Raw genomic sequence first — 922746 nt, forward strand, 5'->3', positions numbered from 1 at the left:
ATTCTTGGCATGTTTTCCGGTTAATGAGTTTTTCTCTTCCTTCACTTTCCTGGAGACCTCATCCCGTCTAACGCGGCTATCCTTAATCCGAAGAAGCCAGTCAGCAACGAGAGACTCGCAGCTTTCTCTTACACTCAGCATTAATTCTTCTGGCACAGTCCGTAGATTGACCCGTTCCTCAATATGTGCATTCATGATTTTGATTTGATTGGATAACGTCTGAATGAGTGCATCCATTCGTTCCAAAGATCGCTTACACTGATTAAGAATGTGCTCATTCTCTTGGAAACGCTCTTGAATGTCAGTCTCTTTTTGCTCGAGTGGCTCATTCCAAATCTCCACAGCACGCTCGTGTTTCTCTTTGATTCCTTTTTCTACCTTGCGCAGTTCCTTCTGCAAATTGTCCAACTCGGTCTGGCAACGGATGAAAGAGTCGTGAACCATCTGATAGTCTTCTTCTAACGAAGAGGTTTCCGACTTTTGACGGTTTCTTGCAGCCATAATGGATTCGGTAGATTCAGCAGGTTCTGCTACCTTCCGCCAATCCACATCAACTTGATTCAGGCTGACTTCAAGCTCCGTTAGATTCTCGCTGGCCGCTTTGATCTGGGCGGCTCTTGTTCGAATTTCAAGCTCATTCTCCGTCAACGATTGCTGCAGACTTTCAACGGTACTGAGCTGCTGCAACAGAAGATTTTGTTCTACTGGATCAATTGGTGTGGTTTCGATATCATCTGAAAGCTGGTGATATGCCGGAAATACAATCTCAGGAAACCAATGCTGCAGTCTAGGAAATAGAGCATACTTAGCATCTCCCATCCACTTCTCACGCTCTCCGCCAAGGCTTACCATTTGCGCTTCAAGATGCTCGAGCTGTTGATCTTTATTCGCCATTTCCTTGCTAACCAGACCCTTACGATCTGTATAATTTTTCTTCTCTTTTTGAGCCTGCTCATGCTTCTTCGTACGTTCAATCCAGGCTTGTAACGCTATAGCCCTCTGCTCATGCTCAGCACTAAGTGACTTATACTCGGAGATTTCCCGACCGATCCGAGTAAGCGTGCCCTCGTTCTCATCCATCTCGTTGCTCAGACTTATAATGCGCTGCTGAAGTTCACTCTGCAGTTTCAAAAGGGCATTGCGTTTAACTGTAATCGTCACGGTGTTCTCTGTTTGGTATAACCGCTCGTATTCCTGACGCACAGATTTCAACTTCGATAAATAAGCCTCTGCATCCTGAAGCACCTGTTCTTGTTCCTTAAGCTTCGCCTGGATCCCGCTCTTAAAGTTTAAGAAACGATCTGGCTCAAGTACCATCTGTGGTCCTTGGTTAGCTAAAAGCTTAAAAGAAACTTGATCTAGAGCTGCCATTTCTTCACGAATAAAGATAGGCACCGCTGATTTTAGCAGTGTGTCCTTCAGCAAATCCGGTTTAATTTTATCAGCTTCACGCCGGGTTACAATCAGACTATAAGGTAAAAGCGGATGACGCTCTAGCTCTTCCTCACGTTCAAGATATGGACGATCGTTTAAATAGGAACTGCCCGGTGTGGATTGAATTTTAAGCGAATCGAGTGTATCCTTAACCGCCAAAATATCTGAATTCGGCAGCCAGTAGGATTGATTTTGAAGTTCCACATCCATGAGCTGATTGTAGTAATCCCGTCTAGAACGTTTAGTCTGCTGCTCCACCTCATCTATTTTGCGGATAAATCGTAGTTGAATCGTATCCTTCTCTTCAAAAAGACCAGTAGCTCCCAAACGATTATGTTCATCAAACATTTCCAGCAGCACAACGATTTGTGACCATAACTGTGATTCTTTATAGGTCTGAGAATCGAGCTGTACCCCAAGCTCATCAATCTCTCGTTCATAAGAGCGATGTTTCTCACTGAGCTCGGCATGATTCTTATGCTGTACCAGCTTTCGGTTCTCAGCCTCTTTATGCTGTTCCTCTAACGCTTCCATATCCAGAAGTATCGTTTTGGCAGCAGAAATCGTACGTTGAAGCGCCGCCACCGGAGTATGGGCAGCTTCTTGACCATGCTGGGCTGCGAATGTGCCAAGCTCTTCTGTATATTGCCGGATAGATAACGTCAATTCATTAATCTGAATATCCAGACCTGCTAACTCCAGCAGAAAGCTCTCCCGCTCCTTGCGCAGACCTTTTTCTTCACTCGTCAGAGCCCGCTCCGCGGTTCCAAACCCACTGATCGTTTGTTGCCAGAGGTTAAACACCACATCCCACTGTTTCCGAAGCTTTTCTTTAGCCGCCAGAATGACCTCTTGACGTTCTTTCATCTCTAAGGAACCTTCGATGGCTTGAATTTCTTTCTGCCACTGCTCTATTTGTCGTGTGTGGAGCATACGTTTGGCCAAGAAATGAGCCACTTCTAGCTTTTTCTCCTGAGCCTTGGAATGGTCCAGCCGCCCACGTGCACGTCCCTGATCATCACTGAGCTTTTTGAACTCTTCCTGTTTTAGCTCCAGTTCTTCCTTGCTGCGCAAATACTTGAGATTGTCTGTCTCAAATCGCAATTGCTTCGCTTCCTGATAACGCCCAGCCAGCTCATTAGCAACCTTACTTCGCTCTTCTTCTGCATTTTTCTGCTCTTCATAGATAACCGTATAGATCTGACGTCCACGCAGTTCAGTTTCTTGAACAGCGCTCTCTGCTTCAACTCCTAGCTTCACCAGCTCATATAATGGCGCAGCCATTCCAAGAAACTCTGTGTAGACTTGTTCCCGTTGTTCAAGCATCGGTAGGCGTTGAGCAACTGTCGCCGTGTCAATAAACATCCGCTGCAGCGTATTGTCTTCTTCTTTTGGTCCCTCATTCAGACTGGAGCCGATCTCAGGGATAATTAGCTTTTCGAATAAGTTATGGTTGGTAAAGGCATCATTCTTTTTAAAATAACCTTTAATACCGCCCTCTTCCCCATTGATTCGCCGCATATTACGCCACTCGACGATATGAATATCCCGAGTAGCCAGGAAATCATAATATCTTTTTAAATCCGAGCTATGGCTACCGAAAGGTACAATTTCTCCCCGCCGATCTCGTATAAATTGCTGTATCGTTTCAAAACTCGTAGGTTCAGCAGACTCTTCATCAAAGAGCGGCAACGTAGAAAGGGTAAGTTCAGACGCTTCACCGTAATCTGTAAGTGCGTACAGTAAGTAATCTACTTTTATGTCCTGCTGATCCAGCGAATTATGTGCTGTCATAGCAATACCAGTCGTCATGTACTCATTACGCTCACTGTTGTCGAGATGCCATTCGATAGCTACGTGAAAGGTATAAGGTTTAAGTTGTTTTTTATGGTTATGAAAAAATGCTTCAACCTGGTTCTCACTGTCTTTTCCCCATGGCGTTTTGGGCATTAATAACTGAAATATGGATTGCAGCAGTACGCCCTTCCCGCCGCCGTTCATAAGCGTTATAAGGGTATTGGCCGGCCCCTCTTCGTTGCAGAGGTCCAGAATCATATCATCATATTTCTTGAGCATTTTCTCGTATTTAAGTCCTGTAATCCGTATGCGTTCAATCCGCGGCATTAGTAGCACCGTCTTTCTCAGCTAAAGTTCGTCCAATGAGTTTCTTTAATTCCTGATATCGGTCAACATCATGATATAAATACCGCATTCTCTCATAAAGCTCTTCCCGCGGGAATATGCGCTTCTCTGACTCTGAGATGAACACGAGCTTCTCCTCTTCCAGGAGTTTCATGCCTTCATGAATCAGCCCAATTCGTGAGCCTGCGCCTCTTGTCAGAAGATCGCTCTCTTCCTGACTCTTAGTTTGCATATAGAGGTTAGCCCACACCTTCGACATCGCTTGGATATCCAACCGCCACTGCTGGCTAAACTGACCTTCATCATCCATCTGTATCCAAGCTTGAAAAAGTGAAGACACCTGATCGGATATCTGTATATAGGATATACTGTCCTGTCCGGACTTAAAATGAGTCTCGTCCTGGTCCATCTCGGCCAAAAAAACAAGGATGATAATATTAATGATATGTAAATGAGTTTTGCGCTCAATTCGTGAGTATTTATTCTTCAACTGGGTGAAGTTGGTGGCGAACACTGACCCGAGTGGATTGACGAGCAGATGGAGACGTTGTCCGGAATTCATCACTCGGCAGCCTGCCTCCTTGGCAACATATTGAAGCGCATCATATGTTCCAGCGTCCTGCAGGCATTCTGCCGCCGCAGGATCATCAAGAGGAATTACTTTTTTACGAAGTAATTCAAAAAATAGCCGTGAAGCTTGCTGTACCTGTTCTAATGTATAACTCATGCTTGTAACCTCTCACCTCTCCACGATCTTAATAATATATGGACTCATGTCCAGACCAGACCAGCGTACCCTTGGGTATGGTTCTGGAGCAATGCTCGTCCGCAGCAGCTTGCCGCGCAAGCTCTCCAGTTGAGGATCATCCTCTAGTACATACCGGATTAGCAACTGGCATTCATCGGATCCGTTGCTGTTACCTGGAGCTTGTTCTTGTACTGTAATTTCAGAATGAAAAAACTGCACCCATAGATCTATAGCATCCGGTGTACGTGCCCAACGTGTTAATTCCTCCGAGGTAAAAGCTTCCTCAGTAAACGTAAAGCTTCCACACTCGGCTAGAGCATTGAACACAGGCTTCCACAGTTCAACGACTTCCGTCCAAGGAATCCCCTTAGGTATATATTGAACGGTCTCCGCATCTATCTCATCATCAAGTTCATCCATCACAAATTCGGGAATAAAACCAACCTCTTGCTCCTCCCAAGCCCAGGGAAGCGGATAAACAAAATCCTGATTCGGAGCAAACAAACCGCCAAGAAGCAGTTCAAGGCTGTCGCCGCTTGGCAGCCCCTCTTCTTTAACCCATTCCTCCCAGATATGAGTACGGAAGTTAAATCCGGCTGCTCCCCAGAATAATTCAGGGAAGTTCAATCTTAAATTAGTCTCCACCTCAAAAATGTTCAAGACTATCTCGGCCAGTTCATCGTGTACTCGCCTAGAGAGCTCCACTCGTTCTGAAAGAATACGTATCTCGTTAAAGTCGATCACATCTTTCTCGTCATTGGCAAGCCGGGCCAGAGAACGATGAATATTATCAAAATGCTTGCGTTCTTCCTCGAACTGCTGATGAATTTCTTCGAGTCGCTGATGCCGAGCCACTCCAAATTCACTGAAAATATGCTTCGGGTTACGGCGCAATGCATTCCTGTATTCCTGCTGCTCATGGGTCATCTTCCGGACCCGGGAGATAAGCTCATTCACATCCTGAAGTGCCCTTGTTACACGTCCATGCTTAATATGCATTTGAATCTCAAGCAGCTTGATGCTGATCTGGAACTCTTCAATAATCTCATGACTCATAAAAATAAGCTCCATTGCGTATTCGGAGAGTCGATAGATTGTTCTGCCGTTCTCTTCCCAGCTACTGCGGGTCGCATCCTCGTCCACCATGAAATACTTATATTTCTGCACAGCCATTTGCCGAGCGGCATCATCATAATAGTAGGATTCGAAATCTCCGCCATTTCCGCTCCAGAGCAGGCCGTCCACTAAACGTTCTACGGATTCGGTAGTCCCGAGATTCGCAATATTAAAGCGTTCCAGTGCAGTCCAAGCCAGCGCTATAATATCTTCCTTGGATCTTCTCTCATTGGACTCTAGCTCCAAATAATAGACCTGCAACAAGATGCTTAAAGACACCATTTCTTTGTAAGGTTGGATTTCGCCAAGGTTCATCCCAGCCCCCAGATTCCATAGGGGATTTAATCGTTTGTTTCGTTCGCCAAAATCCGACCAATTCATCTTTCTGCCAACCTCGCCATCAGTTCTAGTATGCTACTAAACAAAAATAAAACCCGTATACATCCGTATAGGGTTCTGAAGTACGCGAATATATGTTTCTATTATATCAATCCTTCGAAGGTTATGCTATTTATTGTTAAACAAAATCTAATAAGGACGGAGACAATTAAATGCCCCCGTCCCTACTATATCATTTTGTTGCTACTTCACAGATCCGAGCATCCCTTGTACAAATTGTTTCTGCAGCAAGAAGAAGATTAATACTGTCGGCAATGTAGTGATAACTATGGAAACCATAATCATGCCATAATCTGGATTATAAGACGAAGCTAACGATGACACGATCAAAGGCAGTGTTTTCTTATCCTGACTTTGGAGTGCAATCAACGGCCACAGGAAGTTATTCCAATTACTCATGAATGTAATAATCGCTGCTGCCGCATAGGTTGGTTTCATGGTTGGCATATACACTTTTGTGAATAATCTCAATTCACCCAGCCCATCCACACGACCTGCTTGCAGCAATTCTCGCGGGAAGGATTTGGTATTCTGCATAAAAAAGAAAATCATAAACGCGGTTGTAATGGTAGGCAGAATAACGGCTACAGGCGTGTTTAAAATTCCAAATTTACTGAACATCCGGAACAGTGGAATCATGATCGCTGCAAACGGCATCATCATGGAGAGCATTAGAATACCAAACAGGCGATCTTTACCTTTCGTCCGATAAATCTCAAATCCATACCCTGCGATCGAGCTAAGCAGCAATGTTAGGAGGGTACCCACGACCGCGATCAGAGCAGAATTCCAGAACGCCTGGCCAAGGTTGGTCGAGCCGAATAAATGATTTACATTATCGGAAAGGCTTGAGCCAAACGAGAATTTTCCTTTTACTATATCCGAAGAAGTATTCGTCATCCCAATAAGCATCCATACAAAAGGAAATAGAGAAATGACAGACGCTATGATTAAAAAGAAATGAATGACTGATTTATTTAGCTTGCTCAATCTTTTTCGCCTCCCACCTTAAGTTGAAGAAATGCCAACACAGCTACCATGATTACAATGGCATAGGAGACTGTAGCCGCATAACCAAAGTTAGGAGTATATACGAACGATAGGTTATAGATATAATTCGATATCGTCATTGTCGAGTTACCCGGTCCACCATTGGTAATATTAACGACCTCATCAAATAATTGCAGCGTACCATTCGTTGAGATAATTGCTGTAAACAAAATAATTGGTTTCAACATTGGTGTAGTGATACTGAAGAACTGCCGAGTCTTAGAAGCTCCATCAATAGAAGCCGCCTCATACACACTAGGATCAATATTTTGCATAGCAGATAAATAGAAAATCATGTTGTAACCCGTCCAACGCCATGTGATTGCTAGAATAATAACAATACGTGCCCAAAGGGGATCAGTGAGCCATCCAACAGGCTCACTCACTAAATGAATGGACATAAGCATACGGTTGAGAATACCGTCTACAGAGAATATGCTTTTGAACAAGACTGCATAAGACACCAATGAGGTTACACACGGGAGAAAAATCGCCGTACGATAAAACCCCTTAAAGCGCAAACCAGGCATATTAAGAAAATAAGCAATGATTAAGCCCAAGAACAACATAATCGGCACCTGAATAACCAGGTATAATAAAGTGTTCGAGACCGCTTGTCTAAACATAGGGTCGGAGAATAGACGCACATAGTTTTTGAGCCCTACAAAACTGTACACAGTCCCTTTCCCTGATTGAAATGATAACAGTAATGATTGAATCATGGGATAGAAGCTAAACAGCATTATGATCAGTGAAGGCCATAATACGAACTGCCATCCCGCGATAGTAGATTTATTCCACTTTTTCTCCATATCCTATCCCCACCTGCTAACTTTATATTTATTGCACCTGTTGTTCGAACAATTTTTGGATGTTAGCTAAGCTTTGCGTCAAATCCGCGCCATTCAGAATGTTTGGCAATTCATTTTTAAGTGCATCTTTTGCTTCCTGTGTATACATTCCCAGAGAAATCCCCGGAACTTCTGTAGACCATTTCGTGAAATCGCTGTAGATAGCTTGACCACCAAAGAACTCTGAGGTTTGACCATAAGCCTCACTGGAGAATGCCGGAATAAAGGAACCCACACCGCCATTTTCCGTCAAGAATCGCTCGTAGAATTCACTGCTGGAGCCCACTGTTTTGGACAGGAAATCAATCGCAAGATCTTTATTAGCTGAGCCATCAAGCACGAACCAGCTGGAACCGCCTTCATTCGATGCATTAACACCACCATCAATTCCTAATCTTGGCGTTGGCGCTACTTTCCATTTACCACTTTGATCTTTAGCGTCCATGATAGATGATACCTGCCACACTCCCGATACTACTGTAGCTACATCACCAGCATTAAAGCTGCCTACAAATTCACTCCAGCCTGTAACAGGCTTAGCAATCCCGGAATCAGAAATCGCTTTGTATACACGAAGGGTCTCTGTCATTACAGGGTTATTAACAAAGTTTCCTTTATTGTCAGGTGTAATGTACCACGATCCACCCGATTGCAGAAGAATGGAGGTTAAGGCTTCATCATTGGGATTAATGGTCGCCATGTATTTGCCCGTCTTTTCTTTTACAATTTTACCGATCTCAATATAACGATCCCAAGTGATATTCTGTAAGTCTGCATCCGTAAAACCTGCTTCCTCCAGATAATCCGAGCGGTAGAACATACCTGTTGAACCAATATCAAAAGGAACACCATACATTTTACCGTCTACCTTAAGTGCATCGACCTTGTATGGAGAGAATTGAGTGTAATCAATCTTGTCACCAAAATCTGCGAAGGTATTTGGATATGAGTTTACATATTTTTGAATATTAGGATCATTTACCAGAATAATATCTGGAAGACCGTCTTTAACATCTGCTGCCAGATTAGTATTCAGCTTTTGTTCCAAGTCCGTTTTGGCCATTTCAACAACCTCTAGCTCAAAATCAGGATTTTCTTTTTTGTAAAGATCTTCAGCGATCTTTAAAGCTGCACCATTAAAGGAAGGGTCCCAGGCCCAAGCGATCACTTTTTTCTTAGTAGTACCGCTTTCATTTTTCTCCGCTGAATTTGATGACCCGCAAGCAGCGAGTACTGTTGCTGTCAATGATACTAAGAGCAATACTGATAACCATTTTTTCAATTTCTGCAACCCCTTTTGACTTTGAATGTAAGCGGTTCATTATTTAACGCTTGAACCTAATTTTAGAGAATTCAAAATGATAAGTATAATAATCATTCGTTCTTTCTTAGTATTAATTATTGTTTATTTAATAAATGTTATTTTTTTCCTAGTAAAAATTATGGTCGATAGCACTTTTTATTTGTATATAGCTTTTCAAACCAGATTCCTACCGTAATATGAAAGATTGTTATATGATGAGAAAAATACAACAAGAGAAATAACGGGGTGTCCTACTATGAACAATAACGTTTCAACCTATCGGGTGATGATCGTAGACGATGAAGCCATCCTTCGGACGGGGATTATGCATTTATGTAACTGGAGCAATTATGGAATTGAAATCGTTTCCCAGGTCTCAAATGGCCAAGAAGCGCTCGACCATATCGAATCCACTCGTCCACATGTCGTCATCACCGATATTGTGATGCCAGTTATGGATGGAATAGAATTCTCAAAAATCATGAAAGTGAAATATCCGGAAATTAAAATTATCGTATTAAGCAGCTACAGTGAATACGATTATGTTCGGGAAGTCTTTAAATACGGCGTTACTGATTATTTACTCAAACCGAAAGTCTCTTCTGCTGAGCTTATAACTTTAATCCAGACATTGTGTGGTTCAGTGAACTTACATACATCCGGTAATATTCGTCCTAATCTGGACATTTCGTTGATCCTTGCCCAATGGTTTGAACATGATGCGTTACCAAATGAAGAATCTAAAGACTTGCTCACAAAATATTTCCGAGGAAATTGCTTTATGCTGGCAAAAGTCAGCAACAGCTTACTTCTGTCCAGAACAGAGTGGAGTCAAAACCAAATGGAGGAGCTCCTTCTTTCATTGGCGAAGCAACATTTATCTAACAACTTAACCTATTCTTTTATATTCCTTAAGACTGAATTTCTAATTCTCTTAAACTATGAAGAGACTGCAGCTCAAAATATAACGACATCCATTCAATCATTAGCTGAGGCCGTGAAAGAAAAGCTTCTGTATATCTCATTTATTCTTTCCAATCCATTTTCCGGTTTAGAACAGATTAAGGAAGCCCATTTGCGATTAACACCATACCTTGGCAAACTGATCTATTTCCCAACACAAGTAGTAGTTCCGGAAAATGCAATTCTCATTCCTAGCGAAAAGGTATCTTTCGACCTGAACCAGTTTACTTCATTCTTACGGATTTTGGCTATAGATGACGCCAGAGAACAATTGAAAGCGTTTTTCCTGAAAATCTTATCTACACAGGACTATGACGAATATAGCTTGAAACGTTTATGTCAAAATCTCATCTATACGGCAATGAGTACACTTGAGCATATTAAGCAGCCCATTTCTGAGCTTGGTTCGTCCAGACTAAAGTTATTTAAAACCATTGATTTAGCCTATAGCATCAGTGAATTAGAGAGTATTTTGATACAATTCCTAGATGCACTGAAATCCAGTATGAAACAATCAGATCAACAATCGATGATTCTGCACCAGATTTATGAATACGTCAACAAACATTATGCTAATGAAATCTCATTATCAGAAATGGCAAATACCTTGCATCTTAACTATAGTTACCTCTCCTCTTATTTCAAACAGCGAACGCAAGAGAATTTAACTACTTATATCAGCAGGGTGCGAATAGATAAAGCGAAAGAACTGCTGCTGGACCCTAATTTAACCGTATCAGAAATCAGCCGTTTAACCGGATTCTCAGAACATAATTATTTCTCGAAGGTATTCAAAAAAATGACTGGAAAGACTCCTGTGGAGTTCCGTACTCAAATCTCCCAGTAAAGACAGGTGAACGGCTTGCTTCGTAAGAATAGTATCTTTATCAAAATTCTAACCCTTATGTTAATGGGGATTCTTGTAATCTCCTTCATCCTTACCATGGCCTCCTCGAAAATTTCAGAGCGGATTCTACTAAATCAAGTCGTGCAGAATTCATCCGCCAATATGAATTTGGTAAAGAATGATCTACTGCGATACAATGACCAGGTTGTGAATACGATGCTGCAGATAAACAGTAGTGTTGAATTTAAAAATTATATTACCAAGCCGGCTCTGACCTCACTTGAGCATACCAATCTGGTCATGAGTCTTGGAAGATATATTGATATCTACAAAGATTACCTCAGTCCCGATAACTCCCATATCATTGTTTCGGCAATGCCGGGAAAAGGAGGACGCCATTATTCAAGCAATAACTTGAAATGGGATAAAATACCGGATGAAATCGTATCGGATTATATGACGATTAATGGAGTTATCCCCAATCGAATTCAATATCATAGCAGTTCAGATCTTTTCAAAGAAACTGTACCCTATAAAAACTATATTTTTGCTACGAAACCTTTGGTAGATAGTGCTTCCGGTTCAATGTACGGATATACAGCCGTTGTTATGGACGAGCTTAACATCTATCTTAAATACAGCCCCTACATTTCGGAAGGCATTCATATCTCGCTTATCTCAGCAGAGGGTACGATTCTCTCCAGCAGCAATAAGGATTCCATAAGCACGTATAATTCCGTTCTTCTATTGAATGCCATGAACGCTGTGGAGCAAGGAGGTATCGTCACAAATTCAGAAAATAAACAAACCTATATTTCGTATTTCCTTCCGGAGTTTAATGCCTACATTATGGAGGAGGTTGATCAATTAACTGCATTTGCGCCGCTATATACAATCTCAAACGAAATCATCAAGGTAGTTAGCATTGTACTGGTGATTAGCATGTTGTTTGTCTATTGGCTTAGTAAACGAATCATTAAGCCCCTGAATCAGTTAGTCAATACGATGAAAACATCCAAAGGGGACAGTCTGAAATTGCATCCCTTGCAGGAAGATGGCAGCTATGAGACTAATGTATTAACCAAAGCCTACAATCATCTGATTAGAGAAATTGACCGGTATACCGAAAGAGTTGTCTACGAACAGCAGGAACGCCGGAAGGCAGATCTCAATGCTCTGCAAATGCAAATCAACCCTCACTTCCTGTATAATACGCTGAGTTCGATCAAATATTTAGCCAACATGCATCGGACCCAACAGGTGGATCAAACGATCGATAGCCTCATCTCCATGCTTCAGAATACCTTAGGATCTACTGAGGATATGATTACTGTAAAACAGGAGATGGAGACTTTAAAGCATTATGTATTTATCAATCAGATCAGATACGGTGATCAAATCGGTGTCCACTTTGAGATTTCTGAAGACAGTACGGAGCTGTTGGTCCCCAAGCTGATCATCCAGCCTTTTGTGGAAAACGCGTTTTTCCATGCTTTCCCTGGATACGTTAGCGGCAATATTCAAATCTTCATCTCCCAGCGGGATGAGCATTTAATCATCGAAATTATGGACGATGGTATAGGGATGCCGAACGCTCTTGAGCAGGTGAATGTACGCAAAAAACATCATTTATCAGGGATTGGCATCCAGAATGTTCATGATCGAATTCAGCTGCTCTTTGGATCACCTTATGGTATCCACATTGAAAGCGAGCCAGGTTATGGCACAGCCATAAAAATAATCATCCCTGCTGCGCAATATAGTTCATGATCAAAAAAAGTCAGCTAAATTATAGGGAGGTTTTCCCTCTTCCCATTGTAGAGTACGCAAAAAAGGGCTGCCCCAAAAGCCATGAAATGGCTGAATGGGACGCCCCGTTTTAATAACTACTCAGTAACACTTGGAGTATACGCCATACAATACTGCTCTAATGTACTGTTGGGTAAAGGGATAACCTTAACCGTGCGGAATTGATAATGCTCATAGATGGGAAGATTACTTAGCGTCTGTGTCTCTAACGTACATAATGCGTTCTTCTCAAGGCATTCGGCGAGCAGCGGCTTCATGATCTTTGATACATAGCCTTGTCCACGGTAACGTTCTTGCACTGCAAGCATATCTAAATGCAAATACTTCTGATCCCCAAACATAGATAACCATAAGGAACTCATACTGCGCAATATGGATAACCCTCGAAAAAACCCTCGTACACCAATCATTCGGCAAATCGGTAAACACTTAATAATCGCAAGCCCAATTTGTTTCGTATAGTTAAGGTTCGCAATCAACGTCCCCGTTTGACGCTCCGAATGAAACACTAAGGCGACAGCTTCATAATTAGTTGACGTCGTTAATAAATCCGAATATGGATACAGCATTTCAATATAACGATGAAAAAAAATATTTAATACGCGGAGCCTGGTTGTTTCATCTGGCAAAATATGCTGATACAACGGATCATCCTTTGCGAAGGCTTCTGCCAGCACACTGGCGGCTTTCGGAATGTCCTGCCGATGAATTTTGAGTAATGTACTACAAATAATTCCACCTCATTTAATAGTCTTATGAATTAGTATAACTCCTTCAACTGAATATGGCACGATGGTTCTATTGTCATTTCTTTTTAGAATGCGATATGATGAGTAAGATTACAAAAATACTGGGAGGTAAAATGGAAGATATTATACTGTGGCTTAAATACTTGTTACTAGGGTTTGTTCAAGGGGCAACTGAGCCAATCCCCGTCTCCTCGAGCGGCCATTTGATCATTGCACAGAAATTGCTAGGTTTAAAACAGAATGGGCTATCCTTTGAAATCTTAACAAATACGGCTTCACTAATTGCGATTTGTTTTATTTTCCGAAAAGATATTGGAAGATTGATCACTGGATTCATTCAATTTATTCTGACCCGCAAAGAGGAATATAAGTCGGATTTTCTATTCTCTTTGTACATCATCATTGGCACTTTGCCTGCTGTAATTGTTGCACTACTCTTTAAGGATCAGATTGAGGATATCTTCTCATCAGTTCATACCGTATCCATTGCCTTGCTTGTTACAGGGGTAGCTTTATGGTTGATCCGTAACCTGCGTGGCCGTAAACAAGATGGTGACTTAAAGGCGAAGGATGCAGTTATCGTCGGACTTGCCCAAGCAGTCGCTCTTATTCCCGGAATAAGTCGCTCTGGTGCAACTGTCATCTCTTCCATCGCTGTGGGAATGAAACAAGAAACTGCTTTACGCTTTTCTTTTATGCTTTATATCCCTGTCAGTTTGGGCGGACTTGTCATGGGCGTATCTGATATTGCCCACGATCCTAACCGCTCGCAGCTGGCGATTCCATACTTGATTGCGTTTATTACTACACTAATCGTCACCTATTTCTCTATGCGCTGGTTTATGGGGATTATGGCTAAGGGTAATTTGAAGTATTTTTCTTATTACTGCTTCTTGGCGGGAATCCTACTCCTCATCTTTATGTAAGTATACAATTCCCACAAAAAACCCTCATGATTACTCTGTTATCGCAGAGATTGTCATGAGGGTTATTTATACTATTTTAACATGGAAATCACTTCATCGCTCGACCGAATCTTACCCATGCGGGGAAAAATAGTTTTACACACATACTCATGCTCCTCTTTAGTAGAGGCAGTCATAGCATCCTCCACAAAAAATTGATTGTAACCAAGCTGATAAGCTTCTCTAGCTGTCGTATCCACACCGATGGATGTAGATATACCACACAATACGATCGTATCTATACCGCGGCGACGTAACTGCAAATCAAGATCTGTTCCGAAGAATGCACCCCACTGACGTTTAGATATCACATGTGCATTTTTGAAACTGGCTAATTCAGGCACAAGAGTATCCCAGCCTTCCGGAAACGGAAAGGCTGCTGCACTCATCTTTAAATCTGTTTGAGGCCTTAACATATCATATCCATCTAGCGATGATACTCTAACAAGTACAACAAATGCCCCCTTTTCAGTGAAGGCTTGAACTAAACTACAGCCTTTCTGAACCACCTGCTCACCTGTATGCGGTGCCTTATTAGGCATGTTAACAATTCCATTTTGCAAGTCGATTACGACCAGTGCCGTTTTCTTTGCATCCATACATTCAGTTTCTGAGCTCTTTAATTCTTCCATTGTTTTCTCTCCTATTTATACTAAGTTTTTTATACACATTAAAATATACCCAACCTGCATTTATCAACAACAACGCACTCGTAATAAAGAATACATCCCGGATCTCCAACCAGGCTGCCACTTGCCCACCTAATACCGAGCCCGCAAATGTGCCTAGATAACCTGCCGACATGTTAAGTCCAAATACTCTGCCAGTAAGAGCATCCGGCGTGATTTTCTTAACAAGGATATTAACAGAAGGCACTAAACCACCTGCCGCTAAACCTAGTAGAAAACGAAGACCCATTAACTGCCAAGGATTCTGCACAAACGCTTGTGGAATAAACAGAAGCCCTGCAGCTATAAGCGCAACTAGAATGACCTTTTGAGCACCTATTCGATCAGACAGCTTACCAAGTCTTGGAGCAGCTATGATGTTAGCCAGTCCTGAAGCGGAGAAGGTCATCCCTGCAAGCAGAGCCACATGGTTAGCACTCTTGGATAGCTGACTCACATATACCGTAATAATCGGCTCTACAGAGTATAAAGCAACCGTTAGAATAAAGAAGGTTACGAACAAAGTGAGCGTTAGACTCTTCTCTGGAACACTGCTCCAGACTTCCTTGATACTAAGCGTTCTTTTATCTTCACGATGAAAAGACTCCTTCACAAACAAAGCAGTTGTAATGAAGGCAACGAGCATCAGTCCACCCGTAACAAAAAATGAACTTTGTAAACCCATGTTCTCTGCAATAAAACCGCCAATCGTAGGACCTAGCAAAGCACCTGCAATACTAGCCGTTGAAAGTGTTCCTAAAGCATAACCTGCATGTTCCTTATCCGTCTGAGTAGCGATTAATGTAGTACAAGCCGTACTATACCCTGTAATTGTGCCCTGAAGTAATCGAAGAGCAATTAATACATACACATTAGGCGCAAAACCCATACAGCTTATAACGATCGCCATCCCAAGACTCGCACGTAAAAGCATGGGTTTACGCCCGAACCTATCTGCCGCCTGCCCCCAAATGGGTGAGAATATAGCTGAAACAATAAAGGTAATCCCAAACGCAAGGCCAGAAAACTGAGTAATGGAATCAGCATTTTCTACGCCAAGATGCTTAATGTAAAGTGGCAAGACTGGCGCAATCTGACTCATTCCCACACCTGTTACAAACATACCGAACCAGCAAACAATTAAATTCCTTTTCCACATGGGCATACAAAAAAGCCTTCTTTCTGCTAACAATAACAACCTCATATTAACAGTCAGATTGGCTATATACCATGCATTATTCTAAACTCCATGGACATTTTTGCTGTGAAATTCCGAGGGGCTGATGCCTGTCATTCTTTTGAAAATTCTGCTGAAATAAAATTCATCCGTAAAACCAAGGGTTTGCGCAACCTCTTTGATTTTCATGTCTCCTTCGAGAATCAGCTCTTTCGCTTTATCAATTTTCATTTTATTAAAGAACTCTATGATCGAATAACCTGTGATTTCTTTGAACGCTCTCGACAAATAAGCAGGTGACAGCTGTACTAATTCTGACAATTCACTCAAGCTCACTTTATGATTGAGCTTTTGATGCATATAGTTAATGATTTTTTCCACCTTTAAGGAAGTGGAATAATTTTGACTTTGTTTTTGTGTATTTTGAGCAATCGCGATGATAAGCTGCTGTAACAAAGTCTTCGCTACAAATTCATATCCCGGCAGCTTGGTATTCCAGCTTTGAATCATTGTTCCGAAGATATCTTCTACCTGATAATAATCCTTCAATTCATTTACCGCTTGAAGATGGAGCGTTCTTACATGACCATTAATTCCCCATTCCTCTTCATTCATGCTTACCTTCGCATAGTTGAAATGAACGGACAGAAAGCATAAGGGATCTTCAGCATCGATCTCTATTGAATGCTTAACCCCTGGAGAAATGTAGAATAACATACCCGCTTTAAACGAATACCTTTTGTGTTCGATCATAAAACTGCCCTTCCCACCAGTCACTAAGAGGAGTTCATGATGCTGAAGGGTTCTGACAAGCTTGCTCCAATTTCTCTTGGGATCATTGAAGTATCTATAATTACAATACAGAATGTGAAAAAAAAGATCACTTAGATTCATAAAATCCCCCATATGTATCGTCTTGGAGTAACCCGCTTTAATCATTGTATTATTTAGTTCCAGAAATCGCAAAAAGAGTTTTACTAAGATCCTACACATAAAAGAACCCACCCTGTAATTGAACTTCACCTCTATAGTAGAACACCGTTCGAGGCGCATTTCATTAAAGAGCGGATTCTCAGAACAATCCTTATGGTTTCTGGATAAACAATTGTGTCCAATAATGTTGATATTGGCTAGTAGCTGTTCCCCCTACATAACCAACCCCAATATCCGTAAAGCGAGGATCCAAAATATTTGCTCTATGACCAGCACTATTCATCCACGATCTCATTACTGCCTCAGGCGTTGCTTGTCCCTCCGCAATATTTTCTCCATAAGCACGCCAAGCCACTCCAAATCGATCTAACATCTGAGAAGGAGTACCGTAAGTTGGAGAAGTATGACTAAAATAATTATTATCCCTCATATCTCTTGATTTCAAAACTGCAAGATCGGTGAGCCGAGAATTAAGAGTTAATGCAGCAATTCCTCTACTCGTCCGTTCTTCGTTAACTAATCGAAAGACTTGAAGTTCAAATGCATTGGCTTGTCTGATATGAATCCTTGATTGCCCTACTCTTTTCGTTGTTTTACTCGAAGTACGTTTCACTGTTGAGCCTTTGGAAATAGAACTTTTTACTCTTCTTATTGATGATATTCTTTTTCTCATAATTTCCCCTCCAGCAATGTATTTATAACAATATATTGTGGAAGAGGTTTTCACGCTTGTACTTAAGTCTATAATACTACTATAAATTTACTTGACTTGTATTAGTTACTTTATGTTAATATAAACAAAACCATAACGTTGATATATCATCTATATTTGAATTAGGAGAGATCATATGGATTCCAAAGACCCGCTTGGTTTAGTTATTCGAGATTTGCATTTAGAAATAGCCCATTATTTGACCAAATTGCTTGCCCCTGTTCGACTTGCTCCTGAACAACATTTACTTATGGCTTTGCTGCTGGAGAAAGAAGGTTTATCTCAGAACGAGATTGCTTATAAACTTGGGAAGGACAAAGCCAGTGTTGCCCGAATGATCGCTAGCTTAGAGAACAAGGGTTACATTCATAAAGTAACAAGTACGCAAGATCGTCGTTCGGTAAATGTTTTTGTAACAGACGAAGGTAGACAATTAGAAACTAAGATAAATGAGGTGACTATCCAATTAAACGAAATTATTGCAACAGGATTATCTCCTGCGGAATATTCAACACTAAAAACTTTATTAACGCGTGTACAGAATAATGTAAGAGATGCGTAAATGATTTTCTCTGTCCTATAGTTGACATATCATCTATTCTATATAAAAAATGAATCTATTTCTGAAAAGAGGTTTCTTCCTATCATGGAATCAACAGCAGCTGTTCAAGTTAAACGTCCCGCCCTTATGGCCTTCTCACTTATGCTAGGTGCATTCGTCGGGCTATTTAGTGAAACCGCCTTAAATATGGCTTTTACCAACTTAATGGATGAATTCTCAATCAGTGCCTCAACGGTTCAATGGCTAACCACCGGATATTTACTTGTATTGGGAATACTCGTTCCAATATCCGCCCTATTAATGCAGTGGTTTACCACTAGACAATTATTCACAGCTTCTTTGCTATTATCTATCGTAGGTACATTAATTGCTGCCCTCTCCCCAAATTTCACCTCGTTATTAATTGCGCGTTTAGTGCAGGCCTTGGGAACTGGTTTATTACTCCCCCTAATGACGAACATTATTCTAATTATTTTCCCTGCACATAAACGCGGAACCGTCATGGGGATGATGGGACTAGTGATTATGTGTGCACCAGCCATCGGCCCAACTTTATCCGGTTTGATCGTGGATCATTTGGGTTGGGCGTTTATCTTTTGGATAAGCTTACCTTTATTATTATTTACATTTGGATTTGGATTAACCTTCATCAAGAATGTAGCCAATATTACTAAGCCAAAAATAGATAGTTTATCCATCCTGCTTTCTACTTTCGGATTTGGTGGCATCGTATTTGGATTTAGCAACATCGCTGATCATGCTTTAAATGAAATCATTGTCTATCTGCCTCTTATCGTGGGTGTCATCAGCTTAATCCTGTTTGTATTCAGACAGTTTAAGGTGGAAACGCCGATGCTGAATTTACGAGTATTTAAATATCCAATGTTTACAATAGGTCTGGTGATGGTCTTTTTAGGAATGATGATCATTTTATCCTCTGCCATTTTATTGCCCTTATATTTAAAAGGAGGGTTATTGTTATCAGCTACAGCTGCAGGAGTTCTACTCCTTCCTGGCAGTGTGATTAACGGAGCTATGGCTCCAGTTACTGGAAGAGTATTTGATAAGTTCGGTCCGAAATTATTGCTGCCGCTTGGGTTTTCCATTGCAACAATTGCTGGTTTTCTATTTACAGGCAACTCTACTGAAACTAGTAGCCTAACCTTTATTCTCATACATTGCGCAATGTTTATCGGATTAGCCATGGTCATTATGCCCGCTCAAACCAATGGTTTAAATCAATTACCTGTGAAATACTATCCGGATGGGGCTGCGGTTATGAATACACTTCAGCAAATCGCAGGAGCCCTCGGTACAACGTTTGCTGTTACGCTAATGTCTAGCGGACAAACTCGGTTTGCAAACACAAATCCAACAGCAGCACAGCCTGAAATTTTAACCGCTGGAATTACACATGCTTACTTATTTATCGCAGCAATTGCAGGAATCGGATTGATTTTATCGTTTTTTGTGAAGCGTATTAGAGTTTACTAATTGTAATCAAAAAAGACAGTGGACATAAGATGTCCGCTGTCTTTTTTGTTAATCCATAAGTTTCTCATAAAATACTAAAGTTAATTTACCGTTTATTACCTTTGTTTCTTCCGTTCGTTTATACTCTACCTTTTCATATAAATAGCAGTTCCTCTGCTCTTGTTCTATACTATCCAGCTCCCACTTTTTTGCATCGCTATATCTCTGTTCAATGTTTGCAAAAACCTGCTGGGCAATCCCCATTCCCTGGTATTCTGGCATAATAAATATGGGGCTGACACGGTAAGTATTGTTTTCCTTTTTAACGATTCGGACCCCACCCACAGCAATATCAGAATTCTTAATCATAAAATAATCTGTAAAAGGCTGATTAATTCGATCTATCATTTTTTCTACGGACTCATTGGCAGGGCTCGTTTCATAGTCCTTATATTTCTCCAGCAATGGCATAAAGGCTTTGACTTGCATTTGATGAATAAATTCCGCATCACTTACTTCTGCTTTACATAAAGAAATTCCCATGAAATTTGTCCCCTCCGAATGTTGCCTAATATAAAGACTATCAGATATTCTTTTTATCACCCGATCTAGAGGAATCTCTAAAAGAGCCCGAAATGCCCGTAAAAAGTCCAATTATACCAATAAACATTCCTATCCCGCGACCGTCCTCATAGGCTAATATCACAACTGCTCCAAATAATGTGGTGTGAAGGCCAAAAAGTTGAGTTTGTAGCACGCTAGGTCGGATAAAATCTAATAATGCTCCTGCGTGAAACATTACCGTAACTAACACAACTAGAGCGGTTAAAATCAATAATCCTAAATTTAGCATGATAACCTCCGTTAGAATATTATTAACAACAAGGTTTATCGTTTGTTTTTAGGTATGATATAGAGCGATCCGTCTTCCTTGTATTCAGCATAAGCAATATCTTCAATGCGTTTATAACCTTGCTCCTCGATCCATTCGTGGATCAGTATCTTATTCATCGGTCTGCCACGCATGGAATCTTCCAGTAGCCTGCCCTTATCTATAATTGTAATGGAAAAATCAGAAGACTGCTCCGGCTGCCCATCTTCAGACTTGCGTATAACCGACAAAGAACCGTTCGTTTCAAGCAAAGCATACTTTACTTCACTTAGAGAAAATATATTTTGCTGCCGCAGCATAAACAGCAGTTGGGTAAACTCGATATCATATTTCTCCATCAAATCCTGATTTACATTACCATCGTCGATTAGCAACACTGTCCGACCTTCCGCCATGTTCCCGAACTTCACAAAATGGGTAGTCGCCTTTTCAAACAAATAAGACAAAGCGGTCCAGACGAATAGAGCAAACAGCAGCTGCCAGATCTTCACCTCATCATCGTATATCGTATTACCAACAATCTCACTTAAAATCAATGATGACAGGAAATCGAGTGGTGTCAATTGGCTAAGCGTCTTGCGGCCAGTAATAAAGGTAATAATCCACAAACCAAAGAAGCTGATGATCAGTTTGACACCTATAGTTATAAAAACCTCCATAGCTGCACCTCCTGATGGATTCATACAGGCTCGTAGCCTTTTTACACAAAATCCATTCATGAGAGGTATTACACTTTCCTAATAAAGGATAAACAGTCCGATTAAGTTGGGATAGTGATCAGAAACGTTGTTCCTTTGCCTTTTTCACTATCGACTTCAATATTTCCTTTTACCTTATCAATGGTACTGTAGACCATTAGCATTCCCAGTCCTGTTCCTTCTGCTTTGGTAGAATAATACGGCTTACCTAGACGTGATATTTCTTCCTTAGTCATTCCAATGCCAGTATCTCGAATACTGATGATAATATTTTGTTTTTTTTCCGAAATATCAATGAACAGGGTGCCGCCCTCTTTTTCTTTCATGGCTTCAATTCCGTTTTTATAAAGATTAATTAAACATTGCTGTATTTGGTTCCGATCATAGTTTTTTTTTAACGAATTATTAAAACTAAATTTGACCTCTACTTTGTGCATAGTGGCATAAGGCATGATGATATTTTTAGTATATTCAGACTCCGCCTTCATATTAGAATAAACCATATTTTCGGACTGTGGCTTGGCAAAAGAGAGATAATCACTCACGATTTTTTCAGCCCTTTGTAGTTCTAGCAGAGATAGTTCTACGTATTGTTTTTCCTCTCGGGTGATCGAATTAGATTTATTCAACAGTTGTAAAAAACCGCTGGTCACTGTAAGTGGATTTCTTATTTCATGTGATACACTAGCCGCTAGCTCGCTGACGACATTTAATCTTTCAGAATGCATAATTCGGTCGCGATTCTTAATATTAGTAATTATCTTTTCTATTAGAATCATATTGATACTCATCACCCCGGCATGCGTCGTAAAGGCATTTAAGGTGAGAATCCAGAATTCCCTATCTAAACTCCCCTGTGTTAAACCTAATGTAATTAGGTAAAATCCCATCGTCAGAAAAGAGATGCTCGTTGCCGCGATGATCCGACCTTTCGACTCTAATTTTAAGAACCTTTTACTATATAGTGGGACCAGGATCAGGATTGTGGTGGCAAAAAGAAAGGATTGTAACGTCCCCTCTCCCCCCACATAGAATCGATAGATATTTAAAAGGATATATAGCGGCAGAACGTTCTTGTACCCGCCAAAAAGAGCCACAATAATAAATGGGACATATCTCAAATCAAAAATAAAGCCAATATCGAGTTTAAACGGTTTAGCAATACAAAGACACATGGTCACTGCCGACAATAGAACTAGAATCTTACTATTATAAGCAAAAGCTCGATTCTCAAAGAATATTAGAAACATTAAGATTGGAAACAATAAAAACAAGAAATTCAAAAGCAAAGTCTCAAACAAGGGATAACTTCCTTTCAGGCTAGTGTTGCTTAAAATAAAGGATTAGACAGCGTGCTGGAAAAATACGCTAAAGTAATATTATAAGTTAAAGTTCCTCTTATTAACTATGTATTTCTCAACCATTTTTAAAATAATAAAAAAAACACCTGACGGCGTCCTTAGAGGTAAAGTTACAAGCTGAGTACATCCGTAATTCCATACTCGTATCCGTGTGAGGTTCTGCTTACTAACCGCATAGCCTTTATTTCGATGAAAAAAGCACATATATTAGGGACGGACCATATTGCACTACTTATTCCCTAATAACAAGCCCATTCCGGGTGAATCAGGGCGAATAACGGCGCTGGCTCCGTTTACGATACTGTCAGCACATTTGTATTCGGTTTTTCGCATACATTTGGCTCGTTTACGATACTGTCGGCACATTTTATTCGATTTCTCGCATACATTTGGCTCGTTTACGTTACCGGCGGCACATTGTATTCGATTTTTCGCATACATTTGGCTCGTTTACGTTACCGGTGGCACATTGTATTGTTTTTTCGCATACATTTAGATCGTTTACGTTACCGGCGGCACATTGTATTCGGTTTTTCGCATACATTTGGCTCGTTTACGATACTGTCGGCACATTTTATTCGATTTTTCGCATACATTTAGATCGTTTACGTTACCGGTGGCACATTGTATTTGGTTTTTCGCATACATTTAGCTCGTTTACGATACTGTCAGCACATTGTATTCGATTTTTCGCATACATTTGGCTCGTTTACGATACTGTCGGTACATTGTATTCGATTTTTCGCATACATTTGGCTCGTTTACGTTACCGGCGGCACATTGTACTCGTTTTTTCGCATACATTTGGCTCGTTTACGATACTGTCGGCACATTGTATTCGATTTTTCGCATACATTTATCCGTAAGCTCGACTAAAACATGCATTTCTGGAGGATATAAGGTCCACTCGGTCCGTTATACATCCCAAAAGAGGCGTGTACTTAATAAAAAACAGGGCTCCCCATGGCCAGCAGTTGAATATAGGACCATCCATTGAATTTATTTCACATTTCTCCGCAGTCTCAAAATTTCACAAATTCTTTTATTGCAAAAAACATTCAATGGATACTTTAATGATGCGATGATATTCTTACTCGTAATTTATTTAACGAATCGAATTATGATTATTTTGTCTTTTGTAAACCTCTTATTATGATCGATACAAGCAATATTCCTAAACATCCCCCTGTAATAGGCGAAACCACAAGAATACCAATTATATTCCTGCTCGAACTAAAAAGTAACTTTATACTGGTTACTGCTATCGCTACAACAACTACTGATGTCCAGAAAATATTTTTTTGTCTTGTTGTTATTGTTGGTATCATGGTTACCGTTTCATTATGGCGATACAACGACCTAACTATGATCCAAGTTACCATGAGTAATCCGAATATGGAAAACGAATGCTGCAATATTTTATAAAAAGTGAAATTATAAATCACTATATCCCTTAATGGGGGAAATTGTTCTACAAAGTAACCATTGAAATGTGTAAATCCATCGATGAACACATGAGTTAAAAAACCGATAATCACAGATAAGATAAACGCTGTCCAGCCTGTAGAATTCAATCCCCGCTTGCTCAAGATATTGTATGCTCGTTGATCTATATTATAGTATGAAGGAAGATGCAATACTAAACTCTCCTTAACTATTCTATGGAAAATCACTGCAAGGATCACACAAAGAGGAATCGCCTGCAATATTAATCCTTTTATAGAATGCCCTATACTTTGATAAGGCTCCAGCATAATAAAATATTCAAAATCAGGTGACATACTTCCTAGAATCAAGCCGGTAGCACTAAAGTATTTTGGTTTCACATTTTTAAAAGGAAGTGCAAAAATAGGATGAGCAAAAGTGAAAGGCATAACAATCTCCTAGTCTTTATTATATTTTTTTAGCAACAAAGGTTATACAATCTGTTGTCAGTTTTACGGGTTGTCCATTTCTATCAATTTTATATTCTAATGATTTTACAAATCGTTGTTTAACTTCCCATCCAGTGTACTGCTGAACTAATAAATCCATCATTCTTTCTGTAGATATATTCACTTCGAACATCGGGTCTAGTTCTTGTCCATTTTCAAGGATTACCTCTTGTATGTTCGATCCGATAATAATGCAATTGATTCCATTTCTTTTAGTTCCAATAATCATTTCGTTAAGCTTACTTTCCAGAGCTTTTTCCGAACTTATATGTTCCAAGGCAGATACAGCTAAGATAATGTCATATTCCTCTTGATCGATAATGAAATATTCAATGTCAGATAGTCTTGTTACAATAAATGGTTCAACTCCAAATTTTCGACTATAACCTTCCAATTTTTCTATGGCCGACTCCAATAAATCAACACAAACTACCTTTCCATTTCTATTTTTCATGGATTCCGCTATGGGGATACTATTTCTACCAATCCCAGTTCCTAAATCTAATACACTTAAGTATTCTTGATCTTTGTATTCTTCTAATAGATCGATTACCGTCTTTACGGGTCTATGTAGCCAGGAACCTGGCTCGAACAAATTATAACTATCGTAACACAAGTCATGATATTTCTTCTCTTCAGTTCTTATATTCGCTACTCTGTCCATATCACACCTCGAGCTTTCCTTATTACATATTTTCAACTAAGCATTGTACTGCGTTCAAATAAAACCTAAAATACTACATATATAGGTTTTTTTGATATTACACACTATGAACCCCCTATGATAATGAAGGAGATGGTTAACGTAGAGCCTACTCATCTACCACATCATAGCTATATCCACGCGACGGAGCTAGCTATTCAATACATGAAGGTGCATCTTGATGAAGAAGTAACCTCAGAGCAACTCGCTCATCTAGTCGGTTATAGCGCCTATCACTTCACTAGAATATTTAAGAAGGCAACAGGAATTTCACCACGCCAATACTTGTCCGCCTTGCGGATAGAATCTGGTAAACAAGCGCTGCTGAAACAACCTTCGTTACTAACGAAGATTATGCTCTCGATAGGCTTCCGAAGTGCCGGCTCCTTCCATCATCGGTTCAAGCAATTCGTCGGCCTATCACCTAAGAAGTTTGCAGCCACTTCATCTGAATTATTCTCCCATATGAATCAATATGAACACACACCCTTATCATCTGATATATTGCCATCCTCACCACAAATGTGCATTCACTGTCAGCTAGAGACACCACCGGATTTTCGCGGTCTATTATTTATAGGTTTATTTCCACGCCCCATTCCCGATCAGAAACCCATCGTCGGTACTGCGCTCAATATGCGCAATCGCCAATGCATATTTACTGATATCTCACCTGGTACGTATTACATACTTGCAGCAGGTATTCCATGGAGTCGGAATCCTGTTGACTATTTTAAGTTAGATACTTGTTTGCGAGGAAAATTTGATGAACCTGTTGAAGTGACTATTACAACGAAGTTACACGTACAAATCCTATTAAGAGATCCGCTCCCGTATGATCCACCAATCGTCGTTAATTTGCCGCTGTTATTGTTTGAGAAATTTAACCGAAAGCGAGCAAACTAGAAGACTTTACAAGCTGATTAATCACATATACTTAATCAAATTGACAGAAATCTTCCTGATAAGAGGTGACCAGATGAGTCTAGTATCACAAATCGTCGTAAACAGTAATCTAGATTTGGTCTGGAAGGCATGGACTGAAGCGGATCGTCTATCGGAATGGTTTGCACCAGAAGCATTAGTCGAATTGAAGGAAGGCGGGAAATACGAACTTTACTTCGATCCTAGCAACAAGCAATCGATGAGTACCGCTGGCTGTAAAATACTTCAGATAGAAGCACCTCATACACTCGTCTTTGAATGGAAAGGTCCTGATCCGTTCTCTGAAGTCATGAATAAGCCCGCAAATCTAACACAGATTGAGATGAAATTGAAAGCTCTTTCCGATGGTACACTTGTTACGATATGTCATTCGGGATGGACAGAATCTGAACCGTCACAAACCGCTAGAAGCTGGCATGAGCAGGCTTGGGCACAGATGCTTTCAAGTCTTAAGAACAAGTTAGAGGCAGGTCAAGGAATATTGTGCTGTCAATAAATGATCCTATCCCTTATTTGTGCACGTATTCTAACCTATTGGAGGAATAATTATATGCCTAATATCAGTGTTATTTCTATTAACATAGCAGATATGACTGCTGCCATTGATTTCTATTGTAATAAATTAGGATTCGAAATCTCCACCCAATATGATGATTGCCTTGTTAGCTTGAAGCACGAACCTATCCCGATTGTACTCTGTCAAGTGGAGCTCAATACTCAAGTTCAGTATCCAAGAGAATCACAAGTTGTAATTGGACTCCAAGTCGAGGACCTAGTCGCTTCTATTCAGCAATATAAGCTGCTTGGTATCAAAGTGCTATACGATGAACCTCGCGAGTGTCCTCCAGGCATCTATAGCGCCATTGAAGATCCGTTTGGCAATGTAATTGAACTGTTGGAATATAGATAATTAGTATAAACCGTTACTAGCATTTTCGAGTAGCGGTTTCTCTCATTGCTTTCAGACATCAATGCCAGTTCCATCTCCGAACGTGAATTGTGATTTAATACTGCTTCAAAGTAACGATGATTTCACGAAACGGTTCGAGATCTCCAAGTGGAAAGCAAATCAAAGTCGCAATAGGGTCGTTAGCTCGCCTTCAATAATTTCGCCGCTGTCACGGAAGCCGAAGCTTTCATAGAGTCTTTTAGCGGGCAAGTTATCAGCCTTATAAGAAATCCAGCAATATTGTGCGGGGCCTGCTGGTAAAGTGCGGATAAATTCCAAAATTCTTGTCATGGCTTCTCGACCGTAGCCCTGATTCTGGTATCGTTTATCAATCATTAGTCGCAGGATACAATAGCTATCGTTCACGAATGATGGAACTTCATATCCAGTGATCCCATAAGTCAACATCACAAAACCAACCGGCTCTTCATCCGCGTAAATCGCAAACGGAATTGGATGACCACCATTGGTTACAAGGACATAACATGAAGCCATACTTGATAAATTGGACGCAACGAAGCGACGTTGATCATCTGAAACTTCCAGGTTAAAAATGGCACGTCGGTTTTCTAGTGTAATCTTTCTGAGAGTAATCATGCAGGTCTTCCCCCTTCTTAAGTTTGGATATTATATCATCATTTCCCATGTTTTGTAGCGACATTCTGCCTACTAGCTGAAAAAGGCTACCCATCAATCGGCAGCCAAGTTGAAGTATTTATTTGATCTCAAACCTTATGGAAATTTCCCATTGTAATGCATGTCTTTTTATTTCCCTAGAAATCCACCTTCAGATTTTATCACTTGCCCCGTAATCCATTGCGAATCATCACTCGCTAAGAAACTAATACCTCTAGCTGCATCTTCTGGCAACCCAATTCTCCCCATAGGAAACATAGGCAAAAAATGAGCTTTCATCTCATCTGTTATCCAGCCGGAATCCGTAGGACCCGGATCAAAACCATTGACTGTGATATGTAGTGGGGCTAAACCAACCGATAGAGGTTCGATCAACCCTATTAATGCACCCTTTGTCATTATATACGCCAGATTATTAGGATCAGGTCCTTTTGAGACCATAAAGATAATTCTACCTGGAGTCCCCTTTGGATGATTTTTTTCGAATCTCTTGGCAAACTCAGTGCTGAGTAAAACCGTGCCTCGATTGTTCACTACATAATGTTGATCTAATGAGGTGATATTCAGATTCTGATAATTCGTCGGCACACAGTAAGCCGCATTGTTAATCAAAATCGAAGCCTTTCCTAATGACTCTTCCACCTGATCCATAATCTTTATCGAGATTTCAGGATTGGCAAAATCTGCTTCCATATGTCTTGCCCTGACTCCCAAACTTTTCAGTTCTGCACATAGTTGATCCGGCCATTCTTTTTCTCCACCATTCCCTTCTGTTTCATCAAAGGGATGCCAATGCGTAAAGAAAATATCCACCCCCTGGCTTGCAAGTGAACGGCATATGGCTGTACCGATCCCTGTGGATCTGCTTGCTCCAGTAACGATTGCTATTTTATTTTTTAATGAGTTCAGCTATACCATCTCCAATCATTTCAGCTTCGTTCCTCTACAAGTTCAAACGCTCTGTTCTTTTCATCAAAATTGCCGTTATGCGAGGAAACCTGCACTCTTGTTGGCGCATCCGGCTCGATATACATCTTAGCACTATTCACGGCTAAAGCCGCGTCCGTGAAAGCTCCAGCAATAAGATACAGCTTACTGCCGTAATTTGCAATATCACCAGCCACAAATACACCCGGAAGATTGGTTGCCAGCTTCTCGTCCGCATTAAAATTCCAATCTGTTCTCGCTAACCCCCAATGTAACACTGGACCGAGATCACCGCTGAGCCCATGATTAATTAAGACGGCGTCCACCGCGATACGATCCGGTTCTGTTTCATCCGTCCATTCCCCGTCTTCATTTAATTGTGCAATCGAAACAGCATCAAGGAGCGTGCCATCCCCGTATAAATCCGTAATGGAATAAGGCGTGAGGACTTGAACACCAGATGCCATCATCCGCCTCACATTCCGCTCCAGACCGCTGAAGCGGTCCCGGCGGTGCACGAGCGTAACCGATGAAGCGATACCCACTAGTTCATTAGCCCAATCAACAGCTGAATCACCGCCTCCGGAGATTAACACTCTTTTACCGCGAAAGCTCTCCAATTCCGTAACGGTATAATGGAGATTTCCCTTCTCGTAATTCTCCGCTCCATACAGGCTAAGCTTAGCAAGCTTTAACGCACCATGACCTACGGCCAAGATCAGCGTCCGGCTCCAATGCTGTTCTCCGGTTGCAGACGTTATGCGTGTCGTGCCATCAACCAATCTCTCCAACCCTGTAATTTGTTGCCCTAGCACAATGGTCGGATCAAAGGTTTGAGCTTGCTGAATCATGAGCTTTGTAAGTTGAGCGCCACGAGTAGGCCCCATGCCACCGACATCCCAGACGATCTTTTCCGGATATATTAACGTCCTTCCTCCGAGCTCCTCTCTCGCCTCAATCAGCTTCGTCTTCATGTCGCGCATGCCGCTGTAAAAGGCAGCATACAAGCCCGCCGGCCCTCCACCGATAATGGTTACGTCAAAAAGCTCCAATCCCTGAGTCATTCTTTGCCTCCCTCTGTTCTCAATCCCCACGAAAGGGGATCTAGATCTTCTTGCGCTTAAACAGCAGATACATGAAAAAAGGAGCACCAATGCCTGCTGTGAATACACCGGCCGGAACATCTAGCGGCTGAAAAAGCATTCTTCCTGCCAAATCCGCCAACAGTAGAATAATCGCACCTATCAACGCGGATACCGGGATGATCAGCTTGTAAGAATTTCCGACAAACATTCTGGCTATATGCGGTGCCATCAATCCGATAAACGATATCGTCCCGGCTACGCCAACTGCAGCTCCGGCAAGTGCAACACTATAAAACAAGAGAATCATCCGGCTTAGCTGAACCCTGCTTCCAAGCCCAATAGCGACATCCTCACCTAAGGATTGCACATTTAATTCCTTTGCGAGCAGAAACGATAAAGGAATGAATACTGCTACCCACGGCCACAGCACTTCAATGTAACTCCAATTGGTACCGTAGATGCTTCCCGTCATCCAATTCAGCACTTGAGCGGCCAAATAAGCCGGCCCGCTAATTAGCAGGAATGTAGTGAGCGCACCCATTGCTGTAGAAATGCCAATGCCGATCAGCACCAGCCGAAACGGTGACACACCTTTTTTCCAGGCAAATACATAATTAATGGTGGTCGCAACCAACGCGCCGCCGATGGCAATGAACGGTACCCAGTGGATACTGTAGCCGGTCACGAAAGTCATAAAGGCAACCACAGCTACCGATGCTCCCCCGGTTACACCCAGAAGATCAGGTGAAGCGAGCGGATTGCGAATGACACCCTGTAATAGCGCACCTGCTACTGCCAATGCTGCGCCAATGAGTATAGCGGCTGCTATTCGAGGCAAACGGAACTGCATAATGATCAGGTTACTGGCTTCTGCGTTTCGCCCCGTAAGAGAAGCAAGTACCTCTTTTAATGGTACGCTAACTCCCCCAACGGATAAACTAAGGAGCGATAAGGCGGCAACGAGACAAGTTAAACCTAAAAACAACAAGAACGAATGCTTTGCTATACGCGATTTAAGCATGCTGTTTCCTCCTAGCCACATGGATCAGAAAAGGAACGCCGATAATCGCCGTTGCGACACCAACCGGAACTTCTCTGGATTCCAGAATAAAGCGCGATGCTAAATCCGCAGTCACCAAAAGAATCGCCCCAACTAATGCGGTATAAGGAAGCAGCCATCTGAAATCATGCCCAACGATGTATCTGCATAAGTGAGGGACAATAAGTCCTATGAAAGCAATCGGACCAGCTGCTGCTACCGAGCTTCCCGCCAATAGTACAATTGCCGTAGCCGACAGCACGCGGACCAGCGTTAGACGCTGTCCCAAGCTCTTCGCGCTATCGTCTCCAATCGCCATAATATTTAACGAGCCTGATAGTAATAATGAGATCGTCATTCCTATTGCCATATAAGGTAGAACCATCAGTAAATGCTCCAGATTTCTTCCTTCTACAGAGCCGATCATCCAGAATAGGGCGGATTCCAACGACTGCTTATTAATTAAAATAATGCCGGATGTAATAGAGGAAGCGAAAGCTGCCATACAAGCGCCGGCCAAGGTCAGCTTTATCGGCTCGAAACCGCCTCCTTGCAATCCAAGCGTATAGACAACCACCGAGGTTGCGACCGCACCTGCAAAAGCAAGCCAGACCATGCCGCTCATCGTTAACGAGGAACCGAATACGAGTAGCCCGATGACAATAAATAGCACAGCGCCCGCATTTACACCGAAAACAGAGGGCGAAGCCAGCGGATTTTTGGTCAGAACCTGCATAATCGCCCCGGCTACTGCTAAACTTGCCCCCACCAGTGCCGCAATCAGTGTTCGGGGAACACGAACCCTCGTCAGAATAAGATGTTCATTGGAACCGTTGAATTGACTGTAAGCCAGCCATAGATCTTTCAAGCTGAATTGATGAAGACCGTACAATACACTGCATAACATACTAAATAGAAGCAAAATCGCGCCGACAATCAGGCCGGCGAGCTTTCGCTTGCTTAGGAAAGAACCATTCACGTCTACACCGAGCCTCCTATTCACTGGCAGTCTTAACAACTTAACTGCCGGAATCGTCAACAAGCTGACGCGAATACAGCGTCAGCTTGTTGATTCGATACGCCTTTATTATTTCACATCAAAGTATTTAACGAGTTCGTCCAGCAACAGATTGGCTGCTTCATATCCGCCTGCTGAGTTCCAGATCGCTTCATCGACTTGAATCACCTTGTTGTTCTTTGAAACGCTCAAATTTTGGAACAACGGATCTTTCTTCCATTCCTCCACGACCTTCGATGCATCGTCCTTGCCCGGAGTCTCCGACACGAAATAGAAGAGCACATCACCATCCATGCTAGGGATCGTCTCTTTGGTCATAACTTCGATAAAGGAATCTTTATCCTGCGACTCAGGCCGTGCAATTCCTAATTGGCTCAAGAGCACGCCAGAGAATGTTTGCTTCTGATAGATACGCACTTGTTTCGCGGAGAAGCGGACTACAGATACTTTCGTGTCTGCTTTGCTACCAAGCTTCGCCTTGACTTCTGCAACTCGTTTATCGAAGACCGCCATCGCCCGCTCTCCTTCTTCCTGCTTGTTTAAAGCTTCGGAGTAGAGCTTGAAATTGATTTTCCAATCTCCCGCCAGGTCATCGGAGAATATCGTCGGAGCTATCTGCTTTAATTGGTCGTAGATTTTCTCTTGTCTGACCTTATTACCGATAATCAGATCCGGCTTGAGGCTCGCGATCAATTCAATATTCGGCTGAAGCTCGTCTCCCACAACCGTAACACCTTCCATGTCTTTCTTGATATGGTCGTACCAAGGGTCACCAATCCAAGACTGAACGGCTCCGACCGGTTTGATGCCCAGTGCCAAAAGTGCCTCTGTTCCTTCATTGGTCAATATGACAACACGTTCAGGGACGCCGGTAAGCGTTTCTTCCCCCATCGCATGCTTAATCACTCTTGTGTCATTGCTTACATCCGTCGAAGGACTTGCAGCTGGACTTGCGGAAGTAGCAACATTATTAGTAGACGTGCTGTTGCTTGTTGGTGTGACATTCGTTCCCCCTGTCGAGCATGCACTCAAAAAGAGAACGAAACAAAATAATAAGGTTGCTGCCATTGTTGTTCTTGACTTACGATACATCGGTATTTCCCCTTCTCTTCTATATTGATAATGATTCTCAAACTCATTACCAATATAACGTTGCTGCCTTCTAGCAACAATGGGAGATCTGAACACGAAGGATGGATTATTTCGACGTTGCTCCTGTTGTAACGCAGCTTCTTTAAAGCTAGTGGGAGAAACACCCTCGTATTTCTTGAAGATACGGCTGAAATAATAACTGTCGGTATAGCCTACACTCTCGGCAATTTCCTTCAACGTGAAATCTGTGGAAAGAAGCAGATTCTTCGCTTTGCTCATCCGCAATTGAATCAAATAATCGATTGGGCTCGTTCTCACTTGCTTCTTAAAGGCGTGCAGTAGCTGTCTGGAGCTGCAACTAAGGTGTTCAAGCAGCCTCTCAAGCGTTATCGGCTCCCGATAACGTTCATGAATATAACGAACTGCTTGGGCCACCAAGTCAGGCTTAACGGCTATGATATTCTGGCGTTCCATCTGCTCTAGAATTTCATAAACCATTTGATAAAATATCGCTTTAACTTGAAGCTTATTTAGTAGATCTGAACGATGCCACTCCTTGCTCATGGAGGTGACATGATGGAAAACGGAAATCGGATAATGGGGCTTAAAAACATATTGCATTTGAAACGGATTGTGCTTCTCCATCAGCTTGATCGTTTCTTGACGGGATGGTAGCGCTAGTACCGCTTTATACAAAATAATATAGTATTCCAGCAGCTCATCTGCCGTAATATCAAGGTAGAGACCCTTGCCCCCATGGAGCAAGGAAAACCGGCTGACGCGGTGTGCTATGCCGTCCAATTGGAGATGTGCGCTACCTCTACTCACATATAAGAAGACGCTTGAGGGCATTCTGTACGCATGCAGCTCCTCGCCTTGTTCCATTCTTGTATGCCGTATATCTATGATCTTGATGAATGCCTGATTCCATAGTAAAGCTTGATCATTCAATGTCACCGTCTTGCGCTCCCCCTTCTCTATCACTCCATGTTGAGAGATTTATACCCCCCATCATATATGATAATGATTATCATTTACAATGATATTAGCAGAACTATTTTCCAGCGTTGTTACTGACAGTGGAACGTAAAAAAGACGAGCAACCCTTGATTGGTTCGCTCGTCTTTTCTATCAAATTTAATAAATGTTTTATTTCCTTCGCATAGCTGATGTGTAGTGAAGGATCTTCGACACGCATTCCTCTAAAGAAATCTTGTCTGTCTCTACGATCACATCCGGGCAAATAGGCTCTTCATATGGAGAGTCAATACCTGTAAAATGCTTGATTTGTCCGGCTCTTGCTTGTTTATATAGACCTTTCGGATCTCTCCCCTCACATACTTCCAGAGGGCATTGCACATAGACTTCCTTGTAGGAATCCCCAATGAGAGAACGGACCTTTTCACGTGTGGAGCGGTAAGGTGAGATCGAGGCAACGATCACATTCAGGTTCGCATCAAGCAGAATTTTTCCAATCTCACCAATTCTCCTGCCGACTTCCAATCGATCCTCTTCGCTGAATTGTAAATCCTGATTAATTCCTTTCCTCAATGTATCACCGTCCAGAATGTAGCAGTTCTCAATGTGCTTTTTCAGTTCCTCAGCAAGTGTTGATTTACCTGAACCAGATAACCCAGTCAGCCATATCATTTGATTCATTAATACGTACCTCTTCCTGCTTAATTCTATTGTTAAAAATCCCTTGTATAGTTACTCTAGCTTAAAAACAATCTCAGTGCCTGTCCCATCCTTCTTTAAGGGTACACTAAATTCCTTAAACACTAATGTAATACCGGAGATATCATCTGGGAGAGGTGGAGATACTACGTAGTTATAGGCTGCATGTCCTGATGAACTTCCACCATTCGTCATTCGACTATCATAAGATTTATCTATATATAACTCAAAGTGATTAGGTTTATTAGCATATAATTCAGAGGTAATATCCCAATCCATACTAAGCGTGATAACACTTGCATTACTGTATTGTCGTATAGAGGTCAGTGTATAGAAGAACTCATCTGCCTCAATAGATTGTAGAACAGCAACATGTTTTCTAAAATCAGTTGGCTCGACCATCGGCTTAAAATGTTCTTCATTATATAATGTCCCAAATACCGATTTCAAAAAATCCTCGTAAAGTTCAAACTTGCCCGCCCAATCAGAAATATACTCAAATGGTGGGAATCCTGGATTATTATCTGAGCATTCTTTACGTTGTTTTATCAATGCACAAATCTGCTCATCGATCTCAATAATTTGTTGATCATAATGCTCAGTGGGGCGTATATATGGCATTCGTTTCATCGTAGACCTCCTCTTTTCATTCATATGCTCATTAGACTAGCGTTACTTCAACAAACTATTTTATACATTTAAACACGAGAAAAAGTGGGATCCTCATCCTTCTCTTATACTCGCCTTCACTATCAAAAAACTGAGGATTTGGTTTACATTCTCTAATATCCTCTATTTTAAATCCTACATTTTTCAGTGACTGAAAATACTCTTCAAAAGTTCTGTGGTATTTAACTACACTTTCTCCAATCCAAGGCTCCATTCTCTTACCCATTTCAAAATAATTATCGACGATCCAGTCCGACTTTCTTTCTGAAGTTGTTGCACTTTTCATGGATGATGTTAGAACCGGATGCTGTACACTAAAAATAAACTGACCATTAGGGATAAGCGCACTACGGATACTATCAAAGATTGGTTCTAGGTCTTGTAAATAATGAATAGCTAACCGAGAGATTACCAAATCATATTTCTCTTTTGGGTAATTCCAACTCTCCATAGTAGCATGGTGAATCTCACTTTTAGATGTATTTAACAGTTCTTTTGCCGCTTTGAACATATTACTTGAACCTTCCACACCTTCGTAAAAGTTACATCCCTGCTCAAGCAACTCATATCCGAACTTAGCATCCCCGCATCCTAAATCGAGCAACTTTTTCCCAAATACATCGCCCATTAGATCATATATAACCGGCTTTTCAATAATGTTATTTGGGCTATCCGCTCTGTTTCTTCTCAATAAATAGTTATAGAAAAAATCCACATTGTCATACACCGATGACCCTTTGTAATCCAAAAAAATACCTCCTTGCTGTATAGAGTATACTTTTGGGTAATTTTAGCATTTAAAACAACCTTATACTACCGATAATTTCATTTGCTCTAAACCTATCATTTAAAAAAACACCCCAAAGAGTCTCTCTGAGGTGTCCAATTTTTAGTGTTTGATTGGCAACGTATAATATCCAAAAGCAAGATCAAGTAATGCACTCGCTTCTTGGCGAAGCAAGGACTTTTTAGAACGAAAATCGACAGACCCATCATCATTCACTTTTGTATCAGGATCTACAATGCCTTGTGACACTAATGCTTTGATCGAATCAGTGGCCCATGAGTCTGTATCACCTTTAAGCGTAATTTCTGAAGCTTGCTTAGCTTGTTTTAGATTTTGGATCATAACGGCCGCTTCTTGTCTTGTGATGACAGCATTACGATCAATACTAGGAATACCTTTTTTCGTTAATTCTTTATTCCCCTCAATTAAATGAGGAAACCCGTACCATCCATGGGCAAGAATTAAAGCATCCATAAACTCACCTTGTGTCATGGTTCCCTGTGGTTCGAAATGGTTGCCAGATTTAGCACTTATCACATCAAGCGAATACATGTTGTAGATGTAAGATTTATAAGCGTTGTCCTCAGATACATCAGCAAATGCTGGCTTCGTGTGAACCTTACGAGCATCTGAAACAAAGTCTGGGCTATTAGGATTCGTATAATAAAAGTATTCGATCTGATCTTTATGATCTTTTTTAAAGGCCAATTTGTTACCTAATTCATCTTCGAACAATAACGGATTAATCATTCGTAACGTATGTGTACCGCTAGTTCCAGTTTCCATAATCAGATTGCCATCTGCATAGGTGAAGTTCGATTTCAAGAAATAGAATCTGGTATTCAAATAAGTTCCAGTATATTTAGCAGCTTCTGATGCAGGCAATGGGAGATACGTTGGCGCCTCTGGTGCTTTCTTTTCAGGGAAATAGTGATCCATCAAGGCTTCATAAATATCTAAGCTCATCATTGTGTCATTGTTATAAGACATGTAGAAAGCGGTATTCTCCTCTGGTAATAATACGATTAGGGATTGATGACCAGGCATATTTCCACCTTTGAGAACTACATGATAGCCATTCATCAGATCATTACGATACCCTTCAAATCCTCCAACCGTCGTCATCGGAAGCAATTCATTCGCAAATACAGAGTAGGTTTGCATCATCTTTGTGGTTTCTTTACTAATGATTTGCTTTCCATTCACACTACCTTGTTGTTGAAAAAGAGTTAAATACTTAGCCATATCTTCACCAGTTGAAAGGATGCTGCCCTGTGGCCCATCAGTAGGAGCATGCCCATAAGTTGGATGAGGTTTGCCATCTGGAGCATAATGTGTAGCCATTCTATTTAATAGTTCTGGGGTAAAACGTGCACTAGTAGAATTCATTCCTAACGGTTTGAACACATGGTTCTCCATATACTTATAAAACGGGGTACCACTTACGTTCTCAATCGCATAGCCCGCAAGTAAAAAGGCAAAATTATCATAGGTATACGCTTCACCAGGCGTCCGAACGACCGTCGGCATATGCTCCGTCATAAACTTTTTCATGGGGATGTCTTGATCTACATATTCCGGTGCAACAAAGTTAGCTTTATCCGGGTAATCAAAGCCCGTAGTGTATGACAACATACTTCTTAAGGTTAACGGAGTTTCCGTTTCATTAGGTACTTTCATTCCTCCAAGATACGCATTGATATCGTGATCAAGATCCATCTTTCCTTGTTCCACTAGCTGCAAAGCTGCTAAAGCAGTAAATGTCTTCGACACGGATGCGATCTGAAAGACGGTATTCTTATCTACAAGTGTTTTCTTTTCTTTGTCCGCATATCCGTACCCTTTATTCACGAGCACCTTTCCGTCTTTAACCACTACAAAATTGGATCCGTTCACGTTGTATTCCTTCATTTTTTGAGCAAATATAGGGTCCACGAAAGCTTCGATTTCTTTTCCATTAAAAGATCCTTCCGAACTTGTTGCGTTGTTGGAGACTGGTACTGAACATGCTGTAAATACTGCTGTTGATAATAATAGTGCGATGACGCTGAGCTTGCGTATCTTTTTCTTCATAATCTATTCTCCTCTAAAATGTTATTTGTGAATGGTTAACCTGTTATGAGTATCACAAAGGGAATGCTATTCCAGCTAGAAACGTTCTGTCACCAATTAGCTTTGTTAGATGTCATATGACGTGTCGGTTAAACATAAAAAGACACCAACAAGGAGTCAGTGTCTTTCATTTCACCTATTAGATTAGAAGAGATTATAGCCATCTCGAAAAACTCTTATGCGACACATTGATCTGATTTCGTTCAGCCCAAGCTTTTAACTGTTTCATCACTTCATCTTCATCTTTTTGTGACAGAAAATTAAAACATAATTTATAAGGAACAAATTTATTCACTTTAGGTCTAATCCCAACTACAGGACTAAAATATCCTTTTATATAAATATCATTAATCCGATCTGCTTCTATTCTTAGATCTTCTATTAATATAGATTCCGGTTGAATCTGAATTTCAACAACCCTTCTGATGGTAAATATTCTGTAGACTAACACGATTTCGACTATCAGACAAAAAATAGCCTGACCATAAAGTAAACAAGAAAGCACTAAATCGTCGCTAGCTGTATAGCGATGGTTCAGGTTATAAATTTGAAATAATTGAATACCCAATAGCACACTGATGCTTATCAGCAGTGGTATTAACGACGGACGCCTTACTCTATAAACCCCTATATGATCCATGTGCCCCTCCTTTTCTCACGTCCATATAGATTACCATATGTTATAAAAAATGGATATTACATCTTGGTGCTTGGAGAAAAAATACAGGGCGCCCCATCAGCCATTTTAAGGCTCTTGGAACACCCCTTGTATTGCCAAAGCCCCTTAGAGCCATCTCATAAATCTTTTGGGAGACAGTTTAACTTGATTACGTTCAGCCCATTTGGTTAGTTCTTTCATTCCCCTGTATTCCTGTTCAAGAAAACTAAAACATAATCTATAGGGAGCAAATTTATGATCAACAGGTTTAATCCCTATTACCGGCTTGAAATAGCCCTTTACATAAATATTCTCAATTCGGTTTGCTTCAATTTCTTTATTTCCAACTATTATCGAGTCCGGAAGAATCTTGATTTCAATGAACCTTCTAATCGTAATGATCCTATAGAGCAATACGATTACAACTATCAGACAAAAGATTACCCAAAAATATCCGATATACGAAAGTACTTTACCGTTCGAATTTTTTATGACGCTTGTCAATAGTAAGCCACTTGAAATAATCATTGATAGCAGAAGTGACATTAAAGAAGGACGACTCACCTCATAAACTCCTGTATTATCCATGTGCCCCTCCTTTTCTCACGTCCATATAGATTACCATATGTTATAAAAAATGGATATCGCACTTCTTTTCACTTTACAGGTATCTCAATCACTTTGTTGTATGCCTTTAAGTAGTGCATTCCTTCTATAAGAAGTGATTCAGGCTCCGTTTGTGTATCAAATAATAAAGTTCGTTCTTTCATTAGTTTACCGTCCGCTTGCTTGATCTCTTTTTGATTGATCGTTGTTTTTAAAGGCGTACTCTCGTTGTTCGTTTCTATAGACACACCATCCAGCATTACATCATCGTCAGAAGCAATCGTTATTTCAATGCCTTGAGAGGTTTTGGATACATCCTTTAACCATAGTTCTTTATCACCCAGCTTTAATGGCTTGTCACTTATGGAAGTCTGGAGGACATACTTTTCGTCCAGCTTCTGATATCCAGCAAAATCTTTAACGATTATCTGCATGGAATGCAGCTCTTTTGGCAACGTATCGAAGCGAATATCAAAGTTTCTTCCACCTAAAGAAGATTGACTGCCACTCCCCAAGATCTCTACAGGCGCTCCATTCACAATTAATTGTATCCCATGTAATGCTAAATTCACCCGATCAAAATTCTCGACATCCAGCTTCCCTTTAATTACAGTCATCGTTGGTGTAGCTGTTATCGATTTAAACGTAATCGTACCTTTGTCCACTTTAACCTTCTTGTTGATCGATTGTTTAATCTGAGCTTGCATGGCCTCGTTCGGGTTATAAGGAAACGTAACAGTCCCTTCGCTCATCTGACCGTTCACTTCTAGCTGCTGCCAAAAGTGTAGTGTTAATTTTTTCGAAAATGGATTTACGCTGTCAAACGACATCGTTCCTTTAATCTCCGTATGTTCTTCATTGATTAATGAGGTCCCACTTACTACGTTAGAATCAGTTAAAAAACCACTTATTTTAGAAGGTCTAAAAGCGTCAACAGACATATCCTCTAATCCATTTGGGTTAGTTAACGTGTAATACATAATGAATTGATTGGCGTCCGCCATAATTCCGTTAATGGTAAGCTCCGTCCCATCTAATAACATTGTCTTCTTGTTGATGTTTTGTCCCATCCCTTTTTCATTTAGCTGTTGTAACGTTGTGCCTTGAAGCAATTCATCAAAACCAAAAAGCTGCTTCCCATAATAAGCAAAAGCATTGTAGTTCTGTCCAGATATCACTGTCACTAATACAACAACCGCCGCGACCTTCCAAATCGGTGCTATTCTTTTCGTTCTTTTTGCGGGAGCCGAATTCAATGCCTTTCTTAATCTCATTTCTAATTCTTCAGGTGCGGTAATGGACGCTATGCGCGTCTTCTCATCAGCTAATCGTTGCTCGATGTTATTCATTAACATCACCTCCGAAATGATTTCTGAGCGTTTGTATTCCATGGTAAATTCTTGATTTAACAGTTCCTATCGAAACCTTTGTAAGGTCAGCTATCGTTTGATAATCGAGATCATGAAAATACTTTAATTGAATCGCTTCTCTTTGATGCTCATTTACTTGTAGCAACAAGGTCTCAATATCCATTTGCTGCTCACTTCTGCGAAAAGGATCACTACTCACAGCTTGGACTAAATCCCTATCGTCAACGGTACTCCAATCCTCTAAAAGCACCTGTTTCCCGCGCTTATGAAGTAGTTTTTTACACACATTCACCAAAATCGTCTTACTCCAGCTATAAAAAGCTTCTTCTTTCTTTAGTTGATCGATCTTTTCGTACAGTGTGACGATCATTTCCTCCATGGCATCCATGGCATCATGTGTATTCCTCATATAGCTGAATGCTAGCCTATAATAAACGTCTTTTTCAGACATGATTAAGTGGAGCAACGCTTCTTTATTCCCCTTTTTGGCTTTTTTCACCCACCGTGCGACATCCATACCTTCACCTCTCTCCTTTATAAGAGTTAGGAGTACCTTAAAAAGTTCATTTCGCATAAAAATAATTTTTATATAATATGTACGGTTTCATTCACCCAAATGTAATATTAAGGAAAATAAGTCTCTCCCATACCCCAATCTAGTTGATTTTAAACACTTCAATGTAATAGAATGAACTAATCTAAAAGAAAAGAAAAGGATGGGCATAAGAGATGCCGTTTAAAGAACCTCGTACACTTAGTAAAAGATCTCTATTATTTTTCTCTCTCATTATGCTGGTTAAAAGTTATTTTGCTTGGTATTTTTTATTCGAAGATGGGCCTACTTGGACCACATGGCTTAAAGAAATCCCTTTTGTGCTTCTAGTCTTTTGCTTGATTGAATGGTTCGCAACAAAACGGAAAATTGCCATTTACATGCTGGTCAATGTGTTGATCACTACACTATTTTTCTCACTCATTGTATATCATAATCATTTTGGCATCATTGCTACTTCGCAAGTATTAGATCAAGTCAAACAAGTTGGAGCTGTTAAGAAAAGTATTTTTTCGGTTCTGCGTCCGCAATATATGCTTATTTTCGTAGATATCATTGTCATTAGCTTGGTCATGTTTAGAAAACAAAAGGCACTTGATTGGAAAAAAGCCATGTCGCGTAAAAGTAACCGGAAAGCGGTTGCGATCTTATTCTGTATTTCCATCATCATTTGCGCAATGAATATTTTCCCTAACCGGGCCAGTATGAACGAAACTGTAAAAGCAGAGCAGATGGGCATTCTCAATTATGAAGCTTACTCTCTGTTAGCCAATCAAGAGGAAGAACAAATTGACGTCTCTAAGATTACACAAGCAGCAATTGACGAAACTAAAGGAATTCAAGCCTCCACTGATCCAGTTTTATTTGGAGCCGCCAAAGGAAAGAACCTGATCATTCTGCAGATGGAATCTTTCCAGAACTTCTTAATCAATCTTAAGATTGACGGCGTAGAAATCACACCGAATATGAACAAGCTTGCGGCTAGCAGCTACTACTTTCCACGTTTCTACCAGCAGGTAGGACAAGGAAATACTTCTGACGCCGAATTCATTGTAAATACTTCTTTCTATGTTCCACCTGATGGTCCAGCCACTCAAATGTATGCACCAAAAGAACTTCCAAGCTTACCTAAGTTACTTCAAGCGCAAGGTTATGATACGGCAACCTTTCATACGAATGAAGTCGATTTTTGGAACCGTGGAGAGCTTTATAGTGCCTTAGGATTTAATCGATATTACGATAAGGAATACTATGGTGAAGAGGACACGGTATTTTACGGAGCATCTGATGAAGTATTGTATGAGAAAACTGCTGCAGAGCTAGCAAGGATGGATCAGAATGATCAGCCTTTCTACTCTCATGTCATTTCAATGTCAGCGCATAATCCATTCTCAATTCCTGAGGATAAATACAAAATGGCCCTACCAGAACGGTTCGAAGGAACGTTAGTCGGAGATTATATTCGTGCTCAGAATTATGCTGACTATGCGCTTGGACTTTTTATTGACGAACTCAAACAAAATGGGGTTTGGGATAACAGCTTGATTGCATTGTACGGAGATCACCGCGGACTTCCTATCTTCTCTTTGAAAGAGGATGATCACGTCCTACTACAGGAGATCCTGGGTCATGAATATACAGAACGCGAATTAATTAATATTCCATTTATCCTATCTGCGACAGGAATTACAACGCCAAGTGTAAAAGAACAGCTAGGCGGACAAGTGGATATTTTGCCTACTGTATCTAATTTATTGGGTGTATCTCTAGCGGATCATATTCATTTTGGTCAAGATTTACTAAATCAATCGACTTACAACCTACTACCTCAGCGATATTATCTGCCAACAGGCTCTTTCGTAAATAATGAAGAGCTCTTCCTATCTGGCAGTGGCTTCGAGGACGGTCAGCATTATACCTTATCTGGGGATGGTAACCACACGCAACAAACTACAGAGGATGAGTTCGAATGCGCTTTAGAGCTTCTCCATCTGTCAGATAGTTATGTGACACAGTTACCGGATAGAGTAATTGAGGAAAAATAAGCTTATGTATACCAAAAACACTGCACTCACCAAATTGGCGAATGCAGTGTTTTTCTATAACCGTTTATTTATTCTTTTACAACCAGTTTAAGAGGTGCGGCAATCAGTTGTTCAACCGTCTTGCCATCTAACACATCTTTCGCTGCTTGAATCGCTAACTGTCCAATTAATGCAGGCTGTTGAGCAACAGTACCTGTCAGTTTACCCGCCTCTATGGATTTGAGTGCATCTTCATTACCATCAAAACCAATGACAGGGATATTCTTACCTGAACTTTGAATCGCTTCAATAGCTCCCAGAGCCATTTCATCATTATGAGCGAAGACCGCTTGTACATCTGGGTTTCCTTGGAGCAGGTTCTCCATAACGGTCAACCCTTTCGTACGGTCAAAGTCTGCGGTTTGCTTCGCAATCACATCAAGCTCAGTGTCGGCGATTTCATGGAATCCTTTCCCACGTTCACGAGTGGCTGAAGCTCCCGGTGATCCCTCAAGCTCAATAACCTTTGCACCTTTTCCAAGCTGCTCAACAATATATTCTGCCGCCATTGATCCACCTTTTACATTATCAGAGGCAACAAGGGCTTTTATATCTCCCTTATCTGCAGAACGGTCCAACGTAATGACTGGAATACTTAAACTGTTCGCCGTTTGAACAACCGTCGAGATCGCTGAAGAGTCAACTGGATTGATTAACAGCGCATTTACACCTTTTTGCATTAAATCTTCTACGTCATTACTTTGCTTGGCCGAATCATTCTGCGCATCGATAACGAGAACTTCCATGCCTAACTTCTTAGCTTCTGCCAAAACTCCATCTTTAACGGATACAAAGAACGGATTATTCAGGGTAGATATGGATAATCCAATCTTCATATTCCCCGGACCCCCGCCGCTGCTAGGCTTAGCCCACTCTGGAGGCTCTAAGGAACAACCCGTCATAAGAATCAATAGTAAGGAAGTAAAAATTAATGTGAGCTTTTTCATGTCGAATCCCCCTTATACGGCTTTCTTGCGGTCTATGAGCACAGCAATCGCAATAACGATCCCTTTAACTACCATTTGGTAAAATGATGATACGCCGAGCAAGTTCAAGCCATTGTTCAGAATCCCGATAATAAGGGCACCAATCAATGTACCTACGATACGTCCACGACCACCTGTTAAGCTCGTCCCCCCTAATACTACAGCCGCGATCGCATCTAACTCATAGGATGTTCCTGCTGTTGGTTGTGCTGAGTTCAATCTAGAGGTCAAGATAGCCCCTGCCAATGCGGATAACATACCGGTTAAGGAATAGATCATTATTTTGATGCGGTCTACTTTAATCCCTGAAATAATGGATGCCTTCTCATTCCCCCCAATGGCATACGTTTTACGGCCAAATGGCGTTTTATGAAGTACAATCCACAGGACAGCGAATACGATAATCATCGTGATAGCAGGTACAGGTATTCCTAGTAAATATCCACGACCAAACAACTGGAACGTCATGCTGTCACCAAGACCTGTGATCGGATTACCATCCGTATATACAAGTGTTAATCCGCGGAAAATAGTCATGGTCGCCAGCGTAGCGATAAAAGGCGCCATTCTGCCTTTCGTAATCATCAGTCCGTTGACCATCCCCATCAGTCCACCCGCTAAACAGCCGACAATTATAGCTAAGATTGGATCCCAACCTGACAACATCAAGTTGGCCGTGAAGGCACTGGATAAAGCTAGAATAGACCCTACTGATAAATCGATACCACCCGTTAGAATAACAAAGGTCATCCCAAAAGCGATAAGCGCATTAATTGCGACTTGTCTAAGCAAGTTCAGTATATTAAGGGGTTCCATAAAACTTGGGTTCAGCACGGTTACGATAATAATTAGAATGATTAACCCTAGTAATGGCCCTAATTTCTGCGTGATTTGCCCGATTTGGAAACCTTTCTTTACACTCTCATCTTTGATAGTAGTCATTACTATTGCCCCCCTGTAGCTAACGTCATGATTTTTTCTTGCGTAGCTTCTTGTTGTGAAAGTTCTCCACTGATTTCCCCTTCATGAACAACTACGATGCGGTCACTCATCCCTAAGACTTCAGGAAGTTCTGAGGATACCATAATAATGGCGACACCACGTTCAGTTAATTCGTTCATAAGCTGATAAATTTCCCTTTTTGCCCCAACATCGACGCCGCGTGTAGGCTCATCAAGGATAAGAACACTGAGGCCAATACCAATCCATTTGGCGATAACTACTTTTTGTTGATTACCCCCAGATAAATTCCGGACCAAAGTGGATGATGATTGTGTCTTTATTTGCAGTCGTTTAATAAGCATATCCACGAATTCTTGTTCCTTCTTAGCATTGATTACACCCTTAGGGGCGAAGTCGTATAAATTCGTCAGCACCATATTATCTCGAATCGAGAAATCAAGGACTAACCCCTCATCTTTGCGGTCCTCTGTAACGAAGCCGATTCCAGCCTGCATAGCATCATTGGGATTTCGAATGGTAACCTTCTGTCCCTTCACCCAGATTTCACCCTGATCTAGTGATTCCAATCCGAATAATGTTCTCATCATTTCTGTACGTCCTGATCCCATTAATCCGGAGAATCCTATGATTTCACCAGCTCGCACAGTGAAATTAGCATTTTTAAATTGCCCTTTCTTGGATGCATTCTTAACTTCAAGAACCACTTCTCCAGGTTTAGAAGTACGCTCAGGGAATCGGTCTGTTAATTCACGACCTACCATCTTCCGAACTACATCGTCAAAATTAGTCTCAGGAATGGGCTTCGTGTCTACGGTTTTCCCGTCCCGCATAACGGTGATTCGATCACATATCGTAAAAATCTCTTCCATCCGGTGCGAAATATAGACGATAGAGACGCCTTCTTTCTTCAGTGAGGCAATGACTTCGAATAGTTTCTGTATTTCTCTCTCGGTTAATGCAGCGGTGGGCTCGTCCATGACAATAACTTTTGCATGTGTCATAAGCGCTTTAGCTATCTCAATCATTTGTTTTTCACCTACCGAACATTCCCCCGCCTCTTGGTTCAAAGGAATGGTCACAGAGAGCTTAGCAAACTGTTCATTTGCTAACGCTTTCATCTCTTTCCTATTTAACAGGCCGAATTTGGATGTTCGTTCCTTGCCAATAAACAGATTATCCAGAACCGTCATATCCGGCCACACATTTAGCTCCTGATGGATAAATGCAATTCCATATTGTTCTGCCTCTTTGGGATTCGTAAAGTATTTCTCCTGATCATCTATACGAATGGTGCCTTGGTCACGTTGGTGCAGACCGATCAGAATATTCATCAGCGTAGACTTACCTGCGCCATTCTCACCCATCAGGGCATGAACTTCACCATCCTTTAGTTCAAAATCCACACCGATCAATACACGGTTAGCGCCAAAAGACTTATGAATATCTTTCATCGTAATGTGCATACACTTAGAACCCCCTTTTTATCCAAAATAGACCCCAGCTTGTAAAATACAGTTTGCATATGGCTTAGCTTCACCCGTGCGAATAATAACCTTAGCCTGCTTAGTCAGCTGCTTAAATTGCTCATGTGAATACGCTTCTATCGGTATTTCCTTAAATTTATTATTTAAGTATTGAGAAGTAGCTTTATTGTCCGTAGCTAATTCTTCTGCCACAATTACCTTTTCGATGACCATATCCTCTGAAATGATATCAACGATATCTTGGAAACTAGGAACCCCTAGTTTAATCGCGAGATCAATCTTCGGAACACCAGGTGGAACCGGAAGCCCAACGTCTGCGATAACAATTGTATCGGTGTGACCTAAATCCGTAAGCACTTTGGAAATATGGCTGTTTAATATCCCGTGTTTCTTCATAGCTACATATTCGCCTCCACCTCTGCTCTTGTTGGCATACCACCTTGAGCACCAAATTTAGTAACGGATAAAGATGCCGCTCGATTGGCAAACTTTACACTATCCAGAATGGAGCTGCCTTCAGCTAACGCAACTGCAAATGCCGCATTAAAAGTATCTCCAGCTCCAGTCGTATCTATAGCATTCACTTTGTAAGTAGGAACCAAAACTTCTTGTTCACCATCATAAAATCGCACGCCATTGCTTCCCTCTGTGATAAACAGCTTGTTGGGATATTTCCGTAAGGCATCAGCAGTACTCATCTCAGGGAATAAAATTGTACATTCATGTTCGTTAGGTGTTAGATAAGCAGCATTTTCTATAATCGTGTCACTGATAGGACGAGCAGGTGCAGGATTTAGCAGCATAGGTACATTAAATTTATGGCAAAGCTCACTTACATAAGATACTGTTTCTTCAGGTATTTCTTGTTGGATTAGCACCATATCAGAGCCTTTAATAACATCAAGCGCTCGTTCAACTAAAGCAGGAGTAACGAAATCATTTGCTCCCTTTACAACGATAATGCTATTATCACCTTCTGCTAAAATGATGTGAGCTGTCCCGCTTTCGGTATGTGTAACCGGTTCCATATTTGTGATAAGAACCCGATTTCTCTCTAGATTATCCATGATCTCCTTACCATAGAAATCTTCACCTACACAACCAACCATCGTAACTTCGGCCCCTAGACGCGAAGCTGCTACAGCCTGATTGGCCCCCTTACCCCCTGGAACGGTAGCGAAGCTCTCACCTAGAACGGTCTCCCCTGCATGAGGCCGCTTGGATGAAGTCACCACCAAATCCATTGAACAGCTTCCAATGACACAAATCTTAGCCATGTTCATCAACCTTTCTTATGTCGTCATCTATGCTTTACTTCTTGTTGTTTCCCGCTCCACAAAGCTGACGGGTAATTGAATGATTTTATCTTCTACCTTATCTTGCTCAATTAACTTAATAAGTAAACCCGCCGCTTCTCGGCCCATGTCATGTGCTGGCTGACGAATAGTGGATAACGAAGGTGACAAAAGACTGCTAAGCGGGATATCATCAAATCCAATAATTTGGAGATCCTGTGGCACTCTTTTACCTAAGCGATGTGCTTCATGAATCACTGCCGTCGCTACGATGTCATTACTGGCAATTACACCGTCTGTATCTATATATTTATCAAATAACTCTACAGCCCATTGTTCTGCTTCTGTGTGGGAGAAAGATGATGTCTGGATCACATGATAAGTGATTCCCATTTCATCAAGCACTTCTATCGCACCCTGAAATCGATCCTGCGCCGGTTTAATATGTGCCGGTCCTTGCATCACTGTAATCTTGGTGCTTCCCCGTGCAATGATTTCTTGAGCAGCAAGGCGTCCGCCCTTTCTGCCATCTGCGTATACGGAGGGACTGTCATTAGAAGTACGGTCAAGAAATACAACCGGGATTTTCAAGTTAGAGTAGATATCTTTCTCAGGAAAATTAGTGGATGAGATCATGCCAATGACATTATTTTGGATAAAGGTTTGAATATAATCCAATTCCTTTTCTTCGTTCTCATCGCTATTCCCAAAGATAATGCGATAACCATGCTCCTGCATCCGATCTTCTATCCCACGTGCTAATTGCGGGAAGAATGGGTTCGTAATGTCAGGTAATAGAAGTCCGATTAATTTGGATTTCCGTTTATACAAAGATCTTGCAACCTCATTAGGGGTATAATTCATTTCTTTGATCGCTGCTTCAACCTTTTTTCGAGTATCGATATTAACATAACCAGATTCATTTATAACCCTTGAAACGGTTGCTACCGACACCCCAGCTATTTTTGCAACATCTTTAATCGTCATCATTCATTTCATCCCCCAATGTGTAACCGGTTACATGTATTACATAAATTAGAGTATCATAAAACCGTTTTCATTACAAATCTTTTTCTGTTCCAATATATAACAAAGGATATCGACAAGACATCGATATCCTTAAAAAAGCTAATAAACCAGCTCACAATCATGGTGTTCCCATACATCAAATAAATTACCATCCAAATCTTCAAAGACAAAAAACTTCCCATATTCTCCTTCATCGCTAATGTTTCCGACTTTCACATCTTCTGAAACTAAATACTGATGAAGGGTTAAGACATCATTTGTAAAGAAAGTGATCACCCATCTTTTTTTATCCCTTACCTCGAACACAGCTCTCGAATCATGATCACTTTGAGTTAAACATAGGATCGGTCTATTATCCCTAAATAAGCTTAAGTTGCCTTCTCTCCGATCCCTTATATTAAAGCCAAAATGTTTCACAAACCAAGCTGCAGACTTCTCTAAATCTTCTACAGGAATCACATTATAAGCAATCCCTAGGATTCTTCCTACTCCCATTGAATCCCCCCCAAGTTGCTGATCCCACTAGTGTTGATCCGATTTAATGACTTCAATCTGCAAATCGATTTAATAGTTTTATAGTATTGAAATGCATCCCTTCATGGTAAAGCGTGAAATTTATGAATTCTCCGATAGTATTTAATGTTAATCCACTACCGGTTGTAAGAGGGGTCACTTGCTCACTTAAGCGATTGTTCATAGCTTCCCTGATACGTTTGGGTTGCTCCGAAAGCATCTCAATTAACACTTCAAGTGTTGGTGGCTTCTCGCTCCACTCTGCAGGTTTTGTCCCTTTCGCAAATAATCGTTCAAAGCTTTCCGGCAATTGCATAAGCTCCCTAGCGGAATGAAAAGCAAACTTCTCTTGCACTAAATAAATATGTCCCAAGTTCCATCTGATGTTGTTATTGAAACCTTCTGGAATGCTATCTAGCGTTGCCTCGGAAAGCTCTTCAACTGCACGAACAGTAACACTACGCACAAATTCAATTTGTTTGAACACGATTGTATCCATCATAACCCCTCCCCATTTTTCATCCATAGTTTACCATAAGATTATCTTCATTTCCTAAAATGATTATATATTTATTGATATTTGCTTCATGACGAGCTTAATAAATGACTGAATATAACTCACCTGAAGCTCCTTCTTTCTGTAGCCCATCCATATCGAATGCTTAGAGACTACATTTTCCACTTCAACCTTGGCTAACGTCCCCTGTTCAAGATAAGGCTTAGCTAACAAAGCGGATACAAAACTAACCCCATAACCGGCAATCACAGCTTGAATAACCTCATTCACTCCATTAAATTGAAGCTCAACCCTTGGCTGTTGTACCTTTTTTTCTTCACATATTCGAACAAGTCTCTCTCTAGCTGCGCTGCCTTCCTCTCTCATAATAAATGCTTCAGACATCACTTCTTCAAAGCTAACCTGCTGCTTAGCAAAAGGGTGCTTAGAAGCGACCACGAACACATACTCGTCCTTGTATAACTCCCGATATTCAAATATGTCTGTATGATGCGAAGGGAACTCCATATCACTGTAAATCGCCACGTCCGCTTCAAAGTTTTTTAATTGTTCCATCACTTCCTGAGAATTAGTAGTGGTGATTTGAATTTTTACTTCCGGAAAAGATTGCTTGAATAATGACGCCCATCTGGGAATGAGGATACTTGTAGCCAGATAATTACCTGCGATCCGAATTTGACCCTCAGGAAATTTATGATAATTCTCAATGATCTGCTGTACTTGTTCACCCATGGCAAATAACTTCTCAAGGGGATCGATCAGTCTTTTTCCAATAGGTGTAAGTACCATCCTCTTTCCTTTGACTTCTAATAATAAAATTTGATTCTCCCGTTCAAACTTACGGATCTGCGCGGATATAGCGGGTTGACTGATATGTAAACGTTCAGAAGCTTTGGTCACACTGCCTGTTATCGCCACGTAGTAAAACAATTTTAATACATGAAAGTTCATCGTGATATCTTCCTAACTCTATAAAATAAAATCATTATTCAAGAAGCTTCGTTTCTCACTATAACCATACATTATGGATCCTAAATATTATATATTGTTTATTTATATTTATTTATCCTATACTTACAACTTAATAAGGGAGGTTTCGTTAATGAAGGAGACAGTTTTATTCTTAACCCGGCATGGACAAACCGAATGGAATTTGCAACAACGGATGCAGGGGCATCAAAATTCGGCACTTACAGCGTTAGGTGAGCAGCAGGCTGAATGGTTGAGAGATCGTTTGGAAGGCGAAAATTTAAGTGCAATTTATTCTAGTACTAGCCCAAGAGCATTGCATACTGCGCAGATTTTACGGGGGAAGCGGAGTTTATCCATTCAACAGGATGCTTCTTTAATGGAAATTAACATGAGCATCTGGGAAGGAATGAACACGGATCAGATTGAACAAGATTATCCTTTACAATACTCTCATTTTTTCACCAGACCTGATCTATATCTCCCTCTAGCTTCAGGGGAAACCTACAGTCAGCTTGAACAAAGAGTAACACCGACTATAGAGCGTATCATTAACGATAACAAAGGACTTGAGGTGCTTATTGTCACTCATCGGATAACGTTAAAAGTTATAATGGCTCATTTTCTCAATAAATCATTGCAAGAGTTAGGGGAAATGCCGGATATTCTCTCCACAGCCTTATGTAAAGTAACGCTAACGGACCATCATACTACCATTGATCTCTACGGCGATACTTCACATTATCTTTGAAAAAAGCCCCACGAAACGTCCACAGTATTAGGTAACTGCAAAAAAAGGTAACTCCGATATAAACGGAATCACCCTTTTAGACTTGAAAATTACATCTCTACACTTTTGATTACAAAGCTACGGACCTTCATCCATTTTCCTGAAATGAATTCGTCAATCGTTTTCGTCTTCGGTCTAACACAAAAACGATGCTTGCTCCCTTTATCAAATCCCACCGCTTCAAAAATCAAAGCGTCACCTATTTGCTCCTTAAAGAACACTTGCTTCAATCCCAATCTATTTAACATTTCAAGCTTTACACTCTCAATATACGTACGTGAATATTCCTTAGACATATGTGTTCCTCCTAGTAGTGGTAGTAATATTATAAGATCAATATTAAGAAAATCAACCAAAGATCACATAATCATTATCCAGAACCGTCTAATCCGGGATACATCTCATCACCTTAATAACAAAAAACCAACCCATAGTCTATGGGTTGGTTTCTACGTATGAGATGATTACAAAATTATTTAACTTCTGTTGTTCCAGTCACTTTTCCGTCAATCTTTGCAGATGCTTTCAGATCCTCGCTTGTGAAGTATAGGTTACCGTCAATTGTTGCGGTTTCAGGCAGAGTAAAACCTTTCGCTTCTACATAAACATCGCCTTTAATCGTTCCGCCTTCAACTTTCAAATTTTCACTTTGTACAGTAAACTTAGGTACGGTAAGTGTATAACTTGCAGTGATCTTATGATCAGCGTCTTGTGAGTAAAGGGCAATCTTACGATAGATGTCGCCATCAGCGGCTCCTTTATCATGGAATTCTCCAGCTACAACAACCTCTTCAGGAATCGTTACATCATTTAGAATAGCTACAATCCAGTTTCCATCTTTGCTTACAGCTTTAGTAAATGCATCTGCTTGATTCACAATCGAGGCAGTAGTGACTGCATCTGTCTGCTCAGCAGCCGGAGCTGAAGTTGCCGCCGAGTTAGTTGCTTTATCCTCGTTTGCTCCACAACCAGCCAATACCGCTACCGAAACCCCGGCCACCAAAATCATTTTAAATAGTTTCATTTCGATTCCCCCTAATTTTGATTATAAATTAATTATATATTAAAATTCTTAATAATTAAGTGAATGGTTTCACAAATTTGTGTCAGTATATAAAGCGATTTCATTGTTCTGTCTCGTCTGGATTAAAATTTGTTTTCATGAGAACACCTCTTCTCGCTGACTTATTTAGGTTCTTAAATCTATTTACCCAAAATATAAAAATCATCACAAGGAAGAGTATGTTCATAGAAAAGGATACAGTTTATCAACTAGTTAAATGAAATAAAAAAAGCTAGAGCACACACAGCGCTCCGCTCTAGCTTGGTAGCTCCACCTTAGATACGTTGTCTTTAATCTCGTCACTGCAAAATTTCAATCTCAGCAAATTGAGACAGATCATTCAGAAACTCAGGATAAGAAACAGCGATACAACCACAATTCCGAATAATAGAAGGCTCTTCCATACTACTAGCTAGAACGGCGGCAGTCATAGCAATTCGGTGATCACCATAACTATCCACGACTGCAGGCGAAGGACTACGACCACCAAAGATAATAAGTTCATCTTCATTATAAGAAGTCTCGAGTCCAAACGCCGCTAATAGCTTGGCAGTTGTCTCCAATCGGTTTGTATCCTTATCCTTCAGTTCCCTACAGTTCCTAATGACGGTAGTCCCCTCAGCGAATGCTGATACTACAGCTAACAATGGAACCTCATCGATCAGACTCTGTACTTTTTCGTTACCTTCCACATGTACGGAAGTTAGTGTTTTTCCTGTAGTGCAGTAAAGATCCGCTATTGGCTCACCCGATATTAGCTGCCTTTCCCGATGTAGCTTCAGATCCAACCCCATCTCTCGTAGCACGCTGACGAATCCAAACCGAGTTGGATTCACACCTACATCTCTGATCCAAAGTTCCTTTTTACGATCCATACTACGAATCGTAAAAGCTGCTAGCAAAAATGCTGCGGAAGACAAATCGCCTGGAACAATCACATCCTTGGCTGCAAAGTTATAACCACCTCGGATAGAGGTAACGTTATTCTGGATTTCAATATCAATTCCAAAATATTTCATCAATCGTTCCGTGTGATCGCGACTCTGGCACATTTGTCGATAGCTACTTGTTCCATCTGTATAGAGACCCGCAAATAGAAAGGCTGATTTCTCCTGTGCGCTAGCTACTGTTGCCTCGATATTGATAGGGCTCAATGGGAACCTACCGTTAATCACAAGCGGAAGGTAGCCTTCGCTTTCGAGATAGGTGATCGACGATCCCATTTCTATCAGCGGTTGTGCCACCCAATCCATAGGCCTAGTAGATAGAAGTCGATTGCCGGCTAGCTCGACTGCAAATGGATGACCGGCCAGAACAGACATGATAAGTCTCGCAGATGTAGCAGTATTCCCGATTTCAAGTCTGGCATCAGGAATTCTTAATGATTGTAGCCCCAATCCATAGACAGTTAATGCATTACCATTCCATGCAAACGTTACACCTAATTGGCGCAAAATAGCGATACAACTCTCAATGTCACGAGATCGCAGTACATTATGAATAACTCCCTTCCCTTCGGCAATGGCGTTCATCATAATTGCCCTTTGAGAAATAGATTTATCCCCGGGAACCGATGCATATTTGAATGAGTGCTCGTCCAACTTCGCGCTTACCCTCAAGTCAAATTTTGTTGGCAGTTCGGTTTTGTTCCGTACCAATTCCATTCCTAATCACCTCGTCATCCGAGAGTATTTGCGAATATTTCATATCTCTTCCAGGAGCAAGCGGGATTTTCCTGTCACCTTGCGCAGCGTAGCTACGGTAACGCTGGCGCTTACGCTCTAAGCCAAGGTTGTTATCGAATGTGTAATCAACCAGCTCGATCGCATTCCTGCGCCTCGCTAGTTCAATCAGCTTTGCCCCCATCGCAGTTCTTACCATCACCGTAGAGGAGGCTTTTACTGACACTCCAGTTTTGCTGGAATCAAAAATATTCGGGTCCCCATCTGAAATGGAAATATCAGCTATTCCAGACCACCAATCGGGGCAGGATAAGCAGCGGAATGTCTTGAATTTCTTGAACTCTTCTACCAACCTGTAAAACGGCAGCGAATGTTCTTTGCCATCCCGTGTTCTGACCACAAACTGTCCCGGATATTCTCCTTCTCGGTAGCGCATAAAGAGAACGTCCTCTAGCTGAACTCCCAGAATTCCAGCAATCAGATGTTCGGTTCCAGCCAAAGATGTATTCGAAGCGCAACCCAGTTCAATCGTAAAGGCTACCTTACTAGCCAGGAAAGAGGCAGGTGTGTCCTCTGGTAAGTTGAGTAATTTATTAATGCCTTGAATTTGACATGGAACACCGATAATTCCAATTCGCTCATACCGGGAATCATTCAACAAGTGAAGATTGGGGGTGATGCAATAACTCGTTTGCGCACATTCGATAATTTTATCCACTGAATCTGCAATAAACGCCTTCGGAACCCAAGGCTTTTCTTCATCTCTGCCTACAACGATAACCGCATCCGCGACTTTCTCTTCCAGGGCCGTGATAGCCAAAATAGTGCCCGCTCCCCCTGCTGCTGCTCTTCCGAGAATATCCGGATCTGCTGCCGATAACTGATGAGTAGAAATATATACACCTGTCCAGCGTTCCGACTCGGAGCGGTTACGACCAAAGATTCGGAGCTCAGATTCCATAACGCCGGTATCATAACCCGGACAGACCTCGGTACAAAGCGTACAGCTTCCGCAGCTATCTATGGCTAGCTCCTCGATATCTTGAAATATAGGCAGAGGAACCGAGTCACTACTCATCGATAGAAGACCCTTAGGACATACGGCGGCACATAAACCACAGGATGTGCAGAGATTATGATCAAGAATCTCTTCCTTCAAGGTGATAAAAGACGTCATAACGGTGCCCTCTTTTCTATAAAGTTTAGAAAATTCGACCTTAAAGTTCGTCACTGAATCCAGTGTCTTGGAAATATCCCCGTCACAGTTTAACGCCGTTGAGCTTGGAATAGACTTCCTTTGTCCGCAAAGCTATGCTTCTCCAGTCAAAGTGCAACACAGTTTCCGTTCTGCCGGCTTCAGCAATACGGCTGGCCAGGGAAGAATCTTGAAGAATCCGCAGGATATTCTCCGCAAGTATATATGAGTCCCCCGGCACGCTAGTGAGCCCCGTTCGTCCATCCTCTACAATCTCCGCTAAACCTCCAACGTCAGAAACAACTATAGGTGTTCCACTCCCCATCGCTTCAATTGCCACAATACCAAAAGGCTCATATAAACTCGGAAACACACACAAGTCCGCAATTTCAAGCAAGAAATTTTTCTCCTGATTCTTGATGAAACCAGTAAAGAGCACCTGGGAGTTGATCTCGGAAGCCATACCTTCCAGCTCGGATAACATTGGACCACGCCCAGCAATGATAAATTTACAATCTGGAATCACTGAGAGGACCTCTCGGGCACTTTCTAAGAGCACCTGAACCCCCTTTTCTTTCACTAATCTTCCAATAAACAGCACAATCTTTTCTTCTGCCTGCGCATAAAGTTCTCTTTGAAAAGTGTGAGGCTCCTTAAGTTGCAGCGAGCTGAGGTCAATGCCATTAGGTATCACTTCCATTTTCTGTTCATCAATCGCATGCACATTGCAAACTTCGTGCTTCATATAGGAACTGCAAACAATAACCTTGTCTGAAAGAGATACGAGTTCATTCTCAATAGAATGGATACCCTGCTGCTGTGGCGTGAATAACCCTTGATTCCTACCATATTCCGTGGCATGAATCGTCGTAACTAATGGTAGGTTAAGCTGATGTCGTAAAAGAATAGCTGCATACCCTACTAACCAATCATGCGCATGAATGAAGTCAAATCTGACATTACCAAGAAGCTGGGTCTTCACATAATCCACAATCGCTAGATTAAATTGGAGGACCCAATCTTCAAAATCAGTCAGATTCTCGTACGAATTCACCCGATGTACGAACACACCTTTTTCCGTCTCGAAAATAGGACTTTGGGGCGCGGAATTGGTCACTACATGAATCTCTGTCCACTTATCCTTCAAGTGCCTGGACAATTCATAAACATGTGGTGCGATCCCTCCAATAATCAGAGGTGGATATTCCCATGACAAAATTAAGACGGACACGGGTTTTGGCATACATGCTTCCTCCCAATCTCTCAGTTTTTAGATAGAGAATAACCCGTAAAATATTCCCACCATGTGTTCAGTTCCAACAACGGAGGAGAGGCATGATCTCTTTGAAAGGAGAGCCAATCCGAATAATGCGTTTCACCATCCTCCAGAACATGCAAAACTTTAGATCTCGAAATGGATACAAACGTTTGCGCATTTTTAATAATCCCTAAATCGGCATAAAAATAACGGTTTTCCACACGGGGGAGTCGCATTTCTATTGTTTCTCCAAGAGGCTGTTTCACCGGAAAGAGAAAACGTGAGAATTTATTATCTACTGAAAGTGTGGTTAAACGAACAGCCTGCTGTAATTCATACCATGATGCATTAAAATGCCTGGAAATAAGATTTCTCATGCCTTCGTCTAGAGCTGTCTGAAATGTCAATCGCTCCCCATCATACTGCAATCTTTCTTCCATACTTGGCATCTCCTAATACAGATTAGATACCTCCAGTCGAACATTTACATTAACTCTGCCATTCTACCGTAATTTCAGATACACCTTCTCGCGGGGTCGTAAACCTATGTGGCAATCCCTTTTCCCTGTCCACCGATCCGGATTTATTTTTCTTAAAAAGTATAAATTCCACAGTACAGTCTGCCGGCAAGCTGATATCACAGTACCAGGAAGGATAGCGGTATACGATATGGTTATAAAATGGCCCGCTTGCGCGATCTATCTCCCACTCTCCAAGCTCATACACATTTCCTGACACATATATCTGCGAAGCATAATCTGTGAACGCATTCGTTACTACGAAGCGCACTGTTACTAATGGAGCTGTCCAGACTGTTAAACGGCCGGGCAACAGAAATTCACTTTCTTGACCCGTTGTCCCCATAATCTGGTGGCTACCTGCCGACAAATACGGAATACGTGCAACAATCTCATCAGCTTTCCAAGAAATAACGTTTGCACACTGACCGCCAACAAATAAACTTCCTCTATCCCCCAGATGTCTTCCATGAATAATAATCTCATTGCCTGGTACGCCTGCTTTAGGATAATAATGTACGGCTACTGGCTCTTCTTGCTCAGATTCATATGCGTACACATAAGCAGATTGTGGCGCCAGTACCTTATAAGACAATCTTCCTCCACTATTAATACGGATATCATTGCCTGCAAATACTTGTTCCAACAAGCTGGAGTACTCCCCTTTTGGTAGTGAAGTCACCATCTCAGGGATCTCATGTGTAGATTCTTCTACATTCAGCATGATTAAAGCCACATCCCGCTTATAGCTCCGTTCAAACACCAGTACTCTAGTAGTCATGTAAAGTACCTTTATTCCCCCGTAAGCAATGGCGAAGTTCCGTTCTCTTAAACGATTAAGCTGTGACAATATTCGATACGCTGAAGTTTCTCTGTTGAATGCACTCATCATAGCGCGATTATTTGGATCATCCCCACCGCACATATACTGTTCGGTTCCATAGTATACCAAGGGAATTCCAATTGAAGTGAGAAGCAAAGACAACGCTAGATCCGTAAGTGAGGGATTCTCATGAACAGTAAAACGAGTCATATCATGATTATCCAAAAATATAAGTTGATCATATAAATGTTCGTAGCTATTGGCAGATCCGCTTAACATATCGATGTACTGTTCAAATCCACCTCCCCCATGAAAAATACTCCGTAAAGTATGGCTGAACATAAAATGAAGCAGGCTTATTCCGCTATCATTGGCTAAGGCGGCATTATCACTCGGGCTTTCATGGGCATGCAGAAACCACTCGCCGAATACAAATGCTGGCTTGTAGGCATGAATACATCCTGAAAATGATTTCAGCCAGCCCGGCGGAATATGTTTAGCCGCATCAATTCGTACTCCGTCAACCCCATACTCCAACCAGAATCCAATACCTTCACGTAAAATAGCATCCACTTGCGGATTCATTTGATCCAATCCAGCAAGATCATACAAATTACGATAGAGAGAGTCTTCTGCATCCAAAAAATCCGTTCCACCATTATGGAGAAAGACCCTCTCCATATCTCCCGAGTAAGATGCGATAAACTGTCCTCTACGGTACAAAGCACCGTTCTCCATATAACCGGGATTAAGCTCCAGTGCCGGAGAAGTATGATTAGGTGTGAAATCAATAATCACCTTTAGACCCTTCTCATGAGCGACGTCTACCAGCTCCTTGAATTTATCCAGTGATCCAAAGTAAGCATTCGCCTTTAGGAAGTCTCGAGGCCAATAACCGTGATACGATGTCGTACCTCCTTCATCCCCCATACAAGTGTAGACATTCTCTACTGGCTGAGAAATCAGGATCGCCTTAAACCCCATTTCCGTGATATAACCGTCCTTAATTTTGCGAATAATCCCTTCCCAGTCCCCACCTAAGTACTTTCGGAGATTGGATGGATCTGAGCTAAACAGTTCTGCTGAGGGGCGAATTCCGGGATCACCTTCAAAGAAACGATCCGTAATCATCTGATAAACAGAGTGTCCGGGATTTAACATATCACTTTCCTCTACCGGCAATAGAGGAGGCATTCTCTGCTTCCAATAACAAGTTCATCACATCTGCTGCTTCTTCGATTAGGTATACATGAATTAGAAACTTTTGTTGTAACTCTACTTTACGGGCTATACGCCGCTCATAGGGATAAGCTTCGTACTGTCCATAGGAGGACTCTATTTTATCAGGTAACAGCAGCGAGATTGGACGCTTGGAATAGATTCGCAATATTTCTATAGCATCACGAATTTGCTCATCATCATTAAATCCAACGATTAATAACACATGATCCGGATTAAAAGACTTTAACATAGCAAAGCGGAGTGAATTGAATGCAATATTAGAGGTAGGAAGGATGGAGCTTTGCCCGGCCATGATAATCCATTCATTGCCGTTACGTTCAGAATGGTCAACAACAGTATCGATATAATAAGGATATTGTTCCAACGGCCGTTGTGCCAGAAATTTGAAGATATCGCCTTCCGGTTGACCAAACAGAAAGCCTGTAGGTTCAGTGATGAACGCCGTTACTGGAATGTCATTCTTTTTGAATTCTTTGAATAGCTTCATTTGTAAGGTAAACTTGCCGATGCAGCCTCGAGTGGCGAAGATTCCGATTCTTTTAATTTTTTTTGGGATAGAGAACATGAGGGCTTCATTCTCAAATTGCTTTAGGTAGCGTTCCGTGTTAGAACCTTCCGTACCATAACGTGCGTCCATGTCTTTAAACAGGTTGTCACGAGAGCCGTGGATTACCTCGATCTTAATCTGATTCTCTTTCATCCAGCTCAGTGTATCCTGCTCATAGATATCATGAACGCTGATAACACGTATACCTCTCAAAACTGCATAGGTTACTAATTTCCGCCACAATCCAGTCAAATCATTTTCGTCAAAAATGCCCTTATTTCCACCGAAGGAGGTCCCTGGATCATTTAAGATTAACGTATCTACACCCGCTAGACCCTCTTCTTGGGAAGCATAAATAAAGATATCAGATAGAGTCCCATCAACAAGTTCACCGGCATCACAGCCTGCCTGAAAAACGAAGTCAATGACTGAAACAATTTCTACATCCAGCAGATCGCGAAAACGGATAAGACCCTGTGTAATTTTATTGAATGGATAAACAGCTACCTTCTTCATATTCACAGCCCCCCGCAGTTTATTGACTGATGGATTTCCTATGCTTAATCAGTTCACTGGTTAATTTGCCGATATCCAGTACGCATTCCACATGGTCTACGTCAAAACGACTTCGGATTTCTTGTTTTCGCCGCTCCATTTCTTCATGTGTTTTGAATTCGTATTGTCCAAAATCAACCTCATATTTATCTGGAATAAGGATTGCAAAAGAGCGACTTCCATTTCCATAAATTCTTAGAATATCAAGACTATCTCTGATTTGCTCATCATCGTCGTAGCCAGCTATGAGCACTGTCAAATCAGGACTGAAAGCCCGCAAATAAGAAATTTTTGTAGCAGCAATAATGAAATTCTCATTCGGAAGCAAAGAACCTTGCCCTGACAAAATAATAAAATCACAGCCGTCATTCTCCGCATCCCGAACAGCAGCATTAATATAGTACGGGTATTGATTTAGAGGTCTACGAGCGATGAACTTCATAATATCTCCGCCTGGCTGATTAAACAGGGATGCGGTAGGCTCGGTGATAATCGTCCTTACCTTCTCTCCTGCTTTCTTGAGCTCTCTAAACAAAGACATTTGTGCCGTAAATTTACCTAGACATCCACGTGTCGCAAATATGCCCACCTTGCAAATCCTTTGATTATAAGTTTTGATTTTGGTATCCAATTCAAAATAATTTAAATAGGTAGTTATTTCATCAGTAGGAGATGGAAATGCATACTCATCAACCATTCTACTCACCAATCGATCTGGGATTTGCTCATCAATATCGATTATAATTTGGTTCTCTTCCAACCATTGAAGTGTGTTTTGATCTAAAATCTCGTGGACACTAATTATTCGTATGTTATGCTCATGCGCCGCGAGTACTAGCACTCTCCAAAGCTCTTTAAGATTAAATTCTCCGTATACGCCTTCGTTGTTACCAAACGAGGTTCCCGGGTCATTGAGGATCAGCGTATTCGCTGACCGAAACGCTTCTTCGATATTGTCCGTGATTGGGATACCCGCAGCTGCGCCTTCGATTAACTCTCCTACATCGCAACCCTTATGAAGGACAAAATCAACCACTGCCGTCACATTAAAATCCGTCAAATCTCTGAATCTGAATATCCCTTGAGTGATCTTGTTAAAGGGATATAACACTACATTCTCCATTCGCAACCGCCTCCCATATTAGATTCTGATGGACAAAAAACCGATAAGCTTAATCGGTTAAGCCAATCCTACAATAATTTCCCAATTATTTCAATATAGAGAAATTTGACACTTTAGTCTCGGCTCCTTCCAGGGATTGACGCTTTGGAATCGGAATGTTAATCTTTAGAAATATCATACAAAAAGGGAGTCGTTTACTGGTGAAAAAGACTACAATGAAGGACATCGCGCTACGAGCTAATGTCTCCGTTGCAACTGTGAGCTATGTTCTGAACCGCGTCGATAACCAAACCATTCCTGAGAAAACCCGTAATCAAATTCTACTCCTCGCGGAAGAACTTCATTACATTCCTAATCTAGCAGCCCGTTCACTTGCCAATAAAAAAACGGGATTGATAGGCGTGCTTGTCAATAATTCTACCCAGTTACCTCCTTGGAAGCTCTACGCGCAATTCACATTTATTCGTGCTTTGGAACAGCGATTAACAGATGCCGGATATCATACGCTTTTATACTCTCTTGGTACTGATCACCCTTCACTCGATATCATCGTCGAAAGAAAACTCGAAGCCGTCTTTCTGATCGATGTCCAAGATGAATCCTTCTACTCGATTTCCAAGCATTTTGTAGAAGGTGTTCCCTTGATTTTGATCGACAGTATGGTTGAAGATAAGCTGTTTAAGCAAGTTCTTTTCAATTATCGTTTAGCGCTACAAAAGGTAATGCCGGAGGATCCTTCAGAGGTGTGTTTAATTATGGAGAGCTTCAATAACTCCCTCCTCACTCGCTTTATTCAAGACAGTCTTCCTTTATCTGAAAAAGCCATATTCAAAGTTCAAAATCTGGAGGAATTGAATACAATTTTATCCAAGGGGATCTTCAAAGAAGCCATCGTTATTAATGAGTTTATTGGGAGTTATGTTGAAAAATCCGGGGTATTCTCACGTCTTTCTGTTCTTTGTACCTGTAATTGCCCAGAAATGCTTGGTGAAAATGTGCAGAAATTTGTATTCACAGGGGATAAGGCAGCCACCGCTTTTGAACTGATGCAAGAGTTATTAGATCGCTCTGACTACCCCGCACAAGAGAATAATCGTTATTTTGTGGATTAATTTTTTTTGGATATTGACTTAAACGCTTAAGTTGAGAGGAGAGTAACCAATGACAGATCCCGCTTTAGCAAAACATGCATCCACCGCCGTTCAATCCCATCCTACCCTTTGGGGAAACCGGAGATTTATGCTACTACTTAGTTCTTATTCCATTTCCCTGTTTGGAAATACCTTTCACAGCATTGCTTTAAGTTTATGGGTGCTTCAGACAACCGGTAGCGCTAAAATGATAGCTATTATTACGATCATCAATTTATTGCTCAGTTCTTTCCTCGGATCGATAGGAGGTACACTGGCAGACAGGATCAACCGCAGAACCATTATGTTGGTCACAGATCTGATAAGCTGTGGTTTAGTAGTTACGCTTGCTTTAGCTATATCTATGTCTTCAACATCATTCGTTATCGTGGCCATATTGACGGGTCTTACAACTGTCTCTGCATTATTCCAATCCCCTGCTTATCAAGCTTCTATCACTACTGTTGTTGGCAAGGAGCATGTTCAAAAAGCAGTCGGAATTCTGAACTTGTCGGAGAACATCTGTCGAACGATTGGGTTTTCAGCTGGAGGTATTTTTGTAGCAAGTTTTGGTGCGGCCGATGCCATCCTATTTGATGGAGCTACATTTTTTGTTTCCTTTCTACTGGTTCTTGCTGTCCGCTCCCTTCCACTGCCAAACCGAGTGAATAACGGACCTAAGGAAGAAAGAAAATTCACGCAGGATCTTGCGGATGGCGTTCGTTATATTTGGAGATACCCCTTCGCACGAGCAATTATCATCATGCTCCCCACGCTCACTTTGTTCTTTATGCCTTCCCTGATGCTAACGCAAGTTATGGCCGTCAAAGTATGGAATTCTAGTCCCTTTCAGTTTGGTCTGATGGAAGCCTGTATTCCACTAGGTTATATGATTGGCTCAAGCATGATCTTGTTTCTCGGCTCCAAATTAAAGAATCGAGGCTTCCTCATTATGACTGGACTGTTATGTCTGGGTCCCATGTACCTCCTATTATCGTTCGTTACTACCGCTGCGTTAGCCATTCCCATCATTCTACTAATTGGCTTCATGTTCTCATTCTGTACATTGCTGATCAATACCATTCTCAGACTGGAGGTTTCGGAGGACATCCAAGGCAGAGTTTTCGGTGTACTTGGCTCCATTATGAGTGTAGCGCCCTCTATTGGCCTTACAGCCGTCTCAGCCTTGTCTGATCATTTCAGTCCAGCCCCTGTCATGGGTTCCATCGGTGTATTGCTACTACTGTTTGCTTTATCGACGTTGACTAAGTTAAAGGTGATTCGTGATTACAGGTAAATTCACAACCTCTTATGAACATTAGCGCCCATTTTTCCTTATTACGCGCCTATGTTGAAGCTCAATCAGTAATTGAACAACTGTAATGATCAATAAGAAAATTCCCAACACACCTGTTAAAAATGGATAAATCAGAGGAAAAATTACACTTGGATAACTTTTAGCAATATCTGAATAGTAACCCATACCCATTAGTGCAGTACCCGAAAATTCGATAAGCTTGACACCTAGAGGATTATCACTTCTTTGAGCATAACTCAGTGATTTTTCTTCTATGCTGCCATCATGCGAAATCGTGATTATTTTCCATTTTTGCTTTTCCATCGGCTGACTATCATCTGTAAGCCTTTGGACTATATTGATTTCTTTTTCGCCAGTCTTTCGATCCTTTACAGTAAGGATATCTATCCATGAGAAATATCTGCTTCCTCTTTCCCGATTAGACAGCCATATTTCATCAGGGGTTGAGATTTTTTGATCATTTAATAGAAACTGCACTTTGATAATATCACCAGGCGGGACATTCTCCTCTTTATCCCAGAGCGTCAATTCTGCAATCCTGCCTGTATTTTCTTCCTCAATTTTAATATGATTATCGTCAACCACTAGTTCTTGAACGTTTAACGTGTTATACCCTTTTTCAGCATGGTCTATCTTATAACGCTGTTGGATCTGATCTGAAATTATATACTCACGGATATAGTTGAACAACGGGCTAAAAGAAATCGCTAACAAGAAAAATGAAATCGTCGATAAATACATTATTTTCTTCATACTGAATCCTCGTGAGCGATCGTCAGCTTGAAATTTTGTCTTGAACCCCCTTCGGGGCCATTTGGAACTCTATTCTGCATAGGAACGAAACCAAACTTCTGATAAAATCTTCTAGCAGGTTGACCCTCTGGATGATCCTCTCCAAAAGTAGTAACCGATATCTCTGAAGGAGTTTCAACACTTTGTAGAATATGGTTAAGTAGGGCTGTCGCTACTCCTCTATTTCTTGCTTGCTTTGAAACTGACAACCAACCAATCTTATAATTTGGGGCGTTGGACGAAGAAAATAACACTCCACCCAGTAATCGAGAACCTGATGAACCACTATTCTCTCGTACGCAAAAAGCACTTTGTCGACTGATATTTTTCTCTAAGGCTAGCGCGAAATTCGGATCATCTACCATGGGTCCAAAAAGACACTCTACCTCTGCCGCCAGCTCCAGCCACCCTCTTATATCTTCCATAGTAGCGTTTACTACATTCATATATAAGTTCTCCTTTAGTAGACTTGATTACACCATTCAATACACTCTGGAATAAAATCAGCGTAGTCCTTTAACCCTAATATGCTTCTGGTTACTTCAAGGGTTCCAAGTTCTCGCTCCGTATCATCCGTACTCTCTAATCCAAGTGATCGTCTGATATTATAAGCTAACCATTCTAGCTTCCCATGAAAACCATAGTTGAGAACATCGGACCAGTTAGCATAAATCCCGCCACCATGACCCAGGTAGGTACTAATAAGTGTGCAGAAGGCATCTTTGCTTACACTTCCCGATTCAAAACCTGACCAATAAAGAGCTACATCAATTAACTCTTGTGTTGGATGGATAGGCCCTGCTGCTTCCCAGTCAATAATAATGGGTACGCGATGCTCATCCCATAGTACATTTTTTTGATCTAAATCTCTATGGCTGATTATCATATGATTCGATAATTGTTCCGCTGAAGAATCTACTAGTTGTTCCCAATGATTTATTTGGCTCAAGTGATCTAATAGCAAGGCAGACCATTCCACACCCACCTCTTTTGCTTGTAGAGCATACTTATTCCAACGAACGGTGGAGGTATTTACTGGCTCAAGATTCACATTAGGATGATGATCAAGAAGTGTAGAGAAATCGATCTTATGAAGTTTTGCAAGGAGTTCGCCAATCACTTTGCAACACTCCATATCAATTTCTCCTGATGACAAAGCTTTACCTTCGACCCATGGAAATAATAAATAGAATTGACCCTCTATTTCATGCATAAAACAATCATTGGATACAATCGCCGGTACTGCATTTATTCCTTTTTGATAAGCCATATTCGCAACTTTTTCAGAAAGAGTATAGTTGTACATAGCAGTATCTCGCTGCATAATTTGAGGGTTTAGAGCTTTCACTGCATAAAGCGCTTTGTCCGTTTGTAGACGATACATTCTGTGCAGAAGGCCGCCTGTTACCTGTTCAGGTTCATTTTTCAGATTACCTAACTTGTATTTTGCACATAGCATTTCAAAATTTAAGTTATAGTTCAGATTTCCCATGTTATGTATTCCTTTCCTGACAGAGTAAAACATATAAAGTATATCTCTATAACTCTGAGCCGTAAACTAAAGAAGCAATTGCTTTGATCCGGAGATCCGGGGTAAGCAATCGCTTAAATGGATAAGGCTATATTAGCATTCACTCCGTTGGTTACAGCTGCAGATCCCATTTCCGCGAACATAGTTTGCGCTATTTTCTCGAACCTCTTCATATACTGAGATCGTTCGAAATCTGTATTTGTCAGCATTCTGCATTTACACTGAATAGCTTGCATATTGGAGATACTTTTAGTTTGTGCTGAAATGATATTTGTAGCGATGCTCTGCAGCTCCAGATTTGTCGTGTACCTAAGAATATTCCGAGACATCTCAATGGCTGCTAGATGATGTGGAATCATCTGCCGAATAAAGGTATCGGAAATGCTACACAAGAGGGGGACACTTGTCATCCTTCTAATCATGGTTTGGAGTATCTTGCAGAATTCATTCAGATAAGCTTGGGTCACGTTGCTTAGTTTAGGGTTTCTATCCATAAAGAGCATAACTCCTTTTTGGATAGTGTATGAAAAGCATTATAGGTATGATCCTAGAACAATCAGAATCCTAATTTAAACAACCAGGCAGCCAGCTTCACTTCCCGTTCTTTTAAGTCACCATTTAATCGATTAAATTTTCCAAGCATGTGCTCAGAAGCTATACTGCCATCAAGCATATATAGGACACGCTCTGCCTGAGCAGCGACTTTCGCATCATGCGTAGCCAGTAGAATCGTTGTACCTGTCTGATTAATATCTATTAATATCTCCATAATTTCACTAGCAGCTTTAGAGTTCAGTGCACCTGTCGGCTCATCACCAAAGAGAATATCAGGCTCATTGATGATTGACCTGCAGATCGCTGCTCTTTGCAGTTGTCCACCCGACACTTGTGTAATATCACGCTCAGCGAGTGCGGAGATCCCGGTTTTTCTCATTAACTCAGCGGCTCTGTTATTGATGGTTCTACGACTAACAATTTTAGCTCGATAAGCGGATAAGATGATATTGTCGCGAATAGTCAGGTTTTTTAAAAGATGCATCTGCTGAAAAATAAATCCCATTTGATTTAAACGCAGCTCAGCTAATTCACGCTCAGAAAGACCACTGATGTCCTGCCCTTTAAAAACAACACTTCCTGAAGTCATCCGATCCATACCGCTGATCGTATAGAGCAATGTTGATTTTCCTGAGCCAGAAGGCCCCATTACAGCTACGAATTCTCCCTTTGATACCTGTAGATGAACATCTTTTAATACCGTTTGCGGGGTTCCTTGCCCGGTTACAAAAGTTTTATTTAAACCCTTCGTCTCTAATATGAACATACTACCACCTCCCCCTCATTCGACAATCAGTTTAGATACATTGGATTTCTTCATCGATATCGTGCTTACTACGGTTGTGAGTGCCACAATGAGCATGAAAAAAAGAGGAAGAACAAGATAAGCTACCACCGGATTAACTACAAACTGTATTTTGGATGCTCCCATAAAAGACCCGAGTAATTGAGTGAATTTTTGACCGATGGTATTAGCTGCAAAGGTTCCAAGAATGATCCCAAGTCCTGAAACCAATAGTAGCCTTACCTGATATTGCTTTCGAATATCTTCCAACGTAAAGCCAACGCTTCTCAAAATCGCAATTTGCGAGGCGTCCTTCGCTAGCAGCATTTTTAGAAATAAAGCTGTAATCAATACTGAAATTGATATCGAGATGGCAATGGATAAGCCAGTGACCAGCTTTAATTGGCGAATCGTATTCCCGAGCGTCTGAGATAAATAGCCTTCTAGATGAGTGACTTTGGCTGGATAAAATAACTTTGCATATTGATCCATTTTCTCCTGAACCGAAACATTCGGATTCACATCTAAAGCTACGATATACCATAGAACGGTCTTTGGATCATATGGTAATCGGGCTTTTGCAGTTCGGCCACCGTTTGTTATATCTTGGTAGATCCCGCTAACGGTCATTTTTTCCGAAGCGTCATCCACCTTCAGAATAACGGTATCCCCTACCGTTTTGTTCCATTCCTTGGCATTCAGATCAGAAAGAGCAATCTCATCTCCACTTTCAGGGGGTCCTCCGTTAACATAGGTGAGCGGAAAAATAGAGAAATCTCCTGTTTCAACATTGATGTTCTCCCATACCCCATCACTGCCTAGAACTTTAAATCGAGAAGTAATTAATGGTGAGAACTTAAGTATGTCAGGATCCTTATGTAGCGTCGTTATCAGTTCATTAAATCGCTTCTCTATTTGATCAGATGGCTGCAAATCTATTCTCATGTCACTCTGCCCTACACCCATATAAGAAATAAACCGCGGGGACTGAAGAGTATTCAATAGATTCACTGGCACAAGAATGATAAACAAACAGATCACAAATACGAAGAATAACAATCCGAACATCGTGAAACGTCCATAAACATCCTTAAGGCCAAGAAAAAGATTCACATTTAGATGCTTGCGCTTACTCAGATCCATTCTACGTGTATTGCCTTTTATCTCTCCCACAGTCCCTGACCTTAAAGCTTCTACTACTGTTATACGATTAAACCTTCTAAGAATAACTCTGCAAAAGAACACAATCATCCCGAAGATCAGACCGACCGCTAAGACGGGAACAATAGGCTGAAGGATCGTTTTCGGAGCAATCCCCAAGTACAAGGTGATATTCGCTGTAAACAATCGCACCACACCCAAAGATAATAAATATCCTAGCAGTGAGGCGCATGCTGCCATCACCATATATTTTGCCAAATAGATCCTTCTAATATCTCGCTGCGAGATTCCTATTGCTTTCATGACGCCAATCTCTCTGTAATCCTCCTCTAAGGTCGCGATCATCGTAAACCTTAAACACAGGGTGGCAATCATCATAAGAAGGATGCTTACTAAAATAATGACAACTGCAATAATCCCATCTGTCAGCGCATTCAGCGTCTTAAACAAAGGATAGTCTATCATTGGTCCTTTACCGGGCATATCTGAGGATTGATAGGTATTCCGGAACTCGCCAAGTCTACTTAAATCGGTGATTTGAAATTCAATTAGATATTCAACTTCTCCTTGGTTCTTCTTAAGTGCATTATAATCCGTGTCATTTACGACAAAGCGCTTAGAGCTAACAATTGCTGGATTCATTTGAATGTCACGGACAAAATCCGTAACAATAAATTTTTGATCTAACTGTCCATTGGAAAGGGTAACCTGATCACCAATGTTCAGATCATTCTGCTTTTTATAATAAATAGGAACTGCGATTTCTCCTTCAGATACCCTAATCACTTTATTCTCTAAATTCAGCAGCAAATCAAATGATGGGTTCTGCTTAACAAAACCTATATCCATTACGCTGTTCTCTTCCGACTTATTGCTGTTACCCAAGACAATCTTCGAGCCATCTATCCTTAGCATTTCTACTGTCTGTTGATTCTTAACAAGTGGATTTGTAGAGGCGAATTGTTGAACAACTGCGTTATCTATTGGACCAGTATGCATTTGAACAAAATGGGGAGCTTTTGATTTATCCAGCAAATTACTTAAAGAACCGGACAATTCCATAATGACTTGAGAAGCACAGGCAGCAAGCAACGCCGATAACATCATAAAAATAAATAAGACGATCGTTATGATTTTATTTCTTTGAAAATCTTTTTTCACAATTTGTAGCAGCATTGACGATCTCTCCCCTGCGTCACATTCATCCTCCTTGTTCGAACCTTACTCAAACATTTGCGTTACGTAAGAAAAGCTTCCTTTTTCAGCGCCTAATGTAGTCTCCATAATATAAATAAAGCTCTGAATTTTAAGAATGATCTCTTCCGGTTCCCATTTGAATATCCCTTCGTCAAACAGAAATTGTGAGGCGACCAACAGAAATTCCATCGTTTCTTTAGGATAGGGACAGTGGAACAAGTTTTCCTCGATTCCCTGCTCAATCACCTCTGTTAATACAGGCGTTAGCTTCAAAATAGTTTCAGCCAAGCTTTTCTGATGGATTAGTGCATTCTCAGCTTGATGAAACTGTTCAATCATCTGACCTTTTCTCTCCGAATCAGGCTTCTGCGCCATTATGATTTGAAGCAGCTTTTCATGTACGGAGAGCTTTGAATCAGCAGCAATGATCTTGGCAGCGTCCACTCCAGCATCGATGAATCGCATGACCACCGCATCCATAACCTCCTCCTTCGACTTGAAATAATAATAGAACGTACCTTTGGCAATCCCGATCTCCTGCAAGATGTCGTTCACTGTAGTTCTCGCATAGCCTTTAGTAAAAAAAAGCATTTCTGCTACATCTAATATTTCATTTCTGCGTTCTTCCGGTTCTTTTGAAATCCTCATATATTTCGAGTCCTCCTCTTCGTAGACCGACCGTCGGTCTATTCCAATTATATACAATTAATTTATCGTGTCAATACTGCTTTTCTTGAATAACAACATAAAAAAAGAGAATTGTTCTAAGTGAACAACTCTCCACAGCTCAACGATTCTCTTGAGTTCCCAATATTTCATCAATCTTCTCTTTTGCACCTTCCCATGAGGTCAATAACGGAAATCCGTATTGTTCACGAGCTCTCAAATTCCATGGATGTGGAATACAAAGTACTTTCCTTCCGTCCTGCAATGCAGGAACCAAATTGTGAACCCCATCATCAATCAGAAGATCATAATTAATAAGATTCTTTCGCTTACAAGGGAAGAAATTTTCTAGGGGAATAAACGGCATATGCTTCTGCAGCCAGTTCCATTTTTCAACAACTGCCTGGGGCTGGGCCGCCGTAACGATAATAACATCATAAGCGTTGTGAAGCTTCTCCATTTCACCTACAACATGTTCGTCGAACAATTCAAGCTCCTCATATAAACCAGGCCGCCCATAGAATACCTCTTGTGTACAATCTGGATGACGTAAATGGTCCGTATTCCAATCAAGCATCTCCTCGTACTTCAGTACATGAGTGGGGAAATCATTGTTGTTATGGTATATAGCTCGTTTGACTAGATGGCATATCGTGTCATCCATATCAACTGCAATTATAGGCTTTCTCATCTGTGTCCCCCATATGTTTTTTATATTACTATTTAAGTATACACAATATAATTACTGTTTTCGTCTTGAGTTAGTTAAATTTCCGGTTGATGTTTTTTAAACGCCTCTACGCATCTTTGACAAATACAAGCTTTGCCTCTCAGTTCTAAAGGTACCCGTTCTAGTAGTTCTGCAGGAATTTCCGTATGAAAACACCAACAACCACCACTGTCAGCACCACAATAATTTAATTCTTTACATAATGGACAATACCGTTGTTCAACTTGTTTATTCTTTATATCCAAAGCCTATACTCCCCCATAGATCATTTAAATAGCGCTCTTTATATTGAAAAAACTCACTCTCTGCAATACCTCTACACTTATCTGAGTATACTTCAAAAATAAACGACTCCGGAACATCTGCCCTGTTCACGCTTGTGAACTCGCATTTCTTGCATTAAGATAGTGAGCATTAGGAGTTTCAATGGGACTCAACCGGGAGATTTGAACAGATGAGACTTAAGAAACAAAGCTCTTCAGATATTATTCATAGTGATCTAGTTGCTACCCAGGAACTTGTATATAACCCTTGCAATCTTGATTGCTCTGATCTCATTCATGAACCACACAATGCTGAATATGGTGCGTATATGTTTAATTTAAACGCGCTATCCATTAGATTCCGTGTTGCAAAAATCACACCTACAAAGATCGGGCAGTTTGTGACGTTATGGGAGAGAACTGGAGATGGGCCGATTCAACCTTATGAAATATCTGATCCTGCCGATCTCTTCGTTATAAGTACACGCAAGGAAAATCACTTTGGTCAATTTGTATTTCCAAAAGCAGCCCTAGGTAACCAAGATATATTATCTAATAAAGGCGAAGGTGGAAAAAGAGCAATACGTGTGTACCCGCCATGGGATACTCCCACAAGTCGTCAGGCTCAAAAGACACAAAAATGGCAGTTGGAATATTTCTTAGAGATCCCAACAGATAAACCACTGGACTTTCTTCGTATGCAAATGCTTTACGGTTTCCCATTAAATCGTACAGTCTGACCTATATCCTCCACATGCTTTATATCCGCCCATAAAATAAAATAGTTGTACAAGGCGTCTCCTATATTCACAGCTTCTGGATATTTCATGATAATAGCGGCCTGATGGTTCCATTCCTCTTCCTGATCAGCAGAAGGCACAATCAAACGCGCCTCTATTTCCTTTTCTTTCTGCCCCTGCATTTTCATCTCAATGATTTGTGGATCGGAGCCATAAGGCTTCAGTTGATGAAATGCATCCATGTTTGCTACATCATCAATGGATAACCTCTCACCAGAAAAAGCGGATAATTGAAAGAATCCGTTTTCCCCCTGATATTTTTCATCATATTCTGGATTCTTTACCCAATCGGAAGGATACTTCAAAGTGACCTTATACTCTTTTGAAGTATATGTTGAAACCCCCGCTCGCTTGACAAGCATTCCGATTCCAGTACTTCCTAATGCAATAACCGCTATAACCAACACCCATAACCACCATTTCTTATACACTGTTCTTAACACGTTATCCTCCTGAAGTAATATTGGGTTGACACGCACAGCATGAAGAAATAAGATATAGATAAACATATGAGCAATCATTCATATGTATTAGTTAGGAGGAAATACAATGAATAATCTAAAAAATATCCTATCTCTCATTCTTTTTTGCATTTTCCTTATTTCTTACCTTATGAAGCTCGTTATCCTGTACAAGAAGAACCATATTAAAGGAAATGTATTAGCAAAAGGTAAAAAACTAGCCAAGATTCATTATACCGAGCTATTCGTTAAGATTACCACTTTTGTGTGGGGTGCAACGTGGTTTGCATTCTCCTTAGCTGAGTCATACATAGTTACACTAGTCGGTGAGCAGTTTGATAATCCCGTCATTCACTTTTTCGGGGTTGGAGTAGCGGCCCTCGGATGTTTCATTTTTATTCAAGCAATGATTGCTATGCGCACTTCATGGAGAGTTGGGATAGATAAGACTACTGTAACAAAACTCATCACGCATGGTATATATAAATTTAGCAGAAACGCCGCATTTGTCGGTTTTGATCTCATGTTTCTGGGATTATATCTTATGTACCCAAATCTATTAACACTAATTATATTCCTACTTAACATTGTCGACATACATTTACTTATTCTTCAGGAAGAACAGCACTTAAAGTCCGTATTCGGAGCTGAATATACTAAATATTGTAATCGTACACCTAGATATATTTTATTTTGAAACCATACCTACTGCAAAATCAAATGTTCAACAGCACTTTTTACATTTTTTACAAGTTACGAAAACATTCTCTTAATGTAATTACTATAGTATGAGGTTGTAAACATACATTAGGAGGGAAATTATGAAATCACCGAAAAAGCACGGCGTTAAGACGGCCATTGTAGCAACTGCAGCAACTGCTCTCTTCGTTTCCAACGTAGTCATTACGCAAGCACCTAATCAAGCCAATGCAGCTTCATCAAACACACGAAATGTGATTCTGTTTGTCGGAGACGGGATGGGAACTGCCCAGCGCAATGCCATCCGCCTAGCTACAGTAGGTGAAAAAGGAAATCTAGCGATGGATTCTATGCCATATGCCGGACTCATTCATACAAGCTCCACTGTCCCTGTTACAGATTCAGCTGCTTCAGCCACAGCTTATGCCAGTGGAGTCAAGACTTATAACGGAGCCATCGGAATGGATGCAGATAAAAAGTCCGTCCAAACCATTATGGAATATGCAAAATCAGCAGGAAAATCTACAGGTGTTGTAACTACCAGTCAAATTACAGATGCTACAGGCGCTGCCTTCGGCGCTCATGTCGAAGATCGCTCCAAACAAAGTGATATCGCTTTGCAGCTCCTAACCAAGAGCAAAGTTGACGTTCTTCTCGGTGGAGGCGAAGATTTCTGGTATCCGGCAGGTAATCCAGGAACGTTCGCGGATGCGCCTACTGAAGATCCTTCAGAGAAGAGTAAGGGTACGCAAGGTAACCTTGTAGAAAAAGCTAAGCAGCTTGGATATTCCTATGTAACGAACAAAACAGATATGCAAAAGGCGAAAAGCGGCAAGCTTCTCGGGTTGTTTGCAAACGAGGAAATGTTCCAGCAAAAGCCAGAGGGTGAAGGAGATATTTATAATCCGGTTGTATCCTTGCCTGAAATGACGAAAAAAGAGATAGACACGCTTGCAGCAAATAAAAATGGATTTTTCCTGTTGGTTGAAGAAGAAGGTACTGACGAATTTGCACACCAAAACAACGCCAAGATGACAATTAAAGCGGGGCAAGAGTTGGATAAATCCGTACAGGTCGCCAAAAATTTTGCTAAAAAAAATCCCGATACCCTTGTCTTAGTTCTCGCTGACCATGAAACAGGCGGGTTCTCTATTGAAGCTGTGGATGCTGAAGATGAGTCAGGCGACGGTATTTCCAAAGAGGATGGTCCGTTTGCCATCGCTAATTCCAAACAGAATTTTGTGGTGGACTGGACGACCTCGGGTCATACAGCAGTAGATATTCCTATTACAGCCATGAGTAAAAATGCTCAGTTGTTTACTGGAATCTACGAAAACACTGAAGTATTTACTAAGGTCGCCCAAGCCATGGGCCTTAAAGTGAAATAAAAAGATCGGACAGAATAAAAGACTAGCCAGACTTTTAAACTGTACCCTATCGAGTAGACACTTTTAAAAAGTCTCTCGGTAGGTACAGTTTACTTTCTGGTTAGTCTTTTTTCATTGATGAACCACAATCCTGGGTTCTCCCTTACACTCTATGATCTCCACAACTACTTAGCATCTGTCCGAACAACAAACGTGATTTCCTTGGTCTTGTCTACCCACTCACCTGTCAGTCGAAATCCCCGTATAGTTGCCCCTGCTTCATAATCCTTACTATCTGAACTAAGAAAAGCCGCCATATTCGAATCGAGCTTAAAAGTAGCTATCTTATCCTCAAATTCAACATTTACCGGCGTTGCTGTTTCTTTTTTATACTTAAAAGTGCCATCATCTCTCAAAATATAATCTGTCAAATTGTAGCTGTCTGGAGCTGTATCGCTAAATTCGATTTGTATGATTTCTCCAAGCTTCACATAGGGAATTGAAACATCCGGGTCAGCCGTAAGGCTTTGGAAAGATGCACTAACTTCTTCTAAATCAGTGTTCTTTTCAAGTGGCATCACGATAGATTGAATGACTCTCCCTTTAGATGTAACCGTTACTTCCTTAATTACAGTATCGCTGACCTGTTCTCGATCGCAAGCTGGGAAAATAAACAGGAGTACAAGACTAAGGGTTAATAAGTATACTTTTCTCATGGAAAGCCCCCTTCTATCCCAATATCAAATGTACCATTCATTCACATTGTTATCGAGGTTTGTATGTAAGATATCTGTCATACGGATCAATGCTTATCCAAGGAATCCAGTTTATGGGAAAGCATATGAATTAACTCTAGCTCATGTAATACCATACTACGGGTATAAAAATATAGCTCTTCAGAGTAAACCAAATCTTCACCGTTCCCAAGCACTAGGGATAGCTGTTGTAAATGTTCCAGCTTCTCTTTCATATAAGTCTCTCTGTAATCAAGTAATCTTCGGCGGGCCTCCTGATCCAGTAGCTCATAATAAGCAAGACGAATAGACCATTCATTATCAATACAAATAGTCTCCAGCGTAAATTCGTTCAAGCAGATATGAAACCGCTCCTCACCCTCGGCTGTGATCGAATACACATACCGTTTAGGCCGGTTTTCCTGCATTTCCGTTTTCTTAATTACCCAACCTCGCTTTTCAAACAATTTCAGCTTCGGATACAGCGAATTATTATTAACGATTTTATCGTTACCCATTACGAAAATAATATTTTTTTTAATCTCATAACCATGCTTTGACCCTTTCATTAATTGAGCCAGAATCAAGACTTCAATATCCATGTTCATCCTCCGAACTACCGGACTTCATTTCCGGTCATTTTCTTATCTTACCTCAAGGACTGCATTTGTGCCAAATACTTCGTGATTTTGTGCACATACTTTTATCATTCCATTCGATAATATAGGTTAAAATAACCTAGTTATTTTTAACCTAAGTGTAGAGAGGAAGTTATTTCATGGAATTCGCACATTTGTTCAGCAAAGGTACGATCGGAAATATGGAGCTCAAGAACCGGGTCATTTTACCTGCCATGGGAACAAAAATGAACGCTCCGGGTGGTTATGTCAGCGAGCGCTTGATTGATTATCATGTTGCACGCGCAAAAGGCGGTAACGGCTTAAATACAGTTGAAGTAACAACTATTCACCCAACGGCTGCTTCTGATGATGCTCCAGCCATTTATGATGATAAATTTATTCCTGGCATGACTCTATTAGCTGAAGCTATTCGTGATGCAGGCGGCAAAAGCTGTCTTCAGTTATGGCATGGAGGGAAAGTAACTCCTAACCTGATTCAAGTCTCCTCCTCTCCTGTTCCTTTCGAGGGTGTCACTCATATTCCCCGAGAGCTGGAGCTTCACGAAGTTAGCGAGATGGTTCAAGCTTACGCAGAGGCTGCTTCACGTGCGAAAAAAGCTGGTTTTGACAGTGTGGAATTCCATGCCGGTCATGGTTATTTGCCGCAACAATTTCTAAGCCCAGCTATGAACTTCCGTCAGGATGAGTACGGGGGTTCTTGGGAGAATCGCTGTCGCTTTCCGCTCGCGTGTATCCGTGCCATTCGAGAAGCGGTTGGACCCGGGTTCCCTATCTTGATGAGAATCTCAGCGATCGAGGATCTACCGGGCGGACTAACACTGGAAGATATGAAGCTCTTCTCGAAGCTGGCTGAGGAAGCTGGTATTGATGCGATTAATGTATCGCGCGGCGTTCCAGCAGGCGCAGCTATTAAATATGAAGTACCTCCAATCGATCTACCCGTAGGCTTCAATGTAGATAATGCCGCACAAATTAAATCCGTGGTTAGCATCCCAGTTATCGCCGTAGGACGTATTAATGATCCAGCGATTGCGGATCGGATTATTGCCGAAGGACTGGCTGATTTCGTAGCCATAGGCCGCGCTCAATTGGCAGATCCTGAATTCTGTAATAAAGCATTAGCTGGACGTGCGGACACGATTGTTAAATGTGTAGGCTGTGATCAAGGCTGCTTCGATGGATTTGTGAATCCGAAAGTGCCTTTCATCAGCTGTGTATTTAATCCTGCAACCGGACGGGAAAGTGAATATGAATTGCAACGGGCGGGCACGCCTAAGAAAGTGCTTATTGCCGGTGGTGGACCAGCCGGTTTAGAAGCAGCAGTCACCCTGAAACGGCGGGGGCATTCTCCGATATTATGCGAAAAGAATGACATTCTTGGCGGACAGCTTTATATCGCCGGTGCCGCACCGCGTAAAGAAGAAATGGCCGCCGCCGCTTTAAATATGGGAGAAGCCGCTAAACGTGAAGGTGTGGAAATTCGAATGAATACAGAGGTTACTCCAGCACTTATCCAAGAAATTAGTCCGGATGAAGTCATTCTTGCAATCGGCTCCGCCCCTGTTATTCCTCCAGTAGAAGGCGTTCTGAGTAGTCATGTTGTGAATTCACATGATGTATTATGGGGAACAGCCCATCCTGAAGGTCGAGTCGTTATTATTGGAGGGGGATTAGTCGGTCTTGAGGTCGCTGAGCTGCTGGTTGAACGTGGAAATCAAATCACTGTTGTTGAAATGCAAGCCGATGTAGCAAATGATCTGGGAATCCTTCGTAAAATCTGTGTAATGGAAAGTCTCTATGGCCATGGCGTTACATTAATGACTAACAGTAAGTGTATGGCGATCCACAAGGATAGTGTACTGGTTGAAAAAGATGGGGAGCTTCACAGCTTGCCAGCCGATTATGTAGTAATCGCAGTAGGTTCACGTGCCCTCAACAAGCAAACCCTTCAGGACTTCTTGGAGGAAAGTGCCATTCCTTATCATGTGATTGGTGACGCTGTGCAAGCTCGCAGAGCGCTTAATGCAATTTGGGAGGGTGCAGAATTAGCTAGACGAATCTAGTTCATATGATCAAATAGATTTATGTAAAATAAACCCGGCAGGCCACGCCCGCCGGGTTACATTATTAATTGTTCATTTCTGTGATGCGACGGTCCCTTATGGCATATGTATTCGTCTTCACTTGATCAATAAAGCTTATTAACACGTCCTCATTCATGAACATGATATTCATCCCTGAACGATATTTGAATTTGCTCAAGTTTATTCCATAGAACAATTGTCCTCATGTCAATGGAGAGTACACACTTATATTGAGTATCGGCAGGTCAATAAATGAGGCATATTTTTCAGCAGCTTTAAACACCGCTTCTTTAGCATTCCCAAGCTCTCCAAAAGGATGGATGACAATCTCAACCCCTTTTTTCTTCATTGTTCGTTTCCATGTACCTACAACTTGGCCACCTACAACAATCATCGGCAGGAAAACACCGTTATTTCCAGGGACAATCAAAGGAGCCGTCTCTGGCTCAAGTACAGCGCTCCGGTCTTTATATCCAAGGATGTACTCATCAAAACCCGGTAGTAAATAGACTCCAGAATCTTCATCCGCAGGAGCTGGTCGATGGGAAGTCAGCCAATACTCGCCGCCGTTTATATCCTCCGATTGAAGTTCATTATTCACAGATTCTAACCCACGTCTAGCATCTGTAAGAGTTATACCTGCCCACCAAGCGAAGTCTTGAACGGTCGCCAATCCACGGGCAGTAAAATACCGTAAGGCGAGTTCTTGCAATGCTCCTTCGTAAGATAGCTCTCTGCAATCCGGCACCCACTCCTCTAATAACACAATCGTTTGCTGTTTACCATTCATCGGTCCAAAACAAATTAACCCTTGATAGGCGCAATTCCAGAGCATATGATAACCGCGTTGATTCCCAGTGTGGATACCTTCCTCTTCTATTAGCTGAAGTAGGACCGAACGATCCATTTGCTTCCCGCCCTTTAAAGCATCGACAATAATTTTCCTACAGCTCTCAAGTGTTCGATCATCAAGTCCGAGCTCCACCATTCGCCGCTTTGTCTGTGATGCTAAACGCGGTGCGGATAGCTGAAGCATCCACTTCACATCTTCTGCTGGGACGAAATGAAGCGTACCCCGCAGCGTCCAAGTAAGAATAATCTTCCGCTCAGCAATTGCACGCTCAACATCTGCTAATTTCGAAGCTGGAGAACGTAATCCGATAGCCCAAACCGCCTGCATATAATCTTGCGCTTGCATAGCTCCCATTTTTTTCACAACCTGCTCTGGTGTGTGATGTAAAGACCCTGAAATCATTTGATTATACAACCTGCTATTGGCAATACGGTTATTAGTCACATCGTTCCTCCTGTTCAGAAATGAACCCTTAATTATATACTTCCAGTTATTCAACAAAATGGTTAAGTTCATGCCTCTTGCCTATGTTCGATATTACTATTGATTCTATTGAATGACGAGATTAAAAAGAGTTTCAAGCTACATTTATGTAAAAAATGCAACAGAATTTAGATCCGCCGCTTTTTTCGGATCCATTCTGTTGCACGAAGTACAACGTAAAGGTTGAATTGCTCTTTTATATTACACATTTTTAAAAGAAAAACGCTGCTTCTTCCTCTTTCTTCACAACCTGCATCGCCTTAGTAGTATTCACCAATTCGTTAGCTAGTCGATTCAGTCTAAAAAGAATATCATCATCCACAATTATTTTCCGATCATATTGCTTCTCTTCAATATAAACATACATAGGAACCACCACCGCTCTCATATAAGAGAGAATCGGTTTCAACTGCTGTTCTGCTACTAAATAATGTTTGGAAGAACCGGCTGTAACTACAATTCCGATAACTTTATCCTTGAACCCATTAACCGGGAGTAAATCAAATAAGTTCTTAAGTGTTCCCGGGATCGAAGCTTGAAAAACAGGGGTTCCGATGATATACGCATCAGCCTCCATGATTTTCTCCAAAACGACTTTTGTATCACTTTTATAGTCCATGTAGCTTCGTCCATCACTAAACTCAAGCTTATAATCGCCTAGATCAATGAGTTCTATTTGCTTATTTCTTAGCTGTAGCGCGTCTTACGGCTGGTGCTACTTCAGATGCGAACAAGTCAATAATTTGTTCCACTTGAGGATAAGGTAACCCACCAACATCAATTTGAGCTAGAAAACGGTTATGCCCGTACATCTCATGCTGATAGAGGATCTTCTCTACAATTTGTTGTGGACTACCCACAAGTAGTGCATTTCTCACACTTATCGCTTCCGCAAATTGATCCTTCGGATAGCTCGATCCGCGAAGCTCTTTCATCAAGTGATTGAGATAAGGATAGTAATTGCGGAATGCTTTTTGTGAGTCCGGATCAATATACATTAATGAAGTAGTGCTGACTGGAAGCTCTGCTGGATTAAATCCTGATTGCGCTGCAACCATACGATACGCGTCCACCGAACCCTTAAAAGCAGATGACGGGCCGCCAAGGGTGGTCAGCATCATCGGAAGCCCCATTCTTCCTGCTTTAATTGCACTTGCTGGGGGACCTCCAACGGCTCGCCAGATTGGCAATTTGCCATTCAAAGGTTTAGGAAAGATTACCATATCATTTAAAGCAGGGCGGTATTTCCCTTCCCACGTGATACGATCAGACTCATTTATTTTCATAAGTAATTCAATTTTCTCTTCAAATAATTCTTCGTAATCTCTTACGTCATAACCAAAGAGTTCATAAGCACCAAGACGCGATCCGCGTCAAGCAACAATCTCTGCTCTACCCCCGGATAACAAATCCAAAGTTGCGAAGTCCTCATACACGTACAGGATCTGCAGTACTTAGCACAGTGGCTGAACTTACAAGCTTTATACGCTCGGTAGCATTTGCTATGGCCCCAAGGACAACCGAGGCTGCAGAGGTAATGAATTCGATTCTATATTGTTCCATCATGATAATGTCCTCTTTTCATAGCTGTATTAAGTTTAACGGATAGGATGAAGCTTCGATTCAATCTCTTCACGACGTTCTTCCAGAAATGAAGGTAAGGTCAAATTCTCTCCTAGTGCATCAAAAGCTTCATCAATCTCAAATCCTGGGCCATCTGTAGCAAGCTCAAAGAGAATATGGTTCGGATCCCGGAAATACAAGGAATGGAAGTAATAACGATCAATGACCCCCGTATTTTTAAACCCTGCAGCAGTGATTTTGGAGGCCCATTCGGTTAATTCTTCAACATCCTTCACTCTAATAGCCACATGATGAATACTGCCTCTACCTGGTCTCTCCCGATCTTTGTCATTAATTTCTTTGAGCTGAAGTTCAGTGTACAAGCCACCCTTATCTGTTTCATAAATATCCACCATAACCTTCGGATCACCCATGGAAGGCACTGTCCGAACTTGTGTATAGCCTAAAATATCTTCCAAAACCGCTTTTGTTCGGCTAGCCTCACGTACAGTCAATTCAACGGGTCCTAACCCCACGATGGCATACTTTGGAGGGATATCTTCTGTAATCCACGGTTCAACGAGCTCGATTCCGTTATCTTTTTCAGCAGATACTAGATGGACCATCAATTCATCCCTATCATAAAAAGTAAGCGACTTGCGCTCCCCTATACTTACAATAGCTTCATGAGGTACTTCAAAAGAATCTAATCGACTAGCCCAATATGACAAGGCTTCATCACTAGGAACAAGAAGGGAGAAAGAACTAATACTGTTCGTCCCTTTGCGAGTCCGACCTGCATTTGGCATTTCAAAGAAAGATACCTCAGTGCCTGGAGCGCCATTGCGATTGCCGTAAAATAGATGGTACATGGAAGGATCGTCCTGATTGACTGTTTTCTTTACAAGTCTGAGGCCCAGTACCTCTGTATAAAACCACAAGTTTTGTTTAGCGTCTTTAGTAATCATGGACACATGATGTTGTCCATTTATGGGTTGTTGTTTCATTTTAAAAACCTCCTAGTTGAATTGTATTGAATTTAAGTTTACTAGTATACTGATGAGGAAAAAAGTAAGCTTTATGATTAATAAAGCTTGTCATTACTACTGGACCCCTCGCGGGAGCCGATTCACATCTTGACTATGCCGATGAATTTTCTTAAGCATGCTGTAAAATACTTTCTTCTCCTCGTCAGTCAATGGATCGAATAACGAAGCTTGGAAGTCTGATTGCAAAGGCAACACCTTCTCGATAAGTGTTTGACCCTTTTCCGTTAAAGTAATGTACTTCACTTTCCAATCCTGTTTGCGTTCAATGAACTCTTCCTTCTCTAATCGGCCTAACATATGTGATACTCCGCCTTTAGTAATGGTTAGATGCTCGGCGATTTCCATCTGCGTCACAGGTTGATGTATTAATATTTGTACCAATGTATCGAACTGATTGACAGTTAAGCCAAATTGTTTCAAGAACTCATTAGAAAGATCGTTACTATTCTCATATACCCTTACCAGCCGTAACCAGATTAATAAGCTTAACTGGTTATCTTCAGTGAATCCATTATTCCTCATTTGGTCACGCCCATCGTTTGTTTATTTTGTTTGTGATTTGATTTGTTAATATGAGTATACTAGTAAACTGATAAGGAGTCAAGCATAGCAGGAATCCTACTTGCTTGCCAAATACCAACTTGGAATATAGGTTTGAAAATCATCATACCACTTCAGAACACTTTCCGCCCTGCTCAGCATATCAGCAACGTCCTCTTTCCCAAATGGAATGGCCCAATAAATGCTTGATAACTGGTTGCTAGCAATATATAAAGCCATCATTTTAAAGAACAAGTCCGGGACATTGTTATTAAAATATCCATGAATACGACCCGAAGCGAACTCTGCACTTATCATCGCACAAAATGGAATTCGATTAAATTCCTCCCACGGATCACCATTATCAAACCTGTTGAAATCAATAATCCCCAAATCCCCCGACTTCGTAACGATCATATTTCCCACATGGTAGTCACCATGCTGAAAAGTTTGAGGGCGTCCGTCAAGTAAGTATCGATTCGCCTCTATAAATTGAATGACTTGATCTTCTCCCTTTAGAACAATGCCGCATGTTTTATAGTTGGTAATGTATTTGTCGATCTTCCGATTATAATAATCAGCCCACGGCACTTGATCTTTCCCCGCAGGCATTTGATGTATAGATTGTAAGTATTGTCCCGCTTTCACACCCAATTGATATTGTTCTTCTACACTTAGCGTAGGGATAATCTTTTCCGCATCCTCCCCATCAATCCAAGTCAATAAGGAATATACACTCTGACCACCATTGCATACCCCAAACTGTAGCGGCCTTGACATCAAAATATCTTGATCTACCAGCCGTAGAATTGCTTCGTATTCCCGCTTTTTCTGATCATATTGAGAAATATCTGATGTTCTCAGCAAAAGTTCGCTGCCACTAATGGTCTTTATGTAGTATTTCTTATCCTTTGACCAACCTTTATGAACAGGCTCAACACTTACCCATGTAGCGGCTTCCGGTATGTCTTTATAGAAAGAATCCATTTCATTTCACCCTCCTTTTACTTTTTTTGATTGATTAGTAAAATTTCCTTGTTATTTCCTAGAAGAATATTCTAATTCAATTGATACTGTAGCAACAATAGTGTATGATACATAGTATAAAACATATACTGTATGACATACATTAATATCATTTTTAGTATCCTTACAATGGCGGCAAGTATTTAAATGAGAAATATAATGAGGTGGGTGAATGAGTACTTTATTAAACTCCTTAATTACAGAGCTTAGGAGAGGTACGTTAACACTAGCTGTTTTAAGTCAATTACGAACACCACAGTATGGATACTCGCTCGTTCAATTACTGGAGGAATCCAGCATCGCTATTGATCAAAGCACCTTGTATCCATTGCTTCGCCGATTAGAGAAACAGGAACTAGTGACGAGTAGCTGGGACACATCCGAGAGCAGACCCCGTAAGTATTATGTCTTAAGTGACTATGGCGTAGAAATTTTTTTGCAGCTAAAGGAAGAATGGCTTAAGAATTCGAAAGAACTCTACGGCCTATTACAAGGGGAGGATGACCATGAAGCTGATTGAGATTTACATCCATGAAGTGACTCGGAGGCTACCAGAACAAACTCGGGAGGATATCGCTCTCGAATTACGATCAACCATTGAGGATATGTTACCGAATGATCCTGATGAACAAGAGGTCAAGGCTGTACTTGCTAAGTTGGGGAATCCTGCAGTATTAGCCAGTGAATATCGCGACCAGCTCATGCATCTCATCGGACCACGTTATTATGAGTTATATCTTACCTTATTAAAAATGATAATACCGATTGCTGTAGTGGTTTCTTTAATCGCGATGACTGCCGAATATTTGATCGGGTATAGCGGTGATCAATCAGTGGCGGGGATTGTTACGACCGTTATAAGCAAAGGTATTGCTAGTATCCTTGAGGTAGGAATCCAAGTATTTTTTTGGATAACTATAGTTTTTGCTATCATCGAACGAACGGATAACGGAAAAGAGAAACACCCCTTCACAACAAAAATGAGCAAATGGACACCTGATGATTTGAAGGACATCACTCCTATTCATAAGAAAAAAGCGATTAAGAATTTTGAAGTATTCAGTAGTTTTTTCTGGATTGCGATATGGGCTACCTTATATTTTAATGCTGAGCATTTGATCGGTGTATATAAAGGGGGGACAGGTGTACTTGATTTTGTCGCACCCGTTTTTAATCAGGATGTATTGCTTCAGTATTGGCCTATTGTTCTTGTAGTGATCGGATTTGAAGCCGCATTAGCTATTTATAAATTAATTAAGAAACAATGGACAAAGGGACTGGCATTATGTGCTACAGCTCTCGAGCTCCTTGTGATCATTGTATTCGCTATCATCCTACGGAATCCAAATGTATTCAACCAAGAATTCATAACGTATATGTCTGATCTATTTAACATTACGACGAATCAATTTAAAACCGGGCTAGTCGGCGGTGGAATTTCCTTGTTCATTTTAGTTGCAGCTCTCAATATATACGAAGGCTTCCGTAAGGCTAGAATTTAATATTTTATTTATTAATGCAATATCACTGCTCGGTGATTGTAGACATTAGAATCCTTTTTTAACAGTATCATCCTCCACTAATAGTTTTGGACTTAAATAACGTTATTGGGGTCTATCAGGTCCGTTAACGAAAAACAATAGAGTGCCCCAGCAGCCATTCATGACTTTTGGGACACTCTATCTGTATTAATTAAAAAGTTCTAGCTCAATAACCGTATCCATTTCGTCGGGCAGTTTGGCCCCTTTTAATGTAATAAACGCTCCACCGTTCACATCCGAATATTCTTCTGCCATCCAAGGTGCTTCTACCTTCAATTCGGTGCCATCTCGTAATAATCTAGCCTTCTTAATCTTCCCCTTCAAGCCTTGGAAATAGATCGGACCAATTCCACGATCGTAGACATGTGCATACAACTTATTCCCTTTTTGCGTATAACGGCCCCACTCCGGCTTAGCAAGCAAAGAACTACCGCAGCCATAAATACTATCACCATTCAGACGCATCCACTCGCCCACTTCATCAAGGATGACAAGCGATTCCCTTGTCATTTCACCTTTGGCATCTGGACCAATGTTAAGGAGCAGGTTACCGTTCTTACTGATACATTCGACCATCGAGCGAATGACCTGCTGGGTTGATTTATAATTTTTATCTTCGGAATGATAACCCCAGTTATCGTTTAGCGTAATACATGCTTCCCAAGGGATCGATTGACCATTCACGTCAACGATGCCGCCAGGAGGAATGATTTGCTCTGGAGAGAAGAAATCCCCAGCATATTCTTCTGGCTCGGCCGCGCGGATATTCCCACCCAAACGATTGTCGATAATAATATCCGGCTGGATAGAGCGAATCATACGGATTAGCTCCGTTGCTTTCCATTTCTCTCCGGTCATATTATCATAGGAGAAGTCAAACCACATGATGTCGATTTTGCCGTAATTCGTCAATAGTTCCTTCACTTGTCCATGCATATACTCCAAATATCTATCAAAATCAATCGGCTTGTCTTTAGCCGCTACATTGTCCCGATCCGGATGCGCTTTATCACCATATCCAGGGTAATCATCATGATGCCAATCAATGATAGAGTAGTACAAACCTACAGCAATACCCTCAGCCCGGAAAGCGTCTACATATTCTCGTACAAGATCACGTCCAGCGGGCGTGTTAGTCGCCTTGAAATCTGTTAGCTTACTATCAAACAAGCAGAATCCGTCGTGATGCTTGGTCGTAAGAACCGCATACTTCTGCCCCGCTGCTTTTGCTGCGCTGGCCCACTTCTTCGGGTCATATCGAGATGCGTCAAATTCATCGAAATACGTCATGTAGTGCTCTCTACTCATTCGCTCGTTCCCACGTATCCACTCACCGCGTGCAGGAATTGAATATAATCCCCAATGAATGAACATGCCGAATCTATCCTGCAAGAACCATCTCGTTCTTTCTTCTCTTGTACCCATCTCTCTTCAGTCCCTCCGTTTTCGATAGCTTTGATAAACAGTTACCATCATCTAGACGGTATGAAATAATGCTGCAGCGCCTATAAGACCTACATCATCCCTCAGACCTGCTGACTCCATAGTATAAGTTCCTTTATACGGCTTCATGACAAGTTCCTCTGTTTTCTCTCTCAGCGCCGGAAACAGTAGTTCACCAGCTTTGCTTACGCCTCCACCAATTACAATGCGATCTGGATTAAACGTATGTACCGCGTTAGCTAATCCAATCGCCATATAATGAATCGTTCGCTCAATCACCTCGACAGCTACCGGATCTTTTAGTGCCATCGCTTCGAAGACGTGTCGAGAATTAATCTTTTCACCACTTCTACTAGCCAGCTCTGTAATCATCGACGTTCTGCTCTCCATCCTCCGCAGTGCCATGTCCCGAATCGCTGTACCCGAAGCAAATACTTCCCAGCATCCATATCTTCCACAGCTACATTCCGTTCCGCTCGGGTCAATAATATTATGACCGAGTTCTCCTGCAAATGAGTTCGTTCCGAGCAATAGCTCACCATCCATGACAATGCCAGCTCCAATTCCTGTGCTGAAGGTGACATATACCATGTTGTTTGAACCTTTTCCAGCTCCTCTTACATACTCGCCCCAAGCTGCAGCATTCGCATCGTTTACCACTTTCACTTCAACGCCAAGTTCTGACTCCATCCAACGCTTCAGTGGAACATTGTCCCATTCAGGAAGATTGGTACCGTGAATAACAATTCCAGCCTGGCTGTTCACTGCTCCGGGAGAAGCAAGTCCGACCCCCATTAGCGGTCGTCCTTCGGATACGGAACGTATCATTCCGATCATTCGCTGTACTACCTCTTCCGCAGTGCGTGCCCCGGCCGTCTCCATCAACTCTCGATTCAACAAAACACCTTTTGAATCAAATAATGCTGCGGCAATTTTTGTCCCACCTAAATCAATTCCCACTACGTAACTATCTACCTTATGCATAACCATTCACCTTTTCACCATCAAATATTAGCCGTTAGAATGAATATTCTCAGCTAACGCCCGCAGGGCTACTGGATCGATTGGCGACAAAGCGTCTTTGCCATAACGAACAGCCGATCCAAAATGTACTTCCGTGACTCCAGTCTGTTGAATAAAGGATGTAATACCTTCTGGCTTCAGACCGCTACCAGCCAATATACTAATCGAACTACCTCTAGATTCCTCTACTAGCCTACGCATAGCGGGAATGGCATCAGGTGCTGGACCAGGTCCAGCAGAGGTAAGAATACGTGTGATTTGCGGATAATTACAAAGCGTTTGATAACCTGCAATTTGATCCTCCAGCTCATCAAAAGCACGATGGAAGGTTACTTGTAAGCCATCTGTCAACGGCAATAATGTTTCAAGCGCTCGCTCATCGATCGTTCCTTCCGCTGTTAATGCGCCGAGAACAACACCCGACGCACCGCTGGCTGCAATCCGTCTGATTTCTGAGGCCATGGTCAAAATATCATACTTGGAATAATTAAATGATCTACTGTGTGGACGGACCATAACAAAGACAGGAATACGAACTGATTTGGCTACTTGCTCCACCAATCCTATTCCCGGTGTTAATCCACCTTCTGTAATAGCAGTAATGAGCTCAAGGCGATCTGCCCCATTCGCCTCAGCCGTCAGAGCATCATCCATACAAGTAGCGATGACTTCCAATTTCATAACTTCCCCCCACTCTTCCAGTTGTTATTGATGTACTTGCTTCATGACATAATCTGCGAGCAGGCGTGCGCCATATCCCGTCGCTCCAGCTTCTGAATACCACACATCCTGCTTGTACTGTACCGTCCCTGCCATATCAATATGAACCCAGCTCATCGACTCTGCTACAAAGCGCCGAATAAATAGGGCCGCTGTTATCGCACCTGCAAAGGGGGACGTACTAACATTGCGCAGATCAGCGTAATTACTCCGCAAATCTGCTTCATATTCATCCATTAGCGGCATGGGCCACAAGCGTTCCCCATTTCGCTCACCAATCTCTACCAGGCTCTGCGTTATGTCAGCATCGCCCCATATACCTGCGATACCTAATCCCAGCGCCGCACCGACATTTCCAGTTAAGGTAGCGATATCGATCGCTTGGTTCGCTCCGATATTCGCGGCATGAATAAGCGCATCTGCTATGATAAGTCGACCCTCACCATCTGTATTTGCAACCTGAACGGTTAACCCGTTAGGGTAGCGGATAACAGATGAAGGCAACATCGCCTCAGCATCCGGCACATTATCAACAACCGGAATAAGTGCGGTCACATTTACATTGGCACGCTTCCGTATCAAAATATCCATAGCCCCAATTACAGCAGCCGCACCGCCCATATCCATGCGTGCATCGCTAATATCACTGGCTGTCTTCACATTCATGCCGCCTAAGTCAAAGGTCACACCTTTACCCACCAGGGCTAACATCGGTAATTCAGAGTTGCTCTCGTAACAGATTTCAACCAGAGCTGGAGCATGCTTGCTCCCTGCTCCAACAGAGATCAATCCATTCATCTGAAGATCCACAAGCTCCTGCCCTCGATAGATATGAACTTTTAATGCAGCATCATCACGGTCAAAAAATTCAGCCATCCATTCCGCGAAACGATCAGGGTTTAGTGTCCCGGGCACCTCATTCACAAGATCACGAGCAACGATTGCTCCTTCAGCACGTATTTGTGCAGAAACCCGTACAGCTTCTATTTCAACAGAAGACAGTTCAGGCCAATCTAAGGATTGAAGCTGTAAATCAACAGAGCCCTCAACCTTGGTCGTTCCGCGATAAGTCTGGAAACGGTACAACCCGAGAATCCAGCCTTCCATCCAAGCTTGTAATTCATCAGCAGCAGAAATATCACTGTTCCTATTTACAGCCTCAGAGGCTAATCGCACTAGTGAGGCACTGCTGCGACCTTCTTTCAGGATGGAACGAGCAGCAGATCCACTTGCTCGGCGAATCTTCTCAAGCGTAATATCCTTGCGCTTTCCCATGCCTACCGCTAATACATCAGACTCTTCCTCAGTGCGGGCATGTAACCAAGTCACACTGCTGCACTGTTTGTGAGCCGCTCCCAGTTTAAAAGGAAATGACTCCTCGTCATAAGCTAAATAGACAAGAGTATCCGCCACGTTAGCGGAATCGAATAAGATATTCATCGCTGTCCCTTCTTTTCCGTAAAGTTATCTCACAATTTCCGTTATCGCTCTAATTTCAGTATTTCTTCATCAAATAAATGGCACGCAACCTCATGACCCGGTTCAACCTCTCGGAATATTGGTACATGCTGCTTACAGATTTCCATACAGGAAGGACATCTTGTATGAAAACGGCATCCCGACGGTGGATCAACCGGACTTGGGAGATCTCCCTTCAGAATAATGCGTTCCTTCTTTAAGGTAGGATCGGGTACAGGTACAGAAGATAGCAGCGCTTGCGTGTAAGGATGCATTGGACGATCATACAAAGTATCTTTATCCGCCGTCTCTACGAGAGAACCAAGATACATGACACCGATTCGATCACTGATATGTTCAACAACACTTAGATCATGAGAAATGAATAAATAAGTCAGACCGTACTCTTCCTGCAGATCCTGCAATAGATTCAACACTTGTGACTGAATCGATACATCCAGTGCAGACACGGGCTCATCCGCCACGATTAAGCTTGGTCGAACAGACAATGCTCGGGCGATTCCAATCCGTTGGCGCTGTCCACCGCTGAATTCAAAAGCGAAGCGCTCGGCATGGAAACTGTTCAGTCCTACTGTCTCTAGCAGCTCACATGCTAATTTATCCCGTTCTTTGGAGGATAGCTTTGTATGAATGAGCAGCGGTTCAGCGACAAGATCCTTTACCTTCATCCGTGGATTAAGAGAAGCATAGGGATCTTGGAACACCATCTGCATATCTTTACGAATAGGCCGCATTTGATTGTCTGAGATATGGCTAATATTTTGACCCTTAAACCACACTTCACCGTCATTTGGTTCCAGCAAGCGAGTCACAAGTCTACCCGTAGTGGATTTACCACAGCCACTCTCACCCACAAGGCTGAACGTTTCTCCTTTACGTATAGCGAATGAGATCCCATCAACTGCGTGCAAATATCTTGTAGTTCCGAAAAAGCCCTTCTTCACTGAAAAAAACTTCTTCAGGCTTTTAACTTCAATTAGTGGAGTCTCCTTCACAAACGTTCCCCTCCTTCCGTGTTCTCCTGCTGTGTAAGCCAACAGCGACTCTTTCGCTCAAGTCCCTCAATCGGAAGTAACTCAGGCTCCTGCGTGAGACAACGCTCTGTGACAAACTCGCAGCGTGGGGCAAATTTACAACCTGCTGGCATTTGTGAAAGGTCAGGTACATTTCCTTTAATAGAGTCCAAACGGCGTACATTCTGGCGCAGCTTCGGAACGGATTGAATTAATCCCTTCGTATATGGATGCTGCGGTCTTGCAAAGAGTTCTTGTACGGAAGCTTCTTCTACTACACGACCAGCATACATAACAACTACACGGTCGCATAGTTCGGCTACTACCCCAAGGTCATGGGTAATGAGCAGCATTCCCATATCCTGTTCTTCTTTCAGATGCTTCATTAGATCAAGGATCTGTGCTTGAATCGTTACGTCCAGTGCCGTTGTCGGTTCATCTGCAATCAGCAGCTTCGGGTGACAAGACATCGCCATCGCAATCATGACACGCTGCCTCATACCACCAGAGAGCTGATGCGGATAATCATCCACCAATTCTTCCGCACGTGGGATACCCACAAGACGTAACATATGAATGGCATGCTCACGTGCTTTCTTCCGGCCATAGCCCAAATGCAGCATGATCGGCTCCATCAATTGCAAACCAATCTTCAGCACAGGATTAAGCGAAGTCATCGGCTCCTGAAAAATCATCGCCATATCATTTCCACGGATCTGACGCATCTCTTTATCCGTTACTTTCGTCAGATCAGTCCCCTCAAAGCGAACAGAGCCACCGGAGATTCTGCCTGGCGTATCCTTAAGCAGCCGCATAATGGACAGTGAGGTTACACTTTTGCCACAGCCGGATTCTCCAACTAGACCCAGCACTTCACCTTTCTTAATCACAAAGTCAACACCTGCAACGGCCGTTATACTTCCATCGCCGCGTTTGAACTCCGTTTTCAGCCCTTGTACTTCCAGCAAATTTTGAGTCATGTCTTGTCCCTCCTTAGTTTTTCATTTTGGGATCAAGAGCATCGCGCAGTCCGTCCCCGACCAGGTTAAATGCAAGTACAGTCAAAAAGATAGCGATCCCCGGAAAATACACGATATGCGGAGCGATACTTAAATAATCACGGCCCATACTTAGCATCGCGCCCCAATCGGGCTCTGTTGGCTTCGCGCCCATGCCTAGAAAGCTCAGTGACGCAGCGGCCAAGATTGCCCCGCCAATCTTCATAGATAGATTAACAATAATGCTAGGAACAGTTTCCGGAAAAATATGTCTCCAAATAATTCGGCGATTCTTCGCACCCATAGAACGGGCGGCTTCAACAAACAATGTTTCCTTCGCAGACAATGTAACGCTCCGAATAATTCGGGCAAACGATGGTGTGCCGAAGACTGCAACGGCAATGACAACGTTAGATAAACCAGGCCCGAGTATGGCGACAATCCCAATGGCAAGCAGTAAATCCGGGAATGAGAACAGTACATCACTTCCCCGCATAATAATCCGATCCAGCCAACCGCCATAATATCCACTGACAAGACCAAGAATAGTTCCAAGTACACCCGCAATTAATACGGAACTTAGACTGACCGCTAAAGTCAACCTTGTTCCATCAATTAAACGGCTTAGAATATCACGGCCATATTCATCCGTTCCTGCCCAGTGCGCGGCAGAGGGGCCCTCCATTAGTGCATCGTAATTCGTAGCTTCAGGATTATACGGGGTCAGAAAAGGCCCGAATATTGCAATCAAAAAAAGCAATATGACAAAAAAAGCAGCCAATAGGGGCATCTTTTGTTTGCTGAACTTGCGAATAAAAACACCCGCGCGGCCTTTCGTTTTCTCCGGGGCTATTACCTCTCCGGGTATAGGAGAATTAGTTCCCATAACTGCAGAATTGTCGCTCATGATATCCCTCCTAATCCTAAATTCTCCCTAAATAAAACTATCGTATTGTTTCTCTGTAGCAATCTAGCTACTGAGAAAACCTGATTTTCGGATTGAGTACGCCATACAATAAATCTACAATTAAATTGATAAGAATAAATTGTGTTGAAAACAACAGCAGCAAAGCTTGAATAACCGTATAATCCCGGAACAAAATGGAATCTACCAGCAATCTACCAAGACCAGGAATACTGAATACTGTCTCAACCATTACCGAGCCACCAAGCAAGAACCCAAATTGAAGTCCAGCTACAGTAACGACCTGAATAAGAGAATTGCGCAGCGCATGTCTACTGATAACAACATACTCGCGTAAGCCTTTCGCACGTCCAGTACGGATATAATCCTCCCGTAACGTTTCTAGCATCGATGACCGTGAGTAACGGGCCAACATCGACATAATCCCCATTCCAAGTGTAATGGAAGGAAGAATATAGGATTTCCAGGAATCTACACCGCCGGTCGGAAACCAGCCCAGCTCTACCGAGAAAATTTGAATGAGTACTAAACCTAACCAGAATCCAGGAACAGACATCCCTGAAATAGCTGTCAATGTACCTAAATGATCCGGCCATTTATTGCGGTAAACCGCCGAAATAACACCGATTAGAAGACCAATGACAAGCGCCCAAGCCATACTTAGAAATGTTAGCCATAAAGTAGGCATGATTCTGCTCTCCAGCATATCAGTGACCGGAATCCCTGAACGGATCGAATTACCTAGATTACCACTTAGTAGATCACCCATGTAGTTTATGTATTGTTTCCACAAGGGCAGATTGAGACCCAGTTGCTCTTGAATGCCATGAATCTCTTCAAGTGTGGCGTCCTTACCCGCAATAAGTCGGGCCGGATCACCCGGAATTAAGTGAATAAACAAAAAGACTAGTACCGATACAATGAACAACAGCGGAATAACCCCGAGGAGTCTTTGTAAAGCATATCTACCCAACTCATAAGCCCCCTTCAGTATCGACAAATGATTTAGTGAGGCCGCTTCCTACCATTCTATAGAAGCGGCCTCGTTCAATTCTTGGGATATTAAACTTACTTTTTTTACATCATTATTTTACTTCTGCATTGAGAACATTTATGGAACCGTCCGGGAAGACTTTTACACCTTCCAAATACGATCTTTTGCCAGAAATAATTTGGTCAACGCCCATGAAGGCCCACGGAGCATCTTCCCATACTGTTTTTTGAATATTGGCATAAATGGATTTAGCCGCTTCAGGATCAACCGCTTTATTCGCCTCAGCAATCCATTTATCTACATTTTCATTTTTGTAATAAGCTGTATTCGAGCCTGCAGGCGGGAACATTTCACTACTGAACAAACCTCTAGTTGCGCCATCTGCATCACCGGAGGATGGAGACCAGCTGACATACCACATTTGAATTTTTGCTTCTTCAGGCGTTTTGGCAGAGTTAATTTGGTCGGACAATGTACCGCCCTCCATAGACTTCACTTCTACCTTAATGCCTACAAGCGCTAGCTGTTGTTGAATAAATTGCATACCCTTCATCGTTTCGGATTCGTTCTCTCCCCAGATTTCGGTTTCGAATCCGTCAGGATATCCCGCTTCAGCAAGCAATTGTTTAGCTTTTTCAATATCATAGTCATAACCTGTTTGTTGGGAGTAATATTGTGTTTTGGAAGACATTGTGGAATCAAGCTTAGCGCCGAGACCCGATTTCACGACCTTGATATAAGCATCTTTGTTGATAGCATAGTTAATGGCTTGACGTACTTTTACATCATCGAAAGGTTTCTTCATCGTATTCAAAGTTACATAACGAACAATGGTTGAATCGATCGTATCTACAGTAATTCCTTCAAGACCTTCAACCTCGGATACTTGCTCCGTTGGCATAGGATAAATGAAGTCAGCCTCACCAGTTTTTAGCATCGCAATCCGTGATCCATTCTCTGGTACGGGTCTGAAGGTTATGCTATCCACTTTCGGCAAGTCTTTTTGCCAGTAATCCGGATTCTTCTCAACAACTAGACGATCACCTTGTACCCACTCTTTGAACTTAAATGGACCAGTACCTACAGGCATTTTTGAAATATCGGCACCGTTTTCTGTCAGAGCTTTCGGGCTAATGATCGGCGCCATGGCAACCTTATTTAAAAAGGCGTTGTACGGCTCACTAAGTGTAATAACCACGGTTTTAGCATCAGGAGTCTCTACTTTAGCTACCTTTGCGAAGCTTTTGCGCAGTCTCAGATTGTTCTTCTCATCTTGAATACGGGCGATGTTTACTTTAACCGCTTCAGCATTAAAGTCAGTGCCGTCTTGGAATTTAACATTCTCTTGCAAATTGAACGTGTAGACCAAACCGTCATCACTTATGGAATGGCTTGCGGCAAGAACAGGAACTACATTCATATTCTCATCAAAACCCATTAGACCTTCGTACATCGTTCTGGCAGCGCTGATTGAATGTGTATCGCTTGCGTTATGAGGGTCCAGCGTAATAAAGTTAGAATTGATGGCAATTACAATGTCTTTATCATTTTTTGTAGTTGGGGTGCTAGTTTCCGTGCCACCAGCTGTATTGCCACCTTGTCCCTCGTTGTTCGCTTTGTTGCCGCACCCTGCAGTCACTACTACTGTAATAAGCAGCAGCATGAACATTGACCATACTTTTCCTTTTGCTTTCATGTTAAACACTCCCCTTTAGAAACGATGTATTAGAAAAGCTCCCAGTCCGATTATTCATGAGACTTGAAGATTATTCTCGATCCTGATAATCAGACTTCCCATTGGAATACAGCTCGGCGTTCGCCTACAATAGTACCGCCATCATTAACGATGGTATTTGGTACGAGCGCATATAAACGATCAATTGTAGCTTGATTGCTATAGCCTAAACGTTCCAGAATCGATGCAATGATACAAGGCCAGACTTGCTCAGAGCCATCGGATACTTTTAGTGATATACCGATTCGTTCCTTACGAAGACCAATACCATATACACCTTTAGCCCCGCCCTTGGCCGTCAGATTATCATCCTTTAAAAGCTCTGAGCAGACGAATTTCGTATCTGCTATCATCACCGGATTATCATTCATAAGCTTTGCAGTCACAGCAGCTGCGTTGCGTATTTCAATATCCTCGATCAAATCAGGACAGGCTAGCTTTAAATATGAATAAGCGATTTTGTGCAGCGGAAGTGCGAAAATGGGTAGACCACAACCATCAATTCCTTGAGGAATGGATTCCTTCGGTACTTCAGCTATATAGGCCATGGTCTCAAGGATCTCCTGTTGTACAGGATGGTTAGGTTCATAATAAGTACCTATATCCCAACCCATATATTTGCTGAGACCCATTAACCCGGCATGCTTACCCGAGCAATTATGAAAGATTTTGCGAGTAGGCTCATTCGCCCGATGACGCTCCGCTTTGGCTTCCTCATTCAATGGATATGTAGAACAGCAATGAAGTCCCTCTTCTTTTAATCCCATTTTTTGAAAAAGAGATTCAAGTGCTTCAATGTGGAAGGCCTCTCCCCGATGCGAAGCAGTAAAGAGTGAGGCTTCCTTACTTGTCAAACCATATACTTCGTCGATCCGTCGCTTCATAACCGGTAAAGCTTGGAACGGCTTAGCGGCTGACCGAAGATAGGTCATATGCTCCGGGTTTCCTGTTTTGTACAAGATGTTACCCTTCTCATCGACTACGCTAACTGCACCATAATGCACATTCTCTAGTAAGCCACCACGATATTCTTCTACCAGTGTTGTAAATCCCATCTGTACAACCTCCCTCGATGTAATTCTATTAATCCAATGCGAAAAAACGATTCTGCGATAGTAGGCCCGATCCGATAATTACACCGTTCTCATTCAGCATCGAACGATGAATGGAGAAAGATCCACGAAGCGGTTCCCAAGTGAAGCGCGAGAGATAGAGCTTCTCGACTTCCTCATAAACGTCTGGGAATTTGTCGACGAGTTCTCCACTCATGATCACACTATCCGGGTTATACATGCATACGACATTGTTGATCGTAATCGCCATATACATGAGTGCACGTTCGATCAAATGAACCGCCCAATGCTCTCCTGCATCCTTTGCTTCAAATAACTCCTCGATCGTGCGAATCGGACGAATCCGATTGGCTTCAGACAACAATGAGCTAATATTTATATAGGTCTGTAAGCAACCCGCTTTCCCGCACTCGCACATCATTCCGTTAGGATCCACTGTTGTATGCCCAATTTCACCAGCACTGTTCATCACTCCGCGATAAATCTCTCCCTCGAGGATCATTGCCGAGCCAACACCTTGACCGAAGCCCAATAGTGCGGTACGGATGGAACCCACTGCAGCACCTTTAAGGTGTTCTGCAAGAGCTCTTACTTTCAGCTCATTATCTACAGCAATTTCAAAACCGGTAAGTTCCTTTAGGCGTTTAGCTAAGGGCACATTCTTCCATCCAAGCTGAACCGAGAAGACGACGATACCTTCTTCGTTATTTACAATGCCAGGAAGTCCAACTCCAATACCGACGATACGTGTTCTGTCAATCACATGCTGCTGTGTCAGATGTTCAATCGCTTCATTAATTCGTTCCAGCGTCTTGTCAGGACTCTCGTCCGGTGTACGCGGGTATTGCCTGCTGCAGAGCAGCTTGCCTTGCAAATCTACGATCCCTACAATCATAAGACTACGATCCAATTCAACCCCAACTGACAACACAGAAGCGTCAACCATAGCTAGCAACGTTGATTTTCGACCTAATCCTGACGATACCTGATCCGAGTCGAGTAGAAATCCTTGTTCAGTTAATTCCCCAACAATTCGACTTACAGTCGTAGGACTCATACCCGTTTGTTTGGCGATGGAAGCCCGAGAAATCGGCTGTTGATTTTTAATGATTTCGAAGACCGTTAATCGGTTTTGTCGCTTCATAAAATCCTGATCGTGCTTTTTCACAGACATTCTCCTAATTATTTTCTCCAGTGCATTAATCAAGCTGATAAAAGTATAAAAATAAGAAAAAATTTGCCAATAAAGCTACGATAATGTATTATTTAATTTATTTTTAGTTTAGTTTCTCCAGTGATGGGATTAATAATAAAGGCTCATTGAATGTATGTCAATATAAATGACATATTTTTTATTCGAAATAAATGAAAGCGGTTAATATGTGAAATATTTAACAATATTATTCAATACATAACATAAACATAACACAAAAAACCAAAACTTATCTCGTAATAGACCGTGCGAAAACTATAAATAGGAAGAACCTGATCTCAAAGAGAAAATAAATTAGAATAGCAAGAGGTTTGAGATAAACAATCTTAGCAGATGGTTTGTATATCTGAATATAAAAAAAGGGTAGGATCATGCGCGGATTGATAGTGAAATGGAAATTGCCCCGCATCAAAAGTAAGTTTTTTATAGCAACCAACCTTTGATACGGAGCATCTTGAGCCGTTATTGAAAATCTACTGCCTTAACAGATGCATCTTCTTGTATTAGGGATAACAAATTCACAGAATTAAAGGATTCAGGATATTTTACGATAATTTCTAAATTCAACTCAGAGGCAAGACTATTATTTTCAGCGTGAAAGCTTAGTATAGTAATGTTCTTTTCTTCAAGTATCTTTTGGATTCGACTGACGGCTCCTTCTGTATTAGACAGACAGATCACAATCTGTTGGGTTTTCGGTGAGGCCAGCCAACTGTATCGACCGTGCAAAATCTTTTGCCCGAGTAAGATAATAACCGTTGCTCCTCCGCCAAGGATATAAAGCCCTGAACCAATTGCCAGACCTAGCCCCGCCGTTGCCCAAATCCCCGCAGCAGTTGTCAGCCCCTTAACGGTGTGTCTATGCATGAAAATCATTCCTGCGCCAAGGAACCCCACTCCACTTACTACCTGCGCTGCAATACGTGCGGGATCGAGTTTAACATAGGACCAAGAAGCTTGATCCTGAAATCCATATTTGGAGATGATCATCATAAGTGCAGCACCTAAAGCTACAATAAAATGCGTCCTAACTCCCGCTTCTTTCATTCGGCTTTTACGTTCAAATCCAACTAATACTCCACAAATTCCAGCTCCAACTACACGAAGTAAATATTCAAACTCCATACATTGTCCTTCTCTCCTTATGATATTGCTATTTATTGTATCATAAACGGATTTCTATATTTCCCCTTCCAATAAGGTGGACATGATATTTAACATAGTTTGAGCATGCGCACAGTCACATCTGCAATGATTTAACTGTGATACCTTTATAGCTGTTACTCCAGTAGACATTGTATAACGATTTACAACTTGTGAAAGAGGTGCGTATATGAACCTGCCAACAATCCAATTTGGGCATATTAAATCCAAGGTTCCTGTGATTCAAGGTGGTATGGGCGTAGGTATATCCTTAAGTGGATTAGCTGCTGCTGTAGCCAATGCAGGCGGGATCGGCACCATTTCCGGTACAGGAATCACCACTGATGAACTGAGAATGCATATTCGCAAAACAAGAGAGCTCTCTAAAGGGATTGGATATATCGGTGTGAACGTACTATTCGCAATGAAGGATTTTGCCGATAAAATGAAGGCTGCTTTGGAAGAAAAAGTGGACTTTATTATTTCCGGAGCCGGAATTTCCAGAGATATTTATGCTTGGGGGAAAGAATATGGCACCCCTGTGGTGTCTATTGTTTCTTCCGCTAAATTGGCCAGAATATCCGAAAGACTTGGCGCCTCTGCAGTCGTTGTGGAAGGATTTGAAGCTGGGGGCCATTTAGGCACTGAAAGATCCATGTTTGATATCCTCCCAGAAGTTGTAGAAGCCGTTTCCATACCGGTTATTGCTGCAGGCGGGATTCTGACCGGAGATGATATCGCAAAAGCCCTTCGAATGGGCGCTTCCGGCGTTCAGATGGGGACTCGTTTCGTAGCAAGCCATGAATGTGATGCTCCTTTGTCATTTAAGCAAAAGTATGTAGATGCTCGACAAGGTGATACTATTCTAATTAAGTCTACAGTGGGGCTAGATGGCAGAGCGATTCGCAATGAATTCACAGATCGTATCAGTGATGATGCCAAATTAAAAATAGCCAAATGCTCTAATTGTCTAAAGGTATGTTCGCACCGTTTCTGTACCATGGAATCCCTCTTAACTTCCCTTAGAGGAGATGTTAAGAACGGATTGGTTTTTGCCGGGTCCAGGGTTCATGAGATTAAAGAGATATTGTCCGTACAGCAAATTATCGATAATTTAATGTATGAGTATCAAGGGGCATTAAACCCCGTAACTTAAGATAAACAAGAACCCTTTGTTGTATGCAACAAAGGGTTCTTGTTAAAAAACGTTCATTATAGTTGATTTACTTCAACATTGCCTCACATCATTCCACGAGTATTATAAACGCCCTCTTGTTGATGGCAGCTCTTATACATTTGCTCTAGCTCGGAATCACCTAAGTTAGGGTGTCTTTCTTTCATAAATGGCAACATTTCTTTAAAAGTGCTAGGACCTACTCCGGCAGCATACACCGCTGTCCCAATTCCAAATGACAGAATAACTACACAGATTACTGCAAATACTCCTCTTTTCAAAAAAACCATCTCCTACTTAATAATACGGAAAAAATCAATACGAAAAAAATTTGCTGAAACCAACATGCACATCAGACCCATTCCCATAACTAGAATGGCTATGATCCAATCCGCTTTTCTCATATTCATCCTCCCGTGCTATCGAACACCCTGACTCCAATGAACAGTGGGTTCAATCATATTAATTATTATAGATAAATATTGTGTAGAAACTATGTGGGTCATGTTAGAAATTCATTTTTGACAATTTCGTGAAATTAATCACTATGTCATCATTCGTTCATATTGCGTTCTTATTTCCATGATATTATTTCGATATAACAATAAACACAAAGGAGTCATGATCATGAAAAAATTGTATTACACGTCATTTTTCTATGCAATTCTTGGGTTGATAGCTGGTGTTGCTTATCGTGAAATTACCAAAATGAATGATTTCGAAGGAAACACCATCTTAGTTGCACTTCATACTCATATCCTTATACTGGGCTTCTTTTTCTTCATTATTGCTTTGATTCTAGCCAAGTTATTTAATATCCATGAGGCCAAATCATTTAATGCATGGTACATTGTCTATAACATTGGTCTCCTGATCACAATCGGTGCTATGGCTACTCGCGGGATGCTGCAAATTAACGGAACTGATATTAGCTTCTTACCGCATATCGCCGGTCTCGGTCATGCTATACTAGGAGCCGGTATCATATGGCTGCTAATTCTATTGGGGAAACGAATTAAATAATACAGAAAGAGCCGCTAGGATTATTCCAGCGGCTCTTTTCATTACATCCAGCTTCGGTTATGGAGCAATGCCCCAAGCGAGGCTATCAATTTGATAAAGCGTTACTTTATCCCAGTTAGCAAAAGCCGTTGTAGTAGCATCAAAGGAGTAGTCATTAGTTTCGTTAAAATTAGTCCAATCCGATTTGTAAATTCTGAGTTGAATATCTCCCGATTGGCCTCCAGCTGGAATGGAACCGGCTGAAGCAGTAAACGAAAGTTCAACGTACGTATCTGCGTTCGTACCTGTGTAATTAGCAAATGCGACCTGAACGTTATTATTCCCGACTTGCGCCCAGTCAATTACTCCATTCAACGTTTGATTACTATCTTTGGTGAAATAATAACGAATTTTAAGATCGCTTAAATTCACAGCGGTTGTTCCGTTATTTTTAATATTGAAATAAGGCTTAATCTGATTGTCGGTCACATTCGTATCTCCAGCACGATACTGCAACGTTAGATTAACCGCTGCGGGTGCTTGCGGACTGGCACTCGCTGGTGTAGAATTCGCGCTCTCTCCCACGCTATTGGTTGCGCTTACAACATAATAATAGGTTGTTCCGTTTGTTAAGCCCGTATTACTGTAGCTCGTCGTTGTTAATCCCGTTGCTACTGTTGCATACGGCCCTCCGTTTGTAGTCGCTCGTTTCACTGTATAGCTAGTCGCACCTGTCGATGCGCTCCAGCTCAGGTTTACTTTGACATCTCCCGCTGTCGCCACCAAGCTGGCCGGAGCTGCTGGAACAGTTGCTACCGCTACAGGGACCGCACTCGCTGGTGTAGAATTCGTGCTCTCTCCCACGCTATTGGTTGCGCTTACAACATAATAATAGGTTGTTCCGTTTGTTAAGCCCGTATTGCTGTAGCTCGTCGTTGTTAATCCCGTTACTACTGTTGCATACGGCCCTCCGTTTGTAGTCGCTCGTTTCACTGTATAGCTAGTCGCACCTGTCGATGCGCTCCAGCTCAGGTTTACTTTGGCATCTCCCGCTGTCGCCACCAAGCTGGCCGGAGCTGCTGGAACTACAGTTCCTCCTCCATTACTCAAAGGAATCACAGGGTAAGCATTCTGCACCAGTTGAACGAACTGCTCATGGAACCAGTGACCTGATACAGGTGCATTAGCCAATGCTCCGGTCAGTGTGCCGCTTGAGCTTGTATAAGTCGGATCACACATTCTGTCAAAGCCCTTACCTTCATTATTTGGAATTGCACTGCTGGAGCCATCAGATTCTCCCGGAGGCTTCACCCACACAAAAGCATCCAGATGCGAAGCTGCATAACCTGCTGGTGCTGCTTGAGGAACTTCTCCAATGCCAGCACCGCTGGCATTACACCAATTGCCGCGATGAAGGCGTTTATCTATCCGACCGGAATCCGCATATACATTAACGGTTGTTCCGCTCGCACTATCAGGGCGATTAGATCCACCCCACCCATTACGGGAAGTATCTATCAGGAAGCCGATCGTGGAAGGCCAGCCTTTTGCTACAAAACCAGAATACAAAGCTGCTGTGAAATCGGCTTCATCAAAATACGGATTCCATTCATAATAACTTGCTGAACGGAGCTGTTGACCGCCTATCGTAAAATTTGGATCAGGAAGATTAGGCTCTTCAAGCGGAGTGGTGTTCGCTGTGTTCGTAATAAATCCATCGACACTAGCAAGTCCAGCTGTAGTGCCAGACACAACCGAAGTGAAAAGGTCAATTGCGGGGCCACGATTAGTATCCCATCCGAGCCAACCAGAGTGTCCAATATCCATGTAAGTATATACATTCGGAATGGCATGGAGTGCATTTAATGTGTATCGTGTAGCATCACGGTAAATATTCGTTGAGTTAGCCTGAGCACATTGTGGCGTACTGAGGTTGGTCACCAAATTCGGCAGCGAGTCCGGTTCAACAATGGTTACTATACGGATATCACTATATTTTGGCTTTGCAAAAATACTTGCGATTACATCAACATAATCAGATTTATAAGTGGTCAAGCCAGCCGCTGTCAGTGGCAGCTCACCATTAGAGGCCAGAGCATGGCAATCCCGTCCAGGCATATCGTAAATGACGAATGTAGCTGTTATCGGCGTGTTAGGTTGCTTTTGCGCAAGGATGGCATCTAAAGTTTCCTCTAGACTTTTTCTGCCTCCGTTCTCAGCCCCGCCATAAATGGCAGCAATTCGGTCCAGCCAGACGGCCGTTGGATATTTCTTAACAGTCTCCATTCTGGAAATTAAACTGCTGTCAGTAACTTGGGCAATAGAGGTATCTATCAGTGCGGCATAATCAGGATTAACATAAGCAGTAGCCCCTACAAATGGATTATCAACATGTACTTCACTGGCATACGTGGTAGAAGGAGCATATCCGGTGATAACTAAAGCCATAATCGTAAGCAATAATAACATTTGCTTGCTTAGTGCCTTTGTCATTATTATTCTCCTCTCGGCAATTAAATAAATTCGCAAATAATTTATTAATAGCCACGCGATGCTACAATTGCGGGTATTACTCCTTTAGAGTGCTCGTCACCTCCTTTATGCCTCACCTGAACTCCCCCTCACCTCCTCTCAAGTTCCTTATCTCTCATGGTCACGAAAAACTCTAATTATTTTACATAAATATAATAATATTTAATTTATAGAAAATTATCCCTTTTATTGAATACTACCATATCCAATTTGTTATTAGAAGATAGTAGATAAATAAAAAATCATTCAAAAGACTATCAGAATATTTGTTTATAAACTGGTAAATGATACAATGTGGATGTGACAAAATATCTCAAATTTTAAGGAGTGAAAAAATGTCTATTGATGTTTATCTTAATTTCAATGGGAATTGTCGTGAAGCAGCAGAGTTTTACGCAGAGGTCTTTGGCACTGAACGTCCACAAATCATGACCTTTGGTGAAACACCACCCGATCCCAATTTCACTCTTCCTGAAGAAGCCAAAGATTTAGTTATGCACACTCGCTTGAAAATCGAAGGCAGTAATGTAATGTTCTCAGATGTTTTTCCGGGCATGCCCTTTAGCCAGGGTAGCAATATTAGTCTTTCGGTAGTTAGTAAGGATCTAGATAGCATAAAGAACTATTTTCACAAGCTACAAGAAGGTGGTACAGTAGGCATGGAATTGCAAGAAACCTTCTGGAGCAAGTGTTATGGTAATCTAAAAGATAAATTCGGCATTGATTGGCAATTCAATTATGATGATGGTGAAGTATATAAATAAGTAATGCAAAAAAAACAATGAGCATGGAAAAGCTGCCAACCCCGTAAGCACAGGCCAGCCCTTCCAGCTCGTTGTTTTTTTGCTCAAGCACTTAGTCCATAATCAAATCATATACACTGACCTTTCGAATTCGCCTTGCAACTAACATAGACACCACATAAGAGACCACTAGAATGACCGCACACAGTAGAAGCACTTGAGGCAAACTAACCGCCAATTGAACATTATAAATGCCAAGACTTGAAAGCAATAACACAAATGCTGAATCTGAGTAAAAATAACCCGCTAAACACCCCAAGACTACTCCAACTACAATCACCGGAAAAAGACTGAACGTAATTTGTGTCATCAGATTAAAGGTGGTGTATCCGATACCCTTAAGAATACCGAACTCTCGCTTGCGCTTCATAATCAAAGTCTTAATCACCAAGTACAAGATTAAGCTGACTACTATAATTGTGACTGCCGTAATGACTGCTGTCATAGAAGATACTGCTGCTGTGAATGTACTAAGTGTGCTTTCTAACATGTCTAAAATGTTCGTTACGTTCCATTGTCCAGGGAAACGTTCTTCGAGCTTTTGAATGAACGCTTGAGGATCTTCCCATTCCTTTAAATACACATTAATGGACTGAACGGAATAATTCGGCTGTAATTTCCTCATTCCATCTTCTGTTATGGTAGCAACCATACCTAACTGATTAATCTGCTGGCTAAGACCAGTTACCAAATAATTTTTGGTTACCCCATTAAACGTAACTGGAATCTCGTCTCCAATCGATTTATTTTTCATTTTCGCAATTACGCCGGATATCGCAATTTCATTATCATAAATGGGCTGTCTACCTTTGTAGACCGTCTGCGTTTCCAGCTTGGCATAATCATCTGATACACGGAGCATAAAGCTGGAATCATCTGTAGAGGCTACTCTACCTTCCAATATGGAAATCTTTTGAACCTCAGACATAGCTTCAACTTCAGCAATTATTCCCGGAGCATGGTCAGTTTTTTTTAGATCAAGTTGCAAATTGGTACGTTCTAAACCCACTAAATCTAAAACGGCTGAAGTATCCCCTTTAAAGTTAAAATTAAGGATGGAGCAAAATATACTAGAAAAGGTCAAGCCTGCAACGATCAGCACAATCATAAAATTCTGTTTGGTCTGTCTAAATAAAGATTTCAGACTTAAGGCAAATTGCAAATTCAATGAAGTACTTGCTAATGGAAAATGGTTTTTCTTGAAATTGTGGGTAAGAAGTCCGCTCTGAAGCGCTGCTATCGGAGTAATCCTACGAATCTTTCTACTGGACAGGTAGGCAACAAATAGAATGAGTACCGTAACGATAAGCAAACTATACAAAGCACTTAATACTTCAAAGGTTGTCGGCCACAACAGTCCAACCGAAGACGAGATCATATTGCCTACTAAGGGCATGACTAGAACGGAAATCAAACTCCCCGGTATGGAAGCCATTATAGACACTGAGACGAACTGTAACAGAAATGAGGATATGATCTGCCTTGACGTATAACCGTTCGCTTTCAAAACTCCGATGTTAGTTAGGTTATCCTCAATATTTCCGAAGATTTGAAACCTGATCACAATCAGTGAGATGACAACCATAATCAGTGCAAACACAATCAGGATGGCGGCTAAAATATTCACAAAAACGCGGTTGCCCTCCAGACCCACATCGGTACGCATGACTAAAAATGAACTAGAGATTCCAGAGCCAAATATCTGTTCACTCAGCTTTTGCTCTAGCTTGAGCTCTTTCGCCCGTTCGTTAAGTTGCACAGACAAAAAATTAAATTGAACCTCTTCCCCAAGCTGTGCCTCCAATTGCTTATAACCTTCATCGTTTAAAAATATTTTTAAAGCCCCATTCGTCAATGTCCCAAACAGGGGTTCCTCCGTAAAGCCACCGATGGTGTAAGTGAATTTGTTGTTGTCGTATTCAAACGAAATCGTATCCCCAAGGTTATACCCTGAGCCCCCGTGGAAAATATACGGTAGGTAAATTGTATTTTGATCTGCAGTTTCCAACCGAGAGGTTGTATTAAAAAGTCCCATGGATCGCTGCAAATCCATATTAAGAATCAAGAACGCGATAGCTGTATTGTTTCCCCCGTAGTTTATCTTTACGTCAGGAAGTAGAAGTGCCGCCTCATTCTCCCATGCTCCAGTATAAGGATAACTATCCACCAGAGACTCATATTCCTTCACATGCTCGTTTACAGGAAAATAAGCGGTGATATCAGGTGTATTTAGCTTGGAGATTTTCTCTTGCTGAAAAGAATTAAGCTTCAAACTGACCGTTAGGCCTATATTCAGCAGCAGCACAGCTATCATAATCAGAAGGAAGAGTGTAATCGTTGCACTCTTTCTTTTGCGAATATTGGACCAAGCAAGCTTTCCTATTAAGCTTCTCATCCCTACCACCCCAATTCGGTTAGAAAGGACTGTAGTTGCTGCTGCCGTTCTGGTCCAACATCTTCACTATACGGGGAAAGGCGCAAATCTCCAACAATTATTCCATCCCGCAGGTACAAGATCCGATTACCACGCAGTGCAGTCTTGAGATCATGAGTTACCATAATTATGCTCTGCCCTTGCTCGTTCACCTCTGTCAGGACACGAAGTACCCCGATTCCTGCTGAGCTATTAAGCGCTCCAGTCGGCTCATCAGCGAATACCGCCTTTGGGCTGTTGATCAGGGCCCGGATAATTCCCGCCCGCTGAGCTTCGCCCCCAGAAATTTGAGCAGGAAACTTGCCCCAGACTGAATCATCCAGACCCACATCAGAGAGAAGTTTTTTGGCTTTCTTCACCGCCCCCGCCCTATCCTTTTGCACAAGAAAAGCACTTGATAATACATTGTCGAGGACACTCATCGAATCGAGCAGATGGATCTGCTGAAACACAAATCCACAATTCTTTCGCCGAAATATCGCCAGCTGATCATTACTCATCGCTGTTATCTCTTGATCTTCAAACAAAACCTCTCCGAGCGTCGGCTTATCCATTCCTGAAATGGCATACAGCAGTGTTGATTTACCAGATCCAGAGCTGCCCATAATAATCGTGAAATCACCATGATATAAGGTCAGATCTAGATTTTTTAGAACATGCTGCTGAGTCCCTCCATGGGAAAAGGTTTTTCCAAGCTTATGGGTCTGCATCAGCACTTTATGATTCACTTCACTCATCTTGAACACTCCATTTACATTCATGCTCATTAATTACGCTAACTACTAACAGAAATTAAAGACCTAAGCGAAATTTAATGGCTGCAATCACAGGCTCATTCGTAATTGCAACCTTATCGTACGTTAAATGTTCTTAACATGTCTTTGCGCAATCCTTAGCGAATTCTTAATTCTATCCAGCTAAAGGAATCAACAGCTTTACAGTAAATCCATTCTGCCGGTTGGAACACACAATTTCGCCTTGCATTTTTTGCATCATATAACGAGAAATGTACAGACCTAGACCCGCACCGTTCTTGCTCATTGCCAGACTGCCCCGAAAAAATTTATTGAATATTAAAGGCAGCTCCTCCTCAGGAACACCCGGACCATAATCCTGAATATCAACCTCCAGATAATGATCCCTAATCTCGAATTTAATATCGATGGGGGTCTCGGAATTGGCGTATTTATAGGAATTGTTCACCACATTATCAATAACCTGCTGCAGACGCAGGGGATCCACCGTCAGGATACAGTCTGGCACTGCTGCTGCTGAAATCCGCTCATAGAAATTTACATTATTTATAATTTGGGTCAGTAGGTGACTATGCTCCTCCGTTAAGCTGACTTTTAGTTCATTCAGTTCTTCCAAGGTGGAATGGAACATATCTGTGACCAGACGATCAATCTGATCTGCTTTGGAATATAAGGTGTTCAGTTGTCTGCTTGTCTTCTCATCCCTAGCACTTAATAGCATCAGTTCCGTAATCGCCTTTAGCGAAGCGACAGGTGTCTTAATATCATGACTTAGGCTAGCAACCAGTTCCTTCTTACTCTTGTTCGCCAGATATTCGCTGTGCCTAGCCGCCGCAAGCTCTTCCCGCATCATATCGAAGCTTTCGGTAAAAGCACCAAATAGATGATTACGATCCATCGCAAGCGGAACTTCAAGATCACCTCTTGCGATATGCTTCGCGAATAGCTGCATTTTGCGAAACGGACGAAGAATGGATCTATTCAGGAACCAAATATAGAGGATGCCTAGAATTGTAAGCAGAAGCAACATCACAACAGAAATTTGTATAAATTGTTGTTTCATATGTATAAAAACCGTACGATAATCATTATTAACAATCACTTTACCTACTATCTTATCCTGCTCAACAACATCGACTAAGGTGTCCCGATTATTGATGGCTTCGTTAATCGTAACGGAAACCGCATTTTCAGTTTGATATTTAAGTGCTCCTGAAGTATCGATGATGGCGAAATCATAAGGACTTTCCTTGTACAGTTTCGGATCAAGCTTGTCCCAATTCTGCTCCGTAATCTTAACGATGGTATTGATAGCTACTCGATCCGTTGATGTCTCCACCTTCAAGTTAACAATCAGGAATAAGAGAGTTATACTTGCAGCGAGAATAATGAGGAGTAGCGTTATCAGCAATTTTTTAGTCATAGCTATTTATCCTCGAAAGCATAACCGATACCCCATACGGTACGGATGAACTGTGGGTCATTAGGATTCTGCTCGATCTTCTCACGAAGATGACGTATGTGTACATTTAAGGTGCCATCTCCCGCAAAAACATCTCCCCAAACCCCTGTAAATAACTCCTCTTTGGGGATTACCCGATTTTTATGCTGAATCAAATATTTAAGTAATTTATATTCCATTGTTTTCAGCTTGAGGGGTACACCGTTAAGTGTAGCCCTTCGGAGTTCAGGATCAATTTGAACGGGTCCGGATTCAAGAAGAGAAGCCTCCGCTACAACGCCGTTGTTGTACCGCTTTAGCATCGCCTTCACTTTAGCGAGCAGCACTCTAAGGGTATACGGCTTATGAATATAATCATCTCCCCCAATATCCAGCGCAATCAATACATCACCCTCACTGGAGCGGGCACTAATAAATAGAATGGGGATTCCAGTCGTTTGACGAAGCTCTTTGCATAACTGGAAGCCGGATTCACCACCTAGATTAATATCTAGGAGTAACATCGACACCTGATGCTCACTTAAAAATCTCCGACAAGCATCAGCGCTTGTAACAAACACGGTTTGAACATCAAACAAATTAAAATATTCGCAGGTGGTCTCCGCAAGCTCAATTTCATCATCAATAATCAAACAATCATATTTCATGGATTTCTCTCCGCTTCAACAGAATTTATTATTATGTTAGAATATGCCTTTAAGGAGGGGTTACCTGTGGATATACAATTCCAGCGTCTGGAGCACTATTTAGATAAATACGGACAAAGCTGGCCATTAAGCGGCACAGTCTTAATAGCTCAGCGTGGAGAAATCAAGCTACATAAAGCCTACGGATATGCAAATCTTGAACATCAGGTCCCGAACACATTAGATACCAAATTCCGGATCTGGTCACTTACCAAATCTTTCACTGGCATGGCTATCCTGATGTTAAAAGAACAAAAACGTCTGAGACTGGATGATCCCATCCTAAAGTATCTTCCTGAGCACCATGCACTAGAGGGGATTACCATCCTTCATCTGCTGGGACATACCTCTGGTATAGCCAACTACACTTCCATACCCGAATATAATCAAAAATTAAATAAGCTAAAGCTGACTCCACAGGAAATGTTACAGCTATTTGTGAGTCAGCCGCCTGCCTTTATGCCTGGCACTTCATTTGCCTATAACAACTCAGGTTATTATTTACTTGGGATGATTATTGAGAAGATTACAGGGATGACCTTTGAAGATTATATCACTACTTTTATATTACAGCCTTTGGGTATGGTTAATACAGGAGTTTATAACAATTATCAAATCATTTCAAAATTAGCCTCACCTTATCATTCCTCTTGGGGAGAGTACACTCAAGGAGAATACATAGATATGAGCTCTATCCAGTCTGCTGGTGCGATGTATTCGACGGCTGCAGATCTTTTTCTGTGGGACCAAGCCTTGTACTCCGATCAATTAGTATCTCATGACACCTTGGAAATGGCCTTTCATTCCAGTAATCTTAAATATCGATTTGGTTGGTTCTTGGACGAACGCCTTGATCGAAAAAGAATGTATCACGGCGGTGCCTATCGCGGCTTTCGAAGTGAACTGCATCGATACCCGGAAGATCAAACGAGCGTCATCATGTTGACCAATTATGATTGCGTCCCTGTCACTAAGTTAACGGAATCGCTAGCTGGATTAGTATTTGGCGAACCTGTATGGGTGCCGACCTCTCCGCAAGCCTTTCCGCTTGAGGAGAGCTTTTATGCAGAATATATGGGAACCTACGAGGGTTTTGGCTGCAAAGCGAGTGTAGAGCGTAGTGGCCAAGATTACTATTTTATCTGGAATGATGTAGAAGTCACTCCGTTTTATCCAATCTCGGAAACAAGATTCCATCATACCAAGCATGATACCGAATATGAATTTAAACGAAATGCTCAGGGTGAGCTTTCATTCCTGGGGATGCATAAAAAACAAGACAAGTCTTAATTAGACCTGTCTTGTTTCTCTTTTTTATAAGTAATAAAGACTCAGGTTCATGTTCATGCTAGGCCTTGGCTATCATGATAAACTCAGCGAGAAGAACAAGTAAGGCGGTAGTTACACCAAGCGAATTAATTACAGTTAAGGCATCTGGGTAGCTTTCTTTCTTAAATTGTGAGAATAAAGACACCATCCATAATACACTGAAGAATAACGCGACCAATCCGGAAATAGCCTCACTGTCCACTTTTCTACTCTTCATAAAAAATCCTACTAGGCCAACGACTGTAAAAATCATATATATAGCAAGCTCTATGGATGTGATGACAATCGCCTCGCCTGCAGAGAACAAATGCATTAACGTGTATTGAATCCCCAAACAAATAAACACTAGCTGGTTAAAAGAAACTTTGCTCACCCTCATAGCGTATCTCCTTTTAATTTAAGTGAACTGCCATAAAAGATAACGCTTACATTATATCGATAATTACAGTAATCCTCTGTGACTTTCAGTACTCTTGCAAATCTACGCATGAATATCTCTTTTTCCAAACGAAATATAGGTGACAGACAAACTGATAGCTATGATAATCACAGGGATCAGCAACACTTCCATAAAATCCTTTGCTCCGGTCAAAACTATATGTTGTGAGTTAACGACGTAGATTCCGGAAAACTTCATAACCTGCGTCGTTAAAGCATGGTCTGAAACCGCCCTTAGCCATGTTGAGGGAGCATCACGGAAATAACCGGATATCATGAAGTCTCCGAATATAATTAGAAAGGTTGCAACTACCGCAGAGGCTGTTCTTTTAATAATAAGGCCCACCATAATAATTAGAGTGGCATAAGCTGATAAATAAAGGATATTTAATCCCAGTACACGGAAAACCTGAATCAAGTCAGCATTTAAATTCCGATTACCGATGTCATTCCCAATTATCAAGGCAGCTATCATATACGTGAGATAAAACACTCCTGTAAATTGCAACATCCACCATACTATAATTTTTAAGGCAGAAAGATATTTCCCTGTGATGTAAATAAATCTACTTTGTCCTGAAGCAAGGATAACTTTGATAGACCCATATTCAAATCCTTCGGTTGAAAAAAAACATGTGTATATTGGAATAATAAAATAAAAAAATATGGATAAAGGCATCACAATCGTTAAGGGTTCCGCGAGATTAGCGACTTCAAAACCACCTTTACTGCCAATCCAGAACGCTAATACCAGACTCGCTATAAGAAACAGCAGAGATATCCCCTTAAACATGGTATCCCTTTTTATAAAGTAAGACTCAGCTCTCAGTAAATTCCTCATCGCTCATTCTCCTATCAGATCCATGTAATAGTGCTCAAGATTCGCAGTAGACAGGCTGATTCCTTCAAGCGGGACACCCTGTCTAATTAACGTTGACATTAACTGTTCAAGATCTATCAAATCCCTGGGAATCAATATTTCTCCAGAAGCTGATAATGTGCTCGAATGAATATTAAGATCGTTCTTAAGTACGTTTATGGCTGCTTCTACTTCAACCGTTTTAATACAAATTTGCGTTTCAGCTGATTGCATGAGCTCTTCCACAGAGACTTCCTTAATGAACTGCCCTTTATGAATAAATCCGAATTTGGTAGCGAGCAATTGGAGTTCACTCAAAATATGGCTGGAAATCAAGATGGTAACCCCTTTTTCATGCACCAGCTTAGCCAATAATTTTCTCATCTCTACAATTCCCGTAGGATCAAGTCCATTAATCGGTTCATCCAAAACAATAAATTCCGGTTCGTTGAGAAGGGCGATTGCCAGTCCTAAGCGTTGACGCATGCCCAGAGAATAATCCGATGTATTTTTGTGCTCAGCATCCGTAAGTCCCACCAGATTCAGTACATTTTTAATTCTGTCGGAATCCGTAATCCCATAAATCTTGCAATAAAAACGTAAACTCTCTGCGGCATTCATATGGGGGTAGAGAGCAGGGTGCTCTATTAAAATCCCCATTTTTCTCCTAACCCTTGCGATGTCCTTCTCACTACTTTTGCCCAGCAATTGAAAGCTCCCTTTTGTTGGATACACTAATCCACTGATTATTTTCATGAGTGTGGTTTTGCCTGCCCCATTCTCTCCTACTAGGCCATAGATATCTCCCTTTTGAATCTGCATATTAATATTTTGAAGCGCAGCTGCCCTACCATACTGTTTACTTAATCCCTCAGCTTCAAAGATTATTGTATTCATTGTTCAACTCCTCCATAGCATATTTGCTCCTACTAATTGATATCAAATTAGCACGTTTACTAGAATTAATAATTAGGATCGTAAAAAACACTGAAATAAATGTAACTTTCAACACTTCCAAGTGATTCCTAAAAGGATAACAGTTGATTCTAATCCCATATAATGTATTATTGCTTTATGTACAGGAGGGGAAAATCGCATGATATATATTGCCATTTGTGATGATGATTTCAAGACAACAGAATGTATTGAGAGATTGATCATTAACCATCCAGTTTATCGATCTGAAAACATAGAGGTATCCATATTCTATTCTGGTGAAAGCTTCACGAAAGCCATTCAGCCTGGCTGTCCATTTGATCTTGTTTTTATGGACATAGAAATGAAAGGAATAAGCGGAATAACAGCAGGCCATGTGCTACGGGGGGATTGTGATAACGATAGGGTTCGGCTGATTTATGTTTCGAGCCACGAAGAGTATCATGTTCAGCTATTTGATGTTCAGCCTTCGGGATTTATAAAGAAACCTATACATAACGAATCTTTTGAAAAAAAACTATTCTCCATGATTCAGCAAATAAAGGTTAAGCGTCAACAAAACCAACCAAAATTACTGCCTGTACACCAATGTGGAACTAAAATACTTATTCCAATCCGTAATATTATGTACTTGGCAAGTGACCGTCGAAAAATTATTCTGCAAACAACGGAAGATCAAACGGAATATTACAGTACTCTATCAATAGAAGAAGAAAAGCTCCCTTCGAAGCAGTTTGTGCGGATTCATCAATCCTATCTTGTGAATTTCGATTACATCAAACAAATTCAGGGAAAAAGAATTGTGTTAACAAGCGGGGAAGAACTTCCTATCAGTGATGAGCAAAGCATTGTAGTGAAAAAGAGTTATTTGCAATTCAGGGGGAGTCTACTTGAATAATATTGTTCTGGATGAGTTGTTCTACGCTTTTACGCTAACTGCTCTCCCATTTATCATCCATTATTTCTATACTCATTGTTTCTCACGACTTTGGGAATCCCAAATGATCCTTTATTCCGTTTACACTGCCTATTATATTTTCGTACTCCTACTGCATTATAGTCCACTCCCCGGATTATGGATGCTTGGGCTCAATATAGCGGGGGTCGTACTTTTGTCCTTTTTGTACAAGGGGACAATACAATGGCGTTTTGGCGCCGCTTTATTCATCGTCGCACTCATTATGCTATCAGAAGCAGCTACTGCCCCTGTTTATACGACCAGCGGATACATCTTTACCTTGTTTTTGTCTAAGCTTCTGATGTTTTTACTGGTGAAGATCACACTTCGTTTCACTAAGGCTTTTGGCGAGGGGAATTTAGGGAGCTGGTATTGGATCGGGCTGTTCTGTTTTCCATTTCTCAGCATTTTCAGTATTGCAAAATTATCGGGCGAGCTATCCTTACGGGAATATCCGATCTTGTATCCGATTTTGTCCGGTGGAATGCTGTTGATCAACTTCCTGATCATTCTTTTATGCGATCGTGTACTAACCATACATTCGGCACAGAATAAAAACCACTTGCTGGAACAACAAAACACCTACTATATGAACCAGTATCTGCACACACAAGAAAGGCAGCAAGAAGTCTTTACGCTTCAACATGATTTCAGGAATATCTTGCTGGGCCTGAGGTCACAATTACAAGCCGGGGAAAAAGAAGCTGGACTGAACGATGTGGATAAGCTGCTTGGAGTACTCGAACTCTCATCAGGGGGTTGTAATACCGGCTCTATCCTTATCGACTCCATCATTAATGACAAGCAGAAATTCGCTAAAAGGCTGGGGATTTCCTTTCAAACAGACATTAAGATTCCACCTCAGCTTAACCTGGATACTTATGCATTTAGCATTATTCTAGGGAACATTCTCGATAATGCCATCGAAGCGTGCAGACATCCAGCTGTGACTCAGCCCTATATTAATTTCCAACTGCATTATCATAAGGGTACGTTATTTATTAGAATACAGAATCCATATCAACATTCAATACGTACCAATCATTTCGGAGAACTAGCCACAACAAAACGAGACAAGCATTTTCATGGTATCGGTCTGCAAAGCGTAAAAAAGGCGGTTGAGGAAACCGGCGGAATATGGGATATCACCTATGAAAACCATATTTTCCAAGTGGAAATTTGTCTCTTTAACATTGAGATCTTATCAGTTGCAGAAAGTGAGCAAAAATGCACCTCATAGAAAGACATCGGACCCAGAGGGTTTTCCAATGTTTATTCTAAGGGATGCATTTCAGTCACAAGTATACTTCTATTATTTTACTTACGGTTCGATTGCAAATTTAGACGAAAACGAAATACTGCATCTTCACCGTACCACATAGGGAATTTCGTGCCCCAGATATTGTTGTGCAAATTAAAATGCCATCCTTTATCTAAGGAGACAAAAGAATTATCGAATTGCAGCAGTCTTTTTTGACCCGGTGCAGCCAAAGCCGCATCCTTGGTTTCGATAAAGGCGCTCCCATCTGCACCCTGATAACTAACGCCACGTCCAATGGCATGAAGATTACGATTCCCGTCCTTCACTACACGCAAAGGTGAGACTGGCAAGCCCATCTTCTCCATCATCCAAAGATTAGGATTATCGACATTCAATGCACATCCGAACCAACTTGCTTCCGGAAGACGGTTGGCATCTTTCCCAAACCATTGCAGTGATACGTCAACCATACCTTCATGCTCAAAATCATACATTATTTCGAGTTCCTTCGGAGCGCCATACCCTTCATGCGCTTGTGTTGGCATGCGTAAACGAAGCAGGAATTGGTTACTGTTTATTCGCTTCATATCAGTCACGAAGGGCTCATAAAGTTGATGACTAGGCAATGGTCGAACGAATTCAAATCCAGGCTTGTTAAAGTCAGCATCGGACCATTGGTGGGTCAAGCCTAAATTTTGCATATAGGTGCGGAAGTATCTGGCGTAGTCCTCCGTTCCAAATGTCTCATAGGTATAAACGCCGAAGGGATGGCTTTCATCAATCCATACTTTTCCATTGGCATCCGATAAATGAATAAGTGCGCCGTTCACACCAAAGGACAATTTATAACCTTCAACCGCATATACTTCTTGGACACCAGCCTGCTTAGCATCAGCGGATAAATCTCTCCTAGCAGGTTCTAATCTACCGAATGCTTCCTTTGCCTCCGCTTGTTTATCTTCATTCAGGCATGCGACGGCCTGATCCAGATAGCCCCGTTGCTCAGCCCAAGAACGTTCGATCATCGAATATGTTCGGACGCTCTGCTCAGATGCAAATAAGCCACTAGAATGCTTATCGAATTCATCCATAGCAAAGGCACCTATATAATTGAATTTCGCCGGGATCTCATCTACATCAATTACGTCTTTGATTCTAGCCGCATTAAAATCTGTTTTCGCATAGTTCCGAAAGTCAGGAAGCCACTTCTTTACGTCTAATCCCCATGTATGCTCTACTACCAACAACATAGCATCGCTCATCCCTTTATAGGCATCACTATGCTCGTCTAAGCTTCCTTCGGACAGCCATTTACTTCTTAAACGCTGAAGCTCCCGAAGCTTGGCAAGCTTTCGCGGATCCGTACCTGCACCATGAATCCAAGTATCACCGATTTCTTCACATACTACCGGAAGTTGTTCGCGAACCTTCAAAAGACTTCTCGCGAATGCATCCAGTGAAGATGCTATAATCTCAGCGTCAGGGTATCGTTCTTGGATTTCACGGAATTGCTCCTCGATTTCCTCAGCGCTTGGCGGACCACAATTGTCACCCGTATGCGCAAATAGCAATATATCGTCGATCCCTTCGACCTCTACCGGCTCACCGTAGCTTCCGGCATAGTTCACAATCAGTTCACTGCCATCCTCCGCCTGCCATCGAAACAGCTTGGGTACATCAGGACGCATAGAAGCTGGATTTACTCCGAGATGCATATACTGAATACCTGCTTTGTACATGTATGGAACCATGGATAGTGTGTGACCAGGCACATCTGTCATTTTGGCGGCTATCGTTTGTTTTCCAAAATGTTGGTCAAGCGCTTGGCTAATCGATAGTCCATATCGGAAAAGCTCCATATCCATCAGTTCAGTATGGGTTGTGAACGGTAATCCATGCCACACAATATGTCCCTTACGGATCGCCTGCTCCATCGCTTCTTTTTCCGAAGCAGGTGCATGATCTAAATAATAACGAATCAGCCAGGAGCCGGTTGTCCATACAAATTGTGTGCGGCCCCCTTCAGCTACAAGTATATCAGCCAAAGCAATCGCTTTCGGTATATATTCCTCCATGTATTGTCTTAACACATGCGCAGCCATATTCGTGAATCCGATATCCAAATGTGTTTTAAATACAACATGGACCTTCTTAGTGTTATTCATTTTCCCACCCTGCCTCCGTTAGGTTATCGCTTATTGAAAACTGAAATTCGGAATAATCTATTTTCAGACTAATATATGTCACTGATCTATACAATCGAACAAGCTAGAATTATATGATAATTTCATTGAATAATATCTATATCACTGATATAAAAAAGCTCTTTCCTCCACCGAAATAGTGGAGGAAAGAGCTTCAATGGTAATTAACACCTAAATCAATCAACGCCGTAGGCTCGAACGGAGCTCCGCTCGACGATGGTGGTATCGATTTTAATCGTTAGTGCACCTTCACGTGAATTCTGCATTCGTTTAACAACTCGTTGTACAGCAGCTTGTCCGAGTTTCTCTGTCGCTTGTCTCGCGGTAGTTAATGGAACCGGCAGCAAGCTCGCCAATTGAATATCTGTGAATCCCATGATGGATAATTGATCCGGAACCCATAATTGCATGGAAATAGCCGTGTACAAGCACGATGTAGCGATATAGTCGTCTGCGCATACCACTGCCGATAGCATCGAATTTTTACCTAAGAACGACGCTAACTGCACATTTGGTGTATTCAACTGATGCATATACTCTTCTAAGCAATTCAAATATAAACTACGGCTGTTTACCGGCAGATCATGATCCAGCATCGCTTGAAGATAACCTCTATACCGATCTTCTCTACTCGTCACACCGTCAAATGGCATTGAAATATATCCGATTTCCTGATGACCTTTTTCAATCAAATACTGGGTGGTCTTATAAGCCCCATGGTAATGATCATGGTAAACACAATCAAGCTGCACCTCTCGAAAGATACGATCGATAATCACTAGAGGGTAGTTAAGTAGACTAAGCTCTAACACTTTCTCACTGCACTGCGCACTCCCACGCGGATAAAAAATAATACCCTCTACTTGATCATCGTACAGTTCTTGCAAGCATATACTTTCGTCTTCCTTATCCGCAGTCATTCGAATGAGTAAATGACAATCCGCTTCACGCGCTTCTTTTTCAACGGAAGCAATGATTCTCCCGATATAATCGTCTATGTTAGGAATTACCAATGCAATCCTTCGCATCGGTTTCTTCTCCTCGATTGCCTTTAGCACCAGTTCCTCAGAATGTGCTTGATAATCAGCAGATACGAATGTGCCACGACGGGCATGGCGATAAACGATCCCTTTTTTCTCCAAGATCTGCAGAGCTAGCTTCGCCGTCATGCGGCTGACCCCGTACAACTTGGCAATCTCCCCTTCAGATGGGACGAGATCATGTGGCTGAAGCTTTCTCTTCCGGATTTCTTCCATCACATGATTTGCAGTCTGTATATACAATAGCGGTTTCCGCTCTTTTTGATGATCCTGATTGTCCATTCGAGCCTTCACCCTTTACGCTTCTATGCCGTTATTACTGTATGTAGTTCCTCATTGAGCTTGTCGATTAGCTCTATCAATTCAATCGGCTCACTGATCGTATAGTCTGGTTGTTCGGATTCATCGGCAGGGGTGTGTGGATAACGCGTCGTCCAGCTTTGAAAAATACTCGTAATGCCGAGCGCATTCGCCCCCTTCATATCACGACTTAAGTTATTTCCTACCATGACAGTGCGTGAAAAGTCTGCTTCAGATAAATCAAGAGCGCCGATAGCGGCTTTGAACATTCGAGAGCTAGGCTTAACCGCCTTAATATTCTCTGAGATAATCATGGCCGTAAAATATTCATGAAGCCCATGCTGAGTAAATACGTTCTTGAATGATTGCGTGTCCCCGTCAGCGACCAACGCCAATGTATAGCCCTTCTCATGCAAAGATCTGATCATGACATCCGCACCTGGAATAAGATCCGCTGTAAGCACGATTCCGTCCTCGTCTCTAATCTCCGTGGATTCATCCACGATCGTATCTCCACTATCCAAAAAAACAATGATTTTCTTCTGCTCCATCCCTCACATCACATCTCCATCCCCAAATATTCACATTGCAAATCCCGCTCTAAATTTTTCGAATGGGACATCTTGTTCTCAAAATAGAATGAACAGTGGATTTATAAGCTGCATTATCAATAGGAGGTCACCACTTGAGAAACAAGCAATCTGTTATAATCGTAACGATTCCATTATCTGATATCAAGAAATATATCATTTTTGATTTTGTCGCCGGATCGGTCTTTTACTTTGCGATTAAATTCCCTTTCCATTCTTTCATAGCCGCATACGCTGGCAGCATGTTCGGCCCAATGCTCATTCGCCAATCCATGAAAATCGTTCGAAACCGTGCTAAAGCTTAAGCCATGTATGACAAGCGTTTAACCTTGCTGTATGTATTTAAGAAATTGTTCAATCTGTTTTTTATGATGCTTATCGTGTGGAATAAAACTTCTTAAATACTTACGAACACTGAATTTTTTCCGGTCTCCATCCTTATATTCCATATCGCATTCTTCATCAGTTAATCCTGATACTGCATCTATAATCCTAGTTCTGTAGAGCAGAAATTGTTCAATCAATGTTTGTTTAGATAACATTTTGGCATACTCCATAGCGTTAGCATTAAACTCGTTAAAATCCAGATGTTTCGTTGTTAACGGTTCCTTCAAAAGAATCTTCTTTATAGCACCTTCATAGAAATACTTATCCCAAAGCATAAGATGACATAAAATATCCTTTACGGTCCATTTCCCAGTCGCTATAGGCATATTCCAATGTTTATCTGGCACCTCTTCTAAAGATTCTACGAATGGAATAAGGGATTTAAATTCGAATAGCATCTGCTCTTTTGTTCTTACTGCCATAGAAGCTAACCTCCATGTGAATATAAAATAGTCTGACAAAAAGATTATGCAGCTTCATCCTTTGAAGCAGTTATGAGATCAGCCTCAGTAGATTCTGGATTCAGCCAAATCTCGATCATCTCATGGGTACGCTTTACATCATTTTCATCGAGTATATAATACCATTGATCCGTATGTTTTCCTTCCCCTTGCAGCATATGACTCGTTATTTCAGGGGTTCCACCTTCTAGAATTACCTTCTTAGCCAAATCCAGAATAAAATCTGACTTCATATTGGTTTTAAAGTTACTGCCAGCAATTTCGATAATGTTCTGGATATTAAGAATATTATCGATTCTCTTCATCCGATCAAGCGCAGCTTTTAGGAAAATCCGTTGTCGCTCTGTTCGCTTAAAGTCAGAGTCTTCTCGATATCTTACATACATTAAAGCTTCCTTACCGGAATAGATCGGTTTGTTCGGCTCAATTCTTAATTTCTCATGATCAGGGCTCTTATTCTCGATCACCTTAGTGATTGGAAGCACCACGCCCCCTAACGCATCCGTCACGCCAACAAGCCCGTTAAAATTAATAGTAGCATAATAATCAATTGGCGCATTCAACAGATTCTTAACAGTATCTACACTCATCTGAGGACCACCGTAGGAATGTGCCGCATTGATCTTGGTTTCTTTTCTTGCACCTTTGATATTTTCCGCTCCAATTATTTCTGCATATGAATCACGGGGAATAGAGACGAGCAGTGCTTTATGGTCCTCAGGTCGAATGACAGTATAAATAATGGAGTCAGAAAGTCCATTCTCTTTACCACGCTGATCGGTGCCTAGCAGCAGGATAGAAAAAGGACGATTTTTATTTTCTGTCATTGCCTGAATTCCATCGTCTTCTGTTTCTTTTAACGGTACATAAGATCCATCAAGAGTGTGCTCTATAGTTGGTGCTACAACATTATCAAACCCAAAAATCATTAATTCTTTTCGGAAAATAAAAGCTCCCAACCCAACAATAAGTACGATCGCAAGCGAAGAATACCATATCTTCATTTTCTTGCTGATTTTATTCTTCTTTACCTTCTTTTTCTCGATTCTACTTAAAGCATATGAAGCAGGTGGAGGCGTACTCTGATTATTTTTCATTGGATGAATTACCCTTTCTGTACATGCGACTTCTCACCATTAATGAACATCACTTTTTATTTTTGCCTACCCTCCATTACCTAAATATCCCATTATTATAGACGATCATTGGATCGATAAGTTTCTTTTTATAAGAAATTTCTTAGACAAAAAAAAGACCTCATCCTAGCAAGGATGGGTCTACCATGTTTATTGAGGTCATTAGATTTTGTTCAGAATCGTATCGATTTCACTTTTCAGTAAAAGATACCTGACAACACTTCTCATGATCGGAACTTTAGTTAACTTATGCTGATCTACATAGCTTTTCATTTGATCTTTAGACAGACCGAGCAAGTTACCTGCTTCAGACACCGTCAATACTTCCTTGTTACTTGTAGCGTTAAAGGTCTTCTTCACTTTTAAATTCCAGTCTTCAAACACTTGCATTTACATCCGCCACCTTTCTACTAAGCGAGAAATATAAGACATAAAGTATTGTGTGAAACTTATAATTTCTTATATATAAAAAAATCCCCAAACTATAAGTTTGGGGATTTTTCTCACAACTTTAGAGTTTTACAACATTCTCAGCTTGTTGACCACGATTGCCTTGAACTACGTTAAATTCTACACGTTGTCCTTCATCCAAAGATTTGAATCCGTCGCCAGTGATTGCGCTGAAATGTACGAATACGTCTTCTCCGCCTTCAACCTCGATAAAACCAAAGCCTTTGTCTGCGTTAAACCATTTCACTGTTCCTGTTTGCATAATATAATTACCACCTTTTTTTAATTTACATGTTATTCTTATCCCAAAAAAATCTCTTACAAAATCTCTAAAAAAATAAAAATTCACATATGGTACAAGGTTATTGTCATCTAAAGAATAACCCTCTACGCTATGTGAATTCGCTAGGTAACTGCTTTCGATAAATTGATTATAGCACATCTGAAGTCATGTAGATACACTTTTGTATGATGTAATAAATGGAAGAACCCTGTTCCTTTAGAAAAGGACAGGGTTTCCCGATTGTAATCACGACATCACATGCATTCTAAATTTTAAAATAAGACAATTTGTCCAGCAAATCTTGCACCATCGAGCTAAGGGATTCCGTCGAAGCAGAGATCTCTTCCATAGAAGCAAGCTGCTCCTCAGAGGCTGCGGCTACACTTTGTGAATCCGCGGACGCTTCTGAGGCAAGTTCGGCTAATACTTTGACACTAGCTGAAATTTGCTCTGTACCAGCGGTCATCTGCTGTGCGGCTGCAGATACCTCCTGAATTTGATCTGTAACCTGTGTCATTTCAGCAAGAATCGATGTAAACAAAAGATCACTATCAGACACACTCTGCACACCAATACGTACTTGCTCATTACCAACGGCCATAGCCTGTGAGGCTTGATTTGTATCTTTGACCACATGTTCGACTAATTCAGTAACTTGCTCGGCAGCTTGTTTCGTCTGATCCGCCAACATCCGTATTTCCGATGCCACTACAGCAAATCCACGACCATGCTCACCCACTCTGGAGGCTTCAATCGCTGCGTTTAATGCCAATAGATTAGTTTGTTTACTAATGCTCGAGATCAAACCAATAATCCCGCTAATCTGGACAGATCTTTCACCTAATCGTTCGATCGCCAGACTGGTCTCGTCAACAGATTGCTTGAGCTCTGTCATCTGGCTCACCGCCAGTTGCAGCTGCGCACTGCCTCTCTGCGTTTGATCGGTTACTTCATCTGCTGAAGCAGACACCGCTGATGAAGAGTCAGCAATACGTTGCACTCCAACGCTAAGATCGCTCATGGCCAGAGAAGATTCTCCCGAATAATCATTCTGTAACTGTGCTCCCTCGGCTACTCGCCCAATAGACACAGCGATCTGTTCAGCAGCTTTCCCTGTCTGTTCAGCGTTAGCTGTTAATTCTTCGGAAGTAGCTCCCACTGACATCGATAAATCAGCCACAAGTCCAAACATTTCTCGAAGCTTATGTGTCATCTGATTAAAGTGTGTGGACATCTTACCGAATTCATCATTATTTCGAATCTGCAAGGTTTGTGTTAAATCGCCTTGAGCCATAAGCTGCAATTTCTCAGATAACACTCGAAGTGGCTTGATCACCATAAACCATAATTGAACGACTATAACTATTCCTAGAATCGACATCCCAACAAGCATGATAATAAAAGATTCTGTTTTAGCTTGTTCGTAGTCCGCCATGATTGTAGTTTTAGGAATCGCTGTCTGCGTATACCATACCTGATCACTTTCCGGCATAGGAATCGGAACAAAAATTCGGAGTACATTTTCTCCTTTGGAATTATGGGTGTACCCCTGAACCGTCTCTCCATTCTTCACTTGTTTCCAGAGTGCCGCTTTCTGCTCCGTATCACCAAAATCTTTAAGTACACTTTCTGGATCATTAGGATTAGCTGCATATTTACCGTTACCCGTGATTAGAGAAACGTATCCTCCCATAGGTTTATATTTAACAGCATCCTCCTGGAGCTTTGATAATGATACATCAAATCCTACCGTCCCAAGAAAAGTACCCGATTTGTCTAAAATGGGCAGCATTACCGAAATCATCTCTATGGCCCCACCGCTCGTCTCATAGGAATAGGGTTCAATGTAGACCGGTCTTTTCTCTTTTTTAGGTAAAAGGTAATAATCACCCGCCCCTTCTACATCGTAATTCTTTAAGGCTTCAACCGTTATTGAACCTTGATTTCTAAGAACATAAGGAATAAAACGCCCCGAAGCATCATCATATGGCGTCTTATTGATATTAGCCTGATCGTTTTGATCGAAGGCATTGGGTTCCCACAGTGTACTAATTGCAAAAAGCTCAGGTCTATTCTCAAGCATCGATTTCATTGTAGAAACAACTTCTTCACGACTCAAGCTTTGACCTTCTCTTGATTCAACCAGTACTTCTGTGAATACCTTGGCTGCCGACTCTATGTCTATCAGAGTATTCTGAATAGTTTCCGCATAACTTCGCCCAGCAACTTCCGCCTCTAGTTCACCGTTCGATATGCTCACACTTCGCAAATTCAGCAAATTTGCAACCAAACTAAAGAAAAAGATCACGATGATAACTAAACTTACTACCAGAACAAATTTAACCGTTAAAGAAAGCCTTCGATATAATGCCATCTAAACAACTCCACTCTAGGATAATATACCTTATCTTTAATCGACAAAATGCGACTAACCCTAAATAGGTCTTATTTCCTATAATTTTAGTGATAAAAATTTAGAATGCATATCTTTTCAAAAAGTATGTTTAAATAAAAGGAGCTTAACTAAAAAATCTCAATACAAAGGAGTTCATGCCGATGGAAATATCCTCTTTTTTGTTGCCTAAAGATCAAGTTGCCTATATCACTAATTCAATATCCATGCTGGAAGCCTTAGAACAATTAGAGCAGCACCATTATACGGCTATCCCTATTATTGATAATGAAGGAAAATATGTAGGAACACTTTCGGAAGGTGATCTATTGTGGAAGTTGAAAAACACAGCCGGTCTAACCTTTGACAATATAGGGGAAGTTCCAGTAAGCACAATCCAGAAGCATGTCCATAACGAAAGCGTCCTCATTCATGCCGAAATGGAGGATATGCTAACGCTCGCTGCAGATCAGAATTTCGTCCCTGTTATTGATAATGAGGGCGTGTTTATCGGAATTATTCGTCGAAAAGATATCATTGAATATTATACTCGTAACATTACAGATTAATTGAACAACAACAAAAAGACCTGATCAGTAGCATCCTGTGAAGATGGGGGACTAATCAGGTCTTTTTTTAACTCAAAATTATAATTCAGTCAGGATAATGGTCCCTTGTGGGGTGATAGCTAACGTATGTTCATATTGTGCTGACAGACCGCCGTCGATGGTACGCGCAGTCCAACCATCCGCATCAATCTTTGTTCTGTAGCTGCCTGTGTTCAGCATCGGTTCAATGGTAAATACCATCCCCTCTTTAAGTCGAGGCCCTCTGCCAGCCGGACCATAGTGTGGTACCTCTGGAGCTTCATGCATTTCTGAACCAATTCCGTGGCCAATAAAATCACGCACAACAGAAAAACCGTTAGACTCTGCGTAAACTTGAATAGCATGAGCGACATCCCCGATCCGGTTGCCTGCAACTGCCTGCTCGATACCGCGGAATAAAGATTCTTTTGTGGTGTCTAATAATTTCGTCGCCTGTTCACTGATATTGCCAATCCCGTACGACCAAGCGGAATCTGCCAACCAGCCATCTAAATTCACTACCATGTCTATTGTTACTATATCCCCATCTTTAAGCGGCTCTTTTTTCGGAAATCCGTGGCAGATTACATCATTTACAGATGCACAGGTTGCATATGGATAACCGTTATATCCCTTTTGCTCAGGAGTCGCTCCTTGAGACAATATAAATTTTTCAGCAAATTCATCAATCTCCCAGGTAGTAATTCCAGGCTGTAAGATTTGCGCAATTTGACGATGACATTCAGCCAGAATTTTTCCCGCCGCACGCATTTTTTCGATTTCTTCCATCGTTTTCATGATAATCATAATATCGCCTCTTCTGTACAGAACACATCACTCTCGGGCAATGGCTCTTCTTTTGTATTTAGTTTCCCCTTTATATTATGAAAGAAAAACACGAGAAATCCAAATCATTATGCAAAAAAAATATAAATTCATTAATAATTCTATAAAAAGACTCCCTTTTTACTTGAAAGTTAGATATGGTATGGGTTTGAGTAATGCCAACTAACAAAAAGGCATCCCAGCAGCCATAATGCAGGCTCCGGGACACCCCTTCAATCTAGATTGAATTAGTCGTGAAAATTAAGGCCTGACGTAACCGCTTTGACGTAACCTGCTCGGATCACGAAATCTCCAAAATGCTCACGATGCAGACGTTCTTTGGCATAACGATGAAGAATAGGCTCCAGCGTCTCCAGGATTTCTTTTTCATCTATGTTTTCTTTATACATCTTATTTAAGCGATCTCCTGTAAAACCAGCTCCCAAGTACATATTATATCTGCCTGGTCCTTTACCAATAAACGAAATTTCGCCCAGTGCCGGTCTTGCACATCCATTAGGACAGCCCGTCATCCGGATCACAATTTCCTCATCACGTAGGCCTGCTTCGTCAATGACAAGCTCAAGCTTATCAATCAATGAAGGCAAATAACGTTCCGCTTCCGCCATCGCAAGCCCACAGGTTGGCAGCGCCACACAGGACATGGAGCTGCGTCGTAATGCAGAAAGATGTGCTCCATCCGTAAGTCCATGCTGTTTAGCCAGCTCAGTAACTTTTCGTTTTTTGGCAGAGGTTACGTTAGCAATTGTTAGATTCTGATTCGGAGTAAGCCGGAAATCTCCGGTATGAATTTTGGCGATTTCCCGCAGTCCGGTCATCAATGTGTACCCTTCTTGGTCATGAATCCGTCCGCTTTGGATATAAAGTGTTAAATTCCATTTTCCATTGGTACCCTTCACCCAGCCGTAACGGTCTCCATTATGATCGAAATGGTACTCCCGCGCCGCCTCAAGCTGCCATCCTAATCTTTCATGCAGCTCATCGACGAACCATTCCAGACCGTGGCGGTCGATCGTATACTTGAACCGTGCATTTTTACGGACAGAACGATTTCCATAGTCCCGCTGAATCGTTACTGTCTTCTCTGCTACATCAATCAATTGATCAGGACGGCAAAATCCAATGATACGGCCAAGCTGAGGATACGTACTTGTATCGCCATGTGTCATCCCCATACCGCCGCCTGCCGATACGTTGAACCCTACCAGCTTATCGTTCTCAAGAATAGCGATGAAGCCCAAATCCTGCGAGAATACATCTACGTCATTTGAAGGGGGAACCGCAAGACCAATCTTGAATTTACGTGGTAAATATACCGGACCATAGATCGGCTCAACTTCTGCCCGATCACCTAAACTATCCACTACCTTTTCACCGTCTAGCCAAATTTCATGGTAAGCAGGTGTGCGAGGTGACAGATGATCACTGACTTTTCGCGCCCATTCATAGACTTCAGCGTGCACCTCAGATTGATAAGGATTTGGATTGCTCATTACGTTACGGTTGACATCCCCACAGGCTGCAAGAGTCGTCATTAGCGTATCATTGATGCTTCGGATGGTCTTCTTCAAGTTCCATTTAAGAACACCATGCATTTGAAATGCCTGTCTTGTAGTCAGACGTAAGGTTCCGTTACCATACTTCTGTGCCAGATCATCCATCACCAGCCATTGCTCCGGTGTAGCTACTCCACCTGGGGCTACTACGCGAAGCATAAACTGGAATGCAGGCTCCAGCTTCTGACGTTCCCGTTCATTGCGTAGATCTCTGTCATCCTGCATATAGCTTCCATGAAATTTCAGCAGACGATTATCATCTTCAGGCAGACCGCCCGTAATCGGATTGCTTAGTGTCTCAACTAACGCACCGCGCAGGTAGTTACTCTCCGACTTAATATGCTCAACATCACTTGGAGGCCCGCCGATCGGCTTAACCTTCTCATTGTTTGCCATTGTTGTTATCTCCCCCCGAAGTCATTCGATAACTTCCCATCTATCCATTAGTAGACATCACGCTGGTAACGCTGTGTCTGTTGCATATCTTCCAGATAAGCCGCTGCCGCTTCAGGGCTAAGTCCGCCCTCACTCTGAATCACAGTAAGCAAAGCAGTATGAACATCATGTGCCATATACTTCTCGTCTCCGCAAACGTAGACATGAGCACCTTCTTGCAGCCATTCATAAACCTCACGACTCTTTTGCAAGATACGATGCTGTACGTATACTTTCTCTTCGGTATCACGTGAGAAGGCCACATCCAGCTTGCTTAGAACGCCATCCTTTAGCATTCTCTGCCAATCTGTCTGATACAGGAAATCTGTCACGAAATGCCGATCCCCATAGAACAGCCATGATTTCCCTTCCGCTCCAAGCTCTCCGCGTTCTTCTAGGAAAGAGCGGAATGGGGCAACGCCTGTGCCCGGTCCGATCATAATGATCGGTGCATCCGGATTAGTCGGAAGCTTAAAGTTAGGATTATGCTGAATGTAAATAGGCAATGTATCTCCCGGCTCTACTCTTTCGGCGCAATGCACTGAGCAGACACCGTAGCGTTCCCGGCCGTGAGCCTCATAACGTACAGCTCTGACGGTGAGATGAACCTCATCCGGGTTAGCCTTGTAACTGCTAGCAATAGAATATAGACGTGCAGGAAGCTTCCGTAAAATAGTCACAAAACTGCTAGCTGAGCCTTCCCATGGTGAGAAGTCCTGGATCAAATCGAGCAGATCGCGTCCTTGAATATACTCTTTTAGCTCCGAAGCACGGTCTGGAGCAACTAACTCACTCAGCTTGCTTGAGGCAGATAGCTTTGCTGCTTGCTCAAGTAATGGTTTTGTCAAAACGGTGATTTCATAATGATGCAGAAGGGCCTCACGTAAAGCTCCTTCATCACCTTTCTTATTAAACGGAACCTTATCACTAGAACTCCAACCCATAGTATGAATAATGGCGTCCACCAATTCAGGATGATTCTCAGGATATACACCCAATGCATCCCCTGGTTCAAACTGTATATCAGACCCTTCAAGCGATAGCTCCAGATGACGAGTCTCCCGATCAGAACCGCGCCCGTTCAAATTTAAATTCTCCAACACCTCTGCCTTAAATGGGTGATTCCGGGTATATAAAGGTTCTTGCGATTCTGCGTCCTCAGCGGCTTGAACCGCTTTTGCAGCAATACCCGGAGCATTCAAATTAACATTTAATGCACCAATTACACCTTCAAACCATTGGGCTACGGAATCATCATAATCGAGATCACAATCTACTCGCGGACTTAACCGCTGACCGCCAAGTTCCTCTAAGCGCTGATCAAAATCCTTACCGGTTTGACAGAAAAATTCATAGGAGGTATCTCCCAAAGCCAGAACAGAAAACCGCAGGTTCTCTAATTGAGGAGCTCTTTTACTATAAAGAAATTCATGAAAAATCCGTGCATTATCTGGTGGTTCACCTTCTCCATGAGTACTCACCAGTAAAAGCAGATTCTCAACCTTTTTAAGCGCAGTAGGTTTAAAGCTGTTCATCGCGGAGAGTGTGACCTGAAATCCTTGCTCTTCCAGCTTGCGGGACAAGCTCCCTGCCAGTCTCTGGCAATTCCCAGTTTGCGAACCAAATAATATGGTTACCTCCCGTGATGCTGCTGGTTGACTCGTCACAGCCGCGCCAACCTCCGCGTTCCCAATCGAATTCGATTGCACTTGAAGTTCGGCACCCGCCGGCGCCGCTGCCGCAGTACGGGCAATCGCAGACAAATATCCGCTGAGCCATATTTGCTGTGTCTCCGTTAAGGATGGTAGAAGACGATTGAGAAGCTCGACTTGGTTCTCGTTAAAAGGACTATTCGTTACCTGTAGTTGCAACAATATCCACCTCTCCTAAACATGAAATCTGGTTATGATCCGTACCTCATTTGAATCGATCTGAGCCTTTTTTAGAACCTCATAAAATCAGGCTATCACAATAATTGTAAACGATCAATGAAGTCGTTTTTACATAAAAAATGTTATTTATTGAAAATATATCAATAAAGTACGGAAAAACCGATCAAAACAGTATGATTTACTCTGATTTGATCGGTTTCATTATAAAAAGTGATACTATTTATAAAATATTGTGATAAATAAAAACTATAAATCCTTCTTACTTTCGGGAAATAATACCTCGCCTACCCCCAGCTTTATCTTCACAATCTCTTCAAGCGTATTCGATAACTCGCCAGGCGGATAAGGTTTCGTTAAATACTTCTGAATCACATCATTCAATTGGTTCTTATCCGATTGATCTAGCGCAGAGGATATAACTATAGGAATATTCTCTGTTCTCGAATCATCTTTCAGCATTCGGATCAAATCCCAACCGTCCAAATCTTCCCCAAGCATCAAATCAACCACGATCGCAACAAATGGTGTTTTTAAGGCTTGATCAAAGGCTTGCTGTGGATGATAGTGATGGGTGACACGGAAGCCCTTTCCTTTAAGCTCTTCTGATAAGAGTAACGAAAGACTATAGTCATCCTCAACAATCATTACATTTGGCTTACTCTCTTTATCTGCATTCCATTTATTTAGCTCATCTTGCTGTTGGATTGTATCCTCATGGTGGATTGGGAGGCTAAACCAAACTGTAGTCCCTTCTCCCTCCACCGATTCTATCCCTATGGTTCCTTTTTGTTTCTCAATAATTTCTTTACAGATGGCAAGACCAAGTCCGGTTCCGCCAATTCTTTTGGAAGCACTGTTATCCACTCTTCTGAACTTTTGGAATAACTGTCCTATCTGATCCTTAGGAATACCAAGACCATTATCCTGGATGCGCACAATAACTTGACCCGGCTCATTGTGCAGCAGCACCTTCACTTCATTGGTAGAAGGCGAGAACTTGATCGCGTTACTTAACAGATTCGTTAGAACTTGGACGATCTTATCCTTGTCCACATCCACGTCTGCATTAAGAGCCTCATCCACGAGCAGCACATGATGTGTGCTGCTAAGTTTATATTGATCGATAACGCCAAGCACAATTTCGCTGAGATTCACATGCTCCGTGATATACTGCTGCTTACCTGATTCCATTCTTTGCAGATCCAGGAAATCATTAATCAGCTCAGTCAACCGCTTCGCTTCCTTATGAATCGTCTCCAAATACTTCAGCTGCTTCTCAGGCTTCATGGTTTTGGACAATAGCAATTCCGTGAATCCTAGAACACTCGACAATGGCGTTCTCAGCTCATGACTTACCGTACTGACAAGATCAGATTTCATAAGATCCAGCTCGTACTCCCTAGTAATATCTCTATACACGAAAAGTGTACCAATTCTAAGCTCCCGTCGGAAAACGGGAATCGCATAAACATCAATATGCTTTTTGGATTCAGTTCCGATAGAATATTGCATACTGTTGGACTCCAGAGCATGCTCGGCGATTGCCTTCTCAAAGAACAACCGTAGTTCATCATTCTCATTCGAGCGTTCGATGAAATAATCCATCCATTCTTTTCTAGGAATCAATGTACCTTCTGTCCATTCATAGTTCACAATGCTGCACAGTGCCTTATTCATCTGAAGCATCTTGCCTTCTGTATTCACGAACTGAATGCCTTCGTTAACGTTATTCACAATATCACGGTTCAGCTTTCGGCCATGTTCAATCTCTTCATACATGAATAAACGCTCAATCGCCAGAGCTACGCGATTCATCATCCCTTGAACCTCATTAATCTCTTCTTTGCTGAAGGAATGTCCAATCCGGGTCCCGCAGAATACAGCTAAAATCTCATCTTCTGCATTCACAACAGTCGTATAGAAGTCATAACAGTAGACTTCATTCGAAGAGATTCCTTGTTCCGATTGCGTAGCTAGACGCTTAACAAGATAGGTTTTTTCTGTCTTCAGACGATATAACATTTCATTGTTCTCATTATCGAGGTAACGCTCTACATTTTTCTGCGGAATCCCTTTAACAGCAGCGATCTTATCTTTTACTAGCAGGAAGAAACTTGAATCAAATGAATACAGATGATGCATAAATTGAATGAACTTATCTGCAAATTCATGTTTATCTAACGTGTAGGTAATATCATGATTCAGCTGATTATTTAGCTCAAGCATCTTTTTGGTCTGTTCCGTATTTTTCAGCGTCTCTGCAAGCTCTTGCTGCACGCTCTTCATAGAGTTGATATCGTTCGCAATAAGGATGTACTGATAAATCACACCCTCTTCATTCAGATAAGGCACAATCGTCAGATGCAGCCAGACCGGCAATCCGTCTTTGGCTATAATCTGAAGCTCATTGCTCCATACTCCACCTGTACTTAATTTGTTGATGATTTTTTGGAATTCATCATGAGACACATTATAAAGTTCAAAGAGTCTGTATGTGTAGCCGATAATCTCCGACTTTTTATAGCGGGTATATTCACTTAAGTTCTCATTTGCGTAAGTAAACACACCTTTAGCGGTAAGGATACCGACAGCAGATGACTGATCGAGCGCTTTCATCATGCTCTCAATTTCACTAAGCGACCGTTGCAGCCTATACTGCTGATCCTGAAGCTCATCCTGCTGAGCGTGCAACTCTTCATTCTGCATCATCAATTCTTCTTCTTTATCTTGAATACTTCTGGCCATATTTAGAAATGCATTATAAAGCCGGCCAATTTCATCTTGATGCTTAAGCTTGCCCAGAAGGATTTCCTCACCGGCAGCCAGTGAATGCGTTGCTCCTTCCAGCTTCAAAATAGGGTCAATCAGGTTCTTCAGAATCCGCCAGATCATAAAGGTAAAGAACAACAGAATGATGGCACTAATAAAAAATGCGATAAATGTAAATTCATTTGCCTGTTTGATATAATCTATAGCCATAGTATTTAATGCTTCATCAGAGCGTTTTTTGTACTCTTCCGTATAGGAGAGAAAATCATTTACAGATTTAGTGGTACCATCTGCGGACAGCGCACGCAAAGCTACATAATCATCTGCCTCGACCAGCCGAATCGCTTCGGGCAGCGTTTTATTTTTATACTGAACATAAAAGGCCTTTAAGCCATCCCTGAAAAGAGCCTCTTCGGGAGATAAATTGAGATTGGAATAGGTATCCAGAATCTTATCAAAGTTAACTAGTCCTAAATTTAGAAGTTTTAATTCATTATCACTCTTAAGAGCGCTAAATCCCCTGGCACGGAAAAAAACCTCATTTAAGGCACTCGCCAAATCAGTTATCGTGTCCGCCTTATTTTGCAGAATTTCCCGGTCTCTGCTTAATTTGTTCTGTTCATCATTGATGAAAAAGAAAAATATCGATCCCATAATGATAATTAAAGCAAAGACCAGCGCAATGATACGAAAATACCTATTTTTGATACTGTGATTAGCGTTACTTCTCTTCGTCACTTAGGATCCCCTCCACAATCTGCAAGAGTTCCATTGGACTAAAGGGTTTGGGCATAAAATAACGTGCTCCTGCTTCCACTGCTCGAAGTCGATCTACATCTTGAGCTTTGGCCGTTAACATTAATATCGCTGTAGTTTTCTTTTTCTCCTCGTCCAGCTGCTGGAGCACTTCAATCCCTGTCATTTCCGGCATCATATAATCCAGAATCACCAAATCAAAATGATCCGCGGACAGCTTATTCAGTGCTTCCAATCCATTCTCCGCCGTGTGAATCTCAACATTCTCTAAATCTTCCAGCGTATCCTCGATTAACATCCGTAATACTTCTTCATCATCCACTACCATTATCTTTTGCATATTCGTACAATCCCCTTCGTTTTAGAACAAGAATCTATGAGCCAAGCGTTCCATCCGGGACAACAGCTCAGGCATATGGACTGGCTTTACTACATAATCATCGGCGCCCATCTGCAGGGCATGTACAATATCCGCCTGATTATTTCTGCCTGTCAGCATAATCACTAATATATTCACTTCCGGATATGTCTTGCGAATTCTTTCCAGCACCTCAACACCATCAAGATCCGGCATCACACCGTCCAGCAGGATAATATACTTCTCATCCACGGAATACCAATCCGATTGTAAAAAATCCAGTCCATTCGCAAAACTGCTGATATTGACCTCAGCAATATCCTCCGGCTCCCAAGTGTCAATCTGATGAGTCACGATTCTACGAATTAACGCATCATCATCCACAATAATTACATTAAGAACCGAATGCTTTTTAGTCGACAATAAATGGTCGTTATAAAGCGTTGTCTGATTCCTTCCAGCATCCTTGCTGGCATAGAGCGCCTGATCTGCTTCCTCTACAATTTTATCGGCAATATTCTCAGCTTCTGATACCTCAGATATCCCGCTAGAAAAGGTCACATGAAAGATTTCATTCTTCGCAAAAAAATCGGTTGCAGCAAATCGCTCCTGTATACGTTGTATCACTGTCAATGCAGAGCTCGCATCCGTATTTGGCAGGAACACAGCAAACTCTTCTCCACCAAAACGGCAAAAGGTATCTTCCATACGGATCGAACTTTGTACAAGCTCAGATAAGGACTGTAATACCTCGTCTCCGATTAGATGACCATATGTATCATTAATTTTTTTGAAATAGTCCAGATCAATCAGTGCTAGAGAAAATACTCGCTCCGTACGCTTAAAATCGCAAATTAGCTGCTTCATCACTTGATTAAAGTGTTTTCGATTGAATGCACCCGTTAATTCATCCACAATGATGGAGTCCTGCCATTCCCTTTTCAGCTCAAAACGGTTTTTGATCAGAGCCATGAATATATCAATATCTACAGGCTTCGATAAAAAGTCCATCACGCCCAGCTTATAGGCATGCAATTGCGTCGCTTTGGAGTATTCCCCGCTTATAATGATGATTGGAATACGTTCCTTTTTGGCTTTGCCGATAATTTGATTCAAGACCTCAATTCCACTGATATCTGGTAAAAGAATATCCAGCAGGATCAGATCGGGTTTGCTTTCATAAAAAATCTTAAGACCCCGTTCAGCAGATAAAGCAATGCTTACATAATAATTCTGCTTCTCCAATGATTCTTTTAAATAAGCAACTAATTCAACATCATCATCAATAAGCAATATATCATTATGCGGGAGTATTTCATCATTCCCTCTTTTGTCTAACTGCTTAACTGAACTTAGAGAAACCGATTCATCTTGGTCAAACAGAGAAATAAGCGGATACAAATAATCCCCCCACTCTTCAATAGACCAGCACTTTAGACTGCTTTCCATGAAATAGGGCAATGTTGCATCGGCAAATTGTTCAACTTCTTTTAACCCAACAGTACCAGCCGTACCCTTCAAATTATGCAAAAAACGATAAATGTCCTTCTCTTTAACTTCCGGCAGGTCCGACCATTCCTGGAGGGTTTGTTTGGTCCGCTCTTCAACCATATCTTTATATTTTTGTGTAGTCATATTTACTCCTTCAGAGTATCGTATCAATCTCTCACTTCATCATATTTTTCATATACTGTCAATCGAATTTTCTTTAATTTCATAGGTCTACATAAAAAAATGATCAAACTGACAAAAAACCTTTGGTTGAAGCTTGCTTCAGCTTTTGTAATAATGATTGGAATGGTTCATTCCGTTTACACGGCGTAATCACCATATACAAAGGGAGGCTGTAAGCATGAAGGGGATTATTACTGTATTAGGGAAAGACAAAGTAGGGATTATTGCTAAGGTATGTACATATCTTGCCGAGCACAATTTGAACATTCTGGATATTTCTCAGACGATTGTACAAGATTATTTTAACATGATGATGATTGTAGACATTTCTAGCGCGAACAAAGCATTTGAGGATATTGTTGAGGATTTACATTCAATCGGAGAATCAATCGGCGTGGAAATCAAGCTTCAGCATGAGGATATTTTTAATATTATGCACCGCATCTAGGAGGATGACCATGATATCATTAGTGGAAGTACAAGAGACGAATAAGATGATCCGTGAAATGAATCTGGATGTGCGTACCATAACAATGGGGATCAGCCTCATGGATTGTGCTCATACAGATATGAGAACTTTTAACCAAAATGTATACGACAAGATTACTAGATCCGCCGAAAAGCTTGTCAAAACAGGGGAAGATTTAGAAAGACAATTCGGTGTACCCATTGTTAATAAGCGGATTTCTGTCACCCCTATCGCTATCGCTGCTGGAGCTGTGAAGACGGATACGTATGTGCCTGTTGCTGAAATTTTAGACAAGGCTGCAAAAGAAGTTGGCGTTAACTTTATTGGCGGCTTCTCTGCGCTTGTGCAAAAAGGCTGCACCAAAGGTGATCGCATTCTGATCGACAGCATCCCAGAAGCACTGGCAGTCACTGAAAGAGTCTGCTCCTCCGTTAACGTTGGGTCCTCTAGAAGTGGAATCAATATGGACGCTGTGAAATTAATGGGTGATATCATCATTCAAACAGCGGAACGCACCAAGGATCGGGATTCCATCGGCTGTGCTAAGCTGGTGGTCTTCTGCAATGCCGTCGAGGACAATCCTTTTATGGCAGGAGCCTTCCATGGTGTTGGAGAACGGGAATGTGTCATCAATGTGGGGGTCAGCGGACCAGGTGTAATTAAGCGTGCGTTAGAAGAAGTTAAAGGTCAGGACTTTGAAACCTTGTGTGAAACGATTAAACGGACTGCCTTTAAAGTTACGCGTGTGGGACAACTAGTTGCTCAGGAAGCTTCCAAACGGTTGAACGTACCTTTTGGGATTATCGATCTATCTCTGGCTCCAACACCAGAAATTGGGGACTCCATTGCAGAGATCTTTCAAGTCATGGGTCTGGAGGAAGCGGGCGCACCAGGCACAACAGCCGCTCTAGCCATTCTAAATGACAATGTTAAAAAAGGTGGCGTTATGGCCTCCTCCTATGTCGGTGGACTCAGTGGCGCCTTCATTCCGGTCAGCGAAGACCATGGAATGATTCAAGCCGTTCAACGTGGTGCTCTTACCCTTGAGAAGCTAGAAGCCATGACCTGTGTATGTTCAGTAGGCTTGGACATGATTGCTATACCGGGAAGTACCACCAAAGAGACGATCTCTGGTATCATCGCCGATGAAGCTGCTATCGGAATGGTCAATAACAAAACAACCGCTGTTCGCGTCATTCCTGTCATCGGCAAGGATGTAGGTGAAATCGTAGAATTTGGCGGTCTCCTTGGATATGCGCCTGTTATGGCAGTTAACGGCTTCAATTGCGCCAACTTTATTAACCGGGGCGGACGGATTCCTGCTCCAATTCACAGCTTTAAGAACTAATAGAAACATCAAACAGCAAGTCCCTATTTGCACCTAGGCGACTTGCTGTTTTTTTTTTGTTCAGAGCTTGAAGATATTCATGTGATCAGATTTATGCTCGCTGGATCCCGATATTAGGTGTTCCACCGGTTAGATCGATAAATAATACATAGTCATTTCCATCCGTGCCCTTTAGTACAAGTCCTGTCTGTCCTGCAACTCCCACAGCGAAATATCTGACCTGTTGAAGGCTTGTGGGTGCTGCTACTGGTGTCAACGCCTGATTCACAGCAATCAAACGTGTAGCAGTTTTAATGGTGCCAGCACCGCTAATTTCACCGGTTACCCCCAAATGACCAAGTATAGACTCACTACCGTTCACATTAAGGCTACCCATTATAGTCTGACTACCATTCAAATGTAGATTTGAATCGATAGTCTCATTCCCGTTAACATGCAGATCATTTTGAATGGTCTGACTTCCTGTAACTAGAACATTATCAAAGGTTGGCAAGGCGATCATCCCTTTCAGTTTATATAGTATATCTTATGTTAAACAAGCCAACTCAGTCATAGATAGATATACATCTTTCACTAAATCCGCTTTTTCCTACGAGATTCTTATTAATGGTCTTATACCTAAAGTCAAATGATCCCCCTACACATATAATGTTTAGCAAGACTAGGTGCTAGAGCGAATAACTGGCTCCAAGGAATACAGGAGGAATTATGAAGAAGACAGCTAATAGGCTCACTCCTCAAAGGCCCTCAACTCACAACGTCACCATCAGCCATGTTCATCCATCGCAACAGCCTAATCTCATTCTTGAGATGAACTCTTATAGAGCGGAACCCCTAAAACGGGAACTAAAGCAATTAAGAGTATTGCTTCTGGTCCCTTCAGAGATAAGTAATAAAATGCCTAACGTACAACTTTTTAAAGATCAGCTAAGGCATCTGGTTAAAGAAGTGCTTGCCATTAAGTTACATCATAATCTAGAAGAATATTTAGCCCAATATCAGCCTGATCTGATACTTGCCTTGGGATCAGAGGCCCTGTTCCCTGAGGAGAACATCCCTGCCCTTAAGGCTTCTAAAGCTCCAAAGGCCGTATGGATGGCAGACGCGACCTGCCTTACCCGAACAGAACGTAATCTGGCACTGTTATTCGATTATATTTTTACACAGAACATAGCTAATCTAATCTATTATCAGGGTTTACGTGAAAAACATTCGAGCTATCTCCCTTATGCTCCAGACACGGATCTCTATTATCCAAGACGTGTGGAGAACCAATACCACAGTGACGTACTCATCCTCGGCCATTTTCAAATGAATAGTGTTCTGCACACCTTAGCTCATTCTGAACTATTTCATGGCCTCAAGGTATTAACCGTCGGGAGCGGGTGGGAGCCCATCAAAAATTTCATAGACATAAGCCATGAGAAAGATATGTCTAACTATTATAATGGCGCACGGATCATCATCAATTGCACAGGTTCTGTTCAGAAGATTATGGAGGTTTCTGCTTGCGGTGTATTTCAGTTAGTGGAAGATCATCCCCATCTTCAGGGTTACCAAATCACAGAAGAAGATCTCATTTGTTTCCAGAGCTTTAAAGAGCTCTCTGAGAGCTTCAATTACTATATTACTCATAGCGATGAAAGAAGAATTTCTGCCTCACGTGCGTTAAAGGAGGTGAAGTACAACTATTCTTATCTTCAACAAGGAAAGCTGCTGCTCAAAAAAATATTCACGGAGCCATAGGGGGTGACCTGACTTGAAATGCATTGCTTTTGTATTACCTCAGTTTCATCAGATATCAGAGAATGATTCCTGGTGGGGGGAGGGATTTACAGAATGGACAAATGTCAGGAAGGCTACAGCCCTTTATCCTGAACATCATCAGCCGAAAAAACCTTTAAATAATAACTACTACGATTTAACAGACCCTAAAGTGAAACAATGGCAGGCTGAGACTGCAAGGGCCCATGGGATTTACGGTTTTTGTTATTATCACTATTGGTTCAATGGCAGGCGACTATTGGAACAACCGGTTCAGCAGATTCTTACCAGCAAAGAGCCAGACTTCCCCTTTTGCCTGTCTTGGGCTAACGAACCTTGGACGCGAAGCTGGGATGGTACCGAAGAAGATGTCTTAATGCCACAGGAATATGGAGAAGAACGGGATTGGCGGATGCATTTTTATGCTCTGTTGGAGGCGTTCAAAGATGAACGCTATATTTGCGTAGATGGCAAACCAGTATTTATTATCTACAGATCCTCCAGCATCCCTCGCTGCGATGAAATGCTTCAATGCTGGCGTGATTTAGCTCAGCAAAACGGTCTTAAGGGTCTTCATCTGATCAGGACACTGGGCGGATTCCCTCTAAAGACAGAGCACGGGTTCGATGCCAGTCTAGAATTTGAACCTCACTACACATTCGCACATGGCGGTGTAAAGCATTTGTGGAGCTCCAAGCAAGTGGAGGATCAAAAGCATATCGTGATTGATTACGATGAATTATGGGAATCCATGTTAGAGCGGACACCTCACAGAGACGGAGAAATTATATATCCGGGAGCATTTGTGAACTGGGATAATACACCACGCAAAGGTGCCGCCGGACAAAGTACTTTGGGTGCAAATCCTCACAAATTCGGCCAATACCTGTCACGACAAATTGAGAGGACCAAAAAGATGTTCAAAAGTGATTTTATTTATATAAACGCCTGGAACGAGTGGGCTGAGGGTGCCTATTTAGAGCCGGATGATCATTATCGGTATCAATACTTACAAGCCGTTAAGAATGCTCTTCAATATCATCACAAAGAAGATCCTTCCACGCCGTAGCGTCAGAAGGATCTTCTTCTTTATTCCTTATGATCTTTCCGAAGTCTGCATTCTGGCGCTTCTTGCACTCATCATTCTCCACCCCGTTAGCAATGCAGCCACAAAGCATATGGATGCTGAAGTCATGAACACTACATGCATGCCACTGATAAACAACTCTGGTCGACCCGGAACTAGACCTGTTACCCGATAACCTGCTTCGCTGCTCATCACATGAAAGAGTATCGTCGTAGCGATCGTAATACCGACAACCATACCCACATTACGAACCAGCGAATTGACGCTGCCCGCGGAACCAAGCTGAGTTCTAGGCACCTTAGACATAACAAGTGAATTATTCGGCGATTGAAATAGACCACTACCTATCCCCAGCATAGCGATCCACACACCTACCAGCACAACAGAGCTTCCTTCATGAAGCTCTGCTAATCCAAACTGAGCAATAACCATGACCACCAGCCCTGCAAAAGTTAGGAATTCAGAACCGATTTTATCCGATAAAGCACCGCTTATTGGTGCAACGACTACCATACATATCGGTAACAGCATCAACAGGAATCCCGCTTCAAAGGGCGATAGATTCAGCATATTCTGTGCATAAAATGGTGCGATAATGTTAAAGCAGAAGTTCGCTGTAAATACGAGAAACCCACACAAAATACTTAATGAAAACAATGGATTCTTAAATAATGACAGTTGCAGCAGCGGTTCTTTTCTTCGAAGCTCCGTCCACAAGAACGCAATAAAGCTGATTACAGCTACGATTAGTGAAGTCACAATTAAACTGTCGCCATAACCGAGCTGCTGTCCCAATAATAATCCCGCGAACAAACTTATAATAAAAATTGCGAAGAGCAAACTGCCAGGAACGTCAATTGTAGATTTCGTTCTAGTTAAATCCTTAGGCAGTACCTTCCATCCTAACAGGATAGCAATCACTCCAATTGGAATGTTCACCCAAAAGATATACTCCCAGCCTAATGTCGAGACCATAATCCCACCTAAACTAGGGCCAGCTATACTTCCCAGTGACACGAATGTACCTATGAAACCAAGAGCTTTCCCCCGCTCATTAGCAGGAAAAATATCCGTAACTATTCCTTGGCTGTTCGCCATTGTCATCGAAGCTCCGACAGCCTGAATAACGCGCGAAGCAAGCAAAGCAGGTAAACTTAAACTGAATCCACACAGCATAGAACCAATAACAAAAACAACCGTCCCAATCTTAAAGATTCGAATCTTCCCAACAATATCTCCAAGCTTCCCGAAGAAAAGAATCGCTGCACAGATCGCCATCAAATAACCTGTGGTTACCCATTCGATTTGTGCCATAGGCAGCTTCAATTGTTTCGATAATTCAGGTAAAGCGATGTTGACAATACTGCCATCAAGCGTGGACATAAAGGTGAAAATATTCAGGACAATTAATATCATCCAACGTTTCTTCTGAATATCCTTGTCTTCCTGATAGGTTGCGCTAATAGAACTCATTACTAACACCTCATTGAATGTATAATCACCGTTTAGTTGCGCACGCAACAAAACTTGCATACCCAGTGTACATCAAATTAGTTGCGCACGCAACGACTTTATTGTACACTTTGTCTCAGAGTAGTAAATACGCGAACTAAACCCAAAGAGGTGTCTATATCTTGGAAAAAGAGCCTATAGGTAAATTAATTTCCTATTTTCATCGTCAAAATCAAAAGCAATTGGTAAAAAAATTCATGCCCTATGGAATAGGTAGCGGCGGGCAACACAGCTTTCTCAAATTGATTCTTGCCAAACCAGGGATTACACAAGATCAATTAACATCTGAATTGAAATTCGATAAAGCGACCACCGCTCGTTCCGTAAAGCAATTAGAGAACTCGGGATACATTGAACGTAAACCAGATCCTAATGATCGACGCTCTCACCTATTATATCCAACTCCTAAGGCAAATAATTTCTCACCTATCCTTCAGTCTATTTTAGATGATTATAATAAAAGTCTCGTTGGCAAATTAACAAGTGAGGAAGTAGAACAGCTTCGTTACTTACTTCAAAAGATCAGCACTGACGAAGAGTAGGAACAAGAAAAGCAGCTGTCTCAAAAGTAGTGAATGCTACTAATGGGATAGCTGCTTCTTTTTCGGTACTCACTTCACCTTTACAGTCTCAGTAACTTCTTTCGTAATCTCTTCCCCACCGAGGCTCTTCCATTTCTCTACAAAAACATCAAAGTCACTAAGGGGTGAGTCGCCCACAATAATATTCAAAAAGGTCTCACTTTCCAGATTTTGAAGTTCCGCCCACTTGCTCTTCATTAGTTGTGTGTTTCCATAAAAGACCCCTCGCACTCCCTCAATAGCAGTGGAGGTTAAGACGGCAACTCCGTATTTATACGCGTTCGCTGCTTTCCAGCCTTCTAGATCTTTTTTAGGTTGTTCAGTGTCCTCCACCCATTGATCATAGATGAGACGGGTATCTGGATTTAATGTATCCGGGTCTATTTTTCCATGTAGAGCTTGCTGAATATCTGCATAATGTTTTTCTATCGCATCCGAATAATCAATTAGAAGGTCAAACGGATAATAAGCACGCAGCTGAATTCCTGTTTGTGCAGAGAAATCATCCAGCTTCTTAACTTCTTCTGTATTTGGGTCTTGCCTTCTCTCAAGTCTTGTAAACACATTCAACTGCTTCATAATGGCTTCTGGGTGTTCAAATCCTTTACGTACAACTAGATAACGATCCGTAACTGGAGCCAAGTGAGCAACAAACTTGCCGGAATCATCAAGTGGAGCTGCATGCGCTCTCCATTCTGCCTTCGTGTCCAAAGCTACGGCCTCTGACAATGGATAATAAGGCATCCACCATGGGCCAAAAAACATGCCTGATTTCCCAGTGATTATAGGCTCCTGAGTTTCTTTATACAGAGCAAAATCCGGGTCCAGCAACCCACGTTTATACCAATCCGCCAGTTTAGCAAGTGCTTGTTTGGTCTCTGGTGTAATAGAGCCGTACACAATTTTACCGTTGCTATCCTTGATCCAATTCGTCGGGTAAGCATGAAATGCACTAAAAACAGCATCCAGACCATTAACTAATGGCTTAGTTCCATATACGATATTTTTGTAGCCGCTTAATCCTACAGTATCTCTTTTCCCGTTCCCGTCAGGATCTTTTTCAATAAAAGCCTGAGCAATTTTCTCGATGTCCTCAAAGCTCTGCGGGGGTTGCAGCTCCAGCTTCTCCAGCCAATCCTGACGTACCCAGAGCAGAACAGGAGAATCCGCATCAATCGCTACATTCGGTAATCCGTATAATTTACCATCGCGGGAAGCATCCTCTAACGCTTCTCCCTTCGTAGAATTGTACATATCTTTAATTAACTCAGAGCCGTATACTTTGTAGGTCTCTGTAAGGTCCTCTATCATGTCATTATCAATGAGCTTCTTCAATTGATCTCGATCTACAACCATCGCATCTGGCAAATCATTGCTATCGATCGCAAGCTGTGCTTTTTGATTAAAAGCATCTTCACCCTTTGCCTCCCAAGAGTGAACTACCTTGATATTCGTAATGCTCTCCAAATAACGGGTGATTGGATTGTTATCATTGCTGTCACCTGTATTTAACCTGGAATCAGGAACCTTAAATCCTACCCGGATCACGATCGGATCTTCATATTTGCTATATGCGATAGAAGTATCTTCGACCTCTCCCTGAGGACTTCTGCCAGAATCCACTGGTATGCTCTGGTCACGGCAGGATGTCAGTCCGATGATCACTATAAGAAGGAGGATGGATCTCCAAAATTTCATCATTGGCCTTTCCCCTCCGCACGATATTCGCTCGGTAGTTTACCAATGCGTTCCCTGAACAGCCTACTGAAATAACGGTCATCCTCAAAGCCAGACCTTGAAGCAACCTCACAGACGGGTAGCGAGGTCTCCAGCAGCAATGATTTAGCCAACTCAAGCCGCATTCCCCGTAAACATTCACCAAATGTCTCTCCGGCAAAACGAGCGAAACATTGACTGAAATAACCACGACTCATATTAATTTTAGCCGCTACGTCGCTCTGATTGATTTTGTCACCTGCATGGCTCTGCATATAACGAACTGCGCGAATTAGGCAGGACATCACCTCTTTAGTCAATCCTAGCTCGAGCATTCTCCGTCCCACATGATCAGAGAATCGCCGCAGCCAGATCTTCCAATGGCACCAGTTCAAGTTAAGTGAAATGTCCCGTTCCAATTGAACAGCATCTTCAGGCTTCAAGAGTAAAGCACTCCATCTTTGCAAAAGAGAATGTGCGAACGTTAGATATCTATCAGGTCGCGGCTTCTGCAAGCGTATGTTCGATACAAAATGGTCCCATTCGTTTCCATCAATCGTCCACTTGAGATTTTGGGCTTGCTCGAATAGATCCGCTTCATCATGTATTAAATTGGTGCCCGATATTTCCTTCTTTAGTTCCTCATAATTCAGAGAGGTCAGTTCCTCAGCTCCAGAATGATAAAATAGCATATGCCGTAGCTGCGTTGTAAGTTGCTCCTCCAATTCCTGTAACGACTGATCTCTTATCCCGCTGATAAGCGCGAACTGCCATCTCCCAGAAAGCTGGCTTTTAAGCTCCCGCCTACCTTCTTCTTCCGAGAAACGTTGAAGCAGAGGTGACATCCACATCTCATGAAAGGTGATCAACGGATTATTCTTCACGAAGGATAGGTGAAATAACTCTTCTTCATTACAGTGATTGTTTAATGGTAAATAGAGCAGCGCCTTGTCTGCGGCCATCCGTTTACCTTCACCATGAACCAAGGCATCCCGTGTATTGTCCTCCCATTTGATCCGATCAACGAGCCGACGTATAGTCTCATCCGCATTTTCCATCTCTAACAGAGTTTTGACAATATAATCAACAGCTCCTAAACGCATGGCCTCCTGCACATAGTCAAACTCATGATGGCAAGTAAGCACAACACAGCGAATGCCTGCGAAACGCTTCCTCACTAGTTTAATTAGCTCGAATCCAGAAATACCAGGCATAGTCAAATCTACAAATAGCAGATCCACATCCTGCTGCTGAAGTAGCTCCAGGGCAGATTTGGCATCTCCCGCCTCCCCGACAATAACAACCCCTAAGGACGACCAATCGATTAGAGATATGAAGCCTTTCCGCACAAGTCTCTCGTCATCAACCACTACAGCCTTAATCATCGAAGTCCTCCTTACCTTTCCTCGGAATCACGATAGATACAACCGTACCTTCCCCTAGCTTGCTGTACATCTCTAGTTTCATCTGCTCTCCATAGTAGGTTCTAAGCATCCGGTTCACGTACGAGAATCCGATTCCGAGTCCCCGTTTCTTGGCTCCGTCCTCTGACAGCAGCTGGTCTAACGTATCCGCATCCATACCAGCCCCGTTGTCTCTTACACATAGCTTAACTTCTCCTTCGCCATGCTCTGTAATTAAGACATCTACCCTGCCATTATCGCTTAGTCCATGATAAATCGAGTTCTCTACGAGAGGTTGAAGTAAGAATCTGGGGACTGCCACAGACAATACATCCTCATCTGCCTCCACGTTAAATTCGAATTCATAGTCATAACGGATGCGCTGCAGCTCCATGTAATTTCGGATCGCTTCAATTTCCTCTCCCAGGGTAACAATGATGCTTTGCTTGCCCAGATTATAATGCAGCACCTTTACAAGGAGAGTAACCAGCTTGTCGATCTCCTTTTGACCGTTGAGTCTTGCCATCCACTGCACCGTATTCAATGTGTTGTGCAAAAAGTGCGGATTGATCTGGCTGAGCAGCTTTTCAATCTCGAATTGGCTTTTCTGCTTCTCATTATGGGCTACCGCAACAATCAGCTCATTCACCTGTTTCTTCATCTGCTGGAAGTTACTAAGTACGAAATCAAACTCTTCCACGTTCGTGTAGGCAACCGGAGAGGTAACATTTTCTGCCATTCGATTAATTTCAAGGTTAACCTTGCGCAAGGGGCCATAAATCTTTTTCCAAATCATCCAAGCCAGAACTCCGGCAAAGAGTAGCGTCGAGAACGCGAGCAGGATCATTTTATAGAACCAGGAATAAATTTCACTGTTGAATTCAGACTTTTTAACTACGGCAATAAGCTTCCAGCCCTGCGGACTAGCATATCGAAACAGATGATATCCGGTAAGCGTCTCATGTGAGAGATTGGAGCTGCTTCCTGCAGCTTTGATAATTCCTTGGGGTAATTTCCCGTCAATTTCATAGGTGTTAGTGCCCTGTTGATTCACAAGGATATGATTTACCTTCATCCCGTAAGATTCCTGATTAAATATTTTGCGAAGAAGACTGTAATTCGTCTCTAAATAAATATATAACTTATGTTCACCTGGTACGCGTACAATGCGCTGCTCCGAGAATACGAGATTATCTCCGACGGCATACATCGTAGAATGCGGCCCGTAGTAATCCGCCCCGTTATATCGCATAAAAGAAGGTAAAGTACTGATATCGAAATTTCTGCGCGCACTCATATTGGTGAACAGAACCGGATCATCACTGCTAGGCATAATGTAAGCTGTAAGTCCAATATAGGGATTCGTAAAATTGACGAGGTTGATTTTCTGATTGATGGAGTTCATCATTTGCGATTTGCGATAAATTTGCTTTTCTTGAATAAAAGAGGACATTTCCTCTACAATCTGACCATCCAGCGCAAACTGTTTAGAAGCAAAATCCATATTGTCGATGGCATTCTCCAAACTTGAGGCTTCCTGTTTCAGGCTTGCACTTATACCATTGCCAATTTTCCCTGAAAGGATAGAGTAAATAGAGGTGTAGGTTACGAATCCTACTAAGAGAAGCGGAAGTAGCGTTCCGATTACGAGATAGATGAATAGAGTATTACGTAAGGATTTGACAGCTGGGGTATGATTACGCTGGAGTACTCTTACCATCCGAATGATCCTCTTCTTTCTTCCTGTAAGCGTTTTATATATTAATGTGAGAATACCACATTTATCCTTAATTGAATAGAATAGGGCAGAACAGCCTCCACGCCGCCCCGCCCTATTTATAATAGAACCTTATTTCACGCTTTTGCGAGCCTCGAATAGTTCCTCAGCTTTTTTAATAGAGAAATCCATCACCTCGGAATAGCCAAGACCATTCACCTTATCATGCATCTCTTTATTCAATTTGTCATATTCAGCTTGATCTTTAGCAAAAACCATTTTCCAAGAAATTTGTTGAATGACCGTACCGATTTGTTTGTTCTTTTGCTCCAGTGTTTTATCCATCATCAATGGCTCTTTGCCAGTGAAGCCTTGTGGAGCTACAGCCAGCAGATTATTTTTCTCAAAATACTCCTTAGGTGTCAGAACGCCCATCTTCGCTCTCCAATCACTATCAAGCTTAGACGGATTACGTTGCAGGGTTGTCGTCCATAGATTGTGATCATATGGCTCTTTGTTCTCTGGATTCACCATCGCTGGTACCACAAAAGAGAAGTTCATTTGATTGGAGCCGTAGTAGTAGTCACCGCCGCCATATTCTGCAGGCACTTGCGTATTCTGTTGATCCGCGTAAGCCTTCCAACCAAAATCAGTCACGACAGGTTTACCGCTTCCATCTATATCCCAAGTCAGCCCCTTAGGTCCGTTTGGTACCGCAGTCCCGCTTCCTGCAGAGATCATTGCGCCTTCCGGGGTGTACATCCAGTTAATGAATTCCATAATTCTTGCTGGTTCCTTAGCTTTTGCGCCGATTGCTATAATACCGTTACCACCGTAAACATTGAAGCCTGTAGAGTACATCAGCTCATCCTTAAATGGAACTAATGCAAAACCTTTACCTTCAGCTGTTCTTTCCGGTGTATTGTAGTTAGCGGCTCCAAGCCATGGGAACCAGGAGAACAACAGACGGCCATCTTTGTATTTCGCTACAACATCGTCGAATTTTTGAGTCATAGAATCTGGATCCACCAGACCCATTTGGTTAGCTTCAAAATACAGCTTGAGCGATTTCATATACCAGCTATCTTCGGATAAGAAGTCATAATACTTTTCTTCGTCTGCTTTAACATACACAGCAGTGTCAGGAATTTCATCATAGCCCATCATGTTTGCAAACTGTTTAGCCAGTGTCATTTTATAGTTGCCATCCCAGTCAGACCACATCGAGAAGGCATAGGTTTTCTTACCTTGCTCATTCTTTGGCTCAAGCTCTTGCATTTTTTTCAGGACTGGAAGATAATCTTCAATCTTTGAAATTTCAGGTGCTCCGATTTGTTGATAAAGATCCCAGCGCAGGTCTGGACCCCAAGTCATATCTTTTCCTTCAGAAGGCCCGGATGGGTTAGAAGCTACGTTGTTTCCCATGCCAAAGACTGATGATCCACCGCCAAAAGCTACCTTTGCTTTCTCAATAGCTTTTGGGAAAGTGCTAGAAATATCTTTTCCGTATTTGTCCAGAAGTCCGTCTTGTGTCCAGTCTAAGAGCAGCTTTCCTTTGATCGCATTTGGATAATGGTTCTTGTCATCACCGAAAATGATGATATCTCCAAGATCACCAGATGCCATCATTGCAGAAATTTTGGTATCTCCACCTGTAAGATTTGAAGCTACAATGTCCATCTCAATGTTGAACTTATCTTTGATGATTTTGGCGAACCATCCAGTTTGTGGCCCCGCATAGTTAGCCGTTGTAGAGAATACGGTCAGCTTCAGCGGCTTGGAATGATCAAGTGCTCCGTCATCTGGTGCTGCTGTTTCTTCCGCCGGCGCATTTGTGGCAGCGGACGTGGGCTTCTCTGTACTAGTGTTTTTGCCCGAGTTAGCCGTATTATTCCCCCCGCCACATGCTGCCAGAACGAAGACCAGGATTACGGATAGCATGACAAGCGATGCTCTTCTTAGTCTCATTGCTTTATACCCTCCCTTTCGTATCTTCACTTATAGTTCAACTCTGCTTGTAGCAGAGGAAAACCCCAATCCAATCCAATCCAATCCAATCCAATCCCTAATCGCAATTGAGTTAACCTTTAACAGCACCGATCATAATGCCCTTAACGAAGAAGCGCTGAAAGAACGGATACACGATTAGAATCGGCATTACGACAATCATGGTCACGGTCATCCGTACCGAGGTCGGTGTCTGCATATTCGCTACACCAGCGGCCATATCAGGTGAACTGCGGATTAGAGCAGCGAGCGAGCTGGACTCGTTCAAATAACGCCATAACAAGAACTGGAGCGTATAGTACTTCGTATCTGTCATCAAAAACGCCGTATCAATGAAGGAGTTCCACTGATTCACTGCGGAGAAAATCGTAATCGTAGCTAGAATTGGCGTCGTAAGCGGTACAATAATACTCCAGAACACTCGCATGTAACCCGCACCATCCATAGATGCCGACTCCTCAAGCGAAGGTGGAATGGCTTCAACGAAGGTTTTGACTAGAATAATATTGAATGGCGTAATAATCGTAGGCAAAATATAAGCCAGATAATTATTGGTCAGATGCAAATTGTGCATTGTGATGTACCAAGGAATTAGACCTGCGCTAAAATACATCGTAACTACAACACTGCGGTACCAAATACTCCGGCCCCACATTTCCTTTTTAGTGAACAAGTAACCTAAAAAAGCTGACGACCCTACAGTAAGTAGCGTCCCGACAACTGTTCTATATACAGAGACTGTTGCCGCATGTCCTAGACCGCTAATTTTTAGAACCTTGCTATAGTTATCGAAATGAATCTGTCTTGGATAAAATTTGATATACCCTGCTGCGCTAAGATCGTTCGAGCTGATCGTGTTGATAAACAAGTAGTAGAATGGATAGATGCATGAGAGGGTGAACAATCCAAAGAGCGTATAGATAATTATCTGGAAGATAAGTTCTCCAGTTGTTAGTTTTTTCTTTCTCAAATGGGATCACCCCTGACTTAAATGATAGATTCGTCACGCACCATCTTAGATAATGTGTTGGCTGCGAACAGTAGAATTACACTGACAACCGATTTCAACATGCTGACGGCTGTGGCAAAAGGAAAGTTGTTAGCAAACGCGATATTGTATACATAAAGATCCAGCACCTCAATGGAATCTTTATTCATAGCATTTTGAAAGGCAAAATATTGCTCCATACCGTTATTGACTAGGTTACCTATGGATAACAGCAGCAGTACAAAAAAGGTTGGGATCAGACCTGGAATGGTAATATGCCAGATTTTGCGGAACCGACTTGCACCATCCACCTCAACAGCTTCATACAATTCCTGATCAATGCCAGCAATTGCAGCAAGATAAAGAATGGCTCCCCAGCCTAACGATTTCCACCAGTACCATAGGATCATAGTGACCCAGATATTTGAGCTGGAAGCTAGTAAATTATAGCCTTCATCCACTATTCCAAGCTGCACCAGAATGTGAGTGATGACACCGTTATCTACTGAGAACAACGAGAATGCCAATGCATATACCAGAATCCAGCTGATAAAGTTCGGGATCGTGGTTAGCGTCTGCACCATCTTGCGATACCAGCCTGACTTAATCTCGGTCAACATAATGGCAAAGAACACTGGAAATATGGACGTAATTAATCCAAGTGAACTCATGGCAAGTGTGTTCTTCAGCACGCGTAGAACCTCTGCGGTTTGTGTCGGATTGGATACAATCGTCTTAAACCATTTCAGCCCGACATACGGCGTGTCTGACAAGGGTATTCCGGGAATGAAATCATAAAAGGCATAAATCCATCCGCTGATCGGCAGATAATAGAAAATAAAGGTGACAACAAGAAATGGAAAAGCCATGAAGAACAATTTATGTTTGTTCTTCATCTTCCAGCGGGATCGATGAACCGGATCTACGCCGGGAAGCAGTTCGCCAGCAGGTACCCCCATATCGGAATCTCCTATATCCAGATTTTGATTACGCTTTCAGAATATCAGAACCTGAGCTTCTGGCGAGATAGAGCACAGAACGTCCTCTCTGGAGAACCGTCAGATGCTAGTGAACCAAATTCGCAGCACAATCGACCATTTTCTACCTGCCCTGTGGGACAAAATACGAGCCAATTCATACCAATAAGAGCCATATCGTGATTTCATCAGCACCTTCCTTGCCTCAGACTCCCCCTCTTTCAGCATTTCCACCATGTTCGCTCTCCGTGTCAACAAAAAAAGCAGCCCCCGATAGGTTGCTGCTGCATTACTTTAAAACCCTAGTTTGTTAACACCAAATACCCACTGTACGCATACTGAAGTCCGTACTGCATCACGATAGCCTAATGCCCAGACGTCCGGACATCCCCCTCCGCAGAGGCATCCATCTTCTGACGTCCCATATAAAACGAAGCCAATAATGCTAACGCTGCGGGAATCACCGCCCAAACAAAAGTATTTACAATGGAAGAGGATAACCCAGCTGTAATCTTACCCAGAATCTCAGGTGGAATTAGCGCCCTAGTCTCCGGTGAAAGCAAGGCATGCGGGTCTTTAAAATCCATAGCTCCCGCAGGAGCCGCTCCTCCTCCATTAGCCGAGAGTAGCTTGGTAAGACTGCCGGAGAAATAATGACTTTGAATGATACCGAAGGTGGTAATGCCTATGGTCATGCCCAGTGAACGAATGAAATTCAGCGTTGCGCTGGCTGAGCCACGTTGCTGTGCGGTCAATCCATGAATAGATGCCGTACTTAGCACTGAGAATGAAGCACCAATCCCAAGTCCAATTAAGATCATATACAATGTAACCAGCAATCGCGAAGCCTCCGGCGTAAGTGTCGCTACAAGACCAGTACCGATCACCAGAAGTGCGAATGTAGGAATGAGCAGGCTGCGGTAACTGGTTTTTGACATCAGAAATCCGCCCATCGTAGCTGTAACCACGGAGCCAACCATCATTGGCAGCAATACAAGTCCTGAATTTGTAGCTGATCCGCCCAATACCCCTTGAATAAAGATCGGAATATACACAGAAGCCACAATAAAGGCTGCACCGCTAAATAGTGCACAGATAATGCTCACCGCGTATAATCTTTTTTTGAACAAAGCAAAGGAAATAATCGGTTCTTTCGCTCTAGTCTCTACAACAAGAAACACAGCTGCAAGGATGGCAAAGGCTGCAAATAAACCTAGAATCATGGACGAATTCCAAGCATACTCTTTCCCGCCTAGCTCCAGCGCAAACATTAAGCAAATGACTGAACCAAGCAGCGTACCCGCGCCCAACCAGTCAATAGGCTGTTTAGAATGTTCATGCGATTCTTTATAAAAGAATACGACCATCGCAAAAGCCAACAGTCCAAGGGGTAAGTTAATATAAAATATCCACTGCCAAGCAATATGATCGGTAATATACGCCCCCAGTAATGGACCAAATATACTCGACAATCCAAATACTGCACCGAATGCCCCGCCCAGCTTACCCCGGGTCTCCAGAGGTACAGCATCAAACATGATTGCAAAGGCGATTGGCACCAGCGCACCACCACCAATGCCTTGAATAGCCCGGTATGCAGCTAACTGAGTTATTGTGTCAGCCGTTCCACAGAGAGCCGAACCTACCATAAATACGATAATTCCAAAAATAAAAAACTTCTTGCGGCCATACATATCGGAGAGCTTGCCGAAAATGGGCATACCCGCCATCTCGGCTACGAGATAAGCTGATGTGACCCAGACAAATTTGTCCATTCCGCCAAGCTCTCCAACAATATTCCCCATCGCTGTAGCAACAATAGTGCTGTCCATGGAAGCCATCAGAATTCCTAATAGGAGACCTGCGATAACAATGCCCAGATTGGGCGATTTGGCAGCACTCATATGTTCCACTCCTCTTTTTCTCAAAAAATAACTATAAAATTATCTTTAAATCTTCACTTGATGCTTCACTGTTGCGTGCTTATGAACTTCTAGTGTATCTCGGAACTCCACCGTTTCTATTTCACAGTCCGGGCCAATGATTACCTTTTCTCCCCTTACCATACTAGCCCTTGTATTGACCAGATCAATAGCATCGCCCTCGATTAGCCCTGCTTCAAACAGTATTTTCGAAGTTGGCTTCATCATATGAAGCAGTCTCCCAGTTTTACTCTTCTTAATGGTTAAGATACTGCCCCCAACCTCCTTCGCACTACTTGGACCAAACAATTTAATCTCCAAATGCTCAGCACTAAGTAATCCAGCTACGCTTAAGGCACCGGAAATTTGCAATTTTCCCCCTTCACAATCACCCTTCACATCCAGATTTCCGTAGAGATGAAGCTTATCGATTTTTACAGAGGCTGCTTTTATTTCCCCCTGTCCACGCAAGGAATCTCCTTCAAGACCACCCTCTAGCGCAATTTCACCAGTGATTTTCATTTGCTTCATATGCAGATTTCCAGCAATATTGGCATTTCCAGTCAGACTCATCTTCTCGCAATTCACATCTCCGGCGAATTTGCATTCTCCAGTGATCTTAACATCTTTGAAAGAACCCCCGGCTGAAGACGTCGTTCCAATTATTTTCAGATTATCATTCACAGGACCTTCTCCACCTTTCCAACCTTCGCTTCAGGATGCACCGTAATTTGTTCGCGATACTCTACCCTTCCGAGTGTACAGCCTGGGCCAATAATGACAATATTCCCTCTGATGATATCCGCAGTTGTAAATTCTATATCTATAAAATCTCCCTCGATCGTTCGTGTACATAGCTCCGGTCGAAGTTTAGGGATGATTCCACTGAACATCTTACTCCAAAACCCATTATTTACTTGCCGTATCATTAAGCTCTCCACACCAATTTCATTAGCTTTCGCCTGACTCTGCAGTTTGAAGTCCACATGACCGGCACTGAGTAAACCACCAACATTAAAGCTTCCTTCACCTACGAAATCCTCAAGATCACAATCCCCTTTGATTGTCATCATTCCGTTAAGGGTGCAGCTTTCACCTCGAAAACTCTTACCTACAGTAAGAACCCCATCCACCTTTAGGGTGCCAAATTGCAAATTGCCTATCACTTTAATGACCCCGTTGCATTCTGCTTCTTCTGCTGTGAGATCATCATTCAAATTCATATGCCCATTTCCTTTAAACATTCGTGCCACAACCGGCCCCACTACTTTACCTACACCATCCATGTTTACGTTGTTGTAAGTACCTCCGGCCCCACCACTAACCCCGTTTATAATCAAATCAGGCAGCTGATGTTTGTCCATTACTCTTCCTCCTATTCAACAAGCTTGTAGGCAAGCTTACCTTTCAATTGTTCGATCAAATCTGCATATGTCATTTTACTGACCAATCTAACCCCTTCATCAAACCATAACTCCGCAGGTGCTTGAGCGATTATGAAGGATGAAACCCCCATTTTACGGACAAAAAACAACTCCCAGCTTCCACTGTCGACCCTTGAAACTTTTTCCTCTAAAGTGCGAAACAGAAGCTCTGCCTCCTCCATACTCATCTCCCCAGCACTAAGAAGGCGGTCTACAGCGAATAAATGAACGAGCCCCTCAAAAGTATATTTGCTTTCATCGCCGAGATTGTCTCCAAATTTCCTCAGCGTCGTTGTCGAAACAATGTTACGTTCTACAATTTCCTTAGCAGTTATACTCACCTTTTCAAAGGATGCCTTATCCGATAGCTTATCAGCCATTTCATCCAAGGACAGCCCATCTTTCATATTCACAATGTTGTGAATCCGCGACAAGATCATCTCTTTAGGAAAAAAAGTCTCTTGCCCAGTGAAGGTAGATTTACGGATAAACCATTCCTCGGGAATTAACTGCTTCCTTTTCCAGCGGTACAATTGCCCATATGAAATACCGGTTAAATCCAGCAGTTGCTTCTTCGAAATCAAATCATCTTCCATATGCGATCACTCCTTGAAAGCATCGTAACATAACACTGTTACGTTGTAAACAAAACACTCCCCCTAAACTTCTCTACCGCAACAAATCATTGCATTAAAGTTTCCCTCCAAGATTTTACGACACAGGCAAAAAGTAAACCTCCGTCTAGAGAAGGATTTCCACTCTTTTACCCGCACTATATTCTTTGATTTAAGCTAGGCTGTTGCTTCACTCCTCATTTAAAACAAAGAAAAGAAAGCCTCCCTAGCCAATACTATGGCATCTTGGAAAGCCTTTCTTTATTTTACTTGCTCTATCTACGAATTTTATTGTTCAAGTCTTTCATAATCTCACTACTGAACAAAAGTATAATGAGCTGAATCATATTGTGGCCCGGATTTCTCATAAGTGAACCAATACTCAATGCTGCTGCCAGCACTTAACCCACTCACCGTCTGTTTCCATGTACCTGAGCTATTGATCATCCGGTAATTAAGCTGTGGCCCCCCGTTAACCTTATAATGCACATCTACATAAAGAGCACTGGTTACAGGTGTAATATAAATGCTCGCTTCTGTTGAAGAAAGTCTCGTTACCCCTGCTGTAAAGTCAGCCGTCACATGATCACCGCCTCCACTGCCTCCAGATGGATTAGTAGTAACCGTTGCGGCATTACTGGCGGATGATAGATTACCCGCTGCATCCGTAGCTTTTACTGTAAACGTATAGGCAGTGCTTGGAGTTAGTCCACTAACAGAAGCTGTAGTTCCCGCCACAGAGGCTACCTGCTGTGTTCCACGATATACGAGATATCCCGTAACACCAACATTGTCAGTTGAAGCAGACCAGCTCAGGTTAACTGCTGTATCCGTCTTGCTGGTTACTGTCAGATTAGTGGGTGCAGTGGGTGCTGTTGTATCTCCAGTATTACCACCACCCGTTAAATATTGACCTGTGAATGGATTAAACCGATGTAGAGATAGAATTAACCAACCCGTGCTGGACACGCAGTTTTGCTGTGCCATAACCCAGTAGCTGTTGCTGGTCCCTTTCAGCGAGTAGGGGATTCCCCCAAGCGAAGGGCCGCTTGTGCCTTGCTTTTTAATAATTTCAGTGTTAATGGCATCTGCTTTGGATACATTGCCTTGCAGATAATAAGCGAGCGACATAAATGCGCTTCCTTCAAACCATACATCAGCACCTGTATTACCAATTTGATTCCCGTTATCGTCATATGCCGGCAAAACTTCGTCTGTCCAATCAAAATCATAGCCGGTGAGCGTATTTCCAGCATCATTGTAAGTAAGCGTCTGCTTGTAACGCGGATTCGCAAGTGTTCCTGGAGTGCCGGAAGCAATTTCCACATAAGTTAAACTTGCACCGTAGTTATGGGTGCCGGATACTCCTAAGGCCAATACTCCCCATGGATTCACGTCTAAAGGAATTTTAGGGTCGATCAGATTCGTATCGTTTTTCCAGCCTCCCTTGAAGCGTTTGACACTGGCATCCCACACATAATCATCCAGGAAGGTTTTAACTCCAGAAGCTGCACTGTTATACGTGGCTGCCTTGGAGGAATCCACCGAAGCATAATACTGCAGCACCCGGTAAATATCGATATTGTGCTCGGTAGAGCTCCAAGGCTCATCAGAGTTACTCCAAGCACTCCATCCTCCAGCAATACTGCCATTTGCCTTTTTATAGGACAAGCTCCAATCGAGCGCTTTGAGCGCCATCGGACGATACCGCGTGTCATTATATTCCTTCTCATAAGCCATAGCAGCCATTGCCATCCATACAACCGGCCCCACATGTTTACGAATTTCTTCTCCGAAGCCATTGTTATACCAATAAGAGTTCAGCCAGAAGCCCGAAGGGTCCTGAATGTCCCGCATTTTGTTCAACACCTGCTCTGCCCGTGTCCGCTCACCTTTTACAATAAAGGCAATGGCTGCAACAGCTTGATCATACGTGTATACAATCTGTTTGGGGTTGTTTGGTCCCCAGAAATCTTCAAAGCTATCTACCAGTCCCTCAAAAGCATACCCCGCTGTTGCATCCTGCTGGGCCTTCAACCAGATTAAAGCACGATTTGAAGCGTCACTTGCAGGATCTGCACTCACTTTTCCACCCATAGGTAGAGCTACTCCAATAACCAGCAGACTTGTCATTAAGATCGAAAACAGCTTCCTCATCTTCATAACTTTCCTCCTCATATTCATGATGAACTGGGCAATGAGAGTTCTTTGAAGCATAATAACTAAAGCGTTTTCAAACAGCAACAGCAGGAACTTTTGAATTCTTTACCATGGTAATTGTCCTCATTTTCAGCCTTTGGGGCCTATTCGTCAACGATTTTCTGTAAAATTTTAACTAAATGAGGCGAAACAACCATAAAGCCCATTTTAGAAACTATACGAAAGACCGCAATTATTTTATTAGTTCGTGTTCACGAAGACAAAACAAAAAGAGCAGACAGCTCCTTGGGTAGGATTCTATCTGCTCTTTATGATTTAATCACTATTCTATTCCGCTTTATCTTCATTAGAAGCTTCGACTGCAGCTGGTTCAGCAGCATCTTCATCGGTTGGCTCTTGAGCTGCTGGAGGTGCGATCCGGACAATCAAAGTGTCCTCAGGCGTCAATACTTCCCAGCCTTCATGCTTCGGAAGATCAGACACCAGCAATTGATCACCAACATCTAGTCCACTGAGATCCACCTCAAAGGATGCCGTTAATTTATCTGGAAGTGTGCGAATATCCAGCTCATGCAATTCAATTTGCTGCACGCCGCCACTCTTCACACCTACTGGATCACCTGTAAAGTGGAATGCCACTTTTGTATCCAATTTAGCCTTCATATCAATTTGTTGAAAATCAATATGCAGCAGTTGTTTGGATACTGGCTGGCGCTGGATTTCTTGGATGACAACGTTCTTTTTACCCGAGTCTGGTAATTCCAAGGTTAATACTGCCCGAGGGTTATTAGCCAAAATCCCGGTAATTGTCTTAGCATCCGCTGTAAAGGACTGGCTATCTGAACCTGCACCGTACACGACTACCGGTACAAAGCCTTTTCTGCGCTGTGAAGAAGTCGAGCCGGATCTTTCTGTCAAACGTACTGTTGTATTCACGATGATTCCTCCTAAGTAGGGATTTTATACTAGACCGATTAGATATGTACGTCTAACCTAACCACTCTCTAATTACCCCATTAACCTGGCTTTGAAACCCTTTAAGACTTTTTGTGCACAGGCAAAAATAAGGTCAAATTGTATTATTATACAATTCAACTTTAATTATTCAAGACTTAGGAGCGAATCGTCATTATGTCTTTGACAGCTATCAGACCAAATGACAAGCTACAAAGTGGTTATTGCCAGCATCCCGGAATTCTGGGATTTCAGACCTGCAAAACTCTTGTGCATAGGGACACCGGGTATGAAATTTACAGCCAGAAGGAGGATTCACTGGGCTCGGAATATCCCCCTTAAGGACAATTCTTTCCCTTTTCAGCTTGGGAATAGGTATTGGAACAGCTGATAGCAATGCCTTGGTATACGGGTGGAGCGGATTCTTAAATAATTCATCTCTAGAAGCCGTCTCCATCATAGATCCCAGATACATAACACCGATTCTTGAACATAAATGCTCAACCACACTCAAATCATGAGAGATAAACAAATAGGTGAGCCCACGGCTCTGCTGCAGCTTACTGAATAAATTAATAATCTGTGCTTGGATGGACACATCCAAGGCCGAGACTGGCTCGTCTGCAATGATTAGCTCAGGATTCAGCACAAGCGCACGCGCGATTCCGATCCGTTGTCGCTGTCCTCCTGAGAATTCATGCGGAAAGCGATCAATATGATAAGAGGATAAACCACATGCCTCAAGCGCCTCAAGCACCCGATCACGAACCTCTGATTTTGAGCATAAGCCATGATCCAGTAAAGCTTCTCCGATAGCATCCCCTATGCGGACCCGAGGGTTAAGTGAGCTATACGGGTCTTGAAAGATTAGCTGCATTTGGGGTCTGATATTTCGCAATTCAGCGGGAGACAAAGAATGAATGTCTATCCCTTTGAATTTGATCTCGCCTGCCGTTTTATCCGTTAGCCGTAATATCGTCCGTCCGACCGTACTCTTTCCGCTCCCGGATTCCCCTACAAGCCCAAACGTCTCCCCTGGCTGAAGCGTGATGCTAATATCATCAACAGCCTTTACATGCCCAACCGTTCGGTTAAGCAATCCCTTAGTGACAGGGAAGTATTTCTTCAGATGATTGACCTCAAGCAGTGCCTCAGGCATGAACAACCGCCTCCTCATACAACCAGCAAGCTACCTTTTGTCTGCTGGCCACTTCTTTAAGCTGGGGCTGCTGGCTGACACATATAGACATGCAATGCTCACAGCGGTCATGAAAATAACAAGAAGGTACCAGTTCAAGCGGATTTGGCACTTGGCCTGGTATGGAATACAGCTCATCCTGCCGCTGATTGATCACGGGCTTCGATTTCAGCAGCCCTTTTGTATACGGGTGTTTAGGATTGTTGAACAATTCAACAACCTCCCCCTCCTCCACAATTTTTCCGGAGTACATAACAATCACGTAATCGGCCATCTCTGCGACTACACCCAGATCATGGGTGATTAATAGAATAGACATACCGGAGTTGTCTTTAATTTCACGAAGCATATCCAGAATTTGTGCTTGAATCGTTACATCCAGCGCCGTTGTCGGTTCATCTGCAATCAATAATTTTGGACTGCAGGCGATAGCAATAGCGATCATAATCCGCTGCAGCATCCCTCCGCTTAATTCATGTGGATAACTATCAGCAATTTGCTCAGGTCGTGATATGCCTACCTGTTTTATTAGTTCAATCGCCCGGACACGCGCCTGCTTCTTATTCATCTTCAAATGCACAATCAACGGCTCCATAATTTGTTCACCGATCTTGATTACAGGATTAAGAGAGGACATAGGTTCCTGAAAAATCATCGCGATCTCATTGCCACGGATGGCTCGCAGTGTGTTTTTGTCCATTTGCAACAAATCTTCACCCTGAAAATCAATTTTGCCATGGGCAACCTTGCCCCCTGGTTCCTCGACAAGACCCATAATGGACATCGCAGTCACGCTTTTACCACAGCCCGACTCTCCGACGATACAGACCGTCTCTCCTTCACGGACACGGAAACTTACATCATCAACGGCTTTCACTTTTCCTTCTTCCGTGAAGAAGTATGTACTTAGACCGTCTATATTCATTAAATCACTCATGTGAGGGTCACCTACCTCTTCTGTTTAGGATCAAGTACGTCTCGGAGTCCGTCACCAAAAATATTGATCGCGATTACTGTCGCGAAGATGGATAGCCCAGGCGGAATCCACAGCCACGGCCGATCCTTGAAGTCGATCATATTATTCGCTGCATCAATCATATTGCCCCAGGTAGGCGTTGGCGGCATAACACCTAGCCCAAAAAAGCTAAGAACCGATTCACTCAGAATAGCGCCACCAATGTTGAGCGTTGCCATAACGATCAGCAGCGGGATAATATTCGGCAGCAAATGGTTAAATAATTTACGCCGATCCCGAAGGCCTAATACTACAGCTGCTTGCATAAACTCACGTTCTCGCAGACTAAGCATTTGCCCCCGTACCATACGCGCCATACCTGGCCAGCTCACAATGCTGAGCATAAGCATAACGATATACATCCGGTAGTCCGTTGGAATCTTCCACTCTGATAATAATGCTCCAAAAATAAAGAGCAGCGGCAAACTCGGAACCGTCAATAAAAGATCCGCAATCCGCATTATGATTTGATCGGCGATTCCGCGGTAATACCCAGCTATGGCTCCCAAAAGAGCCCCGATAAACACCGAAAGAACCATTGATGCCAGTCCTACTGTTAGTGAAATGCGTCCTGCCTGCATCACCCGGGTTAAAATATCTCTGCCCAGCGCGTCAGTGCCAAGCCAATGCTTCATATCAGGTGCCTTGTTCATCAATGCCATATTAATTTTGTTATCCGTATAGGGTGAGAACAGCGGGCCAATAAAACAAAGCGCAAACATAAAGATCACTACCACAAACCCGGATACCGCCAGCTTGTTCTTCAGCAACCTCCGAAGGGATTGCCGGAATAAAGAGGATTTTCCTTTGGTGGTCTGGGGTTTCGAGATACCCGCTACATTACTTTGAACTGCCACGTCAGCTTCCTCCTCTCTATAGCCGAACTCTAGGATCGGCAATCCGGTACAAAACATCCGAAAGCAACGTTCCTATGACGGTAAGTATGGCAATAAACATCGTAAAGCCCATCAGCAAAGGATAATCCCTAAGTCCGAAGGACTGCATATACAGCTGGCCAATCCCAGGCCAATTGAATATTTTTTCAATAATAAGTGATCCGCCAAATAGTGCTGGAAGCTCGAAACCAACCAGTGTAATTGCGGGAAGCAAGGCATTACGTAAGGCGTGTGTAAATAGCACCTTGCGTTCTTTTAAGCCTTTGGCACGGGCGGTACGAATATAATCCTGCTTTAAGACATCGATCATATTGCTTCGAAAATAACGGGTAAGCGATCCTAATCCAAGGAGGGTCATAACAACAACCGGAAGGGTCATATGCGTTACAATCTCCTTAAAATACGCCAGACCCGTAGCATTACTGCCCGTAGTGATTATTCCACCCGGAGGCAGCCACTTCAGATCGACGGCCAGAATTTTAATCAGGAATAAGCCTATAAAAAATGACGGCAGTGACATTGCTGCGAATATAGCGATCATCACGAGAGTATCGAACCATGAATATTGCTTATAAGCTGAAATCACACCAATAATAACTGCAATCACCCACGTCAGAAACGTGGAAACGGCAGCCAGTAGAAAGGAATTCCAAATATAATCATTAAAAAGCTGCAGCACAGGCTTCTGTTGAGCTAAGGAATAACCGAAATCGCCATGCAGCGCATTCTTCATCCAGATTCCATACCGTTCAAGCATCGGCTTGTTCAAGCCGTAGATCTCACGCAGCTCAGCTTTACGTTCTGCAGTCAATTTGATATTTCCAGTTATGAAATCGCCGGGGGTTGATGCATACAGGCAGAAGATCAATAATGATGCCGCAAATAAGATAATGACCATGTACAACAGTCTTTTCGATAAATAAGCGCTCATGACAGACTCCTTATGATTTGTCCCCTGCTCATCAGAGCAGGGGACACTGGATTATTTATTTTAGGCTCCAAGTTGGCAGACTGCCAGCAAGACCGATGAACGGGCTGACCGATAGATTCTCAATACGTCCGTTATAGGCGTATACAGTCTTTTTGTAACTTGTGAAAATAATAGGCAGTTCATCATTGAAGAGCTGGTACAGCTCTTTGTATACTGCTTTGCGTGCTTCAATATCAGTAGTAGCCAAGGCCTTATTGTACAGTTCCAGGAATTTCGGATTGTCATAATCCGTGATTTCTCCATCGAAGAATTGCATAAACCCGTCAGCCGGATCAGTCAACATACTAGTGGAGAAGGATACGAGATCGTAGTCCCCGCCTTCTACCTTAGATACCAAAGAGTTAAAGTCTGCAAAAACCTCAGGCTGGAAATCGATACCCAGTGCTTCAAAATTCTCTTTAGCTACAGCAATGAAAATATCTGTATTTTTGCTCTTAGAGCCGAGGTAGTGAATGGTAAGCGGTTTGCCATCTTTTTCACGGATACCACCCGCGCCTACTGTCCAGCCTGCTTCATCCAGCAATTGTTTTGCTTTTTCCGGATCATATTTGTAAGGATTAATACCTTCCTCCGTGTAAGACCAAGAGATAGGGGATGCCGGGATGTTGGCAATTGAGCCTGCACCTTGCGCTGCATCTACATAAATACTCTGACGATCCAGACCATACACAATGGCTTGACGTACAAGCTTATCCTTGAGCTGTTCATGCTTCAGATTGACTTGCAAATAACCATAGGTACTTGGAGTGTAAGGAATAATATTCACAAAACCGAGCGCTTTCAGCTTCTCGATATTCTCGTCTGTCGCACTAAAAGAAGCGTAGTCTACCTCACCTGTTTCTACGAATTGCCATACATCGCCTTCCGTAGTTTTATAAATGAAATGTTCGGTTTTGGGTTTACCTTTGAAATAATTCTCATTCGCCACAAAACGTACTTCTTGCCCCGGAATAAATTTCTCCAGCTTGTAAGGTCCATCTCCAAGTGGCTTCTCATGCAGCTTCTTGATGTATTCAAGATCTCCAAATTTATAGTCCTTGCCATAGTAAGCTTTCGACAGAACATTCGAGCCGAGCTGTACCAGCGCTGTTGCATTTGGTTGCTCAAGCGTCACTGAGATCGTCTGTAGATCAATCACTTTAATCCCTTCTATTGCTGTAGAAGAACCATCTTTATAGGCTTTGCCGCCTTTAACATTTAGTGATGGGAGCTGTGAGCTACCGTCATACGATTTGTCGTATTGTATCGTCCAAGTAAACGCTACGTCATCCGCTGTCAATGGTGAACCGTCGCTGAATTTCAGATCTTTTCTCAAGTGGAACGTGTATGTAAGCTGATCATCCGAAACATCCCAGCTCTCTGCAAGCTCCGGTGTTGGAACGCCTTTATCGTCTACAGTTACGAGAGAAGCGTATAGCAGTGAAGATACATTGCCATCATAACCACTTTGCTGAAAATACGGAGTAAAAGCTCCGCTTGGGTCCGTTAACCCTACGATAATGGTGTCTGTACGTTTTTGTGCTACTGCTGGAAGTTTGGACAAATCGGTTGCGGTAAAAGGCTCGCTTAGCGCACCCGCAGGAACAGTCTCTGCCGGAGTTGTTGCTTCCACATTGGTTGAATTGGACCCTGCAGCCGCGTTGTTACCAGACGAGGATTCGTTATTACTGTTGTTAGCGCAAGCAGAAAGTAACAGTGAACCCGTAAGCAGTAATGAAGTGATTACAATCGCATTTTTTCTCATGTACCTATCTCCCTTTTCTCTCTAATAGAATAATAACTATAATTCCTACCTGTTAAGTATGAATAACTTCTGATGTTCATTATAGAAAGGTTTTTGAGTTCTGTAAAGAGAGAACTTTAAAAAAATTCTCTATAAACAGAATTAAATGAAAATTAAGACAACTAAAAAAAGCCAAAACCCTCTCTGCATAAGAGAATTCTGACTTTTAGATCGTTATATTTTTTTTGTGAAATGATTATTTTAAATAATCAAATAGCTGCTCATTCATCCGATGAATGCCTTCCAGACGCAGACTGTACCCGGTGACATTCTCCCCTTCAATATAGGCATGAAGCAAACCTGCACAACGAAGATTAAAAATATGATCATGCACAATCCCCTTCGAGATTCCCGCATGCTTAACAATTTCGGTGAATGTTTTGCGACCACCGCTAAGAGCATGGAGAATTTTCAGGCGGCTTTTTTCACCCAGACTACGAATGGCTCTATACATAAAAGGTGAAATTTCCTCGTTCTCCATCGAAATCCAGGCCGCATAATGACAGATTGTTAATTCACCGTAGCAATAGATGATATTAGCAGGCTGAAAATGATACTGTGGAATTAATACAAGCTTCTTAAGCCCATCAGTAGGCATGAAATAGAATCCGTTGGTCGTTTTGTTCACAAAATCAGCAGTATCCAGTTCATTAAGCTCCTTGTTCTTCAAATCCGTATGCTGCTGTAATTTGCTTAGAATCGCAGGATTGCATTGACTAAAGTACTGGCGGTTCCATTCGGAGAGTAAAAATACTACGCGATTACGGTAATCCTCCATATGGCTTGGAAATACCTTTACATATTTTGATAAGGTCTCATATAACTCGCCAACTGTTAACCCTTCAATCCAGTTCAGCACACTGTCTACATCATCCTTGAATGGACAACAGTAAATGAGCAGATTCAACATTTTCCATTCATTGTTTAGTTCAGTTTCCTTCAGACGGGATAATAGTTCCTCACTCAGGGTGCTTTCAATTTCAGTAACCCACGCTACCCCTAGGTCAATCTTCTTATAGGATTTTTTGCAGAGATAAGTATGTAAGCTATTCAATAACTCGTAAATCGATCCAAATTCAACCTCAACTTTGTATTCCACAATGATTCCTCCTGCTAGCGGTTCTTTTCAGTAGTGAGATATTCTCTTAATCTTATTGTATTATCCTGAGAATACGCAAGCTACTTTATAAACGGGAGTGTATAAAAATTCATTGACTGCAGCTTGACTTACTGCTTGAATGAAGAATTTATTTGCATCTCACTTTGATTTTGAGATTGCGAGAGTCTAAAAGGGGATTGCTACTAATATGCGGCAGGACATTACAGTTCGGCTCCATCGGTGAACACATACCCTCACGAAGTTGCTATCGGGCACAGTGGACCTTATAAGCAGTATTCCCCCCAATTTGGGGTTCTATCGGACTCCATAGGCGCAATTGGCATAGAAATCGACTAATTTGTGCTTTTTCCTAAGGAATAGCTGAAATGGAGTCTGAAACTTTACTCAAACGGCTAAAAATTTGCAAATAACGTCATCTGAGTCCGAAAGCTCCAGTGGATGATTATGATAACAGGAATTTTGGGCACGCTGAGGTCTCAAGGATTCCCATGAGTCCGGCTGTCCTGGATATTCCTACCTCAGAGTGCTGGGAATGTCTGGGCCGGCTTGCGTATCCAGCACACTAGGTTGTCCAGATATTCAACCCCTTCCACCTTCTCGGCTCGCCAAAAGTCACTCGATCACGTCTGCCTCCTATCCCCATTCCGCAAAGCCAGACTACTCGCAGAACAAACATTACAAAGCAACTGCCTTTAGTAACATGAGCGCATCATTCACACCAATAATCCTAACTTCCTCGATAAATCCATCTATGGAACGCCATCAAACGTCCAGGGCGAGCAATCAATCTGCTTCGTCCCTCGCTTTTTACAAATCGCAGTAGTAAAATATAGGCAATAACAATATAGGAGTGAAGCCATAAGATGCAAATTCAAAATGGGACAGATCGTTTTTTTGTTGCGAATGACGGTAAGGACCTTGCCGAGATCACATACAGTTTGGATAAAGAGGCTGGGGAATTGGTCATTGACCACACCCGTGTCTCTGAAGAACTGCGCGGGCAAGGTACCGGTGAAGAACTTGTACGGGCTGTTGTAGATAAGGCCCGAAATGAAAATTTAAAAATTGTTCCTGTGTGCTCCTATGCAGCTCATCAATTCGAGAAGCATCCGGAGTATAAGGACGTGCTGAGCGGGAATACAGGCGGACGAGACTGATCTCTCTACCCGTTTCCGTAAAGCTTTATCAACCTATTCGAACTTATTCACTTAGTTCAAATACACTTTAGGAGGAAACGGGTTTGACTACTACTGATACTTTGAGAAATATAGAGGAGTTACAAGAACGCTGTGAGCAATATGACGGAATTTCACTAAAATTGAATTGGGATATGCTTCGCGGCCCATCAAATGTTGGTGATACTGAATGGCTTGTGACCTATGATGACGAACTACTGGTCGGATTCCTAGGTTTGTATGGATTCGGAAGCGAAATGGAAGTTTGCGGTATGGTTCGACCAGGTTACCGTCGACGTGGAATCTTCACCTCCCTGTGGAACCGGGCACAGACGATTATCAAACGGGGCAATGTTGATAGCCTGCTTCTAAATGCTCCCGCCTCCTCAGCTTCCGGAGCTGCGTTCCTGCAAACACTACCTCTTCAGTTCAACCACGCGGAATATCAAATGAAATGGAGCGGAGATTCGGTTGCTTCTTCTGAAGCAAGCTCAGCGACAGGAACTGTGATCTTACGACCTGCTCGTGCAGACGAAGCACCTATCCTCGTAGAGCTGGATTGTGGAGGCTTTGACATGAAGACAGCAGATGCCGCCGAACTTTATGACCTGCAGAAGCAAGAAGATCTGCAAGAGCATATTATGATCGAAATGGACGGACAACCTGTTGGTAAAATGCGACTGTGGACCGAAGATAATGAAACTTGGATATATGGGTTTACCGTCAACAAGAAGCTACGAGGGCTTGGTATTGGTCGAAGCGCACTTCTTCAAACGATCGAACGAGAACGTAAAAACTATAATGGCATTAATCTGGAGGTTGCTCTAGATAATCCTAATGCGCTTAAGCTATATGAAAGCTGTGGCTTTGTCATTCAGAATAAACAGGATTATTACCGCTATATCAGCTAATCCATAGAATTAAAGCCTCCTGTCTAATGGGCGTTCTCGCCTGTAGAGCAGGAGGCTTTCTTATCATCACATGAGTCCAAAGCCTCCAACATTAGCTTCGCCTCTATCACTTTTACGGTTACTGCAGCTTAACGAGCCGTCAGCGAGCACTTCCTGCTCCAGAAATACAGATAACAATCGCACGTAATCCAAAGACTCCTTATACGGGACTGCATTTCCCTTGTAAGTGTATTTACACCCCTCTAGTAAAGAGTAAATTTCCACGGTCTCTGCAGGCTCTCCGTAGGCCGCATAACAAAAGACATTAGTCATATGCAAAAAGCCCGTAACGATATCCTCATTGCCATTCACCATAAATTTCTGAATGTTCAAACTTCGACCATGCTGAGAAGAATTCCAAGCCAATTGAGTAATCATAGAAAGTTCCAGATTCAACTCCGGTACGGGCACATACCACTGCTCGTATAGCATTACCGGAATTTCCTCTAGATGATTGATCGAAACGATACGCATAAGTTCATCAGCTATACTCGTCTTGATATCCCAATATTGAAGTAATGAAGGAAATGCGTCCCCTCTAGGAGGCCATCGACGCTCTAACAGAAATTGAATCGGTGTTTCCCTTCGAACTTCAGGCAACAAACTATAGAAGTCGTTAAGTGTATGCCCTACAGCATATTGAACCTGCTGGCGCCAGCGTGGGAGCCCTGTAGCTGGAGCACCGCTTGATAAATTCTCGGCTCCACCAAGCATAATGTGCTCCACTCGATAATCATGCAACCGTTTATACGATGGCGTATGTAAATTCACTGATTTCTTCATCCAACTTTCCGCTGGCCCGCCCATCCTATGAAGCCACCGTACAAGCTTCGATAAATTGACGACCGAATTGGCGGCAAGCTTCTTTTTCAGCAGCGTTCGGTCCATATTCAATCTTTAGGCTATTCTGTAATATAACAGCCCCGCGTTCCTTTAACTTCTCCACGAATAAGTCCACGGCTCCACAATAAATCGCGTAACCTGTGTCTCCACTGCCAAAAACTGCTGACTTCATAGCGGTCAAATCAAGCTCATCCATCTCCTCATAGAAATCAAGAGCTTCATCCGGCAGCTCTCCATCTCCCCAAGTGTATGCTCCTAACAGAACGCCTTCATATGAATTTATCTCAACCGCATTACATTCAGTGACCGATTTCAAAACGGCTTCACCGCCTGCTTGGCGTATTCCCTCTACAATCAATTCAGCCATTTCCTCAGTGTTCCCAGTTAAACTGGCATACGCCACTAGCACTTTAGTCATCTTTCTGTTCCTCCCATTACTAAACTTAAAATTTAAATGATGTGTGCTTCACCCTCATTCTATTTGATAATGATTATCATTGTCAAATGCTAATAATAAAAGAACGCAAACTCCCGGTTATTCACACGGTTAAGCATGCGTTCGATCCTTATCTTTGCTCAATACTAAATTAGTATGCTCCTTCGAGCAAGGTAATGTGATTACCATCTGGATCGCGGAAATTCATTTCTTTCCCGCCATACGCCATCGTAACCGGTGGCTGACAATCCAGTCCCTTAGCCTTTAACTGCTCGTACGTCTCATCGAGATTATCACAGCTGAATACTAAATTAACAAAGCCAGTCGTGAGCTTTTCCCATTTCGTCTCATCCCAAATGATGATTCCAGGCTGCTTCTTGTCGAATCCAATCTTTGCGCCATCAAAATTGCCGTAGCCTTCGAACGGAATTGGAATCCCTAGCACCTCCGAATAAAATGCAGCCAACGCAGCAGTATCCTTAGTGTAAATGTTAGTACCTTCAAAAGACGAAATCATAATTTGTCCCCTTTCATTCTCAGCATCATAGTGTCAATTTTAACTTGAATTTAGTTTAACAAGGCTAACAGCTCTTGTATTGCAAAATTGCGACATTTTATCTGCCAGCATAGACTAAAGCTTCAAGTGGTGTTCTTCCTGCATATTTCTTGAAACTATTTATGAAATGCGGCTGATGGCTGAATCCATACGAAAAAATAAGATCCTGCATATTCTTCGTCTGCACAGGCTGATGATACATTTCCCGCCATACATTCTGAAATCGCACAAGATCAGCTGTTTTTTTAGGTGATACACCTATGTATTCTTGAAACAGTCTTTCGAGTTGACGTCTGCTTAGATTAGAGCTGGCTTCCAAATCCTCAGCGGTTACGACACCCTTTTGTTTAATTAGGGTATAAACGGCATTCATCATCCGATCGTTAGTCCGGCCTCCACGCTCAAGACGCTGAAACAGATAAGCCTCAGCTGCCGCTATTCTTTCATCCATAGAGTTTGCTTGTTCCAGCAATAGTCCAAGCTCTCTTTTAAACGTACTAAAGTAATGGTCTACATCCACAAATGCATTCAAGACATCCCGCAGATGGTCATCCGCAAAAAAATGAACAGCCCAGAAATGAAATCGGATACCGAAACGTGAAATCAACCCTTCCCCCCTGTCTGAAGGCACCTCAAATGGAGCATCATTGATGCCAGAAAAAACGGATGTTGTTATCCCTGTTGATTCATCTAAATCCCAAATAATGTCCATGCATGTATCCGGAATAATCGTTTCATTTCGAGGTTCGTAACAAGATATCTTGTCCACTAAGGGAACTGATACATCCGTACGAATACGTGGTGCAACAGAGCCCCAGAAACAGCGAATATACGGCTGCAAAGCTTGGTTGGGTAGATATTCACTGGTTTGGGCTGGATTTGCAGTTATCGGGAAATATAGAGGTGCGAGATTGAACATAAGCTGCTGTTCTCCGATCGGTAAAATTGAAAGCACTCTGGATTCTGATCATACACAATCGCTGCTTGATCTGCCAGAATAACAGCAGTCAGCATGGAAATATTATACACATTATCTTCATTGAATAAAATAAACAGTGCATTAGACCTGTACGTATTTTGTTTGTAGCTATATGGTGAAATGTTGTACAATAAAGGCTAAATGAATTTTTGAAGGATGGATTAAAAAATGTATATAGCTAGCGACTGGAAAGACTATGAAGTAATTGACACTGGCGGTGGAGAAAAGCTTGAACGTTGGGGTGACATTATCCTGCGCCGTCCTGATCCGCAAATTATATGGCCACTCTCCAATGAGACCGCGAAATGGCGTGATGTACATGGTCATTATCACCGTTCCTCGGCTGGTGGTGGACAATGGGAAATGAAAAAAACGATTCCGGACGATTGGAAGATTAGTTACGGAAAATTAAAATTCCACCTGCGTCCTACGAATTTCAAGCATACAGGGCTATTCCCTGAACAAGCGGCCAACTGGAGCTGGATGATGGACAAGATTGCGGCTGCTAACCGTCCGATCTCAGTACTGAATCTATTTGCTTACACTGGTGGAGCTACTGTAGCCGCAGCAAGTGCCGGCGCTTCTGTTGTGCACGTGGATGCAGCTAAAGGAATGGTGCAATGGGCCAAAGAAAATGTCCAGCTGTCCGGCCTGGGTGATCGTCCAGTTCGCTACATCACGGATGACGTATTCAAATTCGTACAACGTGAACAACGTCGTGGTAGTAAGTATGATGCGATTATAATGGACCCGCCTTCCTATGGAAGAGGACCTGGCGGAGAAATGTGGAAACTGGAATCCAGCTTATATCCTTTCCTTGAGAGCTGTATGCAAATCATGAGCGACAAACCTTTGTTTATGCTAATCAATTCATACACCACTGGGATTTCTCCAACTGTCCTACGTAATATGTTGTCGATGACCATGGGTAAACGTTATGGTGGGAAGCTCACCTCCGGTGAAATCGGTCTTCCGATCACTTCCTCCGGCATGAACCTGCCATGCGGTATTCTGGGACGCTGGGAGGCGTAAGCCATGACACAGCATTTGACCGGCAGCAACGAGCCGCTGGACGGCATGTCGAAGCGCTTTGAAGTGTTATACGAAGATAATCATCTTCTAGGCATAGTGAAGCCCGTGAATATTCCTGTTCAGGAGGATGCTACTGGAGATCCTGATCTGCTCAACCTGCTCAAAGAAGATGTGAAGGAACGCTTTAACAAACCTGGCAATGTCTATATGGGGCTAGTCCACCGCCTGGATCGTCCGGTTGGGGGTGCAATGATCTTTGCCAAGACATCAAAAGCAGCATCAAGACTATCCGAGTGTGTCAGAACTCACAGCTTTCATAAGGTGTACTTAACGGTCGTGCACGGTAAACCACCAGCATCTCATGGCCGTCTTACCGATACGCTGCTTAAAGACGCCAAGAGCAATACCGTCACCGTAGTCCGGAAAGGAACACCCGGCGGTAAGGAAGCCATTCTGGATTACACGCTGCTTGGCAGCGCAGAGGGCTACAGCTTGCTCAAGATCGATTTACTAACTGGTCGTTCTCACCAAATTCGAGTACAGCTCAGCTCCATCGGCTGCCCGTTATACGGTGATCAGAAGTATGGTGCTTCAGTGAACAGACCTGGACAGCAAATTGCACTGTGGTCTGCACTTGTAGGCTTTCCCCACCCTGTTACTAAAGAAGAAGTAGAACTCATTTCTCTTCCGCCACAAACCTATCCTTGGGATCTGTGGTCGCGGGAAATACTAAAAAAAGAGCTTTCTTAAAACAGCCCTTTCTTGCAATTTAAAACAGGCAGTGATTGTCCATTAACCGGAGAATCGCTGCCTGTTTTTTTTAGATCTACGGTGGGTTGATTGAACCCAGTAGCTGCATTCTGTACACTTATTCACAATAAAAAAGCAGTCAATCGAATTTAAGTGTATACTTTACAATTAAAAACTGGATAAACCTCCCAAAAGTAAAGGTAACCTTGCGTTTAGATGTATAAAATACAGTTATATCTATTAGGCAGAATGAATAGCGAATTATAGCTGTACGAAATACAACTAAGTATTTCTAAATGCCTACTTCGTGCCTCTAAACGCTACTTCCTTCATTTCTCTAAATACTCTAATAAGATATTTATAGGTTTGTCATCCCATATCTGGACCTCAATATATCGTTCAGGTCCCTTGTCACCGCTGGTATTCCATTCCTGCGGCATACCAAATTGTTCTATTACACGGACGATCTCGTCCTTGGTATACACTTGATTGCGATAAGGTTTACCATCTTTATATCTCATTGTAGGAAACAAATCCCCGTAGGTGAAGCTGATACCCTCAGCATTAAATTGATCAACGGAAAGCTGCAGGCTTTTAGCTTCTGGATACCAGTCTAATAACCACGGGCACTCTCCTAGTGTCATATAATGTGGGCAAGCTCGCGATGGCTTTCCACCTTTTTGAATAAATAATTCTCTAGCTTTTGCTTCAAGGCTCCGTCGAATATCAAGATAATCTTGCGAACGTTTACTTGCAAAGCTTCTATTCTGGTGTCGTAGATCATTCAGAATTTGTTCTGCTTCTTGTGGTGGTAAATCAGATAAATTCTGAAATGGACCGGTAGCTTCATCGTAATAATGATACAACAAAGCTAGCTTATTCACGGCGTAGAACCTTCCGGCGTAGCTGTAACTACCATTTTTCCCATTAAATAAAGTAGTAACTGTTGGTTATGAGAGGAAATCGGATCAAGCGCTTCTGCAAAAAAATCACTGCGGATCTTCAAACCACGTACAGTCTCTTGCGTTCCAATCTCGGTTATACTCACCCATACAATACGGCGGTCCGCAGCATCTCTCTCCCGAATGATAAGCCCATTTTTCTCCATCCGATCAAGTAACATAGTAACCGCTGCAGGACTGGTCGCCAGATGTGGAGCCAGATCAGAAGGCTTCATGGCATCACGTTCCTGAAGCAGTTCAAGTACTGTGAGCTGGGCATCCGTTAGCGATGGGGCAAGATTACTGTCCATATGTAGTTTGTAATCTTTCAAAATTTTATGCCATATTTTACTGAATTCAGAAGCGTGCACACTTATTCCTTCCTTTCCTCGCGGTTCTATCCGGTATAACTACATTTTCGCGAAACAAATTCCATTTCCTGCAAGTGAAGAAAAATAAATCTTCTGCACGATTGAGCAAGAACATTAAAAAAAGGCGCTTAGTCAGTTCTCAAAAAAAGAATTGACTAAACACCTTAATCTGTTAATTACTGATTAGTTTTACTTAACTGCCGGAAAAAGATTAACAATCTCATCTTTTTTCTCTACAGGGACAATCTGTTTACCTGTAGAACGACGCTCTCCAAGTGGTGCAGATTCAGAAGAGAATGTGTGATGTGCATTCTCCTTTGTAATAGCATTCAGTTCCAGCGGTTCTCTGCAATAGAAGGCCCCTGCCAATCTACTGCCATTTGGTCGTACTCGTTTGCCTTCCTTAAATTCAAAGGTTGGCATCCCTTTTCCGCCACGGCTTTGAGATGGATAATCTACTAGTAATGAACGTTTCGCATATCCAATATCAGAGATGGAGAGAATCTCACCTTCATCTTCGCTGACCCAGAAGCAAGAAATCACCTCATCGCCCTCACGAAGCTGAATCCCTCTTACACCGGATGCAACACGGCCCATAGGATTAACTTCATTCTCATGGAATCTAATACTCATTCCTTCACGAGTCACGAGTACAATATCCTTATCATTCGTACTAGTAGCCACTGTAATGATCTCATCACCGTCTGCTACCTTACAGGCTGCTACAGCTCCGGAACGGCTTGTAGAGTATTCCTTGAGCTCTGTACGCTTAACCTGACCTCTACGGGTGATAAACACAAGACTTTGCTGCGGATCATCAAGATTATTGACCGGAATCACACTTATGATTCCATCCCCTTTAGACAATCCGATAACGTTAACGATCGCTGTGCCAGGTTCTTTCCATTTAAACTCCGGTATCTGGTGAACTGGAAGCAAGAAGTATTGTCCTTTTCGCGTAAATACCAGCAAACTGTCACGGGTATTCACGTCAAGCAGCTTGACGATATGATCGCCTTCTTTAACACCCGATGTATGGCGTTCACCACCAGAACGGGTAAAGGAAAGCATACTTGTACGCTTAATATAACCGTCTGCGGAAAGTGCTACTAGCACATCCTCTGCGTTGACCAGCGCTTCAAGGCTAACCTTAATCTCCTCAACCTCGCCTTGGATCAGAGAACGGCGATCGATCCCGTACTTGTCGCGGATCTCCAGTAATTCCTTACGGATTACAGCTACGAGCTTCTTGTCACTTTCCAATATGCCGCGCAGATGTGTAATCTTTGCCATCATTTCGTCCAATTCTTTTTGGAGTGAAGTAATCTCCAGATTAGTCAGACGATACAATTGCAAGGTAAGAATGGAGTCCGCTTGACGTTCGCTGAACCCGAACATCCACACGAGATTGTTCTGAGCGTCCTGTCGGTTCTTCGATGCCTTGATGGCAGCGATAACCTCATCTAGAATATTCAGCGCTTTAACCAAGCCCTCTAAGACATGAGCACGGTCTTCTGCGCGTTCCAGATCAAATTGGGTGCGATGAGTCACAACTTCACGCTGATGAGCAATATAAGCCTCCAGGATGGCTTTAAGACCAAGCTGTTGCGGAGCTTTGTTAACGATAGCTACCATATTGAAGTTATAAGTGATTTGAAGATCCGTTTTTTTGAGCAGATACGCCAAAACGCTTTGGGCATCAGCCTCTTTTTTAAGTTCAACTACTATCCGAAGACCTTCTCGTCCACTCTCATCACGAACCTCGGCAATGCCATCGATCTTCTTCTCTAACCGAATGTTCTCCATGGAGGTAACTAGTCGTGATTTTACAATCTGGAAGGGAACTTCAGTAATCACGATTTGTTGCCTGCCGCCACGCATATTCTCAATCTCAGTCTTGGAGCGCAAGTAAATACGGCCTTTACCTGTGCGGTATGCATCCATGATGCCATCGCCACCCATGATAGTGCCGCCAGTAGGAAAATCCGGACCTTTCATGAAGGTCATGATATCTTCAAGTTCAATATCCGGCTTTTGCATCACTGCGATACAAGCATCAATAACCTCACGCAGATTATGCGGCGGAATTTCAGTGGCAAAACCTGCGGAAATCCCACTCGTACCATTCACGAGTAAGTTCGGATACCGAGAGGGAACAACAACAGGCTCTTTAGCTGTATTGTCAAAGTTATCCTTAAACAATACTGTCCGCTTCTCGATATCACGCATCATCTCCATTGCAATCGGTGATAACCGTGCTTCCGTATAACGCATCGCTGCAGCTGGGTCATCATCCATCGAGCCCCAGTTGCCGTGACCGTCAACAAGTACATGCCCCATCTTCCATGGCTGTGCCATACGAACCATACCATCGTAAATCGAGGAGTCACCGTGTGGATGGTAATTACCCATTACATCCCCGACGGTTTTGGCGGACTTGCGATACGGCTTGTCAGGGGTATTGCCAGAATCGTACATCGCATAAAGAATCCGACGCTGTACAGGCTTAAGTCCATCGCGGACATCGGGAATAGCCCGGTCCTGAATAATGTATTTGGAATACCGACCAAAGCGGTCACCGACGACCTCTTCCAGAAAAGCCGGCAAAAATTGTTCTGATAAACTACTCACTTTGCTCACCTTCTGTTCCTCAATCTGTCCACTTTCTTAAAGATTGGTGATATTCTTTCACTTCGCTTTGCCGATCATTCTTCCGGTCGCTGTTGTTTCCAGATTTTTTGATTATACCGCTATTAGCGGATAAAATCCGGAAACAAAGACGAACACTAACGCTCCTCCAGAACGATTCCGCCACTCCGTTTGCCTATCACCAAAAAATTAAAAACAGTGGAAGTATTCGTCACTTGCAGCAATACAAGCTGCAACTACTCTACAATTTCAGTGAAATCGACATTTTCAACAATCCAGCGTTTACGAGGATCGACTTTATCACCCATTAGTGTAGAAACGCGGCGCTCCGCTTTAGCAGCATCCTCAATCTGCACCTGAAGCAGTGTACGCGACTCCGGATTCATCGTCGTTTCCCACAGCTGATCCGGATTCATCTCACCCAATCCTTTATAACGCTGAAGCTCGAAGTTTTTGCCGAATTCCTTTAAGTAATTTTGCAGTTCTTCATCACTCCAAGCATATCTTACGGTCTCCAGCTTGCCCGTTTTACGGGTCAGCTTATATAGCGGAGGCTGAGCGATAAAGACCTTTCCAGCATCTAGTAACGGCTTCATATAACGATAGAAAAATGTCAGCAGCAGCACCTGAATATGCGCTCCATCTGTATCCGCATCGGTCATAATAATAATTTTGGAATAATTGCTGTCTTCGACGGTAAAGTCTGGACCAATTCCTGCACCAATCGTGGAAATGATCGCTTTATATTCATCGTTCTTCAGGATATCCAACAGCTTGGCTTTTTCCGGATTCATCGGTTTTCCTTTTAGCGGCAGGATCGCCTGAATCTTAGAATCACGGCCTTGCTTCGCCGAGCCTCCGGCCGAATCACCTTCTACGATGAACAGCTCGGTTCGTGTAACGTCCTTAGACTGTGCAGGTGATAATTTACCGCCAAGATTCGAGCTCTCGCTGCGTTTCTTACCTGTACGAATCTCATCACGGGCTTTGCGAGCCGCCTCCCGAGCCTTCGAAGCTTGAATCGACTTTTTCAGAAGACTTTGTGCAACCTGTGGGTTTTCTTCCAGGAAACGAGCCATATTCTCAGATACGATATAGTCTACTGCACTACGGGCAGAAGCACTACCGAGCTGATCCTTCGTCTGTCCAACAAATTCAACCTCGGACATTTTGACACTAATGACAGCCATCATACCTTCGCGTAAATCATTTCCTTCTAAATTCTTATCCTTTTCTTTAAGCAACTGTGTACGCCGGGCATAGTCATTTAGCACACGAGTATACGCAGTCTTAAAGCCAGTCTCATGAGTACCACCGCTACGAGTAGGAATGGAGTTAACGAAGGAAGCCAAGGTTTCTGTATAGCCTCCATTGTACTGAAGGGCTACTTCCACTTCGATATCATCTTTTTCTGCGCTGAAATGAATGACATCATGCAGAACATCCTTACCCTCGTTCAGGAATTGAACAAATTGGCTTGCTCCACCCTCGTAAAAGAACTCGTCCTGACGATTATTGCGCTCATCATGCAGCGTAATACGCAGACCGGAATTCAGAAAGGCAATCTCCTGCACCCGCTCTGCCAGTGTGTCATAATTCAGGGCTATTCCATTTGGAAAGACGCGAATGTCCGGTTTAAAAGTGATTTTCGAACCGGTTTTGTTGGTGTTGCCCAGAATTTCAAGGCCTGTTACAGGTTCGCCAACATGCTCTTTCCCCTTCTTGTCCACCCAATATTCAAAACGTTGACGATGGATTTTGCCTTCACGATAGATCTCTACTTCAAGCCATTCAGACAAAGCATTCGTCACTGAGGCTCCGACGCCATGCAAACCGCCTGATTTCTTGTAACCAGATCCACCGAATTTACCGCCTGCATGCAAAATTGTAAATACAACCTGCGGCGTTGGCACTCCTGTCTTATGCATTCCAGTAGGAATTCCACGACCGTTGTCAGTTACTGTTACTGAGCCATCTTTGCGAAGTAGTAAATCAATCTTCGTACAATACTTGGCTAAATGCTCATCCACTGCGTTATCTACAATTTCCCATACTAGATGATGTAGTCCCGAAGAACTTGTACTGCCGATATACATGCCAGGTCGTTTGCGAACTGCAACTAGACCTTCGAGCACTTGAATGTCGTCAGCATCGTATCCAGTACGGCCATTCTCGCCGTTATTAGAAACTTCAGCAAACATATCGATCTGTTCGAGCATTCATGCTCCTCCTTCTTTTCTCTATACTCAAGCATTAGCGCCTTCGGCGTCCTTTTAAAGACGGTAAGCCTTTAAGCGAGAAATATAAGATATTAAGTATAGATACAAATCTTATACTTCTTATATTTCAAGAAATGCAAACAAACGTTTTGGTCACTTTGTACATTCTAATTCAAAATATCCCTTTTCGTAAAGACGGCGAATGAAATGATCACCGAAGCGGCCCCCCATACAGCCAGCACAGCCATAGAAAATGACAAGGACATCCCCTCTATGGGTGCAGGCGTTCCTGACAAATAACCGGTCAGTCCAAGATTTACCATAAATAAATATTTTGCTGTTGTCCACGCTGAAGCCATATTGGTCAAAATATTCCCGGCGATCAGCGCTGCCATCATGACCACTATACTAGCAGCAGTGCTCCTTACAAGTACAGAGATCATAAAAGCAAGCAAGGCAACTACGACACTAACGAACCAGACCAATCCACCTTGCATAAGCATATACTTCCACTGTGGCACTGCATGTACGGTAGACATATCCACCGAGTCCCCACTGATCTTAAAGCCTGTAAATACTGGGATATTAAAACCCTTGTATCCAAAAGCCAGACCGGAGATTAGGTAGCTGATCACAAATGTGGAGAGTACGATAAGCGAGACAAACATAAGCAGCGCCGCCATTTTACTAAATAAGACTTTCCAGCGCTTAACTGGCCTTGTCAGCAGCATTTTGATTGTTCCTGTGGTTCGCTCCGCAGAGACTAAATCCGATGCTACCGCCATTATGAGCAGTGGAATAAACAAAGTAACCGAATTATCCAAAAACTCTCGGGTAAACGTAACGCCACTTGGCTCGTTCGGATTCACATCATGATGTAGGTAATATTGAAGCTGCTGTACAAATATTCGCCGATAAGTCTTCCATTCCTCTGGTATTCGATCACTGCCCAAAGAATTTTGATTATCAATGATCTGCTGCTGGATCTCCAGACGCCAATCGGAATTGAATTTATCTCGGCTACGCTCCGCTGATCGCATCTGAGCGTAGGTAAACATAGGCACCAATACAATCAGAATCAGCAGTATAACATAAAACCGTTTCTTTTTAATGATTTTTAAACACTCATTACGGATTAACGGAAGCATATTATTCAACGTTCTCACCCTCCGTTAGTTTCAAGAATAGCTGTTCCAGTGTCGGATTGATTTTATGCACAGCCCTAACTTCGATTTCAGAAGTCACCATTACTGCCACAATCTCGGGGATTAAATCCTGCTCCATAATAGTGATTAAAGAATTCGGACCCATCCCTGCAATAATAGAATCATCCAAGGTAACGTCTTCCAGCTTCTGAATCTGAATGCCCGGGCGATCAGCCAGTAGTGCCCGAGCTTCAGCAAAAGGCTCCAGCTCCCAAAGAACGTAAGGCGAATTTCGAGCGATCAGCTCATCTACCGCACCTACCGCCAGCACACGTCCTTTGCTAATAATCGCAACACGGTCACAAAGAAGCTGAATTTCGCTGAGTAAATGACTCGATACAAATACCGCTAAGCCTTCATCAGCCAGCTTGCGTATAAATTCTCGTAACTCCTTAATTCCCTTTGGATCTAAACCATTTGTAGGCTCGTCCAGAATAAGCAGACGCGGACGTCCCAGCAGCGCTTGCGCTATGCCTAAACGCTGTCTCATCCCAAGCGAATATGTACTTACCTTATCATGGATTCGTTGATCCAGCCGAACGATATCTACGACTTCGCTAATACGAGCATTATCAATACCAGGCTGCATGCGGGCAAAATGCTGTAAATTCTCCCATCCGGTCAAATAGGTATATACCTCAGGGTTCTCAACGATAGAGCCAACAAATTGCAACGCTTTTTCCGGATTTCGATTCACATTGTAACCACATACCGTAATCTTGCCCTCGCTAGGACGAATCAAATCGACAAGCATTCGAATTGTAGTCGTCTTCCCAGCACCATTGGGTCCTAGGAAGCCAAATATTTCTCCTTCTCTCACATCAAACGTAACATCATCAATAATCCACTTTCGTCCTATTTTTTTCCGCACCCCGTCCACAGACAAGACGACCGGGCTGGATTCTCCACTGTTCGCTTTTGTCATATTCTGCTTATCTCCTTGTTACTGTCATTTCCTCGACTAGTACTTGTTCAAAGGATATGTTATCTAATACAGCTATCTTTCTTAGAAAGCTGGCTCTCACTTATGATCTAGTGTATAGCCTGAATGAATCGCTCTCCGATTCGCTGATATCCATCCCCATTCGGATGAAAATGATCTGTTGATAAATATTTGTCCAAGTGCTTGTTAAACAAATCAAAGGTAGGAACCAAGGTCATATTGCTGTGCTTATTAATAATTTCCATAGCTGCATTATTCCACTTCGTAACCGCCTGATTACCTGGTACAAGTAGATCTGGGATATCTCCAAAAGGGTTATATAACCCCATATAATAAATTTGAGCGTTCGGATTGATCTCCATGATCTTCTCAAGAACCTTACCCAATCTGGCTGCTGCTTCGGGAAGGGCTGCGAGCAATGACTCTGGCGTTAGCTCTTGATCCGTTGTGGATTCACTCTGAAGCGCGCCGCTATTCTGCAAAATGTTCGAGTCCTTGAATAAATCATTCCCTCCGATCGAGAGCAGAATGACATTCGCCATGTGCAGTGCGTAATCCACTCCATCTTCTTCCAGCTTGCTTTGCAATCCTGCAGTAGTCAAACCATTGATCCCCATGTTCCCTAAAAAATCAACTTCGATACCTTTAGCGGATAAACCACTAACCGTGCGCTTAACAAATCCTTCTCCGGTGTTATCACCAGTTCCCTTGGCTAGCGAATCTCCGAGAGCAACAACCTTTAGCTTCTTAGTCGTCTCCGTCACTGGAGCGGCTGTTTGCTGTGGCAAGTTTGTCTCTGACGCTTCTCCAACCGGATAAATGATGTCTTTGACCGCATAAACTAAACCTACAATTAGAATTATTGTTGTTATTATGGAAATCAGGCTGATCGTGCGCCATGTCCAATTTGAATCATTCAAAGCCATCCCTCCGTGTGCCGTTCTATTATGTATTGTTCCACATTTTACAAAGATCTTAACTATGTACATAAACATAAATCTTCCATACCGCTTTTGCAAATGTCTAAAATAGAAATAAATCCTGCTGCTCCGCATTCTTAATCCAAATAAAGACTTGAAAATCCTCGAAAAAATTTGGTGATTAGAGCTCCGACACAAAAAAACGTTCCCCGATTTTCTTCGGAGAACGTTTGATTACAGTAATGGTTAATTTACTTATTTACCGATAAATTCTTGAACCCAGTAGTTATTGTCATAACCTACACCGATATAATTGAAGTTAGCATTCAAAATATTAGCGCGGTGACCCGGACTATTCATCCATGCTTTCATTACTTCTTCTGGTGTTTTTTGACCCATAGCGATGTTCTCACCTGCAGCGTTATAAGTGATCCCAAAGGATTTCATCATGTCAAAAGGTGAACCATACGTAGGTGAAGTGTGTGAGAAATAGTTGTTCGTGCGCATATCCGTAGCTTTTGTAGCAGCTACTTTATGAAGGCTGTCCAATCCAGAAACGGGCTTCAGACCAGCTGCCGCACGTTCTTTATTTACCAACGTTACGATCTGCTGAACATAAGTTTCTTTATTGCTCACAGCACCGGTACTTGGTGTAGTCTCTGTCGGTTTAGTCACAGGTTTAGTTACAGTAGTTGTATCCGAAGGCTTAGTTACAGGCTTAGTCACAGTAGTTGTATCCGAAGGCTTAGTAACCGGAGTTCCGGTGGATGTATCTTTATTTGGAACCGTTCCAGTTTGAGGCTTGGACACCACGATTGTGCTATTAAAAATAGGGAGTCCCTGTAGGTTAGCTTGTTTTAAATATTGTAAAACTTGCTCATAGCTAGTTCCTGATTTAATGACTGTTACTTCAGTTGAGGCTGCATTCGCTTCGAGTGGAAGAGAAATACTAAGTGCCATAACAGCTGCTACACTACCACCAATAATTGCTCTTAATCTCTTATTCTTCATTCTGCCATCTCCTCTTTCTTGTGTGTAATATATGTTCCTGCTTAGAGTGACCAGCTACAAATGTTACAAAGTTGTAATTTGTTCCTCAGTCATTGTAGCATAAATCTATCAGCTGTGCTCTTCTAATTTTTAACATTTAATAGTCTTATCTGTAAGTTTTCCGAGCCTGAATTCATTCGATATCGGCATTAAAAAGCAAAAAAAGTCGCCATTCTCGAGAGAATAGCGACTTCTGTATGCTTAAGTGTATCAGGTACCTAGTGAAACGACTGCCAAAATTCACCCTCCGTAGAGATAAGTCCCATAATTTCTGCATATGGAATTCGGAAAGTAGGAAAACCTGCAGAATAAGGAGCTATCTCATATGGTGCGAAGTAAAGATACAAAGCCTCATTATCTACAAAGAAAGGCTGATCTGAGGTAATTCCTTTATACGTATCCGGAAAAACATAAGAGTACTGAGGATCGTTTTCAATCTGCTTCCCTACGATTTTACTTAGCTTCTCCACGTATCTACTTCCTGGCTTGAACAGATCACCCAGCTTATAGAACCTTCCGTTACGTAGATTAGTATGTGTATAGATTTTGGTAGGCATGCCATGGGCTGCTCCAAAAGGATAACGGTAACCCGTTAACTCCAGCACTAGTAGGTTTTTGCGGAAAAAGGATACTGAAAAATCACCATTATAACTGAAATCCTGTGCTGCTCCACCATTACCAGCATCTTCAGCAAGTGACAGCTTGCGCAGCTTATCATTTACCTCTCTTGAAACTTCCGCACTGGCAATTCCCTCAACAACCGGATAGTAGACCAGATAATCTCTGTTCGGTTTGTATTTCTTCTCCACAACGGAATAAGGAGGTCTCAGTGGAATGACGCCATTTTGCCTCCAAATTTGCTTGCCTTGACGGTCATAATAAGCTGTACGTTGATCTATATCTGCTCTAATTAAGCGTCCGCTAAGGGTAAGCGTTCCGGTTCCTTGGATGACTGGAGGCTGAGCTGCTCTTTTTCCGGTTCGATCTATAAAAAAAGTCTCCTTAGCATCATACACAGACGCCAGTCCGTCCTGATAATTATTCACACCAAGCAGGGTATGATTGCTCAGAATCGCTCCTGTCTCTGCATCGGCGATAATGTAGCGTGAGCCTCGATAAGGTTGACTAGGGAATATTGGTGTTCCTATGGCTGCTCTGCCTTCACCAAGCTGCAGGACTTCATAATATTTTGCGGGGATGATCATTCTTCCTTGTTTATCAATCAGCCCGTAGGCGTTACCATAGTTCTCAGCGGTATTCACCACTGCACGCCCCTCCGAGAAAGGTAACGCGGAAGTGAATTGTGGCTGAATTGCTACCGTACCATCCGTGTTCAAATATCCGTACCTACCGTTCACAGTTGCTTGATAAGCGAGTAGCCCATCACCAGGACTCCCTACGAAAGGATGATTGTACGTATACAGAATATTGCCTTCAGGGTCGATGAGTGCATACTCTCCCTCTTTTATCTTAACCAAAGCCATACCATTCATAAAATCATTGGCGTCCACATAAATGGCAGGCAATACCTCTTTGCCTTGCGCATCTACGTACCCATATAGCGATTGACCGCCGGTCGTATTTTGTTTTGAAAATAATGCCAATCCCTCATGCAATGAGTTCAGATAATCATAACGGGCTGGAGTCACTTCTTTACCTTTTTCATCGATAAATGTGTACCCCTTCGCATCAGACACCACTGCGCGTCCTTCTGAAAAAGGGGCTATAAACGAGTAAATGGGCTTTACCCGCTCCCGTCCAGAGCTATCAATCAGTCCGCTACTGTTTTTTCGCTGCACTATTGCTAACCCATTCTTCTGAAACTCCTCAGCATATTCGTATCTAGGTTCAATCTGGGCGCGACCTTCGTCATTAATATATCCCCAGAGCGTACCCTCTTTAAGATTAAAAGGCGCCGGATGTAGCCCAGTATTCCTTAAATCGTCGTCAACCCACTCCGGTAATACGTAAGGCGTCTCATATGGCTTATTGGAGTAGTCAACACGATATAATCCCGCCTCTGCTGGGATTGTGACGAATAGCTCCTCTTCCGTGCGTATGAAATCTTCATCTTGCTGTGTAATATATTCGTTCCAGCCAATACCGTCCCATCTCCATACATCCGCCTGTAACGGTCCATTTTCATTCCCTTTCCCCAGCTCATTTAACCTTATTCTTAACATCCAGTCGCTCCCCTTTAACAAAGGCATTTGCCTATAGAATATGGGAGAATGTTGGTTTATGTGCTTTTGATATTGGTGATATGGGGTGAGTGTGCGAGACTGGTTCGCCGAGGTGGGGTGATGCGTGGTACCGGATGATCAAGTTGCGAGAATGGCATGAGGAGGGCCGTGTAGTAATGTAAGAGACATTAGGTTAGTATAGAAGCGCGATTGAGGTTCTGAGTCATGGAGAAGACTAGCACTAGTTAGCAATGAAATAGACATGCCAAAAAGCATTTGCCTATTACTAGCAAACGCTTCTTCAGCCCTTTATAAGAGTAATGAAATGATCGATTTAGTTCACAGACTTCTACACGATCATCAAACCAAGCTACTTCTTCGAAGAGTACTTCCGCATATCAAATGCGACCGCGGCTATGATGATCAAACCTTTGATAATCAATTGATAGTACGGGCTAATACCGATAAAGGTCAGACCGTAGTTAATGAGAGTAAAGATGATAACCCCCACTAGAACACCCGGTACAGTACCGATACCCCCGGTTGTAGATACACCACCCACTACGCAAGCTGCAATGGCATCAAGCTCATACATGTTACCGTAGTTATTTGTTGCTCCACCTGTTCTAGCAGCTTCCAGAACACCTGCCAGACCATAAAGGGCACCAGCAATTGCATAGATATAAATCAGATTCTTAGAAACATCGATACCGGATACTTTAGCTGCCTGCATGTTTCCGCCAATCGCATACATGTTCTTGCCCAGCTTGGTTTTATTGAATACCACCCACACAATGGCGGCGACACCCAAGGCTATCAGCACGATATACGGAATTGAGTATTGGCCGCTTCCTATAAAGCCAGAACCGATTTTAGTGAAATCAGGACGCAGACCGCCAATCGGCTGAGATTGGTTAGGATCCATATCGAAGTACAGTGAGTTTAAACCATAAACAATAACCATCGTGCCCAGTGTTGCTATAAACGGCGGAACATGCAGTTTGGAAACGACAATACCGTTTATGAGTCCGCAGAGAAGACCAGCTATAATAGCTATAAGGATTGGAAGCCATACTTGCACCTGCGGCAGATCAGGGAAAAAGCGCCGGGAATAGTCCGGAATTTGCAGCATGGAGGCAGAGATAACTGCCGTGAAACCAACCACACGCCCAGCGGACAAGTCAGTACCTGCCGTAATAAGGATAAAGGCAACACCAAGCGCGATAATAATCCGCGTGGACGATTGGATTAATATGTCTCGTAAAGTATTTACAGAGATAAAGGCCGGTTCGTATAAAGCAATACCCATAATCAGAAGTACCAATACAATATAAATGGCATTTTGCGTAATAAAGGTTTGAGTTCTTTTAACGTTCATTAGTAGTGTTCCTCCTTAAAGTTACGCGAAGAGTAGCTCTCTTCGTAAACCAAATCTAGTTTCGCCTAGCAAAACTATCAGTACATTCCTATCCTAATGCTGTGCAGCGAGACGCATAACTTCGGTTTCCGTAGCTTGCTCGCCTTCTAGTATACCGGTGAGTCTACCTTCCGACATGACCATTACGCGGTCAGACATTCCGAGCAGCTCCGGCATTTCAGAGGAGATCATTATGATACTCTTCCCTTGCTGGGCCAAGTCGGTAATAATGGAGTAAATCTCGAATTTAGCCCCTACGTCGATACCACGAGTCGGCTCGTCCAGAAGCAGGATTTCGGGCTCAGTCAGCAGCCATCTGGCAAGTAACACCTTTTGCTGATTCCCACCGGAAAGATTCATGATTAGCGTTTTGGTTGTTGGCGTTTTGGTACGTAATTTTTCAATCATTTTATCGACTTCCACTTTCTTCTTTTTTCCATCTAGTAGAAGAAGAAGCTTCTGGTAACGATGTAGATTAGCGATTGCACCATTCTCGTGAACAGACAAAACTGGAAATATGCCTGTTACACGACGCTCTTCGGTAAGCAGAGCCATTCCGTGTTTCTTCGCATCCTTCGGAGAATTGATATTAACCTTCTTGCCTTTAATAGAGATCGTTCCGGATTTCAAGGCTCGCAGACCGAACAATGCCTCAATAACCTCGGTTCTCTGGGCACCGACCAGACCACCAATCCCTAGGACCTCACCTCGTCTTAATTCAAAAGATACATCTTTAAAGGATCTTTCCTCCGGAGAGGTTAACCCTTCCACCTTCATGTATACTTCGCCAGGTACGTTAGAACGTTCTGGGAATCGATTCGTTAAATCACGACCCACCATTTTGGAAATGATGAGATCTGTAGTTAATTCCTCCGCTGGCCAAGTACCAATTTTTTTACCGTCACGCATAATAGTAACTTCGTCAGAGATTGCAAGAATCTCTTCCATTTTGTGAGATATATAGATAATAGCTACGCCTCTACTTCTGAGGTCCCGTATGATCCGGAATAAATGTTCCACCTCCACACTGGTTAAGGAAGAAGTGGGTTCATCCATTACAATAACTCGGGAGTGAAAAGAGACAGCCTTCGCAATTTCAATGGATTGGATTTTGGATACAGACAGCTTACCCACTAAAGTCTCAGGATTCAGATCAATATCCAGATCTTTAAACAAATTTTCCGTGTCAGTGTACATTTTCTTATGGTCGATAAACTGAATCGGTCCGATTCCCTTCGTAGGAAAACGTCCTAGCCAGATATTCTCCATAACACTTCGGAACGGCACGGGGTGCAGCTCCTGGTGAATCATTGAGATACCGCTTTTTAACGCATCATTGGAACTGTTGATGGAAGCCTTCTCACCATCCAAAAAAATCTCACCGGCATCCGGTGAATAAATACCAAAAAGGCATTTCATGAGTGTGGACTTACCTGCACCGTTCTCGCCCATAAGTGCATGAACCGAACCCGGTCTGACCTTTAAACTAACATCATCCAGCGCTTTGACGCCGGGGAATTCTTTAGTAATATTGTTCATTTCCAGCAAAAACTCAGCTTTTTCCATGTTGTTACGCCCCCTACGCTTTTTTTCTTTTTTATGAGAGGCACAGCGGTTCCATCCTGTTCCCTGCCTAAAAGAAATACCGAGGAGCGGTTATCCGCTCCCCGTGCTGCCATATAATCATGAATAACGCTGTAGCCGAGGTAATTACTTAGCGTCAGCTATGTTGTCTTTCGTAATCTTTTTGTAGGAAATCCATACGTATTGGTTATCAGTGATATCAAAACCTACATTGTCTTTCGTAGGTGTTTCACCTTTAGCAAGCAAAGCAGCAACTGTGATAGCAGCTTTACCTTGGTTATTCGCATCGTTCAGCACCGTACCGAGCATTGTTCCATCTTCCAGCGCTTGAATCGCAGGAGCAGTTGCGTCTACACCTACTACCGGCATAAATTTGTCACCCGTGAAGTAGCCTGAAGCTTTTAGAGCTTCGATTGCACCGAGGGCCATATCGTCGTTATTAGCAAGAACAGCTTCGATTTTATCGCCGTGGGAGCCAAGGAATGCAGCCATTTTTTCTTGTCCTTTTACGCGATCCCACATGGCTGTATCTTCAGCCAGTTTCTCCACCTTGATTCCTGCATCTTCGATAGCTTGGATAGAGTAAGTAGTACGAAGCTCAGCATCTTGGTGTCCTGGTTCACCTTTTAGCATTACATATTGGAGAACACCGTCGCCGTTCTTATCTGCTTCAGGATGTGCTTTCCAGTAGTCAACAATCAGTTGGCCGGACATTGTGCCGGATTCTTCTGCTTTAGCACCTACATAATAAACTTTATCCCATTTCTTCATATCTTCAGGAAGCGGTTCACGGTTCAGGAATACTACCGGAATGTTAGCTGTTTTAGCTTTTTCGATAATGACGCCAGCAGCTGTACGGTCAACTGGGTTAATCAGCATCCCGTTATATTTTTTAGTGATGAATAAATCAACCTTGTCATTTTGTGTTGGCTGTGAATTTTGGCTATCTACGATATCTACTGTAGCAATGCCTTTAGCAGCACTATCGATGGCGTTACGAACACCTGTCATAAAGGTATCGTCAAATTTGTATATGGCGACCCCAACTTTAGGAGTTTCTGTTGCAGTACCTGAGTTCTCAGTCTTTGGAGCATTAGTAGCCTTATCATTGCCTGCAGCACTATTAGTAGTATTGTTGTTGCCACCACAGCCTGTCAGAGCAGCACCCAGTAAAGCACTAGCTAATAGCACGGAAGTGATTTTTTTCATTATTCATTGACCTCCTATTTATACTTCTTTTTTGTTTGCCCCTGATCGTCTCGGGTACATCCATATTATGCCTCACCTGAAAACGCTTGCGAATATAAAATCCTACTCATTAATATAAAAATTCTAATGAACCCGTAAAGAAATATAAGGATGATTTTCATTAAAAATTTATACTTTCTTATATTCTAAAAAAAACGAATACCGCCCCATTCAAGGATGGTATCCGTTTCACAAATCGTATATGCTCAAAATAGCTCCTATCTAACGAACGGAAATAACAGCTTTTGATTCTCAGGCCACAACATATTGTCCAAATCAATTAGTTTTGTTCCTGTATCTACACGTTCTGGCACATCGATTCCTTCGATCACTTCAACGGCATGTTTTACAGCTAAATACCCGTTACTAAAAGGGTTTTGGATGACGGTTGCTTGAACAGTACCATCCTGCAGCAATTCCATCATGGAGGGGGAGCTATCAAAGGCAACCATTTTAATATTTTGCAGCCCCCGGCTCTGGATCGCCATTGCCGCACCCTGTGAAGCAGTTTCATTCAGACTCGCAATTCCCCGTAAATTCGGGTGCTTCAGCAGCATTAGCTGCGTAAGTTCTTCTGCATCCTTAATGCTAGAGGTCGTGTATGAAATCTCAACCACCTGTATGTTTGGATAACGGGCCGTATAATTTAAGAATCCCTTCTCCCGTTCCTCTGCATCTCTAGCACCATATTCAATTCCGCTGGAAGAATCCTGTTTCTCACTCTGAGTTGAATTGGTGAAATTAATAATGCCCACCTCGCCGTATCCTTTCAACAGCTTGATCAATCTTTCTGCAGATTTTTGACCCGCTTCATAGCCGTTCGAGCCAATATATGTCCTTACTCTTGCTGAACCTACTTCCGCATCTACGGATATGACAGGGATTTTGGAATAAGCCGCCTGATCTACAACCTGTGCAAGCCCCATATAACTACTTGCAGCTAAAATAATCACATCTGCTTTTTCATTAATAGAATCCTGCACCATTTTCACCTGTTCTGTGATATCACTCTCAGAGTCCGGAGCTTTGAAGGTTAATTTCACGTTAAATTCCTGCGCTGCAGCTTCTGCCCCCAATTTAACCGTATTCCAGTAGTCACCCCTGTTCATTTTCACAATAAGATGAATATTACGGGTCTTATTTGTATTGATGTAATTGGGCGCTGAATTAAAACAAGAAGAAACCGTAGTCCATAACACCGCACACATTAACAAGGTTAGCCAAAAACGAAAGGTTTTCATGACGATGTCTCATCCTCCTTAAGCCCTTCATTGCCTTCGCCTTTTGCGAGTGCCGGAAAGATAAGGGTAACCGTAGTGCCTTCTTCAATTTCACTTTCAAAAGAAAGACCATATTCTCGGCCATAGTACAGCTCAATCCGCTCGTTCACATTTCTTACGCCTACCCCGGAACCGCTCATACTTTTACTGCCACCTGTCAAAATAACCTTCATAGTCTCCTTGGACATTCCTAGTCCATTATCACTAATCCGTATGATGACAAGATTGTCCTTCAGTTCCGCTTGGATAGAGATAAAACCTTCATCAGGCATCATTTCTATTCCGTGATACAAGGCATTCTCTACAATCGGCTGCAAAATCAGCTTAATCGTCTGACACTGCAGCACTTCATCCTGCGCAATGATCTCATAACGGAACTTATTTTTAAAACGGAAGCTTTGTATGACGAGATAATGACGAATATGATCCAGCTCTTCCTGCACGGTAATCATATTATTGCCTTTGCTTAGGCTTATACGGAAAAACTTCGATAAGGACTGAATCATTGTGACGACCTCCTCCGTCTTACCACGCTCAGCAAGCCGGATCACAGAGTTCAAGGTATTGTACAAGAAGTGTGGATTAATCTGGGATTGCAGGACTTCAAGCTCACCCTTGCGTTTCGTTTCTTGTTCATAAATAATTTGATCCATCAATTGACGGATTCGCTGCAGCATGAGGTTAAACCGTTTGGACAACTGCTCTACCTCATACGCACCGCTCACATCGATTCGAGTATTAAGATCCCCTTCGCCTACCTGCTGAAGTGTCCGTTCCAGCTTACGGATCGGGCGGGCAATTCGCGCAGATAAAAAGACAGATACGATAATTACACATAAAATAACTACCGCTAGGAACCAGGATAAGAAGGTGTTCAGATCTCGCTTGGTGGTTACTATCTCGTCATAATAAGCAACTCCGACTATTTTCCATCCGGTCTGTTCCAGCGTACGCACTGTGATAAAACGTTTTTCACCGGTAGACTCATCCAAATAGCTACGGTAAGCATATTCCAGTACCGGCTCCACATTCTCATACTTTAAGCCAGCATAAATAAGCTGCTGCTGCGGATGATACACAATGTTGCCTAATTGATCGAGGATGTAAGCGTATCCTCTTTTACCAAGCTTAACCTGCTTGCTCAGCTCATCTATGGTGCGAAAGTTAAAATCCATCAGCAGGATACCCGTTTTTAATACTCCCTTTTCCTGATATTGAATGAGTTTACTGATCGACACGACCCATATGTATTGACCTTTAAACAAGTTCTGAATATGGGGCGCTGAATAAGAGATCTCAGACGTTCTTTTGGCCGTAGTAAACCAACTCTGGGTTTCTAACTGTGTGTTGCTGCGCAACTTCTGTCCTGCTGTGCCCACAACGTATTTCCCCTGTGGGGTAAAAACTGCTGCAGAAACAAGATCCTCTCTACTTCCCATTAACATAGCCATTCTTTCCATCAGTAAAGCGGAGTCCACGGAGGGACTATTCGTTATTTGATCTTCTGCGGTTTCAAAAATATTCCGCATCCCTTTAACATAAAGCTCCAAATTGTAGTTCACTTGCTCAATAATCTGCTGCATATTCATATTGGCATTCTCTTCAGCTGTCTTCGCAAACTTGTTATACAGCATAAGACTGACAACGACGGCTACAAGTACGGCGACAGATGTAAAAGTGAGCGTAATCGTCACTTGAATGCTCCGCAGCTTGGAGGACAATCGACGTTTCCCCCCTTTTGGATGCTGCGGCCGCAGTCGAAAAGAATAGGACTTTTCTTGCCGCATGGCTACCCTCCTCTGGAGCTGTTTTTATACTCTTTGGGAGACTGGCCATATTTTTTACGAAAGCAAAAGCTGAAATAGTTAGGATCAGCAAAGCCAATTTTCTCGGCGATTTCAAAAGCCTTCAGTTCCGTGGAGCGTAAAAGTTCCTTTGCTGCCTCTAATCGGATTTGCAAGAGATAACTAACGAAAGTCATCTTCATTTCCTTCTTAAAAATACTGCTAAAATAACCCGTACTGATATGTAAATGCTGACAGACCTTTCCGATAGAAATATCCGATTCCTCATAATGGCTACGGATGTATTCTTTAGCTTCATCAATAAGCAGCTTATAGCTAGATTGGCGTTCTAAGGCAATGGAGTCCATTAGCCGGCTGCAGATCGTAATAATCCATTGTTTGGCTTCACTCATACTATTAAATTTATTCATCTCAGTTAATGAGGAAATGCCAGATCCAACGAACTTAGCAGCATCACTACCGGACTCTTTGGCTACACGCAGGATAGATGTAATAATCTCCAGCAAAAAAATCTGATAATCCTGAGTAGATACCTGCTCAGCATTCAATCCGCCAAATAACTCCTCCACGACCTCTTTAAGCTCCTGGACGGTTCCCATCTTAATCGTTCGGATTAAGGACTGCTGGGTCAATTCATCATAGGCCAAGAGTGTATTCGAACGTGACTCCACATCCTCGATCCAAATGACTCTGTTATTGCCAAGAATGAGACGATAATCTAACGCTTGCATGGCATCTCCAAAGGAATTAAATAGCATAGCAGGCGAATGACAAACCGTTCCAGAACCAGCGGTTACCGTTAGCTTAAGAAACCGCTGCACATTGTGGCGGATTTCTTCTAGAATTTCAAAAGTTTTCCCCGTAATTTCAGTTTCTTCTCCTGCATCACAAATGGAAAGAAGCACCACCTCATCACGATGGATAAAAACCCTGCCAAAATTATGCTTATTACATAATTCTTCTGCAATATTGAGCACAGCGAAGAGCTGTAAATTTCTCTCTCCCGTATCTCGCAAAGAAATTTGCTTTCCTGCGTTAAGGCTAACCGTTTCCCGCTCTGGACGTATATAATCCACACTAATTACCGAGGCTTGGAACCATTTCCCATGTAGATCTATTCCGTATTCCGAACTTTTTTCGTCTATTTCAATCATTCGTAACTTGCGTGATACTAGTGAAGATAAAAACTGCTCACGCAGCACAGGCAGACTTTTTCGATAATGCTCACTGAGTACAAAAACATTCTCCTTCTCTGCAATTTCAGCCTCTATAGTGGCTCTGACCTTAAGCAGAACATCAATCAACTCCTGTGAAGAAAACGGTTTCAAAATATACTCGTCGATTTGCAGTTTAATCGCCTTCTGCGCATATTCAAATTCATCATACCCTGTCAAAATAATGATCTTGGTATTGGGATGCCGTTCGCGAATCCATTCCGCCAGCTGCAGCCCGTTCATAAAAGGCATTTGAATATCCGTCACAACCACATCTGGGAGCAAACGATCAATCGCATCCGCTGCCTCCCGTCCATTCTCCGCCTGTTCTACAATTTCGAAACCGTAGTGCTCCCAATCAATCTGCCCGATGACCCCTTCTCTAACATCTTCTTCATCCTCAGCAAGAATTAACTTGTACATTTCTCATCCCTCTTTGGAAACGATTTATTTAACTGTCATAAAATTCATTCTATATGATTCAAACTATTCCATCTATGGTTAGTTATTTAAATCGATTTACTAAAAACTAAAAGAGTCTGTCTTATGACTACAATGTGCTAGTTGGGGAGATATGAAAGATATGGCTAGGGTTATGAAACACGTAGTCAGAGGGATATAAAAGATATGAGGGGATGAAGTGACTTGAAAGCTACTTCATAGCAAGAACTACTTCAGATTCTCAGGAATTACTGCTTTAGCGATCTCCGTATTATAAAAAAATGTGCTTTTTTCATGTTTATATCCTTGATCGATCCTTGTATTTACGTAAAAAAAACCATCCCGCCGTAGCTGGGATGGGGATGATCGGAACCTATAAGTATTATAGCAACGCTTTGTTAAAGCGATAGCCTGCTGTCTTTTCGAAACCTAAATGACGATAAAAAGCATGTGCCGGTGCGCGCTCTACGCGGTTACCACTTCTCAAGAAGAGCTGACAGCAACCTTGCTCACGTGCCCATTCTTCTGCTGCGGCCACAAGTCTTTTACCGAGTCCGTTTCCTCTGAGTTCTTCTGATACGATAAGTGCAGTAATCTCAGTGATACAATCTGTTTGTTTGTAATAAGAGATTACCTGTCTAAGACCGACCATTCCCACAACTTCATTGTTTAGTTCTGCAACAAGTGTGCATTGGAGATGGTTATTCTCCATGCTTTCGAGTCTCTCTTTCATCACGCTAAGCGTTGTTGGATAGCCGAATTCCCGCAGAAGCGCTGTAACTCTCTCCAGATCATTCAAGCCGCATTTGCGAATTTCCAGTACAGGTGCCATGGTACTACTGTTCATCCTCATTTACCTCCACTTTTAGCATAGACGCTGCCTGCTTGGCTACCGTCCGCGCGATTTCCACATCTTCAGACGCACTTAACGCCACTGCCATCCGCCGCCCAGGACGGACTTCTGGTTTACCAAATACCCGAACCTGAGTCCTAGGTAACTCCAAAGCTTCACCAATTCCAGTCACAACAAAAGCTCGTCCTTCTCCTTCAGCCTTCAGCGTTGCTGAGGCACCTGGTGTCAGTAATTGAACTGACTGGACTGGAAATCCAAGAATAGCTCTGACATGCACTGCAAATTGAGATAAATCCTGCGTCGCCATCGTCACCATCCCTGTATCATGAGGTCTGGGTGACACTTCACTAAACAATACGCCTTGATCCGTCAAGAAAAGTTCCACTCCAAAAATACCGAATCCTCCGAGCTGATCCGTAACTGCTTTGGCAATAGACTGAGCCTCATCTAGTAGTTCCGGCTTCATAAAGTGAGGCTGCCATGATTCGACATAATCTCCATCTTTCTGAATATGGCCAATAGGCGGACAAAATATCGTGCCAGACACGGACCTTACCGTCAAGAGTGTAATCTCGCTCTCAAAGGTAACAAAGGCTTCCACGATCACACGCGTTCCTTTGGCTCTAGCTCCATCCAAAGCAGTGTTCCAGCACTCTTCCGCATCCTCTGGTCTTTTACAAACACTTTGCCCTTTGCCAGAAGAACTCATAATTGGCTTGATGACACAAGGAGTGCCTAGTTCTGCAACGGCTTGATGCAGCTCTTCCAGACTATCTGCAAAACGATAATCCGCTGTTGGCAATCCAAGTTCTTCAGCAGCAAGTCGGCGAATGCCTTCTCTGTCCATGGTCAGACGAGCCGCTCGTGCGGTCGGAACAACGAAGAAACCTTCCTCTTCAAGCTCTTGAAGAGCATGAGTGGCAATTGCTTCAATTTCCGGAACAATAACATCCGGTTTTTCTGAGCGAATAAGCGTTTTAAGCGCCTCTGCATCCAGCATATCAATAACATGTGAACGATGAGCTACACCCATCGCTGGTGCATCGCTATAACGGTCTACAGCTACGGTCTCTACGCCAAGACGTTGAGCTTCGATTATGACTTCCTTACCCAGTTCCCCGCTGCCCAGCAGCAGCAGCTTGCGGCTTTGAGCTGAAAAAGGAGCTCCCCACATTGTCGATTTCAACCTCTTTCGGCAAATTGACTATCTCGTTTCCATAAATTTCTGAAAACGGAACAGTTTCTTTGTATATTTTCAGGCTTCTTTATTTTCATCCATCATACGCCAGATTGCAAGTGTTCTTCGACAATTTCCTACAAATTTCAAAGATTTTTGTCCAATCTATCAACAAAAGATTGTTCCAAGAGAGATAATTGGTGACCTAACTGGCCCCAATGATCTGCGGACTCACCTCCTTTAAGGAGATCCAGCATCGCTTTCTCTTGCTCCGCCATCCCTTCTTGAAGATGTTCTGAAGCGGCCTTTAATTCATTGGCAATGCATTCGACATAATGTGCAAGTAATTTTTTCTTCTGCTCTGCCGCCGCAACATTAACAGCTTCTTTCACAAGAGGCTCAGCCGCACCTTTGACTTGCTCCCGGCCAGCGCCTTCAAAGAAGTAGCGGGGTGATTTAAAATGTCCCCATAAGGTTGACCATTCCACGGACTGAAGCTGACATTCCAGCTCACTAGGAGATGGCCATGCCGTTTCTTCATTCTCCATCAGCTGAAACTCCTGCGTAGAGAAGCGCAGCTCAGCAGCAGCCGCTTCGGCAGCTTCATGAACAAGACTGCGCCCTGTATTCTCCAGTCGCAGCGTTGTCGCCCATAGCTCTTGCTCCAATTCACGCTGAGTGGTACGCATCAGCTCTGCACCACATGCAGCGAAGATAGCTTTTAAATTTCCTGCATCCTCACGCAGCAAGGAGGGGTGGAAAGACTCCTGAAAATTTCTGGTGAAGGAGAAGCTAATCCGCTGACACACATGATAGATCAGCTCCTCTCCTTCATGTACTAGATCTCTACCAGGACGTTCTTCTGTCTCCAATAGGGATAGCCGTTTCAATGCTAATTGACGACGTTCTTGCATTTCTTTTAATCCTGCTTCGCGCTCGTTTGCCGCCATGGAAGCGAGATTCTGCCACTCTTCCGCCCTGCGGCGAACAGATGCAATACTCTCTGCAGCTGCATTAAGTGAAAGCTGAGGAAGTTCCTCTCCCGCAAAGCTGGATAAGGCTTGCTCGAAATGATGGAAACGGGAAGCCTCATAGCGTTCATAATTATGCTGAGTTTTACCTTCCAGAGCCAGCAAGCTAGAGAGCGCATAAATTCTCGGCGAACGTAAGCCACCTGCACGTAAATTTTGAGCGACATGCTCTCGTACCTCTTCCAATTCATCTTCACTAGAAGCAAGATCGGAAGCATTGATAATAAAGAACATTTTATCAAGTGCAAAGCTATCTTTAATACGGCCCAGCTGTGCTAGCAAACCTCGATCTGCTTTTGAAAAGGCGTGGTTGTAGTAGGTAACAAAACATATTGCGTCCGCATTTTTCATGTAATTAAAGGTTACGCCGGTATGACGGGCATGCAACGAATCGGCTCCTGGTGTATCCACGAGTACAATCCCGCTTTCGGTCAAGGGACAGGCATAATACAAATCAATCCCCTGTACAAAGCAGGCCCGAGTTTCCTCGGCTACAAGGCTTCGGTATTCTTCCAGATCCACAGTTCGAACTGTTCCAAGCAAAGGCTCGGCTTCTGCCCAGCCAGCCGCTGCTGCCCGTAGAAATCCAGCATGGGGCAACGCAGACGGATGAATTCCTCTTGCAGGCAAGCTTGCAAGTACTGTTGTCCATGAGTTCTGCTGTGGTTCACCCAGCTGCAGCACATTGAACGAATGGCAGATGTCATCCCAGAAATCTGCCATGGTCTTCATCGTTACAACCGCGCTGGCATGACGGAAGTCACCTTCCGGCGCCAATATGCGGTTGACCGCAGCCGTGGCGGGATGTGGAGACACGGGCAGCACTTCTTCGCCGAGCAAAGCGTTGGCGAAGGAGGACTTACCCGCGCTGAACGCCCCGAACAGCGCGAGGGTAAAGCGGCCGCCGGCGAGATCCTCCGCCCGTGCGGCCAGACTCCGCGCCGCCGATGCCATCGCAGGCTCGCGGCGCAGCAGCTCTGCCGCAGCCGCCAGCGCGTCAGCGGCTACCGATAGCCGGCGGCGTCCGCCCGCCGGCGAAGCCGTTCCCGCCGCCCAGCTTGCGGCGGCGGCACTTCCAGCCGCTACGCTTTGCGGCGGCTGGACCTCCCGCGGTGCGGCGCTTTGCGCGGCCGCACGCGGGGTGACCCTCACCTCCGGCAGGATGCCGGGGGTGAGGGGCCGGCGCGGCGGCAGCAGCGCCGCGAGCTCGTGCGCGCGGGCGTCAGCCGCGCGGTCCAGGGCGGCTAGCGCGGCTACGGCGCGCGACTGCCGCGCAAGAGCTTGTTCTCGGCGCTGGAGTTCCGCGCGCCGCTCATCCATGAGCGGTGGCAGCTTCGCTAACAGCTCATCGCTCACCGCTAGCGCGGCACGGCGGAACTGGCTCTTAATATCAGCCGCAAGGGTGCGGCAGAAATTGAGCAGCGCCTCGCCGCTATTCCCCGTTCCCGGCTTAACTGCAGCCGCCAGCCACTCCTGGCTCACCGCCGGGAACCCTTGCTTCAGAGTCGTCTCCGCCTCCTCCTCCCACAACCCGAGACTCTCCGCCCAATCACGAACCAGCTGAATCAAATGCCATTCCAGCTGAGCGGAAATCTCTCGGGTCAACAGTCCTTGCCAGACTGCCAGTCGTTTACTTTGTTCCTTCTCCCGCCGCGCAGCCGTAGAGAAAAACCCTAACCGAAACGTAGGGCTGGCACTCTCGATATAGTTTCCTGATGCCTCTCTTACATCCGCAGGCATTAGATTAGCATTATTCAGTAAGGTGTCGAGACCCGTTCGCAAGCTCGATCGCGACTGCTGAGGCAACTCCTCGAGTTGTTTCTGCTCTTCTTCTAGCGACTTCAGTTCCTCCGTCACCGTCTCTGCATTCGTACCTTCCAATTCTTCAAGGAGAGCTGCTTTCTCCTCCTGCTGATCTTCACGGAATGCAGTTAAAGAAGCGTCCGCTGTATGATGGATGGAACGAGATAGGCTATATTGAAGTAGTTGCTCCTTTTGTTCCAATAGTTCGGTTATTAGGATGAGTAGATGATCCCAATGATTAAGTGGATGCTCTTTCTTTTTGAGAGAGGTGAACAGAATTCCAGCACAATGAATCCCCCATTGTTCAAAAGCATTTTCAAGTTGACGTTTATATTCCTCAATAGAAATTTCTTGTTCCCTGTGCTTGTCGATCTGATTAACGATCAGATACAACGGTTTACCCCAGTCGCTAAGATTTTTGGCAAAGGCCAAATTATTCTCTGACTGTACATGGTTATAATCCATTACATAAAATACAACATCCGCTAAATGCAGCGCGGAACGAGTCGCCGCCTGATGACCATCATCCGTCGAATCTACACCAGGTGTATCCAATAAAACGCCATCCTTACCTAGCAGCGGTATCTCATTCCATACCTCAATCGCGGAATATTCGCCACCGTTTCGACAGTATTCCTGTAATCTTTCTGGAGTTGTCTCTATAGGTGAAGGTTCATTTTCACTTCCTTCAACCCTAGGATAAATAAGCACTCGCGGAACTCCACTGCGAATAGAGACAATATTGGCACTAGTCGGCACAGGTCCCGAAGGCAGCACGGAACTGCCGCATAGGAGATTGATCATACTGGATTTCCCTGCCGAAAAATGCCCGCAAAAAGCAAGGGTCAGTTCATTCCCATCCTCTTTATGCTGTAAATCTTCATATATACGTTCAGATCCCTCATCGCCCCAGCGATGCATTAATCTACGCAACTGGAAAAGCAGCGATGCTGTTTCATTTAATGTCTCTTTCTGAATGCTAACCTGTTCCGCTCTCACTGACTCTCCACCTCCACTGTTACCATCTAATCATGCTTTGAATATTACCCATTCAAGAATACGAAATCAGACTCATTTTTAAAATATAAGAAAGTATATGTTTCACACTATTCATTATCCTTATATTTCTCGCTTAAACGCTTGCCGTCCTTATAAGGACACTGAAAGCATTTAAATTTATACAATGTTTATAACGGTGTAATTTCTGAGATGTCATGCGAAACCTTTTTTTATAAATAATAATTACAGTTTATCACCAGTTTGACACAAATTAAATACACACTACTTACAAAATAACCTATCATCTCTTACGAAATGAGGTTATTCAAACATCTTTCTGCTATTATCGCTAAATAGTAAGCAACAAAAAAAGGAGCCAGCCTGAGGGCTGACTCCTTTTAACATTTTTTAACTTATGCAGTTTCCGAAACAGGTAACAGAATTTCGAATACTTTTCCGTGCTGCAGAATAGTCAACCCACGAGATTTATCTCTCATTACGACAACCTCAGGTTTCACTGACATACGCTCAAAATAGTGTTCAGGAACGTCACCGGAATGACTGATCGTGATACCTTCTACTTCTTGCTCTTCGTTCTCTTCGAGTGGGCTTTCCACTACGCGATCAAAAATATCAGAGAACACTTCAAAATTATCTGTGTATACAGAAATGCATTTCATCTCTATCCCATCCTCTTCTTCAACTCTAACTTTTTGACGTATGATCTTTAGCTTTCCTGACAACCGCTGTTTTCATACGTTTTTTGCCCTCTCGACATACATCAAGGAGCGGACAAACTTGACATTTTGGGTTCTGTGCCTTGCAGTGATATCGTCCGAAAAAGATAAGCCGGTGATGAGTGATCGTCCATTCGTCACGTGGCACAGCCTTCATCAGCTTCTTTTCCACTTCCAGCACAGAATCTTTCCAGCCTGCTAGCGCAAGTCGTTTGGCAACCCTCTCCACATGCGTGTCCACTGCAATGGCAGGAACTCCAAAAGCGTTGGATACTACTACGTTTGCGGTTTTACGACCTACACCGGGCAACGTTACAAGCAAGTCATGAGCCTCAGGCACCTCGCCACTATACCGTTCTATGAGTATAGAGCATAGGCTTTGGATATGCTTAGCTTTGTTACGATATAAGCCGATGCGCCGGATATCCCCCTCCAATTCCTCCAGCGGTACAGAAATATAATCGATGGGGGCTTTGTACTTTTGGAACAGGTCCTCGGTCACTTTGTTCACCGTTGCATCCGTACATTGGGCTGACAACAGTACCGCTATCGTTAATTCAAAAGCATTACTGTGATTGAGCTCGCAATGTGCATCAGGGAACAAGTCTCCAATCGTATCCAAGATGTGGCGGACCTCTGCAACTTTCATAGTGTCCCCTCCACGGAGCGATTACGCTCAGTAAAACTTACACGAGCGTGTCCTCTAATGTAAAGAAATATAAGCAAAGTCTGTATTATAACGTATGGTTTCATACATTTCAAGAAAATACAACTCTTAAACTTTCTTATATTTCAAAAAAAACGTCTTGACGCAGGCAAAGCTCCTGTGTCAAGACGGTGATTCACTCGGAAATCCACCATTGCTACTATTGTTTCACAATTTCAACCACGATATCATTATTGAAATACATTATAATATTATCATTTTCTTTCAGAGATTGCACGGACAATGTCGTATCTCCTTGATGAATATATACATTTGAAGCGAGAGTGAACTGATACTTATCGTTCAGATTTGCTCTCTTCGTCACCAATGAGTTCGTCGTACTGTCAAAGCGAGAGAATGAACGAGTTAACTGTGGTAACACTCGAATGACTGTCACTCCATCCGTATCTTTCCGAATCTCCACTCTGTCCGCTGTTGTTAAGTTACTAAGAGCCGTTGTTGTCGCACCATCACGTATGATTCTAACTCCACCTACAGTAAAGTTTTGTGCTGCTCCAGCATACTCCTTCACAATTAAGCTATTGGTTGCTGCTCCTACTGAACTAATCTGACCTGTTGTAAGCTTGACGGCCTGAATAGAGAGCGGTGCGCTTCCATCAAAAGTCACATTCAGATAATCTCCTGATTTCAAAGCGGTTATCTTAATGCTCTCACCGGCTTCATTAGTTATTGGAAGCGCCGCAGTATTAATTTCACTGGTCCCCCCGTTCCACTTAATGCTTACACGGTTGGTTCCAGAATTAACAGTTGCTGCTTCAACCTGAAGAACGGTCTTTACTTTCAATATTGCAATGAGATCCTGACTAGTTGTCAGTGAGGCTGTCACATTACTACCAACAGGGACATCACTTAAGGATGGATTAGTCTTCCCAAAAAGATCAACTAATTGTGGATATGGCAGTGTTATAGTTTGCCCGCCATCTTTAAGCTTCAATACAATTGTTCTAGAAGTAGTATTAACAGCAGACAAAGTTCCTTCGTACTTTGTGACAATTTCCAAAGACAAAGCCCGTTGACCTATTGCCGTTAAATTTACTTTACGGTTCTCAACAAGTTTCGTACCGGCATTCGTTAAGTTAGGAAGTACGCCTTCAATCAACAATTTTGTTTTTTCATCCAACTGAACGACATGTGCCTTTTTATCAACATCCAGAACTGTCAACAGCTGTGTTTTTGTATTATAGTCAATAACCGTCGCTCCACTATACTGCTCAATTTGACGACTTAACACTTCAATTTTTGTGACCTGGTCACTGCTGTTTAGCGTAAGCTGAATTTTGTCCCCACCTACTTTATCAGCTATAAGATCATCAGCCACGGCGCTATTCATATTCGGAATAACAATCACCGGCTTCGTGCCTAACAGTTTAACTTCAAGTGTTCCGTCCGTTTTTTTATAAACAACTGTTGAATTGCTCAGTTCCGTAAGTACACCTTGAACTGTCCGTTCAACACCCTCTGTCACTTCTACAGTACGTATCACGTTTTCCTTAATCGTATATTTAACAGCAGCACCTGTCTTTAAATCTGCTGGCTGCAGTACTGATGATTGCGAGCTGAATAATGAAGTGCCATCTTCCCATTTAAAGGTTTCCACCGTACCAGCAGCATTTTTAAACGTAATGCTTTTCCCAGTAAGATCTATGCTTTGAACGGTACCTGTCGTCGTTTTGTTAACAACGCCTGAAGTCACTTGAACGTTGACCACTTTATGTGAACCGCTATAAGTTTCACGCTGTAACGTAACTATGCTGTCTGCTACCAGCGAAGCAGGTTCAATTGAAGTCCCATTCGGATCTACAAAGGTAGTCGTTTCATCGTAGTAATATTCTGTGAACCCAGTAGCTGATTTCAGCCATAGCTTATTACCAGGTGCTACCATTGCGAAGTTTCCGGAAAGGCTCTCCACTTGTTGTGTAGGGTCTGTCACTTCAACATAAGCTGCGTTATATGTCGCTCCAATTACAGTAACCTTTGTGTAAGGTTGGATATCACTTAGATTTATTCTACTTTCAGAAGCGCTTGTGTAATAAGCGGTGCTCGCTCCCAGGTTATATGTAGAAGTCTTTCCATTGTTATAAACGGATAGTTTTCCATCTGCTAATTGACTGATTGTTCCTGATACCGTGTTGTCATATTCAACCGTATTGTGAGCTTCCGCACGGCTGAAAAAGGTTGCCAATTGAGCACGGGTCACAGCCCCTTGTGGATCAAAGCGATTACCATCAAGACCATTGGCTAGTTTCAGATCAACAGCAACGTTGATGTAGCCTTTTTTGTTTGCAGACACTTTAGCATCATCCGCAAAACCTGTCGGCTCACTAGCTGCTACGGCTGCATCTGCAGTTTTTCCTAGTGCACGAATTAGGAGTTCAGCAATCCATTCGCGGGACGCTTTACGCTCTCCCCAAGAAGTCTTCAGATTATCTGGAGCCATTTCGGTTGCCTTATCAAGCAGGCCTTGTTGAAAGGCCAACACTACATAATCCTTGTAATAATTCGTAACCTTAAAATCATTAGGTAAGGCAACTGTTGAAGAAGTATCCACTTTATCCTGCAACTTCATAAAACGTAATGCCATAAGCACAGCTTCTTGTTGAGTTACAGAATCGCCAGGGCGGAACAAACCATTATTACCAACCACAATTCCTTGTGATGCAAGTTTATAAATATGCTTTTCAGCCCAGAAGCCTGTTTTCACATCGCTAAAAATGCCTACAGATTGTGTTGTGGTTGTTGCTGCTGTCGTTGCTGTATCTGCAAACACTGCGCTTGTGCCGCCAAAAATCATGGCACCAGCCATAACAGCCGATACTGCTTTAGTAGAATAAGTCTTCAATGGACGTTTTGACCTTTTTTGCGCGGACAATAGATTATTCCCCTCTCTGTGACACAAATAAATAGTATACCTTAAAGTTCGTCAGTTAGATGCTGTATTCCTTTGTTGTAATAACAATTAGCTATTATCTCTAGTCATAGGATGCATTAGGTCCACATGACCCATCAAGCTTTCAACCTTTTCACCGTCTACCAAAACTTCGATACTTTTCACTTCATCAAATTGAAAATAGGTTTTGGCAAGTGAAGAAATCGCTAAGGACTCCCCACCAGCACCCAGCTGTGCTTCATCCGGTTTATGAATATCCATCACAATTTGACCATCCACAAACTTTAACGATTTCAGCTCAATCTTACCCCATAACGATACAAGCTCAGTATTCTCGTTACTTTGCAATGCTTTGAATGTCTCTGTATATTTCTGGGCATCGTCAGAGAAGCTAATGCTAGTCTTAGCAGGAATCAGATCCATAACTTGTGAATTCGTATAATAAGCTTCTATACTCAGACTCTGTTTTTGCTTCTCATCTGCTACTGGCTTCGCAGTAGGCTGGGTTTCTGCACTAGTATTGTCTGCTGTCGGTTGCGGAGTGCTAGCCACTTCGTTTCCTGGATCTTCACTTGGAGCCGGAGTACTTTCTCCAGCACCGCTTACAACATTAGTACTATCTGTCTCCACACCGTTTGCTGGAGCTGCTGTAGGCTTGTCTCCACAGCCAGCGATCACTAGCAGGAGCAGCGCGGCAACCCCAACCATAGTCCATTTTTGTTTCATCATTAATAAACGCCTCCTCTAGATGAATACGGGCAGACAGGTACCGCAAAACCACTTCTTGCCTTTTAAAAACAAAAGCAGAAAGCTGACTTTGCGGCGCTCGTCTGCCACTGGTCTGTTATTTTATACCCAAATATTCCTTAATTCCACTCACCATTGAAGCAGCAACTTTATTTTGAAGTGCATCTGTAAAGAGCAACGCCTCATCTTTTTTGTTACTCAGGTACCCTACTTCAAGTAAAACTGCAGGCATTTTCGTTTCACGAATTACATGGAAATTACCGTAACGTACACCGCGATCGCTAAGTCCTGTAGCTTGAACAAGATATTTATGCATCACGTTCGCCAATGCCTTACTGGCTTCCCGTTGATAATAAGTTTCTGTTCCACTTGCCGCCGAGGATCCTGAACTATTGGCATGTACAGAAATAAATAGGTCTGCCTTTAAATTATTAGCCATTGCCGCACGATCCTTAAGTTCCAAGAAAGTATCGTCACTACGCGTCAACACAACGTCGATATTACTCTCTTTTTTAAGCAAAGCAGCTGCCTTAAGCACTATAGCTAAATTAAAATTCTTCTCGTATTTGCCAGTGACTCCAACTGCTCCAGAATCCTTAGCTCCGTGCCCTGCATCCAGTACTACAAGCTTCTTACCGTCCTTACCTGGCTGTGTTGAAGTATCTCCCGTATCTTCTGCATTCAGATCAATGATGACCAGCTTAGAATCGGTGCCAGAAACGCTTACGTTATAATTTTTAGGATGATTCAAATCGATCACAAAACGTACTGTATAAGGGTTAGTGTTGTAAAGAGAATAACGCACTCCAGAAACATCAGGATAATCCGTTACTTCCAGTTTACCATTCAGGTCAGGGTCAAGAACTTGTCCAGTTCCGAACAGATCGGAGAAAGTAGCATTAGGAAAATCAACCACTAACCGATCCGGTCCAGTCATCGCCGTCACTTTCGGTGCTGAATTACCCTCTATTGCAATACTCAAACGATTTTCACTAAAACTCACACCATTTACCATCGTTAAATTCTTAGAAGGATCTACTGGGGGTACAACCTCAGATCCACCATTTTCAGTATTTCCACCAGAACTACCGTTATCATTTGAGGATCCTGGGGTAATAAGATATACACTCTTCTTCACGTTGTCCCACGAGACATTCAATCCAAACTGTTCACTTATGAATCGAATCGGTACAAGTGTCGTATTACTACGAAGGATTGGTGCCGAGGTAAGCGTTAATGTCTTGTCATCAACTGAGGCTGTCTTTTGATTCACAACCAGTTTGATGACCTTTCCTTGCTGTTCAATCGTTACCGTTTTGCTCTTCTGATCCCATCCCACGTTATATCCAAGGCTTTCAGAGATCAACCTTAACGGCACCATGATTGTATCATTCACATTCTCAACCGGGACATTTTGCCCTGCAGTCAGCTCCTTGCCGTCCAGATAAATCTTACTATTCCCGGCAGCAGCATGTCCGTTCTCAGGCAAAACAAAAACTAAGAGCAACAAAAACAACATCAAACTGAATTTCTTCATTCTTCACCTCTAAATCTAGTATTCGCCTGTGAATGGCGATCGTGATGGCCTGTCTACGTCAACCTCAGACCTCTATTAGACGCTAATAATCTATAAAGGTTGCGAATATATTCCATAAAAATTGAGAAATCTCACCAACATTAAGCATTAAAGTCCTAAATATTCCTTAATACCAGCTACAATTTCCCTCGCTAATTTGTCTTGAAGCTGCTCACTATACATCCCTGATTCATTTCCTGAATTAGTAAGATACCCCACTTCTAGAAGTACTGCCGGCATACTTGTTTCTCTTGTAACATGCAGACTTTTCGTTCTTACTCCGTTGTCCTTGAATCCAGTACCAGCTATCAGATGTTTGTGCATAATCTGTGCAAACGGCAGACTCCCACTACGCGAATAGTACGTTTCACTGCCATTTATTTTATCTCTATTCGGATAACCCTGCTCCAGTGAATTCCCATGAACTGAAATAAATAGATTAGCCTTTGCAGCTTCTGCGATATTCACACGGTCCTGAAGACCTAACGTAATATCTTCAGTCCTAGTAAATACGACGTCAACCAAAGCTTCTTGCATTAACAGTGCTTGTACTTTACGGATAACAGCTAAATTGAAGTCTTTTTCCAGTTTACCTGTGAGGCTGACTGCTCCTGATTGTGACCCTCCATGACCCGCGTCGAGAACTACAACTGGCTTTCCTGTCATTCCACTACCACCTGAGGTATTCCCTTCACTGCCTGTAACATTCAAATCTAGTGTCATCAGTCCAGTACTTTCATCCGTACTTAATTGATAAGGCTGGCTCCCGACTGTTTGAATCACGAACCTAACAGTAGAAGGACTTACACTGAACAACGCATACCGGATCTCAGAAACTAGAGGGTAACCCGTAACATCCAGCTTCCCTTGCGGACTTCCGTTTGTGGTAATACTCGGTAGGCCTCCTACGAAATCAGGAGCAAAAGCCGCACCGGGAAAATCTACGACGATTCGATCTGGACTGCTCATTTTTGTGATGCTAGGTTTAGCAGCCCCAGAAACAGCGATGATTAATCGATTCTCAGTGAAGGCTGCCCCATTTACAAGCGGACCTGCTGCATTCACACCAGTGCTTCCTGGTACGGAAGATGATTGTGGTGTCGGTGAGGGCACAACACTTCCAGCGCTTGTGCCATTATCCATGCCGGGTGTAGTAATCTGAGTTGGAGAAGGCGTACTTGTTGCTGTTGGACTAGTAACGGTTCCCTCAGGTGTAGCCACCGAAGCTTGTCCACCCGTCAAATAGACCGTTTTATCGCTATTATCCCAGCCAACCTTGAGCCCGAACTGCTCACTTACGAAGCGAATCGGAACGAGAACCGTACCACCGCTTTGTTTAGGTGCTGCGTTTAAATCAAACGTTACTCCATCCGCATCAGCTGTTTTTCGTCCTACAGCCAGCTCAATGCTTTTTCCATCTTGGTGAACCGTTACTTTGCGGGCCTGCTGCTCCCATAAAACCTCAAATCCAAGATTCTCCACTACCACTCTGACAGGGATCATAACACTGCCATTGACGTTCTCAAGTTTAATTCCTTTTGGTAAAGTAAGCTCTTGATTATCCATAATAATTCTGCCTGAGCTACTACTAGCTGCGGCAGCTTCACGTCCAGTGAATGATAGTAATAATAATGGCAGCAACAATAGCAGCAACGTTCGATACCCAACTCTTCTCATTTTCCCGCTCCTTCTGCAAGTGATAGTTCTAGATAAATACTTAGACGACAGAAATCACCAAATGTTTCCTTAATAACCAATGAATATTTTTATTATAGCAAAAAAACTTCTATTTCCGTGACCCGGAAATAGAAGTTTTGCGTAATTTTTGTAAAAATTAAGAATGAAACCAGTCATACCCAACTATTAAGAGAATAACTTAGCCGCATGACGCTCTTCATACGCCGCAATTTCATCCGCATGTTGAAGGGTCAAGCCGATATCATCCAGACCTTGCAGCAAGAACTGACGGCGGTGCTCATCCAGATCAAAGCTGATGCTTAGTCCAAATTCATCATGAAGTGTATTGCTTTCAAGGTCCACGGTCAACTGGTAGCCATCATGCTCGGCTGTCCGATTAAACAGCTCATCCACTTGCTCTTCCGAAAGCTTGATCGGCAGAATGCCATTCTTAAAGCAGTTGTTGTAGAAGATATCTGCATAAGAAGGTGCAATAACAACTCTGAAACCATAATCCATAATCGCCCAAGGTGCATGTTCCCGTGACGAACCACAGCCAAAGTTAGCACGTGAGATCAAGACAGAAGCATCTTTATAGCGTGGTTTATTCATTTCAAAGGCAGGATTATCGTTACCAGCCTCATCAAAACGCCATTCGTAGAACAAAAATTGTCCAAATCCAGTCCGTTCAATCCGTTTCAAGAACTGCTTTGGGATAATCGCATCCGTATCTACATTCACCCGATCTACTGGTGCAACAATTCCTGTTAATTTTTTAAAAGCATCCATAGTTTTATCCTCCCGTGTTCTCTCTAGTTCTATGAGCTGACAGCTTCCGTCTTATAGTTCCAATCACGTACATCAGTGAAACGACCCTTTATCGCAGCTGCAGCAGCCATAGCTGGGGATACCAGATGCGTGCGTCCACCGCGACCTTGACGTCCTTCAAAGTTACGGTTCGAGGTAGATGCACAGCGTTGCCCAGGTTGCAATACATCAGGGTTCATCGCAAGGCACATGCTGCATCCCGCTTCGCGCCATTCAAAGCCCGCGTCAGTAAAGACTTTATCAAGCCCTTCCTTCTCAGCCTGCATTTTAACACGACCAGATCCAGGAACAACAATGGCAGTAACTTTGTCAGATACCTTATGGCCTTTTGCTACCACGGCAGCGGCTCTCAAATCTTCGATCCGTCCGTTAGTACAAGAACCGATAAATACATAATCAATTGAAATTTCAGAAATAGGAGTTCCAGGAGTCAAATCCATATATTCAAGCGCTTTTTCAGCAGCTTTGCGTTCATTTTCAGTGGTAAAGTCAGCCGGATTTGGCACGCTAGAGTTGATATCTGTACCCATGCCCGGGCTAGTACCCCAAGTCACTTGTGGAATCAATGTCTCCACATCGAATTCAACAACCGTATCATACTGAGCACCTTCGTCACTAACAAGACTCTTCCATCCTTCAACAGCAGCGTCATAAGCTTCGCCTTGCGGCACATATTGACGTCCACGCAGATAGTTAAAAGTAGTTTCGTCAGGAGCGATCAAGCCTGCTCTTGCTCCACCTTCGATCGACATGTTGCAGACGGTCATACGTTCTTCCATCGACAACTCACGAATAGCTTCACCAGTGTACTCAATTACGTAGCCAGTTGCGAAATCAGTACCATACTTAGCAATAACACCAAGGATCATATCCTTTGCTGTTACACCAGGATTTCTTTTACCTGTAAAGCGTACTTCCATTGTCTTAGCTTTGGATTGCTGCAAACATTGGGTAGCCATTACATGTTCAACTTCGCTTGTTCCGATACCAAAGGCCAGCGCACCGAATGCACCATGTGTGGAGGTATGGCTGTCGCCGCAAACGATAGTTTTACCAGGGTGAGTCAAGCCGATCTCAGGACCCATTACGTGAACAACACCTTGATCAATATCATTCAGGTCGAACAATCTCACACCAAAATCAGCACAGTTCTTAGAAAGTGTATCGATTTGCTGCTTGGAAATTGGATCTTTAATGTTAAAACGATCCTTGGTAGGAACGTTGTGATCCATTGTAGCGAAAGTCAGTTCAGGACGGCGAACCTTGCGGTTACTGAGGCGAAGTCCTTCAAACGCTTGTGGAGAAGTTACTTCATGAACCAAATGAAGATCGATATAAATAATGCTAGGCTTACCTTCCTCTTGATGAATAACATGATTATCCCAAATCTTCTCAAACATTGTCTTGTTGCTCATAATTTCACCTCATTAATAGAATCGTTCATTGGAAGAGAGCGTGGAGTCTCTCTTGAATGATCTAAATATAACATCACCGTCTTTATAATTCCAAGATATGATATCTATAGAAGTGATAGGTTCAACCTATAAGATTGAAGACGTTTTTTTCTGAGACCCTAGTAAGCCCACTCCTTAGACGAATGCCCTTCATACTATATCGGGTCCTAGTTGTTGAAATGCAGTGCATTTGTTAGCTCAGAAGGAGTTGGAACAATTGAAGTCAGGAACGAGACTTACCGGGCGAGTTATTTTTAAAGGTGATCAAGGGTATGAAACGGCACGTAAGAATTGGGATCCGCATACTGACAAATTCCCGAAAGTGTTTGTTTTCGCACAAAAAACACAAGATGTTGCGAACGCCATAAAATGGGCTAACGAGAATAAAGTCCCCATCCGTGCAAGAAGCGGCAGACATTCTCTGGAGGTTAATCTTTCACAGGTCACCGGAGGAATTGTCATCGATGTAAGTGAAATGAAGAAAATTAAACTAAATAAAAAATCAGGAACTGTTGTTGTGGGTACCGGAAATACAGTAGGGAGAATTGCACACACGCTTGCTGGGCAAGGATATATGGCTCCATTCGGCGATAGCCCTACGGTTGGAATCGGAGGCATCACCCTAGGTGGGGGTATCGGGCCGCTCCAGCGAACCGTGGGCCTTGTTAGTGATAATCTAATCGAACTCGAAATGGTTGATGCCAAAGGGAAAATTATTCGTGCCAATAAGAATAGTAACTCTGATCTCCTCTGGGCTTCACGCGGAGGTGGCGGGGGGAATTTCGGAGTTTACACCAGTTACAAATTCAAAGTACGTCCAGCTCCAGCTTCGGCTACCGTTTTTCGTATCACCTGGCCTTGGGATCAGTTCGAGAAGGTATTCAAAGCTTGGCAACTCTGGGCTCCTTCCGTTAATACCAAGTTGGGCAGTGAATTATCCATTGGTCCGAAAAAAGGCGGTAATGTCACTATGACGGGGCTGTTCCTCGGATCAAAAGCAGAGGCTTCTCGCCTCTTAAAGCCCGTTACGAGCGTAGGAACAACTACGAATCAAATTATCCGTTCTTTACCCTATACAAAAGTAGTGAGTTTTATGTTAGCGCCCGATCCTGTGCTAACTCAAAGAGTCAGCAACCAGTTCTCCAGCGGTTTCGTAAGAAAACCCTTCCCGGACAAAGCAATTAAGTCCATGCGTGAATTCTTAGAGAAAGTGGAGGGAGAGTTCGCAGGTTTCTTTTTCCTCAACTGGGGTGGAGCTGTGAGCCGTAAGTCACCCAAATCTACAGCCTTCTACTGGCGTAAAGCGAAATTCTATGTAGAGTGGAATAGCTCATGGATCAAGAAATCGAAAGCTGCCAGAAATATATTCGTAGTACGAAATACACGTCGGAAGCTGCAGCCATTTATCGTGGGGAGCTACATCAACGTTCCAGACCAGGGAATTAAAAATTCCGGAACAGTATATTATGGAGCGAACTATCCTAGATTACGGAGAGTCAAAGCTAAATATGACCCGGGAAATATATTTAACAACCCTCAAAGCATCTCTCCAGCCCGCAAAGTATAGTAAGACGTAATAAGATAGCATAGAAATTTGACCGGCAAACATAAAGGACTCCAGTGATTACTGGTAAACCACACCTTCCTATTTGCCGGTCAGAGCGTTCGTGCACGAACTTACATGCGAACCTATATAAAACTTCAACTTCATAGGTTATACTTATAAGTAAAAACGATCTCCCAAAGGAGTTTATACATGGAACTGAGACAACTACAATATGTCCTGCAAATCGCAGCCGAAAAAAACTTCTCCCGAGCAGCGGACAAGCTGCACATTGCCCAACCATCACTCAGTCAGCAGCTTTCCAAGCTGGAAAAAGAGCTCGGTGTAATGCTGTTCCAGCGAAATACCAGTTCTGTTGAACTGACCTATGCTGGATCTAAATTCGTGGAGCAAGCCCAAATCATCATTGATGGCGTAGAACTGCTGCGGCAAGAAATGTCTGATATTTCTGAACTGCGTACCGGTCGAGTCGTTGTAGGCAGTATGCCGATCACTGGTGCACATTTACTACCGCATGTGCTTCCGGTTTTTAAACAAAATTATCCGGAAGTGGAAATCACTCTGCTTGAAGACTCCTCCATGAACCTAGAGAAGCTTACTGCGAGTGGTCAGACTGATTTAAGCCTGCTCTCATTGCCGCTCGAAATTCCGGCTCTTGCTTACGAAGAACTGGGTGAGGAAAGGATCGATCTTGCAGTCCCACCCGAACACCCACTAGCTAAACGTAGCTTAGATGGAACTAAGACCTCTTTGGAAGAACTAAAGGACGAGCTATTTATTGTACTTAAAGAAGGTCAAGGCTTTCGCAAAATGACTATGGATCTGTGCCGAAACGCTGGCTTCGAGCCAAAAATTGTTTTTGAGAGCAATAACATGGAGACAGTTCAGTCACTGGTGGCTACTGGCATGGGGGTAACTCTTGTACCTCATTTTATCGCCCGTGCACCGCGGAGTGAATTCGTACCTGTCTACTTACCTCTAGCTGATCCAGCCCCTAGCCGAACATTAGTCGTAGCCTATCGACGTGGACGTTATTTATCCAAGGCCGCAAAGGCTTTTGTAGAAACATTTAAATCTACGGTAGCTGAACTAACTGAGGAATAGATACTTAGCCTTTCATAACCTTCTTCCAAAACATATGAAATGCCCTGATAACCAATTGCATGGTTGTCAGGGCATTTTTTCAAGTTTACCTTATAAAACTTTATGTTTTATTTACGCATATTACGCTTTGTAATCAGGCGGTTCTGATCATCTAGCACCCGAGCCGTACTTTCATTAACAGATCCTTTAACAATGAAAGTTCCGGTATGTTCCGCCACAAATTCACGAGTCACACTATTTTGAAACTCTGCTATTTCGTTTGGATCTTGGTTCTGTGCCTGCTCAGCATTGTTGCCTTTAGTCACTTCAATCCACCTCCTAGTAACAGATTATAAGTACTTTACCCCCTCGCTTAGAGGCTAAACATAATATTTAAAGCTCTCTCATGCGAGAAATAGTTCCTTCGTTTTTCCTTTGCAATGCAACCATCTCCATGGTATTCTATTGAAAATAAGTGAAACGTGCAGACGGGACCAGTAAGAATGAGTCTAACCGCGCCTAGAGAGTAAATTCCGACAGGCTGAAAGAATTTACCGCGGTTTTCGTTCCGAATCCTACCCCCGAGCGGCCTGTGCTAAACAGGACGGATCCTCCCGTTACGAGAATGAAGTCGGATGATCCCTCATCAATGAAGGTGGTACCGCGGAAGTTAATAGCTTTCGTCCTTTGCTAAGTCTAAGGATGGGGGCTTTTTGTCGTTTTCAGGATCTATAAAATACTAAGGAAGTGAACAGAAATGACGACACGAATCGTAGTCAAAATAGGCAGCAGCTCGCTGACTGGAACAGAGGGCGGTTTGAATCGCGAAGCCGTCTCCTTCTTCGCTTCAGAGATTGCCGAATTGAAGAGAAACGGCTGCGAGGTGTTATTGGTAACCTCCGGTGCTGTAGCTGCAGGCTTTCGCAGTATCGGTTACCCAACACGCCCAAAGCTACTGCATGAGAAGCAAGCAGCGGCCGCTGTAGGCCAAGTGCTGCTCATGCAGGCATATCAAGAAGCTTTTGCTGAGCATGGAATCACCACAGCACAAATTTTACTAACCCGTACCGACTTTTGTAGTCGCAGAGCCATGAATAACGCTATGATGACGGTAGATGAGCTGCTTCGCCAAGGAGCGGTGCCTGTATTCAACGAGAATGACACCGTCTCCGTAGATGAGTTGAAATTCGGCGATAACGATACTTTATCTGCGCTCGTAGCCAACCTGCTGAAAGCCAGCAGATTGCTCGTCTTAACCGACATGGATGGCTTATACAGCGGAGATCCGCGGAAACATCCCGAGGCTGTTCGTTATCAGTTCGTTGATGATATTACGCCAGAGATTTATGCTATTGCCGGTGGAGCCGGCTCTAGTGTGGGAACGGGTGGTATGCGTTCAAAAATCGATGCAGCCAAAATTGCCACACGAGGTGGCGTACCTGTCTTCGTTGGAAGAGCTACTGAGCCTGGAGATTTACAACTCGCAGCGTCAGGAACGGGTCGAGGTACTTATTTTGCAACCAAGTTATCATCCTTGCCTGTTAAAAAGCAATGGCTTGGCTTCATGTCCACCCCGCTCGGCTCCCTTTACATTGACGAAGGAGCCGTTGAAGCGCTGCTCCATGGCGGTCATAGTCTGCTGCCTGTCGGCGTCAAACATGTAGAAGGCAATTTTCATGCAGGTGATGTTGTAGAGGTCCTTGGACCTGACTCCAAGTTGCTGGGGCGCGGGATTGTGAATTACGATGACGCCCAGCTGCGCAGTATTCAAGGCTTACCAAGCCGTCAGATTGTTCCGAAGCTGGGAGAAGTACACCGGCTAGAGGTCATTCACCGTGACGAATGGATTACTTTAAGGTAAGGAAACTTGTCCATACAAAATTTAAGGAGGAATCGTCATGAGTGAAGTTGTCAATAAAACAAAATTAGCCAAGGAAACCACTGGAGTATTAGCTAGTTTAACAACCGGTCAAAAAAATGAAGCTCTCTTAGTGATGGCAGAAGCGCTACGCCGTGAGGCTCCAGCCATTATTGCTGCCAACAAGGAAGATTTGGAACGCGGGCGCTTAAGCGGCACTCCTGAGTCTATGCTTGATCGACTAGCCTTAGATGTAGGCCGAATAAACAGTATCGCTGAAGGACTTCAACAAATCGCTGTATTACCTGATCCGATTGGTGACACGCTAGAAACCATTGAGCGTCCAAATGGTCTGGGCATCCAGAAACTCCGTGTTCCACTCGGTGTCATCGGGATCATCTATGAAGCACGCCCAAACGTAACTGTTGATGCTGCTGGTCTGTGTCTTAAGACGGGTAACGCTGTTGTGCTGCGCGGTGGCTCCTCCGCTCTGTCCTCTAACCGAAAAATTGTCGAGGTGCTTCACCAAGCGCTAGCAGGGACTTCAATGCCGAAAAATGCACTTCAGCTGATCGAGGATCCCAACCGTTCCTCTGTTGATGAAATGCTTAAACTCAACGGACTACTTGATGTAATTATCCCCCGTGGAGGTAGTTCTCTGATTCAAAATGTTGTGCTTAACGCAACCGTGCCCGTTATTGAAACAGGTGCAGGCATCTGCCATACTTATCTCGACGCAAGCGCCTTGCCAGAAATGGCACAGAACATTAGCTTGAATGCCAAAGCCCAACGCCCTTCGGTCTGCAATGCCATGGAGACGCTGCTCGTTCATCGGGATTTCGCAAAAGAGTATTTGCTTTCATTAGCCGAAGCTTTCCGTGAGGTTAAGGTTGAATTGAGAGGCTGTCAGGAAACAATTTCTTATGTCCCATGGGCATTACCTGCAACATTAGAGGACTATGCTACTGAATATAACGATTATATATTAAATATCAAAATCGTCAGCGATTTAGATGAAGCTATGCAGCATATCGCCCAGTATGGAACGAAGCACTCGGAATGTATCGTAACAGAAGATCCGGATAACGCTTCACGCTTCTTACAGGAAGTAGATGCTGCAGCTGTTTACCACAATGCTTCCACCCGCTTCACAGACGGCTTTGAATTTGGATTTGGTGCAGAGATCGGCATTAGTACACAGAAACTCCATGCTCGTGGACCAATGGGTCTACCTGCCCTTACTTCAACCAAATATAAGATTTATGGAACAGGTCAAATACGAGGCTAATGCCCACGTATCTGTTTTCAATCACACCACTTTAGGAGGATTTTAGCCATGTGTCAGCAACCTTCCATTCCACTAATGAATCATAATATTGTATTTTATGGCGCTGGCTCCATGGCAGAAGCCATCGTTCGCGGGATGATTAGCCGCAGTATCGTGAAATCCGATAATGTTATTATGCTTAACCGCAGCAGTAGTGAACGTCTGGCAGAGCTAAGAAGTCGTTACGGCGTAATCGGTACAAATGATCCTGAACAAAAAACAGATTATCTACGGAACTCACCAGTAATTGTGTTAGCAATGAAGCCAAAAGATGCTGCCGAAGCGCTACGCGGACTAAGTCCTCTTCTTTCTCCAGATCAGATCATAGTTTCTGTAATCGCTGGGCTGTCCATTCGAACGATGCAAGGTCTGCTTGGTAAAGAGCAACCCATCGTCCGCACAATGCCGAATACTTCTAGTTCTATTGGTCTTGGTGCCACCGGCATTGCCTTTTCCAAAGAAGTAGATGAGAAAGGGCGACGCCTTGCACTCAACATCTTTGAAGCTGTCGGACTTACAACAGTCATAGACGAAGAACGCATGGAAACCTTGACGGGTATTTCCGGCAGTGGACCTGCCTATATTTATTATATGATGGAGGCAATGATCGCAGCTGGTATACGAGGCGGACTGCCGCTTGATCAAAGCACGCAGTTAACCGTTCAAACGGTTCTAGGTGCTGCCAGAATGGTACAGCAAACGGGTGAAGATCCAGCTGCACTTCGCAAGAAGGTCACTTCCCCGAATGGTTCTACACAAGCAGCAATAGAAGTACTAGAGCAAGGAGAATTCTTTGAAACTGTCATTGCAGCAGTAAATCGATGTGCCGAACGTTCCCGTGAAATGGGCGCTGCGCTTGAGAAAGAGCTGCATTCCTAACTAAAAAGATCGCTCCCAGACCACATTGGTCAGGAAGCGATCTTTTTTCAAATTAAACTTAGATTAACTGGTCACAACATTTCCATAAGTATCTCGAACAATCACCTTAACATTAGCCGGAGCCCCAACAGTCACGTCCAATGTGTTCCGAGAATTATCGAATAGCAGGTCTCTAGGAGTTTCCCCTAAAATGATGTATAGCGTATTCCCAACATGCTTAGTTTGAAGCAGCTGCTGCTCTTGTGCTTTTTGTAGCTTTCCTTTATTTGAAAAATAACTTCCAAATACATTTAGCTCGTTTCCACCCGTTTGATCCACTTTAATCCCATAAGGCTCGGCAGCTTGAATAATGATGGTACTAACGCCATCTGGAACGGCTCCTTTCCAATCTGGCAATGCGTAACTTTCTTGCACAGCTGAAACGGTACGGCGAAATTCCTGTGTTAATCCTAAAGAACTAAATGCTGCAAAAACCAGACAACATACTGCTATAAAACCAACGAACAGAACACTTAGCACGTCATAATACATTTTTCCTTGTCCACGAAACCATAAAGTGTATATTACAATTTCTGAGCCTAATAATATAAAAATAATCGGCCACCAAGCTAACGTCGTCTCGAACACCTCCGCGCCTCTCCACTGCGAGACCATAATTAGTGCTCCCAGAAATAAAAGACTCAGTCCCATCGACAACGTTCCTACACGCCAGCGCCTTGTTTTATCTTCCGTGACTGGACGCTCATTTGGAACAATGACTCCCTGCTGTATTTCTATCGGATTATTCAAGAGTGACCACCCGTCCCTTTTCTTCCTTTGTTATTTTTACTTCCCGCCATCAGCTTCAAACCACCGCCAATCAATAGCACGGATACAATAATGGTCCTGAAATATTCATTGACTCTATACTCCAAACGCCATTCAGGAAATCTGATATCAAGTGCTGGAACTGCGACATTCACTACAATGTAATACAGCCCTAGACACATCAGAGCAGCTCCAAGCCATCCTTGATGATTTAAAAACCCTTCTATGACTGGCTTATCCTGTAAAGGCTCACGTCCATGTCGGCTGACAAGCTGTAAGCCATCGAATAAACTGTAGAACCAAATGACTGGAATGAGGAAGAATAGCAGCGTTAAACGCAGTAGGTCCATGACATAAATACTCCCGAGGAATAGTAACATGAGCTGTAACCCTCTTTTTTGCAGCCCTAGATACATTTGTCCGGCACCCGGAAAAGCAGAAAGCAGTGTAGCCAAAACTTTGCTACGGCGCCCCTCCTCACGACCAGCCTCCATCTCTTCGAATAAGGTACGATCTACCATCTCTTCTCCAGCTTGCTTGCGATGGATTAACTGAACCGCATCAAACATACAATATAACCAAATCACTGGTAATACGCCAAACAGAAGAAGGAAAACATCACTTGACGTAATCCCTGCCAGGAATAACATCACGGTCATGAAACCGAAGAAAGAAATGAGGAAAGACAATCCTCGCTGCATCAACCCCATATGAAAATGACCCAATCCTGGAATGAACGATAATAAAATTACATGTACACGCTCATTATCGTCTGTCTTAACGGGCATTGAAGAATAATCAAAATTCGATCCATCTGGAGTCATTATCGGAGCAGGCATCTGCAGCATTTTAACCACCAGATGCAGCATCGAAACCGTCCCGATGAGCAGGAACCCCATCACACCCATGATTAGAATATCCTCGGCACCTTCAGCCACAGCTATTAAGAACGACATAAATAAGATGCCAAAGCTTAACAGAAGATAAACAATTCCCTGTGGACGTTTTCCCATATAATAATGACCTGCTCCAGGAATCAAATTAAGAAAAAAAGCTTTTAATTTACTACGCTGCTGTTGCATGTTTCATTTCTCCTCTCATCACTTTCTGCTGCCCATTAGCTGATCCAACCATCCGCTAGTTGCCTGTATGACTTGCTCGCTAAATGATAGGGAATTATCTTTTTTAGGGATCATTAGCTCCATTTGACCTGTGTGCAGCTTATCAAACATACCTGATGACATAATCAACAGCGTAAGTGACGCGGCAACCGCATAATGAAAGATTGTCTTTTCATACCAGCGATATCGCCGTCCCCCTTCTTCAACCGTCACTTGTTCCAATGCTGCTGAAGATTCCGTCATTTTAGCCCAATCTACCATAACCCTCTCTGCAAAAATAGACGAATTCTCCAATGAAGGCAGATCCTCCTGTAGCTCATCCAGCATTTCCATATAGGAAGTAAACGTTTCTTCATCTTCCAACAGCAATCGTTCCCAATCTTCTCTGATCGTTTCTTCCATGTGACCTTCAACATACGCTTTTGCTTGTTCACGTTGGTTTGGATCTTCTCCACGCTTCATCATAGCCATTCGTCCTCCTTCCAATGGTTTCGAATCCATTGTCTCGCCCTATATAATCTGGATTCTACCGTCTTCAGTGAAATCCCCTGCTCTGCAGCAATCTGATCATATTTTTTATGTTCCAGATAATAAGCCACCATAATTCCACGATGAGTTTCTGGCAGGCTATTAATTTCACTGAGCAGCCGATCCATCCGATCACGGCGTACAACACCTGACAACACATCCTCCTCGTTGGAAGCAGTCTGGCTTAGTACAAGCTCATAGTCAACAGGCAGTTCCCTAAGTCGATCACGCTTACGCTTAGCATCGATTGCCTTATTTAAGGCGATCCGTGTAATCCATGATTTCAAGCCTTGAAAACGGTAGTCAGGGAGAGATTTGTACATTTGTAAAAAAGCTTCCTGAGCAGCATCTTCCGCCATTTTGGCATCGCGTAATACAGAATAAGTAATTTTGTAAATTTGCTGACTGTATGTATTTACAAATTGGCGGAACGCATCTTCGTCACCTTGGCAAATCTGCCGAATTAATACCTCTTCTTCAATGACTCTCCCCTCCTTCCCACAGCAATAGACGCCATCGATTACAACTACCCCTGCATTTTTTTATAGAAATATTAAAAAAACCGCACTGACTTTAGCGATGGGCTAAAGCAATGCGGTTCTCTCCTGAGCAAGCTATCTTCCGCCATTGCGGAATTTTTGCGTATAGTTCTTAACATCCTGAGCGTTCTTGACCCGGTTGCGGGCCCATTCCAGCAATATTCGATCAATATAACGGAAATGAACCTTTCCTGCAAATACAGATTCCTTCAGTGCTAACAGAATCAGCTCCTCGGGATACCGGTCTTGATCCACCCAACTAGATATCGTCTCACATTCCATTGGAGATAGCGGACGTCCGAATTCCTTTTCGAAAATACTGAACAGATTTCGGCTTTCCTCTTCAGCTCCAAGTTGAGAAGGAGATGAGGGGGGCTTTCCGCCGAATCCACCCCCTGAAGCAGCCCGTGGTGCCGAGGTTGCATAGCCCCCTGCGTGCTTATCTTGCTCATGCTCTTGCACAACTGTCGCTAGATAAGCACCAAGCTTTCCGTATAACCCTGAGAAGTTGTAGCGTTCATAATGGATGTCTCTTAGTTCATCGTTGTCTCCATCGATACTAATGAAACCTTCCTTCATAAGCTTCTGCAATTCTCCTGCTAGAACAGATATGCTACGGCCTGTTACGACCTGAAGCTCCTCAAGCGAAGGGAAGTCAATCCCTTCCACCTGCCTGAAAGAAAGCAGATGGATCAGCAACATGGCCTCACTTCCGCTTAAATTCAGCTTCCGGTAATACTTCAGTAATGCATAAGGTATGACGGCCATTCCGTTCTCCAGACCGAAGGAGACGCCTTCGCCCCAGGTACTCCATCCTTTGCCGTCCATGAACGTCCCCCTTCAAATATAAGAACTTATGGGTAGAGACGGTACAGCGTACGTGGGAATGGAATAGTCTCACGTACATGGTCAAGGCCACAGATCCAAGCTACAGTACGCTCAAGTCCAAGTCCAAAACCAGAGTGAGGTACAGATCCGTAAGTACGCAGATCCATGTACCACTTGTAAGAGTCCATCGAAAGATTATGCTCTTTGTAACGCTCTTCAAGCAGTGTAGGATCATCGATCCGCTGTGAGCCACCAATAATCTCTCCGTAGCCTTCTGGAGCGATCATATCCGCACACAGCACGACTTCTGGACGATTTGGATCCGGCTTCATGTAGAACGCTTTGAAAGAAGCAGGGTAGTGAGTAATAAATACAGGTTTATCGTATGCTTCTGCGATTGCTGTTTCATGAGGTGCACCGAAATCATCACCCCAAGCAATATCTTCAAAGCCTTTATCGTTTAAGAACTTGATTGCATCGTCATAAGTAATCCTTGGGAATGGCGCTTTGATATTCTCCAGTTTGGAAATATCGCGACCTACTGCTTCCAACTCCGCACGGCAATTCTTCAATACGGATTGCACAACGAAGCTAATAAACTCTTCTTGTACCTTCAAGCTTTCTTCGTGATCTGTAAAGGCCATTTCTGGCTCGATCATCCAGAACTCGATTAAGTGGCGACGAGTCTTGGATTTCTCCGCACGGAAAGTTGGTCCAAAGGAATATACACGGCCCAGTGCCATTGCAGCAGCTTCCATGTACAACTGTCCACTTTGGGTCAGATAGGCATCCTCATCGAAGTACTTCGTGTGGAATAAGTTAGTAGTTCCCTCTGCCGACGTTGGTGTCAGAATCGGAGGATCTACCTTTGTAAATCCACTCTCGTTAAAGAACTGTTGGATTGCGCGAATAATTTCCGCACGAATAACCAGAACAGCACGCTGCTTCGAGGCACGAAGCCAGAGATGACGGTGATCCATCAAGAAATCTACGCCATGCTCTTTCGGAGTAATAGGATAATTTTCTGTAAGATGCAGGACTTCAATTCCAGTTACAGTCATTTCAAACCCGGACTGACTGCGAGGCTCCTCGCGAATAATTCCGGTCACATACAAAGAGCTCTCCTGCGTGAGGCTCTTAGCAGCATCCCATACCTCTTCAGGTACTTCTGATTTCACTACAACTCCCTGAATATAACCTGTACCATCGCGAAGCTGCAGGAACTGAATTTTACCACTGGAGCGCTTGTTGTTTACCCAACAACCGATAACAACGCTCTCTCCAACATGTTCATTCACGTTCTTGATTACACTCTTGTTAGCCATGCCTTCAATCTCTCCTCTAATTTAGCCGTTAATTCCTTGCACAATACGGTGTGTATCGCGTGCAATGACAAGTTCTTCGTTTGTCGGAACTACTAGCACTTGTACCTTGGAATCTACCGTAGAGATACGACGTGGATCGCCTGAACGAACTTTGTTAGCTTCAGCATCCAACTCAATACCCAGGAAAGTAAGGTTATTTAGCAGTTTCTCACGAAGCAATGAAGCATTTTCACCAACACCGGCAGTAAATACGATCGCATCTACACCGTTCATGGCAGCCGTATATGAACCGATATACTTGCGCAAGCGGTACTCATACATTTCAAAAGCTAGCGTGGAATTAGGCTCACCTTTTTCCATACCCTCAATAATATCACGCATGTCACTGCTTACGCCCGAAATTGCTAAGAGACCACTATGTTTGTTCAACATGGAGTTCACTTCACCTACAGACAATTCTTCCTTGTTCATTACGTAAGGAACAATTGCTGGGTCAAGGTCACCACTGCGTGTACCCATCATCAAACCTTCCAGAGGTGTCATACCCATCGAAGTATCCACGGACACTCCGCCCTGAACTGCAGTTACACTACCGCCGTTACCGATATGACAAGTAATGATCTTCAGATCTTCCAGCGGACGCTCCAAGTACTCCGCAGCAGCCTTGCTTACGAAGTCATGTGATGTACCGTGTGCGCCGTAACGACGAACTTTATATTTATTGTACAGTACTCTAGGAATAGCGTACATATAAGCTTTCTCAGGCATCGTTTGGTGGAAGGCAGTATCGAATACAACGACCTGCGGTACACCCGGCATATTTACTTCAGAAGCCGTAATCCCCATCATTGCTGCTGGGTTATGCAGTGGTGCAAGGTCAAACAATTGACGAATTTTCGTTTTTGCGTCAGCATCCACAAGTGCGGAGGCTTTGAAGAATTCACCACCATGCACTACGCGATGACCTACAGCATCAATTTCTTTAATGGATTCAATTACACCATGCTCCTTGTCTGTAAGACAAGCAAGGACTTTACGAATCGCAGTATTATGTTCCAGGATTTCGCTTACTTCTGTCACTTCCGCTTTGCCAGTCGGTTTATGATTCAGAATAGAGGAGTCCATTCCAATACGTTCAACCAAACCTTTAGCCAAAACCGATTCATCGTTCATGTTATAGAGCTGATATTTCAAAGAAGAACTACCTGAGTTAATAACTAGAATATTCATACACGGTCACCATCCTTGTCGTACTTGAAGAAGCCTTCTCCTGATTTCATACCCAGTTGTCCTGCACGTACCATCTTCTTGAGAATTGTAGAAGGGCGGTATTTCAATTCACCGTATTCACGGAACATATTTTCAAGCGCAGCAAGAACCGAATCCAAGCCGAATCTGTCAGCCATTTCAAGCGGTCCATATTGGAATTGATAACCGATACGCATAGCATCGTCAATATCCTGTGCGGAGGCAACGCCCTCTTGCAACACATGCATAGCTTCATTGATAAACAAGCAAATGAGGCGTGATGTTACAAATCCTGGGGATTCATAAATCATTACACCTTTTTTCTCAACAATCTCATCAACAAAGGATTTTGTGTCTTCAAAAGTAGCATCTGAAGTTTTCAGACCGCGTACGATTTCAACAAGATCCACTTTAGCAACAGGATATATGAAATGCATTCCGATCACGCGTTCCGGATACATTGTAGAACTTGCAAGTTCAGTCAAGCTAAGTGTTGACGTATTGCTGGCAAGAATAATGTGATTTGGACATACTTGATCCAATTGATTTAGAATCTTTTTCTTTTCTTCCAAATCCTCAACAATGGTTTCGATGACCATATCACAAGAGCTGAGCTCTGCGAAATGTGTCACTTTTTGAATGCGGCTAAGAATCAGCTTCTTTTCTGCTTGAGTGATCGCCCATTTCTCCAATTGCTTATCTAGACTTGTCTCGATCATTTCGTAAGAGTAGTCCAGTTTTTCTGCGGTTTTCTCCACCAGCAATACATCCAGGCCTTTGGCTGCTAACATTTCAGCAATACCTTGTCCCATTGTGCCACCGCCGATGACACCTATTTTTTTGAAATTCATAAAAAAGTCTCCATCCTTTCAGGTATCTATACTTTTGTATTGTACCTTGTCTGTCGCAAAAATTTATAAAGCCCGACATATAATGATATCTTAGCATGCCTGAAAAGTAAAAAAAAATAACCAGCATAAAAATTTATGCTGGTAAAAGGACGCTGTCACGAAATTGACATCGAAATTGCTCTCCAGAGAGTACTTCTTCCTTCATTAAAATGTCAAGAGAGTAATCAAATACATTTCGTTGCTTTTCAAGGTGCTCACGAGTGCGCGTCATCAGTTCATCCAATATCTTACTATTTTCCTTCATAAGCTCTTCAGTGGTAACCATTTCCAACTTGGCAATGCCCAGCGAAGTTAATCCTGACTTCATCATCGTTTCCACAATATTCAGCGCCTGATCGAAATCAGCACGTGAACCTGTGCTTCGTCCGCCATAATACATTTCTTCAGCCGCCGCTCCACCAAGGGCAATCATAATCTGATCTTCCAAATAATCTTTGGTGTACAAATACTGTTCTTGCTGAGGATTGTGCCGCACATATCCAAGGGCTTGCCCACGCGGAGTCAGTGTAACCTGACTAACGCTTCCTGGACGAAGGAGCTCTGCCATGATGGCATGTCCCAATTCATGAATAGCGACCCTCTTTTTCTCTTCGTGATTGGTTTCTCGATCCGTTTTTTCACCCATCATTACCTTGTCAATCGCCATTGACAGATGCCGCTGCTCAACTTCCGTCAAATCCTCACGCATCATATAAATCGCAGCCTCATTCATGACACTTTCCAGCTGAGCACCGGAGAAGCCATAGGCTTCTTCAGCAATTTTGTCGAGACTCACTTCTGGATGAAGAGGTTTATTCTTCGCATGCAATTCGAGAATCGATCTCCGGCCCTTCTTGTCAGGCATGTCCACTTGAATATGACGGTCGAACCGTCCAGGACGTAGCAATGCCGAATCAAGCATTTCTTTCCGGTTTGTTGCAGCTACCAGCAGAATACGCGGTGTTTCGTTATTATAAATACCGTCCATCTCAGTCAACAGCTGATTCAAGGTCTGATCATATTCACGCTGCTGCCCGCCTTCACGTTTACCGCCAATTACGTCAATTTCATCAATGAAAATAATGGCACTCTGCTTGTTCTCCTTAACAGCGCGGCTACGGGCATCCTTGAACAAATCACGAATCCGGCCGGCCCCGACACCCACATACATTTCAACAAATTCACTACCTGATGCAGCTACGAATACGGAGTTTGTATAATGTGCAGCCGCTCTGGCCATAAGGGTCTTACCTGTTCCTGGAGGACCAGTGAGCAGAATCCCTTTTAAGGGGCGAATCCCAAATTTGCTAATTTCCTCATGACGGATCAAAAAATCGAGTGCTTCACGAAGCTCTTGCTTCGCATTGTCTTGCCCGCCAATTTCTTCAAAAGTTAGCTTCGAAGGTCCTTCCTTCTTGCGTTTTTTCCCAGCGCCAGCGTTCACCGTAAGCCCGCCGCGCAAATGAGCAATTATAAGCAGTGCAGTAAGCATTCCAGCTGCTATAACAATTGGGAATATATTAATACCTAAAAAAGCCATGAAAATAAACAGTACAGGAATAAATCCGAGTAAAATTTCTTTTAGATACTTAGGCATTATTCCATACCCCCAAGGTCGCAGGTTTTCGCGGCAAAATAACGAATTTACTTTCTTTTCCATTACTCAAGCTTACATACACATTGTTGTCGTCAATTTCAGTTGTTGCTATCACATCTTTATATTCCGAATGTTGCTCTTTTAATCTATCAAGTTCTGTAGGTATAAGAGTATATTTACGGCTCTCCATGGCTTCAGCTACAGAGAACAACGCTTTATCCCAGTAATCATCTAATAATTCATTTGAATTTTGATCCACATCGAGTTTAAGTTTACGTCCTTCAATCACTGACTTTCCTTCTTTGGATACATACGATACCAGATCACGTAAATTCGTGCCCGGCTGCAAATCAAGTTTCAAAGTGACCTCATCGCGGTTAATACTAATATGTGAATTATTTACTCCCTCATAACCGGATACAATCTTTTGGAGCGGTTCCTGTAAAGCAAACTGACGATATAAAAAGAATCCTCCGAACAATAGAGTAGCCGACAGTAGAGACGTTATCAGTACAGGTACAAGACGTAATTTCAAGAAACGTCCTCCTCTCAAAGATGACAAAATGTAAACAGAATGATCAATAAATCAAAGCTGTTAAGCGCTCATCAGAGCCTAACATTCTCTTACTACTGTTCTATTTACAAACAGTAGTATATCACAAGTGTATATACGATAATGAAAAAAAGTGTGAAGATATTTAAAATTTTATTTTTTATTTTTTTCCAATTCAATAAATATATTGATTTATTTCAACTAAAAAAGGGCCGTTACTTGTCATTAACAGGCTCATTTTCACATGTGTTTTTTAAAAAGAATATATAAAAACTGCCTATTTAGTATATCACAAATAGTACATTACAAGTATATCAAAATAATCCATCAAATTAACGAAAACAAGCGAACCATAAATGGTCCGCTTGTTTCTAGTATAGTACTCTTGTTTATTTTAGCGGCTGGGTAAACTATATCCTTCACCCATTCGAGCTCCATCTGAGAACCGATAAAATTGATAATAATACCGACCGCTTTGTTTATAAAAAAGCTGCCATGCGTACTCTCCGTTATATACCCCCGGCAACAACCGCTCGATACTAACGTCCGGAAGATCAGCTTTAATTATGCTGCGTATTTTCGCTTCAGAGGTCCCTTTACTCAGTTCCTCAGCATATACTGCGTCGTTGCCTTCTGCAAACTTCCCGTCTACAGTAAAGCGTACCCATACCATCAACTCGGTCCCGGATTGATTCTTCCCTGTTAAGACCCAGTACACTGCATTTTCATCCCACACGGATTTCTGTGCTTTAGTTACCTCTGTCAGACCAGCGCTGGTTTTGGCGATATCCTTAGCAATATCTCGCTCGTTCCATTGATCTTTCATAATATAGGCATAGAACTGGATAAGTCCAAACAGAAGGAGCAGAATCAGAACTGACCCCAGGAGGATCCATTTTTTCCTTTTCTTCAAGGTACAGCTCCCTTTCTAGTAATATATCTTTTTTGATTATATAACACACCCGTGTGTTTATCCAAAGTTTCATATTCATTCATATAAATTCTTATATTTACAGAAAAGGCCGTAACTTTTGCAAACGCAGAAAGTCACAGCCTTTCAGTTAATTTATGATCTTAGACTAGCGCTTGAGCAGCCCCTCAAAGGATTCTTGCGCCTTACGACGGATAGCTTCCTCATCTAACGTTAGACATTGTCCATGTTTTACAACCTGTTTACCATTCACCCATACATGCTCAACATCCTTGGCACTGGCAGAGTATACAGCATGAGACAGCAAATCTGTGTGCGGTAGTAAATGCGGCTGGTCTATATCAATCGCGATAAAGTCAGCTTTCATGCCTACAGCGAGCCTGCCCACATCATTTAAAAAGATAGACTTCGCGCCATACTCTGTAGCCATACTCAGAGCTTCCGGAGCCGGTACAGCCGTAGGATCACCACTTACACCTTTATGGATAAGTGCTGCAAGACGCATCTCTTCAAACATATCCAAGTTATTATTACTTGCCGCGCCATCTGTACCCAGCGACACCTTCACACCGGCCTTTAGAAGATCTGTAACACGAGCAACTCCACTAGCCAGTTTTAGATTACTTCCCGGGTTATGAGATACACCTACATTATGACGAGCCAGAATCTCGATCTCTTCATCATTCAAATGAACGCCATGAGCAACAATAGACGGACGTGTGAACATTCCAAGCTTCTCTAAATGCGCTACAGGCCGCAGTCCGTAATCCACTACATTCTGCTCCACTTCGCGTTTCGTTTCGGACATATGGGTATGCATCGGTAAATCCAAATCATGTGCCGCCTGTACAAACTTAACAAAGAAATCCGGCGGGCAGGTATATGGGGCGTGTGGCGAGATCATCGTTGTAATTCTACCGTCAGCCTTTCCATGCCAGTTACGTGCAAAAGAAATCGCTTCCGCAAGCTTGTGATTCTGTACTTCCTCTGGACAAAGGCCGATTACGCCTCTCATCAATACGGAACGGATACCTGACAATTCGACCACCTCAGCTACTCGATCCATATGATCATACATATCCAGGAAGGTTGTAGTGCCACCTTTCAGCATTTCCAGAACAGACAAGGAGGTTCCCCAGTACACATCTTCTCCGGTGAATTTCTCTTCCATCGGCCACATTTTTTCCTGAAGCCACACTTGAAGCGCTAAATCATCTCCATAACCACGAAGCAATGACATTGCGGCATGGCCGTGTGTGTTTACCAGACCAGGCATAAACAACAGACGACTGCCATCAACAACTTGCACACCTTCTTCCATCAAAGGCTCTTCTTTTCCTATGTAAGTGATCAAATCATCTTCAATAGTCATATATCCACTAAGAACAGGCTCATCCGTTCCCGGAATAAGAAAACGCCCGCCTTTGATAATCGTTTTACTACTCTTCATTTCCGCTTTCTTCCTTTCCGTCTTTCAAATAATAAGCAAGGCTTTGCAAATCCGTTGTAAAATCGGCTGCATGAACCCGGATATTCGGTGGTGTTTTTAGAATCACTGGTGCAAAATTCAAAATCGCCTCAATACCAGATTCAATAAGAATATCTGCTACATTCTGCGCTTCTGAGTCAGGTACTGTAATAATCCCAATTCGAATGCCTTGCTCACGAACTGTCTGACCTAGCTCCTCCATGGGTTGAACCGTAAGAGAGTTGATTTTCCGCCCTACCTTAGGTGCATAAGAGTCAAATATAGCGGTAATCTTCATAGTATCTTTCAGATAAGCATTATAATTAGATAATGCATGTCCAAGGTTACCGGCACCTACTAAAGCCACATTCAGCTGTTGGTCCAGCTTTAAAATATGACGGATTTTCTCAATAAGATAAGTTACGTCATACCCAATACCTTTTCTGCCGAAGTCTCCAAAATACGCTAAATCTTTACGGATTTGAGCGGGATTGAGATCAAGTTTTTGTCCTAATTCTTGCGAGGAAACGGTTAATATTTCACGTTTCTGGAGATCATTCAAGAAACGTAAGTACACAGGAAGTCTTCGAACAACGGCTTCTGATATTTTATCCGATTTCATAATTTACCTCCTAATTTAAGTACTAATCTGTTTAAATCCTATTAAAATTTCTGTACCTCGTCTCAATGAAGAGCGGTATTCTCTTATACCGCCCTTCATTGTGGAGTGATTAATTAAACAGAAGATGTCCTTCTTAAGAAACGCCTCCGTCTTCCAACCACTCTGCTATACGAGGAACCATTTGATCCGTCAACATATGTTCCATTTTCGGGCCAGGCAACGAATAAAGGAAATACTTCCCATAATGAGATTCGATAACCCTAGTGTCATACACTATAACAATACCCCGATCCTGCGCTGTCCGTACCAGTCTTCCAAATCCTTGCTTGAAGCGGATAACTGCCTGAGGCACCGACAATTTCATAAACGGATTCTTCTTCTGGGCTTGTAATAACTCAGACTTCGCTTCCGCTAGAGGGTGATTAGGCGGTTGAAATGGAAGCCTCACGATGGCCAGGCATGTCAATGCCTCACCCGGAATATCTACTCCCTCCCAGAAGCTGCTAGTTCCAAGTAGAACTGAAGCAGCACTGTCCTGAAAACGTCGAATCAGCTTACTGCGGCTTCCACCTTCCACGCCTTGACCTAGCACCGTAATTTCTTGTGAGGCTAGAGCCTCTTTCAGAGGATCGTAAACTTGGCGCAGCATCTTGTAAGAAGTAAACAGAACAAGCATCCGTCCGCGTGTCGTAATTGCCGCTTCTGCTAGTGACTGTACGAGCGTATCGACAAATCGGGCATCACCCACACTGCCTTTCACACTAGGGAAATCCCGTGGAATTACTAATAGTGCCTGCTCCCGATACTTAAAGGGAGAAGGAAGGAGAGATGTCATTAGACGCCCCTCTTCCGCAGCTTCATTGAGTCCGAGATTATCAATCATAAACTGGAACGATTTATCGACAGAAAGCGTCGCCGAGGTTAACACAATACTTTTCTTTTTGTCGAAGAACAGCTCTTTAAGCTGGGTACTAACATCAACAGGGACGGCATATAGCTGTAGCGATTTGCTGCGATAATTTCCATTCGCCTCCAGCCAATATACTACATTCTCGTCGTTTAATCCCATAAAAAACCGTACTTGCTCACGTATAGAAGCTAAATCCTTGAATAAGCCGCTAATATCGGTTACTAGACTATCTGAAGAAGATTGACCTTCTTGATCACGCATCTCATTAAGCATTTTATCACCCTTACGGATAATTTCGCTTAATGTCAGATTCATAGTATTCTCTAAAGCAACCAATTCATCCCAATCCTTCGGTTTACGGGTAGGAAGTAACCGCATGACTAGCTGTCCAGCTTCTCCCGCTGCTGCATCGCTACGTTCCGGCAAGAGGCTGAATAGCTTGTCACTAAGTAGATCCCAGGTTTCTTTTACAGTAAGCAGATCTGGATAGATTCTATCGATAACTCCGCTCCATTCAGAAGCTTCCTCACTGCCTGATGACTGAAGCATTTGACGAAGCGTTGGGAGTTGGCCGTTACGATTATCCTTGTATAATCGGGACAGCGTGTGAGCCACCGTGAAATGCTTCATATGCATACCTAAATGCTTGCCAGCCACATCCTCCAGATGGTGGGCCTCATCAATAACAAGATGTTCATAAGCCGGGAGTAGCTGGTGCCCAGCCTTAACATCTGCGAAAAGCTTAGAGTGGTTCGTAATAACCACGTCAGCAATACCCGCTTCATGTTTTGCCCGATGGTAATAACACTTGCGGAACCAAGGACAGGAGCGACCGAGACAAGAATCGGTATCGCTTGCTACCGTCTCCCAGAAATCTCCGCCACGACCGCTTAAATTGAGCTCTTCGTCATCTCCTGATTCACTTTGTGTCAGCCAAACGATCATCTGAGCCGCAGTAAGTGCATCTTCCCTTGGACTTATAAAGTCTTTTTTATTAATTTTATGTTCAAACTTACGAAGACACAAATAATGCCCTCTGCCTTTAAAAATCGCAGCTTTAAATGGAAACGGAACTACCTGCGTTAACAAAGGAATATCACGCTCACGCAATTGATCCTGCAGATTAATGGTATGAGTGCTGACCATAACTTTTTCATTAGTGCGAACACTTTGGTATATGGCAGGCAACAAATAACCAAGCGATTTGCCGGTTCCTGTCCCTGCTTCGATCAATAGATGTTTGTCTTCGGCAAGTGCCGTTATCACCTCATTGATCATAATATCCTGAGCTTCTCGGCTTTCATACTGTGGCAAAGTGTCTTTAAGCCGTTTCGTTACTTCATCCATATAATCTTTAAATGATAAATTCTGTAGCGGATTCTCAGCATGCTCGTCACGAGGTGGAGCTAGTTCATTCCAATCCCCTACTGCAAGCGCTAATTGACGATAGAAAGTCAGATCACCTTCGGGTTGAAGCGTCTCCGCTTCCCGCTCACGCAGCAGACCATCAAAATACCAACCTAAATCACTATCCTCTTCGGTAAACAGCTCACATAGTCGCTGGATGGTGAGTAACGGTAAACTGTACAGCTCCTCCAGACATTTCAACAGCACAAGAGCTGTCGCCAGTGCATCACTATCTGCCTGATGCGGACGATCATGTGTCACTCCAAAATGTGCACTAACTGACCCTAGTTGATAGGATGTCAGGGAAGGAAAGCAGATTTTTAGAAAGTCAATCGTATCTAAAATCCGCCCTTGAAATGGTAAATACCCACATCTGTCTAATGCATTTTGTAAAAAATGGAAATCAAATGCGACATTATGCCCTACAAGCACAACATCATCCAAGAGTGGAACAAGCTCCATCATCATCGCATCCAGCTCAGGCGCATCTTTTACATCATCATCGGTAATCCCCGTTAGACCAGTTATAAAAGGAGGTATCGGCGTTCCGGGCTTGACGTAGGAACCATATACCCGGGAGATGGACCGGTCTTCTTCTATAATTGCAAGGCCAACCTGGATAATTTCACCCACGGATTGGGTTCCCGTTGTTTCAAAATCAAGCACGGCAAATTTCATTATAATTCTATTCCCTTTCAATTGAGACTCTTAATCAGCATAACAGAAGTTGCGAAAAAAGGCGATGCACACCACTGGTTCAGGGGATGCATCGCTTGAATGAAAATGCGGAATAATAAACCGTAAACGTAATAATTTACAATAATGAAACAAGCTGATTTCCGAAATGAAGCTTTCCTCCACGGCGGCGGCAAACCTCCAAATTAACCGTCGGTTCAGGAAGTGCAGGGTCAAGCTGCAACGAGAGGCCAAACAGCTCCTGCGCTTCATTGAAGCGTTCCTGTGAAGCCCGGATGCACCCTAAAGCGTTATAAACCATTGCTTTCAGCTTGGTTTCCCGTATCAAACCGAGCATATGGTTCAAATGACTCCACGCCGCTTCTCCATCCCCTTCCTGAAGGTAAGAGATGGCTAAATATAAGCGAGCAGCCAAACTATCCGGATATTGGGCAATAACTTCCTTAAACTGCTCAATACATTTTCCATACATCAGCAGCTTATAATACCCCTGGCCTCTAACAAAAGTATCCATGCAGAGCTCGGGTGCTTCCTGCTCTGGCATGTCCTCTTCAACCACAGTCGTAAAATCTACACTTTCACGAAAGTGACTTAGCTTCTCTGCAAAGGCCAGCCATTCATCCATTACTTTATCGCTTAGTCGGTGCAGCATATTATAATTGCATAAAAGCTCATTCCGGCGGGCACCCTCCGCTGTAGGGTAGTCTGTAACGATCTCCTGAAGCACCTTGTTCATTTCAGCAAACAAATGTTGAAACATGGGCTATCCCCCTTTACTGAAGATGAAATCAGTTCAGCTTGCCTGACTTCATTTTCTGCGAGAACGGGGTCTTTCATCCCTGCCATTCATTACATGGCGTAAGTCCATTATTTAAGCGATTGTAGCATGCAGTTCATGATCAGCCAGCTTCACGGGTCTGTTGTTCTCATCCACGAATACCACTGTTGGCTTATGCGACTCCAGTTCTTCCGAAGACAACATCGCATATGAAATTATAATTACTGTGTCTCCTGGTTGAACAAGACGGGCAGCTGCACCATTCAGACAGATCACACCACTTCCGCGAGGTCCAGGAATAACATACGTTTCTAACCGTGAACCATTATTGTTATCCACGATCTGTACTTTTTCATTTTCAAGAATATCTGCCGCTTCCATTAAGTTCTCATCAATGGTAATACTACCCACATAATTCAAATTCGCTTCTGTCACCGTAGCGCGGTGAATTTTGGATTTCATCATATGTCTAAACAAGAGCGGCAACCTCCTTTGGAATAAATACATTATTGTCAATTAAGCGTGTTCTGCCAAACTTCACAGCAAGCGCTATAATAATTTCCCCTTCTACATCCGTTATTAAAGCTTCGCGGTCTAAACTTTCCAGATTAGGGAATGTCAGTATTTCCGCATAATCAATGACCGCCAAAGGAGAGCTGGAAATAACCGATGTTAACAATTCCCGCACTTCAGCAACGGTTCTTACTTTCCCTTCTTCAATGGACTGACGTGCTTCACGTAAGGAACGAGATAGCACTAATGCCTGACTACGTTCCTCCGAAGATAAGAATACGTTTCGTGAGCTAAGCGCAAGTCCATCCCCTTCACGAATGATAGGACAAGGTACAATTTCAACATTCATATTTAAATCGGACACCATTCGGCGGAGCACTGCTACTTGCTGGGCATCCTTTAGTCCAAAGAAAGCATAATCCGGCTGCACGATATTAAATAGTTTATTCACAACTGTAGTTACGCCATTAAAATGCCCTGGACGCGAAGCTCCGCAAAGTCGAGTAGTAAGCTCAGATACTGAGACTGTAGTCCGGGTAGGCTGCGGATACATTTCTTCTACACTGGGGATAAATACAATATCGACCCCTTCGCGTTCCGCCAGCTCCAAATCACGATTTTCATCGCGCGGATAGGAATCATAATCCTCATTTGGTCCAAACTGCAGCGGGTTCACAAATATGCTCATAACCACCGTGTTGCTCATTTCTCCTGCCCGCCGAAGCAGACTGGCATGTCCTTCGTGAAGATATCCCATGGTTGGAACAAAACCAATCGGGGTATGCCCACCTTGTCTCATATACTCCAAAGCTTCGTGCAGCTGCTCAATGCTTCTGACAACTCTCATCTTATTCCCCATCCTTTCCGGCACCGCCGTATAAAGATTCCAGAACGGTTTCATCTGCCTTAAAAACATGGCCTTCATCTGGGAACGAGCGATCCTTCACTTCTTGCACATATTGACTAATCCCCTCACGAATTACATTACCCACATCCGCATAGGTTTTGACAAAACGTTTCTCACGATAGGGTGAGGCATACCGCAGCAAATCATGGAAAACCAATACCTGACCGTCACAATAACGGCCTGCACCAATCCCAATGGTCGGAATGCTCAGTGCCTCAGAAATCGCTTGTGCGACTTCTTCTGTCACCAGCTCCAGTACGACTGCAAATGCACCGGCTGCTTCAAGCGCCTTGGCCTCATCCATCAGACGTTTTGCGTCTTTGGCGTCCTTACCTTGAATACGGTAGCCCCCAATCATATTTACCGATTGTGGTGTAAGTCCAATATGTCCAAGCACAGGGACTCCCGCAGCTACAACTGCAGCGACTGTCTCACAAATTTCGAGACCGCCTTCCATTTTGACGGCATGAGCCCGCCCTTCCTGCATCAGTCTGCGCACACCCCGCAGGGTCTCATCTACACTTCCGTGATAGGTCATAAACGGCATATCTGCCACAATGAACGTATTTTGTGCACCTCGAGTTACGGAACGAGTATGGTAGACCATATCGTCAATCGTAACGGGTAAAGTTGTATCATATCCAAGTACCACGTTTCCCAGGGAGTCACCCACCAGGATAAGGTCGATACCGGCTTCTTCAGCAAGTAGAGCCGATGGGTAATCATAAGCGGTCAACATACTCAACCGTTCACCATCTGCTTTCATTTTTTTCATTTTCACAATATTAAGTGCTTGTTTGTTTGCCATTTCTCTCTTCGTCCTCCTTTTTGAAATAACATCCCCGTAAAAATCGCAACAAAAAAACCCTTTAGCAATCATTTGCTAAAAAGGTCCGAAGGGCAAAAAAGAGTCACTCGCGATCGTCCCTTCTGTCTCGGTCCTTACGGCTCAGAGCAGAATCCAACGTAACCGTCTAACGCAGTTATGAAGGTAATTCCAATAATAAAAACATTATAAATTCATCAGATCAAGAGTACAGTTCGTAAAACGATACCGCCTCCGACCCATAGTATATCAAAAAGGACTCGGAATTACACGAAAAAAATATGACAAGGGATGACACCCCTGCCATATTGAAAAGACTTATAAAAGCTCAATTTCACCTGAGCATACATTTGAAATGTCCCCTGAGCTGTTTTTAAGGAGTAGTCCGCCTAAGTTATCCAGACCTACTACGACGCCTTCAGAACGCCCCTGAGGGCTATTCAGGGCGATTTGGCGACCCAATGTAACTGACATCGACTCCCATAGCTCTTTAATGGGTTTAAACCCTTGATTCATATACAGATTGTAATGCAATTCCAACTCATCGAGCACAGCTCTAACCAGCTCCGAACGGTCAATAGGAACACCGCTCCGCTGTATCCGAAGTGAAGTCGCCACTTCTTTCAGATGATCAGGATAATCGTCTTCAGTCAAGTTCGCAGAAATCCCAATTCCGGCGATGCAATAATGAAGCTCCCCTTCTCTTAGCGAAGACTCAAGCAAAATTCCGCATATCTTACGACCGCCCGCAAGCAAATCATTCGGCCATTTAATACCGGCATCGACTCCGGTCACACGACGTATTGCTTTACAAACGGCAACTCCAGCAAGCAGTGTTAACTGCGGAGTCTGTAACAAGGGTAAATTCGGCCGCAATACTATACTCATCCAAATCCCTTTGCCACGAGGAGAAAACCAATTTCTGCCCATTCTCCCCCTAGCGCCGGTTTGTTCTTCAGCGATTACGGTTGTTCCTTCTGGTGCGCCGCTTTCTGCCAATCGTTTGGCTTCCTCCTGAGTAGATACGACAGACTCTAGGAGCTGAACTCTGTCTATCCAATTCGAATCGGAAGCTTCCTGCTTCAATTCGGTTAGCGACAGCGCCTTATCATAGCTCATGTCCATCCATCCTTTTTGCTTCAAGCAGCAATACTTGTTTATTGTTCAGTAGATCTCCCGAAGCAGTCGCTTGCAGAAGTGCACTCAGCATATTGCCGAGCCAAGGACCCGGACGTTTCCCAAGCGCTTCCGCCAGCTCATTGCCTGTAACAGCAAGCTCCGATAAGCTCTTAAGCGGCATCTGTGCGATCCAGTCTCTTGCAGCTTGCAAATGGATCAAGCCATTTACAAGCTCTGGCGCCGCTGGGGTAGTGACAGCGGGTGAAATCTCTGAAACCGCTGGCGGGTTCGCAGCGGGAAGGCCACCTGCTGGCAAGATCGCCAGCAGCGAGAGCCACCCTTCGGCCGCTTCCACGCCGAAGGTCAGCACGGCGGCGAGGAAGCGCCGCCGCAGTAGGTCCGTGCCGCCCGGTTCCCCCGGCGGCACTGCCTCCAGGGCAGCGGTCCAAGCTTCGCGGACCCGCAGCACCTGGACGACGCTGGTACGCGTCGTCCCCGAGAACGTCCATGCCCGCAGCAGCTCATCGGCCTCCTGGGCCGACTGCTTCAGGGCATGGAGGAGAAGCGCCCACCGCAGGTGGGCGCTCTCCAGTTCCCCTATCCCGGCCGTCAAGGCGGCAGCAGCCGCCAGATCGGTTCCGGTCCAGGGGAACGGGGCTTTGCCGCGCGCGAGCAGTTCGCAGCGCGCTAGCATTGCAAGGCCGCGCCGAGGATGCGGCCCCTCTACGATGCGGTCCAGCTCCGCGCGGACACGCTCCACAGAAATATGCGCCAGCTTATCTCGCTGGCGCAACAGTCCCCTCCACGTATTCTTGGCGATGGAGAAATCTAACACCGATGCGAAACGAACGCAGCGAAGCATGCGAAGCGCATCCTCATCGAACCGTTCCTCTGCATCCCCCACACAGCGGATCACACGGAGAGCTAGATCCTTCTCGCCTCCGAAGGGATCAATCAAATCTCCGTCTAGCCCGCAGCATATTGCGTTAATCGTAAAATCGCGACGACGCAAATCTTCCTTCACATCACTAACAAATTCAACATGTTCCGGACGACGATGATCGACATATCCACTTTCAGTTCGGTATGTCGTCACTTCAAACCCATGCCCATCCTGAAGCACAGTGACCGTCCCATGTGCTAGCCCTGTCGGAATACTGCGTGCGAAGATGGCTATCACTTCCTCCGGCACTGCTGAAGTTGTAATATCCATATCATGTACTGGCCTACCCAACAGCTCATCGCGAATGCAGCCTCCGACCCAAAAAGCCTCATGGCCATTCTGAGTTAGCTCAGAAATTACATTTTCCGCCGCAAGAGCCATATCGGATGGCGCCATTTTCCATTTCATTACGAACCCCTTACCCCCTGACTGTATCCAGTCTAGGTACCTTGCGCCCGAGCACACGGTAATATATATCTTCATACTGACTTGTAATCGAATCCTTACAGAAATCTTTGCAGGCTGTTTCCAGGCAGGCTTGTCTGAATTGCTGCACCATGCGATCATCCGAAAGGAGTTTAATTGCATATTTCGCCATAGTGTCCGTATCACCAATCGGAGCAATAAATCCTGTCTTGCCATGCTCAATTAGCTCTGGAATCCCTCCGGTTTGAGAACCTATAGTCGGTACTCCACAGGCCATCGCTTCTAGCGCAACTAGACCAAAGCTTTCCTTCTCTGACGGTAACAGCAACAAATCAGCTAACGAAATGACTTGAGCGATCTCATCCTGTCTTCCTAAGAAGCGGACTTTATCTTCCAGACCCATTTCACTGATCTTAGCTTGAATCTTGGGAAGATCTGGCCCTTCACCAACAAGCAGCAGTCGTGAAGGGATTTCACGATTCACTTTAGCAAAGATATCTACAACATCGCTTACCCTTTTAACTGGACGGAAGTTACTGATGTGCATCAGGATCTTCTCCTCAGGTGAAGCAAAATCTTCCCGAAGATTCGATACATCCCGCGGGTAATAGACTCGATGATCAACGAAATTATAAGTGAGATCAATCTCGCGAGTAATATCCAGCACTTCTCGTGTTTCTCTTATGAGATCCTTCGATACAGCCGTTACAGCGTCACTTTCATTAATTCCAAGACGGATTAGATCTTTTAGAGATTCGTCCTGTCCAAGTACCGTAATGTCAGTGCCATGCAAGGTCGTTACAACCTTTATATCATTACCAAGCATCTGCTTGGCAAGAAATGCACAAACAGCATGCGGAACGGCATAATGAACATGGAACAGATCCAGATTCTGCATTTTAGCAACCTGAGCCATCTTCGTAGCAAGTGCTAAGTCATAAGGAGGATATTTAAATACGTAATAATCGTTAACTTCTACCTCATGATAAAATATATTTTTCTGAAACTTCCCTAACCGAAACGGAATACTGTGTGTAATAAAATGAACTTCGTGCCCCTTTTCGGCCAAGAGTTTTCCTAATTCAGTCGCTACTACGCCTGAGCCGCCAAGAGACGGATAACAGGTAATACCTATTTTCAAACGATCCATGTTCCGTCCCCTTCTATACTTTATAAAGTATGATCCCCCGCAGTAAACAAATTTACCGCATAAGGAACTTTTGTAGCAAACCCTTCCGCATAAGGAATGAGTCTGCGCTGTCCAAGTAACATATCTCTAGAGCGGACCCGCTCAATGTAACCCTCCGTTAACGGAGTGGATACAGCATCGGCACCCAGCGGTTTGGTGAACTGAGAGCGATAACAGGACAATGCCTGCTCCTTTAACCCATATTGTTCAGTAACATCTACAATAAGATCCGTTCGTCCAAGATCATTTATAAAATAAAAAAACAATTGTGGTGCTGAAACTGCCGGCTTGTCCGGCATATATTTACGTAGTTTGGCATTAAAGACCGCCTCTTCTACCAGCTTACTGCATGCTATATGATCAGGATGACGATCTTCCCAATAAGGAGCAAAAACTATCGCAGGCGCAAAACGGCGAATTTCTGCCGTAACAGCTGCTACATGCTCTTCCGTTATAAAAAGCCCTCTGTCTGATAGACCTAAATTCGTCCGCACCGATACACCAAGTAGATCAGCAGCTTGCTCCGCCTCTTCCTTGCGTAGCTCTACAGTACCGTTCGAGGACATCTCTGCAGCCGTTAAATCGCATAGGCCCACTTTAAGGCCTGCAGCGGTATGTTTCGCAATCGTACCTGCCATACCGATCTCCGCGTCATCAGCATGAGCTCCAAATACAAGAATGTCCAGCTTCATTCATCGACACCTGGTTTGTATTTATGAACTAGTTCACGCCAAGCAAAGTCACCGCGATCAATCGCCTTCACAAGCACTTCAGCTGTCGCAATATTCGTAGCTACAGGTATACCGTATACGTCGCATAGACGAAGTAAAGCTGTAATATCTGGCTCATGTGGCTGTGCCATTAATGGATCACGCAAGAAAATAATAAGGTCCAATTCATCCTGCGCTACCATTGCGCCAATTTGCTGATCTCCACCTAATGGGCCGGACATATAGCGATGAATTTTCAAGCTAGTCACATCCATGATTCGTTGGCCAGTAGTCCCCGTGGAAAATAATTCATGACCTACAAAAACATGCTCATAGGCTAATACAAAATTTACGATCTCATCTTTTTTACGATCATGTGCAATAAATGCGATTTTTAACATGGTGTTCTCCCCTGTCTATTCTATAAAGTGCTCAAATCCATAGATCAAGCCAGTGTATTCCATAACCTTCTGAATCCCCATCTTAACGCCTGGCATATATCCTGCTCGCTCATAAGAATCATGCCGGATTTTTAAGGATTGTCCGAACCCGCCAAAAATCACTTCTTCTTGGGCAAACACACCAGGAAGACGGACACTATGTATCCGGAATCCGTTATAATAACCCCCGCGGGCACCTTCAATCGTTTCTTCTTCTTTAGGATTCCCTTGACGAAGCTCTTCCCGAACCTCTGAAATCATCTCTGCCGTTTTAATTGCAGTTCCGGATGGAGCATCCAGTTTCTGGTCACCATGATACTCGATAATCTCCAGATGCGGGAAGTATTTTGAAGCTTGAGCCGCAAATTTCATCAACAGAATAGCCCCTATGGAGAAATTAGGAGCAATGAGTCCGCCTATCCCCTGGTCTTGACACTGCTTGTCCAGTTCCACAATTTGCTCCGGTGTGAATCCGGTTGTACCAATAACCGGACGCACTCCGTATTTAATGGCTAGTGCTGTATTCGTATACGCTGATTGTGGTGTAGTGAAATCAACTACAACATCTCCATTGCTTCCCGCGAGGGCAGCCTCAAGATCTGAAGTTACAATAACTCCCGAGTCTTCTAGACCTACAAGACGGCCTGCGTCTATATCCATCGTTGAACGATCTACCGCAGCTGCCAGCTCTAACTCTTCGTCCTGCAGCACAAGTTTAATAACCTCTTTACCCATTCTCCCGCCTGCGCCGGATACGATAACTCTGATCTTGTTGCTCATATCTTTTCATCCTCGCCTTCACTGGTTATATAGTTACTGCATATACGATTGTATGGATTTCTGAAGGTCTACCATCAATTCTCGCAAGCCAGAATCATCCGGATGTAAAGAAATCACTTCTTTCAGGGCAGCTATAGCCTGAATATGCTCATTTACCCGACTATGCGCAATGGCAAGCCATACATAAGCATCCCCATATAAGGGGTCAAGAGTGATGGCCTCTTTAAGCAGCGTAATCGGATGATACGGGTTGCGAGTTTTGTTATCTTCATCTTCTATCAACCGCTTAGCTTCCTGTACATGCATCATAGCCTGAAGATGCTGTAGATGTAGACTATACTCAGGTTTGCTACCGTCTAACTTCATAGCGGCCTGAGCATGAACTAAAGCTTTATCTAGCATACCACTGCGGGCATACGTTATGGAACAACGATATCTGACTTCTGCATCTGCCGGACTTGCCGCAATCGCAGCCTCAAAGCAAACAATAGCTTCCGCAAAGTCACTTCGCAATATAGATCGGTAGGCTTCTCTTACATAATCTCTTTGATCCATATACACACCATCCTCACGGCTAAATCCCGTTCGTTTGGTACAGCATATGTTATAGAGGCCTAATCGGTGTCTTTTGGTGTCCAACGCCCAGCGTCTCGGGTATTAAACTTATGCATAACCTTATTATGCGCTTCAGTCAGATCTATCCCAAGAGAATTCGCAAAACAAACGGTAATAAACAGAATATCTCCCAGTTCAAGCTCAATAGAATTCTCTGCTTCATCAGACTTCTTCGGCTTTTCACCGAATTCATGATTAACTTCCCGCGCCAACTCTCCGACTTCCTCGGACATGCGGGCTAACATAGACAGCGGACTGAAGTACCCTTCTTTAAATTGCGATATATAAGCGTCTACTTCACGCTGAATGTCACCAAGACTTTTGTCCATAAAATGTATCTTTGCCCCCCTCTGTATATCTTGCCTTCTGTTTGCCCCTATGTTATCGTAAAGACGTTTTGAAGACAAATCTTTTTTGAATATTTTAACACCTGCAAGAAAAGGTATACTTATTATAGGAAAAGAAAAACTGCCTTAACAAGGCCTAACGAGGGATTCCATGAATTCAAACAAGGTAATCACAATCAGTAAAACAGTTGCTCCCATCATGCTCGGCACTGCCGTATATGCATTCGGTCTACTGTATTTCATCATTCCCAGTCAGCTAATGGAAGGCGGCGTAACAGGTATCACACTGTTGCTTAATTATGCCTTTGACATCCCAATCTTTTTAACAACGCTGCTAATCAATCTTCCATTGTTTCTGCTGGGTTGGAAAGTCCTAGGCGGCCGCCAAATTGTATACACAGGTGTAGGGATCGGGTCTTTATCCCTTTTCTTGTGGATCTTCGAAAGATTGATCTCTGCCGGATGGATCGTGCCGTTCAGCACCGAACATGACTTTATTCTTGCTGCACTATACGCAGGGGTGACACTTGGAACAGGGCTTGGGATTGTGTTCCGTTTTGGTGGCACAACAGGTGGCGTAGACATTGTAGCAAGAATTCTGGGACGGAATTTCGGCTGGAGCATGGGACAGATTATTCTGGCTATCGACATTTTCATTATCGGTTCTTCCATCTTCTATATTCCCAAAGAAAAAATTCTATACACACTTGTCGCAGTGTTTATCGCTTCACGTGTTATTGATTTCATCCAGGAAGGCGCTTATGCCGCCAAAGCTTTTACTATCATTAGTGACGAGGCACCCCAAATTGCCGATCTAATAACTGCTGAATTAGAACGAGGAGTAACGCTCATCCCCGCCATCGGTGCGTATTCTAAGCAAGCCAAGCATATGGTGTATTGTGTGGTCTCAAGGCAGGAAATTCGCCGTCTTAGTTTATTAGTCAAATCAATTGATCCGCACGCGTTCGTAATTATAAGTGATGTGCATGATGTTCAAGGCGAGGGATTCAGAGAAACATAAAGAAAAAGGAGCGAGGACTCTTCCCGCTCCTTTTTGTTATTCATTAAGCCAATTTCACTAAATCGGCTTGAATTTTTGATTTTCTCCACGATACTTACGATAGCCCGCATAAGCTAATGCTGCAATAATAAAGCTTGCGGCTAGCCCTCCCCAAATCCCAAATTCTTGTGAGGCCAGGGGTAATGACAAAGCCGGCTCATCCTTCGATTTTCCGAACATTACCCGCACCGCATCCTGGCCGTAAGACACTATTTCAAGCAACCGGGCCCGTTCGATTTTTTGTGAAGAAGAAGGAATGCCTGCTGCATAAGAGAGCCAAGAATCAAAAGCATTTACTACTTCAGCTTGACGGGAGACGATCACTGCTGGCCGAATATTCTCGTACCTGCTCTGCAGTCTCTCTACAGCCGCTTTCCATCCAGCCAGATCATTTGCAGCACCGCTTCGTTCCATCGCATTCAGATCCTCGCGGATTAGCTTATAATACTGCAGCCAAATGGGCTGTCCGGGTTGATTAAGACTGTTGGCGGCTAACCGTAACTTGGTTGCTGTAGTCTCCAATTGCTGCTGAGATATTTTTGCACTTGCCACTGCAGCCTTCAGGTCCATAATTACCCCTGACAGCGCATTAATGCCCTCTACAGAAGTCATTCCTTCAAAGGAAGAGGACACTAAGATCCTAGAGAGCTCTTCGGTTTCTTGCCGGACCTTCATCACATCACCTTCCAAGACATACCCATACAATGCCTCAGCGGCTTGTTCTAGCTGCTGTGCTCCAGTTTTCTCACTCATCACAACCAGACCGTTGCCCGAACTAACATCAGCGCTTTGCTTCGAAACATTGCCAGAACCTTCACCAGCATTCGCTTGCGCTGCTGAAGCTTTTTCAACATTCACGCTGGTCAGTAACCAGCAAAATACTAGAATAACCAACACATAATATCTCCCGCGGAGCATGAGACATCCCCCTCCTACCTAAGAAGAAACGACGTTGTCGTCCTTTAAAGACGATATTCATTTCTCGTAAAATTATAAGGATAAAGCATAGTATAAAACTTATACTTCTTATAATTCTAAATGTATGGCAAGGGGACAAGGGTTAGAACTGCTTGCTAGAACCTATTCTTAAACTGATAGATAGAATCAACTGGTCTTTGTCTACTACTAAACAACCAAGCAACAATTACGCTAAACACCGTAAGCGCCATTGTAAAGTATTGTACCTGAGTAACATCATCATTCAGTACAGAAGGTAACCATGGGTATATTCCATAGGAATAGTCCAGCAAATCGTTAGCAAGGGTCCAGAACAGCGCTAGCGGTATCATTTTGCGGAAAGAAAAGAATCGCGCATAGATCAAGGCTTCCACTGCCATCCCCAAATGGGAGATTACCAGCATCCAATCTTTCCACACTAGAATATCTCCTTGATACCCTCCAGCAAAAATCATACTTACCGCCCAAATCCCATACTTTACGGACGTCACTACCGCTAATGCTTCAATAAGCTCCCTAACGTTAATTCCCGTATAGCTTTTTGGAGGAAAGAGCATTAGCAACAGCGCCAAGGTAAAGAACAAGCTCGCGGTTGGACTATCTGGAACAAACGGCAGCAACCAAAGCGGAAAGTTAGCTGCCGTGAACTCCAATTGATTTCCATACCATATGTATCCATAAATGGTACCGAGAAGATTCACAATAAATAACAACCAAATGATTCCTCGGTGTTTAAACAGTCTATCCAACCCATGAACTGACATACAGATCATTAACCTCCCAAGTAGTGGCAACTTTACGATTGACATACAAAAACCTGACCGCAGTTTCGATCAGGTTTTGCGTTATTATTATTTTACTGTTCGCTTTTTTGTTTGGCAAGCCAGTCTGCCAAGGCATCAATGTCTTGATCCGAAAGCCCCGCTCCCAGAGCAGTATCATACATCTTCGGCATCTGCCCTTGACCCTCTTTTATAATAGTAAGGATTGCTTCTTTATCATGGGTGTCCCCTACGCCACGAAGAGAAGGTCCACCAGCCCCTTTCAAATCGGCGGCATGACAAGAAATGCAGGTAGCTTGCTTAAAGAGTCCCATGGCTGGATCATCCTTGTCTACTATCGCTACTTCCTTTGCTTTAACCGCATTCGAGGTTGGGAGGCCCTTCGCCCTATTCTCCGCCGCCTTCTCTTCCCGTTGAACATCTTCAGGAATTTGACCGGTTTCAGCCATCTCATGTTTGTATTCAGTCCAAGCCGTATTCGTCAAGTACACAATCGCTGCAAGTGATAAGAACATCAAAGATGAAGCGATCGGTCTACGATAGAAGCGGCGTTCTCTGCCTGTATCCAGAAATGGAGCTAAAAGAAGTGAACCAAAAGCTACACCGGTTACACCTAATGTACCCAGTACGATATAATCACCAGAAGCATATGGAAGCTTCAAATACTGATAGAGAAACAAGAAGTACCAGTCAGGAATTGGGATAACCGTAGCACTCGCATTCGCTGGAAACCCTAGCGGCGCAGGCTCTGAAATAGTAAGCACTAATATTCCTACAAGTACAACGACGCCAACCATCCATTCTTTCAGCAGAAAGTTAGGGATGAAGGCTTCCGATTTACCAGGATAGGCTGAATAGTCTGGAGGTGTGATAAATCCGTTGCCTTTACGAACTCTGGTATCACCGACGTATACAACCTTTTCCTTCGAATTGTTTCCATGTGCCATCCGTATTCCTCCTCTCTCAGATTAACTTACAACGGTCCAGAAATCCCTTGTCTGCGGATCATAATAAAGTGTCCTACGAGCAGACTAAGAAGCACCGCTGGGAGGAAGAATACATGTAGTGCGAAAAACCGAGTCAATGTTTCTGCACCAACAATCGTACCACCTTGCATAAGCTCTTTTAGTACAGGACCCATCACAGGAACAGAGTTAGCAATTTCAAGTGTTACTTTTGTTGCAAAGTAAGCTTTATTGTCCCACGGCAATAAGTAACCCGTTAAACCCAGCCCCAACATTACGAAGAAGATAAGCATACCCACTACCCAGTTCATCTCACGCGGAGCTTTGTAAGAGCCTGTAAAGAAGACACGCATCGTATGAAGGAACATCATAACAATAACTAGACTGGCACCCCAGTGATGCATTCCGCGAACAATTTGTCCAAAAGCAACACTAGACTGTAAATATTCAACACTTGCATAAGCATTGATAATATCTGGAACATAATACATCGTTAAGAACATACCCGATAAGATCTGAATCACTGTAATAAAAAAGGTCAGTCCGCCAAAACAATACACAAACGCAGAGAAATGATGGGCCGGGTTAACATGCTCAGGAACCTCGTGATCGGCCACGTCCCTCCAAATTGGCGTAACATCCAAACGTTCGTCAATCCAGTTATAGACATTTTTAAACATTAGAACCTACGCCTCCCCACTAGCTACTGTATTAGGCACAATATCACCCAAAAGAACCCAGCCGTTATCAAATTTCGTTTTATACTGGTCAAGCGGCTTTGGAGCTACCTCGAGATTTTTGCCGAGTTTAGTGTAACGCGCACCGTGGCAAGGGCAGTGATATTCGTCGGGATGAGCCTTATCGTTATTCCATCCGACCGTACATCCTAAATGTTTACATATGGGTGAAAGCGCATAAATATCACCCTTTGCGTCTTTACGGATCCACGCAGTCAGCGTCGCTGTACTGTCGTACCATCCGTCCTTCTGCTTCAATTCAAACGTAAATTCTTGAGGCTCTTCGGTGATTTTACTTATTTCAGCAACCTTTATAAATTCACCTGCGCCCTTCTTATGTAATATTGGGTCCACGACAAAACGGACCATTGGGAGAATTGTGCCTGCCCCCATAAAAGCAGTAGCGCCACCTAGCGTGTAGGTCAAAAATTGCCTGCGCGACATCTCTTTACGGCTGGGTGGTTGTTCAGGCCAAATATCCTGTTGATCATTATGGCTGCTCATACTGTTATATAACCCCCTTCACAAGATATAAGAAAGTATCTATGGTGTCCGATCAGAGATGCCTTACTATAAATAATCCGTTTTCAAATCTTTTCAATGAAATACATCACATACCATTTCGATTCAACCTAATAATAGCTTAGGCACCAAAACCCGTCAAGAATATTGTCTAATTTGTGACAGGCCAAAAAGTGATTTTCGCCTACAATTGTTGATTTTCTGTCACATTTAAAAGAGGCTCACCGTCGCCACATTTCTTGAATTTTCATACTAATATCACTATTAATCTTACCTTCCAGAGAGGACTCAATAATAGGCAGAGAGAGCACTAAATCGCTTTCAAAGATTTCTTCCTTCAGAAGTGCTACATCCGCTGTCAATACTACAGCATACTGGAAACCACTGGATTTGACTTTTCGGCAAACCTCATTAATTAGATCGACATATCCTCCCCCTCCATACTGAATCGCTGGGTAAGTTACGATACGCCCCTTGAATGGTATTTCCACCAAATCCATGAAATCACGTAATCTTTCTAATGCTTGAACCGTCTCAGGGGGACTCTCAGAACCGCTTAATCCTGTAAAAGGTATGAGACATGTATCATAGAAATTTCGATTGTCTTTCCATTGCTCAACTTCAAAATCACTGAATTTCATTTATGTCCATCTCCCTATAATACAATCCTTCGTCGTTTCCGCTGTTCACAAATTTGCCCGAAGTTATAATTCCCATTATATTGAAAGAGGGGTACAAACGTCTAGATCTAGATTTTTACTGATACAGAAAGTGAGCTTCATTGCTCCATTAGCAAGACCACAACAAATTAATAAAAAAAGAAATGCGCTAAGCGCATTTCTTTATGCCAAACTTTTAAGTTCTTCTGTAAGATTTCGAAAAGCCAATTTATCTCCTGTAGCCAGCGCCGTGTCAATCTCACGGTGCAAGATGTCGGAGCGACGCTTTCGCAGCGCTTCATCCCACACCATTTCTGCCGCAAGTCCTAGCATCACTTCGTACGTAGCCTTCATTTTGTCCATTCGATACACCTCCGCTGTTTAAGAGATCCTTATTGCTTTAATATTTTGATATCCATCAAGATGATTTGTTTTCGGTTTCAAAAGTGACGGCACCTACTAAATCATATTCAACAATCCAGTCTACGTTCTACATATTTACCCATTCTGATCAATACTTCATCTATTGTTCCTATCAGCAACCAAGTCGAAGTCCTCAATCTACATATGTAATCCCCATAAGCATTTGCTTGTATGCCTCCATACTACTATAGATGTTTAGGCACGGCTATCTCCATCCCCCACGGCGTCATCATCACAGCAAGTCCAACAGCGTTCTCCCCTAATTTAAGCATCCCAAGGTGCACCATCATCCGAATAATTCGTTGCTCCAGGATAGAAGCAGCACTGTCATAATAGAACGGTTTAATTAACCACCCTACCCCATCCACTAATGAAGGTAAACTCACCCAATTCCTTGCACTAATGCTTACCCAATACACAAGTGAAGGCAGGTTTGGTATAGCCCCCTTATATAGTTTTAACCAAAAAGAGAATATCTGCATCAGCGAGTCGCATTTTCCATCGGCCAACACTGCCTCTCCCGTCGCCGTAAGCCTTAACCGAAACCCTTCTTCAGTGATCCAGCGGCGATGACGAACATAATCATACAGGAGCGCTAATCTAGGTGGATAATGCTCGCATGCCCTACCATAACCAAATCTCCAGCCGCCTTTGCTAAGAAGATCCTCCGGAATATGAAGTGCATTCATCACTCCTTGCTGATACCGCCTGTACATTGCCCCTTCCTGATTCAGCTCCGGCTCATTTTCTTTAATATATCTCAGAAGCATAACCAGATCACCTAATAACAATTCGCCTTCATTTCGATACATGGCTGGTTCAGAGCTAACCGTAACCTTATCCTTGATATATCCGCTCATCGTCTCACGAAAGCGCTCTTTCAAATCTTTAGGCACTTGGAACAAATATCTGGTTTGCTGGGAGGAGCCACTAAAGAGCCAGCCTCCGCTTTTGAAACGAGAAACCATCTCCCGGAAACCTCCGGTCTTTCCTTCAGGAGCGTCGAACGAAGCCTGTCTAGCCACAGCCAACAAATCTTCTAGACTAAAGTAGCTGCGTTCGTCAAAAAGTAATGTATTCAGAAACCGCAGATCCTCCGGAGCACATTCCCGGATATGAGACTCCATAAAACTTCTGCTACCCAGCATAATCAAAATACTCTGGATCAAGTCATGTTTAGAATTCTGCTTGCATTCACACCGGTAGCGTCCCGCTATGGCGGTCAGCTGTCCAATATCTGCATAAGTAAGCATATCCGCCAGATTCATGTTTTATCGCCTCACCGTTTTACTACCATTATGGGAAATACAGCCCATTTTATTCCCCTTAGCGCAAAAAAAATAACCCGATGCACGGGTTAACGCTGATTTTGCAGGATATGGCGAGTACAATTGTATAAAATAGGGTTCCATTCCCGCTCTTTCTTCTCTAAGATGGTTAGGGATAAATTTCCAATTCGTTCAGAATACTTATCCTTGTAAAGTGCAGTATACAGCTGAGCGAGGAACCCCCCATGAGAAATAACTAATATGTTCCGATCGGGATGCTGCGCAGAAATATCCTCCATAAAAGCGAGTGCACGAGCCTGAAGCTGCTCGTCAGTTTCTTGACCTAGCGAGAGCTGACTCCATTCCTTGCCCCACTTCTCTTCGCGTTCAGCGGCATTAAGCCCTTCTACCTGCCCGTAAGCACGTTCCCGGATCCGGTGATCAGGATCTAGCAGCGGTATGCCTAATTTATCGGCAATAATCTTACCTGTCTCTGCGGCACGGGAAAGGTTACTTGTAATGCAATAATCCCAGCGATACGGTTCTTGTAGTAAGCGGTCAGCAAGCATAGCAGCTTGCATCCGTCCTTCATCATTAAGCGGAATATCACTTTGTCCCTGAATCTTCCCAATTGCGTTCCAGTCCGTCAATCCATGGCGTATCAAGCCGATTAGCATATTGCCTCCCCCTTTTCATCCAAGTATTTGTCTCTTAATGTAACATGGATGCAATAAAAAGTCTTCTTTTATACATATTAGAATACAAAAAAAGCCCCTCTTAACTTTAAGTAAAGGGACTCCTACAACGTTATTAACACTATTATATACTGTAACAGCTAAGTCATACGTCAATAGACCCTTCAAGATCTGCGATAGCGATTCAGCCGGGTTAGCGAAAACACTGCAAAACCCACGCCAAGCATGGATAACATCATCCAATATTGAGGATGAGTAGGTCCCATATTCACTACAAGCGGTTCAATAATCCCACCTTCAGAACCTAAAATCGGATAAGTCGATGTCCATTCCATAGAACCTGCAATACCCGTCTCTACAATTCCACTCTGAGCCGCTGTGATATCAGCAGGTGTTCTAAACATAGTGAAGTAAAGAACACTGGATAAAAACACTGCCAGAAAGCAAGCGATCCAGAGGCTAAGCCGATGGCGGACAATAGCAGATGTCCCTGCGGATTTCCCATCCCCTGGCATCAACCAAGGACTCTCTAGATAAATCCGTTCCATAACTTTAACATTTATGAGCTCTGCACTCTCTTCACTAATCTCTTCCTTCAAATCATGCATAAGCTGACTACTTTCCTGCCACAAAGACCATTCAGCAGCGCAGTAAGGACAAGTTTCAATATGTTTTTCTAGTAAAATCCGCCTAGGATGTGTGGGGGGAGCGTCCCACAAGAGCGGAATACATTCTTGCGCTTCCCTGCAATTCATTCGCCTTACACCCTCTCAACCTGCTCTTCAACTTCAGGCTCATTGAAATAGGATTCGAGTTGAAGCTTCACACTACTTCTGGCACGAAACAACAATGATTTCACGGAGCTTACACTTTGATCCAAAATTTCCGCAATTTCTTGATAGTCCATTTGATCGTATTCACGCAGGATTAGCGCAGAGCGTTGTTTCTCCGGAAGATTATTAATTGCCTCACGGACTAAATTCATCCGTTCTTTACGCAATGCAGCCTGCTCAGGTGCTACCTCAAACGGTGCAACGGGAGTATATCCGCTCTCTTCTAGAGATACATTTCCGGCACGATTCTTGCGAAGCTCACTTAATACAGTATTACGAGCAATAGTGTACAACCAAGTTGAAAAGGAAGCATCTACCTCTCGAAAGGAATGCAAGCTACGGAATGCCTTGTAGAAAGTCTCCGAACAAAGGTCCTCTGCAATTAGCTCCATTTGTGAGTTTCTAAGCATATGGTATACAAATGCCAATATTTTTCGCTGATAACGACGCATTAATTCTGAATATAATTCTGTATTTCCTTGTTTGATTTGCTGGATCAACTGGGAATCCGTCATGGTGAGATTGGCCCTCCTCGCCCTTGCACGTCTTTTCCCGTCCGGTCCGTACTTATTATACCGGTTAGGGCTTTAAAAGTTGCGGTGCTAACTGCAATTTTTTAGTTTATTACCAAGAAGAAACGATAATGTCGTCATTTTATGTAGGACAACCTTTTCTCGTCGAAATTTAAAGATAATGTATAACATAAGACTTACATGATCTTAAATTTTGAAATACACCTATGTATATTCAACCACCCAATATTTATGGCACGATGATTGTGATGAATATAAAAAGAAAAATGGCATACTTATAAAAGCATATAAATTTTATAACGAATCTAGAAATATACCAGATCTATTGTATCACAGATTCTCATAGGATGACATTAATAGACTTCAGAGCAGTAATCTCGTCAGCACGACCTGACATCAGAATATAAATAAACATTATCTTCAGCAATAAGACTTTGGTCACTGTAAAATGACTTTAATCTCTTTTTAATAAACTGTTGACAAAATGTAAACGTATACATATAATAAAAGTACAGTATGGTTTCTCTCCACTCCTATCCAAATACTACACGGTTCCAATTTATTGTGAACTGTAGCCGCTTACTTTGTAAGCGGTCTTTTTTTGCCTTGTAAGCGCTGTATCTAACTTATTAAAAATATAAGCTACCAACACTAGAACAAATCAGCCAGGTTAGCCCCGGTCATTATCAATACCCTCTTCTGCATCCACTTGAAGCAGTTGCTGTTCACAGCGTTATGCTTTTTTAGAGCCCATAATAAATAAAAGCCCCTCCATTAAGGAAGGGCCACTAACTACACATATACAGTATAATCATGCTGCTGCAGAAGTACTTTCGCACGTTCCATATCATACTCCTGACGGAAAGATAGGCGCATAATACCTGGCACATCTTCACGACTCTCGATGATTTGTACGTTGCTAAGGTTAATCCCTTGGTCCCCCAATTCAGTAGCGATACGACCGATAATCCCCGGATGATCCGGTACATCTATATGTAGGTCAAATAAAGGTGCTATCATGCCTTTACGCCGTTCAGGTAACTGACTGCGGAAGCCATTCGCTTCTTGGAAGGCCTCTTCAATCCCCACACCATCTTCACTTTCCAGTAGACGAACAAAAGAAGAAACTTCCTCGTTCCAATCCTTCAATAAACGAAGCATTACAGAACGATTGTTCAGTAAAATGTCTCGCCAAATTATAGGATCACTGGACGCAATCCGTGTAATATCCCGAAAGCCCCCAGCAGCTAATGTGCTATATAAGGAGTCAGTATCATCATAGGCACGAATCTGATTCACCAGAGCAACGGCAATAATATGCGGTAAATGACTAATGGCGCCTACAATCTCATCATGGCGTTCTGGATCAAGGCGTACAATCTGCGCTCTTGTGTGGTGTAGTAGAGACTCCAACGCATGATAAGCCTCTTCTCGTACGCCTGAAGGAGGCGTCAACACATAATACGCATTCTCAAATAGCAGTGATGAAGCCGCCTCAACACCTGAGCGCTCTGAACCTGCCATTGGGTGTCCGCCGATAAAATGTACTCCAGGAATATCTAAGGAGACCGCACATGCGGCAATACTAGCTTTCGTGCTTCCTACATCTGTGATAATGCAGCCGGGTTTTAGAGGCAATTTACTTAATTGCTGCAGATAATCCTCTAACAGCCCTACCGGTACACATAAAAAAATGAAATCAGCATCAAGTGCCGCTTCTTCAACAGAAAGCGTGGCTTGATCAACCACACCTCTGCTTAAATATTTACTCGCGGATTCAGGACGGTGGGCATGTCCTACGACGGTCAGGCCCTCCTTGCCTTTAAAGCAAAGGGCCAGTGAGCCTCCGATCAGACCGACACCGAATATAGCTATTTTTGTCGTCATGTTCTTTGAACTACCTGCCTTTTTTAGTCTAGTCTTGCTGTTTATTACTAAGCACGCACACCATACTCTATAAGCGTTTGTTCCAGCGCAGTTATAAACGCTTTGTTCTGTTCAGCAGAGCCCACAGTAACACGAATATAAGTAGGGTAAACTTGATGACCTGCTCTTACTATGATTCCTTTACGCATCAAAGCATCGAAAACCTCGGTTGCAGGTTTACGAACATCTACCATAATGAAGTTCCCGTGTGCAGGGAAAGATTCTAGTCCCAGACGTTTGAATTCACCTTGTAATTGGACAATACCCGCGCTATTAAGACGACGGCATTGCTCCACGTAATCTTGGTCATTCAAGGCAGCAAGAGCCGCCGCCTGTGCAAGACGAGAAGTATTGAAAGGTTCACGCACCTTGTTGATCAATGAAATAATCTCAGGACTAGCAACGCCATAACCAATACGCAATGCGGCTAAACCATAAATTTTGGAGAATGTGCGAAGCACAACCAGATTCGTATAACGATTTAATAATTGGATACCGTTGGAGTAAGAAAGATCTGTTACGTACTCGCAGTATGCTTCATCAAGGACAACCATTACATTCGAAGGAACAGCATCAAGGAAAGAAACCAAGGCTTCCTCTGGTACAATCGTTCCTGTCGGGTTATTCGGATTACAAATCCAGACGACCTTCGTGCGGTCCGTAATACGGGCCAGCATCCCATCCAAATCATGTGTACCCTTTACAAGGGGTACCTCGATGGATACAGCGCCTTCGATATCTGCGTTACTCTTATACACAGAAAAGGTCTGGTCAGCCATGATTGTCTCATCACCTGGCAAGAAGAAAGCACGAGCAATAAGAGCAATAATCTCATCAGAACCACAACCAAAAATAATATTATCACTATTTACACCAAGCCTGCTGGCAAGTGCTGCCGTCAACTCAACGGCCGATCCGTCTGGATATAGATAAAGATTCTCAAGCTCTGCTAGGATAGCCTCTTTAGCACTCGGGGAAGCTCCATACGGGTTCTCATTGGATGCAAGCTTAATAACCTCACTTAAGCCGAGCTCCTTCTTAACTTCGTCTATAGGTTTCCCTGGTTTGTAGACAGGGAGATTAACTATATTCGGTTTTGGATTCATGAATAGTCCTCGCTCTCCATAGTTGATTACTCCACTATTACACAGGTCTAAATGACCCTGTTATGGTCTTTTTAATTGTGCCACAAATTCTCGAATTTGCAACAGCCCCTCATTCCGTGTGACAGGATTGTCGAGCAGCGGAATGACATCTTCTATTTTGCGGACAATGGCACTGCCTACTACAACCCCATCGCAAATCTGAGCAAAGCGGGCAACCTGTTCGCCCGTTGAAATACCAAATCCAACAGCTACTGGTAGGTCTGTTGCTTGACGTACAGAATTAATAAACGCTTCTACATCAGCATGAAAAGTGGATCGTTCTCCTGTCACACCTAATGAGGATACACAATATATAAACCCACTCGCACCTGAGACAATCTTTGCAATCCGTTCACTTGAGGTCGGTGCAACCAGTGGAATCAGATTAACGCCAACCTCACTACTGCGGCGACGCATCTCCTCTGATTCCTCGACAGGAAGATCTGGAATAATAAGACCACTAATCTCATGAGCATTCAGTTCTGCAAAAAATGTATCCAGTCCCATTTGCAGAATAGGATTGTAATAGGAAAACAAAATAAATGGCAATTCGCTTCCAGCTTGACGAGCCTTTAACGCAGTCTCCATGCAAGTACGCAGGTGAACCTCACCCCGCAGAGCACGCGCAGACGCTCGCTGAATGACAGGGCCGTCTGCAAGCGGATCAGAGTATGGAACCCCTAGCTCGAGAATATCTGCACCAGCCAGTTCAAGCTCGGCGATGATGGCAAGCGTAGTCTCCAGATCAGGATCTCCCACAGTCAGAAAAGGAATTAATGCTGTCTGTTCTTCAGCTTTAAGCTTCCGGAATACCAAATCCATTCGGTTTGTAGTTTCGGTTGTCATTCGTTTCCCTTCCCTTCTGTGTACGCCATGATCGATTCCACATCTTTGTCTCCCCGGCCTGACAGACAGATAACAACAATATCGTCCTTGGTAAGGGTTGGACCCATCTTCACTACATGGGCTATCGCATGAGCTGACTCTAACGCTGGGATAATGCCTTCCGTCACGCATAGCAGCTTCAGTGCATCTAACGCCTCTGCATCTGTAATCGGGACATATTTTGCGCGTTCGATATCTTTTAAATAGGAGTGCTCAGGACCTACGCCAGGATAATCCAGACCTGCGGAGATAGAATGAGCCTCTGTTACTTGACCATGTTCATCCTGCAGAAGGTAACTCATCGAACCCTGGAATACGCCATGAGTCCCCTTACTCATCGTCGCCGCGTGAAATGGTGTGTCAATTCCTTTGCCTGCTGCCTCCACACCAATCATACCGACACCTTCATCCTCTACAAATGGATAGAACATGCCGATAGCATTACTACCGCCGCCTACTGCAGCAACAAGCACATCCGGCAGTCTTCCTTCAGCCTTCAGGATCTGGCGCCGCGTTTCATCACCAATCACCCGCTGAAAGTTACGAACCATCATCGGATAAGGATGTGGGCCTACGGCAGAACCGAGAATGTAGAAAGTATCTTCCACATTGCTAACCCAGTAGCGAAGCGCTTCGTTGCCGGCATCTTTTAAGGTACGCGATCCTGAAGTAACGGGAATCACCTCAGCACCAAGCAGCTTCATACGGAATACATTGAGTGCCTGGCGACGAGTATCCTCTTCCCCCATAAACACCTTACATTCCATACCAAGTAGGGCTGCAACGGTAGCAGTAGCTACACCGTGCTGACCAGCTCCAGTCTCAGCGATCACCTTGGTTTTACCCATCATTTTAGCCAGAATTCCCTGACCAATCGCATTGTTAATTTTATGAGCGCCCGTATGATTCAAATCTTCACGCTTCAAATATATTTTAGCTTCTCCCAGATGTTTACTTAGACGTTCTGCATAATACAATGGGGTCTCCCGTCCGGAATATTGCTTTAATAGATAATCTATTTCTTCTTGAAAAGCCGGGTCCGCCGAATACTTCTGATAGGCTTCCTCCAGCTCAATCAATGCAGTCATCAAAGTTTCGGGCACGAAGCGCCCTCCGAATGAACCGAAACGTCCATGCTGGTCCGGTACTTGTGTCATGATTGCTTCACCCTTTCCACAAAAGCTGTCATTTTAATAATATCTTTAACGCCTTCACTCTCTACTCCACTAGATACGTCTACTCCGTACGGAGCATAGGTATCTAGCAACTCTCCTACGTTATTAGGATGAAGTCCTCCAGCCACAAATAACGGCAAACCATTTCGTAGCGCGATTTCCTGATAATCAGGCAATCTCTCCCAAGCGAAAGTGCGCCCAGAGCCGCCGCTCTGCTGAGGATCATAAGTATCTAACAATACAGCATCAACGAAGTCTGCGTATTGTTCCAATGTATAATTGTTTTCGGCGTCATCACGCTCTTTATCAGCAACAGACAATGCCTTCCACACCTGAACTTGTGGGAAAGCTTGCCGAACCTTTTGACAAAAGGCTGGACTTTCCTCCCCATGTAACTGAATAACATCTAGTGACACAACGGAGAGCAGTTCGCTCAGCTCATCCAGCTCTGGATTAACAAAAACCCCAGCAGCTTTAGGCTTGTCACTAGTCTTCCATTGTGGAAGCTCAGCAATCAGCTCGGAAGCACGCTCCAGCGTAATCCTGCGACGACTAGGTGCGAATATAAATCCAATATAATCTAGTGGTAAGTGTACCATAGATTTTAGCACTTCAACGTCCTGAAGTCCACAGATTTTTACCAATGTCTCAGCCATGCCGGACACGGTCCTTTCCATTTGGCAGCATCCCTAACAATCCATTTACCGCATCTTCTACATTAGCTTGACGCATTAGATATTCCCCAACGAGTACACCATGAGCGCCAGTCGTTCTTAGGTAGTCAATATCACTTGGACCTGCAATTCCGCTTTCACTGATCACAGGGACACCTTGAGGTACTAATGCTGCAAGTTCTGCCGTTGTCTCTAAGGAAGTCTCAAACGTACGCAGATTACGATTATTAATGCCCAGCAGTATATTAGGATGAGTTATTTTGTCTGTACTTAATACCACCGCAAGCTCATTTCGATCATGAACTTCGATCAATACATCCATTCCAAGTCCTGTGGCTATTTCTATAAAATGAGACAGTTTATCCGGTGTCAAAATTGCGACGATCAACAACACCGCATCTGCTCCAAGAATACGCGCTTCATAAATCTGTTTCTCATCAATAATAAAATCTTTGCGGAGCAGCGGAAGATTAACGCTATCCTTCACTTGCTGCAAGTAGGCAGCGCTGCCCTGAAAATAATCCCTATCCGTCAATACAGATAAACAATCAGCGCCTCCCGCTTCATAGCCTTTTGCAATGGAAACAGGATCGAAATCTTCACGGATCAACCCTTTAGAAGGGGATGCCTTCTTCACCTCAGCAATCAATCCCATCTCTCTGTTCTTCCCTTGGGTCAGCGCCTTACGAAAGCCCCTAGTCTGAGGGAGTGCTGCTATATCACGTTCGGCTTGAGCTATAGAAAAGCGTTCACTGAGCGCCTCCACCTCTTTGATCTTTGTAGCGACAATTTTATCAAGATACATAATTAAGCTCCTCCGTCATCACAACAAGCTGATCCAGCTTGGATAATGCCTTACCCGAATCCACTACTTCTTTTGCTTTCTCGACGCCTCCGGCCAAGGTATCTGCCAGACCTGCAACATATATACATGCTCCCGCATTAGCTAACACAATATCGCGATAGGGATTGATCTCACCTTGGAGCACGGAGGTAATAATTGCTGCGTTCTCAGCTGCGTCTCCACCCAGAACGGCTTCAAGCGGATGTCTGTTAAGACCTAATCCCTCCGGAGTAATTTCATAAGTGGTCACTATACCCTCTTTTAGCTCAGACACGAATGTAGAGGCAGAAATGCTGATTTCGTCCAGACCATCCGAACTGCTTACAACCATTGCACGCTTGGAACCTAGCTCCTTCAGTACATTAGCCACCGTCTCCGTCTTATCCCGGTCATAAATCCCCAGCAGCTGACGGTCAGCACCTGCGGGATTTGTAAGAGGACCCAGCATATTAAAAATCGTTCGTACACCAAGCTCTTTACGAGGTGCTGCTGCATGTCGCATCGAAGGATGGTAAATTTGTGCGAATAAAAAGCAAATGCCAATGCGATCCAGACATTCTCGAGCCTGCTCTGCATTCAGATGAATGTTAACACCTAAGGCTTCAAGTACATCAGCACTTCCGGCTCTGCCTGAAGCTGAACGATTGCCATGCTTTGCAACTCTAACCGAAGCCGCAGATGAAATAATCGCTGAGGCGGTTGAAATATTAAATTTATGGATGCCGGAACCGCCCGTACCACAGGTATCTAACAAACGCGCGCGGTCAGTAAGTACGGATGTGCCGAAACCTCTCATAGCTTCCGCAAAACCCGTAATCTCCTCCACGGTTTCTCCTTTAATTCGTAAAGCAGTCAGCAATGAACCGATTTGTGCTTGTGAAGCATCTCCAAGCATTATAGCACCCATTATATCCCGTGCTTCTGTACGTGTCAGATTTTTGCCTTCGATCAGTCCGGCGATTCCTGATTGAATTAATTTCGTTGCATCCATAATAATCTTCCTCCCAGCCTTAATGAGTTACTATATAAATCAAACCACTTGTTCAGGGGTATATTCGTACATATAATCTTGGTTGATGACCTGTTTCTCTTTCACTTCAGATGGAAACATAGCTTCTGCCATACGAATAGCCTTCAGCATGCCCTTCGCTTTATTCACGGTTTCCTCATACTCTTTCTCAGGAACCGAATCCCAAACGATACCTGCTCCGGCCTGCACATATGCGCGGCCTTTCCGGAAGATGATGGTACGAATGGTGATACAGGAATCCATGTTTCCAGAGAACCCTAGATATCCAATGGCTCCGGCATATGCTCCTCGCGCTTCTTTTTCCAACTCAGCTATAATCTCCATGGCCCGTAGCTTAGGCGCCCCGGAAACCGTTCCGGCCGGCAGACAAGAGAGGAATGCATCAAAGAAATCTTTATCCTCACTGAGTGTGCCTGACACATTCGATACCATGTGCATGACATGAGAATATCTTTCAATTTCCATAAAGGAATCACATTTCACTGAACCAAATTCGGATACTCTGCCTAGGTCATTACGACCCAGATCAACAAGCATCAGATGCTCTGCACGTTCTTTTTCATCCTCCAAGAGCTCCGAAGCGAACGCCCGATCCGCTGCTTCACTGTCCCCCCTTGGCCTTGTTCCAGCAATTGGCCGTGTCTCCACCCGATTTCCATCCACCTTTACTAGCGCTTCCGGTGAAGTACCAACAATAATCTCCTCATCCATTTTTAAATAGTACATATATGGGGAGGGGTTAAGTGTTCTCAGCATTCGATATACATGCAGCGGAGAAACCTCCGTTTCAATATGCAATCGCTGTGACAAGACCACCTGAAAAATATCACCTGCACGAATGTATTCCTTCGCTTGTTCAACATTGTTGATGTACTGTTCTTTAGTAAGATTTGAATGAATCTCACCAAGCTCGATATCCTGAGGTATGCTGCGACGATTCACATTTTCCTTAGGACCTTCTTTTTGTAGATCTTCGGCCATGTCCTCCAGCTTACGGCTCAGGATTTCATAATTGGATCTGATATCCGAATCTGTATCTCCGTCTTTTACATGCAGGTTACCAACAAGTAGAATCTGCTGCTTCACATGGTCAAACACAATGATCCGATCACAAAACATAAATCTTATATCATCCATTTGGAGATCATCTACTGGATGCTGAGGGAGCTTCTCATAATATTGCAGCAGATCATATCCAAAAAATCCTATAGCCCCTCCGGTAAACGGAGGCATTTCGTCAAGCTTAGGACTACGGTATGAACGGAGTAACGCTTTAAGCTCCTCAATCGGCTTTCCGTATAGTCGCTTCTGCTCTCCTCCGACCTCTACGTTAATTGCACCCTTTTTACCGGATATCATCAAAAAGGGATCGCTACCGATGAAAGAATACCGTGCCCATTGTTTCCCGCCCTCTACACTTTCAAGTAAGAACGCGCGATCACGTTCAGCGAAACGTTGGAACAATCGGATAGGTGTTTCCATATCCGCGAGCAGTCGCTTTACAACAGGAATCAGATTATAATCCCGCGACAGCTTTACCACCTCTTGAACACTTGGATTCGTCATTGTTAGATGCCCCCTTAGATATATGAATGGTTCCGAAATACAAAAAAACCCTCTACCGAAGTAGAGGGTTTGTATAAGTAAGTATATGTTTTTGAGCATGGATCAGCATACTGATGTAGTGTTTACAGACTTATCCCTAAATAAGATACACTACTGATGTAAAAATAACACTTCAGTGCATATCAAAATAAAGACTCTGCTTACACAACAATACATGCTAATCTAAAAAAATCCTCGCACTCTGCTCAACTATACTCATCTCAACTAAACTAAACTCTTCTATACTCGGCTAACTACACTATACATGATGACAAGGGTCATTGACAACCCACAACTATAATTTAAGACTTGCTCTCTGATAAATCCGGACGTAGCTTCTGAGCTTCATTCAGATAAACGTGGCGAATCTCACGCTGCGATTTATCCGTATTAATCTGTACCATCAACCGAATACACTTCGGTAAGCTGCCTTTAACCGGGATTTCTGTTGAACACATAAGTGGAACCATTTCCCAGCCCTCAATCTCACGAATAGCCCTTGCCGGAAAAGTAGCATCCAAATCATTGGTCATCGTAATCCATACATTGCTTATATTCTCAGCTACAACATCATTGCGTTCTACGATTTCACGCAGCAGTATAACTGTCTCTCGTAAAATCTCTGCCTCTTCGTTCTTTGTCACGGTTGTTGCTCCGCGAATGCCTCGGTTTACCACGGTCTTTCCTCCTTCTTAAGCTCTGCGAGAACCTCTCGCACAAGTGACTCCTGCACATCATTCACAATGCTTACAGAGCCTATGGAATCAGGCACGATAAAGGTCATCTTGCCTTCTTTGAATTTCTTATCATGCATCATAGCTTCCATCAGTTCATCTTCATCATACTCGGAAGGAAGGCGTACCGGCAGCGATAACGCGGACAGCATGGATACAGTATCCTCATAAATGGAAGCATCCCGTCCAAGCTTCACAGCCAATAGCGCTGAACCCGCCATGCCAATCGCAATCGCTTCCCCATGCAGGAACACACCATACCCACCAACGGCTTCAATCGCATGTCCGATCGTATGTCCAAGGTTCAAAATCGCTCGAAGTCCATGCTCACGCTCATCATTTCCTACTACCTCTGCCTTGATCGCACAGCCACGCTCTAAAGCATAACCTAGAGCTTCGACATTCAGATTTAGCAGCTCTTCAGCATGATCACGACACCAATATGCGAATTCTTTGTCCACCAGGAGACCGTGCTTTACCACTTCAGCCAGACCCGATGCGACTTGCCGTGCTGGAAGAGTACGTAGCGTATCCAAATCGTAGAGTACCATCGACGGTTGATAGAAGGCCCCAATCATATTTTTAGCTAATGGATGATTGACTGCCACTTTACCACCTACACTGCTATCGTGAGCTAATATCGTCGTCGGAATTTGTAGAAATCCGATCCCACGCATATAGGTCGCTGCTACAAATCCAGCTAAATCTCCAACTACACCGCCACCTAAAGCCAAAACCGCTGAATTACGGTCTAGCCCTGCTTGAATCGCAGTTGTCATAACCTCTTCATACACGGTTAATGATTTAGAAGCTTCACCTGCTGGCATAACGTGACTAACCACAGTATAGCCATGAGAACGCAAAGCTTCTTCAAGTGCCGGCAAATACCTTGGCGCTACTTCACTATCACTCACCACTAACAGTGGACTACGCTCCGAAAATCCTGCTACAGCACAATAACGGGCGATGTCCTTAAGTACTCCACTACCGATAAGGATAGGGTACGATCGATCTCCTAAGTCTACATTAATTGTACGCATAATTAGTAGCTCTCCAGCTGTGATAGGTAATTTTCATAGTTCGCTTTAATTTCTTCCAATGAATCTCCACCGAATTTATCAAGAAAGGCTTTTGCAATTTCCCATGCCACTACACTTTCCAGTACAACACAAGCCGCTGGAACTGCACAAGCGTCGGAGCGTTCAACTTGCGCTGTAAATGGTTCTTTCGTGTCGATATCTACACTTTGAAGCGGTTTATAAAGGGTAGGAATCGGCTTCATGACTCCGCGAACTACAACAGGCATTCCGTTAGTCATACCACCTTCAAAACCGCCTAAGCGATTGCTTGCACGGTAGTATCCTTTAGAAGCTTCATACATAATTTCATCATGGACTTGCGATCCACGCAATTTACCAGCTTCAAACCCAATGCCAATCTCTACACCTTTAAAGGCATTAATTGACATTACCGCTCCAGCGATTGCTCCGTCAAGCTTCCGGTCTGACTGTACATAGCTGCCAAGTCCAATAGGAAGTCCTTCGACGATACATTCAACGATTCCACCGATGGAGTCGCCCTCTTCCTTAATCTGATCTATGTAAGCCTCTATCTTCTGTTCCGTTTCTTTATCAACAACTCTGACAGAGGATTGTTCCGTCCGCTCAATCAACTCATCGATAGGCAGATCGTTCGCAGGCGCTTCAATCTCACCGATACGGATGACTTGTCCTGCTACTTTCACGCCAAAAGCCGCCAATAGCTGTCTGGCTACAGCGCCACATGCGACTCTGGCTGCTGTTTCACGAGCACTGGAGCGCTCCAAAACATTACGAAGATCTGTATGGTTGTACTTCAATCCGCCGTTCAGGTCTGCATGGCCAGGACGCGGCCGGTTTACGCGCCGTTTTTCTTCATCACTGCCAGGAATAGGCTCAATATTCATAATGTTCTTCCAGTGGGTCCAGTCTTTATTCTCTACTACCAAGGCTACTGGAGCACCTGTAGTATAGCCATGACGCACTCCACCTACGATTTGTGCCGTATCTTTCTCAATCTGCATGCGACGTCCACGTCCATATCCCTTTTGTCGACGTTGCAATTGAAAATTAAGCTCTTCAAAATCCAAGGTCAAATTACTAGGCAATCCCTCAATAATGGCCGTGAGCTGGGGGCCGTGCGTTTCCCCCGCTGTTAAATAGCGCAAACTCATGCTGCGTTCCCCCTTTTATACTTTTAAACTGTAAACCGCTAAAATCCTAATGATCTTTGCTCATTATAGTATAGGCAATCCTCTTTGACAAGAAAGGGATCTTCCTAAAAAGGCAGCCTTCCCGACATAATAATGCGTCTGAAACTTGCTCAAGAAGACCCAAAACGTACAATTAACTGCATCTGAGTCCGTTTGCACATGAGCTAGTGTAACCCCTCTGGTGAAATACTGTGGCTGAGGGTGAAAAGATTCGGTGCTTCAGTATGCCTGGTATCTTTAAGATGTTGATGATTAGGGAAAATCTCCCTGATTATAAGCAGATATTGATCCATTATCTATGAATTGAGGAAATTCTCCCTAATTTTCCGTGAAATCACCTCTTTGTCTATCTTTTCGATGGATGATTAGGGAGGTTTTCCCTAAAAAACCTTATTTCCGTGTATTTATCAGAATAATTAGGTACATTTTCCCTAATTCACATTATGAGCGTTACTGTTGAGGAAGTGCGGAACTTCTATTTCCTTATATTTTTAAAGAAAAAGCGCCATTCATACTCTAAAGAGTATAAATGGCGCTCCTCGGCTCAGTCCGGCGCTTGTTAGCTGCCGATCCGCTGACTCGTTGAAGGAAATGTAGACTTACGCTCTTCCAGCTGCAGAAGGCGCTTCAATTGCATTTCTTCTACACCGAGAATTTGCCCGCACTCACGAACGGTGATAAAGCCTCGTTTGTACGCGGCAATGACCTTGCTTTTGTCCATCGGTTTAACGATCCTTTCACTTAGCTTACAGATTCTACTACCCAGTATCACTGAACTATAGCGAAAGTATACGTTAAAAAGTACACGGACGAAGGAGCAAGAAGTATTTATTTTTTACGATAGAAAAAGGTTTCCGTCGATTCAAAGCCATATTGTGCTGGAGTAAAGATTTGCTCTGTGCTGCCTACAAACAAATATCCACCGGGACGTAAACTTGCCGAGAACTTATGGTAGAGCTTATTCTTCGCCTCTTCAGTAAAATAGATCATTACATTGCGACAAATGATAAGATCAAAGCCCTCGTCGAACTTGTCCAGCAGTAGGTTCTGTTTGCGGAAATCTATGTTTTTCTTAAGCGTATCACTAACTTTGAATAAAGGACCCTCGGGTTTGAAATAACGAGCAGCAACATCCTTAGGCACATCCTTTAAAGAACGTTCCAGATACAAGCCCTGCTTTGCTTTGGAAAGCGCACCGTCGTCAATATCCGTAGCCAGAATGCCAGTCTGTCCCAATAAATTCTTATCCGATAAAATCATAGCCAGCGTATAAGGTTCTTCTCCAGTGGAACACGCAGCGCTCCACAGCTTTAATCTGCGACCAGATTGTTGTATGTCAGGAAGAATGATATCTCGCAATACTTCCCATCGATTCGGATTCCGCCAAAACTCGGAGACGTTAATCGTCATTCGGTCCAAAAATTCATAAAATAATTCCTTGTCCTTCATCATTGCGGCAAAAAAATCACTAAAGGTTTGATATCCATTCTTCACACGAAGAGTCGTTAAACGCCGCTTCATCTGCGCTTCTTTATACTGAGCTAGATCAATTCCGGTGCTTTGCTTAACATGATGAATAAACCCAATGTAATCTGAATCTGCTGTTAATGCTGCAACATTACGATCAGACATGTTAATCCCCTGCCTCCCGCTTGGCTCCTACATCCAGAGTGCGATCTCTTTGTTATACAGATTCAGTTCATCTGGCGTAAAGAAATTTGCAATTTCTCGTTCTGCACTTTCAGGCGAGTCTGATCCATGAATCAAATTAAGCGGTGTATGACTGGCAAAGTCACCGCGAATTGTACCCGGCATAGCTTCTCCTACCTTCGTTTTACCAATGAGTGTACGGGACAATGTTACAACATCATCACCTTCCCATACCATTGCAAACACTGGACCAGAGGTAATAAAAGAGACCAGCTCTGAAAAAAAGTCCTTGCCAGCATGCTCCGCATAATGTCTTTTAGCTTGGTCTTCACTAACTGTAATCAGCTTAGCAGCGACCAGCTTAAAGCCCTTATCTTCAAAACGTGAAACAATACGCCCGATTAATCCACGTTGTACTCCATCCGGCTTGACCATCAGATATGTCTTTTCCATAGAGGCACTCTCCAATTCCCCATAAGTTGGGTTGTTTTGACGCTATCTTAACAGAAACCGCGCTTTCTGGAAACGTTTAATTTGTAATCACCAAAACCTCAATAAGCTCTACCAGTTACAAAAAAGGCAATATCACGCAGATTACGCTTAGTCTTGTTGTTAGGCAACTGATCTAGTGCGGCAAGTGCCTTCGCGATATAACGCGAAGCCAGCTCCTCGGAACGGGTGATTCCGTCTCCAGAAAGAATAAGGTCAATAGCACGTCCTACTGTGCTGTGGCCTTCGCGAATAGACTTCAACTCCTCAAGAAGCGGGGCTCGCAACCTATCATCTTCCAAGCTATAAATGACAGGAAGGGTAATATTTCCTTGCCGCATATCACTGCCCGGAGGTTTACCGATTTGCTTCTCAGTGCCTGAGAGGTCGAGCAAATCATCACGGATTTGGAAGGCCATCCCTACATTATATCCATAATTATAAAGTAGACGTGCCACCTCTGGATCTGCATCAGCAGCAAGTGCTCCAAGTTGGCAGCTAACAGCAATCAACAAAGCTGTTTTGCGGCGAATTCGGCGAAGATAATGACGCACACTTTGCTCGCTGTTAAAGAAGTCACGAATCTGCTCCATCTCACCGATAGACATTTCAATCATCGCTTTAGACAAAATCTGATGAATTCGCGGATTCTTTAGTTCCGTCGTCATCACCAGCGCTTTCGCATATATGTAGTCACCAGTGTACATGGCAATTTTATCGCCCCATTTGGCCTTTACAGTAAGTTCACCTCGGCGGAGCTCTGCATCGTCGATGACATCATCGTGAACAAGTGATGCGCTATGAATTAATTCCAGCGGAATCGCCACACGCTTCAGCTTCTCTAGATCATACTTGCCAAACTTTCCTCCCATTAAGACAAATACAGGGCGCAATCTTTTACCGCCAGCCTTTAATAAATGCAGGGAAGTCTCGGTTAGCAAGTCGTCATCACCCTGTACGCTACGATACAACTCTTTTTCAATCTGATCCATGTCTCTGTTCAGTAATCCGAATATTTGTAGTCGTTTCATTCCTTCACCCGTGTCAACAGTTTATGACTCCAAATCTCCATCTTCACTGCCTGCGGCAGCAGACCCATCTCATAGGCATAGCGGAAATAGAGGTTCAGACCTTTCTGCTGCCTTTCTCCAAAATCATAGCATAAATTGCGAAAGTACCCTTCCCAATAAGACTTAGTACCTCCAATTGTCGTACAGGCTGCAAGTACAATAGGATCTAAATCACTTAATCCCCGGAGCTTACTCTCAGCAAAAGCTTCTGCAATCTCAGCTATGGCTTCCGGTTTGTCCTCCGCTGCCTTTCGATTCACTGCCCAGACCGCAAAGGTCATCCCTAAGCCCGTCCATTCTTTCCAGAGCTCTGCTAAATCCGTTACGATATAACCTTGATCCTGCCAAGAGGCTTTAATCGCATGATCACCAATGAGTAAACAGGCATCTGCTTGATGCATCATGGCATCCAAATCAGGATTAGCACTAATATATTCTGGTTTATTGCCAAAAGCTTTTTCCATTAAAATTTTCAGCAAGTTAACCGATGTTGCAGAAGTGTTCGTAACAGCAATCGTACCTGAACCTATCTGTGCAAGAGGCACCCGAGAAAAAAGAAATATTGACCTCACCGGACCGTCCGCACTTACCGATAAATCAGGTAACAGCAATAACTTCTCACTGGCTTCAGCATAAGCAAAAGAGGATAACGCACCTACATGAATCGTTCCGCGACTCATCCCCTGATTAAGAATGGCAGGTACTTCACTCACCATCTCTGCAGGATATTTCAATGCAGAGGGATGAAAATTGTGAAATACCGGCCATGAGTTGGTATAGCTGATTTTGCCGATGATGGTGTGGCTGTTATTCTCCATTCTTTCAATCCCCCCATCTGCGAAATAATTGATGTTCAATATTAAAGCTGTCAAGCACTTTACCCACCATGAAATTAATCAGATCATCCATACTTTGCGGCCCAAAGTAAAAAGCCGGCATTGCCGGAATGATCCGAACCCCCAGACGGGACAGCTTCAACATATTCTCTAGATGAATAGCATGCAGAGGTGTCTCACGAGGTACAAGGACCAGTGGACGTCCTTCCTTAAGCATAACATCAGCAGCACGAGTCATCAGATTATCTGAAGTACCATTAGCAACTGCTGACAATGTTCCCATGGAACAAGGCATTATAATCATCCCTTCTACACGAAAGGAACCACTTGCGATCGTTGCGCCGATATCAGCGACAGGATGATAAAGCAGAGAACCGGGATAGCCCTTGAACTTTTCGTTCAAAAAGCCTTCCCGGTCTGATGCGATATAACCTAGTTCTTCTTTAAATACGCGCCAGCCCGCATTGCTTACTACCAAATGCACGGAGTAGCCTAGCGATAACAACGTTTCGATCAGACGAATACCATAAATAGCACCGCTTGCCCCTGTAATTCCTACCACGAAGTTTTTCGGTTTAGTAAGCGTCATTTTTTGAAATGCACCACCAAGTCAATCAAAGTGAAAGAGAACACCACGATGCTCAGCACGCCGTTCATAGTGAAAAAAGCGGTTTGCAAACGACTAAGATCACTCGGAGATACAATATAATGCTCATAAAAAAGAATAATATAAGCAAGAATCATACCTGCCACATACCACCAGCTTAAATCCGTCAAAAACAACAGCGATACGAATCCAATCGCCGTAAGAATGTGAAACACACGGGCAATAACGAGCGCACCTTGGACCCCAAAACGAACTGGAATGGATTTCAAGCCTTCTTTAAGATCAAATTCAACATCCTGACAAGAGTATATAACATCAAAACCAGCAGTCCAAAACACAATTGTGAAGTAAAATACCATTGAAGTCCAATTCACACTACCGGTCACAGCTACCCAGCCGCCCAGAGGTGCAAGCGCAATGGTGAGGCCGAGGATAAGATGGCATGCCCATGTAAAGCGCTTAGTGAATGAATAAATAACAAGAAGGAATACAGCGATAGGTAACAGCTTAGCTGACAAAGGATTCAATTTAAAGGCTGCCCAAAAGAGCAAGAAAAACGAAATGCCGATAAAAATGACAACTTCACCGATCTTAAGTAACCCTGCAGGAATCGCTCTTCCCGCTGTGCGTGGATTCTTGGCATCACTGATTCGATCTATCAATCGATTCAATCCCATAGCTGCACTTCGAGCTCCAAACATAGCGATTACAATCCAGCCAATTTGACTCCAAGATGGGAGGCTATCATTCATGACAACGGATCCCAGTAAAGCACCCATAAAGGCAAAGGGTAAAGCAAATACCGTATGTTCAAACTTAATCATTTGTAAAAAGATACCGATTTTCTTAAACATTCCTGTTCTCCTTGAGCCCAATATGTAATGCCGCGATGCCTCCGGTCAAGGGGAAGGATTCCACTTTTTGAAGTCCGGTTTCACGGAAAATAGTGGCTAGCTGCTCCCGGTCAGGGAACAATGCCAGTGACTCTGGCAGCCATTTGTATTGCTCGTACCTTTTTGCGAATAGCTTACCAAGCAGTGGGAGTACACGCTGGAAATAGAAGAAATACACGCCTTTAAACGGCTGTTTCATCGGCTTCGATAGCTCCAAACACACAACCATTCCACCAGGTTTTACTACCCGCTTCATTTCGTTAAGCACTTGAACAGGATCTGGCACGTTGCGTAGACCGAATCCAATCGTTGCATAATCAAATGCATTATCTTCAAAAGGTAACTCCATCGCATTGCCTTGCACCAGCGAAATACGGTTCTGAAGCTTGCGCTCTTCAACCTTACGGCGTCCTACTTCAAGCATGCCCGCACTAAAATCCAGTCCGATCACATTGCCAGTCTGCGAGGCTTCCGCCAAAGCGATGCTCCAATCACAGGTTCCGCAACATAGGTCAACGGCGGAATCGCCACGCTTCATCCCCATCTTCTTCATCGTGAATTTACGCCAAGCCTTGTGGCGGCGAAAGCTTAGGATGTCATTCATTAAATCGTATTTTCCAGCAATGCTCTCAAACACGGAATGCACAAACTGCTCTTTTGGTTTGCTGTTGTCACCCACAGCAGTTGTCGTCTTTTCCATAGTCATCCATTAACCCTCCACGGCTGCTTGTCCTGTGACCTTCATCTGCAGGAGAAAACGATCCAGCGCGATCTCTAGCTCTCTAAGCAAACTCTCGTCTTTAACATTTTGCAATAATCCCTGAATAGACTGAAGCGATTGATGCAGCTTGTCTGTCAGTTGAGAATCACATTTATATTTCATTTTCAGCATCTTCCATTCCTTCTGATCAAGGTTCCGGTCTTGAAGCTGCTTGCTTTCTTCCTCCGTTGCAGTCTCCATCATCTTCCAATAGCAATAGCCATTCCCTGCATTTGCAGGATCATCACTACGGGAAAGCTCAAGAGCAACGGTCTCGCATTGACTGAATTCTGCCAGCAGTTTCTCCCACAGCTCCACTACAGAGTTCTCAATCAAAGGCGTAAAAGAAAGGAACAGCCGCATATTCAGCTGTACCATATGCCGCAAGTATTGTTCAGCCGAAAGGCGTATGCCTCTCATTTTCACGTAGAGATTCGCTTTCAAGACATTGAAATCTGCAATTGCCTTACTCAAGATTCCAATCATCTCGATCTGATCACTCTTTGCAAGCAAATGGTAAAACCAGCTACTGAAGTAATCACCAGCTAGCACCTTCAATTGACGGGATCGCATAGGATCTCCCCCCCGTCTATCATTTGAACGGTCAATTACCTCATGAGTGTCCAGTCCCAGTTGAACAAGCGCTGTCACAAGCGTGTACAACTCTCCGGCACTACCTTTTGCAGAAGATGCGTGATTTAGAAAAATATATAACAAATGACCCCGGCCATCAGAAAACGGCGGCAATTCCGTATGCTTCTGAATCATGTCGTAGTCTGTGTAGGGTTTAGCCAGTTGCGGTATGCAGTACGGTTTCATTTCAGCCTCCGAAGCCATTGACATAATAATAATTCGTTTGTTCACAATCTTGTCTATTATATCACATGTTTTTTTGTCACGCACTGTGATACGTCTGAGTTTCTTTTAATCCATTCAAGGATAAATGAACTGTTTCTTCCAGAGCTCGGTTTCACTAATGCGGAAGCCCGTTTTGAGACGATCCGATATAGGAAGATTCCCCCTAGACTGGAGTTCATCTTGCAGCGCATAAGACCACTCCGAACGTCTGATATCTCCAGCTAACAACAGTCGTCGGCTGCCAAGCCATTTATCCTCTACGACAATGCGAAGTAAAAGCTGATTCACATTCGAAGTTTCTTGCATAGCAAAGGAAATGGCCTGAGACATATTTTGATAGAGTTCCTCAGGTTCATGATCGTTCCCGCTCACTTTTAGGTCCAGTGACAGAACATGATCTTCCCAACCTACGCTATCTATGGATAAGGTCAACGGAAGAGCGCCCATAATATCAACAAGATTGTCATTGCCCAGCACTGTGTTATGGCTGCCAGTAAAAGTCTCCACTGTTCCATTTCTCTGCTGTACGGATGAGTCTAAGTCTGCCAGTTTCGGCAAAATAATAGCAGAGGTCGCACTCAAAAGTAATACAGCACCGACCAACCAGGCTTTGTTCATGGACACGCCCCCTTATCCATAGTACCCACTTTTATGCGGATATGATCATTCACCCTTACTATATTTTGAAAAAAAGCAGGCTATGCCTGCTTTTCAGCTTTCACTTTCCAATTGTCCATGTTTCGTTAAAATTTCAGCTTTACCGCGGATTTTCATAGCTGAGGTATGATCGGTAAATTGGGCAATCAACACCTCACCCTTGTCTAGCTTCTCTGTATGATGAAAGCGTGTATCCGTACCTCTAGTTAGACCAATAACTTGAACGCCGTTCTCTTTAGCCTTAACCACAATATAGTCGCTGCCTGTCGGAAGCGGATTTTCGTTCGTCTTTTTATCCGTCATTGCTGATCCTCCTCTAACCCTAATGTACAGCCCATGATATCCGAAAAAACAAATGCCGCCTTGGAGGGCGGCATAGTTGTTACTTAAAAAGACTATGGGATTGATATGTAGAAATCTTTATTTGATTCCGTCTTTCAGCGCCTTACCAGGTTTGAAAGCTGGCACCTTGCTTGCAGGAATTTCGATTTCTTCACCAGTTTGTGGGTTACGGCCTTTACGTGCGGAACGTTCGCGCACTTCAAAGTTTCCGAATCCAACCAGTTGTACTTTGTCACCGCTTTGCAGTGCTTCTGTAATTGCTTCGAAAACCGCATCTACAGCTTTAGTAGCATCCTTCTTGGGAAGTTCAGTTGCTTCTGTAACTACATTGATCAAATCAGATTTATTCATGTTTTCTCACCTCCCTGAGTAAATTTCCGGTATCATACACTGTTTCCGTTTCAACGTAAAATATACGTGATAATCCCGTTTATTACTGATCACTGGCGCCCATAGACCTTGAAGCGCAACAAACTTATAGTAATACAGCCCATCCATAAATTCAAGCAGTTAGACAAAAAAGGAGTAGAAATTATCATCTATGCTTGCGTAATTATCTAATTTCTATCTAATTTTATAGACCTATAAGACCAGGTTAATTCTGCTTTTCCGCATAAAAATTGAGTCAGATTCACCGTTATTATAGGAACTAGGAATCAAGTTTCTTTATTTTTACGCATAAAAAGAGTGGGATCTCTCCCACTCTTCCAATCCGCTTAAATTCAGGTTAGAGAATAATTGCAATCAGTCCGCCTGAGCCCTCATTGATGATCCGACCAAGCGTTTCTTGCAATTTGTAGCGCGCATTATCCGGCATCATTGCAATCTTGCCTTGAATACCTTCCCTTACAATGGAATGCAAGGAGCGCCCAAAAATATCGGATTCCCAAATCTTGATCGGGTCGTTCTCGAAATCCTGCATCAGATAACGAACCAACTCTTCGCTCTGCTTCTCTGTTCCAATGATTGGTGAGAATTCAGATTCAACATCAACACGAATCATATGAATAGATGGTGCAGTAGCCTTTAAACGAACCCCAAAGCGAGAGCCTTGACGAATCAGCTCGGGTTCATCAAGAGCCATTTCAGCTAACGAAGGAGCAGCGATACCATATCCGGTAGTTTTGACCATTTCTAAAGCTTCCGAGAAGCGGTCGTACTCCCTTTTTGCATGAGAGAATTCCTGCATCAGCTGGAGTAAGTGATCCTTGCCGCGGATTTCAACCCCCACTACCTCCATCAGAACTTGGTCATACAGCTCTTCTGGGGCATACAGGTCGATCTCTGCTACACCCTGACCCATGTTCATACCACTTAGGCCAGCTTTATCGATAAAATCATACTCAGTAAATTGAGATACTAGGCGGTCAACATCCCGCAAACGGCGAATGTCTTTTACCGTATCGCGAACGGAGTTCTCATAGCTACTACGCAGCCAGTGATTCTCTCCAAGCACCATAACCCAGCTTGGCAAGTTTACGTTCACTTCATGTACTGGGAATTCGTACAACACCTCACGAAGTACACCGGTTACATCCTCTTCAGTCATGTTTGCCGCGCTAAGCGTCATAACAGGAATATCGTATTTGATGGCTAGCTCGCTGCGGAGCTGCTGCGCTTCCTCACTGCGTGGCCGAGTGGAGTTTATGACCAGTACAAATGGCTTACCCACTTCCTTCAGCTCTGCAATGACACGCTCTTCAGAGTCCACGTACGAGTTCCGCGGAATTTCTGCAATCGTACCATCTGTTGTTACTACAACACCAAGCGTTGAATGCTCCTGGATGACCTTACGTGTTCCGATCTCTGCCGCTTCCTGAAAAGGAATTGGCTCCTCAAACCAAGGAGTAGAGATCATTCGTGGTCCATTCTCATCCTCATAGCCCTTAGCGCCTTCTACAGCGTAGCCCACACAGTCTACCAGTCGAACATTAACCTCAAGCCCTTCCGCAACCTTGATTTGGACTGCGTTGTTAGGCACGAACTTAGGTTCAGTGGTCATAATTGTTTTGCCTGCTGCACTTTGCGGAAGCTCATCCACAGCTCTTAGCCGATCTGCCTCATTCGTGATGTTCGGCAGGACGATTGTTTCCATGAAGCGCTTGATAAATGTCGATTTCCCCGTGCGAACCGCGCCGACGACGCCAAGATAAATGTCTCCGCCGGTACGCTCGGCAATGTCCTTGAAAATATCCACTTTTTCCAAAAGAGATCCCCTCCTCATATTACTCCGAAGAAAAAATGCCTGAAGAGCATCGACTTCGCGTTCCGCCGGTAATCTGACCCTTGCAGGACATCAACCGGACTTATCGTATGCCCGCCCGAAGCCTAGCTGCTTTCGACCGGGACGTACTTGCCCCGCGCTAAACTCCGAATGCTCGGACATGCATTTGGACTAGTATCATCATATGTATCCGGAACGAATTTATGACCCATAATCGCGCATTTTGCAATGTAATTTCTAAAAAAATTAGTTGTGCGCGCCGCAAGGCGTCTGACGCCCGGAAGCTTTCTCATCCATCATATGAGATAGGATTCATTGATAGAACAGCTATTTTAAGCAAGCGAAAACGCCTTCGACGTCCCTAAAGGACGTTAAGCGTTTATGGGAGAATTATAAGGATAATGTATACATGAAACTTATACTTTTATATAAAAAAAAGAACTTCCCCCTCGGCCTGAAACCGATGTTTGGGGAAGCTCTTCTTCTGAATGGCAGTATTTTATGTACACTTAACTAGGAGGCTGTGGAATCGGCTGATTGTTAATCCATAAATACGGCAAAGACTTCACGGGCACGTAATAGGATGCCTCCTCCAGATCTAGTCGCAAATCTTTTTTCTCATCATGTTCTCCACCATTCTTATCGATGGCAGCCATTATATCAAAAACATAATCTACGTAGACCGTACCAGTCTTATCCATGATGAAATCAAGAACCTGGCCGGAATAGACACTAGTTAATGATATGGAGCTCGTTCCTGCTTTCTTATGATCAATGGTGTACAGTCCAGGATAAAGCTCATCAAGCATAGGTAGAGAGCCGTCATGAGCTGATTTATAACGGTTAATCTGTCGCTGCACATCATTCACCTTTTGAACGGTAACAAGGTCCATTACCTTAACTACTGGATCAATTTCCTCATTCAAAATTAGAAAATAAGCACTTCCTCCCTGTTCAAAAGCCGTTGCAGGAATATCATCCAAATATCCCTTATTGTTAAGCTTGCCCAGGTCTATACGGAACTTCTCATATCTTGGAGTAGTTTCATCCGCATTAAGAATCGGAAGCACACCTTCCTCCTGTTGATAATCATCCACGGCTGCTTGTATCCGCTTCACACTTTCCCGATAATTAACACTAGTTCGTTTCTCTTCTCCAGGATACAGACAACCCGAAAGAGTAAGAGTTATCGACATCACTACTAGACAAAGTCTTGCTCCTGCCTTTAGTTTCTTCTTTCTTCGTATATACTCCAACCGAGTCCCTCCCACGGTGACAATCTGACACTACCACAGCTCATCTTCTTCCCCACGCCGCGCTGCTTCAAGCTTACGGCGCACAGCAGCCTTAAGTGGATCTTCTGGTACCTGAACGGTCACATCGCCCCATACGGCAGCCTGACAGGCCAGACGCATTCCTTCTTCTAACGCAGTTCCAAGCTTACGCCGTTCAACATCTCCAGGTGGTCTAACCGCTGAGGCCTCTTCATCTGCAATATTAACTTTGCACATCAGGCAGCCTGCTTTGCCTCCACAGCGAGTGGTTATCGTTACTCCGGCTTTACGAGCTGCCTCTAGTATGGAGATACCGCGATTCACGACAGCTTTACGACCTTCAGGTTGAAATACGACGGTGACGCCATTTTGCGGTTTCATGATGTTACTTCCTTCCTTCCTTATCGCTATGTAACTGCTTACATAATCGAAACAACTCCGCCCAAGAGGCCAACTAACATGATGACAAATGCTAGGATAGATAGCAGTGCTTTAAGCAGCCCCTTTGTTTTGCTCCGAGCAAACGTTATTAGAAAAACAGACAGTCCCATAATCAGCATTGCAATCAGGGACAACCACATTTTTGTCATCGGATCCAAGGTCAAAGCCCCCATTCGCCTGTAATATATTAGGGACTATTATATCATGACCTTATCCTATTCTGTAAAAAAACATCATTTTTTATATATTATTATTTAGATAATTCTGTTTGTGATAGTTTTCCAATCAATACAAAAAAAGAGCAAAAGATAACAGAATCTGTATGGATTCCGAATCTTTTGCTCACCCAACCTAAAGCTATTTTTTAAGCATCATTTTCATTAAAGACTCCATTGTACCGGTACCTGCGCCGCCTTTTTTGACGGCATTGATAATTTCCTGCACAGTAGCTTCACTGACCGGCACTTTAGCCATCGATGACACCTGCTTAATTAACTGGCGGAGCTGGGCTTCATTCTGCGTAGTTCCTGGTTTGACCGTACTGGCTAGCTTTTTGACGGCACTTTCCGTAATGTTCTTGCCCGCCTTTTTATTAATGGCGTTCAATGCATCCTTGGAAAAATCTCTGCTCACTTTTCATCCCTCCTCCGTCAATCCCCAATACAACATATGAGAATTCGCGGAAAAAGGTGAACAGGATCAGGAATGCCACTGCTCCCAAGTTTCCTGAGATATCGCCTCAAGCTCAGGTTTACGATCACGGCCCATCAGAGCTTCGACAGCACTACGTGGACTTCTGCCTTTAAAAAGCACATGATAAATTTGATCTGTAATGGGCATTTGGACACCTAGCTTGATGGAAATGGCATAAGCTGCCTCTGTGGTACGAATACCTTCAACAACCATCCCCATTGACTCCAGCACCTCATCCAATGGTTTCCCTTGCCCGAGCATAAAGCCTGCACGCCAGTTACGGCTGTGCTGGCTGGTAGCAGTCACTACAAGATCCCCGATACCTGCAAGCCCTGCAAAGGTCAAAGGATTCGCTCCAAGCTCAACGCCCACCCGAGAAATCTCGGCCAGTCCACGTGTCAGAAGCGCCGCCTTAGCGTTATCCCCAAATCCAAGACCATCGGATAGACCTGCACCAAGTGCAATAATATTCTTTAGTGCACCAGCAAGCTCTACCCCTACCTGATCGCGGTTCGTATATACACGAAAATCATTGTTAATGAACAATTCCTGTGCTTCTGCGGTACGCTTATCATCCGGTGAAGCCACAACAACCGTAGTAGGGCACAGACGCACTACTTCCTCTGCATGACTCGGTCCGGAGAGAACGACAATCTGCCCTTCGTTACAGCCGAGCTCCTCAGCAATAACGATGGACATCCGTTTCTTGCTTTCAGTCTCAAAGCCCTTCGTAGCATGAACGCATAGCATATCATCCTTCCAGAACGGCTTCAGACTGCGAGCAACCTGCCGCATACCTGAAGATGGAGCCACAATAACAACCGCTTTAGAACCGGAAACTGCGGTCTCCATATCAGTGGTTGCAATGATGTTTGCGGGCAGGGAAATCCCCGGTAAATACTTATTATTCATATGAGAGCCATTGATCTCGGCAGCTTGATCAGAGTTACGTGTCCACAGATAAACTTCCGAGTGATTAGCAGCCAGCACACTTGCCAGCGCAGTTCCCCAGCTCCCCGCTACTAGTACGGTTACTTTATCAGACAACACGATTCCCTCCTTTTACTTTTGAGCCTATCTTATTCTCACGGCCCTCCACAATCTTAACAATATTCGTCCGGTGCCGCCAGAAGGCAAAAACCGCGATAATAATACTGGTCCAGAGCACTGGCTGGGTAAATCCTGTCAGCAATAGAAAGACCGGTGTCAGCGCGACAAAAATTAACGAGCCAAGTGATACGTAACGAGTGATAAAGATAGATCCTATGGCGATGACACCGGCGAGCAGCGCTGGCCATAAACACAATGTAGCCATAACGCCAATCGTAGTAGCGATGCCCTTCCCCCCACGGAAACGAAAGTAAAGCGGCCAGTTATGTCCAACAATGGCAGCGATTCCGCAAAGAGCAGCAACCCAGGTTCCCCAGCCACCTACCCAAGTTCCTAACCAAACAGCGGCAACACCCTTTAGCACATCCAGCACTAGCACAGATATCGCAGGACCTTTCCCCAATACACGTAGTGTATTGGTAGCCCCCGCATTGCCGCTTCCATATTGACGGATATCAATTCCCTTTAGCAGCTTGGCAAACAGCACACTAAAGCTGACAGAACCAAGTAAATAGCTTACAACGATAACCAGAAGTTCAAGCGCCACACTTCTTCTCCCCTAACCTTCGTTTTCGGATTTGCGCCGTGTAAAGAGACGGATTGGCGTTCCCTCGAAATTAAACGCCGCACGGATTTTATTCTCCAAGTAACGTTCATAGGAGAAGTGCATCAGCGATGGGTCATTCACGAACACCACGATCGTCGGTGGCTTCACCGCAACCTGCGTTACGTAGTTAATACGCAAGCGACGGCCTTTGTCAGTTGGAGGAGGATTAATCGCAATGGCATCCGATACAACATCGTTCACCAGATGCGTAGTAATACGTAGTGCATGCTGTTGTGATACATGCTGCACCACAGGTAGCAGTTTTTGCAGGCGTTGTTTAGTCAAAGCCGACAAGAAGACAACCGGTGCGTAACTCATAAACAAGAAATGGTCACGAATCTTAGTCTCGAAGTTTTGCATAGTCTTGTCGTCTTTCTCAATAGCATCCCATTTGTTCACAACAAAAATTGATGCCTTACCTGCTTCATGTGCATAACCAGCAATATGCTTGTCCTGATCGATGATACCCTCTTCACCGTTAATAACAACGAGGACCACGTCAGCCCGTTCAATCGCACGCATAGCACGCATAACACTGTATTTCTCAATGTTCTCATATACTTTACCTTTTTTGCGCATACCCGCAGTATCGATAAGTACATAACGTTGTCCATCACGTTCAAATGGTGTATCAATAGCATCTCGAGTAGTGCCTGCAATATCACTAACGATAACGCGTTCTTCACCCAGAATCGCATTTACCAGAGATGATTTACCTACATTCGGACGGCCAATCAATGCAACACGAATGACATCATCATCATATTCATCATCTATTTTCTCTGGCAAACGTTCTACTACAGCGTCCAACAAATCACCGAGTCCTGTACCATGACTACCGGAAATCCCGATCGGATCTCCAAAGCCTAGGCTATAGAACTCATAAATATCATCTGCACGCTTCATATTATCCACTTTATTGATGGCAAGAACGATTGGTTTACCAGAACGGAACAGAATCTGAGCTACCTCTTCATCTGAATTCGTCACACCGCTCTTCGCCTCACACATAAATACAATAACATCCGCTTCTTCAATCGCCAGCTCCGCTTGAACGCGGATTGATTTTAGAATCGTGTCATCTCCATCAATTTCAATACCACCGGTATCAATCACACTGAACGACTTACCGTTCCAATCTGAAATACCATAAATCCGGTCACGTGTAATCCCCGGTTTATCTTCTACAATGGCCATTCTATCGCCAATCAGCCGATTAAAAATCGTCGATTTCCCGACGTTAGGCCTCCCAACGATTGCCACAACGGGTCTTGCCATATTCATTCCTCCTGTCATCCTTACGATACTCATCATAGCAAAAAACATTAAAATTGGCTAACACTCATGTTAGCTTTAATAAATCTTTCTGTTACCGGAAAAAGAGAATCGGCGAACCCCCGTATCGAGGGCTCGCCGATTACTTTACCCGTATATTCAAAAAGCAGGATTAGTTATTACCTTTGAATTTGTCCAACTTGTCACCAAAACGTTCAGCAAGAGTAAAGCTAAGGCCTTCGTTGCTTAGAGAAACGTTAGGGTTGTTCAATACTTCTTTAGGAGCTCTGTCTCTGCTGTTGCTGCGTTCAGGTCTAGCAGTAGGTGCTGGAGCTTCTTCTGTTTCTTTGATGCTTAGGCTAACACGTTTCTCGGATGGGTTGAAGTCGAGTACTTTCACTTGAACTTCTTGTCCTTCTTTCAATACTTCGTGTGGAGTAGCAATGTGTTTGTGGGAGATTTGCGAAATGTGCACAAGACCTTCCACCCCTGGAAGCAATTCAACGAATGCTCCGAAGTTCACAAGACGTTTTACAACGCCTGTTACAACATCACCGATGTTAATTTCGCCAGCAGCAGAGTCCCAAGGACCTGGAGCAGCAGCTTTGATACTCAAGCTGATTTTTCCTTTTTCAGGATCAACCTTAAGTACTTTAACACGTACTTTATCACCTTCGGAAACTACATCAGAAGGTTTCTCTACGTGATTCCAAGCGATTTCGGATACGTGTACAAGACCATCAACTCCGCCAACATCAACAAATGCGCCGAATTGGGTTAGACGTTGTACAGTACCTTCAATGATTTGACCTTCAGACAGTTCAGCCATAATTTTGAGCTTGTTGGCTTCGAACTCTTCTTCAAGGACTTCTTTAGCGGACAGGATTACTTTGCTGTTCTCACGGTCAAGTTCTTTCACTTTAACGCGCAGGGTACGGCCTTTGTAATCGCTGAAATCTTCAACGAAGTGACGCTCAACCATAGAAGCAGGGATAAATCCACGTGCTCCAACATCAGCAACTAGACCGCCTTTAACAACGTCAGCTACAGTAACTTCGAAAGCTTCTTGAGAAGCAAAATATTTCTCAAGATCTTCCCATGATTTTTCGCTATCAACAGCACGTTTGGAAAGAACAAGGCTTTCTTTGTTGTCGTTGATGCTAACAACTTTACATTCTACTTCCTGTCCAACTTCTACTGCTGCTGCAGCGTTGTCCAGTTGTACTGCGGACAATTCGCGAATCGGAATCACGCCGTCGTATTTATATCCAATGCTTACATAAGCTTGGTTATCTTCGATTTTGACGATTGTTCCTTTCACGGTATCGCCTTTTTTCAAAGAAATGATTTCCAAGTCAGCTTGGTTAGTCACTTCTTCTTCGTTAACGGCAGCAACTTCTTCTACAGCTCCGTTATTTTCTGTCACAGCGGATTCCACCGCTTCTACGGTTTCATTACTCTCCGTAGCTTCCTGATTTTTAATTTCTTCAGACATGTGATTAGCCTCCTCGATTCAAAACCCCATTTATTTAAACCTGCGTATAGCAGAGTTCAAAACAAGCACTGCTTGGCATTACAAATTACACTTGAAGATAGTATGTTCCAAAAAATAGCGACTATGCCGTTATTTAATCGTAGTACTGGACGAAATTTATTATTTCGTTTATCCCTTAACTAACAGTTGGTATACCCGACTTCTTCATCTCGTTGATGCGTTCCATAATGACATCGGTAACAGCCTCGAGAGATTCACTTCCTGCACCGGCAAATTGACTGAGATCTATAGGTGCCCCATAGACAACAACCATCCGTCGAAAGGGTTTGTACTCACCGACAATAGCAGCTGGAACAACTGCAGCACCGCTTCGAAGTGCGAAGCTTGCGGCCCCTTTCTTGGCAACTCCGGCGTCAGAGTTACGCGTACCCTCCGGGAAGATACCCATGACATTACCACTACGAAGTGTGTTAAGGGCCGTTTTAATGGATTCTTTGCTTACGCCACCACGTTTGACCGGAAAAGCACCCAATTTGTTAATGAGCCACCCAAGCACAGGAACCTCAAACAGTTCTGCCTTAGCCATATACTTTACCTGACGGTCTAGCTTAATCCCAATAGTCATCGGATCTAGCAAACTAATATGGTTGGCACAGAGCAGCACCCCGCCCTCCTTTGGCACATTCTCTTCCCCCACAATCTTAAGCGGGAAAACAATTGCGTAAATCAAGCGAAGCAATCCTCGGCAAAATACATAAATCATAAATGATTTCTCTCCCCGTCAACATGAGATCTGCAATGGGATACAATGGCCTCAACGACTTGATTGATATCCATAAAGGTCGTGTCCAGAAGAATTGCATCTTCCGCACGGCGCAGCGGTGAAATCTCCCGTCCTTCATCCAGACGATCTCGCTGTGCAATATCATGTTCAAGCTGCTGAAGTGTCACCGATTCCGCGTCTCTCAATTCCTTATAACGACGGAGAGCTCTTTCTTCCACACTTGCCGTCATAAAAATCTTTACTTCGGCATCGGGCAGCACGGTTGTACCGATATCGCGGCCATCCATTACAACGCCTTTGCGAAGCGCCATCTGACGCTGCAAATGACTAAGTCTGGACCTTACACCTTCGATCTTCGAATACTGCGACACAAGGCCGCTAACCTGAAGACTCCGAATATGCGGCGTTACGTCTTCCCCATTAATCAGCACCTTTTGGATGTCTTTTTCCGGCATAAGCTCAATAACCATGTCGCGAACCTTCTGGTTCACTTGATTCTGATCTTCCGGTTCTATGCCTTCACGGATCATATACCAGGTGATTGCCCGGTACATTGCGCCTGTATCGACATAAATATAAGACAGCTTCTGGGCTACCAAACGGGCTACAGTACTCTTGCCTGCCCCGGCAGGTCCGTCGATGGCGACGTTAATTCTGTCGTAAGTATGTGTACCCTGCCTATCCAACGGGGCATTCCTCCTCAAACACTCTTTCATAAGAAAAGCATCTAGCGATGTCAAGTTCGTTCCTGCAATATCAAGAAGCACATACAATTGGATATGCTTGATGATATTATCAAGAAAAAAGCAGGCATTGCCTGCGACTTATAAAATTATACCACAGTTTATACGTCAGTGCAAAATCAGAACGCTTAATAGAGCTTAGAAAAATGCCTATCGGTTGCGGAAATCAAACTGACGTTCAAAGCAATAACGTATTATTTTCTGACGCTCATTATCCGTAATAGCCACAAATTTCAGCATGGCCAATTGACGCCCATTTTCAAGCTTTTTAATTCGAACCACTTCACCCTCAAAATCTACATGCTCAATACTACCGTTTCTATACGGCACTAGAACCCAGCAGGATAATTTCGCCCCCACATCGAGCTTCACCTGGTTATCCACCAAGAAAGAGGTTCCTCCGCCACCAATATCATCTGTACGAACAAGGAATCTTTTACCAAGGTTATCCTTCACAGCTAATTCAAGATCTGCATTCACTCGAAAAAAGCTCCGTCTCTGAATTTTGAAAATTGAATCCGCCTCTGGTTTTTGGATCCGTACCATACGAATTACATCTTCTTTAAACCCGAGAACATGAGTATTAAAGTAATTCTTAATGCCGCCCTCCGTTATAAAGTAAACCGAAAGCTCGTCCCCCATAAAAAGTCGTTTTAGACGACCGTTACTCTCCTGCATAGGGATTTCAATCAGAAACGCGTCGTTTTCTGTCTCTGCAATTCTCGATCTATATTCAACTTCTGCTTCAGCAGCGTCACTGGAAGCAACCTGTATGTATAGATATTCATTAATTTTAGGATACAAAGATGTCACCGCCAAATCAGTATAGTTAACAATGATTATAGCATGGGAATATCACCCAATGAGATAAATATTATTTGATTTTAAAAATAAAAAAGGGCTCATCCATATTATGGATAAGCCCTGTTCTTTCACTTTTGTTCAACTCCCGAAGAAGCTCTGATTTCTTCCACAGACTCTTCAATGCCATCATCCGCATTAAGATAAATACGATACTGAGTACCATTTACCTCTCCGCCAAATTCGTAAGTCAAGACTTCTACGGAGTCCTCATTTTTAATCCAAGCCATGCGATGATAGTTCTCCTTGAAATCCGAATTCAGGAATTTCTTTGCTTCCGCAAGGGAGAGCTTAGGCTTTGGAATCTTACGATTGTCCTTATGTTCATTGACATATTCGCTAGCCTCAAATCCAACCGTTGTCCCAGTATCAAGTCCTATGCGAATCGTCATTTTCTCAGGATAAATCAATACATCGTTCTGGCTGGTTACAAAGGTTAAATTCCCAATATTATCATAACGGTCAGCGTTCACCGCAGTCATATGAGGATATCCCTTTTTCTTAAGAAACTGCTCTGCCTTGGTAACCGCCTCTTCTAAAGATACCTTAGCTGGACCAATCTCACGGTTATCATAATAAGAGATCAGCAAACCACCATTTTTGGTGAAATCCATACTGATAATCTGCTTATTATTCGAACCGCTGACAGTAGCCGTATAGGAAGGCCAATCCGTATTTTTGCCGTTTTCTTTCACATCTACCTTAGCATTGGAGCCTGCATTTGCAAACTTAATGGCTTTACGTTTGATATCTTCAACTGAAACAGGGGTGCCCCCCAGCATTTTTACAGAACGTTTATCGTAAATGCTTGCAACTGAAGGACCCCAATCCAGTTCAGGGTAACCTTCGACACGTTTGTCCACCGACTTGAAGCCGTCAATAATCGAATTATCCTCTGCCTTTTTCTCTGTAGCCAGTGCTGTTTCGACATCCATCCAGCGCAGGCGGCTACCGATCACTTTATTCTGAACATCTTGCAAATCTTTAGAGATTTCTCCAGAACTCTTATACAATGCTTTTAAATTGCTCAATTCACCATCTGTCAAAGGCTTCTTAGCGAAATCACGAATCCCGGCTTTATAAGAAAAGTTAGAGATTTTGGACAGAAACTCCTCCGTTTTGCTAAATGGCAGTAATGTGAGCGGCAACTGATTAATTTCATTTTGTGCTTCACTGGTCATCCGCCACACATTAACAAGTCCTTTGCGGTGCATCCCGTTAGAAGCGGAGTTAACAGCTAGTGTGTTCCCGAGCTCTCCATGAAGACGTTCCACATGGTAAGACAAATCATGAAAGGCACGCTGATATTGGTTCTCCGCCTTAATTAGAATCGCATTCTTCTCCTGATTCTCCTGATAACCCCACACGAGCGCTCCAATTAACAGCAGCGCAGTCAGGGGGAACATTACAGAACTTAATCTTTTGTACATAGGGCTACAAGACTCCTTTCGATAGCTTATTGGCGTTAGTTTGACAATAAACTGGGAGTCTTATGCACCCGTCTGTAACACAATGTGACTAAAGTGTATGAACAGAGCTAATTCCTTCAAAATTTCAATCATAGCACTTAAGCTCTTTCTTCAATCTCAAAGCCACTGCTATTACTGCAAAGGCATTGCTTAAAGCCGGTCTGAATAACACCCTGCTCTTTTATCCCTCTTAATATGTAGGTCTCACCGCATCGTTTGCAAAGTATACGGACTTTTATACGCAAAAAAAGACACCTCTCTCCTCTCTGGAATTCCCCGCTAAGGAACAATCCTTTGAATATAAGTGTGTCCATCTCGATTATAGGTTAACCTCTTCTTCTCGTTTCAGAAAGCGGAAAGGGGATCGGCTATTAGCCCTATCCACTTTCCCCATTCCTCCGTACCATAGAATAGCCATCAGAGGAACAATAAACCATATCCAGTAGTTAGCTGTCGTACTCAAAATAAAGTCATAAATCCCATGCCACAGCCATGGCAACAAGATAGAGATCAACAGAATCCCTTTTGTTTTAGCCCCTTTTGAGAACTTGGCTCTCCCTAAGTGATAGCCCATGATCACACCAAACATAGCGTGTCCAGAAACCGGAAGTAGTGCTCTCAGAAACATGGAACCGATTGAAGCATTGCTATACCAAGCATACATTACATTTTCTATTGTTGCGAAGCCGAGCGAAATCGCTACGGCGTATAGTATCCCATCATATGGCTCGTCAAATTCGGTGTGATTGTAAATCATATGGTAAAGCACAAACCATTTTAGACATTCTTCCACGCCAGCGGATATAAGAAACGACTCCACATAAGGACCGCCATTCAGCCCCAGCATCAGCCCTCTCTGAATGATCATAACAGGAAATACAATCAGTAGGCCTAGCAGGAAAACCTTAATGACGATATGAAGCGGTTCTTGATCATACTTGTCTTTCAGATAAAAAAAGGTCAGCAGAGCAAGTCCCGGCGCTACTGCCGACGAAATAACCGATAACACGAGCACCGAATAACCTCCCTATATCCCTAGCGCCTAGTACTGCTGATTTACAGCAAGGCAGATAACAGCTTTAATTCAAGAATGACCGCCACACCATCAAGAACAAGACTAGGGCTAATCAGCCAAGCATAAACGCCTTTGGCGTCCTTATAAGGACGGTAAGCGTTTATGCGAGAAATATAAGGATAGAGTATAGTGTGAAACTTATACTTTCTTATATTTCAAAAAGATGCTCATCAGCCCTATCATCCTAATTAATCCTGACGCTTAAAATGAGTGCACAACAACTGGACTGCATTCTCCGACATTACTGTCTTCCCGTATTCGTCGAGAACAGCTTCTGTAACCGGTGAGGAATCTCCAAACTCAGCAAGTACGCCAACAAGACCTGACAACGCCGTTTCTTCAAATTCCTTTGGATCGAAGTACAGATACCATTTATTGTTATAAGAATACAGTTTCCCCTGGGAAGTAATATTACCGATGAGCACATGAGCCGCTTCTACAAGAACCTCGAAATCGCGGAATGCATATACAATGGAGTCGCTTTGTTCAAGAGTAACTTCCATTTCGTAAATCTCTTCTGGCAATTCTTCTTCCCCGGACGCACCGTACTGATGGTGATCATATTTTCCTCGGGTCACTATAACGACCATGCCTTGCGCGGGCAATGCGAAAACTTCTACGGCAAGCGGACCGGTAGCATCAAAACCTAGTTCACTATATGCTTGATCCATCATCTCCGTAAACAGGTCATGTACCTTGGGAACTTCCTGCCACATGTCTTCCTTCTGGATGCCCCGCTCGCTCAGGTCGTCAAAAGTGAGGAAAATCCGTATCTTATCTTGACTTAATCGCTCTATTCTCATGACAGGATCCTCCTTTTGCAAGCTCATTTATTATAATGTATGATGAGTCCCGAGTAATGAGCCAAAAATGGTTACTATGTATGTATGTTATCATTTTGCAGAGATAAATGCACGAAAATAAATATATAAAATCCTCTAAAACGTTGCCACTACTGAAGAGCTTATTATTCTACTTCATAAACCATTTTCAAGAGCTTGAATATAAAAAGAATCATCCTGAGGAATATTTCATCCTCAAAATGATTCTGAAGGAGACCTTTACGGTTACAATCCCGGTATGGCTGTATGCGTATCTTTTAGAATCTGCTCCACTTCGCTCTTCACTTCAGGATTGTTGCGAATGAAATCCTTTAGTAATTTGAGATTGGATTCTTTTGATTTTGCCGGCGATTCCGTTTTATGCTCAGAAGTTCCATTGTTCGAGCCATTACTTTGCGCATTACTTTGCGCATTATTGCTTGCATTACTGCTTGAAGCAGCAGTGTTACCAAATCCTGTCGTAGCCATACCAATTATTTTTTCTTTTGCTTTATCCGCGGCCCCGCTCATGGAACCACCTGATTGCCCCAGCGAAGACATTAAAGAATTCCGCTTTTTGGACATAATCATACTGGCTGCGGCGCCCATCAGCACCCCGCATAAAAATGACGAAGTATTCATATTCCCAGCCTCCTTGTATGGTAAAATCATGTTTAGTGTTCGCGTAAAGATTCCGGCTCATACAACCTAATCACAAGAAAGCGAGATGAAAAAAGTGGGTAAAATGACATCAGTGCTGCTATTAGCTACCTTGCTGCTGACTTCCTGTAGCAATAGCGGAGGAGATAGCAACAATACTAAGGAAACAACCACAACAAATAATCAGCCCACAGCGGCAGCTACACAGAGCGTAGAAACCGAGGCACCAACAGCGGAAGTTGCAGTCATCCCTACACCTCAAGCAACATTAGAAGGTGAAACTGCAGGAAGTAACACCAATACTGGGCCTGAAGCCTCTGCTGAAATTTCACTTCTGTACCATATGAACAAAAATTATGATATCGTCCCCAATGAAGAATCAACAAATAAAAAGGTCGTTTTGCTTACGTTCGACGACGGTCCCAAAGATGCGAATATGATTAATCCATTAATGGATATTCTAGACAAGCATCAAGCCAAAGCCATTTTCTTCGTGAACGGTTACCGTGTTAAAGCGCATCCCGAGCTTTTAGAGTTAATTCATAAACGCGGAGGAATTATTGGCAACCATAGCTGGGACCATATTATTCTCAAAGATAAGTCTTATGCAGAGGTTAAAAAGCAAATCGAAGATGTTCAGAGCATTGTTAAGGAGACTATCGGTGAAGCCCCTCACTTTTTCCGCCCTCCACATGGTGCTGGCGGTGATGTCGGCAAAAAGATTGCCGCTGAGAACGGGATGCTATATATGACCTGGTCCAACGGATCTTTAGACTGGGAGATGAAAGAGAAAGAAACTGAAAAAACGGATAAATTGATCAAAAATGTAACGGACCAGTTGCACTCCGGGAGTAATATTCTGATGCATGAACTCCCTTGGACAGTCGAAGCCTTGGATAAGTTGCTTACTACACTTGAAGGCAAAGGCTATAGCTTTGTAGATCCCCGCAGCATTGAGCTTAAGATGCGTTAATTCTGGAATAGAACAAAAAAAACAGGTAATCACCTTACGAAGAGGTGATTACCTGTTTTTTATCACTAACTACTCTTTCTCTTTTCGGAGGGTTAATACATGCATCTCAGCAGGACTCCCCCAGCGGATTGGCAAGTGAGAGGTTCCAAACCCTCTACTGATCAACAGCTTTGCTTCCCTTCCAGTTCCATCCTTTCTGGGCCATTGAAACATTCCCGCATCATATTTATGATAGAAATTTTCTACATGCCTGCGACCCAAAAAAGGAAGTATAACCTGTCCTCCATGCGTATGTCCTGCCAATATCAGATCAGCCGGCACACTTTTCTGTATGGAGAGCCAGAGCGGATCATGAACAAGAATGATCCGACAAGTAACATCTAAAGCATCAGGCATTGTAAGACGCGGAAATGGACGATATGAGGTCTTACCACCCTTTTTTGGAAAATCCACTCCCGTTAACCAAAGAGATGCTCCCTCACGTTCAATACGCACATTTTCATCCATTAACAGCCTTGCACCACTGCCATTAATAATCTGATCAACCCTTGAAATATCAGCTCGATAATCATGATTTCCATGCACTACATAAGTAGGAGCAATAGAGGTGACAAGCGTCATATTATCGGCCAGTCGATCTAGAGGACTATTTTTTTCCGTTAGATCACCGCCTAGTAAAACAACATCTACTTTTCCCTTTAACGGATTCAATAGCGCTGATGGAAGGCGTCTGCGGTGGATGTCGGTTATAAATAGGATCCGAAATCCATCAAACACATCAGGGAGAGACTTTAGAATTATTTCCTCGGTAATAATTCTGTTTCTAAAGGCGTTACTCACCATAATCACTGCAATAATTACCACGATCAGAAGCACAGATCCGACCAATCCCCATAACCAAACGGTCACCATAAAGTTCTCAAAGGCGGCGCCCCTTCGATTCCCCACCAGAGGAGCGCTACCAGCAATATAACAAAAATGAAGATCAGTGAGTTTACGAACATTTTGCTAAGTCGAACACGTTCTGAAGAATACGTATCCGAACGTGATGGAACAGTTTCTTCTTGCTCTTTGTTCCCACCGTTACTTCCTTTAGTAGAAGCTGCCGGACGGCGGCGCGCTTTCCTTGATAAAGTTGCCGTTGCTGTCCTCGAATGATTGCTCTTTTTAGGAGCGCCCTCCGATCGCGGATTCGCTTTTTTACTTTTGCCAGGTGTTTTGCCTTCGCCACCACGCTTTTTCTGACGAGACTTCAACCGGCTCAATTCCTCACTCATGATTCCCTCCTGTAGCGGATCACCAGACCAGAGAATAGGTCGATGAAGAAATGACATAGTATAGGTGCCCACAGGCTACCTGATTGAATGTATATATATCCAAGACCATAACTGCTTAAGAATACCCATCCGGTAGGTACAAAGTGGCGCAAATATCGAACATGAATAAGTGCGAATAGAATACTCGTCCAATAAGGACCTATGGAATGTTGAACCGCTCCTCTGAACAGAAGCTCCTCACATATCGATACCATTGCTGCAATTATAACAATATGCCATACAGGCCGATTTCGAAATAAAAGATCGTTTATTCCACCGTCATCCATACTTTCTTCAGGTACAATATGAGTCAATAAATAATCAACTACCAGCATTACAGCGGCCAGTCCAAGACCCCATGCCACAAAATGTACGCTTTCTGGAAAAATTAATAGTTGAAACGGATTTCTTTTCTGAAATAATATCCATATCAAACCGATAATTAATGTAAGCCCCTGAGTAATGTAGAGATTGAGGAGCAGAAGACGGTCTGTTAACTGGCCTGGTTCTACTTTTTTTATCTTAATCTCACCAAATTTGAATTTTTTCATCGTGACCTGCCTGTTCTTTAATTTTTTCGGGCAGCTCCGAAAGAGAAACCGTCCATAATGTTGCTATCAATACATAATACATAGGATAATTCCCCCAGAAAAAGGAGCACTAATTATGAGCCAACGTAACTCCCGTACTCAAATGTTATACACCCTATTTTTTTTGTTTTTCCTTATTTGCGCCTTCGCCGCATTTTTCACAGGCGTCAAGGTTGGCGCAGACAAGACGGAAGCTAAATATGAGCAACAAAAGAACAGCAATGGATATGGATTAGAAGAATTCACGGGCTCTTACCAACAGAAGGATCTTGTTACTTTCTATCATAACGTATTTTTGCCTTATCGGGAATTCAAGCAGAATTGGAACACACAAGTGGACAAGCTGGCACGCAGTACAGATGCCCGTATGAACGCAGCAGCTATCAAGAATCTTAGCCTTCTAGCAGATAAGCAATATGAAAGAGTTAACCAGGACTCTATTTTTTCCAACTCTCCATTATTGCATCAATCACAGCTAAACATTCTCAAAAGCTTAACTTTATTCTCCAAAGCTTCTGGTGAAATAAGTGCAAGTGCATCTGGTGCAGAGACGGCAAAATTGCTGAAAAATGATCCTTATACTGCCGGCGCGGTTAAATTCGGATTGCTCGCACAAAAGAACTTTTATGATTCTATGCTAAAGTGGGGCTCTAAGACAAACCAGAAAATCCCTTCTGATGCTGGTGAGCTAAAAACAATGTCCTTTATACAGTGGAAAAAAATGCCCCTTCTCCAAAAGAACGCATCTATTGCTGATATCATGTTGAACCGCGGAATTTTTGCAGCCTATGATCCTCAGGACATTACTGCAAAAATAGACGATTTGATTCATTCTGGTACTGCCAGTTCATTGAATCTTGCGGATGTCCAGTCCTCAGTTACCCTGCTTATTTCCACAGGTGCTATACAGACAGAGGATTTTATGAAGTGGCGGGAACAGTACTATAGCAAGGAGACGATTCCACAACTCCCGTTTTTTTATGAGTAGAGCCAGTCATTGAATCATAACGAAAAATGAAGTTCACTTCAAGAAAGCCTACTTTCAAAGCCTATTGACACATTTACATTACCGTGTTACATTATGAAAAAATTAATCAATCAAAAACGATGATGGAACAAAGATTCTGATAGTCTTCAGAGAGCCGGTGGTTGGTGCAAACCGGTGACGAACAGATGTCTTTAGCGCTCCTGAGATATTGTATCGAACCTTAAAGTAGGTACAATCGGATCAACTCCGTTACCAGTGTGGCCTTTGCAGGCCAATGAGGCTGCTTCTTCCAAGTTGCAGTGAATTAGGGTGGTACCACGAAGATAACTCTCGTCCCTTACTACGGCAGTAGTATGGGGGTCGGGAGTTTTTTTAGTTCCTAAACACCTAATTTATACTACCCTTTTGCCCAAAGTTACCGATTCCGCGGCACTTTTGCACACAATTTCTTTTATGCGACACCGCGTTGATCTACTATTATCGCATGTTTTTCTCTACTAGTTTGTGAAACTTCAGGTATTGTGGATTGCCAATAGGCATCCTCGACATATAAAGCTTTTCAACTTTAAGGGGGATAAGAAACCATGTTTAAAGTATTAGTATCGGATCCAATCAGTGATTTGGGAATTCAGCAATTGATGGACGCAGAAGATGTAGTTGTTGACAAAAAAACAGGCCTCAGCGAAGACGAACTCATTGCAATTATCGGTGAATACGATGGCTTACTTGTCCGCAGTCAAACTACCGTAACAGACAAAATCATCGAAGCAGGAAAAAATCTAAAAGTAATTGGTCGTGCAGGTGTTGGTGTAGATAATATCAAACTGGATGCTGCAACAAAGCGTGGTATTGTTGTAATCAATGCTCCGGATGGAAATACAATTACGACTTGTGAGCATGCTTTCGCAATGATGATGGCTCTGGCCCGTCACATTCCACAAGCTTATGCAAAAACAATTAGTGGAACCTGGGATAGAAAAACCTTCGTAGGTGTAGAACTTCGCGGAAAAACCTTGGGTGTACTCGGAATGGGCAGAATCGGCAGCGAAGTGGCTAAACGTGCCAAAGCTTTTGGTATGGAAATTCTTGCTTTTGATCCTTTCCTAACCGCTGAACGTGCTGAAAAGATGGAAGTTAAATTAGCTTCCGTAGACGATGTTGTACGCGGAGCAGACTTCATTACTGTGCACACTCCACTAACTCCGGAAACACGCCATATGATTTCTCGCCCACAATTCGAAGTGATGAAAAAAGGAATGCGTATCATCAACTGTGCCCGTGGTGGTGTTATTGATGAAATGGCGTTAGTAGAGGCAATTGATAGCGGTATTGTCGCAGGCGCTGCATTTGATGTATTCGAAAAAGAGCCGCCTCAAGCAGATCACCCCTTCTTGTCGCATCCAAAAATCATCGTGACTCCTCACTTGGGCGCTTCTACAATTGAGGCTCAGGAAAATGTGGCGATCGATGTTTCGGAGCAAGTATTGCATATTCTGCGTAATGAACCGTTCATTAACGCTGTCAATATTCCTCCGGTGGCTCCAAGTGTAATGAACAAGCTTCAACCTTACTTCACGCTTGGAGAAAAATTGGGCAGCTTTGTTACCCAAATCGCAGCTGCTGCTATCCGTGAGATCCATGTTGAATACGCTGGGGATCTTTCAGATGTAGATACCCAACCCTTAACCCGTTACATCGTAAAAGGTGTGCTCTCCCGTCACTTTGCAGAGGACGTTAATATCGTAAACTCGATGCATTTGGCGAAAACACGCGACGTGAACGTAGTAATAACTAAAGCTTCCAAAACTAAGGGCTTTACCAATCTAATTACCGTTACTCTAAAAGCTGATCATGACCAAGAATATCTTGTTGCCGGCACCTTGTTGCAAGGTTATGGAGAACGGATTGTTCAAGTAAATAAGTTCCCGGTTGATATTGCTCCTGAAGGTCATCAAATCTTCGTATCTCATAACGACAAAGTAGGAATTATCGGACTCGTGGGTACATTGCTTGGTGAGAACGATGTTAATATCGCATCCATGCAAGTGGGACGTAAAATTATTGGGGGCGCTGCAATCATGTTGCTGACCGTTGACAAAGCTGTTCCTAAGGATGTCCTAGTGAAACTTGCTGGTTTACCAGAGATTAACACTGCTGAAGAAATCATCCTACTTTAATCTATAACATAAAAAAGGTCATTCCAGCATGTACTGGAGTGGCCTTTTTTTGATTTAACGAACCTTTTTCTTCCTATATTATAAATGCAGGGATGGTCCTTCCATCGGTATCAGTAAATCCATACTTTTCAGCTAGCTTTCCAACCAGCTGCGGCTCACCGGACATGGACATTACTTCCGGATCAGCGGCCAGCGCTGCCACAGCTCGACCAATATATGTCGTCGATTCACTCATTTTCAGCTCCTCGACCTCTTGCCAATGCTCCTCATCTGTGTTCATGGCTTCTAAAACTGCTTCTGTTCTCATCCATCCGGGTGAAAGTGGAATAACTGCAATACTGTCATCCTTTAACTCCTTCGATAGTCCGAAGGCCATACGTAAAAGTGAATTTTTAGAAAGATCATAATAAAAGTTGCCCAAATATTTATAATGATCCCAAAAGGTTGTATGAATAATTAGACCGCCAGTATTTCCCTTCCGCATGAGGGGAATTGCGTAATAATTCGTGATCAACTGTGCTCTCACCCCTGCATTAAACATATTCTCCCAATGCGCTGTAGATAGCTCCCAAAAAGGTTTCTGCTCGATAGCTAGATCATTGCCTCCCCATACGTTATTCACTAAAATATCGAGCCGCCCCTGCTCTTCAGCGATCTGACGGATCACTGCTTCTGTTTCCTGATCCTTCGTATGGTCACATCGTATTACCGCACCAGTTCCTCCACTCTCTTTTATCTCTCTAAGTACGCTATTTATGCTCCCCTTAATTGGTTCAGTGGCAGATACATCTATGGTTCTCCCTGTAATATAGACAAAAGCGCCTCTTCTTGCTAATTCTAAAGCGATCCCTCTACCAGCGCCTCTGCTGCTCCCCGTAACCAGTGCCACTTTTCCTTTCAATGTCATTTTCCTCAACCCTTTCAGTATGTTTTCAATTTCAGTATTCTGTGATCATTCCCTACGTTTTATAAGTATAGCCTTAATATATGACATCCACTGACATATATAATATAATCAAAATTTAGAATGGATGAATGGAGCACGTCCAATATTTAATTCGAGGAGGAGTAAATAATTAATGCGAGCCGACCGTTTGTTATCTATTTTGCTTCTATTGCAAAAACGTGGAAAAATGACTTCTCGCGAGCTGGCCCAAACACTCGAAGTGTCAGAACGAACGGTGTTTAGAGATATGGAAGCATTGAGTGCTTCAGGCATCCCGATTGTAGCTGAACGAGGGCGTGAAGGAGGTTGGATGCTTACAGAAGGGTACCGGACCTCCTTAACAGGTATGAAGCCACAAGAGATTGGTTCACTGCTTCTGTCCACTGACTCATCTATTATGAAAGATCTGGGGATACAGGACGACTTCTCTTCCGCTGTTCTCAAACTGGAGGCTGCTTCCTCTCATCGAACTAGTAACCCAGCAAATTATCTTAGCCAGCGGATCCATATTGACGGTGCCAGTTGGCATCCTTCGGATGAGACTTATCCGTTCCTTTCTGTACTTCAGAGAGCTCTTTGGGAAGACCGTAAAGTAAAAATCACTTATCTCCGGAACGACGAGACAAAAGTCCGGATGATTGAACCTCTTGGGTTAGTTGCAAAACGAGGAGTTTGGTATGTCGTAGCCAATATAGGAGATGAACTGCGAACCTTTCGTGTGTCCAGATTGGTAAACGTAGAAGAGACCAATGAGCGGTTTAACAGGCCTGAAGAATTTGATTTAAAACATTATTGGGAAGAGTCCACTACAGCCTTCAAAGCAGCACTGCCAAAATATCCGGTAAAATTAAGGGTTAGAACATCTGTCTTAAAAGAATTGCAACGTGAAAGATTCGTTTCTATCCATATAATAGAGCCTTCTAGCAATGCAGAGTGGGTGAACGTAGATGCCGAATTTAATACGATTGAGTCGGCCTGCCGGATAATCCTTTCTTTTAGTCCCTCGGTTATTGTATTTTCACCGCAAGAACTTTTAGAGATGGTAAAGTCTGCTATCGCAAAAATTTCCGCTATTTATGAGGATTTTTGACACGAAATCTAAAGAACTACTCCGAAAAGAAGATTTATGTCAGTTCTTACTATAGACCAATCGCCTTTAAATCCCATATAATAACACCAATACATAATATTAATAAGGAGGACATTATACCAATGAACTGGATGCATAAACTTCCGTTAAAACAAAGAATTGTTGCCGGATGTTACCTCGTTGCCGCACTATTTGCCATTCCTGTTTTAGTTACTTTTATGATCTTAGGCAACATTATTTTGGGTATTGTTCTAATCGTCGTTCTTGCTGCTTTAACCTTCCCAGTGGCCCGCTTTATCGAGAGAACGCTTACATCTTCTTTTGATGACATCGCGAATGTATCTCATAGTATTTCAAAAGGGGATTTTACAAGTAGAGCCGACGAGAACGGGTCTATGGGGGACGTAAGTCGTTCCTTTAATACTATGATTGACAAGCTCAAGAAGATTTTGACAGAAGCATCACAAATCACTCGTCAAGTTATGGATGCAAGCCGTGGAATCGAAGATAAGAATCAGAATTTGAAAATTGTCATGGCACAGGTAGCCTCTTCGTCTAACGAGCTAGCTCTTGGTGCAAATGAAATATCTACGGATATCGCTGAAATGACAGAATCCATTAAAGATATTGAGAATAAAGTATCCAATTATACGAACTCAACAAAAGAAATGAACAGACGTTCAATACATACATTAGAGCTAGTTGAACAAGGACGCCAATCCGTTGATACGCAAGCTGAAGGCATGCGTAAAAACATCCAGGCTACTCAAAAAGTAGCTGACACTATCGAAGCCCTTTCTCAAAATGCTCGCGGAATTACGATGATCACAAAGACCATCACTGAGATCGCTGAACAGACCAACCTGTTATCACTAAATGCTTCCATCGAAGCAGCACGTGCAGGAGAACATGGTCGAGGATTTGCTGTAGTCGCACAGGAGGTTCGCAAGCTCGCTGAAGAATCAACGGCTTCAACGAAGGAAGTCTTTGGCTTGGTTCGGAGCATCGAAACTGATATTAAACAAGCGATTGATAATATCGCTATCAACGAAGAAGTCGTACAGGTACAGAATGAGATGATCACTCAATCTGCTCATATCTTTGCTCAAATCGTGCAAAGTGTACAGTATATTACCGAGCAGATCTCCTCCTTCTCTGCCGAAAGTGATCTTATGTTGGAAAGTGCATTGAAAATCTCTAGTGCAATCGAGAATATCTCTGCGATCACGCAGCAAACCGCTGCCGGCACCGAAGAAGTATCAGCCGCTATGAATGAACAAATTAATGCCCTGCAGTCCGTTGCAGAAGAAACTGAGAAAATGACTCAGGCTGTATTTAATCTACAAAAGACGATCCATATTTTCAAGTTTTAAGTGACGTCCAAATCATATAAACAAATTCAAAAACTGCCCCTAAGCTTAGGCTTAGTAGCAGTTTTTTTATATCTATTATTTCATAGGTTCGACAAGACTTTCGTCAAAATTCGAGTTAATTTGCGATAATATATTGACAAAGAGTGTCTAGGAATATATTGTAAAGGAAAATTCTTCTTATAAATTTTTAAATTAATATTGGCAAAATCTTCGAAAGAGGATGACGCAAAACCATGGATCTACAGCCTCATTTTTAATCTGAGGCCATGACTGCCAGGTTGCTGAAAACCAAGACGACTGGACTTTTGTTCAGTCTCTATGGCGATTTATGCTACCAACCTGTGCCCTATTTTAGAGCACAGGTTTTCTAGTGTTTGGTTTTAAAATAACAATCAACTTGTGAGGTGTATTTTTTGAAGACAGTCGCAGATTACATGTCGGAAGCACTACGGAACCTTGGAGTTACCCATTCCTTTGGTATCATCGGAAAATCCATTTGTCCTATCGTTCTTAAAATGGTAGATTACGGTATTGAATTTATCCCTGGAAGACATGAAAGCAGCTCAGGCTTCGAAGCGGCCGGATATGCGCTGAAAACTGGAAAACTAGGTGTAGCTTTTGGTACTTCAGGTCCTGGTGGAACAAACCTATTAACTGCAGCAGCACATGCTAAGGCTAACAACCTACCTGTCCTATTTATTACTGGCCACCAATCTATTAAAGAGCTTGGAATTCCCCAATGTCAGGACTCCACCTCTTTTCTAGCGGATTTAGCTGATATGTTTAGACCTGCCACCTTATATAGCAAGCTTATTGAACGTGGAGATCACTTTAGCACAATCTTTAATCATGCCATATCCATTGCTTTGAGCGGTAATCGTGGTCCCGTTCACCTTTGTATTCCCTTTGATGTACAAACGGAATTACTAGAGGAATGTAATATTGTAATCCCTGAACGCGAATCACTGGTTAGCCATGCTAATATCGACCGTGTACTAGATGCTATAAATAACTCAAAGAATCCAATTATTATCGCGGGTAAAGGCGTTAACCGCTCAGGAGCACATAGTGAGCTAATTCAATTAGCGGAAACATTTAATATTCCTGTAGTTACATCTCCAGGTGGTAAAGGGGCTTTAGCTTGGGATCATCCACTCTATCACGGTCCAATTGGAGTAGGCGGTTGTACCCATGGGGATGACTTGCTGAATCAAAGTGATCTATTTATCGTTCTCGGGTCACGTTTAAGTGATATGACTATTTGTAATCTTAAAAGGGAAAATCACCCGGCAACATTAATTCAGTTTGATAGTGATCCGACTTTTGTCGGAAAAATATTGTTCTCTAAGACGATTCCAGTGACTGGAGATCTACGCGACAATCTAGTTTGCTATCTCAATAACATTAACACGAACAACATCACAAAACGCGAAGCACCGATAAATTCCGGATATACCGAAGAACCTCCGATTTTACCAAACCTTTCACTTGCATCGGTCTTGAGTACGATGAGTGATTTGATTCCTTATAACAGCACAGTCTTTGTTGATGATGGAAGTCACGGTTTCCATGCTGCGAAATGGTACAAGGTTAAGAAACCTGGCAGTTTTGTCTTCGATGCTTACTTTGCTTGTATGGGTAATTCCATCGGGATGGCAATTGGTGCAAAGGTTGCTGCTCCAGAAGAAACGATCTTCTGCATTACAGGAGACGGCTGCTTTATGATGCTAGGCGCAGAGATTAACGCTGCTGTCTGCAAGGATATTCCTGTCATATTCATTGTTGTGAATAATAAACAGCTAGATATGGCTCTAAAAGGTATGGAAAAAACTACAGGACGTATTGACGGAACGATCTACGAAGTCCCTATGGACGCTGTGAAATTCGCAGAATCACTAGGTGCTACGGGTTATAAATGTGAGACAGCTGAGGAGTTCGAAACAGCTATCAAGGACGCTGTTGCCATCAACCGTGTTGCCGTCATTGAACTGCTAACAGACCGTGATGAGGTCCCTCCGACTGCTCATCGTACTTTGAACCTAAATTAGGAGGTCAATTATGAAAGACAATGTAAACAGTGGTCTGAACCACTTCACGAATCTCTCAGGAGACTACGGAGCTAAGGCACTGGCTCCGATTAAAGAACATTTCCCCGATTTGGCTGAATTTATTATGGGGAATGCCTACGGCGATATTTTTCAACGCAACACAATCGAAGCTGACTGGAAGGAAATCGCAGTTATCTCTGCCCTGATTTCGATGGGTCAGTTTGATCAATTGGGTGTTCATTATGTCATGGCTCTTCGTGTGGGAGTCACTGTAGAACAACTCAAAGGGATTCTATTACACTTAGTACCCGCAATAGGGGCACCTAGAATCATTACCGCTTTTAATATCCTTCTCGAAACGATTGAAGAAATAAAGTAACTATATGCCGGATGGCAAAATGTAGCATTTGTTATTGAATATTAAATGTTGCAACACAAAAAGCGGCAGGCCAAGGATAATCCTTAGCTTGCCGCTTTTTGTGTTAATCTGTGATGGGGACTTTAGGACTCACTGGCAAAGGACAAACCTTTCTCCGTGAGCGCACTCCGTAATTGGTTAAGCGCCTTAGGTCCCATCCCGTGTAACTGCAGAAGCTCTGACTCAGTGAGCTTACTGATTTGGTGAATCTGTGTATACCCAGCACCATGGAGTGCTCGAAGCGCAGGCTTGGCCAATCCAGTCGGAAGATCTGATTCTGATTCGCCAAGCATTCCTGCAGGATCAGTTTCTATATTTCTGTTCTTAGACATATGCATCTCCTTGATCACTGATATCCTTCATGTTTCTCCCAGCCCATGGTACGCGCTACAGCGTCTTTCCAGGCGTTGTAACGTCGTTCACGCTCATCTATACCCATTACGGGTGAAAAGACCCTCTCAGCTTTGTTAAAGCTTTCTAGCTGCTCTCTTGTCCAGACTCCTGAGGTTAATCCAGCCAGAAGTGCTGCCCCCAGCGCAGTCGTCTCCGCATATGTAGTTCTAGTAACTTCACTACCGAGGATATCAGACTGGAACTGCATCAGCAAATCATTACGAACAGCTCCACCATCTACCCGAAGGCCGGTCAATGGCATGCCAGCGTCTTTTTCCATCGCCCCAATTACATCTCTAGACTGAAATGCTAGTGACTCTAACGTCGCTCTTACCAAATGCCCCGAGGTGGTTCCTCTAGTTAGACCGAAGACTGCTCCACGTGCATACATATCCCAATAAGGGGCACCTAGTCCAGTAAAAGCAGGCACGACGATAACCCCTTCACTGTCCTCTACTTCCCGTGCTTTATCTTCTGAGCCTGCCGGCTCCGTTATGAGTCCCAGCCCTTCCTGAAGCCATTGTACAGCCGCTCCGGCTACAAATACACTGCCTTCGAGCGCATAATAGAGTTCCTCTCCCATTCCCCAGGCCACAGTGGTCAACAGACCATGACTGGAGACAACGGCTTCCGTGCCTGTATTCATCAGAATAAAGCACCCAGTTCCATAGGTGTTTTTGGCACTGCCGGGTTCAAGACAAGTATGCCCAAACAAAGCAGCCTGTTGATCTCCCAATACAGAGTGAATAGGGATTTCTGCACCGAACCACTGTACATCTGCTGCTCCAAACTCACTACCGGACATTCTCACTTCTGGCAGGATGGAGTGTGGTACACGAAGCTCATCCATTAGCTCTTCATCCCAGCAGCGTTTATGAAGATTATATAGCATCGTACGTGATGCGTTGGTTACATCAGTGGCATGTACAGCTCCGCCAGTAAGCTTCCAGATTAACCAACTGTCTACCGTCCCAGCTAATAACTCGCCATTATTCGCACGCTCTCGGGCGCCTTCCACGTGATCAAGAATCCAGGAGAATTTGGTTGCAGAAAAATAAGCATCCACAACTAGTCCCGTCTTGTTAGCAATGAGTCTCTCTAACCCCTTACTCTTGATCTCTTCACATAGCTCTGCAGTACGTCTGTCCTGCCATACAATCGCAGGATAAATCGGCTTACCTGTTGCTCTATCCCAGATTAGGGCCGTTTCCCTCTGATTCGTAATACCAATAGAAAATATTTCCTGAGGCACAATTCCGCCCCGATTAATCGCCTCTCTTGCAGCTGCAAGCTGTGACGCCCAAATTTGCTCTGGGTCATGTTCCACCCAGCCAGGGCGGGGGAATGATTGTTCAACCTCATATTGTCCTTGTGAGACCATTCTAGCGTCCTTATCGAACAATATGGCTCGTGAACTGGTAGTCCCTTGGTCTAAAGATAAAATCATTTGATGGCCTCCCAAGCATAAACAATGAGATATGTTCCACGATGAACAAGATTAATGTGTTCGTTTCAACAAAAAGCACCTCTGCTGTCAGAGGCGCTATCACACATTGTGTTTGGAATTACTGTTTTTCGACAGGAAGTCTTAGGGTAAAGGTAGTGCTCTCACCCAATTTACTGGAAGCTGTAATGGTTCCATGATGCGACTCAACAATATTTTTAACAATCGCAAGCCCAAGTCCCGTTCCACCTGACTCTCCACGTACACGTGCCTTATCGGCCTTGTAGAAACGGTCAAATATATACGGCAGGTCTTCCTGAGGAATACCAACGCCTTCATCCTGAATTTTAATTTCAAAATAGCGACGTCCTTCTAAGACACAAGTTCCTGTATGAACTGTGATCTTCTTACCGCCCTGTGTATGACGAAAAGCATTATCTAGCAAGTTCGTTAAGACCTGCTCCAGCTTATCTTCATCCGCAGCCTTAAGAACAAGGACATCGCTCTCTTTGTTTAGCTGCAGATGAATATTACGCTCTTTAGCACGTACGGAAAATTTACGGTACACACGTTCAAGCAGTTCATTCACATCTACCTCTGCCTTCAACATATCCGTGTGTCCGGCTTCCATTCGCGCAAGGTCGAGTAAATCCTTTACAAGACGTCCCATACGGAGTGATTCATCATGAATGACCTGAATCAGTTCACTGCTTTCCTCTGGTGAAGAAGCCATGCCATCAAGTAAAGCCTCACTATAACCTTGCATCATCGATAATGGCGTCCGAATCTCATGAGAAACGTTTGCCACGAAGTCACGGCGCATTTTTTCGAGTCGAACTTCTTCAGTCACATCACGCAGAACAGCAACCACCCCACGAATGCTACCCTCAGAATATAATGGAGCCATATGGACGGACCACACACCCTGCCGGACATGTACATTAGAACGCTCATCGCCGCCTTGTTTCAACGTACTCAAAAATAAAGGACGCAGGGGAGGTGGAACATTACTCTCAGCCGTTTCCGAATGAGGTTCAATATCACTCTCTTGTTCCCACTCTAAATCGCTCCAGCTCTCAAGAAGCGATTGACCATGCGGATTGGTCAGAATAATCTGGCCTAGGGTGTCAAAGGTGATTACAGCATCACTCATGCTGCGTAATACACTGGATAGATGACCCTTCTCATGGTGCAGACTGCGGATATTCTCTTCCAACTCCTCAGCCATATGGTTGAAGGAAGTCGCCAATTGACCGATTTCGTCGCTCGTGACAAGCGTCAGCCTTGTTCCGTATTCACCACGTCGAATATTGTTTGCAGCCTCGATGACACGTTGCATCGGTTGAGTGATCTTGGTAAACAAGAACAACGCGAAGAATGTCGTCAAAGAAAATCCGATCATGCATGTATACATAAATAAACGTTTTATATCACCGGAATTGGCAAAGTTACTGTCGATATAGGGAAGTAGAAACAACCCGAGTGTAATCAGTACGACAGCGACCAGGCAGATGATCGTAACCCACAGCTTGCCGACAAGACTTCTCCAGAAGTTCACTTATTTAGGTACCTCAAGTTTGTAGCCTACACCCCATACGGTAGTTATCATCGCCGCGGATTCCGGTGATACCTTATTCAGTTTTTCACGAAGACGTTTAACATGGGTATCTACAGTACGCAAATCTCCGAAAAACTCATAATTCCAAACATCTTTAAGCAATTCTTCACGAGAGAATACTTTATCCGGCGAAATCGCCAAATAATGCAGCAGTTCGTATTCTTTAGGTGTCAGACTCACTTCTTCACCGCCAGCAGTAACCCGGTGTGCGTCATGCTCAATAATAAGATGAGTAAATACAATGTTATTACTGGAGTTGCTCTCTTTGGACAAAAATGCAGTTGCCGAAGAACGGCGCATAATGGCCTTCACGCGATAAATCACTTCGCGAGGGCTAAATGGCTTCACGACATAGTCATCAGCACCCATCTCAAAGCCCTGTACACGATTAATCTCTTCGCCTTTAGCTGTAAGCATTAAGACTGGTGTTGACTTGACCCCTCTGAGTCGGGTCAGCACTTCCATTCCATCAATGCCAGGCAGCATAACATCCAGCAAAATCAGACCGTAGTCATTTGCAGTTGCTTTACGAAGAGCGATTTCTCCATCTTCTGCTTCATCGATTTCATAACCTTCTTTTTCAAGATACATCTTAAGCAGGCGGCGAATGCGTTCTTCATCATCCACTACCAGAATTCTGTTTAAATGATCTGCCATTTCACAACAACCCCTTCATCAAATACAGTAGAACGTAACCTTAAATCCATTGTGCTGTGTTAGCAGGTAAACTATGCTCAGTCCGTCCCCGCATAAGAATGAAGTCCGGCGATGACTAGATTAACGCCAACTAAGGTAAACATTACGACTAAAAAGCCTAGAACAGCAAGCCAGGCAGATTTTCGCCCTTGCCATCCACGAGCTAATCGTAAATGAAGATAAGCACTGTAGAAGAGCCAAGTAACGAGTGCCCAGACTTCTTTGGGGTCCCATCCCCAGAATCTTCCCCAGGCAATTTGCGCCCATATCATTGCAAAAATCAAAGCGCCTAATGTGAAAATAGGAAAGCCAATGGCTATCGCCCTATACGTAATCTCATCTAGATCGCCTTCATCAATTCCCTCCATTACCGGGTGAATCGCTGCACCTAGTGGCTTACGTACGATCAAGCGAAGAATTCCGTAAAGGAGTAATCCTGAAAGAATCGACCAGATTACAGTATTAAACTTCCGGCCAGCATTCACACCATTCATCCATGAAGGAGCTTCAAAGAGAGGTTCTTTCATGCCAAGAAACGACTGGAAGCTTTCAATTTCGCTATTGTGAGGGGCCACAATCGGCGGCATTCGATAACTCACTTTCTCTATTGTACTATTTTCCTGCCCTGCGCTGTCAATCGTAACGTTGGGACGGACAAAAACAGTCTCATAGCCTGCTCCGCGGAAAGCAAAAACTGAACCCAGAAACCCAATTATAACAATGATTGAAAAGAGAGTAAATTCAATCAGCCTTTGTTGTTTACGATCCACCTTTTCTTTACTGGAAAAATTAACAGTCCGCAGCAGATACATCAGCCCTGCCGCAAATCCTACTGCGAAAAAGGACTCACCCAGCGCTGCCAGGGTTACGTGAATCTTGAGATAGTTCGATTGCAGGGATGGAATTAACGGCTGAACCTCCTGTGGAAAAACAGCTGCGTATGCCATCACAATAATACTAATTGGAACTGCAAACAGCCCGAGAATAACCTTACGATAGATCGCATACATCACTGTAAAGGCTACCATAACCATCATAGATAAGAAAGTCATGAACTCATACATATTGCTGACTGGAATATGCCCTGAACCAGCCCAGCGTGTAAAGAAATAAATAAGATGAAAGATAAGACCTATAGAAGATACAATAAAAGCTATTTTACCCCATCGAGCAGTATGCTCCTCTGGCTTGCGGCCCGACCACTTGCGACCCATGATAGCGATAGTGAATAACATAAACGACCCGCTGTATAATAAGAATGCGGCAATAAAGACAGCACTGCTGATATCGAGCAAGCTCATGTAAGGCCTCCTCCATTATCTATTGATTTTTCATCGACTACCATATCTACTTTTTCTAAAATAGAAACGATCTCACGGCGGAAACCGAACCAATTCTTGTTCGTATGTCCTCCGAGTATTAGCTCTCCGTTTACAACGGTAAGCCAGATGCGTCTATGCTGCCAGTAGAATCCAAGGATTAAGCCCAGCATCACAATTGCTGCACCTAACCATACAAAAGGCATTGCACGATCAATACGTATATTCAAGTATGTAGTCGATTCCGAAAAATCAACATCGCTCATGTTGTCCACTTCAAGCTCAAGAAATCTATTGCTGCCGCCAAGCTTATCATTAATAGCAATCTGCTGAAACTGAGACTTATCTACCTGCTTAGGAAAATAGAAGTACTGCTGACCTTCCGCTGGCAAATTCGGTCCTTGAATCAAGAACAAGAATGCTGGTGCATTCGGATACGGCGACTTAGATATCGGCTGCCCATCCTCATTTAGTCCAAAATCCATATATTTCTCTTTTAAAGTCATCGTATATGGTCCCGCTGTTATCGTACGCTGCGGATTCTTCATATCCAGTTTAAATTTACCGTATGTCTCCCCTGTGGTGGAATTCTTAAGTACAGGCTGTACGGAACGCAGCACAGGCGTTAAATCATAATCAAACTGATACGCTTTCAATCCTTTATAATCCAAAGGTGAGTTTACTTGGATATCATGTGTTGTCACCTCGGCAAGCTGCGGTTCCTTAGTAGGGTCTCCGCAATCTGCGGTACATTTATATAGCACTGCTTTAGTTTGGAATAATTTTGGAAGGATTTTTTTGCCTCGAAACTCCTCAGGCATCTCTTCATCTGTATAGAACTCTACGGTGAATTTCTCGTTTTTTAAATAGTAGGTCGTATCCGGAATCTGTGTAATCTCCCCTTGCGGGAAAGCTAGATGCTGATCCATGTTGAGACCCGGCAATCCTCTTGCCAATACAGCAAGTAAAAAAATAATCAAACCAATATGTATTACGTAAGGTCCCCAGCGGCTGAAACGGTGCTTCTCTGCTAGCAGAGCTCCTCCATCTGTTTTGACTCGGTAGCCCTTTTTACGCATAGGTTGAACCACCCGAGCAACCCAAGCTTCTGGTTCTTCTTGCACTTCAGTGACTAGCACGGCCTTTTGCCGAGTTAAGAACTGACGATGCTTTCGAATCTTCTGTCTAGTTAATGCCTTATATAGCGGAAGTACTCTGTCCAAACTACAAATGACAAGTGAAGCGCCAATCATTACGAGTAGAGTTACAAACCACCAGGATTCGTATGTATGTGAAAGTCCAAGCTTATAGTAGATGTCTCCTGCTGTTCCATACTCCTGCTTATAATAACTAGATGCATCAATATTAAGAAAAGTACTCTCCTGAGGAAATATCGTGCCCAGCATAGAGCCTAACAGTGTCAATACGATTAGATAAATCGCTATTTTGACGGATGAAAAAAAGTTCCATACGCGATCAATCATGCCTGGATTAACGCGCTGCGAACGACGGGCTACACCGTCATAACGCATTTCCAGATTCTCGCCCCAGTCCGATTCTTTACCAAGCGGTTTTCCGCATGCTTCGCACAGAACAGTACCTACAGGATTCTGGTGGCCGCATTCACATTTGGTATTGGTTATAAAAGCCTCGCGTTCACTCATCAATCCACCAGCTTCCCAATTTGATCTTCTAGTGAATCTAAATCAAGCTGGCCGATATGAATGCTGTCAATTTTACCCTTTGGATTAATAAAGAAAGTAGTTGGAAGTGGAGAAATACCATAACTTCGCACAGCATCTCGTCCCGTGTCCATCAGAATCGGAAAATCAATGTCGACCTGCTTCACAAAATTCTCGACAGTCATCTGATCTTCACCTACATTGATTCCTATAACGACTACATCCTTATCCTTCCATTTCTCCCATTGTGCTTGGAGCGCCGGCATTTCTTTTACACATGGTGTGCACCATGAGCCCCAGAAATTCAGCACAATAGCCTTACCCTTATACTCGTCTAATGTATGCCCAAGTCCATCTAGACCTAGCAAATCAATGGCAGGCGCTTTACTACCTTCCTCTGGCTTACCACTTCCACCAAATACGGAGGAGCCAATTGCATAACCACCCACTAGAACGATCAGAAACAGAATTACGATTTGAATTGGTTTTCTCGCTTTACCCACATGTAAAGCCCCCTTCTGTGACGCAACTCATACTTATGTTGTAAGGTGTGAACATCCTATGAACATTATAGCGAATTTAGTCACAGTATTAGGGGGCTTAATTGTGAATATTCTGTGTCTTTATGACTCTTTACGTGGAGTTCTTTCTTTTAGCAATCCTGCTTTAGCAATTTGCTGCAGATGGTTAATTTCATCTTTGGTCAAATGACGGTAGGATCCGCGTTTAAGATTTTGCAGCATAATATCCCCGAAAGAAATCCGTTTCAGACGGATGACGGGGTGTGAAATCGCATCAAACATGCGTCGAACCTGACGGTTACGTCCCTCGTGAATCGTAATGCTGATTACCGCTTCTTTATTCACTTCATCGATATCTTTGTACTCTACTTCGGCAGGCGCTGTCATACCATCTTCCAGCTTGATCCCAGCCTTTAGCTTGTCCAGTGCAGTTCCGTGCGGTATACCCTTGACCGTAGCATGATACGTCTTAGGTACGTGATGCTTAGGATGGGTAAGCAAGTTAGCGAAATCCCCATCGTTCGTTAACAGCAGCAAACCTTCCGTATCGTAGTCCAGACGGCCTACAGGGTAAACCCGTTCTGTAATTCCTTTAAGGTAGTCTGTTACAACCTTACGACCCTTTGGATCGGAAGCACTTGTAATTACTCCTTTAGGTTTGTTGAACATAATGTAGATTTTGTTCTCGCCCCGGATCAGTCTACCGGAGACTTTAATAATATCTGTTGCGGGGTCCACCTTCGTGCCAAGCGTAGTTACGAGTTCCCCGTTGACTTCCACTTTACCGGCCAAAATCATTTCTTCACACTTACGTCTGGACGCCACACCGGCCTGCGCCAAAATTTTCTGTAATCTTTCCATTTTCGACTAGTCACCTCAGATTAATGATAACCATCAGAGGGATAAATCACAAGTTCATTCCATGGAAAAAATGCTCCTGGGCAGTATTTATTGTGGGGTTCGATGATTAAAGGGGAGATTTGGTAGCGCTCTACCAATTCTAGAATGAGTTTACCCGTTGCAAATAGCTGTTCCTTCCTGCCAGATAATGGAGGAATTCCATCTTCCCTGCTGAAATCACCTTCCAAGCAGATGTGAATATACTCCGGATCGGTCAGCAGCGGTGCCGCGTAAATGGCTCCGTCCACTCCAACCCAGAAATCAAAACCTTTGCCGTTAATGGAAGTACAGCGAGACTGGTGCAGAATAAAACCTTTATAAATCATAGCGGATTGCCTCCCTCCACATTGCTGAATTAGCATATGTTGAGGAAGGATAGGGGGTGACGCCGCCTACCCAAAAAGCAGGAGACAGACCGCGATCGCTGCAACGAAGCCAACGACATCGGAGAACAGACCTACCTTAAGTGCGTAGCGGCCGTTCCGCACGCCTACGGCGCCAAAATAAACTGTTAATACATAGAGTGTTGTATCCGTACTGCCCTGTATGGTAGAGGCAATCATGCCGATTAGAGAATCTGGACCATGAACGCGAATCAGGTCTGTGGTATAAGCTAGCGAGCCTGTCCCTGTGAGGGGCCGCAGAAGGCCAAGTGGCAGTACCTCTGGAGGGACGCCAAGCCCTTGAAGAGCAGGAGATATAAATCCCATGAGGAAGTCGAGTGCACCCGATGCACGAAAAACGCTGATCGCTACAAGCATCCCCACGAGATGGGGAATAATCGCGATTGCCGTACCAAACCCATCCTTTGCCCCTTCAACAAACGACTCATATACTGGGACTTTTCGCGTATAAGCATAGAGCGGGATGAACGTAATCATGACCGGAATCGCCCATGCCGATATGAGACTGATTAACTGGTACAAGTCATGCTCACCCTTTCAAAGAAGAATTAGACAGCGACGTCTTCGCCAATGAGGCAGAACCAGACTTTGCTGATGGTGGCTTTGGAGGTTTGCGCAGCATTGTCATCCTTCGGAAGAATCGGTCAGCCGCTATCGCCGCAAGGGTCGCCACAGCTGTTGCGGCGAGGGTCGTGCCTACTATTCCCGCAGGATCTGCCGAATTGTAATTCAATCGAATCGCAATTAATGTCGCGGGAATAAGCGTAATGCTTGCCGTGTTAAGCGCAAGCAAGGTACACATAGCTGGCGTGGCCGTATCTTTATCAGGATTGAGCTTCTGTAGCTCCTGCATCGCCTTGATCCCCATAGGTGTAGCCGCATTGCCTAGTCCAAGCAAGTTAGCGCTCATGTTGGAGAGGATATAACCGATCGCAGGATGACCCTTCGGTACATCTGGAAAGAGGAAGGATACAATTGGACCAAGTATCTTGGCTATTTTTTTAAGCAAACCAGCATCCTCTGCGATCCGCATAATTCCAAGCCAGAATACAAGCACACTTATTAAACCGAAACTTACTGTAACCCCACTCTTAGCTCCGTCGAATACGGCGGCTGTAAATTCATCCATTCTGCCGTTAACGGCGGCGAACAGAAAACCGATGATGATCATTCCTAGCCAAATCCCGTTAATCATGGATACGCCTCCCTCTTCATTATTCAGCCTATCTGCTTACTTGGAGCTTTCCCCCAATTTTAATAAAGCCTTCAGTGCACTTCCTAAAGCCTGAAACCAATTATCTGCAGGATAAGTGTGGGCTTGGGTTGCACTATATTTTTTAGTATAAGCGGATTCCTCAGGTGGTAAGGACTCTCGTGTATACACCGGAACCCGGCCTATTTCTTTGTCACCTAGATTTAGAACGAGAACCCCTTGCAGTCCAAAGTTTGATCTTACAGTTTTAGCTGATGCTGCAGGCATCTGATTTAGGACAAGTTTGGTGGTCACTCTATCCTGTTCGCCTTGTCCGAGAGGATAGGCAAATTTTTTAGCTGTCACGAAGTCATAACCGCTTACAGGATCCTCACGTTCGATCAATGTCCTAAGCGGATAGTGATTAAACCCGAAGTTTAGTAATGAAGCATGATCATTCCAGTCGTCGCCATCATTTATAGTCACTGCGACAAGCTGCTGACCGTTTCTAGTCGCCGAGCTGACAAGGCAGCGTAGCGCTTTTTTGGTATACCCTGTCTTTACACCGTCCGCTCCCTCATATAAGTACAGCATTTTATTCTTGTTTCTCCATTTGTAATTCCACTTCTCATTTGGATTGTCTGCAGTTTTCTCCTGCGTCTTCACTATTTGCTTAAATACAGGATTATGAAGAGCATAAGCCGTCAGAACGGCTAAGTCGTTAGCACTCGAATAATGGCCTTCAGCATCAAGACCATGCGGATTAGCAAAATGAGTATTCTTCAATCCTAGCTCCTCAGCCTTATTGTTCATCAGGTATACAAACCCTTCTTCAGATCCGCCAATATGTTCAGCAATCGCTGTTGCCGCATCATTCCCTGAGCGCAGCATTAGACCATACAACATATTTTCCAGCGTCATCTCTTCTCCTTGCTGTAAATAAATTGAGGAGCCTTCTTTGGCGAAGGCATTTTTTCCAACTTTGACTTTGGAGGCTAAATCGCCATTCTCAATAGCGACGAGGGCGGTCATTATTTTAGTCAGGCTGGCAATAAGCATAGGCTCATCTCCTCGACTGCTATACAGAATACGCCCGGATTCCACATCAATCAGCGCTGCTGCCCTTGCATGCGTAGATATGGAGCTGTTCTCCGCATGGATCAAGGTTAGCGGTGTCAGAAGAAACAACACAATGCTCAGTAATAAGGCGATTGGAAATTTACGGGTTATAGTCTTCATATTTATCCTCCGGATTCTTATCGGTTCTTAAGTAAAGTCATTCATTTCATGCTTATGTTGTACAAGTGTATGCGGACCAGCCTTAGGGTATGTCCTCTCCACACAAAAAGGGACACCGCCTGATGTAAGGCGATATCCCCGAGGCTATTTGAACAATTATGTGTACCTAATGTGTTGAAGATTGGGATGTACTTGGATCGGGTTTAGCAGGTGCTTGTGATGCTTGTGATGCTTGTGCTTGTGGTGCTTGTGTAGCAGTTGACCCAGCTTGACCTGAAGAACTGCTGCTGCTTTGGAACATGGTCTGGATTTTATCGATTAGCCCAGGCGTGGCATCGATAATTTTTTCGAACAAATGCGTTTGATTGTCGAGTGGCACAATGTTTACCCCATCCTTACCAACCACTAGAAAAGCAATTGGTCTAATGGAGACACCGCCCCCACTACCGCCACCAAAAGGAAGCATTTTGACACCGCCTTGGGAGCTGGATCCACTTATAGAATCCTCTACTCGATAATCACTACCCCCTGCAGCAAATCCAAAGGCCACTTTACTAATCGGGAGAATAATACTACCGTCAGGTGTTTGTACCGGATCTCCAACAATCGTATTAACATCTACCATACCCTTGATATTTTCCATCGCTGTTTGCATTAGGCCCTGAATAGGATGGTCGCTCATATTGTTTCCTCCTTTGATTGAGTACGATTTCTCATGCTTCTACAGCGCTTATCATCCCCACATCCACACATTTGTATGTAACTTTCATTCTAAACTTTGCCCATGAGGCTCCCTGCGCATCCGTTTTAGTAACTTTCTCCAATTACTGATTCCCCCTGTCTCTCTCAAGACACGTAGAAGGAGCTTCATTGATGCGTATACGGCATAGGAAACGGACATTTTACCCTCACATACGAACTCCATTGAAAAAGAAGGCTCATCTTGAAAAACAGGCTTCACAAACACTCGTGGATTGTATTTCAATTTGACCCACTGCGAAATAAATCCAACGATGCTCCACTTCAATCCCCATACGGCCCCTGATACTATGGCTGTGTCAGCTGCATCACCAAGTGAGAAATCCGTGGACCAGTCGAGCTTTGATATTTTGACATGAGATACGGTTTCCTTAAACCATTTTTTCAATCCGCGTGTAGACTTCACTGCTAGTTGTATATTGTCCCGCCAGTGCTCAAATCTTTTTTTATCGAATTGCTCTTCCTTTACAGTATCAACACCTGTAGTCGCGGATCCCGTCTCTTTAAACTTCCCGATCACACCTTGCTCCAATCCTTTAAAGACCAATCGGGGCAGTTCATAGTGGAGTTTGATTAGACCAAAAAGAGTCTTAACATCTAACTCGAGCAGATCATTTTTGTCATGTTTATAGCACCGGATGCGGAAATCGATAGATGAAGACAGAACCAGGATCATTGCCAACACCAGCAATCCGAGGGGAATTCCAAGCCATAACGTCACGTATTTACCTCCAAGAAACCGAAATAATGGGAACCTTTGGTTTAGTATGGCAATTTAAGCTGGAAAAAATTCGGGGTTTGGATAAAAAAGTGCCTCTTCAAAAAAATAGGGACAGCCCATAAACCATATGAATGGTTTATGGGCTGTCCCAGCAATATAAATAATTGCGGAATTACAAAAAAACTAAGGTTCCTCTATATCCTCGAACGTCATTTGAGTATCCAGCTTATTGAACAATAGCTGCGTTTCCTCTTCCAAATTATCCGTGGATTCGAAGTTTGATGGTTCTGGCAATTCATTCAGACTTGCAAGGCCAAAACTTTCCAAGAATGATTTAGTCGTGCCATACAAGATTGGACGTCCTACCGCTTCCGCACGACCTACCTCATGGATCAAATCCTTATTATTCAGCGTATGAATTGCACGTTCAGATTTCACACCTCGAATTTCTTCGATCTCCACCCGTGTAATCGGTTGACGATAAGCCACAATCGCCAATGTCTCTAATGCGGCTTGAGACAAAGTGGATCTAGATGGGGAATAAGCCAATCGCTCAAAATAATGGGCATGTTCAGGCAATGTAGCCAGCCGGTAATTCCCGGCAATTTGGACTACCTGTAACCCCCGCTCCTGAGTCACATAATCCTCTTTCAGTTCTTCTAATGCTCCAGCCGCAAGCTCTGGCCGCTGCTCCGTAATCTCGGCGACTTGCCGTACGGAGATTCCTTCATCACCTGATAGAAACAACAGGCCTTCAATAATCGATTTCAGCGTTTTGTAATCCATTGAAGTGTTCTCCTCCTCTCCACTCCATTACGATGTCTTCAAACAATTTCTCTTGGTAGCAAAAAATCGCCTTCATTTTCATTAGTTCCAGAATCGCAAGAAAAGTAACTACAATTTCGTGTCGCGCCATTTCATCGTGAAGCAGTGCTGAGAAATGGAGCCTTCCGCCCTTTCCTCTGCGCTGCAGCGCATCCGATACATCACGTATACGATCTTTTACCGATATTTCGTCCCGGGTGATCCGCTGGTAAGAAGACCTTCTTGCCGCCTTACTTAGTGCTTTACGGAAAGCAGCTATAAGGTCGGAAGTATGTAGTCCTTTTAGCGTATGGTCGATCTCTTCAGGCACGAATGGACCCAGATCCTCCGGTTCCTTCGTAAAAATCAAGCTCCGCTCGCTCTCCATATCCATTAAATGAACAGCAATACTCTTGAATTTACGATACTCAATCAGTCGCTGAACGAGCTCAGCTCGTGGATCAAATTCATCTTCCTCGTAATATTCAAAATCATCGATCTCAATGACCGGTGGTTTGGGCAGCAATAGCTTGCTCTTTATAGATAATAGGGTTGCAGCCATCACGAGAAATTCACTCGTAATATCCAGTTCAAGCTCCTGCATACTTCGCAGGTATTCCATATACTGTTCGGTGATCTCGGCGACCGGAATGTCCTGGATGTCGATTTCCGCCTTATCAATTAAATGCAAAAGCAGATCCAGCGGACCTTCAAACGTTTCCAGCTTGTACAATACAGTCACGAAGCATCCTCCCGCCAAAAAAAGTAAAGTGCAGCGCCCAAAGGACGCTACACAAGTAGAAAGGGCTTTATAATCCATGCTTTCTTCTTATACTATAAATAAGCACGAATTCAGCTGATTCGTCAATAGCTGTCTTACTTAAACAGTTTGTTAAGATTCGCCATTTCAATCGCAGCAGTCGCAGCATCCCAGCCTTTATTCCCTGCTTTAGTTCCTGAACGCTCAATGGCTTGTTCAATGTTTTCAGTAGTAACTACCCCGAAAATCGTCGGCACGCCGGTTTTAAGATTAATCGCGGCTACGCCTTTAGCGACTTCATTACATACATAATCATAGTGCGTTGTAGAACCGCGGATAACTGTTCCTAAAGTGATTACAGCGTCGTACTTACCGCTTTCCGCCATTTTTTGAGCAATCAACGGAATTTCAAACACACCTGGAACCCAAGCCACATCTACCTCATCATCACCAACACCGTGGCGTTTAAATGCATCTAGTGCACCGGATAAAAGCTTACTGGTAATAAATTCATTAAAACGTCCTACTACGACTCCGTATTTTAAACCCTCAGAAACTAAATGTCCTTCTAAATATTTCGGCATATCAATCATCTACCCTTCGTTTTTTATAATGTATGGTTATACTTTCGAATCCTCATTTTGTTCAATGTCGTCAAAAGACAACAAGTGTCCAAGCTTCGCCTGCTTCGTATGGAGATAATTAGTATTATCTTTATTCTCCGGCATTTGTATTGGCACGCGTTCAACAACTTCCAATCCATAGCCTTCCAATCCTTTGATCTTTCGAGGATTGTTCGTTAAGAGACGAATTTGACTTATACCTAGATCCTTCAGAATTTGTGCTCCAATCCCGTAATCACGTAAATCTGCTGGAAAACCAAGCTTAAGATTCGCATCTACGGTATCTAGTCCTTCTTCTTGCAGCTTGTAGGCTTTAAGCTTATTAATAAGACCAATACCTCTACCTTCTTGGCGCATATAGAGCAATACCCCTCTACCGGCAGCTTCGATCTGCCGAAGCGCTGCTTCAAATTGCGGACCGCAATCGCAGCGATGAGAGTGAAATACATCCCCCGTCAAGCATTCGGAATGTACACGTACTAACACTGGCTCATCCCCTGAAATATCGCCCTTCACCAATGCTACATGTTCTTTATCATCAACTTCATTTGTATAAGCAATGGTCTGAAACTCACCGAAATCGGTAGGCAGACGCACCGACACCTCGCGATTGACGAGCTGTTCCTTCTCATTCCGATAGTGAATGAGATCTTTGATGCTGATTAATTTAAGATCATGCTTCTTAGCAATCTCGACTAGATCAGGCAACCGAGCCATCGAGCCATCTTCCTTGATGATTTCACAAATCACACTGGCTGGATATGCACCACACATACGGGCTAAATCAACAGCAGCCTCTGTATGTCCGGAACGTCGCAACACGCCGCCTTTTTTCGCAATCAGCGGGAACATATGGCCAGGTCTACGGAAATCAGACGGCTTCGCTTTAGGGTCAATCATGGCCTTTACAGTCAAGGATCTTTCCCCAGCAGAAATACCAGTTGTTGTATCGATATGGTCTACGGATACGGTAAACGCTGTGCCATGATTATCTGTATTGTGGCTGACCATGGCCTGCAGTTCAAGTTCTTCCGCACGTTCTGCGGTAATTGGCATGCAGACCAAACCACGTCCCTCAGTGATCATAAAATTGATGACTTCTGGTGTCGCCCGTTCAGCAAGAGCTATAAAATCCCCTTCATTCTCACGATCTTCATCATCCACTACGATGATGACTTTGCCGCGCATTAAATCATAAATAGCTTCTTCAATCGGGTCCAAGACACTTTCCTTCTTCGATTGTTCGCTCATGATTCTATCCTCCTAATAGCTTTACCAAGGATTGTTTCCGTCCTCGTAAGCTTACTCTTTATTTAAGCAAATCCGTTCGCAGCCAAGAAATCATGGCTAATCCCAGAGCTGCTGTCACTTTCTTCATCCTGTGCAGTCGAGCCATAATGCAGAAGATGATCGACATATTTGCCAAGGACATCACACTCTATATTTACACTGTCTCCTGCCCGCTTGTAAGTTAACACAGTTTCCCCCAACGTATGCGGAATAATGGATACAGTTAGTGATGAAGCCGTCGTCTTTACTACAGTTAAGCTAATGCCATCGATCGTGATCGACCCTTTAGGAATGATGTATTTGAACAGTGATTTGCGATCTGGCGCGATCTCATATACTACTGCGTTCTGATCACGCTTCACGCTTTTGATAGCACCTGTGCCGTCCACATGCCCTTGAACAATATGCCCTCCAAATCGGCCTCCGGCTGCCATTGCTCGTTCCAGATTCATCCGACTGCCAGGACGCAGCTCCTTCAGGTTACTGTTTCGATAGGTCTGAGGCATGACATCCACTGTAAAATAGTTCTCGCCTAAAGTTGTCGCTGTAAGACAGACGCCATTAACCGATACACTGTCACCAATCTTCAGATCACCCATGATGACCGAAGCGGCAATGTTCAGCACCATCATTTCTCCACCGGTGGAGACACTTCTCAAAGTGCCAACTTCTTCGACTAATCCAGTGAACATGCTTTCCCTCCTAAAAGTTTTGTAAGCATAATTTTAAAGAAAACACTTCGTTCTTAACTTACATCGGAAGCATTCGCTTTAGCGTACCGGAGTACCGGAGTACCGCTGATACATACATTATCTCCGAGCACTTTTACTTCCAATCCCTCCAGAGAAATCGCATCCTTCATCAGCTCTACACCTGGAAATACGAAGGTCCCTTTCGCATTAGCACCACCGCCGACAATCTTTGGAGCAAAAAAGAGGATCACCCGATCAACCAACCCACTCTCAAGCATCGCACCGTTTAGCGTACCTCCGCCTTCAAGTAAAATTGATCCAATTTCCATCTCGCCGAGCGTTACCATAGCAGCCTTCAAATCCACCCGTGGTCCTGCACCGCTAGTAACGATTTGTACCCCTGCCTCAAGCAGAGCAGCTTTCTTGTCAGCATCTGCAGCTTCAGTTGTCACGATGATAGTAGGCGCTAGACCGTCACTTACTACTGCTGAATCCAATGGAGTACGTAGTCCAGAATCAATCACGATCCGCACCGGGTTAATCCCAGGCACTTCCGTTCTTGTCGTCAGTGAAGGATTATCTGCAATCACTGTGTTCACACCGACCATGATCCCCTGATGCCGGTGCCGCAGTGTATGTACAATCTCCCGCGCTTCTCCGTTCGAAATCCACTTACTATCACCTGATTTGGTAGCCAGGTTGCCATCCAACGTACTGGCACTCTTGAGCGTCACAAACGGCTGTTTGGTCAAAATATACTTGATGAACCGCTCATTCAGCCGCAGCGCACGATCACGCAGCAACCCTACTTCTACTTCAATGCCATGCTCGCGTAGCATTTGAACCCCGCGGCCTGCCACTTGAGGGTTAGGGTCTTCACAAGCGACTACCACTCTGGCTACGCCCTCATCGATCAGCCTTTGGCTGCAAGGCGGAGTCTTGCCATAGTGACTGCACGGTTCCAGTGTGACATAGGCAGTGCTACCCTTAGCTTGACCTGCCGCCATATTCAAGGCATGCACCTCAGCATGACCTGTTCCGCGCTGCAAATGAGTTCCAAGCCCAATCATAGCTCCATTCTTTACAACAACGCAGCCAACAACCGGGTTAATTCCCGTCTGCCCTTGGGCCCGTTCTGCCATATCCAGCGCCAGCGACATATAAAACTCGTCATTCATGTTGTCCATCTCGTCCTCCTATCCCCTTACTGTCTATCTGATTTAAAAACAGAAAAACCCATCTCATTCTCCAGGAGGAGTTCAAGATGGGTTATGTGAGAGTTTATCGGCAGTCCAAATAAAAGTGTGCGTAAATAACCGTCAATCGACGGCAATTGTGAAATATCGCACATAATAAATGAAAACACTGCAGTCCACCTGTCTATACAGACAAGCGGTTAACCTCTCCTTCTTCCATCCAGACTATACTGTCGGTCCCGGAATTTCACCGGGTCCACCGTTCGCATCAACAATGCGAGCCGGGTAGCGGACTAAGCGCGGTAGATAAACTTAATAATTAAGCACTCTACAACAGCATCACCGCCGGTAGGGAATTACACCCTGCCCTGAAGGATTGATCCTTTATTTAATTGAGGTTCAAGTTTTCCTTACTAACAAAATTATCACTTACACCATCGAAATGCAAGTGCGTTTAATATATTTACTTAAAATTTGTAACTTAATTCTAAGATGTACGGTGATTACAAGAAGAAACGACATTGTTTTTTATTAATAAATTTACGAATAAAAAAAGAAAGAAAAAAGCGCCAGGACTACATCTCCAAGCGCACCCTGCTTTCTTTTTCCAATTACAAACCACGTTCTTGTTGTTTCAACAAATCACGAATTTCAGTCAACAGTACGATATCCTCGGCAGGTGCAGGAGTCTCCACTACTTCGACTTTAACCGCTTCTTTACGTTGAAATTTGTTTGCTAGCTTGATCACCATAAAGATTGAGAAGGAAATAATAAAGAAATCAACCACTGCCTGTAAAAATAGACCGTATGGAATAGATAATTTATTCTCCATCACCATAACATTCAGAGCCCGATCCTTGAGATCTATACCACCTGTTATTAAGCCAACGATCGGCATTATGATGTCTGACACTAATGATGTCACAATTTTACCAAAAGCTGCTCCGATAACGACAGCAATGGCTAAATCTAATACATTTCCTTTCAGGGCAAAAGCTTTAAACTCTTTCCACATCTTCCAATTTCCCTCCAACCTATCGAATTTGAAATTATTATAGCATAGTAGCTTCCCAAATCTTAAGACTTGTTAAGAAACTATTAAGTTTACCTTTACCTTTTACCTGCCGCCGTTGTTAAGAAATCTCTTGTTAAATAAGGATTACGAACTACAAGAAAGGAAGATTTCTATCATGACAACTCTGAAAAAAGAAAAAATTCCAGAGCTTCAGCTCGTTCGTGCGAACAGAGGCAACTGGTGCCTCACCTCTTTCTCCTATTACATGCTAGGGGCATGGCTCGGAATGTATTATCCACAGATTAAGACATGGATTGAGGCCCTTCGATCAGAGCAAACTAATAAGAACAATCCGCCTGGAATGGTGTTTCGAGGAATTTGGGCGATTTGGTTAACCTCAGGGATTTCTCACACAATGTTATATTACCAAAATCGACGATATGGCACTTCGTTCACCGCCAGCCTTCAAATAAGTCTTTTAAACGTGAATATATTGTATACTTCTTGTAGAACAATTGCTTTACAAGCAAGAAAGGACGCTGAATCATGCACAACGCAACACTGCTTTTGGTTGACGATGAAGCCGAGATTATCAAGCTCATGCAGATCTATCTGGAGAACGAAGGATATCGCCTGTTAACTGCCCGAGACGGACTGGAAGCACTTGAAATTATCAAAAAAGAAACGATAGACCTAATGGTTCTAGATATTATGATGCCCAACATGGACGGTATAGAGGCTTGTATAAAAATTCGAGAAACACAAAAATTCCCAATTATTATGTTATCAGCAAAGGGTCAGGAATTAGATAAAATCACAGGACTCAGTGTAGGTGCGGATGATTATGTTACGAAGCCGTTTAGTCCACTGGAGCTCGTTGCCCGAATTAAATCCCAGCTGCGCAGAACCCGAAATTACATGGTCGATCTAAGTGCCAAACAGGATGAAATCATCATTGATGGCTTAGTTATTAACTCGGTGACGCATGAAGTTAGCGTGGATGATCAGCCCGTTAAACTTACTCCGAGAGAGTTCGCAATTCTGGAGCTGCTCGCCCGTAACAGGGGACAAGTACTGAGCATGGAGCAAATCTACGCCAAAGTATGGAAAGAGCAATTTCTCGAGAGCAATAATACGCTCATGGTACACATTCGAAAAATCAGAGAAAAAATTGAAGCTAATCCGAGAAAGCCACAATATTTGAAAACGGTATGGGGCGTTGGCTACAAACTGGAAAATGGGGGTTCTTCTAGTTGAATTTCAAACGATTCGATACCCTCTCCTGGAAAATAGTTGGCTTCAGCTTAACAAGTTTAGCACTTACAGCAGCAATTTTATTGATGGGTTATTATGGGACATCCCTATTAATATGGCTAAATCCTTCGCGTTCCTTTTTGGGGGTTAAACTCATCCACTGGGTAATCAATAACATCGGTTCTACGCCAATAGTGATTCTTATTGGAATTCCTTTGTTTATCTTTTTTATCCTAAAGCTATCCAGAAGTACCACAAACAAGCTTCATAACATTACGAGCGGGGTTCAAGCGATTGCCGACGGCAATTTATCTTTCAAGGTAACAGTAACAGGTACGGATGAACTCGGTAAACTCGCCGAAAATATGAACCTCATGGCTGGCAAGCTTAAATCCGCTATAGAGGAAGAACGAGCAGCTGCGAAAGCCAAAAACGACTTAATCACTGGTGTATCCCATGATCTCCGAACCCCGCTAACCTCTGTGCTCGGATTCCTTGAGTATGTGGAGAAGGATCGTTATAAGAACGAGGTTGAGCTGCGTTATTATGTGAATATTGCCTATGAGAAATCACTGACTCTAAAAAAACTAATCGACGATTTATTCGAATATACACGGGTTAGCAGCAGCGGTCTCCCTCTTAATATAGAGCCTGTAGATCTCGGAAAGCTGCTCGAACAGCTTGTCGAGGAATTCGCTCCCGTACTAGAGCAAACGGATATGACCTACCGTATTCATACAGATAAGAGCCCTTTAATTATCCATGGTGATGCGGACGAGTTAGTACGATTATATGAGAACCTATTTACCAATGCGGTTAGATACGGTAAAGAAGGTAAGATTCTAGATATTTCTGTCTATAGAAAAGACGATAGAGTGATTGCTACATGCACGAATTACGGCAATCCAATCTCTGCCACGGACCTCCCACACTTATTTAAACGATTTTATCGCGTAGATAAGTCACGTTCCAGAGAGACTGGCGGAAGTGGTCTAGGACTCGCGATTGCCAAGAGCATCACAGAGCTTCACGGTGGAACGATTTCTGCTAAAAGCTCACGTAAACAAACTGAATTTGAGACTTCCTTCCCTGCGAGCGAATGATGCTTGCGGGGATTTTTTTACAATCTCATCCATTAAGAAGAAGATAAGAATTCATAACATAAAGGCTTAAGATCTGTGGCTTATAGTGATTCCATACCAAATCCGCTATAAGTGAGGATTAAATAAGGTCTGGAACTGGAACAACGTACGAAAAGGTATTTTATTATTTAGTATCGGTCTTGGAAAAAAAGTGGTCCTAGCAGATACTCTGGCTGGTTATGCTGACAATGGATTTGCTACCGCGGCGCATTTTATAGATTCTTGGGTGGCTGTCCTCTCCTATACTTTACAGCTCTACTACGACTTCAGAGGTTACACGGATATGGCGATCGGAATCGCATTGTTGTTCAACATCCGCTTGCCTCAAAATTTCAACGCCCCTTACCGTGCGCTAAATATCCGCGATTTCTGGAGACGCTAGCATATTACACTCAGCCATTTTCTTAGAGATTATATTTACATTCCACTAGGGGTAACCGGAAAGGATTTTGGATTTCAATTCGAAATGTGGTGATCACGTTACTGATTGGTGGCTTTTGGCATGGTGCAGGTTTGATGTTCATTCTCTGGGGGCTTCTGCATGGTGTCGGACAAGCTGTGGAGAAAATTTGGGGACGCTGGGGTTTCACTTTCCCAAGTGGTTCTCATGGCTACTCACCTTCATCTTCGTGAATATCATGGGTATTGTTCCGATCTGAGCACCTGTCTCAAGCGATTCGTTTATTAAAAGGGATGAGTGGTCTTAACGGGATATCTTTACCGTCTATAGGTACGCTGAAATGGGCAATCCTTCTGATTCTCATCTTATTGACAATTATTCTCTGGAATCCGCGTCATATCTGGAACAAACACAATTTACAGTATAGCCGGAAAACTGCTTTTGTAATGGCATTTATCATCGTATTCTCGCTGCTATTCTTCAACCGAATTACGACCTTTTTATACTTTAACTTTTAAAAATATTATGGAGGACTGATTATGCGTACATCTCCTGGGATTCATACAAAATCGAAACGCATCCCCTCTTAAAACTTAATCTCTGTCACTACTTTATGCCGAATGCTTCTTATGTAATTCCGCGCCCATCGCCCAATCTTATGTTAAAATAATGAAAAGTCTTCCTTTTGTGGCGGAGTTGACAGAATATATATGTACAATATTTATCCATTTTATGGATTTACAGAAACGGAAAAATTCAAAATACAAAGTAAATTTTCAGAGTATTTTTATGTACAAAGGAGGTTGGTTCATGCATCTTTCATCTTACTTTAATCGACAGCGTACAGAAGATTTTATTATGTTCTCCCTTTCACATTGGATTGCTCTGTCTATCATTGCATTGGTGTGTCTACTACTTTACGTTTTCAGATTCGAAATTCGCACGGACGTGAGACTTCGGCAAAGTGTTCGCTTGCTGTTAATTGTTATTCTTATGTTCTCAGAAGCGGGACTTCAAATATGGTATCTCTCTCAGCAGGTATGGCAATCCAGCTCATCATTACCGCTCGAACTATGCGGAATTACTTTACTACTATCCATTATCATGCTGATTACACGCAGCCGAAGACTTTACTCCTTTCTGTATTTTGCCGGAATAGGTGGAGCATTCATTGCTTTACTCACACCGAATCTGGTCTATCCGTTCCCTCATTTTCGATTTTTACTGTTCTTTGTAGCTCATGGCGGTATCATTCTTGCTTCTCTTTATATGACCTGGATTGAGGGCTATAAACCGACTTGGAAATCACTTTGGTTCACTATGCTTGGCCTTAACGTCGTGGCTGTGTGTGTCTGGATCGCCAATTATATCCTAGGATCTAATTACATGTTCCTATCTCATAAGCCCAGTACTTATTCTGTAATGGATTATTTCGGACCTTATCCTTACTACCTGCTTGTTGAGGAGTTATTTGCCTTCATTGTATTTCTGCTTATGTATTTAGTATTTTTCTGGGTGCCAGAGCGGCGTAATTCGAGGCGTAAACGTATTGGTCGGCTTCCTTATTAAATGCAAAAAAGGCCAGCCTCCGGATTATCGGAGGCTGGCCTTTTTAATTAAATATTCTTAAGCTTCGATGATTTCTACCGAAGTCATTTTGTCGCGTCCTTTGAAAGCATCAACAAGATCCATACCTTCAACTACTTTACCGAATACAGTGTGTACTCCATCCAAGTGAGGTTGTGGAGCGTAGCAGATGTAGAACTGGCTTCCGCCTGTGTTCTTACCCGCATGCGCCATAGCAAGTGTGCCACGCTCGTGTTTGTTTGGATTGATTTCGCAGTTGATGGTATATCCTGGACCGCCGGATCCAGTTCCGTTAGGACATCCGCCTTGAGCAACAAAACCAGGAATAACGCGGTGGAATGTCAATCCGTTGTAGAAACCATCTTTTGCTAGTTTTTCAAAGTTAGCTACAGTGTTTGGTGCATCTTGATCGAACAAGTCGATCAGCACTACGCCGCCTGTTTCAAGAGTAATTTTCGCTTGCTTTGCCATATGTAAATGACCCCTTTCAAAATTAACAAAATTAGAATACCTCAATTATATTACTATGAAACCACGCACAAAGCAAAGCAAGCAGGAGTAATTCCTGCTTGCTCTTTATGCCTTCCCAATTTTGCCCACCTAACATTAGTCCCTGTTACTTAGCAACAGCGGCTTGTTTAGCGATACGCTCAGGAACAATATCGTTGGCAATAAGATCATTGTAGCTTTCACGGCGCACTACAAGATCGCTGTGTCCGTTCTGAACGAACACTAAAGCCGGACGACGAAGCCGGTTGTAGTTGCTCGCCATGGAGTAATTGTAAGCACCCGTGCAGGCTACAGCCAACAGATCGCCACTTTCTGCCTTAGGCAGTTCTACATCCCAGATCAGCATATCTCCGCTCTCGCAGCATTTACCAGCGATGGATACAGTTTCTGTAGCCTCTTCATTCGCACGATTTGCAAGTAATGCCTCATATTTAGATTGATACAATGCAGGACGTGGATTATCAGTCATCCCACCGTCAACGGCAACGTACTTACGCACACCTGGAATATCCTTGTTCGTACCTACAGTGTAAAGTGTAGTACCTGCATCTCCAACGATACTGCGGCCCGGTTCGACCCAGATTTCAGGCAAAGCATTATAAATTCCAGCAAAATGAGTCTTCACCGCATCCGTAATTGCAGCTACATATTCAGAAACATGTAACGGGGTATCACCCTCTACATAACGAATACCGAAACCTCCACCTAGGTTTACTACACGGAAGTCCACATCCAGACCTTCTTTAACACTACGAGCAAAACTCGCTACACGTTCAACAGCAAGCTGGAATCCATCCGTTTCAAAAATTTGAGAACCAATATGGGAATGTACGCCCAGCAATAATAAATTCTTTTTGCTGACTGCCGCTTTAACTGCTTCATAAGCAGAACCGTTTCCAATATCAAAACCGAATTTGGAATCGGTCTGACCTGTTGTAATGTACTCATGCGTATGTGCTTCGACACCTGGTGTCACACGTAATAAGATGTTAACCTCAACTTCTTTACGTGATGCAATCGACTGTAAAAGGCTAAGCTCCACCAAATTATCAACTACAAAGCAACCGATCCCGGCATCAATCGCCATTTCGATCTCTTCAGATGTCTTATTGTTCCCGTGAAAATGAATGCGTTCTGCAGGAAAGCCTGCTTGCAATGCAGTATAAAGCTCACCATCAGATACAACATCAAGCGACAAGCCTTCTTCATCAGCCAAACGAACCATAGCCATTACTGAGAACGCCTTGCTTGCGTAAGCTACTTGGAACCCAAGTCCAGAGGATTTAAAAGCATCCATATATTCCCGGCAACGTTGTCTAACCAATTGCTCGTCCAGTATATATAGCGGGGTTCCATATTCCGCTTTCAATTCAGTTACATCACATCCGCCGATTTCCAGATGCCCAACATCATTAATTCGGCTAGTACCGTGTAGAAACATTCTTTAGTCCTCCAATTTCTGTGGAATATCAAGGTTCCACCCTGTCTTTAGTGTATTCAGTATAACAGACAGTGGGAACTCCATTGAATGGACTAATTTGCAGTAGTTTTGTATTTTCCTACGATTGTTAATCATTCTTTTGATTAGGCGGCATTCTTGTATTGTCTCTTGTTTTATTGAAAGACGGCCTTGTCTTCGAGCTTAGAACTGGCTTTCGCAATAGAATTTCACTCATCGCCTTTGCATTAAAAGGTATAAACGGCCACATATAAGAGGAGTTATAGGACCGATGGGTAGTTAGGAAAATAGTCAGTAGTGTCGTGCCAATCATAAATCCTGGCACCTGGAATGCCGCCACGGCTAACAATAACCCAAGCCTGACTATACGATTCGCAAGACCCAGTTCATAACTTGGGGTCGCAAACATACCTATGGAAGCCACCGCCATATATAGAACTACCTCGTTGACAAACAATCCGCTCTGGACAGCTATATCACCAATCAATATTGCCGCAATCAGACCCATCGCTGATCCTAAAGGTGTCGGTGTGTGTACTGCAGCCATCCGCAATAAATCAACCCCAAGCTCCACAATTAGAAACTGGGCAATTAAAGGAATTCTTGCCGTCTTTTGAGGACCAATAAAATCCAGTACAGGCGGCTTAAGCTCAGGATGAATGACAAGCAACATCCATAGCGGTAGCAGGAACATGGAAGCAAATATTCCGATGAAACGAACCCACCGCAAGTACGTTCCCATAAAAGGCGTCTGACGATTCTCCTCCGCATGCTGGCAGAGATCAAAAAATGTAGTCGGAAGAACTATAACGATTGGTGACGTATCCACGAAAACTACAACCCGTCCCTCTAATAAATTAGAGGCCACTACGTCAGGGCGTTCAGAATAACGCACCATAGGATATGGATTCCAACCGCCCCCGATAATTGCCTCCTCCAATTGCTTATCTGCCAGAGGAATGCCGTCGATATCAATACTGTTGATTTTTTCGATAACAGAACTAACCTGTGTTTTATCAACGATATCATCAATATAAGCCACACAGACATCCGTCTGTGTTCGTCGTCCAACCTGAAATATCTCATATTTCAACCCCGGATCACGAATCCGTCTTCTGACAAGCGAAATATTACTCAGTAGAGTCTCTGTGAATCCATCGCGTGCACCGCGTACCACCCGATCAATCGAAGGCTCGTCGGGACTGCGACTAGGGTAAGAACGAGTATCCATGACGATAACCTTGTTCTCACCTTCGATGAATAGTACGCTCAAACCTTCTAGTACCTTCTCGATACTTTCACTTAACGAATTACCCTCCTCCACCTGGATGTGAGGGACATATTCATTCATAAAGCTAGACAGTACACCCGCAGACAGATTCTCAGAGGTGAGATAGGTCAGACGCTTTAGGATCTCATCGGTTACATCTGCGTTAGTAAATCCACTTAAACAGAGCAGAGCTGTCTTATGACCGCCAAAGGACATCTCCCTAAACGTTACATCAAAGCTAGTTCCGAGCCCGATTACCTCAGTAAGTGTATGTTTTGTATCTTGTAAGGAAGTTGAAATTTCATCATTTCCTTGCCAGTAAATGACGGACTCTTTTAACGAGTTAGAGTGCTCGCTATCTCGTTTCTTTTGCAGTTTACTGATTCCCTTTTGGTTAGTGCTGTCTTGTGACTCTTGCCGTGCTTGCTTTTTAGTCGGCTTGGGTTTTGGTGCTTGTTGGGCATTCTGATCTTGTGCCTCATCTTCGGATTCCGAGTCTGAATCTAAGCCAAACAATCTGGCAAAAAATCCTTTACTAGGCTCATTCTGCTCCTGATTACCGAGCTCATCTGACGCCTCCGCATCCTGCTGTGCGGAATCCGGCTGCGCTGACGCTTCTGCACTTTGCTCTTCTGTTCCGAGCTCATCTGACGCCTCCGCATCCTGCTGCCCAGAATCCGGCTGCGCTGACGCTTCTGCACCTTGCTCTTCTGTCCCGAGCTCATCTGACGCCTCCGCATCCTGCTGTGCGGAATCCGGCTGCGCTGACGCTTCTGCACTTTGCTCTTCTGTTCCGAGCTCATCTGATGCCTCCGCATCTTGCTTCCCAGACTCTGGCTGCGCTGATGGTTCTACACTTTGCTCTTCTGTTCCGAGCTCATCTGACGCCTCCGCATCTTGCTGCCCAGAATCCGGCTGCACTGACGCTTCTGCACTTTGCTCTTCTGTTCCGAGCTCATCTGATGCTTCGGCATCTTGCTGCCCAGACTCCGGCTGCGCTGACGCTTCTGCACCTTGCTCTTCTGTCCCGAGCTCATCTGATGCTTCGGCATCCTGCTTCCCAGACTCTGGCTGCGCTGATGGTTCTACACTTTGCTCTTCTGTTCCGAGCTCATCTGACGCTTCGGCATCTTGCTGTCCTTGGCTCGGATCAGCAGCTGCGACGTCACTGGCCATAGAAGCAGTATCTGCTTCAGTGTGATCAGCAACTAGCTCGGATGCAGTATTCTTCATTGCTGCGGCAGCCGCAGCATTTTCCTCCTGATGATCATCATCCGGCACTGAATCACCGCTGTGAATAAACTTGCTCATTCCATAACCCCCCTGTTTACTGTCGGTATACAAACCAGTCGAACAAAGAACCCGCGACCTTCCCGCTTACCATCGCCATCAACAGCCCGAACAGATAATGTGTCATATTCAAGCGTTTAGCGAGTATCGGCAGCACATTTAATACCTCGGTCAATGCTGCAGCGAGCATCCCGACAAAAATCCCGTCAAATAGGCCTATACCCAGTTCAACTAAAGGACCTGAGGATATTTTCCAATTCCAAAAATCACTCACGGTACCAACCAAGGACCCGACTACCATCGCACCCTCGTACCAATGTACTTTATCGTAAGAAGAGGTTAATTGAGCCAGACGGGGCACCATGTCAAGCACAACAAATAAAGCGATCACACCGCCGCCTACAGCGATTCCACCTGCAATACCCAGCAGCAAATTCAATCCCAGTGTTATAGGTGCCGTCATCTTCCTTCCTCCGTGTTCTCTGGTTGAGTTTCTACACGGCGCCTCATTTTACCGTACTCCTCATTGATGACGTATTGGTCGATATTTTTCTGATACAGGTACATCTCCACTTCTAGCGGTGTAGGCTCCTCATTCCACTTTTTCTTAAATAAATGGTTGAAAAAAATGACCATCCCAAAGCCGATGCCTACAGAATATGCAATCTGAAAAACAACCGGATGTTCATCCCGATGACCGGTGATCATCTCCACAATTCGGATTTGGACCTCCTGCATGTTTACATCCGCATGGAAATTCATGATTGTCAGCGCAGACCCGAAGAACAGCAGTAGCCACACTAAAACAAACATCGCTATTGAAGGCTTACGTCTCTCCACCGGACTCTCAATCTGCACAATCGTTCTGCCTTCACCGATTGGCTCAATATCCGCTTCTGGCACCAGTTCATAAATGCGGGGAATCACCATCAAGAGATCAATCAAAATTAGATTGCCGTCACTTTGCTCTGGCTTCATTAACAGAATAGATTCCAGCGACTCTTTCAGCTCAGGCTCCGCAATCAGAAATGCAATATCACCCAATGTGACACCTTTACCTTTGGGCACCGTCACCCGATTCTTAAGCTGTATATAGATGGCGGGAGCAGAATGTTGTTTCATCCACATTCCTCCTAAAGGTTATGGTCAAGTAGCTCCGGTGCAAGATAACGGTAGTATGGGAGAAAAGCCTTAATTTTACTCTTTAGGCTGAAATCAATTTCCATGAATGGAAACTGACCTCTCAAAGGTATGAGTTTGATAATCAACAAAAAGACAGCTCAAGGTGATTTCCCTCAAGCTGTCTTTTTTGTTATTCCTTATGATCTCTCTAGAATTGAAGAGAATCCAGTTTCTTACCTTCAAAATCAAACAGAGCTAAATTGGACCATCCATTCTCATGACCGACAGACCATTCCTTTTGCGAAGGGATCCAGGCGGGCTCCCAGTAATAAAAACCGATGCCTTTTCCGTTAGGTGTATTCTCAATTACGCTAATGAAATCCTTCATATAGTTAGTCTGACCCTCTACTGTGGCTGGATAACCTTCATGTAGCTGGGATTCCTCATTAACAATTACAGAGAAACCCTCAGGTGCATTCAGCGTCCACGGATAGGCTGTTTCCACCACAATGATATCCTTGTTATAACGCATCGCTAATTCGTTCAGGTTATGCTGCAAGTCGTCCAAAGTACCATGCCACCAGGAGTAAAAAGATAATCCGATAACATCAAAATTTACGCCATGCTCCAAGAACCTATCATAATAGTTTCGGCTAGTCGGATGATCAGCCCCACGGTCAATGTGGATCATGATGGACAAGTCAGAATCGACGGATTTCGCACCCGCTATACCCGCTTTAACTAGCGTAGTAAATTGCTCCCACTGTTCCGGAGTATCACTATCTCCATCTACCTTGCCCTCTCCCCATAACATGCCAGGCGTAATCTCATTCCCAATCTGCACCATATCGGGAAGGGTATCTTGAGACTGTAACGCCTTAAGAACTTCACGAGTATATTCGTACACAGCAGATGTCAAACCACTAAAATCAAGTAACTCCCAAGCTTTTGGTTTCCATTGATTAGCGGGGTCGGCCCATTTATCTGAATAATGAAAATCCAGAAGAAAGTTAAGCCCTGCGTCCTTGATTCGCTTAGCCATAACCAGCGTACGTTCCAAATTACAAAAGCCTCCAGGAGGGTCATTCCAAATCCGCAGACGGATGGCATTTACTCCATTGTCCTTAAGGATATGGAGTAAATCCTCACCCTCCTCAGCCGTCCGAACAGAGCTACTGTGGAACTTGCCTCCACCCTGCTCTATTTCATCCAGAAACGAGATGTCCATTCCATTGATAAATGTCGTTATCATCATCCCTACTCCTTTACAGAACCAAGTGTCATCCCTTTAACAAAATACTTTTGCAAGAATGGATAAACGATTAGAATTGGAGCAGCCCCGATAAAGATTTGCGCGGCTCTAACCGTTGTCTGCGAGATCAATTCCATTTCCTTCGGATTAATGCTCATGGAGCTCATATCCCGTTGAATAATAACGGTCTGCAGGAATGTCGCCAGCGGAAACTGCTTGGAATTATTCAAATACAATAGGCCATCGAACCAGGAGTTCCAATGGAACACCATACTAAACAATGCAATCGTCGCAATGGATGGTAATGAAATCGGCAAGTAAATGCTGAACAAGGTTCGGAAATGTCCTGCTCCGTCTATTAACGAAGCTTCCTCCAGATCTTTAGGAATGCCTCGGAAGAAGTTCAGCATCAGAATGACCAAGAATGTATTCACCGCACCTGGCAGAACGAGTACCCAGAAGGAATCCATTAAGCCTATCTTTTGAATAACAATATAGAATGGAATCAGACCACCATTGAACACCATACTGAAAACGAACAACCAGGAATATACATTCCGACCTTTGAAGGCCGAGTTTTCCTTTGATAGGGGATACGCTGCCAGAAAAGTAATCAGTAGTGTGAGTCCGGTTCCGAGTACAGTTCTTTGTACGGATACCCATATGGAGTGTAGGAATATCGGATTATTCATTGTCTTTTTATAAGCTTCCAGAGAGAACTGCTTTGGCCACAGGCCCACCAGGTTGGCGTCAGCCGCAGACTTGGCACTGAAAGATACAGCTAATACGTGAATCAGAGGAACAATACACATGAGTGCAAGTAGAATTAGAAAACAAGTATTGAATATGTTGAAAATACGATAACCTCTAGTTTTGTAATACATAGGTCTCCCTCTTCCTTTGGTAGTTTAGAAAATGCGATATCCTGCCCATTTCTTAGCCAGGCTGTACGAAACAAGGATCAATACCATACTAATGGCTGACTTGAACAGTCCGATTGCTGTACCAAAGCCCATCTCACCATTCAGAATCGCTGTACGGTATACGAAGGTGTCGATAATATCGCCTTTCTGATAGACCAGCGGATTGTAGAGGTTAAAGATCTGGTCAAACCCTGCATTCAATACATTTCCAAGCGCCAGAGTACCTACAACAACAACCATTGGCAGTAGAGAAGGCATTGTGATAAAACGTGTCTGTTTCCAGCGGGTTGCACCATCTATTTCAGCAGCTTCATATAATGAAGGATTAATTCCTGCTAGAGCAGCTAGGAAGACGATCGTGTTATAACCAAATTCCTTCCATACATCCGTGAGAATGACCGTAAACCTGAACCAATTATTATCTCCTAAGAAAAAGATAGGCTTAATCCCCATACTACCGAGGATCTGATTGACGAAACCATCTGTAGCAAGCAAATCTAGCAATATCCCGCCAAGGATGACCCAAGACAAGAAGTGAGGTAAATATACCAATGTCTGAATCGTACGTTGGATATAAACCTTGCGAATCTCATTCAATAGAATGGCGAACACAAACGGCACAGCCAGATTGAAGATCATCTTCAGAACGGCAATAATCAAAGTATTCCAAATGACCTGCATACTGTCATTACGTTCAAATAGATAGCGGAAATTATCTAATCCAACCCACGCTGATCCCGAAATTTTTAGCCATGGCTTATAATCTTGAAATGCCATCACAATTCCGCCCATCGGTATAAAGCTGAAGATGATCAGGAAGATCATCGCCGGCAGTAACATTAAGTGAAATGGCCATGTTTTTTTAAGTGTTCTCATCCTTGGTCCCCCATATCGTGTCAAGTTCTTCTGTAACCATACTCAAATTATAGCAACGACAGGATTCACCAAATAGCGAGCAAAACCAATATATATGGTACAAAACCAATCTCTTTACCACTTAGAATTTGATGCTAATGTACACCTTTTCAAATAGCCACTAACGCAAAAAGGGACCGTTCCTACAGCTTAATAAAAAGCCGAGGAAACAGTCCCGAATGGTGCTACTTATACCCATATCAGAGCATTATTTTACGCTGTCATACCAATCATTTACTTCTTTGGTGATTTGGTCTCCACCGCCTGATTTCCAGGTCGCTACGAAGGTATCGAAAGCTTCTAGTGGTTTATTGCCATAGATGATTTCATTAAACGTTTGGTTCTCGATCTTGTTCAGATAATCCATCTTCGATTTCATAGTTTCAGTAGTAGGACCTGTGAACATATTCTTGAAGGATTTATCCTCTTGCGCCAACAGAACCTTTGCAGCTGCAGGAGTATCCTTACCATAGTTTACAGCTACATCTTTCTCCAGACGAGTGGTTGGTTCTCCGCCATCTGCGAGGTTCAGCAGGGCTTTCATTTGGGCATCCGGAATCCGGGCACCGTCACGAACCAGCATATAACGAACGCTGTTCACATAACCACCAGCAATTTTATCATTGTCAATCATCTTACCGTTTGCATCCAGTTCATAGTCATAGCCTGCGAAGAGACCGTTATCCAGCTCGCTACCAGGCTTTGGATCAGCGAAGTTATCGAACAGATAGTTTTGATAGGTAAAGAATGCTTCTGGATTTTTCATCTTAGTGCTGATCAGCGTTACACCGTTGGTGAACTGTGTACCGTGACGCATAACTTTACCATCTGGTCCCGCTGGAATTTCAATTGGAGCCCATACAGCATCCGGAGCGTTCTTCACAGTATCCTGAAGCGGCCAACCGCTCATCCAGTAAGGTCCTGGGAGAATACCTGCCGTACCTGCCACTGCTGGTTCAGCTGTTTTGTTCTCATCCCATAGTGCTGCTTCTTGAGGAATATATCCCTTTGCGAGCCATTCCTTCATTTTTTCCAGCCCTTGCTTCATTCCCGCATTTACAGAGCCGTATTCCAGTTTACCATCAGCATCAAGATTCCATTGCTGTGGAAGCGTTCCGTAAGCACCGAAGATCCAGGAAGGATCGCCCATCCAAGTGTTCATTGATGTCTTAAAGCCGATACTAAGTGGAGTTACTTTATCTGGTGCCAAGCCATCAGGGTTCTGATTCTTGAATGCATCCATAACTTTTTCTAGCTCATCGATCGTTTTAGGTGCTTGCATATTCAGCTTGTCCAGCCAATCTTGGCGGATCCAAAGAATGTAATCATGGTTGTACGCGTAATCGAGTACAGGTAGACCCATTCTTTTGCCATCGCGGCTGTATTGGTTCCATACGTTAGGATCCTGTGCCATGGCTTCTTTCCAAGTAGCTGAAGCGTATTTATCGAACAACGTTCCCACTTCAGCATACATACCGGAATCGATCAAATCCTGAGCAATCGTGCTATCACCTGTACCAATGGTTACAACATCAGGCATTTCCTGACCTGATGACATCGACAGGCGCAGCTTGGTTCCAAATGCACCATTCGTATCAGTGATGGACCAAAGTGATTTAATGTTGATGCCGAACTTTTCTTTTGTCCACTTTGTAGCTACGTTATTCTCAATGCTTTCCCCGTTCTTGAATTTAAGCTCAGGGTCAACACCCCATACTGTTGTAATAGTTACCTCAGGATCATATTTATCCTTGTAGGCGTTTTCAGAATTTGAAGTTGTATTTGTGGTCGTATCACCAGCTGTATTCTTTCCATCAGCAGCATTATTGCTCGAGCAACCTGCAAGGCTACCTACCAAAAGCATACTCATACACAGGAGCGGTAGCCATCTCTTTTTCTTCATCGCGCTCATTTTGTTCCCCCTTAGATTCCTTAAGTGTTGGTTATGACTTAATTATAGGGAACAGAGATGATGTCGAATACGTCATTTAAACAAGGTTTCTGCACCTTTCTCAACCTCTCTATCCGTCACGAAATTCATTTGGTGTCATATTGTAGTGCTTTTTGAACATTTTGCTGAAATATTGCGGATTCTGATATCCAAGTTCAGTAGTGATTTCATAGATTTTTTTGTTAGTGTTCTTAAGCAGGTATAGTGCACGTTCCATCCGCATGCGGATAATATAGTCTCCGAGTCCTTCTCCTGTCTCTGCTTTATATATTTTAGATAAGTATACAGGGTGCAGATATACATGATCCGCTATCGTCTTGACCGACAGATCATGCCCAGAATGGTTTCCCACCAGCTCATGCACCTGCTTAATAATGTAACTTTTCGTATTCTGATCACTTTCTGAGAGTTCCTTTTGAAGCTTGTTAAGCATATCAAACGCCCAGTCCTTCAGCTTGTCAAAAGAAACAATAATGCTCTGGGTCAGCATTGGGTCGAACGCATACTGGTCGATTTGCGAGATGAATTGCCCCCCTTTATGAGCAATGTACATGAACGCATTGGTAATGGACAAAAAGACCTCATACAGATGCTCACTTGAAAAGCGTGCATTCTCCATATCTCGGAACACATCCGCGATCTTCTGCCGGGCTGTATCCCATTGTTTAGATTCCAGCAAATGAATGAGCGTTGGCGGACGATAAAGGCTTTCGAGCGATTTAATACTCATCATTTCCTGAAGATGACGGTCCTCCAGATAAAGTACCGAGCCTGTTTCATTATGTGTTGTCAAATACATAGAACTTAGGCCACTTCGATAGGCAGCCGTCATCCCTTCGGGGAAAGCAAACCACTCCGTTACGATAAGTGAAATCTCACCCTTTAGATAATTGCTAACACTAGTTCTGAAATTAGCTATCGCTGACTTAAGGATATGTTGTCTCGCTGCATCGTAATTATTCGACTTCTCTAACTCCCGCTGGATAACTGGCTTCAGTTCCACAAGCAAAATCAAACAATCATGTGGTGCTTTGCAGAACCAGACATGGAACTGCTCCTTGAAGAGCTCCTCGGCAATATTGCCGATGGCATATTCCATTAAGGAGACTGAATGATGATCCATTGCAGCATAGTGTTTACCCAGCTGAATCAATAACATCGACGCTTCAACATCCGATTCGAATGAGATTTCATATTCTTTAAGCTTTAAGGCAAGTGTCCGCTCAGACAGCACTCTGCCAAGAAGTAATTCATGCATCAAATTCGCCCGCAAGACACTGTAATCGGCCTTGCGATTATAGAGTAGCAAATGATATTTATCATGTGCCTCCCATTCGTCTTTTAGAGATTCAATCGCTCCGGAGATACTTTTAATAAACTCCTCATCACTGACTGGCTTCAAAATATAATCAAAGGCCTGTAGCTGAATCGCCTTCTTAGCGTACTGAAAATCAGAATAACCTGTCAGCAGAATTGACCGGATATCCGGCCATCTCTCGCTTACCGTTTCAATTAATTGCAACCCGGACATCCCCGGCATAGAAATATCTGTAACCATGATATCTATGTCCTGCTGCTCCAAGATATCCAGTGCCTCAGCACCTGACGCCGCCTGATGTACCTGCTTTACACCAATCTCGTCCCATGGAATCGTGCGGGCCAGACTTTCCGTTACATAGGGCTCATCATCGACTAACAATATCTCTATCATCATATTCCCTCCTAGATGTCATCCGTATTATTGTCAGTTAGGGGTAATAACCACTGAAGTTTAACCTGTAATCCACCGAGTGGTGATGGTGCAATAGTCAACCCTGCATCCTCACCAAAACGCAGCCGCATTCTCTGATGCACATTCCAAAGCCCGCAGCCCATTTCTTCATCCATCGCCTTGCCTAGCTTGTTTTCTAATTCGATAATCTCCTCCGGGGTCATGCCTATTCCGTCATCATCAACCGTTAGTACCATGACTCTTCCGTTACATGAGCCCGTAATTCGCACCAGCCCCTCTTTAGAGACAGGCTCTATCCCATGAATCACTGCATTCTCAACTAAAGGTTGAAGCACCAGTGGTGGAAGATCTCTTTTCCGCATTTGCTGCGGGATATGAACTTCATACTGAAGTCTACTCATCCTCATTTTTTGGATCTCCAGATAGTGAGTCACAAATTCCGTTTCTTCGGATAAAGCGACTAAATCACGTTCCTGGCGAGTCGTATATCTGTAATAACGGGATAAATTATGCGACATCCCAACGACAGCACCCATATTATCGAGCTTGGCCATACTTGTAATAAATGAGAAGCAATTATAGAAGAAATGCGGATTAATCTGAGATTGAAGCTGCTTTAATCTAGCTTCTCGAACATGAATTTTTTCCATTAACACGTTCTCTATCAGCATCTGAATCTGTTCTACCATACTGTTAAACCGTCCGGATAGGAAGCTGAACTCATTCTTCCCTTTGATTTCCACCCGCGTTGAGTAGTCCCCTTGCTTCAGCCTCTGGAAACCTCCAACCAACAACCTAACGGGCACTTGCACCTGAACATATAATAGATAGGCTACGAGACAGCTCATTAATAACAATGCACCAATAGCAAAATAGAATAAGCGGTTGGATGTCTGAATCGGATGCAGTATTTCTGACAGCGGCATATAATCGATTAAATACCAGCCCATTTTATCCGAATAGACGATGTTCACACTGTAGGACTCACCTTTTATGTTCACAGTGCGATTCTCGCTCTGCCTCAGCTGATCTTGTTCCAGCCTTTCTACCAACTCTTCTGCTAGCAGCTTGTCGGCACTGCGGTTAAAGATAAGTCCAGTACCCTGTTTATAATAAAAGGGATCTCTCCTGCCATCACTTTTGAATTTATCCAGCATATCTTCGATGTTACGGCTGTCGAACTCCACCTTCATAATCGTATTGACCTTTTCAGGAGAGAACTCTGACATAAAGGGTGTAAAAGAAAACCAAGAGAATACAAAATGGTCGCCATCCTGCTCAGCGATCTTCTCAACATGCCAGCCTGACTTTACTTCCCGCTTTAGATCCTCATCCGAATACGGTATTGCATCATTCTCTGAAACCATTCGATGGATGGACGGTGAATATAGATACAATTTACTCTTCCAGTTGGAGGAGCTTTCTTGGATACTGATTTTGGTCTGAATCCGCTTGATCAGGTTTATCGCATCCAGGTTCAAATGCGTTCCCTTCAAATAAGTATCCTTTAGGCTCAAAATATCAGGATCATGAATTAGCAGGATCGGCCAAGATGACAATAGTTCCATGTTGCTCTCTACTTGATTCTGAAAAAAACTCAGCTGATTGCTGTTCGAAGTATTTAACTCCGTACGTAGCACATCCGTGGTCGTCTTGTTGGAATAAAAGTAGAGGATCGTAATTGGAATTAGCATGATAACCATGATACTCACGATTTTGGTAAATAAATTATATCTATACACTTTCCTTCACACTCCGACTCAAATGTCATAGCCTCTATTGTACAAATAATCTTCCTGAACGCATAGATCAATTTCTCCCTAAAAAATGAGGTAGACAGGCAAGTTCCTGTTCAAGTACTGTTATCGTCCTCTCTATTGTAAAGGCTTAAATTATTACGCTATATGCTACGTAAGAAACATTTCTGCAGTTTTTGCAGTCGAATGTACGGTGAAGACATACAAAAAGGGATGATCTGAAAGCCTCTAGGCATTCCAGTCATCCCTTTATATAGTACAATCTGTTCATTGAGAGTTTGTTCAGAGTGTTTGCGGTTTAGTTTGTTGACTCGATATAAAGAATAAAGCGGTCCAGATCAACGCGAACCCGATAATTTGCGGTAGGGTGACGAGCTGCTGGAATACGATCCAGTTAATAATTACTCCTGTCATCGGAAAGCTTAGTTCAGCCAATGTAGCGAAGGATGCTTTGGTAGTGCTGAGCCCTTTGTAATACATTAACATACTGAGTAGTCCTGGAAGCAAAGCTTGCAGCAACAAATTTATAGCTATGGCAGCAGATGCGCCAAACCCGCCATTAATCTGCCAAGGAGCTCCTTCTAGTGTGGTAATCACGAAGAGCAAAGGCAGCGCCAATATAAATCTCAGGGAAGTCACTGTCTCATATTTCATAGACCCAAGCAGGTAACGACCCATTACTGTAGATCCACCCCACAGTGCAGCGGCTCCTAAAGCCATCAAACTGCTAACACCGATAAAGTTATTCACATGTCCAAATGGAATACTCCAGCCAAAGGTTAATAGATAGGTTCCTACCAGTGCCACAGTTATGAGGATTCCGAAATTTTTAGGCAGACGTTCTTTAAGAATTAAGGCTGCAAGACCGATAGCGAATATCGGCTGAAGCTTTTGCAGCAACAGTACTGCATTCAAGTCCCCACTGGAAAGAGCCATTGTAAATAGAATGGTTGCCCCGGCAGAACCTCCCCAGGAAACAATTAGCAAAGCTCCAATCTGGCGAAATCCAATGCCTTTTAACTCCGCCCGGTGACGCCAAAGAACAGGGGAAGCAGCCAAGAAAAGCACCACATGCTCCAAAAGAACAATTTGCGATGAGGTCAAAGATTTTAAGAGGATAATACGAAAGAGCGGATCAACGCCCCATAGTGCTGCACCGAACACAACGAGCCAAAAACCACTGCGTAACGGCGACGTGCTGCTTACCTTATTAGCTGATGATGAAGCTGTTACATTACTCATAATTCCATTCTCCTTGTCGATACAAACCCTCGATAAGAGACCAAAAACCCCCGAATCACCACAAAAGGTCGACTCGGGGGCATTATCAATAAAGACGTACAGGATAGACTCCTAGCGCCTTTATCTTATGATCCTCTCCCATCCGGACTTTACCGTCGGCTCTGGAGTTACACCAGATCAGTCACTTCTCTGCAAGCAGAACAAGTGAGTCGCGGGCTCAGTTCGCTTTGAACATTACCGCCGGTTGGGAATTTCACCCTACCCCGAGAATCTTGTATTCCGTTGTTTTTTTCACAATCTCAGAATAAACCTCTTCTTGCCATTCGTCCAGTACTTTATGAAAATATACATAAATCTTTCATGTATTACAGCTTTTTATTACATATTCTTTCGATATTATTCTACTGTTTCATCCAAAAAGCTACTGTATAATGAAATTATGTTATTTCCATACTTTAACAATAGGTACAAGGAGGTTGTTATGAAAGAATCATTTTGGATGAAGGAGTCATTCTGGACGAAGTTATTGTTCTCCTTTTTTGCTGTCGGAGTCATAGCTTTTTTAGGATTTATAGGTTCGATAATTACCGCACTTTACGGGGGACTAATGTTTTATACTCCACTTGTGGCGATTTTATCTGTGGTGATAGCTATTTATGTTGTACTCCTTATATTTAATGTGTTATCCCGAAGAACAAGCAAAATTGTATTGTTATCCATCCTCGGACTTAGTGTGCTCGTAACCGCAGGATATGAGATCAAACAAGCATATATCAACAGTATTGCCACGGTCGATGATCGAGAAGTTAATCTGGTACAATACGAACCTTTTGCCGAGAATACCAAAGCAGTCAATTTGGATAAACCTTCTACATATCGTATCGATAGCAACCTACCAAAATTGGATGGCGCAACCGCACTTTACCCACTCTATTCAGCTTTTGTGCAATCTGCTTATCCTGAGGGCAGCTATAATGCATATGATTTTCAAAAAAGCCAAGTGATTTGCAGCAGCACGCCCGAAGCTTACAAAAGACTAATTGAAGGTGAGACGGATATCATTTTTGTTGCGGCTCCTTCTCTCGCACAGCAGAAACAAGCAAAACTAAAAGGTGTCGAGCTGAACCTCACACCGATCGGCCGTGAGGCATTCGTATTTTTTGTAAATAAACGAAATGACGTAACTGGACTTTCCACCGCTCAGCTCAAAGATATTTACGCGGGTGAGATCACCAATTGGAAAGATGTAGGGGGCGCCAATAACCGAATTCGCGCTTTTCAACGACCAGAGGATAGTGGGAGCCAGACGATGCTGCAAAAGTTTATGGGGGACACTCCGCTTATGACACCACCTAAGGAAGATGTGGCAGATATTATGAGCGGAATCATTCAACAAACCTCCAGCTATCGCAATTATAAAAACGCACTCGGTTACAGCTTCTTATTCTATGCCTCGGAAATGAATCAAAGCGGGGAAATTACACTACTAGCCGTAGATGGTGTAACACCCGACAAGCAGAGTATTCGCAATGGAGAATACCCTTTGGCTACAGAGTTTTATGCTGTAACAGCTGGAAGTGATAACCCAAATATCCAGCCCTTTCTAGATTGGATTCAATCTGCTGAGGGTCAGGAATTGGTAGAGAAAACTGGTTATACCTCTATAAAATAAAATATTCTTAGGGGAAGAGAGCTAGCCCAAATGTTTGGGAAAGCTCTCTTTTTGCATTTTATACCGAAATTTTTCCTTTTCCACTCTAAAAGAGCGCAACTTTTGGAAACTATTGTCGTTTAAGATTTATATAAGCCCAAACTGCATCAAAGGAAGAAAAAGTAAGAATTGCTAGAAACCAAGAAACGGGGATGGTAGGGATTGCAGATGAAGAAGTTTGGTTTTTTGGCGTTACTGCTGCTTTTGTTGGTGCTAGTTCATCCAGGAACTGGTTATGCCGGCTCTGCAGAAACACACATCAATCTAGACGGCAATGATCTTGAGATTTCAAAAGACGCACAGGTTCAAATTGTAAATGGAAGCGTGATGGTTCCACTTCGCCTCGTTGCGGAGCAGCTTGGTTATACCGTGAAATGGGATAACGTGACCAAGACTGCAATCATTGAGCAAAAAGGAACTACATTAAAGCTTATTGTGAATAATGCGATGGCAGAAGCTTCAGGGAAACAAGTAAAATTGGACAACCCTCCGTTTCTCAGCGGTAGCACAACCCTCGTACCTTTAAGATTCGTTGGAGAGCAGACAGGAACCACTGTCGGTTGGGATAATGTTACTAAAACGGTATATTTAACTTCTCCAGCACCCGAGATTGGCGGAGACGATGCAGAAACTACAGTTCCAGATACATCTGTAACCGCACCCTCCAATAACGGATCCAATGGTAACACAGCAACTGACAGAGATACATCGACTACAGCACTCACTAATCTTAGCTTCGTCGATAACAAACTAATCCTTGCGGTGAACGGTAGTGTAACACCTAGTGTATTCACTATGACAGATAAGGACCGGATTGTCGTAGATTTACCAAACACCAGCTTTGGCGACAGCTTTCATCAGAACCTTTCCGTCGGAAAAAACCAAAGTGGACAGTTGACGATTGCCGAATATCCTAATGTCTCAACCATTCGTTATTCATTATTCAGTAGTTCTCCATCTACGATCCGGATCGTTATTGATCTGAACAGCCCTAACAGCTATAGCTTGATAAATGCTAACGATGGACTTATTATAGTGGATCTAAATGGGACTAGCGTTACAACTCCTGAAACCACCTTACCTGAAGTGCCGGTTACAACGTCTCCGCCAGCTACCGGCAACACAGATAAGAAGGTAATTGTCATTGATGCAGGACATGGTGGGAAAGATCCAGGGAGTTCAAGTGTTAACAAGCTTAAAGAGAAAGATTTCACCTTACCAACAGCATTGAAAATTGCAGAATTACTAAAGAAAGAGCCAAATATCGAGGTTGTGCTCACTCGAAGTGATGATACATACCCGACTCTGCAGGATAGATCTAACCTGGCCAATAAGGTAAAGGCTGATCTGTTCATCTCTGTTCATGCCAATAGTATCCCGGTGGGTGGTAAGAGCAACCCTAGCGGCACAGAGACCTACTACACGCGTAATGATAGCTTGTTATTCGCTCAAACCGTTCATAAATATCTCTCAGTCGCTACCGGTCTTCAGGATCGAGGGGTTCGTCAAGCGAATTATCATGTAACAAGAGAAACTAAAATGCCTGCCATTCTATTAGAATGTGGTTACTTAAGTAATACCAAGGATGAAGCCCTACTCTACACCGCAGACTTTCAGAACAAAGTAGCGAGTGCCGTAGTTTCAGGGATCAAGGAATATTTAGGTCGATAAAAAAAGGGGAGCCCATTAGCCATTCTTGGCTGAGAAGCTCCCCTGTCTGTTTATTCTTGTTTGTTATTTCCAAACGCCCATTCGTTCTTTTAGATTGGAGGTATGCAGCTCCAGCTGTATACCGTCTGGGTCGAGAAAGTTAACCGTCCAGCCAACTCCCCGTTTAACAGGTCCCCTGATCAATCGCACTTCGTGGGCTTGCAATATATGAACAGCTTCCTCGAAATGTTCCTCCGCTATGCTAAAGGCAATATGGTCTATCCCAATTACACTATCTATGGATTTGGTAAATTCAGGGTTTTCGATGAGGCAAATCCACGCGCTTCCCCATTCCAGATAGGCATCTGTATTTCCCTTGTGGATTAGCTGAAGACCCAAAATACCTGTATAGAAATTCAACGAACGTGATAAATCACTCACATTTACCGTCACATGATTAAATCCTTGGACCTTCATCCTCATTCATCCCCTCAAACTTCTCACACCAAGATAGAGACAATTCTCTTGCGCTTCTCTGAATCGGGATCTTTAGTCACTCGCATCTCTTCATCAAAGATCAAAGTTGCACGTTCTTCCAGCGTATACTCAGGCCATGATAGCTCAGCTGTAGCTGGGTTTCCTCGATGAGCAAAGGCAATCCATGCCGCATGCATACTGTCAGCCAATTTTTGCATCGCCGGTGTAATTTCCGCACCCAAGCGAGTTACATGAGACAGATTGTTAAAAGCATAGGCAATTTCCGCACCATGTACTGCCTTATTTAACAGTGGATGACCAGGAACTGTCCCATCAAAACGATACATCCAGACAGGCGCATGGGCCAATTGATTCTCTGCTAAGGATATGGAGGTTCCCCAGAAATAAAGATCCGTTAGAATCTCTGCCTGTCCCTCCCATGTAGAAGAATAGTGACTGGCAACCTCCGCTAAACTTCCAGTTCCCATCATCTGCTCCAGCGCCTTGAGCGATTCATCAAAATCTGCACCAGGTGTTTCTCCCCTGAAAAATAAATTACCCTCATCTCGATTGGTTCCTATCAACAATGGGATACCCTGCGCCGATCCTAACGCTACAGCCTGCGCAGGATCTTGGGGAAGCGTATCCCCATCAATAACAGGCTGAAATAACATGCCTATTGAACCACCCGTTAATTTAATGGTCATTCTTGTGGCTGCTTCAATAATTTGTTCCGCTGAGAATGTATTAAGTAAGCTAGTATCTCCCTTAGGAGAAATACCTAGTTCAGTAAGTAGTGCTATTGCAATATCTTTTCCTTGCCGATTTGGCAACGTTTGAGCAGCTCCACTTTGCATAATCGCCCCTGCAAATAATCCCTTCGCAGCAGGCATAGCCAATAGTGCGGCGATACTCATACTGCCAGCTGATTCTCCGAATACCGTGACTCGCTGCGGGTCGCCTCCAAAGGCGGCAATATTAAGCTTTACCCATTCCAGTGCGGCAATTTGATCCAGCAAGCCTTGATTTGAAGCAAATCCGTCACCAAGTGAAGACAGATGCATAAAGCCAAACGGTCCCAATCGATAATTAATCGTCACCAAGACCACATTCCCGTGCTCCGCGAAGCTAGTGCCGTCAAACTGTGGCTGACTACCCGCACCAGTCACAAATGTCCCCCCGTGAATCCAGACCATTACAGGAAGTACCTCGACTTGGGACGCAGGTGACCATACATTTAAGTATAAACAATCCTCAGCATGACGAGGCGTTAAGCCGCCGAAACGCGTACCTTTCTTATCCGCTGGCTGATGGCTAACTGGACCAAATTCAGAAGCATCTCTAATTCCGCTCCAAGCTTCTGGTGGCTGCGGCGCACGAAATCGAAGCCCTCCAACTGGCGGAGCGGCAAAAGGGATTCCACGCCAAACGTTCACGCCACCCTCCTCTCGTCCTTGAAGCTTACCGTAAGAGGTTACTGCTATCGGTCCTACCATTACATTTCACCCTTCCACGTTATTCCTTATTCTCTTCAATCTGCTTATACAATCCGGACTGGAACCGGAACCATTGAAAAATATGTGTAAATACGACCTTGAGTACCGCGTAACCAGGAACTGCAAGGATAATACCAAGAATGCCGAACATTTTTCCGGCAAAAATAATCACAAAAATGATCGTGATCGGATGAATCTTCAGGGTCTTGCCCATAATTTGCGGAGAGATAAACTTCCCTTCAATCAGCTGTACAGCCGTCCAGACGATGATCATCTTCAGCAGCATAAATGGTGAAGTGACCATAGCCACAATTAATGCCGGTGTAATAGCAATTGCCGGACCCAAATAAGGAACAACTGCTGTACAAGCAGCGGCAATGGCAAGAACAAGTGAATACTCCAGACCAATAATCAAATAGCCAATATAGAGCAGCGCACCAATACAGCAGCTTACTATAATTTGTCCTCGAATATAGGAAGATACCTGGGCGTTCATTTCCGACATTACCATCCGAGTTTGCGGCTGCAGCGCGGTAGGTACAAATTTCAAAATGTAATCCGGCAATCTTTTTCCATCACGAAGCAAGTAGAATAGAATAAACGGTGTTGTTACCACCGCCAGCACAATCTCCGTAACGGCTCCGACGAAGCTCCCTACACCTGTTAGTGCATTATTCAGAAAAGAAGTGCCCCAAGCCGTAATTTTACTGGTAATTTCACTTAGGTTGGTTCCTATACTATCTTGTACTTGACCAAAGAATTCGCTGCCTGTCAGGTTCATAAACCGTTCCTGAATCAAATCACTATACCTTGGAAAATCGTCGATCAAACCAGATAATTGCGTTCGAAGAATTGGAATCACCATGACCAGAATCAGCGTGATGATGCCCGCAATTATCAGATAAAGAATGATGATTGCATATACACGTTTCATCCTGAATCTTTTTTCCATTCGGTCTACTAGCGGATTTAGCAAGTAATAAGCGATACCCGATAGTAACAATGGTGCAGCCACTGTGTGCAGCAATACAGATATAGGCGTGAAAATAAACGGTATCTTTGAGAACACTAGGATAGTTAACCCAGTTAACAATAAAATAAGTAAGCTTACTACAAATTTATTGTTCAGAAAAAACTTTTTAAACTTCTCCGGCCACACCTGCAGCCTCTCCATCGTACCCTCTCCCCCATGCGCCACCTTATATGAAGTGTTATTTTATTCACTTTTTAATAGCATAGTCAACGTTAGGGGCGCAAGTCAAATTTGATGTCCGCGATTCTGCCCGCCTCCACAAAACCAATCGATTGATATACTTTGTTGGAATCCGGGTTTTTGGCATCCGCATAAAGCATTGGTGTTCCCTCTTCATGGAGCAATTGTGAACATATTTCTGCCACGATTGCGCTAGCATACCCTTTTTTTTCGATGAGCGCGAAGCGTATATACTTCAATTATTCGAGCATGTCTCGAAGTCTGGTGAGCGATGTTAGCCATAGAGACTGGGATATCATCTACACCCCATAGATACAACCTCCCTGAGCTAGCAGCCTCTTTAGCCATTTGGAACAGCAATTCAGGCTGAACAGGTTTGCCAAAAGCATCCTCTGAGAAGCCTGCCATGAATTCTGCAATCGTAGTAATGTATTCTTCAGTCGCAAGTCGTAAGTATCCTTCAACATTTGCGGGCTTCTTTACCACTAAGCAGTGATAAGCCTCAAGCATCATATATGTATGAAAAATTTTCTCATGAAATTCACAAAAAGCTTCCGCAAATAACTGTGCCGTTTCTGGCTCACCTGACACGCCTGGAAAGTCATGATCCTTCACATATTCGACTAGCTTCTGTATCAAATCTCCTCTCTGTTCCAGTCCCATATCCTGTGAGATCCAGAACAAGATCATTCACAGTAAACCTCTTAAACATGTCTATTCCCCCTAGATCTTTCTTTCATTCAAGCATAATCCCGGGCTGAACAAAAAGGAACGGCATTGCCCTCCTGAAAAGACAAAAAAACCGCCAGCGCTTTGGCGGTGTTCCAACCTTATATCCTATGAATTCCCCTTGCTTCCAAGCTTCATTTATGGACGGCTATTTTTTCTTCTTCCCTTTAGCTCCCTTGTCATCCACTGCAATCAGCTGACCATCATATGTATACAGTAGATGATCTTCAAGTTTCTCACCCTGTAAATGCTTACGTACTAACGACTTCGCTAATTTGGGAGTGATCTCTTTATACCAAACCCCTTCAGGGTATGCAATCACAACGCAGGAATCTGAACATCTACCATTACAACGAGTTACCGTCGTATGAATAAGACTCTGTGCACCTTGCTTCTCAATCTCATCTTCTATCGCTTCAGCTACTTCCTCACCTTTGTGTTTCTTGCAGCTGCTACCATTACATATCAACAAATGACTTACGGTTCCTTGTAAATTCCAAGTTGTCATGAAATCCCCATTCCTTTCATGCCTAAAATATCCCCACAAAGTGAGCCTTTGCTTCGATGCATACTCAGGTACTTTGCGGGGCTCCAATATATACTTTCTTATTCGTTAACATAATTCTGTTAGCGGATTATTCTAAACACTATCATAAGCACCATTATAGTCAATAGAAAGAAAGACTGGTATACTATAATTGAGAATGATTATCATTGAAAAAAGGGAGCGATATCTAACATGCCCATCCAGTCCGGCGGGATGCCACATCATTCCCATCCTTTTTATATGCCTGTCAAGATTAGTAGTCTAACAGGCCTCTCACACTTCCTAACCGATAACATCCCAGCAGCTAACTCCATTATTATGATTGTCTGGGAAGGCATAGGTCAGCTTGAGATAGATGGTGAGCTTCACAGCGTCAAACCCGGAAGTATCCTTACTTTTAGCGTATCTTCAGATTTGAAGCTGGAAACAGAGCTACAGTTACAGGGAATATGGATAGAGTACACCACCATAGCCAATCGTAGGCAAGAGGATTATTTTCTAACTGTCAGCTCCACATTAGACCCCGCTTCCACACAATTGTTGGCACTGTCCGGTGAGCTTTACAGTGCTTGGATAGAACCAGATGATCGAAAACCGTTTAAGGTTCAGCAGCTGTTCACTCAATTCATTACGGAGCTTTATCAGGAACTGGCTACAAAAAAGGAGAGATCAGGAAGCTGGCTTGAAATTGTATTTGAATACATAGAAGCTCATTACAATGAAGATATCACTCGGGAGCAGATGGCTACGTTAGCTGGAGTAAGCCCCGAACACTTCTCTCGTACCTTTCGTAAAATCATGGGTCAAACTTTTAGTGCTTATATTACTCTGTTAAGAATCCGTAAAGCGCAGCAACGAATCCTCACAAGTTCCCCAAATCTAACAACTCTAGCCCACGAGGTTGGTTATGAAGAAGGGTCTTATCTGAGCCGTAAATTCAAGCAACTTGTCGGTATTTCACCTACAGCTTATCAGCACATGAACAAAAAAATTGTAGCCTTGAACTACAATCACACGGCTATCCTACGGGTACTGGAAATTATGCCTCAACTCGGCGTTTATTCCGATTGGCAACGGAGCTTGGAGCAAGTTCCACCTTCCAAACAACTAATAATGAGCGAAGGTAGTTCTTCCCTCCTATTCGATTCGGTAGCCTCAGCAGAGCCAGATGTCATTATCAGCTACAGTATTCCTGAGAATAAGCTCCTGACTCCTGTTGCTCCGGTTATTGAACTCCCCTTTATGCAAATGAGCTGGAGAGAGCAATTTGGTTTGATCGCCGATGTAGTCAATCGGCGGGAGCGAGCAGAGAAATGGTTAGGTCATTACGATGGGCTCTGCCATGCTGCCAATAAGAAACTGAACCATTCGATAGGATCGGAAAGAGGGACAGCCATCGTTTGGGAGCTTAGTTCCCGAGCAGCGTATTGTTTCAGTAGCAGTTACGGAAGGGGTTGCCAGATTTTATACGGAGATCTTGGATTCAAACCACCAGCCATCATTATGGAGAACGGAATAATGGATTCCGGGTATCTTGTTTCATCTATTGAGGAAATCGGAAACTATCCTGCAGACTATATTATTATCACTAGCATTCCATCATCATCAGAGGGAAGAAATCGCCTCACTCGCCTTCTGCATTCCCGTACTTGGAAGCAATTAGATGCAGTTCGTAACAACCGGGTATACATTCTGAACCAAGCGGACATGTTCTATGGATTTGATCCATTGTCTTCTCAAGCACAGCTACAAGAATTGCTACGTGTGATGACATCATAAATATGCACAACCAAAGATCATATTCGTCCATAGTAAATACCCAGAGAAGATTGTAAAGTTTTTATTGAGAATGATAATCAATTACCATAGGAGGAACAACAAATTGCATAATCTACAAAAGAACACTACCAAACGGAATCATTGGCTTCTATTTCCCCTCATGCTGACGTTAATTCTAGTCATCTCAGCTTGTGGAAATTCCAATACTTCGGTGGAGAATACAGGCGGTACCAGCAACACAAGTAATTCAGCAGCAACCCAAACACCAACCGAAAAGAATCAAGAAGCAGAAAGTGCTGAAACCCCTACTGTCAAAACAGTAAATACCGTAAAAGGTGATGTTGAAATCCCTGTTCATCCTAAACGAATTGTCGCTGAGGAATACTTGGGAAGTCTAATAGCACTTGATACTATTCCAATCGGAGCTCCAGGTTTGACCCTAGAAAATATGTATTATAAGGAGGCTCTTACCGGTGTTGCAGACACAGGAGCGTACGGTAAAATGTCACCAGAAAAAATCATCGCACTAAATCCTGACTTGATAATTTCGGGACAAGCAGAAAGCTATGAAACGCTTAGCAAAATTGCCCCTACCATCATTGTGCCTTACGGGGATCTAAAGGATGCTCATGCAGAATTAACCTATTTCGGAGAGCTCCTTGGAAAGGAACAAGAAGCAAAGACTTGGCTTGCAGATTATGACAAACGGATAGCCGAAGCTAAAGCAAAAGTGGACAAGGTCCTCCCGGCAGATGCAACCTTCTCCATCATGGAAGACGGTGGGAAATCCATCTGGGTCTACGGTGATAACTTTGGTAGAGGTGGACAACCCATCTATCAGGCGTTAGGTCGCAAGCCGCCTACAGCTGTGGCAGCAGAGATTATGGAGAAGCAATGGGCGGAAATCTCAAAAGAAGCGCTTGCTAAGTATGCCGGAGATTATATTATCTTAACCTCCAACAACCTTACTGAAGCGGATTACAAGGCAGATTCATTCTGGGGCAACCTTCCCGCTGTCAAAAATGGACACCTCTATGTATGGAAAGAAGAACGTTCCTGGTACTATGACCCTATCGCGGTATTAACCCAGACCGAAGACCTCGCCGATTGGCTAATTAATAATAAATAATGCAAGAGTAAAAAGGGATGTCCGAAGCCATAGAGGCTTAGCGGACATCCCTTTATTCTTCTATAATTCCTACAAAGATCTCATTACATTCTGAAGAGATTTTATCTCATAAATGGAATTTAAACTTATTGAAAAGACTTCAGCACTGCTACAATCTCATCAAGCTGCTTGTCCAGTGCATAAGCATCCGAGAAGTAATAGGTTTTGACATCGTAATTAAATACATGTCCGGCCTTCACAGCGGGAAGGTTTTTCTAAATAGGACTGTCTAGTACATCCATCTTATCCTGCTCTACACCACGGCTGGAGCCTTGGAATATATAATCAGCTTCCCCTAGATACTCTGGGATGACTTCGTGTGAGAGGGACGCCCAGCCTTCTTTAAAAGCGACATCATGTACAAGATCAGGATGGTTCTTTCATTTGATAAGTCGTACCTGGGTTTAAGAAAAGGGGGCTTCATTTCTTCTCCCTTCCAGAACATCCGGCTTTCAACCTTGAAATATAAAGAAGGCGCATAAGGCTTCTATCCGCTCGAAATGGATAAGAAACCCTATACGCTCAACACTAAACTCCAACTCTATTCCTTGAGAAGTTACCGGTATTAATGGTCGTCAACGACGCCAAGCGCCTTATTCTTCTCCTTGAACCGCTCATTGTGAGATGACACATAAGCAACTTTAGCCGCAGTTGGATCTATGAACAGCTTGGCACTATTAAGCGCCAGAACCGCATCCGTGAAAGCACCTGCAATTAAACGCACCTTGCTCGTATAATCCACAAAGTCACCGGCTGCAAATATGCCTGGGAGATTGGTCTCCAGCTTATCCGATACATTCGCACACCATTCACCCATATCAAGGCCCCACTCTTTTAACGGTCCAAAATCGCTCTTAAGACCATGATTTACGATCACTGCATCCACTTCAAATTGCTCTGTTTCACCTGTCTCTATGTGGTGGATCGTCACTTGATCTATCGTTTCTCCATTACTGCTGTGTAATTGGCTTACTGCATACGGCACGCGCACATTGACTGAAGATTCCTTCATCCGCACAATATTTTTCTCATGCCCCCCAAACTGTTCACGGCGATGCACAATCGTTACACTTGCTGCGATGGACTCCAGTTCATTCGCCCAGTCTACTGCGGAGTCTCCTCCACCGGAAATCAGCACTCTTTTGCCACGGAATGGCTCCAGCTCTTGAACGGTATAATGAAGATTCGTCACCTCATAACGGTCCGCACCTTCAATTTCGAGCTTAGCCATTTGTAGAATTCCGTAGCCTATTGCCAAAATGACTGTGCGGGTCCAGTGTTGTTCACCGGTTGACGAAGTTAAGATATATGTCCCATCTTCTTGTCTCTCCTGATTTAGAATCTGCTGCCCCAGAACAATAGTTGGTTCAAAGGTCTGAGCCTGCTCCTTGAGCTGACCAATCAGCTGATGACAGAGCGTCGGAGTTACGCCTCCTACGTCCCAGATCATTTTTTCAGGATATATAAGCATTCTTCCCCCAAGCTCATCTTTAGCTTCAATCAACTTCGTCTTCAAGTCTCTCATACCACTATAAAAAGCTGTATACATCCCAGCAGGTCCGCCGCCAATAATCGTTACATCGTATAATTCCAGTTGATTGTTCATTATGTCCCTCCAATAGTATATTCTGTCGATGTTCTGAGCTGCTTACGCCCCAAACTGAGCCTCGTGTAATCGGCTGTAAATTCCGGTGGTCTGTAACAGTTCTTCATGTCTGCCTTGTTCTGCGATACCGCCTTCCGCAACGACAACGATACGGTCGGCATTCTTGATCGTTGCCAGCCGATGAGCAATAACAAGTGTCGTACGACCTTGTGACAACTCCGCAAGCGCCTCCTGAATAGCGGACTCCGTCTCAGTATCCAGTGCTGATGTAGCTTCGTCTAGAATGAGAATCGTTGGATTCTTCAGGAACATCCGGGCAATGGACAGCCGCTGCTTCTGACCTCCAGAAAGCTTCACGCCCCGCTCCCCGATCATCGTATCCAGCCCAGCAGGCTGGGATTTGATCAGTTCTTCCAGTTGAGCGCGCCGCGCTGCCTCCCAGATTTCTTCATCGGAGGCACCCAACCGCCCGTAAGCAATATTCTCACGGATCGTTCCGTCAAACAGAAACACATCTTGCTGTACAATCCCAATATGGGAACGGAGAGATTCAAGCGTCATGGAGCGAATGTCCATTCCATCAATAGTAATGTTGCCTCCAGTTACATCATAGAAGCGAGGTAGCAAACTGCACAACGTTGTCTTACCCGCACCGGATGGACCAACCAGAGCAACGGTCTCTCCTGCTGGAATTGATAGATTCACATGCTCGAGTACCTTTTCTTTATCGCTATAGGCGAAAGCCACATCATGGAAGGCTATATTCCCCGTAAGATGATGAACTGGCTTCGCATCTTGTGCATCAGCAACATCCGGCTCCGTCTCCAGCAGTTCGAGATAACGTTTGAAGCCTGCAATTCCTTTGGGATATGTCTCAATGACTGAGTTAATCTGTTGCAACGGTCCTAAGAAAACATTGGACAACATCACAAATGCAATGAATTCTCCGTAAGTCATTTGCTTCTGAATCACAAAATAGGTTCCGCACAGTAGGACAAATAAAGAGACTAGTTTCATCAATACAAAGCTAAAAGAGGAGTTCCATGCCATAATCCGATAGGTCATCAGCTTCGTAATACGGAAGCGCTCATTATTCACCGCAAAGCGGGAAATTTCATGATTCTCGTTAGCAAAAGCTTGCACAACACGGATCCCGCTCACATTGTTCTCTACGCGTGCGTTATAGTCGGCAATGTCCGCGAACATGATGTGAAAGGCTTTAGACATTTTTCGGCTGAAGTACATGGATAAATAAATCATAAGCGGAACGATCACAAACGTCAGAATAGCTAATTGCCAATTGATACTCAGCATGATGCCGAATACACCGAGCAGCGTCATGACTGCTATAAAGAGATCCTCCGGTCCATGGTGGGCAATCTCACCGATATCCATCAGATCATTTGTCATTCGGGATACCAGATGACCCGTCTTGTTATTGTCAAAAAAGTTGAAAGACAGCTTTTGTACTCGATCAAACAGCTTCTTTCTCATATCCGATTCGATATTAATCCCCAGCTTATGCCCCCAGTAAGTGACGACAAAATGCATAAAGGCGCTGACAATATAGATCCCCAGCAAGCCGAGGCAGGAATAGAGGATCCATCTCCAATTGCCTGTTGGCAGCAGATCATCTACTACCCGGTTAACAGCCAATGGAAAGACTAGTTCTAGTAGTGCAGCAGCAATAGCACAAGAAAAATCAAGAATAAACAATCCCTTATAGGGCCTATAGTAAGCAAAAAAACGACGCAACATGGTAAGAATTCGCTCCTTCTGGTGAGAGATCAGCCTACTTTCATCAAGATTTCGTACGGGCTAACAAATACAAAAAGTATGGTGCTCCAATTACTGCTACAACGATACCCGTAGGAATCTCAGACGGCTGAAGGATCCAGCGTCCAATGGTATCCGCTGTAATAACGAGCAGTGACCCAAGCAGTGCCGAGGTTGGAAGCATGAGTTGATGCTTCGGTCCAACCAGCCGTCTCGCCAAATGGGGTCCGACCAATCCCACAAAACCAATTCCACCGCTGACAGCTACACTCGCCGCTGCTAACCCTACTGCAGCCGCAAGAAGCCTAAATTGTTCCTTCGTTACTGCGGCACCAAGCCCCACAGCAGTCTGCTCCCCTAGATTCAGTACGTTCATCACCCTTGCCTTATAGATCACATAAGGCACCAGAATAAGAATCCACGGCAGGAGAGAAAGTACAAACTTCCAGCTTGTTCCCCAAATGCTGCCCGCAAGCCAGGTAGCGACGAATTGGTATTTCTCTGGATCAAGCCTTAGCGTAAGCACGATCATAGCAGCACTCATCCCAGCTGCGACAGCTACACCAGTCAACAGTAGACGCATAGGCGATATTCCTTGGTGCCGCTTATAAGCTAGAGCATAGATTAAGGCAGCTGTTAGCCCCGCACCGACGAATGCTACCATTGGCAGCAGATACACTGGAGCCGCGGTTGCCGTCGGGTAAAAAGAAATTAACAGCATCACCATAATTCCTGCGCCGGCATTAATCCCTAGAATTCCAGGATCCGCCAAAGCATTACGGAAGACGCCTTGCATCACAGCTCCAGACACAGCCAGACCTGCACCAATCAGAACGGAGATCACTATACGTGGGAGCCGAAACTGAAACAAGATTAATTCCTGCTTATCAGTGCCTCTACCGAACAATGTATTAATCAGCTCCATAGGAGTCAAACGTATGTATCCTGTATTCATACTAATAATAAAAGCAATCACAATTAGTACAGCCAACGAAATCATGATAATTAAGCCCCGTTTGTTTTTGGCGGCTTCGAAGGAATCGAATGTCGTCTTCTCCATCATTACAGCTCCCTCCTTTCTTTACGTGCAAGATAGAGGAAGAAAGGTACACCTATCAGTGCAATAATGGCGCCAAGTGGCGTTTCATTAGGCGGATTAATCATCCGTGCTGTTAGATCGGCAAATACTGCAAGCAGACTGCCAAGAATCGCCGAACAAGGAATGATCCATCTGTAATCGACACCCACAAAAAATCGTGTTAAATGCGGAATAATAAGTCCAATGAAACCAACTGCACCGACTACGGCAACCGATGACCCGGCCAAAATCAATACAATTAACGCGCCTGCCAACTTCACAAGCCCTGTACGCTGGCCTAGACCTTTCGCAACATCGTCACCTAAGCTGAGCATTGTGATCGATCGGGAGATTATCATTGCACCAATTAATGCCGCCCCTATCCAAGGGAACATGATTTTGAGCTGAATCCACTTCGTTCCAGCCACGCCTCCCGCATACCAGAAAGCCAAATCTTGCCCAATGTGAAAATATAAAGCTACCCCTTCGCTGAGTGCCGATAATAGCGCACTAAAAGCAGCACCCGCCAGCACCAACCGAGCAGGAGTTAATCCGCCCTTTGCAAGTGATCCAATTCCGTATACAACACCCGCGCCAACACCGGCACCCACGAATGAATATAGAATCAAATACATAAACGATAAATTTGGAAAAAAAGCAAAACACAATGCGAGCGCAAATCCTGCACCTGAGTTGATACCCATCAGACCTGAATCTGCCAATGGATTTCGCGTCATTCCTTGCATAATGGCACCTGCAACTGCAAAGCTGGCCCCTATCATTGCCCCGCCAAGTACACGAGGTAATCTTAATTCTCTAATAATCTGATGATCCATGATCTCCGGATCAAAGTGGAATACAGCTGACCACACTACAGACAGCTTAATATCTGCTGCGCCGAAGGAGACGGAAACAGCGATACCTAATAATAATAGCGCCAGACCGCCAACCAGGATTAATGTTGCCGCCCAAGGTCGTGAACGAAATTCTCGTTTAACTGCTCCTTTATCGGCTCCTATCCTGGAAGTTATCTGTTGATTCATGAATGCCACCCTATTTCTATGAAATTGATTCTCATTATCATTAGCCTATTGTAAATTACATTTCCTAGGTTTGGCAATAGATAGATTTAATTGCTACTATTTAATTTATTGCATTGACAGGCATTCTTGGATTTGATAAAGTTCAAATTGAAAATATTAATGATAATGATTCTCATTATTATTAATTAGCACGTATACATAGGGAGGTTTACCATGTTTAAAAGAAAGACCCTCTTCCCCATCCTGGCACTCACAATGTTATTGTCCGTATTTGTGACCGCCTGCGGAGGAAATACCAATGCTTCATCTAATACACCAACAGCTACAACCGAAGCAACAACTGCGCCGAGTGCAGAGGCAACCGCTGCTCCTGATGCTTCCAATGCTGATATGCGCAGCTATGAAACTGCTAAAGGTACTGTGCAAATTCCAGTTAAACCTCAGCGTATCGTTACCGATTATTATGGCGGTGAATTGCTTTCCGTTGGAGCTAACGTAATAGGAGTTGAACCTAGTACTTTTGACAACCCTTTCTTGAAAGATTTACTCAAAAACACACAAGATGTCGGTGCTCCAGTCAACGCTGAGAAAGCTTTAGAGCTTGCACCTGATCTAATTGTTGTTATGTACGATGATAATTACGATGCTTTATCCAAAATTGCGCCAACCATTCATATCCCTTACGGAACTGCTACGAATATCTATGAAACCGTAAAACTGTTCGGTGATATTGTAGGGGCACCTGACAAAGCTGAACAATTCATAGCTGACTTTGAGAAAAAGGCCGCTGAAGGCCGTGAGAAGCTTAAAGGGATTGTGAATGAAAATGATACTTTCGGAATCTATGAGCTGACGGACAAAGGTGAGCTTTGGACCTTCGGTAATAATGCTGGTCGTGGTGGACAAGCCCTTTATAATGCGCTTAAGCTGAAAATGCCTACTAAGAACAGCAACGACAACCAAACACTGCAGCTGTCCATGGAGCTATTGCCAGAATATGCAGCGGACTACATGTTCCTAACCACTTATGATCCTGATAAAAAAGGCGATAAGCTTAAAGAGCTGAAGGAATCACCTGTTTGGAACGGACTTGCTGCTGCGAAGAACGACCATCTGTTCTACAACGATTTTGATACGTTCTATCGCTATGATCCTATTGCCATTACCGCACAAATCGATCTGTTCGTTGATATGATTCTTGAGCGTAACGGTAAGAAATAAGAATAGACACATAAAGAAACACCCCACTGATTAGGCATCGCCTAAAGTGGGGTGTTTTGATTATACATAAGAAGTTTTTGTTAAATTTATATCATCTAGTATATCCATTATACTCATCGGTGTTATTTAATTTTTTGTACATATACTCATCATTTTTAAGCTTATAGAGCTGCCCCATCCCCGCAAAAACGAAAAACAGCACCAAAATCAATCCATACGCATAGGTGAATTCACCAATATAAAAGCAAGTGACTATCGCAACAAGGGTCAAGATCATTAATGCGACTGCAATTCTGGAAAAAATCTTTTTCAAATGGAATCCCCCTACAGTTTTGTATGTTATACACTATCATATTTCAAGGTAAATGGGTGTCGAATCTTGTTCTGTTAAGGGAACTTCGAGTAGTTGGAGATGAGCCAGCATCTTGCGAGTATATATTTTGGTATATAGATAATAAAAGAGGAGTTGAAATAAAAGATAAGCCCCTCCTACTAGCAAACAAAACCAAAATGGTGCCAGAGCTACGGACATTTCGAATCTTGAAGAACTAACAACATACACAGTAGCTAACGCAATACCTAGTACATACGGGAGAAAAAACAACACTTTTAAGGGGCCGCCAATCATTTGAGCCACGTCTTTAGAAGTGATTCCAATCTTATTCAGCTTCCTGAATTTGATCCTCTCTCGCTCTAAATCGGTCTGGATACTGAAATGAAGCACTATACCAGAAGCCCCAAAGAATATTAGACCGACGAATGTAATGACGAAGATCCCAAATTTGCCGGACTCCTTCAACTGTAAATACTCACTTATTCTAGACTTCGTAGAAAATACGAGCGCCTCTTGCCGATCATTTCCATACCAGGATTTCGTATGGTCCTTATTATATTTGGCTAAAGCCGCATTTAGCTCAGCATCTATACCTGAAGTCTTTTTCCAATCCTTGAAATTTAGGAGTTGAAGACTCCCGATCGCATCCATATTCTCCGCTTTCAACGCTTTATAATCAACTTCGTTTACTATGACATGAAGACCATTCATGAGATTCGGCACAGGATTAAATATCATTTTTAATACGAGACCTTGTGAATGTAACGTACGGTTCCCGGTAGAAAGCTTCATATCGAAGGTCGGCATTTCCGGTCTTTGGTTCTTCCATTCTTCGCCTCGAGCAACTAAGGCAAGATTTAGAAAGTGACCATTCTCCACATGATAATCACTGCCGATTAATGTGTTGATGTTCTGGTCCAAAAACACTTTGAAATAGAACAGGTCAATATACTGCAGCTCTTGATGTGACAGCAGCGGTGTAGCACCATGATCCGTGATTTCGTTGAGTGTCTCTGATGGAATACTATTTTTTCCAAATACTTCTGCATAGGCAATATCATAAGGGTTGTTTTTCACAGAAATATTCTCAGCATCCCAGGTGATATAAAAGATAATACCGCTTAAGAAAATCGTGATGAAAACGAGGAAGGTGATGAGTGAAAGCACTATTTTGGAGCGCCCAAGGGTATAATTCAAATCGGAGCTAAACATCAAATGCTTATGGTAAGCTTTCGCTGATCTCGAAAAGATGAGTTTCATCCAGTCGCCAAGTCCTGACAGCAGCAAGTAGACACCCACCATACTTACTCCAAGGTTGATTAACATCCTACGGGCATCATCAGGGTTGTAATGAGTGATCATATCAAAAACAGTAATCCCCAACAGTAAACCTCCGATGACTGTGGTGATTTTACCATGTAGAAGGCTACGTTCTGCGGTCCTGGATTCTTTTAGAAGGCGTACAATGTTGTATCTCAGCGTTAATAATAAATGGATTCCAATTACAACTATGTAAATCATCCCGAAGAATTTAATGGTAAACAGATAACTATCCAGCGTTAGTGAAAACGCACTGTCCCCTATATTAACAAACAACGAGATGATGAAGAAGAAAAGACCGGAGAAGACCGTCCCTGCACCTAAACCCGTAAGAATCGAAGCTAATGCAATCATGCTATTTTCAAAGAATATGATTGTCCGGATATTGTGGCTCGTCATTCCTAGAACCATTAACAGCCCAAAGTCGCTTTTTCTAAATTTCAAAAATGCCATTTGGGCATATACAATAAAAAGAACAGCAAAGACTCTCATAACCAAGAAAGGAGCATATAAATTACCGGACACCATCCCATTCACTTGATAGGGATCATTAAAATCAGGGTTTGTATACAGGGAGTAAAAGGCGAAAAAGACCATGATCGTAAAGCTGCTGCATAGGAAAAATAACAAATACCTTCTAAGGTTCGCCTTGAAAATCTGAAAAGCCATCCTCCTAAAGGTCATCTTCTCCCCCTCCAATGCAGGCCAGACTCTCTAGAATCCTATCAAAAAAAGCTCTCCGCTCTTTATCTTCCCTAGTAATCTCTAATAGAGTCTTCCCATCCTTGATAAAAAGCACGCGATTACAATAGCTGGCCGCAAAAGGATCATGCGTGACCATCACAATCGTCGCTCCTTTCAGAGCATTCAGCTTGGCGAAGGTCTTCATCACTATACTTGAGGATTTGGAATCCAAATTCCCCGTTGGCTCGTCCGCAAAAATCACCTCCGGATCATTTATAATTGCTCTGCTAATCGCCGCTCGCTGCTGCTGTCCTCCTGAAACCATATACGGATACTTATCCTTCACCTCGCCCAGATCAAAGAGTACTATCGTCTCATCTGTCTTGGTATTGATGTCGTCTACCTCTTGGTCATCCAGCACCATGGGCACCATTACATTTTCCCGTAGGGTCAGGCTATCCAGCAGATTGTAATCTTGAAAAACGAACCCCATTCGCTGCCGCCGAAACAGTGCAAGCTCGTTCTTAGACATCTCACTTATACTAGTCTCTGCAATCCGTACTACCCCACTATACTCCGTATCGATCCCGCTAAGGATGTTCAGCAGTGTCGTTTTCCCGCTTCCCGAAGGTCCCATAATCGCTACAAACTCGCCGCTATCCACACTCAGACTTATCCCGTTTAGCGCCCGAAATACATTTGTTTTGCCCTTGCCTTTATATTCTTTTGTAAGATTCTCTACTTCTAGAATGGACATGCTTGCTCACACCTTCCCCTTCATAGCTCGGAGTGTATTAACAATAAATGGAATTATGTTATTCCTGTAAATACTATAAAGCTAAGTAAAGAGAACGGTTGTTAGATTGCTCACAGAGCAAAAAAACTTGATTCCTCCTCTATCATTTCCGCTCTCGCAAGAAACAAAGACAAGCAAAACCAGTAAATGCAAGACCTCCGATAGCTGCCAGTGAGAAGGAAAATGCTCTTACGTAATCCATTAGGTCAGCCTCTAAAAGAGAATGCTGTAACGAAGTGGAGAACAAAATACCGATTAAAGCCACCCCTAACGAATTTGCCAGATACATAAAGGTAGTGATCAAACCTGATCCTGTACCCGTAATCCTTGCTGGTACTGAGCTGAGTGTAACGTTGACTAATGGCGTAGTAGCCATACCGAGACCAAATCCATATATCAATAAAATCAGGATATTTCGGGCGCCCAGCAGATGCGTCGCATCCACATTTAGCTCCCATATAAGCAATAAATTAGAGCATCCCATCATCAGTGCACCTATTTTTAATACACTCATCCTCCATCTTCTGACCATTCGAGACGATATCAGGGAAGTCAGAAAAAAACCTATACCTATAGCCAAAAAAACCAAACTTGTATCTTGAACATTATAGTGCAAGCCAAATTGCATATAGTAGCTTAAAACAAAAAAGAAGGAGAACATGCCTAGATAAAGGACAAGCACGGTCGCCAGACCTACACTAAATGTTCTATGTCTGAAAATAGACAGATCGACTAATGGACAATTCCCCTGCTTTCCTTTCCGATTTTCAACCCAGATAAAAGTAAACAACACGAATAAAGCTATAATCAGACAGCCTGAGATCCACATTGGCCACCCTTGTTTTTGTCCCTCAGATAACGGATAGATCAGCAGGAACAAACCGATCAGCAGTAGGAAGCTTCCCGTCCAATCAATACTGTGCGTCTGCTCGGCCCGTGTTTCAGGAACAATCGGCATTAACAGCAGGACGAGAAGTCCGAATGGCACATTAAATAAAAACACCGTTCGCCAACTAAGTTCGAAAGGATTCCAATTCACAACAGCCCCACCGAGGATAAATCCGAATGCAAATCCAATACCAATCATGGCACCATAAATACCAAAAACAAGCCCCTTTTCCTTTGGCAGAAAGATCACCTGAAGCGTAGATAATACCTGAGGCTGGATAAGCGCAGCTGCCATACCTTGTACGATGCGAATAACAATCAGATGGGTTGGATCTGAGGTCAAACCGCCCAACACTGCCATAATCGTAAACCCACTCACCCCGATCATCAGCAATCGTTTTCTGCCGTATATATCCCCAAGCTTTCCACTAATAATTAACGCCACAGCTAATCCTAGCGAAAATCCAGTAACAATAAGCTGCGCTTCAGAGAAGCTTGCATTCAAATGATTTTGCATTAATGGAAGGGCGACTTGAATCATATAAGTATTCAATGAAATAAGTAATGTTGGAAGCAGAATAATCCCAAGCGCATACCAACGTCGCGAATCTTCTTGTTGCATTTTATTACCACCTTTTTAAACGCAATCTACTTTGGGAATATAGGCAATAGCCATGACACCAGTAACAGGATTTGTATATAGTTCACAGTCAATTTCATATACTTCCTTGATAAGCTCTTTTGTTAGAACTTCATTAGGGTTTCCGCTGGCCACTACCTGTCCACTTTTGACAACGTACAATAGATCGCAGTATGTTGCGGCGAGAGAAAGATCATGTAATGCTGCCAATGCACCTACTCTCAATGATTTAACTATGGATAAAACTTGCAGCTGATATTTGATATCTAAATGATTAGTAGGTTCATCAAGGATTAAAAATTGGGGCTGCTGAGCAATGGCTCTAGCTAAAATAACCCATCTTCTTTTCATTAAGAACACTCCTCATTTAGTATCTGTCTTATTCGACTATGATAATGATTATCAATTAGAACAGTCTTTTTCTCTACCTGTTAAGGGAGGTTTACTCCTTGATAAGGGAGCAAACACAAAAAAAACCTCAAGCAGGCAGAATATAGCGTTCGGTTCCGAACCCTATGTTCTACCACTTGAAGCTTTCTGCCCGTAAAGATCAATCTACAGTTTGTTTCGCACCAAACTCTGTTGTTCGATACGATTTTAAGTATTCGCTTGGATTGCAGCCATAATGCTTACGAAAGGTAGTCGTGAAATTGCTGACATTACTATATCCGACCGAAACGGCTGTCTTCCCTATATTTAAACCTTCAACTTCCATATACCAAAGCGCCTTCTCCATCCGCTTTATACGTACAAGCTCGAAGATCGTCATGCCAAATAACTCACGGAAGCCCTTTTTTAGCTTGAATTCGTTGATGCCTACCCGCTTAGACAACTCACGTATAGACAGCGGTTGCTCAAAATGGATTTGTACCAACTCATGTGCCCTCTTCAGATTTGTAATATCATCATGCCGGAGCGTCATGGTTCCGCTCATAGAACCGTAACCATCAGACTCGCCAAACAAAGCGATAAATTCAAGCGCTTTGCTCTCCATATACAATCGTCTCAATGTTCCACGATAAGTACAATGGATCATTTCGGAGACACATTTTCGGATCGCCGCAGTATCAGGATAACGATCAATATTTCCCCGATGATGTCTAAGCCAGGTTTCCATTTGTTGTCTCTCCGATAGATCTTCAGCATAATATAGCAGTTCGCTAGGAGCTAGTCGTATTTCTAACAATTGATTGGGGATACCTGCTTTTTTTTCTTCATACACCTGAACATCTTCTAGAAAAAGGACATTGCCCATTTGTTTTTCCGTATGACTTTCCTTGCCATTCCATTCACAATAGATTTCTCCGCTTATGTTATAGCTTAGTTCGAACAACGGACAAGCTTCTTGAATATGGAGCTTCATATCTTGTTCGTATGTTATATCCGTATACATGATCTCCATACCTGGACGAATACGCGTACGAGTGACACTTCCCTTGCCGATATGTGAAGGTACAGTAAGCCGTTGTTCCCATTGGTTCTGCTCAACATGCCCTTCTATCCGTTCTGTAAATTGATCAAAAAGATCATGAATCACCGTATTCAATATATTAAAAGTCATCGAAGCCACTCCTTCTACAACTCAAATGATAATCGTTATCATTTAAACGTGTCAACATGGAATTGATCCTTAGGAAATTTAACCCCACTTGGGATGAACTTAGATTTATATAAAAAAGCGTTGGTAGAGTTCCCCCTACCAACGCCTATAGTAATGATTCATTTATCGAATTTATTCGCTAACTCCCCCGTAACCTCCATAACCTTCGAAGCTAACAAGTGCGAAGGAACCTCATCATCCACACACCCGAGCGCCATTGCCGCTTCAGCCATTTCATTTATAATAGAAGTCTCTTGCGATTCTACCAATGTGGATTGGGCGCCAGCTTGTTTGGCGTTTAGCATCCCTCTCGACCCATCGTTACCCCTACCGGTCATCAGAATCAAATGCTGCTTCAAGCTTTTTAATCCTGAGATCGAATCGAACAACACATCCACAGACGGACGGTGCCCGTTCACCGGAGCTTTCCTGTGTAGTTTGATTCTATATTCTTGCCCTTGTTGAACTACGGTCATATGACAATTACCAGGTGCGATATAGGCTGTTCCGCCGAGCACCAACTGATCATTCTTCGCCTCAACCACCTGTACACTTGAGAACCGCTTCAATCGTTCTGCCAATACTTTCGTGTACTTGGGCGGCATATGCTGAACGATTAACAAGGGATATGGGAAGTTCGCCGGGAGTGAGCTAATTACGATTTCAAGCGCCTTCGGTCCGCCTACTCCACATCCTATGGCGATGATTTGATCGAATTCTTCTATACATTCAGTTTTAGAATTGTCTTCTGCCTGTTGTCCTGTAATCACTTTGGAAACAGTTATATTGTTAAGAATAAGGGTTCGCAATGGAATTTGAGCAGCATGTTTAATTTTGAATATGAGTTCGTCTTTTATATGGGATAAATCAAGTCCATATAACTGAGTTGGCCTGGATATAAAATCTACGGCTCCATTCTGTAGACCTGTGATGGTTGCTACTATTCCATCCTTTGTTCCTGAGCTTAGGATTAGGATAGGGGTTGGACGTTGTGACATAATACTTGAGAGTGCTACTAAACTATTCAATTCCGGCACCTCTATATCAATCGTCACGACATCAGGCCTGAGTTCTTGAACCATGCTAACCGCTTCGGATGCATTACGAGCTGCTCCAATAACCTCGATAATTGAATCCTCCGTAATTAGGTTCGATATCTGTTTCCGCATCATTACTGAAGTAGCTACAACGAGCACCTTTATCTTTTGCACTACTTCTCCTCTCCTATCAATGATGATCCCCATGACACTGTTTACTTCACTTTAAAAATAGATACGAGTGCATTTAGTTCCTCCGCAAGCTGTGCTAATGCATTAGCCGTTGTTGCCGTTTCACTGCTGCTTGCCGCCATTTCTTCTGTTGCTGCCGATATACTCTCGATCGAGTACAGCACCTCTGATGACTGCGCAGCCTGCTCTTCACTGGCAGCAGCGATTTCAGTTACTTTATGAGCGGTATCGTTCACCATAGAGATAATATGATCAAAGGCTTCCCCATTTTTTTGTGAAAAAGCTACGCCTTCAACTACCGCATTCACACTTTGGTGTGTATTCTTCTGCATTTCTTTAATGATGTTCGTGACTTGTTTCGTAGCCTCACTGCTCCGCTCTGCTAGCTTTCTTACTTCATTCGCCACAACGGCAAAACCTCGACCCTGTTCACCCGCACGAGCGGCTTCTATAGCTGCGTTTAGCGCCAGAAGATTTGTCTGTTTTGCAATATCATCAATAACTGCAATAATCTCTCCAATTCTATCGGAGTCTTCCTCTAATCTAGACATTTGATTATTTAGCACAGTCATTCCTTGTATGGAGTTTGTAACGACGAGACCACCGTCCTGGGCGATACGCATGGTTTGATCTGACAGCTCAGAGGCATGCTCTGCACTCTGGGCTACTGAATTAATTGCATCAGACAATTCCCGGAACAACTCATTCATCGTTTGTGCTGCAGTGGCTTGACTCATACTGCCGCTAGCCACTTCCTCTGTACTGGCTGATATCTGCTGCGCAGCCGCCGAGACACTTTCCGCAGAGGACAAAATCCCCCCCACAGTTTGCCTTAAGTTCAGAACCATTTCATTCACAGAATTCGCGAGTTTTCCGATCTCATCCTTGGAATTTAGATTCGAAGTTTCACTTAAGTCCCCATTAGCTACTTTACCCAGCAGGCGCATCACTTGATTTAGAGGCCGCGCTATGATTTGCGAGATTAGATAGCCAAAACCCACGCTGATCAGAAGTGCAATAATCGTAACACTAAAGGTAATTAACCGAGAGGATTGATATAGTTTATTAGCATTATCACTGGATCCCTGCGCCTGCTTCATATTGATGTCAATTAAACCTTGCAGGAAATCCGTCACCTCTGTAGTAGCCAGCTGTAAATCTCCTGTTAGCAAATAATTCGTATATTCTTCATTACTGATATTGGTTTTATCCACTTCGATCGCATGATCCACGCTGGTAATATAGCGTTGCCAGATCTCGGGATAAGTCTTCATCTTCTTTAACTCTTCTTCTCTCAATTTTGTCTTACTATACTTACTCATGATGCCTTCAATACTTTGGACGTTCTTATGTATTTTATCTCGATACTCTTTTTTCTTCACCTCGGTTTTCGCCATCGTATTAATATCTCGGATGTTTATTCTGTTCGTTAAAAAAAGTTCATTCGCTTCACCGAGATAGGCAATCGGTGTTAAGCGATTATTATACATATCCTCGATGGACTCATCCATTTTACTCAAATTGCTTATTCCATAGAATCCTACAAAGCATAAAATGACTGATACCAACACAAATGCTGAGATTAGCTTTACTGCTGTCCTCAAATTATAAAACCATTTCACCCTTTTGCACCTCATTACGTTAGTCAATTTTTAGTAATTCTTAGGAACTATTTCATCATAAACTGTAAGCAGAATATGGTAACCGAAAAAAATTGGCGTGACCGCGCAAAATTATTGCGCACCCCCGCCAAGAAGCGAAAAACAAAAAAATCCCGTCTCACCATCCAGTGATCGGGATTTCAATCTATGAGATTGTTACGTATTTTCACAATGAATTAGTAAAATCTGAGTCCTTCAATATTCCTAACCGTTTAGCTTTTATAGCCGCTTCAATTCTAGATTTCACATTTAGCTTTTGGAACAAATTCGTTAAACTATATTCGAGCGATCGCTGACTCATCAGCACAATCTCCGCTATTTCTTTATTACTTTTTCCTTTTGCAATTTCCGTTAGCATTTCATGTTCCCTTTTGCTAATCACGGAGACTGCTTGTTCATCATTAATTTCTAATCCTTTTGGAGGTACTTTTCTTAGCTGCTTGACTAAGGTACGCGGTAGAATGACTTCTCCTCTTAATGCACAGCGTACCGCTGTAATTAACTGCTCTCTATTCGTCGTTTTTGAGATAAACCCAAATATCCCCGATTCGATCATCAGGTTAAATTTGTTGGTAAATTCATATCCGGTATAGATTAAGATAATCGCATCCGCGTTCATGGTTAGTACTTGCTTCGCCAAATCAATCCCATTCACATCTGCGATATGAAGATCAAATAACATTACATCAAAAGAATGACTACTCACCATTTCAAGCACCTCATGAGCTGAAATGGCTAGAGTAACCTTCATATCTCCTTCTTGCTCTAATATCATTCTTGTCCCTTCCATAACTGATGGATGGTCATCCACTAACAATATTTGAATCATGCCTATGATTACCCCTCTTTAATTGTTATACCGCATGATTAATCTGCAGGTATAGATATATAGACTGCTAATCCTTTTTTCTCTGGCGAGTGGAATGCTATCGTCCCATCCATACTTCGAACCCTTTCCTTCATTCCATAAATACCCATACTTGTAAGCGAGTCCTCTCCTAATAGATTCATTCCAATTCCGTTATCTTTATAATTCAAATGAATATGATTGTCTTCACTAGCTAAGGTAATGTGGACTTCAGTCGCAAAAGAGTGCTTCGCTGCATTCGCTAAAAGCTCTTGCACAATACGGTACAAACCTATAAGCACTTCATCATCCAACTTATGTGTAAATGCTTCAACCTCGAAATAAATCTGGTAGTTGGTACGCAGCTGTGTAAATTCAAACAACGTCTCCAGCGAGGAGATAAGACCTTCATTGATTAATGCAGGAGGTCTGAGCTCGTTACAAATAATCCGCAGTTGATAGATAACATCCAGTAAGCCTTCAGCTATCTGTTCTAGCTGTTCTCTAAACTCCCCATTGATGGACTTTTCCCCTAAGAGAAGATCCAGCTTACGATACCAGATAATCTGTTCTTGAAGCGCTGAGTCGTGTAAATCCTGAGCAAGACGTTTTCGCTCATTCTCGGATAAATTAAACATAAAGCGGAGAAGCCAAGTAGGAGCCACTTGCTTGGAAGCCGCTAGCTCAAGATCTTTCGTTAAATCTTCGATAAGCAAAAAATGATCAAAGAGAACACTGACATAACGGGTAATGGTCTCCAGCCACACACGAATAGAACTGATTTCTAATAAAATCGTCTTCTCATTAATCGATAGTAAGTAGCTTTTTCCTCGGGACTCCCCGATCTTGAGTGAATACCCTTGCTCAGTCTCAATAATTTCACATAATTTATCATAGTTAGATTCAACTTCGATAAAATGTATATTGGTTATCTGCAGAGTGTCTCTGACCTCTCTAAGCAGCCGCTGTTCCATATGGCTAATCTTCATGACACCAAAAAGGTCTTGGGAGAACTGATCCAGACTCGTTTGCAAGTGAAAATACCGTTCCTCACTCTCACGAATAATCTGCTCTGTATGTTCTCTGTCTTCATCTGCTTTTTTGCGATCACTTATATCCCTAAATATCGAGATACATGCGACCTTTCCTTTGTGCAGAATGGAGCTAGCTGTTACCTCTACATCGATAATCGTTCCATCTGAACGTACAACCTTTTGTTCAATTGGTGCTAGGATTCTATAGGGCTCTTTATAGATTTCACGCATTCGTTCTTTTGCCAGCGACAGAAATTCCGGATGTGCCCAATTGAAAATATTTTTACCGATCAATTGACTCTCATCGTAAACACCAAATAATCCAAGACAAGAAAAGTTCACATACACAAACTTATAATCGCTATGGAGAACGACCGCTTCAGGCGACATCTTGATCAGCTGCTGATTTAGTTCCTCGCTTTCCCTTAGTTCTTTTTCCATTTGAACTCTCTTCGTAATGTCTCTCGCAACTATCACAATGTTCATTACATCTCCATCCTCACCTAGAACGGGAGTAGCAATACATTCTAAATTTAGGATATAACCTTTTGAATGAATAAAACGATTGTAAAACATCTTGCTTGCTTTTGTCCGAAAAATATTTGAAATCTGTTCTCGCAAGCCTTCTTGCTCATCAGGATGGATATACTCAAGTATGGTAGTGCCCTTGATTAAGCCTACAGGAATACCGATCAGGGTCTCACAGGAGGGGGAGGCTAAAATGAAATTACCTTTTTGATCCAGAACCCCCATCATATCCTTCATGTTATTAATAATAAGTCTATACTCTGCTTCACGCTGCGCCAACTTGTGTTCTACTTCTACAGCTGATGTTATCTCTCTAGCAACCACAAAAACACCAATAATACGACTATTCACATAAATCGGGATATTTTTCATAGACCAGTGGCTCACTGATCCATCCTTACGGGAAGAGGACACAACATAATGCTGAGCAGATCCCCGTACTGTTCTTTCAAAATAATCTAACATCCTCGGTATATTCTCTGCTCCAAATAGATTCATGATGGACAAATTCTCTCCAACCATACTTATAGATTCTCCAGTAATTTGCTCTGCCGTAGAATTGATTGCCAAAATATTACCTTGCAGATTCACCTCACATACGACGTCTGAGTTATAGTCAAATAAGGACTTATAACGCTGTTCACTTTTGAGCAAAGCCTCTTTCATCAACTTTCTTTCAGTGATATCTGCCAAGATCCCGTCAAGCCGAACTACCGTATGGAATTCATCCAGACTGGGTATGATTCTGACCTGTATCCATCGAGGCTCTCCACTTGCGTGGATAATACGATATTCACTAAGCTTTGGAATCCCCTGCCGAGCCGTTGTTAGGATCTCTTGAATCGAGGGGGTTTCTTCTTTATGAGCAATACGGAACCAAAAATCATCTTCTTTCGCCTGTTCAACGGAATAACCGGTGATATTAAGGACGGCATCCGATATAAACAATACTTTCTTAGTTACATAATCATAAGACCAAATCGCCACGTCAAGATTAGAGAACATCTGATGATACAAAGAATACGAGCTTTCCAACTGTATTTGCGCTGTTTTTTGTTCAGTAATGTCCAGCATAACTCCATCTATTCGGTAAACCTTGTTCTCTTTATTTAGAATTGGCGTGCCGATAAATTGAACCCACTTTAGTCCTTCAGTAGGTAGTTGCATCCGATACTCAAGACTACTGATATGACCAGCAGTTAATCTTTGCATGTAAGCATCATATCGATCAAGATCCACTGCATACACAAATTCCCGCAAAAAATCAGGGCTGCGTGGTATAGTCTTCCCTGTACAACCAACCCATTCCTCTAAAATATTCGACATCGTCAGCAGATTTTCTTCCATATCCATAGACCATGTGACCACATTCTCCTCGCCGAGTGAATGCATGTTGAGATCATCTCCACATAAAAAGCCCCCCCTTTTCGGGGCGGCTTTTTGTTCTAATTCGCTATTTTACAAGCGTCATTACATGAATAACTTTATCCTACTGAGCAATCTGCTCACGGATATTCTGAAGTATTTTCTTCTCCAGCCGGGATACCTGCACTTGAGAGATCCCTAGACGACTGGCGACCTCCGACTGCGTTTGATCACGATAGTAACGAAGATAGACAATCAGACGTTCACGTTCACTGAGGCCTCCGATCGCTTCATTTAATGCCAGCTTATCGAACCAACGATCCTGTGATTCGTCAGCGATTTGATCAATCAGCGTGATCGGATCTCCATCATTCTCGAACACCGTCTCATGGATAGAAGTCGGTGGTTTATTGGCTTCTTGAGCAAATACCACTTCTTCGGGTGTAACCCCTAGTGCTTCCGCAACTTCACCGATCGTAGGCAGACGATCAAGTGTTTTAGACATTTCATCCTTCATTTTACGAACCTTGTTAGCCATTTCCTTAAGGGAACGACTGACCTTCAAGGTACCATCGTCACGAAGGAAACGCTGAATCTCACCGATAATCATCGGCACAGCATAAGTGGAGAACTTGACCTCATAGCTGAGGTCAAATTTATCTACGGACTTCAGCAGTCCGATGCAACCGATCTGGAACAAATCGTCAGGCTCATACCCGCGGTTCATAAACCGCTGTACTACCGACCAGACCAGTCGGATATTACAGCTTACAAGTGTGTCACGGGCAAGACTATCTCCGGCCTGACTGAGCGCGATAAGACGTTTGACCTCCGCATCGTCCAAATAGGTCGGCGGAGCTTTTTTTGACCCTGCATCCATGGCTCCAACCCCTAATTGTATAAAGCTTTTTTCGAGACGATGGTTTTCTTCATTGAGATAGAAGTACCGTGTCCCGGTTCACTAGTGACTTCAAATTCATCCATGAAATTCTCCATAATAGTAAAGCCCATGCCCGACCGCTCCAGCTCCGGCTTAGAGGTATACAGCGGCTGTTGCGCCAGCTCTAAATCCTCAATGCCCCGTCCTTGATCCTCAATGGTTAGATGTACGGTTTCGTTGTCCAGTGATGCCGAAATGGTCACAATGCCTTCCGGATCACTATCATACCCATGAATAATACAGTTGGTGACCGCTTCCGACACGACTGTCTTCAGATCATTCAGCTCGTCCATCGTAGGATCAAGCCGGGAAACGAACGCCGCTACGACTACACGCGCGAACGATTCATTCTCCGAGCGTGCAGCGAACTGCACGTTCATGAAGTTACCAGCCTTACTATTTGTCATAACGCAACCTCCAAATCCGAGAGTGCAGTACTCTCGTCGTCATATAGGGGCATGATTTTGAACAAGCCTGACATTTCCAGCAGCCGCTTTACAGGTGCCGTTGCATCACAGACCACCATTTTTCCACCTTTACTGTGGATCAGTTTATACCTTCCCAGAATCACGCCTAGGCCTGAACTGTCCATAAACTGCAGATGCTTAAGACTAAGAACTAAATGCGATACCTGACCACGCATAATCGCTTCATCCATATCCATTCTTACAAAATCTGCTGCGTGATGGTCCAGCTCCCCTGATAAACGGACAATCAACACACCTCTGTGATGCTCCATCTCCACATGAGAATTCATGCTTGCCACTCTCCTCTTCGTTGCTTTGAAAACTGACCTTGAAAGACGGTACTAATTCCCTTCAAGGACAAGGTTTTCTACGCGGCAAATCAGGAATCCTGCCTCACGACAAAACTAGAAGAAAACCCCTATGAATCTACAGAGTACATGGGGGTAATCTACAAAAAAACTGTTTTTAATCTACGCCGAACATCGAGCCTGTTGTACGCTTAAAGAGCTTCCACCAGCCTGCTTTCGGCACAGCTTCCCCAGCTTTTAAATCATATTCCTTAATCACTTGGGTGCCTTGGTAGACAACCAGCTTGCCTACAGATTGACCTTCAGCCACTGGAGCCTTCACGCTTTCCGGCAATACTAATTCGTGGCGAATGCCTTCTTGGGCCACACCTTTTTTCAAAAGAACACTGTACGTCTCTTTCGCTGTGATCGGCAGCTCCGATTTTACGCCCTTTTCGATCTTGAGGGTGCCGATAGCATCCCCTTCTTTGTGGATCGTGTGTACCTTATATTGCGAGAACAGGTAATCGAACATGCCTGAGACTTCACTGTTGCGTGTCTTTGTGTTCGGCTCGCCTAGCACAACAGCGACTGCACGCAGGCCATCTCTCGCCGCTGTAGCGGACAGACAGAATTTAGCCTCTGCAGTATACCCTGTCTTCAGTCCATCAGCACCAGTGTAGAAACGCACCAGCTTGTTCGTATTCACCAACCAGAACGGTTTGGTTGAATCCTTGCGTAAGTAATCCTGATAGGAACCCGTATATTTGATAATTTGATCATGCTTCAAAAGTTCCCGACTGATGACCGCAATATCGTATGCAGAGGAATAGTGATTGGCGGCTGGAAGACCGTTACAGTTGGCAAAATGGGTATCTTTTAGACCCAGCTCCTCTGCACGTTTATTCATCAAGTCTACAAAAGCACTCTCTGAACCCGCTATTTTTTCCGCCATAGCGACAGAAGCATCATTACCAGACGCCATAGCGATGCCTTTGAGCATATCGTCTACCGTCATTTCTTCACCCGGCTCCAGAAAAATCTGCGATCCGCCCATCGAAGCCGCATATTCACTTGTCCGCACCTTATCCGTCAGTTGCAGTCTACCTTCATCCAGCGCTTCCACCGTTAGTAACATCGTCATAATCTTCGTAATACTTGCGGGAGGCAGCTTATCATGGCTGTTCTTCTCATAAATAACAGTGCCGGTACCAGCGTCCATCAAAATCGCAGAACGTGCTCCCGGTGCGAGGTCTACAGCGGCAGCTTTACTGCCAGAGTCCTTGTTTTTTTCCTCTGCATAAGCGCCTGACATAGGTCCTAGAACCGACACAGCAATACAGAGCACAAGCACAGCAAAACGCAATTTTCTCACAATGGTTCCCCTCCTGAACGTTAACCTTCATATCACAGGTACTGTGTTCCAGTTTCGTCAGAAAGGGTGAAAATTATTCCATTTTCAAGGAAATAACCACAATTATTTATCACAAGAAGTTATAAGGTTATCAATTAAAAAAAGCCCAGCAGCAGTTGCAGAGCATTTTTATTATAGGGGAGATCAAAAATTATTTCAAATTTTAATGATTTCCATTTTTTCCGTATTCATTTAAGCCCCTTTAAAGGAAAATGAAAGGTTGGAACGAATCTATTTAAGAACATTACAGGTTTATAGAGGAGTGAATATACAGATGAACCATCTTGCAGATTGTATTGAAGCAGAAGCTAAACAGAACAATTTCTCTGGCATAGTCCTGGTAAATCAACAGGATAAAGAAATCATCAGCAGCTGTTACGGTTATGCTAATAAGTCGGATAAACGCGAAAACAATATTCATACTCGGTTTGGGATTGCTTCCGGGTGTAAATTATTTACGGCGGTTGCCGTCTGCCAACTTGTCGAACAGGGATTGATTTCTTTCGAAAGTAGAGTCTTAGATTATCTGAAAAAGGTAGATTTCCCTCTCTTTAATCCTGAGATCACCATACATCAGCTGCTTACGCACAGTTCTGGTATTCCGGATTATTTTGATGAAACAATCATGGATGATTTCGAGGAACTGTGGAAAACACGACCTATGTACACTTTGCGGCAGCTTGATGACTTTGTGTCGATGTTCCAAAACCTCCCCATGATGCGGACCCCTGGCGAACGTTTCCACTACAACAATGCCGGATATATCGTGCTAGGCCTTCTGGTGGAGGAATTGAGTGGAATGTCCTTTTGCGACTATGTGGAGCTTCACATCTTTAAGGCTTGTGGAATGAAGCAATCCGGTTATTTTACGTTAGATGCCTTACCTGCCAATTGTGCACTCGGATACATAGAGGAAGATAACGGTGACTGGAGGACCAACATCTATTCAATCCCGGTAAAGGGAGGCGCTGACGGTGGAGCTTTTGTAACCGCTCCCGATATGCAGCTATTCTGGAAAGGGCTAATGAACCACACACTTTTGAGTCCAGTACTCACTTCGTTGTTACTTACACCCCACATTCATGTGGACGGCGAAGGATATTATGGTTATGGTGTATGGATCACCCTCCGAGAAGGAGAGGTGATCAAGTTCCACATTATGGGCTACGATCCCGGCGTTTCCTTCCGATCGGCTTTCTATCCTGCTAGTGGTGAGACTGTAGTAGTAATGTGTAATAAAAATAGCGGCGCTTCTCAGATTTTCAATAAGATCGATAATCGTCTGTAATGGTTACGAAGATAAATCAAAAAAGAGCAGCGATCTTCCCGTAATGGGAAGATCGCTGCTCTGCTGTCTGTTTAGGGTCTTCGTCATGACCCCATAATTATTTACCTTGACTAGTACCGTGTTACCCCATCCTTCGTAACAAGCGCGAATACCAGTGGTAATGGTGGAATCGATTCAGATGTAATACGGTAAGCTTCTAATACCTTATCTTCAGCTTCCTCTACCTTCTTCTCACTGGCATCGTTGATATGCAATACTGCAAGGGTATCGCCGACCTCTACTGCATCTCCAACCTTTTTAGAAAGTTGAATACCCACAGCCAAATCTATCACAGATTCCTTGGTTTCACGTCCGGCACCAAGCAGCATAGCAGCAATGCCGATTTCTTCTGCTTGAATCCCCTCAATGAACCCCTTAGTTTTTGCTTTCACTTCAATGAATCGCTTGGCAGCAGGGAGTTTCTCCGGATCATCGATTTGCGAAACATCTCCGCCTTGCGCACTCACGATTTGTTTGAATTTCTCCAGCGCTGTGCCATCTTCAATATGTGTCAAAAGCATCAAGCGGGCCTCTTCTTCATCCTTGGCTTTGCCACCAAGAACAAGCATCTGGCTACCCAGAATAAGACAGACTTCCTGCAGATCCTTCGGACCGTGACCCTTTAAGGTCTCGATTCCTTCCTTGATTTCGAGCGCATTTCCAATTCCATATCCGAGCGGTTGATCCATGTCGCTGATGATAGCGACTGTATTACGACCCAGATGTGTGCCGATGTCAACCATGGCTTGAGCAAGCGCAATAGAATCATCAAGCGTCTTCATAAAAGCACCGCTGCCGGTTTTGACATCCAGAACAATAGCGTCTGCACCTGCTGCAATCTTCTTGCTCATCACTGAGCTTGCGATAAGAGGGATGGATTCAACAGTCGCAGTTACATCCCGAAGGGCATACAGCTTTTTGTCTGCGGGTGTAATGTTGCCCGACTGGCCGATCACGGCAGCACCGATTTCACCTACTTGATCAAAGAAACGATCTCGATCCATCTCTACTGAGAAGCCAGTGATCGACTCCAGCTTATCGAGTGTACCTCCTGTATGCCCAAGACCTCGTCCAGACATCTTTGCTACAGGTACTCCAGCAGAGGCTACCAAAGGAGCAAGCACAACAGTAGTCTTGTCTCCCACTCCACCTGTCGAGTGTTTATCAACCTTAATTCCTGCGATTGGGCTAAGATCGACTTGATCACCGGACATCGCCATTTCCATCGTTAGATCGCCGGTCTCCCGTGCGTTCATGCCTTGAAAATAAACCGCCATGGCCCAAGCGGAAAGTTGATAATCAGGAATTTCACCTTTACTGTAGCCTTGAATTAGGAAGGATATTTCCTCACGACTCAGCTCTCCACCATCTCTTTTTTTCTGAATAATATCGACAGCTCTCATCTTACACCTGCAATTCACGGACATTTGCGCGAGCAAATCCGATATATTTTGGTTTAGTCAAATTAACTACTTTCATTACCTGATCATACGTTAACGGCTTACGTTTAATCACTTGTGTCATAAATATGACCTCCCAGTAATTCAAAATGCAGTCCCCGAAATTACATTTTCGGAATAAAGCCTAAGACCAGCTTCAAGAAACGCTCACGTACACGTTCTGCAGTTTCCATCACCTCTTCATGATTGAGAGGTTGATCCAGGATTCCCGCAGCCATATTAGTAATACAGGAGATACCCAATACTTCAATACCCGCGTGACGCGCAACAATGGTTTCCGATACAGTAGACATACCCACAGCATCGGCGCCTAGAATACGAAGCATTACGATTTCAGCAGGCGTTTCGTAACAAGGTCCCAGCAGACCTGCATATACGCCTTCTTTGAACTCGAAATTCTGCTGAGCGGCCGTTTCCTTTGCTACCTGAATCAGGCGGCGACTGTAGGCAGTCGACATATCTGGGAAACGAACCCCAAGTGCAGGATCATTAGGCCCTATTAACGGGTTCCGTCCAGTCATATTAAGATGATCTGTAAGAAGCATAAGATCGCCTGGTTTGAAATCCGTGTTCACTCCACCAGCAGCATTCGTTACTAGTAAACTGGCTATACCAAGCTCTTTCATAACCCGCACAGGAAATGCTGTTACCTCCGGTCCATAGCCCTCATACATATGAAAGCGGCCCTTCATCATCACAACACGGCGTCCTTCAATCATACCAATCAAAAGCTCGCCCTCATGTCCTTCTACAGTAGACACAGGAAAGTGAGGAATCTCATCATATGGAATGCTTACTCCATCAGTAATAAGATCTGCCAGCACACCGAGACCTGAACCAAGGATCAAGCCAATTTCCGGAGCCACCGGACATTTGTCTTTTATATAAATGGCTGCTTCTTGAATTTCTTGTTGAGTTAACGCGCTCATGGATGATCCTCCTTCATTAATGTTGTGAAGCCGCCCACAATCTCTTATTGCAGTTTCGCTAAAAAGCTTGTCCCATACTGCGGCGCCTTCGCACCAAAGTTATCAGCAATGGTTGCAGCTACATCAGAGAAGGTTTCACGAATGCCCAAACTTTCTGGATGTTTAAACCGTGGACTATAGATTAAGAGCGGCACATATTCACGGGTATGGTCAGTTCCAGCATGGATCGGATCGTTACCATGGTCTGCAGAAATAATCAATAGATCATCTTCACCGAGTGTAGATAGAATTTCAGGCAGTGCCTGATCGAATACTTCCAGTGCTCGACCGTATCCTTCTGGATCACGACGATGCCCATACAAAGAATCAAAATCCACCAGATTTGTAAACAGGAAACCGTCAAAAGGCTGACTAAGCTGCTCAATAGTCACTTCGATTCCATGTTCATTGCTCTTCGTAGGATAAGAAGCTGTAACCCCTTCCCCTGTAAAGATATCGTTGATCTTACCTACTGCGATAACATCCTTGCCGATATCAGCCAGCGCGTTCATTACCGTAGGTTCTGGGGGCTTCACAGCATAGTCATGCCGGTTTGGCGTCCGAACGAAATTTCCTGGTTCGCCAACATATGGTCGAGCAATCACGCGACCCACCGAGAATTCTGGAGCCATCGTCAGCTCACGGGCTATTTTACATGCGCTGTACAGCTCTTCGAGTGGAATGATATCTTCATGTGCAGCAAGCTGGAATACGCTATCCGCAGAGGTATAGACTATCCAAGCCCCGGTTTTTATTTGCTCTTCACCATATTCAACTAGAATCTCCGTACCGGAAGCTGGTTTATTACCGATCACCTTGCGACCAGTTGCCGCTTCGAACTTCTCAATCAACTCTGCTGGAAAGCCATCAGGATACGTATTGAAGGGAACCTCAATCTTCAGCCCCATAAGCTCCCAGTGTCCGGTCATTGTATCCTTGCCTACTGATACTTCCTGCATTTTGCCGTAGTACCCTGTTGGTGAAGCTACAGGTTCAAGCGGCGGCAGCGGAGCAATATTAGCTAACCCAAGCTTCTGGAGATTAGGTAGCTTCAATCCAGGAACACGATCCAATATATGACCAAGCGTATGCGACCCAGCATCACCGAAATTTGCAGCATCTGGCGCTTCACCGATACCAACACTATCTAGAACAATAAAACCAATTCGTTTAAATGAGGACATTGTTGTCTTCACTCCTTTTTTAATATAGATATTCTTTCGTACCAACAAGAAGAAACGGCTGTACCGTCTTCCAGAAGACATACGCTTCCGAAACTAGCGATACAACGTACCGCTTATCAGGTATCCGTTTCTGCTAAAGGATAACCTGCGGAGCAATCCCCAGTCTATCCTTTCAGTATGATTCCATCATAACCATCTTACTCACAAAAAGCATCTTTGAAGCAGAATTAACGAGCTCTGGGATGGTGGCTCTCATATACTTCCTTCATATTCTTACGGGCAATACCGTTATAAATCTGAGTCGTCGAAATATCGGCATGGCCCAGCATTTGTTGTACGGATCGCAAATCTGCCCCGCCTTCCAGTAGATGGGCTGCAAAGGAATGCCTAAGTGTATGCGGTGTAATATCCTGCTCAATGTTTGCTTCCCGCGCGTATTTTTTTATGATTTTCCAAAAACCTTGCCGGGTTAATCTCCCGCCTAAACTATTCAGGAACATAGCCGGCTCCTCCTGTTGATCACGGAGCAGCTTGTCCCGCATATGTGAAATGTAAGCCGCTACACTCTCAGCAGCAATGGTTCCAATCGGAACCACCCGCTCCTTGCCGGAAGTTCCTGTGCAACGTGCAAATTTCATATCCGTATGCACATCGTTCACGTTTAGCGAGATTAATTCAGAGACCTTAATGCCTGTTGCATAGAGCAATTCCAACATAGCCTTATCGCGCATCCCTTGTGGCGTATTCACATCTGGCGCAGCTAATAGCTGCTCAATCTCTGAAATGGTAAGCACCATAGGCGTTTTCTTATCAGGCTTCATTGTCTCCATGTCCAGCGTTGGGTCCTGCTCAATCAAACGTTCCTTTAACAAATAATGAAAAAAAGCACGAAGGGACACTGCGTTTCTGTTCAACGTTGCAGTTGCTCGTCCCGCTCCGCGTAATGAGCCAAGATATAACATCACATGAGATCTTCGGATCTCCTCAGGCTGAACTGCCCCCCGCTCTTCAGCAAACTCCAGAAACTGCGATACATCCCTACCGTAAGATTCCAATGTATTCGGGGATAAGCCTTTATCTCCGGATAAATAATGTAAAAAAGGCTGCAAGTGTGACTTCATTATTTCACGCTCCTGTCCTGGCGCAGCTACTCATAGTGACTTCCTGCAGCACATTCAGCATGAGGGTTCTGCAGATGTGTACATTTAGTATACGCTGCATGAATCCACCTAGTTTTCTTCGACATTCTTCTCGCCTGTTCCTGCTTCCCACGAAGCTTTCATTCTCCGTACCAGTAATAAAAGCGCAAGCGCTGTCTTGTATCCAGACCATCATCACCACGATCGGCATGATCAAATGCCCGAACAGCGGTGCCTTCAGGAATTCCATAATTCTCTATCGGACTAATCCATTCACCAAGCCAGCTCATAGCACTGTAGAGCAAATAGCTTAGAGCCACAAACATGATCATAAAATACAGCTTGCGAACTGTTTTGGGCACAGAAACGATCATATGGACGCCTCCCACTAATATATAGTTAAGATCTGCTCGTCCTTCACCTTATGCACCAAAACGGGCTGATATGTATACCTCCAATAGACCAATCATTTAAAAAGCTCTCTCCGGTAAAAAAAACCGGGGAGAGCTTATGAAGTGAATTTCATTATAAGATGACTTAGGACGGATTTCCGTTTGAATTATTCTTATCGCTGCACCGATAGCATATCCCATGAAAATCAAGTCTATGATCAAGCACTGTGAAATTAAATTCTTTCTCCAGTCGCTCTTCTAGCGGTCCTAGCCAATCCTCGCGGATCTCATCCATACTACCGCATTGCACACAAATTAAATGATGATGATGGTGCTTGGCAGTATCTGTTCGTAGATCATAACGGGCGACACCGTCTCCGAAGTTAATCTTTTCTACGACATGAAGCTCGCTAAGAAGTTCCAGGGTACGATATACAGTCGCAAGACCGATCTCGGGAGCCTTCTCTTTCACGAGCATAAAAACATCTTCTGCACTAAGATGATCTTCCTCATTCTCCAGCAGCACTCTTAAGGTCGCTTCCCGTTGGGGTGTAAGCTTGTATCCTTGGGATTGTAACTGTTGCTTAATTTTGTCTATCCGGGCTTCCATTGTCTCCCTCCCCCTTGGAAAATTACCTCACCGGTCTTCAAACCACTTCTTCCATTATAGGGGGTGTCGCTTTGAGAAGTCAAACGCTTTTACTGCAATCCCAAGGTCGTCACTGCTTGTACAAGTGAAGGCGTAACCCAGCGCATCATGATCGGCGTAACATAGGTCTCAAAACTAGAAACGCCCAGAATCAACAGCGCCATCACAAGTGACAATATCGTGTACATAGTAAAAGGTCGCGTCACTGGTGTCCGGCGTTGACCTAACACTCGGCTACGAATCATCTGCAAGGAAAAGGCAATTGCCGCAGCACTACTCACTAACAACACAGGGATCAGCACCAGATTGTGCGGTGCCACAGAGACTAGAGCAAACAGCATCCCGTGCCACGAATATTGACTGACTAGACAACCGACCGAAAAACCGATCAATACCCCTTTAAGAAAATCAAGAATCAAGATTCCTGGTAACCCAATGACTGATAATCCAAGGATCCAGATCAGCCCAATCCATTTTAGATTCAAGGCCGCTATACTCCAATACGAATCAGGTGCTGCTGGAAGACTCTGTTGATCAACCGTTACAAAGAAATTCCCCAGATAATCACCCAGTTCCTGTTGCTGATCCATCGTAAGCGCACTAACGATAAGAGCTCCAAATACAACACCTACCAGAAATAATACGCCGACAAAAATATACAGAGGCGTCTGTTCCTTCATCATCAGCCTTAAATTACGCATCGAGACGTTCCCCTTTCCGGTTACATGTTACACCATATGAGAAAACGCCCCGTGATATGACTTGTCCTTAGTACAATAACTCTACTTTCCAGGTTGTACGACTTTACCGTATGTTCCCCCACCGCCTGCCGATAGTTCCAATATACCTGAGCGAGCCTGAACGATCATAGACGCCAAATCCACTCCTACTACGCTAGCAATTTCCGCTTCACCACAACCATGCAAAATGTTCATCTCGGTGCCGAAAGCTTGCAGCAACGCGTTCATTTTAGCCTTCCCGAGACCCGGTATAAATTCAAGTGGAACCTGATAGTGATAAGGCGGACGGTCTACAGGTACTACAGGTGTCTTGCGGTCAGCAATATCTAGGATGCGGTCGAATACACCCCTCACCAATTTCAGACTGCCACAATACTGGCAACGCTCCGAAGTGACATATGCTTCGTCAATAATACTGCCGCAGCCTCCGCAGTAGGTTCGGTGGTATTTACCAAGCCGGGGGTTAAGTCCGAAATTGGCAGTTACCTTCCGTCCTTCCTTACGTTCAAGTGCGAGTCGCAGTTCAGCAAAAGAAGGTTGTGCCAAAGCCATTACATTATACTCTCGACCTAATTTGCCCAGTGAATGCGCATCAGAGTTCGTTAAGAATGTGAAGTTATCGAGCTCAGAAACATAACCTGCCATTTCAGAATCCGCACTCAGCCCAAGCTCAACTGCAGCTATCCGATCCAGATCAAAGATATCTGACATCCGTTCCGCAGTACAGCCGTACAAGCCCTTGTGAGGCGTGAAAATATGTGCAGGGATTAGAATGCCTCCTCGCTCATAAATCTCATCCTGAAGCTCTCTAGCCGGTGCATAGAGGCGCTGGGAACTAAGGTTCACATTTCGCATATGGCGACTCATCCAAGCGCTGAAATCTGTCATCCGCTCCACGTCGGGCATGAAGGCGAGTACGTGGCACTCTTTTCGCCCAGGTTCGCGGATTTCAATCTCCGTTCCTAGGATGATCGTAGTCCCCTGATAAGCGATCCCTCCACCTTCTGCTAGCGTCATCTCTCCAGATTCTAAGGAACGCTGAATATCACGTAGAACGCCAGGTGAATGACTATCAATAATACCTATCATCTCAAGACCTTTACGCTCTGCAGCTTCTTTAGCGATTCCAGCAAAAGTGAGCTCACGGCTGCCGCTGATTTTGACCGCTTGTCCTTCCGACGTTCGTCCGATATGAACATGCAGATCGCAATAGAAGTTCTTCAGTTCAGGTGTTAGTTCCATTGGCCTGTCAGGGTGTATAAATGCCAAGCGTACACCGCCATCATCGTCTTCGCGTCCGCGATACGTCCGTCAGCTATATATTGATAGGCTTCCTCCAAGGTAAGCTCCGAGACCTCTAAAAATTCATCCTCGTCAAGCGACATATCCCCTGGCTCGGCATTATTAGTAACATACAAATGAATAATCTCATCAGCAAAGCCGGGAGAAGTATAGAAAGATTTAAGTAACTTCAGATCACCGCTATGAAAACCGGTCTCTTCCTTCAGCTCACGACCAGCCGCAACTAAAGGGTCTTCACCTTGATCCAGCTTACCAGCTGGAATCTCCACCTCTGTACGGTGCATAGGCTGACGATATTGTTCTACAACTAACATTTTGTTGTTGTTCAAAGCAAGCACTGCTACTGCGCCGGGATGCTTCACAACCTCACGTGTTGCAGTATTACCATCCGGCAATCTCACAGTGTCCACTTGTAAAGATATGATCTTCCCTTCAAATATAGGCTTTGTAGACAGCGTCACTTCGTCAAGCTCCGGCTTGCTGTGTAAATGTTGGTTTCCCATAAAATTTCTGGTCTCCTTTATCTCTATTCTGCATACGGTGTATTATAGCAAACTTAAAGGGAAAGAAGGAATTTCAGATGAACGAAATCTTCAGCCGTACAAGCTCATCCGCAGTCACAATGGTAGGTAAACCGGAGGAAATCAAAGCCATCTTAGCTAGGTGGATAGAGCGGTATGGGCCCGATATGCCTCTCACATACATCCTTTCCCTAAAGGATCAATCCAAGATCATTCCAACCAAAGCAGGGTGAATTCTTAATCAAACATGCTCTTATAAATATAAGGAGCTGCTCCCAAGCTTAACAACTTGGAGGCAGCTCCTTCATTTAATTAATAGAACTTTAGGTTAGCCCTTTACACTCTCTTTAACAATGTTCACTACAAGCTCAGCCACTTTAACAATGTCTTCGGCTTTAATCCGTTCCTTAGTAGTATGGATATGCTCGTAACCTACAGCGAGGTTAACGGTCGGAACATCTAGGCCATTGAACACGTTAGCGTCACTTCCTCCACCAGAGTGGAACAGTCGTGGTGTGAGTCCCATAGAAGTAATAGCCCGCTGTGCAAGCTGTACCACTGGATCATTCTCATTAAAACTGAACGCTGGATAAATTATTTCACTGCGGAATTCGCATTCTGCACCATATTCTCGGACAGTGGTCTCCAGTGCTTCACGCATCGAAGCGATTTGATCGCCAACCTTTTCCTGCACGATACTACGTGCTTCGGCATCCAATTGAACGTGATCGCACACCACATTCGTAGGGCCGCCACCGGCGAATTTACCGATATTCGCAGTCGTTTCGTTGTCGATCCGACCAAGCTTCATAGCAGCGATCGCTTTGCTGGCTACTTGAATCGCACTGATGCCGTCCTCTGGATTAACACCTGCATGAGCAGATTTCCCAAAGATTTGCATCGTTATTTTAGCTTGCGTAGGTGCCGCAACTGCAATCGCTCCGACTTCACCATTGGAATCGAGTGCGAAACCGAAATCTGCATCCAAGTTACTCGGATCCATCGAACGGGCACCTAGCAATCCAGATTCTTCACCCGCAGTAATTACAAACTGAATTTGACCATGTGGTAATTTTTGCTCTTGAATCACTCTAATTGCTTCGAATAGTGCAGCTAGTCCAGCTTTGTCATCCGCTCCAAGAATTGTAGTGCCGTCACTTGTAATCCATCCATCCGCGCCAAGCGTAGGCTTGATATTTTGTCCAGGAACAACCGTATCCATGTGGCAAGTGAACAGTAGCTTTGGTGCAGCTCCACCGTTCTCAGCCGGCCAGGTAATGAACAGATTACCCGCTCCATGTCCTGTTCTTTCCTGGGAATCATCTTCGGTAACTTCTAATCCCAGAGCGTTAAATTTACTCTTAAGTACATCGGCAATCTGCCGTTCATTTCTTGTTTCACTATCAACTTGGACAAGTTCCATAAATTCTTGAATCAATCTGTCTTGTGAAATCACTGGACTTCCCTCTCTTTCGTGAATACGTTACAATGGTTGTACAGAAAGACCATCTTTATGCTATTAACTTAAACTAAATCTAAAGGAGTTACTCATGCAACGTAATAAGTGGTTCAAAATCTTCATCTACGTCATGTTGTTCGCCATGATTGCCTCTACGCTCTTTATGGTTATCGAGCCTTTCCTTGCGGGTTAATATCTATACAAGGAACATTGATAATAGCGGCTAGGGATTCCCTTGCCGCTATTTGGCTTTCTTGTTTGTTCACTAATCAGCCTTAGCCATAGTGTCGAAGAACTCATCCTGCTCTTCATATGGAAAGTGTCTTAGGAAATAGGGGACCAATTCTCTGGCCACATCTTGAAGTTCAAAACGACGACCTGCACACTCCTCTAGGGAGGTTACTCCAAATTCGGTGATACCACATGGAATAATTCCTTGAAAGCCGTGTCCAGATATTCCTTCAGAGATATTAAAGGCAAAACCATGGCTAGTAACAAACCCTCTTCGAAATTTGCTTTTGTTAAACTTAACACCAATGGCACAGATCTTCTCGTCGCCAACCCATACCCCTGTATACTCCGGCTTCCGTTCCCCTACAATTCCGTAGGATGCCAAATAATCAATAATTACTGCCTCCAGACTGCGCAAGTACCCGTGTAAATCTACCTTACCATCTTCACCGAGCATAAGGATCGGATAACCTACAAGCTGACCCGGTCCATGATATGTAATATCTCCTCCCCGGTCGATTTCAAACAGCTCGATTCCTTTTTCTTTGAGCTGCTCTTGATCTAGAAGAAGATGTTCGGGATGATTCTGTGAACCAATGGTATAGGTAGGAGGATGCTGCAAAAGAATCAATCGTTCCGGTTGCTCACCAGCATCAATGGCGTGCACACTTTCCTTTTGCAGATCCCAAGCCTTTCCATACTCCATAATGGGGTCATATGATATCTGCAGCTTACGAATATCCGAATTATTCATACCGTCAGGTCCCCTTTTTCAGTCTCACTGCACAGTTTGGCTCGTCATTATTTAGTAGAGTTTAGTATCCGGTGTATATCCTTCAATATTATCCTTGACGCGCTGCAAGAAACGGCCGCAAATCACTCCGTCCAGAATCCTATGATCCAGTGACAGACAGATATTAGCCATTGATCGCACACCTATCATATCGTTAATAACCACAGGTCTTTTCACAATCGATTCAAACGTTAAGATCGCTGCCTGTGGATAGTTAATGATTGGATAAGATAGAATGGAGCCGAAAGAACCTGTGTTATTTACAGTGAAAGTCCCTCCCTGCAAATCTTCCAAGCTCAGTTTGCCTTCGCGGGTTTTTTGTGCCAATTCATCAATCTCACGAGCCAACCCGGCGACATTTTTCTGATCAGCCTTTTTAATCACAGGAGTGATAACCGAATCTTCTGTGCCTACCGCTAACGAGATATTGATATCACGTTTGACAATAATTTTGTCTACAGCCCAGACAGAGTTCATAATCGGGTAATCCTTAATCGCACTCACAACAGCCTTCATCATGAAAGCGAGATAGGTTAGATTAATGCCTTCTTTGCGCTTGAACTCATCCTTATGTTTATTGCGCAGTGCGACCAGATTAGTCACATCTACCTCAATCATGGTCCAAGCATGTGGAATCTCAGAAACACTTTGGCGCATTCTTGTAGCGATTGTATTCCGGATTGGAGTTACATCAATCAGATATTCAGAACTGCTGCCTCGACCACCCTCAACTTCAATGGTTGGAATACGAGGAGATTCGCTTAAATGTAGACCCGAATGACGAAGAGGCTCTTCCGTCTTCTTCTTTTCGGCTTGAACGAACCGTGGAACAGGCGGTTGTGACACCACTGGGGCAGGTTGACTAGCAGAAATCGAAGCTGGAGATGTAGCTCCGCCACTTTCGATGAAGGCCAGCACATCCTTACGGGTAATCCGACCACCCATACCAGTACCCATAACTAAAGTCAGGTCGATGTTATGCTCAGCCGCCAAAGTCTGTACTGCGGGAGAATACCGCGCACGCATTGAATCGTTAGCAGTTGATGTAGCATTTTGTCCTGCATTAGTATTAGAGGAATTAGCTGCAACTGTGTTAGTCACGTTTGGAGCAGCAGATGTTGTCACAGGCACGGCAATACGGCAAATGACTTCGCCGACATTGACAACCTGACCTTCTTCCGCTAATAATTCACCCATAATTCCATCTATCGTTGAAGGCAATTCAGCATTTACCTTATCTGTAATAAGCTCACATAATGGTTCGTATTGCTCTACCGGATCACCCGGTTTCTTCAGCCATTTGCCGATCGTCGCCGATACTAGCGATTCCGCCAGCTGCGGCATGATCACGTCAGTCAACTTTTGGTTGTCAGACATCTTTTCACTCCTCAAATGTTTTACGAAGTAAAACTTTCTTCGTAAGCATAATCTTTAAGTTTTACGAAGCTTCGCTTCCACTTAACTATGTTAATATTGCGCCAGTCGAAGCATTTCCGCCTTCACTTTTTCTTTGCTAAGCATGAAGAATTTCTCCATTGGTGGGCTGATTGGCATCGCCGGAACATCCGGACCACAAAGACGGAAGATCGGCGCGTCTAGTTCAAATAGACAATGTTCAGCGATAATTGCCGCCACTTCGCCGCCAATACCGCCCGTTTTATTGTCCTCGTGCACAATAAGAACCTTCCCTGTCTCACGAGCAGCAGCTATGATCGCCTCACGATCAAGGGGCTGCAAGGTCCGCAGATCCAGAATATGCGCTGTAATGCCTTCTTCGCGCTCCAATTCTTCTGCTGCTTGCATCGCAAAATGCAATGGCAAACTATAACCAATAACCGTAATATCTGTTCCCTTACGCAGCAGATTAGCTTCGCCAATTGGAACGATATAATCACCTTCTGGCACTTCTTCCTTGATCAGCTTATAGCACTTCTTGTTCTCGAAGAATAAAACCGGATCAGGATCACGTACGGCTGCTTTCAATAGTCCTTTTGCATCGTAAGCAGAGTAAGGTGCGACAATCTTCAATCCTGGTGTACCGAAGAAAATCGATTCCGGGCACTGAGAATGGTACAGACCGCCGAATACACCGCCGCCGATAGGCGCACGAATGACAACCGGGCAATTCCAATCGTTATTTGAACGATAGCGGATTTTGGCTGCTTCGCTAATGATTTGATTCGTTGCTGGAAGCATGAAATCAGAGTACTGCATTTCAGCAATAGGCTTCATACCATACATAGCTGCACCAATCGCCACACCAGCTATAGCCGATTCCGCTAACGGTGTATCCAGTACACGCTCTTCTCCGAACTGTTCTTGCAGACCTTTTGTAGTGGTAAATACGCCACCTTTGAGCCCCACGTCCTCGCCAAGCACAAACACAGATTCATCGCGTTCCATTTCTTCCTTCATCGCGAGCCGAATGGCATCGATATATTCCATTATAGCCATGGTTTATGCTCCTCCTTTCAGGTCGGAATCACTGTAAACATGCAGCAGTGTATCTTCCGGTTTCGGGAATGGAGCGTTGTCAGCATATTCGATAGCTGCTTTAAGCTCAAGATTGCATTCAGCAATAAGATCTTGTTCTTGCTCGTCACTCCAAAGTCCCAGACCGATCAGGTAATTGCGGAATCCTGCTACGCCGTCCTTCTTCCAGTTCTCATCAACCTCTTCTTTGGTCCGATAAGCCAAATCATTATCCGAGGTGGAGTGTGGAGATAAACGGTACATCATAGCTTCAATCAACGTAGGACCTTCCCCCGCAAGTGCTCTTTCCCGAGCTTCCTTAACGACACGATATACTTCCAGTGGATCATTGCCGTCTACACGCACACCTGGGAACCCATACCCCAGAGCACGGTCGCTGACCTTACCGCCCAGCTGTTTGTGAGCAGGAATAGAGATCGCGTACTGATTATTCTGACACATAATAATAACCGGCAGCTTATTCACTCCGGCAAAGTTACAAGCTTCATGAAAATCGCCTTGGTTGCTGGAGCCTTCTCCGAAGGTTACAAATGAGACGAACTTTTTCTTTTGCATTTTGGCTGCCAAAGCAAAACCAACCGCATGAGGGACCTGCGTGGTTACCGGACTTGAGCCTGTCACAATACGCAGACGCTTACTACCAAAGTGACCTGGCATTTGCCGCCCACCACTGTTTGGATCTTCTGCCTTTGCGAACACAGACAACATCAGTTCACGAGTAGTCATACCCACGGAGAGTACGAAAGCATAATCACGGTAATATGGTAAAAAATAATCATTCTGCCGGTCCAGCGCAAATGCTGCTGCTACCTGACCCGCCTCCTGGCCAATGCCGGAGACATGAAAGTTAATCTTGCCAGCGCGCTGAAGCAGCAGACTGCGCTCGTCGTATTTACGTGCGAGCAACATATATCTGTACATATCGATGACCTGGCCGTCACTTAGTCCAAGCTGCTTATGTCTGTTAATCGTTTCTACAGTATCTTGGGATTCCATAAAGAGATACCTCCTTATTCATAAAGCCTGAGTCTTACAGGATTTAAGACCAATTGTATCCTGATCTTAAAACCTGGTACTAAGACTTGGCTTGAGTTTATTATAATCCCTTTTTACCCAAAAAGAAAAGCTAAATCCCGATAGATCTTCCGTCTACTGCTAACATTGCTTCTCCAACGATCTCCGAAAGCGTAGGGTGAGCATGAATGGCCTCACCAATTTCCCAAGGTGTTGCATCAAGCAGTTGGGCTAGTGCCGCTTCTCCGATTAGATCCGTTACATGAGGACCAATCATCTGCACACCGAGAATATCTCCGCTGGTTCGATCCGCTACAACTTTAACAAATCCGTCCTTCTGACCGTATACAATCGCCTTGCCAATGGCTGAGAAAGGGAATTTCCCAGTCACCACATCATGTCCCTTTGCCTTAGCTTCCTTCTCAGTGTGACCCACACTCGCTACTTCAGGACGTGTATAGACACAGCGCGGTACAAGATGTGTATGATAAGGATGAAGTCTCTCACCAGCGAGATGGTTGACCGCCATAATGCCTTCATGACTGGCCGCATGTGCTAATTGTAATCCACCGATACAGTCGCCAATCGCATAAATATGCGGTTCAGCCGTTTGCATACTAGCATTTACAGCGATAATTCCTTTATCAAAGCGAATATCTGTATTTTCCAGACCAATATTCTCGATATTTGCTACTCTGCCTACGGATACTAACAGCTTTTCTGCGGATAAACTTTGAGTTTGCTCTCCCTTACGGGCATCGATCGTTATTCCATCCTCAGTTAGCTTACAGGTTGCAGCATCTACTGTAGTTTCAGTTAGAACTTTAACGCCACGTTTTTTCAATAAGCGTTGCAGTTCTTTAGCTACTTCTTCATCCTCTTGAGGTAGTAACTGACCAGCAGCTTCAACTACCGTAACCTGTACTCCGAAATCAACAAGCATAGAGGCCCACTCCACCCCAATTACTCCGCCTCCAACAATAATGATGGAAGAAGGTAACTCGTCGAGCGTGAGTGCTTCATCACTGCTAAGAATAACTTTCCCGTCTGGTTCCAGACCAGGTAATACACGCGGACGAGATCCTGTAGCAATAATAAGATGGTTAGAGACCACTGTTTCCATTTCACCGTCTTCTAGTTCCACAGCAACAGCACCACTACGCGGGGAAAAAATAGAGGGACCCGTCACGCGCCCCTTGCCTTTAATAACTTGTATTTTATTTTTGCGCATCAAATATTGTACGCCCTGATGAAGTTGTTCAACTACCGCTTCCTTGCGCTTTTGTACTTTCGGGAATACAAGCTGTACACCGCTTGTCTCAATGCCATAGCTCTCGCTCTCATTGATTTCAGCATATACTTCTGCACTTCTGAGCAGCGATTTGCTAGGAATGCAGCCACGGTGCAGGCAGGTTCCTCCCAGTTTGTCCATTTCGATGACGACGACGGACTTACCAAGCTGTGCAGCGCGAATGGCTGCCACATATCCACCGGTTCCTCCGCCAAGAATGGCCACGTCACATGAAATTGTCATGATATGTATCCTCCAGTCATTACACGTAAGTTCATTTTACATTGTATATTGTACTCTCTTTTTAGAGTATTACAAAACTTATAAACGTCATATCCAAATAGACTTTTTCTTACTAAAGCGTTATCATATGGTTGAATCTAATGGGCTAAGAGGGGTAGGAGACATTTATGAAACTGTTAATTTCACGCTTCATTGCCATCCTTATTCTTGTGTTTCCTGGTTTAATCGCAATGAAGGGCTTCTTAATGATGAAGGACGATATTTTTGATTATATCTCTATGCATGGCGATGACTCCGTTGTCCCAGATTTCGCTTGGCTTCACTTTGGCGGTGGGTTCCTTCTTTTTGCAGCAGGTATGACTTTCCTTGGCGGCTGGATTCTAGCAAGAGACCGTAAGAAGAATTACGTAGGTCCAAGGTTCAAGGAGAAACAACAAGCGAAGCAAGCTGCAGCGCAAGAAACGATCTCCTAGGCAACAAAATCCCCCTCTCATTGTACTTTGTACAATAGAGTTCATTCCAAAGAAGGTTAAATCAAACCATCCAACAACTCCTTCGAATGCAAAATGAATCTCCACACATTACATAAAGGCGAGAGTTCTCATGGACGCAACTTGCGCTTCCTTGAAAACTCCCGCCTTTTTATGCACAGCTTAAAGCCCAGCTTTATAAAGCGACTCTCTACGGCCACCCTGAACCAACTCGCTGTACAAGCCCCCTTGCTTCAACAACTCCTCATGAGAGCCCTGCTGCAATAATCTGCCCCCTTGAAGAACAAGAATTCGATCTGCAGCGCGGATGGTACCCAGTCTATGGGCAATAACGAAGCTGGTCCGTCCCTTCATCAACGCCTGTAGTCCTTCCTGAATCTTGATTTCGGTCACGGTATCGATACTGCTAGTGGCTTCATCAAGAACAAGCATGGAAGGATTGGCAAGAATGGCCCTTGCAATGGATAGCAATTGCTTCTGCCCTTGGCTTATGCCGCTGCCATCTGCAGAGAGCATTCGATCATAACCTTCCGGCATTCGGATAATAAAAGAATGAGCGTTAGCCAGCTTCGCCGCCGCTTCGACCTCCTCATCGGAAGCATCCAGTCTCCCGTAACGAATATTATCGCGGATGCTGCCCTTGAACAAAAAGGAATCCTGCAACACAAACGCCATATGGCTCCTCAGGCTTTCACGCCGAATGGAAGTGACATCTAAGCCGTCCAACGTAATCTTTCCCTGGTTAGGATCATAGAAACGGGATAACAGTCCGATTAGTGTAGTTTTGCCGGCACCGGTAGGTCCTACTAAGGCAATCATCTCGCCAGGCTTCGCTTCAAAGCTAATATCATGCAGTGTGTTAGAACTTCCGTCATATGAAAAAGATACATTTTCGAACTTCACAGCACCCTCAACTTTAACCAGCGAAGTGGCTGCACCTTCATCTTTAGCTTCCGTCTCTTCGTCCAGCACCTCAAACACTCTCTCCGCTCCTGCAACCGCTGACAGCAGTGTATTCCACTGATTCGCTAAGTCATTAAGAGGACGAGTAAATTGACGCGTGTATTCAACAAATACGATAATCACTCCGACCGTTATTGCCCCACGGATCGCTAGCAAACCGCCAACTCCAGCCACAATAGCGAAGCTCAAATTATTAAGTCCATTCATCAGCTTAGGAATGAAGCCAGAAATCGACTGTGCCCAGTATCCAGAGAGCATAATTCGCTCATTGCGTTCATGAAAACCAGCAATGACCCGTTCCTCTTGTGAAAAAGCCTTGATAATCCGTTGACCTGATAACGTCTCTTCTATATAACCATTTAACTCACCCACATTGCGCTGACGTTCTTTAAAAAGCGGACCCGTACGCCGAGTAATCCAGCGCATGCCTAATAGCATCAACGGCACAACCAGGAAAGTAAGCAGCGTCAGAAGAGGACTGAGCCACAGCATTACACCAACCGTTCCGAGCAATGTCAACACACTGGAAAAGATCTGAATAGCTGAGCTATTCAGCGTAGAGCTGACGTTCTCAATATCGTTGGTGAGGCGGCTCATAATTTCGCCCTGCTGTCTCCGGTTAAAAAATGAGATCGGCAAACGATGCAGATGAGAAAACAACTCCGTACGCATCCGAAATACGGTCTCCTGAGCGATTTCGATCATCCAAATATTTTGCAGCCAAGATGTTAAAGAATAGAAAACATATACACTAGCAAGGCTGATCAAAAAAATCGTCCACGAACGTCCGCCAGTGCCTTCCAGATAATCATCCACGGCTCTACCAATCATATAAGGCCCGAGCAGCGCTAAGGCCGAGCTGAAGACCACCATTAACAGAACGAGAAAAAGCTTAGCTTTACGCTCGGCAAGGTAGCTCCAAACCCGCATGAGCGTGCCGCCCCAATCCTTCGCCTTCGCTTTTGGCTTCCTTCCAGCTGCTGAACCAAGACTTCTTCCAGCTCCAAGCTCAATGACGGGTTTTGGGTGACGAAAGGGTTCAAGAATTGCTTTGAACATGCTGCTTCGCCTCCTCTACCTGTGATTCATGAATCTTGCGGTACAGCGTAGAGCTTGCCATAAGCTCCTCATGTGATCCCTTACCGATTAAGCGCCCTTCGTCCAACAGTAAAATCAAATCGGCAGATGCAGTTGAACTGATCTTTTGAGTAATCAGGAAGGTTGTACATGAAATCTCTTTTAGTGCCTCCAGCAAAAGTCCTTCAGTCACTGCATCAAGCGCACTCGTGCTGTCATCGAGGATCAAAATAGCAGGCTTCCTCACAAGTGCCCGAGCAATGGTCAACCGCTGCTTTTGCCCACCAGACAGATTTACCCCTCGTTGACCAAGCATCGTGTCATAACCATTAGGCAATTCCATCACTGTTGCATGAATTTGAGCGGCAGCCGCTGCGTGTTCGATTTGTTCCTGTGTGGCATGTTCATTGCCCCAAGCGATATTATCGCGGATCGATCCGCTGAAGAGCTGTACTTCTTGAGGAACGTAACCAATCGATCGCCGTAATCTTGAAATATCGATATCGCTGCTCTTTTGCCCATCAATGCGAATGATGCCGTCTGTCTCTTCGTATAAACGTGGGATGAGACCGACAAGAGAAGACTTTCCCGATCCGGTGGCTCCCATAATCGCTACTCGCTCACCAGCAGAAACTTCAAAAGTAATATCCTCAAGCACTGAAATGTTACTTTCAGGATACTTGAAGCTGATGCCTTCAAATTGAACATGTCCCTGTATCGGTTCGCTCTTTGCGGCTCCGCCTTCCTTAACTCCAGCGCCTGCTGACATCACTTCTGTAATACGCTGTGAGGAGGCGCGTGCCCTAGAAATTGTAACGACTAGCCCAGATATTGCCGACAACGCTCCAATGGTTCGTAAAGAGTAATTAATAACCGCTACAGTTTCTCCTAAAGTAGCATCCCCGTTTGCAATCTCAATCCGTCCAAACCATAGGATCAGCATAATCGCTGCATTCACAATTAGCATAACAAATGGCATCGTCGTCTCGGTCAAACGCAGCGCAGATACCGTGGATCTCATCAAATTCCCGCTAAATACCGTGAACCGTCCAATCTCATGTCCCATGCGTACGAACACACGGATTAAACGAATTCCTGTAAGATTCTCCTGAATTACACCATTCACACCGTCTAGCCGATTTTGTACGTTGCGAAATAACAAAGAAGCTTTTCTCATGATGAAGTAAAGGAAGAGAAGCAACAAAGGTAGAGCTACAGTGAGAAATAATCCCAGCTTCACATGAACAACCAATGCCATAATCACACTGCCCACCACAACCAGTGGCACCCGTGTCATAAAGCGGAGGCTCATAAATATAGTGTCCTGCAGCTGCGATACATCGCCGGTAAGACGTGTGATCAGCGACGAGGTAGCAAACCGATTGAATACTTCATATGTAAAGGATTGTACCTTTTCATATAACTTGTCCCTAAGATCAAAAGCAAAGCTCTGACTCGCATGGGCAGCAAAAAAAGAACTTAACACTCCAGCTATAAACGCGACTACCGCGCTGCCGATCAATACACCGCCCCAGAGCCATACTACAGAGGAATTCTGTTCTTTAATGCCTTGGTCAATAATTTTGGAAATGAGTAAAGGCTGTGACAATTCCACCGCTAGTTCAATAAGCATCATCACTAGGGCAGCTATTGCAGCGACTTTATATTTTTTGAGAAAAGAGAAAATCAAACCCATTCGCATACCCTCTTTTTCTATTCGTACAGTGCATCCCTTAAACGAGTCGACATTGTGGAGGCCTGCCCAGTTTTCATTATTGCCCGCCGCAGCGCTTTATTGCTACGATTCAATTCCACCAAATCTGCCATCATCTCTTCCAAAAATGTTTCAGCCTCTATAGACAGATTTCCATTATGCTGAATCAGGGCTAACCGTTCCTTGTATTCTTCTATTTTTTCAGTCACACTTATTACTTCCTTTCCAATCACTTGATTCCTTTTATCATACCACATTCAATTCTATCGCAATGTTTTCACTGGATACAGCTGACACGAATATGATACTCTATTAAGGTCGCATTTTTAAGGTTAGATTATTTGCTTATACGAAAGGATAGATGGAAGTGGCACAATTGTTTTTCAAATACGGAGCAATGAACAGCGGTAAATCTATTGAGATACTCAAGGTTGCGCATAATTATGAAGAGCAAGGGAAATCAGTGCTCATTTTCACTCCATCCATAGACGATCGGGACGAAGTTGGTTTTATCTCTTCCCGTATTGGGCTGCGGAAACAGGCAATACCTATTGACGAGAATACCGATATTTATAATATCGTCAGCAGTAACCAGCCCAAACCCCACTGTGTACTTATTGATGAGTGTCAATTTCTAAGCAAGGACTGCATTTTACAGCTAGTACGAATTGTGGATGAACTAGGCATTCCCGTGATGGCGTTTGGACTTAAAAATGATTTCCAAAACCAGCTATTTGAAGGCAGCAAATACATGCTGATTTATGCTGATAAAATCGAGGAAATGAAGACTATTTGCTGGTTCTGCGAGCGCAAAGCAACGATGGCTCTAAGAGTAGAAAATGGTAAGCCTGTATACAGCGGCAAGCAAATCCAAATCGGTGGCAACGAAGCCTACTATCCAGTGTGCCGTAAATGTCACAAGAATCCACCACTATAAAAAATCCCCACAAGGCGAGGCTTTGCGGGGGGCCTAATATTTACTTTAAGCTAAAAAAGCATTCCGAAGCCGCGTTAGCCTCAGGAATGCTTTTTTAAATCTAACTCGCTTATACAAGATATCTTTCTTTAAGAATATTCAAATGATGAAGATCATGACCGATCATTAAGCAGGCCACTGCTCTCGCGGAGATGGCTCCATTGTTAACCGTTCCCATACGAGTCCACGCTTCTTCCGGCAGAGTATCTAAAAGGGCTTGCGTTGACTCTCGGACAAGCTTGTAATGAGCCAGCAGCTTTTCTAAAGTGTGCGCATCGAAATTTGCGGTTAGTACGTAGTCCTTTTCCTCAAACCCCGCTAATGGGGTTGTATCTCCTCTTGCCACGCGCAATAAACGATAAGACATAATTCTTCCAGTATCCGCTAGATGGCCGACCATTTGCTTAATACTCCATTTGTCAGGAGCGTAACGATGCTTTCCTTGTTCTTCCGTAAGGTTCGAAATAAAACTACAAATCTCATCCGTCTGCTCTCTAAAAATAGTACAAATATCCCCTTCTGTTGGTACTAAAGAGATATACTTTGACAGCCCATTCAAATATTCACTGCTCTCTGGACGTTGACCCATGTAGAAACTCCTCACATATTGAATTTTTTTGAAAAATATGGAGAAAAATCACGTGCTCATAGTTGTATTTTAGTTAATTATGTATGATACTTGCAATATTAAGATTTGTTAAACTAGTCATCGGGAGTGTCGGCATGCTTGATTTTATTCTCTTCATGGTTTTTTCAGGACTAGAAACCTATGCTATTTTCTTTTTAGCTTTTAAAATCTTCAAAATTGATCTCTTTCATAAGGAGATGGTGTTCGGAAGTTTTGTAATGGGGTTTTTCTCCTATTCACTTCGGACGAACTATGACCTATTTCAATTAGATATTTTCTCACAATATGCGCTAATGTTTTTCTTTATGTGGCTGTTGTTCCGAATTCATCCCTTTTATGCCTCCATACTGACCGGGATGGCTTATCAAGCATATTCCGTGATTCAAACCTCTCTATATTATTTTTTAAACTTTGTAATCAAGTTACCTTTAGATTCTTCCAACTCTGTTTCTATCAATATATTTATACTTCAAGTTTTATCAGCTTTGGCTGCCATAGGTATTGGTGTGTATATGCGCCAAAAACGTAAAGGATTTGATTTTGTACCCGATAAACCTGATATAAAAATAAAACCAAGTACGAGCGAAAAGATACTATTTATTCTGAATCTTCCTGCACTATTTCTAATCGCTTCCGTTTCGTTATTTTTTCAGTCAAGCTATTTTCTTCTAATCCCTATTGGTTATGGGGTTATATTATGGGGATATTTGTATTTATCCTATAAAAAGGACAGAAATGACTATGAATCATTTAGCATTTAGAATCGTTTCGGCCATAAAAAAAACAAACCCTGAGCAAACTCATTCCATAGAAGTAATGCAGTATGCACTGAGTATTATTTTGAATACTTTATTCATTATTACAGTTTCCCTTCTAATAGGGGGCTTTACAGGGCAGTTAATGGGAACATTGATCGCGCTACTAAGTTTTGGATTGCTAAGGATTTGTTCTGGCGGAGCCCATTTGAAAACTGCAACAGCCTGTAATATAACGTCCATTTTCATATGTTCGTTAATCCCCCATCTTACATTCCTTACACATAGTTATTTGCTCTGGATTAATCTATTTAGTATGATTTCAATGATCTTATTTGCTCCGAATCCAGATCGAAATGCACAACTCTCTAAAGACTGGTACCTAGGATTGAAACTGTTATCCATCCTGTTAGTGCTCGCAAATTTGTGGATTAACTCGTCTGTCATCGGACTGGCTTTTTTCATCCAGTCCTTAACAGTAATCATTCCTTTACAAGGGAGGTCCAGTAGATGAAGAAAACGCTCGCTCGTGTTGCTTCTAGTGCGCTTGGTATGTCCGCTCTTGTCTTTGCAACAATCATCAAGCCTTACATTCACAGTCCAGAAATTCCAAAAGAATTGCGTAAGTAATTAAACAAGGATGGGGAAAAGATGCGTGTCTTACAGAAAGACGGTTCCTCCTGTGATATTCCGGAGGAAGAGATATTGTATTTCTCGAATTATAAGAATACAATATTCGTCCATACGAAAGAAGGCGAATTTGTTCTCCCCACCACTCTTTCCGATCTTTTCACAGCGTATGAGGGTAAGGGATTTAAACGCCTTGACCGCAGCAATGTAGTCAATATTAACAACATCGAAGGCTATGATTCCGAACGAAAAATCGTTTATTTTAATCATGGCGAGCAGTTTGCAACTGTTTCGGAGTCCAATGAACCTCGCCTAAAAAAGTACTTATCTACTCTAAAGAAAGACTCCGATTAAAAAGATCCCGACATGTCTCTACATGTCGGGATCTTTTTTGTTTATTAATATTTAAAGTAATCCATACTATAATCGCACAAAAATAGCCATTATGCCATAATTATCCTCAGATGTAAAGACAAATTCGTAAGACGAATGACAGGAGACGGATTGTATTCCAAATGATACCATATAGACAAATGTGTAATAAAAACAAAATTATGATGGAGGAACCAAATGAATTACTATTTTCATCCCTCACCTCGCCCCTCATCTCTTGAATCGATATCTGATGAAGAATTACTTAACATCTATGCGCTAGCGGTTGAGGCACAAGCTTTACCAGATTTCATTGCGATTGTTAAAGAGATCTTAGACAGTAGAGATCTCATACATTCTAAAGAAGTATAACATCCCCTACACGAATTCATTCGCTTATTATGACGCAATTATATAATTTCCCATGACGATGACTTCACTCCAAGTGCTCTCTGGTTTGTCTTCATGTTAACTTCATCAACATAAAGAAGGTAGAGCCTTTAATGGCCCTACCTTCTTTATTTGAAACAAGGATTACTCCATCTAAATAGAATAGTCCCTACTCCGTAATTTCAGTTTTAAATACATTTTCCAATTTCCCGCCAAGTCTCTTCTTCAATGGAACTTTAATATCTCTACCCAGCTCTTTGAAAAAGGTTTCTACATCACATTTTACATTTTTAGCAGTCGCGATCACTGCGCCATCACCAACAATATTTTGATTCTCGTCAAGAGGAACATCAACTTCGATATCATACTTTTTGGATAATGTCTTGATGTATCGTGCGAAGATCTCCAGCAATTCCTCGTTATTAAAATTCTCTATAGCGACTTTTCCCTTGCTGGTAAACTTCATGTTAATTTTCATTATTAATATCCCCTTTTCTGTCAAACCATTTTTAGTTGTTAGTTTATGGATCAAGATGAATAGATGGCTGCAAGAAAGGGCAACATTATTCATTTTTGAGATCATTTATGAAACATACATTATTTATAAGCACCCTTTATTTGTTGTACTTTAAATTGTGTAAATTCTTTGAGCGCTTGTATGACCTGATCCTGTTCTTCTTCCTTCAGCTCATAAACGCACTCCCGTAACCACTCGCCAAATAGAAAGGCTTGACGCCCTTTCCGAGGGCTCTTTCTTAAGGAGTCGAGGCAACCCTCAAACTTATCGTTCAGGACGTCAGTAAGATTGTATTTCTCAATCTTCTCAATAACCATTCCTGCCCCATATTCGGTTTCATAAACTATGACTTCATTAGAATCAAAGGAAACATAAGATGTTTCTTTACCTTCCTTTGCCCTGAATTCCTTAAGCTTGTTAAAGGCCGTCTCATAAATGTAGTCTTGAGACTGTTTAAGCTGCGGCAGTTCATAACCATGCTTCAAGGTCTTGATATATTCAATATCAGGCATATAGTCTGCCAAATGATACATCCGATTCTTCAGATCTGTTCCAAGCGCTTCAATGATCTTGTCCAGATTGTCTTTAAGCGGAATGCTCTCTCCACGTTCGATCTTGCTAAGCTGTGAGTAGCTAATACCGCTCTTTTCTTCCAGTCCTCTTAAGGTTAACCCTCTCGTTTTTCTGATGTGCCGAATGAAATTACCCAGCTCATCGGGATAGTTCTCAAAATCATTCATGGGAGTCACCTCCCTACTATCATAACACAACATAACAATTTGTGTTGGCTAATAACAATTAATCCTAGCATTTACTTGCTTCTTAAGGGTAATTCCCACTATTCAAGAACCAATATAACCCTCTTGTCACAAAAACAGGATAAGAATAGGCGTTCGTCTGACAGGTTTTGGATTGTGTTCTCGGGTTGGAAAATCAAACGTATCTGACTGTTGAGACCCTATTAGCTGATTTCTGCTTTTTCGCTCACCTGTCGGACTCAGATGCAGCTATTCATTAAAATATACGGCGAGCCGGTTCAAAAATATGACAATAAGAGCTGTGGAATCCGTAAAATAAAAAAAATGGACCAAAAAACAGCCAGTCCCAATTTTCTGAGACTGGCCAAAATCATTACTCCATAACATTCAACAAGTTGATGATCATCTGTGCACTTTCGGCACGAGTGCCATATTGTTTCGGAGCAAATTGCCCTTCCCCACGTCCTTGCATCAATCCAAGTCTGAGCACCTCGCTGATAGCCTCTTGAGCCCATTTCGGAGTAGCAGCAATATCTTTAAATGCCATACCGTTAAGACTATCGACAGCTACTGTTTTCTTGGCGTAAGCATATGCACGAGCCAGCATCGCAGCCATCTCTTGACGAGAAATCTTAGCATCTGGTTCAAACTGTAGAGAATTCTGGCCAGTAACAATTCCAGCTTGTCTCGCTAAACCTACGGCTTCGGCATACCATTTGTCCGTAGCTACATCGGCGAATACGGCTTCCGTTTGACCTTTCAGCCCAAGTACGCGAACTAGCATCGCAGTAAATTCAGCACGCGTAACCGATCTGTTGGGATCAAAATGATCCGCTGTTACGCCCTGTACAAGCTGCTTAGCTGCGAGCTGTTTCACAGTAAGAAATGCCCAATGATCGGATTTCAGATCACTAAAATCCTTGTCGTATTCTAATAATGCATATTTACTAAAATGACTGATAGGAGCAACAATATAACCTTCCAACCAATTACTATTCATATACTCCAGATTACCAGCATCATCAATGTGATAAATTCCTAATAAACGTCGATCTACATTCGCGTCAACCTTAAATGAAATCGTGATCGGCTCTGCAAACTGACTTAACCTGAAGCTCTTTCCTTGTTCAGTTATCATGCTAAGCGACCATTCCCGCATATCACTTATCACTCTCAATTGTGCACCCGCAAGTGTTCCCGCACGATTAATCAGTTCCGTTGCTGCATCGCTAGCTACTGAATTCAATTGAAGTGAAATCTTACTTTCGGCAGTGATTCCAGCAGGGTTCAGCTTACTTAGATCCGCCAATACCCTCACAGGGATAATAACCGTCAATTCCTTCGTAACCACTCTGAGGGATGCACTGCCAAGTAGTTCAACCGCATTCCCTGGCAAAAGTAATCCCGTTACCACTTCGTCAATGGAAACTACAACTTCACCTTGTGCATTCTTGTTCGCTGACAACTGAGATTCTGTTATCGTTACAACTCCCACTTGTGCAGATGCCGACGGTGTTGGTAAGGATGTAGGCGTTGGTGTCACCATAGGTCCCGGCACCCAGCCACCTGGCGTTGGTGTTGGTTCTGGTTCTGGTGTTGGTGTTGGTTCTGGTGTCGGTGTCGTCCCTGGTGAACCTTCTGTCACTGTCAATTCATATTCAGTACTTAACCCGTTATAAACAGCACTGACTTTTGTTGTACCGACAGTTAGAGCATGAAGTTCTCCTGTCTCACTAATCATGGCAACGTCATGATCGGAAGTATCATATTTTACGCCTTCGATCAATTTTAGCGTGCTGCCATCACTGTACACAGCCTGAACGACAACAGAGCCTTTACTGCCCAGCTCCAACGAATCCGGCCCTTTAATCGCGATTCCTGTTAGCTCAGAAGCCACATCAGTTGTTACGACAAGGTTGTACTCCGATGAGAACTCTCTATAGGTAACTGCAATTACTGTTGTACCTTCCTTATAGGTCTGAATCAAGCCCTGATCGTTGATTGTAGCAACATTCTCATTTGAGCTGGAATAATGAAGTCCATCTAATATCGGGATACGTTTACCTGACGCATAAACGGCTTCGGTTACCGTCTGATCAGCTTCTTCCAGTTTAAGCTCTCTTTTGCCCTGAAGCTTAATAGATTGCAGAACATCTACGTTTATCGTACTCTCCGCATAAATATTCGGGTAACCTTCCACTGCAACTCTTACCCTAGCTATACCTGGCTTCAATGCTGTGACGAGGCCGCTCTCATTTACAGTGACCACTGATTCAGTAGTGTCAGAAACGATGGACCAAATCTTTTTTAGATGATTAGCCTGTTCTGGTTGAACCTTAGCTTGCAGTAGAATGCTAGCACCAGGTTCAAGCTTTACAGTGGTTTGATCCAGCGCAATAGATTCTAGAACAATTTTCCCGATTACTAGACGGTCAATTTCCACACCATCAACCGTTCTTGCAGTAACCGTAATCTCATTCTCGGCAATCTCAACAGCGGTATAAATTTGTTCATCCTCATCATATATTTTTTCCTGCCAAAAACGTGGCGTCAACGCATAGAACTTAGGACCCGAGGAACCTCCGATCACATATCGAGTACCTTCGCCTTCCGCTACCTGCTTACCATCCTTCATCGGAAAAGTTCGTAAGTAAATATGATCATGGCCATTCATAACAAGATCCACATTATGCTTATCAAACACTGGTACCCACTTTGCTTGTACCTGCTCATTAGAGTAGATGCTGCCGTAGGGACCTTGATGGAAAAAGATCACCTTCCACTTTTTATCTGTAGCTGAAAGATCCTGATCCAGCCACTCTGCCTGTTCTGCAAACGGACTACCTGAATGTTCTGTATTCAGGACCACAAAGTGAGTATCCTTCACATCAAAGGAATAGTTCGTCCCTTTCACACTCGCTGCACCATTTTGCGGATTATTGAATTGTGCTAGGTAATCCCCGTCTCCATTCGTTCCCATCACTTCATGGTTCCCGATAATCGGGACAAGTGTGGTATTCAGGAGCTGTTGCTGCGCAGCATCGAACCACCAATTCCACTGCTCTTGTTCAAATCCTTTATCCACCATGTCACCTGCATGAACTAGCATCTCTGCATCTGGCATGTAGGCAAAAGCAGCCTGAATCGTATTTCCCCAAAGACCAAAACCTGCTTTCGAGTCAGCTTGGGAATCACCGATGAACAGGAATTTTGTAGAAATGCTCTCCCCTCCGCTTGTAACGAAGGTTCCTTGCGCACTTACATTTAACTTGCCATCCCCCACACGATATACATATTCCGTTCCAGGGGTAAGCCCTACTGCCTCCGCTTTGTGAACTCGCATTGTTCCGTCATTGTTAGTGTTGTAGATCGAACTGCTGCCAGTTATTTTTATTACATTTGCGGCTTGAAAGCTCGTGAACTCTGCTTTTTTCACAAGTTCAACTACAGTGTCCCTGGTTAACGGTACGGTTTGCCAAGTGAACTGACGGGAGGTTGCTGCATCGAGTCCCATCGTAACATTCACATTCCGCGGAGTAGTTGTTCCGTCGTATGGAGCAACTCTGAATGTCATTACAGGACTGTAGACATTCCCCTTCACTGTCTGTAATTTAAACGTTCCTTCTGCAGAAGTAACGGAAGCCGTTGAAAGTATTCCGTTTGCCCCTGAGACTGCTCCTTGTACCTCTATACCATCAATCAGTAGCGAAGCACCCTCAACGCCATTTCCACTCAAATCCTTTACCGAAAAAGAAGCATCAAAGCCTTTGGCTATATCGTAATGATTCCAAGTGAGCATTAACTGTGTCTTCACCACAGATTCAACAGCTGCCCCAACAAAAGAAATAGGGATTCCCGTACCCTCCGTAGAGGTTACAGAACCGGATGTATTCTCTATTACAAACGGTTTACTGATGTCTCCAGCCAACTGTTCTTGTGTATAGGGACCCAAATAATCATTTCGAACTGTGTATTGAATTTGGCCGATAAGATCTTTATCACCAAGATTAGAGCTATTTATGTCGCTTAAAGTAAGGCGTACAGTTCCCAGTACCGTATCAATAAGTGATGCCATTTGGACTTCTGTTACCTTACTCCCCCGAATCACCTGCAAATCTTTAACTGCAGCAGGATTAAAAGCAAACGTAAGATTTCCTTCCTTCAGCTTGTTAGCCTTTTCCGCGGTTACATCCAAAGTGTGTGTGCTGCCGGCGTATACTACTTCTGGCGTTTTGTATACATAGAATGGTGATCCTAGATTCACAGTAAAATACCATTCTTTTATTGTCTGATTACCGCTCATATCGCGAATAGCTACTTTTACTTTATGTCTGCCTTCAGTTAGCGGAACCTTAGGTTTATAAGTAATTTGTCCCTTTGGTGGATAAAATCCATGCTCTACTAATTGATCATCTACAAAAACCCGAGTCTTTGCAGGATCAATTAAGGTCGTTCCTGGATGGGCTACAGGATCATAACCATCATCCTCACCATTGATAGAAAGGGTTGGCGTAGCTGTTTTTACAATTTCGTTCACACCAGGATAAGCATCTTTAAGCACTGGAGGTGTTCTATCTTCCTCTAGCGGGCCATAAATGGCGCGAATATCATCTACGTAAATAGCACCTTCGCTCTTATTAAGATTACTGGTCTCCATATAGCGAACAGGCATATCCATCGTTAAAGGTGTGGCTTTTCCCTTGGGGACGGAGACTTCAACGTATTTCCATCCGGTCCAGTTCACACCGTTCACCTGATCCGTAAAATCCACAGGCACGGCTGCATTATTGCCATCACGAATCTGTCCTCGCAGCCAGTGCTTTTTGCCATCTCCATAAATCCACATACTGATTTTCTCAGGATAACCCGGAATTTGAATTCGATTTTCGGTTGAACTCGCAGCTACATATGCTCCAGATGTACCTGTCTTCCCCACAAAATCATATTCCAGCTTCAAGGCTTTATCCCCACTACGGACAAAATCCTGATCTGTTACTTCAAGAAGCTTCACACTGTTGGCAGCTGCACTGGAAGCTACATATTTATTGATTCCACTCTCAAAATCCTCCAGCATTACTGGCGGTAATCCAACATTAACTTCAAATGATGTCTCTACATCGCCGTATTTAGCGATAATCTTACCATTCTTTCCGTTCTCTCTCGTCGCTTGAAACAGACCATTCTTGTCCACTGTCCCGATCTCGCCTTCAACTCGCCACTCGAAGCTATGATTATCTGCTTGAATAACCTGTCCACTCCGAAGAGCTTTTATGGTCAATGGTGCAGTAGCACCTGAAGAATACGTTTTGATTACATCAGGAAATTTAAGCTCTGTGAGCTTATCCACCACTTCGATTTCGCCGCTGCCTTTGACCGCTCCAGCTTCTACAGTCACCTTTCCGGTTCCGGCGGAGGTTCCTGCTGTTAAGACTCCATTTCCGTCAATGGTTCCAAGACCGTCATTCACCTGCCAATTCACCGTTCCTGAATACGGAGCTGGATGTCCATTCTCATCCACGCCTGCGGTTTTGAATGCAAAGGTTGAGCCTTGCAAAATACGTTCCGTATTCGGCTGCACAACCAGCTTAGAAGCTGCAGATTGCTCAGGAGCTGTGTTGACGATAAGCAAACCGTTGCCGGTTTTACGTTCGTAGCCATCCGAGCCCTGGTTCATCATTTTAACGCCGGTAGTACCTGGCATTCTGGCAACAAAGGTAGACGAACCGCCACCATCTAGATTCATGGCGTTAATAACGCCCATATCTTTCATTATTTTTCCCAGTTCATCGGTATCTACGCCTTCACTAAAGCCCGGTGATCTTCCATCTACTTCGAAAAGAACGATACTGCCATCCGCTTTTGTACCAATGGCAGTACGTGGATGAATACCTAAAGGCCCTACACCTTGTTGAACTACTCCGTCCTTCACCAGCGGTCCTTCACCGCCAATAGCTACCTTGACTTCATTCCATTCTCCACTGAGCGCAAAGCTTGCAGTAACACTATCACCAACCGATAACCCCTGCAAAACAGCATGAGACGTCCCATTAGCAGACAAAACCACCTTTCCTTGGGAAAGCGGCGTATTGCCTTGATTGTTACGGATTTCAGACACCTTCAGCTTCAAGGTCTGACCGCTTTTCACTTCTCCTTCGACAATATCTAGAACAACCTCGTCACCCTCATTGGTCGACTTTGTAGTTGTATTATAATTTTCCGTATAGAGAACCAGCTCATTTGTATTTCGATAACGGTTGATACTGGTTAAATTAGTCGTTTTTCCGTTTATCGTAATGTTTTTAGTTAACTTCGGCACACCATAAATCGAGCTGCCGTCTTCTTTTAAACCGAAGGTAAAAGCTGAGATCGAACTGTTCAGGATCACACCCTCATCCATAAACAATCCGTTAGGGACACCTGTGGCAAAACCGGAGATTTCATAAAAATCACCATTAACCCCTGCTATTACACGGTTTCCAGGCGCATCCGCATAAGATGCCATTTCCGTTACACCCTTCATGCCATAAACCTTTCCATCCTTCGTGCCCGCCCGCAGCTCTAAGTTAGCATTTTGCGGGTTAAACTCGACAGCATGAACCTTTTGCAAACCGCGTTCATTTTGAAGATCCATCCAGGTATACATCGCCCCAGGTGCCAGCTCCGTCTTACGAAGATCAATAACAGTACCATATTCTGTAGCAGGTAAATCAGAAATGGAAGCGCGAACAAATGCCCCCGGCTGCAACAACGAAATCAACAAAACAAAAATAACTACCACATTAATTTGCCTTAAATACCTTCTCACTGTGTTGACATCCTCCCCACTTGGCTGTCCTAATGACGATCTGAGCTTGGACAACATCATAGGGTTTATTTTAACTAGGAAGCGTAAAGGTTAAATAAAATTTACCAAGGCATACTGTTAACTTCTTCTAATCCATTCATCAAATTCATGTTTCAGCCTGTCCCTGCTGGGCACAAATAAAAAACCATCAAGCGGCCAGCGCTTGATGGTTTCTAATCGGTACCCAAAATTATTGATCCCAATTCGTTACTTCCTCATAAGTAGGTAATGCAGCAATAACGCCTACCTTCGTACACACGATAGCACCCACTTGATTAGCAAAATGAATTATGTCTTGCCAATCCGCAAAGGTAAGACTTCCAATTGCTTGATGTGTCAGTCGCGAAAGCTGTAATAACACTTTAACAAAATCAGCCGCTGAGATCCCCTTCTTAGCTAACCTGATAAACACTTCCGTTCTGTCGCCCCATAAACTGCCTCTATAGTTAGGGTCAAAGGAAACGAACTGGCGAGCTTGGCGTGCTTTGCCCATAAGTTCAAAATAAGCTTCAAGATAAGTTCCACCTAACATCGCTGTTGCTGAACCAAAATGAACAACGGCTGCTTCATTCAGCTTATGAAGAGGTACATCTTGCAATCCAAAATTACCATCCGCGCCACGACTAAACACAAAATCCCGTTCTCCATCTTTTTATAAAGATATAAGCCATCGTCGTTAGTGCTGAGGAATCTCTCACGATCAAATCCGTATTCACTTTCACTTCACGCAAAGTCTGAATTAAGAATTGACCGAATGGATCATTTCCCACTTTGCCAGCAAAGGCAATTTTAGATTTCATAATCATTCCCCTGACTAAACATCCTGTAATCCTTTGTATTCATATTTTAGCATGGTTACTGATGTTTGTAATCTTTTCGGGGCGCTCCATCCTCTCCTAATTCAAGCTCTCCAACATTGGAGAAATGAACGTTCAACCTCTTCTGATCCCTTCCTCAAACTCATGCTTAAGCCTGTTGATAAATCTCCGGACCGTTTTTGAGCCTTGTTTAGAAGCTGAAACAATAGAACCTGGAGTATGCTGATCTGAAGATCGCAGCTCGATCGTCTTCATAATCTTCTGAGAATCCTCAAATGTTTTTATAAAAGAATAATCCATACCGATCGTAATCGCGAGTCCTGCCGCAACTGCATTCTCAATGGCTCGGGTATTATTGCTTATAAAAAGGATATTCATCGGCCCAGCCTTCAGTAAATATCGCTCCACAAAGTCCTGTATGTAATGATCATCGTATAAAACCAACGTCTGACCTGCTAACTGTTCAGGGGTAATCATTGTATTTAAAGCTAATGGTGAATGAGGATGTACGCCTACGACAATCTTTCCTTCCATTAATTTCTCAAATACGACCCCTTTATGTTGATCTGATAAGCCCTCCGGTGAGACCATCAGTCCGATATCCACTTCATCCTGAAGCACATTATCCAGAATCTCTTTAGGTCCCTTTTCAAAAATCTCTATTTTCACATTTGGAAAATCCATCTTAAAACCAGAAATAACCTTCACTATTAGATGCATAGGTCCCGGAATTGTAGCAATCTTCAAATGACCGCTTAACGTATCACTGTAAATCTGTGCTTCAGCTTTTAATTCATTAACTTTCATTAGGACTTCATTTGCTTTGCTGATTATGGCCTGTCCTTCTGCTGTGGGAACTGCTTTTTGGCCTCGCGAACGAATGAACAAAGTAACTCCCAACTCCGCTTCTAACAGTGTTATAGACTGGCTTATCGCAGACAGGGTGATATGACGATTCTGAGCGGCTTTGGTTAGTGAACCAATCTTTGCGACTTCTACGATATTCTCGCATTGCTCTAAATTCATTTGAATCACTCCCTAACTTAATATTTACTTAATACCTATTAAATTTACTTAAATTTTAATTAATTTGGACTAGTGTTACAATGTAAATAAGTTAGTAAATAACCTTTTCACCATATGAACCTATATTTCTAGTATAACTATATTTCTCGAGGAGGAATCACAAATGACAGACAAAAGAGTAGCCGTAATAACAGGTGGAGCCAGTGGAATCGGGAAACAAACCGCAATTAAATTCGCAAGTAAAGGTGACCAAGTGGTCGTTGCCGATTTCAATCAACAATTAGGTGAAGAAACCGTAGCACAGATCATCAAGGATGGTGGCGAAGCGATTTTCGTCAAAACCGATGTTTCAAAATATGAAGAGGTAGAAGCACTGGTTGAAAAGACCGTTACCACTTATGGAAGAATTGACGTCATGTTCAATAATGCCGGAATCGGCCGCGTCACTCCTGTACTAGACCAAGACCTTAAGGATTATCATAGTGTTATTAATGTCAATCAGCACGGTGTTGCCCACGGTATTATTGCGGCAGGTAAAAAAATGCGCGAACTCGGCATCAAAGGTGTCATCATCAATACTGCCTCTGTATTTGGATTCCTGGCTTCCCCAGGTACATTCGCTTACCACGCTTCCAAAGGTGCGGTCATAATGATGACCAAATCGGCAGCGCTTGAAATGTCCGTTCACGGTATCCGCGTACTCGCCGTTGCACCAGGTGCTGTAGATACCCCAATTATCCAAGGATATAAAGACCAAGGAATGGTCGACGAGATGAAGAGCAAAGTCATGGGTAACAAATTAACGCTACCTGAACAAGTTGCTGATACCGTATACTTGCTCTCCTTGCCAGAAGCTAGCGCAATTAACGGTAGTGTTGTTATGGCGGATGAAGGTTATGCTTCATTTAAATAAAAAATTTAGATCAAAAAATCCAAGGCTTCCCGAGCGGGATGTCCTTGGATTTTTTTGTATTACTCCCATGATCTCTGTTCATTGATTTCCAGCTTACGTTTAAATGCCTGCTCTAGATCAATATCCAGTTTATTGGCCAGATCAAAAATATTCCACACCACGTCGTACATCTCAAATCCCAAGTTTTCTTTCTTCTCTTCGTCAGGATTGAAGGATACGGACAGTACCTCTTTAGACAATTCCCCCACTTCAGTCATTAAGTACAACATTCGCTGCTCAATGCTACTAGTGTCAAAACCTTTGGTTTCACTGAACTTCTTCACATACTGTTGAAACTCAGATGTATTCATTTTCTTACGCCTCGCTTTTAGGGTATAAAGTTATGTAGTTTATAAAAACGATGTCATGCGATTAGCCTAGCTCATTCCTTTATTATCATCCATTTGTTCGAAGAAAACAAACTCTCCGTCATTACAAAAAAAACGATTCTTCAGATCATAGAAGAATCGCTAAGAAAATTTATTTACTTGCTACTGTTTCAGCCACTATCTACGCCTATATCGGACATTTCACTGGGCGTTAATCCGCAAGTGCACGGCCAATTTCATCGTCGAACGTGCCGCATCAGGAACGGCGGGACTCTTCATCATTATTCATTTATTATTCGCCGAGCTGCTCCTTGAGCTGCGCAATTTCTGTTTCCATGAAGGCAACACGTTTATTCAACTCGGCGATATAGTTTCTTTGAGCCTCTTGGTCTGCTGCGCTTGTTAGGTCGGCCGCAGTAGTTTCCGCCAGTTGGATGGCTTCTTTGAGAACTTGAACGCTTGATTCTGCCCCTGCTAATCTTTCCCGGAGTTTAGCCGCTGCAATACTTGCTTTCAGCGCCTTCTCAGTCCCCTTACTCTCCAATATTATCGTCTTTCCTTCAACCGTCAACCCTGCTCCCGTCGCTTCGGACATCGTGCGCACAGGTACGTAGGCCGAGTTATTTACTACAATCGCATCTGCAATCTTCTTTCCGGCTTGTTTTATAGTATACATTCCGGAAACTTTAGCGCCAATTAAAGACGAGCTTGCTGCGAATCCTATTGAACCACCAAGTAACAGCGCCGCTGCTACAATCCCTACTATTTTCTTCTTCATATCTACGAACCTCCTGAGCTTATTATTCTTCCAATTATAACCAATATATTCGTAACATGAAAGATATACTAAGAGACTCTGCCACAGTCAACTCAACTACTGGCCATATGTAATCTAGCTATAAAACGCCATCTGGACAGGCGTGATCCAATTGTTCTAAGTTGGATTTTTCGATTTCACGAACAACTTTAATTCGAAATGATTGATGTTAGCTGTAAACAGTGTTACTCTATCAACGGTAAACTCAAAATTTATGATCTTCAATCCTTCTTTTCATATTCACTAATTTAGTTATAAAGAAAGGTAATACTATGATAAAAGTTGATAACTTATCCTTCGCATTTCCGCAAAAAGAACTATATAAAAACATTACATTTACGCTTGAAGAGGCACAACATTGCGCTTTTATAGGAACAAGTGGCAGTGGTAAAAGTACACTGATCGATATACTGATGGATCCAGAAAAATATTTGTTCGAAGGCAAGCTAGAGATGGACCCAACCTGCAAAATTGGGTATGTAAGTCAGTTTTCGCAACTAGACAAATCTAAAGAAACAACCGTTTTTGAATATATAGGAGAAGAATTTATTAAGATTCAGAATGAAATAACAGCTATTCTCACTGAGATGGAAACATCCTCAGATATTGATTCATTACTCGAAAAGTATCAATTAGCTCTAGATGCCTTTGATTTAATGGATGGAAATGATTTTGAAAGCAATATTAATAAGAAACTAAATTTAGCCAACCTTTTGAAGCTAAAAGATGCTAGGGTATCTGACCTAAGTGGTGGGGAATTCAAGCTTATTCAAGTGATGAAGGAAATGCTGACTCGTCCAGACTTAATGATTATGGATGAGCCCGATGTATTTTTAGATTTTGAAAACCTAAATGCACTTAAAAATCTTATTAATGCTCACAAAGGAATATTGTTAGTTGTTACGCATAACCGTTATCTATTGAATCATTGTTTTAACAAAATTATACACCTTGAAAACATGGAGATCCAAGAGTTCGATGGGCGATATATTGAGTATAACTTCTCATTACTTCAGACGAAAATTGAGTTACAAGAAATCGCAGTCGCTGAACAAGAAGAAATTGAGAGATACGATGACATTATTGATAATCTTAGAGCGATCGCAACCTATAATTCAGAAGCATCTAGAGGGAGAGCGTTAAAAGCTAGGGTTAAGTTTCAAGAAAGATTGGAAGCGCGAAAAATTAAAGCGCCATTCGTTGATATTAAGCAACCGGAAATCAGTTTTGGTGTGGACAATGAAATTGAAGAAGACATCACTGTTTTAAATGTGAATAATTATAGTGTTTCCTTTGATGAGTTGATTTTAGAAAATGTTAACTTTGAGATGAAGCCTACAGATAAAGTAGCCCTTATCGGTCCAAACGGTACCGGGAAAACGACTTTACTCCGAGATATCTTTAAAAATAATCATGATTCAATTAAAATACATGATGATGTTAAAGTGGCTTATCTTTCTCAGCTTCAAGACGAAGTGCTAAAGGATTCTAATACCATACTAGAAGACTTCATCGATGCTGGGTTTGCAACTTATGACGAGATTAGAGCACATCTTTCAAACTATGGCTTTGAAGGAGAAATTCTTAATCAAAAGATAGAATCTTTATCTGGTGGCGAAAAAAATATACTGCAATTGGCAAAAGTTTCTGCAAGTAAAGCAAACTTATTGCTTCTTGATGAACCGACAAGCCATTTAGACACCTATACACAAATCGCACTGGAGAAGGCCATTGAAGACTATAAAGGTGCGATTCTCATGATTTCTCATGATTTCTATTCTGTAGTAAATGGTATGGATTATGTATTAATCATTGACGAGAAGACGATTAGAAAAATGAGTATGCGAAAATTCAGAAAGATGATTTATGCCAGTCATTTTGATAAAGACTATTTAGAAAATGAACAAAATAAAAAAGCAGTTGAAATGAAAATAGAATTAGCTTTAAAAGACAATAATTTTGAACTTGCAAAAGGTATGGTTGACGAGCTAGAAGAGCTGATTAAGCTGCTTTAAGATACAATCCTCTGGTGGAAAAGTATAAACAAAAAAGACACTGATGAATAAGATCTCAGTGTCTTTTTGCTGCATTGATTTGATACGGGTATTTTCAGAATCCCATTCATTTAATCAGTAATTTTTTCAAGCGCAAAAATAGTGGCCTCTGCTAACAAGATAAGCCTATCGTTATTAACAACAAAAAAACTTAAAGGTATTCCCAGGTTTGTAGAAGGGTCACTTATATTTATTACTTTTACTACATCATTTATATTTAAGTCTGGGATATCTATTTTATATAATCTATAAAAAGAGTCAGAGTTATAACATGTCGCTGTAATCTCATATAATGGTTTTTTTAGTTCATATTGATAAACACTATAGTTTTTAAGTCCTTTTGATGAAAAAAAGTCTTTTTTGATGATAATTTCATCTCCAATAAATTTTTGCCCAGTTGGATATTCAGAAGCATCATTATATGAATTTGCAAATCCTAAAAGCTTCTCAACTTTCCAAGTTCCATAGAAATCTTGTTCAGTTTCACTATCCAAATTTATACTTTCTTGAGCACAATATACGGATGTGTTTTTTGGAATAATAGACTCATCCGTTTCAGGTTTAGGCTCACTTGAAGTATTTGGATTTGATGTCATTTCAACATTTCCATTAGCCGATGCTAACATCAACATTATCATAATACAAACCAATAATATTTTTTCCACATTTCACACTCCCACTATTTTTTCAAGTTCTTATGTCTCCTTCTAAATTAAATATTTGTTTTATCAGATGCTAAATTGTTCCATTAGAATCTCTATAATCAACTCCATTGAAGAAAGTTAACTGTTCATACCTCGATGTATCAAACTGTCCAAGAACAAGTTTTAAGCTTTCTACACTGAGCTTTTTTTTGATTTTTCTGATAATTTTTGTTCTCGATTTTTCACAAGCATTCTTTGTTATTTCATTTTCAATACTATTACATCAGTGATATTAATTGTGTTTGTAGATATACTACAACATAAAAATTATCAATCTGAAATTCAAAGTCAGTCATAAACAAACACTCCTCCATTGGATTTACCGAACCCAATAAAGGAGTGAAATTTATACATATACAAAGAAGAAATTGATTGGCTTAAAATTACCTAAAAAGAAGTTTATCGGCAAATTTGTTTTAGCCTAAACACCTTCCAACAATTCAAAATCACTTACCACGCACTGCCCCTAACCCTTTCAACTAACCTTATGCTCAATCCGCAGCTTGTCGGCTACCTCGACATTAATTTTGTACAACATCTCTTCTAAACTATCAATTAAATTGACGTTTATAATTATTCCTCTTCAAACAACCTTTTCTCATACATTTTCGGCACTGTAGTATAATCCTTCTTTAGAAACAACCCATCCCATTTTGCGAGAATATTTGGAAAATGCTTTTTCATTACTTTCCTTGAGAAACTATCCTTTGAATTTGATGTTAAAGTAATGTACTGTATGTTTGGCATAATTAATATTAGACTAGCGAATAAGCTTAGTCCAAGGAGCATCAAACTAAAAAGCCAAAAGTCCTTCGGAAAAAGTCCACGTCCTAACAATTTGAAAAAACCAGAAAAATAAACCAGTAGTGCAGAGATTACATTAATTCCTTTTACTGTCTCAAATAGAAACTTCATTGATTCAAAATAGAACCTCTTCCAATATGGCTTTGTTTGAATGTACTGTTGCCACTTAAACTCACGATACAATAAATTTGTTGAGTTTCTATATCCTTCCTTCACTTTATAATAGAGAGTATTTTTAAACTCCCATAATATTTCTTTCCAAAGTCCTTCATCACGTAATAGTTTGAACTGTCGATAATTTTCACTCAATTCATAGAATGTGTCCACTAACTCTAAGTTGCCCAGTTTATAAATAGAAGTATTATTAGCAAGATATTTTTCAAAAAATGCATCTAGTAACTGTTCCCTATCTCTAGGTTTAACTGAGTCTGAAATTATCTTCCTCATTTCATGGTACATGGGGCTGAAGACTTCTTTCATATTTTCTTGCGTAAATTGAACCAACCTATCATTCTTCTTAGTTCTAATACCAAACATATAACCCAGAGTAACTGATAAAATAGCAGTTGCTACAGGTAGGTACTTTACAATATCTATTTCCATAATAATCAATCACCTTTTCATTAACTCAACTATGTAATATCTAATTCCTTTAACCTATTCTAACCAATCAAACTAGTTAAATGTTACCATGTTTTGTATAATCATTACAGTGATTTATTGTAAATTAACAACAAAAAGAGATAGCCATTAGTGACTATCCCCTTAGATAAATTGCATGCAGTATATAGAACTACCCAAATACTGCAACAACATTTAATCCACTCACAGTCGCTCCACTAAAATCCCATATGCTCTGAGGATGCGCCTTGCCGCTGACACTAGAAAGTCTCAAATGATCTCTACCTCTATTTCTAAGTATCCATTCTTCTCCATTAGATGCTGAACACTTCTGATGCTAACACGATTATATGGCATATTTGTTAGTTCATCGTAATGTATCTAAGCACAAAGTTCAATTTGACTACAAAATATACATCTCCATATAAAACAAAGCCACTCCTGAAACAAGAAGTGGTTTCTTTATTGATTCTTTGTATCCCACTCAAGATTGCTTTTCCAGTCAGACCACAATGACTTTATCTTATTAACTAACCACTCTTCAGTCTGTTGCGCTTGGTTTACGATTATTCAATGCTCTATAAAGAGTCTCTTTCTTTACATCTATTATTAAATACAATAGTATTCAAATATTTGTATTCATTAGATGCAGAAACAAGATACTCCTCGAACTTAAGAAAAAAAGTATTGTCTTCAATATTCCTCCGCAATTTTCTCTGAGCATTCATTTTTTCAAGACTAGGTTTAAGCCAATTTTGCATTACTTGGTGAACTGATTGTTTCAGTAATTCCGAAGTGAAAGGATCAGTAGCCACTAAAGTTCCCCGCTTTAAAATTAATTTTTAGAATGTGTATTTCCATTTTACAACTATTTTAAAATAATTCTGATTAATGGAGGGTTTCAATAAATATGGAACGCTGATAATGCAGAACATAAAACTCAAATTCTATCTATGGCTTATTAAAGATTTGATGATTAAGAAATCACTTAGAATACAGGTTTGTACTACTAATACTCTTATAATAAAAAGCCTTCGAATTCGAAGACTCTTTATTATAATTATTTTGCTTTAATATTAAAAACTGCCTTACCATTTTCAATACTATCGATCCACCTTTTATTAAAATGCAAGACGGAAAGAAGTATATCATTAGGTATATTAATCTCTTCTAGAATCAAACTAAGAACTATTAATTTCAAACTCTTGTTAATATTGATGAATTGATAAGGATTAAATAGCATGTTATCTAATTCACCAAAGTGAGTATTATAATCCCTGTTAACTCGAACTAAATCAGCATAATACTTTATATCCATTCCCATAAGAACTATTTCTTGCAGTTCTCTGTCTAAGGATTTTATCACCTCTTTAATCCTTCTTTGAAAGCCAAATTCATTTGCATATTTTAGGGTTGCAGCAAGTTTGTTGTATAAATCACCAGAACCATCTTCTTTTATCACAGCTAACATTTTACTTGTCGTTTTCAAATATACATCTTCATCAACAAATTTATTAGTAATAACTTTATTATCTCGATGTGCACTTTCCACTGCCTTTGCATAACCTAAAAATATGTCTTCTAATACCATATTTTCAGCCCTTGTAAAAGTATTAACATATAGTAGCATGCTTGATTTTATATTTATTTCATACCACTTATTGAGCACAACTTCTAAATTTTTTTCAATCCGCGGTAATGCTAATATAAAGTCTTTATGGATATCCAGTTCCATTTTTTCATAATCATTTGATGGTGAAGTGTACACTCTTACATTGCTTTCATCTTCATTCTTAAAAATCATTGACTCAATAAATACTTTTGAATCAGTAAGTATGCATAGAAAGTTCCTAAAATGCCAAAGAGCTTCTCTAAACCATTCCAAAGTTTTGTGACTTTCAGTCGTGAATTTTATATAAGGTATGTATATCAATTGTTCTTGTTTATATCTTTGACTTTTACTGTGAATAGTAAAAGTTGAGGATATCTTTGCATTTAGAGAATTAACATAAACCTCAAATGTTTCAATATTTCTCACTATTATTTTCGGATAATTTTCTTCTTCACTAATAATTTCTAAAGGATCATAACTTAGCCAGGTTTCTAGGTTAGAGTAATGAACTAAGCATTCCTTAAATTGAATATCAGTAATACTATTAAAATGTCTACCTACAAGTAATGTTTCAAAATCCAACTTCACAATATTTAGTATTCCACTAGTAGAATATCTTGTTGTACTCCTTGCAGAATAACCATCAATAAGTGTAATAAGCCCGCCAGAACTATCACCTAAGAATATATAACTTTCAATATTTTCATTTAAATCTTTTGTGGTAAAGTTATCAAATTGATCAAATATCAGTTCTAGTCTAATACCTTTTTTTGAGAATTTCAAAGTTCCAGTAACCTTATTTTCATTCTGCCCAGCAAGCCACCACTTCCCAGTATACTCAAATTCATCATATATTGACGGATGTAAACTCAATAACATCTCACCTTTCCATATAATTCTAATAATTATTTATCTTATCACCTATATAAATTATATCCTTAAAACATTTTGTATATATAATTAATAATTACCTAACGCATCACATGATGATACAAAATCTTTTATTGAGACACAATCTCTTACCTTTGAATTAAGCTTATAGAGGGCTAATTCTTTTTCATAAGAAAACACCTTGGATATTAATACGTTAGTTATTAATGAACAGGCTATTTGTTACGTTACGAAAAAGTTATTCAGCGTCTCTAATTTGTGTAGTGCTAAGTAATCATTTATATGTAATCGATAGAAAATGTATGGTTCAAAAATGTATTGAAAATAAAGTAACTGCGCGGGAACATCATATAGGTAATTGAAAAACACTTTGATATTCCGCACATAGTTAGCAATGGTTGTCGTTGAAATTTCTTTTTTGAAGTCTACACGACGTTCTGGATGATTAACTTTTTTAGATTCTTCAGCGCTTACAACAGAGTACTTGCCACGTTCCCTTAAAAACTTGATGTATTGACGTATATGACCAGTCTGCACCTTTGTAACTTCCTCAATCTTGAAATGCTGCTTTAAGTAATGACCAAAGAGCTTTAGCGCTTGTTCATAGCTTGCCATTGTTTTACGTGAAAGATTCTTGGAGGAACAAAATAACATGAAATTGTCTACTTGAAATTCGAAGTCCGTCACAACAAAAAACCGCCCTTCATTGGATTTTTGGAAACCCAATAAACAGCGGTATTTATAGCTCTTCTCAAAAACATTTATCGGTTTTAAACACACCTTTTCGGATATTTATCGGTATCCTTACTTTACCAATAAACACCTACCAGCAATCCACAATCACTTACCACGCACTGCCCCTAACCCTTTCAACTAACCTTATGCTCAATCCGCAGCTTGTCTGCTACCATGGCAATAAATTCCGAGTTAGTAGGCTTAGATTTGGAGATATTAATGGTGTAGCCGAATAGATGGCTGATGGAGTCAATGTTGCCACGGGTCCAAGCCACTTCAATCGCATGGCGAATCGCGCGTTCAACGCGTGAAGGAGTGGTCTTGAATTTCTCTGCAATGGCTGGATAGAGCGTTTTTGTAATCGCACCAAGGATCTCGATATTGTTATATACCATGGTGATCGCTTCGCGCAGGTACTGATAGCCCTTGATATGTGCTGGAACACCAATTTCATGGATGATCGAGGTAATGTTAGCATCAAGATTCTTGCCCTTCGTAAGCGGCACTACATTCGATCTGGACGTCGACGAATAGTTGTACATGTTCGAGGATGAGCTCATGCTGCCTTGGACCCCGACAAGTTGACGTACACGATTTGCCAGGACCTCCATATCGAACGGTTTCAAAATATAATAGGATGCACCAAGCTGTACAGCTCTTTGAGTGATGTTCTCCTGACCAAAAGCGGTCAGCATGATGATCTTCGGTTGAGGATTCAGATCCATATCACGCAGACGTTCCAAGACACCCAGACCGTCTAAATGAGGCATGATGATATCAAGAATAAGGACATCGGGAACTTTACGTGCTTCGCTGAGCATTTGAAGCACCTCTTCACCATTGTAGGCGATACCCGTTACCGTCATATCTTCTTGTTCAGAAATGTATTCGGAAAGCAAGTTCGTAAATTCCCTGTTATCATCGGCCAACAACACTTCAATATTCTGCACTGGCTGCTTCCTCCTTAATTATATCTGCTATTCGAAAATAACATTTTTTTCTTGTCTCTTAACATTTTCGACATGGAGATTGAATTCCCTTCTGTCGAAAATTATTTTTCTTTATTTTTTTTCTGGCATGGATTATAATTAAATATTTTATTTCAAAGTTCGATAATCTTCGTAATCCTTCGACAAAAAAATCTTAAGGCTAAACCGCCTTAAGATTTAATGGATACCTATTCTCCTGTAGCGTTACACCAGAATCCTTAAGCATCCATTCGATGAAGCAGCCATATCCGGACTTAGGATCATTTACGAATACATGAGTTACTGCGCCGATGAGCCGTCCATTTTGAACGATTGGACTTCCGCTCATCCCTTGAACGATACCACCTGTCTTATCGATCAGCCGAGGATCTGTAATACGAATTACCATACCCTTTGTAGCTGGTGTCTGCTGATGTGCCACATGAATGATCTCAACCTTAAACCGTTCCACCTGCTGCCCATCTACAACGGTTAGAATCTCAGCAGGCCCTTCCTTGACTTGATTGCTCATTGCCACAGGAATAGGTTCTTTATAAAGACTATGCTCGGGATTACGATTCATTTTACCGAAGATACCAAAATCTGTATTGCTCTCAACATTGCCAAGCACTTGGCTTTCTTTCAAGAAATGAGCTCGTTTCTCACCAGGATCGCCATCTTGGCTTTTAGATATCGACGTTACACTGGACTGAACGATATGACCGCTGCCAACAACGATTGGTGTTCCTGTATTCATGTCCGTAATCACATGTCCTAAAGCTCCATAGACACCCTGTTTCGGGGCATAAAAAGTTAATGTGCCGACACCCGCTGCAGAATCTCGAATGTACAGGCCTAGCCTCCAGACTCTGTCATTAATATCATACGCGGGTTTGAGCTTGGCTGTATGCTCTTTCCCAGCGCGTTTAAAGACAATCGTCAGAGAATTATTCGCTTTTCCGGCGCGATCCACAAGCTTGGCCACCTTAGATAACTCGTCCAACTTCTCTCCATCAATGGAGATCATCAAGTCACCAGGTACCAAACCGCTGATTTCACCGGGGGAAAGCTTAGATTTCTCGGATACTTCAATCAGATGATGTCCTACAACCAGAACACCTGCTGATTTCACTTTCACTCCGATCGTTTGACCTCCCGGGATCACCTTCAGTTCCGGTTTCATTCCTTGCGCAGTCACCTTGGCAGGCTCACTGTTCAATGGTGCGGCAAAACTTTGGTGGGTTCCCGTTATGCCCGATAAACTAAGAAAGAAGGCAAATAAAAGGCCTGGCATTAACTTCCTGAGGTTAGGCTTCAATGGCTGTCACGCTCCCTTTTGCTTCTTTCGCTTGACGAAAAAGGTGGTCGCCAATTGCGTACCTATAAGATAACCTTGCCCCCAGGCTTTTATTACTGTCAATCATTGTTCCGCTTAGCTTGTTGCAGCCTTACTGGCCTCAGCCAAATTGAGCATTTCCTGCGAATGGTGCAATGTTTTTTCGGTAATTTCCACCCCACCCAGCATTCGGGCAAGCTCCATTACACGTCCATCATTCGAGAGTGATTCCACTTCAGTCATGGTTCTTCCGTCCTCAACCTTTTTGCGGATTAAGTACTGATGATCAGCCATACAAGCCACCTGCGGTAAGTGCGTAATGGAGAACACCTGACAGGTGGAGGACAGCTTATACAGTTTATCTGCAATGGATTGAGCAGCTCGACCACTCACACCGGTATCCACCTCATCAAAAATCAGAACTGGAATTGCATCATGACGCGCAAAAATGCTCTTCATTGCCAACATAATACGCGACAACTCACCACCCGAGGCAATTTTGCCAAGAGGTCTTAACGGCTCGCCAGGGTTAGGGGAAATCATAAATTCCGCACTGTCGATCCCTTGTCTTGTGAGACGTATACGCCGACCCTTATATTCAACACCACGTGGGTCCTCCAGCGTATCTAATTTAACCTGTAGCGAGGTTCTTTCCATCTGAAGATCTTTAAGCTCACTTTCCACTTGCGTGGCCAGATCAGACGCACACAGCTTCCGTGCATCACTTAATTCAGTAGCTGCTTCCATCAACACAGCTAACAATGCATCGCGTTTGGTCGTCAGCTTCTCCAGATATTCATCTTTATTCTCAAGCAGATCGGTTTCCCGATGGATTTGTTCATAATAAGCCAGAATCTGTTCTACACTATCTCCGTATTTACGGCGAAGTCCGGTGATTAAATCAAGACGGTTCTCGATTTCTTCGAGTCGCTGTGGGTTGAACTCAATCTCTTCGCGGTAATCACGAAGCTGAAATGCAGCATCCTCCAGTTGATAATAAGAGGACTGCAACTGCTCAAGCACGGATTTAAGACCCTTTTCATCGTAACGAACCGCATCCTCGAGCCTTGAAATGACATTACCGATGGATTCTAAGCCTTGTCTATCATAGAGGAGCTCATATGCACCGGATACGGAATCCATCATTTTCTCACTGTGGGATAGTTTGACCCGTTCTTCGGCAAGTAATTCATCTTCTCCCGGTTTTAATGCGGCAGATGAAATTTCTTCTAACTGAAAACGATATAAATCAAGCATTTGGTATGCCTTCTGACTGGATTCCTGCAGCTCTCGGAGCTCTTTCTCCACTTTCGCAAAGGCGGAATACTTTTCCTGATATACCGCTTTAAGCGGCCCGATTATAGGTTCTCCGTATGTATCCAGCAGTCCCAAATGTCGTTCTGCCTTCAATAAGTTTTGGTGTTCATGCTGTCCATGAATATTCACCAGCTGCTCGCCAATTTCACGAAGCATCGTAAGATTGACCATTTGTCCGTTTACGCGTGATGTGCTTTTCCCCTGAGAAGTAAGCTCACGACGTATAATAAGATGCTCCTCACGCTGGGCCTCAATGCCAAGGCGCTCCAAAGTATCCCAGACGGGATGACCGCTGGGAAGGCTGAAGAGCGCTTCCATCTCTGCTTTTTCACAGCCGTAACGAATAGAATCCGCGGAACCGCGGCCTCCGGCAATCAGTCCAAGCGCATCAATAATAATGGATTTACCTGCCCCAGTCTCCCCTGTAAGCACATGGAAGCCAGGATAAAAATGCACATCTACCGCCTCAACGACGGCTAGATTGCGAATAGACAAGGTTTCTAACACTAATAGAGCACCTCCGAGAAGATGATAAGAATTCGATAGAATGATGTTAATACTTTTTATATTTTAAGAAATATAACCCATAATTTGTGAAATTACGGTCTTGCTGTCCTCAGGCTGGCGGCAAATAATAAGAATGGTATCATCACCAGAGATGGTACCCATAATTTGTGGCCAGTCAATATTATCGATCAAAGCTGCCACTGAGTTAGCGGTCCCCGGTAAGCATTTCATCACCACAAGATTAGCCGATGAATCGATCTGTACAAAATTATCCACTAGAACGCGCTTCAGCTTCTGGATTGGATTGTACCGTTGATCGGTTGGAAGTGAATATTTATATCTTCCATCATCCATAGGAACCTTAATAAGCAATAGCTCTTTAATATCCCGAGATACAGTCGCTTGAGTAACCTGGAAACCAGATTCACGCAAAGCTTCTACCAGCTCGTCCTGTGTCTCGATATCCTTTTGCGTAATAATCTCGCGTATCTTAATATGTCGTTGTCCCTTCATTGTTGCCTCCTAAAGTTTTGTAAGCGACACTTCCAGATTAGCAGCGACAAAACTACTTCGGAAGCATAGACTTAGTTTTGTAAGCGATGCATCCTGAATAGCTTCGGCATAACTACTTCGGAAGCATACACCTAGTTAAATATGGACTCAGTTTGATTCTCCGTCATCCCTGCCGAGCTTAATCACTTGAATAGATCCCGCAGCAACATTAACATACAGAACTCCGCTGCATTCCGGATAAATCAGTAAGTACGGAAGCAAGGTATCCCGTAAGCCACTTCCTGTGAAATCTAAAGGTTTGCGTGGTCTGGAAAGGATGACCAAATATATTGATCCTTCTTCCTTAGTCGCCACATAATCTATAAATAATCGGCTATACATCTGTGCCCCGTTTACGTTGAAGGACAACGGGATTTTGAGCTTCCCTCCAACCACCTCATACCCTTCATCCTCTAGTATGTCTATAGAAGGGTGAGGAATAATCACTTTATTAAACGGGATCTGATCCTTCATGAAAGAACGCGGAGAACTTTGCAGCCATATATATATCCGATAAATTATAAAAATCGATAATGCTACTCCAATAAACGCCATGACGACCTTGTCAGAGCTACCCGCCACTATCAATCACCTCGGTGATTTATTCGCGTGAAGCCTTGCTAATTCCTTCTTCTGCGCAGGCTTTTTAGGAGCTTTCCGTATATTCGATTTCACTGACTTGACCATATGGAAAAAGAAACTCACCGGCGCGATGAGTTTCCATGAGTTGAATTTACATTAAAAGTACCTGTAGCCTGCTTAATCACTTCATCCGCTAGAGATGGGAAATCCTCCACTGGTATGACTGATGAGACAGCATCTGAAGGTAATAATACCTCTTCATCTTCCGCTGTTTCAGGCGTTAGTCTCCAGTGAGCAAGAAACTCGATATTCCCTTCCCCACCTGTAATCGGTGAAAAGGTTAATCCCTGTAGCTGGTAACCCAGCTCTGCCGCCATGGTCAGTACATTAATCAATACCTCTTTATGGACAGCAGAGTCACGAATCACACCTGATTTACCAACCTTCTCCCGCCCCGCCTCAAACTGCGGCTTAATCAGCGCGGCAATATCCGCCGGGCGCTTAAGCAACGCTTTGAGCGGTGGAAGAATTATTTTTAAGGAGATAAACGAAACATCAATACTCGCAAAATCCGGGATCGGACCCACCAAATCTGGAGGCGTCATATATCGGAAATTCGTACGTTCCATAACACTAACGCGTTCATCATTACGCAGCGACCAATCCAGCTGATTATAACCAACATCTATCGCGTACACATGGCTTACTCCATTCTGAAGTGCACAATCCGTGAAGCCTCCAGTAGAAGCACCGATGTCTAACATGGTCCGTCCCGTAAGATCAATGTTAAATTGACGAAGAGCCTTCTCCAGCTTTAGGCCCCCACGACTGACATAAGGATGCACAGAGCCCTTAACCTTAAGAGTTGCCTCCCGTGACACCTTCATACCAGCCTTTTCAATGCGTTCCTCATCCGCGAGCACTAGCCCTGCCATAATGGCTGCTTTAGCTTTCTCACGGCTTTCATAAAAACCTTGCTCAACAAGCAATACATCTATCCGTTCTTTACGGTGTTCCATGGTCATCTCCCGATCGTTCAAAGGGTTGCTAATTTCCGGCTTCCACTTAGGAAGACGAAGTTGTTTTGTAATTATAAGCACTCAAAGCCATCATGGACTTGATACGTGCACATAGTTTTTCTACAGTAAGACCTGTTTCCTGGCGCTGTTCTTTAATGGAGCCGTGCTCCACAAAGATGTCAGGTACACCCATCAGGTGTACACGAGCATCATAAATTTCATTCTCTGCGTAGAATTCTAATACCGCACTGCCGAGACTTCCTGCTTGGCTAGCCTCTTCAATAACAACCATACTGGTTCCAGCGTGAGCCAAATCAAGCAGCATAGAGTTATCGAGCGGCTTCAGGAAACGCGCATTCACGACGCCCACCTGAATTCCTTCACGCTTCAACAAATCAGCGGCTTCTTCAGCCACTTGAACCATAGGGCCGCAAGCAACAACCGCATAACCTTCCCCAGTACGCAGACGTTCCCACGATCCGATTGGAATGGTATGCATCTCTGCATCCATCGTCACACCCGTACCATTAATTCGAGGGTATCGGTAAGCGATCGGGCCGTCATTATATTCAAGCGCCGTCTTCATCATATGACGCAGCTCATTTTCGTCTTTAGGCATCATCATCACCATATTCGGAATATGGCGCATAAAGGCAACATCGTACACACCCTGATGAGTCTCACCATCCGCACCTACAAATCCAGCGCGGTCAATAGCGAACATAACATTTGCGTTATGACGGCAAATATCATGAACGATCTGATCATAGGCACGTTGCATGAAGGTGGAATACACCGCATATACCGGCTTCATCCCTTCCATAGCCAAAGCTGCACAAAGTGTAGCCGCATGTTGCTCCGCAATCCCGACATCAATCATACGATCCGGAAATTCCTTCGCAAATGGGAATAAACCCGAGCCTCCTGGCATCGCAGGTGTAACTGCAATCAGACGCGAATCCTCCCGGCCCAGTTCAATTAGCGTACTGCCAAATACTTCGGTGTACATTGGCGGACCCACAGCTTTAAGCGACTGACCCGATTCAATTTTGTAAGGCGAAATAGCATGCGATTTATAGAAATCGGTCTCAGCCGGTTTGTAGCCCTTGCCCTTGGTCGTCAATACATGCACAAGTACAGGTCCAGCCACATTATCTGCTTGGTGGAAGGTATCAATCATTTTCTCTAAATCATGTCCATCCACCGGACCGAGATACGTAAAGCCTAGCTCTTCAAACAATACACCAGGTACCATCATATATTTAAGACTGTTCTTTAACTGTTCAGCGGTCTTCGCTAAACGCCCTCCGATGGCCGGAATCTTCTTAAGCAGCCCCTCAACCTCATCTTTAGCACGCAAATAGTGGCGATCTGAACGAATCTTGCTTAAGTAATTGTGCATTGCCCCTACGTTAGGAGCTATGGACATTTCATTATCGTTCAAAATAACCATCAGCTTACGCTTCTCATGACCAATATGGTTAAGTGCTTCAAACGCCATTCCGCCAGTAAGTGCTCCGTCACCGATCACGGCAATTACTTTGTTGTCCTCACCCTTGAGATCACGGGCCATCGCCATCCCCATTGCTGCTGATAATGAGGTGCTGCTGTGTCCAGCTTCCCACACATCATGCTCACTTTCGGAGCGCTTAACGAATCCGCACAAGCCCTGATATTTACGCAGGGTGTCGAAACGGTCTTGGCGACCGGTTAGTATCTTATGGACATAGGCCTGGTGACCAACGTCATAAATCATTTTGTCCCGAGGACTGTTATAGCAATAATGCAAAGCCAAAGTGAGCTCCACGACTCCAAGATTGGATCCAAGGTGCCCACCAGTTGCTGTAAGCTTCTCAATCAGAAATCGACGAATTTCCTCCGCTAGAGTATTTAACTCATCAATTGACAGAGATTTCAGTTGTTCAGGATCATTTATTTGTGGAAGCAGCACGTATAGTTCCCCGCTTTCCTAGATGTTGTAAATTATATAAAACCCATTATAACACAAACGAAACGGCTGTCGAAATACAGCCGTTTCGAAAGTTCATAATTAGTGATCTCGTGCCATTAAATAATCTGCAATTTCCAGCAGGCGCTGGTGGTCGTGAAAGCCGCCGTTCAGTACAGCATTACGGGCTGTTTCTGTAAGCTGCTTCACTTCTTCACGCGAGGCTTCGAGGCCAATAAAATAAGGATAGGTTACCTTATGCTGTTTGACATCACTGCCTGTCTTTTTACCAAGCTTGCCTTCGTCCCCAACCAGATCTAGAATGTCATCTTGGATCTGAAAAGCGAGTCCAACGGCTGTTCCAAATTCATGTAAGGCCTCGAGCTGCTGCTCGTTAGCGCCTGCAATACGACCGCCGGCTAGCAGCGAGAAGATAATCAAATCTCCTGTCTTATGCAGATGAATGTATTTCAACTGTGCATGATCCGTTAGACCCTGTTCGCCTTCCATATCTGCAATCTGACCGCCAACCATGCCGCGTGGACCTGCCATTTCAGCCAAATCCTCAACGATGGATAATGCACTTTCAGCTGGAACACCAAATTTCCGTGAAGCTTGTACCACACTGTAAAAAGCATGGGTCAGAAGCGCATCACCCGCAAGGATCGCCGTAGCTTCCCCAAAGACTTTATGATTCGTAAGCTTTCCACGCCGATAATCATCATTATCCATGGCAGGTAAATCATCATGAATCAACGAGTAGGTATGTACCATCTCTATAGCCGCAGCGACAGGCAAAGCAGCCTCTCGACTTCCTCCGAGAGCTTCACAAGCAGAAATCACCAGCAGTGGCCGGAGGCGTTTGCCCCCAGCCATTAGTGAATACATCATCGCTTGCTGCAAATTCTCCGGAACCTTCCATTGCGTAGGAAGAATAGCTTCTAATTCATGTGTGACTACGTCACCGATAGATGCGATGTAATCCTCTAGAGGCTGCCGTTGTGTTTCTCCTGCAGAACTTTTCTCAAGCTCATGATCAAAGCGAGTCATCGGCGTCCCCTTCCAGACGTGCACCAAACGGCTTCTTGCGCAGTTCTCCGTCCTCTAGGGTAATCATTTCGATCTTACGCTCTACCTGTTCAAGCTTACTGCCGCAAAGCTGAGATAACTTCATGCCTTGCTGAAATAAATCGATGGCCTTCTCCAGGGGAACGTCGCCGTGTTCAAGCTCACGTACGATTTCCTCCAGTCGGTCCATGGCGCCTTCAAAATCAAGTTCCGCTTCCTTCGTCATCGTCTTTGCCATCCTCCTTCATTCCCCATACCTGGCAGTTCAGCTGTCCGTCGTTCATCTTTATCACTACAAGATCGCCAAGCTGCACTTCGGTCAGCGATTTTATTAAATGTTCTTCTGCCTCGTCATAGACTAAGCTGTAGCCTCTCGACATGACTTTTAGCGGGCTTAGCGCATCCAGATGACGAATCTCCGCTGCATAGCGAGATTTCTTCTCCTGCAGGCGGGCCTGCATGGCACCCATCAGCTCACGGCGTATGCTCTCGGTGCGCTGCCGCGCAGCGGCAACACTGCCGTGCGGATGGAAGCGCTGCAGACTATGATGCAGCACAGCTTTGCGCTCGCGGGAACGGCTGAGCCGTGCATCCGCTGAGCGCTGGAGCCGTTCACGCAGCTGGTCCAGCCGCTGCGTGTGCTGCATCAGCGAGCGGCGCGGGCCTGCCAGCGCCAGCGAGCGTTCCAGCCCCGCGTGACGCTCGCGTCCGCGCTGGGCGCGTCTTTGCAGCGCTTGGCGCAGCCGCTGCTGCTGCCCGCGAAGCTGCGCAGCAAGCTCGCCGGCATGTGGCACGGCCAGCTCCGCGGCCGCTGTGGGCGTAGCCGCGCGGAGGTCGGCGGCGAAATCGGCAATCGTGAAGTCGGTCTCGTGGCCAACGGCCGAGATGACCGGAATGCTTGATGCCGATATCGCTCGCGCGACTTCCTCCTCGTTGAACGCCCACAGCTCTTCAAGCGAACCGCCGCCGCGGCCGACGATAAGCACGTCGGCCTCACCCATGCGGTTCAGCGCTCCAATCGCCTTCACAATCGAAGGCGCGGCGCCTTTGCCTTGCACCAGTACGGGATAGATTACAATTGCCACCTGCGGAAACCGCCGCTGGAGTGTAATCACGATATCCCGTACAGCTGCACCCGTTGGCGAAGTAATTACGCCGATGCACTTTGGAAAGCGAGGCAACGGCCGTTTACGCGCTTCTGCAAACAGCCCCTCTTGCTCAAGCTTACTCTTCAGCTGCTCATAAGCTAAATATAGACTACCAATTCCATCCGGCTGCATATGTGTGGCATAGAACTGGTACTGCCCGTCCCGTTCATATACGGTCACATTACCTCTTGCGATAACCCGGGCACCTTCCTTCGGAATAAACGGCAGGCGCTGGTTATGGGAGGCGAACATAATCGCCTTGATCCGGCTGCTCTCATCCTTTAGCGTGAAATACATATGACCGCTGCCGTGATGCGTAAAGTTGGAAATCTCTCCGCGAATCCATACATCCGAAAGTAACGTATCCGAGTCTAGCTTCATGCGGATATAACGGTTGAGTTCTTTTATCGAATAGACCTGCCGCTCTGCCGCCATGAATCCTACCCCTATTCCAAGCCGTGACGGCGTTTAGCCGCAATCAGCGTATTGCTCATCAGCATTGTAATGGTCATCGGACCAACCCCACCCGGAACAGGTGTGATGTATCCGGCAACTTCTTTTGCACTATCATAATCAACGTCACCCGCAAGCTTACCGTTATCCAAACGGTTCATACCGACATCAATGACAACAGCACCCGGTTTCACATACGAAGCATCAATGAAATTAGCACGTCCGATCGCTACAACCAGTATATCTGCTTGGCGGCTAATTTCTTGCATATTAGCTGTACGGGAGTGACACATCGTTACAGTAGCATTCTCACGTTGCAGCAACAAAGATACCGGCTTGCCTACGATATTACTGCGGCCAATGACCACAGCATGTTTGCCTGCCATACCTGTTCCTGTACGTTTGATTAGTTCAATTACACCAGCAGGTGTACAAGGAAGCAGACTGTCTGCACCAATCACTAGGTTACCTACATTTACAGGGTGGAAGCCGTCAACGTCTTTCTCCACAGAGATAGCATCAATAACGGCTTTTTCCTCAATATGCTTAGGCAACGGAAGCTGAACCAGAATCCCATCAATATCATCGCGTCCATTAAGCTGCGCTACGAGAGCCAGCAATTCTTCCTGAGTAGTAGTCTCATCCAGTTTATGCACTTCCGAATGGAAACCAAGGCTGATGCAGGATTTTTCCTTGTTACGCACATAAACCTGTGACCCTGGATCTTCACCTACTAGAATTACTGCCAGACCGGGCTTCACGCCGCGTTTCGCCAGTTCAGCAACCTCCTGGGCAATACCAATACGAATTTCCTCAGATACTTGTTTACCACTGATGATTGCTGCTGTCATGATAGTCTCTCCCCTTTTATATACTTTACTATTGTACAAGCATAAACGCCTTCGACTTCCTTATTAGGACGATAAGCGTTTAAGCGAGAAATATAAGACATAAAGAATAGATGCAAACTTAAGCTTTCTTACATTTTTTAATATTAAGAATGGTCAGCTTTAATTGTATCGATCTCTTGGATCATCTTCCCAAGTACACCGTTTACAAACTTACCGGAATCATCCGTTCCAAAATGCTTGGCCAAATCAATAGCCTCATTCACAGCAACCTTCGCCGGAACATCATTCGCAAACACCATTTCATAAGCCGCAAGACGTAAAATCTGACGATCGACACGTGACAAACGGCTCATCTGCCAGCCCTTTAAGTAATGCTCAAGCATATCGTCAATCGCAACTTTGTGCTCCCATACTCCGTTTACATGCTCCACCACATAGTGCTTGAGCTGAATCTCGTCCGTAATTACACGTTCGGTTTCATTCTCCTCTGAAGCTTCCTCCAGCAGCATTTCTACGGCATCCGCGCTTTCTACATCGTTCATTTCCATCTGATACAGGCTTTGGACAATAATCTCTCTCGCTATACGTCTTTTCATGTGTTCCTCCTAAAATCTTATATCGCATTAACATGTTTACTTAAACTTCTACAACGTCGGGCAACCATAGATAGAACTTCACACCTCTAGTGTGATAATCATTCAAACTTTTAATTGCATCGCCTACAATTATTTTAAGCCCAAATTCTTCGACTTCTATCCCTAATCCTTAGAGGATTATTGTCCGTTAATGATAAATTTCTTAATTAAAAAAACCGCAAAGCCTTTCTTCCTGGGGCATTGGACAACACAAACTTACGGCTTAATGCTCCGGGAAAAAGACTATCGCGGTTCATTTGAAGGGACGCCAGCGTCCGGACAGACGCGTGATCAGCTCCTGCCACTGAAACAGGGGAGCTTCTGCGTTATCCTTTCTTTTGCCGAGCGTATATCCGATGAACACTACCAGTGCAAAGAACAACATATCCCAAAAACCGCAAATTAAATAGATCAAACCTAGACCAATGCCGAAAGTCACTCCGGCGATTCTACCCCCGTGACTTTCCCATACTTCTTTCCAAGACATAAGGGAAACTCACCTCTATTCCACTCGACTTTTGAAGCTTGGAGACTGCGTGAGGTTAGCAATGTACACAGACACATCTGCAACCGGAATACCGGTTGTCTCCTGCACAAAATCATGCACCTGACGCTGCACTTCTGTGGTTAATAGCGGCAATGAATGTTCACCATCCACTACTGCGCGAATTGTAATTTCAAGGCCAGCCTGAGAAACGCGAATACGCGATTTGAGATCTCTGATTCCCTTCACTTTACCGGCAGCCTTCAGACTCAGATTCTCAATGGTCTCCACTGAAATCTGAATATCCCCATACTCTGTACGCTGATCAACAGAAGGTAAAGAAGCGCGATCACGACGCAAAGAGATGTAGAAAAATCGGATGCTCAGAAGGAACAAGACAACTGCTACTACAATTGCAGTAATATAAGCTGCTGGTCCATTCTCAATCTCCAAAGTTTTAGGAATAGCACCGCTCAAGAGGAGGATGGCAATAACAGATAATATTCCGATACTTAAGCTGTAGACAAACAGCAAAAGTCTGTCCAAAATTTTTGCCACGAGTCTCATAACCTCCTTAAATTAGAGTAAACCCTCGACTTTGCTGTCGGGGGTTTATGGAAGAACGACGACTGTTATTTCACGCGAAGAACCGTTTCAGCTTCCTCGTTCTTGTCTACAGTGTTGTTGTTCTTGAATTGTACATCATGAATATGCACATTCACTTCCACAACAGTCAGACCAGTCATAGTCTCGATGGAACGCTTTACATTACGCTGAATTTCAGCAGCCACTTCAGGAAGACGGTTACCATATTCAATGATTACAGAAACATCCACTGCAGCTTCGCGTTGTCCAACCTCTACTTTAACTCCTTTGGACAGGTTCTTACGTCCGAGAAGCTCAACAATACCACCGGCGAAACCACCGCTCATGCCTGCTACACCTTTAACCTCAACGGTTGCTAAACCTGCGATCACCTCGATCACTTCAGGAGCAATCTGGATCTCACCGATTTCTGTCCGTTCGTATTCTGTCGGCAATGTACTCATTTTAGACTTCACACCTTTCAACAAAGATTCTCATAAATTCAAGCGTAAAGCACGTCTCTTATTAAACATACTATATCATTTGACGAACTTTATGACAAACAAAGCGAAGTCGTCCTAAATTTCATGCTCTTCCAGAAACTTGATGTCAAAATTGCCATCCAAAAACACTGGATGCTCCAACAGTTTCTGATGGAAAGGGATCGTTGTGTGGATTCCCTCCACCGCAAATTCAGCCAAGGCGCGCTTCATCTTTGCAATCGCTTCCTGACGTGTAGGTGCCCATACAATCAGCTTTGCAATCATAGAATCATAGAAAGGGGAAATCGTATACCCAGGGTAAGCCCCGCTGTCTACACGAACACCGAGACCTCCAGGCGGCAAATAAAAGCCAATTTTACCTGGTGAAGGCATAAAATTACGCTCTGGATCTTCCGCATTGATACGGCATTCAATCGACCAACCATTAATTACGATATCTTCCTGTGTAAAAGACAAAGGATTGCCTTCTGCAACAGAGATCATTTCCTTGATCAGATCCACTCCCGTAACCATTTCAGTTACCGGATGCTCCACCTGGATACGAGTATTCATCTCCATAAAGTAGAACTGTCCATCCGGACCAAGCAGGAATTCAAGCGTTCCCGCTCCCGAATAGTTTACAGCGAGTGCTGCACGAACTGCAGCATTACCCATCGCTTCACGAATATCCGGTGTGAGTACAGAACAAGGAGCCTCTTCAATCAGCTTTTGGCGACGACGCTGTACGGAACAATCGCGTTCACCTAAATGCACTACATTACCATGTTTATCTGCAATAATTTGAATTTCTACGTGCTTCATACCTGTGAGGTACTTTTCCAGATATACGCCAGCGTTACCGAACGCCTTTTGCGCTTCCTGTTGTGCAGCAGTGATCTGCTTCACCAATGATTCCTCGTCCTCAGCAATCCGAATGCCCTTACCCCCGCCACCTGCGGTAGCCTTAATGATAATCGGGTATCCGATATCACGGCCCAGCATGACGGCTTCCTCAACATCACCTACGAGGCCATCTGAGCCCGGGATGATCGGAACGCCAGCCAGCTTCATGGTTTCCTTCGCCACAGCTTTATCACCCATACGGTTGATTGCATCTGGAGATGGCCCAATGAAGATAATATTGCAAGATTCACAAATCTCTGCAAAATCTGCATTTTCAGCTAAAAATCCATAACCAGGATGGATGGCATCACATTCTGTTAAGGTGGCTACACTCATAATATTTGTAAAGTTCAGATAGCTGTCCTTGGACGGCATCGGACCGATGCAGTAAGCTTCATCAGCCAACCGGACATGCAGTGAATCCCGGTCGGGTTCCGAATAGACCGCGACGGTGGAAATGCCCAGTTCTCGGCAGGCCCTAATAATGCGGACCGCGATTTCGCCGCGGTTGGCAATCAACACTTTTTGAATGTTCATGCGTTTCCTCCCAAAGTTTTGCGAAGCTTCCGCTCCATAAGTAATCTGCGGTATTTATTCCGGTTTAACCAGGAATAGTGGTTGACCGTATTCTACAAGCTGACCATTCTCGGCCAGTACGGACACGATTTCACCTTTAATCTCCGCTTCCAGTTCATTCATCAGCTTCATCGCTTCGATAATGCATACCGTAGTTTTCTCACCAACACGGTCTCCAACATTAACAAACGATGGCATTTCCGGAGAAGCGGCACTATAAAACGTTCCCACCATTGGAGATACAATTTTATGTAGTTTGCCTTCTGCGACGGCTTGTGGCTGCTGCGCTGGAGGAACCTCACTGATTACTGGATAAGGCACTTGCTGCACGCTCTGCGGCTGCGGGGCAGGCGTAAAGGGATAGGCATTATAAGGAGTCGCCTGTACTGCTGTTCCATCAGCTTCAGGGCGATCCGGTTTGCGAATTGCAAGCTTCATTCCTTCGCTTTCGATCTCCAACTCATGTACAGAGGAGGTCTGGTCCAGCAATTTAATTAATTCCTTAATTTCGCTCAACTTGAACATACATTAGTTCACTCCTTCAGCTTTCTCTCGAAGCCACTTCTTAAGCGGACAAGATAACTTTATGTATTATATCATAAACACTAGAAATGGAAAGAGCCCGGGAGAACCCGAGCTCTTTCGTCATTTTTCCTAGAATTTCACGTCTTATTATTTCTCGGAAACGTATTGAACACTAACTTTATCCTGAGACACACTCAGTTCCTTCATCACGAGATCAACGATACTAACCGCTTGTTTCACATCCAGCTTGTCACTGAGTACGACTACTTTATAGCTGTCTCCAGCTTCTTCCTTCACGATGGCTTCTCCATATTTTTGTTGAAGCTGTTCTTCGATGCCCGTAATTTTAGATTCTTTTTCTTCAAGGTTAAGGAGTTGTTCTTGAGCAACTGCGTTGTCAGCAGGCGTCTTCTCCATATCGTTAATCAAAGCGAGTAAGTCTTGTTGGCTCTTTAGGTTCTTTTGCTCACGTTCATACAGGTAGTTAGTGAACATGCTGCTCGCCGATACACTTTGTGAGGCTACTTCATCCAGGATTTCTTTATCATTCTTAGCAGGGGTTTTGGATGTTGTAGTAGCCGCTGTATCCTTAGCTGCCGTATCCTTAGTTACTGTATCCTTAGCTGCTGTGTCCTTAGTTGCTGTGTCAGAAGTTTTACTGGAGTCTTTTGCAGCAGTGTCCGTCGAAGCTTTCTCAGAGTTACCGCTGTCTGCTGCAGCTTTACTGCTATCATCCTTAACCGCTGTAGTTGCACTGTCATCAGTAGTTGCAGTAGCTGCACTATCGTCAGTGGCTGTAGCGTTATCTACAACGCCTCCATCAGCAACAACATCTCCTTGACTGACCACTTCGTTCACAACGATACCTTTGTCGCCAACCGTTGGTAATGCTGCGTTTGCTGTATCTTTTTTCAAGGAGTCTACCTGCATAGTTCCTGCTGTGTCTTTTGGAACCGATGCACCTGAATCTTCAGTAAATAAATAGTATGCCGAGAGTACAACCATCAAACTGAGCATAGAAACCAACCATATTGTTTGTCTTTTGCCGTTCATTCTTTATTCCTCCTAAAATTTAATCTAGTGGCTGCTTCGGAAGCACTCACTTCTTGACTTTCTCCTGCTACTCTTGTTTGCGTGGTACTACTGAAATGCGCTGAATCGGTACATTCAAGCCTTTCTCAATAGCCTGCTCTATGAGTCCACGGACAACCTTGTTCTCTGCCCCTTTGGCAACTACCAGCACACCACGGACCTGAGGCTTAATCCGCTTCGTCACAATAGGTGTCTCATCGCCCGATTGCGAGTAAGTTACGATTTCGCCATCCCTTGTATATTGTGTCGTGTGACGTTTACCACCACTGGCATCCGTCTCCTCACTAAGTTGCTGGGAGTCGTTCATATTGCGCACCACAACAATTTCTTCTGTTGACTCCACGGTAACCATGATATCGACTGTACCGACACCGACGATTTTCTCCAAAATCTCCTTCATTCGATTCTCCATCGCCAGTTCAATGCTGTCGAACGAATTGGATGTTGTTGGATCACTCTGAACCAGCGCCGTTTGGGAGGACTGATTCAGCGGCGGCTCACGCCCTGTATTCTCGTTATCAATCTTCTTCACATTGACGAAGGAATTAAACAGCATTATCGCTGCGCCCAGCAGGCCTAAGATGATCAGCCAGCGAAAAGTATGACTTCTCTTCGGACTGCCAGCCCCGCCCCCAGCCCATTGCTCCAGCTTTTTCAGCCAATTGCCCACGCTTATCCCTCCTAAAATTGTTAGTTTAGAAGCTGCAGACTCATAACTTGACGTTATTCACAACGCCGCCATCCACTTGGATTACTTTGGGATCCAAATCCCATTTTTGTTCCAATAGCTTTACGATGGATTCCGTTTCACTTGAAGTTTTGTTATCTTCTGATACATTTCCGTTTACTGCTTTCGGTTCATCTGCTGATGCTGATCCATTCTCTGGATTTGCACCGATTTTCACTTCAACAGGCTCTACTGGAGCGATAGCAATTGGTGGAGCAGCCGCTGTGCTGGAGGTTCCGGAAACCCCTATGGGATTACCTGTCGCCGAGGACATCGAGACCTTCACTGCGGAGATAACAGGAATATCCTCGTTACCAGAACCGCCGGATTTCGCCATACTGAGCGTTACAGCGACGTTAACCCCGCGTTTGCCGGTCTCGCTGATAATTTGCTCCCTCATTTGTTCAGCAACCTCTTCAGCCGCCAGCTTGAGGCTTTGATCCTGACGCCCCTGCGCAAGCTTTTGCCCATCAGCCAGAATCTTTTCCAAAGAAGGATCTCCGCTTCCCCCTCCTGTGAACAAGCCTCCCTCTTTCTCCTGCCGCCCCATGGCTATACTCAGCTCGGCTATTGCGTCACCTTTCAGGAGAGAAACGATTGGGCTAAGCATGGTAAGTAGGATCAGGAGGCTCAGCACCAGCCTCGCATAACGCTCCATAGATTTACTCGGAAGGAGCAACTCAACGAACGATGCTAACAATACGACAAGAATGATCTCCCGCAGCCATCCTCCTAACCAGCTCATCTTTTCCTCCTTAAAGTTTTGTCAGTATAACCTTCAGTGAAATCACTTCGTACAAAACTCTCTTCGAAAGCACCCGCTAAGTTTTGTCAGTATAACCTTCAGTGAAATCACTTCGTACAAAACTCTCTTCGAAAGCATCCGCTAAGTTTTGTCAGCATACCCTTCAGTGAAATTACTTCGTACAAAACTCACTTCGAAAGCACCCGCTAAGTTTTGTCAGCATAGTCACCTCATCATGACGGTTAAATTGCCTGCGGTTAGCATGATCGTGACGGCCATAAAAAACATTAACGATACGGCTGCCAAAGCTGCGAATACGTACACCATGCTTTTTCCGATCGTCTGTAAGCAGACCACAATCGGCGTCTCTCCTAAAGGCTGCATTACAGCAGCAGCAACATTGTAGATCAGAGCAAGCACCAGGATTTTGATCGCTGGAAAAGCACATAAGAACAAAATGATAATGACACCGGATAGCCCAATGGCGTTCTTCACCAGAAGTGAAGCGGAGATCACTGTGTCTGTGGCATCCGCGAACATTTTTCCGATGACCGGAACAAAGTTGCCTGTGATATATTTAGCGGCCCGAATCGTAACACCATCTGTCACTGAACTCGTAATTCCCCTGACTGAAATCACACCGAGGAACACAGTGAGCAGTACGCCTAGCAATCCAGCCCCGATATTTCTTAGCAGATTCGCCAATTGAGTCAGCTTGTATTTCTCCGACAATGCACTTACGAGATGCAGCACAGCAGAGAAGAATAATAGTGGAAAGACAATGGTGTGAATCAGAGTACCTACGGTATGAATCATAAAAACAATCAGTGGATGTGTGACCGAGACGGTAACGATGTTCCCCATCGAAGCCAGCAAAGCGAACAACAGCGGAATCATAGCCATCATAAAATCAATCATCCGGTCGATAGCATCCTTCGCATAACCGATAGCAACATTGAAGCTGTTCACGGCAATCACTAGCACCACCATATAACAGAGCGTATAAGCCACCTTGCTGACCGTTTTTCGCTCAAAAGCGGTTTGCAGCGTCTCCAGTATCATGCTGAGCACACTGACCATGACAATCGTGACCAGCAGCCTCCCGTTGTACAGCACCTCATGCCACATAAATCCAAGAAGTCCTGATAACACACTCTGCAAGCTGAGTCCCTTATCCCCCGGAAGCAGCATGTCCATAAGCGAAGGTGTTGCCCCGTCTGGAAAAAAACCTCCGTAATCCTTCATCAGTTGATCCCAGTACGACTCCACCTTATCCGTTGGCAAATTGCTCACCTGACCCTTGACCCACTGGTCTACTGGGGAGGAATTCCCTGATCCAGGTGCTGGAGTTGCTAGAGAAGCTATGGCCACCTGAGCTGTACCTGCAAACCATAGAATGAAGAGAAAGGGGAGCAGCAGCAGTATTATTTTTAATTTTGGAGGACGAAAAACACTGCGCTCTTGCATAACTTCTCCTCCCTAATCGTTGCTTGGCTTAATTCAATCGCTTTAAGCAGGTAGCAGCTTCATGACCGTTTCAATAATGATGCTGATAATAGGTACAGCTAGTACCATAATCAGGACTTTTCCGGCGAGTTCTATTTTGGAAGCAATTGATTCCTGTCCTGCATCGCGCACGATCTGTGCTCCAAATTCAGCGATATATGAAATCCCTATAATTTTGAACACGGTCTTTAAATAGATCATTTCCATCCCCGATGACTCTGCCACCCGCTCCAGTGTGGACAGAATCATTCCAATCTTGCCGATTAGAAACAGAAAGATCAGAATCCCAGTGGCAGTAGCGAGAAGGAAGGCGAACATCGGTTTTTGTTCCTTCAGTACGAGAATCAATATGGTCGATATCAGCCCTATTCCAACAACTTGAATGATCTCCATAGCACGCCTATTGAAAAAGAAAGATCGTTTTTATTTCCTGCAGCAGTCCGTCCAGCATTCGGATAACCATAAATAGCACGACGACGAACCCGATCACGGTGACCCAATGTGCGAAATCTTCTTTTCCCATCTGTTTAAGCACCGTGTGTATCATGGCGATAATTATGCCAATGCCGGCAATTTGAAAAATCGCATTGACTTCAATATTCATTCCTGGCACCTCGCTAAAAGATCAAAATGACGATCAATGCTCCAAGCAGCAGACCCAGGCTTTTACTCAACTTTTCATATTTGCCTTGATCCTCTCTGGCCACCGACTCCTCCTGCTTCAATTGCTGCAATGCTAACGCGATATGAGTGCTCTGGTTCGACCTATCGCTTGTGCCGAGAGTACAACTGAGCTGGCGGAGAATCTCTTTTTCTGTCCCCTTCATTGCGGTAGTCTTCCAATGCATATCCATAGCCCTCTGGATGGCATCCTGGGCACTTCGGTCATGGGGCGGGCTCATCTCTTCAGCTGTTTTAACAAACAACGTCTTGAGCGGCTCCTTAGACTGAATCCCAATACGCCGCATAGCTTCAGGCAATGGGGTAAAGCCATACATAATCTCTGTCTCTAGCCGCTGTAGCGCTGCTATTAAACCTCTAATATGTCTTGGCCTGTCTGCATATTGTCTTGCAAATTGGAGCCCTGCCAGCGTACCAGCCAGCACAATTAGCACGGCACCGAATAGCTTAAGCATGTAAATCACCGCCTAATCGATCCCCGGGAGAGATAAGCAGCAATCCGCGTTTCTGCCCATCCAGAATACGAAAGGTGAGCCCCGCTTCTGAACGATGCAGAATGACGTATCTCTCGAACATCTTTTGTTCCAATAGAGCCCCTAGTCCCGGTCTACGAGCCAGTTCTATTACCTCTTTGCCGTGAGCCGAAGCAACGACTGATATTCCAGCATGCAGTGCTTCGGTTACCGCATCGGCGTCTTCAGGACGACCAATCTCATCCGCGATCAATACATCCGGTGACAAGGACCGAATCATCATCATCATGCCTTCTGCTTTGGGACAACCATCGAGAATATCTGTACGCGGACCGACATCAAAGGCGGGAATTCCGCGTCTGCTTCCGGCAATCTCAGAACGTTCATCGACAATCCCCACCTTCAAACCGGGTCTTCCGCTTTCGCGCTTCCCCAAATCGCCTAAAGAGATTTGTCTTGCGATATCGCGAAGAAGTGTTGTCTTACCGTGCTGTGGGGGCGAGAGGATCAAAGTGTGCATCATTCGATGCCTCCCCTTGTCCAGCAGATAAGGGAGCACCTTATCCGCGACACCGGGAACCTCACGGGCTATGCGGACATTGAAGCTTGTAATGTCTCTTAGATGCTCAACACCCCCACCACTCAAGACCGTCCGACCAGCAAGTCCTATTCGATGGCCGCCAGGAATTGTTATAAATCCCTTTCTCAGCTCTTCTTCCATCGTATATAGTGAATGGTTGCTGATCAGATCTAGCAGTCTATGACTGTCCTCCCGATCCGGCCTATAGGCTTCTTCCGGTCTTTGTGTTAAGCTGCCATTTGCTCTAAGAAAGTGATATTTACCTGAATAGTTAATTTCAAGCGGACGACCTTCACGGACCCGAATCTCTTCCACCATTCCAAGTAGCGGAAGGGGAAGGCACTTTAACAGTGCTCTTACTTTTTCAGGAAACAATTGCAGCCAATCATCTACCATACAAAGTACCCCCAAGTTGTCCTCTATCTAATTGCTTTATTCCATATTTATGCTTGTACGCGCTCAATATGCCTATCATCTATCATTTTTTTAGAATCCCGATTAAGAGAAAGGCTACACCGCAGCCCACCCAGCCCAGTTTGCTCCAGGACAACTGCTGAGCCATTCCTGTAAGTCCGATCGCTGTCGTCAATATCAAGATCGTTGGTCCTACCAAAGCCAGTCCAGAATTGACTGCGAGTGCCTTATCTACTTGATTCAATCGCAGCATAATTAGCGCAGCTATAATCTCCGCACTACCTGAGAACATTCGAAGAATTGCCATCCAACTTACATACTTGTCCAATCCACTCCACTCCTAACTTTTACAAATTCAAACCAAATGATATCGAGGGCTTGTTTGTCTTTCTCTTATCCATGGATATGCGATAATTACTCACTTTAGACAAGGAGAAATGACAGATTTGCAAGTCCCGCTGTGAAAGAGTTCATAGTACGCCCCTATATAAATAAATATAATCAGTACGATAAAATTATTTTTTACGAACACTTCCATCTGTGGTATCCTTGTTAATTGGAAATATAGTGGGTTTATATTTTCAAAAAGAGCAGACTATAAAGACATTAGAAAAAGAGGGGATTTGTGTCATGCAAGTTCGAAGTTACGGGTTATCGCCATCTATGCGTACCGTAGTCAGACCACTTAAGGAAGTAGCTATTATTATTTTTTCAGCCTTTTTAATTGCAAGCGGGATGCGAATGTTTCTAATTCCTCATCAGCTTCTGAGCGGTGGGGTAGCAGGGGTTGCCTCGGTCGTCGGTTATTTAACGGATCCGAAGTACATCTCCAAGCTTTATTTTGTAATAAACCTTCCTTTAATTGTCTGGGGATTTATTGCAGTGGGAAAAAAATACATCTTACTAAGCTTGCTTTCTGTCGTGGCTACAACCTGGTTCATAACCATTATTCCTGAGGTGCAGTTGACCAAAGACCCCATTCTGGCAAGTATTTTCGGCGGTGTAATTATTGCTGGCGGTGTTGGTTTTTCTCTCCGTACAGGGGGCTCTTCGGGGGGATTTGATATATTAGGCTCGATTATTTCACGTAAACGGGATATTCCGATGGGGAATATTATGTTCTTAATGGATGGTATGGTTATTCTGAGCTTAGGCTTCTTTAAAAGCTGGGACTCCGCTTTGTACGCTATGCTCTGTATTTTTGTGAAGAGTAGAGTAGTCGATATGATCCATATTCGCCATGTGAAACTGACCTGCTTCATTGTTACTAAAGAACGGGAGAAGATGTTAAATCGTCTTAGAGAGTTGCCCCACGGCATCACTGTCGTCGATGCAGAAGGTGGATACAGTCATGAAGGAAATACCATGCTCATGACGGTAACGACTCGATATGAGCTTGCTGAGCTGCGAAAGACTATAATTAATACGGACCCAAGTGCGTTCGTTAATGTACTAGAAACTGTTGAGATTCAGGGCAGATTCAGACGATTAGGTTAATTTCAGGGACTTACCTCCCGTGTTGGTATATAAATGAAAAGGAACGCTGCAGATTAAATGCAGCGTTCCTTTTCATTTATATAGGTTGCTATTTGTTTATTTTTTGCTAGCGGAAATATACCAGTCGTTCACTTCCTTAGTAATTTCATCACCGCCAGATTTCTTCCAGTTGGCCACCATCGTATCGAATTCTTCGATAGGGGATTGGCCATAAATGATCTTGGAGTACGTTTGAAGTACCAATTTCTTCAACAACTCATTTTTGGATTTCATGGTTTCGGTCAGTGGTCCTTGGAAGTAATTCTTCATACGAATATCCTTCTGCTCCAAAACAATCTTCATGGCTTCAATATTCTCCGGTTTACGAACTGCAGCCGTTGCAATCTCATACGGTGTTTCAGGCGTACCACCGTTTGCCAGTTTATTCATCGTCTCTGCGTACAATCCCGGCTCACGAGCACCGTCAAAAGTAAGAGAGTAGTAGATCGGTTCAACTAAATGTGTCCGGTCGCCATAGCCTGGGAATAGATCCGGATATTTCGCTGGGTCCTTAACTACAGTACCATCTGCTTGCTTGGCATAATCATAACCTTCAGCAAAACCATTTTCGAAAATGCCGCCCTTTTGCGGATTTGCCCAGTTATCGAATAAGAAGTTATAATAACGCAGCAATGCTTCTTGATGCTTCGAATCCTTATTGATCAGCATCCATCCGTTAACAGACGGGTTACCACTTTGTGTACCAATTTTGCCATCAGGACCTGCAGGAATAGCATAAGCTTTATATTTTGCACCAGGTACGTTGTTCAGCAGATCCCCAAACGGCCAGTCAGGAAGCCAGTTGCGGCCTACAATTGCACCCGCTTGACCTTTAGTGAATTGTTCGTAACCACCATTTTCATCGACAAGACCTGCATCTTTAGTGATATAACCTTTTTCCATCCACGTCTTTAGTGTAGAAAGTGCTTGCTTCGCACCTGGATCGATCGAACCGTAGCTCAGCGTACCATCTGCATCTTTGTTCCATTGTTCTGGCATTGTGCCGAAATCACCGAACAACCAGCTGATGTCAGCAATCCAGTTTAAGTAAGTGTTTTTGAAACCGGTTGCGAGACCAAGCGTATCTTTCTTACCGTTGCCATCAGGATCTTTGTTTACAAAAGCGTCCATGATGTTCTCGAAATCGGCTAATGTCTTCGGAGCCTGCAGACCCAGCTTATCCATCCAATCTTGACGCAGCCAGAGGACCATGTCGTCATTATAAGCGTAATCCAAAACCGGAAGTGCCATAACTTTGCCATCGCGCGTTACTGGAAGCAATGTATCCGGATTGAGCTCCATACCCTTCTTGTATACATCTCCAGCATATTTGTCAATCAAACCACCGACATCTGTAAACTGTCCGGAGTCAATCAACATATTCACCGTTTCCATATCACCGCGGTAAGTGATTACGTCCGGCATTTTATCACCGGAAGACAACATAAGTCGAATCTTCGTTTGATAGGCTTGGTTGGTGTCGGTGACAACCCAATCATATTTTACATCAATGCCCAGGTTTTCTTTCATGTAAGTGTTAAGAACGTTATTCTCCATACTCTCGCCGGTCTTGTAGTAATAGTTGTTGCCAATAGCCTTAACCGTTGTAAGTGTGATTGGTTCAACATATTTACTGCCATCCCAACCGGTTTCGTCTACATTACTTTTTGGCTGTGCCGTATTATCAGTAGTGCTGTTTTCTTTCTTTGTCGCATCGTTTGAAGCCGCCGGACTGTTGTTATTATTGCTTGAGCAAGCCGCCAGACTTAGCGCCATTACTGAAGCCAGCAATATGTTGCTTATCCGTTTGTATTGCATTTTCTTCTTTTCCCCCTAGATCGTATTGAGAGCGCTTCCCCCTGCTCCACATATCAAACTATAATTCTCGATGAAAAATTTGGAAATACCCGATATTTGGTGCTGATACTAATTTTTTTATCTTTTTACTATTACTCTTTAATCGCTCCTAATACTATCCCCTTCACGAAAAACCGCTGCAGGAATGGATAAATCAACAGTACTGGTAGCATGCCTATGAAAATCTGTGCAGCTTTCACTGTCCGTTGAGAGATATTCAGCAGATCACGGGGATTCGCAGTCAGCTTACTGAAGTCCTGCGATACTATAACCGTCTGTAGGAACGTGGCAAGCGGATAATTACGGTAATTGTTGATATATAATAAACCATCAAACCATGCGTTCCAGCTACCAACAACCGAGAATAACGACAATGTGGCAATGGAAGCCATAGCCAATGGAAGATACACACGGAATAACACGGTAAAGTGTCCCGCTCCATCAATCAACGCAGCCTCCTCCAGCTCTTTAGGCGTAGCCTTGAAGAAATTCATGAGCAGAATCATATTAAATACTTGCACTGCACCCGGCAGCACAAGCGCCCAGATCGTGTCCATCATGTGTAAATTCCGCACGACCATATATAAGGGGATCATCCCGCCTGTGAACAGCATCGTGAAGACAAAATACCAAGCGTAGATGTTACGGCTTTTGAGTACTGACGAATCCTTCGATAAGGAATAAGCGGCAAGGGTAATCACGCTCATGGTCATAAATGTACCCAGAATCGTCCGCCCCACTGAAATAAAGAATGCCCGCAAGAAATTGGGATTGTTCAAGGTTTTGGTATAGGATTCGATATTAAAATCGACTGGCCATAGTCCGACCAGATGAGCATTAGCCGGTGCGCTTGCACTGAAGCTAATTGCCAAAATATGAATAATCGGTAGGATACAGAGTAGTCCAGCTATGACAAGTATGCAATAGTTAAGTATTGTGAACAACTGGTATCCTCTTGTTTTGTAATACATCCCTGAACCTCCTAGAATATTTTATAGTCCGCCAATTTATAGGCCACTCTGTAACCCACCACTATGAGTAAAAAGCCAACCAATGATTTAAATACACCAACAGCAGTAGCAAAGCTATACTGGCCATTTAATATACCTGTTCTGTACACAAACGTATCAATGATATCGCCTTTATCGTATACAAGCGGGTTATACATATTAAAGATTTGGTCAAATCCAGCGTTAAGAATATTACCGATAGCCAAAGTGGCAACGACAATGATGATGGGTACAAGTGACGGAATCGTTACGCTTAGTGTCTGTCTCCAACGGTTCGCACCATCAACCTCCGCCGCTTCATACAGCGATGGATTGACTCCTGCTAACGCTGCCAAATAGACAATCGTGCCATACCCAAATTGTTGCCACACATCGGTCACTACCACGATAAAACGGAACCAGTTGCCGCTGGCCAGAAACAGAATAGGTTCAATGCCAAACCAATTTTGCAATACAGAGTTAATCATCCCGTCGGCGGATAACATATCCGTCAAGATGCCTCCGAGAAATACCCAAGAGATGAAATAAGGTAAGTATACGAGCGTTTGTACCGTTCTTTTGACCGAATTTCGCCGGACTTCGTTCAACAGAAGCGCAAATGTAAACGGCACGATGACATTCAATATAATTTTCAAACCGGCGATCAGAACGGTATTAATAATAACTTTCTTACTGTCCGGGTATTCAAACATAAAACGAAAATGTTCAAGTCCAACCCATTTTGATCCCCATATCCCGTCATAAGGCTTGAAGTCTTTGAAAGCGATCACAAGTCCTCCAAGTGGCAAATAACCGAAGATGAACTGTAGCACAACAGCAGGTATCAACATTACATGCAGTGGCCATGTTCGTTTAAGGAATCCTTTCAGCCAGGGCCGCGAGACCAATGTGCCTTTTACATTCATCTTTTTTGCTGTTTCCATCCCCATAATCCTCTCTACCATCATTTTTTTAGGATTGACATCTGCAACATCATCCTGCAATAGTAAGTATACAATCGCCTTCTAAGGTCGTCTGCGCCGATAATTTTGGAACAATGCCTGATTTTTTGTTTCCTTACTTTCATGAAGTGAAGGAGTCGCAAGCATGAACACACGCTTTAATACATTTACAAAAATTATCTCTTTGGTCCTGATTCTACTAATCCCACTCGTGGGACTATATTGGTTCTCCAACCAGACAAGTCTGCGTGTAGTCTCGGACGAAATTGAGAAATCGATGTACAAGGATCTTACATACTTTGCCGTGCAGACTGACAATGTCGCTGCGCAGCTCTCAAAAGGCGGACTCATCCTCAGCGAAGATATCAATGTGCGCGCGCTCGAATTCATCGAAATTATGACACTGTACGAGCAAACGAATGAAAAGCTCAAAATTGATGACAAGCTGAAACTTGTAATCGCTTCCTCAACTTGGGATACAACACTCAGCATCTATGCCCCCGACACACGAACTTTTGTATCCTCCAATGTATCCAATGTGTTTGACAACGATCAGCTACGGCGCAACTTCTCTCGGACTTGGAAAGTAACAAACGATGTTCCCTCCTTCTATCGCGGACAGCAGCGCTTTGTTCGTCATATTACCGAACCCTTTAATTCCTCCTTAGATCAGGCAAAGCTGATTGTGGAATTGAGCTTTCCTGCCACGGATTTGATCAAGGCACTGGATCGTTTCAAGAAAGGTGGAAAAGGCGATCCTTTCTTTATTTCATCCGATCATAGTGTGATACAGGCCATAGACGCTGATCATAAGCTACAGAAAGAGCTGATTAAACAGATTGATTTGAAGGTTCTCGCAAAACATCCGTTCACACGCCTTACACTATCCGGAAGCGAATACGCGGTCAGTTGCGTCTGGATGCCGGAGCTCAGACAGTATCTGGTGGATTATTTGCCGATTCAGGATGTAGTACGGCCGATTACAACGAATAGTTATTTATTCTACAGCTCGATTTTCTTCCTGCTTGTAGGCAGTACTATCGCAGCATACTTCTTGTATAACACCGTTCAAGTCCCTATTCGTGAGCTTATTCGTGGGGTCCGCAGGGTCAAACGGGGAGATTACACAACGATCAATGTGTTGCATCCAAATAATGAATTCCACTTTCTACTGGTCAGCTTTAATGATATGGCCACCCAGATTGAACAGCTTATACAGAATGTTTACCTGGAGCAGATAGCTTCAAGGGACGCAAACCTGAAGCAGCTGCAATCACAGATTAATCCGCATTTTCTATACAATTGCTTCACACTCATTCGAAGTCTGACGCGTCTAGGTGAGAAAGAGACGGTTATGCAGCTAACGATGCACCTCAGTAAATACTATCGCTACACGACCTATTCAGAGCGGCAAACCGCTGAACTGAAAGAGGAAATTGATTTGATTCAAAGCTACCTAGCCATTCAGTCCATCAAAGTTCAGGATTTAAAATACGAAATTGATATCCCTAGTGATTTTGCAGATCTTAAGCTACCGCGTCTTATCCTTCAGCCACTGGTTGAGAATGCCGTGTTGCACGGCATAGAACCTGTCGGCTGCGGAAGTATTCATATCAGTGCCTATGTCACCGAAGAGTATAATATTATCGCAGTGCAGGATGACGGGATTGGTCTTACGGAAGAAAAGCTTATCTCATTACAGAAGCAAATTGCTTTTCCGCCTGTCGAAGATAAGGGCTGTGCATTATGGAATACACGGCAGCGAATACAGCTGCAGTTCGGGAAAGAAGCCGGGCTGCGGATTATCAGGCGGGAGGAAGGCGGCGTTGAGACCCAGCTGTACTGGCCAAATCAGTCAGATTACGATAGTGCCTCATAACTGGCATACATCGAGGAGGAACGTGAAATGCACCAACTGTTAATCATAGATGATCAGACCGCACTTGCAGATGATTTAGCTGATATGCTCCCATGGCACGAAATAGGTATCGACATTGTTCATAAAGCCTACTCTGGACGTGAAGCGCTTGAATTACTCTATGAACATTCGATTGATGTCGTTGTGACTGATATCTGCATGCCGGGAATGTCAGGACTCGATCTCATAGCCGAAATTAGACGTAACTGGAAACACACTAAATGCATTCTACTCACTGGATTTGCCGATTTTGAATATACCAAACAAGCACTGAAGCTGAGATCCAGTGATTATCTACTTAAACCAGTTGAAGACGAAGAATTAATGAGCGCCGTACGCAAAGCACTAGACGAGCTTGAGCAGGAGTGGCAGGAGATCATTTCGATTCAAAAAATTAATTATACTTTAAGAGAGCAGCTACCTAAGCTGCGGGAATATCTGCTGCGGGATCTGATTACCGGCAAGCAGGACCCTGCCATCGGTCCACTTTCCAAAAAACTTCAAATGTATGAAGCCCCCATTGTCCTAGGTGCTTCCTACAGCATAATGTTGCTTAGGATTGACACAACTGAAGGCGAGTACGATCAAAGTGATGAGACACTCATTGAATATGCATTGACTAACATTGCCGCTGAGCTGTTCGGTACCCGTATGATGCTATGGCATTGTACAGATATGCATGGATTTATCGTCTGCTTGCTGTCAGACAAGCCCCACCTAAATACGATGGAGCCTGCAAAGATAAGCGATGAAGAAGACCTCGACGTCTGGATTGAAACACAAGCGTTTCAGCTCCAGCGTGCGGCCAAATCTTATTTAAAGGTGGGCGTATCTGTTCTAACGAGTAAAAGAGGCCAATTCCCGCAAGACATCCGGACCAATTATCAGTCTTCACTGGCGAGTTTCAGGCATTTCATCGGAAGAGATACAGAATTGTTCATCTCACTGGCCAAGGAACCGAACCGCGGTGAAATGCAACAACTGAATGAACTCTACCTAACGCCGACTCTCGGCTTGCTGCTGGAAATGGGTCAATGGGAAGCAGCCAACGAGAAGCTGGCGGCAATCCTGAAAGAACTGGAAGAAGAATGGCGAGACTCGCAAGAGCATATCCTTGAAGCTTACTTTGCCATTGCCTCTTCCATTTCTTCTCTTATTCATCGCACCAAAAAATGGCTGGCCGACACGATCGGTGAAGATTTCTACACCGTTACTAGCGGTCAGCCTATGCAAACAGTAGATGAGCTGCGCAACTGGAGTGAACGTGTCATCGCCAGCTACCGTCGCTCGGTCAGCAGTGTGGAGAAGGATTCCCGAAACTCGATTATCCGCAAGGTTCAGGAATACATAGCGCAGAACCCAGGTACAGCTTCGCTACAGACTATCTCTTCAAGTGTTTATCTGAATCCATCATATCTCTCGAAGATATACAAACTTGAGACTGGTGAGGGAATCAATGAATATACGCTTCGTGTTCGTATGGAGAAAGCAATCACCTTACTGGAGCAATCACCTGAAAAAATCTATGAAATTTCATCTTTACTTGGCTATCAGAAGCCCAGCTACTTCATTCATCTATTCAAGAAGCATTACGGCATAACGCCGCAGGAATATCGCAACAAACTCGGTTTATAAACCAAAAAAGGGATACCGTGCAGCCACATGGCTGTAAGGCATCCCTTTTTATTTACTCAGCAGCTCTTATCGGCGATCCTTAGGACCTCCGACGAAAGCCTGCTCTGTTGAATCAAGATTGTAGGCGGTATGAAGCGCCTGAATGATTGAAGGCAAATTGCCTGATTCAATGACGCAAGATACTTTGATCTCAGACGTACTTACCATCTTGATGCTTACACCCTCTTGGGAGAGTACATCAAACATTTGAGCCGCAACCCCTGGATGGCTGACCATACCCGCACCAACGATGGACACCTTCACCAGGTTATTCTCAGACGTAACTTCACGGTAAGGCAACGTTTTATGAATTTGCTTAATTACTTCTTTCGCACGATCCAGCTCATCAAGAGAGACCGTAAATGAGAAGTCAGCCTGCTCATTTTGTACACCGCTTTGTACAATAATGTCAACGTTAACGCCCTCTTCAGCCAATTTGCCGAAGACTTGAGCAAGCACGCCCGGAACATCAGGCACTCCTAGAATACTTACACGTGCTACGTTCTTGTCATACGCAATACCACTTACTACGACTCCTTGCTCCATGCTTGCTTCCTCCTTCACAACGGTACCTTCATTATGATTAAAGCTCGATCTGACGACCAGCTTAACTTGATGACGCTTAGCGTACTCCACTGCACGTGGATGTAGTACAGCTGCTCCCAGATTGGCAAGCTCTAGCATTTCATCGTAAGAAATTTCCTTCAGCTTACGCGCTGTCTTCACGATACGTGGATCTGTGGAATAGATTCCATCAACATCGGTATAAATCTCGCATACGTCTGCTTCAATCGCAGCAGCCAATGCTACAGCTGTTGTGTCCGAACCTCCACGTCCTAATGTGGTGATCTCACCTTCCACAGTCATTCCTTGAAAGCCTGCAACGATCACGATCTGGTCACGTTCCAAAGACGCTAATACACGACGTGGGTCAATTTCATTGATACGAGCTCTGCCGTGAGTTTCGTCTGTCCGGAACCCGGCCTGCCATCCTGTATAAGAAACTGCATTCCGTCCGATCCCATGCAGGGCAATAGATAATAGAGCGACGGAGATTTGTTCACCTGTCGTCATCAGCATATCCATTTCACGTGCGGGCGGCTGCCCGTTTAATTGCTTCGCCGTATCGATCAAATCATCTGTTGTATCCCCCATTGCAGATACAACCACAACGCAGCGATGTCCCTCATCTTGCTTGTCTGCGATGCGCTTAGCGACGCGTTTCATACGTTCAGTGTCGCCGACGGAGCTGCCTCCGAATTTCATAACATAAAGTGACAAAGTCCCATTCACTCCCCATATCGGTCTATGTAGTTGCTTCTAATCGGTTTCCCGCTTTAAATCAGTATAATACGAAAACAGTGCCTTGCGTTAATGGTTTCATAAAAAAATTATTAAATTTCCTTACTGGAATAAAAAAAGATAAGGTCGCCATCGATCTTTAGTCTGGCCTTATTTTACTCATCTTCCAATATTTTAATGCGAGCTTGTTCGACAAACAAGAACCCTAACACCATCGTCCATTCCTTTACATTAAAAAACCTCCACCGTATAAACGGGGAGGTTATTCTAATCATATCTAAGTTATTATTCTGCTGCCTACGCGCGGGAGATATATTTACCTTCACGAGTATCAATGAGCAGGATATCTTCTTCGTTGATAAACAATGGAACCTGTACGCTATGACCAGTTTCAAGCTTGGCCGATTTCGTAGCACCTTGAGCCGTGTTTCCTTTAACGCCAGGCTCAGTTTCAACAACCTTCAACTCTACGCTGGTAGGAAGATTGATTCCGAGAATCTCGCCTTTGTAACTAACGATGTTTACAGTCATGTTCTCTTTAAGGAAATTCAATTCCCATTCCAATTGCTTTTCAGACAATTCGAATTGGTCATAAGTTTCGTTATCCATGAATACATGGTCCGATCCGCTTGCATATAGATATTGTACGCCACGGTTTTCGATAATAGCACGGCCAATTGTTTCACCTGCACGGAATGTGCGCTCTACTGTATTACCGTTACGCAAGTTCTTAAGCTTGGAGCGAACGAATGCTGCGCCTTTACCTGGCTTAACGTGTTGGAAATCAATAACGGTAAAAATATCTCCTTCTACCTCTACGGTCAAACCTGTCTTAAAATCATTTACTGAAATCACTAAAAATCCCTCCAAAATTCATAATTAATCTAGTACATCCCGCTTCCTTACAGTACTGTATATTCTTTAGACGAATGGGTCAGCAACGAAATTCCGCTCTCCGTGATCACAATGTCGTCTTCAATACGTACTCCGCCAATTCCTGGCAAATAGATACCAGGCTCTACAGTTACGACCATCCCCGGCTGCAAAATATCGTCACTAAGTTTGGACAAACGCGGCCACTCATGAACTTCCATTCCAAGTCCATGACCCGTGCTGTGTCCAAATTGTTCACCATATCCGTAGCTAGCAATGATATCACGTGCCAAGGCATCGCATTCCCGTCCAGTCATACCCGGTTTGATATGTGCTAACGTATGTAGCTGAGCTTCTAGCACAATATCATAGATCTCTTTCAGCTTCGGATCCGGCGCTCCGAGTGCGATGGTTCTTGTCACATCTGAGCAATAGCCATCAAGTAATGCACCGAAATCAAGGGTAATGAATTCATTGCCTTGAATTACACGGCTGCTTGCTACTCCGTGTGGCATGGACGAACGTTCGCCTGAAGCAACAATCGTATCAAACGATGAAGAAGTTGCACCATGGGTACGCATATAAAATTCCATTTCCAAATCAACATCGCGTTCAGTCATGCCCGGCTTGATCACGTTCAGAATATGACTGAATGTAGCATCGGCCAGATCTGCCGCACGTTGCATAACGGCAAGCTCTTCCTCATCCTTGAACATACGAAGGTCTTCCACGGCCTTGGAAACTGGGACTAACACTGCCGGCTTAAGTGCTTCTGCATATGAGGTGTACGCGCTGAATGAAACATCATCCTGTTCGAAACCGATACGTACTTCTTTACCAGAAGGCAGAAGCTCGCGTACTGTATCAATGAACTTAGTTGCATGTTCTACAACTTTTACCCCCACTGCTTGGTCCGCGGCCTGTGTCATATACCTGAAGTCAGTCAGCAGATAACAATCATCACTTGTCACCAGTACATAACCGGACGATCCGGTAAATCCACTTAAATAGCGGCGGTTATAACCGCTGGTTATCAACATTGCTTCCAATCCTTGATCCTGCAAAACCTTACGCAGCTTGGAGACACGTTTGTTACCCATTTTCATTCTCCTCTCGAAATAGCCACATTGTATTTTAACATAGGGATATCCCCTTGAGAAGTTTTTTCGCGCCGTTAGGCAAGCGCTGTACTTTGCTCACGCTTCCGTTCGTCCGTATACTCGATCGCTGCTGTATATCCAATGAACATTCCCCATAGTAGAAAAATGCAGAACTCACTAATGACCGTGTTCCACGGCAGCTTGAACGGGGGCTGCATAAGAAACAATTGAGAACCAGGAATAAATATAACCGCCCACCATAAAATGCCGTAGACCAGCCCTGGCCAAGGTCCCTTCAGCTTGCGCAGAAGCAGTACATACAGTATGGACGCGATCACCGAAAATGCGATAAAAAACATGTATCCCACGAAATGTCCGAACGCAGTTGTCAAAAACTCATGTTTAAAAAAAGGCTCTGCGATAAAACCAGGACTGACTTTGGTAAAACTGAACCAATAGGTAAGCCAGTGAAGTCCTCCCCAAATCAATCCTGAAAAAAAACCTAATTCGAGTGCAAAAAGCCAAATATTTGTATGCCCCGATTGTTGTTGATGAGATTTGCTCATGAAATTGCCTCGCTTTCTTTATTTTCAATACCGAATTATCTCTCGCTCTCTCTAGAAGATAGTATGTACAGCAAAAGGCGATCCAACTAGTAATGTCATCAAAAATTAGTTACAATGTATTATATAAATCATATTAAATACGAGAAGGTGAATTGGTTGTCCCAGGAAACTCCCAGTTACGGCGGCCAAGCCGTCATTGAAGGTGTCATGTTCGGCGGTAAGCATATCAATGTAACAGCCGTACGACGCAAGAATCAGGAAATCACATTTTTAGAGGTACCCAAAACAGATAAGAGCTGGGTCACGAAACTGCGCAAGATTCCGCTGCTTCGCGGCCTTGTCAGTATTATAGATGCCAGCGCTAAAGGCTCTAAGCACTTGAACTATTCAGCAGAATCCTACGCCGAAGATGAATTGGAACCGGAAGATCTGGAGAAGGAAAAAGCAAAGCCGAAGAAAAAGGATGAGGGCTGGAGCTTAGGAATGATTTTTGGCGTAGCAGTAATGGGTATTCTCTCCTTCTTGTTCGGAAAGCTCATTTTTACGCTCGTACCGGTATTTGTAGAGGATTTTTTATTTAAAAATGTATTTGATAACTACGTACTGCACAACCTCATAGAAGGCGGCATCAAAATGGTTCTCTTGCTGGTCTATTTATGGGCGATTTCTCAAACACCTGTGATCAAGCGACTGTTCCAGTATCACGGTGCAGAACACAAAGTCATCAGTGCCTTTGAAGCAGGCGAAGAATTGACTGTTCAGAACGTTCAGAAATACAGTCGTCTGCATTACCGCTGCGGAAGTAGCTTTATGATGCTTACGATTATCCTCGGGGTGATTATTTACTCCGTAGTACCATGGGATAATCTTTGGGAACGTGTAATCCAGCGGATTATCTTGTTGCCAGTCGTAATTGGTGTATCGTTTGAAGTACTGAAGGGTACCAATGCAGTAAGAGAAGTGCCAGGTCTTAAATATCTGGGTTACCCTGGATTGTGGCTGCAGCTCCTTACAACCAAAGAGCCAAAAGACGATCAGGTAGAAGTATCTATCGCCTCTTTCAACCGTATGCGTGAGCTTGATGCTGCGATTGAAGCAAGAGGGTATACGGAGGAAAGTGTGTCCGGTGGCATATTGGATCCTGCGAAAGGATGAGTGATCAATGATCAGGCATGCTTTAATTTTTTGGATTACGGTTACGCTTGCGATTTTCGGTTTTGTGATTGGAGTCTTGACTGCCCCTTTCTTTACGCTGTCGAAGCTGATTCTCCCATTAGTACTGCTCACGATCATTTATTATGCTTACAAGAAAATGGGACCAGGGAATTATGCTCGAAGCACCAATGGATCTAAGGTTAAAGTGAAGCCTTCTCAGAAGACCATGTCAAAGGTAGCAGGAATTCGCAAGAATCAAGCTGCGCCAGGCAAACGCAAAAGCTATCCTTTCCAAGTGATCGAAGGAAGTAAAGGAAAAAATGACGATCAGCTTCCTAAGTATCACTAACTTCATACCAACTCAAAAAAGCATCTCCACGTTTTTAAGTAACGTGCGGGATGCTTTTTTCTGATATTTCGATGCTCGCTCGTTATCTTAGTCGCCACTCCTTAAAGAAATCCTCCCCTGCTTTAAGTCCAGCAGCATACAATTCGTCGCTTTGCGCTTTTGTAATTTGAAACTGAGTCGTTCCAATCCCAAGCGTAGGAATTTTTACCGTGCGAACAAATTTATCCCCTTCAATAAACTTCTCATCATGAGCCGAGAGCATGGTAGTTACCATAGCTTGGAGCATACTGAATGGCCCGCTAATTTTATGGGGCTGTGGATCAGTCTTACCTACCGTTTGATAACCTACCGTAGGAATTCTGCTCCCTGATTGTTTACTACCGTTATTCTTGCCGTCAAATAGCCACAAAGGGAAATTACTCAAGAGCCCACCATCCACAACATACACAAATTGCTCGGTAAAAGATTTCCCTCTTGCTGCTTGCCCATTAAGTCTTAGCATGACCGGATCAAAAAAATAAGGAATGCTGCAGCTCATCCGCACTGCCTTAGCCACTTCAAAATGCTCCGGAGAGATCCCATACTGCTCCAAGCCATCTGGCAAGACTAATATCCTTCCATTTGTGATATCGGATGCGATGATGGACAATTTACCGGCAGGCAGATCACGGAAGGTGATGATCCCCTTTTTCAATAATAATGCTCTTACCCAGGACTCCAGGGCTTCCCCAGAATATAATCCCTTCTTCAATAACACTCGAAGCGCAGGACCAACGATAGCAGTATTGTAAACGGGACCTCGCTTCAGAAACGATGAAAAGGATGTTCCTTGGATGATTCGACACATTTCCTCCCCTTCATAGCCCGCTGCTAGTAAAGTGGCTACAATCGAACCTGAGGAGGTTCCTGCTACTCTTTTAAAAGTCCAGCCGGCCCTTTCTGTAGCTTCCACTGCTCCTGCGAGTGAAATCCCTTTTACCCCTCCTCCTTCAAAAACTGCGTTAATCTCCATACGCAAAAATCCCCCGTTTCCCATAGATTCTATTGCTTATCTATGAGCACGGGGGAACATTCATGACACCTATAAATAACAGTTACCTATTAGGACTTAAAATAAAAGGTCAATAAGCTCGACAATCCGAACGGATTGCGGACTACGACGTCATTCGCTCTGAACATAATACTACCTGCGACCTCTTCATATTTCTCATTATATTTGAGCTGATTAATGATTTGATCTCCACTTTGCCATTCTGCCTTTTGATCACTGGCTCCGACCTTATAACCAGCTAACCCGATGTAGAGTTTAACATTCGTATTCTCAACTTCTTTTACCCACCAATCTACTAACTTGTCATAACGCGCTGTGCTAAAGGACAGACTCCAATAAATTTGCGGAGCGACATAATCAATCCAGCCCTGCTTAATCCATGTCCGAACATCCGCATACATGCTGTCATAAGCAGTTACCCCTGCACTTGTATCCGAACCTGTACTATCATTTTTAATATTCCGCCATACTCCAAAAGGACTGATTCCATAAGAAGCTTTAGGTTTTACCTTATGAATCTGTTCTCCCAACTGACGGACAAATTCATTAATATTATCTCGGCGCCAATCAGCTTTAGAAAGCTTTTTCGTATTATAGGTAGAATAAGCAGCGTCATCGGCAAAAGTAACATTGGAAGGATAAAAGTAATCATCCAAATGGACACCGTCGATATCGTACCCTTTAACCACTTCCAACACCGTGTCGATGATATGTTGGCGAGCCTCCGGAATACCTGGATTAATGTATTTCTTACCATCGGCATTCACAATCCATTCTGGATGTTCTTTTACCACATGGTTACTTGCTAACGCTGAGGTGGAAGCATCCGTCGTTGCACGGAATGGGTTGAACCAAGCATGAAACTGCATGCCGCGGGAATGCGCAGCACTGACCATATAGCTTAGAGGATCATATCCCGGATTCTTCCCTTGTGTACCCGTCAATACCTTAGACCAAGGAACTAAAGTCGATGGATACAGACTGTCTGCTGAAGGTCTAACCTGAACAAACACAGCATTAAAACCAACGGCCTTTAGCTTGTCTAACAAATTATCAAACTCCTGCTTTTGCTTCGCTTCATTTCCTGCCGAAGAAGTTGAAGGCCAGTCCAGATTGAATACAGTGGAAATCCAAGCCCCCTTCATTTCCTTACTAGTCGATCCACCAGGGATAGTGGGTATCGTTGGCACCGTTGGTACTGTTGGTGTCGTTGGTGTCGTTGGTGTCGTTGGTGTCGTTGGTGTTCCTGGATCGACAGATTGTGGGGGTTCCGTGTTGGAGAACAAGGAGATATGCTTATTCACCTGATCCCATAACACCTGCAGTCCCAATTGCTCACTTACAAAACGAATCGGTACCATTACCCGCCCCTGCTTAATCTCTACAGATGTATCCAGCGCTACTGAGGCATCGTTTACTAAAGCAATTTTCTTGCCGCTCGTCAGCTTGAGGATCGTATCTCCTTGAGTGATCGTTACAGTCTTTTTCATTTGATTCCATATTACGCCGGCATTTAATCCTTTACTGATCACACTAATGGGCACCATCGTTACATTGGAGGTTGTGATATACGGGGGCACATCACTTACCAGCGCTTCTCCATCCAGTTCAATGGTAATTTGCACCGCTGCCGCGCGTGCACCAGGTGACCATAAAGGCAGAAACAACATAAGTACTAACAAGCTCAACATCCATTTACGATAATTCATAATTCCTCCCCAAATCTAAAAAATATGTATCTAAAAAAAAGAAAAAACGGATAGATCCTTCATGCAAATGAGAGAATGCCTCCTTGAAAAAAGGGGGTCTCTGTCTTTGCAAAAAATATAAGAAGTACCGAATGAAACTCATACCCTCTTATATTTTTAAAAAGGACTGTATCCGTTTTGACGCTAAAAACTGGGAAAGGTTGCACTAAACAAAATAGAAACGGCTATACTATCCACTGATTATGCTCACGAAAGCCTTGCTGCGCATAACTTTTAGGACAGTATCCGTTTCGGGAAAAAACATTTCAGGAATCACTTGTCAGTTCATTGTGAATCGCATATAACGTCTGTACACGTTCTTCGTCACGCCGGAAATATTCTACCAATGTTTCAATACGAGTAATCGAATCCCAACTTAAGTGATGCTCGATTCCTTCAACATCATTATAAATGTATTCCTGCTGTACTCCGATCAATCCGAGGAATTCCTCCAGTAGTTGATGACGATCAACTAGCCGTTTTCCTACTTTTTTCCCTTTGTTGGTTAGGACAAGCCCACGATATTTCTCATAGATGAGATATTCGTCCTTATCCAGTTTTTGGATCATCTTGGTCACAGAGGAGGGGTGTACTTCCAGTCCCTCGGCAATATCCGAGACCCGCGCATAACCTTTCTCATCTATGAGCTTGTATATGCGCTCCAAATAATCCTCCATGCTGGGTGTTGGCATTAAACTTTACCTCTTTTCTATAATGAGCATGGCGCCGGGCCAAACCTTGCTCTAACAATGATACATGTTTCTAACGCACCTTGGCAAGTCCTTCAAAGGAACTTACAGATGAGTTGCACATGTTTACCATGCTTCTGTTGGGGCTGAGTTAGACATAATAATCATACTCGTCATTCCAAAGGAGCGTGAAAGTATGACTATAGTGACGCCAGAGTCCGCTACTGTAAAAAGATCCAGAAAACCTACTGCACTTTTTCTTCCAGAGCTCGTTTTCTTTGAGCCGAATGCTTTAAATTACCCTAAAGGTGAAAAAATTATGGAATGGGTAAAGGCTAACGATATCCCCTATCGTATGACTACATCACATAATCGTATTATGAATTTCCCCGGTGAAACTGAGGTCGAGCAATACAAAATTGCCAAAAGAACGCTTGTTGTCGGCCTACGCAAAACTTTGAAGTTTGACCAATCCAAACCATCGGCTGATTATGCTATTCCGATCGCCACTGGCTGTATGGGGCACTGCCATTATTGCTATTTGCAGACCACCTTAGGGGCAAAGCCTTACATTCGCGTATATGTAAACACAGGAGACATTATTGATGCTGCCAAAACATATATCGAGGAGCGCAGTCCAGAAATCACGACTTTTGAAGCTGCCTGTACTTCAGATCCGGTTGGACTGGAGCATATCACAGGTTCTCTGGCAGAACTAATTACATTTATGGCAAAAGAACCCCTTGGCCGTCTGCGCTTTGTGACCAAATACCAACATGTTGAACCACTGCTTGCTTTGGAACATAACGGACATACCCGAATTCGCTTCAGCGTCAACGCAGATTATGTAATCAAGAATTTCGAACCAGCCACCTCCCGTTTTGAGGAGCGTATTGAAGCCGCTGGCAAGATAGCACGGGCCGGTTATCCGCTTGGGTTTATCATTGCTCCAATTATTTGGTATGACGGCTGGCAAGAAGGCTACGCTGAGCTGCTGGCCAAATTAGCCCAGACCCTCCCCCCTGAAGTTGGAAAAGGATTAACCTTCGAAATGATTCAGCATCGATTCACCAAAACCGCTAAGACGGTAATTGAGAAGCGCTACCCCAAATCCAAGCTTGAGATGGATATGGAGAAGCGTAAGAAGAAATGGGGCCGCTGGGGACAAAATAAATATGTCTATCCCGATGAACAGCAAACCGCCCTGCGAGAGTTTATCACAGAGCGGATATTCGAACATTTTCCAGAAGCAGGGATTGATTATTTCACCTAAAAAATGAGCCAATCCGGTGTGATTCCCTGCAGCCACACTGTGATCCGGAACATTTGATCTGTAAAGAGCAGAACGCCCATAAATACCATGAGAACGCCGCCAATCTTCATCAGCACATTTGAATATTTAAGGATACGTCTGGCTCCGCCAAGAAAGAAGGCCAAGACAAAGAATGGCAATGCGAAACCGATGCTGTAAGCCGTAATTAACGTAAACCACGTGCCGGGCTCACTGGCGGAAAGTGCGATAATTGCGGTCAGAATCGGTCCGATACATGGAGACCAGCCCGCTGAAAAACCGATCCCAAAAATAAAGGATCCCACATAACCCGCCGGCTTCCATTTTAAATCAAGCTTACGTTCACGAAGTAGAAATTGCGGCTGAAAGATCCCAAGCAGAAATAATCCCATCACAATAATCAGAATCGCCGATAATTGCCGGATCAGATCACGTTGTCCATTAAAGAATTGACCGAATAGTCCTGCACCAAACCCTAGTGTGTAAAAAACCGCTGAAAAACCTAAAATAAATGCCAATGTATGGGTTATTGTGCGTATACGGACCTCTTTGGTATTGCTTCCTGACTTCAATTGCTGTACGGATAATCCGGTAATATACGATAAATAAGAGGGATAAAGCGGTAAACAGCAAGGTGATATAAACGATGCTACCCCTGCTGCTAAGGCTATTCCTGCATTGATATTAGACAAGGTAGCGGCTCTCCTTCCAGCATTCGAGTCACTTCAGGGAAATAGTGTAGCTCCTTCATGTAAAAAAATGCATACCCTATATTTTATTCGCTGTTTATGCTGGCAAACCCTTTTTGCCGATCAAGGTCAATACTAATAGTGATATGAGTAAAAGCACAATGGTAGCACCAGGTGCCAGATTCCATACTCCTGCTACTACTAGTCCGCCTACAACAGCAATTTCTGAAATAATGACCGATAGGATAACCGAGGACTTAAAGCTTCGAGACAGCAGTAGACTTATGGCCACCGGTATGGTTAGTAGAGCAGATACTAGCAACGACCCGACAATTTTGATCGCTGTGCTGATTACAAGCGCCGTCAGAATGGTGATCAGCATGTTAAGCAGCTTCACAGGCAGCCCGCTGACACTCGCAGCATCTTCTTCAAAGCTAAGCAGGAAGAACTCCTTAAAGAACATCGTAACTACTACTACAACAGCTATCGTTACGATCCCTACTACGATTAAATCGGTATTGTCTAGCGTATAAATACTACCGAACAAGTAACTCATGACATCAGCATTATAACCTTTTCCCAGGGTGAAAAAGAGTGAGGCTAAAGCCACCCCGCCCGACATAATTATCGCAATTGATAGCTCCGCGTAACTCTTATATGCCTTGCGAAGCTTCTCTATTGCAAAGGAAGCCACCACTGCAAAAATAAGACCTGCTCCCAGCGGGTAGAATCCTGTTAAAAAACCAAGTGCCACACCGGCTATCGTAACGTGAGCCAGTGTATCCCCAATCATAGATAAACGTCTAAGCACAAGAAAAACGCCTATAAGCGGCGCTGTAATGCCTATCAGCAGACCGCCTGCAAGCGCCCGCTGAAAAAAATCGCTAAATAGAATCTCCAACTTTAACTCTCCTTCATAGAACAATTGAAACATTGATAAAAGCTTTTATTAAAATCTTATTTCCGATCCCTCCCAAACCCTCCCTTCCAAGGGAGGGCCCCAAGGGCTCTGCCCTCTGGACACCCGTCAAGTGCAACTAGCGTAGGAGGTGGGGTTACTGAACTTAGATGGCGCGAGGTAAGATCGCTTTCACCCCTTACGGAGCACGCTTACAGCGTCACGTTATTTAGATACGGAAAGGATTAGATTAAGATCAATAGAAATGCAACCAAACAATGATTAATCATCTCTACTTTCCACTCTCTAGCTCTATGTATGTCCCCCAATAATCGAGGGCTCCCCCTCTACTACTAGAGTTTGATTATGACCTAAGAGAGCGTGTGCTGCAGGTTCTCTTCCGTACAATTCTGCAAATCATGAGAGTGACGGGAGAAAAAGTTAATCTTACCGTTCGTTTGCACAGGTTCATTCCCTAAGTAATTCTTAATCATGTCGATATCATGCGACACCATCAGGAATGTCATATGATGATGGGCATGCATATGTGTAATTAGATCAAAGAATCCTGCTTGGGATTCAGCGTCAATACCGACTGTAGGCTCATCCAAAATTAAGAGATCCGGATGGTTGATCAGCGCACGCGCGAGAAATACACGCTGCTGCTGGCCGCCTGACAGCTGCCCTACTCTTTTCTCCGCAATATCCTGTATCCGCATCACTTCCAGCGCATCTTCGCACTGGCGGTGCTGGGCCTTAGATACTCTACGAATAAGATTCTTGTTGTTGTATAAACCAGATAGTACTACTTCACGCACCGTTGCTGGAAACAGCGGATTGAAGGCATTCTTTTGTGGAACATAACCGATCCGTTCCCAGTCTTTAAACTTGCGGACAGGTGTTCCGAATAATTTAATTTCACCACTGCTAGCCGGAAGCAAACCGACGATCATCTTCATCAGTGTTGTTTTTCCAGCGCCATTAGACCCAATGATACCGAGGAAGTCTCGTTCTCTTACACTATAGTTAAGATTCGAGATCACCTTCTGTTCGCCATATGAAAAAGAAAGATCCTGTATATCGATGATATGCTGATGGCAGTCCAAGGATACCGATTGCATGCTTAAGCACCGCCTTTTCCTTATACTTTCCTTATTATTGTAAAGCCATAATCAGATTTTGCAAATTTTTCTCCATTAATGTGAAGTAGTTATCCCCGTTCTTTTCTTGCTCTGCAGTAAGACCCTCTACTGGATTAAGAACCATAGTAGACACTCCGGCTTCAGCTGCTAACGTCTTAGCCAGTTTATCGGAGACAAGCTCTTCAAAAAAGATGTACTTGATGTCTTCGTCTTTAACCAACTTCGCCAGATTCACCAAATCTTGACCTCTTGGCTCTGCGTCAGGTGATAATCCCATGATCGCATGCTGTTCAAGACCATAATCACGCGCAAGGTATGAGAATGCTTGGTGCGAAACTACGATTTCATGGTTAGGCAGCTTGGTAAGCTCCTGCTCAAATTTACTATCCAAAGCCTGTAAACGTTCAGCAAGCTTATTGTAACGCTCTTCATAACCATCTTTATGCTCCGGATCCACAGACTGGAGACTGTCTTTAATATTACGGGCCATGATGATCGCTGATTTCGGGCTAACCCAGGTATGCGGGTCTGTATGAAGGCTGTCGCCAGAATGGCTATTATGATCAGCATCATCTTCATGATGATCCTCTTCACTGCTGCCCCCGTGATCATGTCCGTCATCTTCATCAGTCATTATTAAATCAATCCCTTTACTTACTTCAACGGCTTCCACCTTGCTGCTGCTGTCAAGCCCTTTTAGAAAATTAGGAACCCATCCCTCAAGCCCTGCTCCGTTATACAAGAACAATTGCGCCTTAGAGGTGTTAACTATATCCTGACTGCGCGGTGTCCAATCATGTGGCTCTACACCAACCGGAAGCAAATTAATGGCATTTATATCATCTCCACCAATTTCCCGAGTAAACTCATAAATAGGATAAAAAGTAGTTACAACATTTACTTTCCCTTCAACTATACTTCCACTGCTCTTAGGTCCACATGCTGTAAGTGTAAATACAAGCACCGTTGCAAGAATGAGCAGACTTATTCGTGACTTCATAGCAACCATTAAATTGATCTCCCTCTCAAATCGTAATCTTTACTATTAGAAGTATAATAGTAATCATTACGATAAGTCAACAATAAATCCTGATAAGATGATTCTGAATTTTATCTCTGCTAATACTTCGAAAAAAGGAATGTTCCCACAGCCTATCCGGCTGAAGGAGCATTCCCTTCCTTGATATAAATTTTCATTTATATATTCTACATAACCAATCTTACTTCACAATAGCTCCATTTGGCATACTATCTGGCACCGTTGCTATGGTTAATTGATCACCTTTAGAAGCCGCTAGAATCATCCCTTGTGACAACTCTCCGCGTAGCTTCACCGGCTTCAGGTTCACAATACAAATCACTTTTTGTCCTACCAGCTCTTCCGGCGTGTAGAACTTCGCGATACCAGAAACGACTTGACGCTGCTCATAACCTAAATCCAGCTGCAGCTTTAGCAGCTTGTCGGCTTTCTTCACAGGCTCTGCAGCAATGACCTGAGCTACTCTGAGCTCAGCCTTGGCGAAATCGTCGATACCGATCTCTTCTTTATGCTCTTCCTCAGGCTCGGATACCGCTGGGGCAACAGGAGCTGCTTCGGCTGCTTCAGCCGCAGGCTTGCCAGCACCCATGGCTTCGGCAATATAAGCTACCTCTTGCTCCACATCTAGACGCGGGAAGATAGGATTACCTTTCACCAGCTTTGTTCCTGCCGGAATCAGACCAAAAGTCTTACCGCTGTCCCAGGTCGTAAGCTCACCTGCTTCGATGCCAAGCTGCTCCCAGATCTTCGCTGGGGTTTGCGTCAAGAACGGCTGCAGCAAAATGGAAGCGGTGCGAAGACCTTCCACAAGATGTCTCATCACGGAAGCTAGCTCCGCTGTTCTGCTCTCATCCTTAGCAAGTACCCAAGGCTGTGTCTCATCAATATATTTATTGGTGCGGCTGATAAAGATTCCGATAGCTGTCAGCGCTACGGAGAACTCCATTTTTTCCATCGCTTCTTCTACTTTGGCATAAGTGTTCTCTGCCGCAGCTTGAAGCTCACCATCAAATGCTGTTACATTTCCTTCATACGCCGGAAGCTCTCCACCGAAATACTTTTCCACCATCGCACCTGTCCGGTTCAACAGGTTACCAAGGTCGTTAGCAAGATCATAGTTAACCCGATCTACAAAGCTTTCAGGTGTGAATGTACCATCCGAACCAAACGGTACCTCCCGCAGCAGGTAATAACGAAGTGCATCCAGGCCGTAACGATCAATTAAAGTAACTGGATCTACTACGTTCCCTTTTGATTTCGACATTTTGCCATCCTTCATAAGCAGCCAGCCATGTGCAAACACCTTTTTCGGAAGAGGTTCACCTAGCGCCATTAGAATAATTGGCCAGTAAATAGTATGGAAACGAACGATTTCTTTGCCGACAATATGTACATCTGCAGGCCAGAAGTTATCGTACAGACTGCGATCCTCAGAACCGTAACCCAAAGCAGTAATGTAATTCGTCAACGCATCGATCCATACGTACACTACATGCTTTTCGTCGCCTTTAACTTTAACGCCCCAATCGAAAGTCGTACGGGAAACCGCAAGATCCTCCAGACCAGGCTTGATAAAGTTGTTGATCATTTCGTTCTTACGGGATTCCGGCAAAATAAATTCCGGATTCTCCTCATAAAATTGCAGCAATCGATCTGCATATTTACTCATCCGGAAGAAATAACTCGCTTCCTTTACCAGTTCAACAGGATGACCGCTATCAGGGCTTTTTGCGCCAATGATTACGCCATTGTCATCTCGGACGATATCAACCAATTGCGTTTCGGTATAGAAGGTTTCATCCGGAATACTGTACCAGCCTTCATATTCACCTTTATAAATATCACCTTGCTTGAGCAGTCGATCAAAAATATCCTGAACAACCTTTTTATGACGATCTTCCGTAGTACGGATAAAGTCATCATTGGAGATATCTAACTTACGCCATAATTCCTTAATTCCAACAACGATGTCATCTACGAACTGCTGCGGGGTTTTACCCGCTTCCTCAGCCTTCCGTTCAATCTTTTGACCATGCTCGTCTGTACCTGTTAGATAACGTACGTCATAGCCGCGTAGACGTTTGTAGCGGGCCATTGCATCTCCAGCTACAGTGGAATAAGCATGTCCAATATGCAGCTTATCACTCGGATAGTAGATTGGTGTAGTTAAGTAAAAAGTTTTCTTCTCGCTCATTGATTAATCATCCTTTCTTTCATTAAAAGACAAAAAACTCCCGCCCCTATAATGGGGCGAGAGTATAACTCACGCGATACCACCCAAATTTCCTGTCTCTTCACAGAGAGCAGGCTTCGCCAGTTCCTTCCCGGGAACTGTCCATTAACGCTGGAACACGCTGTTATCTTACGTGAACCTCAAATGCAGTTCCCGCTCGAACACAGTTCCTCCCGGACCATATTCAATCTAACGCTCCATACCGGCTTTCAGCTCGAACCGGCTCTCTGTAATGGACGTACCGATTTACTCATCCGTTCCTCGGAATTCATACTATTAACTGTGAATATACCCAATGATAAGGGCTTGTGTCAAGTCGCACGGGCAGAATCCTTCTTCGAGGGTTGTTCCTCAAGAGGTGGAACCGGATCAAGCCCCCCTGGATGGAAGGGATGGCATCTAGCAATCCGCTTGGCAGCAAGCCATGAGCCTTTAAGTGGGCCATGGACTTCAATCGCTTCCAGCGCATAGGCAGAGCAGGTTGGATAAAAGCGACAAGTTGCAGGCTTAATCGGGGAAATGTACTTGCGGTACACCCGAATGGGAGCCTGAATCGTTCTTCGAAGGGTCGCCATCCTTAGACCCCTTTTTTGTGATTAGCTGCTGCGACTAGTTCTTCTTCCCGGTTCTCTTCACATTCTTTGCAATAACCGAACACCTCAAATTTATGCTTGACTACCCGGAATTGATCAGGTGTATCCGTTAAATTCATCGGGCAGAAATTAATCGGGTAGGTTTTCTCGCATTGAAGGCAGATCATATGATGATGGTGATCCTGATGATTACAGCTTCCCTTGAATTTCACTCCGTCTTCGAAGACGATTTGTTCAAGTACACCAAGCTCTTCCATTACACGCAGATTGCGGTACACGGTATCAAAGCTAAGTCCGCTATACTTGCGGCCCATATGCTCATAGACATCCTTCGCTGACAAATAACCCTTATTCTCGCCGAATAACTTGGCAAGCGTTTTGCGTTGGTCGGTGATTCGCAGACCTTGCCCCGACATGACCTCTAATATTTGTTCTGTCGACAGCATACGCTCATCTCCCATAACATTTCAGTTCATTTCATTTATACTTCACTCTCTTAATAATGCCCCAAAATAAATGCCCCGTCAATGAAACAACCAAGTGCATGAGCGTTCATCGGAGTAAAATCATACATTTAAATACAAAAAGTCCGGCTGAGTATTCCTTGGTGGAATATTCAGCCGGACTTCTATTTCAGTTAATCCCAAATAACTTAAAGGATGGACCTATTATTTTATTTCTTCGCAGGTAGCGGTGTAACTAGGAAATTCACCGGCAAGTTACTACCAGAAGCTGCTGTGAACAAAATCTCCACGGAGCCGCCATAATCGCCAGTACGATAAATTACACTGTTCATGTCAGCACTGGAGAGACTTCCAGATGTCGGCATGTGTACAATTTGACCGTTAACTAAGACAGGACCCATGTAATTACCGCCACGTGGATTAAACGTAATCAAGGAATTAGGTGCAACACGATCGAATTTGATTTTGTATAACACCCCGAAATTACCCGCATTGGATGCTTCAGTACCATTCATTGGGTCTACACCGATCAAATTCAAATCACTCGAATTGTCACCGAGAAGAAGTCTCGCAGGAGTTGTTCCTACTTCATCGGTAACTGTGATGATGCGTGTAGAATCAGCATAAGTTCCTCGGTTATGCACCCCATCACGATCCAATATTGGCAGTGTAGGCAGTGTTGTCAAAGGATCTTTATTCGCATCAATCATCATGACATTATATTCAATAGGATAATCACTAAATAAATCCGCTTGGAGTGATACAATCTCGCCTGGTTTCATGGCAATTTTGTTTAGATCCGTAAGAATCGAGACGCTTTCCCCGGGTTGTAGGACCGTTGTCTTATAATCTCTTCTGGTCTGCATAGACTCCCAGTACCGCTGCACTGACATTTTACCAGTACCTTCTGGATAAGAGTTTGGACCGCCAAAGCCTACATATTCGGTTGTAATTGTCGTAGGGTACAGATTGTTATTCTTAGCAATCACATACACCTTCGTTTTAATATTCATATTATTCTTATGGTGAACCAAGAAGCGGGTTCCGCCAAATGATGTTTCTTTATACGTGATCCCTTCCGTATTCACTGTTTCTGGACTGTTACTGCGGATAAGGGTATAAGGCTCAGAAGAAAGGTTATACGCTACCTTCTGCCAAGTTGGAACCATCGATCCATCGATGTTAAATACACTACCTGGAGAACCGAATAATCTGTAGAAATCCTCTTTACTGTACATGATTTCATCTGAAATATTAATGGTCTTTTCAAAAGTGCTGATTGCGCCATGTGAATCTTTTACTTGAATGGCTACTGTTGCTGGACCTGGAGTGAAGAACGCTTCTGCTTTGTTCGTCCAAGTCACTTCAATTTGATCACCGTCTGGGTCGCTGCTTAGATCTGAATAAGTGATTATTTCACCCATTTTGTAAGAGTCTTTGTCTGTCGTGAAATTAGCGACTGGTGGTGTATTCGGTTTAAGTACATTGATGGTCACGGAGTAAGGATCGCTCCATTGTCCATTCGCATCCATAACGGAATAGGAAACTACATAAAATCCTGGTTGATCATAAGCATCCTGCTTACCTTCCCAACGTTCATCTACAATAGCTGTACCATTCGGAGAAGAATTGGAGGTCACAAAATTCACAAGCTCACCCGCATAAATCTCAGTCGGCACTGTAAAAGAAGCTTTAGGCTTCGTGTTCAGCGTAAGAATTACTCTTTTTTGCACATTATCAACGGTATAAGGAATGCCTAACGCACCGGTGATGGACGTCAAAGGAACCATGAATGTACCATTAATTTGGTATGCTGGACCTTTCATCGTCACATTTTTACCATTAACGGAATAGATCTTACTGTCCGTCTTAAAGCGCATTACATCGCTTCCTTTGGTAACAATCGTTTCTTTCGTTTTATAATCGTAAATGTATTTCACACCTACACGCTCTACCATAGCTCGGATCGAAACGTATGAGACACCATTCTTCACGGCCATAGGCTGATTAGCCAAATATTCAACGCCGTTTTGGTACATTTTTTTGCTGTTCATCATTAGTACAAGCTGATTACTAGCCGCGGCACGAACGCCATCTGTTGGTGTTGGCTGTGTAGTAGGTACAGGTATTGCAGTTGGAAGTGGTGTTGCTGTAGGTTCAGCTGTTGCCGTAGGATCAGCTGTTACCCCAGGTTCAGTTGTTGCTCCAGGATCAGTTGTTGCTCCAGGAATTGGAGTAGGGGTTGGTGTAGGTGTTACTACTCCCCCTGGTCCCTCAGTCTGCAATGGTGGCAATGGATCAGTAGCCTCTGGCATAACATCCGTCACAGATGTAGCAGCTGCCCCTACTTCATTGGTATTACCGGAGGTATTACTGACAGCTTCGGCAAAAGCCGGCACTGCCGAGGCGGCCTGAGAGATGGCCAAAACAGCAACTAACGTTAATTTCTTCAAATCCATGATATAACTCCTCTGCTCCTATTTGTAAATATAAGTAGGTCTCTGTCTTTTTCATACGCCTCTTATATTCCCCGCAAAAACGTATCCACCCTCAACAGAGCGGAAGAATTGCTTTTTGCCACGTTCGTTATAACAAACCATAGTATTAGACGCATTCGACCGCAAAAAGTTTCATTTTAAAGTAAAGAAAGATTAACTCAGTATTAAATCTACCACAACCCACCCTTCAGCTCCTCCCCGAAAAAAATGAGATTATCCATATAAATATGTGTATTTTGCGGCAAGGTATATTCGCATTCATTTGCTTTTGTTACAATGTATGGAAGAATATCTTTTTCATGCGGGTGATGACATGTCCAAGAAAATCTCCATCCTCGTTCAATTAATCATGGGTTTCTCACTAATCATCTTTACGATCGTAGCCTTTACGATATTTTTGTCCTACCGTTCGTCATCCCAAGCCGTCCTTAACCGGTCGAACCAATATATTCTAGAGTCCGTCAAACAGCTTCAAGGAAAAATGGACGCTATTCTTCAAGATAATGACAAACTCTCATCTACGATCATGTTCAGTCCCTTGATTCAAGAAACACTGGGAGACTTAGCAGAATCCCGCACACCTCATACTGACGCTATGGATATCACCCGCTACATCGATCAACAGACACGTTCCATCAACTATGACATCCAGTTCAAGCTGCTCGGACTTTCAGATAATCAGGTATATACCAATAGCAGTTCTTTAAAAGTAATCTGGGACAGCGAGAAGGAAATCCGCGGGGCCTATTGGTTTCCAGCTATAGCTAAGAATAACGGCCGCATGGTCTGGTTTGGTGTAGATGTATGGCAGAACGGTACGATCCCTGTGGTCATGGGAGCAAGGCAAATTAATGATTGGAATGATTTAAATCGGTTAGGAACTCTATTTCTCGTCCTCCCTGTGGAGGTCATCCATAATGCTGTCAGCCAATTTCACCTGGGTAAAAATGAGAAAATCCAAATTGTTGATTCATTCAACACCATTGTTTATTCCACGGATCCAAATGAGATTGGGCTGTATATGGATGACGGAATCCTAAATCAATTCAGCAACCATAAAGCACGAATCATCCCGCGTACCATAAACTCCCGCAATATGTTCGTATCCTATGCCTATTCAACCTATAGCGAGTGGAGTGTGTATGCTTATATTGATTCTAAAGAAGCTGTTAAAGATGTAAATGGCATTCGCCGGAATATTATACTAATTGGTTTGTTGGGGATGGCCGCAGCGCTATTGTTTACTTCCTTTTTCTCGTGGACACTATCTAAACCGCTTCGAAATCTCGCAACCAAACTAAGCAATGTTGAGCGTGGAACCACACTGCCTTTTGTAAAGACAACCATGAACAAAGAAATGGCTATCCTTTACTCAAGCTATAACTCCATGCTTCAAAACCTGGACCACACCATTGCTGATCTTTCAAGTAAACAAATTAGTGAAAAACAAGCTCAAATCGTGGCACTAAAAGCACAATTCCGCCCTCATTTTCTCTACAATACTTTAAATACCATCTATTGGTCACTTGCTAATAAGCGCCTGCGAGAAGAGTCACAAATGGTACTCGCACTTAGCGACTTGCTCCGTTATAGCATTGATCGAGGATCGGAATTTGTTACGGTTGAGGAGGATTTACAGCAATTAGAACGGTTCATTTATCTGCAAAAATTACGCTACGAGGACAAACTACAGGTTGATCTGCATGTGAACCCTGAGGTCATGAATCGGCAGCTTATGAAGCTAACCCTGCAGCCCCTTGTAGAGAATGCCATCACTCATGGACTTGAACCTACGCTACGGGAGGTATGGCTCATACGTATTCGAGCCTACAGTGAGGGCACGTTACTTGTGCTAACTGTTGAAGATAATGGGGAAGGCATGAGCGAGGCAAGAATGGCAGAGGCCTTAATCAGTGACGAGGTCAATCCAGAGAAGCTGCTTCACACCGGCATCGGTCTTTCCAATTTAAATCATCGTATAGAACTAATCTATGGACATGGATTTGGCCTTCATTTATCAACAAGCGAACTCGGAGGCTTATTAGTAAAAGTCACTGTTCCATTACAGTTCGATCAAGGGTAGGGGGCGAAGTGATGAATGTGTTAATTGTTGATGACGAGAGTTTTGTTCGACGTTCTCTGTCAGAAATGCTGGGAAGTGCGAACCAGAATTTTAGCATCATTGGTTCAGTAGAGAACGGATTAGCAGCTGTGCAATTGTTAAAAGAGCATGCTGTCGATCTCGTAATATCAGATATACGAATGCCCGGCATGGATGGACTCGAGCTCTCTAAGCATATCCATGAATGTTATCCTGACACTGAAACGGTTCTGCTCACAGGTTATCAGGATTTCTCCTATGCCAGCCAAGCCATTCGGTACGGTGTTCGAGAATATCTGGTCAAGCCAAATTCAGTCGAAAATATCCTCGAAGTCGTAACAGGTGTGTACGATCGTCTGGAATTAAAAAAGCAACATAGGCAAGTATCGCAACTACGAGAAAAGAATCTACGGGAGAAGCGCCTTTCGGATCTTCTTTATGGCATTCCATTGCCCTATTTTGAAGAACAGCTCATCCCTCCCTTTCATTCTTTTGTCGTCGTAACTGTAAATCATCTAGGTGATGATATGCCACAGTACTGGTCCGAACAAGCAATGTATGCAGCCGTAATCAATATATTAGAAGAGTGTTTTTCACTTTACGCTAACGTTGTCGGCATACAAGAAGAGCAAGAAGCAATAATCATGTTATTCTATCCGCATGAACAATCTGAAAGAATCGATAAGGCGTTAACGCAGGAGACGATAAGTAAGCTGTCAAGTATCTTGAAATCGCCTTTCAGCGCGGGTGTCTCCAACCCTCATTATGACCTTGGAGCTCTCACAACAGCCTATCATGAGAGTCTACAGGCGTGCCAACAGATCAAAAAGGATAGTACCCGATCGGTTATCTATTATAATGATGTATCTATGTACTCGGCGTCCCCACAGCTTACGGAACAACTACAGGTTAAGGCTACACGCAGGGTAATCTCTATGATGATTGAGGTAATGAATTCCCGACTCCAAGAGAACCTCTCACTCAAAATGATCGCAGATGAACTATACATGAACCCCACCTATCTTGGTCGTCTGTTCAAAGACGATGTAGGAGAATGCTTCTCCAGTTTCCTAACCAAGCTCCGTATTCAAAAAGCAAAAGAGCTGCTAAATAATGTTACGCTTAAGGTTTACGAGGTTAGTGATTTAGTTGGCTTTAAGGATCCTGCATACTTCAGCCTCATATTCAAGAAATACATGGGTATGACTCCTCAGGAATTTCAGAAGCATAACAAATAAAGTCGAGGTGTGTTCTCTTGCATGTGAACGCTAAGTTGATGACTGTCCTGTTAACCCTTGGATTGCTTCTTCATACAAGTGGTTGCCAGATCTCTCCCTCCAAGGAAGACATTGATCTACAAGACCCGATCCAGCTGAACATCTGGCTTACCGCTGGATCGGGTCTTGAGCCGCTTATAGCCGAGTATCAATCCCAGCATCCCGAGCTAGAAATCCGTATTCAGACCTCTACCTCCACGCAGCTTCCCGCCAAGCTGCAGACTTCATTCGCAGCAGGATATAGTTCCCCTGATGTAGCGGCTATTGATATTAGCTATTTGGATCGTTTTAAGCAGTTCCCCGATTATTTTTATAATCTATCAACATTTGGAGCGAGTGATCTGAAGGATCAATTCCTGAGTTGGAAGTGGCAGGAGGTGCTCGGGACTGACTTTATCTTCGGATTACCGACTGATATTGGTCCTTACGCTATGTTGTATCGGACTGATATTTTCGCGTTATCTGGACTCCCTACCAAACCTGAAGAAGTAGCAAATAGAATCCAAACTTGGGACCAATTCCTCAGGGCCGGCACTATAGTCCATGAGGCAACAGGCAAAGCCTTTGTCAATGACTTAGAGAATCTGTATCTAACCCTTTTGCGCCAGTCCAAGCTTCAATATTACAGTCCCACTACGCAAGAACTGATCGTAGGAAATAATCCTGCAGTTAAAGGAGCCTGGGACTTCGCAATTCAAGCGCTTAAGCTGAATCTATCCGCCGGTATTGCCGTAGATACACAGCGCTGGGGTGCAGGTCTGCTAAATGGAGACTTTGCAGTTATGCTCTGTCCAGCTTGGATGATTGATCATATCAAGAGCAGTGCTCCAACAGCCAGCGGATTATGGAACGTAACGACCATCCCAGGAAACAGCGCTAATCGGGGAGGTTCCGTCCTTACTTTGCCTAGAACAGGCAATCATCCAGAGGAGTCATTCGCGCTTATCAAATGGTTAACCGAGCCGGCACAGCAACTAATTTCATTTAAGACACAAGGTGCATTTCCCTCCACACCCAAAATTTATGACGATCCAGAGATCCACAACCTGTATGATCCCTATTTTCCTAACTCAGAGATTGGACGTGTCCTCTCTACAGCAGCACAAGAAGTAATTCCTACCTACTACGGTCCTCACCATGCTGATGTAGAAATAAATATGCTCGAATACTTGACCAAAGCTGAGCAAGGTAAACTAGATCCCGAGCAGGCTTGGTCACTTGCCATTCAGGTGGCACAAAAAATAGATACTTCCTTCCGCTAACCTATTTGTCAATCGCACAATAAAGGCTATCCCCAGCATTATTATCATGCCGGGGATAGCCTTTTAGTTTCGTTTAAAGGATTTATTTTTGAGCGGCTAAGAAAGCATCCAATTGTTTTTGCTTTTCTGCAATAATCTTATCAAGTCCGGCTTTCTTCAGCTTGTCGGCATACTTAGTCAGCACGGTATCTGGATCAACAGAACCGGTGTCCAAGCTGATATCGTATTCATCCATTACAGCTTTACAAGCCGCCATTTCAGTCTTCATAGAGGATGCGTCGAAGTTGAAGCCTAGTGCTACAGAAGCTTTACCTTTGGAGTTAAAAGCCTTGAATTGCTCCCATTTGTCTGGAGCTTCGCTTTCCCATACAGGATTCAGGAATTGGCTTCCAAGCATCCAGGCGGCAGCGGTATTATAGTCACCCGTTTTGTCAGTAGCTTTAATCGTATCGCCGCTAACGACATCATAATGAACACCTTTTACACCAAATACGAGGAGATTATTGATTTCTTTATCCGTGTGCAAAAGATCTAAGACCATCATGGCACGAGCTGGATCACCAGAGGAAGCGGAGATCGCTAACATAGACCCTGCGGCGTCACTGGTAGAAATCGTTGGTTCGTTAAAGGCAATTTGTTTCAGTTTACCAACCAAACCTGTAGCATTAGCCAATTCGCTATCTTTACCAGGTTTAAGGGATTGTACTGTCATAAAGACATTACCAGCCTTCATTGCATCTTGTGTAGAATTCGTTGCTACGGCCGCATCTTTGTTAATATAACCTTTCTTCATGTATTCACGGGTAAGTTTGATGATTTCCTTATAGCGGTCCAGCTCAATCATAGATTGAATTTTAGTGTCCGATGAATCCTTAAGCAGAACGCCCGGAATTGAAGCATCACCAAGCGTATCGTACTGTGCCATGTACTGAGAGTTAAAGGTCTCTCCTTGTTTAAAATACAGTGGAGTAAGGTCTGGTCTCTTCTCCTTTACAACTTTCAGAACGGCATCCAGATCTTGAATGGTCTTTACATTCGACATATCAATGCCTAATTCATCAGCAATATCCGAGCGATACACGATCCCGCCTTGTGCGGCTAACTCCTTATTCGTAGGAACGGCATAATTCACACCATTGATCGCAGAACCTTTTAAGAATTGCGGGTCGAGGTTTTTAAGAATCCCTTGGCCATATTCGTTCAATAGATTACCGTACTTGCCGTTATCATCATTAAGCGGGAGGTAAGCACCTTTAGCGGAGTTGGTTACATAGTTTTTCCATTGCGCTGTAAAAATAATATCGAATTTCTCCTGACTGGCAATCTTCAGATTGACATCATTGTCCCATGGACCCCAGTCGATCGGTGCGATATCCAATTTAGCGTTAATTTTAGGCTCCAGAAGCTTATTGATAGCATCCTCAACAACCTGTTCATCCTTTTGAACGGCACCGACATAGATTAACTTGACAGTATAAGGATCTAATTTCTTCTCAGGTTCAGCTGTAGGGTCTGCAGCAGGTTCATCTGTTGCCGCAGCGTTGGTAGCGGTTGCATTTTCACTTGGCGCTGGTGAAGCCCCTTCATTATTTCCGTTATTCCCTCCGCATCCAGCTAAGCTAAGACTGAGTACCACGATAAGCATCAGTGTTAATAGTGCGCTTGTTCGAATAGCCTTCATGTATACCATAACCTCCCTCAAAATATTTATATATGCTGAATCGGACGTTCACACACTTGCATAGAGCGCCGAATTAAGCCATTCCAAACATCCTTAGCCTTTAACAGCACCAACGGTAAGCCCTTTGATAAAATACTTTTGGAAAAAAGAGTATACGAACACGATTGGACCGATACCAATAACAGCCATCGCCATTCTTACCGTTTCTGTCGGCAGATTGATTTCTACACCTTGTGCAGCTAAGGCTGCCATCGCTTGAGGGCTCGCAGTCAAGAATTGAACATTCAACATCGTCTTATACATTAGATACTGTAGATTGACATGCCCTTCGGGTGAAATGAAAATCAAGCTGAGATACCAGTCATTCCAATACGCCAAAGTTTGAAATAACCCTACTGTAGCTAACACCGGTAACGACAATGGCAGAATGATTTGAACGAAGATCCGAAACTCTGGTGCCCCGTCGATTTTAGCGGATTCAACAAGTGCCGGCGGTATTGTATTTGCAAAAAAGGTCCTCAAAATGATAACAAAGAATGCTGAAACCAGCAGTGGCATAATCAGAATCCATAGCGTATCTTTCAAATGCATCATTTGAGTATAAACCAGATACCAAGGTACTAGGCCTCCATTAAACAGCAGTGTAAAAAACATAAAGAACGAAAAGAAATTACGATGTGGAAAATCTCCACGTGAGATAGGGTAGGCATACATTGCCATAATCACGAGACTCAGAATCGTTCCAACCACTGTCACAAATAAGGAAACGGCAGCTGCATCTATAATTTGCCAATAATCTTTTAACAGAAATTCATAAGAAGAAATATCCCACTTGCTAGGAAAAAAGCTATAACCATTCTGTACAACGGATTTCTCATCCGAAAACGATACGATAATTACGAGAATCAACGGGACCACACAAATCGCTGTGTAGATCCAGAAGAATATATTAATTAACAAATTGGAAATATTCGAAATTTCATTGGGTTGTCTTTGCCGTTTAGTTCTCTTTCCTGTACGACCCGACGGCCCGATTGCAGTTTCTGCCTGGCTCAACACGCCCACCTCCCTCTAAAATAACGCATCATCTTTACTTATTCGTCGTACGGCTAGATTCGCTAAGAAGATCAGTAGAAATCCTACAACAGATTGCACGAGACCCGCGGCAGAGGACATCCCTATATCACCAATCGCTAGGAAGGTCTGATACACATAGGTGTCGATAACTTGCGTAGTGGAGTATAATGCGCCTGCATTTCTAGTAACCTGAAAGAACAATCCGAAGTCTGCGTTAAAAATCCTGCCAATCTGCAGCAGCGTCATTACGATAATAACCGGACTGATCAGTGGCAGTGTGATTTTGCGAATCTGCTTCCATTTAGAAGCACCATCGATCAGCGCAGCCTCATAATATTCATGATCTATACCGATGATCGCAGCCATATAAATGACCGTCGTATATCCAATCTCTTTCCACAGCTTCACAATCACTAGAATCCCCGGCCAATATTGCGACTGGGAGTACCATTCAATTGGATCGACTCCAAATAAAGGAAGCAGCGTCTTGTTCATAAATCCATGCTCTGCACTCAGAAAGCCGTATACTAAATAACTAACGACGACCCATGAGAGAAAATACGGGAGAAACATCGCACTCTGATGGAATTTCGATAGCCATCTGCTGCGCATTTCGTTAAACATAATCGCAAAAGCCAGTGAAAAAAATAGTGTGAGTACAATAAACGCAGTGTTGTACAATAGGGTATTTCTTGTAATGACCCAAGCCGTCTCCGTCGAGAATAGATACTTAAAGTTCGCTATCCCCACCCAGTCGCTGCCTAGAATCCCTTTCTGGTAATTGATATCCTTAAAAGCAATTACCGTCCCTAACATCGGTATGTAGTTATTGATGATCAGAATAATAATGGCTGGGAGCATCATCAAATAGAACACCCAATATTTCTTCATCACTCTTAGAAAATTCGGCGCTCTCCCCCTGCCTCTTTTCTTTACTTCTGACAAGCTGACGGAAGGATTCGTCACACTCATTTTCAGTTCCCCCATTTCCCCATCATCCCAATCTAAGGCCTTTATCACGCTGTTAAGCTACCGTTTTGCATTTCCTTCTTACACTCTAATTAAAACATATGATAAATTATGGGAGTATAGGGAACATATTATATTTCTATAAAAAAAGAGATGATTATCCTTAGTAACTAAGGATAATCATCTCTAATGTTTAAAATCATTTAATTTATTACAGCCGTAGGCTGAATTACTATGTACTTATCACAGCCGCAGGCTGGTCGATAATTCTTTCGCTCTTTATCACAGCCGCAGGCTGGTCGATAATTCTTTCGCTCTTTTATCACAGCCGCAGGCTGGTCGATAATTCTTTCGCTCTTCTATCACAGCCTCAGGTTGGTCGATAATTCTTTCGCTCTTCTATCACAGCCTCAGGTTGGTCGATAATTCTTTCGCTCTTCTATCACAGCCTCAGGTTGGTCGATAATTCTTTCGCTCTTTTATCACAGCCGCAGGCTGGTCGATAATTCTTTCGCTCTTTTATCACAGCCGCAGGCTGGTCGATAATTCTTTCGCTCTTCTATCACAGCCGCAGGCTGGTCGATAGTCCATTCATTCCCTAAGGAGTCCCCACATCCGCAGGAGTGGGACACCCCATACCCACTACAAAGTGTGGTGAGGGAGAAGGAACGGAGAGGAAGTTTGGAACTGTAGGAGCGTAGCGTTCGCCTTTATCCTCGGATTTCAACCGCAAGCAGCGGTTCCCAATCAAGAAATCCGAGGATAACAGCGACCGGAAGTCCAAACATTCCTCGCAGTGACGCTAAACCTCACCATACGCCGCCGAACTTATAATACTTCCGCCCGGCACCGATCGCGATACTCCTTAGGAGACATCCCCGTTTGCTTCTGAAACACCTTCGTGAAATAACGCCGTTCCTGATAACCCACTCCGGAACCAATCACCGTAATGCTCTTGTCGCTATTGGTAAGCATAAACTTGGCAGCTTCAATTCGCTGTTGTGTTACATATTCCACGAAAGTCATTGCAAATCGGTTTTTAAACAAGAGACAGAAGTAACTGCCACTAATTCCGATCTTGTTCGCCACTTCCTCAATCCCGATATCAGAATGAAGATGTTCAGAGATGTACTGAGCGGCTAGGTTCATAAGCTGATCCGGTGTTTTTTTACCATTGTCCGCTTCAGGAATCTCTTGAAATAAAGGAATGCTATTATACAGTTTATTTTTAAACTGTTTACTACGAATAGTAGCTCCGATCTCACGTACCTTATTGCCAAGTTCTTCATAATGGATCGGCTTACAAATGTATTCTTTCACCCCAAGCCGAATCGCTTCCCGTGCATAGTCAAACTCTTGATACCCGGTAAGAAGAAGTACCTCACTATCCAATCCCATTTCCCGCAACTTTCCTACAAAAGTTAACCCATCCATCACTGGCATACGAATGTCACTTAACACAAGATCAGGCTGCTCCTCTTCGGCAATGCGCAAGGCGTCCATACCGCTTCGCGCCATACCAACGACCTCCATCCCCATCTCCTGCCAAGGCAACACTCTGTTTAGATTATTCAGAATTGGGGCTTCGTCATCTACCAATAATACTTTTAGCATAATGATCTTCCCCCTGCTCGTATTTAGGTATGACACATTGAATAATAGTACCATAGCCTGGACTGGAACAAATAAATATTCCGTACCTGTCACCGTATTCAATGCGGATGCGATCCGCTACACTGCGAATACCAAGTCCTCTGCGTTCAAGATTCATCCGGTTTTCTCGTTCAACTTTAACCTCTTGCTCCACAGGATCATTCACAATGTATTGGAAAATGGACAACTGAGACGGCGTAATACCAATACCGTTATCTTCAATCTGTAAAATCAAGTCCCCTTGCTTCTCCCAAGCTTTCACAGAAACTTGACCTTTGTAATCAATCCCCTCAAATCCATGCTGAATGCTGTTTTCTACAAGCGGTTGCAAAGTAAGCTTTAGAATGCCGCAACTCATCAATTCTTGTGGGATATCAATATCATATTCAAATAAATCCTCAAACCTGAATTTTTGAATATCTAAATAATTGCGCAGGTGTTTAATTTCTTCATCCAGTGTAATTTCTTCTCGATCCTGAATGCTGATACGTAAAATACTTGCCAGTCTGTAGACCATCTCACTAACTTTCTTGCCTTCATTCTGTATAGCCAGAACATTAATCGACTCTAACGTATTGAATAAAAAATGCGGTTTGATCTGCGCCTGTAGAACACGCATTTCCGCTTGATTCTTGCGGCGCTGTTCCACATGGATTCTATTAAACAACCCATTAATTTTATCCATAAGATCATTAAAGCCTTTTGCAAGAAGCGTTAACTCATCATTCCCTTTTACCTCTACCCGCGTAGTCAAATCCCCATCCTCAACCCGTCGCATAAAACGAACAATTACGGCAATTGCGCCAGTAATTCGATTCATAAAGAACAGATTGAAAATTACCGCTGCTAAAAAGCATAAGAAGATAACCCCAACAAACCATCGTGCAAATACTGTAACTTCATGAGACAGAGAGTTCCATGAAGTTACAGACACTAGACTCCAAGGATAATCTTTCAAATGATACATGGAGAGAATACTTTTCTCCCCGTTGTACTGCGTTTTAAAACTCTGAAACCCTTTTTCAAAGGTAATCTCTTTATTCGCGAATGACTGAATATCCTGTCCATCCAGCTTTTGATCTGGGTCGAATAGAATCATTCCATCATCATTTACAAGCATAAACGAGACATCTTGATTGCTATCCCCAATTTTTAAATTACGAAATATCGATTCGAACTCCCAATTTTTGATCTGCACAACGAGGATACCTATGTTCTGAAAGAAGCTCAATTCCTTAACGAGTCGAATTTGTGTAAACACAGGTTCAGTTCCCGTAAGTTCGGGATATTCATGAGGAGCCAGCCACTTCGGCACACCATTCAAATCCATTACTTCCTGGTACAAATCACTTTTCTTGAATGTATCATAGGGTAGTGTTCGGAAATTTTCCTTATTAAAAAGCGACACGATTTCAGAGTTACCTCTACCATTAAAATTGTACAAAAAAGCATAGCTGATCGATGGATGGTTAAACAACAGACTACGGAAATTGCGCTGGCTTGCATTCAAATTGAGTTGCTCGGCATCAGTCAGATCCTGGTTAGTAGGATCCTCTGCGCTAAGTGCCATATGAAAAACCGAGGTAGCAATTCCGTTGTCTGTAACGTTATCCATATCTTTTAACACATTCGAAATACTGTAACTAATTGCTTTAAGTGAGTATTCCGATTGCTGACTGTACTTCTTCTCAATAGAGTTATAAGTCACGAAAAACATAAGCATGCCTAGAATAAATAAAGGAATGATTATCAGGCCCAAAAATGCCGTAAATAATTTATAGCGCAAATTCATCGGCTGGTGCTCCTGACTGAGAAAAAAAGTTATCCTTTTACGCCGCCTGCTGTTACGCCTTCAATAATTTTCTCCTGTAAAATCGCATAAATGACAATTACCGGCAGTACGCTGAAGACGATACCCGCTGACATTTGTGCATAGTTCATCTGGTATTGATCACGGAATTGAACCATACCAACTGGGAGCGTACGCAGTTCATCATTAGATAGGAAGTAGTTTGCCAGCAAGAATTCATTCCAATTGCCCAGGAAATTAACTATGAATACAGTAACCATGGCAGGCACGGTTAGAGGTACAATAATTCTAGCAAAGATACCCGGAGCCTTCAACCCATCCATGACCGCCGCCTCTTCAATTTCTCTAGGCAACGAACGCATAAATGCAGCCAATATTATGATCGTAAATGGAATTGCATTTGCAATGTAAGGAATAATCAATGCCCAATGCGTGTTCAGAATCCCCATCTTACGAACAATCGTATAAATAGGTAGCATCAATGCGTTGTTTGGAATCAGCATTCCCACCATAACTAACGAGAACAAAATCGTATTCCATTTACCTTGACGCATCCGTGTAACAGCAAATGCAAACATTGACGCTAGAATGATAGATACTACAGAAGCCAATATGGAAATATACAAACTGTTAAAAAAGTAGGTGCTGATCTTGGCATTCACCCAAGCTTCTACGTAGTTATTGAAGACAAACTCCTTTGGAATCCCAAAAGGGTTAAGCGCTATTGCATTGTTATCCTTCTTCACAGAGGAGAATAACACGAACAGGAAAGGAAATAGAATAACTAGCAGATAGGACAAAAGTGCGACATGTGGCAGACTTTTTTTCAGGGCGCGTGGCATCAGTATTCAATCCTTTCTGTGCGTCGGGCTATCAGCAGCTGATAAAGGGCTGTAACCACCAGTGTAAATACAAAGATCAGGACTGCGATGGCATTACCGTACCCGTATTTAAAGTTAGTAATTGCATATTTAATCATATAGGTTGCCATTACATCGGTTGAACCCGCAGGTCCACCCTTAGTCATTACAATGACGATATCCGCCGCTTTCATTGCCCCTGCAATGGATAGCATGATTACGACAGAGATGATTGGGACGATTAGCGGAAGCGTGATACGTGTAGCTCGTTGGAATCCAGTTGCACCATCAATGGCAGCAGCTTCGTCCAATTCACCCGGTATCGACAAAATAGCTGCCAGTACCATTACGATATAGAATCCTGTCCATTGCCAAGCATTCGTGATCAGAATCGATAACATTGCGAATCTCTCATCCGACAACCAGTAAAGCGGATCAATACCAACTAAGCCAAGAACCTTATTTAAAAGTCCAATGTTGGGCTCATAAATGAAGCCCCATAGAATACCGATAACTGCTGTAGACATAATGGAAGGCATGAAGACTGCCGTCTTGTATAAGCCTTTTAGCTTCTTTACATTTGATATTAATAATGAGAAGAATATAATTAACGGCACCTGTACAAAACAGGAGAAAAGAATGAACCAGCCGTTATTTTTGACGGATATCCAGAATCGTTCATCTCCTAATGCCTTCTCAAAATTACTGATTCCGGCAGACTTAACTGTGTCAGATACACCATTCCAGCTAGTAAAGCTGTAATAGATCGAACTGAAGATGGGATAGATGAAGAACATCGTAAACAGGATCAGTGCTGGAAGTATAAAAAGGAAAAATACCAATGGATTTCTTAATGCTTTATTCATGACTACCTCCGGTTGCTTTGACATCTGGCGAACAATGAATGTTTAGATCAGCGCAAACACATAATTTCTTTGAGTTTAAAAATGTACCCTGGTTCTAGCACCAGGGTACATTCAGTTTGCAGCTACTTATTCAACTGCTGCGTTTGCTTCTTCTTGTACCTTCTGTAAAGCTTCGCCCATCTTCTCTGGAGTTGTCTGACCACCAATCAGCTTTTGAATTTGAATGTTACTGATTTCTGTAGTTACATCTGCTTGAACGAGAGAGTCAAATGCTGGGAACGAAGATTGTGAGTTATTAAGTACACCTACGATTTCGCTCATCAGATCATCCGTAATATTTTCATTCAGAACGTTTTGGTCAATTTTCATTGCTGGCAATACGCCATCCTCAACAAGTCCACGTAATTGCATTTCTTCATTAAAGAGGTTTTTGATAAATGATTTCACAGCAGCTAATTGACGTGGATCTTTCTCAGCAGAAGCAGAGAAGCCATAGCCATTGTTTACATCGCGCATCAATGCTGTTTGGTCGCCCACGCCACCATCAACTGGAGGAATATTGAAGAATCCAACTTTACCGATCAAGCCTTCGCCAGATTGTCCAGCTTTGAATACGGAGGATTTCCAAGTACCATCATACAGCAGGATTGCTTCACCACTAGTGAATTGTGTTGTATATTCAGCATACTCGAAACCAAGTTCGCCTTTTTTGAAGTATCCTTTATCAACCCATTCTTTGTACTTAGCAAAGCCTTTTACAACGTTTGGATCAGTCCATTTAGCTTCGCCAGTTGCAAATTTAGCAGTTACATCTGGACCTGCATAACGTGACCACAAGTGGTTAGCTAGCATAAGTGGTACCCAACCAGCCTTAGACGCACCAGCTAAAGGCACTTTTCCGTCAGCCTTGATGTCAGCCAATTGTTGTTCCAATTCAGCAAATGTTGTTGGAGCTTTCCAACCCTTGCTAGTGTAGTATTCTTTGTTGTAGAAGAATCCTTCACCAGATCCACCGATTGGCAATCCGTAAATTTTCCCTTCATAAGTGAAAGGATCTAGATTTGAGAATTTATCCTTAATTCCAAGTTCCTCAAGAATTGGAGTCAGGTCAAGTAATTTACCTTCTTTAGCATAGATCTTAGAGTCAGGGCTACCGAACAGATCGAAAATCTCTGGTGGATTACCTGCAGCCATTTCACCACGCAATTTTTCTTTACGGTTTACATCTGAATCTACTCCATCGAGTTTAAAGGTCAGACCAGGTACATCGCCTTCTACCTTTTTCACTACTTCTTGCAGAATAGCCAGACGTTTCTGTTTGTCTGCACCGATTTGAGTGTGACGAATCGTCATTTCGAACGGTTCGTTACTTACCGGTTCTTCTGTTGCCGGAGCATTTGTAGCGTCCGCTGCATTAGTCGCGGTAGCGTTTCCATCTCCTTTGTTAGAAGATGCATTATTGTTGCTTCCGCAACCTGCCAGTAAAGCTGATGATACAAAAATCAGGGACAATAGCAAAGTCATACCTTTTTTCATTTCTTGTGACCCCCCATATAATGTTGTGCTTTACACTTCTTATTATAGAAAACAGATTCCATTCTCGTAAGGTTAAGATTCATCCACTATAGGGATAAAAATCTCTAATGAAAGCGGAATCAACTACACGATATGTTATGTATAATAACTTTATTATAGTGAAAGTTACGATTAAACGTTATTATATGTGATTTAACCACACATTACCTCGGGTGATAATTATAAAATCTATAAGTAATGATACATTATCTGTCATCATGTATTTACAAACTGCTTAATCAACAGCTGTTACTATATCATGTTTTTACAAGGTAAATACAAAATTACCCCTTTTCAAGACACCAGACGCCCCTCTTTTAACAAAAAAGCCGTTCCTTCAGTAGTAAATCACTGAAGAAACGGCTCTCACTTAAGATAGATATCAATTATACCAGTGCTGTCTGTTTACGACCTTCTTCGACCAAGCGGTATGCCCGCTGAACTTCTTCATCGGTAGGGGATGGCACGCCATCTAATTCATAAGCCTTACCGAGCATTTCCCATTTATAAATACCCATTTGATGATAAGGTAAGATCTCAAATTTCTCAACACCATTTAAGGTTCCAATGTAACGGCCCAAGTTAATAAGATCCTCTTCACGATCATGAATGCCTGGAACATATACATGTCTAATCCACATCTTACGATTATGATCTGATAGCCAGCGTGCAAGCTTCAAAGTACGATCATTAGATTTACCAGTCAACTTGATATGCGCTTCCTCATCTATATGTTTGAGATCTAGCATAACCAAGTCGGTAACATCCAATAAGTCATTAATCTTGTCACCTTCGTTGTAACCATTACTATCTAATGTAGTATGCAGATTCCAACGCTTTTTAACTTCTGTAAATAACTGCTTTACAAATTGTGCCTGCAAAGTTGGTTCTCCACCGGATACTGTCAATCCACCACCGGATGAACGATAGTAGTTTATATATGGCTCGATCTCCGCAAGCACTTCTTCTAAAGTCATTTCTTTACCTTCATCTAAAGCCCAAGTATCAGGGTTATGACAATACTGACATTTCAGCAAGCATCCTTGCATAAATAAGACAAATCGAATACCAGGTCCGTCAACGGTTCCAAAGGTTTCCAAAGAGTGTATGCGACCTTTAATCATAGGATATCATCCTTTCGCCACGACAGACTAACAGTCCCTCTTTCACAAAGAAGCTCCCTGTCCTTGAGACTGTCATTTTCCTTAATCGCGGCTGTGATATTTAAAATTTTAACAATTCTCAAACAAGATATTACCGCCCTTGAGACAAGGGCGGCATCTTCCTTGCAATTATTTCAATGTAGCACTTCATTCAAAGATCTTTATGAATAGGAACGAATTACATCGAACCATGGAACGTACGGTTGATTACATCCAATTGTTGTTCACGAGTCAGCTTGATGAAGTTAACTGCATATCCGGATACGCGGATAGTCAATTGTGGATAGTTCTCTGGGTGTTCCATAGCGTCCATCAGCTGTTCACGGTTAAACACGTTAACATTCAAATGTTGAGCGCTGTTATGGAAGTATCCATCCATCATGTGTACCAGGTTAGACTTACGGGATTCTTCGTCTTTACCCAGTGCTTTAGGTACGATAGAGAATGTGTTAGAGATACCATCTTGTGCATCGGAGTAAGGCAGTTTGGCTACAGAATTAAGGGAAGCCAGAGCACCTTTCTTGTCGCGTCCGTGCATTGGGTTAGCACCTGGTGCGAAAGGTTCGCCTTTCTTACGTCCGTCAGGTGTAGTACCTGTCTTCTTACCGTACACTACATTTGAAGTAATGGTCAGTACCGATTGAGTCGGTACAGCATCACGATATGTTTTGTGCTTACGGATCATAGACATGAAAGCTTCAACCAATTCTACTGCGATGCTGTCTACAGCATCATCATTGTTACCGTAGCAAGGGAATTCACCTTCAGTTTCAAAGTCAATTGCAATACCTTGTTCGTTACGAATTGGTTTAACCTTCGCGTATTTAATAGCGCTCAGTGAGTCAGCTGCAACGGATAGACCAGCGATACCGCAAGCCATCGTACGCAGAATGTCGCGGTCATGCAGTGCCATTTCAATACGTTCGTAAGAATACTTGTCATGCATATAGTGAATGATGTTCAAAGTGTTAACATAAGTCTTAGCCAACCACTCCATCATCGGTTTGAAGCGTTTCATTACTTCGTCATAATCCAGATATTCAGAAGTAATCGCTGGGAATTCCGGTCCAACTTGTGCTCCGGATTTCTCGTCTTTACCACCATTAATAGCGTACAGCAAAGCTTTTGCTAGGTTGGCACGAGCGCCGAAGAACTGCATTTGTTTACCGATGCGCATTGGAGATACGCAGCAAGCAATCGCATAATCTTCACCCCAGTATGGACGCATTAGATCGTCATTTTCATACTGAATTGCACTAGTTTCGATGGAAACCTTAGCACAATATTTTTTGAAGGCTTCAGGCAATCTTTCGGACCAAAGAACTGTCAAGTTTGGTTCCGGTGCTGGACCCAAGTTGTACAGGGTGTTCAGGAAACGGAAGCTGTTCTTGGTAACACGAGTTGTTCCGTCTTCAGCCATACCACCGATGGATTCAGTTACCCATGTAGGGTCGCCGGAGAACAGATCGTTATAGTCAGGTGTACGCAAGAATTTCACGATACGCAGTTTCATTACGAAATGATCGACGATTTCTTGGACTTGCTCTTCAGTCAAAGTACCTTCAGCAATATCGCGTTCTGCATAGATGTCTAGGAAGGAAGATACACGTCCCAGGGACATCGCCGCACCATTTTGCTCTTTAACTGCTGCCAGATATCCGAAGTATACCCATTGAGTAGCTTCCTTGAAATTGGTCGCTGGTTTGGAAATATCCATACCGTGAGCGGCTGCCATTTCTTTCAATTCGCCCAGTGCACGAATTTGCTCGGACAGCTCTTCACGAAGACGAATTACCTCTTCAGTCATGGAATCAACTTCAAGCTCAGCTTGTTGTTGTTTTTTGTCTTTAATCAGGAAATCAATACCGTATAGAGCGATACGGCGGTAGTCACCGATGATGCGTCCGCGGCCGTAAGCATCAGGAAGACCTGTGATAACGCCGGATTTACGCACTGCTCTCATGTCTGGTGTATATGCATCAAATACGCCTTGGTTATGCGTTTTGCGAATGTTCGTAAACATATCAACGATGTTTTGTGGAAGCTCGAAGCCATAAGCTTTCGTAGCATCGACCATCATCTTGATCCCGCCGAATGGCTGGATGGAACGTTTGAAAGGAGCGTCAGTCTGCACGCCTACAATTTGTTCCTTGTCCTTATCAATGTATCCAGGAGCATGTGAAGTGATTGTGGAGACAGTATCCAGGGAAACATCCCATACGCCGCCTCTTTCTCTTTCTTCTTTGCTCAGTTGGGAAATAATTTTCCATAGTTCAGTTGTGTTACTAGTAGGTCCTACGAGGAACTCTTCGTTTCCTTCATAAGGCTTAATGTTACTTGCGATAAAATTGTTAACGTCAACTTTCTTGGACCATTTACCTTTTGTGAAATTTCTCCAACCGGATTTCACTTCATTTACTTCTTTTTCAATCACCGACATGCTAAATCCCTCCATCTATATTTATTATATTTGTAGAGATCGCGGGCTTGAAGGTTGATCCCGTGTCTCGTGATCCCCAAAGATGTGGTTGTTCCAAATTTCACAATCAACATTTCATATGTGGGACCGTTGTTTATATAAACATTCTAGTTTATTTTCTATAAAAACACTGTGACAAATATCACCTTTCGAGTGATATTTGTCACCTTTATCTAAGTCCACAACTATCCTATTCTCTATTTAACCAATTATTAATTATCAAATCTTCCGTAGAATGCATTACGGTATACATCAGCAAGTTCAGATACCAACGGCAGCTTAGGATTGGCAGTTGTACATTGATCTTCAAACGCACGGTCAGCCAAGTAATCTACACGGGATTCGAAGTCCTTAGGATCAAAGCCCAGTTGTTGGAACGATTCCTCGATACCCAATTTTTTATTCATCTCGCGAATAGCATTGATTAGGCTAGTTACACCTTCTTCAGTTGTGCGAGCTGGCAATCCCAAAATACGGGCAATTTCAGCGTAACGCTCATCAGCTACGAAATGCGAATATTTAGGGAACGAAGCGAACTTCGTAGGTTTTTTAGCATTGTAACGGATAACGTGTGGCATAAGGATCGCGTTAGTACGACCATGAGCGGTGTGGTACTGTCCGCCCCATTTATGCGCCAAGCTGTGGTTAATTCCCAAGAATGCATTGGCAAAGGCCATACCTGCAAGTGTTGATGCATTATGCATTTTCTCACGAGCTACTCTGTCGCCTTCCAGTGCCGATTTTTCAAGGTATTGGAATACCAGTTGGATGGCTTTAATAGCTAGACCATCAGTGTAGTCACTCGCCATAACAGATACATAAGCTTCGATAGCATGTGTCAATACGTCCATACCTGTATCTGCAACTGCAGTTTTTGGCAAGCTGTATACGAACTCTGGATCAATGATAGCTACGTCTGGTGTTAACTCATAGTCAGCCAATGGATATTTAGTGTGTTGTTCAGTTGTTTTATCGGTAATAACTGCGAAAGATGTTACTTCCGAACCCGTACCCGAAGTAGTTGGAATCGCTACAAACTTAGCTTTGTTACCAAGTTTAGGGAATTTGTATACCCGTTTACGGATGTCCATGAATTTTTGTTTTAGACCGTTAAAGTCTGCGTCTGGATGTTCATAGAATAACCACATTCCTTTTGCAGCATCCATTGGGGAACCGCCGCCAAGTGCGATGATGCAGTCCGGTTGGAATCTGTTCATCATTGCAGTACCTTTTTCAACTGTAGTTGTCGATGGATCTGGTTCAACTTCCGAGAACACTTCGATAGCTACAGGAGTTTGGCGTTGACGCAGGTAATGTTCAACTCTTTCAACATATCCAAGCTTAACCATCATTGGGTCAGTGATAATTGCGACACGTGTGATATCAGGCATTTTGGTCAGGTACTGAGTAGCGCCCTTTTCGAAATAGATCTTGTCAGGTACTTTAAACCATTGCATATTCACGGTACGACGATTCACCCTTTTCACGTTGATCAAATTGATTGCTGTAACGTTTTGCGACACGGAGTTACGACCATAAGATCCGCAGCCCAGAGTCAACGAAGGGATATTAGTGTTATAAATATCGCCGATCGCACCATGTGTGGAAGGCGAGTTAACTAGAATACGTCCTGTTTGCAGACGGTTAGAGAACTTCATGATTACTTCTTCATTGTTGGAGTGGATAGCCGAGCTGTGGCCCATGCCGCCAAATTCAACAACTTGAGCTGCACGTTCGATCCCTTGATCTGCATTTTTAACCTTGTAGCAAGCAAGAACTGGGCTTAATTTTTCAGCGGATAGTGGATATTTAGTACCTACACCTTCAAGTTCTGCTACCAGAATCTTTGTGCCGGCAGGGACTTGAATGCCACACATTTCAGCAATTTTCACTGCGGATTGACCTACGATTGCTGGGTTAACCGCACATTTATCTACGTTCATTGCTCCACTAGTCAGTTTGGCAGCTTCTTCTTTATTAACAAAGTAGCAACCATTTGCGATCATTTTTTTCTTCACTTGATCGAAAATTGGTTCTTCGATAATAACAGCTTGCTCGGAAGCACAGATCATACCATTATCAAATGTTTTAGAAAGAATGATGTCCGTTACGGCTTGATCAATATCCGCGCTCTTTTCAATGAAAGCAGGTACGTTACCAGGGCCTACGCCAAGAGCTGGTTTACCACAGCTGTAAGCTGCTTTTACCATTGCAGAACCACCAGTTGCCAAGATAAGAGCAACGTCTGGGTTGTTCATCAATGCGTTTGTCTTGTCCATTGTTGGCATTTCAATCCATTGGATACAGTTCTCAGGAGCGCCTGCTTTTACGGCAGCATCATGAAGAATTTTAGCAGCTGCAGCACTACACTCTTGCGCAGATGGGTGGAAACCGAATATAATAGGGTTCCGTGTCTTAATCGAAATCAACGCTTTAAACATCGTGGTGGATGTAGGGTTGGTTACCGGTGTGATACCCATTACAATTCCGACGGGCTCAGCAATTTTTTGGAAACTTTCATAAGCATTGTCTTCAATAACGCCTACTGTTTTATCGTATTTAATTCCGTGCCAGATATATTCTGTTGAGAAGATGTTCTTCGTAATTTTGTCTTCATATACGCCGCGTCCAGTTTCTTCTACGGCTAATTTTGCGAGGTACATATGTTTGTCGAGTCCAGCCAACGCCATTGCATGAACGATTGTGTCAACTTGCTCTTGGTCTAGCGCCATGAATGCCTCATGCGCTTTTTTCGCTTTATCCACTAAATTCTGAATATACTCTTCAGCGGTAACTTGTTTAACTTGGGCGGCGACTTCGTTCTTAACTGCCATCTCCCTCGTCCTCCTGTCAATTTTTAGTTGTTTTTCTCTACACATTTATCTTATCACAGGATTTCCACCTTGTATAGTGAAATCTTTCACAAAGTATAAAGTTTTTTTGATTTGTTTTCAAAGCGCTTTCATTCGATCATATTATAGATTTTTTTCCATATTTTATGTTAAAATTATCTTCAAATCTTAGAATTATACTTTAATAAGCAAATTATTGGGTCCATTTCTTTCCAAATACTTGAATACAGTACTCTGTTAAAGCATTCCCTTCATCACAGAAATTTACGATTTTCCTATGCCTTAATAGTTTGTCAGTTGATCATCTTTAGCTCTGTAGATTTATAAATTTATAAATTATAACAACAAAAAAAACGGCCCCAATGGGACCGATTTTTTTAAAATTTACCTATTCCGCTTTTATCGTATCAAAGAATTTCTCTTGCACTGTTTTAGCTGCTGCTTCTAGCTGGCTCTTAGAATCCGTTCCTTTTTTGGAGAACAGCTCTTGAATAACATTGGACATGGTTGCGTAATAGTCCTGTGTGTTGTATTGAGCTTCAGGTTTACCATCCAAAAGTCCCATAATGTCAGGGCTATATTGGTATACGTTGGTGTACTTGTCATAAACCGCTTTGGTCTTCTTACCAAACTCAGAATCTGCTGAGTAGTAATCTAAGAGCGGCGGGATAAAGTATTTACCATCAGCTGTACGTTGTTGAAGAACTGCATCCAGTGCTTCCAAACCTTTATCAGAGAAGTAATCAAATGTGATATAACGGAATGCCATTTCTTGCTCATCTGGTGTTGCATTCGGATTAATTACGAGGTAATCACCACCAAGTACCCCCGTATGCTTGCCGCCTTTCTCCATAGCAGGCATTGGATATGTGAGCACATCCTCAGGTTTCAGTCCACCTTGATTCAGTGCTTGCTCGATTACGCCATCGGACCCAGCCATTACCATAGCTGTACGACTTTGTTGGAATGCGCCAACAGCATCGCCCCAGCCAAGTGCCCAGTCCTGAGGAATCGCGTTAGCTTCCCATCTAAGTTTTTTGTAGAAATCCAGTGCTTTAACACCAGCATCGGAATTAAAGGTAGCGACAACCTTGCCGCCTTCAACCTTTTGAATTTCACCGCCAGCTTCGAACAGGAAGTTGGTCCAGTTCCAGCCTGCTTCGTTACCTTTACCCATTGGAGCAATACCGGAAATACCTTTTTTGACATCAGCTACGCCTTTAGCCGTATTCAGCATATCATCCCAAGTCCAATCCATTGGCGGGACCGCAACGCCTTTTTCATCCAGCATTTTTTTGTTGATCATAGTCGTTGTTACATAACCTTTTTGAGTTACTCCGAAAACTTTACCATCAATGATGAACTGATTTTGCAGTACTGGGTTAATTTGATCCTTAAATTCGTATTTGTTCCAAAGATCCGTAATGTCAGCAACCCAGCCCTTTTCCACCAGGAATTTAGCTTCTGTAGCGTAGGTGTTAAAGAAGGTTGGTGCTTCATTCGCAGCCATTTTGATTCCGATTTCACTTACATTGTACTGCCAGTCATCTTTAACAATTTCAACATTTGGATATTCAGCCTGGAAACGTTTAATCTTGTCATCTTCTTGCGCTCTCACTTCAGTCAAGTCAGGTGTTGGATAGTGAATCTTGATCGTCACTTTTCTTTGAGTAATGTCATCCACTGGCGCCTCCGTAGCGGTCGCTGTATTATCCGTTACCGCATTTGTTGGCGCTGTAGTTGCTTCCCCGCCTTTGTTTCCCGCTGTGTTTCCGTTATTATTGCCGCTGCAAGCAGATAGCAACGATCCGGCTACAAGTACGCTTAGTAGAACGCTAGAGTACTTACGCATTGAAACTCCCCTTTTCAATTCATAATTATCTTACAGATAAATCATAAAATAGAAACCGTTTGCAAACGAGGTGCATTTATATTCACTTCATGTGCATGTTTACGATCCGTGGTTAAATTCGTCGATAATTGCTTATCCTTTCACTGCTGACAAAGCAACCCCACGCATAATGAATTTCTGGAAAATCAAGAAGACAATGATTGGTGGCAACGATACTAAAAACAGGATTGCAAATTTAATATTAGTATTGAGTGCCTTCACATTAATAACGTATTTATAAATGGCTGTCGCAAGCGTATATTTCTCTTCACTGTGCATAACTAGAGATGGCCAGAACCAGTCATTCCATGCGGTAGAAAAGATAAAGATCGCTAATGTTGCAAAAATCGGAATTGAAAGTGGTACAGCAATGGAGAAAAAGCTTCTCGGCTCAGAGGCTCCATCCATTCGTGCTGCTTCAAAGATTTCTGGATGAATCCCGTCAAAAAAGTTCTTTAACAAAAGAAAGTAGAAGGTGTTCGCACCTGCTGGCAACCAAAAAGCCGCGTACTGATTCAGCAATCCCAGCTCCTTCAAATTGACAAAGTTCGGGATCATGTAGCTGGTAGCCGGAATAAACAATGTCATCAGGAAGAAGAAGTAAATCGCTCTTTTGTATGGAACATTCATACGGGAAATACTAAAAGCAGACATTCCCAATACGACTAAGGTCACAACCATATTCCCTACAAAAATATAAATGGTGTTTCTAAGAAACATCGGCAGATCAATGTAATTCATTGCATCCTTAAGGTTGCTGAAGTGCCATTCCTGAGGGAAAAAATGCGGCGGGAATGAATTCACCTCTTGATTCGACTTCAATCCGTTGAATAACGTCATACAAATTGGGTACAGCATGCTAAAAACCATAACCAAAATGACTACACACATCAAACCGTAAACAATCTTATTGCTTGTTTTTTTCAAATCGTGTTCTGAAAGAATCCCTCTATCTGCGCTCTTCATCTTAGTAGTCCTCCTTGTTAAGCTTGAACTGTAAAATGCCCAAACCACCCAGGACAATGAACATTAACATGCCAAGCGCAGTAGCTGTTCCATAATCGAGTCTTGTAAATGCATATTTTACAATCAACAATGCGTAGGTAAGTGTAGTGTTATTCGGCCCACCATCAAGTAACGCCATTTGTGACTGATACCCTTGTGAAGTACCAATAATTTGCAGAATCAACATCAAAAAGATTAAATTACGCAGTGAAGGCAAAGTGATGTACTTTATTCGTGCCCATATACCTGCCCCATCAATCTCAGCGGCTTCATACCAATCTCGCGGAATGCTGAGTACAGCAGCCAAGTATATTAACATCCCTGATCCGAACTGCTGCCATGTCTCCATAAACACAAGTGAAATCATGGACCATCTTGTATCTGTTAAGAAGGCAACTTGGTCCACACCCATTGTACCTAGTAACGCATTAATTGGACCCACCGGATCATATAGCCATCTCCACAGTCCATAGAGAACCACACCAGGCATTACGAAAGGAAGGTAAGCCGCTACACGTACAAAGCCCCCAAACTTTCTCAGCTCTGAGATCATGATGGCAAAAGCAATCGGAACCCAGAATCCAATAATAAGACATAGAAACATGTAATACCCAGTGTTCTTTAATGCAGTCAAGACATCCGGATCACTAAGTGCTCTACTGTAGTTCTCAAAGCCTACAAAGCTATTCCCTTTAACAAAATCCACATGGTAAAAGCTGTACAGTAAGCCTTTGAAAATTGGAACCCACAAAAACATAATAAAAATAATTACGGCAGGTACGAGGAACATATATCCCCAAAAGTTTTTCTTCCAGCGGTTTTGCTTGTACGGTGTCCCCTTCAGCGTCGCCGGGTTTTCGGTTACTACTGCGGTTTGATTCATCAGGCTCCCTCATTCCATTGTTCTTTCAGCATTTTTCGCAAAATGCTTCCTACCTTAAATTGTAGGAAATGAGGGTTGTACTGAACATGTCTATATCTACCGAAGTCATGGGTGTTTTTACTTCTTCAATTCGCTGGGGCTAATCCCATAATATTTTTTGAAAATTTTACTAAAATGCTCGGGTGATTCATAACCTACACGTTCCGCAATTTCGTATCTGCGAAGATCGGTATTCAAAATCATTTCCCGACTTTCTTCCATCCGGAGCTTGATTACATATTCCCACAGGTTATAACCTGTATTTTTCTTAAATAGGTAACTCAAATAATTGGGACTAACATGATTCTTCTTAGCCACATCGTGAATCGTCAGTCCTTTTTGCGCATAGTTTTCGTCAATATATTCTTTAGCTTTTTGTACGATCAGATTGCTATGGGTATGAAGCTCTTCTACAGATGGATCACTCGTGTAACTGTTCCAGTTGAAATCCCCATAATAGAACACATAATGGTCACTGTGCTCATTGTTCCAGAGAATTGCATTGGAAGCCTGACGGTTCAATACAGCCATAAACGAAAGCCCCTTTAGAATCTGGCTGATGCCAATGACCACGTTCAGATGTAAGTATTTATGGATATTAAAATGAAGACTGCGTCCAAGAATATCTAGCCTATTGATTTGGCTGGCAGATGAATCCTCATAGCTTTTTTCATCCCATTGAATAATGATTGTAATCTCACCATCCGGTGCATAAAAAGCTATCGAGTTCCATTCCTGATCCATTAGTTCTTTGGCAATGTTCAGCGCAGCATAACAAAGAAGCCGTCTGTCCCGCAAAGTGTACTGCTTCTCTTGGTTCATTCCGGACAGTGGTACCTTAAGTTTTAAGACGGAAAAATACGGCCCTTGCAGCTTCAGGTTATCCAGCTTCAGCAGGTTATCTGCCTCAGCAAGTACAACTCCAGGGTCGATGAGCAATTCATTCAAAAGCTTGCTGAATTCTGGAAGCGGCTCTTCCAGTCGAAAGCTTTCGTTAATCCCTGACATGAAAACATCTAGTTCTGGTGAGGGCTTACCCATCTTAAGGAGCACATTTCTGACCGAATCCAAAAACTGCTCACTATTCAAAGGCTTGATTAAATAATCCTTAGCACCGAGCCTAACGGCCATTTGAGCATATTGAAACGTCTCGTGTGCAGAAATCACGATAGTCTGAACCCATGGTTTGGCAAGTTTTGCATGCTGCATCAGATCAATTCCACTCATCGCACCCATCTGAATATCCGTAACGAGCAGATCAATTTCCTCCATGCGAATACAGTCCAACGCCTCAAAGCCGCTATTAGCTGTATAAATATTAGAAATATCCAGCCCGGATGAAGCTAATAAATTGCTCAGTCCTTTGCAAATCAATGGTTCGTCATCTACTACCAATATATTGAACATATCTGTATGCTCCCCTTCCTTAGTCCTGATTCTCCGATTTCGGAAGCTTGACTGTTACTAGCGTTCCGCCTTCTGTACGAGGGGTATAGCTGATGCCATAATCAGAGCCAAAATGTAAATGAATACGCTGGTTAATATTACGGATACCATAACCGCTGGTAGGATTCGGACTGTCATCATTCAATACAGCTTCAATGGCTTCATAATCAACAGACTTATATCCGTTATCTTCAATAGAGATCCTAACAGTTTCGTCCTCACAAACTGCAGTGATGGTTATCTCACCATCCTCGCCCATATTTTTGACCCCATGAATAATAGCATTTTCTATTAAAGGCTGCAGCGTAATTTTAGGAATTAGGTTGCTTTTCGTATCCGGGTGAATATCCATCACCACTCGAAATACGTAATCATAGCGGTGCTGCTGCAGCTTGATATAAGCCGTTGCATGCTCCAGCTCTTCTTCAAGGGTAATCAGCTCCCTTCCACGACTAAGACTGATCTTCATAAGTTTAGACAATTCCTTGATCATCTCGGCGGATTCGACATTCCCTTCTAATGAGCTTTTCCAATAAATGCTCTCTAGGGTGTTATAAAGTAAATGGGGGTTGATCTGTTGATAAAGCAGTTGAAGCTGTGATTCCTTCTGTTTAAGCTCCATCTGGTATTTATATGTGATTAATCCGTTAAGCCTGCGGGCCATGTCATAGGTAGAAGCAATCAGCACACTGACCTCATCATTACTCCCCCTCCGCGGCGTTTCTGGAACACGATTACCTGGCTCGTATTTTCGCACGAAAAAAGCCAGCTTTTGCAAAGGAGTCATTAATGAACGCCAGAAGTACGTTATCATAATCAGTCCAAATACTGCATAAGCCACGGTGATATATTGAATAACACTTTTCATTTCGTTCTGTTGCTGCAATAGCGCCTTCACTGGAACTTTGTAGACCAGCTTTTGACCAAGCGCATGGTTATTGTTAACCACATAGATAAAATCGGAGGTAATCACATCTACTGTACCTTCCAAATCCTCAGCAACCACCGTCTCCGGCAACGCAATTACTTCTCCAGTATTATTCGTAGTGGAAGCAAGAACACGGTTATTCAAGTCTGTTAAGTAAATTTCGCCGTCAGGCAAAGAGATTGATTTGAGGGATTCTCCAATTTTAGAGTCCATTTTGGTGATGACCAAAACGCCAATCGTCTCCGCTTTTCTGGAAATGTTGTTTACAGCTCTCATGTAAGTTAGTGTTTTTAAATTCTCCGCTTGCGCACTTAGCCTCTCCGTGAACTTCAGCGAGCCGCGTCCCTTTTTCTGAACAACCTCTTCAAACCAGTATGGCTCTTCGGCTTTGGAAAAGAAATAAACGCCCGCCTTCTTAACCTGTGGGAAATTGGGGGCGAAAAAGTAATAATCATTCGGATCGTATATATAAAGGGAGTAATAAATACCATCCCCCCGTTCAGCACCCTGGGAGTAACTGACCAACAACTTCTCTATCGTCTCATACCGTTTGACTCTCTCCAGTATGGTATCCGAGCCAGTCATATTAATTTGCTGAATCAGAGGATTCTGTATCACGGTGGTAGTGATTTTATTTACTGTGTCGATATCCCGATTAATAATCGTAAAGTTCTGCTTGTTCAATTCCACATAAGCATTCGTAACATGGCGCTTCAGTATTTGCTCCGCCTTCATATTCCCATATATGTTCAAAAAGAAGATCGGAGAAATCATAATCAGAAATAGCAAGATGAGCTGCTGCTTGACATTCAGCTTTCGAATCAATCTAATCAGCCTAGATAACACTATAGTCACACCTCCGGGTTAAATAACTATATCAAAGGGATAAACGCTTACATATGTTCATTTTAAAGTTTTTTATGGTCATTTGTATGTAGTTTTTTCTGTTGTCCGTATTTGAACGAGTGGGAATCATGGTGTCATTACGAGGAACTTTGGACTTACGGCCGCTGTTGTCTCCAGATTTTCTGATTTATACCACCACTGGCGGATAAAATCCGGAGACAAAGGCGGACGCTTTCGCTCCTCCAGTTCCAAAATTCCTCTCCATGACCTTCTTCCCTCTCAAAAAAACCGAAAACAGAAAAAGTGAGGGCGCGCAGGGGCTTTGGGACCCGATACTCCCTCTGAGCTTCTACCGAAATTCTGAGCTTCTTGAGTCTTATGAGTATAATAGCTTTCTAAGCTGCATCATCATGTTCAGCCATCGGATGCACGTTGGTTTTTTCGAGCAGCTGATCTTGTCAGCTGAATTCAGAGCGTGCGCGCAGGAATTCAGAATAAAGAAGAAAAAAAAGACCGACCCCACAGTAGCGTCAACTACTTTGGAGTCGGTCCCCTGTTCAATTATCCTTAGTCTGTCAACAACTCATACAATCCTTTTACAACCATATCGGCTTCCTTCAACACTTCCGGCTTACCTATGCCCACTACCTTCATCCCTGCTGCCTTACCAGCTTGAACGCCCGCTTCCGCATCCTCAAACACGACACATTCGTCTGGCTGTAAGCCTAGCTCCTGACCAGCGATCAAGAACACCTCCGGGTCCGGCTTGGCAAGTGACACTTTGTTACCGTCAACTACGGCATCGAACAGATCCGTAATGTTCAGCTTATTCAAAATAAACTCTGCATTCTTACTAGCTGAACCTAACGCAATTCCAATCCCGCGCGTTCTCAGTCCAGTTAAGTATTCTTTGACCCCATGAAGCAGTTCCGACTCCTCAAGCTTAGAGATGTACTCTACATATAGGCGATTCTTCTTCTCCGCCATCGCAAGCTTCTCCGCTTCTTCAAATTGTAGGCCGCCAACCTCCAGAAGAATATCGAGCGATCTCATCCGGCTCACACCCTTAAGACGTTCGTTATCCTCCTCTGTAAATGTAAAGCCTAGCTCCTCAGCAAGACTCGCCCAAGCCAAATAATGATATTTGGCTGTGTCTACGATTACGCCATCCAGATCAAAGATGGCGCCTTTCATATTTTGCAACATGGATTTACTTCCTCTCCGTTGTTAGTTAATGTCTATACTGTTGTTTCGGCCAAGGTTAGCCGCAAGCTCTCACCTGCATCACAGGACTTTCCTTCTCGCCCTTGTACCGAGAACACCAGAGTCCCGCTGTAGTCGGCTGCTGTGGTAACTGTAACTTCATCCTTGCTGATCCGCAGTTTAAAGGTATCTCCCCGAAGCGTAACCGGAAGCTCAACAGACTGCCAATGTTTAGGTAGTGAGGGTTTGATATGGACAGTTTCCCCATCGTAATCCAGCCCTGCAAAACCAAGAACCGCAGCCATCCAAGCACCACCATTCGCGGCTGGGTGAGTACCCCCAATATAGAGATCCCCTACATACTGCTTAGATTCTCCCGTAAGATCTACAGTAGCCGTGCGCATGAAATATGGATATCCCCAGTCCGGCGAACCAATATCAGCAGCTACCAAGGCATAAATACAAGGACTAAGACTTGACCCATGCTCGGTGCGCGGTTCGTAGAATTCCCAGTTCGCTTGTTTCACTTCCTTGGTGAAAGAATGCTTAAACAAATTCAGCATTAATACGACGTCTGCTTGCTTCAATATTGTTGTGGTTGTGGCTAACCCATTGCCGCCACCCAAATACTCATTTTTGTTAAGAACACGCGATTTCAATGCTGGTAGCGCAACATCCTCCAAAGTGAAGTAACGGTCGAATTGTTCGATGACATGGCTGGCAGGGTCTGGCTGTGGAACATAAAAGCTATCCAGCATAGCTTTGAACTCTGTCAGAAACGGACCTTCACTAAACTCTGTAGACAGTTGGCTGTATACTTCCGGATACTTATCTTGCAGCAATTCTGCTGTACGCAAGGCAATCTCCAGTGTCTCCTTAACCAGAGCATTCGTAAAAGCATTATTGTTCACACGCTCATGATATTCGTCTGGACCTGTTACATCTAGAATCTCAAAGCGTTCTTTTACTGAATTATAGTAAGCATAAGAGTAGAAGAACCGGGCACATTCCCAGATCACTTCCGCCCCTCCGCTAGTCAGCAGACTCTCGTCACCTGTAAATTGAATGTATTTCCAGATCCCGTGTACAACATCCCCACTGATATGAACCTGCTTATCGCGGAAATAAGTGCGCATTGGTCGACCGGTAAACACGTCATTCACATTAAACAAAGTACAAGCATCGTCTCCTGTATCCTGACTTTCCCAAGCATAGAATGCTCCCAAAAAACCATATTCCGCGGCCTTCCGGCGAGCTCCGTCCAAGGTATGAATCCGGTACATCATCAGGTTGCGAGCAACCTTTGGATCCGTATGCAGGAAGAACGGCAGCATAAACATCTCTGTATCCCAGAATACGGCTCCTTTATAAACCTGACCCGATAAACCACGAGCCGGGATAGAAACCTTTTCCGAAACCGTAGGTGCAATAATTAACAGCTGATAAATACTGTATCTTAGAGCAAACTGGGCATCCTCATCGCCTTCGATAATAACATCGCTAAGTGACCATCTTTCTTCCCATTGCTGGCGATGAGCCTGTAATAACTTGTCATAACCGAGCGTTTCAGCAGCTTGGACAGACTTTACTGCTTCTGACTCCGGTGCACTAACATCAAGTCCAGTATATAGCGCAACGTACTTAAACCATTCATAGGTCTCACCCGCACGCGCTTCAAAAGAAATCCGGCGAATACTAGCGCCCTCATCCAGTTGCTGATCTCCAAAATTAAATACGGCTCTCTCCGCTACAACTACCGGAATATTCAATTCTCCACTAGTGGAGGAATAGACGAGTACCTCGCCCTGTGACTGTACCTTTTGACCAAAGAGGTGGGGACCATTGATATCCCATACATCTACGTCAATCCCGGTCTCAATCACAATTTGGCAATCTTGTGTACTATGGATAGAGTATTTACTAACGAGCAGATGAAGATTGTCCTGGCTTACAAAACGATCTGCTGTGAACGTCAACGATCCTCCGTCAGATATATCATACTCAGTATTCCGATGATGAATCGCACTGCGGATATTCAGCTCCTGCATATGAGAGCTCGGTTCAAGCTCTAGCACACTTAAAGGCTGACCGTTACAGACAACCTTGGTCCATAATCCGTTCGGAGCATTGACAGGTTCTCGCCATTTATTTCCCGCTTTGTCATATAGACCGGCTAAAGTTACGGCAACTAACTCAGTTTTACTGAATTCCTCCAGTGTACCGCGATATCCCATATAGCCATTGCCTAACATATATTTGTTCCCGTTCGTCGTCACCAGCTGCTTGTCGAAATAACTATCCCTAACCGCCCAGCTCATCGGGCCAACATCCCTTCACCTAGCGGAAGCGTCTTCCCGGAAGCATCCACCGTAATGGACTGGCCGTACACGAAAATATCTGTGCTACCCCCATGAATTGCTGTGAACGTTACTGAAGTTTTGTTTACCAAAATACGTAGTAATACCCCTTCGTACATCACTTGGAAACTATACTCGTTCCAGCGTTCAGGTAATGAAGGTTGGAAGGACAAACGCTCTCCATCTGAACGCATACCGCCAAAGCCATATACAATATTCATCCAAGCGGCTGCAATCGAAGTCGTGTGAAGCCCTTCACGTGTATTACGGTTGTAATTGTCTAAATCCAGTCTTGTCGCAAATTCAAAGAACGAATAGGCTTCTTCCGGCTTACCGATTTCGCTTGCCAGTATGGAATGGATCGAAGGTGAAAGTGAAGATTCATGAATACATCTAGACTCGTAATATTCATAGTTGGCCAGCTTCGCTTCTTTAGAGAATTGTCCATTATATAAGAACATAAACATAAGGACATCCGGTTGCTTAATCATGTCATAACGGTACAGACGATCATATGACCAGTTCGAATAGAGCGGAAACTCCGTTACAGGGATGGAATGAATATCAATATGCGGCATATCGAAGAATCCATCATGTTCTTCAAATACTCCTGTTACTTCGTCAACCGGAATTTTCATATGGTCTGCTTTATTTTTCCAATCGCTAAGCTCTTCGTCACGAAGCCCCGTCTTTTCTACAACCGTCGCAAAAGCCGTTGGTGCCTGTTCTTTCATCTCCCGCAGGGTATCCAGGGTGTATTCAAATGATTTTTGGGCCATCAGATTAATATAGCAGTTATTATTCACCATCAATTGGAACTCATCAGGACCCATTACGCCAAAATATCCATATTTCCCGCTTTGTTGACCCCATTGACCGCGTGTAGCGTAGAATCTACTAATCTGAACCAGCATCTCAGCGCCTTTACTGTGCAGGAATTCTTTATCGCCAGTATTTTTGACATAATGCCAGATACCATAGGAAATAGCAGTCCCTACATGAAGCTGAAGATTCGAATGCTGCCAAAGATCACAGCTCTCTGTTCCGTCTATAGTAGCAATAGGGTAACATGCTCCCTCGCAATCAACATCTTTAGCACGTTGCATAGCCTGAGGTAACGTCTTATATCTAAAGTCCAGCAAGCTCCGGGCGGCCTTAGGATTATTGAACATATAGAAAGGCAAGCAATACGACTCTGTATCCCAGAAAGCCAACCCACGATATACTTCTCCCGTGAGCCCTTTAGCGCCGATGTTGAAGCCAGGATGATCACCATGATAAGTCTGATAAAGCTGGAAAATGCAAAAACGAATGCCCTGCTGATTCTCAGGATCGCCCTCGATCCGAATATCACTTGTCTCCCAGATTCCATTCCAATATGCCGTCTGATCCGCGAATATTTGAGTATCGCTCAGTTGGCTTGCACTTTCAGCAAGAGCTATCCCTTTGCTCCACAGCTCTTCAGCTGTATGTGCAGATTCACTATCTGAATAGTTGATAACCAGCTTTGTAAAATGAGTCGATTCTCCTTGAGCAAGCTCCAAAGTAAAGCTTTGCCCTATAAATTTTTCATGTTCAGTTCGGGTAAGCTGAAGCGGCTGCGAAGATTGTAAAGTAAAGCTGGAGAATAGCTTGTTAGCTGTGTTCACTGTTCTCGCCATAATAGCAGTGGTAGCTCCTTGTTCTCCGCTGCGGAGACTACTCCACATACATTCGCCGCGTTCCTCATGAATAATGCTGAAATCAAGACCCGCACAAATGTCTACGCTGCCCGAGAAATTAAGGGGCTCAAATTCCACCCGCTGTAGCCCCAGATGAGACATCGTCATGCTGACTAAGCGTGTAAAGACAACTTTTAAGCTTTTGCCATCATTTAGGTGCCAGATCAGCTCCCGCCGGTAGGTTCCACTACGAAGATCAAGTTTACGTACATAATCCGATATTTTACTTTTTGCCAGATCCAGCTGTTCACCATTCATAGTGATCCGCGTATACAGCCAGTCCACCGCATTCACCATGTATCTCAGCGAGCGAATGATTCCTTTATAATGATTGCCAATGTCCAATTGTTCATTTAACCCGTTGAAATAACTGCCTTGCAGGGAATCCCCAGAGTAACCTTCCTCAGCATACCCCCGCACACCCATATACTCATTTCCTAGTGAAAAAATAGATTCCGAGGTCCGATTTCGTTCTGGATCAAAGCCCTCTTCAATAATTGCCCAAGGATCTACCTTAAGATATTTGTCAGCCACTTTAGCCATGTATGATTTCCCCTTCTCCTGGTTTTTGCTCCATTCTCAGGATATCGTTCCATACCCGTTGCGCCAATGTCTGACCTTAATGAAGATGTGTGCGTTTATACGGAGTTGAAATCGAACGGATTTCTATATCATGAATTTTTGCAGTATAATATGTAGAATCTAATAAGAACCCCAAAAAAACAGCGACAGACCCATTATTTGAGAATAATGGATTGCCACTGCTGATATATAAAGAACATATACTTCTTACTCCTTTTTAGTTAAAAATCATATTACATCTAGCACTTTTGAAGTGAAAATAATCACAATGTTGAAAATTCGACACTTTTAAATGGTTTTTCTTACCCAAATTGAAGATTAAAGAGGTATAATTAATTTAAAATTTACTGAAAAACTGAGGGAATAAAGGGGATGTCGATTATGCTAAAAGAACATTACAATGTCATCGAAGCCCACGGAAATACAAACTGTTTCTCCGAACAGAATTTCAACAGACTTCTTGTTACTATGAAAGAGCGCGTTGTTCCAGAGGGTTCACATCTTTTCTGGGAAGGCGACTACTCGGATAAATTGTTTTATATCAAACGTGGACGTGTGAAATTAACTAAATCAACGGATGAAGGTAAAGAACTTATTCTTTATATGTACCAAGCTGGCGATATGGTAGGTCAAGCGGACCCATTCTTCAGCACCAAGCACAGCTTTACTGCAGAAGTGATTGAAGAGAGTGAAGTTGGCGTTATCGAGCAAAAGGATCTAGAAATTCTCATTTGCCAACATTGTGATTTTGCTATCGACTTTATGAAATGGATGGGCATTCATCACCGCCTAACTCAAACGAAATTCCGTGATCTGATGATGTATGGCAAACCAGGCGCACTTTGCTCTACTCTCATTCGACTTGGTAATACTTATGGTGAGAAGAGCAGCGATGGTGAGAACATCCTCATCAACAAAAAAATTACGCATACAGATCTGTCCAACATGATCGGCGCCACTCGTGAGAGTGTAAACCGGATGCTGAGTGACTTGCGTAAAAAGGATGCGGTTGAGTACGAAAACGGCATGATTGTCATCAAGGATCTTGGTATGCTGCAGGAAATTTGCCACTGCGAAATGTGTCCAAACGAGATCTGCCGAATTTAATTCCATTATCATATACCCTCTATTCACCTCAATGAAACTTATATGACCCAATTATTCTGCACATTATAAAATAGAGTGGTCCAAGGCGCCTAACATAGGCGTCTTTTTTTATACCACAAGATGAAAAAGAGCTGCACCCGAAATCGGGTCAGCCCTATAACCATAAATATTCTCTTAACGTTTGGTCTGAGTACTTCGCACGGGAGAGATCATCCAATAGGCCATACCAACGAATACGCCGCCGCCAATTATATTTCCTAGTGTAACGGGTATCATATTGTGTATCCATCCGGCAATCGTAACGGTGTCTGGGTGATTCGGGAGCAACACAGCAACGCTCAGTAGGGTCATATTAGCCACGCTGTGTTCATAACCACTCGCAATAAAGGCGAACAAGCACCACCAAATCAGAATCAGTTTGGCTGTTTCACTTTTAGCACGTGAAGCCATCCATAGCGCTAGACAGACCAGCCAGTTACAGAGAATCCCACGGAAAAACAGCTCCGAAAACGGAAGGCTCATTTTCTTAGCTGCAGCTGCGAAGATCAGATGCTCTGGGGGCGCAGCATTGAATAGTCCAGTTCCTCGAATTAATAGTGCTAAAATCACTGCCCCTGCCACATTCCCTACAAACACAAGCACCCAGTTCTTGATGGTATCCCAAATACTTGTTCTGCCAGCTAGTGTACTAACCGTAAAGAACATATTATTTCCGGTAAACAGCTCTGAGCCTGCAAACACAACAAGAGTCAAGGCAATACCGAAGGATGCACCCATAATGAGAGGTTGGAAAGGTGATTTGGCAGCCGCTAGAGGCGCTCCCAGCGAGAAAATAAGAATAATCCCAATGCCTACATATGCCCCGGCCAAGAGGGCTGCGAGAAAATATCTTGGTAAACTTTCATTCATTTGGTCTCGCTTGCTGACTGCCGCCTCGACAATGTTCTCCACACTTTGTGTAAACATAATACTCCACCCCACCGTTTTCTATTTAATCCTTTACTACAACCTTCGGTGTCTACAAGCTCACTGTCACAATGTCTCCACTAAGGGAGACAGGATAAGTCACAACACTACCTTGATCCGGTGCTTGTACTTCACCCGTGCGGAGATCTATTTTCCAATCATACAGTGGATCATAAAGAAAGTGGCCCGAAACGATCCCTTCAGCAAGCGGACCCCCTTTGGGATGAGGGCTCCGATTCTCCAGCGCATAGATCGCTCCGTCAGAGGTACGAAATACAGCCAGCTCCACATTTTCAGCCACAACTACCCGGCCGATCTGTAACAGGAAATCCTTTACATTTCCTATCGTATATGTCTGTGTTGCCATTTTCATTGTTTTTCTCCCTTCTGTTTGTGTAATCTATCCGTTAAAGTCTTGTTTCTTCAAAAAGTGCAGCACGTGTGCTGTTATCATTCAGTATTTTTTTCCAAGGATCTGTGACCTGAGTTAAGGCAAAATCAATCCGCGCTGCAAGCTCTTTACGATTCTCTTCATTATTGAGAATGACCAATTGAATTTGTTCTAGCCCCATACGCTCAACCCACTCGGAGGTTCTCTCCAGATAATTTCCGGTTTCACGGTAGTATTGCATCACAGCCGAGCACACTTCAATTAACTCCTCATCGGTCTTCACCTTGCAGAAGGCGTCCGCTATTCGCGGTTTAATACCGCCGTTGCCACCGATAAACACTTCCCAGCCGCCATCATTACCGACGATACCGATATCCTTCGTGCAGGATTCTGCACAGTTACGAGGACAACCGTTAACAGCCATTTTAAACTTCGCCGGAAAATCAAGACGCTCATACTTACGCTCCATAAGAGCGCCCATTCCCATCGAATCTTGTGTGCCAAAACGGCAGAACTGCGAGCCCACACAAGTCTTAACCGTTCGAAGAGATTTGGCATAACCGTAACCTGAAGGCATATCCAGCTCTTCCCAAACCTTAGGTAAATCCTCTTTTTTCACACCGATCAGATCCAGGCGTTGCCCGCCAGTCACCTTCACAACTTTCACATCATATTTAAGCGAGACATCGGCGATCTTCTTCAGATCCTCTGGTGTTGTTACCCCGCCGTACATGCGTGGTATTACAGTGTAGGTTCCATCCTTTTGAATATTGGCACCCATTCTTTCATTTACAAATCGGGATTCTTTCTCATCTTGATGAGTATCAGGGTTGATCATCCCTAGATAATAGTTAATCGCCGGACGACACTTGGAGCAGCCTTCCTCTTGTTTCCAACCGAGTACATTCATGACCTCTTTTGTTGTTTTAAGACCTTTAGCTGTGATTTCAGCAACAATCTCATCACGGCTAAGCGTTGTACAGCCACAAATACCTTGCTTGGCAGCTTGCTGGAAACTGTCACCCAAGACAAATTGCAGGATTTGTTCTACTACGGGTTTGCAACCCCCACAAGAGCGAGTAGCGCCAGTGCAAGCTTTAATCTCATCCACAGTAGTAAAACCATGTTCGGTGACGGCATCTACGATCGCTTTTTTAGTTACACCGTTACAACCGCAGACAATTTCTTCGTCCGCCATCATCTCTACGGAAGCACCCTTCTTAGCTCCCCCACCGCAGCATCCCGTTCCCATGACCTCTGTATAAATTTCATCGGTCATTACCGCGCCTTGTTTTACTAACTTTTGCAGATTCGCGGACTCCGTCACATCACCGAACAAGACCGCACCGACAATTACATTATTTTTGAGCAAAATTTTCTTATAGGTTCTCTTCCATTCATCTTTGCTTGAGATCACCGTGTGTTCAGGAGAATCCAAAAACTCACCTGCAGAAAATACATCCACCCCAGATATTTTAAGCTTCGTGGAAACAATGGAACCTTCATAAGGCTTCGTTTCACTACCACATAAATGTTTAGCTAGAACCATGCCTTGCTCAAATAGCGGGGCCACCAGTCCGTAACACACTCCACGATGCTCGGCACATTCGCCGATGGAATATACGTTCTGCATGGAGGTTTGCAGATAATCATCCACTACGATCCCACGATTTACGGAGATTCCGCTTTCTTTTGCCAACGTTACATTCGGTTTAATTCCGACGGCCATTACCACAAAATCTGCAGCAAGCGTACTGTCATCACTGAACCGCAATCCACTTACTCTCTGTTCCCCGGTCAATTCTACCGTTTGTTTGCCCATAGCAAATTTCACACCTTGACGCTCTAGCTCAGCTTGCAGCATCGAGGAGGCATTCCGATCAAGCTGGCGCTCCATCAGGTCTTCCATTAAATGAACTACAGTAACGTCCATACCTAGGTTCACAAGACCTTTTGCTGCTTCCAGCCCAAGCAATCCCCCGCCGATTACAGCCGCTTTACTATATTGTTTGGCCGCTGCCAGCATCGCATCACAGTCGGAAATATCTCGAAACCCAACCACGCCCTCTTTATCACTGCCAGGCACAGGTAAAATAAAAGAATTCGAGCCTGTCGCAATAATTACTTTGTCGTATGGCACTGACAACCCGTTATCTGCAACAACTTGTTTGGACTCTTCATCAATTCGTGTCACTGTAGTACCCGTGTGCAGGGTAATATTATTGTCTTCATACCAATTCCAGTCGTTTAGGATGATATCATTAAGGGTTTTGCTACCTTCAAGAACATAAGACAACATGATCCGATTGTAATTGGGATGAGGTTCACTTCCAAAGACCGTGATGTCATAAGCTCCACCCAGCTTCAAAATCTGCTCTATCGTACCTATGCCCGCCATACCGTTGCCTACTAACACTAAATTTTCTCTCTTCGCTGTCATGGTTAGGTGCCTCCTCAAGCTTATGAGTACATGCTCAATTTCTCTTCTACATATTGGAATTATACGGTTCAAATTCAAGTCGTCATTGTGATTGCGGTCACTTTAATTGTGAATGTTTTCACACTTTAGTTCGCTAATGATTGTTAGTATTTTCAAACATAAAAAGCCAGACCAACGATTCTGAAGAACCGTTAATCTGGCTTTGATGTACTATTTTTAGCGTAAAGTTAATAGAATCTCTAAGACATCATGAGGCATAAGCTTCATATCCATCCCATTATCGAGCAGTAGCTTTCCGTTCACCTTCAGCTTCCAGACTTCATTACTTAGCGGGGTATAATCATTAACAGAAAGCACGCTTCTACTACCATCATCCATCTGCACCATACCGCAGCTCTTTAGCAATTCTCTTACAGTTAAATCCTCTTTAAATAACATAATATATGAATGCTGCAAATCTACTTCTACACTTCCGCCGTTCAAAGTCAGCATTACAGTTTGAAGTGGTTCTTGATGGTCCTTAGATTTCGCTGTGAAGACTAGCTGTGAATCATATCCTACAACATTATTCCAATCCGCTTTCCCAATGATTTGACCGTCCATCTGAAGCTCCCAAACCATTCCCGACTCTAGTGAAAAATCCTTTACCGAAAGAATACTTGAGTTATCCTCAGCAAATGTGGCAATATTACTACCTTTCAGTAACTCCATTATTGATATTCCATTTCTGTAGCTCCCACTGAGTGACCTGTCCGATGGTTTGGTAAGCAGTTCTTGATCACCAATCTTAATCGATATCATCGGCCCCTCAGATCCTGCTGCACCATTATTATCATTACTATTAGCATCAGTCTGAGTGGAGCATCCATTTATTATGAATACGATGATTAAGCCTAGCATCAACTTCCACAAATTTCGCGTGGGCATCCTGGCACCGCCTTATCCCGCCTAATGACCCTATAGCGTCTCAGGCTTGTAAAGTTATGTATACTATCTATTTAAGAATAACTTAAACAAGCCTTGTTCTCAAATAAGTAAAAATTCTAGATTCCCTAGAATAGAGTTCTTCTCGAAAATCATATAAACATAGAATTCCTCTATATAGATTATTTTTCTACGCAATACATAATTTTTACATCCCTAGAACAAAAACCGCACACTTGCAGGCTTCCCTTCTTTTGCTCATTCGGCGACATTTCGTTCTCCGCGTTTAAGCATCCTTCCACAACTGGCCAACCTGCCTTCAATTAATCTTAACCATTTTTTTCAGGATCATTTCATCTACCTTTTTCAACGGAGGTATCCTCATTGCTTTGCATTGTATAATTTTCCAATAAAAAAAAGCCCCCTAAGGAGCTCTATTCGTCTTCACTGGTATCTAGGGAACAATATATTATTCTCCAGATGTACATGTTCAAAAGTCATACTCTCCAGCTCTTCCAGCCGAGCATATGTCAATCGATAGGTCGTACAAGCATGCGCCGGTGGAGTGAAATCATCTGTACCACTACGTATTTTTCTCAAAATATCGCCCGCACCATCATGCTCATTCTCCAGCTCAGACAATGACTCGCGGAGTGCTGTCAAGCCTTCTTCAGTAGGATTAGCATCGTATGTCAACAGCTTAGGAAACTCATCATCTTCTTCTTTAGCCGTATGCGTAAGCAGTTCTTCCTTTAGTGTGTTGAACAAGTCATATAACTCAGCCAGATGAGGAGAATCGCCACCATGCACTCGATACACCTTAGTTACATTTTGGCTAATGAGGGGTAGCTCTTCACGGAGATAACGGTGATGTTTGTTTATGATATGGTCAATTAACTCTTCAGAAGGTGCAGTATTCCAAGCGATTTCCTCTCCGGGTACTGGATACTCTTCGAACAGCTTGTTAAGATCACTGATGATTAGCTCTTGATCCAGACCACGTTCAGCCGCTGCTTCAGCAAGAGGTTTAGCTCCACCGCAACAGAAATCAATCCGTTTTGCCTTGAAATAATCTGCCGCTTTAGGGAACTGCAATACAATATCTCTAACTAGTGCATCTGGGGTAAACCCAGCTTGTACCGATTGTGCTTGCTTCGAATCCGAAATGCTATCATTAAGTTGTTTAGTTTCCATTATAGCTCCTCCTTGGGTTATGGGATTAGGTTTTGAATAAATCTTATCCACTTCTTCACCTTAACCCTGAAAGGAACTTTGACTTGTGATTGTACGCACGGAAATTGTATCTTATTTTTGAACGAAATTGGAGATTAATGCAATGCAAAATAAACGCAAAAAAAGCACCTTTACCTACAAAGGTGCTTTATCAACTCTCTTTATTGCACATAAGCCTGCATATACGTCCGCTGTCCCTTTGAATCCTTCAAATAAGGTCCCAATCCGGCAAAACGCGAGTGATCCATATAGACACCGGTCATCCATCTGCCTTCCGTCAAGCCGCCATTCCACTTAAGGACAAGATCAGGCGCGGAAATCCATTCCTGAAAGACTCGTATATTCTGATCTTTGTATTCTTTACATGGCTTAGACCGCTCAATAAGGTGAAACTCATTAAGATACGTTGGAACGAAATAAGAGGATATCGTATGCAAATCATCATCGTCAAAAAAGGGCTCATCGCCTAAAAAGGGCTTGAATAATACGGTGTTCTCGTACATGGACCAAATTACTGCTTGCAGCACCATGCTCTGGCGAATGCCGTTATGAAACTTATATTGTCGCTCATGATTCACCGCATTTTCCTCTTCGAGAGGTTCCGTCGACTCCAGACAGTGCCGTTCACAGCCAATACATTTCCAGCCGGTCGGACTCTGAATCCATTTTTGAAAAATAGTTCCGCTATCATTGTTCCCTTTGTAGAGTGAAGAGATAATGCTGTAAGGCACGCCAATCCACGCATCCCATAAGGAATCAGGAAGATGGCTATGCAGCATGAACAACGTCTTGTCATAGATGAGCTGTACTTTAATAGAAGCATTCTCTAGCTCAGCAACATCCTTTTTTCCATACGTTATTTCCCGGGAAAACAGGGTCGTCTTCGTCTTCATCTCCCTCGCCTCCTAATAGTTTTGCTATGCCTGTACTCCAGCTGAGCAGTTTTGAGCAAAAACCAATACGCGAGCGCTTCCATTCAAGGATCATACAATGTTTTTCTATTATATTACAATTATTTTTAAACTGTGCAAGTTTTTTTCAAGCATAAAGGATTGGAACAAAACTGTCACTGTCTAATATTTAGAAATTGAAAAGCCCTTTTTCCACCATTTCGGAAAAAGGGCCACAACATTACTGTGAATTTTAGTCTACCCAGCTCTCAGCCCAAGACTGAATTTGCTGCATAACAGGCTGCAATGCACGGCCTTTATCTGTTAATTCATACTCAATACGTACGGGTGTCTCTGGGTATACATGCCTAACCAGGATACCCTCACCTTCCAAATCCTTCATCCGCTCGGACAGCATCTTATCGCTCATTGAAGGAATGAGGCCGGAGATATCTTTAAACCGCTTCGGTCCACTCATCAATGTCTGAATAATAAGTCCATTCCAACGTTTGCCTAAGAAAGAGAAGGCTGTTTCAAATCTGGGACACATCGCAAATTGATGTTCTTCCATTGTTCTCACCTCTCACTAGCGAAACTTACTATTAGTTAGTATATATAATATTAACACATTTTAACCTTGATGAACATCGTTTACCAAAAAAAGTTCATCTGACTCTATTATTATATCCCCAATGTCAATCCCCCACAGGTCCGTTAGATCCCCGTTGGGCAATCGCTTCGGTTACGATTTGTGCCAAGTCGTCATTTCCAAATAACGAAAGCACACCCAGGACTGTATCATCAGAAATGTCCCCTGCTTCCTCCGCAGAAACCGTGAGGGAAAGCGCATGACGCAAAGCTTCATTCCCTTCTTGCTGCGGATAGGCCTGCAAATAAAGCGCATGCGGATCGAGGCCTTGATTGACGCACCACTGAGCAAAGACAAGGATCATCATCTCTTCTTCGCGCTTATAGCTTTCGATGATCTGTTCCTCCACTAATTTACGGTTATCCTCCATATATTCTTCTCCTTTCTCGAAGACCTCATTCAGCAAGCTGTGCCGCCAGCATATGACTAGGCAGTACCGCTGAAGCAGCAATGCTGCATTGCTCCGGTGTATTTATATTGCTAAGAAAATCGTTCACCACTCCACTAAAACCTCTTCTATCCAGCACAGTATCCCAGCTTCCAAAGCTTTGAATTTGCGGCTTGGCATCCTTTTTATAAAGAACAGCCTTGTCCAGATCCACCACTTCCACTGATCTGCCATATCCATGTAGCTCAAGCTTCTCCACATCCACGCCAGCTTCACGAACCATACTGTACATTCCTACTGCGCCATGTTTCCAGCTGAGCATTCCAGATGCCTGTAGAAGACGACCTGCTTCATTAGAGTTAAGATGATTTCGAAGCCGTTCATAATGATCTCCACACAACCACAACAGCAAATCAAGCATATGGATCAAATCATCATGCACTGTTTCGCGGCTGGTGCCCGTCTGTAGCTTCGTTCGATGTTTAATCGCACTACAATGGCTAATCCCACCGACTTCCTCAAGCCATTGCTTAGCGGTAACATACATAGGGGCGAAACGGCGATTAAAGCCCACTCCTAGCAAAAGCCCTTTATCTTGTGCTAATTCCGCCATCCTCCTGGATTCTTCAAAATCATAGGACAGTGGCTTATCTACATATACCGAAATCCCATGTTCGAGACATTTTGTTACTATATCATAATGTGTAGTCGTTGGGCTATGTACAAATACTGCATCCAGATCCCAAGAAAACAGCTCATCCAAATTCGTCGTACCTTTAGGAAAACGGTAGGTTTGAACGGCCTGCTCCACCGTTGTCGGTGAATGACTAAGAATACCGACTACCTCCGCATGTACATGCTGAGAGAGCAGTGGTAAATATACTTTGCGGGCGATATTACCGATTCCTATTATGGCGACTCTTTTACGTTCAGATGCAATCACTGATCTTCCCCCTCTCAATACTTCAATAACTCGTTCATTCTCTCTTTGTTCTCTACAAATGCTATTATACCTGCTTCTGATTCTCTGACAATTGATCTTTACTTCAATATTTACTTCTTTTCCCTTATGATGAGATGAATGAGAGGAAGAAGGGGCATATTATCTATGAAGAAATGGTTCTCGATTATTCTTTATGTTTCGGCCACAATCCTTGCGTTTATCTACAGATATGACATCCTAAGCTGGATGAAAGAGGATCATAATCTTTTCAGTTCCATAGGGATTGCAACTTTACTGGCTTTGCTTCCAGTTGTACCTTACAAGGCTGTCATCGGGTTCTTCGGTTATGCTTACGGGAGTTTAGCGGGTGCTATAATCTGCTGGCTGGCTACAAATCTTGCTGCGGCAATCCTTTTTGGCGTTGTAAAATACTTATTTCAAAGCCAGGCAAGAGCTTACTTAGCCTCCATACCCGCGCTTGAAAAGTTCACAGCCGGCATAGAACGACGGCCTTTCGCTTCCATTGTCCTTGCTCGTCTCGTGCCGATCATTCCCCAAACAGCGGTCAACATCTACGCCGGAGCCGCTGGTCTGCCTTTTTGGAGCTATATTGCAGCTTCTGGCATAGGAAAAATACCCGGGATTGCCTTATACGCCTTTCTCGGAGATCATCTGCTGCAGCATCCCGGAAGTGCAATTACAGCCATCATTGTGTATGCCGCAGTACTGATTATTGCTGGACTGAGCTTGCGTCCCCGCTCTCAAGAAGCGAAGAATCATCGTTAGTGAAGAACTATTTGCTCGCAAACTGGCAGGCAGTTAGTATTTGCTTTATAATTAAATTGTGATCTATTTAATTGCATTATGTGAATGGAGGGATATCAATGAGTGAACATCAGACTAACCATATAAATACCAAGACAGAAAAAGCAACCTTTGCCGGCGGGTGCTTCTGGTGCATGGTCTCGCCGTTCGAAGAATTGCCAGGTATCATTAGTGTCGTCTCTGGCTATACCGGCGGTCATACTCTAAACCCGACCTATGAAGAGGTTTGTTCGGAAACGACAGGACATGTTGAAGCTGTACAAATTACGTTCAGCCCAGCTATTTTCCCTTATAGCAAGTTACTTGAGCTGTTCTGGCAGCAAATTGACCCTACCGACGCAGGTGGACAATTCCATGATCGCGGGACTTCTTACGGAACAGCGATCTTTACCCATTCGGAGGAACAAAAACAACAAGCAGAAGCTTCCAAGGCAGCTCTGCAAGCAAGCGGTCGATTCTCTAGTCCGATTGTAACTCCGATTCTCCCGGCAACCACCTTCTATCCTGCCGAAGAATATCATCAGGGCTACCATCGTAAGAATCCAGGCCACTACAAACGTTACCGTAAAGGTTCCGGCCGAGAAGATTTTATCGAAACTCACTGGACACATAAAGAGGACAAACAAAGCTTGAAAGAGCGTCTAACGCCACTCCAATATGAAGTCACTCAGAATAGTGCAACAGAATCCCCTTTTCGGAATGATTTCTGGGATCACCATGGAGATGGTATTTATGTAGACATCGTATCTGGTGAGCCGTTATTCAGCTCGCAGGATAAATACGATTCCGGTTGCGGCTGGCCAAGCTTTACCCGTCCGATCCGGGACTACGCTGTGAAGGAAAAGACAGACCTCAGTCATTTGATGGTTCGCACAGAAGTACGCAGCAAAGTAGCAGACTCTCACCTAGGTCATGTCTTCGACGATGGTCCCGGGGAAAACGGGCTACGCTACTGTATAAATTCAGCAGCATTGCGATTTGTACCTAAAGAGGATCTAGAGAAAGAAGGCTATGGAGAGTATCGCGTGCTCTTCCAGCCTGCATAATTTTCAATCTTCTGCACATAAGAAAAAATATCGTCCTTTTATTAGAAAAGCCCTCAATCCATGAAATTCCTTGGATTGAGGGCTCTTTAATTTCATAGCGCCTACTCTTTCTCTGAGTCCTTATTAGCCTTCAGATCATCTTCTGAAGCTGCCTCCTTGATCTCTTTTGCCGCAGGAATGATTTGCTCTCTGTTCAGCTCCTTATTTCGTTGACGCATCTTCTCGGTCTGCTGCTCCCGACGCTCGCGGATATTTTTGCGAGAAACTAGAACGACAGCTAGGATAATGCCTACTCCAATTAGTATCGGTAACGCTCCAGCTAGGATAACGACAATCCACTGAAACATAACAGATAGTGCATTCAAGCTTCCTTTTAGAGCATCTGAAGCACGTTCCAGTAACGGTCCTTGCTCTTCCTTCTCTTTGACAGCAATGCTTTCATCCGTCTGATACACTCTCAGTTCTACTGTAGAGAAGGATACATTCTGATTAATATATCGCATTCTACCTTTAATCTGCTCAATGGTTTCCTGAATCGAGCCAAGCTCGTTCGCGAAGGCGACCAGATCCGTGGATTTCGTTGCTTTTTTCATAAACTCTGTATATTGTGCTTCCATTAACTGCTTGGCCTTCAAACGCGACTCCAGATCAACATACTCTTCAGAGACATCTTGTCCTTGAATGCTGCGCTGTAGAGATTCGTGTTTTACTTGTTCTAATTTATTCAGAAACGGGGAGAATCCGGAGGCAGGCACCTTAAGGATAAACGTCCCACCTTGCTCGTACTGCGACATATTTTCATTAAACTCAATAATATATCCATTTGCCATGGTTACTAAATTACGTATTTCAGTCTGTGCTTTTCCATAGTCTTCTACTTCCATGTTAAGATTCGCTTTATAGATCAGCTTCTTGTTCAAGCCCGCTACTACATCACTACCAGTAAATCCTGCACTTGCTTGAACTGTATTGTCTGGTGTGGATCCCTTTACAGCCAAGTTCTCGCCGCCACCTGTTTCTGTCTCAGGAGCTGCCGCGGTACTCTGGTCCGCAGATGAGGCCATCGAGCTTTGCGTTTGTACCTCTGCTGCTGCATTGTTACTCGTACTACCATTTTCTTTTGCCGAACTATCTGCCGCTGAATTCCTATCCGCTGAGCCACACCCCGCCAAGACCACCGCAAGAATTAATAAACATAAGTAATGTAGACCCCATTTGCGCATTCTCATTCCTCCAAAAATGTAATAGATACCGCTTGCACGGATCATAATATCGTTCCGGAATGTCTTGTTCTAAGCAGATCTCTTCCGTCACTCTATACTATGACGTTCCAAAACTTGGAAGGTTGCACTTAAAAATGGAATGAAAAACAGTTTCTTTTGAGTTATGCTCTCTAAACAGGAAAAAAAGCCGCATTTCAGCGACTCTTTTAGTTTAAAGCTATTATATTTCGTGCCAAAATCAACCTGGGTTAGAAGCACTTTGTTTAATAACATACACGCCATCTGGTAGCGATCCGCTTAATAATCTCGCCGTGTAAATATCAACATCATAACTATTAGTACTTACAAGAACTGAAGAACCCTGAACATTAACATAATTCTTCTCTGTGATTACACCAAATGAGTTATTCATAATCGGCGTGTATTCCATCCAAGCATAGTTGTACGGATTCACTGATGCAGTTGTCGTGTTACTGCCACCATAAGTATTGAACCATGATGAACCGCCTGTAATACCAGCACTTACAGCTGTTTGTTTTGCGGTTACACCAAAGCTTGTATTCGCAATATAGCCTTGAGATACTGAATAGCTAATGTTTAACAACGAATTTACAGAAGCACTGTTATATACAGGTTGAGAGATTCTTCTAGTCAAGCCACTTCTAGTGACATAGGAGACATAACCATTTTGTTGATAGGAGTAGATCGTTGTTTGGTAAGCATCTCTAGGTGCAATAGCAGAGGCACTTGCATAGGAAGAATCCGTTTTGAGCAGAGGTACACTTGCCAACAGCCCCTCTTTAGCAGCCTCTACAGCTTGTCCTTGCGCAAGAATGTCATTGTACTCTTCTACTGAAATTTCTGACAATCCCATATCTGAGGCTTTATAGACTTTTATGATTTCTGATTCACTATTTTGAGGAGCTTCGTCATTATGTACACCTTCCGCACCTGCATAAAGCGGTAAGCACAATATGAACATAAGGGCAAAAGGAAATAAGAACTTTTTCAATATCTTCATCCTCCAATATTTCAGATTAGGATCGGCCGTTCCCCATTGAAAATATTAACAGAATATTTTTGTAATAATATAGATATTTAGGATTATTTTCTATTTTTAGACATGTAAGCAAAAGATGTCTTTTGTGTTTTTTTATATTTATTTGTATAAGTTTGTCGTATTTCCGTTATTGAATAACCCATTTGCTTACATACATTTTATTTGATACAATTACCACGTCTAATCAAACAGAAAATACCAAATACCCTCTATTCATAATGAATGAGGGCGCGGCATGGTTCTGTTCGGACAAGCTCCACCTTGCTGAACAGAGCAGTTCATTTCATGATGCTGTCTATCACACCAAGGGGAGGTGAACCCTCATGGCAAAAGACGTAATTTGCGAAGTTAACTCCTGCACCCACTGGGCAGAAGAGAACAAATGCAGTGCTGATTCTATCTTTGTAGCTTTCCACAGTTCCCAAGAACCTACACGTGCAGAAGAGACAGATTGTAAGACTTTCGAAAGCAAATAAGGTGATGATTTGAAGGGACCCTCCACGGTTCCTTCTTTTCTTTTCTCATTCTATCAAGAATGAGAATTATTATCAAGTGGCTGAAATAAAAAGCCAGGGAGAAGTTCCCAGCTTAAATTTATTGCTTTATTCTTTCGCTATTAGGAGGCAGTAACTCCTGCCTTTTCTCTTGCAATAGCGGCTGCTCTTACCATGTTACGCAGTGCATCCTCTGTCTCCTGCCAGCCGCGTGTCTTAAGACCGCAATCCGGATTAATCCAGAACTGTTCTGGGTCCAGCACCCGCAAAGCACGATCAATATTAGCTGTCATTTCTTCTACAGCAGGAACCCGTGGACTATGGATGTCGTACACACCAAGACCGATTCCTTTATCATATTCCTGCTCCTCAAAGCTGACGATCAGTTCCCCATGGCTACGGGAAGTCTCAATAGAGATGACGTCCGCATCCATCGCTGAAATGGAATCAATCATGTCATTGAATTCACTATAGCACATATGAGTATGAATTTGCGTTGTAGCCTTCACATGATTTGTCGCGATACGGAACGACTTCACCGCCCAATTTAAGTATCCCTCACGATCTTCAGCTTTCAAAGGAAGTCCTTCACGGATAGCGGGTTCATCTACTTGAATCATCTCTATGCCTGCATCCTCCAAAGCTTTCACTTCATGGCGGAGTGCTAAGGCAATTTGATTGGCTACTTCTTCCCGACTAAGATCATCACGTACGAAAGACCAATTGAGAATCGTAACCGGACCTGTCAACATGCCTTTAACAGGAAGAGAAGTTAAAGACTGAGCATAGACACTTTCTTTAACAGTCATTGGCTCAATAAATGCTATATCCGCATAAATAACCGGTGGCTTAACGCAGCGGGATCCGTAGGATTGAACCCAGCCATTACTGGTAAATAAGTACCCGTCCAGCTTCTCCCCGAAAAATTCCACCATATCGGTTCTTTCGAACTCACCGTGCACGAGTACATCCAGACCCAGCTTTTCTTGGAAGGTAATTGCATCTTCAATCTGCTCACGAACGAACCCGTCATACCGCTCCTGATTCCATACACCTTTACGCCATTTCAACCTTGCCTGGCGCACTTCTACGGTCTGTGGAAAGCTTCCGATCGTTGTCGTTGGCAGAAGTGGTAACTGCCATTTCTCCTGCTGCACCTTAAGGCGCTCTGCAAAAGGCAGACTGCGTTGGTCTGGTAAACTTGCAAGCCCGAGAACTTGCTCTGCTACATCCTTACGGCCGCGTTCGGGAAGTGCACGGAAGGCTGTAAGAGCTTCGCGGCTGACTGTCAGCGCAGCAGTAGCTTCTCCAGTACCCTCTAAGGCTGCAGCAAGCAGGCCAAGCTCTTTAAGCTTCTCATCAGCAAAAGCTAATGCAGCCTTGACGGTTGCCTTCAGCTTCACCTCACCCTGAACAGTAACCGGAACATGCAGCAAACTGCAAGAAGGCTGTAGAATAAGACGATCAAGCGGTACATGTACACTCAGCTTCTCGATTAGCTGCAGTTTAGCATCCAGATCCGAGCGCCAGATGTTGCGTCCGTCAATAATACCCGCTCCCAGCCACTTATCCTCAGGCCAGCCAAGGCGCTCAATCGATGCCAGATTCGTTCCGCCATCATGGACAAAATCAAGACCTAAACCTTGTACCGGAAGCTTGAACAATGCCTCCAGTGGTTCAGCAGCTTCAAAGTAAGTCTGCAGAATAATATTTAATCCAGGCACGGATTCAGCAATTTCTGTGTAAATCGAGTTAAGTAATGATAGTTCTGATTCATTTATTCCTGTAACAATCGCTGGTTCATCGATTTGTACCCAGCTTACTCCTTCTTGCTTCAGTTCCTGCAATAGCTGAATGTAAACCGGAAGAAACCGAGCGGCAATCTTCGCAATATCCGCAGATGCAAAACCTTTTGACAGCTTAAGGAAGGTATAAAGGCCTAAAACCACAGGTTTTCCCTCAATTCCCGCTTGGGACTTGGCGAAACGGTATGCTTCCAGTGGTTTATTCTCCGTCAGGCGCGGCGTTTGTGCACCTATCTCTGGAACGATATAGTGATAGTTCGTGTTGAACCATTTCGTCATCTCGCAGGCGGTAGCCTCAGCGTTCCCTCTAGCCATCGCAAAATAAAGATCAAGCCCAATGTCTCCACCATCATACGCATAACGCGGAGGTACGATCCCGAACATTACAGCCGTATCCAACACATGATCATAGAATGTAAAATCATTTACCGGAATTAACTCAATCCCTGCCTCCTGCTGAGTCTTCAAATGCTGAAGTTGAATGCCTGCCATTTCAGTACGGAACTCTTCCTCTTTTATTTTACCTGCCCAGAAGGCTTCCAACGTTTTCTTCCACTCGCGGTTTTTTCCGATTCTTGGATAGCCAAGATTACTTACTTTTACTTTGTTCGTCACTTTGCAGCTCCCCTTCTCCATCTTCTTATTTTGGCTTGAAACCATAACATCCCTATTAAAAAGAGCGCCCTTCCCTAAAAAAGTCAAAGGGAAAGACGCCCATAATATACCTATGGTTCACGTCTAACACCTTCCTATCCTCCGTAGGTGAAGCAGTGCTGTTGAAACAGGCAGGTCTCCTGGCTAGCGGTGTCAGCATCCTTAGCAGTCTTCCCAGCAGTAGTAAATTGCCAGTGACGTATGTTGCTATGGACTCTTCCGTTACAGTGGCGGGACCGCATCGGCTTCGAACCGATTTCCCTATTAAGCCTACCGAATTACTAATTCCCGGCAAGCACCTGTCTCCGATATTGTCAAGCTAAAACGCCTTTGGCGTCCTTTTAAGGACGGTAAGCGTTTATGCGAGAATTATAAGGGTAAAGTGAACTTTTACTTTCTTATAATTTAATTGCTAAAACGCCATTGGCTTCCTTTTAAGGACGGTAAGCGTTTATGCGGGAATTATAAGAAAGTATTTCGTGAAACTTTTACTTTCTTATAATTTAATTGCTAAAACGCCTTTGGCGTCCTTTTAAGGACGGTAAGCGTTTATGCGAGAATTATAAGAAAGTATTTCGTGAAACTTTTACTTTCTTATAATTTAATTGCTAAAACGCCTTTGGCGTCCTTTTAAGGACGGTAAGCGTTTATGCGAGAATTATAAGAAAGTATTTCGTGAAACTTTTACTTTATCCTTATAATTAATAAACTGAGTGTCTTAATCTGATGTCATCATACGTGAAAGCCCCCGTCATCTGCAATAGATGACGGGGGCTTCTGTTATATCGATTCCTTATAACGGATTTAGAAAAACACGAAATATACTACAGCGGCAAGTATTATCCGGTATATAGCAAATGGTAAAAGCTTAATCCGGTTGATCAATTTCAGGAAGAATCGCATCGATAACAGCGCAAATACAAAAGCACTGATAAAGCCTGCAATGAAGAACGGCAGGGCATCGATGGTGAAATATTGCCAATTCTTCATCAGTGAGAGGAGACTGGCCCCTGCCATAATTGGAACAGCCATAATAAATGTGAAATCAGCAGCAGCACGATGACTCATACCAAGAAGGACACCACCGGAAATCGTCGACCCGGAACGTGAAAATCCTGGCCATAACGAGAAGCATTGGACAAGACCAACACCTAGTGCCTGCTTATATGTAATCTGATCGACACTCTCTGTTTGGACCTTCTTGGGTCCAAATAGATCCGCAATAATCATTAACACCGCACCAACTACTAGACCGATTAACACGGTAGATGTAGAGAATAAATGCTCATCAATATAATCATTAAACAGAACGCCCAGCACACCTGCCGGAACTAAACCTACAAGCACCTGTGTAAGCTTAAGATGTCCACCCTTTTCGAGCGGGGGTTGTTCCTCAGTTACAGGGTCCAACTGTTTACGACTGAAACGCTTTAAGCCCAACAGTTCAATGAACCGATTTCTAAAAATAACAACAACTGCTAAGATTGATCCCAGTTGTATAACCACTTTGAAAGTATTGGCCGTATATTGCCCAAATAACTCTGTCGATTTTAACCACATATCATCAACAATAATCATATGACCTGTGGAGGATACCGGAGCAAACTCGGTCAATCCTTCAACAATCCCCAAAATAATAGCTTTAATAATCGATAATAGCTCCATTTGTTCTCCTCCTTTTTAATCATAACTTTTATCTATAAGTCCTTCTTCGCTCAACCTTCGGTGTTCATTCTCCGGCTACGCTTGCGGAAGTACAAATACCCCAAAACTGCTAATCCCCCAGCAATAAGTACGTACACTACGTTGGAGTACATATCCATATACATGGCAATGTCTTCCCAGTTTTCACCCAAAGCTGCGCCAATAAGCACAAGCAGTAGATTCCAGCCCAGTGTACCAATCGTTGTGAAGATCATAAACACGCCAAATTTCATACCGGACATCCCTGCCGGAATCGAAATCAAACTACGCACTAGTGGAACCATCCGACAAAATAATACGGTCCAATAGCCATATTTATCAAACCAAGCGTCAGCCTTGTGAATGTCTTTTTTGCTGATTCGGAGTAGACCGCCCCAGCGTTCAACGATCTTTTCCAACCGATTTACATCCAGCAAACGACCGATATAATATAGAATCACTGCACCCAGCAAAGAACCAAGCGTAGCAGCAATAATTACACCAGGGATGGTTAAATTCGTTGTGGTTGTCATGAATCCGCCAAAAGGAAGGATCACTTCGGAAGGAATCGGTGGAAAAATATTTTCAAAAGCGAGCATCAGGAAAATACCAAAATAACCAAACTGCTCCATAAACTCTGTAATCCATGCTTGCATTTCGTAACCCCCATTATTCAAATCAAGTTCTTCTTCAAGTTGCGTAAATAACGGCTGCGAATAAAAAAGAAGTAAAGTCCCTGGACAGCCAAATAGCCCATCAATACAGCCCCTGTCTCCACAGCAATTGATAAGTAGAACAACCGCTGAAGCGCAATAAAGGCAAACACACTATGCAAAATAGCAACCCCAACTGGCACAAAAAACAACAACGACAATTGAATCGTTACAATTCGGTTTAGCTCTTGATCTGTAAGTCCCATTTTGGACAATGTAGAATATTGATGACGATCATGATCTAGATCTGTATATAGCCGGAAGTAAAGGAAGCTGCCTGCTGCAATGAAAAAGACAGTACCTACCAGTAAAGAAGCGAATAGCATCGTGTTATACAGCGTTCTCTGTATTTCAAACAGCGTGCCACTAACAACAATCGCGTATGGAGAGTTACTTTCATAGGAACGTTTGCCTTTATGAGCAAGATCCGCCGCTATACCAACCGTTCGCGGGAAGTCATCCATATAAAATCCTGTATACAAATCAGTCTGTACGGGATCAATAGCCTTGTATAGCTCATCGCTAATCACAACTCCGCTGAAGTCTCCTCCATCCCTTCCATCAAGCTCCGGCAACAGATATTCGGCTATCGGAACATGCTGGGTATACCCCGTTTCACGAATGGAAAGACCTTGCTTCAGGGTGTAGACCTGCTTCACTCTACCCGCTGTCAGACTCCGATCTCGTTGCGAACCGATCATCACCAGTCCTTCATCTCCACTAAGAGGGCGCTCATCCGTCGTAAACCCTGCACGAAGCAGAGCAAGCTTATAATCACTATAAGCAATCAAGGGAAGCCTTAACGTGCGATCTGGTCCAGTCTGAGATTCCACCTCTGCGTATTTGATAGGAATACTAAGTGTCTCATAAGGTAAGGCGAGCGTTGTAAGCTCATCTTTAATTTCTTCCAAATGCTGATCAAAAAGTACCGGTGTCTGATTGCCTTTGGCTACATAACCAACAGCTGCCGGATAATCTAATTTCAGCTCTCTGGAAAGCGTATGGATCGATGCGAATACCCCCACTGAAGTAAAAGATACTGCGGACACAATCGTCACCATAAAAAACATTCGGGCATTCTCTTTCCAGCGGTAGGACAAACCCGATAATGTAATCATATTGGTATGGTTCCAATACAAGCGCCGAATCGTCTTAAGTAATTTAACAACGTAAATACTAAGTTGCGTATAAAAGAGATAAGTTCCTGCCACCGTAATCACAACAACGGGAAACATCACCTTTTCAACCGAAGCCGCTTTTGCAGTAGCAGCCAAATAATAACCCAGTAGCAGTAATACAGCAGAGATCATAGATAACACGAGGGATACCTTTGGTTCCTCATCTGCTTTTCGCTCTCCCTGAAACAGCCGCATTAGCGATTCATTCCCAATAAAGGCGAAGGTGCTCAGCGAGATTAACATAAATAACAGTGCAAAGCTGCATATCGTAAGTACTAGTGCCTGCCAAGGAAGATGAAACGTTAAAAGAGGTATCCCTAGAAAAGTAGATCCGATCATCAAAAACAACTTACCCAGAATCAACCCTAGTAAAGTACCTGTTAGGATGGCTGAGGTGCCGATCATCATATTTTCCAAAAATACCATCGTGTTGAGCTGTTTCTTTGTCATTCCATGCATCAATAAAATCCCAAATTCCATCTTACGTGACTGCAGAAACGATCCGACCGATACGAGAACAAACAAGGAGCAAAACACATAAATAATGGCTTCCGCCGCCATCATTGTATGAGCCGCCGTACTATAAACCAAACTCTTAGAAATATCCGGATGATAGATAAACAAAGCGCACACAAAAAAGATCATCACTGAAAAAGCACTGACGACAAAATAAGCCGCATATTTACGCTTGTTACGTGTAACATTCCTATAAGCGAATTGCCGAAAGGTCATGGCTAGTTCCCCCAAGCAGAGACAACATATCAATAATACTTTGGAAGAAAGCGCCTCTACTGCTCCCCCTGTACATTTCACTATAGAAACGTCCGTCTTTAATAAAGATGACTCGGTTACAAAAGCTCGCGGCTACTGCGTCATGTGTGACCATCAGCACGGTTGCCCCTTCTTCCTGATTCACCTCTGTCAGCATATTCATGACTTCGCCTGAAGCTTTGGAATCCAAATTCCCTGTAGGCTCATCTGCTAAAATCAGTGCAGGACGATGAATCATCGCCCGGGCGATGGCGGTCCGCTGCATTTGTCCACCTGAAATCTCGTAGGTTCTTTTTTGCAGCAAATGCTCAATGTCCAGCATGCTTGCTACTTCTTTCAATCTGCTCTCCATTTCCGTTACACGGACACCAGCAAGCGTGAGAGGCAGCACAATATTCTCCTCTACAGTGAGCGTATCCAGCAGATTAAAATGCTGAAAGACGAAACCAAGCTCATGGCGGCGAAAGAGTGCCTTTTCTTGTCTGCTAAGCAGATTGGGATCTCGGCCGTTGATCAGAATCTGACCGGAGGTCGGCTGGTCGATAGTGGCGATCGTGTTGAGAAGTGTTGTTTTTCCACTCCCCGAAGGTCCCATTACGCCAACGAACTCCCCTTTTTCAACAGAAAAGCGGATATGATTCAATGCCTGAGTGGACACTTTACCCTCATATATTTTTGATAAATTATGAACATCTAGAATGGGCAAGTGTTACCTCTCCTTCTTTCGACTGGATTGCCTTCATTATACAAAGTGTATACACAGGCTGCCATTTATCAAACTTACAATTACCTTACATATTTGTAAGGTAGGACTCCCTAAACACTATCCGCACGGTCGTACCCTTACCTTCTTCTGAGCAAATGCTCACCTCGTGACCAAGCTTTCCGCAGATCTGTTTCACAAGATATAGACCCATCCCCGTGGATTCTTGAAAGGTTCGTCCATTTACACCTGTAAAATAAGGATCAAACACACGCGGCAGATCTCCTGCCGGTATGCCAACTCCTTCATCTCGTATCTCCAGAACTGCTCTCTTTTCCTCTTGTATGTACCCATAGAAATAAACATGTTTGCCGACTTCCGTCGTATAACGTATCGCATTTGTAATGATCTGTGTCAGCACAAAACTTAACCATTTCTCATCTGAGGTTACGGTGATTCGCTCATCTATTTTAATAGTAGGAAATATACGGTTACGTATAAACAGACGTTTCTGCTCTGAGGTTACACCACGTACTAAGGTTTCCAAATCCAAACGTTCCACATAAAAGTCATGCTCAAAAGTATCTAGCCGAGCCGTATAAAGTACGGTATCCAGTCCTTTTTTCAGACGATCCAGTTCATCACCTATTGCTGTAAAAGGCGGTCCGTCCTTATCTTGGATCATCAAATGGATGACAGACAAGGGTGTCTTCATCCCATGCACCCACTGATTAATAAAATGAATATGTTCTTCCAGCTTGTGGCGGTAGCTGTGTAAATCATTTTTGTAGAGGCGGAATTGTGACCCTAGTAGTCCTCGTAAACTCACGGCAAGCGGAGAATCCTGAGTAGGGCCGCCGGCTTCATCTAGAGAGGAGGGAACTGTCTCCAGCCGTTCATAGAATGTACGATTGCTGATATACCGATAAGCGAGGTAGCCAAGCAGCAGACAAGTGCTGAGAAGAGCTGCGTACAGACTTACGCTCACACCACTGCCTCCATCCAGCCGATAGACTAGTGTGATCAAGATGAGCTGCGCTAGGTAGACTATAATTAATGGGATCTGCTCCCGCAAAAATAGCTTCATTCCTCATCCCCCCAATTTGGAATCAAGCGGTAGCCTTGGCCTCGAACGGTTTGTAGGCCGTCCGTAATCTCTAGAGCGGCAAGCTTTTTACGTACACGAGTGACATAGACATTAAGTGTATTCTCATCTACGAAAGCTTGATCATCCCAGATTTTCTCGAGCAGTCTGTCGCGGGTAACGATGGTTCCCGACTTTTGCATTAGCTCATCTAGTATTTTGGCTTCGGTGTGGCTTAAGTCCACCTTGACTTCTCCTCGAGTAAGAATTAGTCGCTCCACATCCAGCGTCATTCCGGCAACGGTTAGGGCACGATCATTGTTGCTTCCCGCGTAAGTGCCGTAGGCGCGTCGTAGCTGGCTTTTGATTTTGGCCATCGCAATTTCATAATCAAAAGGCTTTGTGATATAATCGTCCGCTCCGTTCTCCAGCGCCATCACCTGATCCATTTTGCCGTCTCGGGCAGATATAAAAAGGATAGGGCAAGTGGAAATCCCGCGAATCTGACGGCACCAGTAATACCCATCGTATTTTGGCAAATTAACATCTAATAGAACCAGGTGCGGAGCGAACGCTTCAAACTGAGTGCGAACCCGTTCGAAATCATTCACCGCCTGTGTCTCATATCCAAATTTATGTAAATAATCCTGTAGCAGAGCCACCAGTCCACGGTCATCTTCTATAATAAATATTTTGAACATATCATGCCTCCGGTCACAGCCTTAACAATATAGGGGTTTGCCAAATAATATATACATCGTGGAGAGGGTTAGTCAAATCGTTAGGGGATTGTGCGACAAATCGTCATGCGTAAAGCGAGGCTGGTATTTAATGGTTATGACTTAAACTAACTATCCCAAGTCCAACCTCTAAAAAAAGACCCGTGAATGAACATAATCATTCACGGGTCTCACTATATAGTTAGTTGCAGATACAGTAGCAGTGGACATCGCAGAGTCGATAATAAAAATGTCAAACGGCGATATCACATCGAACATAAGTAACCAATGGTTTGTTGAAGGAAACTGAACCGGAACGCTAAGGCTGCTAGGATAGCTTAATTTGGTGGCTGGATTTGCTCATATCCTGCAAATCTAGGGGATTTATGCACCTCTTTTGCCCCATTTGGGCCAATTCAGACGAATCTAGGGGATTTATACTCCTCTTTCGCCTCATTTGGGCCAAGTCAGACGAATCTAGGGGATTAATGCACCTCTTTCGCCTCATTTGGGCCAATTCAGACGAATCTAGGGGATTTATACACCTCTTTCGCCCCATTTGGGCCAAGTCGCACTATTCTGGGGCATCACTCTACCCATCACCCTCGCCCAAACCTATCTGCCATCCAGCAGATTACCAAGTCCTCCAAGCACGCTGCCTTCTTCTTTGCGTCCGCTGTTACCGGCTGCGGACAGAATGCGGTCAGCCATACGGCTGAATGGTAACGACTGCACCCAAACCTTACCGGGACCGCGCAGCGTAGCGAAGAATAGGCCCTCGCCGCCGAATAGCGCGGTTTTGACCCCTTTTACAAACTCAATATTATAATCCACCGAAGACGTCATAGCGACTAGACAACCCGTGTCCAGCTTAAGCGTCTCTCCCGGTTGAAGTGTGCGTTCCATAACATAACCGCCAGAGTGTACGAATGCAAGGCCGTCACCCTCCAGTTTTTGCATAATAAAGCCTTCTCCGCCAAAAAAACCCGTACCCAGCTTACGCTGAAATTCAATACCGATCGAGACGCCCTTCGCCGCACAGAGGAATGAATCCTTTTGACAGATCACCTTTCCAGCGTATTGCTGAAGATCAAGCGGGATGATTTTGCCTGGATATGGAGCAGCAAAAGTGACACTTTTTCTTCCATAAGAACCGCTGTGTGTAAATACGGTCATGAACAAGCTTTCCCCTGTCAACAGACGTTTGCCCGCACCCATCAGCTTACCCATCAGTCCGCTACCGCGCGTCCCCCCACTACCATCACCAAAAATCGTCTCCATCGTAATTTCCTGATCCATCATCATGAAGCTTCCAGCTTCGGCAACTACACTCTCTCCGGGGTCAAGCTGCACCTCCACACACTGAATTTCCTCGCCCATAATGACATAATCAATCTCGTGAGCACCCATCCCGCAGTTCCTCCTTATTATTAAAGTCACGATGTGACTCTTCGAATGAAAATTAATACGTGCGTTGTGATTCACGGTTTCGCCAATCATGACTACCCATGTTATTCGCCTATACCCAGCAAAAAAGTCAACCAAAATTCTGGCTGACCTAAATCGTAGTATCCCCGAAAAATGCAGTTTATACCAGCCGCCATTACGCATAAATTGTTTCTTTAACAGGCATATAAATGAGTGATCACGCCAAAACGGCTACATCCAACATGATGAATACAGTACCTACTTAGACTTCCACATCCACTGATAAGCAGTGACTAAATATCCGCTCCTCCACTCACGCCGCCACTTCGCAGACTAATCCCCCATATGCATGATGATTCAGACATATTCATTGCGCTGTTTTTCTTATTAATATCCAAGTTTCAACCATTACCAATTCAAGAGTATCTTTTTCAAGTCTTGATAATATGTTACAATACTTTTTATACTTAAACGTTTATTTAGTAGTCTAATTCTAATGATAAAGGTGAAAAGAATGAAACCACAATCGGAATATGCAATTCTGCTATACTATAAATTTGTAAAAGTGCCGGATGCAGAACAATTCGCTCAGGAGCATTTGGCTTACTGCAAAGAGCTTGACGTAAAAGGACGAATTCTCATCTCAGATGAGGGCATCAACGGGACACTGTCCGGAACGATTGCCCAAACCGAGCAATACATGAAGGATTTGCGCGCAAATCCGCTGTTTAGCGATATCGTCTTCAAGATCGATGAGGCTGATGGTCATGCCTTCAAAAAGATCTTCGTTCGTTATAAAAAGGAACTCGTGACGTTCCGGGTCGAGGATGAACTGGACCCTAACGTGATCACTGGAGAGCATCTGGCGCCTAAAGATTTCTATGAAATGATGCAGCGCGATGATGTGGTTATTCTGGATGGTCGTACCGGCTACGAATTCGATCTTGGTCATTTCCGAGGTTCGATCCGCCCTGAAGTAGACAGCTTCAAAGAATTCCCGGACTGGATTCGCGAGAATATGAGCGAGCTAAAAGATAAACCAATCCTGACCTACTGTACAGGCGGAATCCGCTGCGAGAAATTAAGCGGGTTTATGATGAAGGAAGGCTTCCAGCAGGTGTACCAGCTGGATGGCGGCATAGTAACTTATGGTAAGGACCCTGAGGTACAGGGCCAACTGTTTGATGGAAAATGTTATGTCTTCGATGAGCGGATTTCCGTACAGATTAATCATACCGACGAGGATATCGTTGTTGGTCGTTGCCATCACTGCGGTCAGCCAGCTGACCAATTCATCAACTGCGCTAACGATGCTTGCCATCTACAGCATATTTGCTGTGAGGACTGTGAAACACAGCACAGTGGTCATTGCTCGGACGAATGCGAAGCTATCACGAATACCGTGGGCTAAATAAAAGGGGCAAGCTGGTCGCGAATGTCTCTACACGATTTAAAGGCGAGCACAAAGGAGTCTTAAATTAACCAAAAGGTGGCGCACAGGATTTTCACTGTACGCCACCTTTTGTTATGAGCAAAACGTCAGAGCAACGCCTGAGAGCTGCTGCAAACCCTTTAAATTACGTCACTTATCCAACAAAAAAAGTCAACCAGAAATTCTGGCTGACCTTAAGCGTAGTATATCCCCGAAAAAAGCTGTTTATACCAACCTTCTTCACATTACTGTTCCATCATGCGGCTTGCGCAGCGTAGACTGAATCTTTGGCGCCTTCACTAACTTTGGTTTGCCTAAAGAGGTTGTAAAAGTGATCACATAGCCAGCTACGACTACCGCCATCACAGTATACATTGTTTCCTTAACAGGCATATAAAAGAGTGATAATGCCAGAACGATGACATCCAACAAGATGAATACTGTACCTACTTTAATTCCCTTCCATTCACTGATCAGCAGCGACAAAATATCGTCTCCACCACTTGCGCCGCCGCTTCGCAGAATAATTCCCGCGCCTAAACCTGTCAGTACGCCAGACAAAAGGGCTGCTAATGCCAAATTGCCCTGCAAGTTAATGACCAAATCGGAATAACGTTCCATGAGTCCGTAAAAGATTGTAAAAGCTCCTACAGAAACAAAGGTGTTGCACACGAACGTTTTCCCTTTGAACATCCATGCAATCAAGAGTACTGGAACGTCTAGAAGCAGAGTTGAAATTGAAGGTGATATTCCTAATACGTATTTGCCGAGCAGCGATAATCCAACGAATCCGCCCTCAGACAAATGGTTCTGAAAATTGATGTGATAATAAGCAAATGCAAGCAAAAATGTTCCAAACAAAATGACTGTCAACCGGAGCAGTACATTCACTCCGTGATTGTGGTTCCTCATACAGGTCTCCCCTTATCGTATATGGCGGCTAAACGTCCCACCAACCTCTACGACGGGTAAAACCGGAGGTGTTGCTCCTTCGCATATATATACTCCTTCCCCTCGCAGAGGCGGTTCGTCGAGTAACAACGGTTCACGCACCTTCTACAGGGAAGCTAAGTATAAGACAGATCATAACGTTTCCAAATCGTCCTTTGGGGAATCGTCCTTCGGGGACACATGGTATCCTGATCCTTTCTCTAATTTAATAAGTTCTGAATACATTATACCACGGAGATCCCCCACTCTAAACACTTTGCTATAAAAAAGCAGGAGTCACTCTACACTCCGTAGCAATCGATTGATTGTTTCACGCCTCACACCGATCAATTGTCCTATTTCTTCCTGTGTCAATAACTCTGTTAGCATTGCGCCATGTGAGTAGTCATTGAACCATCGGGTAAGCAATTCCAGGCGTTCTGCAGGGGTACCTACGGTAAGGTGATCCAGGCGTGTCTGCATAAATCGAACCTTCTCTTGGAGCAGCCTGGCGATTTCCATCGCTTGACCCGGATCTTCACTTAACTGTTGATACCATGCCGCTGAAGGGACTGCCTCCACTTCGCTCTTCATCATCGCAACTGCTGTTCCATGCGCCTCCTTTGGCGAAATGAGTGAATGATGGGGAACCATCTCTCCGGGATACAAGATGTTGAACAGCACCATGTTCCCATTTTCATGAAGTCTTGTTACCTTGAACAGCCCACTTTTCACCTTGTATAAAAATTCGCAGCTGTCCCCTTGACGGAACAAGACTTCCCCCTTATGCAGTATCATCTCGCTCGCTCCTTTGCCCTCTTGTTATATATATTTTCAATTATACAAAAATAAACCCCATGTAAGGAGATTATTCTCGCAAGGGTTGAAGGAAATACGTGGTCAAGTTAAGAAACACCTTCAGCGTCCTCTCAGGGAAGATGATCGTTTCTGCGAAAAAAAGAGGGGTGGGTTTTAGAGTAAACATACAAATTCTTATATTCAAAAAAACTGCCGAGCGCCAGAAGAAGCGTCCGGTGCCAGCAGTTCAAATTACTTATTTTATTATTTTGCCTCAAGAGGTTTCTTCCATAATCCTAGCATTAATCCGGAAATGACAGATCCGATCAGAACAGCCAACAGGAACAACAATGCGTGGCTCGAAAGTGCGGCTACAAAGATCCCGCCATGCGGTGCTGGGACGTTGATATTCCAAAACTGAGTAAGACCACCAGCTACGGCTGAACCTAGGATACAAGAGGTCAGAACACGCAGTGGATCGGCAGCGGCGAATGGAATCGCCCCTTCTGTAATGAACGATAAGCCCAATACATAGTTTGTTAATCCTGATTTACGTTCTGATTCTGTAAATTTATTCTTGAAGAAGGTAGTAGCAAGCGCTATTGCAAGTGGAGGAACCATACCGCCTGCCATTACAGCTGCAATCATGAATCCATTAGTATTTCCACTGGTAGTGAATACCCCGATGGCAAAAGTGTAGGCCGCTTTATTGAAAGGACCTCCCATATCAATAGCCATCATTCCACCAAGAACGAGACCCAGAATTACTGCATTAACGGTTCCAAGATCGTTAAGCCAATTAATGAGCCCTACGTTCATCCAGCTAAAGATCGGATCGAACAGGTAATACATCAATCCACCGGTAATCAATAGACCAAATACCGGATATAACAGAATCGGCTTTAATCCGTCGAGCGTTTTTGGCAGACCTGCAAACACTTTGCGCAGACCGATAACAACATAACCAGCCAAGAAACCTGCAGCCAGACCGCCGAGGAATCCAGCATTGGAATTCAAGGCCATGTAACCGCCGACCATACCCGGCATCAGGGCTGGACGATCACCAATACTAATCGCAATAAATCCTGCAAGGACAGGAATTAGGAAATGGAAGGCACCATCGCCGCCACCAATCGTCTGCAGTAACTGGAATAGTGGATGATCCTCTCCGCCGACTTGTTCAATCAGGAAGGAGATCGCCAGCAGAATACCGCCGCCGACTACAAACGGCAGCATGTGGGAGATACCGTTCATCAAGTCTTTATATATTTTACTGCCGATACTACCTGACTTCTCTTTTGATTCTCCCTCATTGCCACTGCGGCCTTCATTATGGTATATCGGTGCATCGCCGTTCATTGCTTTGCGAATAAGTTCTTCCGATTTACGAATACCGTCACTAACCGGTCTCTGCAGCACAGGCTTACCATCGAAGCGAGCCATTTCCACCTGTTTATCCGCTGCGACAATTACACCACTTGCACGCCGAATTTCATCAGGTGTTAAGATGTTCTTGGCTCCCTCAGAACCATTCGTTTCTACACGGATATTAACTCCCATTTCCAGAGCCTTCTTCTTGAGCGCATCTTCAGCCATAAAGGTATGCGCAATTCCGGTAGGACAAGCTGTAACAGCTACGACGAATGCTTGGGAATCCGGGTTGCCGACGATTAGCTTTTCAGTTTCTGACTTCTTGACAGCTTCAGCAGCTTCGCTCTCTTTCTCCTTGGCTTCTCCTTCCGCCTGCTTCGCATCGAACAAGGCGGATACCTCATCTGGCGTTCGGGTGTTCATCAGCTGTTCAATGAATTCACTATCGATCAACAGTCTGGACAGCGAGGCCAATGTGCGAAGATGCATGTTGCCCGCTCCTTCTGGGGCGGCAATCATAAAAAAGATCCGAGCCGGCTCATCATCAAGCGATTCGAATTCGACGCCCGTCGCACTCTTGGCAAACACAACTGTCGCTTCATTCACCGCTTTAGTCTTAGCATGTGGCATTGCGATACCGCCACCAATCCCAGTACTGGACTGCTCTTCACGCTTCAGAATCATCTCTTTAAATAGAACTGGATCATTGATACGACCACTTGCGGCAAGACTGGCAATCAATTCATCAATTGCCCCTTCTTTAGTGGTTGCTTTTAAATCCATAATCATTGTGTCTTTTATCATTAAATCCGTAATTTTCATGTCTTCCAACTCCCTTGAGTACTTTGAATGCTGTTTGCTTACACTTCTGAGATGTCGATCAGCGGTCTAAGTTGCTCGATAAATTCTCTATTTGCCAGGTCATCTGAGAACGCCGTTGCACTTCCTGAGGCAACACCTGCTCGGAACGCCTCCATCAAATCTCCTGTCAAGGATAATGTACCTACGAATCCAGCAATCATGGAATCCCCTGCGCCTACAGAATTCTTTACTGTTCCTTTTGGAGCATTGGCGTGGTATACCCCCTGATCCGTTATGAATAAGGCACCTTCACCTGCCATTGAAACCAGCACATGCTTCGCGCCTGCTTCCAGCAGCTTACGCCCATAAGTAATGACTTCTTCCTTAGTCTGTATCGTAACGCCGAATAGCTCTGCAAGCTCATGATGATTGGGCTTAACGAGCAACGGCTGATGAGGAAGTGCCATTTTCAGCGCTGACCCTGTAGTATCAATTACAAATTCGGCCCTTCTCTGCTTGCATACAGATATCAACTTGTCATAGAAGTCTGCACCAAGCGATGGGGGAACACTTCCCGACAAGATTACAACATCAGCCTCGTTCAAAGCGGACAGCTTCTGCAACAGCGCATCAGCCTCCGTATCATTGATGACAGGCCCTGCACCGTTAATCTCTGTCTCTTCTCCATGCTTAAGCTTGATATTAATTCGCGTATCATCAGAAACAAACACGAAATCACTAGAAATTGATTCTTTCCGCAACCATTCCTCAATATATCGCCCGGTGAATCCACCAAGGAAGCCTATAGCTTTATTCTGAACCTCAAGCTGATTTAACACGCGGGATACGTTAATCCCTTTACCACCGGGAAGCTTTAAATCACGTTTCATCCGGTTCAAATCACCTAGTCTCAAATCTTCAACTTCCACGATGTAATCAATGGAAGGATTTAGCGTTATTGTATAGATCATTGTTATCCCTCAATTATTTTGGTTTTCTAAGCCATTAGATTACCGCTTGAACATGCGGCAAATGTAATTTCTCCAAACGATCTTACGATGATTCCTTACCACTCAAATTAAGACAGTTTCTATCCATAAAAAAATCATCTGTCTAGGGTCATACCAGAGAGACGTCAACGCCCATTTGTGTGAGCTCACGGATGAACTTGTCAGATGCACCAGAATCAATAATGCAGTGGTCCATTTCCATCACATCGGCAACCTTGCAGAAGGATACCTGACCCAGTTTGCTATGATCAGCGAGAAGAATCACTTGCTTCGCAACCGAGATCATTTTGCGCTTAGTCGCAGCCTCAAGCATATTTGGAGTCGTAATGCCTTCTCGTAGGTCCAATCCGTTAGTTGCAAGAAAGGTTTTATCTACTCGCACCATTTCTAAAGAACGTTCTGTCATCGGTCCTACAAAAGCCAGTGTATCGGGCCGCAGCATACCACCTGTAATCGAAACTTCTATATTCCGGCAATCCCTCAACTCATTGAGCGCCATGATTGAATTCGTAATCACCTTGATATTAGAAAAAGTCTTTAATTCTTTGGCAATCTGCAGCGTTGTTGTTCCAGCATCCAGCAGAATAGCATCGCCTTCCTCAATCATCTCTACTGCCTTGCGTGCAATCCTCTGCTTCTCATCCAACAAGCGATCTTCCTTATCTGGATAGGATGCCTCAAAGTTGACACTCTGCAGGGAAACTGCCCCGCCATGTGTTCGTTTCAACAACTTAGCTTCTTCAAGCTCTTTCAGGTCACGGCGTACAGTGGACTCGGATACACCCAGCTCCTGACTTAGCTCTTGTACCGAAGCTCTTGAATTCTTTTCCACAAAAAGCACGATTCTTTGTTTTCTCTCTTCCTCAAACAACATCGTGGTTCGCTCCTTTAAGTTACAGCGCCATCCCATCTATGCATTGCGCTTATCTTTGGAAATTCATGGGAAATTCATGATCATTAATTGATTATTTATGACTGTTATTGATCGTTTGTGCTCGTTTATGATTTTAACAGCGTTTTCATCATCTGTAAAGCGCTTTAACATTAAAAATGACACTCTAACAGAATGTAATAAATGGATTGATCTCAGCTTCTCTCCAAGGTTGGACAGCCCCCTCAGAAAATTAGATACCAGTCGCCTATCTCCTTAACGGTCTTTAAATCATATTAATATTACATATAGGGAAAAGCGGGTGATCAGAAATGGCCAACGGAAGAAACAACAAAAAACCGGGCAGTAGCAGCAATGCTAAAAGCAATGGAAATAACAATGGGAATGTAAATCAGGAAGAAACTGCAGAATTAAGCGCTGAAGATTATGAAATCATCGCTGCCGCACTGGCCACTTTAGGGGAATTTTTCGCTTTTTTATCTCTCGTCAAGGCAAGACAGGTTACAAAGGAAAGCGGAGGAGAGGTTATAGTGCCAGAAATATTCACCCTATCCACGAGAAAATCCTCTAGACGGAAATCAAGATGATCTACGAAGCTCCTAAGTGATTGAAATGATGATGTTATGGTTATAAATTGTGAACCTCTTACTTGGCGTAGCCTTAGTCAAATGGTCATCCTCCACGGATATGCCAAGAACTACCTACCGGAGAGTAATCCACTCTTTTGAATCAAGACATGTGAATTAGGGTTATTAAACTACATAGATTATTATTTTGAAACTGGGGGATGTTTCTATTGCAACAACAGAAGTATTTTCGGACAAGTCTTGCTATTATCGCTTTTTTACTTATTTTGTACTTAGGCTCTAAAGTAATGTTTCTATTCGCACCACTGGCTGCCATTATCAGATTATTACTCGTTCCCATGGTACTATCAGGTTTCATGTACTACCTGTTACGGCCGTTAGTAAGGCTTCTTGAAAAAAGAAAATTAAACCGCACACTTTCCATCCTGCTCATTTATTTCCTATTTGCGGGATTGTTCGTTCTCTTCTGGGTTCTAGTCTGGCCGACGCTGCAAGAACAAATTCAGAACTTTATAGATAACACCCCTTATCTCGTTCAGGGATTACAAGATCAGTTCAATGCATTAAGAGACAATCCCTCATTGTCACGTTTTTTCCAAGGAGACTCTGACATAGCTGCCCGTATATCAGAATATCTAAGCGATGCTATTACTTGGGTGACCAATTCGATGTCCAATTTGATCGGCGTAGTTTCCAGTATTGTAATTCTAATCGCTACCTTGCCCATCATTCTGTACTACATGCTGAAAGATGACTATAAGCTATCCCCTAAATTACAGAGTCTAATCCCGAAAAAATACCGTAAGGAAGGCAAAGAGATGTTCGGGGATATCGACAGCGCACTGAGCAGCTTCATTGTCACACGTGTGGTGTTAAACGTCGTACTCGGTATTATGTTATATATCGGTTTCCTTATCATCGGTCTGCCTTACTCACTGCTGCTCGCAGTAATTTCTGTACCGCTCAATTTCATTCCTTATGTGGGTTCTTTCCTTGCGGGAATACCGGTAGTTATTGTTGGATTCATTGAGTCACCTACGATGGCAATATGGTCTTTGGTCGTCATATTCATTGCTCAGCAAATCCAAGATAACGTACTCTCACCGATCATTTACGGAAAATCATTAGATGTTCATCCATTAACTACTGTCCTTCTTGTTCTTATAGGTGGTGATTTCTACGGTATTATTGGCGTGCTAATTGCACTACCCGTCTATATGATTGCCAAAATTATTTTCCTGCGAGTGTATGAGATAATTGTTGCAGATCGAGAGGAAGAGGCTGAGCCTCTGAAGAATGAACAGCTATAACGTTTGCTAAGAAGTTATACGAACTGTCTGAAGTTACATAAATAAAAAGGTACGCCTCCAATTGGAGACGCACCTTTTTATTTTTCTTAATAGAGGAACTAAAATAATTACCCCCGTAAAGAACGAACTACAAAGATGTGATTGCCCTTCATAAGGTTCTGTCCATCCTGTAGTGTAACTGAACCCTTTGTATGCGAAACGATGGTCGTGTTCAGAGCAATCAGCCGATCCTCTTTCCACACGCTCACTGCCGATTTAAAATATACTGCGTTATCAAATTGCTGCCGTTCCCTCATCACATAACCCACAGAATGCAAGACTGGAGGCAGCGCTCTTTCTCTAGGAGCCAAAGCCTTGATGACCACAATATCCTGGAATGGCACGGCAATTTCCTGATGACCGATAACCGCTACAGAAGCAGAAAGATCCCATTTGCGCAAAATCCCCTTCATGATTGTGTAAGGTTCTTCACCGCAGTACATGATAACCGGTTTACCTACCCAATGCTTCATAGCCCCCTCCTCCTTCCCAACATCCACTAGCTATAAGTCCGAAATGAACCAATCGATCCCTTTCATACCCTTCGACTCCAAAAACTGATTGACCTTCGAAAAAGGACGACTACCAAAGAATCCACGATAGGAAGAGAGCGGACTCGGGTGTGGAGACTGAATAACCTCATGTCGACTTTGGTCTATAAAGGCGCCTTTTTTTTGTGAGTGACTTCCCCATAAAATAAAAACTATCGGTGTAGTTCTTTCATTTAACTTCTTCATTATAGCGTCTGTGAATGTCTCCCAGCCTAAACCTTTATGAGAATTCGGTTCTCCCTCTCGTACCGTTAGTACTGAGTTGAGCATAAGTACTCCCTGTTCTGCCCATCCCAGTAAGGACCCATGGTTAGGAATCGGTACTCCGACATCCTCCGTTAGCTCCGTATAAATATTACGCAGTGAAGGCGGTACACGCACGCCCGGATTTACAGAGAAGCTTAAGCCGTGAGCTTGTCCCGCCCCATGGTAGGGATCCTGACCCAGAATAACAACCCGTGTCTCACTATATGGCGTAAGCCTTAACGCCGTGAATAGCAATTCTTTTGGCGGATAGACCGTATGATCCTTATATTCACTTTCCAGATTATCCATAAGCTCCAGAAAATAAGTTTTTTGCATTTCTTCCCGTAATATCTCATCCCAATCGTTGCCGAACATCCCGTTTCTCCTCCTCAATCCGAAACTCAGAACCTTACTGCACCTATTTCCGACCGTAATCTGCCTTGATTTCGCCCCACTCTTTGGTCTGCCATTTCAGCACTTTATTGTCATACGTATTGGTTTGTAACCAACGTTCTGCCCGGTCAATAAGCACCCAAATCTCCTCTGTTGAAGCATCGCGCGGCAAGGTTGTCGCAACCTTTTTCTGCTTTACCCATTTCATTGCATTCACAGAGTCACTGTAGACCGTCTTCTTACTTCCCTCTTTCTTCAGCAGCGCCAAGGCATGCACAATTGCTAAAAATTCACCTAGATTATTAGTTCCTTTTTTTATCGGCCCACAAGAGAAAATAATATCTCCGGTTTGTGTATCCACGCCTTTGTATTCAACTGGACCCGGATTGCCTCGAGTTCCTACATCTACTGATATGCTGTCGTAATCAATTTCTGCTGAGGTCTCAACTGATGCGCTTCGTTTAAAAGAACTTGTCCCCTTAGACTTAGCTGCGCCAGATGCAGATGCCCCTGTTCCCCAATTGCCTTTCCAACCTGCTGTGTAAGCCGCATCTGCCGCCGCTTTAGATTCATAAGATTTATATTTGGCTCCGGTATAGTGATCGGTCTGCGCCTGACATTCTGCCCAAGTGCTGTAGACTCCCGGTTGCTTGCCTTCCCATACTACATAATACTTCTGTTTAGCCATTGGTATAGCTCCTTTTTCACCTTAACTTATTGTAATCCAAAATGCTTCTTCATCGAAAGTAGATTGTTATTTTCCGCAAATTTCTCCGTATAAATTACACTTTTCAGTTCATACTATACGCCAGAGATGTCCAGGCCTATATTACCATTTGTAGAATGATCGGTAAATATTACTGTGTCCACAAGCAAAGCACCACATTAATATTAACTAATCAGTCTATAGTAAGCTCGAAGGATATCAGTACAATTACTCAGGGAGGTTATAACAGATGAGAAAGATAGCAAGCGTAGCCGCAGTATTTGCAATTGTGCTATTGGTCGGATGCGGAAACTCAACCAATAACAATGCCAACGTCACCCCCACCGCCACCACTACACCTGGCAACACCAATAACGCTGGCAACACTAATAACACCACTGATGCTGTAACCTCTGCGTCAGTAGTGGATAATGAAGAGGCCTTTAAAAAGGCTATCAGTGCGGACGGTACTTGGATTGCCGCTACACTGAAAGATTTAACCTTCACCGAGGATCTCGTGCTGGACGGACAATTCACGAATAAAGATGAACCTGCCCGCAAAATTGCTCTCTATACACAAGATGCAGAGCACAATATCACCAACTCCTTTAAACTAACTGCACCAAAACTTACGATCAAAAGTAAAAACGCTCGTATTCAAGGCGGCACATTTATTGGTGATGTATACGTAGAAGCAGATGGCTTCAGTTTAGTAAATGCAACGGTTGAAGGGAATGTTTACTTCGCAGATGCTAAGTATCAATCCACCTTCGATACCTCGGATCAAGGAAAAGTAACGGGCGTTACTGAAGTGAAAAAATAAGCAAAAAGGTGCTCTCAAGTCGATAAGACCTGAGAACACCTTTTTTTCATGCCTTCATTATTCCTGATAAAATCCATTTTTGAAAAAAGTATACCATCCATCGACTTTTTCTACCGGCATAACCTTTAACTTCTTCAAGATTTCCCTTGTAAATTCCAATGCAGCCGTGCCATTAGCAGTAATAATATCATCACTCGAAACGGTCTGTTTTTCTATAAAATTCGCATGTCCTTTATAATTTGGAGCGTACTCTTTTAAGTAATCCAATGAATTTCCAGTGTGAGGAATGTGATCTAAATAACCATGTTCTGCTAAAAAAGTGGTTGCGTCACATATAGCAGCTAAAGGTGTCCTAGCTTGTATACATTGTTCTACAACTGGAATAATCGCAGAATTATCTTTCCAGCCTGTACCCCCAATTAAAATTAACATTTCAAACTGGGCGGGTAAACTATCAATAGTATAGTCAGGTACAACAGTAAATCCACCCATAGAGTGTACATTATCGCCATTTAAAGAAACTGTCCTAACTTTGTATTCACTTTCTGGCTTGTTTAGTTCGGCACTTATATAGCCAGCCTCCCAATCCGCATATCCATTAGAAATAAAAATCAATACTTCTTTTTTCATTTACTCACCCCCTCAAGATTCAACACCGTATTTGCTACTTCACGCCCGTTAACCAACAACACTATCTGATGTTCCCCGGGATAATGACGGCGAGTGGTTAAATCCGCCCAGCGATGCGTCCGTTTGCCAGACAGAATTGTACCCCCAGGTACTGTTTTATCTGATAGTAAGAAAGATTTACGAGAGGTTCGACCTGTAGCCTTCACGAAATAGATGCCATATTCTATTCGAACACGGGCAGGAGTTCCTTCACAAACTTGAAGCTCGTATTGTAATTCGGAGCTTTCTCCAATCCGCAGGATGGAAGGATCAATCGTGATAGAAGCCCTCGTTATGAGTGGTGTTGCTTCGTCTGCTTGCTCCGCATATCCAAATAAAGCCATGATCTCCGGATTTGCTTTACGGATTAAAGAACGACAACCATGCCGCACAATCCAGTCTGTGAGGGGATCTGTACCTATCCAGCGGCGTGCGGTCTCAAGTACCACTTCTGGGTGATCCTTCGCAATATCGTTCAAATTGTTGGCCACGCTCTTGCGCACATATAGGGAGGAGTCTGTCTTCAGTTGCTCAAGTACAGGCAGCACAGGGGCTGGATCAAGCTTAAACATCGGGAGCGCCTGTCCCCAGGGTAGTCGAGGGCGACAACCTTCACTTGCTAACCGGCGTACATGCTCATCAGGATGCTTCGACCATACTAGCATTTGCGCCATCATCCGCTCCGGTTCACGAATGAGAAACGGTCTAACCGCAAATTCTGCCGACGATTTCGATGTGAACCTTTCCAGCGCCTGCATGGACAACTCCCAATGTTCAGCTCCTTGCCCGAATACCTCTACAAAATCCGGAAAGATCAAGTATGGAAATCCTACACAATCCTCAGCAATGGCGAACAATATCGCCAGTGCTTCCTCATAGGGAAGCTGTAAATGACTTCCCAGTGTCTCCGTAATCCGTCGCATCCTTGCCTTCAGTTCGAGCGCATCCCAGGGTTCCGACATAGCCGAAATTACAAATGCATCCGTGTCGAAGACACTATATACACTGCGAATCTTTTCGCCGAAATTATGCAGAAATTGTTCATTGTACATCGTTTTTAAAGGTTCAGTCATTGAATATCCCTCATTTTCTTCTATAGATCTTCAGAGTTAATCTGTTATAAAATCGTAGCACACCCAATTTGACAACAGTATGTCAACTTCAGCCGCTCCTTAATCTAGCACATCAACCTGCTTTGTCTCGAGATTAAGAATGCGACTTCTCGTATCATTGCTCGAAATATAAATAGGTTCTCCAGTAGAATCGATCCAATAAGAGATGGGAATCGAAATTCCGCAATTTCGGTAAGATCCGTCAGCATGGCTTGTCCCAATGATCATTGTGTTATATTTAATGGCAATCCTAGTCGCTTCCTCGATCCATAATGTAAACTGCTCTTCGCTGAACATGCCCACCCCAATCGGATGCGCGATGAAATCTAACGACTCTGCTTGTCCTTCCAAACCTATGTATCCCTGCAGCAGCTCAACACACAGCAAATAACCAATACGGAGACTATCCGCTTCCGCAACTGAAGGGCGATACAGCTGTTCATCCATCGGTGATTTCGCTCGTTCCAAAATGATATCCCCCGAAGGATGAATCATCAGCGCTCTATCCTTATTATTGCTGTTCCTATATCCTGTAATGATCAGCTTCTTATATGTTTTGGCGAGTTCACATAAAGTCTTCACACTGACTTCATCTGCTACATAAGCTTCCGGATACAACACCGCGTCAAAAGAATCCTGCCTGCTCATTTCTTTGAGCAAATGCTCCAAATGGGGTTCGTGATTGGGTTGCGCTACGAGTAATCTCATATTTCCCCTCCAACGGTTAATTAATCAGTACCTTCACCTGTTCCATACTTTGCTCTGCACGACTGTTCAAAGCTCTTTTATCTTTAAGGCCAAGCTCCTTAAGATCATGTCCAGGGTCAATGACCAGCGGCTGAGAAATTACATTTTCGAGGATTTGCACGGCAGCCTTACAGGCCTCAAATAACAGTTCTTTTGAGATCACTTGTTTATGAGAGCCAATGATTTCAACCAGTTTCTCAGCGTAGATTAATCTAACCAAACTGTCCGCACTCATCATATTCCGCAAGGCAAAGGAAGATACCTTCTCCACAATCCAGCTGTCTTGATAGTTTCTCGATAAAGCGTCTAGTGCAGTAATCGCATCCCAATCCCGGATCGACAACTGCTCGGCGTACTCCAAGGCTAATTCATTCAGCCATTCTAATTCTTGTTCTCTAGGAATTTCAAAACTCTTATACTCTTTAAGCAAACCTGCCTTATGCATATTTAAAAAATGACCCAGAAATCGTGTGTATAACTCCTTGGCTCTTTGAATCTGTTCTGTCATTTGGCGATCATCCTTTCATTACACAAATCATATCCGTCCGCAGGATTCTTTTCAAACCAGAATGTAAAAAAAGAGCAGACAGCGAAACAACTTCGCTACCTGCCCACGGGTGATCTTCGGATAATATATATAATTACAACCAAATTTCGCATTTTTTTGACCAAAACCAAGTAATTCCTCCTCAAACTCATCAGCAAAACGTGGTAAAATAGTTCCTTAGGATTATATATTCATACATGTTGAAGATATCACCGGAGGGAATACCATGCCACATACACTTAATAAAAATATTGATTTTTTTATAGCTGCTTTATCCCAAACTTATATTTCTGCTCTGCAGCTTGACCCTGATGGAATGTATTCAGAGGTAGCCTCAGGAATTGTGGAACAGTTCTCCGATGAACAGGTACGTTTAAGAAGATATGACGGCTCCGTATCGCACTATGCTAGGGACAATACAAAATTCCAGCGCAAATAAGGATAGACGAAAATACAGGCCAAAAAGACGTGCCTGGAGGAATCATCTACAATGATCTATCCTCCAGGCACGCCTATCCATCCTCTATATCCTGTTAGTTAAGTACAATCCATTCCCCTTCGGCATTCGCTGACTGTACTTCCGCCTCTATGATCTCCACAGATTCTGCTGCACTCTCCGGCGTACATATAACGATAGGCTTCTCTTGAATAATCGCATCCAGGAAGTAAACCAACTCTCTGTAGTAACCCGCATCCGGGGAAAGCTCTACCGTAAAGCCTGCTCCATCATTGGGATTCACCTTGACTCCACTACCATCAAATACAATATTTCCTCGCTCGAAATTAACCCTGTACCCCATGTAAAAGCCAAAGTCGCCCTCCAGCGTCCAGTCAACCTGAGCATTGATTACTTTTGCATCCTTATAAAAATAGTGTGTAGAAACAATATCGTATCCACTTTCTGGGAGAACATTCCTTCCTAAAGTCGATACTTTATCCGGTCTGCCGAATAGATAATTAATCATATCCGTATCGTGAATATGCATATCCAGGATAGCTCCGCCGCTTAGCTTCTCATCCAGAAACCAATCTTTAGGAGCTCCTGAACCACGGTAGAAATACCCTTCCGTTACTTTACCAAATTGCTCAGTTTCGACAACTTCTTTCAAATATTCATACCCTGGCCAAAAACGAAGGCACTGTCCGATCATCAGCTTCTTTCCACTGCGCTCCGCGGTTTCTACCATTTTCTGCGCTTCTACTGAAGTTCTAGCCATCGGCTTCTCACAGAAGACATGATATCCACGTTCTAGCAGCGAACAAGCCATTTCAGCATGCAGGTAAGTAGGAACTGCAATATCGATCATATCCAGTTCCTCACCCGCAATCATTTTCTCCAGATCATCATAGAGATTGTAAGCTGTTAAATCATACACTTCTTGAGCGGTACTCATATTGCCGTCCGCTTTACCGTCTTTTAGTTCCTCAATTCGCAAATCACAAATGGCTTTAAGGGCGATGGGATGCCCCTCTTCCATTAAGCGAACATAATTATCAAAATGCATCCGTCCCATAAATCCAAAGCCAATCAAACCTATTCTTAACATAGTGAATCCTCCCCCGCTAAATAAAAAATAATCAATCAAGTGCTATCCAAGCACCTTCCAGTGTCCAATCTGCCTGTGCATTGACCGCGCCGCCTCTACCCTTTTCCAAGCCTCGGCAGAGTGTCTGGCCATCGGTTTCTCACAAAATACATGGTACCCTCGCTCTAATTATCAAAGCTCATTCGGACCATGAAACCAATCCTACCAGTCCGACTCTGAGTATTACTTTTCCTTCCCTACTCTAAGCTTTGAATGCGGTGCGTCCAAGGATGGCATCCATAGCTGCGGAAGTATTAAAAATAATTTGCTCTGTATAATGTGTGTACGACGGTATCATTTCACCTGTAACATAATTGTTGTATCCAATTTCATCAAGCGCTTTCATGACTGCCGGATAATCCACATCCCCAGCGAGCAAATCAACGAATCCATGAAGCCCGCCAGCCGTACGACGGTAATCTTTGAAGTGCACCTTTTTAATTCTGTGACCTAGAATCCGTATCCACTGCTCTGGATAACCGGAATGGACGATATTCCCAACATCAAGATAGGAACCTACATAACTGGAACCCACCGTATCAATAAAAGTACGTAATTCAAGCGGAGACAGCAAGAATTTATTCCATACATTCTCAAGTCCAATGGAAACGCCTGCTTGCTCAGCATCCTTGGCTAAATGACTAATCGCTTCCAGTGCTCTATCATAAGCTTTTTCATAATCAACAACCTCACAGCCCTCGATAAAATCCACACCAACAGCGCCAGGGATGACAAGAATCGTATCTACACCAAGCGCAGCCGCGAGCTCCAGTTGCTTTTTACATACGTCGATTGCCTTAGTCCGATTAGCTTCAGATTCACTTGTCATCGCATAAGACCAATACAGCCCAGTTGCCAGTCCCGCAATCTCTAGACCCGTTTCATTAATAGAATCACGAAGGATACGTGCTTCCTTCTCAGTGGTTTGCAAGCCAAGTTCACCTGTCTCATTTAATGACAGTTCGATACCCTCAAATCCAGCCGCTTTGGCCAGACGTACGCATTCTTTAATTTCTGTTCCCTCTCGAAACGACCAGATGTTGATTCCCTTTTTCATTTGGGCCCTCCTCATATTTGTTCTTTTCCGTTTTCGACGTTATAGACTTTTATAGACTTAGATGCACTTTGTATCCTTTATTTATTTATATTATAATAGATTATAAGTTCGATTTATTTAGGCGAAGAAGAGACTTTTTGCATTATTCCGGTCTAATCTATTAAACATTCAGGAGGCAGTGCCATGTCTGACAAAGATCCCTCTTATCCATTGAGAAAGCAGGTACCCTCTCGTGATTGGTCACCCGGGATTCACTATGCACAATTGCAGACCCTTCCCCCTTGTACCTTTCCAAGAAGAAGACTATATGACTTCGAGCTACTATATGTTCGCCAGGGCAAATTATTAACAAAGATGGATACGGAGGAATATATACTGCACGCTGGGCAGCTAATATTCCTCTCATCCGGGGTATATCATCAGAATGCTATTCTGTCAGATTCAGATACCAAGCTGATTGGAATCCATTTTGATTTCTTTGGGGAATCCATTATTACACATGAAGAAGATATGGTAGTGAAAGAGGATGAAGTAATGGACGATAAATTCGCCTTTGAAGCCGTAACCGCTCCTTTCATGCCATTGTCACAAGAACCGATCTACTCCCCACCTCCCGAATGTGTTCATGCCATGGAACAACTCGTTCATGAATTCACCATGCGGCCTGCCGGTTATGAGTGGGTCTGTCGAGGGCTGCTGCTTGGAATTCTGACTTCGCTGCTCCGATCGCAAAACTCCCGAGATGCAGCTAAATCTTCTGTTCACACCGAACGGATCAGAGCATTAATAGAGGAGATAGAAGAGCGGTTAGCAGAGCGCTGGACCAACATATCTATGGCTGCATCCATGAATATGCATGAAGACCATTTTGCCAAGCTCTTTCGTGAGGTCGCGGGTATGCCCCCCGGAGAATACCTCCGTTCGATCCGGCATAGGGAAGCTCGTAAACTGTTGCGAGAAACAGATTGGCCGATTGAAAGGGTAGGCGAGCAGGTCGGTTATCCCGATATTCATTATTTCAGTAGAGTATTCTCAGCGAATGAGGGGATTTCTCCACGGGCGTATCGTAAGTTGTCTCGGATTCTCTAAAGCATGATCTGGCTCAATCTCTTCAAGCGCAAAAAAACTTCTCAGGTAAAAATGGAAGTACACACAACCATTTAAACGCAGAAGTTTCTTTACCTGGATCTATAGTTTTTTAGTCGCACTTCCTACTAACCGGCGGAGTGAACGGACTGAGTATGGAGACCCATATCAAGAATGTCCTGCGATAGACTCGTGACATCAATGACATGTCGAATAGCCGATGGATAAGAAGATCGGCTTGTTCTCAGCCTGTGCCTTGGCAAAAGCCTCGTCTCCCCATGGATACCAGCCACGGGGTTGTGAGCGTGCTGCAGCAGATATGGGGACTTTTTATAGATTAGTCGATTAGGCTGTTGGCCTTCTTCAATCTCCATTTCTGTAACCTCCTTATGCGGAATGTGCCATTGTTAGTATTACCCAATGATATGCCAAAAAACACTAGCGAGGGGTTTGTGCTGTTTGAGAGTAATTATTATTCATTTAATAGAGCAGCCCTAAGAATAATGTTCGGACGACTTACTTAAGCGAGGAAATTCTATTTATTAATGAACAAGATTTAACGATTATAAAAATATAAAAGATATCCCATAAGGTAAATGATAAAATCGGAATAGCTGTGGCATACAATAGAGGCTAGAATACTTTTTGTTTTCAAATAAGTGACCGTATAATAAATCCCTAGAATAAAGGCAGTTATCAACTGAATCACATCGTATTTCAAATAAAAGGGAGACCAATTTATAAAGATGTGTCCTAGCATAAAATAAAAAGAAGACAAAAAGACCATCATGTTTATACCATTTGGACTCAGAGAGTTAAAACGTTTGAACCAAAACAACAGAAAAAATTGAATAACGAAAATCCGAAAGAATGGTTCTTCACTTAATCCAGGTAATGTACCAAATATCATAATATCTTTTACAGCATATATTACATTTCTACCTTCATATTGTTCAATTAAAGGTTGAAGACCAAGAGTTGAATAAATTAGTGCACAGCATATAACGACAACGAAAGGAAATATCAATATAAAATACTTGATGTACTTCATGCTAAGCTGCAGATTTAATGTACTGAAACCGACTTCCTTTAATCCCTTCCGTAAGAAATAATGAATGAGCAAGCAGGTAATCAAAAATTGAACAAGATACCAAGAAAATGCACTTATAAAATCTGTATTGTTAGCTAATCTCTCTGAATGGCTCATCATCCATGTCATTGGCCCGTTTATATCATAAGTAAGAAAGTTAAATACATACTGCAGAGAATAAATAATGACGATTAAAATACAATTAAGAATCAAAAATTTGAGTGCTTTAGATAAGGTCATATAGTTACCTCCAAAAACTCTCTTCCGAGCGCCTTTATTACTCATTGCTTCTCCTCAACAAATCTTCTAAATTATACCATAAATTGTATCCAGAAGTGCTTTAAGCTATTGGGGCCGCTACAAAATATAGGACATACGAATTAGTAGCTTTGTTATTGGAGATGAAAGCGGACAATTAAGTAAGAGGGGCAATAAATTAATCTAAGATAATGGAAGGTTGAGGAATTAAAACAAATATTAGGAACTAAGGTTGTGGATTCTACTCAAGATACAGGCCTTATAAATATTAAGAATCATTTTTGAACCCCAAAACTTAAATCTCGTTAATACATAAGCTATAGGGACCACAAAAAAAACTAGAATCGCAGTGGAAAGCACCACTAGAAAGACCTTTGCTGAGGATCAGCAAAGGCCTCTTTTTGGGTATTACATCACTTTCCCAAACAATTCTTTGTTTAATCGCTCCAGCTGCAGAAGATGATGACGATAGTGCATCTCAATAAGCAGGAACCATTCCTCCGCGCATAGTCCACCGAATCGCGGGTGAGATACGGTATTAAGCTTGAACGATTTTTCAAGAGACGGTTCGATCTCTCTCATTCTTTGGATGACTGTGTGCAACCCTTGAATTAATTGTTCTTCGCTCTCCGGCTGCTCCGGCGTATATTGGGCAGAAGGCGGGACCTGAATACGAATGGGCGGAAAGCTGCCTTGTGCAAATATAGCCGCACCATCCTCGGTTTTCCCTACATGAGATACTAAGGGATCTTGGCTTAGCACCAGACATTGATCAATATTACGAAGCTGCATATACAGTGCTGAGTTTATGAGATGTTGAACCATCTGTCCGATGGACCACTCGTTTTCACTTGGCTTTTGCTTCAGCTGCTCCAGATTGAATCGCTCTAATTCATGAATATAGTATGTCGCAGTTTCTTCAAAACGTTGTAAGGCTTCTTTTGTTGTAGTCATTATATATCAGCTCCTGTGTCATTGATTATCCAAGTATATAAAAACGCTACTGACAGCGTTATGTCAGTAGCGTTTTAACATTATTTCTATTTCGTTTCTAACTTGATGGCGAAAAGATTCCGGCTCTAGCACAACCATGCCGCCTCCCCAGCCCAGCACCCATTGCAGCAATTCCGCCGGCTCTCGAACTCGAAAAGTAACCAGTAAGCCTTCCGCATGCTCCTCGATAGTTTCCATATAGAAATTGTTCGATTCCCTTACCTTATCAGCTATGTCAGAATGGACTAAGATACGCACATGAACGTTGCGATCATCAGGAGGTTGGTAAACCTCCAATTGAAAATCCGCTGGCAGTATAAATTTATCTTCCAGATCAATAAGCTCCCTCATTCGTGATAACCGGAAATGACGGATGTCCTGACGCAATTCACACCAAGCGACGAGCACCCATGATCCTTGATGAAGCACAAGTCCGTAAGGAGCAACCGTACGAATACTTTGACGGTTCCCATCAGCTTCGGCGATTCTTTTAGAATAACGAAATCTTATTTTCCTTTCCTCCAATATCGCTCGACGAATGGCTTCTAAACATGCCTTTTCTTGTATTGGTGCAATTTCTGCTGCGGATGCAAATAAACGAAAACTTCTGCGGATCTGTGATGCTTCACTGCGGATGGCTTCTGGCAGGATAGCTTCTATCTTTGCTTTAGAACTTCTAGCCTTATTGCCGTAGTGGGCATCAAACCACTGCTCGATAAAGTCAGTCCCGATAAGTAATGTCACTGCTTCGTCCAGCGTGAAACTAACGGGTGGCAGGAAATACCCCTCGATTAAGGAGTAACCCTGCCCTGGCGCTCCTATTATGGATACGCCCGCTTCACTCAGTGCCTGAATATCCCGATAAATAGTTCTCACACTCGTTTCAAACGTAGCCGCCAAATCCTCCGCTCGCAACACTTTATTACGCTGCAGTTCAAGCACTATAGCTAACAAACGGTCCATTTTGTTCATACGACTCTCCCTCCCCAAAAATTGTTTTTCTATCTCAAACGGCAAAGTTTAATATCATCCAAAATCTCATCCACAGCTCGTCCATACCCACCCGATTCCCGATTTTGCCGTTAGATCGTAAGCAGGATCACAAAACACTTCGTAAGTGGATTAGAGCTCCACACCGCATTTTCTTCCACCTGAGATAAAAGCATGTACAAATTTTTGTTTAGTCTTTTTTATCTATAAACTGTTTTTATATTAGATATTATAAACATTAATTTTACTTATATCGCTCTAAAAGGGTATAGTAATATAGGCTTTACAACCATTTTAATTATATAGAGTATAGCCTTACAAGAGGAGAGATCATATTGGAAAGAGTAGTTGGAACAGTGGTACGTGGACTCCGCGGGCCCATCATTAATAATGGGGATAACATTGAAGAAATCGTAGTTCAAACCGTTTTGAATGCTGCAAAAGTCGAAGGTTTCTCGATCGAGGATCGTGACATTGTAACCGTAACCGAATCCATTGTGGCTCGGGCACAAGGTAACTATGCGACGATTGACCATATTGCTGCTGATATTAAAGGGAAATTCGGCGAGGAAACCGTGGGTGTTATTTTCCCAATCCTTAGCCGTAACCGATTCTCTAACTGCTTACGCGGTATTGCCAAAGGGGCAAAAAAAGTAGTCTTAATGCTAAGCTATCCAGCTGATGAAGTGGGCAACCATCTTGTAGACATCGACGAATTAGATGCTAAGGGTGTTAATCCATGGACGGATGTGTTAACAGAGGCTCAATTCCGTGAGTTTTTCGGCTATATTAAGCACCCATTCACAGGTGTTGATTATATCGAATATTATAAAGGTTTAATTGAAGCTGAAGGTGTGGCTTGCGAAGTCATCTTCTCCAATAATCCAAAAACCATTCTAAACTACACAAAACATGTATTAACTTGTGATATTCACACACGGTTCAGAACAAAACGTATTCTCATGAGCAATGGTGCTGAAAAAGTGTTTGGTCTCGATGATATTCTTACACAATCCATCGATGGCAGCGGCTTTAACGAAGCTTATGGTCTGCTGGGATCCAATAAAGCAACAGAAGAAAGCGTGAAGCTATTTCCAAATAACTGCCAACCTATCGTGGATGGTATCCAAGCAAAAATCAAAGAAATGACAGGTAAAACTGTAGAAGTTATGGTTTATGGCGATGGTGCATTCAAAGATCCAGTCGGTAAAATATGGGAACTGGCAGATCCTGTTGTATCCCCTGCTTACACTGCAGGGCTTGATGGAACACCAAATGAAGTGAAATTGAAATATTTGGCCGATAACAACTTCTCTCATCTTCGTGGTGAAGAGCTGAAACAAGCCATTTCTAAATACATCCAGAATAAAAATGATGACCTGGTTGGTGCAATGGAAGCTCAAGGGACTACGCCTCGTAGATTAACAGACCTCATTGGATCACTGTCTGATTTGACTTCTGGCAGTGGAGATAAAGGAACACCAATGATTTATATTCAAGGTTATTTCGATAACTATACAAAATAAGATAAGCTCAACAAGGGGGGTCTCTAAACGAGGCTCTCTTTTTTACTTTCTGGGCTATAATAAAGCAAACGGCGCTAAGCGGAAGATCCTATGAACATAAGAAGGTTTAAATATTTTATTGATCTCGTTGAATGCAGAAATTTTACCGAAACAGCTAAAAGAACTATGTATCGCAGACCACCATTAGTCAACAAATCGCCGCGCTTCAAGAGGAATTCAACATTCAATTGATTGACAGAAAGCAGATCCCTATCGAGCCAACCAAAGCCGGATGGCTTTTTTTATGGCGAAGCTCTCATCCACTGGAAGCAATATAACCATATGAAGATGAGCATGGAAAACTTTCAAAAGTATAATACACAATCCCTGAGTATCGAATATGCGGCGATGACGGATATCCAAAGCTTTGCTAAAAGATATTGCAGAATACTTGCTAAAAGGGATTTACGACGTAGCTATTGCCTTTGACTCCGAGTTTCAGGGAAAAGAGGATATTGTAACCTATCCCTTATATAAGGGACGTTATTGTGCGGCTGTGAGTCATCCCCATCCTCTTTTTCATCATGAATCGATCGCCAAAGAGGAGTTATATGAACATCCGCTAGTCATGCTGATTGCAACAGCTATTGGAAACGCTTATCATCTAATGATCAAGCATGCCATTGAAGACGGCTATCAGCCGAACATCCTTCGAACCGCAGACGATGTGGAGTCAGAATTATTTTATATCATCACGGAGAATTTGATTGGCTTTTTTCCGGATAACTATCAGCTCGCCTATCTTCAGGATAAAGTCCGGGTAATCCCACTAGATGATTCACACCATACCTTTGCAATCGAAGCAGGATATCTTAAAAACAATACAAACCCTGCCCTGCCCTCCTTCCTTCAGCAGATCCAAATTGGTTTTAGCAATCGACCATAAGTTTTATGTGTTAGAATATGTTCATTTTTTCACATGCCATAAGGATATAATTCATATCCACAAGGAGTGACGATGATCATGGGTAAATTATTGTTGACGGGTGACGATGGAAATCTAGGGAAACAAGCTGCAGAATATTTGTTGAAACTGGTAGATAAAGACCAAATCATTTTTTGCGCCTACGATCCAGACTGTTTGAAAGAATATGCGGAACAAGGGATTGAAACAAATGTGACCAACTTTAATAACAAGGAAGGCCTTGCTGAAGCTTTTGCTCATGCTGATAAACTTGCTCTGATCTCCATGCCTTTTGTTGGGGAGAAACGCCAAAATGCACACAGAAATGTGGTTGATGCAGCCAAAGAAGCCGGAGTCAAACAGATCATTTATACTTCTCTAGTGAACGCGGCTGATGAAACCAATCCAAGCGTTGAGAAAATTGATCATATTTATACCGAATGTTATGTTCGAAGCGTAGGGCTCGATTATATCTTCCTTCGGAATTCCCAATACGCGGAAGCGATGATTACCAATTACTTCACGTATGTGAAGGGTGACGGGGTATTAACGAACAATCAAGGTGACGGTAAAATGGCTTATATCTCGCGGAAGGATTGCGCAAAAGCCGTTGCGTATGCCCTTGCCTCCAATAATTATCAGGAAGCGATTCTAAATATCAACGGGCATGAATTGATGACAATTACCGACTTCATTAAGATTGGTAATGAAGTAACGGGTAATCATATCACCTTCAAAGAAAACACGGATGAAGAGAATTATGCCGTATTCGAAGCAATGGGCGTGCCTAGAACCACCGATGGGGCATTTAAAGAAGGATCGGAAGCGCCGTATTCTTCTGAAGGTATGGTTACTTTTGGACAGGCAATCCGTGAAGGAAAAATGGATATTTTTACAGACGACTTTAAAAATTGGACGGGGCAAGATCCACTGACCGTGAAATACATGCTTGAACATGCTAATGAATTTCAGGTTGGCGAAAGACATGCTAAAGACAATTAATAAGTGGCACCTTAACCCCTTAGACTAAATCACTCCCGTTTAATAAACGGAGGTGATTCCTTTTTTGCTGAGGATGGCACAAAAACAACCCGTTTTCCAAGGTCAGAAGGAGCATTCCAAGCTTTCTCTACTTACTGAACACTTACAATTTTCTGCCATTGCAATCACAATCGTGGGCAACTCAGCAAGTGCCGCGAGTTAATATTTCCAAATTAATTCTCTGTCTCTCTGCTCCGTAAAGCTCAATCATATGCTCTTCCTGGAGATAATTAGGGAATTCCTCCCTTATTATCAGAGGATTCTGGTCATCAGACTAATAATTAGGGAATTCCTCCCTTATTATCAGAGGATTCTGGTCATCAGACTAATAATTAGGGAATTCCTCCCTGAAATTCGACTGATTTGACGGTAAATCTTGATTCCACTCTGTTTTTTAGGGAGAAATTCCCTAATTTCATTCATTTAGAGTAATTATCGGCTTTTATTAGGGAGCTTTTCCCTAATTACTCTCAATTCACTGGTATAGTGTAAACTAGCCAAGAAAATTCATGTACTCACTCCATATCAAAAATACACCTTAAGCCGAGCGGATGAACATCCGTACGGCTTAAGGTGTTTTTTTCAACTGTTAACTTATATTAATTCCAGATCTCTTCAGCAATCTCTTTGATATATGCAAGCTTGCGCCATTGCTGCTCTTCTGTCAGGTGGTTGCCTTCTTCCGTGGATGCGAAGCCGCATTGTGGGCTCAGGCAAATCCGGTTTAGATCGACATATTGCTTCGCTTCCTCAATACGCTTCAAAATATCTTCTTTGCTCTCCAGCTCACCAAATTTGGAAGAGAACAAACCAAGCACGACTTGCTGATTCTCTTTTAGGAAGCGTAATGGTTTGAAATCGCCTGCCCGTTCTGTATCAAACTCCAGATAGTAACCTGAATAGTTATTGATGTTCAGAAGCGTTTGTGCGATAGGTTCATAACCCCCACCAACGCCAGCATAAGTTGAAACATAATTTCCTCGGCATACATGTGTTGTTACAACGAGATCTTCCGGTAGACCAGATACAACTTCCTCGTTCAATTGCGCAAGCTCGTTCGCATATTCAGCTACATTCACACCAATCTGATTCATAAAAGCTATAAACTGCTCGTCGCATAGCGCTCCCCATGTGCAATCGTCGATTTGAATGCTGCGGCAGCCCGCTGCATAAAAGGCAAGAATCGACGCTTTATATGCTTTAGCAATATCTGAAATTAGCTCTTCACGATTTGGGTATATTTCATTTGTGCTTTCCTTATTTTCTGCCCGGTCTAGCTCGAACAGGAATTGTGCAGCTGCAGGAATCGATTGACGAGCTACAACGTCCTCACCAGCAGCGCCTTTTAAAAATTCATAATGCGATACAAAAGGATGGCTGCTGTAGCTAATTTTTCCGGTCAATCGGGTTGTTTCTGGTCTCGACTTCGCACCGTTAAATTGGTAGCCTTGATCAATAATCGTCCGCTCTACACCGTCAAAGCCCCAGAAGAAGTCAAGATGCCACCAAGAGCGGCGGAATTCGCCGTCGGTTACAGCTTGAAGACCTACTTCTTTTTGTTTCTGAACCAGCTTAACAATTTCGTTGTTTTCCACTTCCTTAAGCTGCTCAGCGGTAATTTCGCCGTTCTTGTATTTTAATCTAGCTTCTTTCAATGCCTGAGGGCGCAGGAAGCTTCCTACAATATCATATCGAAATGGGGTAACGGTTCGCTTTTTAGGTTCGGCTTGAATGCTCATATATTAATCTCCTCGTAAAAAATTATTAGAATTAATATAGCATATCCGATGGCTTATACCGTTACACCAATGAGCTATGGCAGGCTATAAGTATTAGCTATACCTAAAGAATAAACGATTACGTGTGCTAATATTGTCCCAGAAGACCTTTCTTCATGGCTATTTTCTCACAGCGATCAAACACAACGAGTCCTAGAATCAAATAAACCAGCGAATTTAATATTAATACGCCATAATCTGATAAAGCTATGTCCGTTAACGTTAGATTCTCCAGCATTACCGTTCTGACCATATTCACTCCTTTAACGAACGGGGCAAAGGCTAAAAACGGAGCAACAGTTATCGGAACAAATACAAGTCCCATTAAAACGAATTGAAAAATCTGTAGAAATGCTTGAATTTGTTTCACAATAATAGCTAATCCAGCAATCATAAAGCTAACGCCTACCATACTTATCATAGTAACAATAATGATTGGGATCGTTGTCATGGGGTTAAGACTCAACCACTGTCCGGAGGTTAGCATCGCACCAAACAGCAACAGGATCATAATAACTGACTGTAAGCCTAACTGACTGACGATCCGCGTGAGCATGATTTTCCATACCCCCATGGGAGACATATATAACTGCTCTAACGTTCCACGCGTCGCTTCCGTGATTACCGAATAACCAATAAAGTTCATCGTCATCATCGTTAAGCTCCAAAAGACTACACTTACAATGGAGTATTGAACATTCATATCAAAGCTGGCTGGATCCCCGATGAACATAATGCCAAAAAATGCACCTAGAAATATAATATAAAACGTGGCTACTAAGGCAATCGTGTTCGGCAGATAACGTTTCATCTCAATATATTCCTTACGAAAATTCGCATTAAATAAATGGAGCCATTTCATGCGTTTTACCTCCCTTCACAATCTGAATAAATACTTGTTCAAAATCAATAGTTATACGATCAATACTTTCTACCATTGTTTCTTCCTCTTTTAGAAGATCAAACAGCTCGTAGATGTCCTGACCATGCTCTAAATTCACTTCCACGATGTTTTCATGGGAGCCTGCTTTATAAGTACTTAAAGGGAATCTACTTAAAAGTTTATTCTCCTGTTTTAGGCTTAATTGCTCACCCAGCTTAATGGAATATGCCCTTGTATCGAATAACTTAAGTAAGTTCTCTACCCTGTCGTCAATCACGACTTCACCCTTGTTAATGATAATGGCACGGTCACACAGCTCCTGAACGACGGGCATATCATGTGAGCTGATAATGATTGTACGTTTTTCTTCCCTTACTATTGTTTTTAGAATATTTCGTAATTCATAACTAACCTCAACATCCAAACCGAGCGTTGGCTCATCCAGTAAGATGACATCCGTGTTAGCCAACAACGCCACAGCGATAGCTAGCTTTTGTTGCATCCCCCGAGATAATCCATTGACCAGCTCATTCTCCTTTTCTTTAAGGTTGAATTGCTCTAATAATTTATCCGCTCGATCGGCAACTTGCTTTCGTGAGTACCCCCGATTACCTGCAAAATATTCTAGGTTTTCACGAACGGTAAGACGCCAATATAAATTCCGGTTTCCCTCTAATACAGCACTAATATGCTCAAGCGCTTTAAGTCTCTTCTTGCAAATATCTAAGCCATTAATGGATATAGAACCCCCGTCCGATTCCAACAAACCACAGAGCATCTTTATCGTAGAAGTTTTCCCAGCACCATTTGGCCCTAGTAAACCTAGAACCTCTCCACGATTCACATGAAAAGAAACATCACGAACGGCATGGATCTTCTCTTTCGTTTTTCTTTTCTCGTACACCTTGCTAATCCCGCGTACCTCTATAATTTTCTCCACCTAATAACCATCCTCTCCCATACGAATTAAAAAAGAGCGATTCCATTGTTAAATTCATTTTATTTTAATATCTAGCTTTAGATAACTGGCTTCAGATGGATACTTTCTCCGTCTGGGGAATGAGATTTGGGTATGGGGTTACCGGGTTATTCTAATGGCACATCACACATTATAAAAGTTAGTAGATATACATTATTAAGTCATTATATTTTTCGAAGCTAACTGTGACTATGAGCGAGGGACGACAATTATGAAAAGTCTATAGGAAAAACATAGATTTTTAATGACTGGACGACTGTTCGGTATGGAGCAAGTGCAAGAGTACTTCATCATAGTGAAAACGAGGCGAACATCATGAATCACAACAAGAAAAAAATCTATTTTGCATGATGGGTATTAGTAGGACTTGTTTTAATGGTTGGAGTTGCATAAAGGGGTGTTATGACAGCTGGCGGGTTATTCTTAACACCTGCTACATAAGATTTAGGAATTGGTATAGTTATTCTTCGATCCTGATCCTTCGCAATGTTCGGATTTATGACTCAGTATGGGAATGGTACCTATTCTCGATTCCTATGGCGATTGGATCTATATTTGTATCTCTAACGATGGCTGGAGATATACCTACATCTTCTTGGGCATAATAGTAATGGCGATTGTGATTCCAACGGTTCTCTCCACAACAAAAGGGCTTGCAAGCATTAGAAGCCGATGAAGTAAAAGAAGAGCATACAATAAAAGCAACCACAAAAGGCATTACAGCAGCCGTAGCTAGAAAATCAACGGCCTTCTATGCACTACTTCTATTCTTCTCAATCATTACACCGATGGACCAGCCACCCATTGCACTTTCTGCAAATGTAACATCATAGCCGATTCCCTTTGCAAATGTGCACATACTGACCGAAGCTTCCGATGGAAGTGATAAATCTAGAAAAAGCCGGACAATGGAATTAATAACTAAGAATTCATGAAGAGAAACTTTCACATAAAATTATATTAAATTACGTTAGGAGAATATTAAATGAAAAGATTAGATAATAAAGTGGCTATTATTACAGGTGGGGCTTCCGGTATTGGTGAAAGCATGGCAGATCTGTTTGCTCAAGAAGGTGCTATCGTTATTGCCGCAGATATCAATGAGGCAGCGCTAGAGAAAGTAAGCCAGAAACAGAATGTTTATGGAATGAAATTGAATGTTGCCTCCGATGAGGATTGGAAAGTGCTGGCAAAGGAAGTACGTGATCGTTTTGGAAAGATTGATATTCTTGTCAATAACGCAGGCATCTCTTCTGAAAAACCATTTGATCAAATCGATATTGAGGATTGGCAGAAAATCAATTCCATCAATGGTTATGGCCCGTTCGCTGGGATTAAACATGTCACGCCTTATATGGCAGCTCAAAAGAAAGGTTCGATCATCAATATTTCTTCTTATACAGCTCTGATCGGTCAAGGCTTTAATCACTACTCGGCATCCAAAGGCGCAGTTCGCGCATTATCTAAAGCGGCTGCTACAACCTTCGGCCGTCAAGGCGTACGGGTAAACACTCTATTCCCTGGAATTATTGAAACGCCAATGACTCAAGCTTTAAGTACTTCAAAGGATTTGCTAGACCAATTGATTCAGGCAACACCTTTGCAGCGTTTGGGTCAAGCCATCGATATTGCCCAAGCGGCGTTATTTCTGGCAACAGATGAATCTTCATACATTACAGGTTCGGAAATAGTCATCGACGGAGGATACTCAGCTCAATAACGATAATGACAGCCCTCAAGATAAATGAGGGCTGTCATTTTTTCATTACAAGACCATTAGAAGATCCATATGAGTAAGAAAATAACTGCAATTATTGCCACCACGATGAACAGATTGATTACCTCGCTCCAAAATCCAGGAACACCTTGTGTATGATATTTTTGCGCATTGACATCATGGTTTGCTTTATGACCGCCAGGGTCCGTCACATTCGGATTAGGTCCTGGATCAAAAAAGTCAGACATAGAAATCAACACCTTTCTCGATTATAAACCATATTATACCAGTTAATTCCCTTTTTAAAAATAATCTCCATTGCTCAATTCATTTGAGAATAAAAATAAGGTAAGTGTTTCTTTGATAGAGCTTTTTCGATTAGTTCTTGATCGTAGCCATATTTTTGCAATGCAGTAATAATCGCCAGTGTCCTGTCTGATCGTTGTCTTCTTAAATTTGATTCTAGCTGTATTTCTAGAGGAACCGTAGGAATAGTGTACCGTCCGATTGTCACATTCCTAAAATGATTCCAAATGAATTGTCCACCTTCCCATATCCCATCGCCATCCATAGAATCAGGAATTCCCGCTGAATTGGAGATATGAACGACTTCCACTTTAAACCCATCGATGATCCAACTCCCCTTTGTCCATGAGAAGCCCGAAGAAAAGGTCTGACTGTATGTAGGTTCTTCTAAAGAGGATAACCAGTTCTCCCCATGAGGGAATTCACATGTATCCAGCAAGGAATATTCCTTCAGAAGTTCTGCAAATTGTGCAATCCCTTCTTTATTTTTTGTATAAATATCAACGTCTCCCGGAGTCATTTCACAGCCCTGTAAAACCGAACCCACCGAGCCCACCAAGATCCATTCTAATTTCGAATTTACTTCCGATGAAAAATAAAGCTCACATACCTTTGACAATGCTGTTTCCCAGCTATTCATAATTCCACCCCAAATTGACTAGTAAGTTCGAGTACATGAAACCTTAATAACCTCAGGTGCGTTAAAGAACTATACAAATTCACAGGAGGTTTTTAAAATGAGATACAGTTCTGCAGACGCGCGAATAACCTGTCCTTGTTGTCAAAACGATACCTTTGATCTGGATTATAAACTGCTTAACACAAGCGGAGCATCCTTTCTAGGATTTGACTGGGCGAATAAAAACGCCGCTATACTTATTTGTAAGAGATGCACCCATATCTCATGGTTTATGGAAGAACCAACATCCGATAACTAAACACTACCAGATTTTTCTACATCTTTATTATAAAAAATTTCTATAGACTATGCGTCCTTGAGCTGGATGTAATTGTTCTTTTGCATCCAGTTAAATACCTCTAGATACCCATCCCAATTGTCTTAAACCTTTTTGGATAACGATCCGAAATATTCTACAACTACCTCACGAAATTCCAAAGCAGCCCGAGAAATGTACCGACTCTTGTGCCATATTAGAGCAATTTCCCGTACCAATTCGTGATTTTCTATTTGGAGATATTTGATGTCTTCCCGTGAACTTCTTGCTGTACTTGGTATAAAGGCAAGACCAATCTCAGCTTCCACAAGCGTGATCAACCTTGCAGGTTCATCCCCCTCATACACATATTTAGGTGTAAATCCAACCGATTGGCACACAGAGTCTATTAAATCCCGAGTTCCATAACCACTCTTAACCCCGACGAACCATTCATCTCTCAGCTCTATCAAAGATACGCTGCTTCGATCTGCCAACCGATGCCCCTTAGGAACCGCTACAAGGATAGGGTCGATAAACACGACTTGGCATTCAATGTCGTCCCCTTCTATAGGGGGTGAGGACAAGCAGAAATCCACCTCTCCTCGATCCAAAAGTATAACCATTTCCTTGGTAGTCAGCATCTGCACGTGAAATTGAATATCAGGTCGCTTTTTCCGAAACTCGCGAAGGATATTGGGTAATGTACTGGCGGTGGTCACCGCTAATTCAAGCGTGTTATGTTCCGGGTGAGATAAATCGCTAAGCTCCTGCTTCCCCTGTTCCAATTCAAACAAGGCTCTTTCTGCACGGCGAAGAAATCTGCTTCCGAGCTTATTCAGACGCAGGTTCCGCCCTACTCGATCGAATAAAGGGACCCCTAGATCCTCCTCCAAACGCTGGATTGTTTTGCTGAGTGATGATTGAGTAACATGCAGATTCCGGGCAGCTTCGGTCACATGTTCCAGTCGAGCTACCGCGAGAAAATATTGCAGCTGTAGAAGTTCCATTTCGCACCCCATTCATTCCTTTAAGTCAATGAGAATATAACATAAAATGCGTTGGAATGAATAATTAAAATCAAGTAGGATGACATTAATACGCTTTAGGGGGACCCAAAATGAGTGGTCGGAATTGGTGGTTAATGATTTCAGTGGGTCTAGGGATACTATTGAACCCATTAAATTCTTCAATGGTTTCTGTTGCTATTCCAAGATTGCAAAATGTATTCCAACTTGACTATACAGGTGTTTCCTGGATTATTTTTTCTTTCTACATTGCTAGTAGCATCGCTCAACCTGTCATGGGAAAGGCCAGCGATTTATTTGGTAGGAGAAAAATATTTCTTACCGGGCTTGTAGTAGCCTTCATTGCCTCATTATTAGCTCCATTCGCACCAAGATTCGCGTGGCTCATCGTGTTCCGCATTGTGCAAGCCATTGGAACTAGCATGATGGTTGCCGTTGGGATGGCCATAGTGCGAATTCATGTAACGGAAAAACAAGCGACAGCGCTGTCTGTTTTGTCCATCTTCCTATCCGGTGCGGCAGCCATCGGCCCCTTTATTGGCGGGGTTATCATACACTGGTGGGGCTGGCCTGCTATCTTTTTCATCAATATTCCATTTGTGGTAGTGAGCTTTCTATTGTCTTGGAGAAATATTCCTAAGGAACACTCGCCATTAACCGTTTCATCGGGCATGTCCCTTCGCAAATGGTTCAATTGGATAGATGGATCAGGGATCCTGCTCTTCACAGTGGGACTGGTTGCCCTGCTCATTGGATTACTCTCAGCAAAATCATCCGGGCACATCGCTGTAGGAAATGTCGTTGTTTCACTGATCGGACTCGCTCTGCTAGGGGTATTCGTACGACATGAGTTAACAGCGACCTCACCCTTTATACCTTTACGCACATTCGCCAAATATCCTGCGATGACTTGGGTTAATGTGGAGTTCATGCTCGTTAACGTACTTTATTACTCACTCTTTTTCGGAGTTCCGTCCTACTTGCAAGTGGTTCGCCATGTCAGCGAATTTCAAACAGGGATACTTATGCTAACCTTAGGCCTATGCTCTCTAGTTACTTCTCCAATAGCAGGACGATGGATCGATAAATCCGGACCAAGACCGGCATTACTAGTGTCTGCAATATTGATGACTGCGGGATCAGTATGGCTCGTGACATTGAATCAATCTTCACCGGTTATTAGCGTGTGCCTGGCGTTGGCTGCATTCGGGATTAGCAATGGGTTGAATAATGTAGGCATGCAAGCAGCTTTGTTTCAAAGTTCACCCAAAGAAATCATCGGAGTAGCATCCGGATTATTTAATACATCAAGATATCTGGGAACCATCCTCTCTTCCTTATTGATAGGCATCATAATGAGAGGTAAGTTCAGCTTTGGGGGATTTCAAGTCCTTGGGATTATTCTCACGATCATTGCATTGGCTTTGGTATTCATGAGTCGACGGCGCCGGAAGTCTGGGGATATGCAGGAGCAATTCAATTGATTAACTTTAACTATTAATAAGTTTACGAATTTCTTTATAATCTTTCTCCGTTATCAGTCCATCATAACTTGAGAAATCTAAAGTGAATCGCTGACCGTCTGTGTATTCATACTGAATAATATACAATCCAGAGCCTATGTCCTTGCTGGCGCCTAAAATACTAATCACTTCTTCATAAGTCATTTTAGCTGTCACTTTGCTTAATTGCTCTTTTGTAGCTGTTTTTATTTCAGTGGGTTCTGATGAATTTTGTTGTACCGGATTCTTTGAATTTTGACAGCCAACCGTGAACACCGCGAGCATTAGCAATACCATTGTTGCAGTTAATAAAACTCTCATTCAAACACCTCCGGATTGTGGGGCTTCCATAGGACTAATATATGCGAAAATAGCTTTTTAATAAAGAAAGTCCCTATGACTAATCACATCATAGGGACTTTCTAATTGCATACTTTTTAGTTGTTCCACACTTACTTATTCAACGCAACGGGATCTTTAATCACGATGTCCGTATTCATGGCCCTCTTTCACCTGCTGCACTTGTTTACCTGTGAGGTCAATAGACTCTGGTGTAGTTGCATTGAATACGGAGAGCTGAACATCCACACTAGCAGCCAAAGTATGGGAGGCTCCTTGCGCATCCTGTCCCACAAACGTTAGATCTAACTGTTGGTGCTGAAGCTCATTAGCAGGAGTGATATCAGCATTCAAACGGATGCTTTGAATCTGTACACCGTTCGTCAGAGCAATTGCTTGGAAATCAAACAGGTTATGCTGAATTAAATCCTCTGGATCATTTGAATCGACAGTCATTTCTTTACTGGACTCATGATCTTTCTCTTCCGAAAGATTCTTGAACAGAACCGGGGCTAACGCCTGCACCACTGTCGGGATTTGTGCATTGTCAAGCTGCAGAGAGATATGCTTGGCACCGTCTTTATCGGTAGTAGAGGTGATCTCATTCTTTAAATTGCCGATCAAAGCATCCATGATCGTCTCTTCTTGGCTGCTAAGCCAAACTGCTTCCTTCGGTTCTGTTCCTGTTTCCTGATCCTTCTTATCCTTAATATCCTGCTTTACGTAATAAATATCGGAAGCATCGCTCTTCCAGACCTGTCCGTCATGCTGACTATAGAGGTTAAGTTCATGAGAACCTTGTGACCCGCTAATCTTCACAGCGCCGCTTACGGCTTCATTCGGCAAGCTTACTTTTATACTTCCTTGTGCCTGACTCAGAATAGTCCCGTTATCTTTAAGCATCGCATCAGCTTGTACGGTAACAGTTTGTATATTCTCTGCAGTATTCTTAAGTGCGGCTTTGTAATCCTCATATCCAGAGGTTCCCGCAAACGCCGTCATTCCGGTAACCAGCATGATCGCCCCGCTAATCCCTGCTGCACCTCCGGTAAGTAGCCATTTCTTCTTCATTTTCTTCCTTCCCTTCATCACTTATTTAGTCTTGCATATTAAGCTTAGGTGCAATTCCTAAATTCGTTGTGAAGAGTCTATTAAATAAATCTTAACTACGATACATTCGGAAGCTTCTTGGTTACTCTGTTTCTGTGAATAAATAATCGGGCGGGAGATAGCAAGTAGACTACACTTATTAGTCCAAACAAACAGGCACTGACTTGAAAAGGCAGCAGTTGATTCCCTGTGCTTCCCAGCCAGCCTCCAATTAGAGGACCAATAACCACCCCTAAACCTTCTATGGAAAACAATAATCCCCAGCTGATCCCCACGGAATCTTCGGGAATGTAACTGGCCATTAACGCATTCCATGATGGAAGCAAAGCAGCATAAGCACACCCCAGCAGAAGCGCGAGCCCAATGGCAGCGGAGAAGGAGTTAATAGAAGTTAGACCGAACAAGGCAAGCGCAAACACGCCGAACCCAACGACAAGGAACCATTTGCCCCCAACTTGATCAAACCATTTTCCCATAGGGACAAGAAATAGAACTACACCTGCTCCTCCCATAAATAGCACGATAGACAGCTGTGAATGAGACAAACCCAGATGTGAGATCGCAAAGCTTGTTAAAAAAGGGACCAATATCCCGCCCGCTGTAGTCTGCAGCAGCATGCCGGGGACCAAAAATCCCCCCTTCTTCACTTTGTTCCATAGAGATACAAACTGCCCGCCTACAGATATATTCACACTCTGCACCGAGACATTTTTCATCTTTACAAGACCTACCATAATCCAGCCCGCTACAAAAAATAATCCAATGACAGCAAGTGACAGCGACAACCCGCCGCCAATTAATAAATTCATCATTACAGGACCCAGACCTAAACCAGCCATCCAGTATACGTACAGGGTTCCCATCTGCTGTGCTCGTTTTTCTTCTGATACCTGGCTCATACATAGGATCCAGATCGGTGAGAATCCGGCACCCAAGCAAGCAGAGGCTACAATAAGCATCCAAGGACTATGCGTTGTCACCATCACTAATAGTCCAACGAATCCAAGAAAGAACCCTCCATGAAGCACGGTGCGCCCAGGATATCTATCCAAGAGATAGCCGATGAAGCTTTTGATCAAGCTGTCCGTTAAATAGTGCGCGGAGACCGCAACACCGACTACTGACGTTGTAAGCCCCAAACTCGTCAATACATACGTAGGTAAGAAAGCGATCAGGACAGCCCCTCTTATCCATTCTATAAAAAAGAGAATCATTGCGAGGCGGGTAAACGTCTGCTGCGGTCTTTCTTTTTGGCTAATAATATCCATGAATTGTCTTCGCCTGCCCTTCAACAACCGCAGATTTTGCTAAAGGAACAGAAGGCTGACGCAATTTAATAGCTTCTAAAGCTTCAGTAACGATAGCATCCGAGGCTGATTTTCGCGAAAAGACCTTCAGCTGCTGTTCCCTTTCATCTCTGTACGCCATATGCTCCAATCGCTGAAGCTGCTCTACTAATTGCTCCTCATTTCGTGCGATCTCAATCAAATTGTGCCCGGCTAACCATTCTGCATTACCTGCCTCCTGACCAGGGAGTGGTCGATAGACGATAACTGGAAGTGCTTGAGCCATCGCCTCAGTCAAGGTAATCCCGCCTGCTTTGGTCAATAGACAGGAAGCTATGCACATCAGTTCCTGCATTTCTTCCGTATATCCCAAGATGTGAACTCGGGGGTTCTCTTGAAAAAGCTCTACCGTAGCTGCTTGAAGCTTATGATTATTCCCGCACAATACGATGAGATCGAAGCTCGATTGAAGCAGTACTCGTTTTATTAAACTGCTAATGTCACTTAATACGCCGTAAGCTCCAGCCGCCAGTAGTAGGTATTGACGATCTCCGCTTAACCCATGTTTGCGTAAAAGCGCTTCACGATCCTGAGTCTGCTCAAATGCCTCGCGAATTGGAATCCCACTGACCACAAGCTTCTCTTCAGTGACCCCTGCCGACATCAGCGTTGTCTTCATGTCTTCTGAAGCGATAAAATATTTTGTCGTTTGTGGATGAAGCCACCTGCCATGAACTACATAATCCGTCATAACTGTGAACAGAGGCATTCTACTACCTGTTGTGGATGCTAGCTCAGCAGCAGCCAAATAAGGAAAGGTATGAATAATAATATCCGGCTGTATCTCGTTGATGATCCTTTGCACTTTTCGTTTGCCCATAGAATGTATGAGTCTGCCCATGAACTGTTCTGGTCTCATCTTGCTCGTCATTGTGTACAATAATCCATAAAATTCTTGCGTATACCCTGTGTTGTTCAAATAGAATCTTCGGGATAGTTCATTCAAGGCAGGGTGAACTGCAGCGAATAGATCTAAGGTGGTAATCCGACTGATCCCTCTACGTCTAAATGAATGTTCGATGGCTTCAGCGACTTTCATATGCCCGTCTCCAAATACCGAAGTAACAATAAGTACTTTAGGATCTGTGTTCATGACAAAGCTCCTTTTTCTCATGGCCTCCTCTAACTCTAACTCTGAATCGTAAACTGATAGTGAAGGGATTCTTAACTGAATATTAATTTCAATATTTTCTAAAGAGAGACCTCGTCACAGCCAGTTTTTGCCCACAAAAAAAACGATGACCTTTGGCAAAATAGCCAATAGTCATCGCTTGATATACGTTACTATGATTTAGCACTACCTCTCGTGCACAATAACCCCTTTAGAAACACGCAGATTCGTATACTCCTCCATGATCTCTGGAACATCTTTCAACGAAAACCGATGGCTAATCAATGACTCAATCTGAACGATCCCCTTCTCAATTAACGCAATCGATTCCTCATGGGTATAAGGATTAATAAAAGAGCCCATGATGACCAGCTCTTTCGTGAAAATTTCGAATGGGGAGACTTGAATCCATGTGTCAGGGGAAGCAACACCAAACATTAATACTTGTCCACCCTTACGTGATGCCTTAACCGCCAGCTCCATGGAATCCGCCCGGCCTACACATTCAATCACAATATCAAATTGATGATGAAGAGCTTCCATCATACCTGCTGCTGCAGGAGAAACCGCTTCATCCGCACCTAATTCGACTAATCGGTCATGTTTGAACATTTCCGGCTCACTGACAATGATCCCTTTAACACCCGCAGCTTTTACGAGCTGCAAGAACAATTGACCAATAAAACCACCACCGATAATCAGGACTTGGTGAGCTCTACGAATGTCGAGCTTCTTATAGCCATGAAGAACACAACCTAGAGGTTCAATCATTGCCCCTTCGATCCAGCTCATTTCATCAGGTAACAAGTAACAGTTCGCGGCAGGAACTACGCAATATTCGCCCATGCCTCCATCACGAGTTACTCCAACAGCCTGCAAGTTATCGCACAGATGCACTTTTCCATTCCTGCAAAAATAACAGTTCCCACAATAGATGTTAGGATCCACGGATACACGGTCCCCAACCTGAAGAGCCGTAACCTCGTCACCCACAGCAACCACTTCCCCTGCGAGCTCATGCCCTAACACAACCGGAGCGGTCACCTCCGCAGACCCAGGATATCCATGATAAATATGCTGATCTGTACCACAGATCCCGCAGCATTTCACACGAAGTTTAACTTCTTTGAGGCCTACAGCTGGAGCTTCCCATTCCATAAAATCAATGCGCTTATTTCCCTGAAATACGGCCGCCTTCATATTAGTACATCTCCTTCAGTTCTAAGCTTCTGTATAGATGCATCATTCATCGCCGTCACACGTAGGGTTTCCCAAGGAAGTTCCCCTGCAGCAGCATGATGTACATGAACCGTCTTCTCCTCACCTGGGATCAGATCAAAGAAATTATCATCCATGATCACCCAAGGAGCATCCAGTTCAATCATCACCATCCGGGCAACACGATCCGAGATCAAACGGATATGTCCTTTTCCTTCATCCACAGAGATCTGAATATGTGCTTCTTGATAATCCATATCTATATAATCTCTTAAATAGAGGACATACTCTTCTGTCACCTGTTTCTTCGAACGAAGCACGGCCACAACCTCGCGTGGACTATACTGTTGCAGCACCTCAGCCTCAGATAAATTGGCAAAATTAATTTTACCGTTTGCTTCAACGGTCACATCGAATGCACGCTGATATACAATCGTACCATCCATCCGATAGATTGTTAATTCCGCCTCATCCTCATAAATCTCACGCCGATCATTAACAGCCCATAACTGAAGCTGCCCATTCGGGTCATGATCTACACATAAGAGTACCGGTGCAAAGAATTTACGCGCATAGTGATAGCTTGCTTTTGGTAAGCCATAGTAATCGATGACAGACCAGCTTGTTCCCGGCCAGCAATCATTAAACTGCCAGAACAAAGCCCCGCTCGTATCCGGCTTATTACGGCGATAATGCTCAATACCATATCTTAACCCCTCTGCCTGAGTAAGCATCGAGAATTGAATATACTCATAGATATCCTTCGGAATTCCAGTATAACCTTCCATGAGCATAATGCCCTTTGGATAATGGACATCTTTATTACGGTATTTCATTTCATCGCTATCCCAGTAGAACTGATTGTCCGGCATGTTCTTCGCTAAAGTATAACGATTGGAAGCGGCATGCAGTCCGAATTCACTGGCGAATTTCGTGAAATCTGACTTAAATCGTTTGAACGATATCCCTTCAACACTATAATCCTGTGTCTGTGGTTCACCAAATTGACGAGGCTCATTATTCCCATGCCAGACTTGCCAGTTATGTGTATCGCCCACATTACGTGAATTATGATCATTTCCACCAAAAGGGGAACTAGGCCAAAACGTTCGCGTTGGATCGAGCTGCTCCAACACCGCAGGCATGAGCTCATGATATATTTTCTCTCCATAAAAGGGATGTGTAATCTCGCCGCTAGAGGAAAGTGCCTCATACAACCAATCATTCTCGTTATTCCCGCACCATAAGGCAAGACTCGTACGACTGCGAAGACGTTTGACGACCTGCTCAATTTCTCGGTGAACATTATTCATGAAATTACGATTATAATCTGGATATAACGCACAAGCGAACATGAAGTCCTGCCAGATTAAGATTCCTAACTGGTCACATTCATCAAAGAAAATATCCCGCTCATAAATGCCTCCGCCCCAAGCGCGAATCATATTCATATTGGCAGCCTTGGCCATTTGAAGGAGATGCGTATATCGACTATCCGGTACGGTCGCAATAAAGCTATCAATAGGGATCCAATTTGCACCTTTGGCAAAAACCTTTACACCGTTCAATACAAACGTAAAAGCATGGCGCCCCTCTTCATCAAGCTGCATTAACTCGATCTTACGAATCCCAAATCGCTGCTCATAAGTATCGATTGGCTCCCCATCTGCAAATAACGTAACACGTAATTGATATAAGAAAGGCGTTCCTAGATCATGCGTCCACCATAGCTTCGGATCTATCACCTGCAAAGTAACTGAATGATGAAGCGTGCGTGCTGTAATCGCCCCGTCAACCGTAATCCCTGAAGCTCTGTCTAAAGAGACATACGCTTCCGCAACGCGCTCTGTACCTTCTAAGAGTTCCACACACGCTGTATATGAACACTCGCGATCAAAGGCATGTACGCATAAATCCACATCAACGATACCTACTTGATCCTGGATCGAAGTTGTTCGAGCAAACACATGATCTAAATGTGCATGACGGCGTTTAATTAAATGCACCTCTTTCCAAATCCCTGCACAGACCAGACGTGGACCCCAGTCCCAGCCAAAATGACTCTGCGCTTTACGTGTCCAGATCCGCTTCTTGCTATAGCCCGACCAATAATATTGGACCTTATCGCCTGCGTGTACATGAATAGGATCAAATTTTACGGCAAGCGTATTTTTCCCCTTATTTAATTCACGGGTTACATCAAATGAATGGCTAATGAACATATTATCTGTTGATCCAAGCTCCACACCGTTAAGATATACGGTCGCATAGGTATCTAACCCTTCGAACAATAGCTCCATCTTCTCACCAGGTTGAGGATCAGAATCGTATGAAAAGACCGTTCGATACCACCATACCTTTTCTTCAATCCAACGGCATTTCTGATCTTGGTGGCCAAAGAAAGGATCCTCAATGATGCCTTTCTCCCGAAGCGTCGTATGGATGTCACCGGGCACTGTGGTGGTCATCCAGAAATAATCAATGAACTCTGGGGATGCAACTTCAAGATCCCGGACTTCCCCGACATTAAAATCACGAAGTTTCCAGTTTTCAGTTAATTTGATATTCATTATCTTCGTCATCTCTCCCAAATTAAAACGCCAAAACCACTACGGTTTTGACGTTTTATTGTTATACGTATACCAAGCTGTCTAGAATTTCTTGTACACTAAGTTCTGCGCAAGCCATTGATGTATCCGCAACTCCGTAATACATTTTGACGACATCGCCTTCCACAAGTGCACCGCAAGAGAATACAACATCGCCGAAGAATCCATTCTTCTCATAATCCGCTTCCGGCTCCATAATCGGAGCATTGGAACGCGCAATCACTTTCGAGGGATCATTTAGATCTAACAAGACTGCCCCCATGCAATAGCGATGTTCCAGTGTTGCCCCGTGATACAACTCCAGCCAACCTTTATCGGTCTTGAATGGAACCGCACCGCCGCCAATCCGGCCACTATCCCACATCCCGTCACGCAAACCAATCAGATGCTTATGATTGCCCCAATATAATAAATTGTCCGATTCTGCAATCCATATTTCAGGATTCCCCGTGCTTTTCGTCGTTGGACGGTGCAATGCATAATATTTGCCGTTAATTTTCTCTGGGAAAATCAATACGTCTTTATTATCCGGCCCAAAGATCATGCCGTGATGAGTTACATTCACGAAATCTTTAGTTGATACCAGCGATTCTCCAACGCCCACAGGTGAGACTGCCGAGAAATATATATAGTAGGTATCCCCAATTTGGGTTACGCGGGGATCTTCTACCCCGAAGGTTTCCAGTGAATTGGAAGGGTACACAAATGGCTTCTCATCCACCGTAAAATGATGTCCATCCTTACTTCGAGCAATTCGGATATAAGATAATGAAGTCAAGTACTGGAATGTAGCACTGGCGGATCTATTCTTGATCACACGCGGATCAGAGAAATCGAAACGCTCATCATCCGTATTCAGATCCAAAATCTCTAATTCATTGGTCTCCGGATTATAAATCGGAGCTTTCACAATTTTAGGATCCCTACTGATTGGACGTTCTGCTACTCGAAGAAACATTAATATTTCACCATTATAGCTAGCGATACCGGCATTAAATGCACCGATCACTTCAAAGTCCTCGTGATACGGCTTGACGTCCGCCGGTGTAATCAGCGGATTTTGTTCATAACGATAGATTTTCATGTTGTAATAACTCCCTTAACCAAATGGATTTCATGCTATAAAATTTCAAATTGAGCAAATGGATCAGGGATTGTCGCACGTTGTGCTTCAGCATCGCTGATTCCTGCATATATGTGAGCTGTGCCGTCTTGATGACGTACGAGCCCGCCGCTGAATACGACATCTTCTAAATCAGGACGTTTGGCAACGCCTGGCAAGAACTGATTGCGTACAGCGATTAATTGAATATCCGAATATTCACCTGTTTCCGGATCGATAGCGAACACCATGGGGTAGTAGTGACGATCACCCGCCTCATCAAATGATGCGATATGCCCAAGGACACCGAGAAGCCCGTTCTTCAGCAAGTGTGCTTCATTCGCGCCGCCCCACTCTTCATCAACGAACTGCCCTTCCAACAACGGTGTTTCTTCGATCAACGGAATGGATAACGCCTCCAACGAGGCAATGCGGGTAAAACCGATTTTCCCGCGTCCTCCTTTATCTCCTTGAGGGCGGGTCAGCACTCCAATGCTATCTTTCAGGTCAACCAGCCGCAAATCTTTCATACCATCCGGACCAATAAAGAATAACTCTAAGCTAGCGATGTTCTTCCCGCGGTAGAATACTGTACGCCACATTAAGGCATCAGCTTTTACCGGATGCGGGTAAATTTGAACACCTCCAACAATTAATTCGCCATTGATTTTCGTGAAAAACGGATCTTGAAGTTCAAGAATAGGCGCTCCTTCACGAGGAGCCCACTGTCCATCACGCTCGACGAAAAAAACGACATTGGAATGCTCGCTGTCACGGGCTTCAACCCGACCTGCTATCACCCATTCATCTTCATCTTGGAAAGGTGCTGTAATGTTATAGACATCTTTGTGATCTACACCGGTGAAATTTAATTTCTGCGTATCTGTTACGAACACGTCTTTCATCGCGTATTCCACGAGCAATTGTTCACATGTTTTCACAGCAGTTTTGTGGAGCTTCATAATAATAACGTTCCTCTCTAATCAAATAATAGCGGCTCGCACATCCATATTGCGGCTTCATTCGGCAATAGAGTGACCAAGTCTGTGCCGCTCACTGTCTCTCGGCGGCTTGATAATATACAGGCTGCTTGCCCATCCAACAACATACTAGGATCAATCTGTACGCTTTGCTTGTCAAAATTCAAAGCTACGAGTGCTCTAGTATTGAGTGTTTTCAACGTTCTTACATATAAAATAAGATTGCCTCTGCGTTCCAGCACGTCATAATCTCCGAACTGAAACACGTCCTGTGTATTGCGCAAGCGGAGAAGCTTTTTATAATAATGAAGTAATGAATTCGGTTGACTTGATTCGGACTGCACGTTTAATTGCTCATAATTTGGGCCCATGTCAATCCATGGTTTCCCTGAAGTAAACCCGCCCTGGGGACCTGCGTTCCATTGCATCGGAGAACGGGATGCATCTCTTCCCTTCGCATTCGCAATTTCCAAGGCTTCTGCCTGGGTAGCCCCCCGCTGTAGTGCGATTTCATATGCGTTTAATCCTTGGATATCCCGCATATCCTCCAGCTTATGGGCTACGAAATTCCGCATCCCAATCTCTTCACCGAAATATAAGAAAGGTACCCCTTTTGCGGTCAAGGCCAGCGTTGCCATCAGACGAGCCCGTTCCTCCTCAATCTCCGCATCTCCTTCGCCAAAACGCGAAATCACGCGATCCATATCATGACTGCCGAAGAATAACGTTGGAATCTGATCCTCACGGTGTACCTGCTCCATCGTCTTAAGCTCAGCGAATAAATTTTCTGGACTAAATTCCTTCTGGCTTCCCAAATTGAAATTAAAGACTACATCCAACTTACCCGCTCCGCTGTAATGCCTCAGCATGTCTATGTCTTCAGATCCGACCTCACCTACCATGAACATCCCGCTATGCGCATGAACAAACTCACTAATTTCCTCGATGGCCTCTATAATTCCATTTTGATTCTGGTCATGCACATGCTTTTGTTCACCCGTTATTTCATCCATCGGGTTATCCGGGAATTGATCGGACACCGACAAGAAGTTGATCACATCTAGCCGGAAACCGCTAACGCCTTTACCTAGCCAATAAGCCATGACATCCTTCATCGCTTCTTTTACTTCCGGATTCGCCCAGTTCAAATCGACCTGTTCTTTCGCAAACCCATGATAGTAATACTGTTCCGTAGCAGCATCCCATTCCCACGCTGTTCCGCCAAAAAAAGACTCCCAGTTATTTGGAACTCCGCCGTTCACAGCGTCCTTCCAAATATACCAATCCCGCTTTGGATTTGTTCTTGAGGATCGGGATTCCTTGAACCACGCATGCTCTGAAGACGTATGATTCAAGACAAGATCGGCAATCACTTTGATTCCGCGAGTCTTCGCTTCCTGAATAAAGCGTTCAAAGCCTTCCATCGTTCCATAATCCGGGTCGATCTGGTAATAATCCGCAATGTCATACCCGTTATCTACTTTCGGAGACTTATAGAACGGTGTAAGCCAGATGCCCCCGATTCCAAGATCCCTCAAATAATCCAGCTTGGAAGTAAGACCGTCAAAATCACCAATCCCATCTCCGTTACTGTCACAGAAGCTTGGCATATACACTTCATAGAATACCGCCCTTTTCCACCACGGCTGTTCCAATCGCTATCCCCTCCTGTGCTAGCCTATTTCAAGTTAAATTGCATACCTTCCTGGAATTTCTTGCCGAAGATGATGAACAAGATAATGATTGGCAAGGTGAGCATCACTGCACCGGCATACATCGGACCCGGATACGATTGATACGGACCAAACATCTGAGATAATAAAACGTTCAAAGTTAACATGCCGTCACTTCGGACGACAATCATATCCCATAGGAGCTCTGTCCAACGTTCCATTAGCAGGAATAGGAATACAACGGTCGTAATGGACTTCGACATCGGCATCATAATCTTATACAGGATTTTGAAATCGGATGCCCCATCCAGCTTGGCGGCTTCAATGAAAGCGTCGGGTACCGCCTTAAAGAAGTTGGTGTACATGAAGATCCCCCATAAACTCATCGCCTTGGGAATAATGAGCGCCCAATACGTATCGAACAGTCCTACTTTTTGAATAATCAAAAAGTTAGGGATAATCAGAATGATCGCCGGGAAGAACATGTGGAACAACACAAAGTTGTTAATAGAGTCTCTCCCACGGAATTTCAGTTTCGCCAACGCATAAGCCACCATAATCGCAAACATCATCATTAATGCTGTAGATATCAAAGAAACGAACACACTGTTAAAGAAGGCGTGAATCCACGGTCTTGTAATCCCGGTCTCACCACCTGTAAAGAGCCATTGATACGAGCGCAGCGTAAATTTCGTCGGTATCAGCTTCCGGTCTACCTGTGACCAATCTGCAAGTGAATTCAATACCATATATAAATAGGGGAATACCATAATCACGAGCAGTACGATCGCAATCAGATAGCGGATCGACAGCCGGAGCTTGATATTTGAATTAGACCCAACCATTGCGCTTACCCCACATTTCCAGAATTTTTCGGATCACGAAGATGGATATAAATGTCGCAACCGCAGCCATAATCGCGATAGCTGATGCATAACCTGCCTGCAGGTTCTTAAATGCTTGACTGTATATTTCCATTTGCCATGTATTCGTTGCATAGTTTGGTCCGCCGCCTGTTAATTGGTAGACCTCAGTAAAGATACCGAATGTTGCACCAAAGGATAAAATTAAGGTTGTATAAATCGCAGGGTATAGCAAAGGCAACGTAATTTTCCAGAATCTTTGGCTGTCCTTCACACCATCAATTGCCGCTGCTTCATATACTTCCTGATCAATACTTTCTAAACCTGACGTTAGAATTAACGCATAGTAACCTGTAAATTTCCAAGCCATAATCATCGCAACGACGAATAATGCCGAAAAAGATCCGCCGAGCCAGTCAATATCAAGACCTAACCGTTCCCTTAGAAACGTCTGAACAGGACTTGTATGTGACAAAAAACCTTTAACAATAAGGGATGCAACAACCCCTGATGAAAGATATGGTAAAAAGAATCCAATAAGAAATACGGTTTTTAATTTAGGTAAGCCCTTTACAATTACCGCTACAAAAAGCGACATCGCTGTGACAATCGGTACAAACACGATCATAAATTTGTACGTTACCCAAAATGCCGATCTTACCCCTGGTGTGCCTAATGCTTTGGTAAAATTCTTGAATCCTACAAAATCATAAGTTGGTGAAATCAAGTCCCAGTTAGTAAAAGACAGATAAAGAGACCAGATAAGCGGGCCCAAGAAAAACACAGTCGAAAAAATAAGGTAAGGGCTGGCAAAAAGCCAGCCTAACCGATTATTATTTTTTTCAATCATTATTGAAGTTCCCCTTCAATCGCCTTCTTCATATTGTCCCAACCCGTTTTTGGATCAATCTCACCACGAACGATTTTGTTAAAGGCCTCTTGACCAATAAAGGTTTGCAATTCGTTGAATTTCGGATTGTCCATGGATGGAACAGCATTCGGGATTGCTTTTGCATACTCTTGCAATACAGGCGTTTTTTCAAATACTGGTTTAAATACTTCATTCGTACCTACATCATCACGTGCTGGAGGCAAGTTTGTTTCTTGGAAAAAGGCAACATCGTTTTGGTCATCTGAATATACCCACTTGATGAATTCTATTGCAGCAGCCTGTTGTTCTGGGCTTGCCGATGCATAGATAACAATTCCTTTAGCATCTGCAAACGTTTTTGCATTCGCTGGATCCATGCCGTCCGGAACCGGAGGCAATGATACTTCAAAATTCTCCTTGTACTGAAGCTCTGGATATTTCTCAGCCCATGTGCTGAATGTCCAAGGTCCTACATCCGTAAATACGCCCACGCCATTTTCAAAAGGTTCTGTTACATTCTGAGACAACAGCCCTTTCTCCTTACGAAGATCGTCCACGAAAGTAAGAACGTCTACACCTGCTTTTTCATCGCCAACAAACTGGCTGCCTTCAATGAATTTGTTGCCATCTGAAGCTGCATTGTACAGCATAAAGAAGTCGAACCATCTTTTCCAAGAGGTAGGGTCTGCTAAGTCAGGTTTCGCCCAAAGATATTTATCCGGGTATTTTGCTTTTAATTTTTTCGTTGCCTCAATTACTTCGCTGTATGTTCTCGGAACTTCATTCACACCAGCTTCCTTCAAGATATCCGTTCTCCATCCGAACAACATCGCATTCGAGTAGATCGGGAGAACATATTGATGACCATCCGCAAATTCCCAAGGCTCAATCGTTTTGGTCATTTTACGTTTTGTGACAATATCATTGAAGCCAGCTATCGTATCCAAAGGAACTAACGCTTTACTGTTTGCAAGTTGTGCTGCAAAACCGCGGCTAATATTCTCAGTCATCGTCGGGGCGCTTCCACCTGCAATTGCAGCTTGGATACTTGCCTCAGAAGTAGGGGACTCCTTGATCGCACTTACATTAATTTTCACCTTAGGATTAACAGTCTCGTACTCTTTGGCGATTTTTTGCCAATATGCTTGTTGAGTCGGGTTAGGCGCTGCCCAGAATTCAATAGTTGTTACTCCATCTGCTGAAGTGCCTGAATTACTACTCTTCGATCCACAACCGGCAAGAATCGTGAATACAAGCGTAAGTGACATTAATACTGCAAGCTTTTTCTTCATAAAATAAAACCTCCCTAAAGTATAGATGCACTTTCGTACAGCATTTAGTAATCTATAAATCAATTTTGTAACGTTACAAAATTACTTAAAACAATGTTTTGTAAGCGTTACATTTGCTATTATTATAGTTTTAAGCGAAATTGTCAACCTGTTCTTCGATTATTTATACAATAGACACAATTACATATACTATGTATTAACTTTACAATAATATTTTGTAATGTTATAATAATTTAGAATTGTAATGTAGTTTTGCAGCATAATCTTTAGTATTATGAGAGACAGTATGGAAGAATATTCATTACACTTCTTATAAGAAAGGACGTATCTTCGCATGAAGGTGAAGGTAACTATGCAAGATATCGCCGATCGATTAAATATATCTAAGAACTCTGTTTCTCAGGCTCTGTCTGGTAAAGATGGTGTCAGTGAAGAAACGAGGCAATTAATTATCGATACAGCGAATGAGATGGGTTACATCTATTCGCGAGGGCGTAAAAGCACTGAAGAAGAAGTAGGAACCTTTGCCATCTTGGCATCGGAATTTGCATTTTCCAAACGCAACTTTTTTGGAGAAATTTATTTAAGCATTGAGAAGGAAGCAGCGAAGCGAAACAAGCGTATGGTTATTCAATCTATTGATAAGCATTCTTCTGAGAATTTAATCCTGCCTCCTATTTTATTGGATCAATCCGTTGAAGGGATCTTGATTCTGTCCCATATTACGAACCCTTATATTCAGGCAGTGACCAATACAGGTATTCCCACCGTGTTAATTGATCATCATCATCCTAATCTTATGGCCGACAGTATTCTCACTAATAATCGCTATGCCGCTTATACAGCCGTTCAGCATTTAATTGAATTGGGACATACTCGTATTGGTTTTATCGGCAATATACAATTCTCTCCCAGCTATTACGAGCGCCTGGAGGGTTATCGCCTGGCCTTATACCAGGCTGGAATTGAATACAACCCGATATGGGTAATTGATCGTGTAACAGAAGAAATGGATGATGTATTCAACGCTGTACAAGCGCTCGATAAGCAGCCTACGGCATGGTTCTGTGTCAATGACGGATTTGGATTCTTGATCAATTCCGTTGTGTACAAGCTTGGGTATCGTATTCCCCAAGATGTATCCATTGTCAGCTTCGATAATGGACAATTGTCACGAATAACAACACCGTTGACTACAACGATGAATGTAGATTTGTCTTACTTTGGACGTAAAGCTGTTGAACAGCTCTTCTGGCGTATTGACCATCCTGATGAGCCTTTTGTTGAAATTCTCCTTCCGTCTAATCTGATCGTTCGGGAATCCACACAACATCCAAATGGATAGAGATTATTAATCAATCTAGTAAAAACGTATAATATAAATACCCTCACCCAATCCAATTCGAATGGGTGAGGTTTTTCAGATGCTTTGGAAGCGTGAGTGATAGAATATCTTAAACAAGCAGAGAGAAACAGCCATTACACAATAAAGCAGGACCTCTTCCTCAATTTTATTGAGGAAGAGGTCCTGCTAATAAGTTATGAAGGAATCATTAATCGCTAAAAGCGAAACAATCAGAAAATCCGGAGACAACAGCGGCTGGAAATTTGCTTACCTTCGGCTAAGCTTTATAGCTGGAGATCAGCAATCCCAAACAGTTCACTTAAAGTCACGAATCGATAACCCTCGGCATCAAGCTCTTCCACCAATACCCGGACAGCTTCAATGGTTTGAGCTCGTTCGCCATACCCGTCATGAAACAAGAAAATGCTTCCGTTTTCAATGGTTGGTCTCGTATGGTCCAGAATAAAATCGACACCGGGCTGTTCCCAATCCTTCGCGTCACCGTTTACAGCGCCAATCGAATGGTATCCGAATTCTGCAGCAAGCATAAGAATATCATCGTTAACACCAAAAAAAGGTGGTCTAAAGTTCAATACATGCTTTCCCGTCACTTTACGAATCGTATCATCCGCCCGCTGTAATTCAGCTCTTGCTTCATCTAAAGTCAGTGTTGTCAAATCAGGATGAGAGTAAGTATGATTGCCAATCTCATGTCCTGCCATATGAACCTGTGCTGCGATAGCCTCGTACATATTGAGCTCTTCACCGATCATAAAAAAAGTCGCTTTACCATTATGTTTATGGAAGATATCCAACAACTCTTTCGTATATAATGGATGCGGCCCATCGTCGAACGTAAAAGCGACTACCTTTTCCTGAGTTGGGACCTTATGAACTAATGATAATTTAGCCATTATATTACTCCTTCCGATTCACATCCTATGAATGCTCATATACATCCATTATTGCTGTGGTATAATGCCATGTCAACGCGCATCTAAGCGCACAATCCTTAATTGAGTGTCAACACGACCACGGACATCGGCGGCAGCGTTGCCAGTAAACCGTCGTCACTTACACTCGTAATGCCGTTAAATGACTGTGGCTTCACCCTCTCCGGTTGCCCAAATGTGTTATGAGCATTCATATCTGTATGCGTCAGTACCCGGCCGCTAACATTCAACATTCCCCCCAACCCACGTAACCCTAGAGATACATCTACTTGGTGATGGGGGTCGATGTTACATAGGCTGATGTCGATCGTTCCGTTAGGCCGCTTCGATGCCGATGCACTGACTTGCGGAAGCGATTCATCGCCCACACGGTATTCGCCAATCTCCAGGTGAATCGTAAGCGCCTCTGCATCCTGGTGCACCTTGAACATTTCGAACACGTGATAGGTCGGCGTCAGCAACATCTTATCACCTTCCGTTAGAATCATCGCCTGTAGCACGTTGACTGTCTGGGCAATGTTCGCCATGTGGACACGGTCGCAATGACGGTGGAAGACATGGAAATGCAGTCCCGCAACAAGCGCATCACGCAGCGTGTTCTGCTGATACAAGAACCCAGGATTTGTACCCGGTTCAACTTGGAACCAGGTACCCCACTCGTCGACAATTAAGCCCACACGTTTCTTCGGATCGTGTTGATCCATGATCGCCGTGTGTCGGGTAATGAGCTCGTCCATGTGGAGCGCGAGCTGCATGGTCTCGAACCATTCCGCTTCATCAAAGCCAGTCGCCGGCCGCTTGATCTCAAATCCTCCAGGCACCGTGTAGTTATGCAGACTGAGACCATCCATAAGTCCACCGGCTTCACGTATTAGCGTCTCCGTCCAGTGGTAATCATCAACGTTTGCACCGCCAGCGATCTTATAGACTTGATTATGTCCGTAATTACGGACATACGTTTGGAAACGGCGGTATTCGTCGGCGTAGTACTCCGCCCGCATGTTGCCGCCACAACCCCAATTCTCATTTCCGACGCCAAAATATTTGAGCTTCCAAGGCTTCTCGCGGCCATTAGCCTTCCGCCATTTAGCCATAGGTGATTCGCCGTCAAAGGTCATATACTCCACCCACTCCTGCATCTCCTGAACGGTGCCACTGCCAACATTTCCGCAGATATAAGGCTCCGTATCCAGCAGTTCACAAAGGTCGAAGAATTCATGGGTACCGAAGTGATTGTTCTCCACAACACCTCCCCAGTTCGTATTAACCATGTGCTTGCGCGCCTCACGTGGACCAACGCCATCCTTCCAGTGATACTCATCAGCATAGCACCCGCCCGGCCATCTGAGCACCGGTATGCTAAGACCTCGCAGCGCCTCTAGAACATCATTCCGAATACCACGGGTATTAGGAATCGGCGAATCCTCGCCTACCCAGATCCCTTCGTAGATACAACGTCCAAGATGCTCGGCGAAATGCCCATAAATATGACGACTGATCGTACCGCACGACTGATCAGTGTTGACAGTAATAGTAGCATTCATTAAAAGATCCCCCTTCTATTTTTTAACCCTTATCCCTTGATTGCGCCTGCGATCATACTCTTCTGTACCTGTTTGTTGAGTAACAAGTAGATTACAATCGTTGGAATCGTAGCAATCATGAGCCCCGCTCCAATAATCCCCCACTGTGTGATATAGGTACCCACCATGGACATCATACCCACTGTTAAAGTCTGATAGAGTGAGTCATTGATGAACGTAGTCGCAAACATCAGCTCGTTCCAACAAGATAGGAATGTAAATATCGCAACCGTTGCAATAGCAGGACTTATAAGCGGCAACATAATGGAAAAGAACGTTCTGTAAATGCCGCATCCATCAATGACCGCTGATTCTTCCAATTCACGGGGAAGTCCCTTAAAGAAGCTACTGACGATGAACACGGCCAAAGGGATACCAAAAGCAACATAAGGAATAATCAAGGACCAATAAGTATTCAGCAAATGTAAGTTCTTCAGGACCATAAACAGCGGCAGCAGGGCCGCATGAATCGGCACCATCATCCCTAGGAGGATCAGGGTCATCGTTAATTCACTGAATTTCCAGTTCATCCTCGCGACGGCATAACCAGTCATAGAAGCAAGAATCAGTACCAGAATAATGGATACAGACGTTACCAACACGCTGTTAAAAAAATAAGTTAATACATTACCGTCTGATAAGGCTTTAACATAGTTGCTCCAGAGAAATTCTTTAGGAAGGCCTACGACATCACCACTGAATATCTCACTATTATCTTTCAGCGAGAAAAATGCCAGCCAGATAAGGGGGTAAATTTGTACGATTGCCACAAGGATTAGAAACACTTGCAGTAGTATTTTCCCAAAATAATTCGACCTTTTTCGCAACACCACTTTTGCAGTACTCACTTTCCTCACCTCTATTCAGTCTTAAAAAATTTATTAATAACTACTGTAAACACTAAACATTCCAGAATTATGAAAACAGATACCGCACTACCATATCCATATCTGTAAGTGTCAAAAATAGTTGTATACATCAACGTGCTCGGTACTTCAGTGGAGAATAAAGGACCTCCGCCCGTCAATACATAAATTAGATCGAATACCTTAAAGGCACCAATGACTGAAAAGACAAGACATACTTTCAGAATAGGCCTCATTAGTGGAATGGTAATGGAGAATGCAGTTCTTATACGGGAAGCTCCGTCAATTTTCGCTGCTTCGAGAATATCTTGTGAAACGGACTTTGCCCCAGCATACATCAGTAACATATGATAGCCGACATACTGCCAAAGCGTTGGAATAAAGGACGCCACAAGGGCGGTATCTTTTTTACCAAGCCAATCTTGTGCCAGATTTGAAAGACCCACGCTTTCCAGTAACCAATTCAAAAGTCCGTAATCCGCATTATAAATTTTAGACCACAGTTGCGCGATTACAACGGTTGAGATAAGCACTGGAATGAAGTATATTGCACGATAAAATCCTTCACCCTTGACCGAAGAGGCCAATATAAGGGCAAGTAAAAGCGATATAGGCAACTGAATGAAAATTGATGCTGCCGCGAACAGCATAGAATTTTTTATGGAATTTAATGCTCGTGAATCTGTGAACATTTCCACATAATTGTCTAGTCCGATAAACGTACCTTTACCGATGCCATTCCAATCTAATAAACTATAGTAACTGGAGATAAAGATCGGAACTAATACAATGGAACAAAATATGAGGAGGGTAGGCAGGACAAATATAGCAATGGCCCTCTTGTTCGAAAATACAGAGTTCATCAGGGTTCTCCTCTCAAAAATGTGGCCAGAGACAGTCTCTGACCACATCTCGCTTCATTTTTTTCACAGATCAGAGGCTTAGTTCCGTTGGTTTAAGCTGTGCCATCTGTTTGCAGAATTCATCAGGAGTGATGTCTCCTGCCAAGAGTTGCGCGATTAAGTTCTTGTGAGCTTCCGCAGAATCAGCCGGGAGAATATTGTCCCACCATGCAATAAAAGAAGTTGCTGTTTTCATAATATCTGCTGCTGATTTATCAAGTGTGGACAGACCAGAAGTATCAAGAGCGTCAATGTTCCAGCTAGGAAGCCCTGCTCCGGCAAGGAAGCCCTGTGTACCGAGCTGCTCGCTTAGATACATAAGAAACTCAACAGCTTCTTTGGGTTGCTTTGTGGTATTGCTGACATAAAAGCCATCCACCGCTCCTCCGAAGATTTCAGTACTCTTTCCCTTACCGTCTTCAAATACCGGGAAAGGAATCACCTTAACCTTGCCTTTGACGGCCGAGGATGGATCTTCGATACCTGCATTTACCCAGTTGGCTTGAAACATCATAGCCCCTTGTCCTGCATTAAACGCTCCAAGCATTTCATCATAGCTCATGCTGAACATACTGCTATTGAAGAAGCCTGTTTTTCCAAGTTCCTGCATTTTAGTAGCTGCAGCAACGAAATCTGGTGAATTCCATTTGGAAGGATCCTTAAATGCCTCAATGACCGCATCATTTCCTGCCTGGCGCATCGCAATCATATCGTACCAATACATACCGGGCCAGCGGTCCTTCTCTCCAATGAGAGCCGGGGTGATCCCCGCTGCCTTTAGTTTCTCTCCCGCATCGAGCAGCTCTGAATAGGTAGTCGGAATTTTAGCTCCTGCTTTATCGAACAACTCAGTATTTACAAAAAGATTAGCGATATGGGTATAGACAGGCAGTGTATAGATTTTCCCATCAACCTCGATAGCTTCAGACATACCTGGAGCCATCTTCGATTTAATTTCGTCCGTTAAATAGCTGCTAATTTCAAGCACATTGCCGGATTCGATATAAGGCTGCATGAAGCTGCCTCCACCCATTCCATAAAAAATGTCAGGTGCTTCACCTGCGGCAAGTGAAGTCTTAATTTTGGTTTTATACTGCTCGCCAGTCGTTCCTGATCGTACAACTTGAATTTCTGGATGCTCCTTGTTCCACTTCTCAACGATTTCCGGCAATAATTTTGCAGATGGATCAGTATTACCTACGGATTGGTCCCATAATGTCAACTTAACACTTCCACTTTTAGACTGAGTTCCTCCAGATGATTCGGATGAACATGCAGTTACACTACCTACAATTCCTATAGCCAATGTTATGCTCATCGTCTTTCTTAATAACGCTTTCATCAATAAACCCCCCAAATGAAATTTGTTCTTTCTAGTATTAGTTTAGGGAAGCTACCATAATAACTCCATTCAAAATACCAACATATACCTTTCATTATTCGAACATATCCTCTTAATCATTTACCGTTTCTGTACTGATTCATCGACATCCCCGTAAATCTCTTAAACAAGATGCTAAAATAGTGCGCATCCTTGATTCCAACCTGTTCACCAACCTCGTATCCTTTTAAATCCGTATTCTTCAGCAGGCTTTCCGCCTTTTTCATACGTATGTTCGTAAGATACTCCACAAAGGTCTGCCCTGTTTCTTTCTTCATAAGCCGCCCCAAATGACCTGGACTTACGAAGAAAGTCCCAGCCGTAGTAGCTAATCCTAATTTGGGATCATCCAAATTTTTCTCGAGATACTCTTTCACCTGACTGATGAGGTCCCCTTCTTTTGTTTGGTTTTTTGAATAAATAATTCTTGATACGTGAAGGACATAACTCTCCAATAGGTTCATTAATTCCGGTAAATTGTCTGCAGTGAGAATAGAGACCCATGTTTCTTTATTGGACACTTCTTCATCCTCGACCTGTTGCTCTATCGCAGCACGTTGGCATTCATTGATCACATCCATCGCTGCTAGACGAAACTGAGCTATACTGGAGAAAGCAACATCAAAGATCTGCGTTAGACTTTGAATTGCCTGCTCGCCCGAACCAACGCTGATGTAGAACTGCAGCTGCTGAAGACGATCTGGATTCGACTGGTAATGTGCCTCCCTGTTTCCTACAATATCCTCGAAGCAAACAACCTGATTATTTCCAACAAAGACCTTGTATTGCACCGCACGACATGCTTCCTGATATCCAAGGTGCGCTTCTTCTATATGTATACGTTTGCACCCGATCCCGATGTTAACATAGCATTTATAGGATTCGCACAGATTGGTTATAAGTGATTCACAATCGCTGACAAGATTCGTAGCTTGGTTAAATGAAATGACTACAATTTGGTTTCGGGTATCTGTTAAAATAATCACTTGATTGTCGTTCTGGAAGAACGATTCCACTTTGTATCTGCATTCCATTCCCAAGAGAATCAACTGTTCCTCTGATTGCTTTACGGATGCTGAGGTAATTTCTAGACTAGCGATTTGAAAGGCCTCTTTGCTTAGGAACATCGGCAGTTTAAAATATTCCGCTTTTTCATGAATCTCTTCTTTGGAAAGATCGCCCTTTAACCACTGATATAAATATTTTTCTCTGAGATATGGAAAATTCCGCTCTAAATCTTCTTTCAATCTCTCTAATTCCTTATCACGCGTACGCTCCTCGAATATTTTATTTTTCAGCTTATCAATCACATTGAGCAAATCTGAAGCACGAATCGGTTTTAGAATGAAATCAGAAATTCCCATTTTGATGCTCTGATGTGCATATTCAAATTCGTCATGACCTGTAACGATAACAATTTTTATATCCGGATACTTTGCTAAAACTTCCCTGCTAAACTCAATTCCGTTGATAGAGGGCATATAAATATCCGTAAAAATAATGTCCGGTCTCTGTTCATCTACCATATCCAAAGCTTCGTGTGCATTGGAAGCTTCTCCTATAATAGTTAGGCCTTGCTTTTCCCAGTCAATACGCATCCTAAGCAGGTTCCTTATCAAATATTCATCATCAACAATCAAAACCTTTAATTTTTCCATTGCGTATCTATCCCTTCGGTATAATTATCGTTATCGTCATCCCTTTTCCTAATTCGCTTTCGATTTTAATACAGTTTTTATTTCCATAAAAAATACGCAAGCGCTCCATAGTTCCCCACAATCCAAAGCTCTTTAATTGATCCTTCCTTTCAAGAATTTGCATAATCTCTTCTTCCAACATCCCAACACCATCATCAGATATGGATATTCTCACTTCATCCTTCATACTTCGTGCGCTGATTGTAATCGTTCCTTTCGTTCCTTTAGGCCGAATACCATGATAAAGCGCATTTTCAACCAATGGTTGTATAACCAGCTTGGGTATAGGATATTGCAGGCAGTCTTCATCCACGTCGAACTGAGCCTCAAAGACATCCTGATAACGGATATTTTGGATTTTCAAATAATTACGAACCATTTCAATCTCTTCACCGACCGTGATAACGTCTAAGCCCTTGCTGACACTCATACGATAATAGTTTCCCAATGCCTCAATCATTTCACATAGCTGATCGTTTAATCCAGACAACGCCAACGAAGTAATGGAGTCCAGCGTGTTATATAAAAAATGGGGTTTGATCTGGGATTGCAGTGTATTCAATTCAGCTTTACGAATCATCTTCTGCTCTTCGACGATTCGGGTCAGAAGCTGATCCATTTCCTCAATCATGTGATTATAACCGTTAAACAACTGTTCGAATTCATAAATATTGCGTTCTACTTTTACTTTCATAAAATTACCCCTAGGAGCTTTGTTCATGGATCGGAGGAGCTTATGTATCGGATTAATAATACTGCGCGAAATGATAAAGGAACTAAAAAAGAAAATACTTCCGTTGATAATCAATAGCAGCAATGCCAAGAGTACAAGCGATTTATTCCGCGAATCAATCGTATTGTAGGGTGTAATACTTACAAATTTCCAATTAAATTCTCCACCTGAGAGATAAGAGATTCTATACTTCTGTGAGCCAGAATTCAATGTAAGAGATCCTGAGTTGCTTTTCTGAAATTGTTGTTCCAGGCTCTCTCTATTTGACATAAGGACCTCTTTATAGACTGCATTATGTTGATCTTGGGTGGAATCGGATACGATGATATGATTATTTTCATCTAAAATAGCAATTTCAAAGGAACTCTGATTGAGCAGATTGGAATACGCCTGTACAAAGGCGTCGTCTTTGATATTAATGACTAACACCCCTAGGGGAGAAGTGTTATCAATATCTCGAATCAACCGTATAAAAGATACGAAATTTTCATCGGCTCCCATTCTTGAAAAAGCTCCGCTGCCATTTAATCTTAGAATATATTTCCCTTTATTACTTACAACTTGCTCATACCATGAGGCATCCTTTATGTCCGCTTCCATAAAAGTTGGTAATTCCTGTGTTCCGACGGAAAAACGATGCCCCGTATTATCGAAAATATTAACAGAATCAATTATAGGAACCGCTTGCATAAGATTATACAAATAGGCGCTAACTTTAGATTGTGTATCCAGATTGGAATACACCCCTCCCTGCCTTAACAAGTTTTGCAGATTACGATCGGAAAATATCATTTTAGAGTAGTTGTTTACGTTTTCAATCATTAAATCAACGTTTGTCTGTATAGAAGTAATCGTTTGCAAAGAAGCCTCGTTAATTTTCTTTTGGGCTGAATTAGTAGATATTTGATTCAACACCCCATAACTGAAACCCACCGTAAGCAAAATGACCAAAAAATAAGCGAATGGTATTTTAAATGCTAATTTTTTTGAGTTAGTGTAAATTAGAGACTTTATACTTCTTATAATCCGTACCATCAACGTTTGATCCTCCATTTGTATACCGTAATCTATCATTACTATTCTCCTAGCACCGATAAGCAATAATATAACATATATTTATCCGGAGCTAGCACTAACTCATTTCGTGTAATCTTATATAGAGTAAGCTCTAGCGGTTCGAATGGGAGGTTCTGCAAATACACCCATCGTACAACAAAGAAGCCCCTTCCTCGGATTATCGAGAAAGGGGCACTGCTAATAGGAAATGACGGGCTCCATTGACCGCATTTCTAATATAACTTTTCTTGAAAATAACATAGAAGTAGAGTTGCAAAGAGACCACTTGGAACAGCAGGAGCATAGCGACCGCCTAGTTAGCTTTCCGTAGGAAGGAAAGCTTACTTCAAAAGCTTCCATCGAATAGGTGAAATTTTGTGGATACTTTGGAAGCGTGATTGTTAGAAGCTCATACTACCAATAGCCTCGGATGCCGGTCTGCATGCGGATCAATGCTTCTAAATAATAATAATCTCCCCAAATCATATGACCATCAGGCACGCGTCCGCCTCTGACATGATAGGACCCATGCTTTAGAAGTCCCTCCGCCTCTGGATCTTCAGATGTCGCATAATGTTCCACCAAAGATTTCATGCTGCGGAGTAATGCCTCTTCATAAATAGCGCGGTCCGGGTCATCTGCGTCCAGAATGTCCAGCAGTTCCAAAAGGCCGGAAGCCGCGATCGCAGAAGCTGAGCTGTCACGAGGGGTCCCTGCTTCCACAGGCACATCGAAATCCCAATAAGCCACACCATCCTCCGGAAGATGGCTTATAAAATAATGAGCCAGGCTTTTGGAAGTAATAAGAAAAGCCTCATTCTGCGTATAGCGATACGCCAGCGCAAAACCGTATATTCCCCAGGCTTGACCACGAGTCCAGGTCGAACCATCCTCATACCCTTGATGAGTTCCTCCACGAATCGCACTCCCCGTAGCCGGATCAAAGTAAAAAGTATGATAAGAGGAATCATCTCCGCGCACAAGAAATTTTCGGCTCTTTAACGCATGCTGAAGGGCTATATCATAGTAGCGATTGTCCCCCGTTTCCTCCGCAGCCCAGAACAGCAGAGGCAAATTCATCAAACAGTCAATAATGATACGCCCCCCGTTCTCAGGATCACTCTCTAGACCCCAAGCCTGGAGGATTCCAGCTGTTTCACGCCAGCGTTTACACAACTTATCTGCAGCCTGCAGACCGACAGCCCGCGCCGCTTCACTGCCTGTTATTTTCCACTCCGCTACTGCAGTTAGTGAATACAAAAAGCCAATATCATGATGATCTAAGGCGATGTGCTGATCCAAACGATGCTTGAAGTCCCCTAGCCATGAGGCTGCCGCCTCCTTAAAGAATGAATCTTTACCATATTCGTAGGCAAGCCACATCATGCCCACATAGAATCCCTCTATCCAATCATCATTGTCTCCCCATTCGTACTGTTGCCCCTCGGCGATATGGGGCAGTTTGCCCGGATGGTTAGTAATGTTACTCCCAATTTTGTGAATCGCATCCTCAATGGCTTTAGTCCACATCTTTGTTGCTCCTTTCCAATAAATCAACAGTATGCAAATGTGCATCGTTACTAGAATCGTATACAGCAACCCTTCCGTCTGACTGCCACTGAATAAGCGGCGGCGAAGCCAGACTGGCCTGATTCTCCAGAGTATTCGTTGCTCCAAAGACAGCAGATATCAGTACTTGATCTCCCGGCTCCAGTCTGGAGCATAAGCTTGGAAGAAACGTCCGCGGCTTCAGTAGATTCGTATTCGGCTCAGGCTCTACACATTCCCCACGGTCAAAACCGCTTAGCATATGTATGGCACTGATTCCCCAGGGCAATTGCACCGAGACAGCAGTGTTAGATACATGAATGGTTTCCCGTTCACTACGGGTGAAGCCGGCAGACTGGCCAATGGCAAATCCGCCCTCCGCTACGTCGAGACACCGGGCGCTGTGAATGCTGTGAATACGGACATGCCAAAGACCTGCTGGAATAATCCATGTCTCCACATGTACATCGCTCCAGGGATGCCAGCGTGAATATACATAATTCTCTCCAATTTCCCACGTCTCGCAGAATCTGCGTACCCGGTAATATTCATCGCATTCACACAGCGCTAGTGTGGAGTCATAAGCACCTTGAACTAAGCCATAACCCGCCTTCGGCACACTGAAGCCGAACAGCGTGGAGTAAGCAAACTTGGAATATTTAGCCCCACTATGGGCCATATCAAAGTTAGCCATCTGACCAGAGGTATAGGCAATAACATGCTTATTCCCTTCCGGACGGCTCACCAGCATACGTGCCTCTTCGAGTGGCAATAGCTCTTTTAATACAGGCAGTGGTTCTTCTTCCGCTTGCCAAAAAGGATGATCATCTGGCAAGGCAAGAATAAGCATAGCTTTAAAGGCCCAATACGGTGATCCTGGGGCGTTGTAGTTCTCTGTCATTACTAGGTTCGGATACGCATATCCGATACTTAGAAGTCCGTCTATTCCCACAATAGGTTTATCAAACCACCAACGAAAATGACGCATTATAATTCCTTTGAGAACGCCATATGAAAAAGGAAGTACATCGGCATATACCAGCGCACTCCAGAAAGAGACCTGTGCAAAACGATAGGTCAGACTACGTCCGAAAGGAATTGCACTTCCGTCCTCAGCAAACCAATAAATAAACTCTTTGGCAAATTGCGCGGATCTTTCCCGGTAGACTGCAGTCCTCTGAGGATCTTCATCCGCCATCAATTTAGCATAAATCAACGTGTAATAGTGCATAGCAAATGCAATATAATAGTCCCTCTGATCGGTCAGCCCATCGGAATACCAGCCATCACTCAAGTAGTAGGTATCAATCTTGTCCAAATAATCATCCATTATCTCTTGATCGTAGGGCAACCCAAGCTTCTTAAAGCCCACATTCACAAGTACCGTGAACATTAGCCAGTTATTCGGGTTAGATCGATCAACATGGTTGATCTGATTCAACCAGTTATACACATTTCGTTTCTGTACATCACTCAGTGGCTCCCACAGCTTATGCGGTGCAAGAGCAAGCCCCAGTCCTAGTACGGCTTGCTCAACCATTCGCTGATCTTTAGTCGAGAATTCACCCCAATATTCATCATGCTCTGGGTCTGTCCCGTTGATGATCCCCTCGAGGAACATCGGCCAAAGTACACTTTCACCTCCGCCGCTAGCATGGGGGACAAGCCCCCATAAAGGACGGGCAAAGGCTTCCATAAGCGCGGTAGCTTCATTGTAAATAGATCCTGTAGCCCCCATCTCAATTCCTGCACATCCAGCAGTAAATCGACTCTCTAGCGGAGCATACAGATCATTTAGGAACATCTGTAATTCTTTTTTAGTACCCTTTATTTCCACAGCTGGGTCCCTCCTATCCACACTCAATGCCAAGCTGCATATTCACTTGGCCTCATGCCCATTTCCCGTTTAAACAACTTAATGAAATAACTTTTATTCGCATATCCCAGATACTCAGAGATTTCTTCCACAGTCTTTCCTGACTGATTAAGCAGCTCTTTTGCCTTCTGAAGCTTTAGCATATTTACATATTCAATGAAATTCTGGTTTGTTTCCCTTTTGAAGAGGCGACTGAAATAGCTGGCATTCAAGTTTAGGCGTCCGGCCATGTCTTCTAGTGTTATTTTCTCCGTTACATGACTAATCACGAACTGCTGGGCTTTGATAACCTCGCTCCGTTTGGACTTAATGGAGAATATACTAATTTTCCGAGCTAATTCCTCCAAGTACTGAACTAACCAATCTTCCAAGTGCTCAAGAGTTTCAATGTCACCCACCACGTTAAACAGCTTCTCTTCAGCCATTGGCAATGGTGTTTGCAGCAGTTGTTTCGTCTTCATCTGCAAATCCATCAGCAAGCGGAGTACACATTCCTTGACTTCATTTGGATGGAATTTTTGCGAGGCCACCCATTCTCTCCATTCCTTGATATGAACGCGAAGCTCCGTGTCCCTGTTCAGAGCAATATCATCATTGATAACAGCGTACACACTTCCATACTCGGCATAAATATCTTCCTTTGAAAAGCAAATCTCTTCAAAACGGTGAATTCCTGCCGTAGGAAGATAAAAGCGTTGGATCTTCTCCCTTAGCATCCGCTGCAGTGTTCCTCGAATCTCTTCAGGACTGCGCGCCTCAGCGCCAAAGATGCAAGAGACGGACAGTTTGAGATATTTCTGCACGGCAGAAGCTGCATTTTGAATAGAATGATAGATTGCTTGGTGATCTTTAGATGGCTTGTCACTGCAAAAGAGAATGACAATTTCCTTGTTACTGTATCTCGAAATAAATAGACTGTGATCAGCCTCAAGCACTTCCTGCATGATATTCTCAACTGCAAAAGAAATCGTATATTCACTCATCCGGCGTACCCTTGAAACTTCCTCCGGACGGTCAATCACAATAACCAGCGGAATATAATTTTTGGCATGGATCATAATTCCGTTTGACCGGGCCTGTTCGATCCAAGCCGACTTGTCCCAGGATTGATACAGAGTATCTTTTAGAAACTTTTCCTTAAGTGCGGCACGGTTTTGAGACTGCTTTTGCTTATAAACGAGCATCTCTGTATGCTGCTGCCTATTCAGACCCACTTCCGTCACAAGCGTTCTGAGTGCTTGCACCAGCTGATCGATATCCAGTGATTCCTTTAAAATATATTCTCCTACGTTTAATTTCAGCGCCTGCTGAGCGTATTTGAATTCGTTGTGGCAGGACAAAATAATCGCTCGGATTCCAGGATTCACTGCTCTGAATTTCTCAAGCATCTCCAGTCCGTTCATCTTGGGCATACCAATATCGGTAATAATCAAATCCGGTGGATTCTGCTGTGCTTTTTCCCAAGCCTCAAGACCGCTATAATAACTTCCTATGAGTTCAATACCGATCTCACTCCAAGGTACGGCCTGCGACAAATAACGGATAACCGGATAGTCATCATCCACCAAGATTGCCGTCAGCATTCTCCACACCTGCCTTTCCATCATCCAGAGGAAACTCCAAACAAATCTCCGTACCCACATCAGGTTCGCTTTGGATATTCAGCTTGAAAGAAGCGCCATAAATCATACTGAGGCGTTGAGCCACATTACGTAAGCCTATACCGGAGAAACCTTTTCTGTCTTCTTCTGCTATTTGCTCGCTGCTGTATGCGGTTTCACGAAGTCTTTTTAAATTCTCCGGTGACATGCCGATGCCATTATCCTTAATCGTGATCACCAGCGTTCCTGTAATTGCAATTATATGAGCACCAATGTAAATCTCACCACCAAACTGCTCGAAACCATGAATAATAGCATTCTCGATCATAGGCTGAATCATAAACCGGGGTACCAGCGCTTCAGCACTTCCATCCGCTAAATTCATCTCTAGCCTGACCTGATTCGCATGGCGAAAATTCATCAACGTCACATAATGAGATATCGTGTCTGTCTCCTCGCGAAGCGGGATAAATTCATTGTCCCTGTTAAAGGTCATACGGAGCAAAGATGACAGCGAACCAATCAGCTCAGCGTTCTCCTTGTCTCCTTGCATCAAAATATTTAACCGGATCGAATTCAGTAAATTAAACATAAAGTGTGGATTGATCTGTGCCTGCAGCATTTCTAGCTCGGCTTTTCTTTTTCCCATTTGCTCATAAGTGATTTGTTCAATCATAGACTCGATACGGTCTAGCATCTGGTCGATGGTGCGGGCAAGCTGCGCTGCCTCATTCTTCCCTCGAATGAAGGAACGTTCGTCCAATTGACCACGACCTATTCCCTTTACAAAAGCACTTAACTTTACGATAGGCTGAGTTAGTTTAGAGATAAGGACGGTTAAGAGCACGGAAAACAAAGTAAAGAAAAGAATCTGCACAGCCAAGCTGATAAATAAAATCTGCTTATTCTTCGACAAAGCAGCCTTCATTGGAATAATGCTTACCATCCGCCATTTGTTGCTGCTCAGCTCCTGGTCAACATATAAGAATTTCTCAGCATCGATTTCGACAGTGTCAAGCCCGCCATCCTTCTTCCACCATGTCGTCAATTCACCAATTCGGGCCTTGTCAGCATGTGACACGACAGTACCTTTATCATCCAAAAGCATCATTTCTTTACCGTTATCATTATTTAGATAAGGGCGGAGTTTACGCTCATTGATGTTAATAATCATATATCCGATCGTACTGCTGGAAGTTGATTGAATGGGTCTCGCAATGGTTACCCAATTAGTTGAGCCCTTATCCGAGTAATTATAGTAAGTATCGTGTTCTGCTTTCCAATAGGTCGAGATAGGTTGAATTTGTTTCATCAGCGACATCCATTGCTCGTTATAAAAGGTTGTCGGATTAAAGTCACTATAAGGATAGCTGGTATAAATAAATCCATTTTTTCCGATTAGCGTCACTTTTAAATATTCGGTTAATACGAACATATCATCCAGCATCCGCGACATACGGTTATACTGGATGATCTCCTTCGCTGAACGTAGCGTATCTGGATCGGCGGACATCATCTGCCTAATTTCATTGTTCTGGAGCACGAAATTGGACTGCTCTAGCGTCTGTTCAAAAATGGCATTCATATTGGCACTGGACGCATTGAGGGATTCTCTAGCGCTGCCAACGGCCTTCTCCAGAATCAGATCCCGAGTTAAATAATCTGTAACCATGTAAATGCAGACCAGTGGAATCAGTACGCAGATCAGTGAAGACCAGACAAGTTTCATTCGAAGTGATTGATGCTTTCTAAACACGGATGACAGGCCCCATATCTGTTTGAATTTGGAGCAGGAGACAGAAATGCTTTCCTGCCCCCACATTATAAGCCCCCTTAGGGAAGCGTACAATCAGTCTCCGCCTACTTTCCGCTGTTGTTCTGAACGACTTCCGAGATTTTTTTATCAATATTGTTAACTGTCACATCCAGATCCTGTTGGCCGAGGAGATACATCTCTGCTTCTGGAATAACGTTGTTCTTAGCTTCATCCGCATATTTAGCGGGAACTTGCGTCGCACCAGGTGTCGAGTTCTCCATCGTAAATTTCAGGGAATCGACATCAATCTTAGATGGATCCTTGGAACCATTCACAATCGTATCCACCAATTTATTCGTATCTGATTTCGCCCAGCCAGAGAAGACACGCCCTCCAATTTCCAATCCTTCTGAGGTATACCAGCGCACAAAGGTATAAGCAGCCTCCTTATTCTTCGATTTAGCAGCTATCCCCATATAAGTCGGCTGCACAGGTGAGTAATGTTTGCTTTCACTATCCAATCGAGGGATTGGGGCAAACGCTGTAACAAAAGTTGCCGGAATAGCCTCAGTTCCTCCCGATTCCGCAACCATCCAGTCTCCCATCGGAAGCATCGCCGCTAAACCATTGAAATACTGATTCCGGTAGGCAAGCTTCTGCGAAATAATATCTTCATAAGGAGTGGCACTCTTATCTTCGTACATCATTTTCTTCATCATCTGCAGATTTGCCTTAAACTGCGGGTCTAGCGCATTCGAGGTTCCATCAGCTTTTAGAAATGTATTATCCTCAGGCTTACTCATCAGCTGGAGCTGGAAATAATCCGGCCAATTATGCAAATATGCGCCAAAACGCTTCGTTGCACCCTCACCCTTGGTCAATTTCTTCGCATACTCTTCGAAATCAGCCCAAGTCCAGTCCGTCGGAACCGGCAGACCAGCCTCATCTAGCATTTCTTTGTTAAGGAGCACGAACCAGCGCTGCATAGAAGACGGCAACGCATAGATTTTGCCATTGACCGAAGTGTCCACCAGATATTCATCGGAGAGCTTATACCCTTCTTTCTGAATATATTCGTCCATCGGCGCTAACAAACCGATATCTGCACGCTGCGAATAGTTGGTATAAGGCAGTTCGACAATATCCAGCGGGTCACTTGCAGCAGCCATCAAGTCCAGCTTTTGCATGGAGGCTACAGAATCACCTTTTTCATTCAGTAGATCTACTTCTACATGTATGTCAGGATGCGCCTTCTCAAACTCTGCGATAATCGTGCTCCATTTCGCTTTCGCTTCCGTCTGCCAGGTACTCAGCTTCAGCGTAACCTTCTCTGCTGCAGGCTCTTTATTCCCACCAGCTTCAGGCGCATTTGTCGCCCCTGCATTATTGGTTTTCGCATTTCCACCGCATGCGGTGAGTGACAACGCCATCGATGAGATAACAAGCACGGATAATAATTTCTTTTTCATATAGACCCTCCTATAAATGTGTTGGGTATACCTCGCTTTACAGCTAGTGCTATGTAACTGCTTACAAGAACATCCTAACATGCGGGATAGACGAGGAAAGTTCTCATATTCTACCGAAGAGAAACTATTTTGACTTTTATTATCCCTTCACGCCTCCGAGGGCAATTCCCTCAATAACTTGCTTCTGTCCGAGAGCAAAAATAATTAACAGAGGCAAAATTGCAGATACCGCACCAGCCATCATGAGTGAATAGACATCCCCGTATTGATCCCCAAACAACCGAATACCTAACTGAATCGTAAACAGCTCTTTAGATTTCAAAAAAATGAGTGGATACTGATAGTCGTTCCAGGTCCAGATAAACCGCAAAATAGCATAAGTGGCTACAGCCGGACGGATTAACGGGAATGCAATTTGTAGAAAAGAGCGAAAATGACCTGCTCCATCCATCCGCGCCGATTCAAGATACTCGTTGTTTACCCCCATAAAAAACTGCTTGAGCATAAACGCACCGATAATACTAAAGCTATTAATTAAGATCAATCCTATATGTGTATCAATCAGATTCAGCCAGTTAAACAGTAGAAACTGTGGAACTAACGAAGCCTGCGGAGGTACCATATAAAGGGCTAATACTACTACAAACATCGCATCTCTACCCGGAAAACGCAGCTTGGAGAATCCATAAGCAGCCAGTGCGCATATCAGCACATTAATTATAGTCGTCGTCAGCGTAATATAAATGGAATTTCCGTAATAACGAGCGAAATCACCTGACCACACCTGTTTGTAATTCTCAATAAGATTCCACTGCTGCGGCAGCCATTGTATTGGAAAATTAAACACATCTTTCTCCAGTTTAAAGGAAGTAGATAACATCCATAGAAACGGTAAAAGAAATGCAATACCTAGCAGTCCCATTGCAATTGTCCAGAAGGTTCTGGATAGAAGCTCTTTTCTCACTGTAAATTCTCCTTTCTGCCTTTAATAATTGACCCATTTTTTTTGCGCTAACATCTGCAGGGCTGTAATGATCAGGCAGATGAGGAACAGGACAAGTGCCATACTAGAGGCATAACCCGTCTTCAACTGGTTGAAGGCAGTGTCATATAGCTCATATACGATAACTGTCGTGGAGTTAGCAGGTCCACCTTGTGTCAGTACTTGTATTAGATCAAAGATCTTAAAGGAGCCAATGACCCCAGTAACCAGCAAGAAAAAGGTGGTCGGCGAAATGCAAGGCACTGTGATATTGCGAAATTTCCGCCAGACATTGGCGCCATCAATATCAGCTGCTTCATAAAGATCCCTTGGAATACTCTGTAAACCCGCGATAAAAATAATAATGTTATACCCGAGCTGAATCCAAATCTGGATCAGCATAAGTGACGGCAGAGCATAATGAATATCAGCCAGCCATTTCGGCGGATTATCCCATCCCAGCGACATCAGAAATTGATTAACAGGTCCCAGTGAGGGATGAAACATAACCTGCCAGACCATAGCGATAGCAACTACACTGGAGATGTATGGAAGGAAATAAATTACTTTAAACAAATCCTTCAGAAACACCTGTTTATCAATCAGGATAGCCAGCAATAGCGCAACGATGATCGTAACCGGAACGGTGATAATAAAGAGCAGATTGTTCAGCAAGCTTTTCATAAAAGCATCATCATGAAACAGCCTTATGAAATTATCCACGCCCGCGAACTTAATCCCCCCTAACCCAGCCACAAAGTTCCAGTTCGTGAAGCTTAACAACAGTGAGCCCAGCACCGGGATCAATGTCAAGATGATCAGCCCCAACATCAGTGGAGCGACGAATAAATACCCGGCGATCGCTTCGCGCGTATCCATTTTAAGATGAAATTTTCGTATCATAGTTCTCCTCCTTTACTTATCCATAATTGTAGAAAAAGTAAGCCTTAATCATAAGAACTATAATTGTTCATTTTGGAACTAATTTTACCGATCCTTTAGTTGCGAAACCTTTTAGACAACCAAGTAAAAACACCTTTGGCGTCCTTATAAGGACGCCAAAGGTGTTTATGCGAGAAATATAAGACATAAAGTATATTGTAAAACTTATACTTTCTTATATTTGCAAAAAAAGCGCGAGCCAAGCTCCCGCCATCCACTACATTTCTATTTTTCCACGCATAGTAAGATCGTTTTACACGGACGCAACCTCTACAACACCTTTTCCATCCCCGCCCGTACTTTTCAGCTTTTTACTAAAAATAATAAACAAGATAACGCCCATCAAGCTCGTTATAACTTCTGTTATGGTCATAGACCAGATCACGCCGTGAAGTCCAAAGACAGAATGTAATACGATAATCATAGGGATAAACAGTACGCCTTGTGTGATGGCCATAATGTTAGTTGGAATCCCCTGTCCGGTCGCTTGAAAAATACTCATGAACAAACCCGTAAATCCATTAAATAAAGCAGAAATCAGCATGGCTACCAAAATATAAGTTCCCATACTTAACACCGAAGGATCATTAGAGAAGAAATGTAGAATCGTTCCTCTGAACAAAAATACCAGACCTACAAATACAACAGCAATACCTCCGATATAGGCAAAAGCATGCTTAATCGTTGATTTAAGTCTCGCCATATTTTGACTAGCAAAGTTAAACGCAAACAGTGGAATCAATCCTAAGAATAAACCCATTGATAAAAATTCCGGAACCTGAACAATTCTTAAGGCCACACCAAACCCAGCAACCACATTCTCTCCATATTGAATCGCAAAGTTATTTAACAAAAGCGTGCTCACAATCACAAAACTAAATTGCAATAACTCCGATACACCTATTTTGTACACTTCTAATTGATCTCGAACAGATATCTTGAAATGCTTCAAAAATCCTCTTAAGTGCTCACTTTTCGTTTCTAAAAAATAGACATAATAAATCGCGGAACCCACATTCGCTAAAACCATTGCCAACGCAGCACCTGCCACATGCCAGTTCAACACTAGAATAAAGAGTGGATCAAAAATTAAACTTAAAGCCGTACTGATGAAGATGCCATACATCGATTCCTTCGAGGCACCTTCCGAACGGACTAGCTGCTCCAAGGCAAAATTAAGCACAATGGCGAATCCACCGGCAAAAAGAGTCAAAGCATAAGCCTTAGTAAAGTCTAGAGTAGCAGCATCTGCCCCCAGCAATCGCGTAATTGGATCAATCGCTAACATCGCCATTAGAGCAATAAGAATACCCACTATAATGCTTCCATAAAAAGTGTATCCGGCAACCTTCTTTCCCTTCTCCGTATCTTTTTGCCCTGCCAGCCTTGTAATAAATGTTCCTCCACCTACGCCAAGCATATTCCCAAAAGCCATTAAGACTGTGAAAATGGGCAGACCCAAAGTAATGGCCGTCAGCATACTAGTATTGTGGAGTAAGCCAATGAAATAAGCATTGATTACATTATAGATGGTACCTACAGACATCCCGATCATCATAGGAATAGATAGATGAGCAATTGCCTTCTTGATCGGCGCCGATTCTAAATAATATTGATTTGAACCTTCTGTTTCCATGATTCTTCCTCCAAACTTTTATAGACTTGATTTAACTTTTTGCAGTAAAGATTTTAAGGTTGCAGTTTCTTCCGGACGGAGTGCTTTTGTAATGCTTGCTTCTACCTCAGAAAAAATCTCATTGAACTCCTCGACCAAAAGAGCACCCTTTTCCAGAACAAAAATACTCTTCTGTCGTTCATCATTCTCAGGTGTGACACGCTTGATATAGCCTTTCTTTTCTAAACCTTGGAGCATGCTGGTAATACTTGCCCCTTTTCTATTAAAGACCTCCGCCAAATCCTTTTGAATAACACCTTTTTCTTGATGCTCAAAAATATAGCCGATCATGCGCCCTTGCTGTGAATTCAGACCTAACTCATTTAGTCTGGCATCAGCTGTACTTTTTAGTTTCATCCCGATCTCTCGAATCAAATTAGAAAAGGGTGTGTTCTCAACGTGTTTATTCATAATTATTTCCTCCTCAACCGAATTAGTTAGAACTCTAAGTAACACCATTATCATAATAGTTAGAACTCTAACTGTCAATGTTCTAACTAAATAATCAGATTTAATTCTACTTTTAAGGTAAGTACGTGATTGCAGTGAATATTTGGACTTCCGGCCACTTTTCCTTTATAGAGTGTTTTTTAGTTCACCTTATTAAAAAACGCCCCTCTCCAGCACATGCCCGTAGACATGTACTGAAAAGGAGCGATTAGAGAAACTTACTTCACAAGTTCTTCCAGCTTTCCGAATAAAGCGGTTTTCGATTTCAGCTTGGACGCGTTACCGACCACAGTGAAATAATTCTGTTCCGTCACAGCCTTAAGTAAGTCGGTGTACTGTCTGATGTCTTCCGGTGTTGTCGACAAGATTTCATCCCGTTCTTGCTGGAGTTCAGCCTCCGTCACCTGTTCGAAATAATGCCGGTCCGCCCGCCGTCCCTGAGCACTCGGACTTAGCGGCTGGTCCAGCATCGACAAGGTGCCGATAATTGCTTTGGTCATCTCGTCGGCATCTGCTTCATACCCTTCAGCAAAACGGTACGCCTGATCATACACCTCCAGCGTCTCCTGCAAATTCGGATCACGGTAGGAAGTAAACATCATTATCCCGTCTCTGCGCAGAATCAGATTTCCGCCGTAAGCACCACCCTTCACACGCACCGCATTCCATAGATAGGTGAGGCTCAAGATTTTTTTGAGCACCTGCATTTTGCCTGAATATGTGAATCCTAGCTTAGTGAAGTTGTATCCCTTGACCACATACTGCACCTGACTGGAAGACATGAATCCTTCATTGTCCGCATGGCCTTGCGCGGTAATCTTAGGCATATCCACTACAGGTTGGTCCTGGATATCCAGCTTCGCAACATTATTAGCGAATTCCTCATACAATTCAGGTGTTCCCGTCACGCTGATGATCAAATTCTTTTTATTAAATAAAGCCGCACAGATATCCTTCAGTGTGTCTGCTAGCTGAGCTCCCTGCTGATCGAACGTCTCGGCAAGCTCGCGGATAAAGCGGTAATAAGTTACACCGCCCTGTTGTTCCTGATACGCTCCCATATCCGAGAAATAGGACATCAGGCGGCTAGCCGCAATATCATTCCCTCTTTGGTTCAGAATCGATTCCATCTGCGAGGCTTCCCGGCGGACGATTTCCTGCAGCTTAGTCAGATTATCGAGCGCACTAGTATACAGCATCTCTCTCAGCAGATCCAGCGACTCACCAATATGCCCTCCCATTACTTTCACCAGCGCACTGAATTTGGGCTGATAGCTTGCCCCGTTGGTTTTTGCTGCGCCAAAGATCTCATTCCTGAAGTAAATGCCCCCAGTTTTGATCCCGATTTCACTGGTGAGCTCTTCGATGCTGTAGGACGCAGTTTCCATTTGACCTAATACCTCTGCCAGCAGCACTAAATAAGGGATTCGCTCAGGAGCGACAACACTTGTATCCCAATAAAACTTGCAGTAGGCAATCTTCTGGGTAGCTACCTCATGATGAATCACCGTTATGTCCTGATGGGAATGTTCATAGGTTGGTACTTGCGGTTCTATATTTCGGTTAATATCCTGTAGGGACAAGCTTGGCAGCTTCTGCAAATCCTCGGCGACATCTGGACGGCTCTGCCGTGCCAAGAGGTTCTGTGTACGCTGAACCAGCTGCGCCAACTGATCTGGTTGGAGTGACGCTTTGTATTCACTCAATTGATGCTGAGCGGATGCTTCCTTTTCAGCGGCGATCGTCTTGGACGGGTTCAGCACCACCACACTGCGATGATCACTATTCAACAAATAGACTTCAATCAACTTCTCAAAATAACGATCCGCCAGCTTTTCCCGTATGGCAGTGAACGCCTCTTCATATCGCATATGATTGGTAGGCTGACCGTCATAGAGCCAGGACTTCATCACTTCGATATTGTAAGTAAGACCTTTTGGATACTGGTTAAAGTCCGCTTCCCGCAGTTCAAATTCCTTGCTGTTGACTGCTGCCAGCACCAGCTTCTCATCTAGTCCGTCCTGAGCCAAACGCTTTAATGTAGTCTTCACCAGCTCCACGAAGGCATCTTTGGAGGAGGCATTGGAATGCGTCAGCGTAATGCCAAGCAGCGGCTGAACCATACTGTCGGAATAAAAAGCAAACGCATCCTTGCCCAGTCCGCTTTCGAGCAGGGCTTGCTTGAGCGGAGCTGCGTTGCTGTCCATCAGCATGCTTTTTAAAATATCAAAAGCCAGGTTCAATTCCCGATCTGTAGAGGTTCCAATCACATAATTCAGACTCAGGTAAGTCTTATCTGTAGCAGATTCTGCTTCCATGATCGGATAATCCGCTACCAGCTCCGTCATTCCAATCGGCTTTTGCAGGGGGATGGATGTATCAAAGCTGTTTCGTTCATAAGATCCAAGATATTCCTGATCTATAAATTGCAGCTTTTCTTCAATATTAACGTCTCCGTAGAGATAAAAATAACTGTTCGACGGATGATAATAATTGCTGTGCGCCTTAAGAAACTGCTCATAGGTTAGTGCTGGAATCTCCTGTGGATCTCCACCTGAAGAATGACGGTAGATCGTGTCCGGATACAATGACTTTTTGATTCTATCCATCAATACCGTTGTCGGTGAGGAATAAGAACCCTTCATCTCGTTGTAAACCACGCCTTTATAGATAAGCTCATCTTCGGGATGCTGAAGCTCGTAATGCCAGCCCTCTTGCTCAAAGATTTCTTGCTGCTTATAAATATTCGGCTGAAAGACACTATCCAGATATACCTCCACCAAGTTGGAGAAGTCTTGATCGTTCCGGCTCGCCACTGGATACATCGTCTTATCCCCAAACGTAAATGCGTTCAGGAACGTCTGCATCGAGCCTTTCAGTAATTCTACAAAAGGTTCCTTAACCGGATATTTCTCCGACCCACATAATACGGAATGCTCTAAAATATGAAAAACACCCGTGCTATCCTCAGGCGGAGTTCTGAAGCTTACGCTAAAGACCTTGTTGTCGTCTTGATTCTGCACGAACAGCAGCCTGGCGCCACTCTTCAAATGTTCCATCGTGAATACGGCGGAATCGATTTCCTTAATAAATTCCTCATTAATGACCTGAAATCCATAATAAATGTTCCCTGTGATCAAACGACTCATAGATTTCCCTCCTCTGTTTAGGGATATGTAACTCTACATGAGCTTATCATATCCCTGGACATTAATTCCATCAGTAGAAGGGTTCCGGGATTAATTTCTGTAATCTGATTAAAATTGCCGCCGCTTGCTCACGCACCAGAATCTGCTTTGGATCAAAGCGGCCTCCGCTGCCGGTCATCACTTCATGTTCATTCACAGCCTGAATCGCATGACGGCTTGCCTCTGGTAAGCCAGCCGTATCAGTAAACTTCACACGGTCTGGGCTACCGTAGGTAGCTAGCCGTACGGCTTTAGTAACCATAACTGCCGCTTCTTCCCGTGTAATACCACGGTCCGGTTCGAACTTGCCAGATGAAGGGCTAACGACGCCCAGTTCCACAGCCTTGGCGATAGTACCGCTGTACCATTTGCCAGCCTGGACGTCCTTAAAGCTGGAGACGGCCTTGGCATCGGGAAACTCATGCAATAGCCGCAATAGCAAGGTTAGGAATTCAGCTCGGGTCAGCTTCTGCTTAGGAGCAAGTACATTCCCGCTGGCACTCACGCCCTGAATATATCCGCTGCTAAGCGCCATCGCGATATCCACGCGTGCCCATTCCGCGACTTTCCCCGCATCAGTAAAGCTAGCTAGTTCAGGGGAAGAGACATGCAGCGCAAACGTTCGTTTGGATAGCGCTGGTGCGTCATCTTTGCGATATTTGGTGACTAGCACAGGATAGACACCGGGCTTCATTCCGCCAAAAGACACCATACCCGTGCTGTCAGCCACTACGCTTTTTCCTTGAAGGGTCACGGTAACGCCAAAGGCTGGAAGACCGCCTAGTTGGTTGTTTGACTTGGTGATACGCAGGGAAAAAGGCATATTGGCACTTGCGTATCCCCCCATTTCCTGACCATTCTTGTCTTTCCATTTCACTTCCATCCGATCAAGCAGCTCTGTATCATTCGCGTAATAGACGAGCAGCTTGTCTCCATCACCAATCGTCAGCCTAAAAGGACTATTCTCGGGATATAACCACGCGCTGCCCCCGCTGAATACAGCAATTTTCCATTCTCCGCGCCCATTGTACCGCCCGTTCTGAATCCCCTCTATAGCGGTGAAGGCTGGTTTAGCTGCATCCCCATTTAGCTTATAAGCAAGACCTTTCGCCTGTAAAAAAGCTGCGGCTACCTTCACTGCATCACCACCGGCAATACGCCCCTCAGCAAGGGTTCCGCCACCAGGACCTTCAACTTGAATCGTTGCCCGGTCAAGGCCGGTATGATGCAATCCGCTGTACAGCAATCCAGCCTGCTTGGATAATAGCTTATACGAGGTCAGGGCTAGATAGGCTTGCGCAGTCGCAGGACCCTCTTTCCCCCCGCCTTCTATCTGTGCAAAACCGCCACCTGAAAGATTCCGCTTCATTAAATGATCCAGCAGCGAGACCCCTTTTTCCTTGGCGAAATCCGCTGCATCAACTCCCTGCGACGATAAAGCAACAATCACCTGCGCTGTCGTTACAGTCTTACCGTCGAATCCACCGTCAAGCTGCTGCTTATCTTTCAGCCACTGCAAAGCCTTCTGAACAGGCTGCACCGTTTGTTCCGATCCCATTTCCGAAGCGAGTGCCGTTAACGCTAAGGCAGTTGCTACCGGATCGCCTTGCTTCTGCCCGGCCAGCGGCCAGCTGCCATCCGCCAATTGCATAGCGAGCAACTGATAAAAGAGCATATCGGGATAACGGTTCGTCCACTCCATTGAATTGGAAATAGAGTTTTTCGAGGTAATATAGACGGCTGCCAATGCGGCTGCCCCTTCCGAATCGATTCCCGCATGATTCATCAGGAATGGATATAAATCAATACCAGCGATATTGTTCATGTTGCCACCCGCAGCACTATAAGCTAACGCTGTCCGGGCTAAATCGGCCACCTTGGAGAACTTCCCCCGCTGCTCCAAAATCTTGTCAGCCGTCTGCCCCAAATACCCATCAGGCAGACTATGCCCATTCTTAAAGAAGCCTACGGCTGCTTCGTCCGGAAATGGCTGTATCGTCAGCAGCACATTCTGAGCCCCTTCCAAGGCTCTCTGCATCTCCGCAGTGAACAAAGCAGTTGTCTTCTGAACCGTAGACGGCTCTGCCATTACCCTGCCATTCAGCAGTATAAGTGATAGACACAAAGCAATAAGCGTAAACTTCCTTATCGTCCGGTTTAGTTGTGTTGCTCCCATATCCATTCTCCTCCAGTGCAGCTTGTTAGAACCCATAAAGATTAGACGCAGCTAAATGGAATTTTGTTACTATTACTATCTTGTTGATGAGATTCACCAAAGCGTTTACACTTAAGAGAGAGTGAATTCTCTTTAGTAAATTATTGATCTATACTCAAAAGTCTTTCTGGAAAGGAAAGCTGCTAATGTTACGTTCCTCCTATACCTTTCGCTCGGAAGAAGAAGCATCTATGCTTCTGTTTGATTCTATCGGCTGGGAACAAGTTGATTCATCTGCCTATTCATTCAACGGCCAGAATCGGACGGAGAGAAGCTGTGTAATTTTTCAGTACACCTTATCGGGAGAGGGTAGAATTGAAATAGATGGGGTTGTTCATCGATTAACGAAGGGCAAAGCTTTTCTAGTGACTGTCCCCAGTATACACAGGTACTATTATCCGGAAGATGGCACCGAGCCTTGGGAATTTTTATGGCTCAATCTGCGGGGTCCTCTAGCGATTTCACTGTGGAGCCAACTTGCCGCGCATTGCGGTCCAATTATTGAACTCCCCCAGGAATCAGTTTCGATAGATTTATTGTGGAGCATTTTCAAGGACATACAGGTTCATGAAGAAAGGGATTTGCATCTTTTAACGGGAAATGTCTTTCAGTGGATCTTGTCCGTGGAGAAATATCTCAAGAAACCTAATATGTTAACCACCTATATAAAAAATGACAAGCTTCACGCCGCTATTCAATTTATGAAAGAAGATCTGCATAATAATAATCTAAGCTTAGATGATGTCGCCGCGCATGTTGGCGTTTCTAAACATCACCTTTGCAGACTGTTTCAAAAAAACATCAATCTTTCACCCTTTGAGTATTTAAAAAGAAGGCGGATTGAGTTGGCAGCATCTAAACTTAAAACAACAGATTTGAGCATCAACCAGATCGCCACGGAAACCGGATTTGACAATGCCAGCTATTTCGGAAAAGTTTTCCGTTCCTATTTCGGGGTCAATCCCTCGACCTATCGAGAACAGGATCTAGAGTTCCTAACCAAACATGTGTTTTTTGAAAATTAATCCATATAAAAAGGAGCAAGCCAGTGGCTTACTCCTTTTCTTATTAAACCTCTTTGAGTACAAATAGTAAGCTTTTGAAATCGCCCTCAAGCTGAGGAAGTGAGAGTCCGAAGTGCATCAGCTCATCCCCTCTGTATACTTCACCGTTAAGCTCAAGTCTGTAGTTCTTAGCTGGGTCGAGTCCCTTCAACCGCAATCTGCGGAGTGGTGCGTTAGGCTCGGCCAGCACTCTGAAGTACGTGGCAAAGGCTTCTTTTTTATCATCAGAAACAAACATCCACGCCGTCTGATTCCCCTCAAATGGACTAAGCAGTCGATAGAAATCACCAAATTGAATCAACATTCTCAGTTCCTTGTACTCTGAGACCTGTTTCCGGATATCCTCACGCTCAGCCTCAGATAACTTGGTCATATCTAGTTCGTAGCCAAAGTTACCAGACATCGCAACATGACCTCGTGTTTCCAATGGTGTGATACGGTGCACCTGATGGTTAGGAACAGCCGATACGTGAGCACACATAGAGCTTGCAGGGTACACCATGCTTGTTCCATATTGGATCTTCAATCTTTCAATCGCATCCGAATCATCACTGGTCCAGGTCTGTGGCATATAGTACAGCATTCCTGGATCATATCGTCCGCCACCGCCGGAGCAGCTTTCGAACAGAATATGAGGGAAACGGGTGACGATACGTTCCAGCACATCATAAAGTCCAAGAATATAACGGTGAGCCGTTTCGCGTTGACGTTCTGCAGGAAGAAGAGCAGATCCAATCTCCGTCATATTCCGGTTCATATCCCATTTCACATAAGTAATCGGAGCCGATGACAGCACAGAGCTAACCGAATCAACGATATAATCACATACATCCTTACGTGATAAATCCAGAACAAGCTGCTGGCGAGCTAACGTTCTTTTGTGACCTGGTACATGAAGACACCAGTCCGGATGCTCACGATAAAGCTCGCTTTCTGGCGATACCATTTCCGGTTCGAACCATAATCCGAATTCCATGCCCATTGCCGTAATGTCTTCCCCGAGTTTCCCGAGACCTTCTGGAAGCTTGCGGCGATCCTCTACCCAATCTCCGAGGGAGCTATCATCATTGTCTCGTTTCCCAAACCAGCCGTCATCTAAGACAAACAGTTCAAGGCCAAGGTCTTTGCCTGCTTGAGCAATTTCTTTGATTTTATCTGCGTTGAAATTAAAATAGGTCGCTTCCCAGTTGTTGATGAGAATAGGTCGCTTCCGATCACGGAATTCACCTCTGCATAACCGGGTCCGATACAGACGGTGATATGTTCTTGATAATCCACCAAGTCCTTGACTGGATCTTACCAGCACTGCTTCAGGAGCCTGGAAAGATTCTCCCGGTTCAAGCAACCATTGAAAATTAAACGGTTGAATGCCGATGCCCACTCTGGAAATCCCGTATGGATCCACTTCCGCTTGCGCAAGAAAGCTTCCGCTGTACACAAGGCTGAACCCGTATACTTCACCATGATCCTCTGTTGCATCTTTTGCAAGCAAGGCCATAAACGGATTCTGCGTGGAACTACTGGCGCCGCGTTTACTGTCAATTCGGTGGATACCAGGTACAAGTGGTCTTTTATGGATATGGCGCTCTCTCGTCCACGTACCAGATAATTGCAGCATGTCATAATCAGAATCATGAAAGTCAACATTCGCGCTCAATACACGTTTCAGCACTACATTATCCTTACCCTGATTCTCAATTCTCACGGAACGAGTGATCACATCCTGATTATTAAATACAGTGTAGCTCAATACAGCGATCAGTCCGGTTTTGTCATCCTGAAGAACGAGTTCCAGTGTCTCTGCTTCCTCTTCACTTTCAACATAGGTGGAAGGCAGCCCCTTTAATGCAGGCTTTCCTTTATTGATCTTATAGCTCTGATAAAGGAAGTCCGTAACGGTCGTACCGTCTACCAAATGAACCTCAAGCGCCGGTTCCCGGAAATCACCATTCCCATAAGACGGAAACTCACTTGGAATCGTGTCGAGGGAGATCTTCTTGTCCTCCATTGTGTAGGTCGGGCTAAAGGAGCAACGTTCCACCAAATGCAACGGCTGCTTGATTCCTTCTAATTTAGGTCCCCAATAGACATGCGCTGGAAGCTCACCTCTAACAATTTCAATCACATAGCTGGATTGCTGGGACTGTAAATGAAATACCTTGCGGCTGTCATCATAATAAATACTCATAATATCCTCCTACTCTTCTTATCAGATCTTGTTGTAATGTAATCGGCTTAATTTATCTCGTTGTTTGAAGTCTATTTTAAAGATAATTGAAAGGGGATACAATCTGAATATCTATACCTTGAATAGTAAAATATTGACCTATTACATTTATCACATGTGAGATTAAGTTCTAGCAAAACATAAAATGATTATTAACGGCTATAGTAAAAAAAATACATACAAAAAAGAGCCCCACTAGGGAGACTCTTCCTCAATACTTCCTGCTTAAATATCAAAAACGGAGCGTATAGTAAGCTGTGCACGCAGTTCCTCGGCCGTGGCTGGCTTATCAAGGTCTTTTTTAGCGATTGTAATAGATCTTGTTGTATCTCCCGACATATCAAAATAGTTGTCACTGAAGATGGCATCTCTTTCCCTGAAGTCTAAGCCGACGAAACGAGCATAGGCCTTCGCCTTCACAGTAATTACAAATTGCTCTTCTTCCTCAATGAGTACGGCCTCAAGCTCAGGGTCAATAAAACTAAAATGCTTTGGCTTAACAAATAGGACCGTTCCACCGCTCTTCGTCTTGCCGTCTACCTTAAAAGCGTATTCCAGATAAGTCTCTCGTTTCTTCCTTTTCGTATCCAGCATGTGGGTGAAATCAAGCTGTTCGAACTCAGCAGTACTTAACGCGGCAATCTCCACCGGCTTTGTGCCTTCCAGCAAGACCTCCGATGCCCGAGTGAGCAGTCTCCAACTCAGTTCACCAATAACCTGTTCTCTGCTTTCATTGGACACATGAAGGGAGACCTTCGTTCCTTCATCATGGGCAGAAACAAGAATCGGTGCGAAGAAATGTTTAGCCGCATAATGCATAGCCTTCCACCGGCCATAATAGTCAATACTGGACCAAGAAGCTACAGGCCAGCAGTCGTTCAACTGCCAATACAATGCCCCCATACAGCGACCTCTATGTCTACGCCAGTGCTCAACGCCGCAGCGCATCCCTTCTGCTTGGATCAATTGCGAGGCATATAGCACAGACTCAAAATCTTTCGGATATTTGTAAGTCTCCCCGATATAGTAGAGAATTTTCTCATTCCCGGTGTTGTTCTTCTGATGGGACTCCATGACATAAGAGAAGATATTCCGATCCTCCGGCAGCGTAAACGACTCGATAGTCTTCAAGCCCGGAAAAGACTGCAATCCGAATTCAGACATATAGCGCGGATATAGCTTCCGGTAATCGGTAAACGGTTCTTTCCCATGCCAGACCCCCCAGTAATGCATATCTCCGTAATTCTCGTCATTTGGCTTGTCAAAGCTACCCTTGGAGGAGGGTGAAGCACGCCAATAGAAGGTATTCGGATCAATTTCTTTAGCGATTGCCGGTAGAAGCACCTCATATTGCTTAATATAATCTGCCTTAAGCTGCAGGGAGTAATGCTTCTCCCAGTCCCATTCGTCCCAAGCCAGCTCCTGCTCGTTGTTGCCGCACCACAAGCCTAGCGAAGCATGATGGCGAAGACGCTTCATGTTATCGATAGTCTCGTGCGTGATGTTCTCCTCGAAAGCTTCGGTAAGAGCATAGATGCCGCAGGCATACAGATGATCCTGCCAGACGATAAGACCATATTCATCGCAAAGGTCGTAGAAATAATCATCCGGGTAATAACCACCACCCCATACGCGAATTGTATTGAAATTGGCAGCCACACAGCTTTGGAGCAAGCGATCTGTGCGTTCTCTAGTCACGCGAGGCAGAAGATTATCTTCCAGAATATAGTCGGCACCTGTAGAGAAAATAAGCACACCGTTGACTTCGAAAGCAAAAGATTCTCCCCATTGGTCTTCTTCCTGCTTCACAGTAATGGTTCTTAGTCCAATCCGCAGTTCTCTTCGATCTAGTTCCTTCGCCTTTTCCTCAAGTACAACCTCTACATTGTACAGTGGCTGAGCACCGAGATTATTCGGCCACCACAGCTCTGGCTCGGTAATTTCAAATATAATATGATGATCCGTTCCAATTGTCTCAGACACACGATGCTCAAGACTTTGGCCTGCTGGGGTATGAATTTTGACCACGATTTCCCGATCAGCTTTCTGCCAGCTCTCTGTTCTTACTCGAACATCCAGCTTGACCTTATCCTTCTCATGGAATTGTGTAATATAAACATCGTCAAGACGAGCAGAGTGATAGCCCTGAATGGAGAGACTACGCCAGATTCCCAGATCGGGCAGCTTCGGACCCCAATCCCACCCGAACATGGAGTGCGCTTTGCGCAGATGCGAGATTCCCTCTACCGCATCAGCACATCCGCTGAGCGGCAATTCCGCTTGCTTCCTTAATGTAAATTCTACCGGGGAACGGAAAATCGCGTGAATGATATTTTCACCAAGTGTCAATACAGACTTGATATCTACTTCATATGTCCGATGCATATTGTCACTGTTCAGAATATTCGTTCCATTCAAGTAAAGCTCACAAAGCGTATCGAGCCCTTCACATAACAGAAATACGCGGTCATGCTCTAGCACTCCACCCTCGAGCTGAAAAGTACGCTGATATTCGTAATCATAATTGGACAGTTCCAGAACCTCATACTCCTGCTCCCGGTAGAACGGATCTGGCATTTCTCCGGTATTCATCAAATCATGGTAGACAGAGCCTGGCACGCTGGCCTCCAGCCATTTCGGATGATCAAGCCGTTTCATTTGCCATTTCCCGTTAAGATTGACAAGTTGCATTTTTCCGCCTCCACACATGTTCTATTTTGACTTCTTGTATTAAAATCTTAACAATAATATGTATACTTTTCTTCTATTGTGTTCGCCAAAATAGTGTGCTATTTTAACATCATCAAATGCTGGAGGAAGAGCATGATCAAATACACCGAGGCAAGCCACATTAATCCCGAATTGTTAGCTGATCCCTTCTGGGTCGAGTCCCTAAGTCAGGTATCCCCAGAACATACACATGACTTTTATGAATTTTTTATACTCACTAAAGGCCGATGCCGGCATATTGTTAACGGGGCTACCCAGCTTCTCCAATCTGGCTGTCTTATCTTCATCCGCCCCGATGATACTCATCGATATGAAGCTGATGGGGATAGCGATTGCCGCTTTCTCAACATTCCCTGCCGAAAAAGCCTCATTAATGACGCCTTTAGTTACCTGAATGAAGAAGAGTTCCTGCATGGACTATTAAATACTCCGATTCCTAGCATCGCTATGCTGTCTCAACTGGAGATGGATGATTTCATTCGTTCTTTCGAACGCATCCGAATGCTCTCTGCCTTAGACAAAGTAAAGTCCAGGATATATCTGAAAGGAATACTCGTAGATACGCTTACCCAGCATTTTTTCTCTCCTGAAACCATCGAGCAGCCAGAGTTCCCGCTGTGGCTCGAACATGCCGTTTCCAAGATGCATCTAAAAGAAAACTTAAACAAAGGCCTTCATGCCTTGTACGAGTTGTCGGGCAGAAGTGTCGGTCATATCAACCGGGCCTTCCGCCAATATTTAAACCAGACACCGACAGAATTTATCAACCAGCTAAGACTCAACGTGGCGCGTAATCTGCTACTTACTACTGAACTGCGTGTGGTCGAAATCGCCCTGGAATCCGGCTTTGAGAATGTCAGCCATTTCTATCATCAATTCAAAAAATACTATCACCAAGCCCCGCTAGATTTCCGCAAAAATACGCATGCCAATAGACTAGTTTAACTGTTCATAAACATAGCAAAAGAGCTCCCTCTCTGCCTAATACAGAGAGGAAGCCCTTACATGTCAAGATATTGAACTTATTATCCAGCTGTGCTTATTTTGAATTCCACAGCTCCATACGTTCTGCGTACTTCTGGTTAATGATTTCTTCTACTTTTTCATCCCCAGCCTTCTTCATATCCGCAAGCATCTTATCGAATGTAGCATTGGCTTCGGCTTCAGAAGGAGCAATGATTACTCTAGTAATGCTTTGATCCATAATATCTTTTACCTTCTGTGCAGTCAGTGCTTCAGGTGTTCCGCCGTCAGGGCTCAAGTTGTCATATTCCGCTGTATCCCATACAGAATCTCCAAGACTCTTAATCGCCATCTGATCTACTTCACTGCGTTGATATTTAACCGCCATATCGTAAGGCTGTTCATTTGCATCTAGACCATTCTTAATAAACCACAACCATTTACGAACACCGCTCTTCTTCACTGTGTCGTCCCAGTTTTCCTTGAAGCTATCCAAGAATGCAGGATCCGGTTGTCTCTTGCCATCTACCATAGTGTATTGAACGCCTTCTTGACCCCACAGCAATAAATGCTGTCCTTCATCGCTTGCCAAGAAATTGAACAGCTTCATTGTTTCTTCAGGATGCTTGTTATTCTTAGTAATAGCGATGGCATCCCATCCTAGCGAGCTTCTTGGTCCAAATGTCGTTTGGGCAGGATCTACGCCTGGAGCAACAACCTTGTAAGGGAAGAGCTGATTATCTTCTCCGCCATCCTTCTTCAAAGTTCCGTTCCCGTTACCTGGATCCCAATAAGCGCCTGGTGTGGAGAATACTGCGCCGGTAGCCAGCTTTTGAACCCAAGTTTGCGTTTTGCTTATGGCAAATTCCTTCTCAACCAAACCTTCTCTGTATAATTTATTCACATAGAGCAGCATTTCACGATACTTTGGATCCTTAACATCATATTGCAATGAACCATTGTTATCGTAATAAGTTTTCAGACCCCACATGCCTTTGAACGTTCCTAAGTTAGCGCCCATATTTTCACCGTTCATGGTCATTGGAATGGATTCTTTTCCATCAATCGTCTTATTCTTTGCTTTAAAATCCTTCAGAATGGCTTCTAATTCATCCGTTGTGAGCGGAGTTGTGCCATCTGCTTTGTCTGGAGCCAGATCTGCAAGCAGATTTTTTCTCATCAGCATTCCGAAGACTGGATCACTATCTAGTCCGTACCAGTTAGCTAAATAATAGTTTTTTCCGTCTTTATAACGAGTCTTGGTCAGTGTATCGCCATACATTTCCTTGATATCTGGACCATTCTTCTCAATCAACTCATCGAGTGGAATGAACGCGCCGCTTGTAATGTACTTATCGAGGGAAGCATCCCCACGGCTCATCACGACTACATCCGGATAGTCACCACTGGCAAGCATCAAGCTTAGCTTCTCTGTCGGATTTCCTGTTGGCTGCTGAATGGAGATCTCAATGCCAGTCTTTTTAGTGATTTCTTGAGCGACAGCATCGGTAAAAGGCTCTCCCTTTGTATTTGAATCAAACCATGTAAGTGTAATCGGCTCTTTTTTTGTATTTTCTCCAGCCGCAGTATTTGTATTGTCTTTTCCGTCATTAGAGGAGCAGCCCGCTAATACACCAACGGCCAATGCAGCTGTAATACTTACGCTCAAAACTTTGTTTTTCTTTATCATAGACACCCTAATTCCTCCCATTAAGTAAGTTACTTTATAAATTCACCAAGCAACCAAAAACCAAGCAAGTCTATCCGCTCACCCCCCTTCAGGGCCGCCTGCCGGACAAGTCATCCCCAGCAGGCGTTCGGTTATTTAATCATATTAACTCTTAACAGCGCCCAAAGTCATACCTTTAACAAAATACTTTTGCAGGAACGGGTATACAAGAACGATAGGCAATGTTGCTACCATCGTCGCCGCCATCCGGATCGTATCACTTGAAACGGCATTCCGTTTGGCGGAGTTTGCCAGCATTTGCGATTGCGATACCATACCTCCGGTCTGGAATTGGCTCAGTATTTTGACGAGTACAGCTTGTAAGGTTTTCAAGTCTGAGCTATAAGTGAACGCATAGGAGTCAAACCACGCATTCCAATGCGATATGGCTTGAAAGAGTCCCACAGTTGCGAGTACTGGTGTTGTCAACGGCAGTACAATTCTGAAGAAAATCGTGATATCATTCGCCCCGTCTACCTTCGCCGATTCCTCGATCTCACCGGGCAGACCCTCCATAAAGGTACGGACGATAATCATATAGAAGACATTCATCAAGCCTGGCAAAATAAATACGGAAAATGTGTCAATCATGTTTAGCGCTTTAAGCACCATGTAATAAGGGATCAGCCCGCCTCCGAAATACATCGTAAAGACGAAGTAAAGGTTCCAGCCCTTGCGCCCCACCAGATTCTGGCGGCTTAGTGGATAAGCTAGCATCGTAATCACAAAAACCGACAGTGGCGCACCAATTACGGTTCGTTTTACAGTGACCCATATTCCATTCATAATTTCGGTATCTTTCAAAATTTGGTTGTAGCTATCAAAGGTGATATCTCTGGGCCAAAAGTAGACGCCACCCCGAACCGTATCCTCCGCAGCATTTAATGAAAGTACGAGAATATTCCAAAAAGGTAAGAAGGTAACTAGCAACACAAGAATAAGAATCAAATATACAAAAGACTTAAAGATATGATCTCCGTATCTATTTAAAAACATCTCAAGCGCTCCTCTCCATTTTGTTATTTAGAACAACGCTTGGTCGTTCACTTTTCTAGAAATCCGATTCACAATTACAACAAGAATGAAGGCAATAACGGATTTGAATACCCCCACCGCAGCCCCGTATGAGAACATGCTGTTTTGCAACCCGTATTTATATGCATAAATATCGATAACTTCTGAATATTCAAGCACGGTGTTATTTTGCAACAGATATTGTTGTTCAAAGCCAGCGTTCAAAATACCACCGACTGCAAGAATGGCCAAGATCACGATGGTTGGCCGCAAAGCAGGTAGCGTAATATTCCACATTTGCTTAAATCTGCTGGCTCCATCTACCCTTGCAGCTTCGTAAAGCTCCGGGTTAATAGCGGATATTGCAGCTAGATACATAATGGCGCTAAAGCCCATTTCCTTCCACATATTGGACAAGGCGATAATCCACCAGAATAAAGGTCCGTTTTGTAGAAAAGCTACCGGCTCATTCACAATCCCGAGCGTAACTAGCAGGTTGTTGAACATCCCATCGGATGCCAGCAACGTGATTACAATGTTCGCGGCGATAACCCAAGAGATAAAATGCGGTAGATAGGAAACCGTCTGTACGAAGCGTTTAAAAAATCCCTGTCTTGCTTCATTCAGCACAAGCGCGAGTATGATCGGCGCCGGAAACCCGAATAACAAGGTCAAAAGGCTTGTCGCAAGCGTATTGCGCATTACACGGTAGAAATCTCCTGTGGTGAAGAAATACTCAAACCACTTGAAGCCTACAAACTCAGCATGGAAGAATTGTTGGAAAAACGACCCTCCGCCCGGCTGATAGTTTGTAAATGCCATATACATACCAAACATAGGTCCATAGGAAAATAGCAATGTCGCAATTATGGCAGGCAGCATCAGCAAAAATAACCATTTCTGCTCTTTTAATCTGTACCAAAGATTATTGCCCCTGACTGTTTTGATAGCGCTTGCTTTATGCATCAAATACCCTCCCTTTTTATTTAGTGCAGCATGCCTTGCTACATCTCGATTCAACTTCTCTCCTATTCATCTTAAGTCCGCATAGGGCTCCTTTCTATACTTCAATCCTCCGAATGATAGCGCTTTTTAAAGGAGTTTCGGAACATTCGAGCATTGGATTTCGATATTCAGTCTGATATGATAAACTTGGCTTTCCGTGAATTCACAGTAAAGAAGGGACTTCTACGATGCGTCATTTTTACAAAAAGTATATTTATATGCCTTTTATCGACCTTAGCTTTCGCTCCAAGCTATTCCTCGTGTTCGTTCTGGTCACCATTATTCCAATGATGCTTTTTGTCTATTTTTCATTCGAACTTACAAAATCAAAGCTGACCGATCAAATCTACATCAATATGATGAATTCAACGGCCCAGATCAACAAGAACCTGGAGAACAAACTGGACAGCTATGAGCATATTTCCGCTTCTATTTACTTGGATAATAGGCTAGCCACTTACCTCACGAGCGAATATCAAGATGATCCATCTTATCTAGACGTCTATCAATATATTGGCAATCGTATAGACACGGTAATGGCTGCCTATCCCGATTTTGGTAGCGTTTTCATTTATTCCGACAATCCATCACTGCCCAAAGATAATTACTATATCAAGCCGGTTACACCGGAAGTGAAGGAGACAGAGCTGTACAATCAGCTGATGCAGTCTCACGGGAATATTATTCATCTGTCCTCACCGCAGTCACAAGATAATCCCGCAATGTTTACACTGGCTAGGTTACTGAACAATAATCGCAACCAATATCCCTACGGTATTCTGGTCTTCGAAATATCCGAATCGGTGATCTATTCTTTAATGGAGAAAGAAGCAGGCGGCAAAGATATTTTTATCGTTAATGACAAGGGCCTTATTTTATCAGCCGCCGACAAACAATTATTAAATACAAGTCTGCCGGAAATGCTTGATCAGAACTTTGATGAATTGCCTTCTGGCAGATTTGATACTACATATAAAGGAGAAAAGGCTTTCGCCGTCTATAACACGCTCACAAATGGATGGAAAACCGTCTCTATTTTCCCTTATGACAGTATCATTCAGGATGCGAAATCACTGTCAGAGCTCATCATCAAAATTTCTTTAGGCTTTATAGTCGTCGCATTATTGTTGATTTATATTACTGCATCGATGTTTAGCAAGCGTATTCGAATGTTAATCCGAATGATCCGGCGGTTAGAACGTGGTGACTTCAACCCTACGAATGATGAATATTTAGGCAATGATGAGATTGGCCAGCTTCATTTTGCCTTCAAGCAAATGACTACACGTTTAAAGAGTTTAATTACCGAAGTCTATCAGAAGGAGCTACAGAATAAGGAGGCAGAGCTTGACCTGCTTCAGGCCCAGATTAACCCCCATTTTCTGTACAATACACTGGGCTCCATCTCGTCACTTGCCTTAAAGCATCAAGATACTCGTATTCAGGATTTGGTGCTTCATCTCGCCAAGTTTTATCGAATATCGTTGAATAAAGGGAAAAGCATACTGACCATCAATGAGGAATTAAAGCTGACGCAGAGCTACAATGCCATTCAGCTGATCCGATTCAAAGGACAACTGAACATCACCTACAATGTGGATGAAGCGATCTTACCTTATTCTACAGTCAAGCTTGCCTTACAGCCCTTTGTAGAAAATGCGGTGCTTCACGCCGTCTGGAATCAGGAAAGCCCGCTTAATATCCATATCAAAGGCGTAGTCGAGGATAGTGATATTATTCTATCTGTAATTGATGATGGCATGGGGATGAACCGAGAGACACTTCACACTTTGCTTGACGATAAACCCGGACGAGGGTATGGGATTTCAAACGTAGATCGAAGAATAAAACTGAGATTTGGTGAGAATTACGGCGTTACGGTGTTTAGTAGGCTCGGAATAGGAACTACTGTGCAAATTCGCTTACCACAAAAGGAAATGTAAGGAACGACGCATCTGAATAACCGCAAAGCTTATTGAGAAATCAGGAATATTGATTAACAATTAGGGAAATCCTCCCTGAAATTTGGCGATTTTTGCTCATTATACTGATAATCAAGGAAATCCTCCTTGATTATTTGCTGATTTGGAGGTAAATTCAGAATTCGCCCGATTATTAGGTAGGATTTCCCTAATTACATTGCATCCAGGAGTTTTCTGGCTATTTTCAGGGGGATTTTCCCTAATTGCTCTCACCTAGCCTAGTTACCACGAGCTTGCCACGAGCCCCTCGATATAACCATTATCATTGGGACGCTAGCTACTTACTAAAGCTTCAGTGAACACCAAAAACGAAGGAGCTAAGCATCTAGAGATTGCTTAACTCCTTCGTTCAACTGTATATTTGCAATGTTTTACTTCATAATCAAGTTATAGATCACTTGAGTCGCTTCTGCTCTGGAAGCGATCCCTTTTGGTGCAAACAGACCCTGACCTTGGCCTTGAACCAGTCCTAGGCCGGCTGCACCCTTTACAGAAGCGGCTGCCCAAGAGGAGACCTGCTTCATATCGGTGAATGCCACGTCAGTTGAAGCCACACTTCCTTTGCCATTCTTCAGTTCATAGGCTTTCATTAACATGACCGTGATTTCTTCACGGGTGATCTGTGCGCTCGGCTCAAACTTGGACGTACTTCTGCCGCTCACGATACCGGCCTTGTAAGCGATAGAAATGGACTCTGCATACCAAGCAGACGGTGACACATCAGCAAAGCTAATATCTCCCTTAGTGGTCAATCCAAGAGAATGTACGAGCATAGAGGTGAACTCGGCACGTGTAATCGCAGGGTTAGGTTCAAACTTGTCTTTGCTAGTCCCTTGAACATACAGCTTCGCTGCCAGCTCTTGGATTGCAGAACTAGCCCAGTGATTGGCTGGCACATCTACAAAGGTCCGTTTGAGCTCCAGAACAGCATATTTGCTGAAGTGATTAACTTCTGCTGTCAATACACCGCCAGCATAATTTGCAGGGATATATTCCAGCTTACCGTTATCCGCAATATAGTAAATGCCTCCACGCTTGGAATCAAAACCTTCTCCCACTGTCAGACTTAGCGTAATGGGTTGATCAAACGTAGAGAGCGTTTCTATTGTGCCAGTTTTCGTGGTCACTGACAGACTGAACTCATAGACATCCCCCATGAGTCTAACCTGTGCATGAGTAGTTCCCGCCGCTGCTGCAATGATCTCATTAGCCTTATTGCTCAGTGGTACTAATTTCAGGGTTATCGTGCTATCATCCCGCTGAGCTTCCGGTAGCTTATTCTGCAATTGACGTAGCAGATCCGCAGGCACCTTTATGGAGAACTTACCGGACTTCAAAACCAGCGTATGATTCGCCAACTGACGAACTACATCAGAAGATAATTGTATTTGCTGTATGTCTCCCTTTATCTCCACGACTACGACTACTTCACCAGACACACTATCCACTTTCAGCATCTCTGACGTAAGAAGCAAGGTTCCTGTAGCATTATTTTGACCTGCATTGCTACCAGGGGTACCGTTATTGTTGCCCGGATTACCTGGTACTTCAGGATTTCCCGGTTCTCCAGGGGAGGCTGCTTTGACTGTAACTTCTGCCGCAGCTTTGAAGCCGCCGTCTACCGTTTCCACAGTAATTGTGGTTTTCCCAGCATTTACAGCCGTTACCGTTCCGTACACTACGGTGGCAACAGACGTATCGCTCGAAGTCCAGTGTACTGCTTTATTCGCCGCCTCTTCCGGAGATAGCGTAGCCGTCAACTTTCCGGTTTCACCAGCGGTCAATGTTAGCTCTGTCTTATCTAGCGTTACACCTGTTACTTTCTTAGGTGCAGCTGTTAATTTTACCAATTTTGATTCAGTCGGCTGCAAGGACAATGCGAGTGTTCCTGTAATCATCGAAACCTCTCCTGTCCAAAGGTCTTGCATTGTGTACGATTCCGCTGCATCCAATCCAGCGCGACCGAGATTCACTGCTTTGTCTGCCGCGGCATTGGCACTGTAGTTGAATACGGCCATATAATAATCGTTGCCGTCTTTCATAACAAAAGTATCCGCTGCATTCGCATTCGTATTTCCTTCCAGCGGCTTGAATACTTTTCCTTTTAACGCTAATTCGAGAACCTCCATGTTGTTAAACAAGGCAGTCATATATTCTTGTGCCTTTGGATCGTTAACATCATCAGAACCGAGAAGTACGGTACCGGCGATAACGCCAGAGTTCATGCGGCTACGAGCTTCAGTTAAGCTGGAAGCACGGGCCAATGCCAAATGATCGGGATCCGTATAGGTGTAGATCGTGCCATTTTGCCAGAAGCCATAAGTTAACGAATTCAGCATGTACTCCGTTTCATTGATCTTGCCGTAGGTGTCGCAGGAAATACGTCTGCTGTGTGCATATTGGCTTGGAAAGATTGGTGCAATAGATGCGCTAATGAACATTGTTCCGTCCAGACGTTCTTTCACATAACGCATTCCTTCATTATAAGCTTGGATTCCTGTCGTTACGGTTGGATCAAAATGTTGCCCCTCAAGCGAACCATGCGTCAAGAAATCTAATTTGATGAAGGTAAAACCCAGATCCTTAAATTTATCCAAAAAATAATTCATGCGCAGCTTAGCACCTGGATGTGTCACATCCAAAGGAAAAGCTCCATCCAGCGTAGGCAGAGGTTTACCCTCGGCATCCTTGAGGACAATGTCGCCGTACGTATACTTATTGTCGGTTCCCTCTACAAACTGGCTCATATTGTTGCCCCAATAGACAAATGGAGCCCAATAGATACCTGCATGCTGTCCATTGCCCTTAATTACTGATACAGCGTCAGCAAGCTGCTTATCATTCAAATTATCCCAATAGGAATCCATATTAATAAATACATTACCATTATTGTTGAAATCATTTAGGTGCTCTTTATAGTAATTGGAGACATCCACAACGTCCTGATATGAAAGTGTGCCTTCGTAAGCTCCCCAGCTGTTAAAGCCAACCGGTACGCCTTGCGGCAACTCAGGATTCAGCTCCAGCGGAGGTGTGATGATCGCATTAGCTTTTCCGTATTCCTCAAGCCCTGTGCGGTAATCACTGAATGCCCCTACCATAATCATCGGCGAAGACAATTCCGCGCCTGTAAGAATGCCATGAGGCTGGGTATCCCGTGTAACATCGCTGGCTGCTCCTCCATAAACCGCTAGCTCATTCAGCCGATTAGAAGAGCCCTTCCAGTCAATTCCGGTCTTCCACGTATCATGAGTGACCGACCCGAGCACAAGACCGTTTCGTGTCGAGTTATTAAAGATAGTCGTCATTTCATAGCTGGTATCCGCACGGTTCATAGATTGTGATTTATAACGAATCCAAGCATCATTGTCAAAAGGAACGGTCAGTACTCGGTTATCTGCACTGGCACCGATATCCACACCACCAGAACGTTTTACAGTAATAGGTGACATATAATTCGTCTGCAGCGCCGTATCGCTAACGGCATCCAGACGAGTTAAGAAATACTTCTGATCGTCATAAAACTTGTAAACCTGCTTGAGGGTCGGCTGTCCAACAGAAGTGTGGACAAATGTAAGCTCCACGCCTTTGCCGAAGCCATCCTGAATTTCTACCGGAGCACCAGCATTTGCATGATTCTCATAGCTTTTAGTCTCGATAAGAGTATCACCGAGTTTGATACTGCTATAGATGCAATGCAGCTTCTGACCATCCGTCCACTTGTAGCTTGCGTATCCAGACTTGGTATTAAAGGACACTTCATAGGGTCCATTCGATACGAGCGTCCCATAAGTATATTCGGTAACAGTGATGGCCCCGTAGTTATTTGAAGTCCCCGGTGTCCCCAGATCACCATCCTCTTCAACGGGAGGATTAGGATCTGTACCCATTGCCGGTTCTACAATGATGCGATCCAGATCTGGCGCATACCAATTGCCGTCTGAGAATTTAATTGTATTCTCGCCTTCGTTCAGGGGCAGTGTAAGCTCATATGTGAGAGCCGTATCCCAGTCTGGTGTCTTGGGCAGTTCATAATACTGCTCTGCCCCACCATTAGCGCTGACGTATAAGCTGCGCGGGTCACCTGAGAAATAAGCTACCGTAATTCGATATTCCCCTGTCATAGGAGCCATAATCTTATTGAAAGTTAAGGAACTGCCACCATTCAGATACCCTACCTTCTGTCCACCGGAAGCATTCGGGCTATCGCCAACTCGTGCTTCTCCAGTTAAATCATTGACCGGAGACTCCGCTTCATAACTGATCGTATACGGAATGACTTCAATTCGGTCGAAATCTGGAGAGTACCAGTCATGATCCGAGAAAGTGATCTTATTCAACCCTTCTTGCAAGGAGACTTCCACATCATAAGTTCCTACCGTATCCCAGCTTGCCGTCTTTGGCAGATCAATCAATTCATCCAGTCCATCATTCACCTGCATATAGACAGGTCGCTGGTCACCGGAAATATAGGAAATACGGATCAAATACGTTCCCGCTGCCGGCACAGTGACATTTGTGAACTGTAAAGTACTGTTTTTATTCATATCCTTTACAATTTTCCCGCCGGAAGCAACACTGCTGTCCGCTATCTTGGCGTTGCCTGTAATTATATTTTCAAGCGCTTCAGCTTCGATGACTGTTCCATGCAGCTTCTCCTTCCAGTCGCCTCCAGATCCTTCACTTGGGTCGCTGTCGTCCAGTCCACGAATTACGATCTTGTCGATGTCTGGAGAATACCAGTTGTTGTCATCAATCAGGACGCTGTTCTCTCCAGCATTCAGCGGAAGAGTCACATCATAAGTTCCCACCGTATCCCAGTCCACTGTCTTGGGTGGTTCTTCAAACTGCTTATCGCCGCCATTAGCACTGATATTGAATGGCCGCGAGTCGCCAGAAATATAATACACTGTAATTTTATAATTCCCACTCTCACTTACAGTCACATGATTGAACTGCAAAGTGCTTCCTTGATACATGCCTCCGACTTTCTGCCCCCCGGAAGCCGCTGGGTGTTCAGAAATAGAAGCATTGCCAGTCATAGTATTTCCATCAGCTTCAGCTTCATAGATAGTTGCCGTATCATCGGCATAGACGCTTCTGGCGAACTGACCACCGCTGCCCATTACCAAGCAGATCATGACAAAGAACAAGAACCCTCTTTTCATTGCTTTCCCAAACATTTAATCCCTCCGTTTGTAGGTCTCCTTGCACATTGGTGATATTCGGGCTATAGCTGTCCATCAAGTCATCAAAGGGGTGAAGCAACATCTTGAAAGCGCTACCGATTTTCGATGAACTAAAGCTCCTTTGATTGCCTTGATGGATGAAGCCACTCACATGTGCTGAGTTATATTACATGCCTAATTGTAAAAAGCAGAGGGGCGAATATCCATATCGCAAGTTTACTATTCGTAAGGGAAAGTAACTTTTATTTCATATTACCGTACTGAAGTGCTGGCACACTCACAGACTCTTCCTATACTCGTTAGGGGTAACGCCTTGGTTCTTTAGAAATAGGGAAATAAAATAAGACGTGCTTTCGTAGCCGACTCTTTGGGCGATATCCTGAATTTTGAGCGAGCCGTCGGCCAGCAACTCTGTAGCCTTATCGAGCCGAATACGTGTTAAATAATCGTGAATCGTGATACCGGTCTTATCCTTGAATATGGAACGCAAATAGTTGGGAGACAAATAAACCTGATCAGATAAGCTATTGATCGTAATCGGCTGATCAAAATTCTGATCGATCATACTGCGAACCTTGTGAACCAGCTTCGTATTTTTGTCCATAAGACGCTCACCCAGCATACTCATAGCATTACCTGCAGTGCCCAGGATCAAATCCTCAATCTCATTCAAAGTCAGTGCATTATAGATAGAATGATATAATTCCGCCCGCTTAACCCCTTCAGGAACAGGCTGATGTAGTTGCTCCAGCAGTTCATCAACAAGATCAATCGCCCAGTCACAGATATTTTTTTTCTTGATTCTTAGTAGGGCTAAACCCTCGAAATACTGATGAAGCTTCTGTGCAGCTTGCTCGAAATCTAGCTGATTGACAGCCTCAAACCACTCTTTTCTATTAAATGGCGGCACATGTTCGCTATCGAACTGGTTTGAAATCGCCAAGGCATGAATAATTGAACCCGTCCCTTTATAGAAGCGTTCATTTAAGATCTCACGCGTCTGCTTATATAGACAATGTATCTCCGTTAATTCGGTTTCCTGCGCACCTACTGCTGCCGTCACTGTGAAATCCAGTCCGCTTCGGATAGCTGCCGCCAAATCCTCCCATGCATAATACCCTGGCTGTTGGCGCGCATCCATAAACACACCTACTTCCCCATCATTATAGGGCACAAATACCGTCTCTATATTCTTCGACTTGAAGAAATGATCCAGAAAAGCTACCAACCGGTTCTTACAATCCTCCAAACTCTGCTGTTCACCCTCTGCCTCAATGGGATCGATACTGAACAATGCCATTGCGAAGCGGTTCTTCTCAGGCTGACGGGTAAGCTTACAATAGCTGGTCGCCAGATCAGCGACGTGTTCCGCATTTTTTTCATAGGAAAGCTCCTTAAGAAGGTTAGTTTTGGCCGCCTCCATGGAACGTTTCTTCATTTGAACTTCCTCACAGCGCTGCTTCACCTTCGCGATAACGCTTCCAATTTCACTTAAATCGAGCGGTTTCAGTAAATATCCGACAGCACCTACATTTAGAGCCGATTTTACATAGTTGAATTCGTCATGGCCAGTCAGGAACATTAACTGCATCCAGTCATAGTTCTCATGAATTTTTTTAGCCATTTCTATACCGTTCATGATCGGCATCTGAACATCTGTTAGAATAATATCAGGTCTAATGGCCTCTATCTTTTCTAAAGCCTCTCTACCATTACTCGCAGTTCCGACGACATAGATACCCATTTCTTCCCAGCGGATATAGTCTCTCATCATCTCAAGGCCCATTTCTTCATCATCAACTAGAAAAATACTGTACACAGATGTCCCCTCCTCTTTGTTGTCTACTTCTTCTATTATATTCTTTTCCTCTTAGGCGAATATGTTCCAAATAAATGAAAGTTATTTTCAAGCATAAATCGTTAATTTGCAGTTATCGCAAAAGGGCTACCCGGCCCATAGCAGACCGAATAGCCCTTTAATCATGCACTAATAACTAATAGACCAGCATTCAAACGCATAATTAAAGCGGGTGGCATTCCACGCCGAATCATTATACCAACTCCAACTGGCTGTTGAAATAGTAGCTTCCTCCTATTTCTCCTTGAACAGTAGTTCTTCTATCTCCCAACCGAAGTGTCACGGTTCCTGGCGAGTAAGTACGGATCGTAGCTTCCACCAATTGACCATTGTCCCAAGCTACATCGACCTCAGCATTTCCTTTGGCCCGCAGTCCAGATACCGATCCTGTACCCCATGCTTTTGGAAGCGCAGGCAGCAGATGTATTTCACCCTCATGGCTTTGCAGCAGCATCTCGGCAATAACAGCCGTACCCCCGAAATTCCCATCGATCACAAAAATATTGCACTCCGCTCCTCCAATGCCTGATTTGGAAAAGCTAAATAAATTATCGAAACTGAGTCCGCCTATCAAATGAGAAATATGATTAAAGGCCTTTTCTCCATCGTACAATCTAGCAAAGCCGAGTCCGAACAATGCGGCGGTAAATTCCACATCCTCTAGTTCTTCCTGAACCATCCGGTTCTCAAGTGTTACTCTCACCGCAGCGCTAAGTTCAGGTGTCTTTTCCGGTGTGATCTGATTACTTGGATATACTGCGTATAAATGAGCCAAATGCCGATGCTCCGGCTGCGCTTCCTCGTAGTCCTCGAGCCACTCTTGCAGTTGCCCTCTCTTGCCGATCTGAAACGGTGGCAGCTTGGGTATTGCTTCCTTCAGCTGCTCCTGTAGTTCCTCGTCCGTATTCAGTAGTTTCGCAGACTTTAAGCAGAAATCAAAAAGGTCTTTCACCAGCATCTGATCCATGGTGGTCCCCATAGACAACTGCTGTGCCCCCTCGCTGCTATCCGCAGGATAGAAATGATTCTCCGGCGAGTTCGAAGGTCCGGTCACTAACCAGCCGTATTTGGGATGAATGGTCATATAATCCAGGAAGAATGCTGCGGCTTCTTTTAGCACTGGATAGGCCTGTTGCTCCAGAAATACACGGTCCTGACTGTATTCATAATGCTCCATCAGATGCGTCGCAATCCATAGCCCACCTGTTACGTTTAGTCCCCAAGAGGTCTCCCAGCCCGGAGCCGTGAATCCCCAGACATTCGAGAATACGTGTGCTACCCAGCCTTTGCTGCCATAGAAATCGCGAGCGCTTGCCTTTCCAGCATGAGACAAATCTTCAATATAGCGCATTAATGGTAGATGACTATCCCCAAGATTTACGACTTCCGTCGGAAAGTAATTCATTTGTGTATTGATGTCCAAATGATAGTCACAGCTCCAGCCCATACGGCAAGCCTCACCATCATTCCATATTCCCTGTAAATTCAGCGGTAACGGGGAGTCTGCCCGTGCTCCAGCGATAGTCAGGTAACGTCCGTACTGCAGGAACAACGCGAACAACTGCGAATCCTCCTCCTGGCCCTGTGCCAGTAATCGAATACGCCTGTCAGTCGGCAGATTCACCTTCCCCGTGGTACCTAATTGGATATCCACCTTACCATATTCTTGCTCATAATCTTCGATATGATCTTCTTTTAACTGCGCATAGCCTTTAAGCAAAGCCTGCTGTAAAGTGCTGCTGCTCTCCATTTCCCACTCCGAGTTACTACGGTTGTAATCGGTGCTGACGGCAAAATAAATTCGCGCCTCATTGGCGCCGGCAATTCTCAATTGACCTTCCCCTCTGTACATCGTACCACCGGAAATGCTTACCTTAATTTGTCCTTTTGCCCATACCCCGCAAGTGCCGTCACTATGCACATTTTCTGTGGCTTGTCCTCTGAATTCAATAGTGTCGTCATTCACGACTTGAGCCGTAAGCGACTCTGAACCGCCCTCCAGACCGATCGTGAAGGATACGCCCCCCCGTTCATCGCTCCAAATTCTTGAAACCACCAGATCATCAGCATGAGAGGCGAAAATCTCACGATGCAGCGTTGTTCCTTTACTCTGAACCACTGTCCGAGCCACCGCACAGGTTAAATCCAGCTCTCGCTCGATTGCCGCTGCTGACCCGGAATCCGTATCCTGTTCTACAAAGTCAATGACGACCTCGCATAATCCAAGATTCGTACCGAAATTCCGTTTCTTCGGCTGCAGATGTTGTTTGGCTAGACGGTCACCTTCGTTATAATCACCGGCAAAGAAGTGTTCTCGCATCTCTTCCAGCGCAGCTTTACCACCGAAAGGCGCGAGCTCCGGCTCGGCTTGACCCGACCAATAGGTAACCTCAGTCATGTTCCATACCTCACGATACGGAGCAGCCATCACTACTGCACCTATTCTTCCGTTGCCCAAAGGCAAGCCTTGTGACCAATTCGTTGCAGGGGTAGAATACCATAATCTAAAGTCGCTCATTTTATCTTCTCCTGTCTTTACTAGAATCTGTGTAATTGTGATAACGCTCTAAATCTGTTGTTAATTAGTCCGTAAAATAATCTCAAGCCATTACTGATTAACTCTCTCTTAAGACGAATCACACTTTCTTTTACCTACCTAATAGGTTGCCAATTCATTGCGTTTATCGTAACATTTGGTATGGCTAACTGTCTTTGTTGACCTGTTCGATTATTTGACGATTAGTACGGTAATATAAGAAAAGAGGGGCCGCATGAAAAAACTATCTGAAATGACACCGTATGTCGGCGCAATCATGCCTTATGTGTACGACGGCAGCAGCAATGAGCATCTGAGAGTCGGTAATGCATACGCGTTCCACTTGTTTACGGATGGCCCCGGTGACATGGAGATCGACGGAATACGTTATCCGATTGAACGGAGGACGCTTGTCTTTCTCCGTCCCGGTCAGCCCCATGCTTTTCATATCATGCCTTCTCATCCACTGTCGTCCTACAACATCTATTTTGATTTATGGGACAACCGCTCTCCAGTATCCAATAATCTTTCATTTATCCATGCCCCTGAAGTCTTACAATTTGAAAAAAAAGCCACCGAAGCACCCTGTGCAGAGCTGAATGAGTTGCCTTGCGTATTTCCTCTAGCTAAATATCCCCTGCTATACGATAGTCTTGTGATGATTGCCAAGTCTTACAATAACGCGCTGTTCTATCGTAATGAGATGGCCATTAGCTATCTGTACGGCTGGATCTTGAGCTGGTATAATGCCCTACATCAGCATCAGCCAAGTGATTATCGTATTGTCCGCCTGCTGGAATATTTGAACACCCACCCCGAGCGTGGTAAATCTATCGAAGATTGGGCACAGTTCTGCGGGCTCAAGCGGACATATTTCCACCAGCTGTTTCTACGGGAGACTGGAATGACGCCACGCGTCTATCATCATCATCTGGTCATGAGACGGGCGGCAGGGCTGCTTCTGGAGAGTGAGCTTAGTGTGACTGCAATTGCCGAGAAGCTGGGCTATCCTTCCATCCATCCCTTCACCAGACATTTCAGTGCCTGCTACGGCATTAATCCAACACAGTACCGCCTTAATCCGCTAAGCCGAATACGAATGTAAGCCTTCAACAAAAAAGAATACGCGCTATCCGCGAGAAGCGGTTGCGCGTATTCTTTTTTCAATGTGTATAATCAGTTGGCTTTTACCGTTAATTTGAAGATTTTGGACTCTGCCGGCTCGAGCGTAACTACAAGCTCTCCCACTGCTTCTCCTGGTGTACCTTCCCATAGATCAATCAGTTGGTAAGCCGTTTGACCCTTCAGCCCTGCACGCTCCAAGGAGATCGATTTATGAGCTGAATTCACAGCATCATAGTTGAAGACAGCAAGATAGAATGTATTGTCTTCTGTATCTTCAAGTACGAAAGCATCGGAAGCTTGCTTGCCAAGATCCCCTTCAACAGGGTGGAAAGTTTTCCCTAGGCGGGCGACATCCATAATCTCTTTATTGCCCAACCATGCTTTGGCCCGGGCGGCGGCTTCCTCTTTTCGGAAATCATCCCCTAACAGCAGTACCGTTCCAGCGATGACCGAAGCAGTCAGCCGACTCCGTCCTTCATGCCAGCCAGTGGCATCTTGGTTATGGCTCTTGTAGAGCACGGAATGATCCGGGTCATTGTAATGGTACAAGGTATGACTCATCCACCAGCCATGTGTCACCGAGTTGAGCAAATATTCCGTATCGTGTAGCGTGCCGAATACATCACAGGATACCCGGCGGCTATGTGCAAACGCATAAGGGAACAATGGCGCGATGGACAGATTGATAAAGAACGGCCGACCGATTACCTCTGGTGAGAGCTTGCTCTGCAAGTAAGTCATTCCATAGTGATACGCTGCTATTCCCGTCGTAATCTCCGGATTGTAATGCTGCCCTTCCAGCGCACCGTGCGCCAAGAAGTCTAGCTTGACATACTCGAAGCCTTCCGAGATGAATTTATTCGTGTACCAATCTATTCTTTGCAGGTTTCCTGGATGTGTCGGGTCAATGGCCAGTCCTCCATCAACATCCGGCAGAATTTCTCCTTCACTGTCCCGCAGCAGGATATCACCATAAGTGTATTTTCCGTTTGTACCTTCCACGGTATCTCCGAACTGAGCCGGACTTCCCCAGAAGGCAAAAGGCGTCCAGTAAGTTCCCGGTCTATGACCATTCTCCCTAACCAGGTCCAGTGCATTCTTCATTTCTTCTGGTGTGAAATTGTCCCAGAACGCATCAAAGTTGATGTACAGCGTGTCCTCATTCTGGAACCCTAGCGGCTGCACTTCATTCTTCAGAAAATTACTAGTGGACGTATACAGATCGTAATCAAGCTCAGCCATTGCCGCAGACCAGCTATTCCAGCCGATAGGAACGCCGCCATCCCATGACAGAGGAGCCTCTATCCAGGTATTAGCCTGACCGTACGCTTCAAGACCTTTTCTGTAATCATCATAGAACCCTACGAAAACGAGCGGCGACTCTACTCTTGTTCCTTTCACATAACCATGTGGCTGGGAATCGCGGGTCATTTCACTTACAGCGCCGCCGTAAAGATCCAGCTCCACGATCCCTCCGCTCTGCTCGCTTTTGATACGAATCCCTGTTTTCCACACCTTATGTGTAATGGAACCCATAATAATTCCCTGCCGGCTTTCCGGCGCGAACATTGCAGTAACTTCATAGCTTTCCGTATCCATCGGCGGTTTCACTACTGTATATCTGACCCATTTGTCGTTGTCATACGGCACACGCAGAATGCTCGGTTCTTCTGGTTGACCTGACTCCCCGCCAATTGACACCGATTTGGTCTGAATGACCGCCATCCGGTTCGCCTTAATCTCCTCGTCACTTGCAATTACAATTTGCATCAACACAAACGAAGAAGATTCATAAATATAGAAATGCTGCTCCAGCTGTGGCAGCAGGGACGTTTCGTGCAAAATGACCACATGAACACCTTTACCAAAACCCTCGCGAACTACTACTTCCTGAGACTTCAGTGTGTGATTCTGATAATGTTCAGTGTTGTATTCTCGACCCTGCCAGCGGAATGCGCTGCGAATCCCTTTTACATGAGAAGTGTTTCCACGGGCAACGGATGCTTCACCCGTCCCGAGATCAATTTCCAGATTCACCTCATCATTGGTTACACGGATAAGAGTTGCTGTGTCCGTATTCACTTTTACCGTTGTAGCACCATCAGTTAGCATGATTTGCCTCCTTGTTACTGCGTTTTGGACCTTGAAGGCGGCAGGCTCTGTACCTGTGTCCCCCAAGTATGCCCTCATTATAAAGATCAAATAAAGCGTTTTCTATACAACGAGCTACCGATCCATACCGTGATCTAACACAACTCAAAAACAAACCTAAATCTCCCTAGTATTCATGTCGATGACAAGATGAAGAGGGTGTATATATAATACTTCGATGCTCAACAATTTCGTATCCACACTTCGTTTTCACCTTCGGACCGCTAGAAGAGATAGATTAGGGAAAACCTCCCTAAAAAAATCCAGAAAACACTATATTTCAATGTAATGAGGGAATTCCTCCCTAAAAAACAGAGCGAATTCCAATTTCACCACCAGATCGGATGAATTTCAGGGAGAAATTCCCTGATTGTTAGTCTTGCGAGCAGAAACCTCCGAATTTCAGGGAGTTTTTCCCTAATTGTTGATCAGCATTATATTCGTACAAAAAAACAGCAGCAGAGCCTGCAATTCAGGTCCCTGCTGCTGTCCATATTCCTAAATGAAAATGACTATTATTGCTCACCAATCATAAGCTTGTAGGTCTGGCCGGCGGTCGTAGGAAAGCTTACCATTCCATCTGCGGAACGGTCACACTTCATTTCATTACCGCCATTACTCACTATAATCGAAGCATCTGTGCGGATCACACATTCATTGCCTAGTAGGGAGATAATCTGCGCTTCCACGAAATGCCCTTTATCCCACTGAATACTAACTTCAAAGCCACCGCGGGCACGCAGCCCCGCCACGCTTCCCTCCTGCCATTCATCTGGCAGTGCAGGCAGCAGATCCAGATACCCGAGGTGAGATTGTAGTAGCATCTCAGCAATTCCGGCAGAAGCGGCGAAGTTACCATCAATTTGGAATGGTGGATGTGCACCAAGCAGATTGGCATAAACGCCGCCGTGACTATACTGTTCGGACTCCCCGTCCTTCACCAGCCGCAGCATGTTTGAGAGCAGGCGTAGTGAGCGGTTGCCATCCCGGAAGCGGCTCCAAAGCGCAACTCTCCAGCCCAGACTCCAGCCTGTGCTCTCATCCCCGCGCCGTTCAAGTGAGGTTCTGGCTGCAGCGAACAGCTCAGGGGTCTCTGCTTCTGTCAGCTGCCGGCCCGGATAGATGCCGGCCAAATGCGAGGTATGTCTATGATACATATCCTCATCCTCAAAATCTAAGGACCATTCCTGCAATTGTCCGTACTTACCAACCTGCAGTGGCAATAGACGCTTACGAGCATTCACCAATTCTGCACGCAAATCTTCATCTGTTCCAAGCGTTATTGAAGCTTCGATACAATTCGTAAACAGTTCCCAGATGAGCGAAATATCCATCGTGGCACCTGCGCTAACTGCTGCTAAACCCTCCGCTGTCCGGAATTTATGCTCCGGTGAAGTAGATGGGGAGGTAATAAGCCTGCCGTTGCCGTCATCAATAAGCCAGTCCAGTGCGAACAGGGCTGCCTCCTTCATTACAGGATACGCTGAAGTCCGCAAATATTCCTCGTCTCCGCCAAAAGCATAATGCTCCCAGAGATGCTGTGTCAGCCAAACACCACTCATCGTCCAGTAAGCCCAGCTTGGATCTCCGTCACCATAATCTCCCACCGGTGCTGTTTGTGCCCAAATATCCGTATTATGATGAGCTACCCAACCTCGGGCACCATAGTTGACTTGAGCAGTCTCCGTACCCATTTTCGCCAAGTTGCCGATCATATCCAGCAGCGGCTCATGGCATTCTGCCAGATTACAAATTTCAGCTGGCCAATAGTTCATCTCTGTGTTGATGTTAAGTGTATAGTTACTGCTCCACGGCGGACGGGTAACCGCATTCCAGATTCCCTGCAGATTAGTAGCTTGCGTTCCGGGGCGCGAGCTTGCGATCATCAAATAGCGCCCAAAATGGAAGAGTAGCTCAACAAGACCGGGATCTTGTGCCGAGTAAGTCGTAATCCGCTGCTCTGTGGACATCGCCTCCGGGGCTAACGTCTTACCCAGCTGGAGCTTCACCCGGTCGAAAAGTGATCGGTAATCGTCGATATGCGCTTGAAGCAGACTGTCGTAAGACTTTCCATTCACATCTGCCAAGTAAGAAGCAGCAATAGCAGAAGCATCTTTCCCCTCAGCTCCCGGGATTTTATCAAAGCCGTTAAAGCCTGTAGCCGCGCTGAAATAGAAAGTTGCAGCCGTTCCTCCCAACAGATGAATTCCACTACCGTCAACGGTAACTTCCCCACCCTCTGCTACTACAGAGAGCTGTCCTTCAAAGGCCATGCCCTTGCTCTTGCCAGATTCTCCGTATTGGATGGGATTGTCACTCCAAAAATAGCTTGGATCAACATGCTCCGGTGCAATTCCTGAGAGTACAAAGTTATCCCCCTGCGCGTGAAGGCTATGCCGAAGGGAACTATCTAGCGTAGCATGTACATTCAGCGCTCCCGGTGCACTTGCAGTCAGTCGCAGCACGAGCAGCTGATCAGGATGTGAAGCGAACATCTCACGGGTATAAGTAACATTACCAATCTTGTATTCAATGCGGTGAACCGCATGTTCAATATCTAATGTCCGCCGATAGGATTGATAAACATCGCCATGCTCAAAACGAAGGAGTAATTCTCCAAAAGGCAGATACGATTGGGTGTACGGACCCAACATCTCTCTAGTCAGAGTGTCCGCTTCAGTATAGCGGCCCTCCTGAATCAGCTTTCGTACTTTTGGCAGAGCCTCCTTAGCACCGGGATTGTTCCCATTATTTGGGAATCCGGACCATAATGTATCCTCGTTTAAACTGACTTTCTCCTTCTCCACACCGCCGAATATCATACCACCCAGACGGCCATTCCCAATCGGAAGCCCTTCGGTCCATACATTTGCTGGCTTGTCATATTGAAGTTTCATCGGTTCTCTCCCTCATTATCTGTCATGAATTAAATGATGTTTTCCCCAAGTATGCCCTCATTATAAAGATCAGATAAAGCGTTTTCTATACATCGATCTACCGATCCATATCGCGATCTAACACAACCTAAGCTAACTCAATTCACAAATAATCGAGAATGTCGACCTCGCTGCAGGCAGTTAAACGTATCGCATCCTCAAGACTGGAAAGACGGTCCGTGTTATCCCCAAGAGTAACCCTTTCGTTAGCACTGAAGACCAGTCCTCGGGTACTCTTGGCACTAAGGGCTAACGTTTCACCAATCTCAAACCTGTTGTTCTTAATGACAATGCCCTGATGAACAGGGGCACTCTGATCAATCTCTGTGTTCTCTGGCAAAATTAATATAACCGGATGCCCAATGCCCCCGCATTCAATAAAATGATTCTCAGCGATGGTCACATCCTCCACCTTGCCAGACTCATACCAAGATTCCGCATCCAGAGCAATCAGAATTGCACTCATTTGCATCCGTTCAAAAACATTCCCCTTAATCTCTACTTTACGCCGGGTTGTCACAAGGATACCGCGGGTCGGTACCCGCGCAAGGTGATTATTTACGACTTCAACCTCCGGTGTCCAGGTTACATTCTCGATCACATCATAGCTTCCAATCCCTTCAGGAATCGGTTGTGCTAAAGTCAGCATTAGCTCGCGTGGATTGAGACGCGTAACCTCTATCACTTCATTAGCCGCATAGGTAGTCAGAGAGCCAGAACGAACAAATTCAATTTCGTCTCCCGGATGAAAGGCCAGGAAACCGTAGGTCTGCGGATGCATGAAGCGAACCTTTACCTTATTTGCCGATGTCTGCTCCACGATCCGTAGATAGGTACCATGGACATTGACAACATCATCATGTGAACCGGCAAAACGGCTGTCCGCAACGGTTATTTTACCTCGGCAGCTGGACATGTGGATGAAATCCGCAAAGCCAGTAACTGTTCGGCCTGTTTCTAGGCGCGGCGAAATATCCATGCGTTGAAAAGTGAGATTGTCACTGAACTGTCCTACAACACCAAGTCCATGTAAAAAATGCAGCCCCACATTACTGAAGGTAATGTTAGAGCTTTCCACAATGAAGACACCTACCTGATCGCGAATTCCATCACGGCTTTGCAGGACATGCCCGGGGACAACCTCAGGCCCATGATCAAAATGCAAGCGGAGCTTCATCGGCTCCAGCTCTTCTACAGAATCAGCCAGCTCCGACCAGTTGTCCATCCGCCAAGTCGTATTGCTAAGTGGATCATAGGTCTGCATAGGTCCTTCCGAGAAGCTCCAGCCCTCACCGATCCAGACCAGCTTGCCATCCCTGATCTCATACCGCGAATCGGAGTGAACCTGAACATCGAAATAATGCGTACCACTTTCAGTAATCGTCATCTCTGTCACAGTCGGCCGGGTATAGTCGGTATGTAAATTACGAATCTCTACATTTTTGCATCCATCCAGCAAGAACATGGTCTGCTTGCCATGGAAGATAAATAGAGAGCCATTTCCCTCAATCGTTAAATTTCGCAGCCCCTTTAGCAGAATTCCTATAGTCTTGGTGACATCAGGATTCTCTTCTTCACTGGTAGTGTTGGAGATGTAGTAGGGCTTCCGGATCGCCTCATCTGGATAGAAATGATAGCAGCCCTTCGGACAATCCAGCAGGACCTTTCCAGTTAAATCAGCGGCAGCTTGAATGGCTCTGATCATGGCCGGTTGAGCATCCAAGCCGGAATCCGGCAGAACACCATAATCAGTCAGGCGGATTACGATAGGAGAAGAATTGACGCTGTGTTCTATAAAGGAAATGATCAACACCAACTTTCATAATATTGTAAACGCTTAATAAGAGGGATATTATTCCCTTCGCAAAAATAATCAATTGTACATCAGCTTCAGAATACGCAGACTGGTGCCTTTACTCTGTTCATCCTTTTCCCCTGTAATTCGCACAGTAACTTGCAACTCCTTACGTTGTTCCTGGATTCCGAACAAAGCAATAATGGGCCGATACGCGAGTGGACACCATTCGTCGAATAAATTAACCGCATGAAAAGGACCGCCATTCACCGAATATTCGAATATCCCACTATCCGGACCGTAGAGCAGCAGCAGACCCACGCTCTGTCCGGTTACTGTGTAAGAAAATGATGCCTCTTTACTGTTCGTATATAAATGCTCCGTTCCAAATCGCCAGTTCATCAGCGGATCTTCAGGGGTAAGCTCACATAGCTCAAATCCATCTGCATGATCAGCGCCTCTGAAATCCAGTAAGTTGCCGTATTCATAATTCCGCTCCTCTAGAGGAGGAATACTTAAAGCACTTCCGCTAATCGAATATTTGTTGTCAGGAACAAGAGCTGTCTCTAAATACTCCTGTAAAAAAGAAGCATACAACGCATGACCGTCATCATTGGGATGATATCCATCCGGTGCGAGCTCGGTCCACTCCATTTGTCCCGCCTGAGTCTGCGCATAAACTCTTGCTGCGAAATTAACAGATGGAAGATCGTAATGCTCAGCTACTTCTTCGTGGACAGCAATGTTAAAGGGGTTGCTCCCTGACAGATTCTTTTCTGCTGCCGTATACAAGAAGCAAATGTCAGTGGCGGGCGACAACCGTCTGCACTGGCGCACAATTCCTTCCATGCCTCTAATCGATTCTTCCCGGTCGCTGTTGTCATTGACGCTAAATTCAACAAACAGCAGATCAACCTTACCGTATTGCAGGACATGAGCCTGTAATCGATGGGCGCCCAGCGTGGAGTTCGTTCCACCTACTCCCGCATTGATGAATCGGAATTCATGATTCACAAATCGCTCCTGCAGATACTTACCAGTCAGCGCTCTCCAGCTAAACGTGTCTGCCTCGGAAGCACCTGCCCCCTCTGTAATGGACCCGCCCAAAAAGGCGACCGTCACCGGCTTCTTTTCCGCAAGTCTTATGCTTGTATTCGGTAGTCCTCGTCTTGGAACTACAAATTGATGATTGCAATGTTTCTCTTCTGTCATGGCTGATCCTCCGTAAATAAATGTATATTTTCCTTAAAATCAAGAAATCAGGTGCTGGGGTATATCTTACAGCACCTGATTCTGATTTCAATATTTTATTTTTTAGAAGTTTCATAAGCCTTTTGCAAGATTTCGAGGTAACGATCCAGCTTCAGGTCTTTCAGACCTTTTATATAAGCATCCCAATCCTTGCTCAGATCCTTGTTGCCTGTAATGAATTGAAGCTGATTTTGCTCAATGTAATTTTTGATGTTGGTTTGCAGTAAGCTCGCTTCATCAATTTCGCTTGGATCAATCCAAATCGACCAGATCGGGAATAATTCTTTAGGCTCATGTCCCGCATACAACAGAGTTGCATCATACAATCTGCGTTCATAGCTTGATGAATCGTAAACATCCGTACCTTGAACGAAGGTGTCACGGTACTCTTTTGGCATATAGAAGTGACCCATACCGCTCCAGCCCGCATTGCGCGGCGCTTCGCCTTCAGCCATAGGAATGGTCTTGATGACTGGTTTAACGTCTTTGTCTAGCGCTACATCGCCTTCTACTGGATCCGTCCAGTCAATGCCCTTCATGCCGCTTCCACCATTGGTCTGTCCTTCAGAAGTAAACATGTAGTCTACCATTTTAATTAAAGCGATCTGTGCTTCCTCGCTCGCTTTGTTGGTGATTACAAATTTTGCTCCTGGGGATACACCGCCTGCATCATGAGTCGCATAGGAGATACCTTCCGGTCCGCTAATTGGTGGTACAGGGTTGTAGTGTGCCGAGCTTCTATTGCCTGGATCAATATTAACGAAAATCGCAGGGTGCATGCCCGCACCAGCGCCCAGAATTTCCGCATCGGCATTTTCTCCGATTTTCTTGAAGGCCTCCGCGTTCTGTGTGAATGCTCCTGGATCAATCAAACCTGCATCAAACAGAGATTTGATATAGGTCAAGCCTTCCTTCCACTCCGGTGTGACAGCCGCCGATTGAACTTTTCCATCTGCCATGTTCAGATAATTGCGGTCATCATCGTATACAAAGGCATTCATCAGGAAGGGTACAATCCGTACGCCAAACTCCTCAATCGAGCCGCTCAGCGGCACTTCATCCGCTTTTCCATTACCGTTCGGGTCTTGAGTTTTGAAAGCTTCTAGCACTTTTTTGAATTCTTCGGTTGTCTTCGGCATTTCCAGATTCAGCTTCTTCAGCCACTCGGTGTTGAGCCACATTTTGCTCGGATAGGAGCAGTGAAAGCACTCTGTGTAAGCAACAAGTCCATAGATATTACCATCAGGCGCAGTGTTAAGTGTTCTCAAATTATCGTTTTTTTCCATAGCTGCTTTAATATTAGGAGCATATTTATCAATTAGATCGTTCAATGGAATCAGTACGCCTTGTTTGCCATACTTCAGAAGATCTGCCTGTGAGAACTGATCGATGTAGTGAGTGAGCAGATAAGCATCCGGGTAATCGCCACTCGCCAGTGAGATTTGGCGCTTTTCCTTCGCTCCGTCTGAGGGGTTGATCTCCCATTTGAATTTAATATTGAATTTGTCTTCCACAAATTTCGTAAATTTATTGGTTGGAACGTCGATCCCGGATTCCTGAACCGAGAACACGCTGATTTCCACCGGTTTGCTTGCTGATTCCGAGTTACCCGTCTCTGCAGGTGCGGAGGATGTGTTATCTGTATTTTTATTAGCACATCCGCTTAACACCACCGTAAGAATTAATACCAGCACCAAAGACAAAGTCATCATACTTTTCTTCAATTCCGATCACTCCCTTTTATAATTTAGGCAGGTACGATATCTTTTTGGCATTTTACTGCGTGCCTCTCCCCCTCTCCAGATCCTGAAAGCGAATTAACCTTTGACTGAACCGACCAGCATCCCTTGGACAAAATAACGCTGAACAAACGGATAAATAACGAGTACAGGAAGAGTGGCTATAACTATGAGTGCATATTTGAGGAGCTCAGCAAGCTGCTGCCGTTCCACCATTTTCATCGCATCCATAGTGCCTGCACTGTTGTTCTGGATGATAATGCTGCGTAAAACAAGCTGAAGTGGGAACAAATCCGCTGATTTCAAGTAAATCAAAGCGTCAAAATATGCATTCCACTGGCCCACCGCATACATGAGAACTAACACCGCGATAATGGGCTTCGATAACGGAATGACAACGCTCCAGACAAACCGCATATCACTGCATCCGTCGATTTCGCTGGCTTCCAGCAGTTCCTCCGGAATGGAGGATTGAAAGAATGAGCGGGCAATAATGACCTGCCATACCCAAATCGCATTCGGAATCAGCAAAGCCCAACGGGTATCAATCAAATGTAGTTCCTTCACAACCATGTAGGTCGGGATCAACCCTCCGCTGAAAATCATTGTAAAGGTGATGATCATCATCAGAGTATTGCGTCCGAAAAAACCTCTGCGAGATAAAGGGTACGCGATCATGATCGTCAGCACAACACTGATGAAAGTTCCTGCAGCTGTATAAAAAATAGAATTTTCGTAGCCTGTAAGGATCTCCGGAGTGTTTAACAGAACCTTGAAGCCTTTGAAGGAAATATCTACAGGCCAGAGCCAGACTCGGCCGGAGGTTACAGCAGCCGGGCTGCTAATCGAGCTGCTGATGATAAAAATTAACGGATAAATTACCGCGATGACCACGAGGCTGAGTAGGATATAAATAGTGGTCAGAAATAGCTTGTCACCGGTTGATTCTTTAATTTTTTGTTGAACTGCTGCCATGTGGTTGCTCCTTTCCTACCAGATGCTGTTGTTTGTGATGCGTTTAGCCAAGCCATTCACCGTAAGCAACAAAATAAGGTTGATTACCGAGTTGAATAGACCAACCGCAGTGGCAAAGCTATAATTGGCATTCAGCAAACCGACCCGGTAGACATAAGTGGCAATGATCTCGGAGTTCGCCAGATTGAGCGGGTTCTGCAGTAAATAAACCTTTTCAAAGCCAATAGCCATGACATTCCCAACATTCAAAATCAGGATGATGACGATGGTAGGCACAATACCTGGCAGATCTATATAACGAATTTTTTGAAAACGTGAAGCTCCGTCAACTTTGGCCGCCTCATAAAGCGTTGGATCTATACCGGCGAGCGCTGCTAAATAAATAACGGCACTGTAGCCCGCGGTCTGCCAAATATCGGACCAGACATAAATCGAACGAAACATTCCCGGTTCTCCAAGGAAATTGATCGACTCTAGGCCGAAGAAATTGAGAGCGATGTTCGCAAATCCAAGGCGAGGTGCCATAAATAGCATGATAATGGACACCATGACCACCGTCGAGATGAAATAAGGTGCAAAAGAGACCAGTTGAACGAACTTTTTGAACCTTCCCCCGCGCAATTCATTAATCATGAGGGCAAGGATAATCGGAATCGGGAATCCCGCCAGCAGCAGGTAACCACTAAGCATGATGGTGTTCTTAAGCAGCGTCCAAAACTGTGGATTATCAAAAAATAAACGGAAATTATGAAATCCAACCCATGGACTTCCCCAAATTCCTTTAATGACATTGTAGTCCTTGAAGGCTAGAACCGCGTTCAGCATTGGATAGTACTTAAAGATGAGGAAAAATAGCAAAGGTGGAATCACGAGCAAATGTAGCTGCCAGTGCTTTTTCATACTTCTACGAGCATTTTGTAAAAATACAGAGCCTTTACGCCGCGGTAACGACTTGTGGTGTAATACTATTTCTTTCTCCAGAACAATCCCCCCTAAGCAACCGCCAGTAGTTTATGATAGCGCTTTCTACGAGTTGATCATAATTGACATTTAACCCTAAAGGAAAGGTACACTTTGGTATTTCAACGTACAAATAACCCTATTCAAGGAGAACAAAATAGCTGTAGAACGGCCATTTTTCCGGAATCAGGGTTCGGACTCAAAAAAGACTGCATCACCCTGAAGGAGGGAATGCAGACACAAGCTATACCAGCTATAGTTTCAAGATTTGAGATGAGCGGATTAATAACAATGTACAAGTAACGATGCTCCTCTAAGACTCTGGTAATGCACAGTTGCTTCAAGAAGTAGCAACGGACGTAGTCCAGAAGCAAGTTATCAAGCAGAAAGAACTGGTTGACTTTAGAATACGAACTGACAGGATAATCGAAATGATTTGTAGAAAAAACCTATACATGAAAGTGACCAAAGTTTTTCAATCTGGACAATTCTACCGGCAGTTGAATAAAGCGCATGTGATCATTCAACCAACACTTGATAGGATTGCGTTTGCAGAAATGCTATGCTGTTTTTGACAGTGCGCACTGTACATTTTGTTTTATTGGAGGTATACAATGCTCGACTTGCGTAAAATTGGAGCTTATATTTCGAAGCTTCGCAAAGACCAGGATTTGACCCAATTGGAACTTGCCGATCAACTGAATGTAAGTCATCAAGCGGTATCGAAATGGGAACGGGGCGACTCGCTACCGGATATCGGAACGCTTCCGAAGTTTGCGAGGTTATTCGGCAAAACAGTAGACGACATTTTAAATGCAGGAGACAATACAGAAAATCGGGAGCACCCGCACCTAGGAACGATCGTTGAGGAGATCGCAGAGAACAGGCCGGAACAGGTTGCAGAGATGGTCAATACCGGAGAGGCGGAGGTGGAGGAGCTTGTAGAAGTAGCGCCGTTTGTAAAAGCAAGCGCTCTGCATAAAGTTACAGAACGATTAGACAGCAGCGTCCTTAAGTTAGATGTGATCATGCGGCTGGCTCCGTTCCTTGGAACAGATACATTGGATGAACTGGTTCGTCAGGCAGAGGAAGGCGAAATTGTGTGGAATACTATTACTGGACTCGCTCCGTTCGTCAGCAGCGACATATTAAGCCGACTGGTAGATAAATCGATTGACGGTTCCTTAGAAGTGCACAATCTTGTTGGAATTGCCCCATTTCTTAAAAGAGAACATATAGATCGGTTGGTACAACAAGCAGAAGAGGGCAGCTTGAGCTGGCATTCCGTTCAAGGACTAGCACCCTTTATTAGCAGAGAAACATTAAGCCGCTTGGTAGACCGGGTTGCAGACGGCACTATCGATGCGGACCAGATTATAAGCCTCGCACCTTTTCTGGACAGGGAGAATCTCGAGAAGTTGATTGGTGGAGTCGAAGCTGAACATCTTAGCCCAGATCTGCTGGCAAGTCTTGCTCCTTTCGTCGATCAAGGGACATTGAGCAGAATGGTGACAAACTTATTAAATATAAAGTAAAGAAGACACGTATACCGGAGATTGGAGATTGGTGATGCATAGACCGTCGGCGATCCCCAAAGCTACCGGGAAACGTTAGTTGAACGACAACAGCGGCAGTCTAAGACTTTATTTATAAAGTCTTGGTACGCCGCTGCTTCTTTAGTGGATCATTCTAAAACTTATTTTTCACCAAACAACTCTTTATTCATCAATAGACTGTCTATAAGCGCTCGGTGAAACGCCGATTAACCTTTTAAATGCCCGTCTGAAAGAGTGTGAACTGTTGTAACCGACCCGCAAGGAAATCTCGTCAACCGTATACCGGCTATCTTTGAGCAAAATCACAGCCTGATCCATTCTGACTTTTATCAAATAATCAGAGAAATTAACACCGGTAACCTCTTTAAACAATTGAGAAATGTATTTCTCAGGCCGTTCCACCTGTTCAGCCACTCGGTACAGACTCAGCTCTGTATCCGAATAATTCTCTACGGTATATTCCTTGATCTGCTTAATAATCTGAATATGAATATCCTTCTTTTTATTTGCAATAAGTCCGCACAGCTCTTCCATAATGACAAAAAATTCGGTCTGAATCATTTCGAGTCGTTCCGATGAACCAATGTCAATGACCCTCCGCTTCACACTCTCAATGTCCGGGTATTCTGTAAAAGCCTTTTGATCCAGAAGCTTAAGAAACGTCCCTTTTATTTCACCAACAAGCTGTTGCTTCATTTCCATGGATAATTCACGCTGTTCCATGTTCTGGGCTACGATCGCACGGACAATCCGTTTAGCTTCTTCTAGTTCTCCAGCTCGAATGGTACTGATCAGGCGTTGCTCTGTATCCAGTGGATAATAGTAGGTCGTATTCTCATTTTGGGCTTCGCTGCTCCATACAATTCCTTTTTTATTCATGTAGACGGCATATTCCAGAGCTTGCTTGGCTTGGTCAAAGGAAAGACTAACCTCTGTTATCTCTGTGAAAAGATCACCGAAGCCCGCCTGAGTAGTAATCCGGTACTCGTTAAAAACATACTGTGCCAGATTCTCTAGAATTTGAGTGATATTTTCCGCTTCATACGCTTTATTGGTCTCTTCTTCCTTGGAGAAAAACAGAGTTACCACTTTGTCGGAGCCCATATCCGTCATTAGGACATCCACTCCGAGATCCGATAGGGACTGCTTCAGCAGCAAACGGGAAGCATTCAGCTCATTAAGAATCTCAACGCTGTCCATACCGGCATAGCCGTTAATCTGAACAATTCCTACATACCCAGAGTTCTGTTGCAAGCTGATCCCCACCTGCTCGGCGGCAGTGAGAATCTCATCATGCGTTTTGAATTCACCTGCTAGTAGCCGCTTCAGGAATGCATCCCTGACCAACGGAAGCTGACGATTAAGTTCGGTTTCCAGCAGCTTGTTCTTGGTGATCATATTAGCGATATTTCCGCTTAAGAAGTCAAATTCATTCTTGGTAGAGGCCTCTTCCTTGCCAAACTGCTCCTTCATGACGCTAAGCATATGGTTGATTGGAGCACTGTTACGGTAAGCCAGTATTAGTCCGACTATCAAGCCGATAATTAATGTCCCTCCTGTAATTTGAATAGACATTTGCTTGATCTTGTTAGCATTCTCCATCAAAATAGGCCGGGGAATCCCTGTCTGATATACCCAGCCGTTCGAATCGGAGCGAGTCGTGATCACTAAATCGTCTGCATAGAACTGACTAACCTTGTTTTGATCAAAATCCGAATCAGCGGTCATATGAGCCATTTTCTGCTCATCACTTCCCTGCAGGACAATCGTGTTGCCTTTAGCATCACTGATATGAACCCAGCCTCCGTATCGCTCAGTTAGACCGGATAACAGACTAGAAATGACTTTCTCGTCTATGATCACTACTGCGACAGCTGGTGAGGAATCGTTGAAACTATCCAGAGGGAGTGATTGCATATAGGTAATAACGGAGGTCTGCATGCCCCTGCTAACAAAGTCACTGAGTGGCTTGATTTCACTGCGGTGGGTTTTCTCAAGCACTTCTTTGGTCCAATCCTGTAGCGAAAGATCCTTATAGTTGAAATTAGAGTAGTAATGCTCCGGACGGTAAGAAGAACCTGGGGTAAGAATAAGATTATAATTGGCGAGGTAAATATAATAGTTTTGCAAAAAATCATTCGTCTGACCGAAAGTCAGGACATTCCGCATTGTTCTCCAAATGCCGTACACGTTCGTCTCATTGTCTCTTTCATTCATCAGAACGTTTAGCTCCTGGTTGACTGCCAATTGCCTGGTAAACCCTTCTACTTCCGCCATGCGGCGCTCCAATATTTCCTGACTTTTCTGGAGCTGGGTGACCCCGTTCTCAATAGAGATAGACTCTGTCACAGAAATCGAAGTCAGATAGGACATATATCCGCCGATGCTGGGAATAACCAAAATGACTACGTAGGAGATTAAGAATTTACGAAAGATATTGGAATATTTAAGCGTAGTGACCCCTCCCCTAATATCATTTCGATAGCGCTATCATTACCATAGATTAAAACATTTTACTCAATAGTCAAGTGTTCAAACCCAATTTTGCAGATGTTAAAACTTTCAGAATTGGATAAAAAGTAGCGATATTCGCCGTTATCACAGCTTTTATTAACCACTCGGATTTTTTCTCTTTCCGGTGTGTTAACCCCTCTAAATTGTATCCATTGTAAGGCGGGTAGAGCGTGAAGGCACAAAACCGAATTCCTCCTTGAAACGATCCATAGCATACAAAGACTTATATTCTTGACCCGGAAAATGATAATAATCCAAATTGAAGCCAACCCCTATCCACGGGGTAAGCACATCTGCCACCGGCAGGTTGCTGCTAGAATCCGGCCCAACCAGATTTAAGGTTCTTACCCCCGGCTTAAGTGGAGACTCCAGTGCTGCAGTAATTCCCTCCACCACATCCTCAGCATGAACATGACCCAGTGTGATGAACGGGAGCCACGGTTTGGATCCGAGTTCCAAAACAGGAGGGGTCCAGCCTGGGGAAGCTACAGCTCCAAAGCGAAGATTAATAAAGTCGGCATCTTTATGACTGCGGTGAAAATACCGGGTCAACTCCTCGACCATCCCCTTGCTCAGCCCATAAGCATCCGCTGCCAAACAGGGATGATCATCTGGGATAGGCAGCTCAAGCGGAATAAAATCCTCCACCGAATCAAAAGAACCCTGAACATACACAAAGGACCCTTCCGGGGCTTGGCGAGACAGACAGATCACTGTATGTTTATCCGCTAAATACTTGACCAAAGCCGTTCCGATAAATCCACTTGCCCCGGTGATTAGAATATTCATGTTGATCTTCCCTTCTTTTTCTTTGTCTCGTAAAATTCAGAAAAAAGGGGCCAAAGAAGGCCCCTCTGTTAATTCTTCATTCAAATTATTCCGTCCACTGTTCTCCGCCTTGTGTACTAGGCTTCGAGACATGGTCGGCCGAAGCCTCCTCTATATCCCCGAAGGCCCAGTGGGAGACTGGAACATCGTTCCAACCTGGCTGTGTGATACCAATTAACGGGCCCCTGCCCAAAACTCTGTTGATAGCTGTAACGGCTTCCGCACGGGTAAGCTTGGAATTAGGTCGGAAAGTTCCGTCACTGTAGCCGTTCATTATGCCTATCTCTTGAGATTTCTTTATCGCCGCCTGCGCCCAGTGACCTGTGATGTCAGAGAAGCCGCGGCCCGGTGTTGTAGAATTCGGGCTCAGCATGGCCGCCAAGCTGGCCATTTCTGCACGCGTCAAGGGTTGATTAGGTTTAAAAGTACCATCGATGTAACCGTTCATTAGTCCCATCTTTGCTACTTTGGCGATGGCATCTGCACCCCAATAGCTGGAAGGTACATCACTGAATATTCCCCCTGACCCAGTGGCATCTTTCTCAGCAACCTTCGCTAGGATAGTTGCCATCTCAGCACGGGTAATAGGCGCATCGGGTTTGAAAAATCCTCCCGGATAGCCGTTGATATATGCCGAATGCCGCATTGTCTCGGCATCATCCTTCCCATCCGTTCCAGGTGCCGGAGTTAGCGTCGGAGAAGGGCTAGGTATAGATGAAGGCTGAACTGGAATAGACGACCCGCCTCCATCAGCCGGTGTCGGTGTCGGTGTCGCTGTTGCTGTCGGCGTTGGAGGTTCTGTAGGGTTCGTTCCACCATCACTGGTTGGGACTGTGAATTTCAACTGATCCGTCAGCATGAGATTACCTGATTTCTTCACAGCTTTAAGCGTGTGTAAGCCGTTTGGCAATCCAGAAATACTGTAAATCTCCTGTTGTGTCAGTCGATTCTGACTATAGGCATTCACGGTCTGAATCCATTGTCCGTCCACATAAATATCTACATCACCTTGATCTGGACCCGTAGGTGTGATCAGGCGAATTCCAGTGCCCTTGAAGGTATATTCAAAGGAATCACCGTCCACAGTCGTTGAATGCACATCATTAAGATAATCGCCGCCAATAGTAAAGCTGAGGTTCAGCTTTCCCACTGGTTGTGCTGCGAGATAAGATTTGCTCAGTGTAACACGGTCACCAGCTACCGTATAATCGGTCCCAGGAACCAGATGATGTGATCCGTTCGTAATGCCTATGAAGCTATCCGGCTGTTGTAAAAGTGTAATCTCAATATCTTGCTGAGCAGATGGTGATTTATCAAAGCTCGCTGCGATCGGATTAATCATATTTGGAATCTCTACCTTAAGCATGTCAAGCAGCATAAATCTGCCCGATTTTTTCACAGCCTTGAGTGTGTGCTGTCCATCTGTAAGGCCTGAGATACTGTACAGAATCTGCTGTGACAATCGCCCGTTTCGATAAGCGCTTACCGTCCCCTTGAATTGATCGTCTACATAGATATCCATATCCCCTTGTGATTCGTCCACCTCTGTGAACAGCTGAATCCCTGTTCCTCTAAAGGTGTATTCAAAAGAATCACCATTCTGCTCCGCATAGTGCACATCATCATTATAGTCGCCCATTCCTCTTCCACTACTGCGGGACCAATTACCGTTATATTTGATTGACGGATCGTCGTTATTAACCATCACATAACGGATGCCTGTAGAATCGCTAATGTGAATCGCTAGTGTCTGTGGATCTCCGGCACTAAAGATAATGTTCAGACTTGCCAAGCCAGCAGATTGCTGCGCAAGATATTCCTTCTTGATGGTCAATTTATCATTAGTCACCGTATAATCGTCTTCATGGAGTGCCACTCCATTATTTTCAATACCACTCAGCGTATTGCCATGCAGATTAAGCGTGACTGTGACATCCTTCTGTTGTTCCGTTGCTTTGTCAAAACCAGCGGATGTAGGAGTGATAGAACTGTTCTGACCCCCAGCCGGACTTTCTGTTGTCACTTTCAGCGCGTCGAGCAGCATATAATTTCCCGAGCCCTTGCTCACCTTAAGCGTGTGAGGACTATTAGTAAGTCCCGATACACTATAAAGGGATTGTTGTACCTCTCTCGGTCCACTTGTATACGCATTTACAGTCTGTGCAGCCCCATCGTCCAATGTAACAATCATGTCTCCTTGAGATTCATGCTTTTCTGTCAGCAGCTCAATGCCCGTTCCCGTAAAGGTGTACTCAAAAGAATCGCCGTTATTCTCGGTATAATGCACATCCTTATTGTAATCCGCATGTTCTCGGGATGAGCTTACCTGCCATGTGCCGTTGTATTTAATCCCGCTGTCATTATCATTAATATAAACCACATCGGTAACGGTAGTACGACTTGCCGAAGCTGCATTTGCAGCAGGGTCAGCCACGGAGTTCAGAGCATCCTCTTGAGGATTACTGGAAGCAGCAGCCGAAGAATCCTTAATCGTAATGCTTAGATCCTGCTTCCCTTCTAACAGCTCCTTACCTCCATTCCGCTTCCAATCTCCGCTGTATCGCATCCCTGTATCATCGTTATTAACAGCCGATGTGCCGCTTAGCGCTGTTACTTTAAGCATGCGGGAGGCATGGGGTTCAAGGATACCTCCGCTAAATTCTTTTTCAAAGGTTCCCAGCTCGGAATGACTCCATAAGTCGCGTACCGAAGCCGGACCCTCAAGGCCGAGATCACTCCATTTGACTTTAACCTCCGCAGCCCGACTACCCAGATTGAACAGAGCTACGCTATAAGTCCCATCTCCATTATTGGCAAACCAAACCTGCTGCTGTGTGTCCATAGATACCGGATGACCAGGACGTCCAGCCTGATTTACCGCAATTACCTCATCATTGGTAAGCAGTTCTAGTCCATAGCTGTCCAGCCGTGTCATGTCATTCCCTGTATAAAGCGGTACGGAAGATATTGACCAGAACGTCATCGCGGTCTTCCGCTCATCCTTGGTCAGACCATCCATAGAGCCGTTACCTACATTCAGGGAATCGAAATCGTTCCAGCCGCCAGGGCCCGCATCCCGCCACCAGAGTGCTGCTTTAGGGAATAAACGAGAAATACTCGGCCATGCTGTTAACCCACTGCCGTCATAAGATTCAACATCCCAATCAATTCGCCAGCCGTTAGCATATTTTTTCCAGAATTCTACGTAATTATGGTCGAGTGCCCAGGACAGCTCAAACCAAATATTATTTCTATCCAAAGCCTTGGACCATGCCGCTACATCGCCGCGTGCATCCCGGCTCAAGTTGTCAATCCCAGACCCAGGGGTTACGCTGTCGAATTTAACGAAATCGATCCCCCACTCGCCAAGCATATCTGCAATGGAATCCACATACTTCTGGGCACATGGATTCGTGAAATCTATTTTATAAGTGTAGGAATTCCAATAATCCATAATGGTAAGCGGCTTGGCCGTAATATCCGGAATACGACATTCCCCGCCTGTCCCATACACCTCAAGATTGCGGTTATACGCATCGATAGATACTCCCGGGATCAGATAGATCCCGATCTTCTGTCCATTATTATGGACATAGTCGATAACCTCCTGAAATCCGTTTGGATAAAGGACCTCACTAGGAATAGGTCTCCCGTATTCATCCATATCGCCATTCCAGCCCGCATCAATATTAATATATTCATACCCGTGGGCTTGCAGCTTCTCATGCATCGCGTCAGATTGCTTCTTGACACTCTCCGCCGATGTCCAGTTCCCTTCGCCGTCATACACCTGCATACTGTAACTGCTCCAGCCCATATATGGCTTTTGAGCCATACTCTTCTCCGCCGCTAGTGCTACATTCCCTTTCGTACCTGTAAACCCGAATTGTACTGCTGCAATAATGAATACTAGCAGACTCATACCTAACCTTTTTCCCATTCGCTTCAAATCATCCTTACCCCCTCTTGAAATGTGGTCAAAATTACTTTGATAGCGCTTTCTTTCGGGAAGATCATAATTGAATATGGATGACCATGATAGGTACATTTCGGTATTTTACGTACAAATAACCCAAAAACAGAGGGGCAAATAAACAGCAGGACAAACATCTTTCCTCGTTTCTATGGAACTTAGTAAAAAACACTGTACCCAGGTTATATTGGACAATCATAAAACAAACTCTTATTTCTTCGTCCCAGTGATGAACTATAATAGAGAGGGAGTTAACTAATGAAAAAGAAAATGTTCTTGCTTACAGCCGTAGTCTTGATTAGTTCCAGCTTATACAAAGGAGCGATCATCCGGCTATTGGATAATCGCTCCTTTGTATGTAAATGCATAAGATAGCTTAACTAAAGACAACAAAAAGTAATAGTTTCACATTATACATAATCCTATGTACTCTATCATTTTTTTATATACAATAATAAAAGAAAACTGATGCCTGTGCTTATAAAGGTGCTTACATACAAATCAACCATTTGAGGTGTACTTTAAAGATGGATAGACCTATTCGTTTTGGCATAATCGGAAGCGGCTGGCGGGCGGAAATATATCTGAAGCTGGCTCACCTGCTTCCACAGCAATTTAAAGTAAGCGGTGTATTAATTCGCAACCCTGCTAAATACCAGCAACTGATCGACAAATGGAACCTGACCGTGTACAGCTCGATGGAACGTCTTGCGGCCGAGAGTGATTTTGTGGTCCTGGCGGTATCCAAGAGCGCTGCCGCCTCACTGCTGTTGGAGCTTGCAGCGCTGCAAATACCTGCGTTGGCCGAAACACCCACCGCCTCTACGCCGGCTGAATATGAACTGCTTCGATCCAGCGCCATTGATTTCAATCTAATTCAAGTAGCCGAGCAATATCCGCTGCTGCCTCACCATCAGGCAAGAACCGCCTATATTCAAACCGGACATTTGGGCGAGGTAGGTCATGTTCAAGTCTCTGTAGCGCATGGGTATCATGGAATCAGCCTGATCCGTAAATGGCTCTCGATCACTGGCACAGCCTGTGAAATCACTGCCCGCCGGCTAGAGGTTCCAATCATGGACTTCTCTTATAGGGGGAGGGAGGCCGAAGATGACCTGAAGACAGAGCAGCAGGATATCGCAATTATGGTGTTCCCATCCGGCAAAAGCGCTGTGCTTGACTTCACTCGCTCCCAATATTTCTCACCTCTCCGTATCAACCGGGTGCTCATCCGCGGATCACATGGCGAAATTCGAGATAATGAGATTATCCGCCGCCTGGGAACCGAAGAGACCGAGTATATGAACATTAGTCGAATTCAAGGTGGACAGGAAGGAAGCCTAGAAAGTCTCTCCTTGCATGAATTGCGTGCAGGACAGCTTAGTCTATTCCAGAACCCGTTTCACCCCTCTCCCCTTTCTGATGAAGAGATTGGGATAGGACAAGCCTTATTGAATATGTCCCGCTTCCTGCACACGGGAACTTCAGCGTACTCATTAGCGGATGCCTTAACAGATATCAGACTGTCATTCGCGGTCGATGAAGCCATCGCCCTTGGAAGTACTATAACTTTGCAAGATGAGATTAGGTCTGCAAAATAAAAACAAGGCAGATGAGAAATCCTCCTACTGACATACAAAAAAAGCTGAACAGAGGACTTAGCGCTGAAGCAGCCATTATCGAAAACCGCGACTCTCCAGTAATGGAAGAATCGCGGTTTTCCTATTTATTAATCCTTGCCAGTGAACAGCGATATTCTCACTTTAACCAGTCAATAGATTCCCAATCCATGTTCTCTGCGCCGACTTCGTTCAGTTTTGCATTAAATCATCATAGTCTCCATCCATAGGGACCGGCATGTGTATAGTGTGCCTCACTCTTTAATTGGAAACTTAAAAAACAAAAAAGCCTTGATTTCCAAGGTTTTCACTGTGATGCTGAGCAATGGTTTCAACCATCAGCGACCATCGTCTGGTTTCTTCCCCTGCTCTTGGCTAGGTATAACGCCTGATCCGCCTTCTCCAGCAGCCCCTCCCGCTCCAATGCATGAAAAGGATAATGGGCGATTCCTAGAGAGATCGTGACCTCTGTCGGGATTGGGCCCATGCTTTGTTCCATTGCCCGCCGGACTCTTTCAGCTATGGTGAAGGCTTCCGCGGGTCTAGTGTGGGCTAGCAAGATGATGAACTCTTCACCGCCGTAGCGGTGGCAAACATCGTCTGGACGAAACGAGGTAACTATAACATTGGCTACATGTTTCAGCACTTCGTCGCCGATGAGATGGCCGTAGGTGTCGTTCACGAGTTTGAATTTATCTACATCCAGTACAATGAGCGAAAACGGCTGCCCAGAAGCAATCCACTGACTCATCGTATACTCTAACGATCTCCGGTTCATTAAACCGGTCAGAGCATCCGTCGTAGCCTCTTGGGTCAGTTGATCCGTCTGCTTCTGAATATCCGTCACGGCAAGCAACACAGCCTTGGTCAGCAGATCTGCCTCTCGGCTCCATTGCGGCTTCGCTTCTGGTAATTCAATCTTCTCCTTGCCCATCCTGCTCACCATATTTGCCAGGTACACAAAAGGCCGGGCCAGCTTGCGCGCTACGAGAATGACGCCCATCAGGAGGATAATGAACGGAAACAACGAATACCAGAGAATTGTCCGAAGGTGACCCATCAGCTGATGATGGATGACACTAGTCGGCGAAACAACCACAATACCCCATCCGTTAGCCGGAACGCTGGAGTATCCGGCAAGCATTTCAACGTCACGGGTGTTACGCACTTGCTGTTCCCCACTTTCCCTATTCATGAGTTTCTGCACAACCTTGTTATTGCTGACATCCTTCCCGATGAGCTGCTTATCCGGGTGGTACAACAGATGCCCGCTTGAATCCACAATATAATAATAGGAGCCAGAATCGTCCACGTTATTGTCGCCAAAAATCATAGATAAAATATTGTTCTCCTGCAGATAAAATGTGCCGCTCAAAATACCGCGATATGTACCATTGTTGCTAAAAATCGGCTGACTCATAAAAACGATTAGTCTCTTGGTGGTTTGGGTCGTGTAGGGGGAGGATATGTAAGGTTTTTTTAACGCCAGAGCTTCCAAACCGACCTTAGAAGTAATATGGTTTCCTACTGACCCCAAACTAGTCGGTACTACATTGCGGATCAGCCCGTCGGCATCGAGCACGGCGATAGAGTTGAAGTAATTGCTACTATTGCGCATCAGTTCCAAATTATCATCTACTTGCTTCGGCGTTGAGCCATCGTCATCGGAGAGTGTGGCGACACTATATTCCAAACTGCTGCGCATGGACTGAAATAAGGAATTCATTGTCTTGGTCATTCGGTCAGCGTTGTAGTAATTCAAATGGAGCGTAGTCTCCATCAATGATTGTTTTTTGGACTCGTAAGAACCAATCAGAAGAATGCTTGAGGTTAGTAGAACCACCAGCGTTACCAAGCCCGTAAGCAGCGATGTGAGACTGAGCTTTTTACTTTGACGCGGCCCGGCTCTTCTCAGTGTAAGCAAACTATAACCCTCCTTGAATCTTAAAAACTAGCTTAATCAATAATACAACAAATTAAGATGTTATTCGACAATAATGAAAGAACTCCAATTTCTCACGTACCATTCGATATACGGTGGTTTATGAAATATCCATATTAATAAACTCTTCTCCAGAACTTGTGAATTGACAAGCACTGAAAAAGAGTATTATCGTCAGAGTTCTGTGTGTTAGAATGTGATCCCTAGACACACAGAACCTTTATCTTTTGACAGAAGCTTTACTCAAGAAAAACAAAAAAACCTTGATTTCTCAAGGTTTTCACTGTGATGCCGAGGACGGGGGTCGAACCCGTACGGTACTCACGTACCGCAGGATTTTAAGTCCTGAAGTAGTCCTTTTAGAACCTTTTCTACGCTACGGAAAGATCGAGCATAAAGCCTTTAGCCATGCGGGTTAAAGGCGCTTTTTTGTGTTCCATACTCTCTGCGTTCAGAGATTTGGATATGCAGCCATGTTAGCAAAAATGTTAGCAAAATGAAGGGCAGAAGCTTCACATTACCGCCCCTTATGTATGAAAAAGGATCTACAGAATGAAAAAGTGCGACCAAAAATGTGACCGTTAAAACCAAATACTATAAAAACTAAAACATGAATCTTGAAATAGAGATCAAGCGACTTCTATTTATCGGTTTATATCAACTATAAACTAGAACAGAACAAGAGGAGCAAACTTACGGATTAGATTTTTTGTAATGCTTTGTAAGGATAAATAGTCGTGCGATGTTAGAAACAAATCACATCCCGGAGTTTACAATAAATCATATATTTCTAAACCTCGAAGCTTAGAATCTAAGTATCGGTTTACAGATAGATTCTTACTTCCATTAACTTTCGATTGGCAATAATCATATATTTTGCTGCCATTTCCTGTGAAGTCTTGAATTAAGCTTTGGTTTATTCCTCTTTTTATCATCTCAATTATAGCGAATTTGATTATTCCTGTTGTATCTCCTCTTCCCGTAAATTGCACCAAGGTATCTGAGATAAAAGAAGTCCCTTTGGGTTTTTCTCCATTGATGCGAGTAAATAAAAAAATGTCTTTATTATCACAATCGCTTTGCATCTGCTGTTTTATTGCCACATATTCTTGAAGTTGTGTGAAGAGATTAATCGGCAGTCGAATGTAATATCCATTAATTCTTAACACTTGCTGTTTCAAATTTAAATCTGATAATCTAAGATTTATAATTACTTGATATTTCGCTCCGGTAAATAATAGAAGTTTTATTATTATGCATGAAATGAAATCATTATATTGTGAAGGGTATCTTTTATATTCTAATATCAAGTCTCCATTTAGTAATTCTTTGATTTGCTGATCACATTCAGATATTAATACTTCAACCTCTTCTTGTGTAAGTTCTGTTTTTGAATCTTTTTTCTCTAAGTCACCACTTTCAAAAATTTCTTTTTTTATTTTGTATGTAAATGAGTCTTTGCTGTCATGGGATAAACTAAATGATTTAATTAAATTACCATTCTGAATTATCAAATTTTTAGCATCATAAATGAATAGAAAATATCTTTTTACAACTGATATATAGTGCCAAGCAACGCTTTCACTATTAATTTTGTTGCCAATTATATAATAGTTTAAGCTTTCAATAATTTCTTCTGTTTTCATTGCTTCTAGATATGATTTATAAGACTTATCGTTTATTCCCTTTTCAGAAACTAAGAACTTATAAAAAACCATTATTTTATTTTTGTATATTTCATATGAGCTATCTGATACTTGGTTCATAAAAAGTTCAATGGTTTCTTTAAAAGTCATAATATCACTCTTTCTTCAAGGAATTCCACATTAGCTTCACTTTTATTCTAAGCCAATCGCCTGATTAAAAACTGAGAAAGTAGAATTTTGAAATCCCTGAATGATAATTGCAAAAAGACCACTCCCGAATAAAATACTCACTACAATTAAATAGACGTTTAAGAAAATCAGTGACTGTGAGAATGATGTTCGTTTATTGATCCAACCAAAAAATTTAAAGACAAAACTCTTTGAACGTTCTTTTTTGTTCAAAATTAGATGTGTTGTATGAAATACTTCAAAAGAAAGCAGGAGCAAAGATAAAAAGGAAAGAAACAATAAAGATAGTGCTTGTCCAAAAAGGAATACTAAATCCATTGTATTTTGAAAGGACAACTCCATGATACGTGACACAATGCCATTCATTCCATTCTGGATTATTTGCTCTTTAACTAATCCAATTTCTTCAGAATTATAAACAGGAAATTTTGTAACACTTATAGCCCCTATAGCCCCTACCCAGCAAAACACCGGAGTCCAAAGTGCTCTTTTGTATTTAGAATCTAATTTCTTAAATATATTTTTCTTTTTAAGGATGTATATTCGATGCATAGCTAGTAAAGCCATTGCACCAAAAAAGATAGTTCCTGCAAAAAAAATAAGAGATTGATATTTTAAATAGATCACCATTGTAATAACGCTTAGAATCATTCCTATGAAAATAAAAATTTGAGGCTCTGAAGTTGACTCACTCTTCTGTACTGGAGTAATTAAAACCACTTTCTCATTTTTTTGTGTATCCGGTGACATATTCAAAAACATTTCTCGTAAATCATAGTTAAACACTTGATCCAAAGCTTTAGCAATTTTACTATTATGAAAAATTTCAAATCGGCAGCCATTCTGCTGGCATAATGCTTGACATCGAAGTATTTCATTTGACTGAGGTTCAGTATTTACAAATGCTATACACAGTGCACCTTCAGCTCTTTGCAGCTCCAAAAGCTGCTCAATACTTTTGGCAATATCCTCATAAACCTTTCCGAATTTAGAATCAGTCGTCACTTGGACATATATAAGATCACCATCGTCAGACTCCTTCCACATATCAGGTGTACCCTTTCTAGTTTTGTGGGTACCCTCAACTGCTCCACTATGAATAAGCCCATCCCATTCATGATTCATCCTTGGTAACAGCTCAAATGCAAGCCGCTGTAGTTCTCCTCCACTCAATCTCTTTAACATATACTCTGTATCTATCAAATTCTCTACCACCTCTAGTAAAGTTAAATGAAATTAATTAATTTAAGATCAGATCAAAAAGTTACTATGTCTGTTCGATGATTTTTTTATCTCTGATATTAAATTATCTTGATATATAGTCTCCCCTCTACTATGAATTATGATGTCACAATTAATAGGTATAACTGTACTTAATAATATTCACAAAATTATTAATAGTGACCCCAAAGCCTAAACTACTATTTTAAATATCGCTTTCAACAAATTAAAATGGCAAATCATCATCATCGATACTAATAACAAATGGGTTGTTAACTTCTCGGGCGGGGGAGGTTACCTCCACAACTGTTGCTGTGTTTGAATGCAATTCAGCCATTAACTCATCTAAATCTATTGTTGGAATGTCCGAAGCTTCTCTTGTTCTAAAAATTTGATCGTTATTTAGTTCAGCTTTGAGTAAGTTGTTTCTCACATAATTATGTTTATTAATATTTACTTCATCCAAATCCTCTAACAGTTTCTGATGTGCATTGACCTCCAATGCAGACAATGCAACAGTAACTGTTCGGAGCATTGAATTTGTCTTACCTACGTATTTATATATCTGATTTCTATTTGATTTTTCATGACTCACTAAACCTACCATAGCACTAATTATAAGTTCAGGAGCATGGCCCCGGGCAATATTTTTTTTCAATTCTAGAAATCCATAATTATTTTCTGGTATCTCCAAAATAATACACTTCACAACATTAGTAACGGATGGGTGCCTGTAAATTGAAACTAGTAAATCAGCTATTGACTCATTAATTTCAGTAAAGTCAATTATTGTTTTGGTTATCCAAAACAATTGGTATTCTGGAATGAACGATTTTTCGAGATAAACTTCAATTTCACTTATAATAGCATCCGAAATCATCATATAATTTCTTTTAATGTTGTAATATAAGTTTTTTGTTAATTGCGGAGAATTATTTAGAACTAATCTTGTCAGTTCTATTGTTTCTGATTCAGAAGTCATCAATAATGTGAGTATAAGTTCTATGTCCTCGTCCTCAATACTTTTCCTATTGTGTAACATATCCTTTAGAAAACTAATCTCTTCATCTGTTAAATCTTCAATTTCATAATCATAATCATCAAATTCATCGGTATAGGAATTAATTATAAGTCTTCTCTTTTTTAACAATGATATCTTAACTGTTTCAATATCATTTTCCTCTTCATTTTCTACTGTTGTAATTAGAGTTTTCTCTTCATTTAAACACAAACCCTTTTCACCTAATAATTTTTGAACAGTAAATATATCATTTGTAATGGTTTCTTCATTATCAGAAAAAAAATATATATCATCCATAAATCGTATAATGAATTCACTTTTAAGTTCCCTAGAAGCCTCTATAAAACTTAAGAAATTGCTCCCTATAACTTTCATCGGAAATAATCCTTGTGGCATACAACTGGTACTTCGACCTTCATTAATTTCCCTTAGAAATTTCCCTATTTTTTCTGCTTCTTGTTGATTAATAGTTCTTGCTATGTAACTAACAATATCATGATGATAGATATTATTAAAAAAATTAGATATATCTATTTTCCCCATAAATCCATACTCAGTCTTTAACAGTTGTAACTTATTAATAAATAGCCTGTATTCTTCAGTTTGTGAACTATAACTGTCTCCATTAAATGTATATCCAAAACATTCACGGTTTGAGTAGACTTGTTTTTGGAAGTGAGTTCTGTTTCTATATACGAAATCGTATATGAATATTAAAGAAATGGGATCTAACTGAAAAGTTTGTCTATAATGTTTTTTATCCTTTAAAGCGTAAACCCAAGGTTGAATCAAGAAATAAGATTGTGCATTTTCATTAATTCTTTTTATTTGAGCTTTATTCATTATTTGCGTTACTTTTTTGTAATCATCTTCATTCAAAAGAGTTTGCAGCCAAGTTTGAGAAAAAATTTCATTGTTAATATACTCTAAAATCGAATCCACTTGATATTTTGCGATAAATAGAACAGAACGAAGTGGAAACAATGTCTTTTGAAAATCCTTCAATATAAAGTCATACGCATCACCAATGCTGCTCATATTCTCCTCCTCATGTACAATGGAAACATTTTAATAATCTAGTTTAAACGGTATGATTTCAATACAATACATTTCCTTTAATTTCATTTTCGATATTTCTTCTAACTTCTCATAAAATCTGAATAATTATAGATTATTCGAAGATATAGTTACAATACTATTGTTCATCGGAAAGAAACCATATCTCCCTACACTTTTACCTTTTGTAAATTCAATATGATTACATTTCTCTACTTGCTGAGGCAACTCCTTATTTTCAAAAATAATCACCTGTCTATCGCTACTTTTTTTAGAAAGCGCTATAAACAATGAGTCTTGCATGGATACATCGATCATCTCATCGTCTTTGTTGGTTCCATCTTTTGAATCATTTTCTTTTAGTGTTGTAACTGGAGAATCTAATAGTAACACTCGAGAAAACGGAAGTTTTCGATCTATTAAATAATTCATCAATGATACCGAGAAAGCGGCGTAAAAGAAAGCCCTAAAACCTTTACCATTATTTTTCCTTGCTTGATTATTGATTACAATATCCTGTTCCATTTCATCAAAAGTGACCTTCTCTAAATCTTCATACCCCCATTCAGTCAACGTATTAAATATCTCGTCAGAATAGTCATTTAGAATTCCTGAAGGTATGGTGCTCTTGTATTCGATTTTAGGTTGTTTTTGTTTTTTTGCTTCAGATAAATTTATCAACTCTTCGTTCTTTGACACAAATCTTTCCTCAATACTTTTCACTTTGTTTTCTAAATTGACCACCTCTAAATATGCCTTTAATACGCTACGTAAAGGAGTTAGCTCTCTTACTATGAACGCTTCAACATCTTGCTTGCACTTATTTATTTCTTTCTCATATGTTTTATTTGTCGAATCGAGTTCATTAATTTCTAAAATAGTGGACTCAATTGTTTTATTAAGTTCTAAAATATGCAAGTTTATTTTAACTTGTTCCTGCTGAGAGGCATCTAATATTTCTAAGGAGAACTCTTCGTTAAATAGATTATCGTCTATTTCACTATTACAAACTGGACAAGAATTAATGTGAATTTGATTTAGACAATCATCACCAGTTTGCAGAAATGATAATCTTTCCAGATCACTTTTATACTGATCATATAATATTTTGAATTTATCTAATAATAATGATAGCTGGTTTCGCTGCAAATTCAGTTTATTTTGTATGTTTTGTTTATCAATGATATCATTTCGCTTTTCATCAATTAATTTTTCAATTTTTCTTATCTCTTCGGAGTACTCGTTAATATCTACTATCTTATCATAGGAGGCTAATTCTAATTGTTTTTGTAATGCGAATTTCTCTTCAGTTAATTTTGTTAATTCATTATTGATATACTCAATTTTTGAATCTATCTTAGCCTTTCTAATCTCTGCTTTTTCAATTTCTTCACAGTTTATATCATCGAAAGTTGTCAATAAAAATTTAAATACTGATTTGCAATAGGTCTCATCTGTTTTTATTTTATTAAAAACAGGGGATTCTGTATCAGAGATTATTTTAGTCTCATTAATCATGGACAGATTGACTATTGAGCGAAAACCTAAAGTCTTCTTTTTCCCACTTTTGTTACTTAGCATATATTTGTTCTCTGTTATCCCTATAAGCTTCAATAGGAACTTAGAGATATTATCGTCACCATTAGGATCATGATCTTCTTTTAATTTGTATGGCTTTGCATTATAAAAATTATTAATATCAGAGAAAGCATACACTATAGATTTCTTGTTCATGTATCTAAGTATCGTAATGGGACTATTATCTTTAAAATCTCTTATTTCTAAAAAAATATTTTCATACCCTTTACTTTCTTTAATTTCTCTTAATGTGTCAGCTCCAAACATGTAGTCAATACACTTAAAGATGTAAGATTTCCCTGTGTTCGAAGGACCATTAATTACATTAAGCCCCTTTTCCAAGATAAGAACTGCATCCTCTTTTCCTGGTGCAGTTATCCTAAGCTCCTTGATATAAAATCCATACATTTAGAACACCTCATTCTTATAAGGAAAAAAATTCGAATATTCTTTCCCCCAAGACTTAATATTTGTATTAACAAACTTTTCAAGCTCAGAATCCGATAAATCCCTAAATCTCTTTTCAACTAAAGAAGCATTATTCATTAATTTCTTTGAGTATTCTTCTGATAAAGCTTCTATAAACCAATTAGTATTAATGTTTGCTGAGTATAAAAAGCCCTCTTCTTCACAATCAATGTTTACTAATCCCTTTGAGGCCATTAATAACATTCCTTTTTTTATTGCTTCCCTTCGACTAAATAATTCTATGGTCCTTAAAGGATATTCTGGATGTAAATTATCAAAAGAAACATCTGAATCCTTTGTGTAGATAGTTAAATAATCAAGAAAAATTAATCTGTCCAAACTACATTTCAATGGAAATGAGACCTTCAGTAAATATAATCCTCTTAAGCCTAATTCCAATGGTGTGTTAAATAGTAAATTACTCATTATATCACCCAGTCAATTTCATCTTCATTAGCTAGATGGTGACAAATACCCTTCTTATCTTCATTTGTTACGAAATGCAAATCCCGATCTACAATGCTCACTGATAAGTTTACTTTCGTTGACTCATGCATTGTTTTAGTAAGTTTTTTATATCCGTCATAAAACTCACCTTTCATGAAATCTTTAATACCACTATTCATCTCTTTTTTCAATATTCCAAAGTGATCTTCACTAGAGAATATATCCCTTATAGAACGTTTTAAAGATTCGGCACTATAATAATTAATTCGATTATCTTTAAAATCCACCAGTAATTCAGGTATCGCTTGAAGCATATCTAAATCAATAGTTGCTTTCTTATATTGAGAATACGCTGCCAGTATTTTATTCACATAATTGAATTCGCTTTGCTCAGGTATACTTGGTGGCAGTATTCCTCTTCCTCTTCGAGGTTTAATTGATCCCCCAAACCTAAAATAAAAATAGTTAGTTTTCCTGTGTTCTTCAATAATCCGTTCCATTGAATAAGTATCTACAACAGAAAAATCAAAGAGTTCTACATAATCAAGAAAAGAACCTTTCAATTCTATTTTCTGACCACTTGTTATTGCTTTGCTACATTTTGCATCCCATTGTTCAATAAGTCCTTTTCTTATTTCTTCAGGACTTTTAATAATTTTTAAGAATTTGGCACCAATCCCTTGCGATGCAATAATATAATATTTCTTAGGCATCGGTATATCCTTATTAAAAGTGTAGTAGCACAACTTACCGAATTCCAGCCAATACTCACTTGGGGTTAATTTGCCCTCATATCTCTTACACTGATAATAATCACACGATCCATCATCATATTCTCCGATTACATCACGCCCCATATCTCCTGCGCTTCCGATTCTATAAACGTCTTTATATAATTGCTTAGCACAAGAAATAGCCCACTCACCAATAAAGGCTTCAAATTCTTCAGGAGAAAAGCTTCTTACCCGTTGAAATGGCGGAATAGGGAAATCAAATACGGTTGGATCATTTAGAGGCTCAACTTCATCTAGTTGAGCTAATTTAAATGTGGAAACAATCATTCTGACTTTTACCCCGATTCTCTTTAATATAAATAGATAGTTATAACATTAACAAATGGGCACTACGAACATGAGACCCAAGCCAAGATGTTTGAAATAAGGATTCTATACCCTAGAAAGAATCAGATATTCGACTTTTGAACTAAGTCAAAATACATAATTCGCTAAAAATCTACCACAACCTTCCAAACACGTGTTCTAATTAAGGGGATTATGTAAATATGTCGCAAATCCAAAAATTTGAAATCTATATTATACAAATGATAATCAGAAATTATTGGGAGGATAAACATTATGCAACAGATCAAAGTAGATGATCTGAGACAATTAGTATCTGAATCTCTAAGGGAAAGCAACGACAGCTACACAATTCAAGAGCTTTTTGAGCGCTTTCCAACGACTACAGAACTAATGGATGTATCAGAGCAACAGTTAGTCTCTATTAAAGGAATCGGTAAAGGAAAAGCCCGGCAAATTACCGCCATGTTAAAACTTGCAAAAGTGCTGACTTTACCTAATCAGGATCAACATGTAATTCGTAGTCCCAAAGACGTCTTCAACCTCCTCGAACCTGAACTCCGTTTTGAACAGAAAGAACACTTCATCTGCCTGTTCCTAAACACTAAGAACCGCCTCATATTCAAAGAAGTCATCTCCGTAGGTTCTCTAAACACCGCCATAGTCCATCCCAGAGAAGTATTCCACGCAGCGATTAGACGTTGTAGCGCCTCACTCATATGCGCTCACAACCACCCGAGCGGTGATCCGGAACCTTCAATTGAGGATGTGAATCTGACAAAACGACTCATAGCCGCTGGGGAAATCATAGGAATAGAAGTCCTTGATCATGTAATCACTGGCGGCAACCGCTTCTACAGTTTGAAAGAGCATGGTCATTTCTAAATTTCACTAAGCTTTTATTTGTATGTCCCTCAAACAATGAAATATAAATATCTTCCTCTTAAATGCTTTTATCCACGATATAACCACACTCCGCATCAATTCTCTACTATAAGCATTGAAATCCGCACTATATCCTGTTGAGCCTCCTACCAAAAAATTCTATCGTTTGATTAGGGGTGAAGGGAAATGAATAACATTGAATCTATTGGGGAAAATATCAGGATTTTACGTTTGAAAAATGGTTTCAGTCAGGAGCAGCTTGCACTAAATGCAAGAGTTAACACATCCTACATCGGTCAGATTGAGCGTGGAGAAAAGAACCCTACTATAAAAACCTTGGAGAAAATATCCAAGGCTTTAGGGATTGCTCTGATTGACTTGCTATTTCTGGTGGATTCCAGGGGAGGAGGTTCAAAAACATTTTGCAGTCAATCATCTGCGGTTCTTACCCCTGAGCAGATCAAGCAGTGCTTGCTAGAAGTCTTGATTGACAATACTAACATGATTGTTAATAAGCAAAAATCATTGAATTTAAAAGAAGAATAGGGGAGCAATTAATCATGTCTACAACTGAAGTTATCCAATCCGAAAAGAACAAGAAATCAAAGAAGAAGCCTCTTCTTAAGCGTTGGTGGTTCTGGATTCTTGCTTTACTTGTTGTAATCACTGTTGTTAGCATACTCTCTTCAGAAGGAGAGTCAACGGCTTACGAGCTATCAAAAATGCAAACAATGGCTAAGGAAGAAATCATAATGAAGTTTGGAGAACCAAATGAGGTTATTCGAGATGATTCAGACGGTTATGCCATTGCTTATAATTCTGGGTTTATGGTTAGTGGTGACAAGCGAGGTGCAAGCGAGATCACACTACAAGAGGATGCTGTTAAGGAAAGCTCGAAGGATACATACAAAATTTTCGATGTAACGTTGGGTTCGTCCTTTGCTGATAATATCGCACGTTTGGGTAAACCAAATCTTACTCAAGAAAAGGATGGCAAGAAAAGCGTCATGTACCTGACTGAAGAAGATTATCTGCTTGTAATCTCCACAAGACCAGATGCTGACAAGATCAGCACCATCCAGTATTCTGCTTATGATTCAAGTATGGAGTCTCTTTCACTCGACCTCTCAAGTCTTCTTGGATTATCGGCCACTGAAGATGAATTAAAGTCACTCTATACAATTAAGGATAAAAGCAGTTCTCAAGGAGAAACAATGTATGCCTTTGAAGAAGGCTTTGAATTACTTGTTGATGAAAATAATTTGGTGAAACAACTCATAATTTCTTCAAATTCTGTTTTCAACATCCATGGTATTCGAACCTCTGACAGCTTGGATAAAGCAAATCAAGTGTTTGGTGAGCCTATAAGTATATCTGCTGGGGTGCAAGGTACCACTCAATATTCTTATAACTATAATAGCGGTGCAATCCCGACAACCGTTGTTTTGAGCATCGATAGCGGCAACAAGATCGGTTACATCCAAGTGAATGCTACTGAAGAATAAGGATTAGTGCATAAGGCTATAGGGGGAGGCGAAAAATGATAGAACTGTACGTTCTTCTATCTATTCCATTTGGTTGGAAATTCATAAGCAAGCTACAACGTAACATCACCGTATTTACGACGATCTCTAATTATATCGTTTACAAAATCATCTTGTCTGTATTTGTTGGCTGGGCGGTAACGCCGTTTTACTTGATTAGTTTTCTCTTTAAGTTAGTTCGAATGGTTAATCCACCTTCAAGTGCTAAGAAGCTAACAAAATAGAATCATCAATGCAATGGGGAGAGCTGCGCTCTTCCCGTTTATTTTGCGTTAATCCCTGAGAGGAGGTGAGAATCATGGATAAAGTAATTGAAACTGCTGGGAAGACAGCGCTGACCGCAGCGGGCGTACTAATTGGAGGAGGAGTAGGAGCAGGTCTGGGCACAGCAATATTCCCCGGCGCCGGAACAGCCGTTGGTTATTTATTGGGTGTTGGATATGGAACACTCAGCGGCCTTAAAGCTTGGAAACATTAATCAAAATAAATTTACGGAGGAATTAAACGATGAGTGACTTTTGGGAACGTGTAGTAGAATCTGCTGTAGATGCAGTAAGCCAAACAATTGAAAATAAATATGATGTGGTCGAAACCGCACAAGATTTGTACTATAAGTATAGAGAAGAAGAAGAATAACGAGAATTAGCTCATTTAAAGCCCGTGAATTAATTTGGCGGGCTTCATTTCATTCAAATCCCTCTTCAATTTTAGCATAAGGATTCTCAATGTAATCAATTTCCCAGTCTTCAGGAATTAGAACAGGATTAATATTCAAATCCCTAATTTTCTTAAGAATCTTTCCAAATTTATCAGCAGATGCCTTCGCATTCATACCTTTAACATAGACTTCTTTAGCGTTAGTAACTCCTCCACATTGTTCAATGAATTTAAGCATAGAAATTAGTGTTTGACGTTTTTGAGAATTACGTACTCTTTGATTTATTATTTGCTCTGCCCTTTTTAAAGAATGATAGTCGCCTTTCCCAACAATCAGTTTATAAAACTTCATTACTTCATTTTTTAATCTTTGTTGGCTTAATAATTCCCTCACTTTTTCCTTTCCATCCCGAACTTGAGTTTCAAATCTAAGTACTCCTTTTGTCAGTGTAAAATCTCTAAATTCCTTACCCGATTCCTTCTCTTTAATTAATAGTGTCTCATAACGATTATACCAATTGACTGTTTTATTCTCTGACATCAAGTAACAGTTAGTGACGGAAGAGATGTATGCCTTGGTTCTATCATTGTTCCAAAAATACTCTGGAATGAATCCCTTTTTATATAATGATAAATATTGTGGGATTAGCTGTTCTGGCAGCCTTATATCTACAGCAGCTTCTATTCTTTTGGCTGTCCAATCAAAAAAATCAGGGACTTTTAACGAAAGAATATCCTTTAGCACGTAATTAAAGACGTTTTGAACTCCTATAAACTCAGATACTTTTGTTACGAAATAATATCCATCTTTATCAATAGTGAGCTGGGGGCGTAAACGCACCTCTATGGAATAGTGACCCCAAGAGGCAGAACGCAGTCGAATTTCTTGAAAACCAAACTCAGAAAATGCATTTGTAATATGGGCATTTTTATCATACTTGTCTTTACGAAGTTGGCCCTTACTGAAGTATTTTTTTAAGTATGCCTGTACTAACTTAAACGCTTCATCATATTCTCTTTTAGTCATTGAGTGTACCAGATACAACATATCTACCATGAAAGAACAGCACCTCCAATACCCTTAAAGCCCACATGACAGATCTAGTTGGCGGAGGGGTATTATTATTTAAGTCAAGGTACTGTTACAAAAAGAATAAAAAAGTACATTTCAGCAGTGTATCGCTGGCATGTACTTTTTATTTTCATTCTGTGATATGTTGGTATTCCTCTAAAAACTCACGGACTCGCATTTTATCCAAAACAAAAGCTCTTTTGTTGCCATTCCCAAATTTCGTGTCAGGTCGAAATTGACCTTCAACATCCCCTTCAATGGATAGTATTCCTTGTTTAAAGAGGAATGCACGAAGTTTGTGGTCGATCTTGAAATTCTGTCCTGTTCTCTTCAGCTCATTTGCTACATAAAGCTTAAGCAAACTGTATTTTATTGCCCATGTGGTTTCAGATTCCCATCCTATATAGTCTTCTTTAAGCTTTGAGCTATCATCCATTGCAAGGAATTTAGATTTATCAATAAGTCCTTGAACGACCTTTAAATAGAGAATTGCATTGAATTTTATCGGATCAATCTCTATTTTTTTATCTTCTGATTCTTGCCATATATGCATTAACCCATCTTTGATATAGCGCAATTTACCAGATTCGCTTCTTCCAAAAAAGTTATCTACCCATCCTATTTCATCATTGAATATGACTTTTTCATCATCGTCCTCCAGCAATCGAGTAGCAAGTCTAATAGCCCGTAATAAATAAGGATAGAAGTTTTCTTTGTAAAGATAGAAATCATAATCAAGATAATTAGGATCGATCCACTTCGAATTAGCTAACGTTTCGTTAAGCAAGTCAAGTTCAATACACTTATATTCTTTTTTGTTGATTCGAGTGTATATTTTAACATTTAGCCCTACTTCTGTAGTCTTCTTCTGCAAATCGTAAACACGAAGACGGTTTGTTGGAACGACAAAGAAGTTGCAAATAAATGTACCTTGTCCTCTACTTTTCTTTTCCTCCGGTTCATCTATATTCTCTATTTCGTCCCTCGCTTGATTAATCCTTTTGCGCGTTACTTTCATCATCTTGTGATTTTCAATAAGAAAATCCTCGCTCATTTCCGAGAAGATAGCATTCATCTCTGCCATGGTTTCTTCGATTCTTTCGAATGCTTCCTCATTCTTTTTCCGATTAATATATTGCACATACTTTTCAGAGCAATGGATACCTACGTCATTAACCATAATGTCACCCTTTTGTCGTAATGAGTAAATAATAATTTTTCCTCTTACATTGAGATAATCGAATAAAATTTAGGTCTCTAAGCATGTTATCGTGTACATTTTACAGCAACAACAGATACACAAATCTTTTTGGGAATCCCGGGATACTTGGGATTTTTGGGAATCCGTATTTTCACTATAACTTGATATCTTTTTGAAGTCCATGACACACTGACACTAACTAAGAAAGGTGACAAATAACAACGCCAGGCATGAACAAATAACATAAGGTACGGGATAACGATCTCAGAACCGCACTCTCAAAACTGACAAATATATATTATTACTACGAACAGGAGGTGATTGGCTTGATGCTAAATAATTATCCAGAAGTTATTACCGTCGAAGAGCTTTTAGACATATTGTTGATTGGCAGAAACACTGCCTATAGGCTACTGAAATCTGGTGAAATTAAATCTATTAAGATTGGACATACGTATAGAATTCCAATACTAAGTGTAAAAGAATATATTCTAAGCAAGGCTCAAATGGACTTTTCTAAATACTTGTAATCAAATAGCAGTTCACAGACAGGGGCAATTACGCTCCTGTCTTTTTCATTTTCCAAAAAAACATTGGAGGTCGAAGTATATGAAGGGTAGCTTACTTAAACGCAATAAATACTGGTACATCATTGTTGAAACGAAGGACGAGTCCGGTAAGCGAAAGCAAAAGTGGATTAATACCAAGTGTGAGAAAAAAACGGATGCCGAGAAAGTTTTACGAGAAACTCTTACAAAGATAGATAATAACAACTTCGTTTTACCACAGCGAAAACTCAAATTCACAGACTTCATGCTGGATTGGCTTAACAACGTTATTAAAAGTGAAGTTGAAGAAACGACTTGGGAAGGTTATGAGATGATTGTAACAAAGCACATCATCCCCTACTTCAAGAGTAAAAATGATATCCTGCTACAAGAATTACAACCCATGCATCTGCAAAAATATTACGAGACAAAGTATCAAGACGATCCAACGACAGGCGCAAAAGGATTATCCGCTAAAACGTTACGAAGACACCACGCCAATATTAGGAGCGCATTGAAATTCGGAGTGCGAATGAACTTGATTCCATTTAATCCCGCTGATCGAATCGTACTTCCGAAGCAGGAAAAGTTCAATGCCAGCTACTACACTGTCGAACAGCTAGAAAGGCTATTTGAAGTTTGTTTGGGTACACCGATAGAATCCGCAGTATATCTAGCAGCTCATTATGGGCTTCGGCGTTCCGAGGTGCTTGGTCTAAAGTGGGATTGCATAAACTTCGAAGAAAAGACAATCTCAATTAGAGAAGTTCGCGTGAAGTACGGTAAAGAAGTTGTCGTAAAGAAACCTAAAAGCGAGAGCAGCCAGCGCATTCTGCCTTTGATGGAAAAACTCGAGGATTACTTATTACATCTAAAGAAACAGCGGAAGAAAAACAAACAGCAATACGGCAAAGATTTCTTCGATAGTGGTCTTGTATGCTGCTGGCCTGATGGCAGCCCTATGAAGTCGGATTACTTGAACCACAAATTCAAGGACATACTCGCAACGAACGAATTACCACATATCAGATTCCACGATCTCAGGCACTCGACAGCTAGTTACTTGATCAAACACGGCGTGAGCCTGAAAGAAATTCAGGTCTGGCTGGGACATTCAACAATTAGCATTACTGCCAATACTTATACTCACATTGATATGGAGACTAAAAAAGATACGGCACAAAAGATCAACGATCTATTTTCCAAAAAAGCAAATGAAGCCGCTCAATGAAGTACACCGCTTGGCAATCTTAGATGATGCAGCAATCACTTCCACGCTGCTAGTCATAGCCAGAATCCACGTAAAGCTTGCTTTGGACCATAGCAACAAGAATACTTTATCTTGTCGTAAAGAAGTCATCAGAGCAGAAATCCAGCGACTGAGAATGGAACGTGACAGAATCCTCGAACGCAGAGAGTGAACCTGAACCGCTCAACATGGAGTCAGTACAAACACCACTCGGAGCGTATCGGAAACCTCGAATCTACACAAAAAAGAGGCGGCGTTAGCAAAATGTTAGCAAACCATCTTAAAAACAAACAAGGGTTCCAGCTCTAATGAGCTGAAACCCTTGTTCTTCTAGTGCCGAGGACGGGGGTCGAACCCGTACGGTACTCACGTACCGCAGGATTTTAAGTCCTGTGCGTCTGCCTGTTCCGCCACCCCGGCATATTATGTGTTGAAGCTTCATACGATGTTTACGTATAACGCGACAAGAAATATAATATCATGAATTTCGATAACACGCAATCCCTTTTTGAAAAATAATTTATCACATTAAAAATAACCCGTTCCAGCGTGTGCCGACACGGGTTATTAGGCATGGCGATTATCTGCGTTCGTCACTTCTGCTTCTCATTCCGACGAGGCCCAAAAGTCCAAACAATCCGAGCCAGCCCCAGTTAGATCCTCTGCTGGTAGTCCCAGTATTTGTAGTTGTGCTGGTTGCCCGATATCTACCGTCCGTTGTAGTGTTGGATAGTGGAGTTACCGTATTTCTGTTGTAGTTATCCCGGGTGTAATTTTCATTGTAGTTATTGGTGTTAGGTCTATAATTTTCCCCTGTTCGAATCTTATCTTTCATAATGCTCTCATGCTGATTCATCGTTCCCGTGGTGCCGTTCATTAGATTGCCTTCCGTATTCATCATCCGAGTATTATTCACGGTACCATCCATACCAGTATTCGCGTTTGGGATACCGCCTAAAGCCGCCGATCCGATTGGATTAGCGTAACTAGCTCCCATTATACTCAGTGACAGTACAGTACCGCATGCAAGGCTTGTTATCAGCTTGTTCACAACGTATGCCTCCCTTTATAGTTAGTGATCACTGATAATTTCCCCTTGGATGGCACTGTCTATACATAAATGGATCTACTCTTTTACTACATTCACCGTCTTACTCGCAGCATCATACGTAACCTTTGCTCCAAGCGCCTCAGCCAGAGCACGCACGGGTACATATGTTACGCCGGTATCAAGAACACCATCCGTAAGTTTAGTGCCGTTTAAGGTTATCGTTACTTTAACGTCTTTGTTCACCTGATCATCCTCCCCAGTAATTCTTTTTAAAGCTTCATTGACCTGATCCGTTGTAGGACGTTTACCTGCGCGAAGTTGACTTGTGGTTAAACCGAAGGTCATCTGCAAGTGGGAATAATCTTTAAAAGACGTCCAGTCTCCTCCCCATTCAAGCCCCAGCTGTTTACCCACCTGTACCACCTCTTGCCAGTCCGCTATTTTATCTTTATCCCCATCACGATTCATATCCCAGGAAAGACTATTTCCGTCCGGCAGCAAAAGCGCAAAATCAAACGCAAGGCCATAATTGTGATAGCTGGTTCCACCCTTGGCGTTGGTAACTATTGGCCCCGGCTTACTTCTCCCCTGTGCATACAAGGCATTTTGCTCTGCGATTGAGCGTAATCCCTGGGTAATCACAATCGGCACTCCTTTGGCATAGCTTTGCTGAATCAATGCCTTCGCTCCTGCTGCCAAAACAGGATGAAGCCCAACAAGACGCGCCGTCGATTTATCCCTTACTTGTTCCAAAGTCAGCATAGAATCACCCCTTGCTATAATCAATGATCCCGACTCCCCATTCGCTTGTACTAATACCCCTGCTTGCCTTAGCATACAAGCATAAACGTCTTCAGCGTCCCTGTAAGGAAGGATGATAAGCGTTTAAGCGACAAATATAAGACATAAAGGATAGGTGCATAACTTTCTTATATTTTTAAAAAAGACCCCGGTATCCCCGAGATCCAACCTGAAAGGTAGCTATTCACGGCTTCTCCACCTTGGATCAATTCCACAAAAAAGGGCAAAATATTAGCGAAAGGTGGGAACACATATGGACATTCATAGCGATAGCTATAGAGTTGCTGCACTCAGCGAACAGGATGAAGCACTCGAAATTATTCGGAATGCCGAAGCTTCTATTGCACATCTAACCGGCAACCCAACCGTGACTCTAATTGCTTATGAAAAAAGTGAAGGCAGCAATTCTTAGCATTAGACGATGTAAACCTCAACAAGGTCATCCACATTGATCCACTTCCATTCCTCCGCCCACTGCAGCTTAAACTCACGCGAGTGGGTGTGAATGGAGGTCACAAAGCCACTTATTGTCGTATTCTCAAAGGGATCAAACAACACAACAGTCACACGCACATGACTTCGTAACGATAAGGCTAGTGTACATTCGATTTCCTCCAGCTTCTGCTCATCCAGAATAGGCTTAATACGGCGCAGCGTCTCCCGTTCATCCCTAATAATTCTTACCTTGTGCTCCGGCAGCATCATCCGACTGCTTTCCCACAGTCCGTTTTTCTCCAGCTTTTTGCCCATGGTAACCCCTCCCTAATATCTATACTATCCTATATATACGAACGTATGTTTGTATTATATCCATACCTTCGCTGAATAATCAATAATCAGGAAAAAGATACCACTTTTCTATCTTCCTCTTTATCTAAAAGTTGTATAATAATACATATCTGATCGAGAGGAGCTTTCCACTTGAAAAAAAATACTGCACTTCTCATCCTAATCCCTGCGTTATTCCTGTGCATATACCCCCTCGTATATCAAAGTAATACACTCTCAGACCTTACAAAAGGAATTGTAGCTGGCTTATTTATTGGATTGGCCGTGTTACCTCTACTTAAGCTCAAAATCGCAGCAAAAAGACGCTGACAGTTAAACTATACAGCGTCTACATTCCGATCTATTCTTTAACGTTCTCTGACTCAGTGGTGGACTGACCATCGGCATCGATAAGCCCTGTTGCTTCTCTTGCTTCATTAAGCTTGGATATGCCGTACAGCATCGCTACATCAGCGTTCTGATTCAATTCCTGGAACTGCTCAGCAGTGACCTCTGTGGAATCAGCACCTTGAGAAGCTTGTTCTTTTAGAGCATAAGCACTTTGAAAAGCAATTTTGGACTCCTCAAGCAGCTTACGAATATCTTCAGGCAAGCTAGAAGAGATCTTCACCTTTTCAGCCTGATTAGATAGGTCTGTTGCAGTTTTCTGGAATTCGTTAATCTTCTTCTCTAGCTGCTTGTCCGAAAGCTCTCCTGCTGAATAACCAGCGATGGCTTCGTTGAACTCCGCTAAAGATGATTTTCCTGATTCCTCAAGTTTAGACATTTCATTGTAGAAGTTTTGCACGGTCTCCTGCACTTCTTCCTCTGAGGCAGGCGCCGATGAAGTTGAATTATTATTGCTGCAGGCGCTAAGGATGACAGTCAACATTAGCGTTCCTATTAGTAACACTTTTTTCATTTATTTATCCCTCCACTTAACAGAATAATGTCGCTTTGTGTAAAGTGCAAATGAAATTTATGTAAAATGACTATTATGTTATAATTATTTCAATTGTAATTAGGGAAGGAGAGTTTGTATGCCTTATTGCACAACCTGCGGTTCAGAATATAAGCAGGGCGTGAAATTTTGTGGAGAATGTGGATCTAGCATTGACGGCACCGCTCCAGTGACCGCCCGGCGTCCATCAGCAAATCTAAACGCTACTCAAGAAGTCGTACTCTGGAAAGGTAAACCGGCTAGCATCTCGGATCGCCTCAAAGGAATCGTACGCCTAAACACGACTACGTACACCATTACAAGCCAGCGCATTATGGTAAAGACCGGACTTATCGGTAAAAATGTCGAAGAAATTGAATTACTGCGCGTACGCGATTTATCCGTAGCACAATCTATTATGGACCGGATGCTTGGCATTGGTTCATTAACTGTATTTTCTGATGATGCCTCAGCGCCTCAGCTTCTTTTCCGAAAAATCCATGATGCCCAAACCGTCAAAGATGTTCTGCGCAAAGCCGTTCGAGACGAGAAGATCGCCAACAACATTAGCTACCGCGAACAAATCTAAGTTTGTTTTTAAGTTAAAAAAAGCCCCGAAATCCGGGGCTTTTTTTGTGCTTACGCTTCGACGCTCAAAGCAGATATTTTTTATGGAAGATAGAACGCACTTGCTGGAATAATCCCCTTTGGCTGGCTAGGGCTTTCCCATTGCAATACAATCCGCGCGTCCCCCTCATTCTCATAGTATTCCACTTTTACTTCGTGCAGCTTGCCTGCAATCAGATTCACACTACCTTTTCGCTCCTGTCCACTCTGCTTCACCCAACTGTCAATGATTAACCCTCCATCAATCCACACCCGTACCCCGTCATCAGAGGAGGAGTAAATGGTATAAGTCTCACTATTAGCTGCCGTCAGCTTACCGCTCCAACGTATAGAGAAAGCATCGACAAGAATGGCTGGATCGGGTGAACCCTGTTTCCATGAAAATTGGATGTTCGCATCAGTTCGCGTCAACACAGGAGTCCCGCTAAGGGTCATATTATTGTAATATTGCCCCCATAGCCCGCTTTGCAGCACACTATCTCCCTTAGCAGCCACAATCGCTGCCTCAGCAGCATATTCATCTCGTGTGAATACAAAGCTGTCGTTCATAAAGGCTCTAATCACCGCATCGGTGTTTTTCTCATAAAGAAGCTTGCCCCAGGTCATTTGATAAGACCATTTCGGCTGCGATTTAGCCAGTAGTGTAGGAGAAGGAAGCTCTCCGTTCTCTCCAATCGCGATCAGCTTTCCTCGTCCAAGATCCCATAGACTATCATAGTGACTTCCCTTGAAATCGCCGTCATAGATGTCTAGCGCCAGCACATCTACTTTGTCACCGCTCGGATAGTATTCCGCAGGCTCATCACACCATTGATTTTTGGCGTTTGGGCTCCATACCCACAATAAATTATGCAGCTTATGATAGCTGGTAAAACGGTCAAACATAAGGTTCCAGAGTTCTACGTAATTGCTCTTCTGCCCCCACCAGAACCATCCACCATTCATTTCATGATACGGCCGCCAGAGCACGGGAACGCCTGCATCATTAAGTTTTTTTAAAGACAGGGCTATCTTATCCAGCTCAGCGATCAGTGCGTTATACTGAGTCGTACCCGGAGTTATATATTTGTCAAAATCAGCGTTGCTTATGCTCGTAGATACATTAGTCCAAGCCGGCGCTGTCCCTGGCAACTGGGCGTGATAACTAATCGTTACGATTCCACCGGCTTTATACCAACGAATAGCACTGCTAACAACCCAATCCCGCTGATTGTCTATTAGCGCCGCCGTTTGATTATTGATTGCTCCCAGCTCATAGCCATGAAGGGCGGCGTATTGCCCGCTAGTATTTTTCAGCTTCTCATTGAACTCATCCGCGCTCTCCAAATAATCATGTTGTCCACTAATCCATCCTTTTCCTTGCAAAAAATAAAGGGTATTCAACAATTTCTGAGCAGAGGTTACCGTTTCCGAATCTGCCGGAGTCATTTGCAATTTACGATATGCTATTTGCCACTGAACATCGTTCACAAACCTCGATGCCGAATCAACCATATTTCGAAGGTTGCGCTGTTCCATCCACTCTCACATCCTTTTAACTTTTTTAAGTTATAGTATGGGGACAATAGTGACATGAACTCAGCGAATGGACATGAAGCTGTAAATTAATTTAGGACAGTGTAAGGAACTGCTGAATAAATTCACGGCTCAATAAAAAAAGGAGCCTATTGGCTCCTTTATTCCAAACTACCTCGTATATCTCAGCGGTAGTAATTCGGTAATATCATATTTGGCTAACCGGCCTTCCTCGGATACAATAACTTTGCAATCCTTCCCGTAATCAGCAATTAACTCACGGCACATCCCGCAGGGAGAGACTACTTTAATCTCTCTTTCCCCGCTATCCGGATCAGAATGTCTTACGGCAACAATCGTATCAAATTCCTTGTAGCCTTCGGATATCGCTTTTCCAATCACCATCGCTTCTGCACAGACTGTAATCCGCCCCATGCTAGCTTCTACATGTACCGCTGTAAAGATCTCCCCCGTCTTCGTACGGAGCGCCGCTCCAACATGGTGTCTTTCCCATTCATAACGTCTAGTAATAATATCTTCAGCAGAGGCTATAAGCGTCTGATCCTCAATCGTAATTAAATACTCCATATCCAATTCCGTCCTCCTCTTATTTTTCCTAAGTATATTAAATCGCACTGCATTATGATATAAGATATACTATTTTAAGTTCCAAAAAAGGAGGAGCAGATTTGAAAATACAGAAATTACTCACCAGTCTCATCATTGTTGTGTTACTCGCTTTCGGCGGTTACTGGTATGAACAGAACGGAGACCCGGCAGCCCCCTCGTCCACATCCGATTCAGAAGTTGTTCAGCTCATCTTCCCATCAGATCGTTATCCTGAGACCGCCAAGCATATTCAGGATGCGATTGCCAAAGGGGAGTCTGCCACATGTACCATTAACCGTGAGCAGGCTGAAGAGAACCGCAAAGAATCCTTAAAAGGGATCCCTACCAAAAAAGGCTACGACCGCGACGAATGGCCCATGGCCATGTGTGATGAAGGCGGCGAAGGGGCCGACATTGAATACATAACGCCAAAAGATAATCGCGGGGCAGGAAGCTGGGTTGGTAATCAGCTAGAAGATTATGCGGATGGAACCCGCGTAGAATTTATGTTCAAATAACAAGCTTCGGAAACAATGCTCCAAAAGAATAGCCCCATCCGGTATATACCGGATGGGGCTACAATGTGCATCAGCTAGCTTAGAATAAGCAAGCTTTAGTGATGATAACCAGCAAGATGAAGAGTACCAGAATAGCTCCCGTTGAAGTAAAAGGACTACACACCGGACCTACGTTTGCTGGGCTTACTACAGGACCTACGTTACAACCACAATGTTCCATTCCCATTTTTAATTCCTCCTAATGATTAATGACTACAGCACAAGATATGTAAAAAGGAGATAAGCCGTTTGGGCGAATTGGCAAACAAAATGCCGAACACCTAATGAATTAAATGGACAGAGTCGATATACAGGATATACACGAAGGAGGTGCAATATGGATATAGCTGCATTATCAATGGCAATGAGTCAAGCATCCTTAGCTCAGAATGTGGGGATACAGGTCATGAATATAGCCAAAAATCAGGCTGAAACCCAGAGTCAAACGATGGTGGAAATGCTGGGCAAAAGCGTTGCTCCGAATTTAGGAAAAACACTTGATATTAGTGTTTAATTGCATTATGCTAAGGACACACAAGAACACTCGTTCTTATGTGTCCTTATATTTTTTTACTTTACATAGCCTTCGGGCTTTTCTTTTGTTCATTTATGCGAACATACGATCCTATAATTGATTCTGAATGAGGTGAATGATGTGGATAACATGAAATCCTATTATCAAATGACTGCACTGGAGAAGTGGACGGAAGATTTATACAAACGTCTAAACCTTACTCAGCCTTCGCAAATATCGATTGCCTATATTGCAGAACGGCTTAATATTTGGGTTCATTATTTGGATGTAAGAAGCAAGAGTATCGAAGCATCAGCGGGGATGTACACCATGTTTATCGACAACCGGCTTCCAGCTAGCCTGCAGCGGCTAGAGTTTCTCCACGAGCTCTGTCACCTGCTCCGCCATGGTACCAATCATATATTGATGCCAGAACATTTTACGCGGGCACAGGAGGATGAATCCGAGCGTTTTATTCTTTATGCAGCTATGCCCTACTCCATGATCTCCCGTTTGAAGTTGCCAGAACAACGAGAGGAAGCCATTAGCTATCTTGCAGCAGAATTTCAAGTGCCAAGCGAGCTGGCTTTACAGCGGATTGATCAAATTCAAAGACGTGTTTTTCAGGGGCAATTATTGGCCGTGATGGGAAGAAACGAAGAACGATTAACACATATTCAATAATGACTGCGGAGATAATAAGGCTAGTTGCAATGAAGGACCATTAATTATGGTGGAATTTCTCGCAAGGGGGATCGATATGGAAGCCATTAAAGTAATTGAATTATTGATGACTCATCCAGATTATAACGTAGATGCAGTACACCCCGAAATTCCGGATTTTGTTGGGATCGAGTCGATTGAAGTGGATCATGAAACGGGGACCTTCTCCATTTTATTGCAAGAACCCAAAGACGACTGAAGATGATTTGTGTAAGTTCATAATAAAAAGGCAGCAAGTATAGTATACCCAGGCAATTCTTTACCTACGCGGGTTTAACTATCGGCGGGAAATTTGCTGCCTTATTTGTAATAGTAAAGCTCTCTATTATGCGGATACAAACTGAATCACACCAATAAGAGTTAGAATGAGGAATATGCCCACGAACCCCCAAATAATAAACCATAAGACTCTTAGCCCTGGCAGTTTTGGACTTGAATGATTTTCTAGTACCTTAATACGTCGCTCCAACTCCTGTATTTTTTCCTCTTGCTGCGTCATCTTTTTTCCTCCCTTCTAATGTGTAAACTAATGTATTATCTTATAATATATACATTTTATCTAAATGGAGGAAATTAATGAAGAAACGAACAAAAATAATTCTTATGTAAGCACAACGGTTATCTTTGCAGATGAACCTAACGCAAGATACTTTTATAGAAAAGAGAAGGATCTGATTTATCAATACAGCATGGCTCCTGTAAAAGGTTCTGATCCAAAATATACATATAAACATATTGAGGAGCGTCTCCCGTAAAGGGGGAACTTCTATTATAAAGACGCGATTGTCTCAGCAGTCAGGATTATGGCTACTAAGACAATCGCGTTTTTTAGATCCTAACCCTTGATCTATATGGCTAACAAAATTTTCTCAGGAACATAATGTGACCAGATGCCGTCCTAAATGGTGTTATAGGTAAAGGGGGCATAGAATCATGCAGCGATCCATGACCCGGCCGGGAAATCATGTGATAAAGAGTTACGAAATCTACGCAGATATGCTGTTCCGAATCGCCTTGGTCCATCTAGGCAGCCGCCAAGATGCCGAAGAAGCTACTCAGGAGACCTTCATCAAACTGATAGAAAAGGCGCCAAAGTTCAAAGATGCTGAACATCAGAAAGCATGGCTGATCCGCGTAATCACCAATCATTGTAAAACATTACTGGGTAGAGGCTGGCGAAAGCGTGAGGTTAAGCTGGAAAGCGCTGAGCCGATTGCGATAGACAACCCCGAAGAATTGGCTCTATTGCAATTAGTTATGGCGATGCCCATGAAGTATAAAACTGTAATCCATCTTTACTATTACGAGGATTATCCCATCCAGGAAATCAGCAAGATTCTGCAGATTAGTCAGTCTGCCGTGAAGATGAGACTTCAGCGGGGACGGCAACTGCTAAAACTAGAACTGGAAGGAGCGGAATCACAATGAAGGAAGATCAGTTTCGAACATTATATACGAAAGCGGTGGATTCTATGAAACCAGGTGAAGAGATGAAAAAAAAATTGATCGACAAACTGGTGCACCAGCAGGAGCGGAAACGTCCACGCAAAACGGTTTATATCGCGGCAAGTATCGTGCTTGCTGCCGGAATCGGCTTGGCTGCACCGAATATATGGCAGCAGTTGAACGGTCAGAGCACCCAAGGACAGATTGCTCAAGTAACTCCGGGCCCAGGTGATGCAGGCAATCCTAGCACAGATACGTCCAGAAGCATTATCATCCCCAAGCTGGAACTGCCGGATACCAAGTCTGGCGTTAAGGCAGATATGATCGCTCTAGTCGTGTATAAAGATAATATTTATACACAGTCTGCAACTCGCATCGACGCCTCCGACGCTGCCGCTCTGCGCGATGACAAGCTGGGACGGACTACAGGTGGCATCGATGAATGGAGCGGTAAAGACAAATATATTGAGCTAGCTTCTAACATCGGAGAGACGGATATCTATTCTGTGAAGGGATATGATTCCAATTTCCTGATTATGTCCTATTCGGAAATCAACGGCGAGGTATTCGCCGAACTGTATGAACATACGAACGGCATCACCGTAAACAGCGGTACTGATCTGTTCGGCAAGCTAAATCTTGAGGGCAGAATTACTTCAGCTCAGTGGGAAAGCTTCGACAGCTGGAACAATGGACTACAGAAGTACACACCGCTTGCTGTCGACGAGGCGTTTAGCGGCTTCCTGACGGCACTCAACGCGGCTAAACCACTGGCAGCAGAGCCACTTATCGAGCAAGGCATCTACGACAGCGAAGAGCGTAAGATCATCTATCTACAGTTGGAAGACAACGCCCGGGTAGAGCTGACGCTGTTCGGTCAAGGACTTGTACGTTACGGTCAGGCACCGGTATTCTTCGAAGTCGAATCTGAGGCATTCCAGAAGCTCTGGGATAGTATGAAACTATAGGGATGTTGGTCGGAAACCCAGCATACAGCGATCGAGACAACGATTACGACAACGTTACGGGCGCTATACCCATTAGAGAAGTCTAGCTGGATACGCAAAAAGGGCACTGCTTCCAAACCATTTCATGGCTTTGCGACAGCGTCCTTTTTGTATTGGTTATATGGTTTGCATTGCACCATGCCAGAATATCAGATTCTAAATAAAAATCCATATATCGCCAAAAGTTTTCGTGTAGTAGAATGATTTTGTCGATTAATATATGTGTTTAAGAAGGAGTGATTAGATGGGTGCAAAAAATAAAGTTATAGCTGGTGACTATGAAGGTAAAGTAATAATGTCTACTCTTGGAATTGTAAATTTGCAAACTGGTTTTTTAAAAACAATCACAATAGACAAAAACACTGTAGAGGATTATGAGATAATGGACGAAACTCATTCCAAAAGTGCTGTGAGTGCTGTAGGAAGAGGATTAGTGGGAGGATTTCTACTCGGACCGGTTGGTTTGCTTGCTGGCCTTTCAGCTAAGAGCAAAGGGGTTCATATCATTGCAGTTCAGTTCAAGGATGGAAAGAAGAGTTTAATAGAGATAGACGAAAAAATTTACAAAGCTTTTTTGAAGAATTGTTTTTAGAGAGAGTACATAGTGTAAAAGAGCCGTTGTAGGTTACTCCTATGATGGCTCTTTTACATGTTCAATATTGCTATGACATCGGGACTCAAAAAAGGAACGCCCACCATGGACGCTCCTTGTATTTCTTATTCGTCTACTCTACAACATTCTAGCTAGTTACGCATTTACACTTTCCGTAGCACTTTCATCAAATCAATGTCAGATTTCTATTTGGGATTTACCTTAAATTATTACTTATAGATTTCATTTGCTAAAATAATAACTTGTTCCTCATTGGAGGACTTCCCTATTTGTTTCGTATTTTCAACCAATCGAAAAATATTATCACAACATTGCTTAGCACCCATTACCAATAAAGGAACACCAATAAAATCAATTGATAATCCTCTTGAGAAGAACCCTCCGATTGACATCAGGATGGGCACCGTAGGTGAAGTATTAGAGAATATTATTTTTTCTTCAAAATGATGTCTACTTTCAAGTAATAAACTAAGGTCTCTTAAGGCTGGGACTACAAGTTTTGATGACTTTCTACCAATTGTATAAACAGAGTCTCCATTTTCATCAATTCCGTGAAAAATAATCTTACCAGAATCATTTTTCGTTAACTTATTGAAAAATTTAACATTCAATATTTCCTCTGTAGTTAATTTTCGCTCAGACTGAGTAATTTGTTTCAAATGATAAGCTGCTGCTAAAGATGTTGTATGTGTCCCACCATAGTCATTATAGATATAAATCATAATATCATCCTTCATATTTTTTCTATTATGATTATATCCATTGTTTTATGATGTGATTCGTTTAATTAATTTCAGACCCTAACTGCACATTAAGGAGGTATGCATGCAGCAAAGCAATGACTGATGCTGAAAAAGGATTGGATCTAAAGCAGATTGTGTTTTCATTGGCACTTTATAGTGGAGTGAGACGTGGTGTGATCCTTGACCTTCGCTAGTATGACATCGACTTTAAAAAGAAACAGCACAAGTCGACTATTTCTATATTTATAGACAGCAAAAAACCCTTACAAAGTAAGGGTTTTCTCTAAGTGGGCCCTGAGGGACTCGAACCCCCGACCAATCGGTTATGAGCCGACCGCTCTAACCAACTGAGCTAAGGGCCCGGATCTAAAAATATCCGAATGTACAATTGCTGTTGTAAATAAATTGGTTGCGGGGGCAGGATTTGAACCTGCGGCCTTCGGGTTATGAGCCCGACGAGCTACCGGGCTGCTCCACCCCGCGTCAGAAAAAATATTCAAACAGCGACAATAAATAATATACATTACAAATTGGGTCTACGTCAAGGAAGAATTTATAAAAGTTCTTAAGGCAGAAATCTAACTCCGTACCTTCCCTTACGGGATCGATAAATTTCTACAAAACGCGGGTCATGATAACCGTAAATCCAGCCATCTTGCTCCAATCTTTTAGCCAAACAACCTGCTTGAAATCTGGTCCTGAACAGTTTCGCGAAGTATATCCAATTCATGATGCCCTCTTCTCCTTTTCGCAAATTTATGATACACCGCTCTGAACTTATCATGCCCAAGTTCCACAAAATAAGCCACCAGAAAACTGGTGGCTTAGGGCATATTCCAGAGTCATTCACCGATCGAGTCGAAATAGACCGTAGGATCTTTTTCAAGTGTATCCAGCATGGTATTCCCTTGCTTCTCCCAAGCTTTGAGTGCATTCTCGACGGTTTTCTTACCCTGATAAACATCAATGAATAATTGACGTCCAACATCACTAATTCGGCTAACCCCAGGCTTCTGCATCTGTAAACTAATCAATAAAGGATCCGTTGCAGGTAATGGTCGGAGCGTATAAAAAGCTTCCAAGTTTACAGAAGGGGTCTGGGCGGTAATATAATCCTTGCGGGAAGTCAGTTCACTCTTGTTATGGGCTTTAATTTTCGCAACCTCATTACTGTTGACGAACTTAATCAAATCCCAAGCATCTTCTTTATTAGTAGCCGTAGAACTAATAGCCATCATATTCCCAAGCCATGTTCCAATGGCAACACCAGGCTTCTCTTGATAAGTGGGTACAGTAACCACACCCCATTTGAAAGGATGGTAATTCTTGATCTTAGCAGCATTACGCTCCACTACCGCCAGATCATTGAGATAGCCGTATTCCCCAACGACCATTGCCGCTTTTCCTGCGAGGAATAAATCCCCTTGGATTGGACTATAGCTATCCCCTTCTGTTCCTGCAAAATCCAACCCATTTAACCCAGGTACAATTTGCTTTTTAACCAACTGACTGTAAGTAGTCCAAGCCTGATGCCACTGTGTAGTATTTACAGTCATATGCTGACCTTTATTATCGTACATTGTAAGTTCTAGCGGTGCGACATAGCTCTGCATATCCCAGAATGGATCACTTAAGTAACGGTTCATCGAGAACCCATATATCTGAGTTTCTTTATTTGTTGATCTCTTCGTCACCTTATCTGCCAGCGTAAACAATTCATTCCAAGTCATCTTGTCCGTTGGGTAGCCGACACCAGCAGCATCAAAGATTCCCTTATTATAAAAAAGCGCACTAGATGAGAAGGTCGGCGCCAACGCAAAAAGACTTCCTCTTCCTAGCTCACGAACTCCATTCAGCGTTGTAGGCGCCATATTGCTTAAATCATACTGATCACGCGCTATAAGCGGCTCCAGCGATTGGACAAGATTATGATCTACCAAACTCTTCACTAATGCGCTATCACCGACAATCACATCAACAGGCTTATCCCCGCCCATAATCGCACGGATATTTTCTAAATTATCAGAGCTTGTGTCTGGGGAGGTATTAATGTACCGAAGCTCATTCGTATCTATAGCCGGTATAATCTCCAACTTGATCTCTGGATGCTGCAATTCATACATATCCGTAAACTGTTGACGAAAAAAAGAATCGTCCTCCCCAGACCATAGACTCCCAATACGCAATACACGCTGCTCCGTTGAAGCCTTAGAAGGCTCAGCCCAAGCTGTATTCCACCCATCTGATATTAGTGGTAGTAACAGCGCAGCGCATACTCCAAGGCTTAACCAGCGGCGCCACAGTCGTTTATTGTTGTTTATATGATTCATTATTGTATCCTCCTATAAAATACTTGATCCTTCTACAACTTATGGATAAATAATCCATAATGCTAGTAACAGTATAAAGCTTTAATCCGGAGGGGAAGTTACAGGTCGTTTAAAGTTATACTACGATTTCTTCATATTATTCCTATAAAAATGTTACTAGGAGGTTTCAAAAGGTGCCGTTACCTGCACAATTCCACCCTCTGCGACTGGATAGTTGCACTTTCTGCATCTATTAGTGGTGATTAAGTTCTGTTTCTACTTTTAAGTGCACTCTATGCAGTTAAAACACGTTACTAAGAGCTTCCGGCGAATAACTAGCTGATTATAATTGCATAAAGTGCAACTATAGTGCCCGTTCCACTAAGGGAAGTTAGTTTAAGTGCACGAAGTACAACTATTGGTGTCTGAGATGAAGGAGCGATATAAGTGTCAAGACATAGAACAACTGTGCATTGAGCTACTGTGACATAGATCAACGGTATGCAGAGCATCTGTGCAGTTAAAAAAAGCCCCCCACTAAAAAGTGAGAGGCTCGCCAAAACAAAACTATACTCAATTTTTTTAAAAATTAAACACCAAACGATGACGGATCTTTTCTCCAAGACTTCAGTACTTCTACGTCTGTCGATTCAATTTTGCCTTGTGCAAGAGCCACATCAATCAATGTGCTGTAATTGGACAAGCTTTGTAATGGCATTTCAGCTGCAGCAAAAGCATCCACTGCACGATCCAGCTCATAGCTGAAGATTGCAAGTACTGCTAATACTTCTGCGCCTGCTTCTTGCACGGCCTGAGCGGCTTTAATGGAGCTTCCGCCAGTGGAGATCAAATCTTCAATAACAACTACCTTTTGTCCCGGCTTAATCAGTCCTTCGATCTGATTCTGTTTACCGTGGCCTTTAGCTTTATCACGGATATAAGCCATTGGCAGATTAAGTTTATCTGCTACCCAAGCCGCGTGTGGAATACCTGCGGTTGCTGTACCTGCAATCACTTCAGCGTCTGGATACTCGCTCTTAATAAGCTGAGCGAAGGCATCTGCAATATAGCTGCGAACTTCTGGATAGGCCATAGTCAGACGGTTGTCGCAATAGATCGGCGATTTGATACCAGAGGTCCATGTAAAAGGCTCCTGAGGACGCAGTGCTACTGCTCCAATCTCCAACAGATAACTTGCTACTTGTTCGCTTCTATTTAATGTGCTCATGCTAGGGTCATCTCCTCAATAATGTTTAGTGCTGCTTGACGTGGATCTGGTGAAGCTGTAATCGGCCGTCCTACAACAAGGTAGTGGCTACCTTGACGAATGGCTTTTCCAGGTGTCATAACCCGGGACTGATCGTCCAGAGAAGCACCTGCAGGTCGAATACCTGGTGTAACCGTGCAAAATGCTGGACCGCAAGCTTCTGCGATAGCTGCAGATTCTTGTGGCGAAGCCACTACACCATCTAGACCTGCATCGGCTGCCAGCTTAGCGTATCTTACCACAGTATCCGCTACCTCACCTGCGATCCCAATTTCATTATTCATCACTTCTTGACTCGTACTGGTTAGCTGGGTAACTGCAATAATCAAAGGCATCTTAAGCGTAGCATTAACACTGATTGCTGAAGCCGCTCCTTCACGTGCTGCCGCCATCATAGCTGTGCCCCCTGCCGCATGTACGTTAAACATATCAGCGCCAAGAGTAGTAAGACTTTGAGCGCCACCTTTGACCGTGTTAGGGATATCATGCATTTTCACATCGACGAACACAGAATAGCCACGAGATTTCAGCTCTTGAATAAATTCAGGTCCTGCCGCATAGAACAACTGCATGCCTACCTTCATATAGCAAGGAATGCCTTCAAGCTTATCGATCAAGGCTCTTGCTCCAGTCACATCAGGATAATCCAAGGCGATCATCAGTCGATTCGCCATTGCTTTCCACTCTGCATCTCCAACTCCCATAACCATGCTCCTATCCAGTGCAGACTACATCCACACCCTTTATTTATTAGACCCTAGGCATAGCGGAACGGTCTGCGTAAACGCAAACCGCCCTATGCATCTTTATGAGATTAGTTCAATTGTCCGACAAAAGCAGGCATGGACTGTGACGAGAAGTTAATCGTCTGCAGCATTCTGAGAAGTGCAGTTACTGTATCCAGTGAAGTCATACATACGACGCCATTCTCAACCGCTTCACGGCGGATACGGAATCCGTCACGTTCTGGTGTTTTACCTTTAGTCAGTGTATTAAAGACGAAGTTGGCTTGCCCGCCACGAATCAAGTCGAGAATGTTTGGCGCACCTTCATCCAGTTTATTCACATTCATTACGTTGAGGCCTGCTTCTTCAAGCGCTTGTGCCGTGCCTCCAGTAGCAATGATTTTGTAACCCATGGAGTGGAAGCCTTTCATAAGTTCTACAGCTTCTGCTTTATCCTTATCTGCCACCGTAACGATGATAGCGCCTGTAGCTGGAATTTTCATCCCTGCTCCGATCAGACCCTTGTATAAAGCTTTGGCGTACAATTTATCACGGCCCATAACTTCACCGGTTGATTTCATTTCAGGTCCGAGTGTAGGTTCTACTCTGCGCAGTTTAGCAAAAGAGAACACCGGCACTTTTACCGATACATAATCGCTTTCCGGCCACAAACCTTCTGTATAACCGTCATCCTTCAGCTTGCTGCCGAGAATGATCTTGGTTGCCAAATGCGCCATTGGGATTCCTGTCACCTTGCTCAGGAAAGGAACCGTACGCGAGGAGCGCGGATTTACTTCGATTACGTACACTTCGTTCTGATAGATAACAAACTGGATGTTAACCAGTCCAATCGTCTTCAGTTCCTTAGCGATCTTGATAGTGATTTCGGCGATTTTCGCTTTCAGACCTTCATCCAGATATTGCGGAGGATATACAGCGATGGAGTCACCGGAGTGAACACCTGCACGCTCGACATGTTCCATGATACCTGGAATAACTACTGTCTCACCGTCACAAATCGCGTCTACCTCAACCTCTTTACCTAACATGTAACGGTCAATCAATACCGGATGCTCTGGATTCACTTTCACCGCTTCTACCATGTAGCTGAGCAGTTCAGTATCGTTATATACAATTTCCATTGCACGTCCGCCTAGTACGTAGGAAGGACGAACCAGCACCGGATATCCAAGGGATTGTGCAGTTTCTACGGCTTGATCCACGTCTGTAACCGTCTTACCCTTCGGTTGAGCGATATCAAGACGTGCCAGCAATGCTTCGAATTTCTTACGGTTCTCAGCTTCATCAATGCTGTCAAGACTAGTTCCGAGAATCTTAACACCAGCAGCACTTAGAGGTGCCGCAAGGTTAATCGCAGTCTGACCACCGAATTGAACGATAACTCCAATCGGATTCTCTTGTGCAATTACGTTCATAACATCTTCGAAGAATAGTGGTTCAAAATACAACCGGTCCGAAGTATTGAAGTCTGTAGATACCGTCTCAGGGTTATTATTGATGATAACCGCTTCATATCCAGCCTTCTGAATAGCCCATACTGCATGCACTGTAGAGTAATCGAACTCAATCCCTTGACCGATCCGGATTGGACCAGATCCCAGCACAATAACCTTTTGCTTGTCAGAATGAATGACTTCGTTCTCAGTCTCATAAGTCGAGTAGTAGTAAGGTGTAGTAGCTTCGAACTCAGCCGCACAAGTATCTACCATTTTGAACACAGGTGTTAAGCCTTGCTCCAAACGTAGCGCGCGCACATCAGCTTCTTTAGTAAACTTGCCGTCCGCTTGTCCTTCTGCACGAATCTCAGCAATTGCACGGTCTGTAAAGCCCTTGCGTTTCGCTTGGTATAGAGTTTCCGCAGACAACGTTTCTTCACCGCGAATCACATCTTCAAAGTTAATCAAACCTTCAATTTTGGAGAGGAACCACCAGTCTACGTTCGTAATATCCTGGATCTCTTGCAACCCGTAACCACGACGGAAAGCTTCAGCAATCAGGAACAGACGCTCATCGTCAGGCTTCGCAAGACGTTCACGTAGCACGCTCTCTTCCAATGTCTCTGCACCTGGCAGACGGAAACGGTGTACACCAATTTCCAAGGAACGAATCGCTTTATGAATCGACTCTTCAAAAGTACGGCCGATCGCCATTACTTCGCCTGTCGCTTTCATTTGCGTACCCAGCTTACGGTTCGCGTGAATGAACTTGTCGAACGGCCAGCGTGGAATTTTACTTACGATATAGTCAAGTGTAGGCTCGAAGCATGCATAGGTCTGTCCGGTAACCGGATTGATGATTTCATCCAGCGTGTAACCCATTGCGATTTTGGCAGCCATTTTGGCAATTGGATATCCAGTTGCTTTGGAAGCCAAGGCCGAGGAACGGCTGACACGTGGGTTTACTTCGATTACATAATATTGATAGCTTTGTGGATCAAGTGCGAACTGTACGTTACATCCACCCTCAATATTCAGGGCGCGGATGATTTTGAGCGAAGCTGTACGCAGCATTTGATATTCGCGATCTGACAACGTCTGGCTAGGTGCCACAACAATACTGTCACCTGTATGTACGCCTACAGGATCAAAGTTTTCCATGTTGCAGACAACGATACAGTTGTCATTAGCATCACGCATAACCTCATATTCAACTTCCTTCATGCCGGCAATACTCTTCTCAACCAGACATTGTCCGATCGGGCTATAACGAATACCTGCTTTGACGGTTTCACGCAGTTCTTCTTCGTTATCGCAGATCCCGCCGCCTGTGCCGCCAAGTGTATAGGCTGGACGTACAATCAGAGGGAAACCAATTTCCTCAGCGAATTTCATTGCTTCATCTACAGTAGTAATAATCGTGCTATCCGGTACAGGCTGTTCCAATTCACGCATTAGATCACGGAACAAATCGCGATCTTCTGCTTTCTCGATGGAATCAAGCTGTGTACCAAGAAGCTTAACATTCTCTTGCTCAAGTACACCTGCACGAGCCAATTCTACAGCCATGTTCAGGCCGGTTTGACCGCCCAGCGTTGGAAGCAAGCCATCCGGACGCTCCTGGCGAATAATCGCAGTTACGAATTCAAGCGTAATAGGCTCGATGTACACTTTATCTGCGATATTTGTATCTGTCATAATTGTTGCTGGATTGCTGTTAATCAGTACGACTTCCACGCCTTCTTCTTTAAGGGCTTGGCAAGCCTGAGTTCCTGCGTAGTCAAACTCCGCGGCTTGACCGATGACGATCGGTCCGGAACCGATCACTAGAATTTTTTTAAGCTTATCGTTCTTTGGCATGTTATAGAGCTCCTTTCACGGCTTCAAGCTGTAAGTTAGTTTTTGGCGCCGTGATTCTGGCGTTTGCCGCAAGTTGTGCTTGACGTGAAACAACAGGTGTCTTAGCTTTATGATCTGCAATCATTTGCAGGAAACGATCAAATAAGTAGCTGCTGTCATGTGGTCCTGGCGCTGCTTCCGGATGATATTGCACCGAAAATGCAGGGTAACGGGTATGTTTAATTCCTTCAACAGTCTTATCATTATTATTAATGTGAGTAACTTCTAGTTCAGTGTTCTTCACAGATTCCTCATTGACGGTATAACCATGGTTCTGGGAAGTGATGAAGCAGCGTCCGCTTTCCAGTTCCTTCACAGGGTGGTTCCCACCGCGGTGACCGAATTTCAGCTTCTCTGTATCTGCTCCGCAAGCCAGTGCAAACAACTGATGACCTAGGCAGATACCGAAGATCGGATATTCGCCAAGCAATTCGGAAATCGTCTTGACAGCATGAGGCACATCTTTCGGGTCCCCAGGGCCGTTAGACAGTAGGATACCATCTGGGTTCAGACGGCGAACTTCTTCCGCTTTTACATCATGTGGTACAACAACAACATCACAACCACGGTCGTTAAGTTCACGTAAGATACCAGCTTTTGCACCATAATCCACAAGCACAATTCTTTCTTTGTTGCCTGGGCTGCTGTACGAACTTGCAGTTGACGTACGAGCTACCTGATTGCGCAATTCCTCAATCGTAGTATTTCCCATCATTTCCATCAGTTCCTCTACACGTTTGTTAGAGGTAGTCAAGATTGCTTTCATTGTTCCGTAGTGGCGAATAATCCGAGTCAACATCCGAGTATCAATCTCGCTGATCCCAGGAATATCGTATTCTTTCAGCAAGTCGTCCACACTATATTCAGCACGCCAGTTACTAGGAACTTCTTCATGACGACGCACTACAAAACCGTGTACGAAAGGTCGAACCGATTCAAAGTCATCCCGAGTAATCCCGTAGTTCCCGATCAATGGGTAAGTCATTGTAACGATTTGTCCGCAATATGAAGGGTCAGACAGCACCTCTTGATATCCTGTAATTCCAGTATTAAAAACAACCTCGCCTGTCTTTTCGCCCTCAGCGCCAAATGCGGTACCTGTAAATAAAGTTCCGTCTTGCAGCAGCAATCTCGCCTGCATTCCATTCCACTCCTTCATGTTTCTGTAGTCTAATGCTTATGCCTTACAAGCCTTCCGGAGTGTACGTGTATTCAATCGCTGCATCCATTAAGATCAGCAACTCCGCCCCACCGGTCCGCTAGTTTTTCTCAGTCCATACGGCTTTGCCGTCTACCCATGTCATTACTGGCCAGCCCTTAAGCTTCCAGCCACCAAAAGGAGTATTCCGTCCTTTACTTGCGAAAGATCCTGGGTCTACTTCTTTCTCTTGCTCCAGGTCAATCAGTGTCAAATCTGCAGGAGCTCCGATATCCATCACACCGGTGTTCAGTCTAAATACCCGTGCAGGGTCAGCGGTCATTCTTTGTACTAGTAAGGATAAATCCCATTTTCCGGTTGCTACAAACGCTGTGTACAGTAGTGGGAAAGCTGTTTCGAATCCTACGATACCAAAAGGTGCAAGTTGCATACCTTTAGCCTTCTCTTCCTCACTATGCGGCGCATGGTCCGTAACGATCATATCTAGTGTGCCGTCAAGCAAACCTTCGATACACGCCTCAACATCGCGGCGGGAACGTAGCGGCGGGTTCATTTTCCAATTCGCATCTAGGCCGGGAATATCTTCTTCAGAGAGCAGCAAGTGATGCGGACACACCTCAGCAGTAACTTTAATGCCGATTTCTTTCGCTTGGCGAATCAATCGCACCGATTGTTCAGTACTTACATGGCATACATGGTAATGAACGCCTGTCGCTTCAGCCAGCAAAATATCGCGTCCAACATGGATGGCTTCCGACTCATTTGGAATTCCTTTGAGGCCATGCTTTCTTGCGAACTCACCTTCGGCTACACAGCAGCCTTCAACCAGTGAGTTATCCTCGCAGTGAGCAATGACTGGCATATCGAGCGATGCTGCGATGTTCATTGCATCTTTCATCATTTGAGCGCTTTGGACGCCCACGCCGTCGTCGGTGTAACCGATAGCTCCAGCTTCTTTAAGCGCCGCAAAATCAGTCAGCTCACGTCCGAGCTCGTTTTTCGTAATGGCTGCATAAGGAAGTACTTTAACAAGTCCTGCTTCACGCGCTTTGTCTTTCACAAATTCTACGATTTCCGGCGTATCTGTTACCGGACGGGTATTAGGCATACAAGCGATGGTAGTAAATCCGCCTTTGGCAGCCGAGCGACTTCCGGTTTCTACGGTTTCCTTGTGTTCAAATCCCGGTTCGCGTAAGTGCACATGCATATCAATGAGTCCTGGAATGAGCAGCTTGCCTTCTGCATCAATGATCTCTCCCGCTTCTGGAGCAGCTTCATTTCCGTCGATTATGGTCGAGATAACACCTTCTTCAAGTACAATATGTTTCCGCTCTAACAAGCCTTCCTCATTCAATACACTGGCGTTTCTAATAATCACTGTCATGATTCTACCTTTACCCTCAGATCCCAGCTGCGGGCCCTCTCATCATTATATAATAAAAATTCATGTTTGTGTATATTTATTAGTCCTTATACATCATCATTCTTAGAACTTTATAGTAAAGCTCTTTCGAGAACTGCCATCCGAACCGGCACCCCATTAGACATTTGCGGGAAAATCCTTGATTGACTGCACTCTACAACTGCATCATCAATCTCGACATTCCGGTTAACCGGTGCTGGATGCATAATGATTGTATCTTTTGCAAGCTTAGCTGCGCGTTCTTCCGTTAAACCATAATGTCTGCGGTAATCCTCTGCGGAAAGTACGATTCCGGAAGAATGGCGTTCCAGCTGCACACGAAGCATCATGACTACATCTGCTTTAAGGGCTTCCTCTATAGTCACATAAGGCGCGTATTCCATAAGCTCAGGAGCCTTCATATTCTCCGGTGCACAGAATTGCACTTTAGCTCCCAGCTTTGTGAGTCCCCATAGATTGGAGCGCGCTACCCGGCTATGCATGATGTCCCCGATAATAGAAACCGTGAGACCCTTTAAATCTCCAAACGTTTTAGTCATGGTGTAAAGATCAAGCAGCGCTTGTGTTGGATGTTCATTGTTGCCATCGCCCGCATTAATAAGCGGTATGGACACCTTCTCAGCTAACTGCTGCAGCACACCTGCAGGCTTCAAACGCACAACTCCGGCATCGATCCCCATCGATTCCAGTGTGCGTACTGTATCGTAGATCGACTCCCCTTTTTCTACACTAGAAGCTGCAGCCGTAAAATTAAGTACTTGTGCACCCAGTCGTTTCTCTGCCATTTCGAAAGAGAAGCGTGTGCGTGTGCTGTTCTCAAAAAACATGTTAGAAATAAAATGCGAGTTCAAAATGGGGGTTAGCTTCTCACTTTGATTGTCCCAGTACGCTGTTCTATCCAGCAATTGGGTGATTTCCGACCGATCAAGCTCTTTTATACCCAGCAGACTACGTTCCTTTACCTTGGTAAGCGTCATGATGTTATCGTTCCTCCCGGTTTGAAATAATGTAGACCTCGTCTTTGCCGTCGTATTCCTTCAGCGCCACTTCAATCTGCTCATGCTTTGAGGTAGGTACATTCTTACCGATGTAGTCCGGCCGGATTGGCAGCTCGCGGTGACCACGGTCAGCCAGTACTGCCAGTTGAATCATTCGTGGGCGTCCGCAATCCATCAAAGCGTCCATCGCCGCGCGGATCGTGCGTCCGGTGTACAGCACATCGTCGAACAAAATGACCTTCTTATCATGGATGCCATCACTGCCGGAAGTAATAATGACGTTACTCTTCACTACCGCTTCACTGCCTCCTACTTCACGGTCATCCCGATAATGCGTGATGTCGAGTTCGCCGTAAGGAATCTCGACGCCTTCAATTTCCTTGATACGCTCAGCGATGCGCTGTGCCAGATATACGCCTCTTGTCCGGATACCCACCAGCAGACAATTCTCAATTCCTTTGTTTTTCTCCAAAATCTCATGAGCAATACGGGATAATGCCCGGCGGATCGCCGTTTCGTCCATAATTACATTTTTCTCAGTAACCATAATCTTGTCACCCTCCACTTGTTTCGCCTGTTCAAGTTCCCGGAAATCAAAAAACTCCTTGCCTATAACAGGCAAGGAGTGAAATCCGCAGATGAAGAAGATGATGGCCGCGCGCATAAAAAGACAGTCCGGTGTATACACACGGATACCTTTCTAAGAGTCGCGAACCTCGATTCACGTTACCTTGCCAGCCTCACAGGACTGAATTAAAGGCGCTATTCATTTAATGAGAATTATGACAGAACAAACCCTGCATGTCAACTTTATCTGCCTAAACTACAACACTTTCCAAACTTACTTCTATTAACAACAAGAGGAAGCCATAACGATGGATATAGCTTTTATTTTCGTATTTTCTGCCTGGATTAACGTCTAACATAAAGAAAAGCCGCCCAAGGTTACCCCAGACAGCTTCAATTTCTAACAATTAATTAAAATTCAAATTCCACATCGCTTAAGCGTCTTTGGATTTCAGAAATGACACGTCTTTCTTCCTCTTCCCCTTTAGCAATAAAGGTAACGGAGAAACGTACAAACGGACCTGCATCATCCCAAGGCACAGTGGAGATTAGCTTCTCACGGATCAGGAATTGCGAGAAATCTTCACCAGATTCAAAACGGCGACCGCCTTTGACACCTTTTGGCGCAGCAACATAAAGGAAGAAAGAACCCTTTGGTTTCTCAGCTTGGAAGCCGAGACTGTTCAGTGCATCAACCAACAGGTTATGACGACGAGAATACTTGGCCGCAATCGCTTCAGTAATCTCTGGATGAGCAAGACCGTAAGCCGCAGCTTTTTGAATCGCAATAAATTGACCGGAATCATTATTATCCTTCACATCACTGAAGGCTTTAACAACTAAAGGATTCCCGGCAACAAAGCCAATTCTCCAGCCTGTCATATTGTAGGATTTGGACAAGGAATGCAGTTCCACGCCAACATCCTTCGCACCCGGCACAGAGAGGAAGCTAAGTGGCTTCAAACCATCATAGGTTAAAGCCGCATATGGCGCATCGTGGATAACGACTACATCATATTTTTTAGCCCATGCTACGACTTCAGCAAAAAATTCAGGAGTCGCGCTAGCGCCCGTTGGATTGTTTGGATAGTTCAAATAAAGAAGCTTAGCTTTATGAGCAACTTCTTCTGGAATTTCGTTGAGATCTGGAAGGAAGTTATTCTCCTTCTTCAGTTCTACTGTAAACACTTGTCCACCCAAGTATTTAGTATGTGTACCCAGCACTGGATAACCCGGCACCGTCATGATCGTAATATCTCCCGGATTGATAAAGCAAGAAGGCAACATCGCCAGCGCAGGCTTAGATCCGATAGAGTGAACTACTTCTGTAACAGGATCAATACCTTCCACACGGAATACTTCCCGCAAATATTCGGCAGCGGCTGTCTTAAACTCAGCAATTCCATTGTCCGCATAACCACGGTTTTCTTCCTTAGCTGCTTCTTCAGCAAGCTTAGCCACGATACCGGCATCAGCCATCTCATCCGGCTCGCCTACGCCCATGTCGATCAATTCAATATCAGGAAAATCCTGTTTAGCGGATGCTTTGGCACGTTTGATTTTCTCGAATTTATAAATCGAGGTATCTTTGCCATAGTTCGCACCACCAATGCGGTCTGCAAAATTAGTCTGAATGAAGCTGTCTTGGTATTGTTCAATACTCATACTTTCATCTCATCTCCTGGCTATCTATTCTAATTTCAGAAGAAACGGCTTCGCCGTCCCTTGGATGGCTTATGTTTCTAGAGATCCGTTTCTGTGATAAAAAATAAGGATAAAGAATAAGGCATAACCTTCTCTTTATCCTTATGTTATTAAATATGATGGAAAGCAGAGTTCAATACCATAGACTATTTATCACTTCATTTGTACTTATCTGCTGCGCAATGCGAGTAGAACTTCTTCCATGTCTTCCGGAATAGGTCTGCTGAATTCTTTATATTCACCTGTCGTAGGATGAATAAATCCAAGCACCGCCGCATGTAATGCCTGTCCATTCATAGTTGTTCCCTTGCTGCGACCGTAAACCGGATCGCCCACAAGCGGATGACCTATGAATTTCATGTGCACTCTGATCTGATGCGTGCGACCAGTCTCTAGCTGCAACTCCAGCAGTGTACATTCGCCGAAACGCTCCATCACCGTAAAATGGGTCACAGATTTCTTGCTGTTCTTTTCCGTTACAGTGTATAGCTTGCGATCATGTGGATCTCTACCGATCGGAGCGTCAACCGTTCCTTTGTCATGCGACAAGTTGCCGTGCACAACAGCTATATAGCGGCGTGTTACACTGTGCTCTTTAAGCTGTGCTGCGAGCGATGCGTGACTGGCATCATTCTTAGCCACCATAATAAGACCAGAGGTATCTTTATCAATACGGTGGACAATACCCGGACGAATCTCACCGTTAATACCGGACAGATCCTTGCAATGATACATCAGTGCATTCACCAAAGTGCCTGACGGATGACCAGCTGCTGGGTGCACAACCATTCCACGTGGCTTATTAATCACAATGACATCGCTGTCTTCGTATACAACTTCAAGAGGAATATTCTCTGGGATCAAGTCCGTCACTTCTGCTTCTGGTACGACAATGGAAACTTTATCGCCTTCTGAGAGCTTATAGTTAGCTTTAACCGGTGCCCCATTAACCGTAACATGGCCACCACTGATCCACAGCTGTACCTGAGAACGAGAAATATCCTCTTCCCAAGATTCTGTAATATATTTATCAATTCGCTCCCGCGCGTTCTCCGCCGAAACGGTCCACTCCGTGACGTCCCTCTCTTCTTCGCTCGTAGATGCCGCTTGGTGATTGACGTCTTTACTCAAATCATTCATTCCCTTCTTTTACTTCCTTTGTTTCTTTTACTTCTTTGATTTCCGTGATTTCTTCACCATTCTTAAGATCGCGGAAGGAGTCCAAAAGAATCAACCCAACCCCAATGACGATACATGAATCCGCAACGTTAAAAATCGGGAAGCTATAGCTTCCAAAATTAAACAGAAGGAAATCGACAACCTCACCACTGATCATCCGGTCTAGGAAGTTACCAATCGCCCCACCCAGAACAAGCCCAAGGGCAACCGATAGCATCTTCCGCGAATGTCTAGTTTTGTTCAAGTACCAAACGATACCTGCAACCACTACAACCGTAACTAAAAAGAAGAACCATTGCTGACCTTGTAGAATCCCAAAAGCAGCCCCGCGATTACGATGTGAGGTAATTAGGAAGAAATTCCCGATCACCGAAATCTGTTCCCCAATCTCCAGACGTGTGGCAATGAGATACTTCGTTCCCTGATCCACCAAAAATACAATAAGAGCAATCAAATAGTACACCACAGAAGTTGTCACTCCGTTCTTATTTTTCCCGCCAAATGCGGTACGAATACTGTTATAAGACTTGTATATTGTAGCACAGCCCTTAGAAGATCGTCTATTGCGTGACACCTCTCGGGCGCTTAATCTTGGGGACTATTTTCCATCGCTAAAATAACGCCTCTCAGGTCAACCTAACAAAGAATCATCCGGTGCAAATCGGTAAGTCGGAAGGATTCTTAAAAAAGTACAGAAAGGAGCTTACTCATCATGACGCACCTGACAGTACAGCAGCTCTCAGAGCTACGCGCCCGATTAGAAAAAGATCGTGATACTATTCAGCAAAGGCTTCAGAATAATGAAAATTACGGCCTACAGGAATCCATGCGGGATGGCACCGGAGAACTTTCCGAGAATGACAACCATCCGGGGGACGCAGCCACCGATTTGTATAATCGCTCCATGGATATTTCACTGCTTGAGCGGGACGAGCATGAGCTGGATGATATCGAAGCTGCTCTCTCCGCAATGGATGAAGGCACTTACGGGATATGTAAGGCTAGCGGTAAACCGATCCCTTTTGAGCGTTTATCTGCCATTCCTTCTACACTTTACTGTAAGGAGCACGCCCCACGTCAAAATGCACCTTTTACTCGGCCAATTGAAGAAGAATTTTTGTCTCCTCCATTTGGGCGTACCAGTCTCGATGAGCGAGAGGATCAAAACGGCTTTGACGGTGAAGATGCCTGGCAGATAGTAGAAAGCTATGGCAACTCCGATTCCCCTGCTATGGCGGAGGGCAGCAATATTGACTCTTATAACGATATGGAGATTGAAGCGGATGAGCTGGAAGGCTGTGTAGAGCCTTGGGAGAACTTTATCGCCACCGATATTACCGGGAACCATTTAATTGTAGTTCCGGGACGCAGCTACGAACGCTATAAGGATAGCGGCGAGGGAAGTTACATGCTTGATCCGCTCGAAGGCGAAGAGTAAAAGCATTATCCCTACTAGAAAAATGAACAGCGTGCGGTTCCAGTTTTATTGTGGAATGCCCGCTGTTTTTTTGTTTTTTATGCTCTATGTCATTTTGTTAAGAAAATGTTCAGATTCAGATGTTAAACTGATCTAACGCATGATGAAATCGACATACAAGGAGTGTACCGTAGTGAATCACGATTATTTCAAAAATGTACAACAACTCAGTCATGAAGATGACCGACGATATTTATTATTAATGAGAGGCTTACGCATCATACACGAGGAAAATAAGCAGCGCAGCCCTCTCCAAAGATTAAAGAAGGAAAGGTCAGGACTGGGGAGAAACATAGAAGCTCAAGGTTGGGTAAATCCACCTAAGAAAATGGACCGGACTCTAATCTCTCCTTCAACCCAAATAAAGACGGCTTCGCCTTAACAAGCTATTTAAATTCCAGCTGACGCTGTACAATCCGTACAATATCCGCAATATAATCTCCGATGATCGGTAGATTCAAGGCTCCAAGCCCCTGAAGGACATAAATGATCGTTGCCGCAAAAAAAGTAAAGCCTAGCGCGATCCCAACTCCACGAGCCGTTCCATATAAGATGTTTCGCCAAATGAGACTCCAAGGTGAATATAGCAGCTCTGTATACTTATAAATTCGTGATTTTTCTAAAATATGGGCCCATTCAAAGGTTAATCGATACATTGTATTCATTTTTTCTTCCAGTGGAATATCTTCCGGATTACGATGATCTGCTGTTAAACGCTCAGGGTTTGCCTCAGGAATAACCTTTTTCTCCGCTCCCATGTCTGGGCTGTTCTTGTTGCCGGATGTCTTGACGGAGATTCTGTTCTTCTGATCCTCCACAGCCACAGCTCCTCTCATACGTCTATACTCGCCCACAAAGTAAACGAGCCCGGTCAAAGAGAATGAATCTCCTTGAGCACGAGGCTCGTTATTTTTTGCGGGCGAAATATAAAGACTATATTTCCCGCATAAACAGAAGTTCTCCGTTTACACTTGTGCCGCTAGTATATGCTGTTTTGGGACAGGTAATGCAGATTTACGCTCCAATATGGATGCCGATAGATTTACCACCAACATCTACCGTTTCAAAAGCGTGTTCTCCGCCAAAATCAACCGTAGTCACAAGTACATTGTCTCGCAATACATTCTCAAATGCTGTAACTGCTGCTTTAAGCTCATCGTCTACATTCAGCGTGAGTGCGATCCGTTTCTCGATCGGCAGATCCAGACGTTTACGGTAGTCTTGAACCGCACGAATGATCTCACGAACCCAGCCTTCTTGTTCAAGCTCAGGCGTGATTTCGGTATTGAGCGCAACCGTAATTCCATATCCAGAAGCTGCTGCGAAACCTGCTTTGGCTTGTTTTTCAACGAGTAGCTCTTCGGAAGTGATTACGAGCTCTTCTCCCTCTGGCGTCGCAATCGTGATTGAGCCATCTTGTACCGCTTTGCGGGTAGAGTCACTATCCAGAGCTTTCAGGAAGCCTTGCAGGAAGCCAACGTTTTTACCGTATTTTTTACCGGCAACCTTAAGATTCAGCTTAAGTGTGAAATCCACAAATCCGCTATCACTAGTCTCCAGCACGATGTTCTTGATGTTGATCTCTTCTTTGATGATCTCTTCATACTCAGACAAATGGAAGTCACGGTTCATCGAAACGATCAGCTCAGACAGTGGTTGACGATTCTTAATGCCTGTTTCGTTACGCACGTTGCGCGCCAGCTCAACGATCTGTCTTGCACTTTCCATATCCTCTTCCAGCTCTTTATCGATCAAGCTCTCATCAGCAACCGGATAATCTGCTAAATGCACGCTTTCTCCGCCGCCAAGGTTCGTGAAGATATCTTCAGACAACATCGGTGTAAATGGAGCCATCAAAGAGGCTGTCGTCAAAAGCACATGGGTCAGTGTACGATAAGCATCCAGCTTATCTTCACCTAGACCACTCCCCCAGAAACGGTCACGGGAACGACGGATATACCAGTTACTGAGCTCATCCACAAAGTTCTCAATCGCTTTGGACGTGTTTACGAAGTCATTTACCGCAAGTCCTTTATCTACCAAAAGAATCAAGCTGTTCAGACGGGATAGAATCCAGCGGTCCAGCTTATGTTCGGATACTTTAAAAGGATGATCGGCTGGATCGTAACCATCGATGCCTGCATAAAGCGTCAAGAACGCATGTGTATTCACCAGTGTATCTACAACTTTAGATTTGGTTTCCCCTACAAGACCACGGGAGAACCGTTTGTTGTTCCACGGTGCACTGTCAGACAGAATCGCCCAACGGAAAGCATCCGTTCCGTATTCATTCATGATTTCCCAAGGATCAATAACATTGCCTTTGGATTTGGACATTTTTTGACCGTTCTCGTCGAGGATATGGCCTGTAGCGATTACCGCTTTATATGGTGCTTTACCTTTAAACAAGGTAGATACTGCTAGCAAGCTATAGAACCATCCACGGGTCTGGTCGATCCCTTCACAGATCATATCCGCTGGATACTGATCATTCAGCTTATCTTCGTTTTCAAATGGATAGTGGCTTTGAGCAAAAGGCATTGAACCACTGTCAAACCAAACGTCGATAACTTCCGGTGTGCGAACCATCTCTGCACCTTCACTGAAAGGACTACGTAGCTTGATCTTATCTACAAAAGGCTTATGCAGCTCGATATCCTCAGGCACATCGCCGATTGCCATGGCTCTCAGTTCTTCAATGCTGTGTGGAGCGAACTCTTTGCCCGTTTCTTGACACACCCAAACATTAAGCGGTGTACCCCAGTAACGATTACGGCTGATATTCCAGTCCACCAGTTCATCCAAGAACTTACCAAAACGGCCTTCGCGTACATGCTCAGGGTACCAATTTACGCTGTTGTTGTTAGCAATGAGCTGATCCTTGATCGCTGTAGTGTTGATGAACCAGCTGTCTGTTGCGTAATACAAGAGCGGTGTATCACAACGCCAGCAGAACGGATAGCTGTGCTCGTATTTTTCTTTACCGTAAAGCAATCCTTTTTCAGATAAAGCTTTAACGATATCTAAATCGCAATCTTTTACGAAGCGTCCGGCAAAATCAGACACTACATCCGTATACTTACCGGAATTATCAACCACGTTTACGAAGCTGATACCGTTCTCGCGGCAAGTCTTGTAGTCATCTTCACCATGCGCTGGTGCCATGTGTACGATCCCTGTACCGCTGGAATCTGTAACGAAGGAAGCACCTACGATGACATTGCTTTTCTCTGCCTTGATGTATCCGAAAGGAGGAGCGTAAGTTTTGCCGATAAACTCGGAACCTTTATGTGTCGAAAGGACGGTGTGCTCGCCTTTCATTACTTCTTCCACCAAATTCTTAGCAACGATGTACACACCATCTTCTTGTTGTACACGTACATAATCCATGTCAGGGTTCATGGCTAAAGCCATGTGCGCTGGCAATGTCCAAGGTGTAGTCGTCCAAGCTAGTACGTAGTCTCCACTGTCATCCAGTTTGAACTTTGCAGTCGCACTAAGATCCTTGACGGTTTTGTAGCCTTGAGCTACTTCGTGGGAGCTTAGGGTAGTCTGGCAGCTTGGGCAGTAAGGGCTAACGCGGTGTCCGCGATAGAGCAGCCCTTTGTCATGCACCGTAGCCAAGATGTTCCACACGCTTTCGATATATGTGTTATCCAAGGTTACGTAAGGATTATCTAAATCCGTCCAGTATCCGATACCCTCTGTAAACTCGCGCCATTGCTTCTCGTAGCCGAAGACGCTGTCTTTACATTCCTGAATGAATTTCTCTACACCATATTCTTCGATCTCTTGTTTACCGGAGATCCCAAGCTTCTTTTGCACGCCTAGCTCTACTGGAAGACCATGTGTATCCCAGCCCGCTTTACGTACCACACGATAGCCTTTCATCGTTTGGTAACGACCGATGAAATCCTTGATTACACGGCCCAGCACGTGCCCGATATGTGGTGCACCATTCGCTGTAGGAGGACCTTCGTAAAATACATAGTTCGGACGTCCTTCACGGTTCTCCATGGATTTGCGGAACGTATTTTCGTCGCTCCATTTCTTCAGTATGCGGACATCTCTTGCCCGCGCTTTTTCTCTGACATCTACTTTTTGCATGTGATGGTCAATCCTTTCATGGTTTAGTCTCTGAGCGACCTTGCACAGCTGGTCGCACGTGCTTTTGTTCTTGGCACCCGAGCCGCGATCCCGCAGGGCAGCACTGGCTAGGAGTGCCACAGGGACCGGCGAGTGAAACGCCGGTTTGCTCTAGCAGTGAAGGCCCCGCAGGCGATCCCGCCAGGGGAGCCTAAGAAGGGCCGCTCCTTCAGCCACATGAGTCCGTTCGCTTCCACCACCGTACCCATTTGCACGAGGCTTTACTTTGCGGGTGTCCAGAGGGCGGCAGCCCTTGGGGTCCCCCTTAGCAAGGGGGATTTAGGGGGATGGCCCGCCCCGGAACAACAAAATAAGCGTCATCCCACCCCCAAAGGGGCGAGACGACGCTCGCGATACCACCCTAATTCTGCGCATGAGCACATCCTTAAGGGGAGTGTATTCAGCACAATCTCAGTCCCGCGCGTAAATCTCATGCACAGGTCCGGTGTAACGTCCGGCAGACGGCTAAGCTTACGCACGATCAACGCTTCAGCTTAACTTCTAGGGGAAGATCTTCCGGCAGGGTTCGAACAATCGGCTCTCAGCAATCGCCGACTCTCTGGAGAACGTTACCTTGTCGTACTTGTCCCGTCATCGAATACATATAAACATTATACAGATATGTTCTATTTATAGACTTTTTGAGTCTAAATGTCAACAACCGCTTGCCAAATCCGCAAATAGGAGCATACCAACGATGGCGGAAGATCCTTTATTATGATCGATTTTAACGGAAAATAAAAATAGAGGGAATAGCTCCCTCTATTTAGCCAATTCTGGTTTGAAATTATAAAAGTCCAAAATCCTTCCTACTCACAAACCAAATCAGCATTCATCACAATGATTAGATACGATGTAGAACATCATCCTTAAAAGTTACGTTCTCGCTCGCCTCACGACTCTCCAAGGCATTCCAGTCATCCTGTGACAACAGCTCCAGCTGAGCTTCCACCAATGTCCGGAAACGAGTACGATAGATTGAAGCTTGCTTGCGCAACTCTTCAGTCTCAATAGCAACTTTACGGGATTTGGATAACGCTTCGTTAATAATCCGATCTGCGTTCTTTTCCGCTTCCTTGATAATAAGCTGCGATTCCTTCTTGGAGTTGTTCTTCACATCATCTGCCGCTTCCTGAGCGACTAAGATCGTCTTCGATAAACTCTCTTCAATGTTCACAAAATGATCCAAACGCTCTTGAATGGACAAAAGCTGATTCTGCAGCTCTTTGTTCTCACGGATAACACTTTCGTAATCTTTAATTACTTGATCCAGAAATTCGTTGACCTCGTCCTCATCATAACCGCGAAGTCTCCGAGAGAACTCCTTGTTATGTATATCGAGCGGTGTTAATGGCATGCTGTGCACCTCCTAGAAATTTCGGACCTTCTAAGTCTCTGAACCATACCTGTGCAGCAGACAAAGAAGAAAGACTGTACTTCAAGTAAAGGCAGAGGATATATATCGACGATCCAACTGCCATTCATGGTTCGCCTCTTCTATAAAATATCGGCGTCCTGCTTTAAAAATGTTTGATTCCCTCGAAATAATCAATTTCGACAAGTAAAGCCGGATTCCTGCAAGGGATTCACACAAATTTACCAATTTGAACACGGTATCGGCCCTTTTTCGTCAAACTACCGACTTCTAAAACCTTGAAACGACCGAATCCTTGAATAGATACCATGTCACCATCTTTAAGTCCGCAGGAAGGGTCCTCCTCCACTTTCCAATTTACCCGAACGCGTCCAGCCTTGATGGGAGCAAGAATTTTGCTGCGGCTAAGCCGTGTTACATCTGCGGCAATGCCATCCAATCGTAGGGACGCTACAGTCAAATCCATCATTTCCAGCTTCACCTCACTATTACGCAAGGAAGAAAGTGGCAATACCTCCGTACTCACCTGTATCCGGTGTACTCCAGTTAAATTCATAGCTAAATAATCCGCAATATCTGCAGCTACCACCACATGACAGCCATCATCCAGAACATGAATGTCCCCGATTTTACCGCGTTTTACTCCGAGTCCTAGAATAGCACCCATGTAGTCCCCATGCTCAAGCGCCAGAAACTTCTGTTCACCAGAGGTTATCGCAAGAACCTTCAGCTCCATATCCTCTTGATCCAGATCACGATAATCGGGAGCAACGAGCGCTCGCTTTCGTTCTGCCTCTGCATGCCCCCCCTCCCATCTGACAATTACATCAGGATGGCGGTTAACGAGACTTTGCAGAATAAAGCCTTGTCGCGGGTCTAGAAATTCGGTCAGTTTCGTCTCATGATATTCTCCGGCATGGGTAACCCATTCCCAAGCCTTGTCCACAAATTGTCTTTCATCGGGATGAAAATGCCCGTAAACTTCCGTCTTCATCACTTCTGCCTAAAAAATTAAGTGCAAAATGGATTTGAGTCCACCTGCCGCAAATTCCAAGACGAGTAGTGCAATGATCGGGGAAATATCAAGCGTACCGAAGAGTGGCGGAATAAACCGACGAAATGGTGTTAAATATGGTTCAACAAGCTTGCTTAGCAGTTCACCAATAAAATTATCACGAACGTTTGGCAACCACGACATCAGTACATAGAAAATAATCATGTAAAAATAAATATTGAAAAGCATATCAATAATCGAATCAATTTGGAGCAAAGCTCATTCACCTCATTCTGTTATATTCTGGATCGTCACCGAGGATTTCCGTGATAGCACCTTGAATTTCAACGGTATCTGGCGTGCACATAAATATATTGCCCCCAATTTTAGAGATTCCTCCCCCAAGGGCATAAACAGTTCCACTTAAAAAGTCAATAATTCTCATCGCTTGATCATTGCGAACACGCTGAAGATTGATCACTACCGTCCGGTGAGAACGGAGATGGTCCGCAATTTCCTGAGCCTCATCGTACGAACGTGGCTCATAAAGTACAACTTTTACATTCTTCTGCGAATGGATACTGACAACGTTGCCCCTTTGATTTTTGCGGGTTTCGACAGGGGCTGGCTCATACTCATCCTCTTCGTGGATTTGCTCCCGCTCCACAACTTCTTCTTCCTCCTGCAAGCCCAAAAAACTCATAAATCGGTTCATAACGCTCATCACGATCCCTCCTAATGGCCTACTAACACCGTACCTAGGCGTACCCAGGTAGCTCCTTCCTGTATCGCAACCTCAAAATCATTCGACATTCCCATCGATAGCTCCGTAATCGGCTCAGGTGTCAAAGCAAGTTGATTGAGCTCATCGCGCAGCTCACGAAGTCCGCGAAATACAGGACGGGTAAGCTCCGGATCACCTTCTAAAGGCGCCATTGTCATTAGTCCAATTACTTTTACACGGTCGAGACTAGCAATTTCACGTAAAAATCCAGGTACTGCCTCAGGCGACAGACCAAATTTCGTATCTTCTCCAGAGATGTTCACTTGAAGAAAGACATTCACTTCTTGATCTGCGGCAATCGCCTTTTTGTGTAATTCTTGTGCCAGGGATATCCGGTCCAAAGAGTGTATATATTGAAACTTGCCAATAACGTCTTTAACCTTATTGGTTTGCAAATGCCCGATAAAATGCCATGTCCCTTGGTCCCCTAAAACCTTCCATTTGTGCTCAGCATCCTGCCAGCGACTCTCGGCAATATGCTCTAGGCCTGCCTCCAATACGGAGGACACCATTTCCAGAGAAACATATTTCGTCACCGCAATTACCTTGACGTCATTTCGATCCCGGCCGCTTGCCGCGCAGGCACGTGCTACACGTTCCTCTACCTCAGCAATTCTCTCCTGCAGTGTTAAAGCCAACTTTCAACTCTCCTTTATTCCGATCCAGCTCGTCATCCTACCTGTAACCCCATTTTCTTTACGATAAGAAAAGAACAAGTCCTGATTACAGCTTGTACACCAAGATGTACATTCGATATGAGTCGGCAAGATTCCTGCTTTAATCATAATGCGTCGATTCATTTCTTTCAAGTTTAGCATGTATTTGTTCGTATCTGTGTCAGATGTTCTGTATAGCCCCACAGTGTCAGTTGTTTCTGTCAGCTTGCTCAGCTCATCCTCCAATTGACGAACATGCTCCATCACATAATCATCCACCTCATAACAGCAGTCGCCAATGGACGGTCCGATCGCTGCGATAATGTCCTGTGGATGGCTTCCGTAAATGTTCTCCATTTTACTCACCATGGCGGCTGCAATCTGGGCCACAGTTCCCTTCCAACCGGCATGCGCAAGACCGACGACTTGATGCACTGGATCATAAAAGTAAAGAGGCACGCAATCCGCATAAAAAGAAGTCAGCAAAACTCCCGGTACATCTGTAAGTAAACCATCCGTTGCCTGGAATGCCGAGGCTCTATCCTTTTGCCCACGACCACGATCAGCTTCCCTTACCACTGCTATTTCTGCTCCATGGGTTTGTTCTCCACAGGTCCAAGCTTCCGGCTTGAAATCAAGCGCTTCAGCAAGTGCCCTACGATTCTTTAAAACATCTTCTGGAGCATCCCCAACATGAAATGCACAATTCAGGCTGTCATAAGGCTCTTTGCTAGCCCCTCCCTGTCTACCGTTAAAACCTGCTGTAATTTCTTTATGCTTCACACGCCAAGGCTCCAGATGGAGCAGCATAAGTGTTTCCTTTCCCTGCACAAACGGTTCCATTTCCTCACCTCCGCCTTAGTGTACCACATGTAAATACCCCCACAAAATGCCGATTAAGCTAGAAAGCTCAATTTACTAACTTTTTAAGCTATGCCATTTCGAATTTTTTTATAAAAAAACAAAAAACGCACCTAATTAATAAGTGCGCCGTTCGCTTCGTTCCCCTCGTTCCAGATACATCGTCTCCCGCTCGTCCTGCCCTTGAGGCATTCTTGATTCCTCAATCTTCACAAGCACTACATCAGACCCGATTTTGACAATATTTCGCCATGGAATAATCAGATCTGTTCCACCTCCGAACAATCCCATAAACCGAGTGTATCCGGGAATTACGATGGCATCAATAACACCTCGGCGTAAATCAAGCTCCAAGTCGCTGATTTGGCCCAGCCGCTTACCGTCCACAATGTTAATAACGTCCTTAGTCTGAAAATCAGAGATTTTCATTTTTTTAGCTGATCCTACATAATCCTCGTTCATTTCACCACCCCTGTACAATCAGACCTACAGTCCAATATATGTTATGAAAGCTTGGCCACATGCATGAAAAATCCCCACAAGTATATACTTCCTGAAACCATAAAAAGAGGAGATCACCTAGAATCCTTAAACGGATTCTAGATATCTCCTCATTTCAGACGATTTAAGACTTCACATGCTTTTGCATTTGCTGAATCGCAGATTTCTCTAGGCGTGAGACCTGTGCCTGTGAGATACCAATCTCATCTGCGACCTCCATTTGAGTCTTTCCTTCGAAAAACCGCATGGATAAAATTCGTTTCTCCCGCTGACCTAGCTTTCGCATCGCTTCACGTAAGGCGATTTCTTCGATCCACGACACATCCTTATTCTTATCATCGCTAATCTGGTCCATTACATAAATAGGATCGCCACCGTCATGATAGATCGGTTCGAATAAGGACACTGGATCCTGAATAGCATCAAGGGCAAAGACTACATCTTCCTTCGGTACACCAAGCGCTTCAGAAATTTCGAATATCGTCGGTTCCCGCGAATTCTGATTGGTCAGACTATCGCGTACCTGCAGCGCCTTGTAAGCAATGTCTCTGAGTGAACGCGATACTCGTATTGGGTTGTTATCACGCAAGTAGCGACGGATCTCACCAATAATCATCGGAACCGCATATGTGGAGAACTTAACGTTTTGTGATAAATCGAAATTATCGATGGCTTTCATCAGACCGATGCAGCCCACCTGAAACAAATCGTCAACAAATTCTCCCCTGTTATTAAACCTCTGGATAACACTTAGAACGAGCCTAAGATTACCATTTACCAATTTCTCTCTGGCGGATCGCTCGCCCTGCTGCTGCAGCGAAGTGAACAGTTGCCGCATTTCCACGTTCGTTAGAACAGGCAGCTTAGCAGTATCCACACCGCAAATCTCGACTTTATTTCGGGTCATGATGATTTACCTCCCAAGGAGAAACATTACTGTACATTATCTCCCGGGTTGGCCATTTTATTCCTTGCTAATTTCACCCTACACCATCTTGTTAAACTCCTTACGTAGCCGCTTAATAATTCGTTTCTCCAGACGAGAAATGTAAGATTGGGAAATACCAAGCAGATCCGCCACATCTTTTTGTGTCTTTTCTTCGCCTCCACGCAGTCCGAATCGCAGCTCCATAATGAGTCTTTCGCGTTCGCTCAGCTTTTCCAGCGCCTTCTGCAGCAGCTTGCGATCGACCTGTTCTTCAATGTTTCGGTAAATGGTATCATTTTCCGTTCCTAATACGTCTGAGAGCAGCAACTCATTACCATCCCAATCAATATTAAGAGGTTCATCAAAAGAAACCTCACTTCGTGTCTTACTATTACGCCGCAAATACATCAAAATTTCATTCTCTATGCAGCGAGATGCATACGTAGCTAGTTTTATTTTTTTCTCGGGATCAAATGTGTTAACCGCCTTGATTAATCCGATAGCCCCTATCGAAACCAGGTCTTCAATATTGATTCCGGTATTCTCAAATTTGCGAGCGATATATACTACGAGGCGCAGGTTACGCTCAATCAGCATCGCACGAACAGCTGCATCACCGCTGGATAGCCGCTGAAGCAGATACTCTTCTTCTTCCCGTGTCAGCGGTGGAGGAAGAGCCTCGCTCCCGCCAATATAATAGATTTCCTGACTCTTCAGCCCCAGTAGAAACAGCATGCGGTAATATTGCAGCTGCAGAGCAATTTTCCATTTGATCATTATTGTTCCTCCTCCAAGAAGTACACGGTTCGCATATGAAGCTTTCAATTCCCGCTTTCAGCCCTCAAAAGTTTAGCTCAGCTAGATTTTAAGATTAGGAAGGTAGTGCTGCATCAGTAGTGCTCTCTCTTTGAGTTAAATCCGGATGAATGATCGCCCGATAGGCCCCATCTCCAGACAGTGTCCCGCCATCCAGCCCAATTAAGACTCTTTTACTATAAAAGGTATCTTCACCAAGCTTTATCGTCACAAGGTCCGGCTTCAGTGCGAGCATAAATGATGACCCTCGGTTAATCCCCCTATAAGGTACTAGCCGCATCCTATCCTGCCAAGCGAACGACTGCCCGTCCGTTTCTAGCAAAAGTCTGTCCGCACCATCCTGAGTGAGTCTCCCTTTCCATGCAGCAGGCAGATGCCCCTCCCATAGCGTCGATTCCATCACCATCACCGGAATGCGAGTCAAAGGGTCACAGAGCCGGTTACCTGTGTCTAACAGGCCAGGACAGGAAACACTTACCCCATCAATTTCAACAACCACCTCACCGATATAGGTTTCAAGCTGCTCCCTTCTGATTCGTGAAGATTGCACTGCCTTGAAGCAGATTAACACCAGGGGAAATACCGCAATGACAAACCAAAAGCCGATCTTTAAGCCGTAAGCATGCCCTCCTGAAGCGGTGAACATAATACCATTCCAAATCTCGCTGGAGCTCTGCAGCAAATAGTGAATACCAACGATCCCACCCGCAGCTGCAAAATTGATAATATAGAAAGCTCCCATAGTGCGAAGGTAGCTTTGCAGACTCCCAAAACCAAAGGCAATCCATAGCATAACCACCGACAATCCAAACTTAATAAGGAAGGTATACATGAAAGACAGTTCCGGTACAAACATCATCACCACATACAGTGCGCCAACAAGTGCTGAGAGGATTAAACGCCACCATGAGATTCTCAGCTTAACCATCCAGCCTGTCAGCCACAAAAGAATTCCGTCGATCACTAGATTGGCGGCGAATATCAAGTCAATATAAACAACCAGTGCATTCACCTGCTTAATGGCGGAATCTATCCTGTAGCCAAAATGGATCAGGCTCTGTTTTTTGGACGATATGATTAGTATAGAAAGTCTCGCATTCAAAGTCTGTCTAAACTTGGGGGGCATTCTTGCGGTTTTTTTGTCGAGTTATAGCGCGTGAGGATTTATTCCTTCTTTATGGAAATTCTTTAAAACTGCAAATATATAGCTTTATCCTTACTTTTGGCTTGAAATCATTTTCTGGTGCAAGAAAAGCTGCAGATTTGCAGGATTCCCCACCGGACGGCGCTTGGAGGTTTCCAGTTATCATTAACGCTTAGCCAACCATGGACATCTGTGAGCCACACCATGCTGTTGACTCTCTTGATCGATCCTTACTTACATGTATGCAAAAAAACACCATACCGCCATAGCTAATCAGCTAAGCGATACGGTGTTCTCGTATAATCTTAATTCTTTTTAATTAATCGTTGTTGCCCCGAGTCCGATTACGCAGGAACGTCGGAATATCGAGCTGATCAGAAGAACTCTGATTGCCGAAAGGACGTAAATTAGCTGAACTCTTATCCGGTGCTGCCGCAGGCTCGTTATTCGTCGAGACTGGACGACGTCCTGGAGTTTCAGGCGATGGTTTATGTTCAAAGCCAGTAGCAATTACTGTTACTTTGATATCATCCTTCAGGCCTTCATCAATAATCGCACCAAAGATCATATTCACTTCAGGATCAGAGGCGGATGTAACGATCTCAGCCGCTTCATTAACTTCATATAGAGAGAGGTTGGATCCTCCCGTAATGTTCATAATTACGCCGCGGGCGCCTTCAATAGACGTTTCCAAAAGTGGGCTCATAATGGCTTTACGTGCTGCTTCAGACGCACGGTTCTCACCATTTGCAATACCAATACCCATAAGCGCTGAACCGCGCTCTGTCATAATCGTCTTTACATCCGCAAAGTCAAGGTTAATCAGACCAGGAACCTTAATTAGGTCAGAGATACCTTGAACAGCCTGCCGGAGAACATTATCTGCTTCACGGAAAGCTTCCAACATCGGTGTTTTCTTATCAACGATCTCAAGCAAACGGTCATTTGGAATGACGATTAGCGTGTCGACTTTTTCTTTCAAAGCTTCGATTCCAAGCATTGCCTGGTTATATCGTTTTCTTCCTTCAAAAGTGAACGGGCGAGTAACTACACCCACAGTCAAGGCTCCACACTCTCTAGCAATTTCAGCTATAACTGGTGCTGCACCTGTTCCAGTACCGCCACCCATCCCTGCAGTAACAAACACCATATCTGCGCCCTTAAGGGTATTAGAGATTAAGTCACGGGATTCTTCTGCTGCCTTCTTACCGACTTCAGGATTAGCTCCTGCACCCAACCCGCGGGTCAGCTTGTCCCCGATTTGCAGCTTGTGCTCCGATTTGGCCATATGCAACGCTTGGGCGTCTGTATTAACCGTAATAAATTCTACACCCTGAACGCCATTTTCAATCATCCGGTTGACAGCATTACTACCGCCGCCGCCCACGCCGATGACTTTTATTTGCGCCAAGCTCTCCATTTCAAAATCAAATTCTAACATATTGTTCCATCTCCCCCTCAATGTGCTTGGATGGCCAGTCCAAGTATATCTGGACTTACACTTATATAAACTCGCTGAACATGTTCTTTAGACGCTCGACAAACCCGGTCTTCTGAACCGTTTCCTGATTTGGAGCAGCGTTCTGCTTACTCCGGTTGACCGTCTTTTTGTTGCTGCTTCCGCCACTACTTCTTCCACGGAAGCTACGGACAACATTATGCAGGATACCGACACCTCCGGTAAACCCAGGGTCCCGCACACCGATATAATCCGGTACAGCGATGCGCACAGATGCGGCCAGCTCAGTCTGAGCCGCTTTTAATACGCCAGGCATCGAGACAGTTCCACCCGTTAGTATATAACCTCCAGGCAGTTCACTGTAACCAAGCCGTTTCACTTCCTGTTTAATCAGATGGAAGATTTCTTGCACCCGTGGCTCGATAATTGCCGCTAAGTCCTCTTGGTTAAATTCCTTCTCCACGTTACTGCCAATGCGCAGCACTTTGAAGACAACGTCAGAAGCTGCATCGTCAATCCATGCGCAACCATACTTCAGCTTTACTTTCTCCGCTTGATCAGTAAGTGTACGTAGTCCGTATGCAATGTCATTAGTTACAAATTCTCCTCCGATCGGAATCGTGGAGGTTGCACAAAGGGAACTTTCTTCGTATATGGCGATCGTTGTCGACCCGGCACCGATATCAACCAGAACAGATCCCATCGATTTCTCGTCCTTGGATAGCGCCAATCCACCAGCTCCAAGAGACATCAGCACAAGATCCTTCACTTTCAGTCCTGATTTCTCAACACAGCGTAGTAGATTATGTATTGGCGTCTTAGCACCCGTAATGATGGTTGCGTCAACTTCAAGACGAACGCCAATCATCCCGCGGGGGTCCTGAATACCTTCGAGACCATCGACGATAAATTGTTTAGGAACAACATCAATCACTTCTCGCTCCGGAGGCATTGCGATGACTTCCGCAGCTTTAATAACGCGATCGATATCATCCTCACCGATTTCACGATCCTCATTCTGAACGGCCACGACACCGTGGCTGGATTGCAGGCCAATATGATTACCGGAAATGCCTACATAAACCTCTGATATTTGAATACCCACCATTTGCTCTGCATGATCTATAGCACTTTTGATCGATTGCACAGTTTGGTCGATATCTACAATCGCGCCTTTACGTATTCCTTCCGAATCAGCAGATCCAACGCCAATAATATTAAAGGTTCCATTGGTAACTTCCCCAATTATTGCCCGAACTTTGGATGTACCGATGTCCAAACTAACAATGATGTCATTGTTGCTCAAGTCCTATGGCACCTCCTGTTATAATCGAAATAATTTGCATAACCTTATCCCTGTCCCGGGAAACTTCTCTGTACATATTCAACATACCTAACCCTTTCCCTCTTTTTTCTACAAATTTTTTGAACGGAATAATATTCCAACATCCCTTAATGTGAATAGTTAATCATAAATTTTTATAAGAATGACAAATATCACAAGAAATATAAGCCTTTTTTTGGTTATTTGAACATTTACAACCACATAAAGCATTATATTTCAAAAAAATCGAAGAAAAAAGAGGGATATAGCTTCTTGCCCGTAAATCCGATTGTAGCATTTTTTCAACTCTATTAGTAGGGACTATTGACCTCTACTCTACTCTTGCACATCTTTTTGCTCATCGCCCTTTTGCTCCTCACTTTCGACCTGAAAAGGAACATACGAGTCGGCTTCAAGCATCGTGATAAGTCCAGGCTCCTTGGTCTCTATTACCTGATTCAAATAGGACACTTTGCTCTTCAATAAAGAGATAGATGTAATCACCTCGAAACGGGATCTTGTATAGAGCTTGATACGGTCTGGAAATGACAAAGTTGGTGAGGGAACAATCTCAGAAATATCACTTGTCAACTCATTAGCAATACTTCCTAGCGTTTGACATAGGATAGCCTTATTAGGATCGGCTGGATCCCAGTTAGTTAATATAGGCTTCTCTACAGCAATACCAGTCTCATTAATAGACACCGCTGCCCCACTCGACAGAATCGCCTTTAAGACGCCCCCCTGTTCCAGTTCATAGGCCACCGCAGGAAATTCTTCAATCTTCACTGTGATTACCCCGGGGAAATCCTTCTTTACGGTCACATTCTTAACCGTCTTAAGCTCTAACAGAGATTGTTCCACATCTTTCGTAGAAACAGCAAAGAATTGTCCACCTATATGAATTCCACTTTGCGAGAGTAATTCTTCACTAGTAGAATACTTGCTTCCCTGAAAATCTATCACTGTAATGTGACTAATAGACGATCTGAAAAAAATCACAGCAAGAAGCGCAGTGAACAATAGCAGCAGGATCGCCGTAATTTTACGGCTCATTTTTTTCTTAGGCTTGTCCTCTTTAAGAAGAGGTAATCGGGTTGTTGTCATTCTCATATCTCCGTAATAAGGCCCTGTCTCCTTCCTAGCTAGAACTGAAGGAGACAGGGAGCTTTAATTGGCCAAATCAAGTGGATCCGGTATGGGTACCTTGCGGCTTATACGCGCACCAAGCTTCTGAAACAGCATCTCTATTCCATCATACCCACGGTCAATGTGGTGTGCTTGCTCAACGACTGTAGTCCCTTGTGCAGCGAGACCAGCAATGACCAGAGCAGCACCAGCCCGCAAATCAGTAGCTTCCACAGTAGCACCATACAATCTCTGAACACCGCGTATAAACGCACGATTCAAGTCGATAGAAATATCAGCGCCCATCCGAGCCATTTCTTCAACATGCTTGAATCGTCCCTCAAACACCGTCTCTTTGATTACACTGAAGCCATCGGCAAGAGACAACAGCACCATGACCTGAGATTGCAGATCTGTTGGGAAAGAAGGATAAGGAGAAGTCACAATTCTCTCAACAGCACGCGGGCGCCCCATACAACTGACATTAATTATATCATTGCACACTGTGATTTGAACACCAGCCCGCTTGAGCACATGAATAAGCGAAGTCAGATGCCCCGCGTTGGCATGTGTCAAAGTCACATTCCCCCGTGTAGCCGCCGCCGCAATCATTACGGTTCCAGCCACAATCCGGTCAGGTATCACCTCGTACGTACAGGGATGCAGGTTTTTAACACCTTGAATCGTAATGGTGTCCGTACCTGCACCTATAATCTGAGCACCCATACTATTCAAAAATTGCTGCAAGTCCTGTATCTCCGGCTCTCTCGCTGCCCCCGATATCGTTGTTGTACCCTCTGCCTTTGCGGCAGCCATCATAATATTCTCCGTTGCCCCTACACTTGGATAGTCGAGATGAATATCACTCCCTATAAGCTTAGAGCCTCGACAGAATATTCGTCCATTGCTCTCTTCGATCTCCGCACCAAGCGCCTTAAGCCCTTGTAGATGAAGATCGATTTTACGCTCTCCGATTGCACAGCCCCCTGGCTGATAGATCGTTACCTCTCCAAATCTGGATAACAGCGGTCCCATTAAAAAAATAGAAGATCTCATCTGCCGCATTAAATCCTCAGGGATATGAGATGTCCCGACGGCAGACGTATCTATCGTCACCGTATCCTCTTGATGCACGCACCTGCAGCCCAGCCGATCTAGGATGTCTAGCATAGTCTCGATGTCCAGCAGCTTCGGCACATTATGCAGTGAGTGAACTCCTTCGGCCAGCAGGCTTGCCGCTAGAATCGGCAGCGCCGCATTTTTTGCTCCATGGATACGAATGGTGCCTGACAGGGGATTTCCACCCTCAATCACCAATTTGTCCAATGTATCACCTCCGAGATTACCGCTCACCCACCACAAACACTTCCGTTAAAAGCTCATATGAAATGTACAAGTATAAACGTCTTCGGCGTCCTTTATAAGGACGATAGGCGTTTAAGCGAGAAATATAAGGATAATGTATAACGTGAAACCTATACTTTCTTATATTTCAAGAATATCCTGCACTACATCTCAGGTTTGGAAGTGTCCTGGGTGATTGTCACGATTATAGGATTATCCTATGTTCGTTCCTCCAAGTGTGTGACAGAGAGCTGCCAATAAGGAAAACCCATATAGAAAAAGAGGATTTCTTAAGACTTCTTACCTGTAAGTCTTCTGAGCTCGCTTGTGATCACTGCTGCAGAATCTCTTTTGCCGAGTCGCTTGGAAGCCGCGGACATCTGTTCACGCACTGCTTCTGCTCCGATGATTTTTTGAACCACCTCATAAAGAGCCGTGCCGTTTAAATCTTTCTCAAGTAGCACCACAGCAGCACCCTCACGTTCCAGCTGTCTTGCATTCGCTTCCTGATGGTTGTTAGTCACGTTAGGAGAAGGAATGAGTACAGAGGGAATACCCAGCGCTGTAATCTCAGCGAGAAAAGATGCTCCAGCCCGATTAACGATCAAAGAGGTACAAGCCAACACCTCTGGCATATTATGAACATAAGGAAGTACATGCAACCAGTTTGGTAAGCTACCCAGCTTTTGACGCAATTCCACCCGGGTCTCTTCAAAATAGGGTTCACCAGTAACATACACATAATGAACACCATTACCCTTACCCACTAATGGGGCCATTTCAATCATGGCTCTATTAATAGCCTTAGCTCCCTGGCTGCCTCCAACCACCAAAACTACAGTACTGCCATCCGAAATACCCAGCGATGCGAATCCTCGTTGCGGACTTGCTGTAGTAACTGTTGTAGCACGTGGGTTACCAGTATAAATCACATGCTTGCTCCCCGGAAAAGAGGACTCTGTGCCTTCAAAACTTACGGCAACCGTACTCGCATACCGACTCAAAAAGCGATTGGTTAAACCTGGTATAGCATTTTGTTCATGGATCAAAGTAGGAATACCTAACCGGGATGCAGCATAAACAACCGGACCACATACATAACCGCCTGTTCCAATCACAACATCTGGCTTGAATTCTCTTAACATTTCTTTGGAAGCCTTAACACCCTTCAAGAAACGCATCACGGTCTTGACGTTGTCTATGGACAGCTTGCGCCGAAAACCGGTGATGTCAATAGATTTGAAAGGGATATTTTCTTGTGGAACAAGCTTGCTCTCTAAGCCACGCGATCCACCTATATACAGGAAGGTAGATTTGCTATCTTCCAACTCCATTTGCCTAGCAACAGCGAGCGCAGGATAGATATGTCCACCCGTGCCTCCGCCGCTTAATACGATACGCATCTCTTTCACCTCGCAAAACGGGATAAGTTCAATAGAATGCCAAGGGATGTCAGCATCAGTGTAAGCGAAGATCCACCATAGCTAATCAGAGGAAGCGTGATGCCTGTTACAGGCATTAGACCGATAACAACACCAATATTAATAATGACTTGCACAGCCACCATACAGACGATGCCAACGGCCAGATAGCTTCCAAAACGGTCAGGCAGACTCATCGCCACCTTCATCCCGCGCCAGATTAGAATAAGAAATAGGATCAACACAGCCAAACCACCGATAAACCCCAGCTCCTCGGCCAATATAGAAAAAATAAAATCAGTTTGTGGCTCAGGAACATAACTGTACTTCTGCCGACTCATTCCTAATCCGAGACCACCGAGCCCCCCAGGACCGATCGCATATAGCGACTGAATAATCTGGTAGCCTGCACCAAGGGGGTCGGACCAAGGATCAAGAAAAGCGGTAATCCGCTGCAGCCGGTAAGGCGCTGCTGCAATCAAAGCAACAAACCCTGCTGCTCCAGCTACGCCAAGTGAAAGTAAATGCTTCATTCTAGCCCCAGCTGTGAAGACCATCATCAAGGCTGCACCAAACATAACAGTGCCTGTACCCAGATCCGGCTGCAGCATAATCAGCGCGAAGGCTGACCCAATGAGCGCAAGCGGTGGGAGCAAGCCGCGTGTGAAGGAGGTGATGTCGTATTCCTCTTTTCCTAGCCAGTTGGCTAAGAATAGAATCATCCCCATCTTCATGAACTCGGAAGGCTGAATCCCGAAAGAGCTAATTCCTAGCCAACTGCGCGCGCCCCCACGTACTACACCAATACCGGGGATAAGCACAATAACAAGTAAGAAAAAGCAGATCAGAAGTGCCGGCTTAGCCAGCTTTTTCAACACCCTGTAATCGGTATTCGCCGTAACGAACATTGCGACTAGTCCCAGTCCTGCAAACAAAAGCTGTCTTTTTACAAAGTAAAACGAATCTCCATAATTGCGGAAGCCCAGAACGGACCCGGCGCTGTATACCATCACCATGCCGATCACCAGCAAAGATAGAATAGGAATCAGCAACCAAATATCGGGAGCATGACGAGTTTTGTTCATCAGGAGCACACCTCTTGCATCCGTAGTAGGGATGGGGCTTATCCACCCCCCTACTTAAAGGTTATGCACCGCCTCTTTAAAAATACGCCCGCGCTCTTCATAGGATGTAAACATATCCCAACTTGCACATGCAGGAGACAAAAGAACGATATCTCCTTCTTCCGCCAGAGCGGAAGCTTCCTGCACAGCTTGCTCAAGCACGGCGGCGGCACTCTCCCCATTATCGACGGAGATAATCTGCTTTAATCCTGCCAGCTGCGCTACATTCGTTAGCTTGTCCTTAGTTTCCCCTAACGCTACTAGCGCTTTAACACGACCGCTCAGGACAGGCAGCAGCTCCAAATAATCGGAACCACGGTCTAATCCGCCAGCGATCAGCACTACGGGGCGTTTGAAGGACGTTAATGCCATAATCGTCGCTTTGGAGTTCGTTGCTTTGGAATTATTATAATAAGTGGCCCCAGCCTTATCAGCTACATACTCCAGCCGGTGCTCCACACCGCGAAACGAAGCAAGCACTTCGCCCAATAAAGAAGGGTCAGCTCCAGCAGCAATGGCAATGCCACATGCAGCCAGTGCATTTCCCACGTTGAAACGCCCCGGAAGGCCAATGGAATCTACATCAGCAATGATTGTTTCTTGTTCTGCAGATTCGCGGTAGATGATCCGGCGCTTCAGATCGTCGTCTTGATCCGTAATATAGGACGGGCTAACAAACACACCATGAGTCAGCTCCTCGGACATAGAGAACGGAAGAATAGTAGCCTTCATATATGGCACAAGTTCCCGGCAAAAGGGATCGTCCCAGTTCAGCACAGCCGTATCCGTAGCTACTTGATTAGCGAACAGCTTTGCTTTGGAATCGACATAATCCTTCATGCTCCCATGATAATCCAGGTGGGTCTCCGCAATATTCAACAAACAACCTATTTTGGGGCGGAAAGTTTCCGTACCTTTGAGCTGGAAGCTGCTGAGTTCGACCACCATCCAGTTATCCTCTGTAGCTTCTTGAGCAGCCTCACAGAGAGGCGTGCCAATGTTACCTGCAACAATCGGATTCATACCTGCGGCTTCCAGCATTTGACCTACCCAGGTCGTCGTTGTCGTCTTGCCATTGGATCCCGTGATGCCAATCATCGGCGCTGCACAAAGACGGTAAGCAACTTCTACCTCTGTAACTACTTCAATGCCAAGCTCAAGAGCCTTTTGCACAGGAGGCGCAGAATAAGGAATGCCTGGATTCTTAATGACCAGACTTACACCTTCATGAATCAGTCCATCCGGATGCCCACCGCTTATAACACAAATTCCCAAAGATTCCAATTCGGAAGCTTCGGGACTTTGATCTCTTTCCTTTTTATCGTTCACCGTAACTACAGCGCCTCGATCATGCAGCACTTTAGCAACCTGGACACCGCTTTTTGCGAGCCCAAGAACTACAACTTCTTCACCACGATACATATCTGGATGTTTCATTCGCTACAACCCCTTGCTAATAAATAGTCCAACAGCGGCTAATACCAAACTTACCGCCCAGAACGAAATTACCACACGCCATTCCGACCAGCCACCAAGTTCAAAATGATGGTGAATCGGGCTCATTCTAAATACACGTTTGCCACGGGTTTTGAAAGAGACCACCTGTATCACGACAGATAACATTTCCACCACAAACACACCGCCAATGATAAGAAACAGCAGTTCGCTCTTCGTGACAATAGCAATTGCACCTATCGCGCCGCCAATACCAAATGATCCGGTATCTCCCATGAACACCTTAGCTGGATGGGCGTTAAAGACCAGAAACCCGAGAACTGCCCCAATCATTGCCGCTGCGCACACTCCAGCTGCAATCGAGGTAGCCTGCATAGCTACAACAGCATAAGCCGCCAAAGCAATAGCACTTACTCCTGACAGCAAACCATCTACTCCATCAGTAAAGTTAACAGCATTCGTTACGGCCATCATCATAATGATAATGAATGGATAGTAGAAAAAGCCGCCCCAGTCAAAGCTGAAGTCAGTTCCCGGAACGCTGATACTTGTGCTATGTCCAGCAGAAATTAGCAGACCGCACATTACAGCACCTACCAACAGCTGTCCGAACAATTTTTGACGCGCAGTAAGGCCCAACGAACGCTTGAATACGATTTTGATATAATCATCCAAAAATCCGATCAGTCCAAAACCAAGCGTAGCCACTAATAGTACGTAAAAATCGTTATTCACCACAGAAAATTTCAGATAAGCCAATGTAAAAGCCACGATGATTACGATACCGCCCATCGTTGGCGTTCCCGCTTTCTTTAAATGGGATTGCGGTCCGTCATCTCGCACCTGCTGTCCGAATTTCATCCTGCGCAGAAGCGGAATGAAGAGCGGAGCGGCAATGACCGCAAGGATAAAAGAAACAGCAATAGTCAATAACAATAGTTGATAATCCATGGGTGCACCCCCTCCATTTATTTAGGTCTGTTTATTCTCTTGATTAAGGCTCTGAAGTACTTCCTCAAGCCTCATCCCTCTGGATCCTTTGAACAGAACAATATCCTTAGAACTGCATTTCTCGATAAGAGCAGCTGTTAATTCTGACTTATCTGTAAAAGCCAGCACACGCTCGTTACCAAATCTTTCCTTCGCAGCTTCTGCAATATGGACTGACAATGGGCCATAGGTATATACAAAATCAGTCACTGCGGGGTCAAGGTAGTAGCCAATTTCTTTATGAAACTCTATTTCATCCGGCCCTAGTTCCAGCATGTCCCCCAGTACTGCGATTTTTTTGCCACTGCATTTCATAGTTTGGAGCACGTCAATGGCCGCCTTCATAGAAGTCGGACTGGCATTATAAGCATCATTCAAAAGTGTAAGCCCGGAAGAAGCCCGAATCACTTCAATCCGCATGCCCGTCAACTTGAGCTTACTTAACCCATTCTCTACATTTTGATCCGTTACCCCAAAATGGCGAGCGACCGCTAGTGCAGCCAACGCGTTAACAACGTTATGCTGACCTGGCAGCGGTAATGTAAAAGCATGTTCCTTATGAAGGTTTGACGTAAACGTCATACCACCACTATGGGACATCATCCCTGTCGGATAATCATCATTATCCCCGTTCAGGCCAAAACGAAAGGATACCATCCCCTCCGGAGCCTCAAAAGTGGACTCTTGCATTACCTCAGTCAGCAGCGGTTCATCACCGTTATAAATTAGCAATCCACCAGGCTTTAACCCTTCGACTATCTCCAGCTTGGCACGGGCAATTTCTTTGCGTGATCCTAGTTGCAGCAGATGCGACTCGCCTATATTAGTAATGACTGCAATATCAGGTCTAGCCAAAGAAGCCAGCAGAGCAATTTCTCCCCGCGAGCTCATACCCATTTCAAGAACAGCAATCTCTGTATCCTCAGCCATAGATAGAATCGTAAGCGGAAGACCAATATGATTATTGAAGTTCCCCTCTGTCTTATGCACCTTGTACTGCATTTCGAGCAAGGCCATGATGATGTCTTTTGTCGTTGTTTTTCCGTTGCTGCCCGTAACAGCGACAACCTTTGGAGCGAGCTCATTCAAGTACGCAGCGGACAGATTTTGAAGCGCCTCTAGCGTATCTTCAACAATAATGACTCCGCCGCCCTCAGGTGCAGGACCTTTATCACGCTGCCACAAGGTCCCTGCAGCGCCAGCAGCAAGAGATGAAGCAGCATAATGATGACCATCAAATTTGTCACCAGATAGAGGGACAAATAGACAGCCTGTTGTTATCTTACGGGAGTCAGTAACGACGCCCGTAAGAGGTATATTCATAGCTTCGGCAGCAGGAAGTTCACCTGCGCACATCACAGCAATTTGTCCCAGTGTTCTTGTAATCAATAGCTTCGACCCCTTATAACTTCTTTAGCGACGATGCGGTCATCGAAATCGTGAACCACTCCACCAATTAGTTGATAGGTCTCATGACCTTTCCCCGCAATCAATACTACATCGCCAGAGCTTGCCATTTCAATAGCCTTCCCAATCGCTTCACGGCGATCAACAATCATATGATATCGATCAGAGGTAACTCCATCCTCCACTAATCCTGCTTCTATATCCTTCAGAATTAGCCCAGGGTCCTCCGTCCGAGGGTTGTCAGAGGTTACGAACACCATATCGCTATATTTTGCAGCTATCTTACCCATTAAAGGGCGTTTCGTGCGATCTCTGTCTCCTCCACAGCCAAACACAGTAAGCACTCTTCCTGTGGCAAATTCGCAGACCGTTCTTAATACATTTTCCAGCCCGTCTGGTGTATGTGCATAGTCAACGATAACGGCATATTCTTGCCCCTCATCCACTGACTCCACCCGTCCAGCTACCCCATCAATCGCCTCAAGACTAGTCTTGATATCTGACAATGACACATCTTCCAACAGTGCAGCCGTAATTGCTGCAAGTGCATTATAGACATTGAACTTGCCAACCATACGAAGTGAAATGTCCGTCTCACCCTTAAACGTATCCACATGGAAAAAAGTTCCTTTTGCAGTGATCGATATTTGCGAAGCCCTGACATTAGCGTTGTTATCAATGCCATATGTAATCACTTCCGCCGCAGTTTGGGCTGCAAAATAATGGCTGGCTTCATCATCAGCATTAAGTACTGCATATTTACGTTCTTCTTTCCAAGGGGAGATCACATTTCCTAGTCTAGAGAAGAAGAGACCTTTAACCGCCCGATACTCCTCCATTGTATGATGATAATCCAGATGATCCTGGGTTAAGTTCGTAAATATTGCCGTACGGAAGTCCGCACCCTTCACACGTCCTTGCTGAAGCGCGTGAGAGGAAACCTCCATTACACAACACTCCACACCTTTGGATGCCATATCATGAAGCGAGCGCTGCAGATCTAGCGATTCTGGAGTAGTGCCTGACATCGGATAGCTTTGGCCGTCATAACGCATTTGAATGGTTCCAATCAGACCCGTCTTCATATTCTGGTCTTGCATAATCCGCTCAATAAGATAAGTCGTTGTTGTCTTACCATTTGTACCCGTAACGCCGATCATTCTCATACGGCTGCTAGGTGAGCCAAAGAATGCATTCGACATGACAGACATCGCGAACCGGCAGTCGTCGACAACGATCTGTGGAATATCAAGCTCTAGCTTACGCTCACATACGATAGCGGATGCTCCAGAGGCTACAGCTTGCGGAGCATACTTGTGTCCGTCTACGGTGTGACCGGGTAAACAAATAAATAGATCTCCCGGACTTACACGGCGGGAATCCGTCTGAAGATCAGTAATCTCCACCTCCCCATCCCCATATAGACGCGAAGTAGCAAGACAAGCAGACAATTCATTAACTTTCATAGTAATCCCTCACTCTACATTTTCGGATACGAACTTAAACCTTATACCTTTATCATTATTCACTAGAAGCTCCCATATAAATCCTGATGGTTGAGCCCTGTTCTACTCTTGCCCCAGCTTTCGGAGCCTGATTGATGACCGTATTGCCAGAGCCTGAACGCGCCAGATTAAAATTCATATTTAAATCCTCATAGATATCTTGTACGGTTGCACCTGTAAGGTCAGGCACGGTCACAATCGGAGTTTCACCATACTTATAAGTTTTTGGAAGCTGATCACTGCGTTCAGGAACCTTCATATAGTGCAGTGAGTCTTCCAAAATATTTTGCACGATTGGAGCTGCAACTACACCCCCAAATTGAATCCCTTTCGGATTATCCACTGCAGTGTAGACAACGATCTGTGGATCATCTGCCGGCGCAAAACCAATAAAAGAAACAATATGCTCTGTCGGAGAATAACGTCCGTTTACAACCTTCTGTGCAGTACCCGTCTTGCCACCTACACGATAGCCGTCGATAAAAGCCGGCCGTCCCGTGCCTTTGGCAACCACGCTCTCAAGTGCTGCCCGCACCTTCTTGGATGTCTCCTCCGAAATGACCTGCCGCACAAGCTCAGGCTTCACCTCTGATACAGTCTCTCCCGTTTCAGGATTAACCCATGATTTTGTTACATGTGGTTTATAGAGATTGCCACCATTGATAGCCGCGGATACCGCAGCAATCTGCTGGATAGGTGTAACCGAGACCCCTTGGCCGAAGGCCGTAGTCGAAAGCTCCACCGGACCAACTTGACTAAGCTTGAACAGAATCCCATTAGATTCTCCGTTTAGATCAATTCCCGTTTTGCTGCCGAAACCAAAATCACGAATATATTTGAAGAGGGTTTCTTTGCCCAGCCGTTGCCCAAGAGCAACAAAACCAGGGTTACAGGAGTTCTCAACCACCTGAAGAAAGGTTTGGCTGCCATGGCCGCCTTTTTTCCAACAGCGCAGCTTCGCACCCGCCACTTCGATAAACCCAGGATCATAGAAATGATCATTTTGCAGGTCTACCTTACCTTCTTGCAGTGCTGCAGCAAGTGTGATGATTTTGAACGTCGAACCAGGCTCGTAAGTCATCCAAATGGGCAAATTCCGATTATAGATCTGCGGATCATATTCCTTATATAAACCCGGTTCATAACCCGGTCTACTAGCCATGGCCAGAATTTCACCATTTTTCGGATTCATCGCTATAGCCCAAGCACCCTGCGCCTGATATTTTACCATAGCTTGATCCAGCTCACGTTCCATAATGGATTGAATCTGTTTATCAATCGTCAATTGCAGATTAAGTCCATCCTGAGGGGCAGAATACTTCTCCGATGATCCAGGCATGAGTCTTCCACCTGCGTCAGACAAATACGAAATATTGCCTGCTATTCCTTTAAGCAAATTGTCGTATATGTTCTCGACTCCGGTAATCCCTTGGTTATCAATACCTGTAAAGCCTAGGATGTGTGCGGCAAGATCGCCGTAAGGATAATACCTTTTGCTATCCTCAGCGACAACGATGCCCGGCAACTGCAAATCACGGATGCTCGCGGCAAGTTCCATCGTAATTTTGCGGCCGCCGGGCTGAAGTTTCACCGACATTGATTTTTTAGTCAGCAAGCTCATCAGCTTCTCCTCGGTCATCCCAAGCAGAGGCGCCAATTGCTGCGCTGTCTTTTCCTTCTCTTTTACCTGCACAGGCACCGCATAAACTGTAGGTGTGCTGATATTATAGGCCAGCGGTATTCCTTCACGATCCAAAATTTCACCACGCTTGGCGGTAAAAGGAATATTGCGGCGCAAGGAATCTTCTACCTTGTCACTTAATTTCTCGCCTTGGGATAATTGCACGTAAGCAAGACGCACGACCAGCGAACCGAATAACACTGCCAGTCCCAGCAGCGTCCACAGCATTCTCCGCCGTGTTACAACTTTCGAAACCTTCATTCCGTTCTCCCCCGCTTTCACCTATAGACATGAGCTCTTATCTTCATGACTATTCGGGACAAACAGGGGTTAGAACAAGCCTATGGCCCGCTCTCCGATTCTGTACCCTCATCAGCAGATGAGGATGCAGGAACATCTTCACTATTATCGTTTAATGGCTTCATCTTCAAGGTTACCAATGTCTTGCCGTTCTTTGTTCCTTCAATCTGTTCCGAGACATATCCTTCGCCTTCTACCGCAATCTCCACTTTTAGTAGGGTTAGAACCTCAAGTGCATCACGCAGAGACTCTCCTTGTAACTTAGGAATAGTAGGCTTGTCCCCTTGCTTGCTTAATAGATATATACGCTGTCCTTGAACAAGCTTGGTTCCAGCCTCTGGATATTGGGTTTCAACAGAAGCTTCTTCACCGACCACTTCAAAATCAAAGCCTTGATCCAGAAGCGTTTCTCTTGCTTCCTTCATCGTTTTCCCCGTCAGATCAGGTGTGGTCCGGAGCGCAGGGGCATCAGTTTTAACTGTTTTTTCACTTTCCTTATCGCTAGTTTCAGTTGCTAACTTTGGAACTCCCATGTATTGGAGAGACTGAGATACGATTTCTTTAAATACAGGAGCTGCAGCTTTACCACCGCCAACCTCAACGTTCGGTTCATCAATAATAACAATAACAGCGATTTTTGGATCATTCACAGGCGCATAACCAATAAAGGAAACCAGTACTTTGGACTTCACGTAATCCTTACCTTCAACCTTGATAGCCGTTCCCGTCTTCCCTGCCACACGGTAACCTTCAATATGAGCGTTGCGTCCGGTTCCTTTGACTTGGTCGGCAACAACCTGCTCCAAATATTCACCGGTTTTCTTGGCGCTTGCCTCATCAATCACCTGACGCACTACACTAGGCTGAGTAACCTTAGTGTCTCCGGTGTTTGGGTCCGTAACCTCTTTCACCACATACGGAGTCATCAGTTTCCCTCCATTAGCGATGGCAGATACAGCAACCAACTGTTGAAGCGGCGTGACACCTATTACTCCGTGCCCATAAGCAAGTGTAGCAATTTCAATAGGTCGATTAAGATTCGGATTTACGAACCCCTTTGCTTCTCCTGGCAGGTCAATGCCAGTCTTCTCATTGAAGCCAAAATCATCAATATACTGTAAAAGTCTATCTTGTCCTAGCATTTCATAAAGTTTTACAAAAAGGACGTTACTAGACCGCTTCACACCTTCGAGGAAACTGATTTGTCCCCAACCGGAACGATTAATATCATGTAATGCCTTACTGTATCCCTTAATTCTGATAGATCCTGACAAAAATGTAGCTACAGGATCAAAAAGCTTCTCTTCTACAGCTGCAGCAAGTGTAACAATTTTGAAGGTCGAACCAGGCTCGTAAGTTGATTTAATAGCATGATTATAGAAACCTGCGCCTTCAGCCCCTGTTTTCCAAAATTCATTTGGATTAAAGGTAGGCATATTCGCCATCCCCAAAATCTCCATGGTATTCGGATCAGCGGCAATGACACTCATACTTGTCGGCTTATATTGCGCATATGCCTTTTCCATAGCCTCTTGTATATATTGCTGGATCGTACTGTCGATTGTAAGCTTGAAATTACGTCCATTTACTACGGGTTTATAGGTATCTTTCGAATCCGGCAGCTTAACCCCTTGACCGTCACTTTGATAAAGCAGCTTGCCATCGGAACCCTTAAGCTGTTCATCTAAGGATTTTTCCAGACCCATAATCGCCTTGCCATCCCGATCTGTATACCCTAAAATATGCGCAGCAAGCGAACCCTTAGGGTAATATCGTTTCTGCTCTCTAACCAGACCAATCCCAGTCTCTTGGATTTTATGCTCTTTACCTAGGGCTACATAAAATTCTTTCACCTTATCAGCAAGTTCCTGATCGATCTTCCAGCCTTCGTTACGAACTTCACGGTTCTTGAGGTATTTGCCGTTCTCGTCTTTAGCTTCTATCAGCTTCCGGAGCTCATCTTCCGGCTTGCCGAGTAGCTCATGCAATCCCTTGACGACCTCATCACCGATTCCCTTTTCAGCAATGACTGCCGGATTCACAACCACAGTATAAGCGGGGACATCACTAGCGAGCACACTCCCATTACGGTCAGAAATCGTCCCTCGCTCTGCTTTGATAGTCGAGGTATGCGCCCAAAGTGTAGCAGCCTTTTCTTGCCAATCCGAACCCTCCACAACTTGAATCCAGAACACTCTAGCTATCAAAACAAGAAAAAAGAGGGTAATACACCCTCCTATAAACAGCGTGCGAAGTTTTATTCTCTTTACCATAAGCGAACCTCACAACTTTTTTTATTGCGATCTTGCCAATCGCTCACTAATTATCGCCTTCAGTCGATAGCGGACTCGCCGGAATAAATATGGTAGTATTTTCATCCGGTGCTACGTAGCCAAGATCCTTTGCCTTTTGGGCAACCTTCTGCTCCAAATTTTGCTTCTCCATCTCATACGTGGAAATCTGCTTCTTAGCACTCGCTATCTCCTTATCTAATTTCTGAGCCTGCAAGTTCAAATCATAAATATGAACGTAACGTGAAATCAGGGTGATAGCCACCAAAACGCATACTCCTAGCGTCAGCATATACAAAAGTTTCTCTTGCAGCGGAAGTACTCTTCGTTTGGTAACTACTTTTGTCTTCTCGCGGTAAAGGGGGTTTACCTCTTCTTTTCTTTTGGGCTGAACTGCTAAATTGCCGCGGGTATAGGCCATCTCTGACTCTCCTTTATCGTCAATTACAATTTTTCTGCAATGCGCAGCTTAGCTGAACGGGCTCGAGTATTAAGCTCAAGCTCTTCCTCAGAGGGCACAAGCGGTTTGCGGTTGATTAACTTAAGCGTGCCTTTCGCGCCGCATACACAAAACGGAAAGTCAGGCGGGCATGTACATCTGCTTAAATAACTGCTTAGTATTTGTTTGCAAATTCGGTCCTCGAGTGAATGAAAAGTGATAACGGAGACTCTACCTTCTGGTGCAAGGCAACGTACTGCGCTATGTAATCCTTCTTCAAAAGCACCCAACTCGTCGTTAACAGCAATCCGTAAACCTTGAAAGCTCCGTTTAGCGGGATGTCCTCCCGTTCTTCGTGCAGCAGCAGGAATACCTTCCTTGATAAGCTCTGCTAATTCTCCGGTGGTCTCCACAGGACTTTCTTCTCTTCTGTCTACAATTTTCTTAGCGATTCTTCGCGAGAACTTCTCTTCTCCATATTGAAAAAGCACACGGGCGATCTCTTGCTCAGACCACGTATTCACAATATCAGCAGCCGTTAAAAGGGCTGTCTGATCCATACGCATGTCCAGCGGAGCATCATGATTGTAGCTAAATCCGCGCTCTCCCTCATCAAACTGCGGAGATGATACGCCAAGATCAAAGAGCACTCCATCCACTTGGGGAATGCCATCTTTTTGTGGTACAAAGGGCACATCCTTTAGTACACTCTCCAGATCACGGAAATTGGTCTTAATAAGTACAACCTTGTCTCCGTATTCGGCCAGTCTCTCTTTAGCGTTCTCCAGCGCCCAATCATCTTGGTCCAAACAGATTAATCGGCCTTCGCCGCTAAGCTTGGAAGCAATTAGTGAGCTGTGACCCGCTCCACCGAGAGTGCAATCTACATAGATTCCGTCTTTTTTGATGTGCAGCCCTTCTGTCGCTTCTTCTTTAAGCACCGTGATGTGGTGAAACAAGCTGCATCCCTCCAGGACAGTATTCGATATTGTGTTTTATAGATCAAAATTGAAATCCACCAATTTTTCGGCAATTTCGTTGAACGATTCCTCGGACTGTTCGAAGTACTGCTCCCATAGCTCTTTGTTCCAGATTTCCACCCGGTTCGAAACGCCCAGAATAACACAGTCTTTGTCCAGTTTGGCATACTGCCTTAAATTGGCCGGCAGGTTTACCCTTCCCTGCTTATCCCATACACATTCTGTTGCGCCTGAGAAAAAAAAGCGGCTGAATGCGCGGGCATCTGATTTCATCAGTGAAAGGCTTTTTAGCTTTTGTTCCATGATTGCCCATTCTTCCATGGGATAAACAAATAGACAGGAGTCTAGGCCGCGGGTCGCCACAAAGGAGGTTCCAAGCAATTCACGAAGTTTAGCCGGAATAATGATTCGGCCTTTGTCGTCAATGCTGTGTTGATACTCTCCCATGAACATCCTTTTCCCACCCCTAATCCCCGAATCCCCACTTTGCCCCACTTTTCACCACTTAAGCATAATAGATTCGCCATTAAAAATCAAAAACCTTTTTCTGGCGCAAGGAAATTTTTTCTAAATCAGATAGATCATTACCCGAAAAACATTTCTCCACCTAGCATAAACGCCTGGAGCATCCTAATAAGGACGTTTAGCGTCTAAGCGAGTAATATAAAAAAAGCCATACAATCGGAATCTTGTCCGTTGCATGGCTTTTCAAGCGTAAACGCCCTCGGCGTCCTTTTAAGGACGCGAAACGTTTAAGCGAGAAATATAAGGATAATGTATATCGTGAAACTTATACTCTCTTATATTTTTAAAAAGTTGCTTCAGTTCAAGGTAGACTTGGTTAATACACTTTATTGTTGTGCGTACCGCAATTAAACGTTTAAATTCCAGCTGTCCAAATAATCCACTTGTGCTGGAGTCAGGCTATCGATGTTAATACCTAGACTTTCCAGCTTATAGCGTGCTACCTGCTCATCCAGCTCATAAGGAACATTCTCAACTTTTACGCCAATGCTCTTATAATTATCATTTACATATTTCAGCGACAGCGCCTGAAGCGCAAAGGTCGTATCCATAATTTCGGCAGGGTGTCCATCCGCAGCACCCAGATTTACAAGTCTGCCTTCTGCAAGCAGATATAGTTTACGGCCGTCGCGAAGCTGGTATTCTTCGATATTTTTGCGAACAGTTCGCTGGGATACGGATCTTTCAGACAATTCAGGCTTATTCACTTCAACGTCGAAATGGCCTGCGTTGCACATGATTGCTCCGTCCTTCATAACATCATAATGCTCCCCGCGAATGACATAACGGTTACCTGTAACTGTAACGAAGAAATCACCGACCTTAGCAGCTTCCAGCATAGGCATCACTTCGAAACCGTCCATATGTGCTTCAACGGCTTTAATGGCATCGACTTCAGTGACAACCACTTTGGCACCTAATCCTTTTGCACGCATCGCAACACCTTTACCACACCAGCCGTATCCGACAACAACTACGGTTTTGCCCGCAACGATCAGGTTAGTTGTCCGAATAATGCCATCCCATGCAGATTGGCCTGTGCCATAACGGTTATCAAACAAATATTTGCAATAAGCATCATTTACTGCGACCATTGGGAACTTCAAAACACCCTGTTTTTGAAGAGCTTTTAGACGAATGATGCCGGTTGTTGTTTCTTCAGCACCCCCGCGAATATTCTCCATCAGATCAGGACACTCCGAATGCAGCAATGTAGCAAAATCCCCGCCATCATCAATGATCAAATCCGGTTTGCTTTCTAATGCCTTGATATTCAGAGCTTTGAACTCTTCGGGAGACGGGTTGTATTTAGCAAATACTGTGATGCCGTCCTCGACAAGTGCCGCACATACATCATCCTGGGTGGAAAGCGGATTCGATCCGGTAATAGTTACTTCTGCACCGCCTGCTTTGACAACCTTCGCAAGATATGCGGTTTTAGCTTCCAGATGAAGCGTAATTGAGACTTTTAGACCTTTAAATGGCTGTTCAGCTTCGAACTGCTCACGAATACGGTTCAATACCGGCATATGTTGACGGACCCAATCGATTTTCAAATGTCCTTCGGGTGCGAGTGACATATCAGCCACGATACTATTTTGATTAGTTGAACTCATAATGAAACCTCCTAAAAGTTTTGTGAGCGTTACTACATTGAATATACTTCGTACAAAACTTGCTTCGTAAGCATACGCTTTGTTTTATGGAGCAATACTTCTATGTTTTACTTCGCAATAAAACTCGCTTCGTAAGCATAATCCATGTTTTGTGAGCGTTACTACATCGAATATACTTCGTACAAAACTCGCATCGTAAGCATCTGCTTTGTTTTATGAAGCATTACTTCCCTACATATAAATGATGCGATGCGTCCCACTATAATCCGGTTCTATCGCCATCAGCTCATCCAACCATGGAAGTCCGTAGCGGTTCAAGTAATACATGATATTGTATACTCTTTCTTGCAGTTTACCCAGTGGCATTAACGACAGCTCGATTCGCTCCCATTGTCGGATTGCAGCTTCATTCTGTTTCGCCATTGCATCTTGGGCCTTTGCTTGTAAGAAAGTAATCTGATCCAAAATCTTATCTTTATTGTTATTTCCTAGTTTAAGTAGACCTGCCTGTATGGATCCAAGCTGTTCGATGAGCGGTTCGTACATAGCTGAGAAAGATGCTTTAGTTTCCTCAAATCGACGTTCGATTCCCAGCTCATCCTGTGCAGCCAACCATTCATGTCTTTTACGATCCAGTCCCTGTCTTACATCCTCAAAGCTTAGTTGATATTTATCCATATGCTTATGAAGCGTACCTTCTACCACAGTGAAAGACATTCTTGGGATAATTAAAGGCATTTGTCCCCCGACCACCTCAAACGCACGATGCGGAATGGCCCAATAAGCAATCTCTCCTTGACCTAGCACCGTTGCTAGAACCGGCAACACATAATCCTGCATAAGTGGGCGTGTCAATACGTTGTTGCTGAAGCGTTCCGGATGTGCTTTTACTTCCTCTAGTAATTCCTCACGGGTAAATGATACCTGGCCTTTGCGATCGGCAAAGACTCCATCCTTCTTGTGAAGCAATAACCGTACACCTTCATGAATATAAAAGAGGTTGGCATTGCCTGCCGTAACGTCGGCTTGAAGTTCATACCCAGCGTTCACGATATCAGAAGCAGAATTCATATACGCTGTTTCCAGTGCATCGTTCTGCATAATTAGCGATGTAAAGAATGGCTCTTCTAACTTGCGTAGATTAGGATCAGCAGAATCAAGCAGGATCAGACCAAATTTACCAAATAAAGAACCCATTAGCTTGGCAAAAGCATCCGTCATACTATCTGCTCTAAACGAAGAAGATCGAATGAATTCCATAATTTGCGGTTTAAAGTCACTATCTTGAAGCATCCCATCCAGTTGTTCCACCACTTGCTGCCAGCTTTCCTCTTCTACACGAATATTACTCACAGAGGAACGTTTCTCCTCTGATTTCTCTATCTTAATCTTTGTAATCTCCTGCGTACGATTCAATACATACGTATGATTCACTTCATCCCAGTCATGATCCTCGCCTGCGATCCAGAATAATGGCACTACAGGTCGATCGAGCTGCTCAGCAGCTTCTTTTGCAGCCATAATGGTTGTCATTGCTTTATACACTACAAGTAGTGGTCCTGTAAATAATCCGCTTTGTTGCCCACCAGTAACCACTAACGTTCCCGGCTGTTCCAAAAGCGCCAACGAAGCCTTCACCGCATCATGTGAATTATGCTTCTCATTATATTGACGGAGACATTCAGCAATTTGTGTTCGGTCGGCACGGAGATTCTCACTGCGATCCAGCCACTCTGCCCGAGTGCTTCTACGCTCTTTACTTCGGAAATCCCCACCATACAAATGACTAACCTTCTCAAAATTTTCTATATAGTCGCGCGCGAGTGCAGATCCACCCGGGAGCGGTTCCTTTACAATATTCATTTGCTAGTGCCTCCAGTTCTACTGAGCAGTTATATGTAAACCCAAGTTCGTAAACTCTTTATGATTGTATCCAAAGTCAGAGGCCACGTCAAAAGAAATGCATCCTGCAAAAAAGCAATGCATTAGTAGCCGTATTATTTATTCATACTATAAAATAATTTTTAAATATCCCCACTACATACAAGAGGCGAGAGCATAACGCTCCCGCCTGTCTAATATTCGCTATGGATTTAAGCAAATTTTTTGCTTACCCAGTGTCCTTTTGATACTTCTACTAATTCAAAGTCGCTATCATTGCTCTTTTCGTTAGCGGAATAAATAGGACTACCAAGCTCATCATGTAAGTGAATGCGTTTCTTGTTCACTTCAATTTCCGGATCCGGAATTGGAATAGCTGACAAGAGAGATTTGGTATAAGGGTGGATAGGATTCGCATAAAGCTCTTCACTTTCCGCCAATTCTACCATTTTACCCAAGTACATAACAGCTACGCGATCACTGATATGTTTAACCATGGATAGATCATGCGCGATGAAAAGATAAGTCAATCCCAGACGATCTTGCAATTCTTTAAGCAAGTTAACGACCTGAGCCTGAATGGATACGTCAAGCGCGGAAATCGGCTCATCACAAACGATGAACTTAGGATTTACCGCTAACGAACGGGCAATCCCAATACGTTGGCGTTGTCCACCAGAGAATTCATGCGGATAACGAGTTGCGTGATCGTGGTTAAGACCAACCATATCGAGCAGCTCTTCGATGCGCTTTTTACGTTCTGCACGGCTACCAGCCATTCCGTGAATGTCCAGTGCCTCGCCGATGATATCAGAAACCGTAAAACGCGGGTTAAGCGATGCGTACGGATCTTGGAAAATCATCTGCATGTCACGACGCATAGCTTTCATTTTGTTAGCAGGCAATTTATAAATGTCTGTACCATTATATTTCACACTTCCGGCAGTTGGCTCATACAAACGAAGAATTGTACGTCCAGCAGTAGTCTTACCACAACCGGATTCTCCTACCATTCCAAGCGTCTCGCCCTCACGGATGGAGAAGTTAATATTATCAACAGCCTTAAGAACCTTGCCTTTACCTACATTAAAGTATTTCTTAAGACCTTCTACCTCTATTAGGTTCTTACTCAAGAGTACTGCACCTCCTTGGCCATCGAATGCAGATTCCAGCAACGCGCCATATGCGTTTCGCTGAATTCTGTGGCGCCGGGATCGATTTGTTCGCAAACATGCATTGCTTCGTTGCAACGCGCGGTGAACGGACATCCGATCGGCGGCTTGATCAGATCTGGCGGTGTGCCGATGATCGGAATAAGCGGCTCGCCTTTCTTTTGGTCCAGACGCGGCATTGAGCGCAGCAGACCTTTGGTATATGGATGTTGTGGATTCTTAAAGATTTCCCATCTTGTTCCAGTCTCCACAACTTCACCTGCATACATTACGATAACCCGATCACACATACCGGCAACGACGCCTAGATCATGGGTAATCAAAATAATGGAGGTACCTAGTTTTTGCTGCATCTCTCTCATAACTTCCATGATCTGCGCCTGAATGGTTACGTCAAGAGCCGTTGTAGGCTCGTCCGCTATGAGCAAAGCCGGACGACAGGCCAACGCGATTGCAATCATTACACGCTGGCGCATGCCGCCTGAGAATTCGTGGGGATATTGGTTAAAGCGAGCCTCAGCATTTTTGATACCAACTAAATTAAGCATCTCAATACCTTGCTTTTTCGCTTCGGCCGCTGACATTTTCTGATGTTTAATCAAAACTTCAGTGATCTGTTTGCCCACTTTGATGGTTGGGTTCAAAGATGTCATCGGGTCTTGAAAAATCATGCCAATATCTTTACCGCGAATGGATTCCATTTCTTTCATGCTTTTGTCTAGCAGATTTTGTCCTTGGAAAATAATTTCTCCCTTTTTCACTTTAGAGGGTGGGGAAGGGATCAAACGCATAATCGATTGTGCAGTTACACTCTTACCGCTGCCGGACTCGCCGACGATGGCAACCGTTTCACCTTTGCCAATTTCAAAATTCATACCACGGACAGCTTGTACCTCTCCGCCTTTAACAAAAAATGAAACATGCAAATCTTTGACTTGTAAAATAGGTTCCATCCTTAATCCCTCCTATTTCTTCAGCTTAGGATCAAGCGCGTCACGAAGACCGTCACCGAAAATATTGAAAGAAAGCATGGTTAAACTGATCAGAATGGCAGGGAACAGGAAGCGCCATGGATAGTACAACCAACCGGTGAGTGAATCGTTAATCATAGATCCAAGTGAAGCGATAGGAGCTTGTACACCAAGACCCAAGAAGCTTAGGAAGGCCTCAGCAAAAATTGCATTTGGTACAGAAAGTGTAATGGTTACGATAATCGGACCAACTGCGTTCGGCAGAAGATGCTTGAACAACAGTCTTGCAGAACCAGCACCCATGGAACGGGAAGCCAATACGAACTCGCGGTTCTTGAGTTGCATAATTTCTCCACGTACAATCCAAGACATCGTAATCCAGCCTGTTATGGTTAAAGCTAGGATGATTGTACCAAGACTTGGCTCAAGCACGACCAAGAGCAAAATTACAACCAGCAAATAAGGAATAGAGTACAAAATTTCAGAGAATTTGTTCATGATATTATCTACACGGCCACCGAAGTAACCCATAATTCCACCATAGATAACACCAATAAACAAGTCGATGGCTGCAGCAGCTAAACCTACGATCAAGGAGATCCGTGCACCGTACCAAGTACGAACGAAAATATCACGTCCAAGATCATCCGTTCCAAACCAGTGTTCAGAGGAAGGGGGCTTATTGGTGCTCATCAAGTCATTGGAATAATAGTTGTATTTCGAGAAAAAAGGAGCGAAGATCGCTGCAAGCACGATCAAACCTAGAATACCAAGCGCGGTCATTGCCATTTTGTTTTGACGCAACCGTTGCCAAGAATCTTTCCAGGCAGAGAGACTCTCCCGCTGAATTACCTCGGCTTCTTTTTCATCTATACCGACTTTTTGAAAGTCTTCCGGTTTTAGATTCATGTTCTTTAGCAAGTTATTATCACTAGCCACTAATTAGCCCTCCTTTCCTCCACTTAGTTTCATACGTGGGTCAATCAATACATAAGCAATATCAGTAATGAAACGGGCTACCATGAGTAGTACACCATAGAAAATGGTAATCCCCATAATAACGGTATAGTCACGGACACCAATCGCTTCCACGAACTGTTTACCAATACCCCCAACACCAAAGATCTGCTCGATTACAACCGAACCAGTTACGATGTTAGCTGTCATAGGTCCCATGTAAGTAACAACAGGCAGGATACCATTGCGAAGTACATGGCGGCTCAGAATAGCCATCCAGCTTAATCCTTTAGCCTTAGCCGTTTTGATATAATCCGCATTCAGAACCTCAAGCATACTTGAACGGGTCAAGCGAGCTATAAAGGCTATCGGCTGTGCCGAGAGTGCTGCTACAGGCAAGAAATAATAGATTGGCCCTTTAAATCCTGAAACCGGTACCCAACCCAATTTGAAAGCGAACACATACTGTAATAATGACGCGACTACAAAGCTCGGAACCGCAATCCCCAGAACTGCCAACACCATCGCGGCGCTGTCAAGAAACTTTCTGTGATAGAGTGCCGCTAACATGCCGAGAAGAACCCCAACAATAACCGCCACAACAATTGCGACGAGTCCCAGCTTCAGCGACGCTGAAAAGGTTTGACTGATCAAGTGAGATACATCTTGATTCAGGCGTTTCATGGATACACCCAAATCACCTTGGACAATATCACCTAAATACTTAAAATACTGATGAGAGAGCGGCTTGTCCAGACCATATTGCTCCATCAAACGTGCTTTAATTTCTGGCGGTACTTTTTTCTCAGAAGTAAACGGATCCCCTGGAATAGCTTTCATCAAGAAAAAAGTTGCTGAAATCAGTACAAATAATGAAACCAACATATAGAAGAATTTATTTGCGACATAACGAACCATCCCCATCACACCTCCTCCGACAATTTTTTTGAGAGCATTATATTGATTTTATGAAAAAAACGGATTTTTGTCCATTTTCTAAATATGTTATAAATAACAATAAATAACAAATAGACTGGAATACAAAAAAAAGGGATATATATGGAGTTCCACATATATATCCCGAAGTATTGTGTTACTTCAGTCAACTAACTATTCTGTTTAAATTACTAGAGCAAAATCTTAGTGCTCAAGCAAGTATCCACGAGTCAAGTCAATTGCACCACTGAAGTCAAGAGTAACACCTTTAAGGTACTCTTTAGTCAGGGAGTTGTTAGTGTAGTAGTACAATGGAATCAAAACTTGATCTTGCTCGATGAGCAATTTCTCTGCTGCTGCAAACTTGTCTTGACGTACTTTCAAGTCAGTGCTTGCTTTAGCTTCGCTGATCAATTTGTCATATTCAGGATTAGCGTAACCAGTATCATTGTTACCGCCGCCTGTTACCCACATATCAAGGAAAGTCATTGGATCATTGTAATCCGCAGTCCAACCAGCACGTGCTACTTGGTAGTTCAGGTTTTGACGGTTTTCGATAAATACAGCCCACTCTTGGTTAACGGTTTGTACGTCAACACCAAGATTGTTTTTCCACATATCAGCAATTGCCAAAGCAATTTTCTTGTGACCTTCACTTGTGTTGTAAGTCAAAGAGAATGTAGGCAATTTGTCAAGGCCTTCTTCTTTCAGACCTTCAGCAAGCAATGTTTTAGCTTGTTCTAGATCTTCAGTGAAGTAGCTATCTTTAACTGCTGTACGGAATTCACCGTCAGCACCAGCAATACCTGGAGGTACAAAACCGAATGCTGGGAATTGTCCACCTTGTACTACATTGTCAATCAAAGCTTGACGGTTAATGGACATTGCAAGAGCTTTACGAATTTTTGCGTTAGTGAAAGGTTTTTCAGTGATATTGAATTCGTAGTAGTATACGGAAGCAATACCTTTACGGCTAAATTCTTTTGGAAGTTCTTTTTGTACGATTGGAATTTGTTCTGATGGAATTTCACCAGTTGGTCCACCTGCACGATCGTATTCACCGTTCTTGTAGCTGAGCAACTCAGTTGCACCGCTGTTTACAAGGGAGAAATCGATTTTGCTAAGTTTAATGGAATCTTTATCCCAGTATTTATCGTTTTTAGTTACAACAAGTGTTTGACCTGTAGTCCACTCAGTAAGAGTGAAAGCACCGTTAACGATCATAGTGTCTTTGCTTGTTGCCCATTTTGGATTACTCTCAATGGATTTGTGTACAGGGTAATAAGTGTAGAAGGAAAGCAATCCAAGGAAGTAAGGAGTTGGGGCTTCAAGAGTAACTTCTAGAGTTTTCTCATCAACCGCTTTGATACCTACTTGACTGAAATCAGTAATTTCCTTGTTATAGAACTTTTCAGCATTTTTGATGTAATACAATTGATAAGCGTAAGGTGCAGCGGATGCAGCAGCAGGATCGAGCACGCGTTTCCAAGCGCGAACGAAGTCTTCTGTTGTTACAGGATCGCCGTTACTCCATTGTGAATCACGGAGTTTGAAAGTATATACCAGACCGTCAGCGGAAATGTCCCAGCTTTCAGCAACACCTGGTTCAGCTTGACCAGATTCAGCATTCATGCGAGTCAGACCTTCGTACATTGTTGTCAGGACAGTGTGAGCTTGGCTATCTTGAGCCAATCCTGGATCAAATGTTGGAGGCTCAGAGCTTAGGTTGATTCTCAATGTTTGGTCCGCAGCCAATTTCTCTTCTGTAGCCGCATTACCAGTTGCCGTGTTACCAGTGTTACCAGCGTTACCTTTGTTGCCGCTGTTTGCATTGTTTCCGCCGCAGCCAGCAAGCACTGTGCCGATAACAAGTACTAATGCAAGCATTAGCAATAGACTTTTACTCTTCTTCATCTAGCAGTTCCCCCTAAATAGAATGTGGTATATGGTTTATGATTATACAACCAGTGGTCAAAAAAATCTAGTGGAATGTTTTCAGAAAATTCTTTTTTTATTAAAACTTTAAACTTTTGTGACGTTGCCGCTTCACCGAAGCAGTGGAACATTACATCGCTTGTGATATGTACTTAATTAGCCCTACAAACATAAATAATAAATATCCTACACTCATAAAAAAGAAAGAAAGTCTCCAAACTGCCCGAAATAACCGCTTTCCATCTACCTTTCCTTTCAGTCGATTCTGAGCGCCGCCAATCAATCCAGTGGATATTAATACAATAAGTAGTATAAGATAAAACCCAAAACCGTTATTAAATAAGTTGTTAAATAATGCGGATACCGATAATAATAAAAAAAATGTAGTCACGTCCATAGCGAGCATAAAAGTTTTCTTTTTATCTTTTTTTAAGCCTCTTCCAATGAAATAAACAATTAAAAACGGTACTATTGGAATCAAGCTTAAAGTAATGACCGAATTCATCAGCAATCCCATAGCTTCACCTCTCCTCCGAGATCATACCTTTATTCCTTCTACTAGTTGACAGATCAAGCGATGTAAAGGAACCAAAGTTCCCGTTCTTTCTGCCATATTAACAAGACTTCCATTGATCCATTGAATTTCTGTGGTTCTCGAAGCGAGAACATCTGCCAGCATGGACGAAGTATTGCCAGCCGTATTCCTGCAGACTTTAAGGATGTTATCCCACGCATCGTGATCATAAGCAACTCCGCAGGCATCATATACCATAGTAGCTTCTCTAAAAAGTTCTTTCATTAACTGCAGGCGCCCTTCTGATGCAAGCAGCTCACCATTTGGAACACGCCAAATCGCCGTGAGTGGATTAATTACGGCATTGATTAGGAGCTTCCGGTAAATCATGGTACCCACTTCATTCGACAAAAAGGCGGAGAATCCTGCCAAAATGAGGACTTCTATTAAATATTTCGCTTGTAAATCAGTATGTATGATATGAGCTTGTCCATTCTTTAAGCCCCATCTCCCTATCCACACCTCCCCGGCACCTGCATGAATGACCTCAGTCAAAGATTTTCGCTTCGCGGCTTCTGTTGTAACGGCAGCATATAAATTAGCTTTCGGTAACAAGTCTTTGAGCATCTCCATATGTCCTATGCCATTTTGAAAACAAATGATGTGTGCCTGTTCTTCCCTAAGGGGGGATAGAAATTCAGGTAAAACATTATGTAATATATCCTGTTTAACCGTCACTATGATCCAATCACTTGGCTCACGAAAATACACATCTGTAAACTCCTCTATGGGTGCGAACGCAAATCGAGCCCCCGAAATCGAAATCGAATCGCTGCCATCTTCATAACTCACAGTTAAGCCCTCGTTCTCTAATTGCCGGCACTGCTCTATCCCTCGACACCACAATCTCACTTTATTCCCAGATGCAATCAGCCTTCCTGCCAAAAGCAGACCAAGTGAACCCGCACCGATTATATCGATTCTCATCTGATCCTCCTGTTGATCTCAAGCGCAATTTTTCTAAGTATAGCCTTAATATACCAAGAAGAAACGTCGTTGTCCTCCTTTATAAGAGACAATACCCAATCAAAACACCCGCAAATGGCGCTAATAAAGCGAACCACTTACGGGTGTTTTAGTTTGCAAACCGTTTATTCAATACGTTCTAAATTTCCATTCCCATCCATTTTAAAACGAGTCTTCATTTCTTCTTCTTCTTCGTTTAAGAAAGCGAGCCTACGAGCACGATCCATAATCTGAATTAAAGCTTTGTAATCATCGTTGACTACCCGGTAGTCACTTTGAGCAAGATTAACCTCTTTGGACAACCGCTCATTCTCAGATCTTAATTCTGTTAATTCATCTTCCTTCTCGCGCAAATCTCTCTCCAGCATTTTCAGCTGACGTCCTGCTTCCTGGATTGTACCTTTCCATTGTCTCAGGAAACGTATAACCGCATCAATGGATAATGTGTTCTCGCTTAATCCTTCGCCTCGTCCGAATTCCTCGTCGGTATCCCCGAGAATCAGACCCGCTACCTGTGCTCCTCTAACTGACGGTTGCTTTTTCAGGTAACTTCGTTTCTGACGTTGACCTTTTGCAATTCCGATTGCGCCTTCATAGCTTTTTCGAACACAGCTGTTCCAGCGGAATCCGCAAGCAGCCGACGTTCTGCCGATTTTCTCGCCCACTTCTTCAAAAGCAGCAAGTTGTGTACTGCCCTCCCGAATGTGACGCAAGGTTACTTCTGCCAGTATTAGATCATCTTCTGCACTCCAAGCATCCTGTCTAACGGCTGTCATCCAACCAAACCTCCTAACAACATCTTGAAATAACCATCTCCATAACCGGCAGCTCTGCCGGGTAGTGAATAGGGATAAAAGCTGCTTACTCCATTTCTATGCTTCTCATAGAGTTCATAGAATCTATTTGATACTAAATTGTATTTCCATTATCTGCCCACATCATACGCTTTAAGTTATAAATTCTCTTTTTTCAAGCATTAATCACCTCAGTCAATTATAAAAATCACATTTTATGAAGATTAGTACATTTTTTTCAATGAATTCGTTTACACATTTTTACTGAACGGGTATAATAAGTCGAAGGAATATTCGTGAGATACATACTGGAAGGGGGACTCTCTCTTGGACCGCATGTTTCGGGTATTAGGTTTTTTTACATTGGCTATTGGATTGATGGCTTTTGCCGGAGGTCTGACAGAAATGGCCTTGCTTTTCTTTTTACAAACCGCTTTTTTCGTAATTCTAGGTTATTTGAAGTTTACTGAAAAAACTTATGTCCTACTTTTTTGGGCATACATGATTTTGACTTTCACCGGTTTCAGCTATTGGACGATCTTTCAAATGGGTCTTCCACTATAAATTGCAGTACTCTCTTGAAGCGGATGAGGTCCTTATCTAATAAGGATCACTTCCGTTTTTTTGTTTATCAGCTAGTATATATATGAGGCCCCCACAAAATACCCGAGTACGCATCGAAGCAATAACGCCTTCGGTGTCCCTAAAGGACGGTAAGCATTTATGCGCGAGATATAAGGATAATGTATAACGTGAAGCTTATACCTTTCTTCTATTTGAAGGCTAGCCTCACTTTGTGGGGATATTTTTGTATGTATGCTATTTTAGAAGGGTTAAACATATTATTAGTACATACATATATCAATTCAAGAAGAATCGGCTTTGCCGACCCTTTTTGGGACGGTTTCCGTTTCTACGAGAAATAGAAGGATGATTTATGGAGTGAAACAGAAATTTCTTATATTTCAAAAAAAGGTGGTGGTGTGGTGCGCTCCCGCAATTCCCTAAGCCGCATGATGGCAACCATACTAATTCTCTTCTGCTGTACATTGTTCCCGTTACAATCTACGATGTACCTGTCTGCCGATCCAAGCGGTTCTTTTTTCAATTCCTCTATACCAGATAATGAAGAAACACGTAAACTTCTGGAGCAGACTTTGTCTTCCGCAGAAATCGAGCGGGAAATCATCAAGATTACAGCCGAACAAAAAGCGCTTGAAGAAAAGGTAGAATCCCTCGAAGAGCAAGCCAGCCAGAAAAAATCTGCCATCGCAAACCAACAAGAGCGTGCAGGCGCAGTCCTGCGTTCTTATTATATGGGGGATAGAGACGGTCTCATGGCTGCGTTTTTATCCGCGAAAAGTATTAGCAGATTCCTGGCTCTATTCGATTATTATGAAATTATTATTGGAAATGACCGCGACATTCTCACACAATACGAGGATCAGTATAGGGATCTAAAAAAGACCCTCCAGGCTGCTCAACGCAGCTCGAAGGATCTTGCGGAGCTGCGAACTGCTCTTGAGGAACAGAAAATTCGGGTAGCTGCGCTCAATAAAGAAATTGAAGGAGGGATTAAAGACAGTAGTGATCCTGATAATATGAGCGCTCTTCTTCAAGAATTCACATTATATTGGGAGAATATTGGTTTACGCGAGGTAAAGACCTACTTCAAAGCATTATCATCTGCTATGAATAAGTTACCGCAGTTTGTCCAGAATCGAGAGGGCGTCCTTACTCGTAAGGGGATGACCTATGTTCTGAATCTGAAAGAAGAGGATCTGAACGAATTTCTTCAATCCCAGAATAAGCTATTTAACGATTTCGCTTTTCATTTCAATGACGGATCGATTACTGCCACTGGAAAAAGCGGAGCGTTAGCCCTTTCATTAACCGGTCACTACATCATTCAGGAGGAACCCATCAACGGACTTATATTCCAAGTAGATCATGTTGTATTTAATGGTCTCGAATTACCTGACACCACTAGAAGGACACTGGAAGAGGAATTTGATTTAGGTTTTTACCCTGGGAAAATCGTTTCTTTTCTACGTGCTACAGAAGTAGATAGTAAAGAGGGCGTCCTGCAAGTTAAACTTTCGATCTCATTCTAGACCTTCCTTAATGAAGTCTTTGTACCCTGCCGCATCAATTTTTCCTGTAAGCAGTAAGGATACTGCTTCAGCAATCTTACTCCAGCCGCCTTGGGATTCGACCTCCGGGGCGGTTTCTTCTGTCAGTAATAGTTCGACTCCGAAAGGAAGCTTATATTTAAAATCATGCTCCGAACGATAAAGAACATCCAGTGCAGGCAAGCTCCCCGTGTTCTCCAGCCAATCCATCTGAGAATCCTCCGAGGTAATAAATGTCAACCAATTCACGGCTTCCTTTGGACTTTGAGATTGCGCTGGAAGCGCAAAGGAACGGCTGTAATAGGATTCAAGTCCTTTCCCGTCACTTGCAGTCAGTGGTGCTTCAGCAACTAAGGATGAATTGCCATGTTTTTGCCACTCTGATAGTGGTAGAGCAGCAACAGCAACGCTTCCGCTCTGAATCATATCCCAAACATCTTTGTTATAGCGACTGGTAAGGTAAAAATAACTGCGAGCATTCTGAGTCCAATTCATCACTTCTTGGTTATCCGATAGCAAGCTGCTGTTCATACTCTCCATGACCGCCGACAATCCATATGGATTACGTGTATCCATTGCGAGCAAATATTTTCCTTGCTCTTTAAGCACATTCTGAAGCAATGTATTCCACTGTTCCAGACTTCTTGGTAAGGTCGTGAACCCCAGTTCCGCAAGACGCTGTGGTGAATAAACAAGGATATAAGGGTCTATATCCAGCGGCACTCCCCAATTATATCCGTTCCATTGCATCCACGGGATCAACTGAGTTAACGGTGCAGTTCCTGGAATGCTCTGATAAACATCCACCGGTAATAAATATCCTCGTGTAGCCCAGTCGAGAATACTTCGTCCATCCGCCATGACGATATCCGGACTGTCTCCGATGGTTAGATCATGCTTCAAAACTTCGTCTGCATCCTCGCTATCAATATTGCTTAATATCACCTTTACTCCACTTTCTAAAGTATAACGATTGCTTAGAAGCTCCAACTCACTGAATTCCTCGCTATTTAGCGATACTGTTATACGCAGACTATCTATAGAACCCTCTTCCCCTGAAGAAGGATTTGTTGACTGACTTTGAGGCTTTTTCATAGGATGTGGGTCGTTATTGGTACTCAATTCCATACTGGGCGACAAGCTTGTCAGCGATAGTAGTAAAATTGCAAAAAGCAGCCAATAATTTTTGCGTTTAAGCACGATTTCCCACCTTCCCCATGATTCGTCTCCACTATTTTACCAAACCCGTCGCTGCTTGTCTTTAGAATGTGAAAACGTTCTCTTTCTATTATATAGGGGAAACGAACGGAGACAATTAAAAGACTGGGTGATCTTAGCGCTAAGGGCGCTCCGTGTGCGGATTATTCTTCCGATCGCTGTTGTCTCCAGATTTATGGATTATATTCCTAAACGGTATAAATCCGGAGTCAAAGGCGAGCGCTAACGCTTCTACAGAACAATTCCTCCCCCTCCGCTGACCGCGCTCATTCTAAAGCACCACAACCGTTAATTCCCTCCACCGTTTCTGGGCGGGCAGGAAAAAGCCGGGAGTTATGTTTCTCCCGGCTGAAATTGAAAATAAGTTAGAGAAGATCCGCGGCCAATTGGGCCAAACGGGAACGCTCCCCTTTTTCCAAAGTAATGTGTCCGCTAATCCCTTGCTGCTTAAACTTCTCAACGATATAACTAAGCCCGTTGCTCGCAGCATCCAAATACGGATGATCGATTTGCTCCGGATCGCCCATAAGAATGACCTTACTTCCTTCACCCGCTCTGGAAACGATCGTCTTCACTTCATGACGGGAAAGGTTCTGAGCTTCATCAATAATGATGAACTGTGAAGGGATAGAACGTCCACGGATATAGGTCAAGGCTTCTACCTGTATGCTGCCTAAGCCCATTAATATTTTATCAATATCTCCAGCTTTTTTGGTATCGAACAGGAACTCTAGATTATCATAAATAGGCTGCATCCACGGTCTTAGCTTCTCATCCTTCTCCCCGGGTAAATAACCAATGTCTTTCCCCATGGGAACTACTGGCCGGGCAATGAGCAGTTTTTTGTATTTATGCTCATCTTCAACTTTGAATAGTCCGGCAGCAAGCGCCAATAACGTCTTCCCTGTACCAGCCTTACCTGTAATGGTTACAAGTGGGATTTCATCATTTAGAAGCAGTTCCAAAGCCATTCGTTGTTGAGCATTTCTGGCGCTGATCCCCCAAACCGAATCATTGCCTAGGTAGAGCGGCTCTAGACGGGTCGCATCACTATTCACTTTGAGAAGAGCTGATTTGCCCGTGCCGATCTCATCCTTGAGGATCACAAATTCATGAGGGTACAAGGGATACGACAACGCGAGCTGTTTAACCGTTAAAGAACGGTGACTGTAATATTCATCAATCAACGCCGGATGAACCTGCAGAGATTGGTAACCAGTGTAAAGTTCATTTAAATCTCCAGTACGATCTGACAAATAATCCTCTGGTGTAATCCCTAGCACATCCGCTTTAATACGGACCAGCACATCCTTACTCACAAGCACTACGGGACGCGGATCTGGCTTCTCCTTCTCTTCGATTAAATAATTGAGAGCTACAGCCAAAATCCGATTGTCGTTAGATACCTCACCAAACATTTCCTGTACCTTCACAAAACTGCGATGGTTAAGTTCTACCTTCAGCTTACCTCCATGCTCCAGTTCCACACCACTATGCAAATGCCCTAGTTCACGAAGTCCATCAAGCAATCGGGAAACCGTGCGGGCATTCCGACCGATTTCGTCAGCGTTGCGCTTTTTGGAGTCGATTTCTTCCAGCACAACCGCCGGAATAACCACCTCATGCTCCTTGAAAGAGAAAATCGAATTGGGGTCGTGCAAAAGCACGTTGGTATCTAGCACAAATATCTTGTTCATATTATCCCCTCCACAGCGCCTGGTTTGATTGATCATACATAACTCTTTCCGCCAAGGGAAAAGATAAGGTACAGAAACGATCTTGGCTGAAAGGAGTAAGCACATATGAGAAAATCAATGTGTCTGTTGCTGGTACTGCTGCTACTGACAAGCTGCGGTATCGCTAATAAAAAGACATCACCCTCTCCTCAGAATAAACAATCAGCGAATGCTGTAAAGGGTCCGGGGAACCATGAGGTTCGACAATTGTCCAATGATGGTGTGACTAATCCTAAGGCCACCTCAAAAGCTGGTCAAGCCGTTAGTGTTAAGGGCGAAAGTGAAATTGCACTTAAGGACCATTTTGAACAGTTAGCAAAAAGAGTCCCTGGTGTGAATGGCGCACACTGTGTAGTCATGAACAAGGTGGCCATCGTTGGTCTTGACGTAGAAGGTTCTCTAGAACGGTCACGGGTAGGAAGCATTAAATATTCTGTAGCGGAAGCTATTCGCAAAGACCCAAGAAGTGTACGTGCGCTTGTCACAGCCGATATGGATCTCTCCAGCAGATTAGCAGACATGAGTCGCCATATCTCCGAGGGACATCCGATTTCCGGATTTTCATCCGAGCTGGCTGATATCATCGGTCGAATCATGCCGCAGCTGCCAGAAGATACAAAACCGCGAAAAAATGCACAGTAGAGGACAAAAAAAGCCCAGTGATATTCTCACTAGGCTTTTTTCATGGCAGCAAATACTTGTCCGTCCAGCTTCTCAGCGGCACGTCCATCATAAACCTTCGCATATCTTGGGGCGGATTCAAGCTGCGCTCCATAAAAAAGCGCATTACGCACCGCCATAATTTCAACATCAAAGCAGCACATTTTGAAAGGGACATCCTGAAGCGGATCCTGTCTTACAACGGCAGTGCCGTTAATAGCATGAACAGTTCCCTCACCAAACACAGTAATGGTTACTAAAGGGTTGATCTTCATGTTGTTCACGAGTCTGGAACGATGATCTACAGCCAGACGCACAGTACTAGGACTAACTGCATAAATCCACGATATGGCCGTGGACGTTGGACCTCCTGATTCCGCATCAACTGTGTTGAGAAGAACAAAGGTTTCCGATTGCAGCATCGATAACAAGGTTTCGTTCAGCTGAGCAACGGCTTCGGACATAAGTACTGGCCCCCTATGCGGCGTAAATTCATTCAATTTATTATATTATAGCACAGGCTGAAACTTGCATTCAATTTTAGAGCGAAGTGTTATTAAGGTCTTTAAGGCGCCTCAGTGGATTCCGAAGTGGAACTAGCAGAAACTCCTGCTAACCGATCCTGCAGGCTTTTCTTGGCAGCCTCAAGCTCCTCATCATTAATATATACATACGGACTTCGCCATGTTCCAGTCACAGGCTTGAATTCGATATCCTCTTTGGAAATTTTCCAATAAGTCGCAATCATATCTTTAATCTGCGAATTTTCGATATCAGTCTGCATGTTGCTGTCCACTGCGTCAAGAACCTTGCCTATTTTTAATACTCCGCCAAGCGATTGCATCTGATCCACCAATGAATGAAGGACCTCATTCTGACGTTTGTTCCGATCAAAATCATCTGAAGCCTTAGTCTTAGGCTTACAATTAGATTTACGATATCGCACATAATCTAGCGCTTTATCACCATTAAGCTCTGCCGGACCTTTTTTCAGATTGATATTCGTACCGTCTACACTGTCTGTATAACACATATTATCGCTAATGTTGACTTTGACTCCGCCAAGCTCGTCCACCACATCACGGAAGCCTTGGAAATCCAGAATCGTTGTATAATCCACATCAATATCTAGATATTTCCCCATCATGGTCTTCATCTCATCTTCTGCCAAAATACCAGAGGACTTCTCCTTACCTTTGAAGCGAGCATAGAATTCGTTAATCTTCGTTTGCTTGTATCCACTGAGCTCAACTAAGGTATCGCGTGGAAGAGAGACAATGGTTGCTGATTTTGTCTTAGGATTAAGCGCTGCAACCATAATAACATCTGTCAATCTAGATTCATGCTTCGGTCTATTATCCGTACCTAATATAAGCATCGTCAATGGTTTTTCTGTAGCTGAATGTCCTGGGGCAACCGTTCCTTTGTTCCCTGCGTTAAAGACCCCATTCTCAAGCTTCCAATACAGATAGCCGCCGTAGCCCAATACGCCAAGAATCGCAATAATCAGCAGGGTTAACAAGATTCTAACTAATTTTCCAAAAAAACCTCTTTTTTGCGGTTTCTTACGCTTTTTTTTCTTAGGAGCACCCTTTACAGGCTGTTTTCTATTATTGGGTTGTTGCCCACTTGCTCTTGGAGGTAAACTGCTGTTTCGTGTACTCATAGTAGAATAAAGTCCTCTTCATTTCATTTGGAATTAAAATTGCCACACTTAAATAGACGTTCCATAAGCAGTAAAAGTTTCGTTTACTGTCTTTTTGCTGCAGTTGCAGCCTTTCTCTTCTGCCGAGCTTCCATGATATAACGTACTCGTACGAGCAACATCAATCCGACAGCAACCAGCAGACACTGGATGATCGGTAGCTTATCATGTTGGAAAATGAGGAGCATGCCGGAGCCGATCGCCATCATTATGTAGAGCATAATCTCTTTGCCAATCGATAACTTCTGATTCACACGAAATACCTGATTATACACAAATGTAAGCAATATAAAAATAACAATATAAGCGACGATTGGATGCTCAGCAAACCAGACCTGCATAGATACCGCACTCCTCCCAAATTTAAGATACGTTTACATTATATCATCAGTAGGGGAAGTTTTTGTTATAAAAAAAACCGCCGAAAGTTAAACCTCCGACGGCTCTTTACTATGATAAGTTGATCTTACGCGTTTGCTTGTGCCATTTTACGTTGCTTCTCTACACGTTCGCGTTCGCCTTTGTTCAAAATCTTTTTGCGCAAACGAATGGATTTAGGTGTGATTTCACAATATTCATCATCATTCAAATATTCAAGCGCGCCTTCCAAAGAGAAGGTACGTGGTGTCTTCATTTTTACAGTATCATCTTTGCCTGAGGTACGCATGTTTGTAAGTGCTTTTTCTTTACAGATGTTAACGATAATATCGTTATCACGGGTATGCTCGCCTACGATCATACCTTCATAAATTTCTGTACCTGCATCCAAGAAGAGAATTCCACGATCCTCAACACCCACGATTCCATATTGAGTTGTTGATCCAGTCTCACTTGATACAAGAACACCTTGATGACGTCCGCCAACTTGACCAGCAACCAGTGGAGCGTAGCTGTCAAAAGCATGGTTCATAACGCCGTAACCGCGTGTCAAAGTCAAGAAGTAAGTGTTGTAACCAATCAAACCACGTGCAGGAATCAGGAACTCCAGACGTACTTGACCCGTACCGTTGTTAATCATGTTGACCATTTCGGCTTTACGGGTACCCAGACTCTCCATAACAGAGCCCATGCTTTCTTCTGGAATATCAATCATTAGACGCTCAAGCGGCTCCATTTTGACACCGTCGATTTCTTTAATGATTACTTGTGGTTTAGAAACTTGCATTTCATAACCTTCACGACGCATATTCTCGATCAGAATACCAAGGTGAAGCTCACCGCGTCCAGAAACGATAAATGCATCAGGACTATCAGTTTCTTCCACACGCAAACTCACATCTGTTTCAAGTTCTTTAAAGAGACGCTCACGTAGTTTACGGGAAGTTACCCATTTACCTTCTTTACCAGCAAAAGGACTGTTATTCACAAGGAATGTCATTTGCATGGTTGGCTCGTCAATCTTCAGAACTGGAAGTGCTTCAGGGTGTTGTGGGTCAGCAATGGTCTCACCAATGTTGATATCCTTGATCCCTGCGATAGCAACGATATCCCCTGCGCCCGCTTCTTCTGTTTCAATACGTTTCAAACCTTGGAAGCCGAACAATTTCTCAATACGCGCGGTCTTACTCTTACCGTCACGCATAATAACTGTTACAGATTGACCTTGTTTGATTACACCACGGTTTACACGGCCAATAGCAATACGTCCCAGGTATTCATTGTAGTCCATCAAAGTAACGAGGAATTGAAGAGGCTCTTCAACACTTTCGGTTGGAGCTGGAATGTGCTCTACAATTGTTTCATATAGGGAAAGCATGGTATCATCTTGTTTTTCAGGAACCAAGCTTGAAGTACCATTAAGGGCAGATGCATAAACAACCGGGAATTCCAATTGTTCGTCATTTGCTTCAAGTTCGATGAACAAATCGAGTACTTCATCAATAACTTCCTTAGGACGAGCAGCTGGACGGTCAATCTTGTTCACGACAACGATCGGTGTAAGTTTTTGTTCCAATGCTTTACGCAGAACGAATTTCGTTTGCGGCATGCAGCCTTCATAAGCATCAACAACCAGCAATACACCATCAACCATTTTCATGATCCGTTCTACTTCGCCACCGAAGTCAGCGTGTCCAGGTGTATCCACAATGTTGATCAAAAACTCTTTATAAGTAATTGCTGTATTTTTAGCTAGGATTGTAATTCCGCGTTCCCGCTCGATATCGTTAGAGTCCATGGCACGTTCTTGAAGGTGCTCGTGTGCGCTGAAGATCCCCGATTGCTGAAGAAGCTGATCGACGAGTGTTGTTTTGCCATGGTCAACGTGGGCAATGATCGCAATGTTGCGAATATCTTTTCTTGAATGCATGATTTGTATCCAAATCCTCTCATTTATCAAATTAAAACTGTTAAAATTCGTAGCATGTCACGGCAGTCTCACAAAAGAAGCGCCAGGCAGAAAGCCGACGCTTCAACATAACATTAATATTATAGTGAAAGCACTATGAAAAGCAAGTCTTTTTATGAAAAAAACAGTTTCCAATTTTCGTTTTTTTTAGGATAGAACATCGGCTAGCTTCAATTCCATCTATTCCAGCTGCGTGTTCTGCCCCGTCCAGTAATCAGCCAAATCCCTGCAGCGATAAATACAATACCAATTAGATAGATCACACCAGTTCCCATAAGACTGAAAATACAAAGCGCTATGCTTAGAACGCCTAATATAACAGCAATTGCAGAAATTCCCCCAGTCCGTCTTGGAGAATTGATGGAATATTCATACAGGCCTACGGCAATGCCAAGCAGAAGCACAGGCCATAAATATTTCATAAGCCCCCATCCCCATATATTGCAAAGACCAAACAATAAACCATACACCGTTAATATCCCCGCGGGAATCAATACTGTTGCCGAAGCGCGGCGGCTAAAAAATAACATATGTAGAACCAATCCAGGAAGTAAAATCACTAGCGGCCAAAGGGCACGTCCCAAAAATCCGAAGACCCCCAGCTTACCGAATAAAATCACGATGCCAGCAGCTACAATGAATACTCCTAGTCTAATGTCATTCTTGGAAGACATCTTTCACCCATCCCTTCAAATTCACGTCTACCTCACTACCATGTCATCTCATGCCCTTAAAACGACAGGATTCTTATTCATATCTTATCTGAAATACACTCAAAATGCCATCACTGACCACGCAAATTATCCCCGCAAAGTGACTTTCTGATACGTCAAAAAAAGGACAATTCCAATTTATGGAGATGTCCTTTTAGTATTGCCTTTTATTGCAAATTATTAACCTGCAAATGTTGTTCTCCGCTTAATAGCTCCGGTTACAACCACTAATATTCCTAAAGCGATCGGCAGGATGGAATGCGTGGATGGGAGTAAAAAGGATAGCATTGTCCCTAATTTTGCATCCTGAAGCATCATGTCTCCTGCTGTAAAGGCTAAAATATACGCGCCGATAAATACGAGTAACGGAAATCTATGCAACCAACCTACAATGAGGCCACTTCCCCATACTACAATCGGAATGCTGAGTGCAATCCCGATGACAATTAAAGCCAAATCACCTTTGGCTAGACCGGCAATCGCCAAGACATTATCGAGACTCATAATAAAATCAGCCACGAGAATCGTTCGGATTGACTTCCATACGGAGGATACTTCCGCTACCCTGAGATCCTCCTCTTCTTCGAGCAGCAGCTTGAACGCAATCCATAGCAGCAGAATTCCTCCTCCAGCTTGGATATAAGGAATTTTCAACAGTAATACCGCGACAAATGTAAGCACGCAGCGCAGAATAACAGCTCCCGCAGCTCCCCACCATACCGCAATTTTCCGGTGTTTCTCCGGAAGGTCTTTACTGGCCATCGCGATGACCATTGCATTATCTCCACTCAGCACAAGATTGATCATCAATATTTCACCAAGGAGCAACAATGATTCCATTCTCTCTTACCTCCCCGAATCACATGTAACTACATGTATGTTCGGAAGTGACAAGCTATGCTTCCTGTCCAACTTTTTTTTGAGGATGAAAGCATGTATGCCCTTTTTTTTGCGTATACAAAACTAAGCATATCTTCGTGCTCATCTTAACTAACTTTAGGGGTGACTACGCCTTGAATACATCCATATGGGAGTTTGTATTATCACTGCTCAATATTATCTTTCTAGATCTCATTCTGGCGGGAGACAACGCTATAGTCATCGGGCTTGCTGCGCGTAATTTGCCGAACAATACTCAAAAAAAGGCAATCGTGCTCGGGACAGCAGGTGCCGTCGTATTACGGATTTTCGCAACAATTCTGGTCGTGTGGCTATTAAAGATCCCCTGGTTACTACTAGCTGGCGGGATTTTACTTATTCTGATTGCCTACAAGCTGTTAACAGATGAGAACAATTCAGCGAATATCAAGGCTGGCCAAAGCCTATGGTCTGCTGTGGGTACGATCATTCTAGCCGATGCTGCGATGGGACTAGATAATGTCATCGCCATTGCTGGCGTTGCTAAGCACAATATCTCTCTAGTTGTCATAGGACTGTTAATCAGCGTGCCAATCGTCGTCTGGGGAAGTACTCTCTTTATTAAATTAATCAACAAATATCCATGGATTATTTATATTGGCTCAGCTGTCTTAGGGTTTACAGCGTCAAGCATGATTACAGATGAGCAGCAGCTATCCCCATTCTTTGACCAGCATCCGCTATTGAAAGCTCTGTTTATAATCGTGATCATCATTGGCATTTTAATTGGAGGACACTGGAGACGTCAATCCAGTCATAAACAATCAAAAAAGCTGCCTCAGCCGTAAATATTGCTACGAATGAGACAGCCTTTTTTTATAATATTAAAACCATTCTTCCTGTAATCCAGCCTGGGCACTTACTACATCTTTAGGCTTCTCATCTCCATAGGGAGTGATCAGCACGGTCTCCGTGGCTTCAATCGCTGCATCCAGCATTGCAGAATATCCAGGGAGCGTAGCTTCAATTTTATCTACAATCCGTAAATTCGGGTTCGTTGTAGGTGATTTTGGAACGAATAAAGTGCAGCAATCCTCATAAGGAAGGATAGATAAATCATAGGTGCCTATATTCTTAGACAGCTCCACAATATCACTTTTGTCCATCATTACCAGCGGACGTAGGAGAGGAAGATCTGTAGCACGGCCGATCACGTTCATGCTTGGTAACGTCTGACTAGCAACCTGACCCAGACTTTCACCGGTTACGATTGCGAGTGCCCCCTCACGTTCAGCAAGCTGTGTAGTAATCCTCAACATAGCTCGACGCATCAACGTAATAATCAGGTTATCCTGACCTATTCCAGTAAAAGATGTCTGTACCTCTGTAAAGGGCACCAAATGCAGTTTGATGACTCCCGCATATCGTGACAAAACCCTCGTAAGATCAACCACCTTTTGCCGAGCAAGCTCACTCGTATAAGGATAACTATAGAAATGTACGCATTCCACCTCAAGTCCACGACGCATGGATGACCAACCCGCTACAGGACTATCAATGCCTCCGGACAGCAATAACATTGCTTTTCCATTCGTACCAAGCGGAAATCCACCAACACCAGCAATATTTTCACAAAATATATAGGTATGACCTTGGCGAATTTCGACCTTCAGCTCCAGTTGAGGTGATTTTACATCCACAGTAAGTCCGGAGTATCCTTGCAGCAGTGGGGTTGAGACTAGCTTATTCATCTCCATAGAGCCATATGGGAATTCCTTCCATACTCGACGCGCATTAACCTTAAATGTAGTTCCCGGTGCAGGAGCGATGATCTCTAAAAAATGGCGGCCGACAGCCACAATATCCTCGAGTTCCGACTTAGCCACCTTTACTGGACTGATAGAGGCAATACCAAATACGTTCTTTAGCGCTTCTACCAATTCAGTAGCAGGTTCTCCGTTCAGCTCTACATAGATTCTTCCAAACTCCTTGGTTAGAACTACCTTTGGATAAGGCTTAATCATTTCCTTCACATGACGCAGTACAGTTTTCTCAAATCTGGCACGGTTCTTGCCCTTTAATGTAAACTCCCCGAAACGCAAAAGCAGCATATCGGCATAATCTATACTATTGGCACTGCCTTTAGCAGATTCCTGATTCATCACACTCATTAGTTACTTCATACCTCCTTCAGCAATCTTTAAAGCTCGTACCGCAGTAATAAGTGCTTTCTCAAGTGCCGCGACATCTTCTTCGGTGTGACTATCACCGAAACTGATACGGATGCCTCCTGAAGCAACAGAAACATCTTTGCCCATAGACAATAGAACACGACTAGGTTCTGCCAGTCTGGAAGAGCAGGCCGATCGGGTAGAAACAGCCATCCCTAATTCCTCCAGCTTGCGGGCAAATACCTCACCTTTCATGCCTGGGTATGAGAAATGCACAATATGAGGGGCTCCATCCTCTCTGCTGTTTATAACAAATTCAGGAACGGTGTGCAAGAAGCGTAGCAGTCGATCTCGAAGCGGAAGCACTCGAGCATAAAAGGTTTCGCGTTGCTCACCACTCATCCGCACTGCTTTGGACGATGCAACAATCGCAGGTACATTCTCTGTTCCAGCACGTTGCCCCTCTTCATGTGAACCACCTGAAAGTAAAGGGAACAGTTGAATTCCTTCTTTAATATAGAGAAGCCCCGCTCCGCGTGGGCCTCTAATTTTGTGAGGAGACAAGCTGTAAAGATCCGCTTTCCATCCTTTAAGATCAACAGCAAGCTTGCCAAATCCCTGAACGCCATCTACATGAAATAAGGTTCGTGAATTGGCGGATTTAATCAACCTGCCAATCTCCTTTAGCGGCTGCACTGTTCCAATCTCATTATTTACATGCATCACACTTACGAGCACAGTATCACGCCGTACTGCAGCAGCTACTCGCTCTGGATCAATCATTCCAGTACTGTCCGGCGCTACAAAAGTAATCTCCCAGCCATTTCTCTGCAGTTGCAAACAGCTTTCATATACAGAGGGATGCTCTATTTCCGTAGTTATCAGATGACGTCCTCTTGACTGATACTGCAAAGCAGCACCTTTAATAGCTAAATTGTTACTCTCCGTAGCTCCAGATGTAAATAGGATCTCCTTCGGTTGGACAGCTAGCGCAGCCGCGCATACTTCTCGTGAACGCCTGATCAACTTAGCTGCTTCACTACCAGCACGATGTAAGGATGACGGGTTAGCATAGTGCAGCTTCATAATTTGTTCCATCGTCTTCACCACATCTTCATAGGGGGGTGTAGCGGCGGCATAATCCCAGTAAAGCATATATCGATTATCTCCTTTACTTCCTTAAAGTACAAAAATCATTCTTTCTTAAATTTCGAAAAAGGATCAAACGGTAATCCCAAATACCAGCCATGTGGTTTAAGGGAACTGCCCGTTTGATCCTTTATATTATACAGCGTATTGCGCGCGAGCGCGTTCTATTTTAGTGATATAGGACTGCGTCTCTTTTGGAAGCAGTGTAAGCTTCTCCAATAATTCCTGATCATTGCTTACCCCAAGGTTAATGACCCTGCCTGGTCCAGCATTGTAAGCCGCTAATGCCATCTTTTCCTGTCCGTCAAAGCGTTTCAATTGATAAGACAGATAGCGTACACCGCCATCAATGTTTTGAGCCGGGTCGAATGAATCTGAAACCCCTAAACCGCGTGCTGTTCCATCCATTAACTGCATTAATCCTTTTGCACCAGCCGTTGAGACAACGTTTGGATTAAAGGATGATTCTGTATCAATTACAGCTTTTATCAAATCAACTGGCACCCCGTATTTAGCACTCGCCGTTTGAATTAGATCATCATAGCTCGTTGGTTTAGTATCCGTTATTTCCCCGGAAATTACACTCTCGATGCTTTCCGCTGTCCCACCTATCTGTTGCCACAACAGGCTGCTAACAGATGACGCGTCCGGGAGTGACGTTAAGAAGCTTGTATCCCCGCTGTTAGAGGTGTTAGAAGACAAAGCTTGCAGCATTGCTGCAAATTGAGAAGCAGACGCACCTGACCTTTCAGTTTCATTCGCTGAACTACTCTTGGCGGTTGCACTCTTTAAGCTTATCCATTTAAGCTGCCCTAACCCATTGGTTACAGCGGGATTAATCTCCATACCGGCGCACTCCTTTTATCCTGTTGTATCATATATATTGATCTAACCTTAGATTTCGATGAATTACGGCTTAATATTACATTTTATCCGAGATTATTGCTATATGCTGGAATGAAAAAACAGACTTCAGACCCTGATATTTAGGTCTAAAAGCCTGTTATAATTCAAACTTTACGCTTCTTGTTTAGCGGGCAAAGGGGATCATCACAAAGTAACTAAGTGTGGATACAATCCCTAAACCCATCGCCCATGCCCCAAGCGTTTTTTGTTCTTTGGCATATGCATAATATCCAATTACAACCGATATAGGTCCAAGAATGATGGACCAGAGAAATAAGGAGGCAATACCCATAGCCAGCCCAGTATAACCCATCACTTGGCTGCCACTGTATTCCACTTCTTCCTCCTTAGTTTCACTCGCCACACGCGGTGTTGTATCCCGAACCGGCATCGATACCGGATTCACCTCTGCGGCATATTCCTCTTGATGTTCTCTATCCCGGCGAGGATAGTCTACTCTGCGCGGACGCAATATGACTTTTCTCGGACCGGATGGTCCATTGGATGAACTTGATTCATGATCCTTTTCTCTGTCCATTAGGGCGGCCTCCTAGGAGTTCGGCTTAAAAGTTAAACAGCATGTTGCAGACGATGTTGCGACATGATCGTGGTGACCCTCATTCGTCATTTCCTCAGCATATTCTTCTTTAAATCCACTACCCGCATGCTTGTCGATCTCAATAATAATTTCTTCAGCCCGGCATAAATTATGCTCGCCCCAATAATGACAATTGCTCACACTACATTTGACTAATGGCTTTACACTCGACATATTTATCACCTCGGCTTCATTATGTCCGCTCGATTTCCCGCCTATTCGACAGGCAGGTTTCCAGTTGATGTAACGAAGCCCACGCAAAATATCCCCACAAAGTGGGGGGTGCTTCGATGCGTACTCAGGTACTTTGTGGGGGCCCCAAATATATAAATTCTAATACGTCAAAAAAGGACCAGCCTTCGCCATTATAAATGGACGAAGTGCTGATCCTTTACACGAACAATTTAACTGTTAAACCTGATTTTGCATACGTTTCTCAGTCAAATAGTCGTTCTCATAATAAGTAAGGTCATCGCGTAACTCTTCATAAGTCTTGGTAATTTCAAGAATGATATCACGTGCCGGACGAACTGGCTTTTTACGGAAACGAATGGCATCCTGTCCAGTATAAGCATAACGTCCATCTTCAGAATAGCTTTCATTCTTTGGATAGAAGAAGTTATTCACGCCATAGTGATACACATTATAAAGCGCTTTCTGCGCAAAAGATTCATCGAATGTAGCACGACGAAGCGCAACTCCCAGCTTCTCATAAGACATTTCCGAGAACACTAACAGATGACGAACATCGGACAGAAATCCTTGATAAAAGTGTACAGTTTCCTCATCACTTTCAGTTACAAGTTGAGGCAACGCATGCTCGTTTAGAAAAATTTCCATCTTATCAATTACATCTTTAAGTTTGTCTCTCGTCGATTCACATAATTTCTGCACATTGGCTGCTGACATGGCGGTTGCTCCCCCTTATTATTCCCTGCTCTTGTAGTCAATAAAGTTAATCCTATGAAGAAATAGTCTCTAGACGTATCTCTTTATTCTTGCAATATCAGGATGTAAACACAGAGAAGTCTAACCTTCTGAAAATTAAAAGAACATCTATCGACATATCTCCTGCAATATCAGGATGCGAACTCCAGATGCTTATTCTCTCTGATATTATCATAAAAAACGTAAGGAAGGTATCCTTTTCTAAGATGCATAAAACATAGGCTCTCTTCTAAACCTATAGACATTACAATGTGTAGAGGAGCGGAAATCATGTCACGAAAAAATCTAACGGTTGCAGGTCTGATAACAGCTGCGTTCACAGTTGTTTTACTCACCTTTGCGCTGCGCCCTGCTGCTAATGGGACAACCAGAGAAGTCGCTAATGTCGCTGTACCGAATCCTGCTCCAACTTCAGCCCTGCATTCAGCACCAAATCCTTCACAGGAAAAGTCGTTGAAGAAAACCTCCTTATCTCAAGATGTTGATGCGACGGATCACCTGAATAGAGTCGATGTCAGCAGACATTTGACCAAGCTCCTCTCTGAAACGGATGGAATGACTTCGCTCCATGATAAATCAGTGTATGCGAAACGTTTGCAGCAGAACCACGGATTTATCACCATGCTAATGTGGATCGATTTTCGCAAGCATAAAACGGAAACCTTTAAGTCCTCCTCATTTCCTCAAGGGACCGAACAGGAGAAACAACAGCTACAGAAATATCTAAAGACGGCGAAATCAGCGATCCATGGTCATCAATCCTATGAATCTCCAACGTTTACAATCGGTAAAGAGAAATATTACTTTATCGCTCAGCGGAACAAAGAAAAAAATGTAGGCATCATCGCACTTATTAACCAAAAGGTGCTTGGGCGTGTGGCAGATCATCAGCTGAAGAACCTGCGTCTCATTCCTTATCCGAAGGAAGGCAAGTACCGTGTAGAGTCTGTCCATACCGACAATTTAAAGGATATCACCGTCAAGACTGGTCACGATAACGAAAACGCCAGCCATTTTTATGAGAATGAAATTGTCGTCCGTTTCCGCAACAACTCACCTACACCGGGGCAGCTTCAAACGATAACCGCTGACATCAACGGTAAGAAGCCGCGTAAGCTTGGGTATGCCTATATTTTTCGTTCAGAGAAGATGACTTATTATGAGCTCAAAGACTATTTCACCAATAAATGGCATCCTGAATATACAGAGCCCCACTATATGTATTTAACCAATGATACGATAACTAAAAACGCAGAGGGAACCGTTACTCCAAATGACATGTTATTCTCCACTTATCAATGGAATTTGCCGGCGATAGAAACCGAACTAGGGTGGAACCTTTCTAAGGGTAGTAAAGAGGTTGTCGTGGCTGTGGTGGATACCGGAGTCCAGATCAATCATCCAGATCTAAAAGGTAAGCTTTTGACCGGGTATAATGCGATCACCAACGGTTCCACCCCAGAAGATGATGTAGGACATGGCACACATGTATCTGGAATTATAGGCGCACTGGTTAATAACGGAGAAGGCGTGGCGGGAATTAGCTGGTATAACAAGATCCTTCCGGTAAAAGCACTCGATAATTCAGGAGCAGGTACCACATATTCCGTAGCAGAAGGAATCATTTGGGCAGCTGACAACGGTGCAAAAGTCATAAATTTAAGCCTAGGCAACTACGCGGATTCGCAGTTTCTTCATGACGCAATCAAATATGCCTATGACCGAGATATCGTCTTGGTATCTGCTGCAGGCAATGATAATACAGAACGCCCAGGATACCCTGCTGCCTATCCTGAAGTGATTGCAGTAGCTGCAACCAATGCTTCGGGGGAAAAAGCTTCCTTCTCCAACTACGGCGATTATATTGATGTCGCTGCACCCGGAGAAAGCATAGCAAGTACTTACCCTGATAGCCAGTATGCCGCTTTATCCGGAACATCGATGGCCAGTCCTCACGTCGCTGCACTGGCAGGTCTGGTTCGTTCACTGAATCCGAATCTAACGAATACCGAAGTTATGGATCTTATGACCAAAAATGCCGTTGATTTAGGCACTCCCGGTCATGACAAATATTTCGGCTGGGGTCAGGTCGATATCTATAAGACACTGCAAGCCGCTAGCGGCAATCAGGTTCCGCTACAGCTATGGCCACAGCATGTACAACAGCAAATGAATCAATTGAAACAAAGATTAAGTAACTCTAAGTAACACCCCTTAACCGCTCACCCGCAAAAACCGACCAAGCAGACGGAGAAATAACCGTAAACCTTCCTCCATATCCGTTTCATTCATTTGTGAATAACACAAACGGATATGCCGAGAAGGAGTTTCTGCGGAATAACAGACATCACCAGGTAAAAAAGAAATGCTCTCTTGTTCGGCGAGCTCATGTAATCTTGCGATATCGGGAGAAGCTGGTAGCTCCAGCCATAGATTAAGTCCTCCCTCAGGAAGAATATAGTTCACTCCAGGCGGCGCGTAGAGCTTAAGCAGCTTTGCCGCCTTTTCCATGCGACCACGAAGTGTAATTCGTAATTGAGCAGCATAGGATTCATACTTACCCGCAATAAACGGCAATACTGCCCGTTGCGTGAGGAGAGGACTCCCTAGATCACTTGCAGACTTAGCGGCGATAAGCCGAGACAGAATATTCCTCTCAGCGGCAACACAAGCAATTCTACAGCCGGGTGCTATAACTTTACTGAAGCTCTTCATATAAACTACATGCCCTTGGGAATCCATCGATTTGATTGCCCCAGGCGGAGGCGCATGAAAATATAAATCACTAAATGGATCATCCTCTACAATAAGGCAACGATAACTGCGGGCTAATTCCAGCAGCCGTTGTCTTCTTGCCATGCTCATGGTTACTCCGCTCGGATTCTGAAAAGTAGGGATGGTATAAATCAGTTTAGGCGGTCTCTGATCACACATTCTTGTCAGAAGGTCCACCCTCATCCCTTCACTGTCCGTTGGTACAAAGATCATCTCTGCACCCCGTCCTGCAAAAACATCAATAGCCCCAGTATAACTAGGCGCCTCAAGATACACAGTATCTCCAGGTCCGACAAAGGTACGAGCTACCAGATCAATGCCTTGCTGAGTTCCGCTTGTGATCATCAAATCCGAGGAGGTGAGCGAAATTCCACGTGTTTTCAAATGATCTCTCATGATTCCTCGCAGTTCCAGATCACCTTGGAAGTTCCCATAGGTTGCCATAAGCTCCGGCTGCTGAGTGACTAATGCTGCATAGGAGTCACCGATATTTTTTAGAGGGAGTAGCTCACTATGAATTGCAGCTATATGAAAGGGATACTTTACTTCAGAGTAATCAAAATTGCGCCAAAGCTGAGCTCGCGGCAAATAATCATCATATACATCCTGCCAGCGCCCCTCTTCCTGACGTTTAATATGCCCAGGATCGGCTACAAAGCAACCTTTACCCTGTCTGCAATAAATAAGCCCTCGCTTCTCAAGCACATCGTAAGCCTTGCTTACAGTAACCTGACTTACTCTCAGAGTTGTAGCCAAACTTCTTACGGAGGGCAGCCGGACACCTTGCTGGAGCAGTCCTGATGAGATCCGCTGATTTAGGGTTTCACTGATCTGATGGGGCAGAGATTTACTGCCGCCTCGAATCAAATCGATATGCATGAACCCTTCACCTCCACTGTTATATTCAACGCTTTACTGTTATACAGTACTCCTATTATGATAGCACCAAATCGAAAGGTGGAGAACTCATTTATGGATATCAAATACTCAACAGCAGCCAATCATCTAGGATCATCAGCCGTTCGCGAGATTCTAAAAGTTACACAGGGCAATGACATCATTTCACTTGCAGGCGGGCTGCCTGGGGAGGATTTGTTTCCCTTGGAGGCCGTACGGGACGCTTATAACCGTGTACTCTCCAGCGATACCTCAGCACTTCAATACGGACTAACCGAGGGCTTTACTCCACTACGTGACAAAATCGCTGAAAGACTTACTCGGCAAGGAATCCCTGTTTCAGCGTCTGAAATGATTCTGACTACTGGTTCCCAACAGGCCATAGATCTACTATGTAAAATACTACTTGACCCGGGTGATGCTGTGCTTGTTGAAGCCCCCACTTATCTAGCAGCCTTACAGGTGCTTGGCTCCTATCGAGCTGATATTCATACGATCAATAACGACGAGCAAGGCATTCTGCCAGATCATCTGGAGAATCAAATTCAAAAACTACGTCCCAAACTCCTATATGCAGTTCCGACCTTCAACAATCCTTCAGGCGCAACCTGGAGTAAAGAACGTCGTGAGAAAGTGGTTGAAATCTGCCGCCGTTACAATGTTCTGATCTTGGAGGACAATCCCTACGGTGAAATAACCTTTGAGGAAAATAAAGATCTTTATCCACCCTCACTAGCGTCCATCGACAGAAGCTATGGCGGCGATTATTGTGTTGCTTACACTGGAACCTTTTCCAAAATCGTAGCCCCTGCCCTGCGTACCGGCTGGATTATCGGTGATTCTAATCTCATCAAGACCATCGCCAAAGCAAAACAAGCAGCTGATCTGCATTCTAGCACTATTGACCAGCGCGCTTTAGATGAACTGCTGCTTCATTTCGATATTGAGCAGCATATCCGTGTCATCTCAAGAGAATATTATTCTCGAATGAAACTTTTATCCGCTGAACTCAGATCACAGAACTGGGAAGGTGCTCATTTTTCAGAGCCACGAGGCGGTATGTTCTTATGGCTTACGCTTTCCCAAGAGATCAACACGAAGGAATTACTTCCGCTAGCAGTAGAGAACGGTGTTGCTTTTGTTCCAGGTGAGGTGTTCTATTCATCACAGCCCCTGAAGAACAAGATGCGTCTGAATTTCACACATACGCCACCTGAACTTATCCCCGTTGCTGTTCAGCGTCTGGAGAAAGCGTTGGTAGAATGGCGGGAGAATCAATCCACGGTTCGATCGTAATCATGATCTAATAACCCGGCTTCTTCATCCTTTATAGGATGGGGAAGCCGGGTTATTTAATTCCCTGCATGCCTAGAGTAATTTACTTCTTAGACACTTCTATGCTATCTTTATTGATCCTAAAATATCCATTTTCAACAAAAGACATGATTCTACTGACACTTACCCCTGTTTGAAGGGATATATTTAATACCATCGTGTCGGGTGAAGTCTCTACGATTTGCCTGATTCTCTGATACATCTCATCACAACTATTGCACATTCTTTTATTGTTTCGTTCATATAAATGTCCGCAGAACCCGCAAATCTGATAATTACCCATGCTACACGTTTCCCACTTTCTACATATCTTCTTGCCACGAGCATAAACACCTTTAGCGTTATAAGGACGGTAAGCATTTATGAGAGAAATATAAGGATAATGTATAACGTGAAGCTTATACTTTCTTATATTTATAAAAAAGCGACGTGATCCGGTTTCCCGAGATACGCCGCTTGTATGGTGTTGTTAAAAATGACGTTGCAGTTAGGAAAGTTTGCCGTAAGCCGGGTTCTGTGCTCGTCGTGGTTCGATCGGGAACTACCCTCCCACCATAAGCGACAATCATCTATCTAGGCCGTACATTACTGCACAGCTCCAGCGACCAACCTAGACGCGCCTCAGGCTAAGGCTGCCTATTCCAATAAAGGAATCTGCTGCGTCTCATTAGGTCTTGCTCCAGATGGGGTTTACCAGGAACGAAGTCACCAGCGTTCCTCGGGGTCTCTTACACCTCGGTTCCATCCTTGCCTGTGCCGCCCTAAGGCGGCCATCGGCGGTCCATTTCTGTGGCACTATCCTTCGGCTCGCGCCGACTGGACGTTATCCAGCATCCTGCCTTATGGAGCCCGGACTTTCCTCCCGTGACGTCTTCACGTCACCGGCGATTGTCTGTCAAACTTTCCGAACAACATTATATATTATACAGACATCACATGTCTGGCACAAGCATTATTAACTGGCAATTTTATAGAAACTTAAATGGCTCCGTATTCACCTGCGAAGCATGTACAGCTGTATCGTATTTATGCTCCACTAGTTTCCCCGTCATCCACTCTGCTACTTTCTCTTTCATGATCTTCTCCGCGTTATGTCCCGGATCAATCAGAGTGATACCAGCGAGCACGGCATCCTGTGCTGTATGGTAATCAAGGTCACCGGTAACCAGTACATCCGCACCACGGAAAATAGCACTATTATAATACTTTCCACCGGAACCGCCGAGAACAGCAGCCTTACGAATCGGACGCTCCAAATCACCCACAACACGAACATGGTCTACCTTCAGACCTTTTTTTACCGTCTCAACAAATTGCCCAAGTGTTGTAGGCTCTTTGAGCTTACCTACTCGCCCAAGCCCTAAACTGCGACCTTTAAGATCCATCGTGTACAAATCGTAGGCAACTTCTTCATACGGATGAGCCTTGAGCATAGCCTGTACCACTTTATTGCGGATTGTGTGTGGCACGATCGTCTCAATACGAATCTCTTCGGCACGCTCCAGCTTACCTTTTTCCCCGATATAAGGATCTGTGCCTTCTCCCGGAATAAAAGTTCCGTATCCCTCGATATTAAAGCTGCAATGACTATAGTTGCCAATTGCCCCTGCTCCTGCATTCAGGATGGCATCCAGCACTTTCTGATGGTGGTCTTTTGGCACAAATACCACCAGCTTCGACAATTGCTCTGAATGAATGTCTTTGATAGGTACTCCGTTCTCTATGCCCAGGGCTTCTGCCATCCAATCGTTCATTCCACCTTCAGTAACATCCAGATTCGTATGACTGATATATACCGCGATGTCATTTTTGATCAGTTTTTCATACATTCTCCCCATCGGTGTATCGGTCTGAATCCCTTGAAGCGGACGAAAAATAATCGCATGGTGGGCTATAATTAGATTACAGCCGAGTCTAATTGCTTCTTCGACGACTTCATCATTAACATCCAGTGCAACCAGCACACTGGTAATTTCTTTCTGTAAGGAACCTAGTTGCAGACCGACTTTGTCCCACTCTTCGGCTAAATGCTTCGGAGCCAGTTGCTCCATATATTGAATTACTGTTTGTCCTTTGGCAAGCATTGCAGCACCTCCGTAATCTCCTTGATCTGATCTCGAATTAATTTCCGTTTATTCTCCGCAGATTCGAGTTCTGAACGTGATAATGATGTTAGAATGCCTTCCAATTTCTGAATCTCTCCCTGCCACTTAGCAAAAAACACTTCATTCGGTGCTTGAATCAGAAAAGGTCCCATCTGTAGCAAGGTATCCCGACCACGAACCATAGCGGAATCGCCTAACGTAACCTCACGATATACATTGGCATTTGTAATTCCCGCACTTGAATCCTCTGGTACAGCGGTCAATACTTCATACAGCTTTCCGTCTTCTTCCAGAATGCTTTCAGCTACAAGAACCCAATCATTATTTAGCAGCCATCGACGCAAAATATCCTCGCCCACATTCGGCTGAAGTACAAGTGTTGTAACATCCTTTAGCTTGCCTTGACTTTGACCACGGTCTAAAATGGAGGCAATTAAAGCCCCTCCCATGCCAGCGATCGTGATACAATTAACTTCACCAGGTTCCAGTACCTCAAGGCCATCACCTCGCCGCACTGAGATCACCTTCCCTAGTCCGGCCTCTGCAACGCCTTTACAAGCAGCATCAAAGGGACCCGGGTTTACCTCACCTGCTACTGCGAATACAGCCTTACCGCTTTTTACAGCAGCTACAGGAAGCAGAGCATGATCAGAGCCGATGTCTGCCAACCTGCTTCCTTGCGGAATTTGCTCCAGCAATTGCTGAAGACGATCTGATAATTTCACATTGTTCATGTTGCCACCCACGTTATCCATTTTTTTCGAAACAAGAACAGCAGGACCAAGCCTACCGCAATTTTAAAAATCAGCATAAACGAAATCCACTGTGGATAATCCTGTCTGAATAAAAGCGCATCGAGCTCAGGCATGATCCATAGCGATACTCCCACTGCAAAAAAAACACTAGCGACGCCTCTCACTCTGTGATGTAAAAGCCAGCTAAGCCACACCATCATTACACACAATGGTAGCCATAAGAGCTCAAGCTCTAGCATCGAAGCCTCAGGGCGTTTACCCCCAAAGAATCCCGCATATAGTAATGCCCAAAAAGCATAACCGCAGTACTGCAGCAAGCCGATCCGGAGTACAAATCCCAAAATACACCATAACAAGCCACAGGCCCCAATCAGAATCGGTCTCCAGAGCTGGGGATCAAGATCATGCAAAGCAATCAACCATAGTCCAAAACCAAGCGTTAACACACTGCCTAGCCCTGCTAGGATAAGACTAATCACATGATTTCGATCCCTGTAAACCGCTGAGTATCCATAACAAACAATTAATACGGATAGTGCTGTTGCAAGTTGCAAAGGCCAGGGAAAAACGCTAAAATAAAGACTAATCAAGAAAATCAAGGAAATAATTCCAAAACCAAACAGCCAAATTTTGATGTTTCCCTGCTGTAGATTCTTCAGCGAAATTGGATTGTTGTCCTTGGCCGCAGCTTCATCGTCATACAGGTTGGTTAAGAAGTCGCAATATTGCTCTGGAAGCAATCTGTTATTTCTCCAATACTGAATCTCTTTTATAATAATTTCGCGTTTTTCCAAATTCACTGGCTCATCCTTCTTTCCAGATACACAAGGTCAGCACTTTTTAGGGTCGTAATTCAAATAAAAGAACCTCCTGCTACTGAGCAGCAGAAGGTCCAGTTCATGAAATACTATTCAAGGAAATCCTTAAGTCGTTTGCTACGGCTAGGATGACGAAGCTTACGTAATGCTTTAGCTTCAATTTGGCGAATCCGTTCACGGGTAACACCGAACACTTTGCCCACTTCTTCAAGCGTTCTCGTCCGGCCATCATCTAAGCCAAAACGTAGACGAAGTACATTCTCTTCACGCTCTGTGAGCGTGTCCAGTACATCCTCCAGCTGTTCCTTCAGCAGTTCATAGGCTGCTGCATCCGCGGGAGCCAAGGCTTCCTGATCCTCAATGAAATCTCCCAGATGAGAATCGTCTTCTTCACCGATCGGTGTTTCGAGCGATACTGGTTCTTGGGCAATCTTCATGATTTCTCTAACTTTCTCAACCGTCAGCTCCATCTCAGCCGCAATTTCCTCTGGCGAAGGTTCACGTCCCAGTTCTTGCAGCAATTGACGAGAGACACGAATCAGCTTGTTGATCGTCTCCACCATGTGTACAGGAATACGAATCGTACGTGCCTGATCCGCAATCGCGCGGGTAATGGCCTGACGAATCCACCAAGTTGCATACGTACTAAATTTGAACCCTTTGTTATGGTCAAATTTCTCTACCGCTTTGATCAGACCCATGTTACCTTCCTGAATCAGATCGAGGAACAGCATACCGCGTCCAACATAACGTTTAGCGATACTTACTACGAGACGTAAATTCGCTTCCGCGAGACGACGTTTGGCTTCCTCGTCACCATTCTTAATCCGCATAGCAAGCTCCACTTCATCGTCAGCCGACAACAGCGGAACGCGCCCAATTTCTTTCAGATACATACGGACAGGGTCATTAATCTTAATCCCTGGCGGCAGTGACAAATCATCATCAAAGCTGAACTCATCGCCCTCTTTGTCTTCATTGTCCTCATTTGGCCGGAGGCTGTTAACCTCTTCATCGTTCTCGTTTACAACTTCAATCCCCAAATCACTGAGTTGTTCATAGAACTCCTCCATTTGCTCGGGGTCTTGATCAAACGGCGATAATTTCTCCATAATATCTTTGTATAGCAATGATGATCTTTTCTTGCCTTGCTCAATAAGCTGGTCCTTAACCTGATCCAAAGTAAATTCTGCTTCCAATTCAGTATGCTGATCGTTCGCCATAATTCGACTCCCTCCTCCCTAGGTACATCCTGTCAACATTTCATTGTCTCTCTAGGGCTATAATCTCACTTGCTATTTGTGCCGCACGCAAAAAGTCACCTGACTTTTCCGCCTGAATCATCTCTTCACGCTTCTGATCCATCTTGCGCTGCAGTGGGTATTTCCGTACTTCACGGATACAATCATCCAGCACCTGCATATTCCAGTCTGGAGGTGTATCCATCATGGAAATTGATGTAGCAGTTTTCTCTAGACGATCATCCTGAAGCGATGATAGAAACCGACTAATGCCGGGTGGTTTGCCTTGCGCGTAATAGGCATATAGATAAGCGGCAATTGCCGCATGATCATCGATGTTAAAATCTTCTCCGAGGCGTTCGCCCACATACGTGGCGGCTTCCGGGTCCTGAATCATAAAGGACAGTAGACGCCGTTCCGCGACATGATAAGCGGGCAGCAAAGTTGGTGTCTGCACTTGCCCTTTTTTATGCCTACCATTATTCCACCTTTTGTCGTTATTATCCCCTTCCGGGATGTTTTTTTGCATCGATGCCCTAAGTAAATTACAATCCTGCTTCAAACTATCATATGAAAGTTCCAGCTCAGAAGCGATTTCCCTTAGGTAAACCTCTCTCTCGGTCGAGGAATGTAACGAAGCAATGACCTCCAAAGCTTCTTTAACGTAGGCAATTTTGCCATCTTCCTCTAGGAGTATATGGTTTTTTTTCAGATATATAAGCTTAAATTTTATGGATGAGACCGCTGAATCAATAACCTGATCCATAAACCTTCCTCCACCATGCTTGGAGATGAACTCATCTGGATCGAGCCCGCTTGGCAGTAAGGCGATCTTTACACGCAGACCACTGCCTTCAAGCATAGGAATGGACTTCATAGCAGCTGCTTGTCCTGCCCGGTCACCATCATAAGACAGTACAATTTCATCGGCCAGACTCTTCATCAGTGCTACATGACTTTCAGTTAAAGATGTTCCCATTGTTGCTACACCGTTATGCACACCTGCTTCCCAGGCCGAAATGACATCTCCGTATCCTTCAAAGAGGACGATTTGCCGCATTTTGCGGATGGATGCTTTGGACTGGTGCAAATTGTATAAAATCCGGCTTTTGTTAAACAATCTGCTCTCTGGAGAATTCAAATACTTGGGTTGTCCTTCTCCAAGAATTCTTCCGGCAAATGCAATCACCTTGCCTGTGCGGTTCGCAATCGGAAAAATAATCCGACCACGGAAACGGTCTATATATCCTTTGCCCTCGCCTCGAGCAGACAGGAGTCCACCTTTCTCCATCTCAGCAAGATCAAAATTCCGTTTCTCCAAAAATTGTAGCAAAGTATCCCAGCGGTCCGGAGCATATCCGATCTGAAACTGGTCAATCATTTTATCGCTGAAGTTCCGGGCTCTTAAATACTCCATAGCGGCTTTGCCGTGTTCCGTATTCTTCAGCAAGTAATGATAAAACTTTGCGGACCATTCATAAGCTTGAATCAACCGATCGCGTTCCGGATCAGGAGGAGACATCAGGCCTCCCTTACCTTCAGGTACGAGAATATCACTTTCTTCAGCCATTATTTTGACGGCTTCGGGGAAGGTTAATCCTTCGATTTCCATCCTAAATTTGATGGCATTTCCACCCATGCCGCAGCCAAAGCAATGAAATACTCCCCGGTCGGGGGTAACTGTAAAGGAAGGGGTTTTCTCCGAATGAAACGGGCAGAGGCCCCATAAATATTTCCCCTGCTTGGACAAATGGACAACCTTACCGACTGTATCGACAATATCATGACGTGCAAGCACGCTTTCGATAACTTCTTCCGGAATATTCCCGTGTCCGCTAGCCACTTCAACCACCTTCAATTCTTAACAAATAAATATAATTCGCTATTGCTCCACATTCTCCTGCAAAAGTATTAAAAGTTTTGTCATTTTATGTTGAAAATATAATTTTTCTTCTGCCGTTATAGGTTTCGGACCCTTAGAATAATGTCCCCGTCTTCGTTCCACGGCCCTGGCATGCCTACCTTCCAACATAAAATCCATTTTGAAATCATCATATTCCTGGCCACGAAAAGAAAGCACACTGCAACGTTTGCCGAGCGCAAGTGCTGCGAGACCATAATCTTGCGTCAATACCACATCTCCTGCATTAATATGATTGGCAATATATAGATCGGCGCTCTGATCTCCCCGGTCCACCTGCACAACCGTTACACCCTCTTCAGCTTTTAGTGCATGGTCATAAGAAGATACCATCAGTACTGGCACACCAAAAGCGCGCCCTACTTCGGCAATTTCTTTTTTGACCGGACAAGCATCCCCATCCACGACTATAGTTCTAGATTGGGACTTCTTCTCCATGATCATCACCAATTTCCCGTGTAATATATATACGCCCTCACCGCAAGAAATCCTTCTTTCTATGCATAAATACGGAACGGATGTCAAATGACGCATTGGCACCGTTCCGTATATTTATACCCCAAACCAACATTCTATACCATAAGACACAAACTTTTCTTATAGATGTTGTTCAAAAAGCTGTCATTGATCAAACGTCGAATCTTGAATTCAGCCGGGAACTCCGGTGCTCAGTCTTCTACCAGACGAGCTTGCCAAAATCAGCAAACGCCTTGGAGTCAGAATCAATCCCAGCAAGCAGAGCTAAACGGTTAGCACGTACCTGCTCATCCTCCGCCATAACCATAACCGAATCGAAAAATACTGTAACAGCATCTTTTAGACCCGAGAGAATACGAAGTGCTTCTTCGGCATTATTCGCAGACATCGCTTCAAGATACGGTGTGTGTAACTCCTGCCATGTTTTATACAGCTGCAGCTCAGCATCTTCTTTAAGCAAAGAAGGATCTATCACTTCGCTGGTTGCTTTCGCTGCCAGATTACTGACACGAGTGAGTGAATCTACGGTAATTTTGAAGTCTGCCTGGTCTAACACAGCACTCATAAGTGCACGACTTCTGCCTACAACATCTACCACATCATCAAAGCCCGCCGCTGTAACAGCGTCCACAACATCATAGCGTACATTGTCGGATAAAAGGCGTTTAACACGCAGACCGAAGAACTCGTACAGGTTTATACGTAGTTCATCGTCAGAATGTTTCGAATTCCCTGAATTTTTATGAATTTCAATCGCTGCTTCAAAAATTTCACGGAGCGTAATCGGCAATTTATGCTCAAGCACGATTTGAACGATCCCTGCAGCCTGACGACGCAGTGCGTAAGGATCCTGGGAACCTGTAGGAATAATACCGATGGAGAAGCATCCTACAATCGTATCGATCTTATCCGCAATGCTGACAACCGAGCCGGCATCTGTCGAAGGTACTGCATCTCCAGCGAATCGTGGCTGATAATGCTCGAAGATCGCTTTTGCCACAGTTTCAGGCTCTCCAGCTTTGCGTGCATAATCTTCGCCCATAGTGCCTTGAAGTTCCGGGAATTCATAAACCATTTGAGTCACAAGGTCGAATTTGCAAATATCAGCAGTCCGACTTACTTCAGTGAGGGACCTATCAGACAATCCCAACTTTACAGCGAGACGATCGGAGATTTGGCGAATACGACGAACTTTATCTCCAACACTGCCAAGTTCTTCATGGTAGACGATATTCTCTAATTTGGCTAGTGCATCGTCAATCTTCATCTTTTGATCTTCTTGATAGAAGAATTTGGCATCTGATAGACGAGCACGGAGCACCTTCTCATTACCCTTAGCAATAACATCCAAAGATACTGCATTCCCGTTACGTACCGTTACGAAGAAAGGTAGAAGTTTGCCCGCTGCATCAAATACTGGGAAATACCGCTGATGCTCACGCATCGAAGTAATCAGCACATCCTGTGGAATGTTCAAGAACGATGGGTCAAAGGTTCCAAACAGTACGGTAGGTGTTTCCACTAGGAACAGTACTTCCTCCAAAAGATCCTCTTTGATCGCAATCGTCCAGTTTTTTTCTTCAGCCAATTGGTTGATTTGTTTCAGGATCAGTTCTTCCCGTTCCTTCACATCTACAAGGACATGCTGCGCACGCAAGCTCTCCACATATTGTGCCGGCTCCGAAATTACGGTCTCTGTTCCCAGAAAACGATGTCCACGGCTCACATTACCTGCTTTTACATCCGTGATTTCCAAATCAATAATATCTTTTCCAAAAAGAGCAACTAACCAGCGGATCGGACGCACGAATTTAAAATCGTAAGCTCCCCAACGCATGTTTTTCGGAAAAGTCATTGCATTTACGATCCCTAAAAGACCTTCAGAGAGCAACGAAGCTGTCTCTACCCCTGCACTATTTCTAGTAGCATAAATATACTCAACTCCAGCAAGCTCTTTGAATGTAAATTGCTCTGGAGATACACCCTGACTACGGGCAAATCCTAAGGCAGCTTTACTCCAGTCCCCATTGGCATCCAGTGCGATTTTGCGCGATGGTCCTTTAACCTCTTCGCTAATATCTTCTTGCTTCTCAGCCGCATCCTTAACTAAAACAGCGAGACGACGTGGTGTTGCATAGGCAGTAACTCCAGCATGGGTAATCCGTGCAGAATCCAACCACTTGGATGTTCTATCTTGTAGCTGTTCCATCGCAGCGCGGATAAAACGTGCTGGAATTTCCTCCAGACCGATCTCAAACAGGATATCTTTAGACACGGTCAGCACCTTCTTTCTTCAGCAGCGGGAAGCCAAGCTTCTCGCGTTCCTCAAGATATGTTGCCGCTACAGAGCGGGCAAGATTACGCACTCGGGTAATAAATCCAGTCCGTTCAGTAACACTGATGGCTCCACGCGCATCCAACAGATTAAAGCTATGTGAACATTTCAACACGTAATCGTAGGCTGGGAATACAAGATGTTGCTCCATCGCTCTACGCGCTTCTTCTTCGTACATGTTGAATAGTGAGAATAGCATTTTTACATCAGATACTTCAAAGGTGTAAGTAGAATGCTCAAACTCCGGCTGATGAAAAACATCACCGTAAGTCATGCCGCTAACCCATTCAAGATCGAATACATTTTCTTTATCTTGAATGTAGGATGCTAACCGCTCCATACCGTAAGTGATTTCTACGGCTACTGGATTGGCTTCAATTCCACCTACCTGTTGGAAGTACGTAAACTGAGTAATTTCCATACCATCCAGCCATACTTCCCATCCTAGACCTGCACAACCGAGTGAAGGGTTCTCCCAGTTATCCTCAACAAAACGGATATCATGCAAGAGCGGATCAATGCCGAGTGCTTTCAAACTATCCAAGTAAATCTCTTGAATGTTATCTGGCGATGGTTTGATAATAACTTGAAATTGATGATGCTGATACAGACGGTTCGGGTTTTCTCCATATCGTCCATCGGATGGGCGACGTGAAGGCTCTACATACGCAACTCTCCATGGTTCTGGACCTAGTGAGCGTAAAAATGTCATAGGGTTCATTGTGCCGGCGCCTTTTTCAGTGTCATAAGGCTGTACGATAATACAGTTCTGTTCAGCCCAGAACTGCTGCAGCGTCAAAATCATCTGCTGAAAGTTCATAATACCGTCTCCTTCGCTTTACAAGTTTTTAAAATATAAGAAGTATAAGCATCACACAATACTTATTGCTTATATTTCTCGCATAAACGCTCACCGTTCTTACAAGGACGTCGAAGACGTTTATGCTTGCCTCTGCTTACTTAAAACTTCTTACCATGGAGGCGGCATTTTCGCTCCTGACAGCAACAAAAAACCCCCGCCCCCATGCCTGATTAACAGACATAGGGACGAGAGCTTAACTTATTCTCCCGCGGTTCCACCCTACTTGATTCCAACCTTGATTCAGCAATATCACTGCTAAAGACAAGAACGAAATCCACTTTCATTCGCCATATCCGTACTCCCGGGTGCCATGTTCATGAACATTGTCCCGCCAGGCTCTCACTACCCCCGGCTCGCTGAATCGCGACAAAATCGCTCACTACTTTCCCGATCAATGCACGTTCTCCCAAAATGGAGCAAAACGGCGATAAATCTTATAATTAAACTGATCCTATAGTAACGGAAAAATCAGATTTCGTCAAATCTTGTACTTGTCGAGCTGATCTAGGAAATTCTGTGATTTCAGCTTTAATCCAAGCTGCACATCCATAAAGGCTCGCATAATTTTTTTCAGTTCATCGCGGCTGCTTTCTTTAACATCCACGTTCCCTAATCTAGTTAGATCAAGTCTGGCGAATAAACGCAACAATTTCAATGCGCGGGCAGAGACTTCCATTGCTGGAGGATCATTATGTTTACAGCTGCGGCATAGTGCCCCGCCCAGGCGAGGGCTTATCAGCAGTTGTTCATCAGGCTTTTCAGCTCCACATATCACACAGGTGTCGAACTCTGGACCATAACCAGCCGCTTGCAAAATCTTCATTTCAAAAACATTTATAATAACTCCAGGTTCCTTATCTTCTTCAAGTGCGTTCAAGCAGGCCGTAAGCTGGCGAAACCAGAAGCTCCCCGTTTCCTCATCATGCAAGACTTTATCAAGCAGTTCACAAGCGTAAGACGCATATGCAGCTTTGATCAAATCCTCACGCAAAGGATGGTGAGACTTCGTGATTTCGCCGGAATTCAGCGTCCCAAGACCTCCGTTATTTCTAAAAAAAACAAATTCCCCGACGGTGAACAGCTGGATCAGGGCAGCATGGCGGCTTTTGACCTTCTTAGCACCTCGTACCAGAACCCCTACTTTCCCGGCGTTCTCGGTGCAAAGCGTAATGATTGCGTTCCCCTCGCCGTAGTCCATGCTGCGGATGACGATCCCTTCCACCCTGTGTAGCATGCCTCTTCCCCCAACCATTCGGCAAGCAACCAGTCCTTATTGCGCTTCTTCATCACAGACCTTCTCTTCTTCCACTAGCTGTAATCCACTGTCTTCAAGTGGATAGCCAGCTTCCTTGTATAGCAGGTAAGCATCGACGTCTCCTGTCATTGCAAAATACTTCCACGAAAAGTTTCGCATTCGTATTCATCCTTTCTTGGGAAAGACGATGTCTCTTCAAGAATTAGGATGTGCGATGAGCCAGGTTCTATCCTTGCAATTCCTGCCAAACGAGGAATGACGGAAATAGATCTTAAAGGTCTTTATGGAAGCCCAAATCCCGCAGAACGCGGTCCTGATTGCGCCAGTCTTTTTTCACTTTTACCCAAAGCTCCAGAAAAATCTTCGAACCCAAAAGGTTCTCAATGTCTGTCCGAGCCCGTCTGCCAACCTCTTTCAGCAGCGCACCTTGCTTACCGATAATAATCCCCTTTTGCGAATCACGTTCGACAAAAATAACGGCAGACACATGTACCACACCATTCGGCTCAACCCTCATATCTTCGATAGCCACAGCAATGGAATGCGGTACTTCTTCGCGCGTCAAATGCAGAATCTTCTCACGGATTAGTTCTGCGCACACAAATTGCTCAGGGTGATCCGTTATTTGATCTTCTGGGTAGTATTGTGGACCTTCTGGCAAATACTTAGCGACTTGCTCTAACAGCGTGTTAACATTGCTGCCCATCTTAGCGGAAATCGGAATGATTTCAGCAAAGCTATGCAGCTTGTTATACTCAGCCATAAGCGGGAGCAATGCTTCCGGCTCTATTTTATCGATCTTGTTGAGCACAAGAATAACCGGCGTCTTAAGTCCATTTAATTGCTCAGCAATGTATCGGTCTCCACCGCCCAAACCATCTGCAGCGTCCACAAGGAACAGTACAGCCTCAACTTCACCCAGCGTGCTCATTGCTGTCTGGTTCATGTAGTCGCCTAGCTTGGACTGTCTTTTATGAATACCTGGTGTGTCCAAGAACACGATTTGTGAATTATTCGTTGTATAGACCCCATGGATTTTGTTTCTAGTGGTCTGTGGCTTATCTGACATGATTGCAATCTTCTGTCCAATAACCTGGTTCATGAGTGTCGATTTGCCTACGTTCGGTCTGCCGATAATTGCGACAAAGCCTGATTTGAATTTCATATTATCTTCCTTCCATACTTTCCTTCTAGTTCAATCTTTTTCTAACATTTATTCTTTTTTAAAAAGCTTTTTCTATCCCTCTAAATCTCCCTTTGCCAAGAGGGATTTAGAGGGCCCCGGCCCGCTGGACACCCGGAAATAGGCGTATCTGCAACGTACGGCGGGATTAGAGGGACGATGTGCATGAGCGCTTTCGTCCCCTATCAGGGACACGCTTCACTGTGGCTTATCCCCACGGCTCGCACGCTTCTGAGCTCACGATGATAAAGAAAGCAGAGATGTAGCTACAGGCAGGTTTACAAGTAACAATGTGCTAGAATTCGCTGGCTCCGTTTACGTATGCTAGGAATCGCTAGCGACTTTGCCGTGGTGCTTACCTCGTAATGTTACTCTAACAACACATAATTTGCATCATTCTAACCTAACTTGATGATGATCGCACACTTTTAATTGTATTTTGTACAGTTAATTCGACTTAGAGCTATGTCTTTGGTGTGTTAGTTGTATTCTGTGCAATTAAATTCTGTCTTACGAACCAACTATGGATTTAAACAAGAAATTAATTGTATTTTCTACAACTAAACATAGATTAATGTGAACTCGGGGCGATTTAACTGTACATTGTGCAATTAAAACAGCAACCTTCGTCAATCTAAGCTTGATCTGCCTTTAATCAGGCATAAATCAAACTCTCGTTTTACTCAGGTGCTTGTCCTTGCTTCAGATCTACAGGACCAAATGCGCCTGGGAGTAATTCTCCCACAGTGGTCTCAACGATATCACCCTTCATGTTTCCAAGGATAACCTTCATGTCTGGTGAACACAACTCAATCATAACTTGCCGGCATACACCGCAGGGTGATACAGGACCATTTGAATCGGCAACAACGGCGATCGCCTTAAATGAACCAATAGCATGACCGTCAGCGATAGCACGGAATAAAGCTGTCCGCTCTGCGCAATTGGTTGGGCCAAAAGCAGCGTTTTCTACATTACATCCGTGATGAATATGACCATCCTGATCAAGGAGGGCGGCTCCGACTCCGAATCGGGAGTAGGGAATATATGCCTTAGCACGTGCTTTAATCGCTTCTTGCATAAGAAGAGCGGAATCCATATTGGTTCCTCCTAAAGTTTTGTTAGCGTTTCTTCATGGAAATACTTCGTACAAAACTACTTCGGAAGCATTCACTTCGTTTTGTTAGCGTCACTTCATAGAATTATCTTCGTACAAAACTCGCTTCCTAAACATCCAGTAACCAAAGAGGCGGAATCGCAAAACGCGGGTCCGCCTCTCCCCTGAATTGAATTGTAACCTGATTATGACATAAGTCCGCTAATCCAGTCCATCACCGGGTGGTAAAAAACATAGACCCCAACTAAGACAGCAAACACCGCCGTAAGAAGCACAGCTCCTGCGGCGGTATCTTTAGCTCTCTTAGCCAGTGGATGAATCTCCGGCGAGATCAGGTCTACCGTCGCTTCAATTGCTGTATTGAGTAGCTCGGCGGCTAAGACAAGCGTGATTGAAAAGAGCAACAGCATCCAACTAGCCAGTGGAAGTCTGAACACGGCAGCGGCAACAAGTACAACCACAGCCAAACAGCAATGCACCTTCATGTTAAGCTCGGATTTGAAAGCCGACACGATGCCTTGCGATGCAAACCGAAAAGAGTGCCAGAACTTCTTGTGTCCTACCGCCGTGTTCTTCACCATTAGCGAGTCAACCCAACCTGAGCCAGTACCTTCTCTTGCTTAGACATCATCTCAGCCTCTGAAGCTTCATCCTGATGATCGTATCCTAACAAGTGCAGAAATCCGTGCACGAAGAGGAAACCAAGCTCACGCTCCAGCGAATGACCATATTCCTGCGCTTGCTCCTGAGCACGAGTTACGGAAATGATGATATCTCCCAGTACGTCCGGAACATCTTCCAGCACTTCGCCTTCTTCTACTTCGTATATAATGTCCAGCTCGTCCTCTCCGCTTTCATTCATCGCAAAAGAAAGTACGTCTGTCGGACGGTCAATTCCCCGGTATTCCAAATTCAGCTCATGAATACGAGTGTTATCGACAAAAGTAAGCGCAACCTCTCCCTGATCGATCCCTTCCGCTTCACCTGCTTTTTGCAAAATGCTCTCCAGCAGCGCTATGAGATCGTCCTTTATCTCGTATTCTTCTTGCTCGTTATCCCAAACGATCTCCAAACTCATGGGTTAGCTGCCCCTTCCTCTTTTTTCGGCTTACGCACATCTTCTGGGTATTCGATCCGTGAATGGAAAATTCCCATGACCGTTTCTTTCAGCGTCCGTGCAATAATATCCAATTCTTTAATCGTTAAATCACATTCGTCAAACTGATGATCATCCAGTCGACTCTTAATAATCTTCTCAATCATCGTCTCCACCTGCAGGACAGTTGGTTTACGCAATGATCTCACCGCAGCTTCAACACTGTCGGCAATTCCGACAACGGCCGATTCCTTCGATTGAGCCTTCGGACCAGGATAACGGAAATCTTCTTCTGTAAAATCAGGCTCTACACCCTTTTCTTCCGCCAGCTTCAGTGCCTTATGATAAAAATAATGCAGGAACGTAGTTCCATGATGCTGCTCCGCAATATCACGAATCGGCTTAGGCAGCTTATATTCTCGCTGCATTTCCACCCCATCGCGGGCATGTGCCACTATGATAGATTTACTAAGCTTCGGTTCAATAGAGTCATGCGGATTTTCCATGTTATTCTGATTCTCAATAAAATAAAACGGACGTTTTGTTTTGCCGATATCATGATAATACGATCCTACACGGCACAGTAGACCGTCTGCTCCAATCGCTTCCGCGGCAGCCTCCGACAGGTTACCTACCATTACACTATGGTGATAGGTTCCCGGTGTTTCGGTAAGAAGCTTGCGCAGCAACGGATGGTTTGGATTAGACAATTCTACCAGCTTCAGTGCTGATAGAATCCCAAAGGTTGCTTCGAAGAAAGGCATCAGACCAATCACAAGCACCGCAGTCAAAAGTCCACTCGCAAAAGCAAAACCAACGGCATACAGCGTGCTTACATCTTTCCATTCTCCACCAGCTAACAGCATCAGCATAAAGACAGTCACACAACCAAAAAGGGATACCATAATCCCACCCTTTAATAATGTGGAACGCTGACCTGCACGATGAGTGGCAAAAATAGCCACATAACAAACAACAATTGAAAAGAAGCCAAAAGTGAAATCAAACACCGAATTCTGCTGAACATTCAAAATGATACTGGCGAGTATACTGATCAGAATAGAACAGAAGTACGCTAATGTCATATCCAGAAGCATGGTAATCAGCATAGCACCAATAGCTACTGGAGCCAGATACCCAAGATAGGAATGAACATCCGTCTGCAAAATTGCGGTCAACCGCATAGTGATAATCGTAATAACAAAAACAAGCACCAGCATTAATAACTGGGAATTATTATACTTGAAGCCCGCGGTTCCGCCTGAGTATCGGATAAATACCATCAAACCCGCAGATAGCATGGTAGCAAGTAATAGCAATCCAACCTGAGGCCAATAGTTGACCTCATTACTTAGCAGGCCATTCTCATCCAAAAGAGCGTACAGCTCAGGAGTGATTTTTTGCCCTTTAGCCACGAGGACGTCCCCTTGTTCAATGAACACATCAGGTGTGTTCTCACGAGCCTGTACCTTCGCTTCCTTCGTTGCATCTTCGTCATAGAACTTATTGCTTGTTATAACGAGCCGGACTAACTCTTGCACAACCTCACGCGCCGTACGCTGACTCAGTGAGCTGATACTGACCTGCTCCGCCACTTTGGCGCGTGCAGTCTGGGCGTCCGTGATTTGATCATTCATCAGCCTAGTCACAATATCACGGGCGACCGGCTTCATTTCGATAATGTCCTGAGAGGTCAGTCGTGGAATCTTAATATAAGTTTCATCAGGAATGACATAGGTCTGCTCTTTTATGACGGATTGCATTTCCTCCAAAAGATGATCAGAATAAGTGCCTCCGCCCCGATTTGAGGCTATGAAATTTAAAATAAAATCATTGGCTCTCTGCGGGATCTCATCACGATAAATCTCAGTCTTATCGCTTTGCGAAATCAAATCATCCTGATTCAGGCGATCAATCCGGTCCAGTAGCGATGTCACAAGATTATCGGCCCTCATCGGGATGATTTTATACTTTGGAGATACACCTTCGGCAGCTTCTTCCGCCGCTTTTAGTGTTGCCTTCTTATCCAGAATTTGCTTAGGCGCTGTAATCTCCTTCGCACTGAGCGTATTCTCTTTAATATCATACCGCTTGGGCAGCAGATCGGGCGACAGACTGAAGTAGAACACAAGTCCGAGTAACAGGAAAAGAGCATAGCGTGTCGCCGCGCTATACTTCCACCCGTTGTTCGTATATACAAATCCGCTTAATTTAGATGGTTGCTTTGAAGCCATGAAGACAATCCCCTTTATTGGAGGTTTTCGGCAGAGCGGTCATAGGCAACGATTATTTTCTGCACCAGGGAATGCCGTACTACATCCTGTTCCGCGAAGTAGACAAAGCCAAGTTCTTCTATGCCGGATAAAATTGCTTTGGCTTCAATCAAACCGGATTTCTTGCCGCGGGGCAGGTCAATCTGGGTAACGTCACCTGTAATCACCATTTTGGACCCGAAGCCGAGTCGAGTCAAAAACATTTTCATTTGCTCAGGCGTTGTATTCTGCGCTTCATCCAGGATGATAAACGAATCATCCAGCGTACGTCCGCGCATATAAGCCAGCGGGGCAATTTCAATTAATCCCCGTTCAAGCGCCTTAGCCACCTGATCGGGCCCCATAACGTCGTATAAGGCATCATATAACGGACGGAGGTATGGATCTACCTTTTCTTGCAAATCCCCTGGGAGGAACCCTAGACTCTCTCCTGCTTCTACTGCGGGACGCGTAAGAATGATACGCTTAACAGAACCTTCTTTTAGTGCCGTAACTGCAAGCACTACTGCCAAGTAGGTCTTCCCTGTTCCTGCAGGACCGATTCCGAATACAATATCACGCTTCTTGATCGTTGTCACATAATGCTTCTGGCCAATCGTTTTGACACGGATAGGCTTTCCACGAAAAGTTGTTGTAATTTCTCCCTTGAACAAATCGAGCAATTGATCGACTCGAAAGTCTTTCGCCAGCTCCACAGCGTACTGCACGTCACGTTCAGTAAGTATGTATCCACTCCGAATGAGGGACAGCAGCACATTAAACAATTGCCCCAGCATGTCTACTTCCCGCTCCGCTCCACGTATCGTTAACTCTGCTTCACGGGAATCAATAATAGCGGGAATTTCACTCTCGATGATTTTTAGGAATCCATCCTGCGGGCCGAACAGCGATTGCGCTTCTCCCGCATTTTGCAAAGTTATACGAATGCTTGCAGTCTGTTCTGACAAGTAGCCTCATTCTCCTCAATTGTTTACTATTGGCAGTTCTTCGGAAATTTTCTCTTCTACTTCAAAGATCACTTTCATATAAACTTTACCATTCTCTTTCTTCTCATGCAAAACTTTTTGACTTTTGATGACGCTATCAACGCCATAACGCGCCAAAATATCATTCTTCGCCCGCTCGATTCCCTTTTCAAATCCAGCCTCGGGAGTCAACGTCTCACTCGTTTCACTAATCTCCAATTCTTTCTCAGTCATTAGGCCCAGCGGCAGCTTAATGGACCGCCAGGACAGCGGATCATGCTCAGTAAGCGTCCGTGATTTCTCGAAAAGAGATTCGCCATAACCCCATAGCTGTATAGCCCATTTGCCAAGCACCAGATAGGTTCGATCCTTACGTTCCCCTGTATATGAGCTGTTCGTTGTTGTAAGAGGCACCTCTATATTGTATTCATGCCATACTAGACCTTTAACCTCACCTTTAGCTACCACGTACTGTACATTTTCTTCGTCGCCTAGAGCACCAGAGATCAGGATATCGCCTTTTTTAACCCTAGAGTTTCGAGCCACAACCGGTCTGCCCTGCTCCGCATATATTTCAGTTACCACCGCATCAGTTCTGCTAATCAAATGCCGCTGACTAAGTAGAGGTTTGATATCCGGCTGTTTAGATTCTACCACTTGAATTTTAATGCTCGTCCCCGTCCGCTGCACCCCTATCCATGAAACGCCAGGTAATTGGGCTAGGAGCCCCTTAGAGAGCTTGTCCGGCTCATCCAGACGCCATATCCACTGAAAAGGATACACGCCCTCCTGGCGAGCAGCAGCCAATATATCCTCAGAGGCGATCTTTTCATTCCCCTCGACTCTGATGCTCCACACCATCGTAGATAACATAAAGAGCGTAATCCCGAATACCAATATCCCTATGCCAAAAAATTTCCGTTTCCACAGACGCGCCATCAGAAATGGTAGTCCGCTTCTTCCTGTAACGTGCATCCGACAGCCTGTCTTTTTTAAAATCGGACGGAGGACATAAAAATCATCCAGAAGCAGCTTAAGGGAAGCGCCGCCCTCAGCGGGCCTCACATCCCAAATCACTATCCCTGCTTCAGAAATGACATTAATAAATCTCTCCACCTGAGGCCCCGTCACAAGCAGTGTAACGGATCCTCGCAGTGCTGAAAGAGGTGGTTCCTTCATGATTTCCCCTCGCTTTCGTTATATCTGATCTCTCCGATAATGCCTTCTACCGCCAGTTCCTGGCCAAGAATATTGCGGATGACAAGATTCTCTCCCGTGATTTCAAGCGATCCTTTAGCTAACGCGAGCTTAAGCTGGCCTGATGAAAAATGCAGCACGCCGCGATGGTTCTCGATATACAGTTCTTTGTTGCCGATCAGGGTGATCCGGGGCATTTCCTGTAATAAATCCTGTGGTAGATCTAGCACCCCGTTTGTCCATCCCCGCAGCCTGCGGCCAATACGGGTCATAAGTAGACGTTCCCCCTTCCTGCCTTCTGTACACCTTATGCGGCAACGCTTTTGTTTATGAGAAGAAGTAATAAAGGAACAACTTCCAGGTAAAAAAAATGCAAAAAAAAGCCTTGGCCTCCTATCGCAAAGATAGGAAAACCAAGGCTTAATTGTTACTATGCTCGAAATTACGATCGTCGGGTGGAATGCGGCTGGCGAGCACGCGGAGGTCCTAGAATCTCCGCCCAGACTACACCATTGCGCAGTTCATCCCTATTCCCTGTTCTATTTGACTGAACAGCTATGTCAGAGGACGAATTTTTCGTCTTCTTCGACTTGGGATCCGCTCCAGCTATTCCATCAAAAGCAGATTGAAGACGCCGCACCTCTTCCTGCATTCTTTGCGTGCGCAGTTCAACTCCGTCATCAGCGTACTCTAAAGACATACCTTCTCCAGTAGAATAATCGGGCGTTGGGATGTAAGCAGGCTCTGGAAAGGCAGGTGATGCGTCATACTCACGGGAGGATGAAGTAACAGGGTTTGGAAAACCACTGCCAGACTGTTCCGGTCGGTCTCCGTTCCCGTCTACATCTTTATTACGGCGGAGAGGATTCCCTTCTCCTCCACCAAAAGTAGGCATTCCTCCGCGAGTAGCACCTTTGGGCTTGTTCTTTGTAGCCTTGTTCACATTGGATACAATCGCGAAGATAATTACCGCAACAATATAGATCCAGCTCATGGAGATTCACATCCCCTTTTATTTGTTATTGTTAGGACGATTATTGTCATCCTGATCATTCATTTTGCCGAGGGAGCCGCGCATTTGCGTATCCGCCTCAATATTTTTGATGTTCATGTAGTCCATCACACCGATTTGACCATTTCTGAGCGCCTCAGCCATCGCCATAGGTACCTGAGATTCAGCTTCAACAACAAGCGCCTTCATCTCAACTACGCGCGCCTTCATCTCTTGCTCATGAGCAACAGCCATTGCTCTGCGCTCTTCTGCCTTGGCTTGCGCAATACGTTTATCCGCTTCTGCTTGCTCGGTTTGAAGATAAGCACCGATGTTCTTACCCACATCGATATCCGCAATATCAATGGATAGGATCTCAAAAGCAGTTCCTGAATCCAGACCTTTGGACAATACTGTACGGGAAATCAAATCCGGATTCTCCAGGACATCTTTGTGTGAATCACTCGAACCCACTGTTGTTACAATCCCTTCACCAACACGGGCAATGATTGTTTCTTCACCTGCACCACCCACGAGACGGTCAATATTGGCACGTACAGTAACACGTGCTTTTACCTTCACTTCAATCCCGTTTTTAGCGACAGCCGCAACAACCGGTGTCTCAATTACACGAGGGTTAACACTCATTTGCACAGCCTGAAGTACATCGCGACCTGCAAGATCAATAGCCGCTGCACGAGTGAATTCTAGAGGAATATCTGCACGTTGTGCTGCAATAAGCGCATTAACAACCCGGTCTACGTTACCACCAGCGAGATAGTGACTCTCCAGTTGATTAATATTCAATCCAAGACCTGCCTTAGTCGCTTTAATCATTGGATTAACGATGCGACTTGGTGTTACTCGACGAAGTCTCATCGCCACTAGTGTAATAATGCTGATTCTTACCCCTGACGCCAATGCTGAAATCCAGAGCATGACCGGGAAGAAGCTTAAAAATACGCTCAACAAAATGATCACGACTACCGCGATGAACAAAAAAGTAATTAAAGATGCTTCCATAACCTTATAACCTCCAGTAAATTATTGTGGAGCTTCAATTCTTCATACCCTTTATCTTTTACCTTATTCCTTAATTTCCTTCACCACAATCCGTCCGCCCTCAACTTTTACAACTGAGACCGGTGCATTAACGCTTATAAAGCTGCCTTCTGTAACGACATCTACCCGCTCGCCGCCAATCATAGCTGTTCCGGATGGACGAAGTGGAGTAATACTGTTTCCTATAGCTCCAACTAGGCTTAACTTCTCTTCAACAGGAACAAATCCCTGATCTTTAGAAAGCGTATCCTTCAAAATAAACCGATTCCAAATTCCACGTTCTTTAAATGCGACAGCCACAATCACAATGACTACAATAGCAGCCGAGAATGCGATACCCAGACTAAACAATGCATGTGTAAAGCTATATGCTGCGCGTACGACACCTGCCACAAGACTCACGGAACCGAGTAACCCCAATATCCCAAAGCTCGGCACGAACAGCTCCAGCACAAGCATGACAAGTCCGATTATGAATAAAAGCCAAGTCTCAGATCCGGCAAACCCTGCTACAGAGTTTCCGAAAAAATATAAAACAAAGGCTAATGTTCCAATAATCCCAGGTGCACCAAAGCCCGGTACGATCAATTCAATCACAATACCTGTGATCCCGATGAATAACAGAATCGTCATAATAATCGGATTCGTCAGAAATTGCGACATTTTCTCGGCACCCGTATGCTCCACACGAAAAATGTCATCTGTAGTATAACCTAACCAAGTAATCGCCTCTTCAGGAGTGGTTGTAATTTGATCAGCATAGCCAGCTTTTAAAGCTTCTTCACTAGACAAGGCAATAATTTCGCCCTGCGCTTTAGATACCCCTAGATCCGGCTTATCCACAACTAAATTACTATCGACCATTCCCGCAGCAATATCAGGATCACGCTCATTTAGAGCAGCGGCTCCAATCATTTTCGATTTCCAGTAGGACACCATCTTCGCGTCATCTACTTTCTGGCCGCTACTATCCACGAGAGATGCTGAACCGATCATGCTGCCCGGCTTCATGATGATTGCACCTGCGTTTAGTGCTATGTAACTGCCTGCAGAAGCGGCATCACCTTTAATAAATGCAGCTGTTGGTATGTCACTATCTCTTACCATGGTTCCAATCTGTTCTGCTGAATTCACCAATCCACCCGGTGTATCCACCTCAAGTACAATTAGAACTGCGCCATAATTAGCAGCTTCTGCAAACCCTCTTTCCAAAAAACTTTGCAGACCTCTTTCAATTTTTTGATCAACCGGAATAATAAACACAGGGCCTTTCTTCATCTCGCCACTTGCAGCTTTCGGCGCTTTTGGAGCTGTTACATCAGCGCTTACATTCGGTATAAACGGTGTTAATAGCAGTAACAGCAAAACAACGGGAATGCTGGCTAACATTATTTTCCGTAATCTTTTCAATGTTTTTACCTCCCTTCTTCAACTTGACCCGGGACACATAAACGTTATTACGCTGAAAACGGATTTACGTTTCAAAACAAGCTAAAACGCCTACAGCGTCCAAATAAGGACGGTAAGCGTTTATGCGAGAATTATAAGGATAAAGTATGGTGTGAAACTAATAATTTCTTATAATTCAAAGAAAAGCACCCCTTTTACAAGGGGTGCTGGCGCTATATTATTGCAGAAATTGTTGAACCGCTTGGTTCACGAGTTTACCATCGGCGCGACCTTTGACCTTAGGCATCAGTGCGCTCATGACCTTACCCATTTCACTTTTCGAAGAAGCACCGGTTTCCTGGATGGTCTGCTGTACAATTGCTTTAATTTCTTCTTCGGAAAGTTGCTCGGGAAGATACTTAATAATAATCTCGATTTCTGCCTTCGTACTCGCGGCAAGCTCGTCGCGACCCGCTGATTCAAATTCTTGGAGGGCATCTTTGCGCTGTTTGATTTCACGACTAAGGATATCAAGCACTTCGTTGTCGTCCAATGTTCTCTTCAAATCTATTTCAAGATACTTTATTGTAGAACGAACCATTCGAATCGTGGAGAGCGTGAACTTGTCCTTACTCTTCATCGCTTGCTTCATATCTTCGTTCAATCTCTCGCTAAGATTCATGCGTGGGTAATCCTCCTAAAACTTTCTCTTACGAGCAGCCTCAGACTTCAGCTTTTTCTTAACGCTTGGCTTTTCGTAATGTTTGCGTTTCTTCACCTCAGCCAAGACACCATCTTTTGCGATGGAACGTTTAAAGCGACGAAGTGCAGCATCAATTGTCTCGTTTTTGCGAACTTTCGTTTCAGACACAGTTTCCCCTCCCTCCGACCATACCGTCCAAGAGCATAACACGGTTTATCAAATTCCATTATAGGTCAAACGGAAATAGGGTGTCAACCTTCGTGTTATTCTTTTTTTCTGGCAAGTTCTTCAACATTTAATGATTGTACTTATGCGTGAGAAGCTGAGTTTCCTGTGAGAGCTCCCAGCTTGGCCCCACCAAGCAAGTGATAATGAAGATGAGGCACAGCTTGTCCACTATCCGGACCACAATTATTGATCAAACGATAACCAGACTCAGCAATCCCAAGGTCGATAGCGATCTGTTGCGCTACACTGTGAATTTCTGCAATCAGCGGAAGATCCTCAGGTGTGACATCATTCATGGAAGCAATGAACTTCTTTGGAATGATCAACACATGTACCGGTGCAGCCGGCTCGATGTCGTAGAATGCAAGAATACGTTCGTTTTCAAATACTTTTTTGGAAGGAATAGTACCCTCAATAATTTTGCTGAACACGGTCTCCATAGAGTGCTTGCCTCCTAAAAATTGGTGAAATTTTGCTTCATCATAAGATAATCATACAGGATAATCACCATTTACGAAAGACGCTAGGAGATTCAACATCCACTCTCTAAAACTGTATCTATTACAGAATGAAATTCCTTAACAAATTAAGTCGTTCTATAAAAATACCCGTGGGTCTAAAAAAGGCAAAAAAAAGAGAAACACCCTTCACAGCTTATAAAGCTGATTCGGCGGCGGACGTATGAAAAGGAGTACTTTCCCTGTCATACGTCCGCCGAGGTGTTTCTAAAGTAATGTCGGCTTAGCTGTATTATAACAGCGCGATGATACTGTATCTGTGATATCAATCACACAGTTTAAAACCCTTCACATTTTTTCCAAAAGGATACGAGATCCTCCGCCGCCCTGTTCAGCAGGAACTACTACCAGCTTACGCGGTAATCTTGCACGAAGCTCTGGGACGTGGCTGATAATGCCAACCGACAGCTGATCGTTATGCAATCTTTCAAGTGAAGTAATCACTGTATCCAACAGCTCTGGATCGAGCGTACCAAACCCTTCATCCAGAAAGAAAAACTGCAACGGATATTGTCCGCGGAGCTGGATCTGAGCTGAAAGAGCAAGTGCCAGGGAAAGGGATGTGAGGAAGGTCTCTCCACCAGACAGAGTTGAGACAGGTCTTCTTACCCCGCCGTTCCCGTCATCTCGGATTACAAAGCCGCCACCCGAATCAACCTCCAGCGCATAACGCTGTTTGCTCAGGAAACGAAGCCGCTGAGAAGCGGACTGACACACCTGCATCAACTGCTCCTCCGCAATGTACTCAACAAAGGCATTCCCACGTAAGACGGTCTGCAATTTGGATAGCTGATCTTGCAAAGAAGCATGCTCAATCCGCTGAGTTTCAAGCTCCATCCAGCGAATATGCCGATGCCGCAAATCCTCCAGATCACGCTCTGCACGTGCTCTAGCTTGTAGAGATATTTCATCCTCAGTCTTGCTTTCTCTTAAGGTGATCTGGCTTACTTGCCATTCCTCTTCACTTAAGCTGGCCCCATCAAGCTTCTCTTCAATGTTACGCAGCTGCAAGGAGACCTCAGCTTCTTCGGCACGATGAGCACGTACCCTGGAAGAAGCCATTTCCCGTTCTTCGGGTGTGAGCGCTGCCCCTTCAACCTCAGCAGCTGAACTAAACGGTGAAGATGCCAAGCTTTGTTCCCAATGACTGGTAGCTGCTACGTAATGTTCACGCGCAGATTCTGCAGCCTGGCGAGAAATTGCCGCTGCCTTAACCTCATGTTGAGCCTTCTCCGCAGCTGTGAGATGTGATTGCTTACTTGTCTCCAGAGCCGTTAACAACTCCTGCAGACGTCCTTCACACGCCGCTAGAAGAGGAGCTGCCGCGCGACCATTCGTCCACTCCAGTAGACGCTGATCTTTTTCACGTTGCAATTCTTCCTTCCCTTCGATCTGTGTGATCCACTGGGCCAGCTCTTTGTCCAACCCTGTTATGGTCTCTTGAAGGCTCTGCACTGAAGCGCTCTTCTCTTCCAGAAACTTGACACTGATATCAAGACGCGATCTAATTTCTTCAGCTTGTGCATCCTTCGCAACCAGCTCACGATAGGCTTGTTCTACTTCACCTGGTGCCAAATCCGGGAATTGCTGAGCCCAGTTCTGCCGCATCGTCGTTAGCTGCGCGCTAAGTTCCTCAGCTTTGGCAGTAATTCCTTCCACCCAGCTACGTTCACCATCGACACCTGCTGCTTCTTTGAGGCACAGCTGCTGAACCTCCTGCATTGATTGCTGCCATTGTACCGCAGTTCGGCGCAGTTCACCGGACTGACCCTTTAATGCCAAAAGTGCAGCTTCAAGTTCTGACAATTCTTTTTCCCCGGGAATAGACACATCGGTTGGAGGAACTTCAGCAATACGGACTTCTGAACCTGCAGCTGCAGGGTGTTTTGCCGCTTCAATGACTTCATTTCCAAATACCTGCTCCAACCATACTTGTTCCTGTTCACGAAGACCGCGGAACAGATGACGAGCTTCCAATGCCCGTCTGGACAACGCCCGAACTTGCTGAAGCTTCATTTCCAGTTCCTGTTGCTCTAAGCTATTCTGCAACAATGCAGGTGCAGGATGATGCTCGCTGCCGCATACAGGACAAGGTTGTCCTTCTTCCAGCTCCTTAGCCAGTGCAAGGGACAATCTGTGAAGCTCTTGATCCTTCATAGCTGCTTCCAAAGCACCGATATGTTGCTCCAGGCGCTCCGCTGCGGTGCGCCCAGCTTCTTCTGTTGCCAGCAGCTTTTCTTGATGCAGCGCCGCCTCGCGGATCAGTTGCCCGCGGGCAGCTTCCTGCGACTCACGACGGCCCTCGGCCTCCGCGAGTCGCGCCTGCGCAGCCGCCAGGGCAGCGGCACGCTCGAGGCGCTCCTTCTCCGCCTTATCCCACTGGGATTCGGCGGAGTGCAGCCCTTGCAGTCTCTGCATCGCTTCTTGCAGAGACTGCCGCTCCTGGGAGCGGACACCGAGCGGCTGCAAGCTCTGCTGCAGCTCTTGCTGGCGCTTTTGGCCCTTGGCCAAAAGCTCACGCTCCCGAGCCATGCCCTCCCGCAGCTCCGCCAGCTTGCGGGAGGCCTCTTCGCGGCGCTCACGCAGAGCCGCGAGTTCGCGCCGTAGCGCCCCGAGCTCGGACTCGAGCTCGAGCGCGCGGCGGTAGGTGCCGGCCCCCTCCCGGAGGGCCGGCTCTTCCGCCGCAAGCGCGGCCTGCGCAGCAGCCGCGGCGGCAGCGGCACGCGCCGCCTCCTGCTCGGCGGCGGCGGCCAGCACCTCTTGGCCCTCCGCGCGGGCCAATCGGCTCTTAAAGGCTTCTTCCGCGCTGCGCCATGCTTTAAGCGCGGGAAGCCTTGCCTCGGCCTCGTCAGCTTGGCCGAGCTTCTGTTCAAGGAGGAGAATCTCCTCCTCCTTGGCGAGCAGCCCCTGCCGCTGCAATTCGCGGCGGGTGCGTTCCTCTTGGAGCTCGCGAATACGCGCGAAACGCTCCGAGACCTGCAATGCCGCCTCCAGCTTTCGGCGGCATTCCGCAGCATAAAGGGTGGCCTGCTCGAGGCGCTCCGCCGCTGCCTCTACATCCTCTTTGCCTGCGCTGCCAAGACCCTGCTGCTCAGCGATGAGCGCGCGGAGCGCCGCCTCATTCTCCTTCACCCGTCGGCTAAGCTTGATTGCAAGCTGATCGCCATACTGTTCCAGATGGAACAGGCGCTGCAGCATTTGCCGACGATCTACGCCACGAAGCGATAAAAATTCGGCAAATTTACCCTGCGGCAATACAACCGCTCGCGTGAAATCATCCATTTTTAGACCGATATGCTCCTCCACGCAGCGCGTAACATCTGCGAGCTTATCCGCCATGACGTTATCCCCGTCAGGTGTAATCTCAATGAAACGGCTAATCGTGTTACTGACGGTTTGCTCACCTGTCCGTTTGAACTTCCGTTCAACACGATAACGATGTGCCCCAGCGGAAGAAGTGAGCTCAAAGGTAAACGCCACGCTGAGTGAATCCTCTGAGTGATTCATAATCCCCTGTGTTCCATTAACAGCGCGCTCCACTTTTCCGTACATTGCCAAAGTAATAGCATCTAGCAAACTTGATTTACCGCTACCTGTTGGTCCAAAGATCCCGAACAGCCCCGTCTCACACAGACTTTCAAAATCTATTTCTTGCATTTCTCTATAACTCTGTAATCCTGCTACTTTTAATAGAATAGGCTTCACCTTAGTTCTCCTCTCCTTCCTCTGGCTGACGCCGTTCTTCTTCGGTTAGCTGTAAGAACAGCTCTATCAAGCTGTCTTCCGGCTCCGCTCCACCTGTCTGACGCTGATAGAATTTACGGAATAACTCTTGCACAGGCATACGCGAACGGGAAATTTGTTCGAGCTCCATCTCCATTTGCGGGTAGATCGGACGAATATGAATGATCCCCTCGCGTGACTTGCGCAAGCGTTGAATATCGTTCATCGACATAGCCTCACTAAGCCGAATTTCCAAATCTATAAAAGCAGAGGCATCTCTGCCTTCATCCAGCCAGGTATATACCTCCTGTAATCCGCCAGTGGAGCTCCATCGTACAAGTGGACGCCCACAACGAAGATAAATTTCTTCGAAGGTCGGTTCACCACCCGGCGCAACATCAATCAGCGTCACCGACTTGGCCTGTCCTGCTTCAGAAAAGCTGTATGCCAGCGGGGATCCGCTGTAACGGATCATTCCTTCCCCCTTAACTCGCTGTGCGCGATGGAGATGACCCAGTGCCGTATATTGCGCTCCACAGGCCAAAGCAGAAGGATCAACAGTATAAGCTCCGCCCACTTGAATTGGACGTTCCGAATCACTTTCCACTCCACCAAGCACATAAATATGGCTCATCGCCAAATTCACGGTCTTTGGTGTGAATTCCCTTCCCAACAGCTGCATGAGCTTGCCTACCCGCGCGCTGTAAGCCAGTCGAAGCTCCTCTTCCCCGCTGTCTCCAGCAAGAAGTTCACCGAGACGTGCCTCCGAGGGATAGGGAAGGGCTGCGATTTTAGCAATCTCACCCGTACGCGCAGCATGAATAGTCACTGGCTCAGAAGTAGGAAGACCCACCAATGTAATCCCCTGTCTTAATACAAGCGGTGAAACAGAAGATACGCGCTCCGGTTGGTCATGATTTCCGGCGATCACAACAAGTGGTCTTCCCCCTGAAGTCAGCCTAGCAGCAGCTTCATAGAATAGCTGTTCTGAAGCCGCTGGTGGATTAACGGAGTCATATACATCTCCCGCCATCAGAATCAAATCCACTTTATGAAAATCGACGATCTCCACCAATTCATCTATGAACTGCTCTTGCTCCTTCTGCCGGCTTCTTCCTTCCAGCGTTCGGCCGAGGTGCCAATCTCCCGTATGCAATATCCGCATCTTCGTCCTCTTTCCCCGCTCTATGCGGCAATGAATAGATTTATAATTTCACAGCATGTCCGCCGTCAAAAAAGTACAGCCAAATTTCGCTGATCGGTTCTCCCAAAATATCTTGTAATGCCTTGCTGTATAACTCTAGCTGAAAACGATATTTTTCCTTAAGCGCTTCTATCCCACCCTGATGTTCTAAAACAGAGTCCGTCTTATAGTCTAGCAGAATGATCCGGTCCTCTTCACGGAACAGGCAGTCAATCACCCCTTGGATCAGCACAGCTTCACTAAAGCTTTCATTATGATTCTCTGGGTTTAGCTCTGATACGGCTTTATTCATATAATCTAGCCCTCTATAAGCCTCGTCTGCGGGAACCATATAACTGAAAGGCATTTCTCTAAGCTTCCAAGAAGAATCTATTAATCTACGACCAAGTTCATTCGTATAAAAGGCCTCTATCTGAGCCGGTTCCACCGCCTCCACCTGCTCAGCAGTTAGAATAGCCACTCTCTCTAGTCGTGCTAATGTTTCTTCCACAACCTTAGGGTCAACTGAACCCTCAAGCGGAATATGCTGCATAACTGTATGGTAGGCTGTCCCGCGCTCCGCTGGGGTTAGACTGCGTTTCTCCATAAATTTCGGACGGCGTAAATGAAGACTGTCTGCTCCTGCCACATTTCTACGTTTATTGTTTTCTGTTGAGGTAGCAGGGTGGCCGCCTTCCTCTAGGAGATCATAAGAAGGCTGGTCCTGCATCGACAACAAAGCTTTTAACTCCGTAACAGAGGTTTTGGCAGGAATGCCAGAGGCAGCCGTATAAGGATAAGGCCATTCTAGTCTTCTGGCAATCTCTTCGCTATTCTCTGATCTATAAACATTTACAGATGCACCTTTTTGCAGCGCCTTGAGTACAGATAGACGTTCTTCTGCTTTGTCTTCAGCGTTATCCGCTGGAAGGAATGCCCCTGAATTCAGGTCGGAAGCATTCTGTACAGTGATGCTCCAGTTCGAGATATCGCTGTGCAGCACTGTCGAGACAGTACCTTCTGAACCACCTAGCTTACGAAGAATAGCCGCTGCCGGATGTCGGATCAATGCCGGTCCAACCCAGTCCAAATAGCTACGTCCCCGGGCTAATAAATGATCAGCAAGCAACAATTCTTCCCGATTCTGCACACTGCTCCAGCTAGCGATTTTCCTTGGTAAATCTCTTACGGTACCGACTAGAATCATCTTATCTCTCGGGCGAGTTAAAGCTACATATAATACCCGCATTTCCTCAGCCAATAATTCAAGTCGTGTACGACGATTAATAGCCAAATAAGGAAGCGTTGGGTAGCTGACACGTGTTTCCCGCTCCACAAAACGTGGTCCGAAGCCGAGTTCTTTGTGCATCAGGAATGGAGAGTGCAGATCCTGCCGATTAAACTGCTTCGCCATACCCGCTATAAAAACAACAGGGAACTCCAAGCCTTTGGATTTATGGATGGTCATTATTCTGACCCCGTTGCCCTCTTCACCACTGCCACCTGCTACACCAAGATCTCCGCCATTCTCACGAAGCCGTGAAATGAACACCAGAAAACGGAACAACCCACGCGCCGCAGTATCATTCTCAAATTGAACCGCCCGATCATATAAAGCCTTAAGATTGTTCTGGCGCTGCGAGCCTCCAGGCAGTCCTCCAACCCACTCCAGATAGCCGCTCTCACCATAAATACGCCAGATCAGCTCACTAAGACTGCCTTGTCTAGCTGCATCTCTCCAGCTATCAAGCTGTCTCAGGAAATTCTCAAGCTTACGCTTCAACTCTGGGTTGATCTGCGGTACAGCTTCACTTTCTGCTCCTACATCATGAACGCTATTGTCAAAAGAGGCCTCATTAGAGAACGTATTTATATCAGCGGTGCTTGCCGATTCCATTTCATGAGCTGAGAAAAGATCGTACTCTTCCTCATTTTCTTTTACACCTTGCATGTTCACTGCCACTTTTACAGCACGATAGAAAGAACCATGGCTGCACATCCGAACCGTAGCCAGTTCCTCTTCAGTTAAACCAACAACAGGTGACCGAAGCACGCCAGCGAGTGGAATATCCTGCTGAGGATTATCAACTATTTTCAAGAGTGAAAGTGCAATTTCTACTTCTGTGGCTTCAAAATATCCTTTATTCAGATCTCCATAAGCAGGGATTCCCTCCATCCGCAGCTCTTCGATGATTAAAGGGGTCCATATTCTCGCCGAACGAAGCAAAATCACGATATCACCATAAATCACTGGGCGCATAATCTTAAGCCCTTTATCATAAATCAGCAGCGGGGATCCGCCATTCAGGCCAGTCATCTGTGAAATACGCCGAGCAATCGCCCGTGCTTCCAGTTGCACAGTCTCACTCTCAATGGCTTCACTCTCCTGAAGTGGGGTCTCACTGTCCTCAGAAGTCTCTTCTACTTTACCTGCTGCCGCTCCGCGATCGATCAATAATAGCTCCGGTGCAAAAAAAGTATCTGGCCCCTTCTCTGCTGCACCCGGGAAATTCGCACCATACACAAGCTCAGCACGTTCGTCATAAGTAATCTCCGCCACTGCCCTGTTCATAATCTGCCGAAAAATCATATTTACGGCATTTACAACTTCCATACGACTACGGAAATTACGGGCCAGATCGATAACCGAACCGCCGGACGATTCATTAGGCTTATCAGATAACTCGCTTAGCTCGGATTCGCCTACTGTATTGCTGCCACCTCCGGCATTATTAGAGCCAAAGTTGCGGTATTTATCCAGGAACAGCCCCGGCTCTGCCAGACGGAACCGATAAATACTTTGCTTCATATCTCCGACCATAAATCGGTTACCAGGTGTTTCGCGGGAGATAAGCCGCACAATCTCTTCTTGCACACTATTCGTATCTTGATATTCATCTAACAGAACCTCATCGAATTGGGCACGGTACTCCATCGCTGCATCAGAAGGCAGGGAATGGCCCGGTAGAGAATCTGGATGACGTAAAATTTGCAGACAATAATGCTCCAAATCACTGAAGTCGACGAGACCCCGTCCTGCTTTTTCGACTCGGTAACGTTCACCGAACGCTATCACCGTCTCAGCAAGCTCTGCCATAAGAGGAGCCGCCTCATTCAGTTCTCGCAAAAAAACATCGGCAGGACGGCCAAACAATGCCTTCTGAAGATCTAAAATACTCTTCTTCACACTATCGCGCAGTTCTTTAACCATTTCCTGCAGTCCAGGATCTGTCGAATCCTTCTTACAAGCTTTCAATTTCCCAAAGTATACTTCCATGAAAATATCATATAATTCTGCCCATGGCCGTTCATTCACGGCCTCCTGCAATGCATTTACCATCTCAAGATCGGCCGTCAGATTCTCGGCATAAGGCGCCGGACCACCCGGCTGTAGCGCAATCTCCCGGCCTTGGATAAGCTGACTGGCTGCACCCGCAAGGGTCAGCTTCGCTTCTTCAAGAATACTTAGCACCCAAGGAGTTCGGCCTAAGCTATCTGTGTCTGGTAATGAGAAATCAGCTGCGGTATCACGAAGCCACTGCTCTGGCCAAGGATGGCTGCGGGCATAATCATGCAGTCGCTGTATGAGCGCATGTACCGCATCATCACTGCGTTCACCACTGAACCAGTCAGCAAGCTGTACAAATACACTATCCGCGCCATCTTCACCCACTTCACCATATTTTTCCTCCAGTAGCTCTTGAAGCAGCTCCTGCCGCATCATCTCTGCTTCATGTTCGTTCAGGATACGGAAACCGGGATCTATAGGAATAATCTGATAGTAACGCCGGATCACTTCCAGACAGAAGGAGTGTAGTGTTGTAATCGAGGCTTTCCCAAGCAACGACAGCTGACGGCGTAAATGGTCATTTTCTCCATTCTCCTCAAGCTCCCGATCGAGTGCTTCCCTAATCCGCTGGCGCATCTCGGCAGCAGCAGCTTTGGTAAACGTAGCTACTAGCAATCTATCTACGCTAAAGCCATTCTCTTCCTTGCTGATTTTGCGAATAATCCGTTCTACAAGTACCGCTGTCTTACCGGAACCTGCCGCCGCGGCAACGAGGATATCATCACCGCTCTCAGCAATGGCGCGCCACTGGTCATCACTCCATATGCTTCCTTCCGGTTTCGATTCTATTTCAGACTTCATACTCACGGTGTAGTTCCTCCTTTGCGGGACAGCAGATCCCAAATAACGTCCTTCCCTGGCTTACCCAGATTGTTGTAGCCATTGCCTTCCACGGCTTCATCGAACTGGCAGACGGGTCTAAAGGAACAGAATGTGCAGGCTGTCTCCTGCCCAATCCGGTATGGCTCAATCGCCACATCACCTTCCGTAATGCGTGTCCCGATATCCGAGATCGTTCCCCGAACGGATGATAATAAGTGCCCCCATTGCTCTGGTGTAGCTACAGAAGCACTACTATAAAAACTGCCATCAGCTTTTACTGCTACAGGCACGATAGAAGAATACCCTTTGTCTAAAGTCGTATCCATCAAGGATACTACCTCGCGGTCTGCTGTAAGCAGTCCTTTCATCTTGAAGCGTTTCAGCAATTCTTGTTCTGCCTGTTCCTTGTTCATCCCGTTAGATGAGGTTAACAGTGGGTCATGTACGTGGAAATACAGTGTCCCTGCTGGAAGCGCCGGTTGCCCGAGCCATTGCTCCGAGTACGTAAGCAGCACATCCAGATAGGTCAGCATCTGTAGCGATAATCCATAGTACACTTCATGCAGTTTGAGATCTTTTTGAGACGATTTATAATCAATTACTCGCAGAAGAATTCCATTCTCTCCACGGGCCATGTCTACACGGTCAATCCGTCCAACAACCTCCATCACACAGCCATTCGGCAGCGTAATTCTTAAAGGAGGCAACTCCTTATCCGGTCCAAAATCCAGCTCCAGCCCTACCGGCTCAAAGCTACCTCGGCGGGCATGCTCGCCCAGAATCACAGAAGCACGTCCAACAATGTTCTTTAGCTTGCGGGAAATGTATCCGTAACGTTTAGAGCTCATCAGAATTTCACCCTGTAGCATCGGCGATAAACGTTCTACCGTTTCACTTGCCTCACGCCGGCATTCCTCTGGAGACAAGCTTCCCCAGCCGCGGCCCTCTTCTTTCAGTCTTACCGCCATGTCACTTAACGCAGCATGGAACAGTTGTCCAATATCAGGTGCTTGCAGCTTATATAGCTGGCGTTCCTTCAATCTAAGTCCGTAGGATGCAAAATGGGAGAAGGAGCAAGCAACAAACTTCTCCATCCGGGACACACTGCCGCGCAGTGTCGATCCCCCATACAATCGCAGGCTAGTACCACGCTTTAGCTTCGTTCCCTCATTACGATAAAACAATGAACTGAGCAGACGTTTCAGTTCGAGGCTTCGTTTCTCATCAGACGCAAACCAATTATAAACATCCCACCACAATACAGGGATCTCGGTCCCTTGACGCCACTGGCGTAGCTGCATAATCAATGCACGAAGACTCTGTTCTGGATGACCAATGTAACCCAGGTGAATGGAATCTCTGACTTCATCTGGTAGTCCCGCAGAGGGAAGTGTGGATAGGATGTGCTCATGAACCCTTGGGAACATTCTATGCAAATGACGGATTACCTCAGAGGGAAGAAGCGCCTTGCCCTCATCATCAGCAGTGGCGTAGCTAATCCAGAGCTTTCGACTTCCTGTCGTTAGCGCATTATAGATCAAAAACCGCTCGTCCAGCAGCTTACGAGAAGCACCAGGAGCAAGCTCCATACCGGCGTTCTCAAGCACAGAGCGTTCGCCTTCCGAGAGAATTCCATCTTCCTTAAACTGCGCAGGCACAACACCTTCATTAAATCCAAGCAAAAAAGCGTATTTAACTCCCGTTGGTCGAGTCCGATCCATGTTACCAACCAGTACTTGATCGAGCGCGGGAGGAACAAGTCCCATCTTAAGCTCAGCAAGTCCTGTCTCTAGGACTCCGGTGAACACATCAAATTCAAGTCTTTCGTTGCCCATCATTTCAACGATCTGATCAAGCAGATCAAGCACTGCACCCCACAGCTGACTATGTTCTCTAGCCTTCTCGGGTTGCCCCTTCTCCATAGAATCAACACTAAGTTTCTCCAGCTTTCGAGCAACATCCGTCTCATCCAGCAGCTTGTACACGGCGGTACAAAGTTCAAGACCGCTTCTACTCTTCTGTATCCGTTTCTCAAAAGCAAATAGAGGACCCGTTATACTGGCACGGCATCGTTCCATCGTAGCAAGCAGTTCTTCATCCATCTGTCTGCCGCCTTCCAGCGACAAGCTAGGAATTCCTTTCCAAGAACGGCCATCCGTCCAGCGATACCCTTGAATCCCACAAGCCAGCACATAATTCTCTAAATCATCCATATCCTCACGCGTAATACTCCCGTCCAGCGGCAGCAAAAGCTCTGTCTTTACGCAGCGGAAAACATCCTCGAAGCGCCAGCGTCGACGCACTACATCCAATGCGGAACGTACAAACTCTACCAATGGATGATGCAGCTCATTTACCTTCTGGTCCAGAAAAAATGGCACTCCATAATCTTGGAACAACGGTTTAATCAGCTGTTCGTAATCTCCAATATTACGCATTAATACGGCCATTTCACCATATTTTGCACCTTCATCTCGTGCCAGCCTGATCATTTCACGCAGCGCTCCCTCAACCTCTGCTCTGTGAGAAACTGCTGCACCTATAGATATTGCTTCATTTGCCAGTTCATCTGCACCAAACCAGACCTTTCGACGGTCATATCCCCTTTCGAGATGAGCAAGAGCAGGACTTTCTTCAAAACGCGGAAGAACCGCTGGCTCCAAAAGCTCGTCCCACACATCCATGCCCAGCTCTTCAGCTATTCCACGCAGTTTAATGTAAGTAACCGCAGTTGGGTGAAATAATTCAAGCTCATTCAACTGATCTCCATAGGGATAGGAGCGATCAAGTGTAAGTGAGACGGTCAACTTCGATGCTTGCTGCATTAATTCTCTAAGCACTACGAATTCCTGTGGGGTAAAGCCATGGAACCCATCTACCCAAATCTCCGCTCCACGAATGTAGGAGGAATCAGGAATATGCTCAGCTAGTTCCGCTAAACGATCCTCTTCATCGATGTAGAGACGCGACATCTCCTTCTCTAAATCGCTGAATACCACCTGTAAATCATCCAGCTTTCCTTCAAGAATAGGGCTCCTTGCAATAGCGCCTCGCATTGCAGACAACTGATCCTCTAAATCAGTGGAAGCCAAGCAACAACGCTTCATCTCCGTATGCAGTTGATTCAGCCGTTCCACAAAACCCGGTCTGTCTGCTGAGGCACCGAACAATTTTAGTTCCTCTTTACGACGGCGGATAATTTTATAAATTAACATCTTTTTGCCTTCTTCACTGATAGGCAGGCTAGCGCTACCCCCAGTTTCCTGTTTCACCCGATAAGCAAGCCGAGAAAAACTTAGTGTCTGCGCCCGAATGCTCCCCTTCACATTCCCTACGGTGAGAAGCCCCCGTTCTGCTCCAAAAGAACCTTGCTCCGGTACTAGAATAATGATCGGTGCGCCAAGAGGCTCCTTCTCTAATGAAGATGAGATAGACTCCCATATTTTTGTTGTCTTGCCACTGCCTGAGCGGCCTAGTAAAAAGGTTACCGACATAAATGATAGACTCCTTCCGTAGCGGAGAAAATGTATATGACATAAGGTGAAATATCCACCGTGTGATGATGTTCAAATGAAAAAGTTCAGTCGTTCCTCGTCCCCTCAGTATAGCATAACCGCACAAATCAGAACATGCGTTTGCTAGTATTTTCTAATGATTTACAATAAAAAAGCTTCGAAGTAAACAGCAACTAACATATTTTGGTGACTTGCTGTTTAGTATTTCTAGTATTTCTAGTTTGTTAATACCCGGTGCGCAACGTTCTGCGTTCAACACTCAACATTTTTGCTTCTGCTAGCTACATTAATTACTTGCGGACTCAGGAGTCGTTATTCATGAATTTCGTGCTGTTTTGGCAACTTTTCGGACTCCAGTGAAGCTATTCGTCGCGAAAGTCCCCCATCTCGGCTAGTTTGAGGTCAATAGCGCCTGTGGAGTCCGTAACGGTCAAAATCTAGGCTTTTTTCGCTGTTTAGTTTCGTTTGAGTCCTATAGCAACTTCTTCCCTATGAACACCCTAAAGACTAGAGTCATTGATTTAACGCGGCTTATGAATTGAAAAATCGTCAGCTTTTGAAAAATAAGTTTTAGACTGCCGCTGTTGTCGTTCAACTAACGCATACTAATCCTAAGAGACTTATAGCGTTAATCTGCCAGTTAGGTTAATAGATAACATTGAACTATAGTTAAATATTTATCTAATCGGCGAAGTATAACGTTCTTGTCCTCAGTCAGGGGCAAAAAACATGATTCCTTAATCAAAAAAAGCCGCTAAATTAGCGACTTTCAATCTAACATGTGCGTTTCTTAATGAACAGTTGTATCTGATAATCCCACTGCAATATTCCAGTCACAATAATGTTATGAAGAACAAAATCTGGACACACATCGTATTCCGTCTTTGCCCTTTCAAGTAACTTTTGTAATACAGCATTCTTATTCTCTTCGGTACAAATTGCACACAGATAGTCCCCTTCTGGTAGTACAGTCAGCCCCTCTAAAGACGGATATTTCAAGCAAACAGCAAATAATCGTGTTATTCCTTCAGTCGTGAACATTCCTGCCATATCTTCAAACAGAAATTCTGAATGCAGAGACGTTTCAATTTGTTGATAGAAATGTCTGTGATAGTCCCATAAATTCTTAAGTGTGGGGCTTTCCATTTTATTCGAAAGCATAATTACCCTTTCCTCTATGTGTCTGACAAAGTAATTTTCACTTTGACTATAACCGTCGTGGAACTTATTTTCATAATGTAGATAGGCACGTTTAATTTTCGATTTTGCATACTGCAGACGAGCAATTTTATCGTCTGCTCTTTTTTCTGCTTGTTTTAGAAATGCAATTACTTTAGAGAGATCATTCTGCTGCAAAATATCTTTAATATCCATTAAAGTAAGATCCATTGCTTTGAGCAGTTCAATGGTTTGCAGCTTTACGAGCTCCTGCTCGGAATAGTACCGATATCCCGATAATTCATCTTTATGGCATGGCTTGACTAATCCAATACGATCATAGTGCCGCAAGGTCTCAGTGGTCATCTCTACGATCTCTGCTGCTTGCTTAATTGTAAAATAGTTCTTCATATCTACCCTCTTGACCTTTTTGTAACACAAAAGTTTATGATGATTAAAACATACACGACTGATAAACGCAACGAAAAACAAAATGAATTTATTAGGGTAGACTTTTTTAAGATCATTTGTTCAACTCTAATGCTTTGTTGCATATTGGAACTTGTCTGCATAGCAGCTTAAGATTGGCATTCGTAGGACTGGCTATATTTAAAAGAAAAATGATTTAACGAAGGAGCGTTTTATAATGAAAAGTACTGCAAAAAAATCACTAACTACTATAGGCATTTTGGTGACACTATTGATATCATTAGCAGGATGTTCCTCCGACGCCACTTCCATGGAGGAAAGAAATCACACCATACCTGCCCAAAAGATTGATACCTTAACAATTGATGTAAAGGACAAAAAAATAAATATCCTCCAATCTAAAGATGAACAAATTCATATTGTTTACTATGAAAGTGAGAAAGATTTTTACAAGATTAATCTATCTGACGATAAAGAACTGTCAATGGTAAGTGACAGTAATAAGGAATGGAACGACTATATCGGAGGAAAAGGCTCGCAAGTAACCAGAACTATTCAGGTATGGATACCTGATGCAACTTTAAAAAATTTGACTTTAAAAACATCAAATGAAAGTATTGTATTACCAACAATCGTGTTTTTAGGGACAGTGGAAGTAAACATAAATAACGGAAATATCCAACTGGACAAATTGAATGTAGGGACGGCTATAACCCTTGAAACAAAAAACGGAAATATTAGCGGTTCAATTTCAGGGTCATATGATGATTTCGCGATCTTAAGCAAGGTAAAGAAAGGTGATAGCAATTTGCCTGCCAATAAAGAGAATGGTTCGAAAAAACTATCTGCTTATACAAATAACGGCGATATTACCTTACGATTTTCTGAGTAGTGATGTACCCGAGGGCCAAAATTAAGCTTGATCGTGACTTCCTTCAAAATAAAGTATAAGCCGCATTTCTGGATTAGATTCGGACTCAGGAGTCGCTATTCATGAATTTCGTGCTGTTTTGGCAACTTTTCGGACTACGCAGACATACCTTGTTAATCCCGAATTCAACTTTTTTCAGAACATAACAAAAAATCCGCAAAAGGAGACCTCAAATGAGGACTCCTTTTACGGATCAAAATCCATTACCTATACGAAACAGCCAGTTTATTTCTTACTCCGCACTTCAAAAATCGCAAACTTCAGATAATGTCCTTCGTTAACGCCTAGAATCTGCGGATGGTCTTTCCCTGCGGCACGCCATTCCACAAGCCTCAATACTTTACCAGCATCTTTTGCTGCGTCTGCAATCGTTTCGAGGAATAGATCCGGCTGCATGTGGTAAGAACAACTTGCGGTAACCAAATACCCACCTTCATTCACCAGCTTCATGCCATGCAGATTAATGTCCTTATAACCGCGGCATGCACCTGCTACTGCACTTTTAGTTTTGGCAAACGCTGGAGGGTCTAGGATAACTACATCCCAAGTTCTGCCTCCACCTGCTGTCATCGGTTTGGAGGTATCGGTTTTGGTTGCTTTGCCCCCAGATTTAGCATTTGTAGTCGCTGCTGTTGATTCCGTTCCGCTTGCAACCGTCGCCCGCTCTGAACGTTCCTCCAGCCCCTTGACCTGATTGCGCAGATAGGCAAAAGCATCATCCACTACAAATTCCACTCGGTCACTAAAGCCATTCAGCTCCACATTGACCTTCGCACTCTCTATAGCATGAGCGGAAACATCTAGGCAGGTTACTTTTTTCGCGCCATATTTGCATGCATGCAGAGTGAAGCTGCCTGTGTGCGAGAAGCATTCCAGCACTGTAGCACCATCCCAATAAGGGAAGGTTACGTGTTTACCACTCTTATTTACCGGCAAAGTCTGTAGCGAGCCGTCTTCTGTTTCGATTTCTTGCAGTGTTATGCCGCTTCGTCCACCCCAGCCCTTCATGAGTGGCGCAATGGATGCTCTATTCTCACGCTGATCAAAGAAATAACCTGTCTTCTGGCCTTCTTCGATATCTACTACCAGCTTCAAGCCATTCTCACTTACAGTAACATGCCGTGGACATTCCCCGTATAGCACACCTGTAGTCTGCTCCAGCCCTTCCAGCTCGCGCACGCTAACATCACTGCGTTCATAAATACCACGCGGTGCCATAACCTGTACAAGTGCTTCAACAATCTCTGTACGGCGCTTGTCCATTCCGAGTGTAAGCAGCTGCACAACTAGAATATCTCCGAACCGATCCACAATAAGCCCTGGTAAAAAGTCCGCTTCACCATATACCAAACGGTAAGCATCTGCTCCCGGCAGGAACCGTTTTCTGTGCTGCAGACAATTCTCGAACCGCTCAGCGAAAAAAGCGGTGTCCATGATAGCCAAAGGTCCCTGTGATACAATTCTCACCCGAATTTGTGATGCTGGATTGTAATATCCTACAGCCAGAAACCGACCTTGATGATTAAGGACATCAACCAATCCTCCTGCTTCCGGGTTTCCTTCTACTGATGCCACTTCACCTGCGTAGACCCATGGATGGCCCTGTTCTAGTCTCTTTTTGCGATTACGTTCTAAAATAACCGATGCCAATGACTTCAACTCCCTGTTTTTCTAAAAATGATTTTATACATGTCCTACACGTTACTTTCATATATTGGTGTACAACCCTCGTCCAAAGGAGTATGCCCTATGTTCCGTGATCTGCTTTTCCCTATCATATATGGTCTTGTCATTTTTCTGGCTGGCATGAAGCTAATGGAAACCGCGTTGTCCAAGCTTGCAGGCCCTCTGTTAACTACAAGCCTGAATAAGGCTACTTCTACACCTATTAAAGGCTTGATTGCAAGCAGCGTACTGTCAGCCCTGCTCCAGAGCAGCACCGCAGTAACTGTACTCACCATCGGCATGGTAAATGCCGGCCTGCTCACCTATGCCCGTACACTCGGCATTATCTTAGGCAGCAACATCGGCACCACTTTGACTACAGAATTGATCGGACTTCACATCAATTCCATGGCCTCCCCACTGCTGGCTGCCTCGCTGAGTCTGTGGGCAGCAGCCGTTATAGCCGGGGAATTACCGCATATGTCACGAGCGGCAATACTGTGCCGGAAAATATCAGAGCCGCTGCAATTCATCAGCCTGGCTGTATCAGGATTCGCTCTAGTCCTATGGGGAATCGCAGTTATGCAGTCCATCGGCGGGACACTTCAGGAGAGTGGCCTATTCCTCTGGTTCCTGGATCACGCTGCCACAAGTGTCCTGTGGGGACTAGCCGCTGGCGCCTGTCTAACAGCCCTGCTACATAGCAGTGCAGCGGTTATTGCCATGGCAATGAGCATTGCTGCCTCGGGTGCCATGCCCCCAGAGCTCGGCATAGCCATCGTGCTCGGTGCTAACGTCGGCACCTGCGTCACAGCTGTCATTGCTTCCATCGGCGGCTCATCATCTGGTGTCTTCGTCGCTTGGTCGCATGTAGCCCTTAACATTGGCGGAGCGTTGTTATTCCTGCCACTTATCGGGCCCCTACAAGCAACTGCTGCATGGATTGGCGGAGGGGTCGCCTCACAAATCGCCCATGCACAGACTATTTTTAATGTAGTATGCTCGCTAATCGCACTCCCATTATGTTACCTGCCTGTATGGTCAAGACTGGAGAAACGTCTTCAATCGTAACGATATACTGTAACGCCTAAAACCCAAACTTTCCACAACTGTACTATTATACTTCAATCGAAAATATTATAAAACCGCGAACCATCGTAAAAAGTAATTACCGTCGAAGATATTGCGATAAGAGCGAATAAGCTCAAGGCAATATAATCGTTTTTGGAGAACGGACGACTGCTGTACCAAGTCCGTTTGCTCTTAGTTCCAAAGCCACGTAACTCCATAGCCGTACTAATATTCTCAATTCGCTCAATGCTAGTCAGAATCAAGGGCATAAGAATTGAAATGATATTTTTAAGCCGCTTAGGCAGCTTTTCTTTTCGAGAGATGTCTATTCCTCGTGCCTGAGCAGAGAACGATATATTCTCATAATCTCTTTGGATATCCGGAATGTACCGCAGCGCAAGCGATACAGAATATGCGATTTTATAGTTCACACCAATCCGGTTTAACGATGCTGCGAATTCACTGGGATTTGTGGTTAAAAGAAACAATAACGCCATAGGAATTACTACTGCATATTTAAGTGCAATATTTAATTGATAGAATAGTTGCTCCCATGTAACGGTATACCGACCTACAAGATGAACAATATCATGACGTGAACCGTAAACCTTTACACCTTCCAAAGGAGAGAAAATAAAGATAGCTATATGATTAAGAACAAAGAAAATCAAGATAAAATATAGGACAAAGGCGTACTCCTGAAATTGAACTTTAGAAATTCTAAAGGCAATTAAACTAAATAGCAGCATCACTATCAGACATCTTGTATCATATGTAATCATCCCTGTCACAGACCATACTATAAATAAAATCAGCTTAGTGGCGCCTGTAAGACGGTGAATAGGTGAATCCTGCTTCGTAAAAGTTAACATTGTGGCCTTCATCCGCCCCGGCTCCTCCTATCATATGCAATAAATCTTCTTACAAACTCTTCTGGCTGATCCAATTGGGCCTTCATAGCCAATGTAAATAGTGAGGTTTCCTTTAAGTTAGCATTCCTTACTACTTCTATATTGGTTAATACTCGCTCTGGTCTGTCATCCGCAAGCTTCACTCCATCAGATAACACTACAGCTCTATCAGCATACTCCAGCATAAGATGCATATCATGCGTAATCATAATGACCGTCATTCCCTGCGCCCGCAGCGTGAGAAGGAATTCCATCATTTCGTTATAGTGCCTATAATCCTGAGCTGCAGTCGGCTCATCCAAAATGATGAGTTCCGGCTCTAGAATCATAATAGACGCAATAGTTACACGTTTTTTCTGACCATAGCTGAGCGCCGAGATCGGCCAGCTACGAAAAGCATATAGACCGCATATTTTCAAAACATGATGCACTCGCTCACGAATAAGCTCCTCTGACACGCCTCGTAACTTAAGGCCTAGCGCAACCTCATCATATAAGAGCGTCTTAGAAATCATATGATTTGGATTCTGCATCACGAAACCGATCCGCTCTGCCCGCTCCTTAATCGTGTCCTTGGCAATGTCTCTTCCGTTCATCAGTATCGATCCGGAGGTGGGCTTATAAAATCCACAGATTAGCTTAGATACCGTGGATTTTCCTGCCCCATTTCGACCAGCAATACAAAGCATTTCTCCTTTATTGATGAAAAGGTTAAGCTTATGCAGCACAGGCTGATTTCTCACGTATCCAAAAGAAATATCTCGCAGCTCAAGTATAGGTGGACTATCCACCTTATCCTGTCGCGCATTATTGTTGTCATACCAGGTTTTAAGTTTACTTGAACAAGCCTCCAACTGAATTTCGTTTATATGCTGTGGATTCATATCTGATGTAATCGTACATCCTGCATACTTTAAAGCCGCCAAATAAAGAGGTTCCCGAATACCTACCTCTGAAAGTAGCTCAGTGCTTAACAGCTCAGCGGAAGGCATATCCGCCGCTACGCGTCCGTCATGGATCACAATAATGCGGTCCACCACACGGTGCAGTACTTCCTCTAGTCGGTGCTCGATAATAATAACTGTCTTGCCGGTCTCTTTTTGCACTCGGTCAATGAGTTCTATCGCTTTTGTGCCGGTATATGGATCTAAGTTTGCCAAAGGCTCATCAAATAGCAGGATGTCCACATCACCAACCAGAACACCGGCTAAGGTTGTTTTCTGCTTCTGTCCGCCGGACAGTTCCTGAGGTGAAGATCCCAAATAATCTTGGATATCCACCGCTGTTGCCGCAACTACTACTCTTTCTTTCATCTCAGCCTGCTGAACCGCTTGATTCTCCAGACTGAAGGCGATGTCCTCTCCAACCGTTAATCCCACAAACTGTCCGTCCGGGTCTTGCAATACTGTCCCTATCTGATCCGACAATGCTGCGATACTTAGTTCTTTCTGCTCCTGACCCATAATTTGCAATGATCCAGACATTTCACCTTTATAGGCAAAAGGGATGAGTCCGTTTATACAATGAGCCAGCGTACTTTTTCCAGAGCCTGAGGGTCCTACGATAAGCACCTTTTCCCCTTCGGCAATCGTTAAGTTGATACCTGTGAGTGTAGGTTCTTGCTGTGCTCGATATTGAAAACTGAAATCCTTAAATTCAATCACTGCTTTTCTCATCCTTGACCTTCCTCTTAGCTTCGTTTGAAGATATTCACAACCATTAGATGTTCAATAGCCATAAAAAAGCCGGTGATCTCCACCGGCTTTTGGTTTGGATTATATGCTACTCAGGCTTCTCTGGTCAAGCTGCCTTGCTTCGTTCTTGTCTTAGCATATGCAATTGCAAGTAGTGAGCCAATCACTGCCACAGTGACTATATTGGATGCTCCGGCGATAAGTCCTTGTGTGAATACTTTATTAGCTGGTTCCGCATAGATTAGAATATCTAGTACAGGTGCTACTAAGAACCAGGCGATTGCATTCGCTACAATCTGAGCCAGATTAAAACGAATCAGTTCCTTTCGTCCGAACTCCCCATCATGAATCCCAATTCTAGCCACCAGCAGACCAATGACGAGACCAACAATTCCAGAAGCGATCACCCAACTGAACCAAGGGGAACCGTAAAAAATTGCATCCTTCAATGTATGGCCGATCAGGCCAATAAGTAATCCGGCAAACGGACCGTACAACAGTGCGAACAATGCTAGTAAAGCGTATGTAGTTTCAATGTTAGTGTTTGGAATTCCGGATGGAATCGAGCCGAACCTGCCCAATATAACGAATAAAGCAGAACCGATACCAATCGCTACAATGGTCTTAATCGATAACATCTTTTGTTTTGCCATGTTTTTCATCTCCCCCAACGCGTCTTCTTTATTTTATGTGATTATACATCGGAATAGTCGGAATTACTATAGACTAAAATAAAAAAATCTGCAAAGCAACATGATGTTGGCTTTGCAGACCCCAAGATCTTTTATACAAATAGCTTGCTCTATCTATTTCACCGTAACGGTTACCGTCACTGTCTTGGTGCCAATCTTACCTTTAATAGATGCCGTCCCTTTGCTCACAGCTACAATTTGCCCACTAGCAGATACTCTAGCTACAGAAGGCTTAGAGCTGGTCCACGCTGCACTTCCAGTAACAATGGCCGTCTTTCCCGTATCATACTGCGCAGTCACAACTGCATTCTGCACAGCTCCCGGAGCCATCTTCAGTCTATTTTCGTTAACAGTCAACTTCATTAGTTTAGGAACTACATTAATTTTGACACTAGTAGCAATCCCTTGATAAGAACCTGATAACGTTGCTGTTCCTTCAGCTATAGCTTTAACGGATGTACTTTTAACCGTTGCAACTGCCTCATTCGAGGACTCCCAGTTCATGCTACTAGAAATATTCCCCGTCTTGCCGTTTGAGTAGTAAGCCGTTACCTTTATAGATTTAGAGCCTTTAATGTTCAGTTCGATCGCATTTGGTTCTACAACAAGCTTAGTAACCTTTTGTTCAATGGTCACCGGGATGCTGATCGTCTTATTAGCGTAGGTTCCCTTTAAAGTTGCAGAGCCCTTTACCAATCCTTTGATTACCTTGCCGGAAGATGTTGTCTTAATAATTGCATTCGTACCAGTAATTTCCCATTCCATAGTGGCAGTAGCATCAAGTTCATTTCCATTTTCCATTACAGCTTTTACTTCAGGAACGGCCTTCTCTTCGCCAGTAACAACCACAAAGTTCTCCTCTGGTCCTAGCAAGATATGTACCTTATCCTTAACTGTAACACTCACTACAACACTTTTATCCCGAATTGCCGCCTTGGAGGAGGTAGGGTTCTCGGATTTTATTTTGCCGACAATATTAACAGTACCAGCTGCTTCAGCAACAAGCTTGCCATCCTTGATGGTGGCGATCTCATCGTTGGCAGAAGTCCATTCGATTTCTTGACTAAGATCTAGCTTCGTTTCGTCCAGCTTAGTTCCGTTTACCTTTGGCAAACTTACGGAATCCTCTGTGAATATATCCAGCTCCGTCTTATCAGCTTCCAGGTTTGTAATCGTTGGATATACAGTTACTTTAAAGCTCTTACTAACGCCCATATGTTCTGCTTTAACATTCGAAGTTCCCACTGCTTTAGCAGTGACTGCCGCAGTATCACTTCCCGCAGTAACCGTTACCGCGAGCTGATTGTCTGAAGTCCATACTGCACTACCCGATACATTTGGAGTGGAATTCGCAGCATCCCGAACCTCTGCTTTAACGTTCAAACTCTCACCCATAAACAAGAATTGATCGCCTGATGGGGTTAACATTAATGCCTCAAAAGGAGCACGTACATATACATCCACAGTTTGTGTAATTCCCAGATAAGCTACTGTAATTACAGCTTTTCCTGCAGATAGGACTTTAATTTCTCCCTTATCTACCGTAGCAACACTTGTATTAGAAGAAGACCATTCCGCTTTCGCGGTAATATCATTTGCGGTCGATTTTGTAGTCTCTTTGGTAAACGCAGCTACTTTCACCGGATTATCGCCAACGAGCATTTCAATTTCCTTAACAAGGATATCATCATCATTCTTAATCTCAATCCCGGAATAAGGCAATTTAACTACTGCTTTGAAGGTTGCTGTTAAGTCCTTGTATTTAGCAGTAATGGTTGAAGTACCTTCACCTGCCAGGGTAATCTTACCTTCTGCAATCGTTAATACGCTTGTATTGGAGCTGCTCCAAGTGGTATCAGCCGTTACATCCTTTGCAGAAGTCGCTGTATCGCCACCAATTGCATTGGCTTTAACCAGCAATTTATCCTCTTCATCACCCAACTTATAGTTCCCCTCGGAGCTATATTCGAGCTTCAATTCTTTGATCGGATGTGAAACCTCTACTTCAATAGTAGCTAACGCATGATTATAAGTAGCTGTAATAATAGCTTTCCCGCTATCTATTGGAGTCAATAGACCATTTACTACTTTTACAGCGTTAGTGTTAGAAGAATTCCATACCACTGCGCCAGTCACATCTCTTTTGGAGGAGGATCCTTCCACATTCGCATATACCTTCAGTTGCTTTGGCGTTTGTCCAACCGTAAGCTGCACTTTGGCTGAGCTTTCGAATTCGATCGAGTTGATGTCGCCGGTAGCTGCAAAGACACTTACCGGAAAAACCGCAGTAGCTAACAATATCATGATGAGGAGCATTTTCGTCATTTTCCTGTACACAGTCATTTGTTCTCTCCCTTAGGCTATAATGTCGTTTGGTGGTTTAAACCCACACTCTTTTACTTATATCGACAATTGTACACCAAGTGTTTACCCTATAACTCCATAAAGCCAAATTCAGGACTTTCAGACTAGATGAAAAGGTAAGGGTTGATCAATATATAAGGAAGTAATATGCTAGCTACTACATTCTTTATTGAACCAAGGGGGTTACGATGAGTTCAGAGAACGTTCAACTAGAGGCAATCCCTTCTTCAAAACAGGAAGATGGCTTCCTTAAAGGGGTAAAAGATTGCATTCCCACACTACTCGGTTATTTGAGCATCGGACTTGCCGCAGGGGTTGTTCAAAAGACTGCCGGACTCAGCATTGCTGAGATTGCCTTAATCAGTCTGATTCTTTACGCGGGATCAGCTCAGTTTATAGCTGCTGGAATGATAGCCGTAAGCAGCTCGCCTGCGGCCATTATCATTACGATTTTTATCGTTAATCTTCGTCATATTTTGCTTAGCGCAGCTCTTTCACCTTATTTCCGACATCTTACCCCACTGCGAAATATGCTGGTTGGTTCTTTATTAACCGACGAGACCTTCGGTGTCGCCATCAATCAAACCTTGAATAAGGAGCGAATCAGTGAACAATGGATGCACGGACTTAACATCACCGCTTATTTAAACTGGTTTCTTGCAAATATAGCCGGTGCTTTTTTGGCCCAGTGGATTTCAGATCCGGATCAATTCGGTTTGCAGTTTGCGTTACCCGCCATGTTTATCGGCATCCTTGTGATTTCCATGATGGACCGCAAAAAAATAAGACTTGATTTGGTTGTCGCAATCCTTGCAGTGATCATAGCTATAGGAAGCTCCTTCCTGTTCTCCAGTAGTGTTGGAGTGATTATCGCAACAGTTATTGCATCTACAATAGGGATGGTGTTTGAAAAATGGAAGTAAGATGGGATGTTCTGCTGATCATTCTGGGGGCAGCTTTGGTGACCTTCATTCCAAGGGTGGTTCCATTAATGATTCTAAGCCGTTTTGAATTACCTGAATGGGGAATGCGCTGGTTGAATTATGTTCCTATCTCTGTCATGGCGGCATTAATAGGTCAGGAGATCTTCTTGAATGATGGAAAATTCTCACCTATAGCTAATAATATTGAGCTTTTTGCAGCAATTCCTACTTTTTGGATCGCGATAAAAACCCGGAGTTTACTTGGTACTGTACTGGCAGGTGTAATTTCAGTTATGATTTTGCGGATGGTTTTTTGACCATGCAAGGGACCCCAAAAGCCATGAATTGCAGTGGCTGCTGATGCACCCATCTCTTATCTGACTACTTCTTGGCGCTACGCTTAAGAATTCGTTATCAGAAGTAGCTCATTATTTGGAGTTTTATTAGTACTTTAATTGGTGGTTTTTGGGTGCATTTTATGCACTCCATTTGTGTCACTACCGAACCTCCCTTAGTCGCTGTTGGCATAAAAACATCAAATACATCAGAAGTTTCGTATAAAACAACTTTTCTGCGTAATGGATCATGATTCATCATGCCAGTTTCGTCCATAAAAGTGTTAAAAAGATGACGTAGTACAAGTCATTTATTGTGATTGTAAGCGAGAGCTTCTCTTTTAGCCGTTTCACACCTTTTGGGCGTTATCTGGGGGATTTATACACCTCTTTCAGTCGTTTCGCGCCATTCGGGCCTTATCTGGGGGATTTATACACCTCTTTCAGTCGTTCCCCGCCATTCGGGCTTTATCTGGGGGATTTATACACCTCTTTCAGCCGTTTCGCGCATTCTGGACGTTATCTGGGGGATTTATACACCTCTTTCAGTCGTTTCGCGCCTTTCGGGCGTTATCTGGGGGATTTATACACCTCTTTCAGCCGTTTCGCGCCTTCCGGGCGTTATCTGGGGGATTTATACACCTCTTTCAGTCGTTTCGCGCCATTCGAGCGTTATCTGGGGGATTTTTACACCTCTTTCAGCCGTTTCGCGCCTTTCGGGCGTTATCTGGGGGATTTTTACACCTCTTTCTCACATTTCCCACCTTTCGGGCGATACGGGCGTAGCTTTGGCCTACTTTGCAAAATCACTGCTAATATATGTACCACTTTCCCAAGAAAATTTTCCTTGGGGTCCGAAAGTATGCTCAAACTGATAAAAAGCATGCTAGTAATCCCATAGAGAGCCGCAAGATTAGGAGAGATCTATGCCTTTCTCATATAGCAGCTATGCCTCGGCTATGCGGCTGCACTCCTCAGCCAACGTCAAAAACACAAAGGAGCAATTCTCCATGAACGGGAGAATTGCTCCTTTGCTGTCTTTTAACTAACGTCTATTCCTTAACGAACAGCCTGCTTAAGACCGCTCTGACTTACCCCGATCAGTTCGCCTCGGCATTCATTCACACCAGCTTCGGTGATCTTCACATCACAAAGTTCGCCTTGAAGTGAATCCTCACCCTCAAAGAACACCTGTAAATAGTTATCACTGAAACCATGTTGCGTACTGCGACCCGGCGCACCCTTGGCTGATCTTTCTGGAATTACGCTAAGCGTCTGTCCAACAAACTTACGGGCATAAGCTAATTGCATCTCTTCAGATAGATCAATCAGTTCCTGAACGCGTACATTTTTGATCTCCTCATCGATCTGATTCTCCATCCTTGCTGCAGGCGTACCTGTCCGCTTGGAATAAGGGAAAACATGCATCTCGGAGTAATTTATAGCTTTCATGAAATCGTAACCTGCACGGAACATCTCATCGGTCTCACCCGGAAATCCAACGATAACGTCAGTGGTAATTCCCACATCTGGCATCGCCTGGCGGATCAATTGCATTTTGGCGTAATACTCTTCGGTCGTATATTTACGGCGCATCGCCTTCAGCACATCATTATGTCCGGCTTGTAGCGGGATATGCAGATGACGGCACATTTTGGAGGAACGGTTCAGCACCTCAAGCAGCTTCTCATCAATCTGACTAGCTTCGATAGAACTGATACGTACGCGTTCCAGTCCATCCACCTTATCTAGATCCCACAGCAAATCGGAGAGACGGTAATTATCCAGATCATCGCCGTAACCTCCGGTATGAATACCCGTAAGTACAAACTCCTTATATCCTGCTTCTACCAATTGATGCGCTTGAGCGACAATGCTTTTGGGATCACGACTGCGGGACAGCCCCCGCGACCATGGAATGATACAGAAGGTGCAGAAGTTGTTGCAACCATCCTGAATCTTCATAAACGCACGCGTCCGATCCGCAAAGCCTGGTACATCCATCTCTTCGAACTCACGTGTCTTCATAATATTACGCACAGCGTTAACCGGCTGGCGTGAGGCTTCAATGTTCTTCACATGCGTCATAATCTGATCGCGGTCCTGGTTACCAATAACAAGATCGACTCCGGGAATATCTAGAATCTCCCCAGGCGAAGTTTGCGCGTAACAGCCTGTTACGGCTACGATAGCCTCCGGATTACGGCGCACGGCACGGCGGATCATTTGACGGCTTTTTTTGTCACCTGTGTTAGTTACAGTACAAGTATTAATCAGATATACATCGGCGGGACCCTCGAAATCAACCTGCTCGTAACCTTCATTTTTAAATAGCTGCCAAATGGCTTCGGTATCATAGAAATTCACTTTACAACCTAAAGTATAAAACGCTACGGATGGCATCTCTTAAGCTCCTCCCATTTCTCCAGATTCATATAAAATACAAGCAGCGGCAACCATGCCCGCTGTCTCACAGCGCAGAATACGCCGACCTAATCCTACGGATACTGCCCCGGCTTCCTCTGCTTTTTGGCATTCCTCCGGCGTAAAGCCTCCCTCAGGACCTACTACTACCATTACCTTCCCACCAGTCTCTGGCGAGAGCGATGCTAACCAAGGCGCAACACTGCTACGAAGCTGCAAGCCTTCCTCTTTTTCATAGCAGAAATAAACGGCATCATACTCGCTAAAAGTCTGCAAGAGCTGTTTCCAAGAAAGAGGTGAAGCTACAGCCGGAACGATATTCCGGTGAGCCTGTTCGGCAGCTTCCTTACAAATTTTACGCCAGCGATCCAGTCGTTTGCTTTCCTTACGCTCGTCGTATTGCACTATTGTGCGCTCTGACAGAAAAGGAACAAAGCTCACAGCACCAATCTCTGTGCACTTCTGAATGACCGTTTCCATCTTATCAGCCTTAGGCAAGCTCTGAGCTACTGTAATTTTAATTCGAGGTTCATGCGTCATCTCCAGAGACTCCAAGATGTTCACAGTGACCTCCCCAATTTCAATCTGCGCAATCTCTACTAATGCCTCACGGGAAACACCATCGCTCACAATAAGCTTGTCCCCTGCCTTACCACGCATCACTTTAGCAATATGACGGGCATCTTCCCCATCAATTCTCACGGTATCCGCACCAAACTGCTCCGGTGTAACGAAATATCGCTGCATCTCATCATCATCCTGTTCATGAATTCAGTAACAAATATAAACGCCTTCGGCATCCTTATAAGGATGGTAAGCGTTTAATCAAAAAATATAAGAAATAAAGTATAACGTGAAACTTATCCCTTATTATATTTGAAGAAACGGCTTAGTCGCCCTTATAAGGACGTCACCCGTTTCTTCAAGAAATATAAATATGGCTCAGGCGAAAATCAACTATCAAATTTTGATCAAATTACATAATACAATGTTTGACAAAGGTTGAACAGAGTTCATTCCTTGCCTTAGCTGCCAAAAATTCTTAGTGACAGCTGTACAAATGTTCTCGACATTTCACTAGCCCAGATTGCTAGCGGATCAATCGTATAAGTCCGTAGCCCAGGAATAAACAGAATCAATAAAAAGAGGAATACAGCCCATTGTTCAAACTGCTGTAATTTGCCGCGGATCGAACGTGGGGCGATATCTTCCACAATCCGATAGCCATCCAGTGGCGGCAGCGGAATAAGATTGAACAGAAACAGAAAGAAGTTCCACTGAATGAAGGTGCCAAAGAATAAGTATACAGCCTCAAGCATGCGATCATTCGAGATATTATCTAGAACTCCAGTTGCCGCAAGTGCACCGTATATTATAGCACCAATAATTCCTAAGAGCAGGTTACTGATTGGTCCCGCAGCCGACACGATGACTCCCATGAGACGAGGACGACTAAAGTTATCGCGGTTTACCGGAACCGGACGTGCCCAACCGAAGCCGGCAACTAGCAGGAGCAAAATACCAAAGAAATCGAAATGAACAGCAGGATTAAGCGTCATACGGCCAAGTAATCTTGCTGTTGGGTCACCAAACTTATTTGCGAAATAAGCATGACTGAATTCATGTACTGTAAAAGCAATTAAAATCGTAATCAGCAGGAAAGGAAGCTGATCTAAATCTACTCGAATTATATTTTGTAATATATCCATCTTTACCTCTTTCCGGCTGTAAACGCCACCCAATCTTCCTCACGGGATATTTCAATAATCTCAAAACCAGACGCTTTCAGCGCGTTCGCCACAAGCCCTTCTTTATCCTTGTAAATACCAGAGGTAATGTACAGACCCCCAGGTTGAAGCGCGCGGTATACATCATCCGTAAACAATACGATGATTTCCGCCAAAATATTCGCAACTACAATTTGTACAGGCAATGTCACGCCAAGGCTACCTTCTTGCTCTTGCTTAGCAGGAACGGTTCCTTCTAGTGAGTGACCAGGTCTAGCGGATGGCCACATCTCTCCAGCCGCTGTATCAGCTACGCCTTCCCCGCCCAGCAGCGATAGAAGATCGCTCTCTTTTACCGTTATGGATGATTCAAGCTTGTTAAGGGCTACATTCTCCCGTGCACTTTCCACAGCCACCGGATCTAAATCTAAGGCCAATACGGATTTTGCACCTAGCAGCATCGCACCTACAGCCAGAATTCCTGAACCGGTGCCGACATCGATAACTTCTTCACCGCCGCTAATATTCTTCTCCAGTGCACGGAGGCACAGAGCTGTTGTAGGGTGAGTCCCAGTTCCAAATGCCATGCCAGGGTCGATCTCAATGATGGCTTCATCTGGGTTCTCAGGCGTATACTCCTCCCAGGTTGGTTTAATCGTGAGACGCTCCGATACCCGCAGCGGTTTGAAATATTGCTTCCAAGCATGCGCCCATTCGTCTTCATCCACAGTCTTCCAAGAAATCAACGCTTTGCCTGGATCAATCCCGTACTCATGCAATTCGGCTACCCGTGGAGTCAATTCTTCTATAACAGCATCCATATCTGTGGAATCGGCATAATACCCTTTTATGACCGCTTCCCCTTCAGGAATATCATTCAAAGGTTGGTCGTACAATTCACCATAACGTGTATCCCGTTCTTTATTCAGTGTGCCGGATTCCTCAATAGAGACCCCACCCGCACCAGCTTCATATAAAAAATTCGAAATCATTTCCTGTGCTTCTTCTGTTGTATGTATCGTCACTTCATGCCATAACATCTTTATGTAATCCTCCTAAAAGTTTTGTGAGCATTTGCTTTATTGATTTACTTCGTGCAAAACTGACTTCGAAAGCATAGGCTTAGTTTTGTGAGCATTTGCTTCATTGATTTACTTCGTGCAAAACTGACTTCGAAAGCATAGGCTTTGTTTTGTGAGCATTTGCTTCATTGATTCACTTCGTGCAAAACTGACCTCGAAAGCATTCGCTTCATAGTATAACATTTCTTATTGGTGTAACGCCAAACTACAGCTCAACGACCTGCGACATCCTCTTTACGCCTGCAAAAGCAGTTGAGCGAATGATCATCCACCATCCCTGATGCTTGCATAAAAGCATAGCATATTGTAGTACCCACAAACTTCATGCCTTTCTTCTTTAATGCCTTACTCATCTCATCAGACTGAACCGTCGAAGCAGGTACATCTGCACGAGTCTTCCAATGATTAATAGTTGGCACACCTCCGACAAAGCTCCAGAGATACTCTGCAAAGCTGCCATATTCCTCGCAAATTTGCAAATACACACCCGCATTACGGATGATAGCATCAATTTTCAATCGATTTCTAATAATCCCTGGATCACTCATTAGCTCTGCAATTTTGGCTTCATCATAATGAACAATCTTATTCGGATCAAATCCGTCAAATACTTCTCTGAAACGCGCCCGTTTTTTTAGTACAGTATACCAGCTCAGCCCTGCCTGCATCCCTTCCAGCATAAGCAATTCAAACAGCATTTGGTCACCATACAGAGGCTTTCCCCACTCTTCATCATGATAGGCAATATATAGAGGATCATCATTGACCCAAGCACAGCGAGTGACTTCCATCATTTTCCCCCTTTAATTATTCATAGCTAAACCTTTATAACGTCTACTCACTGTATACGAAAAAAAGGGAAGAACACAAGGTTCATCCCCTAAAAAAGTTATTCTATTTCTATACGCTTACGTATTGCCTACCTCTTAAGGCTGGATCTGCACTCTCGATTCTTTATCCGGATCATCAGTTGTATAGTAGAACATATATATAGTAGCTTCTGTACCTTTGAAATCCTTATACACATCAATGGCCTTATTATTTCCATCCCCCGCGAAATTGACGGTTATCGGTTTACCTAGAATGCGCTCTTTACCCAGCCCGATATGTGTCTGGTTAATTCCACCGAAGCGTGCATCTTCACTCCCAGTTTCTACGTAAAGATCGGATCCCTGCATATAGTATGTCCACTTCACCGGATACCCGCTGAGTTGCTGGATAATCGTCTGTTTCTTTTGAGAGATATTCGTTAAAAGCAGCGGTATTTTGTCAGCATTACTATTGGTAATTTTATAGCTGCCATGCTGAGTCACCTTATATTTAGCTACAAAGGTAATCGGAGTCTCTTGCGTAATTTCAAGGTCAACTGGCCGTTCGAAACGAAGCACTGTCAGCTCCGGCTCACCTTCTGGAGATCTCCATAAATTCCCCTCAAGCATCTTGCCTGCTACTTCAAGAGCATACTTTTTATAAGGGAAGCTATTGTCTATATCTTTACTTCTAACAGTGACTCGAATTTGAGTAGGCGACACAATCATATTCTCAAGTGTATAATCAGTTTCACCTACCTCAAGCGGCAGATTAAGACTCGTTTTTATCGTCCCGCTTTCCATCTGCTTTTTGCTTAATTGAAGATCGAATGAAAGTGGTCCATTAACATCCTTTTCTTTCTTCATATATTGCAGCTTATAAGTCATTTGACCGCTGGAAACATCCCCCGCTTTAAAGTATTGCTGCGCTGTATACTCCCCTTTTTCTCCTGGTGTACCGAAAGTACCTCCAGGCAGTGAGTTTATGAGCGTTCCGTTTTTGTACCCGACAATATTTGGATAAGCCCAGCCTTTGGCTTCCGGCTGATCAAAAATGATCGCTGAAGAGAATAACATTTTCTCTTGACCTTGGGTAAACGGCTTCACCTCTATGCTGCGCATCCCCTCCTGTCCAATAGGGAAGCTCTGTGTCTCCGTCGAGTGAATATCCAGCGGCAAATCTAACGATTGTTCACTAAAAGCCTGCATATCATTTGTAACTAGCTGAACATTCACGGTGTCCTTCTCTGGTGTCCATTCACTTTCGAAATAACCGTTATAAATTTGGTTTTTCTCGTCCCAGTTCAGATAGTTGTACGCTTCAGAGCTGTTCGCCTCCTCAGTTCCTTTTAGCGTCATCTCATTCACACGCCAAATTTCATTGTCCTGTCGTTGTCCAACATCCAATGTGAATAAGATGACCGTCCGATTCTCATCCACGATGGCTGTATGTAGCTTTAATGTTACTCCACCCTTCGTTATCGATTGATCCAGCTTTTGGCCGAGATTTTGTGCCAGAACGGCTTGAATTCCACCTCTTCCATGGAGCATTGTATCCCAATTATAATGAACTGCCGCATACACCGGCGCCGCCGCTAGAACTACTGAGAACGATGAGACAAGTGCTATTTTACTCCAGTTTCTCCCCCGTTTCTGGTTACTGCTACTCATCCTGGCGTGAAAAGAGGTTGTAGTGTTATGTTCAATTCTCTCCCACATGCTTTCAAAATCAGGATATGTTACACTTTGACCCTCATTTAACTGATGCTCCAGCATATTCTCCAACTTTTTCATAAGATTCGCCCTCTTTCCGTTCAATTTGAACCCCAGCCTCCAGTAAAATTCTCCGCAATACCTTTAACCCTTTATGCAGCCTTGATTTGGTCGTCCCGAGCGGGATGGATAGCAGGTCTGATACTTCAGCCAAGCTGAAATCATGCATATACCTAAGTGTAATCACCATCCGAAGTTTGACAGGGAGCTGACTCAAATATTTCGCCCATTCCATGGTCGTCTCCCGTTGTTCAATCAACCGATCTACAGCAATTTCAGGAGATTTTTTAAATAAATAAAGATTGTCTGAGACCTTTTGCTGTAAAGTTCGCTTCCGTTTCAAATGATTCAGGCAATGGTTGACCGTTATTTTCATAATCCAAGCCTTCATATGCTCTACGTTCTCACGATTCGTACGAAATACAGTAATGAACACATCCTGAGTCAAGTCCTCCGCATCAGCCGCGTCATGCACCATATAGTAGCAGGTCCGATATACATCCTTGTTGTAGGCTTCGAATAACTCTCGGTTAGTCTCCAAATCTTGCGCCCTCCTTTCTTTACTGTGATATCTATATGACAACCAGTCTTTGGAAAAGGTTCGTTTTTCTGAGCATAAACTATAGAGGCTGGTAATAACAGATGAAAGATAGCAATTATACTCGCAACACAAAAAGCCACTCCCCATAAATCTGAGAACTGGCTTTCCTTTATATTTTCCACTAACAGCCTACAAAAATTAAATAATATTCATAACCTCTCGTGCTTGTGTATCTAAATCCTGGGCTGAGGAAGAAATATTCTTAAAATCATCTAATGCTATTTGAATCTGCTGTTGACTATCTTCTATATTTTCTTGTACCTGGTTTGTTCCTTTGGAGATTTTATCGATTTCCAGCGTGATGGCATCCACACTATCTTTTACTTGAATGATCGAATCCTGCACCATGGAGGATAGCTTTCGAACTTCTTTAGCAACCACGTCAAAACCTCGCCCAAACTCCCCGGCATGTGCCGCTTCAATAGCTGCATTAAGCGCTAATAGTTGCGTTTGCGAAGCAATATTACGAATAGTTTGTACAATCCCCTGAATCGATACCGCTTGTGTCTCCAGATTAGCTAGGGTCTGTGTATTTTCGATTGATACTTCAGCAATTTTGTCGACGCTCTGCAATAGTTCCTGACTACGTTCAATACCTTTTTCGGCTCTTTGATTTAAGCTGTCAGACATCTCTTGCATCCGCTGTACCACGATACTCATGTTATTTTGTCGATCCGTGATATTAGTCGCAATCTTAGATACGCCAATGACTTGTTCATTATTTTCATCAAAGACAGGCATATAGGTAGCTTCCAGCCAAACCACATTTCCTTTTGCATCCATACGTTCAATTTTATCCTGAAAACTTTTTCCTGAAAAAAGATCCTGCCAGAACAATTCATAGCCTGGACTATTTACAAAGTGAGAAAAGCAAAACTGTTTATGATGCATCCCATACATCTCTTCTTTGTTATACCCCATCGAACTAGCAAAAACGTCATTTACATAAGCCACTCGTCGATCAAGATCGAACCTTATTATAGCTAAATTTCTTTCTAAAGATCGGACGACAAGCTCATCGGTCACTCCTTGAGAATATACCATTCCCATATAATAATTCCTCCTGGATATCTATAAGTTATTCGCGTCATCTTGAAGTATATTTCAACAATTATACGCTCTTATTCCGCAGAGAGAAATACATGATTGTTATTAAAATAAATTGAATTCGTGACTAAAAAAGACTCCAGGAAAGTGATCTCTTATATGTACATTTCTTTATTTCTTGGACCCGTAATCCCCCATCTTGATTCCCCACACTGAATCCTTTTGATGAGCTGCGGCTTCTTTTAAACTAGGGAGTCTTGCATCCAGTGGACTATGTCGTTCCAGATACATCACAAAGGCCTGACGAAGCCCAATCTCAGCATCCAGTTTATTAAGTTCGCTCGGGTGTTTCTCCATCTCGGCTAATTCTACTTCCCAACGGTATAAATCGCTTGCCTCAGATCGCTCCAAGCGAACTTTTTCAGTCAGCTCCCGCAGCTCACGGTAAGCTTGTTTAACTTTTGAAGAATAGAGTTGCTTCTGATTCATAATAGTTAAGCATGCGATAAGCAGCGCTAATCCGGTCCACAAAATAACGTTATCCATATTTCCCCTCCAGCTTGGGCTATTCTCCTAATTATACACACCAGAACGCAAAAATACCCCACAATGTGAGGTATCTTTCTTAACTTAGTTCCTATTCTTTTTTCATAATTTCATGCAGCTGACGTTTGTCCGCTTCTAGAGCTCGGGCCTGTGCTTCGATATCCTCCAGATCTGCCTCTGCTGCTGAGAATTCCACGTCTTCTGCCTTCGCCTCGTACAGCATTTTCATCTTCTCGGTCTTTGAGAATATTTGTGAGTTCTCTCTATCCATAGTATCGTTATTCTCCCTTCGTCTTATTAATGAAGTAATTATTCAAATCATCCCGCCCGCTTCTTCAATTATGCGTAATGCCTGATCATAGGACTCTGAATGCAAGATCACCGTAAGTAAAATATCTCTACCCGTCGGTCCTCCATCTCCGCCATGACTCATTCCGCTCGCGCTGGTATCAGCAGCAGCTAGTATCCCTGTGTGTGCACGCTCAGCAGTCAGGGAGTCCATTCTGGCAACATTACCTGTCACTGGGTTTACCCCTGAGCTAAAGCTCGTGCCTCCATATCTACTGAAGCGATCAATGGAGATTTCAATGGCCCGAAGTGCACGGAGCTTACGAGCAACGCCCTCCGCTTCCTCAGGACTTTTAAAATAAGCCAAAATAGATCTTTCCGACATCTTATCCCCGCTTTCGCTTGAAATTCAGATATCTGTTGCATTCCTTTATATTGTCTTCCTTTCGCTTGTTTTATGCCTTTTTTTTCTCATATTCCACTAATCTACTAGGAATTCGACATTTTCTTCAATTCTTCCCTGCAATATAGTACTAAAGTTGTATATTCGATTTGAAGTTATAGCTGTAGAATAAATTTAATTTTCATAATTTTTTACATTTTACGTTGAGGAGGAGAATTACAGATACACACTGCAATATAAAAATTCATTTTGGGAGGATGAACTTATTTGAAACGTACCTTTAAACACTCTATTCAAAGATTTGGTATTGGGGCGGCGAGCTTCGGACTGGCTGTTTCTGTCCTTTTTCCATCCGCTGCATTTGCGAACTCATCCCTTGAATCATCAACTAACCTAGTTAATAATGTACAGTCTCAAAGTGTGACCCCTCATAACTACGCGGGTGTGCTCAAAGGTTCAGCACCAGTATCCGTAATTGTGGAATTAACTAATAAACCAGTCAGTGTGTATGAGAATGAGGCTAAAACTTCTTCTTTACGATCCTCAGTCTCCTTACAGCGCAGTAAAATTATCTCCGAACATAAAAGCTTTATTTCCTCAGCGCAGAAAATAGATGCCGACATCGGTTTTGAATACAGTGAGATTTTTAACGGATATTCCATTACTCTGCCAGCCAATCAAGTAAACAAGCTATTAGAGCTTCCGGGCGTTGCAGCTGTTTATCCAAATGATGAAGTCCATGCGTTAGCAGACAGTGTTGAGGTAGCGAATTTGCCTGTTACACGTTCTTATTCGGACAGCGGCAATCTTATAGGTGCGGATAAACTACATGCATTAGGTTATACAGGAGAAGGGGTACAGGTAGCGGTTGTCGATACTGGCATCGATAAAAATCACCCTTTATTAAAAGATAATTATAAGGGAGGGTACGATGCCTATGATCAGGATAATGATCCATCAGAAACACCTCCTGATGCTAACTTCCCTCCAAAAAATGGTAGTCCCTATGAAACCTCGCATGGCACTCATGTAGCCGGTACAATATTGGATGTTGCACCTGAGGTGGATTTGTACGCGTATCGCGTACTTGGCCCTTACGGTTCCGGTCCAACAGCGGTTGTAATCGCGGGTATTGAGAAAGCGGTCGCTGATGGAGCCGATATCATTAACCTCTCCCTGGGCTCTGATGTCAACCAAAGCTATTCCGCAAGTTCAATCGCGATAGACAACGCCATAAAATCGGGCGTAAATGTTGTTGTTGCCGCCGGTAACGCTGGACCGGATGTAGCAACATTGGGCGAACCTGCTGGATCTCAACTTGCACTTAGTGTAGGTGCTTCTACTACCCCAGTGAATACCCCATTCTTTGATATTGGCGATGTTAAAAAAATTCCAGGGACATTAGCCACTTATTCCCCAGATTTAGTTGATAATATTGCTGGTAGTAAGATCGTTTACGCTGGTCTTGGTGCTACTTCCGATTACACAAATTTAGATGTTAAAGATAAGGTAGTCCTTGTCGATCGAGGTGTGCTGAGTTTCGGAGATAAATCTCTAAATGCCAAAGCAGCTGGAGCCAAGCTTGTCCTAATTGCTAATAATGCTGCAGGTGAAATCAGTCCCACCCTCGGTGCGCCCGGGAATTACATTCCTACCTACGGAATTACTCAAGCAGATGGCATAAAGATAAAAACTCAGATGAATGCTGCTAAAGATATAATCAGTTACTATATAGCGCTTGAAGTAAATCAGTTAGCTAATTTTAGCTCTATGGGTCCTGGGATGCCGGACTATCTAATCAAACCTGATGTTGTTGCGCCAGGGGTCAATATCAACTCGACGATTCCTAGCTGGACTGGGGATTACGAACATGCTTATGGCTTAAAAAGCGGAACAAGTATGGCAACCCCACATGTTGTAGGAGCTGTCGCTTTGCTACTGAGTGAAAACTCTAACCTTAAGCCAAATGAAATTAAAGCACTGCTGATGAACAATGCGGATCCTATCTTCAAGCGTAATGGAGATGCTTACTCTTTGTATCAACAAGGTGCCGGATTAATTAATTTGGAGAAATCAGCAAAAGCTGAATCTATTGCTAAAGTCGGGGAGAGCTTAATTAGTGGTCTTCCAGGTACTGTAGAAATCCCTTATTACACAGGTTCCTTGTCCTTTGGCCTGCTCCCAAAAGGGGCTAGCGTAACGAAATCAGTTTACGTAGAGGACTTTAAAGGGATTGGATCAACCTACACGCTATCCACTGAATGGCTTACAGAAGCGCCTGGTGACATTAGTATTAATATTGCACCAAAAAGTATTACCTCAGGTGTAGATCATTATGCACAATTTACACTGAAGGTATCTGACACTGCAAAAGAGGGAGCATATGAAGGTATCCTGTTCCTAACCTCTGATACAGAAACTCTTCGCCTTCCCTTTAATGCACTTGTTGGCGATAAATTCAATTTAGAGCCTGTTAATCAACTTTCTTTTGAAGATCCACAGATTTCTCCTAATGGGGATGGACGCTCAGACGATACCACCTTTACCTTCTCTGTCAATGAAGAGCTGGATGGCATAAGTTTTGTAGCCTCTTCAATAGATGCTCCTTCGACAGTTTTAGGTGCAGTTTATTCTATCGATGAAAAGGTCTATCGTGGCGTGTATGAAATTACAAATTGGGATGGAACGTTAACAGACCTGGAGACCTCCGCCAAGTCCACTTTACCAGATGGTCACTACTACATCACTCCTGTGCTTCCCAATGGACAACTGCTCGAGACACAAAAGATCAAGTTCACAATTGATACCGAGAAGCCATTAGTTTCCGGCATCACACTTGAGGAGTACGAACGTGAGGCGCCAACCGATCCTGGTGCGGCAGAAATTAGTGGTTTCATTGATGATGACCTAATGGCCTATTATATCTCTAATACACAACCTATTGGAAACTGGTTTACCGTGTACGCCGAAGGTAAACATTATGATGGAAATACTTATAAATTCGGTGGAGTAATTGCAGGTAATGGTGCTTTTTCCATTGACGTTCCGGTTAACGAAGGGCTTAATGAGTACAAAATCTATGTGGTTGATAAAGTAGGTAATGGCGCAGACGACGATGATTATGCTCAGCGACTTCTTTATAGCACAGGGGATGGTATTTTCAATGTAACTCCGTCTCTATCTGCAGCCACCATTGATTTGGGACAGCCGGTAACCGTTGATCTAGGGTATTCCGTGACTGATGAGGTTTATGGCATCTATGGGGCTTCATTCGCTGTCATCTACGATGGTTCTCTCGAAACACCAGCGATCCAGCCAAGCGTACAACTGGCTACCTATCAAGAGGAGAATTTTTCTGGTATTCCACTTACAGAATTCTCAGAAACCTATGATCTGGGAGACGGCCGCAAACTGACACAGTATAGCGTCAATCTGTCAGGTGGTGCTTATCACGGCTCCGGCTCACTAGGCAAAATAACCTTCAAACCATCTAAAGCGGGAAAATACGACTTGGAGCTGTACGATGTACAGGTCTGGAATGATGCTACAACATCAACAATCCCATCTGGTTTGAGAACGGTAAGCGTAACTGTTAATACACCTGAAACACCGAAGCCAACACCATCACCAACAGAGTCACCAACAGCAACTCCGACACCGACACCTACACCTGAATCGAATGTACCTACGGCAACCAGTGCTCCCGCTTCTGGAATCGCATTGAAATCTGGGAAGCTAGTAGAGACTGCAGATCCAGCAGGTGGCAAGGCTTCAGCGGTGTTCAACATCTTAGACACTGCATTAGCAAATTCGATCCAGAATGCAAAAGATAAAACTTCTGTACTTGATCTTAGCGATGTAAGCTTCAATAAATATAGCCAAGTTGTTGTTACTCTTACCCCGGCCCAAGCCGAGCAGTTAAAGAAATCGGAGAATGCACTCCGCCTAAATGGTAGTGGGTTCAATGTACTCATTCCAGCGGCGACACTTCCGGATTTCATCAACAGCAACGGCTTAACCCTTACGATTAGTCTGACCGATGCGGGCAACACAGCAGTTTTAGCAGGTAGCTCAGCAGCATTAAATATCGGTTCTTCCATTCTCACCATCAAAAATGGTTGGACAACCGGAAAGCCGATCATGCTTCAGCTTAATCTAAAAGCCGCTAGTCTTCATGATGCTCGAAAGACTGCCGCTTATGTAGAATCAAAAGATCGTAAATGGTCCTACCTGCAACCTGGTTTTATCACTAAAGATGGTATTCTTCAGTTTAGCGTTACTGGTGATGGTTCTTACAGCGCAGCATCCAGAAATATAAGCTTTAAGGATATTGGCACACACTGGGCTCAAACCGATATCGAGGTCCTTGCTGCTCATGGTATCATTGCTGGCAAAGGAGCCGACGGCAGCTTTAAGCCTTCCGACACCTTAAATCAGGCAGAGCTTCTAACGCTCTTCGACCGTCTACTTGGAAAAGGTGACACTTGGAGTACTCGCATCAAAGAAAGTGGATCTCGTGATGTGCTAACTCGCGAGGAAGCAGCTCTTATCATCGCTAAGGCCCTTGGTGCTGATCTTACAGTAGCCAAGATACCTTTAAGCTTTAAGGATGCCGACAGCATCGCTGCGGAAGCACGTAACGCTGTAGCCTATGCTGTAAGCAAAGGTTATCTAAAAGGTGTTACTGCGGACAACTTCAACCCACAAGGTACTCTGACTCGTGCACAAGCAGCAACGATTCTAAGCCGAGTGCTTGAGGATCTGCGTTCTTCGAACAACATCTAGTTGCACTTTAAAAGAAAGCCCCCGCAGCCAATGGCTGCTGGGGCTTTTTCGTCTTTAGGTCACATTTGTGTTTCCGAGGCAGCCAGCAAATGACCCTAAACGCAGTCGTGATCTCACGGTTATGGGTTATGTTCTGCATTAGCAAGCAGCCATGACCAAAAAAGCAGAGCAACGATCCCCAAATAACGGGAGGATCGCTGCTCTGCTATATTATTTATTCAATTAATGAAGTTAGAAATATCAGTCCCCGCGGAACGCACGCTTCACACGATCAAAGAAGGATTGCTCATGCTCATGTGTGTTTTCTCCATTAAGAGAGGCGAACTGTCGCAACAAATCTTTTTGCTCATCATTCAGCTTGCTAGGTGTCACAACAATGACTCTAACATGCTGGTCACCTTGGCCAGATCCACGTAGACGTGGAACACCCTTGCCTTTAAGGCGGAAGAAAGTACCCGTCTGCGTTCCCGCAGGAATCTTCAGCTTCACTTTTTCCGTTAAGGTAGGGATCTCAATCTCATCGCCAAGTGCTGCCTGTGCAAACGTAAGTGGAACCTCGCACATAATATCGTCGTTCTCACGTACGAAGAAATCATGGGATTTGACACGGATGACAATATACAAGTCTCCAGCAGGACCACCGCGTAAGCCGCCCTCGCCTTCGCCAGTCATGCGAAGCTGTGCACCGTCATCAACTCCGGCAGGGATGCGCACATGGATCTTACGTTGCTTCTTAACTTTACCCTGTCCGCTACAAGTCGTACATTTTTCCTTAATAATCTTACCTGTACCACTGCAATGCGAACATGGACGACGATTACGCATCTGTCCAAGTGGCGTATTCTGTACGAATTCCTGTTGCCCACTACCATGACAAGTGGAACAAGTCTCTGGTTTAGTACCCGGTTTAGCCCCGGAGCCGTAGCAGGTATCGCAAGTTTCCGTACGTGGAATAGTAATATCGGTTTCCTTACCGAATACCGCTTCCTTGAATTCAATGGTCATCGTATACTGCAAATCCCCACCGCGCTGTGGTGCGTTAGGATCACGGCGTCCTCCGCCACCAAAGAACATATCAAAGATATCGCCTAGTCCTCCGAAGTCGCCACCGCCGCCTCCGAAGCCGCCCATACCTTGGTTAGGATCAATATGGCCATATTGGTCATATCTAGCTCGTTGTTGACCGTCGCTAAGAACATCGTAAGCTTCTTTTACTTCTTTAAACTTAGCTTCAGCATCATCTGCTTTATTCACGTCAGGGTGATATTGGCGTGCCAATTTCCGGTACGCTTTCTTCACCTCATCGTCTGAAGCATCTCTACTGAGGCCAAGCACTTCATAATAATCGCGTTTATCTGCCACTGCTTTCACCTCCGTACGTTACATACTCAAATTCCTAATTACCTGTCAAAGAAACCATTATACGATAAAACCCTAGGATCTGACCATCCAGTTCCAGCAGATGTTTATTCTTACAATATCAGAAGGCGCATTCGCGAAGAGTGTGCAAACTGATATTACAAAAGGAAAGTCAAAACACGGGATGACCCGGTTTTGACCTTCCCTTCTTAACTATATAAGAATTTATCAGTTACGTCCTATACACTTATCGTTTAAGGTTACCCTTGATTCTTATCTTCGTCAACAACCTCATAGTCAGCGTCAACTACATTGTCTTTCTTAGGAGCGCCTTCAGCGGCTCCAGCGCCACCTTCAGCACCTTGCTCTGCTTGAGCAGCTTGTTCGTACAGCTTCATGGACAACTGTTGTACAATCTCAGTCAATGCTTCTGTAGCAGCATTGATTTCTTCAAGATTGTCAGTTTCAAGTGCTGCTTTCACTTTATCTTTAGCTTCGTTTGCTTTTTCAACTTCGGAAGCATCAGCTTTATCACCAAGATCTTTGATCACTTTCTCAGTAGAATACACGAGTTGGTCAGCACTGTTCTTCGCTTCTACCAATTCTTTACGCTTACGGTCTTCCTCAGCGTGAAGCTCGGCATCCTTCATCATTTGTTCTACTTCTGCGTCGCTCAGACCGCTGGAAGAAGTGATAGTGATCTTTTGGCTCTTGTTTGTACCTTTATCTGTTGCAGATACATTCACGATACCGTTGGCATCAATATCAAAGGAAACTTCAATTTGTGGTACGCCGCGTGGTGCTGGTGGAATCTCGTTCAGCATGAAGCGTCCCAGTGTTTTGTTGCCGTTCGCCATTTGACGCTCACCTTGTAGCACGTGAATCTCTACGCTAGGTTGGTTGTCAGCAAAGGTCGAGAATACTTGAGATTTACTTGTAGGAATTGTAGTGTTACGCTCGATCATCTTCGTGAACACGCCACCTGCAGTTTCGATACCGAGGGAAAGCGGAGTTACGTCGAGCAATACAACGTCCTTAACATCACCAGTCAATACACCCGCTTGAACAGCAGCACCAAGAGCTACAACTTCATCCGGATTCACACCTTTGTGTGGATCTTTACCTGTAAGCTTCTTAATTGCATCTTGCACAGCAGGGATACGAGTAGAACCACCAACCAGAACGATTCTGGTAAGGTCTGCAGGTGTCATACCAGCATCAGACAAAGCTTGACGAGTTGGTCCCAAAGTACGTTCTACCAGACCAGCAGTAAGCTCATCAAACTTCGCACGAGTTAAGTTGATCTCTAAGTGTTGAGGTACTCCGTCTACTACAGTGATGAACGGAAGAGAAATAGTAGTTGTCAGTACGCCCGACAATTCTTTTTTCGCTTTTTCAGCTGCATCTTTCAAACGTTGTACAGCAGATTTATCTTTGCTCAGATCAATGCCTTGCTCTTTCTTAAATTCAGATACCAGGTAATCCATAACCACTTGGTCAAAGTCATCGCCACCAAGTTTGTTATCACCGCTTGTAGCTTTTACTTCAAAGAAGCCGTCGCCCAATTCCAGGATGGATACGTCAAACGTACCGCCACCAAGGTCATAAACAAGGATAGTTTGATCTTCGGATTTCTCCAGACCATATGCCAAAGCTGCAGCTGTTGGCTCATTCACAATACGCAAAACTTCCAAGCCTGCAATTTTACCTGCATCTTTAGTAGCTTGACGCTGGCTGTCATTAAAATAAGCAGGAACTGTGATAACTGCTTGAGTAACAGTTTGGCCAAGATATGCTTCTGCATCGGATTTCAGCTTTTGAAGAATCATTGCTGAAATTTCTTGTGGAGAGTAGTCTTTACCATCAATGCTTTCTTTGTGGTTCGTACCCATATGACGTTTTACCGAGCTGATCGTACGATCAGGGTTAGTAATCGCCTGGCGTTTAGCTGTTTCACCGACGATACGCTCGCCGTCTTTCTTAAAACCTACAACCGAAGGGGTTGTACGTGCGCCCTCTGGGTTTGGAATTACAACAGCTTCGCCGCCTTCCATTACGGCAACGCAAGAGTTCGTGGTTCCTAAGTCAATACCGATAACTTTACTCACAATAATTTGCCTCCTCTTAAGGTATATGGAGCATACGCTCATTTTAATTTTAAAAATACAAGCATAAATGCCTTCGGCGTCCTTATTTAGAACGATTAGCGTTTAAGCGAGAAATATAAGGATAATATATAGCGTGAAACTTATGCTTTCTTATATTTTCAAAAAAAATCCGATTGGTACCACTGGTGGACAGAAACTGCCCGTCCTATATTGACAGACTACATGCTGACTTTGACCATAGCAGGACGAAGAACTTTATCTTTCAGGAGATATCCTTTTTGGACTTCTTCTGTTACGATACCCTCTTCGTACTCCTCGCTCTCCACCTGCATGATAGCCTGATGGTATTCAGGATTAAAAGGCTGTCCTACTGTTTCCATAGCCGTAAGCCCCTCGGACTTCAATACCCCATCCAGCTGACGGAAAATCATATTAACACCCTTTACAAAAGCTTCGGACTCAGGGCCACTAGGAGTAGTGACTAAAGCACGCTCGAAATTGTCCAGTACTGATAGCAGTTCAGTCACGAGCTTGGAGGTGGCATATTGAGCCAACTCTTCTTTCTCCTTCTGAGTACGACGACGGAAGTTATCGAAATCAGCCTGCGCACGCAGCGCACGTCCTTGATATTCATCAGCGAGATCCTGCAGACGTTTTACCTCCGTACCTGTGTCTGAAGCACCTTCACTAACTTCCTCTGCCGTAAATGAGTCGGCTTTCGAAGCTGCATCAGCCTCAGGTTCCTCATTTATCAAATCATCTTTGAATTCATTAGCATCTTGAACTTGTTCCTTTTTCAAGTTGTCTTCACCTCCTTAAAATCATTCACGTAATCAATGTTGACTCTGTTCACTTATACCAGTGTGCCAGCATCGCTGTCAAATCTCGGGATAAAATGCCCAAGATCCCCATCACTCTTGCATATTCCATTCGTGTCGGTCCAAGGATGCCAATGCTTCCCAAGGCCTGCCCATCCAGTGAATAAGTGGCGGTGATCAGACTGCAGTTAGCGAACGCTTCATGATTGTTCTCCGTCCCTATTCGGACCTGAATACCTGTACCGCCTGTTGTAGGGGCCAGCATTTTGAGCAATGTAGGCGTCTCTTCCAGCAGATCAAGAATGCTCTTCACCTTGTCAACATCCTTGAACTCAGGCTGTGTAAGCATATTCGTGGCTCCACTGAGATAGATACGCTGCTCTTGATCACTTTCCAGCGCAATGTCCAGCACTTGCATTAATTCTTCATAATGTGAGATGTGACGCTGCATTTCCTCGCCAAGCTCGGAATACAGCCGAGTCTTCAGCTTATAGAGTGGTACATTGACCAGCTTACTATTCAGTAGGTTAACCACTTTCTCCATCTCGGAAACGGAAATCTCCGGTGGAATGTTCACCGTACGGTTCTCAACTTGCCCCGTACTTGTAACGATAATCGCTACAGCGGTTGTATCATCTAGCGGTAACAACTGAAAATGACGCAATGATGTATGAAAAACCTCCGGTCCCAGAAGGATGGAAGTGTAATTCGTCATATTGGAAAGAATCATCGCCGCATGTTGGATGACCTGCTCCATCGCATTCAGCTTCTCGGCAAAAAAAGCGCGGATCGTGCCCATCTCTGCCGTTTCGGCGGAATTCCACGGTACCAGATGATCCACATAGTATCGGTATCCTTTATGGGAAGGTATTCTCCCTGCCGATGTATGAGGCTGCTCGAGATAACCCAAATCCTCTAGGTCAGCCATTTCATTTCGAATGGTCGCAGGGCTGTACCCTACATCCCCCCGTTTAGAAATGCTGCGAGACCCTACTGGTTCTGCCGATGAAATATAATCATCTACAATTGCATTTAGTATCATTCTCTGGCGATCAGTTAACATGTTATCCCCTCCTACCCGGCTATTGGCTCCGATTCGTTAGCACTCGACTCAGATGAGTGCTAACCACTAATACAAAAATACCAAACTGACATTGACATTGTCAAGTCAGTTCAGCATCTTAAGTACTGCTATTTCATCGCAGGCATGCTGCTTTTTACAATTCACGCAATCTGTCCATACCTTTTCGGGGAAAATCTCTTTCTCGACAACTTCGAATCCGTTTCTAAGAAAGAAATCTACGGCGTAGGTTAGTGCCATGACCTTAGGGATTTTTTGGTTTCTGGCTTCCTCCACCAGCTTCGCCAAAATCATAGAACCTATTCCTTTTCCCTTCCCCTCGTCATTCAGGCCGATCGAGCGAATCTCTACGAGATCATTCCCGAGCTTGAAGAGCGAACCGCAGCCTACGAATCTACCCTCGATTTCCGCAATTACAAATTGATCGATCTGGCGAGTCAGCGCCTGCCTGGAACGGGGCAACATGATACCGCGCTGTGCGTATTCTTCTATCATCAGATACAACGGCTCAACATCTTCTACCACTGCATTTCTACAAATCACCTGTGCATCTCCTGCTGGAGACGAATGGCGGATCATTTCCGTCTTGGCAAGCACTTTAATTCACCCCTCTGTTGATAATATGAATAAATATACAACAGAGTGAATTACAATTCAAGGGGTATTTTAAAATTAAACTTCTGTCAGCGCGCCTACAAATTCTGCGAAAACATCGTTACCAAAAAGGATCCCTTGCTTGCTGAGCCGGTACGTCCCCTCTTCGTGTTCAAGCAGACCCGCATGCAGCATCTTATGCAGGGATTTCGCAAATACATCCTCTATCGAACGCCCAAATTGCGCCTGAAATGCCGCATTAGAGACACCTTCATGCATACGCAAGCCAACCATCATAAAGTCCTCCATCGCTTCTGCTTCAGTGATTGGGTATGCGTCTAATCGAGGCAACCCTTTACGTGTAGCTTCAACATAAGGATTTACACCCTTAACATTAATATGACGCTGACGACCCACATATCCATGTGCACCTGCCCCGAGACCATAATAATCTTCATTACGCCAGTAAGTGATATTGTGACGACTCTCCATACCTGGTTTTGCAAAGTTACTGATTTCGTATTGGTTGTAGCCCGCTTCCTTCATAGAAGACATCAACAAGAGGTACATTTGCAGTTCATCTTCTTCATTAGGTAGAGGAAGTTTGTTCTTATTAAATAGGGTGTGAAAAAGAGTGTTCTCCTCCACCTTCAAGCTGTAAATAGAATAGTGGGGTAGATCTAGCTCGAGCGCCTTGCGAATACTTTCAGCCAGCATCTCCACCGTTTGGTTCGGCAAACCAAACATAAGGTCAACCGACAGGTTGTTAAGTCCTACTGCACGAGCATTCTCCAAGCTGCGGTATACATCATCAACATTATGAATCCGGCCAATGCCCGTCAGGAGTTCGTTCTGAAACGCCTGAACACCAAAGCTCACCCGATTCACGCCGCCTTCTTTCATAACCGTCAACTTATCTTTATCCGTAGTTCCCGGATTTGCTTCCATAGAGAACTCGATATCTTTATCCCAATTCGGAAAATGTGTGCGAACAGATTTTAGAAAATAAGCCATCTCATCGGGTTTCAGTACAGTTGGAGTACCTCCGCCGACAAAGATCGTTTTGATGACACCCGGTGGGGTGTTCTTAACGGTCTGCTCCATTTCTCGATCCAAGGCTTCGAGATAATCCATAACCGGCTGATCCTTGAGAACGTAGGAATTAAAATCACAATAAAAGCACTTATTGGTACAAAAAGGTATATGAATGTACACGGCCTCAGGGGGACGGCCATTAGTATTCGTAGTCATTAGCTGTCTCCTTTATATAAAAATATCGTTTGACTAGTGTAATCTAAAAAACAAGAAAAGGGAAGCCTGACGGCTTCCCTTCGAGGGGCGATCATTTATAAATGATCGCCATTTTAAAATACAAAAAAGTATATATATATTTTGTATTTCTCGCAGAAACGGATTATACCGTCCCTATAAGGATGGCTAAGTCGCTTCTTATTAATATATCCGCATTTCCACGAGTTCTGCACGTTCTCCTCCGTTAGTTTCATGAATAACAATCCGAACAGTGTCCGTAAGGACAGGCTTCTCTAAACGATGTACGTTCTTCCGGCGATGATTGTCTTTGACGCGGAACATGACTTGCCACACGCCATCAATGAGCAACTCTACATCGTAAGCCTTTACTAGTTCAGGAATCACTAGAAATGGCGTTTCATGGTGATGTAGGTTAATAAGATCCTCATTAACATCATCGTTAAAAGTAAAATGAATTTCAGAGACTGAAGCAGCATCCGGGAGACGCGCCTCTACCCACTCCGTTCTACCAGCAGTCATCGGCTCAGAAACCCAGCTATGTGGCCCTGCAAAAGGTCGAACATACCCGTCAGTGACTTTGGATGCAGCATATGCGGATGTTTCTACCGCAAAGCAGAAATGCCTGCGTACAAGCTGTTTCATGCTCCACTCCATCACCGGCTGATCTGGCTGATGATCCTCCAGCGCTGAATCGACTACTGGTTTAACGCCTCGCTCAAATGTAATAACACCTGTGATTGAGGTTTCTGAGATATGCAATTGAATATGCTCATTAGCTCGAATAATAGCGAAGATATTACATTCGCCGATTGAACTCCACTGCTCCTCTTGTACCGGAACATCAATCCATTGCTGCTCCCCAGCTTGTACTAATACAACATCAACCTGTCTACACTCTGCTGGAACGTAATTTTCCGCACGCCCAGTCGTCCATAGCTCAACCGTCAACTCTGACTGAGTACTTGCTGACACAAGCAGCTTCAACCCAAGGATATTTCCTTCAACCGGAAACAATATTCCCACGTCATGAGAAAGCTCATAAGCTTCAGCTGGACGATCCAGTAATATGCCTTTCATCGTACTGGACGCATGAATCTCACTATTTCTCGCGAGGTCTAGCGGATCTTCGTTGCGCAATCCAATAATCGAAGCATCTTGCTTTAACATCACCTGTTGCAATTCATGCATATGCTGATTGCGAATTTCACGAGGGGTTACACCTTTGATGACGGATAATGCTGCACCTGCTCCAGCCGCTTCACCCATGATCGCACAGGTCGCCATGACGCGTGTTGTTCCAAAAGCCACATGAGATGCGCTGATATTCCGACCCGCGAAGAGTAGATTTCGCACATTTTTCGAATAGAGCGAACTAAATGGAATATGATAAATCCCATCCGCATGCAGATGTTTCGAGCCACTCTCTTCTGCGTACATCCCTTGCGGTGGATGCAGATCAATCGACCATCCTCCGAATCCAATCCGGTCTTCAAATTCACGCTGCGCAAGAATATCATTTTGCGTTAAGATCGTATCGCCAATAAACCGTCTGTATTCACGTTTACCCGGAATTGATCCAACCCACTCCAGCGTCATATTTTCGGCATCAAAATGACCTGAGTTTTTAATGTAATCCCAAATCCCATAAATAACAGAGGATAGCTCATCACGTATACGTTCATTCTCATCCACTGTATCAAGCTCACCACCCCACTCAATCCACCAGTAGTGACAGCCTGAATCTCCACTCCGAATGACCCGACGGATCGGAATCGACGTTGTTGTAATATCCTTCGCGAACGATGGAGCAACATAACGTACCGGTTTTCCTGTATCCTGTGTATAAAACAATAATGTACTGCCTAATGTAATGTTATCAGGCACTTCAGGTGCCCATTCCTCATTAAATTCATGGCGGGCTTCACGTCCTAAACGGAAGTCAGCTCCTGCTAGGAAGCCAACCAAACCATCGCCCGTGCAATCGATGAACGCCTCACTCTTGAACGTAATCAACCGCTCAGATCCCATCATCCAACCAATCACACTGCGAATCGTCCGATCCTCTGCCTCACCTTCCGCTTCCACTTCGCGTACATCGGTATTTAGGAACAGGCTGATATTCGACTCTGCCTTCACGGCTTCGAGTAAGGTTAGATCCCATAAGTATGGATTTCCCTCCGGGTTCCGGTATTGATTCTCGATGAATAACTCACCCATAATGCCTGTCTCACGTGCATATCGATTTACACCATGTCCTGTTGCACCACATACCCATACCCGAACCTCTGAACTCGAGTTACCACCAAGTACAGGACGGTTCTGCACTAGCGCTACCTTTAACCCTAGGCGCGCTGCAGCGATCGCCGCGTTCATTCCTGCAAGTCCACCACCGACCACTGTTACATCGGATTTAACCGTTTCTCTTCTCATGTTAGTACTCCTCCTAAAGTTAGCCTTTCACAGCCGAACTTGAAATCCCTTGAATAATGTATTTCTGACCCACAAAGAAGATAATAATCATTGGAATAATCGCAGCCGATGAAGCAGCCATCATCCCGTTGTAGTCCACATTGTTCTCAAGAATAAAATTCTGCAATCCAAGCGGAATGGTATATAGTTTAGGGCTTTGCAAGAATACAAGCGCATTCTCATAATCATTCCATTGCCAGGAGAAATCGAGAATAGCAAACGTTGCTATTGCTGGCTTCGCTAATGGCAGAATTAAGCGGAAAAATATCTTATAATGCCCCGCCCCATCCAAAAAAGCAGATTCCGTAATTTCCTTAGGAATGCTCATAAAGAACTGCCGAAGCATAAATACACCGAAGATTGAGAACATGGCGGGTAGGATCAGCGCCCAATGCGTATTGTAAATCCCAACCCAGTTAAACATGATAAACTTTGGAACAAAAAGCACCTGAGGTGGAACCATCATCATGGAAAGATATATGACAAATAGTCCATCTCGACCTTTGAACGAAGTACGTGAAAATCCGTAAGCGGCAAGGGCAGATAGAAACACAGCCCCCACTGTTCCAATAATTGAAATCTTAAGTGAATTTAAATAATACGGAACAAAATCATGACTTCCTGTCCACACCCGAATATGATTGCTCCAGTTGAGAGATGAAGGCAGCCATTTGTTAAACACCTCGGCAGGTGTCTGAAAGGATGTACTGAGCATCCATAGGAAAGGCACAATCATAAATAGTCCTAGAACAAACATGATGATCGTTACTGGCAGTTTCACCTTCATGTTTCCTGCTTTTTCATTCATACCGCCTGCTCCTTTAAATTATGGTTTCGGGGCCCCCCGCAAAGCTTCACTTTGTGGGATCATTTAGTAATGAACCCAGCGCTTTTGGCCGATCCACTGAATGACTGTAATGACGAGAATGACGGCGAACAAGAACCATGAAATGGCTGACGCGTATCCCATATCGTAATAACTGAATGCTGTTTTATAAACGAATAATGATAAGACCGTCGTACTTCCGCTAGGACCTCCAGCCGTAATGGCTTGAATAATCGAGAACGATTTCATTGTCATAATTAATCCGGTAATCATTAACAAAAAAGTTGTGGGACTAACAAGAGGCCATACAATTTTCCATGTTGTTTTGAATGTGCTTGCGCCATCGATCCGGGCAGCTTCCAGCTGTTCTGTCGAAATTTCCTGTAATGCAGCTAAATATATGATCATATTGTAGCCAAGCATCAGCCAGATCTGTACGATATCAATGGCATACATTGCGGTTTCCGTATCCGCAAACCATCCTGGCGGCGATGTTATACCAATCCAGCGAAGCATTTCGTTGATGGGTCCCTGTGAAGGCTGAAATAGCAGCATCCAGACAAATGCAACGGCTACTCCACTGGAGATATACGGTAGGAAGAACATTCCACGTAATACGCCTTTAAGATACACACTGCTGTTTAGAAAAAGCGCTACAATAAATGCGAGCACCATCGATACTGGAACCGATATCAGGAATATCACCGTATATTTGATCGAGGCATAGAAATTATCGTCATGGAACAATCGTTTGAGATTATCCAGCCCAGTAAATTGCCAATTCGGATTTGAAAATTGATAATTCGTAAACATGAGGACAAAGGAATAGATTGCAGGAATAATAAAGAATAAGAGAATACCAATCATATTCGGAAGAATAAAGGTCATGCCGATCCAGCCTTGTCTGTCCATCCAGCTTCTCCGCTTCACGGTATCGCCGCCTTTCGTATGCTGAAAAATGGGTACACGAAAGAGAAGAACGAAGAAATCTTCCTCCTTCTCTTTTGTGCTAACTATTTCATTATTTCAATAACTCTTGCGAACGGGTTTGCATATTCTTCATCGTGGTTTCAATATCTTGCTTATTTAAGAAGTATTTTTCATACTCTTCTTTACGTGCATCAATGGCTTGTTGAGTTACATTTAGCTGGAAGGACGGGAATTTGCCGAATACAATTTTATTCATTGAATCTGTATCATATTTGTCTTCCACACCCTTCATGAGAAGGCTCATTGCTTCCTTACTATCTACACTCTTAGAGGCTGGAATACGACCACCGCTTGCCATTGGCAGCATACCGCCATCCGCATACCATTTTGCGAACTCCCAAGCTGCGTCCAGGTTTTTGGATTTCGCATTAAGAGAAAGCATGTCACCCACACCGCCTGAATATTTATAATCCTTTTGATCTTTATTCACTTTTGGAATAGCGGCGAACGCGGTTTTGAAATCATGCGGATAGTCTTTCAAGTTGTTCGCATTTCGGAAAATAAACTCACCTGCTGCCAGCATTGCCGCTTTGCCTTGCAAGAACATGGTGTCAACCGGCATTTTACTAGTCAGTTGCTCGCCATATTCCGGTGTGGATTTGTCCACGAACATCATGTTATGCAATATTTCCAGGTGTTCTTTCCATAGATCATTCCCAAAGTTTGAAGTACCATCCGCCTGTTTCACACCCATTCCAGCAAGCGTACCGTCCATCGTTGTTGAGAAGGAGGAATCTGCCTGCAATAATCCGTACACACCAGGCTTCGTTAGCTTCTTCGCATACTCCTCAAGATCTGACCAGGTCCAGTCCACCGCAGGAATCGGTAATCCTGCTGCATCCAGCATATCTTTGTTCAACCACACAAACGCCATGTTTTTCTTTGTAGGAATCCCATAGTACTTATCATTGATTTTCCACATTGCTGCGTCCTCGCCGATCTGGCTGTCGATATCATAATCTGTCTTTGTGCTTAGATCCAAGGCAACGCCTGCATCCATACGTTTCTGTAAATGAGCAAGATCGTAGTTCATGAAAAGGTCTATGTTTTGATTGGTCATCAAGGCAGTATCCAGCTTTAAGTTTCCAGCATCATCATTTACATTACGGATATACTCGACTTGAATGTCTGGATGATCTTTATTCCAGTTATCAATTACAGCTTGAGGCCCGGCTTCTGCCGGAACTGCCCCCCACATCGTAAGCTTTATTTTCTCCTTTGCTGTTTGTCCATTTGCACTGCCTTGCGCATCATTACTTCCACTAGTACCACAACCAGCCAGCATCGTACCTGCTAATAAGACAGAAAGCACTGCAGGATACCACTTTTTCTTCATCGATATCTTCCCCCTTGGAAGGATTATGTGTTGTGCTCTACGTCTATAACTTTATCATCAGAGCGGATTCTGGGGGATGAACTACATTTGGGAAACTATAGAACGTTTTTTGGTTCTTTGCGAAATTCATTTGGCGTGACGCCACACCACTTTTTGAAAATTTTAATAAAATAATTATCGTTCTCAAAGCCCACCTGCTGCCCAATCTCACTAATTGTTAGCTTAGTCTCTGCAAGCAGCATTTTTCCAGCCTGAATACGCCGCTCTTGAATATAATTCGTCAACGTTTTCCCTGTCTTTTTCTTGAATAAGTCACTTATATAACTGGCATCCATTCGGATCAACTCTGACATGGATTTGAGCGAGATGTCCTCAGAATAATGCTCTTCAATATAAGCAATTATTTTGTTCATCTCCACATGATCTGTCGGTCCCGTTTGTTGCTTCTCAGGAAACCATTTATCGGCCTTTTTCATCTTCACCATTTGCTCCAGCTCGGCATGAACCTTACCCATGGTCTGCTTCAAACCTTGTAGATCTAAAGATAGCTTCAGAATGTAGTCCGAAGCTCCAAATACGAGCGCTTGCCGAGCGTATTCAAATTCACTCAATGCGGTCAACATTACAAATCGACAGTCGAAGCCTTCCTCTCGCGCAACTTGAAGGAGCTTCACCCCATCCATCACTGGCATATTGATATCCGTCACTACCACATCAGGTCGAAGCTCACGAATCATTTGCAAGCCTACTTCTCCATTCTCCGCCTCACCTATAATTTCAAACGGGATTCCAGCCTTTAAGAATAACTTCCGTATACTTTTAACCGCAGGTTGTTCATCATCCACAATTAACGTTCTCCACATGTGAGCTTACCTCCATCGTAAGGTTTTGAAATAAGAAGTGGAAAATGGATAATCACTTCAGTTCCTGTGTCTGATGATACAATGTCCATGCCTGTCCGTTGATTCTTGAACAACAGCTCTAAGCTCTCCCTAATATTCTGAACACCGATTCCTTTTCGTTTCCGTGCAGCCTTATTCAGCTGTGCTCTATCTATCCCCATGCCGTTATCTTTAACCTGCAGATATAGTTGCTGTCCAGTCACCTTAGCGGAAATATCAATTCTCCCTTGTTTCACAGACTGACCAAAGCCGTGAATCAAGCTATTTTCAATTAAGGGTTGAAGACAGAATTTAGGGATTAATGCGTATTGTAGTTCCTCGTTGATATCATATTGAATCCCAATCCCATGTCCGAAGCGTTGCCGCTGAATCTCCATGTAAGATTCAATTAGTACAATCTCATCCTTTAACAGAATCAAATCCACTTCCGTATTTAAGGTTGTTTCCAATATTTTGCCTAGTGCAACACAAATTCCATAAATTTCATCATCATCTTTATCTAAGGCGATGCTCTTTATCGTATTCAATGTATTTAGTAGGAAATGTGGATTCATCTGCGAAAGTAACACCTGAAATCGAACGAATTGCTTCTGCTTTTCTTCAAGCTGAAGACGCTGCAACAGCTCATTTAAATCATGGATCATTATATTGAAACTCTGAGTCAGCGCCAGAATCTCTCCCCGCCCATGCTCGGGTAATTTCATTTTGAGATTCGTTTTAGCGGTCATCTCCATCTTCTTCTGCAGCTTCTTTAGCGGCACTGTAATCGTCGATGATATAAAATAAGTTAATAGAACAAATAGCAGTAGTATGACTCCAAATACAGCAAAAAATCGTTGCTTCTGCTTATACACCTCAAGAAATAGCTGTGCTAGCTGTACCTTTTTAACGACATAACCATTCAACTCTTCGATGTAGCTGTATGTGTATAAGCTTTTCTCCTTCGGATCGATGATGGATGCAGCACGCTCTGTCTGCCGCTGGTGGTCACTCTTCACAATACTCTGCGCAATATCTGGAGAAAAGGTCTCATCCTTATCCGGATTAAGCATCATTCTCCCTGAGGCATCGAGCAGAAAAAAAGAACCTTCCTGTTTACTCCCTAACGTTGATTTAATAAACCACTCCTCATAATCGATACTTAGTCTTGCATAAGCATAAATGTTAAAACCATTATCACGCATAACCTCATAGAGGCTAAGCATTTTCTTACTTGTCGTACTTTCCCGGACCACATTATTCTTGTCATTCGGATTCCATATATATCGATTCGCTCCTTCTCGCTTCAACGCTTGAACCCAATCTTCCGATTGGATTTCGTCGTAGCTCAAGGTTTCCCTCGGCATAAAGGAAGTGTATGCGTTTCCATGAAGGTCGATTAAAGTATAATACACCGTCGCTCCACTCATGAAGAATGTATTTTCAATCGCTCCAAACTTGTTTTCAACGAGCTTTTTTCTCGTGATTTCATCAGATTGCTCAGGATTCTTCATTATCGATAAAATCGTTGTATCTTGTTCAAGTAATGACCCTGTTTTCATAACGAGACTCATGAGATCAACAAAACCATTCTTAATCCCAATAAGCTGCTCTATGTTCTTCGTTTCCGCATTATCCTGAAGCATTTGTTCTGTCTCTTTGAAGTTATACAGAACGAGCATGGCAATGGGTGTTAGTACCAACAGTAAGAAAGCTAACAGAATCCGATTCTTAAAGGTACTTGGCGTAAGTTTTAAATATAATCGTTTCAAAAGAGGACTCCCCTTACAGTGTATGTGCTTACAATCCTTCCACCCTATTGTAATCTTCTCCTGCTCAAAAAAATAGAGCCGGGATATTCTCCCGGCTCTACCTAATTTCTACTCGTCAATCTTCAGAACGGCCATAAATGCTTCTTGCGGTACCTCGACACTGCCGACTTGCTTCATGCGCTTCTTACCTTCTTTTTGTTTCTCGAGCAGCTTACGCTTACGCGAAATATCACCGCCGTAACATTTAGCAAGTACGTTTTTGCGCATCGCCTTAACGGTTTCACGCGCAACCACCTTCGTACCCACAGAGGCTTGAATCGGCACTTCGAACATTTGACGAGGGATAATCCCACGCAGTTTCTCACAAATGATACGTCCACGGTTGTACGCACGATCACGGTGAACGATAAAGGACAAGGCATCAACCTGCTCATTGTTAAGCAAGATATCCATCTTGACCAGATTCGAACGACGGTATCCTGAAATTTCATAGTCGTAGGATGCGTAACCTTTGGTACCAGATTTCAATTGATCAAAGAAATCATAAACGATTTCTGACAGTGGAATCTCGTAAGTAATCGTTACACGATTAGTATCTAGATACTCCATATTTACGAACTCGCCACGTTTGTTCTGGCACAGCTCCATTACGGTACCCACAAAGTCGTTAGGCACGATGATCGCTGCTTTAACATACGGCTCTTCAATGTAGTCGATCGTTCCGATTTCCGGATAATGTGACGGGTTGTCGATTTGAATCATTTCGCCATTGGTCAGCATAATTCGGTAGATAACGCTCGGTGCGGTAGTAATTAGCGGCAAATTGAACTCACGTTCAATCCGTTCCTGGATAATTTCCATATGCAAGAGACCAAGGAATCCGCAACGGAAGCCAAATCCAAGTGCGCTAGAGCTTTCCGGCTCAAAGCTTAGCGAAGCATCGTTAAGCTGAAGCTTCTCAAGGGCCTCACGAAGATCGTTATAATCGGAGGTTTCAATCGGATACAAACCACAGTATACCATCGGGTTAATCTTACGATAACCTGGAAGCGGCTCAGCAGTAGGATTCTTGGCATCGGTAACCGTATCACCGACACGAGTATCCCCAACATGCTTGATACCAGCTACGATAAACCCAACGTCACCGATGTTCAATTCATCAACAATGGTCATACGCGGCATAAATGCACCAACCTCAATAACCTCAAAGGTCTTTTCGGTTGCCATCATCTTAATCTTCGAACCTGCGCGGATCTTCCCGTCCATTACGCGCACATAGACGATAACGCCTTTGTAAGGATCATAATGAGAGTCAAAGATCAATGCTTTAAGCGGTTCTTCCGAGTTACCGGATGGAGCAGGAACCTGCTTCACCACTTGCTCAAGGATTTCCTTGATACCGATACCGGCTTTGGCAGATGCCATAACCGCTTCACTGGTATCCAGTCCGATAACATCCTCAATTTCCTGCTTTACCCGGTCTGGGTCAGCGTTTGGTAGATCAATTTTGTTGAGGACAGGCAGAATTTCCAGGTTGTTATCCAGCGCTAGATACACATTGGCAAGCGTCTGTGCTTCAATCCCTTGTGCCGCATCTACTACGAGCAACGCGCCTTCACATGCCGCAAGACTGCGGGAAACTTCATAGGTGAAATCGACGTGTCCCGGTGTATCAATCAAATTGAGATAATACTCTACACCATCGTCTGCACGATAGGTTAAACGCACGGCTTGCAACTTTATTGTGATACCGCGTTCGCGCTCCAGATCCATCTGATCGAGTACCTGTTCCTGCATTTCACGCGTGGTTAGTGCCCCCGTGTATTCCAAAATGCGGTCAGCTAGTGTCGATTTACCATGGTCTATATGTGCAATAATCGAGAAATTGCGAATTTGTTGTTGTCTTTTCTGAACGTCAGTCATTCCTTACCCCCACAGACAGCCTGATATTAATCCACTTATTATAACAGTACAAGCTTACTCCATCAATCCCGCCCTTACGTAAAACAGAAGAAACAGCTATTCACGTATCCGTGAAATAACTGTTTCTCCTGAAATCATTGTGATTCTTCCGCCGAATCGAACAATGAAACTACCCAGCGTATGCCCTTCTGAGAAGCCTGCTGGAGAAGGCCCGCCGTTTTATCTGCTATCACATCGACCGTCGGCTTTTGTTCCTCAGGAATCAGAATCTGTTCCGGAGTTTTCGTACTATACCCGTCTACCACCTGCTGAGGAAGATCTGCATTTGGGGCAGGATTGCTATTCTGTGGCAACGGGGAAACAGGCGTATATGCACCTGTGATAGGGTCGATCACCATCGGAACATACACATAAGTCTGCCCACCTTGTGTAACCCCATTCTTTATCGGTTGTGATTGCATGCCCGTCACTTGGCTGGTTGGCGTAGTCGATAGATCAGTCCAGCCTGGCAGCAGCTTAGAGACAGTTGCCCCTCCACTGCCACTAAACTGCATACCTAACAGTATACCGACCCCTGCCCAAATACCGACCATAACCAGTTTTTTACCGAAACGAGACATGTAAGCCACTCCTTTTTAAATACTTGAAATTAGGCTGTTACTCTAAATGAATGTCTAAAGGTTAAGAAGCTCCGTCCGACTTTTGAGGTGCTGTAGCATTGGTTTGTCCCTTGCTCTCTTGGGTTGTGGGATTCGTCGCCTTGCCAGCTGCGTTTACCTTCTCCGAGTCATGACTGCTCCAGTACACATCCGCAATAGCATCTGCCAAAATATCAGCCGTTCGCTTTAATTCCTCTGCCGTATTATCAATACCGCCCACCTCAATCAAGACACTATTAGGTGAGAGGGTTTGGTTGTACTCCCCGTTGTTTCCTTTACCCGCAGCTTTTCCCCATATTCCGCGAGATATTCCTGGGTAACTCTTTTCAATCGTTTGATGAATCTTGTTCGCAAACTCTTCGTTCTTCTTCCAATCTTTATTCGCATGTCCAATAATAAAATACACCTGAGCGTAACTTTTCCCATCAATCACTGCAGTTGTTTTGCCATGACGCTGCGAGTCGCGGTGAATGTCGATAAGTTCACTCATTTCTTGGTTTGAGCTCATTGCAGATTTAACCAGCATTCGAGAGTATTTGTAGGAAAAATTCCAGTTATAGTCGGCAATTTTAGTTAGAAAATCTTCTTTGGCATGAACTGTACCAATCCCGCGTTGTTCCAATCTTTTCTTAATATATGATCCTACCAGCATTACATTTTTAGAAGAAACCGCCGAGCTTGGATTTTCGTTCGTCACTCCTAGTAGAGGGTTATAGGCCTCTCGAGGATGTGAATGATAGATAAGAACCCGTTTGACCGAGGTATCCTTATCTGTCTCGCCTTGAGGATCACTCTTATCCGTGCCTCCCGTAGCTCCTGATGGCTCAGGAGACGGAGTTATCGTCGCTTCAGGTTGCTGTGATGGGGTATCTTCAGGCTTGTCCACTTCGTCTGGAACAGATGGATCATCCGCTTCCCCTCCACCCTCAGCCAGTTCATCCGTTCCCGGATGATAATCAACAGGCGCTCCTGTAGAACCACCCGAGCCTTTTCGCAATAGAAACGGATCATCCGCTGCCAAACCTGGCACTTCACGAGAGACTAGACTCTTCGGATCACTTGGATTCACACTGGTCAGCAATTGAAATACAAAGGAAGTTACTTTTTCACCTGAAAAAGCGGAAGGCTCTTCCCCCTTCGGTAAATGCGGTACCTCCATCCCCAACAGCTCCATGAAAAATCCACTAGATAGTGAGGCCGCAAGTCCCTTCATAGATGGAATGGGTGAAGAGTTCAACTTCTGTCCGGCCAAACCACCAGCTCCAAGCAGCATAAAAAATACTAGCGAACCTCCGGCCAACAGCAGCATCGTTCTTCCCAGCGATAAAGCATCCAGCACTCTTCCACGTAAGCGGCCGATGTTCCAAAGCTGAAACCATTTTTTATTCATTATATTTATGTCCTCCTCCAGCCCTCTGTAATCTCTTATACTCCAAATCTATGAGCGAAAGAGAAATAGTAGAACCGAAAATGAGAGAATAGACATAGAGCCCGTACAGGATACTGTAGATCAGCATCCCGCCGGACTGTTGCTAGCTATGATTCAATTAGTGGGTATAAGCACCGACATTCTCAGGATCGACCGCATCATGCAAGGCCGCATTCAAACCACTGGCTACAATATTGGCGATACCTTCAATAAATTCATCGATTTCTTTAGGTGTAACGATCAAATCATGCCCAAGTGGCTCAAGAACTTCCTTCACCAGTGACAATCGCTCCTGCTCGGAAATATCGTCCAACATCCCCATGATTTCTTTAGTGTGACCAGCTCCTTGCCCGAAATGATTCTTCATCATCTCCAGCACATTATTTACAATAGTCGAAGCATAGCAAACTGTAGGAACACCGATGGCAATACAAGGAACACCCAGAATTTCCTGCGTCAATCCGCGTCGTTTATTTCCAATCCCTGAACCCGGATGGATGCCGATATCAGCAATCTGAATTGTCGTATTGATCCGTTCAAGCGAACGGGATGCCAGTGCGTCAATGGCAATGATGAGATCCGGCTTTGTACGATCCACAATCCCCTGTACAACCTCACTTGATTCGATACCGGTCAATCCCAATACCCCGGGAGCAATAGCACTTACCTTGCGATAACCTGGAGAGACCTGATCCGGCACCAACTCATAAAACTGCCGAGTAATGAGCGCATTCTCCACGACCAGCGGACCCAATGAATCTGGAGTCACATTCCAGTTACCAAGTCCGACGATCAGCACAGATGCATCCTTACCAATGCCAATCCTAATCAGGAAGTCCTCGAATTCGCGAGCAAAGACTTCAGCAACTTTTTGCTGTAAGCCAGTATCTCCATTGCGCAATGCTGGTACCTCAAGCGTGACATAATTCCCAATCGCGCGGCCTATCGCCTGTGATCCTGCAGCGTTAGCCACACCAAGCCGGGTAACTTTTATCCCATCAGACTCTTCCACTTCTTCGTTTACACCAGGGATTGGCGTCCTTTGTGGCCCTTGAGCCATTTCTTTTGCCTCTAACGCCAAGTCCGTGCGTACCGAATATAGCTGCAGATCCGGTTCCATCGTTCTACCAGCCTCCTTAAAGGTTTTGTAAGCATACACTTCATTGAGTAACCTTCGACAAAACTTGCTTCGTAAGCGATACTTAGTTTTGTAAGCATTCGCTTCACCCTTGAGTTACTTTGAACAAAAACTCAAATTACAAGCTTCTGCCTATGCTCTTTTGTCGATAGTGTGCGAGAGAAAGCCCTTGTTTATGCAGGTTAAAATGGTTTAATTTGAAAGCTTTAAGTATTGCTTTTTACTACCGGTCATGCTAAACTATTTTAAGTTGTGAATCATTTGATAATGATTTCGAATGTCTTACAGGAGGTGAATGCAATGCCAAATATTAAATCCGCGGTTAAACGCGTAAACACGAACGAAAAACGCCGTGCACTGAACGCTTCCCAAAAATCCGCGCTTCGTACAGCTGTGAAAACTGCTGATGTAGCACTGACAGGTACGGAAGTTGAAACTGCTCAAGCTGCTTTCCAAGCTGCTTCCAAAAAGCTGGACAAGGCCGTAACTAAAGGTCTGGTTCATAAAAATGCGGCTGCCCGCAAAAAATCCCGCTTGGCGAAGAAATTGAACGCTCTTAAGGCTCAAGCCTAGGACGACATTCATAATGAGCAATTGAAGAACCTGACCGCTATGTTTCATACGGTTGGGTTTTTTTGTGCCAGCAACTCCTTCTGAATCGCATAATCGTGAATAAAAAAGAGCAAACCCAGCATGATTAGCTGAATTCACTCTTCTTCGCTTGTATTCTATTCTTTCAAGTTCCTTCACAATCTACTACAGTAACCATCGAACTAGGCTGCAAGCCGCAGCATAAACAGCTCCAGACCAAGCACTTTATCTATAGCCCCTGTCTTCATCTTATAATCTAGATCAGCTAATGCACTTAAAATTTGCCGCAGACGTTCACTTGAGAACTTGTGAGCCTGCTCCCCTGCAAGCTTAACTGCATAAGGATGAAGTCCGATCTGCGAAGCAATCTGACCTTGCGAATAACTATGTGCTGATAAATCCTTCACCTGCAAAATAATTCGGAACTGCCGCGCAATTAATGCAGCAATCTTAATAGGTTCTTCCCGCTGCTTCAACAGCTCATACAGCGTATCAAGCGCCTTATCCAAACGCAGGTTAGCGATATCTTCCACAAGTGTGAACACATTTTGTTCCGTTCCGCGGTGCACTAGACTCTCTACCGCTTCTGCGTCCACGGTTCCGCCCTTCCCAGCGAATAAACAAAGCTTGTCCATTTCCGCAGATAAGCCTTGCAAACCTGTCCCTGCATTGGTTATGAGAATCTCCGAAGTTCCGGGCGCCATCACACAACCTCGTTCACGAATCCCTTTCTCCACCCAGCGCAGCAGTTCTTCTGCTCCTAGCGGGTTAAAGGCTAATACCGTGCCCGCTGATTTAACAGTCTTCACAATTTTCTTACGCTCATCCAGCTTGTCATTATTCACCATAAAGACGATTACACTGAAATCTACAGGATGCTGCAAATAATCACTTAAAATATCTATACGATGCTCAAGTTTGGCATTTTCTTTTCCTGCAGTAAATAACGATGCGTCCCGCACCAGCAATAATTTACGTTCTACCATAAAGGGTACAGTCTCAGCTTCTTCTACCACAGCCTGCACCGGCGTCTCAGAGAGATCAAAGGGAATAACCGCGAAATCACGATCCTCTTTGGCAATCAGCTGGTCTTCCAGCAATGCCGCAAATTCATTCATTCGAAATTTTTCACTGCCGTACAAAAGGTACAGCGGTGAGATTTTCCCTTGTTTGATTTCTTTTATCGCCGTTTTGGCATCCATTCCGCCACTTCCTTTTCCATTCATCTAGCCCAATTTGCCCAGAGTCCTATTGTAGCAAAAAAAACGACAAAAATGCACAAGTATAACCACCTTCGACATCTTATATGGACGGTAAGCGTTTAATCGAGAAATATAAGACATAAAGTATAAGTCACACGCTATACTTTATGTCTTATATTTCATGCAAAAACGGAGAAACTCTGGCAGCCATGGCCAAAGCTCCTCCGTTTCAGCGGCGCATCTATATAAACGCCGGAGTGAAAAGCCCTAGAAACTTCCCATCCGACGGTCATACCGATGTTCTGCAAATCCAATACTCTCTAGTTCCTGTCCGGTTGCTATAGTATATTCCGAAACTTCGAAAAATGTTCCGGCCTCATATTAATTTGTTGACGAAGCAGCCGGTGTTGCTGATGGCGACGCGGCCGGAGTAGAAGAGGTAATTCCCGCTTTTTGCACAGTGTACACCTTGGTAGTATTAACTCCATCTTTCTCCGTCACATACGTGAACTGCGAGCTATCCGCCGACCATTCTCCGGAAATCCAATTTCCTTCTAATGGATAAGAAGTTACTGCCGTCCTATCTTCCACTGAGCCTTCAGGTGAATTCTTATATATTACAAGCTGTAACCCAGCGAACTCAACCGCATAATGCCCATCAGGTGAAGTCCAAGTCTGAACATTAGAATCCGTAGAATCCGAAGAAATGTTAAAGCCCATAACTTCTCTTCTATAGTCACTAGCAATATCTAATGCTTCCTGCGTAGGTGGCGCTAAATCAGCTGCGCCCCCCTTATCTATAGAAGCGGGTTGATCCTTCTTATCCGCTTTGGGCTGATTATTACTAGTGTCGCTAACATCCGGGGGTTGAACTTTCGTTACTGCATCCGGCTTCGGCGTCATAATCTTCTCAGTAGGATTAGGCTTCACATCTTTAGTTGGTTCCGGTATCGATCGTCCACCCGATCCAGCATTAGTTTCAGTTGGGGAAGGCGGCATCGACGCAGGATCAACCGGTCCCATTGCTCTATCTAATGGGGCGTTACCCTCATCCACACCAGGCGCAGCCGGTAGAGCCCCGGAATCTGTTCCGTTATTAGCAGGCGCAGCCTCATCTAAACTAGCAGATGTAGAAGCTTGAGCTTGCGATTCAATAGCCATATCAGCAGAATCATTGCTGGCTGTATTAGCATTATATTGTAAGCTTTGTTCTACCTCTGCCCCAGGCATTTTATCCGGCATATTAAAAATAGCGATCCCTAATATTACAGCAGCTGCAATAGCTCCAATGCCTGTCCGTGTTGCTATAGAGGTTCCCTTGGAAGCTTTACCGCGGGAGCTTTCACGTGAAAATGGAACTACAACTGGCTCCTCGGTTCTCACAGCGCTTTGTTCACGACTGCTTCGATCCAATTCTGCAAGCTGAGGTAAAATAGAGTCAACCAGACTAAACGGGGGTTTCACGTCTGGCAATTGCTCCAATTCATTGGAGAGAAGTGTCAGCCGCTCAAAGACTTCCGCGCAGGAAGGACAATTATCGATATGACGGAACATTTCAACAATCTCATCTTGGCTCAAATCTTTGTCTAAATAGCGGTGCATCCATTCCATCACCTCCGCGCATTTCATCCCGATACACCACCTTTCTGGTACTCCTGAAGTCTATTCTGCAGCTGCTGTCTGGCCCTAAACAGGTATGATTTCACTGTATTCAAAGGCAAATCCAGGCAGTCTGCAATCTCGTTGTAAGAAAAATCTTGTAAATAGCGTAGGACAATGACTGTCCGATGATGTTCGGGCAATTGATCAATCGCTTCACGTATATCCTCAGCTAAATAAGAGGATAGAACTTCGCGTTCCACATTGTGTTTATCCTGAAACACCATTTCATGTTCATCAATAGAAACTGTAGGTTTAGTTCTTCTGAATTTATCAATGCAAATATTGGTAACGATTCGCTGAACCCACGTTTTGAACTGGGCCTTTTCCTCATATGAACCGATTTTGGTATAAACCCGGATCAAGGCCTCCTGTGATGCATCCAGTGCATCTTGTTCATTATGCAAAATGTAGAAGGCCGTTTTATATACATGCCCTTCAATTTCTCGCAATAGGGTGATTAGAGCGTCGCGATCGCCCGCTTGAGCGGCTCTGATGAGTCCCTGCTCCACCACGAAGGTTCCCCCTCTCTATGCAATCTTACTGACGCGCAAGACTGCGAATTTGTTGCAACCCTGTAATTAATATTTTTAGAATACCAAACTTTTCTTAGAACGTCATGTTAAGCCATCTTTTATAAAGCGCTAACGCACAATTCGCAGCCAATAATTCCTACTAAGCATACAGGGGAAACTTCAATCATTCAAATACTCTTTTGAATAACTTTATAACAAAAATGACACAAGTATAAACGCCTTCAACATCCCTATAAGGACGGCAGGCGTTTAGGCATGAACTATCTCCCATTCCCAAAAGAAAAGGGCTTATCCTCCTGTCGGAAAAGAAGCCGTCAGCAAACAAGAAATGGCTCTAAAATTAAGCACATAACTCTATTTATATAACACAATCTTGCAGAGTAAGAATACTGCGTAGTTGTCCCTAGTTTCGTCATCCACAACATACGCCTCTCCATTCTCAAAAATATGCGGGTTATTGTAATTTCGCTCTAATCTATAGATCTGGCCTTCCGTCACCTTACAACCATGGAATGCCGATGCAATTTCTACGTATTCAGCATCCTCTTCATCAGCTGCTTGATACAACTTTTTATCATGATAAGCAGGCATATACTCACTCCCGGTCCGATAATAAACCATTCCAATTTGTTGACGTCAGTCAAACATCATAACTCTCCTACTTTATAGTTTATTGCCTTTGTCCTCATTCTATACTTTATGAAAAACATATATTGCAAGAAATTGTGATTAGCAAAAAATAAGCATAAAAAAAGCTGTATAACTGACATCCGTCAGCATACAGCTTTCAATAATCGATCCATTTGAATTTATGAGACAAACAAAGTTAAATTCCTTTTACTTCTTTAAACTTCGCCACATACTGAGCCGCAAGATCAGTAATCTGATCATATCGGCCATCCTTCGCTGGTGCAGTCAAATTGCCCCCTATGCCTACAGCTATACAGCCATTGGCAATCCACTTCTCCATATTATTCAGATCCACGCCACCTGTTGGCATAATGTTCACATGCGGCATAGGACCTTTAACCGCTTTCACATAATCCGGACCAAAAGCACTGCCAGGGAATAGTTTAAGCACATCCACACCAAACTTCAACGCTTCCTTCATTTCATTTAATGTCATGCAGCCAGGCATGTATGGAATACCATAAAGGTTACACATCTTAGCTGTCTCTGCTTCAAAAGAGGGACTAACCACAAATTCCGAGCCTGCAAGAATGGCTATTCTGGCCGTTAATGGATCAAGTACAGTACCTGCTCCAATCACTGCGCGATCTCCGTATTCTGCAACCAATCGTTTAATCGCCACATCCGCATCCGGAGTCGTGAAGGTGACTTCAATATTATTCAAACCGCCTTCGATACAGGCAACGGACATTTTAAAAGCTTCCTCAGCACTATCAGCACGAATAACAGCCACAACTCCAACGGACGCCACATTCTGCAATACTTTCATTTTCTTCATCAGTAGACTCCCTTTCTCTTGGTACGATCGTAGATGAATATGAAATACTAATTTAGATAAACTTTTTTATTAAATTTACTAATCATTGCGACATAATCTATAAGGAGATAGTAATAATAATACGGATAACAGTCAATATATTTTTATATAGATGATGATATATTTTTATTGAAAACACCAATAAACCCTTATTTAACAAGGACTTAAACCTAATTATTTTACTTTTATTAAAAATATGTTTTTGATCAATATCCATTCTTTTATTGTACAAAACCGATTTATGTGATAATTTCAAGTTACATATCATTATACTGGGATAAATTTATTACCCTAGGAGGAACTCAAATGAGTAAACAGCTGGATGCCGTCACTTTCGGGGAGCCGATGGCGATGTTTTATGCGAATGAAACAGGCCCCCTGCATGAAGTCTTTTCATTCTCCAAAGCGTTGGCAGGTGCTGAGAGCAATGTAGCTACGGGCTTATCACGCTTAAATCATCCTACAGGTTATGTTACGAAGCTTGGTGAAGATAACTTTGGTCATTTTATTGCTCAAGCTATGAAGAAAGAGAACATTGATACCGACAACATTACTTTTACTAAAGAAAATTCTACGGGTATGTTAATCAAATCAAAGGTCGTTACCGGCGATCCTAAAGTCGAATACTTCCGCAAAAATTCCGCGGCCTCCAAGCTTAGTCTGGTTGATTTTGACGAGACATACTTTAATGCTGCAGGACATTTACACGTAACAAGCATCTCCGCCGCCTTATCCAGGAGCTGCCATGAATTCGCTGTTCACGCTATGGAATTTATGAAAAGACAAGGCAAGACTGTCTCCCTAGATCCAAACCTGCGCCCTAGCTTATGGCCGGATACGGAAACGATGGTAAACACGATCAATGATCTGGCTACACGCTGTGATTGGTTCCTTCCGGGACTCGGAGAAGGCAAGATTCTTACAGGTCTAAGCACGCCCGAAGAGATTGCAGACTATTATCTGGCGCGTGGGGTCAGCTTAGTCGTCATTAAGCTCGGACCTGAAGGCGCTTTCTATAAATCCGCTGAAGGAGAAGGCTACGTAGATGGATTTAAGGTAGAAGAGGTCGTTGATACCGTAGGTGCAGGTGATGGATTTGCAGTAGGCGTTATCAGTGCAATGCTGGAAAAGCTTCCGATTGCCGAGGCCGTCAAACGTGGCAATGCGATCGGCGCGTTAGCCGTCATGTCGCCTGGCGATATGGATGGGCTTCCGACTCGTGAAGAGCTTGCGAAGTTTATGCAGCAGGAGGTTTAAGCACATGATTTGAGTCAGCGTTCGCAACATAATCTCAGTAAACTTCTGTAATTCTCATAAATAGCTGAATGCAACCAAATCTACACAACATAGCTGTACTCTATACAACTATATCGAGTCAAAATCGTTTCTTCTCGGCTTTAATTGCACTTTATACATTTAACAACCAGATGAACATCTCAGTCAGCGATTTCCCGCAGAAATAACTGCACAAAATACAATTAAACTCTCAATCCAGGAAGCACAAACTAAAATAGCTGCAGAAAGTACAATTAACCACAAGAAGAAACAACAACGTTGCAGCCTAATAGTCTAGCAGCTTGGGAGTTTTATTATTAAAAAATGCCGTCTCACAGTTGATCTGTGGAACGGCATTTTTGGGTGCTTCTATAGCTTGTGCTCAGTTATATAACTTCACAGATTGCCCTTGTTGTAAGGACGGCGGGAATCGATAGGTGATTGGAACGGAAGCGCCCTTGTCCTCAATACAAGAGAGTATAATCTTAGCGGCTTGCATGCCCATTTCGTATGCAGGCTGACGAATCGTTGTAATGACCGGATTATAAATTTGCGCGAACTCCGCATCATCTATCCCGATGACAGACAATTGTTCCGGAATAGTGATGGCATTTCGATTTGCATATTTCAAAATCTCTGCTAACGTGATATCGTTCGTAGCCAATAACGCTGTCGGAGGGTCCGTCAATGCTAAAAGGCGCTTCAGTCCTGTAGCTAATTCTTCTTTTGGCACACTACAGATATACTCCTCACGCAGAGGTATACCGGCTTCTTCCATCGCTTTTTTATAACCACTGATCCGCTCTTTACGAGGGGTAATGGCATGTTCACCTAAGGGAAGGGAGACTAGAGCAATTCGCTCATGCCCTTGCTGCGTCAGCTGTCCCACACCTATCTTGGCCGCCATTTCATTGTCGAGCAACAAACTCTGCGTGGTGATTCCGTCTACCAGACGATCCATAAACACTAACGGAAAATCCGCCTCGATCAGTCGGCTGTATGCAGATGGATTGTTCCCCGTTGGAAAAATAATCAACCCGTCCACCTGGCGGGCGATTAAAGTTTCTACGTACTTGCTTTCTTTTTCCGCATTCTCATCGGCATTGCATATGATTACTTGGATCCCGTGTTGCTGCAGCTCATTTTCAATCGCCCGAATACACTGGATAGACAGCGAATAATCGATATTAGCAACAATGATTCCGACCATATGCGTCCGATTCTGCTTCAGACTGCGTGCAAGTCCATTCGGTTGATAATTGAGCTCCTCGATCACAGCCTCGATCCGATTCTTCGTCGCTTCACTCATATATTTAAAACGTTTATTCAAAAATTGAGAGACCGTACTCTTCGACACTCCCGCTTTTTGAGCCACATCATCAATCGTCAACTTCTTCATCTCTTCGGCTCCACTCTTCTCAAAAGAAAATACTTTATCAAAAAGTATAGCTTTTATTTAGTGAATTATCTACTAGGGAGTCTGACTCATAAATTCCTGATACAGCTTATTTCGTTGCTCTTCTGATAAAAAGGCCCAATCTTCATCTATCCATCCTAGCCCACCTTTCACAATAATATCCGCTTTGCGTAGTACCCCATCCACTTCATAATCCACGGTTAATGTTTCTCCCTTTATCTCTTTAAACCCTTTGGTTGTTGCAGTTGATCGAATGCTTAAGGTCTCTAGATCATAAAGTACTGTTTTGTCTTGGTATGTCTTATCTACCGGGTATTCTAGGTAACTTATTACGAGATATTCATTCTCCTTATCCACAGCGAATAAATACTTGTAGCTTAACAGTGTTTCATCAAAGTTCGTAAGCTCCATCGGTACCACAGTTTCCCCTGCCGCTGCTTTTTTAACATTTAGCGTAGAAATTCTACCATTCTCCGGTTTGTCTGAACCTAAAGTTCGCGTGGAGGAACTCAGCAGGATATAATCTCCCGCTCCATAGAATCCATTCATATATTGATAAGTACTTGCACTTCCAGCATAAAGAGGAAATGTATAAATCCTAGTAGCCGAAGAAGCCGATAGCTCCGTCTGGTCCTTCGAGCTCAGGTAAAGGGTGAACGGTTCTGTAGGATGTGTATACTTTGGCTTCTTGTAGTCAACCATCGGGGGTGGCGGCGACCAAAGGATTCCCGCTGTGGTCTCAACGGCATATGCTTTAGTCTTATCTCTGCTCATTGGCAAAGGCATGTAGTATTTCTTACCGCTAATCTCAAACTCTGCTGGACTTGTCGGAGGCTCTAGCGCTTTGTCATTAGTAGCAGGAGTAGAAGAAGGCAGTATCCCTGCAGCTTGTGACTGCACCGATGAAGATTGGACTGGACCATGACTCTTCCATGCGCCTATAGGCAAGTTAAGTGCACCTATCAACAAAATCATAGCCACACTGGTCAGTAGTACACTTTTGTTAATCCGATAACGTCCATGGCTTTTATTTTTTAGCACAGCAGCCTGCTCAATCCGCATCATCAGCTCAGGTGTAAAGCCATCCTCAATAAAAGGTCTTTTGCCTGCTTGCGCATACCAATCATTCTGTCCGATCATCACTGAGTTACTATTATCAGCTTTGCCTTTCATTCTCTCTCCTCCTTCTGGATGGCTCGCTTAACCTTCTCCCTCGCTCGCGCGAGCCGAGATTTCACAGTCCCTTGTGGTACATTCAGTAAATCGGACATTTCACCGATCGATAGCCCCTGCTGAATATCCAGTACAAGCACCTCTCTGTTCTTATCTGGTAGGGTCATAATAATTTCCCAGATTCGGTTCGCATACTGTTTGCCGAGTGCTTCTCTTTCTGCAGACGGAGCATTTACAGTAACAGGTTGATCTCCAAATGGTATAAATCTGCGCCAAAAGCTATTTTTGCTCCAACTGAAGGCTGTATTTCTAGTAATCGTGAGTAGCCAAGTTTTCATCGACGATTGTCCCCGGTACTTTCCCACATTTTTATATGCCTTCAAAAACACTTCTTGGCTAATATCATTCGCTTGCTCACGGCTTCTAGTTAAGAAAAAAGCATAATTCCACACATCCGATCCATACTCCTCCATCATTTCCCGCAAGGTCATTTCGGACGCATACGCTTCTGCATATGGCATATCTTCGCTTAGCATGTTTCGTCTCACCCCTTGCCTAATATGACTTTTCAAACTTGAAAAAGTTCCCTATAAAATAAATAATTAGGTTTTACATTACTTAACAATATAATCTGTATATCTGTCTATTAAAAAACACCACTGATGTGCGCGTGAACGTCCATCGGTGGTGCTCGTGTGTCGGATTAGAAAGAATCTACATATTAGGCTTTATCCTCTGGAATCGGGATGTAATGCAGGGTGTAATGCACATTCGCATATATCTTATATCTTCAGATAAACTTACTTTCCATGTGGTTTAAAGTACTGGCATAATGACCAATCTATCTGCTATGTCTCGGATACATCCGTAAATAGCTTTCTATTGTATTTCGTGCAATAGAAGTAGATTTATCCACTGTAAAAAGAAATTCTGTTGCACTTCATACAACAGATGCTGCTAAATTTCAGAGAAATAGGCGTTTTTCCTCATTTTGAGTGTACGAAGTGCAATAGAATGAAGATTCAGCTACTTCGACGTGTGTTCTATTGCATAAAGTGCAATGAGAGGCGATTGGTTCGAATCATTCTATTGGAGTTCGTTCGATGAGAGAAGCTTTATGTGTTCTCTTGTAGCATGTTCGATGAGAGGTGACTAGTATGTTGTTTTGCACTTGTGCAATAAGAGGAACTTGGGGCGTTCTGTTGCAGTTTGTGCAATCTTGTGCAACGTATTGAGTTTATGAGTTTTATGTGTGCTATTAGTTATGTAACGGGAGGAGCTAGGCACCCCCACCTCCCCTTCAATACTCTCTCAATCCAATACTTCAATCCTTCTTCCATCCCACTTTCCTTCCTATTTCCCTATTTCCCTATTTACCTACTCCCCAATCTTCTCCTCTTACTTTCACACCCTTTACCTACTCCCCAATATTCTCCTTTACTTTCACACCTTCCCCTACTTTTCCTATCTCTACCTACCTTCCCTATATCCTATCTCTACTTATCTTTACTTATCTATTCCCACCCCTTCCTCCCCCAACTTATATCGCACAGCAATCCCCTCCGCCTGCACCCGCATCTGTATCTCCCCCTGCTGATCCGTCCGGAATATAGCTGCATGATGATCTTCCAACCGCTCCAATACCTCAGCTTTCGGGTGACCATACAAATTATTAACACCCGCAGAAATTACCGCTGCTTCAGGATTCCAGAACTCCAGCCAAGCTTCACCGGTGGATGTTTTACTCCCGTGATGAGCTACCTTTAGCACATCAATGACAGGTCCGGTGCTGATGCCCTTTTGCCGGGCTAGCTCTACAATCTCCTCCTCAGCTTCCAGATCCATATCACCCGTGAAGAGAAAGTTTCTTCCATTCATCTCTAAGCGAAAAGCCACTGAATCGTGATTCTGCTCTTCCAGTAGTGGGACTTCATTCAACGGCGGAGTATGCGACACCTCTCCACTCCTTCCCTCCGGCCATAAAAAAGACAGCTCTGTCGCATCATCCGGAGAAAGGGTCATTCCTTGATGCACAGCATACAGCTGAACCTTCCGCTCCAGCGCAGTCCTCATCAATTCCATATAAGACTCGCGATCCGTAATCGTCCCATTAAAAAGCAATGCCGAGACCGGAATCTCTTCCACAACAGCTTGGAGTCCTCCGGCATGATCCTGATCTCCATGTGTCAAAATAATCGCATCTAAACGGTGGATGCCGCGTTTTTTAAGCAAGGGCACCAGTACTTTGGCTCCTACCTCGAACGGACTTCGGCGAACGCGCCACTCTTCTTTTTGACCAAAGTTTAAAGTTCCTCCACCGTCCACTAAAATATGGGCTCCGCTCGGTGTAGTTATCAGTATACTGTCGCCTTGTCCGATATCCAGATAACTAATCGTACCTTTCCCTGCCTGACTCTCCGACTGATAACCTTTGTACAGCAAGATCCCCAGTCCAAGTACCGACACCAGAACAATCACTCCGCTCCAATGTACGAGCAAAGGCGCTGCAATATTAAGATACTGCGAATTCCCCATTCCCCCGTGTCCACTACGACCACCATAACCACTGCGCCCAGGGCTGTTCAAACCAACCTCCGCTAATGGTCTCGTCTCGTCCTCCATATACTGCGGTGCAGCACGAGCTTCCTTTCTTAGCTTGGCAACATACAACAGACTATACAACAAAACATAGTACACCCCGATCCACAGCAATGATGGCGAGTCCCAAATCAGAACTCCACCAGCGAATCCATTGATCCACTCCACAGCGTAAAAAGTAGCGTTATTAAATAGCTCAGTTATATGTGCCAACATCCCCGCAGCATCTTCCCACAGCCGTCCAAGCAATAGCGCAAGCGTCCCTAGTGGCAAAACTACGAAAGTAATAAAAGGCACAAAGACCAAATTGGCGGCAAAGGACAACAGCGAAAACTGATTAAAGTAATAAATCGTGAGCGGAAACGAGACCAGCTGGGCTACAAGAGTCACAGAGACGGCACCTTTAAGCCAGCGTGGCAGTGCACTCAGAAGAGGATTCATAAGCGGAACGTAGACCATCAAGCCTAAGGTTACTAGAAAAGACAGCTGGAAGCTTACACTGAGCAGCATATAAGGATTCCAGATCAACATGACTAATGCCGATGCCGCCAAAATATTCAGACCATCCTTCAGCATCCCAACCCGTGCAGCAAGCAAGGCAATCATACTCATCAACCCCGCTCGCACAATGGACGGACCCGCACCTGACAAGAGGACATAAACTGGAACGAGTATAAAAGTGAGCGTTAACGCGGTCTCTTTGGTCAGACGTAAGCGCCTGAACAGAAATAAAAGAACACCTACATACACAGCCACATGCATACCTGAAATGGCGAGAATATGTGTCAACCCGAGCTGAGAAAACTGCTTAAAGGTATCCGGATCGAGATCATCCTGCATACCAATGATTAAACCCTTCATATACCCAGAGTGACGCTGCCCAAAAAGTTGATCCAGTTCTGTCCCAAGGACCGTCCGCGCACTATCATTTAAGCGAAAAATCGTTAACGGACTCCATGAATCCGGAACCTTTGCCCTCACATTTTCCACTCCCTGACCCTTCAAAAGCCAGTGAATCTTCTTCGTATGTAAATAGGTACGATAATCGAAGCCTCCAAAATTACGCGCTTCTGCCGGCTCTTCCAGCACACCATTAAGCAGCACTTCATCCCCTCTCCGCCATTCCGCAGCGACAGTAATTTCTTGCTCGGTCAGAAGTTTGATCTGCACTGCGATTAACTCCCCCTGTACTCTTTTCTCCTGTTCATCCGCAGGATCAGATGCTTTCTCTTCATCCTCTGCAAGTAGATCCATATGTGAGAGCTTCATCGTAAAATCAACCCGATCCCCGTCCCGTTCCACGACAGAAACGATCGTACCTCCAGCTTCCACAGGACTCCCACTCAGCTCTGCAGTCGACCTATCCAGTAATCCAGGAATTCCGCTAATATTGCGAGCTTCGTTCCACTCCCAATATCCAGCAGCTAAAGAAATGGATAAACACAATACGGCTATGTATTTCCAGCTCATTGTTTCCCACATCATCAGGCTCACCAGTAAAAATATTAATCCAGCCCACGAGAGCAGCAGTCCGCTCCCTGAGCATAAGCAAGCCGCTGCGCTTCCAGCCACCCAGCATACTGTGAAGCTTAACAAGGGTCTTTTCTTCATGCCCTTCCTCCCCTTTCTCAAGCAAAAAAAAAAAAAAAAAAGAACCTCTGCATACGCCATAAAAGCGCACGAGAGGTTCTTCCTCAAGTCATCTTATTGAATTAATGTTGGACATTACAGCTACTCCGACACTTTGATCATCGTTTCACTAGGCGGTTCATAATTCTCCAATTGGCGGAACACGATACCCTTGGCAGCCATCATCGCTTCAACCTTTTCCATATCCTTACGATAAGGACGATAATACACGATTTCCACTATACCACTGTTCGCCAGCATATTAGCGCATGTCCAGCAAGGCTCATCTGTCACATAGACGGTACTGCCTTCCCGATCGATCCGGTCTGTAAATAGCAAAAGATTCTGTTCCGCATGAATCGTGCGAATACAGCGCTGTTTCTTCACCATAGTCTCTACGCCATCCACGATCTCCATCTCATATTGTTCCGAGAGCATACAGCCTGCCTCCGAGCAATCTGGTACGCCCATTGGCGCCCCGTTATAAGCGGTACCAAGCAGCTTTTTTCCTTGTACCAGCACAGCACCTACATGTCTACGATTGCAGCGTGAACGAGTTGAAACCATGCAAGCAATGTCCATGAAATAAGTATCCCAGTCTTTACGATAGGTAGCAGTCATAATCAATCTCCATATCCTTCTAAATAGTTGTTAACTATTGTAACACATCCCCGCAAGTTTTCACTAGGACAACGGTTTTAGTACATTCAACAGCAATTTCAATACCATTTTATCTTCAAAAAACTACTAACGGCTTTAACTTTTCCAGCATTTTGGGTCCGATGCCCTTGACCTTCCCCAAATCAGACAGATTACGAAAAGCCCCTTCACGGTTGCGGTAATCGATCATAGCCTGAGCCTTCTTCTCTCCGATGCCCGGGAGATCCATCAGCTCCCTAGCTCCTGCAGTGTTCACATTTACTTTACCTTCCTGAGAAGCAACTGGCGCGGGTACTTCCAGCGCTCCCGCTGACGCAGCTGCGTTACCCCCTGCTGGTGTTTGGCCTTCTCCCCCTGCTGGTGTTTGGCCCCCAGACTCCATCCCATCCCCCGCGGCATTCTGCCCAGCAGTTGTCGTCCCCTTTTCTTCTACTGGAGTTGAGGCAGCGTGATCTGCTTGTTCACCATCCTTAACCTTCTCAGCGACATCAGACCTATCACTAGCTTCAGCCTTCCCGGCATTTTTCTTTTGATCCTTCGTCTCTTGACTTCCCTCTTTGCCCACTATCGCCGAAGCTTCATCAGGGTCAGCGATTCCAATCGTTTGTTCCATACTCGCATTCAAAGTTTCCCATCCGGCAATGCCGGAATTCCCCTTACTCCCACCAACCCATAGCAATCCACTGCCCAAAAGAGCTACAGCCACTCCGAGCACTATTCTTCCTTTGTTCAAAATGCGCTCCTCCTCACGGAAAATCGTCCTATACTTTTTTCTGAATCTTCATACATTCCTTTAATTGGAATTCCCTTTAATAATTCATACAAAACCTGTCATTTGTCCAAGGCTATCTTGCATACATATAACGAAGAGAATTCATGTCAGTTAGTTAAAAAGCAACGCTAGAAAGGAGGAACCACAGGTGAAAGTAGGATTTATCGGAACAGGCAGCATGGGCAGCCTGCTGATCGACGCCTTTCTTTCTTCCGGAGCGCTAGAGCCGTGTGATGTGCTTGCCAGCAACCGCAGCCTGAACAAGCTGCTGGAGCTTGAGAAGCGTCACCCCGGCATTTCCATTTGCGGAAGCAATAGGGAGACAGCGTTAGGAAGTGATATCGTTTTTTTATGCGTAAAGCCACTTGAATTTAAAACATTAACAGATGAGATCGGCTCATGTCTCCTGAGTGAGCAAATCGTCGTATCCATTACAAGTCCAGTTCAATTGCATCATCTGGAATCCGCTTTGCCGTCCAAAATTGCCAAGATCATCCCAAGCATTACGCACTGCGTCAAGAGCGGGACTTCATTGTGCATATTTGGCAGCAGGCTTAATAAAGAAGACAGGCTTGTACTGCTACAGCTGTTGTCTTTCATAGGTGTTCCCTTGGAAATCCAAGAAGCACATACCCGAATCGCTTCTGATTTCTCCAGCTGTGGGCCTGCGTTCTTAAGCTATTTCATTGAGCGCTGGATAGAAGCAGCCGTTGAGGCCACCGGAATTGAAGAGACATTAATCAGCCGACTTGCTGGTGAGATGCTCCTTGGAACAGGAAAATTACTGACAGAAGGAGGGTTCACCCCGCAAGAGCTTCAAGACCGGGTTGCTGTTCGCGGTGGCATTACCGCTGAAGCACTAAACCACTTGCGTACCAGTCTAGAAGGTGTATTTGAACGCCTCATCACGACTACACATGATAAATATGATGAGGATGTCATTAAGCTTGATGAACTATTCGGACATGACACTATTAATAGAGGCCCTAAAGAGCGTTAGAACAACAAAGCCCGCAGCACGGATTTCTCCGATGCTGCGGGCAGAATTGCGTTCTTCGCTTAACCCACTACAATATTTACAAGCTTGCCAGGAACCGCAATTATTTTGCGTACGGTTTTACCTTCTACAGCAGCACTCACATTCGGGAGTGACAGTGCATGAGCTTGCATTTCTTCCTGACCCATATCCAGCGGAATCAGTGCGCGTTGTACGATTTTACCATTCACCTGAATAACGATTTCAACCTCAGCATCGACTGTCCATGCTTCATCATAAGTTGGCCAAGTTACGTAGCTGATACTTCCTTCATGTCCAAGCAGTTGCCACAGTTCTTCAGCAATATGTGGCGCCAGTGGCGACAACATTTGTACAAAGTGTTCCGCAGCTTCATGGGACAAGGTTTCTTGCTTGTAGGCATCGTTAATGAAAATCATCAACTGGCTAATCGCCGTATTGAAACGCAGATGCTCGAAATCCTCCGTCACTTTCTTAATCGTTTTGTGCCAAGTACGTTTGAACTCATCCGTACCGCCATCTGCTGTGATTTTGGAATTGAGCTTCCCTTCCTCATTCACGAACAGGCGCCATACACGGGATAAGAACCGGTGAACCCCTTCCACACCTTTTTCATTCCAAGGCTTGGTTGCTTCCAGAGGGCCCATAAACATTTCATAGACACGCAGTGTATCTGCACCGAAAGCTTCAACAATCTCATCAGGGTTGATGACATTTCCGCGTGATTTACTCATTTTTTCATTGTTATTTCCAAGAATCATGCCTTGGTTAACCAGCTTATGGAAAGGCTCTTTCGTTTCCACTACGCCGATATCATAAAGCACCTTGTGCCAGAAACGTGCATAGAGCAAGTGAAGTACGGCATGCTCCGCTCCGCCAATGTACAGATCCACCGGAAGCCATGCTTTTTGCTTCTCAGGGGAGCACAGCTCTTGATCGTTTTTCGGATCAATATAACGCAGGTAGTACCAGCAGCTACCCGCCCATTGCGGCATGGTGTTGGTCTCACGGCGAGCCTTCATACCAGTCTCAGGATCGATCGTTTCCACCCACTCTGTTACATTCGCAAGTGGAGACTCCCCAGTACCCGATGGTTTGATCGCATCTACATCCGGCAGTACCAGCGGCAGCTGATCAACTGGAACAGTCTTCATTGTACCGCCTTCCAAATGCAGAATTGGAATCGGCTCACCCCAGTAGCGTTGACGACTGAACAGCCAATCACGCAGACGGTAGGTTACTTTACCTTTACCTACGCCCTTCTCTTCCAGCCAAGCAATCATCTTCGCAATCGCTTCTTCATTCTTAAGCCCATTCAAGAAATCAGAATTGACATGCGGTCCGTCTCCGGAATACGCCTCTTCTTCAATATTACCGCCTTGCACGACTTCCACGATATTCAGACCAAATTGTTTAGCAAACTCCCAGTCACGTGTATCATGACCTGGAACCGCCATGATTGCTCCTGTTCCGTATCCGGCAAGTACATAATCTGCAATCCAGATCGGTGCCTTAGCGCCATTCACAGGATTGATTGCATACGCACCCGTGAATACACCGCTCTTCTCTTTGGCCAAATCTGTACGCTCAAGGTCGCTCTTATGGGAAGCTTTCACACGATATTCTGCAACCGCTGCACGTTGTGCTTCTGTTGTAATGGCATCCACCAGTTCATGCTCTGGTGCCAAAACGCAGTAGCTTGCTCCGAACAATGTATCTGGACGTGTTGTAAACACGGTCAGGCTAGCATCGTGACCTTCAATTTCAAAGTTTACTTCTGCGCCTGTAGATTTACCGATCCAGTTGCGTTGCATATCCTTGATGCTTTCAGACCAATCCAGCTCTTCCAGATCTTCCAGCAGACGCTCAGCGTATTCAGTAATTCTTAGAATCCACTGACGCATCGGTTTGCGGACAACCGGATGTCCTCCGCGCTCACTTTTCCCATCAATAACTTCTTCGTTGGCAAGTACTGTCCCCAGTGCTTCACACCAGTTAACAGGTACTTCTGCTACATAAGCCAAGCCTTTGTTGTACAACTGGATGAAAATCCACTGCGTCCATTTGTAATAATCTGGATCTGTAGTGCTGATCTCGCGATCCCAATCGTAGGAGAACCCCAGCGATTTGATCTGACGACGGAAATTATCGATGTTCTTATCCGTAAAGTCACGCGGATGCTGACCCGTATCCATCGCATACTGCTCTGCCGGAAGTCCAAAAGCATCCCAGCCCATAGGGTGCAGCACGTTATAACCACGCATCCGCTTATAACGGGATACGATATCCGTTGCTGTGTAGCCTTCTGGATGACCTACGTGCAGCCCTGCACCTGAAGGGTACGGGAACATATCCAGTGCATAGAAATTCGGTTTGGTTGGATCTTCACCTGTCTTGAAACTTTTGTTCTCATCCCAGAACTTTTGCCACTTGGGCTCAATAGCCTGCGCCCGGTAACCGCCGGCAGGTACACTGTTTGTTTGATTGTCGCTCATTGTCTGCTCCTCCTTGGAGTATTACTATAAATTTCTTAACCAAGCATACTCGCCATCGACATCCTTATAAGGACGGTAAGCGTTTATGCGAGAAATATAAGACATGAAGTATTTCGTGAAACCTATACCCTCTTATATTTACAAAAAAACCTCCCATCCCTAGCGTATTATCGCTAGGGACGAGAGGTTATAATTCCCGTGGTACCACCCTAGTTAGCGGCTGAATATACTTTATTCTGCCACTCACTTTGCACCCTTTAGCGGGGGTGAGGCGACGGCGGTTCACCTAGGACTTCCGTTAAGTTTAACGAATATCCTGAAACTTGCGCCGTTACTCCGAGGTGAGTTCACTCCGTTCCGTTAACCGGCTCGCACCTTAGTGCCGGCTCTCTGCAATAACGGTATAGAATTAATACTCCTCATCATCGATCAACTATATGTACTGATTGTTCATCAGTAATATTCCCCAACATTATATACAAAACAGTTGACTATAGTCAATGTTTTAACCCTTTAAACAGGCTTTCGTTTGATTAAATACGTCATAAAGTGTTGAATAACGACTTTTCCAGCCGCGAAGAACGGTACAGCAAGGATAAGTCCGATCATTCCCGCCAATTCACCGCCAACCAGAAGCGCAAAAATAATGAGCAACGGATGCAAGTGCAGCTTCTTCCCCACCACCTGAGGTGAAATAATGTTACTCTCCACAATTTGGCACACTGTGTTAACCACTGCAACCAACAGCACCAAACGAAAAGAAACGGTCGAAGCCATCACAATGGCTGGCGCAGCCCCCAAAAAGGGACCCATATACGGAACAATATTAAACACTGCCACCACACTGGCGAACAGTAAGGCGTATGGCATTCCGATGATGGCATAACCAATATAGGCAAGCACACCTATAATAATGCAGACCAGAAACTGTCCACGAATGTAGTTGCCGAGCGCATCATCGATATCTTTTAACAAGGTTACAATAGACTTACGACGTGCGCGAGGCAGACAAGAGACCACCGTCCGTTCAAACACGTCAAAATCCTTCAGAATATAGAACACTAGAAACGGTACGATAAAAGCGTTGAACAACACATTAATCGTTGTCCCTATATTATCGAGAAAATTAGAAATTCCTTCTGCGAGACGACTCTCCAGTTGAAAAAACCAGTTGTTCATCCCCATCTCGACCCCAGGCGGGATTAATCTAGAATTCATATGTCGCATTAGCCCTTGGGCTTGCAGTGTCATCTCTGGCAAATGTTCATTTAACTCTTCAAGCTGCTCGATAAACATCGGGATAAGGTTAATTGCAATTACCGCAATCGCCGTTAGGAACACTGCATATATAAGTAGAACAGCCACACTACGCGGCATCTTCCGTCCGGCCAGCATACTAACGACGGGATTCAGCACGTAGGAAATAATCATAGCTGCCAGAAATGGAGCGAGGATTGCCTTCAAAAACACAAATATCCCCTGCAGCATTGGACGAAGTAACCAAACAAAATACAAAATGATCAGGGAGAGCAGCACTCCGATCATCCAGCGGAACCACTTACTTTGGGACCATTGCTCCATGAGTGTACCCTCCTGCGGCTATAGCCTGGACTAGCTTCGTAAATAAGTATATGTATGGCCGCAGCAAAATAACCATCGAGCACACAAAATAACCCCACAAAGTGAGGTCCTTGTCCCAAAAAAAGCGCCAATAACCCTGCAGCTGATTTCAGCTGAAAGGAAATTGACGCTTAAGTACATAGATCATTCTCGCTTACAAAGCAAGATTCATCGTTATGACGACGCATGAATTTGTGGGAAATCCTGAGTCATATCATCCCCGGAGAACAGATCGTCCAGCGAGCTAAGTGTACCGTCTTCTTCAACCTGATACACCGACATTTTCTCACCGTTTACCGTTAATTCAATGAAACAGCCCCAGCAATAGAACTGGTGGGAACCAATTTTTCCGATATCTTTAGAGTTACAGTTTGGACACTTCATATAATACATTCCACCTATCCGTTAACAATATTAATGGCTTTTTGTAGCCGTTCTTCGCTCATCGCAGGAACCATTAAAGCATTCTCACCAATGGACATCTCATCAGAACAAGGCAGCCATTTGCGGCCTTCGATCAAATCAGTCACAAGCCCGTCACTGATTTCCAGCGCTCCTATTGTGTTTCCCAACTTTTGGTCAAAATAAACATCCGATATTCGTCCAAGTATAGTTCCCGTTGTAGTCAGTACTTTTAAATCCTTAAGTTTGTTCTTTCCAAGTAGAAATGTACAAGGTATATGATCGGCATCTGTCTTATCAATCGACTCTTTACTACGAATCATGACAGCATCCTCGCCGTAGGCCACAATATCTTTCCATGCCACAAATTTCACATGGCCGCCAAAAAAAGATTTGCTTTCCAGTTCAATACCCGTAATATTCCAGTTTGAATCGAGCAGAATATCGACAATCTTGCCGATTTCATTACCCTCTTCAACTTCATATACAGCCAAGCCGATCAGATCTTGAAATCTCATGGCTGCCTCGTTCCCCTCACTTTGAGTGTACTTACGAGTTCTCAGAAAGCCAAAAGCCCGAATCGCCCCGATACAGATCGAAACCTAAAAGTAACTAGTCTCATTTACGTAGGCGTTTCAAAATGGTTTCAACTTTTTGAGCAACGTACTCGATTTCTTCAGTAGTATTACCCAAACCGATACTAAATCGAATCGCGGACTCTAAAATATTTTGGGGAAGTCCCATTGCTTTCAGAACATGAGATATTTCCAGTGATCCTGACGTGCAAGCCGAACCGCTCGCTGCTGCAATCCCCTCCATATCCAGGTTCATCAGCATAACATCTGTCCCAGCCCCTGGGAAGCTCAAGTTCAGTATACTAGGTAAAAAATGCTCAGAATTACCGTTAAGCGAGTAACTCTCCCGTCCAATCAGAGTATCCAGTGTCTCAAGTAGTGTATTGCGCAGGCGCTTCATATTTTGTTGACGTTCTGAGAGACCCGTAACCGCTATTTCAACGGCTTTGGCGAATCCAGCGGCTCCTGCTAGATTCTCTGTTCCGGCGCGTCTGCCACGCTCCTGAAGGCCTCCATGAAGTCTAGGATGTAGTGGTGCTCCGCTTCGAACGTAAAGACCCCCTATCCCTTGAGGCCCATTGATTTTGTGAGCTGTAAAGCTCATGTAATCTACGGGAAGTTCTCGGAGTTTAATTGGCAGTGCACCTAGAGCTTGTACAGCATCAACATGGAACAGAATGCCTCGTTCTCTAGCGAGCTGACCAATCTCTTGAATCGGTTGAACGGTGCCTACTTCATTATTGGCATACATTACGCTGATCAGCACCGTGTCTTCCTGCAATGCTGCCTCTATGTCTGCGACGGATACCCTGCCCGACGAATCCACAGGAAGATAAGTTACTTTGAAACCTTCCTTCTCTAGCTCTTCGCAGGTATGTAACACTGCATGATGTTCGATCTGGGTGGTGATAATATGTTTTCCTTTATGGGAAACTGCCGCTACTGCTCCATAGAGTGCTAAATTGTCACTCTCTGTGCCGCCTCCAGTGAACACCCACTCTTCAGATGAACAGCCCAAAAAGGCGGCGATCGAATCGCGCGCCCCATTCAATATTCTTTTAGCTGAACGTCCGAACTGATGTACACTAGACGCATTTCCGTATTGTTCTGTCATTATATTCAACATGACCTTAGCCACCTCGGGATGAACCGGGGTTGATGCGGCGTGGTCCAAATAGATGGATTTCATAATCATTTCTCCGCTTCTAGAGTATAGGAAACTAGTTATTCTAAAATATAAGTAGGTATAAGTTTCACGTTATACATTATCCTTATACTTCTCGCTTAAACGCTAACCGTCCTAAGAAGGACGCCGAAGGCGTTTATACTTGGAACTATTAAATTATACCGCGCGAGAAGTGAGTTTTCCACAAGCGAAAGAACACAATATTGTAATCATTTCCCTATGAAAGCTAGGATTATAATAACCAGTTCTCTTCAGAGGTTACCTCAATGCCATTTTTTCTAAGTAAAGCTGTAGTAACGCAATTTCCTGCAATTTTCTTCCCCTTGAATTCCCCGTTATAAATCATGGCGCTGCCGCAAGAAGGACTGTTTTCTTTGAGCACTACCATCGTAGCTGAGAGCTCTTGAGCTTTTGCAAGCGTAATATAAGCACCCTTTAAATACATATCTGTAACATCTGTTCCTGAACGATCCACTACTTTAGCCGTCCCTGCCAGCACATCCTCGCCATTTCCACCAATGATTTCGGCTGGCTCCCTAGGCGTAGAGAATCCTCCAAGTAACTCCGGACACACCGCAATGGCTTTATCCTCATTCACAAGCTTCTGGATCATCTCGTCCAAACAATCCGTTCCATTATATCTTACCTTCATACCAGCTAGACAAGAGCTTACCAGAATCACCAATGAGCACCTCTTTCTTCATTCATTCCGCATCGTTTATAATTAAGAAATATTTCGAGCATAACATGCCGAATTTGAGCTGTAAACTGAGCGAACTTCTAATCTACTGAAAGGGGAGTGTAAATCATGTGCGGACGTTACACAATAACCGTTACCATGGAAGAACTGATGGTCAGATATTTTGCAAATGATTCAACCATTGTCCACTATGCCCCTAAATATAACGCTGCACCCATGCAGCAAATTCCGGCAGTCATTAATACAGGCTCCAGCAATAAGTTAGGGGAGCTACGCTGGGGTCTGGTTCCTTCATGGGCCAAAGATGACAAAATCGGCAGTAAAATGATTAATGCCCGGGCAGAATCGCTGCTGGAAAAACCTTCTTTCAAGCGCTTAGTAAGCTCACGTCGCTGCATCATCCCGTCTGACGGCTTCTACGAATGGAAGGTGCAAGGCAGCAGTAAACAACCCATGCGGATCGTGATGCGTGATGGGGGTATTTTCTCCATGGCCGGATTGTATGATATTTGGATGGACCCGGAAGGGAATAGACTAAGTACCTGTACCATTATAACGACTACACCGAACGATCTAATGGCTGAAATCCACAACCGCATGCCGGTTATTTTGAAGCCTGAGGATGAGACAGAATGGCTGGATCGGGGCAAACAGGACACAACCTCTCTAATAAAGCTCCTGAAGCCTTATGATCAAAACCAAATGAGAGCCTACCCAGTTTCCACAGCTGTGGGAAATGTTCGGAATGATACAGAAGAATTAATTAAAGAGGCCTAGAAAGGAGGTGGGCTTATCTATAAAGCACACTTAAAAAAGTGGATCGTAGCGATATTAGTGTTTCTGAGTTTATTCAAAATTTTTTTTTTTATATTAAAGGATGTCATCTTCTATTATGTCACTCTACCTGACCCTTATAACAATATTATTCAGATGATAGGGATGGCTCTGACCCTCTTATTAGCACTGGTTCTGACCTCACTTTTAATCCATGAAAAAACGTCTTAACTCTGCGGGTGAACCGCAAAGTTAAGACCATCGACGCTCGATCTTTGACCGGCGTCTCATCAATTGATGAGACATCTTTAGAAATCTATCGGCGTACAGCTCGGAGGAAAGGTTTTTTCGGATATGCCATTCTCCATTCATCCTAATGCTGGCCCGAAGCGCTGGATCATGCATTAAGGATAGCGCCGCATTCACAGCTTCATCCAGTTGCCCTCTCGTATATATTTTTCCAGTGTGATTATTAATAACAAGTCTCCGAATGCCATCCGAATCCGTAGTAAGGACAGGACAACGACACAACATTGCCTCAGCCACCGCATACCCAAATCCCTCGAGAATAGAGGTGGAACAGAGCAGACCTCCCGAATCACCAATAATGCTCATATAATCTGCCATTAGCTCATGAGGGACATTGGAATGCGAGATCAAACGTGAAGAAATACCGGTTTCCGCTACAAATTGTTCAAAGCTCTCTTTTTGCTCCGGATCAAACAACGTATCGTCCTGAAAAATCCATAAATAAAGCTCGGGATGGATCGCCAGCAGCCTCTGTCCAATTTGAAGAAATTCTCTCCAGTTCTTGTTCGTTTGAATTCGTCCCACCCAGCCGAGGATGGGAAAGCTTTTCGCGGGATAATTGGTATATCCAAATTCTCCGCAATCGATCGGATTATCAAAGCAATACTGCGGAATAGAGGGAAATCCACTTTTGAAAATCGTCTGCAAATGGGAGGTCTCTGGATAGAGCAGTGCATCGGTTAGCTTGTGAATCCGTTCATTAAAATTACTAATAACCTGCTCCGCTTCATCTAAAGTTCCTAACCCTTGCACCTCAAAAACAAGCGGTCCCTTGTAACCAAACCCTCTAAACCTCTCTGCTAAGTAAATATCCGTACACACTACAATCAAATCAAAAGCTTCCCGAGTGAGCAATTCCCTGATCTCGTCATCACTATTCGTAATATAGGTTTGAATGTTCGGGATATTTTGCTGTCCTTTTCCAGGGTGCGTGTACAGCAAATGGCACTCTACACCACGATCACGCAACGCTTGGCAGCGCACTCGATTCAGGGTTTGCATACCTCCACTCGGGTTGTAAAAGGTGAACAAAATCTTCATTACGATCACTCATTCGCATATTATTTTTAGGAAAAATAGATCTTCAACAAATCATACAAATCTGTGCTTCGAAACAGCTCGTTATAGTAGTGAGTTTTGGTCGATGGGACATGTCTGTGCCGAAATCCAATCAAGCTGTGATCATCCGTATAATAATTAGAGATCGCGTCCCCACCGGTAGTAATCAAAGCCTCTAGCATGTATTCAATATCGAGTGCTCCTATGAAAATTTTGGGACCTAAAACTATCGTGTAGGGAGTGGACATATGCTCCAGTGCTCCACAAATCGCGTGCGACTCCACAACTTCTGGCATCCAAACGAACTCGGTTGCAGGATGAGGAATTGAACCCAGAAGAACAGAGGGTTGACGCGTAGGCGATAAATCCAGCACCCGACACTCATAATTGCTGTACGTCTGTTCATACAGATTCTCTATCCTCGCTATTTCCTCCGCACCAGCATTTACCACAGGAAATAATACGGTAATCATAGGAGGAATCCCTCTGCGGAAACGCGCCTGATGGCGAGTTAAATGATACGTATATCTCCATCTGCGATGATTTTCAATGGAATGTAACTGTGCGGATACACTAAAGGTTGAATCCACACGATAATTTACAAGCTCCACGGGTATAAAGCGAATATCACAATGTTCAGCCAGTCTCAGCCAGTAATCATAATCCTCCACAGGCTCCATTCCGTACCCTCCAACAAGCTTTGCAACCTGCGATTTGTACATGAAAGAAACGCCAATTAGCGAATAATCCAGCAATCTCTCTTTGGGCTGTGACTGATAATTTCGCTGAGTAGCCAGTTGGTGTTCGTTATGAAGTTGGTTTCCCTCGTTATCTATACTTTGAAAAGAACTGTACACGATCCCTAGCGCCTGCGGCCCCTTCACTAGTGCACCTCGAAGGATCTCGAGGAAGCGGGGTTCATAAACATTATCGCTGGAGACCCAGCTCAAATACTGAATATTGGGTTCGTTAAACAAAAGATCAAAGCCCGTATTCAGCGCATGTGCGATCCCCCTATTCGGTACATAAGAGATAATAGCTACCCTCGGATCCTCCGCTATGATGGACTGCACAAGCGGTTCCATTTCCGGCGCTCCATCAATCACAATGATCAGTCGGAATTCGGTGAAGGTTTGGCGCAGAACAGACTCCAGAGCTTGCCGGAGAAATTCCGGCTTTTGGGTATACAAAGGCATAACTACCCCTACATCCACCATGATTATTACCTCTCTCTACATTGGAGTATAAGATTAGTATATTTAAATTCCACATTAGTGCCTGTGTGAATGCCTTTATGAAATTTATTACGCCTAAAAAAGAAGCAACCACCCTGTTTGTATCGGTGATTGCTTCTTGATTTCCCCCAAAAAAACTTGTTATACAGGTATAGAAAGTGCCGAAATCTCCGTTAATTCAGATTGAAGCACTCTCTGATCGGTAACAAGATTTCCAAACTCGTCCAATCCGTACGTGGAACATACTACATTTGCTAATGGAAAAGAGGTACTTATCTGAACCTCGTAAGCGACATTCCCAGCAATGAAGAACTCTCGGATATCAGAACTCATCGCTGGAACATAATAACCTGTGACATAAAGCGGAGTAAGTGCAAGCGTTGAATATGGAACGCCGAAGATTTCGACGATCACCATTGCGTTTGCATTACTAGTATTACGAACACTAACAGCTACATTACTCGCTGCTGTTCCAGTTGCTCTTGTATTCGTAATAAGACCAGTGGTATAAGGCATTTCCATCACTCCTTCCCTCGTTTTCTATCAATATACTCAGGAGTAATTTGGAAGTTGTGAGACAGGAGGTCGGGGAGATTCATGGAATAATCGCCAAATAGACATGCACACAGTTCTTTTTATTCATTTATCATAAAAAAGATTTTCCCCTTCAATACTACCTCTCATATTTTCAATTTCCGCAATTTTTCTGATTCCCTTGTCCGAACACAATGAACCTCAAATCATATATATATAGCAAACTAATAAAAGAGGTGAAGCTCATGGCAACAACAACAGGCATCATTACGAACACAGGAACTACCCCAGCATCTAACGTGATCATCAACATCGACAATGACAACCTTAGTTTTTCTTCTAACGTGGTCTATCACATTTACGTATGGAATACTCTTGTTAGTAAGGCTTTAGTCTACTCCAGCTCATTGAATATTAATGCTAACACCAGCCAGTTTCTCGGTTTTAATATCGCAGGCAATTCAGCATATGAAGTACAATTTCTCGTAACTGGAAACGCACCGGCAGACACGATTATTACAGTATTCGGAACGGATTCGTCAGGAAACGTCATCCCTCATCAAAGAGTGCTGCAATCCGAACTTACTTTCATAGCTCAGCTGAACCCGTAAGTACCGAAAACTCTATGACGAAAGGAGCTTTGCATGGTTAATATTCAACTTTCGCCGAGCACAAGCACTCAATTCGAGCCCACCATCGCGGTAAATTGGCTTAATCCTTCGGTTATGGTCGCCGTAGCTGTAGATCTTCGAACAGGCCCTCCCAATATAGGTTTGTACAAATCTATTGACGCAGGTGCCACTTGGACAACAACGTTATTACCGTTACCAACAGGGTTTGCAGGCATCGAAGCACCACATATTGATTATATTTTTCCAACCACGTTCGTAGTATTGGCTCATGCCTTCGATTCTGACGGTCTCAGCGGGTCGATCGTTTCCTATACATCTGTCGACAACGCATCTTCATTCGGACCGCCAGTCATCGTAAATCAAGGGTTTGGACAGTTTGTGAATGATGACCAGGTGGTCGTTGTCACCGACAAGGCTGGATCAAGTCCTTTTTTTGGCAATGTATATACTGGTTATACGCATGACTACAACACGCAATTCATACCAGGAAATACGATATTCTTCAATCGTTCCCTAGATAGCGGTAATACTTATTCTAGTCCCAGCCTGCTGTCTTCGGTCGAGGAATTTGAAGAATTCCCCGGTATAGCCATTACATTAAATGGGATTGTTGTTGTGGGATGGATCAATCAGCCTCCCGGTAATACCGATCTTAAAATTACCACATCCCCAGACGGCGGGGTCACTTTCTCCCCTGAAACCATGGTCGCCAGCGTTGTAGTCCCACCGGATCCATTGCCAGGGTATACATTTAGATGTTTGACATTCCCTTCCCTCGCAGCAGATATTTCTAATGCACCGACGACGCGAGGGAATGTCTATGCTGTGTGGCAAGATTTTCGAAAAGGCTATTCCGATATATTTATTGCTACTTCCACTAATTTCGGTGTGGATTGGGGTGCACCCATATCCATTACGGGTAGTCCAGTAGGCTCCCAAAACTTTTTCCCAGCCATCACCGTGTCCCCAGCGGATGGTGCAATATTCGTTAACTATTACACGAATCGACTCAATCCTCTCAACCTTGATGTTTATCTAGCTACATCCAGAGATGGCGGTATGACGTTTATAAACACCCGTATAACGACAACTTCCTTTGACGTCACCGGCATTCCCCTAATTGGGGACTACATCGGCAATGCCATCGTCCCCCAAACAGGCCGTCTAGTGAGTGTATGGACGGACACGCGAACTGGTACAGAGAACATCTGGTTCGGTGATAATCAATAAGCTACGAATAAACCTGTGATGATTAATTAAAAGAGTATTAAATTAGTACATCCACCTACAATAAAGGATGCCCAACCAATATGGGGCATCCTTTACTTGTGATTTTTCATGTGATTTTTTCATTTAAAAAGCCCCCAAAAGGGGGCCTAGACTTTGATTTACCAAGATTTTAAGTTTTTGTTCTACATACAGTAACTAGATATAGAACATATAATTGTCTGCCAAGCTCTCTTCTTTAAAATTAATCAAGTCATGAAGCGTTGTGGAATCCAGTACGTCGGCAATGCTGTCGCGAATACGCAACCATAAATCACGTTTTGCCGCATCATCTTCTTCAGTGAAATCTACCGGAGAAATTGGACCCTCCAACACACGAATGATGTCTCCTGCTGTAATAGCGCTGGCCTCACGTGATAAAATGTATCCACCGTATGCACCACGAATGCTTTTTACAAGTCCTGCGTTACGCAGAGGAGCGATTAGTTGCTCCAGATAATGCTCAGAAAGTCCATTTTTCTCAGCGATACTCTTAAGTGAGGTCGGTCCTTCACCAAATTTCAGTGCAAGCTCCATCATAATTGTTAGTCCGTAACGTCCTTTGGTTGATATTTTCAAAGGGGCACCTCTTTCGGTTTAGTTTCTAGTTATTGTATACTATTGGTTTGGTAAGTCATGCGTTTGTCATATCAAGGTATTCCGATGATTACTCTTAGTTTATGTTATCATATTCGAAGTCACAAATGAAATGGCAAACGAAACATTTTGCAAAAATGTTCACCCCTGGTGGACATTTTTCTATTTTGAGCCTCTTATTTTAGGGTTTACAGTAGACAGGTATGTTATAATACTTTTTGAGCCGGGTGTTCCATGAATAACCGGTATTTTGGGTACAGAAATGGTGATTACGATGACAAAAGCAAAACAAGACACCCGTGTCGTCGTCGGCATGTCCGGAGGGGTCGATTCCTCCGTCACGGCGCTTCTGCTCAAGCAGCAGGGCTATGACGTCATCGGCATCTTCATGAAGAATTGGGACGATACCGACGAATTCGGAGTATGTACAGCCGAAAGCGATGCAGAGGATGTTCGCCGCGTATGCGAGCAGATTGATATTCCTTACTATACCGTTAATTTCGAGAAGGAATACTTCGACAAAGTATTTTCATATTTTCTCGATGAATATAAGGCCGGCCGGACGCCTAATCCAGACGTCATGTGCAACCGAGAGATCAAATTTGGGGAGTTCCTGAACAAAGCCCTTCAGCTTGGCGCCGATTATGTAGCGACTGGACATTATGCACGTGTTATAGAAGAAGATGGTGTGTACAAGCTGCTCCGCGGTGTAGACAACAATAAAGATCAGACCTATTTCTTGAACGCGCTGGGCCAATATCAGCTCTCTAAAGCAATGTTCCCGATTGGTCATCTTCCCAAACCGGAAGTTCGGAGAATTGCCGAAGAAGCCGGACTCTATACTGCCAAGAAAAAAGACAGCACAGGCGTCTGCTTTATCGGTGAGCGTAACTTCCGTGAATTCCTCAGTCAGTATCTGCCTGCACAATCTGGTGATATGGTAGATATAGCCACTGGGGAAATCAAAGGCCGCCATGATGGTCTTATGTACTATACATTGGGTCAGCGTCAAGGCCTTGGCATTGGCGGATCCGGTAACGGCGAACCTTGGTTTGTAGCTGAAAAAGACCTTAGCCGCAACATTCTTTATGTAGTTCAAGGAGACAAGCACCACAGCCTGTACTCCACTAGTCTAATTGCCTCCGGTGTAAACTGGATTAACGGGCAAGAGCTAGGTCCTGAGCCGCTAAAATGCACTGCTAAATTCCGGTATCGCCAGCCTGATCAAGGTGTAACGCTCACCGCACGGGAAGACGGAACGATAAACGTAGACTTTGATGTTCCGCAAAAAGCGATTACGCCAGGCCAAGCCGTTGTCTTCTATCTCGGTGAGCAATGTCTCGGCGGCGGCACGATCGAATATGCAGAAAAGGTCGTTCCTTCAGCGCAAGCTTAAGTGAAGTCTATAACTTACAACATAAACCCTAGAAAAACCTAAGAAATAGCTGTATTTAATACAGCTATTTCTTGTTTTAAGAATTTGTTTTTGACTTAGTTGTATTATGTACAGCTAAATTCTCCCAATATCCCTTTTCTGTCTTCACATTCCAAAATAGATGTATGAACTGCAGTTATACTACATTATCAGCTCTAAAATGAGGGTTTAGTTGTATGAAATACAACTAAATGACTATGGAGCCAGCGATTCAAATAGAAACAAAAAAAACAGCAGTTCAGAAATCGCTATCTGAACTGCTGTTCTTTTATTACTATTGGTATTAATTTAATTCCTGCTATTCCTACTTATTGAGCTGCAGCAGCTTTATCCGCAGATACTGCGATGTCATTATAGTAAAGACCAGTTCCATCACCAATTGCATAGTTCAGTACACGATTATTTACTGGTACTAGTACTGCACGATAAAGTGTTGGGAATACTGGAATCTCGTTAACCATGAATTGCTGCCATTCTTTATAGATCTCTTTACGTTTATTTACATCAAAAGCGGCCTCGGAAACTCCTTCAGCGAGCAACCGATCATTCTCTGCACTCGAGTAACGCGGGAAGTTGTAGATTGCGTCTTTGCCATAAAGACCCGTTGGGTCAACGTCAATCCCTACACCCCAAGCGCCTTGGTACACATCAACGGTAGGATCATCCTCACCATTTTGACCTATGCGATCATAAAAGGTATTAAACTCTACCATTTCCAAAGTTACATTCAGACCAATTGCTTTCCAGGATTGTACATAATATTGAGCCAGCGGTTCTGCAATGTCTCCACCCGTCATCGAAATGAAATTAATCTTCAGCTCGCTGCCATCCGGATTCGTTCTAAATTCACCGTTCAGTTTGTAACCAGCGTCATCCAAAATCTTTTTAGCTGCTTCTGGATCAAAGGCTACGCCCGGATTTGTAGTATCATGAAATTCTGGATGGGACGGTGGGATCAAGGTAGTCGCATTCCAGCGAAGCCCCTTATAAAACTTTTTACCAACTGTATCGTTATCTACAGCTGCCCACATGGCTTTACGTAGATTCACATCAGCCATTTTAGCTTTCGGATCGGGAGCAACAATCTTTTTCTCTGCATCCCATTTGCCAAGCTTAAATCCAATATAAGTATACGCACGATCAACAGCCCCGAGATACTCAACATTGGACATCTTTGCATTATCCGGGAATTGATCAATTGGGAAGGAATCCACCAAGTCAACTCCGCCAGATTTCAGTTCTTGCACAATAGTCGTTGGGTTGATAACCTTCAAGATTACTTTATCCAGTTTAGGGGCTCCGCGCCAGTAATCCTCATTCTTAACAAAAACTACAGACTCACCAGGAACAATACTCTCTACTTTAAAAGCCCCGAAGCCAATTGGCTTTTGACGAACTTCAGGGGAAGAGGAGATTTTAGCAACATCCATACTACCAAAGATATGTTTAGCTAATGGATAAATCCATACACTACCCGTTAACAGAGAAGGTGTAGATTTCTTATAAGTAATTTGCAGTTTCTTATCACCCAGCACTTTAATCCCGGAGATGGTCTTCGCCTTGCCGGAATGGTACTCATCCATACCTTCAATATTAGTGAAGTCTGAACCATAACGAGGACCATCATAAGCAGGATTACCAATGACTTCATGAGCGAACAACCAGTCCTCAGCCGTTACTGGCTTGCCATCCTGCCAGTTTACATTGTCGCGAATTGTAAAAGTAAAGGTACGTCCATCTTCTGCAACTTCATAAGTAGCCGCACCATCATTTGTATATACATAGTCTTTGTCCCAAGTTAACAAACCTTCATCAAACCAATTTAGCACTTGAGCATCCGGATCTCCAGAATAGAAGTTCCAGTTCAAAGTACCTTCAAACGGACTATCGGATACAAGTCCAAACGTAATTGTCCCTCCGTCAATAGCTTCACCTTGGTTAGTCTTAACGTTACTGAAGTCTTTAATGTTATAAAGTCCGTCTTCGGCCTCAGGCGCTGCCGTTGCTTCTGCGGTTGCCGCAGGTGCGCTGGCGCTAGGAGCTGCTGTGGATTCAGCCCCCTCATTGTTATTCTTGGAGCCGCAGGCTGCAAGAGCAAACAACATTACAAACATTAATGAAACTAGTAAAGCTTTTGAACGAATGGGTTTTCTCATTTAATCATTTCCTCCCTTATTATCCTTTTCTTTGTCTTGCGTCGGTCGCACGTTTGAGCGCTTGACCCACATTATTTATACTCAACATCAATACCAAGATCAGCAATGATGCGGGTAACCAGATCCACCATCTGAACTCAAGCGTTTGCGGATTTCTCGCATAGCTTACTAGAGTACCGAGACTGGGTGTACTTTCTGGAAAACCAAAACCTAGAAAGGATAGGCCTGATTCCAATCCAATATTAGCTGCCAAATTCAAGGTCATCGTTACGATAATGATGGAGCTTAAGTTCGGAAGCACTTGCGTGAACATAATTTTCAGATTGGAGGAGCCTAAGGTCTTAGAAGCCTGAACATAATCCAATTCCTTCTCTTGCAATGTCTTGGAACGAATTAGCCTGGCAATCCCCATCCAAAGAAACGCAGTCATGATAATGGAAAAGGTTAACGTATTGTATTTAGGTACAGCGCTGACAAAGGCTATAACAATCATTAGAAATGGTAGGATCATGAAGAAATCCACAACACGCATCGCTACATTATCTACCGTTCCACCAAAATAACCTGAGACTAAACCGACTAGAATCCCAATAACGCCAGTAAAAAATGTAACCATAAAAGCAATAGACATAGAGTTTCTTGTTCCTATAATTAATTGACCGAATACATCCCGTCCTCCATAATCAGTCCCCAGCCAGTGCACAGCCGAAGGCTTCTCATATAGGGCGAACAAGTCAACCGTAACAATTTCTTTTTGATCCAAAAATAACGAAATTCCATACACAGCAGCGATAATCGCAAATAGGAAAATCAGTGAGATCAGTGCCAACTTATCACGCACCAATTCCCGCCAAACAATTTTGAAGCCCGATGGACTTTTATCTGAATCCTGCAGCAGAGCTATCTCTGCGCTTGTCTTTGCCATTTCATTCACCCCAAAATGTTCATCTTCTTATTTAATCCGGATACGAGGATCTACGATACTTAAGATAATGTCTGATAACAACGCACCGACGATGGAAGCAACCCCATACAGTAGAACGATGGCTGTTACCACGCTGAAATCCCGGATCGTTATCGAACTGAGGAACAGCAAACCCATCCCTGGATAGCTGAAGATCGTTTCAACGAACACCGTACCACCGATTAGCCCAGTGATCTCGTACCCGAAGAATGCAGCAATCGGCAATAAGGAATTTCGCAAAATATGACGATTATATACACGTGACTCCGAAGCCCCTTTAGCTCTTGCCGTGAGAATGAAATCTTTTTGCTTCGTATCAATGATCTCATTTCGCAGATATTGTACGGTCCCAACCGTTGCAATCAGGGCCATTGATAGAGCAGGGAGCAGCAGATGGTATAACTTACTCCAGAAGTGGCTTAGCGTACCGGGAACCTCCCCAGGACTGACACTGCCGCTAGTGGGAAACCAATGAAAATGAAACCCGAAAACCCATACCATTAAAAGAGCAAAAATAAACAACGGTGCAGCAAATCCAATATAGGTATAGCCGGTAATTAAGCGATCCAGCCACGAATCGTTATAACGTCCGCTGGTAATACCAAGCGGGATAGCAATAAGGTATGTAAGAATCAGCGTAACAATGGCTAGCCAAAGTGTATTCATCAGGCGTTGCCCGATCAGCTCTGAGACCGGCATTTTGAAACGGAAGGACTGGCCAAAGTCCCCTTGTATTGCTTTAGTGATCCAATCCCAGTACTGGATGTACCATGGATCATTTAGGCCAAGCTTCTCTCGCATTGCATCAATGGCCGCAGGATCAATATTCGGATCGAGCATCCCTGAGAGTGCGTCGCCAGGCATTGCCTTCGCCATAAGAAAAACAAGAATACTTAATAGAAATACTTGAGGGATCATTATAAGAATTCTACGAACGATAATCTTCCACATATTCTCAACCTTTCTCAGGCAAGGCTACCAGATGAGTCTCGGAAATTGATTTTAATGGATAAGCCATGCCTTCTTCATCAAAATAATTCCGGTGCGCTTGTTCATATTCCTTACTTACTGATTTTCTAAACTCCGTCTGCTTTTCTCTCTGCTTCGGATCAATATCAGGAATGGCAGCAATGAGACGTTTGGTATAAATATGCTGAGGATTGTCAAAAATATCTTTAGCGGTCCCTTGCTCCACATGTCGTCCTTTATACATAATCCCAATGTGATCGCACATATGTCTGATGATCCCGAGATCATGACTGATAAATAGAAAAGTAAGATTCAGTTCTTTTTGAATGTCCTGCATGAAATTCAACACTTGTGCCTGTACGGAGACATCTAGCGCAGATACCGGCTCGTCAGCAATAATAAGTTTGGGCTTGAGGGCAATCGCTCTGGCAATTCCGATCCGCTGCCGCTGACCGCCTGAGAATTCATGCGGATATTTCAGGATGTTCTCAGGGCTTAAACCTACCTGTAAAAGCAATTCCTGTACTCGACGCTTTTCTTCCCCCGGAGACATTTTTTCGAAATTTCTCAACGGCTCAGCAATAATATCCAGCACGCGTTTCTTAGGATTTAAAGAAGAGTAAGGATCCTGAAAGATCATCTGAATGTCTTTGCGGACATTTCTTTGCTTACGCACACCCTTCAAGGCCAAATCTTGCCCTTCAAAAATCACGCTACCGCTAGTAATAGAATTAAGTCCAATGATTGCACGACCAGTAGTTGTCTTACCTGATCCGGATTCACCGACGAGACCATAGGTTTGCCCTGCCTCAATGGTAAAATTAACATTATCGACAGCCTTGACTACGCCAACTTCCCTTCGAAAAACACCGCCGTGGATCGGAAAATGAACCGCTAAATTCTTAACCTCAAGAAGTCCCATTGTGGCTTGCCTCCTCGTTAGTATCAGGGAAATGAAAGTTATTATGGCAGGTGCAGCGAACAAAATGACCGGGGGCTACTTCATGCAGCTGCGGATTCTCCTCGTGCTCCCATTCCGGAATCCAAGGTGTCCGGGCCGAGAAACGGCATCCTTTACGCGGAAGATTCTGTAATGGCGGGACAATCCCCTGAATCACATGAAGTCTAGATTTCTCTTCTTTAACGGTTGGAATAGAGTTCAACAAGGATCTTGTATACGGATGCTTCGGATTAGAGGTCAACGTATAAATATCTGCGATCTCTACGATTTGTCCGGCGTACATCACCGCAACTCGATCAGCCATTTCACTCACAACCCCTAGATCATGAGTAATTAAGATAATGCCTGCTTGCATATCGGTTTTTAATTTTTTTATAAGTTCAAGGATTTGCAATTGGATGGTTACATCTAGTGCCGTAGTCGGCTCATCGGCGATCAAAAGCTTGGGACCATTGGCAATCGCTATAGCAATCACAACCCGCTGCCTCATTCCACCAGATAATTCGTGGGGGTATTGCTGATATGTATGCTCGGGACGGGAGATTCCAACCTTGGTCAGGAGATCAATGACCTTCTCTTTTCTTTGCTTCTTCGAAAGCTTGGAATCATGTAGGATGAGTACTTCTTCAATCTGTGAACCGATAATCATAAGCGGATTTAAAGCGGATAAAGGGTCCTGAAAAATCATAGACATTTCTTGACCACGCAGCTTGTTGAGTGCAGCAGGAGCCATAGTAACGATGTCCTGACCCTTGTATTTGATTTGTCCGTCTATTTTTGCCCTTGTGTGCAATCCCATTATCGAAAAGGCAAGCGCACTTTTTCCTGAACCGGACTCTCCAACAATAGCAAGAATCTCATTTTTGCGAACAGATAGGGTAACATCATCTACTGCGGCATAATAATCATCTGCGATCCTGAACGATGTCGATAAATTTTTGATTTCTAATAATTCTTCGCTCAAATTAATCCCCCTAACGGCAAGAGTTTCAAAATCCATACAATGAAATATTATGTAAATTTTGATATAAACAGTATTTATTTTCATGAAACATAACAAAACACATACTGTCATCATTATTAACACCATTAATGATACTATAAGTATTTCAATCGGATTTAAAAAATGATTTCCCGTAACTTTGTAGTTCATTTTAATTAACTTATGGTAAATTATCAATCTTTTCCTATAAAAAAATTTTATTTCATGTGATTAAATGTAACGTAGAAAACAAAAAAACGGCTCTAGGCCGCCTTTTTTTGGAATAAATAGTATTGTGAATAAATTATTTTTTTTGTTCAATAGGGGAGATTTGGAGGTTGTAGCAGTCACTAGTGGACTATTGTTCGCGTCGGATCCGTTGATTATGACGAATCTTTATTTCATTTCCTTGCTCTGTAGCTTGATAAAAAACACGTTGAGAAATCTCTTTAGGCAAATACTCCTGTTTCACATAATGCCCCGGAAAATTGTGCGGATATTGATACCCTTCATGCCCTAACGCAGTAGCCCCTTTGTAATGGGTGTCTCGTAAGTGTAAGGGTACCTCGGCAGATTTAATCTCATCCATACTCGCCATTGCATTTGAAATGGCAGTAACAACAGCATTAGACTTTGGACTCTCCACCGCAAAAAGAATCGCTTGTGCAATGTTTAGCCTCGCTTCTGGCCAACCGTTATTCCTATACGCTTCGAGCGCGCTCACGGCTTGGACCATAGCTTGAGGATTCGCCAGTCCAATATCCTCACTACTAGCCGCAATCAGACGCCGAATAAATGTCATCGGGTCCATCCCAAGCTTTTCTACCGCATATAGAAACCAGAACAACGCAGCATCACTAGAACCACGTATGCTTTTGTGAAAAGCGGAAAGCACATCATACTGCGTCGATTCATCTGCTTTCACAATAGGGCGCCGAATTGACTCTTCCGCCACCTCCAGCGTGATATGCACACTCCCATCTGACTCCGGAGCAGTAGTTAACGCCGCTAATTCCAGAGCATTTAATGCCCGCCGAATATCTCCGTTAGCCATCGTAGCAATATGCATTAATGCCTCTTCATCAACCTGAAGCTCCATGAATCCAAGCCCTCTATCCTTGTCCTCTAAAGCCCTGCGCATCGCGATCAGACTGTGATCACTCGTTAATGCCTCCAGCTGAAACAAGGTAGAACGGCTCATAAGCGCTCCGTTAACATAATGGAACGGGTTCTCTGTAGTTGCACCAATAAATGTTATGGTTCCTTTTTCTACCGCCGGCAACAGCGCATCCTGACGTGAACTATTGAACCGATGTACCTCATCCAGAAAAAGAATCGTTTTAGAACCGTACAGTGTTTTATTATTTTGAGCTCGTTCAATGACCTCCCGCACATCCTTTACGGAAGCCTCCACCGCATTCAGGCGTACAAACTCCCCTTGCGTATGATGAGAAATGATATGAGCCAATGTTGTTTTGCCACAACCAGGAGGTCCATAGAGCAAAATTGAAGAGACCTGATCAGCCTCAATCGCTCTTCGCAGCAGCTTTCCCCGGCCTATGATATGTTCTTGACCAATATATTCATCCAGATTCTCCGGTCTCATTCGGTCCGCAAGCAGCCGTCCGCCCCCGGTGTCCTCTCCCAAAGAAAATAAATCCATAACTCCACTTCCTTGCTATATTCTTGTAAAAGCACAATGTAAACCTCTCCCTATCATACCATATCAAAGCGCTGAATTAGGATGCCCTTCCAAGCAAGGTCACTGTATCAGCCTTGACTTATTCTCCGTAAAAATAAAAAGAGCATGATCTCGTCTTAGAAAGGCGGGAGCCATGCTCTTTTTTCAAATTGTACGCTAGCAGTTTATCGCCAGCCTCATTTTTGATATGATTTTACGAATGCTTTCTTCCGACAGATGATACTTCTTTTGAAGCTCAGCTACGGAATCGCCTTCACGATGACAACTGAAAATTTCCTTATTGCGATTCGCTATCTCTTTCCTCGAACCGCTGTTCTCGCCCCATCTAACCCGCTCTTCCGTTTTCTTCGGGATGTAGAGCAGTTCACCTTGGATGTATCCCTGAAGCTCTTCGAGCAAGCCAGGGGGGAGCACATCCTTCCCATTTACATAACTCAACTTGCATTTCCTCCTTCAACAGGTGTGTCCCTATGCGTCGGTCAACTAAGTTTTTAGTTATAATCACGTCACCTGCCTCCTTTCTTCTCCTCATATTTGGAAAAATCCGTAACTTCATTATATAAAAACCTCTTGGTAGCGTCTACATTCTAATTCATAAATTTCGTTTTTATGGATAAGTGTGGTACTTCCTATGTTAGTAATAAGGAGGCCATACGGCCTCCTCGCTTTAAGCGGGTTTCCGTCTTAGACGGAAACCACCTCGTATACTGAAATCATCTCAATCAGCCTCCTTCCAGAAGTGTTCTTGCCCGGCCGGACACTTATTATTAAGCCATACCTATAGGGGAGTTACAAGTTCAAAAACAGTTATAACTGTTCTCCACCAGTCTTAATTCCCCTCAGAATCGCTTCCAGCCGTCATTTGCACATAGGAAGGCATTTCCCCATTATGAAGCAACCAAAGCTCGTGGAGCGCTCGTGTACAGCCTACATACATCAGCTTTGCATCCCATGCTGTCGCCCCGTAATGATCTCGATCGGCATCCGCTAAGATTACCGCATCAAATTCCAAGCCTTTAGATAAATACACAGGCAGCACCGATAGTCCACCCTGATATTGCGTCATGCTGCCGTCTATCAGATGTATATCTTCAAAATGCTGCTCCAGCTCAGCGTACAGCTCTGTGGCTTCATGCAAACTACGTGTTAGCACAGCCACAGTACGGTATTCCCTTCCAGACAAGGACTTCAGTGAGTTGCTTATTGTCCGCAGACGAGCTTGCTCATTAGCCACCAGTTCCCCAGTATCCTCCCCGTAGGCGATCATTCGCACGGGATCTCCACTACGAAAAACCGGAACAGCCAGCAGAGAGCTTTCCACACCGGAAGATAGAATGCCATTAGCGAAATCTATAATTTCCATAGTAGAACGATAGCTCCGTGTCAGTGCGTGATAAGCCGTGTTCTCAGGGGCAAACAAGGTCTGCATCTCTTCCCAAGCGTGTACGCCTTTATAGGCGTGTATGCCCTGTGACAGATCACCCAGGATCGTAAAGGAATGACCCCGCACATATAAATCCAGCACCGCAATTTGGAAAGGAGAAAAATCCTGAGCCTCGTCAATCACCACATGATCAAAGCGAGTTACACCCTCGTCTCCATTCAAAAGATAATGGATATACAACAGAGGCGGTAAATCCTCTTCGCGTATAATTCCTTTTTTCAGATCTTTTGCCGTTTCCTTCAGCACAGCTACCGGAATATTCTCTGGCGGATTCACAGGCCAATCTTCCGGGACTTTAGCCGCACGGAAGATTTGCTTGTAGATCGTCAACGGATCGTACTTAGGCCATTTTGCACTGTATGCTTTTTCTCGCGCAGCACCTTTTTTCTTGCGATCCTTCATAGCTGCAGCCGATGGACTCTTCTTCAGCTCCATCTCGATCCAGCGATGTATCCGTGCCATTACACGTTCCTTCCGCTTCGCTGGCGGATAAGGAGCGTACTCTTCATTATGCCAACGTAAGATCATCGATCGGCGCAGCACAGCGCCCTCCCACGGGATAAAATCTCCCTCAGGAACAGAACTTGTCTCCAGCAGCTTAATACTTGATTCAATAATACTCATCAGAACCGTAGAGCCCTTGAAACGTCCCGGCGTTTCTTCTGTAATCACAGGCATACCGCCAGAGGTTTCAAACCAGCGGTTCATCGTCTCCGTCGCATCCTGTTCTGGAAGCTCCAGACCTAGTACATTTGCCGCCCAATCCGGAAAGGTGCTCTGAGCAATATTACCTACTCCTAGTTCAGGCAGTACATCTGAAATGTAATCCAGAAACATCCGGTTCGGTGCAAAAATAATCATTTTTTCCGCAGAAACCTGATCCTTGTATTGATACAGCAGAAAGGCTAATCGGTGCAGTGCAACTGTTGTTTTACCACTTCCCGCTACGCCCTGAATGATCAGCGCTGTATTTTTGGCCGCACGGATAATCTTGTCCTGCTCCTCCTGGATGGTAGATACAATATCACGGAGACGATTGTCTTTGTTCTCTCCCAAGCGATAGACGAGAAACTCGTCTGATACTACAGGCGCGTCACTCTCCCGATTGTACGTATCTGCGACCCGCTCCAGAATCTGCTTACGAATCACCACGTTGCGTTTGAGGTATACCAGTCCTTCTATCAGTCCCTCAGGAGCTTCATAGGAGGCTGGCTCCGTACCACCGGTAAACGAATAGAACAGGCTTGCTACCGGTGCGCGCCAGTCAATGACTAGCGGGCGGTCGCTTACCTGCTCGCGGTCTACGCCGATTTTTCCTATATAGAGTGCCTTTCGCTGCTTCTCATCATTGCCCTGAAAATCAAGCCGTCCGAAATAAGGCTCCTGCCGAAGCTTGGCAAGATCTTTGCGCTTCTGTTCACGGTTCGCTTCTAACACTTGTTCCGTATAATCGTGTCCCGTGTACACCGGAGTCTGGTTAAGCTTCTCCAATAAGGTGTCAATCTCAGTAAGCGCTTGATTCAGCCTGTCTTCTTCCTCTTGATAGGCACTTTGAAAGTTGTCTTCCAATTTCAGTTACCTCCTAAAAGTTTATCGAGCTTAAATTTTCATTCTCCTCATTCCCTCTTCTCACACAAAAAGGATACCCATTGTAGCACAATCGGCACTAAAATACCAAATCTTTCAAGCGAGACCCCACTATAGCACAGCTTGTAAAATAAAGTTAGCTACAAACAAGCCCGCAATCCCATAGAGTGCAGGAGGCACTTCTTTCCCCTTGCCCACAGCAAGCTTCACGATCGGATAAGTGATGAAGCCAAAAGCCATCCCGTCCACAATACTATAAGTGAATGGAATCATAACCATGATTAAAAAAGAAGGGAAAAGCTCTGTCAAATCGTTCAAGTCCATCTCACGCACATTTTGTACCATAAGGCCACCGATTACAATCAAGATCGGTGCGATAGCACTGTCTGGAATGTAGGAGAGCAAAGGGAGAAACAAGAATGTTGCCCCGAACAAAAGACCTGTCACAAGCGAGGTCAGACCCGAACGTCCACCTGCAGCAATTCCTGCATTGGATTCTGCAGCGGCGACTACAGGACTGCTTCCAAAGAGACCTGCGGCGATATTGGCAATAGAGAGTGCTCGTAAGCTGCTCTTGAAGCGCTCAGGACGTCCAGCCATCATCGTCTGAGAGGCGACTAGCCCAATATTTTCAAATACAACGATTAACAGCAATAGGAATACCGCAATCCAGAATACGAGGCTTACAATACCACCCCAGTCCATTCCAAAAAATAGGCTTCCATAACCCGTAAATACATGGCCGGATGCCTGCTTCTCAGGCGCGTGAGCAGCTCCCAGCAAGTAGGCTAGACCTGTACCAACCAGCATACTGATAAGCAAACCACCGTTGGTCCCGCGGATAAACAGTACTAAAGCGAGTAGCAAGGTTACGCAGGAAGTGATAACTGCAGGATCACTAAAATGTCCTATAGCAACAAAAGTGGTCTGATGTGCGATCACAATTCCGCTTTTTTGCAGCCCTATAAAGGTCAGAAATAGCCCTATCCCGACAGTTATCGCATGCTGCAGGTTTTGCGGAATCGCTTCACTAAGAATGCGATAAAGCGAGGTGAAGGCTACAATAGCGAATAACACACCCGTTATAACGACTACCGTAAGCGCCTCTCTCCAGCCCAAATTCATGGAATGAACAAGTGTGTATGTGAAAAAGGCGTTAATCCCCATACCTGGTACTACGATGATCGGCGTCTTCCCGCCGAAGGCCATTAATAGACAGCCTGTAATGGCAGTCAATAACGTAGCCACCATGGCCGGTCTAAGCGGCATACCAGCGTCATGAAGAATCGTCGCATTCACCATCACAATATATACCGAAGCAAAATACGAGAGGATCCCTGCAGCCCATTCCCGTTTCCATTCATTCTCAGGCGCAAGCCCTACACTATTTCGCCAAAAATTCGATTTCATGTACAAAAACCTCCACTGATATTAAGTTCCGCAGGCGGATATTACCCGGATTATAAGCTAAATAACCAGCGGTTCATCCCGCTTTAGCTATTATGCCTATATGTCGTCTGCATCTTGCAGACCCACCTGCTAACCACAACAAAAGGGCGTACGCAACTGGATTCCAGCTGCTCGCCCTTTTGTCCATTTTATTTACTAATTTCGCTATAATTGAAACAGCTTCAGCTCAGCGGTTTACCTTACACGCTGACGCCTCCAGCCTCAAGCAAATCACGCACGGCAACGCTGACCATGATCAGACCGGCTACCGGTGGAACGAATGCATTGCTGGCTGGTGGTTGTTTCGCTTTACGTCGATCCGGCGCATTCTCCGGAACGATCTTATCCGTAACATCCTGACGCGGCTTCATTGGTGGCTCTGTAGAGAATACCACCTTCACGCCCTTTTTAATCCCTTCCTTACGCAGCTTCTGACGAATGACACGAGCAATAGGGTCATAGGTTGTCTTGGAAATGTCTGCTACCTGGAATCGTGTAGGATCCATTTTGTTGGCAGCGCCCATGCTTGAGATCATTGGAATTCCACGGGACAGACATTCTTTGATCAAATGAACCTTATAAATAATCGTATCCGAAGCATCGAGCACATAGTCAGGTTTTAATTTAAACAATTCCTCATAGGTTTCTTCTGTATAGAACATGTTGAGCGCAATCGCTTCGCATTCTGGATTGATCAGCTTCACACGGTCTACCATCAATTCAGCCTTCTTCTGCCCAACCGTTGTGGTGAGTGCATGAATCTGCCGATTCACATTAGTAATATCTACAGAATCCTTATCAATCAGAATCAGCCTGCCGATACCGGTGCGCGCCAAAGCCTCAACAGCCATACCGCCAACACCGCCGATGCCTAGCACCGCTACCGTGCTGTTCTTCATTATCTCCAGACCTTCCGGTCCGATCGCCAGTTCCGTACGTGAGAACTGATGTAGCATGAGGTACAGCCTCCTTCAAAAGCTATAGCGAAGCAGAAATCTGCCTCGCCCGCTTCGATTAGTTAATTATTCTTTTTCTTTCTTCGGTTTAAGAGCCAGCTTAATGTGCAGTTGCTCCAATTGTGAACCATCTACTGGCGAAGGTGCATCCATGAGCAGGTCTGTTGCACTTGCTGTTTTCGGGAATGCGATGGTTTCACGCAGATTCGTACGACCGGACAATAGCATTACTAGACGATCTAAACCGAATGCGATACCGCCGTGTGGAGGTGTACCGTATTCGAACGCATCCATCAGGTAACCAAACTTCTCGTAAGCAACCTCTTGCGTGAAGCCAAGGGCTTCGAACATTTTCTCCTGTACGTCACGTTTGTAAATCCGCATGGAGCCCCCGCCTACTTCATAACCGTTCAGAACGATGTCATAAGCTTGTGCACGAATTGCACCTGGATCTGTGTTAAACAGATGCAGATCCTCTTCACGTGGACGAGTGAACGGATGGTGTTCCGCCACATAACGTTTCTGATCTTCATCATAACCAAGGAGTGGGAAGTCAGTAACCCAAGCGAACTTGAATACGTTGTCGTCGATCAGACCGAGTTGACGTCCGATTTTGACACGAAGAGCGCCTAGAACGTCTGCTACAACCTTTTTATTATCAGCAGAGAAGAGGAGAAGGTCGCCTTCTTCAGCGCCTGTACGCTCCTTCACAGCCGCAATTTCTTCTTCGGAGAAGAATTTCACAATCGGCCCTTTGAATTCACCGTCTTTCACTTGAATCCATGCCAACCCCTTCGCGCCATAACGAGCGGCATAAGGTCCGAGGTCATCGATTTCTTTACGAGTCCAAGTGCCACAGCCTTTAGCATTTAGACATTTCACTTCGCCGCCTTTTTCGATTACAGAAGCGAACACCTTCACACCGCTAGTTGCAACAATATCATTCATTTCTACAAGTTCTAATCCAAAACGAAGATCTGGTTTATCAGATCCGTATTTGCCCATAGCCTCAGCATAAGTCAAACGTTGGAATGGAAGCTCGATATCTGCTCCTACAGTTTCCTTGAACAGACGCTGCATCAGCTTCTCCATCATACCAAGCAACTCATCTTGTGACAGGAATGAAGTTTCGATGTCCACTTGAGTGAATTCTGGCTGACGGTCAGCACGCAAATCTTCATCACGGAAACAACGAGCGATTTGGTAATAGCGCTCCACGCCGCCCACCATCAACAATTGCTTGTAGATTTGTGGAGATTGCGGCAATGCGAAGAATTCACCTTCATGCACACGGCTTGGCACCAAATAATCACGCGCGCCTTCCGGAGAGCTCTTAGTCAGGATCGGTGTTTCTACGTCGATGAATCCTTCACTGTCAAGGAAATCACGGAAAATCTTAGAAGCTTTCGAACGAAGCAGCAAGGTTCTTTGCATTTCCGGACGACGAAGGTCCAAATAGCGATATTTGAGACGCAGTGACTCGTCTACTTCCACACCATCTTCGATGAAGAACGGAGGTGTCTTAGCTGCGTTCAGCACTTCAATGTCCGTAATTTGCACTTCAATTTCACCTGTTGGCAGGTTGCGGTTAATGGTTTCAGCATCACGTTTAACAACTTTACCTTTAACAGCCAGGACGTATTCACTACGAACCTTATCAGCAATTTGTAAGGCTTCGCCAGAGTAGTCTGGGTTAAATACCACTTGTACAATACCGCTTCTGTCACGCAGATCAATAAATAGTACGCCCCCAAGGTCGCGGCGAGTCTGCACCCATCCGTTCAAGGTTACCGTCTGTCCAATATGTTCTGGCGTTAATTGTCCACAATGATGACTTCTTTGCATAATTTATCATTCCCCTTCATGGTTAAAAATACATTTTTAATCTTTCTCTATACAGTCACCATAAGACGATGTAGTCAGATGGTCTAAACTAGTGCCTGACCCAGCTCTTCCAGCTTCACGGTGCGCTGCTCCCCGGTATTCATCGACTTCACTGTAATGACCCCATTCTTCAGCTCATCTTCGCCAAGAATGGCAGTATAACGTGCCGACATACGGTCTGCCGATTTCATCTGCGCCTTCATCTTCCGGCCTAAATAATCGCGTTCTGCCGAGAACCCTTGACTGCGCAGAATATATAGCTGTTTAGAGATTTCGATATCAGCTTCTTCACCGAGAGCTACGAAGTACACATCCAGTGGCTTCGCCGTCTCCAGCTCTACCTTCTGATCCTCAAGAATGAGGAGAATTCGTTCCAGCCCAATCCCAAAACCAATACCCGGTTGATCCGGTCCACCAATTTCTTCAACCAAACCGTTGTAACGGCCTCCGCCGCCCACGGTATCAATCGAACCAATACCTGCTGCTTTATATTCAAACGCTGTATGCGTGTAATAATCCAGTCCTCTGACAAGACGAGGGTTAATGGTGAATTCCACTCCCATGATGTTAAGGTGCATCTTCACCTTCTCAAAATGAGTTGTGCACTCTTCATCCAGACTATCCAAAATGGAAGGCGCATCTGTAAATTTATCTTGATCTACCTTGCAATCCAGCACGCGAAGCGGATTACGCTCAATCCGACGCTGACAGTCACTGCAAAGGGTATCCTTCATGGGTCTTAAGAAACCCAATAGTTTCTCCCGATAAGCTGCACGGCTAGGTGCGTTACCGACAGAATTGATTTCAACTCTTACATCCTTAAGGCCAAGATCCTTATAGAATTGATAGCCTAAAGAAACTACTTCCGCATCAATAGCCGGATCCACGGCTCCAAAAGCCTCAATACCAAACTGATGGAATTGACGATATCTCCCTGCCTGTGGACGCTCATAACGGAACATGGGTCCGATATAATACAGCTTGCTTACATCCGGTTCACCATATAGCTTGTTCTGAACATAAGCTCGGACTACACCTGCCGTTCCTTCAGGACGCAGCGCCAAATCGCGATCGCCTTTATCCTTGAACGTGTACATCTCGCCTTCCACAATATCCGTTGTTTCGCCTACCCCACGCTCGAATAACCCCGTGTTCTCGAACATTGGTGTACGGATTTCACGGTAATTGAAACGACGGCACAAATCTCTAGCCTTCCCTTCAATGTACTGCCATTTCTCCACAGTCCCCGGAAGCACATCCTGTGTTCCTGTAGGTTTCTCGAATCTTTCTTTAGCCACAGTCTATCCCTCCTAAAAAATACCCCTCTAAATCTGCTCTCTTCATCACTTCATCATGCTAAACAAAACAAAAAATCCCCCGTCCTGTTTATAAAAAACAGGGACGAGGGATTATCATAACCAATAATACACCCGTGGTACCACCCACATTCCGGATCAGAACCATTCTGAATCCGCTCAAAGCGGTTAACGCCCGCCTACGCGTAACGGCTACTGATCGCGGCAACATCATTGCCCACTTTCGCCGTACGTTCTCGGGGAGGTCATTCATTCGCTCATCAACAGAATCCTTGCAGCCAAGCGGAAACGATAAATCATCCATTGTACTAGATGTCATCTGAATCTACAGGGGATTCCTCTCTGGGGTTGTGGGTCCTCGAATTACTTGTTCCCGTCATCAAAACCATATGATAAAATCGTATATTTTTAAATTCTACTGAACTACTGTGCTAAAGTCAAGGCAGTAAATACCGAAGCTGAATAAAAATTCGACAACTTTCAACTTCTAACCTTTCATTTGAACCGTTACAAAAAAAATGACCTGCAGCCAAATGCTGCAGGTCCATCATCATATATTATTAAAAAGGGGGTCATGCCTTTATTATAAACACGCTATATTAAGGAAACATGTATGTAATATTACGATTATATTACATTCATGAAAGCGGTTTATTTTAATAGATTGTTGTTAATCAAATTGCTCAACAAATGCCCCTTTACCCCGAAGGATTTCTACAACCTCATTATAATTCTCTTCTGCGACACTTAAATCCATCACATAACGCAGTTCACTTAAATCCCCATCTGTAAGCTCGTCATCGGCTACATCCGCACTTACCTGGTCTTCATCCACACTATAATGGGTCTCAGGTTCATCCCGAGTTTCGGAGGCGGCAACACCAGGAGCCAGCATAGCTCCAGCTGCGGGAGTGCTACCCGTTCCAAGCGTCCCTATTGTGCCTGCAGCTAATGTTGTATTACTAAATGGCGCGATGGGAAACAGGATTCTACGATCTTCCCCAATAGGGTCCGTGAGCGGCCAAACTTCCAAGCCATCCACCTTGTAACTAATCAATGCAATTTTAGCCCCTTCTGCTTCATTTTCCGTTCTAAAATATGCTTGGATTTTTCTGGTCATTATCATTACCTCCTTTAGATTATAAGACTCAGTGTTATAAATTGCTATTTCAGGACCTTCAAGATTTCACGAACGAAGGCAGGCTCATCTTTCGGTGTACGCGAAGTAATGTAATTACGATCAACTACCACTTCTTCATCTTTAAACTCCGCACCGGCGTTCACAACATCATCTTTCAGCGGAGGATAGCAGGTAATGGTACGTCCCTTAAGCAAGTCTGCACTAATCAGAATTTGAGGTCCGTGGCAAATAGATGCGATTGGTTTACCAGCTTCATTTGCTTCTTTCACAAACTTCAGAATATCCGCATTTTGCCGCAAGTTTTCGGGGGAAGAACCCCCTGGAATTACAATCGCGTCATAGCTGCCAGCTTTAACATCGGCTATAGCTTTATCAGTTGCGTAAGAGACCTCTTTCTTTTTCCCTAGTAAGGTCTCCCCCTTCTTTAAACCAATAATGTCAGCTTGATGTCCTGCCTTTATAACTTCATCATAAGGAACCTTCATCTCAGAATCTTCAAAATCATTAGCTAGTAAAAACGCAACATTACTCATGTGATAAGTTCTCCTCTCTGCTTGTTCATATGAATAGGTACTTATTGTTCTTTCTTGTCGTCTATTACCCTTATCACAATGATTTCTAAACTCTATTCAGAAAATACACCCCGTTAACTGCATCAAAAAGCCGCCTCTACCTCCATTTCAGGTACGCGGTAAGAGATTGCGGCTTCTTCCTTTGATCACTTGAGATTCAATTTCTTCTTCTGTCTTTTTGGCTAATGCATAGGCTTCTACAGGACTCCCAGCCGCTAGTGCCGGGATGCTTCTCCATACCCATGCCTTCTGTGATTGTCTCATTACCTAAGCTCCTTGCCTTGTGCGGGATCACTGTCTACCTTTAGTTTATCCAGCTCCAAGTGGCTCTATCCGCGCAAGATTTTTGCCCAAAGCTTAAACACACAAAAAAAAAGATGTCGAAAGTTAGCTCCGATAGAAGCGATTTTCGACATCCTTTTCATTAACTGCGGCTATCTAAAATGAGAGTAACCGGGCCCCAATTGGTCAGCGACACATCCATCATCGCTCCAAATACGCCCGTCTCCACCTGAAGACCTCCGGCTCTAAGCTCTTGGTTAAAATAATCATAAAGTCGCTCGGCTTCCGCTGGAGCTGCTGCTCCCATAAAGTTCGGCCGTCTCCCCTTGCGACAATCCCCGTATAAAGTAAACTGGGAAACCGAGAGAATCGCTCCCTCAGTCTCCGTGACACTGTAGTTCATTTTACCGGCTTCATCTTCAAAAATACGCAGTCCTGCTATTTTGTCCGCCAAATATTTGGCATCCTTTTCTGTATCTTCATGCGTAACGCCGACTAGCAGCATCAAGCCTTTGCCAATCTCTCCGGTCACTGCCCTATCCACGGTTACTTTGGCGTCCTTACAACGCTGTACTACAACTCTCATCGTACTACTCCGCTCCTTGCCCTATTGCATAATCCGGTTCACTGTATATACATCCTTGACTCGTTTCACTTTATCTACAACGGATTGCAGATGCTCTGTGTTACGAATGAGAATGGTCATATGAATCATTGCCATCTTATTCTTGTCAGAGCGCCCAGTGACCGCAGAAATGTTCGTTTTACTCTCGGAAACCGCCTGCAGCACTTCATTGAGCAGTCCATTACGATCATGACCAGTAATCTCAATATCCACACTGTAGTTCGCTTCCATCGTACCTTCCCATTCCACCTCAATCACTCTTGCTGCTTCTTCTCCATCACCTTCACCCGGAATGTTAGGACAATCCTGGCGGTGTACAGATACTCCCCGGCCCCGTGTAACATACCCCACAATATCGTCACCCGGTACCGGATTACAACATCGTGCAAAACGGACAAGCAAATTCTCAATTCCTTTTACACTTACGCCATTGGTAGGTTGATTACGTTTTTCGCCGGAAGACTTGATCTCCTTCATCTCTGAGGTGAGCTCTAAGTGATTAGCGGCTTCTTCCTGCTCTCTGCGCAGCTTCTCCGTCAAACGGGAGGCAATCTGAGAAGCGGTAATTCCCCCAAAGCCAACAGCAGATAACATATCCTCAACATCGTTGAAAGCGAATTTCTTCGCAGCTTCTAATAATTTCTCATCGGAAATCCACTCAGAAACCTCGACATTCAGACGCTTCAGCTCACGTTCAATCGCTTCGCGACCTTTTTCGACATTTTCCTCACGTTTTTCTTTTTTAAACCATTGCTTAATTTTGCTTCGCGCATGAGAGGATTGGGCAATTTTGAGCCAGTCGCGGCTCGGTCCGTAAGAATGCTTAGACGTCAGTATTTCAACAATATCGCCTGTCTTTAGCTTGTGATCCAGCGGTACGATTCGTCCGTTCACCTTAGAACCGATCGTGCGATTCCCCACTTCCGTATGAATACGGAATGCGAAATCAAGCGGTACAGAACCCGCAGGAAGCTCAATAACCTCGCCTTTAGGCGTAAATACGAACACAAGATCCGAGAAAAAATCCATTTTGAGTGATTTTACGAACTCTTCGGCATCCTTGGCCTCATGCTGCAGCTCCAATATTTCGCGAAAAAATGGCATCCGGTTCTCCGGATTCACATTATTGCTGGTACCTTCTTTGTATGCCCAGTGTGCTGCGATCCCGTATTCAGCCGTGCGATGCATTTCCCAAGTACGAATTTGGACTTCGGTTGGCTCTCCGCCAGGACCTACCACTGTAGTATGCAAAGATTGATACATATTCGCTTTGGGCATAGCTATATAATCTTTGAATCGACCTGGCATCGGCTTCCAAAGCGTATGAATAATTCCGAGGGTTGCATAACAATCCTTGATATTATCCACAATGATACGGATGGCCAAGAGGTCATAGATCTCGTTAAACTGTTTGTTTTTTGTGCTCATTTTGTTATAGACACTGTAGATATGCTTCGGGCGACCTGAAAGATCACCTTCAATGCCCATTTCATCCAGCTTGGCACGAATACGGCCAATTACGCTGTCGATAAATTGCTCACGTTCTGCCCGCTTCTTATGCACCAGATTAGCAATGCGGTAATACTGCTGCGGATTTAAGTAACGAAGCGCAATATCCTCCATCTCCCACTTAATCGCGGAAATCCCCAAACGATCAGCCACAGGACAGAAAATCTCCAACGTTTCGTAAGAAATACGCCGCTGGCTCTCTTCAGATTGATACTTTAACGTACGCATATTATGCAGGCGATCCGCTAGTTTGATAACAATAACCCGGATATCCTGCGCCATCGCAATAAACATCTTACGGTAATTCTCGTTCTGCTGCTCTTCCTTTGAGCGAAAACGGATGCGTTCCAGCTTAGTTAAGCCATCGACAAGCATCGCACAGGTATCGCCAAATTTCGCGCGGATTTGTTCCAATGAGACCGTCGTATCTTCCACAACATCATGCAAAAGCGCCGCAACAATAGATATAACATCCATTTGCATATTGACGACAATATCTGCCACCGCCAGCGGATGCAGAATGTATGGCTCCCCCGACTTGCGGATCTGCCCGTGATGAGCCTGATCGGCAAATTCATAAGCTTCCCGGATGCGGAGAAGATCTTTATCTTTTATATAGGCGCCAGCCTTATCAATTAATCGCTCTATGCCCATTCTCGTCGTATCCGTTTCCTTTCTATAATAAAATGAACCCGCAATCATTCTAAAATCTGCAGGTTCCAATCATTTCGCAAGCAACTTACGCTCTTGTTCAAAGTTGTCTATAATTATGACGCTTACGAGGGATTACGTCAACACTTGCCATCTCATGGTATTCAAGAAGTAAAAGTTATGAAAATCGGACAAATTAATAACACTTGTGAAAATGTTGTTGTAAAAATGCCCAGTTCTATTTAATCTAGTAAAGGCGGATTTTCGCTGGACAATATCATAGCCAATAAGAAAGAGGAGTGAACTCCATTGCAACGCGAAATTCAAGTTAATGAAAAACTTCCATGGGGCCCCGGTTTTCTATTAAGCCTACAGCATTTGTTCGCCATGTTTGGCAGTACAGTGCTAGTGCCTAACTTGTTCGGGGTTGACCCTGGGATGATTTTGCTGATGAACGGTATCGGCACACTGTTATACATCTGGATTTGCCGTGGTAAAATACCTGCCTACCTAGGCTCCAGCTTTGCATTTATCGCACCAGTCTTATCTGTGCTTGCCGATCATCAAGATGATCATATGAAAGGGTATTCGCTTGCTTTAGGCGCTTTCATCATCACTGGTGTTATCTTTGTACTCGTTGCTTTAATCATCCGTTATGCAGGAACAAAATGGATTGATGTCGTCTTCCCACCAGCTGTAATGGGTGCTATCGTAGCAACGATCGGACTTGAGCTTGTGCCTGTTGCCGCGCGTATGGCAGGACTTATTGCTCCTGAAGGTGTTGCAGTTGCAGACTGGACTCCTGATGGCAAAGCAATCACACTTTCTATGGTAACTCTGGGCGTAACGGTAATCGGAGCTGTGCTTTTCCGCGGTTTCCCAAAAATCATTCATATCCTCATCGGTATCGTAACTGGTTATGGTTTAGCTTATATTATGAAAATGGTGGATACTGCTGCCATATCTAATGCGAATTTTTTAGCACACCCTACCATTGTTACTCCATCCTTCGATTGGAATGTAATCCTAACCATTATTCCAGTATCGCTTGTTGTAATTGTTGAGCATATTGGACATTTGCTTGTAACCAGCAATATCGTCGGTAAAGATTTGGCTAAAGACCCTGGACTTGACCGTTCCCTGATGGGTAACGGGATATCAACCATTCTTTCCGGTTTTATTGGTTCTACTCCAAATACAACCTACGGTGAGAATATCGGGGTTATGGCTTTAACTAAAGTTTATTCGGTATATGTTATTGGCGGTGCAGCGGTGATCGCCATTGTGCTTTCGTTTTCAGGCACTTTCTCCTCCGTTATTGCTAACATCCCGACACCTGTAATGGGTGGTGTATCCCTGCTGTTGTTCGGCGTAATTGCCGCATCAGGTTTACGGATCTTTGTTGAGCAAAAAGTTGATTTTTCCAAGGCTACTAACATGATCATGGCTACCCTGGTACTTGTTGTCGGAATTAGTGGCACAACCCTTACTATGGGCAACGTAAAACTCAGTGGTATGGCACTAGCTACAATTGTTGGTATCGTTCTAGCCATATTCTTCAAACTCATTGAAGTTCTTGGACTGTCCAATGATGGTGGGGAAAGCGATAAAGCTACTCACTAATTTATTTATGAATTAATAATTCAAAAAGACTGCTCTAGATCCAATTTATGGATTAAGCAGTCTTTTTTTGAATCAAAACTGAAATTACCGGTGGATCTTTTAAGAACCATTTTGATCAAAAAATGCAAAACAGCAACTCTCCGCTAGTGGTGACAGAGAATTGCTGTTGTTTGCACTATTCAACATCATTCGATACATAAATGCCCATTTATTTCCCGGGAAAAGACAAGTTTATCGTATTAATCTTCGTAATCAACTAAAGTAATAACTTCAATTCCAGAAAGCTTATTACGTCCAGCAAGCTCAACCAATTCAATCAGAAATGCTGCACCTACCACCTTACCACCAAGCTGCTCCACAAGGCTTACCGAAGTAGCTATAGTGCCTCCTGTTGCTAATAAATCATCAGCAATTAATACATTTTGCCCTGGCTTAATGGCATCTGTATGAACAGCAAGTGTGTCTTTACCATATTCAAGATCATACCCAACCTCGATAGTCTCATAAGGCAGTTTCCCACTCTTACGGATTGGCACAAAACCTACGCCCAATGCATAAGCAAGCGGTGCACCAACTACAAAACCACGTGCTTCCGGTCCAGCTATTACGTCTATTTCTAAGTGAGCTACGAGAGCTTTCAGTGAATCAATCGCCTGGCGGTAAGCGTCACCGTCTTTTAGCAAAGTGGTGATATCTTTAAAACTAATACCTTCTTTTGGAAAGTCAGGAATCACGCGAATACTATCTTTAAAATCCAAATTTTTCATCTCCTAAAAGTTTTGTTAGCATATGCTACTTTGAGTTCAGTTCGGCAAAACTTACTTCGTAAGCGTCTGCTTTTTTTTGTTAGCATATGCTACTTTGAGTTCAGTTCGGCAAAACTTACTTCGTAATTACGATACGCCTAAACGACGTGATAACATCCAATCCTGTAGCTCAGACAGGCTACCTTCCATGAAGTACTGCTCCATTTCCGCCATCTGCCCCAGTCTAACGAAATGACTTGATGCTGTAAGACTCTTAGCTGCGGGCTGCGTAATAAAGGTCACACTTCCCTGACTTCTTTCGATAAAATCAAGCTCTTCGAACACATCTAACATTTTATTAAGCATTCGAATACTTAATGACGATTGTCGGCTTAGCCGCAGCAGCACTTCATTCTCAGGTGTTGCAACAGCAGTGATTGACGCCAGCAGTTTATAAAGTATTTTAAAATGATCCCGTGTCGGAATGATAAGTCGTTCACGACCATCCTTTATAGAATGCAACAGTGCGATATTATCAGCATTAGGAAAAGCCTTTAGTAACGCGTCAAGTTGTTCAGGCGTCTCCGGCATATCCAGTAGACATAACAATGAGACATGCCCTGATTCCTGAATTGAGTCATCCTTATTAGCGGCGCTAATGCCATCTTCTTTATCATATACCCAGAAGGACATTCCTATCAATTCAGTCTGTGGGTTCATACGACCGCTCTGAAACACTGCTGCGGCACGATATGGACCAGCACCGCTATAAGGCAGCAGCAGCTCTCTAATATGCGCAGCTTGCCGTACAGCGTCAGCAGCGCCACGGAGATCGAATAACTGAGCATCTTGAACAGATAAATCCTGAAGCATCAATTGTGGTTTCCTCGAGCCATTCCACTCGTTGATCGACAGTTCTGCCAGCACATTGATTGTGGTGCCCGCAGGAAGGAGCTTAGCCAAATCTCCTTTACCAAAAGCTAAGGCTTCAATTGTGCTCTTCCCCTGCTGCAATACAATCTTCAAGTGTTTTCCTTCTTGCCCCATTGTTCGTGTCTCTTTCACGGTAGCGCCGCGAATGATAAACTTTGGCAAAGGATTTGACATCCCGAAAGGTGCAAGCCTTTCCAATTCAAGCGCGGTCTGAAGGGACAAATCGGATATCGACACTTCTGCATCAGCAGAAGTAACAGGAACGAAATGCTCCGGTGTCAACACAGTAGCCGCGTATTCATTTAATGCCGCAGCGAAGGCTTCTAAGCCGTCCTGATGCAGACTCATTCCTGCGGCTGCTGGATGACCACCGAAATGCTCCATTAAGTTAGAACAAGAGGATAACGCTGCATATATATCAAAGCCAGGAATGGAACGGGCAGAGCCTTTGCACATACCGGTCTCTGGATGAATATCCAGAATAATCACAGGCCGATAGTAACGCTCTAGCAGTTTGGAAGCCACTATACCTACCACACCCACATTCCAACCTTGTTCAGCAAGAACAATGATATCTGGTATTTCTCCGCCCTGAGTCATCTGCTCCAGTTTTGCAGTGGCCTCCACTACAATTCTTTCTACAACCAATTGGCGTTCTTTATTGAGCAAATCAAGTTCCCCAGCCAGTTGCTCTGCCTCATCAGCATGCTCTGTTGTAAGTAAAGCCACTGCCCGTCCAGCATGATCCAGACGGCCGCTCGCATTGATACGAGGCGCCATTCCAAAAGCGATATTAACCGCACTCACGGTACTCATGGTCACCCCGCTGACACCTAATAAAGCACGAATACCAGGGAATCGGGAGTTTCGCATACTGACTAACCCGTTTCGAACAATCTCGCGATTCTCGTCTAGAAGCGGCATTAAATCCGCTACTGTACCGATAGCAGCTATTTCCGCCCATTCTTCGGGAGTTTCCTCCCCTAACATAGCCTGGGCAAGCTTATAAGCTACCCCCACACCCGCCAATCCTTTGAATGGATATGGGCAGTCGGGTAGCTTCGGATTAATCAGCGTGTAAGCCTCAGGGAGAAGCTCTGGTGGCTCATGATGATCCGTGACGATCACATCGATCCCGAGTTCATTAGCGTAAGCAATCTGATGATAGGCGCTAATGCCAGTATCTACAGTAATAATTAAGGATACACCCTGCTGTAGAGCCCAATCCAAAGCATGATTATGCAGCCCGTAACCCTCATTCGAACGGTGCGGGATATAAATATCAAAGGAAGCGCCCAAGTAACGTAGCAAATGAATCATTAATGCAGTACTGGACACACCATCGGCGTCATAGTCACCGTAGATAAGAATATGTTCATCTTCTTTTAAAGCCTTTCTAATTCTGGGAACCGCTTCGGCCATTCCTTTTAGGAGGAACGGATCATGCGAAGCTTCCACACCGCCATCCATGAACGATAGAGCCTCATGCGGCGTATTCATTCCTCTAGTCACTAATAGTGAGGATAAGAGCGGAGAAATAGAAAGGCTCCGGGCCATATCCCTTACGATGTCGGGATCGGCTGCCGGAGATTGCCATCTTGTTTTTGAATAAAGCAATAGCGCTCACCTTTCTCTCACCTTGCGAACTACTGAAGCAACGTCGGAATATCATTATCCGCCAATTCATAGTTACTTTTGTATGGATATCCGGGGTCATAGGGAACTACGTCCATGTGTACCTCACCAACATGAACAAACCGGTGTTGTAATAACTTTCTTGCACATTCCGATATATCCTGTGCTTCCATCACCGTTATCCGCGGATTTACACTGATCTTCACATGCAGATTCACATAATTCCCTTGCTCAAGCGCCTTCAAATGTTCCACACGGATAACGCCGTGAACACGTTGTACAGTTTCAATAAAATTAGCTGCCTCCTCAGAAGGTAGCTCCTGCACATTCTTGCCATTTACCGTACTAACAATGAGTATATAGCCTTTACGAAGAATTAAGCATCCTGTTAAAAGTGCGGCAATAGGGTCCATATAGAGTAGAGGATGCCAATAGGTCCCTCCCATCGATAACGATATCCCAACTAATACTGTGATAGAAGTATATAAACTGAAACGATGACTATTGGTATAAGCAGCATGACTGCCATCACCTATTTTTTTAAAGTACCGATATTGATATTGAAATACAGCTTCTTTAAATACAATAGATAGCAAGACAGTTACAAGTGCAAGTTCACCGCGAGTAGATGACTGTCCTTCGGTTAAGTCACGGATTGCAGAGAATGCGATCTGCAGCCCTCCCATTAGGATTAATACCGAAAAAAGTATAGCTAAAAGTGGTTCCTTATTCCCCCGCCGATCTTCTATCCGTTGCTTGCTCTTTCTGTTCTCTTCAGAGCGCCACGGAAGAAAATCCGCCAATTTAGCTGCAGCATCTGCTCCGGAATATAAAGCATCGCCCATTAATGCCTTGCTACCTGAAATATAGCCAAAACTACCCTTAGCTACTGCCAAAGTAACATCGCTGATGATCCCTGTCCAAGCAACCGTCTTGCTTTGCGGTGATCGTTCTTTATTCATACGAGGCCCCCCTTACCACTAGCAAGTAATCTCATGATGATACAATACACATGACATACTACCCCTAAGATTTCGAAAGCCGCGTCGCATTTGACGCGGCTTTCTTAAATTATAAAGTTGATGTTTTTTTCATTCAAGTGTAGCCATGTTATTTCTCTTGAGACATTAACCTTTAGCTGGGCTACTCTTTACCTTTGTCTTCTCACGCTTCTTAAGCAGTAGCCACACCGGACTTGCAATAAAGATGGAGGAGTAAGCTCCGAATAGCAATCCGATAACCATCGCAAGCGAGAACATCTTGATGGACTCTCCTCCGAGAATTAACAGGAAGAACGCCGCAATAAACACGGTAAATGCTGTGTAGAGAGAGCGCATAAGGGTCTGAGCCACACTCTTATTCACAAGTTCTTTCAAATCTTCATAGGTCTTCTGTTTACCAAAACGTAAATTCTCACGGATACGGTCAAAGATAACGATCGTATCATTGATGGAATAACCGATAATGGTAAGAACCGCTATAATAAACGTCAAATCCACTTCCAAACGGAAGATAGAGAAGATGGCAACGACCATAAAGGCATCATGGATCAGTGAAACGATAGCTGCCAATGCAAACCGCCATTCAAAACGGATACTTACATAAATGATAATCCCTAGACAAGAAATGAGAACCGCATAGATCGCATTGCGTGCAAGTTCTTTAGACATTTCAGTATCCACGGTGTTAATCTCAAACGATGCCTTATCGTCCAGCTTCAAGATCTCTGCTTTAAGCGCTTCATCTTGTTGCTCATCAAGTACTTGATCATAACGAACGTTGACCCGTTCACTTCCTAACGTAATGCTTGGCTCACTTGAAATCCCAACTTTTTCAACCGCTGAATTAACTTCTTCCAATGTCAAATTCTTAGACAGTGAGATATCAACATTAGATCCTGCTTTGAAATCAACGCTGTAATTCAATCCAAAGGTGGCTAGGAAAATCAAACCTGCCACTGTAAGAGCAATGGAAAAAACATAGAAAAATTTACTCAAATGTACGAAATCAAGCTCTTTCTTAAAGCGCACGAATATCACTCTCCTTAACACCGAAACTCTTCGGTTTGTTCAGCTTACCTGCTTTAACAAGCTGGCTAAGCAACCAGTGGGAGAAATAAAGATTCGTAGCGATACTCAGTACGATTTCCACGATCAGTACCAATGCGAAGCCTTTGACTGCACCTGTACCGAAGGCGAACATGACAGCCGCCACAATAACAGTTGTGACATTGGAGTCCATTACTGTCCGGAAAGAGGATTTATTACCTGCTTTAACAGAGGAAAGTACACTTTTACCACTGCGCATTTCTTCCCTTATCCGTTCATTTGTAATGATATTGGCATCGACGGCCATCCCTATACCCAGAATAAACGCGGCTATACCAGGCAATGTCAATGTAAAGTCCGCAAAGACAAAGACCACAATTAGCAGCCATGTATGCAAGATCAGTGCAAAACTAGCCAAGAGACCTGGCAAGCGATACATACCGATCATGAAGATTAGGATAATCAAAGAACCTATTAAGCCAGCTTTGATCGTTTGTTCAAGCGACTGTTTACCAAGCGTTGCACCCACACTCTGGGAGTATTTCTCAGTAAGTTTCAGTGGCAATGCCCCCAGATTGATGGTGTCTGCCAGCTCACGAGCTTCTTTAATAGTATAATTACCGGAAATAGATGCAGAACCATCGGTAAGTACTGCTTGTACCGTAGGGTCCGATAGTTTGTTCTCATCCAAATAAATTGCGAGATTCTTTCCTAAGAGGCGTTTAGTAATCTCTGCGAATTTATCCTTGTCTTTTATCTTGATACTGATGATTGGCTGATTCAGGTTATCCCGTCCAACCTCTGCTGCACCTTCAACAAAATCACTACCTACCAGTTCGATCTTGCTGTAAGTACCTTCAGCGTCACCTTCAGCAGCACTACGGAAAGTCAGAACTGCAGGCTCCTTCATCTTCTTACGAACCTCTGCTTCATCAGTAACGCCCGCAATTTTCAAACGAATACGGTCAGTACCTTCAGTTGTAACCTCTGGTTCACTGGTTCCGAGCGCATTGGCCCGTTTTTCCAAACTTTCTGCTGTTTTCAACAGTGAAGCTCGGGACAACGCAGCTCCCGCTTCCATAGGCTCTGCATGGTACAGAATCTCAAATCCGCCTTTCAGGTCAAGACCAAGTCTAACCTTGTCCAGCAGTCCAGGAGTAGTAAATACCATGACGCCTGTCAAAACGAGCACGGTAATAATAAAGCCCATTAGTCTCTTCATGCTCTAGCTAGTTCCCCTTTCATTAACTCAATATTCCTATTATAGCTACACGCGAAATGACCGTCAATTCACAGCATGGACATAGCTATACTCACACAAAGAAACGGCCGCCCCTGCTCATAACAGCAAGACATCCGTTTATATAGGAAATGTGAAGTTATTATTCTCTCACTTTACAGCTTTATGTAACTATTCGCAAAAAGAAACGGAGTGTTTGTTATTCAGTTCAACCCCCGATAGGCCGCTATAGTCAAATAAGTCATGTAACTATTGGCTTTTAAGGAATAAATATCATTTACCAGCTTATGCAAGGGAGGCATCCCATCCTTATCATAATTACGACTGATACAATCCCAAATATCCTTGCTGGTTACATACTCATAGCCGAGGAGCCGGAATTCTTCAGCTTTGCTGCGGCACATGGCTTCGATTTCTTCACTATGTTGATCATGATTCCACTGTTCCGATTCCACGTGATGACACCTCCAAAGATCGCTCGTGTGCGTATGCTTACCATAAGTATTCGACCCAAGTTCTCTGCTTTCCTCCTTCCGTCACAAAAAGTTACAACTACTAAAACAAGGCATGCAGGGATAGGGGTACAGCATATCCATAAGAATAGACAAGTTGGCCAGCGTTTCATTTCATTTGGGGAAGAAGGCGTGACCTTTGAGGAAACAGAGCTTTATTCAAGGAACTTTAATCTTGCTTGCCGCCGGCATCATTAATCGAATGCTTGGATTTATACCCCGAATTGCTTTGCCGCGCATCATTGGAGCAGAGGGCGTGGGTCTATATCAGCTCGTGTATCCTTTTTTTCTCGTGCTGGTTACTGTCATTACAGGCGGTATTCCTCTGGCTATTGCTAAGATGGTGGCAGAAGCTGAGGGAGAGAACCGCCCTGAGAAATCGCGGCAAATTTTACGGACTGGCCTTACCCTTAGTGTCGGACTAGGGATCTTCTTTACCATTGTTGCGCTGGTCAGTGCTTCATGGGTCTCCAATGTGCTCTTAACAGACCGCCGAGTTTATTATACTTTTATTGCCATGATCCCAATGATTGGAATTGTTGCTGTATCTGCGATCTACCGTGGTTATTTCCAAGGCAGGCAGAACATGATTCCTTCCGCACTTTCTTCGGTTTTTGAGTCTATCGTGCGAATATTTTTTATGCTGTGGTTCTCTTGGCTGCTGCTACCTAAAGGTATCGCTTTAGCTGCTGCAGGGGCGATGCTCGGTGTAACTGTGGGAGAGATTGGCGGAATGTTAGCCATTCTGTGGCAATATTATGTCATCACGAAAAAAGATAAAAAAACAACCCCCAGCCTAGAGCAGCAGCCGGCCGAACAGGAGAGTATACCCTCTGATCCAGAAGCTGTAAAATCAACCTCCCCCATACTGCGGCGTTTACTAGGTGTATCTATTCCTGTAACGGCAAGCCGACTTGTGGGCTCTTTTTCCTATCTACTGGAATCTATAATTACCGTACGTAGTCTTGCATTGGCAGGAATCGCAACAGCCGCAGCGACTGCGCAGTATGGGTCTTTACAGGGAATGGTGATTCCTTTACTGCTGCTTCCCGGAGCTTTGACCTCCTCCCTTGCGGTGTCTTTGGTCCCATCCTTATCCGAGGCTGCCGCGAGAAAGGACTTGCCTACCATTCACAAACGAATGCATCAAGCCCTTCGACTCGCTCTGGTAACTGGCGCTCCCTTTGCTGTTCTTATGTATGTCTTGGCGGTCCCACTATGTAATTTGTTATACGGCAATGCGGACACCGCTCCAATGCTAAAGCTGATGGCCCCTTTCGCTTTGTTCCTCTATGTTCAAGCCCCTTTACAAGCTGCGCTTCAAGCTATGGACAAACCGGGCAGGGCACTCATCAATACCCTTATTGGGGCAGTAGTCAAAATCATTTTGATTGTTATATTAGCTTCACAGCCTGATTACGGAATCTACGGTGCAATCATTGCCATAATTGTGAACAGTGTTCTTGTTACTCTACTGCACGGGTACAGCGTGGTCAGCCTAATTTCATTATCCTTACGAATAACTGATACCATTAAGACCTTATGTGCGATGATCATTATGGGAGCGGGCGTGCGTTATGTATACATCTCCATTCCCATTGCAGATGCACAATGGATTCAATTTTTATTTGCCTCTGCGATAGGAATGGCCCTGTATTTCGGTATCAGTCTATTAGCTGGCCTTATCTCACTTCGTGATTTGGATCGACTGCCGTTCATTAAGCGCTGGCTTTAGAATGGTTATCTGGTATCCAAACGGTCAACATACACTCGGCCTTTATGATCAATGGAGCAAAGAAATACATCCCGGAAATCTGATACTCCCTTTTGGCGAATCTGGGTTCTCAGCCAGAACCTTGTTTTCCCTATCATCTCTAAATTATGATCCTGGACCTTTCCATCCATAATCAGTGGAATAGGAAGCCCTTCATATCTGATTTTGTTCTTTGGCAGCTTTACTTTCTGACTGCTTACATCTGCATCCTCATCGGTCTTATTGTTCTCAGCAACTGAACTGCTATTGCCTGTTTGATTGGAAGATGAAAGTCCTTTGTCTTTTTCAAAAACGGTAAGCTGACCACTGGGCTCCAGAATCGCAAATTCCACATCTGCAGGACTAGCTATGTTCTGACCTCGCAATTGCTGCAGCAGATCATCAATATTGTACCTTTGTTTACGCATCTCTCCCCGGTGCAGCTTACCTCCAGAAATAAGTATGCTCGGTTTACCGTCCATTAACAGCCGAATCTTTCTGCTCTTAAGACTGAGCTGAGCAACCACAACCTGAATAATAACCAATGTGGCCATCGGAACCAGACCTTCGTAAATCGGGCGATTAATGTCCTCGATCACAAAAACAGCAATCTCAGCAATCATAATTGAGATCGTTAGATCAAATACAGATAACTTACCGATTTCCCTCTTCCCCATGATACGCATGCACAGGAATATGAAGAAATACATCAGCACGGTCAAGAAAATATGGGTAGTGATATGCTGGGACATATAGCTTCGCTCCCCTCCACTCTCACCCGCAGACTTGTTTTCTCGGGCGGATTAATGTAACCCTATTCTGACCGCTCAGCACAGGGAACATTCGGAAGCGCACATATTAATTAATGGTAAAAAGGCTGCAATGCCCATTCTTGTACTATTGGGGCAAGCCTCCCCATACAATGAATAATAACTTATGTAGATTATTTTTCTAAAAAAACTTTAGGAGGTTGTACCATGTATTTAATCCGGCGCCTGTTCTCATGGAGAATAGCCAATCCTGTGTTATCTGGTCTATGTCGATCATTCCTTTGGATGCTGTTTGGCGCGTTTGTCCTCTCTCTTTTATTATGGAGCAGCGGTCTCAAGGAGCAAGATCTCTCAATGTACACTTATATAGTACACGGCATAGCCGCAGCATTCGGAGGACTAACCGCCGGTCGCAGAGCCACGAACAAAGGCTGGTACCAGGGAAGTCTTACAGGAGTCTTTTACGGGATTATCGTTCTGCTAATTGGATTTCTGGCTCTGGATAGCTCACCCTCTGGTGTTGATCTTCTTTGGGTGCTGGCTGCTGCAGCAATTGGAGCGCTTGGCGGAATGTTTGGGGTTAATTTACAGAAAAGCTAAAATTATTATTTCATTAAATTCGAAACATTCCTTGAAAATATGTTAAACTGTGATCATCTGACTTCATAAAGAGAATCAAGGAGGCTTCGAATGCTTTGTTTTACCAATCAATGAACCATATTGTTTTGTACACAGTTGCATTAGTAGTGATATTAGTATGGATTGGCGCTCGTCGTAATCCCATCATGGCATTAGTTGAAATTGGGAAAGAGATGCTGCGATCCTATAAGTTTTTGCTACTGATGGCAGGAATGTTTGGTGTACTGGTCTTGAATAAATATGAACTGCAAATTGAAGAAAAAATGCATCTTGCCTCAGACTATACATCCTTTGTATTTGGACTTGAGGGGCATTTTGTCCAAGCTGTTCAGGATATATTCTATAGTCCATGGCTAACGCCTATCATAGTTTTCTTCTACATTTTCATGCTTCAATCTGTACTAGCAGCTTCTCTAGGTGTTTATCTGTTAGATAAGAACCGTGTGATGCTGTACGCAACCTGCTATGCTATTATCATTAACTATGCCGTAGCGATTCCATTCTACCTATATTTCCCTGTAAATGAGGTATGGTCCTATGTACCTGCAGGTGTTAGGTTTACTATGCTGGATGTATTTCCGAAGTTTGAGCAAGAGTACCGCCCTCTATCCGGTCTCAACAACTGCTTCCCGAGTCTACATACGTCCATTTCCGTTACAATGGCACTACTGGCATTCCGTTCAGGAAACCGCCGCTGGATGGTCATTACGAGTATTTCCGCAGTCGTAATCGTCTTTGGTATTTTCTATCTGGGCATTCATTGGCTTACAGATATGATAGGCGGCACTCTGCTAGCAGTCTTGGCTTCTACAGTTGGTGTTCAGCTTGCCAAATTGACTTTACGGGGACGTGAAGAATCGCTCACAGTTCGCAGCCGAATAACGGATATGCGTTAAACGAATAGATCACTATGAAAAATGAAAGTCAAAAAAGCGGTGTCCCTCTTAAAGAGAGACACCGCTTTTTATGTAGTTAATACTGATAAAACTATACTTTCTCCTCCACATCCGTCGCAACGGAGTGACTAATGGAACCGCGATCAAAGGTCAGTTTAGTTACATCATTAACCCGTAGAACCACGATATCATCGGAGATTTCCATGATCGTACCGTGAAGACCACCAATTGTGACGATCTTGTCGCCCTTTTTCAAAGCCTTTAACATCGCATTACGAGTTTTGGTCTTCTTCTGTTGCGGACGAATCAGCAAGAAGTAGAATACTACAAACATAAGTACAAATGGACCTACAAGACCTAGTATACTACCTCCACCTGTTGCTGCTGCATATTGAAACATATTTCTCCCCCCTTTCAAAGTACATTAAGGCATTAAATTCAACCTAGAAGCCTTTAAGATTATCATATAATCCGTATTTTGCAAAAAACTCATCGCGAAAATCAAGCAGCCGATCTTCCTTAATGGCTTCACGTACTTTACGCATCAAATCCAACAGGAAGTGTAAGTTATGGTATGTCGTCAATCGAAGTCCGAAGGTTTCATCGGCTTTGATTAGATGGCGCAAATAAGCGCGGGAATAATTCCGGCATGTGTAGCAATTGCACTCCGGATCAAGCGGCCCAAAATCGCGGGCATACTTTGCGTTGCGTACAACGAGTCTTCCCTGACTGGTCATCGTTGTTCCATTTCGAGCAATACGAGTAGGCAGAACACAGTCAAACATGTCCACTCCCCGGATTGATCCTTCCAGCAGTGCATCCGGTGAACCAACGCCCATTAAATAGCGAGGTTTTCCTTGTGGCAGCAGGGGAACTGTATAATCCAGCACTTCATACATTAGCTGCTTGGACTCTCCGACGCTGAGCCCCCCAATAGCATACCCCGGGAAATCCATGGAAGTCAAATCAGCCGCACTCTGACGGCGAAGATCCTCATACATACCACCTTGCACGATAGCGAATAGACCTTGATCATTCGGACGAGCATGACTTTTCAGGCAACGTTCCGCCCAGCGTGTTGTACGCTCCAGTGATTTTTTCACGTAATCATATTCAGCTGGGAATGGTGGACACTCATCGAATGCCATCATGATATCAGAGCCAAGTGCGTTCTGAACCTCCATAGCTACTTCAGGAGACAAGAACTTCTTGTCCCCATTTAGATGAGAACGGAAATGAACGCCTTCTTCTGTGATCTTGCGCATGTCACTGAGCGAGAATACTTGAAACCCACCGCTATCCGTCAGAATAGGACGGTCCCAGTTCATGAACTTGTGCAGTCCGCCTGCTTCACGAACGATATCATGTCCCGGTCTCAGGAAAAGATGGTACGTATTACTCAAAATAATATGAGCATCCATTTCTTTCAGTTCTTCTGGACTCATTGTCTTGACTGTGGCTTGTGTGCCGACAGGCATAAATGCAGGTGTCTCAATCACACCATGTGGAGTGTGGACTCTTCCAAGTCTTGCTCCGGATTGTTTGCACGTTTTGATGTGCTCATAAGTAATTGCTGCCATAAGTTAACCCATCCTCTTACCTTAGTAAATAAACATTGCATCTCCAAAGCTAAAAAACCGGTACTTCTGTTTTATTGCTTCTTCATAAGCAGCTAAAATATGTTCCCGACCTGCCAAAGCACTAACCAACATTACCAAAGTCGACTTCGGCAAATGAAAATTAGTAATTAACGCATTGACTACACTAAACTTATATCCCGGATAGATGAAAATATCCGTCCAACCACTACATTCAACAAGCGGACCGCCTTCACATTGTCTTCCGACCGTCTCAAGTGTCCGACAAGAAGTCGTTCCAACCGCAATAATGCGGCCACCTTGTTCCTTGGTAGCATTTATAGTGTCTGCTGTTTCTTGAGACATTACAAAATACTCTGAATGCATAACATGCTCTTCAACCTTCTCAACAGACATCGGACGGAACGTACCGAGACCCACATGAAGTGTGATATAAGCAATATTTACACCCTTTGCCTCAATCTGTTCCAACAGTTCTTTGGTAAAATGAAGCCCTGCTGTAGGAGCAGCAGCCGATCCCTCATGCTTAGCATAAACGGTCTGATATCGTTCCCGATCATCCAATGTTTCCTTAATATAAGGAGGCAGTGGCATCGTTCCCAGCCTGTCCAAAATCTCTTGGAAAATACCCTGATAAATGAAGCGAAGCGTTCGGCCGCCCATATCAGCCTCGTCCTCGATAACAGCACGAAGCTCATCACTAAAGATGATAACCGCTCCTGTCTTAAGCTTCTTGCCCGGCTTAACAAGCGCTTCCCATCGATCGTCTCCCAAATTCTTAAGAAGAAGCACTTCAGCCTTAGCTCCCGTATCTTCTTTAACCCCAAACAATCTGGCAGGAATGACTCTCGTATCATTCAGAACGAGCGTATCTCCCGGTTGAAAATAATTAATAATATCGGTAAAATGCCGGTGAGCCAGCGCCCCATCCTCCTTATTTACTAGGAGTAGTCTAGAAGAGCTACGGTCAGAGAGTGGTGTCTGGGCAATTAATTCTTCCGGCAAATGAAAATCATATGCGTCTACATTCATGGTCTGTCTTCATTCCTTAACTATAGTAACGTTCTGATAATAGTGTTGCAATATCTGCTTGTAATCATACCCGCTGTCAGCCATGCCTTTTACGCCCCATTGTGACATGCCTAGACCATGACCGTATCCTTGGCCAATGAATAGAAAGCCCGAACTGTTAGTAATCGCTCTGGCTGATGAATCCCCGCCCATCACTACAGTTCCACTGCCGTTTACATTAACCTTACCTGATGCAGAGAGTACACCTGCGCTCTGTGAACTTCCAATCGTGCTAGTAGCACCGTCAGCGCCTAATACAGTATAACTTCCGGCTGGTACAATATCAAACAATGTACTTGGCAATCCATTAAACGCAGAACGGAACATATCAGGATATTTCACATCCAGTGACTGGCCATTTGCTTTCACCTGAATCGCTCTTCCAGAAGGACCGCGCTGAGTAACCTGCAAATTAAGGATGCTGGAAGGGAGCGTACTAGTTGTTTTACCCTGTAAGCTTTTTAGAAGGTCGGAAGAGGTATATGGTCCTTTGATCCAGCTATAGCTGCCGGACTCATAAACTTTATTCAGAACAACTGCATTCTCGCCTGGATTCAACTTACCTACCGCACTTACACTACTTTCAACAGCAGGAAGGGGTCGTACATTGACATCTTTAGTGGTAGCTGTCGCGATGTCCAGTCCCGCTGCAGTTTTATTCCCTGTCAATTTAATGTTATCCTCACGTGCGTATCCTGAGGTGCCATTAGCGAGCAGTAAATAATACCACTTCTTAGCGGTCGCGGTAGCTGCGACATCCTCTTTGCTGGGAACACTGGCGAATGCATCTCCACCATTGCCCCATACCTCCGATGGATCAGCTGTTACACCGCCACTGTTCGAGGAGAACACGGCCTCCACAACTTTGCCACCACTCATCAACACTTCACCGGCAGTAGCATTCACAGCCTTAATAATGACAGGAGCCTCTGATCCAATTCCGTTATATACCTGACTCAATGTAGAATCTACTACATTCGCTACATCAAAACGGTTGCCTTGCGCCATTGCATAGCTTCGGGCGGCGACAGCCTGAGCCTTTAGAGCTTCATCCGGCCAGCTGGAGGAAACCTCTCCTCCAACCACTGCGTACAAATATTGTTCCAGTGGCACTTCATTGATAACCGCTAGGAAGCCTCTCAAATTACTTAGCTCCATATTACCACGATAGGTACGCTTGGATCTTTCTTCGAGCTGAATTCCAGCCTCATTGCCAACTGCCAAAAACTTAGCATCATTTCCGGAAACCATATAATGATTAGCCTGTATTTCATTGCTAAAATCAAGCCCAGCATCTACACGCAACATTAACCCGGGTGAAGTCGCAGCAGATCCAGCCAGCTGCGGCAATGCTGCAGATACTGCGGTCTGAACAGCTGCCAAATCTTTATCGTTCGCAGCTTCGCCAACCCATACTTCATACTGAGCGCTGCCATCACTTCCCGACAATAACACCTTCCATGCATCAAAACCAGCAGCTGTAATACTACTCAGAGCCGTATCAGCTTCTTGATCCGAAGAATAGCGACCCGCCGATAAATGCTTATCGCCTTTCACTGCAGGGGTTTGATCAGCAGGAATACCGAGCCCTGCCTTTACTATACGGGCAAGCCCATCCTTGGCAGCAGCTTCACTGGCATAGACCCCTGTATACAACTGATACACATTAGTTCCATTTCTAGAAATCATAAAAATCTGAGGCTTATCAGAAGTAGACTGAAGCTTTTTAGCCGCATCAGCAGCTGATTTCCAGCTTGAAGTCTCCATTACCTTCACTCTATAACCATCCACACTAACACGAATTCTGCTCTGCGCAGGCACCAATAACAAAGGAACGCTCCCCGATTGGTTTGACATTAAAGTGAAGCTTTGTGGTGATTGCATAGTTACTACTGGCACGGTAGATTTATATTTACTACCAATATCGGCGTAAAGGGCAACTCGTATCGTACTATTAGAATCGGCATGACTGGCACCCGCAGGGATCAAGAGACTTCCCACAGCAATTGCAGCTGCTAGCAATCCTTTGCTTAGTGGAGCTATACCTCTCCATTTCATCTTCGTATGCTTCATCCAGCATCCTCCTTTTTGAATGTAGTTACTGACTCAGTGCTGCTCCGGAGGGAGCGGAAGGCCTAAGTGATGATAAGCGGCCGGGGTTACAATTCTTCCACGAGGACTCCGCTGCAAGAATCCGATCTGCAGCAGGTAGGGCTCATAAACGTCCTCAATCGTCTGACTTTCCTCGCCAATTGTGGCAGCAATCGTATCCAGCCCTACAGGACCGCCACGAAAGCTTGAAATCATTGCTCTTAACATCTTGTGATCGATGCTATCCAACCCGCGTGGGTCTACTTGTAGCATCCTCAGGGCTTCCCCAGAAATCTCAGGGGTTATAATCCCGTCTCCGCGCACTTGAGCAAAATCACGAACCCGCTTCAATAGTCGGTTCGCAATCCGCGGCGTTCCCCGGGAACGAAGCGCTATCTCTTCTGCCGCATCACCGATAATCTCAATCCCTAATAGATCTGCATTTCGAGCCACAATGTAGCTCAGCTCATCTATCGTATAGTACTCCAAGCGGCTGACCACTCCGAAGCGATCACGCAGTGGCGCTGACAACAGCCCTGCACGGGTGGTAGCACCTATAAGTGTGAAAGGCGGCAGATCCAATCGTACCGAACGGGCACTTGGTCCTTTGCCGATCATGATGTCCAGTGCGAAGTCCTCCATCGCCGGATACATAACTTCCTCCACTGTCCGGTGCAAGCGGTGAATTTCATCGATGAACAGCACATCGCCTTCCTGCAGGTTCGTCAGCAGAGCGGCTAGATCTCCCGGCCGCTCTATAGCAGGACCGGACGTGGTTCGTAAATTCACACCCAGCTCATTGGCGATAATGTTCGCGAGTGTTGTTTTACCGAGACCTGGAGGCCCGTAAAGCAGTACATGATCCAGCGCTTCACTTCTCATTTTGGCCGCTTCGATATATATTTTCAGGTTTTCTTTTACCTGATTCTGTCCGATATATTCTCCCAGATAACGAGGGCGTAAGCTTAATTCTACCGCCTGCTCGTCCATCATCAAATTTGCGGATATGATCCGGTCATCCATTCCTATCGCTCCCTTTCTTCAGGATGTGTTCGGCTTTATTTAGCAATGTATAACAGCCCCAGTGCCTTCTTCATTAACACATCTACAGTCCCTGTCTCTGCTCCCTCTTTCTTCATAGCGAGCCACACACGATCCAATTCACTTTCGGTATACCCCAATCCTTTAAGAGCATCTCTAGCTTCTTGCCAAGCTAATCCATCCGCCCTTTCTTCCATCGGCACTGCAAATAATCCCGTTTGCATCGAGGCCATACTGAGTCCGTCCAGCTTATCCTTCAAATCTAGGATCATCCGCTGTGCCGTTTTTTTGCCAATGCCCGGCAGTTTCGTTAGGAAGGTGATATTCTCTTGGTAAATTGCCGAAATCAACTGATCTGGAGTTCCCCCTGTCAGTATTCCGAGTGCAACCTTCGGACCGATCCCAGACACCTCTATCAACTTGCGGAACAATCTTTGCTCCTCCCGAGTCGGGAACCCGAACAGCAGCGTAGCATCCTCACGTGTTTGATAGTGAATATAGATCGTTACAGGCCCTTCTACTTTAGCAAAAGCATAAGGGTTTGGGCAGAACACCCGATAGCCTACTCCTTGCACATCCAGCACCACATATTCTGACTCCAAATGAACGACGGGTCCTCTTAAGAAATCTATCATTTTCGCAATACCTCATTTAATTTAGAATTAAGACTGCTCGAATGGGCATGACATACCGCTACCGCAAGTGCATCCGCTACATCATCCGGTTTAGGGATCGCCGATAATTTCAACAACAGCTTCACCATTTCCTGTACCTGCCGCTTCTCTGCCTTACCATAACCAACAACAGCCTGCTTCACCATCATCGGTGTATATTCCGAGACGGGTAGGCCGCGCTGTACAGCAGCTAATATCGTTACTCCGCGGGCCTGCGCTACTGGCAATGCTGTTGTAACATTACGTGCGAAGAACAACTTCTCTATCGCTACAGCATCAGGTTTATATTTATCAATGAGCTGACCCATGCCTTCATAGACATGCAGCAAGCGTTCTTCCTCAGGCGTATGTGCCTCAGTCTGGATACAACCATATTGGACCGGGGTCAACTTATGACCTTCCTTATCCACAAAGCCAAAACCGACAATCGCCAGCCCTGGATCTATTCCCAAAATGCGCAAGCACGATCTCTCCTCTATAACAGGCAGTTTATTCCACCGTTTTCATCCATTACTCCGCAATGAAGCGAACATATGTATTCCTTCAAACCATTATAGCAAAAATACCCCTTCCGGGAGAAAAAAAGTTTACCCTTTGATGTGAAATGACAACTTTAGGCCTACAATGGGAACTTTAAACTTTCTTATATTTGCAAAAAAAAAGCCGCCCTAAAGCCATTAATAATGACTTTAGGACAGCTCGTATGCTTTTGATGCTATTGCTTGTTCTGCATGACATGTTCGGCAGCCTCACGCGCATAATCACTGAAGGTGGACAACACACTGTTGTACTCTTCTATATCCTGCACACGAATGCCTTCATGAAGCTCTTTCCACATATTTTCCGGTAAAGAGGACTTTAAGGAACCCATATCCATTTGAAAAAAAGTCTTCAAAACCTTTTCCTGCACCGGGGGTCCTTTAAATAATTTCAAATTTCCAAAAGCATCGACACCGATGTAGGCTTCTTTTTTCGTAAGGGTCGAGAGATCATTCACTTTTTGTTCCAGCCACAAATCTCCCTCGCTGCTGATCCAACCGTTCCAAGCAGGGTGTTCGTTAATAATTTTCTTAAGCTGAAGCGGGTTCTTTACACCCGGCAATGTCTGAATTTCTTCCCCGGATACATACGATATTTTTAAATGAACGGTTCTGCTGAGTCCGCTTTGAATGATTGTCTGCAACAGTTGTTCGTTATTTAAAGCAGCCTTCTCTTTCTCCTCACCGCTGTCCACGCCTACTTTAAACACAGCTGCGGCCAATTCACTTTCAGTACTATCCGCCAAGCTAGAATTCGTCAGCAGTCCACTGATTTCCTCAGGCACCTGCATACTGCGCCAAGCTAATAAAGTAAAAGCTACACAAGCTGCTCCTACCCAAAGCGCCTTTTTCCAACGTCTCCATCGCTGCCAAAGTTGTTTTTTTATGCGCGACACGTTAATCCCTTCATTCTGGTTTTTCCCTATTGTGACCTGAGAAGGGATCATTTATGCGCTTTTCTGTGAATAATCGATATTTTATTACAATTACAAGGTTGACCTTGCAGTATAGTTCAAGCGTTAGGAATAACCGGCAGCTTCACATGGCTTGGATATTCACTATTATGATAAACCGTCTGCAGCACTGTAATCGCCTCTGTATCTTCATACGGGTTACCGCCAGTATTCGTATTAGGGAAAGCAACGAATTTACTGGACGAGGTAATCGAGAAACGAATTCGGTGTCCTACCGCAAATCTGTGAGCAATATTCGGCATGAAAATATCGTATTCCTCCACTTGGCCAGGAATGAGCAGTTCTGGTGCATCAAACCCGTGACGATATTTTGCTCTGACAATATAGTTAGATAACCGGATAGAGTCTCCATGTTCATTTACATCACTAAGCGTAACTACCCAATCCGTATCCTTACCTGTGCTGGCAGCGTAGATGATAGCAGACAATTCGCCAGCTATAGTCAATTCTTCTGTCAAAACTTCACTAGTGTACACAAGAATATCATTTCGCAGCTCATATTTTCTCAAGTTTTCAGGCTCTCGTTCCCCGCTATCATCCATAGGATCATTTGGGTTATAGACATAAGTATCTTCTGGTGAATGCTCCTCTGGCGCTGTAAGCAGCTTCCCATCTCCTTGTCCTGAATTCGCCCGGCCACCACTGGAAAAGTAAAACGGCGTAGTTGTTGCTTCAACCGGTGTCCAATCCTCCGATGTTCTCCACTGATTCTCACCAACGACATAATAAGAGGCTCTGGGCTCCTGATCAATTCCGTTCGGAATGCCTTTGAGGAAGCGGTCAAACCAGCGCAATACAGAAACATCATAATCATAGACCACTGCGTCATTGCCAAAGCTTACACCCTCATAGTCTCTAGCCCGGTTTGGACCATGCTCCCAGGCTCCTAAACGGATTTTGCGATTCGGCACATCATGTTCAGTCAGCATTCTCCAAGTCTCCGATACACCAGGGCTGTCACCGTCATACCAGCCTGAGATTACATACATAGGGACCTGCACCTGATCCCCACGCTCTGTAAAGGTACAGTTTCTCCAGAAATCATCATACTCCGGATGCTGGCTCCACAGATCCCATGGTCCGGATGCTTTACCGATCATTTGTTGAGGAATCTCCTTAATCGGTCTTGCATCGACGGCCGCTTCTGGGTTCACCGTAATGCCCCCAAAAATATCAAAATCCGTTCGGGTGCCTACAGATTGTGCAAGCGTCCAAGACAAGAGTGGCCAAGAGCAAAGCGTTCCACCTTTACGCGCCGTATCTACAAACGGTGAGCCGACATTCACTTCATCCACAACAGCCTTTAAATTGGGGTGCCCGCTGGTCGCCGCTGAGACAACCACAAAGCCCAGATAGGACGCGCCCCACATGCCAACATTTCCGTCCGACCATTCCTGCGCGATAATCCAATCAATCGTATCATAGCCATCATCCCGTTCATTATAAAAAGGGATCAATTCCCCTTCCGAATCCGCCCGGCCTCTAACGTCCTGCGACACCACGGCATAACCTTTGTTGGCCCATCTCATAAAAATCTCTTTTTTCCCGTTACGGTCATAACAGGTTCTTACCAGAATCGTCGGAAGCTTGGTTCCCGGCTGAATGCCTTCAGGTAGAAATACATCCGTTGCCAATCTCACACCGTCGCGCATCGGAATCAGATCCGTACCCAAATCATTCACACCATACTCTGGCTTAGATAAAAGGGGATCATCATAAACAACCAGAGGCGTCAGCTTCTCATACCCTGCTTTAACAATCAGCTCGATGCCATACCGATTCGGCGTAAGAAAAGCAATAATCTCACCGTCCAAGGTCACGATATCCAGTGCCGTCTCATTTCGCAGCGCCCATACTTGTGAAGTAAGCTCACGGCCATCCATTACAGCCTGATACTGAATATGCTTTTGATAAAGATCACCGTTACTTAGAACTACCTCATCATTGACCCATTTTGCTTTAGCATAAGCGTCTATATGTTCATGGATTTTCTGAA

821 protein-coding genes, 3 tRNA genes, 1 other RNA gene, 4 pseudogenes, 4 riboswitches and 3 other annotated features (2 of these 836 cut by a window edge) are annotated in these 922746 nt (G+C 43.7%); of the genes and pseudogenes, 148 read left to right on the forward strand and 681 right to left on the reverse strand.

What is annotated here, in order from left to right:
- From NST74_RS18960 to NST74_RS18985, 6 genes are all read right to left on the reverse strand, one after another.
- A protein-coding gene (locus tag NST74_RS18960; protein ID WP_341113830.1) for a hypothetical protein crosses the window boundary here: on the reverse strand, window positions 1-3558 show its 5' portion. 924 nt of this gene lie to the left of the window's left edge; 3558 of the gene's 4482 nt are visible here — the first part of the coding sequence; it begins with the start codon at window positions 3556-3558; its stop codon lies off the left edge, out of view.
- On the reverse strand, window positions 3545-4303 hold the full coding sequence (locus tag NST74_RS18965; protein ID WP_341113831.1) for a DUF6063 family protein: 759 nt from the start codon (window positions 4301-4303) through the stop codon (window positions 3545-3547). Before NST74_RS18965 ends, NST74_RS18960 begins: the two co-directional genes overlap by 14 nt.
- 12 nt (window positions 4304-4315) lie before the next feature.
- The gene (locus NST74_RS18970) at window positions 4316-5821 is read right to left on the reverse strand and encodes a hypothetical protein (RefSeq protein WP_341113832.1); all 1506 of its coding nucleotides are present in this window, start codon (window positions 5819-5821) and stop codon (window positions 4316-4318) included.
- A 201-nt stretch (window positions 5822-6022) separates the two neighbouring features.
- Complete coding sequence (locus NST74_RS18975) at window positions 6023-6829, reverse strand: carbohydrate ABC transporter permease (RefSeq protein WP_341113834.1); 807 nt, start codon at window positions 6827-6829, stop codon at window positions 6023-6025.
- Window positions 6826-7701 carry a carbohydrate ABC transporter permease gene (locus NST74_RS18980; RefSeq protein ID WP_076121149.1) on the reverse strand — a complete coding sequence of 292 codons (876 nt, stop codon included), beginning with the start codon at window positions 7699-7701 and terminating at the stop codon, window positions 6826-6828. The genes NST74_RS18975 and NST74_RS18980 overlap by 4 nt, the downstream gene beginning before the upstream one ends.
- 28 nt (window positions 7702-7729) lie before the next feature.
- Entirely contained in the window at window positions 7730-9022 is a 1293-nt protein-coding gene (locus NST74_RS18985) for an ABC transporter substrate-binding protein (RefSeq protein ID WP_076121150.1), read from the reverse strand.
- A gap of 277 nt (window positions 9023-9299) precedes the next feature.
- Between NST74_RS18985 and NST74_RS18990 the strand changes: the two genes are divergently transcribed.
- Window positions 9300-10853 (forward strand): response regulator transcription factor, encoded by a 1554-nt coding sequence (locus NST74_RS18990; protein ID WP_341113835.1) that lies wholly within the window; start codon window positions 9300-9302, stop codon window positions 10851-10853.
- A gap of 63 nt (window positions 10854-10916) precedes the next feature.
- The gene (locus tag NST74_RS18995) at window positions 10917-12623 is read left to right on the forward strand and encodes a sensor histidine kinase (RefSeq protein WP_341113836.1); all 1707 of its coding nucleotides are present in this window, start codon (window positions 10917-10919) and stop codon (window positions 12621-12623) included.
- A 116-nt stretch (window positions 12624-12739) separates the two neighbouring features.
- On the opposite strand, the gene NST74_RS19000 is transcribed toward NST74_RS18995, so the two are convergent.
- The gene (locus NST74_RS19000) at window positions 12740-13339 is read right to left on the reverse strand and encodes a GNAT family N-acetyltransferase (RefSeq protein ID WP_341113837.1); all 600 of its coding nucleotides are present in this window, start codon (window positions 13337-13339) and stop codon (window positions 12740-12742) included.
- Window positions 13340-13524: 185 nt separating this feature from the next.
- On the opposite strand from NST74_RS19000, the gene NST74_RS19005 reads away from it, so the two are divergent.
- A complete protein-coding gene (locus NST74_RS19005; protein ID WP_076121153.1) occupies window positions 13525-14337 on the forward strand; it encodes an undecaprenyl-diphosphate phosphatase in 813 nt (270 codons plus the stop codon).
- A gap of 71 nt (window positions 14338-14408) precedes the next feature.
- Here NST74_RS19005 and NST74_RS19010 read toward each other — a convergent pair whose 3' ends face one another.
- The 4 genes from NST74_RS19010 to NST74_RS19025 form a co-directional block, all read right to left on the reverse strand.
- Window positions 14409-15008 carry an isochorismatase family protein gene (locus NST74_RS19010; RefSeq protein ID WP_341113838.1) on the reverse strand — a complete coding sequence of 200 codons (600 nt, stop codon included), beginning with the start codon at window positions 15006-15008 and terminating at the stop codon, window positions 14409-14411.
- On the reverse strand, window positions 14980-16209 hold the full coding sequence (locus NST74_RS19015; RefSeq protein ID WP_341113839.1) for a multidrug efflux MFS transporter: 1230 nt from the start codon (window positions 16207-16209) through the stop codon (window positions 14980-14982). Before NST74_RS19015 ends, NST74_RS19010 begins: the two co-directional genes overlap by 29 nt.
- Window positions 16210-16284: 75 nt before the next feature.
- Entirely contained in the window at window positions 16285-17160 is an 876-nt protein-coding gene (locus NST74_RS19020) for an AraC family transcriptional regulator (protein WP_341115931.1), read from the reverse strand.
- A gap of 145 nt (window positions 17161-17305) precedes the next feature.
- Entirely contained in the window at window positions 17306-17827 is a 522-nt protein-coding gene (locus NST74_RS19025; protein ID WP_076121156.1) for a CAP domain-containing protein, read from the reverse strand.
- A gap of 175 nt (window positions 17828-18002) precedes the next feature.
- Between NST74_RS19025 and NST74_RS19030 the strand changes: the two genes are divergently transcribed.
- Together NST74_RS19030 and NST74_RS19035 are read left to right on the forward strand one after the other, a co-directional pair.
- Window positions 18003-18428, forward strand: coding sequence for a MarR family winged helix-turn-helix transcriptional regulator (locus NST74_RS19030; RefSeq protein ID WP_341113840.1), 426 nt, complete (start codon window positions 18003-18005; stop codon window positions 18426-18428).
- Window positions 18429-18512: 84 nt separating this feature from the next.
- Window positions 18513-19922: an MDR family MFS transporter gene (locus NST74_RS19035; protein WP_341113841.1), complete on the forward strand. Its 1410-nt coding sequence runs from the start codon at window positions 18513-18515 to the stop codon at window positions 19920-19922.
- A gap of 48 nt (window positions 19923-19970) precedes the next feature.
- On the opposite strand, the gene NST74_RS19040 is transcribed toward NST74_RS19035, so the two are convergent.
- The 6 genes from NST74_RS19040 to NST74_RS19065 form a co-directional block, all read right to left on the reverse strand.
- Complete coding sequence (locus NST74_RS19040) at window positions 19971-20444, reverse strand: GNAT family N-acetyltransferase (protein ID WP_341113842.1); 474 nt, start codon at window positions 20442-20444, stop codon at window positions 19971-19973.
- Between the two features lie 40 nt (window positions 20445-20484).
- Window positions 20485-20754 carry a hypothetical protein gene (locus NST74_RS19045; protein WP_341113843.1) on the reverse strand — a complete coding sequence of 90 codons (270 nt, stop codon included), beginning with the start codon at window positions 20752-20754 and terminating at the stop codon, window positions 20485-20487.
- A 35-nt stretch (window positions 20755-20789) separates the two neighbouring features.
- Window positions 20790-21452, reverse strand: a complete 663-nt coding sequence (locus NST74_RS19050) for a DUF421 domain-containing protein (RefSeq protein WP_341113844.1) — start codon at window positions 21450-21452, stop codon at window positions 20790-20792.
- A 101-nt stretch (window positions 21453-21553) separates the two neighbouring features.
- Window positions 21554-22672: an ATP-binding protein gene (locus NST74_RS19055; protein WP_341115932.1), complete on the reverse strand. Its 1119-nt coding sequence runs from the start codon at window positions 22670-22672 to the stop codon at window positions 21554-21556.
- A gap of 1304 nt (window positions 22673-23976) precedes the next feature.
- A complete protein-coding gene (locus tag NST74_RS19060) occupies window positions 23977-24726 on the reverse strand; it encodes a DUF4184 family protein (RefSeq protein ID WP_341113845.1) in 750 nt (249 codons plus the stop codon).
- A gap of 19 nt (window positions 24727-24745) precedes the next feature.
- The gene (locus NST74_RS19065) at window positions 24746-25450 is read right to left on the reverse strand and encodes a class I SAM-dependent methyltransferase (protein WP_341113848.1); all 705 of its coding nucleotides are present in this window, start codon (window positions 25448-25450) and stop codon (window positions 24746-24748) included.
- A 117-nt stretch (window positions 25451-25567) separates the two neighbouring features.
- Between NST74_RS19065 and NST74_RS19070 the strand changes: the two genes are divergently transcribed.
- From NST74_RS19070 to NST74_RS19080, 3 genes are all read left to right on the forward strand, one after another.
- Window positions 25568-26395 carry an AraC family transcriptional regulator gene (locus NST74_RS19070; protein WP_341113850.1) on the forward strand — a complete coding sequence of 276 codons (828 nt, stop codon included), beginning with the start codon at window positions 25568-25570 and terminating at the stop codon, window positions 26393-26395.
- Window positions 26396-26468: 73 nt separating this feature from the next.
- The gene (locus NST74_RS19075) at window positions 26469-26930 is read left to right on the forward strand and encodes an SRPBCC family protein (RefSeq protein ID WP_341113851.1); all 462 of its coding nucleotides are present in this window, start codon (window positions 26469-26471) and stop codon (window positions 26928-26930) included.
- Window positions 26931-26984: 54 nt separating this feature from the next.
- On the forward strand, window positions 26985-27344 hold the full coding sequence (locus tag NST74_RS19080; RefSeq protein ID WP_341113853.1) for a VOC family protein: 360 nt from the start codon (window positions 26985-26987) through the stop codon (window positions 27342-27344).
- A gap of 159 nt (window positions 27345-27503) precedes the next feature.
- Here the strand turns inward: NST74_RS19080 and NST74_RS19085 are convergent, their stop codons facing one another.
- The 14 genes from NST74_RS19085 to NST74_RS19150 form a co-directional block, all read right to left on the reverse strand.
- Window positions 27504-27980 carry a GNAT family N-acetyltransferase gene (locus NST74_RS19085; protein ID WP_076120698.1) on the reverse strand — a complete coding sequence of 159 codons (477 nt, stop codon included), beginning with the start codon at window positions 27978-27980 and terminating at the stop codon, window positions 27504-27506.
- A gap of 168 nt (window positions 27981-28148) precedes the next feature.
- A complete protein-coding gene (locus tag NST74_RS19090) occupies window positions 28149-28928 on the reverse strand; it encodes an SDR family oxidoreductase (protein WP_341115933.1) in 780 nt (259 codons plus the stop codon).
- 20 nt (window positions 28929-28948) lie between these two features.
- On the reverse strand, window positions 28949-30010 hold the full coding sequence (locus tag NST74_RS19095) for an NAD(P)/FAD-dependent oxidoreductase (protein ID WP_341113855.1): 1062 nt from the start codon (window positions 30008-30010) through the stop codon (window positions 28949-28951).
- Between the two features lie 40 nt (window positions 30011-30050).
- The gene (locus NST74_RS19100; protein WP_341113856.1) at window positions 30051-31052 is read right to left on the reverse strand and encodes a FecCD family ABC transporter permease; all 1002 of its coding nucleotides are present in this window, start codon (window positions 31050-31052) and stop codon (window positions 30051-30053) included.
- Window positions 31045-32049: a FecCD family ABC transporter permease gene (locus NST74_RS19105; RefSeq protein ID WP_341113857.1), complete on the reverse strand. Its 1005-nt coding sequence runs from the start codon at window positions 32047-32049 to the stop codon at window positions 31045-31047. The genes NST74_RS19100 and NST74_RS19105 overlap by 8 nt, the downstream gene beginning before the upstream one ends.
- 108 nt (window positions 32050-32157) lie before the next feature.
- Complete coding sequence (locus tag NST74_RS19110; protein WP_341113859.1) at window positions 32158-34137, reverse strand: AraC family transcriptional regulator; 1980 nt, start codon at window positions 34135-34137, stop codon at window positions 32158-32160.
- A 192-nt stretch (window positions 34138-34329) separates the two neighbouring features.
- A complete protein-coding gene (gene cysC / locus NST74_RS19115; RefSeq protein WP_341113861.1) occupies window positions 34330-34839 on the reverse strand; it encodes an adenylyl-sulfate kinase in 510 nt (169 codons plus the stop codon).
- Window positions 34840-34890: 51 nt separating this feature from the next.
- The gene (locus NST74_RS19120; RefSeq protein ID WP_341113862.1) at window positions 34891-35487 is read right to left on the reverse strand and encodes a chorismate mutase; all 597 of its coding nucleotides are present in this window, start codon (window positions 35485-35487) and stop codon (window positions 34891-34893) included.
- 55 nt (window positions 35488-35542) lie between these two features.
- Entirely contained in the window at window positions 35543-36274 is a 732-nt protein-coding gene (locus tag NST74_RS19125; protein WP_341113864.1) for a class I SAM-dependent methyltransferase, read from the reverse strand.
- Between the two features lie 141 nt (window positions 36275-36415).
- Window positions 36416-38386, reverse strand: coding sequence for a serine hydrolase (locus NST74_RS19130; RefSeq protein ID WP_341113866.1), 1971 nt, complete (start codon window positions 38384-38386; stop codon window positions 36416-36418).
- Window positions 38387-38579: 193 nt separating this feature from the next.
- Window positions 38580-39065: a hypothetical protein gene (locus NST74_RS19135; protein WP_042129237.1), complete on the reverse strand. Its 486-nt coding sequence runs from the start codon at window positions 39063-39065 to the stop codon at window positions 38580-38582.
- A 144-nt stretch (window positions 39066-39209) separates the two neighbouring features.
- Entirely contained in the window at window positions 39210-39671 is a 462-nt protein-coding gene (locus NST74_RS19140; RefSeq protein ID WP_341113868.1) for a hypothetical protein, read from the reverse strand.
- A gap of 68 nt (window positions 39672-39739) precedes the next feature.
- Window positions 39740-41038, reverse strand: coding sequence for a DUF4179 domain-containing protein (locus NST74_RS19145; RefSeq protein ID WP_341113869.1), 1299 nt, complete (start codon window positions 41036-41038; stop codon window positions 39740-39742).
- Window positions 41031-41576 carry a sigma-70 family RNA polymerase sigma factor gene (locus tag NST74_RS19150; protein WP_341113870.1) on the reverse strand — a complete coding sequence of 182 codons (546 nt, stop codon included), beginning with the start codon at window positions 41574-41576 and terminating at the stop codon, window positions 41031-41033. Before NST74_RS19150 ends, NST74_RS19145 begins: the two co-directional genes overlap by 8 nt.
- A 212-nt stretch (window positions 41577-41788) precedes the next feature.
- On the opposite strand from NST74_RS19150, the gene NST74_RS19155 reads away from it, so the two are divergent.
- On the forward strand, window positions 41789-43657 hold the full coding sequence (locus tag NST74_RS19155; RefSeq protein ID WP_341113871.1) for an LTA synthase family protein: 1869 nt from the start codon (window positions 41789-41791) through the stop codon (window positions 43655-43657).
- A gap of 68 nt (window positions 43658-43725) precedes the next feature.
- Here the strand turns inward: NST74_RS19155 and rbsB are convergent, their stop codons facing one another.
- The 9 genes from rbsB to NST74_RS19200 all read right to left on the reverse strand — a co-directional run bounded on the left by rbsB (window position 43726) and on the right by NST74_RS19200 (window position 51434).
- Window positions 43726-44643 (reverse strand): ribose ABC transporter substrate-binding protein RbsB, encoded by a 918-nt coding sequence (gene rbsB, locus NST74_RS19160; RefSeq protein ID WP_076120710.1) that lies wholly within the window; start codon window positions 44641-44643, stop codon window positions 43726-43728.
- Between the two features lie 12 nt (window positions 44644-44655).
- On the reverse strand, window positions 44656-45624 hold the full coding sequence (locus tag NST74_RS19165; RefSeq protein ID WP_042129249.1) for an ABC transporter permease subunit: 969 nt from the start codon (window positions 45622-45624) through the stop codon (window positions 44656-44658).
- Between the two features lie 2 nt (window positions 45625-45626).
- The gene (locus NST74_RS19170) at window positions 45627-47108 is read right to left on the reverse strand and encodes a sugar ABC transporter ATP-binding protein (protein ID WP_341113872.1); all 1482 of its coding nucleotides are present in this window, start codon (window positions 47106-47108) and stop codon (window positions 45627-45629) included.
- An 18-nt stretch (window positions 47109-47126) separates the two neighbouring features.
- On the reverse strand, window positions 47127-47525 hold the full coding sequence (rbsD, locus tag NST74_RS19175; protein WP_341113873.1) for a D-ribose pyranase: 399 nt from the start codon (window positions 47523-47525) through the stop codon (window positions 47127-47129).
- Window positions 47526-47527: 2 nt separating this feature from the next.
- Entirely contained in the window at window positions 47528-48406 is an 879-nt protein-coding gene (gene rbsK, locus NST74_RS19180) for a ribokinase (RefSeq protein ID WP_341113874.1), read from the reverse strand.
- A gap of 27 nt (window positions 48407-48433) precedes the next feature.
- The gene (locus NST74_RS19185) at window positions 48434-49414 is read right to left on the reverse strand and encodes a LacI family DNA-binding transcriptional regulator (RefSeq protein WP_042129257.1); all 981 of its coding nucleotides are present in this window, start codon (window positions 49412-49414) and stop codon (window positions 48434-48436) included.
- A 138-nt stretch (window positions 49415-49552) separates the two neighbouring features.
- Window positions 49553-49948: a VOC family protein gene (locus NST74_RS19190; RefSeq protein ID WP_341113875.1), complete on the reverse strand. Its 396-nt coding sequence runs from the start codon at window positions 49946-49948 to the stop codon at window positions 49553-49555.
- Window positions 49949-50000: 52 nt separating this feature from the next.
- Window positions 50001-50468: a DinB family protein gene (locus tag NST74_RS19195; protein WP_341113876.1), complete on the reverse strand. Its 468-nt coding sequence runs from the start codon at window positions 50466-50468 to the stop codon at window positions 50001-50003.
- 60 nt (window positions 50469-50528) lie between these two features.
- Window positions 50529-51434: a LysR family transcriptional regulator gene (locus NST74_RS19200; RefSeq protein WP_341113877.1), complete on the reverse strand. Its 906-nt coding sequence runs from the start codon at window positions 51432-51434 to the stop codon at window positions 50529-50531.
- Window positions 51435-51585: 151 nt separating this feature from the next.
- On the opposite strand from NST74_RS19200, the gene NST74_RS19205 reads away from it, so the two are divergent.
- Window positions 51586-52203, forward strand: coding sequence for a histidine phosphatase family protein (locus NST74_RS19205; protein WP_341113878.1), 618 nt, complete (start codon window positions 51586-51588; stop codon window positions 52201-52203).
- Between the two features lie 89 nt (window positions 52204-52292).
- On the opposite strand, the gene NST74_RS19210 is transcribed toward NST74_RS19205, so the two are convergent.
- The 9 genes from NST74_RS19210 to NST74_RS19250 all read right to left on the reverse strand — a co-directional run bounded on the left by NST74_RS19210 (window position 52293) and on the right by NST74_RS19250 (window position 62248).
- Complete coding sequence (locus NST74_RS19210; protein WP_042129265.1) at window positions 52293-52538, reverse strand: hypothetical protein; 246 nt, start codon at window positions 52536-52538, stop codon at window positions 52293-52295.
- 176 nt (window positions 52539-52714) lie between these two features.
- Window positions 52715-53266, reverse strand: coding sequence for a polymer-forming cytoskeletal protein (locus tag NST74_RS19215; protein WP_076120717.1), 552 nt, complete (start codon window positions 53264-53266; stop codon window positions 52715-52717).
- A gap of 338 nt (window positions 53267-53604) precedes the next feature.
- Entirely contained in the window at window positions 53605-54969 is a 1365-nt protein-coding gene (gene aroA / locus NST74_RS19220) for a 3-phosphoshikimate 1-carboxyvinyltransferase (RefSeq protein ID WP_341113879.1), read from the reverse strand.
- Window positions 54926-56164 (reverse strand): Coenzyme F420 hydrogenase/dehydrogenase, beta subunit C-terminal domain, encoded by a 1239-nt coding sequence (locus NST74_RS19225; RefSeq protein ID WP_341113880.1) that lies wholly within the window; start codon window positions 56162-56164, stop codon window positions 54926-54928. The genes aroA and NST74_RS19225 overlap by 44 nt, the downstream gene beginning before the upstream one ends.
- Before the next feature lie 82 nt (window positions 56165-56246).
- Window positions 56247-57425, reverse strand: coding sequence for a glycosyltransferase family 4 protein (locus tag NST74_RS19230; protein WP_341113881.1), 1179 nt, complete (start codon window positions 57423-57425; stop codon window positions 56247-56249).
- A gap of 20 nt (window positions 57426-57445) precedes the next feature.
- Window positions 57446-57880 carry a hypothetical protein gene (locus NST74_RS19235; protein ID WP_341113883.1) on the reverse strand — a complete coding sequence of 145 codons (435 nt, stop codon included), beginning with the start codon at window positions 57878-57880 and terminating at the stop codon, window positions 57446-57448.
- Window positions 57881-57929: 49 nt separating this feature from the next.
- Window positions 57930-59912, reverse strand: a complete 1983-nt coding sequence (locus tag NST74_RS19240) for an alpha-amylase family glycosyl hydrolase (RefSeq protein WP_341113884.1) — start codon at window positions 59910-59912, stop codon at window positions 57930-57932.
- Between the two features lie 31 nt (window positions 59913-59943).
- Window positions 59944-61086: a DUF1611 domain-containing protein gene (locus NST74_RS19245; RefSeq protein ID WP_341113885.1), complete on the reverse strand. Its 1143-nt coding sequence runs from the start codon at window positions 61084-61086 to the stop codon at window positions 59944-59946.
- Window positions 61087-61105: 19 nt separating this feature from the next.
- Window positions 61106-62248, reverse strand: coding sequence for a DUF1611 domain-containing protein (locus NST74_RS19250; RefSeq protein WP_341113888.1), 1143 nt, complete (start codon window positions 62246-62248; stop codon window positions 61106-61108).
- Window positions 62249-62448: 200 nt separating this feature from the next.
- On the opposite strand from NST74_RS19250, the gene NST74_RS19255 reads away from it, so the two are divergent.
- Both NST74_RS19255 and NST74_RS19260 read left to right on the forward strand, forming a co-directional pair.
- Window positions 62449-63360 (forward strand): LacI family DNA-binding transcriptional regulator, encoded by a 912-nt coding sequence (locus NST74_RS19255; RefSeq protein WP_042129282.1) that lies wholly within the window; start codon window positions 62449-62451, stop codon window positions 63358-63360.
- A 49-nt stretch (window positions 63361-63409) separates the two neighbouring features.
- A complete protein-coding gene (locus tag NST74_RS19260) occupies window positions 63410-64675 on the forward strand; it encodes an MFS transporter (protein ID WP_341113890.1) in 1266 nt (421 codons plus the stop codon).
- Window positions 64676-64696: 21 nt separating this feature from the next.
- Here the strand turns inward: NST74_RS19260 and NST74_RS19265 are convergent, their stop codons facing one another.
- From NST74_RS19265 to NST74_RS19305, 9 genes are all read right to left on the reverse strand, one after another.
- The gene (locus tag NST74_RS19265; protein ID WP_341113892.1) at window positions 64697-65449 is read right to left on the reverse strand and encodes a hypothetical protein; all 753 of its coding nucleotides are present in this window, start codon (window positions 65447-65449) and stop codon (window positions 64697-64699) included.
- Window positions 65446-65934, reverse strand: a complete 489-nt coding sequence (locus NST74_RS19270; protein WP_341113893.1) for a GNAT family N-acetyltransferase — start codon at window positions 65932-65934, stop codon at window positions 65446-65448. Before NST74_RS19270 ends, NST74_RS19265 begins: the two co-directional genes overlap by 4 nt.
- Before the next feature lie 14 nt (window positions 65935-65948).
- Window positions 65949-66980, reverse strand: a complete 1032-nt coding sequence (locus NST74_RS19275; protein WP_341113894.1) for an aminoglycoside phosphotransferase family protein — start codon at window positions 66978-66980, stop codon at window positions 65949-65951.
- Between the two features lie 113 nt (window positions 66981-67093).
- A complete protein-coding gene (locus NST74_RS19280) occupies window positions 67094-67513 on the reverse strand; it encodes a DUF305 domain-containing protein (RefSeq protein ID WP_341113895.1) in 420 nt (139 codons plus the stop codon).
- Window positions 67514-67575: 62 nt separating this feature from the next.
- Window positions 67576-68340 carry an ABC transporter ATP-binding protein gene (locus tag NST74_RS19285; RefSeq protein WP_341113896.1) on the reverse strand — a complete coding sequence of 255 codons (765 nt, stop codon included), beginning with the start codon at window positions 68338-68340 and terminating at the stop codon, window positions 67576-67578.
- Between the two features lie 15 nt (window positions 68341-68355).
- On the reverse strand, window positions 68356-70695 hold the full coding sequence (locus tag NST74_RS19290) for an ABC transporter permease (RefSeq protein ID WP_341113897.1): 2340 nt from the start codon (window positions 70693-70695) through the stop codon (window positions 68356-68358).
- Window positions 70696-70740: 45 nt separating this feature from the next.
- Window positions 70741-71364 carry a TetR/AcrR family transcriptional regulator gene (locus NST74_RS19295; protein WP_341113898.1) on the reverse strand — a complete coding sequence of 208 codons (624 nt, stop codon included), beginning with the start codon at window positions 71362-71364 and terminating at the stop codon, window positions 70741-70743.
- 139 nt (window positions 71365-71503) lie between these two features.
- Window positions 71504-72073 (reverse strand): 5' nucleotidase, NT5C type, encoded by a 570-nt coding sequence (locus tag NST74_RS19300; RefSeq protein ID WP_341113901.1) that lies wholly within the window; start codon window positions 72071-72073, stop codon window positions 71504-71506.
- Window positions 72074-72147: 74 nt separating this feature from the next.
- Window positions 72148-72357, reverse strand: a complete 210-nt coding sequence (locus tag NST74_RS19305) for a cysteine-rich CWC family protein (RefSeq protein WP_339287341.1) — start codon at window positions 72355-72357, stop codon at window positions 72148-72150.
- Window positions 72358-72566: 209 nt separating this feature from the next.
- Between NST74_RS19305 and NST74_RS19310 the strand changes: the two genes are divergently transcribed.
- On the forward strand, window positions 72567-73115 hold the full coding sequence (locus NST74_RS19310) for a MepB family protein (protein ID WP_341113902.1): 549 nt from the start codon (window positions 72567-72569) through the stop codon (window positions 73113-73115).
- Here NST74_RS19310 and NST74_RS19315 read toward each other — a convergent pair.
- Window positions 73085-73618, reverse strand: a complete 534-nt coding sequence (locus NST74_RS19315; protein ID WP_341113903.1) for a peptidase M56 — start codon at window positions 73616-73618, stop codon at window positions 73085-73087. The two genes, NST74_RS19310 and NST74_RS19315, sit on opposite strands and share 31 nt — an antisense overlap.
- A 106-nt stretch (window positions 73619-73724) precedes the next feature.
- Here NST74_RS19315 and NST74_RS19320 point away from each other — a divergent pair, with 106 nt between their 5' ends.
- Together NST74_RS19320 and NST74_RS19325 are read left to right on the forward strand one after the other, a co-directional pair.
- A complete protein-coding gene (locus tag NST74_RS19320) occupies window positions 73725-74333 on the forward strand; it encodes a methyltransferase family protein (RefSeq protein WP_341113904.1) in 609 nt (202 codons plus the stop codon).
- 124 nt (window positions 74334-74457) lie between these two features.
- Complete coding sequence (locus NST74_RS19325) at window positions 74458-75723, forward strand: alkaline phosphatase (RefSeq protein ID WP_341113905.1); 1266 nt, start codon at window positions 74458-74460, stop codon at window positions 75721-75723.
- 164 nt (window positions 75724-75887) lie between these two features.
- Here the strand turns inward: NST74_RS19325 and NST74_RS19330 are convergent, their stop codons facing one another.
- Together NST74_RS19330 and NST74_RS19335 are read right to left on the reverse strand one after the other, a co-directional pair.
- Window positions 75888-76418: a hypothetical protein gene (locus tag NST74_RS19330; protein ID WP_341113906.1), complete on the reverse strand. Its 531-nt coding sequence runs from the start codon at window positions 76416-76418 to the stop codon at window positions 75888-75890.
- Window positions 76419-76504: 86 nt separating this feature from the next.
- On the reverse strand, window positions 76505-77038 hold the full coding sequence (locus tag NST74_RS19335) for a PadR family transcriptional regulator (protein ID WP_341113907.1): 534 nt from the start codon (window positions 77036-77038) through the stop codon (window positions 76505-76507).
- A gap of 176 nt (window positions 77039-77214) precedes the next feature.
- Here NST74_RS19335 and baiCD point away from each other — a divergent pair, with 176 nt between their 5' ends.
- The gene (baiCD, locus tag NST74_RS19340) at window positions 77215-79140 is read left to right on the forward strand and encodes a bile acid Fe-S flavoenzyme BaiCD (protein WP_341113908.1); all 1926 of its coding nucleotides are present in this window, start codon (window positions 77215-77217) and stop codon (window positions 79138-79140) included.
- Window positions 79141-79204: 64 nt separating this feature from the next.
- On the opposite strand, the gene NST74_RS19345 is transcribed toward baiCD, so the two are convergent.
- The 7 genes and pseudogenes from NST74_RS19345 to NST74_RS19375 all read right to left on the reverse strand — a co-directional run bounded on the left by NST74_RS19345 (window position 79205) and on the right by NST74_RS19375 (window position 84636).
- Window positions 79205-79339, reverse strand: coding sequence for a hypothetical protein (locus NST74_RS19345; protein ID WP_341113910.1), 135 nt, complete (start codon window positions 79337-79339; stop codon window positions 79205-79207).
- A 24-nt stretch (window positions 79340-79363) separates the two neighbouring features.
- Entirely contained in the window at window positions 79364-80458 is a 1095-nt protein-coding gene (locus NST74_RS19350) for a winged helix DNA-binding domain-containing protein (protein ID WP_341113912.1), read from the reverse strand.
- 250 nt (window positions 80459-80708) lie between these two features.
- Window positions 80709-81176: pseudogene (locus NST74_RS19355) on the reverse strand (NADPH-dependent FMN reductase); the annotation flags it as partial.
- Between the two features lies 1 nt (window position 81177).
- Window positions 81178-82057 (reverse strand): annotated as a pseudogene (locus NST74_RS19360) (LLM class flavin-dependent oxidoreductase); the annotation flags it as partial.
- A gap of 38 nt (window positions 82058-82095) precedes the next feature.
- Window positions 82096-83067, reverse strand: a complete 972-nt coding sequence (locus NST74_RS19365) for a ring-cleaving dioxygenase (RefSeq protein WP_341113915.1) — start codon at window positions 83065-83067, stop codon at window positions 82096-82098.
- A gap of 96 nt (window positions 83068-83163) precedes the next feature.
- The gene (locus tag NST74_RS19370; protein WP_042129310.1) at window positions 83164-83631 is read right to left on the reverse strand and encodes a MarR family winged helix-turn-helix transcriptional regulator; all 468 of its coding nucleotides are present in this window, start codon (window positions 83629-83631) and stop codon (window positions 83164-83166) included.
- Window positions 83632-83727: 96 nt separating this feature from the next.
- A complete protein-coding gene (locus NST74_RS19375; RefSeq protein ID WP_341113916.1) occupies window positions 83728-84636 on the reverse strand; it encodes an aminoglycoside phosphotransferase family protein in 909 nt (302 codons plus the stop codon).
- A 211-nt stretch (window positions 84637-84847) separates the two neighbouring features.
- Here NST74_RS19375 and NST74_RS19380 point away from each other — a divergent pair, with 211 nt between their 5' ends.
- Both NST74_RS19380 and NST74_RS19385 read left to right on the forward strand, forming a co-directional pair.
- Window positions 84848-85195, forward strand: coding sequence for a PadR family transcriptional regulator (locus NST74_RS19380; protein WP_042129314.1), 348 nt, complete (start codon window positions 84848-84850; stop codon window positions 85193-85195).
- Complete coding sequence (locus tag NST74_RS19385; RefSeq protein ID WP_341113917.1) at window positions 85182-86177, forward strand: HAAS signaling domain-containing protein; 996 nt, start codon at window positions 85182-85184, stop codon at window positions 86175-86177. The genes NST74_RS19380 and NST74_RS19385 overlap by 14 nt, the downstream gene beginning before the upstream one ends.
- A gap of 186 nt (window positions 86178-86363) precedes the next feature.
- On the opposite strand, the gene NST74_RS19390 is transcribed toward NST74_RS19385, so the two are convergent.
- The 12 genes from NST74_RS19390 to NST74_RS19445 all read right to left on the reverse strand — a co-directional run bounded on the left by NST74_RS19390 (window position 86364) and on the right by NST74_RS19445 (window position 99957).
- Window positions 86364-87641: an alpha-L-fucosidase gene (locus tag NST74_RS19390; RefSeq protein ID WP_341113918.1), complete on the reverse strand. Its 1278-nt coding sequence runs from the start codon at window positions 87639-87641 to the stop codon at window positions 86364-86366.
- 51 nt (window positions 87642-87692) lie between these two features.
- Window positions 87693-88643, reverse strand: coding sequence for an ROK family protein (locus NST74_RS19395; RefSeq protein ID WP_341113920.1), 951 nt, complete (start codon window positions 88641-88643; stop codon window positions 87693-87695).
- A 27-nt stretch (window positions 88644-88670) separates the two neighbouring features.
- Window positions 88671-89363 carry a copper homeostasis protein CutC gene (locus NST74_RS19400; RefSeq protein ID WP_341113922.1) on the reverse strand — a complete coding sequence of 231 codons (693 nt, stop codon included), beginning with the start codon at window positions 89361-89363 and terminating at the stop codon, window positions 88671-88673.
- A 24-nt stretch (window positions 89364-89387) separates the two neighbouring features.
- Window positions 89388-90842: a leucyl aminopeptidase family protein gene (locus NST74_RS19405; RefSeq protein WP_341113923.1), complete on the reverse strand. Its 1455-nt coding sequence runs from the start codon at window positions 90840-90842 to the stop codon at window positions 89388-89390.
- A 41-nt stretch (window positions 90843-90883) separates the two neighbouring features.
- On the reverse strand, window positions 90884-91876 hold the full coding sequence (locus NST74_RS19410) for an ABC transporter ATP-binding protein (RefSeq protein WP_341113925.1): 993 nt from the start codon (window positions 91874-91876) through the stop codon (window positions 90884-90886).
- The gene (locus NST74_RS19415; protein ID WP_341113926.1) at window positions 91873-92874 is read right to left on the reverse strand and encodes an ABC transporter ATP-binding protein; all 1002 of its coding nucleotides are present in this window, start codon (window positions 92872-92874) and stop codon (window positions 91873-91875) included. The genes NST74_RS19410 and NST74_RS19415 overlap by 4 nt, the downstream gene beginning before the upstream one ends.
- A 13-nt stretch (window positions 92875-92887) precedes the next feature.
- Window positions 92888-93799: an ABC transporter permease gene (locus NST74_RS19420; protein WP_042129329.1), complete on the reverse strand. Its 912-nt coding sequence runs from the start codon at window positions 93797-93799 to the stop codon at window positions 92888-92890.
- Window positions 93800-93866: 67 nt separating this feature from the next.
- Entirely contained in the window at window positions 93867-94790 is a 924-nt protein-coding gene (locus tag NST74_RS19425) for an ABC transporter permease subunit (RefSeq protein WP_042129331.1), read from the reverse strand.
- Between the two features lie 112 nt (window positions 94791-94902).
- Window positions 94903-96507 (reverse strand): glutathione ABC transporter substrate-binding protein, encoded by a 1605-nt coding sequence (locus NST74_RS19430; RefSeq protein WP_341113930.1) that lies wholly within the window; start codon window positions 96505-96507, stop codon window positions 94903-94905.
- Between the two features lie 89 nt (window positions 96508-96596).
- A complete protein-coding gene (locus NST74_RS19435; RefSeq protein ID WP_341113933.1) occupies window positions 96597-97601 on the reverse strand; it encodes an asparaginase in 1005 nt (334 codons plus the stop codon).
- Between the two features lie 28 nt (window positions 97602-97629).
- The gene (locus NST74_RS19440) at window positions 97630-98787 is read right to left on the reverse strand and encodes an ROK family transcriptional regulator (protein WP_341113934.1); all 1158 of its coding nucleotides are present in this window, start codon (window positions 98785-98787) and stop codon (window positions 97630-97632) included.
- 507 nt (window positions 98788-99294) lie between these two features.
- Window positions 99295-99957, reverse strand: coding sequence for an MgtC/SapB family protein (locus tag NST74_RS19445; protein ID WP_042129338.1), 663 nt, complete (start codon window positions 99955-99957; stop codon window positions 99295-99297).
- A 208-nt stretch (window positions 99958-100165) separates the two neighbouring features.
- Here NST74_RS19445 and NST74_RS19450 point away from each other — a divergent pair, with 208 nt between their 5' ends.
- Window positions 100166-101131 (forward strand): NAD(P)H-dependent flavin oxidoreductase, encoded by a 966-nt coding sequence (locus NST74_RS19450; RefSeq protein WP_341113937.1) that lies wholly within the window; start codon window positions 100166-100168, stop codon window positions 101129-101131.
- Between the two features lie 83 nt (window positions 101132-101214).
- Here NST74_RS19450 and NST74_RS19455 read toward each other — a convergent pair whose 3' ends face one another.
- Window positions 101215-101430, reverse strand: a complete 216-nt coding sequence (locus NST74_RS19455; RefSeq protein WP_341113938.1) for a hypothetical protein — start codon at window positions 101428-101430, stop codon at window positions 101215-101217.
- A gap of 346 nt (window positions 101431-101776) precedes the next feature.
- Between NST74_RS19455 and NST74_RS19460 the strand changes: the two genes are divergently transcribed.
- Window positions 101777-102172, forward strand: coding sequence for a DUF2871 domain-containing protein (locus NST74_RS19460; RefSeq protein WP_341113940.1), 396 nt, complete (start codon window positions 101777-101779; stop codon window positions 102170-102172).
- Between the two features lie 57 nt (window positions 102173-102229).
- Here the strand turns inward: NST74_RS19460 and NST74_RS19465 are convergent, their stop codons facing one another.
- Window positions 102230-104644 carry a glycoside hydrolase family 6 protein gene (locus NST74_RS19465; protein WP_445668146.1) on the reverse strand — a complete coding sequence of 805 codons (2415 nt, stop codon included), beginning with the start codon at window positions 104642-104644 and terminating at the stop codon, window positions 102230-102232.
- Window positions 104645-105018: 374 nt separating this feature from the next.
- Between NST74_RS19465 and NST74_RS19470 the strand changes: the two genes are divergently transcribed.
- Window positions 105019-105447: a VOC family protein gene (locus NST74_RS19470; protein WP_341113942.1), complete on the forward strand. Its 429-nt coding sequence runs from the start codon at window positions 105019-105021 to the stop codon at window positions 105445-105447.
- 91 nt (window positions 105448-105538) lie between these two features.
- Here the strand turns inward: NST74_RS19470 and NST74_RS19475 are convergent, their stop codons facing one another.
- The 4 genes from NST74_RS19475 to NST74_RS19490 form a co-directional block, all read right to left on the reverse strand.
- Complete coding sequence (locus NST74_RS19475) at window positions 105539-107881, reverse strand: ABC transporter permease (RefSeq protein ID WP_341113944.1); 2343 nt, start codon at window positions 107879-107881, stop codon at window positions 105539-105541.
- Window positions 107882-107883: 2 nt separating this feature from the next.
- Window positions 107884-108657 carry an ABC transporter ATP-binding protein gene (locus tag NST74_RS19480; RefSeq protein WP_341113947.1) on the reverse strand — a complete coding sequence of 258 codons (774 nt, stop codon included), beginning with the start codon at window positions 108655-108657 and terminating at the stop codon, window positions 107884-107886.
- A gap of 172 nt (window positions 108658-108829) precedes the next feature.
- On the reverse strand, window positions 108830-110098 hold the full coding sequence (locus NST74_RS19485; RefSeq protein WP_341113948.1) for a HAMP domain-containing sensor histidine kinase: 1269 nt from the start codon (window positions 110096-110098) through the stop codon (window positions 108830-108832).
- 2 nt (window positions 110099-110100) lie between these two features.
- Window positions 110101-110784, reverse strand: a complete 684-nt coding sequence (locus NST74_RS19490; RefSeq protein ID WP_341113951.1) for a response regulator transcription factor — start codon at window positions 110782-110784, stop codon at window positions 110101-110103.
- A gap of 66 nt (window positions 110785-110850) precedes the next feature.
- Between NST74_RS19490 and NST74_RS19495 the strand changes: the two genes are divergently transcribed.
- The gene (locus NST74_RS19495; protein ID WP_341113952.1) at window positions 110851-112113 is read left to right on the forward strand and encodes a serine hydrolase domain-containing protein; all 1263 of its coding nucleotides are present in this window, start codon (window positions 110851-110853) and stop codon (window positions 112111-112113) included.
- 58 nt (window positions 112114-112171) lie between these two features.
- Here the strand turns inward: NST74_RS19495 and NST74_RS19500 are convergent, their stop codons facing one another.
- From NST74_RS19500 to NST74_RS19510, 3 genes are all read right to left on the reverse strand, one after another.
- Entirely contained in the window at window positions 112172-112531 is a 360-nt protein-coding gene (locus NST74_RS19500; RefSeq protein ID WP_042129358.1) for a hypothetical protein, read from the reverse strand.
- Window positions 112532-112633: 102 nt separating this feature from the next.
- A complete protein-coding gene (locus tag NST74_RS19505; RefSeq protein WP_341113954.1) occupies window positions 112634-113431 on the reverse strand; it encodes an ABC transporter permease in 798 nt (265 codons plus the stop codon).
- Window positions 113432-113434: 3 nt separating this feature from the next.
- Window positions 113435-114346: an ABC transporter ATP-binding protein gene (locus NST74_RS19510; protein ID WP_341113955.1), complete on the reverse strand. Its 912-nt coding sequence runs from the start codon at window positions 114344-114346 to the stop codon at window positions 113435-113437.
- A gap of 199 nt (window positions 114347-114545) precedes the next feature.
- Between NST74_RS19510 and NST74_RS19515 the strand changes: the two genes are divergently transcribed.
- Both NST74_RS19515 and NST74_RS19520 read left to right on the forward strand, forming a co-directional pair.
- The gene (locus tag NST74_RS19515) at window positions 114546-115283 is read left to right on the forward strand and encodes a LytR/AlgR family response regulator transcription factor (protein ID WP_341113957.1); all 738 of its coding nucleotides are present in this window, start codon (window positions 114546-114548) and stop codon (window positions 115281-115283) included.
- Entirely contained in the window at window positions 115276-116583 is a 1308-nt protein-coding gene (locus NST74_RS19520) for an ATP-binding protein (protein WP_341113958.1), read from the forward strand. Before NST74_RS19515 ends, NST74_RS19520 begins: the two co-directional genes overlap by 8 nt.
- Before the next feature lie 77 nt (window positions 116584-116660).
- Here the strand turns inward: NST74_RS19520 and NST74_RS19525 are convergent, their stop codons facing one another.
- The 3 genes from NST74_RS19525 to NST74_RS19535 form a co-directional block, all read right to left on the reverse strand.
- A complete protein-coding gene (locus NST74_RS19525) occupies window positions 116661-118769 on the reverse strand; it encodes a DUF5054 domain-containing protein (RefSeq protein ID WP_341113960.1) in 2109 nt (702 codons plus the stop codon).
- Between the two features lie 215 nt (window positions 118770-118984).
- The gene (locus NST74_RS19530) at window positions 118985-120130 is read right to left on the reverse strand and encodes a GntR family transcriptional regulator (RefSeq protein ID WP_341113961.1); all 1146 of its coding nucleotides are present in this window, start codon (window positions 120128-120130) and stop codon (window positions 118985-118987) included.
- A 23-nt stretch (window positions 120131-120153) separates the two neighbouring features.
- Window positions 120154-120699: an HAD family hydrolase gene (locus NST74_RS19535; protein WP_341113963.1), complete on the reverse strand. Its 546-nt coding sequence runs from the start codon at window positions 120697-120699 to the stop codon at window positions 120154-120156.
- Between the two features lie 134 nt (window positions 120700-120833).
- On the opposite strand from NST74_RS19535, the gene NST74_RS19540 reads away from it, so the two are divergent.
- The gene (locus NST74_RS19540) at window positions 120834-121043 is read left to right on the forward strand and encodes a hypothetical protein (protein ID WP_339287359.1); all 210 of its coding nucleotides are present in this window, start codon (window positions 120834-120836) and stop codon (window positions 121041-121043) included.
- Window positions 121044-121061: 18 nt separating this feature from the next.
- Here the strand turns inward: NST74_RS19540 and NST74_RS19545 are convergent, their stop codons facing one another.
- The 5 genes from NST74_RS19545 to NST74_RS19565 form a co-directional block, all read right to left on the reverse strand.
- Window positions 121062-121547, reverse strand: a complete 486-nt coding sequence (locus NST74_RS19545) for a DinB family protein (protein WP_341113964.1) — start codon at window positions 121545-121547, stop codon at window positions 121062-121064.
- Between the two features lie 44 nt (window positions 121548-121591).
- Window positions 121592-122683, reverse strand: coding sequence for an LCP family protein (locus tag NST74_RS19550; protein WP_341113965.1), 1092 nt, complete (start codon window positions 122681-122683; stop codon window positions 121592-121594).
- A 201-nt stretch (window positions 122684-122884) separates the two neighbouring features.
- On the reverse strand, window positions 122885-123112 hold the full coding sequence (locus NST74_RS19555; protein WP_042129374.1) for a helix-turn-helix domain-containing protein: 228 nt from the start codon (window positions 123110-123112) through the stop codon (window positions 122885-122887).
- 121 nt (window positions 123113-123233) lie between these two features.
- Window positions 123234-123434 (reverse strand): cold-shock protein, encoded by a 201-nt coding sequence (locus NST74_RS19560; RefSeq protein WP_036685790.1) that lies wholly within the window; start codon window positions 123432-123434, stop codon window positions 123234-123236.
- A gap of 286 nt (window positions 123435-123720) precedes the next feature.
- A complete protein-coding gene (locus NST74_RS19565; RefSeq protein WP_341113967.1) occupies window positions 123721-125829 on the reverse strand; it encodes a methyl-accepting chemotaxis protein in 2109 nt (702 codons plus the stop codon).
- A 182-nt stretch (window positions 125830-126011) separates the two neighbouring features.
- On the opposite strand from NST74_RS19565, the gene NST74_RS19570 reads away from it, so the two are divergent.
- Window positions 126012-126416 carry a CBS domain-containing protein gene (locus tag NST74_RS19570; RefSeq protein ID WP_042129376.1) on the forward strand — a complete coding sequence of 135 codons (405 nt, stop codon included), beginning with the start codon at window positions 126012-126014 and terminating at the stop codon, window positions 126414-126416.
- A gap of 78 nt (window positions 126417-126494) precedes the next feature.
- Here NST74_RS19570 and map read toward each other — a convergent pair whose 3' ends face one another.
- The 6 genes from map to NST74_RS19600 form a co-directional block, all read right to left on the reverse strand.
- A complete protein-coding gene (map, locus tag NST74_RS19575; protein WP_042129378.1) occupies window positions 126495-127241 on the reverse strand; it encodes a type I methionyl aminopeptidase in 747 nt (248 codons plus the stop codon).
- Between the two features lie 266 nt (window positions 127242-127507).
- The gene (cysI, locus tag NST74_RS19580; RefSeq protein WP_341113968.1) at window positions 127508-129232 is read right to left on the reverse strand and encodes an assimilatory sulfite reductase (NADPH) hemoprotein subunit; all 1725 of its coding nucleotides are present in this window, start codon (window positions 129230-129232) and stop codon (window positions 127508-127510) included.
- A gap of 47 nt (window positions 129233-129279) precedes the next feature.
- Window positions 129280-131142, reverse strand: coding sequence for an assimilatory sulfite reductase (NADPH) flavoprotein subunit (locus NST74_RS19585; protein WP_341115935.1), 1863 nt, complete (start codon window positions 131140-131142; stop codon window positions 129280-129282).
- A gap of 267 nt (window positions 131143-131409) precedes the next feature.
- A complete protein-coding gene (locus tag NST74_RS19590; RefSeq protein WP_341113970.1) occupies window positions 131410-134670 on the reverse strand; it encodes an ATP-binding protein in 3261 nt (1086 codons plus the stop codon).
- Window positions 134654-135028, reverse strand: a complete 375-nt coding sequence (locus tag NST74_RS19595) for a response regulator transcription factor (RefSeq protein WP_042129381.1) — start codon at window positions 135026-135028, stop codon at window positions 134654-134656. Before NST74_RS19595 ends, NST74_RS19590 begins: the two co-directional genes overlap by 17 nt.
- A gap of 21 nt (window positions 135029-135049) precedes the next feature.
- Window positions 135050-136681 carry a diguanylate cyclase gene (locus NST74_RS19600; protein WP_341113971.1) on the reverse strand — a complete coding sequence of 544 codons (1632 nt, stop codon included), beginning with the start codon at window positions 136679-136681 and terminating at the stop codon, window positions 135050-135052.
- A gap of 217 nt (window positions 136682-136898) precedes the next feature.
- On the opposite strand from NST74_RS19600, the gene NST74_RS19605 reads away from it, so the two are divergent.
- Window positions 136899-137168 carry an ACT domain-containing protein gene (locus tag NST74_RS19605; RefSeq protein ID WP_042129386.1) on the forward strand — a complete coding sequence of 90 codons (270 nt, stop codon included), beginning with the start codon at window positions 136899-136901 and terminating at the stop codon, window positions 137166-137168.
- Between the two features lie 13 nt (window positions 137169-137181).
- A complete protein-coding gene (locus NST74_RS19610) occupies window positions 137182-138537 on the forward strand; it encodes a PFL family protein (protein WP_245237908.1) in 1356 nt (451 codons plus the stop codon).
- Between the two features lie 91 nt (window positions 138538-138628).
- On the opposite strand, the gene NST74_RS19615 is transcribed toward NST74_RS19610, so the two are convergent.
- Entirely contained in the window at window positions 138629-139039 is a 411-nt protein-coding gene (locus NST74_RS19615) for a hypothetical protein (RefSeq protein WP_231573830.1), read from the reverse strand.
- Window positions 139040-139245: 206 nt separating this feature from the next.
- On the opposite strand from NST74_RS19615, the gene NST74_RS19620 reads away from it, so the two are divergent.
- Window positions 139246-140283, forward strand: coding sequence for a glycosyltransferase family protein (locus NST74_RS19620; protein WP_341113973.1), 1038 nt, complete (start codon window positions 139246-139248; stop codon window positions 140281-140283).
- A gap of 13 nt (window positions 140284-140296) precedes the next feature.
- Window positions 140297-141370, forward strand: coding sequence for a glycosyltransferase WbsX family protein (locus NST74_RS19625; protein ID WP_042129394.1), 1074 nt, complete (start codon window positions 140297-140299; stop codon window positions 141368-141370).
- A 27-nt stretch (window positions 141371-141397) separates the two neighbouring features.
- Here NST74_RS19625 and NST74_RS19630 read toward each other — a convergent pair whose 3' ends face one another.
- Entirely contained in the window at window positions 141398-142861 is a 1464-nt protein-coding gene (locus tag NST74_RS19630) for an MFS transporter (RefSeq protein ID WP_341113974.1), read from the reverse strand.
- 161 nt (window positions 142862-143022) lie between these two features.
- Here NST74_RS19630 and NST74_RS19635 point away from each other — a divergent pair, with 161 nt between their 5' ends.
- Entirely contained in the window at window positions 143023-143442 is a 420-nt protein-coding gene (locus NST74_RS19635; RefSeq protein WP_341113975.1) for a MarR family winged helix-turn-helix transcriptional regulator, read from the forward strand.
- A gap of 69 nt (window positions 143443-143511) precedes the next feature.
- Here NST74_RS19635 and NST74_RS19640 read toward each other — a convergent pair whose 3' ends face one another.
- From NST74_RS19640 to NST74_RS19730, 19 genes are all read right to left on the reverse strand, one after another.
- Window positions 143512-145182 carry an extracellular solute-binding protein gene (locus tag NST74_RS19640; RefSeq protein WP_341113976.1) on the reverse strand — a complete coding sequence of 557 codons (1671 nt, stop codon included), beginning with the start codon at window positions 145180-145182 and terminating at the stop codon, window positions 143512-143514.
- Entirely contained in the window at window positions 145179-146582 is a 1404-nt protein-coding gene (locus tag NST74_RS19645; protein WP_341113979.1) for a response regulator, read from the reverse strand. Before NST74_RS19645 ends, NST74_RS19640 begins: the two co-directional genes overlap by 4 nt.
- A complete protein-coding gene (locus NST74_RS19650) occupies window positions 146575-148320 on the reverse strand; it encodes a sensor histidine kinase (RefSeq protein WP_076119730.1) in 1746 nt (581 codons plus the stop codon). The genes NST74_RS19645 and NST74_RS19650 overlap by 8 nt, the downstream gene beginning before the upstream one ends.
- Window positions 148321-148449: 129 nt before the next feature.
- A complete protein-coding gene (locus NST74_RS19655; protein ID WP_042129403.1) occupies window positions 148450-150285 on the reverse strand; it encodes an ABC transporter substrate-binding protein in 1836 nt (611 codons plus the stop codon).
- A gap of 112 nt (window positions 150286-150397) precedes the next feature.
- Window positions 150398-151294, reverse strand: coding sequence for a carbohydrate ABC transporter permease (locus NST74_RS19660; protein ID WP_341113981.1), 897 nt, complete (start codon window positions 151292-151294; stop codon window positions 150398-150400).
- Window positions 151295-151311: 17 nt separating this feature from the next.
- Complete coding sequence (locus NST74_RS19665; RefSeq protein ID WP_042129405.1) at window positions 151312-152271, reverse strand: ABC transporter permease; 960 nt, start codon at window positions 152269-152271, stop codon at window positions 151312-151314.
- 99 nt (window positions 152272-152370) lie between these two features.
- Complete coding sequence (locus tag NST74_RS19670; protein WP_341113983.1) at window positions 152371-152547, reverse strand: hypothetical protein; 177 nt, start codon at window positions 152545-152547, stop codon at window positions 152371-152373.
- 107 nt (window positions 152548-152654) lie between these two features.
- Complete coding sequence (locus NST74_RS19675) at window positions 152655-154193, reverse strand: MDR family MFS transporter (protein WP_341113984.1); 1539 nt, start codon at window positions 154191-154193, stop codon at window positions 152655-152657.
- A 45-nt stretch (window positions 154194-154238) separates the two neighbouring features.
- Window positions 154239-154895 (reverse strand): hypothetical protein, encoded by a 657-nt coding sequence (locus NST74_RS19680; protein WP_341113985.1) that lies wholly within the window; start codon window positions 154893-154895, stop codon window positions 154239-154241.
- Window positions 154892-155575: a hypothetical protein gene (locus tag NST74_RS19685; protein ID WP_341113986.1), complete on the reverse strand. Its 684-nt coding sequence runs from the start codon at window positions 155573-155575 to the stop codon at window positions 154892-154894. Before NST74_RS19685 ends, NST74_RS19680 begins: the two co-directional genes overlap by 4 nt.
- 11 nt (window positions 155576-155586) lie before the next feature.
- Entirely contained in the window at window positions 155587-156231 is a 645-nt protein-coding gene (locus tag NST74_RS19690) for a YhbD family protein (protein WP_339287373.1), read from the reverse strand.
- A 333-nt stretch (window positions 156232-156564) separates the two neighbouring features.
- Complete coding sequence (locus NST74_RS19695; RefSeq protein ID WP_341113989.1) at window positions 156565-158412, reverse strand: fibronectin type III domain-containing protein; 1848 nt, start codon at window positions 158410-158412, stop codon at window positions 156565-156567.
- 324 nt (window positions 158413-158736) lie between these two features.
- A complete protein-coding gene (locus tag NST74_RS19700) occupies window positions 158737-159345 on the reverse strand; it encodes a 50S ribosomal protein L25 (protein WP_341113991.1) in 609 nt (202 codons plus the stop codon).
- A gap of 211 nt (window positions 159346-159556) precedes the next feature.
- Window positions 159557-160522, reverse strand: a complete 966-nt coding sequence (locus tag NST74_RS19705; protein ID WP_341113993.1) for an ABC transporter ATP-binding protein — start codon at window positions 160520-160522, stop codon at window positions 159557-159559.
- Complete coding sequence (locus NST74_RS19710) at window positions 160515-161498, reverse strand: ABC transporter ATP-binding protein (protein ID WP_341113996.1); 984 nt, start codon at window positions 161496-161498, stop codon at window positions 160515-160517. The genes NST74_RS19705 and NST74_RS19710 overlap by 8 nt, the downstream gene beginning before the upstream one ends.
- Before the next feature lie 11 nt (window positions 161499-161509).
- Window positions 161510-162433, reverse strand: coding sequence for an oligopeptide ABC transporter permease (gene opp4C, locus NST74_RS19715; protein WP_156113156.1), 924 nt, complete (start codon window positions 162431-162433; stop codon window positions 161510-161512).
- 16 nt (window positions 162434-162449) lie between these two features.
- On the reverse strand, window positions 162450-163403 hold the full coding sequence (locus NST74_RS19720) for an ABC transporter permease (protein ID WP_339242616.1): 954 nt from the start codon (window positions 163401-163403) through the stop codon (window positions 162450-162452).
- Between the two features lie 55 nt (window positions 163404-163458).
- Entirely contained in the window at window positions 163459-165207 is a 1749-nt protein-coding gene (locus tag NST74_RS19725; RefSeq protein ID WP_341113998.1) for an ABC transporter substrate-binding protein, read from the reverse strand.
- Between the two features lie 235 nt (window positions 165208-165442).
- Entirely contained in the window at window positions 165443-166345 is a 903-nt protein-coding gene (locus NST74_RS19730; protein WP_341113999.1) for an ArsR/SmtB family transcription factor, read from the reverse strand.
- Between the two features lie 884 nt (window positions 166346-167229).
- Between NST74_RS19730 and NST74_RS19735 the strand changes: the two genes are divergently transcribed.
- Window positions 167230-167523 (forward strand): GNAT family N-acetyltransferase, encoded by a 294-nt coding sequence (locus tag NST74_RS19735; RefSeq protein ID WP_339287380.1) that lies wholly within the window; start codon window positions 167230-167232, stop codon window positions 167521-167523.
- A gap of 83 nt (window positions 167524-167606) precedes the next feature.
- Window positions 167607-168452 carry a GNAT family N-acetyltransferase gene (locus NST74_RS19740; RefSeq protein WP_341114002.1) on the forward strand — a complete coding sequence of 282 codons (846 nt, stop codon included), beginning with the start codon at window positions 167607-167609 and terminating at the stop codon, window positions 168450-168452.
- A 66-nt stretch (window positions 168453-168518) separates the two neighbouring features.
- Here the strand turns inward: NST74_RS19740 and NST74_RS19745 are convergent, their stop codons facing one another.
- The 4 genes from NST74_RS19745 to NST74_RS19760 all read right to left on the reverse strand — a co-directional run bounded on the left by NST74_RS19745 (window position 168519) and on the right by NST74_RS19760 (window position 171281).
- Complete coding sequence (locus NST74_RS19745) at window positions 168519-169298, reverse strand: hypothetical protein (RefSeq protein WP_341114003.1); 780 nt, start codon at window positions 169296-169298, stop codon at window positions 168519-168521.
- Window position 169299: 1 nt separating this feature from the next.
- Complete coding sequence (locus tag NST74_RS19750) at window positions 169300-169752, reverse strand: flavodoxin (protein ID WP_341114005.1); 453 nt, start codon at window positions 169750-169752, stop codon at window positions 169300-169302.
- Between the two features lie 169 nt (window positions 169753-169921).
- Window positions 169922-170287, reverse strand: coding sequence for a VOC family protein (locus NST74_RS19755; protein WP_042190035.1), 366 nt, complete (start codon window positions 170285-170287; stop codon window positions 169922-169924).
- A gap of 97 nt (window positions 170288-170384) precedes the next feature.
- Window positions 170385-171281 (reverse strand): helix-turn-helix domain-containing protein, encoded by an 897-nt coding sequence (locus NST74_RS19760; protein ID WP_341114007.1) that lies wholly within the window; start codon window positions 171279-171281, stop codon window positions 170385-170387.
- A 192-nt stretch (window positions 171282-171473) separates the two neighbouring features.
- On the opposite strand from NST74_RS19760, the gene NST74_RS19765 reads away from it, so the two are divergent.
- Window positions 171474-172337 carry a class I SAM-dependent methyltransferase gene (locus tag NST74_RS19765; RefSeq protein ID WP_042129425.1) on the forward strand — a complete coding sequence of 288 codons (864 nt, stop codon included), beginning with the start codon at window positions 171474-171476 and terminating at the stop codon, window positions 172335-172337.
- A gap of 3 nt (window positions 172338-172340) precedes the next feature.
- Window positions 172341-173087, forward strand: coding sequence for an RluA family pseudouridine synthase (locus NST74_RS19770; protein ID WP_341114008.1), 747 nt, complete (start codon window positions 172341-172343; stop codon window positions 173085-173087).
- Window positions 173088-173416: 329 nt separating this feature from the next.
- Here NST74_RS19770 and NST74_RS19775 read toward each other — a convergent pair whose 3' ends face one another.
- The 26 genes from NST74_RS19775 to leuC all read right to left on the reverse strand — a co-directional run bounded on the left by NST74_RS19775 (window position 173417) and on the right by leuC (window position 211014).
- The gene (locus tag NST74_RS19775) at window positions 173417-173971 is read right to left on the reverse strand and encodes a hypothetical protein (protein WP_341114009.1); all 555 of its coding nucleotides are present in this window, start codon (window positions 173969-173971) and stop codon (window positions 173417-173419) included.
- Window positions 173968-174399: a MarR family winged helix-turn-helix transcriptional regulator gene (locus tag NST74_RS19780; protein WP_042129426.1), complete on the reverse strand. Its 432-nt coding sequence runs from the start codon at window positions 174397-174399 to the stop codon at window positions 173968-173970. Before NST74_RS19780 ends, NST74_RS19775 begins: the two co-directional genes overlap by 4 nt.
- Window positions 174400-174588: 189 nt before the next feature.
- On the reverse strand, window positions 174589-177030 hold the full coding sequence (gyrA, locus tag NST74_RS19785) for a DNA gyrase subunit A (RefSeq protein WP_076119739.1): 2442 nt from the start codon (window positions 177028-177030) through the stop codon (window positions 174589-174591).
- Between the two features lie 254 nt (window positions 177031-177284).
- Complete coding sequence (gene parE / locus NST74_RS19790) at window positions 177285-179267, reverse strand: DNA topoisomerase IV subunit B (protein WP_341114011.1); 1983 nt, start codon at window positions 179265-179267, stop codon at window positions 177285-177287.
- 167 nt (window positions 179268-179434) lie between these two features.
- Window positions 179435-180424 carry an ABC transporter permease gene (locus tag NST74_RS19795; protein WP_042129431.1) on the reverse strand — a complete coding sequence of 330 codons (990 nt, stop codon included), beginning with the start codon at window positions 180422-180424 and terminating at the stop codon, window positions 179435-179437.
- Complete coding sequence (locus NST74_RS19800) at window positions 180417-181397, reverse strand: ABC transporter ATP-binding protein (RefSeq protein ID WP_341114012.1); 981 nt, start codon at window positions 181395-181397, stop codon at window positions 180417-180419. The genes NST74_RS19795 and NST74_RS19800 overlap by 8 nt, the downstream gene beginning before the upstream one ends.
- Before the next feature lie 107 nt (window positions 181398-181504).
- Window positions 181505-182341: a GDSL-type esterase/lipase family protein gene (locus NST74_RS19805; protein WP_341114013.1), complete on the reverse strand. Its 837-nt coding sequence runs from the start codon at window positions 182339-182341 to the stop codon at window positions 181505-181507.
- A 249-nt stretch (window positions 182342-182590) separates the two neighbouring features.
- A complete protein-coding gene (locus tag NST74_RS19810; RefSeq protein WP_341114014.1) occupies window positions 182591-183346 on the reverse strand; it encodes a CAP domain-containing protein in 756 nt (251 codons plus the stop codon).
- Window positions 183347-183603: 257 nt separating this feature from the next.
- Window positions 183604-185568 (reverse strand): WG repeat-containing protein, encoded by a 1965-nt coding sequence (locus NST74_RS19815; RefSeq protein WP_341114016.1) that lies wholly within the window; start codon window positions 185566-185568, stop codon window positions 183604-183606.
- Window positions 185569-185938: 370 nt separating this feature from the next.
- Window positions 185939-186946, reverse strand: coding sequence for a galactose/methyl galactoside ABC transporter permease MglC (gene mglC, locus NST74_RS19820; RefSeq protein ID WP_042129441.1), 1008 nt, complete (start codon window positions 186944-186946; stop codon window positions 185939-185941).
- Between the two features lie 93 nt (window positions 186947-187039).
- Complete coding sequence (locus tag NST74_RS19825; RefSeq protein WP_341114017.1) at window positions 187040-188551, reverse strand: sugar ABC transporter ATP-binding protein; 1512 nt, start codon at window positions 188549-188551, stop codon at window positions 187040-187042.
- 144 nt (window positions 188552-188695) lie between these two features.
- Window positions 188696-189778, reverse strand: a complete 1083-nt coding sequence (locus NST74_RS19830; RefSeq protein WP_341114018.1) for a galactose ABC transporter substrate-binding protein — start codon at window positions 189776-189778, stop codon at window positions 188696-188698.
- Window positions 189779-190035: 257 nt separating this feature from the next.
- Window positions 190036-191058, reverse strand: a complete 1023-nt coding sequence (locus tag NST74_RS19835; protein ID WP_341114019.1) for a substrate-binding domain-containing protein — start codon at window positions 191056-191058, stop codon at window positions 190036-190038.
- The gene (locus NST74_RS19840) at window positions 191055-192884 is read right to left on the reverse strand and encodes a sensor histidine kinase (RefSeq protein WP_042129447.1); all 1830 of its coding nucleotides are present in this window, start codon (window positions 192882-192884) and stop codon (window positions 191055-191057) included. The genes NST74_RS19835 and NST74_RS19840 overlap by 4 nt, the downstream gene beginning before the upstream one ends.
- Before the next feature lie 2 nt (window positions 192885-192886).
- Window positions 192887-194539, reverse strand: coding sequence for a response regulator (locus NST74_RS19845; RefSeq protein WP_076119745.1), 1653 nt, complete (start codon window positions 194537-194539; stop codon window positions 192887-192889).
- A gap of 400 nt (window positions 194540-194939) precedes the next feature.
- A complete protein-coding gene (locus NST74_RS19850; RefSeq protein ID WP_231573317.1) occupies window positions 194940-195404 on the reverse strand; it encodes a GNAT family N-acetyltransferase in 465 nt (154 codons plus the stop codon).
- Window positions 195394-196584, reverse strand: coding sequence for a formate-dependent phosphoribosylglycinamide formyltransferase (purT, locus tag NST74_RS19855; protein ID WP_341115936.1), 1191 nt, complete (start codon window positions 196582-196584; stop codon window positions 195394-195396). Before purT ends, NST74_RS19850 begins: the two co-directional genes overlap by 11 nt.
- Before the next feature lie 149 nt (window positions 196585-196733).
- Window positions 196734-200420 carry a dynamin family protein gene (locus tag NST74_RS19860; protein ID WP_341114022.1) on the reverse strand — a complete coding sequence of 1229 codons (3687 nt, stop codon included), beginning with the start codon at window positions 200418-200420 and terminating at the stop codon, window positions 196734-196736.
- A 413-nt stretch (window positions 200421-200833) separates the two neighbouring features.
- A complete protein-coding gene (locus tag NST74_RS19865; RefSeq protein ID WP_042129455.1) occupies window positions 200834-201100 on the reverse strand; it encodes a hypothetical protein in 267 nt (88 codons plus the stop codon).
- 25 nt (window positions 201101-201125) lie between these two features.
- Complete coding sequence (gene nth / locus NST74_RS19870) at window positions 201126-201806, reverse strand: endonuclease III (protein ID WP_341114024.1); 681 nt, start codon at window positions 201804-201806, stop codon at window positions 201126-201128.
- 217 nt (window positions 201807-202023) lie between these two features.
- On the reverse strand, window positions 202024-204753 hold the full coding sequence (locus NST74_RS19875) for an S-layer homology domain-containing protein (protein ID WP_341114025.1): 2730 nt from the start codon (window positions 204751-204753) through the stop codon (window positions 202024-202026).
- A gap of 87 nt (window positions 204754-204840) precedes the next feature.
- Window positions 204841-205500 (reverse strand): GerMN domain-containing protein, encoded by a 660-nt coding sequence (locus NST74_RS19880; protein WP_076119748.1) that lies wholly within the window; start codon window positions 205498-205500, stop codon window positions 204841-204843.
- A gap of 115 nt (window positions 205501-205615) precedes the next feature.
- Entirely contained in the window at window positions 205616-207055 is a 1440-nt protein-coding gene (locus tag NST74_RS19885; protein ID WP_341114027.1) for an N-acetylmuramoyl-L-alanine amidase, read from the reverse strand.
- A gap of 147 nt (window positions 207056-207202) precedes the next feature.
- A complete protein-coding gene (locus NST74_RS19890) occupies window positions 207203-208771 on the reverse strand; it encodes an N-acetylmuramoyl-L-alanine amidase family protein (protein WP_341114028.1) in 1569 nt (522 codons plus the stop codon).
- 186 nt (window positions 208772-208957) lie between these two features.
- A complete protein-coding gene (gene leuD, locus NST74_RS19895) occupies window positions 208958-209560 on the reverse strand; it encodes a 3-isopropylmalate dehydratase small subunit (protein WP_042129463.1) in 603 nt (200 codons plus the stop codon).
- A 29-nt stretch (window positions 209561-209589) separates the two neighbouring features.
- Window positions 209590-211014: a 3-isopropylmalate dehydratase large subunit gene (gene leuC / locus NST74_RS19900; RefSeq protein ID WP_341114029.1), complete on the reverse strand. Its 1425-nt coding sequence runs from the start codon at window positions 211012-211014 to the stop codon at window positions 209590-209592.
- A 256-nt stretch (window positions 211015-211270) separates the two neighbouring features.
- Between leuC and NST74_RS19905 the strand changes: the two genes are divergently transcribed.
- On the forward strand, window positions 211271-212620 hold the full coding sequence (locus NST74_RS19905; protein ID WP_341114031.1) for an FAD-binding oxidoreductase: 1350 nt from the start codon (window positions 211271-211273) through the stop codon (window positions 212618-212620).
- Window positions 212621-212809: 189 nt separating this feature from the next.
- Window positions 212810-213721 (forward strand): LysR family transcriptional regulator, encoded by a 912-nt coding sequence (locus NST74_RS19910; protein ID WP_341114032.1) that lies wholly within the window; start codon window positions 212810-212812, stop codon window positions 213719-213721.
- A 107-nt stretch (window positions 213722-213828) separates the two neighbouring features.
- Here NST74_RS19910 and NST74_RS19915 read toward each other — a convergent pair whose 3' ends face one another.
- Window positions 213829-214026 carry a hypothetical protein gene (locus tag NST74_RS19915; RefSeq protein ID WP_341114033.1) on the reverse strand — a complete coding sequence of 66 codons (198 nt, stop codon included), beginning with the start codon at window positions 214024-214026 and terminating at the stop codon, window positions 213829-213831.
- A gap of 431 nt (window positions 214027-214457) precedes the next feature.
- On the opposite strand from NST74_RS19915, the gene proB reads away from it, so the two are divergent.
- The 3 genes from proB to proC are packed head-to-tail and all read left to right on the forward strand — an operon-like array spanning window position 214458 to window position 217764.
- On the forward strand, window positions 214458-215561 hold the full coding sequence (gene proB / locus NST74_RS19920) for a glutamate 5-kinase (RefSeq protein WP_341114034.1): 1104 nt from the start codon (window positions 214458-214460) through the stop codon (window positions 215559-215561).
- 37 nt (window positions 215562-215598) lie between these two features.
- Window positions 215599-216846: a glutamate-5-semialdehyde dehydrogenase gene (locus tag NST74_RS19925; RefSeq protein ID WP_042129474.1), complete on the forward strand. Its 1248-nt coding sequence runs from the start codon at window positions 215599-215601 to the stop codon at window positions 216844-216846.
- 48 nt (window positions 216847-216894) lie between these two features.
- Window positions 216895-217764 (forward strand): pyrroline-5-carboxylate reductase, encoded by an 870-nt coding sequence (gene proC, locus NST74_RS19930; protein ID WP_042129476.1) that lies wholly within the window; start codon window positions 216895-216897, stop codon window positions 217762-217764.
- A gap of 63 nt (window positions 217765-217827) precedes the next feature.
- On the opposite strand, the gene NST74_RS19935 is transcribed toward proC, so the two are convergent.
- From NST74_RS19935 to NST74_RS20060, 26 genes are all read right to left on the reverse strand, one after another.
- Complete coding sequence (locus NST74_RS19935) at window positions 217828-218553, reverse strand: hypothetical protein (protein WP_341114035.1); 726 nt, start codon at window positions 218551-218553, stop codon at window positions 217828-217830.
- On the reverse strand, window positions 218550-219653 hold the full coding sequence (locus tag NST74_RS19940; protein ID WP_341114036.1) for a hypothetical protein: 1104 nt from the start codon (window positions 219651-219653) through the stop codon (window positions 218550-218552). The genes NST74_RS19935 and NST74_RS19940 overlap by 4 nt, the downstream gene beginning before the upstream one ends.
- 18 nt (window positions 219654-219671) lie before the next feature.
- Window positions 219672-220157, reverse strand: coding sequence for a hypothetical protein (locus NST74_RS19945; RefSeq protein ID WP_341114038.1), 486 nt, complete (start codon window positions 220155-220157; stop codon window positions 219672-219674).
- Window positions 220154-220702 (reverse strand): RNA polymerase sigma factor, encoded by a 549-nt coding sequence (locus tag NST74_RS19950; protein WP_081954140.1) that lies wholly within the window; start codon window positions 220700-220702, stop codon window positions 220154-220156. The genes NST74_RS19945 and NST74_RS19950 overlap by 4 nt, the downstream gene beginning before the upstream one ends.
- 132 nt (window positions 220703-220834) lie before the next feature.
- Entirely contained in the window at window positions 220835-221587 is a 753-nt protein-coding gene (locus tag NST74_RS19955) for a DnaD domain-containing protein (RefSeq protein WP_042129483.1), read from the reverse strand.
- A 26-nt stretch (window positions 221588-221613) separates the two neighbouring features.
- Window positions 221614-222912, reverse strand: a complete 1299-nt coding sequence (asnS, locus tag NST74_RS19960; protein WP_341114040.1) for an asparagine--tRNA ligase — start codon at window positions 222910-222912, stop codon at window positions 221614-221616.
- Window positions 222913-222933: 21 nt separating this feature from the next.
- Window positions 222934-224142 carry an acetate/propionate family kinase gene (locus tag NST74_RS19965; RefSeq protein ID WP_042129486.1) on the reverse strand — a complete coding sequence of 403 codons (1209 nt, stop codon included), beginning with the start codon at window positions 224140-224142 and terminating at the stop codon, window positions 222934-222936.
- Window positions 224139-225011 carry a 3-hydroxyacyl-CoA dehydrogenase family protein gene (locus NST74_RS19970; protein ID WP_042129488.1) on the reverse strand — a complete coding sequence of 291 codons (873 nt, stop codon included), beginning with the start codon at window positions 225009-225011 and terminating at the stop codon, window positions 224139-224141. The genes NST74_RS19965 and NST74_RS19970 overlap by 4 nt, the downstream gene beginning before the upstream one ends.
- A 133-nt stretch (window positions 225012-225144) precedes the next feature.
- A complete protein-coding gene (locus tag NST74_RS19975; RefSeq protein ID WP_341114042.1) occupies window positions 225145-226647 on the reverse strand; it encodes an AAA family ATPase in 1503 nt (500 codons plus the stop codon).
- The gene (locus NST74_RS19980; RefSeq protein ID WP_341114045.1) at window positions 226640-227182 is read right to left on the reverse strand and encodes a hypothetical protein; all 543 of its coding nucleotides are present in this window, start codon (window positions 227180-227182) and stop codon (window positions 226640-226642) included. Before NST74_RS19980 ends, NST74_RS19975 begins: the two co-directional genes overlap by 8 nt.
- Window positions 227183-227594: 412 nt before the next feature.
- Window positions 227595-228113 (reverse strand): cell wall elongation regulator TseB-like domain-containing protein, encoded by a 519-nt coding sequence (locus NST74_RS19985; RefSeq protein WP_042129493.1) that lies wholly within the window; start codon window positions 228111-228113, stop codon window positions 227595-227597.
- Between the two features lie 166 nt (window positions 228114-228279).
- A complete protein-coding gene (locus NST74_RS19990) occupies window positions 228280-229581 on the reverse strand; it encodes an amidohydrolase (RefSeq protein WP_341114047.1) in 1302 nt (433 codons plus the stop codon).
- On the reverse strand, window positions 229571-230221 hold the full coding sequence (locus tag NST74_RS19995; protein ID WP_042129497.1) for a redox-sensing transcriptional repressor Rex: 651 nt from the start codon (window positions 230219-230221) through the stop codon (window positions 229571-229573). The genes NST74_RS19990 and NST74_RS19995 overlap by 11 nt, the downstream gene beginning before the upstream one ends.
- A 133-nt stretch (window positions 230222-230354) precedes the next feature.
- A complete protein-coding gene (gene dinG / locus NST74_RS20000; RefSeq protein WP_341114048.1) occupies window positions 230355-233216 on the reverse strand; it encodes an ATP-dependent DNA helicase DinG in 2862 nt (953 codons plus the stop codon).
- Between the two features lie 136 nt (window positions 233217-233352).
- Window positions 233353-233994, reverse strand: coding sequence for a hypothetical protein (locus NST74_RS20005; protein WP_042129502.1), 642 nt, complete (start codon window positions 233992-233994; stop codon window positions 233353-233355).
- A gap of 111 nt (window positions 233995-234105) precedes the next feature.
- The gene (gene panD / locus NST74_RS20010; protein WP_042129504.1) at window positions 234106-234489 is read right to left on the reverse strand and encodes an aspartate 1-decarboxylase; all 384 of its coding nucleotides are present in this window, start codon (window positions 234487-234489) and stop codon (window positions 234106-234108) included.
- Window positions 234482-235372, reverse strand: coding sequence for a pantoate--beta-alanine ligase (gene panC / locus NST74_RS20015; protein ID WP_341114050.1), 891 nt, complete (start codon window positions 235370-235372; stop codon window positions 234482-234484). The genes panD and panC overlap by 8 nt, the downstream gene beginning before the upstream one ends.
- 1 nt (window position 235373) lies before the next feature.
- Window positions 235374-236240, reverse strand: coding sequence for a 3-methyl-2-oxobutanoate hydroxymethyltransferase (gene panB, locus NST74_RS20020; RefSeq protein WP_076119762.1), 867 nt, complete (start codon window positions 236238-236240; stop codon window positions 235374-235376).
- A gap of 336 nt (window positions 236241-236576) precedes the next feature.
- Window positions 236577-237377: a biotin--[acetyl-CoA-carboxylase] ligase gene (locus tag NST74_RS20025; protein ID WP_339287405.1), complete on the reverse strand. Its 801-nt coding sequence runs from the start codon at window positions 237375-237377 to the stop codon at window positions 236577-236579.
- On the reverse strand, window positions 237367-238803 hold the full coding sequence (locus tag NST74_RS20030) for a CCA tRNA nucleotidyltransferase (RefSeq protein ID WP_341114053.1): 1437 nt from the start codon (window positions 238801-238803) through the stop codon (window positions 237367-237369). Before NST74_RS20030 ends, NST74_RS20025 begins: the two co-directional genes overlap by 11 nt.
- The gene (gene bshA / locus NST74_RS20035) at window positions 238739-239896 is read right to left on the reverse strand and encodes an N-acetyl-alpha-D-glucosaminyl L-malate synthase BshA (RefSeq protein WP_042129514.1); all 1158 of its coding nucleotides are present in this window, start codon (window positions 239894-239896) and stop codon (window positions 238739-238741) included. The genes NST74_RS20030 and bshA overlap by 65 nt, the downstream gene beginning before the upstream one ends.
- Before the next feature lie 20 nt (window positions 239897-239916).
- On the reverse strand, window positions 239917-240627 hold the full coding sequence (gene bshB1 / locus NST74_RS20040; RefSeq protein ID WP_341114054.1) for a bacillithiol biosynthesis deacetylase BshB1: 711 nt from the start codon (window positions 240625-240627) through the stop codon (window positions 239917-239919).
- Window positions 240624-241046: a methylglyoxal synthase gene (locus tag NST74_RS20045; protein ID WP_042129517.1), complete on the reverse strand. Its 423-nt coding sequence runs from the start codon at window positions 241044-241046 to the stop codon at window positions 240624-240626. The genes bshB1 and NST74_RS20045 overlap by 4 nt, the downstream gene beginning before the upstream one ends.
- A gap of 15 nt (window positions 241047-241061) precedes the next feature.
- Window positions 241062-241865 (reverse strand): 4-hydroxy-tetrahydrodipicolinate reductase, encoded by an 804-nt coding sequence (dapB, locus tag NST74_RS20050; protein ID WP_042129520.1) that lies wholly within the window; start codon window positions 241863-241865, stop codon window positions 241062-241064.
- A gap of 33 nt (window positions 241866-241898) precedes the next feature.
- Window positions 241899-242420: a tetratricopeptide repeat protein gene (locus NST74_RS20055; protein ID WP_042129521.1), complete on the reverse strand. Its 522-nt coding sequence runs from the start codon at window positions 242418-242420 to the stop codon at window positions 241899-241901.
- Between the two features lie 59 nt (window positions 242421-242479).
- Window positions 242480-242809 carry a nucleotide pyrophosphohydrolase gene (locus NST74_RS20060; RefSeq protein WP_036676271.1) on the reverse strand — a complete coding sequence of 110 codons (330 nt, stop codon included), beginning with the start codon at window positions 242807-242809 and terminating at the stop codon, window positions 242480-242482.
- A gap of 169 nt (window positions 242810-242978) precedes the next feature.
- Between NST74_RS20060 and NST74_RS20065 the strand changes: the two genes are divergently transcribed.
- A complete protein-coding gene (locus tag NST74_RS20065) occupies window positions 242979-243848 on the forward strand; it encodes a YitT family protein (RefSeq protein WP_076119766.1) in 870 nt (289 codons plus the stop codon).
- Between the two features lie 57 nt (window positions 243849-243905).
- Here the strand turns inward: NST74_RS20065 and NST74_RS20070 are convergent, their stop codons facing one another.
- The 50 genes from NST74_RS20070 to NST74_RS20315 all read right to left on the reverse strand — a co-directional run bounded on the left by NST74_RS20070 (window position 243906) and on the right by NST74_RS20315 (window position 288206).
- The gene (locus NST74_RS20070; protein ID WP_341114055.1) at window positions 243906-244805 is read right to left on the reverse strand and encodes a sporulation protein YpjB; all 900 of its coding nucleotides are present in this window, start codon (window positions 244803-244805) and stop codon (window positions 243906-243908) included.
- Window positions 244806-244960: 155 nt separating this feature from the next.
- Window positions 244961-245608 carry a DUF1405 domain-containing protein gene (locus NST74_RS20075; protein WP_341114057.1) on the reverse strand — a complete coding sequence of 216 codons (648 nt, stop codon included), beginning with the start codon at window positions 245606-245608 and terminating at the stop codon, window positions 244961-244963.
- Window positions 245609-245700: 92 nt separating this feature from the next.
- Window positions 245701-246573 (reverse strand): menaquinol-cytochrome c reductase cytochrome b/c subunit, encoded by an 873-nt coding sequence (locus NST74_RS20080; protein ID WP_076119769.1) that lies wholly within the window; start codon window positions 246571-246573, stop codon window positions 245701-245703.
- A gap of 26 nt (window positions 246574-246599) precedes the next feature.
- Window positions 246600-247271, reverse strand: a complete 672-nt coding sequence (qcrB, locus tag NST74_RS20085) for a menaquinol-cytochrome c reductase cytochrome b subunit (protein WP_042129529.1) — start codon at window positions 247269-247271, stop codon at window positions 246600-246602.
- Window positions 247272-247277: 6 nt separating this feature from the next.
- Window positions 247278-247832 (reverse strand): QcrA and Rieske domain-containing protein, encoded by a 555-nt coding sequence (locus NST74_RS20090; RefSeq protein WP_042129531.1) that lies wholly within the window; start codon window positions 247830-247832, stop codon window positions 247278-247280.
- A gap of 239 nt (window positions 247833-248071) precedes the next feature.
- Window positions 248072-248491: a DUF2487 family protein gene (locus tag NST74_RS20095; protein ID WP_341114060.1), complete on the reverse strand. Its 420-nt coding sequence runs from the start codon at window positions 248489-248491 to the stop codon at window positions 248072-248074.
- Between the two features lie 201 nt (window positions 248492-248692).
- Window positions 248693-248872 (reverse strand): IDEAL domain-containing protein, encoded by a 180-nt coding sequence (locus NST74_RS20100; RefSeq protein WP_042129535.1) that lies wholly within the window; start codon window positions 248870-248872, stop codon window positions 248693-248695.
- Window positions 248873-249117: 245 nt separating this feature from the next.
- The gene (locus tag NST74_RS20105) at window positions 249118-250200 is read right to left on the reverse strand and encodes a hypothetical protein (RefSeq protein WP_341114062.1); all 1083 of its coding nucleotides are present in this window, start codon (window positions 250198-250200) and stop codon (window positions 249118-249120) included.
- An 89-nt stretch (window positions 250201-250289) separates the two neighbouring features.
- Window positions 250290-250877, reverse strand: coding sequence for a histidine phosphatase family protein (locus NST74_RS20110; protein ID WP_341114063.1), 588 nt, complete (start codon window positions 250875-250877; stop codon window positions 250290-250292).
- Between the two features lie 182 nt (window positions 250878-251059).
- Window positions 251060-251650: an anti-sigma factor family protein gene (locus NST74_RS20115; RefSeq protein WP_341114064.1), complete on the reverse strand. Its 591-nt coding sequence runs from the start codon at window positions 251648-251650 to the stop codon at window positions 251060-251062.
- A gap of 5 nt (window positions 251651-251655) precedes the next feature.
- Complete coding sequence (locus tag NST74_RS20120) at window positions 251656-252243, reverse strand: RNA polymerase sigma factor (RefSeq protein ID WP_042129542.1); 588 nt, start codon at window positions 252241-252243, stop codon at window positions 251656-251658.
- Between the two features lie 810 nt (window positions 252244-253053).
- Entirely contained in the window at window positions 253054-254148 is a 1095-nt protein-coding gene (locus NST74_RS20125; RefSeq protein WP_341114066.1) for a prephenate dehydrogenase, read from the reverse strand.
- Window positions 254149-254195: 47 nt separating this feature from the next.
- Window positions 254196-255293: a histidinol-phosphate transaminase gene (gene hisC / locus NST74_RS20130; protein ID WP_341114068.1), complete on the reverse strand. Its 1098-nt coding sequence runs from the start codon at window positions 255291-255293 to the stop codon at window positions 254196-254198.
- 60 nt (window positions 255294-255353) lie between these two features.
- Window positions 255354-256178 (reverse strand): tryptophan synthase subunit alpha, encoded by an 825-nt coding sequence (gene trpA / locus NST74_RS20135; RefSeq protein WP_341114070.1) that lies wholly within the window; start codon window positions 256176-256178, stop codon window positions 255354-255356.
- Window positions 256175-257374, reverse strand: coding sequence for a tryptophan synthase subunit beta (trpB, locus tag NST74_RS20140; protein WP_042129551.1), 1200 nt, complete (start codon window positions 257372-257374; stop codon window positions 256175-256177). The genes trpA and trpB overlap by 4 nt, the downstream gene beginning before the upstream one ends.
- Window positions 257371-258048: a phosphoribosylanthranilate isomerase gene (locus NST74_RS20145; protein ID WP_341115937.1), complete on the reverse strand. Its 678-nt coding sequence runs from the start codon at window positions 258046-258048 to the stop codon at window positions 257371-257373. Before NST74_RS20145 ends, trpB begins: the two co-directional genes overlap by 4 nt.
- Complete coding sequence (gene trpC / locus NST74_RS20150; RefSeq protein ID WP_341114072.1) at window positions 258041-258871, reverse strand: indole-3-glycerol phosphate synthase TrpC; 831 nt, start codon at window positions 258869-258871, stop codon at window positions 258041-258043. Before trpC ends, NST74_RS20145 begins: the two co-directional genes overlap by 8 nt.
- On the reverse strand, window positions 258861-259901 hold the full coding sequence (trpD, locus tag NST74_RS20155; RefSeq protein WP_341114074.1) for an anthranilate phosphoribosyltransferase: 1041 nt from the start codon (window positions 259899-259901) through the stop codon (window positions 258861-258863). Before trpD ends, trpC begins: the two co-directional genes overlap by 11 nt.
- A gap of 39 nt (window positions 259902-259940) precedes the next feature.
- Window positions 259941-261506 carry an anthranilate synthase component I gene (trpE, locus tag NST74_RS20160; RefSeq protein ID WP_341114076.1) on the reverse strand — a complete coding sequence of 522 codons (1566 nt, stop codon included), beginning with the start codon at window positions 261504-261506 and terminating at the stop codon, window positions 259941-259943.
- 341 nt (window positions 261507-261847) lie between these two features.
- Entirely contained in the window at window positions 261848-262222 is a 375-nt protein-coding gene (gene aroH, locus NST74_RS20165) for a chorismate mutase (protein ID WP_042129560.1), read from the reverse strand.
- A complete protein-coding gene (aroB, locus tag NST74_RS20170; RefSeq protein ID WP_341114077.1) occupies window positions 262216-263319 on the reverse strand; it encodes a 3-dehydroquinate synthase in 1104 nt (367 codons plus the stop codon). Before aroB ends, aroH begins: the two co-directional genes overlap by 7 nt.
- 2 nt (window positions 263320-263321) lie before the next feature.
- Window positions 263322-264491 carry a chorismate synthase gene (aroC, locus tag NST74_RS20175; protein ID WP_341114078.1) on the reverse strand — a complete coding sequence of 390 codons (1170 nt, stop codon included), beginning with the start codon at window positions 264489-264491 and terminating at the stop codon, window positions 263322-263324.
- A 598-nt stretch (window positions 264492-265089) separates the two neighbouring features.
- Window positions 265090-265251, reverse strand: coding sequence for a hypothetical protein (locus tag NST74_RS20180; protein ID WP_170880309.1), 162 nt, complete (start codon window positions 265249-265251; stop codon window positions 265090-265092).
- Between the two features lie 107 nt (window positions 265252-265358).
- The gene (locus NST74_RS20185) at window positions 265359-266162 is read right to left on the reverse strand and encodes a CheR family methyltransferase (protein WP_341114079.1); all 804 of its coding nucleotides are present in this window, start codon (window positions 266160-266162) and stop codon (window positions 265359-265361) included.
- A 27-nt stretch (window positions 266163-266189) separates the two neighbouring features.
- Window positions 266190-266633, reverse strand: coding sequence for a nucleoside-diphosphate kinase (gene ndk, locus NST74_RS20190; RefSeq protein ID WP_042129567.1), 444 nt, complete (start codon window positions 266631-266633; stop codon window positions 266190-266192).
- A gap of 98 nt (window positions 266634-266731) precedes the next feature.
- Window positions 266732-267700 carry a polyprenyl synthetase family protein gene (locus NST74_RS20195; RefSeq protein ID WP_341114081.1) on the reverse strand — a complete coding sequence of 323 codons (969 nt, stop codon included), beginning with the start codon at window positions 267698-267700 and terminating at the stop codon, window positions 266732-266734.
- Window positions 267697-268557 carry a menaquinone biosynthetic enzyme MqnA/MqnD family protein gene (locus NST74_RS20200; RefSeq protein ID WP_341114083.1) on the reverse strand — a complete coding sequence of 287 codons (861 nt, stop codon included), beginning with the start codon at window positions 268555-268557 and terminating at the stop codon, window positions 267697-267699. The genes NST74_RS20195 and NST74_RS20200 overlap by 4 nt, the downstream gene beginning before the upstream one ends.
- A gap of 4 nt (window positions 268558-268561) precedes the next feature.
- Window positions 268562-269164, reverse strand: coding sequence for a UbiX family flavin prenyltransferase (locus NST74_RS20205; protein ID WP_042129573.1), 603 nt, complete (start codon window positions 269162-269164; stop codon window positions 268562-268564).
- On the reverse strand, window positions 269161-270036 hold the full coding sequence (locus NST74_RS20210; protein WP_042190197.1) for a UbiA-like polyprenyltransferase: 876 nt from the start codon (window positions 270034-270036) through the stop codon (window positions 269161-269163). Before NST74_RS20210 ends, NST74_RS20205 begins: the two co-directional genes overlap by 4 nt.
- On the reverse strand, window positions 270029-270781 hold the full coding sequence (locus NST74_RS20215) for a demethylmenaquinone methyltransferase (RefSeq protein WP_341114087.1): 753 nt from the start codon (window positions 270779-270781) through the stop codon (window positions 270029-270031). Before NST74_RS20215 ends, NST74_RS20210 begins: the two co-directional genes overlap by 8 nt.
- 3 nt (window positions 270782-270784) lie before the next feature.
- On the reverse strand, window positions 270785-271699 hold the full coding sequence (locus NST74_RS20220; protein WP_341114088.1) for a heptaprenyl diphosphate synthase component 1: 915 nt from the start codon (window positions 271697-271699) through the stop codon (window positions 270785-270787).
- A gap of 69 nt (window positions 271700-271768) precedes the next feature.
- Window positions 271769-272311 carry a hypothetical protein gene (locus NST74_RS20225; RefSeq protein WP_341114090.1) on the reverse strand — a complete coding sequence of 181 codons (543 nt, stop codon included), beginning with the start codon at window positions 272309-272311 and terminating at the stop codon, window positions 271769-271771.
- Window positions 272312-272404: 93 nt separating this feature from the next.
- Window positions 272405-272653, reverse strand: coding sequence for a trp RNA-binding attenuation protein MtrB (gene mtrB / locus NST74_RS20230; protein ID WP_042129580.1), 249 nt, complete (start codon window positions 272651-272653; stop codon window positions 272405-272407).
- Window positions 272654-272770: 117 nt separating this feature from the next.
- Window positions 272771-273043, reverse strand: coding sequence for an HU family DNA-binding protein (locus NST74_RS20235; protein WP_036676223.1), 273 nt, complete (start codon window positions 273041-273043; stop codon window positions 272771-272773).
- A 376-nt stretch (window positions 273044-273419) separates the two neighbouring features.
- A complete protein-coding gene (gene spoIVA, locus NST74_RS20240) occupies window positions 273420-274898 on the reverse strand; it encodes a stage IV sporulation protein A (RefSeq protein ID WP_341114091.1) in 1479 nt (492 codons plus the stop codon).
- Window positions 274899-275425: 527 nt separating this feature from the next.
- The gene (locus NST74_RS20245) at window positions 275426-276172 is read right to left on the reverse strand and encodes a hypothetical protein (protein WP_341114093.1); all 747 of its coding nucleotides are present in this window, start codon (window positions 276170-276172) and stop codon (window positions 275426-275428) included.
- A 30-nt stretch (window positions 276173-276202) separates the two neighbouring features.
- Window positions 276203-276571, reverse strand: coding sequence for a 2Fe-2S iron-sulfur cluster-binding protein (locus NST74_RS20250; RefSeq protein WP_341114094.1), 369 nt, complete (start codon window positions 276569-276571; stop codon window positions 276203-276205).
- A gap of 38 nt (window positions 276572-276609) precedes the next feature.
- A complete protein-coding gene (locus tag NST74_RS20255; RefSeq protein WP_042129589.1) occupies window positions 276610-276789 on the reverse strand; it encodes a DUF2768 family protein in 180 nt (59 codons plus the stop codon).
- Between the two features lie 199 nt (window positions 276790-276988).
- Entirely contained in the window at window positions 276989-277264 is a 276-nt protein-coding gene (locus NST74_RS20260; protein ID WP_042129590.1) for a stage VI sporulation protein F, read from the reverse strand.
- A gap of 66 nt (window positions 277265-277330) precedes the next feature.
- On the reverse strand, window positions 277331-278371 hold the full coding sequence (locus NST74_RS20265) for an NAD(P)H-dependent glycerol-3-phosphate dehydrogenase (protein WP_042129591.1): 1041 nt from the start codon (window positions 278369-278371) through the stop codon (window positions 277331-277333).
- On the reverse strand, window positions 278364-278981 hold the full coding sequence (plsY, locus tag NST74_RS20270; protein ID WP_042129592.1) for a glycerol-3-phosphate 1-O-acyltransferase PlsY: 618 nt from the start codon (window positions 278979-278981) through the stop codon (window positions 278364-278366). Before plsY ends, NST74_RS20265 begins: the two co-directional genes overlap by 8 nt.
- A 12-nt stretch (window positions 278982-278993) precedes the next feature.
- On the reverse strand, window positions 278994-280319 hold the full coding sequence (gene der / locus NST74_RS20275; protein ID WP_042129594.1) for a ribosome biogenesis GTPase Der: 1326 nt from the start codon (window positions 280317-280319) through the stop codon (window positions 278994-278996).
- Between the two features lie 169 nt (window positions 280320-280488).
- Entirely contained in the window at window positions 280489-281811 is a 1323-nt protein-coding gene (rpsA, locus tag NST74_RS20280) for a 30S ribosomal protein S1 (protein WP_170880310.1), read from the reverse strand.
- A gap of 175 nt (window positions 281812-281986) precedes the next feature.
- The gene (locus NST74_RS20285) at window positions 281987-282574 is read right to left on the reverse strand and encodes a lysophospholipid acyltransferase family protein (protein ID WP_042129595.1); all 588 of its coding nucleotides are present in this window, start codon (window positions 282572-282574) and stop codon (window positions 281987-281989) included.
- Window positions 282571-283281, reverse strand: coding sequence for a (d)CMP kinase (cmk, locus tag NST74_RS20290; protein ID WP_341114098.1), 711 nt, complete (start codon window positions 283279-283281; stop codon window positions 282571-282573). Before cmk ends, NST74_RS20285 begins: the two co-directional genes overlap by 4 nt.
- Window positions 283282-283488: 207 nt before the next feature.
- A complete protein-coding gene (locus tag NST74_RS20295; protein ID WP_341114099.1) occupies window positions 283489-284142 on the reverse strand; it encodes a flagellar brake protein in 654 nt (217 codons plus the stop codon).
- Between the two features lie 128 nt (window positions 284143-284270).
- Window positions 284271-285629, reverse strand: a complete 1359-nt coding sequence (gene ypeB / locus NST74_RS20300; RefSeq protein ID WP_341114100.1) for a germination protein YpeB — start codon at window positions 285627-285629, stop codon at window positions 284271-284273.
- 358 nt (window positions 285630-285987) lie between these two features.
- On the reverse strand, window positions 285988-286683 hold the full coding sequence (gene prsW / locus NST74_RS20305) for a glutamic-type intramembrane protease PrsW (protein WP_060622689.1): 696 nt from the start codon (window positions 286681-286683) through the stop codon (window positions 285988-285990).
- A 248-nt stretch (window positions 286684-286931) separates the two neighbouring features.
- The gene (locus NST74_RS20310) at window positions 286932-287546 is read right to left on the reverse strand and encodes a genetic competence negative regulator (protein WP_042129604.1); all 615 of its coding nucleotides are present in this window, start codon (window positions 287544-287546) and stop codon (window positions 286932-286934) included.
- Between the two features lie 264 nt (window positions 287547-287810).
- Window positions 287811-288206, reverse strand: coding sequence for a hypothetical protein (locus tag NST74_RS20315; protein WP_341114102.1), 396 nt, complete (start codon window positions 288204-288206; stop codon window positions 287811-287813).
- 85 nt (window positions 288207-288291) lie between these two features.
- Here NST74_RS20315 and NST74_RS20320 point away from each other — a divergent pair, with 85 nt between their 5' ends.
- Window positions 288292-289197 (forward strand): polysaccharide deacetylase family protein, encoded by a 906-nt coding sequence (locus NST74_RS20320; RefSeq protein WP_341114104.1) that lies wholly within the window; start codon window positions 288292-288294, stop codon window positions 289195-289197.
- 69 nt (window positions 289198-289266) lie between these two features.
- Here the strand turns inward: NST74_RS20320 and NST74_RS20325 are convergent, their stop codons facing one another.
- From NST74_RS20325 to NST74_RS20335, 3 genes are read right to left on the reverse strand one after another with little or no spacing between them, the layout of a single operon-like run.
- Window positions 289267-290109 carry a metallophosphoesterase gene (locus tag NST74_RS20325; protein WP_341114107.1) on the reverse strand — a complete coding sequence of 281 codons (843 nt, stop codon included), beginning with the start codon at window positions 290107-290109 and terminating at the stop codon, window positions 289267-289269.
- Window positions 290103-290474, reverse strand: coding sequence for a hypothetical protein (locus tag NST74_RS20330; RefSeq protein ID WP_341114108.1), 372 nt, complete (start codon window positions 290472-290474; stop codon window positions 290103-290105). Before NST74_RS20330 ends, NST74_RS20325 begins: the two co-directional genes overlap by 7 nt.
- Window positions 290471-291064: a CPBP family intramembrane glutamic endopeptidase gene (locus NST74_RS20335; RefSeq protein WP_341114109.1), complete on the reverse strand. Its 594-nt coding sequence runs from the start codon at window positions 291062-291064 to the stop codon at window positions 290471-290473. The genes NST74_RS20330 and NST74_RS20335 overlap by 4 nt, the downstream gene beginning before the upstream one ends.
- Window positions 291065-291179: 115 nt before the next feature.
- Between NST74_RS20335 and NST74_RS20340 the strand changes: the two genes are divergently transcribed.
- Window positions 291180-292091 (forward strand): hypothetical protein, encoded by a 912-nt coding sequence (locus NST74_RS20340; RefSeq protein WP_341114111.1) that lies wholly within the window; start codon window positions 291180-291182, stop codon window positions 292089-292091.
- A gap of 110 nt (window positions 292092-292201) precedes the next feature.
- Window positions 292202-292432 (forward strand) — a binding site (T-box leader).
- A gap of 243 nt (window positions 292433-292675) precedes the next feature.
- Window positions 292676-294268, forward strand: coding sequence for a phosphoglycerate dehydrogenase (gene serA / locus NST74_RS20345; protein ID WP_341114112.1), 1593 nt, complete (start codon window positions 292676-292678; stop codon window positions 294266-294268).
- A gap of 73 nt (window positions 294269-294341) precedes the next feature.
- Here serA and NST74_RS20350 read toward each other — a convergent pair whose 3' ends face one another.
- Entirely contained in the window at window positions 294342-295175 is an 834-nt protein-coding gene (locus NST74_RS20350; RefSeq protein WP_341114114.1) for an SDR family NAD(P)-dependent oxidoreductase, read from the reverse strand.
- A gap of 172 nt (window positions 295176-295347) precedes the next feature.
- On the opposite strand from NST74_RS20350, the gene NST74_RS20355 reads away from it, so the two are divergent.
- The 4 genes from NST74_RS20355 to NST74_RS20370 all read left to right on the forward strand — a co-directional run bounded on the left by NST74_RS20355 (window position 295348) and on the right by NST74_RS20370 (window position 300104).
- Window positions 295348-296304 carry a helix-turn-helix transcriptional regulator gene (locus tag NST74_RS20355; RefSeq protein ID WP_341114116.1) on the forward strand — a complete coding sequence of 319 codons (957 nt, stop codon included), beginning with the start codon at window positions 295348-295350 and terminating at the stop codon, window positions 296302-296304.
- A 122-nt stretch (window positions 296305-296426) separates the two neighbouring features.
- Entirely contained in the window at window positions 296427-297677 is a 1251-nt protein-coding gene (locus NST74_RS20360) for a methyl-accepting chemotaxis protein (protein ID WP_042129618.1), read from the forward strand.
- Window positions 297678-297867: 190 nt separating this feature from the next.
- Window positions 297868-297963, forward strand: a riboswitch (cyclic di-GMP riboswitch).
- A gap of 118 nt (window positions 297964-298081) precedes the next feature.
- On the forward strand, window positions 298082-299725 hold the full coding sequence (locus NST74_RS20365; protein WP_341114118.1) for a thiamine pyrophosphate-binding protein: 1644 nt from the start codon (window positions 298082-298084) through the stop codon (window positions 299723-299725).
- A gap of 10 nt (window positions 299726-299735) precedes the next feature.
- Window positions 299736-300104 carry a carboxymuconolactone decarboxylase family protein gene (locus tag NST74_RS20370; RefSeq protein WP_042129622.1) on the forward strand — a complete coding sequence of 123 codons (369 nt, stop codon included), beginning with the start codon at window positions 299736-299738 and terminating at the stop codon, window positions 300102-300104.
- Window positions 300105-300226: 122 nt separating this feature from the next.
- Here the strand turns inward: NST74_RS20370 and NST74_RS20375 are convergent, their stop codons facing one another.
- The 21 genes from NST74_RS20375 to mscL form a co-directional block, all read right to left on the reverse strand.
- The gene (locus NST74_RS20375; protein ID WP_341114120.1) at window positions 300227-300475 is read right to left on the reverse strand and encodes a DNA-binding protein; all 249 of its coding nucleotides are present in this window, start codon (window positions 300473-300475) and stop codon (window positions 300227-300229) included.
- Between the two features lie 14 nt (window positions 300476-300489).
- Window positions 300490-301983 (reverse strand): glycerol kinase GlpK, encoded by a 1494-nt coding sequence (glpK, locus tag NST74_RS20380; RefSeq protein ID WP_341114123.1) that lies wholly within the window; start codon window positions 301981-301983, stop codon window positions 300490-300492.
- Window positions 301984-302101: 118 nt separating this feature from the next.
- Entirely contained in the window at window positions 302102-303538 is a 1437-nt protein-coding gene (locus NST74_RS20385) for an ATP-binding protein (RefSeq protein WP_341114125.1), read from the reverse strand.
- Entirely contained in the window at window positions 303539-304255 is a 717-nt protein-coding gene (locus tag NST74_RS20390) for a response regulator transcription factor (RefSeq protein ID WP_036676174.1), read from the reverse strand.
- 77 nt (window positions 304256-304332) lie between these two features.
- The gene (ccsA, locus tag NST74_RS20395; RefSeq protein ID WP_042129629.1) at window positions 304333-305595 is read right to left on the reverse strand and encodes a cytochrome c biogenesis protein CcsA; all 1263 of its coding nucleotides are present in this window, start codon (window positions 305593-305595) and stop codon (window positions 304333-304335) included.
- Complete coding sequence (resB, locus tag NST74_RS20400; protein WP_341114126.1) at window positions 305592-307277, reverse strand: cytochrome c biogenesis protein ResB; 1686 nt, start codon at window positions 307275-307277, stop codon at window positions 305592-305594. The genes ccsA and resB overlap by 4 nt, the downstream gene beginning before the upstream one ends.
- Window positions 307277-307798, reverse strand: coding sequence for a redoxin domain-containing protein (locus NST74_RS20405; protein ID WP_341114127.1), 522 nt, complete (start codon window positions 307796-307798; stop codon window positions 307277-307279). Before NST74_RS20405 ends, resB begins: the two co-directional genes overlap by 1 nt.
- A gap of 120 nt (window positions 307799-307918) precedes the next feature.
- Window positions 307919-308677 carry a pseudouridine synthase gene (locus tag NST74_RS20410; RefSeq protein ID WP_042129634.1) on the reverse strand — a complete coding sequence of 253 codons (759 nt, stop codon included), beginning with the start codon at window positions 308675-308677 and terminating at the stop codon, window positions 307919-307921.
- 20 nt (window positions 308678-308697) lie between these two features.
- Window positions 308698-309042 carry an N-acetylmuramoyl-L-alanine amidase gene (locus tag NST74_RS20415; RefSeq protein WP_042129637.1) on the reverse strand — a complete coding sequence of 115 codons (345 nt, stop codon included), beginning with the start codon at window positions 309040-309042 and terminating at the stop codon, window positions 308698-308700.
- 66 nt (window positions 309043-309108) lie between these two features.
- Window positions 309109-309597, reverse strand: coding sequence for a spore maturation protein (locus tag NST74_RS20420; protein WP_042129639.1), 489 nt, complete (start codon window positions 309595-309597; stop codon window positions 309109-309111).
- Between the two features lie 52 nt (window positions 309598-309649).
- The gene (locus tag NST74_RS20425) at window positions 309650-310315 is read right to left on the reverse strand and encodes a nucleoside recognition domain-containing protein (protein ID WP_341114130.1); all 666 of its coding nucleotides are present in this window, start codon (window positions 310313-310315) and stop codon (window positions 309650-309652) included.
- A gap of 36 nt (window positions 310316-310351) precedes the next feature.
- Window positions 310352-311551: a D-alanyl-D-alanine carboxypeptidase family protein gene (locus NST74_RS20430; protein WP_341114131.1), complete on the reverse strand. Its 1200-nt coding sequence runs from the start codon at window positions 311549-311551 to the stop codon at window positions 310352-310354.
- A gap of 166 nt (window positions 311552-311717) precedes the next feature.
- The gene (gene ytfJ / locus NST74_RS20435) at window positions 311718-312233 is read right to left on the reverse strand and encodes a GerW family sporulation protein (protein ID WP_341114132.1); all 516 of its coding nucleotides are present in this window, start codon (window positions 312231-312233) and stop codon (window positions 311718-311720) included.
- Window positions 312234-312317: 84 nt separating this feature from the next.
- A complete protein-coding gene (locus tag NST74_RS20440) occupies window positions 312318-313031 on the reverse strand; it encodes a DUF2953 domain-containing protein (protein ID WP_341114133.1) in 714 nt (237 codons plus the stop codon).
- Window positions 313032-313214: 183 nt separating this feature from the next.
- Entirely contained in the window at window positions 313215-313817 is a 603-nt protein-coding gene (gene scpB / locus NST74_RS20445; protein ID WP_042129648.1) for an SMC-Scp complex subunit ScpB, read from the reverse strand.
- On the reverse strand, window positions 313786-314577 hold the full coding sequence (locus NST74_RS20450) for a segregation and condensation protein A (RefSeq protein WP_042129650.1): 792 nt from the start codon (window positions 314575-314577) through the stop codon (window positions 313786-313788). Before NST74_RS20450 ends, scpB begins: the two co-directional genes overlap by 32 nt.
- 134 nt (window positions 314578-314711) lie before the next feature.
- Window positions 314712-315179, reverse strand: coding sequence for a 6,7-dimethyl-8-ribityllumazine synthase (ribH, locus tag NST74_RS20455; RefSeq protein WP_036676377.1), 468 nt, complete (start codon window positions 315177-315179; stop codon window positions 314712-314714).
- 36 nt (window positions 315180-315215) lie between these two features.
- Window positions 315216-316469 carry a bifunctional 3,4-dihydroxy-2-butanone-4-phosphate synthase/GTP cyclohydrolase II gene (locus NST74_RS20460; protein ID WP_076119794.1) on the reverse strand — a complete coding sequence of 418 codons (1254 nt, stop codon included), beginning with the start codon at window positions 316467-316469 and terminating at the stop codon, window positions 315216-315218.
- Between the two features lie 62 nt (window positions 316470-316531).
- Window positions 316532-317200, reverse strand: coding sequence for a riboflavin synthase (locus NST74_RS20465; RefSeq protein ID WP_341114134.1), 669 nt, complete (start codon window positions 317198-317200; stop codon window positions 316532-316534).
- A 53-nt stretch (window positions 317201-317253) separates the two neighbouring features.
- Entirely contained in the window at window positions 317254-318387 is a 1134-nt protein-coding gene (gene ribD / locus NST74_RS20470; protein WP_341114135.1) for a bifunctional diaminohydroxyphosphoribosylaminopyrimidine deaminase/5-amino-6-(5-phosphoribosylamino)uracil reductase RibD, read from the reverse strand.
- Window positions 318388-318600: 213 nt separating this feature from the next.
- Window positions 318601-318776, reverse strand: a riboswitch (FMN riboswitch).
- A gap of 231 nt (window positions 318777-319007) precedes the next feature.
- Window positions 319008-319412, reverse strand: coding sequence for a large-conductance mechanosensitive channel protein MscL (mscL, locus tag NST74_RS20475; protein WP_341114136.1), 405 nt, complete (start codon window positions 319410-319412; stop codon window positions 319008-319010).
- Between the two features lie 546 nt (window positions 319413-319958).
- Here mscL and NST74_RS20480 point away from each other — a divergent pair.
- The 6 genes from NST74_RS20480 (at window position 319959) to NST74_RS20505 (ending at window position 323777) form a co-directional block, all read left to right on the forward strand.
- Window positions 319959-320669: a response regulator transcription factor gene (locus NST74_RS20480; RefSeq protein WP_341114139.1), complete on the forward strand. Its 711-nt coding sequence runs from the start codon at window positions 319959-319961 to the stop codon at window positions 320667-320669.
- Window positions 320666-321769 carry a sensor histidine kinase gene (locus tag NST74_RS20485; RefSeq protein WP_341114142.1) on the forward strand — a complete coding sequence of 368 codons (1104 nt, stop codon included), beginning with the start codon at window positions 320666-320668 and terminating at the stop codon, window positions 321767-321769. Before NST74_RS20480 ends, NST74_RS20485 begins: the two co-directional genes overlap by 4 nt.
- A gap of 190 nt (window positions 321770-321959) precedes the next feature.
- Window positions 321960-322190, forward strand: a complete 231-nt coding sequence (locus NST74_RS20490) for a hypothetical protein (RefSeq protein ID WP_341114143.1) — start codon at window positions 321960-321962, stop codon at window positions 322188-322190.
- A gap of 86 nt (window positions 322191-322276) precedes the next feature.
- On the forward strand, window positions 322277-322441 hold the full coding sequence (locus NST74_RS20495) for an MBOAT family O-acyltransferase (RefSeq protein ID WP_341114146.1): 165 nt from the start codon (window positions 322277-322279) through the stop codon (window positions 322439-322441).
- A 60-nt stretch (window positions 322442-322501) separates the two neighbouring features.
- Window positions 322502-322726, forward strand: coding sequence for a hypothetical protein (locus NST74_RS20500; protein ID WP_341114147.1), 225 nt, complete (start codon window positions 322502-322504; stop codon window positions 322724-322726).
- Between the two features lie 292 nt (window positions 322727-323018).
- On the forward strand, window positions 323019-323777 hold the full coding sequence (locus NST74_RS20505; protein ID WP_341114149.1) for a YwaF family protein: 759 nt from the start codon (window positions 323019-323021) through the stop codon (window positions 323775-323777).
- A 57-nt stretch (window positions 323778-323834) separates the two neighbouring features.
- Here NST74_RS20505 and NST74_RS20510 read toward each other — a convergent pair whose 3' ends face one another.
- The 12 genes from NST74_RS20510 to NST74_RS20565 form a co-directional block, all read right to left on the reverse strand.
- Window positions 323835-324266, reverse strand: coding sequence for a peptidylprolyl isomerase (locus NST74_RS20510; RefSeq protein ID WP_042129672.1), 432 nt, complete (start codon window positions 324264-324266; stop codon window positions 323835-323837).
- Between the two features lie 145 nt (window positions 324267-324411).
- On the reverse strand, window positions 324412-325746 hold the full coding sequence (gene lysA, locus NST74_RS20515) for a diaminopimelate decarboxylase (protein ID WP_341114151.1): 1335 nt from the start codon (window positions 325744-325746) through the stop codon (window positions 324412-324414).
- Between the two features lie 127 nt (window positions 325747-325873).
- Window positions 325874-327550 carry a spore germination protein gene (locus tag NST74_RS20520; RefSeq protein WP_445668203.1) on the reverse strand — a complete coding sequence of 559 codons (1677 nt, stop codon included), beginning with the start codon at window positions 327548-327550 and terminating at the stop codon, window positions 325874-325876.
- An 811-nt stretch (window positions 327551-328361) separates the two neighbouring features.
- The gene (locus NST74_RS20525; RefSeq protein ID WP_042129676.1) at window positions 328362-328787 is read right to left on the reverse strand and encodes a stage V sporulation protein AB; all 426 of its coding nucleotides are present in this window, start codon (window positions 328785-328787) and stop codon (window positions 328362-328364) included.
- Window positions 328784-329446, reverse strand: coding sequence for a stage V sporulation protein AA (locus tag NST74_RS20530; RefSeq protein WP_042129678.1), 663 nt, complete (start codon window positions 329444-329446; stop codon window positions 328784-328786). The genes NST74_RS20525 and NST74_RS20530 overlap by 4 nt, the downstream gene beginning before the upstream one ends.
- Window positions 329447-329654: 208 nt before the next feature.
- A complete protein-coding gene (locus NST74_RS20535; protein WP_341114153.1) occupies window positions 329655-330701 on the reverse strand; it encodes a glycoside hydrolase family 53 protein in 1047 nt (348 codons plus the stop codon).
- A gap of 2 nt (window positions 330702-330703) precedes the next feature.
- A complete protein-coding gene (locus tag NST74_RS20540; RefSeq protein ID WP_042129682.1) occupies window positions 330704-331582 on the reverse strand; it encodes a carbohydrate ABC transporter permease in 879 nt (292 codons plus the stop codon).
- A 24-nt stretch (window positions 331583-331606) separates the two neighbouring features.
- Entirely contained in the window at window positions 331607-332497 is an 891-nt protein-coding gene (locus NST74_RS20545; protein ID WP_042129685.1) for an ABC transporter permease, read from the reverse strand.
- A 247-nt stretch (window positions 332498-332744) separates the two neighbouring features.
- Window positions 332745-334448, reverse strand: a complete 1704-nt coding sequence (locus tag NST74_RS20550; protein WP_341114155.1) for a sugar ABC transporter — start codon at window positions 334446-334448, stop codon at window positions 332745-332747.
- Between the two features lie 109 nt (window positions 334449-334557).
- On the reverse strand, window positions 334558-336198 hold the full coding sequence (locus NST74_RS20555) for a response regulator transcription factor (protein WP_341115938.1): 1641 nt from the start codon (window positions 336196-336198) through the stop codon (window positions 334558-334560).
- An 11-nt stretch (window positions 336199-336209) separates the two neighbouring features.
- The gene (locus NST74_RS20560) at window positions 336210-337922 is read right to left on the reverse strand and encodes a sensor histidine kinase (RefSeq protein WP_341115939.1); all 1713 of its coding nucleotides are present in this window, start codon (window positions 337920-337922) and stop codon (window positions 336210-336212) included.
- 336 nt (window positions 337923-338258) lie between these two features.
- Window positions 338259-339218, reverse strand: a complete 960-nt coding sequence (locus NST74_RS20565; protein ID WP_042129693.1) for a DMT family transporter — start codon at window positions 339216-339218, stop codon at window positions 338259-338261.
- Between the two features lie 126 nt (window positions 339219-339344).
- Window positions 339345-339493, reverse strand: a riboswitch (FMN riboswitch).
- A 206-nt stretch (window positions 339494-339699) separates the two neighbouring features.
- Between NST74_RS20565 and NST74_RS20570 the strand changes: the two genes are divergently transcribed.
- Both NST74_RS20570 and NST74_RS20575 read left to right on the forward strand, forming a co-directional pair.
- Window positions 339700-340890 carry a PstS family phosphate ABC transporter substrate-binding protein gene (locus tag NST74_RS20570; protein WP_341114158.1) on the forward strand — a complete coding sequence of 397 codons (1191 nt, stop codon included), beginning with the start codon at window positions 339700-339702 and terminating at the stop codon, window positions 340888-340890.
- A 207-nt stretch (window positions 340891-341097) separates the two neighbouring features.
- Window positions 341098-342600: an N-acetylmuramoyl-L-alanine amidase family protein gene (locus NST74_RS20575; protein ID WP_042132331.1), complete on the forward strand. Its 1503-nt coding sequence runs from the start codon at window positions 341098-341100 to the stop codon at window positions 342598-342600.
- Window positions 342601-342663: 63 nt separating this feature from the next.
- On the opposite strand, the gene NST74_RS20580 is transcribed toward NST74_RS20575, so the two are convergent.
- From NST74_RS20580 to NST74_RS20605, 6 genes are all read right to left on the reverse strand, one after another.
- Window positions 342664-343056: a VOC family protein gene (locus NST74_RS20580; RefSeq protein WP_076121458.1), complete on the reverse strand. Its 393-nt coding sequence runs from the start codon at window positions 343054-343056 to the stop codon at window positions 342664-342666.
- Between the two features lie 23 nt (window positions 343057-343079).
- Entirely contained in the window at window positions 343080-344552 is a 1473-nt protein-coding gene (locus NST74_RS20585; protein WP_341114159.1) for a carboxylesterase/lipase family protein, read from the reverse strand.
- 19 nt (window positions 344553-344571) lie between these two features.
- Window positions 344572-345726, reverse strand: coding sequence for an AI-2E family transporter (locus tag NST74_RS20590; protein WP_042129699.1), 1155 nt, complete (start codon window positions 345724-345726; stop codon window positions 344572-344574).
- Between the two features lie 71 nt (window positions 345727-345797).
- Window positions 345798-345950, reverse strand: a complete 153-nt coding sequence (locus NST74_RS20595) for a GNAT family N-acetyltransferase (RefSeq protein WP_341114162.1) — start codon at window positions 345948-345950, stop codon at window positions 345798-345800.
- 7 nt (window positions 345951-345957) lie between these two features.
- Window positions 345958-346455: a hypothetical protein gene (locus tag NST74_RS20600; RefSeq protein WP_341114163.1), complete on the reverse strand. Its 498-nt coding sequence runs from the start codon at window positions 346453-346455 to the stop codon at window positions 345958-345960.
- Between the two features lie 187 nt (window positions 346456-346642).
- Window positions 346643-347002: a (2Fe-2S) ferredoxin domain-containing protein gene (locus tag NST74_RS20605; RefSeq protein WP_042129701.1), complete on the reverse strand. Its 360-nt coding sequence runs from the start codon at window positions 347000-347002 to the stop codon at window positions 346643-346645.
- Window positions 347003-347233: 231 nt separating this feature from the next.
- Here NST74_RS20605 and NST74_RS20610 point away from each other — a divergent pair, with 231 nt between their 5' ends.
- Both NST74_RS20610 and NST74_RS20615 read left to right on the forward strand, forming a co-directional pair.
- On the forward strand, window positions 347234-348820 hold the full coding sequence (locus NST74_RS20610; protein WP_341114165.1) for an AraC family transcriptional regulator: 1587 nt from the start codon (window positions 347234-347236) through the stop codon (window positions 348818-348820).
- Window positions 348821-348923: 103 nt separating this feature from the next.
- Complete coding sequence (locus NST74_RS20615; RefSeq protein ID WP_341114167.1) at window positions 348924-349949, forward strand: ABC transporter substrate-binding protein; 1026 nt, start codon at window positions 348924-348926, stop codon at window positions 349947-349949.
- 604 nt (window positions 349950-350553) lie between these two features.
- Here NST74_RS20615 and NST74_RS20620 read toward each other — a convergent pair.
- Genes NST74_RS20620 through NST74_RS20635 form a run of 4 tightly spaced genes read right to left on the reverse strand, consistent with a single transcriptional unit; the run spans window position 350554 to window position 355491 of the window.
- Window positions 350554-351594 carry an NAD(P)/FAD-dependent oxidoreductase gene (locus NST74_RS20620; RefSeq protein WP_341114168.1) on the reverse strand — a complete coding sequence of 347 codons (1041 nt, stop codon included), beginning with the start codon at window positions 351592-351594 and terminating at the stop codon, window positions 350554-350556.
- Between the two features lie 42 nt (window positions 351595-351636).
- On the reverse strand, window positions 351637-353352 hold the full coding sequence (locus NST74_RS20625) for an ABC transporter ATP-binding protein (RefSeq protein WP_341114169.1): 1716 nt from the start codon (window positions 353350-353352) through the stop codon (window positions 351637-351639).
- 43 nt (window positions 353353-353395) lie between these two features.
- Complete coding sequence (locus tag NST74_RS20630; protein ID WP_445668204.1) at window positions 353396-354430, reverse strand: FecCD family ABC transporter permease; 1035 nt, start codon at window positions 354428-354430, stop codon at window positions 353396-353398.
- Window positions 354431-354432: 2 nt separating this feature from the next.
- Window positions 354433-355491, reverse strand: coding sequence for a FecCD family ABC transporter permease (locus NST74_RS20635; protein WP_042129709.1), 1059 nt, complete (start codon window positions 355489-355491; stop codon window positions 354433-354435).
- Between the two features lie 213 nt (window positions 355492-355704).
- Here NST74_RS20635 and NST74_RS20640 point away from each other — a divergent pair, with 213 nt between their 5' ends.
- Window positions 355705-356712 carry an ABC transporter substrate-binding protein gene (locus tag NST74_RS20640; protein WP_341114171.1) on the forward strand — a complete coding sequence of 336 codons (1008 nt, stop codon included), beginning with the start codon at window positions 355705-355707 and terminating at the stop codon, window positions 356710-356712.
- 91 nt (window positions 356713-356803) lie between these two features.
- On the opposite strand, the gene NST74_RS20645 is transcribed toward NST74_RS20640, so the two are convergent.
- From NST74_RS20645 to NST74_RS20710, 14 genes are all read right to left on the reverse strand, one after another.
- Window positions 356804-357025 carry a hypothetical protein gene (locus NST74_RS20645; protein WP_042129712.1) on the reverse strand — a complete coding sequence of 74 codons (222 nt, stop codon included), beginning with the start codon at window positions 357023-357025 and terminating at the stop codon, window positions 356804-356806.
- Window positions 357026-357061: 36 nt separating this feature from the next.
- On the reverse strand, window positions 357062-359035 hold the full coding sequence (locus tag NST74_RS20650; RefSeq protein ID WP_341114174.1) for an ABC transporter permease: 1974 nt from the start codon (window positions 359033-359035) through the stop codon (window positions 357062-357064).
- 4 nt (window positions 359036-359039) lie between these two features.
- Entirely contained in the window at window positions 359040-359807 is a 768-nt protein-coding gene (locus NST74_RS20655) for an ABC transporter ATP-binding protein (RefSeq protein WP_341114175.1), read from the reverse strand.
- Window positions 359808-359949: 142 nt separating this feature from the next.
- Window positions 359950-361356 (reverse strand): MFS transporter, encoded by a 1407-nt coding sequence (locus NST74_RS20660; protein WP_341114176.1) that lies wholly within the window; start codon window positions 361354-361356, stop codon window positions 359950-359952.
- A gap of 15 nt (window positions 361357-361371) precedes the next feature.
- Window positions 361372-361725 (reverse strand): hypothetical protein, encoded by a 354-nt coding sequence (locus NST74_RS20665; protein WP_445668147.1) that lies wholly within the window; start codon window positions 361723-361725, stop codon window positions 361372-361374.
- 199 nt (window positions 361726-361924) lie between these two features.
- Complete coding sequence (locus NST74_RS20670; protein WP_341114178.1) at window positions 361925-362935, reverse strand: AraC family transcriptional regulator; 1011 nt, start codon at window positions 362933-362935, stop codon at window positions 361925-361927.
- Between the two features lie 158 nt (window positions 362936-363093).
- Entirely contained in the window at window positions 363094-364185 is a 1092-nt protein-coding gene (gene cheB, locus NST74_RS20675; RefSeq protein WP_341114181.1) for a chemotaxis-specific protein-glutamate methyltransferase CheB, read from the reverse strand.
- A 41-nt stretch (window positions 364186-364226) separates the two neighbouring features.
- Complete coding sequence (locus NST74_RS20680) at window positions 364227-365825, reverse strand: methyl-accepting chemotaxis protein (protein WP_341114183.1); 1599 nt, start codon at window positions 365823-365825, stop codon at window positions 364227-364229.
- Between the two features lie 205 nt (window positions 365826-366030).
- Window positions 366031-366693 (reverse strand): response regulator transcription factor, encoded by a 663-nt coding sequence (locus tag NST74_RS20685; protein WP_341114184.1) that lies wholly within the window; start codon window positions 366691-366693, stop codon window positions 366031-366033.
- 38 nt (window positions 366694-366731) lie between these two features.
- On the reverse strand, window positions 366732-369665 hold the full coding sequence (locus NST74_RS20690) for a sensor histidine kinase (RefSeq protein ID WP_341114185.1): 2934 nt from the start codon (window positions 369663-369665) through the stop codon (window positions 366732-366734).
- A 97-nt stretch (window positions 369666-369762) separates the two neighbouring features.
- On the reverse strand, window positions 369763-370518 hold the full coding sequence (gene sigF, locus NST74_RS20695; protein ID WP_341114187.1) for an RNA polymerase sporulation sigma factor SigF: 756 nt from the start codon (window positions 370516-370518) through the stop codon (window positions 369763-369765).
- An 11-nt stretch (window positions 370519-370529) separates the two neighbouring features.
- The gene (gene spoIIAB / locus NST74_RS20700; RefSeq protein WP_042129726.1) at window positions 370530-370985 is read right to left on the reverse strand and encodes an anti-sigma F factor; all 456 of its coding nucleotides are present in this window, start codon (window positions 370983-370985) and stop codon (window positions 370530-370532) included.
- Window positions 370982-371335 carry an anti-sigma F factor antagonist gene (spoIIAA, locus tag NST74_RS20705; protein WP_042129729.1) on the reverse strand — a complete coding sequence of 118 codons (354 nt, stop codon included), beginning with the start codon at window positions 371333-371335 and terminating at the stop codon, window positions 370982-370984. The genes spoIIAB and spoIIAA overlap by 4 nt, the downstream gene beginning before the upstream one ends.
- 175 nt (window positions 371336-371510) lie before the next feature.
- On the reverse strand, window positions 371511-372710 hold the full coding sequence (locus NST74_RS20710) for a D-alanyl-D-alanine carboxypeptidase family protein (protein ID WP_375105437.1): 1200 nt from the start codon (window positions 372708-372710) through the stop codon (window positions 371511-371513).
- A 310-nt stretch (window positions 372711-373020) separates the two neighbouring features.
- Here NST74_RS20710 and NST74_RS20715 point away from each other — a divergent pair, with 310 nt between their 5' ends.
- Window positions 373021-374034: a serine hydrolase domain-containing protein gene (locus NST74_RS20715; RefSeq protein WP_042129734.1), complete on the forward strand. Its 1014-nt coding sequence runs from the start codon at window positions 373021-373023 to the stop codon at window positions 374032-374034.
- Window positions 374035-374144: 110 nt separating this feature from the next.
- Here NST74_RS20715 and NST74_RS20720 read toward each other — a convergent pair whose 3' ends face one another.
- From NST74_RS20720 to NST74_RS20760, 9 genes are all read right to left on the reverse strand, one after another.
- Complete coding sequence (locus NST74_RS20720) at window positions 374145-375476, reverse strand: pyrimidine-nucleoside phosphorylase (protein ID WP_341114188.1); 1332 nt, start codon at window positions 375474-375476, stop codon at window positions 374145-374147.
- Window positions 375477-375637: 161 nt separating this feature from the next.
- On the reverse strand, window positions 375638-376462 hold the full coding sequence (locus tag NST74_RS20725) for a purine-nucleoside phosphorylase (protein WP_341114190.1): 825 nt from the start codon (window positions 376460-376462) through the stop codon (window positions 375638-375640).
- 44 nt (window positions 376463-376506) lie between these two features.
- Window positions 376507-377685: a phosphopentomutase gene (deoB, locus tag NST74_RS20730; RefSeq protein ID WP_341114191.1), complete on the reverse strand. Its 1179-nt coding sequence runs from the start codon at window positions 377683-377685 to the stop codon at window positions 376507-376509.
- 227 nt (window positions 377686-377912) lie between these two features.
- Window positions 377913-378806: a site-specific tyrosine recombinase XerD gene (gene xerD, locus NST74_RS20735; RefSeq protein ID WP_042129741.1), complete on the reverse strand. Its 894-nt coding sequence runs from the start codon at window positions 378804-378806 to the stop codon at window positions 377913-377915.
- Window positions 378807-378964: 158 nt separating this feature from the next.
- Complete coding sequence (locus NST74_RS20740) at window positions 378965-379198, reverse strand: DUF4227 family protein (protein WP_042129742.1); 234 nt, start codon at window positions 379196-379198, stop codon at window positions 378965-378967.
- A gap of 163 nt (window positions 379199-379361) precedes the next feature.
- Window positions 379362-379826, reverse strand: a complete 465-nt coding sequence (fur, locus tag NST74_RS20745; RefSeq protein WP_042129744.1) for a ferric iron uptake transcriptional regulator — start codon at window positions 379824-379826, stop codon at window positions 379362-379364.
- A gap of 89 nt (window positions 379827-379915) precedes the next feature.
- On the reverse strand, window positions 379916-380566 hold the full coding sequence (gene spoIIM / locus NST74_RS20750; protein ID WP_339287457.1) for a stage II sporulation protein M: 651 nt from the start codon (window positions 380564-380566) through the stop codon (window positions 379916-379918).
- A gap of 81 nt (window positions 380567-380647) precedes the next feature.
- Window positions 380648-381847: an endonuclease Q family protein gene (locus NST74_RS20755; RefSeq protein WP_341114194.1), complete on the reverse strand. Its 1200-nt coding sequence runs from the start codon at window positions 381845-381847 to the stop codon at window positions 380648-380650.
- Window positions 381838-382410 (reverse strand): NUDIX hydrolase, encoded by a 573-nt coding sequence (locus tag NST74_RS20760; RefSeq protein ID WP_341114195.1) that lies wholly within the window; start codon window positions 382408-382410, stop codon window positions 381838-381840. Before NST74_RS20760 ends, NST74_RS20755 begins: the two co-directional genes overlap by 10 nt.
- 77 nt (window positions 382411-382487) lie before the next feature.
- Here NST74_RS20760 and NST74_RS20765 point away from each other — a divergent pair, with 77 nt between their 5' ends.
- Window positions 382488-382661, forward strand: coding sequence for a hypothetical protein (locus NST74_RS20765; protein ID WP_341114196.1), 174 nt, complete (start codon window positions 382488-382490; stop codon window positions 382659-382661).
- 95 nt (window positions 382662-382756) lie between these two features.
- On the opposite strand, the gene NST74_RS20770 is transcribed toward NST74_RS20765, so the two are convergent.
- Window positions 382757-383884, reverse strand: a complete 1128-nt coding sequence (locus NST74_RS20770; RefSeq protein ID WP_042129753.1) for a tripeptidase T — start codon at window positions 383882-383884, stop codon at window positions 382757-382759.
- A gap of 94 nt (window positions 383885-383978) precedes the next feature.
- On the opposite strand from NST74_RS20770, the gene prli42 reads away from it, so the two are divergent.
- Window positions 383979-384080, forward strand: a complete 102-nt coding sequence (gene prli42, locus NST74_RS20775) for a stressosome-associated protein Prli42 (protein WP_094872112.1) — start codon at window positions 383979-383981, stop codon at window positions 384078-384080.
- Window positions 384081-384152: 72 nt separating this feature from the next.
- On the opposite strand, the gene lipB is transcribed toward prli42, so the two are convergent.
- From lipB to lpdA, 5 genes are all read right to left on the reverse strand, one after another.
- The gene (lipB, locus tag NST74_RS20780; protein ID WP_042129756.1) at window positions 384153-384872 is read right to left on the reverse strand and encodes a lipoyl(octanoyl) transferase LipB; all 720 of its coding nucleotides are present in this window, start codon (window positions 384870-384872) and stop codon (window positions 384153-384155) included.
- 51 nt (window positions 384873-384923) lie between these two features.
- Window positions 384924-386288 (reverse strand): dihydrolipoamide acetyltransferase family protein, encoded by a 1365-nt coding sequence (locus tag NST74_RS20785; protein WP_341114198.1) that lies wholly within the window; start codon window positions 386286-386288, stop codon window positions 384924-384926.
- 90 nt (window positions 386289-386378) lie between these two features.
- Window positions 386379-387365 (reverse strand): alpha-ketoacid dehydrogenase subunit beta, encoded by a 987-nt coding sequence (locus NST74_RS20790; protein WP_042129758.1) that lies wholly within the window; start codon window positions 387363-387365, stop codon window positions 386379-386381.
- A 3-nt stretch (window positions 387366-387368) separates the two neighbouring features.
- The gene (locus NST74_RS20795) at window positions 387369-388400 is read right to left on the reverse strand and encodes a thiamine pyrophosphate-dependent dehydrogenase E1 component subunit alpha (protein ID WP_042190387.1); all 1032 of its coding nucleotides are present in this window, start codon (window positions 388398-388400) and stop codon (window positions 387369-387371) included.
- A gap of 130 nt (window positions 388401-388530) precedes the next feature.
- The gene (lpdA, locus tag NST74_RS20800) at window positions 388531-389952 is read right to left on the reverse strand and encodes a dihydrolipoyl dehydrogenase (protein WP_341114199.1); all 1422 of its coding nucleotides are present in this window, start codon (window positions 389950-389952) and stop codon (window positions 388531-388533) included.
- Between the two features lie 167 nt (window positions 389953-390119).
- Between lpdA and NST74_RS20805 the strand changes: the two genes are divergently transcribed.
- Complete coding sequence (locus tag NST74_RS20805) at window positions 390120-390425, forward strand: DUF2627 domain-containing protein (protein ID WP_341114200.1); 306 nt, start codon at window positions 390120-390122, stop codon at window positions 390423-390425.
- Between the two features lie 180 nt (window positions 390426-390605).
- On the opposite strand, the gene NST74_RS20810 is transcribed toward NST74_RS20805, so the two are convergent.
- From NST74_RS20810 to NST74_RS20820, 3 genes are read right to left on the reverse strand one after another with little or no spacing between them, the layout of a single operon-like run.
- On the reverse strand, window positions 390606-392465 hold the full coding sequence (locus tag NST74_RS20810; protein ID WP_341114201.1) for an ABC transporter ATP-binding protein: 1860 nt from the start codon (window positions 392463-392465) through the stop codon (window positions 390606-390608).
- On the reverse strand, window positions 392446-394179 hold the full coding sequence (locus NST74_RS20815; protein WP_341114202.1) for an ABC transporter ATP-binding protein: 1734 nt from the start codon (window positions 394177-394179) through the stop codon (window positions 392446-392448). Before NST74_RS20815 ends, NST74_RS20810 begins: the two co-directional genes overlap by 20 nt.
- Window positions 394180-394196: 17 nt before the next feature.
- The gene (locus NST74_RS20820; protein ID WP_341114204.1) at window positions 394197-394406 is read right to left on the reverse strand and encodes a hypothetical protein; all 210 of its coding nucleotides are present in this window, start codon (window positions 394404-394406) and stop codon (window positions 394197-394199) included.
- Window positions 394407-394564: 158 nt separating this feature from the next.
- Here NST74_RS20820 and NST74_RS20825 point away from each other — a divergent pair, with 158 nt between their 5' ends.
- Window positions 394565-395134: a thymidine kinase gene (locus NST74_RS20825; RefSeq protein ID WP_340397005.1), complete on the forward strand. Its 570-nt coding sequence runs from the start codon at window positions 394565-394567 to the stop codon at window positions 395132-395134.
- 109 nt (window positions 395135-395243) lie between these two features.
- Here NST74_RS20825 and NST74_RS20830 read toward each other — a convergent pair whose 3' ends face one another.
- On the reverse strand, window positions 395244-395762 hold the full coding sequence (locus tag NST74_RS20830) for a DinB family protein (protein WP_341114205.1): 519 nt from the start codon (window positions 395760-395762) through the stop codon (window positions 395244-395246).
- A gap of 134 nt (window positions 395763-395896) precedes the next feature.
- Between NST74_RS20830 and NST74_RS20835 the strand changes: the two genes are divergently transcribed.
- The 5 genes from NST74_RS20835 to sda all read left to right on the forward strand — a co-directional run bounded on the left by NST74_RS20835 (window position 395897) and on the right by sda (window position 397930).
- Window positions 395897-396562: a hypothetical protein gene (locus NST74_RS20835; protein WP_341114208.1), complete on the forward strand. Its 666-nt coding sequence runs from the start codon at window positions 395897-395899 to the stop codon at window positions 396560-396562.
- A complete protein-coding gene (locus NST74_RS30035) occupies window positions 396543-397070 on the forward strand; it encodes an accessory gene regulator ArgB-like protein (RefSeq protein ID WP_445668205.1) in 528 nt (175 codons plus the stop codon). Before NST74_RS20835 ends, NST74_RS30035 begins: the two co-directional genes overlap by 20 nt.
- Window positions 397067-397186: a cyclic lactone autoinducer peptide gene (locus NST74_RS20840; protein ID WP_139328656.1), complete on the forward strand. Its 120-nt coding sequence runs from the start codon at window positions 397067-397069 to the stop codon at window positions 397184-397186. The genes NST74_RS30035 and NST74_RS20840 overlap by 4 nt, the downstream gene beginning before the upstream one ends.
- A gap of 21 nt (window positions 397187-397207) precedes the next feature.
- Window positions 397208-397540 (forward strand): LytTR family DNA-binding domain-containing protein, encoded by a 333-nt coding sequence (locus NST74_RS20845; RefSeq protein WP_341114210.1) that lies wholly within the window; start codon window positions 397208-397210, stop codon window positions 397538-397540.
- Between the two features lie 216 nt (window positions 397541-397756).
- Window positions 397757-397930: a sporulation histidine kinase inhibitor Sda gene (gene sda, locus NST74_RS20850; protein ID WP_341114212.1), complete on the forward strand. Its 174-nt coding sequence runs from the start codon at window positions 397757-397759 to the stop codon at window positions 397928-397930.
- 187 nt (window positions 397931-398117) lie between these two features.
- Here sda and NST74_RS20855 read toward each other — a convergent pair whose 3' ends face one another.
- From NST74_RS20855 to NST74_RS20880, 6 genes are all read right to left on the reverse strand, one after another.
- Window positions 398118-398426 (reverse strand): hypothetical protein, encoded by a 309-nt coding sequence (locus NST74_RS20855; RefSeq protein ID WP_042129778.1) that lies wholly within the window; start codon window positions 398424-398426, stop codon window positions 398118-398120.
- Window positions 398427-398545: 119 nt separating this feature from the next.
- Window positions 398546-399205 carry a helix-turn-helix domain-containing protein gene (locus tag NST74_RS20860; RefSeq protein ID WP_042190416.1) on the reverse strand — a complete coding sequence of 220 codons (660 nt, stop codon included), beginning with the start codon at window positions 399203-399205 and terminating at the stop codon, window positions 398546-398548.
- A gap of 391 nt (window positions 399206-399596) precedes the next feature.
- Window positions 399597-406028, reverse strand: coding sequence for a phosphodiester glycosidase family protein (locus NST74_RS20865; protein WP_341114213.1), 6432 nt, complete (start codon window positions 406026-406028; stop codon window positions 399597-399599).
- A gap of 229 nt (window positions 406029-406257) precedes the next feature.
- The gene (locus NST74_RS20870; RefSeq protein WP_341114214.1) at window positions 406258-406698 is read right to left on the reverse strand and encodes a carbohydrate kinase family protein; all 441 of its coding nucleotides are present in this window, start codon (window positions 406696-406698) and stop codon (window positions 406258-406260) included.
- A complete protein-coding gene (locus NST74_RS20875; RefSeq protein ID WP_341114216.1) occupies window positions 406691-406867 on the reverse strand; it encodes a PfkB family carbohydrate kinase in 177 nt (58 codons plus the stop codon). The genes NST74_RS20870 and NST74_RS20875 overlap by 8 nt, the downstream gene beginning before the upstream one ends.
- A 132-nt stretch (window positions 406868-406999) precedes the next feature.
- A complete protein-coding gene (locus tag NST74_RS20880) occupies window positions 407000-407911 on the reverse strand; it encodes a LysR family transcriptional regulator (protein ID WP_341114218.1) in 912 nt (303 codons plus the stop codon).
- A gap of 163 nt (window positions 407912-408074) precedes the next feature.
- Here NST74_RS20880 and NST74_RS20885 point away from each other — a divergent pair, with 163 nt between their 5' ends.
- Complete coding sequence (locus NST74_RS20885; protein ID WP_076121845.1) at window positions 408075-408824, forward strand: SDR family NAD(P)-dependent oxidoreductase; 750 nt, start codon at window positions 408075-408077, stop codon at window positions 408822-408824.
- Window positions 408825-408883: 59 nt separating this feature from the next.
- Here NST74_RS20885 and NST74_RS20890 read toward each other — a convergent pair whose 3' ends face one another.
- Window positions 408884-409174, reverse strand: a complete 291-nt coding sequence (locus NST74_RS20890) for a MazG nucleotide pyrophosphohydrolase domain-containing protein (protein WP_341114220.1) — start codon at window positions 409172-409174, stop codon at window positions 408884-408886.
- Window positions 409175-409484: 310 nt separating this feature from the next.
- Window positions 409485-409970: a hypothetical protein gene (locus tag NST74_RS20895; RefSeq protein ID WP_341114222.1), complete on the reverse strand. Its 486-nt coding sequence runs from the start codon at window positions 409968-409970 to the stop codon at window positions 409485-409487.
- Window positions 409971-410281: 311 nt separating this feature from the next.
- Between NST74_RS20895 and NST74_RS20900 the strand changes: the two genes are divergently transcribed.
- A complete protein-coding gene (locus tag NST74_RS20900) occupies window positions 410282-412024 on the forward strand; it encodes an ABC-F family ATP-binding cassette domain-containing protein (protein WP_341114224.1) in 1743 nt (580 codons plus the stop codon).
- Window positions 412025-412134: 110 nt separating this feature from the next.
- Here NST74_RS20900 and NST74_RS20905 read toward each other — a convergent pair whose 3' ends face one another.
- The 30 genes from NST74_RS20905 to NST74_RS21050 all read right to left on the reverse strand — a co-directional run bounded on the left by NST74_RS20905 (window position 412135) and on the right by NST74_RS21050 (window position 439915).
- A complete protein-coding gene (locus NST74_RS20905) occupies window positions 412135-412728 on the reverse strand; it encodes a hypothetical protein (RefSeq protein ID WP_341114225.1) in 594 nt (197 codons plus the stop codon).
- A 612-nt stretch (window positions 412729-413340) separates the two neighbouring features.
- The gene (locus NST74_RS20910) at window positions 413341-414174 is read right to left on the reverse strand and encodes a hypothetical protein (RefSeq protein WP_341114227.1); all 834 of its coding nucleotides are present in this window, start codon (window positions 414172-414174) and stop codon (window positions 413341-413343) included.
- 1078 nt (window positions 414175-415252) lie between these two features.
- Window positions 415253-416677, reverse strand: coding sequence for an ApeA N-terminal domain 1-containing protein (locus tag NST74_RS20915; protein ID WP_341114228.1), 1425 nt, complete (start codon window positions 416675-416677; stop codon window positions 415253-415255).
- Between the two features lie 240 nt (window positions 416678-416917).
- Window positions 416918-417382 carry a site-specific integrase gene (locus NST74_RS20920; protein WP_341114229.1) on the reverse strand — a complete coding sequence of 155 codons (465 nt, stop codon included), beginning with the start codon at window positions 417380-417382 and terminating at the stop codon, window positions 416918-416920.
- A 182-nt stretch (window positions 417383-417564) separates the two neighbouring features.
- Entirely contained in the window at window positions 417565-418380 is an 816-nt protein-coding gene (spo0A, locus tag NST74_RS20925) for a sporulation transcription factor Spo0A (protein ID WP_042129795.1), read from the reverse strand.
- Between the two features lie 199 nt (window positions 418381-418579).
- Window positions 418580-419692 carry a SpoIVB peptidase gene (gene spoIVB, locus NST74_RS20930; RefSeq protein ID WP_341114231.1) on the reverse strand — a complete coding sequence of 371 codons (1113 nt, stop codon included), beginning with the start codon at window positions 419690-419692 and terminating at the stop codon, window positions 418580-418582.
- Between the two features lie 138 nt (window positions 419693-419830).
- Window positions 419831-421558, reverse strand: coding sequence for a DNA repair protein RecN (gene recN, locus NST74_RS20935; protein ID WP_341114233.1), 1728 nt, complete (start codon window positions 421556-421558; stop codon window positions 419831-419833).
- Between the two features lie 63 nt (window positions 421559-421621).
- Window positions 421622-422071 (reverse strand): transcriptional regulator AhrC/ArgR, encoded by a 450-nt coding sequence (gene ahrC / locus NST74_RS20940; RefSeq protein ID WP_042190440.1) that lies wholly within the window; start codon window positions 422069-422071, stop codon window positions 421622-421624.
- A gap of 147 nt (window positions 422072-422218) precedes the next feature.
- Window positions 422219-422692 (reverse strand): hypothetical protein, encoded by a 474-nt coding sequence (locus tag NST74_RS20945; protein ID WP_249923668.1) that lies wholly within the window; start codon window positions 422690-422692, stop codon window positions 422219-422221.
- Between the two features lie 119 nt (window positions 422693-422811).
- A complete protein-coding gene (locus NST74_RS20950) occupies window positions 422812-423711 on the reverse strand; it encodes a TlyA family RNA methyltransferase (RefSeq protein WP_341115940.1) in 900 nt (299 codons plus the stop codon).
- A gap of 46 nt (window positions 423712-423757) precedes the next feature.
- Window positions 423758-425662: a 1-deoxy-D-xylulose-5-phosphate synthase gene (gene dxs, locus NST74_RS20955; RefSeq protein WP_341114236.1), complete on the reverse strand. Its 1905-nt coding sequence runs from the start codon at window positions 425660-425662 to the stop codon at window positions 423758-423760.
- 99 nt (window positions 425663-425761) lie between these two features.
- Window positions 425762-426709 carry a polyprenyl synthetase family protein gene (locus NST74_RS20960; protein WP_341114238.1) on the reverse strand — a complete coding sequence of 316 codons (948 nt, stop codon included), beginning with the start codon at window positions 426707-426709 and terminating at the stop codon, window positions 425762-425764.
- The gene (gene xseB, locus NST74_RS20965; RefSeq protein WP_042129807.1) at window positions 426696-426953 is read right to left on the reverse strand and encodes an exodeoxyribonuclease VII small subunit; all 258 of its coding nucleotides are present in this window, start codon (window positions 426951-426953) and stop codon (window positions 426696-426698) included. Before xseB ends, NST74_RS20960 begins: the two co-directional genes overlap by 14 nt.
- Entirely contained in the window at window positions 426931-428310 is a 1380-nt protein-coding gene (xseA, locus tag NST74_RS20970; RefSeq protein ID WP_341114239.1) for an exodeoxyribonuclease VII large subunit, read from the reverse strand. Before xseA ends, xseB begins: the two co-directional genes overlap by 23 nt.
- Window positions 428311-428321: 11 nt before the next feature.
- A complete protein-coding gene (gene folD, locus NST74_RS20975; protein ID WP_341114240.1) occupies window positions 428322-429179 on the reverse strand; it encodes a bifunctional methylenetetrahydrofolate dehydrogenase/methenyltetrahydrofolate cyclohydrolase FolD in 858 nt (285 codons plus the stop codon).
- A 143-nt stretch (window positions 429180-429322) separates the two neighbouring features.
- Window positions 429323-429775, reverse strand: a complete 453-nt coding sequence (gene nusB / locus NST74_RS20980) for a transcription antitermination factor NusB (RefSeq protein WP_042129811.1) — start codon at window positions 429773-429775, stop codon at window positions 429323-429325.
- Window positions 429776-430067: 292 nt separating this feature from the next.
- Window positions 430068-430301, reverse strand: coding sequence for a DUF2273 domain-containing protein (locus tag NST74_RS20985; RefSeq protein ID WP_042129813.1), 234 nt, complete (start codon window positions 430299-430301; stop codon window positions 430068-430070).
- Between the two features lie 15 nt (window positions 430302-430316).
- On the reverse strand, window positions 430317-430856 hold the full coding sequence (gene amaP / locus NST74_RS20990) for an alkaline shock response membrane anchor protein AmaP (protein WP_042129814.1): 540 nt from the start codon (window positions 430854-430856) through the stop codon (window positions 430317-430319).
- Between the two features lie 74 nt (window positions 430857-430930).
- Window positions 430931-431347 (reverse strand): Asp23/Gls24 family envelope stress response protein, encoded by a 417-nt coding sequence (locus NST74_RS20995; protein WP_042132343.1) that lies wholly within the window; start codon window positions 431345-431347, stop codon window positions 430931-430933.
- Window positions 431348-431461: 114 nt separating this feature from the next.
- Window positions 431462-432805: an acetyl-CoA carboxylase biotin carboxylase subunit gene (gene accC / locus NST74_RS21000; protein ID WP_341114243.1), complete on the reverse strand. Its 1344-nt coding sequence runs from the start codon at window positions 432803-432805 to the stop codon at window positions 431462-431464.
- A 54-nt stretch (window positions 432806-432859) separates the two neighbouring features.
- On the reverse strand, window positions 432860-433369 hold the full coding sequence (gene accB / locus NST74_RS21005) for an acetyl-CoA carboxylase biotin carboxyl carrier protein (protein WP_042129818.1): 510 nt from the start codon (window positions 433367-433369) through the stop codon (window positions 432860-432862).
- Between the two features lie 147 nt (window positions 433370-433516).
- Window positions 433517-434422 carry a SpoIIIAH-like family protein gene (locus NST74_RS21010; protein WP_042129821.1) on the reverse strand — a complete coding sequence of 302 codons (906 nt, stop codon included), beginning with the start codon at window positions 434420-434422 and terminating at the stop codon, window positions 433517-433519.
- Window positions 434423-434489: 67 nt separating this feature from the next.
- The gene (spoIIIAG, locus tag NST74_RS21015) at window positions 434490-435131 is read right to left on the reverse strand and encodes a stage III sporulation protein AG (protein WP_042129823.1); all 642 of its coding nucleotides are present in this window, start codon (window positions 435129-435131) and stop codon (window positions 434490-434492) included.
- A 40-nt stretch (window positions 435132-435171) separates the two neighbouring features.
- On the reverse strand, window positions 435172-435933 hold the full coding sequence (gene spoIIIAF / locus NST74_RS21020) for a stage III sporulation protein AF (RefSeq protein WP_341114245.1): 762 nt from the start codon (window positions 435931-435933) through the stop codon (window positions 435172-435174).
- Window positions 435934-436158: 225 nt separating this feature from the next.
- On the reverse strand, window positions 436159-437400 hold the full coding sequence (gene spoIIIAE, locus NST74_RS21025; RefSeq protein ID WP_341114246.1) for a stage III sporulation protein AE: 1242 nt from the start codon (window positions 437398-437400) through the stop codon (window positions 436159-436161).
- Between the two features lie 42 nt (window positions 437401-437442).
- Window positions 437443-437832 (reverse strand): stage III sporulation protein AD, encoded by a 390-nt coding sequence (gene spoIIIAD, locus NST74_RS21030; RefSeq protein ID WP_042129828.1) that lies wholly within the window; start codon window positions 437830-437832, stop codon window positions 437443-437445.
- Between the two features lie 7 nt (window positions 437833-437839).
- Window positions 437840-438043, reverse strand: a complete 204-nt coding sequence (gene spoIIIAC, locus NST74_RS21035; RefSeq protein ID WP_036682849.1) for a stage III sporulation protein AC — start codon at window positions 438041-438043, stop codon at window positions 437840-437842.
- Between the two features lie 13 nt (window positions 438044-438056).
- A complete protein-coding gene (gene spoIIIAB / locus NST74_RS21040) occupies window positions 438057-438575 on the reverse strand; it encodes a stage III sporulation protein SpoIIIAB (RefSeq protein ID WP_341114248.1) in 519 nt (172 codons plus the stop codon).
- Complete coding sequence (gene spoIIIAA / locus NST74_RS21045) at window positions 438568-439569, reverse strand: stage III sporulation protein AA (RefSeq protein ID WP_341114249.1); 1002 nt, start codon at window positions 439567-439569, stop codon at window positions 438568-438570. The genes spoIIIAB and spoIIIAA overlap by 8 nt, the downstream gene beginning before the upstream one ends.
- An 82-nt stretch (window positions 439570-439651) precedes the next feature.
- Complete coding sequence (locus tag NST74_RS21050) at window positions 439652-439915, reverse strand: YqhV family protein (protein WP_375103510.1); 264 nt, start codon at window positions 439913-439915, stop codon at window positions 439652-439654.
- A gap of 302 nt (window positions 439916-440217) precedes the next feature.
- Here NST74_RS21050 and NST74_RS21055 point away from each other — a divergent pair, with 302 nt between their 5' ends.
- Window positions 440218-441084 carry a YitT family protein gene (locus NST74_RS21055; protein WP_341114250.1) on the forward strand — a complete coding sequence of 289 codons (867 nt, stop codon included), beginning with the start codon at window positions 440218-440220 and terminating at the stop codon, window positions 441082-441084.
- Window positions 441085-441180: 96 nt separating this feature from the next.
- Here NST74_RS21055 and NST74_RS21060 read toward each other — a convergent pair whose 3' ends face one another.
- The 3 genes from NST74_RS21060 to NST74_RS21070 all read right to left on the reverse strand — a co-directional run bounded on the left by NST74_RS21060 (window position 441181) and on the right by NST74_RS21070 (window position 444895).
- Window positions 441181-442941, reverse strand: coding sequence for an extracellular solute-binding protein (locus NST74_RS21060; RefSeq protein ID WP_341114252.1), 1761 nt, complete (start codon window positions 442939-442941; stop codon window positions 441181-441183).
- A 131-nt stretch (window positions 442942-443072) separates the two neighbouring features.
- A complete protein-coding gene (locus tag NST74_RS21065; RefSeq protein WP_283908428.1) occupies window positions 443073-443951 on the reverse strand; it encodes a carbohydrate ABC transporter permease in 879 nt (292 codons plus the stop codon).
- 11 nt (window positions 443952-443962) lie between these two features.
- Window positions 443963-444895 carry an ABC transporter permease gene (locus NST74_RS21070; protein WP_341115941.1) on the reverse strand — a complete coding sequence of 311 codons (933 nt, stop codon included), beginning with the start codon at window positions 444893-444895 and terminating at the stop codon, window positions 443963-443965.
- A gap of 181 nt (window positions 444896-445076) precedes the next feature.
- Here NST74_RS21070 and NST74_RS21075 point away from each other — a divergent pair, with 181 nt between their 5' ends.
- Together NST74_RS21075 and NST74_RS21080 are read left to right on the forward strand one after the other, a co-directional pair.
- Window positions 445077-446810 (forward strand): sensor histidine kinase, encoded by a 1734-nt coding sequence (locus NST74_RS21075; RefSeq protein WP_341114255.1) that lies wholly within the window; start codon window positions 445077-445079, stop codon window positions 446808-446810.
- A 27-nt stretch (window positions 446811-446837) separates the two neighbouring features.
- On the forward strand, window positions 446838-448484 hold the full coding sequence (locus tag NST74_RS21080) for a response regulator transcription factor (protein ID WP_341114256.1): 1647 nt from the start codon (window positions 446838-446840) through the stop codon (window positions 448482-448484).
- A 66-nt stretch (window positions 448485-448550) separates the two neighbouring features.
- Here the strand turns inward: NST74_RS21080 and NST74_RS21085 are convergent, their stop codons facing one another.
- The 4 genes from NST74_RS21085 to NST74_RS21100 form a co-directional block, all read right to left on the reverse strand.
- Window positions 448551-449804 (reverse strand): aspartate kinase, encoded by a 1254-nt coding sequence (locus tag NST74_RS21085; RefSeq protein WP_341114258.1) that lies wholly within the window; start codon window positions 449802-449804, stop codon window positions 448551-448553.
- 318 nt (window positions 449805-450122) lie between these two features.
- Window positions 450123-450680: an elongation factor P gene (gene efp / locus NST74_RS21090; RefSeq protein ID WP_042129835.1), complete on the reverse strand. Its 558-nt coding sequence runs from the start codon at window positions 450678-450680 to the stop codon at window positions 450123-450125.
- A 47-nt stretch (window positions 450681-450727) separates the two neighbouring features.
- Window positions 450728-451798, reverse strand: coding sequence for a M24 family metallopeptidase (locus NST74_RS21095; protein WP_341114261.1), 1071 nt, complete (start codon window positions 451796-451798; stop codon window positions 450728-450730).
- Window positions 451799-451872: 74 nt separating this feature from the next.
- Window positions 451873-452364 carry a YqhR family membrane protein gene (locus tag NST74_RS21100; RefSeq protein ID WP_341114262.1) on the reverse strand — a complete coding sequence of 164 codons (492 nt, stop codon included), beginning with the start codon at window positions 452362-452364 and terminating at the stop codon, window positions 451873-451875.
- A 207-nt stretch (window positions 452365-452571) separates the two neighbouring features.
- Here NST74_RS21100 and NST74_RS21105 point away from each other — a divergent pair, with 207 nt between their 5' ends.
- Both NST74_RS21105 and NST74_RS21110 read left to right on the forward strand, forming a co-directional pair.
- Window positions 452572-453519, forward strand: a complete 948-nt coding sequence (locus NST74_RS21105) for a DUF1385 domain-containing protein (protein ID WP_445668206.1) — start codon at window positions 452572-452574, stop codon at window positions 453517-453519.
- Window positions 453520-453526: 7 nt separating this feature from the next.
- The gene (locus tag NST74_RS21110; RefSeq protein WP_341114266.1) at window positions 453527-453868 is read left to right on the forward strand and encodes a hypothetical protein; all 342 of its coding nucleotides are present in this window, start codon (window positions 453527-453529) and stop codon (window positions 453866-453868) included.
- A gap of 82 nt (window positions 453869-453950) precedes the next feature.
- Here the strand turns inward: NST74_RS21110 and NST74_RS21115 are convergent, their stop codons facing one another.
- The 3 genes from NST74_RS21115 to mntR all read right to left on the reverse strand — a co-directional run bounded on the left by NST74_RS21115 (window position 453951) and on the right by mntR (window position 457359).
- The gene (locus NST74_RS21115; protein ID WP_341114268.1) at window positions 453951-454880 is read right to left on the reverse strand and encodes a patatin-like phospholipase family protein; all 930 of its coding nucleotides are present in this window, start codon (window positions 454878-454880) and stop codon (window positions 453951-453953) included.
- 89 nt (window positions 454881-454969) lie between these two features.
- Entirely contained in the window at window positions 454970-456628 is a 1659-nt protein-coding gene (locus NST74_RS21120; RefSeq protein ID WP_341114270.1) for a family 10 glycosylhydrolase, read from the reverse strand.
- Between the two features lie 305 nt (window positions 456629-456933).
- Complete coding sequence (gene mntR, locus NST74_RS21125; protein ID WP_042190488.1) at window positions 456934-457359, reverse strand: transcriptional regulator MntR; 426 nt, start codon at window positions 457357-457359, stop codon at window positions 456934-456936.
- A gap of 193 nt (window positions 457360-457552) precedes the next feature.
- Here mntR and splB point away from each other — a divergent pair, with 193 nt between their 5' ends.
- Window positions 457553-458629: a spore photoproduct lyase gene (gene splB, locus NST74_RS21130; RefSeq protein ID WP_076120634.1), complete on the forward strand. Its 1077-nt coding sequence runs from the start codon at window positions 457553-457555 to the stop codon at window positions 458627-458629.
- Here the strand turns inward: splB and NST74_RS21135 are convergent.
- The 8 genes from NST74_RS21135 to NST74_RS21170 all read right to left on the reverse strand — a co-directional run bounded on the left by NST74_RS21135 (window position 458626) and on the right by NST74_RS21170 (window position 468164).
- Window positions 458626-459339, reverse strand: a complete 714-nt coding sequence (locus NST74_RS21135; protein WP_042129852.1) for a cytochrome c biogenesis CcdA family protein — start codon at window positions 459337-459339, stop codon at window positions 458626-458628. The two genes, splB and NST74_RS21135, sit on opposite strands and share 4 nt — an antisense overlap.
- 94 nt (window positions 459340-459433) lie before the next feature.
- Window positions 459434-460237 carry a metal ABC transporter permease gene (locus NST74_RS21140; protein WP_076120635.1) on the reverse strand — a complete coding sequence of 268 codons (804 nt, stop codon included), beginning with the start codon at window positions 460235-460237 and terminating at the stop codon, window positions 459434-459436.
- 368 nt (window positions 460238-460605) lie between these two features.
- Window positions 460606-461355: a metal ABC transporter ATP-binding protein gene (locus NST74_RS21145; RefSeq protein WP_042129853.1), complete on the reverse strand. Its 750-nt coding sequence runs from the start codon at window positions 461353-461355 to the stop codon at window positions 460606-460608.
- Window positions 461356-461389: 34 nt separating this feature from the next.
- Window positions 461390-462385 (reverse strand): metal ABC transporter solute-binding protein, Zn/Mn family, encoded by a 996-nt coding sequence (locus NST74_RS21150; RefSeq protein WP_445668148.1) that lies wholly within the window; start codon window positions 462383-462385, stop codon window positions 461390-461392.
- Between the two features lie 211 nt (window positions 462386-462596).
- Complete coding sequence (gene metG, locus NST74_RS21155; protein WP_076120637.1) at window positions 462597-464609, reverse strand: methionine--tRNA ligase; 2013 nt, start codon at window positions 464607-464609, stop codon at window positions 462597-462599.
- 350 nt (window positions 464610-464959) lie between these two features.
- Window positions 464960-465223, reverse strand: coding sequence for a membrane protein insertion efficiency factor YidD (gene yidD / locus NST74_RS21160; protein ID WP_042129859.1), 264 nt, complete (start codon window positions 465221-465223; stop codon window positions 464960-464962).
- A 2-nt stretch (window positions 465224-465225) separates the two neighbouring features.
- Window positions 465226-465687 carry a Fur family transcriptional regulator gene (locus NST74_RS21165; RefSeq protein ID WP_042129860.1) on the reverse strand — a complete coding sequence of 154 codons (462 nt, stop codon included), beginning with the start codon at window positions 465685-465687 and terminating at the stop codon, window positions 465226-465228.
- Between the two features lie 227 nt (window positions 465688-465914).
- Entirely contained in the window at window positions 465915-468164 is a 2250-nt protein-coding gene (locus NST74_RS21170) for a copper amine oxidase N-terminal domain-containing protein (RefSeq protein ID WP_341114275.1), read from the reverse strand.
- A gap of 319 nt (window positions 468165-468483) precedes the next feature.
- On the opposite strand from NST74_RS21170, the gene NST74_RS21175 reads away from it, so the two are divergent.
- The 3 genes from NST74_RS21175 to NST74_RS21185 are packed head-to-tail and all read left to right on the forward strand — an operon-like array spanning window position 468484 to window position 472843.
- Complete coding sequence (locus NST74_RS21175; RefSeq protein ID WP_341114276.1) at window positions 468484-470286, forward strand: sensor histidine kinase; 1803 nt, start codon at window positions 468484-468486, stop codon at window positions 470284-470286.
- An 11-nt stretch (window positions 470287-470297) separates the two neighbouring features.
- Window positions 470298-471542 carry a response regulator gene (locus NST74_RS21180; protein ID WP_341114277.1) on the forward strand — a complete coding sequence of 415 codons (1245 nt, stop codon included), beginning with the start codon at window positions 470298-470300 and terminating at the stop codon, window positions 471540-471542.
- Between the two features lie 23 nt (window positions 471543-471565).
- A complete protein-coding gene (locus NST74_RS21185) occupies window positions 471566-472843 on the forward strand; it encodes an ABC transporter substrate-binding protein (RefSeq protein ID WP_341114278.1) in 1278 nt (425 codons plus the stop codon).
- 82 nt (window positions 472844-472925) lie between these two features.
- On the opposite strand, the gene NST74_RS21190 is transcribed toward NST74_RS21185, so the two are convergent.
- The 20 genes from NST74_RS21190 to NST74_RS21285 form a co-directional block, all read right to left on the reverse strand.
- On the reverse strand, window positions 472926-474524 hold the full coding sequence (locus tag NST74_RS21190) for an ABC transporter substrate-binding protein (protein WP_042129868.1): 1599 nt from the start codon (window positions 474522-474524) through the stop codon (window positions 472926-472928).
- Window positions 474525-474617: 93 nt separating this feature from the next.
- Window positions 474618-475580 (reverse strand): carbohydrate ABC transporter permease, encoded by a 963-nt coding sequence (locus NST74_RS21195; RefSeq protein WP_341114279.1) that lies wholly within the window; start codon window positions 475578-475580, stop codon window positions 474618-474620.
- 15 nt (window positions 475581-475595) lie between these two features.
- Entirely contained in the window at window positions 475596-476621 is a 1026-nt protein-coding gene (locus tag NST74_RS21200) for an ABC transporter permease (protein WP_231573856.1), read from the reverse strand.
- 777 nt (window positions 476622-477398) lie between these two features.
- On the reverse strand, window positions 477399-478184 hold the full coding sequence (locus NST74_RS21205) for a response regulator transcription factor (protein WP_042129873.1): 786 nt from the start codon (window positions 478182-478184) through the stop codon (window positions 477399-477401).
- Complete coding sequence (locus NST74_RS21210) at window positions 478159-480015, reverse strand: cache domain-containing sensor histidine kinase (RefSeq protein WP_042129874.1); 1857 nt, start codon at window positions 480013-480015, stop codon at window positions 478159-478161. Before NST74_RS21210 ends, NST74_RS21205 begins: the two co-directional genes overlap by 26 nt.
- Before the next feature lie 29 nt (window positions 480016-480044).
- On the reverse strand, window positions 480045-480875 hold the full coding sequence (locus tag NST74_RS21215; RefSeq protein WP_076120643.1) for a carbohydrate ABC transporter permease: 831 nt from the start codon (window positions 480873-480875) through the stop codon (window positions 480045-480047).
- Entirely contained in the window at window positions 480875-481759 is an 885-nt protein-coding gene (locus NST74_RS21220; protein WP_076120644.1) for a carbohydrate ABC transporter permease, read from the reverse strand. The genes NST74_RS21215 and NST74_RS21220 overlap by 1 nt, the downstream gene beginning before the upstream one ends.
- A 126-nt stretch (window positions 481760-481885) precedes the next feature.
- Complete coding sequence (locus NST74_RS21225; protein ID WP_076120645.1) at window positions 481886-483295, reverse strand: extracellular solute-binding protein; 1410 nt, start codon at window positions 483293-483295, stop codon at window positions 481886-481888.
- 425 nt (window positions 483296-483720) lie between these two features.
- On the reverse strand, window positions 483721-484458 hold the full coding sequence (gene pflA, locus NST74_RS21230) for a pyruvate formate-lyase-activating protein (protein ID WP_076120646.1): 738 nt from the start codon (window positions 484456-484458) through the stop codon (window positions 483721-483723).
- Between the two features lie 217 nt (window positions 484459-484675).
- The gene (gene pflB, locus NST74_RS21235; protein WP_341114284.1) at window positions 484676-486937 is read right to left on the reverse strand and encodes a formate C-acetyltransferase; all 2262 of its coding nucleotides are present in this window, start codon (window positions 486935-486937) and stop codon (window positions 484676-484678) included.
- Between the two features lie 251 nt (window positions 486938-487188).
- Window positions 487189-489810, reverse strand: coding sequence for a bifunctional acetaldehyde-CoA/alcohol dehydrogenase (gene adhE, locus NST74_RS21240; protein WP_341114285.1), 2622 nt, complete (start codon window positions 489808-489810; stop codon window positions 487189-487191).
- Window positions 489811-490216: 406 nt separating this feature from the next.
- Window positions 490217-491680, reverse strand: a complete 1464-nt coding sequence (locus NST74_RS21245; RefSeq protein WP_042129888.1) for an ABC transporter substrate-binding protein — start codon at window positions 491678-491680, stop codon at window positions 490217-490219.
- Window positions 491681-491812: 132 nt separating this feature from the next.
- Window positions 491813-492685 carry a carbohydrate ABC transporter permease gene (locus NST74_RS21250; protein ID WP_341114287.1) on the reverse strand — a complete coding sequence of 291 codons (873 nt, stop codon included), beginning with the start codon at window positions 492683-492685 and terminating at the stop codon, window positions 491813-491815.
- Window position 492686: 1 nt separating this feature from the next.
- Complete coding sequence (locus NST74_RS21255; RefSeq protein WP_042129891.1) at window positions 492687-493607, reverse strand: carbohydrate ABC transporter permease; 921 nt, start codon at window positions 493605-493607, stop codon at window positions 492687-492689.
- A 117-nt stretch (window positions 493608-493724) separates the two neighbouring features.
- Window positions 493725-495053 (reverse strand): response regulator, encoded by a 1329-nt coding sequence (locus NST74_RS21260; protein ID WP_042129893.1) that lies wholly within the window; start codon window positions 495051-495053, stop codon window positions 493725-493727.
- Between the two features lie 19 nt (window positions 495054-495072).
- Window positions 495073-496866 (reverse strand): cache domain-containing sensor histidine kinase, encoded by a 1794-nt coding sequence (locus tag NST74_RS21265; protein WP_445668149.1) that lies wholly within the window; start codon window positions 496864-496866, stop codon window positions 495073-495075.
- Window positions 496867-496992: 126 nt separating this feature from the next.
- Window positions 496993-497118, reverse strand: coding sequence for a hypothetical protein (locus NST74_RS21270; protein ID WP_341114290.1), 126 nt, complete (start codon window positions 497116-497118; stop codon window positions 496993-496995).
- Between the two features lie 315 nt (window positions 497119-497433).
- Entirely contained in the window at window positions 497434-498072 is a 639-nt protein-coding gene (pgmB, locus tag NST74_RS21275; RefSeq protein ID WP_341114291.1) for a beta-phosphoglucomutase, read from the reverse strand.
- Between the two features lie 32 nt (window positions 498073-498104).
- The gene (locus NST74_RS21280) at window positions 498105-500387 is read right to left on the reverse strand and encodes a glycosyl hydrolase family 65 protein (RefSeq protein WP_341114292.1); all 2283 of its coding nucleotides are present in this window, start codon (window positions 500385-500387) and stop codon (window positions 498105-498107) included.
- Window positions 500384-502690: a glycoside hydrolase family 65 protein gene (locus NST74_RS21285; RefSeq protein ID WP_341114293.1), complete on the reverse strand. Its 2307-nt coding sequence runs from the start codon at window positions 502688-502690 to the stop codon at window positions 500384-500386. The genes NST74_RS21280 and NST74_RS21285 overlap by 4 nt, the downstream gene beginning before the upstream one ends.
- A 420-nt stretch (window positions 502691-503110) precedes the next feature.
- Between NST74_RS21285 and NST74_RS21290 the strand changes: the two genes are divergently transcribed.
- Window positions 503111-503836 carry a Crp/Fnr family transcriptional regulator gene (locus tag NST74_RS21290; RefSeq protein WP_042129903.1) on the forward strand — a complete coding sequence of 242 codons (726 nt, stop codon included), beginning with the start codon at window positions 503111-503113 and terminating at the stop codon, window positions 503834-503836.
- Between the two features lie 174 nt (window positions 503837-504010).
- Here NST74_RS21290 and NST74_RS21295 read toward each other — a convergent pair whose 3' ends face one another.
- The 9 genes from NST74_RS21295 to NST74_RS21335 form a co-directional block, all read right to left on the reverse strand.
- A complete protein-coding gene (locus NST74_RS21295) occupies window positions 504011-504802 on the reverse strand; it encodes a formate/nitrite transporter family protein (RefSeq protein WP_341114295.1) in 792 nt (263 codons plus the stop codon).
- A 52-nt stretch (window positions 504803-504854) separates the two neighbouring features.
- A complete protein-coding gene (gene nirD, locus NST74_RS21300) occupies window positions 504855-505175 on the reverse strand; it encodes a nitrite reductase small subunit NirD (protein ID WP_419884901.1) in 321 nt (106 codons plus the stop codon).
- 34 nt (window positions 505176-505209) lie between these two features.
- Window positions 505210-507633: a nitrite reductase large subunit NirB gene (gene nirB / locus NST74_RS21305; RefSeq protein ID WP_341114297.1), complete on the reverse strand. Its 2424-nt coding sequence runs from the start codon at window positions 507631-507633 to the stop codon at window positions 505210-505212.
- A gap of 216 nt (window positions 507634-507849) precedes the next feature.
- A complete protein-coding gene (locus tag NST74_RS21310; protein ID WP_042129909.1) occupies window positions 507850-508560 on the reverse strand; it encodes a hypothetical protein in 711 nt (236 codons plus the stop codon).
- Between the two features lie 441 nt (window positions 508561-509001).
- A complete protein-coding gene (gene ric, locus NST74_RS21315; protein ID WP_341114299.1) occupies window positions 509002-509751 on the reverse strand; it encodes an iron-sulfur cluster repair di-iron protein in 750 nt (249 codons plus the stop codon).
- Window positions 509752-509951: 200 nt separating this feature from the next.
- The gene (locus NST74_RS21320; RefSeq protein WP_076120655.1) at window positions 509952-510683 is read right to left on the reverse strand and encodes a hypothetical protein; all 732 of its coding nucleotides are present in this window, start codon (window positions 510681-510683) and stop codon (window positions 509952-509954) included.
- 250 nt (window positions 510684-510933) lie between these two features.
- Window positions 510934-511251 carry a winged helix-turn-helix transcriptional regulator gene (locus NST74_RS21325; RefSeq protein ID WP_042129916.1) on the reverse strand — a complete coding sequence of 106 codons (318 nt, stop codon included), beginning with the start codon at window positions 511249-511251 and terminating at the stop codon, window positions 510934-510936.
- A 124-nt stretch (window positions 511252-511375) separates the two neighbouring features.
- Window positions 511376-511699: a hypothetical protein gene (locus NST74_RS21330; protein ID WP_341114300.1), complete on the reverse strand. Its 324-nt coding sequence runs from the start codon at window positions 511697-511699 to the stop codon at window positions 511376-511378.
- A 25-nt stretch (window positions 511700-511724) separates the two neighbouring features.
- Window positions 511725-512660, reverse strand: coding sequence for a Gfo/Idh/MocA family protein (locus tag NST74_RS21335; protein ID WP_341114301.1), 936 nt, complete (start codon window positions 512658-512660; stop codon window positions 511725-511727).
- A gap of 165 nt (window positions 512661-512825) precedes the next feature.
- Between NST74_RS21335 and NST74_RS21340 the strand changes: the two genes are divergently transcribed.
- Window positions 512826-513446 carry a TVP38/TMEM64 family protein gene (locus tag NST74_RS21340; protein ID WP_341114302.1) on the forward strand — a complete coding sequence of 207 codons (621 nt, stop codon included), beginning with the start codon at window positions 512826-512828 and terminating at the stop codon, window positions 513444-513446.
- Between the two features lie 98 nt (window positions 513447-513544).
- A complete protein-coding gene (gene msrB / locus NST74_RS21345) occupies window positions 513545-514531 on the forward strand; it encodes a peptide-methionine (R)-S-oxide reductase MsrB (protein ID WP_341114304.1) in 987 nt (328 codons plus the stop codon).
- A 101-nt stretch (window positions 514532-514632) separates the two neighbouring features.
- Here msrB and NST74_RS21350 read toward each other — a convergent pair whose 3' ends face one another.
- Complete coding sequence (locus NST74_RS21350; protein ID WP_341114306.1) at window positions 514633-515754, reverse strand: DUF4349 domain-containing protein; 1122 nt, start codon at window positions 515752-515754, stop codon at window positions 514633-514635.
- Window positions 515755-515992: 238 nt separating this feature from the next.
- The gene (locus tag NST74_RS21355) at window positions 515993-516775 is read right to left on the reverse strand and encodes a hypothetical protein (RefSeq protein ID WP_341114308.1); all 783 of its coding nucleotides are present in this window, start codon (window positions 516773-516775) and stop codon (window positions 515993-515995) included.
- A 362-nt stretch (window positions 516776-517137) separates the two neighbouring features.
- On the opposite strand from NST74_RS21355, the gene NST74_RS21360 reads away from it, so the two are divergent.
- On the forward strand, window positions 517138-517290 hold the full coding sequence (locus NST74_RS21360; RefSeq protein ID WP_076120659.1) for a DUF1540 domain-containing protein: 153 nt from the start codon (window positions 517138-517140) through the stop codon (window positions 517288-517290).
- Window positions 517291-517430: 140 nt separating this feature from the next.
- On the opposite strand, the gene metE is transcribed toward NST74_RS21360, so the two are convergent.
- From metE to NST74_RS21400, 8 genes are all read right to left on the reverse strand, one after another.
- A complete protein-coding gene (gene metE / locus NST74_RS21365; RefSeq protein WP_445668207.1) occupies window positions 517431-519749 on the reverse strand; it encodes a 5-methyltetrahydropteroyltriglutamate--homocysteine S-methyltransferase in 2319 nt (772 codons plus the stop codon).
- Between the two features lie 131 nt (window positions 519750-519880).
- Window positions 519881-520085: riboswitch (cobalamin riboswitch) on the reverse strand.
- 486 nt (window positions 520086-520571) lie between these two features.
- Window positions 520572-521432, reverse strand: coding sequence for an undecaprenyl-diphosphate phosphatase (locus NST74_RS21370; RefSeq protein WP_341114311.1), 861 nt, complete (start codon window positions 521430-521432; stop codon window positions 520572-520574).
- 50 nt (window positions 521433-521482) lie between these two features.
- The gene (locus NST74_RS21375) at window positions 521483-522106 is read right to left on the reverse strand and encodes a DedA family protein (RefSeq protein WP_076120661.1); all 624 of its coding nucleotides are present in this window, start codon (window positions 522104-522106) and stop codon (window positions 521483-521485) included.
- A 17-nt stretch (window positions 522107-522123) separates the two neighbouring features.
- Window positions 522124-524073: an FtsX-like permease family protein gene (locus NST74_RS21380; protein WP_341114312.1), complete on the reverse strand. Its 1950-nt coding sequence runs from the start codon at window positions 524071-524073 to the stop codon at window positions 522124-522126.
- Window positions 524048-524818 (reverse strand): ABC transporter ATP-binding protein, encoded by a 771-nt coding sequence (locus tag NST74_RS21385; RefSeq protein WP_341114314.1) that lies wholly within the window; start codon window positions 524816-524818, stop codon window positions 524048-524050. Before NST74_RS21385 ends, NST74_RS21380 begins: the two co-directional genes overlap by 26 nt.
- An 85-nt stretch (window positions 524819-524903) precedes the next feature.
- On the reverse strand, window positions 524904-525902 hold the full coding sequence (locus tag NST74_RS21390; RefSeq protein WP_341114316.1) for a sensor histidine kinase: 999 nt from the start codon (window positions 525900-525902) through the stop codon (window positions 524904-524906).
- The gene (locus NST74_RS21395; protein ID WP_339287493.1) at window positions 525899-526600 is read right to left on the reverse strand and encodes a response regulator transcription factor; all 702 of its coding nucleotides are present in this window, start codon (window positions 526598-526600) and stop codon (window positions 525899-525901) included. The genes NST74_RS21390 and NST74_RS21395 overlap by 4 nt, the downstream gene beginning before the upstream one ends.
- A gap of 633 nt (window positions 526601-527233) precedes the next feature.
- On the reverse strand, window positions 527234-528028 hold the full coding sequence (locus tag NST74_RS21400) for a TIGR00266 family protein (protein ID WP_341114319.1): 795 nt from the start codon (window positions 528026-528028) through the stop codon (window positions 527234-527236).
- Window positions 528029-528560: 532 nt separating this feature from the next.
- Between NST74_RS21400 and trhO the strand changes: the two genes are divergently transcribed.
- Window positions 528561-529457: an oxygen-dependent tRNA uridine(34) hydroxylase TrhO gene (gene trhO / locus NST74_RS21405; protein WP_341114320.1), complete on the forward strand. Its 897-nt coding sequence runs from the start codon at window positions 528561-528563 to the stop codon at window positions 529455-529457.
- Between the two features lie 261 nt (window positions 529458-529718).
- On the opposite strand, the gene NST74_RS21410 is transcribed toward trhO, so the two are convergent.
- From NST74_RS21410 to NST74_RS21430, 5 genes are all read right to left on the reverse strand, one after another.
- Window positions 529719-530390, reverse strand: coding sequence for a YitT family protein (locus NST74_RS21410; protein WP_341114321.1), 672 nt, complete (start codon window positions 530388-530390; stop codon window positions 529719-529721).
- A gap of 315 nt (window positions 530391-530705) precedes the next feature.
- Window positions 530706-531206 carry a Crp/Fnr family transcriptional regulator gene (locus tag NST74_RS21415; protein WP_042129942.1) on the reverse strand — a complete coding sequence of 167 codons (501 nt, stop codon included), beginning with the start codon at window positions 531204-531206 and terminating at the stop codon, window positions 530706-530708.
- Window positions 531207-531470: 264 nt separating this feature from the next.
- Complete coding sequence (locus NST74_RS21420) at window positions 531471-533399, reverse strand: PTS fructose transporter subunit IIABC (protein WP_341114322.1); 1929 nt, start codon at window positions 533397-533399, stop codon at window positions 531471-531473.
- 38 nt (window positions 533400-533437) lie between these two features.
- Window positions 533438-534349 carry a 1-phosphofructokinase gene (gene pfkB / locus NST74_RS21425; RefSeq protein WP_341114323.1) on the reverse strand — a complete coding sequence of 304 codons (912 nt, stop codon included), beginning with the start codon at window positions 534347-534349 and terminating at the stop codon, window positions 533438-533440.
- A 148-nt stretch (window positions 534350-534497) separates the two neighbouring features.
- Window positions 534498-535298 carry a DeoR/GlpR family DNA-binding transcription regulator gene (locus tag NST74_RS21430; protein ID WP_156114843.1) on the reverse strand — a complete coding sequence of 267 codons (801 nt, stop codon included), beginning with the start codon at window positions 535296-535298 and terminating at the stop codon, window positions 534498-534500.
- A 293-nt stretch (window positions 535299-535591) separates the two neighbouring features.
- Between NST74_RS21430 and NST74_RS21435 the strand changes: the two genes are divergently transcribed.
- Together NST74_RS21435 and NST74_RS21440 are read left to right on the forward strand one after the other, a co-directional pair.
- On the forward strand, window positions 535592-535867 hold the full coding sequence (locus NST74_RS21435; RefSeq protein WP_341114325.1) for a hypothetical protein: 276 nt from the start codon (window positions 535592-535594) through the stop codon (window positions 535865-535867).
- Window positions 535868-536067: 200 nt separating this feature from the next.
- Window positions 536068-537177 carry an AI-2E family transporter gene (locus NST74_RS21440; RefSeq protein ID WP_341114327.1) on the forward strand — a complete coding sequence of 370 codons (1110 nt, stop codon included), beginning with the start codon at window positions 536068-536070 and terminating at the stop codon, window positions 537175-537177.
- 107 nt (window positions 537178-537284) lie between these two features.
- Here NST74_RS21440 and NST74_RS21445 read toward each other — a convergent pair whose 3' ends face one another.
- The 3 genes from NST74_RS21445 to rnhA are packed head-to-tail and all read right to left on the reverse strand — an operon-like array spanning window position 537285 to window position 539094.
- Window positions 537285-537689 carry a hypothetical protein gene (locus NST74_RS21445; RefSeq protein WP_042129953.1) on the reverse strand — a complete coding sequence of 135 codons (405 nt, stop codon included), beginning with the start codon at window positions 537687-537689 and terminating at the stop codon, window positions 537285-537287.
- A 30-nt stretch (window positions 537690-537719) separates the two neighbouring features.
- On the reverse strand, window positions 537720-538388 hold the full coding sequence (locus NST74_RS21450; RefSeq protein ID WP_341114329.1) for a uracil-DNA glycosylase: 669 nt from the start codon (window positions 538386-538388) through the stop codon (window positions 537720-537722).
- Window positions 538389-538431: 43 nt separating this feature from the next.
- The gene (rnhA, locus tag NST74_RS21455) at window positions 538432-539094 is read right to left on the reverse strand and encodes a ribonuclease H (protein ID WP_042129956.1); all 663 of its coding nucleotides are present in this window, start codon (window positions 539092-539094) and stop codon (window positions 538432-538434) included.
- A 268-nt stretch (window positions 539095-539362) separates the two neighbouring features.
- On the opposite strand from rnhA, the gene NST74_RS21460 reads away from it, so the two are divergent.
- Window positions 539363-539935: a hypothetical protein gene (locus NST74_RS21460; protein WP_339266394.1), complete on the forward strand. Its 573-nt coding sequence runs from the start codon at window positions 539363-539365 to the stop codon at window positions 539933-539935.
- A gap of 57 nt (window positions 539936-539992) precedes the next feature.
- Here the strand turns inward: NST74_RS21460 and NST74_RS21465 are convergent, their stop codons facing one another.
- The 4 genes from NST74_RS21465 to NST74_RS21480 all read right to left on the reverse strand — a co-directional run bounded on the left by NST74_RS21465 (window position 539993) and on the right by NST74_RS21480 (window position 542971).
- A complete protein-coding gene (locus tag NST74_RS21465; protein ID WP_341114330.1) occupies window positions 539993-540565 on the reverse strand; it encodes a type 1 glutamine amidotransferase family protein in 573 nt (190 codons plus the stop codon).
- Window positions 540562-541677 carry a hypothetical protein gene (locus NST74_RS21470; RefSeq protein WP_341114332.1) on the reverse strand — a complete coding sequence of 372 codons (1116 nt, stop codon included), beginning with the start codon at window positions 541675-541677 and terminating at the stop codon, window positions 540562-540564. The genes NST74_RS21465 and NST74_RS21470 overlap by 4 nt, the downstream gene beginning before the upstream one ends.
- A 99-nt stretch (window positions 541678-541776) precedes the next feature.
- Window positions 541777-542424: a hypothetical protein gene (locus NST74_RS21475; RefSeq protein WP_341114334.1), complete on the reverse strand. Its 648-nt coding sequence runs from the start codon at window positions 542422-542424 to the stop codon at window positions 541777-541779.
- Window positions 542425-542440: 16 nt separating this feature from the next.
- Window positions 542441-542971 carry a hypothetical protein gene (locus NST74_RS21480; protein WP_042129965.1) on the reverse strand — a complete coding sequence of 177 codons (531 nt, stop codon included), beginning with the start codon at window positions 542969-542971 and terminating at the stop codon, window positions 542441-542443.
- A 265-nt stretch (window positions 542972-543236) separates the two neighbouring features.
- Here NST74_RS21480 and NST74_RS21485 point away from each other — a divergent pair, with 265 nt between their 5' ends.
- Window positions 543237-543449 carry a hypothetical protein gene (locus NST74_RS21485; RefSeq protein WP_042129966.1) on the forward strand — a complete coding sequence of 71 codons (213 nt, stop codon included), beginning with the start codon at window positions 543237-543239 and terminating at the stop codon, window positions 543447-543449.
- A gap of 94 nt (window positions 543450-543543) precedes the next feature.
- On the opposite strand, the gene NST74_RS21490 is transcribed toward NST74_RS21485, so the two are convergent.
- The 3 genes and pseudogenes from NST74_RS21490 to NST74_RS21500 form a co-directional block, all read right to left on the reverse strand.
- Window positions 543544-544557, reverse strand: coding sequence for a Gfo/Idh/MocA family protein (locus tag NST74_RS21490; protein WP_341114338.1), 1014 nt, complete (start codon window positions 544555-544557; stop codon window positions 543544-543546).
- 42 nt (window positions 544558-544599) lie between these two features.
- Window positions 544600-544713: pseudogene (locus NST74_RS21495) on the reverse strand (hypothetical protein); the annotation flags it as partial.
- 85 nt (window positions 544714-544798) lie between these two features.
- Window positions 544799-545653, reverse strand: a complete 855-nt coding sequence (locus NST74_RS21500) for a sugar phosphate isomerase/epimerase family protein (RefSeq protein ID WP_042129970.1) — start codon at window positions 545651-545653, stop codon at window positions 544799-544801.
- 183 nt (window positions 545654-545836) lie between these two features.
- On the opposite strand from NST74_RS21500, the gene NST74_RS21505 reads away from it, so the two are divergent.
- Window positions 545837-546742, forward strand: coding sequence for an AraC family transcriptional regulator (locus NST74_RS21505; RefSeq protein WP_341114340.1), 906 nt, complete (start codon window positions 545837-545839; stop codon window positions 546740-546742).
- Window positions 546743-546937: 195 nt separating this feature from the next.
- Here the strand turns inward: NST74_RS21505 and NST74_RS21510 are convergent.
- The 4 genes and pseudogenes from NST74_RS21510 to NST74_RS21525 all read right to left on the reverse strand — a co-directional run bounded on the left by NST74_RS21510 (window position 546938) and on the right by NST74_RS21525 (window position 550052).
- Window positions 546938-547113 (reverse strand): annotated as a pseudogene (locus NST74_RS21510) (DUF255 domain-containing protein).
- Between the two features lie 182 nt (window positions 547114-547295).
- Entirely contained in the window at window positions 547296-548114 is an 819-nt protein-coding gene (locus NST74_RS21515; RefSeq protein ID WP_341114341.1) for a CPBP family intramembrane glutamic endopeptidase, read from the reverse strand.
- 381 nt (window positions 548115-548495) lie between these two features.
- Entirely contained in the window at window positions 548496-549041 is a 546-nt protein-coding gene (locus NST74_RS21520) for a DinB family protein (protein WP_341114342.1), read from the reverse strand.
- A gap of 63 nt (window positions 549042-549104) precedes the next feature.
- Window positions 549105-550052 (reverse strand): helix-turn-helix transcriptional regulator, encoded by a 948-nt coding sequence (locus NST74_RS21525; RefSeq protein ID WP_341114344.1) that lies wholly within the window; start codon window positions 550050-550052, stop codon window positions 549105-549107.
- 353 nt (window positions 550053-550405) lie between these two features.
- On the opposite strand from NST74_RS21525, the gene NST74_RS21530 reads away from it, so the two are divergent.
- The 4 genes from NST74_RS21530 to NST74_RS21545 all read left to right on the forward strand — a co-directional run bounded on the left by NST74_RS21530 (window position 550406) and on the right by NST74_RS21545 (window position 553541).
- Entirely contained in the window at window positions 550406-551596 is a 1191-nt protein-coding gene (locus NST74_RS21530; protein ID WP_341114346.1) for a coenzyme F420-0:L-glutamate ligase, read from the forward strand.
- A 194-nt stretch (window positions 551597-551790) separates the two neighbouring features.
- Window positions 551791-551913 carry a hypothetical protein gene (locus NST74_RS21535; RefSeq protein ID WP_341115945.1) on the forward strand — a complete coding sequence of 41 codons (123 nt, stop codon included), beginning with the start codon at window positions 551791-551793 and terminating at the stop codon, window positions 551911-551913.
- An 89-nt stretch (window positions 551914-552002) separates the two neighbouring features.
- Window positions 552003-552521 carry a LysR family transcriptional regulator substrate-binding protein gene (locus NST74_RS21540; protein ID WP_341114349.1) on the forward strand — a complete coding sequence of 173 codons (519 nt, stop codon included), beginning with the start codon at window positions 552003-552005 and terminating at the stop codon, window positions 552519-552521.
- A 78-nt stretch (window positions 552522-552599) separates the two neighbouring features.
- Window positions 552600-553541: an NAD(P)H-binding protein gene (locus tag NST74_RS21545; protein WP_341114350.1), complete on the forward strand. Its 942-nt coding sequence runs from the start codon at window positions 552600-552602 to the stop codon at window positions 553539-553541.
- 638 nt (window positions 553542-554179) lie between these two features.
- Here NST74_RS21545 and NST74_RS21550 read toward each other — a convergent pair.
- The 3 genes from NST74_RS21550 to NST74_RS21560 form a co-directional block, all read right to left on the reverse strand.
- On the reverse strand, window positions 554180-555319 hold the full coding sequence (locus tag NST74_RS21550) for a 5-methyltetrahydropteroyltriglutamate--homocysteine S-methyltransferase (protein WP_341114353.1): 1140 nt from the start codon (window positions 555317-555319) through the stop codon (window positions 554180-554182).
- Between the two features lie 127 nt (window positions 555320-555446).
- On the reverse strand, window positions 555447-556220 hold the full coding sequence (locus NST74_RS21555; protein WP_341114354.1) for an ABC transporter permease: 774 nt from the start codon (window positions 556218-556220) through the stop codon (window positions 555447-555449).
- Window positions 556198-557181 (reverse strand): ABC transporter ATP-binding protein, encoded by a 984-nt coding sequence (locus NST74_RS21560; protein WP_076121839.1) that lies wholly within the window; start codon window positions 557179-557181, stop codon window positions 556198-556200. Before NST74_RS21560 ends, NST74_RS21555 begins: the two co-directional genes overlap by 23 nt.
- A gap of 692 nt (window positions 557182-557873) precedes the next feature.
- Here NST74_RS21560 and NST74_RS21565 point away from each other — a divergent pair.
- Together NST74_RS21565 and NST74_RS21570 are read left to right on the forward strand one after the other, a co-directional pair.
- On the forward strand, window positions 557874-558053 hold the full coding sequence (locus NST74_RS21565) for a hypothetical protein (RefSeq protein WP_341114355.1): 180 nt from the start codon (window positions 557874-557876) through the stop codon (window positions 558051-558053).
- 152 nt (window positions 558054-558205) lie between these two features.
- Window positions 558206-558940: an SDR family NAD(P)-dependent oxidoreductase gene (locus NST74_RS21570; protein WP_341114358.1), complete on the forward strand. Its 735-nt coding sequence runs from the start codon at window positions 558206-558208 to the stop codon at window positions 558938-558940.
- Between the two features lie 56 nt (window positions 558941-558996).
- Here NST74_RS21570 and NST74_RS21575 read toward each other — a convergent pair whose 3' ends face one another.
- Window positions 558997-559185 (reverse strand): hypothetical protein, encoded by a 189-nt coding sequence (locus tag NST74_RS21575; protein WP_042129995.1) that lies wholly within the window; start codon window positions 559183-559185, stop codon window positions 558997-558999.
- 74 nt (window positions 559186-559259) lie between these two features.
- Window positions 559260-559883, reverse strand: coding sequence for a hypothetical protein (locus NST74_RS21580; RefSeq protein WP_341114359.1), 624 nt, complete (start codon window positions 559881-559883; stop codon window positions 559260-559262).
- 97 nt (window positions 559884-559980) lie between these two features.
- On the opposite strand from NST74_RS21580, the gene NST74_RS21585 reads away from it, so the two are divergent.
- Window positions 559981-560181 carry a hypothetical protein gene (locus NST74_RS21585; protein ID WP_341114360.1) on the forward strand — a complete coding sequence of 67 codons (201 nt, stop codon included), beginning with the start codon at window positions 559981-559983 and terminating at the stop codon, window positions 560179-560181.
- Window positions 560182-560303: 122 nt separating this feature from the next.
- Here the strand turns inward: NST74_RS21585 and NST74_RS21590 are convergent, their stop codons facing one another.
- Window positions 560304-561188 carry a LysR family transcriptional regulator gene (locus tag NST74_RS21590; RefSeq protein ID WP_341114362.1) on the reverse strand — a complete coding sequence of 295 codons (885 nt, stop codon included), beginning with the start codon at window positions 561186-561188 and terminating at the stop codon, window positions 560304-560306.
- A gap of 110 nt (window positions 561189-561298) precedes the next feature.
- Between NST74_RS21590 and NST74_RS21595 the strand changes: the two genes are divergently transcribed.
- Window positions 561299-562690, forward strand: coding sequence for an MFS transporter (locus NST74_RS21595; protein ID WP_341114363.1), 1392 nt, complete (start codon window positions 561299-561301; stop codon window positions 562688-562690).
- A 6-nt stretch (window positions 562691-562696) separates the two neighbouring features.
- Here NST74_RS21595 and NST74_RS21600 read toward each other — a convergent pair whose 3' ends face one another.
- The 12 genes from NST74_RS21600 to NST74_RS21655 all read right to left on the reverse strand — a co-directional run bounded on the left by NST74_RS21600 (window position 562697) and on the right by NST74_RS21655 (window position 577222).
- Window positions 562697-563029, reverse strand: coding sequence for a hypothetical protein (locus tag NST74_RS21600; protein ID WP_341114364.1), 333 nt, complete (start codon window positions 563027-563029; stop codon window positions 562697-562699).
- Between the two features lie 156 nt (window positions 563030-563185).
- Window positions 563186-564118, reverse strand: coding sequence for a hypothetical protein (locus NST74_RS21605; protein WP_341114365.1), 933 nt, complete (start codon window positions 564116-564118; stop codon window positions 563186-563188).
- A gap of 95 nt (window positions 564119-564213) precedes the next feature.
- Window positions 564214-565425 carry an MFS transporter gene (locus tag NST74_RS21610; protein ID WP_341114366.1) on the reverse strand — a complete coding sequence of 404 codons (1212 nt, stop codon included), beginning with the start codon at window positions 565423-565425 and terminating at the stop codon, window positions 564214-564216.
- Window positions 565412-566596 (reverse strand): MGDG synthase family glycosyltransferase, encoded by a 1185-nt coding sequence (locus NST74_RS21615; protein WP_341114367.1) that lies wholly within the window; start codon window positions 566594-566596, stop codon window positions 565412-565414. Before NST74_RS21615 ends, NST74_RS21610 begins: the two co-directional genes overlap by 14 nt.
- Before the next feature lie 204 nt (window positions 566597-566800).
- Window positions 566801-567814: a zinc-dependent alcohol dehydrogenase family protein gene (locus NST74_RS21620; RefSeq protein WP_341114369.1), complete on the reverse strand. Its 1014-nt coding sequence runs from the start codon at window positions 567812-567814 to the stop codon at window positions 566801-566803.
- Window positions 567811-570396, reverse strand: coding sequence for a beta-mannosidase (locus tag NST74_RS21625; RefSeq protein ID WP_341115946.1), 2586 nt, complete (start codon window positions 570394-570396; stop codon window positions 567811-567813). The genes NST74_RS21620 and NST74_RS21625 overlap by 4 nt, the downstream gene beginning before the upstream one ends.
- 67 nt (window positions 570397-570463) lie before the next feature.
- The gene (locus NST74_RS21630; RefSeq protein WP_341114370.1) at window positions 570464-571525 is read right to left on the reverse strand and encodes a BtaManbiosPhlase; all 1062 of its coding nucleotides are present in this window, start codon (window positions 571523-571525) and stop codon (window positions 570464-570466) included.
- 35 nt (window positions 571526-571560) lie between these two features.
- Window positions 571561-572505 carry an MTP-1 family protein gene (locus NST74_RS21635; RefSeq protein WP_341114371.1) on the reverse strand — a complete coding sequence of 315 codons (945 nt, stop codon included), beginning with the start codon at window positions 572503-572505 and terminating at the stop codon, window positions 571561-571563.
- A gap of 17 nt (window positions 572506-572522) precedes the next feature.
- The gene (locus tag NST74_RS21640; RefSeq protein ID WP_341114373.1) at window positions 572523-574178 is read right to left on the reverse strand and encodes an alpha-glucosidase; all 1656 of its coding nucleotides are present in this window, start codon (window positions 574176-574178) and stop codon (window positions 572523-572525) included.
- 23 nt (window positions 574179-574201) lie between these two features.
- Entirely contained in the window at window positions 574202-575041 is an 840-nt protein-coding gene (locus tag NST74_RS21645; protein ID WP_149646682.1) for a carbohydrate ABC transporter permease, read from the reverse strand.
- Window positions 575028-575906, reverse strand: coding sequence for a carbohydrate ABC transporter permease (locus NST74_RS21650; RefSeq protein ID WP_179283670.1), 879 nt, complete (start codon window positions 575904-575906; stop codon window positions 575028-575030). Before NST74_RS21650 ends, NST74_RS21645 begins: the two co-directional genes overlap by 14 nt.
- 2 nt (window positions 575907-575908) lie before the next feature.
- On the reverse strand, window positions 575909-577222 hold the full coding sequence (locus tag NST74_RS21655) for an ABC transporter substrate-binding protein (RefSeq protein ID WP_341114374.1): 1314 nt from the start codon (window positions 577220-577222) through the stop codon (window positions 575909-575911).
- A 334-nt stretch (window positions 577223-577556) separates the two neighbouring features.
- Between NST74_RS21655 and NST74_RS21660 the strand changes: the two genes are divergently transcribed.
- On the forward strand, window positions 577557-578567 hold the full coding sequence (locus tag NST74_RS21660) for a LacI family DNA-binding transcriptional regulator (RefSeq protein WP_341114376.1): 1011 nt from the start codon (window positions 577557-577559) through the stop codon (window positions 578565-578567).
- A 284-nt stretch (window positions 578568-578851) separates the two neighbouring features.
- On the opposite strand, the gene NST74_RS21665 is transcribed toward NST74_RS21660, so the two are convergent.
- The 18 genes from NST74_RS21665 to NST74_RS21750 form a co-directional block, all read right to left on the reverse strand.
- Window positions 578852-579481, reverse strand: a complete 630-nt coding sequence (locus tag NST74_RS21665; protein WP_341114377.1) for a polysaccharide deacetylase family protein — start codon at window positions 579479-579481, stop codon at window positions 578852-578854.
- Between the two features lie 98 nt (window positions 579482-579579).
- The gene (locus tag NST74_RS21670) at window positions 579580-581064 is read right to left on the reverse strand and encodes an alpha-N-arabinofuranosidase (RefSeq protein WP_341114378.1); all 1485 of its coding nucleotides are present in this window, start codon (window positions 581062-581064) and stop codon (window positions 579580-579582) included.
- Between the two features lie 29 nt (window positions 581065-581093).
- Window positions 581094-581951 carry a carbohydrate ABC transporter permease gene (locus NST74_RS21675; protein ID WP_341114379.1) on the reverse strand — a complete coding sequence of 286 codons (858 nt, stop codon included), beginning with the start codon at window positions 581949-581951 and terminating at the stop codon, window positions 581094-581096.
- Between the two features lie 11 nt (window positions 581952-581962).
- Window positions 581963-582832: a carbohydrate ABC transporter permease gene (locus NST74_RS21680; RefSeq protein ID WP_042130024.1), complete on the reverse strand. Its 870-nt coding sequence runs from the start codon at window positions 582830-582832 to the stop codon at window positions 581963-581965.
- A 70-nt stretch (window positions 582833-582902) separates the two neighbouring features.
- On the reverse strand, window positions 582903-584213 hold the full coding sequence (locus tag NST74_RS21685; protein WP_042130025.1) for an extracellular solute-binding protein: 1311 nt from the start codon (window positions 584211-584213) through the stop codon (window positions 582903-582905).
- A 116-nt stretch (window positions 584214-584329) separates the two neighbouring features.
- Entirely contained in the window at window positions 584330-585910 is a 1581-nt protein-coding gene (locus NST74_RS21690; RefSeq protein ID WP_341114381.1) for a response regulator, read from the reverse strand.
- A gap of 7 nt (window positions 585911-585917) precedes the next feature.
- The gene (locus tag NST74_RS21695; RefSeq protein WP_341114384.1) at window positions 585918-587504 is read right to left on the reverse strand and encodes a sensor histidine kinase; all 1587 of its coding nucleotides are present in this window, start codon (window positions 587502-587504) and stop codon (window positions 585918-585920) included.
- Window positions 587505-588152: 648 nt separating this feature from the next.
- Window positions 588153-589268: a glycoside hydrolase family 88 protein gene (locus tag NST74_RS21700; protein WP_341114385.1), complete on the reverse strand. Its 1116-nt coding sequence runs from the start codon at window positions 589266-589268 to the stop codon at window positions 588153-588155.
- Entirely contained in the window at window positions 589258-591123 is a 1866-nt protein-coding gene (locus tag NST74_RS21705; RefSeq protein ID WP_341114387.1) for a DUF2264 domain-containing protein, read from the reverse strand. The genes NST74_RS21700 and NST74_RS21705 overlap by 11 nt, the downstream gene beginning before the upstream one ends.
- Before the next feature lie 23 nt (window positions 591124-591146).
- Window positions 591147-592769 (reverse strand): response regulator transcription factor, encoded by a 1623-nt coding sequence (locus tag NST74_RS21710; protein ID WP_341114389.1) that lies wholly within the window; start codon window positions 592767-592769, stop codon window positions 591147-591149.
- Complete coding sequence (locus NST74_RS21715) at window positions 592720-594585, reverse strand: cache domain-containing sensor histidine kinase (protein ID WP_341114390.1); 1866 nt, start codon at window positions 594583-594585, stop codon at window positions 592720-592722. The genes NST74_RS21710 and NST74_RS21715 overlap by 50 nt, the downstream gene beginning before the upstream one ends.
- A gap of 38 nt (window positions 594586-594623) precedes the next feature.
- Window positions 594624-595988, reverse strand: coding sequence for an ABC transporter substrate-binding protein (locus tag NST74_RS21720; protein WP_341114391.1), 1365 nt, complete (start codon window positions 595986-595988; stop codon window positions 594624-594626).
- Window positions 595989-596127: 139 nt separating this feature from the next.
- A complete protein-coding gene (locus tag NST74_RS21725; RefSeq protein ID WP_042132362.1) occupies window positions 596128-596910 on the reverse strand; it encodes a carbohydrate ABC transporter permease in 783 nt (260 codons plus the stop codon).
- Between the two features lie 63 nt (window positions 596911-596973).
- Entirely contained in the window at window positions 596974-597873 is a 900-nt protein-coding gene (locus NST74_RS21730) for a carbohydrate ABC transporter permease (protein WP_042130036.1), read from the reverse strand.
- Window positions 597874-598165: 292 nt separating this feature from the next.
- Window positions 598166-599548 (reverse strand): MATE family efflux transporter, encoded by a 1383-nt coding sequence (locus NST74_RS21735; RefSeq protein ID WP_076117140.1) that lies wholly within the window; start codon window positions 599546-599548, stop codon window positions 598166-598168.
- An 18-nt stretch (window positions 599549-599566) separates the two neighbouring features.
- Window positions 599567-599998, reverse strand: a complete 432-nt coding sequence (locus NST74_RS21740) for a MarR family winged helix-turn-helix transcriptional regulator (protein WP_341114392.1) — start codon at window positions 599996-599998, stop codon at window positions 599567-599569.
- A 257-nt stretch (window positions 599999-600255) separates the two neighbouring features.
- Window positions 600256-603186 (reverse strand): insulinase family protein, encoded by a 2931-nt coding sequence (locus NST74_RS21745; protein WP_341114393.1) that lies wholly within the window; start codon window positions 603184-603186, stop codon window positions 600256-600258.
- A 70-nt stretch (window positions 603187-603256) separates the two neighbouring features.
- Window positions 603257-605401, reverse strand: coding sequence for an S-layer homology domain-containing protein (locus NST74_RS21750; RefSeq protein WP_341114395.1), 2145 nt, complete (start codon window positions 605399-605401; stop codon window positions 603257-603259).
- Between the two features lie 230 nt (window positions 605402-605631).
- Between NST74_RS21750 and NST74_RS21755 the strand changes: the two genes are divergently transcribed.
- On the forward strand, window positions 605632-606465 hold the full coding sequence (locus NST74_RS21755; RefSeq protein ID WP_341114397.1) for a helix-turn-helix transcriptional regulator: 834 nt from the start codon (window positions 605632-605634) through the stop codon (window positions 606463-606465).
- 43 nt (window positions 606466-606508) lie between these two features.
- Here NST74_RS21755 and NST74_RS21760 read toward each other — a convergent pair whose 3' ends face one another.
- Both NST74_RS21760 and NST74_RS21765 read right to left on the reverse strand, forming a co-directional pair.
- Window positions 606509-608692 (reverse strand): alpha-galactosidase, encoded by a 2184-nt coding sequence (locus NST74_RS21760; RefSeq protein ID WP_341114398.1) that lies wholly within the window; start codon window positions 608690-608692, stop codon window positions 606509-606511.
- 264 nt (window positions 608693-608956) lie between these two features.
- The gene (locus NST74_RS21765; protein WP_341114400.1) at window positions 608957-611422 is read right to left on the reverse strand and encodes a beta-mannosidase; all 2466 of its coding nucleotides are present in this window, start codon (window positions 611420-611422) and stop codon (window positions 608957-608959) included.
- 132 nt (window positions 611423-611554) lie between these two features.
- On the opposite strand from NST74_RS21765, the gene NST74_RS21770 reads away from it, so the two are divergent.
- Window positions 611555-612406: a helix-turn-helix domain-containing protein gene (locus NST74_RS21770; RefSeq protein WP_341114402.1), complete on the forward strand. Its 852-nt coding sequence runs from the start codon at window positions 611555-611557 to the stop codon at window positions 612404-612406.
- Window positions 612407-612500: 94 nt separating this feature from the next.
- Here the strand turns inward: NST74_RS21770 and NST74_RS21775 are convergent, their stop codons facing one another.
- The 3 genes from NST74_RS21775 to NST74_RS21785 form a co-directional block, all read right to left on the reverse strand.
- Entirely contained in the window at window positions 612501-614114 is a 1614-nt protein-coding gene (locus tag NST74_RS21775; RefSeq protein WP_341115947.1) for an extracellular solute-binding protein, read from the reverse strand.
- Window positions 614115-614258: 144 nt separating this feature from the next.
- The gene (locus NST74_RS21780; RefSeq protein ID WP_042130063.1) at window positions 614259-615149 is read right to left on the reverse strand and encodes a carbohydrate ABC transporter permease; all 891 of its coding nucleotides are present in this window, start codon (window positions 615147-615149) and stop codon (window positions 614259-614261) included.
- 27 nt (window positions 615150-615176) lie between these two features.
- Window positions 615177-616133, reverse strand: coding sequence for an ABC transporter permease (locus NST74_RS21785; RefSeq protein ID WP_076117156.1), 957 nt, complete (start codon window positions 616131-616133; stop codon window positions 615177-615179).
- 227 nt (window positions 616134-616360) lie between these two features.
- On the opposite strand from NST74_RS21785, the gene NST74_RS21790 reads away from it, so the two are divergent.
- Window positions 616361-618115, forward strand: coding sequence for a sensor histidine kinase (locus NST74_RS21790; protein WP_341114404.1), 1755 nt, complete (start codon window positions 616361-616363; stop codon window positions 618113-618115).
- 410 nt (window positions 618116-618525) lie between these two features.
- Here the strand turns inward: NST74_RS21790 and NST74_RS21795 are convergent, their stop codons facing one another.
- From NST74_RS21795 to NST74_RS21805, 3 genes are all read right to left on the reverse strand, one after another.
- Window positions 618526-623337 carry an S-layer homology domain-containing protein gene (locus tag NST74_RS21795; RefSeq protein ID WP_341114405.1) on the reverse strand — a complete coding sequence of 1604 codons (4812 nt, stop codon included), beginning with the start codon at window positions 623335-623337 and terminating at the stop codon, window positions 618526-618528.
- A gap of 283 nt (window positions 623338-623620) precedes the next feature.
- Window positions 623621-625162: a response regulator transcription factor gene (locus tag NST74_RS21800; protein ID WP_341114406.1), complete on the reverse strand. Its 1542-nt coding sequence runs from the start codon at window positions 625160-625162 to the stop codon at window positions 623621-623623.
- Between the two features lie 232 nt (window positions 625163-625394).
- Window positions 625395-627719 carry a glycoside hydrolase family 95 protein gene (locus NST74_RS21805; RefSeq protein ID WP_341114407.1) on the reverse strand — a complete coding sequence of 775 codons (2325 nt, stop codon included), beginning with the start codon at window positions 627717-627719 and terminating at the stop codon, window positions 625395-625397.
- A 253-nt stretch (window positions 627720-627972) separates the two neighbouring features.
- On the opposite strand from NST74_RS21805, the gene NST74_RS21810 reads away from it, so the two are divergent.
- The gene (locus NST74_RS21810) at window positions 627973-628842 is read left to right on the forward strand and encodes an AraC family transcriptional regulator (RefSeq protein WP_341114408.1); all 870 of its coding nucleotides are present in this window, start codon (window positions 627973-627975) and stop codon (window positions 628840-628842) included.
- A 71-nt stretch (window positions 628843-628913) separates the two neighbouring features.
- On the opposite strand, the gene NST74_RS21815 is transcribed toward NST74_RS21810, so the two are convergent.
- From NST74_RS21815 to NST74_RS21845, 7 genes are all read right to left on the reverse strand, one after another.
- Entirely contained in the window at window positions 628914-630974 is a 2061-nt protein-coding gene (locus tag NST74_RS21815; protein ID WP_341114410.1) for an alpha-galactosidase, read from the reverse strand.
- A 554-nt stretch (window positions 630975-631528) separates the two neighbouring features.
- Entirely contained in the window at window positions 631529-633910 is a 2382-nt protein-coding gene (locus NST74_RS21820; RefSeq protein ID WP_341114411.1) for a glycoside hydrolase family 95 protein, read from the reverse strand.
- A 142-nt stretch (window positions 633911-634052) separates the two neighbouring features.
- Window positions 634053-635762 (reverse strand): alpha-1,3-galactosidase-related protein, encoded by a 1710-nt coding sequence (locus tag NST74_RS21825; protein WP_341115948.1) that lies wholly within the window; start codon window positions 635760-635762, stop codon window positions 634053-634055.
- 60 nt (window positions 635763-635822) lie between these two features.
- Window positions 635823-636956 (reverse strand): SGNH/GDSL hydrolase family protein, encoded by a 1134-nt coding sequence (locus NST74_RS21830; protein ID WP_341114412.1) that lies wholly within the window; start codon window positions 636954-636956, stop codon window positions 635823-635825.
- A 95-nt stretch (window positions 636957-637051) separates the two neighbouring features.
- Window positions 637052-638707 carry an extracellular solute-binding protein gene (locus NST74_RS21835; protein ID WP_445668208.1) on the reverse strand — a complete coding sequence of 552 codons (1656 nt, stop codon included), beginning with the start codon at window positions 638705-638707 and terminating at the stop codon, window positions 637052-637054.
- Between the two features lie 105 nt (window positions 638708-638812).
- Window positions 638813-639709, reverse strand: coding sequence for a carbohydrate ABC transporter permease (locus NST74_RS21840; RefSeq protein WP_341114414.1), 897 nt, complete (start codon window positions 639707-639709; stop codon window positions 638813-638815).
- Between the two features lie 15 nt (window positions 639710-639724).
- A complete protein-coding gene (locus NST74_RS21845) occupies window positions 639725-640609 on the reverse strand; it encodes an ABC transporter permease (protein ID WP_143759569.1) in 885 nt (294 codons plus the stop codon).
- Window positions 640610-641283: 674 nt separating this feature from the next.
- Here NST74_RS21845 and NST74_RS21850 point away from each other — a divergent pair.
- A complete protein-coding gene (locus NST74_RS21850; RefSeq protein ID WP_341114417.1) occupies window positions 641284-642204 on the forward strand; it encodes a helix-turn-helix transcriptional regulator in 921 nt (306 codons plus the stop codon).
- A gap of 183 nt (window positions 642205-642387) precedes the next feature.
- Here the strand turns inward: NST74_RS21850 and NST74_RS21855 are convergent, their stop codons facing one another.
- From NST74_RS21855 to NST74_RS21865, 3 genes are all read right to left on the reverse strand, one after another.
- Window positions 642388-644598, reverse strand: a complete 2211-nt coding sequence (locus NST74_RS21855) for a helix-turn-helix domain-containing protein (RefSeq protein ID WP_341114418.1) — start codon at window positions 644596-644598, stop codon at window positions 642388-642390.
- A 279-nt stretch (window positions 644599-644877) separates the two neighbouring features.
- A complete protein-coding gene (locus NST74_RS21860; protein WP_341114420.1) occupies window positions 644878-645528 on the reverse strand; it encodes an NAD-dependent epimerase/dehydratase family protein in 651 nt (216 codons plus the stop codon).
- A gap of 85 nt (window positions 645529-645613) precedes the next feature.
- The gene (locus NST74_RS21865) at window positions 645614-649507 is read right to left on the reverse strand and encodes a X2-like carbohydrate binding domain-containing protein (RefSeq protein WP_341115949.1); all 3894 of its coding nucleotides are present in this window, start codon (window positions 649505-649507) and stop codon (window positions 645614-645616) included.
- Between the two features lie 560 nt (window positions 649508-650067).
- Between NST74_RS21865 and NST74_RS21870 the strand changes: the two genes are divergently transcribed.
- A complete protein-coding gene (locus NST74_RS21870) occupies window positions 650068-651141 on the forward strand; it encodes a Gfo/Idh/MocA family oxidoreductase (protein ID WP_341114424.1) in 1074 nt (357 codons plus the stop codon).
- Between the two features lie 349 nt (window positions 651142-651490).
- Here NST74_RS21870 and NST74_RS21875 read toward each other — a convergent pair whose 3' ends face one another.
- The 7 genes from NST74_RS21875 to NST74_RS21905 all read right to left on the reverse strand — a co-directional run bounded on the left by NST74_RS21875 (window position 651491) and on the right by NST74_RS21905 (window position 661788).
- Window positions 651491-653083 carry a sensor domain-containing diguanylate cyclase gene (locus NST74_RS21875; protein ID WP_341114425.1) on the reverse strand — a complete coding sequence of 531 codons (1593 nt, stop codon included), beginning with the start codon at window positions 653081-653083 and terminating at the stop codon, window positions 651491-651493.
- A 788-nt stretch (window positions 653084-653871) separates the two neighbouring features.
- Window positions 653872-654897, reverse strand: a complete 1026-nt coding sequence (locus tag NST74_RS21880; protein ID WP_341052363.1) for a hypothetical protein — start codon at window positions 654895-654897, stop codon at window positions 653872-653874.
- A 42-nt stretch (window positions 654898-654939) separates the two neighbouring features.
- Window positions 654940-656139, reverse strand: coding sequence for a hypothetical protein (locus tag NST74_RS21885; protein ID WP_341114426.1), 1200 nt, complete (start codon window positions 656137-656139; stop codon window positions 654940-654942).
- A gap of 244 nt (window positions 656140-656383) precedes the next feature.
- Window positions 656384-658216: an RNA-directed DNA polymerase gene (locus NST74_RS21890; RefSeq protein ID WP_341114427.1), complete on the reverse strand. Its 1833-nt coding sequence runs from the start codon at window positions 658214-658216 to the stop codon at window positions 656384-656386.
- Window positions 658217-658342: 126 nt separating this feature from the next.
- The gene (locus tag NST74_RS21895; protein ID WP_341114428.1) at window positions 658343-660220 is read right to left on the reverse strand and encodes a hypothetical protein; all 1878 of its coding nucleotides are present in this window, start codon (window positions 660218-660220) and stop codon (window positions 658343-658345) included.
- Window positions 660221-660706 carry an ABC-three component system middle component 2 gene (locus tag NST74_RS21900; RefSeq protein WP_341114429.1) on the reverse strand — a complete coding sequence of 162 codons (486 nt, stop codon included), beginning with the start codon at window positions 660704-660706 and terminating at the stop codon, window positions 660221-660223. It abuts the gene before it with no gap.
- Window positions 660706-661788 carry an ABC-three component system protein gene (locus tag NST74_RS21905; RefSeq protein WP_341052355.1) on the reverse strand — a complete coding sequence of 361 codons (1083 nt, stop codon included), beginning with the start codon at window positions 661786-661788 and terminating at the stop codon, window positions 660706-660708. The genes NST74_RS21900 and NST74_RS21905 overlap by 1 nt, the downstream gene beginning before the upstream one ends.
- 294 nt (window positions 661789-662082) lie before the next feature.
- Between NST74_RS21905 and radC the strand changes: the two genes are divergently transcribed.
- The 6 genes from radC (at window position 662083) to NST74_RS21935 (ending at window position 664871) form a co-directional block, all read left to right on the forward strand.
- A complete protein-coding gene (gene radC, locus NST74_RS21910; protein ID WP_341114431.1) occupies window positions 662083-662691 on the forward strand; it encodes a RadC family protein in 609 nt (202 codons plus the stop codon).
- A gap of 186 nt (window positions 662692-662877) precedes the next feature.
- On the forward strand, window positions 662878-663237 hold the full coding sequence (locus tag NST74_RS21915; protein ID WP_341114432.1) for a helix-turn-helix domain-containing protein: 360 nt from the start codon (window positions 662878-662880) through the stop codon (window positions 663235-663237).
- 14 nt (window positions 663238-663251) lie between these two features.
- A complete protein-coding gene (locus tag NST74_RS21920) occupies window positions 663252-664196 on the forward strand; it encodes a hypothetical protein (RefSeq protein WP_341114433.1) in 945 nt (314 codons plus the stop codon).
- A gap of 35 nt (window positions 664197-664231) precedes the next feature.
- The gene (locus NST74_RS21925; protein ID WP_341114434.1) at window positions 664232-664459 is read left to right on the forward strand and encodes a hypothetical protein; all 228 of its coding nucleotides are present in this window, start codon (window positions 664232-664234) and stop codon (window positions 664457-664459) included.
- Window positions 664460-664533: 74 nt separating this feature from the next.
- The gene (locus tag NST74_RS21930; protein ID WP_341114435.1) at window positions 664534-664713 is read left to right on the forward strand and encodes a hypothetical protein; all 180 of its coding nucleotides are present in this window, start codon (window positions 664534-664536) and stop codon (window positions 664711-664713) included.
- Window positions 664714-664742: 29 nt separating this feature from the next.
- Window positions 664743-664871 carry a hypothetical protein gene (locus tag NST74_RS21935; RefSeq protein ID WP_341114436.1) on the forward strand — a complete coding sequence of 43 codons (129 nt, stop codon included), beginning with the start codon at window positions 664743-664745 and terminating at the stop codon, window positions 664869-664871.
- A gap of 49 nt (window positions 664872-664920) precedes the next feature.
- On the opposite strand, the gene NST74_RS21940 is transcribed toward NST74_RS21935, so the two are convergent.
- Window positions 664921-665949 carry a hypothetical protein gene (locus NST74_RS21940; protein ID WP_341114438.1) on the reverse strand — a complete coding sequence of 343 codons (1029 nt, stop codon included), beginning with the start codon at window positions 665947-665949 and terminating at the stop codon, window positions 664921-664923.
- 145 nt (window positions 665950-666094) lie between these two features.
- On the reverse strand, window positions 666095-667144 hold the full coding sequence (locus NST74_RS21945; protein ID WP_341114439.1) for a hypothetical protein: 1050 nt from the start codon (window positions 667142-667144) through the stop codon (window positions 666095-666097).
- Window positions 667145-667494: 350 nt separating this feature from the next.
- On the opposite strand from NST74_RS21945, the gene NST74_RS21950 reads away from it, so the two are divergent.
- From NST74_RS21950 to NST74_RS21960, 3 genes are all read left to right on the forward strand, one after another.
- A complete protein-coding gene (locus NST74_RS21950) occupies window positions 667495-667695 on the forward strand; it encodes a helix-turn-helix domain-containing protein (protein ID WP_341115950.1) in 201 nt (66 codons plus the stop codon).
- Between the two features lie 79 nt (window positions 667696-667774).
- Window positions 667775-668944: a tyrosine-type recombinase/integrase gene (locus tag NST74_RS21955; protein WP_341114441.1), complete on the forward strand. Its 1170-nt coding sequence runs from the start codon at window positions 667775-667777 to the stop codon at window positions 668942-668944.
- The gene (locus NST74_RS21960) at window positions 668928-669134 is read left to right on the forward strand and encodes a hypothetical protein (protein WP_341114442.1); all 207 of its coding nucleotides are present in this window, start codon (window positions 668928-668930) and stop codon (window positions 669132-669134) included. Before NST74_RS21955 ends, NST74_RS21960 begins: the two co-directional genes overlap by 17 nt.
- Before the next feature lie 162 nt (window positions 669135-669296).
- On the opposite strand, the gene NST74_RS21965 is transcribed toward NST74_RS21960, so the two are convergent.
- The 3 genes from NST74_RS21965 to NST74_RS21975 form a co-directional block, all read right to left on the reverse strand.
- Window positions 669297-669382 (reverse strand) — tRNA-Leu (locus tag NST74_RS21965).
- Window positions 669383-669542: 160 nt separating this feature from the next.
- Complete coding sequence (locus tag NST74_RS21970) at window positions 669543-670013, reverse strand: hypothetical protein (protein WP_341114443.1); 471 nt, start codon at window positions 670011-670013, stop codon at window positions 669543-669545.
- A gap of 75 nt (window positions 670014-670088) precedes the next feature.
- On the reverse strand, window positions 670089-670799 hold the full coding sequence (locus NST74_RS21975) for a M15 family metallopeptidase (RefSeq protein ID WP_445668150.1): 711 nt from the start codon (window positions 670797-670799) through the stop codon (window positions 670089-670091).
- A 268-nt stretch (window positions 670800-671067) separates the two neighbouring features.
- Here NST74_RS21975 and NST74_RS21980 point away from each other — a divergent pair, with 268 nt between their 5' ends.
- Window positions 671068-671226, forward strand: a complete 159-nt coding sequence (locus NST74_RS21980) for a hypothetical protein (protein WP_339287630.1) — start codon at window positions 671068-671070, stop codon at window positions 671224-671226.
- Window positions 671227-671228: 2 nt separating this feature from the next.
- Here the strand turns inward: NST74_RS21980 and NST74_RS21985 are convergent, their stop codons facing one another.
- On the reverse strand, window positions 671229-671564 hold the full coding sequence (locus NST74_RS21985) for a YolD-like family protein (protein WP_042130171.1): 336 nt from the start codon (window positions 671562-671564) through the stop codon (window positions 671229-671231).
- Between the two features lie 379 nt (window positions 671565-671943).
- Window positions 671944-672504: a hypothetical protein gene (locus tag NST74_RS21990; RefSeq protein WP_341114446.1), complete on the reverse strand. Its 561-nt coding sequence runs from the start codon at window positions 672502-672504 to the stop codon at window positions 671944-671946.
- Between the two features lie 118 nt (window positions 672505-672622).
- Here NST74_RS21990 and NST74_RS21995 point away from each other — a divergent pair, with 118 nt between their 5' ends.
- Window positions 672623-673111 (forward strand): PH domain-containing protein, encoded by a 489-nt coding sequence (locus NST74_RS21995; protein WP_341114448.1) that lies wholly within the window; start codon window positions 672623-672625, stop codon window positions 673109-673111.
- An 80-nt stretch (window positions 673112-673191) separates the two neighbouring features.
- Here NST74_RS21995 and NST74_RS22000 read toward each other — a convergent pair whose 3' ends face one another.
- Together NST74_RS22000 and NST74_RS22005 are read right to left on the reverse strand one after the other, a co-directional pair.
- Complete coding sequence (locus NST74_RS22000; RefSeq protein ID WP_341114450.1) at window positions 673192-674667, reverse strand: glycosyl hydrolase; 1476 nt, start codon at window positions 674665-674667, stop codon at window positions 673192-673194.
- Window positions 674668-674835: 168 nt separating this feature from the next.
- Window positions 674836-675252, reverse strand: coding sequence for a cytidine deaminase (locus NST74_RS22005; RefSeq protein WP_076117456.1), 417 nt, complete (start codon window positions 675250-675252; stop codon window positions 674836-674838).
- 107 nt (window positions 675253-675359) lie between these two features.
- Between NST74_RS22005 and NST74_RS22010 the strand changes: the two genes are divergently transcribed.
- Entirely contained in the window at window positions 675360-675791 is a 432-nt protein-coding gene (locus NST74_RS22010; RefSeq protein WP_341115952.1) for a NucA/NucB deoxyribonuclease domain-containing protein, read from the forward strand.
- Between the two features lie 79 nt (window positions 675792-675870).
- Here NST74_RS22010 and NST74_RS22015 read toward each other — a convergent pair whose 3' ends face one another.
- Window positions 675871-676017, reverse strand: a complete 147-nt coding sequence (locus tag NST74_RS22015) for a hypothetical protein (RefSeq protein ID WP_156114850.1) — start codon at window positions 676015-676017, stop codon at window positions 675871-675873.
- Window positions 676018-676167: 150 nt separating this feature from the next.
- Here NST74_RS22015 and NST74_RS22020 point away from each other — a divergent pair, with 150 nt between their 5' ends.
- The 3 genes from NST74_RS22020 to NST74_RS22030 all read left to right on the forward strand — a co-directional run bounded on the left by NST74_RS22020 (window position 676168) and on the right by NST74_RS22030 (window position 677266).
- Window positions 676168-676344 carry a YjfB family protein gene (locus NST74_RS22020; RefSeq protein ID WP_076098563.1) on the forward strand — a complete coding sequence of 59 codons (177 nt, stop codon included), beginning with the start codon at window positions 676168-676170 and terminating at the stop codon, window positions 676342-676344.
- Between the two features lie 150 nt (window positions 676345-676494).
- Window positions 676495-677028 carry an ImmA/IrrE family metallo-endopeptidase gene (locus NST74_RS22025; protein ID WP_339291430.1) on the forward strand — a complete coding sequence of 178 codons (534 nt, stop codon included), beginning with the start codon at window positions 676495-676497 and terminating at the stop codon, window positions 677026-677028.
- Between the two features lie 46 nt (window positions 677029-677074).
- Window positions 677075-677266, forward strand: coding sequence for a hypothetical protein (locus tag NST74_RS22030; RefSeq protein WP_341114452.1), 192 nt, complete (start codon window positions 677075-677077; stop codon window positions 677264-677266).
- 126 nt (window positions 677267-677392) lie between these two features.
- Here NST74_RS22030 and NST74_RS22035 read toward each other — a convergent pair whose 3' ends face one another.
- Window positions 677393-677566: a hypothetical protein gene (locus NST74_RS22035; RefSeq protein WP_341114453.1), complete on the reverse strand. Its 174-nt coding sequence runs from the start codon at window positions 677564-677566 to the stop codon at window positions 677393-677395.
- A gap of 64 nt (window positions 677567-677630) precedes the next feature.
- Between NST74_RS22035 and NST74_RS22040 the strand changes: the two genes are divergently transcribed.
- From NST74_RS22040 to NST74_RS22055, 4 genes are all read left to right on the forward strand, one after another.
- The gene (locus tag NST74_RS22040) at window positions 677631-677822 is read left to right on the forward strand and encodes a hypothetical protein (RefSeq protein WP_341114454.1); all 192 of its coding nucleotides are present in this window, start codon (window positions 677631-677633) and stop codon (window positions 677820-677822) included.
- Window positions 677823-678000: 178 nt separating this feature from the next.
- Window positions 678001-678495, forward strand: a complete 495-nt coding sequence (locus NST74_RS22045; RefSeq protein WP_339287637.1) for an RNA polymerase sigma factor — start codon at window positions 678001-678003, stop codon at window positions 678493-678495.
- Window positions 678492-679481, forward strand: a complete 990-nt coding sequence (locus NST74_RS22050) for a hypothetical protein (protein WP_341114455.1) — start codon at window positions 678492-678494, stop codon at window positions 679479-679481. Before NST74_RS22045 ends, NST74_RS22050 begins: the two co-directional genes overlap by 4 nt.
- A 283-nt stretch (window positions 679482-679764) precedes the next feature.
- Window positions 679765-680112, forward strand: coding sequence for a hypothetical protein (locus NST74_RS22055; RefSeq protein WP_341114456.1), 348 nt, complete (start codon window positions 679765-679767; stop codon window positions 680110-680112).
- A 230-nt stretch (window positions 680113-680342) separates the two neighbouring features.
- Here the strand turns inward: NST74_RS22055 and NST74_RS22060 are convergent, their stop codons facing one another.
- The 15 genes from NST74_RS22060 to lspA form a co-directional block, all read right to left on the reverse strand.
- Complete coding sequence (locus NST74_RS22060; RefSeq protein WP_341115953.1) at window positions 680343-680855, reverse strand: DUF3189 family protein; 513 nt, start codon at window positions 680853-680855, stop codon at window positions 680343-680345.
- A 309-nt stretch (window positions 680856-681164) separates the two neighbouring features.
- Window positions 681165-681238 (reverse strand) — tRNA-Ile (locus NST74_RS22065).
- 44 nt (window positions 681239-681282) lie between these two features.
- Window positions 681283-681359: transfer RNA gene (locus NST74_RS22070), tRNA-Met, on the reverse strand.
- An 82-nt stretch (window positions 681360-681441) separates the two neighbouring features.
- Complete coding sequence (locus NST74_RS22075; RefSeq protein ID WP_019909365.1) at window positions 681442-681606, reverse strand: hypothetical protein; 165 nt, start codon at window positions 681604-681606, stop codon at window positions 681442-681444.
- A gap of 112 nt (window positions 681607-681718) precedes the next feature.
- The gene (locus NST74_RS22080; protein ID WP_341114457.1) at window positions 681719-683206 is read right to left on the reverse strand and encodes an ABC transporter substrate-binding protein; all 1488 of its coding nucleotides are present in this window, start codon (window positions 683204-683206) and stop codon (window positions 681719-681721) included.
- A gap of 568 nt (window positions 683207-683774) precedes the next feature.
- Window positions 683775-684413 (reverse strand): orotate phosphoribosyltransferase, encoded by a 639-nt coding sequence (gene pyrE, locus NST74_RS22085; RefSeq protein WP_341114458.1) that lies wholly within the window; start codon window positions 684411-684413, stop codon window positions 683775-683777.
- The gene (gene pyrF / locus NST74_RS22090) at window positions 684410-685156 is read right to left on the reverse strand and encodes an orotidine-5'-phosphate decarboxylase (protein WP_341114460.1); all 747 of its coding nucleotides are present in this window, start codon (window positions 685154-685156) and stop codon (window positions 684410-684412) included. Before pyrF ends, pyrE begins: the two co-directional genes overlap by 4 nt.
- Window positions 685157-685266: 110 nt before the next feature.
- The gene (gene carB / locus NST74_RS22095) at window positions 685267-688494 is read right to left on the reverse strand and encodes a carbamoyl-phosphate synthase large subunit (protein ID WP_042130197.1); all 3228 of its coding nucleotides are present in this window, start codon (window positions 688492-688494) and stop codon (window positions 685267-685269) included.
- A 1-nt stretch (window position 688495) separates the two neighbouring features.
- On the reverse strand, window positions 688496-689674 hold the full coding sequence (carA, locus tag NST74_RS22100) for a glutamine-hydrolyzing carbamoyl-phosphate synthase small subunit (protein ID WP_042130198.1): 1179 nt from the start codon (window positions 689672-689674) through the stop codon (window positions 688496-688498).
- 118 nt (window positions 689675-689792) lie between these two features.
- On the reverse strand, window positions 689793-691076 hold the full coding sequence (locus tag NST74_RS22105) for a dihydroorotase (protein WP_341114462.1): 1284 nt from the start codon (window positions 691074-691076) through the stop codon (window positions 689793-689795).
- A 110-nt stretch (window positions 691077-691186) separates the two neighbouring features.
- A complete protein-coding gene (locus tag NST74_RS22110; protein ID WP_339287648.1) occupies window positions 691187-692092 on the reverse strand; it encodes an aspartate carbamoyltransferase catalytic subunit in 906 nt (301 codons plus the stop codon).
- A gap of 4 nt (window positions 692093-692096) precedes the next feature.
- Window positions 692097-692660 carry a bifunctional pyr operon transcriptional regulator/uracil phosphoribosyltransferase PyrR gene (pyrR, locus tag NST74_RS22115; RefSeq protein ID WP_042130202.1) on the reverse strand — a complete coding sequence of 188 codons (564 nt, stop codon included), beginning with the start codon at window positions 692658-692660 and terminating at the stop codon, window positions 692097-692099.
- A 431-nt stretch (window positions 692661-693091) separates the two neighbouring features.
- Window positions 693092-694345 carry an LL-diaminopimelate aminotransferase gene (locus NST74_RS22120; protein WP_042130204.1) on the reverse strand — a complete coding sequence of 418 codons (1254 nt, stop codon included), beginning with the start codon at window positions 694343-694345 and terminating at the stop codon, window positions 693092-693094.
- 207 nt (window positions 694346-694552) lie between these two features.
- Entirely contained in the window at window positions 694553-695524 is a 972-nt protein-coding gene (locus NST74_RS22125; protein WP_339287654.1) for an RluA family pseudouridine synthase, read from the reverse strand.
- Entirely contained in the window at window positions 695517-696029 is a 513-nt protein-coding gene (lspA, locus tag NST74_RS22130) for a signal peptidase II (protein ID WP_341115954.1), read from the reverse strand. Before lspA ends, NST74_RS22125 begins: the two co-directional genes overlap by 8 nt.
- 246 nt (window positions 696030-696275) lie before the next feature.
- Here lspA and NST74_RS22135 point away from each other — a divergent pair, with 246 nt between their 5' ends.
- On the forward strand, window positions 696276-697001 hold the full coding sequence (locus NST74_RS22135) for a TraR/DksA C4-type zinc finger protein (RefSeq protein ID WP_042130209.1): 726 nt from the start codon (window positions 696276-696278) through the stop codon (window positions 696999-697001).
- 425 nt (window positions 697002-697426) lie between these two features.
- On the opposite strand, the gene NST74_RS22140 is transcribed toward NST74_RS22135, so the two are convergent.
- The 37 genes from NST74_RS22140 to NST74_RS22320 form a co-directional block, all read right to left on the reverse strand.
- Window positions 697427-697798, reverse strand: a complete 372-nt coding sequence (locus NST74_RS22140; RefSeq protein WP_375105457.1) for a DUF5665 domain-containing protein — start codon at window positions 697796-697798, stop codon at window positions 697427-697429.
- Window positions 697799-698054: 256 nt separating this feature from the next.
- On the reverse strand, window positions 698055-701147 hold the full coding sequence (gene ileS / locus NST74_RS22145; protein WP_341114465.1) for an isoleucine--tRNA ligase: 3093 nt from the start codon (window positions 701145-701147) through the stop codon (window positions 698055-698057).
- A gap of 368 nt (window positions 701148-701515) precedes the next feature.
- Window positions 701516-701790 (reverse strand) — a binding site (T-box leader).
- Between the two features lie 240 nt (window positions 701791-702030).
- Entirely contained in the window at window positions 702031-702543 is a 513-nt protein-coding gene (locus NST74_RS22150) for a DivIVA domain-containing protein (protein WP_042130215.1), read from the reverse strand.
- A gap of 229 nt (window positions 702544-702772) precedes the next feature.
- Window positions 702773-703555 (reverse strand): YlmH family RNA-binding protein, encoded by a 783-nt coding sequence (locus NST74_RS22155; protein ID WP_341114466.1) that lies wholly within the window; start codon window positions 703553-703555, stop codon window positions 702773-702775.
- A 9-nt stretch (window positions 703556-703564) separates the two neighbouring features.
- Window positions 703565-703804, reverse strand: a complete 240-nt coding sequence (locus tag NST74_RS22160; protein WP_042132388.1) for a YggT family protein — start codon at window positions 703802-703804, stop codon at window positions 703565-703567.
- Between the two features lie 34 nt (window positions 703805-703838).
- Window positions 703839-704279 (reverse strand): cell division protein SepF, encoded by a 441-nt coding sequence (locus NST74_RS22165; protein WP_042130218.1) that lies wholly within the window; start codon window positions 704277-704279, stop codon window positions 703839-703841.
- An 11-nt stretch (window positions 704280-704290) separates the two neighbouring features.
- A complete protein-coding gene (locus NST74_RS22170) occupies window positions 704291-704977 on the reverse strand; it encodes a YggS family pyridoxal phosphate-dependent enzyme (RefSeq protein ID WP_042190837.1) in 687 nt (228 codons plus the stop codon).
- A 3-nt stretch (window positions 704978-704980) separates the two neighbouring features.
- The gene (pgeF, locus tag NST74_RS22175) at window positions 704981-705838 is read right to left on the reverse strand and encodes a peptidoglycan editing factor PgeF (RefSeq protein WP_341114467.1); all 858 of its coding nucleotides are present in this window, start codon (window positions 705836-705838) and stop codon (window positions 704981-704983) included.
- A 135-nt stretch (window positions 705839-705973) separates the two neighbouring features.
- Complete coding sequence (locus NST74_RS22180) at window positions 705974-706318, reverse strand: YlmC/YmxH family sporulation protein (RefSeq protein ID WP_341114468.1); 345 nt, start codon at window positions 706316-706318, stop codon at window positions 705974-705976.
- Window positions 706319-706481: 163 nt separating this feature from the next.
- Window positions 706482-707264 (reverse strand): RNA polymerase sporulation sigma factor SigG, encoded by a 783-nt coding sequence (gene sigG / locus NST74_RS22185; RefSeq protein WP_036683631.1) that lies wholly within the window; start codon window positions 707262-707264, stop codon window positions 706482-706484.
- Between the two features lie 78 nt (window positions 707265-707342).
- Entirely contained in the window at window positions 707343-708062 is a 720-nt protein-coding gene (sigE, locus tag NST74_RS22190; RefSeq protein ID WP_375103692.1) for an RNA polymerase sporulation sigma factor SigE, read from the reverse strand.
- Between the two features lie 94 nt (window positions 708063-708156).
- Window positions 708157-709104, reverse strand: a complete 948-nt coding sequence (spoIIGA, locus tag NST74_RS22195; protein WP_081389730.1) for a sigma-E processing peptidase SpoIIGA — start codon at window positions 709102-709104, stop codon at window positions 708157-708159.
- Window positions 709105-709564: 460 nt separating this feature from the next.
- Complete coding sequence (ftsZ, locus tag NST74_RS22200; protein WP_042130228.1) at window positions 709565-710686, reverse strand: cell division protein FtsZ; 1122 nt, start codon at window positions 710684-710686, stop codon at window positions 709565-709567.
- A 61-nt stretch (window positions 710687-710747) separates the two neighbouring features.
- A complete protein-coding gene (ftsA, locus tag NST74_RS22205) occupies window positions 710748-712010 on the reverse strand; it encodes a cell division protein FtsA (protein ID WP_076117264.1) in 1263 nt (420 codons plus the stop codon).
- Between the two features lie 354 nt (window positions 712011-712364).
- Window positions 712365-713135 carry a cell division protein FtsQ/DivIB gene (locus NST74_RS22210; RefSeq protein WP_042130232.1) on the reverse strand — a complete coding sequence of 257 codons (771 nt, stop codon included), beginning with the start codon at window positions 713133-713135 and terminating at the stop codon, window positions 712365-712367.
- Window positions 713136-713198: 63 nt separating this feature from the next.
- Window positions 713199-714482 (reverse strand): UDP-N-acetylglucosamine 1-carboxyvinyltransferase, encoded by a 1284-nt coding sequence (gene murA, locus NST74_RS22215; protein WP_076117266.1) that lies wholly within the window; start codon window positions 714480-714482, stop codon window positions 713199-713201.
- 308 nt (window positions 714483-714790) lie between these two features.
- A complete protein-coding gene (murG, locus tag NST74_RS22220) occupies window positions 714791-715903 on the reverse strand; it encodes an undecaprenyldiphospho-muramoylpentapeptide beta-N-acetylglucosaminyltransferase (protein WP_341114470.1) in 1113 nt (370 codons plus the stop codon).
- A 5-nt stretch (window positions 715904-715908) separates the two neighbouring features.
- Window positions 715909-717006, reverse strand: a complete 1098-nt coding sequence (gene spoVE / locus NST74_RS22225) for a stage V sporulation protein E (protein ID WP_042130238.1) — start codon at window positions 717004-717006, stop codon at window positions 715909-715911.
- Window positions 717007-717060: 54 nt separating this feature from the next.
- On the reverse strand, window positions 717061-718482 hold the full coding sequence (murD, locus tag NST74_RS22230; protein ID WP_341114471.1) for a UDP-N-acetylmuramoyl-L-alanine--D-glutamate ligase: 1422 nt from the start codon (window positions 718480-718482) through the stop codon (window positions 717061-717063).
- 3 nt (window positions 718483-718485) lie between these two features.
- The gene (gene mraY, locus NST74_RS22235) at window positions 718486-719451 is read right to left on the reverse strand and encodes a phospho-N-acetylmuramoyl-pentapeptide-transferase (protein WP_042130241.1); all 966 of its coding nucleotides are present in this window, start codon (window positions 719449-719451) and stop codon (window positions 718486-718488) included.
- A 21-nt stretch (window positions 719452-719472) separates the two neighbouring features.
- On the reverse strand, window positions 719473-720879 hold the full coding sequence (locus tag NST74_RS22240) for a UDP-N-acetylmuramoyl-tripeptide--D-alanyl-D-alanine ligase (protein WP_341114472.1): 1407 nt from the start codon (window positions 720877-720879) through the stop codon (window positions 719473-719475).
- Window positions 720876-722363 (reverse strand): UDP-N-acetylmuramoyl-L-alanyl-D-glutamate--2,6-diaminopimelate ligase, encoded by a 1488-nt coding sequence (locus tag NST74_RS22245; RefSeq protein ID WP_341114473.1) that lies wholly within the window; start codon window positions 722361-722363, stop codon window positions 720876-720878. Before NST74_RS22245 ends, NST74_RS22240 begins: the two co-directional genes overlap by 4 nt.
- Before the next feature lie 55 nt (window positions 722364-722418).
- Window positions 722419-724344 (reverse strand): stage V sporulation protein D, encoded by a 1926-nt coding sequence (locus tag NST74_RS22250; RefSeq protein ID WP_076117275.1) that lies wholly within the window; start codon window positions 724342-724344, stop codon window positions 722419-722421.
- 80 nt (window positions 724345-724424) lie between these two features.
- Window positions 724425-726590 carry a penicillin-binding transpeptidase domain-containing protein gene (locus tag NST74_RS22255; RefSeq protein ID WP_341114474.1) on the reverse strand — a complete coding sequence of 722 codons (2166 nt, stop codon included), beginning with the start codon at window positions 726588-726590 and terminating at the stop codon, window positions 724425-724427.
- 112 nt (window positions 726591-726702) lie between these two features.
- A complete protein-coding gene (locus tag NST74_RS22260; RefSeq protein ID WP_042130250.1) occupies window positions 726703-727095 on the reverse strand; it encodes a septum formation initiator family protein in 393 nt (130 codons plus the stop codon).
- 23 nt (window positions 727096-727118) lie between these two features.
- Window positions 727119-728072: a 16S rRNA (cytosine(1402)-N(4))-methyltransferase RsmH gene (gene rsmH / locus NST74_RS22265; protein WP_042130253.1), complete on the reverse strand. Its 954-nt coding sequence runs from the start codon at window positions 728070-728072 to the stop codon at window positions 727119-727121.
- A 36-nt stretch (window positions 728073-728108) separates the two neighbouring features.
- Window positions 728109-728546, reverse strand: a complete 438-nt coding sequence (mraZ, locus tag NST74_RS22270) for a division/cell wall cluster transcriptional repressor MraZ (RefSeq protein ID WP_042130255.1) — start codon at window positions 728544-728546, stop codon at window positions 728109-728111.
- Window positions 728547-728965: 419 nt separating this feature from the next.
- Window positions 728966-730234, reverse strand: coding sequence for an adenosylhomocysteinase (locus tag NST74_RS22275; RefSeq protein ID WP_445668151.1), 1269 nt, complete (start codon window positions 730232-730234; stop codon window positions 728966-728968).
- Window positions 730235-730465: 231 nt separating this feature from the next.
- On the reverse strand, window positions 730466-732097 hold the full coding sequence (bshC, locus tag NST74_RS22280; RefSeq protein WP_076117280.1) for a bacillithiol biosynthesis cysteine-adding enzyme BshC: 1632 nt from the start codon (window positions 732095-732097) through the stop codon (window positions 730466-730468).
- A gap of 230 nt (window positions 732098-732327) precedes the next feature.
- On the reverse strand, window positions 732328-733248 hold the full coding sequence (locus NST74_RS22285) for an ABC transporter ATP-binding protein (RefSeq protein ID WP_341114476.1): 921 nt from the start codon (window positions 733246-733248) through the stop codon (window positions 732328-732330).
- Window positions 733245-734240, reverse strand: a complete 996-nt coding sequence (locus NST74_RS22290; protein WP_042130263.1) for an ABC transporter ATP-binding protein — start codon at window positions 734238-734240, stop codon at window positions 733245-733247. The genes NST74_RS22285 and NST74_RS22290 overlap by 4 nt, the downstream gene beginning before the upstream one ends.
- Window positions 734241-734252: 12 nt before the next feature.
- The gene (locus NST74_RS22295; RefSeq protein ID WP_042132392.1) at window positions 734253-735167 is read right to left on the reverse strand and encodes an ABC transporter permease; all 915 of its coding nucleotides are present in this window, start codon (window positions 735165-735167) and stop codon (window positions 734253-734255) included.
- 33 nt (window positions 735168-735200) lie between these two features.
- On the reverse strand, window positions 735201-736133 hold the full coding sequence (locus NST74_RS22300; protein ID WP_042130265.1) for an ABC transporter permease: 933 nt from the start codon (window positions 736131-736133) through the stop codon (window positions 735201-735203).
- Between the two features lie 222 nt (window positions 736134-736355).
- A complete protein-coding gene (locus NST74_RS22305; RefSeq protein WP_076117282.1) occupies window positions 736356-738065 on the reverse strand; it encodes a peptide ABC transporter substrate-binding protein in 1710 nt (569 codons plus the stop codon).
- 151 nt (window positions 738066-738216) lie between these two features.
- Window positions 738217-738603, reverse strand: a complete 387-nt coding sequence (locus NST74_RS22310) for a DUF3397 domain-containing protein (RefSeq protein ID WP_042130267.1) — start codon at window positions 738601-738603, stop codon at window positions 738217-738219.
- A 21-nt stretch (window positions 738604-738624) separates the two neighbouring features.
- Complete coding sequence (locus NST74_RS22315; RefSeq protein WP_341114477.1) at window positions 738625-739587, reverse strand: ketopantoate reductase family protein; 963 nt, start codon at window positions 739585-739587, stop codon at window positions 738625-738627.
- A 164-nt stretch (window positions 739588-739751) separates the two neighbouring features.
- A complete protein-coding gene (locus NST74_RS22320; RefSeq protein ID WP_042130271.1) occupies window positions 739752-740402 on the reverse strand; it encodes an RsfA family transcriptional regulator in 651 nt (216 codons plus the stop codon).
- 345 nt (window positions 740403-740747) lie between these two features.
- On the opposite strand from NST74_RS22320, the gene NST74_RS22325 reads away from it, so the two are divergent.
- Together NST74_RS22325 and NST74_RS22330 are read left to right on the forward strand one after the other, a co-directional pair.
- Complete coding sequence (locus NST74_RS22325; RefSeq protein WP_042130273.1) at window positions 740748-740984, forward strand: DUF2626 family protein; 237 nt, start codon at window positions 740748-740750, stop codon at window positions 740982-740984.
- A 449-nt stretch (window positions 740985-741433) separates the two neighbouring features.
- Complete coding sequence (locus NST74_RS22330; RefSeq protein WP_052414816.1) at window positions 741434-742534, forward strand: hypothetical protein; 1101 nt, start codon at window positions 741434-741436, stop codon at window positions 742532-742534.
- On the opposite strand, the gene NST74_RS22335 is transcribed toward NST74_RS22330, so the two are convergent.
- Both NST74_RS22335 and NST74_RS22340 read right to left on the reverse strand, forming a co-directional pair.
- A complete protein-coding gene (locus NST74_RS22335) occupies window positions 742526-743647 on the reverse strand; it encodes an extracellular solute-binding protein (RefSeq protein ID WP_341114480.1) in 1122 nt (373 codons plus the stop codon). The genes NST74_RS22330 and NST74_RS22335 overlap by 9 nt on opposite strands.
- A gap of 488 nt (window positions 743648-744135) precedes the next feature.
- Complete coding sequence (locus tag NST74_RS22340; protein WP_076117287.1) at window positions 744136-745467, reverse strand: PhoH family protein; 1332 nt, start codon at window positions 745465-745467, stop codon at window positions 744136-744138.
- 105 nt (window positions 745468-745572) lie between these two features.
- Between NST74_RS22340 and NST74_RS22345 the strand changes: the two genes are divergently transcribed.
- Window positions 745573-746148, forward strand: a complete 576-nt coding sequence (locus NST74_RS22345) for a YhcN/YlaJ family sporulation lipoprotein (protein ID WP_042130279.1) — start codon at window positions 745573-745575, stop codon at window positions 746146-746148.
- Window positions 746149-746177: 29 nt separating this feature from the next.
- On the opposite strand, the gene NST74_RS22350 is transcribed toward NST74_RS22345, so the two are convergent.
- From NST74_RS22350 to NST74_RS22375, 6 genes are all read right to left on the reverse strand, one after another.
- Complete coding sequence (locus tag NST74_RS22350; RefSeq protein ID WP_042130280.1) at window positions 746178-746630, reverse strand: pyridoxamine 5'-phosphate oxidase family protein; 453 nt, start codon at window positions 746628-746630, stop codon at window positions 746178-746180.
- Window positions 746631-746731: 101 nt separating this feature from the next.
- Window positions 746732-747832, reverse strand: a complete 1101-nt coding sequence (locus tag NST74_RS22355) for an LCP family protein (RefSeq protein ID WP_341114481.1) — start codon at window positions 747830-747832, stop codon at window positions 746732-746734.
- An 83-nt stretch (window positions 747833-747915) separates the two neighbouring features.
- Window positions 747916-748212 carry a YlaH-like family protein gene (locus NST74_RS22360; protein WP_042130285.1) on the reverse strand — a complete coding sequence of 99 codons (297 nt, stop codon included), beginning with the start codon at window positions 748210-748212 and terminating at the stop codon, window positions 747916-747918.
- Window positions 748213-748337: 125 nt separating this feature from the next.
- Window positions 748338-750179 carry a translational GTPase TypA gene (gene typA / locus NST74_RS22365; protein WP_042130287.1) on the reverse strand — a complete coding sequence of 614 codons (1842 nt, stop codon included), beginning with the start codon at window positions 750177-750179 and terminating at the stop codon, window positions 748338-748340.
- A 209-nt stretch (window positions 750180-750388) separates the two neighbouring features.
- Window positions 750389-750892: a hypothetical protein gene (locus NST74_RS22370; protein WP_042130289.1), complete on the reverse strand. Its 504-nt coding sequence runs from the start codon at window positions 750890-750892 to the stop codon at window positions 750389-750391.
- Between the two features lie 219 nt (window positions 750893-751111).
- Window positions 751112-751771 (reverse strand): TerC family protein, encoded by a 660-nt coding sequence (locus NST74_RS22375; RefSeq protein ID WP_341114482.1) that lies wholly within the window; start codon window positions 751769-751771, stop codon window positions 751112-751114.
- A 173-nt stretch (window positions 751772-751944) separates the two neighbouring features.
- Between NST74_RS22375 and NST74_RS22380 the strand changes: the two genes are divergently transcribed.
- Window positions 751945-752637 carry a TerC family protein gene (locus NST74_RS22380; RefSeq protein ID WP_341114484.1) on the forward strand — a complete coding sequence of 231 codons (693 nt, stop codon included), beginning with the start codon at window positions 751945-751947 and terminating at the stop codon, window positions 752635-752637.
- A 36-nt stretch (window positions 752638-752673) separates the two neighbouring features.
- On the opposite strand, the gene thiI is transcribed toward NST74_RS22380, so the two are convergent.
- From thiI to NST74_RS22410, 6 genes are all read right to left on the reverse strand, one after another.
- A complete protein-coding gene (gene thiI / locus NST74_RS22385) occupies window positions 752674-753960 on the reverse strand; it encodes a tRNA uracil 4-sulfurtransferase ThiI (protein WP_341114486.1) in 1287 nt (428 codons plus the stop codon).
- 3 nt (window positions 753961-753963) lie between these two features.
- Window positions 753964-755115 (reverse strand): cysteine desulfurase family protein, encoded by a 1152-nt coding sequence (locus tag NST74_RS22390; RefSeq protein WP_341114487.1) that lies wholly within the window; start codon window positions 755113-755115, stop codon window positions 753964-753966.
- Window positions 755116-755244: 129 nt separating this feature from the next.
- On the reverse strand, window positions 755245-755955 hold the full coding sequence (locus NST74_RS22395; protein ID WP_341114488.1) for a lytic transglycosylase domain-containing protein: 711 nt from the start codon (window positions 755953-755955) through the stop codon (window positions 755245-755247).
- Between the two features lie 184 nt (window positions 755956-756139).
- Window positions 756140-756553: a hypothetical protein gene (locus NST74_RS22400; RefSeq protein ID WP_339287679.1), complete on the reverse strand. Its 414-nt coding sequence runs from the start codon at window positions 756551-756553 to the stop codon at window positions 756140-756142.
- Between the two features lie 12 nt (window positions 756554-756565).
- Window positions 756566-756787: a DUF1540 domain-containing protein gene (locus NST74_RS22405; protein WP_076117472.1), complete on the reverse strand. Its 222-nt coding sequence runs from the start codon at window positions 756785-756787 to the stop codon at window positions 756566-756568.
- A 237-nt stretch (window positions 756788-757024) separates the two neighbouring features.
- A complete protein-coding gene (locus tag NST74_RS22410; protein WP_042130298.1) occupies window positions 757025-757522 on the reverse strand; it encodes a YpuI family protein in 498 nt (165 codons plus the stop codon).
- Window positions 757523-757831: 309 nt separating this feature from the next.
- On the opposite strand from NST74_RS22410, the gene NST74_RS22415 reads away from it, so the two are divergent.
- Entirely contained in the window at window positions 757832-759769 is a 1938-nt protein-coding gene (locus tag NST74_RS22415) for a S8 family peptidase (RefSeq protein WP_341114491.1), read from the forward strand.
- 6 nt (window positions 759770-759775) lie between these two features.
- Here the strand turns inward: NST74_RS22415 and pdxR are convergent, their stop codons facing one another.
- Complete coding sequence (gene pdxR / locus NST74_RS22420) at window positions 759776-761215, reverse strand: MocR-like pyridoxine biosynthesis transcription factor PdxR (RefSeq protein ID WP_042130302.1); 1440 nt, start codon at window positions 761213-761215, stop codon at window positions 759776-759778.
- 93 nt (window positions 761216-761308) lie between these two features.
- Between pdxR and NST74_RS22425 the strand changes: the two genes are divergently transcribed.
- Complete coding sequence (locus tag NST74_RS22425; protein ID WP_341114493.1) at window positions 761309-762529, forward strand: aminotransferase-like domain-containing protein; 1221 nt, start codon at window positions 761309-761311, stop codon at window positions 762527-762529.
- 527 nt (window positions 762530-763056) lie between these two features.
- On the opposite strand, the gene rnpB is transcribed toward NST74_RS22425, so the two are convergent.
- The 30 genes from rnpB to NST74_RS22575 form a co-directional block, all read right to left on the reverse strand.
- An RNA gene (gene rnpB / locus NST74_RS22430) (RNase P RNA component class A) lies at window positions 763057-763472 on the reverse strand.
- A gap of 64 nt (window positions 763473-763536) precedes the next feature.
- Complete coding sequence (locus tag NST74_RS22435) at window positions 763537-764652, reverse strand: Nif3-like dinuclear metal center hexameric protein (protein WP_341114495.1); 1116 nt, start codon at window positions 764650-764652, stop codon at window positions 763537-763539.
- Window positions 764628-765398, reverse strand: coding sequence for a tRNA (adenine(22)-N(1))-methyltransferase (locus NST74_RS22440; protein WP_076117474.1), 771 nt, complete (start codon window positions 765396-765398; stop codon window positions 764628-764630). Before NST74_RS22440 ends, NST74_RS22435 begins: the two co-directional genes overlap by 25 nt.
- A gap of 5 nt (window positions 765399-765403) precedes the next feature.
- Window positions 765404-766228, reverse strand: coding sequence for a hypothetical protein (locus tag NST74_RS22445; protein ID WP_341114497.1), 825 nt, complete (start codon window positions 766226-766228; stop codon window positions 765404-765406).
- A gap of 107 nt (window positions 766229-766335) precedes the next feature.
- Window positions 766336-767469: an RNA polymerase sigma factor RpoD gene (gene rpoD / locus NST74_RS22450; protein ID WP_042130309.1), complete on the reverse strand. Its 1134-nt coding sequence runs from the start codon at window positions 767467-767469 to the stop codon at window positions 766336-766338.
- A gap of 40 nt (window positions 767470-767509) precedes the next feature.
- Window positions 767510-769330: a DNA primase gene (gene dnaG / locus NST74_RS22455; RefSeq protein WP_341115956.1), complete on the reverse strand. Its 1821-nt coding sequence runs from the start codon at window positions 769328-769330 to the stop codon at window positions 767510-767512.
- A 39-nt stretch (window positions 769331-769369) separates the two neighbouring features.
- Entirely contained in the window at window positions 769370-769846 is a 477-nt protein-coding gene (locus NST74_RS22460; protein WP_341114499.1) for a YaiI/YqxD family protein, read from the reverse strand.
- Between the two features lie 238 nt (window positions 769847-770084).
- The gene (glyS, locus tag NST74_RS22465; protein WP_341114500.1) at window positions 770085-772160 is read right to left on the reverse strand and encodes a glycine--tRNA ligase subunit beta; all 2076 of its coding nucleotides are present in this window, start codon (window positions 772158-772160) and stop codon (window positions 770085-770087) included.
- The gene (gene glyQ / locus NST74_RS22470; RefSeq protein WP_042130314.1) at window positions 772153-773040 is read right to left on the reverse strand and encodes a glycine--tRNA ligase subunit alpha; all 888 of its coding nucleotides are present in this window, start codon (window positions 773038-773040) and stop codon (window positions 772153-772155) included. The genes glyS and glyQ overlap by 8 nt, the downstream gene beginning before the upstream one ends.
- A 520-nt stretch (window positions 773041-773560) precedes the next feature.
- A complete protein-coding gene (gene recO / locus NST74_RS22475; RefSeq protein WP_042130315.1) occupies window positions 773561-774316 on the reverse strand; it encodes a DNA repair protein RecO in 756 nt (251 codons plus the stop codon).
- Window positions 774317-774352: 36 nt separating this feature from the next.
- The gene (locus tag NST74_RS22480) at window positions 774353-774496 is read right to left on the reverse strand and encodes a YqzL family protein (RefSeq protein ID WP_076117313.1); all 144 of its coding nucleotides are present in this window, start codon (window positions 774494-774496) and stop codon (window positions 774353-774355) included.
- Window positions 774497-774608: 112 nt separating this feature from the next.
- Window positions 774609-775502, reverse strand: a complete 894-nt coding sequence (gene era / locus NST74_RS22485) for a GTPase Era (protein WP_042130317.1) — start codon at window positions 775500-775502, stop codon at window positions 774609-774611.
- Window positions 775503-776199: 697 nt separating this feature from the next.
- Window positions 776200-776619 carry a cytidine deaminase gene (locus NST74_RS22490; protein ID WP_341114502.1) on the reverse strand — a complete coding sequence of 140 codons (420 nt, stop codon included), beginning with the start codon at window positions 776617-776619 and terminating at the stop codon, window positions 776200-776202.
- 203 nt (window positions 776620-776822) lie between these two features.
- Window positions 776823-777218: a diacylglycerol kinase family protein gene (locus tag NST74_RS22495; RefSeq protein ID WP_341114503.1), complete on the reverse strand. Its 396-nt coding sequence runs from the start codon at window positions 777216-777218 to the stop codon at window positions 776823-776825.
- Complete coding sequence (gene ybeY, locus NST74_RS22500; protein ID WP_341114505.1) at window positions 777218-777715, reverse strand: rRNA maturation RNase YbeY; 498 nt, start codon at window positions 777713-777715, stop codon at window positions 777218-777220. The genes NST74_RS22495 and ybeY overlap by 1 nt, the downstream gene beginning before the upstream one ends.
- On the reverse strand, window positions 777712-779967 hold the full coding sequence (locus tag NST74_RS22505) for an HD family phosphohydrolase (protein WP_042130326.1): 2256 nt from the start codon (window positions 779965-779967) through the stop codon (window positions 777712-777714). The genes ybeY and NST74_RS22505 overlap by 4 nt, the downstream gene beginning before the upstream one ends.
- A gap of 14 nt (window positions 779968-779981) precedes the next feature.
- The gene (locus tag NST74_RS22510; protein ID WP_042190944.1) at window positions 779982-780953 is read right to left on the reverse strand and encodes a PhoH family protein; all 972 of its coding nucleotides are present in this window, start codon (window positions 780951-780953) and stop codon (window positions 779982-779984) included.
- A gap of 15 nt (window positions 780954-780968) precedes the next feature.
- Complete coding sequence (yqfD, locus tag NST74_RS22515; protein ID WP_042130330.1) at window positions 780969-782150, reverse strand: sporulation protein YqfD; 1182 nt, start codon at window positions 782148-782150, stop codon at window positions 780969-780971.
- The gene (yqfC, locus tag NST74_RS22520; protein WP_042130332.1) at window positions 782147-782440 is read right to left on the reverse strand and encodes a sporulation protein YqfC; all 294 of its coding nucleotides are present in this window, start codon (window positions 782438-782440) and stop codon (window positions 782147-782149) included. Before yqfC ends, yqfD begins: the two co-directional genes overlap by 4 nt.
- Window positions 782441-782610: 170 nt before the next feature.
- A complete protein-coding gene (locus NST74_RS22525) occupies window positions 782611-783162 on the reverse strand; it encodes a hypothetical protein (protein WP_341114507.1) in 552 nt (183 codons plus the stop codon).
- 18 nt (window positions 783163-783180) lie between these two features.
- A complete protein-coding gene (floA, locus tag NST74_RS22530) occupies window positions 783181-784182 on the reverse strand; it encodes a flotillin-like protein FloA (protein WP_042130335.1) in 1002 nt (333 codons plus the stop codon).
- Window positions 784183-784245: 63 nt separating this feature from the next.
- On the reverse strand, window positions 784246-785610 hold the full coding sequence (locus NST74_RS22535; RefSeq protein WP_445668209.1) for an NfeD family protein: 1365 nt from the start codon (window positions 785608-785610) through the stop codon (window positions 784246-784248).
- A gap of 238 nt (window positions 785611-785848) precedes the next feature.
- Window positions 785849-786292, reverse strand: coding sequence for a GatB/YqeY domain-containing protein (locus NST74_RS22540; RefSeq protein WP_042190953.1), 444 nt, complete (start codon window positions 786290-786292; stop codon window positions 785849-785851).
- 15 nt (window positions 786293-786307) lie between these two features.
- On the reverse strand, window positions 786308-786481 hold the full coding sequence (gene rpsU, locus NST74_RS22545) for a 30S ribosomal protein S21 (RefSeq protein WP_036657994.1): 174 nt from the start codon (window positions 786479-786481) through the stop codon (window positions 786308-786310).
- A 140-nt stretch (window positions 786482-786621) separates the two neighbouring features.
- Window positions 786622-786981, reverse strand: coding sequence for a histidine triad nucleotide-binding protein (locus NST74_RS22550; protein ID WP_042130338.1), 360 nt, complete (start codon window positions 786979-786981; stop codon window positions 786622-786624).
- A gap of 366 nt (window positions 786982-787347) precedes the next feature.
- On the reverse strand, window positions 787348-790764 hold the full coding sequence (locus NST74_RS22555; RefSeq protein WP_341114511.1) for an SMC family ATPase: 3417 nt from the start codon (window positions 790762-790764) through the stop codon (window positions 787348-787350).
- A gap of 1 nt (window position 790765) precedes the next feature.
- Window positions 790766-791947: an exonuclease SbcCD subunit D gene (locus NST74_RS22560; protein ID WP_341114512.1), complete on the reverse strand. Its 1182-nt coding sequence runs from the start codon at window positions 791945-791947 to the stop codon at window positions 790766-790768.
- A gap of 40 nt (window positions 791948-791987) precedes the next feature.
- Window positions 791988-796115, reverse strand: a complete 4128-nt coding sequence (gene addA, locus NST74_RS22565; protein WP_341115957.1) for a helicase-exonuclease AddAB subunit AddA — start codon at window positions 796113-796115, stop codon at window positions 791988-791990.
- A gap of 2 nt (window positions 796116-796117) precedes the next feature.
- Entirely contained in the window at window positions 796118-799630 is a 3513-nt protein-coding gene (addB, locus tag NST74_RS22570) for a helicase-exonuclease AddAB subunit AddB (RefSeq protein ID WP_341114514.1), read from the reverse strand.
- A 795-nt stretch (window positions 799631-800425) separates the two neighbouring features.
- A complete protein-coding gene (locus tag NST74_RS22575) occupies window positions 800426-801220 on the reverse strand; it encodes a MerR family transcriptional regulator (protein WP_341114515.1) in 795 nt (264 codons plus the stop codon).
- A 235-nt stretch (window positions 801221-801455) separates the two neighbouring features.
- On the opposite strand from NST74_RS22575, the gene NST74_RS22580 reads away from it, so the two are divergent.
- Window positions 801456-802130, forward strand: coding sequence for a DUF4097 family beta strand repeat-containing protein (locus NST74_RS22580; protein WP_341114516.1), 675 nt, complete (start codon window positions 801456-801458; stop codon window positions 802128-802130).
- Between the two features lie 264 nt (window positions 802131-802394).
- Here NST74_RS22580 and NST74_RS22585 read toward each other — a convergent pair whose 3' ends face one another.
- Window positions 802395-803819 carry a class I SAM-dependent rRNA methyltransferase gene (locus NST74_RS22585; protein ID WP_341114517.1) on the reverse strand — a complete coding sequence of 475 codons (1425 nt, stop codon included), beginning with the start codon at window positions 803817-803819 and terminating at the stop codon, window positions 802395-802397.
- A 99-nt stretch (window positions 803820-803918) separates the two neighbouring features.
- Between NST74_RS22585 and NST74_RS22590 the strand changes: the two genes are divergently transcribed.
- Entirely contained in the window at window positions 803919-804905 is a 987-nt protein-coding gene (locus tag NST74_RS22590; protein ID WP_341114518.1) for a Na/Pi cotransporter family protein, read from the forward strand.
- A 53-nt stretch (window positions 804906-804958) separates the two neighbouring features.
- On the opposite strand, the gene NST74_RS22595 is transcribed toward NST74_RS22590, so the two are convergent.
- The 4 genes from NST74_RS22595 to NST74_RS22610 all read right to left on the reverse strand — a co-directional run bounded on the left by NST74_RS22595 (window position 804959) and on the right by NST74_RS22610 (window position 810527).
- A complete protein-coding gene (locus NST74_RS22595) occupies window positions 804959-805789 on the reverse strand; it encodes an energy-coupling factor transporter transmembrane component T family protein (RefSeq protein ID WP_341114519.1) in 831 nt (276 codons plus the stop codon).
- Complete coding sequence (locus tag NST74_RS22600) at window positions 805786-807492, reverse strand: ABC transporter ATP-binding protein (RefSeq protein WP_341114520.1); 1707 nt, start codon at window positions 807490-807492, stop codon at window positions 805786-805788. The genes NST74_RS22595 and NST74_RS22600 overlap by 4 nt, the downstream gene beginning before the upstream one ends.
- Before the next feature lie 110 nt (window positions 807493-807602).
- Window positions 807603-808172, reverse strand: coding sequence for an ECF-type riboflavin transporter substrate-binding protein (locus NST74_RS22605; protein WP_445668152.1), 570 nt, complete (start codon window positions 808170-808172; stop codon window positions 807603-807605).
- Between the two features lie 144 nt (window positions 808173-808316).
- Window positions 808317-810527, reverse strand: a complete 2211-nt coding sequence (locus NST74_RS22610) for a hypothetical protein (RefSeq protein ID WP_341114524.1) — start codon at window positions 810525-810527, stop codon at window positions 808317-808319.
- 227 nt (window positions 810528-810754) lie between these two features.
- Here NST74_RS22610 and NST74_RS22615 point away from each other — a divergent pair, with 227 nt between their 5' ends.
- The 3 genes from NST74_RS22615 to NST74_RS22625 all read left to right on the forward strand — a co-directional run bounded on the left by NST74_RS22615 (window position 810755) and on the right by NST74_RS22625 (window position 812699).
- A complete protein-coding gene (locus tag NST74_RS22615) occupies window positions 810755-811489 on the forward strand; it encodes an AzlC family ABC transporter permease (RefSeq protein ID WP_341114526.1) in 735 nt (244 codons plus the stop codon).
- Window positions 811480-811806, forward strand: a complete 327-nt coding sequence (locus tag NST74_RS22620) for an AzlD domain-containing protein (protein WP_341114527.1) — start codon at window positions 811480-811482, stop codon at window positions 811804-811806. The genes NST74_RS22615 and NST74_RS22620 overlap by 10 nt, the downstream gene beginning before the upstream one ends.
- Window positions 811807-812183: 377 nt before the next feature.
- Window positions 812184-812699, forward strand: coding sequence for a hypothetical protein (locus tag NST74_RS22625; protein WP_341114529.1), 516 nt, complete (start codon window positions 812184-812186; stop codon window positions 812697-812699).
- A 184-nt stretch (window positions 812700-812883) separates the two neighbouring features.
- Here the strand turns inward: NST74_RS22625 and mtaB are convergent, their stop codons facing one another.
- The 11 genes from mtaB to NST74_RS22680 all read right to left on the reverse strand — a co-directional run bounded on the left by mtaB (window position 812884) and on the right by NST74_RS22680 (window position 822506).
- A complete protein-coding gene (mtaB, locus tag NST74_RS22630; RefSeq protein WP_042130364.1) occupies window positions 812884-814227 on the reverse strand; it encodes a tRNA (N(6)-L-threonylcarbamoyladenosine(37)-C(2))-methylthiotransferase MtaB in 1344 nt (447 codons plus the stop codon).
- 3 nt (window positions 814228-814230) lie between these two features.
- Window positions 814231-814995, reverse strand: a complete 765-nt coding sequence (locus tag NST74_RS22635; RefSeq protein WP_042130366.1) for an RsmE family RNA methyltransferase — start codon at window positions 814993-814995, stop codon at window positions 814231-814233.
- A 278-nt stretch (window positions 814996-815273) separates the two neighbouring features.
- Complete coding sequence (locus NST74_RS22640; RefSeq protein WP_042130368.1) at window positions 815274-815957, reverse strand: site-2 protease family protein; 684 nt, start codon at window positions 815955-815957, stop codon at window positions 815274-815276.
- 2 nt (window positions 815958-815959) lie between these two features.
- Window positions 815960-817015, reverse strand: coding sequence for a 50S ribosomal protein L11 methyltransferase (gene prmA / locus NST74_RS22645; RefSeq protein WP_339287717.1), 1056 nt, complete (start codon window positions 817013-817015; stop codon window positions 815960-815962).
- Between the two features lie 254 nt (window positions 817016-817269).
- Entirely contained in the window at window positions 817270-817848 is a 579-nt protein-coding gene (locus tag NST74_RS22650; protein ID WP_341115958.1) for a DNA-3-methyladenine glycosylase I, read from the reverse strand.
- Between the two features lie 135 nt (window positions 817849-817983).
- Window positions 817984-819660, reverse strand: a complete 1677-nt coding sequence (locus tag NST74_RS22655; protein ID WP_341114530.1) for a DUF4179 domain-containing protein — start codon at window positions 819658-819660, stop codon at window positions 817984-817986.
- Window positions 819620-820180 carry an RNA polymerase sigma factor gene (locus NST74_RS22660; RefSeq protein WP_076117343.1) on the reverse strand — a complete coding sequence of 187 codons (561 nt, stop codon included), beginning with the start codon at window positions 820178-820180 and terminating at the stop codon, window positions 819620-819622. Before NST74_RS22660 ends, NST74_RS22655 begins: the two co-directional genes overlap by 41 nt.
- A 198-nt stretch (window positions 820181-820378) precedes the next feature.
- Window positions 820379-821290: a methyl-accepting chemotaxis protein gene (locus tag NST74_RS22665; protein ID WP_341114531.1), complete on the reverse strand. Its 912-nt coding sequence runs from the start codon at window positions 821288-821290 to the stop codon at window positions 820379-820381.
- A gap of 168 nt (window positions 821291-821458) precedes the next feature.
- A complete protein-coding gene (locus NST74_RS22670; protein ID WP_341114533.1) occupies window positions 821459-821833 on the reverse strand; it encodes a hypothetical protein in 375 nt (124 codons plus the stop codon).
- A 91-nt stretch (window positions 821834-821924) separates the two neighbouring features.
- Window positions 821925-822104 carry a YfhD family protein gene (locus NST74_RS22675; protein WP_042130382.1) on the reverse strand — a complete coding sequence of 60 codons (180 nt, stop codon included), beginning with the start codon at window positions 822102-822104 and terminating at the stop codon, window positions 821925-821927.
- Between the two features lie 42 nt (window positions 822105-822146).
- Entirely contained in the window at window positions 822147-822506 is a 360-nt protein-coding gene (locus tag NST74_RS22680) for a hypothetical protein (RefSeq protein ID WP_341114534.1), read from the reverse strand.
- A 285-nt stretch (window positions 822507-822791) separates the two neighbouring features.
- Between NST74_RS22680 and NST74_RS22685 the strand changes: the two genes are divergently transcribed.
- Complete coding sequence (locus NST74_RS22685; protein ID WP_341114535.1) at window positions 822792-827309, forward strand: S8 family serine peptidase; 4518 nt, start codon at window positions 822792-822794, stop codon at window positions 827307-827309.
- A 240-nt stretch (window positions 827310-827549) separates the two neighbouring features.
- On the opposite strand, the gene dnaJ is transcribed toward NST74_RS22685, so the two are convergent.
- The 16 genes from dnaJ to gpr form a co-directional block, all read right to left on the reverse strand.
- Complete coding sequence (dnaJ, locus tag NST74_RS22690; RefSeq protein WP_042130386.1) at window positions 827550-828671, reverse strand: molecular chaperone DnaJ; 1122 nt, start codon at window positions 828669-828671, stop codon at window positions 827550-827552.
- Window positions 828672-828928: 257 nt separating this feature from the next.
- The gene (gene dnaK / locus NST74_RS22695) at window positions 828929-830776 is read right to left on the reverse strand and encodes a molecular chaperone DnaK (protein WP_042130388.1); all 1848 of its coding nucleotides are present in this window, start codon (window positions 830774-830776) and stop codon (window positions 828929-828931) included.
- Between the two features lie 218 nt (window positions 830777-830994).
- The gene (gene grpE / locus NST74_RS22700) at window positions 830995-831576 is read right to left on the reverse strand and encodes a nucleotide exchange factor GrpE (RefSeq protein ID WP_042130389.1); all 582 of its coding nucleotides are present in this window, start codon (window positions 831574-831576) and stop codon (window positions 830995-830997) included.
- Between the two features lie 49 nt (window positions 831577-831625).
- Window positions 831626-832657: a heat-inducible transcriptional repressor HrcA gene (gene hrcA / locus NST74_RS22705; protein ID WP_042130390.1), complete on the reverse strand. Its 1032-nt coding sequence runs from the start codon at window positions 832655-832657 to the stop codon at window positions 831626-831628.
- A 105-nt stretch (window positions 832658-832762) separates the two neighbouring features.
- Window positions 832763-833254 (reverse strand): N-acetyltransferase, encoded by a 492-nt coding sequence (locus NST74_RS22710; RefSeq protein ID WP_042132402.1) that lies wholly within the window; start codon window positions 833252-833254, stop codon window positions 832763-832765.
- A 93-nt stretch (window positions 833255-833347) separates the two neighbouring features.
- A complete protein-coding gene (gene hemW, locus NST74_RS22715) occupies window positions 833348-834520 on the reverse strand; it encodes a radical SAM family heme chaperone HemW (RefSeq protein WP_341114537.1) in 1173 nt (390 codons plus the stop codon).
- A 201-nt stretch (window positions 834521-834721) separates the two neighbouring features.
- Window positions 834722-836971 (reverse strand): FAD-dependent oxidoreductase, encoded by a 2250-nt coding sequence (locus NST74_RS22720; protein ID WP_341114539.1) that lies wholly within the window; start codon window positions 836969-836971, stop codon window positions 834722-834724.
- 19 nt (window positions 836972-836990) lie between these two features.
- Window positions 836991-837818, reverse strand: a complete 828-nt coding sequence (locus tag NST74_RS22725) for a carbohydrate ABC transporter permease (protein WP_076284811.1) — start codon at window positions 837816-837818, stop codon at window positions 836991-836993.
- A gap of 63 nt (window positions 837819-837881) precedes the next feature.
- Window positions 837882-838766 carry a carbohydrate ABC transporter permease gene (locus tag NST74_RS22730; protein WP_341114542.1) on the reverse strand — a complete coding sequence of 295 codons (885 nt, stop codon included), beginning with the start codon at window positions 838764-838766 and terminating at the stop codon, window positions 837882-837884.
- A gap of 91 nt (window positions 838767-838857) precedes the next feature.
- Window positions 838858-840162 (reverse strand): ABC transporter substrate-binding protein, encoded by a 1305-nt coding sequence (locus NST74_RS22735; protein ID WP_339243234.1) that lies wholly within the window; start codon window positions 840160-840162, stop codon window positions 838858-838860.
- Between the two features lie 95 nt (window positions 840163-840257).
- Window positions 840258-841025 carry a response regulator transcription factor gene (locus NST74_RS22740; protein ID WP_042130400.1) on the reverse strand — a complete coding sequence of 256 codons (768 nt, stop codon included), beginning with the start codon at window positions 841023-841025 and terminating at the stop codon, window positions 840258-840260.
- On the reverse strand, window positions 841010-842815 hold the full coding sequence (locus NST74_RS22745; protein WP_341114544.1) for a cache domain-containing sensor histidine kinase: 1806 nt from the start codon (window positions 842813-842815) through the stop codon (window positions 841010-841012). The genes NST74_RS22740 and NST74_RS22745 overlap by 16 nt, the downstream gene beginning before the upstream one ends.
- Window positions 842816-842923: 108 nt before the next feature.
- Complete coding sequence (lepA, locus tag NST74_RS22750) at window positions 842924-844738, reverse strand: translation elongation factor 4 (RefSeq protein WP_042130404.1); 1815 nt, start codon at window positions 844736-844738, stop codon at window positions 842924-842926.
- 134 nt (window positions 844739-844872) lie between these two features.
- Complete coding sequence (locus tag NST74_RS22755; protein ID WP_341114546.1) at window positions 844873-845358, reverse strand: hypothetical protein; 486 nt, start codon at window positions 845356-845358, stop codon at window positions 844873-844875.
- Window positions 845359-845419: 61 nt separating this feature from the next.
- Window positions 845420-846787 (reverse strand): stage II sporulation protein P, encoded by a 1368-nt coding sequence (locus NST74_RS22760; protein ID WP_341114547.1) that lies wholly within the window; start codon window positions 846785-846787, stop codon window positions 845420-845422.
- A gap of 157 nt (window positions 846788-846944) precedes the next feature.
- A complete protein-coding gene (gpr, locus tag NST74_RS22765) occupies window positions 846945-847946 on the reverse strand; it encodes a GPR endopeptidase (protein ID WP_076117358.1) in 1002 nt (333 codons plus the stop codon).
- A gap of 318 nt (window positions 847947-848264) precedes the next feature.
- On the opposite strand from gpr, the gene rpsT reads away from it, so the two are divergent.
- On the forward strand, window positions 848265-848537 hold the full coding sequence (gene rpsT, locus NST74_RS22770; RefSeq protein WP_042130412.1) for a 30S ribosomal protein S20: 273 nt from the start codon (window positions 848265-848267) through the stop codon (window positions 848535-848537).
- Between the two features lie 200 nt (window positions 848538-848737).
- Here the strand turns inward: rpsT and holA are convergent, their stop codons facing one another.
- The 5 genes from holA to NST74_RS22795 all read right to left on the reverse strand — a co-directional run bounded on the left by holA (window position 848738) and on the right by NST74_RS22795 (window position 853420).
- Window positions 848738-849757: a DNA polymerase III subunit delta gene (holA, locus tag NST74_RS22775; protein WP_341114549.1), complete on the reverse strand. Its 1020-nt coding sequence runs from the start codon at window positions 849755-849757 to the stop codon at window positions 848738-848740.
- Window positions 849758-850138: 381 nt separating this feature from the next.
- The gene (locus NST74_RS22780) at window positions 850139-851386 is read right to left on the reverse strand and encodes an anti-sigma factor family protein (protein ID WP_341114550.1); all 1248 of its coding nucleotides are present in this window, start codon (window positions 851384-851386) and stop codon (window positions 850139-850141) included.
- Entirely contained in the window at window positions 851383-851931 is a 549-nt protein-coding gene (locus NST74_RS22785) for an RNA polymerase sigma factor (RefSeq protein ID WP_036677530.1), read from the reverse strand. Before NST74_RS22785 ends, NST74_RS22780 begins: the two co-directional genes overlap by 4 nt.
- Window positions 851932-852306: 375 nt before the next feature.
- The gene (locus tag NST74_RS22790) at window positions 852307-852543 is read right to left on the reverse strand and encodes a hypothetical protein (protein ID WP_139328458.1); all 237 of its coding nucleotides are present in this window, start codon (window positions 852541-852543) and stop codon (window positions 852307-852309) included.
- A 235-nt stretch (window positions 852544-852778) separates the two neighbouring features.
- The gene (locus NST74_RS22795) at window positions 852779-853420 is read right to left on the reverse strand and encodes a bifunctional 2-keto-4-hydroxyglutarate aldolase/2-keto-3-deoxy-6-phosphogluconate aldolase (RefSeq protein WP_042130419.1); all 642 of its coding nucleotides are present in this window, start codon (window positions 853418-853420) and stop codon (window positions 852779-852781) included.
- A 345-nt stretch (window positions 853421-853765) separates the two neighbouring features.
- Here NST74_RS22795 and NST74_RS22800 point away from each other — a divergent pair, with 345 nt between their 5' ends.
- A complete protein-coding gene (locus NST74_RS22800) occupies window positions 853766-854716 on the forward strand; it encodes a sugar kinase (RefSeq protein WP_341114553.1) in 951 nt (316 codons plus the stop codon).
- A gap of 400 nt (window positions 854717-855116) precedes the next feature.
- Here the strand turns inward: NST74_RS22800 and NST74_RS22805 are convergent, their stop codons facing one another.
- The 6 genes from NST74_RS22805 to NST74_RS22830 all read right to left on the reverse strand — a co-directional run bounded on the left by NST74_RS22805 (window position 855117) and on the right by NST74_RS22830 (window position 862944).
- Complete coding sequence (locus NST74_RS22805; RefSeq protein WP_341114555.1) at window positions 855117-856133, reverse strand: LacI family DNA-binding transcriptional regulator; 1017 nt, start codon at window positions 856131-856133, stop codon at window positions 855117-855119.
- Between the two features lie 72 nt (window positions 856134-856205).
- Window positions 856206-857324 carry a hypothetical protein gene (locus tag NST74_RS22810; protein WP_341114556.1) on the reverse strand — a complete coding sequence of 373 codons (1119 nt, stop codon included), beginning with the start codon at window positions 857322-857324 and terminating at the stop codon, window positions 856206-856208.
- The gene (locus tag NST74_RS22815; RefSeq protein WP_341114558.1) at window positions 857321-857860 is read right to left on the reverse strand and encodes an RNA polymerase sigma factor; all 540 of its coding nucleotides are present in this window, start codon (window positions 857858-857860) and stop codon (window positions 857321-857323) included. Before NST74_RS22815 ends, NST74_RS22810 begins: the two co-directional genes overlap by 4 nt.
- A gap of 970 nt (window positions 857861-858830) precedes the next feature.
- A complete protein-coding gene (locus NST74_RS22820) occupies window positions 858831-861533 on the reverse strand; it encodes a ComEC/Rec2 family competence protein (protein WP_341114559.1) in 2703 nt (900 codons plus the stop codon).
- Between the two features lie 120 nt (window positions 861534-861653).
- The gene (locus tag NST74_RS22825; RefSeq protein WP_339287744.1) at window positions 861654-862172 is read right to left on the reverse strand and encodes a deoxycytidylate deaminase; all 519 of its coding nucleotides are present in this window, start codon (window positions 862170-862172) and stop codon (window positions 861654-861656) included.
- Between the two features lie 115 nt (window positions 862173-862287).
- Window positions 862288-862944: a ComEA family DNA-binding protein gene (locus tag NST74_RS22830; protein ID WP_341114560.1), complete on the reverse strand. Its 657-nt coding sequence runs from the start codon at window positions 862942-862944 to the stop codon at window positions 862288-862290.
- Window positions 862945-863131: 187 nt separating this feature from the next.
- Here NST74_RS22830 and comER point away from each other — a divergent pair, with 187 nt between their 5' ends.
- Window positions 863132-863983, forward strand: a complete 852-nt coding sequence (gene comER, locus NST74_RS22835) for a late competence protein ComER (RefSeq protein ID WP_341114561.1) — start codon at window positions 863132-863134, stop codon at window positions 863981-863983.
- 59 nt (window positions 863984-864042) lie between these two features.
- On the opposite strand, the gene leuS is transcribed toward comER, so the two are convergent.
- From leuS to NST74_RS22865, 6 genes are all read right to left on the reverse strand, one after another.
- The gene (gene leuS / locus NST74_RS22840) at window positions 864043-866493 is read right to left on the reverse strand and encodes a leucine--tRNA ligase (protein WP_341114563.1); all 2451 of its coding nucleotides are present in this window, start codon (window positions 866491-866493) and stop codon (window positions 864043-864045) included.
- Window positions 866494-866665: 172 nt separating this feature from the next.
- Window positions 866666-866928: a binding site (T-box leader), on the reverse strand.
- Window positions 866929-867006: 78 nt separating this feature from the next.
- The gene (locus NST74_RS22845) at window positions 867007-868074 is read right to left on the reverse strand and encodes an AI-2E family transporter (RefSeq protein WP_042130433.1); all 1068 of its coding nucleotides are present in this window, start codon (window positions 868072-868074) and stop codon (window positions 867007-867009) included.
- 213 nt (window positions 868075-868287) lie between these two features.
- A complete protein-coding gene (locus NST74_RS22850) occupies window positions 868288-868497 on the reverse strand; it encodes a hypothetical protein (RefSeq protein WP_036677557.1) in 210 nt (69 codons plus the stop codon).
- Between the two features lie 14 nt (window positions 868498-868511).
- Window positions 868512-869033: a PRC-barrel domain-containing protein gene (locus NST74_RS22855; RefSeq protein ID WP_341114566.1), complete on the reverse strand. Its 522-nt coding sequence runs from the start codon at window positions 869031-869033 to the stop codon at window positions 868512-868514.
- Between the two features lie 100 nt (window positions 869034-869133).
- Complete coding sequence (locus tag NST74_RS22860; RefSeq protein ID WP_341114567.1) at window positions 869134-870279, reverse strand: cysteine desulfurase family protein; 1146 nt, start codon at window positions 870277-870279, stop codon at window positions 869134-869136.
- Between the two features lie 229 nt (window positions 870280-870508).
- The gene (locus tag NST74_RS22865; protein WP_341115959.1) at window positions 870509-870958 is read right to left on the reverse strand and encodes a DUF523 domain-containing protein; all 450 of its coding nucleotides are present in this window, start codon (window positions 870956-870958) and stop codon (window positions 870509-870511) included.
- Window positions 870959-871084: 126 nt separating this feature from the next.
- On the opposite strand from NST74_RS22865, the gene NST74_RS22870 reads away from it, so the two are divergent.
- Window positions 871085-871753 (forward strand): SOS response-associated peptidase, encoded by a 669-nt coding sequence (locus NST74_RS22870; RefSeq protein ID WP_341114569.1) that lies wholly within the window; start codon window positions 871085-871087, stop codon window positions 871751-871753.
- Between the two features lie 249 nt (window positions 871754-872002).
- On the opposite strand, the gene NST74_RS22875 is transcribed toward NST74_RS22870, so the two are convergent.
- The 3 genes from NST74_RS22875 to NST74_RS22885 all read right to left on the reverse strand — a co-directional run bounded on the left by NST74_RS22875 (window position 872003) and on the right by NST74_RS22885 (window position 874869).
- Window positions 872003-873100 carry a glycosyltransferase family 4 protein gene (locus NST74_RS22875; protein WP_341114570.1) on the reverse strand — a complete coding sequence of 366 codons (1098 nt, stop codon included), beginning with the start codon at window positions 873098-873100 and terminating at the stop codon, window positions 872003-872005.
- A 26-nt stretch (window positions 873101-873126) separates the two neighbouring features.
- Window positions 873127-874335 carry a glycosyltransferase family 2 protein gene (locus tag NST74_RS22880; RefSeq protein ID WP_341114572.1) on the reverse strand — a complete coding sequence of 403 codons (1209 nt, stop codon included), beginning with the start codon at window positions 874333-874335 and terminating at the stop codon, window positions 873127-873129.
- A gap of 159 nt (window positions 874336-874494) precedes the next feature.
- Entirely contained in the window at window positions 874495-874869 is a 375-nt protein-coding gene (locus NST74_RS22885) for a hypothetical protein (protein WP_341114574.1), read from the reverse strand.
- A 263-nt stretch (window positions 874870-875132) separates the two neighbouring features.
- On the opposite strand from NST74_RS22885, the gene NST74_RS22890 reads away from it, so the two are divergent.
- Both NST74_RS22890 and NST74_RS22895 read left to right on the forward strand, forming a co-directional pair.
- Window positions 875133-875498 carry a hypothetical protein gene (locus tag NST74_RS22890; RefSeq protein ID WP_341114576.1) on the forward strand — a complete coding sequence of 122 codons (366 nt, stop codon included), beginning with the start codon at window positions 875133-875135 and terminating at the stop codon, window positions 875496-875498.
- Between the two features lie 33 nt (window positions 875499-875531).
- Complete coding sequence (locus NST74_RS22895; protein ID WP_341114579.1) at window positions 875532-876749, forward strand: sialidase family protein; 1218 nt, start codon at window positions 875532-875534, stop codon at window positions 876747-876749.
- 195 nt (window positions 876750-876944) lie between these two features.
- Here NST74_RS22895 and cymR read toward each other — a convergent pair whose 3' ends face one another.
- A complete protein-coding gene (gene cymR / locus NST74_RS22900) occupies window positions 876945-877364 on the reverse strand; it encodes a cysteine metabolism transcriptional regulator CymR (protein ID WP_042130450.1) in 420 nt (139 codons plus the stop codon).
- 292 nt (window positions 877365-877656) lie between these two features.
- Here cymR and mnmA point away from each other — a divergent pair, with 292 nt between their 5' ends.
- On the forward strand, window positions 877657-878778 hold the full coding sequence (gene mnmA / locus NST74_RS22905; RefSeq protein ID WP_341114580.1) for a tRNA 2-thiouridine(34) synthase MnmA: 1122 nt from the start codon (window positions 877657-877659) through the stop codon (window positions 878776-878778).
- 347 nt (window positions 878779-879125) lie between these two features.
- Here mnmA and NST74_RS22910 read toward each other — a convergent pair whose 3' ends face one another.
- The 18 genes from NST74_RS22910 to NST74_RS22995 all read right to left on the reverse strand — a co-directional run bounded on the left by NST74_RS22910 (window position 879126) and on the right by NST74_RS22995 (window position 899970).
- Complete coding sequence (locus NST74_RS22910) at window positions 879126-880973, reverse strand: oligopeptide ABC transporter substrate-binding protein (RefSeq protein ID WP_341114581.1); 1848 nt, start codon at window positions 880971-880973, stop codon at window positions 879126-879128.
- A gap of 19 nt (window positions 880974-880992) precedes the next feature.
- A complete protein-coding gene (locus tag NST74_RS22915; protein WP_341114582.1) occupies window positions 880993-881898 on the reverse strand; it encodes an ABC transporter permease in 906 nt (301 codons plus the stop codon).
- Window positions 881899-881925: 27 nt separating this feature from the next.
- Complete coding sequence (gene opp4B / locus NST74_RS22920) at window positions 881926-882888, reverse strand: oligopeptide ABC transporter permease (protein ID WP_339287759.1); 963 nt, start codon at window positions 882886-882888, stop codon at window positions 881926-881928.
- A 4-nt stretch (window positions 882889-882892) separates the two neighbouring features.
- Complete coding sequence (locus NST74_RS22925; protein WP_076117396.1) at window positions 882893-883828, reverse strand: ABC transporter ATP-binding protein; 936 nt, start codon at window positions 883826-883828, stop codon at window positions 882893-882895.
- Window positions 883815-884831, reverse strand: coding sequence for an ABC transporter ATP-binding protein (locus NST74_RS22930; protein ID WP_341114585.1), 1017 nt, complete (start codon window positions 884829-884831; stop codon window positions 883815-883817). Before NST74_RS22930 ends, NST74_RS22925 begins: the two co-directional genes overlap by 14 nt.
- Before the next feature lie 376 nt (window positions 884832-885207).
- A complete protein-coding gene (locus NST74_RS22935) occupies window positions 885208-886512 on the reverse strand; it encodes a replication-associated recombination protein A (protein WP_341114586.1) in 1305 nt (434 codons plus the stop codon).
- A gap of 195 nt (window positions 886513-886707) precedes the next feature.
- Window positions 886708-886989 (reverse strand): CD3324 family protein, encoded by a 282-nt coding sequence (locus NST74_RS22940; RefSeq protein ID WP_042130463.1) that lies wholly within the window; start codon window positions 886987-886989, stop codon window positions 886708-886710.
- 391 nt (window positions 886990-887380) lie between these two features.
- Window positions 887381-889564 carry a HelD family protein gene (locus NST74_RS22945; RefSeq protein WP_341114588.1) on the reverse strand — a complete coding sequence of 728 codons (2184 nt, stop codon included), beginning with the start codon at window positions 889562-889564 and terminating at the stop codon, window positions 887381-887383.
- 129 nt (window positions 889565-889693) lie between these two features.
- Window positions 889694-890992 (reverse strand): NCS2 family permease, encoded by a 1299-nt coding sequence (locus NST74_RS22950; RefSeq protein ID WP_341114589.1) that lies wholly within the window; start codon window positions 890990-890992, stop codon window positions 889694-889696.
- A 239-nt stretch (window positions 890993-891231) separates the two neighbouring features.
- Complete coding sequence (locus NST74_RS22955) at window positions 891232-891987, reverse strand: tRNA threonylcarbamoyladenosine dehydratase (protein ID WP_060621914.1); 756 nt, start codon at window positions 891985-891987, stop codon at window positions 891232-891234.
- Window positions 891988-892053: 66 nt separating this feature from the next.
- Entirely contained in the window at window positions 892054-893832 is a 1779-nt protein-coding gene (gene aspS / locus NST74_RS22960) for an aspartate--tRNA ligase (RefSeq protein WP_341114590.1), read from the reverse strand.
- Window positions 893833-893915: 83 nt separating this feature from the next.
- Window positions 893916-895169, reverse strand: coding sequence for a histidine--tRNA ligase (gene hisS / locus NST74_RS22965; protein ID WP_341114592.1), 1254 nt, complete (start codon window positions 895167-895169; stop codon window positions 893916-893918).
- An 88-nt stretch (window positions 895170-895257) separates the two neighbouring features.
- The gene (locus tag NST74_RS22970) at window positions 895258-895506 is read right to left on the reverse strand and encodes a hypothetical protein (protein ID WP_341114593.1); all 249 of its coding nucleotides are present in this window, start codon (window positions 895504-895506) and stop codon (window positions 895258-895260) included.
- 351 nt (window positions 895507-895857) lie between these two features.
- Complete coding sequence (locus tag NST74_RS22975) at window positions 895858-896307, reverse strand: hypothetical protein (protein ID WP_042130472.1); 450 nt, start codon at window positions 896305-896307, stop codon at window positions 895858-895860.
- Between the two features lie 44 nt (window positions 896308-896351).
- Window positions 896352-896861 carry a type 1 glutamine amidotransferase domain-containing protein gene (locus tag NST74_RS22980; protein WP_341114595.1) on the reverse strand — a complete coding sequence of 170 codons (510 nt, stop codon included), beginning with the start codon at window positions 896859-896861 and terminating at the stop codon, window positions 896352-896354.
- Window positions 896862-897008: 147 nt separating this feature from the next.
- Window positions 897009-897164, reverse strand: coding sequence for a hypothetical protein (locus tag NST74_RS22985; protein ID WP_156114855.1), 156 nt, complete (start codon window positions 897162-897164; stop codon window positions 897009-897011).
- A 160-nt stretch (window positions 897165-897324) separates the two neighbouring features.
- Window positions 897325-897768 (reverse strand): D-aminoacyl-tRNA deacylase, encoded by a 444-nt coding sequence (dtd, locus tag NST74_RS22990; protein WP_341114597.1) that lies wholly within the window; start codon window positions 897766-897768, stop codon window positions 897325-897327.
- Between the two features lie 21 nt (window positions 897769-897789).
- A complete protein-coding gene (locus tag NST74_RS22995; protein WP_042132407.1) occupies window positions 897790-899970 on the reverse strand; it encodes a RelA/SpoT family protein in 2181 nt (726 codons plus the stop codon).
- A 306-nt stretch (window positions 899971-900276) separates the two neighbouring features.
- Between NST74_RS22995 and uraA the strand changes: the two genes are divergently transcribed.
- Entirely contained in the window at window positions 900277-901590 is a 1314-nt protein-coding gene (gene uraA / locus NST74_RS23000; protein ID WP_341114598.1) for a uracil permease, read from the forward strand.
- Between the two features lie 239 nt (window positions 901591-901829).
- Here uraA and NST74_RS23005 read toward each other — a convergent pair whose 3' ends face one another.
- The 6 genes from NST74_RS23005 to NST74_RS23030 form a co-directional block, all read right to left on the reverse strand.
- Entirely contained in the window at window positions 901830-902348 is a 519-nt protein-coding gene (locus NST74_RS23005) for an adenine phosphoribosyltransferase (protein ID WP_341114599.1), read from the reverse strand.
- A gap of 135 nt (window positions 902349-902483) precedes the next feature.
- Window positions 902484-904886: a single-stranded-DNA-specific exonuclease RecJ gene (recJ, locus tag NST74_RS23010; RefSeq protein ID WP_341114601.1), complete on the reverse strand. Its 2403-nt coding sequence runs from the start codon at window positions 904884-904886 to the stop codon at window positions 902484-902486.
- Between the two features lie 29 nt (window positions 904887-904915).
- Window positions 904916-905866: a cation diffusion facilitator family transporter gene (locus tag NST74_RS23015; protein WP_341114602.1), complete on the reverse strand. Its 951-nt coding sequence runs from the start codon at window positions 905864-905866 to the stop codon at window positions 904916-904918.
- A 165-nt stretch (window positions 905867-906031) separates the two neighbouring features.
- Window positions 906032-906934, reverse strand: a complete 903-nt coding sequence (secF, locus tag NST74_RS23020) for a protein translocase subunit SecF (RefSeq protein ID WP_042130490.1) — start codon at window positions 906932-906934, stop codon at window positions 906032-906034.
- Complete coding sequence (gene secD, locus NST74_RS23025; protein ID WP_341114604.1) at window positions 906924-908174, reverse strand: protein translocase subunit SecD; 1251 nt, start codon at window positions 908172-908174, stop codon at window positions 906924-906926. The genes secF and secD overlap by 11 nt, the downstream gene beginning before the upstream one ends.
- 221 nt (window positions 908175-908395) lie before the next feature.
- Window positions 908396-908647, reverse strand: coding sequence for a post-transcriptional regulator (locus NST74_RS23030; RefSeq protein WP_042130493.1), 252 nt, complete (start codon window positions 908645-908647; stop codon window positions 908396-908398).
- Between the two features lie 196 nt (window positions 908648-908843).
- Here NST74_RS23030 and spoVB point away from each other — a divergent pair, with 196 nt between their 5' ends.
- Complete coding sequence (spoVB, locus tag NST74_RS23035) at window positions 908844-910439, forward strand: stage V sporulation protein B (protein ID WP_341114606.1); 1596 nt, start codon at window positions 908844-908846, stop codon at window positions 910437-910439.
- A gap of 5 nt (window positions 910440-910444) precedes the next feature.
- On the opposite strand, the gene NST74_RS23040 is transcribed toward spoVB, so the two are convergent.
- Window positions 910445-911209 carry a DUF421 domain-containing protein gene (locus NST74_RS23040; RefSeq protein ID WP_341114607.1) on the reverse strand — a complete coding sequence of 255 codons (765 nt, stop codon included), beginning with the start codon at window positions 911207-911209 and terminating at the stop codon, window positions 910445-910447.
- A gap of 225 nt (window positions 911210-911434) precedes the next feature.
- On the opposite strand from NST74_RS23040, the gene NST74_RS23045 reads away from it, so the two are divergent.
- Both NST74_RS23045 and NST74_RS23050 read left to right on the forward strand, forming a co-directional pair.
- Window positions 911435-911827, forward strand: a complete 393-nt coding sequence (locus tag NST74_RS23045) for a TIGR04086 family membrane protein (protein WP_341114608.1) — start codon at window positions 911435-911437, stop codon at window positions 911825-911827.
- 95 nt (window positions 911828-911922) lie between these two features.
- On the forward strand, window positions 911923-912762 hold the full coding sequence (locus NST74_RS23050; RefSeq protein ID WP_341114610.1) for a phosphatase PAP2 family protein: 840 nt from the start codon (window positions 911923-911925) through the stop codon (window positions 912760-912762).
- A 91-nt stretch (window positions 912763-912853) separates the two neighbouring features.
- Here NST74_RS23050 and yajC read toward each other — a convergent pair whose 3' ends face one another.
- The 9 genes from yajC to NST74_RS23095 form a co-directional block, all read right to left on the reverse strand.
- Window positions 912854-913162, reverse strand: a complete 309-nt coding sequence (yajC, locus tag NST74_RS23055; protein WP_042130502.1) for a preprotein translocase subunit YajC — start codon at window positions 913160-913162, stop codon at window positions 912854-912856.
- Between the two features lie 43 nt (window positions 913163-913205).
- Window positions 913206-914342, reverse strand: coding sequence for a tRNA guanosine(34) transglycosylase Tgt (gene tgt, locus NST74_RS23060; RefSeq protein ID WP_042130504.1), 1137 nt, complete (start codon window positions 914340-914342; stop codon window positions 913206-913208).
- Between the two features lie 21 nt (window positions 914343-914363).
- Window positions 914364-915392, reverse strand: a complete 1029-nt coding sequence (gene queA, locus NST74_RS23065) for a tRNA preQ1(34) S-adenosylmethionine ribosyltransferase-isomerase QueA (RefSeq protein ID WP_339287772.1) — start codon at window positions 915390-915392, stop codon at window positions 914364-914366.
- A 9-nt stretch (window positions 915393-915401) separates the two neighbouring features.
- The gene (locus NST74_RS23070; protein ID WP_341114612.1) at window positions 915402-917504 is read right to left on the reverse strand and encodes a SpoIID/LytB domain-containing protein; all 2103 of its coding nucleotides are present in this window, start codon (window positions 917502-917504) and stop codon (window positions 915402-915404) included.
- A gap of 33 nt (window positions 917505-917537) precedes the next feature.
- Entirely contained in the window at window positions 917538-918545 is a 1008-nt protein-coding gene (gene ruvB / locus NST74_RS23075; RefSeq protein WP_042130508.1) for a Holliday junction branch migration DNA helicase RuvB, read from the reverse strand.
- A gap of 35 nt (window positions 918546-918580) precedes the next feature.
- The gene (gene ruvA, locus NST74_RS23080) at window positions 918581-919198 is read right to left on the reverse strand and encodes a Holliday junction branch migration protein RuvA (RefSeq protein ID WP_313641563.1); all 618 of its coding nucleotides are present in this window, start codon (window positions 919196-919198) and stop codon (window positions 918581-918583) included.
- Window positions 919195-919698, reverse strand: a complete 504-nt coding sequence (gene ruvC / locus NST74_RS23085; RefSeq protein ID WP_036677679.1) for a crossover junction endodeoxyribonuclease RuvC — start codon at window positions 919696-919698, stop codon at window positions 919195-919197. Before ruvC ends, ruvA begins: the two co-directional genes overlap by 4 nt.
- A 254-nt stretch (window positions 919699-919952) precedes the next feature.
- Complete coding sequence (locus NST74_RS23090) at window positions 919953-920672, reverse strand: BofC C-terminal domain-containing protein (RefSeq protein WP_341114615.1); 720 nt, start codon at window positions 920670-920672, stop codon at window positions 919953-919955.
- A 116-nt stretch (window positions 920673-920788) separates the two neighbouring features.
- Window positions 920789-922746: the 3' portion of a CocE/NonD family hydrolase gene (locus tag NST74_RS23095; protein WP_341114617.1), read on the reverse strand. It continues 169 nt past the right edge of the window; the window shows 1958 of its 2127 coding nt (coding positions 170-2127); its start codon lies off the right edge, out of view; it ends in the stop codon at window positions 920789-920791.

The sequence above is a fragment of the Paenibacillus sp. FSL F4-0125 genome, from assembly GCF_038008565.1.
Lineage (GTDB): Bacteria > Bacillota > Bacilli > Paenibacillales > Paenibacillaceae > Paenibacillus_AQ.

What these genes read in the sequence shown, in the direction of transcription:
- NST74_RS22950 (WP_341114589.1), bottom strand. Translation starts at nt 890,992, where the DNA reads ATGAAATCGAATTTTTGGCGAAATAGTGTAGGGCTTGCGCCTGAGAAT.
- aroB (WP_341114077.1), bottom strand. Translation starts at nt 263,319, where the DNA reads ATGCGTACAATTAATGTAGACTTAGGAGATCGATCGTACCCTATCCTT.
- NST74_RS21995 (WP_341114448.1), top strand. Translation starts at nt 672,623, where the DNA reads ATGCCTTATTGCACAACCTGCGGTTCAGAATATAAGCAGGGCGTGAAA.
- NST74_RS22620 (WP_341114527.1), top strand. Translation starts at nt 811,480, where the DNA reads ATGGAAGTAAGATGGGATGTTCTGCTGATCATTCTGGGGGCAGCTTTG.
- yajC (WP_042130502.1), bottom strand. Translation starts at nt 913,162, where the DNA reads ATGTTTCAATATGCAGCAGCAACAGGTGGAGGTAGTATACTAGGTCTT.
- hisC (WP_341114068.1), bottom strand. Translation starts at nt 255,293, where the DNA reads ATGAATCCAAAACCGAATATAGTTAATCTCCCTGTCTACAAACCAGGG.
- NST74_RS21745 (WP_341114393.1), bottom strand. Translation starts at nt 603,186, where the DNA reads ATGAGTCGTTTGATCACAGGGAACATTTATTATGGATTTCAGGTCATT.
- glyQ (WP_042130314.1), bottom strand. Translation starts at nt 773,040, where the DNA reads ATGAACTTTCAGCAGATGATTTTGACGCTGCAGCAGTTCTGGGCTGAA.
- NST74_RS21610 (WP_341114366.1), bottom strand. Translation starts at nt 565,425, where the DNA reads ATGGATATTATTAGCCAAAAAGAAAGACCGCAGCAGACGTTTACCCGC.
- NST74_RS22330 (WP_052414816.1), top strand. Translation starts at nt 741,434, where the DNA reads ATGATGGCAACCATACTAATTCTCTTCTGCTGTACATTGTTCCCGTTA.
- NST74_RS20640 (WP_341114171.1), top strand. Translation starts at nt 355,705, where the DNA reads ATGTTTAAAAGAAAGACCCTCTTCCCCATCCTGGCACTCACAATGTTA.
- NST74_RS19295 (WP_341113898.1), bottom strand. Translation starts at nt 71,364, where the DNA reads ATGAGGATTTCAAAAGAACCGGAAGAACGCAGAAATGAAATATTAGAT.
- NST74_RS22635 (WP_042130366.1), bottom strand. Translation starts at nt 814,995, where the DNA reads ATGCAGCGATATTTCGTTACACCGGAGCAGTTTGGTGCGGATACCGTG.
- NST74_RS19975 (WP_341114042.1), bottom strand. Translation starts at nt 226,647, where the DNA reads ATGCCTAAGTATCTAAAAGAAATTTTACTCGGATTTATTCCTGTACTG.
- NST74_RS19845 (WP_076119745.1), bottom strand. Translation starts at nt 194,539, where the DNA reads ATGTACAAGTTAATTCTTGCTGAGGATGAAGAAGATGTTAGAGAAGGG.
- NST74_RS22845 (WP_042130433.1), bottom strand. Translation starts at nt 868,074, where the DNA reads ATGGAGCAATGGTCCCAAAGTAAGTGGTTCCGCTGGATGATCGGAGTG.
- NST74_RS21320 (WP_076120655.1), bottom strand. Translation starts at nt 510,683, where the DNA reads ATGAAGACGAAGACGACCCTGTTTTCCCGGGAAATAACGTATGGAAAA.
- NST74_RS18980 (WP_076121149.1), bottom strand. Translation starts at nt 7,701, where the DNA reads ATGGAGAAAAAGTGGAATAAATCTACTATCGCGGGATGGCAGTTCGTA.
- NST74_RS22725 (WP_076284811.1), bottom strand. Translation starts at nt 837,818, where the DNA reads ATGAATGAAAAAGCAGGAAACATGAAGGTGAAACTGCCAGTAACGATC.
- NST74_RS21595 (WP_341114363.1), top strand. Translation starts at nt 561,299, where the DNA reads ATGAGTGGTCGGAATTGGTGGTTAATGATTTCAGTGGGTCTAGGGATA.
- mraZ (WP_042130255.1), bottom strand. Translation starts at nt 728,546, where the DNA reads ATGTTCATGGGAGAGTATCAACACAGCATTGACGACAAAGGCCGAATC.
- NST74_RS22590 (WP_341114518.1), top strand. Translation starts at nt 803,919, where the DNA reads ATGTTCCGTGATCTGCTTTTCCCTATCATATATGGTCTTGTCATTTTT.
- NST74_RS19245 (WP_341113885.1), bottom strand. Translation starts at nt 61,086, where the DNA reads ATGAAGAAGGTAGCTGTTTATCCATTCAATAAAATTACACAGGGTCTT.
- NST74_RS19075 (WP_341113851.1), top strand. Translation starts at nt 26,469, where the DNA reads ATGAGTCTAGTATCACAAATCGTCGTAAACAGTAATCTAGATTTGGTC.
- NST74_RS19240 (WP_341113884.1), bottom strand. Translation starts at nt 59,912, where the DNA reads ATGATTACGGATCGTTTCTTTGAAGGTGATCCCGGAATTCGCCCCTCA.
- NST74_RS19100 (WP_341113856.1), bottom strand. Translation starts at nt 31,052, where the DNA reads ATGCTTAAATCGCGTATAGCAAAGCATTCGTTCTTGTTGTTTTTAGGT.
- NST74_RS21720 (WP_341114391.1), bottom strand. Translation starts at nt 595,988, where the DNA reads ATGAAAAAGAAATTATTATCCGTGCTTGTTATCTCATCGATGGCGTTG.
- lpdA (WP_341114199.1), bottom strand. Translation starts at nt 389,952, where the DNA reads ATGACAATTTCATGTGACGTGGCCATTCTTGGCGGAGGAACCGGTGGA.
- rbsD (WP_341113873.1), bottom strand. Translation starts at nt 47,525, where the DNA reads ATGAAGAAACACGGGATATTAAACAGCCATATTTCCAAAGTGCTTACG.
- NST74_RS20390 (WP_036676174.1), bottom strand. Translation starts at nt 304,255, where the DNA reads ATGGCAGATCATTTAAACAGAATTCTGGTAGTGGATGATGAAGAACGC.
- NST74_RS19030 (WP_341113840.1), top strand. Translation starts at nt 18,003, where the DNA reads ATGGATTCCAAAGACCCGCTTGGTTTAGTTATTCGAGATTTGCATTTA.
- NST74_RS21215 (WP_076120643.1), bottom strand. Translation starts at nt 480,875, where the DNA reads ATGCCACGCGCCCTGAAAAAAAGTCTGCCACATGTCGCACTTTTGTCC.
- trpB (WP_042129551.1), bottom strand. Translation starts at nt 257,374, where the DNA reads ATGACACAAGTACCGGACCAGCATGGACGTTTCGGTTCATTCGGAGGG.
- NST74_RS19535 (WP_341113963.1), bottom strand. Translation starts at nt 120,699, where the DNA reads ATGGAGCAGAAGAAAATCATTGTTTTTTTGGATAGTGGAGATACGATC.
- NST74_RS20375 (WP_341114120.1), bottom strand. Translation starts at nt 300,475, where the DNA reads ATGTCTAAGAACAGAAATATAGAAACTGATCCTGCAGGAATGCTTGGC.
- NST74_RS21245 (WP_042129888.1), bottom strand. Translation starts at nt 491,680, where the DNA reads ATGCGTAAGTACTCTAGCGTTCTACTAAGCGTACTTGTAGCCGGATCG.
- NST74_RS20420 (WP_042129639.1), bottom strand. Translation starts at nt 309,597, where the DNA reads ATGATTACGTTCATCCCGCTCTATGCTTATACGCGAAAAGTCCCAGTA.
- NST74_RS20430 (WP_341114131.1), bottom strand. Translation starts at nt 311,551, where the DNA reads ATGAAGACTATAACCCGTAAATTTCCAATCGCCTTATTACTGAGCATT.
- NST74_RS21360 (WP_076120659.1), top strand. Translation starts at nt 517,138, where the DNA reads ATGGCAAAAGACGTAATTTGCGAAGTTAACTCCTGCACCCACTGGGCA.
- NST74_RS21985 (WP_042130171.1), bottom strand. Translation starts at nt 671,564, where the DNA reads ATGGGCAAAAAGCTGGAGAAAAACGGACTGTGGGAAAGCAGTCGGATG.
- baiCD (WP_341113908.1), top strand. Translation starts at nt 77,215, where the DNA reads ATGGAATTCGCACATTTGTTCAGCAAAGGTACGATCGGAAATATGGAG.
- NST74_RS20810 (WP_341114201.1), bottom strand. Translation starts at nt 392,465, where the DNA reads ATGTTCAAAGCAATTCTTGAACCCTTTCGTCACCCAAAACCCGTCATT.
- NST74_RS20650 (WP_341114174.1), bottom strand. Translation starts at nt 359,035, where the DNA reads ATGGCTTTTCAGATTTTCAAGGCGAACCTTAGAAGGTATTTGTTATTT.
- NST74_RS22885 (WP_341114574.1), bottom strand. Translation starts at nt 874,869, where the DNA reads ATGCCTTATACCACTGGTCTTATTACGAATACAAGAGCAACTGGAACA.
- NST74_RS20655 (WP_341114175.1), bottom strand. Translation starts at nt 359,807, where the DNA reads ATGTCCATTCTAGAAGTAGAGAATCTTACAAAAGAATATAAAGGCAAG.
- NST74_RS19475 (WP_341113944.1), bottom strand. Translation starts at nt 107,881, where the DNA reads ATGAGAAGCTTAATAGGAAAGCTTGCTTGGTCCAATATTCGCAAAAGA.
- NST74_RS22125 (WP_339287654.1), bottom strand. Translation starts at nt 695,524, where the DNA reads ATGAATGATTTGAGTAAAGACGTCAATCACCAAGCGGCATCTACGAGC.
- sigF (WP_341114187.1), bottom strand. Translation starts at nt 370,518, where the DNA reads ATGGATGCAGGGTCAAAAAAAGCTCCGCCGACCTATTTGGACGATGCG.
- pdxR (WP_042130302.1), bottom strand. Translation starts at nt 761,215, where the DNA reads ATGCATATCGATTTGATTCGAGGCGGCAGTAAATCTCTGCCCCATCAG.
- nusB (WP_042129811.1), bottom strand. Translation starts at nt 429,775, where the DNA reads ATGAAAAGACGTATAGCGAGAGAGATTATTGTCCAAAGCCTGTATCAG.
- NST74_RS19710 (WP_341113996.1), bottom strand. Translation starts at nt 161,498, where the DNA reads ATGAGTGATTTAATGAATATAGACGGTCTAAGTACATACTTCTTCACG.
- NST74_RS19285 (WP_341113896.1), bottom strand. Translation starts at nt 68,340, where the DNA reads ATGTTCATATTAGAGACGAAGGGTTTAAATAAAACTTTTGTAACCGGG.
- NST74_RS22860 (WP_341114567.1), bottom strand. Translation starts at nt 870,279, where the DNA reads ATGAAATCCATCTATTTGGACCACGCCGCATCAACCCCGGTTCATCCC.
- NST74_RS21990 (WP_341114446.1), bottom strand. Translation starts at nt 672,504, where the DNA reads ATGAAAAAAGTGTTACTAATAGGAACGCTAATGTTGACTGTCATCCTT.
- NST74_RS21370 (WP_341114311.1), bottom strand. Translation starts at nt 521,432, where the DNA reads ATGGAGCTATTATCGATTATTAAAGCTATTATTTTGGGGATTGTTGAA.
- NST74_RS22050 (WP_341114455.1), top strand. Translation starts at nt 678,492, where the DNA reads ATGAAGGAAGATCAGTTTCGAACATTATATACGAAAGCGGTGGATTCT.
- NST74_RS22580 (WP_341114516.1), top strand. Translation starts at nt 801,456, where the DNA reads ATGAAAAGTACTGCAAAAAAATCACTAACTACTATAGGCATTTTGGTG.
- NST74_RS22675 (WP_042130382.1), bottom strand. Translation starts at nt 822,104, where the DNA reads ATGGATAGAGAGAACTCACAAATATTCTCAAAGACCGAGAAGATGAAA.
- NST74_RS21750 (WP_341114395.1), bottom strand. Translation starts at nt 605,401, where the DNA reads ATGGGAGCAACACAACTAAACCGGACGATAAGGAAGTTTACGCTTATT.
- NST74_RS21580 (WP_341114359.1), bottom strand. Translation starts at nt 559,883, where the DNA reads ATGAATAGCTGGGAAACAGCATTGTCAAAGGTATGTGAGCTTTATTTT.
- NST74_RS22375 (WP_341114482.1), bottom strand. Translation starts at nt 751,771, where the DNA reads ATGGAATCATTGTTGCTCCTTGGTGAAATATTGATGATCAATCTTGTG.
- NST74_RS19395 (WP_341113920.1), bottom strand. Translation starts at nt 88,643, where the DNA reads ATGCATAAGGTAGATAGTTACGTAGTGGGAATTGATTTAGGTGGGACA.
- NST74_RS20890 (WP_341114220.1), bottom strand. Translation starts at nt 409,174, where the DNA reads ATGAATACATCTGAGTTTCAACAGTATGTGAAGAAGTTCAGTGAAACC.
- NST74_RS22150 (WP_042130215.1), bottom strand. Translation starts at nt 702,543, where the DNA reads ATGCCATTAACACCGCTCGATATACATAACAAGGAGTTCTCTCGGAGA.
- nth (WP_341114024.1), bottom strand. Translation starts at nt 201,806, where the DNA reads ATGAAAGTTGCAGAGGTCCGCCACATCTTGGATACGATTGGAGACTTG.
- pgmB (WP_341114291.1), bottom strand. Translation starts at nt 498,072, where the DNA reads ATGTTGCAAAATATGAAAGGCGCCATCTTTGATCTGGATGGCGTAATC.
- accC (WP_341114243.1), bottom strand. Translation starts at nt 432,805, where the DNA reads ATGAACATTCAAAAAGTGTTGATTGCCAACCGCGGCGAAATCGCGGTC.
- NST74_RS20325 (WP_341114107.1), bottom strand. Translation starts at nt 290,109, where the DNA reads ATGGTGACCGTTTGGTTATGGGGATTGGTCGGATCTGTGCTTCTGATC.
- scpB (WP_042129648.1), bottom strand. Translation starts at nt 313,817, where the DNA reads ATGGATTACAAAACGCTGAAATCGATTATTGAAGGCCTGTTGTTTCTA.
- NST74_RS20480 (WP_341114139.1), top strand. Translation starts at nt 319,959, where the DNA reads ATGCACAACGCAACACTGCTTTTGGTTGACGATGAAGCCGAGATTATC.
- NST74_RS22970 (WP_341114593.1), bottom strand. Translation starts at nt 895,506, where the DNA reads ATGACATCTAGTACAATGGATGATTTATCGTTTCCGCTTGGCTGCAAG.
- NST74_RS19725 (WP_341113998.1), bottom strand. Translation starts at nt 165,207, where the DNA reads ATGAGAAAAAATGCGATTGTAATCACTTCATTACTGCTTACGGGTTCA.
- NST74_RS22180 (WP_341114468.1), bottom strand. Translation starts at nt 706,318, where the DNA reads ATGAACGAGGATTATGTAGGATCAGCTAAAAAAATGAAAATCTCTGAT.
- NST74_RS20715 (WP_042129734.1), top strand. Translation starts at nt 373,021, where the DNA reads ATGAACCATCTTGCAGATTGTATTGAAGCAGAAGCTAAACAGAACAAT.
- NST74_RS22135 (WP_042130209.1), top strand. Translation starts at nt 696,276, where the DNA reads ATGACGCACCTGACAGTACAGCAGCTCTCAGAGCTACGCGCCCGATTA.
- holA (WP_341114549.1), bottom strand. Translation starts at nt 849,757, where the DNA reads ATGGATGCCAAAACGGCGATAAAAGAAATCAAACAAGGGAAAATCTCA.
- NST74_RS20725 (WP_341114190.1), bottom strand. Translation starts at nt 376,462, where the DNA reads ATGAGCGCGTTAACTCAACAAGAAATTCAAGAAGCAGCCATTTATATA.
- NST74_RS21575 (WP_042129995.1), bottom strand. Translation starts at nt 559,185, where the DNA reads ATGTCTGACTTTTTTGATCCAGGACCTAATCCGAATGTGACGGACCCT.
- NST74_RS19135 (WP_042129237.1), bottom strand. Translation starts at nt 39,065, where the DNA reads ATGGATCATATAGGGGTTTATAGAGTAAGGCGTCCGTCGTTAATACCA.
- NST74_RS22015 (WP_156114850.1), bottom strand. Translation starts at nt 676,017, where the DNA reads ATGGGAATGGAACATTGTGGTTGTAACGTAGGTCCTGTAGTAAGCCCA.
- NST74_RS22955 (WP_060621914.1), bottom strand. Translation starts at nt 891,987, where the DNA reads ATGCTACATCAGTTCTCACGTACGGAACTGGCGATCGGACCGGAAGGT.
- NST74_RS20465 (WP_341114134.1), bottom strand. Translation starts at nt 317,200, where the DNA reads ATGTTCACTGGATTAGTCGAAGAAGTTGGCACTTTGAGAAGTGTCTCC.
- NST74_RS21740 (WP_341114392.1), bottom strand. Translation starts at nt 599,998, where the DNA reads ATGAATAAACACGTTGAGAACACACCCTTTTCTAATTTGATTCGAGAG.
- NST74_RS21460 (WP_339266394.1), top strand. Translation starts at nt 539,363, where the DNA reads ATGAGAAAGATAGCAAGCGTAGCCGCAGTATTTGCAATTGTGCTATTG.
- NST74_RS21475 (WP_341114334.1), bottom strand. Translation starts at nt 542,424, where the DNA reads ATGAGATTACTCGTAGCGCAACCCAATCACGAACCCCATTTGGAGCAT.
- NST74_RS19085 (WP_076120698.1), bottom strand. Translation starts at nt 27,980, where the DNA reads ATGATTACTCTCAGAAAGATTACACTAGAAAACCGACGTGCCATTTTT.
- trhO (WP_341114320.1), top strand. Translation starts at nt 528,561, where the DNA reads ATGAAACCACAATCGGAATATGCAATTCTGCTATACTATAAATTTGTA.
- NST74_RS20080 (WP_076119769.1), bottom strand. Translation starts at nt 246,573, where the DNA reads ATGGCACATGGAAACAATTCGAAGGAAAAGGTTGTATACGTCGGTGAT.
- NST74_RS22030 (WP_341114452.1), top strand. Translation starts at nt 677,075, where the DNA reads ATGGTGGAATTTCTCGCAAGGGGGATCGATATGGAAGCCATTAAAGTA.
- NST74_RS19225 (WP_341113880.1), bottom strand. Translation starts at nt 56,164, where the DNA reads ATGACGTCTTTTATCACCTTGAAGGAAGAGATTCTTGATCATAATCTC.
- NST74_RS20310 (WP_042129604.1), bottom strand. Translation starts at nt 287,546, where the DNA reads ATGAGAATAGAGCGATTAAGTCAAGATAAGATACGGATTTTCCTCACT.
- NST74_RS20505 (WP_341114149.1), top strand. Translation starts at nt 323,019, where the DNA reads ATGCATCTTTCATCTTACTTTAATCGACAGCGTACAGAAGATTTTATT.
- NST74_RS20425 (WP_341114130.1), bottom strand. Translation starts at nt 310,315, where the DNA reads ATGATTAACGGGATTTGGCTAGGAATGATCATCATCGGTTTTCTGTTC.
- NST74_RS20090 (WP_042129531.1), bottom strand. Translation starts at nt 247,832, where the DNA reads ATGAGCAGCCATAATGATCAACAGGATATTTGGCCTGAACAACCACCC.
- NST74_RS21950 (WP_341115950.1), top strand. Translation starts at nt 667,495, where the DNA reads ATGCTAAATAATTATCCAGAAGTTATTACCGTCGAAGAGCTTTTAGAC.
- addB (WP_341114514.1), bottom strand. Translation starts at nt 799,630, where the DNA reads ATGTCGGTAACCTTTTTACTAGGCCGCTCAGGCAGTGGCAAGACAACA.
- NST74_RS20610 (WP_341114165.1), top strand. Translation starts at nt 347,234, where the DNA reads ATGCCCATCCAGTCCGGCGGGATGCCACATCATTCCCATCCTTTTTAT.
- NST74_RS21400 (WP_341114319.1), bottom strand. Translation starts at nt 528,028, where the DNA reads ATGGGTGCTCACGAGATTGATTATGTCATTATGGGCGAGGAAATTCAG.
- metG (WP_076120637.1), bottom strand. Translation starts at nt 464,609, where the DNA reads ATGAGCGAGAAGAAAACTTTTTACTTAACTACACCAATCTACTATCCG.
- opp4B (WP_339287759.1), bottom strand. Translation starts at nt 882,888, where the DNA reads ATGTGGAAGATTATCGTTCGTAGAATTCTTATAATGATCCCTCAAGTA.
- NST74_RS21585 (WP_341114360.1), top strand. Translation starts at nt 559,981, where the DNA reads ATGAGATACAGTTCTGCAGACGCGCGAATAACCTGTCCTTGTTGTCAA.
- NST74_RS20875 (WP_341114216.1), bottom strand. Translation starts at nt 406,867, where the DNA reads ATGAAATCTAAAATTGCCTTTGCTGGCAAAGTGGGAAATGATCCATTC.
- NST74_RS19805 (WP_341114013.1), bottom strand. Translation starts at nt 182,341, where the DNA reads ATGGCTTTGAATGATTCAAATTGGACATGGCGCACGATCAGCCTGATT.
- NST74_RS21165 (WP_042129860.1), bottom strand. Translation starts at nt 465,687, where the DNA reads ATGCTGTCGACAGAACAAATATTAGAGGTCATGTCGGGGCAAGGTCTG.
- accB (WP_042129818.1), bottom strand. Translation starts at nt 433,369, where the DNA reads ATGTTCAAGTTGAGCGAAATTAAGGAATTAATTAAATTGCTGGACCAG.
- rbsK (WP_341113874.1), bottom strand. Translation starts at nt 48,406, where the DNA reads ATGGCTAAGATTTGTGTCATTGGAAGCTGTTCAATGGATTTGGTGGTG.
- fur (WP_042129744.1), bottom strand. Translation starts at nt 379,826, where the DNA reads ATGGAAGCCCGGATAGACAAAATTAAGCAACAGTTACAATCCCAAGGA.
- mscL (WP_341114136.1), bottom strand. Translation starts at nt 319,412, where the DNA reads ATGTGGAAAGAGTTTAAAGCTTTTGCCCTGAAAGGAAATGTATTAGAT.
- NST74_RS22460 (WP_341114499.1), bottom strand. Translation starts at nt 769,846, where the DNA reads ATGGAGAAGAAGTCCCAATCTAGAACTATAGTCGTGGATGGGGATGCT.
- NST74_RS19685 (WP_341113986.1), bottom strand. Translation starts at nt 155,575, where the DNA reads ATGGACAAACATCAGCTGCCTGATTTGATTATAAACGGGGTTAGTGGT.
- leuC (WP_341114029.1), bottom strand. Translation starts at nt 211,014, where the DNA reads ATGAGCAACAAGACAATGTTTGAGAAGATTTGGGATAATCATGTTATT.
- NST74_RS20210 (WP_042190197.1), bottom strand. Translation starts at nt 270,036, where the DNA reads ATGTTTAAGAAAATCGGTATCTTTTTACAAATGATTAAGTTTGAACAT.
- NST74_RS20315 (WP_341114102.1), bottom strand. Translation starts at nt 288,206, where the DNA reads ATGAATACTTCGTCATTTTTATGCGGGGTGCTGATGGGCGCCGCAGCC.
- NST74_RS21120 (WP_341114270.1), bottom strand. Translation starts at nt 456,628, where the DNA reads ATGAATTATCGTAAATGGATGTTGAGCTTGTTAGTACTTATGTTGTTT.
- NST74_RS21095 (WP_341114261.1), bottom strand. Translation starts at nt 451,798, where the DNA reads ATGGGTAACAAACGTGTCTCCAAGCTGCGTAAGGTTTTGCAGGATCAA.
- NST74_RS20360 (WP_042129618.1), top strand. Translation starts at nt 296,427, where the DNA reads ATGAACTGGATGCATAAACTTCCGTTAAAACAAAGAATTGTTGCCGGA.
- NST74_RS21310 (WP_042129909.1), bottom strand. Translation starts at nt 508,560, where the DNA reads ATGCCCACGCGAAATTTGTGGAAGTTGATGCTAGGCTTAATCATCGTA.
- era (WP_042130317.1), bottom strand. Translation starts at nt 775,502, where the DNA reads ATGAAATTCAAATCAGGCTTTGTCGCAATTATCGGCAGACCGAACGTA.
- NST74_RS22160 (WP_042132388.1), bottom strand. Translation starts at nt 703,804, where the DNA reads ATGCTTTTCAATATTTATTTTTACATGATTATTTTCTATGTACTGATG.
- NST74_RS21205 (WP_042129873.1), bottom strand. Translation starts at nt 478,184, where the DNA reads ATGCTAAAAGTATTATTGGTAGATGACGAAGCCCCAATTCTGAATAAT.
- NST74_RS22910 (WP_341114581.1), bottom strand. Translation starts at nt 880,973, where the DNA reads ATGAGAAAACCCATTCGTTCAAAAGCTTTACTAGTTTCATTAATGTTT.
- NST74_RS21755 (WP_341114397.1), top strand. Translation starts at nt 605,632, where the DNA reads ATGCTTCTGTTTGATTCTATCGGCTGGGAACAAGTTGATTCATCTGCC.
- NST74_RS21390 (WP_341114316.1), bottom strand. Translation starts at nt 525,902, where the DNA reads ATGAAGCTATTTTTGCGGGAGCAGATCCCATTAATTATAGTCTACCTA.
- NST74_RS21890 (WP_341114427.1), bottom strand. Translation starts at nt 658,216, where the DNA reads ATGAGCAGCATTGGTGATGCGTATGACTTTATATTGAAGGATTTTCAA.
- NST74_RS21145 (WP_042129853.1), bottom strand. Translation starts at nt 461,355, where the DNA reads ATGCAATCGGTATCCTTGGACTGCCATCAGCATATCATCGATATACAG.
- xseB (WP_042129807.1), bottom strand. Translation starts at nt 426,953, where the DNA reads ATGACGAAGGAAGCGGAACTTGATTTTGAAGGCGCCATGGACCGACTG.
- NST74_RS19675 (WP_341113984.1), bottom strand. Translation starts at nt 154,193, where the DNA reads ATGAGTGCTGCCAAATCGCCCAATCTGGGCATTGTTATCGCAGGTCTC.
- NST74_RS19310 (WP_341113902.1), top strand. Translation starts at nt 72,567, where the DNA reads ATGAGACTTAAGAAACAAAGCTCTTCAGATATTATTCATAGTGATCTA.
- NST74_RS19595 (WP_042129381.1), bottom strand. Translation starts at nt 135,028, where the DNA reads ATGCAAAAGATAATGGTAGTGGATGATGAAGAAGTATTACGGATGTTA.
- NST74_RS20125 (WP_341114066.1), bottom strand. Translation starts at nt 254,148, where the DNA reads ATGACGACAAAAATAGCTATATTCGGTGTCGGTCTGATCGGAGGCTCA.
- NST74_RS19325 (WP_341113905.1), top strand. Translation starts at nt 74,458, where the DNA reads ATGAAATCACCGAAAAAGCACGGCGTTAAGACGGCCATTGTAGCAACT.
- NST74_RS19800 (WP_341114012.1), bottom strand. Translation starts at nt 181,397, where the DNA reads ATGACAAAAGCGAACAGTGGAGAATCCAGCCCGGTCGTCTTGTCTGTG.
- spoIIIAA (WP_341114249.1), bottom strand. Translation starts at nt 439,569, where the DNA reads ATGGTAGATGATTGGCTGCAATTGTTTCCTGAAAAAGTAAGAGCACTG.
- NST74_RS20120 (WP_042129542.1), bottom strand. Translation starts at nt 252,243, where the DNA reads ATGACGGATTCCCAGTTGATCCAGCAAATCAAACAAGGAAATACAGAA.
- NST74_RS19995 (WP_042129497.1), bottom strand. Translation starts at nt 230,221, where the DNA reads ATGAAATCGGATAAAATATCAGAAGCCGTTGTTCGAAGACTTCCTGTG.
- NST74_RS19275 (WP_341113894.1), bottom strand. Translation starts at nt 66,980, where the DNA reads ATGGGAAATCTGAACTATAACTTAAATTTTGAAATGCTATGTGCAAAA.
- proC (WP_042129476.1), top strand. Translation starts at nt 216,895, where the DNA reads ATGTGTCAGCAACCTTCCATTCCACTAATGAATCATAATATTGTATTT.
- NST74_RS19280 (WP_341113895.1), bottom strand. Translation starts at nt 67,513, where the DNA reads ATGGATAGAAACCCTAAACTAAGCAACGTGACCCAAGCTTATCTGAAT.
- NST74_RS19955 (WP_042129483.1), bottom strand. Translation starts at nt 221,587, where the DNA reads ATGGACGGCAAAGGATGGAGTACCTGGGGCGAAGGCGTCTCCTTCGGT.
- ribH (WP_036676377.1), bottom strand. Translation starts at nt 315,179, where the DNA reads ATGCCGAAATATTTAGAAGGACATTTAGTTTCTGAGGGTTTAAAATAC.
- NST74_RS19375 (WP_341113916.1), bottom strand. Translation starts at nt 84,636, where the DNA reads ATGGATTCTTTCTATAAAGACATACCGGAAGCCGCTACATGGGTAAGT.
- serA (WP_341114112.1), top strand. Translation starts at nt 292,676, where the DNA reads ATGTTTAAAGTATTAGTATCGGATCCAATCAGTGATTTGGGAATTCAG.
- NST74_RS21895 (WP_341114428.1), bottom strand. Translation starts at nt 660,220, where the DNA reads ATGTATGGATTTTATATCAAGGAGCTTAGGATAACTGCACCAGGAAAA.
- panC (WP_341114050.1), bottom strand. Translation starts at nt 235,372, where the DNA reads ATGAGAGTTGTCAGAAGCATTGAGCAGCTGCACGAAGCTTTGGAGTAT.
- NST74_RS22345 (WP_042130279.1), top strand. Translation starts at nt 745,573, where the DNA reads ATGAGAAAATCAATGTGTCTGTTGCTGGTACTGCTGCTACTGACAAGC.
- NST74_RS19970 (WP_042129488.1), bottom strand. Translation starts at nt 225,011, where the DNA reads ATGAATTTCAAAAAAATAGGTGTCATCGGCGGTGGCACAATGGGACAA.
- trpC (WP_341114072.1), bottom strand. Translation starts at nt 258,871, where the DNA reads ATGTATCTTGATAAAATTGTCGCTACAAAGATCAAAGAGGTGGAGGCG.
- NST74_RS23070 (WP_341114612.1), bottom strand. Translation starts at nt 917,504, where the DNA reads ATGAAGCATACGAAGATGAAATGGAGAGGTATAGCTCCACTAAGCAAA.
- NST74_RS22525 (WP_341114507.1), bottom strand. Translation starts at nt 783,162, where the DNA reads ATGAGCTGGATCTATATTGTTGCGGTAATTATCTTCGCGATTGTATCC.
- NST74_RS21775 (WP_341115947.1), bottom strand. Translation starts at nt 614,114, where the DNA reads ATGATAAAGAAAAACAAAGTTTTGAGCGTAAGTATTACAGCTGCATTG.
- NST74_RS22505 (WP_042130326.1), bottom strand. Translation starts at nt 779,967, where the DNA reads ATGGCTTCAAAGCAACCATCTAAATTAAGCGGATTTGTATATACGAAC.
- NST74_RS19510 (WP_341113955.1), bottom strand. Translation starts at nt 114,346, where the DNA reads ATGAATACAATAATCTTTGAAGCTGAGGGATTAAGTAAACAGTATGGT.
- NST74_RS21960 (WP_341114442.1), top strand. Translation starts at nt 668,928, where the DNA reads ATGAAGCCGCTCAATGAAGTACACCGCTTGGCAATCTTAGATGATGCA.
- xseA (WP_341114239.1), bottom strand. Translation starts at nt 428,310, where the DNA reads ATGGCGGCAGAGCGGCAGGTCTATTCGATAAAAGAACTCAACCGTTAT.
- NST74_RS19965 (WP_042129486.1), bottom strand. Translation starts at nt 224,142, where the DNA reads ATGAATATTCTAGTTATTAACTCAGGTAGTTCTTCTTTGAAATATCAG.
- NST74_RS21790 (WP_341114404.1), top strand. Translation starts at nt 616,361, where the DNA reads ATGCGTCATTTTTACAAAAAGTATATTTATATGCCTTTTATCGACCTT.
- spoIIIAD (WP_042129828.1), bottom strand. Translation starts at nt 437,832, where the DNA reads ATGGAGATCATTCAAGTTGTTGGAATAGGGCTGATATCGACCATATTG.
- NST74_RS20030 (WP_341114053.1), bottom strand. Translation starts at nt 238,803, where the DNA reads ATGAAGATATATATTACCGTGTGCTCGGGCGCAAGGTACCTAGACTGG.
- NST74_RS19320 (WP_341113904.1), top strand. Translation starts at nt 73,725, where the DNA reads ATGAATAATCTAAAAAATATCCTATCTCTCATTCTTTTTTGCATTTTC.
- NST74_RS21150 (WP_445668148.1), bottom strand. Translation starts at nt 462,385, where the DNA reads ATGGTTGCTATGAAGTCACGAATAAGTCTGCTCATTCTTGCAACGGTG.
- NST74_RS21810 (WP_341114408.1), top strand. Translation starts at nt 627,973, where the DNA reads ATGAAAAAACTATCTGAAATGACACCGTATGTCGGCGCAATCATGCCT.
- NST74_RS21820 (WP_341114411.1), bottom strand. Translation starts at nt 633,910, where the DNA reads ATGAAACTTCAATATGACAAGCCAGCAAATGTATGGACCGAAGGGCTT.
- NST74_RS19720 (WP_339242616.1), bottom strand. Translation starts at nt 163,403, where the DNA reads ATGAGCGCTTATTTATCGAAAAGACTGTTGTACATGGTCATTATCTTA.
- NST74_RS19825 (WP_341114017.1), bottom strand. Translation starts at nt 188,551, where the DNA reads ATGGAAAAAGCTGAGTTTTTGCTGGAAATGAACAATATTACTAAAGAA.
- NST74_RS19890 (WP_341114028.1), bottom strand. Translation starts at nt 208,771, where the DNA reads ATGAGAAGAGTTGGGTATCGAACGTTGCTGCTATTGTTGCTGCCATTA.
- NST74_RS21350 (WP_341114306.1), bottom strand. Translation starts at nt 515,754, where the DNA reads ATGCGCAAATGGGGTCTACATTACTTATGTTTATTAATTCTTGCGGTG.
- NST74_RS21295 (WP_341114295.1), bottom strand. Translation starts at nt 504,802, where the DNA reads ATGTTTACACAAAGTGTGGAGAACATTGTCGAGGCGGCAGTCAGCAAG.
- aspS (WP_341114590.1), bottom strand. Translation starts at nt 893,832, where the DNA reads ATGCAAAGAAGTCATCATTGTGGACAATTAACGCCAGAACATATTGGA.
- trpD (WP_341114074.1), bottom strand. Translation starts at nt 259,901, where the DNA reads ATGGATGCAACGAAATTAATTCAATCAGGAATCGCCGGACTGATCGAA.
- NST74_RS19370 (WP_042129310.1), bottom strand. Translation starts at nt 83,631, where the DNA reads ATGAGGAATAATGGATTCACTGAAGATAACCAGTTAAGCTTATTAATC.
- NST74_RS20765 (WP_341114196.1), top strand. Translation starts at nt 382,488, where the DNA reads ATGAACGAAATCTTCAGCCGTACAAGCTCATCCGCAGTCACAATGGTA.
- NST74_RS19560 (WP_036685790.1), bottom strand. Translation starts at nt 123,434, where the DNA reads ATGCAAACAGGAACAGTGAAATGGTTTAACGCAGACAAAGGCTTTGGT.
- NST74_RS20200 (WP_341114083.1), bottom strand. Translation starts at nt 268,557, where the DNA reads ATGGAGAATAACAGCCACACCATCATCGGCAAAATCAGCTATACCAAC.
- carA (WP_042130198.1), bottom strand. Translation starts at nt 689,674, where the DNA reads ATGCAGGCGAGATTGCTGCTGCAAGACGGAACTTTATTTACAGGTACC.
- NST74_RS19430 (WP_341113930.1), bottom strand. Translation starts at nt 96,507, where the DNA reads ATGAAAGCAAAAGGAAAAGTATGGTCAATGTTCATGCTGCTGCTTATT.
- NST74_RS19145 (WP_341113869.1), bottom strand. Translation starts at nt 41,038, where the DNA reads ATGAATAACATCGAGCAACGATTAGCTGATGAGAAGACGCGCATAGCG.
- NST74_RS21325 (WP_042129916.1), bottom strand. Translation starts at nt 511,251, where the DNA reads ATGGAAGAACATCAATTTGCGATGTGTCCCAGATTTGAAACAGCCTTC.
- NST74_RS20045 (WP_042129517.1), bottom strand. Translation starts at nt 241,046, where the DNA reads ATGTTAAAAATCGCATTTATTGCACATGATCGTAAAAAAGATGAGATC.
- NST74_RS19830 (WP_341114018.1), bottom strand. Translation starts at nt 189,778, where the DNA reads ATGAAAAAAATCACTTCCGTGCTATTAGCTAGTGCTTTACTGGGTGCT.
- NST74_RS20570 (WP_341114158.1), top strand. Translation starts at nt 339,700, where the DNA reads ATGAAAGAATCATTTTGGATGAAGGAGTCATTCTGGACGAAGTTATTG.
- NST74_RS19095 (WP_341113855.1), bottom strand. Translation starts at nt 30,010, where the DNA reads ATGACTCAGGGATTGGAGCTTTTTGACGTAACCATTATCGGTGGAGGG.
- NST74_RS21100 (WP_341114262.1), bottom strand. Translation starts at nt 452,364, where the DNA reads ATGAGCAAATCTCATCAACAACAATCGGGGCATACAAATATTTGGCTT.
- leuD (WP_042129463.1), bottom strand. Translation starts at nt 209,560, where the DNA reads ATGGATGCTTTTAAAAAATTAACAGGAATTGTTGCACCAGTAGATCGG.
- NST74_RS22595 (WP_341114519.1), bottom strand. Translation starts at nt 805,789, where the DNA reads ATGAAGGCCACAATGTTAACTTTTACGAAGCAGGATTCACCTATTCAC.
- NST74_RS19420 (WP_042129329.1), bottom strand. Translation starts at nt 93,799, where the DNA reads ATGAGCGACAATTCTGCAGTTATGGGAACTAATTCTCCTATACCCGGA.
- spoIIIAE (WP_341114246.1), bottom strand. Translation starts at nt 437,400, where the DNA reads ATGCAAGAGCGCAGTGTTTTTCGTCCTCCAAAATTAAAAATAATACTG.
- NST74_RS19215 (WP_076120717.1), bottom strand. Translation starts at nt 53,266, where the DNA reads ATGAAACTATTTAAAATGATTTTGGTGGCCGGGGTTTCGGTAGCGGTA.
- NST74_RS20415 (WP_042129637.1), bottom strand. Translation starts at nt 309,042, where the DNA reads ATGATTTATAAAGGTTTTATTCTGCACCAGTCTCGCTGTACTTCCATT.
- NST74_RS19655 (WP_042129403.1), bottom strand. Translation starts at nt 150,285, where the DNA reads ATGAGACTAAGAAGAGCATCGCTTGTCATGCTATCCGTAATCCTGGTC.
- NST74_RS22735 (WP_339243234.1), bottom strand. Translation starts at nt 840,162, where the DNA reads ATGAAGAAAAAGTGGTATCCTGCAGTGCTTTCTGTCTTATTAGCAGGT.
- NST74_RS21570 (WP_341114358.1), top strand. Translation starts at nt 558,206, where the DNA reads ATGAAAAGATTAGATAATAAAGTGGCTATTATTACAGGTGGGGCTTCC.
- NST74_RS19235 (WP_341113883.1), bottom strand. Translation starts at nt 57,880, where the DNA reads ATGGAAGAAAGATTGCAGTATGATGGGGAGCGATTGACATTTCAGACA.
- NST74_RS22360 (WP_042130285.1), bottom strand. Translation starts at nt 748,212, where the DNA reads ATGCAGGTCTGGTTTGCTGAGCATCCAATCGTCGCTTATATTGTTATT.
- NST74_RS19415 (WP_341113926.1), bottom strand. Translation starts at nt 92,874, where the DNA reads ATGACTCAAAATTTGCTGGAAGTACAAGGGCTGAAAACGGAGTTCAAA.
- NST74_RS21830 (WP_341114412.1), bottom strand. Translation starts at nt 636,956, where the DNA reads ATGACAGAAGAGAAACATTGCAATCATCAATTTGTAGTTCCAAGACGA.
- NST74_RS20910 (WP_341114227.1), bottom strand. Translation starts at nt 414,174, where the DNA reads ATGGAAATAGATATTGTAAAGTACCTACCTGTAGCAACTGCTATTTTA.
- NST74_RS20630 (WP_445668204.1), bottom strand. Translation starts at nt 354,430, where the DNA reads ATGGAGAAGACGACATTCGATTCCTTCGAAGCCGCCAAAAACAAACGG.
- NST74_RS21850 (WP_341114417.1), top strand. Translation starts at nt 641,284, where the DNA reads ATGCTCGACTTGCGTAAAATTGGAGCTTATATTTCGAAGCTTCGCAAA.
- NST74_RS19885 (WP_341114027.1), bottom strand. Translation starts at nt 207,055, where the DNA reads ATGAAGAAATTCAGTTTGATGTTGTTTTTGTTGCTCTTAGTTTTTGTT.
- NST74_RS21735 (WP_076117140.1), bottom strand. Translation starts at nt 599,548, where the DNA reads ATGGAAACAGAAGGTTCAAATCAATATTATTTAGAATCGGCGCCGATC.
- NST74_RS21180 (WP_341114277.1), top strand. Translation starts at nt 470,298, where the DNA reads ATGAATGTGTTAATTGTTGATGACGAGAGTTTTGTTCGACGTTCTCTG.
- NST74_RS19485 (WP_341113948.1), bottom strand. Translation starts at nt 110,098, where the DNA reads ATGACTAAAAAATTGCTGATAACGCTACTCCTCATTATTCTCGCTGCA.
- NST74_RS19630 (WP_341113974.1), bottom strand. Translation starts at nt 142,861, where the DNA reads ATGAGTTCTATTAGCGCAACCTATCAGGAAGACAAGGATATTCAGAAG.
- NST74_RS22320 (WP_042130271.1), bottom strand. Translation starts at nt 740,402, where the DNA reads ATGACAGCCGTTAGACAGGATGCTTGGAGTGCAGAAGATGATCTAATA.
- NST74_RS21550 (WP_341114353.1), bottom strand. Translation starts at nt 555,319, where the DNA reads ATGAGCATTCAAGCCGAACCTAAAAAGCGAACCGTTACCCCATTTCGA.
- NST74_RS22035 (WP_341114453.1), bottom strand. Translation starts at nt 677,566, where the DNA reads ATGACGCAGCAAGAGGAAAAAATACAGGAGTTGGAGCGACGTATTAAG.
- NST74_RS22800 (WP_341114553.1), top strand. Translation starts at nt 853,766, where the DNA reads ATGAGTAAACAGCTGGATGCCGTCACTTTCGGGGAGCCGATGGCGATG.
- NST74_RS21210 (WP_042129874.1), bottom strand. Translation starts at nt 480,015, where the DNA reads ATGAATTTGCGCTATAAATTATTTACGGCATTTTTGGGCCTGATAATC.
- NST74_RS19460 (WP_341113940.1), top strand. Translation starts at nt 101,777, where the DNA reads ATGAAAAAATTGTATTACACGTCATTTTTCTATGCAATTCTTGGGTTG.
- sda (WP_341114212.1), top strand. Translation starts at nt 397,757, where the DNA reads ATGAATTACTATTTTCATCCCTCACCTCGCCCCTCATCTCTTGAATCG.
- NST74_RS30035 (WP_445668205.1), top strand. Translation starts at nt 396,543, where the DNA reads ATGAATCATTTAGCATTTAGAATCGTTTCGGCCATAAAAAAAACAAAC.
- NST74_RS22390 (WP_341114487.1), bottom strand. Translation starts at nt 755,115, where the DNA reads ATGCTTTACTGGGATTATGCCGCCGCTACACCCCCCTATGAAGATGTG.
- NST74_RS21250 (WP_341114287.1), bottom strand. Translation starts at nt 492,685, where the DNA reads ATGAAGAGCGCAGATAGAGGGATTCTTTCAGAACACGATTTGAAAAAA.
- NST74_RS19810 (WP_341114014.1), bottom strand. Translation starts at nt 183,346, where the DNA reads ATGAAGAATAAGAGATTAAGAGCAATTATTGGTGGTAGTGTAGCAGCT.
- NST74_RS21500 (WP_042129970.1), bottom strand. Translation starts at nt 545,653, where the DNA reads ATGAAAAAGGGAATCAACATCTGGTCGTTTCGAGAGGGAACAGAAATT.
- NST74_RS20590 (WP_042129699.1), bottom strand. Translation starts at nt 345,726, where the DNA reads ATGGAGAGGCTGCAGGTGTGGCCGGAGAAGTTTAAAAAGTTTTTTCTG.
- NST74_RS19690 (WP_339287373.1), bottom strand. Translation starts at nt 156,231, where the DNA reads ATGGAAGATGATTTGATTTCGAAGAAGCAACTGCTGGATTTAACCGGT.
- lipB (WP_042129756.1), bottom strand. Translation starts at nt 384,872, where the DNA reads ATGAATAATTCGGATATTCGTAAGCTGCAGATATCATATGACCCCATT.
- NST74_RS20115 (WP_341114064.1), bottom strand. Translation starts at nt 251,650, where the DNA reads ATGAATTGCAGGGAAGCGCAAGAATGTATTCCGCTCTTGTGGGACGCT.
- NST74_RS22815 (WP_341114558.1), bottom strand. Translation starts at nt 857,860, where the DNA reads ATGCTAAGCGAAGATATGCCATATGCAGAAGCGTATGCGTCCGAAATG.
- nirD (WP_419884901.1), bottom strand. Translation starts at nt 505,175, where the DNA reads ATGAAAATGGCAACACAGACATATACGATAGGAAATGTAAAGGATTTC.
- map (WP_042129378.1), bottom strand. Translation starts at nt 127,241, where the DNA reads ATGATTATCATGAAAACGATGGAAGAAATCGAAAAAATGCGTGCGGCG.
- NST74_RS19265 (WP_341113892.1), bottom strand. Translation starts at nt 65,449, where the DNA reads ATGAAGAAAATAATGTATTTATCGACGATTTCATTTTTCTTGTTAGCG.
- NST74_RS22995 (WP_042132407.1), bottom strand. Translation starts at nt 899,970, where the DNA reads ATGGGCATAGAGCGATTAATTGATAAGGCTGGCGCCTATATAAAAGAT.
- NST74_RS22480 (WP_076117313.1), bottom strand. Translation starts at nt 774,496, where the DNA reads ATGCGAAACTTTTCGTGGAAGTATTTTGCAATGACAGGAGACGTCGAT.
- NST74_RS19835 (WP_341114019.1), bottom strand. Translation starts at nt 191,058, where the DNA reads ATGAAAACCTTTCGTTTTTGGCTAACCTTGTTAATGTGTGCGGTGTTA.
- NST74_RS20100 (WP_042129535.1), bottom strand. Translation starts at nt 248,872, where the DNA reads ATGGACAAAATGAAGGCTACGTACGAAGTGATGCTAGGACTTGCGGCA.
- pyrF (WP_341114460.1), bottom strand. Translation starts at nt 685,156, where the DNA reads ATGGGAGTTGGAGATGCAGAGTGGAAAGCAATGGCGAATCGACTGATG.
- NST74_RS19840 (WP_042129447.1), bottom strand. Translation starts at nt 192,884, where the DNA reads ATGCGGCAAGAAAAGTCCTATTCTTTTCGACTGCGGCCGCAGCATCCA.
- NST74_RS19040 (WP_341113842.1), bottom strand. Translation starts at nt 20,444, where the DNA reads ATGGGAATTTCTTTATGTAAAGCAGAAGTAAGTGATGCGGAATTTATT.
- NST74_RS21330 (WP_341114300.1), bottom strand. Translation starts at nt 511,699, where the DNA reads ATGGAGGATAACCGTAAATTAGTGGAGGAACAGATCATCGAAAGCTAT.
- NST74_RS21690 (WP_341114381.1), bottom strand. Translation starts at nt 585,910, where the DNA reads ATGGAAAAATTAAAGGTTTTGATTGTTGATGATGAATATTTGATAAGG.
- NST74_RS21485 (WP_042129966.1), top strand. Translation starts at nt 543,237, where the DNA reads ATGCCACATACACTTAATAAAAATATTGATTTTTTTATAGCTGCTTTA.
- NST74_RS19815 (WP_341114016.1), bottom strand. Translation starts at nt 185,568, where the DNA reads ATGTTAAGAATAAGGTTAAATGAGCTGGGGAAAGGGAATGAAAATGGA.
- NST74_RS22655 (WP_341114530.1), bottom strand. Translation starts at nt 819,660, where the DNA reads ATGAAAAAGTTGGAGAATATGCTGGAGCATCAGTTAAATGAGGGTCAA.
- NST74_RS21070 (WP_341115941.1), bottom strand. Translation starts at nt 444,895, where the DNA reads ATGAATGTAAAAGGCACATTGGTCTCGCGGCCCTGGCTGAAAGGATTC.
- NST74_RS22435 (WP_341114495.1), bottom strand. Translation starts at nt 764,652, where the DNA reads ATGCTTGCCAAAGGACAAACAGTAATTCAATATATGGAGCAACTGGCT.
- radC (WP_341114431.1), top strand. Translation starts at nt 662,083, where the DNA reads ATGCAACAGATCAAAGTAGATGATCTGAGACAATTAGTATCTGAATCT.
- NST74_RS20540 (WP_042129682.1), bottom strand. Translation starts at nt 331,582, where the DNA reads ATGTATTACAAAACTAGAGGTTATCGTATTTTCAACATATTCAATACT.
- NST74_RS22075 (WP_019909365.1), bottom strand. Translation starts at nt 681,606, where the DNA reads ATGAATTGGATATACTTCGCGAAACTGTTCAGGACCAGATTTCAAGCA.
- NST74_RS22055 (WP_341114456.1), top strand. Translation starts at nt 679,765, where the DNA reads ATGGGTGCAAAAAATAAAGTTATAGCTGGTGACTATGAAGGTAAAGTA.
- NST74_RS22080 (WP_341114457.1), bottom strand. Translation starts at nt 683,206, where the DNA reads ATGAATCATATAAACAACAATAAACGACTGTGGCGCCGCTGGTTAAGC.
- NST74_RS22405 (WP_076117472.1), bottom strand. Translation starts at nt 756,787, where the DNA reads ATGTCGAGTGTAAAGCCATTAGTCAAATGTAGTGTGAGCAATTGTCAT.
- NST74_RS21505 (WP_341114340.1), top strand. Translation starts at nt 545,837, where the DNA reads ATGTCTGACAAAGATCCCTCTTATCCATTGAGAAAGCAGGTACCCTCT.
- NST74_RS21395 (WP_339287493.1), bottom strand. Translation starts at nt 526,600, where the DNA reads ATGTTCAAAATATTTATTATAGAAGATGACCGTGGACTGGTGGCTCTG.
- NST74_RS19750 (WP_341114005.1), bottom strand. Translation starts at nt 169,752, where the DNA reads ATGACTAAAGTGCTAGTGGCGTATGCCAGTTTAACTGGGAACACTGAG.
- NST74_RS21730 (WP_042130036.1), bottom strand. Translation starts at nt 597,873, where the DNA reads ATGATACGAAAATTTCATCTTAAAATGGATACGCGCGAAGCGATCGCC.
- rbsB (WP_076120710.1), bottom strand. Translation starts at nt 44,643, where the DNA reads ATGAAAAAGCTCACATTAATTTTTACTTCCTTACTATTGATTCTTATG.
- NST74_RS19380 (WP_042129314.1), top strand. Translation starts at nt 84,848, where the DNA reads ATGAGTACTTTATTAAACTCCTTAATTACAGAGCTTAGGAGAGGTACG.
- NST74_RS19435 (WP_341113933.1), bottom strand. Translation starts at nt 97,601, where the DNA reads ATGGGATTTACAACACTGGTAGAAGAATATCGTGGTGGCTTACTAGAG.
- NST74_RS19515 (WP_341113957.1), top strand. Translation starts at nt 114,546, where the DNA reads ATGATATATATTGCCATTTGTGATGATGATTTCAAGACAACAGAATGT.
- NST74_RS21440 (WP_341114327.1), top strand. Translation starts at nt 536,068, where the DNA reads ATGTTTCTATTGCAACAACAGAAGTATTTTCGGACAAGTCTTGCTATT.
- NST74_RS19605 (WP_042129386.1), top strand. Translation starts at nt 136,899, where the DNA reads ATGAAGGGGATTATTACTGTATTAGGGAAAGACAAAGTAGGGATTATT.
- aroC (WP_341114078.1), bottom strand. Translation starts at nt 264,491, where the DNA reads ATGAGTTTGCGCTATTTAACAGCGGGGGAAACGCACGGCCCCCAGCTC.
- NST74_RS21785 (WP_076117156.1), bottom strand. Translation starts at nt 616,133, where the DNA reads ATGCATAAAGCAAGCGCTATCAAAACAGTCAGGGGCAATAATCTTTGG.
- NST74_RS22610 (WP_341114524.1), bottom strand. Translation starts at nt 810,527, where the DNA reads ATGACGAAAATGCTCCTCATCATGATATTGTTAGCTACTGCGGTTTTT.
- NST74_RS19470 (WP_341113942.1), top strand. Translation starts at nt 105,019, where the DNA reads ATGTCTATTGATGTTTATCTTAATTTCAATGGGAATTGTCGTGAAGCA.
- hrcA (WP_042130390.1), bottom strand. Translation starts at nt 832,657, where the DNA reads ATGTTAACTGATCGCCAGAGAATGATACTAAATGCAATTGTAGATGAT.
- NST74_RS20205 (WP_042129573.1), bottom strand. Translation starts at nt 269,164, where the DNA reads ATGACGCTTACTAAACCGAAAAACTTCGTGGTAGGAATTACAGGGGCA.
- NST74_RS19925 (WP_042129474.1), top strand. Translation starts at nt 215,599, where the DNA reads ATGAGTGAAGTTGTCAATAAAACAAAATTAGCCAAGGAAACCACTGGA.
- NST74_RS19945 (WP_341114038.1), bottom strand. Translation starts at nt 220,157, where the DNA reads ATGATGAAGCGTGGAGAAGATCCAAACCAACGTGAACAAGCAAAAGCG.
- NST74_RS20330 (WP_341114108.1), bottom strand. Translation starts at nt 290,474, where the DNA reads ATGAGTGAGGAATTGAGCCGGTTGAAGTCTCGTCAGAAAAAGCGTGGT.
- NST74_RS21685 (WP_042130025.1), bottom strand. Translation starts at nt 584,213, where the DNA reads ATGAAAGCGTTATTAAGAAAGACGATGAGCATAACATTGGCTATAGGA.
- NST74_RS21930 (WP_341114435.1), top strand. Translation starts at nt 664,534, where the DNA reads ATGGATAAAGTAATTGAAACTGCTGGGAAGACAGCGCTGACCGCAGCG.
- NST74_RS20830 (WP_341114205.1), bottom strand. Translation starts at nt 395,762, where the DNA reads ATGGGTCAACGTCCAGAGAGCAGTGAATATTTGAATGGGCTGTCAAAG.
- NST74_RS21660 (WP_341114376.1), top strand. Translation starts at nt 577,557, where the DNA reads ATGAAGGTGAAGGTAACTATGCAAGATATCGCCGATCGATTAAATATA.
- NST74_RS22040 (WP_341114454.1), top strand. Translation starts at nt 677,631, where the DNA reads ATGGAGGAAATTAATGAAGAAACGAACAAAAATAATTCTTATGTAAGC.
- NST74_RS22340 (WP_076117287.1), bottom strand. Translation starts at nt 745,467, where the DNA reads ATGAACAAGATATTTGTGCTAGATACCAACGTGCTTTTGCACGACCCC.
- NST74_RS21865 (WP_341115949.1), bottom strand. Translation starts at nt 649,507, where the DNA reads ATGGGAAAAAGGTTAGGTATGAGTCTGCTAGTATTCATTATTGCAGCA.
- NST74_RS22935 (WP_341114586.1), bottom strand. Translation starts at nt 886,512, where the DNA reads ATGGATTTATTTTCTTTGGGAGAGGACACCGGGGGCGGACGGCTGCTT.
- proB (WP_341114034.1), top strand. Translation starts at nt 214,458, where the DNA reads ATGACGACACGAATCGTAGTCAAAATAGGCAGCAGCTCGCTGACTGGA.
- NST74_RS21525 (WP_341114344.1), bottom strand. Translation starts at nt 550,052, where the DNA reads ATGAACAAAATGGACCGTTTGTTAGCTATAGTGCTTGAACTGCAGCGT.
- NST74_RS22410 (WP_042130298.1), bottom strand. Translation starts at nt 757,522, where the DNA reads ATGTCAGCAGCCAATGTGCAGAAATTATGTGAATCGACGAGAGACAAA.
- spoIIM (WP_339287457.1), bottom strand. Translation starts at nt 380,566, where the DNA reads ATGCGTAATTTAAGGCTGATGATGAAGGAACAGACGCCTCTGTATATT.
- NST74_RS21435 (WP_341114325.1), top strand. Translation starts at nt 535,592, where the DNA reads ATGGCCAACGGAAGAAACAACAAAAAACCGGGCAGTAGCAGCAATGCT.
- nirB (WP_341114297.1), bottom strand. Translation starts at nt 507,633, where the DNA reads ATGACAGCGAAGAGAGAAAATTTAGTGTTAGTAGGCAACGGTATGGCG.
- purT (WP_341115936.1), bottom strand. Translation starts at nt 196,584, where the DNA reads ATGTGGGGAGCTCCTTTTTCAGCTCAAAGCCGCAAGCTGCTGCTGCTG.
- NST74_RS19555 (WP_042129374.1), bottom strand. Translation starts at nt 123,112, where the DNA reads ATGCAAGTGTTTGAAGACTGGAATTTAAAAGTGAAGAAGACCTTTAAC.
- NST74_RS21905 (WP_341052355.1), bottom strand. Translation starts at nt 661,788, where the DNA reads ATGATTGTTTCCACATTTAAATTAGCTCAACTAGATGAAGTTGAGCCT.
- NST74_RS20840 (WP_139328656.1), top strand. Translation starts at nt 397,067, where the DNA reads ATGAAGAAAACGCTCGCTCGTGTTGCTTCTAGTGCGCTTGGTATGTCC.
- NST74_RS22560 (WP_341114512.1), bottom strand. Translation starts at nt 791,947, where the DNA reads ATGCGGATATTGCATACGGGAGATTGGCACCTCGGCCGAACGCTGGAA.
- NST74_RS22000 (WP_341114450.1), bottom strand. Translation starts at nt 674,667, where the DNA reads ATGGAACAGCGCAACCTTCGAAATATGGTTGATTCGGCATCGAGGTTT.
- NST74_RS20860 (WP_042190416.1), bottom strand. Translation starts at nt 399,205, where the DNA reads ATGAATGATTTTGAGAACTATCCCGATGAGCTGGGTAATTTCATTCGG.
- NST74_RS19665 (WP_042129405.1), bottom strand. Translation starts at nt 152,271, where the DNA reads ATGGGGGTACCTGCTGGCGAACTGCTTCCCGGCGTAGATCCGGTTCAT.
- NST74_RS21815 (WP_341114410.1), bottom strand. Translation starts at nt 630,974, where the DNA reads ATGCTAACTGATGGTGCTACAACGGTAAAAGTGAATACGGACACAGCA.
- NST74_RS21255 (WP_042129891.1), bottom strand. Translation starts at nt 493,607, where the DNA reads ATGAATCAAACCGCAGTAGTAACCGAAAACCCGGCGACGCTGAAGGGG.
- pflA (WP_076120646.1), bottom strand. Translation starts at nt 484,458, where the DNA reads ATGATTAAAGGTCGCATACACTCTTTGGAAACCTTTGGAACCGTTGAC.
- NST74_RS20185 (WP_341114079.1), bottom strand. Translation starts at nt 266,162, where the DNA reads ATGTCTGATCGTAATGTTGCAGCATTAACAGCAGATTCAGATTACATT.
- NST74_RS20885 (WP_076121845.1), top strand. Translation starts at nt 408,075, where the DNA reads ATGACAGACAAAAGAGTAGCCGTAATAACAGGTGGAGCCAGTGGAATC.
- NST74_RS19550 (WP_341113965.1), bottom strand. Translation starts at nt 122,683, where the DNA reads ATGAAAAATAATCAGAGTACGCCTCCACCTGCTTCATATGCTTTAAGT.
- NST74_RS19050 (WP_341113844.1), bottom strand. Translation starts at nt 21,452, where the DNA reads ATGGAGGTTTTTATAACTATAGGTGTCAAACTGATCATCAGCTTCTTT.
- spoIIIAF (WP_341114245.1), bottom strand. Translation starts at nt 435,933, where the DNA reads ATGAGCTGGTTAGGAGGATGGCTGCGGGAGATCATTCTTGTCGTATTG.
- NST74_RS19450 (WP_341113937.1), top strand. Translation starts at nt 100,166, where the DNA reads ATGAACCTGCCAACAATCCAATTTGGGCATATTAAATCCAAGGTTCCT.
- NST74_RS21470 (WP_341114332.1), bottom strand. Translation starts at nt 541,677, where the DNA reads ATGACTGAACCTTTAAAAACGATGTACAATGAACAATTTCTGCATAAT.
- leuS (WP_341114563.1), bottom strand. Translation starts at nt 866,493, where the DNA reads ATGAGCGACAATCAAACAAACAGTGTACCTGCCGGCGGTTACCGGGCG.
- floA (WP_042130335.1), bottom strand. Translation starts at nt 784,182, where the DNA reads ATGGAAGCATCTTTAATTACTTTTTTGTTCATCGCGGTAGTCGTGATC.
- NST74_RS19940 (WP_341114036.1), bottom strand. Translation starts at nt 219,653, where the DNA reads ATGCAACAGCAGCGTAGTAAATTAAAAGCTTTTTTTCTTAATTTGATT.
- NST74_RS22110 (WP_339287648.1), bottom strand. Translation starts at nt 692,092, where the DNA reads ATGACGCTTACCAAGGTAAAGGAACGTAGTCTGCTGGGTATAAAAGAG.
- NST74_RS20585 (WP_341114159.1), bottom strand. Translation starts at nt 344,552, where the DNA reads ATGGTAGGACCGATAGCAGTAACCTCTTACGGTAAGCTTCAAGGACGA.
- NST74_RS22300 (WP_042130265.1), bottom strand. Translation starts at nt 736,133, where the DNA reads ATGGTTCGTTATGTCGCAAATAAATTCTTCTATATGTTGGTTTCATTA.
- NST74_RS22550 (WP_042130338.1), bottom strand. Translation starts at nt 786,981, where the DNA reads ATGGAGACCGTGTTCAGCAAAATTATTGAGGGTACTATTCCTTCCAAA.
- NST74_RS20760 (WP_341114195.1), bottom strand. Translation starts at nt 382,410, where the DNA reads ATGGGAAACCAACATTTACACAGCAAGCCGGAGCTTGACGAAGTGACG.
- NST74_RS21545 (WP_341114350.1), top strand. Translation starts at nt 552,600, where the DNA reads ATGGGTAAATTATTGTTGACGGGTGACGATGGAAATCTAGGGAAACAA.
- NST74_RS21770 (WP_341114402.1), top strand. Translation starts at nt 611,555, where the DNA reads ATGATCAAATACACCGAGGCAAGCCACATTAATCCCGAATTGTTAGCT.
- NST74_RS19200 (WP_341113877.1), bottom strand. Translation starts at nt 51,434, where the DNA reads ATGAACTTTCATGTATTAAAATTGTTTTACTACGTGGCGATAACAGGC.
- NST74_RS21465 (WP_341114330.1), bottom strand. Translation starts at nt 540,565, where the DNA reads ATGAAAAAAGAAGTATTGATTTTTATTTCTAATGGATATGCGGATTGG.
- NST74_RS19765 (WP_042129425.1), top strand. Translation starts at nt 171,474, where the DNA reads ATGTATATAGCTAGCGACTGGAAAGACTATGAAGTAATTGACACTGGC.
- NST74_RS22260 (WP_042130250.1), bottom strand. Translation starts at nt 727,095, where the DNA reads ATGGCCTATACCCGCGGCAATTTAGCAGTTCAGCCCAAAAGAAAAGAA.
- NST74_RS20985 (WP_042129813.1), bottom strand. Translation starts at nt 430,301, where the DNA reads ATGTCTTGGAAAGAAGTATGGGAAAGTCACGGGGGTAGAATCGCCGGA.
- NST74_RS22335 (WP_341114480.1), bottom strand. Translation starts at nt 743,647, where the DNA reads ATGAAAAAGCCTCAAAGTCAGTCAACAAATCCTTCTTCAGGGGAAGAG.
- NST74_RS18970 (WP_341113832.1), bottom strand. Translation starts at nt 5,821, where the DNA reads ATGAATTGGTCGGATTTTGGCGAACGAAACAAACGATTAAATCCCCTA.
- NST74_RS22895 (WP_341114579.1), top strand. Translation starts at nt 875,532, where the DNA reads ATGGTTAATATTCAACTTTCGCCGAGCACAAGCACTCAATTCGAGCCC.
- NST74_RS20740 (WP_042129742.1), bottom strand. Translation starts at nt 379,198, where the DNA reads ATGATCGTTTCTGTGCCCAAAACAGTTCGCAAGCTGTATTTTATGATC.
- NST74_RS19010 (WP_341113838.1), bottom strand. Translation starts at nt 15,008, where the DNA reads ATGGAAGAATTAAAGAGCTCAGAAACTGAATGTATGGATGCAAAGAAA.
- NST74_RS21555 (WP_341114354.1), bottom strand. Translation starts at nt 556,220, where the DNA reads ATGAAATGGCTCCATTTATTTAATGCGAATTTTCGTAAGGAATATATT.
- folD (WP_341114240.1), bottom strand. Translation starts at nt 429,179, where the DNA reads ATGACAGCAGCAATCATCAGTGGTAAACAAGTATCTGAGGAAATTCGT.
- NST74_RS20805 (WP_341114200.1), top strand. Translation starts at nt 390,120, where the DNA reads ATGAAACTGTTAATTTCACGCTTCATTGCCATCCTTATTCTTGTGTTT.
- NST74_RS20370 (WP_042129622.1), top strand. Translation starts at nt 299,736, where the DNA reads ATGAAAGACAATGTAAACAGTGGTCTGAACCACTTCACGAATCTCTCA.
- NST74_RS21915 (WP_341114432.1), top strand. Translation starts at nt 662,878, where the DNA reads ATGAATAACATTGAATCTATTGGGGAAAATATCAGGATTTTACGTTTG.
- NST74_RS19695 (WP_341113989.1), bottom strand. Translation starts at nt 158,412, where the DNA reads ATGAAGATGAGGAAGCTGTTTTCGATCTTAATGACAAGTCTGCTGGTT.
- NST74_RS19735 (WP_339287380.1), top strand. Translation starts at nt 167,230, where the DNA reads ATGCAAATTCAAAATGGGACAGATCGTTTTTTTGTTGCGAATGACGGT.
- NST74_RS21880 (WP_341052363.1), bottom strand. Translation starts at nt 654,897, where the DNA reads ATGACTTTTAAAGAAACCATTGAACTTTTTATGAACCAAGTATCAGAT.
- ytfJ (WP_341114132.1), bottom strand. Translation starts at nt 312,233, where the DNA reads ATGAGCGACCATCCTATTCAGGGCCTAATGCAAACAGCGATGGAAAAT.
- NST74_RS19615 (WP_231573830.1), bottom strand. Translation starts at nt 139,039, where the DNA reads ATGATCGCCTTGCCAACCTTTGATAATGTTCTAGTTACAGGAAGTCAG.
- NST74_RS21845 (WP_143759569.1), bottom strand. Translation starts at nt 640,609, where the DNA reads ATGAAAAAGCACTGGCAGCTACATTTGCTCGTGATTCCACCTTTGCTA.
- parE (WP_341114011.1), bottom strand. Translation starts at nt 179,267, where the DNA reads ATGCTCGAACAGATCGATATGTTTGCTGAAGTTTCTAATAACGGCGAG.
- NST74_RS21900 (WP_341114429.1), bottom strand. Translation starts at nt 660,706, where the DNA reads ATGAGTAATTTACTATTTAACACACCATTGGAATTAGGCTTAAGAGGA.
- dtd (WP_341114597.1), bottom strand. Translation starts at nt 897,768, where the DNA reads ATGAGAGTTGTAGTACAGCGTTGTAAGGACGCCAAAGTAACCGTGGAT.
- NST74_RS20075 (WP_341114057.1), bottom strand. Translation starts at nt 245,608, where the DNA reads ATGTCAGTTCATGGGTTGGATAGACTGTTTAAACACCGAGGAATCATT.
- cysC (WP_341113861.1), bottom strand. Translation starts at nt 34,839, where the DNA reads ATGAATCAAATGATATGGCTGACTGGGTTATCTGGTTCAGGTAAATCA.
- rpoD (WP_042130309.1), bottom strand. Translation starts at nt 767,469, where the DNA reads ATGGCGAACGATCAGCATACTGAATTGGAAGCAGAATTTACTTTGGAT.
- NST74_RS22670 (WP_341114533.1), bottom strand. Translation starts at nt 821,833, where the DNA reads ATGGATAACGTTATTTTGTGGACCGGATTAGCGCTGCTTATCGCATGC.
- mtaB (WP_042130364.1), bottom strand. Translation starts at nt 814,227, where the DNA reads ATGCCATCCGTAGCGTTTTATACTTTAGGTTGTAAAGTGAATTTCTAT.
- NST74_RS20060 (WP_036676271.1), bottom strand. Translation starts at nt 242,809, where the DNA reads ATGGACAAAAGTCTTGGTGACATTCAGCGTGAAGTAGACGCTTATATA.
- NST74_RS19120 (WP_341113862.1), bottom strand. Translation starts at nt 35,487, where the DNA reads ATGAAACGAATGCCATATATACGCCCCACTGAGCATTATGATCAACAA.
- NST74_RS20005 (WP_042129502.1), bottom strand. Translation starts at nt 233,994, where the DNA reads ATGTTTCAACATTTGTTTGCTGAAATGAACAAGGTGCTTCAGGAGATC.
- NST74_RS21670 (WP_341114378.1), bottom strand. Translation starts at nt 581,064, where the DNA reads ATGAATGCTACTATTACTGTCAACACTGATCAGTCGTGCGGTACGATC.
- ribD (WP_341114135.1), bottom strand. Translation starts at nt 318,387, where the DNA reads ATGGACAACATGAATGACGAGTTTTATATGTCGCTGGCGCTGGATATG.
- NST74_RS20835 (WP_341114208.1), top strand. Translation starts at nt 395,897, where the DNA reads ATGCTTGATTTTATTCTCTTCATGGTTTTTTCAGGACTAGAAACCTAT.
- NST74_RS20195 (WP_341114081.1), bottom strand. Translation starts at nt 267,700, where the DNA reads ATGAAACGACTACAAATATTCGGATTACTGAACAGAGACATGGATCAG.
- sigE (WP_375103692.1), bottom strand. Translation starts at nt 708,062, where the DNA reads ATGATCAAATGGAAAATTGCTCTGCAGCTGCAATATTACCGCATGCTG.
- NST74_RS22755 (WP_341114546.1), bottom strand. Translation starts at nt 845,358, where the DNA reads ATGTCTCGTTTCGGTAAAAAACTGGTTATGGTCGGTATTTGGGCAGGG.
- NST74_RS19850 (WP_231573317.1), bottom strand. Translation starts at nt 195,404, where the DNA reads ATGAACAGTAGTACCATGGCACCTGTACTGGAAATTCGCAAATGCGGC.
- NST74_RS20565 (WP_042129693.1), bottom strand. Translation starts at nt 339,218, where the DNA reads ATGAGTAATGTAACAGCTTCATCATCAGCTAATAAGGTAAGCAGCACG.
- NST74_RS20550 (WP_341114155.1), bottom strand. Translation starts at nt 334,448, where the DNA reads ATGAGCGCGATGAAGAAAAAGAGATGGCTACCGCTCCTGTGTATGAGT.
- NST74_RS20600 (WP_341114163.1), bottom strand. Translation starts at nt 346,455, where the DNA reads ATGATCTTGTTCTGGATCTCACAGGATATGGGACTGGAACAGAGAGGA.
- NST74_RS20235 (WP_036676223.1), bottom strand. Translation starts at nt 273,043, where the DNA reads ATGAATAAATCTGATTTGATCAATGTAGTTACAGAAGCAACTGAACTT.
- NST74_RS21010 (WP_042129821.1), bottom strand. Translation starts at nt 434,422, where the DNA reads ATGAACGGCAAAAGACAAACAATATGGTTGGTTTCTATGCTCAGTTTG.
- NST74_RS19755 (WP_042190035.1), bottom strand. Translation starts at nt 170,287, where the DNA reads ATGATTTCGTCTTTTGAAGGTACTAACATTTACACTAAGGATACTGCT.
- recO (WP_042130315.1), bottom strand. Translation starts at nt 774,316, where the DNA reads ATGCTACACAGGGTGGAAGGGATCGTCATCCGCAGCATGGACTACGGC.
- NST74_RS19650 (WP_076119730.1), bottom strand. Translation starts at nt 148,320, where the DNA reads ATGGTAAGAGTACTCCAGCGTAATCATACCCCAGCTGTCAAATCCTTA.
- NST74_RS19015 (WP_341113839.1), bottom strand. Translation starts at nt 16,209, where the DNA reads ATGCCCATGTGGAAAAGGAATTTAATTGTTTGCTGGTTCGGTATGTTT.
- NST74_RS23045 (WP_341114608.1), top strand. Translation starts at nt 911,435, where the DNA reads ATGTATTTAATCCGGCGCCTGTTCTCATGGAGAATAGCCAATCCTGTG.
- NST74_RS22790 (WP_139328458.1), bottom strand. Translation starts at nt 852,543, where the DNA reads ATGCCTGCTTATCATGATAAAAAGTTGTATCAAGCAGCTGATGAAGAG.
- NST74_RS22315 (WP_341114477.1), bottom strand. Translation starts at nt 739,587, where the DNA reads ATGAGAATCGATATAATCGGTGCGGGTTCACTTGGTCTGCTTTTGGCA.
- NST74_RS20795 (WP_042190387.1), bottom strand. Translation starts at nt 388,400, where the DNA reads ATGGAATCCCAAGATACTGTAGAAACGATTAACAGACATAAGCAGCTT.
- tgt (WP_042130504.1), bottom strand. Translation starts at nt 914,342, where the DNA reads ATGGCAGCAATTACTTATGAGCACATCAAAACGTGCAAACAATCCGGA.
- spoVE (WP_042130238.1), bottom strand. Translation starts at nt 717,006, where the DNA reads ATGAACAAAACTCGTCATGCTCCCGATATTTGGTTGCTGATTCCTATT.
- dinG (WP_341114048.1), bottom strand. Translation starts at nt 233,216, where the DNA reads ATGAAATTTGCCGTGCTTGATTTTGAAACAACGGGAACCCAATCCGTG.
- ahrC (WP_042190440.1), bottom strand. Translation starts at nt 422,071, where the DNA reads ATGAAGGGACAACGACATATTAAGATACGCGAGATTATTACGCAAAAG.
- prmA (WP_339287717.1), bottom strand. Translation starts at nt 817,015, where the DNA reads ATGTTATGGCATGAAGTGACGATACATACAACAGAAGAAGCACAGGAA.
- NST74_RS22640 (WP_042130368.1), bottom strand. Translation starts at nt 815,957, where the DNA reads ATGGATATATTACAAAATATAATTCGAGTAGATTTAGATCAGCTTCCT.
- NST74_RS19390 (WP_341113918.1), bottom strand. Translation starts at nt 87,641, where the DNA reads ATGGGTACAAGAGAAGAAAGAACGAGATGGTTCTTGCAGGATAGATTC.
- NST74_RS21920 (WP_341114433.1), top strand. Translation starts at nt 663,252, where the DNA reads ATGTCTACAACTGAAGTTATCCAATCCGAAAAGAACAAGAAATCAAAG.
- NST74_RS22275 (WP_445668151.1), bottom strand. Translation starts at nt 730,234, where the DNA reads ATGAGTTCAACTAATCAAAATAGTATCGTGGCTGATATGTCACTCGCA.
- panB (WP_076119762.1), bottom strand. Translation starts at nt 236,240, where the DNA reads ATGGCAAACAAACAAGCACTTAATATTGTGAAAATGAAAAAAATGAAA.
- NST74_RS19205 (WP_341113878.1), top strand. Translation starts at nt 51,586, where the DNA reads ATGAAGGAGACAGTTTTATTCTTAACCCGGCATGGACAAACCGAATGG.
- NST74_RS21175 (WP_341114276.1), top strand. Translation starts at nt 468,484, where the DNA reads ATGGAAGAATATCTTTTTCATGCGGGTGATGACATGTCCAAGAAAATC.
- queA (WP_339287772.1), bottom strand. Translation starts at nt 915,392, where the DNA reads ATGAATGTAGACGCATATGATTTTCATTTGCCGGAAGAATTAATTGCC.
- NST74_RS19880 (WP_076119748.1), bottom strand. Translation starts at nt 205,500, where the DNA reads ATGATGAAACAAAAATGGACTATGGTTGGGGTTGCCGCGCTGCTCCTG.
- NST74_RS19910 (WP_341114032.1), top strand. Translation starts at nt 212,810, where the DNA reads ATGGAACTGAGACAACTACAATATGTCCTGCAAATCGCAGCCGAAAAA.
- NST74_RS22870 (WP_341114569.1), top strand. Translation starts at nt 871,085, where the DNA reads ATGTGCGGACGTTACACAATAACCGTTACCATGGAAGAACTGATGGTC.
- mraY (WP_042130241.1), bottom strand. Translation starts at nt 719,451, where the DNA reads ATGGATTATCAACTATTGTTATTGACTATTGCTGTTTCTTTTATCCTT.
- NST74_RS22890 (WP_341114576.1), top strand. Translation starts at nt 875,133, where the DNA reads ATGGCAACAACAACAGGCATCATTACGAACACAGGAACTACCCCAGCA.
- NST74_RS20250 (WP_341114094.1), bottom strand. Translation starts at nt 276,571, where the DNA reads ATGAAACCGCAAAATGGCGTCACCGTCGTATTTCAACCTGAAGGTCGT.
- NST74_RS22105 (WP_341114462.1), bottom strand. Translation starts at nt 691,076, where the DNA reads ATGACAGTGATTATTAGAAACGCCAGTGTATTGAATGAGGAAGGCTTG.
- NST74_RS21725 (WP_042132362.1), bottom strand. Translation starts at nt 596,910, where the DNA reads ATGGGACTGCTAGGTATTGCATTTCTTTTACCGTTTCTATGGATGTTA.
- NST74_RS21065 (WP_283908428.1), bottom strand. Translation starts at nt 443,951, where the DNA reads ATGTATTACAAAACAAGAGGATACCAGTTGTTCACAATACTTAACTAT.
- NST74_RS20900 (WP_341114224.1), top strand. Translation starts at nt 410,282, where the DNA reads ATGATAAAAGTTGATAACTTATCCTTCGCATTTCCGCAAAAAGAACTA.
- NST74_RS21980 (WP_339287630.1), top strand. Translation starts at nt 671,068, where the DNA reads ATGGACATTCATAGCGATAGCTATAGAGTTGCTGCACTCAGCGAACAG.
- NST74_RS21260 (WP_042129893.1), bottom strand. Translation starts at nt 495,053, where the DNA reads ATGTTCAATATATTGGTAGTAGATGACGAACCATTGATTTGCAAAGGA.
- NST74_RS20785 (WP_341114198.1), bottom strand. Translation starts at nt 386,288, where the DNA reads ATGTCTGACAACCAAAAGTTGACTGACGTGATCATGCCGCAGCTGGCG.
- NST74_RS21760 (WP_341114398.1), bottom strand. Translation starts at nt 608,692, where the DNA reads ATGAGTATTTATTATGATGACAGCCGCAAGGTATTTCATTTACAGTCC.
- NST74_RS22005 (WP_076117456.1), bottom strand. Translation starts at nt 675,252, where the DNA reads ATGGAGTATTTAATTACGATTGAGGATCAGACGCTTATAGCCTCTGCT.
- NST74_RS21450 (WP_341114329.1), bottom strand. Translation starts at nt 538,388, where the DNA reads ATGTTCGGCAACGATTGGGATGAGATATTACGGGAAGAAATGCAAAAA.
- NST74_RS19165 (WP_042129249.1), bottom strand. Translation starts at nt 45,624, where the DNA reads ATGACTACTATCAAAGATGAGAGTGTAAAGAAAGGTTTCCAAATCGGG.
- NST74_RS22245 (WP_341114473.1), bottom strand. Translation starts at nt 722,363, where the DNA reads ATGAAAGTTAATGAATTGTCTGCTTGTCTTGCTACTTCGCGTCTATAT.
- prli42 (WP_094872112.1), top strand. Translation starts at nt 383,979, where the DNA reads ATGCAACGTAATAAGTGGTTCAAAATCTTCATCTACGTCATGTTGTTC.
- carB (WP_042130197.1), bottom strand. Translation starts at nt 688,494, where the DNA reads ATGCCAAAGAACGATAAGCTTAAAAAAATTCTAGTGATCGGTTCCGGA.
- NST74_RS19770 (WP_341114008.1), top strand. Translation starts at nt 172,341, where the DNA reads ATGACACAGCATTTGACCGGCAGCAACGAGCCGCTGGACGGCATGTCG.
- yqfD (WP_042130330.1), bottom strand. Translation starts at nt 782,150, where the DNA reads ATGAAGGAACCACCTCTTTCAGCACTGCGAGGATCCGTTACACTGCTT.
- NST74_RS22425 (WP_341114493.1), top strand. Translation starts at nt 761,309, where the DNA reads ATGGATATCAAATACTCAACAGCAGCCAATCATCTAGGATCATCAGCC.
- NST74_RS21600 (WP_341114364.1), bottom strand. Translation starts at nt 563,029, where the DNA reads ATGAGAGTTTTATTAACTGCAACAATGGTATTGCTAATGCTCGCGGTG.
- NST74_RS21375 (WP_076120661.1), bottom strand. Translation starts at nt 522,106, where the DNA reads ATGCAAGCATGGATTACAGAGTTTATGGAGCAGTTTGGTTATTTTGGT.
- spoIIAA (WP_042129729.1), bottom strand. Translation starts at nt 371,335, where the DNA reads ATGAATTCTCATGTGGAGATGGAGCATCACAGAGGTGTGTTGATTGTC.
- NST74_RS23015 (WP_341114602.1), bottom strand. Translation starts at nt 905,866, where the DNA reads ATGAATAAAGAACGATCACCGCAAAGCAAGACGGTTGCTTGGACAGGG.
- NST74_RS20335 (WP_341114109.1), bottom strand. Translation starts at nt 291,064, where the DNA reads ATGAAAAAATTCAAATTTGGTGAGATTAAGATAAAAAAAGTAGAACCA.
- NST74_RS19480 (WP_341113947.1), bottom strand. Translation starts at nt 108,657, where the DNA reads ATGAGTGAAGTGAATCATAAAGTGCTGATGCAGACCCATAAGCTTGGA.
- NST74_RS22600 (WP_341114520.1), bottom strand. Translation starts at nt 807,492, where the DNA reads ATGAGAAAAGCAGTGATTGAATTTAAGGATTTCAGTTTTCAATATCGA.
- NST74_RS20105 (WP_341114062.1), bottom strand. Translation starts at nt 250,200, where the DNA reads ATGAATCTGGCGGATATGCTTACTTATGCAGATATTGGACAGCTGACC.
- NST74_RS21945 (WP_341114439.1), bottom strand. Translation starts at nt 667,144, where the DNA reads ATGGTTAATGACGTAGGTATCCATTGCTCTGAAAAGTATGTGCAATAT.
- NST74_RS20950 (WP_341115940.1), bottom strand. Translation starts at nt 423,711, where the DNA reads ATGGAACACCGTAAAGAACGGATAGATGTATTGCTTGTTGAGCAAGGT.
- NST74_RS22650 (WP_341115958.1), bottom strand. Translation starts at nt 817,848, where the DNA reads ATGGAAGTCACTCGCTGTGCTTGGGTCAATGATGATCCTCTATATATT.
- NST74_RS21190 (WP_042129868.1), bottom strand. Translation starts at nt 474,524, where the DNA reads ATGAAGGCTATTCGAACAAGCGCACTATTAACACTGATGCTTATCGTG.
- NST74_RS22370 (WP_042130289.1), bottom strand. Translation starts at nt 750,892, where the DNA reads ATGTCTTCCAAGAATGACATTAGACTAGGAGTATTCATTGTAGCTGCT.
- ndk (WP_042129567.1), bottom strand. Translation starts at nt 266,633, where the DNA reads ATGGAAAAGACATATCTGATGGTCAAGCCGGATGGAGTACAACGTGGA.
- mtrB (WP_042129580.1), bottom strand. Translation starts at nt 272,653, where the DNA reads ATGACGGATAAAAAGACGAACGAAAATCCGCTTCCGACAGGCAGCGAC.
- NST74_RS21055 (WP_341114250.1), top strand. Translation starts at nt 440,218, where the DNA reads ATGCAAGTTCGAAGTTACGGGTTATCGCCATCTATGCGTACCGTAGTC.
- NST74_RS21060 (WP_341114252.1), bottom strand. Translation starts at nt 442,941, where the DNA reads ATGCAATACAAACGGATAAGCAACATATTGCTGGCTTCAGTAATGGCG.
- NST74_RS19020 (WP_341115931.1), bottom strand. Translation starts at nt 17,160, where the DNA reads ATGATTAAAGCGGGTTACTCCAAGACGATACATATGGGGGATTTTATG.
- NST74_RS19035 (WP_341113841.1), top strand. Translation starts at nt 18,513, where the DNA reads ATGGAATCAACAGCAGCTGTTCAAGTTAAACGTCCCGCCCTTATGGCC.
- NST74_RS19545 (WP_341113964.1), bottom strand. Translation starts at nt 121,547, where the DNA reads ATGGCAGTAAGAACAAAAGAGCAGATGCTATTCGAATTTAAATCCCTT.
- NST74_RS21280 (WP_341114292.1), bottom strand. Translation starts at nt 500,387, where the DNA reads ATGAGCTGGGCGGTTAGGGATAGTTATTTCGACAAGCAGCTGGTGACG.
- trpA (WP_341114070.1), bottom strand. Translation starts at nt 256,178, where the DNA reads ATGACAACCGAAACTACAAACCGAATGGATTTGGTATTCCGGAAGCTT.
- NST74_RS21665 (WP_341114377.1), bottom strand. Translation starts at nt 579,481, where the DNA reads ATGGCTAAATTATCATTAGTTCATAAGGTCCCAACTCAGGAAAAGGTA.
- NST74_RS20350 (WP_341114114.1), bottom strand. Translation starts at nt 295,175, where the DNA reads ATGACATTGAAAGGAAAAGTGGCACTGGTTACGGGGAGCAGCAGAGGC.
- NST74_RS21415 (WP_042129942.1), bottom strand. Translation starts at nt 531,206, where the DNA reads ATGATACTGCATAAGGGGGAAGTCTTGTTCCGTCAAGGGGACAGCTGC.
- yqfC (WP_042130332.1), bottom strand. Translation starts at nt 782,440, where the DNA reads ATGACCCGTATTGGCCGCAGGCTGCGGGGATGGACAAACGGGGTGCTA.
- ypeB (WP_341114100.1), bottom strand. Translation starts at nt 285,629, where the DNA reads ATGTACAAAAGATTAAGTTCTGTAATGTTCCCCCTGACTGCGCTGCTG.
- NST74_RS20995 (WP_042132343.1), bottom strand. Translation starts at nt 431,347, where the DNA reads ATGAGTACATTGCCGACAGAATACGAACGGACAGAAATCGGTGAGATC.
- NST74_RS20525 (WP_042129676.1), bottom strand. Translation starts at nt 328,787, where the DNA reads ATGACGGCACCTATAACACTGGGATTGAATTTGCTGCTGGGTATTGCA.
- NST74_RS22680 (WP_341114534.1), bottom strand. Translation starts at nt 822,506, where the DNA reads ATGTCGGAAAGATCTATTTTGGCTTATTTTAAAAGTCCTGAGGAAGCG.
- NST74_RS22605 (WP_445668152.1), bottom strand. Translation starts at nt 808,172, where the DNA reads ATGAAAAACATGGCAAAACAAAAGATGTTATCGATTAAGACCATTGTA.
- NST74_RS21420 (WP_341114322.1), bottom strand. Translation starts at nt 533,399, where the DNA reads ATGAAAATTACGGATTTAATGATAAAAGACACAATGATTATGGATTTA.
- NST74_RS20620 (WP_341114168.1), bottom strand. Translation starts at nt 351,594, where the DNA reads ATGAACAATCAACTGGAATTATACGATGTAACGATTATTGGCGGCGGA.
- NST74_RS22855 (WP_341114566.1), bottom strand. Translation starts at nt 869,033, where the DNA reads ATGAGATTTCAAGATCTGATCGGCTTGGCTGTATATGAAGTTGAAGAG.
- NST74_RS21615 (WP_341114367.1), bottom strand. Translation starts at nt 566,596, where the DNA reads ATGAACACAGATCCTAAAGTACTTATTGTTACTTCGGTATTTGGAGAC.
- NST74_RS22395 (WP_341114488.1), bottom strand. Translation starts at nt 755,955, where the DNA reads ATGGAGATTAATCCCGCTGTAACCAATGGGTTAGGGCAGCTTAAATGG.
- NST74_RS20025 (WP_339287405.1), bottom strand. Translation starts at nt 237,377, where the DNA reads ATGAGCTATGATAAGGCGCTGTCGCTAACCGAATTGAAGCAGGAAGCT.
- NST74_RS19185 (WP_042129257.1), bottom strand. Translation starts at nt 49,414, where the DNA reads ATGATGACGATTAAAGATGTTGCAAAAATAGCTGGGGTGTCGGTAGCA.
- NST74_RS21710 (WP_341114389.1), bottom strand. Translation starts at nt 592,769, where the DNA reads ATGATGGAAAGGCAGGTGTGGAGAATGCTGACGGCAATCTTGGTGGAT.
- NST74_RS22310 (WP_042130267.1), bottom strand. Translation starts at nt 738,603, where the DNA reads ATGGGATTGCTGATGAATTCGGTCATTACTTTAAGCTTGATTCCAATA.
- NST74_RS21835 (WP_445668208.1), bottom strand. Translation starts at nt 638,707, where the DNA reads ATGATGACTTTGTCTTTGGTGCTGGTATTAATTCTTACGGTGGTGTTA.
- hemW (WP_341114537.1), bottom strand. Translation starts at nt 834,520, where the DNA reads ATGACTACGAATACTAATGGCCGTCCCCCTGAGGCCGTGTACATTCAT.
- NST74_RS21765 (WP_341114400.1), bottom strand. Translation starts at nt 611,422, where the DNA reads ATGCAACTTGTCAATCTTAACGGGAAATGGCAAATGAAACGGCTTGAT.
- NST74_RS20720 (WP_341114188.1), bottom strand. Translation starts at nt 375,476, where the DNA reads ATGAGAGCTGTCGATATTATTCAGAAAAAAAGAGATGGTGGAGAGCTG.
- NST74_RS21935 (WP_341114436.1), top strand. Translation starts at nt 664,743, where the DNA reads ATGAGTGACTTTTGGGAACGTGTAGTAGAATCTGCTGTAGATGCAGTA.
- der (WP_042129594.1), bottom strand. Translation starts at nt 280,319, where the DNA reads ATGGCAAGACCCGTTGTGGCAATCGTTGGGAGGCCTAACGTCGGGAAA.
- cysI (WP_341113968.1), bottom strand. Translation starts at nt 129,232, where the DNA reads ATGGCAAACAATGAGAAGGTTAAGCCGATCGGCGGGCCTCCAAGTGAT.
- NST74_RS20575 (WP_042132331.1), top strand. Translation starts at nt 341,098, where the DNA reads ATGAAGAAGTTTGGTTTTTTGGCGTTACTGCTGCTTTTGTTGGTGCTA.
- NST74_RS22250 (WP_076117275.1), bottom strand. Translation starts at nt 724,344, where the DNA reads ATGAAGGTTTCGAAAGTTGTAACACGGCGGAGAATGCTGTGGACGCTG.
- NST74_RS21855 (WP_341114418.1), bottom strand. Translation starts at nt 644,598, where the DNA reads ATGTCCTATCTGACTTCGATTTCTGTGACAGAGTCTATCTCTATTGAG.
- NST74_RS19070 (WP_341113850.1), top strand. Translation starts at nt 25,568, where the DNA reads ATGATAATGAAGGAGATGGTTAACGTAGAGCCTACTCATCTACCACAT.
- NST74_RS20285 (WP_042129595.1), bottom strand. Translation starts at nt 282,574, where the DNA reads ATGATTTATGTATTTTGCCGAGGATTGCTTCGCTTGATTTACGCAATT.
- NST74_RS22295 (WP_042132392.1), bottom strand. Translation starts at nt 735,167, where the DNA reads ATGAATCTAAAACCGGAAGACTTTCAAAAAGTCGGTATAGATGAAAAA.
- NST74_RS22810 (WP_341114556.1), bottom strand. Translation starts at nt 857,324, where the DNA reads ATGAAAGGCAAAGCTGATAATAGTAACTCAGTGATGATCGGACAGAAT.
- NST74_RS21340 (WP_341114302.1), top strand. Translation starts at nt 512,826, where the DNA reads ATGAAGAAATGGTTCTCGATTATTCTTTATGTTTCGGCCACAATCCTT.
- splB (WP_076120634.1), top strand. Translation starts at nt 457,553, where the DNA reads ATGACTATAGTGACGCCAGAGTCCGCTACTGTAAAAAGATCCAGAAAA.
- rpsT (WP_042130412.1), top strand. Translation starts at nt 848,265, where the DNA reads ATGCCAAATATTAAATCCGCGGTTAAACGCGTAAACACGAACGAAAAA.
- NST74_RS20560 (WP_341115939.1), bottom strand. Translation starts at nt 337,922, where the DNA reads ATGGTTATCATGCTAATTCCAATTACGATCCTCTACTTTTATTCCAAC.
- NST74_RS21430 (WP_156114843.1), bottom strand. Translation starts at nt 535,298, where the DNA reads ATGGGATGGCGCTGTAACTTAAAGGAGCGAACCACGATGTTGTTTGAG.
- NST74_RS20320 (WP_341114104.1), top strand. Translation starts at nt 288,292, where the DNA reads ATGAAAAAAGTGGGTAAAATGACATCAGTGCTGCTATTAGCTACCTTG.
- NST74_RS22495 (WP_341114503.1), bottom strand. Translation starts at nt 777,218, where the DNA reads ATGGTGAAGAACACGGCGGTAGGACACAAGAAGTTCTGGCACTCTTTT.
- pflB (WP_341114284.1), bottom strand. Translation starts at nt 486,937, where the DNA reads ATGTCGGTGATTGAAAAAGAAGTAAATGAAGTGAAATCCGGTTGGAGA.
- NST74_RS20895 (WP_341114222.1), bottom strand. Translation starts at nt 409,970, where the DNA reads ATGAAGAAGAAAATAGTAGGGATTGTAGCAGCGGCGCTGTTACTTGGT.
- NST74_RS22155 (WP_341114466.1), bottom strand. Translation starts at nt 703,555, where the DNA reads ATGAAGACGGAAGTTTACGGGCATTTTCATCCCGATGAAAGACAATTT.
- NST74_RS20410 (WP_042129634.1), bottom strand. Translation starts at nt 308,677, where the DNA reads ATGGAAAGATTACAGAAAATTTTGGCGCAGGCCGGTGTGGCGTCCAGA.
- NST74_RS22780 (WP_341114550.1), bottom strand. Translation starts at nt 851,386, where the DNA reads ATGAAATGCGCGGAGGTGATGGAATGGATGCACCGCTATTTAGACAAA.
- NST74_RS19745 (WP_341114003.1), bottom strand. Translation starts at nt 169,298, where the DNA reads ATGGGCGGGCCAGCGGAAAGTTGGATGAAGAAATCAGTGAATTTACAT.
- NST74_RS21480 (WP_042129965.1), bottom strand. Translation starts at nt 542,971, where the DNA reads ATGACAGAACAGATTCAAAGAGCCAAGGAGTTATACACACGATTTCTG.
- NST74_RS19130 (WP_341113866.1), bottom strand. Translation starts at nt 38,386, where the DNA reads ATGAAGAAAAAGATACGCAAGCTCAGCGTCATCGCACTATTATTATCA.
- NST74_RS21285 (WP_341114293.1), bottom strand. Translation starts at nt 502,690, where the DNA reads ATGGCTAAAGTGGCTGACAAATATCTTAAGGTAGATCCTTGGGCAATT.
- NST74_RS19195 (WP_341113876.1), bottom strand. Translation starts at nt 50,468, where the DNA reads ATGATGGATACAATCGTGTTCAAACAAATTGAATTTGTGCGTAGTGTT.
- NST74_RS22020 (WP_076098563.1), top strand. Translation starts at nt 676,168, where the DNA reads ATGGATATAGCTGCATTATCAATGGCAATGAGTCAAGCATCCTTAGCT.
- NST74_RS21860 (WP_341114420.1), bottom strand. Translation starts at nt 645,528, where the DNA reads ATGAATATTCTAATCACCGGGGCAAGTGGATTTATCGGAACGGCTTTG.
- NST74_RS20055 (WP_042129521.1), bottom strand. Translation starts at nt 242,420, where the DNA reads ATGGATCAAAGAGATTATGTAAGAGAAGCCTACCGATCTATATTGCGA.
- bshB1 (WP_341114054.1), bottom strand. Translation starts at nt 240,627, where the DNA reads ATGAAGCTGGACATTCTTGTATTTGGAGCTCATGCTGATGACGCGGAG.
- NST74_RS19565 (WP_341113967.1), bottom strand. Translation starts at nt 125,829, where the DNA reads ATGGCATTATATCGAAGGCTTTCTTTAACGGTTAAATTTGTTCTGGTA.
- NST74_RS19210 (WP_042129265.1), bottom strand. Translation starts at nt 52,538, where the DNA reads ATGTCTAAGGAATATTCACGTACGTATATTGAGAGTGTAAAGCTTGAA.
- NST74_RS19705 (WP_341113993.1), bottom strand. Translation starts at nt 160,522, where the DNA reads ATGCCTGAGGCACTGCTTGAGGTCAATCATCTGAAGAAATACTTCCCT.
- adhE (WP_341114285.1), bottom strand. Translation starts at nt 489,810, where the DNA reads ATGGCAGTTAAGAACGAAGTCGCCGCCCAAGTTAAACAAGTTACCGCT.
- NST74_RS22820 (WP_341114559.1), bottom strand. Translation starts at nt 861,533, where the DNA reads ATGAAGAAAAGACCCTTGTTAAGCTTCACAGTATGCTGGGTGGCTGGA.
- NST74_RS21700 (WP_341114385.1), bottom strand. Translation starts at nt 589,268, where the DNA reads ATGTGGACTAAAGCCATTGAGGATGCGATTCACAAAATTGGGAGTAAC.
- NST74_RS22400 (WP_339287679.1), bottom strand. Translation starts at nt 756,553, where the DNA reads ATGGACAGAGAAAAGGATCATGAATCAAGTTCATCCAATGGACCATCC.
- NST74_RS20460 (WP_076119794.1), bottom strand. Translation starts at nt 316,469, where the DNA reads ATGAGCGAACAATCGAAGAAGGAAAGTGTCTTGGACCCGATTGAAGAA.
- NST74_RS19045 (WP_341113843.1), bottom strand. Translation starts at nt 20,754, where the DNA reads ATGCTAAATTTAGGATTATTGATTTTAACCGCTCTAGTTGTGTTAGTT.
- NST74_RS20880 (WP_341114218.1), bottom strand. Translation starts at nt 407,911, where the DNA reads ATGAATTTAGAGCAATGCGAGAATATCGTAGAAGTCGCAAAGATTGGT.
- NST74_RS21840 (WP_341114414.1), bottom strand. Translation starts at nt 639,709, where the DNA reads ATGGCAGCAGTTCAACAAAAAATTAAAGAATCAACCGGTGACAAGCTA.
- NST74_RS20500 (WP_341114147.1), top strand. Translation starts at nt 322,502, where the DNA reads ATGAGTGGTCTTAACGGGATATCTTTACCGTCTATAGGTACGCTGAAA.
- NST74_RS21715 (WP_341114390.1), bottom strand. Translation starts at nt 594,585, where the DNA reads ATGTGGGGGCAGGAAAGCATTTCTGTCTCCTGCTCCAAATTCAAACAG.
- NST74_RS22740 (WP_042130400.1), bottom strand. Translation starts at nt 841,025, where the DNA reads ATGTGGAGAACGTTAATTGTGGATGATGAACAACCTGCGGTTAAAAGT.
- NST74_RS20960 (WP_341114238.1), bottom strand. Translation starts at nt 426,709, where the DNA reads ATGACTCGCTTTGATCATGAGCTTGAGAAAAGTTCTGCAGGAGAAACA.
- NST74_RS19865 (WP_042129455.1), bottom strand. Translation starts at nt 201,100, where the DNA reads ATGAAATGCATTTCTGTATACACAGATAATTTTGAAGTGTTCTCTGAT.
- ric (WP_341114299.1), bottom strand. Translation starts at nt 509,751, where the DNA reads ATGGAAACTAAACAACTTAATGATAGCATTTCGGATTCGAAGCAAGCA.
- NST74_RS21635 (WP_341114371.1), bottom strand. Translation starts at nt 572,505, where the DNA reads ATGAAGCTCCACAAAACTGCTGTGAAAACATGTGAACAATTGCTCGTG.
- NST74_RS20790 (WP_042129758.1), bottom strand. Translation starts at nt 387,365, where the DNA reads ATGGCTATAATGGAATATATCGATGCCATTCGGCTCGCGATGAAGGAA.
- NST74_RS22710 (WP_042132402.1), bottom strand. Translation starts at nt 833,254, where the DNA reads ATGATCCGCCATTCGTCTCCAGCAGGAGATGCACAGGTGATTTGTAGA.
- metE (WP_445668207.1), bottom strand. Translation starts at nt 519,749, where the DNA reads ATGGAGAAGGGGAGCTGCAAAGTGACGAACAAAGTAAAAGTAAGTAAT.
- NST74_RS22795 (WP_042130419.1), bottom strand. Translation starts at nt 853,420, where the DNA reads ATGAAGAAAATGAAAGTATTGCAGAATGTGGCGTCCGTTGGAGTTGTG.
- NST74_RS22540 (WP_042190953.1), bottom strand. Translation starts at nt 786,292, where the DNA reads ATGAATCTTAGCGAGAGATTGAACGAAGATATGAAGCAAGCGATGAAG.
- NST74_RS19385 (WP_341113917.1), top strand. Translation starts at nt 85,182, where the DNA reads ATGAAGCTGATTGAGATTTACATCCATGAAGTGACTCGGAGGCTACCA.
- NST74_RS20580 (WP_076121458.1), bottom strand. Translation starts at nt 343,056, where the DNA reads ATGAAGGTCCAAGGATTTAATCATGTGACGGTAAATGTGAGTGATTTA.
- aroA (WP_341113879.1), bottom strand. Translation starts at nt 54,969, where the DNA reads ATGGAATTGGTACGGAACAAAACCGAACTGCCAACAAAATTTGACTTG.
- NST74_RS22880 (WP_341114572.1), bottom strand. Translation starts at nt 874,335, where the DNA reads ATGGTGGATGTAGGGGTAGTTATGCCTTTGTATACCCAAAAGCCGGAA.
- trpE (WP_341114076.1), bottom strand. Translation starts at nt 261,506, where the DNA reads ATGACGAATCCAAGTGTTCAAGAGGTGGTAAAGCTGTCGCGGGATTAT.
- asnS (WP_341114040.1), bottom strand. Translation starts at nt 222,912, where the DNA reads ATGGCTAACAAGAGTGTAATCAAGAACGTGAATGAACATGTTGGAGAG.
- NST74_RS22875 (WP_341114570.1), bottom strand. Translation starts at nt 873,100, where the DNA reads ATGAAGATTTTGTTCACCTTTTACAACCCGAGTGGAGGTATGCAAACC.
- NST74_RS22165 (WP_042130218.1), bottom strand. Translation starts at nt 704,279, where the DNA reads ATGAGCGTTATGAACCGATTTATGAGTTTTTTGGGCTTGCAGGAGGAA.
- NST74_RS19645 (WP_341113979.1), bottom strand. Translation starts at nt 146,582, where the DNA reads ATGATTAAGGCTGTAGTGGTTGATGACGAGAGACTTGTGCGGAAAGGC.
- NST74_RS20555 (WP_341115938.1), bottom strand. Translation starts at nt 336,198, where the DNA reads ATGATAGAGATATTGTTAGTCGATGATGAGCCCTATGTAACGGAAAGT.
- lepA (WP_042130404.1), bottom strand. Translation starts at nt 844,738, where the DNA reads ATGACTGACGTTCAGAAAAGACAACAACAAATTCGCAATTTCTCGATT.
- NST74_RS22985 (WP_156114855.1), bottom strand. Translation starts at nt 897,164, where the DNA reads ATGAGACAATCACAGAAGGCATGGGTATGGAGAAGCATCCCGGCACTA.
- NST74_RS18990 (WP_341113835.1), top strand. Translation starts at nt 9,300, where the DNA reads ATGAACAATAACGTTTCAACCTATCGGGTGATGATCGTAGACGATGAA.
- NST74_RS22915 (WP_341114582.1), bottom strand. Translation starts at nt 881,898, where the DNA reads ATGGCAAAGACAAGCGCAGAGATAGCTCTGCTGCAGGATTCAGATAAA.
- NST74_RS19065 (WP_341113848.1), bottom strand. Translation starts at nt 25,450, where the DNA reads ATGGACAGAGTAGCGAATATAAGAACTGAAGAGAAGAAATATCATGAC.
- rnhA (WP_042129956.1), bottom strand. Translation starts at nt 539,094, where the DNA reads ATGGCTAAACAGAAGTATTATGTAGTATGGGAAGGCAAGCAACCGGGA.
- gpr (WP_076117358.1), bottom strand. Translation starts at nt 847,946, where the DNA reads ATGGAACCGGATCTGCAGCTATATTCGGTACGCACGGACTTGGCGTTA.
- NST74_RS23040 (WP_341114607.1), bottom strand. Translation starts at nt 911,209, where the DNA reads ATGTCCCAGCATATCACTACCCATATTTTCTTGACCGTGCTGATGTAT.
- NST74_RS22615 (WP_341114526.1), top strand. Translation starts at nt 810,755, where the DNA reads ATGAGTTCAGAGAACGTTCAACTAGAGGCAATCCCTTCTTCAAAACAG.
- xerD (WP_042129741.1), bottom strand. Translation starts at nt 378,806, where the DNA reads ATGAAGTCACACTTGCAGCCTTTTTTACATTATTTATCCGGAGATAAA.
- NST74_RS21355 (WP_341114308.1), bottom strand. Translation starts at nt 516,775, where the DNA reads ATGAAGATATTGAAAAAGTTCTTATTTCCTTTTGCCCTTATGTTCATA.
- NST74_RS20340 (WP_341114111.1), top strand. Translation starts at nt 291,180, where the DNA reads ATGAGCCAACGTAACTCCCGTACTCAAATGTTATACACCCTATTTTTT.
- msrB (WP_341114304.1), top strand. Translation starts at nt 513,545, where the DNA reads ATGAGTGAACATCAGACTAACCATATAAATACCAAGACAGAAAAAGCA.
- NST74_RS20670 (WP_341114178.1), bottom strand. Translation starts at nt 362,935, where the DNA reads ATGACTTTTAATATATTGAATACGGTGATTCATGATCTTTTTGATCAA.
- NST74_RS20635 (WP_042129709.1), bottom strand. Translation starts at nt 355,491, where the DNA reads ATGAATCAACAGATAACTTCCAGGATAGGAGCCGATAAAGGAGCAGTT.
- NST74_RS22575 (WP_341114515.1), bottom strand. Translation starts at nt 801,220, where the DNA reads ATGAAGAACTATTTTACAATTAAGCAAGCAGCAGAGATCGTAGAGATG.
- NST74_RS20110 (WP_341114063.1), bottom strand. Translation starts at nt 250,877, where the DNA reads ATGCTAATCGGCTTGATACGCCATGGATTGACGGACTGGAACGCAATT.
- NST74_RS19405 (WP_341113923.1), bottom strand. Translation starts at nt 90,842, where the DNA reads ATGAATATCTTATTCGATTCCGCTAACGTGGCGGATACTCTTGTCTAT.
- bshA (WP_042129514.1), bottom strand. Translation starts at nt 239,896, where the DNA reads ATGGATCGTTTGAAAATAGGTATTACCTGTTATCCGTCTCTTGGCGGC.
- NST74_RS21380 (WP_341114312.1), bottom strand. Translation starts at nt 524,073, where the DNA reads ATGACCTTTCGGCAATTCGCTTATAGGAATGTTACACGTAACAAGCGT.
- NST74_RS22805 (WP_341114555.1), bottom strand. Translation starts at nt 856,133, where the DNA reads ATGAAGAAGTTGACGATTGATGATGTGGCTCAAAAAGCGGGAGTGTCG.
- NST74_RS21520 (WP_341114342.1), bottom strand. Translation starts at nt 549,041, where the DNA reads ATGACTACAACAAAAGAAGCCTTACAACGTTTTGAAGAAACTGCGACA.
- NST74_RS22980 (WP_341114595.1), bottom strand. Translation starts at nt 896,861, where the DNA reads ATGAGTAATGTTGCGTTTTTACTAGCTAATGATTTTGAAGATTCTGAG.
- glpK (WP_341114123.1), bottom strand. Translation starts at nt 301,983, where the DNA reads ATGATTTTATCTTTAGACCAAGGGACTACCAGTTCACGAGCCATATTG.
- NST74_RS20605 (WP_042129701.1), bottom strand. Translation starts at nt 347,002, where the DNA reads ATGACAACTTGGAATTTACAAGGAACCGTAAGTCATTTGTTGATATGT.
- lysA (WP_341114151.1), bottom strand. Translation starts at nt 325,746, where the DNA reads ATGTTTCTACACGGTACTAGCCGAATTAATGATGTTGGGCATCTGGAA.
- NST74_RS20815 (WP_341114202.1), bottom strand. Translation starts at nt 394,179, where the DNA reads ATGGGTTTGATTTTCTCTTTTCTCAAAAAATATAAAGTCGCTGCAATA.
- NST74_RS22305 (WP_076117282.1), bottom strand. Translation starts at nt 738,065, where the DNA reads ATGAAGAAGAGTAAAAGTCTATTGCTAATGCTTGCATTAGTACTTGTT.
- NST74_RS20660 (WP_341114176.1), bottom strand. Translation starts at nt 361,356, where the DNA reads ATGCAACAAGAAGATTCGCGACGTTGGTATGCGCTTGGGATTATTCTG.
- NST74_RS19505 (WP_341113954.1), bottom strand. Translation starts at nt 113,431, where the DNA reads ATGAGGAATTTACTGAGAGCTGAGTCTTACTTTATAAAAAGGGATACC.
- NST74_RS21410 (WP_341114321.1), bottom strand. Translation starts at nt 530,390, where the DNA reads ATGAGGAACCACAATCACGGAGTGAATGTACTGCTCCGGTTGACAGTC.
- NST74_RS21105 (WP_445668206.1), top strand. Translation starts at nt 452,572, where the DNA reads ATGTTCGGCGGTAAGCATATCAATGTAACAGCCGTACGACGCAAGAAT.
- NST74_RS21695 (WP_341114384.1), bottom strand. Translation starts at nt 587,504, where the DNA reads ATGATTGAAAACGTAAACAACTACTCTAAAATGATATTTTCCGATCGT.
- rpsA (WP_170880310.1), bottom strand. Translation starts at nt 281,811, where the DNA reads ATGTCTGAAGAAATTAAAAATCAGGAAGCTACGGAGAGTAATGAAACC.
- thiI (WP_341114486.1), bottom strand. Translation starts at nt 753,960, where the DNA reads ATGAGTGTGATGAATCAGGAATCTGCTAAAGGCAGTGCCAATAGTATA.
- pyrR (WP_042130202.1), bottom strand. Translation starts at nt 692,660, where the DNA reads ATGGTTACTGAGAAAAATGTAATTATGGACGAAACGGCGATCCGCCGG.
- ftsZ (WP_042130228.1), bottom strand. Translation starts at nt 710,686, where the DNA reads ATGTTAGAATTTGATTTTGAAATGGAGAGCTTGGCGCAAATAAAAGTC.
- NST74_RS19140 (WP_341113868.1), bottom strand. Translation starts at nt 39,671, where the DNA reads ATGGATAATACAGGAGTTTATGAGGTGAGTCGTCCTTCTTTAATGTCA.
- NST74_RS19570 (WP_042129376.1), top strand. Translation starts at nt 126,012, where the DNA reads ATGGAAATATCCTCTTTTTTGTTGCCTAAAGATCAAGTTGCCTATATC.
- NST74_RS19170 (WP_341113872.1), bottom strand. Translation starts at nt 47,108, where the DNA reads ATGCACATTACGATGAAAGATATTCATAAGTCTTTTGGCGCTAACCGT.
- NST74_RS22490 (WP_341114502.1), bottom strand. Translation starts at nt 776,619, where the DNA reads ATGGATTCCGCTCTTCTTATGCAAGAAGCGATTAAAGCACGTGCTAAG.
- NST74_RS20145 (WP_341115937.1), bottom strand. Translation starts at nt 258,048, where the DNA reads ATGGCTGAGACATTGGTAAAAATCTGTGGACTTCAGGACGTTGAAGTG.
- NST74_RS22720 (WP_341114539.1), bottom strand. Translation starts at nt 836,971, where the DNA reads ATGAGAAGAGAAACGGTTAAATCCGATGTAACAGTGGTCGGTGGTGGA.
- NST74_RS20180 (WP_170880309.1), bottom strand. Translation starts at nt 265,251, where the DNA reads ATGGACAAAAGCAAGGTCATTGCCGCGTACAAACGAGGCTTTATCACC.
- NST74_RS19330 (WP_341113906.1), bottom strand. Translation starts at nt 76,418, where the DNA reads ATGAGAAAAGTATACTTATTAACCCTTAGTCTTGTACTCCTGTTTATT.
- NST74_RS21225 (WP_076120645.1), bottom strand. Translation starts at nt 483,295, where the DNA reads ATGAAAAAAGGTATGACTTTGCTATTGTCCCTGATTTTTGTATCATCA.
- spoIIAB (WP_042129726.1), bottom strand. Translation starts at nt 370,985, where the DNA reads ATGACAAATAGTAAGGCTGGTAACTTCATGAACGTGCAGTTCGCTGCA.
- NST74_RS19445 (WP_042129338.1), bottom strand. Translation starts at nt 99,957, where the DNA reads ATGGAGTTTGAATATTTACTTCGTGTAGTTGGAGCTGGAATTTGTGGA.
- NST74_RS20545 (WP_042129685.1), bottom strand. Translation starts at nt 332,497, where the DNA reads ATGAGAACACTTAAAAAAACATGGCCATTTCACTTAATGTTACTGCCG.
- NST74_RS21290 (WP_042129903.1), top strand. Translation starts at nt 503,111, where the DNA reads ATGCTAAAAGAACATTACAATGTCATCGAAGCCCACGGAAATACAAAC.
- NST74_RS21940 (WP_341114438.1), bottom strand. Translation starts at nt 665,949, where the DNA reads ATGGTAGATATGTTGTATCTGGTACACTCAATGACTAAAAGAGAATAT.
- ccsA (WP_042129629.1), bottom strand. Translation starts at nt 305,595, where the DNA reads ATGAGCTTGCTCGATATCAGCAGTGCTGTCTTTATTGCCGCATTCTTA.
- addA (WP_341115957.1), bottom strand. Translation starts at nt 796,115, where the DNA reads ATGAAGTCTGAAATAGAATCGAAACCGGAAGGAAGCATATGGAGTGAT.
- NST74_RS19500 (WP_042129358.1), bottom strand. Translation starts at nt 112,531, where the DNA reads ATGAGGGTGAGCAAAGTTTCTTTTAACCAGCTAGTGTTTATTTGTTTG.
- NST74_RS20535 (WP_341114153.1), bottom strand. Translation starts at nt 330,701, where the DNA reads ATGATGATAACGACATTTATCAATGGAATGGACATCTCGTTTCTGGAT.
- pyrE (WP_341114458.1), bottom strand. Translation starts at nt 684,413, where the DNA reads ATGAGCACATTAAATAGAAGCGAACAAGTAGCAAGTTATCTGTTGGAG.
- NST74_RS19005 (WP_076121153.1), top strand. Translation starts at nt 13,525, where the DNA reads ATGGAAGATATTATACTGTGGCTTAAATACTTGTTACTAGGGTTTGTT.
- NST74_RS21630 (WP_341114370.1), bottom strand. Translation starts at nt 571,525, where the DNA reads ATGAAAATCTATCGTTATGAACAAAATCCGCTGATTACACCGGCGGAC.
- NST74_RS19490 (WP_341113951.1), bottom strand. Translation starts at nt 110,784, where the DNA reads ATGAAATATGATTGTTTGATTATTGATGATGAAATTGAGCTTGCGGAG.
- NST74_RS19290 (WP_341113897.1), bottom strand. Translation starts at nt 70,695, where the DNA reads ATGCTGCTACAAATTGTGAAAAAAGATTTTCAAAGAAATAAAATCATA.
- NST74_RS21115 (WP_341114268.1), bottom strand. Translation starts at nt 454,880, where the DNA reads ATGGAGATTAACGCAGTTTTTGAAGGAGGAGGGGTAAAAGGGATTTCA.
- NST74_RS20625 (WP_341114169.1), bottom strand. Translation starts at nt 353,352, where the DNA reads ATGTTGCGTCGTTTTTTTGCTTACTATAGGCCCTATAAGGGATTGTTT.
- NST74_RS21645 (WP_149646682.1), bottom strand. Translation starts at nt 575,041, where the DNA reads ATGGTTGGGTCTAATTCAAATATCAAGCTCCGGCTGTCGATCCGCTAT.
- NST74_RS22975 (WP_042130472.1), bottom strand. Translation starts at nt 896,307, where the DNA reads ATGACCAGAAAAATCCAAGCATATTTTAGAACGGAAAATGAAGCAGAA.
- NST74_RS22535 (WP_445668209.1), bottom strand. Translation starts at nt 785,610, where the DNA reads ATGTTAGCCAGCATTCCCGTTGTTTTGCTGTTACTGCTATTAACACCG.
- NST74_RS19465 (WP_445668146.1), bottom strand. Translation starts at nt 104,644, where the DNA reads ATGACAAAGGCACTAAGCAAGCAAATGTTATTATTGCTTACGATTATG.
- NST74_RS21075 (WP_341114255.1), top strand. Translation starts at nt 445,077, where the DNA reads ATGAACACACGCTTTAATACATTTACAAAAATTATCTCTTTGGTCCTG.
- NST74_RS19530 (WP_341113961.1), bottom strand. Translation starts at nt 120,130, where the DNA reads ATGGACAATCAGGATCATCAAAAAGAGCGGAAACCGCTATTGTATATA.
- pgeF (WP_341114467.1), bottom strand. Translation starts at nt 705,838, where the DNA reads ATGGAACCGTTTGTGCAGGGAAAGGAAACACTTATGCTGCTCCATCTG.
- NST74_RS21780 (WP_042130063.1), bottom strand. Translation starts at nt 615,149, where the DNA reads ATGTTTTTAAATAGATACGGAGATCATATCTTTAAGTCTTTTGTATAT.
- ruvB (WP_042130508.1), bottom strand. Translation starts at nt 918,545, where the DNA reads ATGGATGACCGGATCATATCCGCAAATTTGATGATGGACGAGCAGGCG.
- NST74_RS19150 (WP_341113870.1), bottom strand. Translation starts at nt 41,576, where the DNA reads ATGGATGTCGCACGGTGGGTGAAAAAAGCCAAAAAGGGGAATAAAGAA.
- NST74_RS19400 (WP_341113922.1), bottom strand. Translation starts at nt 89,363, where the DNA reads ATGAAATTGGAAGTCATCGCTACTTGTATGGATGATGCTCTGACGGCT.
- spoIIIAB (WP_341114248.1), bottom strand. Translation starts at nt 438,575, where the DNA reads ATGCTTAAGCTATTCGGTGCCGTGCTAATTGTGCTGGCTGGTACGCTG.
- NST74_RS20070 (WP_341114055.1), bottom strand. Translation starts at nt 244,805, where the DNA reads ATGCTCCGCGGGAGATATTATGTGTTGGTTATTCTAGTATTTTGCTGG.
- NST74_RS19620 (WP_341113973.1), top strand. Translation starts at nt 139,246, where the DNA reads ATGAAGAAGACAGCTAATAGGCTCACTCCTCAAAGGCCCTCAACTCAC.
- NST74_RS22825 (WP_339287744.1), bottom strand. Translation starts at nt 862,172, where the DNA reads ATGACTGCTACCTATCGTAAAGACTGGGATACTTATTTCATGGACATT.
- NST74_RS20685 (WP_341114184.1), bottom strand. Translation starts at nt 366,693, where the DNA reads ATGATTCAAATATTGTTAGTGGATGACCATCCATCAGTTATGGAAGGG.
- NST74_RS21110 (WP_341114266.1), top strand. Translation starts at nt 453,527, where the DNA reads ATGATCAGGCATGCTTTAATTTTTTGGATTACGGTTACGCTTGCGATT.
- NST74_RS21605 (WP_341114365.1), bottom strand. Translation starts at nt 564,118, where the DNA reads ATGAAGAAGAAATGGCTACTTACCGGAGGTGCAGCAGGGATTAGCGGG.
- mglC (WP_042129441.1), bottom strand. Translation starts at nt 186,946, where the DNA reads ATGAACGTTAAAAGAACTCAAACCTTTATTACGCAAAATGCCATTTAT.
- NST74_RS20690 (WP_341114185.1), bottom strand. Translation starts at nt 369,665, where the DNA reads ATGCATTCACTCGGCGAGGAGAATGTGGTCACATGGTCTATGGATATG.
- yidD (WP_042129859.1), bottom strand. Translation starts at nt 465,223, where the DNA reads ATGGCGACCCTTCGAAGAACGATTCAGGCTCCCATTCGGGTGTACCGC.
- NST74_RS19600 (WP_341113971.1), bottom strand. Translation starts at nt 136,681, where the DNA reads ATGACTACACAAAAATATAAAGATATGGTTGAAGAGCGGACCAAACAA.
- ybeY (WP_341114505.1), bottom strand. Translation starts at nt 777,715, where the DNA reads ATGAGTTTGGAGATCGTTTGGGATAACGAGCAAGAAGAATACGAGATA.
- NST74_RS20225 (WP_341114090.1), bottom strand. Translation starts at nt 272,311, where the DNA reads ATGAACAAAGCCTGGTTGGTCGGTGCTGTATTACTTTTGAGTGCGACC.
- murD (WP_341114471.1), bottom strand. Translation starts at nt 718,482, where the DNA reads ATGAAACATCCAGATATGTATCGTGGTGAAGAAGTTGTAGTTCTTGGG.
- bshC (WP_076117280.1), bottom strand. Translation starts at nt 732,097, where the DNA reads ATGAATATTGTAAAGGAACCGCTCCCGGGTGGATCTGCACTCGCGCGC.
- NST74_RS21620 (WP_341114369.1), bottom strand. Translation starts at nt 567,814, where the DNA reads ATGAAGGCGGCCGTATTTCAGGGAAATAAGCGCATTGATTTTATGGAA.
- NST74_RS19990 (WP_341114047.1), bottom strand. Translation starts at nt 229,581, where the DNA reads ATGAAGAGTAGTAAAACGATTATCAAAGGCGGGCGTTTTCTTATTCCG.
- NST74_RS19060 (WP_341113845.1), bottom strand. Translation starts at nt 24,726, where the DNA reads ATGCCTTTCACTTTTGCTCATCCTATTTTTGCACTTCCTTTTAAAAAT.
- NST74_RS22355 (WP_341114481.1), bottom strand. Translation starts at nt 747,832, where the DNA reads ATGAGTACACGAAACAGCAGTTTACCTCCAAGAGCAAGTGGGCAACAA.
- NST74_RS22290 (WP_042130263.1), bottom strand. Translation starts at nt 734,240, where the DNA reads ATGGAACCTATTTTACAAGTCAAAGATTTGCATGTTTCATTTTTTGTT.
- mntR (WP_042190488.1), bottom strand. Translation starts at nt 457,359, where the DNA reads ATGCCAACACCCAGCATGGAGGATTATTTGGAGCGCATATACAAGCTC.
- NST74_RS19080 (WP_341113853.1), top strand. Translation starts at nt 26,985, where the DNA reads ATGCCTAATATCAGTGTTATTTCTATTAACATAGCAGATATGACTGCT.
- NST74_RS21170 (WP_341114275.1), bottom strand. Translation starts at nt 468,164, where the DNA reads ATGGATTTGAAGAAATTAACGTTAGTTGCTGTTTTGGCCATCTCTCAG.
- NST74_RS19025 (WP_076121156.1), bottom strand. Translation starts at nt 17,827, where the DNA reads ATGAGAAAAAGAATATCATCAATAAGAAGAGTAAAAAGTTCTATTTCC.
- NST74_RS19335 (WP_341113907.1), bottom strand. Translation starts at nt 77,038, where the DNA reads ATGGATATTGAAGTCTTGATTCTGGCTCAATTAATGAAAGGGTCAAAG.
- NST74_RS21220 (WP_076120644.1), bottom strand. Translation starts at nt 481,759, where the DNA reads ATGAATAAAGCATTAAGAAATCCATTGGTATTTTTCCTTTTTATACTT.
- NST74_RS22925 (WP_076117396.1), bottom strand. Translation starts at nt 883,828, where the DNA reads ATGGGACTTCTTGAGGTTAAGAATTTAGCGGTTCATTTTCCGATCCAC.
- NST74_RS20755 (WP_341114194.1), bottom strand. Translation starts at nt 381,847, where the DNA reads ATGGAACTAACACCTGAACTGAAGAACTTCTATTGCGATCTGCATGTT.
- secD (WP_341114604.1), bottom strand. Translation starts at nt 908,174, where the DNA reads ATGAAGAGACTAATGGGCTTTATTATTACCGTGCTCGTTTTGACAGGC.
- NST74_RS21445 (WP_042129953.1), bottom strand. Translation starts at nt 537,689, where the DNA reads ATGAAGCATTGGGTAGGTAAACCGGTTATCATGTACTGCGGTGAAGAA.
- NST74_RS20355 (WP_341114116.1), top strand. Translation starts at nt 295,348, where the DNA reads ATGCGAGCCGACCGTTTGTTATCTATTTTGCTTCTATTGCAAAAACGT.
- NST74_RS20855 (WP_042129778.1), bottom strand. Translation starts at nt 398,426, where the DNA reads ATGAAAATTAACATGAAGTTTACCAGCAAGGGAAAAGTCGCTATAGAG.
- NST74_RS20530 (WP_042129678.1), bottom strand. Translation starts at nt 329,446, where the DNA reads ATGAAACAACATTCTGCTCCCGCCATCTATATACAGCTTAAGAATCGG.
- ileS (WP_341114465.1), bottom strand. Translation starts at nt 701,147, where the DNA reads ATGCAAAAAGTAGATGTCAGAGAAAAAGCGCGGGCAAGAGATGTCCGC.
- NST74_RS22120 (WP_042130204.1), bottom strand. Translation starts at nt 694,345, where the DNA reads ATGAGTATTGAACAATACCAAGACAGCTTCATTCAGACTAATTTTGCA.
- NST74_RS22850 (WP_036677557.1), bottom strand. Translation starts at nt 868,497, where the DNA reads ATGAAGTGTCCAAACTGTAACTCTAAAGATATCGGAAAAATTGGTTCC.
- NST74_RS19300 (WP_341113901.1), bottom strand. Translation starts at nt 72,073, where the DNA reads ATGAGAAAGCCTATAATTGCAGTTGATATGGATGACACGATATGCCAT.
- typA (WP_042130287.1), bottom strand. Translation starts at nt 750,179, where the DNA reads ATGCATTCAAGAAAAGATATTCGCAACATTGCGATCATTGCCCACGTT.
- NST74_RS21490 (WP_341114338.1), bottom strand. Translation starts at nt 544,557, where the DNA reads ATGTTAAGAATAGGTTTGATTGGCTTTGGATTTATGGGACGGATGCAT.
- NST74_RS19270 (WP_341113893.1), bottom strand. Translation starts at nt 65,934, where the DNA reads ATGAATGTAGTAAACGCTACTATGGAAGATATAAGAGGGTGGCTGGAG.
- NST74_RS19155 (WP_341113871.1), top strand. Translation starts at nt 41,789, where the DNA reads ATGCCGTTTAAAGAACCTCGTACACTTAGTAAAAGATCTCTATTATTT.
- NST74_RS19250 (WP_341113888.1), bottom strand. Translation starts at nt 62,248, where the DNA reads ATGGAGAATGTAGTGTTATATCCCTTTAACAAGATCACTCAAGGGATA.
- NST74_RS22665 (WP_341114531.1), bottom strand. Translation starts at nt 821,290, where the DNA reads ATGGGAATGGTATATTCTCAAGGAGTGACCGATGAGCTTGTCGTCCGA.
- sigG (WP_036683631.1), bottom strand. Translation starts at nt 707,264, where the DNA reads ATGACCCGAAATAAAGTCGAGATTTGCGGTGTGGATACTGCTAAGCTG.
- NST74_RS22025 (WP_339291430.1), top strand. Translation starts at nt 676,495, where the DNA reads ATGAAATCCTATTATCAAATGACTGCACTGGAGAAGTGGACGGAAGAT.
- NST74_RS20095 (WP_341114060.1), bottom strand. Translation starts at nt 248,491, where the DNA reads ATGAAATTCAGTGATTTTGAAGTTGAGCAATGGAAAGACAATCGAAAT.
- NST74_RS21680 (WP_042130024.1), bottom strand. Translation starts at nt 582,832, where the DNA reads ATGAACTCTGTATTTTCGAACAAGAGGGCCATTGCTATATTTGTCCTG.
- NST74_RS22760 (WP_341114547.1), bottom strand. Translation starts at nt 846,787, where the DNA reads ATGAATAAAAAATGGTTTCAGCTTTGGAACATCGGCCGCTTACGTGGA.
- ruvA (WP_313641563.1), bottom strand. Translation starts at nt 919,198, where the DNA reads ATGATAGATTTCTTAAGAGGACCCGTCGTTCATTTGGAGTCAGAATAT.
- NST74_RS21655 (WP_341114374.1), bottom strand. Translation starts at nt 577,222, where the DNA reads ATGAAGAAAAAGCTTGCAGTATTAATGTCACTTACGCTTGTATTCACG.
- NST74_RS21870 (WP_341114424.1), top strand. Translation starts at nt 650,068, where the DNA reads ATGGATAGACCTATTCGTTTTGGCATAATCGGAAGCGGCTGGCGGGCG.
- resB (WP_341114126.1), bottom strand. Translation starts at nt 307,277, where the DNA reads ATGAGTGAACGCGAGGCTTTTATAACCAATACCAAATGTGAATGCGGC.
- NST74_RS20665 (WP_445668147.1), bottom strand. Translation starts at nt 361,725, where the DNA reads ATGAAAAGAAGATGGGTTATTTTAGCTAGAGCCATTGCTCAGCAGCCC.
- NST74_RS21515 (WP_341114341.1), bottom strand. Translation starts at nt 548,114, where the DNA reads ATGAGTAATAAAGGCGCTCGGAAGAGAGTTTTTGGAGGTAACTATATG.
- NST74_RS21590 (WP_341114362.1), bottom strand. Translation starts at nt 561,188, where the DNA reads ATGGAACTTCTACAGCTGCAATATTTTCTCGCGGTAGCTCGACTGGAA.
- deoB (WP_341114191.1), bottom strand. Translation starts at nt 377,685, where the DNA reads ATGTCCTCATTTAAACGAATTGGTTTTATTGTTCTAGATAGTGTTGGT.
- qcrB (WP_042129529.1), bottom strand. Translation starts at nt 247,271, where the DNA reads ATGTTTAAAAATGTCTATAACTGGATTGACGAACGTTTGGATGTTACG.
- NST74_RS22350 (WP_042130280.1), bottom strand. Translation starts at nt 746,630, where the DNA reads ATGTCCGAAGCCGTTGCTCAGCTGAACGAAACCTTGTTATCGATGCTG.
- NST74_RS19525 (WP_341113960.1), bottom strand. Translation starts at nt 118,769, where the DNA reads ATGAATAACACTAAGAAGGTCCATGTTGTATTTAAAACACATTTGGAT.
- NST74_RS19230 (WP_341113881.1), bottom strand. Translation starts at nt 57,425, where the DNA reads ATGCCAAAACCCGTGTCCGTCTTAATTTTGTCATGGGAATATCCACCT.
- NST74_RS21805 (WP_341114407.1), bottom strand. Translation starts at nt 627,719, where the DNA reads ATGAGCGACTTTAGATTATGGTATTCTACCCCTGCAACGAATTGGTCA.
- NST74_RS22210 (WP_042130232.1), bottom strand. Translation starts at nt 713,135, where the DNA reads ATGACAACAACCCGATTACCTCTTCTTAAAGAGGACAAGCCTAAGAAA.
- NST74_RS21925 (WP_341114434.1), top strand. Translation starts at nt 664,232, where the DNA reads ATGATAGAACTGTACGTTCTTCTATCTATTCCATTTGGTTGGAAATTC.
- NST74_RS19190 (WP_341113875.1), bottom strand. Translation starts at nt 49,948, where the DNA reads ATGGGAGTAGGAAGAATCCTAGGGATTGCTTATAATGTGATTCCTGTA.
- NST74_RS18995 (WP_341113836.1), top strand. Translation starts at nt 10,917, where the DNA reads ATGGGGATTCTTGTAATCTCCTTCATCCTTACCATGGCCTCCTCGAAA.
- NST74_RS22140 (WP_375105457.1), bottom strand. Translation starts at nt 697,798, where the DNA reads ATGGGAGCGGAGAAAAAGGTTATTCCTGAGGCAAACCCTGAGCGTTTA.
- NST74_RS22045 (WP_339287637.1), top strand. Translation starts at nt 678,001, where the DNA reads ATGCAGCGATCCATGACCCGGCCGGGAAATCATGTGATAAAGAGTTAC.
- NST74_RS19365 (WP_341113915.1), bottom strand. Translation starts at nt 83,067, where the DNA reads ATGAAACAACAACCCATAAATGGACAACATCATGTGTCCATGATTACT.
- NST74_RS20510 (WP_042129672.1), bottom strand. Translation starts at nt 324,266, where the DNA reads ATGGCAAAGCAAGCGAAAATTACTCTTGAAACAGGCGGCGTAGTGCTG.
- NST74_RS18965 (WP_341113831.1), bottom strand. Translation starts at nt 4,303, where the DNA reads ATGAGTTATACATTAGAACAGGTACAGCAAGCTTCACGGCTATTTTTT.
- NST74_RS19260 (WP_341113890.1), top strand. Translation starts at nt 63,410, where the DNA reads ATGACAGATCCCGCTTTAGCAAAACATGCATCCACCGCCGTTCAATCC.
- NST74_RS19640 (WP_341113976.1), bottom strand. Translation starts at nt 145,182, where the DNA reads ATGATGAAATTTTGGAGATCCATCCTCCTTCTTATAGTGATCATCGGA.
- NST74_RS21080 (WP_341114256.1), top strand. Translation starts at nt 446,838, where the DNA reads ATGCACCAACTGTTAATCATAGATGATCAGACCGCACTTGCAGATGAT.
- NST74_RS22415 (WP_341114491.1), top strand. Translation starts at nt 757,832, where the DNA reads ATGTCACGAAAAAATCTAACGGTTGCAGGTCTGATAACAGCTGCGTTC.
- NST74_RS20215 (WP_341114087.1), bottom strand. Translation starts at nt 270,781, where the DNA reads ATGACTATGGAAAAGACGACAACTGCTGTGGGTGACAACAGCAAACCA.
- spoIIIAC (WP_036682849.1), bottom strand. Translation starts at nt 438,043, where the DNA reads ATGAATATTGAAGTCAATGCGATTTTTCAAATTGCCGGCATTGGCATA.
- NST74_RS21955 (WP_341114441.1), top strand. Translation starts at nt 667,775, where the DNA reads ATGAAGGGTAGCTTACTTAAACGCAATAAATACTGGTACATCATTGTT.
- NST74_RS22060 (WP_341115953.1), bottom strand. Translation starts at nt 680,855, where the DNA reads ATGATTTATATCTATAATGACTATGGTGGGACACATACAACATCTTTA.
- pfkB (WP_341114323.1), bottom strand. Translation starts at nt 534,349, where the DNA reads ATGATCTATACAATAACGCTAAATCCTTCCATTGATTACATCGTGGAA.
- NST74_RS20065 (WP_076119766.1), top strand. Translation starts at nt 242,979, where the DNA reads ATGAATTCAAACAAGGTAATCACAATCAGTAAAACAGTTGCTCCCATC.
- spoIVB (WP_341114231.1), bottom strand. Translation starts at nt 419,692, where the DNA reads ATGCCAGGCCTTTTATTTGCCTTCTTTCTTAGTTTATCGGGCATAACG.
- NST74_RS20845 (WP_341114210.1), top strand. Translation starts at nt 397,208, where the DNA reads ATGCGTGTCTTACAGAAAGACGGTTCCTCCTGTGATATTCCGGAGGAA.
- murG (WP_341114470.1), bottom strand. Translation starts at nt 715,903, where the DNA reads ATGCGTATCGTATTAAGCGGCGGAGGCACGGGTGGACATATCTATCCT.
- dapB (WP_042129520.1), bottom strand. Translation starts at nt 241,865, where the DNA reads ATGAGCAACAAGATCAGAGTTATCGTATCCGGCGCAGGCGGGAGAATG.
- NST74_RS21795 (WP_341114405.1), bottom strand. Translation starts at nt 623,337, where the DNA reads ATGTTTGGGAAAGCAATGAAAAGAGGGTTCTTGTTCTTTGTCATGATC.
- mnmA (WP_341114580.1), top strand. Translation starts at nt 877,657, where the DNA reads ATGACAAAAGCAAAACAAGACACCCGTGTCGTCGTCGGCATGTCCGGA.